Genomic DNA, 922,746 nt, shown 5'->3' on the forward strand with positions numbered 1-922,746 from the left:
CCATAAATTCCCGTAGTCAGGACTCCCGCATAGTGGGCAGCAGTGGTGCTGGCAAGGGGGTCTGAGAAGGAGCCGCCGCCCCCGTCGAATCCGCCGCCTGTTTCATACCGGTAGTCAGCGTAGACCGCATATGTGGTCTCAGGGGCTCCGGCATTGTAATTCACATTCCATTGGTAATGCTTATCTTCATGGCAGGTGACGTTTACCGACAAATTCGTCCGGTCTTCGTCTTCGTATTCATTTTATTGATCCCCGTTCGACTAGAAGTTTTACGGTGTGTAATGACACTAGATGAATTATAAACAATGTCAACAGTAAGTATAGATTGATTCTTTTGATATTTATTCTGCAAATCCATTGCAATTGCCGTGCATATCTGAAAAGGTAGAGAGGCCGGTTCAGATGCTCCGCGTCATCAGGCAGCCAGGGCATCGGATCTGGAGGGCCGGGGGTACTCCAGAGACACTAAGCAGCCGGGCATTGCCTCGTCCAGCTGCAGAATCGTCTCTTCGTCCAGAGCACCGGCGTGAAACGGATCTTCTTCAGCGAGGGCGGCGGACTCCCGCGAAAGGATCCTCAGCGAACACCTTAATGTGCGTCTGACATAGATGCGTTCAAGGTTTACTAGATGTCAGGTTTCTGCGCATATGCGGAGAGGACGAGGACCATCACGGACGTAACCACCATCGCGAGGAGCGGTACCCAGAACGCGATCCGGCGCTGGGCGAGCATCACGAGCGTGGCTGCTGCCGCCGCGAGTGGGATGAGGAAGACCAGAACGATGCCAGTCGTTGCCGCCCAGTGCGGTATTGAACGGGTTCCGTCCATCCAGTCGGACGCGCCGAGGGCGATAATCAAGTACTGCACGACGGCGACGAACGGCTGCGCGACCAAGAAGACGATTGAAAAGACGCGGTCGATGATTGAGGGCTGTCTGGCACTTCGTTCATCGACCTGTGTGTCTGTATCCACTATTCGTCCTAACGCATGCTCGAAGTATTTCCGCTGCCGTCGACGTAGTCTACGGGAGCCTAACGACCAATCAGCTGCACCAGACGCGTGCTCATGACCCGACTCAACCGGCCTCACCCGGGACTGCCCGGCCTTGCGAACACGTCCGGCAAAAGAGAAGGGTCAAATAACCGTCGGCTTCCGAAATCCGTTCCCCGTTCTGCCACCGGCCGACATCGGCTGTCCCAGTCAGCGATCGGCGTGCAGGACAGCCCAAGCCCGCAAGCCGATTACTGAACCGTTGACCTGACGTCGCGGGAAAGTAGACTCACGACTGTGAACACCAGGCAGCGGGAAGACCGCGACGCATCTGGCGCACGCATTGAGGTGCAGCGATCTGTTGTCTTGCATGCGAATATTAATGTGGTCTGGGCCCGGGTCACGACGGAAGCGGGCATCAACGACGAACTGCGTCCGGTGCTGTCCATGACCATGCCCGGTCGCTACCGTGGCGCATTGATGACCGAGGTCCCGGTCCATCACCACCTGGGAAAGGCCTGGCTTCGGCTTGGCGGTGTGCTGCCCGTGGAGTATGACGACTTGTACTTGGTCGAGGTCGAAGCGCCCGTCCGCTTCCACGAGCGTTCCTCGATGGCGATCGCCCGGGTTTGGGAACACTTGCGCGAACTGCAGCCCCTTGACGACGGACGCACCCGGGTCACCGATACGCTAGCGCTGGAGCCACGAGTGCCGCTGCCGGCACCAGTGCTACGCCGTGTGGTCAAGGCGCTTTTCGCCCACCGGCATCGACGGTTGCGCAGGCACTTCGGCGGTGAAGCGCTCCACCGCGGGTGACTCCGCCAAGCGCAGCGTCGTCCGCCCGTCCCGCACGCCGATCCGTAACTGGCTGTGGCTGCCGCGGCAGCTGAGCTTTAGGCGGGGCCTTGGCAGGGTTCTAACCTGTTCTCACCGCAACACGCATTCCGTCCGCACAGGCACTGAACCGGTAACACCAAAGCGTCAAATGTGCACTTCACGTCACAAACTCGACACAAAGAATTGCTAGCTTTCCCCTCATGACCCTACTCATCCAACTCGCAGGTTTTGACGATCCCGCCCTGAAAATCTTTTTGCAAGCCCACCTAGCAGATATGGTCCCTCAATCACCGGTGGAGTCCCAACACGCATTGGACATGGACGCGCTGAAGAAGCCCACAGTTCGGCTCTGGGTAGCGCGGAAAGAGCAGCGGATCGCCGGGACCTGTGCACTAGCTGTGCTGACGCCAGGCCACGAGGAGATTAAGAGCATGCGAACCGAACCGACGCTCCGAGGACAGGGGATAGCTTCGCAGCTGCTAAGCCACATCATGGGCGATGCCAGAGCGCGCAAGGTAGCGAGGCTCTCCCTTGAAACCGGATCGGCGGAATTCTTCGCACCCGCACGGACACTGTACTCAAAGCATGGCTTTGAACAGTGCCAGCCCTTCGGCCCCTATGTTGAGGATCCGCACAGTGTATACATGACTCGTAATCTCTAACTGGCTAGTTTTCTTGTCAGCCAGAGTCACGCTTGTTGAATCCCGGAGTTGCAGACGATGGCGACGATGTAGATAAAGGTCGGCGCTACCAAGCGCCGTCAGCGCGCCCTCACGGAAAGATACGCCGTCGCAAATGCGGTTGTATTGGATCCCGCTGAGGATGGGTCAGCGTGCGCCTAGCTATATGTTTGTTGAGCCCAGGAGGGCCAAGAATCGGCGTCCGTGTCTAGATCGATTCCTCGCAAGCGGATAAGACAAACTTCGCCCGGGGATCGCGTGGTTGCCCAGAGGCTGTGCGATCGGCCTCTGGCTTGGGTGGGTATCCAAGTGAGCACCTCGTGAAGGTCTGCCCGTGACAGTTCCCACTCTTCCTTGTTCCCGCCATCGTCCGCCCAGAAGTACACCCTGTAGGTCGGATCATCGACCTGCGTGGTCTGATCCCGTGGATCAATGAGTTCTGCTCGCATCTACCGACCGTACTCCGAGACGCAGCACCTTGGCGTAGCGAAAGCCCATCGTTGAGCGCACCAGGCAAGGATTGGACACTGCTCGCAGCCGTGGCAGGTCCAGCGGGAGGAAGCCGGGGATGAGCCGCACACGGATCATCCAGGCCCGACATGATCGAGGCCAGCACTCACACGAACAAGCAGATTGCGGAGACGTTCAACGTCTGACGCGCCACGCTGTACCGGAGCTTAGCTGAGACATCAGAAGGCCGGTTGAACTAGATCAGCTCAAAACCCGAATGAGTTGTGAGGTTCTGGGTCAGTTCTGAACATCCGGGAAAGTTTCTCTATGGACGAGGTTTGATCGGAGCGAATCCGCCCCGCAGCGGCGAGCAGCTGAGCCGACATTCCACCTAAGTAGAGGGCACCGAGGGCTTGAATGTCGAGCGTGAGATCCGGTGCATCGTTGGTACGCACGCAGGAGGCACCGGTAACGTCAGCTTCTAGACGCCAAGTGCCGACATTATTAGGAACCATCTCGTCGGTTTGGACGGAAAAAGCTATGGTATCGGGCGTGGAATAAGTGCGGGCTGCTAATGCGGCGGGAACGTCCAGTATGCGCATCCAAAGGTTGTCTGACTGTCGAGTGATACGCATTGCACGAGGGTTTCTCAACATCTGGCGAAGGGGTTCATCGCGCGGACGTGAATGCGCAACGACTTTGCGTGTCAGGTCGAAGTCAAGAAGGATATGCCACAGCGCCCTATAAGCACTGGGATTGGTGGCTTCGAGGGCTTCAACGACTAGCGTGCCAACATCATCAACCGTGCGGGACCAAGGCAACTTGAAGTTGGCAATACCGTCCACCGTTCCGGTGCTATCCCGGTGCACGAGATAGCGAAGAGGGCTATCGGTTCCGGATGCCGTGTCAGAGAGTCCGTTCCATCTGCCTGGCTGAGCTGATAGCTCGCCCACCCGAGAGTGACGTACACGCTCATGTAGCACGGGCCATATCGCGCGCGCTTCTGATGCGCCGATGAGTTCGAGTGAACCGATGGTGTCCTCTACAGGGAAAAGTTCTGCTTGTGAGCGTTCAATCTCCCACCGGGTGCGGTATGTCGCGGGGGAGAATCCGAATCTTCCATAGATGCTGCCTTCACTGGCGCTGAGCATCGAGATTGGTTCGCCCCGTTCGATTGCAGCGTCGAACATGGTCTGCATCATCTTTCGAAGCAGGCCCCGCCTGCGGTGTGTAGCGAGGACTCCTGTACCAGTTACTCCTGCCATGGGTAGCTGAAGTGAACCAGGTACCGTGACCTCAAACGAGAGCATCGCGGAGGCGCCGACCAGTCGCCCGTCAGCAAACGCAGCTACCGGATGAAAGTTCTGGTTCTTCTCGCTACTGTCGGCCCACGCTTCCAATTGTTCAGCAGTGGCGGGCTGACGAGGCTGAGGCCAGGGTTCGCTGCCACCGTGCCATGCCGCTGGCGCTGCTTCCCAGCTAGGAAGCCCATTCCCGCTTGGAAGGGCTTTGTAGTAATTGGACATTTCGGCACGAGAGGGAGGGCGAACGTTGATCTGCATTTAGTCAGCTAACCAGACTGTCTCCCACGCCGACGGTAACCTCGTTCAACGCTGAGTAAGCGTCCCGCTCGAGGATCCCTACAGCGGTTAGGCTGCGGACATGACTGCATGGAGCCGCCACTGTTTTGGGTCTCGATTGTTTTCGGGGTGGGCACGATGATGCTCGCTGAGAAGCTGCCGGAGTGGTGCGGGCCGGTGTCGATCCTCGCCATGGTCCTTGCTGTTTCTGCTTTCCTAACGTGCTCCGTTCTGGAGTATCGACGTCGGAGCGCGGCGGTCGGCACTTTGGAGCAGCAGCTTTGCCCTTAACTTCTCTCTTCGGACGAGGCAGTGCAACCCGGCGTCGATGCGCTCGGTGTTCGCTGAGGGACCGTGTAACGGCGCAGCATCGATGCTGGTTGTTGGGTCAATACGCGCAGGTACGATAACTGCTGTGGTGAATGACGAGACAGCCTCAGTTAGCTTGGTTCCTGTCGACGACGTCGTGCTCCGACAGTTGGTCCGCGCGGCAGTTACTGATGCAACGGCTGATGAAGTGACGCCTCCGCTGACACCTGGCCCGTCGTGGACTGTGGCACGAGTGGATTGGCTGCGGGCCTACCACCAACGCTGTCGTGACGGATTGACTGGAGCTGCCGGCGAGGCCACATGGGCTGTAGTCGTCAACCAGAACATCGTTGGTTCAGTCCGTCTGAAAAAAACGGGTGTAGAAGGGGCGCTGGAAACAGGAATTTGGCTCATCCGCAAGACGCGCGGTCAAGGCATCGGGAGGATGGCAATCGCCGAAGTGCTGCGCAAAGCTCGCTTATTGGGAGCACATGAAGTGCAAGCAAAGACCACTGCGCGTAATACAGCCGCCCAGAGAGTGTTACGTAGCCTCTCCTTCAACATCACAACCCCCGTCGATGGAAGCGAAATTATGGGTTCATTCACGATTCGCCCTGCACCTCAACACTGATCTGTGAGCTGCAGCGGTTTGTGGCCTGGTTTTTGCAGCGGTTTGTGGCCGACCAGTCTCCGTGAGCCTATTGGTGTCCGGGCAATCTCAATCATGTCGTGGGTACTTGCCGCCTACTAAGGTGAAGACATGCCAACGTCCTGGACGAGTTTCGAAACGAACAGTACTGATGAGTGGTGGGACGTCGTGGATGCCGAAGGGTCTCCGACGGGTAGAACCTATCGCAGGGGCGCAGCGAACTGGCCGTCCGGGTTTTTTCATTTGATCGTCGCAGTTTGTATCCAGCGTGAGGATGGAGCTGTCCTCCTTACCCAACGTGCAGCAACTAAGGAATCTCCCTTCGGATGGGAGTTCCCCGGTGGAAGCGCTCTCAGCGGTGAGACAAGTCGTCAGGCGGCGATTCGAGAACTGGGGGAGGAGACGGGGGTAGAGATTCCGCCGTCCGCGCTGACGCCGATTGATCGATTTGCTGAAGCAGCAGCTCTTCTTGATTTCTATACTGCCCACGCGCCGGCGAACACCGAATTGAGATTGCAGCAGAGCGAAGTCATGGCCGCCGAGTGGGTGTCGCTTGAGGAAGTCGGCCGCCGGCTGTGTGCGGGCCTCATGGCTGACCCCTGGTCCGCCCGCCTCGACGCGCTCTGGCCGCTTGCGAGGCAGGCACTGCGTATCGTCCGGTGACGGATACCCAAATGACGACGGTCTTCCATATCTGCACGGCCAGAAGGTGGCAGTGCCCAAGAGGAGTAATCGAACCGTTATATCTCTTTGTGACGAATATATAGATTCTCTGAGTATCGTTCCTTCCATGAGTAAGCACGAAATGCGCGAGCCCACCTTCCTGGTCCTCTCAGCGCTGGCCGATGGCCCCAAGCACGGTTACGCGCTCATCGCCGAAACTAAGGAGCTCTCCGGCGGCAGGGTAAAACTTCAGCCCGGAACGCTCTACGGTGTTCTGGACCGGTTACGCGATGAAGCCCTGGTGGAAGTCTCCGGAGAGGAGATTGTTGACGGGCGTGCCCGCCGTTACTACCGGATCACGGACGAAGGGGCCACGACATTAGGACGCGAAGCAGACCGGCTGGCAGCCAACGCACGACAGGCCATGTCAAAGCTCAGGCTCCGCGCGGCAGTTGCCGGCGCATGAACACTTCCGCTTCCGAATTGGAGACCACCTATCAGCGGGCCCTGTCCGCTTATCCCCGGCGTTGGCGGGAGGAACAGGGCGACGAGTTCATCGGGGTGCTGCTTGACGTGGCTCGGAGCGAACATCGAAGCGCTCCGACCGCCTCCGAGCTGCTGAATATTGTTGGCAGCGGTCTAATAGCCCGCGCCATGCACCTGCTCGGCCGGGTCAGCCGAACGCGCCGGAGCGTTCTGGCCTTCACCGCCACCGTTCTGACCTTCTATCTCGCTGTCACCATGATGCTGCTGGGAGAGTGGGGCCCCTGGGTTCGTCCCGGTACGCTGCGCTGGCGGCCCACCGGGCAGGGATTCACGGAACAGGCTCTTTCCCTCGGCCCGTTCACCACCGGCGCTTCCCTGATTTATCTGCTACTCATAGCGGCATTTTTATGCACTTTGCTGCAGCGGACAGCGCTGCGCCGGTCCTTGTTCTTAAGCGCGGCTGCTGGCGCTCCACTGGTCAGTCTGGCAGGCCAACTGACAGGTACTCTGGCGCCGCCGCTGCATACGATGCTGACCATTAGCTTTCTGGCCATTATCGCCTTGGCCGGGGCTCCGGCGGCCACACGCCCAGGCCGGGTATTGCTTGCTACAACCGCGGTGTGTTTCACCTCCGGAGGGGCAGCTTTGGCCGTTTTTCGACTCTCCGGAGAGCAAGCCCTCTTCTTCTACAACCCCTTGAGCGTCGCGCCGGTGGATGCCCACACTCTGACACTGGCCGCCGCCGCATCAATGCTGGTTGTAGCCGTGCTGCTGCTGAGCACCAGCAGACAGCTGCCGTGGACCACCATAGTGGTTGTCCTGTTCGCTCCAGCGATAGCGTTCCTGTGGAGCGGACCCTTGGCTGGGTATGCTTTGGTGCCGCCCCCTGGCCAGAGCGGCCTCTGGCAGTGGAACACGCCGCTGCTTATCTCCGCTTTGAGCGCGGGAGCGATTACCGCTTTGATCCTGCGACCCTTCAAGAAGAAGACGCTCCGCCCAGCCTAATCCTGCAGCAGCAGCTCTCTTTTCTCCTGTAGTACTTCACGGCCATGCCTGACAGGCATCTCCGGCACTGAACGACACCCAAAAACCAGTCTCACAAAGGACCCTCATGCACCGGAACTCTATGCTCCCCACATCTTTGCAAGCCGTGATCCGAGATGCCGGACGGTTCATGGCAACTGTTCCCGGTGCCGGCAACCGACGGCACCGCGGACTCTACGCGGCTGCGTTGTTCACTGCAGCGGCAGCGCTCGGCGGCTGCGCGGCGGAAACGGCTGTGGGCCCTGCCGAAGCTGGTGCTGATGCCTATGACATTTACCTCGCGGAGGAGGTGGACACCATCGAATTTGGGCAGGATGTCCTGCGTTTTCATTGCCTTGTGGACAACGGGTACAGGGAGTTCGAAGCCTTCGTTCCGAAAAGCCCGACGGAGCGCGCCCGTCAGGACGCAGATCAGATCACCACGGACAATGCCTTTTTCGCCAGCGAACAGGACGCCATGACCCGGGGGCTGCGGGAGGAACCGGCCGGCCCGGCTCCCGCCAAGGTCATCGGTCATGACAGTTCCTTAGACGCCATCAGTGAGGCGTGCGATGCCACCGCGTGGGATGCGCTCGGCCCGGATGCCCATCAAATCCATCTGGAGTACCGGCAGCTCGGCAACGCATTCGGGGCGCTTGGCACGGCCCTTTCGGAAGACTTGGTCCGGTTGCAGAACACCGTGGCCCAGTGCCTCGTCGATGCCGGCGAACCGGTAACGGTCGCGCAGGACCAGCTCTTCGGTATTCGGCCGGACATCGAACTTGGCCAGCCGGTGGTGTACCCGGAGCGAATCGGCCCCAAACAGACCCAGGGCGTGGAGATCATTCCGGCCGATGCCGAGATAGCCTACGTTCCGACACCGGCCGAGTCGGATTTGGCCGTGAAGTACTACGAGTGCTCCCGGCAGACAGGTGCCCGCGAGGAATTTGAGCATCTGCTGAGCGAAGCAAAGACAGAAATTGTTGCCGAACACGAAGCTGAGTTGAGCGAGCTCAATCCGAAAATCCAGGAGCTGGCGCGGAAGGCAGCTGATCTCAGTGGCCGCTGAACCCGGAACGGCCCGGCCCCACCGAAAGTACCGTCGAGGCACCGTAGCCCTCGCGTTGTGTGTGGCCACACTGATCCTGGGAGCGGCAGGCGGAACCTTCCTGGTCGCACCACAGCTCAAAACGGCCGAACAGGCGGCCGCCGATGCCCTGCCCCCGCCGGCACGGCCGGTCACTGCGTCAGTGGAACAGCGGGTACTGACCGAGGAGACGGTGCTGCGAGGCATCATCAGCTCCGGCGACAGCACCCCTGTCGTGCCCTCCGCCGCGCTGGCGGCAACTTCTCCGGTAATCACAGCTGTCCCGGTTACCGCCGGCAGCAGCATCAGCCCGGGGACAACGGTGTTGGAGGCCAACGGCGAACCGGTGTTTGCCATGGACTGGAGTTTCGCTCCATACCGGAACATTACCGGCGGCAGCCGGGGTCCGGACGTCGTTCAGCTGCAGAACACCTTGGCCGATCTCGGTTACGCCACCTCGTTGAACGGGGTTCTGGATCCCCTCACCCAGAGCGGTCTGAGCATGTTTTATACCGACCGCGGCTACACCGCGCCCGTTGCCGGAACCGACAACGCCCTCGCGGCGTCCGGGTCCGGAGCGAAGATATCGGGCACCGTAGTGCCGGATGTCGTCGCGGATCCGGAGACCTCGGCGCCATCCTCTGGAGGGGCTTCCCTTCCGGCTGCCAGCGTTGTCCTGATTCCCTCCGGACTGCACACCGTGACACAGGTACTGCCCGGCGTCGGGTCATATCTCGCCGAACCCGCACAGCCGCTGTTGCGCCTGAACGCCGGCGCGAACATCGCCGTCGCCGTCTTGGACGCCGGAACTGCGGCGACCTATGCCGCCGGCGACGAGGCAGTGTTGACAGACTCACGGGACGACACCGAGCATCCCCTTGAAGTTTCCTCGGTCGGCACTGAACCGATGGAAGTGCCAGGCGTTGGCAACGGGATCAAGGTGGTCTTCAGCTTCCGCGGCACCGCCCCGGCCCCAACTCCCGAGGGAAGCACCCTGCTGATCCGCGTGACCCTGGCAGGGGATCCAGAACCGGTCGTGGCAGTACCAGTGACCGCTCTTTACGCCCGCAGCGACGGAACCTCATTTGTCACCGTCGCTGCAGACCCGCAGGCCGGTACGGATTCCCTGGATGTGACAGTGACTCCCGGCCGCGATATCGGGGGCTGGGTCGCAATTGCTGCCGAAAACGCTGAATCCCTGCCTGTGGGCAGCATCGTCGTGGTGGGTATGACCCATGAGCAGTGACCTGGTTGCTGAGCAACCGGTGCTGGAAGTCCGGGACGCCTCAAAGACCTTTGGGAACGGCCCCGCCGCGGTCACCGCCCTCCGTGCCGCCAGCTTCACTGTCTACCGCGGCGACTATCTGGCCCTCGTGGGACCGTCCGGCTCGGGAAAGTCCACGTTGCTGAATCTGCTGGGATTGCTGGATTCCCCCAGTACCGGTTCCTACCGGGTGGAAGGGATCGAAACCACGACGGCGGCCAACCCCGACATTCTTTCCCTGCGCGGGCACAAGTTCGGTTTCGTCTTCCAATCCTTCCATCTGCTCGACGGCCGCAGCGCCTTGGAGAACGTGGAGCTGGGCATGTTCTTCACCGGGCACAGCCGGGCCGAGCGGCGGGACCTCGCGGCGCAGGCACTGCACCGCTTCGGACTTGACCGGCGCATGCATGCAGATCCCCGGGAACTCTCCGGCGGGGAACGCCAACGGGTGGCCATCGCCCGTGCCGTCGCCAAGCAGCCCAGCGTGCTGTTTTGTGACGAACCGACCGGCAACCTGGACAGTCGTAACACCGGGGTGATCTGCGATCTGCTTGAGGAACTTAACGCCTCCGGTCTGACCATCCTGACGGTCACCCATGACGATTTTCTGGCTAGGCAGGCCCCACGGAGGCTGGACGTGCATGACGGTGTTGTCAGCGAGCTGGACCAATGACCGGATCCAGAAACAAGGCCTTGCCGGCAACCCGGCTTCGCACCGCCGACCTGCTCACTGAAGCCTGGCGGTCCATTGCACGAACGCCTTGGCGGTCCATGCTCACCGCAGTGGGAACCCTGCTCAGCGCGGCGGCGTTCGTCGCGACGCTGGGCATCTCCGGAACTATCAACCAGCAGGTGTCGGCCACTTTTGACCTCCGCCGAGCCACCACCGTGACGGTGGAAGCCGGCAACGGCCAGCGCGCTGGCCTCGAGACTGACTCCTTCCTGCCGGAATGGGCCGAACCACAACGGCTGGACCATGCCAGAATGCTCAGCGGCGTTACCGCGGCCGGTGTGCGCCTTGGCATTGACGGACACACCATTGCCCGGGGACCCAACACTTTCGACACTGCTGAGCCCGTTCCGCTTATCGCCCTGGATGACGGCGCACTGGCGGCCATGGATCCGCGCGTCGTCCTGGGACGCAGTTTCGATGCAAGCCATCAGCAGCGCGGTGACCACGTCATTATGCTGGCGGCCGGCACAGCCGAGAGGCTTCGGGTAGCCCGCACCGGCGTTGCTGTATACGTGGGCGGACGAGCGTACACCGTGACGGGGATTTATGATGACGTGGCTCGCGGCCCCGACGCTTTGGCGGCAGCTCTGGTCCCTCTGTCTTTGGCACCGGAACTCGCAGTCGAGGGAGCGCAGCGGCCTCAGGCAGTGGTCGCGACCCTTCCGGGAGCGGCCGCCCAGGTGGGGGCGCAGATTGCTTTGGCTCTGCAGCCAAATGCACCGGAAACACTGGCGGTTGTAGCACCGCCGGATCCAAAAACCCTGCGCCAGGAGGTTGAGGGCGGGGTCACCCAGCTGAGCCTGCTGGTGAGCGTCATTGCTTTGGTGGTCGGAGCGGTGTCCATTGGAAATGCGGCAATGGCTGGCATTGCCCAGCGGACTGGGGAGATTGGGCTCCGGCAGGCACTCGGCGCACGGCGCAGGGACATATTCGCTCAACTCCTTGGTGAGACAACCGCTCTTGGCCTGCTGGGCGGGGCTGCCGGGGCGGGGGTCGGCATCCTCGTCACCGTTGCTGTGAGTTTGTCCAACCGGTGGCAGCCGATCCTGGATCTGCGACTGGCTGTGGCTGCCGTAGCAGCCGGGGCTTTAGCGGGGGCCTTGGCAGGGTTCTGGCCTGCTCTCACTGCAACACGCATTCCGCCCGCCCAGGCTCTGAACCGGTAACGCCGGAACGTCCAAGACCTGGGACGTTGGTCGGCACTGCACTCCTCCCTGCGGGAGGTATCGCGGTGAAGGATCCACCAGGGTGCAGGGTGCAGGGTGCAGGGAGACCAGGCCCAGGGGTGATCTATTGTCAGAGCGAATGGGTGAATTACTCGAAGACACCGCAACTGGAAGGGGTTCTGGTATGGATCTAACGAAGTACGGTCATGCTTGTGTTCAGCTCACAGAGGGCGCAACTACGATCGTGATCGATCCGGGTGCTTTGACCCCGGAGCCCGAAGCCTGCCATGGCGCCGAGGCAGTACTAATTACTCATGAGCATTTCGACCACCTCGATCAAGGCATCCTTGAAGCCGCTGTAGCGGCCAGGTCAGATTTGCGGATTGTTACATGTGCAGGCGTTGCCCAGAAGCTAGAGGCATCCAAGCGCGTTCGAGAGCATGTGGAAGTGATGGAGGACGGCCAAACGGTCTCCATCGGTGACTTTGAGATAGCAGCCGTTGGATCATTGCATGCTTACAGCCACCCTGACGCTAGCCCTGTGAACAACATCGGGTTCCTCATCAATGACACAGTTCTGCACCCCGGAGACGCGCTGACGGATGTTCCCGCACCCGTCCTTCTGGCTCCCGGGCAAGCTCCCTGGCTGACAGTTCCTGCCCTGGTCGAGTACATCCGTACACGGCAACGGGATCATGTGTATGCAATTCATGACGGGTTGCTCAACCATTGGGGGCTGCAAGTATTGGACTCCGTCCTCGATATCGAAGCCCGACGTGCCGGACTTGATATCAGACGCCTCCTCGTCGGCGAAACCGTTCATCTCTGACCTCGAATTAGAACTCCCGACCGAGACATCGCTCGTGGTCGTGGTCCCATGAGCCCAACCGGGGAAGGCAGAGCTACCAATCTCCAGCCAACCCCGCTGCTCCCGGCTGGAACTGTCCACGACCCACCCGGGGCGGTAGAAACTGAGGTGGAAGCACCAGCCGTCGCAGCGACTGATCCTCCCACCTTTGCGAAGACGACACCTGCATCCACGCTGGCGGTGGTCTGACGCGAAGCGTTGGCGGCATCTCACGGCGTGGTGGGGGCGGCCAAAGCCGGCACCCCGGGTGCGATGAGCAGTGCGCCGGCAGCTAGCGACGAGGTGAGGACTGTACGGAATACTTGCGACATTTCAGAGCCCTCGTATGGCCTGGAAGTGGCGTGGAGTCTAGGCAAGCTCGCCGTAAACAGTGAGGGTGTATTCGGTATCTTCAGGGACTTCAACGCGTAAGCTCACGATTGGGCCGTTGTTGAACGGAATGGTTCCATGATTGAAAAAGCCCGGGCCGCAGGTATCGCTACCGTACGAGTACTGCTCAGCATCGGTTTCTGTTCCTGCTCGAACTTCGTAAGGTGCGTCATTTGCGCACGTCACAAATATGGTTATGTTGCTGTACACGGATGTAGCTAACTCAGCGAAATCTTGTGTACCTATTCCTGAATACTGACCGACAAGTTCAGAGGCCCGAACGACGGCCGGTGTTCTGTCGGGGTATTCCTCGTAATATTCAACGGGGTCAGTAATAAGAATGTTGGACTCAGAAGGGTTGGATTCAGAGTCTGCTGCTGACTGAGCGATAGCGGGAGTTGGTGCATCGTCAGCCTCGTCGATGTTGGCGCCGCTGCATGACACAAGTCCCATTGATAAGCCCCCCACGATTGTCAAGCCCATCAACAGTGAGGTACTGTCCGCTTCTGCGACTAACTTTTTCCCGACCGGCCGTTTCGGCACATCAACTCCATCTGAATTCCTACTAGTAGAACCTTCCGTTTATTTCGGAATTATTCCAACTAGGGGAGGATCGGCAGGAAGGCCAACCCGATTAAGGATTTTTTACTTTTCTATCTCGCGGCAAAATATCAGACGTATTGGTATTTATAAAGTGACTATTGAATTACGGCCCTGGATACTCGGAGATGCTCCCACCCTTTGCACCGTGTACCAGGAAGATACAGATCTCCACGTGCAGTTCGGGGGTGCAAACCTCTCCACGCTCGAACTCGCGCGTCATCACATCAGTGAGCAGCTTCCCTTCAGTGAATCATTCTGCAATTGGGCGATCAGCGTTGACGGCGTTGCGGTAGGCAACGTCGGCCTCTCAGCGATCGACCGATGCCATAGGACTGCCTGGGTGTTCTACTGGCTTGCCTCCGCAGCTCGAGGAAACGGGTATGCCTCCCGCGCACTTGCGACCGTCGCAGACAAAGCCTTTGAGGACGGTCTCTTCCGTCTTGAGCTAGGACATCGCGTCAATAATCGGGCATCCTGCACAGTAGCTACCCGGGCCGGGTTCATCATCGAAGGACTTGAGCGACAGAAGCTGCAGTACGGAACTGAGCGATTCGACGTCGAGACCCACGCCCGACTCCAGACCGACCCACGGCCAGAAACGGAACCCATCCCGACTGCCCGCTGAACGCTGCCTGACTGGGACGACGACGGGTGTCAGCAGTCGTATCGCTCTAGGGAAAGCGTTGCTTACTCAACTTGCTCCGCATCGTCGTTGGAGTAGCGATACTCATAGCGAAGGCTTCTGATCTGTCGGATCGCCATAAAGGCCAGAAGGGGCCCGAGAATAATTGCTACAACGGCTACGACAGTTGCTTGATTCGAGGGTTTCCAGAAGGCGAGAAACACCAAGGCGACAGTGAGCCCGCTGTAAGCCATGGCTTGCAGCGTCCACCAAATAGTGCCACGACGTACCGTCGGATGGGCTCGTTCATTCATGTCATCTCCAACTTATGGTGAAGCCTCACAGTTGAGGCTTTCGATCTCGAGCTTAGTCTTAGTAAACGCAGACTCAATTGCTTTCAGCATCGAGCGATGAAGGATCCTTTACCAGGAATCCTCAGCGGGCGGAGTACGATCTCAGGTATGAATGCTTGCGTTGTCCTGCGAAGGCGCCGACATGAATAATGATGCAGTTGATTTCCTCGCCATCTTGATTCCGCTTGTCTTAGTTCTTCTGATAATTGCGTTCGTACTTTGGAGCAACCGGAACAGAAGAACAGAGCGGAAGGCGGGCGAGCCCTGGATTCGAATAATTCGAGATAAACCTGACGAGAGTCCAAACACACGTCCCCGCTAGTACTTTGTTGCGCCATCGATGAGGTCAGTGCAGCTCCGTCTTTGGCTGTCCAACCGAACACGATGTGGCGGTGGGGGACCCTCAATGCGCATGGCCGATCCCATCATCCCGGGTACGCCAGCTTGGGCTTGCCGACGGTAGGCAGGCACACTGAAAGCAAAAGCTAGTTACTTTACGAACGGAACTCCGCGTATGAAGAACTGGAAAGCGCCGACCAGGATCCTTCTCTTATTCGGAATCTGCCTCGCTGTATTTTTCGTGCTGCGCTTCCTCGTACCAACCGAGTACTCACTACTGGTTCTTGGCATTCCTGGAGCTATTTTTGTCAGTTACATGGCGAATCTTGGTGCGAACATGGTCCGCAATCCACCACCTCCGCCCGGCAAGTCTGATGATGTAACAAGGGTGGACCCGCAGTAAGTCCCGAGACGGAGTTCCCTCGACGGATCCGCTTACGGATAAAAACCGTGCCTCTTATTCTCGGTTACGCTCAAGGAATGTACTCCGAACTGAATCCGCAGGTAATCGTGCTGAACGGAGGCTCGAGCTCTGGAAAGTCGTCAATCAGTCGAGCTCTTCAGGAAATGCTTCCAGGCCTGTGGCTGACATTCGGTGTTGACACGTTTATTGAGGCACTTCCCAACCGTGGTGATAGTCCACGGGCGGGAATTACTTACGTACACGACGGCACGATCACCTTTAGTGCTGCGCACCGTGCTCTGGAGCTCAGTTGGTACACGGGGCTGAGCAGTATGGCCAGGGCGGGGGCGCACTTGATTCTTGATGAGGTAATGCTCTCCGGCGGAACCGGACAGGAGCGTATACAGTCGACGTTTGCCGGCGTGAGCATGGTGTGGGTGGGAGTGCGCTGTGCTCCTGAGGTTGCCGCGTCCCGAGAAGCACAACGGCCCGATCGGGCGGAAGGAATGGGACGGGCACAGGCTCTGAGCGTGCACAACGGAGTGATCTACGACTTTGAGGTCAGCACCACAAATCGCTCGACTGAAGACTGCGCGCGCGACGTCGCAGGCTGGCTCGCGCTATCAGCGGGCCTTGAATAGGCCCGCAGAGACTGAGGTCAGTCTATTTCCTCGAAAGAGAAGACTTCAGTGGTCATGCCAATGCGAACCGTGAGCCAGCGCAGGCTTTGGGCGCCCTCTCCGATTTCGAAATTAAACCGTGAACCCGGTGTCAGCTCTGATTCCAAGGCTTCGTTGTTGGACTCATCAACGCCTCTGATCAACAGCAGCTGGCTACAGTCTGAGGTTTTGATGGTCACTCCCCAAAATGACGGGGTCTTTGAACTTCCATGTTCATATCTTCCATCCGCCTCGGTGACGGTGCATGCAATCAATGCCCGATGACTGTCACTGCTGTCCCAGGCGGCGATCGTGAGGGGACCAGCAACGAGCAGCAGGCCCAGAAAAACGACACCGAGGATCACCGTCCGGAGAAACCAGACCTTCCCCCGTCCCAGCACCGGAGGCTTGCCCGTTGGATGATGCCGACCAGCGTGCCCGGCTGACGGTGAATTGTTCATTTCATTTTCCCGGTTGGTGTTCCGAAGCGCGGAGTTCGCTCTCGGGATGGTGAGCCTGCAGGGGATTCTGTTGGGTTCATGTTCAGTATCCTTCCAGACGGGATGCGGTCAGCGGGCCATAGTCGCTGCAATCAGAGACCGGCTGGTAAACCGTTTCTTGCGAGAGCATGACGCCAAGTGAGCCCCCGAATCCAGCTGCTAGAACCTGTGCATTTGTGAGCTGTATCCATCAGCAGATCCAACTGATGCTCTCCTCACCATGTGATGAGTTTGTTTTCCTGCTGGCCATCGCTCCGCCACATCCGCGGCGGCATAATCAGTTGGACGTCGTGCCGCATGGCTATCTCGTTCGGGCCGGCCTCAAGTCGCAGTGCTGAATACCGACACCGCGTACTAGGTAGCTCGACGTGCACCTCTGCGGTCGGCAGGACCATGTCACCGGATACGAGGACGGGTGGAAACTCCGAGACCACTACGCCCGGGGACGTACGCGATCCTTGATGCCGCCGGCCACAACGCCCATCTCAAGCGCCCGGATCTTACTGCAGCACTGATAAGAGATTGGCTCGCCCGCGTTACGGCTCCGTCTCACATTGGGGATAGACGTCTCAAAAGCTGCTCAGCGAGATGGCTTCCTCTATCGGAACGCATGGACGTGCTCTTGCTCTCACACTGTTTCGTTCCCTTTGAATCCTGGCGCCAATAGGATGACGTCATGACACTCAAATTAGGCATGGTCACGATCAACACCACAGACGCCGAACCGCTCGCTCGCTGGTGGGCCGAGCAGACCAATGCGGAGATCACCCAGACCAACGGGGGTTGGTTCGTGGTCCTCGAGGGCGGTGGGCTGCCGGTGATGCTGGCTTTCCAGAAGGTTGACGACCAGTCCGTCGCAAAGAACAGCATCCATCTCGATCTGGCTGCTCCCGACCTCGACGCCGAGGTCGATCGCTTGCTCACTGCCGGGGCGACCCTCGTCGAGCGCCGGGGCGAGAAAAGCTTTCGGTGGGTCACGCTCGCTGACCCTCAGGGCAACGAGTTTGACGTAGCCGAGCAGGCCTGAATGCTATAGGCCCGGTCGGCGTCGGTCAGGCTCGTCTCGGCACGCCCATTGCCCGGCCTCATGCTCGCCGATCGTCGCTCCACCAGACGTAGAGAAGCCACACCGCCAAGCCCCAAAGGAGTACCACCAAGATGATGGTGGACGGCGACGGCCCAAGACTGCATTCACCCGCCACGGCAACAAAGTCAGTACAGGTTCCCGACCGCCAGAACATCGCCACAACGCCTGCAATCGACGCTGCAATGGCAGCAAGTAGCCAGTTGAAACGACGTTTCCCCCGCTTGATCACGATTTCCTCCCGACGAGGCCTGCCGCTCTGACCTTGCTGTCCGCACACTACGTTGTGCCCGCCGCAGGGTCCACGCAGCCGACCTTGCATGTTTCCGAGATCGCTCGAAAGTAGTCGTTCTAGATAACCACCGAGAGACCGGCTTACGGGCAGGACCGGGGCCGTGACCAGTAGGATCAAGCGGTAAATATGGCCGAGAAAAGTTAAGGTGCCGTGAAAGGTTTGGGTCATGCGTGTTGAGCTAACTAGATTCCGTGTTCAGGCTGGGAAACAGGAAGAGGTAGCTGAATGGATGGAGTTCTTGCGGTCGCATATGGAGGCTGTGCAGGAGACCCTCGAGCCAGAGCAAATGTACGTGGAAACGATCTTCTCGGAGACTCTCGACGGCATCGACTATCTCTATTGGTACAGCGTGCGGGGCGAGGGCGGTACTGACCTTTATGAGTCTTCGCACTGGCTTGATGCCAAACATATCGAGTTCTGGAAGTCCTGCATTGATCCTGCTTTTACTCCTGTCGACCTCACTGCGCAGGTGACGATGATGCCCGCCCGTGTCATCGACTCCATGCATCCGCTGCCGCAGAACCAATCTCCTGGGTCCTTACCAAAGCGGAAACACTGAGCGTATGAGCCGTTCGCAGGCCTGCGTCTCGCTGGAGGATCCATGCCGGACAAGCGGATATTCCAAGCGGTCGCTTCTATGAATCGTGAGAACATCACTGAGTGATCGACGACACTACGCTCCAACTGCCGCCCCTGTATGAGTCCCTGACCTGGCTCACCCCGCTTTCCGAGGAACGTGCCGCACACCTTGTAGCGTTCTTGTCCGACCCGGCGCCGGCTGAGGTTCTGGACATGGGGTGCGGATGGGGTGAACTGCTGCTTCGGGTTTTGACGTCCGCCCCGCAGGCACGGGGACGAGGAGTGGACAGTGCTTCGGCATCCATCGAACGGGCGAGGCAACAGGCATTGACTCGTGGGCTGCTCAACAGGGTGACGTTTGATTTGATGCCCGGGGTAGAAGCTCAGGATCGCCCCGCAGACGCTGTCATCTGTGTCGGCGCGAGCCAGATCTGGGGGCCGCCGGTAGAGGACGCGCAGCCGCTCGACTACGCCGCAGCCCTGCGTGCCCTTCGAGCTCTGGTGCTCCCCGGCGGCCGACTCGTCTACGGCGAGGCGATATGGTCAGCCCCACCTCATCCGGCTGCTACGGCCCCTCTGGCGGGACGTGATGACGAGTACCTGACAGCTGATGCGTTACGCGAGCAGATCAGCGGCGCTGGTTTCGAGGTGGTGGATGCCGACCACGCCAGCGTTCAGGAGTGGGACGTCTTCGAGGCCGGATATCGCGACAGGTTCACCCGTTGGCTGGAAGCACATGATGCCCACCATCCCGCCGCTGGGCAGGTCCGTCGGCAATATGAGGAACAACGCGCTGCATATGAAGAGGGCTACCGAGGCGTACTCGGGATGGCGTATTTCTGCCTAAGGGGGTAGGAGTCCGGGTCGTCCGCCTCAGATAGCTCCCGACGGCAGTTGTAGCATCGTAGCTTCCGAGCGGCACCCGGGCATTCAATCCGTTGAAATGCAATTCTTCAGCTGCCCTTCAAAACCGGCACTGAACACAATTGTGTTTCTGCAGCTTCCCCTCACCGGAGCGGTCGAGCATTGAAACGAAAATATGGCACAGGTACTGAGATTTCCAAAAAGAGCTGGCATGGTAATCCCGGTCCGGGCAAATACAGAATTGTCGTTAGGATTGGCAGGTTCGCTCCCAAGTACCCGGATTGAGTCAATGAGCCGCAAAAGCAATCAGCTGGTCCGACCCCGTAACAGGCCGGACTTCGGCTTGCCTTGGATCCCTGTTTTTCTCGGAATTACCTCCCTCCTTATTGGAATCACCGGACTCGTGGTGACCACGCTGCAACCGGCCTCCGAGGTCAAGATCATTGTTGAAGGCCAGCAACCCTGGAATATCTCTCAGGAAACGGTCGAAGCGGCGCTTGATGAACCGGTTGCTTCCTGGCGGCCGCTCACCCTCGTGGTCACCGACCGGACACTGAGCCTTGAGGAACAGCAGGGGAACCTTGAACCGGGCACCGATATCCTGCTGAGCACCCGGCTCCCGGAACCCAACAAGGAACGTGCCCCCTACGACACGGTCAGGCAGATACAGGCCGTCGGCAAGGTGGGAATCCGTCCGGTCTTCGATGACCCGGACCAAAACCTTGTCGCAGGCCAGGACATCCACGATGCCTACCAGACCAACGTAGGGCTGGGCCACGGGCCGCTGGCCGTGGTGGCCGCGGCGCAGGAAGCCTCCCTGGAACTCTCCGACCGGTCTGACCAATCATTCTGGCCATGGCTCCTGGGTACCGTTCTGGGTCTGCTGCTGACGGCGTTCGCCATGTCAAAGGCTCTGAAGCGCCGCTCCCTGTGGGAAGCCCGCTTCCGTCGGCTTACCGCCGCTCAACGTCGTCTAGCCGGGGTGGTCCTGGATCTTGAAGCTCTGGAAGTCACCTACCGTGCCGTCGATCCGGAACAACGCCCGCCGGGGTTCACCGAAGCGTGGACCAAGGTGCGCGATGCGTCTTTAGACTTGGCCCGCACCGAGAAAGAAGTTGTTGCGGCTGTGCGCGGGCGCAGCAGCGGCATGACAGCGCGGACCGCCAAAAAGGTGGAAAAGTTCGAAACCCAGGTCTCGGACTTGGTGGCAGCAGCCGACGCTGTGATGGGGGCCGGCACCGTCATTGGAGATTTCGGCAGTGGTGAAACTACTTTTCAGCGACTGGGCGCACCGCTGGCATTCGCCGCCAGGGAACTGTTGACGCGCCTGCGCGCCGCCCCGGCCAGCGCCGTCGAGCCCCAAATGATCACCAGCCTCGAATCTGCGCTGGACTCACTGCTTGAGGCCGGTGCCGGCACGGCGGGCGGCACCGAGCCGGCTGTGCATACCTGGGAACGGGCGGAGCGCGGACTCAAACGCCAAGCGCAGACCCTCTCCCGAATGTTGCGCCATATGCTGCCCCGGCGCAGGCTGCGCCGCATGCCGGCGCGTCCCGTCGTGGTCCCGCGGCCCACCGAAGACCTGAGCGTGTTGCGCACGAGCCTCGGCCTGGCCCCCCAGGGGTCCCGCCGTTCCCTGGATGCGCTGGATGCAGCAAACGCCATGGCCCGCGAAGTTTTCGGCAGGCTACCTGAATTCGATGATGCTCAGGAAGAGGCACAGACACGGCGCAGGCTCCCGGCGAATCCCAAGCTCCGCAAGGGCATCGGCCTGGGTGTCAAGGTGCTGGCCGGGCTCGTTGCGGGGTTCGTTGCGCTCCTCCTGAGTTTGACGGCCATGTTCAGTATCGATGATGCTTCCGGAACCTTGCCGACCGGATCCAGGCCTTTGGAGGCGTTGCGCTTTGAGCCGGACGCCGGCGGGTTTGATGTGGAAAAGATCCGCCGCGACGTAGAAGACAATTTCATGGAAGACCTGGAAGTGACGGTGGTTGCGGGAGACGCGGAGGACGACCTGCTGCTCAGTATGGATTATGCGGTGAATGCCCGGAAGTACGACCCTGAGGATCCCATGGCGAGCTCGCGCGTCGACGCCAACCATCTGCTGGAAACCATGTGGAAGCTCAAGGCCCAATACCCCCACTTGGTTGACGAGAGCACCGGAGAACTGCTCCCCGGGCAAGCGGTGCTGCCCGTATATTTCTTCGATAACGGGTACACGACGGTGCCAGCGTGGTTGACTTCGGAGGTCTATTACGCAGATGCCCGCCGGATGGGCCGATTCAACTGGGATACCAGCGAATTCTTCATTAGTAAGCCCGAGGAAGCGGTGTCCGAATCTCTGGAGCAAATCTCCAAAGCCCAGCAGTGGAACGGCTACACGTGGCAGATTCGTGACTCGGACCCCCTGTTGCTGCTCCTGTTCCCGATCATGGGGATTGTCCTGTTCATCGGTTACCAGGTGCTGCGCTACGCCGGCAGCATGTCCATGCGTCTGGGCCGCTTCGGCAAGGACGCTGCCAGGTTGCGCACCGTCCGCAAGGATCTGGAGGCATTGACCATGGGGCTGGACGATTCGCGGCTCAACGCGGTGTTAATGTTCGATCGCGGGTCGGCACCGCTGGCGGCCGATAGTGACCAACGGCTTTTCGAAAGTGCGTTGGCCGTGGCTTGGCGGATGGCCGAGGAACTCGCGTCCCGCCCGTTGGCTCAGCGCCTCGGTCCGGATTACACGGATCAGATCCGCAGGTTCGAATACCTGGTCTCGGTGCTCTCGGTGCGCGATACCGATGTTGCCTGGCGCGCCCAAGCCCTGCTCGACGCCGAACGCGAGGCCTAGAACGGAACTAAGCCCGATCCTCTGCGTCCGGACGAGCACAGTTGATATCCCGGCCCGAAACCAAGGTTTGCGGGCGGCCTGTAGCGTGTAGGCCATGAAGAATCTACCGCTGTCGCTCACACTTGCCGCTTTCTCGGGTGTGCTCACCCTGAAAAGCCCGGCTGACTTCTCCCCGGGGATGCGCCGCGCCTACGTCCTCGCCCCCGGCGCCGCCCTTGGCATCATCGCAGCCGCTGCCCTGCGGAGGGGCGTCAAGAAAGGGCGGAAGCTGGCTGCCGCCGGGAGAGTCGACCTCGTCACCCCGGCCGTTGCCGGCTCCAACGACGACGACGACGGCAGCACCGCACCTGTCCCTTCCTATGTGCGCGCAGATGTAGGCGCGGCGCGGGTTCCGGCTTGGACCTTGACCTCACTGGCGGCGACGGTGGGCGTCGCCGTGAGCGGGTTCCTGGCACTGAGCCTGGTGCTGGACAAGCGGATCGAAACGTGGTTGGTCCGGCGCGGGGTGGCACGGCCGCGCCTGGTGATGGCGGTCGTCACTGCCGCGAGCTCCCTGGTCCTGGACCAGGTGGCGGATTCCAAGGATTCCGGGGGCGCCCGCCAGTAGACCCGCCGGATGGTGTCCCTGACCGGGCGAGGCTGAACCGCACAGGGCTTAGTTCAGCGATCAACTGAGGACTCGGATGACGACTTCCTGAGTCGATCCAGAATCCAGGCTGGGGTCATGGCCATAGGTAGTCAGGTGACTGGCCCGTTCGACGCGGTCCCGGGTGGATCTGCTTCAGAGGATCCGGGTGCCGCTGCTCGGAGCTTCGCCCAGTGGGCCAGCCGTTCGGCAATGGCCCGCTCGTACCCGCGCGCGGTGGGTTGGTAGAAGGTTTCCCTTGGCATGCCGTCGGGGAAATAGTTCGCACCGGAGAATCCGGTCTCCGTGTCGGGGTCGTACTGGTAGCCGTCGCCGTAGCCGAGGTCTTTCATCAGCCGTGTCGGGGCATTCAGGATGTGCGCCGGCGGCGTCAATGACCCGGTTCGTTTCGCCGCAGCACGCGCCTTGCTGAACCCGCGGTACACGCCGATGGACTTCGGTGCGGTGGCGAGGTAGACGACGGCCTGCGCGATGGCGAGTTCGCCTTCGGGCGAGCCGAGGCGTTCATACACGTCCCAGGCTGCGAGGGCCTGTTGCACGGCCTGCGGGTCGGCCATGCCAACATCTTCGTTCGCGAACCGGGTGATGCGGCGGGCAATGAACAGGGGGTCCTCACCGCCGTCGAGCATCCGCGCCAACCAGTACAGCGCCGCGTCCGGGTCCGAACCCCGCATGGCCTTGTGCAGGGCGGAGATCAGGTTGTAATGACCTTCCTGCCCCTTGTCATATAGCGGTGCCCGTTTCTGCACCGCCGCAGCAAGCGCCGCCGTGTCCACGGGTGCAGGAAGGGCATGGATCTGTTCGATCATGTTCAGCAGATAGCGGCCGTCACCGTCCGCCATCGCAACCAGCGCCTGCCGGGCATCATCTGTCAGCGGCAGGGGCGCGCCGAGGAGATCCTCTGCCCGGTCGATGAGGGTCTCCAGCGCGGCGTCGTCGAGGCGTTTCAACACGAAGACCTGGGTTCGGGAAAGGAGTGCCCCGTTGAGCTCAAAGCTCGGGTTTTCCGTCGTCGCGCCGACGAGGACGATGGTGCCGTCTTCGACATAGGGAAGGAACGAGTCCTGCTGGGCACGGTTGAACCGGTGAATCTCATCGACAAACAGCATCGTGCCCTGGCCGACCTCACGCCGGCGCTGCGCCGCGGAGAACACCTTTCGGAGGTCAGCGACGCCGGAGAAGGTGGCGGAGAGCGGTTCGAACGCCAGATCCGTCTGCTCGGCGAGGAGCCTGGCGATCGTGGTCTTCCCGCACCCCGGGGGACCCCACAACACCATGGACACGAGCCGGTGCGCATCGACCATACGGCCGATCGGAGCATCCGGTGCGAGCAGATGGTCCTGCCCCACGACGTCGCGCAGGGTGCGGGGCCGAAGCCGGTCGGCCAGGGGCCGGGAGGCGTCGTCGGCCTCGAACAGGGATGGTGTGTCGTTCACGAGCGCTCCGGTTTCAGGCCACCTGCGAGGTCGTAGGAGGTGTAGATGAGGTCCTCGATCAGCTCCGGCGTGATCCCGGCCCCGGGGCCAATGGAGATCCAGTGCTGCTTGTCGAGGTAATGCCCGGGGACGATCGTCGCGTGGTCGCGGCGGAGTGCGTCACCGTAAGGCGGGTCGATCTTCACAGTGATGATCTGCAGATCAGGGTCGTCCTCGGTGACGATGAGAAAGACCTTGCCGCGCACTTTCCACACGTCCAGATGCGGGGTGAACGGACGGCCGCGGCTCACATCGTTAAGCGATGCCGCTGTGTCGCGGGCAATCTGCTGCAGCCGCGCTCCGGAGAGCGTCATCGCTTGTCCCGCACGTTGAAGACCTCCTTGTCAGGCCTGAACGGATGCGTCCAGAGGCGGATTGAACCTGATACGTAACGAGTGTACGCACGCCCGGTCGTCGAGCAGGGACCCAGTGATGGCGCCGCACCCTGGAGTGAAGCCGCTACCCCAAACTGCCTTCTGCCGAGCGGCCGCGGCGGTACTCAAGAACGGAGCAGGTTAGGAACCCAGCTGCAGCCAGGACCATGCAAAGGAGCGACGCCGGCCCCCACCATTCCGGCAGCTGTTCAGCCAGCAGCACCGCGCCCACACCGAAAACGATCGAGGCAGCGAACAGGCGGCGGCTCCAAGCAGTCATATGCACAGCCTAACCGCAGCATCTTCTGGTCTTGCCATTCTCCGGCGATCGGGGGACAACCAAGAGAAAGTCTCCGCTCTGGCTAGACTCGGGGCCATGACAGCTTCCGTTCTACTGCAGCCGCTAGCCGGTGCCACACAAGGAATCCGGGTGACGTGATGGCACTGCCTCATGGACAACTGGGCTCGTCCACGATGGGTCTGGTGGCGGGTCTCGGACTTGCAGTCGCCGGCTGGTTCGCCATCGGACCCGATCACCTCGTCTACGCGTTTGTTGTCCAGGGCGCCTTACTCTTCATGGCGCTCCTGACTGGTCCGGTACTGGTGGACGTTGCCCGCCAGCGCTACCGGGTCAGACCATTCGAGCCACGGATTTACACCCTGCTGGGAGCGGAGGCATTCCGGCGCTTGCTCGGCGTCGTCGGCTGGAACAGGATCATTATGCAGATGCGTCGGACAGAGCAAGGAGCGTCAGGAACAGCCCGCTTCCTTCGAGGGACCGAGCAGTCCGAAACCGGTCACATTCTCGGCTTCTCCGCTACCGCAGTACTGGCCATCATGGCCGTGGCGACATCACACCCTGGAGGTGCTGCACAGATTCTGTTGATCGGGGTGATCCTGCACTTGTATCCCGTCATGATCCAGCGCATCACCCGCTTCAGAATCACGAACCGTCGAACCAACATCAAGGAAGGCGGACGCTGAAGGATTAATCCGTGGCCGCATGCACAGCGGATTTACGTCGGATGAATTGGGTTACTCAGCGGCTACGGTCACTTCTCGACCGAGGATCATTGTTATGAGGTCGTCCAGAGTTCCGTGGCACTTCTCCAATTCAGGGAGGTGGTAGAACGTGCTGGTGGTCCCGGGGTCATCTATGACTCCGGCCGGGGAATGCAGGATTATTCTTCTGCCTTGAGCAATCGCGACGCCAAGCTCAACATGCGTGCCCCGAAGCTTCTGCCTCTTGGTTGTCTACAGTCACTCACATGGATTTCATGGATATTGACGGGGCAAAGATAGCGTTCAGGGTCACGGGTTCCGGTCCTGCCTTGCTTGCACCGGAATGTAACTACACGTGGTTTCCCGAGTTGGTGGAACTGATGGCGCGTCGATTCACCGTCATCATTGCCTCGCCCCGCGACTTCGGAGCCAGCACGCGAACTCGTGGACCATACAATCCTGACCGCTGGGCCAGCGACTTGCGCCAAGTGGCTCTAAACCTGGGGTTTCCACGCTTCCTGTTTTTCGGTTATTCGTTCACTGGTGCATTCGGCCCTTGGCTGGCACAGCGGTTAGCCGAGCATGGGTCTGTAGTGGCCGTTGCCGCGGGTGGTTTCCCCCTGCTTGGAGACTACGGAATCACTTCCCGCGACGTTGATGTGCAGATGGCGGAAATGGAGCAGGACGAGTCCCTCTGGGCGCAGATTGATCACAGGTTCGATCCTGTGGCGGGTGCCATTTTCTACCGTGAGCTCGCCAGCCTAGCCCCGAATTCCCTGATTGATAGTGCTCCCAGTCCGCTCTATTGCTTCTGGGGCGACCAGGATCATGATGCTGTCGGGATGGTCCTGCCTCATGATGAGTTGGCCGACGGTTTGAGTCGGCGGGGTGTCCCGTGGAAGCAGTATCCAGGGTACGACCACGAGGGCCTCAACGGTGAGTTGCAGGTTGCATGGCCAGATGTCGAGACATGGCTCCTGGAACAGGCCGGCGAACAGGGCCTTTGAAGGGGTGGGCAGCTGGTTGACACCCGCCCACCCGGAAAACCAAGATTCGTCCCATGACAATCCGAGTACACAGCGAACCCAACTGCGGCAACGCACCTCGCCACGAGATCACCCGCCGCTTCGCTGTTGCCCTCGCAAGCATCGACGCAACAGATCTCGAATCGTTGCTCTCTCCCGACGCGGAGTGGGACGTTCTCGGAAGAACGGTATGCCGCGGTCTACCTGCCATTCTTGAGGCTGTTGCGTTGACTACTGCGATGGTTACTAAGATTCGGACCTATCACGCTTCTTCAAACTAACGATCCTTACCTCGGACGCCGGCTGCATCGTGGTGACCACGAGTCCAGTGATTCCGATAACCAAGGTGACAACCCCGAGAAAGATAGGAATCCAAGGCCGACCGACCAAAACTACGTGCCTGGTCACCAACCTTCCTCACATGAACTGTTAGACAGAATAAGTGAAGTCGCGTGCCGCGCAATGAGAATATGACGGCCGAGCCCGAATTAGTGTGACAAGGATGGCCCACAGTGACAGACTCTCGACTGTCAGTCCGCTGATAATGCGGGACCTCAGCAGTTGTCTCGATGAAGACCGGGAGTAAAACATGTCACCAACACCGAGCGATGCAACGCTTGAGGAAATTACCAGGCTGATCAATTTTGAGACAGTCAGCCGGGACAGCAACCTTCCGCTGATCGAGTATGTGGGTGAGCGCCTCAAAGCCCTGGGCATCGAATCCAAGCTGGTTCACGATGCAACCGGTCAGAAGGCAAATTTGCTCGCCACCATTCCTGCGGGCGACGGCACACGGACCGGTGGCATTGTGCTTTCCGGACACACCGATGTTGTGCCCGTCGACGGACAGGACTGGGGCTCTGACCCTTTCACCCCTGAAATACGTGATGGCAAGCTTTATGCCCGCGGCGCCTGTGACATGAAATCCTTTGTTGGCGTGGTGATGGCCAAACTCGACTCCATCGTTGCTGCCGAACTCAGCGAACCCATCCATCTGGCCTTCTCCTACGATGAGGAAGTTGGCTGCATCGGTGCGGTTGGCCTGGTAGAGGCCATCACGGCCGAGGGTCTGAAGCCGCGCGGTGCCATTGTGGGGGAGCCAACCTCGATGCGCGTGGTGCGGGGGCACAAATCGGTCAATGTCATCAAGGTGGATTTTCACGGTATTGCAGCACATTCCTCACTGACCCCGCAGGGAGTCAATGCGATTGCTGCCGCCGCCGATTTTGCGGCCTTTGTTGATGCCAAGGCTGAGAAGTTCGCCGGTGCCGGTGCGTCTGATGAAGCCTTCATTGTCCCCTACACCACTGCCACTGTGAACCAAATTCAGGGCGGTATCGCGGTAAACACCATACCGGCAGCATGCACGCTTCACTTTGAATTCCGTTCCATTGCGGATGATGACCCGGTGGAACTCATTGAAGAATTCCGTGCCGAAGCGCTGCGCATTGAGGCGCTCATGAAGGAGCGGAACCCAAAAGCCCGCGTTGATTTCACGGTGCTGGCCCAGACACCGGGGCTTGATACTCCCGAGGAGGACTCCATAGTCTCCCTGGCATCCGAACTGGGTGGAACGCCAAGCCCGGATAAGGTGACCTACGGTACCGAGGCGGGACTGTTCTCGAATGCGGGCATTCCCACGGTAGTTTGCGGCCCCGGCGACATTGCCCAGGCTCATGCACCTGACGAATTCATCGCACTGGAGCAGATTGCCGCGTGCGAATCATTCATCGACAACCTTGTGGAAGCACTCACCGCACAGTCTGCCAACCCTCAGCCCACGCCCACCGGGAGCCTCTCATGAGCGCAGCGTCAACGATAACTCCGAAGCAATTCAAAGATGCTAAGAAGGCGGTGATCAGCAGCTCGATTGGTGCCGCCCTTGAATGGTTCGACATCATCGTCTACGCAACCTTTGCAACCGTCATTGCCAAGAACTTCTTCCCGGATTCGGACCCGGTGTTCGCACTGATTCTCACCTTTGCCACTTTTGCGATTTCCTACCTGATCCGCCCTCTGGGCGGCCTGGTGCTCGGTAGTTACGCGGACCGCAAGGGGCGCAAGAGTGCACTCTCACTGACCCTGCTGCTGATGATGGTCGGCACGTTGATCATGGCAGTGGCGCCCACCTACGCCCAGGTTGGCATGTGGGGCGGGGTAATTATCCTACTCTCACGCCTCATCCAGGGTTTCTCCGCAGGCGGCGAATTTGGCACTGCAACTGCATTTCTGATCGAGACGGCACCGCACAAGAAAGCGTTTTATTCGTCTTGGCAGGTGGCAAGCCAGGGCGCCTCAATGCTGCTGGCCTCAGCCTTTGGCTTCGCGCTGACTGAAGGACTCTCCGAAGAGGCGCTGAACAGCTGGGGCTGGCGTGTGCCGTTTTTCGTCGGCCTGCTTATTGGTCCGGTGGGACTCTACATCCGCGCCAGGCTTTCGGAGACCGAGGATTTCATTCACAGTGAAAAGGAATCTTCTCCGGTCAAGACCTTGATCGTGAACCATTATGGGCGCCTGCTTGCCGGTTCAGCTGTCATTGGTGTGGCGACAATCTCCGTTTACATGATTCTCTACATGCCCACATTTGCCGTGACAAACCTGGAAATCCCGGCAACTGCGGCATACCTCGGCGGCGTGGTTGCCGGCATTGTTACCCTCGTGGGCGTGCCGTTTGTTGGTCACCTCGCGGACCGGGTGGGACCCGCAAAGGTGATGACTTATGCGGCAATCGGTGCGCTGCTCCTGGCTTGGCCGCTTTTCCAGCTCTTGGTCACCAATCCAACGGTGCCAACACTTGTAATGGTTATCGGCATACTCGGCGTGATCATGGCGTTCTACTTTGGACCGCTTCCTGCCTTGCTCTCCTCGATGTTCCCGGCAGCGATTCGGGGAACCGGGCTGGCAGTCACCTATAACGTTGGTGTGACGTTGCTGGGGGGTATTGCACCGCTGGTGCTGACCTGGCTGTTGAGTGTCACCGGGTCGTTGAGCGCACCGGGGTTTTACTACATGGCCATCGCGGTGATTTCCCTCGTTGGCTTGTACTTCGTGAGAACACGTTACGGCCGGCCCTAAGCCTCAACGATTGGTTCACTTCCAATCCCCCGGAAGGCCCCGTCTCTCTGCCAATTAGCAGAGACACGGGGCCTTTGCCATGGGGTTACAAAGCTATGACGCTGCAGCTCAGCGGGCGTCCACTCGCTCCTGGTGTTTGCGTCCGGCCCGGGCCGCGAGGAACAACAGGGAACCGATCACTACATACACGGCGGCGCTGAGCCAGATGGTCGCGGATTGCTGCGTGAGGAGTGCGATGCTCGCAATGATCGCGAGGACCGGCAGGATGCGGGGGGCGGTGAAGTGGTCGTGGTCGACCTTGTCCTTTTTGAGGACGAGGACGCTGACGTTGGCAGAAAGGAACACCAGGAGCAGGAGCAGCACCGTGGTTTCCGCCAAAGTGGCGACATTTCCGGTGAGGGTAAGGACGATCGTCAAACCGGCAATGACCACGATGGAGACCCAGGGAGTGCGGCGGCCGGGCAGCACGCGGCTGAAGGCACGGGGGAGCAGCTCGGCTTCGGCTAATCCGTAGCCGACACGGCTGGCCATCACCATGAACAGCAGCGCACCGTTGGAAATGGCGATCAGAGCGATAATGCTGAAGACTCCCGGCGGGATTCCGACGCCGCTGGCGGAGACAACATCGAGCAGAGGTCCGGTGGATTCGGCCAGATCAGCCGGCGGCAGGACGATGACCGCCCCGATGGCGATGAGGAGATAGACGACCCCGGCGGTGCTGATGGCGCCGAACAAGGCGCGGGGGTAGGCCTTGGACGGGTTGCGCACTTCCTCGGCCATGTTGGCTGCGGCCTCGAAACCGAGGAAAGAGAAGAAGGCGACAATCGATGCGGCGAAGGCGCCTTGGAGGGGCGGTACGTCCGGTGCGAACTCAAGGAGGCGGGACGGGTCTCCGTTGCCGGAGGTGAAGACGATGGCGGCGACAACGATGACAATGACGAGACCGGTTACCTCGATGATGGAGGCGACGAGGTTCGCCCCGAGGGACTCCCGGACGCCGCGAAGATTGATCAGGGTCAGCAGGATGATGAACACGATTGCTGCAGGGGCGGCCGGAACATCGATGATCGCTGTCAAATAATCGCCAGCGAAAGCGTTAGCAAGGGCAGCGGCTGTGGTGATTCCTGAGGCCATCATCAGGAAGCCGACGAGGAATGACACATAGGGGATGCCGAAAGCCCGGTCGGCGTAACGCGCGGCACCGCCGGCGTGGGGATATTTGGTGATCAGCTCCGCGTACGTCGCGGCGGTGAGCAGAGCAACGACCAGCGCAATCAGCAGGGGTATCCAGATCGCGCCGCCGACATCGGCGGCCATGGTACCCACCAGGGTGTAAATGCCGGCGCCGAGGGTGTCGCCCACAATAAACGCGAACAGCAGCGGCGCACCAATTGCCCGCTTCAGCCCGGTTGGTGCTTTGGAGGTGGCTGTGCCGGTATCTTTCGTCATTGGACTATTGGAGTCCGCTTGCCGCCCGATGGCAACTACTTGGCCGAAATTCAGAATGTGGGTAGTTAGCGCTGGTAGGGGGCGGACTAATTCAAGCCGTTCTTACCCTTGTGTTGTTCGTCCGCGCCGGAGCTGGCTGACGCCTACTACCGAGCGGGCGTTGCAGGCGACCCGGAGGCGCACAGTATCCCCGCCGATCCAACATCGTCGCCGTCGGCAACCCTGCCCGTGTCATCCGCACGAGTGGATAGTTCTGCGTCCTGACACTACGCCTCCTGATCAGGGAGCTGCGCGATGAGGTTCTGCATTTTCTTCCGGCGGCGGGGAGTCCATATCGGGTACCAGGCTGCCACCACGGTGAAGAACACCGTGGCAGCCACCCAGAACCACGGATGGTCAGGGTTGTCGATAATGAGAAAAACACCTAACCCGGCGAAACCAGTGAACACGAGCATTCCGAGCCAGGCCATAAGTCGCTCGTGCCGAATTGCCTTCAACAGTTCCGGAAGCCATTGCTCCGCCCTTGCACCTTCCGGAAGTTCGCCGGAGGACAGGGCTGTCCGGAAGTTGGTGGCCGTGGGCCAGCCCGCAGGCTTCCGGCGCTCTCGTGCCCGCTGCCATTTCACAAACCAGAGGATGAAGGCGCTGAGGGCTATGCCCGTGACAGCGGTGAAGGCGATGCGCCCCGGTTCCAGGATCTCTCCTGTGAAGTAGTCCATGCCGAGCAGGACAACCGTGTAGAGAACTGCGATGAGGAGGAAGAGGCCCCAGCTTGGCAGCCGGCGCAACTTCCTGATCAGGAAGCCTTCCGTGTGCTGTACTGTCGCGGGGTTTCTGGTGCCGGGGCCGGATCCGCCCGGACTCGCGGCACCTTTGGAGCTGTTCACTTGATGAGCCTAAACGGTGCAGCGGGCGATACGGGCCAGGCACGGGACCGCTGCTTCCGCGCGCCGGGGCTGATGCTCCTCGGAAGGAAACACCAGCCCCGCCGAACAGCAGGTTAGTGCCCGCGGGCGATCCATTCCTCCAGGTGCGGTGCCTCCGCACCGACGGTGGTGGAGTCGCCGTGACCGGTCAGCACCCGGGTCTCCGACGGCAGGGTCAGGAGGCGTTCGCGGATGGACTTGATGATGGTGGGGAAGTCGCTGTAGGAGCGCCCCGTGGCTCCGGGGCCGCCGCTGAACAGCGTGTCACCGCTGAACACCACCGGTGAACCGTCGCCGGGTGCGTCGGCAGCCAGCAGGAAGCACACGGAGCCGGGGGAGTGCCCCGGCGTGTGGATGGCCTGCAGGGTAATGCCAGCCACCTCGAAGATGTCGCCGTCCTCGATGTCGTCGTCGGGTCCCTCGTCCGGGAACACGGCGTCCCAGAGCATCCGGTCCGCAGGGTGCAGGAACACGGGGGCGCTGAAGCGGTCCCGGGCCTCGCCCACGGCGCGGATGTGGTCATCGTGTCCGTGCGTGAGCAGGATCCCCTGAACCTCGCGGTCACCGACGGCGGCAGCCACGGCGTCGACGTCGTGGGCCGGGTCAATGATGATCACCTGCGCGTCGTCACCGACGATCCACACGTTGTTGTCCACGTCCCAGGTGCCGCCGTCCAGCGAGAAGGTGCCGGAGGTGACGACCTTGTCGATGTTCGCGCCCATCTAGAGGACCACCACCGAACGCAGGACCTTACCGTCGTGCATCTTGGTGAAGGCTTCCTCAATGTCCTTCAGGCCGATGCGCTCGGACACAAAGGCGTCCAGGTCCAGGCGGCCCAGCTTGTACTGCTCCACCAGCATCGGGAAGTCGCGCGAGGGCAGGCAGTCGCCGTACCAGGAGGACTTCAGCGATCCGCCGCGGCCAAAGACGTCCGCCAGGGGCAGTTCGATTTTCATTTCCGGGTTGGGCACGCCCACCAGGACAACGCGGCCGGCGAGGTCGCGTGCGTAGAACGCCTGCTTGTAGGTTTCGGGGCGGCCGACGGCGTCAATCACCACGTCTGCGCCATTGCCGCCGGTGAGGGCGCGGATGGCCTCGACCGGGTCTTCTTCCTTGGAGTTGATGACGTGCGTGGCGCCCTGGGCCTTGGCCAGTTCCAGCTTCTTCGCGTCAATGTCCACCGCGATGATGGTGGTGGCTCCGGCCAGCTGTGCCCCTGCAACAGCGGCAATGCCCACGCCGCCGCAGCCGATCACGGCTACGGACTCGCCGCGCTTGACCTCTCCGGTGTTGATGGCGGCGCCGATGCCGGCCATGATGCCGCAGCCGAGCAGACCCACCGCGGCGGCGTCGACGTCGTCGTCCACCTTGGTGCACTGGCCGGCGGCCACGAGGGTCTTTTCCGCGAAGGCGCCGATGCCCAGGGCAGCGGTGAGCTCGGTGCCGTCCTCCAGGGTCATCTTCTGGGTGGCGTTATGGGTGTTGAAGCAGTACTGCGGCTCGCCCTTGCGGCAGGCCCGGCACTCACCGCAGACGGCACGCCAGTTCAGGACCACGCGGTCACCGGGGGCAACCTCGGTGACGTCGGGGCCGACGGCGGAAACCACGCCGGTGGCTTCGTGGCCGAGCAGGAACGGGTAATCGTCGTTGATGGCGCCCTGCTTGTAGTGCAGGTCGGTATGGCAGACGCCGCAGGTGAGGATGTCCACCAGGGCCTCTCCGGGACCGGGATCCGGAACCAGAATGGTCTCCAGTGAAACGGGGGCGTTCTTTTCCTTGACGACTACGGCCTGAACCTTATGAACCATGAGTGCTGCCTCTCGGGGGTGTCCGGGCGGGACGCCGATGTCCGGCGCTCCGCATCCATCCTATGAAGCGGGACGGATGTGCGCGAAGTTGACGTGAGTGAATGAATCAGTGAAGAAGGGCAGACCTTGCGGCCGGGTCCCGGCACTTGATTCACATAACCGGTGACCTTACCGCGAAAGCGGCCGCCGGGCCTGCGTATTGAGAATTACTGGCGCCGCCAGGTTTGCCGCACTCCGTTGTACAGGTAACGGGCATAAATGCCGCTTTTGGCCCCATTACCTGTACTACGGACCGGCTGGGCGACGTTTTGGCCCCGGGAGGACTAGACGCCCAGGCGGGCCTTGACCTCTGCGGCGGACGGGTTGGTGGCTGAGGAGCCGTCCGGGAAGATCACGGTGGGCACGGTCTGGTTGCCGCCGTTGATTTCTGCCACGAGTTCGGCGGTGCCGTCCACGTTCTCAATGTTCACCTCGTTGTAGCCGATGCCCGCTGCGTCCAGCTGGGACTTCAGGCGGCGGCAGTAACCGCACCAGGAGGTGGAGAACATAGTGATGGAACCGGCGTCGGGGGTGAATGCTTCTGCTGTGGCGGCCATGAAAGGCTCCTTTTGTGTGCTCGGGAACAGGGGACTGCACCGTACAACCTCGGGGGCGCTTGTTCAATTCCCGCGGGCGGCCGGACGGACTGGCAGACTGGAAACATGTGCGGACGTTACGTAATGGCGAAGACGACGGCGGACCTGGTCGCTGAGGCCGAGGCCGAGGCCGATGCGTTCCTGGAGCTGCGCTCGTCCTGGAACGTGGCGCCGACGTCGGACGTGCCGGTGGTGCTGGAACGGTTTGTCGGCGAGCGGCAGCAGGAGCGCCGCCGGGTGCGCCAGGTGCATGTGGCGCGGTGGGGACTGGTGCCGGGCTGGGCGAAGGACGCTTCGGCTGGGGTGCGCGCCTTCAACGCGCGCAGCGAAACGGTGCTGGAGAAGCCGACCTTCCGCGATGCCGTTGTCTCGCGCCGCTGCGCGGTGCCGGTGCAGGGCTATTACGAGTGGAAAACCGGGCCCGGAAAAACCAAGCGACCCTATTATGTGCAGCGTGCGGACGGGGCGCTGACCTTTTTTGCCGGACTCTACGAATGGTGGCGCGACCCGGCGAAAGCGCCCGGCGAGCCGGGCAGCTGGCTGCTCTCGACGTCCATCCTCACTGCTGCCGCTCCGGATCCGGCAGAGATCCGCAGCGCCGGGCAGCCGGACGTGCTCGCGGAACTGGGGGAGCTGCACGACCGTATGCCGGTTCCGCTTTCCCGGCAGTCCATGCCCGCGTGGCTGGATCCGGCTGCGCCGGACGCGGCGGCACTGGTTCACCGGGTTGTTGCACAGGCGCACGGTGAGGCCGCACGCTGGACACTGCGGGAAGTGGGGCCGGCGGTGGGAAGCATCCGCAACGACGGGCCGCAGCTGCTGGCTGCCCCCGCCCCTGAAACGACTGAGCCGGCCCTGTTCTAGCCGGTCAGATTGTTCTAGCCGGTCAAATCGGAGAGGGCAACCTGCGCCGGATCGGTGTCAATGGGGTCGATGACCTCGAGAGTGACGTGGCCGTTCGCCCCGATGCGCAGGCCCGGGTTGTGGCACACTTCCCAGCGGTAGCCGTCTGGATCGGTGAAGTAACCGGAGTAGCCGCCCCAGCTCATCTGCGTTCCCGGTGCCGTGACCGACCCTCCGGCTGCAGCAGCTTCGGCCAGGACTGCGTCCACTTCCGCCGCTGAACCCACGTTGTGGCCCAAGGTGACGGGAGCGGCGGCCGCCTCACCCATGGGACCGGCTTCGGCTGCCAGATGGTCCCGCCGGAAGAACGCCAGCAGCAGCCCCGGGCCCACCTGATAAAAGATGACCTCTTCAGGGACGTGCTGGACAGCCTCCCAGCCAAGCCGGGAAGAATAAAACGCGTAGGTTACCTCGAGATCCCGCACGCCTGCGGTGATCACGGACAAAGAAGGTTTCACCCTCCTGATCTTGCCACTGCCTGCCCGAAAAGTTTGTGTCTTACGTGTGTGACTTTCCGGGCGATCTGCCGGCCGGAAGGGCTCAGGGCACCCGGAAGCGTTGACCATGCCGGGGTGCGGGGCTGTCATGGGTTTATGGCACGGAATTCTCCACCACCACGTCGCCCGGCCGGAAGTCACGAGCCGGATGGCGCAGACGATCCGGCATCGGCGAACCGGACGCGGAAACGCACCGGGTGGGCCCGCTTCCTGATTCCGGTGGTGCTGATTGTGGTCTGGTTCGGGGTCGGAGGCATTGGCGGCCCGTACTTCGGCAAGATCAGCGAGGTGGCGGACAACAACCAAACGTCGTATCTGCCCGCCAGTTCGGCATCCACCCAGGTGGCTGAGCTGCAGAAGAAGTTCACGGACAGCGATGCGATTCCCGCCGTCGTCGTCTATGTGAACGACGGCGGCCTGACCGGCGCGGACCGGACTTTCATTACCGATCGGGCGTCGGAGCTTTCAAAGGTGAGCGGCGTGGCCGGCGGAGTGTCCCCGCCGCAGTTCTCCACCGACGGCAAGGCAGCGGAAATCTTTGTTCCGGTGCAGGACAATGACAGCGCCTCGGCCACCGTTGAGGACCTGAGCAGCGTGGTGCGCGAGGGCATCCCGCCGGGCCTGGACAGCTACGTCACCGGACCGGCCGGACAGCTGGCGGATATCACCGAGGCCTTCGGCGGCATTGACACGTCGCTGGTGCTGGTGGCGGCACTGGCGGTGCTGGTGATCCTCGTAGTGGTCTACCGTTCACCGCTGCTGCCGTTCCTGGTCCTGCTGACCTCCATCCTTGCCCTGTCAGCTGCCATCCTGGTGGTCTTCTATCTGGCCAAAGCCGGAACGCTCACCCTGAACGGCCAGGTGCAGGGAATCCTGTTCATCCTGGGCATCGGCGCCGCCACGGATTATTCCCTGCTCTATGTCTCCCGGTACCGGGAATCCCTGCGGGACCATGAGGGCCGGTGGGACGCTACCAAGGCGGCACTGAAGGGAACCTTCGAGCCGGTGCTGGCGTCTGCGGCTACGGTAACGGCCGGCCTGCTCTGTCTGCTGCTAAGCGACCTGAACTCCAATAAGGCGTTGGGCCCGGTGGCTGCCATCGGCATCGGCTTTGCGTTCCTGGCAGCCATGACGCTGCTGCCGGCACTGCTGATGCTGACCGGGAGGGCGGCCTTCTGGCCCCGCCGGCCCGCCTTCGGGTCCGAGCATCCGGACCGGGACGGGAACTCTCCCAAAGGGTTCTGGCCACGCGTGGCCCGGACCGTCAAGGCTCATCCGCGCCGTACGTGGGTGATTCCCACGCTGGTGCTCCTGATTGCGGCGTCAGGCCTGCTGCAGCTGCGGGCTTCCGGGGTGCCGCAGAGCGATTTTGTGCTGGGGCAAACCGCCACCAAGGAAGGCCAGCAGGTCCTGGGTGAGCACTTTCCCTCCGGCTCGGGCAGTCCGGCGCTGATTGTGGCTCCGGAAGGGGAACTGGACACCGTGGCCCGTGCAGTCCTGGAGGTTCAGGGCGTGGATGCCCTGGCCGTGGATGCTACGGGCACCCCGGCCGGAACGCTTCCGGTGACGGCCGACGGCGTACAGGCCTCGCCCGTCCCGGGAACCTCAGGTGCGCCCAAGGTGGTGGACGGGAAAGTTCTGCTGGAGGCCACGCTGAAGGATGCCGCGGAGTCCGATGCCGCCGAACAGGCGGTAACCGCCATGAGGGATAAAGTGGCCGGGATCGGCGATGTCCTGGTGGGCGGGGTGACGGCCACGACCATCGACACCAACGCGGCGGCCGCCCATGACCGGAACCTGATCATTCCGGTGGTCCTGGTGGTGATCCTGTTCCTGCTGATGCTCCTGCTGCGGGCGCTGCTGGCCCCGTTCCTGCTGATCCTGACGGTCCTGCTGTCCTTCGGAGCGACCATGGGTGTCTCCGCCCTGGTGTTCAACCACGTCTTCCGCTTCCCGGGGGCAGATCCGGCCGTTCCGCTGTTCGGCTTTATCTTCCTCGTGGCTCTGGGCGTGGACTACAACATCTTCCTGATGACCCGCGTCCGGGAAGAGAGCATCATTCACGGAACCAGGGAAGGAGTGGTCCGCGGGCTGCTGATTACCGGCAGCGTCATTACCAGTGCCGGCATTGTCCTGGCGGCGACCTTCGCCGCCCTGGGCGTGATCCCGGTGCTCTTCCTGGCACAGCTGGCCTTTATTGTCGCCTTCGGGGTCCTGCTGGACACCCTGGTGGTGCGTTCGCTGCTGGTACCCGCCCTGTCCTACGACATCGGGCGCAGAATCTGGTGGCCTTCCAAACTCTCCCGGGTGGCACCGGGGCATCACAGGAAGGCAGTTCCCGGTCATGCCGGGTCCGCCGGACAGTGGCCTCCGGAGAACCCGGGAGCCCCAGCCAGCTAATCTATTGTCATGGAAAGCCTTGATCACCAACGATCCATGACCTCCCAGCTGGACGATGTCCGCACCGCCATCGATGAAATCGACGAGGAAATCGTGGCGCTGATCTGGCGCCGGGAGCGGCTGGTGCGCCTCGCCGGTTCCCTCAAGGACAACGACGCCGAAGTCAAAGCTCCCGCGCGCGTCGAGGAGGTCCTCGAGCATGTCCGAACCACAGCACAAGCCCAGGACGGTGACGCCACAGTGGTGGAGGCCACCTACCGGGCCATGATTGATGCCTTCATCGACTACGAGCTCAAAGTGCGGCATGAAGCGCAGACCCAGGCCAAACTGGATGCCTTCTCCCGCAGCTAGCTGGCGGGCGGGATGCCGGGTTGCAGGTGTGGGGTACGGTACTCACACGTCATAGGTGCCCCGCACCGGGACAGCAGCCAGGGGGAGAAGCAGATATGGACCAGGAACAGACCGCACCGGAACAATGGCGGACCATCGCTGCTGCGCTCGCGGATGAGCGCCGGCTGCGGCTCTATGCACGGATAGTCACGGCTGCCGAGCGGGGTGCACCCCTTGACGGCCAGGACCTGGACCCCAAGGAACGCAAATCGCTGGCCGTACTGCAAAAGGCCGGCCTGGTTACCTCCGGCGCGTGCGATGTCCATCCCGCAGGCGGTGTGTTTGCCCGGTTGCTGGCCAGCGGCAAGGAAGCACCGGATACCTCGGTGCGCAGGTTCCTTGTGAACGGAAAAATCTCTTCGTATCCCCGGCGGCAGGCCGACCGGCTGGAGTTGCTCCACTACGTTGCCGGCCACGTCTTCGAATCCGTTCCGGCACCCCCGGGAGAGATTCCCGTCCTGACCGAAAGGGAGATCACCGGCCGCCTGGGCGGTTATTCCACCGATCCCGCCGCCGTTCGCCGCTACCTGGTGGATGAGGGGATCGTCCTGCGGAATCCGGAGGGATCGCGTTACTGGCTGGCAAGTCCGCGCCCGGCGGACGGCATGGAATTTGCTTAGTGCAACTTGCTGCTACGAGGTTCCCTCTTCAAGGATCGACACGATGGAGAAGAGCGTAAAGCAGATGGCTCCGAGTCCAACCAGCACGTGCGCGCCGACAAAGAACGCCGGCTGGGTGTCTGCGGCTTCAAAGAGGAACGCGGCGAAGAACAGACAGGTCAGGGCTGTTCCGATGGGCATGAGCGGGATGCGGTTGGCCAGGGCAAACGTGCGGCGCCAAACGAGGGCCAGCAGCAGCACTTTCGACAGGATGCTGAAGCAGATCAGTCCGAGGCCGATCAGCACACACCCCGGAGCCAGCCGATAGGGCTCGCTGGAGCTGAACAGCACGAATAGTCCGAGCACTGCGTTGACCGTGCCCGCGGCCGCGACCAGCCAGGCCCAGGCGAAACGCTCGCCGTCGCTGAAGGCGTTGCGCACCTGGCGCACTATGCTCGCGACAAGGGCGATCAGCGCCGTGCAGATCGCTGAAAGACCGATCAGAACGTGGCCGGCAACGAACCCGGGAGTGTCCCCGCGCACCAACAGTCCGGTCGCAAGACAAAAGCCGACGACGGCGGCCGCCGCCGGAACCGCGATCATGACGGCGCCGACGGTGCGGGAGTGGGCGCCCTCCGGCGGGCCGTCCAGAGGATCGAGCAACTGTGCTGACTGGATCAGCGTGAACTTTGTGGATGCGGCGGCAACGGTGCTGACGCACGCGGCGACCAGGCCAACACCAATCACGACGAAGCCCGCCGTGAGGTTCTGTGCGGTGTTGTCCCGGTTGGCCAGAACGATGCCCCAAATGACGGCGGCGGCGGCAACCACATAGCCGGAGAGCGGCAGGACGATTCCCCAGACGCGTCCGTAGCGGTCGATGAGCTGTCTGATGATAGTGGCCGCCGTCGTGAACAGTGCATAACAGATGGCGGTCAGCCCCACGTTGACGTGTCCGGCGACAAAATGATCGGCATCGTCCCGCCCGGCCAGGATGTAGAGGCCGTAGGACAGGCAAACAGCGCCCATCAGAAGCGGTATGGCGCGAAAAATGATGCTGATGGTGTGGTTCATGGCCTGCCCCGAGAGAATTGGCGGATCCCGTGCGGTTTCTTTTATCGCTGGTCGGCGTTAGTGCCAGTTTGCGCCTGCGGCACGGGCGGAACAACGCGGAAGGCCCAAGGAGCGCCACTGGCCGTGCAACGTGCCGCCCTCCGCACGGACCGTTGACTTGGCAGGATGGCGGGCGTCGAATGGAAAGTGCTGTCTGGTCCGGCACTATATCGAAAGACGACCCCTCCAAGGAGCGTCAATGGCCGCAAAGTTCACCGCCCACGGCGCCGAAGCCACCCACCCGGGAGCACGCGCCGCAACAGACCTTGGTTCACCGGCGTCGTCCCATCTGCTGGCGTCCCCGACCGCCGCTCCGAACGCAACCCCCGCACACCCAGCCTCCCGGAGCCGCGGCGGCAGCGAGCCGCCGTCCCGGCACAGCGACGGCGCTCCGGCACCGCACTCGCGGCGGCAAATCTCTCTGGTGTTTGCCGGCCTGATCCTGGCGGTACTGATTTCCGCACTGGACCAGACCATCGTGTCCACGGCGCTGCCCACCATTGTGGGAGACCTGCAGGGTCTGGACCATCTGTCCTGGGTGATCACCGCTTACCTGCTGACCTCCACCATCGGGCTGCCGATCTACGGCAAGCTTGGAGACCTGCTGGGGCGCAAGAACATTTTTGTGTTTGCCATTGCCGTTTTCCTGCTCGGCTCAGCCCTGTCCGGGCAGGCACACAGCATGTCCGAGCTGATCACTTACCGGGCCATCCAGGGTGTGGGCGGCGGCGGGCTGATCATCGGCGCGCAGGCCATCATCGGCGACATTGTGTCCGCCCGCGAGCGCGGCCGGTATATGGGGCTGATCGGCGCGGCCTTCGGGCTGGCGTCCGTGAGCGGGCCGCTGCTGGGCGGCTATCTGACCGAATACTGGTCCTGGCGGTGGGTCTTCTACATCAACCTTCCCCTGGGCATCCTTGCGCTGGCCGTCATCATCACGTCACTGCATCTGCCGGCACGCTCAGGACCTCGGCCGCCGCTGGACTACGCAGGCGCGGCTCTGCTGGCACTCGTCAGCGCTGCGCTGGTGATGCTCACCAGCTGGGGCGGAACCACCTATGCCTGGACGTCCCCGACCATCCTCTGGCTGGGAGCCGCCGCCGTCGTCGGCATTGCCGTTTTCATTCCGGTGGAGCTGCGCGCCGCCGAACCGATGCTGCCGCTGCGGCTGTTCCGCAACCGCAACTTTTTGGTCTGCACCCTGGTGGGCCTGTCCGTGGGACTGGCGATGTTCGGCAGCATCTCCTACCTGCCCACCTTCCTGCAGATGGTCAACGACGCCTCCGCCACCATGTCCGGACTGATGATGCTGCCGATGACCGCCGGCCTGCTGGTCACCTCGATCGGCACCGGGCAGCTGATTTCCCGCACCGGCAAGTACAAGATCTACCCCATACTCGGCGCGGCCGTGATGATTGTTGGGCTGCTGCTGCTCTCCCGGATCTCCAACACCACGCCCTACTGGTTCACGGCGCTGGGCATGTTTGTGCTGGGCCTGGGCATCGGAGCACTGATGCAGAACCTGGTGCTGATTGTGCAGAACAGTGTTCCCTCCAAGGACATGGGCACCGGGGTCTCCTCCGCCAACTATTTCCGGCAGATGGGCGGATCACTGGGAATCGCCGTGTTCGGGTCCTTCTTTATCAAGCGCCTGAACGACCAGGTGGCGGACGCACCGCCGGAGGCCTCCGGAGTGCTCCGCAACGGAGTGAACTCGATCAGCCCGTCCGAATTGAAGATGCTGCCCGGGCCGGTGCGGGACTTCATTGCCCAGGCCTTCGGGGATGCCCTGCCGCCAATTTTCCTGCTCGGCATTCCGGCGTTGGGCGCCGGCCTGATCATGACCCTGTTCATCAAACAGATTCCGCTGTCCGAGACCGCGCGGGTGCACCTCGGAGATGCGGAGCAGGAACCAACCGCCAGGTAAGCGTTAACCGGCATCAGGCACCGCCGGCTAGGAGACCGCACCACATGTCCCACAAAGCACTTTCACCACGGATCGCCGCGAGCCCGGCAGGATTGGTTCCCGGCAATCCGGGGCCTGCGCCGGGTACGCAGCTGCAGGGTACGCGAAAGCACGGGCGGCACCGGGAGGAGGCCGCGCCGGCGGCGATGCCCAAACGGAACCTGCCCCTGGTCTTCACCGGGCTGGTGCTGTCCGTGCTGCTGGCAGCCCTGGACCAGACCATCGTGGCGACCGCGCTGCCCACCATCGTGGGGGACCTCAACGGGCTCGAGCACCTGTCCTGGGTGGTCACTGCTTACATCCTGGCAGCAACCATCGGCCTGCCGATCTACGGAAAACTCGGCGATCTGTTTGGCCGCAAGAGCATCTTCATTTTCGCCATTGTGGTGTTCCTGGTCGGCTCCATGCTGTCCGGGCTGGCGCAGGACATGGGTCAGCTGATCGGCTTCCGTGCGCTGCAGGGCCTCGGCGGCGGCGGACTGATGATCGGCGCGCAGGCCATCCTGGGAGACCTCGTCTCTCCGCGTGAGCGCGGCAAGTACATGGGACTGATCGGAGCAGCCTTTGGAATTGCCTCCGTGTGCGGACCGCTGCTGGGCGGCTGGATCACCGATGCCTGGTCCTGGCGGTGGGTCTTCTACATCAACCTGCCCATCGGAGCGGTGGCGCTCGCCGTCGTCGTCTCCTCCCTGCACCTGGCCAAACCCCAGGGAGCCCGCCCGCGGCTGGACTACGCCGGCGCTGCCTTGCTGGCCGTTGCGAGCGCCGCCCTGATCATGCTCACCACGTGGGCGGGCACCACCTATGCCTGGTCAAGTCCGCAGATCCTGGCTCTGGCCGCATTGACCCTGGCTGCGGGTGCGGCATTTGTGCGGGTGGAGCTGAAGTCCCGGGAGCCGATCATGCCGCTGGGCCTGTTCCGCAACCGGAACTTCCTGCTGCCCGTGCTGGTGGGCATCTCCGTGGGCATCGCCATGTTCTCCACCATTTCCTACCTGCCCACCTTCCTGCAGATGGTCAACCGGGCCACTGCCACCGAATCCGGACTGATGATGCTGCCGATGATGGGCGGGCTGCTGCTCACCTCCATCGGCACCGGCCAGCTGATTTCCCGCACGGGAAAGTACAAGATCTATCCGATCCTGGGCTGCGCGGTGATCATTGCGGGCCTGGTGCTGCTGTCCCGGATTTCCGACACCACGCCGTACAGCTTCACGGCGCTCGGGATGCTGGTGATGGGCCTGGGCATTGGAATGCTGATGCAGAACCTGGTGCTGATTGTGCAGAACAGCGTCCCCGGCAGGGACATGGGGGCTGCAATTTCCGCGGCGAACTATTTCCGGCAGATCGGTGCCTCTTTTGGCATTGCGCTGTTCGGCTCCATCTTCATCCACCGCCTGGGCAATGAGATTGCCGCGGCGCCGCAGGGGGCGGGGGCAGCGGTGGGCGGGGACATCAATTCCCTGAGCCCGGCGACGCTGCGCGGTCTGCCGGCGCCGGTGCAGGATTTCATCGGCGCGGCCTTTGGCCACGCGCTGCCGCCGATCTTCCTGCTCAGTGTGCCCATTGTCGCAGTAGCCCTGGTGCTGTGCCTGTTTATCCGGGAGACGCCGCTGTCCACCGAGGTCCGGACGGAAGCGGGGGAGGAAGCTTAGGGGCGTCCGCGGAGGAATCCGGCGGCGGGAGTGCCGATTGTCAGATGATGGCCGTACACTGGAAACTGTTAGAACATATGTTCGAATTAGTTGCTGTCCACAAACCAATTTTGGCCGCCGCGACGGCTTGGGTGCGGGCACGCCTGCGGCTGGGAGGAAGCTGGAATGGGTGTCTTCAGTGAGGCGGTAGAGGTGGTGTGCTCACCCGCCGGCCAGCCGCTTCGGCTTGTCTGGAGCGGCCGCACCTACAAGGTGGCAGCGGATCCCGTGCGCTGGTATGAGCGCCGGAACTGGTGGGATGAGGAAGCCCGGGCGGAACGCGGGCGCGGTCCGGGGCTGGTGGATTCGGAGATCTGGCGGGTACAGGCCCGGCTGACCCCGCGTTCGCCGCTGCGCACCCTGGATCTCTCGCATGACATCAGCTCCGGCCGCTGGCGCCTGATCCGTATCCATGACGCCCTGCGGGAAAGCGCCTAGGAACTGCCGGATATGAGCTTCACCCATCTGCATGCCGCCACCGCCTTCAGCGCGCACTACGGAGTGTCCTGGCCGGAGGAAATGGCGCAGGCCGCTGCGGCCGACGGTGCAGACGCGCTCGCCTGCACCGACCGTGACGGACTGTACGGAACGGTCAAGCACCTGCGCGCCTGCATGGACGCCGGCATTGATCCGATCGTGGGGGTGGACCTGGCGGTGCTGGGGGAGCCGGATGCTTCCGGTGCCCGGCCGGTCACCGGAAGAGTTGTTGTCCTGGCCCGCGGCCGTCGGCAGGGAGCCGGCTACCGCGCGCTGTGCCGGCTGATTTCCGATGCACACGCCGGCACCTCAGCGTCCGCGGCACGCAAGGGCAGCAAACCGGTGGGGGTGACCATGGCGCAGCTGGCGTCACGGGCAGCGGGCGACGACGGCGGTGGGGGCTCCAGTGCCCGCGGCCCCGGAGCCGGCGGTGACACTAATCACGAGCCGCTCCTGACCGTCCTGGTGGGACCGCATTCCGACGTCGGCACCGCCATGCGCAGCCGCAGCTACGCCGTCGCCCGCACACTCTTTCGCCGCTGGCAGGAGACGCTGCCGCGCGCATCACTTGCCGTGGAGGTGGTGGCCCACCTCAGCGCCCCGGGGACCAACCTCAGCCTGGCCCACGCCGTGCGCATGCTCCGCCTGGCGGATGAAATGCAGCTGCCGGCCATCCTCACCAACGCTGTGCGCTACGTGGATGCCGACGGCGCCGCCACCGCCGACGTCCTGGACGCAGCCCGGGCGCTGACCTCCATGGGGCGGCTTCCGGATTTGCAGCCCAACGGACAGGGCTGGCTGAAGAGCGCCGCGCAGATGAAGTCCCTTGCCCGCGAGATCAGCAACGAGGCGGGCTACGGAGCGGCGGGCGCATCCCGGATGCTCCGCGACACCGAAGCGCTCGCCGACGCCTGCCGGATGGATCCGGTCCGGGACATGGGCTGGAAGCAGCCGGTGGTTCCGGAAGCCTCGGTGATCGGTATTGCCGCCGAACCCATGGCCGAGCTGGTAAGCCGCTGCGAAGCCGGCATCGGCCGCCGGTTCCCCGCCCAGGATCCGGCCTCCGAAGCCCGGCTGCGCAACCGGCTGGCCCATGAACTGGGCATCATTGAACGGCTCGGGTTCGCCTCCTACTTCCTGACTGTCGCCGAGGTTTCCGCCATGATCACCGGCATGGGCGTGCGTGCCGCAGCCCGGGGCTCGGGAGCCTCTTCACTGGTGAACTATCTGCTGGGCATCAGCCACGTGAACCCGCTGGCCCATGACCTGATTTTTGAACGGTTCCTCTCCCGGGACCGTTCCACCCTTCCGGACATCGACATAGACGTTGAAAGTGCCCAGCGGCACAACGTCTATCACCGCATCTTTGAACGCTTCGGCGCCGAACGGGTCACCCTGATGAGCATGCAGAACGGTTACCGGGCGCGCGGAGCGGTGCGCGACGCCGGCATGGCCCTGGGCCTGGCCGAAGAGGACATTGGCGCCGTGGCCAAACAGCTGTGGCGCTTCTCCGCCCGCAAGTTCCGGGAAGCGCTCGCGGAAAAGCCGGAGCTGCGGGATATCGCGGAAAGGGTCCAGGGCAACCGGCAGCTGGATTTGCTGGTGGACCTGACCGAACGCCTGGACCGGCTGCCGCGGCACATTTCCATGCACCCGTGCGGCGTGATCCTGGGGGACACCTCCCTGCTGGACCGCACGCCGGTGCAGCCCTCCGGCCTGGGCCTGCCCATGTCCCAGTTCGACAAACACGACATGGATCCCATGGGCATGCTCAAACTCGACGTGCTGGGGGTGCGGATGCAAAGCGCCATGGCCTATGCGCTGCAGGAAGTGCGCAGGCTGCATCCCACCAAGGAAGACACCGTCCGCGCCGGGGCGCACTCCGCCGGGCCTGCGGGGAACGGCCCCGATTATGTGCTGGCGGACGGCTCCATTGACCTCGACGCCGTCCCCCTGGACGACCCTGCCACGTATGACCTGATCTGCAGCACCTACACGCTGGGATGCTTCCAGATCGAATCCCCGGGACAGCGGGAATTGATCGGCAAGCTCGCCCCGCGGGAGTTCAACGACCTGATCATCGACATTTCTCTGTTCCGGCCCGGACCCATGAAATCCGACATGGTGCGCCCGTTCCTGGAACACCGGCACGGCTGGTCCCCGGAGGTGTATCCGCACGAAGCCCTGCGGCCGGTCCTGGCGGAAACGCACGGGGTGACGGTGTTCCATGAACAGGTGCTGCGCACCTTTGACGTGTTCACCGGCTGCGGATTGGCCAAGGCCGACGAACTGCGCCGGCTGCTGGGCAACGAGGATGCCGAAAAGTCAGTGGAAGACTTCTTCCGCACCGAAGCAGCCAAGCGGGGCTACGGCGCCGAAGTCATCGACAGGGTCTGGGGCACGCTGAAGGCCTTCGGCAGCTTCGGCTTCTGCAAGGCGCACGGGGCAGCCTTCGCGGTGCCCACCTACCAGTCGGCGTGGCTGAAGACCCACCACCCCGAAGCCTTCCTGGCGGGGATCTTCGAACACGATCCGGGCATGTATCCGCGCCGCCTGCTGGTGGCGGAGGCCCGGCGGATGGGGATCCCCATCCTGCCGCTGGACATCAACCGCAGCGGCGCGCAGTACCGGGTGGAACGGGTGCCGGCGGTTCCGGCAACACCCGGGCATCCGGCCCGGCCTTCGAAGCTGGGCATCCGGCTGAGCCTGGCCGGGATCTACGGACTGTCGGCGGCAGAGCTGCGGCGCATCACCGCCGGCCAGCCCTACGATTCCCTGGCCGACCTGCGCGCCCGCGCAAGAGTGGGGCGGGCTACGCTGATGCGCCTGGCCTCCCTGGGAGCTTTCGATTCGCTGGCCCGGGAGACCGGAACCGGCGCCTCCCGCGCTGATCTGCTGCACCATCTGGACACCGCGCCGCCGCGGCCGGCCCCGCGGAAATACGATCCCATTCCCGGACAGCTGGCGCTGCCGCTGGGCGACACCGAACTGGAGAACCTGCGGCCGGAACTGCCCGAACCAACGCTGCGCGAGAAGGTGCGCACGGAACTTGATCTGCTGTCCGTGGACGTCAGCGCCCACCTCATCGACAGTTACGGTCCGCTGCTGGCCGAACTGGGCGTCACCAAGGCCCGCGACCTGATCGGTCTGCGCAACGGCTCCGAGGTGCTCGTGGCCGGCATCCGGGTGGCCACCCAAACGCCGCCCATGCGCGGCGGCCGCCGGGTGGTGTTCATCAGCCTCGACGACGGCACCGGGTGCGTTGACTGCACGTTCTTCACCGAGGCACAGGAGAAAACCGGTCCGCTCCTTTTCGGCACCGAGCTGATGCTGATCCGGGGGCTGACCCGCCGCACCGGGGAGCGCGGCATGAGCCTGCAGGCCCTGGAAGCATGGAACCTGGCGGACACTGCCTCGCTTCCGCTGCCCCGTCCCCAGCGCGGCAGGTTGGTAGGGCCCAACTCCAGCGGATAACATCAAAGGGGCGCAGAAAAGAGCCGGCCGTGTCCAGGCCGTGCCGCAGACGCCATACAACGAAATCTAGGAGACAACCGTGTCAGTGCCAGAGAAGTTCACCCTCATCGTCAACGACGAGGAGACCACGGTGGATACTGGCACCACAGGTGCTCAGCTGTTCTTCGACCGCCGCGACGTCGTCGTCATGCGCGTGGACGGTGTCCTGAAGGATCTGGACACGGAGCTTGTCCCGGGCTCCGCCGTTGAAGCCGTGACGATCGATTCCGAAGACGGACTGAACGTGCTGCGCCACTCCACCGCCCATGTCATGGCCCAGGCCGTGCAGCAGCTGCGCCCGGACGCCAAGCTCGGCATTGGCCCGTACATCAAGGACGGTTTCTACTTCGACTTCGACGTTGCCGAGCCGTTCACCCCCGAGGACCTGAAGACCCTCGAGAAGATGATGCAGAAGATCATCAACTCGAACCAGAAATTTGTCCGCCGCGTGGTGAGTGAAGAAGAAGCCCGCGAAGCCATGGCCAATGAGCCGTACAAGCTGGAACTGCTGGGCAAAAAGGACGGCGCAGACGAAGCCGGCGAGGGCGCGAACATCGAGGTCGGCGCCGGCGAAATCACCATCTACGACAACGTGGACCGCAAGTCCGGCGACGTCATCTGGTGCGACCTGTGCCGCGGCCCGCACCTGCCGAACACCAAGCTGATCTCCAACGCCTTTGCGCTGACCCGTTCCTCCGCCGCCTACTGGCTCGGCGACCAGAAGAACCAGCAGCTGCAGCGCATCTACGGCACCGCCTGGCCCACCAAGGACGCCCTGAAGGCGTACCAGGAACGCCTGGCCGAGGCCGAGCGCCGAGACCACCGCAAGCTGGGCACCGAACTGGACCTGTTCTCCTTCCCGGATGAACTGGGCTCGGGCCTGCCGGTGTTCCACCCCAAGGGCGGCATCATCCGCAAGGCCATGGAGGACTACTCCCGCCAGCGCCACACCGAGGCCGGCTACGAGTTCGTCTACACCCCGCACATCACCAAGGGCCACCTGTACGAGGTCTCCGGCCACCTGGACTGGTACCGCGACGGGATGTTCCCTCCCATGCACGTGGACGAGGTCACCGACCCGGAGACCGGCGAGGTCACCAAGCCCGGCCAGGACTACTACCTGAAGCCGATGAACTGCCCCATGCACAACCTGATCTTCCGCTCCCGCGGACGGTCCTACCGCGAGCTGCCGCTGCGCCTGTTCGAATTCGGTTCCGTGTACCGCTACGAAAAGTCCGGCGTGATCCACGGCCTGACGCGCGTGCGCGGCATGACCCAGGACGACGCCCACATCTACTGCACCCGCGAGCAGATGAAGGACGAGCTGACCACCACCCTGAACTTCGTCCTGGACCTGCTCAAGGACTACGGCCTGGATGACTTCTACCTGGAACTGTCCACCAAGGATCCGGAGAAGTACGTCGGCTCCGACGACGTGTGGGAGGAAGCCACCCGCACCCTGGCCGAGGTGGCCGAAGAATCCGGCCTGGACTTGGTCCCGGATCCGGGCGGAGCCGCTTTCTACGGCCCCAAGATCTCCGTCCAGGCCCGCGACGCCATTGGCCGCACCTGGCAGATGTCCACCATCCAGCTGGACTTCAACCTGCCCGAACGCTTCGAGCTCGAGTACCAGGCCGCCGACGGCACCCGCCAGCGTCCGGTCATGATCCACCGCGCCCTGTTCGGTTCCGTGGAACGCTTCATGGCAGTGCTGACCGAGCACTACGCCGGCGCGTTCCCGGCCTGGCTGGCACCGGTTCAGGTGGTTGGCATCCCCGTGGCCGAGGCGTTCAACGACTACATGTTCGACGTCGTCGACAAGCTCAAGGCCGCCGGCATTCGTGCCCAGGTGGACACCGGAACCGACCGCTTCCCGAAGAAGATCCGCACCGCCTCCAAGGACAAGATTCCGTTTGTCCTGATTGCCGGCGGCGACGATGCCGATGCCGGAGCAGTGTCCTTCCGCTTCCGCGACGGCAGCCAGGACAACGGCGTGCCCGTGGAAGAGGCCGTCAAGCGGATTGTCGAAGCCGTACGGAACCGGGACAAGTAGGACGGCGGCGGCAGGAGTGCAGATGGAAAACAGCAGCCAGGACGACGGCGGCAGTCCCTATCCCGGGGATGCCGCAGTCACCGACTCATTCGAGCTTGCGGGCGTGCCGGATTCATTTGCACGCCTGTGGACGCCGCACCGCCTGGCGTACATCAAGGGCGGGCAGGAACAGGTCTCCTCGGAGCACAACTGCCCGTTCTGTGCCGCGCCTGGCCGCTCCGACGAGGAATCACTGATTGTCCACCGCGGCAAGTACGCCTTTGTGATCCTCAACCTGTTTCCGTACAACGCCGGGCACCTGCTCGTCTGCCCGTACCGGCACGTGCCGGATTACACGGACATTGATGAGCGGGAAACGGCCGAGATTGCGTCGCTGACCCAGACCGCCATGCGCGTGCTGCGGAAAGTTTCCAACCCCAGCGGCTTCAACCTGGGCATGAACCAGGGCGTCACCGGGGGAGCGGGTATCGCCGCCCACCTGCACCAGCACATTGTGCCGCGCTGGGGCGGGGACGGAAACTTCCTGCCGATCATCGCGCAGACGAAGGCCATCACCCAGACGCTGGGCGACGTCCGGCAGCAGGTGGCCGACGCCTGGCCGGCCAGCGGCTCCGGCCAGGAAAGCGAGGACTGACCCGTGCTCAATAAATACGCGCGGGGATTCTTCACTGCCGTTTTCACCCCGCTGGCCAGCTGGCTGCTGCGCCGCGGGATCACACCGGACATGGTCACCATCGCCGGAACGCTGGGCGTGATGATCGGTGGGCTGGTGTTCTACCCGCTGGGACAGTTGTTCTGGGGAACCCTGTTCATTACCGCGTTCATCTTTTCCGACGTCATTGACGGCATCATGGCCCGCCAGCAGGCGCGGACCGGAAAATGGGGCGGTTTCCTGGACTCAACCCTGGACCGCTTCGCCGACGGCGCCCTGTTTGCCGGCGTGAGCATCTGGTTCTTCACCGGCGGCAACAACGACGCCATCGGCATCGCCGCCATCATTGCCCTGGTGCTGGGCATGCTGGTTTCCTACATCCGGGCCAAAGCGGAGTCACTGGGATTCAACGCCAACGTGGGCATTGCCGAGCGCGCGGAACGACTAGTCTCCCTGCTGGTGGCCACCGGCCTGGTGGGTCTGGGCGTTCCCGAAATCCTGCTGCTGGTGGTCCTGGTGCTCCTCTGCGCAGCCAGCTGCGTCACCATTGCCCAGCGGATGCTGGCGGTTCGGCGGCAGGCGCTGCCCAAGGCCGGATAGTCACAGCATTCTCCTCAGCAAAACAGGCAATTCCCAGCGGCCCGTCACCGGAAGCAATCCGGCGGCGGGCCGTCTGCTTAACGGGATGTTGAACGCCTAGGCTTGGGGCAGCAGTGATCGCTGCATTGGTTTTTCGCGAAGGTGAGAAGTTCCATGAACATTCCAGAGCCCCAGGGCATGCCCGTGCCTGTTTCCGCGTCCGGTTCCCTGTCTCCGATCACCGGCAGCAGCCGGGTCAAGCGCGGCATCGCCGAAATGCTCAAAGGCGGTGTGATCATGGATGTGGTCACCGCCGAACAGGCGCGCATTGCCGAAGACGCCGGCGCCGTGGCCGTCATGGCACTGGAGCGCGTTCCTGCCGATATCCGCGCGCAGGGCGGCGTCTCCAGGATGAGCGATCCGGACATGATCGACAGCATCATCGACACCGTCTCCATTCCCGTCATGGCCAAGGCCCGCATCGGGCACTTTGTGGAGGCCCAGGTCCTGCAGTCCCTCGGTGTCGACTACATCGACGAATCTGAGGTCCTGACCCCGGCCGATTACGCCAACCACATCGACAAATGGAAATTCACGGTTCCCTTTGTCTGCGGCGCCACGAACCTCGGCGAAGCCCTGCGGCGGATCAACGAGGGCGCGGCCATGATCCGCTCCAAGGGCGAGGCCGGCACGGGGGACGTTTCCAACGCCACCATGCACATGCGCACCATCCGTTCCGAGATTGCCCGGCTGTCCTCGCTCCCCGAGGACGAACTGTACGTCGCGGCCAAGGAACTACAGGCCCCCTATGAGCTCGTCAAAGAGGTGGCCGCGGCCGGCAAACTCCCGGTGGTGCTGTTTACTGCCGGCGGCATAGCCACTCCCGCTGATGCCGCCATGATGATGCAGCTGGGCGCGGACGGCGTGTTTGTGGGTTCGGGCATCTTCAAGTCCGGCAACCCCGCACAGCGTGCGGCAGCCATCGTCAAGGCCACCACCTTCTTCGACGACGCCGATGAGGTCGCCAAGGCCTCGCGCGGACTCGGTGAGGCCATGGTGGGCATCAACGTGGACGAGATCCCGCAGCCGCACCGCCTGGCCGAACGCGGCTGGTAGCCGGCCGAGCCCAGCGGGCTACCGGCCGGGTGACGCCCGGCTGGTAGCCCGCTTAGCGCAGATCCAGGAACAGGTATTGTCCGCGGCCGATCAGTTCGAATCCCCGGGCCGCGCACAGTTCGGCGCCTCCCGGTGCAGCATTGATGGCCAGCCGGTCGGCGCCGGCAGCGGCTGCCACTGCAGCCGCGCGGCTCAGCAGGGCCGTACCGTAGCCGCTGCGCCGGCTGGAAGGTCCAACGGACAAACCGAAAATTCCGGCCAGGGATCCTTTGCGGGGTTTCCGTGCCGGTGCCGCGGGAATGCCGGGCCTGCCGGTGATTGGATCCGGTGTGTTGGACGGCTGGTCGGCGGCGGTCGGCTCGTACACCCAGGCACGGCCCGTCAGCTTCCCGTCACCCCGTGTGGTCAGGTGCCAGGCGGTGCGCGGGTGGGTACGGCCGGCAGCAAGCTCGTCGGCGTCGGGCCCGGTGACCTCAGGAGGATCCGGGTCCAGGGCCGCCGCGGCCGCGCTGTACTGCTGCGGCGCGGACACGGGGGCGCTCATCCACAGCGGCTGCGGACCCCTGCGGAAACCGAACGCCTCCAAAGGTGCGTAGCTTGCCGCGTTGTTCATCCATACGGAAACGCTTTGGGCACCGAGCCGCATGCCCTCGGCCAGGCCGGGACGAATTCCGGCCGGTGAAATCCGCTGCGGGTACAGCAGCACCAGCTGCCGCCTCGCCGGCAGCCACGCCCAGTCCGACTCATGGGTGGAGAAGGTACGGCCGCGGGTGACGCCGGCCAGGTTTCTCAGCCAGTCCTGATGCAGCTCCTGGCAGGCGGCAATGGTGACCATGGCGGATCAGGCCAGGCCGCGGCGGTGCAGCAGCGGCTCAATGGCTGCTTCCCGGCCCCTGAAGTTCCGGAAGGACTGCAGCGGATCAATGCTGTTGCCCCGGGCGAGCAGTTCGCGGCGGAACCGGTCCCCGTTCTCCCGTGTCAGTCCGCCGTTTTCCTTGAACCACTCCACGGTGTCAGCGTCCAGCACTTCGCTCCAGATGTACGCGTAGTAGGAGGCCGCGTAGCCGCCGGCGAAAATGTGTTTAAAGTAGCCGGACCGGTAACGCGGGGGCACCAAATCCAGGGCGACGCCGGCACGTTCCAAGGCCTCGGCCTCGAACGCTTCGGGGTCCTGCACTGTTTCTCCCGGCGCCAGCTCGTGCCAGGCAAGATCAAGCAGCGTGGCACCCAGGTACTCCGTGGTGCCGAAGCCTTCACCCCAGGTGGAGGCTGCATCGATCCGGTCGATGGCGTCCTGGGGGAGCGGCTCGCCGGTGGCGTAATGCTTGGCGAAGTTCGCCACGACCTCGGGCCACAGCATCCACATCTCGTTTACCTGGGAGGGATACTCCACGAAGTCACGGGGAACGGCGGTGCCGGAGAACTGCGGGTAGGTGACATCCGAGAAGAGGCCGTGCAGGGCGTGGCCAAATTCGTGGAAAGCTGTCACCACTTCGTCGAAGGACAGCAGGGTTGGCTCTCCGGCGGCCGGCTTGGCGATGTTGAGGTTGTTGATGACCACGGAGGCGGTTCCCAGCAGCGAGGACTGGTGCACGAGTGAGTTCATCCATGCGCCGCCGGCCTTGGTGTCACGGGTGTAATAGTCACCCAGGAACAATCCCAGCCCTGAACCGTCCTCGTTTTTGACTTCCCAGACCCGGACGTCCGGGTGGTAGCCGGCCAGGTCCGGGCGTTCGGTGAAGGTCACGCCGTACAGCCGGTTGGCAGCGTAGAAAACGCCGTCCTTCAGGACCCGTTCCAGCTCGAAGTAGGGCCGCAGTGCCGCGCGGTCCACACTGAACTTTTCGCGCCGCACCTGCTCGGAGTAGTAGGACCAGTCCCAGGCCTGCAGGTCCTCGACGCCGTCCCGGGCCGCAGCCTCGCGCAGCAGTTCCGCCTCGGCCTGTGCATTGCGGACCGCCGGCGGGGCCAGCTTCCCGAGCGTCGCGTGGATGGCCTCCAGGGACGGAGCCGTCTGGTTGTCGGTGGCGAACTCGGCGTGGTTTGCGAAGCCCAGGAGTTCAGCCCGCTCAGCACGCAGCGCCGCCATTTCGGCGGCAATCCCCAGCGTATTCTCGCTGTTGTTCCGGAAACCGCGGTTCAGGGAAGCCTCGAGGAGGCGCCGGCGGGTGTCCCGGTTGGTGAGGGAAGCCAGCGCCGGCTGCGAGGTCGGCAGAACCAGGGATAGCAGGTACTTTTCCTTGCCTGCCCCGGCCCAGCCTGCCTCAGCGGCGGCCGCTGCCGCCGAGGCGATATCGTCGTCGGACAAGCCGTCCAGTTCAGCAGCGTCAGTCACCAGCAGCGCCGATTCGTTGGTGTCCTTCAGCAGTTTCTGCGCATATTCGGTGCCCAGCACTGACAGCCGGGCATTCAGCTTTCGCATGCGCGCCTGTCCTTCGTCGTCGAGCTGGGCTCCGGCGCGGATGAAGCTGCGGCGGTACTCGGATACCAAACGGGCGGATTCCTCATCCAATCCGTCGGTGGAGACGGCACTGACCCGTTCGAAGAGGGCCTTGTTGAGATAGATGCTGTCCTCGTGCTCAGCCAGCTGCGGCCCGACCTCCTGCTGGATCGCCTGGATCTGCTCGGTTGCATCCGCCGCCGCGAACGTGAAGAAAACGTAGGCCGTGCGGGCCAGCGTCTGACCGGCGCGCTCCATTGCCGCGATGGTGTTCTCAAAATCCGGGGTGTCGCTGTTTGCCGCTATGGCGTCGATTTCCATGAGGTTTTCCTCGAAGCCGGTCTTGAAGGCGGGGAGGAAATCATCGGGAGTGATCTGCTCAAACGGCGGGAGCTGGTAGGGCAGGGTGCTGGTGTGCAGGAAAGGGTTACTCATAAGCGTCAAGACTCGCACACGCTCAGTGACGCGAACAACAGAAACGCCGTCGTACGCTTGGCGGGACTGCGCGGGGCGGTCTTTGGGCTGAATGTGTCACACGGGGGAGCACTTTATGGGTATGCGCAGCATCGGATTTGGGTTGGCCGCCGGAGCAAAGGGCCGAGCAGCTGCCAGGGGCAAAGCCGCTGCTGCACTGCTCCTGCTTGCCGCTGCAGCCGGCTGTGCACCGGCGGCACCGTCTCCGGACACTGACGCACCGGCATCCAATTCCGCGTCGAGTTCCGCACCGGACCCGTCTGCCGCCTCGGCCTCGGCAACTGCCTCCGATCCCGGTTCATCCGGAACAGCTGCCGGCGCCGTTCCTACTCCCACCCCCGGACTGGGGGAGGAGTGCGCGGCGGTGCGGTGCTTCTCGATGATGGTGGCCGGAGATTTGCTGGTGCATCCGCAGCTCTGGACCCAGGCCGGTGCCGACGCCGCGGCCTCCGGGAAGATGCCGCTTGACTTTACACCGCTGCTCGAAGGCAAGCGGGCCTATCTGGACTCGGCGGATCTGGGTATCTGCCACATGGAAACACCCGTCGCAGAAGCGGACGGCCCCTACACCGGGTATCCGCTGTTCAACGTTCCGCCGCAGATCCTGACTGCGGCCAGGGACGTGGGCTATGACGCCTGCACCACCGCCAGCAACCACACCGTGGACGCCGGAACCGCCGGACTCAACCGGACCCTCGGCGTACTGGACGCGCTGGGCCTGCCGCACACCGGCTCGTATGCCTCGGAGGCGGACGCTGCGAAGCCCTTCATCCTGCAAACTCCCGCCGCCAGGGTTTCCGTTGTCGAGGCCACCTACGGATTGAACGGGATGACCGCGGACTTTGACTGGCAGGTGGACCTGCTGGATCCTGCGGTGATGATCGCCAAAGCCAAGGCCGCCCGGGCCGCCGGTGCCGACGTCGTGGTGGGAGCGGTGCACGCCGGGGACGAATACGCCTCCGTTCCCAACGCGCAGCAGGTGGAGGTGGCCCATGCCCTGGCTGACAGCGGAGAGTTCGATTTCATTTACGGCCATCACAGCCACTCCGTGCTGCCCATCGAAAACTACAACGGAACCTGGATCGCCTACGGCCTGGGCAACTCCGTCACCGAGCTGTCGCCCTGGTATGACGTCAACAATGAGGGCTTGATCCTGCGCGCCCAGTTCGGACAGGACGACGACGGCGCCTGGTCCGTCACTGACCTGGCGTGGGCTCCGTCCGTGATCGTCCGGGACCCCTACCGCTGGTGCTCCGTCGCTGCCGACCTGCCCCAGGGGGCCTGCGCAACACCCGAACACCAGGCTGCGGTGCGTGCCCGGACCATTGGCGTGGTCGAGTCCATGGGTGCTGCCGACGCCGGCGCCCATGAATGGCTGGTCTCCACGGATCCGGTGCGCTGACTCTTTCGACCGGGGCAATCCGGAGATCTGCTTTGGGATTCCTTCGTGCAGATGGCGGGCCTAAAACCCTATCTCTGGATTTCTTCGTGCAGATAATGCGCCCAAGAGCGCGCCTCCAGATTCCTTCGTGCAGTTGACGGGCCCAAAGGGGCGGAATCCGCTGGTTTGAGCCCGTTATCTGCCCGAAGGATTGAGGCAAGCCCCGTTAGCTGCACGAAGGATCCGGGCAGCAGATCGGGCTAGGGTTGGCAAGATTGGGGAGGGCTGCCGGCAGGTACGCACCTGCCGGAGGCAGATTCGCCGGGTACTCCGACGGCGGGTAGGCTCCGTGGCATGAACACAACCCGTGAGTACCGGCCGGCGTTCTTCATTATTGGTGCAGCGTTGCTCGGAGCGCTGGCCGTCATCCTGACGCCGGGACTGTTCGAGGATTTCGGGACCGCTCGCCTCGTTACCGTCCTGGCACTGACTGCAGGTGCAGTGTGTTTTGCGGTCGCAGCCGTGCGGCTCCGGCGCGCCGGCACGGAGTAGAGGAAGCGGCGCTGGTTCCAGACTCGGTTCTACCGGGGGCGCTGCGAGGCGTGCTGCCGGGCCAGCTCCGAGAGCTTCGCCAGCTCCGCTAGATCCTCGGCTGACGACGGCCGCGGCTCAAAGGAACCGAACTTGCGGATCACGGCCTGCTGAAGCAGGAAGTCCGCAATGGCAGGGTTCTTGGGCAGCAGGGAACCGTGCAGGTAGCTGGCCACCACGTTGCGGTAGCGGGCACCCTCCCAGTTGTCCTTGGAGTTGTTGCCTTCGCCCTTGCGGACCTCGGCCAGCGGACGCACGCCCGAACCCAGGAACGTCTGGCCGGAGTGGTTCTCGTAGCCGTGGATTTCACCGAATTCCTCGCTCACCGACAGGACATTGCCGATCAGCCGTTCGGTGCCGCCGTGGGTCTCCAGGTCCAGCAGTCCGATGCCCGGAATCACGGTCCCGGTGTGGGTCTTGAAGAAGTTGCCGAACAGCTGGTAAAGCCCGCAGATGGCGAGCATCGGCAGGTCGTCTTCGGCCATGGCGCGCAGGGTCGGGGCAATTGCCTGCAGATCGTCCTGGATGACCACCTGCCCGCTGTCCTGTCCGCCGCCGCCCACCAGCAGGTCAACGTCCGCCGGGAACTCGTCGCCCACGTTGTATTCCAGGACGTTGGCAGTGTAGCCGTGCCATTTCAGGCGCTGCTTCAGGACCAGGACGTTGCCCCAGTCGCCGTAGATGTTCATCTCCCGCGGGTACAGCTGCAGGATGTTGATGGTCCGGTCTTCTCCGGCCGCGGGGTTGTGCGCCTCGCTCATGAGACCACCTCTACTGTCGTGATCTTGGAAAGTTCGCGCCGAACGGCCAGCATGGCCGTGTACGTGCAGAAAATGCGCATGGGGGAGGACCCGGAGGACGCGATGAACTTCTTCAGTGCATCGGTGATGTCCGGATCAATGGCGGCCACCGGCACGTCGTCGTACTTCAGCCGCAGCGCCATGTCATAGGCACGCACGCCGGTGACCATGTCCACGCCGTTCTCGGCGAGGGTTTCGAAATCCACGTCCCACAGCCAGGACATGTCCCGGCCGTCGGCGTAGTTGTCGTTGATCGCGATCATGGTGGAGTATCCGTGGGCCGCGAAGGACTTCAGGCCCAGCCGGAAACCGCTGGGGTTCTTGACCAGCACCAGTTCCAGCGGCTGGCCGTTGACCACCAGCGACTCGCCGCGGCCAAACGCGGGTTCCACGTTGGACAGCGCCGTGAAGAGGGCCTCGGAATTGGCCTGCGGACCGGCGATCACGCGGGCCAGCGCCAGCGCGGCGGCCGCGTTGAAGATGTTGTAGACCCCGCGCAGCTTCAAACCGGTGGTGACCACGGTGTTGTCCACGCGGAAGTCCGCGTCGGTTTCGGCCACACGCTCCAGCACGACGTCGGCGGGCAGCACAGCTGCCGCGGCTTCGGCCGAGGAGCCGCGCATCTCGTCGTCGTTCGGGAAGGTGCTGCGCAGGGACTCGTGGAGGCCGAAGTAGCGGACCTCCTGCTTGTCCAGGGAGGCTGCAATGCCGGCCACGCGCGGGTCTTCGCGGTTCAGGACCACGGTGCCGGTGGTGGCCTTGGCAATGGCCTCCAGCAGACGGGTGGTCTTGTCGATCTCACCGAAACGGTCCAGCTGGTCCCGCAGGACGTTCAACAGCAGTGAATAACGCGGCTGGATCAGCTTCACGAAGTGCACGGCATGCGCTTCATCAAGTTCCAGGACGGCGACGTCGGCATCCAGGCGTCCGCGCCAGTCCACCTCGCCGAGCAGGGCCGCGGCGACACCGCGGGTGAAGTTGCTGCCCGTGCGGTTGGTAAAGACCTTCAGGCCCTGGCTTTCGAGCAGCTCCACCACCATTTTGGTGGTGGTGGTTTTGCCGTTGGTGCCGGACACCACGGCAACACCGAGCGGAAGATCAGCCAGCGTGCGGCGGATGAAATCGGGGTCGATTTTCTCCACCACCAGGCCGGGCAGTGCGGAGCCGCCGCCGCGCAGTTTGGAGGCACTGCGGACCAGCTTGCCTGTCAGGACGGAGAAAGAACTCATGATTTATGAATATATCGCAAGGAGCTCCGCGGACCTTCTTCCGGTTGCCCTCCGCCGGGGCATCTGAACCGTAGACTGGCCCGATGACAAGCGAAGGTTCCCTGCGGGTGGGTGTGCTGGCGCTGCAGGGCGGGGTCCGCGAGCATGCGGCTGCACTGGCGGCAGTGGGAGCCACTGCGGTTCCGGTTCGTCGTCCCAAGGAACTGGACGGGCTCCACGGGCTGGTGCTGCCCGGCGGCGAGTCCACCACCATCGACAAACTGATGCGGACCTTCGGTGTTTACGGCCCGCTGCAGGAACGGATCCGTAACGGGTTTCCGGTCTACGGGTCCTGCGCCGGAATGATCCTGCTCGCAGACCGCATTTCGGATCCGGCCCGCAGCGGAACCGGCGAACCGCAGCAGACTCTGGGCGGGCTGGACATGGACGTGCGCCGCAACGCGTTTGGCCGCCAGCGGGAGTCCTTCGAAACCCTGCTGGATTTCAAGGGCCTGGAACGCCTGCCGTCTGCAACTGGTGCCCTTTCCATGCCTCCGGTGCACGCTGTTTTTATCCGTGCGCCCTGGGTGGAAAAGACCGGCAATTCCGTCGAGGTCCTGGCCCAGGTTCCGCCGCAGAGGCATGGTCATGCGTCCGCTGAGGAATTCGTCGCTAGAATTGTGGCAGTGCGTTCTGGAAACCTGCTGGCCACCTCGTTCCATCCGGAGGTAACGGGGGAGAGCCGGATCCATGAACTTTTTATCCAGATCATCAGAGGAGAAGCGTAGATGTCGGGCCACTCTAAATGGGCAACCACCAAGCACAAGAAGGCCGTCATTGACGCCAAGCGTGCAAAGTCGTTTGCCAAGCTGATCAAGAACATCGAAGTTGCGGCCCGCGCGGGCGGCGCCGACATGGCCGGCAACCCCGGCCTGGAACTCGCGGTGTCCAAGGCCAAGAAGACCTCTGTGCCCATCGACAACATCAACCGCGCCGTCAAGCGCGGTGCCGGCCTGCTCGGTGAAGCCGTCGATTACCAGACCATCATGTACGAGGGCTACGGCCCGCAGGGCACCGCCCTGCTGATCGAGTGCCTCACGGACAACAAGAACCGTGCGGCCTCCGAGGTGCGCCTGGCCGTGACCCGCAACGGCGGCAACATGGGAGACCCCGGATCGGTGGCCTACATGTTCACCCGCAAGGGCGTTGTCACGCTGCCCAAGAAGGACCTCACCGAGGACGATCTGCTGATGGCCGTGCTGGACGCCGGCGCTGACGAGGTCAAGGAATCCGGCGAGAACTTCGAGATCATCTCCGAAGCCGCGGACCTGCGTGCCGTTGTTGCCGCGCTCGAAGAAGCCGGCATCGAGTACGACACGGACGAGGCCGAGTTCCTGCCCTCCATGCACGTGGAGCTCGACGCGGACAACGCGCGGAAGTTCCTCAAGCTCGTGGACGCCGTGGAGGATCTTGACGACGTACAGAATGTCTACTCCAACGCGGACATCTCCGCCGAGGTCTTTGCCCAGCTCGAAGACGACTGAGCCGTAGGTGAGCCTGCGCGTCCTGGGTGTTGACCCGGGCCTGACCCGGTGCGGGCTGGGCGTGGTCGACGTTGAACGCAACCGCCGCGCCACCCTGGTGGCCGTCGGAGTGGTCGGCACCGAGGCGGGAACCGCCCTGGACGGCAGGCTGCTGGTCATCTCCGACGCCATTGACCTGTGGCTGGACACCCATAAACCGGATGTTCTGGCCGTGGAACGCGTCTTTAGCCAGCTCAATGTCAGCACGGTCATGGGCACCGCCCAGGCCTCCGGCGTCGTTATTGCGGCGGCGGCCCGGCGCGGAATTCCTGTGGCCCTGCACACGCCCACCGAGGTTAAGGCAGCGGTCACGGGGTCCGGTTCGGCCAACAAGGACGCGGTGGGGAAGATGGTCACCAAGATCCTGCGGCTGGACGCCCCGCCCAAGCCCGCCGACGCCGCCGATGCCCTGGCGCTGGCCATCACCCACGCCTGGCGGCGCTCGGTGGCCGGACCGGGGCAGACGACGGCGGGATCGGCGTCCGGGGCGCGGGCCGTTGTGAGGCCGCCGACCAGCGGGCTGACACCGGCCCAGCGGCTCTGGGCCGAGGCGGAGGCACGTGCCCGGCGCTGAGCACAGCGCGCCGGAACCGGGATCAGCGCCGGCACACAGTAGGCTATTCGTAGATATGTTCTACACAGCCCCTGGAGTTTTGTCATGATCGCATCCCTGCGCGGGACAGTAACGCACGTCGGCCTGCATTCGGCGGTGATCGACGTCAACGGCATGGGCATGCTGGTCCAGGCCACGCCGCAAACGCTGAGCTCCCTGCATGTGGGGCGCGAAGCCCTGGTGCAGACCGCCATGATTGTCCGCGAGGACTCCATGACCCTCTACGGTTTCACCGACGCGGACCAGCGCGAAGTCTTCGAAACGCTGCTCAGCGTCAGCGGCGTTGGCCCGCGCATCGCCCTCGCCGTCCTGGCGGTCCACACCCCCGAAGCCATCCGCGTGGCCGCATCCACCGGCGATGACAAGGCCTTCAGCAAGGTCTCCGGCATCGGGCCCAAGGGTGCCCGCCGGATTGTGCTGGAGCTCGCCGACAAGCTTGTGCCGCTGGGAACGGCCGACAGCCCGGCGGCAGCACGCTGGCAGGATCAGGTCCTGGCCGCCATGACCGGGCTGGGCTGGTCGGAGAAGGACGCCAACGCTGCCATCGACGCCGCCGTCGCTGAAGCTCCGGACGTTGCCGCCGGCGGGAACGTGGGCGAAATTCTGAAACTGACGCTCCGCCGGCTGGGCACCGACGGCGCCCGGGCGCGTGCTCCCCGCCAGCAGGTGAGCTGACGTGTCCATCCTGCCCGGCGACGGACTGGTTGCCCCCACCGGCGACCCGGATGACAAGGCCATCGAGGCCGCCCTGCGGCCCAAGAACCTGGATGACTTCGTGGGCCAGAAGCGCGTGCGCGAGCAGCTCTCCCTGGTGCTGGAGGCATCCCGGCTGCGCGGCCGCAGTGCCGACCATGTGCTGCTGTCCGGACCGCCCGGACTGGGCAAGACCACCCTGTCCATGATCATCGCCGCCGAAATGAACGCGCCGCTGCGCATTTCCTCCGGCCCGGCCATCCAGCACGCCGGAGACCTTGCCGCCATCCTGTCCTCCCTCACTGAGGGGGAGGTGTTGTTCCTCGACGAAATCCACCGGATGTCCCGGCCCGCCGAAGAAATGCTCTACATGGCCATGGAAGATTTCCGCGTGGACATCATCGTGGGCAAGGGTGCCGGAGCCACCGCCATTCCGCTGGACCTGCCGCCGTTCACCCTCGTGGGAGCCACCACCCGAGCGGGGCTCCTGCCGGGTCCGCTGCGGGACCGCTTCGGCTTCACCGGACACCTGGAGTTCTATTCCACTGACGAACTGGAACTGGTCCTGCGCCGCTCCGCCATGCTGATGGACATGAAGGTCAACTCCGCCGGGTTCGCCGAAGTGGCCGGGCGTTCCCGCGGCACTCCCCGAATTGCCAACCGGCTGCTGCGCCGGGTGCGGGACTGGGCGCTGGTGCACGGTGTGGACCAGATCGACGCCCGGACGGCCGGAGCCGCCCTGGACATGTATGAGGTGGATGCCCGCGGACTGGACCGGCTGGACCGGTCAGTGCTGCGCGCGCTCGTCACCAAGTTCAACGGCGGCCCGGTGGGTCTGTCCACCCTGGCCATCGCCGTCGGCGAAGAACCGGAAACGGTGGAAACCGTCGCCGAGCCGTATCTGGTGCGCGAAGGCCTGCTTGGGCGGACACCGCGTGGCCGGGTGGCAACCCGTGCCGCCTGGGAGCACCTCGGCCTGGAGATGCCTGAAAATGTTGCAGCGAACCTGCCGGAGAACATGTTCTCCGGACCCGGGACCAATACGTCCGCGGAGGCCGGGGCCGAGGAGTCCTAGCGGGCAGGCCGCAGCGGGTGCGCTCTGTGCCAGGACCGGTTGAGGATACCGGCCGGGGGAGCGAAAATGCAGTACAGGGAGAAACTTTTCCGCCGCTGCGGACGTTTTACCTCTAGACTGGTCATTCGTTGACCCGGGCTTCCCGCCCTGCGATATCTGCACACCATCTCCACAACAGAAACGGAACCACTCTGTGTTCTTAAACGTCATGGCCCAAACCACCGCCGATCAGAACGCCGGAGGTTTCAGCTTCAGCAGCCTCCTGCTGCCCATCCTGCTGGCCCTGTTCATCTTCATGATGTTCCGCAAGCAGAAGAAGACGCAGCAGACGGTTCAGCAGCAGCGGACCCAGATGGTTCCCGGAACCGAAGTGATGACCCAGTTCGGACTGTTCGGCACCATCCTGTCGATCAACTCCGAGGAGAACAAAGCGGTCCTGGAGCTTTCCCCGGGCAACACCGCCACCGTTCACCTACAGGCACTGACCAAGGTTGTCACCACGGAGCCCGCCGTTGAGGAGGAAGCTCCCGTAGTTCCCGACGACGCTTCATCGCTCACGGCTGCGGACCAGGCCGACGACGCCCCCCGCACCGCTGACCCGGTTCGCCGCGACGACTCGGCTGCGCATCCCGATGAGACGCCCGAGGAAACACTCGAACGCCTGAACCGCGAAAACAAAAAAGAGAACTAGACTCTCCACGGGCCTGCGGATGAAGACTCTCCGCGGGCCCCTCCGGAGTCAACCTTGCCTCCGGTGTGTCTCACCCTAGAAGGACTATCCTCTATGCCTCGTACCGGCCCCGGCTCGGCCGCTAAAAAGACGCTCCTCTGGTTGGGCGTCATTTTTGCTGCTCTGGCCCTTTTACTCGGCGGCGGTTCCATGTGGAGCAACGCCAGCTGGACCCCCAAACTTGCCCTTGACCTCGAGGGCGGCACCGAAATGATCCTGGCACCCCAGGTTCAGGGCGGTGCCGACATCACCCAGGAACAGCTGGACCAGGCCGTGGAAATCATCCGCCAGCGCGTGGACGGCAGCGGTGTGTCCGAGGCAGAGATCACCACGCAGTCCGGACGCAACGTTGTGGTCTCACTTCCCGGCGTTCCCTCGGCTGAGACACGCCAGCTGATCCAGGCATCGGCGCAGATGGAGTTCCGCCCGGTGCTCGCAATTGCAGCCGGCACCCCCGTTGAAACACCGCTTCCGGATGAGCAGCTGCCCAAGCCCGCCGGCGAGCCGGCCAACGCGTCTGACGACAACTGGATCACCCCCGAGCTGTACCGTGAATTCGAAAGCACGGACTGCACGGATCCGGCCACGCTGGAAGCGTCCACGGAAGCGGCCCCGGCCGACCAGCCGCTGATCACCTGCGAACCGGGCACCGGAGCCAAGTACATCCTCGGCCCGGTGGAAGTTCCCGGCTCCAACATCGCCAATGCCACCTTCGGCCTGTCCACCAGCAGCCAGGGCGCCTCGATCAACGAGTGGGGCGTGAACATCGAGTTCAACGGTGAGGGCACCGAAGTTTTCAAGGGCGTAACTGAGCGTCTCTTTGCCTTCCAGCAGGGTGACCCGCACAACCAGTTCGCCATTGTGCTGGACGGCCAGGTCATCTCCGCACCCACGGTGCAGGGCGTCATCACCGACGGAAAGCCCCGCATCACCGGCAACTTCACCCAGGAGTCAGCAAAGGCGCTGTCCGAGCAGCTGAAGTACGGTGCGCTGCCGATCAGCTTCGATATCCAGAGCGAACAGCAGGTCTCGGCCACCCTGGGCGCCGACCAGCTCAAGATGGGGCTCATCGCGGGCATCATCGGCCTGGCCCTGGTGGCGGTGTACTCGCTGTTCCAGTACCGTGCCCTGGGCTTCGTCACCATCATCTCCCTGGTGGTTGCCGGTCTCCTGACCTACCTCGCCATCTGCCTGCTCGGCTGGTCGCAGAACTACCGGCTCTCCCTGGCCGGCGTGGCCGGTCTGATCGTGGCCATTGGCCAGACGGCCGACTCCTTCATCGTCTACTTCGAGCGAATACGTGATGAACTGCGCGACGGGCGCGGGCTCGTCTCCGCCGTCGACAACGGCTGGAAGCGTGCCAAGCGCACCGTGCTGGCGTCCAAGGCAGTGAACGTGCTCGCCGCCGTCGTGCTCTATTTCGTAGCCGTGGGCAATGTCCGCGGATTCGCGTTCACCCTGGGCCTGACCGCGATTGCCGACCTCATTGTGGTGTTCATGTTCACGCATCCCACCATGGTGCTGCTGGCCCGCACGAAGTTCTTCGGCGAAGGCCATAAATGGTCCGGCTTGGACACCACCCGCCTGGGTGCCGTGCCGCTGTACCGCGGTGCCGGCCGCATCCGCGAACCCGGAACAGTTCCGGTCCGCACCAAGAACAAGGCTGCTTCCAAGGAAGCGGAACGCCGGATGACTATTGCCGAGCGACGGGCAGCCGAAAAACAGGAATCAATGGCCGGATCCGGCCCCAGCACAGAGAAGGAGGGCTAGGAATGAGCAAGCTCCCCCGCTTTGCCACTTTCGGCAATGAGCTTTACACCGGCAAGCGCTCCTACCCGTTTGTGCCCAAGGCCAAGCTCTGGTTCCTGATTGCGGCAGTGGCCGTCATTATTTCCATCCTCATCCCGGTTGCCAAGGGCGGCTTCAACCTCGGCATCGATTTCCGCGGCGGCTCCGAATTCACCGTGTCGGGTGCGGCCAACACCGACATCTCCACAGGAGAAGAAGCCGTTGGCGAGGTGGCCAGCGAGGCGCGCATCACCAACATCGCACCCGGCACCGTGCGGGTGCAGACCGAGCAGCTCAGCGATGACCAGACCCTTGAAATCAAGGACAACCTGGCACAGGCCTATGACGTTGAAGAAGACCAGGTGACGTCCACGTTCATCGGCCCCACCTGGGGCCAGGACGTGAGCCGGCAGGCATTGATCGGGCTTATCGTCTTCGTGGCCCTGGCTGCAGTGCTGATGGCCCTGTACTTCCGCACCTGGAAGATGTCCCTGGCTGCCATCACTGCGCTGCTGGTGGTCATGGTGACCACAGCCGGCCTGTACTCACTCAGCGGCTTCGAAGTCACGCCGTCGGCCATCATCGGCTTCCTGACGGTGCTCAGCTACTCCCTGTATGACACGGTGGTGGTTTTCGACAAGGTCCGGGAAAACACCAAGAACCTGGACAAGAGCACCAAGCGCACCTTCATGGAACAGGTGAACCTGGCCGTGAACCAAACCCTGGTCCGGTCTATCAACACTTCGGTGGTGGCAGTCCTTCCGGTGGCATCCGTACTGTTCATCGGTGCGTTCCTGCTGGGAGCCGGAACGCTCAAGGATCTGTCCCTCGCGCTGTTCATCGGCATCATCCTGGGCACCGTGGCCACCGTGTTCATTGCGGCCCCGATGTACGCCTGGCTGCGCCGGAACGAGCCGGAGATTGTCCGGCAGGCCAAACGCGTCAAGGAACGCCGGGCGCAGGAAGCCAAGGAAGCTGCTGCGACAGCAGTTCCGGCCGGCGCCACGGAGGTCTCCACCGGGCGCTAACGCTGCCGGGGCGCTGCGGGGAAAAGCAGCCGCAATCGGCAAAAGACCTCCGGAACGGTGCATTCCTTGATTGGTGCACCGCCCCGGAGGTCTTCTGTATACAGGGACACGTCGGGGCATCCCCGGTGGTACGGCGAGCTGTATGCACAGGCATAGACTTGAACCGAAGACTATTTCGCTTAGCTTGCGCCGTGACTTGGGGGAACGGCAGCGCATAAAGTGGAAAAGGTCGATAAACGTCTCAGAGAGGGCAGCAGTGGGCGAGAGCGAGAAACCGGCCGACAAGGCGGGTGCAGACGGAGCCACGGGAACACCTGTAAAGGCTAATCCCGCTGCCCGGGTTCCTGCTGCTGCACCGCAGCTGGCCCAGTCATCCCGCACCGGACAGCCGCCCAAGCCCGCAATGACGCCCAATCCCGCTCCCCGCGCAGACGGAAAGGCAACCGACGCAGTGCCTGCCGGAGCCGCCGGCCCAGGCGCCCCCAAGCCTGTGCCCGCGCGTCCCTCGCCCGGCCGCAGAACGTCTACGAGAGCCCGGCTGGCCCGGCTGGCAGGCCGTGGCAGCTCCGGCTACTCACCCATGCTGGAGCCGTTGCTTCGCACCGTTCGGGTTAATAACCCCAAAGAGGACCTGGACCTGATCCAGCGGGCGTACCTGGTCGCCGAGCGCAGCCATGAGGGACAGAAGCGCAAGAGCGGCGATCCCTACATCACGCACCCGGTGGCAGTGGCCACCATCCTCGCGGAGCTGGGCATGACCGGCACCACGCTGGCTGCGGCCCTTCTGCATGACACCGTCGAGGACACCAGCTACACCCTGGATGAGCTGCGCCGCGAGTTCGGCCCGGAAGTGGCCATGCTGGTGGACGGCGTCACCAAGCTGGACAAGGTCACTTTCGGTGATGCGGCCCAGTCCGAAACGGTGCGCAAAATGGTGGTCGCCATGGCCAAGGACATCCGCGTCCTGGTCATCAAACTGGCCGACAGGCTGCATAACGCCCGCACCTGGCGTTTCGTGTCGCAGGAGTCCTCCGCCCGGAAGGCCCGCGAGACACTGGAAATTTTCGCTCCGCTGGCCCACCGGCTGGGCATGAACACCATCAAGTGGGAGCTGGAAGACCTGTCCTTCGCGGCCCTGCACCCGAAGGTGTATGACGAAATTGTGCGTATGGTCGGGGACCGCACCCCCGAGCGGGAAAAGTACTTGTCCACCGTGCGGACGCAGATCGCCGATGACCTGCACGCGGTGAAGATCAAGGCCACCATCACCGGCCGGCCGAAGCACTACTACTCGATCTACCAGAAGATGATCGTTCGCGGCAAAGACTTCGACGACATCCATGACCTGATGGGCGTGCGGGTCCTCGTGGACTCCGTGCGGGACTGCTACGCCACCCTGGGCGCCCTGCATGCCCGATGGAACCCGCTGCCCGGGCGGTTCAAAGATTACATCGCCATGCCGAAGTTCAACATGTACCAGTCACTGCACACCACGGTGATCGGTCCCGGCGGCAAGCCCGTGGAAATCCAGATCCGCACCCATGACATGCACCGGCGCGCAGAATACGGCGTGGCTGCACACTGGAAGTACAAGGACGGCTCCAAGACACCCGTCGGCGCCGACAACAATGACATGGGCTGGCTGCGGTCCCTGGTTGACTGGCAGCAGGAAACCTCCGATCCGGATGAATTCCTGGATTCGCTGCGCTTCGAAATCAACGCCCGTGAAGTTTTCGTCTTCACGCCCAAGGGCGAGGTCATGGCCCTGCCGGCCGGATCCACCCCGGTGGACTTTGCCTACGCCGTGCATACCGAAGTGGGTCACCGGACCATTGGCGCCCGCGTCAACGGCAAACTGGTGCCGCTGAACAGCGAGCTCGAACACGGCGACTGGGTGGAGATCTTCACCTCCAAGGCCGAAGGTGCCGGTCCAAGCCAGGACTGGCAGGGGTTCGTCAAGAGTCCGCGTGCCCGGAACAAGATCCGGCAGTGGTTCACCAAGGAACGCCGTGAAGAGGCGATCGACAAGGGCAAGGACCTGCTGACCCGGGGGATGCGCAAGCAGAACCTCCCGCTGCAGCGCCTGATGACCCACGACGCGCTGGTGACCGTGGCGCAGGAACTGCACCACCAGGACATTTCGGCACTGTATGCCGCCGTCGGGGACGGACACACCTCCGCGCAGAACGTGATCGAACACCTGGTTGCCTTGATGGGCGGTCATCAGGGGGCCGAAGAGGACCTGGCGGAAACACCGGTTTCCACCGCGGCCCGCCGGCCCAAGTTCACCGACTCGGGCGTGACCGTGCGCGGAGTCGGAGACGTGTGGGTCAAGCTGGCCCGGTGCTGTACCCCGGTGCCGCCGGATCCCATCATCGGCTTCGTCACCCGCGGTTCGGGCGTGTCGGTGCACCGCAGCGACTGCCGCAACGTGTCGGAACTCCGGGACCAGCCGGACCGCATTGTGCCGGTGGAATGGGCGCCCACCCAGTCTTCGGTCTTCCTGGTGGAGATCCAGGTGGAGGCGCTGGACCGCAAGAGCCTGCTGTCCGACGTCACCCGGGTGCTGTCGGAAAACCACGTGAACATCCTCTCGGCCAGCGTGAACACCTCGAGTGACCGCGTTGCCATGTCAAAATTTGTCTTTGAGATGGGCGATCCGAAATACCTCGACCACATTCTCAGCGCGGTGCGGAAGATCGACGGCGTGTTCGACGTCTACCGCACCACGGGCTCCCGGCGGCGCGTCTGATCCGGCGGTCCTGCCGGTCCTGCCGGAGGAGCCTGGTCCCGCTGCGCCTGGTCGATCGCGAGGTCCACGCGGCGCAGGGCTGCTGATTTTCCCGGCTGCCGGGGGCCGGCTTCCACCGCGCCGCGGACCGCTGCCAGGGGACAGCCAAGCACCGGATTCGCGGCGATCGCCAGCAGTGCCTGAACGGCCTCCTCTTCCGGGCCGTGCCTGGCTAGATCCGAGGCAGTGCGCAGGGGAGTGGTGACGGTGATGCCGGCAATCTCCATGCCGTCTTCACTGTCCAGATGCACCTCGTGCAGCACGGCGGCGCTGAACGGCGGCAGGGCCGTGGTGCGGCTGCGGTGGTCAACCAGCAGCTGGAGCCGCCGGGGAGCAGGCGCACAACCGTAAATCCAGGCTGCAGTGAACCGTCCCAGCATGATTTTCCCGCGGAGCCGGGCGGGCAGGGCATGGGCGGCAGCCAGCGCCCGGCACACCGGGTCCGGTTCAATGTCCCAGCGCACGTAGCTGTCCGCATAAAGCCAGCGCAGCAATCCGTCGCGCTCCATGGCCTGCAGCTCGACACTGGAAAAAGAACCGCCCGCAAAGAACAGGGCACCACCGGTGGATGTGAAGGCCGGCAGTACCCCGGGACAGGGAAACAGGGTTGCGGGCATGCGCCCACCTTCGCCGACCCGGGGACAAAACAGAAGGCCCGGCGTCTGCGTTGTGGACAACGCTGCCGCCGGGCCTTCGAAGGTGTTAAAGCTACTAGGAGAAGTCCTGCGCTGACTTCTGCAGCATGGCCAGCCACTGCTGGCGGGCCTCCAGGGCTTCACGGGCGTCGGCGATCTTCTTCGCGTTGCCGTTCTTCTCCGCCGTGGCCAGGTCTTCCTGGAGGGAAGCGATGGTGGCCTCGAGCTGGCTCAGGGCGCTGTTGGTGCGTGCCTTAGTTTCCGGATTGCTCCGCTGCCAGTGCTCGTCCTCGGCGGCCTTGACGGCTTCCTCGATGCGGCGGATACCGGCTTCCATCCGTCCCATGTCGGCCCGGGGAACCTTTCCGGCCTCTTCCCAGCGGTCGCGGATGGAGTTCAGTGCCTTCCGGGCCGCGGTGAGGTCGCGCACCGGAAGGATGCCCTGGGCTTCCTTCAGCAGTTCTTCCTTCACCGCGAGGTTGGCGGCGAACTCTTCGTCGATGACCTCGTTGGCTGCCTGACGGGCGGCAAAGAAGGTGTCCTGCGCGGCGCGGAAACGGGCCCACAGGGCATCGTCATCCTTGCGGCTGGCACGCTTGGATGCTTTCCACTCATCCATCAGCTGCCGGTATTCAGCGGCCGTGTTGCCCCAGTCGGTGGACGTTGCAAGCTCCTCGGCACGGGCAATCAGCGCTTCCTTGGCACGCTTGGCCGCGGTGTTCTCACTGTCCAGCTGGGAGAAGTAAGCCCGGCGGTGACGGTCAAAAACGGTGCGGGCGGACCGGAAACGCTTCCACAGGCTGTCTTCGTTGCTGCGGCCGAGCCGGGGACCGTTCTTCTGGGCCGTCTTCCACGCTTCGAAGAGCTCATTCATCCGGTTGCTGCTGGTCTTCCACTGGATCGTGGCCGGATCCTTGGCAGCAATCTCCTCAGCCTCAGCCACAATGGCCTCGCGGGCGGCGAGCTCGCGCGCCCGAACGGCCTCGGCTTCGGCCCGTTCAGCGGCTTCGGCTTCCTTGATGCTGTTGCGAAGGGTTTCGATCCGGGCGTCGAGAGCCAGGACGTCACCCACCATCTTGCGTTCAGCGACCTGCTCGCCAAGGTGCTTCAGGGTCTTCAGCATGTCCGTGGCAGGAGCCTTGGCCTGCACCCGTGCCTCCAGCAGCGCAAGCTGGCTGGCGACGTCGTCGTACTTGCGCACGAAGTAGGCCAGCGCTTCATCGCGGCTGGCATCCGGATACTGGCCCACCGGGAATTCTTCCCCTTCGACAATCAGGAAGACGTGGCCGTCCTCCTCGACGCGGGCGAAGCGGGCAGCCTCCTCCAGCGACGTGGAGTGGACCGAAGGTGCGGCGATGACCGGCTTGGGGGTTACCGAGGGGCCCGCTGCAGGCGCCGGGTGCCGTGCTGCAAAAGCTGCCGGGCTGGGCGTTGCGGGCCGTGGGGTTTCGGGAGCCTCCGGAGTAGTCCCGGAAACTGTTTCGTCGGATTTCTGACTGTCTGTCACCGCTAAAAGTCTTTCACTCGAGGTTTGGCAGTGCGGAGCCCGCGCTGCCATTTACTTCAGGGTAAACGAGTCTATCGTCACCGGGGTTTTCGGCGTTCCGTCCTGGACTTCAGCGCCTTCCTTCACAGCTCCCTGCGCGGCAACCGCTTCCAAAACATCCAAGCCTGAGGTTAGCTTACCCATGATCGTGTAGCCGCCCGTATCCTGCGGGATAAGCGAGTCTTTGTAAACGATGAAGAACTGCGTGCCGTTGCTGTCCGTGGAGGCGCCCCGGGCCACCGCAATCGAACCCGCCGGATACACTCCGTCCGCCGGCGTATTCTCCACCGGACCCCACTGGTACGCCGGATCTCCGGCTCCGTCACCGTTCACGGAGCCGCACTGCAGCACGCCCATGGTCTCACCCGTGGTGAGGCGGTGGCACGTTTTACCGGCAAAGAAACCGGACTCCGCCAGGGAAGAAAACACTGCGACGGCCTGCGGTGCGACGTTGCCGTCCAGCTCCACGCCCAGGTCCCCGGCACTGGTGGACAGCGTTCCGGAGAAAACCTTTCCCTCCGCAGCGGACTTGTCCGGGACAGGGCCGGGGACGGCACCGTTTGTTTCAGCGGCCGCAGCCTGCTGCTCAATGAGCCGGGTCTCCTCCGGCGTCGGATTCGAAGAAAACCAGGCCACCTGCAGGGCTAGGGCCAGCGCCAGCGCCAGGACACCGGCCGTGCCGGCAAAAAGGTTGTCACGCTTCCGGCGCTTGGCCTGACGCTGCGCCAGATCCCGTTTAGCCTGCATCCGGGCAATGCGCCGGCGGGTTTCACGGTCCTGTCGGGGAGCGGCCACTGTGTCTCCTGGGGTCTTGGACTGGCATGGACGGCAGGACGACGGCGTCCTGCCGGGGCGGTGCAGGTCCCTCCGGTTCGCCTTGGCGCGCGCGGACAACCTAAAATGAGTGCCGCACATAGTTTAGGCATGCCGTCAGGCGATTTCCCTGCAGCAGACCGCCCATATCCCCAGAAGGAGCTCGCCCCGCATGGCACGCAAGGCCTCACTGTCAGGTTTCCCCGAATGGCTGCCGCAGGAGCGTCTGGTTGAACTCCATGTGCTGGACGTCCTGCGGCGCACCTTTGAACTGCACGGTTTCACCAATATTGAGACGCGGGCGGTGGAAACCGTGGGACAGCTGCTGCGCAAGGGCGAAATCGACAAGGAAGTCTACGCGCTGAGCCGGCTGCAGGCCGATGAAGGTGAATCCTCCGGCAAGGAGGACCCCAACCAGCTGGCGCTCCACTTTGACCTGACCGTCCCCTTCGCCCGCTACGTGGTGGAAAACGCCGGGCACCTGGCATTCCCGTTCCGGCGGTACCAGATTCAGAAGGTTTGGCGCGGAGAGCGCCCGCAGGAGGGCCGCGCCCGCGAATTCACACAGGCGGACATTGACGTGGTGGGCGACGGCGACCTGCCCTTCCGGTACGACGTCGAGCTGGCGCTGGTCATCGCCGAGGCGCTGGGTGCGCTGCCCATCCCGGACTTCCTGATCCGGGTGAACAACCGCAAGCTGGCCGAGGGCTTCTACCGGGGAATCGGGCTGGAGGACACCGCCGGGGTGCTGCGCAGCATCGACAAGCTGGAAAAGATCGGTGCCGCACGGGTTGCGGAGCTGCTGCAGGAAGAACTCGGTGCCACAGCTGAGCAGGCCGACGCCGCCCTGAAGCTGGCATCCATCCGCACCGGGGACATGTCCTTCGTGGACCAGGTCCGCGCCCTCGGCGTAACCAATGAGCTGCTCGAAGAAGGTTTGGACGAGCTGTCCCAGGTCATCGCCGAAGCCGTCAAGCGTGCTCCGGGACGCGTGGTGGCGGACCTGAGCATTGCCCGGGGCCTGGACTATTACACAGGCACCGTCTACGAAACCGTCCTGGTGGGACACGAGTCCCTGGGCTCAATCTGCTCCGGCGGACGTTACGATGCCCTGGCCTCCAAGGGAAACCGGAAGTTCCCCGGCGTCGGGCTCTCCATTGGCGTGACCCGCCTGGTGATGCGCATCCTGAGCCAGGAGTTTGCCGCAGCGAACCGCAGTGTTCCCACCGCCGTCCTGGTGGCCCTGACCAATGACGAGTCCTGGTCCGCCGCGCAGGACATCGCCGGAAACCTGCGGGCCCGCGGCATCCCCGTGGAAGTGGCAGCCAAGGCGGAGAAGTTCGGCAAGCAGATCAAATATGCGGACCGCCGCGGCATCCCGTTTGTCTGGTTCACGTCCGAGGACGGCAGCCATGAGGTCAAGGACATCCGTTCCGGCGAACAGGTCCCCGCCGATCCGCAGACCTGGACACCGCCGGCCGAGGACCTGTTTGTCCAGGTAACCCCCGCCTAGGGTCCCTGGTGTCCGCGTCCGCCGGCCCATTCCGGGCTCGCGGCCGTCTCCCTATGGTTGGCGGTCTCCCCGTATTTGGCTGTCTCGCGGTACGCGATGGCGGCCTGTACGCGGGAGGCCACACCGAGCTTGGCCAGTACCCGGGAGACGTGGGTCTTCACCGTGGTTTCGGCAATGCCCAGCCGTCGGGTGATCTGCTGGTTGGACAGTCCCTCGCCCAGGCAGGCCAGGACCACTTCCTCGCGGGCGGTCAGCGGCTCGGTCAGCCGCCCCGGGGCCGGTGCCGGTAAGCCGGGAACAGCTGCCGGGGGCTGTCCCTGTACAAACGCCGCAATCACCGTGCGGGTAACCGCGGGGGAGAGGACGCTGTCGCCGTCGGCCACACTGGCGACCGCACGGACCAGTTCAGCCGGCTCCACCGACTTCAGCAGGAACCCTGCAGCGCCGGCCCGCAGGGCTGCGTGCACGTAGTCGTCAATGTCGAAGGTGGTCAGCACCAGCACGGCGGACAGCGCCTGGCCGGTGATCTCAGCGGTCGCCGCTATGCCGTCCATTCCCGGCATGCGCAGGTCCATGAGAACGACGTCGGGGCGCAGTGCCCGCGCCATCCGCACCGCCGCCGCGCCGTCGGCGGCCTCGCCCACCACCGTAAAGCCGCCCAGTGACTCCAGGATCATGCGCAGACCGGCGCGGATGGCTGAGTGGTCATCCGCCAGCAGGACGGTAACCGGGTTATTTACGCTCAATGGATCTCCTGGGTCAGGGGCCGGGCCCGGCTTTCCACCGGCAGCTGCGCCTGCACCAGCCATTCGGCGCCGTTTTTCTCTGTTTCGGTCATTCCCGCACTGAAACTGCCCTCGAGCTGCCCGGCACGAAGCGACATGTTCCGCAGTCCGGCGCCGTTGCCGGCGCGGCAGGGATCGGCAGCGGCTGCCTCCTTCGACGACGCGTCCTCTTGAGCCGCATCAGCCGGTGACATATCCGCCGGTGACACATCCGCAGGGGGCAGGGCGTTGCGGATACTAATGTCCAGGAACCCGCCGGCCTCCCGTACCCGGACGGTGACAGGACAACCGGGAGCGTGCCGGACGGCGTTGGAAAGTGCCTCCTGAACGATCCGGTAACAGGTGCTGCCCACAAGCACCGGGACTTTGAGGTCCGGCGCCAGGTCCAGTTCCACCGGGTTGCCGGACAGCCGGGCCGAGGCAGCCAGCGCCGCCAGCTGGTCCAGTCCGCCGGCCGCCGTATCCGCCGCCGGGGAGCCCGGTCCGCCGTCGGCCTCAAGCAGGTCGATCAGGGACCGCATTTCCTGCAGTGCCTGCACGCTTTCCGTGCGCACCTGGGCGAGCACACGGCGGTCCACATCAGGGTTGCCGGCGGCCAGGGCGGCAGCCGATTGCAGCGCCACGGCGGAAAGGTGTCCGGCAATCGCATCATGGAGTTCACGGGCCATGGCGCTGCGCTCCGCGGCGACAGCCACCCGAAGGTTCAGTTCAGCCAGTTCTTCGGTGCGCTCGGCACGCAGGCGCTCGGTCTCCGCCCGCTGCCGTTCCTGTTCCGCGCGGTCGCTTTGCCGCCGGACAGAACCGGCCCACCAAAGCGGAATGAGGCAGATGAGTACGGCCTGAAGCAGCCCGAAAAGAACCGCCGGCCAGCCCCCGTAGCTCAACCCCACCAGCACCGGCAGGATCACGACGCCAGCCACCGCCGCAGTTTGTACGCCCCGGCTGACGCGCGGCGAGCCAAAGAGGATGCCGGCGTAGAAGAGTTCAAACAACAGCAGATAGGTGATGATGCCGCCGCCCAGCAGGATGCTGGCTACAACGGCGGTGCCGGTAATTGCCAGCATCGCCGGGACGCTTCGCCGGCGGAACACCAGACCGGTACACCCGAGCAGCAGGACCGGCGCCCAGGCCCAGCCCGGAACGCGGGGCAGCGGCGGCAGCAGGTCCGCGCCGTTGATGCCAATGAACACAAGGACGGAGCCGCCCACAAGGTATCCAACGGCAGAGGCGACACCGGACTCCCAGACCCCGTCCAGGGAATAGCGGTTGTTGGGTGCGGGCATGACTCCAGAGTAGCCACCGGGGCGGCCCGCGGCGCCCGCCTGCTGAGGACAATCCTCCGAAAGGATGACGGGCCGCGGATCCGGTGGCACCAAAAGCCGACGACGGCGGCGGGACCTGCGGGTTTAGCTGTAGCCATGGATTTCTTGGTATATCTCATCATCGGCTGTGAAATTGGTTTCTGGGTTCTTCTCGCTGCGGGGCTCTGCACCCGTTATCTGCTGCACCAAAAGCGTCTGGGCCTGGCGCTGCTGGCCTGTGTCCCGCTCCTGGATGTGGTGCTTCTGGCCGCGGCCGGAGCAGACCTGGCGCGGGGCGGCAGCGCCGGGAGCATCCACGGGCTGGCTGCGTTCTATCTGGGCTTCAGTGTGGCGTTTGGCCATACCCTGATCCGCTGGGCCGATGTCCGGTTCGCACACCGGTTCGCCGGCGGTCCGCCCCCGGTCAAACCTGCCAAGGGCACGGCGCCCTACCGGCGCGGCCTCTGGATTGAATACGGACGCGTGCTGATGGCGATGGGCATTGCGGTTGCCGTGCTGCTGGCCATGATCGCGTTCCTGGCAGCCCCCGGCGAGACCGGCGAACTGTGGGCCTGGGTGAAGCGGGCGGGACTGGTGGCCGGAATCTGGCTGGCGGCCGGTCCGGTCTACGGGATGTTCGAACAACCGGCAAAGGTCCTGCCGCCGCAGCCCGGGACGTCGGCCCGGACGTAGGCAGCCGTGCGGGATGCCGGTATCGCCTAGGCTTAAAGCATGTCCATTGCACCAACCGAAGCCCTGCTGCCCTGTGCCGAACTGCACCTGCACATTGAAGGAACCCTGGAACCGGAGCTGATTTTCGAATTGGCTGCCCGGAACGGAATTTCACTTCCCTACGCCGATCTTCAGGAGCTGCGCAGCCGGTATGAGTTCACCGACCTGCAGACCTTCCTGGACCTTTACTACGCCAACATGGAGGTGCTGCGGACCGAAGCGGACTTCGCCGACATGACCCGCGCCTACCTGCGGCGGGCCGCCGCGGCGGGGGTACGGCACGTGGAAATGATGGTTGACCCCCAGGCGCATCTGCTCCGCGGGGTTCCGCTGACGGACTGCATCAACGGAGTGGCGTCAGTCCTGGCCACCAGCCTGGAGGAGTTCGGCATTTCCACCGAACTGATTGCCGCGTTCCTGCGGGACCGGCCGGCCGCCGAAGCGGAAGAGGTCCTGGCGCAGCTGATCGCTTCCAACGCTCCGATCGTGGGCATCGGCCTGGACTCCGCGGAAACCGGCAATCCGCCGGAAGGCTTCGTGGACCTGTACCGGACGGCCCGGGACGCCGGCCTCAAATGCGTGGCCCACGCCGGCGAAGAAGGTCCGTCGCACTACATTGAACAGGCACTGGACTTGCTGCTGGTGGACCGGATCGACCACGGGCTGCGCTGCCTGGACGATCCCGGCTTGGTGGACCGTCTGGTGCGGGACAGGATTCCGCTGACAATCTGCCCGCTGTCCAACGTCCGCCTGCGTTCCGTGGATACCCTCGCCGATCATCCGCTGCCGCAGATGTTGGCGGCAGGCCTGAACGTGTCAGTGAACTCCGACGATCCGGCGTACTTCGGCGGCTACGTGGATGACAATTTCGCTCTGCTGCGGGACACCTTCAACCTGACCGCGGACCAGCTTGCGGAGCTGGCCGTCAATTCCGTGGAGGCATCGTTTGCGCCCTCGGCCCGGCGCGCAGAGCTGCTGGAGATGATTCGCTCTTGGCGTGCGGCGCAGGACTAGCGCCGGTCAGGACGGGGGAGGCGATATTCCGTCCGTCGGGGGCGCAGCCCCGGATCGGCGGAAGGTCAGCCGCACCACCAGTCCAAACACCAGCACGATCAACATCAGCACAATCGCCAGCGGCGGCAGACTCAGCGCTGTGACGAGGGCGCCGGCCAGCCCCGCAAGGTTCACGGCCCGCGGCGTGTACCAGCGCCGGTGCTCCAGCGAATAACCGCACAGATTGGTGATGGCCGCGTGGAGCAGCAGGGCAAAGCAGGCCAGGCCAAGCAACGTGCCCAGACTGATGGTCAATACCAGGACGACGACGGCGGCACCCGCGGCTGCAACCGCCGGCCACGGAACGGAACGCTTCCGGCCGGCGTGTGCAAATACCCGGGGTAGGTCTCCGTCGCCGGCCATCGCGGCAGCGGTGCGGGCGCTTCCTTCCACGAGGACCCAGACCCCGCACAGGCTCGCGGCGCCGGCCGCAATCGCCACGGCACCGGTGCCGATGCCCAGCCCCACCGCAGCCACCGGCTCGCGCAGCGGAGTTACTGATGCCGCCAGGCCTGCCGGGCCCTGAAACCACGTGATGAGGGACAGGGCCACCAGCAGGTACAGGACAAGGGCCACGATGATGGATGCCGGAATGGCCCGGGGCAGGTTGCGTTCCGGTTCGCGGACCCGAAAGCCTCCGGCAGCGAGGCGGGCGTATCCGGCAAACGCAAAAAAGGCGAACGCCGCACCCCGGAGCAACCCGGTGGTCGACTCCGTCTCCTCCAGCACGCCCGGCTGCGGCGGCGGTCCGCCGGCCTCGTTGAAGGCGACCACCACGCCGAAACCCAGCACGCCGATCACGAAAGCCAGCACAAAACGGATGACCCAGGTGCTGCGCTGCAGTCCGAACAAATTGAGGGCAGTCGCCGCCAGCGCCGCTCCCGCGGCTGCGGGGCGGGCCTGATCCGGAACCACATACAAGCCGAAGGTCAGGGCCAGCACGGCGGCCGAAGTCACCAGTGCGCACACCATGGTCCATCCGGTAAAGAATCCCATATATGGCCCCAGCAGGACCCTCGCCGCTGAACGCGCGGTTCCGCCGGCATTGCGGTGACCGCTGATGCGCAGTCCGGCACTGAGCAGGAAGGTTGATGCTGCGGTGCAGTAGGCCACGAGGGCGGCGAGGGCGAGGGAGGCCGCCAGGGCAAATCCGGCAGCGTTCGCGACCGGGGGCAGGACCACAAAAATTCCGCCGCCCACCATGCAGCCGATGCCCACGGTGGTGGCATCAAATCCGCCCAGCGGGAGTTTCGCTCCGGAGCTTCCGGACACGTGCCCCTCCGTTCAGTCGGGCCCGGGCGGTGCTGCGCCCGCACCGGGCTGCGCAGCGGTGCCCTTGGCAGGGAAAGGATGTGAACACCGGTAAACTCATGAAGAGACCTTGTATTCACAATGAGCGGGAACAGTGGTTTCCGCAAGCAATCTTGAAAGGACTGCTGTGCTGCGCACTCATGCCCTTGGTTCCCTGAGGGCCGAGCATATTGGACAGACCGTCACCCTCGCTGGCTGGGTGGCCCGACGCCGGGACCACGGCGGCGTTGCCTTCCTTGACCTCCGTGATGCCTCCGGAGTGGCCCAGGTGGTGGTCCGCGAAGAGGACGTCTTCCACGGACTGCGCAACGAATACGTTCTTCAGATCACCGGCACCGTGCAGAAGCGTCCGGAAGGCAACGAAAACCCCTCACTGGCCACCGGTGAAGTGGAAATCATCGCTGATGATGTGGTGGTCCTGAACACGTCCGACCCGCTGCCGTTCCAGATTGACGAGCACGTGGAGGTTGGTGAGGAAGCCCGCCTGAAGCACCGCTACCTGGACCTGCGCCGTCCCACTCCCGCACGGAACATGCGCCTGCGTTCCGAAGCCAACCGTGTGGCCCGCAACCTCTTGCATGACGAGGGCTACGTGGAAATTGAGACCCCCACGCTGACGCGTTCCACCCCCGAGGGTGCCCGTGACTTCGTGGTTCCCGCACGTCTGGCTCCGGGTTCCTGGTACGCCCTGCCGCAGTCTCCCCAGCTGTTCAAGCAGCTGCTGCAGGTCGGCGGATTCGAAAAGTACTACCAGATTGCCCGCTGCTACCGCGACGAAGACTTCCGTGCGGATCGTCAGCCGGAGTTCACCCAGCTGGACATCGAAGCAAGCTTTGTCGAGGAAGATGACATCATCGCCCTGGGCGAGGCTGTGGTGAAGGCACTGTGGAAGCTGATCGACGTCGACATCACCACGCCGATCCCGCGCATGACCTACGCGGACGCGATGGCCCGCTACGGCTCCGATAAGCCGGACCTGCGTTTCGGCCTGGAACTGACCGAACTCACCGAGTTCTTCAAGGACACCACCTTCCGCGTGTTCCAGGCTCCCTACGTGGGCGCCGTCGTCATGCCCGGCGGAGCCTCGCAGGCACGCCGCACACTCGATGCCTGGCAGGAATGGGCCAAGCAGCGCGGCGCCAAGGGCCTGGCCTATGTGCTGGTGCAGGAAGACGGCACCCTGACCGGTCCCGTTGCCAAGAACCTCACCGACTTTGAGCGCGAAAACCTGGCGGAGAAGGTGGGCGCCAAGCCCGGTGACTGCATCTTCTTCGGCGCAGGTGAAAAGACCGAGGCACGCGCACTCCTCGGCGCAGCGCGTGTGGAGATCGGCCACCGCACCGGCCTGATCAACCCGAATGACTGGGCTTTTGTCTGGGTGGTTGACGCCCCCATGTTCGAGCCGGCTTCCGCTGCCGTTGCCGCGGGCGACGTGGCCGTGGGCGGCGGTGCCTGGACTGCGGTCCACCACGCCTTTACCTCACCGAAGCCCGAGTTCATGGACACCTTCGACACGGATCCCGCATCGGCTCTGGCCTACGCCTATGACATTGTCTGCAACGGCAACGAAATTGGCGGCGGCTCCATCCGTATCCACCAGCGCGATGTGCAGGAGCGCGTCTTCAAGGTCATGGGCCTGTCGCAGGAAGACGCCCAGGAGAAGTTCGGGTTCCTGCTTGAAGGATTCAAGTACGGCGCACCGCCCCACGGCGGCATCGCCTTCGGCTGGGACCGTGTGGTCGCGCTGCTTTCGGGCAGCGAATCCATCCGCGACGTCATTGCCTTCCCGAAGTCCGGCGGCGGCTATGACCCGCTGACCCAGGCTCCGGCTCCGATCACTGCCCAGCAGCGCAAGGAAGCCGGCGTGGACTTCAAGCCGGAAAAGAAGGCTGAAGCCAAGAAGGACGACGCCAAGAAGGACTAGGTCTTTCGCAGGATTCCAGAATGATGAAGGTGCCCGGCCGCTGATGCGGCCGGGCACCTTCATCTTTCGACGCGCCGTTAAATTTGGGTGAATTATTCCGGCAGCCTGTTTTAGCCCGGTGCGGGCGCCATAGTGGGGACCGGCAAATTGTAGACAACAAGCCAGTAATCTCCGTCCGGCCCGTCCACTGTGATGGACGCCGGGGTTTGATCGGGTGTGACGATGTGTTCAAAAGACGTTAGGACCGGCCAATTGCAATTGTTGCTGCTGGAAGCGGTCACTGGGTTTGAATCAGCGTCCCGAACCTCGACGCTGTAGTCCCCGGGCTGGTTACAGGTGAGGTACACGCTGAAGCTGGTCCCCGGTTCCATCGCGGGCAGATCGAAGGTGCTCCTCCCGGTGCCGGGTTCCTCGAGCACGAGGCTGGCGTTGAGAGGGCGCCCCTGGGGATTTTGCTGGAAGTAGCTCTCGAGGCTGATGGGATTGTCCGCCCGGAACAGTGCCAGCATGGCGGGGTCGCTGGGGGCAGGAGGCTCCGTGCTTCCCGGGGGCAGTTCCACGCCGATGCTGCTCCGGCTGGACGAACCGGCTTTGGGGGAGGCCGTGGCGGTCTCCCCGGCTGTGGCTGACGATGTGGCCGGTTTAGAGGAAGCGGCCTCGGGCTCCTCCTGGGCGCTGCATCCTGTCAGCACCAGACCCAGCGCCGCTGCGGGAAGCAGGGCCTTATGCATAAACGGCAAATCCGACGCTCTGCCGGGCCTTGCCTTATTCCGTGATGTTCCATTGGCATTTCTGTTTCTGGTCATCTCCGCTACTTCCTTCCGAAGTAATCCGAAGAACGATAGTGGAGCCGGCTTCGAATGTAAAGGATTGGTAACGGACGGCCGCTGTCATAAACGCGTGGAAACAATTCCCGGCTCCGTATTTCCGGTGCCGACACATTTCTGCCGGTCAGGCGAATTCGGGAACGCCCAGACGGCGAAACGCTGAACCGTGGAATATCAGGGGCTCATGGGCATCGTCGTGTGAGGCATGGCCGTGCACCCGTAGCAGCACCACCTGATGGTCCCCGGCCGGAACCTCATTCTCCACAGAGCACTCAAGCCAGAGGGCGGCCCGGTCCAGGAACAATGATCCGGAGTCATCCGTGTGCAGATCCAGTCCGGTGAAGCGGTTTCCGGCCCTGGACGCAATCTGTTTGCAGACGCCCTCGTGATCGGAACCCAAAATCGACACGCCAATCCGGGCCGAGCCCCGCAGCACCGGCCATGTGCGGGACGTGTTCTGCACGGCAAACATCACCAGCGGCGGATCCATGGAAACGCCCACCGTGAAGGAAGAAGCAACCAGGCCCTGCGGCTCGCCGTCGATGACCGCGCACAGGGCGGCAACGCCGGACGGAAAACGGGAGAACGCCCGGCGCAATGCAGCGGGCTGAAGGTCGGTCAAAAGTGCCATGCTCAAAAGATCCTCTGCCTCAAGCGCCCGGTAACCCGATACGTCGGTAGCGAAGCGCGGTACTTGCCGGGCCGGTTGGAAACCGGGCGGCCGAATCGTCACCTGGAGCACCCCGCTACGGCGAGAGGGTTGCCGTCCAGCCGGCCAGGGCCCGTGGCTGGAACTCTTGATTCTTGCTCCAACGTAGGCCGGGCAGCACCGGGACACAAACCCCCGCCACAGTTCGTAAACTCCGCTTCATAAAAGTCATGGGGATGAAGGGATACAGTGTGAAGAATGAGACAGCGGTGGTTTAAACAGGTGGACGTTTTCGGCAGCGAACCGTATTTGGGCAACCCGCTGGCGGTGGTGCTCGAAGCGGAAGGGCTGACGGATGCTGAGATGGCCTCCTTCGCCCGGTGGACCAACCTTTCCGAGACCACCTTCGTCCTGCCGCCCACTGTGGACGGGGCCGACTACCGGGTCCGGATCTTCACCCCCGGCGGGGAGATTCCCTTCGCCGGACACCCTACGCTGGGCACGTGCCACGCCTGGCTGGAGACCGGGGCCAAGCGCCGGTACCCCGACGTCGTCGTACAGGAATGCGGCATAGGACTCGTGACGCTGCACGCCAATGCCGGGATCGCGGCGTTTGCCGCTCCGCCCCTGCTGCGCTCCGGTGCGCTGGAAGACGATGTCCTGGACCAGGCCCGGCAGGCACTGGGCCTGGAACCGGAGCAAATCCTCGCCTCCAACTGGATCGACAACGGACCCGGCTGGCTGGGACTGCTGCTCCGGGACGCCGCAACTGTCCTGGCGCTGAACCCGAATCCCGTGATCATGGGCAACCTGCGCGTGGGCGTCATTGGCGCGCAGCCGGCGGACGCGGAAACAGACTTTGAAGTGCGCGCCTTCGTACCGGGTCTCGGTATTGCAGAGGATCCGGTCACCGGCAGCCTCAATGCCGGACTCGCCCAGTGGCTGATCGGAGCCTCGCTGGCACCGGAACGCTACGTCGTCACCCAGGGCACTGCCGTCCAGCGCTCCGGCCGGGTCCGGGTCTTCACCCGGGACCGCAAGATCTGGGTGGGCGGATCCACGGTCACCTGCATTGACGGCACCGTCACACTGTAAATCGGGCACCATGTTCACCCTAAACTCGCTCGCCCTTCCGGTTATCGGTGCACCCATGGCCGGGGGGCCTTCCACCCCGGAGCTGGCTGCTGCTGTGGGGGAGACCGGCGGGCTCGGCTTCCTGGCCGCCGGTTACAAGAGCACCGGCACCGTGGCGGACCAGATTACCCAGCTGCGCAGGCTGAGCGGCCGGCCCTTTGGCCTGAACCTCTTCGTTCCGGATGCTGCCAACACCTACCCGGTTGCCGCGCAGGATCAGGCTGCGGGGAAGGCGGAAGCCCGGGCTCGAAAAATCGAAGCGGCCCTGATCTTCCGTGAGCACCTGGTCACAGCAGCAGGACAGGGGCCAGCCGGAACCACGGTCCCCGAACCCGCGATGCCGAACCCCAACGACGACGACGCCTGGCAAGCCAAGCTGGAGCTGGTCCTCCGGGAGCGGGTCCCGGTAGTGTCCTTCACCTTCGGATTGCCGGAACCGGCGGTCTTTGCCGAACTTGCCGCGCAGGGAATCTGCAGCGTGGTGACGGTCACCGATGCCGGCGAGGCGCGCGCGGCGGCAGCTGCCGGAGCGAACATCCTGTGCGTGCAGGGCCCGGAAGCCGGCGGACACCGGGGAACCCTGGACAGCGGGAAGGTGCCGGGGAAGGTCTCCTTAACTGACCTGCTGCAGCAGGTTCGAGAAGCCTGCCCGCTTCCGTTGGTAGCCGCGGGAGGCATTTCCACCCCGGAGGACGCGTCCGCAGCTCTGGCCGCCGGGGCGGGTGCCGTCCAAATGGGAACCCTGCTGCTGCTCAGCGACGAAGCCGGGACCAGCAAGGTGCACCGCGGCGGGTTGATGGATGCCATCCAGGGGCGCAGGGATCCAGGTACGGCGCTGACCCGGGCCTTCTCCGGCCGTCCGGCGAGGGGGCTGATCAATGACTTCATGCGTGCCTATCCGGATGCCCCGGACGCGTACCCGTACATCAATCACGTCACCAGCCCGCTCCGGGCCGCCGCCGCGGCGGCAGGCAATCCGGAAGGAGTCAGCCTGTGGGCCGGAACAGGGTTCCGGCACGCCGCTGAAGCTCCGGCGCAGGTGATTCTCCGCCGCCTGTTCGGGCTGGCCGACTGAGGGCGGTCCCGTCACGGCACGGCCCGGCTCCAGGCCAAGCGCCTTAGGGCACCGTAATTCGGATGAAAACGGAGCAGGCATCCTTAGCAGCCTGAGCCAGCACCGCCAGTTTAGGGTCCTGAACATCGAGCGGACGCAGCCGGGTCAGGTTGCTCCACCGCGCGAAGATCTTCTGCCGCGCCAGCACCTCGGTCAGCACACGGTCTCCGCCGAACACCAGATACTCCGGCGGATGTTCGGTGAAAATTCGGGCGGCCTGCTCGGCTGCGGTCTCCACCAGCGCGTCGGCCTGGTTGGCCCGACGCCGGGCAAAGCGCTGCTGCGACCCGCCACCCGCGGCAGTGCGCGACTGCACATAGCGGTTGCCGGTTTTGGACGCGAGCAGCCGGCCCTCCCGGGCAACACCCGCGGCGTATCCGCCGCGGCGCAGCAGCACAATCCCGAGCGTCCGCGACTGGCCGGCCAATGAGGCCAGGCGTTCGACGTCGTCGGCCCCTCGCCCCGGACGTCCATCGTCAGGCCACGGCGCCAACAGGTCGGCTTCGGTGCCGTTGGCGGTGGACACATGAAGGCCACCGTGCTCGGGGGTGATGTCCAGCGCGCCGGCTCCGGCGGCCAGACGGTCCAGCCAGCCCGGCAGCCGCTGCGCGGAAACGAAGGTGTTGCGTGTGGCAGGCATATCCGGATTCTCCTGGTGAAACTGCCCATGGAAGGCGGACAGCAGCCGGCATCCGCCGGGCAAACTCCTACGCTACGGCACGAGTAGCCTAGTGAGGTGAGTGATTTGTTCAGCAGCGACAGCGACACCTCCGACACGGACGGCGACGGCGCGGGATTCGGTGCCGGCACGGACGACGGCGCCCCCAAGCGTCCGCGCAGCCCGTTGGCGGTGCGGATGCGGCCGCGCACCCTTGATGAAGTAGTGGGCCAGCAGCATCTGCTCGGGCCGGGATCTCCGCTGCGCACTTTGGCTGAGTCCGCCGATGACCGCGGTCCGGCCGGCCCGTCTTCCGTCATGCTGTGGGGTCCTCCCGGAACCGGGAAAACCACCCTGGCCCATGTGGTCGCACGCGGCTCCGGCCGAAAGTTCGTCGAGCTCTCCGCCATCACCGCAGGCGTGAAAGACGTCCGGCGCGTCATGGAAGAGGCCCTCACCAACCGGGACCTGCACCGCATCACCACCGTATTGTTCCTGGACGAGATTCACCGGTTCAACAAGGCCCAGCAGGACGCGCTGCTGCCCGGGGTGGAAAACCGCTGGGTGGTCCTCGTGGCGGCCACCACGGAGAACCCCTCCTTCTCCGTCGTGTCGCCCCTGCTGTCCCGGTCCCTGCTCCTAACCCTGAAACCGCTCACCGAAGAGGACATTGCCGCACTGCTGCTGCGGGCCGTGACGGATGAGCGGGGCCTGGCCGGACGGGTCCGCCTCAGCGACGAAGCCCTGGAGCATCTGGTGCGCCTGGCTGCCGGGGACGCCCGCCGCGGACTGACCGCGCTGGAAGCTGCCGCCGGCGTCGCCTACTCCGAACGCACCGAGGGTGAGGACGTCCCCGAGGTCACCCTGAGCGACGCAGAGAAAGCACTGGATGTGGCGGCCCTGCGCTATGACCGTGCCGGGGACCAGCACTATGACGTCACCAGTGCCTTCATCAAATCCCTGCGCGGCTCCGATGTGGACGCCGCCCTGCACTACCTGGCCAAGATGCTGGAAGCGGGGGAGGACCCGCGCTTTATTTCACGCCGGCTGATGATTTCCGCGGCCGAAGACGTGGGCATGGCGGATCCCACCGCGCTGCAGACCGCCGTCGCCGCCGCCCAGGCAGTGCAGATGATCGGCATGCCGGAGGGCCGGATCATCCTGGCCGAAGCCGTGGTGCACATTGCCACCGCACCCAAATCCAATGCCGCGTACAACGGGATCAACGCCGCCATAGCCGACGTGCGAGCCGGCCGGGGACAGGGCATCCCGGCGCATCTGCGGGACGCGCACTACCCGGGCGCAAAGCAGCTCGGGCACGGCAAAGGCTACATTTACTCCCACGACGAACCGCACGGCGTAGCCCGGCAGCAGTACCCGCCGGATGACCTGGTGGGCCGGAACTACTACGAGCCGACGGCCAACGGTGTTGAACGCGACATTGCGGCCCGGCTGGATCGGCTGCGGGGCATCGTTCGCGGAAAGTAAAAACGGCGGCCGCAGGCTTCGGCTGGCCGGGCCGGGGAACGGTGCGTCCGCGTCTCCGTGCTAGCATTGATGGTTGACTGGCAAGTGCGACGCCGAACCCCCTTTCCGCTTTTACCGGCGGAAAGTTGTGCCCGGCGCCGTGTCTGTAGCAGAAGGCAGCGGTTGGCCCGAGCTCTCCCTAATGGAGGCCAGTACTTACGTATCAGTCATCTCGGTATCCCGGTGCAAACCAGGGCTGCGGTGGCCAAACCGCCAAAACAGTGAAAGGTGAACGTGGCTAACAACACACGTGCACGCCGTCAGGCCCGCGCTTCGCGCGCCCTCGGCATTGCTTTGACCCCCAAGGCAGCCAAGTACTTCGAGCGTCGTCCTTACCCCCCGGGTGAGCACGGCCGCGCACGCCGCAAGCAGGACAGCGACTACGCTGTACGTCTGCGCGAAAAGCAGCGTCTGCGCGCCCAGTACGGCATCCGCGAAGCACAGATGACCCGTGTCTTCGAGGAAGCCCGCCGCACCGCCGGTCTGACCGGTGAAAACCTGATCGAGCTGCTCGAGATGCGTCTTGACGCCCTCGTGCTGCGCGCCGGCTTTGCCCGCACGATCGCCCAGGCCCGCCAGCTTGTTGTGCACCGCCACATCATGGTTGACGGCGCCCGCGTGGACCGCCCGTCGTTCCGCGTTTCCGAAGGCCAGCTCATCCATGTGCACCAGCGCAGCGAGACCATGACGCCGTTCCAGGTTGCCGCTGCCGGCGCCCACCGCGACGTCCTGCCCGCCGTTCCGGGTTACCTGGATGTTTCCTTGGACAAGCTGCAGGCACGCCTCGTGCGTCGCCCGAAGCGCTCGGAAGTTCCCGTGACCTGCGAAGAGCAGCTCGTCGTGGAATACTACGCACGCTAATTTCGAGTCTTCTCGATTTTCTGGACAGCCCGCGGCCCCGTGCCGCGGGCTGTTCGGTTAACCGGCCCCTTTCTGCGGCCGTTCCCCCTCGGGAATCAGTAAGTCCCGCCGGGGACAAGTAAGTGCTGCGGCCTTGAAGTGGGTAAGGTACATAGCGGAAGTTTTTAGTTTTCAATCCAAGAGGAGAACCATGTCGGGTGGAGATATTGCCGGTCTGATTGCGGCCGGTGTGTTTGCGGTGCTGGTGGTGCTGCTGGCCGTCCCGATCTGGAAGCTCGGCAAGGTGTTTGATGAGCTGCGCGGTGCAATCCGCACCATCAGCGACGAAACCACGCCGCTGATCGAAGAGGTCACCACCACCGTGTCCACCACCAACCTGCAGCTGCAGAAGGTGGACGGCATTTCCTCCAACGTCTCGGATGCCACAGCCAACATCTCTGCGCTGTCCTCCCTGGTTGCTGCCACCGTAGGATCGCCGCTGATCAAGGTGTCAGCCTTCAGCTACGGCGTCCGTTCGGCCCTTTCCTCACGCGGCGCCAAGAGCCGCGGCCGCCGCAGCCGCTAACCAGCCACCAGCACAGGAGCAAAGAGAATGATCAAGCGAGTTTTTTGGATGTCCATCGGTGTCACCATCGGGGTCATCGCTGTCCGCCGCCTCTCGGACGCCAAGAACACCCTGGGTCCGGCCGGACTCAACCGGGCCGTCGGCACCGCTGCCGACGCCCTGCAGAACTTTGCCGATGCGTTCCGTGAAGGCATGACTGAACGCGAAGGTGACCTCCGCACCGCCCTGGGCATGGAAACCGGCGACACCGTTGCCGACACCATGGCCGCCGTGCGCCGCTGATCCACTACTGGCCAGCACCGTCTGGCACTGCCTGCGCGCAGCTCAAAGCTGCGCACGCCTGAATTACCGGAAGGGTAAAAAGCACCATGAAGTCCCACGAGATTGCACGCCGCTGGCTGGATTTTTTCAGCAAAAAGGGCCACACGGTGGTTCCCTCCGCGTCGCTCGTCACCAATGATCCGTCGCTGCTGTTCACCGTGGCCGGCATGGTGCCCTTCATTCCGTACCTGACTGCACGCGAAAAGCCCCCGTACAGCCGGGCCACCAGCGTGCAGAAGTGCATCCGCACCGCGGACATCGAAGAAGTGGGCAAGACCGCACGCCACGGCACCTTTTTCCAGATGGCCGGCAACTTCTCCTTCGGCGACTACTTCAAGGAAGACGCCATCACCTTCGCGTGGGAGCTGCTGACCTCCGACGTCGAGAAGGGCGGCTTCGGCCTGGACCCCGAGCGTCTCTGGGTCACCGTCTATGAGGACGGCGACGAGCGTGACGACGAAGCACGCGCCATCTGGCGCGACAAGATCGGCATCCCGAACGAGCGCATCATCGGCACCGGCAAGGCCGACAATTACTGGAACACCGGACAGGCCGGCCCCGGCGGCCCCTGCTCCGAGATCTACTACGACCGCGGCCCGGCTTACGGCCTCGAGGGCGGCCCCGCCGTCGACGAAACCCGCTACATCGAGATCTGGAACCTGGTCTTCATGCAGTACCAGCTCTCCGCTGTGCGCTCCAAGACGGACTTTGACGTTGCCGGCGAACTGCCGCAGAAGAACATCGACACCGGTCTCGGACTCGAGCGCCTCGCCATGATCCTGCAGGGCGTGGAGAACATGTACGAGACCGACCAGGTCCGCCCCGTCCTGGACAAGGCAGCCGAACTCTCCGGCAAGACCTACACCTCCGCCGAAGACCCCTCGGACCCGCACCACGCCGACGACGTCAAGCTGCGCGTCGTCGCGGACCACGTACGTTCCGCGCTGATGCTCATCTCCGACGGCGTCAGCCCCTCCAACGAAGGCCGCGGCTACGTGCTGCGCCGCCTGATCCGCCGTGCCGTGCGCAGCATGCGCCTGCTGGGAGTGGAAACCGCCGTCCTGCCCGAGCTGCTGCCCGTCTCCCGGGACGCCATGAAGGGCACCTACCCCGAGGTGGAAACGGACTTTGCGCGCATCAGCCGCATTGCCTACGCCGAGGAAAAGGCCTTCCTGCGCACCATCGCCTCCGGCACCGAGCGCCTGGAGGAAGCGGTCAAGATTTCGCAGGCTGCCAACAAGCCGCTGTCCGGCGAAGACGCCTTCACCCTGCACGACACCTACGGTTTCCCGATCGACCTGACGCTGGAAATGGCCGAGGAAGCCGGGCTGAAGGTGGACGAGGCCGGATTCCGTTCCCTCATGCAGGAACAGCGCCAGCGCGCCCAGGCGGACGCCCGCGGCAAGAAGCACGGCCACGACGACGTCTCGGTGTTCAACGAACTCCTCGCCGCCGGACAAACCGTTTTCACCGGTTATGACGAGCTGACCAGCGAATCCTCGGTCCGCGGCATCATCTCCGCAGGCTCCCGGGTACCGTACGCCGGCCAGGGCACTGAAATCTCCCTGGTCCTCAACGAGACCCCGTTCTACGCCGAAGCCGGCGGCCAGGCCGCCGACACGGGCCTCATCACCGGAGACGGCTTTGTCCTCGAGGTGCAGGACGTCCAGCGCCCGGTCAAGGGACTGAGCGTGCACAAGGCCATTGTCCGCGAAGGCGAAATTGCCGAAGGCGCCAACGTCCTCGCCGCCGTCGACGCCCAGCGCCGCCATGAAGCCGAGCAGGCGCACTCCGGCACGCACATTGTGCACGCCGCCCTGCACCAGATTCTCGGCCCGGAGGCGCTGCAGCGCGGTTCCTTCAACAAAGCCGGCTACCTGCGCTTCGACTTCTCCTGGGGTGAAGGACTCTCCGACGCCGCCAAGTCCGAAATCGAAGAAGTGTCCAACCTCGCGATCCGCAGCAACTATCAGGTTGAGACCAAGATCATGTCCCTGGCCGAGGCGAAGGCCCTGGGCGCCACCGCACTGTTCGGTGAAGCCTACGGCGACACCGTGCGCGTGGTGGAAATGAACGGCGACTGGTCCCGCGAACTCTGCGGCGGCACGCACGTGGCCTCCACCTCACGCATCGGCAGCCTGACCCTCCTGGGCGAACAGTCCGTGGGATCCGGCAACCGCCGCGTGGAAGCCTTCGTGGGCATGGATGCCTTCCGCCACCTCGCCGCCGAGCGCGCCCTGGTGAACGAGCTCTCCGAAATGCTCAAGGTCCCCTCCGCCCAGCTGCCGGACCGGCTGGCCGCCACCCTGGCCAAGCTGAAGTCCACTGAGAAGGAACTGGAGCGTCTGCGCCGCGAGCAGCTGGCGGCTTCCGCCGCCGCACTGGTCTCCACTGCGGTCGACGTCGACGGCGTCCGCGTCCTGATCCACGACGCCGGCACCGGATCCGGTGCCGATGACCTTCGCACTCTGGCGCTGGATCTGCGGTCCCGGCTTGGCAGCGGTGCTGCCGTTGTTGCCGTAGCCGGAGTCTCCAACTCCCGCCCCGTGGTGATTGTTGCCACCAACGAGGAGGCCCGCGCGGCCGGAGTGAAGGCCGGAGCCCTGGTCAAGACAGCCGCCGGCATCCTCGGCGGCGGCGGGGGCGGCAAGGACGATGTAGCGCAGGGCGGCGGTTCCGACGCCTCCAAGCTGGGTGTTGCACTCACCGCCGTCAAGGCAGCCGTAGCCAACCGGGGCTAAAAATGGCACCGCAGGATTATCCCCGGGGAGTCAAGCTCGGGGTGGATGTCGGCCAGGTCCGGGTGGGCCTGGCCGTCAGCGACCCGGACGGAACGCTGGCTATGCCGGTGAAGACGCTAAAACGGGATGCAAAGAAGAACAGCGACATCCGGGTTGTTGTCCGCGAGGCGGCCGACCGCGGCGCAGTACAGGTGTTTGTGGGCCTTCCGCGAAGCATGAGGGGCACCGACACCGCTTCTACCGTGATGGCACGGGATTACGCTCAGGCGCTGCTCACCGAGCTGGAGCGCAGCGGACTGGCCGTTCCCGTGTCCCTGGTGGATGAGCGGCTCACCACGGTGTCCGCCCACCGCTCTCTGCATGAGGCTGGCTTGAATAGCAAGGAACACCGTAGAGTGGTTGATCAAGCAGCCGCTGTAGCAATTCTGCAGCACGCCATTGACATGCAGCGTTCCCTTGAACGCGATGTGGGGGAGCCGGTCACAATCTGCCGGCAGGAGCGCCATCTTGGCGCGCTGCCGGCCCCGACACAGGAGCCAACTATTTCCCAGGACAACTTGCGCGGAAACGGGTCTGCGCTGTGAGCCACAGGTATCCGGACTATCCAGCCATGGGCACGGAACCGGAGTATGAACCCACCGCACACCACGAGACGGGCTACGTGCCGGAATCGGAGGTCCCTGTGGCCGTCCTCTTCGCTGAAGAGTCCGAGACCCGCAGGAGCCGCCGTCCGTCGCGGGAAAAGCAGCGCCGCAGGCGCCGCCGCACCATTGTCATGCTGGTCGTCCTGGTGTTCTTTGCCGGTGTGGTCTTCGGCCTCACCATGTTCCTGCGGGATCTGCTGGGCATGAACGAGATCAAGGATTACGAAGGGGCCGGAACCGGCAGCGTTAGCTTTACCGTTGCCGAAGGTGACGGTCCAATGGTCATTGGAAACAAGCTGGAGGCCGCAGACATTGTTGCCACCTCCAAGGAGTTTGTCGGTACCTTCCAGACGGAGTCTGACGGCCGGGAAATCCAGCCCGGTTCCTATGAGATGAAGCAGCAGATGTCCTCTTCCGCAGCACTTGAAGCCCTCCTGGGCGAGCAGGGTGCAGCAGTGCACTACGCCGCAGTGGCCCGTGACCTGCGTCAGGGTGAAGTCTTCGAAATCCTCAGCACTTCGACCGGCATCCCCCTGGCCGAATTCGAAGCGCTGGCGAAAAACCCGCAGGCTTTCGGCCTCCCCGCCGCGGCCGTGAGCCTGGAAGGCTACCTGCACCCGGGCGAATACCGCTTCCCGCTGGACCAGGATGCAACTTCGATTGTCACCGAAATGGTGAACAGCACGTTCACCACACTGGAGGACGCCGGCATCACCGATCCGGACGAGCAGTACCGGATCCTGACCAAGGCCAGCATCATCCAGGCCGAAGCCGGGGAAGCGGACTACGCCAAGGTTGCCGGTGCCATTCAGAACCGGCTGCGGGAAGACAACGTGGAAACCTCCGGGCTGATCCAGTCCGATGCGACGGTGACCTACGGTTTGAACCGCAAGAGCTACGACCTCACGCCCGAGGAAAAGGCTGACAAGTCCAACCCGTACAACACGTACGCCAACCCGGGGCTGCCCGTAGGTCCGATCGGTTCCCCGAGCACGGAGGCCGTCGAGGCGGCCGCCAACCCCGCCGACGTGCCGTTCTACTACTGGGTCACTGTCAACCTGGACACCGGCCAGACAGAGTTCTCCTCCACGCTGGCCGAGCACGCCAAGTACGTAGCCCAGTACCAGGAATGGTGCGCCACGCAGAAGCCGGGCAGGTGCGGGTAGTTGACGCACACCGCCCGGCGGGCCGCCGTCCTCGGGCATCCGGTCGGTCATTCAAAATCGCCGCTCCTGCACCGCGCAGCCTACGAATACCTGGGCTTCAGCTGTACGTATGACGCCGTGGATGTTCCCGAAGAACACGCCGCCGCTTTCGCGGCAGCGCTTCGGGAGGACAATCCGGCGGACCCGCAGTGGGCCGGGCTGTCCGTAACAATGCCGCTGAAGGCGGCACTGCTGCCCGCCATGGATCGGCTGACTCCCATGGCCTCGGCCCTGGGGGTGCTGAATACCGTCACCTTCGAGTACACGGATGACGGTGTTCAGCTGACCGGGCACAACACCGACGTCGCGGGAATCGTGCGTGCCCTGCAGCACGCCGGTTCCCGGCCCCGGCCCCGGATCGCCGTCCTGGGTGCCGGCGGCACCGCCTGCGCGGCGGTAGCCGCCGCCGGGCAGCTCGACGCCGCCGAGGTAAAGGTCTATGCGCGGAGTTTCCGAAAGTCGGCAGACGGTACGGCCGGTGTCCAGGCGGCCGGCAGCCGCACCGGTACGCCCGTTGCCCTCCACCCCTGGGAAGAGGCGGCAGCTGCCTGCGCAGCCGCCGACGTCGTCATCTCCACGCTGCCCCCGCGGGCTGCTGATTCGCTGGCGGACGCGGTTGCCGCACAAACGGGGGACCGGACCGGATCCGTGCTCCTGGATGTGGCCTATGATCCCTGGCCCAGCCGCATCGCGCAGGCCTGGGATGAGGCCGGCGGACGGATTGTTCCGGGTCAGGAGATGCTGCTGTACCAGGCGGTGGAACAGGTTCGGCTTTTCACCGGGGATCAGTTCCGCGACGAAGCCGCCGTCATAAACGTGATGTGTGACGCAGTGGGAGCACCGCGGCGCTGAACGCACGCACCGGACATGGCAGTATTGAAGGCATGTTGCGATGGTTGACCGCCGGTGAGTCCCATGGACCTGCGCTGGTAGGAATAGTTGAGGGCGTCCCCGCGGGCGTCGAAGTCGATAGCTCCATGATCCAGGAGGCGCTGGCGCGCCGGCGGCTCGGTTACGGCCGCGGTGCCCGGATGAAGTTTGAACAGGACCAGGTGCGCCTTCTCGGCGGAGTACGCCATGGCCTCACCCAGGGCGGACCCGTGGCCATTGAAGTGGGCAACACTGAATGGCCCAAATGGCAGCAGGTCATGTCCCCGGATCCGGTGGACCCTGCATTGCTGGCCGAGCAGGCCCGCAACGCCCCGCTGACCCGCCCGCGTCCCGGCCACGCAGACTTCACCGGCATGCAGAAGTACGGTTTCGATGAAGCCCGTCCCGTGCTGGAGCGGGCCAGCGCCCGGGAAACGGCCGCGCGTGTGGCGCTGGGCGCCGTCGCTTCCTCCTTCCTGAAATCCCTGGGCATTGAACTGGTCTCCCACACCGTGAGCATTGCCGGTGTTGCCAGCCCCGAAGGCTCTGCGCTGCCCGAACCCGCTGACGTTGCCGCACTGGATGCCGATCCGCTGCGCTGCTTCGACGCGGAAACCTCGGCGGCCATGGTTGCCGAAGTCGATGCCGCCCACAAGGACGGCGAAACCCTCGGCGGCGTGGTGGAAGTTCTGGCGTACGGACTGCCGCCGGGTCTGGGCAGCTACGTGCACTGGGACCGGCGCCTGGACGCCCGCATCGCCGGAGCCCTGATGGGCATCCAGGCCATCAAGGGCGTCGAGATCGGCGACGGCTTCCTCACGGCTGCGCGCCGCGGGTCAGCTGCCCATGACGAAATCCTGCAGGACGAAGACGGGCGGGTCATCCGCTCCGGTAACCGCGCCGGCGGCATCGAAGGCGGCATGAGCATCGGCGAGGTCCTGCGCGTCCGCGCGGCCATGAAGCCGATTGCCACCGTGCCGCACGCCCTGCAGACCGTTGACGTCAGCACCGGTGAACCGGCACGTGCCCACCACCAGCGCTCCGATGTATGTGCCGTTCCGGCAGCAGGCGTGGTGGCCGAGGCCATGGTGGCGCTCGTGCTCGCAGAAGCCGTGACGGAGAAGTTCGGCGGGGACTCGGTGGCCGAAACGGCCCGGAACCTGCGGACCTACCTCGAGAACATTCCGAGCGCCCTGGAATCGGCTGGCACCAGTGTCCGGCAGTCCTGACCGCTCTGCCCTTTCCAACTCTGCCGGTTCAAGGACCGCCGGCCGGCTGAAACCTGCGGCGCATATTGTCCTGATCGGGTTCATGGCGGCAGGAAAGTCGGTGGTGGGCCGTGAGCTGGCTGCCCGGCACCGGCTGAAATTCACGGATACGGACCAGCTGGTGGCGGACTCGCACGGTCCGATTCCGGAAATCTTTGCGGCGCGCGGAGAGTGCGGATTCCGCGAACTTGAAGCCCGCAGCGTCGCCGCAGCGCTGGCGGACAAGACTCCCGGCGTCATTTCGCTGGGCGGAGGCGCGGTGCTGGACACCGGCACCCAGCAGCTGCTGCGCCGCGCCACCGTAGTGTTTTTGGACACGGACCTGGAAACGGTCCTGCCCCGCATTATCCGTTCCGGAAACCGCCCGATGCTCGCCGGAGATCCCGTGCGCCGCTGGGAGGAACTGGCGAAAACCCGCCGTCCGGTCTATGAATCCCTGGCCGACTTCACCATCGACACCCGGGGACTTGCCGTCCCGGCCGTTATCGACCGGCTGACAACCATCCTCAATGAAGGAGCTTAATCACATGGCCTCCGATCCCACCGTTATCCCGGTGACCGGCGAAAGCCCCGCAAGCAACTACGACGTCGTCATCGGCAACGGTCTGCTGGACCGCCTCCCGGCCATGCTGGGGGAGCGGGTGCGCCGGGTACTGGTCATCCACCCGCGCGCCCTGCGCGCCACCGGAGACACGGTGCGGGACGAGCTTGCTGCCACCGGCCTGACTGCCGTGACCGCCGAGATCCCCGACGCCGAAGAGGGCAAGCACATCCAGGTGGCTTCGTTCTGCTGGCAGGTACTGGGCCAGAACGACTTCACCCGTTCGGACGCCATTGTTGCGGTGGGCGGCGGCGCCGTCACCGATCTGGCCGGCTTTGTGGCAGCCACCTGGCTGCGCGGCATCAAGGTGGTGCATATCCCCACGTCCCTGCTGGGCATGGTGGACGCGGCGGTGGGCGGCAAAACGGCCATCAATACAGCCGAGGGCAAGAACCTCGTGGGATCCTTCCACCCGCCCGCAGGTGTGCTCGCGGACCTGGACGCGCTGGCCACCCTGCCCAAAAACGAGCTCCTCAGCGGCATGGCCGAGGTCATCAAATGCGGTTTCATCGCCGACCCCGCCATCCTGGACCTCGTGGAGGGAAATCCGGAGGCCGTGGGCGACGGCGCCTCCGACGTGGTGCGCGAACTCGTGGAGCGTTCCGTTGCGGTCAAGGCTGAAATTGTCTCTGCCGACCTGCGCGAAGCCGGACGCCGTGAGTTCCTGAACTACGGCCACACCCTGGGCCACTCCATCGAACTGGCCGAACGCTACCAGTGGCGCCACGGCGCCGCAGTCTCCGTGGGACTGGTCTTTGCTGCCGAACTGGGCCGGACTGTCGGCAGGCTCGACGACGCCACCGCGGACCGGCACAAAACGATTCTCGAGTCCCTGGGACTGCCTGTCACGTACCGGAAGGACCGCTGGTCGGCTCTGCTGGACGGCATGCGGCGGGACAAGAAGTCCCGCGGCGACCTGCTGCGGTTTGTGGTCCTGGACGGGCTGGCCAAGCCCTCCATGCTGGAAGTTCCGGACACCTCGCTGCTGTTTGCCGCGTACCAGGAGATCGCTTCCGAGCCGCAGGGCGGGATCCGGCTCAGCCTGTAGGTCCCCGGAGCGGGTAGAATGGTCGACGGACTTAAAACGAAACCTGGCGAATCAACGAAAGAGAAACTGTGGCGACGACCAACGACATCAAGAACGGCACCGTGCTGAAGCTTGAAGGCAACCTTTGGAGCATCATCGAGTTCCAGCACGTGAAGCCGGGCAAGGGTGGTGCGTTTGTCCGTACCAAGATGCGTAACGTGCGTTCAGGCAAGGTAGTGGACAAGACCTTCAACGCCGGCATCAAGATCGAAACGGCCACCGTTGACCGCCGGGATTACCAGTACCTGTACCAGGACGGCGAAGACTACGTCTTCATGGACACCTCGGATTACGATCAGCTGACCGTGCCGGGCACCATCGTGGGCGACAATGCCAACTTCATGCTCGAATCCATGATGGTGACCATCGCCATCCACGAGGGTTCCCCGCTGTACATCGAGCTGCCCCCGTCCGTGGTCCTGGAAATCACGTACACGGAACCGGGCCTGCAGGGTGACCGCTCCACCGGCGGCACCAAGCCCGCCACCGTGGAAACCGGTTACGAGATCCAGGTTCCGCTGTTCCTGGAACAGGGCACCAAGGTAAAGGTAGACACCCGCACCGGCGATTATTTGGGACGCGTTAACGAGTGAGTGCACGCACTAAGGCCCGCACCCGGGCACTGGAAGTTCTGTTTGAAGCTGAACAGCGTTCAGCATCGGCTTTTGACATGATCAAGGCCCGCAGGGAACAGACCGATCAGACGATCAACCCCTACACCATGGATTTGGTGGAGGGTGTGGTCTCCATGCAGGAGACCATCGACGAGTTCCTGAGCACCTATTCTCAGGGCTGGCCGCTGGAACGGATGCCGTCCGTGGACCGCATCATCCTGCGCATCGGCGCCTGGGAACTGCTGTACAACGACGACGTACCGGACAAGGTGGCGATCAGCGAAGCCGTTGAGCTTGCCAAGACCCTGTCCACGGACGAGTCACCGTCCTTCGTCAATGGACTGCTGAGCCGGCTTCACCAGCTGAAGCCCTCGCTGCTGGCCTAAACCGTCGGCAAAAAACAGCTCCTGCAGGGCGCTGTGACAGCAACAGCCCGCCGCGGCCTCCCCTAGGGGTGAGCCGTGGCGGGCTTTTTGCTGCCGTCGGCGGCGCGGTTCCTGCCTGTTAGACCAGCCCCCGGGCCGTACCGGCGGAGCGGGCCAGCATCATTGACCGGGTGCGGGTGATGTCCTGCAGCAGGGTCCGCTCGGTTGCCTGGTTGGCGGCCACATCGCGGCCGGCAGCAATCTGCTGGCGGGTCAGTGCCAGGCGCGTGGCCTCGGCAATGAACGTCTTCATGATGCGGCGGGCTCCAAACCTGCCCGCCCAAGCCATCGCCTGGTGCCTGCCGGCGCGGGTGGAGAGCATCAGCACCTCCTGGGGCGTGAACCAGCCCGCGGCTGCATACTCGCCCAGCCGCTGCCGGGTGAGCCGCTGCTCGGCACGGCGCAGCAGGAGGACTCCCGTGACGGCCAGCCCAAACAGCGGCACCTGCAGCAGGAAGTAGAAGGCGAAGAAGTCTCCCGAGACCAGCGCCGTGCCGCCGTTCCAGAACATGTGGCCCACGATGGCGGCCAAAAGGCCCAGGAAAAAGGCGCCCGCGATCCGGGCGGTGCCGCCGCGCCGGACAGCGAACCCCAGGGCCAGTCCGATGGCGGAGGTGAACAATACGTGCGCAAAGGGGGAGAACAGCCCCCGAAGCACAAAGACAAACCCCAGCTGCGCTCCGAACCCGCCGCTGGTGATCAGCGCCGACCCGAAGTACAGAATGTTTTCGGTGAAGGCAAAACCCGCTGCCACCGTTCCTGCATACACCACGCCGTCCACCGGCCCGTCAAAATGGCTGCGCCGCACAAACACCAGAATCAGCACACCCAGTCCCTTGGCGACTTCCTCCACGACCGGAGCTTCGAGGACAGGGCCGATAAACTCCGGTGCGAACCCGGGCAGGAGCGCGTAGAACAGCCGGGCTACGTAGGGGCCCGCAAGCAGGGCGATGCCCACTGACACTCCGGCGCCCCAGAGGAACGCAAACAGCAGTGCCGAGCGCGGTTCCGGCTCCCACCGGTCCACCCAGCGCAGCCCCAGCAGACAGATTCCCAGGGGTACCAGCGCCAGGATGCCGCAGAGCGCAAAGGCGGCAGTGCCCAGCTGCCACCACAGGAACCAGGCCACCGCCAGCAGTGCCACCGACGCGCCCACGGTCAGCAGGACGGTGACGGCGGTTCCCTTGCCTGTCTTCGGCGGCGCGGACCACAGCGGTTGCACGGGCACCGGTCCGGCACCCGGCGGTTTCACCCTGGCCGGCTGCAGGAAACCAGCCTGCGGGGTCACCGGAACCCGGTCCCGGGCGGGGAAGTCCTCGGGGCCGCGGCTGGTCATAAAGTTGCGCCTGTCATATGCCAACCATAAAAGGAAAAGTTCCCGCAGTGGCGACATTCGGCGTGGATAGGGGGGTCGCCGGAGCCTGTCGCGGAGCACAGGCGCCCTGCCGGGTCCGCTGCGGCGGCCGTAACAGACGGAGACACACTGAGTGCCCGCCCCGCCCACCGTGATAGCTTGATCAGGCATTCACCCTTTAAATTCCGTCCTGTGAGGCGGGGAAGGAGGAGGCAGAATATGGACTTGTCCAACCCGCCGGGCGCATCCGCACCCGCACGCACCGTTCTGGCTTCAGCTGATATTGACCGCGCGCTTACCCGGATTGCACATGAAATCCTGGAAGCCAACAAAGGCGCCGCAGACCTCGTCTTAATGGGGATCCCGCGCCGGGGCTACCCGCTCGCCCGCCGGCTCGCCGCTCGAATCGCCGCCGCGGATCCGTCAGTGGATCCCGCCGCCATCGTAGGGCAGCTTGACGTCACCATGTTCCGTGACGATCTGGCCCGCCAACCCACCCGCACCCCGCACGCCACCGAAGTTCCGCTCTCCGGAATCGATGACAAAGTGGTGGTCCTCGTTGATGACGTCCTCTATTCCGGCCGCACCATCCGCGCCGCGCTGGACGCCCTCACGGACCTCGGAAGGCCCCGCATTGTCCGGCTCGCCGTCCTTGTGGACCGGGGCCACCGCGAACTGCCCATCCGCGCGGACCACGTGGGCAAGAACCTGCCCACTGCCTCCACGGAGAAGGTCCGCGTGCACCTGCACGAAACTGATTCCCCGGCCGTGGACGAAGTGGTTATCGAGGGCACCCTGTGAAGCACCTGCTCTCTACCCGGGACCTCAGCCGCACCGACGCCCTGGCCATCCTGGACACTGCTGAACAAATGGCGGCTGTCTCCCAGCGCGAGGTAAAGAAACTGCCCGTGCTGCGCGGACGCACCGTGGTGAATCTGTTCTTCGAAGATTCCACCCGCACCCGCATCTCCTTTGAAGCCGCGGCAAAGCGCCTTTCCGCCGATGTCATCAACTTCTCCGCGAAGGGATCCTCCGTCTCCAAGGGTGAATCCCTGAAAGACACTGCACAGACCCTCGCCGCCATCGGTGCCGACGCCGTCGTGATCCGCCACGGTTCCTCCGGTGCGCCGGCCCGCCTGGCCGGCTCCGGATGGATTGACGCCGCCGTGCTGAACGCCGGCGACGGCACGCATGAGCACCCCACCCAGGCCCTGCTGGACGCGTTCACCATGCGCCGGCACTGGGCGCGGCTGCACGGGACGGCGTCCACCGGCACCGACCTCACCGGGATGCACGTGGTCATTGTGGGCGATGTGCTGCACTCCCGGGTTGCCCGCTCCGATCTGTGGCTGCTGCGCACCCTGGGCGCATCGGTGACGCTGGTGGCTCCGCCCACGCTGCTGCCGTTCGGCGTCGAATCCTGGCCGTGCGAGATCAGCTATGACCTGGACGAGGCCCTGGAAACCGGCCCCGACGCAGTCATGATGCTGCGTGTCCAGGGCGAACGCATGAACTCCGCGTTTTTCCCCTCCGTCCGCGAGTACTCGCGGCGCTGGGGGTTTGACGACGTCCGGCTCGGCCGCCTGGACACCCTCGGCCTGACGGACACCATCCTCCTGCACCCGGGCCCGATGAACCGCGGCCTGGAGATCTCCTCCCGTGCAGCCGATTCGCCGCGGGCCACCATCCTGGAGCAGGTCAGCAACGGCGTGTCCGTGCGCATGGCCGCCCTCTACCTTCTGCTGGCCGGGGAGAACACCCCCGCCGCTCCCGCCACCCTGGAGAACGCATAGTGACAACGCCCCCCGAACCGAAAACATATCTGATCCGCAACGCTTCCCTGCTCGGCAGGGAAACCGCCGATCTTCTGATCTCCAACGGGCTGATCTCCGCCGTCGGACCCGCTCTCGAAGCGCCGGAAGGCGCCGTCGTCATCGAGGCCGAAGGCCTGATTGCACTGCCCGGCATGGTTGACCTGCACACCCACCTGCGTGAGCCCGGCCGCGAAGACGCCGAAACCGTCGAAACCGGCACCCGGGCCGCCGCTCTTGGCGGATTTACCGCCGTCCACGCGATGGCCAACTCCAATCCGGTGGCGGACACCGCCGGCGTGGTGGAGCAGGTCTGGAGCCTGGGCCGCCGGTCCGGCTGGGTGGATGTGCGTCCGGTGGGCGCCGTGACCGTGGGCCTAGAGGGGGAGCGGCTGGCCGAGCTTGGCGCCATGGCCGACTCCCGCGCACGCGTCCGCGTCTTTTCCGATGACGGCAAGTGCGTCTCGGATCCGGTGCTGATGCGCCGCGCGCTGGAATACGTGAAAGCGTTCGACGGCGTCATCGCCCAGCACGCGCAGGAGCCCCGCCTGACCGAGGGTGCGCAGATGAACGAGGGCGAGGTCAGCGCCGTCCTGGGGCTGGCCGGCTGGCCCGCCGTGGCGGAGGAGTCCATCATTGCCCGCGACGTGCTGCTGGCCCGTCACACCGGCTCCCGGCTGCACGTCTGCCACGTCTCCACCGCCGGTTCCGTGGAGATCATCCGCTGGGCCAAGGAGCGCGGCATCAAGGTCACCGCCGAAGCCACCCCGCACCACCTGCTGCTCACCGACGACCTGGTCCGCAGCTATGACCCGGTGTACAAGGTCAACCCGCCGCTGCGCACTGCGGCCGACGTCGAGGCACTGCGCCGTGGCCTGGCCGACGGCACCATCGACATCGTGGGCACCGACCACGCCCCGCACCCCTCCGAACACAAGGAATGCGAGTGGGCGCAGGCCGCCATGGGCATGACGGGGCTGGAAACCGCGCTCTCCGTGGTCCAGCACGCCATGATCGAGACCGGACTGATGGACTGGGAAGGCTTCGCCCGCGTGACTTCCCTCACTCCGGCTGCCATCGGCGGCGTGCAAACCCAGGGCCGGCCGCTGGCAGCCGGGGAACCGGCCAACGTCATATTGGTGGACCCGTCTGCGCGACGCACCGTGGACCCTTCTAAGATGGCTTCAAAGGGACGCAACTCACCGTTTGCCGGGCTGGAACTGCCCGGCGTTGTGCAGGCAACCTTCTTCGCCGGCCACCCTACGGTCCTGAATGCCGACCTCAACACACCTCACCCCGTTTCCGCAGAGGAGTCCGCATGGATCGCGTGATATTTGCCCTGGGCACGCTTGCCCTGATCCTGGTGCTCCTGGGTCTTTTCGCCTGGAGCTGGCGCGGACGCCAGCAGCGCCAGCAAAACGTGCAGCGGCCGGTGCCGATGCCCGACGGCCTCGAAGTTCCCCGGTTCCAGGCACTGGGCCAGTACGTCTGCACCACCACAGCAGGGGACTGGCTGGACCGAATCGCCGTCTACGGCCTGGGCGTGAAGTCCAACGCCACCGCCGCCGTCTTCGATGAAGGCGTGCTGCTGGTGCGAAGCGGCGCTCCCGACGTCTGGATTCCGCGAGAGGACCTCGAAGGGGTCCGCCTGGAACGGGGCATGGCCGGAAAATTCGTGGAAAAGGAAGGCCTGGTCATCATCACCTGGAAGCTGGGTTCCGCCTCCGTGGACACGGGCTTCCGCAACCGCACCCCCGAAGAGAAGACACCGCTGGTATCAGCGATCACCGAACTCCTGCCGGCTGAGCCGTCAGAAACAAGCGAGGAACAACTGTGACCGTCCCCACCACCTCATCCACCGCAGCTGTCCTGATGCTTGAAGACGGCCGCACCTTCCGCGGCCGCAGCTACGGCGCCGAGGGAACGGCCCTGGGCGAGGCCGTCTTTGCCACCGGCATGACCGGCTACCAGGAAACCATTACCGACCCCTCCTATGCCCGCCAGCTCGTGGTGCAGACCGCACCGCACATCGGCAACACCGGAGTAAACACCGACGACGCCGAATCACGGCGCATCTGGGTGGCCGGCTACATTGTGCGTGACGCGGCCCGCCGCCCGTCCAACTGGCGCTCCGAGCGCACCCTGGACGAGGAACTCAGCGCCCAGGGCGTCGTCGGCATCTCCGGCGTGGACACCCGCGCCGTCACCCGCCACCTGCGTGAGCGCGGCGCGATGAAGGCCGGGATCTTCTCCGGCGCCGATGCCTCCCGCCCCGACGCCGAGCTGCTCGCCGACGTTCGAGGACAGGAGTCCATGGCCGGCGCCCGCCTCGCCGAGGAAGTCAGCGTGGAAGCCGCCTACGTCATTGAGCCGAAGGACCACGGATGGCAGGGGGAGCCCCGCTTTACCGTGGCCGCCCTGGATCTGGGCATCAAGTCCATGACTCCGGTCCGCTTCGCCGAGCGCGGCGTCCGGGTCCACGTCCTGCCCGCGTCTGCAACCCTCCCGGATGTGCAGGCCCTCAATCCCGACGGCGTGTTCATGTCCAACGGCCCCGGCGACCCGGCGACGGCAGATGACCAGGTTCAGCTGCTCCGCGACGTCCTGGACACCGGCACGCCCTTCTTCGGTATCTGCTTCGGCAACCAGATCCTGGGCCGCGCCCTGGGCTTTGGCACCTACAAGCTGCCTTACGGACACCGCGGCATCAACCAGCCCGTCCTGGACCGCCGCACCGGCAAGGTGGAAATCACCAGCCAGAACCACGGTTTCGCCGTTGACGCGCCGCTGGACGGTCCCGTCACCGCGCCGGAATCCCGGTTCGGCAAGGTTGAAGTCAGCCACGTGTCCCTGAATGACAACGTGGTGGAAGGCCTCGCCTGCCTGGACATCCCCGCCTTCTCGGTCCAGTACCACCCCGAAGCCGCTGCCGGACCGCACGACTCCGCCTACCTCTTCGACCGCTTCGTCGACCTCATGGCCTCCAGCAAGAACAAGGAATCCCGCTAATGCCCCGCAGAACCGATCTCAAGTCCGTCCTGGTGATCGGCTCCGGCCCGATCGTCATTGGCCAGGCCGCCGAATTCGACTACTCCGGCACGCAGGCACTGCGCGTGCTGAAGGAGGAAGGCCTGCGGGTCATCCTGGTCAACTCCAACCCGGCCACCATCATGACCGACCCGGAGTTCGCCGACGCCACGTACGTTGAGCCCATCACGCCCGAGGTCGTTGAGAAGATCATCGCCAAGGAACGCCCCGATGCCGTGCTGCCCACCCTTGGCGGGCAGACGGCGCTGAACACCGCCATCGCCCTGGACAAGAACGGTGTGCTGGAGAAGTACAACGTGGAGCTGATCGGCGCCAACATTGCCGCCATCGAACTCGGTGAGGACCGCGAGAAGTTCAAGGGCGTCGTGGAGCGCTGCGGCGCTGAATCGGCCGAGTCGATCATTGTGCACAGCATGGACGAAGCCTTCGCTGCCGCGGAGAAGCTGGGCTACCCGATGGTGGTCCGCCCCTCCTTCACCATGGGCGGTCTTGGCTCCGGCCTGGCCTACAACGCCGAAGACCTGCGCCGCATCGCAGGTGCCGGCATCCAGTACAGCCCCACCTCCGAGGTACTGCTCGAAGAGAGCATCCTCGGCTGGAAGGAATACGAGCTGGAGATGATGCGGGACAAGAATGACAACGTGGTGGTTGTCTGCTCCATCGAGAACTTCGATCCGGTGGGCGTACACACGGGCGATTCGATTACGGTGGCCCCGGCCATGACGCTGACCGACCGCGAATACCAGAAGCTGCGCGACATCGCGATTGCCGTGATCCGCGAGGTTGGCGTGGACACCGGCGGCTGCAACATCCAGTTCGCCATCGAACCGGACACCGGCCGCGTCGTCGTCATTGAAATGAACCCGCGCGTCTCCCGTTCCTCGGCCCTGGCCTCCAAGGCCACCGGCTTCGCCATCGCGAAGATCGCCACCAAGCTCTCGCTCGGCTACACCCTGGACGAGATCCCGAACGACATCACGAAGAAGACCCCGGCCTCCTTCGAGCCCACCCTGGACTACGTGGTGGTGAAGGTTCCGCGCTTCGCGTTCGAGAAGTTCCCGGCCGCGGACCCCACCCTGACTACCACCATGAAGTCAGTGGGTGAAGCGATGGCCATTGGCCGCAACTTCACCGAGGCACTGCAAAAGGCGCTGCGCTCCCTGGAGCAGAAGGGCGCCTCGCTTTCCTTCGCTCCGGTTGCCGCCGACGCCGTTCCCGGACTCATCGAGGCCGCCAAGCGGCCCACCACGGACCGGCTCAAGCAGGTCCAGCAGGCACTGCTGGGCGGCGCCACCGTGGAGGACCTCTACGAAGCCACCGGCATTGATCCCTGGTACCTGGACCAGCTGCAGCTGATCAACGAGGTGGCCGCGGAAATCTCCGGTGCGGGCACCGTCAACGAGGAAATCCTGCGCCTGGCCAAGCGGCACGGGTTCTCCGATGAACAGATCGGTGCCCTGACCAACACGCCCGAAGCCGTCATCCGCGGTGTCCGGCATGCGCTGAACATCCGGCCGGTCTACAAGACGGTGGACACCTGCGCCGCCGAATTCGCTGCCTACACGCCGTACCACTACTCCTCCTATGACGAGGAGGATGAGGTGGCGGAGCATGAGAAGCCGTCCATCATCATCCTGGGCTCCGGACCCAACCGGATTGGACAGGGCATCGAGTTTGACTACTCCTGCGTCCACGCCACCATGGCGCTGCGCGAAGCGGGCCACGAGACGGTCATGATCAACTGCAACCCGGAGACGGTGTCCACGGACTATGACATCTCCGACCGCCTCTACTTTGAGCCGCTGACCCTCGAGGACGTCCTGGAGGTCATCGCCGCGGAGCAGCGCACCGGGGGAGTCCTCGGCGTGTTCGTCCAGCTTGGCGGGCAGACGCCGCTGAAGCTGGCCCAGTCCCTGGCGGACGCCGGCGTGCCGATCCTGGGCACCTCACCCGAAGCCATTGACCTGGCCGAACACCGCGGGGCCTTCCAGCGCGTGCTGGATGAGGGCGGCCTGATCGCCCCGAAGAACGGCACCGCAGTCTCCTTTGACGATGCCAAGAAGATTGCCGACGAGATTGGCTACCCCGTGCTGGTGCGCCCGTCCTACGTGCTGGGCGGCCGCGGCATGGAGATCGTCTATGACGAGGCGAACCTCTCGCGTTACATCACCAATGCCACGGAAATCACCCCGGACCACCCGGTGCTGGTGGACCGGTTCCTGGAAGACGCCATCGAGATCGACGTCGACGCCCTCTTTGACGGCACCGACCTGTACGTGGGCGGCATCATGGAACACATCGAGGAGGCCGGCATCCATTCCGGCGACTCCGCCTGTGTCCTGCCTCCGATCACCCTGGGCACCGACGTCGTTGACCGCGTCCGTGAAGCCACCCGCATCATCGCCGCCGGCGTGGGCGTGCGCGGGCTGATCAACATCCAGTTCGCCCTCGCCTCGGACGTGCTGTACGTCATCGAAGCGAACCCGCGGGCCTCGCGGACCGTGCCGTTTGTCTCCAAGGCCACCGGCGTGCAGCTGGCCAAGGCCGCTGCCCTGATCGGCACCGGCCAGAGCATTGCCGAGCTGCGCGCGGCCGGCAAGCTGTCCGCCGTCGGCGACGGATCGGTGCTGCCGCTGGACGCTCCGGTGGCCGTGAAGGAAGCAGTGCTGCCCTTCAGCCGGTTCCGGACCCCCGAGGGCACCGTGGTGGATTCCCTGCTCGGCCCGGAAATGCGCTCCACCGGCGAGGTCATGGGCATCGACAAGTACTTTGATACGGCCTTCGCCAAGTCCCAGGCGGCTGCCAACTCGGCACTGCCGACAGAGGGCAAGATTTTCGTCTCCGTGGCGAACCGCGATAAGCGCTCCATCATCATGCCCGTCAAGCTGATGGTGGACCTCGGATTCGAGATCCTGTCCACCGGCGGCACCGCCGAAGTCCTGCGCCGCAACGGCATCACCGCCACCACGGTGCGCAAGGTCAGCGAAGGCACCGGACCGAACGGTGAGGGCACAGTCGCGGACCTGATCACCGCCGGAGAAATCCACCTGGTGGTCAACACGCCCTCCGGCGGCCAGGCACGCGGCGACGGCTACGAAATCCGTGCCGCCGCCACCTCCATCGGCTGCCCGGTGGTCACCACGGTCTCCGAATTCGGCGCTGCCGTGCAGGCCATCGAGGCCATGCGTTCCTACGAGTGGGACGTCACGTCGCTGCAGGAACACGCTGCCAAGCTGAAGGCTTCATCGGGTGTCTGAACACATGCCTGAGCCGGCAGCCGACGCGGTGCCTGCCCCGGCGCGCCCGTCGTTCGGGGCGCGCTTGCAGGAGGCCATGGACACCCGCGGGCAGCTGTGCGTTGGCATTGACCCGCATCCGGGCCTGCTGGCTGCCTGGGGCTTGAACGACGACGCCGCCGCCCTGGAGCGCTTCTCCCTCACCGTCCTGGAGGCGGTGGGGGAGCAGGCCGCGGCCGTGAAGCCTCAGGTGGCCCTCTTTGAACGGCACGGATCCGCCGGCCTGGCCGCCCTGGAACGGGTGCTGGCCGCCTGCTCCGACGCCGGCGTGCTCAGCATTGCCGACGCCAAGCGCGGGGACATCGGCTCCACGATGGCTGCCTACGCAGACGCCTGGCTGCGGGACGGGTCAGCCCTGGCGGCGGACGCGCTCACCGTCAGCCCGTACCTGGGGTTCGAGTCGCTGCGCCCGGCCCTTGATCTTGCACAGGCCTCGGGGCGCGGTGTGTTTGTCCTGGGACTGACCTCCAACCCCGAAGGGGCCTCGGTCCAGCACGTGGGCGGGGACCACTCCGTGGCAGCAGGGATTGTGGACGCCGCGGCGGCTGAAAACAGCCGCGAGCTGGGGCGGGCGGCCGCAGCCGGTGCCAGCCGGCAGCTGGGCTCCACCGGCCTGGTGATCGGAGCTACCGTGGGGACGGCCCTGACCGAGCTGGGCATTCACCTCGCCGCTGCCCACACGCCCGTCCTTGCCCCGGGTCTGGGCGCCCAGGGGGCCACCGGGGCGGACCTTCGGGCCACCTTCGGCGCTGCCTATCCCAACGTGCTGGCAACCTCAAGCCGGGGCATTCTGAAGGCCGGTCCCTCGCCGGCGGCACTGAGGGGCGCCGCCCGGCAGACCCTGGCGGGGCTGGCCGGCTAAGGATCGGGTAGCGCGGCGCATTGCAATTACGGTTCGGTTACGGATAGGTTCGTTCCGTACCCCCATACACCAGCACCGCCCCAGCACCGCAGCTGCGTTACGTGCCGCCGTGCCGGGCCAGTCCTTGCCCGGGAGGGTCTTTTGAACCTCAAGCCACTGACAGACGATGAACGCACCAGGGCCAGGGAGAAGGCGACAGCCGCCAGGTCCGTCCGGGCCGACATCAAAGCCAAGATCAAGACCGGTGAAATGTCCGTGGAAGAGGTCATTTTGTCCCGCTCCTCGGAGGAAGCCGTGGGCCGGCTGAAGGTCGTGGATCTGCTCCGGGCACTGCCTGGCGTTGGAGAGCGCCGCGCAGCTGGAATAATGACTACCGTGGGTATTGCCCCGACCCGGAGAGTACGCGGTCTGGGCGTCCACCAGCGCAAGGCGCTGATAGAACTTTTGGCAACCGACTAGGCCGCTCCCGCTGCGGCCGCACCGTCGGGGCCGAATCACATCGAGAGTAAAGAAGGTCCTCAGTGTCGCAACCGCGGCTGACAGTTCTTGCAGGTCCAACCGCAGTTGGCAAAGGCACAGTCTCCACGTTTATCCGGGACAACTACCCGGAGGTGTGGCTGTCTGTTTCCGCCACCACGCGCGCCCCGCGCCCGGGAGAAGAAAACGGTGTCCACTACTTCTTCGTCTCCGCCGACGAGTTCGATTCGATGGTGGAAAAGGGCGAAATGCTGGAGTGGGCCGTCGTCCACGGCCGGAACCGTTACGGCACGCTGCGCAGCACGGTAGAGTCGGCCATGGCCGAGGGCCGGTCCGTGCTCCTGGAGATTGATTTGCAGGGCGCCCGGCAGGTTAAAGCGTCAATGCCTGAGGCGAATTTCGTGTTCCTGGCGCCGCCGTCGTGGGATGAAATGGTCCGACGGCTGGTGGGGCGGGGCACCGAAACACCCGAAGAGCAGCAGCAACGGCTGGAAACAGCTAAACTGGAGCTTGCTGCCGAGCCCGAGTTCGATCACACCGTGGTAAATGATGACGTACAGCGGGCAGCAGCTGAGCTTGTATCACTCATGGGAATCAGTCCGCGCCAGAGCTGACTAACCGCCACATCCCGTATCAAGAATTTTGGAGAATTTGTGTCTACTGCTTCTGAAGGCATCATCAACCCGCCGATCGACGACCTGCTGAACGTAGCCGACTCGAAGTACGCACTGGTCATCTACGGCGCCAAGCGCGCCCGCCAGATCAATGCCTACTACTCGCAGCTGCACGAAGGCCTGTTCGAGTATGTCGGCCCGCTCGTGGAAACCAAGCTGAACGAGAAGCCGCTTTCCATCGCCCTGCGTGAAATCAATGAGGGCATGCTGGTCAGCCGCCCCGTGGAATCCGCAGAGTAGATTCGCCGGCAAATAACAACAGCTGACCCGCGCGGTCAGGGTCAGGAGCAGCAGCGGTGCGCATAGTTATGGGTGTGGGCGGCGGGATCGCCGCCTACAAGTCCGCGTCGCTGCTGCGTCTTTTCACTGAGGCCGGACACAACGTCTCGGTTATTCCCACTGAAGCCTCCAAGAGGTTCGTGGGAGTGGCCACTTGGGAAGCGCTGTCCGGCAACACTGTCTCCAGTTCGGTGTTCGACGAGGTGGAGAAGGTCAACCACGTCCGGCTCGGGCATGAGGCGGATCTCATTGTGGTGGCTCCCGCCACGGCGGACCTGCTGGCCCGTGCCGCGTCCGGGCAGGCCGATGACCTGCTCACCAACACGTTGCTCATGGCTCGGGGGTCGGTTCTTTTTGCTCCTGCCATGCACACGGAAATGTGGGCCCACCCGGCGACCCGCGCCAACGTGCAAACCCTGCGCAGCAGGGGAGTGCTGGTCATGGAACCAGGCGTGGGACGGCTGACCGGCACGGATTCCGGTGCCGGCCGGCTACCCGACCCCGAAGACATTTTCGCCGCGGCCATTGCTGCGGCAACCCCGCCGGAGGATCCTGCGGCCCTGCCCGGCCCGCTGCACGGCAAGACCGTCACCGTCACCGCCGGCGGCACCCGCGAGCCCCTGGATCCGGTCCGGTTCCTGGGCAACCGATCCTCGGGGAAGCAGGGGGCCGCACTGGCCCGGGCGGCCCTCGATGCAGGAGCCCGCGTCCGCTTCATTGCCGCCCACATGGACGTTCCCGCCCCCGACGGCGTAGAGCTCACCCGCGTGGAGACAGCACTGGAGCTCCGGGAGGCGGTGCACGCCGCCGCTGTGGACTCGGACGTACTGATTATGGCTGCGGCGGTGGCGGACTTCCGCCCCGACACCCAGTCCAACACCAAGATCAAAAAGCGCGACGACGGCGCTGATCCGGTGATCACCCTGGTCCGTAACCCGGATATTCTCGCCGAAGCCGTGCAGCAGCGCAGCAAAGCCGCCGCGGGAACGGCCCGGCCGGCCCTCATTGTGGGCTTCGCCGCGGAAACCGGTGACGGCTCCGCTGACGTTTTGGACTACGGCCGGCAGAAACTCAAGCGCAAGGGCTGTGACCTGCTGGTGCTCAACCGGGTTGGCACCTCCCTGGTGTTTGGCCAGGACAGCACGGAAGTGACCTTGCTTTCACCGCAGGATTCAGAGTCCGTCCCGCCGCCCAGCTACACGGGCACTAAAACCGACGTTGCGCAGCGGATTATCGGGCGCATCGAACAGGAACTGGAAGCAGCTCTTCCCGTCCGCTGACTTCGGCACCCGACGGCGGGAACGGCCATGGCCGGCATAAGTCACACCAATCCATCAAAGCCCAATTCCGGCAACCCGGCCCGGACCAAGTAGAGTAAATGTCGTGACTTTCCCAGATACTTCAGCACTTTCGGCTGCCCGCGACGGGCTGCGCCTCTTCACCTCGGAATCCGTCACTGAGGGTCATCCGGACAAAATCTGTGACCAGATCAGTGACGCGATCCTGGACGGCCTGCTCAAGGTGGACCCCGAATCCCGTGTGGCGGTGGAGACGCTGGTCACCACCGGCCTGGTCCATGTGGCCGGCGAGGTCACCACCGAAGGCTACGTCGAGATCCCCCAGCTCGTGCGGGATACCATCCTGGGCATCGGCTACGACTCTTCGGCCAACGGCTTTGACGGCGCCCGCTGCGGCGTGTCCGTCTCCATCGGCCAGCAGTCACCCGAAATCGCTTCCCGGGTTTTCAACTCCGTGGAAAACCGGGCCGGGACCGGAGATCCCCTGGATGCTCAGGGTGCCGGCGACCAGGGCATCATGTTCGGCTATGCCTCTGATGAAACCTCAGTCCTCATGCCCACGCCCATCTGGCTGGCACACCGGCTCTCCGAGCGTCTGACAGCCGTCCGCAAGGACGGCACACTGGGTTACCTTCGTCCGGACGGCAAAACCCAGGTCACGATCGGTTACGACGGCGACCGCCCGGTTTCCGTGGATTCCGTGGTGATCTCCTCGCAGCACGCGGCCGACGTCGAGCTGGAGCAGTTGCGTGCCGACCTGGCCACCCACGTCATCAAGCCTGTCCTGGCAGGCACCGACCTGGACACGTCCCGGGTCAATCACATCGTCAACCCGGGCGGTACCTTCGTTATCGGCGGCCCGGTGGGCGATGCAGGCCTGACCGGCCGCAAGATCATCGTGGACACCTACGGCGGCTTTGCCCGCCACGGCGGCGGTGCCTTCAGCGGCAAGGATCCGTCGAAGGTTGACCGTTCCGCAGCCTATGCCATGCGCTGGGTGGCAAAGAACGTTGTTGCCGCAGGACTGGCCCGCCGTGCGGAGATCCAGGTTGCCTACGCCATCGGCATGGCACACCCGGTGGGCATCTACGTGGAGACGTTCGGCACCGAAACTGTTGATCCGGTGCGCATTGCGCAGGCCATTGAGGAAGTGTTCGATCTCCGCCCGCTGGGCATCATCAACGCCCTGGACCTGAAGCGCCCGATCTACCAGAAGACCGCCGCCAACGGCCACTTCGGCCGTGAAGACGACGAATTCACCTGGGAGCGCAAGGACCGGGCCGGAGACCTCCGCAGCTACTTCAACGCCTAAGCGGACCTATGCCCCGGGAACCGGACAGCGACAACGGCCAGTTGTCCCTGCTGCACGGCTTCGTGTCGCCGGCCCGGAGCCTCGGGACGCAGCCTGCGGCGCCTGCACTGCCGGTGGCACGGGTCCTGCTGGACTCGCCGCTGCCGCACCTGGACCGCCCGTTCGATTATTTGGTGCCTGCGGACCTGGACAAAGACGCAGTGCCCGGCGCCCGGGTCAAGGTGCGGTTCGGCGGTCAGGAACTGGCCGGTTTCATTACCGAACGCACGGCACAGGCCGACACCTCGGCCCGGCTGGTTGCGCTGGGGAAAGTCGTGTCGCCGCAGCCGGTCCTGGCCCCGCAGATCCTGAGGCTGGCCGAGGCCGTGGCGGCCCGCTACTCCGGTACCGTGCATGACGTGCTCCGCGTGGCCATCCCGCCGCGTGCGGCGCGGGTGGACAAGGAATTCACTGTGCAGGCCCGGGAAGCGGCCGCGTCTGATGAGGATGCAGCCTTCGGTCCGGAAGGCTCCGGCCCCAATCCCTGGGCGCGTTATCCGCACGGACCGCGGTTCCTGACGCATCTGGCGGCCGGACACAGTCCCCGGGCAGTGCTCTCCTCCCTGGGCGGGTTTGGACCCGGAGCCTGGCCGGAGGAAATTGCGGCCGCCGTGTCATCAACCCTGTTGTCCGGCCGGGGCGCCGTCGTCGTGGTTCCCGATGCCAAGGATCTTGCCCGGCTGGAAAAAGCGCTGGCCGCCCGCATCGGTGCGGACGCCTATGTGCGGCTGACCGCCGACGACGGGGCCACGCCCCGGTACCGTTCCTTTTTGAAGGTCCTGCATGGAGACGTGCAGGTGGTGATCGGTACCCGTTCCGCTGCTTATGCGCCGGTGCGCAACCTGGGGCTGGCGGTGATTTGGGACGACGCCGATGACCTCCACGCCGAGCAGCGTGCACCGTACCAGCACGTGCGTGATGTCCTGCTGCTTCGCGCCGCCGAGGAAGACACCGCACTTTTGGTGGCCTCGCATTCGCGCAGCACTGAAGCCCAGCGGCTCGTGGCCAGCGGCTGGGCCGCCAGCATCACTGCCGAACGCAGTACAGTCCGATCGCTGGCACCACGCGTGGTCAGCACAGCCGATTCCTTCAATATGGAGCGCGACCCGCTGGCGGCCCGCGCCCGGATTCCCCACGCGGCATGGAAGGCGGCACAGGACGGACTGACCCGCGGTCCGGTGCTGGTGCAGGTGGCCCGCAGTGGTTTTTCTCCTGCGTTGTCCTGTCAGGAGTGCAGGGAGCCGGCACGCTGCCGGGCCTGCGCCGGTCCGTTGGGACTGGCCAGCCGCAACGGCATTCCGGCGTGCCGCTGGTGCGGGCGGCCGGAACCGGTGTGGAGCTGCGGCAACTGCGGGGGAACCCAGCTGCGCGGTTCTGCTGCGGGAGCGGGGCGTACTGCCGAGGAGCTCGGCCGGGCCTTCCCCTCCGTGACAGTCATATCCTCCGCGGGGGACCATGTTCGGGCCGAGGTGCCCGATGCTCCGGCGCTGGTGGTGGCGACGCCGGGTGCCGAGCCCGTGGCTGCCGGCGGCTATGCGGCCGCCGTTCTGCTGGACGGCAACGCAATGATGTCCCGGGAATCGCTGCGGGCAGGCGAGGAGACGCTGCGCCGCTGGTTCAGCGCCGCAGCACTGGTCCGTCCTGCCGGAGACAAGGGCCTGGTGGTGGTCACTGCCGATGACACCGCCACCGTGGGCCACCTGCTGCGCTGGGATCCGGCCGGAGCCGCTGAACGCGAGCTGGAACTGCGCCGGGAACTGGGCCTGCCGCCGGCCGTGCGGTACGCCGAGCTCACCGGGTCCCGTGAGGCGCTCACGGCTTTTGTTCCCCGCCTGGACCTGCCGGCGGAAACCCGGGTGGTGGGGCCGGCGCCGCTGGAGGACCCGCCGGGACCGGCTCCGGTCCACCGCGACGGCCAGCTGGGCGGCTCAGGCGGCCGCTACCGGACCCTGCTGTTCTTCTCCTATGCCGCTGCCCCGTCCGTGACTGCAGCCCTGCGGGCCACCAAGGCCGCCGTCTCAGCGAAGAGGACCGGCGACCCCGTGTACGTGCGGGTGGATGGAACGGACGTCCTCTAACCGGAGCCGTACCGGACGGGGATCTTCCGCCGCGGGCGGTCCGGATCGACCGGCAGCAGGACATTGAGGACGCCGCAGGTGTAGTGCGCGCTGATGCCTGCAGCCTTGACGTTGTCGCCCAGCAGGATGTGCCGTTCAATCAGACCGCGGCGGCGGTCCCGGACCAGCCACTTCGCTCCGGAAAAATCTCCGAGGGTGCGGTGACCCCGAAGGGTGAGGAGCTGTCCATCCACATCGAGGGTCAGCGATCCGGGGTCCAGCCCCGGAAGGTCGGCGTGCAGGATGTAGTGGTCATCTTCGCGGTACAGATCCACCGCCATTCCCGCTTCCATTTCCCCCAGCGGATCGCCCCGCCCCACCATGCCTATCAACTCCCTTACGGTGCCTTTTTGCCCACGCCTGACACCAGCTGCTGCCGGAATACCAGTAGTTTAGGGCGGGGGAAGGCGGGTAAAAAAATCGGCGCTGTGCCTTCCCGGGTGTCTTCCCTTTGCGCCTTCCCCCGTGCTGACACCTCAGGCTGTGCGGCGGCGCAGGGTGACGGCGCCCAGGACAACAAAGACCACCGCAAAGGCGGCCAGGATACCGATTTCACGGATGACTTCCGCCGTGGAGCCGCTGCCGTCGGCGACAAGGTTCAGTGCCTCCACGGCGTGCGACAGCGGAAGCCAGTCGGACACCGCTTCCAGGACCGCCGGCATCCGGTCCCGGGGGATGAAGATCCCGCCCAGCAGGATCTGGGGAAACACCAGGGCGGGCATGAACTGGATGACCTGAAACTCGGTACCGGCGAAGGCGCTGACGAACAGGCCCAGGGTGGCACCGAGTACAGCATCGGCCACCGCCACCGTGACCAGCAACCAGAGGCTTCCTTCGACGTCGAGCCCGCAGACCAAGACGGCGAAGGCGGAGGCAATCAGGGATTGGACCATGCCCAGCAGCCCGAAGGCGAGCGTGTAGCCGGCGATGAAATCGAACTTTCCCAGTGGCAGCGTCATGAGGCGTTCCAGGGTGCCGGAGCGGCGTTCCCGCAGGGTCGTGATGCTGGTGACCAGGAACATCACGATGAAGGGGAACAGCCCCAGCAGTGCCGGTCCCAGGTCGCCAAACACGCCGGTGTCTTCGAAAATCCAGGCCAGCAGGCCAATCAACAGGCTCGGCACCAGCAGCAACAGGATCACCGTCCGTGGGTCGTGGCGGATCTGCGTCAGCACCCGTGCCGCCGTGGCCAGTGCCAGAGGCGGTTTCATGTCGCTCCCAAGAGGGTGAGGAAGGCTGTGTCGGCATCCGGGGCGCCGGTGCGTTCCAATAGCTCCGCCGGCGTCAGGTCGGCCAGCAGCCGCCCCTCATGCAGCAGGAGGATCCGGCCGCACCGATTGGCCTCGTCCATCACATGGCTGCTCACCAGGAGGCTCACGCCGCGGGAAGCCAGCGTGGCGAAGAGGTTCCACAGGTCCCGGCGCAGGACCGGATCCAGTCCCACCGTGGGTTCGTCGAGGATCAGCAGCTCCGGGGTGCCCAGCAGGGCAACGGCCAGCGAGACCCGGCGGTGCTGGCCGCCGCTGAGGCTGCCGGCCAGCTGCCCGGCCTGCCCGCCCAGATCGGTTTCCTGAAGCACCCGTTCCGGGTCAGTGGCCGGGGCTCCCAGGATCCGGGCGAAGTAGCGCAGGTTTTCCAGGACGCTCAGATCGTCGTAGACGCCGGCTCCTTGGGCCAGGTAGCCGACTCTGCGTCGCAGGTCCGGGCTGCCGGCGGGGGAACCGAGTACCTGGACGGTGCCTTCTGTGATCCTTTGGGTGCCCACCACAGCCCGCATAAAGGTGGTTTTGCCACTGCCGCTGGGACCTAAAAGCCCTACGACCTGCCCCCGGGGAACCGCCACGGTCAGGCCATTCAGTGCTGTGGTTCCGCCGCGCTTCACCAGGAGTCCGGTCGACCGGATGGCAGGGCTGTCGATCGGTGCACCCGCTGGCGGAGGCAGCGGGTCTGTCGGATGTGGAGGCGGCATGTGGCCGACTCTGCCCCCGGCGCCGGATACAGTCAACGGGCCGGGGCATCCTGCAGACATCCGGGCGGAAACAGCAGCCCATCCAAAATCAGATCCGCGTTCGGTTGTGCACAACTCAGTTGTGGGCTAGGTTGGGCCGATGAGTGATTCCCTCCACCGGCAGGTCTGCTTTTCCCTGTACTCGGCATCCCGGGCCGCCACCGCGGTGTACCGGCCGCTGTTGGATCAGCTGGGCCTGACCTACCCGCAGTACCTCGTGCTGACGGTGCTGTGGGAAAAGGACGGCAGCAGTGTCAGAGAGCTGGGCCGGTCCCTGGAACTGGATTCCGGCACGCTCTCACCCCTGCTCAAACGGCTGGAAGCCGCCGGGCTGGTGGTGCGGAAACGCTCGACCGCCGACGAACGCCGGGTCGACATCCACCTGACGGAAAACGGCCGTGCCCTGCAGGCCCAAGCACTGGACCTGCCGCAGCGGGTGGCTGAAGCCGCGGGACTGGAACCGGAAGAGCTGCAGGCACTGCAGGAAACGCTTGCCAAAGTCACGCGGGCCCTGCGGGACGCCGCCCATTGACGGACAGGTTCACTGCAGCCTGAGATTTCCCCATACCCCACGGACCTCCGGGTCCCGAACAGGAAGGCATTTTCATGACCGACTACCCCCAGACCAGTCGCGAAATCCAGCTGGCATCCCGCCCCGAGGGCTGGCCCGCGGACGAGAATTTCCGGCTCGCCGAGGTGCCCGTGCCCAAGCTGGAAGACGGCCAGGTCCTGGTGCGCAACCTGTACATGTCCGTGGATCCCTACATGCGCGGCCGCATGAACGATGTGAAGTCCTACGTGCCTCCCTTCCAGATCGACGCCCCGCTCGACGGCGGTGCCATTGGCGAGGTGGTGGAGTCCCGTTCCGAGGGACACCGGCCCGGCGACAAAGTTCTGCACGGCCTCGGCTGGCGGGACTACGCCGTCCTGGACGGCAAGCGTGCCCGCGTCATCGACGCAGAGGCGGCCCCCGCGTCTGCTTACCTGGGCGTGCTGGGCATGACCGGCCTGACGGCATATGCAGGGCTGACCAAGGTTGCAGAGTTCAAGGAAGGCGACGTCGTCTTCGTCTCCGGCGCCGCCGGCGCCGTCGGATCCCTCGTGGGCCAGATTGCCAAGGCTATGGGCGCCAAGAAGGTCATCGGCAGCGCCGGATCAGCCGAAAAGGTGCAGCGCCTGCTGGATCTGGGTTTCGATGAGGCCTTCAATTACCACGACGGGCCCGTCAAGGAGTCACTGAAAAAGGCAGCCGGCGCAGACGGCATCGATGTCTACTTCGACAACGTGGGCGGCGAGCACCTTGAAGCTGCCATTGCGGTGATGAATAAGTACGGCCGGATTGCCATGTGCGGTGCCATTTCCCAGTACAACACCACAGACGCTCCCACCGGCCCGCGCAACCTCGCCCTGGCCATCGGCAAGGAACTGACGCTGCGCGGGTTCATCGTCGGAAGCTACAACCAGTACGCCGACGAGTTTGCCGAACTGATGTCGGGTTGGCTCAACGACGGCAGGGTCAGCTACGACGAGACCTTCGTGGACGGACTGGAGAACGCTCCTCAGGCTTTTATTGACCTGATGAAGGGCGCCAACAAGGGCAAAATGATCGTGACCCTGCAGGCCTGATCTGCTGCGGTAGCCAAACCCCCGGTACCAGCGGGAAGGGGCGGGACTTTCGAGTTCCGCCCCTTCCCTTTTTCTGTGCCCCGGACACGTGCGGGTGCCTGGGCCCTGCACCGACGGCGGCCGTGCCCGGCGGTTGCCGAGTCGGATTAATCTTTAAAGCGGGAATTCAGCTATGGAAAGGAGCCCTATGACCGACGTCAAACCCGCCCAAGGCCGGAAGCCCGGCACAGTGACCATCGTTACCGGTTCCATCCTGGGTCTCCTGGTCATAGTCGCAATGTTCTTCAGCGTCACCGCCGGACTGGGACTGCTGGCCTTCTCCGGCCTGCTCACCGGCTTATACGTCCTCATCACCGGCCGGCGGTCCTGGGCACGGATCCCTGCCGGACGGCGCGGCGGAGCCATCGCGGTGGCCGCATCGGTCGTCACCCTGATCGTGGCCGGCACCCTTGCTCCCGCCGCAGAGCTGGAGGAGACTTCGCCGATTTCTGAACCGGGACCTGTGTCATCGCCGTCGGCTTCCGCCGCACCGACCCCGGTCCAAACATCTGAACCGACGCCGACTCCTGAAACTGAACCGACTCCTGAAACTGAACCGACTCCTGAAACTGAACCAGCTCCTGAGGCCGTGCCAGAATCCGAACCGGAGCCTGAAGCGGCGGCGCCTGCAGCGGCCGGCACCGCCCTGGCTCAGCTGGACACCATCCCGATCAAGGGCCGGGCACCGAAGACCGGTTACGACCGGGACCTGTTTGGGCCCGCGTGGAAGGACGTTGACCGCAACGGCTGCGACCAGCGCAACGATATTCTCCGGCGCGACCTGGAATCGGTGAGCCTCAAGCCGGGGACGAACAACTGTGTTGTCACCTCCGGCACCCTGCTGGATCCGTTCACGGGGTCGGTGATCAGCTTCGTGCGCGGGGAAGGTACTTCCAATGCCGTCCAGATCGACCATGTGGTGGCTCTCTCCGACGCCTGGCAGAAGGGGGCCCAGCAGATGGCACAAAACCAGCGTGAGGCATTCGCCAATGACCCGCTGAATCTTCTCGCCGTGGACGGCCCCTCCAACGGTGCCAAGGGTGACGGTGACGCTGCAACGTGGCTTCCACCGAACAAGGGATTCCGTTGTGAGTACGTGGCCCTTCAGACTGCAGTGAAAGCCAAATACGGGCTGTGGATGACCCAGGCCGAATCCGATGCGATCCGCGGGATCCTCACCTCATCGTGCCCTGACCAGCCGGTTCCTGCCGACGGCGGTGTCATCGTCGCACCGGAACCTGCTCCCGCGACAGTGCAGGTCCCCGCAGAAGCCCCCGCACCTGATTCAGCCCCCGCACCTGATTCAGCCCCCGCACCTGATCCGGTGCCGGCCGCCCCGGAGGATGTCCACTATGAGAACTGCGATGCCGTGAAGGCTGCCGGTGCTGCACCGATCCAGGTAGGCGAGCCGGGGTGGCAGCCAAAGTTTGACCGCGACGGCGACGGGGTCGGCTGCGAGAATTGACCGGTTCAGGCAGGTAGGCCGCCGAGCGGACTACCTGCCTGAACGGCCGGCCTGATGCTGCCGGACGGCCTCCTGTGCTGCTTCCACAAGCTGCACGGCAGAGGTGTCCCACGAATACTCCGCGGCGCGGCGCAGTCCGGCCTCCGAGACCTGCCGCCAGCGCCGCGGATCCGCCAGCGTGAGCACTGCATCCGCAAACTCCTTGGGGCTGTCCGGATCCGCCAGCAGGGCTGCCCCGCCCGAAACTTCACGGAAGATCGGAATGTCGCTGGCCACCACGGGCGTTCCCAGCGCCATCGCCTCGATCATCGGCAGCCCGTACCCTTCGGCCCGGGACAGCGTCACCAGTGCGGTGGAGGTGCGCAGTAAGTCCTCGTATTCCTCGTCGCTGACCCCGTTGTGGAACACGACGTCGGTCCCCGGCGGCACGAGTGCTTCGAGCTCCCGGCGCCGTTCCGGGGTGATCCGGCTCAGCAGGTGCAGCGTGTAGCCGGGCAGGTGCTCCATGCCGCGGATCACGGTTTCCACGTTCTTGTAGGGCATGAAGGACCCCATGTAGAGCAGGCTCTTCTCCGGGGCTTCAGCGGGATCCCGGACAAGGGCACCGGGCTGGGGGGCGTTGCCGACAATGCGGACCGGACGCCGGGTGAGCCGATGGCGCATCATCAGGGCACGGGTGGTTTCGCTGATGGTGGCGACGACGTCGGCCCGGTTCAGCAGCAGCCGCTGCGGCCAGTACGCGAGGTGGTACAGCCGCCACAGTGCCCGCACCGGCAGCGGCAGGAAACCGGGCGGCGTCGGATTCGAATAGTAGATCAGGTCATGCAGGGTCAGGATCAGCGGATACTGCCGTCCCCAGCTGCCCATGGTCTGCATGGGAGACACGACGACGTCGGGGCTGTACCGGTTCACGCGCAGGGCCACCAGGAGCTCGGCGGGGGAGAGCGGGCTGTTGATCTTCACCCAGGGCAGGTCCGGCAGCAGGGCCAGCTGCCGTTCGTCGGAAATCAGCATCAGTACAGAGGCGTGCCGGGACACAGCTTCGATCAGGGAAGCGCCGTAGCGGCTGATTCCGTCATGGTGATCGGTGCGGGTGAAACGGGCGTCCACGGCTATGCGCAGTGTCATGCGTGTCTCCGGAGCAGGAAATCGGAAATCAGCCTTGCCGCTTCGGCCGGCGCTTCGTAGTGGACCAGGTGGCCAACGCCGGGAAGGACGTGCAGCTCGGCATCGGGAATCAGCGCGGCCAACCGCTCCTGTCCGGCCACGGAGCCGAGGTCATCGCGCTCCGCGGCGATCAGGAGGACGGGCATGGCCAGCTGTTCGGCGCTGTCCCGGACGGTCGTGGAGATGGAGGCACGGAAGGCATCCAGGACCACGTCACGGTTGGCGAAGGCACTGAAGTAGGCGGCGTGCTGTCCGTGGATCCAGCGCCGCAGCGCAGGGTCCCGGGTTTTGGCCATGAAGATGCTCATGCCCCGGACAATGGCCGGGTGCTGCAGCAGGGCCATGCCCAGAGACTCGGGCAGGCGGGCAGCGGCCAGATAGTAAAGTTCGGCGGCTTTGCTGGTGATGCCTTTTGGGCCTTCCAGCGCTGGTTCGCAGATGGGATTGACCAGGACCAGTTCACTCAGCAGCTCCGGGTGATCCGCGGCCACCCGGGACGCGATGATGGAGCCGAAGGAATGGCCCAGTAAAACCGTATCCGGGCCGAGGCCTAGCATCTCGGAGGACAGCAAAGCGGCAACAAAGCCGGCGTATGCCCCGACGTCGTGCGTTCCCGGCAGCGGCTGCCCGGATCCGAAGCCCGGCAGATCGGGCACCAGGATCCGGTGTTGGGGAAGTGCCTCCACCACGCGCAGCAGGCCGTGATGGTCGCCGCGGAACCCGTGGACCATGAAGATCGGGGAACCCGAGGGGTGGCCGGGGACTGCCGGAAAGTCCCAGCAGCGCTGGAGGGTGCCGTCCACCGCAATGGTGCGGACATCCGCGCTGCGCGTCAGCCTGATGTCTGCCGCCTGCCTGTCCCGTGGTGCTGTGTGCATTAGTTGACCTTGTCCGGATGGGATCCGGAGCGCTGGTTCCGGTCCAAACCGGTGATGGCGGTCTGCTGCTCGGGCGTCAATTCGAACGAAAAGACGTCCAGATTCTCTGCGATGCGCTCGGGGGAACTGGCCTTGGGAATGGCGATATTCCCCTGTTCCATATGCCAGCGCAGGATCACGCGGGCGGGCGAGACTCCCAGATCTGCGGCGATGGAGGTGATGACCGGATCCGCGAGGACGGCACCGCGGCCCAGCGGGCTCCAGGCAACGGTGCGGATGCCCAGCTCCTGGTGCAGCTTGGTCAGCGGACGCTGCTGCAGCCAGGGGTGCAGTTCCACTTGGTTGACGGCAGGGACCACGTCGGTGGCGTCCATCAACTGCTGCAGGTGGTCCGGCTGGAAGTTGGACACCCCGATGGCGCGAACCCGGCCGGAGCGGTACAGCTCCTCCAAAGCCCGATACGTGTCAATGAACAACCCCCGCTCGGGGCAGGGCCAGTGGATGAGGTACAGGTCGAGGGTGTCCAGACCAAGGCGTGCCATGGTGGCGTCGAAGGCACGCAGGGTGGAGTCGTAACCCTGGTCCGTGTTCCAGACTTTTGACGTGAGAAATATCTCATTACGGTTGACATTCTCGTCTGCGATAAAGTCCCGTACCGCCTCGCCAACGCCCTCTTCATTGCCGTACAACGCCGCCGTATCGATGTGGCGGTATCCGGTGCCGAGGGCCAGAGTGACGAGATCCGCCGCGTCAGGAGCGGGTACCTTGTAGGTGCCGAAGCCCACCTGATCCATGCGGACGCCGTTGTTGAGGTTGAGTTTGGGTGCCGGTTCCATGCACAAGACTCTACCGAGGATGACGGTTGCCGAGTGAATTCAGCCCGAGTACGGTTGGCCGGTAAGTCTGAGCAAACGGAAACGTTCTGTCTCCGTGCACTGCCTCCTTCTCTGGTGGATGCGGTGTTGGGGGAAACGCTGGAACGCACTAATGCAGAACAGCAATAATTCGCAAATGCGACGGCGGCACTGCTGCCGGCTGTGGGTCCACCCGGGGAGGGAGTCATGGCACAGTTGAGACAGGCCAGCGGGCAATCGGCTGGTTCGAGAAAATTCGAAGGATGGAGAAGTCAATGGTGACTCTCGGTGAGGTATTCCTCAGTGAGTTTGCGGGAACGGCAATGCTAATCCTGCTTGGTTGTGGTGTGGTCGCGAACGTGGCCCTGCGCAAGACGAAGGGCAATGGCGGAGGGACCCTCATGGTCAACTTCGGCTGGGGCCTCGGTGTGTTTGCGGGTGTGTTCGTGGCGGTTCAATCAGGCGCGCATCTGAACCCGGCAGTGACGATGGGTCTGCTTTTCAATGGTTCAGACCTGGCACCCGGAGTGGAGACCAGCTTTGCCTCCGTGATGGTCTACCTGGTCGCGCAGCTGCTTGGCGCAATGCTGGGTGCCGTGCTGGCCTGGCTGGCGTACAAGAAACAGTTCGATGACGAACCCGATGCAGAGAACATCCTGGGCGTGTTCTCCACCGGCCCGACCATCCGCTCCTACGGCTGGAACGTCGTGACGGAAGTTATCGGCACGTTCGTGCTGGTGTTCGTCATCCTCGCCTTCGGCGGAACCCCCAACGAGCTCGGCCCGCTGGCCGTGGGTCTCCTGGTGGTTGCCATCGGTGCTTCGCTTGGCGGCCCCACCGGCTATGCCATCAACCCTGCGCGTGACCTCGGCCCCCGCATCGTCCACGCGCTGCTGCCCATTCCCAACAAGGGCAAGAGCGACTGGGCTTACGCATGGGTGCCGGTTGTCGGGCCCATCATCGGCGGGTCGCTGGCCGGCATTGTCTTCAACGGCATTCCGATGCCTGTTGTCTAAGGCTTCCCCCCGGGCGGACTGTTCCCGCCGCATCCCTGTACGTCCCCCTGTAAAAGGAGCGAAACATGCCTGACCAGAGTTACATCATTGCGATTGACCAGGGCACCACCAGCAGCCGTGCGATCGTTTTTGACCATGACGGCAACATTGTCTCGACCGGCCAGAAGGAACACGAGCAGATCTTCCCCCGCGCCGGCTGGGTGGAGCACGATCCCGAGGAAATCTGGACCAACGTCCGCGAAGTCGTCGGTACCGCACTGTCCAAGGCGAACCTGACGCGGCACGACATCGCCGCCGTCGGCATTACCAACCAGCGCGAAACGGCCGTGGTCTGGGACAAGACCACAGGCAAGCCGGTCTACAACGCCATTGTCTGGCAGGACACCCGCACGCAGCCAACGGTGAACGAGCTGGCCCAGGACGGCGGCCTGGACCGGTATAAGGGCCGCGTTGGCCTGCCGCTGGCCACGTACTTCTCGGGCACCAAGATCAAGTGGATCCTGGACAACGTTGAGGGTGCACGGGAACGTGCCGAAGCCGGCGACCTGCTCTTCGGCAACACCGACTCCTGGATTGTCTGGAACCTTACCGGCGGAACCGACGGCGGCGTGCACATCACCGACGTCACCAACGCCTCGCGCACGCTGTTCATGAACCTGGACAGCCTGACCTGGAACGAAGACATCCTCAAGGACTTCGGTGTTCCGCTGTCGATGATGCCGGAGATCAAGTCCTCCTCTGAGGTCTACGGCACGGTGCACACCTCGCAGCTGCTGCGCGAAACCCCGGTTGCCGGCATCCTCGGCGACCAGCAGGCCGCCACGTTCGGCCAGGCCGCCTTTGGCCAGGGTGCTGCCAAGAACACCTACGGCACCGGCTGCTTCCTCATCTTCAACACCGGTGAGGAGATTGTCCGTTCCGAGAACGGCTTGATCACCACCGTGGCCTACCAGATTGGCGATTCCAAGCCGGTGTACGCGCTGGAAGGCTCCATTGCCGTCACCGGTTCACTGGTTCAGTGGCTGCGCGACAACCTGGGCATGATCCAGAGCGCCCCGGAGATTGAGCGCCTGGCCAACGAGGTCACCGACAACGGCGGCGTCTACATTGTTCCGGCCTTCTCCGGACTCTTCGCTCCGCACTGGCGCTCCGACGCGCGCGGCGCGATTGTCGGGCTGACCCGCTTCGTGAACAAGAACCACATCGCCCGTGCGGCCTTGGAAGCTACTGCTTTCCAGACGCGCGAGGTGCTCGACGCCGTCAACGCCGACTCCGGCGTTCCGCTCACCGAACTGCGCGTGGACGGCGGCATGGTGGCCAATGAGGCACTCATGCAGTTCCAGGCCGACATCCTCGGCGTGGACGTGGTTCGCCCCAAGATCGTGGAGACGACAGCCCTGGGTGCTGCTTACGCGGCAGGCCTGGCAGTGGGCTACTGGAACGACACCGACGAGCTCGAGACCAAGTGGGCCGAAGACAAGCGCTGGACCCCCCAGATGGAAGACAGTGAACGCCAGCGTCAGATGCGACTGTGGTCCAAGGCCGTCACGCGGACCTTCGACTGGGTTGACGACGACGTGCTGTAACCAGCACGCGGCGTCTTCGGACGGCACCTGGACGTCTGAAGACGACAAGTGAGGATTGGGCCCCGGCGGGCGAACGCCGGGGCCCTTTTCATGCCTCAAGGGATCTGCGGCCGGCCGGTGAGGTGGTTTGACCCGCTGTGAACACTTCGGTAGCGTTCCAGCAGCATCAAAGGTGATGCAGGTCACGAAAGCAGGCGCGGGTATTGGAATTCTCCACAACAGCAGGGGACGGGGCATTGCCGGTAGCTGTCATCGGATCCGGGCCGAGCGGACTGGCTGCCATGCGGGCGCTCTCACGCCGGGGGCTGGATTTTGTCGGCTTTGAGCAGTTCACCGAAGTGGGCGGGCTGTGGAACATTGATAACCCGGTGAGCACGGTCTACGAGTCGGCACACCTCATTTCTTCGAAGTCCACTACCGCTTTTGCGGAGTATCCGATGCCGGCCGGCACGCCGGACTATCCCGGCCACAGCCATTTGCGGAAATATTTCAGCGGGTACGCGGAAACTTTCGGCCTGTACCGCCACATCCGCTTCTCCACCCGGATAACGGACGCGGTAACGGCCGACGGCGGGTGGCAGCTGACCTGGCAGGACGGGCAGGGTGCCGGCAGCGGCAGGTTCAGTGCCGTCATCGTCGCCACCGGCACCCTGCACACCCCGGCCATTCCCCGGTTTCCCGGCAACTTCTCCGGCGAGATCCGCCACTCGGCACAGTACAAGAAGGCCACCGATCTTGCCGGAAAACGCGTGCTGATCGTGGGTGCCGGAAACAGCGGCTGCGACATAGCGGTGGACGCCGTGCACCACGCAGCCTCGGTGGACATCAGCGTGCGCCGCGGCTATTACTTTGTGCCGAAATACGTGTTTGGCCGACCCACCGACACCCTCAACCAGGGCAAACCCCTGCCGCGGCCGTTGAAGCAATTCATCGACAAACGGCTGCTGCGCATGTTTACCGGCGACCCGCACCGCTTTGGCTTTCCGGCGCCGGACCATCGAATCTATGAGTCGCATCCTGTGGTCAACTCGCTGATCCTGCACCATCTGGGCCATGGCGACCTGCAGGTGAAGGCGGATATCAGCCGCTTCGAGGGCAGCACCGTGCATTTCCGTGACGGCAGTGCCGGGGACTATGACCTCATTCTGCTGGCCACCGGCTACGTGTTGGATTATCCGTTCCTGCGGCCGGAGCTGCTGGGCGGGAAGGGGCCGTCCCCGGATCTTTATCTCAACATCTTCAGCCGCGAGGCGAAAAACCTGATGGTGGTGGGCATGGTGGAAGCTTCCGGCCTCGGCTGGGAGGGCCGGTACCGCCAGGCCGAGCTGGTGGCTGCGTATCTCGCTGCGCAGCGGGACGCGCCCGAGATTGCAGGGGCCTTCCGCAGCACCATCAACGGTCCCTCACCGGACGTCACCGGCGGCTACCGCTACCACGGTACTGACCGGGGGAGCCACTACGTCAACAAAGACGCTTACCGGGCAGAGCTCGCGGCCCATCTGGCCCGGCTTGCCGGCCCGGCCGCCGCTTCCGGCGTTTCTGAGCCCGCACTGGCGGAGGCGCGGCGCTGATGCCCATCGACGACGTCGTGCTGAACTTTTCTCCCGGCTCGCTGGTGATCCTGAACGTGGTCCTGGCCGTCATCATCCTTGGGATCGCACTGGAGGTCCGGCCCTCGGATTTCCGCACCGTGCTGCGCAGCCCGAAGGCGGTGGTGCTGGGCATCGCGGCACAGTATCTGCTGCTGCCGGCGGTCACGGTTGGCATAGCTCTGGCCCTGCAGGTCCCGGCCTCCATTGCGCTTGGAATGATCCTGGTGGCCTGCTGTCCGCCGGGCGGAATTTCCAACGTCCTCACCCACCGGGCACACGGCGACGTCGCGCTCTCAGCGTCCATGACAGCGGTGTCCAACCTGGTGGCCATCATTGTGATGCCCCTGAACGTGGCCTTCTGGGCGGCGCTGAGTCCCTCCACGGCCTCGCTGATGCGCGACTTCTCCCTGGACCGCGGCGGGATGCTGATTCAGGTGCTGCTGATTATCGGAGTTCCGTTTGCCGTGGGAATGCCCCTGGCCCGCCGCTTTCCGGGAATCATTAACCGGCTCCGGCCCTGGGTGCAGCGGATCGGGCTGGTAGCGCTCCTGGCCTTTATCGTTGCCGGGACGGCGAGCAATCTGGGCCCGCTGCGCGAACATCTGGGCACCATCTTCCTGGTGGTGCTGCTGCATGACGCCATTGCGCTGGCGGTGGGCTACTTCAGTGCCGCGGCCGTCCGGCTGGATGAAGCCAGCCGGCGGGCCGTCACCTTTGAGGTGGGCGCGCGCAACACCGGGCTGGGACTCGGGCTGACCCTGACGTTTTTCTCCGGCCTGGGCGGCATGGCCATGGTCGCGGCCTGGTGGGGGATCTGGGACATCCTGGCCGGACTGCTGCTGGCTGCGTGGTGGAGGCGGCGGGATGCCCGGCGTGCCGCTGCAGGGGAACCCCGGGAGGCTGCACTGTGAACCGGGTCTGCGTAACCGGCGGCAACGGATTCCTGGGCAGCGCCGTCGTTGCCCGGCTGGCAGCGGACCCCGGGATCAGCTCCGTCCTGAGCCTGGACATCCGCGAGCCCGCCGCAGACCGGTGGCTCGACGGCGTCGAGTACGCGCTGGCCGATGTCTGCTCGCCGGACGTCGGCCGGCTGCTGAAGGCTCACCGCATCGACACCGTGGTTCATCTGGCGGCCATCGTGAACCCGGGCAGGGACACCAGCAGGGAACAGGAGTTCCAGGTGGACGTGGTGGGATCCCGGAATGTCCTGGCGGCCTGTATCTCCGCCGGGGTTCAGCATGTGGTCATCTCCTCTTCGGGGGCTGCCTACGGTTACCACGCGGACAACGCACCCTGGCTCAGCGAAGCGCATCCGCTGCGCGGCAATGACGAGTTCGCCTATTCCCGGCACAAACGTCTGGTGGAAGAAGAGCTGGCCCGGCTCCGCAGCGACCATCCCGATCTGAAGCAGACCATCTTCCGGATCGGCACCATCCTGGGGGAGCGGGTGCAAAACCAGATCACAGCCCTGTTTGATGCGCCCCGGCTGCTGCGGGTGGCCGGCAGCGACTCGCCGTTTGTCTTCATCTGGGACGAGGACGTCGCTGACGCCATGGTGCAGGCCGTCCTCACCGGCCGCAGCGGGATCTACAACGTGGCAGGCGACGGCGCACTGACGGTCCGCGAGATTGCTTCGCTCATGGGAAAGCGGACCATCAGCGTGCCGGCCCCGTTGCTGGCCGCCGGGCTGTGGCTGGGACACAAGCTGAAGCTGACCGTGCACGGACCGGAGCAGCTCCGTTTCCTGCGCTACCGGCCGGTTTTGGACAATACGGCACTCAAGAATGAGTTCGGCTTTACGCCCTCGCGCACCAGTCGGGAGGCTTTTCTGGGGTTCCGGGCCGCGAGGGAGGCTGCTGCGGCGGACGTGACGGCAGGCTAGAAGTAGCTCACCCCGTTGGTCTTGAACGGCAGGCCCAGCCCGCCGGCCACCTCGGCCAGAACCTCGGGGCAGAAGAAGTACCACTTCAGTTCCGCGATGAGCGGCGCACCGTGGGCAGCGCGCACGCGCAGGACATCCGCCACCACCCCGGGGGCCTCCGGCGTTTCCTTCGGCCGCTCCCACAGCAGGATGATGTCCTCACCGCCGAAGTGATGGACAGTTGCCCGGTAGAGTTCGGCGGCGTCCGGGCCGAACGTGTGGGTCATGGACCCGGTGCGGATCTGTTCGTGTCCGGTTTCGCTGACATTGCCGATGACCTCGGACCGCCCGCCCGCCAGGAAGAGGTCCACCATGGCATCAATGTCATAGGCGTTGAAGGCCTCCGCCAGCCGGCGCAGCAGCAGCGCGTGTTCCGCCGGCGGCACGGCGCCGGTTTCAGTCCCGGGATGTGCGGAAGAAGATGCACCCATTCCTGAACCGCTGCGGGCTGCCTGGAGGGTGGCCCGGCCGCGGTGCAGGGCCGACTTCACGGCGCCCGGTGTCGTCTCCAGCATGCCGGCGATTTCGGCCAGGGAATAGGAGAACACATCTTTGAGGACCACGCACGCCCGCTCCCGCGGGGGCAGGAGGTGCAGCAACTGACGGAGGGCAGACTCCACGTCCAGGTTTGCCAGGGGATCAGGAGCGGTCTCGTCCGGGAGTTCAGGGGCGGAATCGGTCCACTCCAAGACCGCCCGGCTGCTGCGGCGCAGTGAATCTATCCAGGTGTTCGTGGCAATCCGAACCAGCCACGCCTCAGTATTGAGGATGGGTTCGTGCCGCTGCGAGGCTTCCGCCAGAGCTTTGGTCAGTGTTTCCTGCAGCAAATCCTCCGCATCCCATACCGTGGGGGTCAAGCTGCGGCAGTATGCGTACACGGAGCCCCTCACGGGCTCCAGCGCCACCAGGAAATCACGGCGGGCGCGGCGCAAATCATTTCGATTATCCGCGAAAGCCGGCGTCTCCGCTGCTGCGCGGACAGCGCGTACCGCTGTCGTTCCCGCCTCAAGTGCCATTGACATTTCCCCTCGTTTTCCCCGCCGTCGGCGGTGCCTGATCAAAAGCATGACACTGCGCCATGTCCTTGCCCGGTAGACGCACGGGCACGCCAAAAAGATACGGAAACCGTGAAAACTATCCCGGATGCGGCAGAATCGCCGGATGGAACTGCACACGCCCCGCCTGCTCCTGCGCCCTTACCGGGAGGCGGATTTGTCGGCTGTGCACGGCTTTGCGTCCGACCGGCGGCTGACCGAATACGTTGAATGGGGCCCCAATACCCTGCAGGACAGCCGCGACTTCCTCGCAGCGTGTCGGGCGGAGGGGCAGCAGGATCCGCGGCGGGCATACACCTTTGCGGTGACCGTGCCCGACGGCGGTGAAGGATCGGGGAGCGGGCCGTTCGGCTCCGTGGGGCTGACACTGGACAACGCCGGCACGGGCGAGGTTGGCTATGTCATCGCCGCAGACCGCTGGGGGTGCGGCTACGCGACCGAGGCCGCGTCCGCCGTCGTGCACTTTGGTTTTACAGTGCTGGGGCTGGATTGCATCCGCGCCACCTGCCGGCCGGGCAATGCCGCGTCAGCCCGGGTGCTGGAGAAAACCGGAATGGTGCTGGAAGCCCGCCTGCCCGCGCACAAGCTGATCCGCGGCAAGTGGGAGGGCTCGCTGCTGTATGCGATCAGTCCGTCATAAGGCTGTGGCGCGGCTGCCGCAAAGAGGCGGCTGTTGTAAAGTGGAAAGATGAACGCTTTCCTCCTTCTTAGGTAGCCGCGCACCGTCCGTGCGCGGCCCAGCCCCTTGCCTGCCGAGGGGCTTTTGTGTGTCTGGGGGAGAGCGTGACGAAACTTGAGTTTAAGCGGCGGGACCGGCACGGACCGGCAACCGCGGATCAACAGGATTTCTTTGAGGACAGAGGCGACAACAGTGAGTACGCAGTCACAGACGGATGAGTCTGAAGAGGCCGTATACAGTTTTGCGGACATTGAGCAGAAGTGGCCGGCGGTCTGGGACGAGCTGGGTGTCTTTCAGCCCGCCGACGACGGTTCCAAGGAACGCCGCTATGTCCTGGACATGTTCCCGTACCCCTCCGGTGACCTGCACATGGGCCACGCCGAAGCGTTTGCCATGGGCGACGTCGTCGCGCGCTACTGGCGCCAGCTCGGCTACGACGTGCTGCACCCGATCGGCTGGGATTCCTTTGGCCTGCCTGCAGAGAACGCGGCTATCAAGAACAACGCGCACCCCAGCGACTGGACCTACCGCAACATCGACACGCAGGCGGCGTCGTTCAAGCGCTACGCCATCAGCGTGGACTGGTCGCGCCGGCTCCAGACCTCGGACCCGGAGTACTACCGCTGGACGCAGTGGCTGTTCAAGCGTTTCTACGAGCGGGGCCTGGCCTACCGCAAGAACTCTCCGGTCAACTGGTGCCCCAAGGACCAGACCGTGCTGGCCAACGAACAGGTTGTCAACGGCGCCTGTGAGCGCTGCGGCACCCAGGTCACCAAGAAGTCGCTGAACCAGTGGTACTTCAAGATCACCGATTACGCCGACAGGCTGCTGGATGACATGGAGCAGCTCAAGGGCCACTGGCCCGAGCGTGTGCTCGCCATGCAGAAAAACTGGATTGGCCGTTCCGAAGGCGCGCACGTCCGGTTCACCATCGAGGCCGACGGCGACAAGCCGGCCGAGCAGGTCACCGTCTTCACCACCCGCCCGGACACTCTGGCCGGAGCGACGTTCTTTGTCGTCGCAGCCGATGCTCCGCTGGCAGTTGAGCTGACCACCGACGAGAACATGGACGCCCTGCTGGATTACCGCGAGCAGGTCAAGGCCCTCTCGGACATCGAGCGCCAGTCCACCGAGCGCACCAAGACCGGCATCTTCACCGGCCGCTACGCCATTAACCCGCTCAACGGCGAGAAGCTGCCCGTCTGGGCCGCCGACTACGTGCTGGCCGACTACGGCACCGGCGCCATCATGGCCGTGCCCGCGCATGACCAGCGCGACCTGGACTTCGCCAAGACCTTTGACCTGCCGGTCAAGGCTGTCCTGGACACCGGCGAAGAGGATCCGGCAGAGACCGGCATCGCCACCACCGGCGAAGGCACCCTCATCAACTCCGGCAAGCTGGACGGCCTGCCGAAGTCCGAAGCCATTCCCGCCGCCATTGAAATGCTCGAGGAACAGGGCACCGGCGAGAAGTTCGTGAACTTCCGCCTGCGCGACTGGCTGCTGTCCCGCCAGCGCTTCTGGGGCACGCCCATCCCGATCATCCACTGCGAGAAGTGCGGCGAGGTTCCGGTTCCCGATGACCAGCTGCCCGTCACTCTGCCCACCGGGCTGAAGGGCGAGGCGCTGGCACCCAAGGGCACGTCTCCGCTGGCTTCCGCCGAGGACTGGGTCAACGTCTCCTGCCCCAACTGCGACGGCCCGGCCAAGCGCGACACCGACACCATGGACACCTTCGTGGACTCCTCCTGGTACTTCATGCGCTTTGTTTCCCCGCACTACACCGACGGACCGTTCGATCCGGAGGCCGCGAAGAACTGGATGCCGGTCGGCCAGTACGTGGGCGGCGTGGAGCACGCCATCCTGCACCTGCTGTACGCGCGCTTCTTCACCAAGGTGGTCCATGACATGGGCCTGCTGGAAGCCAGCGAACCGTTCAGCTCGCTGCTGAACCAGGGCCAGGTCCTGAACGGCGGCAAGGCTATGTCCAAGTCGCTGGGCAACGGCGTGGACCTGGGCCAGCAGCTGGACAAGTACGGCGTGGACGCGGTGCGCCTGACCATGATCTTCGCTTCCCCGCCGGAGGACGACGTCGACTGGGCGGACGTTTCGCCGTCGGGCTCCGCGAAGTTCCTGGCCCGCGCCTGGCGCCTGGGCCAGGGTGTCACCAGCGAACCCGGCGTCGACTTCGCCAAGGGCGACAAGAAGCTGCGCGCGCTGACGCACCGAACGGTTGCCGATGCGGCCGAACTGCTGGAGAACAACAAGTTCAACGTGGTGGTGGCCCGGACCATGGAACTGGTCAACGCCACCCGCAAGGCGATCGACTCCGGCGTCGGCGGAGCGGACCCGGCCGTCCGCGAAGCCGCCGAGACCGTGGCGATCATCCTGAGCCTGTTCGCCCCGTACACCGCCGAGGACCTGTGGGCTCTGCTGGGCCGTCCGGCCTCCGTGGCGAACGCCGGCTGGCCCGCCGTGGACGAAACCCTGCTGGTCCAGGACACGGTCACCGCCGTCGTCCAGGTCCAGGGCAAGGTCCGCGACCGCCTTGAGGTGCCCGCTGACATCAGCGAAGATGAGCTGCGCGAACTGGCGCTGGCCTCGGACGCGGTGCAGAAAACGCTCGACGGCCGCGGCATCCGCACCGTGATCGTGCGCGCTCCGAAGCTCGTGAACATCGTTCCGGCGTAGGCTGGCCCTCACGACAGAACACCGTGCACGCTGATTCGGGGGACCTATGAACGTGGACTGGCTGGACAAGCTGTCCGCGCGCGCCAAACGGGGGCGGCTTCGGGAATCCGGGACCGCCCCGGCACCCCGGGTCGGCGTGGTCACAGACTCCGCCGCTGCGCTGCCGGAAAACTGGGCTCAGTCCGCCGAGGTCACCGACCTGGTGCGCGTGGTGTCCATGCCGGTCATGATCGGCGACCAGATTTACAGCGAGGGCACCGACCGCATGATCGGCGCCCTCGCGCTGGCTCTGGCGCAGGGGTCCGACGTGCGGACCTCCCGTCCCGCGCCGGGGCAGTTCGAGGCCGCCTATGCGGAGCTGGCTGCGGCGGGCTGTTCGTCGATTGTCTCGCTGCATCTCTCCGGCGAATTGTCCGGAACCGTGGATTCCGCCCGGCTGGCGGCCCGGACCGCTGCCGTTCCCGTGACCGTCATCGACACGGCCAGTGTGGCGATGGGCGTGGGTTTCGCCGTCGCCGCCGCTGCGGAAACGGCGCGCGACGGCGGAACAGCGGCGGCCGTGGCCGATGCGGCACGCGCAGCGGCGAAGTCCGCCAGCATACTTTTCTACGTTCCCAGCCTGGAGCAGCTGCGCCGCGGCGGCAGGATCAGCGCCGCCGCCGGCTGGTTCGGCACCCTGTTTGCGGTCAAGCCGATCCTGGTGGTGCGTGAGGGCAAGGTGGTTCCGCTGGAGCGGGTGCGGTCCGCGCCCCGTGCGCTGGCCCGGCTCACCGAACTGGTCCGGCAAAACATCACCGCCCGCACCGGCCGGGTGCGGGTGGCCGTGCATCACTTCGGCAATGAAGTGGAGGCCGAGCGTCTGGCCGGAACCATCGCGGAGGCCGCCCCCGACGTCGAACTGATGATCTGCTCGCTGCCCGCCGTGCTGGCAGCCCATGCCGGACTGGGTGTGCTGGCCGTGGCGGTCTCCGGTGATTCCGGAGCGGCACCGCAGGTGCAGGTTTCCGGGCCGGAGGCCGGACCCGGAAGCAGCTAGGCCTACACGTGGTTGCTCCCGCCGCCGTCCTATGTTTAGGTGAAGCACTGGTTGGACCAAATGCATTCCCTGGAGGAAAAGTGGCGGGAACAGAACCATCAAGTCTGTATCGGCGAACATTGCGCACAGGAATCATCCTGGGCGCGGCCGGCCTTCTCGTACTGGTGCTCACTGACCCGTTCATTCGGAACTTCGGTGCGCTCAACTTCGACGGTGAGAACGGGTTCTTCGTGATTTTTACCCAAGTATATTTACACGCCCCGCAAGTTTGTCTCACTTTTTCGGCTGCTTTGATCTCCGCGGCATTGGTGATGCGCCACATTGATGCCGCGAAGGGCAATGCCGCTCCATCAGGGCGGCACCAGCCGTCCGACGATTTTGGTGCCTGAAGGGTATCTGTGCCTCAGACGCGGGCCTGGACAAGATTTGCGAACGGCAGTTTGCCGTAAGCCTGCAGGAACTGCGCGTGGTATGCCGCCAGCGCCGGATTGAGCTGTTCAGCCGGCAGCTCCTTCCATGCCAGGAGAAGGTCTTCCGAGTCCGCCAGCTGCCAGATCAGCCGGCCGTCCCAGTGTCCCGGCGGCAAGCCGTTTCCGAAGTCCACAAATTCAGAGATCTGGCGCCGGAGCCCCCGGTTGCCCTTGCTGCCGGGGCTGGCTTTTCCAATAAACAGTATGTCCGCGTCCGGCACCCACTCAGCGGTGAGCTTGTCCTTGGGCAGAGAAGGGTTTTTCTTTTTGAAGACGCCGGCCGTGCTGGTGCGGAGGAACCGTGGTTCAAAGCCCTGCGGCCTCACAACAGCGAAGAGTCCCTGCCGCTGCGGGATCCGATTGATGTCCAGGGTGTTCACGGACCGGAATCCGGTGAACCCGTCGGTCTGGAGGGACTTCTTATTCAACGGGTTCGGGCTCCTGGGTAGGGGTGGGGGCGTACGCAGGCCCGGAGATCGGGTAATGCGCACCGTCAATCTTACCGGGCCGCTCCTTGGGCACACAGCAAGCGAACAGTGGCCGCTGGTGCAATAGGCGGTAGATTATTTCAAGCATCATCCGGGGTGGAAATGCTCCCGCTCCCCGGACACACGAACGATAGGCAGATCAAGGATGTCCCTGGAGGCCGCTCTCAACATAGCCATGACCCTGGCAATTGCAGCACTTGCCTGGTGGGCGCGGAGGTACCCCAACCGGGCCAAGGATTATCCGGAGCGGGTGAGGATGCCTAAGTTCATTGCCTTTATAGGGTGGCTGTTTGTTGTAGTGGGGCTTCTTATGGGGACGTGGGCCTTTGGATCGTCTGAGGGCCCGCTCGGTGCCCGAATCGCTTCGGCGGCGATTGTTGCCGGTGGAATCGCTTTTATCGCCATGTACCGCAATTTCTACATCGTGACTGGACCCTATGAGGTGGTTTTCCGCAGTGTGCTCGGTAAGGAGCAGGTCATTCGCTACCGGGAGATCGTGCATTACAGCGTGGCTCCTTTGAGAGGTCAGCAATTCCTGGACGTGAGGTCCGTTCACGGAGTGAAGCTCAGCATGAACATCAGCGCCTACGATCTGAGGCCCCTGTTGCGGGCCATTGATTATCGCCAGGCCACGGGTCGCTGGCCCGTCCCTGTTGATGCTCCGATTTCGGAATCTCCCTCAGCGACGGACCTGCGGTAGCCCGCCTGATGTCCCTGCACAGGGAGTTCGGATGTGACGGAACAGCCCTTGTTCTACACACATCCCGGACTCTTTCATCGGCAGGTTCCGGCGCCGCTCTAGCTTGGGCGGTATGGCAGAACACCGCTGGGACACGGCATCCTCCACCGCAACGCGAACGCCCCGGCGGCGCTGGCTCATGTCCTTGCGCGGTGCTGTCCTTGCCGTCTGTCTGCTGATCGGCCTCACGGCAGGCGTCACCGTGCTTCGTGGCGGTGGAACAAATGTGGAGGTCGGCAGCGTCGAGCTGGCTGAGGGGGGAGCGGACTCCACCGCGCATCCTGAGTCGGGAAGCGATGAAGGCCCTGAGCCAGAAGGGCCAAGTGTTGCCGGGGGACACGGCACGGACGGTAGTGTCGCTGACCGGACCGACGGCGGTCCGGGGTCAAGGACCGCCCCACCAGGCACTTCGGATCCTGCTGCGGCACCCTCGGTCCTGATTGTCCATGTGGCCGGAGCCGTGGTCCGTCCGGGCGTGGTGCAGGTTCCCTCCGGCAGCAGGGCCGGTGACGCAGTGGATGCCGCGGGAGGAACGGCAACCGACGCCGATCTTGCCGCGGTGAACCTGGCGGCTCCACTGCAGGACGGAATGATGGTGGTTGTTCCCCGCATTGGAGAAAACGCGGGAACTCCGCCGCCGGCGTCGGGCATGGGTGGGGCGGGTGCGCCGGAAAGCGGGCCGGGCGCCGGCGGAACCGGTGCCGGCGGGCCAGGCGGCACCGGGGGAGCAGACAGTTCAGGAGCTTTGGTCAACATCAACTCCGCCTCATTGCAGGAACTTGATTCCCTGCCCCGGGTTGGACCCGTGATTGCACAGCGGATCATTGATTGGCGAGAGGAGCACGGCAGCTTCTCCCGGCCTGAGGATCTGGATGCGGTTCCAGGCATTGGTGAAGCCATGATGGCCGCTCTGCTGCCGCTCATTACCGTCTGACAGCGGCTTCATGATGGATGGCAAAGGCTCCGCCGACGCGCCGAAGTCCAACGATGACGTGCTCCGGGTGCAGGGCGTGGATGGTTTCCACGAGGGCCGGAGGGTTCGGGTCAGCGGCTGGCACCGGTACACGGCCGCCGCGCTTCGGGGGGACGTCCAGCCTCCCGGCACGGATGCACCGGAGCCTCCCGGTCCGTGGCCCCCTGAGGCCCCTCGGGTTCCTGCGGTGGTTTCGCGCGGCCACTTCCGTCCCGGTGTCAGCAGGGTTGTCCAGCTGATTCGTGCCCTGGTGCCGGAAAGGCCTGCCGTTGCACGAATCCATCCCCTGCTGGAGTTCCGGCTGGTGCCGGTAGCCGCTGCGGCATGGGCGGCGGCGTTCCTCGCAGTGCGCCTCCCTGATCATGAAGCAAGAGTGCTCGGGGCGATCCTGGCTCTTATATCGATCGTCCTTCTGGTCCTGGTCCCGGCACTGCGGCGGACAGGAAGCCGCAGCGGGATGTTCGTCCGGGCTGTTGCGGCTCCGGCCGCTGCTGCCGCGCTGGTCTGTGTTTCCGCCGGCGCCCTGACCGCGGAACGGACGGCCGGGCCAATCGCTTCAGCCATTTCCGAAGGGAGGACGGTCACGGGCGAGTTTCGTGCGTCCACGGATGCCCGGGCCGTGGCGGCCGATCGCTTCAGCGGCGATTCCCGGTACATCACCGAGGCAGTACTTCAGCAGGCCACCAGCGACGGTCAGAGGTTCTCCGCTGCCGCAACAGTCTTGGTGATCGGCGGCAGCGGCTACTCGGACATTCAGCTCGGAGACCACTTCGCTGCGTCCGGATCGCTGCAGGCCACGGATCCCGGTGAGCGTTCAGTGGCCCTGCTGTACGCAAACGGCCAGCCTGAGGTGGAAGCCGCCGACGGGTGGTACGGCGAAACGGGACGTATACGCCGAACCTTCTCAGCTGTGGCGGCTGAACACGCCGGGCTTACGGGCAGGGACGCAGCAGGTCTCTTGCCCGGGATGGTCCTGGGGGACCGCAGCACGCTGGACGATGCGCTGGAAAAAGCCATGAAAAACACCGGACTCACTCATATAACAGCTGTTTCAGGAGCCAACTGCGGTTACTTATTGGCGTTCGTCTTTCTGATGGCGCGGGCTGTCAGACTGCCGCGGGGCTGGGCCGCCGCGGCCGGAGTAGCGGCGCTGCTGGGTTTCGTGCTGGTGGTCCGCCCGGATGCCAGTGTCCTGAGAGCTGCGGTCATGGGTAGCCTGGGGACCATCGCCGTCTTGTCCGGACGGGGAAAGCTGCCGGCAGCTCTGCTCTGCCTTTCCATTACGGTCCTGCTGGCGGTGGATCCCTGGCTCAGTGGAAGCTACGCCTTCATCCTCTCGGTGCTGGCAACATCAGGGTTGATCCTGTTGGGTCCGCGGCTGACGGAACTATTGGCCAGGCGGCTTCCCTGGCCGCTGGCAGCCGCCCTGGCCGTGCCGATGGCGGCACAGTTTTTCTGTTCACCGGTCCTGGTGCTCCTGCAGCCGCAGGTTCCGGCGTTTTCCCTGCCTGCGAATGTAGCCGTGGCGCCCGTCGTGCCGCTGGTGACGGTGGTCGGAATGCTGGCTGCCGTTGTAGCAGCCACGGTACCGGTTGCGGCCGGACCGTTCGTGCTGATTTCCGGTGCAGGTGCGGCCTGGACGGCAGGCGTGGCCCGCTTCTTCGACGGGCTTCCCGGTTCACTGGTGCCGTGGCCATCCGGCGTTGCGGGCGTGATCCTGATGGTGCTGGCTGCCGGCACCGGTGTCTGGCTCCTGTGGCGCTTTGGGCCGTCGCCGGAGTCAATGCACCCGGCCCGCTCTGCATCGGCCCGCTCTGCACCGGTCCGCTCTGGACCTGTGCAGCCACGCCGACACCTGGCCCTCGCTGCAGCACTGTTGCTACTACCAGCCGGTGCTGCCGCCGTTTGGACCCAGCTGCGCCCAGGACCTGCGCCCACTCGATGGATGGCCGCTGCCTGTGATGTGGGTCAGGGCGACGGACTGGTCGTGAGGACGGCAGCACATCGTGCCGTGGTGATCGACGCCGGACCCGATCCGGATTCCATGGATAACTGCTTGAAGCGGTTGCAGGTGGAAACCGTGGACCTTTTCATCCTGTCCCATGCCCATTTGGACCACTACGGAGGAGCCGAAGGTGTGCTGCGGGGCAGGGAGGTGAACCACGTCGCCTATTCGACGGCTGAAGCGGATCTTCCCGAACCCCTGCGGACATTGCTCGCGGACTCCGGAGCCGAACTGACCCGGATGGCCGAGGGCATGACCTCTCAAGCGGGCGCCGTGGAATGGGAAGTGCTGTGGCCACCCGCCCTGGGTGGACAGGCTAGTGAAAACGACGCGAGCTCCGTGATCCTGATGACAGTGGGGCCGACGGTGGAACCTGGACGGGACGTGCCGGACGGACCCGGTTTCACAATGCTGCTTACCGGGGATATTGAGGAGGATGCATCCGGTGCCCTGCTGTCCCGGCATGCCTGGCTGCGCGATGCCGGAGTGGACGTCCTGAAAGTACCCCACCACGGAGCCCGCAACGGCGGTACCGGGCTGATCGAAGAACTGAATCCGCGCCTGGCCCTGATCTCCGTTGGCGCCGACAATGAGTACGGTCATCCGGCAGCGGAAATTTTGGAAGTTCTGCAACGGTCCGGAACCGCCGTCGTGCGAACAGATGAACTTGGCTCCATCAGTCTGGAGACGGACGGATCGTCGTTGACATGGGATCGCGTGGACGGGCGTTGAGCCGTTGCAGCGACTCAGCCTAAAGGTGCCGGCGGGAGCTGGCAGGTAATGTTGGAGTGTTCCCAAACGTCATTTCCGCTTGTTCCCATCCCAGGAGTTTGTTCACTGTGAATCCGGCCGTTCCGTCCAGTAAGCGCAGTGCCGCGAAGTCCACCGGCAAGTCCGCGGGAAAGATTGTCTCCTGGCGTGAGGTGGAACCTGCCCCGGTGGTACTGCTCAGCGGCCCTGAGGATTATCTGGCCGGCCGCGCCATGGAGCGGATCCGCGCTACCCTGCGCCAGGACCAGCCGGACACGGAAATCGTTCGCCTGGACGCGGCAACCTATGCCGCCGGTGAACTGATGCTGCATTCGAGCCCGTCGCTCTTCGGTGAGGCCAAACTCATCGAGGCCTCGAATCTTGCCGCCATGAACGATGAGTTCCTGACCGACACGCTCGCGTATCTCACGGACACCGCGCCCGACACGGTGCTGGTGCTCAGCCACGGGGGCGGCAACCGCGGCAAGAAACTCCTGGATGCGGTCAAGGCCGCCGGAGCTCCGGTGGTGGAGTGCCAGCCGTTCAAGAAGGACGCCGAGAAGCTGGACTTTGTGGCCCAGGAATTCAAAGCCGCCCGACGGCGGATCGACCCGGCTGCCTCCCGCGCCCTGGTTGCCGCAGTGGGCTCCAAGCTGGCTGATCTGGCGGCAGCCTGCCGGCAGCTGATCAACGACGCATCCGGCGAGATCAGCGAAGAACTCGTGGAGAAGTACTACGGCGGCCGGGTGGAGGCCACCGCCTTCAAGGTGGCCGATGCGGCGCTGGCCGGACGCGGGGGACAGGCACTGTCCATGCTGCGCCACGCCCTGGATACCGGCGTCGATCCTGTGCCCCTGGTGGGCGCGCTGGCCATGAAGGTGCGGGCCGTGGCCAAGGTGGCGAACCTGCGCGGCTCCTCGGCGTCCATGGCGAAGGAACTGGGCATGGCGCCGTGGCAGGTGGACCAGGCGCGGCGCGACGCCCAGCACTGGTCGCAGGAATCCCTCATCAAAGCCGTTCAGGTGCTGGCTGAAGCTGATGCACAGGTCAAGGGGGCCGGACGCGATCCGGTATACGCCGTCGAACACGCCGTGACAGTCATCTCGCTCGCTGCCGCCGGACGCTGACCTGCCCCGGCGGCAGCCGGGACCCCTGCCACTGGCTAAGGCCCGCCGCTTAAAGCAATCTGGCCGGCCCCCGAAGGGACCGGCCAGACCGATAAGACTAATGCTAGAACAACGCCTTAGAGCGCGTTGACCTTCTTGGAGATGGCCGACTTGCGGTTGGCAGCATTGTTCTTGTGGATAACACCCTTGCTGACAGCCTTGTCCAGCTTGCGGCTGGCAGTGGCCACTGCTGCGACTGCTGCATCCTTGTCGCTGGCCTTCAGGGCAGCGTCAACGGAGCGGATTGCGGTCTTCAGCTCGGACTTCACCGAGTTGTTACGCATGCGCGCCTTCTCGTTGGTGAGGATGCGCTTCTTCTGGGACTTAATATTGGCCACTTATATAAACTCTCTTTGTATTGCGGACTTGGTCGGTGAGGGAATTTCAGCCCAGACATTGACTGAGCGGCGTGGGGATACCGTAATGGCGCCTGAACTGAAGTGCCCGTCGACCTGCGCGGACACACAGCAATAAATGTTAGCAGAACTTGGGCCCGAAGGCCCATTGGCGGGGACAAGCGGCCGACGGCGGGGCTTTCCCCGGGTGCGCGGCCCGGCTCCGCGGGGTACAGGCAATCAGTTCCGGGCAGTAAAGCGTGAGGCGACGCGCTGAAACGCTGCGGAGGACATAATCGATCCCTGCCGCCTTACCGCAGCCGGATCCAGCTGCAGCACGCGGTCCAGCTTGACCTCGCTCGGCCGGCCCTGGCTGTCCCAGGGTCCGGTGCCAACATCCACGTAGTCCGGATCGGACTCCCGGCCGTTGTTGCGGTCCCGGGTGGTCATCATCAGGGCGAGCAGCCGCGAGCCGGTGCAGCCGATCAACAGCACCGGACGGTCCTTGCCCTGGGAATAGTCGTCCTCATAGGGAACCCACGCCCACACCACTTCGCCCGGATCGGGGGATCCATCCGGCGACGGGGAGTAGACGGGAGTGACCTTGCCCCGGTAGTCGCCCGGGTAGGCAGATGAGTTGGACGCCGGTTTCGGTGCTGGAGACTTCTGAACCGGCGGTTTCCGGGCCGGCGACTTCTTCGCTGCCGGTTTCGGAGCGGCGGTCTTGTTTCGGGTGTTGGACGAACCGGGGTTGGAACGGCCCGGCTTGGTCGCGGTTCCGGTACCCGCTGCGGGACGCGTCAGCAGGCGGATGGCCGAGCGGGCCAGGGAAAGAAGGGAGCGGTTGGAGAAGGACATGAGCCCACGCTATTACGTTCTGCGGTTCCAGCGCGGGCGGGCATTCGTGGGAGACTGTTAATTCAGCAGTTAAACCACCAGGAAAAACGATGAACCGCGCCTTGTCCGGTTCCGGCACGCGGCCTGCGCCGCAGCCGCCGTGAAGTCCTGTGAACAGTAAAGGAACCGCCACAGTGTCACCTATGGCCCGCTTCTCACCGGTGCCTGCCGCGACGGATCCGGCGATCATCAGAAACTTCTGCATCATCGCCCACATCGACCACGGCAAGTCCACCCTGGCCGACCGCATGCTCCAGTCCACCGGCGTCGTCGAGCACCGGAACATGAAGGCCCAGTACCTGGACCGCATGGACATTGAGCGCGAACGCGGCATCACCATCAAGTCGCAGGCCGTGCGCATGCCGTGGGAGGTCGACGGCGAGTCCTACGCGCTGAACATGATCGACACCCCCGGCCACGTGGACTTCACGTACGAGGTATCCCGTTCCCTGGCCGCGTGCGAAGGCGCCGTGCTGCTCGTGGACGCTGCCCAGGGCATCGAGGCCCAGACCCTCGCGAACCTGTACCTGGCCATGGAAAACGACCTCACCATCATTCCGGTCCTCAACAAGATTGACCTTCCGGCAGCGCAGCCGGAAAAGTACGCCGAGGAACTGGCAAAGCTGATCGGCGGCGATCCGGCGGACGTCCTGAGGGTCTCCGGCAAGACCGGTGTTGGCGTCGAAGCCCTGCTGGACCAGATCGTCCGCGAGATTCCGGCACCGCAGGGTGACCCCAATGCTCCCGCCCGTGCCATGATCTTCGACTCCGTCTATGACACCTACCGCGGCGTGGTCACCTATGTCCGAGTGATCGACGGCTCGCTGTCCCCGCGTGAACGCATCCAGATGATGTCCACCCGGGCCAGCCATGAACTCCTCGAAATCGGTGTCAGCTCGCCGGAACCCACCCCGTCCAAGGGACTGGGCGTCGGCGAGGTGGGCTACCTGATCACGGGCGTGAAGGACGTGCGGCTGTCCAAGGTTGGCGACACCGTCACCAACCTGGCCAAGCCGGCCGCTGAATCGCTGCCCGGTTACGCCGATCCCAAGCCCATGGTGTTCTCCGGTCTGTACCCGATCGACGGCGCCGACTATCCGGTGCTGCGCGACGCGCTGGAAAAGCTGATGCTCAACGATGCCGCGCTGGTCTACGAACCCGAGACATCGGCGGCGCTGGGCTTCGGCTTCCGCGTGGGCTTCCTGGGCCTGCTGCACCTGGAAATCACGCGTGAACGGCTCGAACGCGAGTACAACCTGGACCTGATCTCCACTGCGCCCAACGTGGAGTACGAGGTGACGCTCGAGGATAAGAAGGTCGTCACCGTCACCAACCCCAGCGAGTACCCCGAAGGCAAGATCAAAGAGGTCCGCGAGCCGATGGTATCGGCCACGATCCTGGCTCCCAACGAATTTGTCGGCGCCATCATGGAACTGTGCCAGGCACGCCGCGGCGTCCTGGGCGGCATGGATTACCTCTCCGAGGACCGGGTGGAAATCCGGTACCGCCTCCCGCTGGCCGAGATTGTTTTCGACTTCTTCGACATCCTCAAGTCCAAGACCCGCGGCTACGCCTCGCTGGACTGGAAGGCCGACGGCGAACAGGTGGCCGACCTGGTCAAGGTGGACATCCTGCTCCAGGGCGAACAGGTGGACGCCTTCAGCTCCATCACGCACAAGGACAAGGCCTACTCCTACGGCGTGATGATGACCGGCAAGCTGCGCGAGCTCATTCCGCGCCAGCAGTTCGAGGTCCCCATCCAGGCTGCCATCGGCTCCCGGATCATTGCCCGCGAATCCATCCGCGCCATCCGCAAGGACGTGCTCGCCAAGTGCTACGGCGGTGACATCAGCCGTAAGCGCAAGCTGCTGGAAAAGCAGAAGGAAGGCAAGAAGCGCATGAAGATGGTGGGCCGCGTGGAAGTTCCGCAGGAAGCCTTCGTGGCAGCACTTTCCTCCGACGAGTCCAAGGACAAAGCCAAGAAGTGACACCCAGCGCACTACCCCTCGGAGACCCGGCACCCGCCGACGGTCTCCTGCCCGCCCAGGCAGCGGACGGAGCGGCGGACCGGAATTTTGGTCTGTATGTCCACATCCCGTTCTGTTCCGTCCGCTGCGGCTACTGCGACTTCAACACCTATACCGCCACGGAGCTGGGCGGCGGTGCCTCGCAGGCGGCCTACGGCGGCACTGCGGAGCAGGAAGTCCGGTTCGCTGCGCGCGCACTCACTGCCTCCGGACTGCCGCACCGCCCGCTGAAGACGGTGTTCTTTGGCGGCGGTACGCCCACGCTCCTGCCCGCGGAGGACCTGACGGGCATCCTGAAGACGGCCATTGATGCCTGGGGGCTGGAACCGGGCGCGGAGGTCACCACGGAAGCCAACCCGGACTCGGTGACCCCGCAGTCCCTCCAGCTGCTGGCTGACGCCGGGTTCACCCGCGTGTCTTTCGGCATGCAGTCCGCCGTGCCGCACGTGCTGGCAGTGCTGGACCGCACCCACACGCCGTCGCGCGTTCCGGAGGCAGTGAAGTGGGCGCGCGACGCCGGACTGAACGTGAGCGTTGACCTGATTTACGGCACGCCGGGGGAGTCCCTGGAGGACTGGAAGGTTTCGGTCAACGAGGCGCTGAGCTACGAGCCGGACCATATCTCCGCCTACGCCCTCATCATCGAAGAGGGCACGAAACTGGCCGCACGCATGCGCCGCGGTGAAGTGCCGCCGATCGACGACGACGACCACGCGGACAAATACCTCGTGGCCGACGAGCTGATGACGACGGCCGGACTGTCCTGGTACGAGGTCAGCAACTGGGCGCGTACACCCGCGGACCAGTGCCGGCACAACCTGGCCTACTGGCGCAGCGACGACTGGTGGGGCATCGGCCCGGGCGCCCATTCTCACGCCGGCGGCGTGCGCTGGTGGAACGCCAAGCATCCCACCGCCTACGCCCAGCGGATCGCCGCGGGGGAGTCACCCGCCGTCGGACGCGAAACCCTGGACGCAGAAACCCGGTACGTGGAAGATGTCATGCTGCGCACCCGCCTGGCTGAGGGCCTGGAACTGTCCCGGCTCAAGGATTCGGGCCGGCTCGCCGTGGCGGGTTTGATGGCCGACGGTTTGGTGGACGCGAAGGCCGCCCTGACCGGCCGCGTGCTGCTGACGACCAAGGGCCGCCTGCTGGCGGACGCCGTCGTCCGCCGCCTGCTTCCGGACTAGGTCCTATTGCCGGACTGAGGTCCGCCGCCGGGCTGATCCAGTCCCGGCCTTACTGGATGCGGCGCAGGTTCAGCGGGTAGCGGTAAGGCCGTCCGCGGTTGCATTCAATGCCGGCGACCACTGAGGAAACCGCGATGGCAACCCACAGCAGGGCGTTCAGGATGGCGAAGACCCAGCCGATCACCGGAATGAAGGACAGCAGCCAGGCGACCATGGCGATGATGGTGGGAGGAAGCGTGAAGTTAAGCGCTTCCTTGGATTCCTGCGCCGTGAACGGGCCGCGGTCGCGGAATACCAGGTAGATGATCATCGAGGGGATGAAGCCCAGAATGCCGCCGAAGTGCGCCATGGTTGCCCACTGGCGGTCCTCTGAAGCGGTGAGGGGCAGCGCGTTGGCCGGTGCGCCCTGATAGGGGGGACGCTGGGCCGCACCCCGGTCGTCGGGGCGGTGCTGGTCATTTTGACGGATGTTCGACACTGCTGTTTCCTTTTGACTCTGGACGCCTGGCCCGGTGCGCCGGTGCGGACTGGGGCCGTCCGGCTGCTGCATATCTCATCTAGGTTACTGGCTGGAGGAGCTCCAGCCCGCAACGGCACGGCGGTGGAGCCGCTAAGGGACGGTCAGGAAGTCGATAACTTCCTCCACCCGCCCCAGCAGCGACGGCTCCAAATCGGCATATGAACTGACGCTGCCCAGCAGTTTCTTCCAGCCCATGGCAACATCGGTGTGGTCCCGGTGCGGCCAGCCCAGGCCTTTGAGAATGCCCGTTTTCCAGTCCTCGTGGCGGGGCACCACGGGCCAGGCTGCCAGGCCGATGGTCTGCGGCTTGATGGCCTGCCACACGTCCACGTACGGGTGGCCCACAATCAGCACGTTCCCGCGGGCACCCGGAACGGCCATGGCTTCGGCAGCTATCCGGGACTCCTTGGACCCGGACACCAGATGGTCCACCAGGATGCCCAGCCGGCGTCCGGGGCCCGGGCTGAAATCCTTTACAGCGGAGGCAAGATCATCCACGCCGTGCAGGGGCTCGACGACGATGCCCTCCACGCGCAGATCATCACCCCACACCTTTTCCACCAGTTCCGCGTCGTGCTTTCCCTCCACCCAGATGCGGCTGGCCCGCGCGGTGCGCGCCCGGACGTTGTCCACCCGGACAGAGCCCGACGCCGTCCGCCGGGACACCGGGGCCGCAGCCTTGACGGCCGGAACCACCTCCACGGGCTCCCCGTCCAAAAGGAATCCGAAGCCCAGCTCGAAGGACTTCGTCTTGCCGCGCCGGTCCTCCAAGACCATCAGGTGCAGGCCGCCGGACTTCTCGACGCGCACCACGGCACCAACCCAGCCGCTGTGCACGTCTTCAAGTACGAGCCCGATCTCGGCGCCGACTTTGGGCAATACCCGCCGGGCCGGGGCGCTAATGTCCTGCGGGCCCCACGAAAAATTCGACACGGGTGTATCCCTCACTCTGATTGCGGTTGGTTCCTGCGCGGATTCGGCACGTGCGGGCACGGGCTCCTCAATGCTAGCAACGCCGCCGATCCGTATTAGACTTAGCACTTGGGCAGGGTGAGTGCTAACCAGCCCGGCGCCAATCCGCATGCCTGTTCGGAACCGCTGTCAGGACACTCAGCACCGGCAGGACATCAGCAAGGGAGGGAAAACCATGAGTGAACCACGCAGACTCGAGGTGCTCCGGGCCATTGTTGAGGATTACGTGCATTCGCGCGAACCCGTTGGATCCAAAGCACTGGTGGAACGCCACCAGCTGGGAGTGTCCAGCGCCACCATTCGAAATGACATGGCGGCCCTTGAAGAAGAGGGCCTGATTGTCGCACCTCACACTTCCGCCGGACGCATCCCCACCGACAAGGGTTACCGCCTTTTCGTGGACCGGATTTCAGACGTCAAACCACTGTCCGCCGCCGAGCGCAAGGCCATCCAGACCCTGCTCGAGGGTGCAGAGGATCTCGATGACGTCATGGAACGGACCGTCAGGCTGCTCTCGCAGCTGACCAACCAGGTGGCGGTGGTGCAGTATCCGCATCTCGGCAACGCCAAGGTCCGCCACATCGAATTTGTCCTGCTGGCACCGGCCCAGGTGCTGGTGGTCCTGATTTCCACCACCGGACGGGTGGAGCAGCGTGTCATCACGGTTCCCGACCAGGTGACCGAGCCGGACCTGCTGGAACTGCGGCAGCATTTCCTGTCCGCACTCAGCGGTACGCCGCTGACCAGGATAACCGGACAACTGGCCGACTGCCTCGTCCAGGTTCCCGTCCCGAAGAGGCGGAACGCCGCGGCGCTGGCGCACTGTCTGGAGCAGCTGGCCGGAATCAACCGGGAAGACCGCATGGTCATGGCCGGCACCGCCAATCTGGCCCGTTCCACAGTAGACTTTCCCCTGACGATAGGCCCCATCCTGGAGGCACTTGAGGAACAAGTCGTCATGCTTCGGTTGTTGTCCGAAATGGAGCAGGACGCCAGAGGTGTCTCGGTGCGGATTGGACGGGAGAACCCGCATGGATCCCTTTCAGAGGCATCAGTCGTAGCCACCGGTTACGGACCCGATTCTTCGGCAAAGGTGGGGGTGCTCGGACCAACCCGCATGGACTACCCCAACACCATGGCCACAGTGCGCGCCGTGGCCCGTTATCTTTCCCGAATACTGAACAACTAAAAAACGTTAGACGAATACAGCAGCATTACGCCGGTTGCCGCCGCCCGCGGGCGACAGCAGCCGGTGGACGCCTCCGGACGGAGGGCGGCGCGGTAACAACGCGGATACTGCCAATTACAGGAAGCGATGTGCACGAGTGAGCGATCACTACCAGGTCCTGGGTGTCGGACGCGACGCCACGGGCGAAGAAATCAAGAAGGCGTACCGGAAGCTTGCCCGCAAGCTTCACCCGGACGTTAACTCTGCTCCCGGAGCGCAGGACGAGTTCAAAGCCGTCACCCACGCCTATGAGGTGCTCGCGGACCCGCAGAAACGCCGCATCTATGACACCACCGGCAACGAGAACGGCAACGACAACGGCTTTGGCGGCGGCGCCGGCTTCGGTGGCCAGAACTTCGGCTTCCAGGACATCTTCGACACCTTCTTTGGCGGCGGCGGAGGCGGCGGCCGGGGACCGGCTTCACGGACGCGCCGCGGCCAGGATGCCCTCATCAATGTGCGCATCGATCTGAAGGATGCCGTCTTCGGCACCAACAAGAAGATCGAGGTCGACACCGCGGTCACCTGCCCCACCTGCGACGGAAGCTGCTGCCAGCCGGGAACCTCACCCCGGACCTGCGACATTTGCCACGGATCCGGCCAGGTACAGCGTGCCGTGCGCTCCATTCTCGGCCAGGTTATGACCAGCGCGCCGTGCGGGTCCTGCCAGGGCTACGGAACCGTTATCCCGGACCCTTGCCACGAGTGCGCCGGCGAAGGCCGCGTGCGCAGCCGCCGTACCCTGAACATCAAGATTCCCGCCGGTGTAGCCACCGGCACCCGCATCCAGCTGGGCGGACAGGGTGAAGCCGGTACGGCCGGCGGACCCCAGGGCGACCTGTACGTGGAAATCCGGGTAAATGCCGATCCTACGTTTGTCCGCGAAGGCGATGACCTGCACGCCACACTGACCGTGCCCATGACGGCGGCGGCGCTTGGGTCCTCCATCAACTTCGAGACGTTCGACGGCGACCGGGAGATTGCGGTTAAGGCCGGCACTCAGTCCGGTGAAGTCACTACCCTCAAGGGACTTGGCGTGACTCATCTGCGCGGCTACGGCAGGGGAGACCTGCTGGTCCACCTGCACGTGGAAACCCCGCAGAAGCTGGATGCGGAGCAGGAAGAACTGCTGCGCAAGCTGGCGCAGCTGCGCGGTGAGGAATATGCCGAGGGTCGTCTGGCCGGCAGCGGCACCGGCGTCTTTGCCCGGCTGCGGGACCGCCTGGGCAACCACTGACATGACCAACCCGATCTTCTTCGGTGACCCGGATGCCGTCCGGGCCGCCGGGGCCGGTTCCCTTTTTGTCCTCGAAGGGGCTGAAGCCCACCACGCAGTTGCCGTGAAACGCCTGGCGCCCGGGGAACCGGTGGATATCGTGGACGGGTTCGGGCGCCGGCTCACGGGTACGGTTGCCGCTGCCGGGCCGTCCCGGCTGGAGGTTGCGGTGGAGTCCGTCACCGAGGAAAACGAAGCGGCAGATACGCTGATGCTGGTTCAGGCCCTCGCCAAGGGAGGCCGGGACGAGCAGGCCGTTGAGGCAGCCACCGAGCTGGGCGTGCAGGCGGTGATTCCGTGGCAGTCCGAGCGGAGCATCGTGCGCTGGCGTGCCGACAAAGCCGCCAAGGGGCAATTGAAGTGGCAGGGCATCCTCACGGCTGCGGCCAAGCAGTCCCGCCGGTCCCAGATCCCGGTAGCCGAAGAAATGCTCGATACCAAGGCGCTGGTGCGCAGGCTGGCGGATGTTGACCTGGTGCTTGTGCTTCATGAAGAGGCCGACGGCGCGCTGGTACCGGCGGTGGAGCAGGCACGGCGCCGCTGCGGCGGCCGGCCGCTGAGCATTGCCGTGGTGGTGGGACCCGAAGGGGGAATCAGCGGCGCTGAAGTTGAGCTGCTGCGTTCCGAAGGGGCCGTGGCGGTCCGGTTGGGGCAGCACGTTCTTCGTTCATCCACCGCAGGTCCGGCGGCGCTGGCCGTCCTGAATTACGCGCTCGGACGCTGGTAAAGCCGGGCTAATTCACGTCGGAATACACGGTGACGCGTTTGGAGTCCTCATCGGCCCGTTCAGCCCCGTGGAAAACGCTTACGCTGTATTCGCCCGGCGCCAGATCAACGCTGAAACTGTAGAGGGATGTGCCGCCGGTGGGTGCCTCCAGTTCGGCATAACCGGTCTGGACGGCATCCTCGGCGGGCCGGCCGTCAACAATCGGCTCGACACGCCAGGACACCTGGCCGCCTTCCGACACTGCGGTTCCGTGAACCCGCAGCGAAGGGCCGGTTCCGTCCCCCTGCTGCGGATCAATGATCCAGATCGGGGCCATCAGTGAAGCATCCCGCTGGAGCTGCCCTTCCAGGCGCTCATGCCCGAATGCCCGGTAACCTGCTTTGCCGTCCACCAGAAGCACCACTGAGGGCTCATACTTCACCGTGGTAAGCCCGGCGTTTGAAGCCGCAGCGGTTGCCGTATACACGAGCTGCTGGACGGCGCGGTGCGCCATGCCGGCATCGAGGGAAGTCTTGAAAGCGTCCGAGGAGATATCAACCGTGATCACGTTCTTGCCGGATATTGAGGCTGTGACGCTGCCGGCTTTGCTCCAGGGATTGAAGTAATCCGGGTCAGCCGGTTTGTCGGACGTCATGGCAACTACAGCCTCGACTATCGGATCACCGCTCGTTTCGCTGGGCTGGAACTCCCGGTAGAGGTGAACATTTGAACCGTTCACTCCGAGCCAGTAGACCGGAAGGCGTCCCGGCGCCGGCTTTCCTTCCGAAGGAGCCGTAACGCTCAGCGGGGCGGACACGGAACCTGCAGCCTCATCAAAGGGCGTAGGCATGGAGGTGGTGGGGGTGGCTGCGACTACGCCGCAGCCACTGAGGAGGAGCGAAGATGCTGCGAGCAGGCCCAGGGCGATCCGGCGGTGCGGCAGGCGCCGTTGCGGTGCTTCATGCAATTTTCTGTCCTCCTTTCGCTGAACGGTCATCCCCAGCTTGGCACATGCGAAAGGCCGGATTTGCGCTCTTAACCGTCCTGCGACCGGACTGAGACCCGATTGAGACCCGGCGTCCGGAGCGCCGGCCGTGTTGTCGGCCGCCCGCCGCGGCCGCATCCGGCACAGGTGGACAAAACGGCTCACCGGCTGGAGCAGACGGTGAGCCGTGGTATCAAGTAATATTGAAGTGCCTGTCTTAACTTGCCGAGCTCCCGATTGCCGGTCCCATAACTTGTTAGGCCGGGGCACCACACCAAGCACAAACAACTCACTCTTCAAAAGGGGCGATGAAAGGCCTGGGAAGGCCGAATATATGACTGAATCCTCAGGAATTGGCACCATCGGACTGGATCGCCAGACCATCATCTTTGATTCCACGGAACACATGGTCCAGTCTCTGGGTGCCAACGACGAGGCACTCAAGATCATTGAGTCCGCTTACCCGGAGGCCAATCTTCACGTCCGCGGCAACGAGCTTTCCATCTCGGGACCCGCTGCTGTTGTTGAACTGACCCTCCGTCTCGTCAACGAAGTTCGGATCCTGGCACGGAGCCAGACCAAGGTCACGCCCCAGTTGCTGGAGCAGTTGATCACCATGCTCCGGGACCAGAGCGCCCAGCGCCCGGCGGAAGTCCTGACGCAGAACATCCTCTCCACCCGCGGCCGCACCATCCGTCCCAAGACGCTGAACCAGAAGAACTATGTAGACGCGATTGATGAAAACACCATTGTGTTTGGAATCGGACCCGCGGGCACCGGCAAAACTTACCTGGCCATGGCAAAGGCCGTGCAGGCGCTGCAGCAGAAGGAAGTCAACAGGATTATCCTGACCCGCCCGGCTGTCGAAGCCGGCGAACGGCTTGGCTTCCTGCCCGGAACGCTGAGCGACAAGATCGACCCGTACCTGCGTCCCCTGTATGACGCCCTGCACGACATGATGGACCCGGATTCCATTCCCCGGCTGATGGCTGCCGGAACCATTGAAGTTGCGCCCCTGGCCTATATGCGCGGACGCACGCTCAATGATGCCTTCATCATTTTGGATGAAGCCCAGAACACCACACCGGAGCAGATGAAGATGTTCCTGACCCGCCTGGGCTTCGGCTCCAAGATGGTGGTAACGGGAGACGTGACCCAGGTGGACCTGCCCGGCGGCACTGCCTCCGGACTGCGCATCGTCCACGACATCCTCGGCGACATTGATGACGTTGCGTTCTCGGAACTGCATGCCTCGGACGTAGTCCGGCATTCCCTCGTGAGCAGCATTGTCACCGCTTACAGCGAATGGGACGAGTCCCGGCGCGCGTCGTCAGCGGGCCCTGCCCGCGGAGCCGCAGCAGGACGGGGTCCGGCCAAGTGAGCATCGAAGTCAACAACGAATCCGCCGTCGAGGTGGACGAAGAGGAACTGTCCCGGCTGGGACGCTACCTCCTGGAAAGCCTGTACGTGCATCCGGAAGCGGACCTGTCCATCATCCTGGTGGACGAGGAAGCCATGGAGAAGCTGCACATCGAGTGGATGGACATTCCCGGCGCCACCGACGTGCTGTCCTTCCCCATGGATGAGCTGCGTCCCGGGGTTCCGGGACGTCCGACACCGGCCGGAGTCCTGGGCGACATTGTGCTGTGCCCGCAGGTAGCCGCCGTGCAGGCCAAAACGGCCGGCCACGGCATGCAGGAAGAGCTGCTGCTACTGACCACTCACGGTGTGCTGCACCTGCTCGGGTACGACCACGCGGAACCCGAAGAGGAAAAGGAAATGTTCGGCCTCCAGCGTGAGCTTTTGTCCTCCTATCTGGGCCGTGAGGCTCCGAAGGAGACGCGCAGTTGAGCGTTGCCCTGCTGATTTTCATGGCCGTGGCCTTCATGGTCCTGGCCGGCTTGCTCACTGCCGCGGAATCCGCCTACGGATACCTTCCGCGGCATGAAGCCGAAGCACTGCTGCAGGGCAAGGCGGGCAAACCGCTGCGCCGGATCCTGCAGCACCCGGTGGCGCACATGCATGCGCTCCGGTTCTGGCGCGTCTGGTTCGAAATGGCCACCGCTGTCACGGTGGCCACCCTGTTCCAGATGCTCCTGGACAACATCTGGCTGGCAGGGCTGCTGGCCACCGTGGTCATGGCAGCCATCGGTTTTGTTCTGGTGGGAGTCTCTCCCCGCCAGATCGGCCGCAAGCACGTTACCGCCGTCGTTGTCCTTACCGCCGGGCTGGTGCGTTTCCTCCGGGTTGTCCTGGGCCCGGTTCCCGGATGGCTCGTACGGCTGGGCACCGCCGTTGCTCCCGGCACGCAGGGACCGGACGCCGCGTTCTTCACCGAAGAGGAATTCCGCGAGCTGCTGGACCGCGCCTCGGAGGCGGACATGATCGAGAACACCGAAGCGGAGCTGATCCATTCGGTCTTCGAACTCGGTGACACCAAGGTCCGTTCGGTGATGGTGCCGCGCACCGACATGGTGTGCATTGAGGCCGGTTCCACCCTGCGCCAGGCCATGTCACTGTTCCTGCGCTCGGGGTACTCCCGCGTACCGGTGATCGAGGACAGCGCAGATCAGATTGTGGGCATCCTCTATCTCAAGGATGTGGCGGCGCAGATGCATTCCGGCTCGGGGGAGCCGGGGCAGCACCGCGTGGAGGATTTTGCCCGCGGCGTCCGCTACGTACCGGAGTCCAAGGCGGTCAGCGAACTGCTGCAGGAGCTGCAGCGTGAGTCCACCCATGTGGCGGTGGTCATCGATGAGTACGGCGGCACCGCCGGCCTGGTCACGCTCGAGGACCTGATTGAAGAAATCGTGGGCGAGATCGTGGACGAGTATGATTCCGAACGGCCTGAAATTGAAAACCTCGGCGGCGGCCGCTACCGCGTGAGCTCCCGTGCCGGCATCGATGACCTCGGCGAGCTGTTCGACGTCGACCTCGAGGACGATGAAGTGGACACCGTGGGAGGTCTGCTGGCCAAGGCGCTGGGCCGCGTGCCCATTGTGGGCAGCGAAGTGGTGGTTGACGGCATTGTCCTGCACGCCGAGCGCCTGGAAGGGCGCCGCAACCGGGTGTCCCACATCATCGCCTGGAAACAGCCCGACGACGCCGATCCAGAAACACATTCCGACGACGGCAGGGCCTCATCCCGCGTCTCCTCAACAGAATTGGTACCACGTAATGACTGATCCACAGTTCCGCGCCGGCTTTGTCTCCCTGGTGGGCCGGCCCAATGCCGGCAAGTCCACCCTGACCAATGCCCTGGTGGGCCAGAAGGTTGCCATCACTTCGGCGAAGCCGCAGACCACCCGCCACACGATCCGCGGCATTGTGCACCGCGAGCATTCCCAGCTGATCCTGGTGGACACCCCCGGCCTGCACCGCCCCCGCACGCTGCTGGGCAAGCGCCTGAATGACCTCGTGGCGGACACCTTGGCCGAAGTGGATGCCATTGGGTTCTGCCTGCCGGCCAACGAAGCCGTGGGTCCGGGTGACCGCTACATTGCCAAGCAGCTGGCGGCGCTGAAGAATAAGCCCGTCGTGGCATTGGTCACCAAGACGGACCTGGTGGACCGGGCCGCCCTGGCCAAGCAGCTGATGTCCGTTACCGCACTGGGCAACGAGGTCCTGGGCGAAGCAGGATGGGCTGACGTGGTGCCCGTATCCGCCGCTGACGGTTTCCAGGTGGACACTGTGGCCGAAGTGCTTGCCGGCTACATGCCGTCGTCTCCGCCGCTTTACCCGGACGGGGAGCTGACCGATGAGCCTGAGGCTGTGATGGTTGCCGAGCTCATCCGTGAGGCTGCCCTGGAAGGCGTACGGGATGAGCTTCCCCACTCGCTGGCCGTGGTGGTGGACGAGATTGTTCCGCGTGAGGGGCGTCCGGATGACAATCCGCTGCTGGACGTCAGGGTAAATCTGTACGTTGAGCGGTCCTCGCAGAAGGCCATCATTATTGGCAAGGGCGGCGCCCGGCTCCGGGAAGTCGGCACCAATGCACGCGTGGCCATCGAAGCACTGCTGGGTACGCGGATTTATCTGGACCTGCACGTGAAAATTGCCAAGGACTGGCAGCGGGACCCCAAGCAACTGGTAAAACTTGGCTTCTAGCTCCACCGTGCGGCGGCACCCCTGGAGATGATTCTCAGGGGCGCCGCGTACACTTTGAACTGCCGCGGGCGCAGATGCAACTGCCGGCACCACCGATTGAACTGCTGAACGCGAATTATTGAAGGGGACCGGCTCATGTCATCTCGCCGTGCCGATACAGGTGCCGGGCCCTCCGGGAACTCAGCTTTTGGCCTCTCTCCGGCAGCCGCTCCGGGCGGCCGGCATCTGGGCCGCCGAAGCGTCGGGCACCCGGTGCTGCGGACGATCGCCCTGGTGCTTTCACTGACGCTGGTCTCCGGGCTGGTGTTCGTGGCCGTGCAGGCCATCCGGCTGCAGCAGAACTTCGAGACCCGTCCGCTGAACCTCGGCTCGAATCAGGAATCCGCCCTCCCGGTGGACGCCAACACCGATCCGCTGCAGATCCTGGTCCTGGGCACGGACAACCGCGAAGGACAGGACAGCAACAATTCCGACGTCATGATGCTGGTCAACATGGCCGCCGACCGGTCCCATGTCACAGTGGTGAGCTTCCCGCGTGACCTGCTGGTGCCGTTGCCGGAATGCCTGGACCCGGAAACCGGCGACGTCTACCCGGCCATGGAGTTGGGCCAGCTCAACGGAGCCCTGGGCAACGGCGGGCCGGGGTGCACCGTTGCCGCCATCAACGAGCTCACCGGGCTGAGCGTGGACCACTTTATGATGGCGGACTTCAACGCGGTCAAGGAACTGTCCAACACCCTGGGCGGCGTGGAGGTCTGCGTAAACCAGCCCGTGGAGGATGAACTGTCCGGGCTAAGCCTTCCCGCCGGCGTCAGCAGCGTCAAAGGCGACCAGGCGCTTGCCTTCCTGCGCACCCGCCACGGCTTTGGCAACGGCGGCGATGAGGGCCGCATCCGCGCCCAGCAGAGCTTCCTGGCCTCCATGGTGCGCAAGGTCAACGAAGAAGGCACGCTGAACAACCTTCCCAAGCTCTACTCCATTGCTGAAACCGTCACCCGCAACCTGACGGTGGACAAGGAACTGACCGAAGTTTCCTCGCTCATCGCCCTGGCCGGACGGCTGAAGGATGTTGACCTGGACCGCGTCGCGTTCGTGACGGCGCCGGTGGTTCCCTATGAATACGACAACAACCGCCTGGTCCTGGATGAAGCCGCGGCCACGCCGCTGTTCAAAGCCCTGGTGCAGGACCGGGACATCACCGAGCCCACTCCGGAGCCGGCCCCGGAAAGTCCCTCTGATGAGGGAACGGTTCCTCCGGCAGCGCCGGAGGAACCGGCTGTCATTGACCCCGCGGCCGTTCCGGTCACCATTCTGGACGCCACCGGGAAGAGCGGCGACGCCGGCAGCCGCGACCAGGAACTCGCCGCCTACCTGCTCTCCGAGGGATACGCCCAGGCGTCCGCGGGGGGACAGGCGGCTGTCTCCAGTCCCGCCACCCAGGTTTTCTTCGGACCCGGATATCAGGAAATGGCGGAGCAGGTGGCTGCCGCTCTGGGCATCCCGGCTGTCCAGGTTGTTGCCAGCAATCTGGTCATTGGCGTGAGTGTGCAGGTTGGTGAGGACTTCGCCGCCGGAAACACCATGCCCAGTGCCGGCGATGTGGGCGGCCTGTCCGGACAGACCGCCGCCCAGGTTACGTGCCAGACCGCATTCGGCAATTAATAATTGGGTTGGCCCCTGCTGCGCTGTTAGGGTGGTCACGTGCGCGCAGAGCTCCTTCTCCTTAGCTGCCGCGGCGAGGCCATATCCAACGTATAGGCCGACCCCTCGCTGCGGAGTTTGTGTTGCCCGGCCGCTCTTCTGAACTCCTAGAAAAGGCCCCACAGACATGCGAAATGCACAGCAGCCCTCGGGAATGCCCGTCTCCAAATACGTTCCGTATCAGGAACAGGTCAGCTTTGAGCTGCCTGACCGCACGTGGCCGGACAAGCTCATTACCAAAGCCCCGCGCTGGTGCGCCGTTGACCTGCGGGACGGCAACCAGGCCCTGATCGACCCGATGAGCCCGGAACGCAAACACAAGATGTTCGACCTCTTGGTGGAAATGGGCTACAAGGAGATCGAGGTGGGCTTTCCATCCGCTTCCCAGCTGGACTATGACTTTGTCCGCCAGCTGATCGAGGGGGACCGTATCCCCGATGACGTCACCATCCAGGTCCTGACCCAGTCCCGGGAACACCTGATCGAGCGCACCTATGATTCCCTTGAGGGTGCGGACCGGGCGATCGTCCACCTGTACAACTCCACCTCGATCCTGCAGCGCAAAGTGGTGTTCAACACCGATCAGGACGGGATCGTGGACATAGCGCTCACCGGTGCCCGGTTGTGCAAAAAGTATGAAGAGCAGCTGCGCGGCATCGACGTCACTTACGAATACTCGCCTGAGTCCTACACCGGAACCGAACTGGACTTCGCCCTGCGCATCTCCAACGCCGTCGCCGAAGTCCTGGAGGCGTCCCCGGACCGGCAGATGATCCTGAACCTGCCGGCCACCGTGGAAATGGCCACGCCCAACGTATACGCCGATTCCATCGAGTGGATGCACCGCAACCTGGCGAACCGCGACTCCATCATCCTGTCCCTGCACCCGCACAATGACCGGGGCACAGGGGTGGCGGCCGCCGAACTGGGATATCTGGCCGGCGCCGACCGCATCGAAGGTTGCCTCTTCGGCAACGGAGAGCGCACCGGCAACGTTGATCTGGTGACGCTGGGCATGAACATGTTCAGCCAGGGCATCGACCCTGAGATCGATTTCTCCAACATCGACCATGTGCGCCGCACCGTCGAGTACTGCAACCAGCTGCCCGTCCCCGAGCGTTCCCCCTACGGCGGAGACCTGGTCTTCACCGCCTTCTCCGGTTCACATCAGGACGCCATCAAAAAGGGCTTCGAGGCTATGGAAAAGGATGCTGCCGCGGCGGGCACCACGGTGGACGGCATTCCCTGGGCGGTGCCGTACCTGCCGATCGATCCCAAGGACATTGGCCGCACCTACGAGGCCGTGATCCGGGTGAACAGCCAGTCCGGCAAGGGCGGCGTGGCCTACCTGCTCAAGAACGAGCACAATATGGACCTGCCCCGCCGTGCGCAGATCGAATTTTCGGGCGTGGTCCAGCGCCGCACCGACACCGCCGGCGGCGAGATTACCGGCGCCGAGTTGTGGAAGGTGTTCCAGGATGAGTACCTGCCCTCCACCCCGGAGTCCGACGGCGAACCCTGGGGACACTACGCCCTCTCGTCGGTCAACGCGGACACAGCGGAGGACGGCACCTTCAAGATGACGGCCGTGCTGATGAACGGGGAAGTGCAGCAGAAGCGCACGGCTTCCGGCACCGGCCCGATTGCCGCTCTGCTGGAAATCCTCGGTGAGGACGGCATCGACGTGCGGTTGCTGGATTACACCGAGCATGCCCTGTCCGCCAGCGGCAATGCCGCGGCAGCGGCCTACGTGGAACTGGCTGTGGGGGAGCGGGTGCTCTGGGGCGTCGGCATCGACGCGAACACCACCATGTCTGCGCTCAAGGCAGTGATCTCGGCCGTGAATCGGGCCATCCGCGACCGGGCCTGACACAGAGCGTGCTGCTGCGGCGCGCCGGAGCCGTGGGCGCGGGTGCGCCGCAGCAGCACCAAACCGTGGGAAAATAGGGTTCGTGGCAGGAAAATCATTTGCATCCCGGACATACCGGGACGAGGGTGTCATCCTGCGCACCCACAAACTGGGCGAAGCGGACCGGATCCTGGTGCTGCTCACCCGCGGCCACGGGCAGGTGCGCGCCGTGGCAAAGGGTGTGCGGCGAACCTCGAGCAAGTTCGGTGCCCGGCTGGAACCGTTCATGGTGGCGGATCTGCAGCTGTCTTCCGGGCGGAACCTGGATATCGTGACGCAGGCCACCACGCTGGGCGCCTACGGGCACGGCATCGTCTCTGACTATGCGCGCTACACTGCCGCTGCGGCCATCGCCGAAACTGCCGAGCGGCTGACCGACGTCGACGGCGAGTCCGCCAACGCCCACTACCACCTGGTCATCGGTGCCCTGGCGGCGCTGAACCGCGGAGCCCACGCTCCGGAGCTGATCCTGGACTCCTACCTGCTGCGGGCCCTGGCCACGGCCGGCTGGGCGCCGAGCTTCACCGTCTGCGCCCGCTGCGGTGCCCCTGGCCCGCACACGGCATTCTCCGCTGCCCTGGGCGGCGCCGTCTGCTCAGCCTGCCGTCCGCCCGGATCGGCCTCCCCCTCACCCGACACCATGATGCTGCTGGCAGCCCTGCTCTCCGGAGACTGGCCAACCGCCGATGCCGCCGGACAGCAGGCGCGGCGCGAATCCGCCGGCCTCGTCGGCGGATACCTTCAATGGCACCTGGAACGGGTCGTCAAATCCCTTCAACATGTGGAGCGTGTCTGAACGTGCGTTCGAAGTCCCAAGCACCGGTGCGTCCCGCACCGCACCCCTCCGGTGCGGTGCCGCCGTCCGTGCCCGCCGATTTGGTGCCCCGGCACGTGGCAATCGTGATGGACGGCAACGGACGCTGGGCCAACCAGCGCGGACTGCCGCGAACGGAAGGGCACCGGGCAGGCGAGGCTGCCCTGCTGGATGTGATGGCCGGCGCCGTGGAAATGGGCATCCGGCACGTATCCGTTTACGCCTTCTCCACCGAGAACTGGAAACGGTCCCCGGAAGAGGTCCGCTTCCTCATGGGCTTCAGCCGCGACGTGCTGCGCCGGCAGCGGGACCAGCTCAGCGAATGGGGCGTGCGGATCCGCTGGTCCGGGCGCCGTCCCCGCCTGTGGCAGTCCGTGGTGAAGGAACTGGAAATCGCCGAAGAAGCCACCAAAGACAACACGGTGTGCACCCTGAACATGTGTGTCAACTACGGCGGCCGGGCCGAAATCACCGACGCGGTGTCAGCAATTGCGGCCGACGTGGCGCGCGGGAAACTGCGCCCCGGCTCGATCACGGAAAAGACCATCCAGAAGTATCTGGATGAACCTGATCTGCCGGATGTGGATCTGTTCCTGCGGACGTCCGGCGAGCAGCGGCTGTCCAACTTCATGCTCTGGCAGTCCGCCTACGCGGAGATGGTGTTCATGGACACCCTGTGGCCGGATGTGGACCGCCGCACTCTGTGGGAAGCAGTGGAAATCTACGCCCGGCGGGACCGGCGCTACGGCGGAGCAGTGGATCAGGCCGCTCCGGCCTAGGGCTCTACCGGCGGCGGTCCGGCGGGGACAGGAGCACAAAGCCCCGTGCCCATTGCTCGATCTTCCCGTAAACCCGCCGACGCACCGGCAGCGAAGAGAGCAGCACATCGTGCAGGGAGTTTTCGAATCTGCAGACGGTAACCTGCGGCCCCAGCAGCAGGCCCCGCTGAACCATGAGGGTTACGTCCAGGACACTGTCCGAGGTTTTCATGGCCTCATTCCAGGAGACGGCCACCGTGGAGGCGGCGGAGGCCAGAAGCAGGATCGGAACCCTGATATCCAGCCCCCGCGCCACCTGGGCATGCCCGTTGAGTACCGCACTGATCCAGCCGGCCCGGATCGGCCAGCTGGAGGGCGGCCTCAGCTGCGGATCCAGGTCCCATTCGCCGTCGCCCTGGCGGCTGATGCTGCGCCAGTAATTGGTGAGCTCGGGAACCTTCAGCCGAGCCTTGGGCCGCAGGCGCGCCAGCGGTTCCAGCAGCCCGGCGGTGGCAGTGCGCACGATCCACGAACCCCGCAGCTCCAACCAGGGGCTGTTCAGGATCAGTGCTTCAATGCGGCCGGGGTTCCGGTGGGCCCAGAGTGAGGCCACCAGTCCGCCGGTGGAGTGGGCCATCAGGCTGATCCGCACCGGCGTGTCTGCTCCCCGGCGGGACCGTATGTGCTCGGTCAGGGCGGCCATTGCCGCCTCAATGTCGGCGTCGTACTCCTGCAGGTCCGTGATGTACCCCTCGGACTGGCCCGGACGAAGACTGCGGCCGTACTTGCGCAAATCCAGTGCGTAAAAGGCCACCCCCAGTCCGGCCCAAAAGTCCGCCAGCTCGGTCTGGAAAAAGTAGTCGGTCCACCCGTGGATGTACAGGACGGCCTGCACCGGTTCGGCCGGAACGGGGGCATGCAGCCGGCGCAGGAGTTCCCGTGCCCGGCCGCCGAAGGTGGGCGGAGGCGGCGGCTCAGGCGTATGGGAGATCAGGGTGGCGACGACTGGACCCTCTTCGTCTTCGCCAAGGTCCAGGGTCAGGCATTGGAAGCCGTTCCCGAGGAAGTCCGGTCTCCACTGCGCATCCATCCCTCCATCTTCCTATATCTGCAGGCGGGTGCGTCATCGTCCATCCGGCGCTGACCCGGAATTTGGCACGGGGACCCCGCAGTGGAAGCATGAAATCATGCGCGTTTATCCCGCCTTCTTCCGTGTTGTTTTCTCCGGCATGGATCCTGAAAAGGCCCACAAAATCGGTTTTGACCTCATCAAGGCGGCAGCTCTGACTCCCGCCGGACCGGTAATGCGCCGCTTCATGCGGCCGTCCCCGAAGCTTCGAGTACGGGCTCTGGGACTCGATTTCCCGTCACCCTTCGGTTTGGCCGCAGGTTTCGACAAAGAGGGCTCGGGTATTGTTCCGCTGACCAACATGGGGTTTGGCCACGTGGAAATCGGGACGGTAACCGGCCGCGCGCAGCCGGGCAACCCGAAGCCCCGGCTCTTCCGGCTGGTCGAAGATCGGGCCGTCATCAACCGGATGGGCTTCAACAATGACGGCGCCGCCGCTGTTGCTCCGCGCGTGGCGCGTGCCCGTCGCATGCTGGAGCGGGCCTGGGGCCAAAACCGGCCAATCATTGGCGTCAATATCGGCAAGACCAAAACCGTGGACCTGGCCGACGCGGTGGACGATTACCTGACAAGCACGCGGGAACTTGCTCCCCAGGCCGATTACCTGGTGGTCAACGTTTCCTCGCCCAATACGCCGGGGCTTCGCCTGCTGCAGAACATTGATTCCCTGCGCCCCCTGCTTTCCGCCGTCTCCGAGACCGCTGACGCCGCCGCCGGCCGGCACGTTCCCCTGCTGGTGAAGATCGCGCCCGACCTCACCGACGAGGATATCGACGACGTTGCCCGGCTGGCCCTGGACCTCGGCCTCGACGGCGTGGTTGCCACCAACACCACCGTCACCCGCGAGAATCTGGTGACGGACCCGCATAAGGTCATGGACTGTGGAGTGGGCGGGCTGAGCGGTGCTCCGCTGCGCCGCCGGTCCCTTGAAGTCCTTCAGCGGCTGCACGCCGCCCTCGGCCCCAACGGTCCGGTGATCATCTCCGTGGGCGGAGTCGAAACAGCGGCGGATGTACGGGAGCGCCTGGCTGCGGGGGCCACCCTGGTGCAGGGCTACACCGCGTTCCTCTATGAGGGGCCGTTCTGGGCAGCCAGGATCAACCGGCAGCTGGCCCGCTCAGGGAAGTAATACACAAAAGGAAGGGTTGCTTCCCGGAGTACCGGGGAAGCAACCCTTCCTTTATGTCGTTGAGTCCTGAGGAGCAGCCAAGCTAGACCGGCTCGCAGAACCTCAATTAAGCGGGCTTTTCGCCGCGCTTGACCTGCGGCTTCGGAAGGCGGAAGCGGCGCAGCTGCAGGGCGCGGGAGACGCCGTACCAGACGTCACCGGAATTGGGGCTGCCGAACTTCTCGGTGAGGCGGCGGCGGATGATCGCCCGCAGGATGAAGCTGTCGAGGATGACGGCCAGGATCAATACCCAGAAGGCCAGCATGACAATGCTCTGCACGGTGAGGTTCTGGATGAAGCTGACCACCACAAAGACGAGGGCGGCGATCATGACAAACTCACCCAGGTTCCAGCGGGAGTCCACCACGTCGCGGATAAACCGGCGCTGGGGTCCCTTGTCACGCAGCGGAAGGTAACGCTCGTCGCCGGTGTCGAGGGCGGCGCGGGTCTTCAGCCGTTCCTCGCGCATCGCTTCACGGCTGGCATTTTTCGCCGCCTTGCGGTCTGTGGGGACCAGCGGGCGCTGGCGCGCTGCAACCTGGTCCCGGCGCTTGGGGGTGGGAACTCCCTTCCCCGCGGCCGTGCGGGCTGAGCTGGTCTGGGCTGCCGCAGCAGCCTGGTCCACAGTTTCCTGCGCGGTGGGCGCTTCATTCTTTCGTCCGAACACCCCTCTAGGATACCTTGACGCCGGCCTTCAGTGGCCGGGTTCGGAACCGGTTCACAGTCCCTATGCTGACCCGGCAGGGGCGCATGTACTGTTTTGTTATGACTTTGATACCAGAAACCCCTTCGCCGTCAGTGGATGTGGATGCTCTGCGCTCCGCCGTGGAAGCTGATTTCCCCCGCACGGTTGAGCAGCTCAAGTCCCTCGTCTCGATCCCCGGCATCGCGTGGGACTCCTTTGACCCGGAACGCCTGAACGAAAGTGCCGAGGCAGTGGCCGCCCTGATCCGCGGGGCAGGACTCACCGATGTGCAGATCCTGCGGGTGGACAATAACGGCAAACCAGGTGGCCCCGCTGTTGTCGCCCGCCGCCCGGCCCGGGACGGGAAGCCGACAGTCCTGCTCTACGCACACCACGACGTCCAGCCTCCCGGGGACCTGTCCCTGTGGGAGACGGAGCCGTTTGTCGCCACCGAGCGCAACGGACGGCTCTACGGGCGCGGGGCCGCCGATGACAAAGCCGGCATCATGGCTCACGTTGGTGCCCTCCGCGCGCTGGATACGGTGCTGGGGGAGGACTCCGGTGTCGGCATCACCCTCTTTATCGAGGGTGAGGAAGAAGCAGGTTCTCCCACGTTCCGCGATTTCCTCGAAACCTACCGCGATCTGCTCGAAGCAGACGTCATTGTGGTGGCGGACTCCGGCAACTGGAAAGTGGGCGTCCCGGCGTTGACCACCAGCCTGCGCGGACTGGTGGACGGCACGGTGGAGGTCCAGGTTTTGGACCATGCCGTGCACTCGGGCATGTTCGGCGGGCCGGTGCTGGATGCGCCCACGCTGCTGGCGCGCCTGATTTCCACTTTCCACAACGACGCCGGTGACGTCGCCATTGAGGGCCTTGCGTCCTCCGATACCGCCGCCGTGGAATATGCCGAGGCGGACTTCCGCGAGGATTCCTCGGTGCTCGACGGCGTGCAGCTGGCCGGTACCGGGTCCATCGCGTCCCGGCTGTGGACCAAGCCGGCGCTGTCCATCATCGGCATCGACGTTCCGTCCGTGGACATGTCCTCGAACACCATTCAGCCCAAGGCACGGGCCAAGTTCAGCCTTCGCCTGGCGCCGGGGCAGAATCCGGCGGAGGCCATGAGCGCCGTCGAGCGCCACGTTCAGTCACACGCGCCGTTCGGAGCGAAGGTCACCTTCATCCCGGGGGAGCAGGGGCAGGCGTTCGCCACAGACACCTCTGCTCCGGCGGCACGCACCGCCCTGTGGGCACTGCGCGAAGCCTGGGGCGGCGTCGAGCCGGTGGAATCGGGCATGGGTGGCTCCATTCCCTTCATTGCCGACCTGACGGAGCTGTTCCCCTCGGCGCAGATCCTGATTACCGGCGTCGAGGACCCGGATTCGCGTGCCCACAGCGCCAACGAGTCACTGGACCTGGGTGATTTCCGTAACGCCGTGCTCGCCGAAGCACTGCTGCTGGCCAGCCTCGGTCAGGCATCGAAGTCCTAGCCTGCTCCTTTGAAAACGCGCCGCGTCCGGGCATGGAAATCTTTTCGTGCCCGGACGCGTTGCGTCTGGGTGTAAGCACCGACGTACCATGGAGAAGGACCTGGCCCGGAGCCTTCGGGGGAGCAACTGCCCTCCCGTGCACGGTCCACGTGAGGAAAGAGAGAAGCAATGAGCACTTCCACCAGCGAAACCGGCACCAGCGTGGATGCGGCAGCCGCTCCCGAAGCAGAGCTGCCCACCCACGAAGTTGCACTCTCCGATGTTGCTGCGGGAAAGGTCCGCAGCCTCCTGGAGCAGGAAGGCCGGACCGACCTGCGGCTTCGCGTGGCCGTTCAGCCCGGCGGCTGCTCCGGCCTGATCTACCAGCTCTACTTTGACGAGCGTGTCCTGGACGGCGACGCTGTCCGCGACTTCGACGGCGTAGAGGTCATCGTGGACAAGATGAGCGTTCCGTACCTGTCCGGCGCCTCGATCGACTTCGAGGACACCATTTCCAAGCAGGGGTTCACCATCGATAACCCCAACGCAGGCGGCTCGTGCGCCTGCGGAGACTCGTTCCACTAAGCTGCGTCCCGTGGCCCCGTTTCACTGACGGGGCCGTGCGGCTGTTGGCCGTAACACACGGTATTTTGCCAAGGACGCGGTGCGGTCTGTCACTGGATGGCCACGCGTGCGGGTAAGCTCTACACGTAGTAGTAAAACTGATCGTGCGCAGCTGGGGGATTCGTCTGTCCGCTGTGCCGCACTTGCACGTAACAAGAGGAAGGGCCGTCTGTGAGTTCGCAGGACCGAACCAGCAGCCGACGCGCCAGGATCTTTAAGATCTCAGCCGTAACGTCGGCCGGCGCGTTGTTTTTATCGGGTTGTTCAGCAGAAGCCCAACGGGGATGGTTGCCCACGGAGCGCGACACTACCAACCACACCGGCCGGATCATGGACCTTTGGGTCAATTCATGGATCGCGGCACTGGCGGTTGGTGTGCTCACCTGGGCGCTGATTCTCTGGTGCATCATTGCCTACCGGCGCAGGAAGAATGAAACCGGCTACCCGCGGCAGCTCAGCTACAACCTGCCCCTGGAGATCTTCTACACGGCCATTCCGCTGTTCATGGTCCTGGTGCTGTTCTACTTCACGGATCAGGACATCCGCGCCATCAGTGAGCGCGTTGATGACCCCGACGTCGTTGTGGACGTCCGTGGAAAGCAATGGTCCTGGGACTTCAACTACGTCACCGAGGACAAGTATGACCTCAACGTCCAGGTGAACCTGGACGGCCAGGAGAAGGCAGAGTCGGAAATGCCGACCCTGTACCTGCCGGTTAACCAGACCGTTGAGCTCCAGCTGAACTCCCGCGACGTGCAGCACTCCTTCTGGGTTCCCGCCTTCCTGCAGAAGATGGACCTTTACCCGGGACGGACGAACTACATCAACATCACTCCCGGCATCGAGGGCACTTACGAAGGCAAGTGCGCCGAACTCTGCGGCGAGTACCACTCGGAAATGCTTTTCAACGTCAAGGTAGTTTCGGAAGCCGAATATGACGCGTATGTGGCTAGCCTGCCCGACGGTCAGGTCGGTTCCGAGTACGACCGCGTGTACAACTCAGAATCAAGCGAAGTAAGGAGGTAGGAGGAAGCTGTGACTACTCTCGAATACACTTCGGAAGAAACTCAGGTTGCACCGCGCGTCGTCCCCGTCTCCAAGGGGCGCATTATTGTCAGCTGGATCACTTCCACTGACCACAAGACCATCGGGTACATGTACCTGATCGCATCATTCATTTTCTTCTGTCTCGCAGGTGTGATGGCTCTGGTCATCCGTGCCGAGCTGTTTGAACCCGGCATGCAGATCGTGCAGACCAAGGAACAGTACAACCAGCTGTTCACCATGCACGGCACGGTCATGCTGCTGATGTTTGCCACACCGCTGTTCTCCGGCTTCGCCAACGTCATGATGCCGCTGCAGATCGGGGCTCCCGACGTCGCGTTCCCCCGACTGAATGCCCTGGCTTTCTGGTTCTTCCTCTTCGGCAGCACCATTGCCGTTGCCGGCTTCATCACTCCGCAGGGTGCCGCCTCCTTCGGCTGGTTCGCCTATGCGCCGCTGTCCAACACCACGTTCTCGCCGGGGGTCGGCGGGGATCTATGGGTGTTCGGCCTGGCTCTGTCAGGTTTCGGAACCATCCTGGGTGCGGTCAACTTCATCACCACCATCATCTGCATGCGTGCCCCGGGCATGACCATGTGGCGCATGCCGATCTTCACCTGGAACACGCTGGTTACGGCCATCCTGGTCCTGATGGCGTTCCCGCCCCTGGCAGCTGCACTGTTCGCACTGGGTGCGGACCGGCGGTTCGGAGCACACATCTTTGACCCCGAGCGCGGCGGTGCCATCCTGTGGCAGCACCTGTTCTGGTTCTTCGGCCACCCCGAGGTCTACATCATCGCCCTGCCGTTCTTCGGCATTGTCTCGGAGATCTTCCCGGTCTTCAGCCGCAAGCCGATCTTCGGCTACAAGGGCCTTGTCTACGCCACGATCGCCATTGCGGCCCTGTCCGTCACCGTGTGGGCCCACCACATGTACGTCACCGGCGCCGTCATGCTTCCGTTCTTCGCGTTCATGACCATGTTGATTGCGGTGCCTACGGGCGTGAAGTTCTTCAACTGGATCGGCACGATGTGGCGGGGATCCATCACGTTCGAGACGCCCATGCTCTGGAGCATCGGCTTCCTCATCACGTTCCTCTTCGGTGGCCTGACCGGCATCATCCTGTCCTCGCCGCCGCTGGACTTCCACGTCTCTGACACCTACTTTGTGGTGGCACACTTCCACTACGTGATCTTCGGAACCGTTGTGTTCGCCATGTTCGCCGGCTTCTACTTCTGGTGGCCCAAGTGGACCGGAAAGATGCTCAACGAGCGTCTGGGCAAGATCCACTTCTGGATGCTGTTTGTTGGCTTCCACGCCACGTTCCTGATCCAGCACTGGCTGGGCGTTATCGGCATGCCGCGCCGCTACGCCGATTACCTGGTGGAAGACAACTTCACGCTGATGAACCAGTTCTCCACCTACGGCTCCTTCCTGCTGGGTGCGTCCATGATTCCGTTCTTCTGGAACGTCTACATCACCTGGCGCCATGGTAAGAAGGTTGAAGTTGATGACCCGTGGGGCTTCGGCGGATCGCTCGAGTGGGCCACGTCCTGCCCGCCGCCGCGCCACAACTTCACCTCCCTGCCCCGGATCCGTTCGGAACGTCCCGCACTGGACCTGCACCACCCTGAACTGCAGCAGACCGTGACCGATGATTCGGCCGCCGGCAAGGTTCTGGGCGCTGCTGATCGTAAGGAGAAGGCCAAGTGAAGGTAGAGACCAAGCTCTTCGCCTATATGGCACCGTTCTTCCTCGTGGTGGGCGTTGTCTACGGCTACATGGTCGAGTGGATGGAACCCGTGGGCTACCTGGCCCTGTTCCTGACCGCGGGCATGTCCGCCATGATTGCCTTCTACATCGGCTTCACCGGCAAGCGCGTCGGACCCCGTCCGGAAGACCGGCTCGACGCCGAGATTCATGAGGGTTCCGGCGAACAGGGTTTCTTCAGCCCCTGGAGCTGGTGGCCGCTGCTGCTCGGCCTTTCCGCCGCAGGCGGTTTCCTGGGCATGGCAGTTGGCTGGTGGGTCCTGTTCATCAGTGCAGGCCTGGCGCTCATCGCGCTGGTCGGCTGGGTGTACGAGTACAGCCGCGGTGCCCACGCCCACTAGGGCTTTGCACCACAACATAACTGCATAGAACTAGGTACAAAGGGTCCGCAGGAAACTGCGGGCCCTTTGTCGTGCGCCCGGGCGGCGGTGCTCGGGGTGCCGGGCGGAGTCCGGCCCGGGACACGAAGGCCCGGGGATCCGGCTATTCTTGGAGGAGCACCAGCACGAAGGGAAGGGACCGCATGCGCGTCAGAACGGACTCCGGGACCGGGCAAAGATGACGGAGCAGGCCCTGCGCGGAATGCAGGAGACTATCGACGCCGGAACAGGCGTGGCCAAGCATCTGCAGCTGCAGAGCATCCTGCGGCGTTTTGTGGAAGAGCAGGCGACGGCGGGTGCAGCGATTCCGTCAGAGCGTTTGCTTGCAGACCACTTTGGTGTGGCCCGGATGACGGTGCGGCAGGCCATCGATGCTCTGGTGGCGGATGAGGTTCTGGAGCGGGTGGTTGGTCTTGGCACCTTTGTTGCCCGCCCCAAGCTGGACCTGCAGGTTAAGCTCACGTCCTACAGCGAGGAGATGGCCCGCCGCGGCATGGTTCCCGACGCGCGTGTCCTCAGCTTCGAGCAGGTGGGCGCATCCCGTCTGGTGGCGCGTGAGCTCCAGATCGATCCGGGCCAGCCGGTTGTCCGCTTCCGCCGGCAGCTACTCGCCGACGGCGAGCCCATGAGTGTTGATGAGAACTTCATCCCGGCTGTCCATGTTCCGGGAATGCTTGACGAGGAGCCGCCCACCTCCCTCTACCGGGTGCTGAGTGAACGCTACGGAATGGTGATGGAGTGGGGAGAGGACACCATCGAAGCGACTGCAGCTTCGGCTTCCACCGCGCGGCTGCTCAATGTTGAGCTCGGCGCGCCCCTGCTGAAGATCCAGCGCCATGCCTACGTGTCCCGGACCATGGTGGACTATTCAGTCTCCTACTACCGCGCTGACCGCTACAAGCTCTGGGTGCCCCTGCAGCGGCCTGGAATGCGTACGCCCCGCTCCTACCATCCGCACCGGCACCAAGGCTCCTGAGGGCCCTGTAACCGGGTTCCTGTTCCTGTTCCTACCCTCCGCGACCAGTCGCAGAGGGCGGCGGGCCGGAACCCCAATGACCAACACCAGCCAGAAAGGCTACCTACATGAGCATCACCGTGATGTACCGGCGCGACAACAAGGGGGTTCTGCACTTCCGCGAAGCGATGTATGACGAGGATTCCCAGGAGTTCATGCTCAACCAGGGCAAGGTTGGATTCATGGGATCAGGCAGCGCCACTGCCGGAGTCGACGAAGCCGCTGCCGACGCGAAGTTCGCCGCCTTTGCAGCTAAGTCAGCCGAACTGGGCTATGCGGAAATTCCCGCTGAGGAACAGTTCTGGGTTGTTGCACAATACGCGCTCAAGTCCGCCGAGGGCACGGAACGCGACCGGTATCTCGAGTACAAGGCCCGGACCGCACTGGCGTCCTACTTTTCCTGGCGTGGACTGGGCACGGTGGAGGAGAGCGAGTTCACTGCCGGAAAACTGAACATATTCTGTCTCGTCCCGGACGTGCCCAAGGCGGTCAAGGGCATGCTGGTGGTGCTTCGGGACGCCAATCTGGACTTCACCAAGCTGGGGATCGGTTCCGCCCCGGTTGCCGAACCGTCTGCGTTCAAGCGCAGGCACCCGCTTCCGGCAAAGAGCCCGTTCACTCTGGACTAACAACTTACGCTGGATTAAAGACAGACAATCTTGAGGGGTGGTTTCCGGCAGATGCCGGGAACCACCCCTCAAGCTTTTGCAGCGGTAACCGGGCAATAGCCGGGGCCACAAGCCAAAAGGAGCCGGCCAGCAATTGCTGGCCGGCTCCTTTAGCCGTACTTGGTATCAGTGCTCAGGACTACCGATTCGTGATGGAATTCTGGTCTTCCTCAGCCGCTTCAACTTCAGCGGGCGATTCGTGATGGTGCGCATCCTCGAGCTCGCGAGGCGTCACCGGAGCAACGCGGTCTTCGAAGAAGAACCTTGACAGGCGGCCGCGCAGTTTCTCCTTGCCCGAGACCTTGCCGCGGGCGTCCGGCTGGGCCGGAATCGCTTCGGGGGAGTCAAAGTCAACGAGCTTGTAGCGCTTGAACTCGTCCACAGGTTCGTGAACCTCGATGTATTCACCGTGCGGCAGACGGACAATGCGTCCGCTTTCCACACCGTGGAGAACGATCTCGCGGTCCTTGCGCTGCAGCGCCAGGGCGATGCGTCGAGCCACGGCGAAACCGATCAGCGGTCCGAAGATCACCAGGAAGCGCAGCCAGTACGTCACATCGTTCAACGACACGTGGAAGTGCGTGGCGATGAGGTCGGAGCTGGCGGCAGCCCACATGGTGCAGTAGAAGATGATGCCGGCAACGCCGACGCCGGTGCGGAACGGAGCGTTGCGCGGACGGTCCAGCAGGTTGTGGACGCGCTTGTCCTTGGTCAGCCAGGCTTCGATCCACGGCCAGGTGAACAGCAGCGTGAACACGATGCCGGCCGGTACCAGTGCCGGGAACAGAACGTTGAAGGACAGCGTGTTGGTGCCCCACGGGAACGGAATGTTCCACTCCATCGGGATGTTCCCAATCCAGCCCGGCATCAGGCGCAGTGCGCCGTCAACCCAGCCGATGTACCAGTCAGGCTGGGTACCGGCGGAAACGGGGGAGGGATCGTAGGGGCCGTAGTTCCAGATCGGGTTGATCGTGAACAGGCCGGCGATGATGGCGATGATGCCGAAGACGATGAAGAAGAATCCACCGGCCTTTGCAGCGTAAACCGGACCAACCGGGTAGCCCACTACGTTCATGTTAGTACGGCCGGGGCCGCGGAACTGAGTGTGCTTGTGGATGACAACCATGAACAGGTGGATGGCGATCATCAGCAGGATCAGGGCGGGAACCAGCAGGATATGCAGCATGTACAGGCGGCCGATGATGTCGGTACCCGGGAACTCCCCTCCGAAGAGGAAGAAGCTGATGTACGTGCCAACCACCGGCACCGACTTGATGACGCCGTCGATGATGCGCAGGCCGTTGCCGGACAGCAGGTCATCGGGGAGGGAGTAACCGGTGAAGCCTGCAGCCAGGGAGAGGATCAGCAGGACGCCGCCCACCACCCAGTTCAGCTCGCGGGGCTTGCGGAAAGCGCCGGTGAAGAACACACGGAGCATGTGCACGGAGACGGCGGCTACGAAGAGCAGTGCCGACCAGTGGTGCACCTGGCGCATGAAGAGGCCGCCGCGGATATCAAAGGAGATATTCAGCGAGGACTCGTAGGCCACGGACATCTCAACGCCCTGCAGCGGAACATAGCTTCCGTGGTAGTGCGTTTCGGCCATGGACGGGTCGAAGAAGAACGTCAGGAAGGTGCCCGAGAGCAGCAGGATGACGAAGCAGTACAGCGCAACTTCACCGAACATGAAGGACCAGTGATCCGGGAAGACCTTGCGGCCGAACTCCTTGACCATGGCCGAACCGCTGACGCGGGAGTCGACGAAGTTGGTGACGCGGCCAAGACGGGTCTTGGGCTCATAGGGGGTAGCGGAGGGAACACTCATGGTTTAGCCACGCTCCCAGTAGCTCGGTCCAACGGGTTCATGGAAATCGCTGGTGGCGATCAGGTAACCGTCTTCATCGACTGCGATGGGCAGCTGCGGAAGCGGGTGAACGGCCGGTCCGAAAATGACCTTGCATTCCTGCGTGAGGTCAAAGGTGGACTGGTGGCAGGGGCACAGCAGGTGGTGGGTGTGCTGTTCGTACAGCGCCACCGGGCAGCCAACGTGGGTGCAGATCTTGGAGTAGGCGACAATGCCGTCCACGTTCCAGTCTTCGCGTCCGGGGGAGGGGTTGAGCGATTCCGGGTCCAGGCGCATGAGCAGGACAACAGCCTTGGCCTTTTCCTCCAGCTTGTGCTCAGATTCGTTCAGGCCCTCGGGAATGACGTGGAAGGCCGAACCCAGAGTTACGTCCGAAGCCTTGATCCGGGTTCCGCTGGGATCGCGCGTCAGGTGCACGCCGTCGGCCCACATCGTGTGCCGCAGGGTGTCTCCGGGCAGCGGGCCGAGGTCGCGGAAGACCGCGATGGCCGGAAGCGGTGCCAGGACCATTGCGCCCAGAAGCGTGTTGCGGATCAGCGGACGGCGCTTGATGCCCGTCTCCTCGATGATGTCGCCCACCATCTTCTCGGCAATAACACGGTCTTCCTCGGGACGGATTTCATGCCGTTCCTCGGTGACTTCGTGGTCCGGCATGAGCGTCTTAGCCCAGTGCACAATACCGACGCCGATACCCAGCATGGCGAAGGCGGTACCCAGCCCCAGGAGCAGGTTCTGCACCCGGATGTCGGCAATGGTGTGGCCGCCTTCGAGCTTGATGCCGAAGTACCCGATGAAAAACACGAGCGTACCGATGATGGAGATGACGAACAGTGCCGCCACCTGCTTTTCGGCGCGCTTCTCAGCCTGGGGATTCGTATCGGCCAGGCGAGGACGGTGCGGAGGAAGACCGGGATTCCGGAACTTCTCTTCGCCGTCCTGGCCAGCCGTAGCGACGGTGCCCGAGGTGTTCGGACTGCCGTGACTATGGTCGCCCATGATCCCCCTCATCCTTCTCTTGAAACTGCATTTATAGACCTATGTGTAACTGTGATGTCACCCCGGGGGGTGAGCGCGGGTGATGTCTAGGAAGACCGGGAGGTCAACCAAATGGTGAAAGCAATGACGAGGCCGAGGCCGGCCGTCCAGATGAACAGGCCTTCGGAAACCGGACCCAGCGAGCCGAGTTCGGCACCGCCCGGGGAGCCGTTGGCTTCGATGTTCTTCAGGAAGGCGATGATGCTCTGCTTGTCCTCGGGGGAGACGTTGGCGTCGTTGAAGACGGGCATGTTCTGCGGGCCTGTGACCATGGCCTCGTAGATGTGCTTCTCCGAGACGCCCTCCAGGGAGGGAGCGAACTTGCCCTGCGTCAGGGCACCGCCGGCGCCTGCTGCGTTGTGGCACATGGCGCAGTTGACGCGGAACAGCTCGCCGCCCTCGGCAGCGTTGCCGCCGGCTGCGTCGACGGTTTCAGCGTCCGGCACGGCAGGACCGGCACCGAGGCTTGCTACGTAAGCGGCAAGCTGGCTGGTCTGTTCTTCAGTGAACTGAACGGGCTTCTGCTGTGCCTGCGGGCCCTGCATGGCCATGGGCATACGGCCGGTGCCGACCTGGAAGTCGACGGATGCGGCTCCCACGCCGATGAGCGAGGGACCGTTGGCGGATCCCGATGCGTCCATGCCGTGGCAGGTGGCGCAGTTGGCGATGAAGAGCTTCTCGCCCTGGTCTTCGTCATCGGCCGTGTAGGCGGTGCTGGCAGCCTGGGCCTCATTGGCCCCGCTGACAGCTGCGTAGAGCCCACCCGTAACGAGGAGTCCCAGCAGCAGCAGCGCAACTGCTGCTAGGGGATGACGTCGCCTTTGCGATAGTGCCTTCACTTGGTGGTTCCTAACTTGTGTGGTCTTTGGTGTGCTGGTGCCACTGTGGATTTCTTTGGTAATTGCCGACTCAAGCAGGTGTTACTTGAGGAAGTAGATGATGACGAACAGGGCAATCCAGACTACGTCCACGAAGTGCCAGTAGTACGAGGTCACGATCGCGGAGGTGGCTTCAAAGTGTCCAAAACGCTTCGCTGCGTAGGCACGTCCGATGATGAACAGGAACGCAATGAGTCCACCGGCGACGTGGAGGCCGTGGAAGCCCGTGGTCAGGTAGAACGAGGAACCGTAGGAGTTCGAGGAGATCGACACCCCTTCGGTAACGAGCATCGCGTATTCGTAAGCCTGGACGGACACGAAGACTGCACCCATGAGGAAGGTGAGGAGGAACCACTCGACCATGCCCCAGCGGGAAACTTGGAAGAGTCCTCCCGTGCGGCGCGGCTGAAGACGTTCTGCGGCAAAGACGCCGAACTGGCAGGTAACGGAACTAAGAACAAGGATCACCGTGTTCGCCAACGCAAACGGAACGTTGAGCTTCTCGGTCTCCATGGCCCACAGATCGCTCGAAGTGGAGCGAAGGGTGAAATACATGGCGAAGAGAGCGGCGAAAAACATCAGTTCGCTGGCCAGCCACACTACGGTTCCGACGGAAACCATATTGGGGCGGTTCAGCGTGGGGTGAGCCGGGGTACTGGGGGCATGGGTCGCTGTTGTCACATAGACATTATGGACGTAAAACTCTCCAGTTCTCCAACAGATATAGACGGTCGGCGCGTCAAAATAGTGCCGAAACCCCGCGGATCCCAGTAACGGCGCGGAAGTGGCTCGTCAGAAACAAATCCGCTTTTTCTACGATTCGTAGATAACCTAGGGGATGTGACTACGAATCCGAGCTCCGAACACACCTGGCCGACGCTCATCAACGCCCTGATTTTGCGTCAGGATCTGCGCACTGAGCAGACGCGATGGGCAATGAATTCCATCATGGCCGGCGAAGCCTCGGACGCCCAGATGGCAGGCTTCCTGGTGGCCCTGCGGTCCAAGGGGGAGACGGTTCAGGAACTGACCGGCCTGGTTGAGGCCATGCTGGAGAACTCCCGTCCCATCGATATTCCGGGGGAGACCCTGGACATCGTGGGCACGGGAGGCGACCGGCACAACACAGTGAATATCTCCTCCATGGCCGCCCTCGTCTGCGCCGGGGCTGGAGCGAAAGTGGTCAAGCACGGCAACCGGGCAGCGTCGTCGTCGTCGGGATCCGCTGACGTCATAGAGGCACTCGGGGTGCGCCTGGACCTTCCCGTAGACCGGGTGGCGGAGGCAGCGGCCACGGCCGGCATCACCTTTTGTTTCGCTCAGGTCTTCCATCCGTCCATGCGGCACGCAGCTGTGCCGAGGCGGGAAATGGGTGTGTCCACTGCCTTCAACTTCATGGGACCGCTCACCAACCCGTCCCGCCCCGCCGCTTCCGCGATCGGGGTGGCCGATGCTCGGCTGGCACCCCTGATGGCGGGAGTCCTGGCGGCCCGCGGAGTTCGCGCCCTCGTCTTCCGCGGGGATGACGGCCTGGATGAAATGACGACGACGGGCGCCTCCACCGTCTGGGAGGTCCGTAACGGGGCCGTAGAGGTGTCAACGGTGGATCCCCTGGACCTCGGGATCCCCCGGGCGACCCTGGACGATCTGCGGGGCGGGGATGCTACCGTGAACGCCGCAGTGGTGCGCAGCGTGCTGGCCGGTGACAAGGGGCCGGTCCGTGACGCCGTTGTCCTCAACGCCGGTGCCGCGCTGGTTGCACTGGACCCGCAGGCGGACGCGGGCCTGCCGGAACGTTTGGCGGAGGGGATCCGCCGTGCAGAAAAGGCGATCGACTCCGGTGCTGCCCAGGCGGCTCTTGACCGTTGGATTGAGGTCACCCAGTAGTACCGGGGGAAGAAAAACCTGGTTTCTATTCAGCCGTTTTGGTCCCGCCGGGTGCGTCGGTTTTCGCGTCCGAAATCTGCCCCCATAACGACAGATATGGTGCCCGACATCATCCGAGAAAGGCCCTTACCCACCCTGGCCGGGGGAGGTAAGGGCCTTATGAATTGTTATGAAATCGTGTTCCGCCTGCCGCTATTTTGTGATATGCAACGCGGAATCAGGCGATGTCAGCTATCGAATCCCAGGGAAAAAGCGGCGTCCAAATCGTGCTTGGAGTACGCGCGGAAAGCGATCTGGGTGGTTGTGCCGATGACGCCGTTGACCTTGGAGAGCCGGTTGGCGATCGCGTCGGCGAGATCCTCGTGACGGCGTACCCGGGCGATGGCGATGAGGTCCCATTCGCCGGTGACTGAGTAGACCTCACTGATGCCTTCGATCTCCGAGATCTCCTCGGCACACTCGGGGATGCGGGCGGAGTCAGTCTGGATGAGGACAAAAGCGGTGATCATGGTGAGCCTTTCGAAAATGCTGGCTGGGGTGGAGGCTGATGCTTCGGTGCTGGAGGCCGCACTACTGCGAGCCTATCGGAAGCACCGGCGCTTGCTGCAGGAAGAAGCAGCGGGTCAGCGCTTCCTACGGGCCCACAGATGCGCGGCCGCGCGCGGAATCAGCAGGAAGGCGCCGAGGACGCACAGTGTCACGACGGCGAAGCTCAGGGCGACGCCGCCGCCGAAAAGCGCCCGCACACCGAGTCCGGCAACCACGGTGATGAGCCACAGGGCGACACCTGCCGGCCACAGCGACGCCGGGGAGTTCCAGCGGGCCAGGAGTACCCAGCCGGCCAGGCAGGCTGCCAGGAACGGAGAGGCGGTGACGAGGATGCCGGCTGGATCCAGCCCGTGCTCGTGGGTGTCCCGTCCCAGCGCCGCGAACAGGATGATGAGTACGACGTCGAGGGCCAGAATCACTGTCCTGCTGCTGCGGCCGGTGCTGCGGCCGGTGCGGGACGGGGACTCAGCGGCAGAGGTGCCGGGGGAGGCGGTGTTGGTCCCGGTGCGGGGGTCATTCATGGCTGCTGCTCTCCGGCATCTTCGCTGCGGTGCTGCCGGACGTAGGGTTCCAGGAGCTCGGTGACGCGTGCATTCACGGCCTGCTGCGGTGTGCCTGACTCCAGCTGCTTGGTGGCTGTGTGAACAATGCCGTTGATCAGTTCCGCCGTGGCCGCCGGGTCCTCGGCGCCCAGCTCGCGGAGCGTGCCGACCAGCGGATCCAGAAGTTGTGAATGCATGATGGCGCTTTGGGTGTTTAGTTCCTCACTGGGCGCCACGGCGGCCAGTGCATTGCCCACGGCATGCTCGCCTTCGGCAACCAGGGCAATATTGGTCAGGACGTAGGCGAGAATGCGGTCGGCCGGTTCGGGCTGGGCACGCATGGCTTCTTCCACCCGCTGTGCCCAGCGGGGAAAGACATCCAGGACAAGTGCATGCAGGAGGTCCTGCCTGGACTTGTAGTACTGGTAGGCACTGGGGCGGGCGAGGCCCGCCAGCGCGGCCACATCGGCCATGCTGGGAGCCTCACCCGTTCGTGCCAGCAGAGTGCGTGCCGCATCAAGAAGCGCCCGTTGCTGGGCCGCACGGTGTTCTGCGACTGTGGGGGCGGTTATGCGGGGCACATGCCCTCCTGTTACTTGCTGTGTTTGATATCTAGCTGATGAGCCGTCCGTCAACCATCTCCACCACGCGGTGGCAGTGATGGAGAACGTCATGATCGTGCGTCACCATAACTGTAGCAACGCCGCGCTCAGCGGTTTCGCGGGCCAGCAGCGCCACGACCTCCTGGCTGCGGCGCCGGTCCAGGGCAGCCGTGGGTTCGTCCACCAGCAGCAGCGGCGGACGGGTCACGAGGGCCCGGGCAATTCCCACGCGCTGGCGTTCACCGCCGGAGAGCTGGTCGGGCCGGCTCTTGAGTTTGTGGTCCATTCCAACTGCTGCGAGCAGCTCCCGCGGGTCGAAGCTCTTCTTGCCGAACGCCATCCGGTGCACCAGTTCCAGCTGCTCACCGGCCGTCAGTGCCGGAATCAGGTTCCCGGACTGAAAGACAAAGCCGATGTTACGCAGCCGGAAGCGGGCGCGGGCAGCACTGTTCAGCGTTGCGAGGTCTGTTCCGTTGATGGAAATGGTTCCGGCGTCGGGGCTGGTGAGAGCTCCGGCCGCGGCGAGAAGGCTCGACTTGCCGGCTCCGGAGGGTCCGACGACGGCGACAAGCTCGCCCGGGCGAACCGTGAGGGAGACGTTATCCAGGGCCTGTACGGTGGCGTCACCGTCGCCGAGGGCCAGGCTGGCTCCCTCGATCACCAGCCCCAGGGCGGTGTCCGTGGTTGGTTCGGTCGTTGTATTCATCGCTGTCCTCCCAGAGCAGCCAGGGGGTCAACCCGGGAAATTCGAATGATGGCGGCGGCGGCGCCGATCAGTCCCAGCAGGATGGTCAGAGCCGTGGCGAGGCCAATGGGGCCGGCTTCCAGGGCGAACGGCATGGCAGTGCCGGACAACCCGGCACCCATGCCGAGGCCAAGCAGAACGCCGGCGGCGGTGAAGCCAACCAGGACGATGGCAGCTTGGGCCAGACCGTCGCGCAGCAGGTAGCCGGTTGAGGCGCCGATGGCACGCAGGACGGCCAGTTCGTGCTTCCGCTGGACGGTCCACACGGTGAAGAAGGCTCCGACAACGAGTGCGCAGATGGCGTACAGGAAAACCTGGATCATCTGCAGGGTCAGGGTTTCTGCACTGTAGCCGGGGGACGCGTTGAAGGATTCCTTCAGCGTGGACGTGACGGTTCCGGCAGCTTCGTCACCTGCAGCGAAGTCAATATCGGCACCGTCCTCGGCGAGCAGCGCCACGGTGCTGGCCGTGTTGAATGACGTATCGGCGGTGTCAGCCTCCGAGGGTGCCCCGGGGGCCGCATCGCCGCCGGCAATGTACTGCCAGGTGCTCAGGGGAAGGTAGGCAACGGTCACGTGCCCGAAGGTGGCCTGATCGGCTGTGTAGCCAACCACGGTCAGCTCCGTGCCGATCCGCTCCAGGGTGACAACGGAGCCCAGCTCCAGCCCTTCATCTGCTCCCGTAGGGGAGACAACAATCTCGTTCGGCGCGGACACCGCGCGTCCCTCACCGATTTCCGGCGCGAGGAAGGCATCGGAATCGACACCGAAGAGGGAAAGGTCAACCTGGGTGCCGTCACCGGTGGTGCCGTTCATCATGGAAGCACCCATCAGTGTGACATCCGCAATGCCGGGCTGGCTGCGCCATGCTTCGGCCTGGGACTCGTCGACGACGCTTCGCGAGAACGCGTTGTCGGTCTTGGTGCCTTCATTGAAAGCGAAAGCTGTGGCGGGCATGGACTTGAGCCCGGAGACGCCGTCATTGACGAGACCGGAGGACAGGCCGGACAGCAGGACCATCAGGATGGCGATGAGGGCAATGACGCCGCCCATCAGGCCAAACCGGGCCCTGGCGAAGCGCAGTTCACGCAGCGCTAAAAACATGGGAATCTCCGTGGGTTGTGGATACATATGCCAACACCGTGTCAGCATCATGCCAACATCGTGTCAGAAAATTGCTGCGGAGGGCAAGTTTTGGCCCGGCTCTCTTGTGATGGAACTTCTCAGGGGGCGCGTCCCCCTCCGCTCTGGCCTGGACGCCGTCCTTCTGCTGTTCTTGAAGGATGCCCCAGCACCTGCACCAGGCCTGGCACCGTTTGGCGCATTCACGGCTGTTGAGGTGGGCGGCCGCTGTACTGGCTGTCGTGCTGGTAGTCGAATACATCGTCCTGCCGCAGCTGGCTGGATCAGGGAATATTGTTTCCGCCGTCCTGGGATTGCCGGTCATCCTTGTTCTTCTCGCCGTACTCCTGGAGACGGGATCACTGGCCAGCTACAGCTGGCTCACCCGCGAGGTACTGCCGGGAGAGGAGCGTCCGGGATTCTTCACCCTGTTCCGCATCGATCTCGCAGACCTGGCCGTCAACCACACCGTTCCCGGCGGCGGGACGACGTCGGCGGCCGCCCGCTTCCGCCTGCTTACCCGGTGCGGAGTGCAGTCAGAAAACGCGCTGAGCGCCGCGACCGTCCAGGTGGTTGGAGCCAATCTGGTGCTGGCCGGTCTGTTCAGTGCGGGACTGCTGACGGTTCACAGCACTTCTGCGGCAGGACGCTATCTCAGTACTGCCGGGGCCGTGGTCCTGGTGCTGCTGGTGTTATCCGTGGCCGTGCTCACGGTGCTGGACCGGCATTTGGACGGAGCTGTCCGCATCGCAAGCAGTGCGGCCCGAACCATCAGGGTGATTTCTCCCGCCTCAGCCGAGCAGTTTGTGCGGACGATCGCTGCCGAGGTTCAGATGTTCCGCGGGGACCCGCGCAGGTTCGCGGCAGCGGTGGTCCTCGCCGCGCTGCGTTATGTGCTCGACGCTGCGTGCCTCTGGGTTTTCCTCGCCGCCTACGGGCACGTCCTTCATCCCGCAGAACTGCTGCTGGCCTATTCGCTCGCCAACCTGGTGGCCCTGGCGCCGCTCACCCCGGGCGGCCTCGGGTTGGTGGAGGGAGTGCTGGTGCCCATGCTCGTGGCCTTTGGCGCGCCGGACCATGCTGCCGTCCTGGGAGTGCTGTCCTGGCGGCTGGTGCAGTTCTGGCTGCCGATCCCTGCGGGGGGCCTTGCGTACCTGTCCCTGCGGCTGGGCATCCTGCGCCGCAAGCAAAAGCAGCCCCGGAACAAGAGTTCCGGGGCTGCTTCGACGGTTGTCCGACAGAAGTAACAGCCGGTCAGGGGGTACCTGCTATGCGCCCCAGATGTCGTCTCCGCGCAGCGTGGCGTCTGCGCCGCCGTCGGTGTAAATGGTCTGACCCGTGGTGTGCGTGTTCTCTTCGCTGGTCAGCCAGGCGAGCAGGCGTGCAATGACAATGGGATCGGAATGCCCGTTCAGCGGCATGGGGACTGAGGAGTCCACCATTTCGCGTCCCTCGGGGGTGGACAGCAGTTCCTTGGTCATTGCCGAGAGTACGGTGCCCGGGGCTACGGCGTTCAGGGGGATGCCGGCGCCGGCCCAGGTGTCGGTGACGCTTGCGCGGCGAACCCAGCGGCTGAGTGCCCGCTTGGAGGAGGGGTAGTTGAGGTATCCAACGCGGGGACCCTGCTCGGCGAGGGCGGCACCGATTTCCAGCGCGCGGGCCTCGTCGCCTGCCAGCATTGCGTCAACGAGCTCGGGGGAGTTGGGCTGGAGCGACGCCATGGAACTGACGACGGCCGCCCGCGGCGCATCGCTCTTGGCCAGCGTGGGGGCCAGCATTTCGAGGAATTCGGTAACTCCGAAAAAGTTGACGGCAACCGTGATGGGCGCGGGTGCAGAGATGCCTGCACAGGCAATGACTGCATCCACCTTGCCGCCGGCGAGCTCCACAGCCTTGTCAACCGCTGTGCGGCGGCCTTCGGCAGTGCTCAGGTCCGCTTCGACCTCAGCACCGCGAAGATCCACTCCCACAACGGTGTTGCCGCGTTCGCGCAGCAGTTCGGCTGTAGCGGCGCCGATTCCCGATCCTGATCCAGTGACTATGTATGTGCGTGCCATGACTCCAGATTACGCCAGCGGCACGTGCGGTTTTGACTGACGTGATTTGTGCACCAATCGCCTGAAACCCAGGTCAGCGGGCGGCGCTGACTAGTGCAGTTCACTCTGCCAGCCGGGTGGAACTTTTTCAGCGGGCCCGGGCACGCTCTGGCTCAGCGGATGGCTTAGCGGCGGCGCGAGCTCCGGGCCCGCAAAGACGGAACTGGCCCGGTAATCCCAGAACCAGTCTTCACCGGGTTCATAGCTGCGGATCACCGGATGGCCGGTTGACTGCTCGTGGCCGGTGGCATGCTGTCCCGGAGAGTTGTCGCAGCAGCCGATATGGCCGCATTCGGCACACCGGCGCAGGTGGAACCACCAGCCCCCGTCCGCACTGCATTCCACGCAGCCCGGCCCGGACGGCGGCACTGAAACGTTGATGCCGGATGAGTCGTACATAGGTGCTCACTCCTCGGCGGCCACCCCCGTTCTCCAACGGTAGCCAAGCCGGTGCGCGGGTAACAGAGGCCAGCCCCCGCCACGGCCCGTCAGTCGTCCGGCAGTCCCACCATCCGGGCGCTTTCTGCCCACAGCCGGGCGGACAGGGCTGCGTCGTAAGCGTCCTTATTGGCGGTGGAGATTTTGCACTTGTAGTAATACTTGCCGGGCTGCCAGTCCTGTCCCGGGTCCGCAGTGGCCAGCCACACCAGCGTTTCTGCGCCCTGCTCGGGGGAAATCAGGAATCGGTTGAGGACCGTCCGGTACACCAGGCGCATCATTGTGGTGGATTCAGCGGCGAAAGATGTTGCCACCGCGCCGGGATGAAAGGCCGCGGTTGAAATGCCCCGGGCACGGTACCGGTCATCCAGTTCCCTGGTGAACAGGATGTTGGCCAGCTTCGCGTTTCCGTACGCGCGGTTGGGCGTGTAGTTTCGGCGGGACTCCAGATCGTTGATATCGAAACGGGCGAAGATGCTGTTGGCCGCGCTGGACGTGTTGACGACGGTTGCCTGTGATTCCGTCAGCCGGTCCAGCAGCAGATTGGTGAGCAGGAACGGGGCCAGATGATTCACCTGCAGTGTCTTTTCATGGCCGTCCTCGGTTTCTTCACGCCGACCCATGATGCCGCCGGCATTATTGGCGAGGACGTCGATGCGCGGATAGCGCTCCAGCAGTGTGGCAGCCAAGGCGCGAACGTCGTCGAGCCGGGAGAAATCCGCCAAGTAATAGTCGGCGCCGCCCAGATCCCGGGCTACGGCGGCGGTCTTCTCCGGCGACCGGCCGACGACGACGACCCGGTTGCCTAAGCTGTGCAGGCTGCGGGCTGCTGCGGCACCGATGCCGTCGCTTGCCCCGGTGATGACGATGGTTCGCTCTGGCACAGGGTGGCCTTTCGGCAGAGGAGGAATCGTGCGAAGACTTTCCCAGTATGGCAATGCACGGGGGATGAGCCAATGAACCAAGGCGCCGTATTGCGGTAGCTGGTGTCACCCGTTCGCGGTCAGTGCCTCTGTTGGGTCTGCGGCGTTGGCTCCAGGAGGCGGCGGGCCGCGGCAACGGCAGCTTTTCGGCGCCGGTCCCGTGATTTGCCGGACCCTTCCGGCTTTCCCGTGAAGAGGGTTTCAGGTGACTGTGCCCACGCCGTGGCCAGGGAGAAGAGCAAAACCATTAACTCGTCCGGGTCCCAGGCCGGATCGATGAGGCCTTGTTTCTGGGCGCTGACGATGTCTTCGTTGCGGGGGCCTGGTCGGCCGCACGGTGTCGGCGGGAGCAGATTGGGCTCCTCTTCAAGCCGTGCCCAGTCCAGCATACGCAGGTGCTCGGGTTCTTCCACGGCGTGGTCAAACATCGCGCCGACGAACCCCGGCAAGTCTGTGGCGTCCCTCGAAACCTGATCCGTAGTTTCCTGCAGGTTGTCCTTCAGCACAGCGGCAAAGAGCGAGCGTTTGTCGCCGAAGTAGGCATAGAGGCGCTCCTTGCTGGCTTTGGCCTCCGCGGCTATCCGGTCCACACGTGCGCCGGCCAGTCCATACCGGGCAAACTCAGTGCGTGCTGCAGCCATGATTCTGGCCCGTGTTGCTTCGCCGTCGCTTCTCATGCCTGTAGTCTAGCTAAGCCAACCAACCAGTTCGTTTTGAATGAGGATTTCCCGTACATGGACCGCACCACCCCCGCCGGATCGCCTCCGGCCGTTGACCACTCGGCGCATCCGCACCGCTGGCTCCTCTTGTCTGTTCTCGCCCTGGCCCAGCTGATGGTGGTCCTTGACGGGACAATCGTCAACATCGCCCTGCCGGACGCCCAGTTGGATCTCGGCATGTCCGACGGCGACCGGACCTGGGTTGTCACCATTTACGCCCTGGCCTTCGGGTCCCTGCTGCTTCTTGGCGGACGCATCGCGGACTACTGGGGCCGCAAGCGCACCTTCATGGTGGGCATGTTTGGGTTTGCCCTTGCCTCAGCGCTGGGCGGCTTTGCTTCCAGTACTGAAATGCTGCTTGCCGCCCGTGGCCTGCAGGGTGCGTTTGCTGCACTCCTGGCACCGGCATCGCTGGCAATTCTGACCATCACGTTCCCGTCGGGCAAGGACCGTATCAAAGCCTTCGCCGTGTACGGCGCGATTGGCGGCGGCGGTGCAGCCATCGGCCTGCTGCTTGGCGGCGTCCTGACGCAGTACGCGTCCTGGACCTGGTGCCTGCTCGTGAACGTGCCCATCGCCGTCGTCGCCATGGCTGCCGGTCTGCCTTTGATCCGTGAGAGCAAGGCCCACGGCAACACGCGCTACGACCTTCCCGGCGCCATCCTCGTCGTTGCCGGACTCGCCTCGCTGGTCTACGGTTTCGCCCAGGCTGAAAACGGTTGGGCGCGGGTGGAAACCATCGGGTTCCTGGCAGCCGGCGCCGTCGTTCTCGCTGCCTTCGTATTTGTGGAATCCAAGGTATCCAACCCGCTGCTTCCCCTGCGTGTGCTGGCCAACCGGGTCCGCGGCGGTGCTTTCCTGATTTCGGCGCTGACCGGCGCTGCCCTGTTGGGCGGAATTCTCTTCCTCGTCTTCTACTTCCAGATTGTCCTGGGTTATTCACCGCTGAAGTCCGGCCTGGCGTCGCTTCCGATGACGCTCGCCATCACTGCTGGTGCAGGCGTGCTGTCCAAGTTCCTGCCCCGTACGGGTGTCCGCCTGCCGATGACGGTAGGGCCTGTGGTTGGAGCTGTCGGCCTCTTCTGGTTGTCCTTCATTACTGTGGAGGGGAACTACGCCCTGGAGGTCCTGCCCGGGCTGATTCTTCTCGGCTTCGGCCTGGCGATGATTTTTGTTCCGCTGCAGAACGTTGCGCTCGCCGGGATTGACGAGCACGACGCCGGCGTTGCCAGTGCCGCTGTTTCCGCCACGCAGCAGATTGGCGGTTCCATTGGCACGGCCCTGTTCACGGCTATCTATACCGCCGCCATGACGGCGTACCTCAGCAGCAACGAGGTGCTCCCCGGAGCCCAGGCCGGTGCCTTGGTCAGCGGATATTCGGCGGCATTCATGTGGGCAGGTGCGGCGATTCTTCTGGCCGCACCGATTGGCTTCTTTATGATCCGTCCGGCCAAGGAGGACCTGCTGAAGGTTCCTGCCGTGGCTCACGCGGGCTGACGGGTTTCGAAGCTTCCTGACTCTCAGGCACGAAGCGTGGACCGGCTCCTGGTTATTCAGGGGGTGGTCCACGCTTTTGTGTTGGTTCGGTTGGCTGTGCTGGGACCGAGCCCTTCAATGACCCAGAGGTGCATCCTCTGGCGGCTGCTCTGCAGGTAAGCGCACCCTTTCCCAAGTAGTTTCTTCCGAAAAGACGGGTATCTCGGGATCGCGAAAGTCTCTGTTTTGGGTGCTTTTGGGGCTGTTTCGGGACAGAAATGTCGGTGGCAGGTGAAAGCCTGAAGACATGGATCAGAACGGATCTTTTCGACGCGGTGACACCGGTGATTCCGTCGGTGCCGGCCAGGCTGCCGGCCCGAGCCTGTCGATTTACAACGCTGAGCCGGACAGTGCCCCGAGGGATCCCAGAACCGACGGTCTTACCGGTTCGTTGGTCCTGCAGGGTGCGGAGGCCCTGACCCAGGACGAAGCCAGTGTGGTGTTGTCCCGGTTGGATGCTGTGGTGCGCTGGGCCCAGGCCCAGCAAGCCAAAGTGCTGCACCGGATGGAAACCCTCTTCCGTGATGACCTGCTCGAAGATGTTGGCCGGGAGGATCCGGCCCTGACCTTCAGTCTGGCGGCGGAGGAAGCCGCAGCCATCCTGCACCTGCCCACGAACACCGCGAAGATGCTGATGAGTGAGGCGGGACGGTTGTGTTCTACCCATACCGCAACGCTGGCCCGGCTGGAGGACGGGAGCCTGGGTTACGGGCATGTGCAGACGGTGCTGGACCAATCCCAGAACATCCCCGAACCCGACCTGGCCGCCTTCGAAACGGTGTTGCTGGAGGCCGCGGGTGCGGGGCAGACGTCGTCCCAGTTCCGGGTGAAGGCCAGGAGGTTGCGGGAGGGCCGGTATCCGGAGACCATTCCGGTCCGGCATAAGAGTGCTTTTGAACGGCGGCGGGTGTGTTTGGTGCCGGAGGAGGACGGGATGTCGTGGCTATCGGCGTTATTGCCCGCGGCCCGGGCGCAGCTGGTTTATACGCAGCTGACCACGGCGGCACGGGGTGAGCAGGGGGCGGGGGATCCGCGGGGAGTGGATCAGTTGCGGGCGGACATTCTGGCTGACCTGCTCGACGGTGATCCTGACGCCAGCGATACCGGTGGATTAGATAGCGGTGGCCGAGACAGCGGTGACTCCCACAGTGTGGAGGCCGGTGGCCGGGACAGCAATGGCCGGGACTGCAGGGACAGGGACAGCGGCCGCGGTACCAAGGACAACCATGCCCGGGCCCGAGCCCGGGCCCGCACCGAAATCCTGGTCCTGATCACCGCCGAGACCCTGTTCGGTGCTGATGAACAGCCTGCCGAACTGCACGGATACGGGCCGATCAGCCCCGAAACTGCCCGCCGTTTGGCCCGGCAGGCAGCACACTGGACTCCGGTGGAACGACATCCGGATACTGAGGAGATCCTGCGGGTCGGGCGGCGGCGGAAAGTACCTGCCGGGATGCAGCGCTGGCTCCGTGCCCGCGACGGGACCTGCCGGTTCCCGGGATGCCGGACCAACGCCGTCATCGCCGAAATTGATCACACCAAACCCTGGTCCCACGGCGGGACCACCGATCACGACAACCTGGAGCACCTGTGCCGGCGGCATCACATGTTCAAGTCCCGGGGTTTCTGGAAGGCACGACAACACAGTCCCGGGATTATTGAGTGGACCTCCCCGGGCGGCCGGACCTACCGCACCGATCCGCACCTCATCCTGGCCGCAGGACTGAGCACGAGGCTAAGCGCCGGACCAGACGGGAGACCAGGTGGGGAAGCCGCGGGACCCGCTGCAATCGGACGGTCGTCTCAGGGACCGGCCGCGGACCCGGACCCAGCGGACTACGGCGACGACCCGCCACCCTTCTAGACCTGGTTACACCCTTCCAGACCTGGTTAGCTTCCGACTAAACTCCGGTAATTCCCGGGGGACTGTTTAGCGGAACCCGCCGTCACTGGTGAGCACCTGTCCCACCATCCACCGTCCCTCGTCGCTGACCAGCCAAGCGATGAGGCGGGCGGGGTCATCCGGTTCACCGAAGCGGCCGCCGGGAAACCGCGAAAGGACCTCGTCAACGACTTCCGGGGAACGGTCGGCGGTCTCAAGGTCCAGATAGCCTGTGTTCACCGGGCCGGGGTTCACGGTGTTAAGGACAATTCCCCGGCGGATCAGGTCCGCTGCCACCGATGGGGTGATCCCCGCAAGAGCGGCTTTGGACGTTGCGTAGGCAATCTCGTCCTCCATGATCCCGCCGTTGATCTGCCCCGACGTCATCCAGATAACCCGCCCTCCGGGGCGCCCGTCGTGCTGCCGGGCAAACCCGCGGGTGGCCAGGAGGGTTGAGCGGGTATTGACCTGCCAGTGGGCATCGAGCTTCTCGGCTGTCATCTCCGCCAGCGCTCCGTCACCGCCGCTGCGCGCATGGTTGCAGATCAGTATGTCCAGATGTCCCAGGGCAGCGGCAGCGTTTCGAATGAGCTGTTCCGCACCGCCGGCATCCGCCAAGTCGATGCTGGCGTGCTCCAGTTGCGCCCCGTCGGTGAGGAAGCCCTGCAGTGCGCCGACGACGTCGTCAATCGAGTCTGCGCCCCATGGCTGGTCCGCATCGTGCGGGGAATAGTGCGCCAGATAAAGGCTCGCGCCCATCCGTGCCAGTCGGGTCGCTACGGCAAAGCCGATCCCTCGTCGCCGGCTGACCCCGGTGATGACTGCCGTGCGGCCAGCCAGCGGAAGGGGTGTCTCCAAGTGTTCATCAGGCATCTAGGAGGGACGGCTCTCCGGGGTATGGGTCTTTGCGGGATCACGCTCGGCAAGTGAGCCCACGGCGTCGTCTATGCGGGCCAGGACATCGGGTTTAAGTTCCACTCCCGCCGCCTGGACATTCGAGGTGACCTGCTCCGGCCGGGAGGCGCCGATGATAGCGGCAGCCACGTTCGGATTCTGCAGCACCCAGGCGACAGCCAGCTGGCCCATCGTCAGGCCGGCTTCATCGGCAATCGGCTGCAGTTTCTGCACACCGGCCAGCACATCGTCGTTCATCCACCTGCTAATCATCTTCGCGCCGCCCTTGGAGTCCGTGGCACGGCTGCCTTCGGGCAGGTCCGCTCCCGGCTTGTACTTGCCGCTGAGGACACCCTGGGCCATGGGGGAGAAGACAATCTGTGAAATACCCAGCTCTTCCGACGCCGGAACCACCTCTGCCTCGATGACCCGCCACAGCATGTTGTACTGCGGCTGATTCGAGATCAGGGAGAATCCCAGGTCCCTGGCGAGTGCCTGTCCGGCACGGAGCTGCTCGGCGTTCCACTCGCTGACACCGATGTACAGGGCTTTGCCCTGCCGTACGACGTCGGCGAAGGCCTGCATGGTTTCCTCCAGGGGCGTCTCCGAGTCATAGCGGTGCGCCTGGTAGAGGTCGACATAGTCCGTCTGCAGCCGCCGCAGGGAACCATTGATGGATTCCATGATGTGTTTGCGGGACAGGCCGGAATCGTTGTGTCCGGCAGGACCAGTGGGCCAGTACACCTTCGTCAGGATCTCCAGCGATTCCCGGCGCTCATTCTTCAGGGCGGCACCCAGGACCGTCTCCGCAGCTGTGTTGGCATAGGTATCAGCGGTGTCGAAGGTGCTGATCCCGGCTTCCAGTGCGGCACGGACACACTCGGTGGCGATGTCGTTCTCCACCTGGGAGCCGTGGGTCAGCCAGTTTCCGTAGATGATTTCGGAGATCTTGAGCCCGCTGTTGCCGAGGTACCTGTGTTCCATGGAGGTGCGCTTCCTTCTACCGGTTATCGAGTGTGATCCGTCTCACGCCACCACAGTACCCAGTCCCGTGTGCTGATCGCGCAACTGGCGCTTGACGATTTTGCCGCTGGGGTTTTTAGGCAGCGACTCGGCTATAACCACGTATTTGGGTGTTTTGTAACCGGCCAGCAGGCTGCGGGTGTGCGCCATGACCTCTTCCGGCATCATCTCAACGCCCGGCCGCGGAACCACCACTGCGGCGACGGCTTCCACCCAGTGCGGATGGGGGACCCCAAACACTGCAGCTTCGGCAACACCGTCGAGCAGATAGATGGCCTCCTCCACCTCGCGGCTGGCCACGTTCTCTCCGCCGGACTTGATCATGTCCTTCTTGCGGTCCACCACGCTCAGGTAGCCTTCGTCGTCGAAATACCCCAGATCGCCCGAATGGAACCAGCCGTTGGCGAAAGCCTCGGCGGTCCGCTCAGGATCGCGGTAATAGCCCAGGGTGGCGTGCGGGCTGCGGTGTACGATCTCGCCGACCGTGCCGGCCGGCACGGGCCGGTCCTCATCATCCACCACGGCAGTCTCCACGTTCAGCGACGGCCGGCCCGCTGACCCGGCATGGGCCAGCTGGTCCTTCGGACCGAGGATGGTGGCCACCGGCGCCATTTCCGTCTGGCCGTAGAAGTTCCAGAACCGCACGTCCGGCAGACGCTCCTGCAGCTCCTTCAACACCTGTACGGGCATAGCGGATGCGCCGTAGTAGCCCTTGCGCAGCGAGGACAGGTCGGCTGTGTCGAACCGCGGCGAGCGCAGCAGGGAAATCCAAACCGTCGGGGGAGCGAAGAACTTAGTGACCTTTTCCTGTTCAATGGTTGCCAGGATGGCCGCCGGGTCGGGTGCCGGAAGGATGATGCTGGTGGCACCGAGATAGATGTCCGGGCCCAGGAAACAGTCCAGCTGGGCGCAGTGATACAGCGGCAGCGTGTGCAGATCAACGTCGTCGGAACTCATGTTGCCGTCAACCACCGCGGAGACGTACTCCCACATCAGCGACCGGCTGGACATCAGAGCTCCCTTGGGCCGTGACTCCGTGCCCGAGGTGTACATCAGCCGCACCGGATCATCATCCGCCACCAGGGGAGGCTCCGGTGTCCCGCCGTCGTATTCGAACCAGTCCTGCACATCCTCCCAGCCAGCCGGCACCGGACCACTGCAGATGCTGGAACGGACAACGACGACGTCGGTTTCCGCCGCTTTCATGGCGGCTTCGGCAACCGGAACCAGCGCGTCCTGGACCACAAATGCGGTGGCGCCGCTGTGATCCAGCACGTAGGCCACCTCGTCGGGCCCGAGCATGAAGTTGATCGGCACCAGGACCACACCGGCGCGGGCGGTGGCAAAGGCCAGCGCCGCAAACTGCCACGTATTGCGGGAGAGCAGGGCCAGCCGGTCTCCCGGTGCGATTCCGTGGGCCTGCAGGGCGGAAGCTGCCGCGGCTACCGCCCGCTCGAAGTCCGAGAAGGTGAGACGGGTGGTGCCGTCAACGACAGCGGTCCGGGTGGGGAAGCGCTGGGCGCTTCGTCGGGGAAGATCGCCCAGCGTCTGGCTGCGGGACAGTGAAAGAAGCGGACTGACGGACACGCGGTACCCCCATAATCGACTGCTTGCCGCGTCAGCACCAATGCGCATCAGCGGACCTGTTGGCCCACATTCTGTCCCAGCGGGCGGCGGAGGGGAAGATGTTGACCTGCCCGGTTAGACTGGCACGCAGCCGGATGACCGCCCACGCACGAGGAGACCTGCCGCATGACCTACCGCCATCTCACGCTCGAGTACGACGGCGCGCTGGCGCGGCTGACACTGAACCGCCCGGACCAGGCGAATGCCCTTGGCCTGGTCCTGGCTGAGGAACTTTGCGCGGCGCTCGCCGAGGCGGAAACCCGCACGGACTGCCATGTACTGCTGCTGCAGGGCAACGGCCGGTTTTTCTGTGCCGGAGGTGATGTGGCAGCAATGGCTGCAGCCGCGGATCAGGGCGGTTTCCTGAAGGAGCTGGCCGGCAAGCTGCATGAAGCAGTCCTGGCGCTGGCCAAGTCCCGTCTGATCAGCATCGCGGTGGTGAACGGACCTGCAGCCGGTGCGGGGCTGGGCCTGGCGCTGAACTCGGATTTCGTTCTTGCCTCGCCGCGGGCCCGGTTCCTGAGCGCCTATGCCGGGGTGGGACTGACGCCTGACTGCGGGGTGTCCTATTTGCTGCCCGAACTGGCGGGCCCGCGACGCGCAGCCGAAATGTGTCTCACGGGTAGGGTGGCCAATCACGCCGATGCCCTCGAGTGGGGTCTGATCAACGAAGTGGCGGCCGCGGAGGACCTTGCCCGCAGGGCACAGGAGCTGGGACAGCAACTGGCGGCGGGAGCCGTTGCCGTGCTCGGCCCCACCAAGCGGCTGCTGCGTGCGCGGAGCCTGGCAGCCTATGAGGCCCACCTGCAGGAGGAAGCTGAAACCATCGCGTCGATGGCGGGTTCAACGGACACCCGGGAGCGGCTCGCTGCTTTTGCCGCACGATCCAACAGCTGAACTGACTGACGGCTAGAACTGACTGCGGCTAGACCTGGCTGCGGCACCCCGGGTTTTCTGGGGTGCCGCAGTCAGAGTTCAGGAGGCTCAGGCCTTCTGGACCGTAATGGACCATTCCGCCGGACCGATCTTGGAGAAGTCGGTGACCGGGTAGTTGTTTTCAGCGGCCCAGCGCGGAATGGCGTCGGTGGCCTGGGTGCAGTCAAAGTTGATCACCAGTTCGTCACCCGCTGCCAGGGTGGTCATGGCGTCCTTGGCTTCGACGAGGGGGAAGGGGCAGACCTGTCCGTTGGTTTCGAGGGTTACCTGTGCCATGGGGATGTTTCCTTTCGGGAGCCGCCGGTTTATGGGCGGGACGGTTGTTGTCGGGGGTGTTAGTTACCTGACTAGCTGTGCGCTGCGGCGCGGGCGGGAACCTTGGCCGGACCGGATCCGGAGGAGGGGCGGCGGTTCATAATGGTGAGCCGGGCCCCCAGCCCGGTGCCCAAAATCATGAACACCAGTGCCGTCCAGCCCTGGAAGCTGAACTGTGCGGTCTCGACCATGGCGTTGCCGATGGTGCACCCGCCTGCCAGTGCAGCTCCGATCCCCATGAGGGCACCGCCGCTCAGGCTCTTCACCACTGTTGCGGCGTCGGGAACCCGGATGCGGAACTCTCCGCTGCCCTTGGCGGCGATGTAGGAGCCGAGAAGAATGCCGGCAACCAGGAGTACGCCCCAGTCCACCAGTTCGGGATCTCCCGTAACCAGGTAGTTGACCGCGTTGGAGGACGGTGTGGTGATCCCCAGCCCGGCCTCCCGGCCGGTGGCCCAGCTCAGCGGCCACGCGGCAATGGCGATCAGGCCAATAACCACTGCTGTGGCAAAGGCGTTCCAGGGCTTTTCAAACAACAGATGTGCCAGTCCGGTTTTTGATGCCGGCGGTGCGGCCATTTTGAACCGCGGCTTGTTCAGGTGGTGGCGCACCGCCAGGGCTACCCCGGCCACCAGAAGGGCCACAAAGACCCATGGCGAGACGTTGAGCACCGAATAGAAGTTGCTTTGTTCAACGGTCACGGAGCGCATGGAGGTATTGAAGCCGGAAAGTGGTCCCGTCTTCATGACGGCGGCAAAGAGCGCGTACGTGATGAGCGCGAGCCAGCTCCCCACCAGTCCTTCACCGGCACGGTAATACGTTCCGGTGGCACAGCCGCCGGCAAGAATAATGGCGAATCCGAAAATGAAACCGCCAACAATGGTGGCCAGCCACGGGAATGGGCCGGAAGCGAGGGTAATGACGCCGGCGGCGTCCAGCGCGAAAACGCCTACACTCTGGACCGCCACCACCACAAGAAAGGCGGTCAGCCAGCGCGTGTTGCGCGTGACCCAGACGTCGCGGAAGGCGCCGGTGACGCAAAAGCGCCCGCGCTGCATGACAAAGCCCAGGGCCATGCCGACAAGAAGGCCGGAGATAAGCATGGGGGTACTCCTTTGGCGGGGGAGGTGAATCCAGCGGGATGAATTCCAGCTGGGTTCATGGGGGTGCGGGAGAACTGCCCGCAGCTTCGCAACGCTAGGCCCCGCAGCAGGGGCATGCCAAGGATCATGGCGCCCGGTGAACGCGCATGAAGCCCCGTGACGGGGCGGGAATAAAGAGCTGATATCGGACGTTTGAGGGCCGCACTCAACGGCGGCGGCGCAGCGGGATTCTGGGAGTAACAGCCGGTTCGGGAATTCTTGCAGACACTGCCCGTGGTGGTCTAACTATGACGCTGTCCGCAATGGAAAGTCCGCTAACAGCCGCCGCAGCAGAGGTGTCCGGAAGAAAGAGTCCTTGGAACCCCTAGTAATTACTAGGGAGTCCAAGTATGTTGGGCGTCACGGCACCAATGAAGGGCGGACCATGTTCGAACTGACGCAGGACCAGCAGGCCATTAGGGATATGGTTCGGGAATTCGCTTCCGACGCCCTCGCGCCAAACGCGGCGAAATGGGATGAAACAAAGCATTTCCCGGTGGACGTGCTGGCCCAGGCCGGAGAACTTGGCATGGGTGCCATCTATGCAGCAGAGGAATACGGCGGCTCCGGTCTTTCCCGGTCGGATGCCGTGCTGATTTTCGAAGAACTCTCCAAAGCGGATCCCTCCATTGCCGCCTATATTTCCATCCACAACATGGTGGTGTGGATGATCGACACCTTCGGCAATGCGGACCAGCGTGCCCGGTGGGTTCCGGAGCTGGCGTCCATGCAGTCGCTGGGAAGCTACTGCCTGACGGAACCCGGGGCGGGTTCGGATGCGGCTGCGCTCGCCACCAAGGCTGAACGCGACGGCGACGAGTATGTCCTCAACGGCGTCAAACAGTTCATTTCCGGGGCCGGGGCCTCCAGCTATTACATCGTCATGGCCCGCACCAGCGGTGCAGGCCCGCGCGGCATCAGCGCCATCGTAGTGCCGGCTGACACGCCGGGGCTTTCCTTTGGGCCGTCCGAACGCAAGATGGGCTGGAACGCGCAGCCCACCGCACAGGTGATCTTCACCGATCTGCGGGTGCCGGTAGCCAACCGCCTCGGTGAAGAGGGCTCCGGTTTCGGCATTGCCATGAAAGGTCTGAACGGCGGACGCCTCAACATGGGAGCGTGCTCCCTGGGCGGAGCGCAGGCCGCGTTGGACAAAACCGTGGCTTATCTGAAGGAGCGCACGGCTTTCGGCAAACCACTCATCGAACAGTCGTCCCTCATGTTCCGTCTGGCGGATATGGAAATGGATCTGCAGACAGCACGCACCATGCTGTGGCGGGGTGCCGATGCACTGGACCGGGGTACTGACGACGTCGTTAAGCTCTGTGCCATTGCCAAACGGGTGGCCACTGACAATGCGTTCAAAGTCGCCAATGAAGCGCTGCAGCTGCACGGCGGTTACGGCTACCTCTCCGAGTACGGCCTGGAGAAAATTGTCCGGGACCTGCGGGTCCACCAAATACTGGAAGGTTCCAACGAGATCATGCAGCTCATTGTCGGGCGAACACTGGCGGAGGCCTGAAATGACCGAAGCACCCACTACACCTGAAACGCCCGAGCCTGAGGTCCGTCTCGAACGCCGCGGGCATCTCGGACACATCATCCTGAACCGCCCCAAGGCAATCAACGCGCTCACGGCCAATATGGTCTCCCTGATCGGGGAAGCACTGGATGCCTGGGAGCACGACGACGGCGTGGCCACCGTCCTGCTGTCCGGTGCCGGAGAGCGCGGGCTCTGCGCCGGCGGTGACATTGTGGCCCTGTACCGCGATGCCGGCAACGGCGGCAGGGAGTCAGCAGACTTCTGGGCCGAGGAGTACGAACTCAACGCCCGGATCAGCAGTTACCCCAAGCCGTATGTAGCTCTGATGGACGGCATTGTGCTGGGCGGCGGCGTCGGCGTTTCCGCGCATGCCCGGCACCGGGTTGTCACTGAACGCACCAAAGTGGGTATGCCGGAAACGGGAATCGGCTTTGTTCCCGACGTCGGAGGCACCTACCTGCTGTCCCGGGCACCCGGCGAGCTGGGCACTCACGCAGCCCTCACTGCCGGAACCATGACCGGAGCCGATGCCCTGCTGTTGGGTCTGGCGGATGTTTATGTGGACAGCTCCCGGCTTGGGGAACTGTCTGCTGAGCTGGAGCGCCGGCAGGCAGATGAAGTCCTGCAGGACTTTGCGCAGGAGGCACCGGAGCCGTCCCTGGCGGCAGCCCGGGAATGGATTGACGAGTGTTTCGCCCACGACGATGTGGAGACCATCATTGATGCACTGCTCCGCTCGGAGTCCGGGGACGCGAACGCGGCGGCCGCCGTCGTGCTGACAAAGTCCCCGTCGGCGCTCAAGGTAACGCTGCAGTCACTGCGCCGGGCGCGGGATCTTCCGGATCTGCGCAGCGTGCTGGAGCAGGAATACCGCGTTTCGCTCCATGCCCTAACCGCGCCGGACTTCGCTGAGGGCGTCCGGGCCCAGGTCATCGATAAGGACCGCAGTCCGCAGTGGATGCCGGCCACACTGGCGGAGGTGAGGCAGGGGGACGTCGATTCCTATTTTGCTCCGCTCGACGGTCGTCCCGACCTGTGGGAGCACCGGAAGGCCCATGGAACCAACGACACAGTGACCAGCAACGACAAAGCGATCCGCAACGACAACGCGATCAGCAGCGACGAATTGATCAGCCAGGAGCAGCGATGACGGACGAGCAGGCTACGCAGACGCACGAGCAGGGAATGCAGATAGGTTTTATCGGGCTGGGCAACATGGGTGGCCCCATGGCCGCCAATCTGGTTGCCGCCGGTTATTCCGTCACCGGATATGACCCGGTTCCGACCGCAGCGCAGAAGGCCGCCGCAGCCGGGGTTCGAATGGCTGCCTCCGCTGACGAAGCGGTGACCGGCGCCGGCATCGTCATCACGATGCTGCCCACGGGAACGCATGTGCTCAATGCCCTGTCAGGAGACGGCGACATGCTGGGTCTGCTCGCGGCAGCAACGCCCGATGCCCTGTTCCTGGAATGCTCGACCATTTCGGTGGACGACGCCACCACGGCCCACGCCCTGATGCTGGAGACCGGTCACCGCGGACTGGACGCTCCGGTGTCCGGCGGAGTGGTAGGTGCCGAGGCCGGAACCCTGACGTTCATGGTGGGCGGCGCGGAGGAGGACTTCGCCGCAGCGCTGCCCCTGCTCGAGGTGATGGGCGGGCGCGTGGTCCACTGCGGCGGGCCGGGAGCCGGCCAGGCAGCCAAGATCTGCAACAACATGATCCTGGGCGTGTCCATGATTGCCGTCAGCGAAGCGTTTGTCCTGGGCGAAGAGCTTGGCCTGACGCATCAGGCACTGTTTGATGTTGCCTCGGCGGCATCCGGCCAGTGCTGGGCGCTGACCACCAACTGCCCGGTTCCCGGTCCGGTTCCGGCCAGCCCGGCCAACCGGGATTACCGGCCCGGTTTCGCCGCGGCCCTGATGGCCAAGGACCTGGGTCTCGCCGCAGATGCGCTGGACTCCACCGGTGTCCGCGCCGAACTGGGCCGGAGAGCCGGGGAGATTTTCCGGGAGCTTACGGAATCCGGCAGCGGGGGAGAAGACTTTTCCGCCGTCATCAAAACCATTCGTGCAGGATCCGGTGGCACGAACAGCACCGGTGACATTAACAGCACCGGTGACATTAACAGCGATACCGCCGGCCAGCAGCCGGCAGAACAGAGCGGAGCAGTATGAGCGAGTACGAAAACATCCTCCTGGAGCGCAGCGGACGGGTCGGCATCATTACCCTGAACCGGCCCAAGGCGCTGAACGCCCTGAACTTCGGGATGATGCAGGACGTGGTGTCGGCCGCGACGGAGCTGGACAATGATCCTGACGTCGGCGCCATTGTCATCACCGGATCCGAACGGGCTTTTGCCGCCGGCGCCGACATTAAGGAAATGTCCGAGAAGACCTACATGGACATGTACCTGGGGAACTGGTTCCGTGGCTGGGACACCCTGGCTGCCGTACGCACCCCGGTGATTGCCGCCGTCGCCGGCCATGCGCTGGGTGGCGGCTGTGAACTGGCGCTGCTGTGCGACTTCATCATTGCCGCGGATACGGCCAAGTTTGGCCAGCCCGAAATCAAGCTCGGCGTGATCCCCGGCATCGGCGGATCGCAGCGGTTGACCCGCGCGGTGGGCAAGGCCAAGGCCATGGAAATGATCCTCACGGGCCGGACCATCGGCGCCGAAGAGGCCGAACGCGCAGGCCTGGTCTCCCGTGTTGTGCCGGCCGCTGACCTGCTCGACGACGCCCGCTCCACGGCCGAGACGATCGCTTCCATGTCCGCTCCCGTGGCCATGCTCGGCAAGGAACTGGTGAATGCCGCCTTTGAAACCAGTCTGGACTCCGGCATCCGTCTGGAGCGCCGGGTGTTCCATTCCGTCTTTGCCCTGGAAGACCAGAAAGAAGGCATGGCGGCGTTCATTGAGAAGCGCAAGCCGGACTTCAAGCACCGCTAATAAGCACCGCTAAACAAGCACCGCCAGTTTCCCCGCCCATCCCACTCGAGAACGAGGCATCATGACCCAGCTCAACATTCCGTCGGATTCGGCGGCCGAAGCTCACCAGACTTCGGACTACAGCTCGTTTCTGTCCGGCGTCGACCAGCCCATGTGGATCGGCGGGGAACCGGTGGAAGCCGTCTCCGGCTCCTGGCGCGACGTGATGAACCCCGCCAAGCGGGAAACCGTGATTGCACGGGTTCCCGCGGCTGGTCCCGAGGATGTTGACCGTGCGGTGAGCGCCGCGCGGGAAGCATTTCCGGGCTGGCGCAACCTCCACTTCACCGCCCGGGCGCGGGCGCTGTCACTGATCGCGGATGACATCGAGGCGCGGGCGGAAGACTTCGCCCGCCTCACGGCCCTGGACACCGGCAACGCCCTGCGCACCCAGGCCCGTCCGGAGGTCACCACTCTGGTGGCGTTGTTCCGCTACTTTTCCGGCATCGCCGGTGAGGTTAAGGGCGTGACGCTGCCGGCCGGGGACGGCCAGCTGCAGTACACGCGGCTGGAACCGCTGGGCGTCGTAGCCTGTATCCTGCCGTGGAACTCCCCGCTCATGATTGCCGGATTCAAGCTGCCCGCTGCCTTGGCGGCCGGAAACACGGTCATCCTGAAAGCTGCCGACGACGCGCCGCTCACCATCCTGCTGCTGGCCGAAATCTGTTCCCGGCACCTTCCGGCCGGAACCGTCAACGCCATCACCGGCCGCGGAAGCGTCATTGGCGCGGCCCTGGCCGAGCATCCCGGCGTGGACAAGGTCTCCTTCACGGGTTCCACCGAGGTGGGCCGCGGCGTCGCCCGCACCGCCGGTGAACGGCTGGCCCACGTGTCCCTGGAGCTGGGTGGAAAGAACCCGTCGATCGTCTTTCCGGATGCCGTGGACGAGGACCTCATTGACGGACTGCTCCTGGCCTCGCGCTTCACCCGACAGGGGCAAAGCTGCACGGCCGGGTCCCGGTTGTTCCTGCACGAGGACATCTACGACGAGGTCCTGGAACGGCTCACCGTGAAGCTGGGCGCCCTGGTGGTGGGCAACCCGCTGGATGAGGCCACGGACATGGGCGCCATCATCAACAACAGTCAGTTCTCCTCCATCAGCGGCTACCTCGACGACGGCCGCAGCTCCATGAAGACCCTGCTGGGCGGCAATGTTCCCACGGAGGGGCCGCTCACGGAGGGCTACTTCCACCTGCCCACCGTCTTTGGCGGGGGACGCAACGATTTCCGTCTCGCACAGGAAGAGATTTTCGGACCGGTGCTGGTCGCCATTCCGTGGCGGGATACGGAGGATGTGATCCGGATGGCGAATGATTCCCACTACGGGCTCGCTGCCTATGTCTGGTCGCACAACCTGGACAATGCCCTGAACACCGCCCACCGGGTCGACGCCGGCTGGGTACAGGTCAACCAGGGTGGCGGCCAGGTGGTGGGTCAGTCCTATGGCGGCTACAAGCAAAGCGGCATCGGCCGCGAAGTGTCGCTGGAGGGCATGTTGGCAGGGTTTACCCAGACCAAGCAGATCAACGTTAAGCTGCGCGGCTGAGGCGTTGGGGAACAGGCTGGGAACTCCATGAGCAAAGGCACCCTGCAGGTCACGATGGACGGTCCGGTGGCCACGGTCAGCATGTCCAATCCGGGCCGCCGCAACGCCCTGACCTCGCGCATGTGGCGGCAGTTCGCCGGCGTGCTCGCCCCGCTGGCGGAGGATCCCGCCGTCAAGACGGTGATTATTCGCGGCGGCGGAGAAGATTTCTCTGCCGGTGCGGATATTTCCGATCTGAAGGCCATCCTGCACAATCCGGACAATGGACTGCACGACGGCGGTGATGTCACGGCGGGGGAGGAGGCCATTGCCGCGTTCCCCAAGCCGATCATTGCCGCCGTGGACGGCTATTGCCTGGGCGGAGCCTGGCAGGTGGCCGGAGCGTGCGATTTCCGGCTGGCCTCGGACCGGGCCGTTTTTGGCATCACACCGGCCAAGATCGGCATTGTTTATCCGCTCTCCGGGATCGAGCGTCTGGTCCGGCTGGCCGGTCCCGGCGCCGCCAAGTACCTGCTGTTCAGCGGCGACTTTGTTCCGGCGGAACAGGCGCTGCGGCTGGGCCTCGTTGAGCGGGTTATTCCGCAGGCCGATTTTTGGACCGACGTCGCCTCCTTTGCGCACCGTCTGGCCGGCCGATCCCAGCTCTCCCTGCAGGCGATGAAGGAACTGGTGGACATTATCGCGGTCCCCGGCAGCCGGAACGCGCTGGAGGAGGCCAGCAACCGCTGGCAGGAGCACATGGCAGCGGCACCGGATCCGGTCATTGGTGTCCGCGCCTTCCTGGCCAAGGAAGAACCGGTGTTCACCTGGACCGGTCCGGGCCGCGCCTCATCAACTATCACAGCCGGCACCCCCAAAGACGAGGAAGAAGCACGATGAACCAGAACAGCGCCACCACTACGTTCCGTACCGCGCGCGACGAGCTGCTGGCCTTGTCCGGCAGCTATGAAAAGGCCGTGGAATCCTTTTCCTGGCCGCGGCTGGAGGGGCCGTTCAACTGGGCTGTGGACTGGTTCGACGCCATGGCCCGCGGCAACGCCGCCTGTGCCCTGTGGATTGTGGAAGAGGACGGATCGGAGCAGAAGTACACCTTCGATGACATGGTTCGCCGCTCCGACCAGGTAGCTGCCTGGCTCTCGGCCCAGGGTGTCGAGCAGGGCGACCCCGTGATGCTGATGCTGGGCAACCAGGTGGAGCTGTGGGAGACCATGCTCGCGGCCATGAAGCTGGGTGCCGTCATCATGCCAACGGCCTCCGCTGCCGGAAGCACGGACCTCGCGGACCGGATCAGCCGCGGCGGAGCGCGCTGGGTGATCGCCAATGCGGGCGATGCAGCGAAGTTCGACGACGTGCCCGGCGCTTACAAGAGAATCCTGGTGGGCGGAGGGGACGCCGCGCCGCTGCACAGCGGATGGCTGGACTACGGGCAGGCCTACGCCGCCGAGCCGGTCCCGCTGGAAACTGTCACCGATGCCGCGGATCCGCTGCTGTTCTACTTCACCTCCGGCACCACCAGCCGGCCGAAGCTGGTGGAGCACACCCAGGTGTCCTATCCGGTGGGGCATCTGTCCACCATGTACTTTCTGGGATTGCAGCCGGGGGACGTGCACCTGAACATCAGCTCCCCGGGCTGGGCCAAGCACGCCTGGAGCAGTTTCTTTGCCCCGTGGAACGCCGAGGCCACAATCTTCATCTACAACTACGCACGGTTCCGTCCGGCGGCGCTGCTGGAACAGATGCACCGGGCCGGAGTGACGAGCCTGTGCGCGCCGCCTACGGTTTGGCGGATGATGATTCAATCCAGCCTCGGGGAACGTCCGGAACACCTGCGTGAACTCATCGGTGCCGGCGAGCCGCTGAACCCGGAGGTGATTTCCAAAGTGCAGTCGGCCTGGGGGCTTTCCATCCGGGACGGGTTCGGCCAGACCGAAACCACCGCCCTGGTGGGAAACACCCCGGGCGCCGAGCTGCACCCGGGCTCCATGGGCCGTCCGCTGCCCGGCGTTCCGGTGGTCCTCATCGATCCCGCAACGGGCCTGGCAGCAGACGAGGGTGAAATCTGCCTGGACCTTGCCGGTACGCCGTTGAACCTCATGACCGGTTACCGGGGCGACCCTGAACGCACCCAAGCAGCCATGGAGGGCGGCTATTTCCATACCGGAGACATGGCGGTCCGGAACCCGGAGGGCTACATCACCTATGTAGGGCGTACCGACGACGTGTTCAAAGCCTCCGATTACAAGATCAGCCCGTTTGAACTCGAAAGCGTCCTGATTGAGCATCCTGCGGTGGCCGAGGCCGCCGTCGTTCCTGCTCCCGACGAACTGCGCCTGGCGGTGCCGAAGGCTTACGTTGCGCTCGCCGACGGATGGGAGCCGAACCGGGACACAGCTTTGGCGATCCTTGGGTATGCCCGCGAACATTTGGCTCCGTACCTGCGGGTCCGGCGGCTGGAATTCCATGAGCTGCCCAAAACCATGTCCGGAAAGATCCGACGGGTTCAGCTGCGCGCCCTGGAGAGCGACGGCGGCGCCGTGCGGACCGGGATCGAGTACCGGGATGACGAGTTCCCGGAGCTGCGCGGGTGATACCGAAACCTCTGGTCCAGGACCCCATAGCCGAGGCCCGGCGACACTGGGAGGAACACGGGTGGAGTGACGCCGCCACCGGCATGGCGGCAGTGACTGCTGTCATGCGCACTTCCCAGATCCTGCTGACCCGGGTTGAAAGTGTCCTTAAGCCGTTTGGCCTGTCCTTCTCCCGCTTCGAATTGCTGGCGCTCCTGAGTTTCACTGCCACCGGAGCGCTGCCGATGGCGAAGGCGGGGGCAAGACTGCAGGTGCATCCGACGTCGGTCACCAATGCCGTGGACCGTTTGGAGCAGGCGGGGCTGGCTGCACGGCGCCCGCACCCGTCCGACGGGCGGACCGTGCTGGTGGAAATCACTCCTGCCGGCAGGGAACTTGTACCCAGGGCCGCTTCGGCGCTGAACCAGGAGGTGTTTTCCCGTCCGGGGTTCGGCCAGGAGGACCTGACAGCACTGACGGAGATCCTGACCCGGTTCCGGCGCCAGGCAGGAGATTTCGATGAGTCCGCAGGCGAGGGCCAAACGGCAGTTCCGTAATGGCCGGGGCCATTGCGCCCGGGCCACGGGTAGTGTCGTGTTATCCAAGGAAAGGACCTGCCCGTGGTCTCTATCGCCTGGCTCCGCGACGACCTGCGCACTGCGGACAACCCGGCGCTGCTGGCTACAGCCGATGGCGGCGGCGCGGCAGCCCTCTATGTTCTGGATGAGGAGTCACCGGGCATCCGTCCGCTGGGGGCCGCCGCGAAGTGGTGGCTGCACCACGCACCAAAGACGCTGCGGGAAGACCTTGAGGCCCTGGGCATTCCGCTGGTGCTGCTGCGGGGCCCGGCGGGCAGAGTTGTTCCCGCGTTCGTGCAGGAGGCTGGTGCGGAGCGGATCTTCTGGAACCGGCGCTACGGCGGGCCGGAGCGGGAGGTGGACACCGCGGTCAAGGAGTGGGCCGCGGGTGCGGATGTGCAGGCGGAGAGCTTCCAGGCGTCGCTGCTGCACGAACCCTGGACCGTGCGGACGGGCGGCGGCGGACCCTACCGGGTCTTCACCCCGTTCTGGCGGACCGTCTCCGCAATGGATTTCCGGGCACCCCTCTCGGCGCCGGAGGGAGCCGCTGCTCCACCGGCCATCCCTGCCGGCGAGAACCTGGCGGACTGGAACCTGCTGCCGCTGCATCCGGACTGGGCTGCAGGACTGGCGGAAGCCTGGACCCCCGGTGAGGAAGCCGGCCTGTCCGCCCTCAGCGACTTCCTGGCCGGCCCGGTGCAGGATTACGACGACGGCCGCGACCGCCCGGCGAAGCCCGGCACCAGCAGGCTTTCCCCGTACCTGCGGTGGGGGCATGTGAGTCCGTTCCAGGTCTGGCACGAACTGTCGCGCGTCCGCGGGAACGGACCCGGCCCCGATCTGTTCGGCACCGAGATCGGCTGGCGCGAGTTCTGCTGGCACCAGCTCTTCCACAACCCGGATCTGGCGACCAAAAACCTGCGGCCCGCCTTCGACGGGTTTCCCTGGGAACATCCGGAGGGCTCCGGACCGCAGACCCCGGCGATCCTGCGCGGGAAGGGTGTGCCGGCGCCGTCGGAGTCCCGGCCGGATGAATTGGATGCCCTCGATGCCCTTGACGCGTGGAAGGCCGGTAGAACAGGGATTCCACTGGTCGACGCCGGCCAGCGGCAGCTGTGGAGCATGGGCTGGATGCACAACCGGGTGCGGATGGTGGCTGCCAGCTTCCTGATCAAGAACCTGGGCATCCATTGGCGGGTGGGCGAGGAATGGTTCTGGGAGACACTGGTGGACGCAGACCCGGCGAGCAATCCCGCCAACTGGCAGTGGGTCGCAGGCTCCGGCGCGGACGCAGCTCCGTTCTTCCGGATCTTCAATCCGCAAACGCAGGCGAAGCGCTTTGATCCTGACGGCGCCTACATCGCCCGCTGGGTGCCTGACGCACTGACACCCGCCTATCCCGAGCCGCTCGTGGACCTTAAAGAGTCCCGCCGGCACGCGCTCGAGGTGTACGAGAGCATTCGCTGAGCGGCTGCACAGCGGGCGGGATCTCAGATGTCAGCCCGTTCTCAGCTGTCAGCGCGCGGGCCCTCGGCGGCGTAGCAGGCCCACTCGGCGAGGGAGGCTTGTATCACCATGTACCTGTCGTCGAAAGTATCAGCGCGGTAGTCGTCGGAGAGATTGTGATCCAGGGCTACTCGGAAAGCTGCGGCATAGTCGGCGGTGGGGCCGATCACGAAGCTGCGGTCGGGGCCGCTGCGGACGACTGCCCAGCGGGTGTCCGGTGCGGCCGCGGCCGCTGCGGCAGTGTCGTAGTAGTCCACAGCCAAGCCGAAGTGCCCGTCCCACTCAACTTCCTGCAGTGACACTTCGCCCGGCGGCTGCTCTTCCTCAATGGCAGGCCGCCAGTCCACGACGCTCCGTTCGTCGTCGAGCACCAGCGTGAGGCGGGGCCGGGCGGGAAGATCGGAACTGACGGGCACTGCGAGGGCCAGGGACCGGGGCCGGATGTTGTCCGGCTGGGTGCGAAACGTTCCGGCGGCGGTGTGCAGGAGATAGGTCGTTGCGCCGTGCTCCGAAGGCTCGCCGTAGTCAATGCGGCGCAGTGTGGTGGTGAGGTCCAATGGCTCCTAACTTTCATACGAATCCGGGCTTCTTCTACCAATTTTACCGGGCCGGGCGCGGACTGAAAGAAGGTGTTGATCACACAGGGATGCCAAAGAGGCCCCGAAATACCTCAGAGCAGGGGTTTTCGGGGCCTCTGAATACTCGACTGTAAGCCTAAACCTGGCCCTGGCCGGGAGTGCCGGCCGGATGGGGCTGAAGGATCTGGACATCCATGTCTTGCGCCATCTTGCCCTCAAGGGCAGCGGTCAGGGCCTGGAAGGCAGGGCTGGTCGAGTGGGCCTGCAGATCTTCGGGGCTGGCCCACTTTTCGATCATCACCAGGCGGTCGGGTCCCTCGTTGAGGCTGTAGACCTCGCAGCCGGCATCCTCGGCGTGGACGCGTGCGATCACGTCTTCCAAAGTCGCAATCACGTCATCCCGAAACTCAGGCTTCGGCACCATCGTGGCAACTACAACAAGACTCATGAGTTTTGCTCCTTCAAAGCGTCAAGGGCGGCGTCGACCGGAACCGAACCGTTGTTGAATTCGATAGTCTGCCCGATGGTGGCGGGACGGTCCAGCACGGCAGCGGCGACCAGCGCCACATCCTCGCGGGAGACCTGGGTGCCCTCGACGCCGGGGCCGGTTTCGATCTTTCCCGTGCCCGGATCCATGGTCAGGGCGCTCGGTCCGAGAATGGTCCAATCCAGTCCGCTGCCGCGAAGGTATTCATCGGCCGCAGCCTTGGCATCGGCATAGGCATAGAACCCGTCATCTTCGGGAACACCGTGATCGGGTCCGGCGCCGAAGTAGGACACCATGACGTAGCGCGAAACACCGGCAGCCTTGGCTGCGTCCATGGAGCGGATGGCGGCGTCGCGGTCCACAGCATAGGTGCGTTCAGCCGTTCCGCCGCCTGCGCCGGCAGACCACACCACGGCGTCCTGGCCGGCGAGCTTCTGCGCAATTTCGTCAGTGGAGAGATTCTCGACATCGGCGACGACGGCGGTGGCTCCGGTGGCTTCGACGTCGGCCGTGTGATCGGGATTTCGGAACAGCGAGGTGACCTGGTGGCCGTTGGCGCTCAGGTCCCTGGCGAGATGCAGGGCAACCTTGCCGTGGCCTCCGATGATGGCAATGCGTGACATGGTGAGTCCTTTCATGGGGATCAGTGTCGGTGCCCACCATAAGCACGCTGATGGTTCTCATGCATAGTTGTTCCGCTATGCGCGGAGCCTTCCGGGAACAGCGGTAAGGCGGGAATAAAACGGCGCGGTAGCGATGCGCAGCGCCGGCCGCAGTTGATGTCCCGTCAGACCGGAAGATCCCGCAGCAGGCCGCCGAGCCGCACCAGTTCCATCGGAATATGCTCGGTCAGGCTGAGCCCGACAATATCCGCCACTGCGGCGGCGTCGGAAACCAGGCTCACGAGCTCGGACATCCGCATCCCGTCAGTGTCCTGGCCCACCGAACCGGTGAAGTCACGGCGGTCAATGACATCCAGGTCAATGTGGATGGCCAACTGCTGTGCGCCGGTTCCGGCAATCCATTCGAGTACCTGGCGGTTGTCGCGGGGGGTGCTCGTAATGCCAACAGTTTGGATGCCCAGGCGTTCCTTAACCGCAATGCCCTCGCTGTCCCAGTGCCGAAGGCCGACCTGCAGAATGTTTGCCGGCGGTATCAGCGCCGGCAGTTCAGCGATAATTCCGGCATCTCCCTCACCCGCCAGGGTCGCCAGCGCCATGGAACGGAATCCGGTGTAGGAATCGCCCGGGACTCCGGTATCGGAGTGGGCATCGATCCACAGCACCGCAAGGCTGTCACCGTAAACGGAGGCCAAGTGGCTGAAGGGAGCCACACTGACCGAACACTCGCCGCCGAAGGTCACCACCGACGTCGGTTCCGCGTCGCGCAGAATCTTCAGTGCCTCCATCAGTTGGCGGAACACCGCGTCGCGCGCGTAGATGCCGTCAACTGTTGCCAGCGCCTCGTCGGTGGTGTCCGTGCTGACGGGCACATATGCAGTGGCCCCGTCATGGTCCGGAGCCATCAGCTCCAGGAGGGCCGGACCAAGGTTGAAGGACAACTGGGTGTCGTGCGCGTCCACCCCCGGATGCAACTGGTGGGTGGCGGGCCCGGAGGCGCCCTGCCACTGCGGAAAGATCAGGCGCAATGCGCCGGGACCGGTGGGAGAGGTCGAGTTCATGGGCCAAACTTACGCCGGACCGGTGCCCCGGATAAGGGTACGGCGACGGGTGGGCAGGGAACACGGCAAATTTCACCGCCGAAAAACCGGCGGCCGCAAACAAAATAGGATGGAGGTATGACTGCAACACTCGTAGCCCGGGATCTGTCCGGCGGCTACGCACACCGCACCCTTTTCTCGCATCTGAATCTGACTGTCGCGCCGGGCGACGTCGTGGGCGTGGTGGGTTCCAACGGCGCCGGAAAATCCACCCTCCTTCGCCTGCTGGCCGGTGCAGCGGAACCCCTGGCCGGCAGCGTGTCCACTGCTCCCGCCGACGCCTTTATCGGCTGGCTGCCCCAGGAGCACGAGCGCGTGGAAGGTGAGACCGTGGCCGGTTACATTGCGCGCCGCACCGGTGCCGCGGCAGCCACGGAAGCGATGGAAGCCACGGCTGAGGGCCTCGGATCCGGAGCCAAAGGGGCCGACGACGCCTACGCCGTCGCGCTGGACCACTGGCTGGCCAGCGGCGCCGCGGACCTCGACGACCGGATTCCCGCTGTTCTCGCCGAGCTGGGACTGGACGTGGGCGCAGAGGCGCTGATGACATCGCTGTCCGGCGGTCAGGCGGCCCGGGTGGCGCTCGCTGCCCTGTTGCTGAGCAGGTTCGACATTGTGCTGCTGGATGAGCCCACCAATGACCTGGACCTGGCCGGGCTGGCACGGCTGGAGGAGTTTGTTCAGGGTTTGCGCGGGGGCGTGGTCCTCGTCTCGCATGACCGGGAATTCCTTGCACGCTGCGTGACCACGGTGGTGGAACTCGACCTGGCGCAGAACAAGGTGGCTGTGTACGACGGCGGGTACGACGCCTTTTTGGAGGAGCGGAGCGTTGCACGCCGGCATGCCCGCGAGGCGTATGAGGAATTCGCTGACAAGAAAGCGGATTTGGTATCGCGTGCCCGCACGACCCGGGAATGGAGTTCCCAGGGTGTCCGCAATGCCATGAAGAAATCTCCGGACAATGACAAGATCCGGCGCCGGGCGTCGATGGAATCCTCCGAAAAGCAGGCACAGAAAGTGCGGCAGATGGAATCCCGGATTGCGCGACTGGATGAGGTGGAGGAACCGCGGAAGGAATGGCAGCTGCAGTTCACCATCGGTTCAGCTCCGAGGTCCAGCTCCGTCGTCGCAACCCTGAACAACGCGGTGGTGCAGCGCGGATCATTCACGCTGGGACCGGTTTCGGTCCAGATCAATGCCGGGGAGCGGATCGGCATCACCGGTCCCAACGGCGCCGGAAAGTCCACCCTGCTGGCGCTGCTGCTGGGACGCCTGGAACCTACCGAAGGCAGTTCGTCGCTGGGGTCGTCGGTGGCCGTGGGGGAGATAGACCAGGCCCGAGGGCAGCTGGACCATGCAATGGCGCTGGGAGACGCTTTTGAGGCGGCCGTTCCGGAAATGAACAGCGCCGAGGTCCGCACCCTGCTGGCCAAGTTTGGGCTCAAGGCCGATCAGGTGACCAGCCGGGTGGACTCCCTGTCCCCGGGTGAGCGGACCCGGGCGTCGCTGGCACTGCTGCAGGCGCGCGGGGTGAACCTGCTGGTGCTCGACGAGCCGACCAACCACTTGGATCTGCCGGCCATCGAGCAACTGGAAGAGGCCTTGGAGAGTTACGAGGGAGCCCTGCTGCTGGTGTCCCATGACCGGCGGATGCTGGAAAATGTCCGGCTCGATGCCCGCTGGAATGTGGGCGGAGGTTCCGTCACTATTCAGTGAGGATGTCCTGAGTTCCGGCGCACTGCCGGAATGTGGTAATAATTACCGACAGTTTATTTCTTGCCTGCCCCTCATTGAATGCGCTGCATTGGATGCGGCTTAATTGCGTGGTCTCGGTTTTTAGTCTCGGTCTTTTTTGGGGGAGTAGTCATCATGGCTTCACTGCAGCAACTGCGTGGAAGGACCGACCGGGCGAAGGGCCTGCGCGTCATGGATGTGCCGGTCCTGCTGAGTGTCTGGATCCTGTGCGTCACGACCGACTGGTCAACCGGCACCAAAGCCGCCCTCAACGTAGCTGCGGTGGCCCTTTTGTGCCTGAAGGAGATTCTGGTGCATCGCCGGTTGCAGCGCGTTGCCGCCGCCACGGTGCAGCCGGCTACGGTGCGTTCGCGCGAACTGGCCTTCGCCGCCGCCTAGCTGTGTACCGCTGGCTACTGCGGTGCAGGGAGTAGTCTCAGTAGCCCCGGCACCTGGCCGGGTGAAACTTGGGAGTACGCATGAGCAGCACATTCACGGACAGCTCGCTGAGGACCCTGGGGGTCATTGCGACCTCACGCAAGACCGATGAACGGCGCCTTCCGCTGCATCCGCGCCATCTGGAACGGATCGACGCCGATCTGCGGGCCCGGATCATCCTTGAACAGGGCTACGGTGAGCGGTTTGGCGTCGGTGATGATCAGCTGGCTCCCCTTGTGGGCGGGATGGCTCCGCGCGGTGAGGTCATAGCCGCGTCGGATGTGGTCCTGCTGCCCAAGCCGCAGGCGCAGGACCTGCGCGAACTTTCCGACGGTCAGGTGCTGTGGGGCTGGCCTCACTGTGTCCAGGACAGCGTCATCACCCAGCTGGCCGTGGACAAGTCGCTGACCCTCATTGCCTTTGAAGCCATGAATCACTGGAACTCGGACGGCGGATTCGGACTTCACGTATTCCACAAGAACAATGAGCTGGCCGGTTACAGCTCGGTTCTGCACGCGCTGGAGCTTGCCGGGTCAACGGGCGACTACGGCCGGCGGCTCAGCGCCGCGGTCATCGGTTTCGGCGCCACTGCCCGCGGCGCCGTCACCGCCCTGAATGCATTGGGAATCCACGACGTTCAGGTGCTCACGAACCGGGACACCGCCGCCGTCGGCTCGCCCATCCACTCCGCGCGGATCTCACGCTTTGAGCGCGACGCCGACCTGCCCCACCTCAGCCACGTCATTACTGACGACGGCCGCGAACCGCTGGCACCGTACCTCGCCGGGTTCGACCTGGTGGTCAACTGCACCCTGCAGGACCCCAACGCCCCTCTGACCTATCTGCAGGAAGACGACCTGGCTGCTTTTGCCCCGGGCAGCATGATCATTGATGTTTCCTGCGACGAAGGCATGGGCTTCTCCTGGGCCAAGCCCACCAGCTTTGCCGACCCCGTCTTCGAGGTGGGCAATGCCGTCCGGTACTACGCCGTGGATCACAGTCCGTCCCACCTGTGGGACTCGGCGACGTGGGAAATCAGCGAGGCAGTGCTTCCTTTCCTCCGCACGGTAATGTCCGGGCCTGACTCCTGGGATGAGGAGTCGAGCGTGCGGCGTGCGATTGAAATTCGGAATGGGCGGATCCTGAATCCGGCGGTCCTGGCATTCCAAGGCCGTTCGGCGGAGTATCCCCACGGGGTGCTGCCCACGGTATGACCCGGGACCCGGTGCCAAAACCGGGTCCCGGCCGGCGGTTTCATCACGGGCCGCAGACGAGTTGACGGTGATCGAAGCTCCGATGAGGCTCGTGTCTAGGACACGCGCGCCGTCGGGGTCTATGGTTCTAGGGCCGCACCGTGACCGCCGACCGGAATCGAGCAGCTCATGACCACTGACCTTAAATCCCTGCTGATCCCTACGGACAACGGCCTGGTCCGAGGAATTGTGGCCAACGGAGTGCGGACCTGGCGCGGCATCCCCTATGCTGCGCCGCCGGTGGGAGAGCTGCGGCTGAGGTCACCGCAGCGGGCGGCCGGGTGGAACGGGGTCTTGGACGGCAGCGCCTTCGGGGCAGCGCCGCCGCAGTCCCGGAACCCGTCCCTGACCGGCTCCAGAAGGCGGGCACCGATGGACGAGGACTGTCTGACACTCAACATCTCGGCGCCCCTGGAACCGGCCGCGGACCAACTTCCCGTGCTGGTGTACTTTTACGGCGGCGCCTTCAGCTCCGGGTCCTCCACCGTAAAAACCTACCGCGGTTCCCATCTGGTCCGGACTGGAGAAGCGCTCTACGTATCTCTGAACTACCGGATCGGTGCCCTGGGATTCACGGATTTCAGCTCCTTCTCTACCGCCAAACGGACGTTCGACTCAAACCTCGGTCTGCGGGACCAGGTGGCTGCGCTGGAATGGGTTCGGGACAACATCGTGAACTTTGGCGGCGATCCGGGAAATGTGACCATCTTCGGCGAATCCGCCGGCGGCATCTCGGTGACGTCGCTCATGTGCATTCCGGCCGCCCGAGGCCTGTTCCACAAGGCCTACGCCCAGAGCCCGGCGCCCTCCAGCGCGTACTCCCCGGAGCTCCACGCCTCCTGGGCACGGGATTTGCTGAAGATCCTCAAGGTGCCCCTGTCTGACGCCGCCGAAGCCCTGGCCGTCCTCCCGGCCGCCGCCCTGGTACAGGCAACCAACCGGCTGACGTCCAAAATAGGCCCGGCCGACAAACCGGGATCGCTGAGTGTGTCACCGGTGATTGACGGGGAATTCCTGCCGGAGCATCCCTTTGACGTCTTCATGAAGGGCAAGTCTGCTCCGGTACCGCTGGTGCTGGGAACGATGGCGCAGGAAGGGGCACTGTTCGCCAAAGTGGTGGACATCCTTCCTTCAACTCCGGACCGCATCGAAAAGATGTTCGCGGGCACCGACCCGGCGGCGCAGTCGCGCGTGCTGGCCGCTTATCCGGGTTATCCGTCCAAACAGCGGTCGGTGGAAATCAGCGGTGACCTCGTCTTTTGGTATCCGTCCACTGTGGTGGCCGAGTCCCACTCCCTGGTGGCTCCAACCTGGTCCTACCGGTATGACTTCGCCACGCCCATGATGAACCTGCTTGGCTTCGGAGCGACCCACGCCATGGATGTCCCCGTGATGTTCGGTGAGACCCGCGAGCCCATTACGCGGGCCCTGTCCCTGCTCGGCGGGGCAGCGGCCCTGAAGGAACTCTCGGCACGGTTCCAGGGAACCCTGCTGAGCCTGGCGAAGACGGGCGATCCGGGGCCGGACTGGCCGCCCTACGAGCCGGTGGAGCGGCAGACCCGGATCTTCGACCGTGAAGACCGGATTGAATCCGATCCCTTTCCGGAGCGTCGCCGTGCCTGGGCAGGCTACCGCGGGTATTTGTGATGGAGTCCGCAGACTCCCTGTGGGAGTCTTAACCCAGCTTTAGTCCGATCCTCAATCCACCGCAGTGTGCATAAGGAGAGTTGGCAGCATGAGTGAACATTACGACGTCGTTATCCTGGGAGCCGGTCCCGGCGGTTATGTGGCGGCGATCCGTGCCGCCCAGCTGGGCCTGAGCGTGGCAGTGGTGGAGGAGAAGTACTGGGGCGGAGTATGCCTGAACGTGGGATGCATTCCCTCCAAGGCGCTGCTTCGCAATGCCGAACTGGCCCAGATCTTCACGAACCAGGCGAAAACGTTCGGCATGAGCGGTGACGTCAGCTTCGATTTCGGTGCTGCGTTCGACCGCAGCCGGCAGGTGGCGGACGGGCGGGTCAAGGGTGTCCACTTCCTGATGAAGAAGAACAAGATCACCGAGTATGACGGGCACGGGGTGTTCACCGATGACCACACCGTGGAGGTCTCCCTGTCCAAGGGCGGCTCCGAGACCATTACCTTCGACAATGCCATCATTGCCGCCGGAACCTATGTGCGCCTGCTGCCCGGCGTCGAGCTCTCGGACAACGTGGTGACGTACGAGGCGCAGATCATGGACCGGGACCTGCCGAAAAAGATGGTGATTGTCGGCGCCGGCGCCATCGGCATGGAGTTTGGCTATGTGCTGCGCAGCTACGGGGTGGACGTCACGATCATCGAGTTCCTGGACCGGGCGCTGCCCAACGAGGATGCAGACGTGTCCAAGGAAATCACCAAGCAGTACAAGAAACTGGGGATACCGATCCTGACCTCCACCAAGGTGGAAACGGTGACCGACAACGGTTCCTCGGTGACCGTGACCTACAAGGACAAGAACGGCAAGGACGGATCCATCGAAGCGGACCGGGTGATGCTCTCCATCGGGTTTGCGCCGCGGACGGAGGGTTACGGCCTGGAAAAGACCGGTGTGCAGCTTACCGACCGCGGGGCCATCGCCATTGACGAATTCATGCGGACCAACGTTGCGCACATTTACGCCATCGGCGATGTGACAGCCAAGCTGCAGCTGGCCCACGTGGCCGAGGCCATGGGGGTGGTGGCGGCGGAAACCATCGGCAAAGCGGAAACCATGCCGCTGGGGGACTACCGCATGATGCCCCGGGCCACGTTCTGCCAGCCGCAGGTGGCCAGCTTCGGACTCACCGAGCAGCAGGCACGCGATGAGGGCCATGACGTGGTGGTGAGCACCTTCCCGTTCACGGCCAACGGCAAGGCCCACGGTCTGGGCGAGCCGGTCGGCTTCGTGAAACTGGTGGCGGACAAAGAGCATCTCGAGCTGCTTGGCGGACACCTGATCGGACCGGATGTGTCCGAGCTTCTGCCCGAACTGACACTGGCGCAGAAATGGGACCTGACCGCTTATGAGCTGGCGCGGAATGTGCACACACACCCCACGCTGAGCGAGGCACTGCAGGAGGCGTTCCACGGCCTGACCGGGCACATGATCAACTTTTGACGCAGTGCAAAGAGCCGGTGGATCCCGGCCGGGATGAGGGTGGCGGGTTCACGGTGTTGACTCTGCGGCGCGGCCGGACAACCCTTTGGATAGGGGTGGACCGGGCGGGAAAGCGTCATGAGGACCGGCAGGATTGTCATGTTCGTCATCGGCTGTTTGCTGATGCTTATTGGGCTGGGACTGGCGGTGGGAGCCGCCGCTGTCGGGATATTCAACGCAGGCCAGGGCGATGACCGCTACCTCTCCGTTCCCGAGGAGGTCTACGAGGTTGACTCGTACGCCCTGATCGTGCCGGACCTTGAAGTCAACGGGGTGCGCTCGGATGATCAGGTGGCAACCCTGCTGGTGCAGGGAGAGCCAACTCAGTCCGGCCAGGAACTCTTTATCGGTATTGGCCCGAGTGATGAGGTGGACCGTTACCTCCTTGACGTGAAGTACAGCGAGCTGCAGGAAGTGGATTTCCGTCCGTTCCGCGCCGAGTACGAGGAGGTGAACGGAACCCGGGCTCCTGCGCCTCCGGTTGAGCAGGGCTTTTGGGCGGCGGCATCCAGCGGCACCGGCGAGCAGTCACTGGAATGGAACCTGGACGAAGGTGACTGGTCCGCAGTGGTGATGAATGCTGACGGGAGCCGGCCGGTCTCAGCGGAGCTTCAAGTGGGTGCACGCTCCGAATTGCTCCAGCCGGTCACCTGGATCCTGCTGATCTCCAGCATCGTCTTCCTCGTAGCTGGAATTGCCCTCGTGGTGATCGGATCATCGGGGCTGCGCCGCCGCCCGGTGGGGCCGGGTGCTGTAGGGGAGCAACCTGGTGTGCCGGGGCAACTTGGAGGGCCGGGGCAACCTGTTCAGACGCCGGGTACCCCGCAGACCTACGGCCAGATGCAGGACCGCTACGGGCAGGGGCAGCAACCGGGCTCCGGGTACCGCCCTGTAAGGCCCGGCGGGGCCACCGCGGCGGCGAGGGTTGGCGTGCGCGATCCGGGACTGACCGGTCCTCGCTATCCGGTGCGGCTCTACGGAGAAATCGATCCGAACCTCTCGCGCTGGATGTGGCTGGTCAAATGGTTCCTGGCAATCCCGCACTACATTGTGCTGTTCTTCCTATGGATAGCTTTCTTCGTGTCTACCGTGGTTGCCGGTTTTGCCATCCTGTTCACCGGCCGGTACCCGCACGGACTGTTTGACTTCAACGTGGGCGTGGTGCGCTGGAGCTGGCGGGTAACGTTCTATGCCACCCGTGTCCTGGGCACCGACCGGTATCCGCCGTTCACGCTGGACCGTACGGACTATCCGGCGGACTTCAGTGTTGACTACCCCCGGCAGCTCTCCCGCTGGCTGGTGCTGGTGAAGTGGTGGCTCCTCGTTATACCGCAGGCACTGGTGGTCGGTGCGTTCTCTGAAGCAGCAATTGTCGTCAACAGGTTCTATGTTTCCGGTGGGCAGGAATCCGAAAACTGGACCGGGATGGTTCCGGGCGGCATGTGGACCGATGCCTGGGAGAACGGGTGGGAGAGCGCCCCCGATGTGGTGAGCAGCCAGGGGTTATCTCTGCTGGCGCTGCTGGTCCTCATCGCGGCGGTCATCCTGCTGTTCCGCGGCAGCTATCCGCGGCACCTCTTTGACCTCATTATGGGGCTGAACCGCTGGTCCTACCGGGTGCTGGCCTATGCTGCGCTGATGCGGGACGAGTATCCGCCCTTCCGCCTGGACCAGGGTCCTGCCGACCGCAGGGACGAGGCCGCAGGACTGGGCAGGCCGGACCTGGAACCGGGAACGACGACGGGAACGGGACGCCCTAGCCGCGACTAGTCCTCTGCGCGGGCCGGGACTATTCGCCGGAGGTTCCGAGGACGCAGAACTCATTGCCCTCGGGGTCGGCCAGCACCGTCCAGGTGACGTCCGGATCCTGGCCGACGTCCGCCCGGACGGCGCCCAGGTCCAGCAGCCGCCGGACTTCTTCGGAGCCCGTGGAGCCCGTGGCCCGCAGGTCCAGGTGCAGACGGTTCTTCACTGTCTTGTGCTCCGGCACGGTCAGGATATCGATCGGCGGACCGTCACCATCCCTGGGGACCAGACTAATGACGCCCTCTTCTTCCTCGTCAACCCGGTAGTTCAGTGCCTGGATCCAGAACTCGGCCAGACGGCGGGGATCCACGGAGTCAAGGGCAATCTGGGCAAAGGAAAGGGTCATGGAGGGCTCCCGGCCGGAGGATCTTCGCTGTGATAAGCCAAGTTGGTTTTGGAGCCTGAAACTAACACCGGGTCCGTATCCAGTCAACATGGAAGACTGCAGCCGGGCACCGGAAACCCTCCCGACGGCGGGGTGTTTTCAGTCACCGGGTTCCCAGGGGAACGGCGCAGCGCCGGGGCGGGAGCGAAACACCGGCGTGACGGGTGTGACGGCCGTCCGTCTGCGCGGTCACAGCCGTCCGCCTAAGCCCGCCGGGCCTCGCTAACCTTGAAATATGGATCTCCAGAATATCAACTTCAATACCCGGAAATGGGTCCGTCCGGAAGACCTGAACGCCAACGGCACACTGTTCGGCGGCAGCCTTCTGCGATGGATCGATGAAGAAGCAACAATTTACGCCATCCTGCAGATGGGCAACGGTCGAGTCGTCACCAAATTCATGTCGGAGATCAACTTCGTCAGCTCCGCCCAGCAGGGCGACTTGATCGAAATGGGTTTGCGGGCCACCAAATTTGGCCGCACGTCACTGACCATGCGGGCCGAGGTGCGCAACATGGTGACCCGTCGCAGCATCCTGACGATCGACCGGATTGTTTTCGTGAACCTTGGCCCGGACGGCAATCCCGCCCCGCACGGCTATACGGAGATCACCTACGACCGGGACCGGCTGCCCGCCGAGCACCTCCCCGTCGCCGTCGCCGTCGACGCCTAGGGACCGCAGGACCCGGCAGCGACCGTTTTGCTGCACCGGGCTCCCTTTGCGCCGTCCGCGGGAGCCGCAGGAGCATCCCCCGTGGGATACTCGACCCAGCAGCATTTGCCCTTGGATGCAAGGTGCGGCTGCGGCGGTGGACCGGGCCAGTACCCTTCCGGGCCGCGGCTGACGCCGCTCGGAACGGAGCCTTGATGCCGGATCCCGTACAACATCTCAGCGCTGAATCCCTGATTGGCGACTGGCTTGACCACCCCACGGGGCGCACCGTCTTGATCGACCTGCTCGCCCGCCGCAGTCCGGATGCACGGGCACTGTATGCGATCCGCATGCTGCCTCTTTCCACCTTGGCGACGCTCAGCAACGGCGTCATCACTACGGAACATCTGGACCTCATGGTGGAAGCGGCCAACCGGCTCATCGATCAGCCGTCGGTTCATCCGGCAACGGCCCACCTCTTTCCGTCTGCTCCGCCCCCGGCGCCCAACGATTGGCGCGAGCCTTTGGTCGAAGGCCGTTTTGACGGCAAGACGGTGGTGGTGACCGGTGCCGGGTCGGGGATTGGACGCGCAACCGCGTTGCGGATCGCCCGTGAAGGCGGACGCGTGCTGGCCGTCGATCTCAGCACCCTGCGGATGGAAGCATTGCTGGAACGCAATCAGGACCTGGACGTCAGCGGCGTCGTAGCTGACATCTCCACCCAATCCGGTGTCGACAAGATTGCGGCGGAGGTCGGAAACCGGCTGGATGGACTCGCCATCGTAGCGGGAATCGCCGACGACATGGTTGCGCTGCATGAGGTGGAGGACGAGCTGTGGGAGAGCGTTTTCCGCATCAACGTGGATGGACCGTTCCGTTTGTCGCGTGCGCTGATTCCGGTGATGCTTTCCCGGGGGAGCGGGTCCATCATCAACGTGTCCTCCCAGGCCGGGCTCCGCGGTTCGATCGCGGGAGCTGCCTACACCGCCTCCAAACATGCCGTCATTGGGCTGACCCGCAGCGCGGCCTTCATATACAGCCCGCGCGGCATCAGGGTCAACGCGGTCATCCCCCGGCCCACCAAGGTTGCGCTTGAGTCCAATTACGGCTCACTGGGCGGCGCCGGGCCGGTTCCGTCGCTGTCGCTGACGTCCCCCGACATCGAGTCTGCGCAAATCGCCTCGCCCATGACTTATCTGCTGAGCGACGACGCCGCCAACGTTACGGGCGCCATCCTCCCGGCGGACGAAGGCTGGGGCATCGCTTAAATGCTGGTGGAGCCGGGCACATCACTGTGCGCCGCGGGTGCCCTGCAGCCAACCTTCCAGCTGCTTCAGCAGATCGGGCGTTACGGGGCTGCCGGGGAACCGTGCCATCCGGTTCAGCGGCATATTGCCCACCAGTGCCAGGGAAGCAGCCAGACCCCCGGTATTATCCATGCCGCCCGTGTTGTCCTGACCGGCAGCATCCATCCCCGCCATGGCCGCGGCGGTTAGGGCGGACACCAGTTCCGCAGCCGCGGCAGGGTTCGCCAGCCACTCCTGAATGGAGGAGGCCGTGCTCAGCGAAGGCTCGGGAACGGTTCCGTCAAGGGCGGCAACCCCGGCCAGCCGGAGGTCACGGGAGGACGCCCCCACCTCAATGCGGTACTCGCCGGCGTCGGCTACCCAGGACATGCTCTCCGGATCAAAACGCGACAGCGCGCGGGCATCGAGGGAAAACCTCAGCCGGCGGGATTCACCCGGACCCAGGTGCACTTTTTCAAACCCGCGCAGTTCCCGCAGCGGACGCAGCGGACGCTGCTGGGCGCCGTCGTCATCCGGAGCGCCCACGTACAGCTGCACCACGTCGCTGCCGGCGCGGCCGCCCGTATTGGTGACCGTCAGTTCCACGTGCACTTCCTGGTCTGCGCCGGCACCGGTGCTGCGGATATCCAGGTCCGTGTAGCCGATACTGGTGTAGGAGAGCCCGTGCCCAAAGGGGAAAGCCACTTCCAGGCGCCGGGTGTCGTACCAGCGATAGCCCACCAGCACCCCTTCGCCGTACCGTACGGTGCCGTTTTCGCCCGGGTAGTTGCCGTAAGCGGCGGTGTCCTCCAACCGGACGGGAATCGTTTCGGCCAGCCGTCCGCCGGGGTCCGCCCGGCCAAGCAGGACGTCGGCCAGCGCCGACCCGCCCGCTTCGCCCGGAAGCCAGGCTTCCAGGAGGGCGGGAACACGATCTGCCCAGGCCGTGGTCACCACCCCGCCGTTGGAGAGCACCACCACGGTCCGCGGATTCGCCTGCAGAACGGCGGTGAGCAGCTCGAGCTGCTCGTCGGGCAGGTCCAGAGTGGTGCGGTCATAACCTTCGGACTCCGCCTCGTCGGGCAGCCCCAGGAAGACGACGGCGGTAACGGCTGCCGCGGCGGCCGCCGCGGCCGTTTCGATCAAGTCGACCGGCCCGGCCCCGGGCTGGCTCAGGAGAGTTGCTTCGGACTCCGGAGCCGGACTGGCGGGGAGGGCGTATCCGGGTTCAAACAAGAGCTCGGGCAGATCCTGCTGCAGGGCGTCGAGCGGACTGACAAGGCGGACCGGATTCACCTTGGAGGAACCGCTTCCCTGGTACCGGGGGGTGCGGGCCAGCTCGCCAATAACGGCCACGGCGCCTTCGGTCTGCAACGGAAGGATACCGCCTTCATTCTTGAGCAGGACCATCGAAGCCGCTGCCGCCCGCCGCGCCAGATCGTGACTGGCCGCATACACCGCTGCGCCGCTGCCGGCTGTCCCTGCTGTGTCGGTTGTCCCTGCTGTGTCGGCTGTGCCGCTGCCTGATCGGGGCGGTACGCGGTCCACGAGGCGCAGGATCCGGGCAGCCGCAGCGTCAATCTGTTCCTCCGTGACCATTCCCGCGTCCAGCCCGGCGGTGATTTCCCGGGCACCCAGGCCGCCGCTGGAGGGCATCTCCAGGTCCAGTCCGGCAGCGAGCGCGGCCGCACGGTTGGTCACGGCACCCCAGTCCGACATTACGGCTCCCTCATAGCCCCAAGTTCCGCGCAGCACCTCCCCGAGCAGCCACGGGCTCTCGGCGGCGTGCAGTCCGTTGATTTTGTTGTAGGCAGCCATGATGGTCCACGGTTCCGCCGTACGCACCACAATCTCGAACGCACGCAGGTAAATCTCATGCAGGGTTCGCTGGTCAACCAGTGCATCCACCCGCATCCGATCCGCCTCCTGGTTGTTGGCGGCGAAATGCTTGGGACTCGTCCCCACCCCGGCGGCTTGGACCGCCCTCGTCCACGCCGCCCCCAGCTCCCCGGCCAGCAGCGGATCCTCCGAAAAGTACTCAAAATTGCGGCCGCACAGGGGCGTGCGCTTGATGTTGAGCCCCGGACCCAGCAGGACATCCACTCCTTGGAGCCGGGCCTCGCGTGCGACGGCGGTGCCAAGTTCAGTGAGCAGGCTCCGGTCCCAGGAGCAGGCGGTGGCACATTCTGCGGGAAAGCAGGTGGCCGGAAAGGACTCACCGAGCCCCAGGACGGCTTCGCCGGACGGCCTCCGGACGCCGTGTGGACCGTCGGAGAGCACCAGGGGGCGGATTCCATGGTTGGGCAGGGCAACGGTTTCCCAGAACCCCGCTCCGGACAGAAGTGCGATCTTGTCCTCCAGGCTCAGGTCCCGGAGTGCGGCTGGTATATCCACGAACGTCTCCCTCATCGGTGGGTTCCGAGTCTAAGCGCGTGCCCCCGGCTGTGAAAGGGCAGGTGCACCCTGTTAGGACCTCCCTGCCCGGCCGTAGGGTTTCAGATACGGTTGCAGTGTTCCACGGCCTGCCTCCGGGACGGGAGCCCACGCATGAAGACCCACCTCGACCGCTACCGCCAGATCGCCGAAATCCTGTACCGCAACGGGTTTGGCTACCTTGTCGCTGCCTCGGGCCTGGAAAACCGGCTGCCCTTCCGGCGCAGGCCGCAACCTTCAGACCGGCCGCCGGGCGCGGCAAACGCCCCGGAATACCTGCGCCGGGCGCTGGAGGAGCTGGGTCCCACCTTTGTGAAGATGGGGCAGCTGCTGTCCACCCGGCAGGACCTGCTGCCGCCCAGGTACCAGCAGGAACTGGCCAAGCTGCAGGACAAAGCCGAGCCTGTGCCATGGGATCAGATCCAGCCGGTGCTGCAGGCGGAACTGGGCTCGGACACGATGGAAAGGTTCTCCGCCTTCGACACCGCGCCGCTGGCCAGTGCCTCCATTGGGCAGGTCTACGCTGCCCGGCTGCGCAGCGGCGCCGACGTGGTGGTGAAGATCCGCCGTCCGGGTGTGGAAGAGGAAGTGAATGAGGACCTGGATATCCTCCTGGGTTTGGCCGGCTATGCGGGAAGGCACTGGGAAGCGGCTCGCGACTATGACGTCAAGGGTTTGATGGAGGAGTTCGCCGAGACCCTCCGTGAGGAGCTGGACTACCAGCAGGAAGCCCGCAACACCAACCGTTTTGCCCTGAACTTCCAGGACAGTGCGTCTGTCCACATTCCCAAGGTGTATGCCGATTTCAGCACATCCAAGGTCCTGACCCAGCAGCGCCTGTACGGACTAAAGGTTACGGACACCGCGGCCATCGATGCCGCCGGGATTGACCGCAGGGCGCTCGCCGCCGACGCCGCCGCCGCGGAAATGAAGATGGTCTTCGAGGACGGTTTCTTCCATGCAGATCCCCATCCGGGGAACATCTTCGTGGAAAAAGGCGGACGGATCGGACTGATTGACTTCGGAATGGTGGGGGAGGTGGATGACAGGCTGCGCTCCCAGCTCTCAGCGCTCTTTGTCGCGGTGCTTCGCAAGGATGCGGAGCGGATGGCCTCGGCACTGATCCGGATGTGCCCAACGTCCCGCCGCGTGGACCGGATCCAGCTCCGCCTGGACCTCCAGCAGCTGATACGCCTCTATGACGGGAGGACACTCGGAAACGCGCCCGTGGGCCGGATTATCAACGCGGCAATGGGCATCATTCGCAACCACCACCTGCAGCTGCCCCGGGAAATGGCGCTCCTGCTGCGCATGCTGATCATGACCGAGGGCATGGGGGAGGTGCTGGATCCGGACTTCAGCATGGGTGAGACCCTGGCCCCGTACGCCCGGCGGATGACCATGCGCCAGATGAATCCGGTAACCTTTGTCCGGCGTCTGGGACAGGCCGGTGCCGAGACGCTGGAGCTCAGCGCGGAGCTCCCCGATCAGGTGCGTCGGCTGCTGACGACACTGGACTTTGAAGGCCTGGAGATCCATTTACGGGCCGAAGAGCTCGCGCCGCTGGTGGTACGGCTGGAGAAGGTGGGGAACCGGATGGTTGCTGCCATTTTTGCGGCGGCCTTCATCCGCGGGGTGGGCGAATTGGCGTTGGGGGACGCTGAGCGCTGGAAGTCCTGGCAGGCCCCGTTGATGACTGCCGGCCTTGCCTCCACCGGTGCCCTGGGCGGTTATCTGGCCTGGACCGCACGGAAGCAGCGGATGGGGAGGTACTAGCGGCTGGCGGGAGCCATCCTCAAGGATGGCTCCCGACCCGGTGTTCAGATCCAGCCGCGGCAAGTGCTCATTACGCTCTCGGAGTGCTCCTGGCCATACCCAATTCCGCCGTCGGCGTCCGATACGTCTCCTTTGCCGTCAGGGCCGATACCGAAGCGATGATGCTGATTGCCGCGGTGAACAGGCTGATGACCACCCAGCCGCCCGGCTCCAGTCCGCCCAGTGCTGCCACGATGGACGGTGCGAAGCCGGCCATCAGGAAGCCCAGCTGGGTGCCGATTGCCAGCCCGGAGAACCGGACCTTGGCACTGAACATTTCGGCGTAGAAGGACGGCCACACCGCGTTGGCGGCAGCGTAGCCGCAGGAAAACACTGCCACGGACAGTGCGAACTGCAGCAGCGTGTTTCCCGATTCCATCGACAACAGATAGAACGGCATCACCGCAGCGGACGAGAGGGCACCGTAGATGAACACGGGCTTGCGCCCGATCCGGTCAGCCAGCATGCCGAAGAGCGGCTGCGTCCCCAGCGCGACAACGTTTCCGGCTACCACAAGCCAGAGGGTGATGCTCGCGTCGACGTCGCCCACCTCGGTGCCGTACTTGATGGCCAGCGTGCCGTACACGGTGGACACCGCTGCAATGAAGGCACAGCAGATGACGCGCAGTACATCCCGCCAGTGGTGGGCCAGCAGGTCACCGACGGGGAGCCGGGAGATTTCATTGTTGGCCTTCGCTGCGGCGAAGGTGGGGGTTTCATGCAGCGACCGGCGGATGAAGTAGGTCACCACGACCACCACGGCGCTGAGCCAGAACGGAATGCGCCATCCGATGCCGTACTTGATGTCATCCGGCAGGGCCAGCACCGGGATGAAGACCAGTGCGGCAAGAATCTGCCCGCCCTGGGTTCCGGTGAGCGTCCAGGAGGTGAAGAAGGAACGGCGGTTATCCGGTGCATGTTCAAGTGTCAGTGAGCTGGCTCCGGCCTGCTCTCCGGCGGCGGACAGGCCTTGCATCAGCCGGCACACCACCAGCAGGGCCGGAGCCCACCAGCCGATGACGTCGAAGCTGGGAAGACAGCCGATCAGGAAGGTCGACGCTCCCATCAGGACCAGGGTGAACATGAGGACTTTCTGGCGGCCCACCCGGTCACCGAAGTGGCCGAGCACCACCGCGCCCACCGGGCGGGCAACGTAGGCGAAGCCGAAGGTTGCCAGCGACATGATCGATGCCTGCGTGCCCGAGTCCGGAAAGAACACATAGGGGAAGATCAGGGCCGCGGCGGATCCGAAGATGAAAAAGTCGTAGTACTCAACGGCGCTGCCCATGAAGCTGGCTGCCGCCGCCTTTTTGGGCGTCTTGGTGTGGACTTTGTCCGCTGGGACAGTCTCAGTCATGGGGGTCTCCTGTGGAGGGTGTGCTGCAGGAATGAGTAAACGGAACAGTGTGCGCTATCCGCACATGTGTGCATATTTCGAACAGTTCAAGTAATGTAGCTCACAGCTGCAGGCATCGGCAACGTTTTTACGCCGCAGTATTACGCCCAGCCGGCGCGGGAAGTCCCGCCCCGCACCGCGAAAGGACGCGCTCGTGAGTAATCCATCGGAGTCTTTTTTGGTTGGCCTCATTGGCGAGGGCGTTACGCCGTCCCTCTCGCCGCCCATGCACGAGCATGCCGCCGACCGGCTGGGGCTGCGGTATCTCTACCGGCCCGTGGATTTATCGGTACTCGGGCAAGGGGAGGGTATCGAACCCGCGTTGAAGTCCCTGCTGCACGGCGGACGCGATCTGGGCTTCAACGCCTTCAACATCACCCACCCGTGCAAGCAGCTCGTCCTGCGCTGCCTGGACGAGGTGTCCGACGACGCCGCCCGGCTGGGCGCCGCGAACACCGTCCTGATCCGGGACGGAAAATTCATCGGACACAATACTGACTTCTCCGGATTCGCGTCCGCGCTGGCAACGGGCCTTCCGGATGCGGTCCTGGACCGCGTGGTGCAGCTGGGCGTGGGTGGCGCAGGCTCCGCCGTCGCGTATGCCCTGCTCAAGGCGGGCACCAAACACCTGACCCTGATCGACGTCGAGTACTCCCGTGCTGCCGAACGCGCCGAGGCACTGGGCCGGCTCTTTCCCGGCCAGACCGTGGCCGCGGCGGACAGCGCGGATCTTCCTGCCGTGCTGGCTGAAGCGGACGGCTTCATGCATGCCACTCCGGTGGGAATGCACTCCCACCCCGGGCTGCCCCTGGACCCGGAACTGCTGTCACCCCGGCAGTGGGTTGCCGACGTCGTCTACCGTCCGCTGGAGACGGAACTGGTCCGGGCCGCCCGTGCGCGGGGCTGCGCCGTGCTGGACGGCGGCAATATGGCCGTGGGCCAGGCTGTGGACGCGTTTGAACTGATTACCGGCATCCGGCCGGATCCGGACCTGATGCGCGCAGACTTCCTGGATCTGATCGAGCGCGGACTGTAAGGGAGGGGCACTGTGCGTACGTCCATTGCAACGGTGTGCCTAAGCGGCACGCTGGAAGAAAAAATGAGGGCTTGTGCGGCCGCCGGGTTCGACGGCATCGAGATTTTTGAGCAGGACCTTCTCGTGTCGCCGCACAGTCCGGAGGATATCCGGGCTCTGGCGGCCAGCCTCGGCCTAAGCCTGGATCTGTACCAGCCGTTTCGGGACTTTGAAGGCGTCAGTGAAGATCTCCTGGAGGCGAACCTCTACCGTGCGGAGGCCAAATTCTCGCTGATGAACCGTCTGGGTGCGGACACGATGCTGGTGTGCAGCAACGTGGCCACCGCCAGCATTGACGACGACGGCGTTGCTGCCTCCCAGCTGCGCAGGCTGGGGGAGGTTGCCGCAGGGTACGGAATCCGGCTCGCGTATGAAGCGCTGGCCTGGGGACGGTACGTGAATGACTACGAGCACGCCCAGCGGATTGTCGATCTGGCGGATCACCCCAATGTGGGAACCTGCCTGGACAGCTTCCACATCCTTTCCCGCGGTGCGGACCCGTCCGGAATTGAAAAAATCCCGGCTGAGAAAATCTTCTTCGTCCAGCTGGCAGACGCCCCGGAGCTGTCCCTCGACGTGCTGTCCTGGAGCCGGCATTACCGGGTATTTCCCGGCGAGGGGGCCTTTGACCTGACAACCTTTATGGTGCATCTGGTCCGCAGCGGCTACAACGGACCGGTGTCACTGGAGGTTTTCAACGATGTCTTTCGGCAGACTTCCGAGGACCGCACTGCTGTGGACGCCATGCGCTCGCTGATCTGGCTGGAAGAGCGGACTTCCGTGGGCCTCGCGGAGCAGAACCAGCTTTCAGGGAACGACTTCGGCTCGCGCAGGTATCCCATGGACCTCGCCACCCTCCCTGTCGTGGCCGAGCCAACCGGTTTCAATTTCGCCGAGGTGCTGGCGGAGGACCCCGGTGACGTGGAAGGGATGCTGTTCCAACTGGGTTTCAGCTGTGTGGGCACCCACCGTACAAAGCCGGTCCGGCTGTGGAGTGCCGGCGGGGCGCGGGTGATTATCAACCAGCAGCAGGCGCGCGGCCTGGCTCCCGCGATTTCCGCGCTGGGACTTGATGTTCAAGATCCACCGGCTGCGGCTTCGCGGGCCGTGCAGCTGAAAGCGCAGCCGGTCAGCAGGCGCAGCCAGGCTGACGAAGCCGTCCTGCAAGCCGTGTCGGCTCCGGATTCCACTGAAATTTTCCTGTGTGAGGCCACCGGGGACGGAACAGTTGCATGGGCGGAGGAGTTTGGATCCGACGGCGTCGTCGAAGGTGAGCCGCTGATCACGCACATCGACCACATCAACCTCTCCCAGCCCTGGCAGCACTTCGACGAGGCTGTGCTGTTCTACGAGTCCACCCTTTCCCTGGTGCCACGCGCGTCACAGGAAGTTCCGAGCCCCATGGGCCTGGTTCGCAGCCAGGTGATGTGCAGCAGTGACGGGGCTGTCCGGCTGGCCCTGAACATCGCACCGATGGCACTGGAACAGTCGGGTTTCCACGGCGGTCCGGAGTATCCGCAGCATGTGGCCTTTGGCTGCAGCGACGTGGTCGCGTTGTCGCGGCAGGCACGGCAGCGGGGGCTGGATTTCCTGCCGGTCCCGGACAACTATTACGAGGATCTCCAGGCACGGTTCCGGTTGGACGCGGCACTGCTGGAAAACCTCCAGTCCTTGAATCTGTTGTATGACAGGGACGAGGACGGTGAATTCCTGCATTTCTACACAGCAACGGTGGGAAACGTGTTCTTCGAGGTGGTGGAGCGCCGGTCGCGGTATGACGGCTATGGGGCGCCCAACGCCCCGGTGCGGCTGGCCTCGCAGTATCAGCGGGCGCGCAGCGGCAGCCGGGACGGCGCCAGCTAGGATGGGCAAAATGGGGGCTGAAGACGGATACTACGTAAAGTCGACGGAGAAGACCCTCGCGGTGCTGAGTTCTTTTACGCCCGAGCACCCGAGGTTGAGCGTTAGCGCCGTGGCGGCGGCAACGGACTTGAGCCGGGCCGCGGCCCGGCGTTTCCTGCTGACCCTCCGTGACCTGGGATACCTGCGCAGCGACGGCACCGTGTTCGAACTGGCACCGCGTTCCCTGGACATTGGCTCAGCCTTCCTGGCAACACTGACCCTGCCATCGGTCGCGGAGCCCCATTTGAAGGCTCTCGCCGCGGATCTGGGGGAAACCACGTCCCTCTGTGTGCTCGACGGCATGCACGTGGTCTACGTGGCACGCTTTACGGCGCCCCGGCTGGTTCACGTCTCCGTAAACGTGGGCACAAGGTTTCCCGCATGGGCGACGTCCATGGGGCGCGTCCTGATCGCTGCACTTGAACCGGACGAGCGCGAAGCCCATCTGGCCGCCGTCGAATTCCAGTCATTTACTCCGCACTCCGTCTCCGGTCTGGCAGAGCTGCGCGCGGAGGTGGAACTCGCCGGCCGCCGGGGATGGTCCCGGGTCACCGACGAACTGGAAGGCGGCCTGCGCGGGGTGGCCGTGCCGGTGTCCCGCGCGGGCAAAGTAGTGGCGGCCGCCAATGTGTCCCTGCAGACCCATCGGGATCCCGACGAGTCCTTGGAGGAGACGGTTATTCCACAGTTGAGGTCGGCCGCGGAACGGATCACGGCCGACCTCAACTTTCGCTAACTGCTCGCTGCTTATTACTGGGCGTCGCCTTATTGCTCGGCGTAGTCCGTCGAGTTGTAAATGTTCAGGTTCAGGGCCGCAGCCACCTGCGCCACGGCTTTCTGCCCCCGGACACTGTTGCCCACCGGATCCAGCGGGGGAGAGAAGGCAGCTATTGCCAGGGTTCCCGGCATGACGGCAAGGATTCCCCCGCCCACGCCGCTCTTGCTCGGAAGGCCCACCTTGTAGGCCCAGTCCCCTGAGGACGTGTACATTCCCTCCATGGTCATTTCCGCCAGGATCGGCGGCACCAGGGACGCATCGAACACCTGCTTTCCCGTGACCGGGTTTCGCCCCCTGGCAGCCACGGTGGCCCCCATTGTCGCCAAATCCCTGGTCGTCACCAACGTGGAGCACTGCCGGGTGTACACCTCGCACGCTTCCATTGGATCCGAGTACATCGTTCCGCCTGAGTACAGCAGCCACGCAATGGCGCGGTTGTGGAAGTTGGTGGACTGCTCGGAGTCATTGACGGCGTCGCTGAGCTTGATTTTCCGGCCGGCAAAAGCACTCTGCATGTCCAGGATTTTCTCCCACCGATCATCCGGGGACTCTGCCGGGATCAGTGACACGGTGGACATGGCCCCCGCATTCACCAGCGGCGAAACCGGCTTGTTGTCGTGCATCGCCACAGCCATCACCGAGTTGAACGGCTCGCCGGTGGGATCGGCACCCACTTTGTCATGGAATTCCCGCAGCCCCACGTCCTGCATCGCCAGGGTCATGGAAAACACCTTGGAAATGGATTCCAGCGCAAATTCGAATCCGGTGTCACCGGCTTCGAACACGTCGCCGTCGGCCGTCACCACGCACACGCCGAACAGGGACGGGTCCACGGACGCCAAATATGGAATGTAACTGGCGTTGGCACCGCCGGTGTCCTTGGCATGGTCCGAGTACGCCGTTTGAACGGCCTGGGTGATAGCTGATTTGTCCGGCATCATAGGGCTGCGCTCCCTCCTACGGCGGGCCCGGGCCGGGGCCTAATCGGTGGTTTGCCGGTGCCGCCGGTCCCGCCCGGCTGAGCCGCGGAGTCACCCGCTGCTGTTCCGGTTGCCGGTCCGGCTGCGGCGTCCGAACCGGATGACGCCGATGTGCCCGCGAGTGCCTGTTCGACAAGCACCGAAGTCGGAACGGAGGACTTGGACACCGTGCCGGGGTGGGTGTGTTCGATTTGCCACGTGAACGGCTCGAAGTTGCTCTCAGGATCCCGCCAGTGCGGCTTGCGCAGAGCGTAAATCACCAGCGGCAGGATCACGAACACCGCCGCTCCTCCCACCAGGATGCCCACGTACACAGCGGGCGATCCGACGGAGATCTGGTCCGGGGGAATGAAGCTGAAGATAAAAGCCACCAGGGACCCCAGGAATCCGAGACCGCCAATAAGCCACATGCCAACGTTCCCGCCCGGAACCCGGTAGGGGCGCGGCCGGTTCGGCTGGCTGAACCTCAGGTAAATGGCGCCGGCGAACATCAGCAGGTACATGATCAGATAAAGAATCACCGTGAGCTGGCTCAGGATCTGATACGCGGCCTGCACTGACGGAAGAACAACGTAGATGAAGCCCAGTCCGGTAACAGCGAAGGCCTGGAAGAACAGGATGTGGGTACCCATGCCGTGCTTGTTGGTGTGCTGCCAGAAGCGGGGCAGGTAACCTGCCCTTGCGACGGTGAGCAAGCCCGTTGAGGGGCCAGCCACCCACGTGACTACGCCGGCCAGTACACCGATCAGAAGCATGACTGCGACAATCGGGCCCGCCCATCCAATTCCGGCCCACTCGAACATGTCGTTGTAGGACGTGAGCAGGCTTTGGGTCAGGTTGATATCCGCCTGGGGAACCACAAACGCAATGGCGAGCGTGCCCAGGACAAAGATGATGACCGTTCCGGCCGCCGCAATGAGCACAGCAATCGGATAATCGCGGGTTGGATTCTTGACTTCCTTTACGTGGATGGCGTTCATCTCCATGCCCGCATAGAACAGGAAGATGCTCGCCGCCAACACCACGTTGGAGAAGTTGGAGAAATCAGGGATGAGCTCTCCCCAGCCCATCTGGATCTGCGGGGTGTTGCCCGCGAAGTAATAGGAAAATCCAAGGACGATGAGGATGATCGCCGGAATGATGGTGCCGACGATCCCGCCCCACTGGCTGACCTTGGAGAAGGCCGCTGCTCCGCGGAAAGCAATGAACGTAGCGAGCCAGTACACCACCAGCACCACGGCCAGGACAAAGACTTTGTTGCCTGCCAGCTGCGCGTCTATGTTCTGGTTCTCTCCGGTATAGGCCAGTGACACCGCACCAAAGGTCAACACGGTGGGGAACCATATGGTGACTTCAATGAACAGCATGAACATGGCCAGGAAGGCCCAGCGCGGCCCGAAGGCCTCACCGACCCAGCGGAAGACACCGCCGGTCTCCGGCCAACCTGTTGCCAGCTCTGCGGCCACCAGGGATACCGGAATCAGGAACACCACGGCAGCGAGCACGTAGTAGAAGATTGAGCTCAGTCCGTATTCCGCTTCCGAGGGCAGGCCCCGGAGGCTGACCACCGCCACGATGTTCATGACGGCCAGGGCGCCAATGGTAATGGTCGCGGCCTGCTTGGATTTTTTTGATGTCTGAGTCGGCGTAGGTGTCTTGGGGCCGGATGCGCCCGAACCCGCCGCTGATGAACCGCTCGATGCAGTGGGATCACTCATTGCACTCACCTCCCGAGGCTAGTGATGGAAGCCAGGCTGTGCTGACTCCTGCGGCATCGGCGATTCAAGCCGATCGAGGTACTCGGTTTCCTTCCGGATGTCTTCCAGAAGACTGTCCGCCAGATCCATGCTGAGGCCGTTGCGGACGACGATCCGCTCTACTGTCAGCTTCTCCAGGTTGCTGGGCATGGGGTAAGCCGGCACCAGCCACCCTCTGGTTCGCAGCCGTTCGGCCAGGTCATACAGGGTCCACTTGTCCGTGTGGCCCTCTTTGAGCCGCCAGGCAAACACCGGGATGTCCGTGCCGTCGTTCCACAACTCGAACGGTCCCATTTCACTGATGCCGGAGGACAGATAGACCGCAACGTCCTGGCAGGCCTGCTGGATCTTGGCGTACCCCTCGCGCCCCAGCCGCAGGAACAAATAGAACTGGAGGACGACCTGGGCTCCGGGCCGCGAAAAGTTCAGGGCGAACGTGGGCATGTCTCCGCCCAGATAGCTCACATAGAAGATCAGGTCCTCGGGCAGCCACTGGCGTTCGCGCCACACCACCCAGCCGAGTCCCGGGTACACAAGCCCGTACTTATGGCCCGAGGTGCTGATGGAGTGGACCCGGTCGATCTTGAAGTCCCACTCAAGATCCTGCTGGATGAACGGGGCGATCATTCCGCCTGATGCTGCGTCCACATGAATGTTGATGTCCAGTCCCGTCGAGGCCTGGATATCGTCGAGCTTCGCGGCGATCTGCTTTACCGGTTCATACATGCCGGTGTAGGTGACGCCCATGATGGCAACCACACCAATGGTGTTTTCATCGACGTACTTTTCCAGTTCGAAGCCGTCCAGGCACTTGTGCTCTTCGCTGATGGGCACCAGCCGGGCCTCGACGTCGAAATAGTTGCAGAACTTCTCCCAGCAGACCTGGACTGCCGAACTCATGACCAGGTTGGGTTTGTCCGTTGGCTTCCCGTCCGCCCTGCGGGCGCTCTGCCACAGCCGCTTGAGCGCGAGTCCGCCCAGCATGCAGGCCTCCGAGGAACCCACAGTGGATGTGCCGATGGTTCCTTCGGGGTCCGGCGAGTGCCACAGGTCGGCAAGAATCTTCCAGCAGTTCTGCTCAATCTGGGCGGTCTGCGGATACTCGTCCTTGTCAATCATGTTTTTGTCGTATGTCTCGGCGTACAGCCTGTTGGCGTGGTCGTCCATCCAGGTGCTTACGAACGTAGCCAGATTCAGCCGGGCGTTTCCGTCCAGCATGGTTTCGTCATGAACAATCTGATATGCCGTTTCCGGCATCATCTGTCCGTCGGCCAGCTTGGTTTTCAGTGCAATGGTGTCTTCACCCGGACGGGCGAAGAGCGGATTAACCGACAGGGTGTTTTTGTCCCGTTTTTGTGCCATGGGTTGTGACCTTTCATCGGCGATGCCGAGACCGGCACCGGGCCGCAGTGAACGGCAGCCAGGAATATCTCAAGGGCGCGCATCAAAAACACTACGTGCGGCAAAATGGCCACACCAGCCCCCACGGGGTCCCTGCCGCCGGGACGGAGCAAACAGATGTTGTTCCGGTGCATCAGACGCCCGGACGGCCTCGGATGGTTGAGCGGGTGAGCGTGCCGCGCGTAGCGTGTGAACCGCACAGCGTGTTCCACAGACCGAGCTTTATCTCGCATCATCAGAGCTGCAAGGAGATTTCCCATGGCTGGACTAGCGCGGCGTGACCGGTTTGAACTGCCCGAACCAGTGCGCAAATTCTTCGAGGGCGACTGGGAGGTGCCGGCGTTTCCCGTGGAGGAATACCGGGACGGTTCCAGCATGGTGGTGAAGGCCGAACTGCCCAACATCGACCCGGACAAGGACCTGGACGTTTCCGTCAGTGACGGTGTGCTGCACATCAAGGGCGAGCGCCGCGAAGAGTCCGAACACAAGGACAAGAACGGCTACCGCAGCGAATTCCGTTACGGCTCCTTCACGCGCGACATTCCCCTGCCCGCCGGATCCAGCCAGGACAACGTCACTGCGTCCTACAACGACGGCGTCCTGGAGGTTCGGGTGCCGGTGCCTGAGGTTGGGTCTTCATCCACCAAGGTGCCCATCTCCCGCGGCTAGCAGCACTCCGATGAGCAACGCGCCATCGGAGCGGACCGGCACCGGCAACGGCGGCAGCAGGCGGAAATTTCCGGACTGGGTGGTCATCGCCACCCTGGGATGCGGCGGAATCGCCGTGTCCCTGGAGAAGACGGCGGTGGTGCCGCTGCTTCCGGAGTACCCGCGAATCTTCGGTGTGACCAGCGACGACGTGTCCTGGCTCGTTACTGTCACCCTTCTCACGGCCGCAGTGGCGACACCCATCGTTTCGAAACTGGCCGACATGTTCGGCAAAAAAAGGATGCTGCTGATCGCCATGGCCATGATGGTCGTTGGCGCCTTCACCGCATCCGTCGGCGGAACATTTTTCTGGGCACTGGTGGGACGTGCTCTCCAGGGCTTTGCCGGAGCGGTGATCCCGGTGGGAATCAGCATCCTGCGCGACGCGCTGCCACAGCAAAAAATTGCCGGGGCCGTGTCCCTCATGAGCGCCAGTTTCGGCATCGGCAGCGCCCTGGGACTGCCCTTGTCGGGATTCATCTACGAAAACCTGGGCTGGCAGGCGACCTTTTGGGTCGTGGGCCTCATCGCGGTGGTGATCTTTGCCGCCGTCGTGGTTTTTGTACCGGAGTCCCGGGTCCGCACGCCCGGCCGCTTTGACTATGAGGGTGCGCTGCTGCTCTCGGGTGCCATGACGGCGCTGCTGCTGGCAATCAGCAAGGGCGGTGTCTGGGGCTGGACCAGTGACGCAATCCTCGGATTGTTTGCTGCCGCCGCAGTGCTCCTGGCGTTCTGGTTTCCCCTGGAGCTGCGCAAGGGGCAGCCGCTGGTGGATTTGCGGACATCGGCGCGGCGTCCGGTGCTGCTGACGAACGCGGCGACCGTCCTGGTGGGATTCTCCATGTATGCCAACATGCTGGTCACAACCCAGCAGCTGCAGCTGTCCAAGGAGAGCGGATTCGGTTTCGGGCTGAGCGTGCTGGTGGCCGGGCTCACCATGATCCCCGCCGGCCTGGCCATGGTGGCGGCTGCGCCGCTGTCCGCCTTTGTCACCAATACCTTCGGTGCGAAATCCACCATGGTCCTGGGCTGTGCCGTCATGGCGGCGGGTTACATGTCACGGGTGGTACTTGTCCACACCGTCACGGGCATCATTATCGGCGCCGTGATCATTTCCGTCGGAACCGCCGTAGCCATGGCAGCCATGCCAACTCTCATCATGAGCAACGTTCCGCTCACTGACACCGCAGCAGCGAACGGCGTGAATACTCTGCTGAGGTCGGTGGGTACCTCAACCTGCAGTGCTGCCGTTGCCACCATTCTTGTTTCCGTCACGATCCGAGTGGACGGCACCGTCTTTCCGGGGGTGGACGCTTTCCGGGCAATCTTCGCGATGGCCGGGTGTGCCGCGCTGCTGGCCACGGGCATCTCGTGCTTCATTCCCCGCTCCGTGCGCCGGGAGGCAACACATCCGGCGCTGCATGCGGAGCCCGGTCAGGTCCAGCCGCCCCCGGTGGACGCCAAGCAGGAGATTATGGTTACCGGAACTCTGTTGGCCGACGACGGGCGGACCCCGGTTCCCGGCGGCGTGGTCCTGGCTACGGACCGCCGGGGCCAGCAGGTGGACTGGGACCGGGCAGACGACCGCGGGCGCTACGCCGTCGTGCTCCCGGGAGACGGCCAGTACCTCCTCATCGCGACCCAGCACCAGTGGCGGCCCGTTTCAGAGACCCTCACCTTTCCCGGAGTTCCGCACAGCCATGACATCCGGTTCAAGGCACGGCTAACCCTTACCGGAAAGATCACCCACGACAACCGTCCGGTGGACGGGGCCCTGGTGGTCCTTGTACGGCCGTCGGAGGGAGAAACAGTTGCCGTGCATTCAGACAACGCCGGCAACTACGAGCTGCCGCTTCCCCGTCCCGGAACGTACATCCTGACCGTAGTGGAGCCGGACGGTGCCACCTCCCACACGCGCCGGGTCATCCTCCCGGCGCCCAACACCCTGATTGACGTGGAACTCGGCACAGCGCCGCCCACTACAGGGCTGCGGATCTAGGGGGTGTGTCCAGGGGTGCCTGCCGGTCTGGGCACACCTGTTCGAGACCAAACACACACCCCGGCTTTTGTGTCCCTGGTTGGTTCAGAGCATAGGATCTATCTGGCATATTCTGGGTGCTGGTCCCCTCGGGGACAGTGCGCCCGCACATCAGGAGCGTTTCGGCGCACACCGGAGATATGCTGCCGCCGCGGTCTGCAGTATCGAAGGCCCCGGATGCGGCCGCGAATGTTTTGACGGACTTCTATTTCCTTCTTATTTTTCAGTTAGGGTACCTGGTGGACCTCACCCTCATGGTGGCGCTGGTGATTGCGCTCGCATTATTTTTCGACTTCACCAACGGCTTTCACGACACAGCCAACGCAATGGCAACCCCCATTGCCACCGGCGCAATCAAGCCAAAGACCGCCGTAGCCCTGGCGGCGGTGCTGAACCTCGTGGGGGCTTTCCTGTCCACAGAGGTAGCCAAGACCATTTCCGGCGGCATCATCCGCGAAGGCGACGGCGGCATCCAAATCACCCCGGTCATGATCTTTGCCGGTCTGCTTGGCGCCGTGATCTGGAACCTCATCACCTGGCTGCTGGGTCTTCCTTCCAGCTCCTCCCACGCTCTCTTCGGCGGTCTGATCGGCGCGGCGGTTGTGGGTGCGGGTTTTGGCGCCGTGGACTATTCCGTGCTGATGTCCAAGGTCATCCTGCCGGCGTTCATCGCACCGGCAATTGCGCTGTCCGTAGCGTATTTGGCCACCAAGCTGGCCTACTCCATCACGCGGCGGCATGATCCGGATTCCGGCGACAAGCTGCCCCGCAAGCGCGGCGGTTTCCGCTACGCACAGATCTTCTCCTCCTCTCTCGTGGCCCTGGCGCACGGCACCAACGATGCTCAGAAGACCATGGGCGTGATCACGCTGGTACTGATCTCCGGCGGTTTCCAGACGGTTGGAACCGGCCCGGTGCTGTGGGTGGTTGCAGCCTGTGCCTTCGCCATCGCCGCAGGCACCTATGCCGGCGGCTGGCGGATCATCCGCACCATGGGCACCGGCCTGACGGACGTCAAACCGGCTCAGGGATTTGCGGCCGAGACCAGCACGGCGGCAGCGATCCTGGCGTCGACTCATCTGGGCATGGCCCTGTCCACCACACAGGTCGCCTCGGGTTCGGTGATTGGATCCGGCCTTGGACGCAAGGGTGCCGAGGTCCGCTGGGGTACGGCGCGCAGGATTGCCGGCGGCTGGCTGCTCACCCTCCCGGCCGCTGCTGTCATGGGAGCTGCGGCTGCAGCGGTGGCCGGTACGGGAATGGTCGGCGTAACCATTGACGGCATCCTGGGCCTGGCCATCATCCTGTTCATCTTCCTCTGGTCCCGCCGCAACCGGGTGGGCCATGACAATGCCGTGAGCAACATCGACAATGCCGGCGGTGCTGTGCGCATCAAGAAGGGCAAGTCCCGCTCCGGGAGCTCGGTTTCCCCCGGGGCACCGGAAGCATCCGCCCGACCCATGGATAAGGAACACTCCAAATGAGCATCGACTGGCTTGCCTACCTTGTGGTGGCCCTGGTCACCCTTGTGGCGACACTCCTCGTCGTCGGGCTGTATTCAACCGGCGTACGCCTTTATGCAATCTCATCCGATGCCCAGCCCAGTCCCGCAGCCCAGGGCAGGCTCGTGCTGGTCAAGGCCGGCGCGTACGCGTGCTTTGCACTGTGCGGGGCGGCTGTGCTGTTCGGCGTTTACCTGATTGTCCCGGCTCTGCACTTCTAGCGGGAGGGCTGCCGCCTAGCCCTAACCGGAAAACACTAAAGCCCGGCGACGGCGGCCACTGAGGTGGCCGTCGTCGCCGGGCTTTTCCGTGCTTGTTTCCGGTGCCCCTACAGCTGCCCCCGGATCTTAGACGGCGTCAGCGTAGGCGGGGTAGTCCGTGTAGCCGGCAGCGCCGTCAGTGTAGAAGGTGCGCGGGTCAGGGGTGTTCAGGGGCAGGTCTTCCTGCCAGCGGCGCACCAGGTCCGGGTTCGCGATTGCGGGCCGGCCCACCACCACGCCGTCGCACAGGTCGTCCTCCATCATGCCAATGGCTTCTTCCCGGGTCGTGATGACGCCAAAGCCCGAGTTCAGGAGGACCGGGCCGCCGAAGCTGCGGCGCAGTGCCTGAACCATGATGTCCGAGGGGTCCTGGTGCAGGATGCTCAGGAACGCCGGTTTCAGGGGTGCAATGCCCTCCACCAGGGCGGTGTACGTTGCCAGGACCTCTGCCGGGTTGGTTTCCAGTGCACCCTGGACGTTGTGCTCCGGAGAAATCCGAATGCCGGTGCGGTCAGCGCCGATGGCCTCAGCCACGGCCCGGTAGACCTCTACGACAAACCGGGCACGGTTCTCGGGAGTTCCGCCGTAGCTGTCGGTGCGCTGGTTGGACTCCGCAGACAGGAATTCATGGAGCAGGTAACCGTTGGCGCCGTGCAGTTCGACGCCGTCGAACCCTGCCTTCATGGCCGCCGCCGAACCGGCAACGAATTCGTCGATGACACCCGGCAGTTCGGCCTCGGTAAGGGCATGCGGCACAGGGAAGGGCTGCTTGCCGTCGTAGGTGCGGGTGACGCCGTCAATCGCGATGGCGCTGGGAGCCACCACCTCGCGGCCGCCGTTGGTTCCCGGGTGGGTCACCCGGCCGGCATGCATGACCTGGGCAACAATGCGCCCTCCGGCAGCGTGGACGGCATCCGTAACGTTCTTCCAGCCGGCAATCTGCTCATCCGTCACCAGGCCGGGCTGACCCGTGAAGCCCTGTCCTGCGAACGAGGGATAAGTTCCCTCGCTGACGATCAGGCCCAGGGAAGCACGCTGGCTGTAGTGCTCGGCCATCAGGGCTGTGGGTACGCCGTCGCGGCCGCTGCGCGTCCGTGTCAGCGGCGCCATGATCAGGCGGTTGGGCAGTTCAATGCCGCCAAGGGTCAACGGTGAAAAAAGGTTCACAAAAAAGTCTTTCTGTAGATCGCGCCGCAGTTGCCCAGTGGCAGGTCCCGGCGCTGGTGGTTCGCGCTGCTCTCCAGTAGGTCCCAACCGGCGGGCAGGGTGAGGTATTCCTCAGCTCGATTCCGCGGGATTCAGCTGGGCCGAGGCGGAGGACCGCGCCGGGGCCTGTGCTTGCGGAGCCGCGCGGCTAGCATGGGCGGCATGGCCGGAACTATCTACTATGTTGCAGCGTCGCAGGATGGATTCATCGCGCAGGCGCCGGGCCCGGGGGAATGGCTCCGGACGTTTGCGGGCGCCCCGGAGCATGCGGGTGCCCGGGAGGCGGAGGCGCACGTCTCAGAATTCCTCGCCGCTGCCGGTGCGGTAGCGATGGGAGCTGAAACCTACCGCTCTTTCGTGGCGGATCCCGGGTCCTGGCCGTTCGGGAGCATTCCCGTGTGGGTCTTTACCCATCACGAGTTTCCGGGGATTTCCGGGGCGGATATTACTTTTGTGCGCGGCGATGTTGCTGAATTCCATCCGGACATCCTGCACGACGCCGGCCAGAGGGACGTGGTGTTGACCGGAGGTGGAAACCTGGCGGGGCAGTTTCTGGATTCCGGGCTGGTGGATGAAATGGTGGTCACCGTTTTGCCCATTTCCCCGGGCAGCGGCCGCGAGCTGGCGCACGTGGTGGAAGGTATTGATCCTGGCGGTGTGAAGGAGCGTTCCTTGGGGAGTGCAGTGCTGCAGCGGCGATATGATCTGCGCCGGTAGATGAGTCTTGGTGAGTCTGGTGAGGCGGCGTGGCTGCACTACGCGCGCAAGACCGGGGCTTTCCCTTAATTCGAGTAGTTCACCAGTAACTCTGTAAGCGATTATCCCTGTTTATCGTCGTCGTGGACCAATAAAATAGTACGTATGTTCGATAAACCATGGGTTGTAGCTCAGGATGCGTCTATCCGTATCTGGATGGAAGAGCTGGCCAAAGTTGCAGCAGGGCCGGCATGCTCTGCGGGGCCGGAGTTGATTGACCAGATCCGTGCGTTGGAAGAACTCAAAGCTGCAGCGTCGGCCGCCCAGGCGCGGGCCGCTGCCCTCGTCGACTCTGCGGTACGCCGCAGCCAAGCGGACGCCGGAGTTCAAAAGGAGCAGTTGGGTAAAGGCATCGGGGCTCAAATTGGATTCGCCCGACGGGAATCACCGCACCGGGGAACCCAGCTGCTTGGTTTGGCCCGCATCCTGACCAAGGAAATGCCGAAGACCCTGCAGGCCCTGTCCGGGGGATTCGTCAGCGAATGGCGGGCAACGATCCTTGTCAGGGAAACCGCATGCCTCACACTTGCAGACCGGCAACGGATCGATGACATGCTGGCGGGGAATCCGGCAGAACTCGAAGCGCTGGGGGACAGACAGTTGATCGCGCGGATTAAGGGCCTTGCCTACGGGATGGATCCGGCGTCAGTGGTGAACCGGGCTGCCAAGGCCGAGTCAGAGCGTTTTGTGTCCTGCCGTCCGGCTCCGGACACCATGACCTATCTGACCGGACTGCTGCCTGTCGCCCAGGGGGTGGAGGTCTTCGCCACGCTTGCACGAGAGGCGGACCGGCTGCGGGCGGCGGGGGATTCGCGGGGCCGCGGCCAAATCATGGCTGACACGCTGGTGGAGCGCATCACCGGGCGGTCCAAGGCAGGTGATGTGCGCGTGGAGGTACAGCTGGTCATGACGGATCAGACGCTCCTGGCCGGTGCTGCCGAGCCTGCTGTCCTTCCCGGGTATGGGGTAATCCCGGCACAGTTTGCCCGTGATCTGGTCCGGCGGAAGCTCGAAACATCGGGCAGCAACGACGGCTCCCGCAACGACGGCTCCCGCAACTCCGGCAGTTCTGGCAACACGGCAACGGAGGTGTGGCTGCGGCGGCTGTTTACGGCTCCGTCCACCGGACAGCTGGTCGACATGGATTCGAAGGCGCGGCTGGTTCCGGCAGGACTGGCGCGCTTCATAGCCGCACGGGACCAAAACTGCCGGATGCCGTGGTGCGGGTCCCCCATCCGGCACTTCGACCACATCAAACCCTGGCATGTTGGCGGCACAACCACCGCCAACAATGTGCAGGGATTGTGCGAGGCCTGCAATCACGCCAAAGAGGCGCCGGGTTGGGCCTGCTCGGTATCGGACGGTGAGCTCGGTGCCGCCCATACCGTTGAAACCGTCACGCCCACGGGTCACCGCTACAGATCAGCAGCGCCTGCTCCTCCCGGAGTTCGGGTGGCGTGACCGAGCGGCGGGGGCGTCTCAGCGGGCGTCGCGGATCATGTTCGTGATGCGCGCAGTGCTCAGGCGGCGGCCCTCTTCGTCGGTCATGACCACTTCATGCGTCACCAGGGTGCCACCCAGATGAATGGCGGTTGCGGTACCCGTGACGGTGCCCGACGCGATGGCGCGGTGATGGGTGGCACCGATTTCGATACCGAGGGCCTGCCGCCCGGGGCCCGCGTGCAGCGCTGCACCGAAAGAACCCAGAGTCTCGGCCAGCACCAGATGGGCGCCGCCGTGCAGAATCCCGGCCACCTGCTCGTTGCCGGCCACGGGCATGGTGGCCACCAGCCGCTCAGCACTCATTTCCAAAAAACGGATACCCATCTTCACGACCAGGGGCCCGACTCCGTTGGCACTCAGCCAGCTGTGCATTTCAGGCGGGACTCCCGCCTCGTTCAACTGATCGGTGTACTCGTTGGCTGGCTCGGCCGGTGCGCCGGCGCCCGGCGTGAAAATGTCGCTCATGCCAACTAGGCTTACACCTGTGAGTGAATCTACCAAACTGGCCGATATCCAAGCCGAAACCCCTGCTGAAACCGTTCTTGAACAGACCCCCGCATCTAGTGACGCGGCCGTCCAGGAAACGCTCGGAACCGTTTCTGCCGGGGGACACAGCAGGCTGTTGGTGATCGACGGCCATTCGATGGCCTTCCGCGCCTTCTACGCCCTGCCGGCGGAAAACTTCTCCACTGACACCGGTCAGCACACCAACGCGGTGTACGGGTTCACCTCCATGCTCATCAACCTCATCAAGGAGGAGAAGCCCACCCACGTGGCGGTGGCCTTCGACCTCGACACCCCCACCTTCCGTTCCGAGGAGTACACGGAATACAAAGGTGGACGCAACAAGACTCCTGAGGAGTTTCACGGCCAGATAGACCTGATCATCAAGGTCATGGAAGCCATGCGCATCCCCACCCTTTCCATGGACGGCTACGAGGCAGACGACATCCTGGCCACGCTGGCGGAAAAGGCCTCGGCCCGGAACTGGGACGTCATGGTGGTGTCCGGAGACCGCGACGCCTTCCAGCTTGTGGATGACCGCGTCACCGTTTTCTATCCCAAGAAGGGTGTCTCCGACCTGCCGCGCATGGACGCTGCCGCAGTCGAGGCAAAGTACCTGGTCCCGCCGGATAAATATTCGGACCTCGCTGCTCTGGTGGGGGAATCCGCAGACAACCTTCCCGGCGTGCCCGGGGTGGGCCCCAAGACCGCTGCCAAGTGGATCAAGCAGTACGGCGGACTCGAGGGCATTCTCGAAAACCTGGACAGCATCAAGGGCAAAGTGGGGGACTCCCTCCGCGCCAACATTGAGGACGTCAAGCGCAACCGCCGCCTGAACCGCCTGCTGCGGGATCTGGACCTGCCGGTGGACCTGGACGCCATGGCGGCCCAGCGCCCCGACCGCGAAGCCATCGAAGACCTTTTTGATGCCCTGCAGTTCAACGCGCTCCGCAAGCGCCTCTTCGACGTTTACGGCGAGGAGGAAACCACCTCCGCCGGGAACGAACTGCTGCCTCCGGAGCACGTGGTGATCACGGATGCTCCCGCACTGAAGGCATGGATCGACTCCACCAACCAGGCCAAGACCGCCGTGCAGCTGGTCACCGAGGGTGCGGCGGCAGGGCGCGACGTCGTCGGACTGGCTTTGGTTACCGCCAATGCGGCCGCTTATATCCCGCTAACGGAGATCGACGCCGACACTGAGCAGGTGCTTGCCGGCTGGCTGGCGGATCTGGATGCCCCCAAGGTGGTCCACGATTTCAAGGAGAGCTACAAGGCACTGGCCGCGCGCGGACTGCATCTGGCCGGAGAGGTGGACGACACCGCCATTTCCGGTTACCTGATCCAGCCGGACCGCCGCAGCTATGACCTGGCGGACCTGAGCCAGCACCACCTGCGGATGTCCCTGACTCCGTCCGCTCCCGGAACCAACCAGCTCCAGCTGCAGCTTGAGGAAGAAGACGTTGCATCGCCGGCCGTTATGCAGGCCTTTGCGGCGCTGCAGCTGAGCGAGCACTTTGCGGGACAGCTGGTGGACCGCGGCGCCAACCAGCTCCTGGGCGGACTGGAACTGCCGCTGTCTGAGGTGCTGGCCGAAATGGAGCTGGCCGGCATCGCAGTGTCCACCGAAAAACTGGACCGGCTGCTGGACGATTTCAGCGCCACCATCGCGCAGGCCAGCAGCGAAGCGTTCAGCATCATCGGCAAGGAAATCAACCTCGGTTCGCCCAAGCAGCTGCAGGTGGTGCTCTTCGATGAACTCGGACTGCCCAAGACCAAAAAGATCAAGACCGGCTACTCCACCGATGCTGATGCCCTCTCCGATCTGATTATCAAGACCGGCGGACATCCGTTCCTGGCCAACCTGATGGCCTACCGCGACGCCACTAAGCTGCGCCAGACCGTCGAGGGCCTGCGGAAGGCCGTGTCCGACGACGGACGCGTGCACACCACGTATGTCCAAACTGCGGCCGCCACCGGACGGCTGTCCTCCACCAACCCGAACCTGCAGAACATTCCCATCCGGTCCGAAGAAGGCCGCCGGATTCGGGAAGTCTTCACCGTGGGTGAGGGGTATGAAACCCTCCTCACCGCCGATTACTCCCAGGTGGAAATGCGCATCATGGCGCACCTGTCCGGTGATGAAGGGCTGATCGCAGCGTTCCAGGCGGGGGAGGACCTGCACCGTTTTGTCGGCTCGCACATCTTCGGGGTCCCGCCTGAGGAAGTCACCAGCGCCATGCGCTCCAAGGTCAAGGCCATGTCCTATGGCCTGGTCTACGGGTTGAGCTCCTTCGGCCTGTCCAAGCAGCTCGCCATTCCGGTGGATGAAGCCCGCACCCTGATGCGCGACTACTTCAGCCGGTTCGGGGCGGTGCGCGACTACCTGCGCGGCGTCGTCGAGCAGGCCCGCAAGGACGGCTTCACCTCTACCATCGAAGGCCGCCGCCGCTATCTGCCGGACCTCTCCAGCGACAACCGGCAGCTGCGCGAAATGGCAGAACGCGCCGCCCTGAACGCGCCCATCCAGGGCTCTGCTGCGGACATCATCAAGAAAGCCATGCTCGGAGTCGACACGGAGCTGAAGACCCAGGGCCTGAAGTCCCGCATGCTGCTGCAGGTCCATGATGAACTGGTGCTCGAAGTGGCCCCCGGTGAACGGGACGCTGTGGAGAAGCTGGTCCGGGAGCAGATGGGCTCGGCAGCGGATCTGTCCGTTCCGTTGGACGTCTCCGTGGGCGTCGGCGTCAGCTGGCACGAGGCGGGCCACTAAAGCGCACCAAGCAAAGCGCACCAAGCGCGAACTCAACTGACGAACTCAACTGGGGGAACATAATGCAGGATGCGGCAGTGAGCAGCGGGTTGGGCAGCGGGTTGCGGACAGCCTCCTTTGCGCCGGAGAACGACGACGAGCGAACCGCCAACTGGTTCGAGGCGGTCAACCTGGGGTTCCAGGAACAACGGGGCGATCCCACGCACCTCCCCGCACAGGTGGACTCCTGTCAGCGGGACGGCCGCATCCTGACCGCCGTCTACGACGACACGGCCCCGGACTCCGCCTGGAACCCGGCCGTACCGGTGGCCACCTACGCGACGATGGTGAATGACCTGAACGTCGGCGGCGGGCGGCTGCTGCCGGCGCATCTGGTCACGGCCGTGACGGTGCGGTCGACGCACCGCCGCCGCGGAATCCTCCGCAGCATGATCACCAGCGATCTGCAGCGGGCAAAGGAAGCGGGGCTGGCGCTGGCCGGACTTACGGCCTCCGAGGCGACCATCTACGGCCGCTTCGGGTTCGGCGCTGCCACCTCAACCGCAGAGATCAGGCTGGATACCCGAGGCGGGCTGGATTTCACTTCCCCCGCCACGGGAAGTGTCGCCGTGGCGGACAGCGCAAAGCTGAGGTTCGTGGCCCCGGACATCTACCGTGCCCATCTGCAGCGGACCGACGGTGCCCTGGGACGCCAGCACCGCTACTGGATACGTGCTTCCGCCGCCTGGAGCGAAGAAAGCTTCGAGCCGGACAAGGCTTTGCGCGGTGTTCTTCATTACAACGCCAACGGCGTCCCGGACGGCTACGCCACCTACAAGTCCCTGGGCTGGCGGACCGAGCCGCACACAGTAAAGGTGACCGATCTGGTGGCGGCAAGCGACGACGCCTACCGTGAACTCTGGCGCTATCTGGGCTCCATCGACCTGGTGGACCGGCTGACCTTTGATGCGGCACCCGTCGCTGATCCGCTGCCCTGGATGCTGGCGGACCGCCGCCGGTACTCCGTCACCAGCGTGGATGACGTCCTGTGGCTTCGCGTCCTGGACACGAAGGCGGCCCTTGAAGCCCGGCATTACACGGGGTCGGGCACTGTTGTCCTCACCGTTCGGGATCCGCTGGGAATGGCCGACGGCGTATGGCGGCTGGACGTCGACGGCGGAAACGCGATCGCCAGTCCGGTGGAGGCCGGATCCGCTCCCGCGGGCGCCGCCGCCGAAATTGACGTTGCTGCCCTGGGATCCCTCTATCTGGGCGGTGTCAGCGCCCCCACGCTGGCGGCAGCCGGCGGAATACGGGGCAGTCAGGCGGCGTTGGAAGTCCTTGATGCTCTTTTCACTGCCGGTCCCGCACCGTACTGCAGCACCCATTTCTAGCCCGGAACGCGACTACTTCCTATAAAGTGGTCCTGGTGCTTTGACCTGAGTTGCAGGCTGCGGCTAGACTGATCTGGCGCGTAATTGCGCAGTAAGTTACCAATTCTGTCCATCTCCGGACAAACAAGCACTGTCTTGAGGCAGGCCTGAACGGCTGCTCTGAGTTCGGTGGGAGCGCATCCGGAATACAAAACAACTTCCACATCGGAGTCCCAACTACATGACCATCACCACCACCGAGAAGTCCGGTACCCCGCAGGTCGCCATCAACGACATCGGTACTGCCGAGGACTTCCTCGCCGCCATTGACGCAACGATCAAGTACTTCAACGACGGCGATCTCGTCGAAGGTACCGTCGTCAAGGTTGACCGCGACGAGGTCCTGCTCGACATCGGTTACAAGACCGAGGGTGTCATCCCTTCCCGTGAGCTCTCCATCAAGCACGACGTTGATCCCGGAGACGTTGTCTCTGTTGGCGATCAGGTCGAAGCTTTGGTTCTCACCAAGGAAGACAAAGAAGGCCGCCTGATTCTCTCCAAGAAGCGCGCACAGTACGAGCGCGCCTGGGGCGACATCGAGAAGGTCAAGGAAGAAGACGGCGTCGTTACCGGTACCGTCATCGAGGTTGTCAAGGGTGGCCTCATCCTGGACATCGGCCTGCGCGGCTTCCTGCCGGCCTCCCTCGTCGAGATGCGTCGTGTCCGCGACCTGGCTCCGTACATCGGCCAGCAGATCGAAGCCAAGATCATCGAACTGGACAAGAACCGCAACAACGTTGTTCTGTCCCGCCGTGCCTGGCTCGAGCAGACGCAGTCCGAGGTTCGCTCCACGTTCCTCAACAAGCTGGAAAAGGGCCAGGTTCGTCCGGGCGTTGTTTCCTCCATCGTCAACTTCGGTGCATTCGTGGACCTGGGCGGCGTAGACGGTCTCGTCCACGTTTCCGAGCTGTCCTGGAAGCACATCGACCACCCCTCCGAGGTCGTTGAAGTTGGCCAGGAAGTCACCGTTGAGGTTCTGGAAGTTGACCTCGACCGCGAGCGTGTCTCCCTGTCGCTGAAGGCTACGCAGGAAGATCCGTGGCAGACCTTCGCCCGCACCCACGCCCTGGGCCAGGTTGTGCCGGGTAAGGTCACCAAGCTGGTTCCGTTCGGTGCGTTCGTCCGCGTCGAAGACGGCATCGAAGGCCTGGTCCACATCTCCGAGCTGGCAGTCCGCCACGTAGAGCTGGCCGAGCAGGTTGTTTCCGTTGGAGACGAACTGTTCGTCAAGGTCATCGACATCGACCTCGAGCGTCGCCGCATCAGCCTGTCGCTGAAGCAGGCCAACGAGGGCGTAGACCCCGAAGGCACCGAGTTCGACCCGGCTCTGTACGGCATGGCCGCAGAGTACGACGAAGCCGGCAACTACAAGTACCCGGAGGGCTTCGACCCCGAGTCCAACGAATGGCTCGAAGGCTACGAGACCCAGCGTGCCGCTTGGGAGCAGCAGTACGCTGACGCCCAGGCTCGCTGGGAAGCCCACAAGAAGCAGGTTGCACAGCACGCTTCCGAGGACATCGCAGCTGCTTCGGAGACTTCCGAATCCGGCACCACGAGCTACTCCTCCGAGCCGGCTGTTGCTGAGACGGGCGCCGGCACGCTGGCTTCCGACGAAGCACTTGCCGCTCTGCGCGAGAAGCTCACGGGCAACTAATTTCCCTCGGTTGAACTAACCGGTTGAAATAGCTCAAAAAAAGCAGGCCCCCACTTCGGTGGGGGCCTGCTTTTGCGTTCAGAAACTACTGCCGTGCGTCGTTGGCGTAGCGCAGGCCCAGCTGGGCCCGCACGCCGTCGAGCAGTTCCATGGTCCGCAGGGTGTCCGCAAGGGGCATGGTGGGGCTCTCGGTCAGGCCCTGCTGGATGCAGCGGGTGACCTCACGCAGCTGATACGTATAGCCGGTGCCCGCGCGTTCAAATGACTCCACCCGCACACCGGCGGGTCCACTCACGTGCAGCTCGCTCGGGTTATAGAGGTCTCCGCCGCCCGTCCTCAGCCATCCGCCGCTGCAGGCGATGGTGGCACTGCCCGGGCCCGAGGCCACCAGCGAGGACGTGAGCTGGGCGTGGCGGCCGTCGTCGTAACGCAGCGTCAGGGCGTTCTGGATGTCCACGCCGTGCTCGTTGAGGATTCCGGACGCTTCAACGCCATCAGGCCAGCCCAGCGCCCCCAGAGCCCAGGTGAGGGTGTAGACGGACAGATCCAGCAGTGCTCCGCCGCCGGCTGCGGGGTCCCATATCCTGGCGGCCGGATCCGCCGGCGCAGGGAAGCCCAGATCGGCCTGCACCCAGGACGGCGCTCCGATCTCGCCGGAGGCCAAGATGTCCCAGGCTCGGTTTGCACTGGGCAGGAACCGCGTCCAGAGTGCTTCCATGAGGAACAGATTCCGGTCCCGGGCGATCGTGATCAGCTCTGCTGCTTCAGCGGCGTTGACAGTGAGCGGCTTCTCGCACAGTACGTGCTTGCCGTGTTCAAGGGCGCTCCTGGAAACCTCATAGTGCTGGGCGTGCGGAGTGGCAATGTAAACGACGTCGACCGCCGGGTCGGCGAACATCTGTTCAAAACCGGAGGGGCCGCCGTCGGCGTCGGAGTACGAGGTGTGAAAGCCGAACCGGTCCGCGAACTCGGCTGCGCGGTGCCCGCTGCGCGAACTCACCGCATGCAGGACTGAATCCTCAAGCAGGGATAGGTCGGCGGTAACCTTACCGGCAATGCTGCCCGTGGCTACCACCGCCCATTTCAGCGGGGCGCCGGTGGAGGCCAGGGGAGAGGCAGCCCCCTCCTGCGCGCAGGGGGGACGGACAATGCGCCGGCCCGCAGTGACAGGAGTGGCGGTGGGAAAGGACAAAGGATCAGCTCCTACGCGGATTCGCGGACAACCAGGGACGTGGGCAGGCGGTGGATGCGTTCAGCAGCCCGCCCTTCAATCAGTTCCACCAGAAGCTCGGCCATTTTCTCCCCGAGTGCCGCGATTGGATGATGGATGGTGGTCAGGGCCGGGCTGAGGCTCGTGGCGTAATAGTCGTCATCGAAGCCGACGACGGCGATGTCTTCCGGAATGCGGAGCCCGCGTTCCTTGATGACGGAGTATGCACCGGCTGCCATCTGGTCATTGGCTGCGAAGAGCGCGTCCAGCGGCTTTTCGCGGCCCAGTAGCCGCCGCATGGCGGCCGCCCCGGAAGTGACGGTGAAATCACCGGTCTCCACCAGCGCGTCATCCAGTCCAGCTTGTTGCACAGTGGTCCGCCATCCCGCCAGCCGATCCACACCGGGAGGCATGTCCTGTGGCCCCGCGATGGTGGCAATGTGGCGCCGTCCGCTTTCCACCAGCCGTGCAGTGGCGGCAGCGGCCCCTTCCTCGTTGTCCACCTCCACGAAGTAGCTGTCCTTGGCGTTGATCAGCGGCCGCCCTGCAAACACCAGCGGCAGTGACCCGTTCAGGTGTGCCCAGGAATGGTCGCCGGTGTGGTGGGATACCACCAGGACGCCGTCCACGTTCCCGCCCATAAGATAGCGCCGGGTCTTTTCCGGGTTTGCTTCCGAGGACGTGACCATGTTGAGCATGTAGTCGGTGGTGTTCAGATACCGGGCCACACCCTCCACGACCGTTGCGAAGAACGGATCGGCGAAAACCTTGGACGTAGACTCCGGAACGAGCAGGGTCACCGTGTAGGTGCGGCGGCTGGCAAGGGTCCTTGCCGCACGGTTGGGCACGTAATTGAGCGTGCGCACTGCCTTTTCAACGGAACTGGCCAGTTGCGGGTCAACCGACGGGGCGCCGTTGACCACACGGGACACCGTGGCCCTGGAGACACCGGCCAGGGCCGCCACCATTTCCAGGGTGGGAGCAGGTGTGGCCTGGCCGGATTCAGCACTCAATGGTCTTCTCCAGATGTGTTCTCCCTCTGCAGGGGTTTGTCCGCGGCGGTTTGTCCATCTTAGGTCGGCTTAGACCACAGGCGCCACGGACCGCGTGGCGCGGGACCCGGAGCGCGCGGCTGCAATGTGCCGGCTGTAGGCGCGGCCGCTGTCCTTGACGGTGCGGGCCTGGGTGTCATAGTCCACCCGCACAATCCCAAAACGCTTGCTGTAGCCCCAGGACCATTCGAAGTTGTCCAGCAGGGACCAGACAAAGTAGCCCCGGACATCCGCCCCTGCCTCAACGGCACGGCCGACGGCGGCAATGTGATCCAGGATGTACTGCGTGCGTTCTTCATCGGGGACACTTCCGTCCGCAAGAACGGCGTCGTCGTAAGCCGCGCCGTTTTCCGTGACGTACAGCGGCGGCAGTGTTGGGTATTCCTCGCCCAACCGGACCAGCAGCTTGCGGAGCCCGTCGGGGTTGACCTCCCAGTCCATCGCGGTGCGGGGCAGCCCGCGGCTCGGGAAGGTGATGTGTTCGGCACCGATCCACGGTGATGCCGGCTGGCGGCCGGAGCCGCCTGAATGGCCGTCGCCTCCCGTGGTGTCCGGATGGCCGCTGATCAGGTCATCGTGGTAGTGGTTGACGCCCAGGAAATCGATGGGAGCGCCGATGACCTCCATGTCACCCGGAAAAATCACGTCATGCAGCCCAAACGGTTCAAGGTCCCGCAGGGAGTCCTCCGGGTAGGCGCCGCGCAGGACCGGGTCCAGGAAAATGCGGTTTTGCAGGGAGTCGAAGAGCCGGGCGGCTTCGAGGTCCACGGGATCGGAGGCATCCCTGGGGATGGCATTGCTCAGGTTGAGGGTGATGCCCAGCTGCTGCGCACCCCGGTCACGCAGATGAGTGACGGCGAGTCCGTGGGCAAGATGCTGGTGATGCACCGCAGCGACGGCTGCCCGGGGCTCCTGCCTCCCGGGTGCATGCACGCCGGAGCCGTAACCCAGCAGCGAAGAGCAGAACGGCTCATTGAAGGTGGTCCAGTGCTGCACCCGGTCGCCCAGGGCCGAATAGACATCATCCGCGTACTCCAGGAAGCGGTGGGCCGTGTCGCGGTTGGCCCAGCCGCCTGCCTCCTCCAGTTCCTGCGGCAGGTCCCAGTGGTAGAGGGTGAGCCAGGGGAGGATGCCGGCCTCCAGGAGCTCATCCACCAGGCGGGAATAGAAGTCCAGACCCCGGGCATTGGTGCTTCGGCCGCCGGGGCGTACCCGGGCCCAGCTGGTGGAGAACCGGTAGGAGTCCAGTCCAAGATCCTTCATCAGGGCAACGTCTGCCGGCATGCGGTGGTAGTGGTCAACGGCCGTCTCGGGGGTGTCTCCGTTCAAGGTGTTTCCCGGCGTGCGGGCAAAGGCGTCCCAAACTGAGTCTTCCTTGCCGTCCGTCCAGGCAGCGCCTTCAATCTGGGCTGCAGCTGTGGCTGATCCCCAGATGAAGCCGTCCGGCCAGTTGTTCCCCGAGGGTGTTGTGTTGGTCATTAGCCCTTCACTGCTCCTTGCATGATTCCGGAAATAAGTTGTTTGCCCGCTGCCACAAAAAGGACCAGCAGGGGTATGGTCGCCAGGACCGCGCCGGTCAGCACCACCGAGTAGTCCACGTAGCGGGCTGACGACAGCTGGCTTAGCGCGGTCTGGAGCGTCGGATTGCCGGCGTTGAGAACCAGCAGCGGCCAGAGGAAGTCGGTCCAGGCCATCATGAACGTGAACAGACTCAGGATGGCCATGGCCGGCTTGGCTGCCGGCAGTGCGACATGCCAGAAGGTCCTGATCATGTTGGCGCCGTCCATGCGTGCCGATTCGATCAGTTCGTCAGGGATCACGTCCACCAGGTACTGGCGCATGAAGAACACGCCGAAGGCCGTGACGAGGCTGGGGATAATCACCGCACCGATTTCACCGGTCCAGCCGAGGGTGCGCATCACCATGAACAGCGGAATAATGCCCAGCTGGGTGGGGATGGCCATGGTGGCCACCACCGCCACCATGAGGACGGTGTTTCCGCGGAACCGCAGCTTGGCGAAGGCATAGCCGGCCAGCGTGGAGAAGGTCACCACCGAGACGGTGATGATCGTGGAGATCAGGATGCTGTTCCAGAGCGCCGTCCAAAACGGGATGGTGTCAAAGACCTCTGAGACGTTGTTCCAGAAGTTACCGCCCGGCAGCAGCGGGGGCCAGTCCAGTCCGAGGGCTTCATTGGTTCGGCTGCCGACGACGACAGACCACCACAGCGGATAGGCGGAACCCAGGAAGAACGCCAGAAGCAGTCCGTAGGTCAGATAGCCGGGCTTCAGTCCGTTGCCGAAAATGCGCTGGCGGAGCGGACGCCGGGCACGCCGGCTGGAAACCGGGGTGCCTGTCCGGGCGGTGCCCTTTTCGAGGAGGCTCATTTGCGTTTCCCTTCGGCGCGGCGCTGGGCCCGGTTGAGGGGCTTCTTGGCATCAGCGGACGCAATCTTCTTTGAGATGGAAAAGTTGATGAGTCCGATGATCACGATGATCAGAAAGAGCAGCCAGGCAATCGCGGAGGCTTTGCCGAAGTTGTTCCGCTGGAAGCCCATCTCCCAGAGGTAGAGCACGGTGGTTTGGAAGTTGCGCTGCGGACCGCCCGGATCGGTCGGATCAAAGAGCCGCGGTTCCGCGAAGATCTGCAGGCCGCCAATGGTGGACGTAATGATGACAAAAATCATGGTGGGCCGGATGCTCGGCAGCGTAATGCTGAAGAAGCGCCTGAAGGCACCGGCTCCGTCAATCGCGGCCGACTCATAGATATCGCGGGGAACAGCCTGCATGGCTGCCAGGAGAATCAGCGCGTTGTAGCCGGTCCACCGCCAGTTGACCATGGTGGCGATCGCGATGTGGCTCGGGAGGGTATCGGTTCGCCACATAATCGGGTCAATGCCGAAGTTGCCCAGCAGATTGTTGATCAGGCCCGGGTCCTCGCCGAACATGTTGGTGAAAATCACCGCGACGGCCACGGGGGTAACAACGTAGGGGAGGAGGATGCTCATGCGCCAGAACGTCTTGGCCCGCAGGTTCTGGTCAAGCACCGCCGCAATGAACAGGGCACCGATGAGCTGCGGAATAGCGGAAAGCAGGAAGATGCTCATCGTGTTCCCCAGCGAATTCCAGAAGAACCTGTCCTGGAGGACGTTGGTGAAGTTTGCCAGCCCAACGAACTCGCCCTGGCCCTTGAGCAGGTGCCAGTCATGCAGCGACACCCAGAACGTGTAAACCAGCGGGAAGAGGCCTACCAGCGCAAAGAGCAGAAAGAAGGGGGAGATGTACAGGTAGGGGGAGAATTTCAGGTCCCAGGCGCTGAGGCGGTGCCTGAACGGGGACACGGCCCTGGTCGGCGGCGCCGCGGGCGCGGGGCGTTTGAGAGTTACGGTCATGACGATTCTCGCAGTCCGTCTGGGGGGCCTCCGGCAGTGCCGGAGGCCCCGCTCGACTAGTTGCTAGTTGTTGACTACGAGCTCGTTCAGGAGCTTCATGGCCTCGTTCCAGGAGCCTTCCCCGTCAGTGGTGCCTGCATCAAGCTGGCCCAGTGCGGCGCTGAAGACTTTGTCCTGGATAACTGAGTCCTCCGGACCCTTGAACTGCGCTGTGACACCCTCCGCGCGCGATGCGAGGATTGCGCCGGTGGGTGCGTTGTTGAACAGCTCATTGGGCGCTGCCTCTTCAGCAAGCTGCTTTTGGGCCTCCACGGTGCTGGGGAAGTTGTTTGCTGCTGCAGACTGCTTCACCTGCTGCTCCGGGGCCGTCAGCCAGGCAGCCAGCTTGGCCGCTTCCTCCTTGTGCTCGGAAGTCTCCGGAACGGAGAGGAAGGCGCCACCCCAGTTTGAGGCTCCGCCGGGGAAGACATCAGCGAAGTCCCATCCGGCCTCCGCGCCTGCTCCTGCGGATTCCATCTGGGTTTGAATGGTGCCCAGCATCCAGCCCGGGCAGACGAAGGTTGCGAAGGATCCGTCAGCGAAAGCCTTGCCCTTGCCCCAGTCCCACTTCTTCTCGTTGGCGGACAGTCCGGCCTCCGTGCCTGCGGCGAGCTGCATGAACTGTTCCTTCATGGCGGCGTTGTCTTCGATGTTCAGCTCACCGTCGGCAGTGTAGTAGCCCTCCTCCATCTGGTTCACCATGGAGTTCCACACGAAGCCCGACTGGTCGTACCAGGCCAGGCCGGTCTTGTCGTGATACTGCTGGCCAATTTCGAAGTACTTGTCCCAGGTGGCGTCGTCACCGCCGAACAGTTCAGCTACCGCCTCACGGTCGCTGGGGAGCCCGGCGGCCTCGAAGAGCTTGCCGTTGTAGCAGAGGCCCTGGGGGCCAATGTCGGTGCCGTAGCCAATGACGCGGCCCTCGGAATCGGTGCCCTGCTTGAACTTCCAGTCGACCCAGTTGTCCTTGATGTCTTCGGCTCCGTATTCATTGAGGTCCACGAACTGGTCGGACACTTCCATGATGGAACCGAGCCAGCCTTCTTCAATGGCAACCACGTCGCTTAGACCGGACCCGGCAGACAACTTTGTGAAGGCATCGGTCCGCGCGTTCTCGCCGCGGTCGATGTTGTTGGGGTTGATTTTGATGCCGGGGTTGGCGTCTTCGTATTCGGCGTACAGGTCGTCGTAGCCGAAGGTGCCGAACGTCGTAACGCTCAGCTCGATGGGATTCTCGGCGCTTGCCGCTTCCTGGTCGCCGCCGCCGCCGCCGCAGCCTGAGGCGAGCAGCGCCACAGCAGCGGCCCCTGCAATTGCCGCTGCGGGAAATCGGAAATTCTTCACGGTCACTCCTTTGTGTTCGGATAGAGCAGTGCAATCCCGGAACAGCGGACCGTGCCTCTTATCTGGGCAGGCTTGATCAACGGAAGCGGGATGGAGAAGGCATAAAAAGGCTGGAACAGAGTTCTGCGCTCCGGGCCATCACACTTGGCTGAGAGAGCGCTCTCTTGACGTTCGCTTCACTCTAGGAGTGATCTCGATCACTGTCAAGAGAGCGCTCTCTGGAGTTTTTTTGGGGGGCGAGTGGCCCGGTCAACGCTGCGGCTGATTCCAGAGGCGCTGCCCGTGGCGGTGTCTGGCGTGTCCTTTAATCTAGAGTCCTGTCAGGGCTTCCTTCACTATGGACAGAACTTCGGCGTCCAGGTCCTGGAGTACGAAATTAGTGTCAGTGGTGGCGTAGGACGCGGCACCTTGCCAGTCTGACTTCACCGGTACTCCGTCAATGCACCAGAACGTATTCCCTTCGTGTCCGTCGATCTCCAAGAGAATTTTTAGGGCGCCTCGCGGGCCCCGGGGGGGTCTGAATGGTTTCGTATCCATTGCGGACGAAAGAGGCCGAGGCTGCCGTCGAAGGATTGTCTTCATGGAACTGGCGGAACTCTCGTGTGTGAGCGGTGGTGGACAGAAAGTCCGTCAGCACCAGATGTGCGGCATAGCTGGGGATCGGGGTGCGGGCGTCTCGTTGTGGCGCCGGCTCCGAAGCCCGGACTTCGACGTTGGTGTTCTGGAGATGACCGACGTACCTGTAGGCGGTCCAGGTGAACACATTGGTGGTGAAGCGGGTTTCCTGAAACAGGTAGACGACGGGTCCGCCTTGGGCCCTGAAGGCAAGCGTTGTCTGAATCCGGTCTTCTGACATATGGCGGATTAGTGCACCGATCTTGGTGCCGCCTTCATGAAAGGAGTTGATTTCCGTTGTTGTCATGGACGCAAAGTAGCAGGAGGTGTCGCATGGAGGGCCAGGGGCCAAGGCCGTGGCGCTGTATTGGTCCCTGCTGAAGTAATCGCGTTGACTCCATCGGGAAGATATAGATTACGAAGTGTTCACGGAAATGCTGAAGCTTTGAATCGGGTGGCCTCATATGAGATTTTTGCGAGAAAACCCCGGTTTTTCAGTGCTGTGGGCGATCAACTTCGCTTCCTCCATGGTGGGTTGGTCGATGGGGATTGCCCTCAGTGTCCATATCTATCAGCTGACCGGGTCAGCCCTGTGGACCGCCGTGTTCGCCGCCACTCCTGCGATAGCAGGACTTGTCTTTGGCCATGTGGCCGGAACGGTGGCGGATCGCCGGAATCCGCTTCGGGTGGTGCAACTCACCCTAGCGTTGCGGGTGGTCGTTTTGATGGGTTTGTTCGTGGTTGCTGAAGCGCCGGTGGGGTTGGCACTTCTGGTCTTCCTGCAAGCCGTCATCCAACAGATTTATCGACCAGCAGAACAGGTGCTGATCGCTGATTTTGTGTCGGCCGATAACCTTCCTCAGGCCAATGGCCTCAATTCGTTTGCATCGAATGCTACTCGGCTTGTTGCTCCGGCGCTTGGTGGCTTCATTATGGTTCTCGCAGGGTTTAGCGGGACCGCACTCGGCTTGACTGTCTTCATGACATGTTCGGCTATCTTGAGCTTTACACTGGGTCGCTGGTACCGTCCGAAGCCGCCGCGGGATGACAACGAGGTGTCCGACGGCACAGTGCCCAGGGGTATAAAGCCAGTCGGCACCTACCTAAAACTGTTGCGTCGCAATCCCCGGGTGAGGGGTTTAGTTCTTCTCCAAATCCTCGACGCCGTCAAAGAAGGGCCGCTCACCGCTCTGTTTCCCGTCCTAATGCTGGGGGTAGTGGGCGCCACTGCTAGTGAAATGGGACTGGCCAGCAGTGCTTTCGCTGTTTCGGCCGTCTTGGCAGGTCCGCTGATGGGAACAGTCATCAAGCGGCTTGGCTATCACGTGCCGGTTGTCGCCGGAGCGGCCGTGGCTCAAAGCCTGATCGTCATTCTGGTGATCTGGCCCTCCTTCCCGATGGCACTCATTGTATTTTTTCTATCCGGGCTGCCTTTCACGGTGTCCTGGGTGGGGAGCCAGACCTGGCTATTGTTGACGGCGCCGTTAGCTATGAGAGGTCGCGTTATTGGTACGAGTGGAGCTATCTACTCGGGTGTTTCTTTAACCACGATGCTGGGCAGCGGTGCTCTGGCTGACATCGTGGGTGTCCAGTGGGTGATAGGGGCCGCCGCAGCTGTCGCTGTCCTTGGTCTCATTCCCGTCCACCTCCTGCTGCGGTCCGAGGTGAGCGCTATGGACGCCGGTGTCGTTCCGTAAACGCAGAATTGATTGTCGTGCCACCGAGCCCGCGGCCTCATCTCTTATGCGACCAGAAAGAAGTAAAAGGAAAGATGGAGGGCGAGATTCAGATGAAGAGTTTTCAACGCCAGGCGTAGCGATGCGAGGACGAATCCGAGAGCAAGGATCGACAGGCTCGGTAGGACGTTAACGGGCGCGAAGCTTTGCGGAAGGAACACTGCGTGGCCGAGCCAGAACATGACCGCACTGGCGACGAGCACGCCCCCTGGCGGCAGCCGTTCCCGCAGATAGCACTGCAGCAACCCGAAGGTGAGGTAGTTCTGCCAGAACACGGAGACAATCATCCAGAACATGTACAACGCCACTGGTGCCTCCAGCTCGTAGCGAAACGGCACCGTGAAGGCCAGCCCGAGCGGCAGCGCGTACAGCCACCTCGACCACGAGCGTGCAAAGAGGTCCCGGTTGTACCGGGGATGTGCGAGCAGCAGGACGATGACGATGATGAGCGCGAAGATCGTCTCAATGAGTATGGACACGTCCGGATCTGTGGTGAATAGTTTGCCGGCACCGTTGGCAAGAAGCCCTGGCGTGAGATACCAAAGGCCAAGCCATATTGCAGGCACCAGAACGAGCGTCGTCCAAGACGGATGAGTTCGGGTGCTGGAGATCGTAGTACCCGTTTTTTGTGGCACAGTCACGACGGAAACCTGGAAGTCATGGGCACACCCTATCGGCCTGGGAATTCTTGGCCAGCGCGTATGGATATCAATCCGATAAACCAGCCACACCCGGGCCGGCCGGTAATGCAGGCAGTTGTCCTGAATAGAATCAAAGCCATTGAAAGGGTGGGATATGCGTGGTCATGAAACAAGATTCCACATCTACTCGCGGCGTTACCTCTCGACGATTGAAGATGCTGGACAACCGGTCCGCCCCACCCTGCCGATCATGTCGGACTGCGAAGCTGATCAGGTCACGGCGCTTGACCAGGGACGGGGGATTCGGCATCCCTTCCGGATTGCCGGTGTACCGCTTTTCTACATACGCCCCTTTGCTTCTCCGCAGACGTGAACCTGATCGCCTCACTGTTTCCCGCGTTGCGGGAGGACCCCACTACTGATGGTGATGTCCTGGTCGGCCCGTTCTTTTCGCGTCCAGCTCTTGAACTACCAGCCGTGGCACACGAAAGATCGTCAGCGCGGCCCCTCGTATACGTCGCCATGGGATCCTCCGGATCACCCCGGATCTTGGCTTCGGTCGTGCGGCAGCTTTCATCAGCTCCCGTAGACGTACTGGTTGCCGGCGGCGTCGGTCTCTCGAACGATGATCGGAGATCATTAGGCGCAAGCATCCATCTCGAGTCCACTGTCCCGGCTCATCTACTGGCCGGCCGCATTGACGCCTCGATCACGCATGGTGGGGAGGGAACGGTTCAGGCCGCGTGCCTTTCGGGCGTCCCCTTCGCGGGGACCGCAATGCCAGCGTCCGGTACGGCAACGCCCTGCGCTTCACCGAAGCCGATGTCCGCAAAGGCCGTGTTGGAGACATCCTGAACGAGTTGCTAACCAGCAAACCTCTTCGAAACCGAGCACAAGAACTGGGAGTGCTAATGCGCGAGCTTGATGGCCCTGCCCGGGCCGTCGGCGCTATAGAGAGGCATTTGGAAACTCATGCGGAGGTCAAGAACGTCAGCGCAGGGTAAGGCCGGCGAGTGCGGATGGCGCAACAGGACGTGCCGGCTCCTCCGGATTCGTCCGGCCGCCGATAAACGTCAGCGGCGCGTACTGACGGTGACAGTGAACTTCGGGTTGCGCGCCACCTCGCGGGTGGGTCCCACCAGCCGGGTCAGGGCGGACTTGTAGGTCAGATGGCTGTTCCACACGGCCCACAGTTCCCCGCCCGGCGCGAGCACCCGACCGGCGTCGGCAAAGAGCTTCAAAGCGATCCCGGCATGCACGCTGGCGCCAATGTGGAACGGCGGGTTCAGCACGATCAGCTCCGCTGAGCGGTCCGGCATCCCGGACAAAGCATCATCCCGGCGAACCTCCACCCGGTCCGCAACGCGGTTGGCGGCCATGGTTGCTGTTGCGGAGGCGACGGCGGCCGCCGACTGATCCGTCGCGATGACCCGCAGAGACGGACGGGTCAGTGCCAGATAGGCGGCGATGGCACCGGTGCCGCAGCCCAGATCCACCGCCGTCTGCGCCTGCCGCGCACCGGCCAGGTGCGGCAGCAGGAACCGCGTGCCAATGTCCAGCGCTGCTCCGGCGAAGGCCGCACCGTGGGCCCTCAGCTCCAGCGGGGCCGGCAGCCCGACGTCGTGCCGCTGGGCCAGCGGAAAACGGTTGGCCGGCTGCACCGCGGCAGGCAGCGGACCGGACACCGTCAGTACCCGGGACTTCTGCCGCGCCAGGCCCGCCGTCACATAGCCGAACCAGCGCCCCAGCACGCCGTTCATGGCCGTGGTCATGTGCTTGAGCCTGCCGCCGGCGTACACCACCACGTCCGGGGCGGCGTACGCGGCGATCAATGCGGCAATCTGCTCCAGGGCGTCCAGCGAACGCGGCAGGCGCAGCAGCACCGTGCGCGCCCCTGTCAGCAGTTCCGCGCCCAGCGGCAGGGACCGGTAGGCATCTCCCAGTCCGGCAGCGCGGGCGTTGCGCCCCAGCGCCAGCTCGCCCGAGTAAGGATCCTGATGAACCCGCAGGCCGCGCACGCCGTGCACGGCAGCCGCCCCAAGGGTCAGTGCACCATACCCATCCCCAATGACGACGACGGCGCTTCCGTTTTCGCGCAGCCGCTCCGCCGCTGTGTCCAGGAGCAGGCGGTCGGCGGAGTCGTGGGCCTGCAGGTTCTCCGCCTCGACATCGGGCCGGCGGCTCAGCGACTCGAAGGAAAAGTCCGGTTCCTCGGGGAGCAGCCGGGCGGGGTCGTGCGTCACAGGTCGATCCATTCTGTTCTCAGGTGTTCGGGGGTGCTGCTGCCGGCGGTGAAGGTTGCGAGGCGCTCGGAAAAGAGGTCGATGCTGCCCGGGGTGTCCGGCAATGCCACGGTAATGGTGGCCCCCGAGGCGCCGTACTCCGTGCCGGTGACGCTGATCCCGGCGTTGCGCAGGTCATTCTCCAGCCGCCCGGCCTCGGCATGTCCCGCCGGCACCGCGTAGAGCTGCATCCGGCGGCGGCGGAGCAGGGGAGCGGTGGCCAGGGCGGAGGAAACGGACTCGGAATAGGCGCGTATCAGGCCGCCGGCGCCCAGCAGGATTCCGCCGAAATAGCGGACGGTCACCGCTGTGATGTCACTGAGGTCCGTGGCGCCGCCAAACGTTTCCCGCTTGGTCAGGGCTTCCAGCATGGGAAGGCCTGCGGTGCCGGAGGGCTCGCCGTCGTCATTGGAACGCTGAACTTCACGTCCCGGCCCGAGCACAAAGGCACTGCAGTGGTGGCGGGCGTCATGGAACTCACGGCGCAGCTCGGCGACCAGCGCGCGGGCCTGTTCTTCGGTTTCGGTGCGGCGCAGCACCGTGATGAAACGTGAGCGCTTGATCTCGAGTTCGGAGCGGTGCTCCCCGGCGATGGTGGTGTAGCGCCCCGCCGCCGCGTCGATGTCACTCACCCCAACAGTTTAGGCGCTGTTCAGTTCAAACGCTGCGCAGCAAGCTCCGCCCGCCTTCGGCGCCCGGTGCTGTGACACGGTAGCCTTGGGCGCATGCTGAGAGTAGGACTGACCGGCGGGATCGCCGCCGGAAAATCAATGGCCGCACGTACGCTGCGCGACCTTGGTGCCCTGGTCATCGACGCCGATGCCCTGGCCCGCGAAGTGGTGGAGCCGGGCACCGAGGGGCTCGCCGCCGTCGTCGAGGCCTTTGGGCCGGGCATCCTGGACGGCGAAGGCCGTCTGGACCGGCCCGCGCTGGCGGCGGTGGTCTTTCGTGATGAGGCCAGGCGGGAAACCCTCAACGGCATTGTCCATCCCCGGGTGCGTGCACGGGCGGCTGAGCTGGAACGCGAAGCCGAGCCGGAGACCATCGTGGTTCATGACATGCCGCTGCTGGTGGAAACCGGACAGCACCGAAGCTTCGACTTTGTGCTGGTGATCGACGCGCCGGAGGAGGAACGGATCCGGCGGATGGCGGCGGACCGCGGCATGAGCGAGGAAGCGGCGCGGGCGCGGATCGCTGCGCAGGCTTCAGCTCAAGAGCGTGCCGCGGCGGCCGACGTCGTGCTCGTTAATGAGGGAACTGCCCATGAGCTCGTTGAAGCGGTGCGGCAGCTGTGGGAGACCCGGCTGCTGCCGCTGAACGACGAGCTGCTTCGGGCCGCGCGCTGACGCTCTCCGGCTGCCCGGAGGTGTTCAGCCCTGAGCTGACCGCACGCACTGCGGACGCATCCTGACCGCAGTGCGGAGTAGCTTTTAATCATGAGTCTTGCGCAGGACATCAAGAGAGTCGTTGCCCCCTTTGAAGTAATCAGCGATTACTCGCCCGCGGGCGACCAGCCCACCGCCATCAAGGAACTCGCCGAGCGGATCAAGGCCGGCGAAAAGGATGTGGTCCTCCTCGGTGCCACCGGTACCGGTAAGAGCGCGACGGCGGCCTGGCTGGTGGAGCAGGTCCAGCGGCCCACGCTCATCATGGTCCAGAACAAGACCCTCGCCGCGCAGCTGGCCAACGAGTTTCGTGAACTGCTGCCCAACAACGCGGTGGAGTACTTCGTCTCCTACTACGACTACTACCAGCCCGAAGCCTACGTTCCGCAGACGGACACTTTTATTGAGAAGGACTCCTCCATCAACGAGGAAGTGGAACGGCTGCGGCACTCCGCCACCAACGCGCTGCTGACCCGCCGCGACGTCATTGTGGTGGCCACGGTGTCCTGCATCTACGGCCTGGGAACCCCTGAAGAGTACATCGAAGCCATGGTCACGCTGCGCAAGGGCCAGCAGATGAACCGCGATGACCTGCTGCGCCGGTTCGTCAATATGCAGTACGCCCGCAACGACATGGACTTCCACCGCGGCACGTTCCGGGTCCGCGGCGACACCGTCGAGATCATTCCGATGTACGAGGAAAACGCACTGCGGATCGAGTTCTTCGGCGACGAGATTGAGAACATCTACACCCTCCACCCGCTCACGGGAGACGTCATTCGTGAGGAAACGGAAATGTACGTCTTCCCGGCGTCGCACTACGTGGCCGGCGAGGACCGGATGCACCGGGCCATCCGCCAGATTGAGGACGAGCTGCAGGTGCGGCTGGCCGAACTGGAGTCGCAGAACAAGCTGGTTGAGGCGCAGCGGCTGCGGATGCGCACCACCTACGATCTGGAAATGATGCAGCAGATGGGCTTCTGCAACGGCATCGAAAACTATTCCCGGCACATTGACGGCCGCGGTCCCGGCACCGCCCCGCACTGCCTGCTGGACTACTTCCCCGATGACTTCCTGCTGGTCGTGGATGAGTCCCACGTGACCATTCCGCAGATCGGCGCCATGTATGAAGGGGACATGTCCCGCAAGCGGACCCTGGTGGACCACGGCTTCCGGCTGCCGTCGGCCATGGACAACCGGCCGCTGAAATGGGATGAGTTCCTGGAGCGCATCGGCCAGACCGTCTACATGTCCGCCACGCCGGGCAAGTACGAGCTGTCCAAGTCGGACGGCTTTGTTGAGCAGATTATCCGTCCCACCGGTCTGGTGGATCCGCAGGTGATCGTGAAGCCCAGCAAGGGCCAGATTGATGATCTGCTGGGGGAGATCCGCACCCGGACTGAACGCAACGAGCGCGTGCTGGTCACCACGCTGACCAAGCGGATGGCCGAGGACCTGACGGGTTACCTGATGGAGCACGGGGTCAAGGTGGAATACCTGCACTCCGACGTCGATACCCTGCGCCGCGTGGAGCTGTTGCGTGAACTGCGGATGGGCACCTTCGACGTACTGGTGGGCATTAACCTGCTGCGTGAAGGTTTGGACCTTCCCGAAGTGTCGCTGGTGTCCATCCTCGACGCCGACAAGGAAGGCTTCCTGCGTTCCTCCACCTCGCTGATCCAGACCATCGGCCGTGCCGCCCGCAACGTCTCCGGTGAGGTTCACATGTACGCCGACCGGATCACCGATTCCATGGCGAAGGCCATCGATGAAACGAACCGCCGCCGTGCCATCCAGGTGAAGTACAACGAGGACCACGGGGTGGACCCCCAGCCGCTGCGCAAGAAGATCGCGGACATTACGGACTCCCTGGCCCGCGAGGACGCTGACACCAGGGCACTGCTGGCTGAGGCGGTCGACAAGAAGAACCGCAAGACCACCGGCAAGGGCAAGGGCGGCATCCGGAAGGACGGTTTGGCGGCTGCTCCCGCGGAGGATCTGGCCGGACTAATCGCATCCATGACCGAGCAGATGCACGCCGCCGCAGCGGAACTGCAGTTTGAACTGGCGGCACGGCTTCGCGATGAAGTGGGCGATCTCAAGAAGGAGCTGCGCCAGATGCAGAACGCCGGGCACGCCTAAAAAGGATAGAGGTGCCGCGCCTCAGCGAGCTTCACCCCGGTGAAAGTGTCCAGATTGGTGCGAAGAGTCGTGCTCCCCGGGGGAACCGCGCCTGCCGGCGAAGCCGGGGTGTCAAGGGCCCAGCCGCTCCCCAATCGGGTCAGCGACGTGTGTTTCACGTCGTAGTATCCCTCGCGGGCGGCATAGGCGATCCCGGGTGAGCCACCTGCCGATGCGAGCAGATGGAAGTGAAACCGGGTGGTGAGCCACGACTGGTCCGGCCCCGCCGGGACACCTTCTTCCCACACCCGTGTGAAGGGAAAGAAATTCTCTTCGGCAATCAGATCGGAAAGCTGATCGTACGCGGGCCGGTCAACCCCCGGGATGGCCTCCAAGTAGTTGACCAGTCTGCCCTGGGACAGGGCGGCCTGGACCTGGAGGCGGACGGCAGCCACTATCTGGCTGAACCGGCCGGCGTCAATCATGTCGCTTTGGATGCAGACATTCGTGGCTGCCGGACCGCGGGCGGGCCGCTGGGCATCAGCACGTATACCGAGGAAAGCATCATCGAGGCCGATGTTCAGCGAATAGGCCTCCGCGCTTTCGGCGTCGCGCACCGTTACATGGTCAAATCCCTGAAAAAGCCCGGCGGCTTCCTGAGGGGTGCCAATCAGAGGCATCAGGCCCTGCCCGGTCGCGTACAGCCTGGCGCCCGTCAGTTCCTTAACGGCTTTCATGCCGCTGACCAGAGCTGCGTGGTGCGGCCACACGCCATTGACATAACCTCCGCCGAGCAGGTGCAGGGAGCTTGCCTGCCGCAGCCTCACCAGTCCCATGTCGTAGTTGGGTGAACCAAGGCGGTGCACCAGGTGATGGACCCGCCGGCCTACTTCGGCGGGTGGGAGTCCGTCTGAGTCGCGGACAGCACGCCAGAGGGTGTCGGTGATACGCAACCCCGGGTGCAGGCCTTCAAACAGCAAAGAGGCCGCACCCGGTTGGGGGCAGTCCAGCCACACAACGGCGTCGGGGGCGTTCACGGCCAGGAAGCGAAGCCAGGAGGCTGTAATGAACTCATCACCGAAGTTGGGGTTTCCAGCGGTGCCCACCAAATAGTGTTCAGACCCAGTGCTCATGCCATCAACGTAGCGCCACTTGGTCCGGGAACGCCGGATTGCCGCCGCTGAGTCCGGTTATCCAACGGGTGCAACCGGCAGGTGCTGCGGTAGACTTCTTGGGCGGCGCAGGGGAGTATCCTTTGTCGCTGTACCCGTCAGCACGCGGGGCGTCATCGTCCCGCCGGGTGCAGCGGGCATTCGCAGCAGATGATTTCTGCGGATGCCGGAGAGACCTGCGTTTAGTGTCGTGCCCGAAAGGTTTTCCAAATGCCCGAGTTACCCGTTGTCTTTGAGGTCGGCACCTTTGTCGTCCTCGGACTTGTCCTGCTCTTTGATCTCCTGCTGGTGGTCAAGCGCCCCCACGAGCCGTCCATGAAAGAAGCCGGCCTGTGGGTCGGGTTCTATGTTGGGCTCGCGCTGCTGTTCGCCGGGGCCATGTTCGTGTTCACCGGACCCGAGTACGGCAGTCAGTTTGTTGCGGGGTGGGTTACTGAATACAGCCTGAGCATCGACAACCTCTTCGTTTTCATCATCATCATGGCGCGCTTCTCGGTACCCCGTAAGTACCAGCAGGAAGTGCTGATGTTCGGCATCATTATTGCCCTGATCCTGCGCGGCATCTTCATCATCATTGGTGCGGCAGTCATTGAGAACTTCAGCTGGGTCTTCTTCATCTTTGGTGCCTTCCTGCTCTGGACCGCCTACAAGCAGGCCACCGACAACGGTGAGGACGAGGACGAAGGCAGCGACAATAAGCTGATCTCCAAGCTGCGCAATGTCCTGCCGATGACCGAGAAGTTCGATCAGGGCAAGATCCGCACCGTGGTGGACGGCAAAAAGGTCTTCACCCCCATGCTGATCGTGTTCATCACGATCGGTGTCACCGACCTGATGTTTGCCGTCGACTCCATTCCGGCCATCTTTGGTCTGACCCAGAGCGCCTTCATTGTGTTCACCGCCAACATCTTTGCGCTCATGGGCCTGCGCCAGCTGTACTTCCTGCTGGGCGGCCTGATGGACCGGCTGATCTACCTCAAGCACGGCCTGTCCGTCATCCTGGCGTTCATCGGCGTGAAGCTGATCCTGCATGCCCTGCACGTCAATGAGCTGCCGTTCATCAACGGCGGCGAGCACGTCGGCTGGGCGCCGGAAATCCCCACCTTCGTCTCCCTGGCCGTCATTCTCGGCACCATTGTGATTGCCACCGTGGCGTCGCTGCTCAGCCCCAAGGCGAAGGCGGTCCAGGCCGTTGCCACGCTGGAGAACGCACTGAAGGTGTACCGGAATCTCGGCGAAGATGCCCCGCATGAGGAGCGTGTGGAAGCCTACGACAAGGTGGCCGAAAGCTACCGCACCGCCACCACCGTCGCCAAAAACCGCGACGACGTCGACCTGCCGGAGATCACGGATGAGGCCCGCGCTGAATTCCGGGCCAGCAACCCGCGTCTCCAGGGTCCCCGCGCCGACGGCGAAGCTACCCCGGCCGACCAGACCGACAAGTAGGATCTCCCAGACGGCAAAGCGCCGCTCTTCCTTGAAGGAAGGGCGGCGCTTTTCCGTGTTCCGGAGGGCTGTGGCAGGTCAGCCGGCCTGAGACGATTCGCCCCGCACCATGGCCAGGAGCCGGTTGAAGATGCCCTCGCCGTCGTCAGCAATGCCGTCGTGGTGGAAGTCGGCGCTTTCCCAGACCTGCAGACCCCGCACAGCAGCGGCAGTCTCAAGAGACAGGTCCCGGTCCACATAGATGTCGTCCGTGTAGACGGCGGCGGCCACGGGCACGGTGTTCCGGGCCAGCTGGGCGATGTCATACAGCGCGGGCCAGTTGTCTTTGGCTGCCAGCAGCTCAGCAGGCTCCTTTAACGGCGCCAGAGCCGGATCTTCGTCGAAGTACCAGGGGTAGACCATTTCGCCGGTGTACAGGGGCTCTGCCGCGTCCGGCTCGAAGTCGGGGAAATCCTTCAATACCCGCTCCGCGGCCCACTCGGTGGCTTCGCCCTGGCCGTAGATGGATTCGTGCATCAGCGCATACAGCGGGTTGGAGGACCGGCTGACCAGAGAATGGACGAACTCCAGGAACGTATCCGAGAGCCGGTCCCCGTCAGGCGTGGGCACAAAGGCTTCCTGCAGCAGAAGGTGCAGGCCGTCCATCCGAGTGTTGCCGCCCAGGAAGGAGCCGATCATCTGGAAGCGCCGCACGGTCAGCCGCTCACCCGAGGGCAGGTACTCCGGGACGTTCTCCAGATGGCGGGCGATCCGCGTAGTGATGCCGCGGTCCTGCGGATATTTCTCGAAATACTCTGCGTTGCGGGCCGCTACACGGGAAAACGTCGCCTGGTAGACACGGTCCGCAGGACCGGTCAACGGAGCCAGGCCACCGGTGATCAGCGACTCGCGCAGCCCGTGCGGAGCAAAGGACAGGTACGTCAGCGTGCAGAAGCCGCCGTAGCTCTGCCCGTATGTGGTCCAGGGCCCCGAGCCCAGCGCTGCACGGATCAGTTCGGCGTCGGCCACGATCGAGTCCGCCCGGAAATGCGTCAGATAATCCGCCTGGGCGGCTGCATCCCCGCGCAGGGCAAGGGTCTGCCGGTTGGCGGGAGTGGACAGGCCGGTTCCGCGCTGGTCCAGCATCAGAATGCGGAAGTGCTTGGATGCTGCCTTGGTCCAGCCGCTGAAGGACAGGAGCCGGGAGCCCTTTCCGCCGGGACCGCCCTGCAGGTACAGCAGCCACGGCAGCTGCTCCGCCTCAACCTGCGGCAGTTCGGCGTCGGAGTACTCGCGGGCAAAAACGGTGATGGTTTCGCCGTCGGGCGCCGAATGATCCAGCGGAACGGTGAAATGATGATCTGTGACGCGCATGCCGCGTACCCCGTAGGGTGCCGAAGCCGTGTGGGGAACGCTCATGCGGCAGCACCGCCAAACGTGGTCAGGGCGTCACCGGTGAGCCGGAACGTGGTCCACTCATCCTGCGGCACCGCGCCGAGCGACTTGTAGAAGCGGATGGACGGCTCGTTCCAGTTCAGCACGCACCACTCCACCCGCGCGTAGCCCCGCTCGACGGCGATTTCGGCCAGGGTGCGCAGCAGAGCCTTGCCATAGCCCTTGCCCCGCGCCTCGGGCCGGACATACAGGTCCTCCAGGTAGATGCCGTGCACGCCCTCCCAGGTGGAGTAGTTCAGGAACCACAGGGCAAAGCCCTGCACAGCTCCGGAATCCACTGCCACGTGGGCAAAGATGGCCGGGTTCTCTCCGAAGAGGTTCTGCTCCAGCGCCTGAACGGTGTTCTTGACGGCGTGCGGCTCTTTTTCATAGATCGCCAGGTCATGGATGAGTTCAAGGATGACCGGGACATCTTCCGGGCGGGCGGGGCGAATCTGCATGCCCTCCAGCCTAGTCCAGCCGGCCCGCCGTCATGACCTTGATGACGGGGGAGCCTGCCTCGTCCGAGGCCGCCAGATCCACCTCGGCCGTGATCCCCCAGTCCAGGTGGTTGGCCGGATCCTTGAAGATCTGCCGGACCTCCCATTTGCCGGGCAGCTCCTTGATGATCAGCAGGTTCGGTCCGCGGCCGTCGGGGCCGTCGTCAATGTCCTCGTGCTCCTCGAAGTAGGCGTCCAGTACATCCGCCCAGCGGTCGGCATCCCAGCCGGAACCGCCGTCGAGCTCGCCCAGGGCGCGGTCATCCTCGTCCGCGAACAGCTTCACCCGCTGGAACATTTCATTGCGGACCATGACGCGGAACGCGCGCACATTGGCGGTGAGCTTATCCGGAACCGGCGGCAGGACCGGCTCGTCGCCGGCATCGGGGTTGATGCCGTTGGTGAGCTCTTCCCATTCGTCCAGCAGCGAGGAGTCGGTCTGGCGGACCAGTTCACCGAGCCACTCGATGATGTCCTCCAGGTCCTCGCGCAGCCGCTCCGGCGGAACGGTGTGCAGCAGGGCCTTGTAGGTGTCCGAGAGGTAGCGCAGCAGCACGCCTTCGGAGCGGGCCAGCGAGTAGAACTGCACGTATTCGCCGAAGCTCATGGCGCGTTCGTACATGTCGCGGACAATCGACTTGGGGCTGAGCTCGAATTCGCCCAGCCACGGGGCGCCGGAGCGGTACACCTCGAAGGACTGCTCCAGCAGCTCCGCCAGCGGCTGCGGATAGGTGACCTCTTCGAGCAGGGCCATCCGCTCGTCGTACTCGATGCCCTGGGACTTCATGGCCGCGATGGCTTCGCCGCGGGCCTTCTTCTCCTGGGCCGAGAGCACCTGCCGGGGCTTTTCCATGATCGCTTCGATCACGGATACCACGTCCAGGGCGTAGGACGGGCTGTCCGGATCCAGGATCTCCAGGGAGGCCATGGCGAACGGGGACAGCGGCTGGTTTAGGGCAAAGTTCGGCTGCAGGTGCACCTTCAACCGGACGGTGCGGCCGTCGGCGTCGGGCTCCGGCAGGACTTCCACAATGCCGGCGGTCTTCAGCTCCCGGTAGATGCTCAGGGCCTTCTTCATCAGCGCCAGCTGCGAGGACCGGGTCTCATGGTTGTGCGTGAGCAGCTTCTTGGCCGCGGCGAAGGGATCCCCTGGACGCTCCAGCAGGTTCAGCAGCATGGAGTGGGTGATGTTGAAGCTGGAGGTCAGCGGTTCAGGCGTGCCGTCCACGAGCTTCTCGAAGGTGGGCTTGCCCCAGGACACAAATCCGGCCTGCGGCTTCTTCTTCACAACCTGGCGCAGCTTCTTCTGGTCGTCGCCGAACTTGGCGTGCGCCTTGGCCATGGCCTTGACGTTTTCGATCACGTGTTCCGGCGCCTGCACGACGACGGTTCCCGCCGTGTCGTAGCCGGCCCGCCCGGCGCGTCCTGCGATCTGGTGGAACTCGCGGACCTTCAGCGGACGGGTGCGGGTGCCGTCGTACTTGGACAGGGCAGTGATCAGCACGGTGCGGATGGGTACGTTTATGCCCACCCCCAGGGTGTCGGTGCCGCAGATGACCTTCAGGAGCCCGGCCTGCGCCAGCTGTTCCACCAAGCGGCGGTACTTGGGCAGCATGCCGGCGTGGTGGACGCCGATGCCGTGGCGGACCAGCCGGTTCAGGGTCTTGCCGAAGCCGGGGGCGAAGCGGAAGCCCGCAATGAGCTCGGCGATCTTGTCCTTTTCCTCGCGGGTGCAGACGTTGATGCTCATCAGCGCCTGGGCCCGGTCGATGGCCTCGATCTGGGAGAAGTGCACCACGTAAACCGGCACCTGCTTGGTGGCCAGCAGTTCCTCGAGGGATTCCTGGACCGGAGTTTCCACGTAGTAGTAGTGCAGGGGAATGGGCCGCTGCACCGAGGAGACGGTAACGGTGTCCCGGTTGGTGAGCTCGCTAAGTTCGTTGGCGATCCGGGTCATGTCGCCCAGGGTCGCGGACATCAGCAGGAACTGCGCCTGGGGCAACTCCAGCAGGGGCACCTGCCAGGCCCAGCCGCGCTGCGGATCGGAGTAGAAGTGGAACTCATCCATGATGACGGTGCCCAGGTCCGCATCCGGTCCCTCGCGCAGGGCAATGTTCGCCAGGATTTCCGCCGTGCAGCAGATGATCGGGGCGTCCTTGTTCACCGAGGAATCGCCGGTGACCATGCCGACGTTCTCGGCCCCGAAGATCTCGCACAGGGCGAAGAACTTCTCGGACACCAGCGCCTTGATGGGGGCGGTGTAGTAACTGCGCTCATCGTGGGCCATGGCGTGGAAGTGGGCGGCAATGGCGACCATCGACTTGCCGGAGCCCGTGGGGGTGGCGAGGATGACGTTGTTGCCCGTCACCAGTTCCATCACGGCTTCGTCCTGCGCCGGGTACAGCGACATGCCCCGGCTCTCGACCCACTCCAGGAAGGATGTGTAGGTCTCATCGGGGTCGATGGTGCGGGTGCTGGACGGGCCGGAGGCAAGCTGTTCAAGAAGTTTCATGTCCATACCAGACTATCGGGCGCGGCCGTGCGCCGTGGACCGCCCCCGCATGACCCGAGATGAAGGCTTCCCGCTGCCGGCCCAGGCCCCTTTGCTAGGCTCGGCGCCATGAAATGGGATCCCCGAAAATACACACAGTTCTCCTCGCACCGCGACCGCCCCTTTTTTGATTTGACCGCGCGCATCCAGGCCGATGCGCCGCGCCGCGTCGTCGACCTCGGCTGCGGACCCGGCACCCTGACGGCGGCGCTCGCCGCCCGCTGGCCCGAAGCCCGGGTCACCGGCGTCGACTCCTCCGCTGAAATGGTGGAGCAGGCGGGCGCCCTGGAGGGCGCTCCCGCGAATCTGGAATTTGTCCGCGGGGGCATCGAGGAATGGGAACCGCAGCCCGGAACCGATGTGGTGGTCTCCAACGCTGCCCTGCAGTGGGTCCCCGGCCACCAGGACCTGATGCGCCGCTGGGCCAAACAGCTCGACGCCGGCGCCTGGCTCGCCGTGCAGGTTCCCGGCAACTTCGGGGCCCCGTCACACGCCCTGATGCGTGAACTCGCCGCGAGCGCTGCCTGGTCGGACAAACTGGACGGTGTCCTGCGCCATGCCGACGCCGTGGATGAACCGGAGGATTACCTTGGCCTGCTGACCGAGGCGGGATTTGACGTCGACGTTTGGGAGACCAGCTACTCCCAGGTCCTGCAGGGCGAGGACCCGGTGCTCGAATGGGTGCGCGGAACAGCGCTGCGGCCGGTTATCGCAGCTTTGGACCCGGAGGACTTCGGGCGGTTCGAAGCCGAGTATGCCGCCCTGCTGCGGGAGGCCTATCCGCAGCACGCCTGGGGTACCGTCTTTCCGTTCCGCCGGATCTTCATGGTGGGCCGGAAGCAGGGCTAGGACGGGGACTGTCCCGGCCGCCGCCGTGCAGCCTTCATCAGCGGCGTGTTCAGGTTGTCGATCTGTTCATTGGCGTGCGCCCGGTCCCCGGCACCGCCGCGCTGATAGTGCCGCGCCAGGTACAGCGCACCACCCAGAGCGGTGAGCAGGAAGCCGGTGATCAGGGCGGCCGGGTCCAGGGACGGCAGCTGGCTCGCTGCTGCCAGGACCGCGAGGATCGGAATGACCGGACCCAGCGGGAGCCTGGCTCCCTCGCCCGGCCATTTGCGGAACCCCAGCACAGCGGCCGCAACGCTCACGACAATCATGGCCACGATGGCCGCCACGTTGGCGATCGAGACCACGAAGGTGGTGTCATTGAGCAGCACCAGGAGAACGGTGATGACACCCAGCAACAGCACGCTCACATAGGGGTGGCCATTGCTGGTCTGGCGGCCGAGCGCGGGCGGCACATCCCCGCGGGCCACCATCCGCAGCATGATTTCCGAAGCGCCGAGCACATTCGCGTTGGCGCCGGACAGGGTGGACAGGCACGCCGCGAAGGCCACCAGCACACCGCCCCAGGTACCCATCACGATTTCTGCGGCCTGGGAGACACCGGTGGCCGTAAAGACCGTGACTCCGCTGGCCACCATGGCCAGGGCCGTGCCCAGATAGATGATTCCGGACACCAGCAGGGTGAGCAGGATGGCTCGGGGCACCGTTTTGCGCGGATTCTTCACCGAGCCGGCCATATTCGTGATGACGTTGAAGCCGGTGTACGCGGTGAACAACAGCGCTGCCGCCGAAAAGACGCCGCCGGTGCCCTGCGGCAGCGGCCGGTCAACCTTTTCCGGAGTCAGTTCCGTCAGGCCCCAGACGGCAAACAGCACGAGCAGCGCGAGCAGCGCGAGTTTGATGCCCACGATCCAGGTTTCCGCCTTGGCGACCAGCGACGTCGGCCCCAGATTAAGTGCCGTGACCAGTACGGTGGCAACCAGCCCGAGGGTCAGGGCGCCGATGGCCGGCAGGAAATACTCGCTGAGGTAATCACCGAAGGAGTCAACGAGGTAGGCGACGATCGTGGCTCCGTTGAGGTAGAACGCCCACATCACCACAAAGCGCCAAAACGGACTCAGGATGTCCCCGACGGGCCCGTAACCGGATTCCCCGTCCTTCGCCCGCGTGGAGACCACAATGAAGGACAGTGCACACAGGGCCATGACAATGCCCGCAATGACATAGCTCAGAACCGCTCCGGAACCGGCCAGGTTGATCGCCGTTCCGGACAGGGTGAAAACGCCGCCGCCCACCGTGGTGCCGACACCGAACGCCACGCAGGCAACCAGCCCGATTTGAGGTTTGACGGCGGCTGAAGGACCGGAAGCGGACGACGACGGTAATGTGGCCACGGTTTTCCCGCTCTCATCGGTCTCCGAAAGGTCCCTTGTTGAGCGTAAAACCCTCAATCAGCAGGGGTCAACGGAGCAGGCGCTGCAGACCTGCTACCAGCCGCGTTCCTTCCATTCCGGCAGGTGCGGCCGCTCTGCGCCCAGTGTTGTTCCTGCCCCGTGGCCCGGGTGGACGATGGTGTCATCCGGGAGCTGTTCGAACACGCGTTCGACTACGTCTGCATAGAGCGATGCGAAACGTTCCGGATCCTGCTGGGTGTTGCCCAATCCCCCGGGAAAGAGGGAATCGCCGGTAAACAGATGCGCCGGGCCGTTCGCATCGCGGTAGAGCAGGGCCACTGAACCGGGGGTATGGCCGCGGAGCTTGATGGCCTCGAGCTCGAACCCTTCGGACCCGCCGATGTGCAGGGTATCCCCGTCCACGAGCAGCATGTTGGTGGGTACCTCGATATCCGGCGCATCTTCACGGCCGGCGGCGGTGCGTGCTCCGGTGGCCTGCACGGCTTCAGCGAGCGCCCGTACATGGTCCCAGTGGCTGTGAGTGGTGACTATCAGCTCCACCTTTGCGGGAACAGCGGCGTCTGCGGCCGCTTCGGACAGCAGCTCCCGGATGGCCGGAAAGTCAGCTGCGGCGTCGATGAGGACCTGCGCCCCCGTGTCCCTGTCCGTGAGGACGTACACATTGTTGTCCATGCTGGACACGGACCGGCTGCGGATGGTGACGTTCTTCAAATCAAACATGCCGCCAGTCTAGTTCCGCGCTCGCGGATGTTGACCCCACAGTCCCAGGCAGAAAGTCTTGTCTGTCCGGGAAGGCGGGCGTACGTTCAAAGGGTGCCGGGAACCCCTCCGGCCGGTTCCTGGAGGAAGCGTGCTCCTAAGGCTTGTCCGGCAAAACCTGGCGCCCTACAAAGGTGCCGTTGCCGCCGTCGTCGTCCTGCAGTTCCTGCAAACCGCCGCCACACTGTTCCTGCCCACCCTGAACGCCGGCATCATTGACCGCGGCGTGGTCCCCGCCAATACCGGCGTGATCCTGGATCTGGGCGGCTGGATGCTCGTGATCACGGCAGGCCAGGTGGTCTGTACCGTGGCCGCCACGTACTTTGCGTCCCGGGTGGCCATGAGTGTGGGCCGCAACATCAGGGACGAGCTGTTCACCACGGTGGAGTCCTTCTCCTCGCGGGAAGTGGGGGTGTTTGGCGCCCCATCCCTGATCACCCGCACCACCAATGACGTGCAGCAGGTGCAGATGGCGCTGCTGATGACGTTCACGGTGATGGTGTCCGCGCCGATCATGGGCATTGGCGGAGTGCTGCTGGCATTGAACCAGGATGTGGCCCTGTCCGGGATCCTGCTGCTGATCCTGCCGGTGCTCTTTGCGGTCATCGGACTGGTGCTGCGCCGGCTGATTCCGCTGTTCCGGCGGGCGCAGAAGCAGATTGACCGCGTCAACTCGGTGCTCCGGGAGCAGATCATGGGGGTGGCGGTTATCCGGGCCTTCGTGCGCGAGCGCACCGAGGAAGCCCGCTTCGACACTGCCAACGCGGATCTGACCGGAACCCAGCTGCGGACCGCCCAGTACATGGCGCTGTTGTTTCCGGCAGCCATGCTGGTGGCCAACCTGGCGTCCGTGGCGGTGGTCTGGTTCGGCGCCTACCGGATTGACGCCGGCCAGATGCAGATCGGTGCCCTGACCGCGTTCATCGCCTACATCATGCAAATCCTGATGGCCGTCATGATGTCCATGTTCATGATCATGATGCTGCCGCGGGCCGCCGTCTGCGCCGAACGGATCTACGAGGTCCTGGACACGGAAAGCACGGTGCACGACGCCGATGCCGCCGCGCCGCTGGTGTACGACGGCGGCACCCTGGACTTCAGGGAGGTGGGCTACACCTACCCGGGGGCCGAGGCTCCGGTGCTGCAGGACATCAGCTTTACGGCACAGTCCGGACAAACCACGGCCATCATCGGATCCACCGGAGCGGGCAAGTCCACCCTGCTGAACCTGGTGCCGCGGCTGCTGGATGCCACCTCCGGGGGGATCTACATCGACGGACAGGACATTGAGGCGGTCACGCTGCACTCCCTGCGCAGCGGCATAGGCCTGGTGCCGCAGAAGGCCTACCTTTTCTCCGGCACGATTGCTTCGAATCTGCGTTTTGGACGTCCCGACGCCACGGATGCCGAGCTCTGGGAAGCGCTGGAGATTGCCCAGGCTGCGGAATTTGTCCGCGATTCCGAGGGGGCGCTGGAGCACCGGGTGGAGCAGGGCGGCGGCAACTTCTCCGGAGGGCAGCGCCAGCGCCTGGCCATTGCCCGCGCCCTGGTGGTGCGCCCGGCCATCTACCTCTTCGATGACAGCTTCTCCGCACTGGACTTTGCCACCGACGCCCGGCTGCGTGCCGCCCTGAAACAGCGGACCCGGAATTCCACGGTGCTGATCGTGGCGCAGCGCATCAACACCATTGCCGACGCCGCGCGCATTGTTGTCCTTGACGAGGGGCGCGTTGCCGGCCAGGGGACGCATGAGGAGCTGCTGGAGACCTCTTCCACCTACCGGGAGATTGTTGAATCCCAGCTGACGGCGGAGGAGGTGCAGTGAGCGGGATACGCGCCGGACACGGACCGGGCGCCCGCGGTCCGGCTGCCAAACCGCTGAACTTCCGCTCCAGCGTCCGGAGGATCCTGGCCCTGATGAGCCCGGACCGGATGCGGGTGGCACTGGTGATGGTGGCCGCCGTCGTTTCCGTAGCGCTCGCCGTCACCGCGCCCCGGATCCTGGGGGAAGCGACCAACGTCATCTTTGACGGCGTGATCGGCGCCGGACTGCAGCCGGGAATCAGCAAGGCCGATCAGGTGCAGGCCCTGCGCGACTCCGGGGAGGATCAACTGGCGGACATGCTCGCCGCCATGGATGTGGTGCCCGGCCAGGGACTGGATTTCGGGCGGCTCGGGATGCTGGTGCTGGGGGTGCTGGCGATCTACCTTGCGGCGTTCTTCTTCGGCTGGCTGCAGGCACGCGTCACCGCACGGGTGGTGCAGGGGGCCATGTACCGGCTGCGGAAGGAGGTGGACGGCAAGCTGTTCCGGCTTCCCATGTCCCACTTCCAGCGCGAATCACGCGGCGACGTGCTCAGCCGCGTCACCAATGACATCGACAACCTGGCGCAGACGCTTTCCCAGACACTGACCCAGATCATCACCTCCGCGCTCACCATCGTGGGGGTGCTGGGCATGATGTTGTGGCTCTCCCCGCTGCTGGCACTGATAGCCGTGATCACGGTGCCGGTGTCCGCGGTCGTGACGGTACTTATCGCCAGGCGCTCGCAGGCACAGTTCATGCAGCAGTGGAAGTCCACGGGGGAGGTCAACGGGTATATCGAGGAAATGTTCAGCGCGCAGGACGTGGTGAAGGCCTTCGGCCAGCAGGAACGCGTGGTGGAGGGTTTCCGGCCCGCCAACGAGACCCTCTACCGCTCCTCCTTCAAGGCACAGTTCGTTTCCGGCATCATCATGCCCACCATGCAGTTCATCTCCAACCTGAACTATGTGGCGGTGGCCGTGGTCGGCGGTCTCCTGGTGGCCAACGGGCGCCTGTCCATCGGGGGAGTGCAGGCCTTCATCCAGTACAGCCGGCAGTTCTCCCAGCCCCTGGGGCAGATCGGCTCGCTGATCAACATGCTGCAGTCAGGCGTTGCCTCAGCCGAACGTGTGTTCGAACTTTTGGATGAGAAGGAACAGGATCCGGACCCCAAGGATGCGCTGACCCTCCAGGATGTGCAGGGCCGCGTAGCTTTTGAGCACGTGGATTTCAGCTACTCCCCGGAAGCTCCCCTGATCCGGGACCTGTCCTTTACTGCAGAGCCCGGGCAGACCGTGGCGATTGTCGGTCCCACGGGGGCTGGAAAGACCACCCTGGTCAACCTGCTGATGCGCTTCTATGAGGTGGATTCCGGCAGGATCACCATCGACGGTACGGATATTGCACGCATGCGGCGCGACGACGTGCGGAAGCTGATCGGCATGGTGCTCCAGGATGCGTGGCTGTTCGAGGGGACCATTAGGGAGAACCTGGCCTACGGGGCTCCCGGCGCGACCGACGAACAGATAGTCGAGGCGGCCCGCGCCACCCATGTGGACCACTTTGTGCGCTCGCTGCCCGAAGGGTATGACACGGTCCTGGGATACGACGGCGGTTCACTGAGCCAGGGACAGCGGCAGCTGATCACCATCGCGCGGGCCTGGCTGGCGAACCCGTCCATCCTGATACTGGACGAGGCAACCAGTTCCGTGGATACCCGAACCGAGATCTCCATCCGGCTGGCAATGAATGCCCTGCGGGAGGCGCGGACCAGTTTCGTGATCGCCCACCGGCTCTCAACCATCCGGGACGCGGACGTCATCCTGGTGGTGCGGCACGGCGAGATTGTGGAACAGGGAACGCATGACGCACTGCTGGCAGCCGAGGGGTTCTATGCCCAGCTGTACCGGTCCCAGTTTGCGGGGACGGAAACCGTCGCCGAAGGTGCGGGCGACGGGGCGGGGCCGCTGTGACCCGCCTGCCTGCCGGGGCGGCTCTGCCGTGGCAAAATGGAACAGGCATCCATTCCCCAACCTGAAGGCGGTCCCGTGAGCGACGACGTCCTGTCCTGGGTCCGCATCGACGCGGCGAGCTCGGTTCCTCCCTTTGAGCAGCTGAGGGTCCAGATTCTCGACGCCGCCAATGACGGAAGGCTCCCCGTCGGAACCCGGCTGCCCCCCGTGCGGGCGCTCGCCGCCCGGATGGGCCTGGCCGTAAACACCGTCGCCCGGGCCTACCGCGAACTGGAGCAGGCCGAGGTGGTGACCACGCGCTCGCGGGCCGGAACCGTCATCGCTGCGGCCGGAGACAACGGCAAGCGGCGGGTGGCCGAAGCCGCCCGGATCTTCGCGGACTCGGTCCGTGCCAACGGGATGGATCCGAAGGAAGCAGTGACTTACGTCGAGACGGCTCTTCGCCTGCGGTGAAACCGCGGCCTCGAATACTTCTTCGAACCAAACGGTGAACTACAGTGGAAAATGTGTCTACAGCTACCTCTTTGATGGCCGATAATGCCAATGAGCCGCACAGCGGCAACGATCTCTCCCGCCTGATCGTCAAGGGCGCACGGGAGCACAACCTGCAGAACGTGGATCTGGATTTGCCGCGTGACGCGATGATTGTCTTTACCGGGCTTTCCGGTTCCGGAAAGTCTTCTTTGGCCTTTGACACCATCTTTGCCGAGGGGCAGCGCCGCTACGTCGAATCCCTGTCCTCCTACGCGCGGATGTTCCTGGGCCAGGTGGACAAGCCGGATGTGGACTTCATCGAAGGGCTGTCCCCGGCGGTGTCCATCGACCAGAAGTCCACCTCCAAGAACCCGCGGTCCACGGTTGGCACCATTACCGAAATCTACGACTACATGCGGCTGCTCTGGGCGCGCGTGGGCACTCCGTTCTGTCCGGTCTGCGGCGAGCCCGTTTCCCGCCAGACGCCGCAGCAGATCGTCGACCAGCTGCTGGAGCTCGAAGAGGGCACCCGCTTCCAGATCCTTGCTCCCGTGGTGCGCGGCCGCAAGGGCGAGTTTGTGGACCTGTTCAAGGAGCTCGCCGCCAAGGGTTACTCCCGGGCCAAGGTCGACGGCGAGCAGATCCAGCTGTCCGATCCGCCCAAGCTCGGCAAGCAGTACAAACACACCATCGAAGTGGTGGTGGACCGGCTGGTCGCCAAGGACGGCATCCGGCAGCGCCTGACCGACTCGGTGGAGACGGCCCTCGCGCTGGCCGACGGCAGGATCCTGGCCGACTTCGTGGACATTGACGAAAAGAGCGACGAACGGGTCCGGGCTTTCTCCGAGCACTTGGCCTGCCCCAACGAGCATCCGCTGGCCATCGATGAGATTGAACCCCGGTCCTTCTCCTTCAACAACCCCTTCGGCGCCTGCCCGGTTTGCACCGGTATCGGCAGCCGGCTCGAAGTTGACGAAGACCTGGTCATCCCGAACCCGAACCTCAGCCTCGCCGCCGGAGCCGTGGCGCCGTGGGCGCTGGGCAACGCCACCCTGGAGTACTGGAACCGGCTGCTGGCCGGCCTGGCCAAGGAACTGGGCTTCTCCATGGACGTGCCGTGGAAGAAGCTTCCGGCCAAGGCGCGCGAAGCCATCCTCAACGGCAAGGACCACAAAGTGGTGGTCCAGTATAAGAACCGCTTTGGGCGTGAGCGGAAGTACAGCACCGGCTTTGAAGGGGTTATCCAGTACATCCACCGCAAGCACCTCGAAACCGAGTCGGACAGTGCCCGCGACCGGTATGAGGAATACATGCGGGAAATTGCCTGCCCCGCCTGCGGAGGAGCGCGGCTGAATCCCGCTTCGCTGTCCGTGCTGATCAACGGCAAGAACATTGCCGAGGCGGGCAACCTTCCCCTGCGGGATGCCGCGGCGTTCTTCGAGGGCCTGGAATTGACGGCCCGCGAGGCGAAGATCGGTGACCAGGTCCTGAAGGAAATCCTGGCCCGCCTGACCTTCCTGCTCGACGTCGGGCTCGAGTACCTGAGCCTGGACCGGCCGGCGGCCACGCTCTCCGGCGGCGAGGCTCAGCGTATCCGGCTGGCCACCCAGATCGGTTCGGGGCTGGTGGGTGTCCTGTATGTCCTGGACGAGCCGTCCATCGGGCTGCACCAGAAGGACAACCGCCGTCTGATCGAAACACTGGCCCGCCTGCGGAACCTGGGCAACACCCTGATTGTGGTGGAGCACGATGAAGACACCATCCACGAAGCGGACTGGGTGGTGGACATCGGACCGGGTGCCGGTGAGCGCGGCGGCGAAGTGGTCCACTCCGGATCCCTGGAGGGCCTGCTCAAGAACGAGCGCTCCCTGACCGGCGCCTACCTGTCCGGACGGCGGAAGATCGAGATTCCGGCCAAGCGGCGCAAGGTGGACAAGTCCCGGCAGTTGAAGATTGTGGGTGCCCGGGAAAACAACCTGCGCAACATCGACGTCAGCATTCCGCTGGGCGTCTTCACGGCGGTGACCGGCGTCAGCGGCTCCGGCAAGTCCACCCTGATCAACGACATCCTGTACAAGACGCTGGCGGCCAAGCTCAACGGTGCCAAGCACGTTGCCGGCCGGCACACGCGTATTGACGGCCTGGAGAACCTGGACAAGGTCATCCACGTGGACCAGAGCCCGATCGGCCGCACGCCGCGGTCCAACCCGGCCACCTACACCGGCGTCTGGGACCACATCCGGAAGCTCTTCGCGGAGACTACGGAGTCCAAGGTCCGCGGCTACCTCCCCGGCCGGTTCTCCTTCAACGTGAAGGGCGGCCGCTGCGAGGCCTGCCACGGCGACGGCACCCTGAAGATCGAAATGAACTTCCTGCCGGATGTCTACGTGCCCTGCGAGGTCTGCCACGGCGGCCGGTTCAACCGCGAAACCCTTGAGGTGCATTACAAGGGCAAGAACATCGCCGAAGTGCTGAACATGTCGATCGAGGACGCCGCGGAATTCTTCGCCGCCTTCTCTCCGATTGCCCGGCACCTGAACACCCTGGTGGACGTTGGGCTGGGCTACGTGCGGCTCGGCCAGCCGGCCACCACCCTCTCCGGCGGTGAAGCACAGCGCGTCAAGCTCGCTGCGGAACTGCAGAAGCGGTCCAACGGGCGCAGCGTCTACGTGTTGGACGAGCCCACCACCGGCCTGCATTTCGAGGATGTCCGCAAGCTGCTGCTGGTCCTGCAGGGCCTGGTGGACAAGGGCAACACGGTCATCACCATCGAGCACAACCTGGACGTCATCAAGAGCGCCGACTGGCTCATCGACATGGGTCCGGAGGGCGGGAACGGCGGCGGGCAGGTCATAGCGCAGGGAACGCCGGAAAAGGTGGCCAAGTCCGAGGTCAGCCATACCGGCAGGTTCCTCGCGGAAATGTTCGCCAAGCAGAACTGACCGGCATACTTTCCTTTTCGGAAAGAGCGGAAGAAAAAAGGTATTCCCTGCGGGGAATGCCTTTTTTCGTACCGGGGAGTAGGTGTGGGAAACTGTCCCGGTGAAAGAATCCCGGCCATTAGTGCTTTTTGACCTTGACGGAACCCTCGTGGATCCGGCCGGCAGCATCACCGGCGGCATCAGCGCCGCCCTCGCGGCCGGCGGACTTCCCGTTCCGGCAGCCGGGGACCTGGAGCGCATGGTGGGCCCGGCGCTGGTCGTTTCCCTCCGCGACATTGCCGGTGTTCCCGAAGAACGGCTGGCCGAGGTTATTGCCCGCTACCGGGCGGGCTACCAGTCCGAGGGGATGGCGCAGAGCCGCCCCTATCCCGGGATCCGCAGCGTCCTGGAACAGCTGCGGGCATCCGGTTACCTGCTGGCCGTTGCCACGCAGAAACCTGAACCGCTTGCCGTTGAACTCCTTCGGGTGCAGGGGCTTCTGGATCTCTTTGATTCCGTGCACGGCTCACCGGCCGATGAGCAGGCCGCGGCTGGCCTGGACGGTAAGCGGACGATCATCCGTGCCGCACTGATCCGCCACGCCGGGACATTCGACAGTGCCGTCATGGTGGGGGACCGGATGCACGATGTCCACGGTGCCGCTGACAACGCCCTGGACTGCATCGGTGTGGCCTGGGGCTTCGCCGGGGCCGGTGAGCTGGAAGCGGAAGGTGCTGCCGCCGTCGTGCACTCTGCCGGTGAACTGCTGACAGAGCTGGAGCGCTTCCGTGCGCAGGAAGGGACCTGCGCACATGGGAGTCTATGACCTCACCCGGGCGTCCACCCGCGGACTGATTGCCTCACTGTGCCGGCCCACCGTGATTGGCCTGGAAAACGTGCCGGCAACGGGCCCCTTCATTGTCGCCGCCAACCATCTGTCCTTTTTGGACAGTGTCCTTACCCAGGCCCTGATGCCCCGGCCCGTGGCCTTCTTCGCCAAGGCTGAATACTTCACCGGAACGGGCGTCAAGGGCGCCGCCATGCGCACCTTCTTTGAAGGCGTGGGCTCCATTCCCGTGGAGCGCGGCCAGCAGGCAGCGTCAGTGGCAGCCCTGAAGACCCTGCTGGACCGCCTCGAGGACGGCTCCGGGATCGGCATCTATCCGGAGGGCACCCGGTCACGGGACGGACTGCTGTACCGCGGACGCACCGGCGTTGGCTGGCTGGCCCTGACCTCCGGAGCACCCGTGGTGCCCGTGGGGCTCATCGGCACTGAAAACCTGCAGCCGGCCGGCAAGAAGTGGATCAAGCCGCAGCACTTCACCATGAAGGTGGGAAGGCCGCTCTACTTCTCCAAGACCGGGCCGGACCATGCCCTGCCCGCCCGCCGGCAGGCGACGGACCGGGTCATGGACGCGATTGCGGAACTCAGCGGGCAGGAGCGCGCCGGCAGTTACAACCAGAACAAGCCTGAGGGATAGCCCCCAGTTCAGCGGGCCGCGAAAAGGGCGGGTCCGGCGCGGAGCGGTCCCTGGGGCGACCGTAGGATGGAACAGTGGCAGATCCAGCAACATACCGGCCGAAAACAGGGGAAATCCCCACCGCTCCAGGCGTTTACCGTTTCCGTGACGAGCACGGCCGGGTCATCTATGTAGGCAAGGCCAAGAACCTCCGCTCCCGCTTGAACTCCTACTTTGCCAATCCCCGCGGTTTGCTGCCCAAGACCCGGGCCATGGTCCACACCGCTGCCAGCGTGGAATGGACGGTGGTAGGCACTGAACTTGAGGCTTTGCAGCTCGAGTACACCTGGATCAAGGAATTCAACCCCCGGTTCAACATCATGTTCCGGGATGACAAGTCCTATCCCTACCTCGCCGTCACCATGGGGGAGAAGTATCCCCGGGCCCAGGTCATGCGCGGTGACCGCCGGAAGGACACCCGATACTTCGGGCCTTTCTACCCCGCCAAGGCCATCCGCGAAACCCTGGACACCCTGCTGCGGGTTTTCCCTGTCCGCACCTGCAGCTCCGGCGTCTTCAAGCGTGCCGAGCGCACAGGACGGCCCTGTTTGCTCGGGTACATCGACAAGTGCTCGGCACCGTGCGTTGGCCGGATCAGTGCCGAGGACCACCGTCAGCTGGCTGCGGAGCTGTGCGACTTCATGTCCGGTGAGGGCAAACGCTTCATCTCTTCCCTGGAAAAGGAGATGCAGGCCGCCGTTGCCGAACTGGACTATGAAACCGCGGCCCGGCTCCGGGACGATATTTCTGCCCTGCGGAAGGTCTTTGAACGCAACAACGTGGTGCTCAGTGAAGACACGGATGCGGATATTTTTGCCCTGGAGGAAGACGAGCTTGAGGCTTCGGCCCAGGTGTTCCACGTCCGCGGCGGACGCATCCGCGGCCAGCGCGGCTGGGTCGTGGAAAAGGTGGAAGACAATGACACCGCCGACTTGGTGGAACACCTGATTCAGCAGGTCTACGGCGAGGCGAATTCCACCGACCGCATTCCGCGCCAGGTCCTGGTGCCGGTGCTGCCGCCCAACTCCGATGAGCTGGCCGAGTGGCTCGGCGGGCTGCGGGGGGCGAAGGTGGACATCCGGGTTCCGCAGCGCGGGGACAAGAAGGCCCTGATGGAAACCGTTGCCCGCAACGCCTCGGATGCGCTGCGGCTGCACAAGAGCCGCCGCGCCGGAGACATCACCACGCGGTCGGCGGCCCTGCAGGAGCTGCAGGAGGCACTGGATTTGCCGGTGGCCCTGCTGCGCATCGAGTGCTACGACATTTCGCACGTCTCCGGCACCAATGTGGTGGCGTCCATGGTGGTTGCCGAGGACGGACTTCCGAAAAAGTCGGACTACCGCAAATTCTCCATCACCGGCGACGCCGCACGGGATGACACCTCGGCGATGTACAACGTCATCTCCCGCCGGTTCCGCAACTACCTCGCCGAGAACGCGGACCCCGCAGCGGATCCGGATGCCCGGCCCGAAGTGCCGGCCGGCCTGCCCGCCGACCGCGCCGGAACAGATGTGCAGCCCCTGACGGACACCCTCACCGCGGCGCCGAAAGGCAAGTTCGCCTATCCGCCCAACCTGGTGGTGGTCGACGGCGGCCAGCCCCAGGTGGCCGCGGCTTCACGGGCGCTGGCGGACCTGGGCATCACGGATATCTATGTGGTGGGCCTGGCCAAGCGTCTTGAGGAGGTCTGGCTGCCGGACAGCGATTTTCCGGTCATTCTGCCCCGCGCCTCCGAAGCGCTTTTCCTGCTCCAGCGCATCCGTGACGAAGCGCACCGCTTTGCCATCACGTTCCACCGGCAGAAACGGGCCAAGTCCATGACGGCGTCGCTGCTGGATGAGATTTCCGGGCTGGGGCCGGCCAAACGCACCGCACTGCTCAAGGAATTTGGTTCGGTCAAGAAACTCCGTGCTGCCTCCGTTGAGGACCTGCAGCGTGTTCCCGGAATCGGCCCGGCACTTGCCGCATCGGTGCACGCGCAGCTCACTGCGAAGACGGCCGAGGCGGACGCACCGGCCGTCAACATGACCACCGGCGAAATACTGGAAACTTAGCTAGGCTGGGTCATTGGCTTATTCCCCGGCTGCAGCCGGAAAACCAGTAAGGAACAGGACAACGGAAATGATGGAACAGGACGCGCTGACCCCGGTCAAGCCCGCCGAATCGGAGCTGCTGGTGGTCACCGGCATGTCCGGTGCCGGACGCAGCACGGCCGCCAATGCACTCGAGGACCATGGCTGGTATGTGGTGGAGAACCTGCCGCCGCTGATGCTGGGAACCCTGACCGAGCTTGTTTCCCGCATGCCGCATTCCATTCCCAAGCTGGCCGTGGTCATAGATGTCCGCAGCAAGGAATTGTTCCAGGACATCAGGGAAGCCCTGAGCGGGCTTCGCGCCGCCGGTGTTTCTTACCGGCTGCTTTTCCTCGATGCCGAGGATGACACCCTGGTCCGCCGCTTCGAGCAGGGGCGCCGCCCCCACCCGCTGCAGGAAAACGGCAGCATCCTCGACGGCATTGCGGCCGAGCGCGAGGTGCTGAAGGAGCTCCGGGCCTCTTCCGACGTCATCGTCGATACTTCCAAGCTCAACGTGCATGCCCTTGCCACCACGATCACCGAACTCTTCACCGAATCCGGTCCGATTGTGCTGCGCCTGAACGTCATGAGCTTCGGTTTCAAGTACGGCCTCCCCGTGGACGCCAACTACGTGGCCGATGTGCGGTTCATCCCCAATCCGCACTGGGTTCCGCAGCTGCGGCCCCACACGGGTCTGGACACCGACGTGCGGGACTACGTCCTGGGTGCCCACGGCACGCGTGACTTCCTGGACCGCTACGTGGAGGCACTCGAACCGGTCATCGACGGATACCGCCGGGAGAACAAGCACTATGCCACCATCGCCGTGGGCTGCACCGGCGGCAAGCACCGCTCCGTTGCCGTGACTGAGGAACTGGCCAAGCGCCTCGCCCAGCTGCCGCACGTCACCGTCAGCGCCCACCACCGTGATCTCGGGCGCGAGTAGATGAACTTCCTGACCGGATCCCTGCCCATCGTTCCCCAGCCCGCAGCGGACCGGGGAACGGGCGGACAGGATTCCCGGGCCGTGGTGGCCCTGGGCGGCGGCCACGGGCTGTCTGCGTCGCTTTCCGCGCTTCGCCTGCTGACCACCGACTTGACGGCGATTGTCACAGTGGCCGACGACGGCGGATCCTCCGGCCGCCTGCGCGAAGAGCTGGGCGTCCTCCCGCCGGGAGACCTGCGCATGGCCCTTGCCGCCCTGTGCGATGACACGGACTGGGGCCGCACCTGGCGCGATGTCATGCAGCACCGCTTCCAGTCCCGGCCCGGCGTGACCGGTTCGCTGGACAACCATGCCCTGGGCAACCTCCTGATCGTGACCCTGTGGGAGCTTCTGGGGGACCCGGTGGCCGGCCTGCAGTGGGCCGGAGCGTTGCTGGGGGCCCGTGGCCAGGTCCTTCCCATGTCCACTGAGCCCCTCACCATTGAAGGCGACGTCCAGCGCCGCCCGGAACACGGCGGACGGTTGGAACTGGTCACCGGGCAGGCCCGGCTTGCCGCTGCCGGTGTCCGGGGAAAGGTCAGCGAAGTTCGGCTGACCCCGGCGGATGCTCCGGCCTGTCCGGAAGCCCTGGCGGCCATCGAACGGGCCGATTGGATCATCCTGGGTCCGGGGTCCTGGTACACCTCCGTACTTCCGCATTTGATGCTGCCGGACCTGCGGAACGCGCTGTGCCGCAGCAGTGCCAAGGTGTGCCTGACCATGAACCTCAGCAATGAAACCAAGGAAACAACGGGCATGTCGGCGCTGGACCATCTGGCGGAAATCCGGCGGTATGCCCCGGAACTCAAGGTCGATGCTGTGCTGGCGGATCCCGGCGTGATCGAGGATCCGGACGCCTTCAGCGACGCCGTCGCCGGCATGGGCGGACGGCCTGTCTTCGGTAAGGTGGGGTCTGCGACGGGGCGGCCGATCCATGATCCGCTGCGCCTGGCAACCGCGTACCACGATATCTTTGGGGAGAACTAGGAGTGTATTTGTGGCGTTGACCGCAGCAGTAAAAGAGGAACTTTCACGCCTGGACGTGAAAAAGTCCTCCGTCCGCAAAGCGGAAGTATCGGCCTTGCTGCGATTCGCCGGAGGACTGCACATCATCTCCGGCCGCATTGTGATTGAAGCAGAAGTGGACCTGGCGTCCACGGCCCGGCGGCTTCGGGCCGCCATTGCCGAGGTGTACGGGCACGCCGCGGACATCATTGTCGTGTCCGGAGGGGGCCTGCGCCGCGGCAACCGGTACGTGGTGCGCGTGGTCAAGGACGGTGAATCCCTGGCCCGCCAGACCGGCCTCCTGGACGCCCGCGGGCGCCCCGTCCGGGGCCTGCCCTCCGTGGTGGTCAACGGCTCCGCAGCCGACGCCGAGGCTGTATGGCGCGGTGCGTTCCTGGCCCACGGTTCACTGACCGAGCCGGGCCGCTCCTCCTCCCTGGAAGTCACCTGTCCCGGCCCCGAGGCAGCACTGGCGCTGGTGGGCGCTGCCCGCCGGATCGGCATCGCCGCCAAGGCGCGGGAAGTGCGCGGCATCGACCGGGTCGTGATCCGCGACGGCGACACCATTGCCGCCCTGCTCACCCGCATGGGCGCCCACGACGCCCTGATGGTGTGGGAAGAGCGCCGCATGCGCAAGGAAGTCCGGGCCACGGCAAACCGGCTGGCAAACTTCGACGACGCCAACCTGCGCCGCTCGGCGCAGGCTGCCGTTGCCGCCGGTGCCCGGGTGGACCGGGCGCTGGACATCCTGGGCGATGACGTTCCGGATCATCTGCGCTATGCCGGGGAGCTGCGCGTGGCGCACAAGCAGGCGTCCCTGGACGAACTGGGACACCTGGCTGATCCACCCATGACCAAGGACGCCATCGCCGGCCGGATCCGCCGCCTGTTGGCCATGGCCGATAAGCGGGCAGCTGAATTGGGCATACCAGGCACTGAGGCCAATGTGACTCCTGAGATGCTTGACGAGTAGCGTTGAAGCATAAGATGGGCTAAACATGCTGCCCATTGGCGGCGCTCAAAGTTTCCGGGCGGAAAACCCTGTCCGGATAACCGATCCGACTTTTATTGGAGGATTTTTGTGAACGAATACACACTGCCGGAACTCCCCTACGATTACGCCGCGCTGGAGCCCAACATCTCCGCCCGCATCATGGAGCTTCACCACGACAAGCACCACGCGACGTACGTTGCCGGAGCCAACACGGCGCTGGCGCAGATGGCTGAAGCGCGTGAAAAGGGCGACTTCGCAACCATCCCGAAGCTTTCCAAGGACCTGGCTTTCCACGTTGGCGGCCACGTCAACCACAGCATCTTCTGGAACAACCTCTCTCCCGAGGGCGGCGACAAGCCGGTCGGCGAACTCGCAGCAGCCATTGACGATTTCTTCGGCTCCTTCGACGCGTTCCGCGGCCAGTTCACCGCTGCCGCAACCTCGCTTCAGGGTTCCGGCTGGGCCCTGCTGGCCTATGAGCCGCTTGGCAAGAACCTCGTCATCGAGCAGCTCTACGACCAGCAGGGCAACGTCCCGGTTGGCACCATCCCGCTGCTGATGCTGGACATGTGGGAGCATGCCTTCTACCTCGACTACGTCAACGTGAAGGCAGACTACGTCAAGGCTTTCTGGAACATCGTTAACTGGGCAGATGTCGCCACACGGTTCGATGCCGCGCGCAACGGTGCCCACTCGCTGGTGCTCCCCGCGTAATTCTGGTCTCCGGACGCTTTTCTGCCTCCGTACCGGTTCGCTCAGGGGACCCGGCGCGTAGGATGATTTCGAGGGTTCCCGCCCCGCCGTACGGCTCGGCGGGAACCTCTTGGAGTCACCGGGAAGGTGTTCGCCGTTCGTCCCAGGATTGTTCAGGCAACCCGTCCCCGCCCGACCAGTGGCCTACGCACACAGGGGTCACGCTTCTTCGGTACACCGCAATCAAGGAGACAGAAAAGTGACTACTCGTGTTGGAATCAACGGCTTCGGACGCATCGGTCGAAACTACTTCCGCGCAGCACTGGAGCAGAACGCCGACCTCGACATCGTGGCCGTCAACGACCTCACCAGCCCCGAAACCCTTGCCCACCTCCTGAAGTACGACTCCGTGACCGGCCGCATCGGTACTGATGTGGAAGTGCAGGGCGGAGACCTGGTTGTTGGCGGAAAAACCATCAAGGTCCTCGCCGAGCGGGACCCCTCAAACCTCCCGTGGAAGGACCTTGGGGTTGACATCGTCATCGAGTCCACCGGGTTCTTCACCAAAGCCGAGGACGCCAAGAAGCACCTCGACGCCGGAGCCAAGAAAGTCCTGATTTCCGCTCCGGGCAAGGGAGCGGACCGCACCATCGTCATAGGTGTGAATGACAGCGAATACAATCCGGCCACCGACAACATCGTGTCCAACGCTTCCTGCACCACCAACTGCCTGGCACCGCTGGCCAAGGTCATCAACGACGCGTTCGGCATAGAACGCGGGCTCATGACCACCGTCCACGCCTACACCGCGGACCAGAACCTCCAGGACGGCCCGCACCGGGACCTTCGCAGGGCCCGTGCCGCGGCGCTGAACATCGTGCCCACAACCACGGGTGCCGCCAAGGCAATCGGCCTCGTCATCCCGGAACTCGACGGTAAACTGGACGGCTTTGCCCTCCGGGTGCCGGTTCCCACCGGGTCCGTCACCGACCTCACGGTGACCCTCGCGAAGGAAGCCAGCGTCGAGCAGATCAACGAGGCGTACAAGGCTGCCAGCGACGGCGCCCTGAACGGCTACCTCCGGTACACCGATGAGCCGCTGGTGTCCTCGGACATTGTGACGGATCCGGCCTCCTGCATCTTCGATTCGGGGCTGACCCGCGTCATGGGCAACGAGGTCAAGGTTGTCGGCTGGTATGACAACGAGTGGGGTTACTCCTGCCGCATGGTGGACCTGACCAAGCTGGTTGCCTCCAAGCTGTAAGGCCGCCTCCGGCACTGCCGGCTGCCCTGCAAAGCCCACACAAGCCCCCAATGCCCGCAAGGGACGTAAAGGTAGACATGACAGTCAAGACTCTTGAGGAACTGATCAACGACGGCGTCGATGGTCGGTATGTGCTGGTCCGCTCGGACCTGAATGTGCCGCTGGACAACGGCACTGTGGCCGACGACGGACGCATCCGTGCGTCCATCCCGACCCTTCAGAAACTGGTGGAACACGGCGCCAAGGTGATCGTCATGGCGCACCTGGGACGGCCCAAGGGCACACCGGATGAAAAGTACTCGCTGCAGCCCGCCGCGGATCGGCTGGACGAGCTCGCACCGTTCTCGGTCGAGTTCGCCGCCGACGTGGTGGGGGAGAGTGCTCACGGGCTGGCGGGTTCCCTGGCAGCCGGCTCAGTCCTGGTGCTGCAGAACATCCGCTTCGATCCGCGCGAAACGTCCAAGAACGACGACGAGAGACTGGCCCTCGCACGTGAACTGGCCGGGCTCACCGGAGACAACGGCGCCTACGTTGACGATGCCTTCGGTGCCGTACACCGCAAGCACGCCAGTGTGTACGACATTGCGGAGATCCTCCCCGCGTACGAGGGCGACCTGGTGCACACCGAGGTCGAGGTGCTCAAACGGCTTACCGAAAACCCCGAGCAGCCCTACGTCGTCGTTCTCGGCGGTTCAAAGGTTTCGGACAAACTGGCCGTCATCGAGAACCTCATGGAACGCGCCGACTACCTGCTGGTTGGCGGCGGAATGGTCTTTACCTTCCTGGCCGCCCAGGGCTACAACGTTGGGGCGTCGCTGCTGGAGTCGGACCAGATCGAGAAGGTCAAGGGTTACCTCAGCCGCGCCAAGGAGGTCGGCTGCGAGTTTGTGCTTCCCACCGACATCGTGGTGGCGGACAAGTTCGCTGCTGACGCCGACGTCGACGTGGTTCCTGCCGATGCGATGGAGAGCAGCCGGTTTGGTGCCTCCGGCATCGGCCTGGACATCGGTCCGGATTCAGCCGCGGCCTTCGCCGAGAAGATCGGTTCGGGCCGGACCATTTTCTGGAACGGCCCCATGGGCGTGTTCGAGTTTGATGCGTTTGCCAACGGCACCCGCACGGTTGCGCAGGCGCTGAAGGACTCCTCCGGTTTTTCCGTGGTTGGTGGCGGCGACTCCGCGTCGGCTGTCCGGAAGCTTGGCTTCAGCGACAGCGACTTCGGGCACATCTCCACCGGCGGCGGCGCTTCCCTGGAGTACCTGGAAGGCAAGAAACTGCCGGGCCTGACGGTCCTGAACCAGTAAGACCCTGTGCGGGTCGCTGCCAGCCGGCGGCGGCCCGCACTCCCATGTCCGCTTTCCGCCAGGCAGCGGCATGTTGACCCCCAAGCCATTTGATGAAGAATATTTGAAACCGGAGCGATGATGACTACCTCGACCAACGGCAAGTTTGATCGGACACCGCTGATCGCGGGCAACTGGAAGATGAACATGGACCATGTCCAGGGCATCACCCTGCTGCAGAAGCTTGCCTGGACCCTCAAGGATGCACAGCACGACTACCACCGTGTGGAGGTGGCAATTTTCCCGCCGTTCACCGACCTCCGCAGCGTCCAGACACTGATCAAGGGTGACAAGCTGGAGATCGAATACGGTGCACAGGATTTGTCGCCCAAGGATTCCGGCGCCTACACCGGAGATATTTCCGGCCAGTTCCTGTCCAAGCTGGGCTGCAAGTACGTCCTCGTGGGCCACAGTGAACGCCGGACCGTGCACGGGGAATCCGATGAGCTGCTCAACGAAAAGCTCAAGGCTGCGTACCGCAATGAAGTCATTCCGGTGCTCTGCGTCGGTGAGGGACTGGAAATCCGCCAGTCCGGCCAGCACGTGGCGCACACCCTGGAACAGGTCCGACAGGATCTCGCCGGTCTTGACGCCGAACAGGTTTCCGCACTGGTCATTGCCTATGAACCCATCTGGGCCATTGGCACGGGTGAGGTTGCCGGCCCCGCAGACGCCCAGGAAATGTGCTCGGCCATCCGCGCAGAGATCGCCAACCTGTACGACGATGCCGTAGCCGCCAAGACCCGGTTGCTGTACGGCGGGTCCGTCAAAGCACAGAATGCGGCGAGCATTCTGAAGGAACGCGACGTGGACGGTGTGCTTGTTGGCGGTGCCAGTTTGGATGTGACCGAATTTGCTAATATTGTCAGGTTCGAACAACATCTGGTGACCGACTGATTTGCAGCTGACCTGCACCGCAGTGCACGTCTCCAATCCATGAGTCACCCCCGAAAGGCCGTACGTGGAAATTCTGAAGATTGTCCTGCTGGTTCTTCTTGCCATCACCAGCCTGCTGCTGACGTTGCTCATCCTGCTTCATAAGGGACGCGGCGGCGGTATGTCGGACATGTTCGGCGGCGGCATGACCTCCAGCATGGGCTCATCAGGGGTTGCCGAACGCAACCTGAACCGCTTCACCGTGGCCCTCGGATTGTCCTGGGGCCTGGTCATCATCGCCCTGGGCCTGATCCAGCGCTTTTCCGGCGAAGCCTGAGTACTCCACCGCCCCCGGCGGGCAGGACTAAACCACAGAAGCCCCGGAGATCCGTCAGGATCTCCGGGGCTTCCTCTTTGCCCGGCGGGGAAACTAGTCCGCTGCGGCGGCGCCGGTGCCTTCCGGGTCCAGCAGCCGGTCCGGCAGCTGTGAGGCCGCTGCCTGGTCTATCAGCCAGCGGGTCTTGGTGCGCCCGCGCGCGCCCGCGGCCGGAACCTGGACCAGGCCGGCGCCGGCCAGCGCCAGGCCCACGGCTCCGGCTTTGTCCTCGCCTGCAACGGTAAGCCAGACTTCTTCGGCAGTGTTGATGGCTTCCATGGTCAGTGACACGCGTTCAGCCGGGGGCTTGGGCGCGTTGGATACCGGCACCACGGTTTCACCCGTGGTCCGCACACCGGCCATTTCGGGAAACAGTGATGCAATATGGGCGTCGGGGCCCACACCGAGCAGGAGCACATCGAAGCGGGGGAGCCGGGGATCGTTCGATTCGAACCCCGGAGCAAGCTCCTCGTGTGCCGCCTCATTCGCGAGCATCCGGGCATAGGCCAGGGCGGCTTCTTCGACGCTGGACACCTCGTCGGCAGCCGGTACGGGATGAACCCGGGCGGGATCAACGGGCAGCCGTGAGAGCAGGGCCTCCGCGGCCTGGGTGGCATTGCGGTCGGGGGAGTCAGCGGCAAGGAACCGTTCATCACCCCACCAAAAATTTACCCGGGACCAGTCCACGGCCGAGCGCGCGGGCGCCGTGGAGACGGCATCGAGCACGGCGATGCCCACCGTCCCGCCGGTGAGCACCACGGTGGCGGTTCCGCGCCGGCTCTGCACGTCCACGAGCTTGGTGATCAGCCGGCCTGCGGTGGCTGCGGTGAGGGCCTGCACGTCCGGGTGAATGCTCACGCCGTTGGGAGAATGCATCATGCGGTTGCCCCTTCTTGGGACAGGCAGGCTGCCAGTCCCTGTGTCAGTACTTCGCCGTAGACTTCGTCAGGATCGAGCCGGCGGAGTTCCTCCGCCAGGCAGTCGCGCAGGTTTCGGCGCGGCAGTGATATCTGCTGCTCCGGCTGGCCCGGCTGGGTCAGGTACGCGGTGATTTGGTCCGGACGGAACAGTTCCACGTTACCGCCGTCACGCTCGAAGACTACTGAACCGATGCCGGTGCCCGGTTCACCCTCAATGATTTTTACGGGAACCTTCAATGCGTGCTTGAGCCAGGCAGCGAGCAGGAAGGTGCTGGCTGAGTCGGATGCTCCTGCCACGGTCACTGCAGTGACGGGATCAGCGCCGGCTTCATCGAGCACCGCTGCCAGCTGGATCCGCCAATTCGTCAGCCGGGTCCAGCTGAGGTCGGTGTCGCCGTCAGCATACGCCTGGCCAAGCGCCAGCAGCGCCCGCTTGGGGTCCGGCTCGGTTGCGGCGTCGGTAATGCGGCGGTGGGCGATGCAGCCCAGGGGCGTCTGTGCAGGATCCCCGGGTACCCCGTGGGGCCACCACACCACAATGGGAGCGTCCGGCAGGAGGAGGGCAGAGACGAGCGATACGCTCTCCCCGGCGAGCTCGCCGTGGCGGTAAAGGACAATCACCTCTGACGCGCCGGCGTCGCCGCCCACGCGGATCTCGGCGTCCAACCGGGTCTGGTCGGCGGGGGACCCGCCGGCCAGCACGATGATGCGGCAGGGGTGCTCCCGGCTGGCCTCGTTGGCCGCGGCGATGGCTTCCTCCACGAAATCGGGTTCGGTGTCCACCACCAGCGTCAGGACGCGTCCGAGGGTGACCACCCCGCCCTTTTCCCGCATGGCCACAATCTCTTTGGATACCTTGGACGTTGTTGTGTCCGGCAGATCTACAATCACGGCCTTCTCCAGGTCCTTCCGTCTTGGGCGAGCAGTTCATCGGCGGAGTCGGGTCCCCAGCTTCCTGGGGCATAGGGCTCGGGCTGGGTGCCGAGGGAGGCCCAGTACTCTTCGAACGGATCAACGATCTTCCAGGACAGTTCCACTTCCTGGTGCCGCGGGAACAGCGGAGGCTCACCCAGCAGGACGTCCAGGATCAGCCGTTCGTAGGCTTCCGGACTGGACTCCGTGAAGGAATGGCCGTAGCCGAAATCCATGGACACGTCCCGGACTTCCATCTGCGTGCCGGGAACCTTGGAACCGAACCGGATGGTGGCGCCCTCATCGGGCTGCACCCGGATCACTACGGCGTTCTGGCCGAAGTCATGATCATTGTGGTCGCGGAAAAGGAGGTTGGGTGCGCGTTTGAACACCACGGCAATTTCCGTAACCCGGCGGCCCAGACGCTTGCCTGCCCGGAGGTAGAACGGAACTCCGGCCCAGCGGCGGGTATTAATGTCCACCCGGATGGCGGCGAAGGTCTCGGTGGTGGAATCCGGGTTGAAGCCCTCTTCCTCCAGGAAGCCGGTGACCCTTTCGCCACCCTGCCAGCCGCCGGTGTATTGTCCGCGCGCGGAGTGCTTGGACAGGTCCTCGGGGAGCCGGACGGCGGCGAGCACCTTTTCCTTCTCGGCGCGCAAATGATCGGCGTTGAAGGAGATGGGCTCTTCCATGGCCGTGAGTGCCAGCAGCTGCAGCAGGTGGTTCTGGATGACGTCGCGGGCTGCACCCACGCCGTCGTAGTACCCGGCGCGGCCGCCGATGCCGATGTCTTCGGCCATGGTGATCTGGACATGGTCTACGAAGTTCGCGTTCCAGATCGGCTCGAACAACTGGTTGGCAAAGCGCAGAGCCAAGATGTTCTGGACCGTTTCCTTGCCCAGGTAATGATCGATGCGGAACACGGAATCAGCGGGGAAAACGGATTCCACCACGTTGTTCAGCTCGCGGGCGGACTGCAGGTCATGCCCGAACGGCTTCTCGATGACCACGCGGCGCCACTTGCCCTCCGATGTTTCGGCCAGGCCGTGCTTGGAGAGCTGCTGGCAGACCTGCTCGAAGGACTTCGGCGGAACGGAGAGATAGAACGCGTGGTTGCCGCGGGTTCCGCGCTCGGTGTCCAGGGCCTCCAGAGTGTCCTTGAGCTTGGCGAAGGCCTCATCACTGTCGAAACCGCCCTCAACGAAGCGGATCCCCTCAGCCAGCTGTTTCCAGACGTTCTCATTGAAGTCGGTCCGGGCATGGCTCTGTACCGATTCCTTCACCTGGGCGGCGAATTCCTCGTCGCTCCAGGGCCGGCGGCCGAAGCCCACCAATGAGAAGCTGGGCGGGAGCAGGCCGCGGTTGGCGAGGTCGTAGACGGCCGGAATGAGCTTCTTCCGGGCCAGGTCCCCGGTGACACCGAAGATCACCAGGGAGGACGGTCCGGCGATGCGGGACAACCGGCGGTCCCGGGGGTCCCGCAGCGGATTGGCGGGACCCGTCTTTTCGTCGGCCGGCATTTAGCTGTGCCCGCCTTCCGAAACCAGGTTCCGAACGGCTGCTTCGAGTTCCTCCACGCCCTGTTTCCGGTCCAGGAAGTTCAGGCGCAGCACCGGCCGGCCCTGATCCGCGAGGACGGAGGCATCGCCGGCCGCCTGGGCGGTGATCAGCTCGCCGAAGGTGAACGGGCGGCCGGGAATGGAAAGGTCCTCCTGCGGCGTACCGGTGATCTGCAGGTAGGCCCCTTGGGCTGGTCCGCCCTTGTGGAACTGGCCGGTGGAGTGCAGGAAGCGCGGTCCCCAGCCAAACGTCACCGGCCGGCCGGTAGCCGCGGCGAGCCCGGGGCGAATGGACGCCAGCCCTGACTGCAGGTTCCGGTCCAGATATGCCTGGACACTGAGGTAGCCGTCGGGCCCGAGCTGCCCGAGCAGGGCCGCCAGGGCTTCGGGAAGCGTGCCGGCGCTGCCAAGGAGTTCGGACGGGCCGCGGACTTCCACAGCTCCGTCCACAAAGCTTGGTTCCGTGGGTTCCGGACGGGAGTCCAGCATGCCGCGGGCTGCCTTCTTGGCCGCCTCGACGTCGGGCTGGTCAAAAGGATTGATGGCCAGCAGGCGGCCTGCCACGGCGGTGGCAAATTCCCACAGGATGATCTGTCCGCCGAGGGAACCGGCCACGACAACCTGGTCGCCTTCCGGCTCCGCATCCGTGTCCACGGCCACCAGGCGTGCGGTGAGGACATCGGGCGCACCGGAGGTGATCTCGGGTGCGCCGGGCTCGACGACGACGGGCAGCAGTCCGGTGCCGAGCTTTCCGGTCGATTCGGCGATGAGCTGCTCGGCCCAGTCGGGGAAGCCGACCAATCCGGAGCCTTCGTCCACAATGACAACCTTGTTGCGCAGCGGGTCGGTGCCGCCCAGGGCGGCACCGAGCTGCAGGCCGATGTTGTCCGCAGCGTTGTCGCTGAGGATTTCCAGGGCATCTTCGGCGTCGTCCAGCAGGGCTTCAATGTCAGCGCCGGCCAGGCCGGAGGGAACCAGTCCAAAGGCGGTGAGGGCCGAATAGCGGCCGCCCACGTTGGGGTCGGCGTTGAAGACGGCGCGGTAGCCTGCTTCGCGCGCGGCTCCGTCCAGGGGCGAACCCGGGTCGGTCACGACGACGATTCGGGACTTGGCATCAATCCCGGCGTCGGTGAAGGCCTGCTCAAAGACGCGGCGCTGGGAATCGGTTTCCACCGTGGAGCCGGACTTGGAGGAGACCACGATGACGGTCTCCTCCAGCCCGGAAGCCAGGGCGGCGCGGACGACGTCGGGATCCGTGGAGTCCAGGACCGTCAGGTCCACGCCCGCGGTGCGGGTAATGACCTCCGGGGCCAGGGAAGAACCGCCCATACCGGCGAGGACCACGCGGGTCACTCCCTCGGCGGCCAGTTCTTCCCGAAGCCCGCGGATCTGTCCAACGAGCGGCCGGGAGGCCTCGGAGGGATTCAGCCAGCCAAGGCGGATGGAAGCCTCCGCTTCTGCGTCGGGTCCCCACAGTGTGGGGTCCTGGGCGAGGAGGCGGGCAGCCACGTCATCACGTACCAGGGCAGGTACGTTTTTTTCGACGGCGGCCAGCGCGGCCCCGGCTGCTTCGAAGGACAGTGTGGTCATTTTTCCTATGCCTCTTTCGCGGTATCCAGTGCGGTCTGAACGGTCTCCAGCAGCTCTCCCCAGCTGACCACGAACTTGTCCAGGCCTTCGGTTTCCAGCTGCTCAACGACGTCGTTGTAGGAGATGCCGAGACCGTCCAGTGCATCAAGGACGGCGTTGGATTCCTCATAGGTGCCGGTGATGGTGTCGCCGGTGACCTCGCCGTGGTCCGCAGTGGCGTTCAGGGTCTTCTCCGGCATGGTGTTGACCGTGTGCGGTGCAACCAGGCCGGTGACGTACAGGGTGTCCGGCAGCGCCGGGTCCTTGACGCCGGTGGAAGCCCAGAGCGGGCGCTGGGCATTGGCTCCGGCCGCTGCCAGGACCTGCCAGCGCTCGGAGGCGAACTGCTCCTCGAAGACCTGGTAGGCCAGGCGGGCGTTGGCCAGGCCGGCCTTGCCCTTCAGTGCCTTGGCTTCATCGGTGCCGGCGGCGTCCAGGCGCTTGTCGATCTCTGCATCCACGCGGGAGACAAAGAAGGATGCCACGGAGTGGATCTTGGACACGTCGTGTCCGTTTTCCTTGGCCTGCTCAATGCCCACCATGTAAGCGTTGATGACCTCGCGGTAGCGCTCCAGCGAGAAGATCAGCGTGACGTTGACGCTGATGCCCGCGGCCAGGGTCGCGGAGATGGCAGGCAGGCCTTCCTTGGTGGCCGGGATCTTGATCAGCACGTTGTAGCGGCCAACCTTGTCGAACAGTTCCTTGGCTTCCCGGATGGTGCCCTCGGTGTCGCGGGACAGACGGGGATCTACCTCGATGGACACGCGGCCGTCCACGCCGTGCGTGGCTTCAGCCACGGGGGCAAAGACATCGCACGCCTGAAGGACATCGTCGGTGGTGATCTCGAAAACGGCCTTGTCCACGTCGGCGCCGGAGCGTGAGAGCTGCTGAACCTGCGCGGCATAGGACTCACCGTTGGCCAGGGCTGCGGCGAAGATGCTCGGGTTGGTGGTGACGCCAACGACGTTCTTGTTGTCGATGAGGTCCTTCAGGGAGCCCGAGACGATGCGTTCGCGGGACAGGTCGTCCAGCCAGATGGATACGCCGGCTTCAGAAAGCTGTGCGGTGGGTGTGGAAGTCATAAATTGTCTCCTTGTAACTGAAATTATTTCTGGTCGCCGGTTTCGGTGGACTGCTCGCCTGACGGTGCAGCAGAAGTGCCCGACGGCGGGGTGTCCGTGCCGTTTGCGGCTGCCAGCGAATCGCGTGCTGCTTCGGCAACGGCCTCGGCGGTGATGCCGAACTCGCGGTAGAGGGTCTTGTAGTCGGCGGATGCACCGAAGTGCTCAAGGGAGACGCTGCGTCCGGCATCGCCCACGAGTTCACGCCAGCCCTGGGCAATTCCGGCTTCCACCGAAACGCGGGCCTTAATGTCCTTGGGAATAACCGACTCGCGGTACTGCGCATCCTGCTTGTTGAACCACTCGATGCTGGGCATGGAAACCACGCGGGCCGCGATTCCCTCGGCTGCGAGGGCTTCACGGGCCTCGACGGCCAGCTGAACCTCGGAACCGGTGCCGATCAGGATGACGTCCGGGGTAACAACGGAGCCGTCGCGTACCGCTTCGGCCAGGACGTAGCCGCCGCGGGCCGCGCCGTTGGCCGACGCGAAGGACTCGGCGGTGGCTGGGCCGTCGCCGCGCTGGTACGTGGGAATGTTCTGGCGGGTCAGCACGATGCCGGCGGGGTTCTCCGTGTTTTCCAGAATGGTCTTCCAGGCCACGGCCACTTCGTTGGCGTCGCCCGGGCGGACCACGTCGAGTCCGGGAATGGCACGCAGCGAAGCGAGCTGTTCCACCGGCTGGTGGGTGGGGCCGTCCTCGCCCAGGCCGATGGAGTCATGCGTCCACACGTAGATGGAGGGCACGCCCATCAGGGCACCCAGGCGGATGGCCGGACGCTGGTAGTCACTGAAGATCAGGAACGTTCCGGAGAAGGCACGGGTGTTGCTGTGCATGGTGATCCCGTTGACGATCGCCGCAGCGGCGTGTTCGCGGATACCGAAGTGCAGGACCCGGCCATACGGGTTGCCGGACCAGGCGTTGGTCTGCTTGCCGGCCGGGATGAAGGACGGGGAGCCCTCGATGGTGGTGTTGTTGGACTCGGCAAGGTCGGCCGAGCCACCCCACAGTTCGGGCAGTACGGGGCCGATGGCCGAGAGTACCTTGCCGGATGCGGCGCGGGTGGACATGTCCTTGCCGGCCTCAAACTCGGGCAGCGACTTTTCCCAGCCCTCGGGAAGCGTGCCGTTGCTGATGCGCTCCAGGAGAGCGGCGCCGTCGGGGTTCGAAGCCTTCCAGGCCTCAAAGCGCTCCTCCCACTCACGGCGCGCTTCGGAGCCGCGGGAGACTGCCTGGCGTGCATGTTCAAGAACGGCGGGGTCGACGTCGAAGGACTTCTCCGGGTCAAAGCCCAGTGTTTCCTTCAGTGCGGCAACTTCATCCTTGCCCAGGGCGGAGCCGTGGATCTTGCCCGTGTTCTGTTTGTTCGGCGACGGCCAGCCGATGATGGTCCGCAGTGAAATGATGGACGGCTTGCTGGTTTCAGCCTTGGCCGCCAGCAGCGCGTTGTACAGCTCGGCAACGTCTTCCACGTATTCGCCGGTCTTGGTCCAGTCCACCCGCTGGGTGTGCCAGCCGTAAGCTTCGTAGCGCTTCAGGACATCTTCGGTGAAGGAGATGTCGGTGTCGTCTTCAATGGAGATGTGGTTCTCGTCGTAGATGACGACCAGGTTGCCGAGCTCCTGGTGGCCGGCCAGCGAGGAGGCTTCAGCCGTGACACCTTCCTGCATGTCGCCGTCGGAGGCGATGACCCATGTGGTGTGGTCGAACGGGCTTTCGCCCTGCGGGGCATCGGCGTCGAGCAGGCCGCGGAGGCGGCGCTGGGCGAACGCGAAGCCTACGGAGGAAGCCAGGCCCTGACCCAGCGGACCCGTGGTGATTTCGACGCCGGCCGTATGGCGGTACTCGGGGTGGCCCGGGGTCTTGGAACCCCAGGTGCGCAGTGCCTCGAGGTCTCCGATCTCCAGGCCGTAACCCGAAAGGAAGAGCTGGATGTAGAGCGTCAGCGAGGTGTGCCCGGGGGAGAGGATGAAACGGTCCCTGCCGGTCCACTGGGGATCCGAGGGATCGTGGCGCATCAGTTTCTGGAACAGCAGGTACGCTGCCGGCGCCAGGCTCATGGCCGTTCCCGGGTGTCCGTTGCCGACCTTCTCGACGGCGTCCGCGGCCAGGACACGGGCGGTGTCCACCGCCTTCCGGTCCAGATCTGTCCAGGTCAGTTCTTGCTCTTCCATATGTGGCACGTTTACCGGGCCCCTCTCTCACTACAGTTGACCGGCGCCCAAGACGCCGGAGACTCCTGGTTGCACTGGTTATCCAGCGCAGCCGGTTCCTTAACCACAACAACAGGACGTGGAGTAGAATCCTTACCGCAATCGGGAAAATTCTTTGTTCCCACGGTCCCGCTCGGTGCTGTCCGGCGGCTATTAGGCAGCCGCGGGAAAGGTCCGCTCCAACCTTATCCCGTAGGCGGTGGCAATGGGCGTATCGTTTCTTCCAGTGGGACTTCGGGCCGTTTTATACAGTGCCGCGGGGTACCGCATCGCAGGGCTTCGTTTTCTACAGCCGATAGAGGCTATGATGATGGTGGACTTTTCCGGCCCAGATTGGATGATGTGATCGCCCCGTGACAACGCAGCAAGCCCCCGCCGACCTGCCGGTGTATACCGGCAAGATGACGGCAGGACGTAAGCTCCGGGCCTACGTGGCACTCACCAAGCCCCGGGTCATCGAATTGCTGCTGGTTACAACACTGCCCACCATGATCTTTGCCGAGCGGGGACTGCCGGGCCTGTGGCTCGTGGTCTTCACCATGGTTGGCGGTGCCCTGGCAGCCGGCAGCGCCGGTGCGTTCAACTGCTACATTGACCGGGACATGGACAAGCTGATGAAGCGGACCAAGAACCGTCCGCTGGTTACCGGCGAAGTGTCCCCGCGCGAGGCGCTCGTGTTCGCCTGGGTCCTGGGCGTTGTTTCCATCGCCCTGCTCTGGTTCGGCGCCAACCCGCTGACCGGCCTCCTGGGCCTGGGCGCGATCCTGCTCTACGTGGTCTTCTACACGCTGATCCTCAAGCGCCGCACCACCCAAAACATTGTGTGGGGCGGCATCGCCGGCTGCATGCCGGTCCTGATCGCCTGGGCCGCGGTCACCAACAAGGTGGAATGGCCTGCGGTCATCCTCTTCCTGATCATTTTCCTGTGGACGCCGCCGCACTACTGGCCGCTGTCCATGAAGTACGGCGAGGACTACCGCAACGCGTCGGTGCCGATGCTCGGGGCCGTTGCCGGAGCCAAGCTGGTCTCGGTGCAGGTTGTCCTCTACGCCTACGCCACGGTGGCCTGCTCGCTGCTGCTCATCCCGGCGGGAGGCGCCGGGTGGGTCTACACCCTGGCAGCCGTCCTGGCCGGTGTCTGGTTCCTGGCCGAGACCCACCGCCTGCACAACCGGGCACAGCATGAGACTGTCACGGACAGGACCGCCATGAAGGTCTTCCATGGCTCCATCAGCTACCTGACCATCCTGTTCCTGGCGCTGGCCATCGACCCGTTTGTGGGCGGCCCGCTGCTGTAGGACCTCTCTAGACGGTCAGTCGCAACAAGACGTACCAGGAAGGGCCGGAGGTTTACGCCTCCGGCCCTTCCTGTGTCTGCCGGCAGCGACGTTCCTGGACCCTGAGCCGTCCCGCGGCAAGCCCTCTGCAGCCGCCGAGTGTCCGGCTAAGGGTCTTTCCCTCCGCCGAGTGACCCGTTCATACCGTTCCCCCGCGGGGATTCCGGCAGGACCTCTACAGTCGGACCCAGCCACCCGACGAAAAGGAAAGCAAGAGGCCCCGTTGGACAAAGAAACGGGCCGGATTCCGAAGAATCCGGCCCGTTCAGGCTTCTGCGCTCATGGCCGAGAAGGCTCTCGGCGCGCGGTTCCCGCCCCGCGGGAGCTTAGCCCCGGCGGGAAGCGGTGGCTCCGGCAGGCCGGGCAGCCGGGTCAGTGCCGGGAACCTGCCGCGAGAAGCCGGTGAAGACCACGTGGGCGGCTGCAGCGGTAAGCAGCGAGGCGCCCAGCATGTGCAGTCCCACCAGCACAATCGGCAGGTGCAGGAAATGCTGCGTGTAACCGATAACGGCCTGGATCAGGACCACGACGGTCAGCAGCAGCAGCGAGGAGCGCAGCCGTCCGTCGGTGGCGTGGCGATACACCAGGTAGAGGGCCACGGCAAGGGCAAAAACGAGCAGATAGACCGGCACCACGTGCAGGCGGGTCATAAGATCCGGATCCAGCCCGTTGCGGGCCGCTCCGTGGTCTCCGGCGTGCGGTCCGGACCCGGTGACAACGACGCCGAGCAGCACGGACAGTGCCGACAGGACCCCCAGGGCCCCGAGCAGCGGACGCAGGGAGCGCGTTGCCAGCGGGCCGTTGGTGCTGCCCAGCTGATGCGGGGACAGCCAGGCGCGGTTGACCAGGACGGTGGCCAGCACAATGAGGACCATCGAGAGGATGAAGTGGCCTCCCACGATCCACGGATTGAGTCCGGTCCACACAGTGATACCGCCCAGCAGTGCCTGGGCGGGGATTCCGGCCAGCAGCGCCACTGACAGTTTGAACAGGTCACGGCGTTCGGCCCGGATTTTCCAAATGCTGAACACCATGCCAAACGCAATGGCAGCCAGCACGAAGGTCAGGAGCCGGTTACCGAACTCGATAATCCCGTGGATGCCCATTTCCGGGGTGGTGGTCAGGGAATCCGGTGTGCAGAGCGGCCATTCCGGGCAGCCCAGCCCGGAGGCTGTCAGGCGCACGGCGCCGCCGGTGACGACGATGCCGATGTTGGCGACCAGTGATGCAACGGCAAGGCCGCGTACCCACTTGTTCGTAGCAGGCAGGTTGTCCGCGGGCGGCGAAGGGACGACGGGCGATGAGGCTCGGCCGGAAGATGTGGATGACACGGAATTCAGCTCCATTTGAACCAGCGGACAGCAGCAAGGCCACCCAGGATTGTCCACGCCAGAAGAATCAGCGTGGCGGGGATATTAAAAGAAGAGTCGATGAGTGCGGAGCGCATGGCTTCACCCAGCGCGGCGGAGGGCAGGATCTCCACGAAGGGCTGCATGATGTCGGGCAAATTGCCGGCGGGGATAATGATGCCGCCCACGGCGGCCAGCAGGATCCACAGCAGGTTGGTGACCGCCAAGGTGGCTTCGGGCCGGGCGGTGCCGGCCACGAGCAGGCCCAGCGCCGTGAAGGCCGCAGCGCCGATCAGCAGTGACACGAGGCCCAGCGGGATCCCGGTCCAGGACGGTTCCCAGCCCAGGAACGCCGCGACGATGCTCACGACCACCACTTGGATGGCCAGGACGGCGACGACGGCGATTCCCTTGCCGGCGATGAGTCCGGCCTTGCCCAGCGGGGTGGTGGACAGGAACCGCAGGACGCCGTAGCGGCGGTCAAAGCCGGTGGCAATTCCCTGCCCCGTGAACGCGGTGGACATCGCGCACAGAGCCAGGATTCCCGGCGTCGCCATGTTGACGCGCGAGGTGCCGTAACCGTCCAGGACCGGAGTCACGGACAGGGCGATCAGCGCCATCAGCGGCAGGAAGACAGCCAGGATCAGCTGCTCACCGTTGCGCAGCATGGTGATGGCCTCGTAGCGCCCCTGGTTCAGGATGCGTACGGGCAGGGAAGCGGGGGCGCTCATCGGATTTCCCTTCCGGACAGGTCGAGGAAGACGTCTTCCAGGGAACGGGATGCCATATGGATTGCGGACGGAAGGATGCCGCCGCGTGCCCACCAGGCGGAGAGTGCCGCAATATCATCGGGCGTGATGGCCCCGCGCACTGTGTAGTGTCCGGGCGGGGATTCCCTGATCACCAGATGGGGGAGCCCGACGGCGGCCAGATCCAGTCCCGGTGCGGCGTCGAAGGTCAGGAGCCGCTGGTCGGCCAGTTCATCTGTCTGCGCCGTAAGTTCGGCCACGGTGCCCTGCGCCACCGTCTTGCCCGCATCAATGATGTAGACGTAGTCGGCGAGCTTCTGAGCGTCGTCCATCAGATGGGTGGTGAGGATAATTCCCAGGCCGTCGTCACGCAGCTCGGAGATGAGGTCAAAGACAATCTGCCGGGACTGCGGATCAAGGCCGGCGCTCGGCTCATCCAGGAACAGTACTTCGGGGCGGCCGATCAGCGCGGTGGCCATCGCCAGCCGCTGCTTCTGCCCGCCGGAGAGCCGGCGGATGTTGGAGTTGGCGAAGCTGCCGATGCCGAGCCGGGTCACCAGCTCATCCACCGGGCGGGGATCCGCGTACATGGAGGCGATGTGGTGCAGGAGGGGGACCGGACGGGCGGACGGGGGGAGGCCGCCGTCCTGCAGCATGACACCCACCCTGCTGCGCAGCTCAGCTCCCGCTCCATAGGGCTCCTGCCCCAACAGCCTCACTTCGCCGCCATTGATGGGCTGCAGGCCCTGCGCGCACTCCAAAGTAGTGGTTTTGCCGGCGCCGTTGGCACCGAGCAGGGCAGTGACGGAACCGCGGCGGGCGGAAAAATCGACACCGGCCAGCACCCGGATCATCTTGCCGTCGAGACCGGCTACCGGGCCGCAGTCCTTGATCAGGCCTTTTATGGTCAGGCAGGGTTCATCGTTGGGCACCGTCATATTCTACGTTAGGTAGTACAGGGCAGTGCACCCGGGCCGGCGATCTCCGGGCATCGGCAGGCGGTGGGTAGCCTGTCCTTACTGGCAGGCAGGAACAAATTACGTCATGCTTGTGTTGTGTATTCTGTGAGTAACTCTGAGCCGAAGGCAGTCGCCAAGCCGGCAGCAGCCCGCGAAGCGGAGGAACGCACCCGGGACCGCGTCCTGGGCGCGGTGCTGGAGCATGGCCCGGTGAGCGCAGCGGAGCTGGGCGAACGGCTCGGGTTCACGCCCGCAGCAGTCCGCCGGCACCTCGATGCGCTTTCCGCAAAGGGACTGATCGAAGTCAAGCGAGTGAACAATCCCTCGTCGGGTGCAGGGCGGCCGGCGCGCCGGTACGTTCTGAGTAAGCAGGGTCAGGCGTATCTGGGCAACGATTACCTGGACATCGCCACCGAAGCCCTGCGCCAGCTCGGCCTCGCAGCCGGGCCGGAGGCGATAGAGAAGTTCGCCGCCGAACGTTTCGACCGGATGGAAGAACGCTACCGTCCGGTCGTGGAAGCGGCCGGTCCCGCCGTTCAGGATAAGGCCGAAGCATTGGCAGCAGAGCTGACCAAGGACGGGTTTGTCGGCTCGACCACTCTGATCGGGACGGCGAAGCAGCCCAGCACACTGCTCAGCGTCCAGCTGTGCCAGGGGCACTGCCCCATTCAGGGACTGGCGAGTTCCTACACGGTCTTCTGCGACAAGGAAACCGAAGTTTTTGCCCGGCTGCTGGACGTGGATGTCCGTAGACTTTCCACGCTTTCCCGCGGCGGGCATGTTTGTACGACCCACATACCCGTGGGCCGCACCAGGTCCGAGGCGCACGTCCCCGTGCACGCCGAAACCAATAAGTCCACATCCATTCATCAGCAAGAAAGGCCGTGATGACGGATCAAGCAACCCAGAAGTCAACGGCGCCCGCCGCGGTGCCGGATTCTGTGATTTCAGACATCCTGGAGAAAAACCCTGAGCTCGAGGGCATCGGTACCTACGAATACGGATGGGCCGACTCCGACGTCGCGGGTTCAAACGCCCGCCGCGGGCTCAGCGAGGAAGTTGTCCGGGACATCTCGGCAAAGAAGAACGAACCCCAGTGGATGCTGGACCTTCGCCTGAAGGGCCTGAAGTACTTCGACCGGAAGCCCATGCCCACCTGGGGTGCAGACCTCTCCGGCATCGACTTCGACAACATCAAGTACTTCGTGCGCTCCACCGAGAAGCAGGCCAACACCTGGGAAGACCTCCCCGAGGACATCCGCAACACGTATGAGAAGCTCGGCATCCCCGAAGCTGAGCGCGGCCGCCTGGTTTCCGGCGTCGCAGCGCAGTACGAGTCCGAGGTTGTCTACCACCAGCTCCGCGAGGACCTGGAACGCCAGGGCGTCATTTTCCTGGACACCGACACCGCCCTGAAGGAACACCCGGAAATGTTCCAGGAGTACTTCGGCACTGTCATCCCGGTCGGTGACAACAAGTTCGGTTCCCTGAACACGGCCGTGTGGTCCGGCGGTTCCTTCGTCTACGTCCCCAAGGGCGTCCACGTGGAAATCCCGCTGCAGGCCTACTTCCGCATCAACACGGAAAACATGGGCCAGTTTGAGCGCACCCTGATCATTGCGGACGAGGATTCCTACGTCCACTACATCGAGGGCTGCACCGCACCGATCTACACCTCGGACTCGCTGCACTCGGCCGTCGTCGAAATCATCGTGAAGAAGGGCGCCCGCGTCCGCTACACGACCATCCAGAACTGGTCCAACAACGTGTACAACCTGGTGACAAAGCGCGCCATTGCACACGAGGGCGCCACCATGGAGTGGATCGACGGCAACATCGGTTCCAAGGTCACCATGAAGTACCCGGCCGTCTACCTGGTTGGCGAGCATGCCAAGGGTGAGACCCTGTCCATCGCTTTCGCCGGCGAGGGCCAGCACCAGGACACCGGATCCAAGATGGTCCACATTGCACCGAACACCAAGAGCTCCATTATTTCCAAGTCCGTGGCCCGCGGCGGCGGCCGTGCTGCCTACCGCGGCCTGGTCCAGGTCCGCGAAGGCGCCAAGCACTCGGCCAACACCGTGCGCTGCGACGCCCTGCTGGTGGACACCATCTCCCGCTCGGACACGTACCCGTACGTGGACATCCGCGAAGATGACGTCACCATGGGCCACGAAGCCACTGTTTCCCGCGTCAGCGAGGAGCAGCTGTTCTACCTCATGTCCCGCGGCCTTCCCGAGGACGAGGCAATGGCAATGATCGTGCGCGGCTTTATTGAGCCGATTGCGCGTGAACTGCCGATGGAATACGCCCTTGAACTCAACCGCCTCATCGAACTCCAGATGGAAGGAGCCGTCGGTTAATGTCGAAGCTTAACGACGTCGTCGAAAACGTGACCGAAAAGGTCAGCAATGCAGTAGAGGAAGTCAAAGCCAGGATTGGCGCGCCCTCAGGGGACAGCCGTGTCCGGATTGACGGATTCACCGAAGAGGGCGAGAACCTCTCTCCGCTGAATGAATCTTCCTCGGTTCTTGGCGGCGACAGCAGCAAGTCCCACAGCCACGGCGCAGGGGCAGGCATTCCGGACAGCTCACGCGCCGGACGCCTGACCTCCTACAACCGGGCCGACTTCGGCAAACTGACCGGACGTGAAGAGGACTGGCGGTTCACCCCGCTCAAGCGCCTTCGCGGCCTGCACACTGCCGAACTCACCGGCACCGCCCCCGAGGTTGCCGTGGTGGCTCCCGACGGTGTCCGGGTGGAGAACGTCGCCCGCACCGATGCCCGCATCGGGTCCGCCGGCATCCCCGAGGATCTGGTGGCAGCAGCAGCCTGGGAAGCCTTCACCGAGGCCACCGCTGTGACCATCCCCGCCGAGACCGTCGTCGACGGCAGCGTCACGCTGACCATGACCGGTGCCGGCAAGGACCCCGCAGCCCAGCACGTGGTCATTACCGCGGAGAAGTTCTCCAAGGCAGTGGTCGTGCTTGACCACAAGGGATCGGCAACGCTGTCCCAGAACGTGGAAATTGTCGTCGAAGACGGCGCTGAACTGACCGTTGTGTCGGTTCAGGACTGGGACGACGACGCCGTTCACGCTTCTGCGCAGTACGCCCGGATTGGCCGTGACGCGAAGTTCAAGCACGTCGTCATCAGCCTCGGCGGTGACTTGGTGCGTGTCACTCCGTCCTCAAAGTTCACTGCCACCGGCGGCGATGTCCAGATGTTCGGCCTGTACTACGCCGACGCCGGCCAGCACCTGGAACAGCGGCTGTTCGTGGACCACGCAGTGCCGAACTGCAAGTCCCGCGTCATGTACAAGGGCGCCCTGCAGGGCCGCGATGCGCACACCGTCTGGGTAGGTGACGTCCTGATCCGCAAGGAGGCAGAAGGCACCGACACATACGAGGTCAACCGCAACCTGCTGCTCACCGACGGCGGCCGCGCGGACTCCGTACCGAACCTGGAAATCGAAACCGGCCTGATCGAGGGCGCCGGCCATGCCAGCGCCACCGGCCGTTTCGATGACGAGCACCTGTTCTACCTGATGGCCCGCGGCATCCCCGAGGATGTTGCCCGCCGCCTGGTGGTTCGCGGGTTCCTCAACGAGATCATCCAGCAGATCAAGGTTCCGGCACTGGAAGAGCGCCTCACGGAGGCCGTCGAGCGCGAGCTCGCAGCAGTCGAGAGCTAGCACCCGGTTCCCCGGAAGCCGTGCGGCTCCCGGGGAACCGAAGCTGCACCCACACTTTTTGAAGCTTAAATACGCACCAGAGCGTGCAAAGGAGAAAGCGTAACTCGTATGTCTACTCTTGAGATCAAGGATCTTCACGTCAGCATTGAGACCGAACAGGGTGTCAAGAAGCAGATCCTGAAGGGCGTCAGCCTGACCATCAACACCGGTGAGACGCACGCCATCATGGGCCCCAACGGCTCCGGCAAGTCCACCCTGGCCTCCACCATTGCCGGGCACCCCCGCTACATCGTGGACAGCGGCTCCATCACGCTCGACGGCGAAGATGTCCTGTCCATGAGCGTGGACGAGCGCGCCCGCGCCGGCCTGTTCCTGGCCATGCAGTACCCGGTAGAGGTCCCCGGCGTCACCATGACCAATTTCCTGCGCACCGCCAAGACCGCGCTCGACGGCGAAGCACCCTCCCTGCGCCACTGGACCAAGGACGTCAAGGCTGCCATGAGCCAGCTGCGCATCGACGCCGACTTTGCATCGCGCAACGTCAACGAAGGCTTCTCCGGCGGCGAGAAGAAGCGCGTCGAGATCCTCCAGCTCGAGCTCTTCCGCCCGAAGTTCGCCATCCTCGACGAGACGGACTCCGGCCTGGACGTTGACGCCCTGAAGGTTGTCTCCGAAGGCGTTAACCGCGAACACTCCAAGGGTGAAATGGGCACGCTGCTCATTACGCACTACACGCGGATCCTGCGCTACATCAAGCCGGACTTCGTCCACGTCTTCGTTGACGGCCGGATTGCCGAGCAGGGCGGGCCGGAACTGGCCGACCGTTTGGAAGAAGAAGGCTACGACCGCTTCACCGGCGCCAACGCCACGGCGGCCACCGCCACTGCCAACGCCCTGAAGGCCTAGGCACCACCCTGACCGATACAACTGCACAGGAGCAGATGATGAGTGAGCCGAACCTGGCCCAGACGTCCCTGGAGGACATCGAAGAGGCCCTGAAGGACGTCATCGACCCCGAGCTGGGCGTGAACGTCGTTGACCTGGGGCTGCTCTACGGCCTGCGGTACGCGGACGACGGCGCCCTGCTGATCGACATGACGCTGACCACCGCGGCCTGCCCGCTCACCGATGTCATCGAAGAGCAGGTTGGCCAGGCACTGGACGGCGTTGTGGACGACTGGCGGCTGAGCTGGGTCTGGATGCCGCCGTGGGGTCCCGAGAAGATCACGGACGACGGCCGCGACCAGATGCGCGCGCTGGGCTTCAACATCTAGAGAACTGCACCAAAGAGCAGGGCCGCTTTCCCGGGGACGGGGGAGCGGCCCTGCTCTTTTTTGCGGCCCAAGGATGCTAGCGTCTGCGCCAGAGGACAAACGCGACAATCCGCCAGGGGACCACATGAACACTGCTCCGCATTTTCACGACGACTATATGGCAGCCTGGAACGAGGCAATGGCTTCCGGGGACAGCGGACCCATCGAGTCATTTCTGGCACCGGATTACCACGGCTGGCTGGGACACGTTGCGGCCACGGCTCATCCGTTTGACGGCGAAGCGGCGCGGAAGGGTTTCCGGGACACAGTTTCCGGGATGCGCGGCAGCACCGTGCATGCCGGGTTCCGGACGGTAGCTTCCCGGGGACCGGATGAGGCCGTCGTCTGCTATGAAATGACCTACCGCAGCGGCAGCGCGGTCACCGGCAGGGCCCTGCTGATGGAATCCTGGGAGCGGACGGACGACCGGTGGTTGCTCTGCCGGGACTTTACCGAGGTCAATATCGGAGACCCGGCCGGGCAGCCGTGACACCCTTGTCCCGCTCCGGAACCTGGTATTTGTTCGACTACGGCATGGTCATATCCACCGAGCCGGAGCCGGGAGACTGGGCTGCGCTGGAACGGGAAACCGGGCTGCAGCAGCTGGCACCGGCTTCGAGTCCTTACTGGGCGTACCGGGAGGATTACGACGCCGGTACCCATACTCCCGCGCAATACTGGGCCCGGGTGCTGGGCACAGCGGTGAGCGCAGAACAGCTCAGGGTGCTGGAGGACCTGGACGCCGCCCAGTGGTCTCACCTGAATGCGGACACCATGGCCGTGCTGGAGACCCTGTCGGGCGAAGGCGCGCAGCTGGCGCTGCTCTCCAACATGCCGGCCGGGATGTCCGCCCGGTACCTTCGGGAAGCGGCGTGGCCTGCCCACTTCGCGCACACCTTTTTCAGCGGACCGCTGGGAATGATCAAGCCTGACCGCCGGATCTTCGCGCATGTCCTGGACAAGCTGGGAGCGGCCCCGGCGGACGTTGTCTTCATTGATGACAACGTCCGCAACATCGAGGCGGCCCGGGCGCTGGGTCTGCACACGGTGCATTTCAACCCCGGAACCGACCTGCGGCAGGAACTGGACCGGTTCCGTGAAAGGTCCAACCGAAGAGACGGCTAGGGGTTGTCCAGATCCGGGGTGCTGAACGTGTCGCAGGAGGCGATGCTGCCGCCGTCGTAACCCTGCATGAACCAGGCCTGCCGCTGGTCGCCGGAGCCGTGCGTCCAGCTCTCCGGATTCACCTGGCCGGTGGCCTTGGACTGGATCCGGTCATCGCCGATGGCGGAGGCGGCAGAGAGCGCGTCCTGCACATCCGTTGCCGTCAGCTCCGCCAGGAAGGGCTCGGTGCTGCCCGGGGCCGGCACCGAAGCGGCCTTGCCCGCCCACAGCCCCGCATAACAGTCCGCCTGCAGCTCGGTCCGCACCGCGGCAGAATCAGCACCGCGCGGATCGGATGCCGAGGCGCCCAGGACGCCGGTCAGGTTCTGGATGTGGTGCCCAAACTCATGGGCCACCACGTACTCCTGCGCCAGCGGGCCGCCGGAGGCACCATACTGAGCCACGAGTTCGTCGAAGAATGCAGTGTCATAGTAGGTCTGCTCATCAGCGGGGCAGTAGAAGGGGCCCACTGCGCTGGTCGCGGACCCGCACCCGGTGTCGGTGCGTCCGCTAAAGAGCGCAACACCCGGTTCGGAGTAGGAAAGCCCCTCCGCAGCCAGGGCCGGACCCCAGAAGCTGTCCAGGCTCTCGGCTGTTCCCACAATCCGGCAGTCGAGGCGTTCGTTCGCATCGGCTCCGTCCAGGCATTCGGAGATGCTCTCGGAATAACCGGAGCCCGCTCCGGCGGGGCTGCCGCCGTCGCTGAGTCCGAGACCGTCCACCACATCCGAGCCGAAGATCAGCGACAGGATGAGGATGAGTCCTCCGCCGAGCCCGCCGCCTACAGCAATACCTTTGCCCTTGCCCCGCCGGTCGCTGACACGGGAGGAGTCCAATCGTGCATTTTCGTTAAAACTCATGCTCCGATTATCCCCGACCCTCAGCATGCTTGCGTTCAGGCACCGGAGGATCGGCTGCCTCCCCGATGCCGCGGGCGGCCAGGGCGTCGCCTGTTTGCTGGGCGTATGCCACGGCCCTGATCACCACGGGAACGGTGAGGGCACGGGGGTTGCGCTCCAGGCCGCGCGCCATGGCAGAGTGGCGCACATCCCGGGCCGAGCCGAGCAGGAACGGAATACTGCGCAGCATGAGGGCCAGCGTCAGTCCGAAACGCTCCGGATCTGCTCCAAGGAAGCGGAACGGCCCCGCCAGCGCCACGAGTCCGTCCAGAAGGTCCTGCAGGGGAGTGGTGAGGGTCAACAGCCGGGCGGCAGCCACGCAGGCCACAATGTTTCCCACCACCAGCAGTGCCGCGGCGGCACCGTTGGACCACACCTGGAAAGTGCCCAGCAGCAGCAGGACCGGCCACATCAGCTTCAGGGGACGCCACGATTCCGGGAGCAGCCGCGCCGCGGCATACGCTCCGAGGACCAGCAGGAGAGCCGCCCCCAGCACCGGCAGCGAACGAAAGGCGAGCACAACCGCAGACAGCACGACGACGGCGGCAGCCTTCAGGCCCAGCGGCGCCCGGTGCACGGGGGAGCGTCCGGCCCGGTAGGCGCCGAGCAGGTGAGCCGAACCCCTCACTGCGGCCTCCTCACGGCATGCCCCGCACAGCCGGTCCGCTGCCGGAACCCAGCGCCAGCGCACGGTAGGCGGCCAGCGCAGGCCCGGGGGCGCCGTCGAACACGATCCTGCCGTCCTCAACTACCAGGATCCGCTCCGCATCCGCGGCGAAGTCCAGGTCATGGGTTGTGTAGATAATCTGCTGCGGCAACCCGGAAAGGATTCGGCGGAGCGCGGCGGTATTGCGCAGGTCCAGCAGCGTGCTGGGTTCATCAGCTATCAGGACATCCGGTTCAACGGCCAGCACTGAGGCCAGCGCCATGAGCTGGCGTTCCCCGCCGGAGAGGTCATAGATGCTCCGGTCCGCCAGGCCCAGCAGTCCGAAGGCGGCCAGCCTGTCCTCTGCCGCAGCCCGCCGCTCCGACCGCTTGCGGATGGACGCGCGCAGCGAGAGTTCGACGTCGTCGCGCCCTGTTGGCATGACCAGCTGGGAGAGGGGATCCGTGAAAACAAACCCCACCCGCCGGCGGACCCGGCTGCCCTGGCGCACCGTATCCAGGCCGTCCACGGTTACCGTCCCGGTGTCCGGAGCCAGCAGTCCGTTGAGCAGTTTCAGAAGAGTCGATTTTCCGGAGCCGTTGGCGCCGATGACGGCGATCCGGGACTCGTCCAGATCCAGGTTCACGGGGTGCAGGATCGGACCGGGGGTGCTGCCGGCAGCAGGGTCGCCGGTGTTGGGTGTGGGCGACGGGTCGGGGGAGCGGAGCACTGAAACGTCCCGCAGGCGGATCTGAACCATCAGCGGCTCTTTGTTGCCAGCCGGGGGAAGGCCGTGAAGACACTGACACCCACGGCTGCCGCGAGCAGGTTCTTGAGCACATCGCCGGGCAAGAAAGCCATGTCAGCGGCCAGTGCCGCCGGGAACCCGAGCTTCGCATTGAGCATCAGGCCGGCGATGCCCAACGGGTGCACACAGATGAAACTGGCGGCCATGGCGGAGGCGAAAAGGAGTGGAAAACGCGCCCGGCGGCCACGGCGCAGGGCAGCCCGGGACAGCAGTCCCACTACGAAGGCTGCGGGCACAAAGGCCAGCAGGTACCCGGCGGAGGGGCCGGCCAGCACGCCCAGGCCGCCGCTGAAGCCGCTGAAGACGGGCAATCCGGCCAGGCCGGCGGCCAGGAACAAGGCAACGGAAGCAGCTCCTCGGACAGGTCCCAGAATGATGCCGGCGAGCATAACGGCCAGTGTCTGGAGGGTAATGGGAACCCCGGCGCCCAGGGGTACTCCGGGAAGCAGTGAGAACGAGGCGACCAGCGCAGCAAAAACGGCAATAAGGGACAGATCCGCAGCATTCCAGGGGCGGCGGGGGAGCCGCCCCCGCCGGGAAGGTGCCGCAGCGTCAGCGGAGGAAGTGCTCATCTGGTCTCGTTTCGTAGGACGCCTACAAGTGGGTTCGGCGTTATGCCTCGGCATCGCCGCATCCCTGTTGACCCTAACCGCGCGGCGCTGTAATTCCTTTGGAGGTTTTCTACAACGTGTCGATCGGCGGTAGACTGGAAAGGCTGCGATCGCAGCACGAGTACTATCCCCGAACCCCCTCGAAAGGTCCACTGAGTGATTTCCGTATCTAATCTCGAGCTCCGTGCCGGCGCACGTTTGCTCATGGAAGCGGTTTCATTCCGTGTGGACAAAGGCGACAAGATCGGATTGGTGGGCCGCAACGGCGCGGGCAAAACCACTCTGACCAAGGTTCTCGCAGGGGAGGCGCTGCCGGCAGCCGGGCATGTGAAGCGTTCCGGCGAGATTGGCTACCTGCCCCAGGATCCGCGCACGCCGGACATGGAGCAGCTCGGGCGGGACCGCATCCTGTCCGCCCGCGGGCTGGACAAGGTCTCCGCACAGTTGAAGAAGTGCCAGGATGAAATGGCCAGCGATGACCCCAAAATCTCGCAGAAGGCCATGAACCGCTATGACCGGCTGGAGGCCGAGTTCCTTTCCGCCGGCGGATATGCCGCAGAGTCTGAAGCGGCAACCATTACCGCCAACCTGGCCCTGCCGGACCGGTTGCTGAACCAGCCCCTGAGCACCCTTTCCGGTGGCCAGCGCCGCCGCGTGGAGCTGGCCCGGATCCTGTATTCGGATGCCGAAACCATGCTCCTCGATGAGCCCACCAACCACCTCGATGCCGACTCCATCTCCTGGCTGCGTGAGTTCCTGAAGAACCACACCGGCGGGTTGATCGTGATCAGCCACGACACCGCGCTGCTGGAAGCAACGGTCAACAAGGTCTTCAGCCTGGATGCCAACCGCGCCACGATCGACATCTACAACATGGACTGGAAGCGCTACAAGATCCAGCGCGAAACCGATGAGCGCGCCCGCAAGCGTGAGCGCGCCAACACCGAGAAGAAGGCCGGCATCCTGCTGGCCCAGGCCAACAAGATGAAGGCCCGCGCCTCGGGTGCATCCGCCGCGCAGAGCATGCTTAAGCGCGTGGACCGCCTCATGGGCGGGCTCGACGCCGTCCGCGCCACGGACCGCGTAGCCGCCCTGCGTTTCCCGGACCCGGCACCGTGCGGCAAGACGCCCATGATGGCCGAAGGCCTGAGCAAGAGCTACGGCTCGCTGGAGATCTTTACCGACGTGGATCTGGCCATTGACCGCGGATCCAAGGTGGTCATCCTGGGCCTGAACGGTGCGGGTAAGACCACGCTGCTGCGCATGCTTGCCGGTGTCGACACTCCGGACACCGGAAAGATCATCCCGGGCCACGGTCTGAAGGTGGGCTATTACGCCCAGGAGCACGAAACCCTGGATACGGAACGCACCGTGCTGGAGAACATGCGCTCCTCCGCGCCGGACATGGATGATGCCGAAGTGCGCAGCGTGCTGGGGTCCTTCATGTTCAGCGGCGACGACGTCGAGAAGAAGGCCGGCGTGCTCTCCGGTGGTGAAAAGACCCGCCTCGCGCTGGCCACCATTGTTGCTTCGTCTGCCAATGTCCTGCTGCTCGACGAGCCCACCAACAACCTTGACCCCGCCTCCCGCGCGGAGATCCTCGGTGCCCTGAGCAGCTATTCAGGCGCTGTGGTGATGGTGAGCCACGATGAGGGTGCCGTGGCGGCGCTTAATCCGGAGCGCGTTGTCCTGCTGCCGGACGGCGACGAGGACCACTGGAACGAAGACTATCTGGACCTGGTGACGCTGGCCTAAGGCGGCCGGACTTCGCGGCGCCAAGCAGAAACGGCTCCGCCAATCCGGATGAAGGCCCCCCGTGCGCACGGCGCGTGGGGGGCCTTCGCTTTCTGTTCCCTATGGTCCCATCCTCATGAAGACAAGTATCCATTGCCATAAAGAAGTATAAGAATTTCTGGATAAGTCGCTCTGAACGCTTTCCTACTTACCAAAGGTGTCCCTGCCAGAACACTCATCAGAGCCTGCAGATCTTCAAAGCAGGGGAGTGCCCCCACGCAAACAGGGGGTTTCAGCCTGGGGACCGCTATCGGGACCGGAGCGGCGTCCGGGCCTAGTCCGGTGTGGCTGTGGAGGTCCGAAAGTGGGTGCGGAGCCGCTGGGGGAGTGCGTCTTGGGGTCAGTCGGTTGACGTCCGGTACGCCGAGCCGGCGATTCCCCCGTTCCCCCGCAGGTGGAACACCATATCCGCACATGCGGTGACTGGCGCGGTTCCCTGAGTCCCCTCATCATTCGTATCCATTTATATCCACTAATATAAAATTATCTGGATATTGCGCTATGATGGGTGGCATGGACAGTGCCTCAAACCCGTACTCACCAGGAGCCGGACGCCGGCCTTTCGAACTGGCCGGCAGAACAGCCTTGATCAACGATTTTGACCTCCTGATTTCGCGTGCGGCCACGGGGCGTACGGACCGGGGGATAGTGCTGCACGGTTTGCACGGAGTGGGAAAGACCGTGCTGCTCACTGAGTTCCGGCGGCGGGCGGAAGATGCCGGATTCCTCGTGGTTTCCCTCGAGGGAAGGGACGCCGAAGGCGGTCCCAAAGCCATCCGTGCCAAGCTCGCCAGAGGGCTGCTGCAGGCGGGTCGCAAGGCCAATTCCCGCAGGGCAAAACCGGCCCTCGCAGCTGCGCTGGGAACCATCGCCTCATTTGCTGCCGGGCTGCAGGTCAGCGGGATCGATGTTGGGGTAGGGGCACGGCACGGACGGGGCGACTCGGGGGCCTTCGCCGTCGACCTGGAAGAAACAGTGGAGGACACTGCTGTTGCCCTGGCTGAACGGAAATCGGCACTGATCCTGGTAGTGGATGAAATGCAGAACCTGGACGCGGGCCTGTTGTCGGCTTTGCTCGGCGCGCAGCACCAGGCCAGCCAGCGGGACTGGCCTTTCTATCTGGTGGCAGCCGGCCTGCCGAACCTTCCGTCAGTCCTGAACCAGTCCCAGCGGTATGCCGAAGGATTGTTCACCTATCGCCGGGTTGGTGCATTGGACCGTGAAGACTCGGCCACTGCCCTCACTGCGCCGGCAGCTGAACAGGGCGTCTCCTACGATCCGGAGGCACTGGATCTGCTGCTCAATGCGGCCGGCGGATATCCGTATTTCCTGCAGGAGTATGGTTCGGCTGCGTGGGAGTCAGCGCCGCACCAGCGGATCAGCCCTGATGATGCCAGGGTGGCAGTCGAAATTGGCCGGGCACAGCTGGACCAGGGCTTCTTTCCCCTGCGCTGGCGCAGGTCGACCAAGGCCGAGCGGGAGTTCCTGAGGCTCATGGCGGTGGACGGGGAAGGCGGTTCCGGGACGGCAACGCTGGCAGCCCGGGCCGGAAAGAAAATGACGTCCATGACCATGACCCGGGGATCACTCATACGCAAGGGCATCATCTATGCGCCCTCACTGGGTCAGGTCTCTTTTACTGTGCCGGGAATGGCAGACTACGTGCGGCGGGTTACTGCTTTGCCGTGATGCCTGCAGGCCGCGCCTTTGGGTGCAGGCAGCCGTTTCAGTAAGCTGGAGGTTTTGGGGCGGACCCCGGTTTTGTCCGCACCACGCTCGGCACCGAAGGACGGCACGCTATTTCTTCCTCATCCATGATTTCCTTTCGCCGCTCGTTGGCTGCAGGCGCCTTGTCTGTGGGGCTTACCCTGAGCGGCTGCGCAGGAGAACCTTCACCGTCCGAAGGGACAGGCGCTCCGGACATTCCGGCGGTCAGCCTGCAGCAGGCAGGTGCTCTGCGGGGCGTGTTTGACGGGGGAGCCGGCCCGGCTTCATTGGCCGCCAGCAGTGCCTTCTATGCCTCCAGTCCTGCTGTGGTGGTCCTGGGGGCGGGTGCCCCTGCCGCCGCGGGGCAGGCTTCCGCCGCAGCAGTGGGGCTGGGGGTTCCGCTGCTGGTGGTCGAACCGGGGAATGAACAGCAGGTTGCCGATGAACTGGAGCGGTTGGAGGCTGAATCGGTGGTCCTCTACGGGGCACCGGAAGGGGAGTGGGCTGCCGCCCTGGGAGAGCGGACAGAAATTCCCGGTCCCGCAGACGCCGCTGGATTCCGGTCGTTGCTGGGCCTCGAGGCAGTCCCCGCCGAAGCGGCGCCGCTGGTTGCCGCCGTTGCAGCCATGGACCGCGGTGCGCAGCTTCCGGTTCCCGGCCTGGAGGCGGCAGTACCGAAAGAAACCACTGCTTCGAATACAGCTTCCGCGGACCAGCAGGACAACGGCCCGGTTCAGGAGCTGCCGGAGTTTGAGGCAGCCGGCGCCGGGACGGACGCTATTGTGCTGGCAACGGAGGACCCGGCGTCGGCGGCGGCAGTTGCCACGGCACGTGCCGCAGGTGCCGAGGTGCGAATGGTGGAGACTGCGGATCCCCGTGCGGACCAGGGCGTCATCGAGGTTTTGCGCAGCCACCGCGACGGCGGAATCTACGCTGCCGGCAACGGCTTCGGCGGCGCAGAGACCTTCGCCGCGCACAGCGACGTGGCACTGAATGCGCCGGAGCTGCCAGGCGGCGGACAGACGGTGTTCCCCGGCAGGCGGATGGTGGCGCTCTACGGGCATCCCAGCGGCGGCAGTCTGGGAGTCCTGGGGGAGCAGGGGCTGGAGGAATCCATCCGGCTGGCCCGGGAAACCGCAGCGCAATACCAGCCCTACAGTGATGAACCCGTGGTGCCTGCCCTCGAAATCATCACGACCGTTGCCAGTTCCGAGCCTGGTGCCGACGGTGATTTCTCCGAGGAAACCGCCGTGGACGTCCTGCTGCCGTGGATCGAAGCCGCCCGTGACGCCGGCGTCTACGTGATCCTTGATCTGCAGCCGGGCCACAGCACCTTCCTGAACCAGGCTATCCGGTATGAAGAACTGCTGAAGTTCCCGCATGTGGGCCTGGCCTTGGACTCCGAGTGGCGGCTTGCCCCGGGGCAGCGTCATCTGGAACAGATCGGATCCGTGGATGCCGCGGAGGTCAATGAGGTGTCCGCCTGGCTCGCAGACCTGACGCGGGAGAATGTCCTGCCGCAAAAGCTCTTCATGCTGCACCAGTTCAACTTATCGATGATCCGCAATCGGGATCAGCTCGAGGTCAGCCACAGCGAACTGGCGGTCAGCCTTCACGCTGACGGGCATGGAACACCGGGCCAGAAGCTGGACACCTGGAATGCGCTGCGGAACGGGCTGCAGCCGGAGATCTGGCCGGGATGGAAGAACTTTTACGACGAGGACACTCCTACCCTGACTCCGGAGCAGACCTTCACGCAGATCGATCCCAAGCCCTGGTTCATCTCCTACCAGTAGGGAACTAGTAGCCCTGCGCGTCCAGCAGGGCGTCCTCTTCATCTTCCTGGGTGCTGCCGCGCTGCCTGCGCGGACGGCGGGGGCGGCTCGGGGCGGGGTGGGCGGCGATCATTTCGTCGTCGTCCTCCTCTTCCCACTCATCTTCATCGCCGTAGCGCAGGTTCAGCGCTTCCTGGCGGGCGGCATAGCCGAGCCCGACAAACAGCATGACACCGAACGCGAACCACTGCATGGCGTAGGAAAGATGCGGGCCCTCATCCACTGACGGCTTGGGGGCAGCTTCCGGAACGATGTCGGGGCGCGGGTCCTCGCTGGCCATCAGGCCATAGGCTCCCTGCTCCAGTTCGTACCCCACTTCATCCTGGTACTGGGTTAAGTTAATGGACGCCAGCTGCCCTTCGGGAGCACCTCGGCTCACGTCCGGTTCAGCGGGCTTGATGCGCGCGACGACGGTTACCTCGCCGCCGGGAGCAGCCGGCACGGCATCGGGCTTGCCTGCTTCGTCATTGCCGATCGGCAGCCAGCCGCGGTTGATCACCACTGCGGTGCCGTCGGAGAGTTTCAGTGGAACCACCACTTCGTATCCGGCGCGTCCGCTGAGCGGCCGGTTCCGGACAATGCGCTGGTTTTCTGTGTCATAGACCCCGGTCATGGAAACCGGCAGCCATTCTTTGGCCGGGTCATAATCTTCGAAGAGGCCGGCGGCATCCTCGAACGGCACCGGGGCGGCGTCGTAGTTGTTGACCACGTTGCCGATGTCTTCCCGGATGGCGTCGCGCCGGTCAAGCTGCCACATCCCCAGGGATGAACATGCCACGGAGAGCAGGGCGGTCAGGGCAAACCAGCCCAGCCAGCGGCCGGAGAGGAGGAAACGGTACATCTAGTCGGTCCCGATTCCGGTGTCCGTGGGAGCAGGCGCATCGGCCAGGGGCAGTGTCTGCTTCCAGAGGTCGCGGGTCTGCAGGTACTCCTCGAGCCAGCCGCGGTGGTCGCTGCAGGCGAGCCAGATCTTCCGCCGCTCCGGGGTGTGGATCCGCGGGTTGTTCCACAGCAGCTGCCACTGGGCGGCCTCACGGCACCCCTTCCGGGAGCAGACGGCGGGGGAGCCGGCGCCGGGATCCGATGGTGCGGCTCCGGGCCGGACAGCCCCGGTGGTCCGGGCCAGTTGGTCAAGAAGGTTCATGCTGAAGGTGGTGCCTTATCGTCGTGGGGGTCAGCAGGAGGCTCGTCGTCGGCGAGCTCGCCGTGCAGCACTGCGGTTTCGGGGGAGTCATTCGGATCGGGCTCGCCGGGTTGCCGGACGCGGGGTGCTTCTATTGCGGGCGAGGGGAGCGCATCAATCATGGACTCAGATGCGGTCATGTTGCGCGTATCGGATCCTCCGTTCGCAATGATCACGGCGAAATACGGAAGGACGACGGCGCCGGCGATTACCACCCACAGCATCCACCCGTGGACGACAAATAAGAGGAACAGGCAGACCAGCCGGATGCCCATGGACACCGAATACTTGATCATGCGTGCGCGCATCTCATCGGTGTGCGCCGTGCGGGCGTCTGTGATCCGGGGGATCTGACCGCCGCGGCTGGATTCCTTGTTCATCACTCTCCCAAACAGATTGTCCCATTGTCGCACCCGTAGCTGTGATGTTGAAGTCGGAACCAGCCCGGCTAGGATCGATTCCTGTCACCCCCACACTCTCAGCGGAGGAATATCTGTGCAGAACAACACCCAGCCGTCCACCGGCCGCAGCGTCCTGGTTACCGGCGGAAACCGCGGAATCGGGCTGGCCATAGCCCAGGCATTCGTTGCCAACGGCGACCAGGTGGCGATCACCTACCGCAGCGGAGACGTGCCGGAGGGCATGCTCGGCGTCAAGGCGGATGTGACCGACATGGCATCGGTGGATGCCGCATTCTCCGAAGTCGAAGCCGCGCACGGGCCCGTGGAAGTGCTGGTGGCAAATGCCGGCATCACCCGCGACACCCTGCTCCTGCGGATGAGCGAGGACGATTTCACCGACGTCGTGGACACCAACCTCACCGGGGCATTCCGGGTCATCAAGCGGGCGTCCAAGGGCATGATCAAGCTGCGCCGCGGGCGCATTGTCCTGATCTCTTCCGTGGTGGGGCTGTACGGCTCGCCCGGCCAGATCAACTACGCGGCTTCCAAATCCGGTCTGATCGGCATTGCCCGGTCGCTGACCAGGGAGCTGGGCTCCCGGAACATCACCGCCAACGTGGTGGCACCGGGGTTCATCAACACTGACATGACCCGGGCTCTGCCCGAGGACACGCAGAAGAACTATCTCTCCTCCATCCCGGCCAACCGGTTCGCTGAACCCGAAGAGGTTGCCGGTGTGGTGCGCTGGATTGCCAGCCCCGAAGCCGCCTACATTTCCGGCGCTGTCATCCCCGTTGACGGAGGTCTGGGAATGGGTCACTAAAGCTCCGGCCGGGATTCCTTGGAGGTTTCCACCACTTCGCGGATCGCCGCCGGCTGGCAGGATGGGAGAAGTTGCGCATCATCTTTGTTCAGTTTCGACAAAACCTCTCACAAAGGAGCACCCATGGGCCTGCTGGACGGCAAAGCCGCCATCGTCACCGGATCCTCACGCGGCATCGGAGCGGAGGTGGCCAAGTACCTGGCCGCCGAAGGGGCCGGCGTGGTGGTCAACTACCGCCAGAAGGCCCCCCGGGCCAATAAGGTTGTCACCGGTATTGAAAACGACGGCGGCCGCGCCGTCGCCGTCGGCGCCGATCTGACTTCACCCGAGGGCCCGGCCGCCCTGGTTGCCGCCGCCACGGAGAACTTCGGCGGCCTGGACGTGCTGGTGCTGAACGCCTCCGGCGGAATGGAAACCGGCGTTGAGGAGGACTACGCGCTGAAGCTCAACCGCGACGCGCAGGTCAACATGCTCAACGCCGCCCTGGACGTCATGCCCGCGGGATCCCGCGTGGTTTTCGTCACCAGCCACCAGGCGCACTTCATTAACTCCGTTCCCACCATGCCCGAATACGAGCCGGTGGCCCGCAGCAAGCGCGCAGGCGAGGACGCCCTGCGCGAGCTCCTGCCGCAGCTCGAGGAGAAGGGCATCACCCTGGTGGTGGTCTCCGGGGACATGATCGAAGGAACCGTAACCGCCACGCTCCTGGACCGCGCCAACCCCGGAGCGATTGAGGCACGCCGGGTGGAAGCCGGCCGGCTCTACTCTGTGCAGGAGTTCGGTGCCGAGGTGGCCCGGATGGCCACAGCGGACGTTCCCTCGGGACACACCGAATACGTGGGCGGCGCCGACTACCTCGGCGCCGGCCAGGTGTCCTAGCCTTCCCGGGTTCCGGGCAAGAAGAGAGCTCCTAGAGCTTCACAAAGTGCTGCACCACGTCCAGATTGGGCAGGTTCAGCACGGCATCCGCGGCGGCCTGCACTGCCGGTTTGGCGTTGAACGCCACCCCCAGTGCGGCCGCCGCCAGCATGTCCAGGTCATTGGCGCCGTCACCCACCGCAATGGTGTGGCGCTGTTCAATGCCCAGTGCCGCTGCCCAGGTGCGCAGGGACTCGGCCTTGACCGCGCGGTCCACCACGGCCCCTTCCACGGTGCCGGTCAGCACGCCGTCGGCTATGCCCAGAAGGTTGGCTTTGGCGCAGGTCAGCTGCAGGCGTTCGGCCAGCGGATCAAGGACCTGGCTGAAGCCTCCTGACACTACGGCCACCGCGTGCCCGGCAGCCAGGAATTCCTTGACCAGCGCCTCCGCGCCGTCGGACAGCTCAATGCGGGCGCCCACTTCCGAGATGACGGACTCCGGCAGCCCGGCCAGCGCCCTGACACGCTGGTGCAGGCTCTGGGCGAAGTCCAGTTCTCCGCGCATCGCCGCTTCAGTGACGGCGGCAACCTCGGCTTCGCGGCCCGCGTGGGCGGCCAGCAGCTCGATAACTTCCTGCTTGATCAGGGTGGAATCCACATCCATGACCAGCAGCTTCCGCGCCGGCTCCAGCAGGGATGAGGGCACGACGGCGCTGGCGGCCCCCTGCGCATCAGCGCCAAGTGCCGCTGCGGCTGCGGTGACCGCCATCCGCAAAGTTTCGATACCGCCGTCGTACTCCACCAGCAGCTTGGTGACGGCATAACCGTCCCCCGGGGCATTCTCCAGTTCCAGGATGCGGCCGCCGGCTACACCCACGGCACGCTGAACGGCAGCGAGATAGGCGTCACTCAGTTCCCGACCGTAGCTGACAACACTGTATTCGGGAGCGGCACTGTTTTCTGGGGAGTTGGGAGCGGGCATTGCGTATCCGTTTCTGCAGGCGGGGCTGGAACTGCGGGGCACGCGTTTAGCCATCGGCCCTTTCTTTAGCCTAATGTCTAGTGCTATGAGTGATGTTCTTGAATTTGCTGCCGTAAGTGTCGTCCGCGGCGGCAAGACCCTGTTGGATGCAGTTGACTGGCAGGTCAAGGAGGGGGAGCGCTGGGTCATCATGGGCCCCAACGGCGCCGGCAAGACCACTCTGCTGCAGATCGCCGGCGGACGCATGCACCCCACCCGCGGTGTCGCCGGAATCCTTGAGGAAGTCCTCGGAACCGTTGATGTCTTTGAACTCCGGCCCCGGATCGGCCTGGCATCAGCCGCCCTTGCGAATCAGATCCCGGAACACGAAACCGTCCTCAATGTGGTGCTGACCGCCTCCTACGGCATGACCGGCCGGTGGCGGGAGAAGTACGAAAAGCTGGACGAGCGCCGGGCCTTCCGCCTCCTCCATGACTGGGGCATGTCCACCTTCATGAACCGTAATTTTTCCTCCCTGAGCGAGGGTGAACGCAAGCGCGTGCAGATTGCCCGCGCCCTGATGACCGATCCCGAACTCCTGCTGCTGGACGAGCCGGCCGCCGGGCTGGACCTCGCCGGCCGGGAAGACCTGGTTGCACGGCTGTCCGAGCTGGCCGCAGATGAAGAGGCGCCGGCCATGGTGCTTGTGACCCACCACCTTGAAGAGGTGCCCCCGGGTTTCACCCACGCGCTGCTGCTGCGCGACGGCGGCGTTGTGGCCTCGGGTCCCATCGGGGATGTCTTCACCGAGACGAATCTCAGCACCGCCTTTGATTTGCCGCTGAACGTGCAGCACGACGGCGGCCGCTGGTCCGCCACCGCCCGCCGCTGACCTTCGCACAGCACGCACCTTTTTTGTGGACATTTTTCATGATGCCGTAGTCTTCGTTGCCGGTTTGTGGGCGGGGACGATCAATGCCGTGGTCGGGTCGGGAACGCTCGTCACCTTTCCCGTGCTGGTGGCGCTGGGCTACGCCCCGGTGGCCGCCACCATTTCCAACGCGATGGGACTCATCGCCGGAAACATTGCAGGTTCCTGGGGCTACCGCCGGGAACTGGCCGGACTCAAGTCCATCCTCCTGAAGCTCCTGCCCGCCTCAGTGCTGGGAGGAATCACTGGAGCTGCGCTGCTGCTGCACCTGCCGGAGAGTGTCTTCGGCACCGTGGCGCCCTACCTGATCGTGGTGGCGCTGCTGTTTGTCATCTTCCAGCCGAAACTGCAGTCCTGGGTCCGACGGCGGGCGGATGCCTCACCCACCGCGCAACAGCCCAGGCGCCAGGGCGTCATCCTGGTCATCCTGATCTACTTGGCGGGCGTGTACGGCGGCTACTTCGTGGCGGCGCAGGGAATCCTGCTGGTGGGCATCCTGGGCATCTTCCTGCGCGGCAGCATCCAGAACGCCAACGCCATGAAGAACATCCTGGTCCTTGGCGTGAACATTGTTGCTGCCGTCTCCTATCTGCTGTTTGCCTTCGACCGGATCGTGTGGCCCGTAGTGGGGCTCATTGCGGTGGGCTCGCTGATTGGCGGGTTCCTGGGAGCTGCCGTCGGCCGCAGGCTGTCCCCGGTGGTGCTGCGGACCGTCATCGTGCTGCTGGGTCTGCTCGCCTTGTGGAATATGGTGTTCTAAGTGACCCTCCACTATCTGAAATCAGCAGCCGATCCGCGCGTGGCCGACTACACCGGCCTAACCGACACCGCCCTGCGCCGCCGCCGGGAACCTGAAGAAGGCATGTATATTGCCGAATCCTCCAAGGTCCTTCGCCGGGCACTGGACGCAGGACACCGGCCGCGCTCCTTTTTCCTCGCCGAGAAGTGGATTCCGGACCTCCAGGACCTCCTGGACCGGTACCCCGAGGTGCCTGCCTACGTGGGAACTGCGGACGTCCTGGAGGAAATCACCGGGTTCCACCTGCACCGCGGTGCATTGGCAGCCATGGAACGGCCGGCGCCGCTGGAGCTGGAGCCCCTGCTGGCGGGAGCCCGCCGGGTGGCTGTGCTGGAAGACATTGTGGACCACACCAACATCGGGGCGATCTTCCGGTCTGCCGCGGCGCTGGGCGTGGACGCCGTACTGGTCAGCCCCCGCTGCGCGGACCCGCTGTACCGGCGGGCAATCCGGGTCAGCATGGGGACCGTGTTCCAGGTGCCGTGGGTGCGCCTGACACAGTGGCCCGGCCAGTTGGAAGTCCTCCGGAAGGCCGGTTTCGTCACTGCTGCGCTGGCGCTGGCTGAGGACTCCCTGACCCTGGACGAGCTCAGCTCGCGCCGCGATGAGCGCCTCGCCCTGGTGCTTGGAACCGAAGGGGACGGCCTCGCCGCGGGGACCCTTTCCGCCGTGGACCTTACCGTCCGCATTCCGATGAGCGGGGGCGTGGATTCCCTGAACGTCGCCGCCGCCAGCGCCGTGGCCTTCTGGGAATGCCGGGCCCGGCCCCAGCGGTAAGATTTTTGGTCCGTTCCGCACGCTTTGGCTCCTACTCTTACCCTCTGCCGTTGATGGTGGAACACTGGGCGGTGTTCACAACCCAGGAAGGGCTCTTGTATGAAGAGCGGACCCTTGCAGGACCCCGGCAGCCGGGCGGGCTTAGGCCTGCCTGCCGCTGTCCGGGCGTCTCGTCCGGGCGCTGTCGTGTTCCTGGTGGCTGCTGCATTGACCGTCACGGCATGCGGGCCTACCGCGGATCAGGCACGGGCCAGGGAAGTGGTGTCAGCCTCGCCCGCTGCTCCCGTGCCAACTCAGAGCCGCACCGCTGCGCCCGCGCCCGTCATGACCGAGACCCCCGCCGCAGCGCCCACCCCGGAGCCGCTCAAAGTGGGGGTTGCCGGCAGCCAAGTCGGCATGTCCCAGCCGGTCCAGGATTCCTGCCAGTTTCTGCTGCGTCGTGATGAGGCACGGATGCCTGCCGGTGAAGCAGGAGATTGTGTGCGGGCGGCTATGACTGCCGGCGGGGGTGGAACCCAAACCCTCACGACGTCGTCGAGCTGGATACCGCAGGGGACGCACACCGTGGACTTCACCACGGCGCCCGAGTTCTCCCTCACCCTGGAGAGCCCGGACACGGGCTTGGTGGTCACGTCGGGAGCCGGCGGAGGAAGCGTGGACACCGGCGGCGGCAGGGTCAGCGCCAAGGCAACGGGAACACCCGAGGAGGCCTATGCGGCGGTGCTGGCCCACGCTGCGGAGCTCACCGTGAATCCGGACCGCGTCGCCGAAATGCTTGACGGCACCGAATCCGTCGAGGTGGATTACGCTGCTGTCCTTGACGGCGCGGTCCGCACCAAAATCAGCGGCTACCGTTCTGTGGACCCTGCCGCGGATGACATGATGCCCACCGCGGTAACGCTGTGGCTTGACGACTGGTACCGCCCGGTGCAGTTTGAACTCACCGGGCAGACCCGCGGCATCGCTTCAAGCATCACCGCGGTCAACAGCGCCTGGGCGTCGTAGGCACTGCCCACCCCGCCGGCTTTAACCCGCAGCCCCGAATGCGGTATGCTGAATTGCTGATCCCTGTACATGCGCTTCGTTGTGCAGTGCGGGGGCATTCCAAGCTTTCAACCACCAGTGCCTGGCAAAATCCAGGCACCAAAAGAAGGTAATACATTGAAGTCTGATATCCACCCCAAGTACGGCCCGGTTGTTTTCCGCGATCTCGCGTCCGACACCTCGTTCCTGACCAACTCCACGGCTACGTCCGCCAAGACGATCGAGTGGGAAGACGGCAACACCTACCCCCTCATCGAGGTGGAAATCTCCTCCGCGTCGCACCCGTTCTACACGGGCAAGCAGCGCATCATGGACTCCGCCGGCCGTGTCGAGCGCTTCAACGCACGCTTCAAGGGCTTCGGCGGCAAGAAGTAATTCGTTCGTAAAGAACAGTACAGGTTCTAGACTGAGAAGACCCGCCCGGCATTTCCGGGCGGGTCTTTTTACATGCGGAGAAGGAAACCCAAATGAGCAGCAGGGAACAGGACAGCGGCCGACTGCACGGAGAGTTCAAGGTAGTTGGCGGAAAACTCGTGGTGGTGGACCTGGAGGTCCGTGACGGAAAACTGGCAGACGTCTCACTCAGCGGGGACTTCTTCCTGGAACCCGATGATGCTCTGGCCGACATCAATGCGGCTTTGGAAGGACTCCCGGCTGACGCAACCGGAGCAGATATTGCCGCAGCGGTCCGGGCAAACCTTCCCGCCGAAGCGGTCCTGTTTGGCTTCTCCCCGGAGGCCATCGCCACCGCCGTCCGCCGGGCCCTGGCCAAGGCCACGGGCTGGAATGATCATCAGTGGGAAATCATCGGCCCCACACCGCTGCCCACCGCCATGCACGTGGCCATGGACGAGGTGCTGGCCGAAGAAGTGGGATCCGGAAAACGGAACCCCACGCTGCGGTTCTGGGAATGGGAGACACCGTCCGTGGTGATCGGCAGCTTCCAGTCGCTGCGCAACGAAGTGGATCCGCAGGGCGCCCGGAAGCACGGGGTAACGGTGGTTCGCCGCATTTCCGGCGGCGGGGCCATGTTCATGGAACACGGCAATGCCATCACCTATTCGATCTATGTTCCGCAGTCCCTGGTGGACGGACTCAGCTTTGCCGAGTCCTATCCCTTCCTGGACGCCTGGGTGATGGAATCGCTGGAAAAACTTGGCATCAAGGCCTGGTATCAGCCGCTCAATGACATCGCCACGGATCAGGGCAAAATAGGCGGGGCAGCCCAGAAGCGCTTCAGCAGCGGCGGCATGCTGCACCACGTGACCATGTCCTATGACATCGATGCCGACAAGATGCTTGAAGTCCTGCGGATCGGCAAGGAAAAACTGTCTGACAAGGGCACCACCAGTGCCAAGAAACGGGTTGACCCGCTCCGCCGCCAGACCGGACTGACCCGGGAGGAGATCATCAAGACGATGATGGAGACCTTCACCGCGCGCTACGGTGCTGTGCCGGCCGGCATCACCGACGAGGAGATGGCCCTCGCCGAGAAGAAGGTTGCTGACAAGTTCGGCACGGATGAATGGCTCAACCGCGTTCCCTGACCAGCTTGCGGTCATCGTGCCGGTGGACTCACCGGCACGATGATGCTGCTGTCGCCGATGCTGTCCCTGCCCTAGACTGCCGAGCATGGAAAAAAAGTCTCTCACCGCATTGGCGCGGAACCAGCTGCAGATTGCCGGCGAAGCTTCCAGCGGCCGCAGCGCCCAGACGGTTTACGGCGGACACGAACACGTGCTTCGGCAAACAATCATCGCCCTGAACGCCGGATTTGTTCTGGACGAGCACGATAATCCCGGTGAAGCGACCATTCACGTGCTCAAAGGGCGTGTTCGGCTGCTGGCCGAAGGTCACTCCTGGGAAGGATCCGCCGGGGACCTGTTGATAGTGCCCCAGGCACGGCACTCCCTGGAGGCGGTGGAAGACTCAGCGGTGCTGCTGACCGTAGCCAAGCTGGACCGCTGAGCCCTCTGCCGCCTGCCTGTCTATCTGCCGGCTGCCTGGGCCCGCAGCGCCCGCAGCAACTGGTCCTGCTGCTCGATAATGATCCGGCGCAGGGCAGCCGGTGCCTGCGGGTTGGCTTCGAGCCAGTCCATGCTCGCCACCAGGACAGGATGATCGGCGGGAACCATGTGCTCAGGCAAATCCTGCGCCCCGGGGAAGAGACCGGTAACCACCCGGCTGGCCTGCCCGATGCTGCGTGAGCTCCAGACCAGGGTGAGGGAAGCAAAGTAATCCGCGGAGAAGGCGGACAGCATGTCAATGCTGCCGATGGTGAATCCCTCAATGGTGGCCGAGAGCAGCTGGTTGGACAGCTCGTCCGAATGAACGGCGTCCTGCCAGGCGGCTGCCTTGACCGCCGGCTCGGGGAAGGCGGCCGCCGCAGTGGTGTAGCCCACCCGGCCCGATGCCGTGGTGTCCCGCTCCAGTTCCGCTTCCAGCTCAGCGCGGGTGGCATTTGAGGTGGCGGCCAGCGCCTGCCACAGCAGCCATCGCAGGTCCGAGTCCACAGTGAGGCCCGGTACGGTGGCCGTTCCCTGCAGGAGGCCGCGCAGCAGCTCCGTGTGGGCGTCGCTCTGGCGGCCCAGCATGGCGGCGTTGCGGGCCCAGACCAGCTGGCGGTCGCTTCCGGGCTCCGCCTGCTGAAGCTGGTCAACCACCAGCGAGTAGAGCACGTCGCGCAGGTCGCTGCGGTCCTCTGCCGGGGCATACCGCTCCACGGCGAACCGGGAGTTGTCCAAGAGGACCTGCAGCACACCGGAGCCCGTCTCGGCCGGGGCGGCATGCACGATGAGCCGAAGATAGTCGCGGGCACTGATGATCCCGTCCCGGACGCCGTTCCACAGGGCAGAGAAGCACACCGCGCGGGCCAGCGGGTCAGGGATCCGGCCCAGGTTCTGCATCAGGACCTGCAGCGAATCTGAGTCGAACCGGACCTTGGCGTAGGTGAGGTCCTCGTCATTGAGCAGCAGCAGTGCGGGCCGCGGCTTGCCCAGAAGCTCGGGTACCGCGGTACGGGGACCGTCGACGTCGATTTCCACGCTCCCGGTGCGCACCAGCGCACCCGCAGCATCCGGGTTGTAGAGGCCGATCCGCAGGCGGTGCGGCCGGGGAACCTGTTCCCCGCTGACGGGATCGGGTGCGTTCTGGACGATCGTGAGCGAAGTGATGACGCCGTCGTCGTCCGTTTCCACCTCCGTGGTCAGCAGCGGCACCCCTGCCGTCTGCAGCCACCGCCGCGACCAGGCACCCATGTCGCGGCCTGAAGCAACAGTCAGGGCACTGAGCAGGTCCGAGAGCGTGGTGTTGCCGTAGGCATGGTCGCGGAAGTAGCCGCGCGCTGCATTGATAAACGCATCGAAGCCCACATAGGCCACCAGCTGCTTGAGGACGGAGGCACCCTTGGCATACGTGATGCCGTCGAAGTTCTGCTTGGCCGCTTCCAAGTCAGTGATGTCCGCGACGATTGGGTGCGTGGTGGGCAGCTGGTCCTGGGTGTAAGCCCAGGCCTTGCGCCGGTTAGCGAAACTGACCCACGAGTTGGTAAACCCGGTGGCCTGGTCCACGGCCAGGGCGCCCATGTAATCGGCGAAGGACTCCTTCAGCCACAGGTCGTCCCACCATTTCATGGTCACCAGGTCACCGAACCACATGTGCGCCATCTCGTGCAGGATGGTGTTGGCCCGCGCCTCGTACTGCGCTTCTGTGGCTTTGGACCGGAAGACGTATGACTCCGTGAACGTCACCAGGCCGGGGTTCTCCATGGCACCGAGGTTGTACTCGGGGACGAAGGCCTGATCGTACTTGCCGAACGGGTAGGGGTAGGCAAACAGCTCGTGGAAGTACGCCAGCCCCTGTTTGGTGATCTCGAAGATGTTCTGCGGGTCAAAATGTTCGGCCAGTGAGGACCGGCAGTAGGCGCCCAGGGGAATGTCGAGGACGGAACCGTCCGGCAGGGTGGTGGACCAGGCGTCCTCTGCTTTGAAGTACGGTCCGGCCAGGACCGTGGTGATGTAGGTGGAAATGCGCTGGGTGGGGGCAAAATCCCAGCGGCTGAAGCCGCCGTCGAGCTCCGTGCGGTTGGTTTCCACACCGTTCGAAGCAACTTCCCAGGCCGACGGCGCAGTGACGTGGAACGTGAAGCTGCCCTTGAGGTCCGGCTGCTCGAAGTTGGCGAACACCCGCCGGGCGTCGGCCGGCTCGTACTGCGTGTACAGATAGGTGCGGCCGTCGGCCGGATCCGTGAACCGGTGCATCCCTTCACCGCTGCGGCTGTACAGGGCGGTGCCCTCCACCGTGACCGTGTTTTCGAGCTCCAGTCCCGGCAGGTGGACACGGGTGCCGTCGACGGCAGAGTCCAGCGGCAGTTCCCGGCCGTTCAGGACAACCGAGTGGACACCACCGTGGATGAAGTCCAGGAAGGTGGCGGCCCCCGGCTCGGCGCAGCGGAAGGTAACGGTGCTGCGGGAGCGGAAGCCCCCGGTTTCCGGATCTTCCGCGCTGCTCAGGTCAAGATCGACATCGTAGGCGTCAACGGATATGAGGGCTGAGCGGGCGGCGGCTTCGTCACGACGCAGATTTTGGTTCGACACATGTTCATTCAATCACTTCCCGTCCTTTGCCGTGGGCCGGCCCGGCGGTCCCGGCGTTCCGGCCGCCTGACATCCGGTCCATGACGGCGAAGAAGGACAGTGAGGCCAGCAGGATGAAGTATGGCGTGTAGAGGTACAGGAAGCGGGCCCGGCCTTCTGACAGGAGCAGGAACACAAGCAGCCCAAGCAGTGCAATGCGCAGTGCAGAGACCTCCGGCAGCATAAGGGTTGGCGTGCGGAGGAACAGGGGCACCGCCACCAGCCCCAGGACGATGAACCACGTTCCCTGCCACAGCGCAAAGAGCCATGGAAAACCCGGATTCCCGTAACCGAAGACGTCCTGGATGCTCCGGTCAGCGGGGTTGTCGGACACAAAATCGTCGCCGTCCAGGACTCCTTCGCCCCAGGCAAAGAAGGAGCCGTCCCCGGTGATCCACAACAGCTTGTTGTTGAGGAATGAAACATAGCCGCCCGGGCCCATGGCGGCGACCCGATCCGCATAGGCGTCCAGCCCGTGCTGGAACTTCTCGCGCGGATCACCCGCGGATGCGGTGCTGCGGACGTCGGCTTCGTTGTAGCTCCCGTACAGAGGGCCGTATTTCCCCGGCACAAGGTGCGCCCCCACCTTCAGGAAGTGGGTGGGCGGAAGGGCGTTCGGGTTGGCTTCAACATCGAAGCCCACGGCCGTTCCCTGCTGCTCAACGGCGGTAATGAGCCGGTGCCCGGCAAAGAAGCTGCCGGCCACCACTGCAGCGCCGAGGAGGAGGATGCCGGCCCCGCGATCCCGGCCGCGCAGTGCCGGGGAACAGGCAGCAGTGATACCGGCTGCCAGCAGACAGATGAGCACGGTCGGCTTGATCCCGTAGCCGACGGCGCCGGCCGTCCCGGCGAGGACCCATAGCGGTATTCGTACTGCAAGGCGCCGGGCCCGCTGCGCGGCCAGCAGCAGGCACAGAATGAGGACGGGAAACAACAGCCCTGCGGTGTCTGAGTAGAAGACACCCAGCCACGGGGAGAGCAGAACAAAGATGGTGGAGGGCAGCAGCGTAAAGGCGGCAACGGCTCGCCCGCCGAGCATGCGCGCCGCCGCATACGTCAGTGCGATTCCGGCGAAGAGGACGACGGCGTTCAAAAAGGCGGCAGCCATTTCCAAGTTGGTGACGCCGAGGGAGGTGACGAGGCTGAACCAGGACGCCAGCAGCAGGGTCAGCAGGATGTTGTTGGGATTCAGTGAAAAGTAGCCGGAATCAATGCTCTCCCGCGTCCCCAGGGCCAAACCGGCAGCCGAGGTGTAAATGGCGCGGGCATCCCAATCGGCGGGCAGCCGCACGGCATAGGCCAGCCGAACCTGCAGGGCGAATAGCCCCGCCCACAGCGCTGCCGACGCCAGTCTGGACAACAGCCGGTGCCGAAGCAGGGCCGGCTGGACTGTCCACAGGGCAAAGTACAGTCCGGTCATGAGCAGAAGCACTGCTCCGGCGGCGGCGAGCGCCCACGGTGTTTTGTACTGGAAGAACCCGTAGTGCGGAAACATGAGGTTGCCCGCCAGGCACCAGAGGATTATTGCGCAGAACGCCAGTCCGGCCGCTGCCGGAAGCAATCCGTAGCTCAGGCTCTTGATGCTGCCGGTGGCGGAGATACCCCTCATGGATACCCCCTAGGCCAACCTCATCCTGCGCAGCTGCGGAATCAACTGATGGAAACAGTAAGGGGAACCGGAGACAGGCGGCAAGGCTCTGCGGTTCCCGCGGGGTCACGGGGAAAGGATCACAGCGAGACCGAGCCCCAACGCACCGATGAGGAACCAGGAGGCGAGCGCCGCTGAGAGTGCCCTGGCGCCGGAGGCAAAGAGTGCCCGGAAGCGGACCGCCGCACCCAGTGCAAACAGCGCAGCCGCAAACAGGATCTCCTGGGCCAGCGCAGCCGCCTCCAGGACGCCCTCCGGAACCACACCCGTGGTGCGCAGGACAATCAGTGCCAGGAACCCGGCGACAAACAGGGGAAGCAGGGGAGGGCGTTTCCCGGGCCTGTCATCTGTTCCCTCCGTGTCCGGGTGCCGAATGAGTCCTGCCGCGGCGGTCAGCGGTGCCAGCAGGACCACGCGGGCGAGCTTGACGACGACGGCGGCCGCGAGTGCCGACGTGCCGGCGGTCTGGGCTGTGGCCACCACCTGTCCAACGTCGTGGACGGAAGCGCCGGCCCAGATGCCGAAGGTCTCGGCAGACAGGCTCATCAGCGTTCCCAGCAGCGGGAGAACCCCGATGGCCAGTGTTCCGCACAGGGTGACCAGCGCTATGGGCACCACGGTGTCCTCCGGTCTCACCCTGCGGGCAGCAGCCACGGCACCGATGGCCGATACCCCGCAGATGGAGAAACCAGAGGCGATCAGCAGCGGCTCCGCGCCCGGCAGGCGGAAAGCCCGGCAAACCGCATACGTGCCGGCAAAGGCCGCCCCCACCAGTGCAACGATCAGGAGCAGCGCGGCCCAGCCAAGGCCCGCAATGTCCACCAGCGACACTTTGAGCCCCAGCAGCACGATGCCCGTGCGCATAAACTTCCGTGCGGCCAGGGACAGTCCCGGTTTGAGCGGCCCCGCCACCGCTGTGGACACGCCCGGCAGGTTGGCGGCCACCAGCCCGAGTACCACGGCTGCGGTCAGTACCGGCAGCCCGGGAAGAACCAGATGCACCAGGTATGCCGGGACAACGGCGGCGGCAGCAATCAGGACTCCGGGCAGGACGGTTGTCCGGGCAGCAGAGGAGGCTGCAGGGGAAGGGGAGGCATTCACGGTTCCACCCTGCCGCAGAAGACGGTGCCGGCCAAACGGTGCCGGCAACCGGTGGTGTTTGGCCGGCCCCGGGGCAGCTAACAGTGATGGGGGATTCCCGCCTGTGTGGCCTTTGTTACAGTGAAATACACCCCCTAGTTTTAGAGGCAACACATGGCTGACCAGCAACAAACAGCAGAACACCCCTGGACGCGGACACCCGAACAGGCGGCAGCGGAGCTGGAGGTCTCGCCGGCCGAAGGTCTCACCGTCGAGGAGGTCCGGCAGCGTCGGCTCCGGTACGGGCCCAATGAGCTGGCGGCAGGCCGGAAAATTCCCGCCTGGCAGAAAATCCTTAGCCTGTTGGCGGACCGGCTGATTCTGGTCCTGATTGCCGCAGCGGTGATCAGCGCCGTCGTCTCCCGGGAATGGGAAACACCGGTGGTCATCCTGGTGGTCATTGCCCTGAACACCACCCTGAACTATGTCCAGGAGCAGCGCGCGGAGAACAGCTTGGAAGCGCTGCGCAGCACATCGGTCTCCATTGCCACCGTCCGCCGGGGCGGCGTTCCGGTGGATGTCCCGCGCACCGAACTGGTACCCGGCGACGTGGTGCTCCTGGAGGCGGGAGACACGGTTCCTGCCGACGGGCGGCTTCTGGAGGCAGTTCGCCTGCAGGTGGCGGAAGCAGCGCTGACCGGTGAATCCCAGCCGGTCAACAAGTCCGCCGCGGTCCTGTCCGATCCGGAGCTGCCGGTGGCCGACCGCACCAACATGCTGTACATGGACACCGACATCAGCCGGGGCCGGGCTGTGCTGCTCGTTACCGGGACGGGAATGAACACCCAAATCGGACGGATAGCGCATCTGCTCGGTTCCACGGCCGAAGAAAAGACCACCCTTCAGCGCAGCATTGACCAGCTGGCACGGCTGCTGACCTATGTGGCGCTGATTGTGGTGGCGGTGGTGTTCGTCCTGGGCCTGCTGCGAGGTGACAGCTGGCAAACCCTGTTCCTGACTGCGGTCTCGCTGGCGGTGGCGACCATCCCCGAGGGGCTGACCGCCGTCGTCGCCTTCACCCTGGCGATGGGCGCCTCCCGCCTTGCTGCGCGGGGAGCCATCATCAAGCAGCTGTCGGCTGTGGAGACCCTGGGCAGCACCTCCCAGATCTGCACTGACAAGACCGGAACCCTGACCCTGAACGAGATGACGGTGCGGTCCCTGTATACGGCCTCCGGCCGCACGTTCCGGGTCTCCGGCTCCGGGTATTCCACGGAAGGCGCGGTGCTTAGCGCCGACGGGCGTCCGGCGCCGGCATTGTCGGTGGCTTTCCTCGGCTTCGCGCTGTGCAATGACGCCTCAGTGCGCGACGGCGTACTCACCGGTGATCCCACTGAAGGGGCGCTGGTGGTCCTGGCAGAGAAGGGAGGCATCGACGCCGAAGGGGCGCGTGCATCGCATCCCCGCATCGCGGAGGTTCCCTTTGATTCGGACTATAAGTTCATGGCCACGTTCAACCGGCGGCCGGCGGATGAGGAAGCCGGGCATGGTCCGGGACCGGCCCACGACGTTTTCTGTTACGCCAAAGGGGCACCAGGGGTGCTCCTGGAACGATCACAGTTCGTGGCCACTGCCGACGGCAGGCGTCCGCTCCTGCCCGAGGACCGCCGGCGCATCAGCGACGAAGTCACAGCTTTCGCGGAACGGGGCCTGCGCACCATGGCTGTTGCCGGACGGCCGGTGGACGAGCCTCTGCCGGCGGACCCGGACGAGCTCCGGGACAGCGTGGCCGACCTGACCCTTTATGCAGTGGTGGGCATCATGGACCCGCCGCGCAGCGAGGCCGGCGAAGCCATTGCGCGTGCCCACGAGGCGGGAATCAGCGTGCACATGATCACGGGGGACCACCTGATCACCGCCTCGGCGATCGCGCGTGACCTGGGCATCGGTGGAGAAGCCGTGTCAGGTTCCGAACTGGACAAGCTCGACGACAAGCAGCTTCAACAGCGCGCTCCGGGATACGGGGTGCTGGCGCGTGTGTCTCCGGAGCATAAGATCCGGATGGTCCAGGCACTGCAAGCCGACGGTGCCGTGGTTGCCATGACCGGCGACGGCGTCAATGACGCACCTGCGCTCAAACGCGCGGACATTGGTATTGCCATGGGCATCACGGGGACCGACGTGTCCAAGGGCGCGGCGAAGATGATCCTGACGGATGACAACTTCGCCACCATTGTGGCCGCGGTGCAGGAGGGCCGGGGGATCTATGCCAACATCATCAAGTTCGTCCGGTTCCAGCTCACCACCGCCTGGGGGTTCGTGCTCATCTTCCTGGCGGCCGCAGCCTTTTCGCTGGCCGGCGGAGCGCCCTTCACTGCGCTGCAAATCCTTTGGGTCAACATCATCATGGACGGGCCGCCCGCCCTGGCCCTGGGCGTGGATCCGGCAGATCCGGATCTCATGAAGCAACGGCCCAGGCCTGCCCGGGAGCCGCTGCTGACCGGACGGCGGATCCTGCAGATCCTGACCATGGGTCTGGTCATGGCCGCGGGCACCTGCACCGTCCTGTACCTGGCCCCGCAGATGTACCCGGAGAGCGCGGAGGATCCGCTCTTCGCCACCACGCTGGCCTTCACCACCTTCGTGTTCTACCAGGCGTTCAACCTGCTCAACGTAAGGTCAGCGAACGGAAGCGTGTTCGCCTGGCAAACCTTCACCAACCGGGCCATCTGGGTGTCGCTGGCCGGCGTCGTCGTCCTGCAGGTCCTGGTGGTCCAGCTGGGGGTCTTGCAGGGGCTCTTCGACACCACGGGTCTCACCTCGGGGCAGTGGTTCCTGGCAGTTGGCGTGGGTTCCACCGTGCTGTGGATCTCGGAGATCCGGAAGGCGATCTCCCGCTTCCGGGAACGGGAGAGCCTTCCGGCGTAGTTCGGCCTACCAGGGCGAGGGCTTGTAGTCCTTCAGGAAAACACCGTACTGGTCCTCGCCTGCCTCACCCATGACAATCGGGTCATACACTCGGGCCGCACCGTCCACGAGGTCCAGGGGAGCGTGGAAGCCCTCCTCGGCCAGGCGCACCTTGGTGGGATGCGGACGCTCATCGGTAATCCAGCCGGTGTCCACGGCAGTCATCAGGATGCCGTCCGTTTCCAGCATTTCCCCGGCGCTGGTGCGCGTGAGCATGTTCAGCGAGGCCTTGGCCATGTTGGTGTGCGGATGGCCCGGACCCTTGTAGCGGCGGCTGAACTGGCCCTCCATGGCGGAGACGTTGACGATGTACTTGCGGCGTGCGGGGGAGGCTGCCATCGCCGGACGCAGCCGGTTGACCAGCAGGAACGGGGCAGTGACGTTGCAGAGCTGGACTTCCAGCATTTCCAGCGGCTCCACCTGGTCCACCACCTGGGTCCAGGAGTTGATCGGTGCGGTGTCCGGGACCAGGCCGCCGGCGTCAATTGCCGTTCCGGCGTTCAGTTTCTCCAGCGAGGAGGAGCCCGCGGTCAGCGCCAGTGACGTGACGGCGTCGCCGGCCAGCACCGGATGCTCGGCAATCGATCCGGCAAGGGCGGTGGGGTGCGCGTTGTAGGTGTTCCCGAAGGTGACCAGCTCCGGCATAACGGCGGATTCCGGCAGTGCCTCGAGCTCGGCGTCCATCAGCGGCTGGTAGGCGTTGGAGGACCGGCGCACCGTCTGGGCGGCGTTGTTAATCAGGATGTCCAGGGGGCCGGCGTCGGCCACGGATTCGGCCAGCGAGATGACCTGCGCCGGATCACGCAGGTCAATGCCCACGATCTTCAGCCGGTGCAGCCAGTCCGCCGAGTCTTCCATGGCAGCAAAGCGCCGTGCGGCGTCCTTCGGGAACCGGGTGGTAATGGTGGTGTGCGCACCGTCGCGCAGCAGCCGCAGGGCGATGTACATGCCGATCTTGGCACGGCCCCCGGTCAGGAGGGCGCGTTTGCCGGTCAGATCGGTGGTGGCATCGCGCTTGGCGTGGCTGAAGGCGGCGCACTCCGGGCAGAGCTGGTGGTAGAACGCGTCCACCACGGTGTAGGGCTGCTTGCAGATGTAGCAGTTGCGGGGCTTGAGCAGCGTGCCGGCAGAGGGGCCGTGGGCCGAGGTCTTCAGCTGGGCGCCGCGGGTCTCGTCGTCGATTCGGTCGGAGGCGCCGGTGGCCGTCAGGGCGACAACGGCGCGGTCCGCCTCTGCGACGGCGCTGCGCTTCTCAAGCTTCTTGTGCTTCTTGACGGACTTGAACATCTTGGCGGTGGCGCGTCGGACGGCAACGTAGTCCGGATCTTCCTCATCCAGGACATGGATGGAGGACAGGACCCGCAGGCAGGCGGCAAGGTCTTCGGGGCTCAGGTCGGGGGTGCTCATGAAAATCGTTTCTGCTGTGAATCGGCGCCGGCGGTCGACACGGCGAAGGCATACGTGATGCCATCCGACCTTACAACGAAACGCCGCGGCACCCCGTATCGGGGGTGCCGCGGCGGTCGAACATCACAACGGGCGAGCCCGTCTGCGTCCGGCTGTCCGGACGGACCTACGCCGGTGCTGCCTCGGGTTCAGGCTCGGGAAGGGTGACCTTTTGTCCCTTGCTAAGCACTGTCAGCCCGGACTCGGTGACGGTGAAGCCGCGCGCCAGGTCAAGATCGCGGTCGACGCCGATGGTGGCTCCCGGCGGAACCTGCACGTTCTTGTCGATGATGGCACGGCGGATCACGGCACCCTCACCCACCTGCACGTTGTCCATCAGCACCGAGTCGGCCACCACTGCGTTGGTGGACACATAAACGTCCTGCGCCAGCACGGATCCGGTGACGGTTCCGCCGGAAATGACGGTGCCGTCGGAAACGATCGAGTCAATGGCGGTGCCGGCCTGGTCGGAGGCACTGCGCACAAACTTGGCCGGCGGGGAGATGCTCTGGCGGGTGTAGATGGGCCACTGCAAGTTGTAGAGGTTGAACGCCGGCAGGGGAGAAATCAGGTCCATGTTGGCGTCGTAGTAGGAATCCAGCGTGCCGACGTCGCGCCAGTACTGGTGATCGCTGCCCGTGGACCCGGGGATGATGTTGTGCGAGAAATCGTAGACGGCGGCGTCGTTGCGTTCCACGAAGTAGGGAATGATGTCCCCGCCCATGTCGTGCTTGGTGATCAGGCGTTCGGCGTCAACCTTGAGGGCCTCCACCAGCGCATCGGTGTTGAAGACGTAGTTGCCCATCGAGGCCAGGAACATGTCCGGATCATCCGGAAGCCCGGGAGTGGTAGCCGGTTTCTCTACGAAGGCACCGATCATGCCGGGGCGTTCAGGGTCAGTCTCGATCACGCCGAACTGGTCCGCCAGGTGCAGCGGCTGCCGGACGGCGGCGACGCTGACCGAGGCGCCGGATTGAATGTGGGCCTCCACCATCTGCGAGAAGTCCATCCGGTACACGTGATCTGCGCCGATTACCACCACAATGTCCGGCTGTGCGTCGTCGATCAGGTTCATGGACTGATAGATCGCGTTGGCGCTTCCCAGGAACCAGCTCTTGCCCACGCGCTGCTGTGCAGGCACTGACGCCACATAGTTCCGCAGCTGGGTGGAGAGCCGCCAGGTCTCCGAAATGTGCCGGTCCAGACTGTGTGATTTGTACTGGGTCAGGACCACGATCTGCAGGTAGCCCGAGTTCACCAGGTTGGACAGTGCGAAGTCGATGAGCCGGTACCGCCCGGCAAACGGAACTGCGGGTTTTGCCCGGTCCGCGGTTAGGGGCATCAGGCGTTTGCCTTCCCCACCAGCAAGGACAACGGCCAGGACCTTCTTTGGCGCCATTTTGTTATTCCCCTGTTTCCGTTACTCGTATATCTGTTGCAGCATGTGACGAATTACTGCGGCGCTGCGCCCCGCGGTTGTAAGTCTGCTGTTCTTCAGACTAGATCACTGCCGCGCCGGTGCACTACGTTGGTTTAGTGCGAGTAGATATTGTGTCCAAGGAATTCCCGCCCGAAATCTATGGCGGAGCGGGTGTCCACGTTGCTGAGTTGAGCCGTGTGCTCGCTGAGTACGTTGATCTTCATGTGCATTGTTTCGGAGCCCCGAGGGCAGCTGATTACCACGGTGCATCCGTAACGGCCTACGGCGTTCCGGCCGGGCTGGACGCCTCTAACCCGGCCGTTCAGACACTGGGCACCGACCTGGAAATCCTCCAGGGACTTGAGGGTGCGGACCTGGTCCACTCCCATACCTGGTACGCCAATATGGCGGGGCATCTGGGTTCCCTCCTGTACGGCATTCCCCACGTACTCAGCGCCCACAGCCTGGAGCCGCTGCGTCCCTGGAAAGCCGAGCAGCTTGGCGGCGGCTATGCGCTGTCCTCCTGGGTCGAGAAGACCGCGTACGACGCCGCAGCCGCCATTATTGCCGTGTCTGAAGGCATGCGGCAGGACATCCTGCGCAGCTATCCCGAAGTGGATCCGGCCAAGGTGCGCGTGGTGCACAACGGGATCGACGTCGAACTCTGGCACCCTGACGCTGATCCCGTGGGGATTTCGGCCCTGGGTATTGATCCGGAGCGTCCGAGCGTCGTGTTCGTTGGCCGCAACACGCGCCAGAAGGGGCTGCCGTATCTCCTGCGGGCCGCCGCGCTGCTGCCCCCCGAGGTCCAGCTCGTGCTCTGCCTGGGCGCTGCCGACACCCCCGAACTTGCCGCAGAAACAGCCGCGCTGATCCAGGCACTGCGGGAAAAGCGGAGCGGCATTGTCGTCATCGAGCGGATGCTCCCGCGCGATGAACTGATCAAGGTCCTCAGTTCGGCCACGGTGTTTGCGTGCCCGTCCATTTATGAACCGCTGGGGATCGTCAACCTGGAGGCCATGGCTTGTGGAACCGCCGTCGTCGCCAGCGCCACGGGCGGAATCCCGGAAGTAGTCGATCATGGAGTCACCGGCCTGCTGGTACCCATTGACCAGGTCACTGACGGCACCGGAATTCCGCTGGATCCCGAAACTTTTGTCCGCGATTTTGCCGCCGCGCTTACCGAGGTGGTGACGGATCCGGACCGGGCCCGGGCAATGGGGGAGGCAGGACGGCGCCGCGCCACGGACCACTTCTCCTGGGAGTCCATCGCCAAGTCCACGCTTGACGTCTACCGTTCAGTACTCCCTGCAGCAACGGGGCAAGTGTAGGCAAAGCACTGGAGGCCCGAACCGCTGTGCGGTTCGGGCCTCCAGGATCCTACAGGTGGTCCGGCAACAATTGCCGGAGTGAAAGTTAGCGCTTGGCCTTGGCCGCCTGCTTCTTTCGCTGGATCAGGATCTTCTCATCCACCGGAGCGGCGCCGCTGGCGCGCAGCAGCCGCTGGTACTCCATGGCCTCGTCCTGGCGTGCCTTCTCTTCTCCGGATGCGATCTTGGACCGCAGGTGCTCCGGACCGTAGCCAAAGGAATCGACCAGATCCACGGCATGCGGGCGGATCTTGGCCAGGAGGCGGTTGATGTACGGGCCCAAGGTGCGGGCACGCTGGGCCGACAGGCGCCCGTTCATCAGGTACCAGCCGAGGTTCTTCTCGATCAGGGACAGGCCGAACAGGTCGCGGACCCAGGTCATGACCTGGCGGGTTCCGGCGTCTTCAATCCGCTCCAGGCCACGGGTGAATGCCTCCCACTGCAGCAGTTCCGCATGCGCATGGGCTGCTTCGATCAGCGCGTGCTGGTTGGCATTGAACACCTCGGCGCCCTTATCCTTCGGCAGTCCCCGGGCCGCCTTCAGTGCGCCGGCAACCTCTGCCACCATGGTGCCGACGCGGTCGGTCAGCAGGTCGCGCTGGGTCTTGGGGTCACGGAGGGCAACGGCGGACTTCTTCTCGGATCCGGTGTCAGCGAAGGCCTGCACAATCTGGCGCAGTCCGGTGCGGTGCATCGTGCGGTCTGTTGCCTGTCCGACGGCGTAGCGGGCCAGTACGCCGAAGTCAGCGCCGACAAACTCCTTGGCATAGTCGGCCAGGAGGCGCTTGGCGACAAGCTGGAGCAGGACGGTGTTGTCGCCTTCGAAGGTGGCGTAGATGTCCAGGTCCGCGCGCAGTGCGGTGAACCGGTTTTCGGACAGGAAGCCTGCGCCGCCGGTGGCCTCGCGGCACTCCTGCAGGGTGTCCAGGGCATGCCAAGTGGACAAGGACTTCAGGGCAGCCGCGAGGGTCTCCAGGTCCTGACGGTCTTCGTCGGTGTCGTGCGCACCGGAGAAGACGTCGTCGAACTTCTGCAGCAGTTCGTCATGGGCGAAGGAAGCGGCGAACGTGGTGGCCAGCCGGGGCAGCAGGCGGCGCTGGTGCTGCTGGTAGTCCATCAGCACCTCTTCCTTGATGTCCGAGGCACCGTTGAACTGGCGGCGCTCCGTTCCGTACTGGATGGCGGTTTTGAGTGCCATCTTGCTGGCGGCCACCGCGGCGCCGTCCAGGGACACCCGGCCCTGGACCAAGGTGCCGATCATGGTGAAGAACCGGCGGCCGGGGCTTTCGATGGAGGACGTGTAAGTGCCGTCCGCTGCGACGTCGCCGTACTTGTTGAGCAGGTTGGTGCGGGGGATGCGGACATTGGAGAAGTGCAGCCGGCCGTTGTCGATGCCGTTCAGGCCGCCCTTGACGCCGTCGTCCTCGCCGCCCACGCCGGGAAGGAAGCCGTTGTCGTCGCGCAGTTCGACGTAGAACGCGTGGACACCGTGGTCAACGCCCTTGGTGATCAGGTGGGCGAAGACCACGGCGGCCTTGCCGTAGACCGCACCGTTGCCGATGTAATCCTTCCACGCGGCACGGAAGGGGGTGTTGATGATGAATTCTTCTTTTTCAACGTCGTATTCCGCTGTGGTGGCGATGCTGGCAACGTCGGAACCGTGGCCGGTCTCCGTCATGGCGAAGCAGCCGGGGATCTCCAGGCTCATGATGCCCGGCAGCCACTTCTCATGGTGCTCCCGGTTGCCCAGGTGCAGGACGGCGGAGCCGAAGAGGCCCCACTGCACGCCCGCCTTGATCTGCAGGGACGGATCGGCCACCACGAGTTCTGCGAAACCGGCAACGTTGCCGCCGTGATTGTCCTCGCCGCCCACGTACTTCGGGAATGCACGGTGCACGGCCTTGGTGTCGACCAGCACCTTCAGCTGCGTCATGACCCGTTCACGGTGTTCCGTGTGGCTCAGGCCCGCAGGGGTGTGCAGTTCTTCGCGGCCTGCGAGCTCACGGGCCTGGAGCCGGATGTCGGCCCACTTGCCCAGCAGGGCGCGGCTCAGCGCGTCCACGTCGACGACGGCGCTGTCATCATCGCGTACGGAACTCGCGGGGATCGGGCGTGCGGACTTGGAGACTGTCTGCGTCATTGCGTGTCCTTCTGGTTGGTTGTCGTGCCGGGGGAGGTGGTGCTGGGGATGTTGGTGCGGGTCACGGCGGTCCCTGCTCGTAGCCGATGCCGTCAAAGAGCCAGGCCGTCAGCTGCTCGGTCATCTGGGCCTCGGTGGGCTTTCCCGGTCCGGGGGGAGTTGCCAGCCAGCGTTCTCCGGCGGCACGGACCATGCCCAGTGCCGCCGTCGGCCAGAATCCGGCAGCAATGCCGAGCTCGGGTGCGGACGATCTGCCGGGAGAGGAGCCGTTGGAGCGGCTGTCCAGATAGGCGCGCAAAGCACGTTCCATCATTTCCGTGATGGCTTCGAAGAAGGAGGTGAGGCTGTCGGAGAAGCGCGGCCCTGCGCTGCCCGAAGCCTCAGCGGTGCCGCCCGTGACAAACGCGTACACGTTGGGGGAGGTCTGGGCCATCTGGAGGTAGGCGGAAACCATGGCCTGCAGGCCGGCCCGGGGCGAATCCGCCGTACGGCCTGCGGCGAGGATCTTGTCCTGCATCTGGGAAAGGACAACCTCGCCCATTGCCTGCTGCAGGCCCGCCTTGTCGCCGAAGTAGCGGTAGTAGACGGACTTGGATGTTCCGGAGGCGGCCGCAATCTCCTCCATGGAGGCTCCGGAACCCAGGGCATGAACAGCACGCCTGGCTGCTTTGATCAGCTCACGGCGACGTTCGGCCCGGTGCGCCTCCCAGCGCAGCGACCGGCCATCCGACGGTGCGGGGGGAGGGGGATCTTGTAAAGCGGTGTTCACGATACTCAGCGTATCAGGTACGCTGGGTTGCAGTAACTCCCCTCACACTTAGCTGCATTTTCCAAGGAGACAACACCATGGCTGTCCAGCCCCAGGCCGAACCCGCCGCAACCGGCGGGAACACCCCTGCCCCCGCCGTGCGAAAAGCCGTCGTCATTGGCGGAAACCGCATCCCCTTTGCCCGCTCCGGCGGGAAGTACACCTACAGCTCGAACCAGGACATGCTCACGGCAGCCCTCGACGGATTGGTTGCGCGCTTTGGCCTGCAGGGTGAGCGGATCGGCGAAGTGGCCGCCGGTGCCGTCCTGAAGCATTCCCGGGACTTCAACCTCACCCGCGAAGCGGTTCTGGGCTCGGCACTGTCGCCGGAAACACCCGCGTATGACGTCCAGCAGGCCTGCGCCACCGGGCTTGAGACAGTGGTCAGCCTGGCCAACAAGATCAAGCTGGGACAGCTGAATTCCGCCATTGCCGGCGGCGTCGACTCCGCTTCGGACGCTCCCATTGCCGTCAGCGAAGGCCTGCGGCGGGCGCTGCTGGACCTGTCGCGTGCCCGCACCACCAAGCAGAAGCTGGCCGCCGTCGCGAAGATCCGCCCCAAGGACCTCTCCCCGAATGCACCCTCCACGGGCGAGCCGCGCACCGGACTGTCCATGGGCGAGCACCAGGCGCTGACCACCGCGCAGTGGAAGATCACCCGCGAAGCACAGGACGAGCTGGCGTACAACAGCCACCGCAACATGGCCGCAGCCTATGACCGCGGATTCTTCGATGACCTGGTGACTCCCTACCGCGGCCTGTCCCGGGATGCGAACCTGCGTCCGGACACCACCATGGAGAAACTGGCCAAGCTGAAGCCGGCCTTCGGCAAGTCCCTGGGCGATGAAGCCACCATGACCGCCGGCAACTCCACCCCGCTGACCGACGGCGCCTCCGTGGTGCTGCTGGGCTCCGAGGACTACGCCCGCGAACATGACCTGCCCATGCTGGCCAACATTGTTGACGCCGAAGCCGGCGCCGTGGACTTTGTGCACGGCAAGGACGGGCTGCTGATGGCTCCGGCCTTTGCCGTGCCGCGCCTGCTGGCCCGCCACAACCTGACCTTCGATGACTTCGATTTCTTCGAAATCCACGAAGCCTTCGCCGGCACCGTGCTCTCCACTCTTGCAGCATGGGAAGACGACGAGTTCTGCCGCACCCGCCTTGGCCTGGAAGGGCCGCTCGGCAGCATCGACCGCAGCAAGCTCAACGTCAACGGCTCATCCCTGGCCGCCGGCCACCCGTTCGCCGCCACCGGCGGCCGCATCGTCGCCTCCCTGGCGAAGATGCTGCACGAAAAGGGATCCGGCCGCGGCCTGATTTCCATTTGCGCTGCCGGCGGACAGGGCCTCGTCGCGATCCTGGAGGCGCGCTAACCATGACTGATACCTACCTCAAGCTGGTCAACACCGGTTTCACCCGGGACCTGTCCAAGAAGCTCGGCCTGCCCCGACCGGCCATCCTGCGCCGCTTCGACCCGTCCAAGCCGCTGGTGCCGGGACCTGTTCTGGTGCTGGGCAAGGGTGAAACCGCCGACGACCTGTCCCAGCTGCTGCTCTCCTGGGACCAGGATGTCCGCCGCCATGCCACGCCGAAGGAAAAGCTCGGCGCCATCCTGATCGTGCTGGACGACGCCGCCTCACCCACCGATCTTGGCGAGCCGGTGCTGGCTGCCGGCGCGGCCCTGCGTGACCTCGCACCGGGCGGACGTGTGGTCACCGTTTCCCGTCCGGCAGCCGAGGCGCAGGATCCCGCCGCGGCGGCTGCCCGCCAGGGCGTCGACGGCACGCTGCGCTCCATCGCCCACGAACTGCGCGGCGGTGCCACCGCCAACGGCATTGTGCTGGCCAACGGAGTTCAGGCAACGGCGCCGTCCGTGGCAGCCGCACTGCGTTTCCTCCTCTCCGGCAAGAGCGCCTACGTCAGCGGTCAGTTCATCACCGTGGGGTCCGACGCCGGTAAGGTGCCCTCCGACTGGAACGCACCGCTGGCCGGCAAGGTCGCCGTCGTGACCGGAGCGGCCCGCGGCATCGGCGCGGCAATCGCCAGGGTCCTGCACCGGGACGGCGCAAAGGTCATCGTGGTGGACGTACCGGCCGCCGGTGAGCAGCTGGCGAAGGTCGCCAACGAGATTGGCGGCACCGCCCTGCAGGTGGACATCACCCGCGAGGACGCCGCGGACCGCATCCTCGCCCATGCCGCAGAGCGCTACGGCCACCTGGACATCGTGATCCACAACGCCGGGATCACCCGGGACAAGCTGCTGGCCAACATGGATGAGGCCCGCTGGGGCTCCGTCATAGCCGTGAACATTGCCTCGCAGCTGCGCATGAACGAGACCCTGCTGGCCTCGGACCGCTTCAGCCCGGAGGGGCGGATCGTTTCGCTGGCCTCCACCAGCGGCATCGCCGGTAACCGCGGCCAGACCAACTACGCCGCTTCCAAGGGCGGCGTCATCGGCATGGTCCGGGCTACGGCACCGCTGCTGGCACCGCGGGGCGGATCCATCAACGCCGTCGCGCCGGGCTTCATCGAGACCGACATGACTGCAGCCATCCCGGCCCTCACCCGGCAGGTTGCCCGCCGGCTGAGCAGCCTGCAGCAGGGCGGGCTGCCCGTGGACGTGGCGGAAACCATCGCGTTCCTCGCCTCGGATTCGGCGGCGGGAGTCAACGGCCAGGTGGTCCGGGTGTGCGGACAGAATATGGTGGGCGCATGAGCACGACGACGCTGAATGAGATTCCCGCCCTCGGGAAGCTGTATGCGGGCGCCGTGGGCAGTGCAGCGAAGTCACGCCTGTCGTCGGCCAAGGGGTCCAGCGTCCTGCCGTCCGACCGGCATGAGGTGCGCGGCGCCGTCGTCGATCTGGCCAAGCTGACCGATTTCCAGCGGCTGGTCCTGCACAGTGCCACTGACTACCTGCCCACCGGCTACGTGCACACGTTCGCGTTCCCTGTGGCCATGTCCCTGATGGCACGGGAGGATTTCCCGCTGCCGCTGCTGGGGATGGTGCACCTGCGGAACCAGGTACAGCATTTCCGCCCCATTCACTACACCGAGCCCCTGACGGTAACGGCCTGGGCTGAAAATCTGGCCGGGCACCGGGCAGGCACCCAGGTGGAGCTGATCGCTGAGGTCAGCGCCACCGAATCCGGTGACGTGGTGTGGCACGGTCGGTCCACCTACCTGGCCAAGGGTGTTTTCCTGCCCCGGTTTGACCGGCAGGAAGCTCGGGCCGACCGCCCGGACTTCGTGCCGCCGCAGCCCACTGCCATGTGGCGGCTCGGCGCGGACGCAGGGCGTAATTATGCCGGGGTGTCGGGAGATTTCAACCCCATCCATCTGAGCCGCCTGTCGGCGAAGGCGCTGGGTATGAAGCGGTCCCTGGCCCACGGGATGTATCTTGCCTCCCGGGTGGTTGCTGACACCGTGCAGAACCGGGAGGAGCCGTACGAGTGGAGCATCGACTTCGAATCGCCGGTGTTCCTGCCGGCCACTGTCTCGCTCTCCATCCAGGACGCGGAGACGGACGGCCGGTACGCGGGTTCCACCTTCGTGGGCTGGAACAACCGCTCCCGCCGCCGTCACTTCGCCGGATCCGTCCAGCCGCTGGCGGCTTCCGGCGCGGTCCAGAACCCGTAGTTTTGCTAAGGTGCGCTCATGACTGAACCGGATCTGCTGCTCATTGCTGCGAAGGAACTCGATGCTGCTGACCCGCTGGCCGGCTTCCGGGACCGCTTCCTGGAAGCCGACGGGGTGAGTTCCTACTTGGACGGCAACTCCCTGGGCCGGCCGCTTCGTGCCACTGCGGAACACCTCCAGGACTTTGTCCGGGAGCAGTGGGGCGGGCGGCTGATCCGCGGCTGGGATGAGCAGTGGCTGGACCTGCCTGCCCGGATAGGCGACGAACTGGGAGCCACAGCACTCGGGGCCGCTGCCGGGCAGTGCATCGTGGCTGATTCGACCACCGTTCTGCTCTACAAACTGGGCCGGGCCGCGGTGGCCGCCCGGCCCGGGCGCACTGAAATTGTCCTGGACGCCGACAACTTTCCCACCGACCGATATGTCATGGAGGGCATTGCGCGCGAGTGCGGGCTGACCCTTCGCTGGGTTGCCACGGATTACGACGGCGGTGTCACGGCGGAGGCGGTGGCGGCGGCTGTGGGGCCAAAAACCGCACTGGCCGTCTTCAGCCACGTGGCCTACCGCTCCGGGTACCTGGCCGACGCCGGTGCCATCACGGCGGTGGTTCATGCGGCCGGGGGACTGGTGCTCTGGGACCTGTGCCATTCAGCAGGTGCCGTGCCCGCACAGCTGGACGCCTGGAATGTGGACTACGCTGTGGGCTGCAGCTACAAGTACCTCAACGGGGGACCCGGTGCTCCCGCGTGGGCCTACGTGGCGTCGCGGCACCAGGCGGACTTCCAGCAACCCATCCAGGGCTGGCTCGGCAGCGCCGATCCGTTCGGCATGGCGCAGGGATATCAACCCGCCGCCGGTATCCGCAGGCTTGTCTCCGGCACTCCGCCCGTGCTGGGCATGCTGCCGATGCGGGACATGATTGCGCTCATTGCCGAAGCAGGCATCGGAGCAGTGCGCGCAAAATCGGTGGCCCTGACGGAGTACGCGCTGACGGCCGTAGACGCTCTGCTCGCCCCGCACGGCGTCGTCGTTGCCTCTCCCCGGGACGCGGCGCAGCGCGGGAGTCATATCACCATTGACCATCCGGCGTTCAAAGCTGTTACTGCAGCTCTTTGGGAGCAGGGCATCATCCCGGATTACCGTAATCCGTCGGGCATCAGGCTGGGACTGTCTCCGCTGTCCACCTCGTTCGAGGAGACCTTCACCGGCATTTCCGCGGTGCTGGCTGAACTGCGCCGCTAGGCCCGAACAGAATCGAATTGACAACCGGGTCCTTTCGGGCGCCATAATGTTAGCGCTCACAAATGTGATCCACTTCTCATTCTCTTCCGGGAGGCGGAAAGCGAAACCGCTTCGACCATCCGGCAGATTCCCCCGTTAGACAGAGACGTCCATCGAAAGGGCTCCTTCGTGAAAATCCGTAAACTACTTCTTAGCGTGACGGCCGGAATCCTTGCCGTTTCCGTAGCCGGCTGCGGCTCCGGATCGGGCCGCGGCGGCGCTGACTCCGGCGCCGAATCAGGTGACAATGCCGGTGCGCTGGTGGGCATCGCGATGCCCACCAAGACCTCCGAGCGCTGGATCAAGGACGGCGACTCCATTCAGGCCTCCCTTGAGGACCTGGGCTATGAAACCACCCTGGAATATGCCGACGACGACATTCCCACCCAGGTCCAGCAGGTCTCCAACATGATCACCAAGGGAGCCAAGGTCCTGGTGATCGCCGCTATCGACGGCACCGCCCTCAGCGACCAGCTGGACAATGCTGCAGCCGCCGGCATCAAGGTCATCGCCTATGACCGCCTGATCACCGGCAACGCGAACGTGGACTACTACACCACCTTCGACAACTACACCGTGGGCGTGCAGCAGGCCACGTCGCTGCTGACCGGCTTGGGGATCCTCGACGCCGAAGGCAAGGACACCGGCGCCACCGAGCCCAAGAACATTGAGCTCTTCGCCGGCAGCCCCGATGACAACAATGCCAACTTCTTCTATGACGGTGCCATGGACACCCTGCAGCCCTACATCGACAAGGGCACGCTGGTGGTCAAGAGCGGCCAGACCGGCTTCACCCAGATCGCCACACTGCGCTGGGATCCCGCCACGGCACAGAAGCGCATGCAGAACCTGATTGCCAGCACCTACTCCGGCGGCGAAAAAGTGGACGGCGTCCTTTCCCCGTACGACGGCATTTCCCTGGGCATCATTTCCGCCCTGACCGGATCCGGCTACGCGCCGGATGCCCTGCCCGTCATTACCGGCCAGGACGCCGAAGCAGCCTCGGTGAAGTCGATCATGGACAACCAGCAGTACTCCACGATCTTCAAGGACACCCGCACCCTCGGCGAGCAGGCCGTGGCCATGGTCGACGACGTGCTCAAGGGCGAAGACCCCGAGGTCAATGACACCGAGACGTACGACAACAAGGTCAAGATTGTTCCGACCTTCCTGCTGGACCCGGTGGTGGTCACCAAAGACAACTACCAGGAAGTCCTCGTGGACAGCGGCTACTACGAAGCCTCAGACCTGCAGTAATCCCGACCACCGCGGTGCCGGGGGCGGCAGCAAATGCTTCCGCCCCCGGCATCCGCCGGCAAGGACACGAACGTGAACGAAAACATTCTTTCCATGCGGGGAATTACCAAGACCTTCCCCGGGGTCAAGGCACTGCAGGAGGTCTCCCTGGATGTGCGTCAAGGGCAGGTGCATGCCATCTGCGGTGAAAACGGTGCCGGCAAGTCCACCCTGATGAAGGTGCTCTCCGGGGTCTATCCCGCAGGAAGCTATGAGGGAGAAATCCTTCTGGAAGGCAACCTGCAGGAATACCGGGACATCAAGGATTCCGAAGCGGCCGGCGTGGTCATCATCCACCAGGAGCTGGCGCTCAGCCCCTTCCTGTCCATTGCGGAGAACATCTACCTGGGCAACGAACAGTCCAAGGGCGGCTTCATCGACTGGCACCGCACCAATCTGGAGGCAGCCAAACTCCTGGAGCGGGTGGGGCTCTCCGAGAACCCTGCCACCCGGATCCAGGACATCGGCGTGGGCAAGCAGCAGCTGGTGGAAATCGCCAAAGCCCTGTCCAAGCGGGTGAAGCTGCTGATCCTGGATGAGCCAACCGCTGCGCTGAATGACGAAGACTCCGAACATCTGCTGGGCCTGATCAAGGGCCTGCGCGAAGACGGAATCACCTGCATCATCATCAGCCACAAGCTCAACGAGATTAAGGCCATCGCCGACGCCGTGACCATCATCCGCGACGGCCGCACCATCGAAACCCTGGACATGCACGAGGACGACGTGTCCGAGGAACGCATCATCCGCGGCATGGTGGGCCGGGACCTGGACAGCAGATATCCGGAACATGTTTCAGTCATCGGCGAAGAAGTGCTCCGCGTCGAGGACTGGACGGTGCACCATCCGCTGGACCGCACCCGCCGGGTGGTTTCCGAGGCAAACATCTACGTTCGGGCCGGCGAAATTGTCGGCATTGCCGGTCTGATGGGCGCAGGGCGCACGGAACTTGCCATGAGTGTTTTCGGGCACAGCTACGGACACAACATCAGCGGCCGCGTATATAAGAACGGCCGCGAAATCACGATGAAGAACGTTGGCCAGGCCATCCGGCACGGACTTGCCTACGCCACCGAAGACCGCAAACGGTACGGCTTGAACCTCATCGAGGACATCAAGCGCAACATCTCCATGTCCGGACTGGACAAACTGGCGAGCCGCGGCTGGGTGGATCCGTACCGGGAACATCTGACGGCGGACAAATACCGCACCAGCATGAACATCAAGGCACCCTCGGTGACCGCACTGACGGGCAAGCTCTCGGGCGGGAACCAGCAGAAGGTGGTCCTGTCCAAGTGGATCCACACCGATCCGGACGTCCTGATCCTCGATGAGCCCACCCGCGGCATCGATGTGGGGGCAAAGTACGAGATTTACACCATCATCAATGAGCTGGCAGACCAGGGAAAAGCCGTCATCGTCATTTCCTCGGAGCTGCCGGAGCTGCTGGGTATCTGCGACCGCATCTATACCCTGGCCGAAGGCCGGATCACTGCTGACGTCCCGCGCGAAAAGGCCAGTGCCGAATACCTCATGCAGTACATGACCCGCGACGCCAGGATTCCTGCCGCCGCGACAGACAAGGAAAGCGAATGAGCACTCTTACCGACCAGGGATCGTCCACCGGTGTTCCGGCCCCGAAGGGGAAACCGCAGGGAATCGTCGGTTCAGCCCTGAACTACCTGACCGGGCAGCTTCGCCAGGTCGGTCTGTTCATCGCGCTGATCGCCATCATCATCTTTTTCCAGATCGCCACCAACGGGATCACGCTGGCACCGATCAACGTTTCCAACCTCATCATCCAGAACAGCTACATCCTGATTCTGGCCGTGGGCATGGTGCTGGTCATCATCGCCGGGCACATTGACCTGTCCGTTGGATCGGTGGTCGCCTTCACCGGTGCCGCCGCCGGCGTCATGATCACGCAGTGGGGACTTCCCTGGTGGCTGGCCGCCATCCTGTGCCTGGTCCTTGGCGCCGCCGTCGGAGCATGGCAGGGCTTTTGGATTGCGTACTTCGGCATTCCGGCCTTCATTGTGACCCTGGCCGGCATGCTCACGTTTCGGGGGCTGACGCAGATCGTCCTGCAGAACAAGCAGATCTCGCCGTTCCCGGACCAGTTCCGGGATCTGGGCAGCGGATTCCTCCCCGACCTCGGGGGCGGAACGAGCTTCCTGGAGCCGCTGACCGTCATCATCGGCGTGCTCTCCGCCGCGGCCCTGGTTGGCTCAGGTATCCGCCAGCGGATGATCCGCCGCCGCCACCAGCTGGTGGACGAGCCGATGCTCTGGTTCGCCGCAAAGTTGACGCTGACCGCGGCCATGGTCCTCTTCATCACCTACCTGCTGGCCAGCTACCGCGGGACGCCCATCGTGCTGGTGATTCTGGGCCTGCTGACGGTTGGCTACTCGGCCGTCATGAACCGCAGCGTCTGGGGCCGCCACATCTACGCCATGGGCGGGAACCTGCACGCTGCTGAACTTTCCGGCATCAACACCAAGCGGACCACCTTCACCGTGTTCATCAACATGGGCGTGCTGGCTGCGCTGGCCGGCCTGGTCTTCACCGCCCAGCTGAACCTCGCCAGCCCGAAGGCCGGAGAGGGATTCGAACTGGATGCCATTGCGGCAGTGTTCATCGGCGGCGCCGCAGTCACCGGCGGCATCGGCCGGGTCACCGGTGCGATCATCGGTGGCCTGATCATCGGAATCCTGAACAACGGCATGTCCATCATGGGCGTTGGAACCGAATATCAGCAGCTCATCAAGGGCCTGGTGCTCCTGGCTGCTGTTGCCTTTGATGTGTTCAACAAGCGCCGCGGATCGGCCTCCATCACGTAGGAGCGCAGCGACCCCGGAGCATGTCTCCAGATACGGCTGTGGCCGGCACCCGAAACCTTGGGTGCCGGCCACAGCCGTATCCCGCCGGGGAACCGGCGGGCACGCAAAAGGATCCTAGTGGTGAGCCTTGACCGCCAGGACCGGGCAGTCGGACTGCAGCAGCACCCGCTGGGCGGTGCTTCCGAGCAGCATCTTACCCACCGGTGTGCGGCGGCGCAGGCCCAGGACGATCAGCTCCACCTGCGGATCTTCAGCCGCTTTGAGGATTTCCTCGGCCGGGTCGTAGTCGCCCACGGGGTGAACCAGCCGGAAATCCGCCCCGGCGGCGCGCAGCTCTTTTTCAAGCTGTTCGACGGCGGCCTGATTGGCTTCCTCCTGCTCCTGGTGGTGCAGACCGTGCCGGGGGGAACCCACGTTCACGATCACCAGGGTGGTGGACTGCGCCGCGGCTTCGCGGCGTGCAGCCTCAAGGGCAGCGGCACCCTCCGGGGTGGGAAGAAAACCGACAACAATACTCATGATGCTCCTGACGTAGGGACGTAAACGGGCGGAAGTGGCTAGCCGCGGATTTCTTCGGCATCGGTGAACCGGGTCTTCTTGGCACGCACGGCCCGGTTCCAGAACCAGGTCAGGACCCAGAGCAGCAGGCCCAGGACCAGCAGCAGGCCGGCGATCTGGTACTCGATCGGATCCTGGGCCCAGGGACCGAGGAGGAAAGCACAGGTGAAAACGCCCACGTACGGAAGGAAGCCGGGGGAACGGAAGTGCTTGCCTTCGTGCGGAGTGCGGCGCAGCACCAGGCAGGCAATATTCACCACGGTGAAGACGGCCAGCAGCAGCAGGGCGGTGGTGCCGCCCAGCGCGGTGACGGTTTCCTTGCCCATGAAGTTGGTGACAAGGATGATCAGTCCCAGGGCGATGGCGGTGGTGAAGAGGATCGATGCCCACGGGGTGCGGCGGCCCGGAAGGACCTTGGAAAGGGAACGGGGGAGGACGTCCTGCTTGGCCATGCCGTAAAGCAGGCGGCTGGCCATCAGCATGTTGATCAGCGCAGTATTGGCCACCGCGAAGATCGACAGGAACGGATAGATAACGTCCACCGGCAGGTTGGGGGCGCCGGCACGGACAACTTCCAGCAGCGGCGTTGCGCTGGCGGAGAGCTGGCCCACGGGAACAATGGCGACGGCGGCAATGGAGACCAGCAGATACACGACCAGGGTGATTCCCAGTCCGGTCAGCATGACCTTCGGGAAGATCTTCGCGGGGTCGCGCGTCTCCTCGGCCATGTTGACGCTGTCTTCAAAACCGACCATGGAGAAGAAAGCCAGGGAGGTGGCCGCCGTGAGGGCAAGGAAAACGCTCTTGTTGCCTTCGGTTTCAAAGACCATGACCCGTGAGAAGTCGACGTTGCCCTGCCCCATGGCCCAGAAGCCAATCAGGATCACGATGAGAAGGCCGGTGAGTTCGATGATGGTCAGAACCACATTGAACTTAATGCTCTCTCCGACACCGCGCAGGTTGATCAGGGCGAGCACAAGCATGAAGATGACAGCCACCCAAGTGACGCCGGTCTGACCCCAGTCGAGGTTAAACCCGACAATGAAGTTCTCGGCCAGGAACTTGGCGGCGGTGGATGCCGACGTGATGCCTGAACTCAGGACCGCAAAGGTCACGAGGAAGGTCACGAAATGAATTCCAAAGGCTTTGTGCGCATAAAGCGCGGCACCGGCTGCCTGCGGGAATTTGGTGACGAGCTCAAGATAGGAGAGAGCAGTAATCGTGGCGACGAAGAAGGCCACCAGAATGGGAGCCCAGGCGGCGCCGCCAATCTCGCCGGCCACCTGGCCGGTCAGGGCGTAAACACCGGTTCCAAGAATGTCGCCGACGATGAACAGCAGCAGGAGCTTGGTTCCCATCACCCGCTTGAGTTCGGGCGCTCCCGAGTCGTTTTTTGTTTCGGCCATGACGGCTTTCCTGCTTTCTGGATATCTGCATCTGCGGTCCGGGCCTAGCCGGAATGGGGCTCACTGCCCGTGCCCGGTATTCTCTGCGCTTCAGAGCGGCATAGCAATGTTACGGGAAATGACTGAGGCCCGCGTAACCGAAGTCGACCAAAGCCCGCCCGGGAGGAAGGTTAGTCAGCTTCCTTTGAATCGGGAATGACGCGGACAGCCACAATGCGCCGGCGGGAAAGGCTAAGCACCTCCAGCTCGCACCCCGGCGCCCCGACCACATCTCCGGGCCTGGCAATCCGGCCCAGTCTTTCCATAATGTACCCGCCGACCGTTTCATATTGTCCTTCCGGAAGGGCGAAGCCGGTCAGCCGCTCGAACTCCTGCAGGATCAAAGCGCCGTCAACCACCAGATCGCCGCGGATCCGACGGTGCCTGTCCTCGGGGTCCCGCAGGGTGTCGTACTCGTCGTAGATCTCCCCGACCAGCTCTTCCACCAGATCCTCCAGCGTGACGATGCCGTCCGTGCCGCCGTATTCATCCGCCACCACGGCGATGTGGCTGCCGTCCCGCCGCATGCGGGACAGCGAGGGGACAACCGGCGCGGTGCCCGGAAGGAAGAGGATGGGGCGGGCAATGTCCCCGAGCGTGCGCGGCCCACCCAAACCGTTGCCGCCGTCGTCCTCCTCCCGCAGGAGGTCCCGCACATGGATGAAGCCGACGACGTCGTCCGGTGAGTCCCTGATGACCGGGTACCTCGAGTAGGGGAGCACATGCACGATGGCCCGGGCCTCGGCCACCGTCAGCTCGGCGGAAAGGAACTTCACTTCGGGACGGGGACGCATGACCTCCTGCAGCAGCCGGTCGCCGGCGCCGAAAACGTCGGAGAGGATGCGCCGGCTGTCCTCTGCAAGGACGGGGCTGGCTGCCACCATGTCCCACAGCTCCTGGGAGGTGATCGGGGGCGTCTTGACCTTGGGATCGCCGCCGAGGACCCGGACCACGGCATCCGTGGACACCGACAGCAGCTTGATGACGGGCCGCATGATGACGGCGAAGACATTCAGGGGAGGGGCGAGGAGACGGGTGAAGCGCTCGGCGTTCTGCATGGCCAGCCGCTTGGGCACCAGCTCACCCAGGACCAGGGACAGGTAAGCCACGGCCAGGGTCAGCAGGATGAAGGCGGTGGCGTCCGCTGCGGCCGGTGCAAAACCCAGCCCCCGCAGTGCCGGTGCCAGCGCGGGAGCAAGGGCGGAAGCTCCGTAGGCGGCGGAGAAAAACCCCGAGAGGGTCACGCCAATCTGGATGGATGACAGGAACAGGTTGGGGTTGCGGGCCAGCTCGGCGATTCTCCTGCCGCCGGCCCCGGATGATTCGATGCGGCTGATCTGGCTCTCCCGCAGCGAGACCAGCGCCATCTCGGTTCCGGCGAAAACCCCTCCCAGCAGGACGAAGAACACGACGAGCAGCAGATTGAAGAGCGTTGCGCCATCCATAGACCCGAGGGTACCGGCGCCGTGCCGCCGCTGACAGGGAAGAACAGCTGCGCACGATGCACAGGGGAAGATGTGTTCAACGTCACGGATAACTAATCCGGTGTTTGACGGAAGGCAACAAAAAACCCCGGAATCCAAAGGATTCCGGGGTTTTGATTGTGCGCGGAGGGGGACTTGAACCCCCACCCTCGTTAGAGGACTAGCACCTCAAGCTAGCGCGTCTGCCATTCCGCCACCCGCGCTTGGGTGTTTGCCGCAAGCTCTTTGGTCGTTCAAAAGCTGCGGAAGCAACGGGAAAAACTCTAACACGGTTTTAGCCGCAACCGTAAATCGGCGCTGGTCAGGCACTCGGTGGCTAGGCTGGGCACCAATCACTTCGAAGGAGAAACATGTCTGAGTCCACTGCGTCTGAGTCCGCCGCGCGCCCAACAACCGCCGAAGATGAAGTCACCCGGATCTGCCAGGAGCTTATCCGCTTTGACACCTCCAACTTCGGGGACGGCTCAGGTCCGGGGGAGCGTGCCGCCGCCGAGTACACCGCAGGACTGATCGAGGAAGTCGGCCTGCACGCGGACCTCTTTGAGTCCGCTCCGGGCCGTGCCTCGGTGGTCACCCGGATGGAAGGCAGCGATTCCTCTTTGCCCGCCCTCGTGGTGCACGGCCACTTGGACGTGGTTCCGGCGCAGAAACAGGACTGGTCGGTTGATCCGTTCAGCGGCGAAGAACGCGACGGGCTGATCTGGGGCCGCGGCGCCGTGGACATGAAGGACATGGACGCCATGATCCTGTCGGTAATGCGTCAGATGGCCCGTTCGGGCGCCAAGCCCAGGCGGGACCTCATCTTCGCGTTTTTCGCTGACGAGGAGGCCGGCGGCCAGTACGGTGCGGGCTGGGCGGTGGAGAACCGCCGCGAACTGTTCGACGGCGCCACGGAGGCCATCTCGGAGGTTGGCGGCTTCTCCGCCACCATCGGGGGCAAACGCACCTACCTGCTGCAGACCGCGGAGAAGGGCATCTCCTGGCTGCGTCTGGCTGCCCACGGGCGGGCCGGACACGGCTCCCAGATCAACACCGACAACGCCGTCACCCGGCTGGCCCGCGCCGTCGCCACCATCGGCGAGTACCCCTGGCCCATCGAGCTCACTGACACCACCCGTGCCTTCCTGGACGGCGTGACCGAGCTCACCGGCGTCGAATTCGATCCGCAGAACCCCGAGCGGCTGCTGGCGGAACTGGGCACCGTGGCCCGTTTCGTGGGTGCCACCCTGCAGAACACTTCCAACCCCTCGGTGCTCAAGGCCGGGTACAAGCACAACGTCATTCCCGGCAGCGCCGAGGCGCTCATCGATGTGCGGACCCTTCCCGGTCAGGAGGAGCAGGTCCTGGCCCTCATCAAGGACCTCGCCGGCCCGGGGATCGACGTCAGCTACGAGCACAAGGACGTATCCCTGGAGGTTCCGTTCAAGGGAAACCTGGTGGATTCGATGATCGGCGCGCTGCAGGCCGAAGATCCGGGTGCCCCCGTGCTCCCGTACACGCTCTCCGGAGGCACCGACAACAAGTCGCTCAGCCGCCTGGGCATCACCGGATACGGTTTTGCGCCGCTGAGGCTGCCGGAGGACCTGGACTTCACCGGCATGTTCCACGGTGTGGACGAAAGGGTGCCGGTCGATTCCCTGAAGTTCGGGACCAGGGTCCTGTCCCGGCTGCTCACCAGTTACTAGCCTTTCCTCCTGAAAGGATCCAGTGCATGAACGTCGAAAACATCCTGACCCCCGACCTCCTGGAACGGCTGCGTGGACGCGCTGCCGGTTATGACCGGGACAACAGCTTCTTCACCGAGGACCTCGAAGACCTGCGCCGCGCCGGCTACTTGTCCCTCTTCACCCCGCAGGAGGCAGGCGGTGCAGGATTCACGATTGGCCAGGTAGTCCAAAGCCAGCGGCTGCTGGCCGCCGCAGCCCCCGCCACGGCGCTGGCCGTCAACATGCACCTCGTCTGGTGCGGCGTGGCCCACCTGCTGGCCCTGCGCGGGGACGATTCCCTGGCGTTTATCCTCGAGGACGCCGCCCGGGGCGAGCTGTACGCCTTCGGCATCTCGGAACCGGGCAATCCTGCCGTCCTGTTCGATTCCAAGACGGCTGCCGTTCCGCAGGGGGACGGGTCCTATGCGTTCACCGGCACCAAGATCTTCACCAGCCTCTCTCCAGCGTGGACAAAGCTGGGTATTTTCGGCCGTGACGACTCAGTGCCCCAGGAGCCCCGGCTCATTTTCGGGTTCGCCCCGCGCGGCACTGAGGGCATCATCGTCAAGGATGACTGGAACACCATGGGCATGCGGGCCAGCCAGTCCTGCACCACCGTCCTGGATCACGCGGTCCTGTCCAAGGGGCAGCTGGTCCGCAGCACCCCGGTGGGACCGCACTCGGATGCCTTCGTTTTCGGCATCTTTGCCCTCTTTGAAACCCTGCTGTCCGCCGTCTACACCGGCATCGGCGACCGCGCCGTCGAACTGGCGGTGGAAGCCGCACAGCAGCGGACGACGGCGGGAGGCGGCAGCGGGGCCCACGACCCGCACACCCGCTGGAAAGTTGCGGATGCGGCGATTCGGATGGACGGGATCCATCCGCAGCTGGAAACGATGGCCCGTGATCTGGAAGAGGGTGCCGACCACGGAAGCCTGTGGTTTCCAAAACTGTCCTCGCTGAAGTACCGGGCCACCGAAACAGCACGGTCGGTGGTGGAAACGGCTGTCCGCGTGGCCGGGGGCAGGAGCTATTCCCGGGGTGCGGAACTGGAGCGCCTCTACCGTGACGTGCTTGCGGGCATGTTCCACCCCTCAAGCGAGGATTCTGTTCATGCGTCGGTAGCCAATGCCTGGCTGGGGCCGCTGCCGGACTAGTCCAGTGTCTGGGGTAAATCCGGCCGCTGCGCTGCAGCGGGGTTCGAATCAGGCAGTGCGGCGGACCCGCATGATCCGGCGGCGCAGCCAGAAACGGCGAGCTCCGCCTCGGTAGATGCAGCTGCGCTGGAGCTCCCATTTGCCGTACTCGGCATGTTCGGTGATGATCCGGCGTGCCTCGGAGAGGGAATCTCCGGGGTTCACCGACACCACGAGGTACTCATAGTCCCGGATATTTTCGTTTGGCCGGCGGACGCTGGGCCGAAGAATTTGTTCTCGCATTTCCCTCCAATTTTGCTCACTTTACCGCTAACGTCTAGGGCATGAGCATAGATCCGCATGTTGCGCTCCAATCCCTCGTGGCCGCACTCGAAGAACATCTGACGGCGGCCTCGCAGCGCCGGGGAGACAAGGACCCGGTGGTGGAAGCGGCCTATCTGGCTGTCGCGGATGCCTTCGAGGTCTATGAGGAAGTCCTCTATGACGCCTACGGCGAGGTCACGCCGCTTGAGATCTACGAAGATGACGACGAGGATTTTGACGCCGATATGGATGCCGACGCGGAGTTCGTCAACGATCCCCGCGACGCGGGGGAACGCTCCTCCGGTGCGCAGCCGGGAGGGTAGCGGGTTCGGGCGCCAACTGACGGTGCCCTAGAGTATTCCCTTGTGAATTGGTTTGAAGCACTCTTCCTCGGTCTCATTCAGGGTCTTACTGAATTTCTCCCCATCTCCTCCAGCGCCCATCTGCGGATTGTGGGCGAGCTGCTGCCCGGCGCGCAGGATCCGGGGGCGGCCTTTACGGCCATCACGCAGCTCGGCACGGAGACGGCCGTCACGGTGTACTTCTGGAAAGACATTGTCCGGATCGTCAAGTCCTGGTTCGGGTCGCTGACCGGACGTGTTCCGCGCAATGATCCGGATGCCCGCATGGGTTGGCTGATCATCATCGGAACGCTGCCCATCGTTATCCTCGGGCTCCTGTTCCAGGACCAGATCGAGAGCACCTTCCGCAGTCTGTGGATCGTCGCCACCATGCTGATTGTCTTCGGCATCATCCTGGCGATCGCGGACGCTGTGGGGAAGCAGCAGCGCCGTCTGGACCAGCTCACCTACAAGCACGGCATCCTTTACGGGCTCGCGCAGGCCATGGCGCTGATCCCCGGCGTCAGCCGTTCCGGCGGAACCATCACCGCAGGGCTGTTCATGGGCTACACCCGCGAGGCTGCCGCCCGGTATGCGTTCCTGCTGGCCATTCCTGCAGTCTTCGGCAGCGGCCTTTTCCAGTTGGCCAAGTCGCTGGATGAGCCGATGGTGTACGGCGGGTGGGAGACTGCCGGAGCCACCCTCGTTGCCTTCATCGTGGGATTCATCATCATCGGGTGGTTCCTGCGCTACGTTTCCAGCCGCAGCTACAGCCTCTTTGTCTGGTACCGGATCCTCCTCGGCGTGGTCATTTACATCCTGCTGGGCCTGGGTGTGCTGACTGCCTAGGAAGGGAAAGTAGAGTTGTCCCTGTGATTGCCTGGAAAAACTTCCCCCTGCCCGTCCTGCCCGGAAAATCGCCGGACCTGGTTCTCCACGACACCGCCCTGGACAGCGCCGTTCCCGTGCGCACCGACGGTGAGGCCAGTCTCTATGTCTGCGGCATCACCCCCTATGACGCCACCCACATGGGGCATGCTTCAACCTACGTAGCCTTTGACCTGCTGAACCGGCAGTGGCGGGACGCAGGCAATACGGTCCGCTACGTGCAGAATGTCACGGACGTTGATGATCCGCTGCTGGAACGAGCCAACGCCAAAGGCCTGGACTGGCGGGAACTGGCCCTCGAGCAGACCCAGCTCTTCCGCGACGACATGGAAGCACTGAACGTCCTGGCTCCGGATCACTACATCGGCGCGGTGGAAGCCATTGACTGGATTGTGCCGGCAGTGGAGGATCTGCTTCGCCGCGGCCTTGCCTACCGTGTTCCCGGGGATGGCAGCAACCCCGCCGGCGACGTCTACTTTTCCGTCGATGCGGCCTCGGAAATGGACCCGGAGGATCCTGCGGCCTGGCATCTGGGCAGCGTTTCCGGCCTCAACCCCGAACAGATGCTCCCGATCTTTGCCGAACGCGGCGGCGATCCCCTGCGCCCCGGCAAGCGCAATGCGCTGGACCCGCTGCTGTGGCGCGTGAAGCGGGCCGGCGAACCCTTCTGGGACGGCGCAACGCTGGGGGAGGGGCGCCCCGGCTGGCACATTGAGTGTTCAGTCATCGCCCAGCGTTTCCTCCCGGCTCCGTTCACCGTTCAGGCCGGCGGCTCGGATCTGGTCTTCCCTCACCATGAGATGAGCGCCGGCCACGCCTACGCCTGCAGCGGAAGCCCGCTGGCCCGCCATTACGCGCACGCCGGCATGGTGGGCCTGGACGGCGAGAAGATGAGCAAGTCCCTGGGCAACCTGGTACTGGTTTCCCAGCTGCGGAGCCAGGGCACTGATCCGGCTGCCATCCGTGCAGTCCTGCTCAGCCACCACTACCGCACCGATTGGTTCTGGACGGATGATCAGCTGACCAGTGCCGAGCAGCGCCTTTCCCGCTGGCGCAGCGCGCTGCCCAATACCAGCCACGCCGAAGCCGAGCAGATGCTCACTGAGGTGCGCACGGCCATGGCCCGGGATCTCGATGCACCTGCCGCTTTGGCCGCAGTGGACGCGTGGGCGGTCATGGTCGCCGAGAGCGGCCGGGCGAACACCGTGACCGCAGACGGCGCCGAACTGGCTGCTTCCACGCTGGACGCCCTGCTGGGTATTCGGCTCTAGCCCGGGGCAGGGCCCCTAGTCGCGCCGGCGGCGTTTGAGATAGCGCTCAAACTCGCGGGCAATCGACTCGCCGCTGGCTTCCGGAAGCTCCGCCGTGTCCTTCGCTTCTTCCAGCTGGCGCACATAGGCGGCGATTTCCGGATCCTCGGTGGCCAGTTCGTCCACGCCCCGCTCCCAGGCATCGGCTTCATCGGTCAGCAGCGCCGTGTCCAGGGGTGCCTGAAGCAGTTCCTCGATGCGGTGCAGCAGGGACAGCTGCGCCTTGGGTGAGGGGGAGTGCCCCACATAGTGGGGCACTGCCGCCCACAGGGACACAGCGGGAATGTCGGCCAGCCCGGCCATTTCCGCCAGCACCCCAACGATCCCGATGGGCCCCTCATAGTGGGAAGACTCCACCTTGAGTTCCTCGCGCAGGTCACTGTCTTCGCAGGTCACCGTCACGGGAATCGGGCGGGTGTGCGGCACGTCGGCCAGCAGCGCGCCGGCAAGAAGGATGCAGTCGACTTCCAGTTCCTTCGCCAGTGCAATCAGCTCTGCGGTGTAAGCCCGCCACTTGTAGGAAGGTTCAACACCGGAAACAAAGATCACGTCCAGATTGCTGTTCGGAACCTCGGCCTTGGAAATGCGGGTGCTTGGCCATTTGATCCGTTTCTCGCCGGACGCCAGCCGCTCAATCACCGGCCGGGTGAACTGGAAATCGTAGTACTCATCCGCGTTCAGGCTGGCGATCTTCTCGCTTTGCCAAAACATGCTCAGGAACTTCACGGCGTCGCTGGCAGCTTCGCCGGCATCGTTCCAGCCTTCAAAGGCCGCCAGCATGACGGTGGTGCGCTCTTGGGAGCCGCCGTAAAAGTCCTGGAGGCCTACGGGCGGGGTTTCGTCGGTATTGCTCACAGACTCACCATATGTCCGGCGCGCTGTGTTGTCAGGACCGCGGGCAGCCCTTCGCCGAGAGCAAAGTAAACCCGTCAGCCGCCGCCCCTTAGACTGGGATGCATGTCTTCTTCTGTTCCCAATGCCCTGCAGATTGATCCCCGGTACGCCCCGCTCCAGGCGGTGCTGTGGGATATGGACGGCACGATCGTGGACACGGAACCGTATTGGATCCAGGCGGAGAAGGATCTCGTTGCCGAGTACGGCGGCTCATGGACGGATTCCGACGCCGAATCAATGGTCGGCCAGGCCTTGACCTACGGTGCCGGGATGCTGCAGAACGCAGGCGTTCCCCTGACCATCCGGCAGATCATTGACCGGCTTATTTCGCAGGTGACGGTGAAAGTCCGCACCCAGATCCCCTGGCGTCCCGGGGCCCGCGAACTGCTCGCCGAACTTCGCGAAGGCGGCATTCCGTGCGTCATGGTGACCATGTCGGAGCCCGTGCTGGCCAATGAGGTGTGTCGCCAGCTGCCTGCCGGGACCTTCGAGTTCCTGGTCACGGGAGACATGGTCCAGCAGGGAAAGCCCCATCCGGAGCCCTACGAGCTGGCCTTCGACCGTCTTTCGGAGCTGGTCCCCGATCTGGTGAAGAACCGTGTGGTTGCGATCGAGGACTCCCTTCCGGGGGTCACCTCCGCCGGCGCGGCGGGCCTGGTGACGCTCGGTGTTCCCCATTTTCTTCCGCTGCCCCCGGACGAGGGCCGGCATGAATGGGAAACACTGGCCGGCAGGACAGCTGCGGATCTGGCCTCGCTGGTGACCTCGGCGCCGGCAGGGGCAACGCGTTGAGCACTACCCCCGGAGCCGGTACACCGGCGCCCGTGCGGAACGGGATACCCCTGGGACGGATCGCCGGGGTGCCCGTCTACCTGGCCTACTCCTGGTTCATTATTGCCGCCTTTATCGTGGTGTTTTTCGGCCCGCTGGTCCGGCGAAGCTTTCCGTACCTCGGTGCTGGCGCCTACGGGGTTGCGCTGGGATACGCCCTGCTGTTGCTGGTCTCCGTGCTCATTCACGAGCTGGCCCACGCCGTCCTCGCCCGGAGATACCGCTGGCCGACGACAAAAATCGTGCTGACCCTCTGGGGAGGGCATACCCAGTTCGGCAGCGTGCAGACAACGCCGGGGCGGTCCCTGCTGGTGGCCTTGGCGGGACCCGCGGCCAACTTCGCGCTGGCCGGCGCAGGCTGGCTTCTCCTGGTTGCGGTGCCGCTGAATCCGGTGGCAGCGCTGCTGGCCCAGATTTTTGTGTGGGCAAACCTGCTGGTGGCCGTCTTCAACGTGCTGCCCGGCCTTCCCCTGGACGGCGGCCGGATCGTGGAATCGGCGGTATGGAAGGCCACAGGTTCCCAGGACCGGGGCACCGTAGCCGCCGGCTATGCGGGACGAATCATCGCAGCCCTGCTGGCTGCCGCCGTCGTCATTCCGCCCTACCTGCGCGGCGAAGCGCCGGACCTGCAGCTGATTCTGCTCACCGCGCTGATTTCTTCCTTCCTCTGGATGGGTGCCGGAGCCAGTATCCAGAACGCCCGCGTCCGCCTGCGGCTGCCCCAGGTCAGCGCAGGCGCCCTCATGAGCCCCGCGGTTTCGCTGCCCGCCGGCTCGACCGTGTCCAGCGCCCGGGCCCTGCTGACGGCGAATCCGCACGCGGCACTGGTCATCACTGCCGTCACGGGGCAGCCCTGGGCCGTCGCGGACCGCGGAGCACTCGCGCTGGTGCCGGACAACCTGGCGGCGAGCACACCGGTGGACGCCGCAGCGCGCCCCCTGGCTCCCGGAGCCTATGTGCCGGTGGTCGCCGCCGGTTCAGAACTGGTGGAGTACCTCGCTAAACTTCAGGGCAGTGAGTATGCCGTCATAGACCACGACGGCTCCGTGATTGGGCTCCTGACCCAGGCGGTTGTCCTGGACGCCATATCGGCCAAGCCCGGACGGCGGCAGCGTCCGCCGGCATCCCCGCGGTAAATTTCCGCCCCCCCCTTTTTCTTCACAGACCCAGCAACACCCGATCCAAAGGAACGTTACCCATGAACTCGGAAACTCCGGGCCAGACTGCCGCTACAGCACCCCACGGCGCCGACAACCGCCGGGGGCCGCTGCGTCCGGGGGAGCGCGTCCAGCTCACCGACGAAAAGGGCCGGCACAGCACCATCACCCTGACCGAGGGCGGCGCTTTCCACACCCACCGCGGGTTCCTGCCCCATGACACGATCATCGGCAAGCCCGAAGGCACGATCGTCACCAACACCACGGGCCAGCAGTACCAGGTGCTGCGCCCCCTGCTGTCGGACTTTGTCCTCTCGATGCCCCGCGGTGCCGCCGTGGTTTATCCGAAGGACGCCGGCCAGATTGTCACCATGGCCGACATTTATCCCGGCGCCCGCGTAGTGGAGGCCGGCGTGGGCTCCGGCGCGCTGAGCATCTCCCTGCTGCGTGCCGTGGGAGATTACGGCTCGCTTCATTCCTTTGAACGGCGCGAAGAATTCGCGGATATCGCACGGGGAAACGTGGAAACCTTCTTCGGGGGCCCGCACCCCGCCTGGAACATCACCCTGGGTGACTTCCAGGAAGAGGTTGTCCGCACCGAAGAGCCCGGCAGCGTTGACCGGGTGGTTCTTGACATGCTGGCTCCGTGGGAGTGCACCGACGCCGTAGCCACCGTCCTGGCACCGGGAGGCGTCTGGATTTCCTACGTAGCCACTGTCACGCAGCTGTCCCGCACCGCCGAGGCAATCCGCGCCGACGGCCGGTTCACCGAGCCCGACGGCTGGGAATCCATGGTTCGCGGCTGGCACCTGGAAGGGCTGGCCGTTCGTCCGGACCACCGCATGGTGGCACACACCGGATTCCTGCTGACCGCCCGGCGTCTGGCCGAAGGCGCCACCGGACTGGTGGCCAAGCGCCGCGCATCCAAAACCAACTTCAGCGAAGAGGACCTCAACGCATGGACGCCCGCTGCCGTTGGCGAGAGGGAAGTCTCGGCCCACAAGCTGCGCCGCGCTGCCCGTGACGCCAGTTCCAAGGTGCAGCGCGGGGCCCTGGAAAACGCCGAAAAGTACAACGCGGATCAGGACGGTACGCCGGAAACGCCCTAGCCGCAATCGGGCCGGTGGATAACTGCCGGCCCGACAAACACAAGAGGTGCCAACCGGTGTTTTGCCTCCGTTGCTGGGTTATCGTCAGAGGCTAGAGTCCCTGCGCAACGTGAAGGTGGTCGTAAGCATGGTTGGAGCAGATAACAACGTTGAATCCGGGGCTGAAGATCCGCGCGGATACCTCGGCGGAACAGGCGGCCCCGGGATCGACGCCCAGCAGGCCGCCGTGCTTCGGGAGAAGCTGCGGAACGTGGACCGGCAGCTGGCAGCCCTTACCCACAACAATGCCCGCTTGGTGGCGATGCTGGAGACGGCAAAGTCAGAGATCATCCGGTTAAAGGACGCCCTCGAGAAAGAGGGCGCCACGCCCTTTAGCTTCGCGACCGTCATCTCGGTGAACCACCGGGCACCGGCCAGCAGGGGCAAAACCACAACTGCGGCAGTCCAGGACAGTCTGGACATCATTCAGTCCGGACGCAAGCTCCGCGTTTCGGTCAGCCCGCTGCTGGACATGGACCAGATTGTTCCCGGGCAGGAAGTTCTCCTGAACGAGTCGCTGGTCGCCGTCGCTTCGCTGGGCTTCGAGCGCAGCGGCGAGCTGTTCACCGTCAAGGAGCTGCTGGGCACTGACCGCTGCCTGGTCATCGGCCGGGCCGACGACGAACGTGTGGTCCGCCTCAACGGTCCGCTGGTAGCCGAGAAGGTTCGGGTGGGAGACGCCCTCACCGTCGATACACGAATCGGCTACGCCTTGGAGAAGATCCCCCGCAGCGAGGTGGAAAACCTGGTCCTGGAAGAAGTTCCGGACATTTCCTACTCGGATATCGGCGGCCTGGGACCCCAGATCGAGCAGATCCGTGACGCCGTCGAGCTGCCCTTCCTGCATCCGGACCTGTACCGGGAGCACGGCCTCAAGGCACCCAAGGGCATCCTGCTGTACGGCCCTCCCGGCTGCGGCAAAACCCTCATCGCCAAGGCGGTGGCCCACTCGCTGGCCGCCCGGGTCATGGAGCAGACCGGATCCCTGGGAACCCGCAGCTACTTCCTGAACATCAAGGGCCCGGAGCTGCTGGACAAGTACGTGGGGGAGACCGAGCGGCACATCCGGCTGATTTTCGCCCGCGCCCGTGAAAAGGCCTCCGGCGGAAGCCCCGTTGTGGTGTTCTTTGACGAGATGGACTCGCTCTTCCGTACCCGCGGAACCGGTATTTCCTCCGATGTTGAAACCACCATCGTTCCCCAGCTGCTCTCGGAGATCGACGGCGTGGAGAAACTGGAAAACGTCATTGTCATCGGCGCCTCCAACCGCGAGGACATGATCGATCCGGCCATCCTGCGTCCGGGCCGGCTGGACGTGAAGATCAAGATCCTGCGCCCGGATGCCGAGGGCGCGGCGGAGATCTTCGCCAAGTACCTGACACCGGACCTGCCACTGCACCGGGACGACCTCGCCGAAAACGGGTACGACCCGGAAATGACGGTCCGGGAAATGATCCGCCGGACCGTGGAAAAGATGTATGCGGAGGACAAGTCCAACGAATACCTGGAAGTCACCTACGCCAACGGTGACACCGAAATGCTGTACTTCAAGGACTTCAATTCCGGTGCCGTGATTCAAAACGTCGTGGACCGGGCCAAGAAGTACGCCATCAAGGACCTGCTGATGCTGCACCAGCGCGGCCTGCGGATCGATCATCTGATGCGTGCAGTGGTGGATGAATTCCGTGAGCACGAGGACATGCCCAACACCACCAACCCGGACGACTGGGCACGCATCTCGGGCAAGAAAGGCGAGCGCATCACCTACATCCGCACCATCATCCAGGGCAAAGCCGGGCAGGAACCCGGGCGCACCATCGAAACAACAGCCAACCCCGGGCAGTATCTATGAGCGTGCGCCGCGTCATGGGCACGGAAACCGAGTACGGTGTGCTGGCGCCCGGGATGCCCGCGGCCAACGCCACCGTCCTGTCCAGCCAGATCGTCAATGCCTATGCAGCTTCGCGCCGGAGCGGTATGGGCAATTTCAGCGGCACCCGGTGGGATTACACGGACGAGGCACCGCTGAATGACGCGCGGGGATTTGCCGTGCCGCGGACGGCAGCGGATCCGACCCAGCTGACCGATGCTCCGCCGGTGCTGGACGCGGAACAGATCGCCATGGAGGGCGGCGGTCCGGCCGCCCTCTACGGGGAGCAAACCACCGACAACCCGGTCTTGATGAACATGGTGCTGGGCAACGGTGCACGCCTCTACGTTGACCACGCGCATCCGGAATACTCCTCCCCGGAAGTAACCACTCCGCGCGATGCGGTCCTGTGGGACAAAGCCGGGGACGCCGTCGTACTGGCAGCGGTGCGGTATATTGCCGCCGCACCCGGGTTCTCGCCCGTAAACCTGTATAAGAACAACACCGACAGCAAGGGGGCCTCTTACGGGTCCCACGAAAATTATCTGGTTCCGCGCAGTGTCCCCTTCACCGACCTGGTCCGCGGCCTGGTGCCTTTCTTTGTCAGCCGCCAGGTCATTGTCGGGTCCGGCAGGGTGGGGATAGGGACCAACAACCAGCGCCAGGGCTACCAGCTGAGCCAGCGGGCGGATTTCTTTGAGGCGGAGGTGGGACTGGAAACCACCATCCGCCGGCCCATTGTGAACACCCGCGATGAACCCCATGCCGTGGCGGAAAAGTACCGGCGGCTGCACGTCATTATCGGCGACGCAAACCTCAGCGAGGTATCCACGCTGCTGAAGGTGGGAACCACGTCCATTGTCCTGTCCATGATTGAGGCGGGCACTGCGCCGGAAGTGGAGCTGCGGGATCCGGTGGGCGCGCTGCAGGCTATCAGCCACGATCCGAGCCTTGAGCGGCTGGTGGAGCTCAAGGACGGGCGCATGGTCTCCGGCCTCGACCTTCAGGAGATTTATCTGGAGGCTGCTGCGCGGCACTGCCGCAGCGCAGGGACGGACCCGGCCACGGAGGACATCCTTACCCGCTGGACGTCCCTGGTTGGAACGCTGAAGCGGGATCCCCTGGAGGCCGCAGCGTCTGTGGACTGGGTGGCAAAACTGAAACTGCTCCAGGCGTACCGCAACCGGGACTCCCTCGCCTGGTCCGATGCCCGGCTGCATCTGGTGGATTTGCAGTATTCGGACATCCGTCCGGAGAAGGGGCTGTACCACCGGCTCGCCGCCCGCGGTCAAATGGAGCGCATCCTGACCGACCAGGAGATTGCACGGGCTGTCAACGAGCCGCCCGATGACACGCGGGCCTATTTCCGGGGAAACTGTGTTAGCCGCTTCCCTCAGCAGGTGGTGGGGGCCAGCTGGGATTCGATCATCTTCGAGCTCCCCTCGCGCCGGCGCCTGCAGCGCATCCCCACGCGTGAACCCCTCAAGGGAACCCGTGCCCTGACGGGTGAATTGTTTGAAGCTTCCGTGGATGCGGAGGACTTTGTCACTCGACTCCTGTCCGGTCCGGAACATAGCGTGGCACCATAGGCACTAGCAGTTGGGTTCCGATTGTCAGGACCCGTCACAGGGCCGGACTCCGGCCAAGGAAGGCAGGCATCATGGCAACCCAGGACCGCAGGAACACCGAAGGACGCACCGGGGAAGAGGAACTGGAAGAGACGCCTCCTCCCGAAGTCGGCCCGGAAGCGGGCGCGTCAGCGCAGACCGAAGGTGTCGACGACCTTTTGGACGAGATTGACGGCGTATTGGAAAACAATGCCGAGGAATTTGTCCGTGGCTTCATCCAGAAGGGCGGACAGTAGCGGATGACCCCTCAGGACCCCGCGTCAGCGGTTCACGGGGCGGCGCCGCCGTCCTTCAGCGATCATCTCGCCCGCCACCACCCTGAGCTTCTGCCGTCATCCCGCCGGCTGGGCCCGGCTTCTGCAGCGTCAACGTCGGCGGCCGCACCGCAGGCCACCACCATTGTGGCCCTGACCTATGCGGGCGGGGTGCTGATGGCCGGCGACCGGCGGGCAACCATGGGAAACATGATTGCCAGCCGACACATCAAGAAGGTTTTTCCGGCGGACAACTACTCAGTGGTCGGCATTGCCGGAACGGCCGGACTGGCCATCGACATGATCCGGCTGTTCCAGGTGGAACTGGAGCACTACGACAAAATCGAAGGAACGCCCATGAGCCTGGACGGCAAGTCCAACCGGCTCGCGGCCATGGTGCGCTCCAACCTGCCCCTGGCGCTTCAGGGGCTTGCGGTGGTGCCGCTGTTTGCCGGTTATGACACCGAACGCCACCTCGGCCGGCTCTTTTCCTACGATGTCACGGGTGGGCGTTACGAGGAGTACGAACACCACAGCGTGGGTTCCGGATCGGTGTTTGCGCGCGGAGCACTCAAGAAGCTCTGGAAGCCGGGGCTGGACGAGGAGCAGGCGGTGGCCGTGGCAGTGGAAGCCCTCTATGACGCGGCCGACGACGACTCCGCCACCGGCGGCCCGGACCTCGTGCGGCAGCTGTGGCCTGTGGTGTACGTGGTCAACAGCGCCGGTGCCAGGGAAATCCCGGAACGGGAACTGCACATAACGGCCCAGGAACTGGTTAGCCGCCGGTCCGCAGCAGGATTGGAGGGCTGACCATGACACAGCAGTTCTATGTATCTCCCGAACAACTGATGAAGGACCGGGCGGACTTTGCCCGCAAAGGCATCGCCAGGGGACGCTCCGTGGTGGTGCTGACCTGCCGCGACGGCATCGCGCTGGTCGCGGAGAACCCCTCGCCGTCGCTGCACAAACTCGGGGAAATCTACGATCGGATCGGGTTCGCCGCAGTCGGCAAATACAACGAGTTTGAGAGCCTGCGCCAGGCCGGTGTCCGCTACGCCGATGTACGCGGCTATTCCTACTCGCGCGATGACGTTTCGGCCCGCGGCCTCGCCAGCGTCTATGCCCAGAGCCTGGGATCCGTCTTCACGACGGAAGGAAAGCCGTTCGAAGTGGAACTGGCTGTGGCCGAAGTGGGTGCCGAACCGTACCAGGACCACCTGTACCGGCTGACGTTCGACGGCTCGATAGCCGATGAAAGCAACTACGTGGTCATGGGCGGTCAGGCCGACGTCGTCAATGAGGCACTGGCCCGGTCCTGGAACCAGGACACCGGTTTTCCCGACGCCATCCGCACGGCCGTTGGTGCCCTCTCCGCCACCCGCGCCCCTGCGGAGCCCACGGGCACCGCCAACGGATCCTCCGGTTACGGAAACCCCGGCAGTGCTGCCGACGCCGGAGCTGCCCCGGAGCGCCTCGGGGCAGGGCTGCTGGAAGTGGCGGTCCTGGATCGCAATCCGCTGTCCTCACGGGGAACGGTCCGGGCATTCCGGAGAATCAACACCGTAGAGCTGGACCGTTTGCTGTCCGGCCCGGAGGGAGACTGATGGACCGCAGGATCTTTGGGATTGAAACCGAGTTTGGAATTGCCTACTCGGGTCCTGACTCCCGTCCGCTCTCACCCGAGGAAGTGGCACGTTATCTGTTCCGGAAAGTGGTCAGCTGGGGGCGCTCCTCCAACGTATTCCTGACCAACGGTTCGCGGCTCTACCTCGACGTCGGGTCCCATCCGGAGTACGCCACCGCTGAATGCGATGACCTCGCCCAGCTCGTGGCGCATGACCGGGCCGGTGAGTTGATTCTGGACGATCTCGTCGATGAGGCAGAGGACCGGCTGCGGGCCGAGGGGTTCAACGGCAGCGTCTACCTGTTCAAGAACAACACTGACTCTGCGGGGAACTCCTACGGAAGCCACGAGAATTACCTGATTCCGCGGCGCCTGGAATTCTCCCGCCTGGCGGACATTCTTATCCCGTTCCTGGTCACCCGGCAGCTGCTGGTCGGCGCGGGCAAGGTGCTCAAGACGCAATCCGGGTCCCTGTATGCCTTCTCCCAGCGCGCGGACCATATTTGGGAGGGCGTGTCCTCCGCCACCACCCGGTCCCGTCCCATCATCAACACCCGCGACGAACCGCACGCCGACGCCGAGCATTACCGCAGGCTGCACGTTATCGCGGGGGATTCCAACATGTCCGAGACCACTACGCTGCTGAAGGTCGGTTCCGTGGACCTCATGCTCCGCGTCATCGAAGCGGGGACGGTGATGCGCGATTTACGCCTGGAGAATCCCATCCGCAGCATTCGGGAGATATCCCACGACCTGACCGGGTCACTGCCGCTGAAGCTCGCCAACGGGTCAACCATGACCGCCCTTGAGCTGCAGCGCATTTTTCTGGCCAAGGCACAGGACTTCGTGGCGGCCAACGGGGCCCACAACCGCCACGTTCCCCGGGTGCTGGATCTGTGGGAACGGACCCTGGATGCCATTGAGTCACAGGACACCTCCGGTATTGACACGGAAATTGACTGGGCCATCAAGAAGAAGCTTGTCGACCGGTACGCGGAACGCGATTCGCTGGAGCTGTCCTCTTCGCGGCTGGCGCAGCTGGACCTGACCTACCATGACATTTCCCGGCGCCGCGGACTCTTCTATCTCCTTCAGTCCCGCGGGGAAACGGCACGGGTGGTGGAGGACAGCGACGTCAAGGAAGCCGTGGATATTCCGCCCCAGAGCACCCGGGCCAAGCTGCGCGGTGATTTTGTCCGCCGGGCCAAGGCTGCCAACCGTGACTTCACGGTCGACTGGGTGCATTTGAAGCTGAATGACCGGGCGCAGCAGACGGTCCTGTGCAAGGATCCGTTCGCAGCAGTGGATGAGCGGGTGGAAGCCCTCCTGGCTACGCTCTAAGGCAGCGCACAGGGAGAAACGTTAGTCTTATCTCGACTGTCCGCGCCCAAAATCCGGCTCCGCCGGAAAAATCGCGGGCCCCATCTGTCCACCACTGAAAGAAGTAGTGTGCGAAAAGTACTAGCCGTAAGTTTGTCCGCCCTGCTTTTCCTGTCCGCCTGCGGCACAGAGGAAGAGCAAAAATCCGCCGGACAGGCCGGAGTGTTTGACTCCGTGAAGGTCAAGGTCGAAGACGCGGAGACGGTTCCCGAAGTGGAGTTCGATGCTCCGCTGGACATCACCGAAAGTGCCGCCAAGGTTGTTCACACCGGTGACGGCGAAGAAGTAGCCGACGGCCAGAGCATCACCTTCAAGTTTGTGGCGCTGAACGCCGAAGATGCGAGCGTGCTGGGGGACACCTACTCACAGGCGGCCTCCACGCTGCCGGTCAATGACATGCTGAAGGAACAGGACCCGGTGCTCTACGAGGTCCTTCTTGGAGCCAAGGTTGGCTCCCAGATTGCCTACGCCTTCCCTGACGCCCAGGCCCAGGCCAGCGGTGCCGAGGACGCAGAGGAGCAGCCCACACAGGTGATGGTGCTCAACGTCCTGAGCACCCAGGACACCGTTCCGATGCTGGACAAGGACGAGGCAGCCGCCCGCAACGCAGACGGCACGCTCCTGATGAGCCAGGATGAAGTTGCTGCCCTTGAAGGGGACGGCAAGCTCCCCAAGGTGACCTTCGGTGACGACGGCGTTCCCGCCGTGGAGATCCCCGAGGACGCCGTGGAACCTGAAAAGCTCATCGTGAAGGTGCTCGAAGAGGGCGAGGGCGCTGCCCTGACCGAGACCAGCACCGTCAAGGCCAACTACCTGGGCGTTGGCCTCCGCGACGGCGAGACCTTCGATTCCAGTTACGAGCAGGGCGAGGCAATCGAATTCCCGCTGGACGGCGTCATTTCCGGGTGGACCTACGGACTGTCCGGCCAGAAGGCCGGCGCCAAGGTGCTGCTGGTCATCCCGACAGAGCTCGCCTACGGCGATCCGGCCCAGAACGGCCCGTCCGGCCCGCTGGTGTTTGTCGTGGACATCGAGGAAGTCAAGTAGCGTTAGTAGCTGAACACAGCATCAACGCGGGAAACCGCCGCAGCGAGGAGCACCATGTCATTTGGAAAGCGTGAATACGACCGCCAGAAGCCGGAGATTGATTTTCCGGACCACGAGGCACCCACTGATCTCTTGATCGAAGACATCGTGGTGGGCGACGGCCGCGAGGCCAAGGCCGGAGACACCGTCTCCACCCACTACGTGGGAGTTGCCTTTTCGACGGGCGAGGAATTCGACGCCTCGTGGAACCGCGGCACCCCGCTGGACTTCAAGGTAGGAGTCGGCCAGGTCATCCAGGGCTGGGACCAGGGCCTGCTGGGCATGAAGGTCGGCGGCCGCCGCCGGTTGGAAATCCCCGCCTCCATGGCATACGGAGACCGCGGCGCCGGTTCGGCCGTGGCACCCGGAGAGTCCCTGATCTTCGTGGTTGACCTGCTGGGCGTCCGCTAATCCGGAACCCCGTCTCGAGGCGGGCCGGCAGCTGCACTGCAGCTGCCGGCCCGCCTTTTTAGTTCCCGCACTTCTGCATCCGGAACCCTGTGCGGTCCGCATCGTCCAGCGGAGCGCGGTAGATTGGCTTCCGTGTCCGCCAACAGAACCGAACGCCTCCTTAACCTCGTGATTGCCCTGCTGTCCACCCGCCGGGGCTTCACGAAGCACGAACTTTTCGAAGAGATTGAGCTGTACAGCGAAGCGCCGTCCACCGCTGCCCGTGAAAAACTCTTCGACCGGGACAAGGCCTTCCTGCGTGAGCAGGGCATCCCCGTGGAGTCCTACAGCGAAGAAACGCTCTACGACCAGGACAACTCCGTCCGCCGCTACCGCATACGTGCCGATCAGTACCGCCTCCCCGGAGTACGTTTCACACCCGAAGAATCAGCGGTCCTTGCCCTGGCCGCCGGCATGTGGGAGCAGGCCTCCCTGGGGTCAGCGGCGGCACGGGCACTGCGCAAGCTCCAGGCCCGCGGAGTGGAAGCAAAAGATGCTGCCGCCAGTGTGCTGCAGCCCCGGATCCGTACCAACGATCCGCATTTTGAGACGGTCTGGAAAGCCACCGTCACCCGTACGCCCATATCGTTTGGCTACCGCCCGGCGGACCGCATCCGCAGTGCCGTCGATACCCCAACGAAGCCCGTCCGGCGACGCAGCACCGTGCGCCATCTGCAGCCGTGGGGGATGGGCAGCCGGTTTGGCCACTGGTACGTCGTGGGATGGGATCTGGACCGGAAAGCCGAGCGTTTCTTTCGGCTCTCCCGCATGAGCGCACCGGTTACGCTCGGCGAAGGCAGTTATCAGGTTCCCGAGAGCTTCAGCATTGATGCGTCCCTGGCCTCGCTGGACTCGGTTTTTGCACCGGTTACGGCTGTGATCCGGGTCCGGGAGGGAGCGGCGGCGGAACTGCGCCTGCGGGCCGGCGCGGAACCGGCACCTGCGGAGCAGGCCGGCTGGGAGGAACTGACGCTGACGGTCCCCGACCTGGATGCACTGGCGGCTGACACAGCGGCTCTGGGAGCCCGGGCCGTTGCCGTCCACCCGCCCGAATTCCGTTCAGCTGTCGCTGAACTGCTTCGTCTGGCACTGGAAGCACAGACCAAGCCCGTTCCTGCGTTCACCCTGGCCCGGCGCGCTCCCGCGCCGGCGGCCAGTTCAACGGCCGCGCAGAGCCATCTGACCCGTCTGCTGGATCTGGTGCCCTACGTGCTGGGGAATCAGGGCGCGGATCTGGAAGACACCGCACGCCGCTTTGGCGTCAGCCCGGCACAGCTGGCCACCGACCTGAACCTTCTCTTCGTGAGCGGTCCGCGCCATTACCCCAACGGGCTCATGGACGTGAACTTCGAAAACGGCTCCATTTTCATCGACAATGCCGACGACCTGTCCGAACCGGTCCGGCTGGGCATGGATGAAGCGGCAGCGCTGATGGTGGGGCTGGAAACGCTGGCGGCCCTGCCCGGCGTCGGTGAGTCCCCGGCGCTGGCCAGCGCCCTGGAAAAACTGAGCGTTGCAGCGGGGGAGTCCGCACAGGCCGGCAGCACCGTTGCCGCGCGCCTGGCCGAGCCCGACGGCAGCGCAGCGGTCCTGAACACCCTGCAGCAGGCCATTGCCGGCCACCGGCAGCTGGACCTGCGGTATCTTGTGCCCAGCCGGGACGAAGTGACGGACCGCACCGTGGATCCGCGCCGGCTCTTCTCCGTGAACGATCTCTGGTATCTGGAGGCGTGGTGCCACCGATCCGAAGGCGTGCGGAACTTCCGGGTGGACCGGATCCACCGGGTAACCGACAGCGGCCCGGCGTCCTGGCAGGCTCCGGCTGCCGACGCAGCCTTTCCGTCCGGCCTTTTCCGGCCGGGAGCGGAAGACGTCCTGGTCACCCTGATCACCGGGCCTTCCGCCAGTTGGGTGGAAAGCGCGTACGACGCCGTCCGGCGCGCCGATTTGCCCCGCGGCCGCAGCGCCGTGGAACTGCGGGTGGGCAACACCCGGTGGATACCGGGGTTCATCGCCCGGCAGGGAGGCAGCGTGGCTGTTGCCGCACCGCAGGACCTGCGCAGCGAAACCGCCGGGTGGCTGCGGGCGGCTCTGGAGAATTACGGGGCGGACCCGCAGGGCAGGTAGCCCGTGGGCGACGTAGGGCCGGGAATGCCCGGGCTTGGGGTTTCCGGCACTATGCTGGAACTATGCCTTGGTGGTCCTGGATTTTGATATGGGCGGCGCTGATCGTCGCCGCTGCAGCCTTTTACGCCCTGGTTGGCTGGCGGATTTTCCGCAAACTGATGGCCACGCTGCGTGAAGCGGAGGGTGCCGTCTCGGCACTGGGGGTTGCAGTGCCCGCAGCGGTGGTGCCCGTGGCGGGAACGCCGGAGCAGGAACTTGGCATCTTCGATGATCCCATCCATGCCAAGGCCCGCTACGAAGAAGGAAAAGAGTCGCGGAGGACCGGGCGCCGGGAGCGCCGGGTTGCCCGTCGCCTCGCCAACGGCCAGCCCCGCGCCCTGCGGGACTTCCCAGACCTCTGACGTAAACTGTCTCAAAACGAAAGGACACCGGCATGAACATTCAAGGCTGGCACATTGCAATTCTGGTCGTTCTGGCCATCCTTCTCTTCGGTGCGCCCAAGCTCCCCGGCCTGGCACGCAGCGTGGGGCAGTCCCTGCGAATCTTCAAGTCCGAAGTCCGTCAGATGCAGGATGAAAACAAGTCCGGCTCCACTTCCGAGGACCCGGTGGAGGGCCGCATCGTCAACAACCCTTCGGCCACCGGCACCCCTGCCAGCCCGGTTCCGCCGGCCACCCCCGGCACGCCCGCCAACCCGGCGACCGACCAGCGCCCTGCGGGTAACCCGCCCACCAGCCTGTAACGGCCGTGGCGCTGACCAAAGGGCGCAAAGCCAACCCGGAAGGGCGGATGGCCCTCAAGGACCATCTGCGTGAGGCCCGCAACCGCCTGTTCAAATCCGGCATCGCCGTGGTTTTGGGCACAGTGGCAGGTTTCTTCCTGTACATGCCGGCGTTCAACGCGCTCACCCGGCCGGTCCTGGACGTAGGCAACGAAGACGGGCGGTTTGCCACGATCAACTTCGAAGGGGTGGCAACACCCTTCGACCAGATGATCCAGGTATCCGTCTTCCTCGGACTGCTGATGTCCTGCCCGGTATGGCTTTACCAGCTGTGGGCGTTCATTACGCCGGGACTGAAGACCAAGGAACGCCGCATGGCGCTGGGCTTCATGGCTGCGTCCGTACCCCTGTTCCTAGGCGGCGTGGCGCTGGCCTGGATCCTTCTGCCCAGTGCCATCGAGGTGCTCACCGGCTTCACCCCCGAGGGCAGCGCCAACGTGATCACAGCCAGTGTTTACCTGGCTTTCGTGCTTCGGCTCCTGCTGGCGTTTGGCATTGCATTCCTCATTCCCGTGGTGCTGGTGGGCCTGAACATGACCGGCATCCTGCCCGGCAAGCTCATCGTCAAGTACTGGCGGATCACCATCTTCCTGATCTGCGTCTTCGCTGCCATGGCGGCTCCGGGCGGCGACGCCCTCACCATGTTCTACATGGCTGCACCGCTGCTGCTGCTCTTTGGGCTGGCCGTTGGGATCTGCCTCATCAATGACAAGCGCCGTGCCAAAAGGAACGCTGCCCGCGAGGCGGCCGTCAGCGCCTCCGTCGACACAGCAACACCGCTGGAAAACCTCTAGCACGGCTCAGCCGGGAACAGCAGGCAAGCGATTTCAGCCCAAGGCGGAGCAGGAGCCCTATGGCGCCGCAGCGGCCGCGCAGAGTCTAGTCTGGAAACATGACTTCCCCGTCGGAGCGGTACCTGGCCGCGAAAGAACGTTCCGAGCACTCCAAGACCCGTTTGGCAGTCTTCGAGCAGCAGCTTGGCTTTGACCTTGATCCCTTCCAATCAGAGGCCTGCCGGTCCGTCGAATCCGGCCGCGGTGTCCTGGTTGCCGCGCCGACCGGCGCCGGAAAAACCGTGGTGGGGGAGTTCGCCGTCTACATGGCCCTTGAACGCGGGCTGAAGGCGTTTTACACCACCCCGATCAAGGCCCTGAGCAACCAGAAATACCTCGAGCTGTCCGCATCGTACGGATCCGACCGCGTGGGACTGCTCACCGGGGACACCAGCATCAATCCCGATGCCGACGTCGTCGTCATGACCACCGAGGTCCTGCGCAACATGCTGTACTCCAATTCGTCCACACTGGATGAGCTGGGCTACGTGGTGATGGATGAGGTGCACTACCTGGCCGACAGGTTCCGCGGCGCGGTGTGGGAAGAGGTCATCATCCACCTAAGTTCGGACGTGCAGCTGGTGTCGCTGAGCGCCACGGTCTCGAACGCCGAGGAATTCGGCGCGTGGCTGGACACTGTCCGGGGGGACACCGACGTCGTGGTCTCCGAACACCGGCCCGTTCCGCTGTGGCAGCACGTCATGGTGGGCCGGGACATCATGGACCTCTTCGAAGCCGATGTCTCCTTCGACGAGGCTGCGGAACCCGAGCAGCCCGCCGGCGTCCAGGAACGGTACCGGGTGAACCCCGAACTGCTGGAGCTAGCCCGCGCCGAATCCCGGATCAACCAGCGCGGCCACGGCGGACACTGGGGAGGCTCGCGCGGTTCCTCACGCAACGGCCACCGCGACGCCTCCCGGCGCGGCCACTCCGGTCCGCCCATCAGCAGGATTCCGAAGGCTTCCCGTCCCGCGGTGATTTCCCAGCTGGACAAACGCGGACTGCTTCCGGCCATCACCTTCATCTTTTCCCGCAACGGCTGCGAAGGTGCAGTGCGCCAGTGCGTCGATTCCGGCCTTTGGCTGACCAGCGAGCCGGAACGGACCGCCATTGCACGCATTGTGGACGAAGCCAGCCAGGACATCCCCGAGGACGACTTGGAAGTCCTGGGATTCTGGACCTGGCGGGAAGGCCTGATCCGCGGATTTGCCGCCCACCACGCCGGCATGCTGCCCACCTTCAAGGAGGTGGTGGAACGGCTGTTTACCGCCGGGCTGGTCCGGGCCGTGTTTGCCACTGAAACCCTCGCCCTCGGCATCAATATGCCGGCCCGCACCGTTGTTTTGGAAAAGCTGGACAAGTTCAACGGCGAAGCCCACGTGGACATCACGGCGGGGGAGTACACCCAGCTCACGGGACGTGCCGGCCGCCGCGGCATCGACGTCGAGGGCCACGCCGTGGTGCTGTGGCAGCCCGGTACCGATCCGGCCGCCGTCGCCGGCCTGGCCTCCAGGCGGACCTATCCGCTGAACTCCAGCTTCCGCCCCACCTACAACATGAGTATCAACTTGATGGCCCAGTTCGGGCGGGAACGGTCCCGGGAAATCCTGGAATCCTCCTTCGCCCAGTTCCAGGCCGACCGCTCCGTGGTGGGACTGGCCAAGCAGGTCCGCTCCCGGGAGGAATCCCTGGCCGGATATGAAAAGGCCATGACCTGCCACCTGGGCGATTTCACGGAGTACGCAGCCCTGCGCCGGGAACTGTCCGACCTCGAGACACAGGCCTCAAAGACACGGGCCCGCGACCGCCGCTCCGCCGTGGCAGCATCCCTGGACGGGCTGGTGCCGGGCGACGTCATTCTGATTCCCGGCGGCCGGAACTCCGGCTACGCCGTGGTGCTGCCGCAGGAATCCTCACCAGGCCGCGAGGCACGAACCACAGTCCTGACCGAGGACAAGCAGGTCCGCAGAATCACCGCGCAGGAACTGGAAGGCGCCGTGGAAACGGTGTCACACATCCGAATTCCCAAATCCTTCAACTCACGGGTGACGAAGGACCGCCGGGACCTGGCATCCTCGGTCCGCAACGCCCTGCATGAGCACCGTCCGCCGCGGGCTTCCACCAAGCGCGGCGGAGCCCTCCACGTTGGCGGCGCCAGCCGGCAGGAACAGGCCATCACCGAGCTGCGCCGGAAAATGCGGGCACATCCCTGCCACGGCTGCAGCGACCGGGAGAACCACGCACGCTGGGCCGAACGCTGGTGGAAACTGCGCCGCGAAACGGACAACTTGGTGGGCCAGATCCGCGGCCGCACCAACACCATCGCCAAGACCTTTGACCGTGTGTGCGATGTGCTGGGCCGCTACGGATATGTGGCTCCGGACGAAACCGGGCGCGTGGTGGTGACGCCGAACGGACAGAAGCTGCGCCGCATCTACGGCGAAAAGGACCTGCTGATAGCCCTGTCGCTGCAAAACGGGGCCTTTGACGACGTCGACGCGGCCGAGCTGGCAGCACTGGCCACCGCACTCGTGTACCAGGCAAAGCGGGAAGAGCGGGGGCTGCGTCCGAAGCTGCCCAGCATTTCTCTCGAGGTTGCCATGGATGTCATCATTCGCCAGTGGTCCCAGCTGACCGACCTGGAAGAGTCCGAACGGCTGCCCCAAACCGGTGAGCCGGACCTCGGCCTGGTGTGGCCCATGTACAAGTGGGCCAAGGGAAAGCACCTTCAGCTGGCCCTGAACGGCACCGAACTTGCTGCCGGAGACTTTGTCCGGTGGACCAAACAGGTGATTGACCTGCTCGACCAAATGGCCAAGGTGCCGGACCTGCCCGCAGGCCTGCGCCGGCGCTGCATTGACGCCATCGGGCTGATCCGCCGCGGCGTGGTCGCCTATTCGGCGGTCAGCGAGTAAACCCGATCCTCCCGCCCGCCGGCTTCCCCGGCGGGCATCCCTCCTCAACCGCGTCCGTTGCCGGTGTGAGGCAGAATAGTCCAGCACTACAGAAAACAGGTAAGTCCTTGAATGCCAATCCCGCCCCCAGCAGCCCGAAGCTGACGTTGTACCGCAACGGATCCGTCTACAGCGCCGCGGACCCGTTTGCCACAGCAATGCTGGTGGAAGGAGACACCGTCGCCTGGGTTGGATCCGAGCAGGCCGCCGCCTCGCTGCAGGACAGCCGCATGGACGTGGTTGATCTGGGCGGCGCACTCATCACGCCGGGTTTCGTGGACGCACATGCGCACATCACCGAAACCGGTGCAGCGCTCTCATCGCTTGACCTGACGAACGCAGCCTCGCTCACCGAGCTCCTGGACCTGGTGGCCCAGGCGGCAGCCGGCACTGAAGGGCTGATCGTGGGTTACGGATGGGACGAGTCGTCCTGGCCCGAACGCAGAGTCCCCACCGCCGCAGAACTTGATGCCGCTTCGGGGTCCCGCCCCGTGTACCTTGCACGCACGGATGTGCACTGTGCCGTGGTTTCCGGAACCCTCGCAGCCGCGCTGAACCTGGCCGCTCACGACGGGTGGGACAACGGCTTTGTGGTGCGTGCAGCGCACACCCTGGCCCGGACCGCGTCCCGCTCCCTGGATCTCGCCCAGCGCTCCCGCTACCAGCAGGCTGCGCTGAAGCATGCCGCCGCGCACGGCATCATCGCCGTCACCGAGATGGCAGCCCCGCATATTTCTCCGGTGGAAGACCTGCGCCAGTTGATGGGGTTGGACGGATCGCTCGGTGCCGGCCCGCTGCCCGAGGTGCTGCCTTACTGGGGGCAGCTCGTCCAGTCCGAGTCAGAGTTGGCCGAGGTCACGGCACCCTTCGAAGGCAGGCTGCGCGGCCTCGCCGGAGACCTGAACATGGACGGCTCCATCGGCGCCCGGACAGCAGCGCTTCGGACTCCCTACACGGATGCACCCGAGACCAGCGGCACCCTGTACCTGACCGCCGAACAGGCCGGACGCCATTTGGAGCTGGCAACCCGGGCAGGATTGCAGGGCGGTTTTCACGTTATCGGAGACGCCGGCCTGGACACGGTCCTTGCCGGGCTCCGAATCGCCGCGGACGCTGTGGGGGAGGAGCAGATCCGCGCGTCCCACCACCGGTTGGAGCATGTGGAGATGGCCGACGACGCCGCCATCGCCGAGATGGTCCGCTACGGGGTCATTGCCAGCATGCAGCCGGGCTTCGATGCCGCCTGGGGCAGCAGCGGCGGACTCTATGAGCAGCGGCTGGGGGAACGCAGCAGCTCCATGAACCGGTTTGCGTCCCTGCTCTCTGCCGGCGTCCTGGTTGCCCTGGGCTCCGACGGTCCGGTTATGCCGCTGGATCCCTGGTCTGCTGTCCGGGCTGCAGTTTTCCATTCCAATGCAGCGGAACGCATTTCCTCACGTGCCGCCTTCATCGGTCACACCCGGGCGGGATGGCGTGCCGCAGGATCGGGGAACTTCATGCTGGGGCAGCTGGCACCGGGCGCCCCCGCCTCCTATGCCGTGTGGGAGGTTGAAGAATTGATGGTCCAGACCCCTGAAGGCAAGGGTGCGGCGTGGAGCACTGATCCCCGAGCGGGAACCCCGCTGCTGCCGGCCCTGGATACGGCTCACCAGCCGCGCTGCCTGCTGACCGTGCACAACGGCACAGAACTCTACCGGTCAGTAGGTTTTTAGGATCTGCTTGCCGCAATCGACTCGGCGGCTCGCCCGCGTGACCTGCACTAACAAGTAAGAGCCCTAGTCAGAGGCTTGTTGACACATTCGTGTCAACACGTAGGCTAGGGGAATCGCGGCGGGCCCTCGGGAAACTGAACCCGCCGTGCGCGCAAAATAATGCGTGCGAAGTGTTAAGCACTGCAGGTACAGAGTGCGCATCAGGGGCAGTTTCAGCCGTCAGTAGAAAACAGTTCCGGCCTCGGCCGGTTCTGGCCCGAAGGCGGATGAGGCTGCCCCTCTGCGTGCACCGGGGCAGGGTATGTGACCGGCACTGCACCGGTATTTGCAAGGGCGGGGCATGCGGGACCCATATACTGGGAAGTCTTGTCGGGGTAAGAACCCCAGTGGCTGCGTTCTTCGCGGCCTGTCCCCAATGAAAGGCAACCTGAGTGCGCGTCCTGACCATCATCCCGACCTACAACGAAATCGAATCGCTTCCCAAGACGCTTCAGCGGCTGCGGCTGGCGGTGCCGGATTCGGATGTGCTGATCGCGGACGATAACAGCCCCGACGGCACCGGCGCCTATGCGGATGAGATTGCCGCCAAGGACCCCCAGGTGCACGTTCTGCACCGGAAGGGCAAAGAGGGGCTCGGCGCCGCGTACATCGCCGGCTTCCGGTGGGGTCTGGAGCGGGACTACGACATCCTCGTTGAAATGGACGCCGACGGATCGCACAAGCCCGAGCAGCTGCCGTTGCTGCTGGCTGCCGCGGAAAGCGGCGCTGACCTGGTGATCGGTTCACGCTGGGTGCCGGGCGGCTCCGTCGTCAACTGGCCCCTGCACCGCAAGATCCTGTCCCGGGGAGGAAGCACTTATTCGCGCCTCATGCTGGGAATCGGAGTCCGTGACATCACGGCAGGTTTCCGGGCGTTCCGACGCACCACGCTGGAAAAGCTGGACCTCAGTGCCGTGGAGTCCGTGGGCTACGGCTTCCAGGTGGACATGACTTTCCGTGTCGCCCGGCTGGGACTTCGGATCCAGGAAGTTCCGATTACGTTTGTGGAGCGTGAATTCGGTGCTTCCAAGATGAGCGGCAACATCGTCTTCGAAGCCATCGCCAATGTCACGAAGTGGGGACTCGGCGCCCGCTGGAAGAAGCTGACGCGCCGCGGCTAGGACCGGCTGTTAACAGAAGAGGGAGGGCGGTTGCCGTACGGCAACCGCCCTCCCTCTTCTGTTAGGTCCGCACCAGCGGGCCGGTGACCTTACTTCGAGGCTGAAGTGCGCTCTCCGCGCCGCTCCCGAAGGATGGTCAGACGATCCTGGAGAATCGTTTCCAGTTCCTCAATGCTGCGCCGTTCCAGCAGCATGTCCCAGTGGGTGCGCACCGGCTTGTCATTGCTGGTGTCCGGCTTCTCGCCGTCTACCAGGAGGGCTTCCTTACCGGTCTTGGATACCCACACCGGGGGAACGTCGGCCTCGGCGGCGAACGTCACGAATACCCGTTCGCCGTCCTCGCAGCGGTATTCCACCCGCTGGCGGGGAGCCGGCTCTACGCCGGATTCAGTCTCCATGCTCTGCGCGCCAAGGCGCATACCCCGCAGGCTGCGATCGCTCATCTTTTCTCCCTCTTCAGTCCGAAGGATCCCGGAGGATCCATCTGTAGTGCTGTTGGTACCGTTCCGCCCCGGTACCGTCAAAAGTTTGTGCCGCACGCCGGCTTGGACGCGTTCGGAGCGTTCGAACCGATGTGCCGTCCCGAAGGCGGCCCACTGGAGTCAACGCGGATGACGTGCGGAATGTTCCGTCACGTTGTCCGCGGGGTGTCTCCAGGGGCGGGCCAAAGGGAAGACCCCGGCAAACAACCAATTATACCGGGCGCCGGCGCTTTGCCGTAACCGCCCGGTTAGAGAGCGGCGTCGGGGGAGTCGGCAAGGGTGGGAGAGGCCGGAGAGGCTGCAGTGACCGGAGCCGTCTTGGCGGCTGCCGTGCCGTCACCGGCGGGAGCAGTGTGTCCGGTGCCGTTCGACGTCCCGTTCGACGAGCCGTTGGCAGAAAAGCTGTCCGGTACATAATTACCCAGAGCACTGCCCACGCCCTTGAGCGCTTCACCCAGCTCGCTGGGAATGATCCACAGCTTATTGGAGGTTCCCTCAGCCAGCTTCGGCAGAGTCTGCAGGTACTGGTAGGCCAGGAGCTTCTGGTCCGGATTCCCCTTATGGATGGCCTCGAAAACCTTGGCGATAGCCTGTGATTCGCCGTCGGCCCGGAGGATATCCGCCTTGGCATCACCTTCGGCGGCAAGGATGGCTGCCTGCCGGCGGCCTTCCGCGTTCAGGATCTGTGCCTGCTTGGTACCTTCGGCCGTCAGAATGGTGGCACGGCGTTCACGCTCGGCGCGCATCTGCTTTTCCATGGAGTCCTGGATCGACAGGGGCGGTTCAATGGCCTTGAGCTCAACACGGGAAACGCGGATGCCCCAGCGGCCGGTTGCCTCGTCGAGGACGCCGCGCAGCTGGCCGTTGATGCGGTCACGCGAGGTCAGCGCCTCTTCCAGGTTCAGGCCGCCGACGACGTTGCGCAGTGTGGTGGTGGTGAGCTGCTCGACAGCGTGGATGTAGTTGGCAATCTCGTAGGTGGCGGCGCGCGGATCGGTGACCTGGAAGTAGACGACGGTGTCGATGGACACCACCAGGCTGTCTTCAGTGATTACCTGCTGCGGCGGGAAGGAGACGACCTGTTCGCGGAGGTCCAGCAGCGGCAGCAGCCGGTCCACGAACGGAATGAGGATGGTTAGGCCCGGGTTTAGCGTCCGCTGGTACTTTCCCAGCCGTTCAACAACGCCGGCGCGTGCCTGCGGAATGATCTTGACCGATTTCACCAGGATGACCAGGACAAAAATTATCAGGACAGCCAGAATGATGATGAGGCCGGTTGCTCCGGAACTCATATTCCCCCTTCAGGTTTTGGCCTGCCCGTACGGGCAGGCCTGGTTTTCTGTCGGCGGCATCTGCCGCCGGAATCTTGAGTTGCTTGTGCCTTAGCGCTGGACTCCGGGGTCTTCTGTTGATTCCCCGTCGGAACTGGTGTCGGTGGCATGCGCACCGCCGGGAGCAGCCACGACGACGGCGGTGGCTCCGTCAATGCGGGTCACCAGTGCCGGTGCGCCGGCAGTGAGGCTGGAACCGTCCGGAGTGCGGGCTGTCCAGATGTCGCCGCCGATCTTGACCGTCCCTGCGGACCCGGACACGGTTTCAAGGGTGACAGCGGGCTCGCCGATGAGCCGGTCGATGTTGGACCGCCGGTCCTTGGGGCCGCGTTCCAGATGTTTCAGCGCTATGGGCCGGACAAGGACGATCATCAGCAGCGCCACAATGCAGAAAACCACCACCTGCAGGAACAGGGGCGCACCAAATACGGCTGCCATCATGGCGGCGAGGGCGCCCACGGACAGCATGGCGAAGAACAGGTCCAGCGTCAGCGTTTCAATGGCGGCCAGGGCCAGGAAAAGTACCAGCCAAACGGCCCAGCCGTAGTCGAGCATCCATTGGTATACGTCCTGCATGTCAGTCCCCTTCGGCTCCGCCGGATGCGGTACAGCGGCGGTTGGAGTGTACGGGCGGTGTTGCCCATTGTGCCTGATGCGGCCGGATTAAGTCCGGTGGACACCGTTTGATGGGTATAACGTTTGGGTGCCGCTTTCCGTGTCAGCCATCATAGTGCCGCAGCACGGGGGTGTCAGGCGGCGCGGAACAGTTGCAGTGAGAAGGAAGCAGTCACCGGGATGGATTCCGGGAGTTCCGCCAAATTGTTCCTGAGCAAGTCCCGGTCCAGGTGCCGGGCCGAAGGCCCCATGAGCGCCACATTGCGAATGTCCGCCGCGCTGAGGTCCATGGAGTATGTGCAGTGCCGGGTCTGCTCCGCCCGGAAGTGGTCCTTGACCGCCGCCGCTACCCGGGTCTCCTTCTCGTCGCCGATGTCCAGCATCCCGGCCAAACTGCGAATTTCCTGCAGATGCTCCGGCTGCGGCGTGACAACCGCCAGGATCCCGTTCCCGGCCAGGACGCGGCGGAACTCCGGGACATTGCGCGGTGCAAACACATTAAGGACTGCATCCACTGACGCGTCACCGAGCGGAAGAGGGCGCCACACGTCCCAGACAAGGCAGGTGGCCGCCGGCAGCGCCCGGGCTGCACGGCGAAGGGCGAACTTTGAGATGTCCAGTGCCACTGCAGCTGTGCCGGGAAGGGCCTGGCTTACAGTGCCGAGATAGTAGCCTGTGCCGGCGCCGGCATCGAGGACTGTCCGTGCAGCCGGAACCGCATCCGCAACCATTCGGGCTAATTCCTGCGCCATGGGGCGGTAGTGGGCGGCTGCAAGGAAATCCACCCGCGCCTGCACCATTTCTGCTGTATCGGCAGCGAATTTTGTGCCGCTGCCTGTCAGCAGGTTGAAGTAGCCCTGGCGTGCGGCGTCGTAGCGGTGCCCGCCGGGACAGGTGAGGCTGTGTTCCTGGTCCGTCTCCGCAGAAGACAGCGGCCCGCGGCAGACCGGGCACAGCAGCAGGGAAGGCGTTGCAGAAGGCATCCCTCTATCTTAGGTGCGGTCCGGGACATGCTGACCTCACGTCCGGGACCGGCATCGGTAGTAGGCTCAAGCGCGTGAAACCATGTGATCTGGATCTCCTGACCTCCGTCTCTGCTCCTACCATTCATCCGGACGGCACGCACGCCGTGGTGTCTGCCACCAGACCCGATTTCGCGGCCGACGCCTACGTGGGCCAACTCTGGTCTGTGCCTCTGGGTGACGGGGGCACGCCGCGGCGCCTGACCAGAGGTTTTTCCGACACCCAGCCGCAGTTTTCACCCGACGGGAATATGCTCGCTTTCCTGCGTTCGGCCCCCGGGAGCAAGCCGCAGGTCTTCGCGGTTCCGGCGGCGGGAGGTGAGCCTGTGCAGCTTACCGAGGCCAAAATGGGCGTGACCTGGTTCCGCTTTTCCCCGAATTCCGCCCAGATGGTGTTCACCTCAAGGGTTCCCGTTCACGGCAGGTACGGAACGGTCGACGGCGTCGCCGCAGGCGCGGAGGATCCGCGCCTGATCAGCAGCTTCAAATACCGGGCAAACGGCGCCGGCTACACAGCGGACAAACGGATGCAGGCGTTCCTGCTCGACGTGCCGGCACTGGATGCCGAGCCGTGGATTGAGCCTGCGGGGCGGGTGAAGGAATCCCTCGGCGAGAATGCCGCTGCCGGCCGGTTCCCTGCTGCCCGGCAGCTCACGGACGCCGAAGCCGATGCTTCCGCACCTGTTTTTTCGGCCGACGGCAAGCGCATTCTGTTTACCTCGTCGCTTCATGACACCGCTGATGAGGACCTGGTATCCGACGTTTACTCCCTCGAACTGTCCGGCGGAGTGCCGGAACGTCTCACCAATCCGGACGGTGCGGCCTCTCTGGGTGCCACGTCCCCGACACCGAGCGACGACGGTGAATGGCTGTTCTTCCTGGCCTCGGAGCTTTCCGCGTCCGGCACTGATTTCGTGGCCCGCAACACCTCGCTGTACGTCATGCCGTCGGACGGTTCGGCACCTGCCCGCCGGCTCACCGAGCCGGAGGGCATCGACCTGGCGGAGGGCGGCATCGTTCCCGCCGGGGGTTCAGCGGTTCTGGTTTTCAACCGAACCCGGGGCAGCGTGGAGCTGCTGCGGGTTGATGCCCAAGGCAAACAGGAGGTGCTTGTTGCCGGTCCCCGCGTAATCCAGGGCGCAGCGGCAGCTGCAGGCGCCGTCGTCGTCAGCTATGCCGATGCGCGGACCATGGGAGACGCGGCCGTGTTGGACACGGGAGGGCTCCGGACACTGACGGATTTCTCCGCACCACTGCGTTCGCAAACACGGCTGGCGCCTCTGGCGGAGCAGACGCATCCGTCCCGGGACGGTTACCCGGTACACGGCTGGGTGGCCCTGCCCGAAGGCCCCGGCCCGCATCCGGTGCTGCTGAACATCCACGGCGGACCATTCGCCCAGTTTGACTGTGCCTACTTCGACGAAGCGCAGGCCTACGCAGCCGCCGGTTACGCGGTGGTCCAGTGCAACCCGCGCGGATCGGCCGGGTACGGGCAGGAACACGGCCGGGTGATCAAGGAAGCCATGGGAACCGTGGACTTGGATGACGTCCTGTCCTTCCTGGAAGGGGTGCTCCGGGACCATCCGGAACTGGACAGTGAACGGTTGGGAGTGATGGGCGGGTCCTACGGCGGATACCTCAGCGCATGGACCATCGCCAATGACCACAGGTTCACCGCCGCCATTGTGGAACGCGGGTTCCTGGATCCGCTGTCCTTCATCGGCTCTGCCGATATTGGATGGTTCTTCAGTGCCGCCTACACCGGTGGGGACCCTGCCAAAGTCCTGGCGCAGAGCCCGATGGCCCGGGTGGGAGACGTCCGGACGCCCACCCTGGTCATCCATTCAGAAGAGGATTTGCGCTGTCCGGTGGAGCAGGCACAGCGTTATTACACGGCATTGAAGCAGCACGGGGTTACCACGGAACTGTTGCTGTTTCCGGGCGAGAACCACGAGCTCTCCCGTGCAGGAACTCCCTGGCACCGGAGGCAGCGTTTTGAGCACATCCTGCGCTGGTGGGCACAGTGGCTGCCGACGCCGGAGAACCCGGAGGAGCCGGGGAAGCCGGGGGAGGAGCCGGGGGACGCCGTCGGGCTCTAGATGCGCCTAGAAACCCAACCCGCGCCGGGCCTCGTCGATGGAGGGCGAGGCCCAGCGGCGCAGGTATTCCGCGTTGCTGCACAATGAGCGGGTCAGGACCTTGTCGACATACACCGTGCCGCCCAGATGGTCCGTTTCATGCTGAACAATCCGTGCCTGCCAGCCCTGGAAGGTCCGTTCCACGGAAGCCCCGCCGGTATCGGTGTATTGCAGGGAAACGGACCGGAACCGCGGAACAACGCCCTGGTAGCCGTTGAAGGACAGACAGCCCTCGTAAAACTCAACGGTTTCGGGCCCGGCCGGTTGGTAGGCCGGATTGATAATCGTGAAGAAGGCCAGGGGGAGACGTTCACGCAGATCGGTGAGCTCGGGATCCTCGAAGGTGTCTTCCAGCACTGCCACCTGCAGCGGGATGCCCAGCTGCGGGGCGGCAAGGCCCACCCCGGGGGCAGCGTGCATAACGCGGCGCATCAGAGAAATGAAGGCAGCCAGTTCACCGTCGTCGAGCTGGCCGTCGTAGGGGAGTGCGGGCTGTCGAAGGGCCGGATGGCCCAACTGTACGATCGGCGGCAGATCCGTTTCCAGCAGGGGCAGGACAAGATCGCGGATGAGTGAAGTTTCTGTGGGCACCGCCCCATCCTAGTTGCTTCCACCATTCTCACGGCGGCAGTGCCCCGGTAAGCTCGGGCCACCATGACAGAACAGCAGCCATATCAAGTCCTGGCGGTTCTCCCCGGCTTCGAGCTGCGGAACTACCCAGCCCATCTGGTGGCACAGGTAACAGTCCATTCGTCTATCGAAGCGGCGGGCAACACTGCGTTCCGATACCTGTTCGGGTACATCAGCGGGAAGAATCGGTCCAACCCTTTGGACCCGTCGCAGGACCCCGCGATTCATTCGAGGCCGGTGAAGATTCCCATGACCGCGCCGGTGGTATTGCATCCTCAGACCCTGGACGAGACGTACACCGTGGCCTTTGTGCTTCCGGAAACTCTGTCCACTGATACGGCCCCTGACCCGGATGATCCCGCCGTGACCATTGTCGCCATGCCGGAAAGCCGGGGAGCGGCAGCCTCGTTTTCGGGCCGATGGACGTCACGCAACTATCTGGACCACGCCGCGGCACTGGGGGAGGCGGTCAGTGCCGCGGGTTTGACTCCGCTGGGGCTGCCGCGCTTCGCCCTGTTTGACCCGCCGTACAGGCCGTGGTTCCTACGCCGGAACGAAGTGGTCCAAACCGTGGAGTGAACACGGACCGCGGCGGGCAAAAAAATACCCGGTTTGGATGCCACGGCAACGCCGTAGACTTCCAAACCGGGCCAGATGCGGAAGAGTTAGCCTTCGCAGTCCACGCAGTACTTGTCGCCGTTCTTTTCCTTGGCGATCTGTGAGCGGTGGCGTACCAGGAAGCAGGACATGCAGGTGAACTCGTCAGCCTGTGCCGGGACAACCTTGATGAGCAGTTCTTCGCCGGACAAATCCGCACCGGGAAGTTCGAAACCGTCGATGGCATCCGTTTCGTCAGCGACGTCGCGAACGGCCGTCATGGCGCCGCCGCGCTGCTGTGCTTTCAGCCCTTCAAGGGAGTCGCTTGGACGGTCTTCTTCCTTGACGCGCGGAGCATCGTAATCAGTAGCCATTTGTTGTGCTTTTCTCCTGAAATTTGGGGGGGTTAGGCGTAGATCATATAGCGATGAGGGTTGATTTCACCAACTGGGAATGAAAACGGCCATGATAGGCCCTACAGCGCCCCGGGGGAAGTGACCTGTACCCTATTTTTTTGCTCAGTCACCGCTGTGCTGCATGCGAAGGTTTCGTCGTTCGCTCCGGGGTTTCCCCCGGTCGTCAACGGAAACAGCAGGGGACGGCAGCGGGGCGGCAGGGGATCGGCACTGGGATCCTTGCCGTAGTTATGTCATCCGGCACCTGGCAGTCCTGGCGGGTCTTCAGTGTTATGACAAGCTGCGGCGGGCGCGCTTCCGCGGCTCGCTGCCGCTCGAGGCGTTATGTCAACAAGAATCCAGGGCGCCGGACCGCCGGCCAGTTCGTCGGGGCACGTTATGTCAACTCATGCGGGTGTGCGGGTGGGCGGTGCAGCAGTCCTGTAGGAAGTGACCCGTATGTGCAGATCCGGAGCAGGAACTGGAGAGCTCAGGGCCGTTGCCGACGCCGAGGATGAGCCTGGGGCGTAGCTGAAGGTCCCGACTGCGGGGGCAGGTAGTGCGTTTTCAGCAATGCAGGAAACTGGTCTGCAGCCCCTCTCGGACCACTCTGATATAACGCCGATAATCTACATTATGTAAAGTAACGCTGAGAAGGAGCTCCCCCGCACCGCCTGAGCCGGTACCTTCGCAGCTGGAACTCAGCCCCGTGCAGCAGTCGACGGCAAACGCTGTACCAAGCTCCGGAAACTTTTCTTCCGGCGTCGATATCCCGGGGTGCCGTTCGACGGCATAGTAGAAGGCGCACACCGCGGCTTCATGATGAAGAAGGAGTCAGCCGTGAAATACATGCTCATCATGCGTTCCATTGACGCAGCACAGGAAGCCTATAAGGATCTGCCCTTCGAAGAGGTCATCAACCGGATGGGTGCCTACAACGAATCGATGATCAACGCCGGGGTCCTGCTCGCCGGAGAAGGCCTGGCCGACGTGGCACAGGATCCGGACAACTCGTGCGTCGTCGATTTCTCGGAGGATCCCCCGCTGGTTACCGACGGCCCCTACGGTGAAACCCACGAGCTGTTCAACGGGTTCTGGATCCTGCAGGTGTCCTCCAAAGACGAAGCGGCCGAATGGGCGAGGCGATGCCCGCTGGGTGCCGGCTCCAAGCTGGAGGTTCGCCGGGTAACTGAGGCTGAAGATTTCGCCGCGTTCGCCGATAACGAGTACATCCAAAAGGAAGAAGGATGGCGCGAAGAAGAGGCGAAACTGCGCGCGGAGAACGCGTAGCCGCCGAACCGAGATCCTCCGTGGTTCAGGACGAGGTCCTGAGGGCGGCGGTCCCCCGCCGTATCGAGGCGCTGTGGCGCATCGAAAGCCCCCGGATTGTCGGTGCCCTGGCACGGGTCACCGGCGACATCGCCTTTGCCGAAGACATGGCACAGGAAGCCGTTGCGGATGCGCTCGAGCAGTGGCCCGCAACAGGCGTGCCCCGGAATCCGGCTGCCTGGCTCACAGCGGTGGCCAAACGCAGGGCTATCGACAGCTGGCGGCGGGCCGAACGGTTGGACGCGCGGTACCGCCAGCTGGCGCAGGAAGTAAAGGACGACGTCGTCGTGGACTGGGATCCGGTCCCCGACGACGTCCTCCGGCTGGTCTTTTCCGCCTGCCATCCAGTCCTCCCCCGTGAGGCGCAGATTGCCTTGACGCTTCGTGTGGTGGGCGGGTTGTCCACTGCGGACATTGCCAGGCTTTTCGTTCTCCCCGTGGCGACGGTGCAGCAGCGCATTGTTCGGGCCAAAAGGACCTTGGCGGCCGCCAAAGTTCCGTTTGAGGTTCCCGAGCCCCGCGAGTGGGGGCCGAGGCTGGCCGGCGTGCTCCGGGTGATCTACCTGATGTTCACCGAAGGGTACTCGGCAACATCCGGCAACCAATGGATACGGCGAGACCTGGCGGGCGAAGCGCTGCGGCTGGGTCGTGTCCTGGCGCGGCTGGTGCCGCGGGAGCCGGAGGCGCACGCGCTCGTTGCACTGATGGAGTTCCAGGCCTCCCGGTTTGCTGCCCGGACCCGGGGTGACGGTACGCCGATCCTGCTGGCGGATCAGGATCGGAGCCGCTGGAACCGCGGCCAGATTGAACGCGGACGCGAAGCGCTGGCATGCGCGGATGCGCTTGGTCATGGACGGGGAAACTATGCGCTGCAGGCAGCCATCGCCCAGTGCCACTGTGATGCGGTGAGGATTGATGACACGGATTGGGAGCAGGTTGTGCTGCTGTATGAGGCTCTCGGCCGGCTGGCGCCCAGCCCGGTGGTGGAATTGAACCGGGCGGTGGCGGTCTCGATGGCGACCGGTCCGGCAACCGCCCTGGCGATTGTGGACCGCCTCGTCTCGCAGGGAGCACTGCGGGGCTCCCATTTGCTGCCCAGTGTGCGCGGCGAGCTGCTGGTCCGGCTCGGGCGCCCGGATGAAGCCCGCGCCGAGTTTGCGGCCTCCGCAGCGTTGGCGGGGAATGCCCGGGAACGGGAGTTGCTGTTACGCCGGGCGGCAGAATGAACGGCCGGCACTCCCCTGCCTGAGTCCACTGCTTGTATCCGCAAGTGTTACTAGGCGGCCTTTCCCCGTTCCCGGAGCACGGCTGCCCGCACCTGTGCCGGGTCTACTCCCAGTGAAGCGATCGTTCGCGCCGCCAGCCCGGAGTCCTCGGCAATCAGCCCCAGCAGGATGTGCTCAACGGTAATCGCCTTATCGTTCAACGCGATCGCTTGGCGCAGTGAATGTTCCAAGGCTCCCTTGGCTGACGCGGTGAAAGGGATATGGCCGGCACTGCTGCGGCCCGGGAACCGGAAGCGCCGGCGCTGCGGCCGGTCCAGAGCTCCGGCCCCGAAGCTGGCTTCCACGCGTTTTCGGACCGCGTACAGGTCGACGCCGATGGCCTCCAATGCCTGCGCGTCAGCGGCACCGAGTCCTTGGGTGCGCTGTGCCACGGCATCACTCTCGATGCCGAGCTGGTGCAGGACCCGGGCGGCGGGATTGTCGCCGCCGGCCAAGATGCCGAGCAGGAGATGGTCCGCCGTTATTTCGCGGGCCTCCAGCTTCCTTGCCTGTTCCTGCGCTTCAATGACAATTGTGCGTGCGTCCTGGGTAAACCGTTCAAACATCGCTGCCTCCCCTGTCCTTAGAGCGGCCAAGCCGCCCGGCATGCTTTTTGTGCACTGCCTGCTTTGATACCCCGACGACGGCGGCAATTTCCGCCCACGACCAACCCAGACGCCGGGCATTCTCCACCTGGAGATCCTCAAGCTGTTCCACGAGGCGCCGCAGGGCCGCCACTGCGCGCAATCCCACGGCAGGATCACGGCAGGTGCCGTCACTGATCAGTTCGTCCCGTGTGGCCATATCGTCAACATAAGCTGACGCGCCGCCATCGTCAACCCTTGTTGCCAAAGAAGGTCAAAATAACCGGCCCGGGCACCGGTGGCGAAACTCACCATACTCACATAAACTCACAGCATGCCGGAAACGGAAACTCACAAGACTCATACAAACTCACAGGGAGTCCCGCTGATGGAGAATCCCTTCCGCCCATCGGCGGGGGCAACACCCCCGCAAATCCTGGGCCGCGCAGGCGTGCTCGATGAGTTCGAGTACGGACTCCGCCTGGGATCCGGAGCTCCGGGACTGTTGACGATCTTCACCGGTGCCCGCGGAATCGGCAAGACGGTCATGCTCGGCGCCGCCCACGACGTAGCCCGGGAAAACGGTTGGGCGGTGATTTCCGAGACTGCCACCACCGGTTTCATGGGCCGGATCGGCGAATCCATGCGAGGCATCGCTGAGGAACTGGGCTCCGGGCCGGTGAATCGCAAAATCACCGCAATCGCTGCCGCCGGCTTCAGCATCACCACCCAACTTCCGCCGGAGCGCCAGGTGGCGTGGCGAACAATGGGTGAGGAACTCCTGAAGCTCTTGGATGACCACGGCACCGGGCTGATCATCACGGTGGATGAGATCCATGCCGCTGACCGCGGCGAACTTGCCCAGCTGGCCGCCAGCGTCCAGCACTTCATCCAGGACCGGCTTCCCATAGGTCTAGTCTTTGCCGGGCTTCCGGCTGCCGTGTCCGATCTGCTTAACGAAGGTGTGGCCACGTTCCTCCGCCGTGCCGACAAGATAGATCTTCACGCAGCCGCGGTCCGTGAAGTGGAAGAGTCCTTCGCCGCCACCTTCTCCCACGCATCCATCAAAGTCTCCCCCGGTCTCGTGCGCCAGGCAGCCGAAGCCACCGGCGGGTATCCCTTCCTGATTCAGCTCGTTGGTTATTTCCTCTGGCGCGAAGCCGAAGGCAACCAGGGCAGCCTCACCTCGGAGGCTGTCGACCGGGCCATTGCGGCAGCCAACCGCCGCAATGTGCGAACGGTCATCGAAGCCGCCCTTGCCGCCGCCTCCCCTAAGGACCTGGACTTCCTTGCGGCCATGGCAGAGGATGACGGACCGTCCCTGGCCGGAGACATTGGCCGCCGTATCGGGGCCAAGACAAATCTCGTGGCAAACTACCGCTCCCGGCTCTTGGCGGCCGGACTCATAGAATCCGCCGGGCACGGCAAGGTTACCTTTGCCATTCCAGGCCTCCGCCAGCATCTCCGGTCTCAGTCGGGACGACCTTGAGAAAAAAGAAACAGGTATACGACCGGTAGACACACACCGTCTAACGGTGGCCTACGTCACTAAAATAGAACGTATGTACTACTCACCAGCTCTCAGTGATGGCCACAGGGAACTAGCCTCTACCCCGAGAAGTTCGACCGTATCCACCGGATCAGCATCCGGGGGTCTATGTGTTGGCGCGGCCCGTGTCGAGAACACCGTTCCGCGTGACCAGCTGGAGGTGCTGGAGGCTGCTGAGCGTGCCCGGTTGATTGATGAGATTCGGTTGCTGGAGGAGTTGAAGTCCGCGGTTGCGGCGGCGCAGGCTCGTGACGCCGCGGCCAGGGCCCCGGCAAATGATGTTTACAGTGAGGGAGTCGGCGTGGCCTGCGACGCAGTGGTCGACTCTATGGGTACCTTCCAGGAGAATGGCTCGTTCACTCAGGCCGATGCGTTGGAGTCGCTTTACGAAGCAGTTTCCAACCGCAACCACCAGGCCGGAACCTTCAGCTCTCTCGAGGACATCCAGAAAGCCATCCGGAAGATACAAGCCGGGCAGAACGCAGATCTGGACATACTGATTATCGGCCTGACCTATTGCGACTCAGTCACCTGAGCGGCAGCAAATTTGAGAAAATGAACAAGGATTGGAAGCTTGCCGCACACATAGGGGATATGACCAACACACTGTTCCCCGTAGCCTCTGCCCCTTCGAACCCGCTGGACATCGCAGCCCTGGCCGGCAATACCCGGTTCCTGTCCCCGGCCGATCACGGCATCGCAGGCCTGGGCGGGATCGGCATCAGCCGCTTCGGCACGCTGATCCGTATCGCCATGAGCCACCCCGATACGGTCCGGGTCGATGATCTTTCCACCTGGGACAACGGGAACAGCGACGTGGATGCCCATGATGAAGCCGTGGCCGTGATCGCCGAACACCTCGGGATCCTGCCCGGAGACGTCGATACCGTTGAATTTGCCGGCGGCCGGATCATCTACACCCATCACGAGTCCCTGGGTGATTCCACGGAGATCGACCCCGAGGACCTTGCATCCTGGGCGGAGGACTTCATCGCCATCGCAGACCCGGACGTGCAGCACACCCTCCGCGTCGACATCACCGAACGCTACGAGCAGGGCTAAAGCCCCCCGTTGAAATCGGCCGGCATCGCCCTGGTGCCGGCCACCAGCAGTCGATCCCAGGAGATACCATGCGCGCCATCCTTGAACACCGAACCCTGACCACCCCCGCCGGCCTCACCCTGACAGCTATTGCTGCCGGGCCGTCATCGACGCGACCTTACTCGGAAGATAACCGGACCGTCCTGAGCCTGGAGCTTGAGGACGAGTTCGGCGGTCCGGCTTCCGTCATCCTGGGCGCCGAAGAGACCGCTGCCCCTCGCACATGTCCTGAAAGCAGCCGATGCCAGCAACGAGTCCGTCAGTGAAACGGCCGCGCGCCTGCTGGCAAACCACGCCGGGGTTCTGAGCGATACCCTGACAGCCGAACTCACAGCGGCACTGTAGGAGCCAGATGAACCCCTCTATGATCCGGGAAACCGTGCGGTGCCTGAACAACGCCCTGGGCCCTACCCTCGTTGCAGCCCTGTCCGGCGCCCGGGACCGGACGATCAGTGCCCGGTGGGAGGCCGGCGAGGGTCCCGAGCCGGACGCTGCTGCCGCTGAGCGGCTTCAGTGTGCCATGGAGGCGTGGAAGCTCATCGAAGCTTCAGAAGGCCCTGACGTGGCCCGCCTGTGGTTCCTGGGCGCGAACCCGTGGCTCGGAGTTCGACCGGTGGCCCTCACCTTTCGGAGACGTTCGCAACAAGACGCGCGCCCAGGGTTGGCCGTACGCATACCTGCACTCGACACCGATCCAGCGGGGCGCACCTGAATAGGTGAAGGGATATGCCAGACCTGCGTCAGGAAAACATTGTTCCTCGGATGGCGATTCCGGCCCGGAAGCAGCACGGTCTTATGAGCAGACCAGGCATTCCCTCTGCGCATCCATAGATTCGGCCAATCGACAGCCCGGACGACACTCACAGTCAGAAACTTTTACCGCGTAATCAGTTTCGAGGATGCCCGAGTACATAAGAACAGGCGCCCATAATGCTAGTTAAACCACTGCATCGAGCCGCCCTTCGATAAGCGGCGGGTCAGCTTCCGGGAGTCGTCTTTGTTTCTGGGCGCCGGCCGGGCATATTCCTCATAGGCTGGAGTTGGGGAACCCCCCGGCCAGCCGGATGGTTTCCAGGGCACCACGGTTGCCGCCCTCGTGGCGAAAGCGGTGCGGGGGGCGTATCCCGTGGTTCAGGCAGTGATACCCGCGTATACCTGTCGGATGGTGGTGATATGCCCAAAAATAACTAAACAATTCCAGTCCATTTTTGGCGTTGCCATGGTTTACTTCGGATACGAGTCCCACGGGGGGGGTCGGAGGGCATGCCAGGGTACGTTCTCTTTGATGAACGATCTCCATCATCTCCTCATTCAGCATTGGAGATTAGATGCGAAAATCAAGGAAAACACTCACCCTTGCTGCAGCAATGTCGCTGTGCCTGGCCTTTATCAGTGCGCCCGCATATTCAGCAGATAGTGTCGACGCTTTGCCGGAGATTATTGACTCCGCCGCTATCAGTTCCAAGCCGGTGGCATCCGGGGTTCTCACAGATTCCTCGGGAGCACCGGTGGGGAAGGGCAACCTCGTCATATTGTACGCCTGGCCGAATAATGACTTTCTGGCAAAAATGGCCAACAACGAATCAGCAAAGCTCGTTGCAGTAGCCAAGGCAACTACACGCGCAGATGGAAAGTTCGACATGAGGATCGCAGATCCCGGCCTCCTGACCCCACTGAAATCAAAAACCGGCCAGGTTGAATTGATGCTGAGCGCCCAGAGCGGAGCCGACGCGTACTCCTACAATTTCTCCCGGCGGATGGAAGGCGCCTCAGCAGCAGTCGCCTACAGGGATCCGGGAGCACCGGAAGTATCTCCCCCTGCCGACCCGGGGAAGCAGATTCTCGACGGGGCCAGCTTAGACGGATCAGGTTCCGTCCTGCCGACCGGCACCGAAACGCAGACGGTCAACGTGACGTTGGCCCCCATAAAAGCCGGCAGTTCTGCAACGGGTGACAAGGGGACCGCGGCAACGATCGACGAGTCGGTCCAATACGGAGACAAGGCCGCCTGTGCCTCGGTTAAAACGGGCACATACTCTCCGATCTGGGTCACAGTAGGGCAAATCTTCGTGGATAATGTGGGCGTCTGGGCAGACTTCAGTTACACAGCCGGAGTTAGCAGCAGTATGGGCATCGGAGTCTCGACAAACGGCGGGTACGGCACCTATTCTGCTGGGGGCACCTCATCCGTGTCTGCAGAGGGTTCCATAGATTTTCCCCGCCAGGGCCGATGGACCTCGAAGCGCCTGCGCACCATGTTTGTCTATGACAAGCACAGCGTTGTGTGTGTAGATGGACTTGGACACATAGTTTCCACTATGTACCAGGTCAGGCCCGTCTCCTGGGCCGGCGGTTCTCAGATTGTGGAGGCCGGCTATAAGCCCGGCACCGGATACTGCATTCCACACATGGCGGGATCAGTGTTCAAGCAAACAACCAACAAGGCCATCACATGGTCAAATGGAGCCGCCATCAAGGGCACCATTGGGGTCGACCTTTCCTCGCAGACTGGCTATTCGAACAGTGCGATGGCAATCTTCGACTTCCAGAACACGCGCAACCTATGCGGCAGCCACGGATACCCCGGTAATAACCCAGTCTTTCTGACGGTGAAGTAGGAATCCATGTCGAAATATGCGACTCCTATTCACTGGCCAGCACCACTGGTGGTAGCTGCGCTGCTGACCGGCTGCACAGCTACCGCCAGTGGTGACGGCCCATTAATGGTCGGCGCAGATTCCAGCTCAATCTGCGCCGTGCAGCCAGAGCATGGTTTGGCAGCATATGGGAACGTGGTTCAGAACGAGGGCGAGAGCGCTTTGATCATCACAAAGGTGACCCTCGTTGAAGCTGAAAGCCTTGAGATTCGGTCTGCGCACATCATGCCGATAGCGGGACTCTCCCCGTATGTGCTCGGAACCGGATCAACCGAACCCGAAGAGCCTGAAGCCAGGACCGCGTGGAAGAGTGCGAAGGGAGTTGAAGCTTATGAAATCGACGCCGGGGATTCTGTCAATGTCATCGTAGCCCTGGACAACGGTGACAATGCGTCAGGTACTTCAAGAGCCCTGCGCATTGATTACAAACATGGCGGAGACAGTTTTTTTGTGGAAACCAACATGTCGCTGAGCCTTGCCGATGAATCGTGCACTTAGGAAAGCCAGTATCATCCGTAATCCCTTTTTCCGCGGATGGTACTGGCTTTTGGCCGTGCTATTTGTTGCTGTTTCCTGCTCGCAGCCCGGGGGTGGCGCTGAGGCACTGGCAGTCAAGTCTGCTGCACCGGCTGCCTCACCGGTGGCAGAAGCAGCAGCAAGAGTGGTGCTGATCAACCATTCTTCGCCGGCGGATGATTACTACAGTGGACACTTCTGCGGCGCAGTCCTTATTGAGGCCGATCTCATAGCGACTGTCAGCCACTGCGTAGAGGGAAAAGACGCCTCCATTATTGATGCAGTTATCGGTGCCGGCAACCTGTGTAAAGGATCGCAGATACCAGGGGAGCGGCTGCGGGTCACATCCATACGTGTACCTGCACCGCCGCATCAGGAGATAGCCTTTCTGCGTCTCGCTTCAGCTTCTTCGGCACAGCCCGTGGCCTTGACCGCGGCACAACCCGTGCGTGGGATATCAGTCGGATGGGGCAGCCTGTCGGACGGAGGCACTCCGCCCTGCGAAGTGAAGTCAACGGAGCAGCAGACTGTGAGCAGCGCTGAATGCGACCAATACGCGGAAGCCGTGGGTTCGTATTCCGCGGGCGGTGACACCTATCTGTGTGCGCTGCCATCTGCAGGCACCAGACTAAATACGTGTCAGGGCGACAGCGGCGGCCCGCTCATTACAGCCGTGGCCGGACAGGAGTTAGTGTACGCGCTGACGCTCGGCGGCGGCTCCTGCAGGGTAGATTCTCCAGGCCTGTATGTCACAGCAGCGGCAGTGGCGGCCGCGGCGCTGCCGCCCGGCAACTAGCGCGCCCGGCACAAACCAGCCGCTCCCCCAGGTTGCAGAAACCAGGACGGCGTCTCGTCGCCCTGGTCGCCACACGGTGGTCACCACGACGCCAACGGGGCATTCATATAGTTCAACCGCACCACCATTGTGCTGACCTGCACCAACGGGGCCCCGTTGCAAGCATCCGACAGAACGCAGGCATCCGATAAAACGCAGGCATCCGGACAGTACGCGAGCGCCGAACGCCGGCAGTCTGAGTCCTCGCCCGCTCTCCGTGTTCTGGGTAGGGTGTGACCCATGGCAGAATCAACGACCGTTCTTCGGCGCCCATGGGAGCAGGCCGTCGACTATGTCAACAGCCGAACAGCAGGACCTCCGCTTGATCTATCCCTGGATGTAACCATTCATTTCCATCCTGATTCTCCGGTCAATGACGTCTCCCTGCTGGAACGCCTGGTGAAGGATGGTCTCTACCGGTCGCAGTTTGAAACCGGCACGGGAAACGGCGGGCTCACGGCATGGCCAGGCGGCGAGCGCTGGCGCTGGGAACAGCGTATGTTCGGCGGAGCTTATGACAGCGCCCCGGCAGCCGAGCGGCCCAAATACGGTTCGCTCAATTACCGCAGGCTCCCTGTGGGTGGATCCGTTCGGTTCGGCTCCTCCCATTTCCGGCTCAAGCACTCGGAATATGAGCGGCTGACCTTCTGCTTCCCGGACAGCAGCACCGAGCCGGAGCATTTTGGAACGATGAACCGGATGCCGTTGGTTGGTGTGGCGGCAGAGTACTCAGGGGAGTCCGGGCTTGATGTGCTGGACGACCACATCGAAGCGCACATCCACGGCCCGCTGCAGCTCAACAGTCATATTGCAGCGCTGGTGCTGGACCCCTCCTACCGCGGCACGGAGGTCGAGGCGGCTGCCCGCCGGCTGCCGTGCCCCGTCGAGTGGCACGAGGGCTTCCGCCTCAGTGCCGATGAACTGGAACAGCACGCGGAGTATCGCGGCCGGACTATCGTCTCCGCCGGCCAAAGCATCGCTGAAGACGGATGGCTTGATCCCCGCACTGTCGGGCGGGCCGTCAGGGACCAGCGTTTCGACCGGCAGACGCTGAAGCAGATCTGGCACTGCGTAGCGAGGTTCGGGTACAACTGGGGTGCCGCAGGCATACCCTCGCCCCCTCGACACAACAACTAGAACATATGTTCGAATCACCCTTTACTAGGAACCGGAGACTGCCTCCACTCCTCCGGACAGGGAAAGCGCGACGGCGGGTGGACGCTCACATGTGCTGCTGATCGGCAGTGCGGTTCCCGCTTCTGCGGAAGCAAGGACCGCTTCCATGACCTCGAGAACGTGGAAGCCCATTTCCCCGCTGGCCCGAGGCAGTTCCCCGGCCGGTGTTTGGGCCAGGTCCTGGAGGCCAATCCCCCGCGACGCGTCCTGGTAACCGGCGGATACGGGCACCACCTCCCATTCCTCGCCGTCGAGCCGGCGCAGTTGGACTTCCCCGTCGAACCGGTTGGGATCAGGCACCACCAGTGATCCGGTTTCCCCGTGGACCTCAATGTTGGCGGCACGGGTCGCCACCGCGTCGAAACTCATGACCAGCGTGGACAGTGCACCGGAAGCATGGATCAGCACCCCCGTTACGTGCGTGGGAGTGCTGACCGGAATCTCTTCCCCCGTGCGCGGGCCGGAACCAATGACCCGGGTATTGCGGGTGCTGCTCGATGCGCCGACGACGGAGGTCACCGGACCGAGCAGCGTCACCAGTGCGGAGACATAGTAGGGGCCCATGTCCAGCAAGGGTCCTCCACCGGGAACGTAGTAGAAGTCAGGGTTCGGGTGCCACCGCTCATGCCCCGGTGTCACCATGGTGGCGGTCGCCGAGATCGGCTTGCCGATCAGCCCGTCGTCAATGGCCTTGCGTGCGGTCTGGGTTCCCGTGCCGAGCACAGTATCAGGGGCTGATCCCAGGATCACGCCGGCTGCTTCCGCCGCCGCCAGCATCGACTGCCCCTCTGCGGTGCCCGCTGCCAACGGCTTCTCGCCATACACGTGTTTGCCCGCCGCAATGGCTTTGAGCGCAACTTCTGCATGGGCTGCCGGAATGGTGAGGTTCAAGACCAGGTCAACGGCGTCGTCGGACAGCAGTTCGTCCACGGTCAGAGCCCGGACCCCGGGGTGGGCTGCGGCTACGGCCTGCGCGCGGTCCATGTCGAGGTCCGCAACAGCCGTCAGGGTGACAGCGTCCAGCCGCGGAAAGGTCTCCAGGTAAGCTGCGCTGATATTTCCGCAACCCACCATGCCAATCCTCATCGGAGCTGCACCTGTTGAATCGTTGGTTAGCGGCTGGCCCACAGCATGCCCCTCTCAATGATGGTTGAGACGCTCGGATCCCGCAGGACCTCCACCGAGTGCCCCGGAGTCGCCACGAAGATCCTGCCCTCGCCCCACTGCCGCGTCCACACTGCCGGGCAGGTCACCGGGCGATGCCAGGCATCCCATTCCCGTGCCGGAAGCGTGGTGGTGGCGAGGACATCGATGTAGTCGTCGGTAAGCACCCAGTACTGCTCCGTGCGCAGGCTGAAATCGGAGAGCCCGGCGGTAATGGGATGGTCAGCTGCTGCCGGCAGCATGTTCACCGTGTAGTCGATGAAGTTGTCCGACGCCTCCCCTATGCGCTCGTCCGGATGCTTGCCGGGGTGGCAGGCGAACTGTCCGCCGATCAGGTGCAGGTAATCCGAGCTGTTGCGGTAGGAATCAGCAATGCCGCCGTGCCAGCCGGACATCCCCGTCCCGGCCTCGATGGCGGCGCGCAACCCCTCGAACTCCTCCCGCTCAATGGTGTTCATGGTGTTGCATTGGACGATCAGGTCCACCCCGGCCATGTAAGAGGCGTCGGCGTAGATCTTGGGGGATTCCTCAATCCGGATGTCGAATCCGCTTTGCCTTAGGTGCGGCAGGAAAAGCTCGGTGGCTTCAACGGGCTGATGGCCGTCCCAGCCGCCCCGGACAACCAGGGCCTGACGTGTGGTGCTCATGGCAGATCGTCCTTTACTTGGTTGCAAAAGCTGAATCGAAGGCGGCGTCCGGCGGAATGATCTGTGCGAGGGATTTCACCAGTGCCAGGGCGGATGGGCCGCCCACCAAACGGTCCATGCCGGCGTCCTCCCATTCCACGCTCGTCGGGCCGTTATAACCGATGGCGTTCAGCATGCGGAAAATGCGCTCCCACGGAACATCACCGTGTCCTGCCGTGACAAAATCCCAGCCGCGGCGCGGATCACCCCACTGCAGATGTGATCCCAGCCGGCCGTTGCGGCCATCCAGCTGTTTCACCGATTCCTTGACGTGGACGTGGTAGATCCGGTCACTGAAGTCGTAGAGGAACGCCGCGGGATCAAGGTCCTGCCAGATGAAATGGGAGGGATCGAAGTTCAGCCCGAAGCCTTCCCGGTGGCCGATCGCTTCCAGGGTCCGGTGTGCCGTCCAGTAGTCGTAAGCAATCTCGGACGGGTGGACCTCGAGGGCAAAGCGGACGCCCACCTCGTCAAAAACGTCAATGATGGGATTCCAGCGGTCGGCAAAATCCTGATAACCGCGATCGATCATGCCCTCGGGCACCGGCGGGAACATTGCCACCGTCTTCCAGATGGCTGATCCGGTGAAGCCCGTCACCGTCTTTACTCCGAGGCGGGCTGCGGCCCGTGCGGTCATCTTGAGTTCTTCAGCGGCGCGGGTGCGCACGCCTTCCGCCTCCCCGTCGCCCCAGACCCGGGCCGAAACAATTCCCTGGTGCCGTTCATCAATCGGATCGTCGCAGACGGCCTGTCCGTTGAGGTGGTTCGAGATGGCATGGACACTCAGATTGTTGCGCTTGAGGATGTCGAGCCGGTCCTGCAGGTATTCGTCATCCTCCACGGCCCGCCAAACATCCAGGTGGTCCCCCCAGCAGGCGATTTCAAGGCCGTCAAAACCCCACTCGCCCGCCAGCCGGGCAACTTCTTCGAACGGAAGGTCGGCCCACTGGCCGGTGAACAGCGTGATGGGGCGGGTCATCGGATCTCCTCTGTCGTAGTTTTCAGGGCGGCTCCGGCGGCGGAGTGCGCGTTTGCGTCCACCGCTGTCCAGCGGCTGTCATCAGCCGCACTTTCCTCGACGGCAGCGAGTACGCGCTGCACCTGGAGGGCATCGGCGAACGACGGCGCGGGCTGTGTACCGGCGGCGAGCGCCGCCACCAGGTCCGCCGCCTGATGTGTGAAACCGTGCTCATAACCCAACCCATGGCCGGTGGGCCACCAATTGCCGACGTAGGGGTGCTCCGGCTCCGTGACCATAATGCGGTGGAAACCCTGTTCTCCCGGGCGGTCGGTTCCGTCGTAGAACTGAAGGAAGTTCATGTCCTCAAAATCGAAGGCCAGGGAGCCCTGCGATCCGTTCACTTCCAGGCGCATGGCATTCTTGCGGCCCAGGGCCGCGCGGGTGGCCTCGAAGACGCCGATTGGTCCGCCGTCGAAACGGGCGGTGAAGATGGCGGCGTCATCCACGCTCACGTCCCCCATGGGCTGGTCCTCTCCGGCGGCACCGTGCCCGCCAAGCCCAACGAGGTCCCCGCCAACCGGACGGCGCCGGGTGAATGTCTCCAGCAGGGCGGAGACCCCGGTGATCTGCTGTCCGGTGACAAACTGCGCTGCGTCAATGATGTGCGCGCCAATGTCACCCAGCGCGCCGGATCCCGACACCTCCCGGTCCAGCCGCCAGGTCAGCGGCGCGTTTTCATCGCTGAGCCAGTCCTGGAGGTACTGTGCCCGCACCTGGCGGATCTTCCCCAGCCGGCCGTCGTCGACCATCCGCTTCGCCAGTGCCAGTGCCGGCGTACGCCGGTACGAATACCCGCACATGGCAAAGACCCCGTTGCGTGCCGCCTCCTGTGCGGCGGCCGCCATCCCCTCGGCTTCTGCGACCGTGTTGGCCAGCGGTTTTTCGCACAATACGTGTTTCCCCGCGCGCAGGGCGGCAACCGCAATCTCGGCATGGGTGTTACCGGGCGAGCAGATGTCGATCAGGTCGATGTCATCCCGTTCGATGAGCGCCCGCCAATCAGTTTCCGTGGAGGCCCAGCCCATGCGTGCTGCGGCCTCCTCCGCAGCTGCGGCGTTGCGTCCGGCCACAGCCGTGAGCTGCGGTGTCAGCGGCAGATCGAAGAAACGGTGGGCAGTGCGCCATGCGTGTGAATGGGCAGCACCCATAAAGGCGTAGCCAACCATTCCGATCCGGAGCGGTGGATGTTCTGCCTTGGGCATAGAGGTTCCCTTCAGTTACTTGCTGAACCCTGCGGTCAGCCCGCTCAGCAGCTGTCGGCGTCCAACAATGTAGAGCACCAGGATGGGTAGGGTGGTCAGGACCACTGAAGCCAGCACCGCAGGAATATTGACGCTGTATTGGCCCTGGAAACTCCACAGGGCCAGAGGCAGGACGCGGAGGTCCGGACTCTGGGTGAGGATCAGCGGCAGCAGGAAACCGTTCCAGACTCCCAGCGCGTTGTAGATGCTCACCGTGACGATGGCGGGTTTGGTCAGCGGCAGGGCCAGGCGCCACATGGTTTGCCACTCGCTGCACCCGTCCAGGCGCATTGACTCGAACAACTCGTTTGGCACGTCGCGGATGAAGTTCGACAGGATGAGGACCGTCAGCGGAATGGAAAAGGCGATGGATGGCAGGACCAGGGCGAGCAGCGTGTCATAGAGGTTCAGCCGGATGATCATCAGGTAGATCGGGATGATCGTCGCCTGCAGGGGGATCGCCAGACCCAGGAGGAACAAGCCGTTTGAGAACCGGAGGAATCTGCTGTTGCCCCGCACAATGGCGAAGGACGCCATGAAGGATACGGCCACCGCCGGAACGACTGCGCCGATGGTGATGATGGCACTGTTCATGAAGTACTTGGCGAAGTCCGCCTCAAGCACCATCCGGTAGTTTTCCAGTGTGGGCGAGGACGGCACGGCCAGGGGATTTTGCGAGAAGTATCCGGCCGAGGTTTTCAGGCTGGTGATCACCACGTAGTAGACCGGGATGATAATAATGGCCAGCCAGATCCAGCCGGCCAGTCCGCCGGCATAGTTCAGCTTTCTCCAGCGCTGTCCCCTGCGCGGGGGTGAAGGGACACGGGCGGGTACGGGAGACTCCGGCTTGGTTGCTGTTGCTGTCATCTCACATGCCTTCCAGTTGGCTGCCGCTGGAACCCTTGCCGCCGAGCCGCTGCAGCGCCAGCGCCAGGGCCAGCCCGATGAGCACCAGGATCACTGCCAGGACGCTGGCGGGACCCATGAGGTTGGCCCGGAAGCCCGTGAGGTACATGTCCAGTGCCAGGATGCGGGTGGAGTTGCCCGGCCCGCCCGCCGTCAGAACAAAGATGAGGTCGAAGTACGTGAGGGATCCCACCACCATCAGGGTGGAGGAGGTGATGATGGTGTACTTCAGCTGCGGGAGGGTGATGTGGAAGAACTGCTTCACCTTGCCGGCGCCGTCAATCTCCGCTGCCTCGTAAAGGGATTTGGGTATCTGCCGCACCCCGCCCTGGTAAATCAGTGTGTGGAAGGGAACGAATTGCCAGGCGATGACGAAGATCACCACAAAAAGCACCAGCTGCGGCCGCCCCAGCCAGTCCTGTGCAAGGAATGGCAGCCCCAAGCCTTCGGCCAGGCCAAAGTTGGGATCGAGCAACGCCTTGAACGCAATTGCGATGGCCGCCGAGGACAACAGCAGCGGCAAGAAGTACAGGACGGCGAGTAGTGCCCTGTACCGCTGGCTTCCGGCGGTGAAAACCCCCAGCAGCAGGCTCAGCGGAGTTTGGACCAGCCAGGAGATGATCATGATCAGGAAGGTCAGCCGCAGGGCATTGTGCATCACGGGGTCACCCAGCACTGAAAGCCAGTTGCCGACGCCGGCCAGGGAGATGGCACCGATGCCGTCCCAGTTGGCAAAGCTCAGGACAAAGACGCCAATGAGGGGAACGACGGCGAAGACCACAAAGAAGAACAGGGCGGGCAGGACCAGCCACCACAGGCGTCCGGTCTTGCCGCGGCTGACGCCCTGCCCCTGCACCTTTGAGCCGCGGCCCGCCGCCGGCAGCGCAGCAGGGGGAACGGCGGCGATCATGTACCCAGCGTCGCATTCATGTTGGACGCGAACTGCTCGGGGGTGATCGAAAGCAGGAACAGCTGGTCGATGTTGCTCAGAAGCGCTTCAGCTGCGGTGGGGCTCAGTGCCTGGTCCCATGACTGCTGGAAGTTCGGTGCATTTTTCGTCAGCTCGTACTGGAAGCTCAGGAAATCCTTGTCCTCGGACTGTGCCAGCTTGTCCTCGATGTCCTTCACGATCGGAACGGAACCGGTTGCAATGTAGGCATCGATTTCGGTGTCGGTGAGCAGGCCTTCCTTGAAGTACTTTTTGGCTGCTTCCTTTTCGCTGTCACTGGCTTTGGAGGAGATGGACTGGTAGCCGGCGGGGTTGCCCACGGTGTTCGCCGGATCGCCGGTTCCCCCGTCGACGGTGGGGAAATTGATCCAGCCGAGCTTTCCGTCCTCAACGAAACCGGCGCCGTCGTTCTTCATTCCGCCGTAGGTCCATCCGCCGTGAAGCATCATGGCCGCCTTGTTGGTGTACAGCAGTGCCTGATCCGCGTTGCTGTCGGCAGTGATGGAGGTGAAGCCCTTAATAAACCCGTTGGCCTTGACCAGGTCCTGGATCATGATGGTGGCCTGTATGGCGGCCGGATGTGACCAGGCGTCGGGCTCGCCATCGTAAATGGCGGTAAAGACCTCGGGGCCACCCACCCGGTCGTACAGGTATTCGAGCCACATCATGGAGGTCCAGCGGGACTGGCCGCCCAGGGACAGCGGGGCTACGCCCATGTCATTGAACGTCTTGGTCAGGGCCATCAGGTCATCCCAGGTGGCGGGCGGCTCGGCGCCGGCCTGATCGAACAATTCCTTGTTGTAGTAGAAGATGATGGGCGTGACGGTCTGTGTGGGAATGGCGTAAATCTTGCCGTCAACCGTGGCTGCACCGAACGTTGAGTCGAGCAACCGGTTTTTGACGTCCGGATTCTCCTCGAACCAGGACGAAAGATCCTCCACCTGACCGGCCTCGGCATAAGTGCGCAGCGTGCCGCCGCCCCAGCCGTAAATAATGGTGGGTGCCTGGCCCGCGCCGATGGCCGTCTTGATCTTGGTCTTGTAGGCATCGTTCTGGAAGTACGTGATCTTGATGGGGCTGTCTGAATTAGCCTCGTTGAAGGCGTCCACGGTGGCCTGCCGGATCCCCTCGTCAGGCTGTCCGCTCAGCGACCAGATGCTGGCTCCGCCCGAGGACGTGTCCCCGGGTCCGGATGAACCGCAGGCCGTGAGCGTGTAGGCGGCGATGGGCACCAGGGCCGCCAGCGAAAGGAAGGACCGGCGTGATGCTAGCTTCTGTTCCATTCTTATCTCCGTTGAAAAGAGCCGCGTCGCTGCGGCGGCGGATTAGTCCTGCACGCACCGCGAGCGAAAACTTTCGAAACTTTCATAGGTGCTCTCTGCGCGTTGCCCAGTAAGCTACTGTGATCTTTATCACTCGTCAAGCGGTTTTTTATCCCCAAATCCTGCGCTCTTGACACATATGAGGACTTTCGCTCAGTCTTCTGACGTCGAAAACTTTCGCAAAGGAGCACCACAGTGAATCGGGTCCATGCCGAGAAACCCACACTGGCCCAGGTGGCCGAACTGGCCGGGGTCTCCGTTCCGACCGTTTCCAAGGTCATTTACGGCCGCGATGACGTAGCCGGGCCCACCCGGGAACGGGTGCAGGCAGCGCTGGGCAGGCTGGGCTATGAGTCGCCCGTCCAGCGCCGGCTGCGCAGCAGTGCTCCGGGCCTGGTGGACCTGGTCTTTGACGGGCTCAATACGTCCTACTCGCTCGCCGTCCTGACGGGCATCACCAGCGCAGCTTCGACCGAGAACGTCGAGGTGGTTCTCAGCACGGTCACCCCGGGGAAGCTCAAAAGCACCGACCACCGTCAGTGGTCCTCCCGAATGGCTGACTCGGGGCGCCGCGGACTCATTCTCGTAACGTCCGAGGTCACCACTGGCCAGTTGGAAGCCTTTGCGAGGCGCAACATTCCCGTGGTGGTGATAGATCCCCTGAATCCGCCGCCGTCCGGATTCGTCAGCATCGGAGCTACCAACTGGGCGGGAGGAAAAGCGGCCGCCGAACACCTGATTGAACTTGGACACCGGCGCATCGCCTATGTGGGTGGCCCCGACGCTGCCGAGTGCAGCGTTGCCCGGCTGCACGGTTATTTGGCCGCACTGCGAGCGCAAGGGGTCGACGTCCCGGACGAGTACATTGTCAGCGGCACCTTCAACCGCGAATCCGGTGTCAGCGGTGCCGCCCAACTGCTGTCGCTTCCCGAACCGCCCACCGCCATTTTTGCCGCCAGCGACCTCACGGCCCTGGGTGTGCTGGACGAGGCGCGCCGTCGCGGCATCCGGGTTCCGGAGGATCTCAGCCTGGTGGGGTTTGACGGAACCGACCTCACCGAGCAGTCCGTTCCGCGGTTGACATCAGTGAGCCAACCGCTGCAGGAGATGGGACGATCTGCGCTGCGCAGCGTTCTGCGCCTGGCCAACGGCGAAGAGCTGGAATCGTCCCACGTTGAACTAGCCACCTCACTGGTGGTGCGGGATTCCACCGCTCCCCCGGCCCGGAGCAACCCTTGACGGCTGTCAGCGCCGGCAGGCAGGGTGGGGAATCCATCAGCACGCTTGCGAAGGGGAAACGATGCGCTCCATGGTGTACCGCGGGCCGTACAAGGTCCGTGTCGAAGAAAAGGACATTCCTGCCATTGAGCACCCGAACGATGCCATTGTCCGGGTAACGGCCGCGGCCATTTGCGGGTCCGACCTGCACCTCTACCACGGGATGATGCCCGATACCCGGGTGGGAACCACGTTTGGGCACGAGTTTGTGGGGGTGGTGCATGAGGTTGGCCCCTCCGTGCGGAACCTGAGCGTGGGTGACCGCGTCATGGTCCCGTTCAACATCTACTGCGGCACCTGCTATTTCTGTTCGCGGGGCCTGTACTCCAACTGCCACAATGTGAATCCCAACGCGACGGCGGTGGGCGGCATCTACGGTTACTCCCACACCTGCGGCGGGTACGACGGCGGACAGGCCGAGTTTGTCCGTGTTCCGTTTGCCGATGTCGGTCCCAGCATCATTCCGGAATGGATGGACGAGGAAGATGCAGTACTGCTGACCGATGCCCTGGCCACAGGCTACTTCGGTGCACAGCTGGGCGGGATCGGGGAAGGTGACACCGTCATCGTGTTCGGTGCCGGACCGGTGGGGCTGTTCGCCGCCCAGTCCTCCTGGCTGATGGGAGCCGGCCGCGTCATCGTCGTCGACCACCTCGAGTACCGGCTGGAGAAGGCCCGTTCTTTTGCACACGCCGAAACCTACAACTTTGCCGAGTATGACGACATTGTGGTGGAGATGAAGAAGGCGACGGACTACCTTGGCGCAGACGTGGTGATTGACGCCGCCGGTGCGGAGGCGGACGGAAGTTTCCTGCAGAATGTCACCGCTTCCCAGCTGAAGCTGCAGGGCGGGTCTCCGGTGGCCCTGAACTGGGCCATTGACTCCGTGCGGAAGGCCGGCACCGTGTCAGTCGTGGGAGCCTACGGTCCGATATTCAGTGCCGTAAAGTTCGGGGACGCCCTGAACAAGGGACTAACCCTGAGGATGAACCAGTGTCCGGCCAAGAGGCAGTGGCCGCGCCTGTTTGAGCACATCCGCAACGGTTACCTCAAGCCCAGTGACATTATCACGCACCGCATACCCCTGGAACACATAGCCGAGGGCTACCACATGTTCTCGGCCAAGCTGGATAACTGCATCAAACCGCTCATCATTCCCAGCGCATCCTGAAGGCGAGGAACACCATGTCGGAAACGCCAGGCACCCCGTACGTTGGGGGCGCGCCAAAACGGAAGTTCTCCTATGAGGAGCTGCGGGCGCGTATTCCCGGCTGGGGCGCGGACCTGGATCCAGGTGACCGACCCTCGGTGCCGAAAGAACGCACGGACCTGGTGACCGGTGCGCACTGGGACTTTCCGGAGCGGCAGCCGGAGAAACAGCCGAGGGAACGCTCCATCGAACATCAGTTCGTGACTCCCGTGTTCGGGACCGCCGTGCCGCTCAAGGGAGTTTCCGGCGCGATGCGGCGGTATGCCTACCGGTACGGTGAAGCCCGCGCAGCCCACTGGCTCATCCTGATCGCCGCCGACCGCGTGGACGCCGGCGGAAGTCACCTGCGTTCCTTCCTGACGCTGCATCCGGACAACCCGGTGACCGAGTCGGGTGTGCGAAGTGAATTCACTGCCCACGGATTCTCCTCCCGGTTTGGGAGGAACCGGGCGGATTTGAAAGAACAGGCAGTGGTTCCCTTTGTTGCTGCAGGACCCTGGATTCTGGGCGGCGCGGCGGCCTTCGCCGGTCTTCGAGCCCTCGTCCGCGCCGTCAGAAGCTGAGGTTCGTGCGGGACTGATGTCAGACTGGGGGGATGCGAGAATCCCGGGGGCTTGATGATGCGCGGCTGGTCCGAGAAGTGCGGGTGCGGCAAGACGCAGACATCCCGAAGGACCGCTGGCCGGCGAACATTCCCGCAGTGGCCGCCGTCGTGGACTCCGGTTTGGAGCTGCCCCCGGGGGTAACCTTCCTGGTGGGCGAGAACGGAAGCGGAAAATCCACCCTTGTGGAGGCAGTGGCGGCAGCCTACGGACTCGGGCCCGAGGGCGGCAGCGTTCATTCGGCCCATTCGACGCACGGAACCGAATCACCGCTGAGCAGCTGGATTTCACTGGTCCGGCAGGCGGGTGCGCCCAAGTGGGGGTTCTTCCTCCGGGCCGAGACCATGCACGGTTTCTACACCTTCCAGGACCAGCTTGAGGGCGGCCACGATTTCCACACCATGAGCCATGGAGAGTCCTTCCTCGCCGTAGCCGAGACCTACTTGGATTCCCCCGGCTTCTACTGCTTGGACGAGCCGGAGGCAGCGCTGTCCTTCAGCTCCACGCTGGCCATGATCGGCGTCTTGGACGATCTGGCGGCCAATGGCTCCCAGATCCTGTGCGCAACCCACTCCCCCGTGCTGGCTTCCCTGCCGGGAGCCACCATCTATGAAACGGGCGAGCATGGAATTGCCCGGCGGAACTGGGAGGACCTGGACCTGGTTTCGAACTGGAAGTCCTACCTGAACGAGCCACGCCGGTACCTGCGGCATATTCTGGACCGATGACGGAGCACCGGGCAGTTCACGCCTGGACCGCGTTCTGTTCCGGACTTTGACATTACGGGTATGTTCCCGATGTGATGGGGCTCATGACTGACCGCTACCGCATTGCACTCATTCCCGGCGACGGCATTGGCCACGAGGTGCTGCCGCCTGCCCGCGCAGTGCTCGACGCCGTCGCGCGCCGCCACGGCATCGACCTCACCTACGACGAATTCGACTGGTCCTGCCAGCGCTATCTGGAGCAGGGTGCCATGATGCCCGCAGACGGACTAGACCAGATCCGCGGGCACGACTCGATTCTGCTCGGCGCGGTCGGCTGGCCCGGGGTGCCGGACCATGTCAGCCTGTGGGGGCTGCTCATTCCCATCCGCCGCGAGTTCCGGCAGTACGTGAACCTGCGCCCTATCCGGGTCCTGGACGGTGTTCCCAGCCCGCTGCGAAGTGAGCTGACGGACCCCGGCGTCGATTTTGTGGTGGTGCGTGAAAACAGTGAAGGCGAGTACTCGGAGATCGGCGGCCGGCTGAACCGCGGGCTTCCTTCCGAAATGGCCATCCAGGAATCGGTCTTCACCCGCGAGGGTGTCACCCGCATCCTTGATTATGCCTTTGACCTTGCGGGCCAGAGGCGGGGTGTACTGACCTCCGCCACCAAATCGAACGGCATCATCCACACCATGCCTTTCTGGGACGAACTGCTGCAGGAACGCGCGGCGGACTACCCCGGGGTGCAGTGGAACCAGGAGCACATTGACGCGCTCGCCGCGAAGGTGGTGCTGAACCCGTCCCGCTTCGACGTGATTGTTGGCTCCAACCTGTTCGGGGACATCCTCAGCGACCTGGCGGCGGCCATTGCCGGGAGCATCGGCATCGCCCCCTCCGCCAACCTCAACCCCGAGCGCGAGTTCCCCTCCATGTTCGAGCCCGTGCACGGCTCCGCCCCTGACATTTACGGCCAGGGCGTGGCAAATCCGCTGGGGGCCATCTGGTCCGCATCCATGATGCTGGACCACCTCGGGCATCCGGAGGCCGGAGCCGAGGTGCTCGAAGCCGTGTTCGGTGTGCTGGCAGATTCGCCGGTGCGGACCAGGGACCTGGGCGGCACCGCCGGCACCGAGGAATTCACCCGCGAAATCCTGGGCCGGATCGGTTAGCCGGAAACCGAACCGGACAGCTCGGTGAGTCGCAGCGCCTCGATGACGGCGTTGGTGACCTCTTCGGTGTCCGCGGATCCGCCGACGTCGCGGGTACGGATGCCGGCGGCCGTGACTGCTGCCACCGCGGCCTCCAGCCTCCGGGCCGCGGCGGGCAGGCCCAGATGGTCCAGCATCAGTGCGGCACTCAGGATGGCTCCCACGGGGTTGCAGATCCCGCGTCCGGCAATATCGGGAGCCGATCCGTGCACCGGCTCAAACATGGACGGGAACCTGCGCTCCGGGTTGAGGTTCGCGCTCGCCGCCAGGCCCAGGCTGCCTGCGAGCGCCGAGCCAAGGTCTGAGAGGATGTCGGCGAAGAGGTTGGATGCCACCACCACTGACAGGTCCTCCGGATGCAGGACAAACTTGGCGCTCATCGCATCCACCAGGACGCTCTCGGTTCTCACATCCGGATAGTCGGCAGCCACCCGCTTAAAGACATCGTCCCAGAGCACTGAACCGTACTGCTGGGCATTGGACTTGGTGACACTGGAAACCTTGCGCACCGGGCGGGTTCGGGCCAGGTCAAAGGCGAAACGGATGATGCGCTCGCAGCCCTTTTCCGTGAACAGCGCGGTTTGTACGGCCACTTCGTTGCCCGGTCCCCGGCCGGAGAGATTGCGCCCTCCCAGACCGGCGTATTCGCCTTCGCTGTTCTCCCGGACCACCACCCAGTCCAGCGGCACCCGGTCGGCCTTGCGCAGCGGGGACTCGATGCCCGGCAGGAATGTCACCGGGCGCACATTGGCCCACTGGTCAAAGTTCTGCGTGATGTTCAGCCGCAGCCCCCACAGGCTCACATGGTCCGGAACGTTCTCCCACCCCACGGCTCCGAAGTAAATGGCGTCGAAGCCGCGCAGCACATCAAGCCCCTCCGGATCCATCATGCGGCCGTGCTCGGCGTAATACTCGGATCCCCACGGGAACTCCTGCCACTCAAACCCGAAGGAGCCTTCCGCGCTCCCGTCCGGATTTCCCCCGGACTGATCAGCCAGGGCATCCAGGACCCGCCGGCCTGCGGCAATCACTTCCTTACCCACTCCGTCGGCCGGAATAGCGGCTATTCGAAAGCATTTTTGTACCCGCATCATTTGCTCCTTTTGGCTCTTTCTTCAAGAAAGTGCATAACAGGTTCTGGACGCAGCGCAAGGTACTACGCCATAGTGAACGCATTCAACGAGGAAGGACCCCGATTGTGTATACGCAACAGCCGGCTCCAACCGAGGATTCGGGCGCCCCGCAACGCACAGATGTTCGCGCAGCGCTTTTGGGAGGCACCACCTTCCGCAGTCTCAGCGAACAGACGCTCTCGCCCCGGGAGGAGAAGTTTGAACGCGTCCGCCAAACCATCGGCCTGTTCCTGGCCCCCGTCGTCGCCGTCGTTTTCGCCCTGCTCCCCCTAAACCTGGATTTACAGCAGCACATGCTCGCCGCAATCCTGCTGGGGGTCATTGTCCTGTGGATCTGCGAGCCCGTGCCCATCCCGATCGGCGGACTCATTGGCGTCGCAGCCATCGTGATCCTGGGCGTGGCCCCGGCCAGTGCCGTCCTGGCTCCGTTCGGATCAACCACCATCTTCACCTTCATCGGCGCCTTCATCCTGGCGCAGGCCATGCTCAAGCACGGAATAGCGCAGCGCCTGGCCTTTGCCGTGCTCTCCGCGCCCGGGGTAGGGAAATCCACCTATCGGGTGGTGATCGCCTTCGGTGTGATTACCTGCCTGCTGTCGGCCTTCGTTTCAAACACCGCCACCGTCGCCATGCTGATGCCCACCGCGCTGGGTGTGCTGGTGGTCATCGCCAAACTGATGCAGGACCGGGGCATCGTCAAAGCTGATTTCGATCCGCTGCGGATGCGCGTCGGTGCCGCCCTGCTCCTGATGCTGGCCTATGGCGCCAGCGTGGGCGGACTGCTCACGCCTGTCGGGTCGCCACCGAACCTCATTGGCCGCGGACTGATCGAAGAAGCAACCGGTGTCCGCATTTCCTTCGCCCAGTGGATGGCCATTGCCGCCCCCGTGTGCCTGGCGATGTTTGTGGTGCTGTCCCTAGTGATGCTGCTGCTGAACAAGCCGGAAATCCGCCGCTTGGAGGGCGTGGAAGACTATGTGCGCGAGCAGCGCGAGGCCCAGGGAAAAATGTCACGGGCCGAGGTCAACACGCTCATAGCCTTCGGCGTGACCGTCACCCTGTGGCTGGCCCCCGCCGTCGCGAGCCTGATCGGTGGCACGGAATCCGAGGCGTACATCTTCCTGGACGACCGCCTGGATGAAGGAATTGTGGCCGTCCTCGGTGCCTCCCTGCTGTTTATCCTGCCCGTGAACTGGAAGCAGCGGCAGGCCACCCTGACCTGGTCCGACGCAGCCAAGATCGACTGGGGCACCATCCTGCTCTTCGGAACCGGCATTATCTTCGGTGCGCTGCTCGCCTCCACCGGCCTTGCCGAGACGATCGGCAAGGGCGCCTCGGAGAACCTGAACATCACCAACATCGTGGCCATCACAGCGTTCTCCGCAATCCTGGCCATCCTGATCTCGGAAACCACGTCCAACACCGCTTCCGCCGCGGTGATCGTGCCGATCGTGATCCCCCTGTGCCAGGCCATTGGCGTCGACCCCTTTGTGCCGGCTCTGGCAGCCACCTTCGCCGCGTCCTTCGGGTTCATGCTGCCGGTGTCCACACCGCAGAATGCCATTGTCTACGGAACCGGCGCCGTACCCATCACGCGGATGATCCGCACCGGACTGTTCTTCGACATTCTTGGAGCCGTCCTCATTATTGCCCTCGTGCCCGTGATGATTGCCGTCGTAGGAATCGGCGGTTAACTCCCGCAGCGCAAAGTCAGGACGCTGCAGTCTTCACCAGCCCGAAATGACGTCGCCCTCGAAAGGAACAGCCATGCCCCATGTCACAGTAGGGACCGAGAACACCGGAGACATCAACCTCCATTACCAGGACCACGGGTCCGGCCGGCCGGTGCTGCTGATCCACGGCTATCCGCTGGACGGAGATTCCTGGGAGCGGCAAACCCGTGCCCTGCTGGGCGGGGGCTACCGGGTGATTACTTATGACCGGCGCGGATTCGGACGGTCCAGCCACCCGAACTCCGGCTATGACTACGACACTTTCGCCGATGATCTCTCCACGATCATCAATGAACTGGACCTGCGGGACGTGGTACTGGTGGGCTTCTCCATGGGCACCGGGGAACTCGCCCGCTACGTTGGCCGGCACGGCACCGAGAGAATAGGTGGCCTGGCCTTCCTCGCCTCGCTGGAACCGTTCCTGCTGCAGACCGATGACAATCCAACCGGCGTGCCGGCCGAGGTCTTTGAAGGTATCGCCACGGCCGCCCAGGTAGACCGATTTGCCTGGTTCAACAGCTTCTTTTCCGACTTCTACAACCTGCCGGAAAACCTGGGCACCCGCATCAGCGAAGAGGCCGTCCGGGGCAGCTGGAACGTGGCTGCGGGAAGCGCGCCGCGGGCGGCGTACGCCGTGGTGCCGTCCTGGCTTACGGATTTCCGGGACGACGTCGTTAAGGTCCGGGAATCAGGGCTTCCGGTCCTCATCCTGCACGGTACTGCCGACAACATCCTGCCCATCGACGCAACCGGCCGTCCGTTTTCACAGGCGCTTCCCGATGCCCGGTACGTGGAGGTGGAGGATGCGCCGCACGGCCTGCTCTGGACCCACGCCGACGAGGTCAACGCCGCCCTGCTGGACTTCCTGGACAGCTGAAACAGGAAGCGCACCTGAACAGGAACTGCAGCTGCCGGACGGCTAGCCGGTGATCTTGTACTTCTCGCGGTCCTGTTCATCCAGGACGAGCTGCTCTTCCACGGTCATGGCGCTGCCGCCGCGGCTGACGGGCATCCACCAGGCGCCCGGTTCAGGTTTCACCGGATAGGTGTCGATGCAGTGGTCCATGCCGGCCTGGAGGGTTTTCTGCAGCAGCTCGGTCGCTTCGGGTACCGACGCATCAGGGGCAACCTGCATCATTGGACTGACATGGATCCGCACCGGGTTCTTCCACACGGATTTCAGGCTAAGTCCGTGTCCGCCGCGGGTGAGCATGCGGTGGCTGCCCCAGACAGAGACGGGGATGATGGGTACGCCGGCTTCGGCTGCCATCCGGACCGCGCCCGTCTTGAGCTTACGTACGCTGAAGCTGCGGCTGACGCCGGCTTCGGGGAGCACGGCAAGATACTCGCCGCGGCGCAGGGCCTCCACTGACTCCGTGTAAGCGGCGGCGCCGTTGGACCGGTCCACAATGATGTGCTCACACATCTCACAGACGGCTTTGACGAAGGGTTTACGTGCCGCTTTTTTGGTGACCAGGAAACGCATGTGTGCTCGGAGCTTCTTCCACACCAGATACTCGGCGAAAACAAAATCCAGATAACCGAAATGAGTGATGGCCACCACCGCGCCCTTGCCGGGAACAGCTGTCCGGGTCAGCCCATGGATCTCTTCATTACGGGGAAGGTTTTCGAGGCCGGAGGGCAGGACGGGTATCCGGAAGACCTTGGTCGAGGCGATCCCGGTCAAAACGATGCTGCGGTAGACGTACTTGTTGGGGGGAAACTTCAACGTCATCTCCTCGTGGATTATCCGGGCAGGACAATGATTCTATCTGCTTCGGGGCCGCATTCCCGCACGGAAGTACCGGCAGTCACAGCCGGCTTTTGGCCGTCCTCCCTGCCCCCGGGCCATGCTCCGTGGTTACTGTGGCGTATGGCATGGCGAAACCTGGCACGGGTGCGCGGAGGCCGGGGAGCTCTCAAAGCACATCCGGTCCTTCTCGACGACGCCCAGCGGCTCGATGCCCAACTGGGAGAGATCAACTGGGCAATGCCCCCAGCAGGATCTGTTGACCGCCCCTTTTCAGCGCCCAGCGGAACACTGGCCATGCGGACCATGGGAGCGCCGGCCGATCCACCCGTGGTCCTGGTGCCCGGAGCAATGGGATCCAAGGAAGACTTTTCTCTCATGATGCCGATACTGGCTGCTGCGGGATACTACGTCATCAGCTTCGACCTGGCCGGGCAGTATGAGTCAGCCGGGGCAGGACCGGAGAACTTGACGCCGCCGCAGAGCCACTACGAATATGACCTGTTCGTGAATGACGTCCTAACCGTCCTGGATTCGCTCAGCGGGCCGGCGCATGTGCTGGGCTACTCCTTTGCCGGCATCGTGTCCCAGATTGCCCTCACCCGCCGTCCTGACCTCTTCCGTTCCCTGTGCCTGCTGAGCTGTCCGCCGGTTCCGGGCCAGAGCTTCCGCACCGTGAGCCGGGTGGGCAGGTTTAGCCCCCTGGTCAATGACAAGATGCAGGCCGGACTCATCGTCTGGGGCATCCGCAAGAACTTTGTCGGGGTGCCGGCATCCCGCATGGACTTCATCAGTCACCGCTTTGACTACACGCGGAATGACTCGCTCCGGGACATTGTGGGATTGATGAAGCGGTCACCGGACCTGCGTGCCGCTCTCAAGGCGGCTCCGCAGCCCAAGCTGGTGGCGGTGGGCCGCGCGGATGTGTGGCCGCAATACCTGCATTACTCGTTCGCTGAATCCATTGGCGCCCGCTTTGCCGCCTACGGCGCAGGTCACGGACCCTGTGAGGACGCGCCGCACCAGCTCAGCCGTGACCTTCTGGCGCTCTATGCTTCTGCGGGCTGATCCGGCGGAGCGATTCCGGCACGTCTGCGGGCACGACGGCGGGCACGACGGCGGGCACGCGGTGATTCGGCGCGGAAATCCAGGTCGAAAGTTTGCCAGGCCATGACAACGCGGCGCTTCAGCCCGCTCCAGCTGTCGAAGGGACGGGCTGAAACTCCCACCCGCAGAGTCGGGTCGTACAGCACGGACATCCAGGGGCGGATCTGGTAACTCAGGTCCAGATCGTCATGGACCCGGCGCAGGTCCCGGTGCACCAGCGGGCGCAGCTGCGCCCACATCGAAGCGGATATGCCAAAGTTGGATCCAAAGAGCGGCGGGTGGCCCAGGAACGCTCCGACGACGTGAATGTAGCCCGCTATGTAAATGTTCTCGCCAATCCAGCGTGTGAGCCGGTTCCCGCCGTAAAAATCTCCCGGTCCGGTCACCGCAGTCATGGGACCCTGGGCAACCAGGATCCTCTCCACGCGTTCAACCCAATCAGGCGGCGGAACCGAGTCGGCATCCAGCCGGGCCAAAAGGTTCCCGGAGGCTGCGTCGAACCCGGCCGCTGTTGCTCCGGCGATTCCGGGAACGGACAGGAACAGGCGCCGAACGCCGGCAGCAGCACAGACGGCGGCCGTGTCATCGGTGCTGCCGTTGTCCACCACCAGCACCTCGTCCGGCTGCCGTGTCTGCCGCTGGAGCGCAGCCAGGCAGGCAGCGAGCATGGGGGCGTCGTTGCGGGACGGGATAACCACAGAGATAGTCGGCATGGTGCTCCGACTGTAGCGGCGTCCGTCCCCGGCGGATATGCCCCTGCCCGTTCTGTGCGTTCGGAGCCGTAATTCTCCTGGCGCGGGGCCTCAGCCCTGGCGGCCCTGCTGGTAGACGTCGGGAACGCCGTCGGCATCGGCGTCGACGTTTTCCTCTGCCTCGACGGTGCGGTAGTGCCGGTTGCGCGGGGTCAGCACCAGGGACGCGAGCAGTGCGGCCACGATCGATGCCGCCAGGATGCCCACCTTGGCGTGGTCGTTGGGGATGGTGCCGTGGCCAAAGCTCAGGTCCGCGACCAGCAGCGAGACGGTGAAACCAATACCGGCCAGCACTGCCACACCGAACAGATCGATCCACTTGAAGGACGTATCCAGCTTGGCGCGGGTGAGCTTGGTGAGCAGCCAGGTGGTTCCCAGGATCCCGATGGGCTTACCCAGCACCAGGCCGGCAATGATGCCCAGCGAGATGGGATCGGTCAGCGAGGACATGAAGCCGTCCCAGCCGCCCACGGCGACGCCGGCGGAGAAGAACGCGAAAACCGGTACCGCAAATCCGGCAGAGAGCGGGCGGAAGCGGTGTTCGAAGATCTCCGAGAGTCCGGGGCCTGCCTCAGGACCGCCGCTGGCCTGGCTGCGGATCACGGGTACCGCGAAGCCCAGCAGCACTCCGGCCACCGTGGCGTGGATGCCGGAGGCATGCACCAGTGCCCAGACGACGACGCCGATCGGCAGCAGGATGAACCACGCGGCGGAAGCTTTCAGGCCGAAGAAACGGCGGTACTTTTGCGCCAGGAAGGTATAGAGGGCAAGACCGGCGACGGCGAGGAGCAGCGGCGTGATTTCGAGGTCTTCGGTGTAGAACACGGCAATGATGGTGATGGCGAGCAGGTCGTCAACCACGGCGAGGGTCAGCAGGAAGATCCGCAGGGCGGACGGCAGGTGGGAGCCGATGATGGCGAGCACGGCAACGGCGAAGGCAATGTCAGTGGCGGTGGGAATGGCCCAGCCGTTGAGGCTTTCGGGGTGACCCCAGTTGATGGCGGCATAGATCGCGGCCGGGACCGCCACTCCACCCACGGCAGCCGCCACCGGGACGATGGCCTTGCTGATGTTCCGCAGGTCGCCGGCGACGAACTCCCGCTTGAGTTCCAGCCCCACGAGGAAGAAGAAGACAGCCAGAAGTCCGTCTGCAGCCCAGGCCCCCAGACTCAGCTGCAGATGCCACGGCTCGTAGCCTATTTCAAAGTCACGCAGCGCAAAGTAGCTGTCCGAAAGCGGTGAGTTGGCCCAGACGATGGCGATCAGTGCGGCCGCCACCAGCAGCATGCCGCCGACGGTTTCCTTGCGCAGGATCTCGCCGATGCGGACTTTCTCGCTGTAGCTGCCGCGGCTCAGGACGCCGGGGCGGTCAGCGGAGGTCTTGGATCCGGGCGACTGAGGCTCCGGTGAGGTGTTGGACGGCATGGAAGCTCCTGAAAAAGCGGTCGACAATGTTGTTGCCGACCAGACTTCCCGGCGCACCTTCGCTCCACTTTACGGGAAACTAAGCCTTCTTGCGTGAACGGCTAGTCCTTCTTGCGTGAACGGCTAGTCCTTTTTGCGTGCACGGCTGGGCTGGACCCGCATCGGTTCACCGGGCATCTTGGGGTAATCCGGCGGGAACGGCATCTCTCCCAGACCGTCGTCCACGTCCCGCTGCCACCACTGCAGCAGCACGTCAATGCTGCCGGGGCTGGAGCCCATGTCTGCCCATGGGTCCCCCACCGTTCGCAGGCGTTCCGGGACTGTGAGGACGGTGAACTTCCGGGGGTCAGCCTTCTCCAGCTCATCCCAGCGGAGCGGAGTGGACACCGGTGCATGCGGCAGTGCCCGCGGGCTGTATGCACCGGCAATGGTGCGGTCCCGGTTGGCCTGGTTGAAATCCACAAAGATCTTCTGGCCGCGCTCTTCCTTCCACCAGGCCGTGGTGACGTGCTCCGGCATGCGGCGTTCAAGCTCACGTGCCGCCGCGATGACTGCGTGCCGGACGTCGAGGAACTCGTGGTCGGCGGTGATCGGGGCATAAACGTGAAGGCCGCGGTTGCCCGACGTCTTGATGAATGCTTCCAGACCGGCTTCGGCCAGGACCGCACGCAGCTCAAACGCGGCGGGAACGGCGTCGTCGAAGTCGGTGCCGGGCTGTGGATCCAGATCTATTCGCAGCTGGTCCGGATTGTCGGTGTTCTCGGCCCGGGACGGCCAGGGGTGGAAAACCACAGTGTTCATCTGCACGGCCCACACGGCAGCCGCAGGCTCGTCGAGCACCAGTTGCGGGTGGGACCGGGCGCTCGGGTAGGTCACGGTGACGGCGCGGATGAAGTCCGGTGCTCCCTTAGGCGGGTTCTTCGAGAAGAACTGTTCGCCGTCGATCCCTTCCGGGAATCTCTGCAGTGACACCGGGCGGTCACCGTTGGCGGTGATGAAGGCGTCACCAACCTCCGCCACATAATGCGCGAGGTCAAGCTTAGTTAGCCCCTGTTCGGCCCACAGCACGCGGTCCGGACTGGAGATGCGCATCTCGCGCTCGCCGTGGGGGCCAGGGACAGTCAGGGTGGTTGCTTTGCCGGCCATGGCCATAACCTACTCGGAAATGCCGGTGCCGTCACCGTTCGGCGCCGGTGGGTACGCGCCGGTTGCCTGCCGGTTGCCTACCGGCGGGGGGGCAGGTCAGGCAGGTACGTCAACCGGCACTTCAGTGCTGCGGCGGTAGCGCTTATGGCCGTGGACAAAGTGGTAGAGCACCGTGGCGGCCAAGATGCACCCGGCCAGCAGCCAGTACATGCCGTGGAACCCGGTGACGGACACCAGCGCACCCAGGGCAAGCGGGCCGAGGCCGACGCCGGCGTCCATCATGATGAAGTAGGTGGAGGTTGCCAGGCCAATGCGGTGCGGCGGCGCCATGGTCACGGCGATGGCCTGGGCGGTGGGAACCAGGGCACCGAAGCCGATGCCCACAAACACTCCTGCCGCCGCCAGCACCAGGCCGTTGGGCGCCCAGGCCAGCATGGCCAGGCCGGCGGCGAAGGAGACGAGCGTTGGATAAATGACGGCGTTGTCCCCGTACTTGTCCTGCAGCCGTCCCATGAACAGCCGTGAAAGCAGCACCACGGCGGCGTACACCAGGAAGAAGGCGCTGGCTGCGCTCACCAAATTCTCCTCCTTGGCATAGGAGTTCAGGAACGTCAGGATGCCAGCGTATGAGGCACCTGCCACAAACATCACGGAGGCAATGGGCAAGGCTGCAGGATCCAGAATGTCCGCAAAGCGAAGATGCCACTTACGCGCCTGTTCCGCCGCCGTCGGCGTGCGTTCGGGCAGCCGAAGCATCAAGGCAACAACCAGGGCCAGGGCTGCGCAGGCGGCGCTGGTCAGGAACAGGAAATCGTAGGTCATGGTGTCCACAATCAGCACGGCCAGGAAGGGGCCGACGGCGGTGGCCAGTGTGGTGGAGATGCCGAAGTATCCGGTGCCTTCTCCGCGGCGGCGGACCGGAATCAGACCCATGACGGACGCGGAAATGGAAGTGCTGGCTGCACCGAAGGCAGCACCGTGGAACAGCCGGATGGCCAGCAACACGGCCAGGCTGTCCGCCAGCGGATAGAGCAGGGCGGCCGCCGTGAAAACCGCCAGGCCGCCCAGCAGCAGGCGCCTCCGCCCGATGAAGTCCAGGAACTTTCCGCTGAAAACCCGGGCCACGAGAGCCCCGATGACGAAGGAGCCGGAGGCAAAACCGGCGGCGCTGTCCGAGGCGGAGAACTGCTCAACGGCATAAAGCGCCATGGTGGTCATCAACAGGTAGAACACCAGGGAGAGGAAAAAGTTGGTGATGATGGCCAGGACGAACCCCTTGGTCCACAGTCTCTGGCCGGATTCCGAAACGCCGCGCGTCACCGCATACTCCTGTTGTCTTGTCCCGGGGTCATGGTGAGAAGGATATTGTGCCGGGCAGGCCCCTGATGAACCGGCGGAACAACGTTACGCCTCCCGAAAATCGAGATTGAAACAAAGACCGGTAAGTGTGGCTCTTCTCTCATGCCTGCGGGGGGGGGCGGCCGCAGGTTTTCTCCGGGCAGCAGACGCCGCAAGACTCCCCTTCCCTGTTCGGTGAGCTGCCGCGGACATAAACTTCTACCCATCCGGCCTGCGAAAGGACCGCCGCCCCATGAGGAACCCGTATCTGCCGGCATGGTGGACCAGCGCCGTCGTTTACCAGATTTACACGCGGAGTTTTTCGGACAGCACGGGGGACGGCATCGGCGATATCACGGGTGTCATTGAGCGTCTGGACTACCTCAGCGAGCTGGGGGTGGACGTCATCTGGCTCTCCCCCATCCACCAGTCTCCCCAGCATGACAACGGTTATGACATCTCCAACTACCGGCGCATCGACCACCTGTACGGCACCGAAGAGGAGTTCGACCATCTGCTGGCCGAAGTGCACCGGCGCGGCATGAAACTGATCATGGACCTGGTGGTGAACCACACCTCCGATGAGCACTCGGCCTTTGTGGTCTCATCGTCATCCCGCAGCAACGTGTCGCGGGACTCCTACTTTTGGCGGGATCCGCGGCGGGGATTCTCTCCCGACAACCCGGGCGCCGAACCGAACAACTGGGGATCCATCTTTGGCGGCAGCGCATGGGAATATGACCCCCGAACGGAGCAGTACTACCTGCACCTGTTCAGTCCCCACCAGCCGGACCTGAACTGGGAAAGCACCCGCGTCCGTACCCGTGTCTACGAAATGATGAACTGGTGGCTGGACCGGGGCATTGACGGGTTCCGCATGGACGCCATCAACTTCATTTCCAAACGGCCCACCCTGCCGGACAGCCCGGTGGGAAGCGGCGGGATGTACGCGAACGGGGCTCCTTTCTACGTCTCCGGTCCCCGGGTGCACGAGTTCATCCAGGAGATGATGCGGGCGGTCTTCGATTTCCGGACCAGCGAGTATCTGGTGGTGGGCGAGACCGACGGCGTGACCGTGGAGGAGGCGGTGCTGTTCACCGACTCCCTGCGCGGGGAGCTGGACATGGTCTTCCAGTTCGAGCACATGCGCCTGGATCACGGGCCGGGCGGCAAGTGGGACCACCTGCCCATGAAGCTGCGCGACTTCAAGACGATCGCGAACCGGTGGCAGCGCTCGCTGGCGGACCGCGGCTGGAACAGCCTCTATGTGGGAAACCACGACCAGCCCCGGTCGGTGTCGCGTTTCGGCGATGACGCCGAGTACCGATACGAATCAGCCACCCTGTGGGCAACGGTGATCCATCTGCAGCGCGGCACGCCGTTCATTTACCAGGGCGACGAAATCGGAATGACCAATGCCGGCTTCACGTCACTGGACCAATATCGGGATGTGGAATCGCTCGCCTACTATGACTACGCGGTCGCCAGGGGCATAAACGAGGAACATGTGCTGGACACACTGGGAAAGGTCAGCCGTGACAACGCCCGAACTCCCATGCAGTGGGATGACTCCCCCAATGCGGGTTTTAGTGCAGGCAAACCCTGGATCGACGTCAATCCCAATTACCGGTCCGTTAACGCCGCGGCGGACAAGACCTCCGAAAAGTCAATTTTTCGTTACTATCAGCGGCTGATCCAGCTGCGTCACGAATCCTTGGTGGTATCCCTGGGGGACTTTGAAATGCTGGAACCCAACGACCCGCTGCTTTTTGCCTTCCGGCGCCGCCTGGGCAACGAGGAGCTGACCATCATGTGCAACGTCTCCGCCGGTTTGCTTCCCGTGCCCGCCTATCTGGGCGGTCCGGAACTGGTGCTGGGTAACTACAGGGAACCCGGCGACCCCAAGGTGCTGCGGCCGTGGGAAGCCCGAGTGCACCGCCTGACGCGGGTTTCCCCCACTGCCCGGGTCTAAATCCGCTGGGCTCTTAGCGCCGGATGATCCGCCGCTTCCTCGCCTCATTGACGGCAGCCGTACGGTTGTCCACGCCGAGCTTTTCGTAGATGTGCACCAAATGCGTTTTGACCGTGGCCTCGGAAATGAAGAGCTGCCGGGCCATCGCGCGGTTGGCCATTCCATCGGCCAGCAGCTGAAGCAGTTCCAGTTCACGCGGACTCAGCGTAGTTTCCGGACTGCGCAGCTGACCGAGCAGGCGTCCGGCCACCTGGGGAGCAAGCGCCGTCCTCCCCTGCGCAGCTGCTGCGACAGCAGCACGGATTTCTTCCGGAGCCGCGTCCTTCAGCATGTAACCGGCGGCGCCGGCGTCGACGGCGGCAAGAATGTCTGCGTCGCTGTCATACGTGGTGAGAATAAGGACCGGCGGACCGCCCGCTGCCCTGATCCGCCGCGTCGCCTCCGCGCCGTCCAGGCCGGATCCCATCTGCAGATCCATCAGCACCACATCAAACGGCGTACCCAGGGCTTGCTGGCGGGCCACCTCTGCGATGGCTGCAGCTCCGTCAGCCGCTTCTGCCGCTACCTCCAGTCCGTCGAAATCACCGAGCATGGCCCGCAGCCCGGTCCGGACCACCGGGTGGTCATCCACCAGCAGGACGCGGAGGCCGGTCATGCGTTAGCCCCCGGAATCACGGCGGAGTCCGTGGCTGCATCCAGCGGAAGCCGCAACGCCACCACAGTTCCCTCGCCCGGCGCCGACTCCACGCTCAGGGAGCCGTGCAGGTCGGCTATCCGCTCGCGCAGGGAGAGCAGGCCAAAGCCCGAGCCGTCGGCCCGGGGGCCGGTGGGGAGCGCCTCCGGATCAAAGCCCCCGCCGTCGTCGAACACATCCAGCGCCACGGAGTCCGGTGAGTATTCCAGGGTAACCACCGCGTTGGACGCGCCGGCGTGGGCCTCAATATTGGCCAGCAGCGACTGAGCTGCCCGCAGCAGAGTGGCCTCATAAGCGGGATGCAGGGGAACCGGGGTCCCGTCCACCCGGAAGATGCACCGCAGCGACCCGACGCCGGCAGCGGCCCGCCGCGCAGTATCCGCACACAATGCAGCGAGACGCGCGTCGAGGGAACCCCGCTCCAGCGGGGCCTCAGCGAGGCCGCGGACGAACCTCCGGGCCTCGGCGAGGTTCTCCGCGGCGGTGCTCTGGACCAGCCCGATTCGTTCTTTGGCCAGTGCCGGGTCGCCTGCATCAAGGGCGCTTCCGGCCGCACGGGAGAGCAGGACGATGCTGGACAGACCCTGGGCCAGGGTGTCGTGGATTTCCCGGGCCAATCGTTCGCGCTCCGTCAGTACTCCGGCATAGTGCTGGGACGCGGCCAGCTCGCCGCGAGTGCGGTTCAGCTCCGCGAGCGCAAGGCGCTGGTTGACGCTTTCACGGTGGAGGGATGAATACGCGCTGCCCATGACGACCGCGAACAGTGCACCGATCACCGGGCCGAGGAAGGCGGCTGCACTCGGCTGACCGGTGCGCGCCCACTGCGCCACAATCACGGCGGCAGTGGTGACCAGAACGGCGGCGAGCGCCGGGATGGTCCGCAGCAGCTGAAGGTCCAGGAAGAACAACGGGAAGGCCAGCCAAGAGAACTCCGGGCTGATGACCAGCAGGCACAGCCACAGCACTGTCACCACAGCGAGCCAGGCTGCGCCGTAGCGGCGGGGATCCGGTCCCCTGCCGGTGGAGGCGTGCCGGCTCTCAATTACGGTGCCTGCGACGTACACAGCGGCCAGCAGCGCACTTCCCGCATAGGCGCACGCGCGAACCGGCCAGGCCTGCGCAGTCATGCTCATCTGGATCACCGCCAGCAGGAGCAGACCGGCAAACGCGGTGTGCAGGGCGATGCGCAGTGCCCGCAGCACCACGTCGCCGGGGGAAGCGCCGTCGGTCCGTGGGTAGGCAGCACTCATATGGTCCAGCCTAGGCTCCCCCGATCCCGGGCACATCAACCGTTTGGTGGAGCGCAGGCTCAGCCCAACAACCGGTGCGGATCGACCGCTCGTCCGATGGAACGGTGCCGGTTTAGCGGGACGGTGGAAGACAAGGACAACAGGCCGGACATACCGGCCGACGATCTGGAAGGAACTGCCGTGTATCTCGCACTTCGTGACATCCGCTTCGCCAAGGGGCGTTTCGCCCTGATGGGAAGCGTCGTGGCGTTGATTTCGCTGCTGTTGGTTTTGCTTTCCGGGCTGACTGCCGGGCTGGGCAACCAAAACACCGGTGCGGTGGCCGGGCTGCAGGACCACGGAATCAACTCCGTTGCCTTTGGCGCTCCCGGCAACACCGAGGCCAAGGCCTCCTACACCGAATCTGTGGTCACTGCCGGGCAACTGCGGGACTGGCGGAACACCGAAGGGGTTCAGGGAGCTGAGCCCCTCGGCATTACCCAGACCCGGGCGGTGGCACAATCCACCGCGAACGTGGCCGTCTTCGGCGTCGAGCCCGGTTCCGCACTGGCTCCCCAAAGCGTGGACGACGGCGGAGTCATCCTCGGTGCCTCCACCGCACAGGACCTGGGTGTGGAGGTGGGCGGAACCGTAGCCCTGGGCGGCCGCAGCCTGACCGTAAGTGCCGTCGCCGAAGACTCCTGGTACAGCCACACCCCCGTGGCCTGGGCGTCCCTGGAGACCTGGCAGCAGGTGGCCCACACCGATGATGCGTCCCTGCCGGAAGCCCCCGTTGCCACGGTCATCGTCTCCACTGCCGCGTCCGACGCCGCGGAGGCCGCCAATGCATCGGCCCGGACCGTGTCCACCGACGTTCGCGGTTCCTTCAATGCACTCGGATCCTACCGCTCAGAAAACGGATCACTGCTCCTGATGCAGGCGTTCCTCTACGGCATCTCCGCGCTGGTGATTGTGGCGTTCCTGACCGTCTGGACCGTGCAGCGAACCCGGGACATCGCAGTGCTGAAGGCCCTGGGCGGTTCATCGTCCTATCTGCTCCGGGATGCACTCGCCCAAGCCGCAATCGTACTGGTCAGCGGTGCGCTCCTGGGCGGCCTGGCCGGCGTCGGCATCGGCGCTGTTGCGGCTCGGCTGGCCCCGTTCAGCGTCACCGCAGCCACCACGGTCCTGCCCGTTCTGGGAATTGTCCTGCTTGGCCTGGCCGGAGCTGCGCTCGCCGTCCGCAGCGTGACCAAGGTGGACCCGCTCACCGCCCTGGGCGGGAACTAACGATGGCCGCCTCAGTAAACCCCTCTCGAAAGGACTCAACAATGTCTGTTTTCCCTGCCCTGTCACTGACCGGCGTCACCCTGGAATACCCTGACGGCGGGGGAACGCTCAAGGCCCTGGACAATGTCAGCCTGAACGTTCCGGCCGGCGGGATACTCTCCCTGGTGGGACCCTCAGGCTCCGGCAAGTCCTCCCTCCTGGCCGTGGCCGCTACCCTGATCCGTCCCACAGCCGGCCGGGTCGAAGTGGCCGGCGTGGATACTTCAACGCTGGACGACGCCGGCCGCACCACCCTGCGCCGCGGCCGGGTGGGACTGATTTTCCAGCAACCCAATCTGCTGCCCTCGCTGACGGCGGTGGAACAGCTGATCATCACTGACAGGTTGCGCGGACAACGCACTTCAGCATCCGGACCGCGGGCACTGGACCTGTTGGATCTGGTGGGCCTTACCTCCGCGGCGGACAAGCGCCCGCACCAGCTCTCCGGCGGCCAGCGGCAGCGGGTCAACATCGCCCGTGCCCTCATGGGAAGCCCGGCGCTGATGCTGGTGGATGAGCCTACAGCGGCACTGGACCATGAACGCTCCGAGAGCATTGTGAAGCTGCTGGTTCAGCTGACCCGGGAGTTTGGCTTCGGAACGGTCATGGTCACCCATGACATGGACTTTGTGCCGCTGACCGATGCTGTGGCCGGCATGCGCGACGGCCGCCTCAGCTCCGCTGTGATGTCGTCCGCCGCGGCGCAGGAGTAGGGTCTGCACAGGTAAACTCCAAGGTGCGCGGAGAATGCGCTCCTTCCCGCACCTTCAAACCCCGCCCCGACAGGAATCGCCTTGAATCGTGCAATCAGCCCCAATGGCCGGATCATTTCGCTGGAGGCCGGTGCCTACACGGCTGGAATAGCCACGGTCGGTGCCGGGATCCAAAGCCTGTCCTACGGGGAACAATCCCTGGTGCTCCCCTTTGATCCCGACAAAGTGCCGCATGCCTATGCCGGAAAGACGCTGGCTCCGTGGCCCAACCGGATTGGCGGCGGCAAGTATGTTTTCCGGGGCCGGACCTACGAGGTCCCCGTCAACGAGGCATCCACAGGCACCGCCCTTCACGGCCTGGTGGTGTGGGACGAGTGGCAGGTAGCTGCGGAGTCCGCCGGTTCCGTGATCCTGACAAATGTGCTCCACGGGCAGCCCGGTTATCCGCACCAGCTGCACCTTTGGGCGGAGTTCTCGCTGGCTGCGGACAGCGGCCTCACCGTGACGATCCAGGCCACCAACGCGGGCCATACAGCCGCCCCCTACGGAGTCTCCTCGCATCCGTATCTCGTTGCGGGAGGCAAAGCAGTGGACGAGTGCGAGGTCAGCTTCACGGCAGCACAGGTCCTGATGACCGATGACCGGCTCCTGCCGCTGGAGCTGAAGGAAACCGCCGGGTCGGAGTTTGATTTCTCGCTGCCCCGGATCCTGGGCGGGATGAGCCTGGACCACGCGTTCACGGGATTGCCCGACGACGGCTGGCAGGTCACCCTGCGCGATCCCGCCACCGGCGCGGCGACGGTTCTCTCAACTCCGGCCGGCCGCGAGGGATCCGTTTGGCTGCAGATTTATTCCGGTGAAGAACTCGGCCGGCGCGGTATGGCTGTTGAGCCGATGACGTGCCCGCCGGACGCGTTCAACACCGGTACGGATCTGATCGTGCTGGAGCCAGGCGACGAACACAGGTTCTCCTATTCGATCAGCGCCGGATAGTTTCACGGCAGCCAGCCACCGCAATCCGCAGCAGCTGATGACAGCCCCCGGCTGATTCCGGCTGTGCCTACTGGAAGAAATCAATGCCTCCGTCACGCCGCGCCCTGTCCCGACCTGTCCCGACCATGGAAGACGTTGCCCGGGTTGCCGGCGTCTCCCACCAGACGGTTTCCCGGGTGCTGAACGATCACCCCAATGTCAGGCCGGACACCAAGGAACGGGTATCGGCTGCCATAGATGAATTGGGTTACCGGCGGAATGCTGCGGCCAGGTCACTTGTCACCCGCTCCTCCAAGGTCATTGGCGTGATCATCACGGAACTGGAGCAGTACGGACCAGCGAGTACTCTACTCGGCCTGCAGGAGGCGGCTTTCCGGAACGGATACTTCGTCAGCGTGGCAGGGCTTCGTGAGATGACCCGCAGCGCCATGGTGGAATCAGTCAACCACCTGCTGAATCAGGCCCCGGACGGCATTGTGGTGGTGGCTCCCGTCCAGGCCGGTGTCGATCTCTTCCGCACCCTGGAACTGAAAATCCCGCTTGAGATTGTAGCCAGCGGTTTGGCGCCCGAGGGCAGCCAGGAGCACGCTGCGCGGATGGCCGTGGCCCACCTGGCCGATCTGGGACATCGCTCGATTGCCCATTTATCCGGACCTGCACAGTGGATGGACGCCCAGCGGCGGGCCGCGGGCTGGCGGGACGAATTGGAGGAACGGGGGCTGGCTGCTGCCACGCCCATAGCCGGCGACTGGGGGGCGGAATCCGGCTACCGGATCGGCCTCGAGTTTGATGCGGCAACCTACACGGCTGTGTTCGTGGCCAATGACCAGATGGCACTGGGCTTCATGCGTGCCCTGCACGAGCGCGGCATCAGCGTACCCGGCGACATCAGCGTGGTGGGTTTCGACGACCAGCCCGAGGCAGCGTACTTTCTGCCGCCGCTGACCACCATCCGCCAGGACTACCGCCGCATGGGCAGCTACTGCATCGATCTGCTGCTTGAGGAGATCGCCGGGGCCGGTGATCCAGCGCTGCAGAACCAGGAGGGTCCCGGCATACCGCTTCCGGAGCTTGTCATCCGGGCCAGTACTGCTCCCCCGCGCCCCTAGGGAGGAATAGGCGCACCGTCACCGCCCTTGACATCGTGACGCAGCCCACGTCTAATTGTTAGCGCTAACACGACTGATCAATGACGATTTCTGCGGACCCCGCGCCAGGAGGCACCATGAGTAACCCCCAACCGGACGAGAAGTACGTGCTGGGGGTCGATTACGGCACCTTGTCAGGACGTGCCGTGGTGGTGCGGGTCTCGGACGGAGCGGAACTGGGCTCCGCTGTTCATGAGTATCCGCACGCCGTCATCACACAGACCCTTCCCGGCTCGGACGTCCGGCTGCCTCCGGACTGGGCCCTACAGGTGCCGCAGGATTACGTGGAAGTGCTGCAGAGTGCTGTTCCGGCAGCACTGCGCAGTGCCGGTGTCGATGCCGCGGACGTCATTGGCATCGCCACCGATTTCACTGCCTGCACCATGGTTCCCGTCATCGAAGACGGAACACCCCTGAATGAGCTCCCCGAATTTGCCACACGGCCGCACGCATTCGTAAAGCTCTGGCGCCACCACGCTGCCCAGAGCCAGGCCGTGAGGATCAGCACCCTCGCAGCCGGGCGCGGTGAGTCCTGGCTGGGACGCTACGGCGGCCTGATTTCCTCGGAGTGGGAGTTCGCGAAGGGCCTGCAGGTTCTTGAAGAGGACCCCGAAGTGTACGCCGCCATGGACCACTGGGTTGAGGCTGCGGACTGGATTGTCTGGCAGCTCACCGACACCTACGTCCGCAACGCGTGCACCGCCGGTTACAAGGGCATTTACCAGGACGGCCAGTATCCGTCGGAGGATTACCTCGCCGCCCTTAATCCGGGATTTGCCGGATTCGTCCGGGACAAGCTGGAGCACACCATCGGCCAGCTCGGCTCCCCCGCCGGCACGCTGTCGGCCCGTGCAGCGGCCTGGACGGGGCTCCCCGAGGGCATCGCCGTCGCCGTCGGAAACGTGGACGCCCACGTCACAGCTCCCGCAGCCAACGCCGTGCAGCCCGGTCAGATGGTGGCCATCATGGGCACCTCCACCTGCCATGTGATGAACGCCGAGGAACTCGCTGAAGTCCCTGGCATGTGCGGAGCTGTGCAGGGCGGCATCGTGGAAGGTCTTTGGGGCTACGAAGCAGGACAGAGCGGAGTGGGTGACATCTTCGGCTGGTTCGTGAACAACTGCGTTCCGCCGCGGTACGTGGACGCGGCCGCCGCAGCAGGCCTCGGAGTCCACGAGTACCTGACTGAACTTGCCTCCGGGCAGGCCATAGGCCAGCACGGTTTGGTGGCCCTGGACTGGCACAGCGGGAACCGCTCGGTCCTTGTGGACCATGAACTGTCCGGCGTCTTTGTGGGACAAACCCTGGCTACCCGGCCTGAGGACATGTACCGGGCGCTGTTGGAAGCCACGGCCTTCGGCACCCGCACCGTCATTGAGGCGTTCAACGCCAGCGGTGTTCCGGTCACGGAATTTGTGGTGGCCGGCGGACTGATAAAGAACCCGCTGCTGATGCAGATCTACGCTGACGTCATCAACCTGCCGCTGTCCGTGATCGATTCGCAGCAGGGCCCCGCGCTGGGTTCCGCCATCCATGCTGCAGTTGCCGCCGGCGCGTACCCGGACGTCCGCACAGCCGCTGCCGCCATGGGGCGGGTTCGCCGCGGCGTGTACCCTCCCATTCCGGAAAATGTTCGCGCCTACGACGAGCTCTTCGCCGAATACACCACCCTCCACGACTACTTTGGCCGCGGCGCCAATGAAGTGATGCACCGGCTCAAGGCCATCCAACGCACAGCTGCCGGCCATGCCCCAACAACCGCCTCAGAAGAAATGGAACCCGCGCTGTGACGGCCACTCAGGATGTATTGGGCACTGTTGACCGGCTCCGCAGGCAGGTCAGTGATCTGCACGGCGAACTGACCCGCAACGAACTGGTGGTGTGGACCGCAGGCAACATCTCCGCCCGCGTACCGGGCCGGGATCTGATGGTCATCAAGCCCTCCGGGGTCTCCTACGACGAGCTCACTCCCGAGAACATGGTCCTCACCGATCTGTTCGGCACAGCGGTCGACGGCGGGGGCTCGCCGTCGTCGGACACTGACGCCCATGCCTACGTCTACCGGCACATGCCGGCTGTCCACGGCGTCGTGCACACCCACTCCACCTACGCCACCGCCTGGGCCGCCCGAGGCGAAGCCATCCCCTGCGTCCTGACCATGATGGCCGACGAATTCGGCGGGGAAATCCCCGTGGGCCCGTTTGCCCTGATCGGTGACGACTCCATTGGCCGCGGCATCGTGGACATCCTGGACGGGCACCGTTCCACCGCCATCCTCATGAAGAACCACGGGGTATTCACGATCGGCAAGGACGCCCGGTCCGCAGTGAAATCCGCAGTCCTGTGCGAAGAGGTGGCCCGCACCGTTCACATCAGCCGCCAGCTCGGCGAGCTGCTGCCCATCCCGCAGACGGAGATTGACCATCTGTACCAGCGCTACCAGAACGTATACGGCCAAAAATAGCGCTCCTCCCCACCCCGCTCACGAAAGACACCATCATGACCATTGACACCATTCCTGCCCGCGAAATCTGGTTCCTCACCGGAAGCCAGGGACTCTACGGCGAAGACACCCTGGCCCAGGTCCGCGAACAGGCCTCCGACATTGCCCGCCAGCTGGACGACGCCGAAGCCATCCCCTACCGCATTGTCTTCAAGCCTGTCCTCAAGGACTCCGATGCCATTCAGGACACCATCCTTGAGGCGAACTCCTCGGAGGCCTGCATCGGGCTCATCGCGTGGATGCACACCTTCTCCCCCGCCAAGATGTGGATCCGCGGACTGACCAAGCTGCAGCGCCCGCTGCTGCACCTGCACACCCAGCACAACGTGGAGCTGCCGTGGGCGGACATTGACATGGACTTCATGAACCTGAACCAGGCCGCCCACGGTGACCGCGAGTTCGCCTACATGGCCTCCCGCCTCGGCATCAGCCGCAAGACCGTGGTGGGACACGTCTCCAGCCCCCGCGTTCAGGCCAAGATCGATTCCTGGGCACGCGCCGCAGCAGGCTGGCATGAAATCCGCAACCTCAAACTGGCCCGCTTCGGCGACAACATGCGCAACGTCGCCGTCACCGAGGGTGACAAGACCGAAGCCGAGGTGAAGTTCGGGGTCTCCGTCAACACCTGGTCCGTGAACGAGCTCGCCGAGGCCATGGACGCGGTGACCGAAGAGGCCATCGACGCCCTGGTTGCCGAATACGAAGAGCAGTACGACGTCGTTCCCGAACTGCGGCGCGACGGCGGACGCCACAAGTCCCTGCGCTACGGCGCCCGGCAGGAGCTGGGGCTGCGCTCCTTCCTGGAGAGCGGCAACTTCGGTGCCTTCACCACCAACTTCGAGGATCTGGGCGCCCTGCAGCAGCTCCCCGGCCTGGCCGTGCAGCGACTGATGGCCGACGGTTACGGATTCGGCGCCGAGGGCGACTGGAAGACCGCTGTCCTGGTCCGTATTGCGAAGGTCATGGGTGAAGGCCTGCCCGGCGGCGCGTCCCTGATGGAGGACTACACCTACAACCTGGTTCCCGGGAGCGAGGTCATCCTCGGCGCCCACATGCTGGAAATCTGCCCGTCCCTGACCACCTCCAAGCCCGCGCTGGAAATCCACCCGCTGGGCATCGGCGGCAAGGATGACCCGGTTCGTCTGGTGTTCACCGCTGACCCGGGTCCCGCCGTCGTCGTATCCCTGGCGGATATGCGCGAGCGGTTCCGGCTCACCGCCAACCTCGTGGAGAATGTGGTGCCCGAGCAGGACCTGCCCAACCTTCCGGTGGCCCGCGCCGTCTGGAAGCCCGCTCCGGACCTCGAGACTTCTGCCGAGTGCTGGCTCTCCGCCGGCGGCGCGCACCACACCGTCATGTCCACGGCCCTGGGACGGGAAGTGTGGGAGGATTTCGCGCAGATCGCGGATGTGGAACTGGCTATGATCGATGACTCCACCACCACGTCCGCGTTCGTCAACGAATTGAAAATGAACCAGGCGTACTATCGCCTGGCACAGGGGTTCTAGGTCCTGCGGCACTGTTTATCGCGGTACATTCAGTCCGGGTTGCCGGCCTGCACATAGGGAAGGCATCAAAAATGCTTGAGGAATACAACTGGGCCGGCAACCTGCGCTACTCTGCGGCTGAAATTGCACAGCCCGCCACCGTGGAGGAGCTGCAGGCCCTTGTGGCTTCGGCGCCGTCCGTTCGGGCTGTCGGCACCCGGCACTCCTTCAACGACATAGCGGATTCGGCCGGACTGATGGTGAATCTGGAGAAGCTGACCGGTACACCGGTGCTGGATGAGGCTGCTCTGACGGTGACGGTGCCCGCGGGCATCCGCTACGGAGATCTGGCCGGCTTTCTCGCGGAACGCGGTTATGCCCTGCATAACCTGGCCTCGCTGCCGCACATTTCCGTAGCAGGGGCAGTGGCGACGGCGACGCACGGGTCCGGCAACCGGAACGGGAACCTGGCCACCGCCGTGGCCGCGCTGGAACTGGTGACCGCCGACGGCGAGCTCCTGCAGGTGGATAGGTCAAGTCCCGATTTCAACGGCATGGTGGTCTCCCTTGGGGCGCTGGGCATCGTCACCCGGATAACGCTCGATATTGAACCGGCGTACGAGGTCCGCCAGGACGTCTTCACCGATGTGCCCTGGAGCTCGGTGGCGGAGAACTTCGATGAGATCACGTCTGCGGCCTACAGTGTGAGCATCTTCAGCTCGCTGGCCGGGCCAAACGCTTCACAGGTGTGGCTCAAGAGCCGCACGGATGCCGAACTGCCGTACGCCGGGAAAGCGGATTTCTTCGGCGGGACTGCCGCAGTTGAACCCATGCACCCGCTGCCGGGCATCAGTGCCGTGAACTGCTCGCAGCAGATGGGCGTGCCCGGTCCCTGGTCGGACCGCCTGTCACACTTCCGGCTCGCCTTTACGCCAAGCAACGGCGACGAGCTGCAGAGCGAGTACCTCATGGACCGCCGCTTTGCCGTGGAAGGGATTGAAATCCTGCGCGGAATGGCCGCTCAGATCGCTCCCCTGCTGCAGGTCTGCGAAATCCGGACCATGTCCGGTGACGACCTGTGGCTGAGCACCAATTACGGACCGGACTCAGTGGCGTTCCACTTCACATGGAAGCCGATGCAGGCGGATGTCGAGGCCCTGCTGCGGCGCATGGAGGCTGCTCTTGCTCCCCTTCGGCCGCGGCCGCACTGGGGGAAACTGTTCACCCTCCAGCGGCCGCAGCTGCAGGAACTCTATCCGCGGTTCGGGGACTTCTCCGATCTTGCCCGCCGCATGGACCCCCAGGGCAAGTTCGTTAATTCGTTCCTGACGCGGACTGTTCTCGGCTAAGTACCAGCGCTAAGTACTAGGGTCGAACCTGTCCCTTGCCGCGTCCGGACATAGTTTCGGCGACGCCGACCAGCAGGACTGAAGCAATCACGGCAACAATGAAGCCGAAAACGTTGAGCTCGAAGATGTCTCCGGTGCCCACCAGATTCGCGATCACACCGCCAATGACGGAGCCGGCGAGACCGAGCAGCAGCGTTGCCAGCAGGCTCAGGTTCTGCTTTCCGGGCTTGAACAGCCGGGCGAGTGCGCCGATGATGAGTCCTGCAACAATGAAACCGATCATCTTGAATTCCTTTACTGAAGGGTCTGAACCCCGCCGGTAAGCTCCGGAGGGTGCTTAGTGCCCCTGCCATCTTAGGTGCAGGCGGGCTTTGGCCACGAACGGGGGGCGGCGTCTCTGACCGGCCAGGGGAAGTTGTTACAGTCCCAACTCGGGTCCGGTGGACTCCACCACCACGAGCTCGTCCACCTGGAGCCGCCCAACGTACAGCTCCTTGATGTCGGCCCGGCCGACGGAGGCTTTGCCGATGGCCAGGGCCCCTACCGCCACCGCGCCCATGGCAACAGCTCCCAGCGAAAACGCACCGATGGCCAGTGTCTTGGCACTGACTGCGGGCAGGACGAGCTCCCGGCGCTGGGACGGGACAGGGAAGTTGCCGTGGTGCTGCATGAGTTTCATGCATCCAGAGTGCGGGGAGTTCCACTGCGGCACAAGGCACCGCTTTCCACCGGAGGCGTCCGGAACAGCAAAATGCTCCGCAGCCTGAAGGCTGCGGAGCATTTTGTTTGCCATGACCGGCGCCGTTAAGGACCATCCGCAGGCGCGGGTGCCGGTGCGGGGTCGACGGGAGGCTGCACCGGCGCAGGAGCGACGGGCGCAGGAGCGGCCGGCGCCGGCGCGGCCGGAGCAGATGCGGCGGGCGCAGACGGTTCCGGCGTCTGCGGGGCTGCCGGCGCAGGTTCGCTGGTCGGAACCGGGGCAGGTTCGGTTTCCGGCGAGGCTTCCGGGGCAGGCGCCGGATTCTCCTGTTGTTCTTCCTGCGGTGCCTGCTGCTGTTCCGGCTGCGGGGACGGAACCGGAATCCGGTTGGGATCTGTCAGCTCACCGGTGGAATAAAGAGGAGCCACGGCCCGCATGTATTCAGTCCACTGCGCGCCTGCGATGGTGGAGCCGTCCACGTAGCTGCGTGCGACGCCGTTGATGGGCAGATTGTTCAGCGATGAATAGGACGTCCAGTTGCCCACCCATGAGGCGGTCGAGATGCCCTGGGTGTAGCCCACGGTCCAGGTCTGCTCGGAGACGTCGGTGGTGCCGGTCTTAGCGGCCGCGGGAACACCCAGGGGCTCCAAGGCGCCGGGACCGCTGTTCACCAGGTTCTGCAGTGGTTCTGACACTTCCTTGGCAATCTCCTCGGAAATGGCACGCTCGCACTGTTCCTCGGGGACTTTGTAGGCATTGCCCCGGGAATCGCTGACCTGGGTGAGCGCGATGGGTTCGCAGTACTCGCCGCCGCTGGCGAAGGTCGCGTAAGCAGCCGCCATGGTCAGCGGCGTTACTTCCTGACTGCCCAGGACGAAGGAGGGATTATTCACTTCCAGGGGTTCGCCGTCGACGGCGCGGTGCACGCCCATGCGGGTGGCGGCGTCACGGATGTCGCACAGGTCCAGCTGCGAGGCCTGGGCCACGGTGGCCGTGTTAGCGGACCAGGTCAGCCCGTCACCCACGGTCATGGAGCGTTCGTAGCCGTCCTGCGCGTTCTTGAACTTCCATTCGTCGAAGTATGCATCTTCCGGCAGGCAGCTGGCAGTCCAGTCATAACCGGCCGGGTATGTGGTGCGGGAAGCATCAACAACGTCGTCGATGCTTCCACCGGCCTCAAGGTAAGCAACAGTGGTGAACGGCTTCATCGTGGATCCGGGCTGGAAACCATTAGCGGTGCCGCCCATTTCCGAGTCAACGTTGAAGTTCAGCTGCGTGTTTCCGGCGCCTTCTTCAGGCGTGTAATTGGTGTTCTGGGCCATGGCCAGGATTTTTCCCGTTCCCGGTTCCACAGAAACCATGGCCGAGCCTGCTCCGGATTCATCACCAACGGGCACCTGGGCCTCGATTTGGGTCTGGGCCTGTTCCTGGAGCCGCGAATCAAGCGTGGTGGTAATCGTCAGGCCGCCGCGGGCCAGCAGTTTGGCACGGGCTGTTTCATCCACGCCAAACTCTTCGGACGACAGGATGACCTGCTCCACGTAGCTGCAGAAGTACTCGGCCATGTCGGCACCCACGCAGCCGGAGTGGGCTGCGGGCTGGGGGTTCAGCTGCAGATCGGAGGCAACCGCGGCGTCGTACTCCTGCTGCGTGATCTTGTCGTAGCGCAGCATCGCAGCGAGCACCGCGTCGCGGCGGTCCCGGGTGCCTTCCGGGTTGGTGAACGGGTTGAAGTTATTCGGTGACTGCACCATGCCTGCGAGCATGGCCGACTGGGCAACGTTCAAGTTGGCGGCGGGAATACCAAAGAAGTTCCGGGCCGCGGCTTCAATGCCGTAGGTGCGGCCGCTGAAGAGCACGATGTTCAGGTAGCCCTCCAGGATCTCGTCCTTGGAGTACTCCTTCTCTACGGCGAGGGAGAGTTTTGCTTCACGGATCTTGTCGGTGAAGTTCTTGGTTCCGCTGATGGTGAGGTCTTCGCCGCTCTTGCCTTCAGCAACACCCTGATCGATGAGTACGTTGTTCACGTACTGCATGGTCAGTGTGGAGGCACCCTGTGTGCTGTCCTTGGTCAGGTTGGAGGCCAGTGCGCGTGCAACGCCCTTGGCATCAACTCCCCCGTGTTCGTAGAACCGGTTGTCCTCGATGGAGATGATCGCGTCCTGCATGGACGGCGAGATCTGGTCCAGCGTCACCGGGATCCGGTTCTGGGCGTAGAACGAGGCAAGCAGCACCCCGTCTGCCGAGTAGATCTTGGAGCCCTCATCCAGCGGTCCGGTTTGGAACTCGTCGGGAAGGTCTTCCATGGCATCGAGGACGATGTTTGCACCCGTGGCACCGACGGCAGCCGTGGGGATGAAAATCCCGGCCACCAGTGCGCCGCAGAAAGCACTTACCAGCAGGAACAACACCAGCCGGCCGGAGGTGCCGAGTCTGCCCAGCATGGAGGAGTTGTTTTGTCGCATCCGCCCAAGATACAACGGGTTTCTGTGATCTGTCTTGACGGCGGCACTGTTACGGATGTAGAAGCCGGCCCGCATTTGGCTGACCGGCGCGCATTTCCATCTGCTGGACCGAACATGAGCGCAAAGTTCCGTGAGAATAAGATCACATCACCGGAGGCGTGCCGGACACAAAAGGGGCCGCCTCCGGTATACGCTGTATACATGTTGACGCCCCCTGGAGCACAGCACCGCCCCGAGCTGTCCGCCCGTGCCATCGCGGCGTGCGGCGTCTCCCTGGCTGACCGCGAGGGGCTGGAGTCCGTCTCCATGCGGCGCATCGCCGAGACACTCGGCGTGTCGCCCATGGCCTTGTACCGGCACGTAGGAAACAGGGAGTCCCTGCTGCTGGCAATGGCCGGCCTGGCTGCCCGCCGCACTGAGCTCATCCCGCCTCCCCCGGCGTCCTGGCAGGTAATGCTTCGGACCATGGCGGAGTCGCTTTGGGAGGGATTCGTACAGCATCCCTGGCTGCTGCAGATTGTCCTTGGTCCAAGCCGTCTTCTGGATATGGCCCCGACCGGTGAGCTGGAGCACCTGCTTCGTGCGCTGCAGGACGCCGGATTGTCCGATGAGGAGTGCTTCGACTGCGTGGTGGGGATCTCCGCTGTCGTGATAGGAACGTCAACCCTGGCCCTTGCTGCCAACCCGGGACCCGGCGTGCACCGCCCGTCCCGGCCCAACGCCGTCGTCCGCTTTAATGATGACGACGACGGCGGTGCGGAACCTGAAAGCATGGCCAGCGCTTTCCGGAGGCGCGGCATCACCTATGACGCTTCCCGAAGGAGCCTGGACTATGCCGTGGACAGTTTTCTGCGCGGCATACAGGCTCGTACCCATGAAAACCTCCGGACAGCGCAGAATACGCCGTCCGACCCGGAGAAGGAGCAACAATGAAACTCAGCAACAAAACGGCCATCGTCACCGGCGGTGCAGGCGGGATTGGCCAGGGAATTGTCCGCCACTTCCTTTCCGAAGGTGCCAAGGTGGCCATTGTGGACATCAACCAGGAACAGGGCGACAAGCTGGTGGCGGAGCTGGCCGATCTGGGTGAAGCCATCTTCATCTGCAAGGACATCTCACTGCCCGAAAGCGCTGCGGAAATCGTCGCTGAAACCGTGGGGCGCTTCGGCAAGCTGGACATTCTGGTCAACAACGCGCATGCCTCAAAGCAGGCTCCCATTCTGGAAACGACCCCGGAAATCTGGAACCTTTCCTTCGGCACCGGAACCATGGCCACCCTGTACCTGATGCAGGCCGCGCACCCCGAGCTGAAGAAGACTCACGGCAGCATCATCAACTTCGGGTCCGGTGCGGGCATCAAGGGTCTGCCAAACCAGGTTGCCTATGCCGCGGCCAAGGAAGCCATCCGTGCGATCACCCGTACGGCAGCGAACGAGTGGGCAGCGGACGGTATCCGCGTCAATGTTGTCAGCCCGGTGGCGCTGACTCCCGGCATCGTCCAGTGGAGCAAGGCCTACCCCGAGGCGTACCAGGAAGTTGTGAACGGTGTTCCGCTGGGACGCCTGGGTGACCCGGAGACTGACATTGCTCCGATCGTGGCTTTCCTGGCCAGCGACGAGTCGCGCTACCTGACAGGACAGACGCTGATGGCTGACGGCGGCAGCATCAAGCTCTACTAAGAAGTTCTCTCGCCCTTCCGGTCCGGGTTTTCTATCGGATCGGAAGGGCGAGGCCCGTCCGTCTTGTCCCGCGTCCTGCCCCTCCGGGAACTAGGTAGTTGCCGAAAAAAGACGGGTATTTTCAAAGCTCGGAAGAGGCCTGTTTTCCGGCTTTTGGGGCTGTTTTCGGGACAGAAATGTCGGTGGCAGGTGAAAGCCTGAAGACATGGATCAGAACGGATCTTCTCGACGCGGCCGCACCGGTGATTCCGCCGGTACCGGCCAGCAAGGTGTGTCCAGCCGGTCGGTCTTTGACGCCGTGCCCGGTGCCGATGCATCCAGGGTCGTTCAGTCCGGTACCGCTGATCCTGGAACTGTTCAGAGCCTAGAGGGTTTGAGCGGTTCGTTGGTCCTGCAGGGTGCGGAGTCCCTGACCCAGGACGAAGCCGGGGCTGTGTTGTCCCGGTTGGATGCTTTGGTGAGGTGGGCTCAAGCCCAGCAAGCGAAAATCCTGCACCGGATGGAAACAGTCTTCCGCGATGACCTGCTCGAAGACATCGGTAGGGAGGATCCGGGACTGACGTTCAGTCTTGCTGCGGAGGAAGCTGCCGCGATCCTGTGCTTGCCCGCCAACACCGCGAAGATGCTGATGAGCGACGCCGGACAGTTGTGTTCCACCCACACTGCAACGCTGGCCGGCCTGGAAGCGGGCGCCCTCAGTTACGGGCATGTGCAGACGGTGCTGGACCAGTCCCAGAATGTCCCCGAGGCTGAGCTTGCTGGCTTTGAAAAGGATCTGCTGGCGGTTGCGGCCGCGGGTCAGACGCCGAGCCAGTTCCGGGTGAAGGCCCGCCGGATGCGGGAAAAGGCGTATCCGGAAACAATTAGCGTCCGGCATAAGACAGCGTTTGAGCGGCGAAGGGTTTGTTTGGCGCCGGATGAGGATGGCATGTCATGGTTGTCGGCGTTGTTGCCGGCGGCACGTGCCCAGCTGATTTATACGCAGCTAACGACCGCTGCCCGGGGTGAACAGGCTGCCGGAGATCCGCGGCGGGTGGATGAGCTGCGGGCGGACATCCTGGCTGACCTGCTCGACGGTGGAGACTGCGGAAGCAGAGAAGGCGGCCGCAGAGAAGGTGGCCATGCGGCTGCTGACGACGGGGCTGCTGTGGTTGTTGGTGACGACACCCACGAAAACCCCACCATGGACACCAAAGCCCGGGCCCGAACCGAAATCCTGGTCCTGATCACCGCCGAAACCCTCTTCGGTGCCGACGAACAACCGGCCGAACTCCACGGCTACGGGCCCATCAGTCCCGAAACTGCCCGCCGACTTGCCCGGCGGGCAGCGCACTGGACGCCGGTGGAACGGCATCCGGACACAGAGGAAATCCTGCGGGTCGGACGCCGCCGGAAAGTCCCGGCCGGACTGCAACGCTGGCTCCGTGCCCGCGACGGGACCTGCCGGTTTCCCGGCTGCCGGACCAACGCCGTGATCTCCGAGATTGACCACACCAAACCCTGGTCCCACGGCGGAACCACCGACCACGACAACTTGGAACATCTCTGCCGACGACACCACATGTTCAAAACCCGCGGCTTCTGGAAAGCCCGACAACACGCACCCGGGATCATCGAGTGGACCTCACCCGGCGGGCGGACCTACCGCACCGATCCACATCTCACCCTGGCAGCGGGGGGACTGCAGCCCGCCATGCCTTCGCCGAAAGGGCTCCCGGCATTGAAACGAGTGGATGCGGGCGGGGCAGGTTCAGGTCCGGACGATTACGGGGATACTCCCCCGCCCTTCTGATCATTCTCCTCATCTTCGTAACCGGCCGGCGGTAAGCTCAAGACATGGCACGATATTTCGACATTCACCCTGAAAATCCGCAGCAGCGCACCATCGGCCAAGTGGTCGCCATCCTGCGCTCCGGCGGGCTGATCGCCTACCCCACAGATTCCTGTTACGCGTTTGGCGCCCAGCTGAGCAATAAGGACGCACTGGATCGCATCCGCTCCATCCGCAATCTGAACGACAAGCACCACTTCACCCTGATGTGCCATGACTTCGCGCAACTCGGCCAGTTCGTAAAGATGGACAATGACATTTTCCGCAGCATCAAGGCCGTCACACCGGGCAGCTACACCTTCATTCTGCCGGCGGTAAAAGAAGTTCCGCGCTGGCTGTCACAGCCCAAGAAAAAGACAGTGGGCGTGCGCATTCCGGACAACAAAGTTGTTTTGGCGTTGCTGGAAGAACTCGGCGAGCCGCTGATCTCCAGCACCCTCCTGCTGCCCGGCGAGGAGGATCCGTTGACCGAGGGCTGGGAAATCAAGGAACGGCTGGACCACCAGGTGGACGCTGTCCTGGATGCGGGGTTCTGCCCGCCGGAACTCACCACCGTCATCGACTTTTCGAGCGGCGAACCGGAAATCGTGCGCTACGGCACCGGCGACCCCACACGCTTCGAGTAGGACACAGCGCGGGCAAACGGTAAACGGCGAGGCAGGCTAGGGGCATGGTTCTGTACATCGGCACTTCCGGGTGGAGTTACACCGATTGGCGGAACGTCCTGTACCCGCCTGGACTGCCAAACCGTCTTTGGCTGGAGACCTACGCCGCGGAGTTCGACACCGTCGAATTCAACGGGAGCTTCTACCGGTGGCCGCGCGAGCCCGCCTTTGCTGCCTATCGGGACAGATTGCCCGAAGACTACCGTTTCTCCGTCAAGGCACCCAGAGGCCTGACCCATGCGCGAAAGCTGCGTGAACCTGAAGAATGGATCGGCAGAATCAGCCGATGCTGGAGTGAGCTGGGGAAGAAAGCCGGCGTCCTGATTGTCCAGTTGCCTCCCAACATGGAGCGCGACGACGCCCGTTTGGACTACTTCCTCAGCTCCCTGCCCGACGGGATAAGGACCGCGGTCGAATTTCGGCATCCGAGTTGGGAAACCGAAGACGTCTACAGCCTTCTTGAACTCCAGGATGCCGCATATACCGTTATGAGCGGAGCCAACCTTCCCTGCAACCTGCGTGCCACGGCGTCGTTCGTTTATTTGCGTATGCACGGGCCTGATCATGAGCACCTCTACGCAGGCTCCTACAGCGACGATGACCTGCAGTGGTGGGCGGACCGGATCCGGGAGTGGGAGTCCATGGACAAGGATGTGTACGTCTATTTCAATAACGACGGCGAGGGCCACGCCGTCCGCAACGCCAGGACACTGCGGTCCATGCTTGGCGTCGGGGACTGACGGCAGACAGGCGGTTGCCGGACCGCGGGTTCGCGGAGCACAAACGGCGCACCAAAGGACACGCAGAAAAGTTGCTGCCGGTCGTTGGCGGCGACACCTTCTCCGAGTATCCTCAAATGCGAAGAGTGACCGTTGAGAACACTGCGGACCACAACTCTCGATATTCAGGCCTAACCGTCTGCAGCTGCCGCGGCAGCCCCGGAAGCATCTCCGTTCCTCTTCGTCGACGTCTGCCGCACCGCGGCGCGTCCAACCCTGATTGGTGCCATGACTTTCTCCAGCAGACTCACTCCCCAGGACCAGTTTCCAGAGCAGCTTGAGGCCCTGACTACAGACGCCCTGGAAATCCTCAACAGCAAGCTCCACCGCCAGGCCGAACTCGAATACCAGCAAGAGGGGGAGCCGGAACTGGAAACCCGGTTCCGGCTGGAGTTCCTCGCGGAAGAACTCGACAAGCGCGATTCTTCGGGAACTGAGTTCGGACAGAATGCCGGCTCTACTGGAACTCAGGCGCCGGCAAGTCCGGAGTCCGCCCGCATGGCGAACGCGTAGCGTTCTTCCGGCATAACCAAACTGAGCAGCTATTGCCGCTCGGCCGCCTGCCAATTTGTGTCATTTCCCTTGACACTTCTTCACTGCATACAGACTGTTGACGCCACAGGGCATCGGGGGCGCCCAACGGCCGGGACACTGCCGGCCGCCGTCGCATTCTGGGAGGTCGTCGCTGTGAAGTATTCAAACGCAGGAAAGAGTATGGTCCGGGCGGTGACGACGGCGGCCGTCGCCGCCGTCGCTTTGTCCGGAACGGCTCCGCTAACCGGGCTGCAGCTGCCCGGCCAACAACCGGCAGTAACAACGGTTGACGGTAAGGGCCATGGCAAGGGCAACGGGCACGGAGGCGGACACGGAGGCAGAGACGAATCCCCCTCGGCCCAAAATGTCATCCTGATGGTCGGTGACGGGATGGGACCAGGCCAGCGGGAGGCCATCCGGCTGGCGCTCGTGGGCCTGACCGGAGAACTCGAGATGGATTCCATGCCGGCGGCCGGCCGAGTGCACACCAACTCCGCCGACCCGGGCACATTCGTCACGGATTCAGCCGCCGCCGCCACTGCGATGGCCACCGGAGTGAAGACGTACAACGGTGCCATCGGGGTCGATATCGATCAGCGCCCCGTTACCACCGCGCTTGAAGTGGCTGAGGAACTGGGCAAGTCGACCGGCCTCGTCACCACCAGCAATGTCACCGATGCAACCCCGGCTGCATTTGGTTCGCACGTGCTGGACCGGGATGAACAAAGTGCCATTGCCCGGCAATTCCTGGAAAGCAGCCGCCCCGAAGTGATCCTTGGCGGAGGCGAGGACTACTGGTATCCGGAAGGTCATCCGGGCCGTTACCCGGACAACCCGGCCGAAGACCCGTCCGAGGAAAGCGCCGGCACCGAAGGAAACCTGGTGGAGCAGGCTCAGTCGATGGGGTATGAATATGTCTGGGATCTGGCTGGCCTGCAGGCAGCGGATTCCTCGATGGTGCTGGGCCTCTTTGCCAATGAAGAAATGTTTCAGTACGGGGACGACGTCGAAGCCCGGTACCAGCCCACGGTGCCGCTTACGGACATGACCGCCAAAGCCCTGGAGCTACTCACCTCGGGCAACGAGGGCTTTTTCCTGATGGTGGAGGAGGAAGGAATTGATGCCTTCAGCCACGTCAACAACGCCGAGCTCACCATCGAATCGGGCATCGAGTTTGACCGTTCGGTGGCGTTGGCCAAGGACTTCGCGGAGCAGGACGGAGAAACCCTGCTGATTGTGGTGGGCGACCACCAGACCGGTGGAATGACCATTGAATCAGTGGACGTCCCGGAGCCCGGAGAGGAACCCGATGAGTCGGGAGACGGTCCTTCCGCTGAAGACGGCCCACTGCCCGTTGCCGGAGCGGAGCAGGAATTCATGGTGGATTGGAGCACCGGGGGTCACACCGCACTGGATGTTCCGCTCACAGCCATGGGGCCGGGGTCTGATCTGCTGACCGGTGTCTATGAGAACACCCGCATCTTTGACATCATGGTCCAAATGATGCGTGCAGGAAATGAAACTGGCGATGACGACGGCGACGGCAACAATCCGCCGGCTTGGCATCATGGAAAGACCCGCTTTGACCTGCAGGCGCACCGCGGCGGACGCGGTGAATATACGGAAGAATCCCTGACCGGCTTTGCTCATGCATTGGAGCTGGGGGTCAGCACCCTGGAACTGGATCTCCACCTCAGCAAAGACGGCAAGGTGGTTGTCTGGCACGACGACACCATTGATGCCGAAAAGTGCCGGGACACTGCACCTGTGCAACCGGGAGATCCTCAGTTCCCGTACGTCGGCGCCCGGGTGGCAGATCTGACCCTGGCGCAGTTGAAGACCCTGGACTGCGGCTATCAGCAGCTTCCCGGGTTCCCCGAACAGGAGGTGGTGCAAGGCAACCGCATTGCCGAACTGCGCGATGTCTATGAATTGGCCGATGCCTACGGTGCCCGGAAAATCCGGTTCAACGTGGAGACCAAGGTTGAGGACGGCCAGGCGGGCGGCCCGGGCATGGAAGCCCTGACGCGGGCGGTGGTGGCTGAGGTCCAGGCATCCGGGCGGGAGCGGTACACCACCATCCAGTCCTTTGACTGGGCTTCCCTGAACCTGGTGAAACAAATTGCACCTCGGCTGACGCTGGTTGCCCTGGCCGGAGATGCCGCCGAACTCGGGGTGGGCCAGCCGGGAGCCGCACCCCAGCTGGGCGGCATCGACATTGACGACTATGACGGATCGGTTGCCCGGGCAGCCGCTGCTGCCGGATATGACGTCCTCTCCCCCATCGCCACCACCGTTACCGCCGAAATGATCCGGGACGCCCACCGGGCCGGCCTTCCTGTTATCCCCTGGACCGTAAACACTGCCGAGGACATGAATGACCTGATTGACACGGGCGTGGACGGCATCATCACCGACTACCCCACTCTGCTGCGCGCAGTCATGGAGGAACGAGGCATGAAACTGCCGAAGGCTTACAGCATCTCTTGACCGGTACCGCTTGAGCGAACCAGCGAACTCCAGGAGCACGATGGACAAGAAACCTTCCCACCAGGAGCAGAACCAGGACCAGGAGCAGGACTTGGCCGCCCTGGCTTCGCTGAGTCCGTTTGAGCTCAAGGACCGGCTGATCGCTGCCGCCTCCGGAACCGAGCGGTTGATGCTGAACGCCGGGCGCGGCAATCCCAACTTCCTCGCCACTCTTCCGCGACGGGCGTTCCTGGCGCTCGGAGACTTTGCCGTGTCGGAGTCCGAACGTTCATATTCATACCTGGACAGCGGTTTCGGCGGGCTGCCGGAGCAGAAGGGGATGCTGGGGCGGTTCAACGCGTTTGTGGTGCATGATCCGCAGCGGGAGGGTTTGCACTTCCTGCGGTCCGCAGTGAGCTACGTGCACGATCAGCTGGGCTTGGACCGGGAGGCGTTTCTTGAAGAGATGGTGACAGCCTTCCTGGGCTGCATCTATCCAACACCGCCACGGGTGCTGCCCCAGACCCAGGAGGTTCTGCGCGCGTATCTGGGGCAGGAACTGTTCGGCGGGCAGATCCCTGCAGGCGCCGTCGATGTGTTCCCCACCGAAGGCGGAACGGCGGCGATGACCTACATTTTTTCTTCGCTTGCCGTTAACGGACTCATCACCCCCGGTGACCGGATTGCCCTGGCCACTCCAATCTTCTCGCCGTACCTGGAAATCCCGCTGCTGCCGGATTACGGCCTGGACGTGGTGCAGGTTGTCATGGACGAGTCAGCGGACTGGCAGCTGCCGAACACCGAACTGGAGAAGCTGCTGGATCCGGCCATTAAGGTGTTCTGCCTGGTTAATCCGAGCAATCCGCCCTCTGCCAAGCAGCCGCAGGCGGTCCTTGAGCGGCTTGCACGGCTGGTGGCGGATCAGCGACCGGACCTGATCATCATCACCGATGACGTGTATGCCACCTTCGCCGATGACTTTGTCTCCGTCTTTGCCGTCTGTCCGCGGAACACGCTGTGCGTTTATTCCTTTTCCAAGTACTTCGGAGCCACGGGCTGGCGGTTGGGTACCATCGCGCTGCACCAGGAAAACGTGATCGATGATCTGCTGGACGCCTTGCCTGCCGGCGAGAAGCAACGGCTGAACGCGCGGTACTCCTCCCTGACCACTGACGTGCCCGGCTTGAAGTTCATTGACAGGCTGGTGGCCGACAGCCGTTCCGTGGCCCTGAACCACACCGCCGGGATTTCGGGTCCGCAGCAGCTGCAGATGGTGCTCTTTGCCCTGCACGGCCTCATGGATCGGCTGGACCGCTACCAGGACGCAGCAAAAGCCCTGATTCGGGGGCGGTACAACACCCTGTACCGGAACATGGGTGTGGCGCCCACTCCGGCGCCCGACGACGTGGGGTACTACAGCCTGATAGACCTGCGGAAACTGGGGTCGCGTCTCTATGGTGACGAGTTTGCCGCCTGGCTGGTCTCCCGGGAGGACCTCGGACTCCGGTTCCTGCTGCGGCTTGCCTCGGAGACCGGCGTGGTGCTGCTCCCGGGCAAGGGGTTCGACGTCGTCGTTCCCTCGGTCCGGGTGTCATTGGCGAATTTGACCGATTTTGAGTACCGCGCCATTGGCGCAGCAACGCGGCGAATCCTCGAGGATTACCACCGGTCGTTTACGGAGGGCGGCTAGCCTGCCGCCGAGTCCGGTACAAACCGGCAGCCCAATCCATGCTCGGTGATCAGATGGACCGGAGCCGCAGGATCTGCTTCCAGTTTCCGCCGCAGCTGCCCCATGTACAGGCGCAGGTAACCGGTGTCGGTGGTACCGGGACCCCACACCGCGGACAGCAGCGAGGATTGGCTGATCAGCCGCCCCGGGTATTGCACCAGTGCCTCCAGCAACCGCCACTCGGTGGGGGTCAGGCGGATCGCGGACCCGTCGGAGATGCGGACCACAGCCTTGGCGGCCAGGTCCACCCGTACCCCGCCGAAGACCACTTCGGACTGCTCAGGAGCCGCCGGGCCGCGGCGGGTCAGAGCACGGATCCGGGCCATCAGCTCCTCGGTGGCGAATGGCTTGGTGACGTAGTCGTCGGCACCCAGATCCAGGGCACGGACCTTGTCTGCGGAATCCGTGCGGCCGGAGATCACGAGGATCGGCGCGCGGCTCCAACCCCGAACGGCTTCGATAACCTCCATGCCGCTGAGCCGGGGCATGCCCAAATCCAGCACAATCAGTTCCGGATGTTCCTCGACTGCCTTGCGGACAGCAGCTGCGCCGTCGGCCGCCGTCACCACCTCGTATCCGTAAGCGGAAAGGGTAATGCGCAGCGCACGGAGGATTTGAACGTCGTCGTCGGCCACCAGAATCTTCACAGCGTGCCGCCCGCACTTCCGGCACTCTGCTCCGCTGTTTCCTCAACGGCAGCGGCAGGAAGCGAAAGCACCATGGTCAGTCCGCCTCCCGGAGTGTCCTCGGTTTCCAGCGTCCCCATCATTCCTTCCATGAAACCCTTGGCAAGCGCCAGGCCCAAGCCCAGACCGGTCAGATTGTCGGTATCCCCGAGCCGTTGAAAGGGCAGGAACACATCTTCCAGCCGTTCCGCCGAAATCCCGGGCCCACAGTCTATGACGCGAATTTCCACCCTGCCGGCAAACGCACTTGCAGCCAGCACCACTTTGGCCTCCGGCGGTGAGAAACGCACCGCGTTGGCCAGCAGGTTGACCAGCACCCGCTGCAGCAGCACCGGATCAGCCAGCACCGGGGGCAGTGCGGGAGGTATCTCCAGCTCGACTTCCGCAGGACCCAGCCCCAGCTCCTCCAACGCCGGCAACACGGCGTCGGCGGTATCGAGCGGAGCCAGACTGACGCCAAGCACTCCGGCCTGCAGGCGGCTCACGTCCAGCAGGGACGTCACCAGCTCCGAGAGTGTTGCCAGTGATTCCTCGGCAGTGGCCAGCAGTTCGGCGCGGTCCTGTTCGCTCCACTGGACGTCCGGTGCCCGCAGGCCGGTTACCGCTGCGGTGGCTGCCGTCAGCGGGCGGCGAAGATCGTGCCCGACGGCGGCCAGCAGCGCGGTGCGGACCTTGTCCGCAGCGGCCAGTGATCCCAACCCTTTGGCTGTTTCGGCAAGGTCGCCAAAGTCCAGTGCCGCCTCGAGCTGGGCGGTAATCACCGCCAGGAGGCGGCGGTCTGCCGCTTCCAGATCTCTGCCGTACAGTTCCAGCACCGCGTGTTCCCCCACCGGCAGGACCAGAGATGCGGCGCCCGACGGCGTGCGGGCTCCCGCTGCGGCGAGTTGAACGCCGTCGGCCATCAGGTGGACCGAGTCCAGGCTGAAAGCTTCCCGGGTGCGGCTCACCAGTGCGGCGGTGGCGTCCTCACCGCGCAGGACGTTTCCGGCTACCGATGCCAGCAGTTCGGACTCCGCCGCGGAACGGCGTGCCGCCCGGGAACGCCGGGCCGCGCGGTCCACTACAAAGCTGACCAGCATGGCATTGACGAGGTACAGCACCAGGGCCAGGATGTGCGCGGGCGTGGCAACGGAGACGGTGTACAGGGGCTGGATGAAGAAATAGTCCAGGGTAATGCCGGAGAGCAGCGCGGCGAACAGCGCCGGCCAGATCCCGCCAACGAGCGCAACGAGGATCACCAGCAGCTGGTAGCTGAGCACATCTCCGGTAATGGATTCCGGCGTGCTCATGAGCACCAGCGCCCAGGTCAGGAGCGGACCGCCGGCCAGCGCCAGAGCCAGCCCCCAGAGCCTGCGGCGCACCGTCAGGGCGCCGCCGAGCCGCGGCAGGACCGGCCGTCCGCCAGCAGAGGCATGGTTGACGATGTGCACGTCAATGTCGCCGGATTCACGCACCGCTGTGGCGCCGATTCCCGGACCGGTCAGCAGTGCCTGGATCCGCGGCCGGCGGCTGACACCAATGACCAGCTGGGTGGCGTTGACGCCGCGGGCAAAATCCACCAGTGCGTGCGGAATATCCGAGCCCACCACTTGGTGGAACGTGCCGCCCAGTTTCTCCACCAGTGCCCGCTGGGAGGCCAGCTCGCCCGGATCTCCGCCGCGCAGGCCGTCCGGGCTGGTCACATGAACCGCCAGGAGCTGCCCGCCGGCGGATCGGGCGGCAATCCGGGCTCCCCGGCGCAGCAGGGTTTGCCCCTCCGGTCCGCCGGTCAGGGCCACCACCACCCGTTCGCGGGCTTCCCACTTATTGCGGATTCCGTTTTCGGCACGGTACTTGTTCAGTGCACTGTCCACCTCATCCGCCAGCCACAGCAACGCCAGCTCGCGCAGCGCCGTGAGGTTGCCCAGCCGGAAGTAGTTGGACAGCGCGGCATCCACCCGCCCGGCGGGATAAATGATGCCCTGTGAAAGCCGGCCGCGCAGCAGCTGAGGCGCGATGTCCACCAGCTCCACCTGGTCCGCTGTCCGAAGCACCGAATCCGGCACCGTTTCGCGCTGCACGGTGCCGGTGATTTGTTCAATGACGTCGTTCAGGGACTCGATGTGCTGGATGTTGACGGTGGACAGGACGTTGATGCCGGCGTCCAGCAGTGTTTGGACATCCTGCCAGCGCTTGGCATGGGCCAATCCGGGAGCGTTCGTGTGGGCGAGTTCGTCCACCAGCGCATAGTCCGGCCGCCGGGCGAGGACGGCGTTCAGATCCAGTTCTGACAGGACCAGTCCGCGGTGGTTTACCTGTACCGGAGGAACCATTTCCAGGCCTTCGGCCATGGCGGCCGTGGCGGCGCGGCCGTGGGTCTCCACCACCGCCACCGCCACGTCCCTGCCCTCGTCCCGCAGGCGCCGCCCCTCCTCGAGCATGGTGTAGGTCTTGCCGACTCCGGGCGCAGCGCCCAGGAATACCCGGAGTTGTCCTCGTGTCATCTCCTAAGTGTCCAACTCCAGGAGGGCAATATTGAGCTGCAACACGTTGACGGTCTGCTCTCCGAGCACTCCCCCGCGCCGCCCTTCCACAGCGGACTCCACCAGCGCCCGGACATCGACCGGGTCCAGTTCGCGCTCGGCCGCCACCCGGTCCACCTGAAGCAGGGCATATTCCGGGCTGATGTGGGGATCCAGCCCCGACGACGACGCCGTCAGGGCGTCCGCGGGCACGTCGCCGGGATCTACGCCCTCCAGTTCGCTGACCGCGGCGCGGCGCTCATCGATTGCTGCCGCCAGATCCGGGTTTGTGGGGCCCAGGTTGGAACCGCTGGAGGCACCGCCGTCGTATCCGTCGCCGGCGGCGGAGGGCCGGGACTGGAACCACTCAGGCAGGGCGGCGCCGTCGGCATCGGTGAAGGACTGGCCGATCAGGGCGGACCCCGCGTCCTCCCCGTTCACGGAGACCACCGAGCCGTTTGCCTGGTGGTTGGCCACCACCTGCCCCACACCCGTAACCGCCAGCGGATAAACGATTCCCAGTGCCGCTGTCAGGACCAGGACGCTGCGGACCGCCACTCCCACCTGGCGCGCCGACGTTCGTGCAGTACTCATGATGCTTCCTGTTCGTTGTGTTTGGAGATGTTGGGGCCGGTCATCAGAACCCCGGAATCAGGGATACGGCGAGGTCGATGAGCTTGATGCCGATGAACGGCGCCACTACCCCGCCCACGCCGAAGACCAGCAGGTTCCGGGTCAGTACCCCGGAGGCACCGGCTGCCCGGTACTTCACGCCGCGCAGCGCCAGCGGAATCAGCGCAATGATCACCAGGGCGTTGAAGATCACCGCGGAGAGGATTGCCGACGCCGGAGAGTGCAGGCCCATGACGTTCAGGACGGCCAGTCCCGGGAACACGCCCATGAACATGGCGGGGATGATCGCGAAGTACTTGGCCACGTCATTGGCGATCGAGAACGTGGTCAGTGCGCCGCGGGTGATCAGCAGCTGCTTGCCGATCCGGACAATATCGATCAGCTTGGTGGGGTCCGAGTCCAGGTCCACCATGTTGCCGGCTTCCTTCGCTGCCGACGTTCCGGTGTTCATGGCCACGCCCACATCGGCCTGGGCCAGGGCGGGGGCATCGTTGGTGCCGTCCCCGGTCATTGCCACCAGCTGGCCGCTGGCCTGTTCCCTGCGGATCAGAGCCATCTTGTCCTCCGGAGTGGCTTCGGCCAGGAAGTCATCCACCCCGGCTTCCGCGGCAATCGCCTTGGCGGTGCGCGGATTGTCTCCCGTGATCATGACGGTGCGGATACCCATCCGCCGCAGCTCGGCGAAGCGGTCCTTCAGCCCGTCCTTGACCACGTCCTTCAGGTGCACGACGCCGAGAATCCGGTTCTCGCCGTCGGCCTCCCGAAGTGCCACCACCAGCGGTGTACCGCCGCCGGCGGAGATTTTGTCCACCTGGTAGGTCAGGTCGGACAGTACATCGACGTCGATTCCGCCGGACTCGGCCACCCAGTCCATGACGGCCGAGCCGGCGCCCTTCCGGATCTGTGTTCCGGTGGCCCCGTTTGTTCCATCTGCATAGTCCAGCCCGCTCATGCGCGTCTGGGCCGTAAACGGAACGCTGACGGCGTCGACGTCCTTCACCGGTGTGATTCCCATGCCGGCGGCAAGGTCCACAATCGATTTGCCCTCGGGAGTGGGGTCCTCCGCCGAGGACAGTACTGCGGCGAGGATCAGCTTGTTGCGGTCCGCTCCCGCCACCGGGATGAACGCGGCAGCCTGCCGGTTGCCGTAGGTGATGGTGCCGGTCTTATCCAGCAGCAGGGTGGTGACGTCGCCGGCGGCTTCAACGGCGCGGCCGGACATCGCCAGCACGTTGTGCTGGACCAGCCGGTCCATGCCGGCAATGCCGATGGCTGAGAGCAGTGCACCGATCGTCGTTGGGATGAGGCAGACCAGCAGGGCCACCAGCACTGGAATGCTGACCGCTGCGCCGGCGTATCCGGCCAGCGGATTCAGCGTCACCACCACCACCAGGAAGATCAGGGACAGGGTGGCCAGCAGGATGTCCAGGGCGATCTCGTTCGGCGTTTTCTGCCGGGCTGCCCCTTCCACCAAGCGGATCATCCGGTCCACGAACGTCTCACCGGGCTTGCTGGTTATCCGCACCACAATGCGGTCCGAGAGCACCCGGGTTCCGCCGGTGACCGCAGACCTGTCGCCGCCGGATTCGCGGACCACGGGAGCGGATTCGCCGGTAATCGCGGATTCATCCACGGAGGCAATGCCGTCGATGATGTCGCCGTCGCCGGGGATGATCCCGCCGGCGGTGACCACCACGACGTCGTCGAGCACCAGATCAGCGGACGCAACCTCTTCCACTGTGGCGTGGGACGCGGAAGGATCGCCGGCAGCGTCATAGCCGGTTACCCGCTGCGCCGGAGTGGTGGTCCGAGTTGCCCGCAGCGAGGCGGCCTGGGCCTTGCCGCGGCCTTCGGCAACGGATTCCGCCAGGTTGGCGAAGATGACGGTCAGCCAGAGCCACGCCGCAATCAGCCAGGTGAAAGCGCCGGGCACGGTGCTGCCGCCCGAGGTTCCCGCGTCGCCGGTGACGGACTCCGCCACTGCAATGACGGTAATCAGCGCGGCGCCCACCTCCACAATGAACATGACGGGGGTGTGCCACATGATGCGCGGATCGAGCTTGCGCAGGGCGCCGGGAAATGCCTTCCCCAGCTGGGCGGCGGAGAAGCCGCCGCGGGCCGGCGCCCGGTTTGCTGACGCCGCGTCCTGGCCGTCCGGTGCTTCCCCGGATTGTTGTGAGTCCGGCCGAAGCGGGGACTTGTCGGTTTTGCTTGTCACTGTGGACATGGTCAGAGCAACCCTTCCGCCAGGGGACCCAGCGCGAGTACGGGAAAGAAGGTCAGGGCGGTCACGATGACGGTGACGCCGCACAGCATGACCACGGCCTGGGGCCGGTGGGTGGGAAGTGTTCCCGCAGTGACCGGGACACGGTCCTGAGCTGCCAGCGAACCGGCCAGGGCCAGCACAAAGATCATCGGCAGGAACCGGCCCAGCAGCATGGCCAGGCCCAGCGCGGTGTTCAGCCACGGCGTGTTCGCCGTCAAGCCGGCAAACGCCGATCCGTTGTTGTTAGCCGCCGAGGTGAAGGCGTACAGCACTTCGCTGAAGCCGTGCAGTCCTGGATTGTAGATGGAGGTCCCAGTGACATCCTCGCGGATGCCGGGGACAGCGAAGCTCAGTGCCGTACCGGCCAGGACGAGGGTGGGCATGGTCAGCAGGTAAAGGCTGGCCAGCTTGATCTCGCGGGGGCCGATCTTCTTGCCGAGGTACTCGGGCGTGCGCCCCACCAGGAGACCGGCGATGAAGGAGGCCACCAGGGCCAGGACCAGCATGCCGTAGAGGCCCGATCCCACGCCGCCCGGAGCCACTTCGCCGAGCATCATGTTCAGCATGGCCATCATGCCGCCCAACGGACTGAAGCTGTCATGCATCGAGTTCACGGCGCCGGTGGAGGTGGCCGTGCTGGTGGTGCCGAACAGGGTGGATCCGGCTATGCCGAACCGCTGCTCCTTGCCTTCCATGGATCCGGCCAGGGCCGATGAAGCAGAGTATTCAAGGGCTGTCATGGCCGCGAGGGAAACGGTGAAGATAGTGGCCATGGCCGCCAGGATCGCGTATCCCTGTTTCCGGTCTCCGATCAGAGTTCCGAAGGTGCGCGGCAGGCTGAACGGAATGACCAGCATCAGCACCACCTGCAGCAGGTTGGTCCAGGCGGACGGGTTCTCGAACGGGTGCGAGGAGTTTGCGTTGAAGAATCCGCCCCCGTTGGTGCCCAGGAGCTTGATGGCTTCCTGGGAAGCGACGGGACCGCCCGGAATCGTCGAGCTGCCGCCGGCGAGGCCGGTTACCTGCGTGAAGCCGTTGAAGTTCTGGATGACGCCGCCCAGAAGCAGCAGCAGCGCACTGACGAAAGCGATGGGGAGCAGCAGCCGCACCACTGACCGAGTCATATCCGTCCAGAAGTTGCCGATCGTCGCTTCCTTCCGGGATGCGAAGGCCCGGACCAGGGCAACGGCCACGGCCAGGCCCACAGCTGCCGAAAGGAAGTTCTGTACAGCCAGTCCTGCCATCTGGACCGTGTAACCCACCGTCACTTCCGGCGAATAGGACTGCCAGTTGGTGTTCGCCACGAAGGACGCCGCAGTATTGAAGGCCAGACCTTCGGGTACGGCCGGCAGACCCAGCGACCCGGGCAGCAGGTGCTGGGTGCGCTGGAGCGCGTAGACCAGCAGCAACCCGACGGCGGAGAAGGCCAGGATGCTGCGCAGATAGGATTGCCAGGACTGACGCGATCCGGGATCCACTCCGATCACGCGGTAGAACCCCCGTTCCACCGCCAGGTTTCTGTCCGAGGCGTAAAACCGGGCCATGTAGTCGCCCAGCGGCCGGTAAAGCGCTGCCAACAGCAGTGCCACCATCAGGAAAGAGGCCACTGCCGGCCAAACGCCCATCAGAACCGCTCCGGACGGATCAGTGCCGCCAGCAGATAGCCGGCCGCGGCAACGGCCAGGGCAAGGGCAAGAAAGTCGAAGAAGATCACAGCTTCTCCACCGCCCTAATGCTCAGGAACAATGCGGCAAAAAGTGCCGCAACGCCCAGGACAACAACTACATCCAACAAGGGAACCCCCGGGAATCGATCTCATGCCGCCGAACAGACGGCATGGACGCAAACGGCGTCTTTTCGATTAGAGGCCTTGCCAGAGCCGGTTTTGGATATCCTCATGGTTTCCTCACGACCGAAGGGCGGACCATAACGAAATACTCTTCCGGCACCGGATGACCGTGCAGACGATTGTTAGGATCAGGGATGGAAAAGTTGCCCGAGGGTATTCAGGAATCATCCAACTACCGCCCCGGTGAGCCCCTGCGTCCCTGGGAGGACACCCGGATCGCCGGTGCTGACCTCGCCCTGGCCATCAAAGGTGCCCGAGCCGAAGGGGCCGTCGTTCGCCTCATCAACGGGGAGGATCTCTCCAAGGATGAAATCATCGCTTTCGGCCGCCTCAACGCGCTGTGCGTTCTGAGATGGTACGAGCCGCTGGTGAACCTGCTCGGCCCGCGCAGCCCGGACCTGCTCCCGCAGCATGCCGATCTGGTCCGCAAGCACACCAAGCTTTTCCGGAGCAGACCGGGTTCAGGCGGAAGCACGTCATCAAGCGATCAGCCCGCGGCTTTCGCCGCACCGCTGGCAGCGCAGCTGCATCTGTTTATTGATCACCACCGCGGGGCCCTTGGCCTCTGTTTGGAGGGCATGAGCGAGGAGGAAGCGCGCACTCCCCTGGTCCCCTCCAAGACGACGCTGCTGGGACTGGTCAAACACGCGACCTTCGTAGAGCAGGTCTGGTTTGATGAGGCACTTACCGGCCACTCCAGAGCTGACATTGGCTGTCCCGCCGGCCCGGACGAATCCTTCGACCTGCTTCCGGAAGACACCATCGACTCAGTGCTGTCCGCCTACCTCCGGGTCTGTGCACAGTCGCGAAAAGCGGCAGCCGGACTGGACCTTGACGACATTGTGTACGGGAACCGCCGCGGACCGCTGCCGATGCGGTGGGTTTACCTTCACGTTCTCCGCGAACTGGCGCAGCACTGCGGTCACGCAGACATTCTGCGCGAACAGATTATTGTTCGCCGCAGCAGCGTGACCGCGTGACCGCCTAACCGGGCTAACCGCCTGACCGGTTAAGAACCGACCCCGGCATTCGCCCCGGCCAGTACAACCCAGCCGCCGGCCGGAAGCGTCAGCTGTCCGGACTGAGGATCCAGATCCCCGTCGCCGGCTAGCACATCGCCGGCTGCTTCAGGCACCTGAACGGAAACCGCCTGATCCGCAAGGTTGAGTGCGGCAAACAGGGAATTGCCGGCGTCGTACACCTCGTAGACGAACTGTTCGTTGCTGAGCGAATGCACCCGGGACCGGGCCGCATGCACCCAGGAATGGCGGCGGCGCAGCCCGATGAGTTCCTGGTGCAGCCGGTACAGCGGCTGGCCCACCGCGGAAAGCTCGTCCGGCGAGGCAGGGAAGGAAGGGCGGACGTCGTCGTCTCCCCCGGCCCGGTCCTCCTTGACGCCGCGGTAGCCCTGCTCGTCTCCGTAGTAGACGGAAGGGGTGCCCGGAAGGGTGAAGAGCAGCACCAGGGCCTGAGCCAGCCGGAAGGCACTTTGCCCCGGGGTCGGTTCCAGCCGGCTGGCAATGCGGGTGACATCGTGGTTGCCTACGAAGGTGAGCGGCACAAAGGTGTCCAGGAACGTGTTGTGCCGCTCCAGGGCGGCAGCCAGTTCATAGAAGTTGGCGTCCACGAGAGAACTCCACATCGCCTTCCAGAGTTCGTACTGGGTCACCGAGTCCAGCGTTCCGTTCGTTACTTCAGCCGGATAATCGCCGTGAATGTACTCACCCACAAAATAGGCGTCAGGGAATTCGGCACGGACATTGCGCAGCACCCTTGCCCAGAACGACGACGGCACCGCGTACGCCGCGTCCAGCCGCCATCCGTCGACTCCGCGGCGCAGCCAGTGCTTCATCACATCGGCAACGAAGTCCTGCACTGCCGGTTCGTCATGGTTCAGGGCCACCAGCTGGTGGTGGCCTTCAAAGTCGGCATAACCGGGTTCGGTCTCCGGCGTCCACGCATCGGGCCAGGTGAAGGAGAACCACTTTGCAGTTGCCGCGCCGGGTCCCTGCGCCAGAGCCTCGGTGAAGGGCCCGAAGGAACGGCCGGCGTGGTTGAAGACGCCGTCCAACAGCACCCGGATGCCGCGGGAACGGGCTTCGCGGATGAGTTCGTCAAAGTCGCCGTCATCGCCAAGCCGCGGATCGATCCGGTAGTAGTCGGCGGTGTCGTAGCCGTGGGTCTCCGAGGCGAACACCGGCCCCAAAGCCAGGCCGGAGGCACCCATTTCCACGATGTAGTCCAGCCAGGAGGTGAGGTGGGCCAGCCGGTGGCGGGGCTCCGCATCCGCAGGCAACGCCGTCTGTTCCGCGCCGGTGAAGCCCAGCGGGTAGACCTGCCACCAGATGGCGTGCTGCACCCAGTCCGGTGTTGTCCTCATGAGAATTCCCTTCAGCCGCTAATGTCCCTGGAGCCAATGTCCCTCTAGCCAATGTCCCCGTACCAGTGTGTCATCAGCCAACCGGCCCGGACACCAAAAGGAGGGGACGGCGTCGTCGTCCGACACCGTCCCCTCCTTCGTTTCCCGTCAGCTACCGCGCCGGGAAAGCTGCTGCTTTAGGCATCCACAACAATCGCCGTGATGGCCGGCGTGCGGTTGTAGAAGCGGCGCATCCAGTTTGCCGTGGCGCGCTCAATGATCGCCTCGGGGTCCTCGCTGCGGCCACCGCGGCCGCGGCCGGCGGCGTCGTTGATGGCCTTCTCGATGGCGGCTTCAGCCTTCTTGATATCACCGGGGCTGCAGGCGAAGCCCTTGATGAAGAGCTCCGGCGGCTCGGCCACCGTGTTGGTGTCCGGATCGATGAGCGCCAGGACCGTGACGGAACCCTGCTCGGAGAGCTGCATGCGCTCCTTGAGGTCATCCTCGGTGGTGTGGCCGACGCTGTCGCCGTCCACGAATACCAGTCCCACGGGGATCTTGCCCGAAACCGTGGCACGGCCGCGGCGCAGGTCAACTGTCACGCCGTCTTCGGCGATAACGACGTCGCGCGGGTCCATGCCGGTGGCGACGGCGATGGCTGCGTTGGCCTTCAGGTGGCGCCATTCGCCGTGGACCGGCATGACGTTGCGCGGCTTGACGATGTTGTAGCAGTACGCCAGTTCACCGGCGCTGGCGTGGCCGGAGACGTGTACCTTGGCGTTGCCCTTGTGCACCACATTGGCGCCCAGCTTGGTCAGGGAGTTGATGACGCCGTAGATGGCGTTCTCATTACCCGGAATCAGCGAGCTGGCCAGCAGGACGGTGTCGCCCTCGTGGATGCGGATCGCGTGGTCCTTGTTGGCCATGCGGGACAGCGCTGCCAGCGGCTCGCCCTGCGAGCCGGTGCAGATCAGTACCACCTTGTGGTCGTCGGAGCGCTGCAGCTGCTTGAAGTCCACCAGGAGGCCCTTGGGGATGTTCAGGTAGCCCAGCTCTTCGGCAATCGTCATGTTGCGGACCATCGAACGGCCCACAAACGCCACCTTGCGCTTGTAGCGGTCGGCGGCGTCGATGACCTGCTGGATGCGGTGGATGTGGCTGGCGAAGCTGGAGACAATGATCCTGCGCGGCGCGGTGCGGAACACCTGGTCGATGGCCGGAGCAAGTTCCTTTTCCGAGGCCATGAAGCCGGGAACATCGGCGTTGGTGGAGTCGGTGAGGAACAGGTCCACGCCTTCGGCGCCAAGCCGTGCGAAGCCGGCCAGGTCGGTGATGCGGCGGTCCAGCGGGAACTGGTCCATCTTGAAGTCACCGGTGTGCAGGACCATGCCGGCCGGAGTGCGGATGGCAACGGCCAGGCTGTCCGGGATGGAGTGGTTGACGGCCACGAATTCCAGGTCGAATCCGCCCATGGTGCGGCGGTCGCCTTCCTTGACCTGGATCAGCTTCGGGGTAATGCGGTGTTCCTTGAGCTTGGCTTCCACAAACGCCAGCGTCAGCTTGGAACCAATCAGGGGAATGTCAGCGCGTTCGCGCAGCAGGTACGGGACACCACCAATGTGGTCTTCGTGGCCATGGGTCAGGACAACGCCCACAACGTCATCCAGGCGGTCACGGATGTAGGAGAAGTCAGGCAGGATCAGGTTGACGCCGGGGTGGATTTCCTCGGGGAAAAGCACCCCGCAGTCGACAATCAGCAGCTTGCCGTCAAATTCGAAGACGGTCATGTTTCTGCCGATTTCACCGATACCACCCAGCGCAACAATGCGCATGGTTCCATTGGCGAGTTCCCGGGGGGCTTTCAGTGCGGCAGGTGTTCTATTCACGGATGGAGTTTCTTTCGTCGGGTACGGGTTTTGCTGGGGCGCTGCAGCACTGTGCTGCTGCGCCAAAAGGTCTTGGGTCCGTTTCAGAGCCGACTCCGCCGGGCCCGCGCAACCGTGCGCATCCTGGGCCTCAGGCCGCCGCCGGTGTGAAGCTGAGCGGACGGGGGCCATACGGCGAAGTGGTCCAAAACCTATGGACATCTCTTATCATCTCATTATCTTGCGGCTTTACCGCATTGGCTAAATCACGGCGGCGGCACGGGGCCCGGCGCAGGGTCCGTCGCGGGGCCCGGAAAGGAGCAGCGGTGGACGGCATGCATCCCCTGCTCCAGGGCACGAAGGTCCTCCAACGGCAGGCGGTCAAGGATGTCCGCGCTTAGCTCAGGCCGGGCCGATATGAGGCGCCGCACGAGTGCCAGCCCCAGCGGCGTGGCCCGGACCCGGCGCACACGCCCGTCCGCGACGCTGGTGGACACTGCGGACACCGGTGGGATCACCTGCATGGCCGAGACGTCCAGTGTGGTGGGGGATAAAGAGTACGAGGTGGCCCTGCACGGCTTCTACACCCACGGCTTTCCGAACCTGTTCCACCTGGGGTCGGCGCAGAACGCAAATTCGGTGAACTTTGTCCACATTCTGACGGAGCAGGCAAACCACATTGCAGCCGTCATCACCAAGGGGCGCGAGACCGGAGCCGCCTTCATCGAGCCGACGGCGGAAGCGGAAAATGCGTGGTGCCGGACCATCCAGGAAACGTCGCTGGATAACCGGAAGTTCCAAGCCGAATGCACCCCGGGCTATTACAACCGCGTGGGGAATCCCCCGCCCGTCAGCTTCTCCTACGGACCGGGTCCGGTGGCCTTCCACCGGCTGCTGGACCGGTGGCGGACCCAAGAAATCTCCCAGGTGCTGGCCGTCGGGGATCCTCAGAAGGTGTAAGCCCGCAGCTCTGCCGGCGGGGCAAAACAAGACCTCCGGTCGGCGGCCGTACAGCCGCTGACCGGAGGTCTTCCCCTAGTGGATTGTTCTGCCGGGTTGCGTGGAGCTAGCGTCCGACCTTCCCGAAGAGGGAGGCGATGGGTGCAAGAACCAGGGGGCGGGCTGCGAACCAACCTCCGGCTATCACCAGCAGCGACGCGAAGAACATCCAGAACCCGAACCAGTTGACCGCGTCCTGGGCGCCGTACATGTGGTTCAGATTCCGCAGTGCACCGGTGGACAGCACCAGTGCGACGTGCACAATGATGAACCCCACGAAGTACAGCATCACGGGGAAGTGAATCGCCCGTGCCACCTCAACGGGATACACCTTGCTCAGCCCCTTGGCCTTGGCCGGCCACAGGTTGGACATGCGGTACCCGCTCAGCGCAGCCAGCGGAGCCGCGATGAAGATCGTGACGAAGTAGGCCAGAACCTGCAGGCTGTTGTAGTTGACCCAGCCGTTTTCGGTGGGCCAATCCAGCGAAAGATACTGAAGGCCCGCCGAGAGCGCGTTCGGGAACACGTCCCAGCTGGTCGGAACAACCCGCATCCACTGGCCGGTCACCGCGAGCAGCACTATGAAGATGCCTCCGTTGACCAGCCACAGAAGGTCCAGTGACTGGTGCAGCCAGAGGGTGATGCTGATCTTCTTTGGGTTTTTCCCACGCCGCGGGGTCCACGATGCCGGCGGCTTGCGCTGGGTGCGGACCTGCCATCCTGACCGGATGATCAGGACCATGAGGAAAACGTTGAAGAAGTGCTGCCATCCCAGCCAGGCCGGCAACCCCACGGGTGCCCCGTCCGGCAGGTGACTCTCCCCCGGGTAACGGTCAAGGAAGCCCTGCACTGACTCGAGGGTTACCAGCCATCGTGCCAGCAGCACGGCCGCACCAAACAAGACGAGAAGCCCCACGGCCGCTATGCCCGCTTTGCCAAGTCGGCTGCGCACGGGGGCAGGGCTCGACGACGGCTTGGCGGGCGCAGGTGCCGTGGTCGACGCCGCGGCCTGTGCAGGTGCCGCAGCCTTTGCGGGTGCGGCACCAGCTGCTAAACCGGTGCGGGTACCGCGGGCCGGTGCTGCTGCCTCAGATGAAGCTGCTGAAGGTGCGGTTGTGCCCGCTGCAGGTGCGGCAGGCGACGTACCGGCGGCCGGACGCGGCATGCCCTGGCGCCGGCCAGGCTTAGCCGGAGTTGCTGCGGCCGGAGCCGCAGCATTCACTGCCGGACTGGCTGCAGACGCCTCCGGAGCTGCCGGTTGGACAGCAGCGGGTTGGGCAGCAGGTCCAGTCGGCTGGGCATTCGCGCCGGGGCGCGGCAGTCCCTGCCGACGGCCGGCGGGCTTGGCCTGCGGTGCTGCAGCCGCCGGAGGTCCGGCGTTGGCGACGGATCCGTTGGACGCGGCTGCGTCCGGCACCGTCCCGTTGGCGGCTGCGGCCGGCACAGTCCCGTTGGATGCGGGCTCCTGTGCGGCCCGCTTTTCACTCTGTTCCGTGGCCGGGCCCGCCCCGGGAGTCCGGGGCAGGCCCTGTCTTGTCAAACTGCCGCCCGTTTCGCTTCGATGGCCTTCACCAGCTGCGGCACAACAGTGAACAGATCCCCCACCACGCCAAAGTCGGCAATCTCAAAGATGGGTGCATCCGCGTCCTTATTGATCGCGACGATGGTTTTGGCGGTTTGCATGCCGGCGCGGTGCTGGATGGCACCGGAGATGCCGAGCGCAATGTAAAGCTGCGGGGCAACGGTCACCCCTGTCTGTCCAACCTGCGAGGTCTGCGGCACGTAGCCGGCGTCCACTGCTGCGCGCGAGGCACCGATGGCCCCGCCCAGTGCATCGGCCAGCTCCTCGACCAGCGCAAAGTTCTCAATGGAACCCAGGCCGCGGCCTCCGGAAACCACTACGTCCGCACCGCGCAGCTCCGGCCGGGCGGAAGCGACGGCGGTTTCCTCGTAACTGGAAATGACGCCGTCGGGCACACCGGATGCCTGGACGGAAAGCAGCTCGATGCTCGCTTCCTTCGCCTCGGCCCGGACGCTGGAGGAGCCCTGCCGGAGCGTGATCACGAGGGTTCCGGTGGTCGCCGCGGAATCCACGGAGTAGGCCCCGCCGTAGACCGAATGGTGGGCAACGATGCCCTCTTCGTCACGCGAAACCCCAACCGCATCCGCCGCCAGTGCGGCACCGGAGCGGGCTGCGAAGCGTGCTGCGGCATCACGGGCCTGGATGGAGTTGGAAACCAGCACGGCTTCGGGAGCGACAGCGGCTGCCGCTGCACTGAGCGCATCAACCACGGGGGAAACCATGGCGGTGGCGAGCTCGTCGGATTCAGCAACCAGGACGTGTGCCGCACCGAGAGCGGCCAGTTCGGCACCGATGAGGTCTGCGCTTCCGGGGGCTGCAACGGCAAGCACAACAGGCGTGCCTACCGCTGAAGCCGCACCGATTACTTCGGCTGCGCTGGAGCGGAGCTTGCCCGACGGCGCAACGTCAACAAGCACGAGTACGGAGTCACTGGGGTAGCCGGTCATTCTGAGCGTCCTTTGATGAGTTGGTTCTGGGTGAGGAAATCGGCCAGCTGCTGGCCGGCGTCGCCGTCGTCTTCAATCTTGATGCCGGCCGTGCGTGCCGGGCGCTCGGCCACAGCCAGGATGATGGACCGCGAGGCGGACTCATCGGGGGCCACGCCCAGATCCGCGAGGGTTCGAGTTTCGAACGGCTTCTTCTTCGCAGCCATGATGCCCTTGAAGTTGGAGAAGCGGGCATCCGGAAGTGCTTCCGTGATCGAGATAACCGCAGGAAGTGCGGCACTTACTTCAAACGTTCCCGATTCAATATTCCTGCGCCCGGCAACAGCGGAATCGCTGATCTCTACGGTGCTGAGGGAAGTGAGGCCGGCGACGCCGAGCAGTTCGGCAATCATCGACGGCAGAACGCCGCCTCCGCCGTCGGTCGAAATGTTGCCTGCGATGACCAGATCAAAGCCGATCTGCCGGACAGCTGCAGCGAGCACCTCGGCAGTGAGGGTCATGTCTGCTCCCAGCAACGCGTCGTCCTGCACATGGACGGCGCGGTCCGCTCCCATCGCCAGCCCCTTGCGCAGGCTGGCAGGCACTGTTGACGGGCCGACGGCGAGCAGGACCACCTCGGCGTCTTTCTGGCTGTCGCGGTGCGTCAGTGCAACCTCGAGTGCCCGTTCGGTGATCTCATCAAGCACCAATTCGCTTCCGGCCCGGTCCAGCAGGCCGGTCTCCAGATTCAGGGTGCGGTCCCCCCAGGTATCCGGAACCTCTTTCATTAGAACGATAATCTTCATCATTTTCCCTCTCGCATCGTCGTCAACGACTCCTTGTTGAAGGCCTTTGAGACCTCAGTCACCGTTCGGCAGACGTCGCCGCGATCGTATCGCAGACCGGCCAATTCTTTGTGATCGGGGTCATACCCCTTGATTGTTCCGTGGCTCTTCACCGTCACTGGAACACCGCCAATCCATCGCTGATGACGGGCTTGTCCCCCACCAGGGCGTCGAAGCGTCCGTTGTCCCACGCCCGGACGGTCATCTCATCGCCGGGAAAGACGACGCCGGAAAACCGGCCCGCCAGCTGGACGAGGTCCGCCGGGTGGGCTCCGGCCATGCCTGCCAGCGGCAGTGTTGCCGCAGCCAGTGAGGCAAGCCCGTGCAGGATCGGACGGTCCTGGCCAATGCGCTGCGCAGCCTGCGGATCAATGTGGATATGATGCCGGTCCCCGAGGAGGCGGTACAGAGCGGCCTGGTTGAGGCTGGACTGAAAACCTGCGGTGCCGGCGGGCTCACCGAGATGTGCCGGGGTTCGTCCGGGGCCTCGGTCCCCGCCGTAACCGCCGGTTCCCGGGGCGAAGATGCTCCAGACGGCCACAAAATAGTCACACTCCACGAGCACATTGAAGACGGCCGCCGAGCCCTTGTCCCATACCTCGCCCACCCGGGCGGTCAGCGTGAGCTCGCCGGAGCGCGGGAGCGGCTTGAGGACCGTCAATTCCTGGGAACCGTGGACGGCGCGGTTGTCGAAGGCGCCCTGCCCGGCCAGCACGTCGGGTGCCCATTGGGCCAGGGTCAGGCCGAATGAGGGAAGGACGCGCAGCCGCTCCTCAAAGACAAGGTCGAGTTCATTGGCGGGAGCGCCGACCGCCAGGGCGTAGAGGATCGCATCGGTCTCGGAGTAGCCAAGGGTGCGCTCTCCCAGGAAGCGCCCTGCCCACGCGGCCGCCGTTTCGCGCCGATCCGGAGTGGGGGTTTCCTCGGCCCGCGTCTGCGCGCTCATGCCCCGTACACCCCTTCGGGCAGGGCGGCGTCGACAAGCAGTTTTTCAATGGCTTCACCGGCAGCCGCGGCCTCCCAGCGCTCGCCCGCATCGATTGCAGGACCGTGGTTCCAGCCCTCTTCGATGCAGATCCGGCCGCCTTCAATCTCAATGACGCGGCCGGTGACCGCCGCGGAAGAGCCGCTGGCAAGCCATGCCACGACGGGGGAAACATTCGCCGGGTTCATCGCGTCAAAACCGCTTTCGGGAACGGCCATCGCCTCGGCAAACGCACCTTCGGTCATCCGGGTCCGCGCTGAGGGGGCAATGGCGTTCACGGTGACGCCGTAACGGCCCAGCTCGTGTGCGGCTACGAGCGTCAGTCCGGCGATGCCGGCCTTTGCAGCCGAGTAGCTCGCCTGCCCAACACTGCCCTGCAGACCTGCACCGGAGGAGGTGTTGATGACGCGGGCATCCGGCGTCCGTCCGGCCTTGGCCTCCCCGCGCCAGTATTCGGCTGCGTGGCGCAGCGGCGCAAAATGACCCTTGAGGTGCACGCGGATGACCGCGTCCCATTCCTCTTCCGAGGTGTTCACCAGCATGCGGTCCCGCACAAATCCGGCGTTGTTCACCAGGACATCCAAGCGGCCAAAAGTCTCAATGGCCTGCCGAACCAGTCCGGCGGCCTGCTCGAAATCCGCAACGTCGGCACCGTTGGCCACAGCTTCTCCGCCTTCGGCCCGGATCAGGGCAACGACGTCGTGGGCCGGGCCGGAGGCCTCCTGGACGCCGTTGAGGGTGGTGCCGAGGTCATTGACGACAACCTTGGCGCCCTGGCGTGCGAGTTCAAGGGCGTGTTCACGTCCCAGACCGCGGCCTGCCCCGGTCACAATGGCGACTCGTCCTTCACAGATGCCGGTCATGTCTTTGCTCTCCTTTGAGATTGTTGCGGTGCCTGGAGTGTACCGTGTACCAAGCAAATGCTAGGGTATCAAGCAAACGTTAGGTAGGTACAGGATGTCAATTACATCGAAGATGCACCACGACGGCGTGCGTGCGGTAACAATGAGCTATCCCCCGGTGAATGCGCTGCCCGTTGCAGGGTGGTTCGCTGTCGCCGAGGCAATTCAGGCGGCCGGTGAGGATCCAGACACGCGCGTGGTGGTCCTGCGGGCTGAAGGGCGCGGGTTCAATGCGGGCGTCGACATCAAGGAAATGCAGGCAACGGAGGGATTCGATGCCATCCTCGCGGCAAACCGGGGCTGCTATCTCGCTTTCAAAGCGATTTATGAGTGCCCGGTTCCCGTCATCGCCGCGGTCAACGGCTTTTGCCTGGGAGGCGGAGTGGGCCTGGCCGGAAGCGCCGACGTCATCGTGGCCACCGAGGACGCCTACTTTGGCGTCCCCGAAGTTGACCGCGGCGCACTTGGCGCGGCAACCCACCTTTCGCGCCTGGTTCCGGCACACCTGCTGCGCACGCTCTACTTCACCAGCCGCACGATCACTGCGCAGCGCCTAGCCGAATTCGGCAGTGTTGCCCAGGTGGTTCCCGCCGACCAACTCGATGAAGCGGCCTTTGCCATTGCCGATGAAATCGCGTCCAAGGACACCCGGGTGATCCGTGCCGCGAAGGAAGCCCTGAACGGCATCGACCCGGTGGACGTGGTGAAGAGCTACCGCTGGGAACAGGGTTTCACCTTTGAGCTCAACCTTCGGGGTGTTGCCGATGAACTGCGCGACGACTTCGTCGCCACGGCGCCCTCCTCCGCCGAGTGAGCAGCAAAGTCCTCGGAGCTGAGGACGTCCCCGGGCTGTTCAGCGACGGAATGACCATCGGCATCGGCGGCTGGGGGTCGCGGCGAAAGCCCATGGCCCTGGTGCGCGCACTGGTCCGTTCCGGCGTGCGCGGCGTCACCGTTGTCAGCTTCGGCGGTCCGGATGTGGGGGTGCTCTGTGCCACCGGGCAGGCCAAACGCGTGGTGTTTGGGTTTGCCACCCTCGACTCCATAGCCGTCGAGCCGCATTTCGCTGCCGCCCGGCAGGCGGGCGGCGTCGACGTCGTCGAACTGGACGAATCCCTGCTGGTCTCCGGGCTTCGTGCCGCCGGGCGCCGGCTTCCTTTTGAGGTGACGCGCTCCGGACTGGGATCGGATGCCCTGGCGGGCAATCCGCAGATCCGCACCGTCATCTCGCCCTACGACGACGGTGAGGAGCTCGTGGCCATGCCCGCGATTCATCTTGACCTGGCCCTGGTGCACCTGAACCGCGCCGATGAATTCGGCAACGCCGCGTGCCTGGGGCCGGACCCGTACTTTGACGACCTGTTCGCGCGGGCGGCGTCGCGCACCGTGGTGAGCGCGGAGGCCGTGGTTTCGACGGCGGAGCTCACCCGGGACGCGCATCCGTCCACGCTGCTGCTGAACCGCACCATGGTGGATCACGTCGTTGAGCTCCCCCGCGGCGCGCACTTCACCTCATGTCTGCCGGATTATGAGCGGGACGAAGCTTTCCAGCGAGAATATGCACAGGCCGCAACATCAGCACCGGCGTGGCAGCAATTCCGTGCCCGGTATCTCGACGTCGACGACGACGCCTACCGGGCGAATGCGGGGGTGGGCAATGCGTGAGATCACCACGGCCGAAGTGGCTGTTGCGGCCTGCAGCGACCTGTTCCGCGGCCAGGCGGAGATCCTGGCCAGCCCGGCCGGGATCGTGCCCACCGTCGGCGTGCGGCTGGCGCTGCTCACTCATGCACCCGACCTGATGATCAGCGACGGCGAATCCACCATCCTTGGCGACGTCCCCGCCGTCGACCGGCCAAGTACCGTCTCGGCCAGCTACCTGCCGTATCGGGAGCTGTTCGAACTGATCGCGGCAGGCCGCCGCCATGTGGTGATGGGCGGCGCGCAGCTTGACCGGATGGGCAACCAGAATCTGTCGGTGATTGGGGACCATGCCAAACCCGCCAGGCAGCTGCTGGGCACCAGGGCCGCTGCAACGAACACCGTCAACCACACGACCAGTTATTGGATTGCCCGCCACAGCCGCCGGACCTTCGTGGAGAGCGTTGATTTTGTGACCGGTGTCGGAAACGACAGGGCGTGTGCCGCCGGTCCGGCTGCTTCCCGGTTCCACCGGCTGCATCGCGTGGTGACGAATCTTGGTGTCTTCGATTTCAGCGCTCCGGACGGCGGCATGGCCGTGGTGTCCGCGCATCCCGGCGTCAGTTTCGACGAGATCCAGGCTGCCACCGGGTTCCCGCTGCACACCGCGGGAACCGTGCCAACTACCCGCCTCCCGGATGAGCGGGAACTTCAGCTCATCCGGGAGGTTCTCGACCCCCGTAAGCGCAGAGAAGACGAGGTCCCAGCATGAGCACCGAGAACCGCATCAAGACTCCCCTGACCGAACTCACCGGCGTCGAGCATCCGATTGTGCAGACGGGCATGGGCTGGGTGGCCGGACCCCGGCTGGTCACGGCCACGGCAGAAGCGGGAGCCCTGGGCATCCTTGCCTCCGCCACCATGACGCTGGACCAGCTTGAGCACGCCATCGTGGAAGTGAAGAGCCATACCGACAAGCCGTTCGGCGTTAACCTGCGTGCGGACGGTGCCGATGCCCCGGACCGTGTGGACCTGATGATCAAGTACGGGGTGAAGGTAGCCTCCTTTGCGCTGGCTCCCAAGCGGGAACTGATCGAGAAACTGAAGGAAAACGGCTCCGTGGTGATCCCCTCCGTGGGCGCGGCACGGCATGCCGAGAAGGTGGCCGCCTGGGGCGCGGATGCCGTGATGGTGCAGGGCGGGGAAGGCGGCGGCCACACCGGCGCCATCCCCACCACACTGCTGCTGCCCTCAGTGGTGGATGCCGTGGACATCCCGGTGATTGCCGCCGGTGGCTTTTTCGACGGCCGCGGGCTGGCTGCGGCCCTGGGCTACGGGGCCGTCGGCATCGGCATGGGCACCCGGTTCCTGCTCACCAGCGACAGCTCGGTGCCCGAGGACATCAAACAGCGCTACCTGGGCTTCGGGCTGGACGGAACGGTGGTCACCACCAAGGCTGACGGCATGCCGCACCGGCTGCTGCGCACCGAGTTCGTCAAGGGACTCGAGGACGGCGGCCGGCTGCGCCAGCTGCTGCCGACCCTGCGCCGGTCTGTGCAGTTCAAGGAGATGTCCGGTCAGTCCTGGCTTGGCCTGGCGAAGGACGGCCTCTCCATGAAGCGCGGCACCGGCAGGAGCTGGAATCAGATGATGCTGGCGGCCAACACGCCGATGCTCCTGAAGGCCGGCCTCGTGGACGGCGACACCTCCGCCGGAATGCTGGCCGCCGGGCAGGTTGTCGGGATGATCAACGACCTGCCCTCCTGCCAGGAATTGGTGGACCGCATCATTGACGAAGCCGTGGAGCGCCTAAAGGCTAACAGTGCAGCGGTGGCCGCCTAGGCCGTTAGCTCCAGCCCAAACAAAAGAGGGATGCTGCAACCGGTTCGGTTGCAGCATCCCTCTTTTGTCATTCCGGGCTGATGTCTCTTCGCCTCAGCCCCGGCTTAGAGCCGGCTTAAAGCCGTTCGATGATGGTGACGTTGGCCTGACCGCCGCCCTCGCACATCACCTGCAGGCCGAAGCGTCCGCCGGTGCGCTCCAGTTCATTGAGCAGCGTGGCCATGATGCGCGTGCCCGTGGCGCCGATCGGATGGCCGAGGGCGATGCCGCCGCCGTTGACGTTGATCTTGTCCTGCTCGATATTCAATTCCTGTGACCAGGCCAGCACCACGGAGGCAAAGGCCTCGTTGCACTCGAAGAGGTCAATGTCGGAAACCTTCATGCCGGCGCGCTCGAGTGCGTAGTCGGTGGCGCGGATGGGACCGGTGAGCATCCATACCGGGTCATCGGCGCGAACCGAAATGTGGTGAATCCGTGCCCGGGGCGTCAGCGAATGGGTGGCCAGTGCGCTCTCGGAAGCAATCAGCAGGGCGCTCGCGGCGTCGGTGATCTGTGAGGCAACTGCCGCGGTGATCCGGCCTCCCTCAGTCAGGACCGGAAGAGTGGCCATCTTTTCCAGCGACGTGCCGCGGCGGGGTCCCTCGTCCTGGGACAGCCCGGCGATCGGGACGATTTCCCGGGCGAAACGACCCTCGTCGGTGGCAGCGATCGCCCGCAGATGGCTTTGCAGGGCAAACTCTTCCATGGCTTCACGCGAGATGTTCCACTTTTCAGCGATCATTTCGGCCGAACGGAACTGGGAAACCTCCTGAGTTCCGTAGCGTGCCACCCAGCCGGGTGACTGCGCAAAGGGAGTGGTGAACCCGTACTGCTCGCCAAGGGTCATGGCGGCCGAAATGGGGATGGCCGACATGTTCTGCACTCCGCCGGCCACGATGAGATCCGCGGTTCCCGACATCACGCCCTGGGCGGCAAAGTGCACGGCCTGCTGGCTGGAGCCGCACTGACGGTCAATGGTCACGCCGGGAACGTGGTCCGGCATTCCGGCGACCAGCCAGGCGGTGCGGGCAATGTCGCCGGCCTGCGATCCCACCGTGTCCGTGCACCCGAAGATGACGTCGTCAACGGCGCCGGGATCAATTCCGGTGCGTTCCACCAGCGAGGCAATGACATGCGCACCCAGATCAGCGGAGTGGATACCGGCCAGGGATCCGCCCCTGCGGCCGCCGGGCGTGCGGACAGCGTCAACAATATATGCGGTACTCATTCGGTTGCTCCCCTTAGGCTTGCTGGCTGCTGACGGACACGACTTCGCCCGTCATATAGGACGAATAGCCGCTGGCGAGGAACACCATGACATTGGCGATTTCCCATGGTTCGGCCGCACGGCCAAACGCCTCGCGCGAGGTGAGCTGCTCCAGCAACTCATCCGAGGTGACCTTTGCGAGGAACGGGTGCATGGCCAGGCTCGGTGAGACGGCGTTCACCCGGATTCCGTAGGGTGCCACATCGAGGGCAACGGAACGGGTAAGTGCCATGACCCCGGCCTTGGCTGCGGCATAGTGGGCCTGGCCTTCCTGTGCCCGCCAGCCGATGACCGAGGCGTTGTTGATGATGACGCCCTTTACGTCGTTGCGGACCATGCGCCGGGATGCAGCGCGCACGCTGCGGAACGTTCCCGTCAGGGTGACGTCCAGGACCTTGCTCCACTGGTCATCTGTCATTTCCAGGATGGAGACCGTGCCTCCCAGGCCGGCATTGTTGATCATGACGTCAACCCCTCCGGCGTCCTCGGCCAGATCCAGGAGGGCCTCGATCTGGTCCTCCACGGTGACGTCACAGACCGCCCAGCGGACGCGCTCGGCACCGAACTCGGCACCGAGCTCCGCTGCAGACGACTCCAGCCGTCCGGCATGGGTGTCCCCGAGCACCACCAGGGCGGCTCCTTCTTCCAAGCAGCGGCGCGCTGCCGCTGCGCCGATTCCGGCGCCGGCCGCAGCGGTGACGACGACGCGGCGTCCCGTCAGCAGTCCGTGGGCGGGGACGTAGTCGGGTACGGGCTGTGCGACGCGGGATTCAATCATGCGCGTGCCTCCTTCGGCAGGCCGAGCACACGCTCGGCAATAACGTTTCGTTGGATTTCGTCCGAACCGCCGTACAGGGTGTCCGCGCGGCTGAACAGGAAAAGGGTCTGGAGTGCGTCCAGTTCGTAGGGAGCTTCGGCGACAGTGAGCCCGCCGGGGCCGGCAACAGCCATGGCCAGTTCACCGAGGGAGCGGTGCCACGGCGCCCAGAGGAGCTTGGTGATCGAGGCTTCGATGCCCTGTTCACCGCTGAGCGTGCGCAGCCCGTGCAGGCGCAGCATGTCCAGGCCCATGTGTGCGGAAACAATCCGGTCCTGGATGATCGGGTCATCGATGGCACCGTTGCTGCGGGCCAGGTCGACGACGGACTCCAGCTCGCGCTGGAACGCAATCTGCTGCGCCAGAGTGGAGACGCCGCGTTCAAAACCCAGCGTGCCCATCGCCACCGACCAGCCGGCACCGGGCTCCCCCACCACCAGGTCCGCGTCGGTGACGGCGCCGTCAAAGAACACCTCGTTGAACTCCGAGGTGCCGGTCAGCTGCAGGATCGGGCGGATCTCGACGCCGGGCTGGTCCATCGGCACCAGCAGATACGAGAGCCCGTCGTGCCTGCGGGGCCCGGATCCCGTGCGGGCGATCACGAAGCACCAGTTGGCATTGTGCGCCAGGGAAGTCCAAACCTTCTGCCCGTCGATCACCCACCGCCCGCCGTCGTCGAGCCTGGCTTTGGTGGACACGTTAGCGAGGTCCGATCCGGCACCGGGCTCGGAGTATCCCTGGCACCAGAGATCCTCAACCGCCACAATGCGCGGCAGGAAACGGTCCTGCTGCTCCTTGGTGCCGAAGGCAATCAGTGTTGGTCCCAGCAGTTCCTCTCCAAAATGATTGACGCGGGCAGGGGCGTCGGCCCGGGCGTACTCCTCATGGAAGATGACCTGCTGCAGAAGGCTCAGCCCGCGTCCGCCGTATTCCCGCGGCCAGCTGACACAGCTCCAGCCGTGTTCGGCAAGGTGGCGGTTCCACTCAAGGCGCTCCTCGAAAGCCTCGTGCTCACGGCCGGATCCGCCGAGTCCGCGCAGCTGCGCAAACTTCCCGACAAGATTGGATTTCAGCCAGCCACGGATCTCCTGACGAAACTCCTCGTCCTCCGCTGAATAGTTCAGATCCACGACACACCTTTCATCGCCCACCGCCATTGGTCATAAAGTCGAGCTTCGCCTATGCTAGCAAACCAAGCACTTGTTTGGTGAACTCCATCACAGCGGGAAGTGCCTCAGAGAGGAGCCACGATGAAGAATGATGATTCCGGCGAGGTTGTAACGTACGAGGTGCGCGGTTCCGTGGCAGTCGTCCGGCTGAACCGGCCCGAGTACCGCAACGCGCAGAATTCCAAGGTCACCTATGCACTGGATGCCGCGTTCACCGCCGCCGTCGAGGACGATGCCGTAAAGGTCATCGTCCTGGCCGGAAACGGAAAGCACTTCTGCGCCGGACATGACATCGGCTCCCCGGAGCGGGACATTGACCAGAGCTTCGAGCGCAAGGCCGTCATGTGGTGGGACCATGTGGGGGCAGCAGGCATGGACTCCCGCCTTGCCCGGGAATCCGAGGTTTACCTGGGCATGTGCCGCCGCTGGCGGGAGATCCCGAAGCCGATGATCGCAATGGTTCAGGGTGCGTGTATTGCCGGCGGCCTGATGCTGGCCTGGTCCTGCGATTTCATCGTGGCCAGCGACGATGCGTTCTTCTCGGACCCCGTGGTCCGCATGGGCATCCCGGGCGTGGAGTATTTCGCCCACCCGTGGGTGATGAATCCCCGCGCCGCCAAGGAGTTCCTCTTCACCGGTGACCGCTTCACCGCGCAGCGCGCCCATGATCTGGGCATGGTCAACCACGTGGTGCCGCGTGAGGACCTGGAGGACACGGTGATGGCCATGGCCGAACGGATCAGTGCGATGCCCCGTTTGGGTCTGGCGCTGGCCAAGAAGGCAGTAAACCAGTCCGAAGATTTGCAGGGTATGCGGGCCGGGATGGATTCCGTCTTCGGGCTGCATCATGCGGCGCACGCCCACAACGCGGAGGTGGGCGCCGACTCGCTGGCCGGAATGAACGTTCAGGGCATGCGGAACGCGGCGGCGGCCAAATGAACCTCGACCTGACCGCAGAACAGCAGGCATTCGCCGCCGAGGCGCGGGCCTGGCTGGCCGAAAACGTGCCGTCCACACCGCTGCCGTCAATGGATACGGAAGCGGGTTTCGCCGCCCACCGCGAGTGGGAAGCCAAGCTGGCCGAAGGCCGCTGGTCCGCCGTCGCCTGGCCGGAGGAGTTTGGCGGCCGAAGCGCCGGCCTGGTCGAGTGGGTCCTCTTTGAAGAGGAGTACTACCGCTCCGGAGCTCCCACCCGCGTAGCCCAGAACGGTATCTCGCTGCTGGCCCCGATTCTCTTTGAACACGGAACGGATGACCAGCGCAACCGGTACCTCAACGCCATGACAGACGGTTCCCTGATTTGGGCACAGGCCTGGTCCGAGCCGGGAGCCGGCAGTGACCTGGCCTCCATCCGGAGCACTGCCCGCCGCGACGACGAGCGCGGCGGCTGGCTGCTCAACGGACAGAAAACCTGGAGTTCGCGCGCAGTCTGGGCCGACCGCGGATTCGGACTGTTCCGCAGCGACCCCGCCGCCCAACGCCACCGCGGCCTGACGTACTTCCTTTTTCCCATGGACGCCCCCGGACTCACCGTGCGCCCCATCGCCCAGCTCGACGGCTCAACGGGTTTCGCCGAACTGTTCTTCGAGGACGTCTTTGTGCCTGACGCAGACGTCCTCGGAGCTCCGGGAGACGGCTGGCGCGTGGCCATGAGCACCGCCGGCAACGAGCGCGGCCTCTCGCTGCGGGCCCCGGGACGCTTCTGCGCTGCCGCGGACCGGCTCATCGACCTGTGGGGTACCCACCAGCAGGAAGACCCCTTTGCCCAGGACGCCGTCGTGGACGCCTGGATCAAGTCCGAGGCCTATCGCCTCTACACCTGGGGCACGGTCAGCACACTGCAGGACGGCGGTGACATTGGAGCCGAAGGCAGCGTCAACAAGGTGTTCTGGTCCGAGCTGGACATCGCGCTGCACGAGACGGCACTGGATTTGCTCGGTCCCGCCGCGGAACTGCGCGGAGGTCCCGGGGTGGCCGGCGGACGGTGGATGGATGACTACCTTTTCTCCATCTCCGGACCCATCTACGCAGGCACTAATGAAATTCAGCGCAACATCATTGCAGAACGTCTACTTGGCCTCCCACGCGGCGGCGACGGCAGGAGAGCGTCATGAAATTCGCACTGAGTGAAGAACAGCAGTCGCTGGCCGAGGCCCTCGACGAAATCATCGAGAGCGCCGGCGGCACCAAGGTCGCGCGGACCTGGGCAGAAGGGAACACGGAGCCCGGCCTGGCGTTGTGGAACCAGCTGGCGGAACTGGGCCTGTTTGGCCTGTGCCTCGCAGAGGACGACGGCGGCATGGGCGGCACCGCAGTGGACCTCGCCGTTGCTTTCGAGCGGCTGGGATATCATGCGGTTCCCGGACCGTACATCGAATCCGCCGCGCTGCTGCCCGAGTTGGTCGACCCCAGTGTGCGCAGCGGAATCCTGGACGGATCACTGGTTGCCACGGCTGCCGTACCGGGACTCGTTCCCTACGCACTTGACGCCGCGGCAGGCAGCCGGTGCTTCGTCGTCGGCCCCGATTCCCTCTCCGATGCCTCTGCCGGACCCGGCGCGCCCTCCGTGGACCGGACCCGGAAGCTGAGCGAACTCACCGCCGTCGGCTCCGAAACCGCACTGCAAACCGCTGCGGTGGACCTTGCCGTGGACAGGGCAACGCTGGCCTGTTCGGCCATGCTGCTCGGCGCCGGAGAGCGCCTGCTGGAAGAAGCCGTCAGCTATGCCAAGATCCGCGAACAGTTCGGCCGGGCCATTGGCGAATACCAGGCCCTCAAGCACCAGCTCGCCGACGTGCGCATCGCCCTCACCTTTGCACGACCGCTGATCTACGGCGCAGCCCTGGACCTCGGCGGTCCTGACGGCGCCCGCAGCGTCTCCGCCGCCAAGGTAGCCACCGGCGATGCGGCCAACCTGGCAGCACGGGTTGCCCTGCAGGTCCACGGCGCCATCGGCTACACGGAGGAACACGATCTGGGGCTCTGGATCACCCGGGTCCGTGCGCTGCTGGGCGCTTGGGGAACGCCGCGGCACCACCGCTCCCGCATAGCCTCCCTCCTGCTTCCTGCAGCCCGCTGACCTTCCACACGTTGACCTTCCACACCTCGACCTTCCACACCTGAGGACACCATGGACTTCTCACTGACCGACGAGCAGAACGAGCTCGTCAAGACCCTGCGCGCAGTGCTCAACCGCCATGCCGCCTCCGCTGCCGTGCGCAGTGCAGCAGCCTCTGCAGTCGGCTACGACACGGAGCTTTGGCGCACCTTGGCTGAAGAGGTGGGCGTGGCTTCCCTCGCCATTCCCGAAGAATACGGCGGGGCCGGATTCACCTGGTTTGAAACCGGCCTGGTCCTGGAGGCACTCGGTTACCAGCTGTCCCCCAGTCCCCTGCTGGCCTCAGCAGTACTGGGAGCATCCGCCATCCTGGAGTCGGCCGAGGAAGAGCCGCGTGAACGCCTGCTGCCCGGGATTGCCGAGGGAAGCAGCATTGCGACTCTGGCCTGGGCGGATGAACGCGGCGCCTGGAGCACCACCGGTTCCGGCATCACCGCCACGCCGGGCGAACAGGGGCCCGAGCAGTGGACCCTGGATGGAACGGCAACCCTGGTGCTCGACGGCGTTACTGCCGACACGGTCATTGCCGTCGCGTCTACGCCGGAGGGTGTGGGTCTGTTCGAGGTTCTGGACGCCGCCGCGGTCCAGCGGGTGAACACCCCGGCCGTCGACACCACCATCCGGTTCGCGACACTGACCTTCAACCGGGTTCCGGCCCGGGCGCTTCAGCTGGACGCCGAAAGGTCGCTGGAGAGAATCCGCGACATCGCCGCCGTCGCGGTGAGCTGTCTGCAGGTGGGAACCGCGCAGCGCGGGCTGGACATGAGCGTTGAATACTCCAAGCAGCGCGTGCAGTTTGGCCGGGCAATCGGCTCCTTCCAGGCCCTTAAGCACCGGATGGCCGACATGCTCGTGCAGGTGGAAACGGCGCGCACTACTGCCTGGGCTGCGGCCTGGTCGGCCGGAACCAATGCTGCGGACCTGCCGGAACGCGCGGCGTCAGCCGCTGCGTGGTGCGCAGACGCCCTCGACAAGGTGGCCGCTGAAACTGTGCAGATTCACGGCGGAATCGCGATCACGTGGGAGCATGACGCCCAGCTGGTCTTCAAGCGGGCGCATTCCACGAGCCAGCTCTTCGGCTCTGCGCGCGAGCACCGGCGCCGGCTGGGAAGGCTGCTGGGAATCATCCCCGCACCGGCGGCCGGCGCCGAGCCCCGCCGGAGGCTGGAAGCTCTCGCTACGCTGTGAGCCCTACGCCGTAACCCCGCCGTCCACAATGAAGTCCTGGCCGGTGCAGTAGCTGGCGGCGTCACTGGCGAGAAAAGCCACCATCGTTGAGATTTCCCCGGGCCGCCCGGCCCGGGGAATCGGAAGCGTAGCTATGAATCCGGTGCCGGCACGGGTCTCCTCGGTGATCATCGGGGTGTCCACGGCACCAGGGCACACCGTATTGACCCTGATGCCGTACGGGCCGTATTCCCTGGCCGCGGACCGGCTGGCCCCGCGCAGCCCCCACTTGGACGCGGAGTACGGCACACGGTTGGCATAACCGGCGACGCCGGCCGTCGACGCGATGTTGATAATCGACCCGCCGGCGCCGCGCATGGCGGGAAGAACTGCCTGCATGCCAAGGATGGGTCCGATCAGGTTAATGTCGATGGCGCGGCGGATGATGTCCTCGCTCGTTTCCGCCAGCGGAGCAACCGGACAATAGCCCGCATTGTTCACCAGGACGTCCACCCGGCCGAACGCAGACACTGCCGCGTCCACCACCCGGGTCCAGTCTGCCGGTGAGGATGCGTCGTGCCGAAGGCCAAGCGCGTTGGATTCGAAGGTCCGGGCCAGGGCCGAAACCCCGTCGGCGTCCACATCGGTCAGCACGAGGCGCGCACCCAGACGGTGAAGCAGAGCCGCATGCGCGCGGCCCTGTCCGCCCGCAGCGCCCGTGAGCAGCACCACTTTTCCGTCCAGGGAGATAACCGGTTCAACTGCGTTCATGGAAGTCCTTCACTGGTTTGGCGTGCATCAACAAATCGGCTTGTTCGTATTGTTCGTACTGTTCGTACTGTTCGTACTGTCGGGGTTTCACTTTCCAACGGCTGTCCAGCCGCCATCAACAGCAAGGCACTGGCCGGTCACGAAGGTTGCGTCCAGAAGGAGGAAGACAATGCAGTCCGCCACCTCCTGCGGCGTCGCGAAGCGCCCCAGGGGTGTTCGGGCGAAAACGGAACCGGCGTCGTAACCGCCGTCGAGCATTTCCTGCACCATGGGCGTGAGGGTATGCCCTGGAGCCACTGAATTGACCCGAACACCGCCCGGCGCCCATTCGATGGCCAGATTTTCGGTGAGCTGCCGGACGGCCGCCTTGGCTACGCCGTAGTCAGCCTGTTTCTCCCATCCGCCGTAAGCCGTTGTGGATGAGACCGTCACGATTGACGCCGGAGTCCCCGCGAGCTGCTGCACCACCGCGCGGCTAACCACGAGCGTACCGAGCACATGCACGTCCAGGACCCTGCGTGTGTGCTGCACGTCCAGGTCCACCGCGGGCAGGAAAGCGCCGCGGATGCCGTGACAGGTCACCAACCCCGTGACGACGCCGCCGCGCGTCCGGGCACGGGAGATTGCCTCCTGTACGGCGGGCTCCTCCGAGACATCGACCGCCATGTAGTCCACGTTTTCGAGCCGACTCCCGGCCGATCCTGCAGGTCGAATACCGTGACGCGGGCGCAGCGCCCGGCAAGCTGCTCGACGGCGGCTGCACCGATCCCGCTGGCGCCCCCGGTCACAATAATGTGCCCGCCCCTGCTCTGCCCCATGCCTGTCCTCCGCGACGTTGGTTTGTCTTCTGCGCGGCACCGGTACGGCGCCATGGGGTCATGCTAGTCTAGCTACCAAACAAGCGCTAGGTTTCGCAATGATGCGGGAAATGAGGACCGGATGCCCGACAAGAGGATTGGACTTAGTGAGGCGGTTTCGTCCATTGAGTCAGGAATGACCATTGGCATCGGAGGGTGGGGATCGCGGCGCAAGCCCATGGCGGCGGTCCGCGAACTGCTGCGCAGCGACGTGACCGACCTGACCGTTGTCGCCTTCGGCGGCCCCGACGTCGGCCTGCTGGTTGCCGCGGGCAAGGTCCGCAAGCTCATCTACGGATTCGTCTCGCTGGACAGCATTGCCCTGGATCCCCTGTTTACCGCAGCGCGGGAACGCGGCGAGCTGGAGATCAACGAGTATGACGAAGGCATGTTTGTCACCGGACTGCGCGCCGCAGCCTCGCGGCTGTCCTTCCTGCCCACGCTGGCAGGCATCGGGTCCGACGTCATGGCCGCGAATCCGCATCTGAAGACCGTGGCATCCCCCTACTCCGATGACGAGTATGTTGCGGTGCCGGCGACCCCGCTCGACGTGGCCCTGATCCATGTGAACCGCTCGGACAGCGGAGGCAACGCGCAGTTCCTCGGCCCGGATCCGTACTTTGATGACCTGTTCGCCATGGCGGCAGCGCGCACCTTCGTCACCACGGAGCGGATCGTGGAAACGGAAGACCTGCTGGACGAAGGCTCGTTCCACACCCTGATGCTCAGCCGCATGTACGTCACCGGTGTCATTGAGACCCCGCGCGGTGCTCACTTCACCACCTGCGAGCCGGACTACGGCCGCGACGAGGCATTCCAGAAGCACTACGCCGCCTCCGCCAAAGACCCCGAAAGCTGGCGCGCCTTTGTCGCCGAGTTCCTCGGCGGCGACGAAGCCGGCTACCACGAGGCGGTTGCCCGCTTCCACGCAGTACAGGAGAAGAAGTAATGACCGCAGACGCCACCACCGCCGAAATCTGCATCGCGGCGTGCTCAGACACCTACCGTGAGTCCGGCGAGATCCTCGCGCACGCCGTGGGCACCATTCCGACCATCGGTGCCAGGCTCGCCAAGCTCACCCACTCCCCCGACCTGGTCCTCAGCGACGGGGAAGCCTTCATGATGAGCGAGCCGCCGCCGCTGGGCAAAACGGCTGCCGGCGGCGGGACCATCGAAGGTTGGGCGCCGTTCCGCCGCATCTTTGACATCGTGGCCAGCGGCCGCCGGCAGAGCATGATGGGCGCCAGCCAGATTGACCGCTACGGAAACCAGAACATCTCGCTGATCGGCGACTGGAACAAGCCCAAGCGCCAGCTCATCGGCGTGCGGGGAGCTCCGGGCAACACCGCCAACCACCGGGTGGACTACTGGGTGTCCCGGCACAGCGCCCGCCTGTTCGTCGAGTCCGTCGACATGGTCTCAGGCGTTGGCAACGACCGTGCGCGTGCGGCCGGCACCTCCATGCGGTTCCACCACCTGGGCGTGATCGTCACCAATCTTGCTGTCCTGGGCTACGACGACGACGGCCGTGTCACGGTGCTCTCCATCCATCCCGGGGTTGATCCCCAGGAGATCATCGACAACACCGGCTTCGCGCTGGAGGTGGAGGGTGCTCCGCTTACCCGCGTTCCCACGGACGAGGAGCTGCACCTCATCCGCGAGGTGCTGGATCCGCGCGGGAGCCGGTCCCGGGAAGTCCCGAACTAGACCGGCTCCTGAACGGATCAGTCCTGCAGGAGGCCTGAGTGGATCAGCTCAAGGAAGTGGCGGCCGGCACTCTCGGCGGAGTGCCGGCCGCCCGGGCGGAACCAGCGCACCGTGGACCAGACGGCGTCACGAATGAAGCGATAGGTAATTGCCGAGTCAAGGTCGGCGCGGAAAACACCCTCGCGCTGGCCCTCCTGGATCACGCTGAGCCAGATCGATTCAATGCGGGCACCCTCCCCGGCCACAAACTCGAAGCCAGGAAGGTTGGCCAGAAACGCCGCCTCATTCTGGTAAATGCCAACAGCGTCCGGTTGCTTCTCGATGGTGACAAAGGCAGTCCGGACGAGTTCGTCAAAGACATGCCGCGGCCCGCCGCCGGCAGCGGCAATCTCCTCCGACCGCTGCCGCAGTCCACCCTGGAAGGACCGCAGGATTTCCTCCAGGATCGCTTCCTTGGAGGAGAAGTGATGGTAGAGGCTGCCCGAGAGGATGCCCGCTTCATCGGCAATGTCACGCACCGTCGTCGCGGAGTATCCGCGGGTGGCTATCAGGTGGGCGGCAATGGCCAGTAGCTGTTCCCGCCGGTCGGAACCCTGCTCGCTGGCTGCTGATTCCGGTTTTTTGCGCGTTGCCATCATTTCTCCTTATATACGAATTCACCCAAGCATTTGCTCAATTCTCCCGCATTTTAGGCACGTTACTGTATTAGCCGCGCCATTGCGTTTTTTGTCACATGGAATGAAAGGATTCCTCGATGCATCTCTCTGACGCACGGACCATTCCCCAGCTGCTTGCCGACATGGCGCAGCTCGGCGACCACCCCGCCGTCGTGGCCGCAGACACTGCCGTTTCCTACGGTGAACTCAGCGAACGCATCGCGGAGGCCGGGCGCGCCTACCTGGCACACGGTGTGGGCCCGGGCGACAGGGTGGGCCTCTGGGCCCCGAACCGGCTGGACTTCATTCTCGCCATGCTGGGTGCACAGTCGGTCGGAGCGGCGGTGGTGCCGCTGAACACCCGCTACACCGGCCACGAGGCTGCCATGATCCTGCGGCGCTCCGGCGCGTCGGTACTGGTGGTTGCCGATGATTTCCTCGGCCGCCGGCCCCTGGAAACGCTCCGCACTGCAGCAGTGGATGCCGTCAGCGGCGGTGCTGAAGAGCCGGCCCCTTCAGTGCCGGTGCCGGGCCTGCCCTCGGTGCGGCTTGTCGTGCGGCTCGACGGCACGGCGGATGAGCCCGGTGAATGCAGCTGGAAGTCCTTCCTCGCCGACGGCGCGGGTGAGGAGGAGCGCTTCGATGCGGCGGCTGCAGCCGTGCAGCCCGACGACGTCGTCGACATCCTGTACACCTCCGGAACCACCGGCCTGCCCAAGGGGGTCATGAGCGCGCACCGGCAGACACTGGGCGTTGCCCGGGCCTGGGCAGCGGGTGCCGAGCTGTCCGCCGAAGACCGGTACGCCATCGTCAACCCGTTCTTCCACGGTTTCGGCTACAAAGCGGGGGTGATCGCCGCGCTCCTGGCCGGGGCCACGATCTATCCGGTGGAAACCTTTGATGCTTCGGCACTGCTGGAGCTGGTCCAGAAAGAGCGCATCAGCGTCCTGCCCGGCGTGCCCACCATCTTCACCTCGCTGCTGAACCATCCGGACCTGAAGAGCTACGACACCTCATCCCTGCGTTTCGCCATTGCCGGGGCCGCAACGGCCCCGGAAACACTCTTCCGGGACATGTCGGAGGTGCTCGGTTTCCGCACCGTGGCGCAGGCGTACGGGATGACCGAATGCGTGGTGGCAACGCTGTCCCGGCCCGGGGAATCCCTGGAGCACGCAAAGCAGACCACGGGACCGGCAGTGGCCGGCGTCGAGATCCGGGTTGCCGATGCAGCCGGAAACGATGTGCCTGTCGGTGACGACGGCGAAATCCTGCTCCGCGGCGAGAACGTGATGCTGGGGTATTTCGATGACCCCGAGGCCACTGCCAATGCCGTGGACGCGCAGGGCTGGTTCCACACCGGCGATATCGGCCGGCTGGACGAGCACGGCTGCCTGAAGATCACTGATCGTCTGAAGGACATGTTCATTGTCGGCGGCTTCAACGTCTATCCGGCCGAGATTGAAAACGTGCTGCGGCAGCACCCCGCCGTCAACGAATCCGCCGTGGTAGGCGTCGACGACGAGCGGATGGGTTCAGTGGGCAGGGCCTACGTTGCCCTGCTCCACGACGCCGATCCGATGCCGACGGCTGATGACCTGGCCGCGTTCTGCAAGACCCGGCTGGCGAATTACAAAGTGCCCCGCAGCTTCGTCATCGTCAATGATTTCCCGCGCAACAGCACCGGAAAGGTGCTGAAGTCAAAGCTGTGAGCCGGTAGCCGGACCGGATCACCGGCACACATAAAAAGGGCGGCTGCAGGGAATCCTGCAACCGCCCTTTTGTGCGCACGCTGGAGTTTGTGCGCCGGCAGTGGCTAGCTCAGCCGTTCCAGGATCATGGCCATGCCCTGGCCGCCGGCCACGCACATGGTTTCGACGGCGAACTGTTCGTCGCGCTCCTGCAGTGCGTGGATCGCCGTCGTGGTCATGCGCGCCCCGGTCATGCCGAAGGGGTGGCCCAGCGCGATGGCACCGCCGTTGACGTTCACCTTGTCCGGGTCGATGCCGATGTCGTCGATGGAGGGCAGCACCTGGGCGGCGAAGGCTTCATTGAGCTCCATGATGTCCATGTCGCCGATGGACATTCTGGCATTGGCCAGCGCCCTGCCCACGGCGTCAACGGGACCCAGCCCCATCAGCTCCGGCGTCATGGCTGCAACACCCGTCGAAACGATGCGGGCCAGCGGAGTCAGTCCCAGTTCGGCGGCGCGGCGGTCGCTCATGATGACCAGGGCGGCGGCGCCGTCGTTCAGCGGGCAGCAGTTGGCAGCCGTGACGGTGCCGTGCTCGCGGAACACCGGCTGCAGCGTTGAGAGCTTCTCGAGCGTGACGCCGGCGCGCGGACCGTCATCAGTGGAGACTACGGTTCCGTCGGACAGGGTAACCGGGGTGATGTCGGTCTTCCAGAAGCCGCGCGCTGCGGCGGCCTCGGCGAGGTTCTGGCTTCGCACCGCCCACTCGTCCTGCGCTTCGCGGGAGACGCCGCGCAGCTGGGCCACGTTTTCGGCAGTGTCGCCCATGGCAATGTAGATGTCGGGGTGTTCTCCGCGTTCGCGGGGATCACTCCAGCGGGCTTCGGGGTCCTTGGCCATGGCCTTGGTGCGCTCCATGCCGTCAAAGTACGCGGGGTTCTTGGTGTCCGGCATGCCGTCGGACTTGCCGAAGCCGAAGCGCGAGACAGTCTCCACGCCGGCTGAAATGAACACGTCGCCCTCACCGGCCTTGATCGCATGCAGTGCCATCCTGCTGGTCTGCAGGGATGAGGAACAGTAGCGGTGCACCGTGGTGCCCGGAACGGAATCCAGGCCGAGCTGCATGGCCACCATGCGGGCTATGTTGTAGCCCTGCTCCCCCGCCGGCTGGGCGCAGCCCATCATCAGGTCATCGATGGTGGCCGGATCGAGCCCGGGAACGGCGTCAAGGGCGGCCCGAACCATCTGGGCGGCGAGGTCGTCACCGCGCATCCCGCGCAGGGAGCCCTTGTTGGCCCGGCCAATGGGTGAACGTACCGCAGAAACAATTACCGCTTCGGTCATCAGTGTGCTCCTTCTACTTCGTGAGGTTTGAGAATGTCGGCGTGCGGGGTGTGCGCCAGGAAAGCGGGCCATTCGCCGCCGCCGTCGACGTCGAGCACTGCTCCGGTGATGTGGCTGGCCAGCGGCGAGGCCAGCATGACGCAGGCGGCACCAATCTCGTCCGGACGGGCCAGCTGTCCGCGCGGAATGGTGGCTGCCACGCGGGCATAGCTGTCGGCATCGCCGTAGTGGTCCGCGGCGCCCTCGGTCGCCACCAGTCCGCAGCTCACGGCGTTAACCCGGATCCGCGGCGCCCACTCGACAGCCAGGCTGCCGGTCAGGCTTTCGAGGGCGGCCTTCGCCGCCCCGTAAACCGCAGTGCCGGGGCTGGGGCGGCGGGCGCTGATCGAGGTGATGTTGATGATCGATCCGCCCTGCTCCTGCGCCATCATGACCGGGTGCACCGCGTTGGCCAGCTGGGCCGCCGAAAGGAAATTCAACTCGGTGATTGCGCGCTGGTAGCGGGCTGAACCGCTCTCGAAACGGCCGAAGGGCGAGCCGCCGGCATTGTTGACGGCCACGTCAATGCGCCCGCGGCGCTCGACGACGTCGGCAACCCAGGCACGCACCTGCGCATCATCGCGCACGTCAACGGCGCTGAAGTGCACCGCCTGCGATGCGGTTCCGGACGGCGGTTCGGGTTCTGTCCGGCCGCAGATTTCGACGGCGGCGCCGGCGTCGACGAAGGCGTCAACAATGCCGGAACCCACACCGCGTGCGCCTCCCGTAACGAGTACAACCCAGCCTGTGAGATCGATAGTTATCGACATCGGTTCCCTGCCCTTTCTTCGCGACGGCGCGAATGGTTCACACTGTACCAAGCAAACGCTAGGTTGTCGTTAAGCGGTCTTGCGTGCTGGCTGCCAGTCGTCACGGGTGGTGCGAAGGTGCACCAAAGTAGGCCCGCTTCAGGTCCTCAAGATCAACCGAAGCAGCCGGTCCGGCGAGAACGTTGCGGCCCATATCCACAACCACCACGTCATCCGCGATGGCCACAGAGGCTTCCACCGCCTGTTCCACCAGCACTATGCCGATCCCGGTCTCCTTCAGCTCGGCGACCCGCTGCATTACTTCCTTCACGACAACCGGAGCGAGCCCGCCGGAGGGCTCGTCCAGGAGCAGCAGCCGCGGCTTGGCCATCAGTGCGGACCCAATCGCCAGCATTTGCTGCTGGCCGCCGGACATGCTGCCGGCCGGCAGGGAGCGCTTCTCCTTGAGGATCGGAAACAGCGCGTAGATGCGCTCGATCTCCTCGTGCAGCACGGCACGCCGCACTTTTCGAATGCGCCCGCCCAGCAGCAGATTCTCCTCGATGGTTTGGGCGTGGAGGACGCGTTTGCCCTCCTGCACGTAGGACATTCCCATTCGCACGCGATCCGCCACTGAGCGCTTGTCGATCGGCTCACCGTCAAACGTGATGCTGCCGCCTGCAAGTTTGTTCAGCCCTGACACAGCGCGGAGGGTCGTTGTCTTGCCGGCACCGTTACGGCCCAGCAGGACCGTCAGCCGTCCGGCCCGCACTTCGAAAGACACGTCCCGGACCACCCGCAGATCCCCGTATCCGGTGACCATTCGTTCGACCTTGAGCAGTGGAGCCTGCGTTGTCGCATTCATCGCTGACCTTCCGGTTCCATCATCGCTTCCTCATCTGCTTCGATGCCGAGGTACTCGTTGAGCACACGCGGATTTGATTCGATCTCGGCCGGTGTTCCGGTGGCCATGACCTCGCCGTGGGCCAGCGCCACGATGGTGTCGGCAAGGGAGAGCACGAGTTGGAAGTTGTGCTCCACCAAGACCACGGTGCCGCCGGCTGCTGTCACCTTGCGGACCACCTCCGAGAGCATCTCCACCTCGTGTTCGTCCAGGCCGGAGGCTACTTCGTCCAGGAGAAGCACTCCCGGGCGGGAGATCAGGCACCGGGCAACTTCGAGCATCCGGCGCATGCCCAGGGGCAGCGACACGGCTTCGACGTCGCGGTACTTAGTGAGGCCCACCAACCCCAGGACGCGGTCGGCCTCGCTTCGGTCTTCCCGCCGGATGCGGCGGAAGCCGGGCAGCTGGAGGACCGCCGCGGGGATCGATGCCCGGTTGGACATGTAACGCCCTGAAACGACGGCCTCAAGAACGGTGATTCCCTCGGGAATGTTGGGGGTCTGGAAGGTGCGGGCCACGCCGGCCCGCGCCACGGCGTCGGGCCCCGTGGAATCCAGCCGGCGGTCGTCAATGGAGATCGTCCCGGTGTCCGTCCGATAAAATCCGCAGACCATGTTCAACAGGGTTGTCTTGCCTGATCCGTTGGGGCCGATGAGGGCAGTCACCCGGCCCGGCTCGGCAGTCAGCGATACGCCCTTGAGCGCTTTGTTCCCGCCGAAGGCCTTCGAGACGTTGTCGATGACCAGCCGCTTGCCGGCAAAACCGGTGAGGGCGGTATCTGCGGGCGAATCCGGTGCGGCAGGCACCGGTCCTGCCTGCCGGGCCCGTGCATCGAGCCGACTCACCGCCGTCCGCAGCAGGCCGGCGATGCCGCCGGTCAGGAACACGCCGCCCACAATCAGGAAGATCCCGGTGAAGAGCAGGGAGTATTCCTGGAACTCGCGGGAGCTGTTGGTTGCGAACTGAAGGATTGCCGCACCCACCAGGGCTCCGTAGATGCTGGCCGAGCCGCCCAGAATGGAAGCCGCCAGCACCGTGGTGGCAAATCCGAAGGCAAAGGCCTCCGGTGACACGTACAGGTCGACGTTGGCGAACAGCACGCCGGCCAAGCCGGCGGGAACAGCACCCAGCGCATAGGCCGTGAGCTTCATCCGGAACACCGAGATGCCCAGTGACGAGGCCAGCACCGGACTGCGTTTCAGGACACGGAATGCCACACCGTGCCGGGACACGATGATGTTGCGGACAATCACAAACCAGACGACGACGACGAGCGCCACCACCATGAACAGCATGTCGTCGGTGATGCGCTGGCCAAACAGGGTGGGCGGCGTGATACCGCTGAGCCCGTTGCGGCCGCCGGTTACCTCCTTGAAGATCGCCAGTACGTCCGGAAGCAGCAGCACGAGGAAGAAGGAGGTCATGGCGAGGGACCATCCACCCAACCTGAGGCCCGGTACTCCGGTGATCAATCCGACCACCAGGGCGGCCAGCGCACCCGCGGCCAGCTGGACCAGAATCTCGGTGTGTCCTGCCTTTGACATCAGGCCTGCGGTGTAGGCACCGGCGGCATATACCGCAGGCTGGCCGAGGGCGAGCTCGCCGGCGTAGCCAAGGCTCAGGTTGAGGCCGCTCACGACGAGGGCGAGGATCAGTGTGAGCTGCACCTGCCGCTGCGTGGAATAGGGAATTCCCAGCATGGGAAGAAGGACAATGATGATTCCGATCAGCAGCGGAAACACCCAGGCCGGCAGTGCACGAAGTCGAACCCATAATGCCATGGCTAGACCGTCCTCTCTTTGGTGCGAACGAATAGTCCTGAAGGACGCAGGAGCAGGATGACGATCAGCAGGATGAAGACTGCCAGGACGGCAAACTCGCCTCCCAGATAACGCGCGGCCAGCGCTTCGGTCAGCCCAACGATGACACCGCCGACGGCAGCACCGGGCATCGAGCCGAACCCGCCGATCGCGAGGACCACAAAGCCCTTCAGTGCCAGGGCGGTGCCCAGAGTAGCCACGGCAAAGGTTTTGGGTCCGACGATAACTCCGAGCAGGCCGGCGAGGGCACCGGCAAAAATGAAGGTCATCAGCGCAAGGTTGCGCACGTTGACCCCGCGGAGCTGGGCAGCTTCGCTGTCCTCCGACATGCCGCGCAGGGCGAGCCCGGTCAGTGTGACCCGGCCGTAGACGGCGAATCCGATGACGAGCACGGCGACCACGAGAACGAGGGCTATCTCCACCGGATAGACCCGGCCGCCGAAGATGTCGATGGCTGAATCGCCGGCGAAGAAGGGAACCTTAAGCGGCTCGCCGCCCCAGAGAAGCTGGGCCGAGCCGTCCAAGAGCACTGCGGCCCCCAGCGTGGTGACCAGAACGTTGTGCTGGTCCTTTACCGGACGGATTGCGAGGACAAACTCGAGGTAGGCGATGCCCGCGACGATGATCATGGCCAGCACTGCAGCGATGACCGGATTCAGTCCGAAGACTGATACTCCGGTGTAGACGATAAACGCGCCGAACATCATGAGCTGGGCCTGGGCGAAGTTGAAGGTCTTGGACGAGATGAAAATGATGTTGTAGCCGATCGCAACCAGCGCGTAGACGGCGCCGAGCGCAAGGCCGCCAAGTATGACGGTCATCGGAGTTCTCCCCTCAGCCCGGTGCAGCCGGCGCTGCTGAACCCAAACGCTGCCTCAGCGGACTGGATGTGCGGACTCATGTTTCTTCCTCTGCGAACACGTTGATTCCTCTGTGAATTGTGATGCCGGATCCCGCTGCCGGGCTGTGCGGCCGCAGACGGGCCGGACGGCACCGCAGGGGCCGTGCAGGTGGGTGGGGAGTCAATCGGAACCTAGTGGTCCCGCGCTGCGAAACTGTGCCGCCGGGGCTCCTGCGGGGCGGAACGCCGGGTTAGTTGCAAACCCCGGTCCGCCATGATGGCGGCGACGTATCCGGGCTGGGAAAGCAGGTAGAACTCTCCGGCCGCCGCCTGGTCGAAGATGGCCCGCGCGGCATCCAGCGGATCCATGGCTGTGGGAAGCAGGGTCATCATGTCCCTGCGGGCACCCTCTGCTGCTTCCAGGTCACCCTCGAGAACTGTCCCCGCATCCGAGAAGATGCGGGAGGAGACGGCAGCGGGAAGCACGGCGGCAACACTGATGTCATGGCCGGCATGGTCCATATCCAGCTTCAGTGCTTCAGTGAGGCCCAGGACCGCGTGTTTGGTCGCCAGGTATGGTCCCTGGCGGCTGATGCCCGTGACCGCTCCGACTGACGCCGTGTTCCACACGGAACTCCTGCCGCCCGCCGAGATCATCCTCGGCACAAAGGACCGCACTCCGTGAAAAACTCCGCTGACGTTGATGTCCAGGATCCTGCGCCAGTTCGCGACGGGGGTGTCCCAGAGGTATCCGAACTGCTCGATGCCCGCATTGTTGACCAAAAGGTCCACACGCTTGAAGATCCTGTAGGACGCCTCCGCCAGGCTGTCGACCTGCTCCGGATCACGGACATCGACCGCAAGCGCAACAGCGTTTCCGCCGGCCCGAACTATGTCATCAGCGACCTTCGTGGCAGCAGACTCGTTGATATCGGCAACGACGACGTTCATGCCCAGGGCGGCGGCGTGCCGGACCAGGCCGTCGCCCAAACCGGATCCGCCGCCCGTGATGACTGCGGTTTTGCCGTTGTATAAGTGCTCCGCACTGCTCATGGTTGCCCCTTGGTGCTCGCCCGATTTCCACTGCGGTGCCTACTTCGCGACGTGGAACTGTCCGTCCTTGACAGCCGACGGCGGAATGAACTGGAACTCGTCGCCGGCAATGGCCGGTGAATGCTCATCCGCGCTGAAGACGTATTCGTTCAGGATGGCCGTCTCTGCTGTTTTGGTGACCTCCGGGTCCTCCAAGGCAGCGGCAAGTGCTTCGGGGTCATCCGTGCTTCCGACCGACTCGGCAGCCGCCTTGAGCAGCATCACGGCGTCGTAGTTGTAGGCAAGGATCAGGGTGGCCTTGATGGGGTCAATGGAGAGCATCGCTTCCACCGCACGGTTGGTTACTTCCGCTTCGGGGTTGTAAACCGTGCTTCGGTAGACCTCCATCACGAGGTTTTCCACTTGCTCCGTTCCCAACACCCCCGACGGAGGCGGAGTGTTGACCAGTCCGGTAGCGGCAACTGAAACATTGCCCACGACCGGTACATCCCAGCCCAGCTTTTCAAGACCCTGCAGTATGTACCCCAGCGGGGCTCCGTATGCATCCAAGGCCAGTACGTCCGGGTTCTTTGCCCGGAGCGCCTCGAGCTGCGGCGTCATGTCGAGCGAGGCGACGTCGTATTCTTCATTTCCGACGACCTTCATACCCCCGTCTGCAAACCCCTCGTCGGCCAGGTTGCCGTATGACTCGCCGTAGGAGCTGCTCCCGTGCAGAACGCCGACCGACGTGTACCCCATCTCTTCGAAGTGGTTCGCCTGGCCGGCCACGTGATGGCTGGGACCGGCAGAGATGTCAAAGTTCAGTGGAAAGACCGAGGGATCCAGCGAAGTTTCGGTAGGTCCAATGTTGAAGGAAAGGATGCCCGCCTGGTTGATGATGGGCAGCGTGGCATCCGCCACCTGCGACGGCCCGGAATTCAGGATGGCGTCAGGAGGCGTGTCGGAGTTTATGGCTTCGCGGACCAGCGTCACGGCAGCCGTAGGGTCGCCCTGGTCATCGGCAACCTCGACTTCGATGTCGCGGCCAAGAATACCGCCGTCTTCGTTTGCCACCTGAGCTCCGGCCTGAGCGGCAAGGACCGAGGTTGAGGCGTTGATGCCGAGCGCACCCTCGGCGCTCAGCGCGCCCAGGACGAGGATGCGGAACGGTTCGTCCCCTGCCTCTCCAGCTCCGGCCTCGCTGCCGCAGCCCGAGAGGATCAGCGCGGTTGTTGTTGCTGCTGCGGCAACCATTAGTCCGCGGCGGCCGCGGAACGGCAAAACATTCATTGAACTTCTTCCTTGAAGACAAAACACGGCCCGGAGTTACAGAGAATCTCCGGCATCCACCGGATCGAGGAGATAAGAAAAACCAAGCGACTGCTAGGTTTAGGATGCTACACAGAAAGACTCCGCTAGACAAGCGCTTGTTAGGGTCCGTGGTCGCTAGACGATGAATTGATCAACGTTACTTTTCAACGCGAAACTGGCCATCCACCATGGCGGCCGGTGGAATGAACCGGAAATCTGTCCCAACAATGGTCGGCGAGTGCTTTTCTTCCGAGAACACGTAATTCTCGAGAACCGCAGTGGCTGCGCCGTCGGTCACCTCCGGATTGACCAGCGCGGCGGCAATGGCCGCCGGGTCATCCGCATCTCCAACCGACTCTGCAGCAGCTTGGATGAGCAGGACGGCGTCATAGTTGTAGGCGAGCGTCAGCGACGCCTTAATTGGACCTATCCCAAGCATCGCTTCCACCGCACGCGTGACCGGCTCGGTGTCAGGGCTATAGACGGCGCTCTGCAGGATTTGCATAGACAGGTTGTCGACCTGCTCGGTGCCCAATACACCCGAAGGTGGCGTACTGGTGACGATTGAGGTAGACGCGACCGAGATATTACCGACAATAGGTATATCCCAGTCCAATTTTTCCATTCCCTGAAGGATATATCCGAGTGGGGCGCCGTAAGCATCGAGTGCAATGACATCAGGATTTTTTGATCGGAGGGCTTCGAGCTGCGGTGTCATGTCGAGTGAGGCCACGTCGTACTCTTCATTGCCGAGAACGTTTATTCCGGCGCTATTGAGACCCGCTTCGGCCAAATCTCCAAATGTTTCACCGTAAGAACTGCTGCCGTGAAGGATGCCAACAGACCCATACCCCTCTTCCTCGAAGTAGTCAACGAAACCGACAACATGGTCTCCAGGGCCGGTTGCAATATCAAAGTTCAACGGAAACGTACTTGGATCAGCCGAAGTCTTGGTCGGTCCAATATTGAACGACAGAATTCCCGCTTGGGAGATTATTGGTAGTGTCGCCTCGGCGATCTGCGATGGGCCGGAGTTGAGTATGGCGTCTGGCGGGGTGTCTGAATTTATGGCCTCTCGTATCAGTGTCACCGCTACCGTCGGGTCACCCTGGTCGTCTGCCACTTCGAGCTCGATGTTGCGCCCCAGAATCCCACCATTTGCATTTGCGACCTCCACACCAGCCTCTGCCGAGAGTACGGATGTTGACGCATTTATTCCCAATGCCCCCTCGGCGTTCACTGCCCCTAGAACCAGAATTCGGTAGGGAGCGTCGTCGTCAGCAGTCGCATCCGCACCTGCGCAGCCAGTGAATAAAAACGACGCTGTGGCTACCGTGGCCGCCAAAACGAGACCTCGACGGGTATGGGCTATACGAGTGTTCATGGTGCCTCTCCTCGAGGAGCATCTTCAATATGGTTGCGCCCACGTTGTGAGTTTGTCAGTGCAATCCGCGGAGCGTCCGGGTGTCACGGACCATACAGGCACCCCCTGAATCTAGCAACTGCTTGCTCGGTAGCAGGTTTCGGATTACTTTGTGTCACCTAGGTCAGATCGCGTGAAGATTCCCGTTTCGCCATACCAATTTCAACAGGAGGATCCAGATGAGCAGGGTTGAGGGCAAGGTCGCTATCGTCACTGGAGGTGCTCGCGGGCTCGGCGCGGCAATCGCCACCCGGTTAATTGCAGAGGGAGCCTCGGTGGTTATAGGAGATGTCCGCGAGGGTGATGGAGAAAACCTCGCCAAGGAACTTGGTAAATCTGCCCGATTTGTCCGGCTTGATGTCACGAACGAGGCGGCTTGGGAAAACGCTGTTTCAACCGCTGTTTCCGAATTTGGTCATCTTGATGTGCTGGTCAACAATGCGGGAATCAGCAATAAGGGTCTACTGGGTCAATACCGACTGGATGACTGGAATTCGATCATCGCCGTCAATCTTACGGGCACCTTCCTCGGCATCTCTTCGGCCGTTGAGGAGTTGAAAAAATCAAGCTTAGGACCGTCCATCATTAACATCGCTTCGACTGCTGCATTTGTTGCGTACCCGGGGATTTCAGGCTATGTTGCTTCGAAATATGGGGTACGGGGCCTCACTAAGGCGGCCGCCCTTGAGCTTGCCCAATTCGGGATCAGAGTTAACTCCGTGCACCCCGGTGTCGTCGAAACAGACATGACTGCAGCCGCAGACCTGCCCCAAACCCATGTAGCCATGAAGCGCCAGGGTCAGCCGGAAGAAATCGCCAACCTTGTCCTCTACCTTGCCAGCAATGAGGCCGCTTACTCGACGGGCGCGGAGTTTATCGCCGACGGCGGGGAGCTTGCGGGGCAGGTGAAGTAGCACGGACGAAAGGCATCCCGCCTTCGCTGGACTCACTGAGAAGGAATTATGGAAACGAAGGCACCCTCTGAGGATAGAATCCCCGCATCCCCGGAATTCAGCACGAAGCCCGGTGTTGCCCTGGTGGTGGGCGGTTCCGGCGGCATCGGTGCAGCCATTGTCCGCAGGCTGGCTGCCGGGGGAAGCGCAGTGGCCCTGACCTACCGAAGCAATCGGCCCGATGACCTGCTTGCAGAGCTGGGTTCGGGGGCCTCGGCCCACCACCTTGACGTGACCGACACCGCCGCCGTCGATGCGCTGTTCACGCAGCTCCTGGCCAGGCACGGTGCAATCCACACGCTCGTGCATGCTGCAGGACCGCATGTACCCATGGTTCATCTTTCCCGGGTCTCACCTGCGGAGTTCGCATCCCAGGTGGAGGCTGACCTCGTTGGCTTCTTCACCGTGGTGTCGGGCGCGCTGCCGGCACTGCGTGCCTCTGCCGGCTCCGTTGTCGTTGTCACCACCGCCGCCACCCGGCGTTATCCGGTCAGGGACGGTCTCTCTGCGGCGCCCAAGGGTGGAGTTGAGGCCTTGGCCATGGCACTGGCGGCCGAGGAGGGCAGGTTTGGTATCCGGGTCAACTGCGTCGGCCCGGGAATGCTGACCGAGGGAATGTCGGCGCGGCTCATGGAATCCGGAGATCTCGACGAGCGGGCGCTTGCCGCAGCCACGGCAAATATTCCGCTTCGCCGCTTCGGCAGCGCCGGAGACGTTGCAGAAGCGGTCGTTTTCCTGGCGTCGGACCGCGCCGGGTTCATCTCGGGGCAGAAGCTCGACGTCGACGGCGGGTACGGCGTCTAGCGCCGCTGACTCCGGGAGCAGGCACCGCGCTCCCCCGCCCGTCAGCGCTCGGCCGCTGCGCCTCCGCCGTCCCGTTCCGCCGCCTCCAGTTCAGCCAGGCGTTCGAGTACCCATTCCGCCCGGGCAGCTTCATCGCGGTAGTACTTTTCCGCCCACTCCAGTGCAAGTGCAGGAAAGCGCCAGGCCGGCACTTTCTCTGCCGAAAGGGCATGTGCTGCGGCGCGTGCGGCAGTATCCCGGGACTGGTCGGCATAGTCGGCCCACTGCTCGGCGAGCCGTTCGGCTTCACCGTTGTGTCCGGCCCAGAGCCGGAGCACCATGGACTGCTTGAGCACAACGGGGTCCGGCGCCTGCCCGTCAATCCATTCCCTCATGCGGCGGCGGCCCACACCGGTAATCGAATAGAGCCGCCGGCTTTTTGCCGCATGGGTCTGCTCGACCCTGGATTCAACCAGACCCTGATCCTCCAACCGCCTGAGTTCGGAATAAATCTGGCTCTGGGACGGCGCCCAGTAATAAAACGCCAGGCTCTGTTCAGCCCACCGCTTGACGTCGTAGCCGGAGAGCTCCTCGCCGAAGGAGAGGATGCCCAGCACTGCCCGGCTGGTGGCGGGAAGTTCGGCCGGCGCCTGGGCGTCGGATTCGGGTTCAGTCTTCATTGCTCTTGACCCCCTGCTGGTCCTGTGTCATATTTCAAATCGTACTATGACTATTAGTCATAGTCTCCTTATTACTGTCCCCCGGATCAAAGGAGATCAATGGACGAGACACAAACCATGCTGGCAGCTCTGAATGCTTCCTTTCCCGATATTGCCGGCATGGACCCACTGGCAGCCCGCGCGGCTGTCGATGCGCGGATCCCTCCCGCACAGAACCTCGATGATGTTGCGGCAGCGGAGGATGCACTTGTTCCGTCGGAGCACGGCGGCATTCCCGTGCGGATTTACCGCCCCCACGCAGCGTCTCCGTCCGCCCCGGCCACGGTTTACGCCCACGGGGGCGGATTCCTGCACGGATCGATAGCCGGGCACGATCGTTTCTGCCGGCTGTGGGCGGCGGGGACGGGTTCATCCGTTGTCTCCGTTGAGTACCGCCTGGCGCCCGAGCATTTGGCGCCGGCCCCGGTGGCAGATGTCGTCGCGGTCGCGCACTGGCTGGCTGACAGCGGGAAAGCGGCCCGGGGCCTGGTTCTGGCCGGGGACAGTGCGGGAGCCAATCTGGCTGCCGCAGCTGCCCTAACCCTGCGGGACCGCGGGTCGGACCTGGTTGCCGGTCAGGTGCTGATCTATCCCATGCTCGATCCGCGCATGCAATCCGAAAGTCACCGGCTGAGGGCAGAGGGTTACTTCGTCACCGCCCGTGCCCTGCGCTTCTACTGGGAGACCTACCTTGGCGGACCCGCCGCGGAGGCCGCTCCGGATTGGCGGTTCATGCCGCAAACGGCTGAAGACCTCTCATCCCTGCCGCCGTCGATCACCGTCACCGCCGGGCTCGACCCCCTTGGCGACGAGGGACGCGACTATGCTGCACTGCTGCGCGGGGCGGGGAACACTGCGTTGCACCGCCACTACCCGGACCAGTTCCACGGGTTCCTCACCATGCCCGGCTATGGACCGGGGGCATCCGCCCGCTCCATCCTGTGGGCCGATTTCACCAGGCTGTTCGCCGGCCAAAACACCGTCACCAAGGAGCACACCCCATGAGCAGCAACAACACCGCCTGCTGCGACGTCGTCGTCGTGGGCGCAGGTTTTGCCGGCCTGTACACAACCATTCATGCCCGGCGGGCCGGGCTGAACGTACTTGGCATCGAGGCCGGCAGTGACGTCGGCGGAACCTGGTACTGGAACCGCTATCCCGGGGCACGCTGCGACGTGGAAAGCATCGACTACTCCTACTCCTTTGACGAGGACCTGCAGCAGCAGTGGCGCTGGAGCGAGCGTTACGCCACGCAGCCCGAGATCCTGCGCTACCTCAGCCACGTTGCCGACAGGTTTGATGTGCGCCGGGGCTACCGCTTCGACACCAAGGTTGCCGGCGCACGCTGGGACGAGGACGCCCAGGTGTGGCACATCTCCACCAGTGCCGGTGACACCGTCACGGCCCGGTGGCTGGTCATGGCGACCGGGAGTTTGTCCCAGCCGAACCTTCCGGATCTTCCCGGCCGTGATTCCTTCGCCGGCGCCGTGTACCTGACAGCGAACTGGCCGGCCGAAGGCGTGGACTTCACCGGCCTTCGTGTCGGCGTCGTGGGAACCGGCTCCTCCGGCGTGCAGTCGATCCCCCTGATTGCCGATCAGGCCGCGGAGCTGACCGTGTTCCAGCGCAGCGCCAATTACAGTGTTCCCGCCTACAACCGTCCCCTCGCAGACGAGGAATGGCAGCAGGTACTCGAGGAGTACCCCCGCCGCCGGAAGGAGTCCTGGAACAGTGCGGCGGGGAGCCCCTGGGGATCCTATTCGGTTCCCTACGAGAATCTGGCCCCGGAGGAACGTGAGCAGGTCCTGGCCGAGAGTTGGACGCGCGGCGGCGTGCTCTACGGCAAGGCCTTTGAACGCCAGACAATCGACACGGAAATCAATGATGCGGCGCGCGTCTACTTTGAACGCCGGCTCCGGAGCATCGTGCGGGATGAGGATCTGGCCCGAGACCTCACGCCGACGGACCATCCCATCGGCACAAAGCGCATTTGCACGGATTCCGGGTACTTCGAGACCTATACCCGGCCGAATGTACACCTGGTGAATCTGCGCCGGGACCCGATCACCGCCATCACGCCCGGGGGCGTTCAGACGGAGTCCGGGTTCCACGCGTTGGATGCGATTGTCTACGCGACGGGTTTCGATGCGCTCACCGGCGCACTGACCGCCATCGACATCATTGGCCGGCACGGACGCACCGTACGCGACGCCTGGAAGGACGGTGCACAGACCTATCTGGGTATCGGAGTTCCCGGCTTTCCGAACCTGCTCACATTGAACGGACCGGGCAGCCCCAGCGTGCTCTCCAACATGGCGCTCGGTTCCGAGCAGCAGGGATCCTATGCACTCCGGCTCATCCTGCACGCGGCCGAGCACGGGTACTCGTCGGTCGAAGCGCGCAGCGACGCGGCCGCCGCGTGGACGTCGCATCTGGGCGAGGTTGCCGGGAAGACGCTGTTTGACGACGCGCCGTCATGGTACGCCGGGGCGAACATCCCCGGAAAGCCGCGCACTTTCATGCCCTACCTCGGCGGCTTCCACACCTACACCGCCCGTCTCGACGAAGTGGCCGGCAACGGGTACCCCGGGTTTGTGTTCAGCGAAAACTGAAGGGGGTGCGGCCCGGTCCGTCTGGCCCCCGGGCCGCCGCCTGCCGGGCCGCCTACTGCGTAATCGTCCACCCGCCGTCGACCGGCAGGAACACGCCGTTGATGTAGGAGCCCAGCGGCGACAGGATGAAGAGCACTGCATAGGCAATATCGTCCGGACTGGCCATCCGGGCCAGCGGAATGCGGCTGAGGACAGCCTTCCCGCGCTCGCTGTCAGCAAATCCCTGCAGCCTGGGGGTGTCCGTCATGCCGGGTGCGACGCCGTTGGAGCGGAACTCACCGGCGCGGTGGGCCGCCGTGTGGCGCACGTAACCCATCAGTGCGGCCTTGGCCGCTGAGTACCAGTCAACCTCGGTGCCCACCAGGTTGCCGGCGACGGAGGTGGTGACCACCATCGCCGCACCGTCAGGGAGTCCGCCGGCGGCCCAGGCCTCGGTGAGCCGGCGAACACTGCCGACGCTGATGTTCAATGCGTCGTCGAAGGCCAGCGGAGCTCCGGATGACGGACCCGCATTATTGTGAAGGTAGCGCAGCCCGCCCAGCGTGCTGCGCGCCGCTGCAAGCCCTTCCAGCACAACGTCCTCGGAAGAGACGTCTCCGACCACCGTGTGCACTTCCCCGCCGCAGGCGCGGATAGCCGCGGCAGTCTCTGATAAGCCGTCGGCATTCAGGTCCCAGGCGCTCACCCGCAGCCCCAGCTCCGAGGCCCGCACCGCGGTGGCACGGCCGATGCCGCTCCCGGCGCCGGTGATAAGGATGGCGTCGCCCCGGCGGAATCCGAAATCAGGTGCTGTCATGGCTGCTCCCCTGCAGTGGCAATAGAAAACAAGCACTTGCTTGTGTAGTGTTGCCAGCATAGCCCGGAATCGGACGCCGGGACGGCCGGAGCGGGATTCAGAGGATGACGGGGAGCTGATGGCGGAGAACCGGACGGAACAGGTGCACAGGGAGCGGCGCCCGGTGCTGCACGAGCACACGCAGCGACTGAGCTATGCGGATACCGATCCGGCGGGAATCCTGTATTACGCGACGTGGTTTCCCCGCATGGAGGCCCTGCAGACGGAATATCTGTTCCTGAACGGCCTGCGGCAGGACACGCTCTTGGACCGGTTCGGCTGGTGGACCGTATCCAGGGCAACCCACTGTGACTACCTGTTGCCGGCCAAACTCTTTGAGGAAATCACCATCGAACTCAGGGTGGGCGAAATCGGTACGTCCTCCGTACGGTTCGACTTTGAGATGTGGCGCCGCGCCGACAACGCCCTGGTGGCCACCGCGTCGAACTGGCTCGTGACCGTCTCCCCCGATCAGCGGCCTATCCGGCTGCCGGACATTCTGCGGGAGTGCCTAGTCGGCCCGACCGGCTGAAGCCGCCTCCGTGAGTGCGCCGAGCACCGCAGGCCCGCTCCGGGCCAGGTCCAGGTGCATTTCGGTCTGGCGCAGCGCTGCGTGCAGGAAGAATCCGGACAGACGGGACCAGCCCGGTCCGTGGGTCCGCCGCGCGTAGTCCCACACTGGCGCATCCCCCAGTTCGGGCAGCAGATCGGCAATGCGCTGCGTACGCCGCAGGTGGTGCGAGCAAATGTCAGCGGCCCGCGCGTCAAGTCCGCGGAAGCGGAACTCGTGTCCCGGCAGCACCTCGTATCCGCCGAACCGCTGCAGGGACTGCAGCGACGCCAGGTAATCAGGCAGCGGCTTGTCTGCCGGCAGGGAGCCAAGACCGAACCCGGAGTGGATCTGGGGCAGTACGTGGTCACCGCTGTAGAGCAGTCCGCGCTCATCGTCGGCGAAACAGAGATGCCCTCCCGTATGACCCGGCGTCGCGACGGCCGTTAAGGTGTGGCCGCCCAGATCCAGCACGTCGCCGTTGTCCAGCATCAGATCCGGCTCAATGTCGGAGAATACCGGCGGCCGTGCAAAGGCCGCGAGTAGCTCGGCGCGGCGTGCAACGGGTACTCCCCATGCCTCCAGGACCGGGGTGTACGACGCCGGGCTCCGCAACTCAGGGCTGAGCTGGTGCGTCAGGACAGCCCGCTCTTCTCGGGAGAGCACCACCCTTGCACCCGTCATGGCTTTGAGCGTGGCTGCAATACCGAGGTGGTCGGGGTGGTGGTGGGTGGCGACGATGGTGGAGAGGTGTTCGAGGGTAAGTCCGATCAGCCCCAGGGACCGGTGAAGGGCGTCAAGGTTAACGGGTGAGTCCCAGCCCGGGTCCAGGATGGAGAACGACGCCGAATCAGCGCTGACCAGGACATAGCTGAGAGTGTAAGTGACGCTGCCTTCGGGGATGGGCGCGGCTATGGCCCACACTTTGTCCGCAACACGTTCAGGCCGCGGCAGTTCTCCGGACTGCAGTGCGGCCAGCTGCCCGGCGCTCGTCGGGCGGGCGGTACGCACTCCGTTGCTGCTCATGGCGAGAGTCTAGCAAGCGCTTTGTCCACGACGGCGTCCGCGTCACGGGACGCATCAAGGGCCGCGGGATTCGATGCTGACGGAGAGCTACCAGTCCTGCCACGGAATGATGGTCTGCAGCGGCGAGGCGAACAGCACCTCACCCGTGTTTCGCGGTGCTTCCGGTGCCGCGTTGACGGCCTGTTCCGCCTGCGTGACGGCCTCAGCCGTTGGACCCGGATCTTCGTCCAAGTAGAGCATCCGGACCCGCAGGCCACCCGGAGGCCCGGACACCGAACCTTTGAACGGCAGCGTGCCGTGCTGCTGGGGATGGCTGAATGAGAAGGTCCAGGCCCCGGCCACCCCGTCCACCCCGAGCAGTTCCGGAATCAGGCGGGTATCTTCCCAGGCGAAGGCATCGTGTGCATCCCGGCCGTGGGGCTCTGGATAGCGGGTCAGGGTCAAATGCAGCCCGCGGTTCGGACGGTAGGGCAGGACGTCCGGATCGACCAGCACGCGCGGCGCTGCGTAGCCCTTGACCGGTCGAAAGAAACCGAGCAGCGGCCGCCGGACTCCCGGAATGATGGGACCCCGCCCCCATTGAAATGATGCTTCCCCGAGACGGTCCCATGCCGCGACGCTCTCCTCCACGGGCGGCCGGAACCAGTACATTGCCACGTAGTCAGTGCCGTCCACGGCCGCTCCTCGGACAGGCTCCGTTTCCTTGCCGGTGCGCGCCCAGCGGTCCCCCCAGGCCACGCCCGGAAGGGCGAGGTTTTCCGGCCGGTGGTCGAGTTGATGCCAACGGTTGTAGGCTCCGTGCGTTGTGGGGTCCGTGAGTTCCACAAATGAGAAAAAGGCCATCTCGGCGAGCATGCAAACTCCTTTGTCAAGCACTTGTTTGGTTACCGTAGCAGGGCTGTCTTTCCGGTTTCACCGCGGCAGGCTTCGCGTCCCGTTACCCGTCCCGTTACCCAGCCCGGCGCCAATGGCCTCGGCCGCGCGCAGCACCAGCGGACCGGTGACCTGCTCGGGGATGGCTCCCCGGTGTGCAACCGACACCGCACCCACCGGTCCCCCGGGACCGATGATGGCCGCACCCACGGAGCTGACGCCGCTGGCATGGCGGCTGCCGTCCCGGTAGGCCAGGCCTCCCCGGCGCCGAACAGCGGCAAGCTCACGGTGAAGTTCCTCGCGGCTGCCCCTGCGGTTCACTCCGGCGTGCTCAATGGCGGCGTCAACTTCCTCGGGGTCCATCCAGGCGAGGATCGCCATGCCGGAGGTTGATTCCGGAGCAAAGATTCTGGTTCCAATCCGCGTGGGCACGCTCGATTGAGCGCCCGTGCCGGTCCTGTCCACGTAATCCACGAACCCGCGGTGCATGATGCCAAGATGCGCAACGAAGCCAGTCGCGGCTGCCAGCTCAGCCAGCACCGGTGACGCCGCCGCCCGGAGCCCGTCAAAATCAGACAACACTCCGCGGTACGCCAACCGCGGTCCGAGCACATAGCCTTCAGCGTCGTGGCTGACCCAGCCCAGATCGCTCAGCTTGCGGAGCATGCGGAAGGTTGTCGACCTTGCAAGACCGGTGATGGCGGCAACGTCTTCGAGCACGAGGTGGCCGGGGGCCTCGCCGAGGCAGTCCATGATCAGGGTGACGCGTTCCAGAACACCGCTGCGCGGTCCCGCGCCGTCCCGCAGTGCATCACCAAACTGCTGTGCATCAGTCATGGGTACAGTTTGCCGCCCCGTACGCCGGGTGCCGTGGCGGTTCCGCCCAGCGGGATTCCACCCAGCGGATTCCACTGGGTGGGACAGCGGCGGAGCGGGGCTGAAGTTCACCTAGCGTAGAGCCAAATGCTGGGACAACAAGGAGAAGATGCGGTGCGAACGTACGCAGAAGTGGTGAGAAGCCGCGCGCAGGACGAGCATGAGGGCCTTCGCTTCGAGGGGCGGAGTTGGAGCTGGGCCCAGGTCATCGACGAGGCATCCACCCGCGCCGCCATCCTCGGGACCATTGAGCCCGGCACCGGACGCCACCAGGTGCATGTGGGAGTCCTGCTGCAGAACACCCCCGACTATGTCTTCTGGCTTCTCGCGGCAGCACTGAGCGGCGACGTCATTGTCGGCATCAACCCGACACGGCGCGGTGCTGAACTCACGCATGACATGCAGCACGCGGACTGCGATCTCCTGATCAGCGAACCGCTCTATCTGGCGTCCGATGACTGCCCGGAGCTGCCGGTGCCGGCAGGCCGCATCTTCGACGTGGAGTCTGAGGCTTACGCTCAGCTGCTCGAATCCCATGCCGGCGCTCCCCTGCCCGCAGAAATACCGGCCCCGTCCGCGATCTATCTGCTGCTGTTCAGCTCCGGATCCACCGGAGCCCCCAAGGCCGTCATTTGCACGCAGGGACGCCTGGGCACAGTGACTCCCAGCCTGACGGAGCGTATTTCACTGCACCGCGGGTCCGTCAGCTACCTGCACCTGCCGCTGTTCCACGGCCACGGCATCATGATGAACCTGGCCACGGCGGCCGAGGCCGGGGCCACAGTGGTCATGGTCCGCAAGTTCTCGGCCAGCCGTTTCGCCCGCGATATCCGCGAGCACAAGGTGACGTTCGTAAACTACGTGGGACGCGTACTGAGTTACATTCTGGCTCAGCCGGAAGATCCGGCCGACGCCGACAACTGCCTTGAATCAGTCTTCGGCTCCGAGGCATCTCCTGCCGAAGCGGAAAGCTTCCGGCGGCGGTTCGGCTGCGAGGTCCGTGAAGGCTTTGGGTCAAGCGAGGGCATCATCCGCATCGTTCCCGTACCGGGCACGCCCGCCGGCGCCCTCGGCCTCCCGGCTGCCGGCATGGCGGTGGAGATCCGCTCCGCCGACGGCACGGAATGCCCCAGGGCACAGTTCGACGACACCGGACGGCTCCTCAATGCCGAGGAAGCCACCGGGGAGATCGTCGTGGTGGGAGCAGGTCCTCGCTTTGAGGGTTATTACAAGAACCCCGAGGCGATGGCCGAACGCCTGCGGTTCGGTGGAGAGGACTTCTGGACCGGGGATCTTGGGTACCGCGATGAGGAGGGCTACTTCTACTTCGGCGGCCGAACCTCGGACTGGCTGCGGGTGGACGGTGAGAACTTCGGCACCGCTCCCATTGAACGCATTATCTCGCGGCATCCGGCCGTCTCCGGAGTCCATGCCTATGCCGTACCGGACCCGCTGACGGGCGATCAGCTCATGTGCACCCTGGTGCTTCATCCGGGTGCCGAATTCGATCCCGTTGATCTGGCAGCCTTTCTCGATGCCCAACCGGACCTCGGCACCAAATGGCGTCCCACTTTTATTCGAGTAGTTGACGAAGCGCCCACCACAGCCAACGCGAAAATCGACAAGGCTCCACTGCGCAAGGTGGCCTGGGAAGCGGAGAACGTCTGGTGGGCCCGGAACCGCAGCAGTGCTTACATCCGCATGGAGGATGGACACCGTGAAGCACTGCGCAATGAATTCATCGCGGCGGGGCGCATCAATTCCCTGCCCGCAGCATCTGCTGCCCTCGTAGAAACTGTAGGAGCTGGTACCCGATGACAACTGCCCAACACGTACTGCGCGCTGAGGATCTGCAGCGGTTTGTTGGAACTGTAGCTGAGCCTCCACGGGTGGCCCGCTACGGGGTGTCGGAGGCGATGATTCGCAACTGGGCCGAGGCCCTGGACGACCGGAATCCGGTCTACGTCGACGAGACAGCGGCACTGGAGAACGGCCGCAGCGGCATCATCGCTCCCCCGGCCATGGTTTCCACGTGGGTGATGTCCGGATACCGCCGCTGGCGGGAAGTGCAGCGCGCGCGGGCGGAAGGCGTCGTCGAGGCCACCCCCTACGCGGAGCTGCTGTCCCTGCTGGACCAGGCCGGGTACACCTCGGTGGTGGCCACCCAGATGGAGCAGGAGTATGAACGCGAACTGACGGTGGGAACACAGGTCAGCTGCCACATCACCATCGATTCCGTCGCCGGGCCCAAGAAGACCGGACTCGGCGAAGGGTTCTTCCTCGTTCTGGGCAAACGGTATGTGGACGCCGAACAGAACACCATCGCCACCGAAAAGTTCACGCTGCTGCGGTTTCGTCCCAAGGAGGACTCATGACTATCCCGGGCACTGCTGTTCCGCATCTGGTGCGGACACATGACAACGTGTTTTGGTTCGACGGCGCCGCGGAGGGCCGCCTGCTCGTGCAGCGGTGCACGGATTGCGAAACCCTGCGCCATCCGCCCGCCCCAAGCTGTCCCCGGTGCCGATCATTCGACTGGGACTCGGTGGAGTCTTCGCGGCAGGGAACCCTCCACAGCTGGACCGTGGTCCACCACCCTCAGGATCCGGCCTTCACCTATCCGCTCCTGGTAGGGCTCGTGGACCTGGATACCGGCACCCGTCTGGTGGCGGACTTCGAGCCCACCGACCACGATGCCCTCGCCGTCGGCTGCCCGGTGGAGGTCTACTTTGCCGAACACGCCCACGGCGAGGTACTCCCCCGTCTGAGGCTTCGGCCCGGACACGGGGAATCAGACGTTACTCAGCAAGGAGTGTCATGAGCAGCAACGGATTCACACCGGGAGAAACGCTTCCGGTGCTGGACATCCCGATCGACCGCGCCTTCATAGTTGCCGGCGCCATCGCTTCGCAGGACTTCGAAGATGTGCACCACGATCCGGATGCGGCCATTAACCGGGGAACGCCGGACATCTTTATCAGCATCAATACCACCAACGGTGTCGTGGGACGCTACGTCACCGACTGGGCCGGACCGGCTGCGCGGCTGCGCTCGGTCTCCCTTCGTCTGGGTATGCCGCTGCACCCCGGGGACGTTCTGCACCTGACCGGAGAAATCATCGCCGCGGATGCCGCCGGGACCACGGTCAAGGTGACCGGCTCCCATGACCGGGGCATCCATGTCACGGCAACGGTGAACCTGACCCGCCAGGAGGCCGCGGCATGAGCGGGTTCTCGGGGAAGGCAGCCATTGCCGGAATCGGCGCCACCGAATTCTCCAAGGACTCCGGACGCAGTGAATGGCGCCTCGCCTGTGAAGCAGTACTGGCGGCGCTCGCCGATGCGCAGATCCCGGTTGAGGAAGTCGACGGCTTCTCCCTGTTCTCCATGGAAAACAATCCGGAAATTGCCGTGGCCCGGGCGCTGGGGATCCCGGAGCTGAAATTCTTCAGCCGCATCCCGCACGGCGGCGGCGGAGCCTGCGCTCCCGTGCAGCAGGCAGCCATGGCGGTCGCCAGCGGAGTGGCGGACGTCGTCGTCGTCTACCGGGCCTTCAACGAGCGTTCCGGACACCGTTTCGGCTCCGGTCCCCCGCAGTTTGCCTACGCCACCACCACGGACCAGGAGTACCGCAACTGGATCAATCCGTACGGACTGCTCACCCCTGCGGCGCAGGAGGCGTTCCTCGCCCGGCGCTACATGCAGGAGTTCGGCGTGACCAGCGCTGACTTCGGGCAGATCTCTGTGTTGTCCCGCAAACATGCGGCGAACAATCCGCTGGCGTGGTTCCACAACCGTCCCATCACCCTTGAGGACCACCAGGCCTCCCGGATGATCGCGGATCCGCTGCGTTTGCTGGACTGCTGCCAGGAGACCGACGGCGGGCAGGCACTGGTGATCGTCAGTGCCGAACGCGCGCGTGACCTTCCGCATCCTCCGGCGATCATCACTGCCGCCGCGCAGGGCGTGGGCCCGCAGCAGATCTCCATGAGCAGCTACTACCGGGACAACATCGATGAGATGCCCGAAGTTGAACTGGTAGCCCGGCAGCTGTGGCAGCAGGCCGGACACGGCCAGGAAGGCATCGATGCAGCCATCCTGTATGACGCCTTCACCCCCATGGTCCTGCTGCAGCTCGAAGAATACGGTTTCTGCAAGCGCGGCGAGGCCAAGGACATGATCGCCGACGGCCAGCTGGAGCTCACCGGTTCGCTGCCGATCAACACCCACGGCGGCCAGCTTGGCGAGGGATATCTGCACGGTGTGAACGGAATTGCCGAAGGCGTGCGCCTGATCCGCGGCACATCGGTCAACCAGCCGCCCAAAAACCTCGCGAATGTGCTGGTCACCGGTGGTTCGCCCGTGCCGCACAGCGCACTCATCCTTGCTACCGACCACTGAGTCCCAGGAGTGACAATGAATCCAGATCTTTCACCGGCCTCTAAGCAGCTGCGCGCGGAGCTGCGCGCCTACTTCGCCAGGATCATCAACGCCGACGACGCCCGCGACCTCGTGGACCAGACCGAGGGCGGCCCGACGTTCTCCCGGATCCTGAAACAGATGGGCGCCGACGGCTGGCTGGGCCTTGGCTGGCCCGAGGAATACGGCGGGCGGGGCGAGGACCCCGAAGCGCAGTTCGTCTTCTATGACGAAGTGATCCGCGCCAATGCGCCCCTGTCCCTGGTCAGCCTGAACACGGTTGCGCCCGCCCTGATGAAACACGGCACCCAGGAACAAAAGGAGTTCTTCCTCCCGCCGATCCTGGCCGGAGAGCTGATGTTCGCCATCGGCTACTCGGAGCCCGGTGCCGGCACCGACCTCGCCTCGCTGCGCACCACCGCGCGGATCGAAGGCGACGAGCTGGTCATCAACGGCAACAAGCTCTTCACCAGCGCCGCCATCTTTGCGGACTGGATCTGGCTGGCAGTGCGCACGGACCCCGATGCACCGCGGCACAAGGGTATTTCGGTGGTCATGGTGCCCACCACGGCCCCCGGATTCTCTGCCACCGAGATCCACACCGTGGGCGGCATCAGCACCGCCGCCACCTACTACGAGGATGTCCGGGTCCCGCTGAGCAATGTCGTCGGCGAACTCAACGAGGGCTGGCGGATGATCACCAACCAGCTCAACCATGAACGCGTTGCCCTGGCCGCACGCGGCGGCATCGCCAACGAGCTCTTCAGCCAGGTTCTGGACTGGGCCCGCACCGAACCGTACGGTGACGGACACGTCCTGGACCTGCCCTGGGTCCGCTCGACACTGGCGGAGGTTTACGCCCTGCTCTCAGCGGCGGAGCTGGTGAACCTTCGGCTCGTTGCCGATGTTTCCGCCGGCACGCTGGCCGGCGGAGACGCAGCCGCAGCGAAGGTGATTGGAACGGAAACAGTCGTGGAGGTTTACGGCAAGCTGCAGGACGTGCTGGGTGTGGCAGGCCTGCTGCGCCCGGGATCCCGCGGTGCCGCCATCAGCGGCCGGGTCGAGACACTGGCCCGCCGCGCGCAGAACAATACCTTCGGTGGGGGCAGCAACGAGGTCCTGCGGGATCTTGTTGCCGCCAAGTCACTGGGAATGACCGTAGCGGTCCGCCGCCAAGAGAAGAAGGAAGAGGCACATGCAGTTCGAACTCGATGAGGATCTGCGCGAAGCAGCCCAGCTGGCGGAGGAAGTCTTCACGCAGATGGCCACCACCACGCGCGTGAGGGACGTCGAGCGCGAAGAAGGCGGGCACGACGACGCACTGTGGAAAGCCCTCGCGGAGACAGGAATCCTGGGGCTGGCACTGCCCGAAGAACACGGCGGTTCCGGTTTGGGCGTCCTCGGTCTGGTGGCGGTACTGGAGCAGCAGGGCCGGCGGGTTGCCCCGGTTCCCTTCGCCGCCGCCGTCGCCATGGCCGCGCTGCCCATCTCCTGCTGGGGAACGGACGCGCAGCGCGACCGCTGGCTGCCCGGGTTCCTTGACGGATCGCTGTTGATTACCGGTGCCATTGACGCGGCCGTTGACGGCGACAACGCTGTACGCGGCGAACGCGACGGCAGCGGGTGGCGGATCTCCGGCACCCTGCTGGCGGTCCCGGGTGCCGGTAATGCAGCTGCCCTGCTGGTGCCGGTGAAGACAGACGACGGCGTGATCGCCGTTATCCTGCCCGTGGACCGGGAGGGGGTCAGCCGCGAGAGCGTTTCCCTGACGAGTCACGGTGCGGCCGCCAGTGTTGTTCTGGATGCGGTGCACGTTGGTGACGACGAAGTGCTCACCGGCGGATCCATGCCGGTGCAGCAGGCACGCATGCTCGGACGCATTGCCCTGGCGGCAGTCCAGGCCGGAATCTGCGAAGAAGCCATCGCCATCACTGCGGCCTACACCTCCGAGCGCATCCAGTTCGACCGTCCGCTCTCGGCCAATCAGGCCGTCTCGGCCCGGGCCGCCGACGCACACCTTGATGCCGAGCGCATCAAGCTCACCACCCGCCGGGCCGCCTGGCTCGTTGACCGAGGCGACGACGGCGCGGAATCCGCGTCGCTCGTTGCGTCCTGGTGGGCGGCACACGGCGGCCTTCGCGTCGTGCTGGCGACCCAGCACCTGCACGGCGGCATGGGCGCGGACATCGATTACCAGATCCACCGCTACTTCCTGTGGGGACGGCAGAACGCCTATTCCCTGGGCAGTGCTCCGGCCCTGATGTCCGAACTCGGATCAATGCTGGAAACCGTACCGATGATCGGAACCCCGGCCTAACTCTCCTACACCTCCGGCCGGCTGCCGTGACAGGCGCTGGCCGGGGGCTTAGGCAACCCGCAGGTCGATCTCGCCCGGCCGGGCGCCGTCGGCACCGAACACCAGATGCCGGTTGGCGATCTTGTCGGTGAAGAACCGGTCGTGGCTGACCACCACCACAGCTCCCGGGAAGTGCAGCAGCGCCCGTTCCATGACCTGGGTGCTGGAGAGGTCCAGGTGGTTGGTGGGCTCATCGAGCAGCAGCACGGAGGCACCGGAAAGCAGGCACTGGGCCATGGCCACGCGTGCCTTTTGTCCGCCGGACAGGTTGCCGATCTTCTGCTTCAGATCTGCTTCGGAAAACTGGAACATGGTGAGGAACCGGTTGACTGATTTCTTCGTGGCGGTCAGGGCCAGGCTGTCCGGCATGGCGTTGACCGAGTGCGTGACGGTGTCGCCGTCGTCCAGCTCCGCCAGCACCTGGTTGTAGGAAACCATCTTCGCCCCGTTCGCCCAGGCAACCTTGCCGGCGTCGGCCTTTTCCTCGCCCGTCAGCACACGCAGCAGCGTGGTCTTGCCGCTGCCGTTGGAACCGAGGACCACCAGCCGGTCGCCGCGGCGGATTTCAAAGCTCAGGTCCTGAAACAGCGTCCTGTCACCGTAGGACTTGGCCACGGACTCCACCCGGCACAGGTTGTCCTTGACGTGCAGACCGCCGTAAATCTCCGTGATGATCTGGTCCACCGGACGCGGAGCCCGGGCTTTCTTGATCTTGGCCAGCTTGCTGCCCAGGCCGTCGCTGCCGGCTTTCGCGGCCTCTCGCCGGTCGGAAATACCTTCCGCTTCAAACGCCAGCAGCTCGGATTCATGCACAAACTGGCTTTGCAGCGCCTTGAGCCGGAACTGCTTCTGGATCACGTATTCGCCGAAGTTTCCGGGGTATTCGTGCAGGTGGTAATTCTCCACCTCGATGATGCGGGTCACTACGGCGTCCAGGAACTTCCGGTCGTGGGAGACGACGACGGCGGCGCCCCGGAAATCGCGGAACCAGCCTTCCAGCCACTCCACGCCGGCAACGTCCAGGTAGTTGGTGGGTTCATCCAGCAGCAGCACATCCGGTGCTTGAAGCAGGATCTTGGCCAGGGCGGCACGGTTGCGCCAGCCGCCGGACAGGGCATCGATGGGACAGGTCCGGTGTGCTTCGCTGAACCCCAGCGTGGTCAGGGCGGCGTCGATCCGGCGCGGATAGTCCCAGCCGTCCAGCCGGTCCATGGTTTCGAACAGTTCCGACTGCCGGCGGATCAGCTTATCCAGCGCCTTGGGCTCAGGATCTGCGGCAATGGCCTCATCAATGGAGGCAAGCTCGGCTTCAGCGGCCTTAATCTCCACGAACAGGGCGTCCAGGACCTCGGTAATCGTGGATTCACCGTTGAGCTCGGAGAACTGGGAGAAGTAGCCAATTTTCAACCCCGTCTCCACGCTGACCGTGCCGGAGTCCGGCTGCACCTGTTCCAGGATCAGTTTCAGCAGGGTGGATTTACCTGAACCGTTTTTGCCGATCAGTCCCACCCGGTCCTTGGGTTCCAGCCGGAAGAACGCCTCACGCAGGATCTGTGTCTTGTCGAAGCCAACATTGACGTCCTGCAGCCGGATTAGGCTCATTCGGGGATTTCCTCTCGGGATGGGAACTGGTGAACGGTGCCGGCGGCCGGATGGGACGCACTGCTGGTCTTGCATCCGTTGACCAGCCACTCATCTTATCTGTTGCGGACTCTCCCTGTTCGAAGCCCGGCCGCAGCGGCATACTGGACAGTCCATGGCAGGTTCACCTTTACCGATTAAGAGAGGTGTTCGATGTCCGACGCGAAAACCCTTGTGTCCGGGCTGGGAATGGGCGAATCGGCACGCTGGCACGGCAGCGAACTGTGGTTTGCCGACTGGCTGGCCGGCACAATCTCCGCCCTCGACGCCGCGGGGAACGTCCGGCGGGTTACCGGCGTGCCGTCAACACCCATTTGCTTTGACTGGCTGCCGGACGGCCGGATGGCGGTGGTCTCCGGCAGCGATGCAGCCGTCCTGCTGGAGGTGCCGCATGCAGGCCTGGTCCCTCTGGCGGACCTGCACGGAATCTCCGAGTACCCGTGGAATGAAATCGCGGTGCATCCCGCGGGCAATATCTATGTCAACGGCATCGGCTACGACTATTCCGGGGAATCAGCCGACAACGGCGCCATTGCCCTCATCCGGCCGGACGGTTCCGTGGAACAGGTTGCCGGCGGCCTGGCCTTCCCCAACGGCATGCTGGTGAGCGGGGACGGCAGCACGCTGGTGGTGGCGGAGTCCAATGCCGGGCGCCTCACCGCGTTTCCTATCCGGGAAGACGGAAGCCTCGGCGCAGGCTCACTGTGGGCTGATCTTGCCGGCGGTGCTCCGGACGGTATTTGCTGGGACGGCACCGGCGGGATCTGGTTCGCCGAGGTCCCCGGGGAACGCTGTGTCCGGGTGGCCCAGGGCGGCTCGGTGCTCGAAACCATCCAGCTGGACCAGGGCTGCTTCTCGTGCGCCGCCGGAGGCGAAGACGGCGGACTGCTGTTCATGATGACGGCGCAGTGGCCTCAGGCCATGGACCCGGCCGCCAAGCGCACCGGCCACGTCATGGGGTTGCGGGTGAAGTAACTGCGGATGAAGTAACTGCCGGGCCCGGATTGGGCCGCTGTTACGCTGGTTGCTGATCGCTCATTCAGCGACACATCACGCACGCAGAATACGGAGCAACGGCCATGACCGACACAGCACAGCGGCTGCTCTCCTCCGCCACTGCCGCCTTCGCAGCGAAAGGTTTTCACGGCACCACTACGCGGGACATCGCCTCCGGCGCCGGGGTGACCCCCGGAGCCGTCTACGTGCACCACAAGTCCAAGGAAGATCTGCTCTACTGCATTTCCAAGGTGGGGCATGAGAAGACCTTGGACTTGGTGCGGGCCAGCGCGGGCAGCTCGAAGGACGACAGCCCGGTGGACCGGATGGCAGCCCTGGTCCGGAACCTGGTGGAATGGCAGGCGGTCAACCACACCAGCTCCCGTGTAGTGAACTTCGAATTGCCGGCGCTGAGCGACGAGCATCTGGCCGAAGTCCTGCAGATGCGCCACCAGGTGGAGGATGAATTCCGCTCCATTGTTGACGACGGTTTGAAGCAAGGTGTGTTCAACGTTCCGGACGCAAACATGGCGGTGGTTACCCTGCTTTCCCTGTGCATCGATGTAGCACGCTGGTACCGCGGTGACGGGCGGCTCAGCGCGGCAGAGATTGGTGAGCACCATAGCCTCATGGCTCTGCGGCTGCTCGGAGTCGACAACCTCTGAGGGATTTGAACTTCGGTCCGGAACCTGTCCCCCGGTTGCACCCTTCCCGTCCTTGATGGGTTTTGAACGTGTTGGTGGTGCGGCAAGGGGGTGATTTTGTATGGGGTGCGGGGGCTACGGCTTATATCTGAAAAACTTTATATGAGTGGATACAAATGGATAGCAACAACTCCAGGCAGCGGATCCCAAAAGGCGCTCCACAAAAAAGGGGGGCGGCGCCTCAGCGCCGCCCCCCCCCGCTACTCCGCTCCCACTACTCCCCTCGCGGGCCGCCGGTTACGCGAACGCCGAGAACCCCGTGATATGCCTGCCCAGAATCAGGGACTGCATGCTGTCGGTGCCTTCATAGGTGAAGACAACCTCCATGTCCGTGAGGTGCCGGGCAACATGGTTTTCCAGGAGCAGTCCGTTGCCGCCCATAATGTCCCGCGCCTCCGAGCAGATCCACCGGCCCTGGCGTGCGGCAAACATCTTGGCCATGGAGGCCATGGGGCTGGTCATGCTTCCTTCATCGGCCAGCTCGTTGAGCCGGAAACACGTCAATTTGATGGCGGTCAGCTGTGCCAGCATGTTCGCCAGCTTGTTCTGCACCAGCTGGAACCGGCCAATTTCCTTTCCGAACTGCACACGCGTCTTGGCGTACGCCACGGCAATCTCGTAGGCCGCAACCGCATGCCCGAGCGCCTCCCACGCCACTCCCCCGCGGGTGGCCGCCAGCACTTTGTTGACGTCCTTGAACGAATTGCAGTTCTCCAGCCGGTTTTCCGCCGGAATCCGCAGGTCCTCAATGGTGATATTCGGCTGCAGCACGGCCCGCTTGCCTATCTTGCCGGTAATCACTGTGGCGTTATAGCCGGCCGGATGGTTACCCTCCCCGTCCTTTTCCATCACAAACGCCTTCACCGCACCGTCGGCTTCATCCCGGGCATAGATGATGACGACGTCGGCGAAGCTTGCGTTGCCGATCCACCGCTTGCTGCCGTTAAGGACGTATTCGTCCCCTTCTCGCCGCGCAGAGGTCTCCAGTGACACGGAATCTGAACCGTGTTCCGGCTCGGTCAGCGCAAAGGCACCGATTTTTTCGAACCTCGCCATGGGCGGCAGCCAACGCTGCTTTTGCTCCTCGGAGCCCAGCATGTCGATGCTGCCCATGGCCAGGCCTGAATGCACACCAAAAAACGTGTTGATGGATCCGTCCCCGCGGGCCAGCTCAGCCGCTGCGGTGGAAGCGGCAAGCCGGGTCAGCCCAGGGCATCCGTGACCCTGGATGGTTCCGCCGGCAATATTCAGGGCCGCCAGTTTCGGGATCAATTCATACGGAACCTCAGCGCGCTCCCAGTAGTCATTGATGACCGGCAGAAGATCATTGTCCACAAAGGCGCGCACCCGGCGCTGGACATCGCGCGCCTGCTCATCGAGGAGGTTGTCCAAGAGGTACAGGTCACTGTCAACGTCCTGCACCGCGGTCGGATCGAAGCTGAAACCGGTCGCCTCCGGAGTTTCCATGGCTTCGCTCGGCTCAGTAATTTCCGGTTGGTTTGCAATTCCTGCGGTCATGTCGGCTCCGGCCTGTTGTTCGGCAACTAAATGATCGTTTAGTAACCGAGTATGTCCGCGGTGCAGGACCTCGTCAAGGGTGGCGCACTAGCTGGTGGAAGACACCCCGGCGAACAGGCGGCGTCCGGCAAGCTGCGCGCCTGCGCCCAGTGACTTGAGTTTCGCAGCGGCAATATCCGGATGGATCCGGCCGCCCAGACCGCAGTCGGTCCCGGCCATGACGTTCTCCCGGCCCACGAGCCCGGCAAAGCGTTCAATGCGCTGGGCTACCAGTTCCGGATGCTCCACCACGTTGGTGGCATGGGAAACGACGCCGGGAATCAGGACCTTGCCTTCCGGCAGCTGCCTGTCGCGCCAGATGGTCCATTCGTGCTCGTGCCGGGCATTGGCTGCTTCAAAGGAATAAGCGCCGGCGTTGATGCCCAGGACCAGGTCCACGATGGCGCTGAACTCGATGTCGGTGGTGTGCGGTCCGTGCCAGGATCCCCAGCACACATGGAATCGGATCTGCTCCTCCGGCAGCCCGCGGAGGGCATAATTCAAAGCCTCAACGCGGATTTGGGTGAACCGAAGGTAGTCTTCCACGCTTGGCTCGGGATTGATCTGGTCCCAGTTTTCGGCAATGGACGGATCATCGATCTGCACAACAAGACCGGCATCGACGATGGCCCTGTATTCCTCCCGGAGGACGTCGGCCCACGCGTAGATGAATTCTTCTTCGCTGCCGTAGTAGTCATTGCCGATGCGGCTGGCAGATCCCGGCGACAGCGCCGTAATAAATCCGGTGGGAAGATCGGCGGCTTCCAATCCTGATTTGAGGTTGTCAATGTCGCTGGCCAAGGCTGCGTGGCCGGTATAGCTGATGGGTCCGGTGGCTGTGGGAAACGAGGTGGCGTTCCTGCCCAGGTGAATTCCGCTTTCCGGATCCGAATAAGCTGCAGCGAATCGGATCCAGTCCCTCCTGTCAGCGAACGACGTCAGCCGGACGTTTCCGGGTTCACTGCGCAGCGGACCGGCAGTGATGGGATTGAACTCGGTGAGTTCCAGACCTGCGGTGCGCTGGAAGCTGTATGTCCACCACGCCCCGTAGTCCACCGCATTGGACATCGCCTTGCCGTATTCGCCGTCGCCCGGAATGGTTATGCCAAGATCCTTTTGCCGCTGCACCAGATCGATTACCGCTCCGGTAAGCAACCCGTCGAATTCGGAGGTTCGTTCCAGGGTGAACCCGTCGTCTGCGAAAGTGCGTGCGGCGTTGGCTGCAATCAGTTCCGGCGTCCGGGGCAAAGAGCCGGCGTGGGTGGTGGGAATGTGATCATGCGTCATGGGGCTTCCTTCCATCGTTCCTGCCGTTAGCACCTTTCCGGAAAGGAAGTTCCGGGGGAAGCTGCAGCGTCGCGGAGGCAGGTCTCTCAGCTGCTCTGGATGGTGTGGGTAAAGCTCTATCCACTGGCAACGCGTGGGGCGCCCCCTCCCCGGCGGGTGCCGGGTGCCGTGCGGAGGGGCTCACATCCCAGCATGCACGTGCAGGCAGCTAAATCCCAGTGGCGCGTTATATGACGCCCGGAAGCCGACATGTGGCGGAATGTTGCGCTGGATTGACGTCCGGACAGACCACGGCTGGAAGCCACAGCAATGACCTCGGATCTGAATCAATGATCCGAGGTCCCTCCGGCGCAGCCCTGCGGAACCGCCCCAAACGTTCAGCTCTGGGCAGCGTTGTACGCGTCCCTGATTTCCTGGCTGATGCGGCCGCGCGCGCTTGGTTTATAGCCGTTTGCAACAGCCCATTCACGAATCATTCGGCTGTTGTCGCTGCGCGGCGCACTGTCGCGCCGGGAGCTGCGCCCGCTGGAACCGCCCCGCAGACGGCGTCCGCTGGAGATATAAGGGCTCAGCTTTTCCCGAAGCTCAGCCGCATGCTCCGACGTCAGGTCCACTTCATACTGGGCCCCGTCCAGGCCGACTTTCACCGTTTCCTGAGCGTCTTCACCGGTAAGGTCATCAATCAACAGAACTTGAGTTTTCTGAGCCACGTGGTTTCTCTCTTTTCCGCTAATTCTGGACCACCCCTGCCAATCAGTTTAGTCAATCGGCTTCCCGGGAATAGGCTGCCGGGCACATTTTGCTTTCAGCCGGCACAAGTAATTCTTCGCGGCGGTTTCAATGCCCCGGGCGATTCGGTCAGAGTATGCGCAAAACGGATTCCGTCCCCTTGCTTTGCACAACGGCATCCGCGGCCCGGAATGCCCGGGTCCTGCACTGCGGGGGCGTTTAGTGGATGGTCACGCCGTCGGGCAGTTCATTGGTGGGCCGGCGCACAAAGAAGGACGCAGCCAGGGCTACCAGCGAGATGACCGCACCCCAGAAGAATGCGGTGTGCACACCGGCAGCAGCGGCCGGAATGCCTGCTATTCCGCCGTTGACCGCAGCCGTGGTTCCGGTGGTCATGAGGGTGATAAAGACTGCTGTGCCCGCGGCACCGGCCAGCTGCTGAAGCGTATTGATGATCGCACTGCCGTGGGAGTAGAGCGATTTGTCCAGGGAGCCCAGGGCCGAGGTGAACAGTGGCGTGAAGATGAAACCCAGGCCGGCGTTGAGCAGGCAGTGGAGCACGATTACTACGGGCACGGGGCTGGACTCGTCCAGCGTAGTCATGCCCCACAGCGCGCCGCTGAGCACCAGTGCACCGGGGATCACCAGCGGGCGGGGACCAAACTTGTCGAAAAGTCCCCCAACAATGGGGGAAAGGATCGCCATGACGGCACCGCCGGGCAGGAGCAGCAGACCGGTGTTCAAGGTGCTGAGGCCCAGGACATTCTGCAAATAGAGCGGAAGAACAATCAGGCAGCCGAACAGGGCCATCATGCTGACCAGAACCAGGACTATGGCGACGACAAAGGGCTTGCTGGCGAAGGTGCGAAGGTCCATCAGGGCACGGTCCGTGCGCTGGAGTACCAGCTGGCGGAAAACAAATCCGGCCATGGCCAGGGCCCCAATGGTCAGGGGAATCCACAGCGGCATCAGGGCCTCGCCCTGGGCGGCTTCGCCGATGCTGCTCAGGCCAAAGATCAGCCCGCCGAAGGCCAGAGTGGACAGCACGATCGAGAGCGCATCAAAGGGAACCTTCTTGGGTTCGGTCAGGTTTTGCACCTTCAGTGCACCCACCACGAGGGAGAGCACCGCGATCGGCAGAACCAGCCAGAACATCCAGCGCCAGTCCAGGGCATTGAGGATGATGCCCGAAACGGTGGGGCCAATGGCGGGGGCGACGGCGATGACGATGGAAATGGTGCCCATCATGCGTCCGCGCCGGTGGGCCGGGACGGCGTTTAGCACCGTGGTCATCAGCAGCGGCAGCATGATGGCGGTCCCGCCGGCCTGAATGATACGGCCGCAAAGCAGCGTTCCGAACCCCGGGGCCAGTGCCGCGAGCAGTGTTCCCGCGCTGAAGAGCGACATGGCGGTCATGAAGAGGCCGCGCATGGAGAACCGCTGGAGCAGGAACCCGGTGGCGGGGATGACCACGGCCATGGTCAGCATGAACCCGGTGGTTAGCCACTGGGCCGTACCGGCGGTGATATTCAGATCAGCCATCAGGCGCGGCAGTGCAACGCTCATGATGGTTTCATTCAGGATTACCACGAAGGACGAGACGAGCAGCAACCCGATCACGGTCTTGGTGCGCGGGTCCAGGGCGTCGGGTGCGGCCGGTTTACGGCTTTTCGATGCGGTGGACGACGGCGGCGCGGAAGTGGCGACGGAAGACGGGTTATTACTCAAAAGGGTGGAGTCCTGTTCACGGTGTTGGGCGTTTAAAGCGGGTCTGGCCAGGGGTGCAATCCTATGCGGGCCCCTACGGGGACCCGCAATCGGACGCAACCGGCCCCTCGGCTGGATTATTCCCGCACCTGCCGCAGTGCGGCACGTGTGGCCACGGCGATGGAGCCCAGCCCAAGTGCCGCCGTCGTCCCTGCCAGTGCGAGGAATATCCCCGGAACAATGGTGGGAACAGGCTGCCCGGAAACGTTGAAAGCGATGCCGATCAGCGGCGGCAGGGCGAGCAGGCTTCCCAGCAAAACCGCGGTTGCCACCATCAGCGCCGCCTCCACGCCGGTCATACGCCGCAGTTGCCGGTCCGTGGCCCCCAGCGCACGCAGCAGCATGAGCTCCGGGCGTCGGCGGGCGGTGGCCATGACCAAGCTGTTGACCACGGACAGACCGACATATCCCAGCAGGACCAGCAGGCCAACAACGGAAATCCAGGACTCAGAACTTCGTTCGGCAGCCCCGGCAGCACCCAGCGCGTCACGGTCCAGCATCGTCAGCCCCAGGTCTTCCATGGCGGCACTCAGCCCGCCGGTATCCGCACCGGAGTCCGCAGTGATCAGCACATAGTCGTTGAGTCCCGAGGTGGTGTGTTCCCGCAGGGTTCCGTTGTCGATGGCCAGATCACCGAATCCCAGTCCCCGCTCATAGGTTGCAACAACGACGGCGGCAGCCTCGGTACCGTCCCCATAGTGGAAGGAAAATTCTTCGCCCACCCTGGTGCCTGAGGACCGGGCCAGGTCTTCACTGAGCGCTACGGTGCCGGGCTCTGCCAACCGTTCCAGTGAACCCTCACGGGTGCCCAGATCCAGCGTTGAAAACAGGTCCTGTTCGCCCAGCCCGGAGATCATGTACGCCTCCACGGTGTCTTCCATCCCCAGGAAGGTGGTTTGCGCGAGAACCGCGGACCTGGCTACGGGCGTTGCGGCCTGCACACCCGGCACTGCCGCAATCCGTGCGGCAAGATCCGCGGAGATACCGGCGGGTGCCGAGACCAGATAATCGGCCGTGATTGAATCACGGGACTGCTGCGCCGCTTCGGCCTCCACCGTGGGCGCCATGAATAACTGGACAGACCCCAGGGCCACCGCCAGAGCCAGCGGAACCATGCCGGCTGCCAGCCTCCGGGGAAAAGCAGCAGTATTGGCCTCGGCCAGCACCATGGAAGCGGACGGGCTGCGCCGCAGCAGCGGCCGTACCGCTTGGAGGACACCAGCCACAATCCGGGGGCCCAGGACTCCCGCCGCGATGATCAGCAGCAAGGCGCTTCCCGCGGCCGCCGTCAGGCCTGCCAGTCCGGGAACGGCCAGCGGCGTGAGTGCTGCAACCAGACCGGCGCCCAGCAGGACCAGTCCGGTAATGGTCCGCCGCCGCCCCAGTGCCTGGTTTTCGGTGACAGCTTCACGCAGGGCCGTGGTCGGTGTCGTCCGTACGGCTCCGCGGGCAGCCGCGAGCGAGGCTCCGGCAGCGGCAGCGACGCTCAACGCCATGGCCGCGAGCGCCGGGAGCGGACTGTAGGCCAGGGCAAAGCCTGCGGGAATAATTCCGCCGGTTGTAAATTGCCGTGCCAGCAGCTGTGCAAGCCAGAATCCGGGCAGTGTGCCCAGGAGCGCGGCGACTCCCGCGACGAGCAACACTTCACGCAGAATCAGCCCCAGGGTCTGTCGGGTTCCGGCGCCGACTGCACGCAGGAGCGCGAACTCCCGGCGGCGCGACATGATGGACAGGGACAGGGTTCCCGCCGTGACAAAGACAGCTGTCATGACCGCCGTCCCGGCCAGGGACGCGCTGAGCAGCAGCAACATGGACCGGCCGGCGGCACCGCCTAAGGCCTCCGCATCTCCGCGGCGCTCTCCGGTGTAGGCGACGACGCCGTCCACTTCCGTTTCGATGGCGGCTGCCAGTTCCCGGGGGTCAGCGCCGGGTTCCGCGATCACTCCAACTGTGGTGACGGCATTCCCGTGCGGCCACAGGGCTTCCGCGCCGGAGGAACTGAGGAAAGCTGCGGGTTCGCCGGACACGGCGCCCTTGCTCCCGGAACTCCCACCAGCTGCGACGGTACCGGTCACGGTGTACTGAGCGGACTCTCCCCCGTGGGACAGTTCAATGCTGGACCCCGGTCCTGTCCCAAAGGAGCCGTCCAGCACTACCTCGTCCGCTGCCTGCGGAGCCCGGCCGGACACCAGCGTGTAGGGTGCCAGCGCCGCCGAATCCCACGCGGCTGCCTCAATACGCTGCCCGCCGCCGGTAGCCAGCGGGATGCTAACGTTCCCTACCGCCCGCTCCACCCCGGGCACCGAAGCAATTTCGGCCACCTTGTCTTTGGGAAGCAGTACGCGCTCGGGAAAGGGCACGGCAATATCCTCAGGCACGGGCATGGACTGCGGAGCTCCGATGACAACGTCGGCACCGGCCAGGCGCTGCGGAGCGGTACCGCCGCGCAGTCCCGATTCGATGAGGACCCCCATGCCGGTCATCAGCCCCGCGCACAGGAACACGGCAACAAAGACACCGGCAAAACCGCCGCGGTTGTGCCGGATGGATGACAGAGCAAGTGCAAACATGTTCACCGCTCCCCCAGGTAGGCCACACGCTCGGTGATGTCCCGGACGCTGGCATTGGCCATACTGCCGTCCAGCTGCCCGTCGGCGAGGAAAAGGACGTTGTCCGCCGAACAGGCCGCCGCCGGATCATGGGTCACCATGACCACGGTTTGGCCAAGATCGGTCACAGTGTGCCGCAGCAGGTCCAGGACCTGGCGGGCGGCGGCGGAATCCAGGGCACCGGTGGGCTCGTCCGCGAAGACGGCCTCCGGGCGTGTGATCAGGGCCCGCGCGATTGCTGCCCTCTGCTGCTGTCCGCCGGACAGTTCCTGCGGCTTCCGCTCATCGAGCCCGGCCAGTCCCACAGCTTCCAGAACGTACTTGAGCCAATCCCGTTCCACGCTGCGCCCGCCCAGCAGCAGCGGCAGGGTCACGTTGCGGACGACGGAAAGCTGGGGCAGCAGGTTGTAGGACTGGAACACAAACCCGACGTGGTCGCGGCGGAAAGCCGGCAAGGCCCTCCTGCGCAGGCGGGACATGTCAGTGGATCCCAGCAGCACCCGTCCGCTGTCCGGGGTGTCCAGTCCGGCGGCGCACTGCAGCAGCGTGCTCTTGCCGGAACCGGAGGGTCCCATGACGGCGGTAAAGGTTCCGGCCGGCACCGACAGGGAGACCTCACGCAGGGCCGGAACGCGGGCGTTTCCGGTGCGGTAGCTCTTGGACACTCTCTCCAGCCGCAGAGCAACCGGTCCGGGGACTTCACTGGCATCGGTGTACATGGGAATGATCCTTCGTTCGGGGTCCAGCGGCCGGTTGCCGCTGCGTTTTCGCTGTCTACGACGCTACGGAGAAGGTGTTCCCGGTCCGATACAGCCAGCACCCCAATCGGAGGTATAGCTGGCTATACCCCCGCTGGAACCGGAGCAGGGCATAATCGAGCAGGTGAAGCTTCCTGCCCGTGCCAGCCTGGAGACCCGTCTGAGCGCCGTTCGTTTCCTCCTGCGTGAGGCGATGTCCTGGCCCGCTTCACTGGGAGTCCTTGTAGCCGCCGTCGTCCTGCTTCCGTTCCTGCCCCTGGGCGTGGGCTTGTATCCCGTTCCCCGCCTTTTGGCAGCCCTGAACCTGCTGGCGTCCCGGGCGCAGGCCCGTGCGGCCGCCTACAGCTGTGCCGTCGTGCCCTTTGACCGCCGCCGGCTGGAGGACAGATACACCTTCGGGGAGCTGGCGGTGCTGGTGAGTGCGCCCGAAACGAAGCGCGACGTGTCCTGGCTGTTGTTCCACGGGGCTTTCGCCCTGCTGTCCGGCTGCCTGGCCGTGGCGCTGCCGCTGGCCGCGGTGCTCTACGTATTCGCGGCGCCGTTATGGGTGCTGTTTCCCCCGGCGACGCCGCTTGAGCTGGCCTTTCCGGTGACCAGCTGGCCTGCGGCAGGAGCCACCGTCCTGCTGGGCCTGATCTACGGATATGCAGCGTGGCTGCTGCCTCCGTGGCTGGCGCGGCGGCTCAGCGGCGGGACGCTGGCCATTCTTTCGCCCCGCCGGTATGACGAGCTCTCCCGCAGGATCCAGGATCTCTCCGCTGCCCGCGCCAGCGCTCTGACCGCCCATGCCGCTGAGTTGCGCCGAATCGAAAGGGAACTGCACGACGGCGCCCAGAACCGGCTGGTGGGCGTGGTGATGATGCTCGGGCTGGCCCAGCGCGCAGCGGAGAGCGATCCCGCCGCCGCAGCGCCGTTCATCAGCCGCGCCCAGGACGCCGCCACCGAGGCACTGGCCGGCCTGCGCGAGGCCGTGCACGATATCTACCCGCCCATCCTTGATGAGCTGGGCCTGGGCGGAGCTGCTTCAGCACTGACCAGCCGCTCTCCCATTCCGTGTTCCCTGGACGTGCACGGCCTGCTGCGCGCTCCTGCGGCTGTGGAATCAGCTGCTTACTTTGTGCTGGCCGAGGCGCTAACCAATGCGGCGAAGCATTCGAATGCGTCGCGAATCGACGTGGTCCTGCGCACGGAGGCCATACCGCGCGAAGATGTACTGGTGATCCGGGTGAGCGACGACGGCGACGGCGGGGCTGCAGTTCCGGCGTATGGTGCAGTGCCCGGCGCCAGCACCGGTCCCGGCCCCGGGGCCGGCAGGGGCACCGGGCTGGCGGGAATTGCCCGCCGGGCCTCCGCTTTTGGCGGCAAGCTGATCCTCAACAGTCCGCAGGGCGGACCAACCGAGCTAAGGGTGGAACTGCCATGCGCCTTCTGATCGCCGAAGATGATGCCCTTCTGCGCGCCGGACTGGAGCTGTTGCTGAAGGGCGAGGGTTTCGAGGTGGTCGGCTCGGCCGACAACGCTGAGGACCTGCTCGCTGCCTTTGAGCCGGGGAGCGCGGACGGGGCGGTCCTCGATGTCCGGATGCCGCCGTCGTTCACTAATGAGGGGCTGCGCGCCGCGCTGGAGATGCGTTCGCGGGTACCGGACTTTCCGGTCCTGGTCCTGTCCTCCTATGTGGAGGACAGATATGCTAGCCGGCTCCTGGCCTCCGGTGCGCAGGGCGTGGGCTACCTGCTGAAGGAACGTGTGGGCAAGGTGGGCGATTTCGTGGACGGCCTGAGGCGTGTCCTGGCCGGCGGAACGGTGATGGACCCGGAAGTCATTGCCCAGCTCTTCAGCCGCCGCGGCACGCAGGACCCGGTGAGGTCGCTGACTCCGCGGGAGTTCCAAGTGCTGGGGCTGGTGGCCGAAGGACTCGGCAACACTGCCATTGCCCAGGCCATTTCCGTTTCCGAAACCGCCGTCAGCAAGCACATCGGCAATATCTTCGCGAAACTCGGTCTTTCTCCGTCCGACAGCGGCCACCGCCGGGTTCTGGCCACATTGGCGTACCTTCGGTCCTAATTGCCTGGGATTTACGGAAAGCATTTGCCGACCCAAGCATTTTTTCTCCTGTGCACCCCGCCTGCACTCTGGACAAACGTGTCATCGGACTGTTCCGCTGATCCTTCCCTCCAGTCCGCTGCTGCACAGCTAACAGGACAGGTAGGCTAAAGAGTGCCCCGGTCCCGGTTGATGCATACCCGGTCCGGCAAGATGACGAGGAAGAGATGAATATGCCAGAGCTTCAAGGGAACGATCCCGACAGTATTCGCCAAGAATTCGGTTACCTCACCGTCGCGGAAATCCTGCAGCTCTGTGCCACCCAGAAGATCCTGGACCCTTCATCCACACTGATTTCCCGCAAAGCACAGCTGGGCGAGGGTAATGTGTTTTATCCCGGAACCGTTATTGCCGTCGACGAACAGAGTTTCTGCGTCATTGGAGACCGGAACATCTTCTATCCGGGCACTTTCCTGTCTGCGGAGGACGGCGGAATGCTTCTGCTTGGCTCCGAAATCACCCTGGGGCCGGGCGGCGTCCAGCTCACGGCGGGCCGGTCGGATGCTGTTGCAGTGGGCGACCGCGCCCGGCTCACCCACGGTGCCGTCGTGACGGGAAGGTCAGTGCTTGGCTCCGGATCGCAGATCGTTGGCGCCGTCCGTGCAGAGTCAGTGGTGCTGGCCGACGGCGGGGACCATGCCTCGCTGCCGGCCGAGAAGCGCGGTTCAGTGCTGAAGGGTTCCGGTGTGGCCCGCGGGCTCCGGCTTGCACCCGGTGACCTGGTGCACGGATTCGGGGAGTTGACCTCCGCCACGCTCGAGCGCCAGACGGATTCACCCGCCTAACGCTCCCCTGCGGGCTGATCGCGGGGATCCGCCCGCTCGCCCTATCCCCCGGTTTCCGGGGGCTCGGCGGCCTATTGTGCCACCGACCACCCATACCACACAGCGGCGCCACTCACACGCCTGTGCGACCTTCGTTACTAAATAGTTATCTTCCCGTAATCCGCTTGTACTGTTGATGCCAAGCCGTTACCTGAAACGGCGCCCTTGACTTGTTACCTAGCTCTGCCGCTGGTCAAGGTCCACAGATTTCACACTTCGGCAGAGGCGGGGGAACCACTTACGGGTTCCTTGAATCCTTGGGGTTAAGTCAGCCGAGGTTTCTTCGGCGGACCGGATGACTCCCATCCGCATCCGACAGCTCACCTCGCAGGTATCGGGAGAGGTAACTCTAATGTTGAACAATACTCGTGGACGCCACCGTGCCGGAAATATCGGACTGTTGGCCGCAATCGCAAACACCGCAAGCAGCAAGGCCCGCACCGTGGGCAGCGCCGCTGCAGTCATGGCGGCAGGCTCCGGCCTGGTGCTGAGCATGGCCGGCCCCGCCTCGGCAGGCGTCATCGCCAACGACTCAACCGAGTCTTACAGCGCTCCTGCGGCTGTCGCCGCACCCGTGGAAACTCCGGCACCCGCCGCAGTCTCCACCGCGTCAACTCACGTTGTCCAGTCGGGCGACACCCTGAGTGCAATTTCAGCCACCTACGGCGTCAGCCTGGACAACGTCCTGGCCCTGAACGGCCTTTCGCTGGAATCCATCATCTACCCCGGTGACGTCATCACGTATGCCGGAGGCGCTGTTGCTGAGGTAGCTGAAGCTGCCTACGCCGCACCCGCCGAAGCTGCCTACGCCGCACCGGCTGAGGCCGCCTACACCGCACCGGCTGAAGCCAGCCCGGCCGCAGCCGACTTCAGCACCTTCAGCACCCCGGCGTCCTCCGTGACCCCGGCTGCTTCCACGGGTGCAGCTGTCACCGGCACGAACTCCATCATGCTGAACTCCGCCTACGCCCAGATGGGCGCCGCCCAGGACTGCACCGTCCTGGTGGAGGTTGCCCTCCGGGCAGCCGGCCACTCGGTGGGCGACCTGGCACCGGCACAGCTGGCTGCTTACGGAACCCCGGTTTCTGACCCCCAGCCCGGCGACATCATCTACTACGCCGACGGCGGCATGGGCCTTGCCCACATCGCCATCTACGTTGGTGACGGCCAGGCCATCCACAGCGGATGGAACGGCAACCAGACTGTCCAGCAGAGCGCCAACGTCGGTTCCGGCGCTGTCTACTACCGCGTAGCGTAATCACGCAGCAGTAGCTCCTAATGGGGCGCAGGAAGCGAACGGACCTGCGCCTCGATAAAGGTAAGAGAACGCCCGGCCAAGTGGCCGGGCGTTCTCTTTTTGGTTAGGGCACGCACCCGGTTGGGGTGCGCCGGTGGACTGAAAAGTCAGGCCGCGGGCTCGTTCTCAGTGTTTTCGTTTTCATCGTTCCCACCGTCTTCATGGTGGTCACCATCGCTGTGTCGGTCCCTGGCCGGGCGGTCTTCATCCGGGGTGCCATCGTCGAACTTGCCATCGTGATGGCGCCCGGCGTGCCCGCGTTCCGGTGCATCCTCTGTGGTGCCGTCGTCGGTGGTTCCGTCGTCGGTGCCTTCCTCGACACCCTTCTTGTCTCCGTTCCCCGGCTCCTGTCCGTCGCCCTGGGCTTCACTGTCGTCGCCACGCATCTTGTGGTCACCGTCAGGCATACCCTTTTCCGGCTTGGAATCAGAGTCTTGGTCCGTGTCCGGGTCCTGCTGGTTTTCCTGCTGTTCGGTCACTGACGCCTGTTCCTGGTCAACGCTGTTGTCACCAGTGGCCAGTCCGGCAAAGAAGGCACCAGCCAGCAGTGCCAGACCTCCCACGACACCAAGAATCCAGCCGAGCGGGCCCCTGACCTTGTCCCGGAAAGCCATTGTGTTTACTCACCTCCAATAGTGGTTTACCTACACAACTATTTTCGGAGCTGATTCTTCGAGGATTCTTAGACTTCCACGGCTCTCGGGTTTCTGCTGCTCAGAACGGGGAATGCTCCCGGGCTGCCGGAAGCCGCACTTCCAGCACACCTCCGGACCCATTCACCGCCGGCAGGGCCCGGACGCTGCCGCCGTACCGTGCCGCAATTTCCGCCACGAGGGCCAGTCCCAGACCGTAATGCCGTGGTCCCGGCGCTTCTTCTGCCCTGTCGCGGGCCGAGGCAAACCGTTCGAAGGCGTGCCGGCTGAAACCGGGCGGAAAGCCAGGTCCGTCGTCGGACACACGAATGACCGCTTCTCCGCCGCTTTTTCGAACCGAGAACCGCACCCGTGAACGGGCATAGTCCAAGGCGTTGGCGCCGAGCGCAGTGAACACCCGCTGCAGCGCGAACTGTCCGCCGCGCACCAGCACCTGCGGCTCGGGGGCTTCAAGTTCCAGAGTCAATCCCCGCCGATGAGCCGCGGGTTCCAGGGAGTTGACGGTGGAGCCGGCCAGCGACACCAGGTTTACCTCCTCCAACGGTCCCGATTGGCGGGGATCAGCAGACATCAGCAAATCTTCGAGGATTCCGTTAAGCACCTTGGTGTCATCCACCACCTCGTCGGCAGCGTGGACGGCTTCCTCGATGGACTTCGGCGCATCCGTTTCCGCAGCCAGCCGACGGCGCAGCATCTGTGCGCGCATGCTCAGGAGTGTGAGCGGTGTCCTCAATTCATGGCTGGCATCGGCGACAAAGCGCCGCTGCAGGGCCAGGGCTTCGGCCATCGGCCGCATGGCGGCCCGTGCCGCCCAGGCCGAAAGCGCACCGGCGGCAACCCCCGCCGCCAGGACCGACACCACCAGCGCCAGAGCCAGGCGGCGCAGCTGTTCAGTGGCCTCCCGTGTGTCGACGGCAGCCTGCACCACATCGCCGCCGCGGCGGGCAGTGAGGACTTCATAGCTGCGGTCCCCGGCGGTTACCGTGTCCCGGCGGGACTCCCCGGTTCTTGTTACTTCAGCCAGCGCCTCTTCGTCCGGCAGACCCGAGGGCATGTTGCGGGACACGGCCAACCGGCCGTCGTCGTACACGGCCAAAAAAACACCCAGCGGAGCTTCCCGCGGAGAGTCGGACTCCACAGCCGAAATGAGGGTTTGCTCCGCAGCGCTCCGGGTCTGGGCGGACACGAGTCCGTACACGAGAACGCCGGCCAAACCCAGCAGCACCACGGTCAGTGCCGTGAACTGTACCGCCAGCCGCAGCGCGGCCCGCCGCAGTTCAGTGTCCTCCAAGCTGCGCGGTTTCCCGCTCAACGGCCGCCGAACCCTCATGACCCGGCACCGAGCCGATAACCGATTCCCCGCACCGTCAGCACTGCCTGCCTGCCCAGCTTGCGCCGAAGGTAATGCACATATGTGTCCACCACCCCGTCGTCGTCCGCTTCCGGAAAGACTGCGTTCAGCAGGTCAGCCCGCGGAAACACCTGACCGGGCCGGCGGGCCAGGTGTTCCAGCAGCGCACTCTCCCGGTCCGAGAGCACCACCACTTCCCCCTCGTCGGTGGTTACCGTGCGGCCCGCGGTGTCGAAGACTCCGCCGGGCACGGACAGCACGGGAACCCGTGCGATGTTCCGGCGCCGCAGTGCCCGAAGGCGGGCCAGCAGCTCGTCAATGTCAAAGGGTTTCGCCAGGTAGTCTTCGGCTCCGCGGTCCAGCCCCTCGACGCGGTCCGCGGGGTTGCCCAGGGCGGACAGGACCAGGGCCGGTGTCAGGATCCCGCGGCTGCGGAGCCGCGACAGCACATCCAGTCCCTCGATGGCGGGCAGCCCGCGGTCCAGGAGCAGAACGTCGAAGGGGTGGGTCAGGCCCTCGTGGAGTGCGCGCTGCCCGTCAAAAGCCAGGGTCACGGCGTAGCCCTCCGATTCCAGGAGGTCCGCCAGCATCCGGGACAGCTGCCGGTCATCTTCCACGACGAGAATCCGGGGTCGGTCCGTCATGCCGAAAGTCTATTGGCCGGGCGCCCGGCGGGCCCGGGGTCAGCTCGGGTTTGGGTACCCGTGGCCCTCGATTGCTGCAGAATCGTTCGCTGTGGAGGGCGCCTGCGTTCCCTTTTGGCGCGTGGTGAGCAGGACGACGACGACGGCGACCACCGCGCCGATGGTGGTTTCCACCGCCCGGTCAATGGTCAGTTCCCAGACCGGCTGAGTGGACACAAAGCCGCCCATCAGCAGGGCCACAGGGGTCAGGAACACCATGGCCAGCGCATAGTGCCGGATCACGTAGATCTCACCGGCAAACTGCAGCAGGGTCAGCAGGACGGCCAGCTGCACCGGGGTCCAGTCCGGCTGGAGCAGCAGTGCCGAGAGCAGCACTCCGGCGTAGGTTCCCAGGATGAAATGTGCCGCCCGCAGCGGAGCACGTGCCGCGTTCACGGCAGCAATCGGGGCGCACGCCGCCAGCATCGCCCAGTAGCTGTGTCCGGGTCCAACCAGTACGGCAAGGGAACCGGCCGCCGCCACAGCGGTGACGTATCTGCCCGAATGCTGCAGGATCGCCCGCCAATCCGGCGGCGGCACGGACGGTCGGTGCAGGAGCGGGCTGTGGCGGCGCGCGTGGGCCCGGCCGGCGATGCCCAGGACCACTGCCGTCGCCGCGCCGCCTCCCGCGGCCAGGGCAGCTTCACTTACGGCTCCCGTAAAGGGGGCAGCGGCAGTTGCGGTGAAAGCAAAAATATAAGTGAACGGCCCGGCGGGCCGGACCCGCAGATAGTCGGCGGCAACGGAAATGATGCCGGCGATGACTGTCGCGGCCGCAACGACTTCCCAGTCGCCTCGTCCGGCCAGGGACATCCAGACGCCTGCGACCACGGTCAGGATCATGAGTACCCCGGACTGTGATTGATGCCGGAGCCGGCGCCAGTGGGGTTCACTGCGGCCAAAGACTCCGGTCAGCGAACCGAAGATGGCGCACATGGTCAGGTCCGTGCGGCCGAGCAGAATCAGTACCAGCAACGGAACCAGAAGGCCAGCGGCTACCCGAACTGCCGGAAATCGGTGGCCACGGCCTGCCGGGACCGCCAGGAAATCTCGAATTGCCACCCAACCAGCCTATGAGCGGACTCGACCGCAGCCGCGGAGTCACCCACGTGATACCCGTCGCAGCTACATCCTTGCCTTCGTTTTTGCCGTGGCCTTCGCCGACCAGGGATCCTCGGGCCAGGGATGTTTGGGATATCTGCCGCGCATCTGCGCCCGGACCTGCTGATAAGGCCCGGCCCAGAATGAGGCCAGGTCATCCGTTACGGCAAGGGGCTGGCGTGCCGGTGAGAGCAGGTGGAACAGCACCGGCACCCTGCCATTCACCAGCCGCGGGGTTTCTGCCCAGCCGAAGCACTCCTGCAGTTTGACTGCCACCACCGGGCGGCCGTCGTCGTCGGGGTCCGGATAAGTGATCCGCACATGGGAGCCGCTGGGAACGGCGAGCCGCTCCGGTGCAAGCTCGGCCAACTGTGAGGCCTCGGGCCAGGGCAGCAGCCGGCGCAGCGGCTCGGTGAGATCGATGCCGTTCACGGAGGCACCGGCGGCCAGGGCGTTCAGTTCCGGTGCCAGCCAGTCCTCCAGCCTGGCCAGCAGCGCCGGCTCCGAAACATCCGGCCACGGCTCCCCCAGCTCCCGGCGGATCAGGGCCATGCGGCGGCGGAGGGAATCCGCGGCGGGAGAAAACCCGATGACTCCGAGGCCCTCCGATGCCAGGGCACGTGCCACTGCCGGTTTCCCTTCCTCGGCCGACGGGCGGACGGGCGTTGAGGACAACACGATCGCTCCCAGCCTGCGTTCCCGCCGCGCCGTGACGCGGCCGGACACAAAGCGTGCCTCCACCGTGTCCGTGAGCAGATGCCGTGCCGCGGAGGCAGCAGCTTCCTCGCTCAACGGAGCGGCGGAACGGATCACGGCTCCCGTTCCCGCCGCATCCCGGCCTTGGGCGCGGGTCACTTCGGCAACTGCCAGCCATTCATGGCCTGTCAGCGGGCTTCCGGCCGGCAAGCCGGCACGTGTCCCGGAGGAGAGCAGATAGCGCTCAGGTCCTTCTCCGGGCACCCGGCGGGCGATGCGGTCCGGAAACGCGAGCCCGATCACGAAGCCAACGGCGTCGGTGGCTGCCACATCAAGAGATTCTTCACGGCGCGCTGCTTCTTCACGCCGGGCGTCACGCCGGGCGATGGACTCCATGCGCCGCACATCCTCCGACCAGCGTCTCTCCCCGGGGTCCCGTCCCGAGCGCAGGGCGGTGAGAAGGCGCGTGAGGTCGGCGCCCGGAGCGCGGTGGTCTCCGGAAACCAGGGCCACGGTCTCTGCCGCCGTGCGAACGCCAACAACACCGGATCCGTCCAGCAGGGCCCGCGCCAAGCGGGGATCGGCTGGTATTCCTGCCAGTGTTTTACCCATCGGGGTGACGGCGCCGGAGGTTTCCACGGCACCAAGATCCCGCAGCACGGTTTGAGCATCTTCCATGGCCCTATGCGGCGGTGCATCCGGCAGCGCCAATCCTTCACCGCCCGGCGCGCCCCAGCAGGCCAGGACCAGAGCTGCAGCCGTCAGGTCTGCAACGGAGATCTCAGGTGTCTGGTGTGCCGGTGCGGCTCCGAAGGTTCGTTCGTCATAGCACCGGACAACGCGTCCCGGTCCCTGGCGGGCGGCACGTCCGGCGCGCTGTTCAGCGGATGCCCGGGAGCAGGAAACGGTCACCAATCCCGACATGCCGCGTGCCGCGTCCCGGCGCGGTTCCCGTGCCAATCCGGAATCGATGACCAGACGGACCCCAGGGACTGTTAGGGAGGATTCAGCCAGGCTGGTGGAGACGATGATTCGCGGCTTGCCGCCGGCTGACCTCCCCGAGACGGCCCGATCCTGTTCCCGCGGGTCGATCTGCCCGTGCAGCTCCAGCACCTCGGTTCCGGCTCCGGCGCTACTGCGGATGCGTGCGGCCACATGGGAGACTTCCCAGGCGCCAGGTACGAAGACGAGGGCATCGGCCTCTGGATTTCCGGCCAGCAGTTCGCTGTGTGCAGCGGCCGCCGTATCCGCCACGTGATGGAGGAAACTACGGGTCACCCCGTGCTCGTCCAGACGCAGGGACGGTGCCGGCGCCCACCGAACGTCCAGCGGATACAGTGCCGAGGCGCAGCCGACGACGGGAACCGGGCCGGCCCCGTCTCTCTCACTTCCATCCCCGCTGCCAATCAGCGCAGCAAAGCGGGGTGCATCCAAGGTCGCCGACATGGCGACCAGAGTCAGGTCATCGCGCAGTTGCCGGACTTCGGTGAGCATGCCCAGCAACAGGTCTGTTTCCAACCCGCGCTCGTGCACTTCATCAAGGACGACGGCGGATGTTCCTTCCAGCCCCGGGTCAGCCAGCAGCCGGCGCAGCAGGATGCCGGGGGTCACGAACTCGATGATGGTTTCCGGGCTGGTGTGGCTTTCTCCCCGCACTGTGTAACCGATCCGGGCACCAACACGGCTGTTGTCCAAAGCAGCGAGCCGGCGCGCGGCCGAACGCGCCGCCACCCGGCGCGGCTGTGTTACGACAATCCGCTGAGGCCTTTCGGCGGTGAGCGCCGGAGCGGTGCGCCCTTCGCCGGCGCTCTCCTGCGAGACCAGCAGATTGGCGAGCAACGGAGGAACCAATGTGGTCTTGCCGGTTCCCGGCGGGGCCTGCACCACGGCGGCGTTCTTCCCGGTCGCGGGGTCCAGGGCCGCCGCCAGATCCGGGAGCGCCTCGGCAAAGACCAGCCCCGCGCCGATGCGCTCCAGGTTGAAGGGAGCCTTGGTCAGAACGTTTGAACGGTCCGGATTGCCGGTTGAATGCTGTGTGCTCACCGGTCCATTCTCCCGTGTCCGGACCTGTCTTCTGCCAACACCTTTACTCCAGAGCCGGCGGAGAAGGAGCAATGGACCGATAGACATGCCCCGTAGGCGTAGTGGTCACAACCGTGTGCCTGCCGTCCGGAGTGTGGTCCGCGATGTCCTGCGCGGTTCGGGCGGTCCAGCCGGGTGCTTCCTTGGCCTGGTTGCAGGCCTCACACAAACCCTGAACATTCTCCGCCGACGTCAAGCCACCCTCACGAACCGGCACAACATGGTCATAATGCCGGATCGGAGCACCACACCACGGCATCCGGCACACCCGGTCCCTAGCTGCGATAAACCGTGCCAACCCCTTCGGCACCAACCGTGCCTTCGAGTCCATCGCCACCAACCGCCCCGACCCGGGAACCGCATACAACCGCCGCAGCCACACCTCAGTCCGCGGATCAGGCCGCACCCGCGGCCTGCCCCACCCCGACAATGTTCCTTCAGCACCATGAAGGTCAACCGCGGCGGATGATGATCCGGAACCCGACCCAGTGTCCGGCCCGCTGCCGCGGATCAGGTCCCGCGCCCACTGCGCCGGCACCACCCCGTACCCCGCCAACACCGCCGGCTCCGAACCATCAGGAACACCGGCATCAGGAGCACCGGCATCCAGGACAACGGCATCCATGACACCTGCGGGCAGCACCCCGGCCAGCAACGCCCGGTCCGTCATGATCAGCTGCACTTCCACCCGCACATCCTCCGCCCGCGCCTGCCCCGTGACCCGCTCCACCAACGTATCGGCCATAATCTGACCCCGGCCCCGGCAATCCCCGGCAGCACGCAACCGGTCAGCTTCCCGCGACAACGCCGCGAACACCCCCACCCCCTGGGCCACCGGCAACAACCCCGTCAAATACGTCATCGTGTCCGGCGCCGGACGACACGACACATACCGGCCCTCAACCGCCTTCGCCGCTCGGTTCACCACCGACTGCGGATCCAACCCGTACGCCACCGACCTCACCCGGGCTACCAGCGCCCGATCACCCAGGGCCCCCAACCCCGCCAGGTCTCCGGCCACCACCGCATCCACCCGGCCCCGGTCCTGCCGGGACAGGCACGCCGTCTCCCGCACCAACAGCGTCGCCCGCCACTCACTGAGCACCCCCACACTCAACGCCTGCAAAGTGCACGGCATCTCCGCGGTCAGGATCTTGGCCAAGCCCAGCAACCGGTTGCCCCGGTGCGGGGACTCCCGGCGGGCCAACCCCACCTGCGCGCCCACACCCCGGCCCAACTGCTCCGCCGCCAGCCCCGCCCGGACCTGGGCACGGCGGGTCGAGGCATCAAACGCCGCCGCAGCCCGAGCCTGCGCCGCTGCAGCCGCGGACTTTAGCTCCTCCAGCAACCGAATCTCATCAATCAACCGGGCACGCTCAGCAGCCTCCAGCACCTCCACCGACGCTGACTCAACAGCCGGGTCAACAGCCTGCTTTCCGCCGGGACCGCAGAGGCGAGCGCTGCCGTCAGAAGTCCTCCCTTCAAGGGGAGGCCGACCTGGGATGACTGCGGTTTTCAATCTGGAGCCTCCGTGCCGTTCAGCCTTCACGAGTAGTACATATGTTCTATTTTAGCTTCTGCGCCCGGCATAATTGGAAGGCGGCCCTACTCAAGTTTCTTCGAAAAAGTACTGGTGTTCTGGCGCCCGGACTGAGTGCCGCGGGTTTCATAACGTTTGCTCAGAGGTACCTTTCACGTACATTTCACCTAACGTCGAAAACCCGTCGCATGGAAGAAGGCCCAGTGGACCACCATCGCGTTCCCATCCCCGTCCGAGTGTTTCCCGGATGGGCCGAATCTCCTGTTTGGCTCCCTGGCGGTCCCGTCGACTTCGGGGACTCACAGCTTAGTGAACAGCTCAAAGCGGACCTGGCCGCCTGGGAAAGCCGCTACTACGCCTCGATTACGGATGCGACAGCCAACGGTGACAAGACAGCACCACAGCGTAAGGACCGAACTCACGGGGAGCGGGGAAGAGCGTTGGCCGCTCAAATTGCAGCAGAGCTGGGGAGTGACTTTGTTGTGACGTTCGAGAACAGCAATGGAAAGAGCCGCACAATTCGCAGCAGTGCGCCTGCAACAAATCCTGCGGCCGCGCGAGCCTTCACCTCCAGCTATGAGGACGCAAATTCCGATGCCGAAAAGCTCGAGAGTGCCGGTGGACATTGGGAAGCCTATGCACCGCTGTCCGGTGCCCGCCTCGGGAACCCCACCGGCAGCAGTCCCAACAACGATGTCACCCCAGCGCTGGCCGGACTGAACGCCCTCAGCGGCGGAACCACCTCCAGCGAAGCCCTGGCATTTTTCGATTCCCTCCCGCCGGTTTGCATCGACGAACTCACCGGCTCATGGCAGGGAGCAGAAGTGCCAACCGGCCATCCCCTCGACGGCGTTCTGGGCAGCCTCGGGTGGCAGGGAAAGAGATTCGAGGGCCCCGAGTCCGCACACCCGCTGGTCTTCAGCGGCAGGGACGGCAACCTCTTCGAGGTGAATCCGTGGTTTGTTCCGCTGCGGACAGCCCTGAAGCTCGGCCCCATCCTGCGCCGTCCGGCCGCCGGCCGCGTCATCCGCCCGTTGCTGCGCCTGCTCCGAACGACACAGCCGAAGGCCAGACTCCGTCTGATGGAATACCGCGGCGTGGTGTCAGTCACCATGATCTACGATTCCCTGCCAATCAACGATGCCTTTCGCAGAGTGGACGCGAACACGCTGCTGGGGGCAATGGACATGCCCGGACCCCATCCTCCCTTCATGTTTACGCTTGTGAGGATCAGCTAGCGGCAGCTTCACGCCCGCCTCCGTCCCTTGCCCCACGCTGCCGTAGCTGTGAAAGTATCCCTGTGCACCGGACCATTCCCGAAGAACTGCTGGCCGCACGGCTCCGAGGGGCCGGTTGTGTTTTCGCCGAGGATGAGGCCAGTCTTCTTCTCGCCGAAGCCGCAAAGCGCAGCGCCGAAACTGCCGGCTCCGAGAATCTGGAGCAGATGGTCCTGCGGCGGTGCGCCGGTTTTCCGCTTGAACAGGTGCTCGGATGGGCCGAGTTTTACGGCCTGCGGATAACGGTCTCCGCCGGCGTCTTCATCCCCCGCCGGCGGACGGAACTGCTGGCCGCTCACGCCATAGCCCTGGTCAGCGCCCTGACCAACCCGGTGCTCGTCGAGCTTTGCTGCGGCTCCGGAGCCGTCAGCCTGGCCGTCGCCTCGCGCACCGGCCATTCCCTGAAGGCCTATGCCGTCGACATCCACCCCGCAGCGATCGAATGTGCACGCATCAACCTGGCCGGCCGGGCAACCGTCCTGGCCGGTGATCTGTTCAGTGCGCTGCCGCAAACCCTGCTCCGGCGGGTCGACGTCGTCGTTGCGAATGCCCCCTATGTCCCCACTTCGAAACTGGACACCCTGCCTCCGGAAGCGCGCGACCATGAACCTGCAATTACCCACGACGGGGGCGCCGACGGCGTGACTGTTCTCCGGCGCATCATCAGCGCAGCACCGGCATGGCTGCGCCCGGGCGGATCACTGGTGGTGGAGTGCAGCAGGGAGCAGTCCGCCACCGTGGCCCAACTCATGGCGGCGCAGGACCTGCGGTCTGAAATCATCACCAGTGAGGGCCCCGAGGCAACGATCGCCGTCGGCCGCGGACCGGCAGGTACAGGGGTTGGTACGGCGCAGGCCCAGATATAGGGAAGACTGGAACCTCATCATCTCTAAAGGCGGAACCACTTGATCTCTCTTCAGCAGGACAACGACGGCTTCATTCGCATGGACCGGCACTTCCCCAAATCGGCTCCCGTCAGCATCGTTTTCACTGACGGCAGCACGGAAGTACTCACCGGCGCACAGATCAATAAGGCGTACGACGACGCCTTGGCAGATTTCCGCGCCAAGAACCACTTGGACGCCAAGGGTTTCACCCGCATCGCCAACAAGCGGGTCCTGGACAACAACAAGATCAACTTCGTTCCGGTTTCCCCCGGAATGGGCCAGTAGGAAGTCTCAGTACGCGGACTCCTCTGCCGTCCGTCCCGCCGGAAGATGCCCGATCATGAGCCGCAGCAGCTCGGGCACCACGGCGGGGTGGAAGTAGTGGCCCATGCCGGGCACCGTCACCAGGCGTGAGCCGGCAATGGCTGCAGCGGTTGCCGCTCCCCCGCTTGGATGCACAATGGGGTCCCGGTCGCCGTGGATTACCAGTGTTGGCGCCTTGATTCCGGCGAGGTCGGCCGTCCGGTCCGCAGAGGCGTTGATGGCACCGAGGTGCCGGGAACGTGCTGTTCCGTTGTCCGGATAAATGCCCCGGTCCCAGGCCAGTCCGCCGATCCTGGCCTCTTCCGCCGGGTCCGCAGGATTCACCCGCCCGGAAAGATGGCGCATCATGCCCACCCGGTCCTTGATGAACTCCTCCCGTGTCCGCGGCGGCCGGGCGGCAAACCGGCGTTTGGTTGACAGTGCCGCGGCACCGATTTTCCGGGCTCCGGTGGTGGAGATGATCGAAGTCAGGGTCAGGACCCGGTCCGGATAATGGGCCGCGACGGACTGGGCAATCATGCCGCCCATGGACATCCCCGCCAGGTGTGCCCGGTCCACCTGCAGGTGATCCAGCAGGCCGATGACGTCATCCGCCATATCCTCGATCCGGTAGGCACCGGGCACGGGCCGGGCCAGGGCCTGGTGCAGCAGGCTGGGCACGGGGGTATTCATTCGACTCGAACGCCCCGCGTCACGGTTATCCAGGCGGATCACCCGGTACCCGGCGGCTGCCAGTCCGTCCACAAATGCAGCGGGCCAGGACATCAGGTCCAGCCCGAGGCCGGCCACGAGAACCACCGGCTCACCGTCATCGGGCCCGTCAATGCGATAGCACAGCCGCACCCCCGACTCCAGATTCACGAAGCGATCTTCGTCCTGCGGACCGGGCAGGGACCCCTGCGGACCAGTGAACTGCAGGTGCTCATCAACCAGTGCGGCCTTTTGCAGGTCCCGGCGGTCGGCCAGGAAGTTCATGGTCATGAGCCAGGGCGCCTGCGTTCCCTGCCGCGGCAAGTCAGCCATGCTGCGCTGAATATACCCGGCGCCAAAGTCCAGCAGCGGCCGCGTGGGCATGCCGGCCGGGGCCACCGGTACTGCGGCAGTGTGGCCGAGGCGGTCCATGCGGGTCAGCAGCCGGGAGAACCATCGGGTCAGCAGTCCAACTTTCAGGGTCCACGACGCGTTGGTGTATCCGATGGCAAACGCCATGTTCGGGATGCCGCTGAGCATGACGCCGCGGTATGCCACGGTCTCCGCAAGGTTCACGGGCACGCCGTCCAGGCGCAGTTCCATCCCGCCCAGGATCCGCAGGGCCAACCCGGTGGCGGTCACGACGACGTCGGCTTCCACCTCTTCCCCCGACGCCAGGCGCACGCCGTGTTCGGTAAACGCGGACGTCTGCCCGGTGACCATGGTGGCGTTGCCGCTGCCCAGTGCCCTAAAGAAATCGCCGTCCGGAACCGCGCACAGCCGCTGGTCCCACGGCCGGTAGGGCGGATTCAGGTGCGTGTCCAGGTCAAAGCCCTCCGGCAGCACCTTGGCTTGGATGCCGCGGATGAGCTTTCGGGCCAGGTTGGGCCACCGCTGGCAGAAGGCCCAGATGGCCCGCTGCCGGCGGGCACTGACTTCGGCCATGATCTTTCCGGTGCGCTCGGGGCCGACGACGCCGCGCAGCCGGCGCGCGATCGGGTCCTCCGCGGGAATGGGCAGAATGTAAGTGGGAGTGCGCTGGATCATCGTCACCCGGGCACCAAGTTCTGCGAGCGCCGGCACGAGGGTCACCGCGGTGGCGCCGCTGCCGATTACTGCAATCCGTTTGCCGGACACATCAAGATCTTCCGGCCAGTGCTGCGGATGCACAATCCGCCCGGAGAACTGCTCGCGCCCGGGGATCTCGGGGGTGTACCCCTCTTCGTAGCGGTAGTATCCGGCAGCGTTGAAGATCCAACCCGCGGTCAGGTGCAGTGTTTCTCCGGTTCCCACCGGTTCGGCAGGGGCTGAGTCCGGTGCTGAATCCGGACCGGGTTCCGGAGTCCTGGTCCGCTCCACGGTGATGTTCCAGCGTGCGTCCCTGCTGGACCAATCTGCGCAGATCACCCTGTGGTGGTAGCGGATCAGGGCGTCCACTCCGTGTTCGGCGGCTGTCTCCAACAAATAAGAAAGGATGCTCGGGCCGTCCGCAATGGCCTTCTCCTCGAGCCACGGCCGAAAGTCATAGCCGAAGGTGTACAGGTCTGAATCGGAGCGGATGCCGGGGTAGCGGAAAAGGTCCCAGGTCCCGCCCGCCCGGCCGCGCGATTCCAGCAGTGCGATGGACCGGCCCGGATGGTCCTGCCGCAACCGGCAGGCAGCACCGATCCCGCTTAGTCCGGCGCCGATGATCAGCACGTCCAGATGTTCAGCTTCGGTTTCCATGAGTCCCCCGTTTTCTGCCCCTGTTGTGCGGCTCCGCTGCCGCTGCCGGCACGCCGTTGTGCCTTTGCGTCCGACACTAGCGGACCCGGGTGACGTTATCGGGTTCAGCCGAAGATCAGTTCATGCCCCGAGCATCCACGGCCCAGCTTGATGACCCTGCGAACCCGCCGGCTTCATCGAACCCACCGGCTCCACCAGCCAGCACATACTCCTCGTGCAGGTTCACGGCGTTGCAGGCGTGGTTGGGCACCACCAGCACCCTGCTGCCCAGGTCCGGCAGCGGCCCGGGCATTTCCACCGTGGCGTGATGCTCCGAAGCGGCGGTGATCCGCGCGGAAGGATGCTCCAGCAGGCGCCCGTGCCCGGTGGCCCAGACCGGACGATCAGCACCCAGCGTTTTGGTTCCGGAGTCCAGGACCACCCGCCCGGCAGGCTTTGACACCACAGTGGCCACAACAGTCAGGGCAACGTCCTCCATGGAGCAGGTACCCAGTTCCAGCTGCTGGGCATCATTGAACACATATACGCCGGGCCGGATGTCGGTCAGCATGTTCCGGGAGTAAGCGGCGGACGGGCTGGAACCGCCGCTCACCACCGGTGCCGCAACACCTGCACTTTCGAGGCCGGCCACCGCCTCGGTGACCGCCCGGCCTTCGTCGTCGGCCGCTGCACAACCGTTGCCGGGAGCGTAGCTGTGGCCGGGGAAGGTGAACACGCCCGCCACCTTCAGCCCCACACGCCCGGCATGTGCCGCAAGCTCACCCGCGTTCCCGGGCTGGCAGCCGCTGCGGTGGTGGCCGGAGTCCACCTCGATCATCACCTCAGCGGGAATGTCGAAGCGCGCCAGCTGATCAGCCGCTGCCGGAGAGTCGACGCCGATGCGCAGCAGCGTTTGGCGGGCCACCGTGCGCAGGCGCTTCGCCCGTGCCGTCGTCATCCAGAGCGGATAGGCAATGAAGATGCCCGGGGCACCGGCGGCGGCAAACACTTCCGCCTCCCCCACTGTTGCCACGGTCAGGCCCTCTGCGCCCGCGGCCAGCTGCAGTCGACCAATCTTCGCGGATTTGTGCGTCTTGGCGTGCGGCCAGAGGCCGAGCCCCCGGGTTTGAGCGGACGATGCCATGGCACGGATGTTCGCTTCCATGACGGCGGTATCCAAGCGGAGATACGGGGCATCCTGGTCCGGGTTCACTGCACTCATCTGAGCAATTCAACACCACTTGAACCGCCCGCTTCCCCTTGCCGCCCCTGCCATTGGCTTTGTGACGCTTCTACCGTGGAGAAATGGAGAACTGCATCGCTTTCGCTTCGAATCCGTTGAGGGCCTAAGGTGCTTGGCTCTGAGCTGGTGGTAATCCTGTGCACGGCGGTGCTGCTCTGCAGTCTTGCTGCGCGCAGGTGGGGGCTGCCGGCCCCGGTGCTGCTGCTGGCGTGCGGCATCCTGCTGGGCCTGATTCCGGCCCTGGCTGAGGTGGAGCTGCCGCCCGAGGCCGTGCTGTTTTTGTTCCTGCCGGTCCTGCTTTATTGGGAGAGCATCAGCACGTCGCTGCGGGAGGTCCGGAGCAATCTGCGCGGCATCGTGCTGATGGGCACCCTCCTGGTGATAGTGACAGCCTGGGCCGTGGCCGCGGCAGCCCATACCCTGGGGCTGCCCTGGGGACCGGCCTGGGTGCTGGGCGCCGCCATTGCGCCCACGGATGCCACCGCCGTCGGCGCTCTGGCGCGCGTGCTGCCGAACCGGTACGTTACTGTCCTGCGCGCGGAGAGCCTGATCAATGACGGAACCGCGCTGGTAGTTTACGGCGTGGCCGTGGCGGCCACTGCCCGCACCGAGGTACTGGATGCGGCAGATGTTTCCGGGCGCTTCCTGCTCGCTTATGCGGGCGGGATTGCCGCCGGGGCTCTCACCGCTTGGGCGGGGGTGCATGTCCGCCGCTGGATTCAGGATCCGCTGCTGAGCAACGTGGTCACCATCCTGTCGCCCTTCACGGCTTTTGTGCTCGCCGAATCGGTGGAAGCCTCGGGTGTTCTCGCCGTCGTGGTGGCCGGGCTTGCGATGGGACGGCTGGGGCCGAGGGTTGTGCAGGCCGGCACCCGCCGTCAAATGACGGCGTTTTGGTCTTTGGCCACCTTCCTGCTGAACGGCGCATTGTTTGTCCTGGTTGGACTGGAGCTTCCCAGGGCAATATCCGAGCTGACCCGTGGTGAGCTGTTCCGCGGCCTGGTCCTGGTCGGCGTGGTGACGGTGGTGATCGTTGCCGTCCGTTTGGCCTATCTGTTCGGCACCACGTATCTGATCCGGCTACTGGACCGCAGAGAAAGCCAACGGGCCCGCAGAATCAGCAACCGGGCACGTGTCGTCAGCGGATTGGCGGGCTTCCGCGGTGCCGTCTCGCTCGCGGCTGCCCTGGCGACTCCGCGTTCCACGGCAGCCGGCACACCGTTTCCGGACCGGGATCTCATCATCTTTGTCGCAGCGGGAGTGATCGTGGTGACCCTCGTCCTGCAGGCTCCGCTGCTGCCGGCAGTGGCGCGCTGGGCACGGCTGCCGCAGGATACCGAGGCCCGTACCGAGGAACTGCGCTTCGCCCAGGCATCGGCCATCAACGACGCGCTTGAGGCCATGCCCCGGCTGGCCTCCGAGCTCGGCACCGACCAGCAGGTGGTTGATGAGCTGGTGACGGAATACAACCAACGCCTAGGTGTCCTCAGAGCGCTGGCGAATGAAACGGACGCAGACGACGACGGCGCCGCCCGTGCCCTGACCCGCGCCGGCCAGTACCGCGAACTGGGCCTGGCACTCATTGCCCGAAAAAGAAACACGCTGATCCGCCTGCGGGACGAGCGTCGGATTGATGACACGGTGCTCCTTCAGCTCCAGGCACGGCTGGACCTGGAGGAAGTTCGACTCGCAGCTCCGCACGATGCAGCTGACGAAGAATAACTGCGCGGGGCGGGCAGCAGCTGCCCGTCAGCACATCGTGCGAGCTTCCGTGAAGATCACCTGCACTTCGGATTCCGTGAAACCGCGCTGGATCCAGAACTCCTGATACTTGCGCTGCTTCTGCGGGTCATCCGCATTGGTGCAGGCCAGGGATCCGATTCCCAGCAGCTGCTCGTCGTCAACACGCTCCGGGGTCAGCGTGGGCGCATGTTCCCGCACCGCGGCGAAGAACTTTGATCCCTTGCCAAATTCATCCGGAAGCGGATTCGCAGCGGTGGGAACCTGCACGGGAAGGGTCGCCGCCGGACCCGTCCTGACCTCCGCATGCATGCCATCCGCACCTGTGTATCCGGCACCGAGCGCTTCCGCCACCCCGGCGACGTTCACCCTGCGGTCAGGTTCAGACCCCACCTGCACATCGGACATGTCGGCCAGGAACCAATTCTTGCCCTCGGCAAAATACACCCACTTATCCTCTGCCGGAGTTGCAGCCGAAGCCAGCAAATAGAGCACAGCCGAGCGCTCCTGGTCAGTTTCGAACCAGAACAGCACAACGCTGCCGGTGCACATCAGAGCTTCGCCGGTTGCGCCGCCGTCCGGCAGGTAGACGGCCGGCGGCTCCGGCGGAGTCTCATCACAGGCCGCAACCTCGTCCACCGCACGGTAAGCGTCCGTCAGCGATGTGAATTCAGGCGATTCCGGTTCGGCGGGGCTGGTCTGGACGCTGCATCCCGTCAGGGCAGCTGCAAGGCAGCACAAGACCGGGAACAAACCCCGGAAACGCAGCAGGCGGGACACCTAGGCACCGCCGCGGGAAGCGTCCGGGTCCGCGGGGGCCGCATCACGGCGTTCCTTCAGCAGCTCTTTCGTCCGGACCAGGCGCAGGGCCGTGACCAGAACCAGTCCGCCCAGCATGTTGAAGAGCAGCGTGTAACCAAACCAGCTGAGCCATTCGAGGTAGGTAATGCCGGCACCGGACTGAATGGCCCCGAAGATCAGCAGGGAATCGAGAATGGAATGGAACATTTGGAGTCCGGCAAGAAGGAACCCGCCGATCACGGTGGCTACGATCTTGGCCGGATCCGACGAGGTGCCCTGCTGCATGCGGCTCATCAGGGTAATCGTGCTTCCGCCCAGAACGGCCAGGGCAACAGTCTGCAGGGAAAACGGGGCGTCGGTGAAGTGCCGGGCGGATTCCTCGATGAGGCTTTCCCACTGTGGAAAGGCCTGCATGACAATCCACATGATGATCCAGCCGCCCGCCAGATTGCCCAGCAGTGTGACTCCCCAGAGCTTGGCGAGCTGCCGCAGGCTGGCCTCTTTGGCCACCACGGCCGCCACCGGCATCAGGAAATTCTCGGTAAAGAGCTCACTGTGGGCCAGGAACAACGCAATTAGACCCACGCTGAAGGCTATTCCGGCCAGCAGATGGTCTCCGGTTTGATGCATCACGGCCAGATAGGCCATGACGCCCAACCCCACCTCGAGTCCACCGAACACTCCGGTCACCAGGACGGCCCGGAATGTGCGGTGCAACCGTTCCGCCCCTTCGGTGATGGTGTTTTCAAAGGAATCCTGCAGTTCGTCCTCAACGGGGGCTTCCGACTCCCCGATTTCCCTGCGGCGTTCCTCGCTCATGCCGTTCCTTTCGCTGCGTTTGCATCCTGCTGCCCACCGGTACAACGGATACAACAGTAAGCCTGCTGAGGAATATACGGGGGACGTTGGGAGATCACCGGCCAAACTAGACTGGCAGGCATGGCTTTATCGACGACTGCTCACGGCACGCGGCACCGCACCGCGCTTCTCTGGCTGATCCTGGGCGTACCCGCCGCTCTCGCGCTCGTAGTTTTCGGCGCCCAGATCCATGGGCTGGATTTCACCGTGTACCGCGAGGGTGCGCTGGCGTTCCTGGGAAAGAGCGAGCACCAGCTGTATGACCCGAGCCTGGTGGAGACCGACACCCGCGGGCTGCCGTTCACGTATCCGCCGTTCGCCGCGCTCCTGCTGGCCCCCTTTGCCTTCCTGCCCGAAGCGGCCGGACTGGTGCTGCTGACCGCAACTTCCTGTCTCTGCCTGCTGGTGACTGCGGTTCTGGTGTCCCGCTATCTGCAGGTCAATGACACCGTCCCCGCACGGCTCCGGGCTGTGCTTGGCGGCCCGGCAGGAGTCATTGTCCTGGCCACCGTGTTGATCGGTCTGCTCGGGCCGTGGCGTGAAGGCCTGGGCTTCGGCCAGATCAATCCAATGCTCATGCTGCTGATCGTGGCTGACCTTCTCCGTCCCGCCGGCCGCGTGCCGCGCGGTGTCCTGATCGGGCTGGCGGCCGGCATCAAGCTGACTCCGCTGGCCTTCGGGCTCATTTTCCTGGTGCGCCGCGACTGGCGCTCCATCTTCACCATGGGAGCCACTTTTGCTGCCACTGTGGCCGTGGGCTGGATTGCAGCACCGGCGCAGTCGCGCACGTTCTGGTTTGAGGCGTTGTCCGACCCCGCGCGCGTGGGCGACACCACCGACATGTACAACGTGTCGCTGAACTCGCTGATGGTGCATCTGGGCACCCCCGAGTTCCTGCAGCGCCCGCTGTGGCTCCTGGCCTGTGCCGCCGTCGTCGTGCTGGGTTTCCTGGCCATCCGCCGCGCTGACGGGCGCGGGGACAAAGTCGCGGCGATCAGCGCCAATGCCGTGGTGATGCTGGCCATCTCCCCCATCTCCTGGTTCCACCACTGGGTCTGGATTGCCCTGATCCTGCCGGCACTGTGGGTGTCAGTACGACGGCGGCGGGCCAGGGTGCGCGCGATGGGGACGGCCCTGGCAGTGGCCATGGTGCCGGTGTTTATGCTCTCTTCCATCACCGTCACGATGACCCTGACCGGCGAGGTCAGCGGGCAGGGACCTGCCGTGCTGGAGCTGTTCACCAGCCTGGGCGTAATCCTTCCGATCCTGGCCCTGGTTTACTGGGCAACGGATCCCGTCCCGGACGCGGGCGGTGCTGGAACCGTTGCCAGGTTCCGTTCCACCCGGGCCCGCAGCGTGGATGCCCCTGGTCCGGCGAGCTGATCCAGATACGCGGCGCGGCCGGCCAAGCTCATGACCAGGGCAAGGACCGGTCCCGTAACAAGGAATCCGTAGCCTGCGTTGAAGGCGCTGTCCGTGGCCCGGAGCTGAAGACCCTCGGCGTAGGTTTTGCTGGGAACGGCGAAGTCGCGGGAGGCAAAAAACCCAGCCACCGGATCCAGCGCCTCCGGACCCGGGGTCCGCGTCAATCCCAGCGGGTGGCGGATGTCCTGGGCGTGCACCAGCACTTCACCCAGGTACGCTGCGGTGTGGGCGGAGGGCGCGGTGGTGCTGTTGATGACGGCCCGGAACCCCTTCAGTGTTTGCGCCGGGGTGGAGCCCAGATGTTCGGCAAGCCGCCGCTGGTTGTGGATGTCGGGACGGAAGCGGGCGCCGATCATGCTCCGCATCCACTGCCGCTGGTTGGTGCTTGCCGCTGCGGTGAGGTGTGCCAGGACCTGCTCAACCGTCCAGCCGGTGCACAGTGTGCCGTGCCGCCACTGTTCCTCGGACAGGTTCTCTAGATCCTCAGCCAGTTTGGCGCGCTCCGCGTGGATAAGGGCCCACAATTCCCCTCCGGTGTTCTTCCCTGTACTCATGGCTTCACTTCACAATCCTGGCTTGAATGCTGCGTCCGGACGGCTGCCCTCACCACGGCAGTTCTAGCAAAGGTCCCGCACCGGCAAAAGGTTCACCCCCAAAAGTGCCCCCTCGCTCACCAACTAATCCCCGGAGGACGCTTGTCCCGAACCCGGCCGAAGGGTTCCCAGAAGAAATCGAACGTATCGTTCGGTCCGGCCATGAAGCGCTGGGTGAAAATGACGCCAATATCCCCGTTGGGACAGACGGCGGCGCTCACCCCGGAGCCGCCGGACCAGCCCCACATGCCCGGTTCGGACCACGGAGCGCCCGCGCCGACCTGCACCGCCGTCATGAAGCCCCAGGATTCGTCCGGCCCGGACATCTCGATCATGCCGGCACGCTGCCGCGAGGTCAGCTGGTCAGCCGTCATCTGCTCCCGGAGGTCAGGCGGCAGCACAGTGTCATCGGCCAATCCGGCCAGGAAAGCCAGATAGTCCGGAACCGTGGAGACCAGACCTCCGGCGAGCGAGCCGAACACCGGCGGAGCCGCAAAGACGTCCCGGTAGGACTCCGCTTCCCGCAGACCGCCCTCAACTGCCTCATACACGGCGGGAAACTGCTCGTTCCCGGTGGGGAATCCGGTACCGGACAGCCCAAACGGCACGGCGATCCGTTCCTCCAGGAGTTGCCCCAACGGCGTGAGCGCAACGGCCGGCAGCAGGACCGAGAGAACATCCGCGGCGGCGTGGTATATCCAGCGGTCCCCCGGCTGATGCGCTAGAGGCAGGGCCGCGACCTGCGCCAGATACTCTTCGGGTGCCACCGCCGGCGGATTCGGTCCCCATAGAAGCTCGCGTGTGGCCGCCGCGTAAGGAGTGCGTCCGAAGTCGATGCCAAGCCCGGCAGTGAACGTGAGCAGATGGCGGACAGTGATCGGACTGCGGGCGGGCACGGTCAGGGACAGCGGTGCATCGGGGGTGGCCAGGACGCGCGGGGCCGCCAGCGCCGGAAGCCACCGCGCGACGTCGTCGTCCAGTTCCAGCATTCCGTCCGCCACCAGGGACAGGGCCAGCGCCCCGCCCATCAGCTTGCTGAGCGACGAAATCCGGAACGGCGTGTCTTCTCTCATCGGGGCGGATGCGGAGGTATCGAGGGAACCGGCGGCAAAGACCTCAGTCTCGCCGTTGATCCGGACGCCTGCCACCAGCCCCGGGCACCAGCCCGAACGGACCGTTTCGGCGAGCGCGTCCCACAACGGTGCAGCTCTTCTTGGCATGTGTCCACTGTCCGTCCGCGGGAGACGGAGAGTCAACGGTGCCCGGCTTACCGGGGCCGCTTCCTATCGGGCCCGTCCAGCCAACCGAGGGTGAAATAGATGTCCACGTCGCGCCCAATCTGCCGGTCCAGCGAGCTCCGGCGCTGCAGCCCCGCGGCCCGGGCTGTTTTCACAGAGGCAAGGTTCCGGTCCGACATGCTGGCCAGCACAGGCAGTTCAGGCAGCAATTCCCTGCCCCGGCGCACCGCTTCCCGGGCTCCTTCAGTGGCATAGCCGCGGCGCCAGACGGATGGATCGTAGCGGTAGTAGAGGTTCAGCACCTCCCTGCCGGCAACCACCGCCCGGTGCAGGCCGGTGAACCCGATGACCGTCTCCGGCTGCTCCCGCTCCGCCACTGCCCAGTAGCCAAAACCTTCCCGGTTCCAGTGGCCGAGGAAGAACTCCAGAAGTTCTTCGGCCTTCTCGATGGTGGGCGGCTTCCGGTTGTATCTGGTGGTCCTGGGATCCGTGTGGATGCGGACGGCTGCACTGTGGTCCGTGTCCATGATGCGGCGCAGCAACAGCCGCTCGGTGGTGACCGGGGTCCATCGAGACGTGTCTTGGCGCATCCGCCCAGCATAGGCGCAGCTGTGCCCGCATCCATTGCACGGCGGCCGGGGCCTGACATCCACCGACTGATCTTGCTGCTTGGTCTGGGTACGGTACTCGGGGATCATATGCGTCTAGAAGGGAGAGAGGCACCGCTATGAAGGCATCCCCGAATCCGCTGGAGGTCGCGCTTCCGTTCACAGGCACCTGGAAAGTGGAGAACAGCCCGCTGCGCCGGGTGCCCAGTCACGGCACGCATCTGCTCGCGACAACGTACGCCATCGATTTTGTGGGCGTGGACGACGACGGCCGGACGGCTCCCTCGGTCAGCTGGCACACGGTCCTGGGCACCGAGCCCCCGGACCTCTTCTTTTCCTTCGGCCGCCCGATCCTGGCCCCCGTCAACGGTCAGGTTGTGGCAGTCCACGACGGCGAACGTGACCATGAAGCCCGCCGGTCCCAGCTCGCCCTGCTGCCGTATCTGCTGGGGCAGCAGGCCCGGCTGCGCCAGGGCGCCGGGGCCATTGCCGGCAACCATGTCCTGATCCAAACGCCCGACGGCGGCGTAGTGGTTGGGGTGATGCACCTGAGGTCCGGTTCACTCCGGGTGAGTTTCGGCGAGCAGGTCAGGGAGGGCCAGCACATCGGGGACTGCGGAAACTCCGGCAATTCCACGCAGCCGCACGTGCATGTGCAGGCCATGGACCGGGCGGACCCGTGGACCGCCCGCGGGCTGCCGCTGGTTTTCCGTGCCTTCGATGAAAAACCGGCCGGCAGCACCGGCTTCATCCCCCGCCGAAACTCGCTACCGCAGGAAGCCTCAACGGTCCGGGCACCCGCACAACGTCCTTTTCAGTAACTGGCGCGGGCGTCGTCGTCCGCGGATGAAATGTAGGTGGCCGCCAAAGCCTCGCTCCCCCGGGCCAGAAGGGCGACGTCGGCACCCACCAGGATGAAGTCGACGCCTGCCGCGATATAGCGGCGGGCGGTGGCCTCGGCGAAAGCGTTCACGCCCACAGGTTTGCCGGCGGCCTTGATCTCACGGATGCAGTGCTCGACGGCGGCCACCACGTCGGGGTGATCCTGCTGGCCCAGGTGGCCCATGGAGGCAGCCAGGTCAGAGGGGCCGATGAAGAGCCCGTCCACGCCGTCGACGTCGGCAATCGCAGCAACATTGTCCACGGCGGCAGCCGTCTCGATCTGCACCAGCAGCGTGAGGGTGTCCTCAGCGTTCTGCAGGTAACCGTCGATCCTGTTCCAGCGGGACGCCCGGGCCAGGGCGCTGCCCACGCCGCGGATGCCGTGCGGCGGGTAGCGGACGGCGCGGACCAGGTCGGCGGCCTGTTCCGGGGTGTCCACCATGGGGATCAGCAGGTTCTGCGCGCCCAGGTCCAGGTACTGCTTGATCAGCACGGGATCCCCCGACGGCGGGCGCACCACCGGGGCCACCGGATAACCGTGCACGGCCTGCAGCTGGGCCAGCAGGGATTCCAGCCCGTTGGGGCTGTGTTCGGCATCGATCAGCAGCCAGTCCAGGCCGGAACCGGCACAGATTTCCGCGACCAGCGGGCTGCCGGAGCAGACCCACATGCCGGTCTGGCGGCCGCGGGCGGCGAGCCGTGCGGCGAAGGTTTCCTCTACTCGAAGCGGCATGTGATGGTTCCCAACGGTCCGTAGTCGGCGAACACGGTGTCGCCCTTGTAGACCCACATGGGCCGGGTGAAGGAGCCGGCGAGGATAATTTCCCCGGCTTCCAGCGAGGTCTGGTGTCCAGCCAGCTTGTTCGCCAGCCAGTACACGCCGGCAGCCGGGTGGTTCAGCACTCCGGCCGCCACTCCGGTTTCCTCGATGCCCTGGTTGCGGTAGAGCAGGGCGGAAACCCAGCGCAGGTCGACGTCGGCCGCCTTCACCGGGTTCCCGCCCACCACCATGGCGCCCATCGCGGCGTTGTCCGCGATGGTGTCCACAATGGTCCGGCCTTCCATCTCGATCCGGGAATCCAGGATTTCCAGGGCGGGAACCACGTAGTCGGTGGCATCCAGAACGTCGAAGATGGTGCAGTGCGGGCCGGCCAGCGGTTTGCCCAGCACAAAGGCCAGCTCCACCTCGATCCGGGGGTGGGTGTATTCATCCCACTGCACGGTGCAGCCGTTTTCCAGCACCATGTCATCGAGGATGACGCCGTAGTCCGGCTCGGTGATGCCGGTGGCGGCCTGCATGGCCTTGGAGGTCAGGCCGATCTTGTGCCCGGCGAGCCGGCGGCCGGAGGCTAACAGCCGGTCCGCCCAGAGGTTCTGCACCGCGTAGGAATCCGCGATGGTCATCTCGGGATAACGGGCGGTCAGCAGCGGAACCGGGGTCCGGGTCCGCTTGGCCTCGACCAGCTCATCGGCCACCGCCTGGAGAGTTGATTTATCTAGCACCGCACTGCTTTCTGTTCACTGAAACTGAGGGGACGACGGCGGCACCCGGCCGCCGTCGTCGTCGTCCTAGAGCTGGGAGCCGACCTTGTAATCGGTCTCGTCTCCGCGGGTGTAGGAGAAGCCGTCCGCGCCGACTGTCACTTCCATTTCCGAGGAATCGGTGCGGGCCACCAGCGGCTGCGGGTTGCCGTCCAGGTCCAGGACCAGGGAGGCCTCGGTGTACCAGGACGGGACCACGGGGTTGCCCCACCAGTCGCGGCGCTGGTTGTCGTGGACGTCCCAGGTGATGGTGGGGTTGTCCGGGTCGCCGGTGTAGTAGTCCTGCGTGTAGATCTCGATGCGGTGGTCGTCAGGATCCAGGATGTAGAGGTAGAACGCGTTGGAGACGCCGTGCCGGCCGGGGCCGCGCTCAATCCGGTCGGAGATGCGCAGGGCGCCCATCTTGTCGCAGATCTGGATGATGTTGTGCTTTTCGTGGGTGGCGAACGCAACGTGGTGCATGCGCGGGCCGTCCCCGCCGGTCAGGGCGGTGTCATGGACGGTGTCTTTCCGGTGCATCCAGGCGGCGTAGGTGACGCCGTCGGAATCCTTGATGTCCTCGGAGACGCGGAAGCCCAGGTCCTCCAGGTAGGCGCGGCCGCGGGGGACGTCGGGGGTGACCTGGTTGAAGTGGTCCAGGCGCACCAGCTCGCCGGCGGAGTAGAGGTCGTAGCGCTGGGTCAGTCGCTCCACGTGGTCCACGGTGTAGAAGAATTCGTAGGGAAAGCCCAGCGGATCCTCCACGCGGACCGAGTCGCCCACGCCCTTGGTGAAGCCCTCGGCCCGGCGTTCGGTGCGGCAGCCCATTTCCTTGTAGTAGGCCTCGGCCACGTCCACGTCTTCGGGGGTGCGCACGCGGTAGGCGAAGGACGCGACGGCGGCGACGGGTCCCTTGCGCAGCACCAGGTTGTGGTGGATGAACTCCTCGAGGGAGCGCAGATAGATGGCCTCGTCATCCTCTTCGGTGACGTGCAGGCCCAGGACGTCCACGTAGAACTCGCGGGACTTGGCCAGGTCGGTGACGATGAGCTCCATGTAGGCGCAGCGGATGATGTCCGGCGGCTGGATGCTCGGCGTCGGAATGGGATTCGGGTTGTGGATTGAAACGCTCATGAGGTTGCTCCTTTGCAAACGGGGTAAAAGTGTCGGGGAGGCTTAGCCGGCGACCGTAGCGGCGTCGTCGGTCCCGAACTTGGGCGTGTGGACCTTGCCGAGCGTGATGTGCACGGCCTGCTGGTCGGTGTAGAAATCGATGGAGCGGTAGCCGCCCTCGTGGCCCAGGCCGGAGGACTTCACGCCGCCGAACGGGGTGCGCAGGTCGCGGACGTTGTGGCTGTTCAGCCACACCATGCCAGCCTCGGTGTTCTGAGCGAAGTTGTGCGCGCGGGTGAGGTCCTGCGTCCAGACGTAGGCAGCCAGGCCGTACTTGGTGTTATTGGCCAGCTCCAGCGCCTCGTCTTCGGTGTCGAACGGGGTGATGGCGACGACGGGGCCGAAAATCTCCTCCTGGAAGATCCGCGCGTCGGGCTTTACATCGGCAAAGACGGTGGGGGCAATGTAGTTGCCCTCTTCCAGGCCTTCGGGGCGGCCGCCGCCGGCGAGCAGCCGGCCTTCGGTCTTGCCGATCTCCACATAGGAGGCCACCTTCTTGAAGTGCTCGGGGTGCACCAGGGCGCCCACCTGGGTCTTCGGGTCATGCGGGTCGCCGACGACGATGGTCTTGGCGCGGGCGGCGAAGCGTTCGCAGAACTGGTCATAGACCGGGCGTTCCACCAAGATGCGGGAGCCAGCGGTGCAGCGTTCGCCGTTGAGCGAGAAGACGCCGAACAGGGCGGAATCGAGAGCAGCGTCCAGGTCAGCGTCGGCGAAGATCACGCAGGGGCTCTTGCCGCCGAGTTCCATGGACATGCCCTTGAGGTTCTCCGCGGCGTTGCGGAAGATCGTCTTGCCGGTGGTGGTCTCGCCGGTGAAGGAGATCAGCGGTACGTCCGGGTGCTTGACCAGCGCGTCGCCGGCTTCCTCGCCCAGGCCGTTGACCAGGTTGAAGACGCCTGCGGGAACGCCTGCTTCGGTGAAGATGTCGGCCCAGAGGGAGGCGGACAGCGGGGTAAATTCGGCCGGCTTCAGCACCACGGTGTTTCCGGTGGCCAGTGCCGGGGCGAGCTTCCAGGATTCGAGCATAAACGGGGTGTTCCACGGGGTGATGAGCCCGGCGACGCCGATGGGCTTGCGGTTCACGTAGTTGATCTGGGATCCGGGGACCTTCATGGCGTCGTCGAACTGGGCGACGATCAGGTCGGCGAAGAAGCGGAAGTTCTCCGCGGCGCGCAGGGCCTGGCCCTTGGCCTGGGTGATGGGCAGGCCGGTGTCGAAGGTTTCCATTTCAGCCAGGCGGCCTTCCTGGGCTTCGACGGCGTCGGCGATCTTGTTCAGGATGCGGGCGCGTTCGCGCGGCTTCATCTTCGGCCACGGGCCGTTCACGAAGGCTTCGCGGGCGGCAGCGACGGCGGCGTCGATGTCTTCCTTCTGGCCTGCGGCGGCGGTGGCGTAGGTCTTGTTGGTGACCGGATCCAGGACCTCGAACGTGGCACCGTTCACGGAGTCCACGAACTTGCCGTTGATGAAGTGCTGGATGTGGGTGGGAAGGTTTTCGGGAACAAAGTGTTCGGCCATGGGGTGGTCCTCTTTCTGCGTTGAAAGTTCTTGGTGGATCTACATCAGATGGGTGACGGAGGCTGGCCGTTTTGGGCCAGGAAGGCGTTGAGCGTATTGGTGCGGTGCGCGCGGGCGGCGTGTTCGACGTCGGACGCTGGGGCGCCGGATTCGATCAGGTTCAACAGGTTCTCGTGTTCTTCCACCGAGGCGTGGGCACGGCCCGGCACGTACCGGAAGGTGGAAGTGCGCATCCGGCCCAGCCGGGCCCAGCCACGGTGCACGAGGTCCAGAATGTGCGGGTTGGGGCAGGGCCCGTACAACAGGGCGTGGAACTCGGTGTTCAGCTGGGTGAACCGGATCGGGTCGAAGTTTGCCAGGACCTCGTGCATCTGGTTGTTCAGGTCCCGGGCCTGCGCCAGATCCTCGGTGCTGATCCTCGGGGCGGCCAGCGCGGTGGCGGCACCCTCGATGATGCTGAGGGTCTGCATGGTGTGCAGATACAGGTCCGGATCGATGCCGGCCACGGTGGCGCCGACGTTGCGTTCGAAGTGCACCAGGCCTTCGGCTTCGAGCCGGCGGATGGCTTCCCTGACCGGCACCACGCTGAAGCCCATGTCGGTGGCGATGCTGCTGAGCACCAAGCGGTAGCCGGGGCTCATTTCACCGCCCAGGATTCGGGTCTTCAGCTGTTCGTAGGCCTGCTCCGATTTGGAGCGGGTGCCTGTGCCGGTGCTGCTCATGCCTGTTCCGCCGCCCAGGCCTCGTACTTTTCCTTCCAGGCAGCGTTCATCGGGTAGAGCCCGTCCACGCTGTTGCCGGCCTTCACCATCTCGGCAATGAACTCCTCCTGGTGTTCCTGGACGATGCAGGCCTCCACCAGTTCCTCGGCGATGGCCGGCGGGATAACCAGGATGCCGTCGTCGTCGGCCACGATAATGTCGCCGGGCTGGACGGTGGAGCCGCCGCAGGCAATGGTGATGTCCGTGTCCCAGGGGATGTGCCGGCGGCCGAGCACGGCGGGGTGCGGGTTGGCGCAGTACACGGGCAGGTCAAAGCTGGCCACGGTGGAGTAGTCGCGGACGCCGCCGTCGGTGATGATGGCTGCCGCGCCGTTGTACTGGGCGCGCAGGGCGAGGATGTCGCCCAGGGTGCCGGTGCCCTTCTCGCCGCGGGCTTCCATGACCAGAATTTCGCCTTCGCGGACGGAGTCGATGGCGCGCTTCTGCGCGTTGTAGCCGCCGCCGTGGGACTTGAAGAGGTCCTCACGGTTGGGGACGTAGCGCAGGGTGCGGGCGGTGCCGACGACCTTGCGGCCGGTCTTGGTGCCGGTGAGGCCGTCGATGGAGACGTTGTTCAGGCCGCGGGCGCGCATCTGCGAGCTGAGGGTGGCGGTGGCGACCGATTCCAGCTTTGCCTTCAGCTCGGGGGTGAGGGTTTTCTGTTCTTCCTCGAGCGCCAGGCCTGCCTTCTCGGCGGAGCCCCAAGCTTCTTCGCGCTGCTTGTCGTCGATCTTGGGCTGGGCGCCGAACGTGGCCAGCGCCGTCGTGCCCTCAGTGACCGTGGTGGTGAGGCGACCGGTGGTTATGTCCGTGCCGGGGACGTCCACTTCGATTTCCATGACATCGCCCGGGACGGCGACGGAGGCGCCTGCGGGCGTGCCGGTGAGGATGATGTCGCCCGGTTCCAGGGTGAGGAGCTGGGAGAGGTCGGCCACCAGCTGGCTGAACGGGAACAGCAGGTCTCCGGTGGTGTCGTCCTGGGCGAGCTCGCCGTTGACCCAGGTGCGGATGCGCAGTGCTGCCGGGTCGACGGCGGCGGCGTCGAGGATGGCGGGGCCGACCGGGGTGAAGCCGTCGCCGCCCTTGGAGCGGAGGTTGGAGCCTTTGTCCGCCCAGCGCAGGTCGTAGACGCCGAGGTCATTGCTGGCGGTCACTCCCCCGACGTGGCTCCACGCGTCTTCGATGCTGACGCGGCGGGCGGTCTTGCCGATGATCAGGGCGATTTCGCCTTCGAAGCCGAGCAGTTCACAGCCGGCCGGGCGTTCCACCGTGCCGCCGGTCAGGGCCAGCGAGGAGCCGGGCTTCAGGAAGTAGGAGGGCTGTTCCGGGGTGCGTCCGCGTTCTGCTGCCCGCGAGGGGTAGTTGATGTGGACGGCGATGACCTTACCGGCCTGCTTCAGCGTGTCCGGTGTGGCGTCGTTGCTCGGGGACATGTCTCTCCTGGATCAGGTACGAAATCGTATATGATGAGGATGACATGTGTGGTGGGTCACGTCAAGGGGAATTTAGAGAGGTTTCATAATCTGGGAAGGGTAGCCGGAGTGAAAGGAGTTTGGTCGCTCCGCCCTACCCTCTGAGTCCCGGTCTGGAGCTGAGAATTCCATTCTGAGCTGAGCCGTGGCCTCCTTGTACGTCGGCCCGGTGTGCCGCTGAAGCAACTCATGTGCTCGTCCCGGGGACGGGTTCAATGAGCGGCATAACTACGTTTGTAGGCCGCGTCACCGACATTTTTTCATCGATTCCGTGCAGCTGTTCGCTCCACTTGCCGACAATCATGTTGGCTTCTCTAACGAATATCCCCGATTTCTCGACATTATCGGTGGCTTGTTGCAGTTTCGAACTGTATTTTGTAGGGGCTAGATCGAAGTGCCACCCTCCTTCACCGTCAGCATTCGTAATAGACCGCATGGCCTCGTCGATACCGTCTCTGAAGGTATCGAGAAGCGGTGCAAGTTCGTGGTCCCGTTCAACGAGTCGAATTGCGGCCGTGATGTGGGGATCGAGCGCGATGGTTGCTCGATGGTATGTTTTTGCCTTCTTGAGTCTGTTTTCGCTAAGCTCCATGAGATCAATGCCAAGTTTCGTCCAGATAGATATAAAAGCGCCCGAAACTCCTCGATGCTGAGCGTATAGGCGCTGTGCCCTATCGGATCGTGTACGCCAAGCGGCGTTCCATTGAGCGGCAGCGACCGGATCGAAGTCGACGGCATCGCTCCAAGCAGGTAATGAAGACTCTATCTCACCGAATATCGTCTCGACAGTCACTTTTCCATCTTGCTCGATCTCTTGTTCCACTTGGCGTAGGTCTTCTTGAGCATCATTTGCAAGCTGCATGATCCGGAGAGCGACCTCGTTTAGGGCCTCGAGAACAGCCGGATCACTTTCGCCTCGTAGGCGATGCTTGGTCCAGTTGACGTATTGGGTTCGAGCCAAGAGAGCAAGGACTTCATCCTCGCTGTCTTCCTTCAGGTCCGGCACGTCAATCAAGAGGATAGGGAGGAGAAGTTTTGAAAATCCCCGACTCTTAGATTCCGCAACAAATGTCAAAAGCTCACGTCTGCATTCCTCGCTCTTGACAAACTTGGGCGTAATTATGGCAATGAAGAAGGGCGCGGCCCCCAGTGCTCCATCGATCTTAGATCGCCATGCATCACCCCACTGAATGCTCTCCCTGTCACGAAAAATCTTTAGATCGTTGCCACTGGATACGGCATATTCATCGCCAATCCGCTGTGCGAGTCTGGTTACGTAACCTGACATGCGTTTGTCATCCTCGTGGGTGTAACTCCAGAAAGCCTCGTAGTCCAATTGCATGCACCGACTATAGACCATACGAATGCCTGAGTGAGTGGTTCTTGGATCTCGACCATTGCTCAGGACTCGCTTGGCTTAGCGGCGCAGGCAAATATAGACGAAAGCTCATTGACGCGAAGGGGGCTTGTCCAGCCCTCATGCCCCTCACCTCAGCGTTGATTCAAGGGGCTTGACGAAAAACATCCCCTTGTCACTTTTGGGGTTTGGGTTGTGAATACATCACCGCAAGAACGCACAGCGCCGAAAACCCAGCCTGCGCTAGCGGCAGCACCCCGGGCACATATCCCAGGAACAGCCCCAGCAGCAAGGGAACTGACGCCACCAGGCCCGGCGAAATCGCCGTCCGCCGAGCCAGCGCACCCCAGCGCCGGAACCGCAGCAAAAACCGTAACCGCAATCAGCCCCAGCTGCACAAGCGGCGGCTACGCCCCGCCGGTCAGCGGCAAATCAAAACCTAGTAATAGCACCAGCACGGGGCGAGCCACAGCCCGCGGGTCCGCAGGAACGCCACGGTATCGGCCCGAAGCAGGGCGCCAAACGGCGTCCGCCCGCCCCGCGCGTACCAGCACGCTGCACGGGAGGAGGCAGCGCCGTCGGGCCATACCGAGAGCGCCCAGCCCACCTCGTTCACATCCATCAGGTCACTCCCGTACCCGTCGGGCACGGAGAACGACGGCGGCGCCACCGGGTGCGGCCGGCCGAGTCCGTGTTCTAGGCCTGGGCTACTTGCTCACACAGCGCCATGACCAGCCCTGTCGCAAAAGCACCGATGGCTCCCAAGCTCAGAACCGCCGTGTAGACGTCAACGAAGGTGTCCCGCAGCCGGGTCCGGCCGCGGTTGAACGCGCGCGAGGCCTGCCGGGTGTAGTGCACGGGGTCGAAGGCTGCGGGCGCCTGGCTAAAGGAGGGTTCGGGCACCATGGCTACCGTGCGGCGATTTCGGCCCGCGGCGCGGTCGGGCTCGATCTCCCGGACGTCGTCGTCAATCAGCAGGCACCGGTGGGCGGTGGCCAGCAGCAGCGCGGGATCAACGCCGGTGAGTGGGGAAACCCAAGCGGCGATCTGGAGAAGCTCCTCGGCCGGGGCATCTGGTTCATCACCGACGCGCCGCCGTGGCGCAGCAGTACTCGGTCACCGTCTCGCAGTTGTGCCCCCGGTAAGTGCTGCAGCTGGGCACGGTGCCGCTAGTCTCAACTTCATGGATGCGACCGAACCGGACACGAAAGCGGGCATCAAACGCGTCGAAATCACTGGTTTCGGTCTGGCGGCCGCGTCCGGCCTGGCCATTTGGGCCGCCTCCACCGTTATGGGAGTACCCTCCACCGATGCAGCCGGCCGGCATGTACTGCTTCACTTCTTCGGTTTGTCCCGGGACAACATCTGCGGCTGGATCATCCTGCTCAGCATGCTTGGCGGATGCGGGGGCCTGGCTCAACTGGCGTACGGATTGATTGGACGTATTCCAAAGTCCTGGATTCGTCATACCGCCGGGTGGACCACATTTGCCGCAGCGGTTGTGGCGTCACCCTTTGTGTTGCTGACCGCACTCCTCGTCTTTATGATCGCGGCGGGCATCGGAGACCAGACGCGGTTCGAAGCCCCCAACGGGCAGTCCGTCGTCGTCACGCAGGACGGCTTCGACGGCGACGGCGTGGATATCTACACCGAGCACGGCATGTTCCACTACGTCCGGAACCGGGAAGCCAACGAGCTCGGCGGCTTCCCACGGGTCAAAGACCGCAACTGTGAACTCACGGCAGCCGAAAACACCCTGCTGTTCACCTGCGGAACGGAAACCGTCACCGTGGTCCCGTGAGCATGACGAACGCCAGCCGGTGCGTGGGATCTGGCCGGGAACACCGGTGGCGGAGGCCGAGTTGCAGCAAGCATAACCACTCATCTGCCCAGCACCCTGCCGACTCCCCCGGCCAGAGAATTCACTCCGCTTCTGAACAACGCACGTCGCCGTGGTGAGCACCGCTGTCGACCGCTCATTGCTCGACGCCGGCCACCGGATTCAAGCCCTATGGGTGCGTTATGGGCGTCCTCCACACCCCGGTACGGCCACAGGTCCGATCCGCAGATACAGGTTGCTGCGAGCCTGATCACGGCGTCGGTCCGTTCTTCAATCACTGGATCGGCCCGGTCCTCCACGCGCACATCTCCTGGTGCATGCATTACTACGCCACGCATGGTCTCTTCTTCTTCGGCAGGATTCTCTCCCTTCCAAGAACAGCACCCGCACAGACTCATGGGTAGGTCCGGGACCTACCCATGAGTTCCCATTACGCACGCGGAACAGGCATCGCCGCGTTCAGTTCATCACGAGCATTTGATCCAGCTGGATTAGGCGCCCATATTATTGGTCTGGTGGCCTCAAAAGGCCGGAGCGGGGGCTGGAAACAGATGTCGACAGCAGACAGCAGACGGCGTAAATTCCGGCATGAGCTGAATCACCGTTCCGCCGGGGCCGCTCCCCGGCGGAACCGCAAGAACCACGGATGAGGAGAAGGCATGCGCGGTTCGGCACTGATCGTCGGAGCGGGCATCGCGGGAACCGCTGCTGCCCGCGGTCTGCTGCGGGCAGGATGGTCGGTCCAGGTGCTCGAACGCGGCGCAAACCTGCCCGGCAGCGGAACGGCGCTGGCCATGTGGCCCGAGGCGCTGAGAGCACTGGAATCGCTGGGTGCCGGTGACGCCGTCCTCGCCGGTTCGATGGAAGGGCACGGCGCTCGAATCCTGAAACCCGACGGAAGCAAGATCGCAACCATGGGCCACAACCGGACGGCTCGGTTTGTGCCTCGCACCGTCCTGCTGGATGCCCTCTCCGGGGACCTTCCCGACGGGCTTATCCAATGGAATACGCCGGTCACCGGGCCTGCATCCCTGCCCCACGCCGATGTTGTCGTGGCCGCCGACGGCATATCCAGCCGGCTGCGGCGCACCGCCTGCAAAGCGGCACCACCACGGGCACTGCGAACGGTGGCCTTCCGCGGCGTTGTTGCCGGCCCCGCCGGCGGGGTCACCGAGACGTGGGGGCGCGGCCGATTGTTCGGCATTACGCCGCTGGATGCCGTTAGCACTAACTGGTTTGCCTGCCTCCGTTCCGCGGACCTTCCCCCGCTGGGTGCCCCGGGGGCCTTCGGCGCCCAGGGCACCGACCTGCTACGCAGCCTGTACCGCGGGTGGCACCCGGACGTCGCCCGGGTCCTTGGAAAGCTGGACGGGAGCCCGATAGATTACCGCGAGCTGTTCGACGTTCCGCCGCTCCGTTCCTATGTGTCCGGCAACGTGGCGCTGCTGGGCGACGCCGCGCACGCCATGGCGCCGAACCTTGGCCGCGGCGCCTGTGAGGCACTTTTGGATGCGGTTGCGCTGGTCGATGCCCTCAGCTCGGCGCCCAATGTTGCCGCCGGACTGCAGCGCTACGACTCCAGCCGGCGTCGGCGGGGAAACGCCATGGTCCGTGCGGCACGCCTGCTGAACCGTCTGGGCACAGCCGAGCACTTCACTGGCCTCCGCAACCTCGCGATGTCCGCGGGGTCACGGTTCACCTAGGACTTTCGCCGCCCGGCAACAGCCGTCGGGTGCCTTCATATCCGCGAATACACTCACCCTGGTCCCATCGCCGCCGTCCTGATTGTTGCGTGGCGGGCACCGGAACCGGTTGACCCCGTCGATGATTCCAGCGTTCGTTATCCGGCTCTTGTGCCCCGCACATGATCGTGCAAGCATCGGCCAGCGATATCTTTCCATCGGTTATCGATACAGGGAGACCTGAATGCGCCCAGCGGCAATCACTGAACTGAAGATCCTCATCGGCGCAGTACTCGCTGTTGCGGTGGCGGCGCAGGTCGTGGTCCTTCCGATGCTTGCTGCGGAGGCGGCGGCCAGTTTTCCCGAAGTCGCCTATCTGCGGACTCCCCTGACCGCACTGGCGGTTGTTGCCATCGCATGCGGCGAGGCGGCGCTGGTCTGCATCTGGCGACTGCTCACGCTTGCCGGGCGCGGAGCCTTCCTAACCAGCCGAACGGCGCGCTGGCTGGACGCCCTGATCCTCTCACTGGTCGCCGGCACGGGCATGCTCGCCGCCATCTCCGCGGTTCTGACCGCCGAACCACAGGCGGGCGGCGGGGGCCCGGCCGTGGGCCTGGGCCTGATGGCCGGAATGTTCCTCGGAGCGGCAGCGATCCTCGGGGTACTGGTATGGCGCGGCCGGCTGCTGCAGAGTGTACGAGACGCCGCGAAGCAGCAGCGGCGCGTCCAGCTTTAGCGGATCTCCGACGAGCCTCCCCCGTCTGAATCCGGGACACAGACCGGTGCCGCCTAAACCATCATTTCTTACCCGCCTGACTTCAACGGGTGTGAGAGGACTCCACACCGGAATACAGCGCTTCAATGTCCTTACTCCAGGCACGCGCGTACAGGCCGAGGACCGCCTGCTCCCGGAACGAAAAGCCCAGCCGGTTGAGTGCCAGCTGGCTCGCCCCCATCGCCAGCTGCTGCGCGCTGCGACTGACGCGGTGCTTGTCCGCCCGATACAAATACTCATCGATGGCCCGCGCCCAGCGCTTCCGCCAGATATCCACCGCCGGCTCTGAGGCCAACGCGGCCATCACCCTATGTGTGGGCATAATCCGGGGTGCTATCCGGTCCATTATTGCCCTGCGCGCACGCTCAGGCTGGGAGCCAAAAGAACCCGTGCAGGCATGCAGATGAGCGTTCCAGTAGTAGTCCCAGCTTGTAGTTCTGCGGTCGGGCCAAACAGCGGACCGGGGTCCGTGCATCATGGCGTGGCCGGCGTCGAAGAGAAGCAGGGCGGCCAGCATCGAGCGCGTGGTGAGGCCCGGAAAACGGTCGACGGCCCACAAAGCCAAATCCGAGGACACCTCAGAAACCTCAGCTGCCAGTTCCAAGCCCTTTGGTCCACCGAACCGTGCAAATGTCGCTTCCACCAGCTCAGGCACCGGCTCGCCCGGCCGTGGCGGATAGACGATGCCCTGCGACTTGGAAATCTTCACGGTACCCAGACTGGCAACGCTTTCCGCCGCGAGCACGTGGGCAAACTTCCACAGGCGCTGAGCGACGTCGTCGGTAGCCCGCACATGAAAGAGCACGGCCGGATGGTCGGATTCCAGGCTGCGCGAAAAACGAAACCGGCCCGCCTCTACGAGCCGCATTTGGGAAGACAGCGGGGCAACCATGTGGCGGACTATTCCGTCGCCCAAATCCTTACGCTCCGGCTCCATGGTCAGGACGGACCACAGGGTGGTTGGGCTGGAGTGCTGCTGCACAGGACGGGCAGCTGCTCCCCGATGAACAGTGTTCGATTGCATTACGCGGTTCATTTCATCCCCAAAAAATGATTGTCCTGACATCTGTACGTGTACTGCATACACGGTGCGGCCCCGATATGCGAACGTCAATGCCATCTCCCGAAACCCATGACCCATTTTCGTCAAGGCTCTTTTCCTGCCTACGCGCAGCGACTATGGGTTTTGCCGAAACGGTGCCATGCAGCGTCTGGCCGAAAGGTTAAGGCCTTGGCCACACAGTTCGACGACGACGGCGCCGGTTCTGCCACGGCGCTGAGCACCAGGAGCTTGCGGCATTAATGGGGCAGCAGGCCCCTATGCTGGCACCAACAGCAACTGACAAATCGCAAACACGGCCACGAGCCGCAGGGGGAATACATGGACAACCTCATAACCAATGCCGAACGCGTGGCACGAGCTACGCACGAAGGCCAGACCGACAAGACAGGAGTCCCCTACATCACGCATCCCGAACGGGTCGCCCGGACAGCGGCGCGAAGGGCGCCGGAGCATCTGCGCGAGGAGGCGCAGGCTGTGGCCTGGCTGCACGACACGGTGGAAGACACCGGCGTGACCCTGCAGGGGCTGCGGGAGCAGGGCTTCCCCGAAACCGTCGTCGCTGGCGTGGACGCCATGACCAAACGTCAGGGAGAACCCGTCGAAAGCTACTTCGAACGCGTCCGGGCCAACACCCTTGCCCGTATCGTCAAGGCAGCGGACATTGATGACAACACCAACCCCGAACGCGTCCTGAAACTGGACCAAGCAGACCGGACCCGCCTGGCCGCCAAATACCAGCGTTCACGCGAGCTGCTCACCCTGGAGTAATTCCGAGCCGCAAACCAACCCTATTTGGAGTTCGAGAACATCACCAGCAGCGTCGCCTCCGGGCATTGGCTGCGGGAGCACGCGACTCGTCCGTAGTGGTGCAGGAGATGTTCCCGGGCACCACGGTGGTCAAGAGCTGCAACTACACCGGGGACACCAGCCTGGAACCAGACCTCGTTCCAGAAGCCCGGCGGACCTGCGTTCGGAGCACGGCTCACCGGCGTGCAGCTGGAAGCGATGCCGGGCGTACCCGCGCCCGTGGCCTAAGGAGTCAGCAGCACTTTGACGGCGCGGCGTTCGTCCATGGCCCGGTAGCCCTCAGCGGCGTCGGCCAGGGGAAGGGTGAGGTCGAAAACCCGGCCCGGATCGATCTGCCGGTCCCAGATCCGCTGAATGAGATCGGGCAAAAAGCGGCGCACGGGAGCAGGTCCGCCGAGCATGTGGATCTCGGCGAAGAACAACTCCAGCCCGGGAAGAGCGACGTCATGGGACACGCCCACAAAGCCCATATGTCCGCCCGGCCGGGTGGAGCGCACGGCCTGCATCATTGACTCCTGTGTTCCCACGGCCTCCACTACCGAATGGGCGCCGAGCCCGTTGGTCAGGTCCTTGAGCGCAGCCACCCCCGCATCACCGCGTTCGGCGATGATATCGGTGGCTCCGAATTCACGGGCCAGCTGCTGGCGTTCGGGGTGCCGGCTAAAAGCGATAATCCGCTCGGCACCGAGCTGCCTGGCGGCCAGGACTGCCAATACGCCGACGGCGCCGTCCCCCACCACGGCGACGGTTTTGCCGGGGCCTGCCTCAGCAGCCACAGCGCCGAACCAACCGGTGCCCAGGACATCCGAGGCCGCCATTAGTGAGGGCAGCAGGTCCGCCGACGGAGCTTCCGGGGTGGTCACCAAGGTGCCGTCGGCCAGCGGAATCCGGGCGAACTGCGCCTGGGTTCCCATCATGCCCATGGGCACGGCATTGACGCAGCGGCTCTGGTAGCCGGCCCGGCAGATTTCGCACGTGTTGTCGGAAGCCCAGAAGGAACCGACGACGAAGTCCCCGGCCTTGATGGTCCGCACCTCGGGCCCAACCTCCTCCACCCAGCCGATGTACTCATGTCCCATGGGTGCGTTATGGGCGTCCTCCACACCTCGGTACGGCCACAGGTCCGATCCGCAGATGCAGGTCGCTGCCAGCCTGATCACGGCGTCGGTCGGTTCTTCAATCGCCGGATCGGCCCGGTCCTCGACGCGCACATCTCCTGGTGCATGCATTACTACGCCACGCATGGTGTCTCCTTCCTCGGCAGGATTCTCTCTTTTCCAAGGACAGCACCCGGGCAGACTCTCCGGTAGGTCCGGGACCCTTGAATTTCCCCTGACGCACCCGGAACAGGCAAAACGGTTCGGTTGTTTATGTGCCGCTTATCCGGCCTGATCAGGCGCCCGGCTTGTTGATCGGCTGGTCCAGGGACAGGCTGATGGTCTGGCCCGGCAGAAGCTCGCCGGACACCCCGTCCACGTACTGGTACCAGACGGGAACGGTCTCGGTCGTGTCCCGGTTGGCGTCATACAAAGCCGTGACGCCGAACCGGGCCGAGATGCCGTCTTCGGTGTCCCCGGGGACGGTGGTGTAGGTCAGCGGAACACCATCGGTATCCGCGGTAAACGTCCCGCGGGCGCCGTCGACCGCCAGCTCACCCGGAATCAGCCGGAGTTTCGTGCCTGCCGGAATCGGCGCGTTCTCAACGAGCGAGGGGTTGTACTGCAGCAACTCGTCCGTACCGACGCGGAACTGGTAGCCCACGCTGTCGAAGGAATCGCCGTCGACGGTGGTGTAGAAGACGCCGCGGTCCCAAGAATTCCACACCGCGTCCCCTGTCCCTGAGCGGCTATCCACCGGGTTCTTCTGCAGCGCGATGGTCCGCCCGGGTTCCACGAAGTAGATGTTGCCCACCTCATGCACGTACGGCACTTTGTTTGCCTCCGCGAGCTGATCATTGGTCAGGTTGAACCGGTAGGTGATCCCGGCCAAGGTGTCCTCGGGTACGACGGTGTAGCTTGTGGGGATCCCGTTCGGGTCCTCCGTGGCGGCCCCCATGGCACCGACGCCGGGGCCGGCTGGCAGCAGCCGGAGCCGGGTGCCAGGCGCCAGCGGCGTCCCCGGCTGGAGTTCGTTGAATCCGGCAACTTTCGCTTCGGAAAAACCGTAGACCTCTGCCACCGTTGCCAGGGTGTCGCCGGCGACCGTGACGTAGAAGTCGGGATTGCCGAAGGAATCGGTGATAACCTCCCCGCCCAGGGACGGCTTAGCGTCCGCGGCAGGCTCCGCTGTGGCGGTGGCGGTGGGCGCCGTCGTCGCCGTGGTGGCGGCTGTTTCTGGAGCTGCGGGAGGCTCAGAGGAAGTGCAACCGGCCAGTCCCAGTGACAGCAGCACTGCGGTAGCTGCCGCAGTCCGGCCAACCCAGTGTCCGGGCCGAGGTGAAGCACTGTCGATTTTCGCCATGGTCATCCCCCCGGTATGCCCGGAGCAAACCGGAGCGCAGTCATTTAGGCCAGAGTGTATCGGACGCCTCTTCTTCGTGCGCCCGATGACGGGGCGCGGCTAGTCCTCGACGCTGCGGATCACCCGGGCCGGGGATCCCACCACCACAGACCGGGCCGGCACATCCTTGGTGACCACGGCTCCGGCGGCCACAACGGCGTCGTCGCCGATGGTCACCCCCGGCAGCACCGTGACGTTGGACCCCAGCCAGACGTTCCGGCCAATCGTGACGGGCGCCGGATGCATGTCCGCTCGCAGGCTGGGCGACAGGTCGTGGTTCAGCGTTGCCAGGACGGCGTTGTGGCCAATCAGGCAGTCATCGCCAATGCTGATTCCGCCCTGGTCCTGGAACCGGCAGCCGGAATTGATGAACACCCGTTTCCCAAGGGTGATGTTTCTGCCGAAATCCGAGGAAAACGGCGGGAACACGGCAACGGTTTCGTCCACCGATTTGCCGATCAGCCGGGACAGCAGCTCCCGTACCTGTTCCGGTTCGTGGTAGCCGCTGTTGAGTTCGCCGGTAATCCGCAGGGCGGCCTGACTGGCATGGTGCATGGCCTCATGCAGGGGCGAGCCGGCGGTTATGGTCTCGCCGGCGTTCAACGCTGTGAGCAGTTCATCAAGTTCCATTGGCTCAGTATGCATTGAGCACCAAGCTGTCGAACAGGAGTGATGCAGCCAGCCAAACCGAACGCCGATCTGCGGCTCTGGAAGCGGCGGCCCACGGTCACACCATGCGCTGATCCGGAGCAGGAAATGATTCCCGTCCCCAAGGCGCCGGTATACAAGGTTGCCTCTAGACGGAGATTGCCCTGTGCGCCAACCTGTGGTGGTAGGGGTCGCCGGGAAGAAGCAGCGGAGGCCGGACTTTAGCGTCGTCGTTCCCTGACAACTGTGAGGCCGCATGAGTGATCGTGAGCCACCCGGGTCATCCGGACTTGCCAGGCCAACGCGGATTCTGCTGACCCTGGCGGCTGCCGGTGGTGCCTGCTGGACGGTATGGGCAGGCCGATCGCTCCTGGGACCGCTGGTGCTGGCCGCGGCGCTCGTCATTATCGCGCTGCCCGCACGAAAACCCTTGGACCGGCGCGGCGCCCCAGGCTGGGTAGGCACGCTCGTCGTCGTGGCGATCGCGTGGGGCATCCTGCTGGTTCTGGCCGTGCTGGTCCTTCTGGCTCTGGGGCAGTTCGCGCGCATTCTGGCCGACTACGCCGGCCAGCTGCAAGAGAGCGCCGAGACGCTTGAGTCGTTTTTCCGAAGCCTCGGATTCAGCACCGTATCGATGGACGACTTAACGCGGGCAATCCAGCCCTCTGCACTCCTGACGACCGTTTTCAATGCCGGCACGCAGCTGCTGGGCCTGGGCACGGCCGTCTTTTTTGTCTTCGCCTACGCGATGTTCCTCGGGATGGATGCTGCACGGTGGCAGAATCCCCCGGCCGAGCTAGCGGAGGCGAGCGGCCGGAGGCTGCAGGCCTTCAACCGGTTCACCGCCGCAACCAACCGGTACTTCCTCGTCAACTCAATATTCGGGCTGATCGTCGCGGTGATTGACGGACTCGCCCTCTGGGTCCTCGGCGTACCCGGTCCATTCGTCTGGGCGGTGCTCGCGTTCGTCACCAACTACATCCCCAATATTGGTTTCGTCCTGGGCGTGGTGCCTCCCGTCGTGCTCGCTGTCGCCGTCGGCGGATGGGAGCTGGGACTGCTGGTGCTGGCCATTTACTGCATCGTCAACGTCACCCTCCAAGTGCTGATCCAGCCCCGGTTCGTGGGTGAATCAGTAAGGCTGAGCGTCACACTGACCTTCGCCTCGGTGGTTCTCTGGACAACCCTGCTGGGAGCGGTTGGCTCGCTCCTGGCTGTACCGCTTACCCTCTTCGCCCGCTTCCTGATCATCGGCGGGGATCCCGGTGCGCGCTTCGCACAGTGGATCAGCGGCGATGACGGCCCGGAGGATCCCTCGCCGAGACAGCTCCCCTCATGACCCTTTCTTCCAGAGCGCTCCTTAGACCAGTTCTCCCGCCGGCTCCAGCGGGATGTCCACGCGGCCGCCGGGACGGAGCTGGAACAGGGCATTCCCCACCCGGATCCGGACCGGGGGCAGATTACCCGGAGCGGCCGATACCCGCAGGACGGTGCGTTCCAAGCTGATATCCAGCAGCACCCCGCGGTAGCGAACCCGGAAGGACACCCGCCGGAGCCCTGAGGGCAGCCTGGGGGTGAAGACCAGGTCCCCGGATTCCATCCGCAGCCCCGCAAAGCTGCGCTGCACAACGTCGATGGTTCCGGCCATGGCGCCCAGGTGCACTCCGGTTCGGGTTGTGCCGCCCTGGGTATCGTCAAGGTCGGCGTCGAGGGCGTCCCTGAACGTGTCCCACGCGCGTTCCGGATCGGAGGCGGACAGAACGGAGGCATGGGCGACCCGGCTAAGCGTGGAACCGTGAATGGTCCGGGACAGGTAGTAGTCCACCATTGCCCGGATCTGTCCCGGCCCGACGTCGTAAGCCATCCGCCGCAGCAGGCGCACCAGGTCCTCTTCACCCAGGACGTAGAGCAGCATCAGCACGTCGGCCTGTTTGGAGAGCTTGTAGCCGTTGGTGCTGTCTCCCTCCGAAGCAAGGATCAAATCCAGCCGTTCGATGTTGCCGTAGCGCCGCCGGTAATGCTCCCAGTCCAGCTCCTTGAGCCGGCCGTATCCTTCGAACTGACTGATCATGCCGTCATGGAAAGGGACGTAAAGCCGCCGGCCCAGCTGCTTCCAAAACGTCAGTTCGGCCTGGGTAATCCCCAGCTTCTTCCGCAGATACTTGCTGTCCTGTCCGTGCAGTTCCTTGAGGATCCGTGCCGGGAGGGCGCACAGCCAGGCGGCCATGATGTTGGTGTACGCGTTGTCATCCACCCCGGAGCCGGGGTGCTCCGGGTAACCGTCGTGGTACTCGTCCGGCCCCACCACGCCGCGCAGGTGAAACCGTCCGTCCTCCCCCGTTTCGGCCATGGACGCGATCATCCGGGCGACCTCCACGATGATCTCCGCTCCGCGGCTGATCAGCCATTGACGATCCTCGGTGGCCTGGAAATACTGCCAGACGTTGTAGGCGACAGCCAGGCTGCCGTGGCGCTGAAGCCGGGAGTTGTCCCTCATCCATTTCTGGGAAAACCTGTTGTACAGCCACCGGGGCGTTTCTTCGGTTCCATCGCTGCCGCTGCGCCAGGGAAACAGTGCGCCGGACAGCCCGGCCGAGCGGGCCGTATCCCGGGCGGCGTCCAGACGGCGCCACCGGTAGTTCAGCACCGAGCGCGTGATGGAGGGCAGCCGCGAGGTGACCAGCGGCAGGACGAACAGATCATCCCAAAAAATGTGTCCCCGGTAGCCTTCCCCGTGCAGTCCGCGTGCCGGGACACCCACGTCCAGTTCCTCAGTGATCGGGGTGAGCACCTGCAGCAGGTGGAACACATGCAGGTTCAGGACCAGCTGCGTCTGACCGTCCGCGTGCAGGTCAAGGCTGAACAAATGCAGCAGCCTGCGCCAGGCAGCCTGGTGGCCGGCAAGGATTGCGGTGAAGTCGGCCGGGGTGCGGACGAGCACGGCGTGCGCTCCGGAGGCCGGCGTGGAAATGGCCCGGTCATGGGAGGTGACGACGGCGGCGGTTTTGAGGACACTCAAGGGCTTTCCACCGCGCAGCTCCCCGCGATGGTGCTGCAGCCAGCGGGAGGAATCCGCTCCCGCCCCGGATGCTCCGGGCAGCGGGCTGCTGTCCACCGGGGTGTCTGCGCGGAAGGTGACCCGCACGGCAACAGCGATCCGGATCTGGCTTTGCGTGGTTTCAGCTTCAACGCTTTCCGTGCCGGACTGCAGGTCAACGGCAAGGGTATTGAGGTGGCGGTTTCCCAGCGAGGCGTCCTCGGCCACATTCGCGTTGCGGATGTCGTGGTCAATCCCTGTCCTGAACTCCACCGGCCCTTCCCACCCCCGGGCAGTCACCGTGGTCTCCAATACGGCGAGCGCGGGAGAGGCCATGGACACGACGCGCTGCTGGACAACGTCGAGCCGCCGTCCGTTCCCGTCCTCCAGCAGGACACGGCGGGTCAGGACGGCACGCTGCATGTCCAGCGACCGGTGTTCCCGCCGCAGAATCAGCCCGCCTTCGGACCACCAGCCGCCGGAGCCAAAGCGAAGGTCCACCGGAAGCCAGTTCGGCAGATTCACCATGTGCTCGTTCCACGCCGTCTCACCGCCGATGGCCTCCGGAACACGGTTAAAGATGCCCGCAGCGTAGGTTCCGGGATAGTGAATGGAGTCCGCACGGGCTTCGGGTGCTGTTCCCCGGGTTCCCATCCGGCCGTTGCCGAGCGTTGTCAGCGCCTCCCGGTGCCCCTCGTGCCAGGGATCAAAACCGTCGTAAATCAGCTGCCAGGGGTGGGACAGCACAAGGCCGATGTCCAGCTCCCCGGGATCCCGGAGCACCAGATCCGCCCCGGCAGTCTCCAGCTGGGTGCGCTGTTTGGCCCGGTCAATGCCGACCACCAGTCCGAACCCGCCGCTGCGCGCAGCTTCAACGCCTGCGGTGGAGTCTTCGATCACCACGGCCTGCGAGGGGCTGACGCCGAGACGGCGTGCGGCTTCGAGGAACGTCGCGGGGTCCGGCTTGCCCTTCAGCTGCAGGTCCGCCGCAACAGAACCGTCGACGACGGCGTCGAACTTGTCCTCCAGCCCCGCCGCCGCGAGGACGGCGGGCGCGTTGCGGCTGGCCGTAACCAGGGCCACCGGCACCATGTCCGTGCGCAGCCGGTCCAACAAACCCACCGTTCCGGGATAGGCACGAACACCATCCTGCTGAAGGGCGGCCAGGAACAGCACGTTTTTGGCCGACCCCAGGCCGTAGGCGGTCCAGGACCAGGGCGCGTCATCCGGGGACCCCAGGGGAACGTCCACTCCGCGGGAGCGGAGGAACCCCAGGACTCCCTGTTCGCGCGGGCGCCCGTCAACGTAGGCGTAGTAGTCGCTGTCCTGGAAGGGGCCGCCGGAGGCTGCTTCGGCTCTCCTGTCAGCGAGGACGGAGTCGAAGAGGGCTTTCCATACTGAGCGGTGCACCGAAGCTGTGTCGGTGACGACCCCGTCCATGTCAAAGATGACGGCCTGATACCGCAGGGGTGTCACCGCGGCAGGCAGCGGCAGCGCGGGTGACGGGACGGCATCCGGCCGCGGTTCAGCGGGCATCGGCCGGTGAAGCGGCTATGTGGAGGACGGCGGCTCCGGAGACCCGGTCAGCTGCCAGGTCCGTCAGGGCACGGTCCGCCGCGGAGAAGGAGTACGGCGTGGTGCTCACGCGGACGGGGATTCGGGCCGCGAGCTCCAGAAACTCGTTGCCGTCCTGCCGGGTGTTCGCCGTGACGCTGAGCAGCCGGCGTTCCTGAAAAAGCTCCGCGTCGTAGTCAAGCTCCGGAATGGCGCTGAGGTAGATGCCGGCCACGGCCAGGGTCCCGCCGCGGTCCAGGGCGCGGAGGGCGGGCGGCACCAGCGTTCCAGCCGGGGCGAAGAGGATTGCCGCATCCAGGAGAACGGGAGGTTCATCGGTTGTTCCGCCGACGGACGCCACGCCCAGTTCACGGGCCAGACGGCGGCCCTTCTCTGAACGAGTCATGACATGGACCTGAACATCCTCGAACATGGCAACCTGTGCGGCCGGATGGGCCGAGGCACCAAAACCGTAGATGCCCAGGTTCCCGCCGGGCCGGATCCCCGACCGGCGCAGGGCACGGTAGCCAATGATCCCTGCACACAGCAGGGGTGCTGCTTCCTCGTCGCTGAACGTATCGGGCAGCGGGTAGGCGAAGCTCTCCGGAACCGTGGCCAGCTCAGCGAACCCGCCGTCGTCGTCCCATCCCGTAAACCGGGGAGTGAGGCAGAGGTTCTCCCTCCCGCTGAGGCAGAACCGGCACCGGCCGCAAGTGGACCGCAGCCAGGCTATGCCCACCCGCTTACCCCGGGAGAAGAGGGTGCAGCCAGGACCCGTCCCAACTACCTCGCCCACGACTTCGTGCCCGGGAATCACCCCGTGCCGTTTTGGTGGCAGGTCTCCTTCGGTCAGATGAAGGTCAGTCCGGCAAACACCGCAGACACGGACACGGACCAGCAGTTCCCCGGGACCCGGTACCGGATCCGGGCGCTCGCCGTAAACCAGCGGCCGGCCGGCAGCTGGACCGGTCAGCGGGCCGGGATCATCAACCCACCAGGCGCGCATGTTCCTCCCTATCCGACCGCAGGGATGTACGCGGATTATCGGCCCGCCCCCGTCCTGCAGGTGATTGCCAACTCTAGCGGCGTGAGCATCCGCCGGACAGGTTGGCCCGCCCCGACGGGTCCTATCAGGAAAGGTTTGTGTTCTCCCCCACCGAATCCCGGAGACAGGCATACGCTTGGAGGGGTAGTGTTCCCCTGTTCACAGCACGCCTGACCTGCGGTCCTCACCCGCCCTCCTGACGGGTGCAGCGGCGCCGGACACCGAGTGAATCCGGCGTCTGCCCCTTCCGCTATGCGGGGAGTCGTTTACCCTGCATTGCCACAAGAATGCAGCACCGGAACCGAGATCAAACGAGGCAGTCATGGCAGGAAAATTCGAGGTCTATCAGGACAAGTCCGGCGGGTACAGGTTCCGCCTGAAGGCAGGCAATGGCGAAGTCATCGCTTCGTCGGAAAGCTATAAGTCCAAGGCATCGGCGCTGAAGGGCGTGGAATCCGTCCGAAATAACGCCGCGTCCGAAATCACGGACCTGACGGCCGTAGCAACGTAGAGGCCCTGGACCCTTTTCGGGCCTACTTCGGATTTGAGTACATCACCATCAGAAGGCACACCGCGGAGAACCCTGTCTGTGCCAGCAGGAGCACACCTGGGGCATAACCCAGGAACAGGCCCAGCAGCAGCGGTACCAGCGCCAGCAGCGTGGTGTCCAATCCCCTGATCATGGCCCCGGTCTGAGCCGTGGGCACCGGACCGAACGCGGTGTCCACCGGCGGAGCCGTCCAGTCCGGCTGGACCCGGTACGCTCCCCGCACGGCCGACGCACCAAACCCCACGCCTGCCAGCGCACCCAGAGCAATCAACTCCGGGCTGCCGGCACCCAGCAGCACCAGCACGGCGCAAGACAGAGCGGACCACAGTGCAAGGGCAGCTGCGGGCAAAGCCGTCCGGCTCAGCCGCACCATGCTCAGCGACAGCGGCAGCAGCAAATCCAGTCCCGGCATGATCGCGGTCCGCCGCGCCACCGCACCCAGCGCCGGAACCACCGCAAACACCGTGGCGGCGATCAGAGCCAGCTGTACCGGAACCGGTTGCCTCCCGCCGGTCAGCAGCAGAGTCATACACAGCGAAAGCAGCAGCACCGGGCGGACCCACAAACCCGGTGTCCGCAGGAACGCGGCGGTATCGGCCCGCAGCAGCGCTCCAAACGGCGTCCGGCCGCCCTTCGCATACCAGCGGCCGGCGCGTGCGGAAACAACGACGCCGTAATCGGCGGACAGGGCACGCGCCACCTCGTTCGGGTCCATGAGATACACCGCTGCCCCGGCATGCCCGGACACCGCGCCGCCGCGGATGAGATCCCGGCCCGGAATGTCCCCCAACCGGGGCCGGCAGACCAGCCACAGCGCGACGGCGGCAGCCAAAGTGACGAGCGCAGGTCCCCACAGGCCTGCTGCGGCCTGCCGGGGAACAAAGCTCAGCACCGCCAGCAGCAACAGACCGGGCAGCGGGCCCGAGACCATTCGCCGGGCCAGCCCGCGCGCGGTCCGGCTTGCCATCGCCGGTGTCGCAGTTGCCGGTCCCCCAGATGTGGCGGGTCCTGCCCCGACCTGCCGCAGGAGCGCGAGCAGCACCGCGCAGACAGCTGCCACGCCAAACGCCGCGGCTGCTCCGAATTGTCCGCGCACGCTGGCTGCAAGATCCGTGATGAAGCCGAACGGCAGATACAGTACAGATGCTCCTGCCCAGACCAGGACCAGGCGGCGGATCAGCCGTCCTGACACCATGCGCCGCCGGTCCAGTGGCAGGCTCAGCCACCAGTACCCTTCGGGTCCGCTGACCGCGGCCGGACCAAGTTTTCGGGCCACCACCATGATCGCCGCCAACGCGGCGAACAGCAGCACGGTCGGTGCCGCGCCGTCGGGCAGGGAGAACGACGGCGGGTCCACCAGGGTGCGCCCCGCCGAGTCCGCGGACCAGGCCAGGGCTACCTGCTCGCGCAGCGCCAGGACCAGTCCCGCCGCGAGTGCTCCGATCGTTCCCGCAGTCAGGAGAGCTGTGTAGACATCAACGAAGACATCCCGGATCCGGCTCCGGCCCCGGGTGTAAGCGCGGGATGCCTGCCGCGTGAAGCGAACAGGATCGAAAATTGTCGGTGCCGTTCTGACGGCGGCTCCGGAGGTCATCGCTAGCGTCCCGCGATTTCGGAAGCGGCACGGTCGGGGGCGATCTCGCGGACGTCGTCGTCAATCAGCAGGCACCGGTCGGCAGTGGCCAGGAGCAGCGCCGGGTCGTGAGTGACCAGCAAAACCGTGCCCCCGCCGTCGGCGTACCCATTGATCCGCTCCCCCAGACGTTCGCGCATGACCGGGTCCAGACGCTGCTCGGGTTCGTCCAAGATCAGCAGCGAGGAGGGCCGGATCAGGGCGGAGGCCAGCAGCAGGCGGCGCCGCTGCCCCGATGAGACGGAGGCGGGAACGGCGTCGGCGCGCTCCTGCAGGGCAAAGAAGTCCAGTTCGGCGTTCACCGCTTTGTCCGGGTCCGGAACGGAGTGTCCGCGGGCCACCAGCTGGAGGTGCTCACGCAGCGAGAGGGAGGGAAAGAAGGCGTCCTCATCGAACAGGGCGGCCACCTGGCGGCGGAACGGAAGGGCGTCTTCATTGACCGGCAGGCCGTGCACCCGCACCTCGCCGTCGAGCATCGGCTGCTTTCCGGCGATAGTGCGCGCCACTGTGGATTTGCCGGCCCCGTTGAATCCCACCACGCCCAGGATTTCGCCGGCCTCCGCCTGCGCCGTGATCGCTCCGCACACCGGCGCACCGCCGTATCCTACGGACAATTCGGATATCTCGAGCACAGCCCCCACTGAAGTCATGCGACCAATCTAGCGGACGGGACAACGCGGCCAGGGGCCGCGCAACATCCATGCAGAACTCCGCCGGTTGTGGTTGGGTGGCCTGATGGATGAATACGTAAGCACAGGAACGTTCTGGTTCACGGTAGCCCTGATCAACGCCGGTCTCGCCGAACAGAAGAACCGCTCCCGGTGGAACTGGTTCCTCGTTTCCCTGCTGCTGGGACCTTTTGCGACGCTGCTGATCGTCGTGTGGCGGGCGCCGGAGCCGGTGCCTCCGTCCATGACCCGCCGCGGCGGATGGCAGGAACCGGCCGCGGACCGTTAGCCGGCAGCGCCAGCGCCAGGAGCGTCTGGACGGCGGGTAGGTCCTTCCGCAGCGGACCGTTTCGGGAATGACGGCGGCGGAGCGCGCGTTGCCGCAGGCATGACCTCTTCACCGGCAGACACCCCGGACACTTCCTTGGATCAGACCCCTGCAGCCACCTCTGAGCACCTGCACATTGCGGTGGTGGGCGCAGGAAAAGCGGGCACCGCGGTCGCCCGTTCACTGCTCGACGCCGGGTACCGGGTTTCACTCTCCGCCTCCGGTGATCCGCAGGCCCTGGCACTGATGGCAGGCATCATCACCCCGGGCGCGGAGCCAAAGTGGACCCGGGACGCCGTGGCCGACGCTGACCTCGTGATCCTCGCGCTGCCGCTCCACCGGCTGCACCTTGTGGACCCGGCCCTGCTGGAAGGCAAGGTGGTGGTGGACGCGATGAACTACTGGCCTCCTGTGGACGGGGACATTCCCGGGTTCGCGGCGAAGGATCTTGGCTCATCAGAGGTGGTGCAGGAGATGTTTCCGGGCACCGCCGTGGTGAAGACCTTTAACCACACCGGATACTCAAGCCTGGAGCCGGACCGTCGTCCTGCCGGGCATCCGGAGAGGCTTGGCTTGGCGGTGGCCGGGAATCAGCCGGACGCTGTCGCGCTCGTCTCGGCGGTGGTGGACCGGATCGGCTACGATCCGGTTCCGGTCGCCTCTTTGGCCGGGACCCTGTTCCTGCAGCCGGGCGGATCCGCGTTTGGTGCCCGGTTGACCGCCGCGCAGCTGAAGGAATTAGCGGTCGTGGCCGTGCCGGCGATCTGAGCCGCACGGTTCCTGCGGGAATTTTCCCGTTCCGGCCAGTGCTTGCACACACCACAACACCACCGAAGGGATGAGCAACATGCCAACACTGGGAATCATAGGAAGCGGAAACATCGGATCGGCTGTGGCGACGCTGGCGGTTGCTGCGGACATGAACGTGGTCATCGCGAACTCACGGGGACCGGAATCACTTCGAAGCCTGGTCGCCGAACTGGGTCCGCTCGCCCAGGCCGGAACTGTCGAAGAGGCAGCCGGCCAGACCGACGCCGTCGTGCTTTCCATTCCGCTCAAAGCAGTGAAGGACCTGCCGGACGGGCTGTTGGCCGGCAAACTCGTCCTTGACACGAGCAACTATTACCCGTCACGCGACGGACGCATCGAAGAACTTGATGAGAGCACCGTAACCACAAGCGAGCTGGTGCAGCGGATGCTCGGTGACACCCGCTACGTGAAGGTGTTCAACAACATCACTGCGGCGCACATCCCGGCCCTCGCCCGCCCGGAAGGTGCGCCGGACCGTTCAGCGCTGCCCATTGCCGGCGACGACGCCGCTGCCAAGACGCAGGCAACGGCCATCATCGAGCGGCTTGGCTATGACACCGTGGATGCCGGGACGCTGGCCGAGAGTTGGAAGTTCGAGCCCGAGACTCCGGCCTACGGGCTGATCTACTTTGCGGATCCCAACGCGTCCGAGCAGCAGCTGATGAACACCCCACCCAGCGCGACACCTGCGGATGAGATCCGCTCGGCACTCGACGCCGCCACCCGGGTCAACGTGGCAGAGCGGAAGTTCTAGGCTCTTCCCCTGCATCATGACTCCCGGCCTTCGCCTACAGTGTCCCTTGCCGGGGGATATCTTCCCTGACACTTCAACGGGCACGACGAGAACGGGGCTGGCGCAGTGGAGGGTTCAGACAGTTTCAATGCAATCCTGGCAGTCATAGCGATGACCCGAGACGCACGGATGTCGCCGCCGCTGGCATGCACGGCAGTCACGACGAATGAGTCGGGCAGCACGGCAGAAGAGGCCGTCAAGGTGAACCGCAGCCGCAGCACCTGGTCACTAACCGACAGCTCCTCCGGCGGTTCCAGCTGCGATCCAGTCAGGGGGCTGGTCATGTGGTCGCCGTCCGGAGAGGAAGTCGGCGGACTGGAAAGGGCGGACTGGATGCCTCCGCAAATAGCACTGTTCCACCCGTTGCAGATGCGGATTTGGGACGGTGCGGCCGATCAGATGCGGGTCACCGCCGCATTCGAAGATGATGTTTTTGTGACTTTGAAGCTGGAACATCGGGAAGCGCCCGGAGAAACCGGTGAAGCCATTATCAACCGGGAGTTCGGGGTGGTCACCGAATACCGGGACGCGTCCACCAAAATACTGCTGACGAATCTGCATGTCGATTTGTAGAGCTTCCGCAGGGACGCCCCGGTGTGAGCTCGCTCGCTTCGCGGAATAGCACCGATGCCTCCGCCGGTTGTCGCTGGAGATACGAACTTCAGCTCAGGCCATTTCAAAGGGCCTGAGCGACGCGACAAAAGGAAATCCTGAGTGAAACTCTTTACCCCGCTCACCGTCGGCACCATGGAACTGCCCAACCGCCTCGTCATGGCACCGATGTCCCGGGTGCGCGCCGACCGCAACGGCGTGCCCACCGACATCATGATCGAGCACTACCGCCAGCGCGCCTCCCTGGGCCTGATCATCACTGACGGCATTTACCCCTCCTTCCCCGGCCAGGGCAACCCCCTGATGCCCGGCCTGGTCACCGAAGACCACGTCGCCGGCTGGAAGCGCGTCACCGACGCCGTCCACGCCGCCGGCGGCCGGATCGTCGCCCAGCTCATGCACTCCGGACGCGTCGCCCACGAAAACATCAACGGCGGACACCAGCCCCAGGCCCCCAGCGCCATCGCCCTCGAAGGCATGGCCCACACCTACGACGGCAAGCAGCCCTACCCCGTCCCCCACGCCCTCACCGAAGCCGAGCTTCCCGGCGTCGTACAGGACTTCGTCTCCGCCGCGCAGAACGCCATGAAGGCAGGGTTCGACGGCGTGGAGCTGCACGGTGCCAACGGCTACCTGCTGCAGGAATTCCTCTCCCCCGTCTCCAATACGCGCACCGACAACTACGGCGGATCGCCGGAGAACCGGGCCCGCATGGTCATCGAAACCTTCCGCGCGGTGGCCGAGGCCATCGGCGCCGAGCACACCGCCATCCGCATCTCTCCGGAACACAACATCCAGGGCGTGCTGGAAACCGACCGAGCCGATGTCACCGCCACCTACACCGCTCTGGTGGACGGCATCGCGGATCTGAAGCCGGCCTACCTTTCCATCCTCCACGCGGATCCGGCCGACGAGATGATCCAGGACCTGCGCCGCCGCTTCGGCGGCCCGGTCCTGATGAACACCGGCTTCGGCACCGTCACTACGCGTGATGACGCCATCATGCTGCTCAAAGAAGACCTGGCCGACGCCGCCGTCGTCGGCCGCCCGGCCATCGCCAACCCGGACCTGGCCCGCCGCTGGCAGGAAGACCTCCCGCTGAACGAACTGGACCAGGCCACCGTCTACACCGACGGTGCCGCCGGCTACACGGACTACCCGGTGCTGGCTCCGGTTTCCTAGCCCAGGCGAACGATGACGGCAGGCCTTCCGCGTGACGCGGGAGGCCTGCCGTCGCCTACCGCTTTGACGGTTGCGACGAGCGCTCCTCGCCGGAATATTGCGCTTCTTTATCCTTACTCCAGGCACGCGCGTACAGGCCAAGGGCCGCCTGCTCCCTGAAGCTGAAGCCCAGCCCTCGTGGTTCTGCGGTCGGGCCAAACCGCGGACCGGGGGCCCCGCATGAAAGGCCCAGTCCGAGAATCGCGGCCAGATTCTTGAAAGATTATTGCTGGGTTACTTGCCCGTGATGATCACGTAAACCAACGCAACAAAGCCTGATCGACGAGAATGTAACAGTGCATAATTCGGCGTAATACTCCGCTGGAGAACAGTAATCCTCGTGCCGCACGGCCGCACCACAGCGAATGCATCCTGGCTGCTGGCCGGCCGGACCCCCGGCGTCGAACTCGATCAGATGGGTCGGGACCAGGCTGCCTCGACGGGCGCGGCCGACAGAACGTGTCAGACAGTGGGCGTGGGCGGCGCGGACAGGACGGCGTTGCCCATCCAGCCGACTTCGCTGAGGAACGAGCGGATCACCGCCGCCGCCGCCTCGAGCCCGGACTCAAGCAAGAAGTGCCCGCCGGGGTGGAGCTCAATGTGCGCGTTGGGGAGGTCCCGGGAGAACGCGTGCGCGCCCTCCGGCCCGAAGATCTCATCGCCTTGCCCCCATACGGCCAGCAAAGGGACCTGCGTACTACGGAAGTACTCGTGTAGGCGGGGGTATAGCGGAATGTTGGATGCATAGTTACGGAACAGGGCGAGCTGGACGAGGTCGTTGCCCGGTCGTCCGATCAGCGAAGCATCCCGTTCCCAGGTTCCGGGGTCCACCAGGGTGGGGTCGGCAACGCCAGTCACGTACTGCCAGCGGATGGCCTCACGCGTGAGCGCGGCCCGCACGGCCGCCTCTGTCTGCGGAGTCTGGGCCCGCGCGTAGGCCCAGACGTCCTTCCAGAACGACTCGACGAAGCCCTCCTCGTAGGCGTTGCCGTTCTGACTGATGATCGCTGTGATCGCCGACGGATCCTCCAGAGCTAACCGCCACCCGATCGGAGCACCATAATCCTGCACGACGATCGCATACTTGGTGATTTCGAGGCTGGCCAGCAGGGAGGATGTGATTCGGGCGAGGGCGTCGAAGGAGTACGAAAACTCGTCGACGCTCGGGGCATCGGATAGCCCGAAGCCGAGATGGTCTGGCGCGACGACGTGGTAGCGGTCCGCGAGCAACGGGATCAGGTTGCGGTACATGGCCGAACTGGTCGGGTACCCGTGGAGCAGAACGACCGTTGGTGACTCGGGAGATCCTGCCTCACGGTAGAAGATCCGGCGGCCCTCGATGGTCGCAAAGCGGTGGTGGACTGCAGACATGACACTAACCTCTCTAGGGGCGGTATGTACCTGATCGATCAGCCGGACCCTTGCGCGGCCCGTCGCACTGCCGCGAGATGGGCTGGGCGGACCCTGTCGACGGCGTCGTCGACGTCCCGATGCGTCGTGAGCCATCTCGCAACGTAGGGGCAGACCGCCACCAGGCGATACCCCTCCTGGACGCTGGTTCTCAGGGCAGTGCGGGTGAGGACGCTGGCCAGGCCCCGCCCGTCGAACTGCTCGTCGATCACGGTGTGGTAGAAGATGCGCTGCCGCGATGGACCCTCGTCATGGTGGGTATACATCGAGAACCCCGCTGAGACGCCCCCTACCAGAATGTCGAAACGGCTCTCTTCAGAGTTGTTGCGCACCTCGACGGGCTGGGTCTGAGTCGTGCTGCGTTCACTTTCGGTTGTCATTGCTGTCCTCTCGCTCGTGTACGGGGTCTGATCTGGGCATTGGGCAGTTCGGGTGCGGGCAGCGCACCCGAAGGCTCGGAGGGGTATGGGCCGAAGCGCACCGGTCCCGGTGCAGGACCCGGTTCGGCGCCGATTTCGCGCTGCCATTGGGTGCGGTAGGTGACGATCTCGGCGTGGCTGCGGGCCACGAAGTTCCACCACAGGACGATGTCCTCGTCGAAGGGTGGGCCACCCATGATCACGACGCGGGCGCCTGGTCCGGGCCTGGCGTGCAAGCGCACGCCAGGCAGCCCGGCGGGGAGATAGTGCAGCGCGCCGGGCGACAGCGCGGTTCGCGCAGAGGCCTCGACACCGTCTGCTTCCCACGCCGCGAGGGAGACCGACCCGGTATCGAGAAGTAGTCCGTGCTCGCAGTTCGGGTCCAGCGGCAGGTCGAGGCTTTCACCGGGGTTGATGAGGGCTTCGGCGGCGTGAGCCGGCGTCCGGGTGTCGATCGGTGAGCAGGCGCCTGCGATGCGCCCGACATATGTGCGCACGGTACCCCCGGGCCTGATCTCCGGCGTGGGGACATGATGCTGGGCTTCCGGTGGCCCGTGGCGGAGGTCGTCCGGCAGGGCATACCAGAGCTGGATCCCGTGCAGGCGGGTGGTGTCCGGGGTGGAGAACTCGGAGTGGGAGATGCCCCGGCCCGCGATCATGAGATTCACCTCCCCAGGGCGCACAGTGTTGGTGAACCCGGTCGAGTCGCGGTGCAGGACCTGCCCGGAGAACAGAAGGGTCACGGTCGCGAGACCGGTGTGGGGGTGGCGGGGCACGGCCATGCCGCCGTTGGCGGAGACGTCGTCGGGACCGAAGTGGTCGACGAAACACCACGGACCGATGAGGGACCGGGTCCGCTGCGGCAGGGTGCGGCGCACGGTCATGGCCCGCGGCCCGCCCAACGGCACGTTCCGCGGGGTGAGGCGCTCTCCGAGATCGGGGGGAGGGCCGGGGACGGTGCTGTGTCCCAGGGAGTTCAGAGCGTCGTGGGTCATGGCTGCTCCTGTTGGTGGGTGAGGGGCGCTTCGCCCCCGGCACGGGGTGGTGGGAGGCGATGGAGAGACGGTTGTAGCCCTGCGCCTGTCGCTCTGGCTCGGGGAACTAACGCTGCATCAAGGTGCCGGGGTGAGCGCAGGCCCGGTATGCCGCGTGCGGTACCAGATCACCCCGGTGATTACCGCCAACAGGACCACGGGGATAAGGAAAGCCATGGAACCCACCCCGGAAGAGCGATCTGTCGTCGCATTGAGGTCGGCGTGAAGCACAAGTGCCAACATCAGGCCAAGAGAATTATTGGCCGCGTGCAGCACGACTGATGTCTCAAGACCACCCGTACGCCACGTGATCAGCGCGAAGGTGATGCCCACGGCCAGGAACTGAAGATTGAGCCAAAGGTCGGTGGACAGGTGGATCGTCGCGAACAGCACCGAAGAGACGACCACCCCCAAGGCCAGGGCTGAGCGAGGGCTTCTCCCCCAGCTAGCAGCCACGCGAAAGATCAGCCCCCTGAACCCATACTCTTCGCCCGCGGTCTGCAGCGGCACGATCAAGACCGTGACCACGAACATGAAGAGGAGGTCGCCTACGGCCCAGTCGGTCATTACGGAAGGCTGAAGAATAGTCAGGACGGTCATATAAACGGCCCAGACGGGCACAAGAACGAGTACTGCCCGACCCAGCACTGCCGCTCGGAACACTCCGGTAACGGAATGCATCGTGCGCCCCTTGACACCGTAGAGCCAGCGCTGGATGAGCATGCTCCACGGAATGAGTAGCGCGCTCGAGGCGAAGGTAGCAGCCAGCGTAACGGTCGTGAATTCCGTGCCGCCAGTGACAATGCTGTCTCGGCCAAGCAAGAGATCAATCTGTCCACTGATCTGCGCGGCGACGGCACCAAATCCCAGCAATCCTCCAAAAAGAAGCACGATGGCAAGAATGCCACGCGGTATTCCGCGTCCTTTGGTTTTCCGGTCGAGCACCCGGTGGTACGGGGTGCCAGCCGGGATGTCTCCCCCGGCGCGGCTGGTGTCGTGATCGGTATCGCGGAGTGTGGATACCTGGTTGATGACATTCTCATTAGGACCCATGGCTGGCCTCTACTTTCGTCTTGTGTGTGGCGAGATGGCCCGGTTCAGCGGTGGCGGAGCCGTCGCCGGGCGAACCTAGGAAGGTGCGCAGGGCGTCATTGACGTCGTCGGCATGCGTCCAGAGCAACCCGTGAGGGGCGCCCTCCACCTCGACGTAGTGAGCAGCGGGCAGTGACCGGGAGAACCGGCGGGCCGTGTTGTCGATGGGCAGGATACGGTCGGCAGTGCCGTGCAGGATCAACACCGGTTTCCCGCTCCGGCGCACTGCTTCGACATCACGCCGAAAATCCTCGATCCACGAAGAGACGACGGCGTAGGCCGCCACCGGGGCGCTGGAGATTGCGGTGTTCCAGCTGCCGCTCACCGCTTCCTGGCTGACCCGGGTACCGAGGTTCTCGTTGAGGTTGTAGAAGTCCGAGAAGAACTGCGTGTACCAGGCGTACCGGTCGCTCCTAGCCGCAGCTTCAATTCCATCGAACACCGCCCGCGGCACGCCCTCGGGGTTGTCTTCACGCGCAACAAGGAAGGGCTCCAGCGAGGCGAGGAATGCAAGCTTGGCCACCCGCTCGTGGCCATACGTGGCGACATAGCGAGCGAGCTCGCCGGTCCCCATCGAGAAGCCCACCAGGACGACGTCCTGCAGATCCAGGGCCTCCAGCAGGATGCTCAGGTCGGCAGCAAAGGTGTCGTAGTCATAGCCGACACTGACCTTCGATGACTGGCCGAAGCCGCGCCGGTCGTAGGTGATGACCCGGTACCCGCTGGCCAGGAGCTCCCGTGTCTGATGCTCCCAGCTGTGTCCGTTCAATGGATACCCGTGAATCAGGACGACAGGCTGCCCCGCACCCTGGTCCTCGTAATACAACTCGATTGGCGTGCTGTTCTCTGATCCGACGCTGATAAACGCCATGGTCTTCCCTCTCGGTAGTGTGCCCAATGACATGAACGCCCCAGCCTGTGGAGCTCCGCCCCTGGGCCGCGGCTGTGCCGGGATCGGATACCCGTTCACGGCGACGTTGCCAGACTCCCACCGGCGTCGGCGCTCTCGCGTCGGTGGCGAGCACCTAGAATCGGCCACCAGGCATTACCTAGAACGGCGACAGCAACCAAGAAGGGGCAGAGCTATGCCGCGCTGCGCCCAGGCCCCGTCCGCCGCGCCGTCGGACCCCGCGGCTAGGCTGGAGGAATGGCAACAGTAATCCTCGTGCGGCACGGCCGCACCACAGCGAACGCCTCCGGGCTGCTGGCCGGCCGGACCCCCGGCGTCGAACTCGACGCCGCCCGGCGAAGCCACCGTCACCGCTGTCGACGTTGCGGCACTGCTGGATCCGGTGGAATGGACCATTAGGTCCGCCGACACGCAGTCCCGCACCGTCACGGCGCCGGACGGACAGACCGTCACCCTGCCCGACGTCGTTGTGCAGGCCGCGCGCCGGAGCTAGATTCCCCCGCCGGAGCTGCGCCACCCTCCAAGACCCCGTGCCCGAGCTCGCCGCCTGGCCGCACCTAGCCGTCGCGCCAGGAACCCCGCAGAACCTCGATGCCATCCAGCAGAACGTCCAGCCCGACGCCGAACTCGGTGTCGTAGTCGTAGCCCTCCTTGGCCAGCTCCTCCACCACTTCGAGCAGGTACGGATACCGGGCAGCAGCCTCCGCCGACTCAGCATCGCGGGTGGCAGCGGCGGCCTCGGCCGACTCCTCCGGGGTCTCGAAGGACAGGGTCTCCTGCTGCAGCGCGAAGCCGTACACGTAGGCGTCCAGCAGGCTGGTGACGTGGACGGTGGCCCGGAAGGAAAATCCGTTCTCCCTTAGGCAGCCCAGCAGCGCGTTGTGTTGGCGCAGGTTCTCCGGCCCCGGCCGGCCGGCCGCCTCCATCCGCCCCACCGCCCAGCGGTGCCTGAACAGTGCGGCCCGGAGGGAGACGGCACGGTCCCGCATGGCCTGCTTCCAGCCGTACCCGCCCTCCGGTTCCGTGACCTCCGCCCAGACCAGGTCCACCATGCCCTCGAGCAGTTCCTGCTTGTTCGCCACATGCTTATACAGCGCCATCGGCACCACACCGAGTTTCTCCGCCAACGTGCGCATGGTGAAACCGTCGATCCCCACCTGGTCGGCCAGGACGACGCCGGCGCGCAGCACGGCGCTCCTGTTCAGGCGCTGGCGGCGGGCGGACGGTTCCTCCTGCCGTGCCTTCGGTACCTGTCCCATAGAGCCGCCTTCCGAGAATCGATGCTTGACAGAGTGTACGACATACACCTATGTTCATCGCATCAGGTGTACGCGGTACACCTTTGCTGACAGGAGCGTCATGCAGACCTCTCACCGCACGGCCCGGACCGCCGGGTCCCTCTTCCTCCTCACCTTCGTCTCGGCCATTGCCGGGGCCGCGCTGTATGCGCCGCTACTCACGGACCCGGACTACGTCACCGGTTCCGGTGCCGATACGCGGGTGCTGCTCGGCGCCGTCTGCGAACTGGTGCTGATCATCGCGAACATCGGCACCGCCGTCGTACTGTTTCCCGTCCTCCGCCGGCACAGCGAGACCGCTGCGGTCGGGTATGTTGCGGCCCGGATCATGGAGTGCGCCCTGATTGCCGTCGGAATCCTCAGCGTGCTCACCGTGGTGACACTGCGGCAGACCGCCGGCGCCGACGCCGATGAGTACCTGCCCGTGGCGCGGGCGCTGGTGGCGCTGCACGGCTGGACCTTCCTGCTCGGCCCGGGGTTCGTGGTGGGCATCGGAAACGGGCTGCTGCTCGGGTTCCTGATGTACCGCTCGCATCTGGTGCCGCGGCCGATGGCACTATTCGGCCTGATCGGCGGTCCGCTGATGTCGCTGTCCGGCCTTGCCGTGCTTTTCGGTGCCTATGAACAGTCCTCGGTTCCCTCCGCGCTGGCCACCCTTCCGGAGATTATCTGGGAAGCGTCGCTGGGTATTTACCTGACAGTGGTCGGCTTCCGACGGCCGCGCCCGGTCCGTGCCTTCAGCCCGACGGGAAACGTTGACGCCGGCGCGTAGGTGACCCCCTTCGGGATGGAGCCGCCCGGGGGGGGGGGGGAATTCCTCCACCTCGGCCGCAGTTGTCTCCTTGAGGGACTGGCGGAGTTCACCCCTGCCGGTCCAGCCGAACATCATCGAAGGGATTTATCGTGGCCACATTGGGAATTATCGGAAGCGGAAACATCGGATCCGCGGTCGCACGGCTCGCGGTTGCGGCGGGCATGAACGTTGTCATTGCCAACTCGCGGGGACCCGAAACGCTGACGGACCTGGTCGCCGAACTGGGCCCGCTGGCCCAGGCTGGAACGGCGGAGGACGCAGCGAAACTCGGCGACGCCGTCGTGCTTTCCATTCCGCTGAGCGCAGTCTCCGGCCTTCCCGACGGGTTGCTGGACGGCAAGATCGTCCTGGACACCAGCAATTACTACCCGTCCCGGGACGGGCGCATTGCTGAGCTTGATGAGAGCACGGTGACCACGAGCGAACTGGTACAGAGCCGGCTTCCCGAAGCGCGGTACGTCAAGGCCTTCAATAACATCCTGGCCCACCACATTCCGCTGCTGGCCCGCCCGTCCGGGTCCGCAGACCGCTCCGCACTCCCCGTTGCTTCCGACAATCCGGCCGCAAAGGCTGAGGCGGCGGCGCTCATCGATGCGCTGGGCTACGACGTGGTCGACGCCGGCACCCTTGCCGACAGCTGGCGGTTTGAGCCGGACTCCTCCGGCTACACCCGTCTCTACCTCGCGGATGCCGGAACGCCCGACGACCAGCTGATGACCTCGGTTCCGGGCACAACGCCCAAGGCGAAGGTCGAGTCCGCATTGAAGTCCGCCTCCCGGGTGAACGTGGCCGAGCGCGTCTTCTAAGCCGGTACCCGTGCCCGGCGGAACTTATTCCGGCGAGACTTTTCGCCCGATCATGATGTCTCGGAGCTGATGGAAGCAGATGACGACGGCAGCGCCCGCTGCCACGGCCGCTTGTCATAGATCGCCAGAAGCTGCGCGCCGAGGCCAAAGAACACCATGGCCAGCCAGACAGCGATGTTCAGCCACGGGATATGCAGCGCCACAATGAGGATCACCCCGCCAACAAGTGATTTGACCACGGGATGCTGATTGCCGCGGAACAGGAGCCTGCCGATGTAGTACGCACCGAAGACGAATGTTGCGAGCGTGAGCGTGATCCAGACCAGCAGGCCGGCCAGTGCAAGCGGGGCACCGATGACCGTCACCAGCAGGACGAGCAGCACCACGGGAACGGCAATGGATGCCACGAAACCTACCAGCAGCGCTTTCCACGGCCGTGGCACCAGCTGATCGGTCACCCGGTGCAGCAAACGGGGCAGGAGCCAGCCAGCGAACACCGTCACAAGGCTCAGGGCGACCAGCGCATAAAGCAGGCCGAGCAGCCACCCGACAAACCGCTCCCCCACAGACGGCTCCTCCGGGGTTTCCGGTGCGATGCGTTCCACGGTGCCGCTGACCGCGCCCTGGGCGATCTCTGCCTCGTCATCGGAGGTATACGTCAGGTTGCCCCCAACCACTCCGTCGATGGTGAGGTCGCCAACTCCCACCTCCACATCACGGCCCACCGCCCCGGCTATGTCGATGTCACCCGCGGCGCCCACCAGGTCGGTTCCCAAGGCGCCGGTGTCGGTCACGTTGAGGGTCGAGGCGAAGATGGTGCCGCTGCGCGCGACCTCGCCGCTGATGGTCACATCCTGTCCGGCGAGACGCACATTGCCGTCAACGTTTCCGGTGATGTTGATGGTCTGGCCGGCGGCGATGACATCGCCCGTGACATTGCCGGAGATAGTGATGGTCTGGCCGGACGCGTACACGTCTCCGAAGACGTCATCCGGGACGTCGATGGTCAGTCCGCTGTAGAACTGCGGACCTGCGTCGTCGTTCACCACCGCCGGCACAGCGGGGGCTAGCCGGGAGTTTGCGGCCGGGGAAGAGGCCAAGGCTCCGGTGCCGGTCAACAGAATCAGCAGCACAGCGGCAAGAACTGCGGAGAAAGCCCGCCGCGGAGGTGAAGGAAGTCTCATGGCGTTGCCTTTCAGATATCTGTAAATGCACGCCCCCACGCTGCTTCTACTGCTCCTGTCTACGGCAGGGACGAATTTCCCCCGGGAGCGTTGGGACCGGTCTGCCAGCGCAGCAGAGCCGCGACGTCGCCGCCGCCCGGGAGCACACCGTTAGGCACCAGCAGCAGGCTCGCGTCCGTCAGGGACGCCGCACGCAGCAGCGCAGCCGAGGCCGGGACCTTGCCCAGCACTTCGGCGCCCAGGGCCTGTTCCTCGGCCGTTGCAACCCAAGGCTCGGCGCCGAGAGCCAGCAGCGTCCGGTCCGCAAGAGCATTGTCGTTCAGGATCAGCACGTCCACCTGGGCCTGCTGGAGTGCATGCACCACTGCACCGATGCCCGCGGCCGATTCGGGATTGGCCTGCCCCTGCTGCAGGGCGAGGCGGTCCATGATCTGCTCCTGCTCGGCCGCCCATCGAAGCGCAATCAGTTCCCGGACCCGGTCCTCGAAACTGTCCTGGTGCGGCCCCGCCGTGCGGGTGTGGGAGTCGAGCATGCTGACCAGCGGCTTATGGGCCTCTGCCAGTTGATCCTGGACCAGGCCCCGGGCGCGGACATCTCCGGCCAGCACAATCAGCCGCACCCCGCTGGCGTCCACTATCCGGTCAATCTGCGCGGCCACCTCGTCCGCATTCCGGCGCCAGACTTGTTCGGTCCGGCGCTGCATCTTGTCCTGCCCCCAGGTGCCGGCGGACAGTTTGTGGATGTCCTCGGTGGACCCTTCAACGTCCTCCACGCTGGCGCCGGGACGGCCGACGTACTCCAGCCGGATTTCCCCGCCCTCCCGGGACACATCGGCAACGATGTACGGGAACTCCTCCGGGCGGTGCTTGAACAGCGGCAGCAGATCCGGCACCGGTCCCACATGGATTTGTTTCGGGGTGACCAGCGGCCCCGGCAAAAGCTCATTCAGCTCCACGTTGCCGTCCCGGACCAGGACAAACCGGGACACGGGACCGGGCACACCGCGGGCCGGGTCCACTGCGGTTTCGAGGGCCTCCAGATCCGCGGGCGGAGCGCCCTGCGCAGCCGCGGCGTTCCTGACGTTTCCGGGACGGACTTCGGCGGCTTCCAGGCCCTCCACTGTTCCGGCGCCGGCGTCCACGTAGGCAACGCACCAGGGACCGGTTTTCCGATATAGATCCGCAAATTGGTGGAGCTTCTCCGTCATGTCGATTTCCTTCCCGCACAGGGCGGCCGCACATCGATTCAATCCGTGTCTCTCCAGCTAACACCGGTTCCTTCGCAGGTTGAAGAGGGACCGCGCCTGAGCGACCGCTTCAGCCTGAGGACGGCACCAACGCATCAGCGATTACGGCAGGTACAGCACGATCCCCGTCTTCAGCGGCACATAGGGGCGGTGCTGCTCAGCTGAGCGGATCGTCCTGGAACGCACGCACCTCCTGGGCGCAGCGGCAGGACCCCGCGAACCTTGCGGCCCACTCCAGGGCGGCCTCGCGGGACGGCAGGTCCAACACTGCATAGCCGCCGTCAATCTGCCGGGTCTGCGGGTACGTCCCCTCGATGACTGTTCCCGCGCCGTCGACCATTACCGGCGGAATGCTCTCATCGATGCCGCCGCCGAACACCCACACACCGGCATCTTTGGCCTCCTGCATCACTGCATGAGCCGCTGCCGAAACGGCAGGCAGGTCCTCCACCGGGAAAACCATGGCGCTGCTGGGGAAAGAGATCAGGTACTTGGTCATCGTGTCGGCTCCTTTTTCGTGGTGCTGCAGACTACCGAATGAACTGGGTCAGAGACTCTGGTAGGACTGGCCGTGCGGACCCGCCAGGCCGCGGGCGCGGCCGTTGACGGCCACAATCGTACGCCCGTTAATGGCCCTGTGAACCTGATCGGTGACGGTTGGCAACACGCCGGCGCCCTCGTTGCTGATCCAGACGACGTCCGGATAGGTCCCCATCAGCTCAACGAAACGTTCCCGGTCCTCGGACCGGAGATAGACGAGCACCGCACTGTGGAACACCACAACCCTGGATCCGGCCGGTGCCTGATCGATGAGCCCGGGGATGGTATCCAGAAGGTCTCCCCGAACGAGGCATGCCGGTTCTGACTCCGCAAGCCGCGCAGCAGCGCGGAGACGATGACGCCGCTCGTCGTGTTCCGGCCACACCAGTGCCTCGAGCCATTCGATCTGGTCCGAGTCGTTGACGTTCAACGGGTTGAGGTCCGCACCGGCCCGCCAAACGACGTCGGGCAGCCGCGCTGGCAGCGCAGCCGCGTTAATGCGGCACGGCACCACGACGTCGCTCGGCCCGGTGCCCGGGTCAAGGGCCTCGGTCCGGCCGCCGACGTCGTAGCGGTAACTGTACCGATCGGGATACAGGCACAGCCCAGCAGACGCACCGGCCTCAATCAGGCTGAGCGCGCCCTCGAGCCGGCTCAGGACCGGCAGCAGCACGGCACACCGTGCAGCTTCGTTGGTCTGCGTGGAACGGGTCAGGATGACCGGGACCACCTCGGCCCAGTTTTCGATCAGCCAATCCCTCAGCTGTCCGTATCCCTGCTCGGGCGCACCCGTCAGGCGTGCGGCGGCGAACACCAGGTTTGGTTGACGCTTGATCGGGGGCAGCGAGGAAATGAGGGTACATACCGCCGGATCTTGGGAGATTCCCCGCCCCCACTCCTCGTAGATCGGTGAAACTCCCCGGGCTTCGATCTCCGCGAAACGCTCATATACTCCGGCCACCCCATCCATGCGATCACCATAACAGCGGAGCGTTCGTCCCTCAGCACTGACGAGATAGGCCGTTTAGCGGGACCCCCGCACGAATCCCTCCATGACATAGCCTCCGGCTTGGCGCAGGACCTCGGAAGTTATCCGTGCCAACGCGAGTTCATCGTGCTTACCGGATCCCGCCCACGCCAGAAGCTGGCGGGCCAACTGGTTCTGCGGAAGCTGGTCCAGACGGCGCACCATCCACTTGCCCTTGCCGAGCCAGGCATTTTCGTGCAGCAACAGGAGGTCGACAGCCTGGGTAAAGACATCGGCGGAGATAGCGAATTTTTCCGCAGGGTCCGCGCTGCCGTTCAGATCGTCAAGGGAATTGCTGAGGCCGTAGAGGCGGATCCCGCGCTCAGTTTCACTCAGGGGTTCCGGACCTTTTTCCATGTAGCGGCGTGCACTGTCTTGAAGTGATTCTCCGGCCCCCTGATCCGTCAGGAGCACACCCTGAGCGACGATGTCGCCCAAGACGGCGCACCGGGCGGCCCTTTCCTTTTCGTACCAGAAGGAAATTGAGTCGGGGGTGTGAACAAAAGCTTCAACAACCCAGCCTTGGTATCGAGTGGTTTCGGCATAGTTACTGTGTCCGTTGGGGTACAGAATCACGATGTCGAGGTCAGAGTTGGCTGTGGCTTTTCCCGTTCCAGCGCTCCCGCCCAGAATCGAACATTCAGCAGCCGGATGGGCGTGGTGGACGAACGCGCGCGCGACAGAGACTGGATCCATTGCTGAATCCTAACGGGATCCTGGCGCTGTCCGGCAAAGGATCGCCCGCTTAGACGGACGGTGGGGGAAGCTGAAAGATGAACCGGTCCGCGGGTGACCACAGATGTTGGTCGTCGCACCGATAGCCGCGCAGCCACGAATGCCCGTTGACGAAGCGGAGATAAAAGCCCTTCGGATACTCATGGTCAGCGCGAAAAGCTTCGGCTGCCACGGTGAGACCGCCGTCGGGCGCCCGCCCGGACGACATGACGGAGTCGCGGGAAGCCGTCTGATCGGTCCACACCATACGCAAGTAGGGTCCGGCGTCCATCGGGCAGAGCAGTAAGCCCTGTCGCTGTGCAGCCTCGAAGATTTGGGGAAGCGTCGCCCCGTGGGAAAGTCCCAGCTCGGCGACCGTCCGCTCCGTGACCATCACGGGATGAGAGTCCCGCTCATCGAAGACAACGTCCTGCAGCAGGGTTTCTGCATGAACGTTGAGCAGAATGCCATGCGAGTCCAGCCGGCTCATCAGCTCAGGACGGGAAAGCCCACCGATCTGTACTTCGAGTTTTTCGATGCGGGTTCTGTCCGGCATGCGGCTCCTTAACGAGGTGGTGCTCTGTTGCCTAGCTGGGTTCTGTGCCCGTCCGGCCCCAATGGACCATGGCATCTCGAAGATGAGCCGGAGTGAGCATGAATTTCGGGATCAGCTCCTCCCAGCCGCGTTCTTTCACGCGTTGGTTGTAGTCAGCATGGGCTGCGTCCACGGGATTACTCTCGTCCAGCCCGGACCCGTCTTCCCCCATCAGGCTCAAGTGGTAGATCCACGTTGATCCGTCTGCTTCCTCATGCCGGAACGATGCCTCAAAAACAGCACGCTCTGCCGGCAGCGTTTCCACACATTCGTCGTACCGGCTGTTGAGCATAGTCATCCACTGATCGAACTCTTCTTCCATTCCCTCGACAATCCGTGAACGGCTCAATTGCAGTTGAAGCCCGCTGGGCACCGAGGCCGGCATCATGTGTCCAGGAAAGTCTCTGGGTACGGGGCGGAATGGAACGTAGGGCTGTTGCTCATTCATCCGGCAATTCTCACATAAGAAGGCCTAGGGGCGTCGGTACCGCACTGCGAGAGCATCTTGCATAAGGGCTTCGAACATTTCGGTCATATAGACAGCGATACCCGCATATTCCGCAATCAAGTCAGCACCGTCCCCGAGAACGGCTCGAACCGGGTCCAGTGCCGGCGTAGCTGCGTCAGCGGCGGCAGCGCCCAGCAGCTCCAGCCGCTCTTGGGCCGAGGTATAGCCGATTTCAAACACCGTCCAGTGGAACAGGTGCATCAGGGCGGAATCGCGGTCGAAGCCGTCATGCGCAGGCATGGATGCTTCTTCCTCCGCAGTGAGTTCGAAGTCCTTGTGAAGTGCCAGGCCGAAGTCCGTAAAAAGCAGCCTCCCGTTCCGGACGAGGATGTTCCCCGGATGCACGTCAAAGTGCTGGAAACCCTGTCTGTTCATCCATGCTGTGGCTTCCAGGAGCTGGTCAACAGCTTGAGGAAAGACGGTTGCCCCGGTGCCCTCGGCCAGACTCCGTCGCACCCAGGCGCCCAGAGTTTCCGGCACATACTCAAGGAAGAACACCATGCTTTTGGAAGCGTCCTTAATCGCGGCGAGCTTGGTTTGGATCTGGGGCCAGTGTGATCCCCACCGGCGTGGAGGAGCATCGCCGTCGAACTCGCTATGGTCTGCCTCGCACTTCACATCAAGAACCCGGCACCCGAGCAAAAGCGGAAAGAAATCCACCACGCCCGTGCGCACCCACCGGGATGTGATCCGATGTGCTGCCAGTTCACGCCCGACCGCTTGGGTGGGGCTCCCTATCCCGTAATGGGTGACGAAGGGAAGCTGGAGCCGGCTAGCGGTGCCCCCCGGATCCGCTTCTTCGATGCTTGTCAGTGGGAGCTGTTTTATAAAGACAGTGGTTTCACCGATGCGCACCGTCTTAGTTGTTCCCCCAATGCCGACGCCTACTTCCTCAGCATCATCAACAAGTATCCGAATGCCGGCATCGTCCAGGCCGTTGAGAATGGACGAGATGGCTCGGGCTTCATCTAAGCGGACAGTCATCTTAGCGATAGACGCGACTGATGGCGGCCGTAATCTGAGAGAGTCTGATCCACATCAGGAAACGTTGCAAGGGTCGCAAAAGAAACCGTATTCCCTGGCGCGCAGTGCATGTCATTGTCGCTCTTAATTCTGTTCCCCCCGTCGTGGGAGCGAGGTCAAAGGTAACAGTGACGGGAGGGCTCTTCGGCGCGTCCGGGTAGGCAAACCGCCAGGAGATATGTGCACGTTCCCCGGACGGCATGAGTTGAAGCGTTCGACGCCGGAACCTCGTATCGACCTTCAGCGGCTTTCCATCCGGGCGAGTAGTGGACACGTGTGCCGCCCAAATCCCGTTCCCCGTCGCAACATCTTCGACGCAGCTAATCATTGGTTCCCAGTCCGGAACCCGGGCCGGATCCGTAAGGAGCGTCCGGACATCATCAACGGGTGCCGGAATAAAGGATTCGATGGCACTACCGGATTGACCGCGACGGCGGGTTTTGCCAGCCGTACTTGGTGCGGGTGCGGGCGTGCTCCGGTTAAGTGCCGTGAGAACTTCCTCGGATGTGGTCCCCAGCCGCGGCAGCAGGTCCGCGATCAGCCCGCTGGGTTCACTCACCAGTTCCCGCAGCACCGCAGCGGCATCAGCGGTGCCTGCCTTGTCGCCGGCCCGGCGAATGAGATCCGAGGCACGCTTGGACCATTCGTATCCACCGGTCTCGTGAAAAACAATGTTCCCGGCCGCAGGCAATTCGAGGGTGATCCCGAGCGAAGCAATCTGCTCCCGCTGATACTGCTCCACAGCAGCGCGGGCAGCCCTGATGGTGATACCCAGCTCGCGAAGAACCGTCCCCGCTGTTTGCTCGCTAAGCACAAGCGCCAAAAGCAGGTCCTCGAGGTCCGCTTCACGCGCCCCTCGCCGGGAGGCTTCCTCCATGGCGGCCAATGTAAGCGTTTGGGTTGTCGCGGCATAACGGGTAAATCTGCTCATGTTCGTCTCCGGGAAATAGGGATGGAGGGATCAACGCGCTTGGAGTACTTTTTGTGAACCGCTTGACGCGTGACGCCGAGGGCATCCGCAATGGACTGCCAACTCATGCCGGACCGGAGGGCAGCCTCAACCTGCCGCAGCTCCAATGCATCCGCTGTGGCGCGCAGCGCAGCCACAGCCCTCAGGCCGGCACGCGGATCAGTTGTATCTGCTGCAGCAGCCGCAACATCGGATGAGTTCATGCCGTCAACCTAGGTTGCTTAGCAGCAGGTTGTCAACCAAAGTTGCTGCATCGCTTTCACGGATCCGGGGCGGTTTCCCGCACGTCCAGGTGTTGGAGCTGGGAGGGGGTTCATCTCGAAGACGTAGGTGATGTTGAGGCACCGGTGAGAATCATCCTCGTGCACGGCGCCGGCAGAAAGGCCGCAGCCACATCGCCAACGCGCCGGGTCTCGTCAGGCAAGTACTGAGCGACCGCAGCGGCGGTGGCGGGCGGGTACCCCCTCGGCGCTCGAACGCTGCGGCCATTTCCCGGTAGAGGAACCGGGCATCGGCCAGATGATTGACGCTGTAGCCCGGGTGCGAGAGCGCGCGCTAGCCCGCTGAGGGGATATGGGCGGAGCGGATCTGGTGCTGACGGCCTGAGGCGAAGCGGTGGTGTGGCAACCGGCACGGGACCGGCGCCCGCCCCTTGTCAGGCGACCAGCCGGAAGGAAGAGTTGTACGGACCTCGCGGTGGCCGTCCCGGAAGTTCCACGGAAAGGACAAACCGTTCATGACTGAGCGAAAAGCGTGCAGGAAATGCAGCAACCCAAGGAGCGCAACACGGTGAGGATCCTGGTCACGGGTTCAGCGGATGGTCTTGGAAGGTCAGCGGCGGAGTCGCTGCTCGCCGCAGGGCACGACGTCGTTGTTCACGCCCGCAACCAGGAGCGGGCGGCAGCGCTCGAGCCGCTGATCAACCGCGGGGCGGAGCTCGTCGTCGCCGACTTCAGCGACCCGGACGCGGTGCGCCGTGCCGCCGCAGAACTCAATGCCGGCAACCCGCTGGACTCCGTCATTCACAACGCCGGGTTGGCCCGCGGCACGGCCGTCATGCCCGTGAATGTTGTTGCACCCTATCTTCTGACCGCACTGCTCGACGGGCCGCAGCGGCACGTCTACCTGAGCAGCAACGACCACTACGCCGGGCGCGCCTCACTCGCCGGAGTTGACTGGCAGGGCAGGACGGCCGGTTCGTACGCGGACAGCAAGTTGTACGTCACCGCATTCGCCGCGGCGCTGGCCCGGCTGCGGCCGGAGCTGCTCAGCAACTCGGTGGATCCCGGCTGGGTCCCCACTAAAATGGGCGGCGCCGGAGCACCGGACGATCTGGCGCTGGGCCACCAAACCCAGGAATGGCTTGCCTCCAGCGAAGAGCCGGACGCCCTGACCAGCGGCGGGTATTGGTACCACCGGCGGAGGCGGCAGCCGCACCCGGCAGTGAACGACGTCGACTTCCAGGACAGTCTGCTCCAGGCCTTGGAGGAAGAGACCGGAACGCCGCTGCAGGTTTAAAGGCTATGACGGGATCCTCCGTTCCCGCCGGAAAGCGACCGCGACTCATTGACTCGCGCCGCGGCGGCAGGACAGGGTTTTGCGTATGAAAAGGGCAGCGGACGACGACGGCGGCGCCGGGTCCGGTGCCGCGACGGCCCTGGACTGGGCCTTCTTCGTCTTCAGCGGCCTCGCCTCCATCTGGTTTGCCGGACTGCTGCTGGTGCGCGGCTCGCTTGAGCTGGGGTATATCGGCTTCCTCGTGGTGTTTTGGGTTGTCCTCGCCTATCTGGTGTTGCCCCGCGTGGACCGGGTACTGACGCAGATCTTCATCCCGGACTATTTCATGGGCCGCACCCGTACCAGCGCCGGCCTGTTCGGGGATGCCGTCAACCTGGCCTTTTTGGGCAGCGAGCAGCAGCTGCGCACAGCACTGGAGCGGACGGGCTGGGTCCTCGCGGATCCGGTGACCCTGACCAGCAGTTGGCGGATTGTTACCTCCACGCTGCTACACCGCAGCTATCTCCAGGCGCCGGTAAGCCCGCTGCTGTTGTTCGGACGGCAACAGGACTTTGCCTATCAGCAGGAGGTCAACGGCAATCCGCGGCAACGTCATCACGTCCGGTTCTGGCGGTGCCCCGAAGGGTGGTTGCTGCCCGGAGGCATTGCGACGGACTGGCTGGGGGCCGCGTCCTTTGACCGTGCCGTGGGGCTGTCCCTGTTCACTCTGCAAGTCACGCACCGGGTCGGCGAGAACATTGATGCCGAACGGGATTATCTGGTCTCCTCGATGCAGCAGGCTTTCCCCGAGGTGTCGGTGAACGTCATCAAGAATTTCTCCACGGGGTACCACTCCCGCAACGGAGGCGGCGATTCGATCGTCACCGACGGCGACCTGCCCGTCACGAATCTCACCGCACTGCCTCAGACACCCGCAGGCGGTGCGGCGTCCGGCAATTCCCCACCCTCACCTAACCCTGTGTTCTCCGCTCAGTCCGGGACGGAGCGCCGCCGCATCCGGCGGCCCCCGCCGGTAATCTTCGGCGCCGGACTGGTGTTCCTGCGCGGACTCGCTGCGTTGACGGTGGCTGCCCCGTTCCTGGCGCGGGTCACCGAAGTACCCTGGGTCAGCACACTGGTGAACGAAGTGTTGGGCGAGCAAAGCTCCGAACTCGCAAATCTGGGCAGTGCCTACGCACCGGCAAGCGTCACTCTGGCGGTGTTCGCCTGTGTGGAGGCCGCGCTGGCGGTGTTTATCCTGCGCGGCAGCAACGCTGCACGGGTGACGGCGATGTTCCTCAGTTCGGGCGCCATCATTCTGCAGGTTGCCGCGGTGTTCTCCGGCTCGGCCTTCACCCTTGGCTCGAACCTGCTCGGTTATTCGTTCGACATCCTGCTGATCCTCGCCCTCTCCAGTGACAGGGCAAGGGTCTATGCACGCATGCAGAGTCACCGCCGCCGCAGGGCACGCATCCTCTTAGCGAAGCAGCGCAGACCGCTTACCGGCTAAGGCTCCGGGCAGGCTTAGGCGTCAGCCCGCCAGACCACCTTGAACCGCTCAAGCACCAGCTCGTCGGACTCGGACCAGCTGATCCCCCGCGCCGCAGCGGTGCGCTCCCAGTACCTGCGGTGTTCGCGCCGCCAGGAATTCAAGCTCAGGTCATCCTCGCCTTCGTCGCGCGCAAAAGCTGCATCGACGTCAAGAAAGGTGCCCAGGCGAAGTTCCGTGGTCCGCAGGATAGCCCGCGGGGCACCGGTGCTGTCACAGACAATCCAGTGGATGCCGATCCGCGGCAGCTGGTCCCCTTCCTCCGCATATTCGGCAACGAGCGAAGAGGTGGCGGTTTTCCTGCCGTCCAGCACCAGTGCGAGGAGCTCATCGGCCAGCCTTGGGGAATCCCCGAAGGTTTCCACGTTGTACTGGCTGTCAGCGGCAGCCTGCTCGGGGTTGGCGGCGGCGTAGGCATCCCAGAGAACGGCCGCGGCGTCGAAGTCCGGTTCAATCGAATCAGTCGGGGTGTCCATGGTTCCCAGTCTGCCACTGCGGCGGTGCCTGCGCCCACACCCTTACGCAGGACGACGGCGGCACCCGCGTGCCGCCGTCGTCCTGCCGTGGATCGAAACTAGACCTGTGACTGCCGGGCCGGCAGCAGCGGGGCGAAGAAATCCCCGAGCTCCGCCGTTGCCGTCAGCGGCAGGACGTTGGCCACGTACTGGTCCGGGCGGACCACCACCATCACGCCGCCGCGGTCCAGGCCGCGTTCCTCGAAAATGTCAGCCTTTGGATCGGCACCGTAAACCTTGGCGAGGTCCGTGAGCCGGTAGGGGCCCACTTCGGGCTTGAACACTGACGGCACAGCGTTGAGGTCGATGCCGGTGTGGTCCTGCTGGTAAATGACCTTGACGTCAAACCAGGCGTCGCGGTCTGCACCCTCCGGCGTGGCTGCCAGCGGCGACTCGGGAGCAGTGTCCAGCCACCGGGCCAGGTCGCTGACCGGCGAGGCAGCTCCGGCCGGCGCCGCGTCGGCGAAGACGTAGATCCGCCAGCGGCCGTCCGCCTTGGCCTGGTGGCCGAGGTGAACCGGATTGGTGTCCGAGACGCGTCGCACGGGTGCGGACTTGAAGCGCTTGCCTACGGGAAAACCGGCAGCCAGGTCCTGGTGCTTGGCTTCGGCGATGACCATCGACGGCGTGTACTCCGTCATGAAACCGGCCGGGAATTCGGCGGTGCGCACGTAAAAGTCCTCAAGGTCCGAGGGGTTCTCGAACTCCTCGGGCCGCTTGGCCATCAGCGTGGACCATTCCTTATCGAAATTGATGAGGTTCTGAGCCACCACCTGGCGCTCGGCTGAATAGGTGGAGAGCAGGCTCTCCGGGCTGCGGCCGTCCAGTACATGGCCGAGCTTCCAGCCGATGTTGAAGCCGTCCTGCATGGAGACGTTCATGCCCTGGCCGGCTTTGGCGCTGTGCGTGTGGCAGGCGTCGCCGGTGATGAACACGCGCGGGGTGCGGGTGCCGACGTCGGCGGGCAGTACGTCGTCGAACCGGTCGGTGAGCCTGTGGCCCACTTCGTAGACGCTGTGCCAGGCCACGTTGCGGACGTCGAGCGTGTAGGGGGCCAGGATGCCGTTGGCCTTGGCGATGATCTCGTCGATGGTGGCCTTGCGGACAGCACCGTTGTCATCCTCGGGCACCACACCGAGATCCACGTACATCCGGAACAGGTGCCCGCCCTCACGCGGAATGAGCAGGATGGAGCCGCCGTTGGAGGACTGGATGGCGCACTTGGTGCGGATATCGGGGAAGTCAGTGTTTGCCAGGACATCCATCACGCCCCAGGCATGGTTTGCCTTGTCTCCCTCGAGGGTGCAGCCGATGACGGAGCGGACCTTGCTGCGGGCGCCGTCAGAGCCCACCACATACTTGGCCTTCACCGTGCGTTCGGTGCCTTCATCCGGACCTGCAGTGCGCAGGAGGGTGACGGTCACCGGGTACTCGGCGTCGTCGTCGACCTCCAGACCAACAAACTCGAAGCCGTAATCTGGGGCCATGCGGGTGGGCGCGTAGGCCATGACCCGGGCGAAGTAGTCCAATACCCGGGCCTGGTTCACGATCAGGTGCGGGAACTCGCTGATGCCGGCTTCATCATCGAGGGCGCGCCCGGAGCGGACAATGCGCGAAGGGTCCTCGGGGTCGGGGCGCCAAAAGCACATCTCGGTGATCCGGTAGGCCTCAGCGGTGATCTCCTCGGCGAAGCCAAACGCCTGGAAGGTTTCAACGCTGCGGGCCTGGATGCCGTCTGCCTGGCCCAGAACCAGCCGTCCGTCGCGGCGCTCCACGATCCGCGTGGTGATGTTCGGGAACTGTGACAGCTGCGCGGCGGTGAGCATGCCGGCCGGACCGGAGCCGACAATCAGGACGTCAACCTGATCCGGGAGTTCCGCAGGGCGGTCAAGGCCCACGCCTGCGGCCGGCTGAATGCGCGGGTCTCCGGATACGTAGCCGTGGTGGTGGAACTGCACGGGCGTCCTCACTTCTTTGTGTCTGCGGACCGACTGGGGTTTCACGTGTTCAAACAGCGACTAGTGTTCGTTATTTGAACAGCCAGTTCAGTATTCGAATCAAGCTGGTGTTCACTGTACTGGAAGTATGATGCGCGTCACAAGCAGGATGCCAGGTGCGACGGTTGGGAAACTGCCGCTTGCGGGACTGCTAGCAGCCGCGGAAACTTTGCAGTCTCCCTTGGCAGGCCTCAGCCGTCAACGGTGTGTGCCTGCAGCCCGGCTCTTTAGACGCTTTTGACCCGTTCCAGCCTTGCAGCCTTGCCTTTGCGCAGCACCCCTGTGAGCGTGGCGGCCCGGGCGTCCTTCACTGGGACATGCCGCCGCACCGAGAGGGAAACACCATGCGCACCCCTACACCCCGTGACCATCAGTTGTTAGCCGGCGATCAACATGCAGCGAGCGTCCGGCGCAGGACATTCCTGGGCGGCGTAGCCGGAACCACGGCTGCCGGGTTAGCGGGCCTGAGCCTGCTCACGGCGCCTTCGGCCGTTCCGGCACCGGCCGCCCCGGCCATCCCCGGCACGGACACCGATCCGCTGGACCTGCTAAAACGGATGCTGTCCTTCGATACCCAGAATTTCGGAACAGGAGCCAACACCCGCCCCCATGCCGAAATGCTGAGGGAGGTCTGGACCCGCGCGGGCGTTCCGGTCGAGATCATCGACACGCCCCAGCCAAACAATGTGCATCTCATCGCGCGAATCCCGGGCACCGGCCGGGCCGACCCCCTCCTGCTGCTGGGCCACTCCGATGTGGTGCCGGTGGAGCTGGAGAACTGGACAGCCGATCCGTTCAGCGGAGAGGTGCGCAACGGTGAAATCTACGGACGCGGCGCACTGGACATGAAGGGGGCAAACGCCGCTTCCATCGCGGCCCTACTGCGCCATCTGAGCGAAGGCGCCCGTTTCGACCGGGACATCATTGTGCTCACGGACTGCGACGAGGAAGCGGGATCCTTCGGTTCGCGCTGGCTCGCAGCTAACTACTGGGAGAAACTCGACGCAGGTTCCGTGCTTACGGAGGGAGGCTGGTTCCTGGCCCAGGAGGACCAAACCACCCCCATGCTCATCAGCGCAACGAGGCAGGACAAGGTGTACTTCAATATCGACCTCATCGCACGGGGCACCGCCACCCACTCCTCCAAACCGCTCAGCGATGCCGCCATAGTCACCCTGGCCCGCGCCGTCGCGAAGCTGGGCGACTGGCAGGCTCCGGTCTATCTCACGGATGTGACCCGCGAGTATTTCAGAGCCCTGGCGGAGGCCACCAGGAACCGGGGATTCGCCCAAGCACTGCGGAGGATGCAGGAGGCACGGAACCCTCAAATGCTGGACCGCTGGGCACGCATGGTGATCGCCAAGTCGCCCTACCCGGCATTGCACAGCGCACTGCTGCGCACCACCCACGCCTTTGTCATCCAGAACGCGGGCTACAAGGAGAACGTCATTCCGTCCTCTGCCGAGGCACGCCTGAACTGCCGCGCCATTCCCGGGGGCCAGAAGCCGCGGGAATTCCTGGCCCAGGTCCGCGACCGGCTGTCCGGCAAGGACGTGGAAGTGAGGATCGCGGCCCCTGAAGGCGTCTCCGAAGAGGATTATCTGGCCACGCTGGACCAGACTTGGGCCACTCCTCCGGCGGACACCAACACGGATCTGTTCCGGGCGCTGAAAACGGCGGCCCGGAAGACCTACCCCGGCGCCCGCTTCACTCCCGCCCTGTTCGAGGCGGGAACCAGCCTGGCCCCGTGGCGCGACCGCGGAATCCCGGGCTACGGCGTCTACCCTTATGTCCTCAGCAACGAACAGCTGATTGGGATGCACGGCAATGACGAACGCATTTTCACTGCTGCGCTGGAGCAGGGAACAAACTACATGTACTCCGTCTTTTCCGGCTTCAGGGTCTAAACGTCCGAATACAAAGAGGCTGTGCCCGGCCCCAGTTTGGCCGGGCACAGCCTTTGCCGTGACTGCATGGCCTTATGGCCGCCGCGGCCGAGCCAACGCCAGGGCAAGAAATGCGCCCGTGCCGGCGAGCAGCAACAGTGAGATGACAATCAGGGAGATCCTGAAATGTCTATCAAGCCTCAGCTAATGTCAATTGCATCGCCATCCCGCCGCAAAGGAAAATGCATGCTTATGAAATGTGCAGTGCTCGACGATTATCAGCATGCCGCCACCCGGTTTGCCGACTGGGGTAGCCTCGGCGAACAGGTTGAGCTGACTGTCTTCACGGATCACCTCACCGGGGAAGATGCCGTGGCAGAGCGCCTGGCCGGGTTCGACGTCGTCGTCCTGATGCGCGAACGGACGCCCTTTCCAGCCAGTCTCCTGGTGCGGCTTCCCCGGCTGAAACTGTTGGTGACCACCGGCATGCGCAACGCGTCCATCGATGTGGAGGCAGCCCGCAACCAGGGCGTGACAGTGTGCGGCACGGCGAGCAACTCCTCTCCCCCGGCGGAGCTGACCTGGGCCCTGATCCTGGGACTGGCCCGTCATCTGGTTCCCGAAGCGACGGCCCTCCGGGACCGCGGGCCATGGCAGCACACCGTCGGCACGGACCTGCACGGTGCCACCCTCGGGCTGCTGGGACTGGGCAAGATCGGTTCGCAGGTTGCACGCGTCGGAACGGCGTTTGGCATGGACGTGCTCGCGTGGAGCTCCAACCTCACCGCAGAACGGGCCGAGGCAACCGGTGCAAGGCTTGCAGCTTCCAAGGAGGAGCTGCTGGCTGAAGCCGACGTCGTCTCCGTCCATCTGGTTCTCAGCGACCGCACGCGGGGCCTGCTCGGCGCCGAAGAGTTGGCCCTCATGAAGCCGACGGCGCATCTGATCAACACATCGCGCGCCGCGATCGTGGATCAGGCAGCCCTTCTGGAGGCGCTGATGCAGGGGCGGATTGCCGGCGCCGGACTGGATGTTTTCGAGGAGGAGCCGCTGCCGGCGTCGTCTCCGTTCCGGGATCTGCCCAATGTCCTGGCGACCCCGCACCTGGGTTACGTGACGGAGCGGAACTACGCCACGTTCTTTCCGCAGGTGGTGGAGGATATTCAGGGATTCCTGGCCGGTGCTCCCCTGCGGATGCTGTAGTTCACCGGGGCCGGGGCGCCTGCGGAGGGATCCCCGGCGAGATCCCTCCGCTTTAGGGAAAAGCGCCCGGTTTGGGCAAAAGCCTCCGGTTTGGGCAAAAACTGCCGGTTCGCAACGGCAGGGATTTCCCAAACCGGAGGGAAATGCCCCAAGTCTCCGCGCTAGGCCGGCTGGTAGGCGCCCGCCACCCCTGCCATGGCGTCCAGCGAAGAGATCACCACGTTGGCCGACTGGGTTGCTGCGTCATCCACCTGGTCCCGGAAATCATCCTCCGCTGCAGGCCCGCACAGGTCGGAGATGCCGCGGACAGAAATGAACGGGGCCCCGAAAACGAAGCATGTCTGAGCAATCGCAGAGGACTCCATGTCCGTTGCGAGCGCACCGGGGAAACTACCGGTAATCAGTTCGGCCCTGGCCGGAGTGACAAAGTTGTAGCTGGAAACGATCAGGCCGTGGTGCATCGGAATGGTTCCGCCGGACCGGGCCAGGCGAATGGATTCGGTCAGCGGCTCAGGGGCCGGGTAGGTGTCGGGCATTCCCGGTACCTGGCCGAGCTTGTACCCGAAGGCACGGGCGTCGGCGTCCACATTGATGTACTGGGTTCCCACCACGACGTCTCCAACACGGACACCGGCTCCCAACCCGCCGGCGCTGCCCGCGCTGATCACGACCGGATGCTCATTGTTTCCGCCGGCACGCTGTGCTTCGAGAAGTGCCGAGGTTGCTGCTCCGGCGGCGTTAACGAGGCCGATGCCGGTTCGAACGAGCACAACGGGGTGGCCAGCCAGAACAGCATCGCGGTGAACCGCATTTCCGATCTGCCGGGCCGGGCCAATATCCTCTGCCCGTTCGATAAAGGGGACAAGCTCGTCTTCCATCGCTACGAGGATGACGAATGCAGCTGAACTCACGCGTACACCACATCCCAGCCGGCGCGTTCCGCAAGGAAGCCCGAAGCCGCCGCCTGCGCCGCTTCGAGGGAGTGGTTGGCGCCCCAGCCGCACTGAACCTCATTGGCGGCAGGCACTTCAGCTGCGCGCAGAACGTCGTTCAACGTCACCTCGATCAGAGCAGCGACCTCTTCAAAGGCCGGAGCGCCCTGCATCATCAGATAGAAGCCCGTCTGGCAGCCCATCGGGGAGAAATCAATCACCTTGTCGGAGTGATTGCGTGAATGTTCGGCGAAAAGGTGCTCCAGGGAGTGCACGGCGTCCATTTCGAGGTGGGCCGCGTTGGGCTGGGTGAACCGAACATCAAACTTGGTAATCACGTCACCGCCCGGAAGCTGCTTTGTGTCGGCAACCCGGATATATGGTGCCGCAACAAGACGGTGGTCGAGGTTGAACGATTCCACATTCATGCGCTCTTGATCCATCTTCATCCTTCTGTTCTGTTCGAGGGGGCGTTCCGCCGTCCGAGCCCAGGGATCCCCCGGCCCCGGCAGCCGCAGTGGCGGCAGGGACAACAGACCAGACTATAGGGTGAAGCTGTTCAAGTTTCTGAATATCGCTGACGCACGGCGTAAAGGTGACCAAGAACGCAAACCCCGGGCCCTTCGCGGGTGCGGCAGGATGTTCGTATGACCACTGCGAAAACCGTGCTCTTATTCCTCTTGGCCGCCCTGGCCGAAATCGGCGGGGCCTGGATGGTGTGGCAGGCCGTCCGGGAGGATCGCGCCTGGTGGTGGGCCGGTCTCGGAGTCATTGCCCTGGGGCTCTACGGCTTTGTAGCGACACTTCAGCCCGACGCACATTTCGGGCGGATTCTGGCGGCCTACGGCGGAGTGTTTGTTGCCGGGTCGCTGTCGTGGGGCATGGTTTTTGACGGCTTCCGGCCCGACCGCTGGGATGTCATCGGCTCGATCATCTGCCTCGCGGGAGTAGCGGTGATCATGTTTGCGCCGCGCGCGTCGGCGGTCGCCTCGTGACGGCCGACCGCCGGCAGACTGGCCGCGGTGTATGCCGACGTCGTCCTGGACCACCTGCGCCGCCCCTACCCGTACGCCGGAGCAGCAGTCATTGACGGATCCGTGTACGTGACTGACGAAACTCTGTGGTGGACCATGTCACCATGCGGAACTTGTATATTGTCACCCACCCCGAGGCGACCCACCACGTCGAGAACATTGTTGGCGGCTGGCATGACTCGGCACTGACTCCCCGGGGCGTGAAAGACGCGGGCCGGATAGCTGCCACGCTGGGTGATCTTCTATCCGGATCCCTGCCCGACGGCGACGGCGGGACGCTGCTCATCAGCTCAGATCTGCGCCGGACGCAGGAACCGCATGCAGTACCGCGACGGAGTCGCAGGGTCCGAAACACGATAGGTTTGGGCGGGGCGGGTCTACTCGGCCATGGACCGGATTCTCGCCGCCGGGGCCCGGGACACCGTTGTTGTAACCCACGGCGGTTCAGCCACTTACCTCATTGCTGCCTGGATCAATTTGCCCCTCCACGCCGCCGGCTACGTGAAATTTCGACTGTCCCCGGGCAGCATTACGCATTTGAATGAAGACGATTTCTATCATGACCGGCGCGTTCTGGACCTGAATCTCACCGGTCACCTGGGGATACCCGAAACCCGGTCCTGATCTGTATATTCAAGCCAGTCGCAACCGGACCGGTTGCCAACTTCCGGGAAGGTGCGGACATGGCGAAGCTGGATTTGCGGGTGCGGTTGATCGGACGGGCCCTGCGGAGGATCTCAGTCACCGGCAAGAGCGAGGAGCAGATCCTCACCGATCAGCAGCGCACCGTCGAACACAACCCGGTGCTGGACTGGGTGCTGGGCGGGCTCGCAGCGGGCGTTGACGTCACCAATGACACCGCAGACGGCGGTGAGGGCCGGATCCCGGTCCGGATTTACCGCCCGCACAACGCCCAGGGCCTGGTGCCGCTCGTCATCCTGGTTCACGGCGGCGGCTGGACCAGCGGAACTCTGAACACCTACGACTGGCTGGGCAGCAACATTGCGAAGGAAACCGGCGCCGTCGTCGTATCCCTCGATTACCGGCTGGCACCGACGCACCGCTGGCCCGCTGCGGCCGAGGATTGCTACGCGGCCCTCGTGGATGTGGCCGCGCGTGCGGCGCAATGGCAGGCCGACGGCGGCAGGATCGCCGTCGTCGGCGACAGCGCCGGAGGGAATCTCGCCGCGGTTCTGACGCTGATGGCCCGGGACAGGTCGGGGCCGCCGATCACTTTTCAGGGCCTGATTTACCCCGCCACCGACCTGACCCTGGGCAGCGCCTCGCTGGAGGAAAACGCGGACGCGCCCGTGCTCACCAAGAGCGATGTCCTCGCCTTCCGCCGCCACTACGTGCCCGACGACGGCGACCGCAGCAATCCCTATGCCTCGCCCCTTCTTGCCGCAGACCACAGCGGACTGCCTCCGGCCCTCATCCAGGTGGCCGAGCATGATCCGATCCGTGACGACGGGCTGCGCTACGCCGAAGCCCTGCGCGCCGCCGGCGTTCCGGTCCGTGTCACCACCTATGTGGGGATGCCGCACGGGTATCTGGCGTTTCCCCGGCTCTGCCGCAGCGCCCCGCAGGCCCTGGCGGAACTTTGCAGTGAATTGCAGCTCGCCCTGGCCCCTGCCGAGGTTCGGTAGCAGCTTTGGAGGGGACGGAGAAGAACAGAAGCGTCAACAAGGTCTTGACAGCGGATAGATGTCAACTTCTAATTGACACATGAAATCTTCACGAGCTGTCATAGCCCTTTTGGCCTTCATCATGCTGGTGGCGGGACTGGCGCTGATCGCCCTTTACCTCATCCTTGACTTGGACGGATTCCTCAAGGGCATGTGTCAGGGGGCAGCTTTCATGCTGATCGTCCTGAGCGTCTATTTTGGCGTTCTCTGTGTCCGCCGACACGGGCTAACCAGCACCCAGACCGACGACTGGCTCCCCAGTCGGGACCGGACGGACCAGCAGTGACGGACCAGCTTGGCGACACAGATCTTCAGGAGCAGATCGGAGCCCTGATACTCGGCGATTACGACGACGCCGGCAACCTCACCGAGGCGGACCATCTCGCCCTGGTTGCGCGGACTGGTGCAGCTGAACGCGCCAGCCAGCAACTACAGCACCGGGCGGTCGCTGCTGCCCGAAGCGCCGGCGTCAGCTGGGCTGCACTAGGCCGTGAGCTGGGATTGACCCGGCAAGCTGTCCAGCAGCGTTTCGGCAGCCGCACGGAGGAGGGCACGCCCGATTCTCAGGAACGATGGCTCGGACCGGTGACTGCCTTCGATGAGATGGGTGAACTGGAGCTTGCCGGGAGGATGGGCTGGCGCACTATCGGCGTCGACTGGCTGCGTCACCGCGTGCTGCGCACCGATACCCAGTGGGAGCACCGCCGGGTGCTGTGGACAAAGCCGTCCCACCTCTACGAGACAGACGGCTGGGAGGTCGGCTGCCGGGCCTTCCCCTGGCTTTACCTCGTGCGCGACCTACACAAGGCGCCCGAAACTGCCGCAGCCCCCGAGTCAGAGTGACCCGGGTGGTCTGCCGCGGCGGGGGCTGGCTTACTCCATTTTGACGCCGCTGAGCTGGCTGACGGCCTCCGGGTCACTGTGGTTGAAGAACTGGGTCTTGCCGGTATCGAGGTCCGCGATGGCTGCCATTTCCTGAGGGCTCAGCTCGAAATCGAACACGTCCATGTTCGCGGCCATCCGGTCCGCCTGGACGGTTTTGGGGATCACCACAATTTCACGCTGGATCAGCCAGCGCAGCACCACCTGGGCCACGGACTTGCCGTGCTCGGAACTGATGGTGCCAAGGGTCGGGTTCTCGAAGAGGTTGTTTTTCCCCTCCGCGAACGGGGCCCAGGATTCGTGCTGAACGCCGTGGGTATGCATCAGTTCGTTTTCGACCGCCCGCTGGTAGAACGGGTTTGTCTCAATCTGGTTCACGGCCGGGGTGACGTTGTTGTGGAGGATCAAATCCAGCAGCCGGTCAGATCCAAAGTTGGAGACACCAATGGCACGGGCGCCGCCGTCGTTGAAGATCTGTTCCATCGTCCGCCACTCGCCGTAGACATCACCGAAGGGCTGGTGGATCAGATACAGATCCACGTATTCCATGCCCAGGTTCCGCAGCGAGGTTTCGAAGGCCTGCATGGTGGTGGCCTCGCCGTTGTCCTGGATCCAGAGTTTGGTGGTGATGAAGAGTTCGTTGCGGGGGATGCCGCTTTTGTGCACGGCGCGGCCCACGGCTTCCTCGTTCTGATAGGCGGCGGCCGTGTCCAGTGAGCGGTAGCCGGCGTTGAGGGCATTCGTCACGGCCGCTTCGGTCTTGTCCGGCGGGATTTGGTACACACCGAAGCCAAGGATCGGCATAATCACGTCATTGTTCAGGGTGACGTATTCCATCGGGTTTCCTTTCAGTGGCAGCGTTCCTGCCGTTTACGTGCGGGAACGGTATTCCTCGTCGGTGACCAGGTCTCCCCATTCCGATTCGGCGCCTTCCTCCGGCGCCTCCCACATGGCCAGATGAGTCATAAGGGTGTCGGGGGCTGCACCGTGCCAGTGCCACTCCCCGGGCGGGGTGTAGACGGTGTCGCCGGGGCGCATCTCGGTCACCTCACCGCCGCGCGACTGGATCAGACCGCAGCCCTCGGTCACGTGCACGGTCTGCCCGACGGCGTGCACATGCCAGGCGGTCCGGGCTCCGGGGGCGAAGTGGACGGAATTCACCCGCATGCGCGAGGGCGCGGGCTGAGGTGCGGCGATGACTTCGAACCAGACGTCGCCGGTGAACATGTTGGCAGGTCCCTTGGTGCTGGGCCGGCGCGGTTCCAGTCTCATCGCAGCTCCCTGATGGTGTGCCGGCAAGCGGGGGCCCGTTTGCACCCCTTCGACGTTACAAGCGTGAGGTCTCCTGTGGGAGGTTGGAGGTTCTATTCCAGCCTCGGTGGCCCGAAGTTTTTGCCGCCTGGGGCAAAGAATTCGCAACACCCGTGGGGTTGGACAGACTCAACACAAGAACAACACTCAGAAAGACATGGCACGTAGCGGCATCCGGGCACGCTGTAGGTTTGAAGCCATGACTGAACGTGTGGGACAGCTTGCGTCCATTTCCCTTGATTGCCCTGATACCGATGTGCTGGCTGAGTTTTATTGCGCGCTTCTGGGACTTGTTGAAGCGTTTGCCACCCCGGACCGCGGCGTGGTGGCGTTGTCCGGGGCCGGCCCCATGCTGACGCTGATGCGTGCCGATGACTACATCCCGCCTTCCTGGCCGGATGGTCCCCAGCGCCAGCAGATGCATCTGGATATTGCCGTGGACAACGTGGACTCAGCAGCGGACGCGGCAGTACGGTTGGGCGCAAAGCCCGCTGACCACCAGCCGGCACCCGGACAGTGGCGGGTACTTCTGGACCCCGCGGGCCATCCGTTCTGCCTTACCGCTGTCCGGCCAAACTAACCCACCCCACCTTGATCCCCTCACACGCGAAGGAAGCCCTCATGAGCGATCGACTTAAAGACAAAGTAGCCCTGATCACCGGAGCAGCAAGCGGCATGGGCGCCTCCCATGCCCGCGCCTTCGTGCGCGAAGGTGCCAAGGTAATGATTGCGGACATCAACGACGACGCCGGTACGGCCCTGGCGGAAGAACTGGGTGAAGCCGCCCGTTACGTGCACCTGAATGTCACCAGCGCCGGGGACTGGGCCGCCGCCGTTGCCGCCACTCTTGAAGCCTTCGGGGAACTCAATGTCCTGGTGAACAACGCCGGGATTCTCGACGGCGGGGCGCTGGGCGAGTATCCGGTGGAGCGCTGGCAGCGGGTCCTGGACATCAACTTGACCGGACCGTTCCTGGGCATGACGGCGTCAGTCGAGGCGTTGAAGGCCTCCGCTCCGTCATCCATCATCAACATTTCCTCCACCGCAGGATTGGAAGGCATTGCCGGGATGCACGGCTACACGGCATCGAAATTCGGCGTCCGGGGCCTCACCAAGTCCGCCGCCATGGAGCTGGCCGGCTCTCGCGTCCGGGTCAACTCGGTCCACCCGGGATCCATCCAGACTCCGATGACAGCCGTGATGGGCGAACAGAAGCCGATCGACTTCACCGAAACCACACTCACCCGTCCGGCCGCTCCCGAAGAGGTCACCAGCATGGTCGTGTTCCTCGCCAGCGACGAATCCAGCTTCTGCACCGGGGCCGAATTTGTTGTGGACGGCGGAATTACGGCGGGGAAGATCTATAACGTCTGACCGTGTTCGGCGGACCGGCACTCTTTGCCGGTCCGCCGAACATCAGGCCCGCTCAACCGGCTGCTGCAGCTCAGTAACCCAGTCCTGCTGGTCATCGGACACGGCCCGGACATAGACCTCCCGGCACGGACCGGACGGCGAGAAGCCGCGGGCAATCATCTCGGCGTGAACGGCCTGCCAGCTTTCCCCGATCCGGTCCATACTGCCCAAGTGAACGCCGCAGATGGCGACCGGCACCGAGGGCAAATCCACTGCGTCCACACCGTCGGGCGCGTCCGAGCTGATGGCATAGCCGGCGAGGATGCGCAAGCCGTCTTCGGTCATTTCATACTGGGCAATCGGCTGGTCCAGCCGAACACCTGCGGAAGTCAGGATGTCCCCCACGGCATCGAACAACGGCCCGACGACGCCGGCGACCTCCGGCTGTTCGGCAACCACGGCGCCGCGGGCAGCCAGCCGGACGGCAGGCAGGGACTTGGAGACGATCTCGATCTGTGACATGGCATGTTCCTTTTCAATGAGGTGGAGCCGGCGCTCAACATCGATGAGCCGGGCCGAAGCCGTCCGCTGCTCGCGTTCCACGTCGGCGCGCCGGATGCGGAGCATGTCTGCAATCCGGCCGGCGTCCACACCGGCGTCGAGAATGGAGCAGATGTCCTCCAAACCGAAGCCGAGCTGGCGGAGGGCAACAATCCGGTGCAGCCGTTCCAGCTGCGCGGGATCGTAGGAACGGTAACCGCTGAACTCATCTACGTGGGCAGGCACGAGCAGCCCTGCGGCGTCCCAGTGCCGCAACATGCGGTGGGTGACCTGGCCAATCTGCGCGAACGCTCCGATGGATAACATGTTCCAGTTCTCCCGTCTGCCACTGTGTCAGGGTCAAGTATCGCCTGTGAGCCGCCTTACCCGGGGGGATATCCCCACCAGGACGCGGCGGCATGCCCCGTGCCGGCGAACCCCGCGTTACCGGCAGACTTGGGCCATGACACAAACGCTGCCCCGTGCCTCCCGCCGATCAGGGATCCCCGCGCTGTTCCGCGGGAAGACCTGGCTGGCCTTTGCCTACCACTGGATTTCGATCGTGCTGACCACGGCGGCCTTTTTTTACTTTGTGATCACCGTTTCCCTGGGCGTCTCGCTGTTGTTTACGTGGGTCGGGCTGGTGATTCCCGCGACCATGGTGGTGGCCTCCAGGGGCTGGGGCTGGCTGAACCGAGGTCTGGTCCGGCACCTGCTGGGCACTGATCTGCCGGGGCCGTGCCGTTTGCGCCGAGGCCCGGGTTCCTGGGTTTTCTGCGCAGCGCACTGCTGGACGGGGCCGGTTGGCGGGCGCTGCTGCACATGGTGCTCTCCTGTCTGCTGTCCATCGTCGCCTTCACCCTCAGCGTCACCCTCCTGGCAACCGGATTGGGCGGGGTTACGCACTGGTTTTGGTACCGCTTTATACCGCTGCAGCAGGCCGCCGACGGCTCGTGGCGCCGGGGCACGCAGGTCTTTCCGGAGGTTTACGCGGATACCCCCATGTGGCAGTGGATTTACGCCGGTGCCGGCCTGTTGATCCTTCTCTTTGTCTGGCCTTGGATTAACAACGTCACGGCCCGCCCGCAGGCGGGCCTTGCAGCCGCCCTGCTCACCCCCACCGCTTGGAGCCTGCGGGTACGCACCCTGGAGCAGTCCCGCAGCGCCTCGGTAAAGGACGCCGATGAGCGGCTGCACCGGATCGAGCGTGACCTGCATGACGGCACGCAGGCGCAGCTGGTGTCCATCGCCATGAAAGTGGGCGACGTCCGCGACCGTCTGGCCGGAGCAGAGACCAGCCCCGAAATCCTTGCCCTGCTGGACAGTGCCAACGGTACCGCCAAGGAAGCCCTGGCGGACCTGCGCGGCCTGGCCCGCGGCATCCGGCCCGCCGCGCTCGAGGACGGACTGGATACCGCGTTGGAAACCCTGGCCTCGGACGCGGCCCTGCCTACCTCCGTGACCTATCAGCTGGCCCGCCGCCCGGACCCTGCCATCGAGGCGATTGCTTATTTCTGCGCCAGCGAACTGGTGAACAACGCGGTCAAACACTCCCGCGGCACCCGGATCGACATCACGGTAGCGGGGAACGACGACGACGGCCTGCGCCTCACCGTGAGCGACGACGGCCGGGGCGGCGCCGTCGGGCACCGCCCCGCAGACGGCACCCGCACCGGCCTGACTGGACTGCGGGAGCGCGTCGGGTCCGTGGACGGCCTGCTGGACATTCAGTCCCCCGCCGGCGGTCCCACGCTGGTCATGGTGGAGCTTCCGCTATCCTCAAAGGCATGATTCCAGCACTTTCCGTTGCCTTGCCCGTCACGGGCACACACCTCATGCGGATAGCGCTGGCCGAAGACTCGGCCCTGCTGCGGGCAGGCCTCACCGAACTGCTCACCAGCCGCGGGCACACCGTGGCCACCGCCGTCGACAATGCCGCGGATCTGCTCGACGCCGTGGCCGCGGCGGACGACGGCGAGCTGCCCGACGTCGTCGTCCTGGACAACAGGATGCCGCCCACGTTCACCAATGAGGGAATCCGCGCCGCGCTGGAACTGCGCCAAACGTATCCGCAGATTGGGGTGCTGGTGTTGTCGCAGTATGTGGAGACCCGCTATGCCGCTGATCTGCTGGCCGGGCATCCTGCGGGCGTCGGCTATTTGCTGAAGGACCGGGTGGCCGATGTCGCCGATTTTTTGGACGCCCTGGCGCGGCTGGCGCGAGGCGAAACCGTGCTGGATCCGGAGGTGGTCCGGCAGCTCATGGGCGCCTCCCGGCACCGATCGGACCTGGACCGGCTGACCCCGCGCGAGCAGGAGGTGCTGGCGCTGATGGCGCAGGGCCGCACGAATGCCGCCGTCGGCAGCACACTGTTCCTTTCCGCCGGAGCGGTGGAGAAAAACATTACCTCCATCTTCGCCAAGCTCGGGCTGGAACAAAGCCCGGCCGACCACCGGCGGGTGCTGGCCGTTCTGGCCTATCTGCAGTCGGCCTAGGGGCTTCACCTGCGTATGCTGTGCGGCATGACTACAGCGATGGATGATGACACCCGTTATGCGCCGGTGACCGACCAATGAGCGGGCGTATCGTCCTGTTCGGAGCCACCGGATATACCGGTGGGTTGGTGCTGAGCTCACTGCTGCAGCGGGGTATGCGCCCGCTTCTGGCCGGACGCAACGTCGATGCCCTGGCCCGGCTGGCGCGGGAACACGCCGGCTTGGAAATCGCCGCCGCCGACGCCGGGGATCCGGAGAGCATCCGCCGGCTGCTGGGACAGGGTGACGTGCTGATCAGTACCGTGGGCCCCTTCGAGCGGTTCGGCCTGGGGGTTGCCGAAGCGGCAGTGCAGGCCGGCGCCCGCTACATCGACACCACGGGGGAGGTGGGATTTGTCCGGACGCTGCAGGAGCGGTTCGGAAGCCGGGCGGAGGAAACCGGCGCAGTGCTGTTGCCTGCCTTCGGGTATGACTATGTCCCGGGAATCCTTGCCGGCGCCCTGGCAGCTCAGCAGGCGGGGGATGCCGGTCGCAAGCTCGACGTCGGATACTTCACGTCCGGCTCGCTGCGTCCCGGACTGAGCCACGGCACCCGCAGCACGCTGCGCGACGGACTGTTCCTGCCGGCAGTGCGCTTTAGCAACGGACGCCTGATTGAAGTGCGAACAGCGGCAGATGTCCATGATTTTCCCGTGATCGGAACGCGCCGGGGACATAAAACGGGATTGCTGGTCCCGGGCACGGAAGTTCTTTTCCTGCCCGTTGCGTTTCCCCAGCTGGACAGCGTATCCGTTTACAACGGATGGTTTTCCCCGTTCAGCCGTGCCATGAGCCTGATGTCCGCGGCCTCTTCTGCGGTAGCACAGACCCCCCGGGGCCGCCGCGCCATGGAGAAACTGAGCTCGCCGATCGTCGGGAAACCGGGTGGACCGGACAGCGCCCGGCGGGCAAAAACCCGTACACAGGTGGTGGCCACTGTGAAGGGAACGGACGGGGAGCTGCTGTCCGCCGTACAGCTCACCGGCCCCAACGTGTACACGCTGACCGGCGAGCTGGTCGCCTGGGGAGCTGAGCAGCTGCGTGACCGGCAGGATCTTGCCCCGGGCGTGGCGAGTCCTCTCAGTGCCTTCGGCCTTGCGAGCCTGACGCGGGGATGTGCCGACGTTGGGTTGGTGCCTGTGGACAGGCGCCTACCCTAGGGCTTCGCTGGGCGCGAGACCTTCCCCCTATCTCGCCGCGGCCGCGGTCAGGGCTGAAGGTTGATCAACTGACGGACGGTGTGCCGCAGGGAATTCGACCACTTTGGGTTTCTGCTACGGCTACACCGAACGGGTCTCTCCCGCCCGGTCGGTAAAGGCCGCCTCCAGGTTCCCCGCGAGCGCCTCCTCCACCCGTCGTCCCATGTCACGGATTTCCTCGTCGTCCGCGGCCACCATCTCGTTGCGTGCCGTCTCGAGTACCAGCGAGCTCTGCCGTCGGATCTCTTCGCTCTGTGCATCGTTGACGGCGGTGGCTGCGCAGTCGCGCAGGAGCCGCAGCACCGCGGTGAGCACAATGGGCTCCGAATGGGCGAAACGGCGGACCGGACCGCAGACAAGGTCCAGAAAATACCGGTAGTCCCGGCCCGTGGTCACCAGGCGGAGCACGCCGTCGTCATCCCGGTGGGCCTCGGGCCCCAGCCGGCGCCGCTGCAGATCCACCAGCAGGTCTGCGCAGTACCCGGCGGCGTGGGCCGCAGTGATGGGGTCATTGATACTGGGAGAAATGGCCTTCACGGCTATGTCGGTCAGCTGCCGCAGCCCCAGGGCGGCATCCTGTTCCGGCGTGCGCTCATAGCCGATGTCCAGGGCCTCTGCCAGAGACTTCTGCACGGCGCCCAGCGGCACCGGCCCGCCGTCGTCGGCCCAGACCCGTGCCACCGGGGAGCCAACCGTAACGTGGTCACCCGGCTGAACCATGATCCTCATGGTCAGTCCCCGATCCTGCAGTACTTTCATCAGCGGCTGCCGGTCGATCCTCTGGATGATCCCGCTGCGCCCGCCGGGAACAAGTGTGCCTCCCGCGGGCAGGTCGAACTCCTGCACTTCCCCTGTCTCGGACACCGGATAGGTGTCCCGGAGAACCGCCAGGCAGTCCTGATGTGCGTTGAGCATCATGGTGTCCACCCGCAGGGACCGGGCGATGTGCCCGATGAACAACAGCAGCACAATCCCGGAAGCAATTCCCAGCACATACACCGTGCCGACCACCAGCACCGGCACCGGGCGGTTGGCATCCATCCCGTACAGGCCGGTGATGCTGACCAGGAATGTCCCCAGCAGCACGCCCAACACAGCCTGGGTCCGCGTGTCACGGGCGAATTCACGCAGCAGGCGGGGCGAGAACTGCTGTGAGGCCAGCTGCAACGCCACCACGGTCAGCGAAAACGTGACGGTTGCGGCCGTCATCACGCTGGTGGCGACGGTCTGCAGCAGGCTGGACGCGGCGTCGACGCCGGTGGGCCAGATCCACTGCGCCCAGGCCACGTCATCGCCGGGGCGAACCTGCATCAGCAGCAGGGTCAGGAGCACTGCCGCCAGCGAGGCGCAGCTTGGCCAGAACCACAGGGATGCCCGTAGTCCCTCCCGGGTGACCCGGAACCGCGGCTGCGGTTCGTGCGGATGGCGGGCGGCAGATGTTGAACCATGAGCCATGGGAACCCCTCAGAACAAGGAAAGTAAACGTGATCCCAGTCTGCCCCGAGGCCGTTGTAGTTCCAATCGGCTGCCGCCCCGCGCCGCGCCATGAAGAGTGTGCCTCACGGGCACCCGTTAGGCTGAAACCCACCCGCACCGCTACTGAGAGGCACTTCCTTATGAGCCCCGGCTCCCGCCGCCTATCCAAACCCATGGCCGTCACGGCATCCCTGATGCTGGCAGGACTGCTCACGGCTGCCCCGGCGTCTGCCGTGGAACCGGCGCCGATCCCTGCGCCCGCAGAGCTTGCCGCACCCCAAAGCACCCCCGCTCAGAGCAAGCAGCAGATCATTGACGTGTTCAACGGAATCAATGCCTTCCGTAAAGGCAAAGGCCTCAAGCCGCTGCGGATCGGTGCGAACGCTTCACTCGTGGCCCAGGAGTGGTCCACCCGCATGGCGGACACAACAACGCTGGAGCACTCCTCAGGGTATGCCAAGGACAAGCGGATTGAATCCGGTTTTGTCTCCGCTGCCGAGAACGTCGCCTACAACAGCTACGGCACGGGCCAGTCCATGGTGGACCAGTGGATCAATTCCCCCGGACACAACGCCAACATGAGCCGGCCCGCGGACAACGTCATGGGTGTGGGAATCGCGTTCGACAAGCAGGACGGTTTCATGTGGGGAACCACCACGTACTACCAGTACGGGCAGGTGCCGCAAAAGACGTTTGCGACGGCGGAAGAGTATCTCGCCAGCATTGCCCCCATGCCGCCAGCCGTTTTCAAGGACGTCCCGAACGGTTCAGCCTTTGCCGAAGATATCCGCTGGATGACCGAGCAGGGCATCACCACCGGATGGCCCGACGGAACCTTCCGTCCATTGGACTCTGTGCGCCGCGACGCAATGGCGGCCTTCCTGTACCGGCTGGCGGAATCGCCCCAGCACAGGCCGCAAAACGTCTCCCCTTTCAAGGACGTGTCCCCCAGCCAGCAGTTCTACAAAGAAATGACCTGGCTTGCCGGAACCAAGATCACCACCGGCTGGCCGGACGGCACCTTCCGTCCGCTGGACACCGTCCGCCGCGATGCCATGGCCGCCTTCCTGTACCGCAGCGCCGGTTCACCGGCGTACACCCCGCCCAAGACATCCGTCTTCACTGACGTCACCCCGGGAAACCAGTTTTACAAGGAGATCTCGTGGCTCGCAGACCAGGGCATCTCCACCGGCTGGCTGCAGCCCAACGGCACAAGGACCTTCGCTCCGGGGCAGGCTGTGGCCCGTGATGCCATGGCAGCGTTCATGCACCGCTTCGATCAGCGGGGCTGGTAAACCCACGCCGGGTTGGGAGGGACGCCACCGCTCCCAACCCGGCGTCGATCATGTACCCTCAGCGGCATGACGGCACCCATGGTTTACGTCCTTTTCCCGGGGACTGCGCGCGAAGCCCTGACCTTTTATGCCGGCGTGTTCGGCGGAGAGCTTTCCCTGCACACCAACGCGGACTTCGGCAGCGGCGGTCCGCCCGGTGCCATCGCCCACGGTGTCCTTGACGGTGTGGTCACGCTGGCCGGGGCGGACGCCGGCCGGCAGGAAAAGAGCGTTCAGGTTCAGGGGGTAATGCTCTCCCTGCTGGGGACCGCCGAACCGGCGCTCCTGCATGAATGGTTTGCACAGCTGTCCGACGGCGGCCGGATAGTTGATCCGCTGGCCCCCAAGGCGTGGGGCGCCTCCGACGGGCAGGTGGTTGACCGGTACGGCCTGCACTGGCTGATCGGGTACGAGCCGGCAGCAGCTTCTGCAGTCAAATCCGCAACCGAAGGGAACGGGCTCCATGAATCTTGATGCCAATCCACAGCGCGCATCGGAACTGTGCCAGGAAGCTCACACACGGCTCCTGCGGAGTGCGGACAAGCTGACAGACTCCGATGTCCGAGCTGCCAGTCTTTTGCCCGGATGGACCGTGGGGCACGTTCTCACGCATGTGGCTCGCAATGCCGATTCCCACGCCCGGCGAATAACGGGGGCTTTGGACGGACTCGATCTGCCCAAGTACCTGGGCGGCAGCAAACAGCGGGAGGAGGAAATCAAGGCGGGTGCCGGGCGATCAGCGGACGAGCTCGTTGCCGATCTGGAAGCCAGCGAATCCCGGCTTGAGCAGGTCTTCGACCGGTACGCAGCGGCAGGATGGCCCAACGGTCATTTCCTCGGTGGATCGGACTACGGCGTGTGGGCGTGCCCGGCACACAGGTTGCGTGAAATCGAGATGCACCATGTGGATCTGGGGCTCGGCTACACCCCTGCGGATTGGCCGGAGGAATATGTGGCATGGGATTTACAGAATTTGCTGGCCGGCGCTGCCGACCGGCTCATTTCGTCCGGTGACCGGCGAGCGTTCATGGCCTGGCTGTCCGGCCGGGGACCCCTGGACCCGGAAACGGAACTGGCCCCCTGGTGATGACGGTCCCGGGCTACGGCACTGCCTCCCGGACAACGGCATAGAGCAGCATGTCCCGCCTGGCTCCCGCAATTTCCTGGTGGCTGCGGAGCAGTCCCTCGCGGGAGAAACCGGCGTTTTCCGCAGTGCGGACGGAGGCCGTGTTCCAGGGTTCGATATACAGCTCAATCCGGTGCAGGTCGGGAATGGTCCAGGCGAAACCGCACAGTGCCAGCAACGCATCTGCGGCCACGCCGCGGCCGCGGTCGTCCGGGCTGACTGCATAGCCGACCTGGGCACGGCCCGCTCCCAGCTCTCGGAGCCACAGTCCGATCTGCCCCAGGCAATGATTGGTCCCGGCGTCGGCGATGGAAAAGGCCAGCCCCGTTCCGCGGATGTGGTGCTGCCGCTGCCGTTCGACCCACCCGAGGGCTTCGTCCTGAGTCGCATTGGCCGGCAGGGTTCCCACCGTGGGTACGTAGGGGTCTGTGGCGAGTTTCATCGCCATGGCGGCGTCCTCATCCTGAAACCGGCGAAGGATCACGTCCCCGTGGGACGGGTCGATGGCCGGCCAGGGCGGAGTCTCTGGGCTGATATCCATCCCGCCATTCTGATGGGTCGAAGCCCGGCTCCCTGACACCGGCGGCCCGGTCGGCGCGGCAACCGCGCCGGACCTGACTTAGCCTGCACCGCGGTTAGCGGCCGAACAGCTTCCCAAGCCAGCCTGCACCGGACTTTGCCGCGGCGGGAGCCGTTTTCCCGGTCTTTGCTGTGGAACAGGTGCAGCGATCGTTTTTTGCCACGCCGCGCATGACCTGATCCACGTGGTTTCCGCAACCCGCCCAGGTGGTTTTGCCGCACTTCCGGCAGGTGACTGCTCTGCACATTCTTGCCAACTCCAATTCGCTTGCTTCAGGACGCTGCGTCCCCCACTAGCATGACAGATACCCCCTCGGGTATACAAAACGGAATTGCTGTCTGCCGCAAGTCACCTCACGGGCAGGATGACGGTGAAAGTGGAGCCCCGCCCGGGTTCACTGGTGAATGTCAGCTCACCATTGTGGTCCTCCACAATATTTTTGGTGATGACCAGACCCAGTCCGACGCCGGGAACCGCCGAAGCCACCGCCCTGCGACTCCGGAAGAATTTAGTGAACACCTGCTCCCGCTCGGCCGGACTCATCCCGATACCGGTATCGGACACAGTCAGACGGATCGATTCGCGTTCCTGCCGGAGACGGACGCTGACGGTGCCGCCGCCGGGCGAATATTTCACCGCATTGGAGAGCAGGTTGTCGACCACCTGGGCCAGCCGCTGCGGATCCACCTCCACTGTCAGGCAGGCAGGAAGATCCTCTTCCAGCACCACCGCATTGGCCCGGGCTTTGGGTGTCACGGACACCAGGCCCGCGTGCACGATCTCGGCCAGGTTCACCGGCCGGCGTTCCATCTTCTTGCTCCCGGAGGCCACCGACAACAAATCGGAGACCAGGCTCAGCAGCCGTTCGGAATTGCGCAGCGTCACCCCCAGGACGGTGCTGACATGCGGGGACAGGGTTTCGTCCTCCAGGGCAAGGTCGAGGTATCCCATGATAGAGGTCAGCGGGGTCCGCAGTTCGTGGGAAACACTGGCCACGAACTCCTCCTGCGCCGCCACTGCCTGGACCAGCCGGGTGACATCATTGAAGGCAAGCACCGATCCGGAGAAAACGCCATCGGTTCGGATCGGACGGGCAGAGATGTCGACGGCCATTTCCTTATCGCTGCCAGGGGCCAACCAAATCACTTCATTGGAGAAGGACTCCCCGGCAGCAGCCCGATGGAACGGCTGTTCCGGAGTTGGAACCAACGTTTCCCGGTCCGGCCGGTAGACCAACTGCTCCATCTCGGCAACGGAGGCATTTCCTACGGCCGCACGCCAGGTGGACACCAGGTGGGCGTTGGTGAGCACCACCTCCCCCTGCTCCCCCAGGACAAGCAGCCCGACGTCGGCAGTGTCCAGGAATGTGGCCAGCAGGGCCTCACGCTTCCTGCTCTCCGCCAGATTGGCTTCCAGAATGCGGTCCTTTTCTTCGAGTTCCCTTTGATTTGCCCGAAGTTCAGCCTCCACTGCGGCACGCGACGCTTCTGCGGCCTCCGCCTTGCGCAGGGCGGCGAGCAATTCCTGTTCATAGGATCGGCGCTCAGAGGCGTTGAAGACGGAAATGCGGTCCAGCCCACCGTCGCCGCCCCCGGAACGGACCCCGGAAAGAAGGGCAGGGATCCGTTTCCCGCCAACGGAAAGCAGCTCCACTGCCATTTCGTTGAAACACCCGGATACGGCCAACTGGGGCGCTGCATGGGAAGCGAAGAGAATCCGGTCCCCAACAGGCAGCAGGTCCACAATGTTGCCGCCGATCAGCCCGTCACGGGAATGCCCGGTCCAGGAGACCAGTGTCCGGTTGACATCCAGGATCGTGCCGTCTGTTGCCAGGACGAGATATCCGGACGCAGCCGCGTGGAAATGCGCCTCATAAGTGCTATTCACCAGGGACGCTTTCCATGTACGCCAGAATGGCCGACGCGGTTTGGCGAGGGGCGTTCAGATGTGGCATGTTCCCGCGGATGTCCAGTGGCTTCAGCGTGCTGCCCGGCAGGTGCTCGTGGAGGTAGCTGGAGGCTGCTTCCGGAGTCAACGGATCAGCATGTGTTTGAAGGATCAGCGCCGGAGCCGGAACCCGCTCCAGCAACGGCCGGACATCCGCCGCAAAGGACATCCGCAGAAAATCCCGGACGTATTCGGGCCGCAGCCGGCACATCCGCTCGGCCAGTTCGGCGCTGAGCCCGGAGCCGGGCTCCGTTCCCGTGATGCCCGGAGCGGCGGCAGCGGCCCACAAGGGATAGTTGGCGTCGACGGCCCGCAGCACGTCCTCCACGTTTTCCGGGTCGAAGCCGCCTTCATACCCCTGCTGGTTGAGATAACAGGCTGACGTGCACAGCAGAACCAGCCGCCCGATGCGGGAGCTTTCCACGGATGCGGCCAGGGCCATCATTCCGGCGACGCTGTGACCCACCACCGTGGCGTTTTCCAGTTCCAGGGCATCCAGGACCTCCAGCAGGTCAGCCAGATATCCCTCCAGCGAAGCGTATTTTTCCGGTGAGTAGGCGGCAGGCTCGGCCCACCCTGTTCCCACATGGTCCAACAGCACCACTTTGCAGGTTTGCGTAAACTCCGGCAGAATCCGGTCCCAAATAACCTGGTCACAGCCGAAGCCCTGCACCAGCACCAGGGCCGGTCCGTCCGAACGTCCCAGCACCTTCACGTTGTTTCGATGGAAAACCGTATCCGCGCTCACCGGTTTGATTGCTGCATCCTCGTTCATCCTGCACCTGCTTTGGGTTGATTATGACTGTTCGTACAGTGGTGGTTTCTGAACACAAGACCACGGCAGACTAAACATCCGCAGGACGACGGGAAGAGCACGGGCGTTTCGCCGGCGCGAAGCAGACAAGGGATTCCGCCGCCGGGAGAAAATGCGTCCGCGGGGCGGAACATCCGTTAAAGGGCGGAGTGCGTCAGGCGGTGATGTTTGTCATCGATACTGAACTGTTCCCCGAAGCGAGACGCGGAGAGCATGGGAAATGCGGGGTGATGCACGCATGTAAGCCGAGACCTTTTTGTTTGAGACAGTGCCGATCAGCGGTGGGAATTCCAATGACCGACAGGGGACGCCGGAGAAAGCGCTCTTAGATCCCCCGAAGGCAATCTAACAGAATAAGCAGCGAGGCAGAAGTTCATGCACCCGCATGGGTCTCCCCTGCGTCCGCCAGTCCGTATCTACCCGCGCTCCGGCACCAGCTCGCCCAGAATCCGAACCAGCTCAGCTCGATCTGCGGGCTCCAGCACCGAGAAAAACTCATCAGCCTCCCGCTTCCGGTCCGCCAAAACCTGCTTCCGCAAGCTTTCCCCTTCAGCGGTCAGCGCCAGCAGCGTCGCCCGGCGGTCCGTTGGATGCGGCGTCCGTTCAATCAGACCCTTCGCAGCAAGCTGGTCGACCACCTCGGTGGCTGACCGCGGAGCGATCCGCAGCCGTTCCGCCAGCTCCTTCAGCCGCAGCCCCGGAGTCTCCTCCGGCCCCGGCTCACCCTTCGATCCAGAGGATGTGAGGGCAGCACGCGCCACGGCATTCAGAGCACGAAACTGGTGCGGCGTCAGATCGAACGGAGCAAGCTGGAGCATCCAGCGCTTCCGAAGTCCGCGGAACGCGGCGTGCATCAGGTCTCCCAGGGCCGCCGGATCGGCGGAGGCATCTATCATGAACCCAGTCTACCCATTTCGCGGTAACCACATAGTGAGGTAACCTCTGTATTAGCTGCCGAGTACAACACCGGCAGCATCAGGAGGACCTTTGGCTATATCAGCAATCGAGAGCCCCGGCGACGACGGCGGAGGTGGCGGCCGCGGAGGCCGCGGACCCGCGAAACTCAACCCGGCGGACAAAAAACAGCTCAAGCAGCATCCCGTTTCACTCTCCCGCATCGCGGCGCTGTTCGCACCGCACAAGGGAACCATCGCCGTCGTCGTCCTGCTCATCACCGCAGCTTCAGTGGTGGGGCTCGCGCAGCCGTTCCTGGTGCGCGCTGTGATCGACGATGCCCTGCCCAACGGCAACGTCCGCCTCCTGGCCTTCCTCACCGCTGCCATGGTGGGAGTTGCCGCCGTCACGTCGGCGATCGGTGTGGTGCAGACCTGGCTGGCCACGGCCATGGGCCAGCGTGTCATGCACACCCTGCGCGTGAATCTCTTCACCCACCTGCAGTCCCAGTCGCTGGGCTTCTTCACCCGGACCCGGGGCGGCGAAGTCCAGTCCCGCCTCACGCACGACATCTCCGGCATGCAGTCAGTCGTCACCACCACCGCCACCGGCGTTGCCTCCAACCTCACGACGGCGGTTGCCACCGCGGTGGCGATGGTGGCCCTCTCCCCCGGGCTGAGCCTGATCTCGCTGATCGTACTGCCGCCGGCCATCTGGCTGTCCCGCCGCGTCGCCAAAATCCGCCGCGAGGTCACCGACGAGCGCCAGCGCGAACTCGCCGCCCTGCACACCCAGGTGGAGGAGGGCCTGTCCGTTTCCGGCGTGCGCCTGGCTAAAACCCTGGGCACCATTCCCCGCGACGCCAGCCGCTTCACCGCCCGCTCGGAGAAACTCGTGGGGTTGGAGCTGCGCAGCCAGCTCGCCGGACGCTGGCGGATGGCCACCATGCAGATTGTCTTCGCAGCCATTCCCGCCGTCATCTATCTCGCCGCAGGTTTCCCTGCCACGAGCGGCGGCATGACCATTGGCACCCTGGTTGCCTTCACCGCCCTGCAGGGGACCATCTTCCGGCCGGTAATGGGCCTGCTGAACATCGGCGTGCAGTGGGTTACCGCGCTGGCGTTCTTTTCCCGGATCTTCGAATACCTTGATCTGGTTCCGGCCATCAAGGCGCCGGAACATCCCGTCCGGCTGGACCCGGCCACGGTGCGCGGAGAAGTACGGTTCGAGGGTGTGCGGTTCGCGTACGACGGCGGTCCGGACGTATTGCGCGGCATCGACCTGACGCTGTCCCCGGGTACCGCCACCGCCGTCGTGGGGGCAACCGGTTCCGGCAAGAGCACCCTGGCATCGCTGCTGCCGCGGCTCAACGATGTCAGTAGCGGCCGCGTCACGATCGACGGAGTGGACCTGCGGGAGATTGCGCCGGAGGATCTGGCAAGAATTGTCGGCGTAGTGTCACAGGAGACCTACCTGATTCATGCCTCCGTCCGTGAAAACCTCCTGCTGGCCGCTCCGGAAGCCACGGATGAGCAGCTGTGGCAGGCACTGGCAGCGGCCCGGATCGCAGACTCCATCGGCGCCCTGCCCCAAGGGCTGGACACCTTGGTGGGCGCACGCGGACACCGTTTCTCCGGTGGCGAGCAGCAGCGCCTGGCCATTGCCCGCACCATCCTGCGCAACCCGCCGGTACTGGTGCTGGACGAGGCCACCTCGGCACTGGACAACACCACCGAGGCGCAGGTACAGGCCGCCCTGGAGCGGCTGTCCGCCGGCCGGACCACGCTGACCATCGCACACCGGCTGTCCACCGTGGAGAACGCGGACCAGGTGGTGGTGCTCGACGCCGGAGAGATCGTCGAGCGCGGCACTCCCGCCCGTCTGCGGGAAGCGGGCGGCGCGTTTGCCCGGCTGGCCGCCAGGAGCGCCTCTATTCCTGCTGCAGGGACTGGAATCCTTCAATGAGAGTCCACGCTATGGAGGCGTATTCACGGATGTCCATTGATGGACTGATGAATTCACCGTTATGGGCCAGGAAGTTCCGAAGTAACCGGAGTTGATCGACGCTGTCAGCGATGTATCTGGGGGTGTCGGAATTTCTCAGTGCCCGGATAAGGTCATGACCCTTTAGCGACGCTTCGGGTTCTTTCAGTTTCACCCATCCCTGAGCGGCATATTCCACCTCGGAATAAGCTTCTTTCACCGCAGCTGCCGGGGAGACAAGGTCTGCAATGTCCTGCAGTCTATTGACCCACGTTGCCCACTTTGAGGTTCCGGCCCGAAGCGTGGCAACACTAGCGTCTGCCTGTTTCATTCTCTCGATTGCGTCAATCCAGTTTGCGGCCATCTCGGCATATGCAATAGGACGCCGGTCGGCCAATCCACTCGCTGCCGAATCGCTCCGGTGAGCCAATCCCCTCCGGATATCCGAACCATGGCTCTCCGGGTTATCTCGGTCCGCCCTCCGGACGAGTTTTGGCGTTTCCTCACGGGAGCCGCCGGTGGACGTTGAGGCGGATGCGCGGATACTCCGTTCGGCGGAAGACGCCTCGGCTGCTCCTTCCGTGAGTGTCACGATGGTTTCCTCCACCTGCTCACGGAAAAACTTGACCCCGCCCAGGGGTGACGACACTTCCTTTAACTCCGCTATCCGCTCTGACAGTGCAAGGACAAGACTGATAACCGGCTTCTTGTAGAGAAACAGAAGCACGACGATGGCTGCCGGCCATGCCAGCAAAGAGACCAGACTAGTTATGAAGACAAGCCATTCTGCGGTCATATCTTCGCCCCCTGCCCCGGCTATCCGGCATCTGCGGCACTAACTGTGCCAATGCTGGTATAACTGCCGACCGACTAGCTCCTATTATCCTTTCCAACAGATGAATAAACAGGGTCTGTGGCCATATTCAGGGGTTTTGACTCCACATATTGGTACAGGCCAATGAATGGACGCCCGCCCGCACCATCAGGGGTAATTACCGCTACGCCAGGCAGAGGCAGAACGGGTGTCCGGCCGGGTCCAGAAAAACGCGAAAGGTGGTACCCGGCTGGTACGGATGCTTAGTGGCACCGAGCTGCAGCACCGCCGCCTCGGCTTCATCCAGGTCATCAACATCCACATCAATATGCACCTGCTGCGGAATATCCTGTTCCGGCCAGACCGGCGCCGTGTAGTTTTCCACCTGCTGGAAGCAATAGCGCTGGCCGGTGGCATCGGTAATGTCAGTCCAGCCGTCGTAGGATTCATCCTCATGCAGGTTCACCGTCCAATCCAGCAGGGCACCGTAAAAGGTGGCAAGTGCCGCGGGATCAGGGCAGTCAATGACAGTGGTGGGAGTGCGTGCGATAGCCATGGCTGGAAACATATTCCCTCGGCCTGTATCTGGCAAGATGGAGCCATGAAGATATCCCGCGCCGACACAGCTGCCGACGCAGGTTTCTTTCCGTGGCCCCGTGAGGTGCCCGCGGAATGGATCCTGCGGGCACATCCGATCATCCTCATGGTGTCAGCGCTGGTGCTGTTCCATCAGTTTGCTCCCCTGCCGGCCAGCCCCATGGGCTTCGTCAGCGAGTTCTTTGTGCTGAGCACCGCCTTCTCCATGTTGTCGTCCCGCAGCCGCAGGCGAAACCAGAATGCCAGGGGTCCCGAGGCGCCTCATACCGGGTCGGAGCGCCCCGCGGAATAGGAATGCCGCCCTCCGGGCGCAGCAGTCCCTGCCGGTAAGACAGAACAAGCCGGACCCCTGTCGGGTCCGGCTTGTTCTGTCTTTATCCGCAGGGACTGGCCTCAGCTCGCGTCTGCCAGCGTACTGGGGCTGCGAAGCCGGGAGAGATAGCCGGCAAATTCATGCAGCTCTTCCGCCGACCAGTCATCCAGGATGTGGCTGTCCAGCATAATGCCGGTTTGGACAGAGCCCACCCGTTCCTCTGCGGCCGGTGTCAGGACCAGCACGCGGGCGCGGCCGTCCCGGGGGTCGGCCTGCACCTCAATCAGTCCCAGTTCCTCGAGCTGTCGCGACTGCCTGCTGATGACGCTTTTGTCCACCATCAGCAGGTCTGCCGCCGCTCCGGAATGCAGCGGGCCCTCGCGCTTGAGCAGTTGCAGCATTTTGAGGCCAAACAGGGGCAGGGTCGGGTCGATGCCCTTGGCTGCGTCCCGCATGCGGCTGCGAACGGTTTCCGTGAGAAGACGCAGGTTTTCCTCAACCTCGTGCAGGGCCTTTGTCCGGCCCAGCTCCTGCGGTGTCACTTGGGCTGGCTCTCCGGGTTGGCAGTCCTCACCGGTGAGACCGGATCCACCAGGGCCACGGCGCCCGTCGCCACGTCGGCCAGTGCAAGCTCGGCCGGTGAGGGACGTTCGTTCCGGGCCGCTGAATCCGCAGCGGTGTCGGATGCCCGGGTCTCCGCCGGGGCGGAAGCTACGGCGATGCCGGCGGTCGCCGCAGGATCAGCGGTTGCGGCGGCCTTCTTCAGCTGTACGGCATTCTGGCGGCCAAGCTTGGCGTTCGGAATGAAGATGACAGCCAGCAGCGTGATGACGGCCAGCGGAACGCTGTACAGGAAGACCGAGCCGACGCCGACGCCGTACGCACTTTCCACCAGCACGGCAATGGCGTCAGGAAGTTCGGAGACCTTGGGGATGGATCCGCTGCCCAGGGCCACGGCGGCCGCAGCCTGGTCAGCCGGCGCCAGCGCACCGATGCCGTCCTTGATTTCGGAGGCAACGATGGTCCCGAGCACCGAACCCAGCACGGAAACACCCACGGTGCCGCCGAGACTGCGGAAGAAGGTCACCGCGCTGGTGGCCACACCGAGGTTCTTCACCTCAATGGAGTTCTGGACCACGAGCACCAGGTTCTGCATCAGCATGCCCAGGCCTGCGCCCAGAACGGCCATGTAGATGCCGACCAGCACCAGGTTGGTGTCATAGGCCAGCGTGCTCAGCAGGATGGAACCCACCACGGTGAGCACACCGCCGGAAATCATCACGGCCTTCCACTTGCCGGTGCGGCTGATGATCGTTCCGAACAGCGTGGAGGAGACCAGCAGGCCGGCCATCATGGGGATGGTCAGCAGGCCGGACTCGGTGGGGGTGGCACCGCGGGCCAGCTGCATGTACTGCGCCAGGAACACAGAAGTGCCGAACATGGACACGCCCACGGAAATGCTCGCCACGACGGCAAGGGTGAAGGTGCGGTTCTTGAACATGGACAGCGGAATGATCGGTTCCGGGGACTTGAATTCAACCAGCACGGCAGCGATCAGCAGCAAGGCGGATCCGGCGACCGTCAGGAAGGAGGCCAGCGAGGCCCAGCCGAACTGGTTGCCCGCCAGGGTCACCCAGATCATCAGCAGCGACACACCGCCGGCGATCAGGACAGCACCCAAGTAGTCGATGTGGACCTTGCGCTTGGCGTGCTGGGGCAGGTGCAGGGTCATCTGCAGCAGGATGATGGCAGCCACCGCCACCGGCAGGGCAATGAAGAAGTTCCAGCGCCAGCCGAAGGCGTCAGTGACAACACCGCCCAGCAGCGGTCCGCCCACTGTGCCCACCGCCATGACGGCACCAAAGAGTCCGGCGTACTTCCCGCGGTCGCGCGGGCTGATGATGTCAGCCATGATGATCTGGCTCAGCGCGGCGAGACCACCGGCACCCAGACCCTGCAGCACGCGGAAGACAATCAGCGTGCTGGTGTCCTGCGAGAAGCCGGCCAGGGCCGAGCCGAGCACAAAGATGCCAAGAGCGAGCTGGATCAGCAGCTTGCGGTTGAACAGGTCAGCAAACTTGCCCCACAGCGGCGTTGACACCGTTGTGGCCAGCAGTGTTCCCGTCACCACCCAGGTGTAGGCGGACTGGTTGCCGTCAAGGTCCGAGATGATCAGCGGCAGGGAGGTGGAAACCACCGTGCCCGCCAGAATCGAGACAAACATGCCAAGGAGCAGGCCGGAAAGGGATTCCAGCACCTGCTTGTGAGTCATGGTCCCGTCCGGGGAGGCGGTCCGCTTGGGCACCTTGGCCTTCTTTTCGGACTTTTTTTCGGGGGGACGTTCTGCGGGGGACATCGGGCTCCTGCTAGTAGTTGATTTAGATCAACTATATAAGTAATTGCCCTTAGTCAACTAATTTCGTGGCGTATCGCACACCCTTGGCCGGACGCCCGGTCCCGGGTCCGGATGGCACCGCCGTGAACCTCTGTGACCGCCGATGACGCACCGAGACGCCCCTGAGGTCAAAAACGGTCATCGCTGGCCCGGCCGTGATCCATGGGCTAGCTTTTCCTTAACCATCCCGAGCGGCCGAGAGACCTGGATCGACGACGCCGCAGCAACCCTCCCCGCCCAGCAGCGGGGAACGGTGCTACTGCCAGGACCGATGGAGAAGCTGCGCGCTTTCGTTGGTCAGCTTCGCCCTGCCCCGGCACGGCGAAGCTGACGCCGGCGAACCTGCGTCGCCCTCCGCCGGGCGATGATTCAGGAGCCTGACGTGAGCCCAGCAAGACCTCCCAAACCCCATCCCCAGATACCCCGCACCCTCGCCGTCCTCACGGCAGGGGCCATGCTCGCCACTGCCGTTTCCGGTTGCGGCGGGCCGGCCGCAGCCAGCGGCAGCGACACCTTTGTCTTTGCCACCGGCAAGGACATTTCCTGCCTGGATCCCCACGTGGACGGCGACATGCCGCAGGCATCCATCGCAGCGAACTACCTGGATTCCCTCGTTTCACAGGACAGCGGCGGCACCATCCACCCGTGGCTCGCCACAGCATGGTCAGTGTCCGGCGACGGCCTCACCTACACCTTCACAGTGCGCGACGACGTCTGGTTCACCGACGGGACAAAACTCACCGCGGAAGCAGTGAAGGCAAACCTGGACCACATGGTGGATCCAAACACCCAGTCAGGTACCGCAGGCGGTTACCTCAAACCCTACGAGTCCACGCAGGTAGTGGACCCGACCACCGCCGTCGTCACCCTGAACCGCCCGTATGCGGCGTTCCTTGAGGTGCTCGCCCAGCCCTTCCTCGGCATCCAGTCACCCGCGGCCCTGAAGCGGCCGCAAGTGGAAAACTGCCACTCGCCGGTGGGCTCGGGACCGTACAAGATCCTGGACTACGTCCCGCAGTCCAAGGTCACCCTGGTCCGCAACGAAGACTACAACTCCGCTCCGCCCTACGCGCAGCATGACGGCCCGGCACACATTGAGAAGATCGAATGGCGCATTGTTCCCGAAGACTCCACCAGGTACGGCCTGCTGCGGGCAGGCCAGGCGGACGCCCTGGACCTCATGCCCTCGGTCCACTTTGCCGAGGCGGAAGCGGACGGAAACGTGGAGCTGACCCTGCGTGACCGGCCCGGAAACCCTACCAACCTCATCCTCAACACCACCCGTGCGCCGTTTGACGACCTCAACGTCCGCAAGGCTTTCCTGCACAGCGCCTACGTGGACGCGGGCATCAACAGCGTCTACTTCGGCACCGTCACCCGGGCCGGCGGGCCGCTCAGCTCCACCACCGGTTTCTACTCCCCCGATTTTGAGCACGTCTATGACCCGGACCCCGCCGAAGCAGCCCGCCTGCTCGATGATGCCGGCTGGACGGAGCACGACGCCGAAGGATACCGGGTGAAAGACGGCGAGCGCCTGAGAGTTCATTTCCCGTACACCCCCGGAGCCTGGCCCGCTGCGCACCAGGCGCTGGTCACTCAAATCCAGGCGACAGCGAAGCAGGCCGGCTTCGAGGTGCTGATCGAGAACGGCGACGCAGCAACCGTGAGCGAACTGGGCAACACCTTCGAATACGACCTTCGCGCCGATTACTGGAACACCAACACCGCCGATGTGCTCCGCATTGTCTTCTCCTCGGAATACACCGAGTCTGCCGGCTTTGTAGCCAACGGATCGGGCTTTCGCAATCCCGGGCTGGACTCGATCCTGAACGCGGCACTTGCCACCGACGATGCTGCCGTCCGGAAGGACCTTTACCACCAGGCCCAGCAGATCGTCAGCGACCACGCCCTGCAGCTGCCGCTTTACAACCAGGCCAGCCAGGTGGCCCTGCGCAGCGACCGCTGGACAAACCTCACCCTTGAACCCAGCCTTTCCCTCCCCTACCTCTACGACGTCACGGCGGTGGATCCCCAATGAGCACCCAATCCCTTGATCCCCTCAACACGGCACCTCGCACAACGGTGTCCGGAGGCAGCACCGGCCGCATTGTCGGTAAGCGGGCCGCCGGCAGCGTTTTTGTCCTCTGGGCGGCCGTCACCCTCACCTTCTTTGTCCTGCACCTCACGCCCGGCGATCCCGTAACAGCGATCCTCGGGGGTGCCGGATCCTCCCCGTCGCCCGAGACGGTGGCAGCGGTAAGAGCCCAGTACGGACTCGACCGGCCCGTTCTTCTGCAGTACCTCTCCTATCTGGGCAACCTGATTACCGGGGACTTTGGGGTGTCCTATATCTTCAAGGTTCCCGTGATCGAGATCATCGGCCCGCAGATCCTTCCCACCCTGCAGCTCGCCGGACTGGCGCTGGCCTTCGCATGGGTCATCGCCCTGGCATTCACGCTCCTCACGGTGGGCCGCGGACGCCTGCTCGACGGCGTCGGCCGGACCCTGGAGGTGTTCTTCGCTTCCCTTCCCCCGTTCTGGGTGGGCATCATGCTTGCGGTCCTCTTCGCCGTCATCCTGGGCTGGTTCCCGGTAGCCGGAGACGACGGCTTCCGCTCGCTCGTCCTGCCGGCGCTCTCACTGGCCATCCCCCTGTCCGGGTTCATCGCCCAGGTCACCCGGTCCTCCTTCGAAGAAGCCCTGGCTCAGCCGTTCATCCTGAGCGCCCGTGCCAGGGGGCTGAGCGACGCCGCCGTGCGGCTGACGCATGCCCTGCGGCACGCCATCCTGCCCGGCCTCACGCTCTCCGCGTGGGCAGTGGGCTCACTGGTGAGTTCCGCCGTCGTCGCCGAGATCATTTTTGCCCGGGCCGGGCTGGGGCGTTCCCTCGTGGATGCCATCATCAACCGCGATATGCCGGTAACCCTGGCCGTGGTGTTCATTATTGCCGCCGTCTACATCCTCGTGAACCTCGCCGTGGATCTCCTCTACCGCGCGGTGGACCCCCGCAGCAACCCGACAGGAAGTGCAGCATGACCACGATTGCCAGACCCGCCTCAACAGTGCAAGAGCCTACCGGCCCGCTGACCGGCGGGACGCCTTCGCGCACCCTGCGGCTGGTCCGCAGCACTCCCGCCGGTGTGTGGATGGCCGGCGCGCTTTTGGTGTTCCTGGTGCTCGCCGCCGTCGCCCCTTCCCTGTTCCTGCGGCAGGACCCCTATGAGATTGATCCCGCCAACGCCTTCCAGGCGCCGGGCGCCTCCCATCTGTTCGGCACCGACCAGAACGGCCGCGACATCCTGTCCCGGGTGATCGCCGGCACCGGCCAATCACTGCTTCTGGGCCTGGCGGCCACGGCCATCGGGCTGATCCTGGGCGGTGCACTGGGCATTACTGCCGGAGTGTCCGGCAAGCGGCTCGACTCGGCGATCTGCCGTTTCGTCGAAATCCTCTTCGCCTTCCCCGGCCTGCTCCTGGCCCTGATCGTGATCGCCGTCTCCGGCACCGGCGTCGTCACCGCCGCGGTTGCCGTGGGAATCGGATCCGCCCCCGGCTACGCCCGGATGCTCCGCACCCAGACCCTGCAGGTGGTGGCCGCCCCCTATGTGGAAACGGCTCTCTCCCTGGGCCGGTCACGCTCCCATATCCTCCGGCACACCATCATCCCCAACGTGGCGCGCCCTCTGTTTGTCCTCGTCACGCTCGGCATCGGACAGTCCATTGTCTGGGCATCCTCCCTGAGCTTCCTCGGACTCGGCGCACAGCCGCCGGCCGCCGAATGGGGCGCAATGCTCGCCGACGGGCGCAACTACCTCCAGATCGCCTGGTGGATTGCCGCGTTCCCCGGGATATTCATCACTCTCGCGGCCCTGACCACCACGGTGGTGGGCCATCACCTGCAGCGCCGACTCGAAGCAGAGGTCTGACCATGACACCGCACACCCCGCAGCAGCCGCTGCTCGCCATCGACAACCTGAATGTTTCCTTCTCCACCGCGCGGGGCACCGTTGACGTCGTCCGTGATGTTTCGCTGGCCCTTGCCCCCGGGAAGGCGCTGGCCCTGGTGGGGGAATCCGGATCCGGCAAAACCGTCACGGCCCGCACCCTCGTAGGGCTCAACGCACCCAACGCCCGGGTATCCGCGGACCGCCTGGACGTGCTCGGGCACGATGCAGCCCGGCTTTCCGAGCGGCAGTGGCGCAGACTGCGGGGAAAACACATCGGCTATGTCCTCCAGGATGCCCTCGTGTCCCTGGATCCCCTGCGCACGGTCGGCCGGGAAATCGACGAAGCCCTCCGCGCCCACGGCGTCCATGGACGGGAGGAGCGCCAGGAACGGGTTTTCGCCGCCCTGCGCGCCGCCGGCATCACCGATCCCGAGGTCCGGGCGCGGCAGCGCTCCGGTGAACTCTCCGGCGGGCTGCGGCAGCGCGCGCTGATTGCGCAGGCCACCGTACTCAATCCGCAGCTGGTGATTGCCGATGAACCAACCACCGCACTGGATGCCACCGTCCAGGCCCAGATCCTCGAACTGCTGGCGGGTCTGAAGGAACAGGGCCGCGGGCTGATCTTCATCTCCCATGACCTTGCCGTGGTTAGCCGGCTCGCCGATGAAATCGCCGTGATGCAGCACGGACGGATAGTCGAGTCGGGGCGGGCGGCGCAAGTGCTGGGCAACCCGCGCCACGAGTACACCCGACAGCTGATCGATGCCGTTCCCGCCGGCCGCGGCAAGGGCACCCGGCTCTCGTCCCTGCCCCGGCAAGTGAAGTCCGCAGGCCCGGCACGGGCCTCGGCTTTCTCCGCGGATTCTCCGGCGCTCGAAGCCCGCAACCTGGTCAAGGCCTATGCGTCTCCGGACGGCTCCTCCCGCACAGTGGTCGACAATGTCTCCTTTACGCTGCCGGCCGGCAAAACCCTGGGCATCGTGGGCGAGTCCGGATCGGGCAAGTCAACGACGGCGCGCATCGTCCTGGGACTTACGGAACCGGATGCGGGGACGGTCCGGCTCGGCGGGCTGCCGTGGGCCGGGAACGTCCAGGGGGCGCCGGTCACCGAAGAGATGCGGCGTCCGCACCGGCGGGACATCCAGCTGGTGAACCAGGACCCGCTGAGCTCCTTTGATCCGCGCTTCAGCGTGGAGCGGGTGATTACCGACGCCTTGGAGGCCGGGGGCACCGGCACGCCCGGTGAACTCCGGGACCGCGCCGCGGAACTGCTCGGTCAGGTTGGGCTGCCCCTGGACCTGATTCGCCGGCAGCCGCTCACCCTCTCCGGCGGGCAGCGCCAGCGCGTGGCCATCGCCCGCGCCCTGGCGCTCCGGCCCCGCGTGCTGCTGCTCGACGAACCTGTATCCGCGCTGGATGTGTCCATCCAGGCCCAGGTCCTGGATCTCCTCGCGGATCTGCAGGAACAGCATGGCCTGAGCTATCTGTTCATCAGTCATGACCTCGGCGTGATCCACCATGTGAGCGACGACGTCCTGGTGATGAAGGACGGCCGTGTCATGGAATCCGGCAGCGCGTCATCGCTTTTCAACTTTCCGACAACCAACTACACCAAGGCCCTGCTCGCTGCCGTGCCCCAGATGCCCCGGCGCCTTTCCGCCACCGACCTGCACGCATGAACCCCGCTATAGACCTCCCCGAAAGGACCCTTTTCATGACCACCGAGATTTTGGCTTCCTCCGCCCGCAGCTATGCGGAACTGGCGGCCCGGTTCCGCCCGCTGTTTGCAGACATCGCCCAGGGTGCAGCCCGGCGGGAGAGCGGACGCATCCTGCTGCACGATGAAGTCCGCCGCCTTGCCGAAGCGGGCTTCACGTCCCTGCGGGTTCCCTCCGGACTCGGCGGCGGAGGCGTGTCCGCCCCGGACTTCTTCCGGCTGCTCATTGAGCTGGCGGCGGCGGAATCAAATCTGGCCCAGGCCCTGCGCTGCCACGTCGCCTTCGTGGAGGACCTGCTGTATGCCAACAACACGAAGTGGCTGCGCCGGATCGCAGACGGGGCGGTGGTGGGCAATGCCTGGACCGAAAGCGGACCGGTCCCCGTGGGCGGGGTCAGCACCACCATCACGGTGGACGGTGCGGGTTACCGGGTTAACGGCACCAAGTCCTACACGACGGGAAGCCTGTACGCGGACTGGATCCAGACGGGTGCCCGCACAGCCGAGGGCCTGGACGTCATAGCCCTGGTCCACCGCAATAATCCGGGCGTTGAGGTGATCGATGACTGGGACGGTTTTGGCCAGCGGCTGACCGCCAGCGGAACGTCGGTCTTCACCAATGTGTTCGTCCCCGCTGGCGACGTCATCACGGAGGCGGCGCATCCGCCGTACAGCACCGGTGTATACCAGCTCATCCATGTGGCGACCCTTGCCGGCATAGCCCGTGCGGCGCTCGGGGACGTGGTCTTCGAAGTGCGCAAGAGGACCAGGACCTTCAGCAACGGAAACGGCACCCGGCCCAGCGCGGATATCCAGGTGCAGCAGGTGGTGGGGGAAGTATCAGCGCTGGCGTTCTCTGCCGAAGCAGCTTCCCTCCGGGTGGCCGAACTGGTGCAGGAAGCCTACGAGGCGCATCTCCAACCGTCGCGCGCGCTCGCAGACGCCGCGGTCACAGCGGTGGAGTTCGCCTCTTCGCAGGCGCAGATTGTGGTGACCGAGCAGGTCCAGCGGGCAGCTTCCCTTCTCTTCAATGCCCTCGGTGCCTCTTCAACCCGGCAGGAACTGCAGCTGGACCGGCATTGGCGCAATGCCCGGACCATTTCCTCCCACAATCCGGTCATCTACAAGTCACGGATCGTGGGCGACTGGGAAATCAACGGTACGATTCCCGACTTCGTGTGGCGGGCGGGTGAGGCTCCTGCTCCTGCCTCCGCCTCAGCCCGGTGACAAAGGTGCTCCTGCCTGCCCGTCCGGCAGGAGCACCTTTAGTGCAGCCGGATCAGGGATTTAGGTGCAGCGGCCCGCACTTGTTCCCCCGGGACTCGGCAGAAGGGGTGGGGGTCGGCGTAAAATGGAGGCAGTGCCAGGCTCGCGGATGTGGGCGGCTCCGTCCGTACGGTTCAGCTGCATCCGCGCTTTCAGATTTGTTTGCCGCTACTCTCTCCCGGTGAACCGTTGAAACAATCGTCCCGCTGACTGGTGACACCGGTTTGGGGCATTGAGCCGGGCCTTCAGCTTCTGCCGGAGGTGCCAATTGTCATTTTCCAAAGGTCAGGTTCTGGTTCATCCCCATCACGGCCCAGCAGTGGTCAGCTCTTTTCAAATCCATCCGCGTCTGCAGAAGGACTGCATGGTCCTGGAAGTGCAGGCCTCCCATCTGATGGTCTGGGTTCCCCTGGATCAGATTGAGCGTGTGGGCCTGCGGCCCGTCCTGGACCAAACCGGTCTGGACACGCTGTTTTCGGTCCTGCGGGGCCCGGCTGACGAGGAGGATCACCAGTGGTCCCGGCGGTTTAAGGACAATACCGAAAAGCTGGCCACGGGCGACCCTCTGGTGATTGCCGCCGTCGTGCGCAATCTGATGCTCCGAAACAACTCGCACGGGCTTTCCCAGGCGGAACGGGAAATGCTGCGCCATGCACGGCAGCCGCTGTTGACGGAAGTGTCGCTGGCGCTTGCTATTACGGAGCAGGCAGCATCGGACATGATTGACGCCGTGTGGTGCGCTGCCACCGAACCTGAGGCGTCTTAAGCCGTATCAGGATTCTTCGGGCCGGAGGCCCGCGGATTCATGATTGTGACGCCGCAGACCAGCCCGCCGATCGATGGGCAGCGTCACAGCTTGCCTCCTCCGGATAGGGGTTTACTCTGCTGCGGCAGTGCCTACAATTAAGAGGATCAGATATTTTCCACGGCGGACCCTCCGATCCCCGTCCCTCCGTCTCTGGTCCATTTTGGTGATTTAAGTGACTGTAGTGCGTACCGATTCCGCCGTCTCAAGGTCCCTAACGCCTGTTCATCGGCCTCCGCCGCTTCCTTCCCGCGGTTTGCTCATTGAATGGGATCCCGCGACCTTTCGGCAAACGCTCGAACAATTTGCCGGAGACCGGTCGCTTCCGGTCCCCCATGCTGAAGTCAAAACCGGCTCGCCGTTCCCCTTTAGCCTCCGGGTCCTGGACGCGGATGTTCCGCCTCCGATCATGCTGCACCCGCATTGGGAGCAGGCGCTGACCGGTTTCATACGGGAGCAGGCCCGGGGCGTGCCCCTGAACGCCGGAAACCGCCACTACAAGGACCGCAACCCGAAATGTGAGGTGGCGGTAGCCCTCACCCCCCTGCGCGTGCTTGCCGGAGAACGGAGCATCGAGGAACTTGAGGCCATCGCGTCCGGGCTGGAACTGCCCTGGCTGCGTTCCTACCTTCGCTTCCGCCATGAGACTGCCATCCATTCCGTTCTGCGCATGTCGCCAGACGAAACCAAATCTGCCCTGCGGGAAACAGCCGAGGCGGTGGAGCGATGCCGGTCCGTTGACGGACCGGCTGCAGAGGCGGTCGCCACAGTGCGCCGCCTGCAGCAGCTCTTCCCGCACGACCGCGGCATCCTGCTGGCCATCTGCATGAAACTGATCCAGCTGAATCCCGGGGAGGCAACCGTGATCCCTCCCGGATGCCTGCATACCTATCTGTCCGGCCAGGCTGTGGTGGTTATGGGCATCTCCGATAATGCGTTGCACGCCGCCCTCACCACGGAGCAGGTGGACCTCACCGAATTGCTGCAGCTGATAAGCACCGGACAGCCGCAGCCTTCTGCCCTGCCCGTACTCGAGCTCGGTGACGGCGAGCAGCGCATACCGCTGTGGAGCGACGACCTGGACCTGCGGCGGGTGGTTGTGGGGAAAGATCCAAAGCCCGTCATTGTGGGGCCGTTCAGCGTTGTGCTGGCTGCTATGGATCCCGCCTCCATCACCGTGGAGGAGGTCACGGCTGAAATGCTTCCCGAAACAAAGATCCTGTACGCCGGGGCGCCCGTGACGGCCACCTTCACCGGCCCGTCCCAGGTCTTCGTGGCGTCGGCACTCTAGCTGCGGCGCCCGGCAGACAAACAGCAGAGGGAGGACACCACTGGTGTCCTCCCTCTGCTGTTTGAATTTTGGTGGGTGCCTAGGCTACCGGCACACCAATCTTCATGCCGTGCTTGTTCACCAGCAGGTCGCGTGCACCCTGCACCTGGACCCGGGCTTCTTCCTCATCCCAGCCCAGCTGGGGAGCAAGCAGTTCCGCCAGCTCATTGAGCATCTCCTCGGTCACCAGGCCGCGGAAGGCCAGTGACGTGCGGCGGATCAGGATGTCGGACAGACGGGTGATCTGCTCGTTTTCCACCATGTAGGTGAGTTCACGGGTACTCAGCTCGGGAGTGGAGGCCAGCAGCTGGTCTCCACCCTTCGCCAGGAACTCGAGAACATCGGTGGCGCGGGTGCCGTAGCGGGTCAGCAGTACGCGGACGCGGTCGCGGTCGGCAACCTCGCTGGCCGTGCGGTTGACCCACAGGCGCTCTTCCGCTTCGGTGCGCGGGAAGTCCTTGCCGCCACCGATCTGAAGCTCCGACGTCGTCGTCTTCCGCGGCATGCCCAGTGCGGTCATGGCTTCGGAAGCAAGGTTTTCGGAGAGGGCGCGGAACGTGGTCCACTTGCCGCCCACGAGAGACAGGGTGGTGACGTTCTTGCCGGCGCGGCGGTCCATGCGCTTTTCGATGCGGTAGTCGCGGGACACGAAGCCGGGCTGCGTGTCATCGTGCTTGGGCAGCGGACGGACACCGGAGAAGGTGTACACGATGTGGTCGCGGCGCACGTCGATGGTCGGGAACACATGCGCAACGAGTTCGAAGAAGTACTCGATTTCCTCATCGGTGCAGACCGAGTCCTCGGTGATGTCGGCGTCGATGTCCGTAGTGCCCACCAGCACGCGGTCACCCATCGGGTAGATGAGGACAATGCGGCCGTCGGTGTGCTCGAAGAACAGTTCGCGGCCGTTGCAGGCTTCAAGCAGTTCCGGGTGGTCCAGGACGATGTGTGAGCCCTTGGTGCCACCCATGAAGGAGGTGCGCTTTCCGAAGGAATCATTGGTTTCGTCCACCCAGGCGCCGGTGGCGTTGATGACGACGTCGGCTTCGAACAGGAATTCTTCGCCCGTCAGTTCGTCGCGCAGCAGCGTTCCGGCGTCCGTGGTGCCCACGGCCGAGACGTAGTTGCTGGCGCGGGACTGCGGATTGGCTTCGAGTCCGTCGCGCAGCACGTCCAGGGTGAGGCGCTCGGGGTTGTGGACCGAGGCGTCGAAGTACGTGGCGGTGTACTTGACGTCGGAACGCAGTTTGGGCAGTTCCTGCAGGGACTTCTTCTTGCCGACAAAGTTGTGGCGCGGAGCCACGCGGCCGCCGCGGGAGAAGAAGTCGTACATCAGCAGGCCGGCTTTGATGAGCACGGCGCCGCGCTCGGTGTGCTTGCCCTGCTTGTGCGTCAGGAAGCGCAGCGGGGCCGCGGTGATGCCTGAGAAGGTGCTGGTGATCGGGATGGTGGTCTGCAGCGGCTTTACATAGTGCGGGGCCAGTCGGAGCAGCGCATTGCGCTCGACGACGGACTCATGCACGAGCCGGAACTCGCCGTTTTCCAGGTAGCGGATGCCGCCGTGGATCATGTGGGATGAGGCACCGGAAGCGCCCTGGCAGTAGTCCCCGCGTTCCACGAGGGCTACGTCCACGCCCTGCAGCGACAGGTCACGGAATGTGCCTACGCCATTGATGCCACCGCCGACGATCAGCACTGAGGCCCGGGGGCGGTCCTTCAGCTGCTGAACCACCGGACGGGCGGCGGTCATTCCCTTAGCGGGATTCACGGAATTGTCCACGACTATCTCCAAACGCTTCTGTGGCGGCTTTGCCATATCCATCCATGCTCGAAGCCTGAGGGCCCAGGCATCGAGCCGATGCACAAACGTGCACCCTGACATAATGGATACATGAGGTTCTTTGCGGATTGGGTGGACAACAAGTGAACATTGGTGTCACCAAGCGTTCCGCTGCACGGCACGGGGAGGGTTTTGCCCCTCAGGCGGAAGGACGCGACCGGGACGCCCTGCGGGCGGCACAGATGTACTACCTGCAGAACCTGACCATGGAAGCCATCGCCCGCGAACTGCGGATCTCGCGCTCCACTGTTTCCCGCCTGCTCTCGCATGCCCGCAGCACCGGACTGGTGGAGATCAAGATCAACAGTGCTGCGGACCGGGCTCCGGCGCTGGAGAAGGAAATCAGTTCCCGCTTCGGAATCCACGCCAAGGTGGTGCCCGTGGTGGAGGGGGTTTCCCCCGCCCAGATTCTGCAGCGTGTTGCCGTTCAAGCCGCCCACCACATCAATCCTCTGATTGATTCGGACGCCATCGTGGGTGTTGCCTGGGGCTCCACACTGACCGCCGTCAGCCAGCATCTGGGCGTCAAGGACACCCATGACAGCACAGTTGTGCAGATGAATGGTGCCGGCAATTTCCGCACCTCGGGCATCACCTATGCCAGTGAAATCCTGCAGCGCTTCGGCCATGCCTACGGCGCACGCGTGGTGCAGTTCCCGGTGCCCGCGTTCTTCGACCACACGGAGACCAAGGAAGCCATGTGGCGCGAACGTCCCGTGAAGCGCGTGCTGGATCTGCAGGCCCGGATGAACATCGCCATCTTCGGAGTCGGCTCCATGGAGGCGGGCGTTCCAAGCCACGTTTACAACGGCGCCTACCTCGATGAAGAGGATCTGGAGGATCTGATGGCCGAAGGCGTGGTAGGTGACGTCGCCACCATGTTCTACCGCGTGGACGGCACCTGGGACGGCATCAGCCTCAACGCCCGCAGCACCGGCCCGGAGCTGGGCCAGCTGCGGCAGGTCCCGCGCCGCATCTGCGTGGTGGCCGGGGAAGCCAAGACCACCAGCCTGCTGGGGGCGCTGCGCGCCGGTCTGGTGACGGACCTGATCCTGGATGAAAACTCGGCCCGCAGGCTGGCCTCCTGCTGAGTGGATGCGTCTGGCCGGTCCGGTGACAATGGGTCCGGATCCGCCCGGGACTCCAGTGTGCCCGTCAGCGCACAGTCGCCGGCCGCAGCAGCAGCCAGGTTCCGGTGGCGGAGAGCACGACCGCACCGATGGCTGCGGCAGCAAGCCACCAGAGGTGGAAGGCGGCGGCAATTGCTGCCGCCTGGGGCACGAGGATGATTACCGCCACCGCCAGTATGAGGACGACGCCGCCTGCGAGGAGTTGAGGGCCGAGAGCGCCGAAGCGTACCCACGCTGCGGCGAAGACTCCTCCGATGGTAAGTGTGGCAAGTACTCCCAGGAAGACGATCGGCAGCAGACGCAGTGTGTCGCCGCCGCCGAGGACGTAGATATCGAAGATGTAGAAGCCGGCAAACCAGTGGTTGGTGGCGATCTCGATGGCATTGAGCGCAGCCAGGATCAGGGCGACGTAGGCGGCGGTGAGTGCGTTCCAGATGATGGTACCGGCGACGAATGACCGCCTGGATGCCCCGAGAGCCAACGCGAACGGGAACGTTGTTCCAACACTGGCAACACCGAGATAGCAGAAGAAACCCACCAGTGCGTAGACAATTCCGGGATTGCTCTGGGAGCCCTGGATCCACGCCTCGCTGCCCGGCTGGCTACCGGAACGCCAGAAGATCAGTGCGGTGAGCACGGAGATGATGGCGACTGACCCGGCGATGGTGAGTGGCACAACGAAGGTTTCCGTCCGCCGGTTGAGGTGGATTTTGACGGTTGAGACGACGGCGCTCATGCGTGCGCCCCTTTCCTGGTGCGAATCGGTTGCGGTGCATCTGCCCCGAATGCTGCGACGAGTTCCTGGAGGGTAGCCGGCGAAACGGTTGCTCCGAGTGTGCGCGCCTGGGTTCGGAGATCGTCGTCGGCGGTCCCGCTGACGGTGACCGATTTCAGGTTGCCGACTGTGTGCGAGAGGAGAAGGGCCCTGCCTTCTGAGAGCCGCTCGACAGCGTCTGCGGTCCCGCTCAGGGTAAAGGCAAGGCTGGATGTCTCGTCGCTGTCGCAATCGGCGCACACCCGGCCCCGGTCAACGATCACTACACGGTCAAAGAGAGCTTCGGATTCTTCGATGAGGTGGGTAGACAGGATGACCGTGCGGGGGTGCTCCGTGTAGTCCCGGAGAAGCATGTTGTGAAAGAACGCCCGGGCTGTGACGTCAAGGCCCAGGTAGGGCTCATCAAGGAGTGTGAGCGGGGCTCGCGAGGCCAGGGCGAGAACAATGGCGACGGCGGAAAGCTGTCCCCGGGAGAATTTCTTGATCGGCGTCCTGTCCGGGATGCGTAATCCCTCCACCAGTTCCGCGGCAATGCCGGCGTTCCAGTTCGGCGCAAATTCGGGGGCGATGCGCAGGACATGGTGCAGCCGGTAGCCGTCGGGATACCGCTGGTTGTCGCGGACAAAGCTGATCTTGGACAGGGCCGCTTCATTCTCAAAGGGGTTCTGTCCAAACACTTCCGCTGTGCCTGAGCTCGGCCGGTCCTGGCCGGCGAGAATGGACATGATGGTCGTTTTGCCGGCACCGTTCCGGCCAAGGAGTCCGCAGATGGCGCCCGGCGGAACGGTGAGCGTGATGTCGTCGAGCGCCTTGGAGTGCCCGAAGGCGCGGCTCATGGAGCGGATGTCGATTGCGTTGGTCATGCCGGATCCTGTTCGTCGTCGATCATCGAGTGCAGTTCGGCGGCCGGAATCTCAAGGACCGCGGCTTCGCGAAGAAGGGGCTGCAGGTATTGTTTGCGAAACTCATCGCGCCGCCGGGCAAGGAGGACTTTCCGCGCTCCGGTCGCAACAAACATCCCGATGCCCCGTTTTTTGTAGAGCACGCCCAGATCCACGAGCATGTTCACGCCCTTGCTGGCGGTCGCGGGATTCATTTGGTGGAACATGGCGAAGTCGGTGGCCGAAGGCACAGCGGTCTCTTCGGGATAGGTTCCCGCCACGATGTCGTCGGCAATCCTCACAGCAAGCTGCTGGAAGATCGGACCCTCACCTGTGAACATGACCACACCGTAGTCCATTAGTGGACTAATGGACATAGGTACTGGAAAGTCAGGACTCCAGCATTGCCACGGACCGGTTCCACAACCCCAGTCCCAGCGCTCCGTCCCGGGCCTGGCGGTTAGGGCGCGCCACCTTGCACCGCCGGTAATACTCGCCTGTCGCGTAGTCCTGCCCCGGAACAGCCCCGGCAAGATAGACCAGCGTTCGGGCGCCCTTGTCCGGAGTCAGCACCAGATGCCGCAGGGGTGAATGCCCTGCGCCGGGTGCCACACCGTGCTCCCTTAGGAAATTGGTGGCCACCAGGCCGGGGTGGAAGGTTGTGGAAGTTGCTCCCCGGAGGCGGTAACGGCGGTCAAACTCGCGTGTAAACAGGATCAGTGCGAGTTTGGCTGCCGCATAAGCCCGAAAGGGACGGTACCGCTTTTCCAGCTCCAGATCATCCGGATCGATGCGTCCGAATAAGTTGGCCGCGCTGGAAGTGTTGATCACGGTTCCGCCCGACTCCAGCAGCCGGTCGGTCAGCATTTGGGTGAGCAGGAAGGGCGCCAGGTAGTTCACCTGGAAAGTCCTTTCGTGTCCGTCCTCAGTGATCTGCCGCCTCGAGCCGAACATTGCTCCGGCGTTGTTGGCCAGGACGTCGATGACGCCGCAGCGTGCCAGCAGCTGGAACGCCAGGTTCCGCACAGTGTCCAGCGCGGCAAAATCGGCCACGACGTACTCGCCGCCGGTGTGCCCGGCCACTGCAGCCGTCTTCGACGGCGACCGCCCCACCACCACCACGCGATGACCCTGCCGGGCCAGCTGTCTGGCGGCGGCAGCACCGATACCGTCGCTGGCACCGGTGATCACGATGGTTTTGCGCATCATGCTCAGGATTCGATCATTGCCACGGACCGGTTCCACAGCCCCAGTGCAAGGGCCCCGTCCCGGGCCTGGCGGTTCGGGCGCGCAACCTTGCACCGCTCAAAGTACTTGCCTGTGGGATAGTCCTCGCCGGGTGTGCCTTCAGCCAGGAACACCAGTGTCCTGGCCCCCTTTTCCGGGCTGGTCAGGAACAGCTTCCCAAGCCGGGTTTGGTAAAGCGCGTGCATGGCGGACCCCCGGACGCCCGAGAAGCCGGAGGCAACGTTGCCCGGATGAAACGCCGTCGAGGTGGCACCGTGGGAACGGTACCGGCGGTCGAATTCCTCGGTGAACAGGATCTGCTCCAGCTTGCTGTTTCCGTAGGCTCTGCGGGGGTTGTAGTTCTTCTCCGACTCCAGGTCATCCAGATCCACCCGGGCGAAGAGCCGGTTCGCGATGCTTGAGGTGTTGATGACGGTCCCCCGTGACTCCAGCAACCGGTCCGTCAGCAGGCGGGTGAGCAGGAACGGGGCCAGATAGTTCACCTGGAACGTCATCTCGTGTCCGTCTCCGGTGACCTGCCGCTCCTTGCCGAAGATGGCACCGGCGTTGTTGGCCAGGACATCGATGCGCGGATAACGCTGCAGCAGTTCCGAAGCCAGATTCCGCACTTGGGTCAGCTCGGCAAAATCAGCCAGGAAGTACTGTCCGCCCGTTTGTTCCGCCACCTCGGCAGTCTTCTCCCGCGAACGTCCCACCACCACAACGTGGTGGCCGTCCGCGGCGAGCCTGCGTGCGGCAGCCGCGCCGACGCCGTCGGACCCGCCGGTGATCACGATGGTCTTGGACGCCATGGGCGCCTGCTTTCCTCGAAGTGCCGGGACGGCATCACCCTAGCGGCTAAGGCACCGCAAACGGTACCCCTGCGCCTGAAGCATCCCCGTTGCTCCCGCACATCCGGACAGGGGACCGGGGTTAGCGGGAATTCCTGCTCCGCCAGAAAGCTGCTATCAGGGCACCGGAAACGTTGTGCCACACCGAGAAGACAGCCGCCGGAAGGGCAGCTTCGGGCGTGAAGTACTGCTTGGCCAGCCCCGCGGCCAGCCCGGAGTTCTGCATGCCCACTTCAATGGCCATGGTTCGCCGGGAGGCTACGGGTTGACGGAAGAGCTTCGCCGCGCCGTAGCCCAGGCCCAGTCCGAGGCCGTTGTGCAGGATGACCGCAAGCAGGATCAGCCAGCCTGCGGTGACGATGGCAGCAGCACTTCCGGCCACTACGGCAATCACTACAAACGTAATGGCCAGGACCGAGATCCACGGCAGGGCCGGCAGCACACGGTCCACCAGCCGGGGCACTGCGTAGCGGATCACAAGTCCCAGCACCACGGGAATCAGCACAATCTGGACAATGGACAGGGCCATGGAACCGGCGTCAACCGCCATGTACCGTCCGGCCAGCCACAGCGCCAGCAGCGGCGTTAACAGGGGTGCCAGCAGGGTGGACACCGAGGTCATGGCCACCGACAGGGCAACGTTGCCCCTGGCAAGGTAGGTCACCACGTTGGAAGCTGTACCGCCGGGCGCGCACCCTACGAGGATCACGCCGGCTGCCAGTTCAGGACTCAGCTGCAGTGCCCAGGCGATTCCGGCTCCCAGCAGCGGCATGATCACAAACTGGGCGACGACGCCGAGGAGCACGGGCAGGGGCTGCCGTACCACCAGTGCAAAGTCCGGCAGGGTCAGGGTCAGGCCCATGCCGAACATGATGAGCATCAAGCCCGGATTGATAAACGCGGAGAGACCGGTGAAAGGCTCCGGGAAGAAGAGGGCCACCGCTCCCCCGGCAAGGATGAGCAGGGGAAAGACCGTGACCGCCACGCGCGCACTGCGCTCTTCGCCGGTCCGGGTTTGCTGGGGGGCTGGGGTGCCGGTATTCGCAGACATGCCCATATGGTGGCACTGCCGGCGCTGATCCGCTGATTGTGACACGCGGCACCCTCAAAGCTGCGCGGCGGCATCGGGAGCGCAAGGCTGGAAAGGGAGTTTTCAGCTTTCTTTGGAACTGTTTATCCCGGCAACGCAAAGGGGGGCCGCTGCATCAGCAGCGGCCCCCGGGTTACCGGCGCACCTGGACGGGCACCGGGAACTGCGGCGGATTACACCGCGGCAAACTCCTTCTCCGCAGCCTTGTCACCAGCCGGATCCGCCGGGGCCGGAGCCTCGTCGACCGGCCAGGCTTCGGTGCGGGGCGGCTTGATCCGGTCGATGATGATGACAACCACCAGGGAAGCAGCACCCCATATGCCAAGGGTCAGCAGGTGGGAGGCAACGGTGTCCCCGCCGAAGTACAGGATGGAACGGATGGACTCCACTGCTGCCGGCATCGGCAGTACCTCGTGCAGGAAACGGAAGATCTCCGGCTCCATGTAGATGGACATCGCGGCCCCGGAGGCCGGAACGCCCAGGAACATCAGGATTCCAATCACCGGAAGGATGGCGAGCATCCCGATCAGGCGTTCAAAGACCGCGGTGAACATGGCAACGCAGAAAATGGCGATGGCTCCAACCGCCCACAGCTGGAAAAAGTGCCCGTCTACGGCGCCAACGAAGACGTCAACGATCACCCACAGGAATGCAGAGAAGCCTACCGCCCAACCGGCCGCGATCGGCAGGAGCTTGCGAAGCGGACGGCTGGCCGGCTGGGCGGTCGCGCCCACCACAATGATCATGAACCCGGCCATAATCCAGCCCATGGCCAGGTACATGGTGGCCATGCCCATGGAGTCCTGACCCGGCAGCGGGGCAATGTCCTCCTTGATCAGTTCCATCTGCTGGCCGGCGGACACCTGGCCAAACACCTGGCTGACCACCTGCTGCGCGCTCACGCCCGCGGCCTGGTTGGTGAAGAGGGTTGCGGCGGGGTTCTCTGCCGACGGCAGGACGTAGGCTGCGGTGACCTCACGGTCCCGAACCTGCTCACGGGCCTCATCGGCGGAATCCAGTGCCCGCAGGTCAAAGAGCCCGGACATGTTTTCTTCGAGTCCGGCAACCGCTTGTTCGGCCTGCTCAGTGGTGGCACCGACGACGGCGACCGGCATGTCCCTGGGCGCGGGCTGGTACATGGCGCCCAGCATCATCGTGAGCATCATCGACACCATGACCAGCGGGAAGAATGCCAGGGTGACATAGCGCCAGACCCGGCTCTTCGGGCGCGGCCCGCCGTGCAGCGACGCCACGTTGACGGCCGGCGGCTTGGCATCCGGTTTGCGGCGCCGCTTCAGGGCATCAAGCCCCAGAGTCAGCAGCAGGGAGGCGACGATGCCGATGACCAGTACCAGCAGGTGCCCGGCTGCGCCGTTCCCGTCAAAGTAGAGCACCGATCGAAGCGACTCACCGGTAGCGGCAGCCGGCAGGAAATTGTGCAGGAAGGGGTAGAGGGCGGGCATCGTGTGCACGGACATGCTCATGTTGGACGCCGGCACCCCCAGCACCATGAGGAACAGCATGCCCACCAGCACAGCCATCGGACCGAAGATACGGGTCAGGAACAGCTGGACGCTGCCGACGGCGAAGACCGACAGCCAGCAGATGCCCAGAACGGCCGCGGTGTGGCCTTCAACCACACCCATGATCGGGCCGACGACGGTCCATACCAGGGCGGCAATCAGAGCGGACCAGCCTGCGAGCAGAGGAACAAAGCGGCGGAAGCGGAGGAGTTCGGGCGAGTTGGACAGCACCAGGCTCAACGGCATGTAACCGGCAAGCATCAGGGCGGTCGTCATGAACATTGCCCCCAGGCCGGCCATGTCGTTGTCCGGCAGCGGCTTGAGATCCTCGGTCTGCAGGTTCAGCCCCTGGCCGAGCACCTGCGGAGCCAGGAGCGCGGTGACGGTGCTGGATTGCGAGGCGCCGGCTGCACCGGCGGTGTACACGGTGGCCGAACCGCCGGACAGCACCACGGCACCTGAAACTTCGCGGTCCAGCACCAGCTGGCGTGCTTCCTCTGCCGATGCCGCCCTCCGAACGTCAACAGCATCCGGGGCGGCGGACTCCAATGCCCCGGTGAACGAATCCGTCTGCTGCGCGGGGCCGCTGACTGCGATGGGCATATTGTGCGGTTCCGGTGAATGCATAGCGGCCAGGTAACCGCCCACCAGCATGGACACCATCAGGAGCGGCATCATGAACATGGCGACGTAGCGCCCGATCTTTTCGGCCTTCGCACGCTTGGCGGCCGCCGCGTCAGACACTTGGCTCTCCGGAGCTTCAACCTCCGTTGCCGGGACGGTGTCCGGCGGGGAGTCAGCGGAGGTCGGGTGGGGATTGGTCAAGAACGTGCTCCTGTAATAGATCAACGAAGTCGGGGCGGGTGCGCCGGGCCGGAGGCGGCCGGACGGGTTAGTGGAACCAACTCGTCAAAATTACGCCAAGTGGCGTAAAATTGATAATCGAGGGAATATCGGTGGAACGCGTTGAAAGAGGGATCGGCCATGGGGCAGCACGGTGACAAGGCGCGCGAAGCGCTGTTGGACGCGGCCGAGGAACTTTTCGCCCGCTTCGGCATAGACGCCGTCTCCAACCGGCGGATCGCCGAACATGCCGGCACCGCCAACCATTCCGCCGTCGCCTACCACTTCGGTGGCCGGGAGGAGCTCATCCGTGCCCTGGTCACCCGGCACACCGCGGACACGAGCCGCCGCCGGGCTGAATTGGCGGCCGGGCTCAAGCCAAACCCTGCTCTTCCGGAGCTGTTGGCCTGCCTGATCCTGCCGTGGGTCGAGCACCTGGGGTCGCTGCCGGTGCCGAGCTGGCGGGCACGCTTCGTCTACCAGCTGCGGGCGGTACCGTCCATGCAGGAGGTGCTCGCAGGATCCGTCCTTGCCAACCCCTTGACCGAGGACCTGATTGGGCGCCTGGAGGCGGCTACCGGAGAGCTGGCTCCGACCACGCGGTACGGGCGCTCCTGGATCCTGGGCAACATGGTGCTGGGAGTGTCCGCCGAGTACGAGGCACGCATCCAGGACGGGGCGGAAAAGGCCAACTGGACCGGAGTGGGGTACTTCCTCATTGATGCCTCGGCTGGCATGCTCTCCGCACCGGTAACCCATCCGGGTGATTTCCTCACCCAGCCCTCCGCGGTTTACCTGCCCTGAATCACGCCGCAGATCCGGGACGCGCGCGTGCCGCCTCGACGGCGAGCGCCGTCTCCTCTGCCGCCAGGTCCCCGTTGATCGCGGCACCGGCCATCAGGCCGGCTGCGGCCGCCGCCATCACCTGCGCTGACGGCGCGGCAAGGTTGCCCGCTGCGTATACACCGGGCACCGGGGTGGCACCGGTGAAATCCACCGGTACCGCCGTCCCGAAGACCACCTCCCCCATGTACTGATCGGCCGGGACAATCCCCAGCTCCGCGAGATACCCGGCCCGGGCCTGCAGACGGCTAAACACCACCAGGGCATCCCGGTTCACCAGCTCCCCGCCGGCCAGCCGGATACCGGCACCGGCGGTCCCCTCCACGGCAGTGACTTCACCGGTAACCGTCCGGATCCCCCGTGCCGCGAGCTGCTCTGCCTGCGCAGCGTCCGGAGTTCCGGCCGTGTGGAGAAACAGCACTACGTCCGCGCTCCATTGACGCCATAACAGCGCCTGGTGCATTGCCGCTGCGATATCAGTGGCCAGAATACCGATTGCTTTGTCCCGGACCTCCCAGCCGTGGCAGTACGGGCAATGCAGCACTGCCGTGCCCCAGCGTTCCTCGATTCCAGGCAGATCCGGCAGGATGTCTGCCACCCCGGAAGCGGCCAGCACCCGGCGGGCGTGGACCCGCTCTCCGTCAGCCAGCTGCGCCAGGAATCCTCCGTCGGCGCCCCGGGTCACCGAGGTTACCCGGCCCGTTCTCACGGTTCCGCCGTAGCTGCGCACTTCATCGCGGCCCGCACTGTAAAGATCCGCCGGCGCCGCACCCTCCCGGCCAAGATAATTGTGAATGTGGGCCGCCGGCGCATTGCGCGGCTCCCCCGCGTCCACCACCAGCACGGACCTCCGGGCCCGCGCCAGGGCCAGCGCCCCGCTCAGTCCGGCTGCGGCACCGCCAATCACGACGACGTCGAACCGGCCGCCGCTTTCCCCGTTCCTGTCCACCGCTGTATCCATAACCGAATTCTGCCCTTCATCCCTGCGCCGACCTGGCCGGTGCCTTGTCCTTCAAGTCTCCGGCGGGCAGCAGCGGGACGGCAAACAATGTTGCCGCCATGGCAAAATGAGGCACATGGACGACTCTTTGGAAACTGCCCTCGAGGGTGTCGGCGCCAGGCTCCGCTCGCTGCGGACCGACAGACGCTTCACGCTGGCCGGAGTATCAGCAGGCACCGGAATCTCGGTCAGCACCTTGTCCCGGCTGGAATCCGGACAGCGGCGGGCCACCCTCGAACTGCTGATGCCCCTGGCCCGGATCTACGGAGTCACCATTGACGAACTCGTCGATGCTCCGGCCACCGGGGACCCTCGGGTGCATATGCGGCCCTTCCGCCGGCACGGGGCAACCATCATTCCGTTGACGGAGCAGGCCGGAGGGATCAGGGCCTACAAATACATCCTTCCGGGCAAGGCCGCCCCGTCCCAGCCGCAGCTCAAGACGCATGAGGGCTATGAGTGGCTCTATGTGCTCAGCGGAAAGCTGAGACTGGTGCTGGGTGAGAAGGAACTGGTCCTGAGCTCCGGGGAAGCCGCCGAATTCAACACCCGTGTGCCGCATTGGATGGACAATGCCACCGGTGACAGCGTCGAGTTCCTCGCCCTGTTCGGACCGCAGGGCGAGCGCGCACATCTGCGCGCCCGCCCTGCGGGAAGTGGCCGGGACCAGAGGTGAGCCCTGTCCGGTCCTGTTTATCGCCGCCCGTGCGGCATGCTCAGGAGGGCGACGACGCTCCGACCATCCGTGCGCCCCGCCGGCCCAGCACCTTGTCATAGATCACCGAGAACACCAGTGCCACCACAAGGGCGATGAGAATGATGATGAGCATGCCGATGATTCCGCTTTGCACCCCGGCACTGGAATCGGCGTCGAAGTAGAGGACGGCGCGGTTGGCCATGGTCATTTGGTAGAGCGGCTCCCCGCGCGCAATGAACCGGAAGAATCCGGGCAGCGCTTCCAGCGGCACCACGCCGGTCGCCGAGGGCAGGCCCATAAACACCACGTAAAGCAGGGACAGGACCATGCCTGCGCTGCCGAACACGGCGATCAGCGCGAAGGTCACCGCGGACACCGTCACGATGGAAAGCCACGTGGTCAAGAAGAACAAGCCACCGTGCGGTATCGGCATTCCGACGGCGGAGGCCACCCACATCATCAGTCCCGCGGTGGGGAGCGCCCCTATGACCACGATGCCCCACTTCACGAGGAAGGTGACCCAGCGGGCAGGGCGCCGCTGGGGTCCAAGGGTGAAACGCGGACCCAGCTCGATCGGCGCCACCCCCAGCCGGGCGTCAAGCAGGAAATGCAGGGCCACGGAACCGCTGACTCCCACCACCATCAACAGCACGGAGTAGAAGAACGCCCCCATCCCCAGGGCAGCACCCTCCGGCGGCGGAGAGTAGACGCTGGTGTTGACGGCAATCGGGTCCGCCAGCAGATCGGCTGAGGTGCCGCCGACCTTCGGGGACACCTGCTGCTCCAGCTCGGAGGGCAGCGCCGTGCCCAGCTGCTCCAGCTCGCGCTCCAGTTCGGCCTGCGCCTGCGCCTGGGCTTCCTCCGCGGATTTTGTGAGCTGCTCCCCCAGCGCGCGGTTGGCCTGTTCCAGGGCGGGATCTATGGCCTCAGTGGCCAGGCTGCTGGCCAGCGGCCCGGCCTGGGGATTGGTGTAGACGGTGACCGTGGGCCGGGACACCTCTTCGGCGCTGAGCGAACCGGAAACCAGTGCAGTGGCATCCGCTGAAAACGATTCGGGAATCACCACTGTCCCGTGGATCTGTCCCTTGCGCATCTGGTCCTGGGCCTCGTTCCAGGACAGCTCCCGCAGCTCGATTTTGTCCGAGCTGCCAAATCCCTGCTTCATTTGGTCCGTAATGTTCCGGCCCAGGTCCTCGCGGCCGCCGTCCGGCGTATCCGTTCCCTGGTCCTGGTTCACCACCGCAATGGGGAAGTGCTTCAGATGATCTCCCGGACTGCCTAGCCCGCCAATGTACAGGGCCGTGCCGGCTCCGCCCAGAATCAAGAGCACCAGCAGCGGGAGCAGCCATGTGCGGGGGGAGGCATAGAACCCGATGCCGCGTGAACGGGATTCAGGAGGATTCTGCGATTCATTGGTAACTGTATGAGCTGGCATGGAACGCACCTCCGGAAGGCGGACTGATGCTCAGGCTGAAGTTGTGGTTCAGCCCTGCTTCTTCGAGAGTATCCGCGGCACCGGGACGGCGATACGGTCAGGCGCCGCAGTGGACCTTCCGGGGTCGGATCATCCGTGCAGCCCCTCCAGGCGCACTTTCAGTGCGTCCAGAACCTGCACCTGTCCTTTGACGATTTTGGTGCGTGCCGCGGCCTCATCGAACCAGCCGGCGACGTCGATTTCCGGGTACTCCCGAACAGTGCCCGAGCCTGGCGGCCACTCCAGCTCAAACGTGTTGCTGAGAATCCGCTCCGGGGAAAAATCCGCTTCAGCAGCGAAAACCGTAATGGTCTTCTTGGCGGACTGCCGGAAGCTGCCCAGGGATGCGTAGTCTGCAGCCGGTGCCGGCACGCCCATTTCCTCGCCGAATTCGCGCAGCCCCGCAGCAAGCGGCTCCTCACCGGGAAGATACTCGCCCTTCGGAATGGACCAGGCATGCGCATCCTTGCGCGCCCAGTACGGGCCGCCCATATGGCCAAGCCACACTTCCAGCCGACCGGTGACGCCGTCGGACGCCGGGTCACGGCGGTACAGCAGAATCCCTGCACTGTGGATCATGGGCTCATCCTAGGGCTTCCTCCCGGGGCAGTCCTACCGTCCCGAAGACGGTCCGTGCAAGGATCGGCGTATGAACCAGCGCCTGATGCTGCTTGACACCGCATCCTTGTACTTTCGTGCCTTCTACGGAGTGCCGGACACCATCCGGCGAAGTGACGGGACGCCGGTCAACGCCGTCCGCGGCCTCCTGGATATGATCACCCGGCTCACCGCCGACTACGGGGCGACGCATTTGATTGCCTGCTGGGATGATGACTGGCGTCCGCAGTGGCGCGTAGACCTGCTGCCGACCTACAAGGCGCACCGGGTGGCCGAGACCGTTGACAATGCCCCCGACGTCGAAACCGTGCCGGATCCGCTCGAGGCGCAGATTCCCATGATCCGGCGCACGCTGGAGCTGGCCGGCGTCGCCGTCGTCGGCGCTCCCGGATATGAGGCCGACGACGTGATCGGCACCTACGCGAGCGGCGCCGATCTGCCCGTGGACGCCGTCACCGGGGACCGGGACCTCTTTCAGGTCATTGACGACGGGCGCGGGGTTCGCGTGATCTACACGGCAAGGGGGATGAAAAACCTGGAGGTGCTGACGGAAGCCTCGATCGTGGCGAAATACCGGGTGCTGCCGCAGCAGTATGCGGACTACGCCACCCTGCGCGGAGACGCCTCGGACGGGCTGCCCGGCGTCGCCGGGATCGGGGAAAAAACAGCGGCATCCCTGCTGGGCGAGTACGGCACGCTGGACGCCCTGCTGGCTGCGGCATCAGACCCGGACAGCGGACTCTCGGCGCCGGTGCGGTCCAAGCTCGCCAAGGCGTCAGAGTATCTGGAGGTTGCGCCCGACGTCGTTCGGGTGGTCCGTGACCTGGACCTGCCCAGGCTGGACGAGGCGGGCGCGGAGCTGGCGCCGATTACCGGCAACGACCGCGCCGAGCTGGAGCGCCTCGGCACGGAATGGAACCTCGGCGGATCCGTGAAACGGCTGCTGGAGGCCTTTGACCGGTTTGCGTAACGGTACCCCTGGCGTGAAGGCCCGTTGCTAGGTCCGCGCCGGCCCTCTGCCCACTTCGGCTTGAACCTCGGCAACTACCTCGCGGTGGCTGCCCAGAGCCTCAAGTTCCTGGGCCAGTTCTTCGAGTTCGGCGCCGCCGGCCATCTGGGCGGTCAGCTGGTCCAGGGTGACGTCCTCTTTGCTGTAGTAGCCGATGGAACGCCCGCGCTTGAGCAGCAGGAAGCGGTCCCCCACCGGGTAGGCATGGTGGGGATTGTGGGTAATGAAGATGACGCCGAGTCCGCGGTCACGGGCCTGCAGGATGTAACGCAGGACCACCCCGGACTGCTTGACGCCCAGGGCTGCCGTCGGTTCATCCAGGATCAGCACCTTCGCACCGAAGTGCACGGCACGGGCAATGGCCACGCACTGGCGCTCGCCGCCGGAGAGCTGACCCACCGGCTGCTCCACATCGCGCAGGTCAATGCCCATGGCCTGCAGCTCTTTCCTGGTGATCTCCTTCATCCGCGCAACGTCGAGCCTTTTGAACGGCCCCGAGCCCGTGGTGAGTTCAGAGCCGAGAAAGAAGTTGCGCCAGATCGGCATCAGGGAAACAACAGCCAGGTCCTGGTAGACGGCGGCAATGCCCAGGTCCAGCGCGGAGCGCGGAGACATGAAGTGGCGTTCCGCCCCGAGCGCCGTGAAGGTTCCTTCATCATGCGGGTGCAGTCCGGCAATGATTTTGATCAGCGTCGATTTGCCGGCGCCGTTGTCGCCCAGCACGCAGGTGACCTTGCCGGCATCCACATCCATGGTGACATCGTGCAGCGCAATGATGTTGCCGTAGTGTTTGCCCACCTTGTCGAGCCGCAGCAGATGCTCCGGAGCCGGCAGCCCAGCCTCAGGCACAGCGGCTGCACCGCCGTCGGCGTGGTTTTTCCTGCTGTCCATGTGTTGTCTCCGTCTCTAGCTTTGTTCGGCCCGGCGCTTGACCACCATGTTCACCATGGTGGCAAGCAGCAGCATGAGGCCCAGGAAGAACTTGAACCAGTCCGGATTCCATTCCGCGTACACAATGCCCTTGTTGGCCATGCCGAAGATAAACGCCCCGATGGCGCCGCCAATGGCGGAGCCGTAACCGCCCGTCAGCAGGCAACCGCCAATCACGGCCGCAATGATGTAGAGGAATTCGTTGCCGATGCCTTCACCGGACTGCACGGTCGAAAACGCGAACAGGTTATGCATGCCCAGGATCCAAGCGCAGAAGCCAACACCCATAAAGAGGCCGATTTTGGTCTTCACCACGGGAACACCGACGGCGCGGGCGGCGTAGTCATCACCGCCGGATGCAAATATCCAGTTACCCATTCGGGTGCGCAGCAGGATCCACGAAGCCACGGCAACCAGGGCAATCCAGATAAAGACGGTGATCCGGACCTCCACTCCGCCCAGCGTGACGGACGAGGCGAACACGGCCTTGGCGGAATCGAAACCGTCCATGGTCGAGATGGACGGTGAAGAAACGCTTCCGCCGATGGCCCGGGTCAGGCCCAGGTTAAGCCCGGTGAGCATGAGGAAGGTTGCGAGGGTGACGATGAAGGACGGGAGCTTGGTCTTGACCAGAATCCACCCGTTGATGAAGCCAACCGCCAGCGACACCACCAGCGCCAGCGCAACGCCTACCCATACGTTCGTCGAAAAGTACCAGCTGAAAAGTGATGCCGTCAGGGCCGAGCTGATAACGGCAACACCGGTGGACAGGTCAAACTCCCCGCCGATCATCAGCAGCGAGACACCCACGGCCATGATGCCGATGGTGGAGGCGCCGTACAGGACGGTGGCAATGGAGCCGGGCTGCAGGAACACCGGTGCAACCACTGAGAAGAAGGCAAACAGGGCGATGGCACCCACCAGCGCCCCGATTTCCGGGCGTCCCAGCAGTTTGGCCATCCTGCTCTTGGAGGCAACCCGCTCGTCGGCAGCCGGACCGGCGGGGGTGATGGTATTAGCCGTCATGGGGTTTCACTTTCATCATGTCCGGGGCCGCAATCGTGCCCGGGCCGGACCGGCGCATCAGCGGATGCCGTCAGCGGCAAAGACCGCAACCTGTTCGGCGTTCGAGGAATCGATGATGGTGGGACCGGTGAGCACCGGCTGGCCGCCTCCGAGCTCGAAGCCTCCGCGGGAGTTCTGCCAGAGCGCGTCAACCGCTCCGTAGCCCTGAAGCCAGGGCTGCTGGTCCACCGTGAAAATGATTTCCCCGTCGGCAATCCTCTTGGCGAGGTCGGGGTTGAGGTCGAAGGAGGCTACCTTGGCCTCGCTGCCGGAAGACTCCACGGACTTCAGGATGGTGAGCGTATACGGCGCGCCCAGCCCGACGACGACGTCGGCATCCGCTGTTGCCTGCAGCTTGGCTGTCACGGTGGACTCGACCTGGGTCATGTCGGTTCCCTGGACATACAGGATTTCGGTGCCCGGCACCTTGGCCTTGACACCGGCGCAGCGGGCTTCGTGTCCCACGTTGCCCTGCTCATGGATCACGCAGATCGGATGAGCGTACCCGTCCGACGCCAGCCGCTGCCCCACCGCTTCTCCGGCGAGCTGTTCATTGGAACCAAAGTGGGTGAAGGCGCCGAGTTCAACAGATCGGTCCTCCCCTGAGTTCAGGCTCACCACCGGAATGCCGGCGGCTTCCGCCTTCTGGAGCGCTGAGGCGACGGCATCCGGCTTCGCCAAGGTGACGGCAATGCCGTCCACGCCCTGCTCCACGGCCTGCTCAATCAGCTGGGCCTGCCGGCCGCCTTCAGGATCCGAGCTGTACAGAAGCTCAACATTGTCCTTCGCCGAAGCCTCTTCAGCACCCTTGCGCACGATGTCCCAGAAGGTGTCTCCCGGACCCGCGTGGGTAATCAGGGCAATCTTGATGCGGTCAGTGCCGGCAACGGCACCTCCGTTATCGCTGTCCGCTTCGGGGGTCCTCCCGCCGGAACTGGAACATCCTGCCAGGGCCAGCGCAGGAACCAGCAGCACCGATGCTGCCAGTTTGCGCAGGGAAAAATTGAGTGACATTAAAGTCTCCTTTGTCTTCACGGCCCGGCCCAGTAGCCAGCAGCCGGCAGCCGGAGGGGCGCCGCCCCGCTTCGGCACTTGGAAGTCCAAATATATCGACAAGCATGACCATGTCAATCATTTGTCAGGACATACTCGCTTTACCCGAAGCGCTTGTCAGGAGACAGGTTCGCGAGAATTGGTGAGCGATCCCTCCGGCGGAGTGACCGCTGTTACACTCGACAGCAAACGTTTTTGTCCTTACATGGTGCGGTGCAGACCGGGAAAACTACGGAGGTCCAGCAATGAGTCCGGAGCTCAATATTCCGATTGACCGGTCCTCTCCCGTACCCCTGTACCACCAAGTGGTCCAGGGAATTGAAGCAGCCATCCACAGCGGCGTCCTGGAATTCGGCTCCAGGCTGGACAACGAGATTGACCTGGCCGGCAAGCTGAACCTGTCCCGGCCCACTATGCGCAAGGCCATGGACGAATTGGTCCGTGCCGGGCTGCTCGTCCGCAAGCGCGGTGTTGGCACTCAGGTGGTATCAAACCAGGTTCGCCGCCACCTGGAGTTGACCAGCCTGTTCGATGATCTGCAGGGGTCCGGACAAAAACCCGCCACCGCGGTACTCGACTTCCGGCACGGCCAGACAGCACGGCCCGTCGCAGAGACGCTGGAACTGCCCAAGGGCGTGCGCACCTACCACTTCTCCCGGCTGCGCACCGTCGGCGGCAAGCCGCTGGCACTCATGGAGAATTGGGTGCGCGATGACATCACGGAAATCACCGAGGGAGCCCTCCGGGAGCAGGGCCTCTACCAGCTCCTGCGGGATGCCGGGGTGAACTTGAGGCTGGCCACCCAGCGCATCGGTGCCGCCGTTGCCGACAAACGGCAGGCGGAGCTGCTGGACATCGCGCCCGGTGACGCATTGGTAACCATGGAACGCACCGCAGTGGACGATGCCGGACGCAACGTCGAAACCGGACGCCACGTGTATCGTGCCGATTCCTACAGCTTCGAGATGACACTGGTTCAGCGTTAGGGGTGCACACCCCGGGAAAGAGATTCGGATGTCGGAAACACCTTGGGTCTATCCGCTGGGTTCGGCCGCCGACGGCGGGTGGCAGGTTTCGCTGGGAGCAACGGACAGCGCCGCCAGGATTCCGGGATGGTCACACACCGGCCTAAAGGTCACGGAACTGGCGCCCGGGGAGTCGGTGTCGTTGCCGGCAGCGGATGAAGAGCGGCTGGTCATCCCGCTTGTTGGAGCCTTTACGGTCCTGGTTGACGGAACCGCGTATCCGCTGCGGGGCAGGAACTCGGTCTTTGCCGGCGCCACCGATGTCCTCTATTCAGGGGTCCGGACGCCGCTGACGGTCTCCTCGGACAATGGCTGCAAGGTTGCTGTGGCTCTGGCCCCGGCGCACGAGAGTTATCCGGTGCGGATGGTCACGGCGGAGGAAACCCCGGTGGAGCTGCGGGGATCGGGAACCTGTTCACGGCAGGTCCACAACTTCGGCACCCCGGCCGCACTGGAAGCGGACCGCTTCATTGTCTGCGAAGTCCTCACCCCTGCCGGCAACTGGTCTTCCTATCCCCCGCACAAGCATGACGAGGAGAAGGACGGGGAGACGTCCCTGGAGGAGATCTACTACTTTGAAACGCGGGCTGCTGCGGGTTCACCGGTTCCGGAGGACGTTGACGCGGTGGGCTATGCGCGCGTCTACGCCTCCGATGAAAGGCCGATCGATGTCAGGGCCGAAGTCCGCAGCGGCGATGTTGTGCTCGTCCCCTACGGCTGGCACGGCCCGGCCATGGCAGCCCCGGGATATGACCTCTATTACCTCAACATTATGGCCGGTCCCGGCCGGGTGCGGGAGTGGCTGATCAGCGACGATCCGCACCACGGCTGGATCCGGAAAACCTGGGACGGACAGCCGATGGACCCGCGGCTCCCGTTCACCTCCTGAGCTGCCGTCTGACCGGGGCCCTGCTGTCTGAGTACACCTACCCGACCGCCGCGGCCCGCGCCGGACCTGGCCGGCGAAGTGCTGCGGCATCCCTGGCGTGGAACTGCTCCTCCAGTTCCTCCAGTGACTTGCCGCGTGTTTCGGGCAGATACGCCTTGACGAAGAGCACGGCAAACACACCGAGTCCGGCGAAAAGGAAGAACGTGCCGGAGATTCCAAGGCCCGCCGTGAGCATGGGAAAGCTGAAACCTACGGCAAAATTGACCATCCAGAGGATGAAGGCGGTGCTGCCCATCCCCAGCCCGCGGATCTTCAGCGGGAAGATCTCCGAGAGCATCAGCCATGTGACCGGTGAAATGGCACCCTGCTGGAATGCGAGGAAGGTGACGGTCAGCGCCAGGATCACGAAGCCGCGCCCGGTGCCCTCGGGCAGCAGCAGCGAAAAGAGACCGATCAGGGACAGTGCGGTAATGGTTCCAATCTGGCCGACCATTAGCATTGGGCGCCTGCCGACCCTGCCCAGCAGCCAGATCCCCGCGAAGGTTGCCAGGACGGAGATCACACCGTTGGCGATGTTTGCTGTCAGTGCGGCCTGCGTGCCGAATCCGGACTGCTTCAGGATTTCGGTGCCGTAATACATGATCGAGTTCACGCCGGTGATCTGCTGGCAGATCGCCACCCCTACGCCGATGAAGAATATGTGCCGCATCCACGGCACCCGCAAATCCTTGAAGGATCCCTTCTTCGCCTCATAGTCCTCACGCGCCAGCGCCCGGACGTCGTCAATTTCCTTCCGTGCCACCGCCGCGGTCCGGATCTTCTTGAGCACTTCGAAGGCTTCGGGGAAGCTCCCGATCGAGGCGAGCCAGCGCGGGCTCTCCGGTACCCGGAGCATCCCGATCCACAGTCCGATGGCGGGCAGGGTCGCGAGCACCAGCATCCACCGCCAGATGTGCGTCTCGTCAGCCCAGACATTGCCAAGTACCGCGTTGGTCACGAAGGCGAGCAGCTGGCCGCTGACGATCATCAGCTCGTTCCGGGTCACCATCTGTCCGCGCAGGTGGGCCGGGGCCATTTCCGCCAGGAACACCGGCACCATGGCCGAGGCTCCGCCCACTGCCAGGCCAAGAATGAAACGGAAAGCCACCATGACGGCAACGTTCGGTGCTAGCGACACTCCGATGGTTCCCAGCAGGAACACGGCGGCCAATCCCATGATCAGGCGCCGGCGGCCATAGCGGTCCCCGAGCCTGCCGCCGGACAGCGCACCGAAGGCAGCACCGACAAGCAGCGAACTGGTGACCAGCCCGGTGGTCAGCGGCGTCAGGCCCAGATCGTCCTCCATGAAGGGCAGCGCTCCATTGATGACGCCTGTGTCATAGCCAAACAGCAGGCCGCCCAGCGTACTGACCGCGGTGATGCGTTTGAGCGCCTTGTTGGGTTTCATCCCGGCGTCCGGGGACTGGCCGCGATCCCTGATGCGCCCGGGTTCCTGCTCAGGGCTGATGCCCCGTTCGGGCTGGTTGGTCGCGCTCATTGCTTGTCCTCCGTCCGTTCCGGGGCATCTCCGCGTCCGCGGATCATGTCCATCATGGTGGTGAGCTGGTAGCGGGATACTTCGTGGGCGTTTTCATCTTCAGCAAAGACGCTGGAGACCATGACGGACTCTGTGCGGTCCAGGAATCCGTTGCCGGACAGAGCCTCGAGAAGCTCCTGCCAGTCCACGTCTCCGTCACCGATCTTCAGGTGCTGGTGCACCCGGACGGTATTGCCCGGCGGGTTGGTGATGTAGCGCAGGCCGTGCGATGCACGGTGGTTCATGGTGTCCGCCATATGGACAACCCGCAGCTGCTCCCCCACGGCGGCCAGAATGTCACCCGGCGCGTCCGCCAGATGAAAAGAATGAGCAGCGACAAGGACAAAGCCGAGATTTGGCGAATTGACACCCCGGATCACCCGCCATGCGGCCAGGCCTTCCTCAACGAAGTCATCGGGGTGGGGATCTATGGCCACGTGGAGTCCCTCGCGCTCAAACACCGGCACCAGCTCCTCCATGGAGCGGTAGAAAGCGGCCTCGGATTCTTCCGGTTGTTCCGGGCGTCCGCCAAATTCTGTGTTCAGCTGCACGGTGCCGAGGTCGACGGCGATCTGCACGGCCCGCTTCCAGTAGCGCACCGCAGTCTCGCGGAGATTTTCGTCAGGCGAGGACCACCGCAGCACCGGCAGGACCGAGGCAATCTCAACTTCTGCTTCGGCACAGGCCTTTTTCAGGTCGGCTACCAGGGCGTCGTCAGCTTTGGGATGGGTAAAGAACGGCAGAAAATCCGGATGCGGCGTGAGCTGCAGGTATTCGTATCCCAAATCTGCGGCCAGCTGCGGAAACTCCAGCAGCGAGTGGCTGTGATGGAACGGCGTTGGGTCCAAGGCAATCTTCATTGTTCGCACTCCTCTTTCGCTGGCAACGCAGTGCTCTGCATCGCACCGGCGCCGTGGTCAGCTCTGGTACAGCAGGGGCTTTTCGTGAAGCTCAACGGCAACCGTACGGCCGGTTTTCTGCGCTTCGACGCCGGCTTCGCAGCAGGCCGCCGCCGCGTATCCGTCCCAGGCACTGGGCCCGCCGATGTCCCCCTGCAGGGCAGCGTCCACCCAGGACTGGATTTCGCGGTCGTAGGCGGCGCTGAACCGCTCGGCAAACCCCGGCAGGACGGTGCCGCCCCAGCGTCCGCGGGCGCTCAGGTACGGGCCGGCGTGGTTTCCGATCCGCACTACTCCCTGCTCGAACACCGCCTGGGTGCCCACCTCGTAGCCGTACTGGGCATTGACATAGATCTCCACGTCGGCCAGCACACCCGAGGTTGTTTCCATTAGCACCTGCTGCGGGTCATTCATGCCCGCCGGGGCGTTGCGGGTGGTCTTGCCGGTGCGCACCCGCACCGAGGTAATCTCTTCCGCGCTAAAGAACCGGACGGCGTCAAACTCGTGCACCACGGAGTCGTTGATCAGCATTTCGTTGCTGAATCCGGGCGGTGTGGCGGGGTTGCGGTGCTGGTGGTGCAGCATCAGCAGCTCGCCCAGTTCTCCGCTGCGGATCAGCTCGGCCAGATGCGCATACTCGGCGTCATAGCGGCGCATGAAGCCCACCTGGATGCGTTTGCGGCCCAGCTTCTCCTCCGCCTGCAGCACCCGCCAGGCCGACACCGAGTCCGGGGTCAGGGGTTTTTCGCAGAGGATGGGGATATCCCGGGCGAGTGCGGCGTGCAGTGCGTCTTCATGCAGAAAGCCGGGCGTTGCGATCAGCACAGCGTCCGTGCGCGGGTCCTCAAGCGCTGCGCGGATGTCGGTCAGGGCAGCGGCACCGGGAACACCGGCGGCTGCGGCGGCTGCCCGGGCAGGATCGATGTCGACGACGGCGCTTACCTCCGCCCCGTGGGTGCGCCGGGCCAGGCGCTGAATATGGTCAACGCCCATGCGTCCGGCACCGATGACGGCAACGCTGAGATTCCGGCTCATAGGAGCCTCCTTATGTGATCCTTGCGGAGCTGGTTGCGAAAGTTGGGTAAGGCGGCAGCTAGGAAACGCGCGTCCGTGAACCGCAGGAGAGCAGGTAGTTGCGGGTCCGGCGGGCGATCGGCAGGGGTACGTCCAGATGGGCCACCGGGTACATGTCCTGCTCCACGATCCCGAACAGCGGCCGGTTCAGTTCCTCGGCCGCCGCGATGACCAGGGACAGATCAGGCAGTCCCCCCGGTGGTTCACTCATGACCCCGGCCCGGTTTGCCGCGGCCCAGGTCAGGTTCTCCCGGCGGACCGTGTCCAGGACCTGCGGATCCACCTGTTTCAGGTGCAGGTAGCCGATGCGCTCCGGGTAGGTGGTCATCAGCTCCACGCTGTCCGCATCTCCGTACTGCGCATGTCCGGTGTCCAGGCACAGGGACACCACTTCGGGATCGGTTTCCTGCAGGAAGCGTTCAATGTCCGGCTGCGCGCATACGTGCGAGTCGGCGTGCGGGTGGAACTGCTGCTGCAGTCCGTAATCCTCGGCCAGCACCTTTCCCAGCCGGTTGTGGCCGAGAAACAGGTCCTGGAGCTGTTCCGGCGAAAGGTCGGAACTCTCGATCGCTTCTCCGGTTACGTCGTCGCGCCACATCGCCGGAATCACCACCATGTGCTGCCCGCCCATGGCCGCCGTGAGTTCAGCAACCCGGCGGGCCGGCTCCCATGCTTCCTCCCACTGATCGGCGCCGCGGTGAAAGGCCGTGAAGACGGTTCCGGCGGAGACCTGCAGGCCGCGCTGCCCCAGCTCATCCGCCAGCCGGACCGGATCGGAAGGCAGGTAGCCGTACGGTCCCAGTTCGATCCACCGGTAACCGGCTTCGGCCGCTTCGTCCAGGAAACGCTGCCATGGGGTTTGCCGGGGGTCCCGGGCGAACCAGACGCCCCAGGAATCCGGTGCGGTTCCGATGATGAGCTTGTTCTCAGTCATGTGCCGGTCCTGTCTCTGCGTCACCGATCAACGGTTTCTGTGCGGCCTTGTGCCGGAGGTAGGTGCTGCGGGCATCCCGGGTGGACTCCAGTTCGGAGGCGCCGGCTACGGGAACGTCCCACCAGGATTCGGAATCGGGAGCATCGATCAGCGGATTGGACTCGACGTGAATCAGCACCGGCCCGCTGCCCTCGGGTTCGGCCTTGGCCTTGGCGACGGCCGTCTCCAGGTCGGCCACTGCATTGTCACCGGGCTCCACCCGGATGACGCGGACGCCCAGTGATTGCGCATTTGCCGCGAGATCAACGGGCAGCAAATCGCCGTCGTCGAAGGTTCGGTGCACGGGATCCAGCGTCCGGTAACGGGTGCCGAACCGCTGCGAGCCCAGCGACTCGGAGAGCGCCCCGATGGAGGCGTATCCGTGGTTCTGGATCAGGACGGTTATGAGCTTGATGCCTTCGGCTACGGCGGTGACCAGTTCGGTGTGCATCATCAGGTAGGAGCCGTCACCCACCATGACGACGACGTCGCGCGGGGACTCGCCGTTCCCGGCACGGCGTGCCTCGTCAACGGCGGCGCGTTTTACTCCCAGTCCGCCCGGGATTTCATAGCCCATGGTGGAGAAGGCATATTCCACGTGGTAGCCGAAGGGGTCGGCAATGCGCCACATTTTGTGCAGGTCGCCGGGCAGGGATCCGGCAGCACAGACGACGACGTCGCGTGCATCGGTAGCGCGGCGAACGGCGCCGATGATTTCGTTTTGGCTGGGCAGCGGAACATGCCGGGTGTCAAAAACCTCGTCCACAGTGGCGTTCCAGCGCTGCTTTTTCGCTGCCACCAGCTGCTCCAGGTCCGCACCAACGCGGTAACCGGACAGGGCCTCCGTCAGTCGAAGCAGCGCCTTGCGGGCATCAGCCACGATTGGCAGCGCGGTGCCCAGCTTGTACGCGTCCAGCGGTGCCACGTTGATGTTCACGAACTTCACGTCCGGGTCCTGGAAAGCCGTGCGCGAGGCCGTGGTGAAGTCTTCATAGCGGGTGCCGATGCCAATGATCACGTCCGCATCGTGTGCGACGGCGTTGGCCGCCGTCGTACCCGTGGAACCGACGGCACCGAGGCAGTACGGAGCGTCCCAGGGCAGCGAGCCGACGCCGGCCTGGGTGTAGGCAACCGGTATGCCCGTAAGTTCGGCCAGCCGTGCCAGCTGAGCGGTGGCGAACGCGTACAGCACTCCGCCTCCCGCGATGATCAGCGGACGCCGGGCTGAGCGGATCAGCTGGGCGGCGCGGAGGATGTCATCCTCGTCGGGCTCAGGGCGGCGGATGCGCCATTCCCGCTCCGCGAGGAATTCTGCGGGCACGTCGAGTGTCTCGGCCTGGACATCCTGGGGCAGTGAGATGGTGACCGCGCCGGTGTCGGCAGGATCCGTAAGGACCCGCAGACCGTTGAGGAAGGCCGAATAGAGCTGTTCCGGCCGGACCACCCGGTCAAAGTACCGGGACAGCGGGCGGAAGGCGTCATTGACGGTGATGTCGTAAGCGTCCGGACGCTCCAGCTGCTGCAGCACGGGATCCGCCGCCCGGGTGGCGAAGGTGTCTGCCGGGAGCAGCAGCACGGGAAGCCGGTTGGTGGTGGCCACGGCAGCCCCGGTGAGCATGTTGGTGGCTCCCGGCCCAATGGAGCTGGTCACCGCATAAGTGGCGCGCCGGCGTACGTGCCGTGCGTATCCCACCGCCTGATGCACCATCGCCTGTTCATTGCGGCCCTGGTAATAGGGCATCACATCCGGGTCCCGGACCTGCTCCTGTTTTAGTGCCTGGCCCACCCCGGCAACGTTGCCGTGGCCAAAGATGCCGAAGATGCCGGGGATCAGGCGCTCGCGGTAGTCCACACCCCCGATGCTGTCCACAACGTACTGTTTGCCCAGGAACTCGACCACTGCCTGGGCCACCGTCATGCTGCGCGTTTTCATGGTGCAGGCACTTCCTGTTCGGGGACAAAGTTCCGTGCCGGGTGGTTGTTGAGCAGCGAGGCCGCCGCGGCCACGGCCTCGCCCACGTCACCGCTTTTGGGGTACAGCAGGGTTCTGCCTACGGTCAGGCCCTGGACGCCGGGCAGTTTCAAGGCCGCCTGCCAGCGGTTCAAGGTGTCCTGCGGGGACCCGGACGGGTCTCCGCCGAGCAGGACAGCGGGCATGGTGGTGGCTGCCAGAACCCGCTCCATGTCGGGGACCACGGGCAGCTTCAGCCAGGTATAGGCGCTGGTGGAACCCAGTCCCGAGGCGATGGCAATGGAGGTCATGACGGCGTCGGCGGTCAGGTCGTTGCGCAGGCGGCCGTGATCCCACACGGACATGAACGGTTCCACCATTGCCACCAGGTGCCGCTCTGCGAGGGCGTCGATGGTTTTCGCGGCTGATTCCAGCGTGCTGACCGTTGCCGGGTCTCCCAGGCAGATGCGGACGAGCATTTTGCCCCCGGTGGCGCCCAGCGACTGCAGCGCGGCTGCGGTGTGGCCCGTGAACCGGTCGTCGGGTTCATTGACGGAACCGGCCAGCCCGCCCCGGTTCATGGAGCCGAACAGCAGTTTACCGTCCAGAGCACCCAGCAGGAGCAGGTCATCCATGATGTCGGCTGTGGCCAGCACACCGTCCACTGCCGGATGGGCCAGCGCGGATTGCAGCCGGTCCAGAAGATCATGGCGGTCTGCCATCGCCATGGACCGCTTGCCTACGGCGAGGGCGCCGCGGGCCGGATGGTCGGCTGCAACAATAAAGTTTTGTTTCCCCAGCCGTGGTCCGGGGTGGGGACGGCGTTCGGCAGCCGCGCGGCTGACGGCTCCGGGGTCCTCCAGCCGGAGGCGGGTCAGGTGCTCGTAGCGTCGCGGGTTGTCATCGAAGCCGTTCACGTGGTTGCCTCCAGGAGTTCCGGCACCATCCGGCCGCGTTCGGTCAGCAGCTCGAGAACTTCCGTGGGCGTGGGCATGGCATCCGCGCAGGAGATCCGCGATGCCACCAGCGCACCTGCTGCGTTGGCGTATTCCAGCACTGCGGCCAGGGGCCACCGCGCCAGCAGCCCGTGGCACAACGCGCCGCCAAAGGCATCTCCGGCTCCAAGCCCGTTCACCGTCTCCATCGGAACGGGCGAAGAGATCACGCACTCGGTTGGGGTCTTTGCCAAGACGCCGTCAGCCCCCAGTTTGACCACCGCCAACGCAACGCCTTCGGCAAGCAGCCTGTCAGCCTGTTCTTCGGGCGTTCCTGCTCCCACCGCCACCGAGCATTCCTTGGTATTGCCCACCGCAACCGTGACGTACGGAAGGATGCGGTGGATTTGTTCTCGGGCTTCATCCTCGCCGGACCAGAACATCGGCCGGTAGTCCAGATCCAGGACCGTGTGTTGTTCCGGTCCCAGCGCCTCCCTTGGCCGGGCACGGTGGGCGGCCAAATGCGCTCCCCGGCTGGATTCCTGGCTCAGGCCCGTCACCGTGGACCAAAAGATGCCTGCTTGCCGGACGGCGTCCATGTCCAGGTCTTCGGCCGCGATCTGCAGATCGGGCGCCGTTGGAAACCGGCCGTAAAAATACAGGGGGAAGTCCTCCGGCGGCATGATCGCGCAGAAGGTCACGGGGGTTTGGAGCTCCGGAACGGCAGTGACATAGCTGTCGTCGACGCCGAACCTCAACAGTTCCCGGTGCAGGTATTTTCCGAACGGATCGTCACCGGTCCGGGTGATGACGGCGGCCCTGCGCCCGTGCCGGGCTGCGGCGACCGCAACGTTGGATGGTGATCCGCCAAGGTACTTGGCAAAGGAGGTGACATCCGCCAGATCCACTCCAATGTCCTGCGGGTAGATGTCAACGCTGATCCGTCCGATGGTGAGCACTTCGTGAGGCACTGTGTCCGCCGGCCTTTCCGCTGGGGACGGCGCCGCCGCCCTTATTGGCTAAAGCGTGACCGCAGTCACATGCACATCCTGTGCCCCCAACTTTGTCCTGTCAATGTCTTCGACAGAATCAACTGACCCAACCGCTCCAGAGGGCCGTATCGCTGACTACCGGCGCAGCCACACAGGGGTGCAGGAAGGCCATGTCAGCCCAGCAGGCGACCTTTGTCCTGTCATTTCCGCGACCAGCCCGGAAGATTTGAAGGATCCCCTCCGCCTCAGCAATGTTTCGCCCCTGGAGCAGGTGGTCCAGACAAGTCTTGAGGGGTGGCAGGTGCAGCATAAATGCCTGCGGTGTCCGTGACCGCAGCGTTCCGGCTGTCCGGCGCAAAAGAAAACACCCCGGTCCGAAGACCGGGGTGTTACCTGTGTCGCGACTCATCAGTGAACGATGTCTGGACGATTTCCTTTGGTGCCCGAAGTGGGACTCGAACCCACACACCTCTCGATACTGCATTTTGAGTGCAGCGCGTCTGCCAATTCCGCCATTCGGGCCAGCCCTGCGGTGTGAATCACAAAGTTCACATTCCGTGTTGGGCGCGAATCTACTCTACATGCGGATAGGCTATTTGTGTGAACTGTCAGTTCGCACACGGCAGTCAACCGCATTCTGAGGAGCACCTGTGTCTGAGTCCACCGAGCCCGCCCCGTCCAACACGCCGGCGCGGCGCGTCATTGTCGCCGAAGATGAGACGCTGATCCGCCTCGACATCGTGGAAATCCTCACCGGTGAGGGATACGACGTCGTTGGTGAAGCCGACAACGGCGAGAAGGCCGTTGCCCTTGCCACCGAGTTGAAGCCCGATCTGGTCCTGATGGACGTCAAGATGCCCGTCATGGACGGCATCACGGCAGCTGAGCAGATCGTCAAGGCCCGCATCGCGCCGGTTGTCCTGCTGACCGCCTTCAGCCAGAAGGAACTGGTTGAACGCGCCCGCGAGGCTGGAGCCATGGCCTATGTGGTCAAGCCCTTCACCCCCGCTGACCTGATTCCCGCGATCGAGATTGCGCTGTCCCGCCACGAGGAAATCAAGGCCCTCGAGGAAGAGGTCAGCGACCTCAAGGAGCAGTTCGCCACCCGCAAGCTGGTGGAGCGCGCCAAATCGCTGCTGACCACCAAGATGGGCCTCACGGAACCCGAGGCCTTCCGCTGGATCCAGAAGACCTCCATGGACCGCCGCCTGAGCATGCGTGAAGTCGCCGAGACCATCATCAACCAGGTCAACTAAGGCTTCTCAGGCGACCCCGCCAAGAAAAACCCCGCCCGACGTCGTCGGGCGGGGTTTTTTGCGCTCGGCATCAGGCCGCGGACAACGCCCTGCCCTTGATGGTTTCGAATTCCTGCGGGGTGATGGCACCGGCGTCAAGCAGGTCCTTGGCCTTGGAGATTTCGTCGCTGGGGGAAGATCCCGCAACCCGGCGAATGTATTCCTCCGTGGAGTTCTGCAATTCCTGTGACTCCCTCCTGGCCCGTTCATTCATTCCCCTCCCGCGGGCGATGAGATAAACGAGGACCGTGAGGAACGGAAACAGCACCAGAAAGATGACCCACACAGCTTTGGCCCAGCCGCTCAGTCCGCGATCACGGAACAAGTCGCTGATCACCGCAAAGAGGATAAACAAATAGGCAAAGAGGACTGTCACGGTGAAAACCCACCAAAGGGTGTCCCAAAAATTGTCCCAGTAGCTCAAAGCTGCTCCTCTCTCAGGCCGTACTCATGATCATCGCCCGCGCGCTTGAGCAGTGCCATGGTCCAACGTCGATACGCAGCCGCGGCTAGCGAAACAGTGCAGGTCATCCCCCGCTGTCCGGGATTGGTTCTGCCCCCCCGGGCACGGGTGGTTGAACCGTGGGTAAGTAGGCACATGGGTAAGGAGTGGTGGCATATCTGGAAAACTGGATATCAATAGATGGAACTGGATACGGCTACAGGAAAAAGCTGCCCGGCCGGAAAACCCCGGCCGGGCAGCTCTGATGGAACGAGGTGAAGTCCGTGTTAGATGGACTTGGCCTTGCCCTTGTTGGAGTTCTTGATCGGCCACGGGCCAACCTTCTCCTTGACGCGCATCTGGCCGTCAAGGCGCTGACCTGCGTCAGCGATGTCCCCTGCCTTGTGGACCTTGATCGAGTTGGTGGAACCAGCCTGTCCGGGAGGCGAACCGGCTGCGATCACCACGATGTCGTCAATGTCCACCAGGTCGTTCTCGAACAGCGTCCGGTCCACCTGGGCAGTCATCTGGTCAGTGTTCTCCGCAAACTCCACGAGCATGGGCTGGATGCCCCAGAACAGGCTCATGTAGCGGTAGGTCTCTTCCACAGGGGTGAAAGCCAGCACCGGCTTCTTCGGGCGCAGACGGGAAAGCCGGCGGGCCGAGTCACCGGACTGGGTGAAGGTGCACACGAACTTTGCATCGAGCTGGTCTGCGATTTCGACAGCGGCACGGGTAATGGCGCCGCCGCGGGTACGCGGCTTGGAGCCCAGGGCCGGCACGCGGTTCAGGCCGTGCTCTTCGGTGGACTCGATGATCCGGGCCATGGTGGTCACGGTCTCGATCGGGTACTTGCCCACTGACGTCTCGCCCGAGAGCATCACGGCGTCGGCACCGTCAAGTACGGCGTTGGCGCAGTCGGAGGCTTCAGCGCGGGTGGGCCGCGGGCTGTCGATCATGGATTCCAGGACCTGGGTGGCCACGATGACCGGCTTCGCCCAGCGGCGGGCCAGCTCGATGGCATTCTTCTGCACCAGGGGAACGTCTTCGAGGGGAAGCTCCACACCGAGATCGCCACGGGCAACCATGATGGCGTCGAAGGCGTCAATGATTTCCTCGATGGCAGCCACGGCCTGCGGCTTCTCGATCTTGGCGATGACCGGAACGCGGCGGCCTTCCTCGTCCATGATTTCGTGGACGCGGCGCACATCAACGGCGTTACGGACGAAGGACAGCGCAACCATGTCCACGCCGCGGCGGATGGCCCAGCGCAGGTCTGCCTCATCCTTGTCGCTCATGGCGGGCACGCTTACCGCCACACCCGGCAGGTTCAGGCCCTTGTTGTTGGACACGGGGCCGGGAACGGTCACTTCGGTGACCACCTTGACGTCATCAACGGCAGTGGCACGGACGGAGACCTTGCCGTCGTCAATCAGGAGGGTGTCCCCCACGTTGACGTCGTTGGGCAGTCCCTTGTGCGTGGTGGAGACAATATCCTTGGTGCCCGGAACATCTTCAATGGTGATCGTGAAGACGTCGCCCTTGTTCAGGTAGTGCGGGCCGTCCATGAAGCGGCCAAGACGGATCTTGGGCCCCTGCAGGTCAGCGAAGATGCCTACCGGCTTGCCCAGTTCCTCGGACGCCCGGCGCACGTTCTCATACACAGAATTGTGTACGTCGTGATCTCCGTGGCTCATGTTCATGCGGGCTACGTCCACTCCGGCGCTGAGAACCGCGAGGGTGTTTTCGTAGCTTGCGATTGCTGGGCCGAATGTGGCCACAATTTTTGCACGTCTCATAAGCTCAAGCCTAGTCGTCCTGCGCCGATTACGCATGGAGACGGGCCGCATAGCAGGCGTCCTTGGATACAGCTGCCAGTGTTTTTTGTCTCAGGCAGCCGGCGAGGGCGGCAAGCAACCACCCCCCAGCTGCCTCTCACGGATCTCGGGAGCTTCCCGGCCGGCATCCTAGTAAGCTTGAACGCCGGAACAGACAACCGCCAGCCAGTGTCAGGAGCAGCATTTTGGAGAGCGCGTCGGAAAACAGGTCGGGGGCCGACGGCGGCTCAGCCGGCACTCCTCCCCGCGGGCTGAGGGAACGCAAGAAAGCCCAGGTGCAGGCCCAGCTCGTGACAACAGCCTGGGAGTTGTTCGCCGAGCATGGGTTCGCGGCCGTCACCGTGGACCAGATTGTGGAAGCGGCAGGAGTTTCCCGCAGTTCGTTTTTCAGGTACTTCGATACCAAGGACGCCGCGCTGTTCCACAACACGAGACTTGCCCTGGACAACATGGAAGCCGATTTCGAATTCCGCAGCCGCAGCACCCCGCCCCGGCAGGCCCTTCATCAGTCCCTGCTGCAGGCCGCGACGGATTACGAGCCTAGGCGGAGCGAATACCGGACCCTGCGCCGGCTGATGCGGGAGGACCGGGTGCTGCGCGCAAGCGCCGCGGCGTACAACCAGTCGCTCCTGGCAGAGATGACCTCGACCTATCTGCGGCAGTTGGGCCAAGGTGACGAGCTCGCCGCGCGCGTGGAGGTGGCGGTCATGTGGGCGGCGGCAACCGTCGCCCTGGAATCGTGGGTCCGGGCCGACGGGGAAGACCTGCTGCCCCTGACTGTCCGGGCCCTGGCTGCCCTGCACCAGGACGCCTAGGCACGCAGGCTACCTGAATATCTGCACAGCTGGCCCCAGGGCAGCTCAGCATGAGGCCGCCGGTCGAGATCCGGCGGCCTCATGCTGAGGAGGCTGTTCGGGCGGGCCGCACCATGTGCGGACCTACAGCACAGAGATGGCCCGGTCGCTGGGCGCCACCGGTGCCGGCAGACGGGTGGAACCGGTCAGCCACTGGTCCACCGCCGCAGCACAGGCACGGCCTTCGGCGATCGCCCACACAATCAGCGACTGGCCGCGGCCGGCGTCACCGGCGGCAAAGACGCCCGGCGTCTTCGTCATGTAGTAGCCGTCGCGCACCACGTTGGAGCGCTCGTCGAACTCGGCGTGCACCTGCTCGGCCAGTCCGGCCGGTTCCGGACCGGTGAACCCCAGCGAGAGGAACACCAGGTCTGCCGGAATAACCCGCTCGGTGCCGGCTTTGGGGACGCGCCGTCCGTCCACGAATTCTGTTTCGGCGATCCGAACCCCGGTCAGCTGTCCGTTCTCGCCCACGAATTCCACGGTGGAGGCCAGGTAGGTGCGCTCCCCGCCCTCTTCGTGTGCGCTGGCAGTTTCGAACAGCGTCGGGTACATCGGCCACGGCTGATGTGCGGCGCGCTCTGCCGGCGGCTGCTTGCCAATGGCCAGGGTGGTGACGGACGCCGCCTGCTGGCGGTGCGCGGTACCCAGGCAGTCCGCACCGGTGTCGCCGCCGCCGAGGATCACCACATGCTTGCCCTCGGCGGAAATGGAGTTCTTCACGCGTTCCCCGGCCACGGCACGGTTTGCCTGCACCAGGTATTCCATCGCGAAGTGCACGCCGTTCAGTTCGCGGCCGGGGATGGGCAGGTCCCGGGGCACGGTGGCTCCGGTGGCCACCACCACGGCGTCGTACCGCCGGCGCAGCTGTTCCCAGCTGATGTCACGGCCCACTTCGACGCCGGTGCGGAAGCGGGTGCCTTCGGCGCGCATCTGGTCGAGGCGGCGGTCGATCTGCGCCTTTTCCATCTTGAAGTCGGGAATTCCGTAGCGCAGCAGGCCGCCAATTTTGTCATCGCGCTCGTATACGGCAACGGTGTGCCCGGCACGGGTGAGCTGCTGGGCCACGGCCAGTCCCGCAGGTCCGGAGCCGACGACGGCGATGGTTTTGTCCGTGAGCCGCTCGGGAGCGTGCGGGGTCACCCAGTTTTCATCGAAGGCCTGGTCAATGATCGAGACCTCAACCTGCTTGATCGTCACTGCCGGCTGGTTGATGCCCAGCACGCACGACGATTCGCACGGGGCGGGGCACAGCCGTCCGGTGAACTCCGGGAAGTTGTTGGTGGCATGCAGCCGTTCAATGGCTTCACGGCCCTTGTCCCGCCACATCAGGTCATTCCACTCCGGAATGAGGTTTCCCAGCGGGCAGCCCTGATGACAGAACGGAATGCCGCAGTCCATGCAGCGTCCGGCCTGCGCCTTCAGCACGCCCTTCTCCTGGGCTTCGTACACCTCTTTCCAGTCCATGATGCGAACGGGAACAGGCCGGCGCGGCTGCGTTTCGCGGTCGCGTACTTTCAAGAATCCGCGTGGGTCAGCCACCGGTTACCTCCAAGATTTTGGTCCAGGCTTCGGCGCCGTCGGGGTCAAGTCCCGCTTCGACGGCGGAGGCGCGGGCGTCGAGCACAGCAGCGAAGTCACGCGGCAGCACCTTGGTCATTCGGGCAACTGTGCCGGTGAAGTCCTCCAGCAGGGCGGCCGCCAGTGCCGATTCGGTTTCTTCCACGTGCCGGATCAACAGACCGCGGACAATGTCCGCGTCCTCGGCGTCCAGCGGCTCCAGGCGCAGTTCGCCCTTTTCCAGTGAGTCCTTGTTGATCCGCTCGGGGCGGATGTCCAGCAGGTACGCGGTGCCGCCGGACATGCCGGCACCGAAGTTCCGTCCCGTGGGCCCCAGGATCAGCGCCTGTCCCCCGGTCATGTATTCGCAGCCGTGGTCACCGATTCCTTCGACCACTGCCGTGGCACCGGAATTGCGGACCAGGAAGCGTTCACCCACCTGCCCGCGCAGGAACATTTCCCCGCTGGTGGCGCCGTAGCCGATGACGTTGCCGGCTATGACGTTGCGGGCGGCGTCAAAGACGTTGGCGCGGTCCGGCCGGACAATAATCCGCCCGCCGGAAAGGCCCTTGCCGACATAGTCGTTGGAATCCCCGAGCAGGCGCAGCGTGATGCCGGCCGGCAGGAAGGCACCGAGCGACTGCCCCGCCTGGCCGGTGAGGGTCACGTCGATGGTGTCGGTGGCCAGCGTATCGATGCCGAAGGTCTTGGTCACGGTGTGCCCCAGCATGGTGCCCACGGACCGGTCGGTGTTGACCACGTCCAGCGTGATGCGCACCGGATTCCGGTTGGTCAGGGCGTCCGCGCTCATTTCGATCAGCTTGTTGTCGAAGTGCGCATCCAGATCATGGTTCTGCTTCACCATGTTGCGCATGGGCGCGCCGGGTTCGACGACGTCGGCGCCGCGCAGGATCGGCTCCAGGTCCAGTCCGTCGGCCTTCCAGTGGTCCACCGCGGCCTTGGTGTCCAGCAGTTCGGTGTGCCCGATGGCTTCTTCGAGGGAACGGAATCCCAGTTCGGCCAGGATTTCGCGCACTTCCTCGGCCAGGAACTCGAAGAAATTGACCACAAATTCGGGCTTGCCGGAGAACCGTGCCCGCAGTTCGGGGTTCTGCGTGGCTACGCCCACCGGACAGGTGTCCAGGTGGCAGACGCGCATCATGATGCAGCCGGAGACCACGAGCGGAGCGGTCGCGAAACCGAACTCCTCACCGCCCAGCAGCGCGGCAATCACAACGTCGCGCCCGGTCTTGAGCTGGCCGTCCACCTGCACCACCACGCGGTCGCGCAGGCCGTTGAGCATCAGGGTCTGCTGCGTTTCGGCCAGTCCCAGTTCCCAGGGCGCTCCGGCATGCTTGAGCGAGTTCAGCGGCGAGGCGCCGGTGCCGCCGTCGTGCCCGGAGACGAGAACGACGTCGGCCTTGGCCTTGGTCACGCCGGCCGCCACGGTGCCGATGCCTGCTTCGGAGACGAGCTTGACGTGGACCCGGGCGCTCGGGTTGGAGCGCTTGAGGTCGTAGATCAGTTGCGCCAGGTCCTCGATCGAGTAGATGTCGTGGTGCGGCGGCGGGGAAATGAGGCCGACGCCGGGCGTGGAGTGCCGGGTGCGGGCCACCCACGGGTACACCTTCTGCGCCATCAGCTGGCCGCCTTCGCCGGGCTTGGCGCCCTGGGCCATCTTGATCTGGATGTCCTCGGCGTTGGTGAGGTACAGGCTGGTGACACCGAAGCGGCCCGAGGCCACCTGCTTGATGGCGGAGCGGCGCTCCGGATCCAGCAGCCGCTCAGGATCTTCGCCGCCCTCGCCGGTGTTGGACTTGCCGCCGAGCCGGTTCATGGCAATCGCCAGGGTCTCGTGGGCTTCCTGCGAGATGGAGCCGTAGCTCATGGCGCCGGTGGAGAAGCGCTTGACGATGCTGGCGACGGATTCCACTTCCTCCAGCGGAACGGCAGGCCGCTCCCCCTTGCGGAACTCCAGCAAACCGCGCAGGGTCATCAGGTTCTTCGACTGGTCATCAACACCGTTGGTGTACGCCTTGAAGATGTCATAGCGGCGTTCGCGGGTGGCGTGCTGGAGCCGGAACACGGTTTCCGGATTGAACAGGTGCGGCGGTCCTTCGCGGCGCCACTGGTATTCGCCGCCGTTCTCCAGCGGACGGTGCGGATCCTCGATTTCGTCGTCGGGGTAGGCGCTGGCGTGCCGGGCGGCTGCCTCGGCGGCGATGACGTCCAGGCCGACGCCGCCGAGCTGGGTCTGCGTTCCGTGGAAGAACTCGTCCACCATTTCCTGTCCCAGGCCCAGGGCTTCGAACGTTTGGGCGCCGCAGTAGGAGGCAACGGTGGAGATGCCCATTTTGGACATGATCTTCAGAACGCCCTTGCCCAGGCCCTTGATCAGGTTGGCCACGGCCTCTTCGCGGGTGACCCCGGTGATGTCGCCGTTGCGAACCAGTTCCTCGCAGCTTTCCATGGCCAGGTACGGGTTGACCGCCGAGGCGCCGTAGCCCATGAGCACTGCCACGTGGTGCACCTCGCGGACATCACCGGCTTCGACCAGCAGGGAGATCTTGGTGCGGTTGGCGCTCTTGAGCAGGTGGTTATGCACAGCGGAGAGCAGCAGCAGGGACGGGATGGGCGCCCACTGGGCGCTGGAATCCCGGTCCGAAAGCACGATGTACTCGATGCCGCGGTTGACGGCGCCGGAGACCTTTTCGCAGATTTCCGCGATCCGGGCACGCAGTTCGGACTCGCCGCCCTGCGGCCGGTACAGTCCGCGGACCTTGAGCGCGATCTTTTCGCCGTCGGCGTTGGTCAGCTTGGCAATCTTCGCCAGCTGGTCATTGTTGATGACGGGAAAGTTCAGGGCCACCTGGTGGGTGCGGACCTGGCCGGGGGCCAGCAGGTTCCCCACCGGTCCGATGGAGGCACGCATGGAGGTGACCAGTTCCTCGCGGATGGAGTCCAGCGGCGGGTTGGTGACCTGGGCGAAGGACTGCACAAAGTAGTCAAAGAGCAGCCGCGGGCGCTGGGAGAGCACGGCTATGGGGGTGTCCGAGCCCATGGCGCCCAGGGGTTCGGCACCGGTGCGGGCCATGGGGCCCAGCAGGATGCGCAGCTCTTCCTGCGTGTAGCCGAAGGTGCGCTGGCGCCGGTTGATGGAGGCCTTGGTGTGCAGCACGTGTTCGCGTTCGGGCAGCTCTTCCAGGGAAACCTGGTTTTCCTTTACCCACTCCGCCCACGGATTGGCAGCGGCCATCTCCGCCTTGATTTCGGCGTCCTCGATCAGGCGGCCGGCGCCGGTGTCCACCAGGAACATCTTGCCCGGGGAGACACGGCCCTTGCGGACCACCTTGGCCGGATCAATATCCACGACCCCCACCTCGGAGGCGAGCACCACCAGTCCGTCCTCGGTCACCCAGTACCGTGCCGGGCGCAGGCCGTTGCGGTCCAGGACCGCCCCCACCTGGTTGCCGTCGGTGAAGGACACCGCAGCCGGGCCGTCCCACGGTTCCATGAGCGTGGAATGGTACTGGTAGAAAGCGCGGCGGGCCGGATCCATGGTGGCGTGATTCTCCCAGGCCTCGGGGATCATCATCATGATGGCGTGCGTGATCGGCCGGCCGGAGAGCATCAGCAGCTCGGCAACCTCGTCAAAGGACGCCGAGTCCGATGCGCCCGGGGTACAGATGGGGAACAGCTCTTCCGGCGTGTCCCCGAGCAGCGGGCTCTTCAGCTGGGACTGACGGGCGCGCATCCAGTTGCGGTTGCCCTTGACCGTGTTGATCTCGCCGTTGTGCGCGATGGTCCGGAACGGCTGGGCCAGCGGCCAGGACGGGAACGTGTTGGTGGAGAACCGGGAGTGGACGATGCCCAGCTTGGTCTTGAAGCGCGGGTCGGAAAGATCGGGATAGAACGGTTCAAGCTGCGCGGTGGTCAGCATGCCCTTGTAGACCATGGTCTTGGAGGACAGCGAGGGGAAGTAGACGCCGAACTTGTTCTGCGACCGTTTGCGGACGCGGAAGGCGCGGGCGTCAAGATCGGAGCCGTCGCCGTCGGCCGGTGCCAGGAACACCTGTTCGAAGTGCGGCATGCAGGCCCGGGACATGGCGCCCACAAGGTCCGCCACCACCGGCACTTCGCGCCAACCCAGGACCGTCAGGCCCTCGGACTCCGCCATGGCCTCGACGCCGGCGCGGGCGGTGTCCTGTTCCCGGGCTTCGGAGGGAAGGAACGCGGTGCCGACGGCGTAGGTTCCGGGGGCCGGAAGCTCAAATCCGGTGACGGCACGGAAAAACTCATCAGGGACCTGGGTCAGCAGGCCGGCGCCGTCGCCGGTGCCTTCATCGGCACCTACGGCGCCTCGGTGTTCAAGGTTGCGCAGGGCGGTCAGAGCTGCATCCACGATGTCGTGTCCGGGCTCTCCGCGCAGAGTGGCGATAACGGCCAGTCCGCAGGCGTCCTTTTCATTCTCGGCACGGTAGAGACCGGAATCAGCCGGGAAGTTGGCGAAGCGGGTGAACGGCGAGAGTACAGGTGTGCCTGTGCCGCCGGGCGGAAAAGGTTCAGTCATGAGAGGTAAGTCCTTCCCCCTGATTGAGCGGTGGGAGGGGACGACGCTGGCCCCACGGCGGAAGGTGAAACGTTCCGCGGTGTCTTGAGTGTTCACGGACAGGCCAACGGTGTGGTTCCCGCGGCCCCGTCCGGGCGGCCACGGCGATGTGGCAGGAGCACCCGCCGCGAGGGTGGCCCGGGCCGGTGCTACTTGGCAGTACCCGGTGTCCCGGGCCGGCGAGAATCAGTGTCCTCGCTTTTTGTCTCTGCGAGATTAGCACGCGCCTGTTCCGATGATGCACCGGATTCGGAACCAAAAGGTTCTGTTTCCGTCTTGTTATCTGACTCACCTTCCGCCGTCGCGGATTCCGGCTCGTGCCCGGGAAGGTACAGGGACCCTTCCTGCCCCTTTTTGGCGCGGATTGTCAGGAAAATGAACATCGCCACAGAGAAGACAAGCAGTCCAATGCTGGTCCATACGTTCAGCCGTTGTGTGACGCCGAAGAACGTAATCATTTCAGCGTCGTCGATCCGCAGGATCTCGATCCACAGCCGGCCCAGGGTGTAGTAGGCAGCGTAGATCCAGAACAGCCGGCCGCCGCGCAGCCGGAATTTCTTGTCCAGGGCAAGCAGCAGGACCACTCCGGCGAGGCACCAGAGCGACTCATAGAGGAAGGTCGGATGGAACAGGGTTCCCGGTGCTGTTCCATCCGGAAAGTTTGGATTGTTCGCGTCGATTTCCAGCCCCCAAGGCACGTCCGTGGGACTGCCGAAGAGTTCCTGGTTGAACCAGTTGCCCCAGCGGCCCACGGCCTGGGCCAGCAGCAGACCGGGCACGCCCGCGTCGGCGAAGGTGGAGAGCTTAATGCCGGCGCGCCGGCAGCCGATCCAGGCTCCCACGGCACCCAGGGCCACCGCACCCCAGATGCCCAGCCCGCCCCGCCAGATCTGCGGAATCAGGGAGAGGTCACCGTTGGCGCCGAAATAGGCCGCCGGTGAGGAGACGACGTGGTACAGCCGTCCGCCGATGATGCCGAACGGGATGGCCCAGATGGCAATATCCCACACGGCCTCCTCAGGCAGTCCACGGCGTTTCCAGCGCACCGACGTCATCCACAGGGCCAGGATGATGCCGGCCAGAATGCACAGTGCGTAGGTGTGGATGGTCAGCGGTCCCAGCGAGAAGCTGCTGAAGTCCGCGGGCGGGCTGGGAATGCTGGCCGGGGCAATCACGGACGTCAGGTGCATTAGTTGCTCTTCCGGGTTCCGGTGCTGAGTTCACGGGTCAGGTCCGCCACGGCGGGGACACCGCCGTCGCGCAATGCGGCCACCAGGGCGGTGCCCACGATCACCCCGTCCGCGTACGCGCCGATTTCACGGACATGGCCGGAGTTGGAAACTCCCAGGCCTACGCAGACGCGCTCCGCGCCTGCCGCGCGGGCAGCGGAAACGACGTCCTTGGCGGCGGTGCTCACTGATGTGCGTGCGCCGGTGACGCCCATGATGGACACCGCATAGACGAAGCCCCGGCTGGCCGCGACGGTGCTTTTCATACGTTCGGGGGTGGACGACGGCGCCACCAGGAATACCCTGTCCAGTCCGTACTTGTCCGAAGCCGCCATCCACTCCGACGCTTCATCCGGGATAAGGTCCGGGGTGATCAGCCCGGCTCCCCCGGCTTCAGCCAGGCGGCGGGAAAACTCATCCACACCCATACGGACAACGGGGTTCCAGTACGTCATCACCAGCACAGCGGCATCGGTGGCGGCAGTGATGCCGGCGACGACGTCGAACACCTGGCTGACGCGGAAACCGTGCGCCAGCGCCTCGGTGGTGGCGGCCTGAATGACGTGGCCGTCCATGACCGGATCGGAGTACGGGATGCCGACTTCAATCAGGTCTGCGCCGTTCCGGGCCAGGGCAATGCCGGCGTCGATGGTCTCCTGCACACTGGGGAAGCCTGCGGGCAGGTAACCGATCAGCGCCGCGCGGCCGTCAGCGGCGGCGCGGTCAATGGCGGCAGCGGACTTGCTGACGGCAGCAGTGCCCGCGCCGGATGTGTTGTCGACTGCGGTGCTCACAGCTGTTCCCCTTCTTTGCCGATTTCTGCTTCGGCTGATGTGTCATCCAGCAGGTTGAACCATTCAGCGGCCGTGGCCACGTCCTTGTCCCCGCGGCCGGAGAGGTTCACGAGCACGATTTTTCCTGAAACGTCGCCGTCGGCGGCCTCGGCTGCCAGCCGCTGCCCAACCTTGATGGCCCCGGCCAGCGCGTGTGCGGACTCGATCGCGGGAATGATGCCTTCGGTGCGGCAGAGCAGCTGGAAGGCGTCCATCGCCTCGCTGTCGGTGATGGGCTCATAAGAGACCCGGCCGATGTCGGAGAGGTAGGAGTGTTCCGGGCCCACGCCGGGGTAGTCCAGGCCGGCGGAAATGGAGTGTGATTCCACGGTCTGGCCGTCTTCGTCCTGCATCAGGTAGGACCGGGCGCCGTGCAGCACGCCGGGGCGGCCCAGGGTGATGGTGGCGGCATGGCGGCCGGTTTCCACGCCGTCGCCGCCGGCCTCAAACCCGTAGATCTTCACGTCCGGGTCATCCAGGAAGCCATGGAAAATGCCGATGGCGTTGGAACCTCCGCCGATGCAGGCGCACACGGCGTCAGGGAGCCGGCCGGTCTGTTCCAGGATCTGGGCGCGGGCCTCTTCTCCGATGACCTCATGGAAGAACCGCACCATGGCCGGGAACGGATGAGCTCCGGCAGCGGTGCCGAGCAGGTAGTGGGTGTTGTCCACGTTGGCGACCCAGTCGCGCAGCGCTTCGTTGATGGCGTCCTTCAGCGTGGCCGAGCCGTGGCTGACGGGGATGACGGTGGCGCCGAGCAATTCCATGCGCGCTACGTTCAGGGCCTGCCGACGGCAGTCCTCGGCGCCCATGTACACCACGCACTCCAGGCCCAGCAAGGCGGCGGCCGTGGCGCTGGCCACGCCGTGCTGCCCGGCGCCGGTCTCGGCGATGATGCGGGTCTTGCCCATACGCTTGGCCAGCAGCGCCTGCCCCAGGACATTGTTGATCTTATGGGAGCCGGTGTGGTTCAGGTCCTCGCGCTTGAGGAACACCCGGACACCGCCGGCATGCCCGGCGAAACGCTTGGCTTCGGTGAGCAGGGAGGGCCGGCCGGAATAGTTCTTGTTCAGGTCCGCAATCTGGGCGCGGAACTCCGGGTCAGCCTTGGCCTTCTCGAAGGTGTCTTCCAGCTCGTCCAGCGCGGCAATCAGGGATTCCGGCATCCAGCGGCCGCCGTACTCCCCGAAGTATGGGCCGGAGGCGTGGCGCAGCGAACCGTGAACATTCAGGAACGCTTCAGCCACCTCTTCCGTGACGGTTCCGGCCGCGGCGCGCTGCGCCTCGTCCGCAGGTGCGGTGTCAGTGGAAGTGACTGGTGACCCGGCGTCAGCATGTGCTGAGCCGGTTTGGTCCGGATTCCCGGTCATGGGGCTGGTTCCTGTCCTGCTTTGGTCCGGACGGCGGACCGCCCGGACAGGGAATATGTTGCTCTGTCGGCCTGCCGTCAGTCCTTGCCGTGCATCTGCCGGGCGGCGATGGCCTTGCGGCCGGTCTGGGCGAAGTCGGCGATAGTAGCCGCCGGATCATTGTGCCGCACCAGGGCTTCGCCCACCAGGACGGCGTTGGCGCCGTCCGCAGCGTACTGCTCCACATCGGCGGCGTCCCGGACTCCGGATTCAGCGATCACGAGTGCACCTGCGGGAATGCTGTCGGCCAGCGGTGCGAAGACCGAACGGTCAACGTCCAGGGTCTTCAGGTTGCGCACGTTAACACCAATGATCCTGGCGCCAACGGCGACGGCGCGTTCAACTTCGTGCTGCGTATGCGTCTCCACCAAAGCGTTCATGCCCAGCTCGTGGGTGAGTGCCAGGAAATCCTTGAGCTGCTCATCGTCCAGGGCTGCCACGATGAGCAGCACCAGGTCGGCACCGTGGGCGCGGGCTTCCCAGATTTGGTACTCGTCAACGGTGAAGTCCTTGCGCAGCAGCGGGATCCGCACCGCGTCCCGGACGGCATCAAAGTCAGCCAGGGAGCCGCCAAAGCGGCGCTGTTCGGTGAGCACGCTGATGACTGCTGCACCGCCGCGTTCGTAGCTTGCTGCCAGCGAGGCCGGGTCGGCAATGTCCGCGAGGGCGCCCTTGGAGGGGCTGCTCCGCTTAACCTCGGCGATAACCCGGAGTTCGCCGCGGGGGTTGTCATTGCCGCCCAGAGCAGCAAAGGCGTCCAGTGCGGGAGCGGCCGCACGGGCGCGCTCCCGCATCTGTTTCAGCGGAACGGCTTGCCGGCGCGCCTCGAGATCCTCGGCGACGCCGGCAATGATGTCGTCCAGGACGCTCATGATTTAGTGGCCGCTGTTGGAGAGTTTCGAGCCGCCTACGCCATAGCCGGCCTTCTTCATGATGAAGCCGACCACCAGGCCGAGGGCAATGACGCCCAGGCCGATGCAGAACCACAGCACGCTGGCGATGATGAAGCCAACGCTGGAGATTCCGGCGCCGACAATCATGATCAGGACACAGGTCCAGGCTGCGGGCGTATTGCCGTGGCCGATGGTCTCATCATGGATGCTGGCGTGACGCTCGGCTTCATTTTCGGGCTTGGTGTCAACGTTGCTGCGGGTGGCGTTTGAGCTCATGGTAAATCTCCTCTGTACGAATCAGTTTCCATTCTGCCATTGACTGGCGGAAACTCTTTCACATGTTGCGGCGCTTCGGTGGTTCCGCCTCCGGGCCCGGAGGCGGAACGGTGGATCGGGTAGGTGCGGTCAGCGGTAGTTGGTGGGGTCATCCCCGCGCGTCAGCCGGTCCCAGCTGTCGATGTCATCAACCGGCTCGGGACCCTCGCCGTTGTTGCCGGCGTCGGGCGAACCGGCTCCCGGCGTCGTGCTTTCCGCTCCGGGGGCGGCGGACGGCGCTGTGCCGGCCGCCGGGGCCGGTGCGTACCGGCGCGAGGACTTCCAGCTGCGGCTGGCGATAGCCAGCCAGACGCCGGTGAGCGCGATCAGGACACCGGATACCAATGCCGCCCACGGCATGCCCGTGAGCGTGACCACGGTGCCGGCTGCTCCGCTGACACCGATCGCCTGTCCGATGGCTCCGGCGGCTCCCTGGGCGGGATCGCTGATGACGGTCCAGCTGGCGGCAGCCACACCGATGCCCGAGACCACCAGGATCACGCTGACAATCCAGCGGGCCACGGACCCGGCAATCGAGGCTGCCAGGCCTGCCGTAATGGCGACGACGGCGAAGGCCGTCACCGCGGTGGCGGCATCGGATCCTGAAACGGCCAGGTCCGGGGTCTGGACGGCGGTTGCGGGCAGTTGAACGTTCAGCCAGGTGCGCGTGGTGGTGGCAAAGGCTGCGATGCCGAAGAGCACCGCCGCCATGATGACGGTTCCCTTGCGCTGCCACCGTTTGGTGGGTGTGCTCACTGCGGTACTTCCTGCTCTGCGGATTGGGGGTTGGAGAAAAGTGGGGGTGCGGCGACGGTTTCCAGGCTCCGGGCGATCAGTGCTGCGCGCAGCGGTGCGGCTGCCTTGTTGACGGTTTCCTGGGCTTCGGCTTCCAAATCGGAGTCCGCCACAATGCCGCCGCCGGCCTGGACAAAGGCTTTGCCGTTCCGCAGCAGCGCGGAGCGGATGGCAATCGCCATGTCCATGTCGCCGGCGAAGTCCAGATAACCGACCACGCCGCCGTAAATGCCGCGGCGGTGCGGTTCCAGCTCATCCAGCAGGCGCAGGGCGCGGGGCTTGGGTGCACCCGAGAGGGTTCCGGCGGGGAAGGTTGCGGCCAGGACATCGTAGGCGCTGCGCTGCGGTGCGAGTTCTCCGACGACGGTGGACACCAGGTGCATGATGTGGCTGAAGCGCTCCACCTCCATGAACTGGGTGACGTCCACGCTGCCTGGAATGCACACCTTGGAGAGGTCGTTGCGGGCCAGGTCCACCAGCATGAGGTGTTCGGCGCGTTCCTTTTCGTCTGCCAGCAGTTCCTCAGCAAGGGCACGGTCCGCATCGGTTCCCTTGCCGCGCGGCCGGGAGCCGGCGATGGGGTGCGTGATCACTTCGCTGCCGGTGACGGTTACCAGTGCCTCCGGTGAGGAGCCGACGACGGCGAAAGGGTTGCCGCGGGAGTCCTCGAAGTTGAACAGATACATGTACGGGCTGGGGTTGGTGTTGCGCAGCACCCGGTACACGTCCAACGGGTCCGAGGCGCACTCCAGTTCAAAGCGGCGGGAAATGACCACCTGGAACACTTCGCCATCCACGATGGCTTCCTTACCCCGTTGCACCGCTTTGGTGTATTCGGGTTTGGGCCAGGATTCCTTGACGCCGTCGGTGAGGGTAGAGGTGTCCACAGTGCCGCCGTGCAGCACCGAGACCGGCTGCGGAGTGGGTTCGGCCAACCGCTGCAGCATGGAGTTCACCCGGGCCACGGCGTCATGCCAGGCTTCGTCCACCCGCTCGTCGGAGCCGTCCATGTTGATGGCGTTGGCCACCAGCATCACGGTGCCGTTGGAGTTGTCGTGGATGGCCATGTCCGAAACCAGGTTCATGGCCAGTTCCGGCAGGTCCAGGTCATCAACGGGAGGGTTGGGCAGTTTCTCCCAGTGCCGGACGGTTTCCCAGCCGACAAAACCGACCAGTCCGGAGGTGAAGGGCGGCACGCCGTCCAGCCGTTCGGTCTGCAGCAGTTCGATGGTGCGGGCCACGGCTTCCACCGGGTTTCCGTCCAGCGGCACCCCGGCCGGCGGCTCGCCGAGCCAGTGGGTTTCGCCGTCGTGGGTGGTCAGGGTGGCGCGGGAGGAGGCGCCTATAAAGGAGTAGCGGGACCAGACGCCGCCGGCGGCAGCGGATTCCATCAGGAAGGTTCCCGGCGCGCCCGCGGTGAGCTTGCGGTAGATGCCGATGGGTGTGTGGGCGTCGGCCAGCACGCTCAGGTGCACCGGAACCACGCGGTGTTCAGCGGCCAGGGCCCGGAATTCCTCGAGGCCGGGACGGATAACTCCAAGATCCTGCATGTGTCTGGTTTCTTTCCGGGTCAGCTGGCGGCGTCGGTCGCGGCCAGAACGGGGAGCTCCCGGCCGTCAAAGCAGGTGTGCGTTCCGGTGTGGCACGCGGCCCCCACCTGGTCCACGCGGACCAGGAGGGCATCGCCGTCGCAGTCCAGGGCCACGGATTTGACCCACTGGACATGCCCGGAGGTATCGCCCTTACGCCAGTATTCCTGCCGTGAGCGGGACCAAAAGGTCACCCGGCCCGTGGTCAGGGTACGGTGCAGCGCTTCGTCATTCATCCAGCCGAGCATCAGAACCTCGCCGGTGTCATGCTGCTGGACGACGGCTGCCACCAAGCCCGCGTCATCGCGCTTCAGGGCGGCGCTGACCGCGGGGTCCAGGCCGGGTGCCGGCGGGAATTCGGAGGAAGAGTTTTGAGGAGACATCGTATCGATTCTAGTGTGTTTGGACGCAGCTCACTCTCCGGGCCCGTCGCCCGCGCCAAAAAGCGCTGAACGTGCTAGTTTCAGCAGTGATGCGATACGTACAACCCTCCCGTGAAGTCCTGGCCGAAACGTTGCTTGCGGCCGGTCCTCAAGCGCCCACTTTGTGCGAAGGCTGGCTAACGAAAGACCTGGCCGCTCACCTGTATTTACGGGAGCACAAGCCCGCCGCTGCCCTGGGGTTTTTCCTGAAACCCTTCGCCGCTAAGACGGACAGGGCCATGGAGGAAACGGCAGCCAAGGCCTCCACCACCGAGGGATACGCCAAGCTGGTCCGTGCCTTCCGCGCCGGTCCCCCGCGTCTGTCCCCCATGCATCTGAAAGCCGTGGACAACAGCGCCAACCTCGTCGAGTACTTCGTCCACACCGAAGACGTGCGCCGCGCGGGAGACCGCTGGGCGCCGCGCGCATTGGACGCCGGCTATTCGGATGCGCTGTGGGCGGAACTGATCAAGCGTGCCGCTCTGCTGTACCGCGGGGTGGACCTCGGCATTGTGCTGGTCCGCCCGGACGGACCGCGGCACGTTGCCAAGCGCGCTCCGGTGTCCGTGGCGATCATCGGTGAGCCGTGTGAGCTGCTGATGCACGCCCACGGCCGCACCAAGCAGGCACTGGTGATGTTTGAGGGCCAGCCGGACGCCGTCGCGCTTCTGGAAAGCGCCGATATCGGGATCTAGGCGCCGCTGGAATCCGACCGGTGGAAGCTGATTCCCTGCCGCCGCCAGGTCACCATGGCTGGTTGGCGGGACCGATCGTGAACTCATTCACCGTAGTATCCGGAGGCAGGTCGAGTGCGTAGGCGACGACGTCGGCCACCCGCTCGGGACCGATCCCGTACCGCTGATACAGGGCCTGGGCACCTTCGGCGGTTTTCTCATCGCTGATCGTCTCCAGCAGTTCGGTGTTGATGGCTGCCGGATAGATCGTGGCGGTGCGGATGTTTGTACCTTCCGAGGCGGACTCCATGCGCAGCACTTCCATGAAATCGCGCAGGAACCATTTCGTTCCCCCGTACACAGCGCCGCCCGGGTACGCTTTCAGGCCCGCAACGGACGAGGTGGCTATAACGTGGCCGGACCGCTGGCGGGTGAAGACGGGCAGCACCGCGGCAATGCCGTTGAGCACACCGGTCACGTTCACCTCCACCATCCGGTGCCACTCATCGGTCTTGAGCGCGGACAACGGGCTGTTGGGCATCAGGCCGGCGTTGAGGAAAACGGCATCCAAACCTCCGAACGCTTCCTGAGCCAGGCTCACGATCTCATCGTTGGAGGCCTGCACAGTGACGTCCAGGACCCGGCTCACCGCTTCCCCGCCGGCCTCCTGGATCTCCGTGATGATTCGGTCCAGCTTGTCTTCGCGCCTCGCGCCCAGAACAACTTTGGCTCCCCGGGAGGCGAGCAGCTTCGCAGTTGCTTCACCGATCCCGGACGACGCGCCGGTGATTAGTACAACCTTGCCGGAAAGGTGGTTGGTCATCCGGTCCTCCTTGGTCACCATTCCAGTCTCCTGCCCGCCCGGCGGTTGCGGTAGTGGACGAGGCACGTACGGGGGGGGGTGGCTGCCGCCGCAAGTACGAAGGCGCCCCGCCAAACGGCGGGACGCCTTTGCTTCTACGGGGGTGAGACCTAGATGGTGGCCGCGTCGATGACGAAGCGGTACCGGACGTCGGACTTCAGCACGCGCTCGTAGGCGGTGTTGATCTCCGCGGCGTCGATGAGCTCCACCTCAGGTGCGATGCCGTGTTCGGCGCAGAAGTCCAGCATTTCCTGGGTTTCGCCGATGCTGCCGATGCCCGACGACGCGAAGGACCGGCGGTTGCCCATCAGGGCGAACACGGAGACCGGCAGCGGCTCGGGCGGGGCGCCAACGTTGACGATCGTGCCGTCCAGGCGGAGCAGGGACAGGTACTGCTGCATGTCCACCGGAGCGCTGACAGTGTTGATGATCAGGTCAAACGTGTTGGCCAGCTTCTCGAAGGTGCCGGCGTCGCTCGTCGCGTAGTAGTGCTCTGCACCGAACCGCAGGCCGTCATCCTGCTTGTTCAGCGACTGCGACAGCACGGTCACCTCAGCGCCCATGGCAGCGGCAATCTTTACGGCCATGTGGCCGAGTCCGCCCATGCCGACCACTGCCACCTTCTTGCCCGGGCCGGCGTTCCAGTGTGCCAGGGGCGAGTAGGTGGTGATGCCGGCGCACAGGAGCGGAGCTGCTGCCTCGTACGGGATGCTTTCGGGCACGCTCAGGACGAAGTCCTCAACGACGACGATGGACGTAGAATACCCGCCCTGGGTGATGGTTCCGTCGCGGTCCACGGCGGTGTAGGTTCCGGTGTTGCCCTTGAGGCAGTAGTTCTCCATTCCGGCCTTGCAGTTCTCGCACTCGCGGCAGGAGTTGACCATGCAGCCAACGCCAACGCGGTCGCCGACTTTGTGGCGGGTAACGTCGGAGCCGACCTCGGCGACAGTGCCCACGATTTCGTGGCCCACCACCTGCGGATACTTGATGGGTCCCCACTCGCCGCGGACGGTGTGGATGTCGGAATGGCAGACACCGGCGTAGGCAATGTCGATCAGGACGTCGTGGGCACCGACGTCGCGCCGTTCAATGGTGGTGGGAACCAGATCATCGGTGGGCGAGGTGGCAGCGTAAGCGCGTGCGGTAGTCATATTTCTCCATGCTTTGGGGGAACAGTGCCGTAGGGCACTTAAGACACAAGTCCACTGTGACTCCGTTTATTTCCGCTGCACCCGGCAGCTGCACTGCTACCTCCGCCCAAGCCGAAAGTGAGCGCCCAAAGGAGCCGGATTAGAAATATGCGTAGGGATCGTTGAGCGCAGAAATCATGCCGGCGGCGACGATGAGGACCGTCACGACTGAGAAGGCCAAAAACGGCCACCATCGCTGGACCCACGTGCCGACCTGCCGGAATCGGAGAGTCGCATACAACGAGACGCCGGCACAGGGCAGCCACACAAAGGAGAAGATCACGAATGCAATCTCCATTTCCCCCTCGTAGCAGCCGGAGCCGTAACCGGTTTCCGGCGTGCACACCATCCGGCTGGGGTAATACCCAAGATTCATCCCGAGCCACAGGGCTGGCAGGGCGCATACCATTGCGCCTGCCAGCACCAGCACTGCAGAGCCCGCGCTCAGCACGCTTGAGCGTGTATATATCCCCATGCTGCCACCCTAGCTGCCGGGGACGCTTCTTAGCGTGAGCGTCCTAGCGGACCGGGAACCCGGCCTCGCGGATGGCCTGCTTGACGTCGGCGATGGCGTGGTCCGGCCCGAAGTGGAACACCGACGCGGCCAGGACGGCATCCGCGCCGGCGATGACGGCGGCCGGGAAATGCTCCGGCTTGCCGGCGCCGCCGGAGGCGATCAGCGGAACCTTCACCGCGGCGCGCACGGCCTTGATCATTTCGATGTCGAAGCCTTCACGGGTGCCGTCGGCGTCGATGGAGTTCAGCAGGATCTCCCCCACGCCGCGGTCGGCTGCTTCGCGGGCCCAGGCGACGGCGTCGATCCCGGTGCCCCGGCGGCCACCGTGGGTGGTGATTTCAAACCCCGACGGCGTGGCGCCGTCGTGCGTGCGCCGCGCGTCCACGGAAAGCACCAGCACCTGCGAACCGAAGTGGCGGGTGATTTCGTCGATGACATCCGGGCGGGCGACGGCTGCGGAGTTGATGGAGGCCTTGTCCGCGCCGGAGCGCAGCAGCTTATCCACGTCCGCGATGCCGCGCACTCCCCCGCCGACCGTCAGAGGAATGAACACTTCCTCCGCGGTCCGGGAGACGACGTCGAACACGTTGTCCCGGTTGCCCGAGGACGCGGTGACGTCCAGGAAGGTCAGCTCGTCGGCGCCGGCTTTGTCATACCGGTGCGCGAGCTCCACCGGATCCCCGGCGTCGCGCAGGCCCTCGAAGTTGATGCCCTTGACCACGCGGCCGGCGTCGACGTCCAGGCAGGGGATGACACGGATGGCAACACTCATGGCGCGCTCCCCTAGATCCGGCAGGCGTGGATGGTGCTGACGAGGATGGCGCGGGCGCCGATGTCGTACAGCTCGTCCATGATCCGGTTGGTGTCGGTGCGCTTGACCATGGAGCGCACGGCCACCCAGCCGGAGTCCTGCAGCGGGGAAACGGTGGGCGATTCCAAGCCGGGGGTGCGGGCGGCGGCTTCGTCGAGGAGCTCGCGGCGCACGTCGTAGTCCATCATCACGTACTGCCGGGCCACCAGGACACCGCGCAGGCGGCGGATCAGCACGTCCAGGCCGGCCGGGTGCTCGGCGTCCTTGCGGCCGATCAGCACGGCCTCGGACTTCAGGATGGGCTCGCCGAAGATTTCCATGCCGGCGGCGCGGAGGGTGGTGCCGGTTTCGACGACGTCGGCAATGGCGTCCGCGACGCCGAGGCGCACGGAGGATTCCACGGCACCGTCGAGCCGGACCACGGAGGCGGTGATGCCGCGTTCGGCCAGGTAGGCGCGCAGCAGGCCGTCGTAGCTGGTGGCCACGCGCTTGCCTTCGAGCTGGTCAATGGTGGTGAAGTCCCCCACGGGGCCGGCGAAGCGGAAGGTGGAGGCGCCGAAGCCGAGGCTCATTAGTTCCTCGGCGTCCACCTGGGCGTCGAGGAAGAGGTCACGGCCGGTGAGGCCGACGTCGAGCGTTCCGGCGCCCACGTACACGGCAATGTCGCGGGGGCGGAGGAAGAAGAATTCGACGTCGTTCTCCGGGTCCACCATGACCAGTTCGCGGGTATCGCGGCGCTGGCGGTAGCCCGCCTCGTTGAGCATGGCGGAGGCGGATTCGGACAGGGCACCCTTGTTGGGTACGGCTACACGGAGCATGGGTTGCATCTTTCGCTGGAAGTTTTGTCGCTGCTAAAGGGAGTAATTCGACCGGCGGGCCACACACTGACTGAGGTCAGCGCGCGGCTAGAGATGCTTGTAAACGTCCTGCAGGGTCAGGCCTTTGGCGAGCATCAGGACCTGGAGGTGGTAGAGCAGCTGAGAGATTTCTTCGGCGCATTCGGCATCAGATTCGTATTCGGCGGCCATCCATACTTCGGCGGCCTCCTCAACAACCTTCTTACCGATGCCATGCACGCCCGACTCGAATTCGGCCACGGTGCGTGACCCGGCGGGGCGGTCCTGAACTTTCTTGCTCAGCTCGGCAAAGAGGTCTTCGAAGGTTTTCACAGTGACAAGGGTACGCGGTGGCACGGTATGTGACGGAATCGTGGGGCGGGGTGTGACGGTGGCGGGTGCCCAGCGCTGGTAAGCGAGAGAACGCGTGAAGGGTTGGCCGCCTCCCGCTGCAGCGCGGGAACCGAGTACAGACGTACGCGTCTTTTCTGCCAGAGCTTTCGTTAGGATTGAGCCACCCTTGATATGTTCCACTTTCCAATTTTGTACGACACCACATTCGAGGCGCCTGCTGACCCGAGGTCCAGATCGGCAACTAGCCGATCACAAATGGCGATCTGTGCCTGCAATAACACCTGACCTTTGGCCAGCTTCACGAGTGCATTTTTCGAGTCAATCATATAGGTTACGATGATGACGAGAATTACGATAAGAAATGAACCGGTTTCGTCTACCGTAGAAAGCCTAGCACTACTGATGACAGTGCCAAGAAATAGTAGTCCAAGCGCGATTGCAGTAAAGACGCGAAGCCTTCCCAACATGAAACCATGAAAATAAAACAGGCATTTTAACCAAGATGCAAAATCTTGCCTCTTTCTTTCCAAAACAACTATGGACTGCCCCCTGTTTATTTCCTCATGATATGAGAATAATGACTCATAACGTTCCTTAAAATCGGTAGATAACTTCCTCCGCGTACGGAGTTGAACGTTGTCCCTCTGAAGTCTTTCGAGCCGCGATTTCAGATCAGCAAGTGGCGCACTGCCATACCGCCCATCCTCACCCTGACTCTTCAGCTGGCTGAGTTCGACTCGCAGGTCAGCGGGAGAGAGTACGATCTCCCGCTCATGGATTATTGCCACAATAACTAAAATAATTTCGACAACAACGACGATACCGACAGCTGCCAGAACGCCTGGATTTACGTCTGCGCCTGTCCGTGCCCCGGAGAATTCAAGTGTCCAGCTCGCTGCTAAACTCATGGCATAGCCCGCTGCCACACTCATAATTCCGATAATTACAACGCTATAAAAGAACGAAGCATTTCGTTCGCGAATAGCATATGATTGCCCCAATCCGTCCTTTATCGACCGTGTATCGAGCTTCCTGCCAGCAATCCCGGCCAATAAGAATACTTGCAGAAAGACAAGGATCGTTAGTAAAAGGCCAAGAAAAGGATAGTTTCCTATAATTTGATTTACTCCTATACGCGGGATATGCACAAGCACTCGATTGCCGACCATAACCTGGGACTGGCAACACAAAGATACAATGCTTCTCGTCGGTTACCCTTCAGGTCCAATACGCGCATGTCGGCACTTGTGTTGCTTGCGCTGCCCACTTGGAAGCACCTACGGTTGCAATGCGCGACCGCCTCCGCCGGCCGGATCCGGCCGGAGCCTACGACTTCGCGAGATAGCTTCAACGGCTCGGAACCGCCGGCGTTCGCTGGCAAAGCAGGGTTGGCCTTACGGCAATTAAACGATCTTGGGGCCACCCTTTCGGATGACCCCAAGGTTGAGTTCGCTAGCGGCTGCAAATGTCCTGGAGGCGGACCGTTGACGCCATGGCCGCGTAGCCTGCGTCATTGGGATGCAGGTGGTCCCCGGGATCGAACTGTGGCCGGATGCGGCTGCGGTCACGGGGGTCCCGGACCGCGGCGTCGAAATCGATGACGGCATCAAATTCTCCGGACGTACGGATCCAGAAGTTCACCGCCTGGCGGTCCTGCTCGCCCTGGTCGCTGTAGTAGCCGGCACCGCCGTAGGGGGTCAATGTGGCACCAACCACCCTGATGCCATGGTCATGGGCACGGTCAATGAACTGCCGGTAAACGGCGATAAGTGAAGCCGGGTCCAGCGCTCCGCCTGTCCGGCCTATGTCATTGATCCCCTCAAGGAGAACCACGCTCCGCACACCCGTCTGGTCAATGACGTCATCCTCGAACCGTGCCAGCGCCGAGATCCCGGCCGTACCTGCATCCTCCAACACCCGATTGCCACTGATTCCGGAGTTGAGCACACCGCATTGCCGGGCCTCGGGCCGACGGAGCAATCGGTCGGCAACCTGATCGGGGTACCGCCGATTGGCATCAACAGTCGAGGCATATCCGTCTGTGATCGAGTCGCCGAAGAAGACCACCGAACCGAGTGCGTTTGAAGACGTGTCTATTCCTTCCAGGAAGTACCGCGACGTGTCCAGCACGTCATACGACTCCGCTGGGTCGGAGGTTGCGTTTCCTGGCGCACGGTACGACGTCGCCATTCCAAGGCTGTGGACGGACGCCGGTCCTGTTGGGCCGGGCAGATACATGCTGACGGTGAGATCGGAGTTGCTTTCCACCGGCAACCGCACCGGATCGGAGACCCACTCGGCACCCGCAGGGATAGTCACTGATGCGGCGCCGTCGAACGTCACTTGACGAAGCTGGCCCGGGTCCGGGTCCTCAGCGGCAGAGCCTGGATATACCGTGGCTGAGCCAACCACCAACGGGGTGGTGCCGAAATCGTTACTGATCCGGATCCGCAAGCTGTCTCCCCCGACGGACAAATGGGCGGTCTGCCGGAGTGTGGCGTCGGTAAACCCGCTTCCGGAGATGCTGTCCGCCGTTCCGGCGGGTGTCATGGCGGCAGCCCAGCTGCCGATCCATTGTGTTGAGGACCGCGTTCGCCCCGTAACGTGGTCCGGGCCGACAGCGTTGGAGCTGGCTTCATCACCCGGGATTGGTGCTTGGTCGGTTTGATTTGTCATCACCGCACCAGCCGTTGGGAAGCTCAGTGCAGCGGCTAAAAGACCGGCCATGAAGAAACCGGACAGAGTGGTTGGTGGTTTCATGGTGCACTCCTTTGTGCTCATTTTCCGGGTGGCAGGGGGCCAGCCGTGCGGTCACGCTAGCACCGGGATTTGTCGCGGGAATGCAGCAGAGATCAAGTTGCCTCAGCAAAACCAGGGAAACGGGCCACACGGTTGTTTTGACCGGTTCTGTCTCTGAGTGTGGGAGTCCGCGCTGATGTTCTACTCCGTCTGGGAGCGCACCTTCCCCGGCGGCGCGATGAGATGAGTGAAAAAGTTCCCGACACCATGTCGGTATAATATTGCCGGCAGACAGGATTCCCTTGTCCGCGGAACTATTGGAAGGACACCCATGTACGTAGTGGTCAACACCCTGGAAGTCGGCCCGGAAATGGCTGAGGCCTTTGAGAAGGCCTTCATCGACAGCATGGTCCATCTTGAGGGCGTTCCCGGTCTGGGCCGCAGCACGCTCATGCGTCCCGAGGGTAAGAGCAACACCTACCTGTCCACCATGGAATTCGACTCCAAGGAAGACTTCTTCGCGTGGCTGAAATCGGATTCCTTCAAGGCCTCGCACTCCGATGACCAGGCTCCGGGCATGCAGGCACCTAACGCCGTCGCTTCCTACACCGTCATCAAGGACACCGCAGCCTAGGCCGGCGCCGGTCCGCTCGCAGCCCCGGCGCCCCGCTTAGCTTTCTTCGATGTCGGAAAACAGTGCCTTGAACGTTGTTCCCGTCGCAGTCAACTGATCGAACAGATCGGCAGCCGCCGTGGTCGTCACGGCGGCTGAAGCGTCGTCGTAGCTGTCGAAATAAAGGTCCAGGGTCCGGTGGGCCGGAGTGGGAGAGCCGTTTTCCTTGGGCCAGACCTTCCCTGCCTCATACCGGCGCAGCTTCGGCAGTTGCTTGGCGCTGTCTTTGATGCCTATGTACGCGGACTCGAAGGCTTCGGGATCACCGGGGTTGTCGATGACGAAGGTGATTTTGGTGGGCATGCTTCTCTCCTGTTCAGATAGGGAGGTACATCGTGCCCGACGGCGGCGAACCAGACAACAGTGATCCGGTCCTGATGGATCGGGAGGCTAGCCTGGCCGGCGCCGGCCTGCATCAATGTCGGAGACCATCATTGCTGACTCGATAGAATTGATGGCGCTCAACAGTTACCCCATTAATGAGAACGAGGCGGCAGAATGGCCAACCACCCAACTCCCGAACGCCCCGAACCGACACCGATCCCCAACCCCACCCGCACCCTCACCGTGTGGGAGGACGGGGTGCAGCTGGACTTCACCTTCGCGGACTGCATGAAGTACCACGGCCCGGGCTTTCCCGGAGGAGTGGCGCATGCCTTCGCTGCACTGGGACGGGCCTTGCCGGAGCTCGCAGCCCGCAGTGGAAACGGCAGGGTCGAGCGCCGCGATATCCGCGTGCGCACCCCGTTCGGAGGGCCCGGTGCCCGGGATGCTTTCGAGCTCGTCACCCGAGCGGTCACCGGGGAGCGCTACACGGTGCTTCCAGAACTGGCCCGCCCCGAGCGGGGCAACACCCTGGCCCGTTACGTCTTCGAGCTGAGCACCCCGGAGGCCTCTGTGACCTGCGTGCTCCGGGATGACGGCATCGTGGCGGATGAGTTCATCGAGCTGACTGCCAAGCCGGACAAAACTGCCGCCGAACTGACGCATCTGGAGGTCCTCAAGCTTGAGATGCGCGACCGCATCCTTGAGCGCGATCCTGACCGCGTCTATGACCTGGAATAACCAGGCGCGGACCAGTTACCCGGTGTTAGACCACCACGAGCTCAGATCCGTCGGTCTTGTAGCTGGACATTGCGGCGCTCTGGATTGCCGGGTCCTCGTAGGTGTTCCAGTAATACGTCATGGTGCGGGCCGAGAATAGACCGGTGTAGGTGGTCTTCTCGAACTCCCCGTCCCCCATGGCGGCGCTGCCCTCCACCATCGCGACCTGCTGGAGGGTATGGAAAGCCCGGCTGACGTTCTCCTCCTCAGTGGTTTTCTGCGGATAGTGCGCGTTGACGTAGGCCGCGCGCACAAACCGCGACGGCGAATAATAGTCGCCGGGAATCCCCCGCATCAGCGAACCGGATCCGAACGGAACCAGGTGTGCCTGGTTGAGCACCACCTCTTCCGGAAAGTCGGGTGACGCGTTGAGGTAGTTGCGCAGGTTTTCATGGTGCCAGTTGAAGCCGGGCTGATTCGCCAGAACATCGACGTCGTTGTGGAACACCTGCATACCCTCGCTCGTGTGCTCCACAACAATGGCACGCTTGGAATCCCCAATAATCCAGTGCAGCAGCGAGCTCGGGTACTTGTCATTAATCGGCCGGTCCACAATGACGACGCTCTCCAGTGCCGCCTCCACCTCGTCAACCGTGGCGAACTGGGAGGCTACCCAGAGCGGAAATTCAAAGGCGGGAACATTCGTCTTTCCCTCGACAGGTTCGGGCGCATACTGCGCATAGCCCGGGAAGTTGAGCCCGCCAACGGCCAGGCCGGCATCATTGCCGCAGTCAAAGTAAAGCGGCGTGTCCTCCTGCACAATTCCCATGCCCATAACGGTGTGCTGAATCTTCGGCACCGCACCAAACGGTGACTTCGTGGCATATCCGGTGGGCGTGAGCACCACCCGCTCCCCAAAGTCGGACGTCCAGTCGAGGTTGCGTGCGAAATAGAGGTTGCCGCTGCCGTCCGTGAACCTGATGCCTGTGCACATGTTGCTGCTCCCTGTCATGGCGAAACTCCAACGAAGCTCCGCCTGCTCGGTGTTTCTGCTGCAGTGTTCAGCCTAGGTCCGGACCCTCCGCCCGCGGCAGGCTTCCCCGCCGAATTCGACGCAACCTTGACCATTTTGGGGGTGCAGGGCCTTACCGGCTGTGACGTTCGAATGAGAACCGATCCCTGACGGCCGGTTCTACCGCCCCGCAGCCTCCGCCACTGGGGTACGCCGCGCCCAGACCAGCACGGGAATGAGCAGCAGCGCCAGGATACCGCCGGACAACGCGAGCGTGGCGTAGCTGGTTCCGGCCATGACGACGCCGGACAGCATGCCGCCGCCGGCTCCGGCCAGGGCCACCAGCACATCGATTCTGCCCTGCACCTGCGGACGGATTTCCGGCGCGGTGTGGTCGACCACCAGTGCCGTGCCTGCGATGAGGCCGAAGTTCCAGCCCAGGCCCAGCAGCGCCAGGGCGAGGATCAGCAGGCCCAGCGATTCCCCCGGCGCCAGGGCCGCCGTGAGGCCGGCGAGCAGCAGGGTTACACCCGCAGCCGCCGCCATGGGAAGCCGGCCCACCCGGTCCACCAGCACGCCGGTCACCAGGGAGGGCAGGTACATCGCCCCAATATGAATGCCAATCACGAGGCCCACGTCGGCCAGTCCGTGATGGTGGACCCGCATGTGAACCGGCGTCATGGTCATGATCGCCACCATGGCGATCTGGGTCAGCACCATCACGGCTGCGCCGGCATAGGCTCCGTTTCCCGGCCGCGCCGGAGCCGGAGCGGCCGCACCTGCGGCGGCGGCGCCGTCGTCGGCCGCTCCCGCGTTCAATCTGCGGGCGAGCAGGAACGGATCGGGGCGCAGCAGCGCCAACAGGACGACGCCGGCTGCCAGGTACGCTGCTCCGGCCAGCAGGAAGGGACCCGCCAGGGCAGGGATACCCAGGCCGTCGGCAAGGCGGCCCATGGGCGTGACCAGGTTGGGACCGGCCACCGCGCCGAGCGTCGTGGAGACCATGGCAATGCTGATTGCCTGGCCGCGACGCGCCGGCGGCGCCAGATCAGTGCCCGCATAGCGGGCCTGCAGGTTGGTGGCGGTGCCCGCCCCATAGACGAAAAGCGCGGCAAACAGCAGCGCCGGGCTGTCGACGACGGCGGCCAGGACCACTCCCAGGGCACCCGCTCCGCCGGCGGCAAACCCGGCCCCGAGGCCCACCCGCCGGCCTGACCGCTGGGTCACCCGCCCCACGAGGTACGCGGTCAGCGCGGAGCCCAGGGTGAACAATCCCGCGGGCAGACCTGCAAGACCGTCAGAGCCCAGCATCTCCTGCGCCAGAAGGGCGCCAACCGTGACGCCGGCGGCCAGTCCTGCCCCGCCGAGGACCTGGCTCATGATGACCACTGTCAGGGTTCGGCGCTGAACGCGGGCACGGGTCGCCTCATCGAGGGCCGGTCCCCCGGCGTCAGGCGCGCGGTTCACTGCGGTACCGCAGAAGCAGTGTGTCGCCGCCGCGGAGGACCTGCACCAGTTCGAGGCGGCGCGGCGGCGCTGCCTCGGGTGCTCCGGCAGTGATGCGCAGGGCGCTGCCCGCCGCCAGAAGCGGACTGATCGTCAGGCACAATTCATCCACTAGGCCCGCAGCCTGAAAGGAGCCAAAGAGCTGCGGGCCGCCCTCACAGAGCACCCGGTCAAATCCTCGTTCCGCGAGGGCAGCTGCGGCATGTTGGGGCTCCACGGTCCGCTCCCCCGCCACGACGACGTCGGCAACGCGTTCCAGCGCGGCCCTCCTCTCCGCCGCGGCGGTGGCTGCGGTCAGGATCAACGGCCGCACCGGAGCCTCCTCGAAGAGCAATCCGTCCGGGTCCAGGTCCAGCCGTCCGGAGACGATCGCGACTGCCGGATGGGAGGCCATTCCACGGGCGGTACGCCAGGCCTGGCTTTCCGCTCCCAGAAGTTCTCCCGCATATCCTTCGGCGCGTACCGTGCCCGCCCCCACCAGAAGCACGTCGGCGGTGCGCCGGAGCAACCCGAACACCCGGTGGTCCGCGCCGTCCCCCAAGCCGCCGGAACGCCCGGCCACTGCCGCGGCGCCGTCAGCTGATGCCACAAAGTTGAACCGGAAGTGAGGTCTGCCCGGCGGTGCCTGGGCCATATCCCACGCATAGGCTGCCAGCAGGTCATCATCGCTGAGCTGCCTGGCAGAACCTGCAGCGGTAATCGGCACGGTCATGCCGGCACGGCCGTCTCGTTGAACTCGCCCATATTGTGGCGAAGGTAGGCGGGAGCCCGCCAGCCGAGGATGGCCTCGGTCATACGGATGGCGCTGGATGCGGCGGGAACGTTGTGCATCCGAAGGATTCTGGCGCCGTTCATGATGCTGGCGACGCCTGCAGCCAGGGATCCCTCCACCCGGTCCGGTTTCGCTGCGTCAAGGGTTTCACCGACAAAGTCCTTATTGGAGACCGCAGCCAGCACCGGATAGCCCAGTGCCGCAATTTCGGCGAGGCGGCGGGTGAGTTCGAGGGAATGGAGGGTGTTCTTGTTGAGGTCGTGGCCCGGGTCGATGATGATCTTCTCCGGGGAAACCCCCAGGTCCTGGGCATATCCGACCCGCCGCCGCAGGAACTCCGCCACTTCAGCGACCACGTCACCATACTGCGGACGGGGATAGGCAGTGCGCGGAGCCGCCAGACTATGCGTGACCACCAGATGCACGCCGGCGTCTGCGGCTACGCGGGCCAAATCAGGATTGGCCAGGCCGGTGGTGTCATTGATGACGGTGGCGCCGGCGGCGATGGCCGCTTCGGCAACTGACGGCAGGAACGTGTCCGCGGAAATGATCACGTCGGAGCTCGCCCGAACAGCCTGGATCACGGGGATCACCCGGGAGATTTCCTCCGTGGCGGCCAGTGCCGGTCCGGGGGCAAACGGAACACCGCCGATATCCACCCAGTCCGCACCGTCGTGCACCGCCTGTACCGCGGCGCCTACTGCCGCATCCAGCGCAAAGGTGCGTCCGGCGTCGTAAAACGAGTCCGGGGTGCGGTTGATGATGGCCATGAGCGCCACCTGTCGGCGGAAGTCGAGCGTGCGTTCCCCTATCTGCCGGACGGGGTGCAGCAGGGGCGGTTCATACGCGCCTGCGGGCTGGTCCGGGTCCGGGTCATCATTGACGCTGGCGTTGACGCTGTTGCCGGCAGCGGATGCCGGGCGAGACAAACTCATGATTGCATCCTACGGCGCGGCGGCGCCGGAGAGCGCTAAACGGCATGAAGGTTGTTACGGCCGGTGGCCCGCCCTTGAGCGTCCAGGATCTGCCCCAACTGCTTCACGCTGCGCACAACAACGGACCGGTCCACCGTGGAAACCCCGGGCAGCTTCACTTCCAGTTGCTGTTCCAAGCGCTGGATTTCCGCCAGGCTCTTCAGCCAGACGCCCATGATCAGGTCATACGGCCCGATGGTGTGCGTAACCACGCGGAGCTCCTCGAGCTGACGCAGCCGCACTGCAATACCATCCAGCTTGGAGGCAGGTACACGCAGGAAATACCAGGCACTCACCGGCCACCCCGACCCAGCCCGCACCACCTCGGTGCGCTGATTCATCCGCCCGGAAGCTGCCATCTGCGCCATGGTGTCACGTATGAGGCGGGGGCTTAGGTCCAAGGCAGCCCCGATGGCCGTCGCCGGAGCACGTCCGTCCTGGTTCAGGACCGCGATGATCTCCTGTTCCAATGCCGGGTTGCGTCCGGTTGCCCTGCTGCCGGTGACGGTTGCCAGGCGCTGCACCTGCTTCGTCTCGCTGGCGTCCAGCGCCCGGATCCGCCATGAGCTGGCCTCATAGATGTTGCGCGCAATCGGATGGCTCCGGGCCGATTCTATTCCCTGGATCAACGGCAGCTCCTCCAACAGGTAAGTCCACAGCGCCGCCTCGCTGGGAGCGGCGATGGTGGCCACTATGTCACGTCCACCCGCTGTGAGATCCACACCGATTGCTTCCGGCGTTTCCGCCAGTGCGGAGGCAACACGCTGGTTCGCTCCCGAACGGCAGTTCACCTCCACCAGCGCGCCCGCTTCCCAACTGCACGGATCAAAGGTGCTGATCCACGCCGCGCCGGAAGCACTCAGATCCTGCCATCGGCGGTTGAGGGTGGCGGGGTCAGCCCCGATAACAGGGGCCAGCTGTGCCCACGGTGCCCTCGGGGCGATTTGCAGGGCGTTGATAATCCTTAAATCCAGCGGATTCAGATCATAATCATGCACTGATACCTCATATTCCGTCCTGATCATGCAATCCAAACGCTGCAACGGACAATATCTGTATTTTGGGGACGACGATACCAGCACGCCCCGATAGATCGGATGAGCATGAAGTCCTCTCCCATAGCAGGCGCCAAGGCAACGGCAGCCGGCGGCGCCGTCGGCTTCCTGATTGTCATGGAATTCGGCTCCGGCCTGCTGCAGGGCTGGTTTCCGCCGCTGCTGGCCCGGATCGGCACCGAATTCAATGTTGGTGACGCAGCATTGAATTGGGTCAGCGTTGTTTACCTGCTCATGACCGTCGCGTTTGTGCCGATCATCGGCAAACTGGGTGATCTCTACGGCCACAAACGCTTGCTGCTGGTCACCGTCACCCTGGTGGCAGTCGGGTCGGTGATCGTTGCCTTTGCGCCAAGTTTCAGCATCCTGCTGCTCGGCCGTGCACTGCAGGCACCGCTGGGGGCCTTCCTCCCTCTCGAGTTCGCCATCGTCCGCAGCAAGAGCGAGGGAACCGCCGGCCGCAGCATCGCCAAGCTGGTCGGCGCGCTTACCGTGGGCGGAGCGATCGGGGCGATGGTATCCGGCATCCTCCTGGCCATGGTGGATAACCTGACCGTCGTTCTCCTGGTGCCGGCGGTGTTCATGTTCCTCTGCATTCCCGTTGTTGCGTGGCTGGTCCCCGAAACCACTTTGCGAAGCGCCGGAACCGTTGACTGGCCTGGTGCGGCCCTTCTCACTACCGGCTTGCTGTCCACGCTGCTGGGCATCGCAAACGCGAGCAACTGGGGCTGGACTTCAGGCCTGACCATCGGCTCGATCGTGTTCGGACTTGTGCTGCTGGCCGTGTGGCTGCAGGTGGAGCGACGGGTTAAATATCCCCTCGTCGATCTTTCGGTGCTCACCACCTCCGGCATTGGCCTGCCCATTCTGGGCGCATCCCTGTTTGGTGCACAGATGTTCGGCTCCCAGACCGCGGGCGCGCTGTTCATCATGACCAACCCGGACACGCACGGATTCGGCCTTGGCTTGGAGGCAGCCAGTGTTGGCATCGTGTTCCTGGTCCTGGCACTGGCCACCTTCGCCGGTGCCACCCTCGGCGACCGAATCGCCGCGCGCATCACCGCCAAATCCACCGTAGTATTGGGCTCTCTGCTGGGCGTCCTGTCGTATGCAGCCATGATCGGCTTCTCTGCCAGCACGGTCCCCTTCCTGTCCGCAATGCTGATCGGCGCCTTCGGCAACGGATTAATCCTCGGCGTCCTTCCGGCAATTGTGGTGAAAAAAGCACCTGAGGACTCTGTCGCAGTCGCTTCAGCCCTCTACAACACATCGCGGACCGCTGCCGGGTCGGTGGGCGGTGCCGTATTTGCTCTGGTCATGTCCGCTTTCCTGGTGACCCTCCAGATTGACGGCGAGACCACGACCGCTTCCGGTAACACGTCCTATCTCCTGGTCTGGGGCATCTGCGCAGTTCTGTCGCTCGTCTTGGCACTGGTGGCATTGAAATTCCGCGGCACTGACGAAAACCGCGCACCGCAAAGCGCCGGCACTGAATCAACCCCGTCCGCACCGCCCCAGAAGGAGCACAAAGCATGAGCACGACGACGTCCGTCACCGCCAAGGTGGCTGTCCAGGAACGATTGGCCCGGCATCGGTCGGCGGTACTGGCCCTGTCTGCACAGCTGCACGCCGATCCTGAGGTTGCTTTCGAGGAGCACCGCTCGGCCGCAAGGGTTTCCGCGGTGCTTGAAGAGGCAGGGTTTGACACCGTCGTGGGCTGTTACGGTTTGCCCACCGCGGTGGAAGCAGTTTACGGATCGGGTTCCTTTCGAGTCGTGATCTGCGCCGAATATGATGCGCTGCCCGGGATCGGCCATGCGTGCGGGCACAACATCATTGCCGCGTCCACCGTAGGGGCAGCACTTTCTCTGGCTGCAGTAGCGCAGGAGCTGGATCTGACGGTGGTTTTGCTGGGCACTCCTGCGGAGGAAGACGGCGGCGGCAAGGTCCTGCTGTTGAACGCCGGCGCCTTCGCAAATGCCCACCTCGCTTTATCGGCCCACCCAACATCGGGGGTGGATATAGACTGCAGCGGAACGTCATCGCAGGGCTGCGACCGGTTCCACGTACAGTTCCGGGGAAAGGCTTCGCACGCCGCAGTTGCACCGTCAGCCGGGGTCAATGCCCTGAATGCGGCAACCATGGCACAGGTGGCCATTGGCCTGCTGCGCCAGCAGCTGCCTGACGGCGTCCGCATCAATGCCCTCGTCACCGCCGGCGGTTCTGCCATCAATGTCATTCCAGAACATGCAGAACTGACACTCGAAGTGCGTGCCCGGGATGCTGCCATCCAAAACGACGTTACACATAAGGTCCTGCTGGCCTGCGAAGGGGCAGCGCTGGCCACCGGATGCAGCTGGTCAACCGAGCAGCCGTCCCCTGGCTACCTCCCGCTCAGGCAGCATGAAGGTGTTCTTGAGCTGTGGAACCGGAACCTCACTGCGACGGGCCGCACCCTGATCCGTCCGCCTGCGGGCGGCGGCGGAGGCGGTTCCACTGACATGGGAAACGTGTCGCAGGCGATGCCTGCCATCCATCCGGTCATCGCAGTGCTCGGATCACAAGGAATGCCGCATACTGCCGCATTTGCCGATGAAACCTGCGGCCCGGACGCCGACGCGGCCGTAATGGATGCGGCTCTGGCCCTGGCCTGGACCGTTGTCGATGCTGCCGCCGCTCCGGAGCTGCGGGCGTCCCTGTGCCGGGCGCGCGACGAGCGGTGGCGGTTGGCAGACGCATTAGCGGTCGGGGAATAGCTGTTTCTGCCGTACAGGCACTGAGCCGGTGCCACGCCTTTCCCGGGCTCCCCAGCCCGCGGGAGCAGTGGGCAACTCCCCTGCTAGCATGCACTGACGCCGTGGCGCACGCGTACGAACGAACTGAACACGAGTTCAACAACCGGAGGATTGACGATGACAGACAATCAGTTGAAGGGCCGGGTGGCACTGGTGACGGGCGGCGGTGACGGGCTCGGGCAGGGAATCGCCCGCCGCTTCGCACAGGCCGGCGCGGCGGTTCTCATTGCAGAGTTCGACGACGCCAAAGGGCAGGCCACGGCCGACGGCATCAACAACGACGGCGGCCAGGCAGCGTTTGTTCACTGCGACATCACGGATAAATCGCAGATGGACGCTGCAGTACAAACTGCCGTTGATGACTTCGGCTCCATCGACATCCTCGTCAACAACGCGTACCGGAGTTGGGGCATCCACCGGGTGGAGGATAAAACCGACGAAGAGTATGAAGCGAACTTCACGATGAACGTGCTCGCACCGAACTGGGCCATGAAAAAAGCCTTTCCCGTCATGAAAGCGCAGCAGTGGGGCCGGATCATCAACATCAGCTCTCTCAACGGTGTCAACGCCCATATGGGCACGGCCGCCTACAACGCCAGCAAAGAAGCGCTGCGTGCCCTCACCCGCACAGCCGCCCGGGAATGGGCTCCGTACGGCATCACAGCGAACATCATGTGCCCCGCCGTGGCGTCGGTGGCCTATCGGAAATACGCTGAGCTTCACCCCGAAGCGGCTGCCGCCACTGACGCCGCACTGCCCATGGGCCGCATGGGAGACGCAGAATCCGATCTGGGCGGCGTGGCAGTGTTCCTCGCCAGCGAAGACGCGAGATACCTCACCGGCAATACCCTCTTCGTAGACGGAGGCAGCCACATCAACGGCTCGCCCTGGGATCCCCGGTTCCCGGAGAAGTGACCCCGGGGGATCGCACGTTGGGATTCGCGGATGACGCTGCGAAACGCTTCGCCTACGAAAACCGAACCTGGGCAGAGTTGCCTCTGTGGCAGCGGAGGTTCTACCTGTGGCTGGTTCTGACCTTCGTGCTGGTGGACCCGCTCGCTCGTGTCCTTCTGCAGGTTCTTGGCCTGTCCGAGTCGGCATCTTCGGCTCTGGGGGCGGTCGTGTCCCTCCTGATCCTGACGCCTTTTGGGTTAGCGTCGTGGCGGGAGGCCAAGGAGCGGAAAGCGGCCGGCCTTGTGCCGCCAGCCCCTGAGATCACTCATCGCATACTGACGGGATGGATTGTCACGGCAATCCTGTTGTGGATACTGTACGGATTCCTGGTCTCGTCTCAGGGGTTCGTTCTTCCGGTGCTCCCGCTCGTTGTGTCATTCTTTGCAGCGCTGCGCTGGACCCAGCGGCGGTCACAAAAAGAGCGCTTCGCTCCTGAGGACCCGGCAGTCCCGGCCCGGCCGGACCCCGATTAGTGTTTCGGCCCGCTCTCGGCGTGGGGTGTCCCGTTCGGCGGCTGCGAAGTGAGAGCATCCCGGATCTCGGTCAGCAGCATCACCTGCGGATCCGCGGTCTCCTCCGGGGTGATCCCAAGCCTGCGGTTGCGCCGTTCGATCATTTTGTTCATGGGCAGCACGATCACGAAGTAGACGGCCGCCGCGACGAGTAGGAAGTTCACGACGGCGGTCAGCAGGACCCCGAACTGAATCTGGTTCCCGTTGAAGGTAACCGCCGCGAAACTGTCGAAGTTCGGCGAACCGACGAGCCCGGAGATGAACGGCATAAGCACCGAGTTGACCAGGGCGTTCACGACGGTCGTAAACGCTGCGCCGATGATTACGGCAACCGCCAGGTCCAGGACATTGCCCTTCATGATGAAGTCTTTGAATCCCTTTAGCATCTCGCCAGAGTAACCGCCCCAGGACCTGCGGCGCAGCCCTCACCGAAGATTTAAGTCTTGCGCGGCAGCATTACTGCACGCGATTATCGGTCCCGCAACCGCCTAAGCCCCGTGGACCCTGACCACCGCGCAGACGCCGGTCTACGATGCTCAGTGAAGGCCGACGAAAGGTGTGGGACAAATGACCGATAGCAGCTCGTTCACGATTGTTGTTGGCGTTGACGGATCCCCCGATTCTCGGCTGGCCTTGGAATGGGCCGCTGACGAGGCCCGTCTGCGCAACGGCCGGCTCCAGTTGATTACGGCTTGGAGCAAGCCGCCGTTGGCATGGTATCCGGAGGTGTTGGAGACTGCGGCGGGTGGAATCGCCGTTGCGCCTGCTCCCGAGGAAGATGCCGGCAAGCTGAATGCCGAAGCGCTGAAGTTCGCAGCAGACAAGGGCGCAGCCGCCACGGGCCACGTTGTTCACAACCACTCACCCGCTGCTGCGATAGTCGACGCCGCCAGGGAAGCGGATCTTATTGTTGTTGGCGCACGCGGATACGGCGGATTCGAAGGGCTGCATCTCGGAGCGGTCTCGCATCAAGTCGTCAATCATGCGCATTGCCCGGTGCTGATCTTCCGCCCGAAGGCCGCCTGAGATCCCTGGAATAGCGGGCAGGCCTCCACTGCCGGCTTTCCACCGGCCCTTAAGCCCCTCAGACCCCGGCGCCGCGCAAGGCTGCCACTGTGTTCACCGCGGCAGCCACCGCCTCGTAGCCCTTGTCTTCGGAGGAGCCGGGAAGACCTGCCCGGTCCAGGCCCTGCTGCTCCGTATCGCAGGTCAGCACGCCGAAACCGATCGGCGTGCCGGTGCGGACGCTGACGTCGGTCAGGCCGGTGGTTGCCGCGGAGCAGACGTAGTCGAAGTGCGGTGTTCCGCCGCGGATGACGACGCCGAGGGCGACCACGGCATCAAAGTGCGGTGCCAGCCGGGCCGCGGCAACGGGCAGTTCAAAGCTTCCCGGAACCCGGATAAGCTTCGGCAACAGGCCCGCATCCTCCACGGCGCGCAGGGCGCCGTTGATCAAGCCGTCCATAATCTCGGTGTGCCAGCTGGCGGCCACGATGGCCACCCGGATATCCAGGCCCTTGGCCTTGATGCTGCTGACGTCATTGTCCGGTGCGCCGTGTCCGCTCATCGTGTTTTCTCCTGGTAGTGGGCTCTTGTGGTGAATTCTGAGGGTGCAGGTCTTGTCTTGGTCGGGTGCAGTTAGCCCTGCTGGACCGGCTGGGTGCGCAGCAGAGTCAGCCGGTGGTCCATCCGGTCCCGCTTGGTCTGCAGGTAGCGCTCATTTTCGGCCCGGACCGGCACTTCCGAAGGCACCATGGCGGCGACCGTGATTCCGTACTGCTGCAGCCGGTCGCGTTTGGCCGGGTTGTTGCTCAGCAGCCGGATCCGGTTCAGTCCCAGCGAGTGCAGGATATCCGCGGCGGACTCATAGTCGCGCCCATCCACGGGAAGTCCCAGCTGCTCGTTGGCATCCACCGTGTCAGCGCCGGCTTCCTGCAGGGCATAGGCCCGCAGCTTGTTGGCCAGGCCTATCCCCCGCCCCTCGTGGCCGCGCAGGTAGATCACGGTGCCTCCGTGCAGATTGATCAATTCCAGGGCCTGCTCCAGCTGCTCTCCGCAGTCACAGCGGTAGGAGCCAAAAACATCTCCGGTGAGGCACTCCGAATGCAGCCGCACCAGCGGGGCCGCGGGACCACCGTTGGAACCGGCTCCGGCGGCGTCCTGCTGGATGCCTGTTCCCGGCGAGGAGACAGTCATGTGCTCCGCCCCGGTGCGCTGATCGGTCCAGGCCTGGGCAATGAAATCGCCGTAGGGAGTCGGCAGATGAACTTCGGGACCGGGAACGACGCCGGGAACAGGTCCGCTCATCAGTTTCCCTCCGCGTTGGGTGAGTGTGCACGCTCCAGATAGGCCACCAAATCGTCGATGGAGATCAGCGGCAGATCGTGCGTATCGGCAAACGCGCGCAGTGCAGGCAGCCGCATCATGGATCCCTCGTCGTGGACGAGTTCGGCAATCACACCAACGGGTGTGCAGTTGGCCAGCCGCGCCAGCTCCACAGCTGCCTCGGTGTGTCCGCGGCGCCCGCGGACGCCGTCGTCGTGCGCCCTAAGCGGGAAAACGTGGCCGGGACGATGCAGATCAGCGGCAGACGCGCCCGGATTGGCCAGTACCCGGGACGTCGTGGCCCGGTCCGCAGCGCTGATACCGGTGCTCACACCAACAGCGGCGTCGCAGGACACTGTGTAGGCGGTGCCCTTGGTGTCCTCGTTGACGGTGGTCATGGGCGGCAGATTCAGCCGGTCCGCGTAGGATCCGGGCAGCGGCACGCAGATCACCCCGGACGTGTAACGGACCGTCCAGCCCATCAGCTCGGGCGTGGCATGCTGGGCGGCAAAGATGATGTCGCCTTCATTCTCGCGGTCCTCATCATCCACGACGACGACGGGACGTCCCAGGGCGATGGCCTCCACCGCTGCGTCAATACTGTCCAGCAGGATCATCTCGTGCGGAACATCAGCGCTAGTGCCCCCGGCTCGGATGCTCATAGCTCTTCTCCTTCGGCAGCGTGGGCCGGTTTCTTCGGGTTGGCGAAGGCAAGCAGCCGCTCTGCATACTTGGCCAGCACATCAACTTCCAGATTCACCGCCGACCCCGACTCCAAGGCCCCGAGGCCGGTTGCTTCCAGAGTGGTCGGAATCAGGCCCACCTCGAACCACTGCTGCGGCTCCTCGGCACCGCTGACCGCAGTGACCGTGAGTGAAACGCCGTCGACGGCGATGGACCCCTTCTCGGCGATGTATCTGGCCAGCTGTACCGGCACGCCAAAGCGCAGCCTGTCCCAATTGCCGAGGTTCTCCCGCTCCAGCAGTTCACCGACGCCGTCCACATGGCCCTGCACCACGTGGCCGTCCAGCCGTCCGCCGGCCGGAACGCAGCGTTCCAGGTTGACCCGTGTTCCCGGCCGGAGTTTGCCCGTGGTGGTCCGGTCCAGGGTTTCGCCCATGACGTCCAGCGAAATCCGGTCTCCGTCCAGGGCCGTGGCCGTGAGGCAGACGCCGTTCACTGCGATGGATCCGCCCAGCTCCAGACCGGCGCCGGTGGCCGGGGCACTGATGACAAGTACAGCCGAGTCATCCTTGAGGTTCGGGTCCAGGGATACAACGCTGCCCTGTTCAGCCACAATTCCGGTAAACACGAGTCATCCTTCCAGTTGTTGGGTGCCGGCGGGTACGTCAACCGGCTGGGTGCCGGCCGGCACGGGCTCAAGCCGCAGCCGCAGGTCAGCGCCCACCAGCCGCGCGGCACCGCCGTCGGTCTCGTCCCAGCGCCAGCGGGAGGCATCAGAGAGGGTATGCACGCCGAGGTTGGCGAACGCCGGGGTGCCGGCGCCCAGCAGAACCGGCGCGATATAGGCGACCAGTTCGTCCGCAAGTCCGGCGCGCAGGAAGGCACCGGCGACCGTGGCGCCGCCTTCGATCATGAGGTGGCGGACCCCCCGTGCGTACAGTTCCCGGCAGATTTCCGCCGGGTCATGCTCAAACAGCTGGAGGAACCGTCCGTCTGTTCCGCGGATGGCCGCATCATCCGGCACTGGCTGGTGCCCTGCGGCTACCCGCAGCGGCTGCTGAACTGCATCCTCGCCGGCGGCGTTCCGTGCGGTCAGCTGCGGATTGTCCACCAGCACGGTGCCAGTTCCGACGACGACGGCGTCCGCACGGGTGCGGATGGAATGCCCGTCGGTGCGGGCCGCAGTTCCGGTGATCCACTGGCTGGTGCCGTCTTCGGCTGCGGTTCGGCCGTCCAGGCTCTGCGCGGATTTGACCGTCACGAAGGGCCGTTTTTCCTGCGCGGCACGGATCCAGCGGTGATTGAGATCCGTTGATTCGGCTGCCATGAGGCCACCGTCAACGCTCACTCCTGCGGCAGCCAGCGCTGCAGCTCCCCCGGCTGCGTCAGCAGTTGAATCGGCAGCGGCATAGATGACCCGCGAGATGCCGGCATTGATGATTGCCTGGGAACAGGGCCCGGTCCGTCCGGTGTGGTTGCACGGCTCAAGAGTCACCACCATGGTTGCCCCGGTGACGTCTGCTCCGCTGGCGGCGGCGTTGGCGAGGGCATCGGCTTCCGCGTGGGCGGTTCCGGCGCCGCGGTGGAAGCCGCTGCTTAGAACCGCCCCCGCGGAGTCCAGGATCACTGCGCCCACCAGGGGGTTCGCACCGCGGACGCCCTTTCGCGCCAGGTCCAGCGCGAGGTCCATGGCGTTGCGTTCTTCGGCGCTGCGTTCGGCAACGTTGCGTTCGGCAGCACCGCCGTCAGCCGCAGTTTCGCCGTGCAGGCCGGTCACCGCACCACCCTGGGGTCAGGCATCACCGTCTCCACCTCGGGCTTTTCATCCTTCTTGGCTTTGGCCCAGACAAAGAACCCGATCAGGGTAAAGATGCCGTAGAAGACGTACATGAACGCCGTCGCGTAGTAACCGGCACTGAACAGCAGAGGCACGCCCACAATGTCCACGGCCACCCAGATCAGCCAGAACTCCACCCACCCCTTGGCCATGCCGTACGTGGCGAGGAGGGATCCCACAAAGGTCCAGGCATCGGCCCACACCGGCTCATAGGAGCCAAGGCGGGCGAAGACCGGGGTCAGGGCAACGGTTCCGATCAGAAGGGCTGCCACCAGGCCAAGGCGTTCGGTGCCGGATGCCCATTGGGGCGTGACTGCGGTGCCGCCGCCGTTCTTACTCTGCTGCCAGCGGCGCCAGCCGTAGACGGATACGGCGATAAACATGATCTGCCGTCCCGCCTGGCCAAGGAGGGTGGCTGAGTCGGCGTCGCCGAACAGCGAGCCGAGGAAGACGGTGAGCAGAAGAGCGTTGCCGATGATGCCCACCGGCCAGGCCCAGACTTTGCGGCGCATGCCGCCCAGGGCGCTGAGGAGCCCGAAAATATTGCCTACGACCTCGCGTACCAGCAGGGATGAAGATCCCACCGGTACCTGAGCGTCAAAGAGCCACCGCAAAAAATCCATGTCGTTCCTATCCGTGAGCGGCGGCTCCGGGGGTACGACAGTACGGTGCATCGACAGCTGGGTCCCCGCTTGAGGGGACGTTAACCGTCGGTTCAACAAACTGCACGTGCTTCTCCCATCCAGACTTTAACTGTCGGTACTGGAATTTCACCAGTTCAACCGCACCGCTTTTCCCGATGTTCGGGAGCTGCAGTGCGGGTCGCGGACTATAACCGCCGGTTCGGAATTACACCGACCCCGGAGCACGATTGTTAAACACATTCTTACACAACTTAATCAGCTGTGCGTCACTTTTAGATGAAGGTTCAAGTAATATTCGTCACACTATGTGTGGGACGCCGACCGCGTCCCGAACCGTCAGCGTGCTGCAGCCTCGGCGGCGTGGCGCAGCTTGCTGATGGCCTCGTTCGGATCTCCAGCACCGTAAACCGCTGAGCCCGCCACAAACACGTTCGCGCCGGCTTCCGCAGCGCGCTCGATGGTATCAGCGGAAATACCTCCGTCCACCTGGATGGCCAGCGGCAGGTTCGAGCCGCGGACGGCCTCAGCGGCGCGGCGGATCTTCGGCAGCGTAACGTCCAGGAACTTCTGGCCGCCAAAGCCCGGCTCCACGGTCATGATCAGCAGCATGTCCAGCTCGGAGAGCATGTCCAGGTACGGTTCCACCGGGGTAGCCGGGCGCAGCGCCATGCCTGCCTTTGCACCGCGGTCACGAAGGTCCCGCGCCAGCTTGATCGGCGCGTCGGAAGCTTCCACATGGAACGTGACCGATGCCAGTCCCAGTTCCGCGTACAGCGGAGCCCAGCGGTCGGCGTCGGAAATCATCAGGTGCGCGTCCAGGGGCAGCGCGCTGACTTCCTGGATGCGCTGCACCACCGGCAGTCCGATGGTCAGGTTCGGCACAAAATGGTTGTCCATGACGTCCACGTGGACGGCGTCGGCGGTGCTGATCCGCTCCAGCTCGGCCTGGAGGTTGACGAAGTCGGCCGAGAGGATGCTCGGGTTGATGCAGCACTTGCTCATGGTTCTCCTAGTGAACGGTCAGACTTGCGGACAGTCAGGTTAGACCTTGCGGCGGATCAGGGCCAGGAACATCGCATCGGTCTGGTGGATGTGCGGCCACAGCTGCGCGGTGAGCTCGTGACCGGCCTCCAGGTTTCCGGTGAGGCTGGCACTGTCCAGCGCCGCCCCGGCGTCGAGCAGTTCGAGGTCATTGCGCAGGCGCAGCACATCGGCGACGACGGCGGTGGTCTCGGCCGGGTGCGGCGAGCAGGTCACGTAGCCCACCACCCCGCCGGGCTTGACGGCATCGACCGCTGCGGTGAGCAGTTCGCGCTGCAGCGCGCCAAGCTCCCCCACGTCGGTGGGCTTGCGGCGCCAGCGGGATTCCGGCCGGCGGCGCAGGGCACCCAGCCCGGTGCACGGGGCGTCCACCAGGATGCGGTCAAAGGTATCCGGATACTGCTCGGCAATGCTGCGTCCGTCCCCGGTGCGTACGTCCCAGACCTCGCCCGGAACTGCTTCCAGTGCCTGGCGGACCAGCTTGGCGCGGTGGGCTGCCGGTTCGTTGGCCAGCAGGATGGCACCCTTCTCGTTGGCCAGGGCGGCCAGCAAAGCTGCCTTGCCGCCGGGGCCGGCGCAAAGGTCCAGCCACTGCTCGCCGTCGCGGCTGCCGTCGGCGGTTCGGTCGCCAATGTCCACTGCCGCCAGGGCACGTGCCACGAGCTGGGATCCGGCGTCCTGGACGCGCGTGGTTCCGGCTCGGACGGATTCCAGGCGGCCGACATCGCCGGCCGAGTACAGGGCCGAGTCGGCAACCAGCTCGCCGTCCACGGCTCCGGCCTCGCGTGCCTCATCCAACGTGCCCAGGCCGGGCAGAGCCACGAGGTTCACCACCGGGGCGTCGTTGTCCGCCTGCAGCAGGTCGGTGATTTCCTCGACGCTGCGGCCGTGGGCCACCAGGGACTGGCGCAGGGCGCGGACAATCCATTCCGGATGGCTGTGTTCAATGGCAGCGCGCTTGGTCGGGTCAGTTTCGCCGCGGGTCAGTTCCTCGAGCCAGGAGTCCAGGTCGCGTGCTGCAACCTTGCGCAGCACGGCGTTGATGAGTGCTGACGGGCCGGCACCAATGACCGCGCGGGCGAGGCCCACCGTCTGGTCCAGTGCCGCGTGCGCCGGAACGCGCATCGCCAGCAGCTGATGGGCGCCAATCCGCAGGGCGTCCAGAACGGCAGGGTCCAGCCGCTCCAGCGGGCGGTCCACGCACTTGGCCAGGATCGCGTCATAGGTTCCCTGCCCGCGCAGGGCGCCGCAGGCAAGTTCAGTGGCGAACCCGGCGTCCCGCTTGTCCAGGTGGTGCTTGCGGATGCTCTTGGGCAGTACGAGGTTGGCATAGGCGTCATCCTCGGACACGGCGCGGAGCACCTCGAAGGCGACCAGCCGGGCCGGATCCGCGGCACGCGTGCGCTGGCCAGGCGCCTGCTTGGTATAGCTGCGCACGGCGGGACGGCTGCGTTCGTGTCCCTTTTCGTTGCGTGCCTTGTTGCCCTGGGCTGAACGGGCAGAGGGCGTGTTGTTCTGCGGAGTGCTGTTTTGGGGGGTCATTCGAAGACCACGTCCTCACGGTTGGCCAGGCCGCGGGCCCAGTCGGCCCCCGGCATCATTTTCTTGCCGGCGGGCTGCACCTGCGCCAGTTCCAGCCCGGATGAACCGGTGCCGACGACGGCCGCAGCCTGCGCACCGCCGGTGAAGCGGACCTGGCCGGGGGCCAGATCGGTAATGTCAGGGCGCAGCACGGCGGAGCCGATCTTGAATCGCGCTCCGTCCCAGGTGGTCCATGCTCCCGGTTCCGGCGTGACGCCGTTGATCCGGCGGCGGATCGCCAGTGCAGGCTGCTGCCAGTCAATCCGTGCGTCGTCGATCGTGAGCTTGGGTGCGAGCGTGACGTCACCGGACTGCGGTACGGCGTGTGCCGCGCCGGTTTCGATAGCACTGAGCGTCTGTGCGAGCAGCACGGCGCCACTGTGCGAGAGCCGTTCCAGCAGCGCGCCGCTGGTGTCCTCCGGTGACAGGGTTTCGGTCAGCTGCCCGTACACGGGGCCGGTATCCAGCCCCTTTTCCAGCAGGAACGTCGAAGCCCCGGTGACATCGTCGCCGTTGATGACGGCGTGCTGCACGGGGGCGGCGCCGCGCCAGGCGGGAAGCAGGGAAAAGTGCAGATTGATCCAGCCGTGTTCGGGGATGGTCAGTGCACGTTCGGGAATGAGTCCGCCGTAGGCAACGATGGCGGCAACATCCGGATTGGCGGCGCGGATGGCGGCCACGGCGTCGTCGTCGATCTTGGCCGCCCGGATCACCGGCAGGCCCAGTTCCTCGGCCCGGGCAGCAACAGGCGACGGCGTGAGGGTGCGTTTGCGCCCCAGCGGTGCGTCGGGGCGGGTGAGCACGGCAACGACGTCGAAGCCGGCTTCCAGCAGGGCGTTCAGGGAGGGGACGGCGACGGCGGGAGTTCCGGCAAAAAGTACGCGCATGGTCACGGGCTGCTAGGCCTGTCCGCCGTTGCCGAAGGATGCTCCGGCGCCGAAGGCCGAACCGACTGTCTGGGCGCGCTCCGCCGTCGTGCGTCCGGCAATGGCGTCATAGTCTGCCTGGCGGATGGCGCGAAGTGCCTTCTTGCGGTTTTCGCCTTCGAGCCGGTCAATGTAGAGCACGCCGTCCAAATGGTCGGTTTCATGCTGGAAAGCGCGGGCGAGCATGCCCTCGCCTTCGAGCGTCACGGGATTGCCGTCCTTGTCCACACCGGTGACGCGGGTCCAGCGGCTGCGCGAAACGGGATAGCCCAGTCCGGGAATGGAGAGGCAGCCCTCCATCTGGTCTTCCTGGCGGTCATCGCTCAGCTCCAGGACGGGATTGACAACGTGCCCGGACTGGCCGTCAATCCGGTAGGTGAACACCCGGAGGCTGACACCCACCTGGGGCGCGGCAAGGCCGGCGCCGTCAACATCCTTCATGGTTTCTTCCATGTCGGCGACGAGCTTGGCCAGCTCCGGTCCGAAGTCCGTGACCTCCTCAGCGCGGGTCCTCAGGACGGGGTCGCCGATAATCCGGATGTTCAGGATTGCCATCTAGGTTTCGTTCCTTACTGTTACTGCGCATCTGCTAACTGATTGTTGCCCGGAACCAGTCTAGTTGCGCCGGGCGCGTTGCGGCTCCCCCGCGCAACCAGGCGCGGGGGCACGAAGGCACAATGGGTACCCGGTGTGTGTCTGCTGAGGTGCTGCACCCCTTGGCTATACCCCTGCCCCGCTCGCTTAGGTGGACGAAGTTTGGGGAGACCGGACCGCGTGTGCCCCGACCGGCGGCGGCGCAATCGGCAGGAGCGCGCGGCCCGCGCCCGCGACGTCGTACGAGGTTTGCCAAAGCCGGCGCAGCGCACAGAACTTGAACCAGTGCTGCGGAAGGACAGCGGGGTTGGCGCGCATGGGCCGCACTTCAGTTTGCCCGACGGCGACACCGAGCAACAGCGGATCCTCGCCGTAGGCCCACGGCTCCCAGACGCCCTTGCCCGCGTCCACCAGGGATTCCTTCGCCTTCATGCCGGCCACCAGCTGCATGACAACCTTGTCATCCAGCGGTTTGACCTGTCCGTCGCGGTCCGTGTTCTTCGTCTTGTAGTCAATGAGGCAGAGCCGGCCGTTGATGCGCGCCACCAGATCAAGGGTGCCCGCGTAGCCGAGTTCGTCATTCCAGACGGTGATTTCCGGTGCCAGCGGCTCCACCTGGTACAGGTCCCACCACTCATCGAAACGGTCGGCGAACTGATGCTCGCCGTGTTCCAGCAGCGCCGTGCGTGCCGCTTCGAGCTCATGGGGAAGGTCCAGGGCGCGCAGGGAAACCTGCTCACAGTAATAGTGCACGCGCGTTCCGCGTTCAGCCGCCTGGTCCCGGTAACGCTCCGAAGCTCGCGAGGCCTCCTTGACGAGGGAGCGCAGCGCGCCGGGGTTGCCGAGGCTTGCGGGGAGCTTGGGATCCTTCACTACAGCAGTGGCAGCCATGTGGCTGTGCCAGCCGTCCAGCGAGGTGGAACCCTGCGCGATCACGGTAGTGATGGACGGTACCGTAGGCGGTTCGGAGAGGGACCGGGAGTACATCCGCCCGAATTCTGTTGAATGTGCCAGAGCTGGTTCAGTCATATCTTCAGTTTGCCATCTCGCACTGACAGAGTTTGCGGGACCCTCCGCAGGAGCAGGAACCGCACTCCGGGTCCGGATTCAGAGCGACGTCCGACCCACTGCCCCCCGGCCATAAAGCGTCCGCATACAACGCGTCCACATACAACAATGGAGGCCCCTGGGGACCTCCATTGTTATTTGGTGGGCGATACTGGGTTCGAACCAGTGACCTCTTCGGTGTGAACGAAGCGCGCTACCACTGCGCCAATCGCCCCCAAGCCGCGTGTTGTTTTCACAACCGCAACGTCTAAAGATGCTAGCCCAGATCGGAGCTGGCGCCAAACCGGCACTCGGTGGCCAGACAACGACGGCGCTTGATGCGGGCAAGGTTACTCCGTTCCCCCGGCGCAGAACGTGTACCCTCCCCCGGGATCCCCCAATGCGAGGGCACCGGCGGCCGCCCTGGCCCAGGCGACCTTAGTCCACACAGATCTGCGTCACGTACCCGCGGAGATCTTCGTCCCGCACACTGCGGGCCGGCGTTCCGTAGCTTCGGACATCCGCCGGTACCGATGATGACGCCCGAAAAGCGCCGTCGTCGTACTGCCGTACGGGGGCAGGCCGCCCCCCCCCCCCCCTACTCACCCGCTAACGCCAGTCTCTGCCGGAGCATTCGATGGCCACACACCATCCACCCATAGCCCCCACCTGCGATAACGCCGTGAATCGGATCCGGGCGCTGCAACCACATAAAACCGGCCCGATTGGACGAACTCCAAATAGTCCTATAGAGTTTTTCTTCGTTGGAAAGCGGGAGTTCGCCGCGAAAAGCGAAAGCGATTCGAGGTCTAATACTCCCACTTTTACAGCATGCGGACGTAGCTCAGCTGGCTAGAGCACCACCTTGCCAAGGTGGATGTCGCGGGTTCGAATCCCGTCGTCCGCTCGCAAGTCCCTGTACAAACCGGTTGATTCTAACTGGTCGGCCTATGCTTACGCAGCGGTCACGGTGGGGTGGCCGAGAGGCGAGGCAGCGGCCTGCAAAGCCGTATACGCGGGTTCGAATCCCGTCCCCACCTCCACAGAGGACTTGCAAGCCCTTTGGGCGCGATTGGCGCAGCGGTAGCGCGCTTCCCTGACACGGAAGAGGTCACTGGTTCGATCCCAGTATCGCGCACTACAGTTTGGCGTTTTGGCGCACAACTGTGTTTTTGCGGACGTAGCTCAGCTGGCTAGAGCACCACCTTGCCAAGGTGGATGTCGCGGGTTCGAATCCCGTCGTCCGCTCTCTTGACTGCATCGAATCTTCTTTGGGAGATTTGGTGCTTCAAGCGCGATTGGCGCAGCGGTAGCGCGCTTCCCTGACACGGAAGAGGTCACTGGTTCGATCCCAGTATCGCGCACGGACAACTTCGGTTGTCTTGATTTGCGGACGTAGCTCAGCTGGCTAGAGCACCACCTTGCCAAGGTGGATGTCGCGGGTTCGAATCCCGTCGTCCGCTCGCACAGTTGCTCTACGGAGCGGTGTTTGAAGGAGCAGGCCATTGAATTGGTCTGCTCCTTCTGCGTTTAAGCTGTTGGGTTTCCCCCTTGATGGCGGCAGCGGATTTGTACAGTCGGCACGACGACGGCCCTGGCTCGGGATGCGACCGCAGCTTTCCGGCCGTCCTGGTTACTCCCCCTGTCCTGCTCATCCGGTTCCCTCCCCTGGCGATCCCGCCCTCCTTCCACGGCCCTATCCTCCTCCACAGATGCCGATCGACGCTCCGTGGCCGCCTCTTTTCCACAAACTCGAATATGTGTTCGAAGGTGCGGACTGATACTGAGAATCTTGGTCTATGGAAGAGGATCTGAAAGACCGCACCACAGGAGCTGCATCTGCTGCCCCGGAGGACCAAGCACAGACCTGGTCAGGCCCAGGTGAGACCCACCCCTCCTTTTCGGCAGGCCAGGCAAGCCGGCCGATCCCGGCACTGAGCAGTCTGGTTCCCGCTGCGCAGCGTATTGTCCGCGATCTCGACGAACGGATTCCCTTCCTGTCATCAGCGGAACTGGTCACCGTCGCGTCTGACGTTGAGTCACTGTCACGACTTGTCGACCATCTTCAGATCGTCGCCGCCGCTGCCCTCGAACGCGCACGGATATCATCCGTCACAACTGATTCATGGGCCCTCCCGTCCGGGCAAGTCCAGCAGGAATTCAAGAACACGGCAGAGTACCTGCGTCACCGCCTTCGGATCAGTCGGCGAGAAGCCTGGAGGCGCATTCGCCTGGGTTCTTCGCTCACTTCCTCAACAAGCATTTCCGGGGAAACCCTCGAGCCGGAGTTACCGGTGGTGGCCGAATGGGCCGGGCAGGGCCTGTTGGCAGGCGAAGCTGCACAAGTGATCAGCATGGCTATGAAGCGCGTACAGGGCTGCGGAACCCGTGAGGATCGTGCGGCCATGGAGGCAGCATTGACTGACGTGGCAGCCAGCCAGGACCAGGACGTTCTCAACGTAGTGGCCCAAGCCTGGATCAATCATCTCGATCCCGACGGAACAGAGCCGTCCGAGCAGCAAAAAGCCGAGTTGCAGGGATTGTTTATCCGCCGGAGATACCGCGGGCTGCACCGAATAGACATATTTGCCACAGAGGACCAATTTGAAACCCTTATGACAGCGCTGGCGCCGGAGGCCAATCCGCGAGTCGACGCCGCCAAGGCCGCTGAGGGCTCCTGCATGGACCTGGAAGGCAAGCGACGTGCAGTCCCGGCTGATCCCCGCAGCTACCCGCAGAAGCGCCTGGACGGACTTGTAAGCTCGTGCCGGTTGGCTCTGTTGTCCGGCAGGCTTCCCGCCAGCGGGGGATCCAAACCGCAGGTCTTGGCTGTCATTGCCTACGACCAGCTAAGCGACCGCTTGACGGCCGCCGGGGCGGGAAGCTCCAAGGCCGCCGGGAAAAATCCGGATAGAACTCCCGAAAACGGAATGCTGGCGTTCGCCGGACCTGTTCCGGCTCGTCAGATACGCCGCATCGCCTGCGACGCGGACATCATCCCCGTAGTCCTTAGCGGTGAGGGCCGCGTTCTGGACGTTGGTGCCGCGGCCCGCTACTTTCCGCCGCATCTTCGGAAGGCACTGATTGCCAGAGACCGCGGATGTGCTTTCCCAGGCTGCACCGCGCCTGCCCCATGGTGCGAGGCACACCACATCGAATATCACTCTCATGGCGGAGCCACGAGCACGGACAACGGCGTCCTGCTGTGCGGGTTCCACCACCACCTCATCCACCGGGAGAAATGGCGGGTGGGGGTCCGGCGCGGTGTCCCCGGGTTCGTGCCACCCACCTATGTGGATCCCTATCAAGCTCCCCTCAGAAACACCTACTTTCATCCGCTCCGGCCACCACGGTCAAGTGCATGAAACAGAATCCAAAAAATCAGAAAGCCCCACTCCTTGGTCCTTATAGTCAGCGGGCTTATCATTGACGGTGAACGGGAAACGTATGGTTTCCCCTGCGAAAGGAGGTGGTCCGTGTCTATATTTGACGGGCTCAAGGGCAAGGCCGGAGAGCTGAAGGGCAAGGCTACCGAGCTTGTGGGTGAAAACGCCGACAAGATCAAGGGCGGCATCGGTCACGCGGGGAAATTCGTCGACGAGAAGACCGGCGGGAAGTACTCGGACAAGATCGACGGCTTCCAGAGCAAGGCCTCGGAAGCGGTAGACAAGGTCGACCGCAATCAGGGGCCCGCCACGGGAACCGAACCCGGACCGACTCCTCCGGCCGTATAAGCTTCAGAGCACGACAAAAAAGGACCTGGCTCCGCCTCTTTCGGCGGGACCAGGTCCTTCGTCTTTATGGAGCAGTCTCCGGGCTCCCGGCGGCCGGAGTTTTCCTGCCGGCCGGGTGTCCTTCCAGCCGGCAGGGATTCTTCAGGCAGGAATTCTTCAGGCCGGCAGCTAAGCAGCTTCTCCGGTCTGCCCTTCGCGCGCCAGCGCCGTAAGCCGCGAAACCGCACGGAAGTACTTCTTCATATATCCGCCGTTCATCATTTCCTCGGTGAAGAGCTGATCAAACGGAACACCACTGGCGAGGATCGGAACATCCTTGTCGTACAGCCGGTCAGCCAGCACCACAAAACGCAGGGCCACGGACTGCTCGGTGATGGTGGTGACGTTGTGCCAGGCAACAGCGTCCACCCCGTCGATGAGCTGACGGTAGCGGCTCGGGTGGACGGTGGAGAGGTGGTTGATGAGGGTGGCGAATTCGTCGTCGGCAACAATTTTGCCGCTGAACTCTTCAGCCACCCGGTCGTTAAGGTCAGCCTCACTCACGGGGTCTGGAGACTGGGGCAGTCCGCGGTGGCGGTAGTCTTCACCGTCAATGCGCACGACGTCGAACTGGTCGGCAAGGACCTGGATCTCACGCTGGAAATCGACCGCAGCGAAACGCCCCTCACCGAGAGAACCGGGCAGGGTGTTGGACGTAGCGGCAAGCTTGACGCCGGCGTCGGCCAGTTCCCGCATCAGGCGGGACATCAGGACCGTGTCCCCCGGATCATCGAGTTCGAATTCATCGATGCAGACGAGCTTGTACTCGCTCAGGGCTTCAACGGTTTTGCGGAACGAGAGGGCCCCCACCAGGTTCGTGTACTCCACGAAGGTTCCAAAAGCTTTTGGCCCCTCAACGGCGTGCCACAGTGAGGCCAGCAGGTGTGTTTTGCCGACACCGAAACCGCCGTCGAGGTAGAAACCGGCCTTGGAGTCAGGCTTTCTTGCACCAAAGAGCTTGCGCAGGCCGGTGGGTTCGGGCACGTCGACGGCGACGGCGAAGTCCCGCATGGCGCTGACGGCCTTGGCCTGTGACGGCTGCGCGGGGTCAGGACGGTAGCTGTCGAAGGAAACTTCACCGAACCGGGGCGAGGGGAAAAAACCCTTCAGAAGTTCGTCGGTCGAGACCTGGGGAGTCCGCTCTGCAAGGTGCTCCACTTGTGCCACTGTGCGCAATTTCCGTCCATCCGATGTTATTAGCCGTCATATTGGGTCCCACGGTAATGCGGCCAGTGGTACCAAGCCCGCCGCCGGCAAAATGCCGCCGTTGCAACGATACGCCAACAGGGCGTCTTCGGCCGTTACAGACCCCCTGTTTCGGCGGCCGGCAAGACGCCGGTCCAGCTGCAGGAAGTTTTCGTCCGCCCATATCGTTAGGCTAGAGGTAAGCCCGTGCCGCCGCTTTCGCGTCCGGCAGCAATCATTTAATCCGAAAGAGGCCGCGCGCATGTCGATTGCCCCTGACACCGCTTCCAAGTTTTCCGAATATGCCCATCCCGAGCGCCTTGTTTCCACGCAGTGGCTGGCCGAGAACTTGGACGCCGCCGGCTTGGTGGTCCTTGAATCCAACGAGGACATCCTGCTGTATGAAACGGGCCATATCCCGGGCGCACGGAAAATCGACTGGCACACCGACCTCAACGATGCCGATACGCGTGATTTCGTCGACGGCGAAGCGTTCGCGAAGCTGATGTCCCGCAAGGGCATCACCCGTGACTCCACCGTGGTGATTTACGGGGACAAGAGCAACTGGTGGGCCGCCTACGCGCTGTGGGTCTTCACCCTCTTTGGCCATGAGGATGTCCGGCTGCTCGACGGCGGCCGGGATAAGTGGGTTGCCGAAGGCCGCCCCATGACCACTGACAAGGTGGTTGTTGACACCACGGATTACCCGGTGGTGGAACGCAACGACGAGAAGATCCGTGCCTTCCTGCCCGACGTCGTCGGCCACCTGGGCAAAGGGCCGCTGATCGATGTGCGCTCCCCCGCCGAATACACGGGCGAACGTACCCACATGCCCGATTACATGGATGAGGGTGCCATGAAGGGCGGCCACATCCCCACCGCAAAGTCGGTGCCGTGGGGCAAGGCTGCCGCCGAAGACGGAACCTTCCGCACGCGCGAAGAACTGGAGGCGCTTTACAAGGAAGGTGCCGGGCTGAAGGAGGGCGATGACGTCGTGGCCTACTGCCGCATCGGTGAGCGTTCCAGCCACACGTGGTTTGTGCTGAAGCACCTGCTTGGATTCGACTCCGTCCGCAACTACGACGGTTCCTGGACCGAGTGGGGCAACGCAGTACGCGTCCCCATCGCCCGCGGCGAAGAGCCCGGCAGCGCTCCCCGCTGATCCGTCCTCACCCCGCTGATCCGTCCTCACCCCGCTGATCCCACCCCTTAGAACGCAGAGAGATTAACACCCCATGAGCGTCACCCCCGAAACCGCCGTCCCGGATCAGCTTGCTGAGATTGTTGACGACTTCCAGGCCCTTGAGGAAGCTGAGCGGCTGGAGCTGCTGCTGGAATTCTCCCGCAGCCTCCCGGAGCTTCCCGCCGAAATCGCCGACAGGCCGGAGCTGATGGAACAGGTTGTCGAGTGCCAGTCGCCGGTGTTTCTCAGCCTTGACGTGGACGACTCCCCTGACCATTTGGTGTCCCTGTTCTTCAAGGCACCGCCGGAGGCTCCCACCACCCGGGGCTTCGCCAGTGTGCTCTATGAGGGCCTGAATGGTCTGCCCGCGCAGCAGATTCTGGCCGTCCCGGCGGATGTTCCTGACCGTCTTGGCCTCACTCGCGCCATCACACCGCTGCGCATGCGCGGCATGTCAGCCATGCTGGGACGTATCAAGCGCCGTCTGGCCGAGCACGAAAAACTGAACCAGGGGTAGCCGGCCCGCCGGCACCACTCGCCAGCAGCGCGGTTCGCACAGGAAAGGCCGGAGACATGGCAGGCAATCGGGACAAGCACTCGGGCAAGCACCCGGATAAACACGCGGGCAATCATCCGGGCAAGGGCGCGACGCCGGCCACGCGGCTGCTGGACGAAGCCAAAGTTCCGTACACGGTCCGCCACTATGAGCATGACGACGGAGCCCCCTCCTATGGTTTGGAAGCAGCGGAGAAACTGGAGCTGCCGCCGGAGGCCGTTTACAAAACGCTGATGGTGGATCTGGGCGGCCGGCTGGGCGTTGCCATGGTTCCGGTTGCCCAGAACCTCGACCTGAAGAAGTTCGCCGCGCTGATGGGTGCGCGCAAAGCCGTAATGGCAGACCGGCACGAGGCGGAGAGGCGCACCGGCTACGTGGTGGGAGGAATTTCGCCGCTGGGGCAGAAACGACCCTCTCCAGCGGGAATCGACAACCGCGTGGAACTGCTGGACACCGTTTATGTTTCCGGCGGACGGCGTGGACTGCAGATCGGGCTCTCGCCCTTTGACCTCATCCGGCTCACCTCCGCCCTCACGGCGCCCATAGCGGCTACGCCGGCGTAAGGCTCTTAACCCCGTTCCTCCGCACGGCGCACAGCCGGATGCCGGGTACGGCCCAGGATGTTGTTGAGCCATACCGACACGGTGGTTTCCCAGCGCTCGGGATCCACGTTGTACTCCTTGGTGTGGCCGGCCTTGGAAAAGCGCTCAAACGTGACCACTCCGGGATTCTTCTCGGCCAGCTCCGCAGACGGGCCGCAGGGAACAAACTCGTCGTCCTCGCTGTGCAGAATCAGTGTGGGAATCCGGAGCTCGTCCGCCCGGGAAACCCAGTCCATGCTCTTGAGGTCCAGCGGTGCGGCAAGACCTGTCAGCGCCCGGCCTGCCGTATTGGAGATCAGCCACTGGCCCAGCCGTCCGGCCTGCGCCGGGATTCGGTTGAGACGGGCATGGTGGGCCAGCACGTCAACCCAGTTGATCACCGGACCGTCCAGTACCAGAGCGCGGATATGCCGGCTCAACGGAGAACGGTCGGCGGCCTGCAGGCTGATGGCTCCTCCCATCGACCACCCGAACAAAACCACGTCCTTGGCACCGTGGTCCAGGGCGTAACGGATGGCGGCTTCGACGTCATGCCACTCTGTCAGGCCCAGGCCGTACCGGCCGTCGGACGCAAAGGGCGCTTCGCCGTCATTCCGGTAGGAAATGAGCAGGCTCGTCAGGCCGGCCGCACGGGCGGTGCGCACTGCGCGCAGGCATTCGGTCCGCTGCGCGCCGCGGCCGTGCACCATGATGGCCCAGGTGGCGGCTTCCTGATCAGCCCGGACCAGCCAGGCCGGTGCCATGCCCCCGTCCACGGGAACCAGGACTTCCTCCTCGGCCAGGCCGACGGCGGAAGGCGAGGGATAGATGGCCCCGCTCCACCAGCCCCGCACGGCTTTGGCAAGATCTCCGCTGTAGATTTCTTCGACGTCGCGCTGGACGGTTCCTTCGCGCGGCACGTAGGAACGGATGGTGCCTATCCGCGCGTGGCCCTCACCGCCGTCGAAATACAGGCTGTAGGTTCCGTCCACCGTGGTGTCCTCATTGGCCGGCAGAATGATCTGCTTGCCGTGCTCCGAATCAAACACGGCCAGGATCTCCAGATTGGCGTCCCGGGTGCGGCGAGGGGTGACCACCTGCCGGGCGAAATAGACACCAAGGCCCGACGTCGCGGCGAAAAGTGCCGTGGTTGCAGCCGCGCCCACCCCGGCACCGAATGCCGTCCACTTGATCCACGGGGCGGAAATTCCGGTTGGAGGTGCAGGAACGTCGGAGACAGCCGGGAACGAAAGGGCGGGGATCGAGATAGGCATACATCCATTCTTACCGATGCTTCCCCGTGCCGCTGCGCACCCATGCCGCGGAACGGCCAAATGTCGCTGGCGCCACACCGTCGTGCCTAAAGCAGCTGCAAAATGCCGGAAAACCTCCCGGCGCTCATCGGGCCGCGACCGGTTGCTTTCCTGGCCCGCCAATTTTCACCTTGGCCTCGGATGCAACTGGTGAGGACAGGCACTACGCTCCGCAGTATCCATAAACCGGTCCCACCAAGCAGGGAGCCACCCATGAGCACCAACCGCCTGCCACCCATTCCCGTCATTGACGGGCACAATGATTTTCCCTGGACGGCACGCACTGCGCGCGGATACTCCGTGGAGGGAATGGAAGAGGACAAGCTCAGCCTGCACACCGATATTCCGGCCCTCCGGAACGGCGGTGTTGCGGGACAGTTCTGGTCGGTGTGGGTTCACAGCGCCATCGAAGGTGCCGACTCGGTCCAGGCGACGCTGGAACAGATCGACTTTGTGCACCGCATGGCTGCCCGGTATCCCGAAACGTTTCGTCTCGCGTCTACGGCAGACGACGTCCGCCGGAGCATGAAGGACGGCCTCATTGCCTCGTTGATCGGGGTCGAAGGCGGCGGCCAGATCAACGGTTCACTCGCCGTGCTGCGCAGTTATGCGCGCCTGGGTGCCCGCTACATGACTCTGACATGGACCTCCAGCAGCAGCTGGGCCGATTCTGCCACCGGCGACCCGGTCAACAACGGGCTCACCGGATTCGGCCGGGAAGTGATTGCCGAAATGAACCGGATCGGCATGCTGGTGGATCTGGCCCACACCTCCGTCAAGACTATGCACGATGCCTTGGACGTCTCGACCAGGCCCGTCATCAACAGCCATGCCGGAGCCTATGCAGTCAATCCCCATCCGCGCAACGTTCCCGACGACGTGATCCGGCGCGTGGCAGAGACCGGTGGTGTTCACATGGTCACCTTCGTGCCGTCGTTTATGAGTGCGGAACGCAGTGCCTGGTCGATAGGCGGCAAGGAGGGCCCGATGCCGCCGGTGGATGTCCGTGCCGTCGCAGACCATGTTGACCATGTGCGGTCCGTCGCCGGCATCGACGGCGTTGGTCTTGGCGGGGACTTCGACGGCTCGGATGTGATGCCGGAAGGACTGGACACGGTTGCCGGTTATCCGAACCTCTTCGCTGAACTTTCACGCCGCGGCTGGCATAACGATGACCTCAACAAACTTGCCTCTGAAAACATCCTGCGGGTCCTCGAAAGTGCAGATGAGGACTACCGCTCTTTCCTGCAGACCGGAGCCGGCGCCGGATGACTGCAGAGTGTCAGGAGTCCCCGGCCAGGCATTTTTCATCACGTAAGCTGGCCGCATGACTGCAACAATCGTGGTGCTGACCGAAGAGTCCCTCAATGAAGTGGACATCACCAACCTGCGGTATCTGATCCAGGACAACCCGGCCCGCTTTGAGGTGCTGGTCCCGGCCGATACCGGACGCAACCTGCTCGTTGATGTGTTGGACAACCTGAGCCTGCTTCAGTTTGCAGAAGCATTCCGAGACCTGACCGGTGGAAAACCCACGAAGGACCAGGAGACAAAGGCTGCCGAAGTTCAGCTGAGCGAATCGCTGGCACTGCTGGCGTCGTCGGGCCTGGAAGCCGGCGGCTCAGTGACGGGAGAGGACCCGGTTCAGGCAGTGGTTGCCGCGGCGAAGGCAACGAATGCACAGCAGGTTGTCGTGATCACCACGCCGCACGCCGTAGAGGACACGTTCCGGACCGATTGGGCGAACGAAGCCCAGGAGCGCTTGGGGGTGCCGGTGCTGCACCTCTACTCGGGCTCGGGATTTATTGGCGGCTCTTAAGCGTTGACCCGGATATGACGAAAGAGACTACCGGAACCGTGCCCGTGCAAAAGACAGATGAGCAGTGGCGTGAGGAACTGACCCCCGAGGAGTACCAGGTCCTGCGGAAGGCCGGAACCGAGCGCCCGTACACCGGCGAGTACTGGGACACCAAGACTGCCGGCGTCTACCAGTGCCGGGCCTGCGGAAGCGAACTGTTTACCTCGAGTGAAAAGTTCGATTCGCACTGCGGCTGGCCGTCCTTCTTTGCCCCGCTGTCAGAAGGCAAGGTCCGCTACCTTCATGACCGCAGCATGGGCATGGACCGGATCGAGGTCCGCTGCGCCAACTGTGACTCCCACATGGGCCACCTGTTCGAGGGTGAAGGCTTTGACACGCCCACCGATCAGCGCTTCTGCATCAACTCCGTCTCCGTGAAGCTGGTTCCGTCGGAGTCCGCCTCCGCAGACGGCGCCAAGTAGCTCCACCGTGGAGCACGGCGTCTTCCCGGGAGAGCTGATTCCCTCCGAGGAAGTTCCCGACGAGGCGATCGACAGCTACCGGTTGCTCAGCGCTGATATTGCCTCCGGCGTGGCTGTGGTTTCCACCCGGCTGCGGGGCCGGGACTACGCCGCGACGGTGAGCGGTTTCCTTTCGGTTTCCTACGACCCGCCAACGCTGCTGGTGAGTCTTTATGCAGAGTCGCGGATCGCCGAGGCCGTGGTGGACAGCGGAACCTGGGCACTGAGCCTGCTCTCCGCCCGCCAGCGCGGCACGGCAAATTGGCTGGCAAGTCCCGGATCTCCGTTGGAAGGACTGCTCAGCCAGGTTGACTACGGCCGCGGACCCGTCACCGGAGCCGCCGTTATAGAAGGATGCATCGCCTGGTTCGAGGTCCGCACCACGCAGGTGACGACGGCGGCCACTCACCAGTTGGTGGTGGGTGAAGTGGCGGCGATGGGACGGCGCGCTTCGGCCGACGACGAGGCTGATCCCCTGGTGCATTTCGCGTCCGCTTACGGGCGGCTCGCCTGACCCGAATACCGCTTCCCCAAAGGCCCGGATGCACGCTGCATCCGGGCCTTTTGCATGCTATCCAAGGAGCCCGAAGGGCCGACCATTGTTTCCCCGCAGACCCAACCGTAACCTCGAAGGACAGGGCATAACGCGACCGAGCCGGAACCATGGCCGCATCCCGGCCGGACCAGGAGACGAGCATGGGCACAGAGCAGTACCACGAGCCGCCATCGGAACTTCCCGCTGAGACCAGGACCTTCGCCCGAATGTGCGCCAGCCTGAGCGAGGAGGCTGAAGCCATTGGCTGGTACGTCCAGCGCATGGCTGTTGAGCCCGATGCCGAGTCCCGCGCCATCATGCACGATTCCCTGGGCGAAGAGTTCAAGCACTTCAGCATGGAGCTCGAGTTCCTGCTGCGGCGGACCCCGTTGTGGCGGCAAATTGCACGGGGAATCCTGTTTACGGACGGTGACATTGTCCAGCACGGCGAGGCTTCCGAAGCTGAGGCAACCGGAGACGGCGACGGCGCCCCCGGGGGTTAGCGAAAAAGTTCGCCTCAATCCCCCGCTTCCGGCCGTTATGCCGACAGACCCGGTCCGCTTCGAGGAACACGCAGCACTACTGCTTCCCAGGAGGTGCATGAATGGCACGCAACAGCTTGCTCGATCGGTTCCGGCCTGTGGGAGCACCCGGCCCTGCAGGCCCTTCCGGAGTACCTGCCGGCGATGATCAGGGCCCCGAAGCCGAACTTGTTCCGGTCTTTGAGGCGCTGGACCCAACCATCCGCGACGGCAGGATTCTGGTGGACTCGGCGACCGCGAGGGCAGCAGATACGGTTGCCCAGGCACGAACCCAGGCTGCAGCCATGGTGGAACAGGCCCGGATGGACAGCGGCGCTGTCCGCGCCAACGCCGCGGCAGCCGTTTCCCGGGAAGCTGTTGCCTCCGATGAGCAGATGCTCGGCCAGGCAAAGGAAGAGGCAGCGGCACTGAAACGCCGGGGTGAATCCCGAGTGCCGCAGCTGGCTGCTGCCATTGTGGCGGATTTGGTTTCCGATCTGCTTGGCTCCGGCGCAGATCAGGCAAATGCCGCGGACACCGATAAGCACGGAAATGACGCAGCACCATGAGGTCAGATTGGGTCGCGGCCTCCGTTCGGGCGCGGTCCATGGCCCAGCGCCGCGTCGGCGCGGGGACCTGCCGCGGGATCGCCGCCTCGCCGGATCTGCAGGCCGCCCTGGACCGTCTTGCCGTTACCGCCTATGCGGATGAGCTGGAGCTTGTTCAGACATTGGCCCAGGCACAGCGTGCCACGCGCAGGACAGTCCTGTGGCAGTTGAGGGTGCTTGCCGGCTGGCTCCCGGCCGGAGGTGCGCGGCTGGTTCGTTCTGCCGCTGCCGTGTTCGAAGCCGACAATATTTTGTCTCTGGAGCTTAAGCTGCGGCGGGAGGAGACCACCCAAACGCGTCAGGACACCCCGAACTCAAGCACGGATACCGGAGCAGGCACAGGTACCGGGTCAAGCCCGGACACCGGGGCAGGTTCCGGTCGCAGTTCCAGGTCCGGCGAGGACTTTCAGCCCTTTGACCTTGGCGGGCTGGCAACAGCATGGCCCCGGATTCAAACAGCCGGCACCGTGGAAGAGCTGCGGTCCGCGCTGAGTTCTTCCCCGTGGGGCGATCCCGGGCAGGACGCTGCACTGTCCGATGTCCTCACCATGGTCTGGCTCCGGCGGCTTGCCAATGAGGCACCGCCGGCACGTTCCTGGGCTGCTTCAGCAGCCGCCCTGCTCTGTGCCCGGCTGGTCTTTATTGACAGGTCCTCCCCCGGAGAGCGGCTGCTGTCGCTGCTGCGGCCGCTGATTGGAACCGGCTGGGTGGGCGCCGACAACCCTGATGCCCTGCGCGCCGTCCTTCCCCCCGGACCGGCGCAGGCGCTGGACTCACTGCAGATCCCCACCGAACTCTGGCGCGGTGAAGCGCTGCTGGCGGCACGGGTGGAAATGGACGGGTTTCATCTGTTGCGGGCGGGTTTGCCAGGTCCTGACGTTGTTCTGGGCGCCATGGCTGTACTGGCCGTGGATGCCTGGCGTGTGCGGGCAGCACTGGCCGCTGCCGCAGTGAATGCCGGAAACAGCGAGGTGCTCGATGCCGTGGCGTGAAACCCTGAGTCCGGTGCGGATGGAGCGGGTGGCACTGGTGGCCCCGCTTCAGGCCCGGCACGAAATGCTGACCGAGGTGGCCCGCAGCAAAGCTGTGGAACTTGATCTGCCGTATGAACCGGGGACCGGACCGGAAGAGTACAACCGGGCAGCGGAAGCCGCCGTCGTCCACGGTCCCGTGGCGGGCCTGGTGGGCTGGTCGCCGTCGCGGGCCCTGCGGGACCTTCAGACGGCGCTGGAACCGCACGGAGCTTCCGCCGTCGTCATCCGGAGGCCGCAGGGTGCTCAGCCGCCTACACTGCTGACCGGCGACGAGCGGCGCCGCCGCCAGGTGCCCGCACTGTCCCGCCTGCTTGTGGACACCTACACCACTGTGCCGTACGCGGATCTTGATCCGGCCCGGCTCGCCGGGGTGGCCTACGTGGTCATGTTCGGAGTGATGTTCGGGGACGCCGGACAGGGTGCCCTGCTGGCCATCGCCGGGCTGCTGATCCGGTTCCTGAAGGTTCCCTGGCTGGAACGGTTCCGCCGGACCTGGCTCTTCATCACCGGCGCCGGACTGTCCGCTGTGTTCTTCGGCTTCCTCTACGGCGAATTCTTCGGGCCCACCGGCGTCATCCCGGTGTTGTGGCTGGAACCGCTGGAGGAGCCCATTCCGCTGCTGGTTGCCGCCGTTGTGCTCGGTGCGGTATTGCTGGCCGGGGCCTACACCCTGGGCACCATCAACCGCGTTCGTGAAGGCGGTTGGGGCTACGCCCTGTACGCACGGTCCGGGCTGGCCGGAGCACTTCTGTTCGCCGCCATCGGCCTGCTGGCGTGGGGGTTGCTCGCGTCCAATACCGTGATTCTGGTGATCGCCGGGGTGGCCGCGCTGATTGCCCTGGTGCTCATGTTCATTGGACTGTTCACCGAGTCCGGCGGTGGCGCGACGGGCGGGCTGCAGGCAAGCGTGGAGCTGGTCGACAGCGTGGTCCAGCTGGGCTCCAACTTGGTCTCCTTTGCCCGATTGGCGGCCTTCGGGCTCACCCATGCTGCCCTCCTGGGAGTGGTGTGGCAGGCTACCACCGCTTTGTGGGCCCCGGATTGGCGGGCGGTTTTGGCCGTCCTGGTTTTCCTTCTCGGCAACATCCTCACCTTCGCCCTTGAGGGACTGGTGGCCGGGATCCAGGCCCTGAGGCTCGAGTATTACGAACTGTTTTCCCGCGTCTTCCAGGAAGAAGGCCGGCGCTTCCGGCCCTGGAATCCCGACACCGACGAATCTGCATCCCCAGCTGAAAGGCGTCACCCATGAGCCCCTGGTTTGCCGGCCTTCCGCTGGTCCTTATCCTTGTTGTCCTGCTCGCCGTCGGAGCCGTAGCGCTGATGCGCCGCAACAGACGCACCGGCATCAAGGCGCTGCTGGGCCTCAACGTGCTGCTGATGGGCGGGGCGCTGGCCCTCTTTGCCGCGGCCCTGAATGCTGCCCCGGCTACTGCCGGAGTGGGCGACGGCGGCGCTGCATCCACGGCCGTCGCCATGGCCACTGAGGGAAGCGACAGCAGCGGTGCCGCTTTGATCGGCGCCGCGATCGCCGTCGCGGGCTCCTCGATTGGTGCGGCCATTGCGGTGGCCTACACCGGATCAGCGGCCCTGGCCGCTATGAGCGAACGGCCGGAAATATTTGGCCGGGCGATGGTGGTGGTGGGTTTGGCCGAAGGCATCGCCATTTACGGGCTGATCATCTCGATCATCCTGATCGGGCAGGCATGAACGACTCCGGAACGGTGGCCGCTCTTGGGGAGCCGGCGCTGCTTCAGGGTTTCCGGCTTGCCGGTGCCGTCCTCTATCCGGCCACAGGTGACGCGGAGGTCAAAGCCGCTTGGTCCCGCCTACCGGACACCGTGTCTGCCGTGATCCTGACACCGGGCGCCGCACGAATCCTGGCGGAGCAGATTAATGAGCCCGCCTCTCCCCTGACGGCGGTGATGCCCTGATGAGCCGCCTTCCCTCGGGATCCGAAGCATCCCTTGAACCGCTCCGTTATGCCCTGCGGCGCGGAGCAGACAAAGAGGCCAGCAGGTTGGCCGAGGATGCCCGGGCCCAGTCCGACGCGATTCTCAGCACCGCCCGGGCGGAAGCGGACGAGATCCGGAAAACCGCTGAGCAGCAGGGCCGCGAAGCTGCCCGCACCGAGGCTGCCGGACGGTCCGCACGCATCCGGCGGCAGGCACGGCGCACCGTCCTGGCACAGCAGGAAACCCTCCGCGCCGAACTGATCCAACAAGTCCAGCAACAGGCACAGGAGCTGCGCAGTGATCCCCGGTATCCGCGTTTGCTGCGAATCCTCACCGAACGGGCGGACAGCATCCTGGGGCCAATGGCTTCAGTGACAGAGAGCTACAAGGGCGGGGTGACCGCAACGGCGGGATCCAGACATCTGGACTTCTCCCTGCCCGCGCTGGCAGCACAGGCGCTGGAAAACCGTGCCGGGGAGGTGCACCGGTTATGGGACGCCGAGTGAACACCGCTGGCAGCAGTTCCGGCCTCGAAACAGGAACCATCACCAGGGTCAGCGGACCGCTGGTGGAGATCACGGGCCTGCAGGGACTGTCCATGCTGGAAATTGTGGCCATCGGTCCGGAACGGATTTCCGCCCAGGTAGTGGCGATCAACGGAGAGAATGCCACGCTTCAGGCGTATGAATACACCGGCGGACTGAAGTCCGGCGACCCGGCGGAACGGTCCGGCCACCAGCTTTCCGGACTGCTGGGGCCGGGCCTGCTGGGAACAGTATTTGACGGGCTGCTGCGTCCGCTGTCCTCCGCTCCCCTGTGGCTGACCCAGGACCGGCAGGCTTCGGCGGAAGATCCGACGGTGCTGGAAACCGAATGGGAGTTCACCCCTTCGGTGAACGTTGGAGACACCGTGCAGCCCGGGCAGATCATCGGCACGGTCCCGGGGGCGGGCACCGTGGAGTTCCGCGTGATGGTGCCGCCCGCCGTCGCAGGCGTTGTCCAGTGGCTGGCGGAGGGTTCCGTCCATCCCCTGGATCCGGTGGCACGCGTTGACGGGGTGGAGGTGCCGCTGGCCCAGCAGTGGCCGGTGCATACCGCCCGGCCCTTCGGCGAGCGCCTGACCGAGGCGTTGCCCCTGCACACGGGACAGCGGGTCCTCGACCTGCTCTTTCCGCTCCCCCGCGGCTCGGCAGCGGCCGTCCCGGGCGGCTTTGGCACGGGAAAGACCCTCACCCTGCAGCAGATCGCCAAGTGGTCCGACGCCGACGTCATTGTCTATGTGGGCTGCGGCGAGCGCGGCAACGAAATGGCGGACGTGCTGGACGGCCTCTCCGATCTGGACGACCCCCGCACCGGAGGCAAACTGATCGACCGGACCGTGATCATCGCCAATACCTCCAACATGCCCATGATGGCCCGGGAGGCTTCCATTGCCAGCGGCGTCACCGTGGCCGAGTTCTTCCGCGACATGGGGTACGACGCCGTCGTCATTGCCGATTCCACCTCCCGATGGGCTGAGGCCCTTCGCGAGTTCGCCAACCGCAACGGCGACCTCCCCGCCGAGGAAGGCTATCCCGCCTCCCTGGCCAGCGAACTGTCCGCCTTTTACGAGCGGGCGGCGCGGGTGCGCACGCTCGGCGGCGCGACGGCGTCGGTCACCGTCATTGGCGCTGTCTCCCCTCCCGGCGGCGACATGAGCGAACCGGTGACCACCGACACCCAGCGCTTTGTGCGTTCCCTGTGGGTGCTGGACCGGGACCTCGCCTACTCCCGGCACTATCCGGCCGTCAGCTGGCGGGGCTCCTTCGCCCGTGATGCCGAGGCTCTGGCCCGCTGGCACACAGCGAACGGAGATCCGCTGTGGGCCCAGCGCCGGGCTTCGGCCACTCTGCTGCTCTCCGAAGCGGACCGGCTCACCGCCCTGGCCGAGATCATCGGCACCGCGTCCCTGCCCGGGCATGAGCAAATGGTGCTGCTGGGCGGGCGGCTGGTGCGCGACGGCGTCCTGCTGCAGAACGCGCTCAGCCCCAATGACGGTTACTCATCGGCTGAAAAGGGGTCGGCGCTGCTGCAGATTGTGCTTGATGTGGTGGATACCTGCCAGTCGCTGGTGGCGCGCGGTGTCCCGGCGGCCGACGTCGAACGCGTGGACTTCACACCTGTGCTGCGGCTGCGCGAGACAACCGGACCCGCCGATGCCGACGGCGTCTGGACACAGGGACGCGAGTTTCTGCGCCAGCTGGAGCAACTTGGCGGAGTCCGACAGGACCGCGCAGGACCGGACCGCGCAGAAACCGGCAGGGAATCTTCGGGAGGCATCAATGGCGGCACATGACAGCAGGGCAAATCCGGTGCCGGCCGGCTCCACGGACACCAATGCCGCCGGCCCGGTGCCGGCCTCCGCCATTCCCGGCGTGGGGCACAGCGGTGTGCGGGAGCTGCGCGGACCGTTGCTGGTGCTGGGCGATGCCGAGGGGGTGGGCTGGGACGAGTTCGCCACCGTTGCGGTCAGCGGCCAGCCGGACCGGCATGGTCTCGTGCTTGAGGTGGACGGGGATGAAACCACCCTGCAGGTGCTCGAAGGCACCGAGGGCATGTCACTGGGCGGCATTGAGATCCGTTTCTCGGGCCGCCCGCTGGCGGTTCCCGCAGGCCCCGGCTGGCTTGGCCGGGTATGCAACGGGCGCGGCGAACCGCTCGACGGCGGCCCCCCGGTGACCGGAGGAACGCCCATGCCGGTGGGCGGCTGGCCGCTGAACCCCGTGTACCGCGAGCCTCCCCAGGATCCGGTGCTTACGGGCATCTCAGCCATCGATGCCCTGACCACTCTGGTCCGGGGACAAAAACTGCCGATCTTCTCGGTTCCCGGCCTGCCCCACCTCACCCTGGCGACGCAGATTGCCGCACAGGCCACCACCTCCTCCGGGCGGGCGTTCCGGGTGGTGTTTGCAGCCATGGGCATGACGCACGCGGACATTGCCTTTATCCGGGACCGGCTGGAGGAACGCTCCGCCGCCGGTGAGCTGGTGCTGCTCCTGAACGCCGCCGATGATCCGGTGATCGAACGCATCCTCACTCCCCGCATTGCCCTGACCGTGGCCGAGTCCCTGGCGTATGACCACGGCTCGGACGTGCTGGTGGTCATGTCGGACATGACCAGTTATGCCGAAGCAGTCCGCGAAGTCTCCGCTGCCCGGCGGGAGATTCCGGCCCGGCGCGGCTATCCCGGCTACCTGTACAGCGATCTGGCGACGCTCTATGAGCGCTGCGGCCGGGTGCAGGGCAGGGAAGGCTCGGTGACCATTGTGCCGGTGCTGACCATGCCGGCCGGGGACATCACCCATCCCGTTCCCGACCTCACGGGTTACATCACCGAGGGCCAGGTGGTCCTGGATCCGGACGTCGACGCGCGGGGCATTTACCCTCCGGTGGATGAACTGTCCTCGTTGTCACGCCTGATGCGCAGCGGCGCGGGGAAAGGCCGCACCCGGGAGGATCACCTGGACGTGGCCGCCCAGATTCTCTCGGCGATGGCCCGTGCGCGGTCCGCTGCGGAGCTGGCCGAGCTGGTGGGCACGGCAGCCCTGAGCGAGACCGATAACGCCTACATTGAGTTCCGCAACGTGGTGGAGCATGACCTGCTTAACCAGGGCAGGGACGAGCTGCGGACTTTCGACGAAACCATGGCACGCGCCTGGCAGGCTTTGTCGCTGCTGCCCCGGCGGGAGCTGAACATGCTGTCCGCCGAGTTCCTGGACAAATATCTGCCCGGCCCCGAAGGCGGTGCTTCGCTGTGAGCGGGTTCCGCAGCACCGGCAGCCGGGCTGACAAGGCCGACGTCGAGCGCCGCCTGGCCACTGCCACCCGGGGCGCCGAACTGCTGGACCGCAAGCAGCGGATTCTCAGGCTCGCGATCGACGGGCTGCAGGAGGAGGCAGATGCCGCCCGCCTCGCGTGGCAGGAGCAGGCCCGCCGGGCGGCCGTGTGGCTGCAGCGTGCCGCGGGTTTGGACGGTGATGACCGCATCATGGAGGCAGCACCGGATAACCCCGCGCGGGTAACGGTTCGGTGGGGCGGCGCCATGGGGATTTCCTATCCGCAGGATGCCGAGTGCCTGCTCCCCGATCCGTCGCCGACCGGCGGGAGTTCAGCTCTGGCCTATGCCGCCGCAGCGCATCGGGAGGCCCTGCAGGCCGCGGTCACTGCGGCGGGCACCGAACGGGCTCTGCTCCTGGTGTCCCGGGAACTGCTCGCCACCCGCACCCGGCAGCGTGCCGTGGAGAACCGCTGGATTCCACTGCTCCAGGATCAGCTGGCCGAGATTGGCCGGCGGATCGCCGAGCAGGAATTGGAGGAGAGCCTGCGGCTGCGCTGGTCTGCCGGGCTGGTCTGAGACAGCTGCATGTTTCCCGGAGCACCGGTCCGGATCAGCCCCCCCGATTCTCAGAGCTGGAAAGCTGCTGCCCGCACAGGTGAGCCGTCCACCTCTGACAGCCGCAGCGGAAGCGCCGAAAACCAGGGGTCCGTCCAGGTCACGGCATCCAAATTGGTCAGGTTTTCGATGATGGCCCCGCCCGCGCCCAGGAACTCGTCATGGAAGGGAAGGTCCACCGGTCCGCTGGAACCGGGTGCCGGAGTGGGATCGGGATTCAGGGTATCCATACCCACCGTGCGGACGCCCGCGGCCAGGAGTCTGACGGCAATCTCCGCTTCAAAAAACGGATGCCGCAGATAGCGGGGCGTATTGAAGCAGGAGGACCAGCCGGTGCGGAAAAGGACGATCGTGCCGGGCGCGAGGCCATGCATGCTCCCGGCAACGTCCTGCCACCGGATGCATCCGTATTCGGCCGGTTCCGCCACCGGAATAATCCGGGCCGGTCCCATCAGCGTCTCCAGGGGAAGCCGGTCCACGCCGGCCCCTCCCGGGACCGTGTGCAGCGGTGCATCCAGGTGTGTTCCGGTATGGCTGCCCAAGTGCAGTTCGGCAACTTGGAAACCATCCTGCTCCACTGAGGCGGCGTTCCTCAGGAACACACCGGGGTCACCGGGGAAAACCTGCATGCCGGTGACCACCGGGTGGCTGAGGTCAACTGCCTGCATGCTCGGGCTCAGCTTCGCTCAGGTGCAGGGACACGGGTGAACCCGAGACGCGTCTGCCCCCTGCGGCACACCATCCCCAGTACAGGGCAAAGCTGAACAGGAAGGTTGGAATGGTCGCACCCACCGGGCTGGCAACGGCATAGGTGAGCAGCAGCGAGACGGCTGCGCCCAGCAGCCAGGTCACCAGGGCCGGCACATTGAATCCGCCCCGGAACCAGTAGCGGCCGCCGCGGGCGCGAAGGATGTCTGCACTGTAGGAGGACTTGTTCACCAGGTAGTAGTCGGCAATCATCACGGCGAAGACGGGGATGAACAGTGATCCAATGACCGTGAGGAAGGACGTGAAGCTGTCCAGCAGACCCAGCCAGGTCGAACCGAGGATCGACACGGCACCCAGGATGAGCGCGGTGGGAAGGAAACGGATTTTCCGCGACGGAACCATGTTCACCACCGAGGACACCATCCCGTAGACGACCATCGTGTTGGTGGCCATCACGGAGAGGAAAATGACGACGGCGAGCGGGGCACCGAAGACTCCCACAATGACTGCCGGCTCAAAGCCCACGGCTTCCCCGCCGTCGAGCACCACATAGCCAATGGCGGTGGCGCCCAGCACCATTGCCAGGACGGTGGAAAGCAGGTAGCCGACGGCGGAACCAGCCACGCCTGCCGCCTGTGTCCTGGCCAGCCGGTTGAATTCGGCGGACAGCACGGTCCAGGAGACTGCGGTGGCAATGACGACGTCGAGCACCGCGACCGCCGACCAGCCGGCTGCGGGATCAGCTTTAATCGCAGCGAAGTCTGCCAGCGGGAAGGTGGTGAAGGAAACCGTGAAGATGTAGCCCATGATCGCCAGGATCACCAGCGCCAGCCACGGCTCCACCCGGGCAATGCCCTTGTGCCCAAAGATGGCCAGGGACACGACCAGCAGCTGGCACAGGACGGAGAACAGGATCGGCGAGGAGAATCCGGTGGACCGCTCCACCAGAAAGTTGACCGTGACGCCCGCGAGCATGGCCTGTACCCAGCTCCATCCCATGAGGATCACGACGTTTGCGGCCACGGCCAGGAAAGACCCGCGCAGTCCGAAGGCACCTTTGGACAGGGACATGGTCGGCAGGCCGGTGCGGGTACCCATGTTGCCGATCAGCACCAGAACAGCGGCACCGATTACGGTCCCCAGCACGATCATGCCCACGGCTGTGGGCCAGGTGACGCCGGGAACAAACAGGGTGCCGGTCAAGAGGGTGGTCACCACCAGGTTGGCGGCAAGCCAGATCATGCCGATCCGCCCGGTGCCCAGGGTTCCCCGGATCGGACCGTAGCCCTCGGAATCTTCGTCCAGCCGGCGGGACAGCCGGGACCAGGCGGAGGGACGGTTTGTTCCGGCGGCGGATTTCGCTGGGCGGCCGGCGTTGGCCTCAAATGATGACATGGCGGGCCGGCCTTAGGCTGCCGTGCCGGATGCAACGACGCCGGCTTCGGGGGTGGAGGACGAGGCGGCGGCAGGCGCGGCGGAGGATTCCGCTGCACCGGAAGGCGCCGTGGACAAGTGCTCGTGGACGGCCAGGATGCGGCTGCCTTGGCGGGTAAACACTATGGTTTCCCGTTCCCGAAGCGTTTCCGTAATCTCCCCCACGCGGGTGGTGGTTTTCACCGTATGGCTGAAGATGGCGCTCGTGCCGCAGAGCTGTACCCGTGCGTCGGTGCTTTCGCAGCCCGTGACGGACCAGCCGTCGGCGAGCCAGCCGTTCCAGAGGTCCTCATACTCGCTGCGGCTTTCAAGGCGCTGCGCTTCAGGGTGAAAAATGAACGTCGCCTCGGGTGAAAACGCCGCGAAGTACGCCTGTGTGTCCGTTCGGGAGAATGCGGCAACGAGCTCCGCCGCCGCAGCGAGGACCTCCCATTCGGTCAGCTGGTTGACCTGCTGGTGGGAATTCATGACGGTCCTTCCGGCGCTTTACCCAGTGGCCGTACCGGGGAACAGCACGGCCACGGGGTAAACAATTGGTGCTTATTAGACAACACCAGTGTGGAAGTGACACGAGTCACTTGTCAACTGATGCCGTCGTCGGCACCAGCCGGCGGCCCTTCCGTTACTTCTCGCGCAGGAGGGGTCCTACAGCCGGAAGCCCTCATCCAGCCGTTCGATAATGGTGACGTTGGCCTGGCCGCCGCCCTCGCACATGGTCTGGAGGCCGTAGCGGCCGCCGGTGCGCTCGAGTTCATGCAGCAGGGTTGTCATGATCCGGGCACCGGTGGCACCGATCGGGTGCCCCAGGGAGATGCCGCCGCCATTGACATTCACCTTGTCCATGTCCACATCGAGTTCCCGCTGCCAGGCCAGCACCACCGACGCGAAGGCCTCGTTGATTTCCAGCAGGTCAATCTCGTCCAAACTCATCCCGCTCCGGCCCAGGGCATGCCGGGTGGCTTCGATGGGGGCGCTGAGCATCATGATGGGATCGTCCCCGCGGGCGGAAATGGAATGGATGCGGGCACGGGGCTTCAGTCCGTAGCGGCGCACGGCATCTTCGGAGGCCAGCAGCAGGACGGCGGCGGCATCGGAAATCTGCGACGACGTGGCGGCGGTGAGCCGGCCGCCGTCGGACAGCGGTGCCAGGGATTCGATCTTGGCGCGATTCGGTTCCCGGGGGCCTTCGTCGGCGGTAATTCCGTTCAGCGGCAGGATTTCGCGGTCAAAGCGGCCCTGAGCCTGGGCCGCGAGCGCCCGGACATGGGATTCGACGGCGAAGTCCTCCATTTCGGAACGGGTCAGGCCCCACTTGTCCACCATCATTTCGGCTCCGATGAACTGGGAGACCTTCTGGTCCCCGTACCGCTCAGCCCAGCCGGCGGACCCGGTGAAGGGATCCGGAAAGCCCAGTTCCCGGGCCGCGCTGTTGGCAAAGGAAATCGGAATCGAGGACATGCTCTGCACTCCGCCGGCCAGGACCAAATCACTGGTTCCGCTCATCACGGCCTGCGCTGCGTAGGACACCGCCTGCTGCCCGGAACCGCACTGGCGCTCCACCGTGGTGCCGGGCACACGCTCGGACAACCCGGCAGCCAGCCAGGAGGTGCGGGCAATGTCCATGGCCTGCGGACCCACCTGGTCAATGGCGCCGAGGATAACTTCATCAAACTCTGCGGAATCGATCCCGGTGCGACGCACGGTTTCGGCGATGACATGGGCGGCCATGTCGGCGGGGTGGACCTTGCTCAGTCCTCCGTTTCGCCGGCCTACGGGAGTGCGGACGGCGTCAATAATAAATGCTTCAGCCACGGGAACAGGCCTTTCGTCGGGAAATTGCTGTGTTTTCCACCACCCTAGGTGATGCAGCCCACGCGGGCACCAATCCAGCGGTATGCGTCCTGCGGGCGCCTGCGCAGCGCACCGGAAGCTTGTCGGGCGAGCAGGTGCTCCCCGATGCTGTTCGGATCCGGGCACTCGCGCATCCGGTCCGGCTGGAACTGCGCGGCAGACGAGCGCCGGCCGCAACGCCGGGGATGGGTCCTGCACAGTCCGGAGGGCAGAGGCGAACGGCTAGAATGGAAAGGCTGTCATTAATGACAGCACCGCCGCGGGCGTTTCATCCTGCGGCCGCATCCCACCACACGTGAAAGCAGCGGAGTGTCCTTACAGGTTCAGCCCACCGTCAGCGCCACCACCAGTCCGGCCGGCAAAGCGACTGCGGCGATTGTCCGCGAGTCCTCCCGCCGCCGCACCTTTGCGGTGATCTCGCACCCCGACGCCGGTAAGTCCACGCTCACGGAGGCTCTGGCGCTGCACGCCCGCGTGATCGGCACAGCCGGTGCCACGAATGGCAAGGAAAACCGCCGCGAGACGGTTTCCGACTGGATGCAGATGGAAAAGGACCGCGGCATTTCCATCAGCTCCACGGCGCTGCAGTTCGCGTACCGGGACACCGTGATCAACCTGCTGGACACGCCCGGCCACGCCGACTTCTCCGAGGACACCTACCGCGTGCTGGCCGCCGTCGACTGCGCCGTCATGCTGGTGGACGCAGCCAAGGGCCTGGAAACACAGACCATGAAGCTGTTCGAGGTCTGCCGCGCCCGCAACCTGCCGATCATCACCGTGATCAACAAGTGGGACCGCCCGGGCCTGGATCCGCTGGCCCTGATGGACGAAATCACCGAACGCACCGGACTCACCCCCATGCCCCTGACCTGGGCCGTCGGCATTGCCGGCGACTTCCGCGGTGTCTGGGACCTGCAGAAGGACGAATACGTCCACTTTGAACGGCAGAACTCCGGCGCGTCCCTGGCCAAGGAAGAACACCTCAGCCCCGAGGACGCCCTCGCCCGCGAAGGCGACGTGTGGGAGGACTCCCTGGGCGAAGCCGAGCTGGTCATCGACGGCCGCGAATTTGACCGTGACGCTTTCCTCAACGCCAAGGCCACGCCCATCCTGTTCTCCTCCGCCGCACTGAACTTCGGCGTCAAGCAGATCCTGGACGCCCTGGTGGATCTGGCGCCGTCGGCCTCCGCCCGCGAGGACAAGGACGGCGGACTCCGTCCCGTCGAGGCACCGTTCTCCGGCTTTGTGTTCAAGGTCCAGGCCGGCATGAACAAGGCCCACCGCGACCACGTCGCCTTTATCCGCGTCTGCTCCGGCATTTTTGAGCGCGGCATGGTGGTCACGCACTCCAACACCGGCAAGACCTTCGCCACCAAATACGCCCAGCACCTGTTCGGCCGCGAACGCGAAGTGATCGACCAGGCCTACCCGGGCGACGTCGTCGGGCTCGTCAATGCCTCCGCCCTGCGCGTGGGTGACAGCCTGTACGTGGAGGAGCCGGTGGAGTACCCGCCGATTCCGTTCTTCAGCCCCGAGCACTTCCGCGTGGCCCGGTCCAAGGATCCCAGCCGCTACAAGCAGTTCCGCCGCGGCATCGACCAGCTGGAGCACGAGGGCATCATCCAGGTGCTGCGCTCGGACCGGCGCGGAGACCAGGCGCCGGTGCTGGCCGCCGTCGGGCCCATGCAGTTTGAGGTGGTTGAAGACCGCATGACGCAGGACTTCAACGCGCCCATGCGTTACGAGCAGCTCTCCTACTCGCTGGCCCGGCTCACCACCGCCGACGCAGCGGAGATCCTGTCCAACGTGCACGGCGCCGAGGTCTTGGTGCGGACTGACGGTGCGTACGTGGCTGTATTCAATGATGTGTGGGCGCTGCGCCGGGTGGAAAAGAACCACCCCGAGGTCTCCCTGACCGTCATTGGTACGGAATCCCCCAACAGCCGCGGCTACTAGTCAGCGCGTCAATTCTTGAGTGCCTGAATTCGTCAGTGCCAGAATGGCTTCCCTCAGCGGGATCGGCCCTTCCGGCAGGCCGGCGACGGCGCTTTGGGCCGCTCCGTCGATTAGCCAACCAATCCAGGCCGCCAGGTTGGGTGCGCTGACGTCCCGCCGGATGGAAGTGTCGCGCTGCCCGATGTCGACATGCCGAACAAGGAAGGCCAGCACTGTTTCGGACTCGGCCGAGAGAATCGCCGCCACCGACGGCTCAGCCGCAACGCCAAGGAGACCGTTCACGAAGGTGGAGTAGGACGAGTCGGCGATGTCACCCTCCAGCGCAGCGGCGTAGGCCAGGATAGCCGCCAGACCTGATGCTTCTGCTTCGATCCTTTCAAGGTCCGCACCCAGGTCATCAACGTCGGAACCGAGGACCGCGACGAGCAGTTCGAGCTTGGTGGGAAAGTAGTGGAAGAACGTGCCGGAGGATATCCCGGCCGCCTCACAAATGGCGGCTGTGGTTGCACCTCTGTAGCCATGCTCGGCGAACTGACCCGCCGCCACCCGAACAATGGCTGAACGCTTCGAATCATATTTGTCACGGTCCACTGGGCGAGGCATCCTGCCACTCTAGCCTTCATGGATCTCCCACTCTAGAGTGGGCGCTCTATGAATCAGTTCGGCAGATCGAACCTGCGGCCGTCAAAGATAAGTGCAGCCGCGGCGAACCGGCCCTGGCTGGCTTGGCTGGTCGTCTTCATTGGCCTTGCCCTCTCCTATTCGCCCCTGTGGCTGCCCCGGGTGTGCCGTGGGCTGGGTATCACTCCGGGGTTCGAGGGTCCGGCCAACTCGATCGTGTGGAACGTCCTCGCCGTCTCACTCCTTCTCGGATACGTGCTGTTGATCGAACGGCGCCCCGTTACCTCCTTGGGGCTGCGGCGTCCGCAGGGCAAAGATCTCGAATGGGCCCTGTATCTGTTCGGGTTCTACATGGCGTGGCAGTGGGCCGTCCTCACCTTTTGGCCGCCCGCCGAGGATTCAGGAACGGCATCCATCACGTCGCTTCCCGTCGTCGCCGTTGCCGGGATGATCGTGTCGGCGGCAGTGTGCGAAGAGATTCTGTACCGCGGCTACCCGATTGAACGCCTCAGTGAGCTGACGCGCCGCCCCTGGCTCGCCTACGTCCTCACCGTGCCCCTGTTCGTCGCTCCGCACACCGTCTTCTTCGGACCTCAGTGGCTCTGGACCTCGGGCATAGGAACCCTTGCGATCTATCTTCTTTACGCCAGGACCCGCAACCTGCCGGCGTGCATGCTGCTTCATCTGGGCATCAACCTGCCCATCCTGATTCCGACGGTCGCCCACAGGCTCGGCGGGTAGCGCGGACCGCAGATGCTCACCGGTTCGCCGCCCCAAAACCGAAACCGGGGTATAGGCTCGCTGCCACACGGGTTATTCGATCCAGCGAGGGACGCAATGAGATACGTGAAGCAACTCGGGGGAAGCACACTCGTGGTGATGGCGTTAGCCGTCGCCCTTACCGGATGCGCCTCGGACGGTGACGGTGACCTCAGCTTCAGCAACGAGGGGGCCGAAGATGTCACGGTGTCCACCGGAGACCAGGAATTCACCGTCGAATCGGACGGCGGTGTCCATATCCTCGGATACGGCTGCACCGAGGGGGACACCACCGTGCGGTTCCCGACGGGCCAGGAGGTTGTCCTCACTGAGCGCGTGTGCCCGGACCGGCAGGTCGTCATTCGGGACGGCACAGTGAACGTGGAGCCGTCTTCGACCGGCTAAGCACCCTGTGACCCGCAGCACACGTTACGGTCATTACCCTGAGATCCAAGGATCAGCATAAGTAGTACTTACGTGTCACGCTAAACAGCGTAAGCGTTAGTTTTTCGTGAGTATGCTCGACGCATTACTTCTCTGCCGCTCCACTGCTTCGGGGCGGCCTCCCTCCGGAAGGTCGCAGCCATGTCTGTCTCAGCGTTCCCCTCGCTTTCCCACCCCGGCTTTACCGCCGTTTCCGCCGGCAGCAGCCCGGAGACCTCCGAGGCCTGGCAGGCACTCAAACAGGCCGCCACGGACCTGCAGCCGCTGCAGAACAAAAACGGATCAGTGGACACGGACAACCGTGCCGCTGCCGAAGAACTCATTTCAGTGATTGCTGCCGCCGTCGAGGCGCTGGCTCCGGCCTTCGAGCACGACGCCGAATACCTGTCCCTGGTGGTCCAGGACCTGCAGGGCTGGGTCGCCGGCGGCCTGGGCGAACCGGATTTCCTCGATTCCCTGCTCGCGTTCTCCCCGCAGCTGAACCGGACGGACGGCCTGCAGCACCTGGTGCTGTTCCCCATGTACACGCAGAACGGCTCCACAAACCGTTACGTGGAAGCGGTCCTGATCGAGGTTGTCTGGCCCGAGTTCATCGGCGAACTCGAAGCCGGCGAGTACTCCAACAAGCTCTTCGTACCCATCCGCTTCCTGGACTTCACCCCGGGCTACGACACCAACTCGGCAGTGCTCTTCCCCGAAACGGTGGCCGTCCGCGAAACGCCCACCTTCACCTGGGGGGCCATCTTCGCCGACCGCGAGGCTGCCCGGTTCCGCCGCGTCCTGCGCGCTGCCGCTGAGATCACCTCGCTGCAGCTGCCCGAGGATGCCGCCGCCCTGCTGGATGACCAGAAACTGGCACAGGACACCTTTGTCATGTGGGACCTGATCCATGACCGCACGCACATGCGCGGGGACCTCCCCTTTGACCCGTTCATGATCAAACAGCGCATGCCGTACTTCCTTTACTCCCTCGAGGAACTGCGCTGCGACCTCACGGCCTTCCGCGAAGCAGTGAAGATCGAAAAGGACGAGGACGCTTCCCCGGAGGCCCGCAAACATGCCACGCTGGTGCAGTACGCGGTGATCTTTGACCGGATCTTCCGGTTCGCCATTACTGGCAGCCGGGTGCGCAACTATGACGGCCTCGGCGGACAGCTGCTGTTCGCCTGGATGCACCAGAACCACGTCCTGCACTGGACCGACGGCAAGCTGAGCATCGACTGGGAAGACGTAGCCGACGTCGTTGTCCGCCTGGGTGCGAACATTGAGGACCTGTACTGGCGCTCCATTGACCGGCCGAAGACCGCCCACTGGTTTGCCGCCTACGATCTGGTGTCCGCTACGCTGACGCCGAACCCGGCCTCCGTTTGGGCCAAGGGTCCGGACGCCCTGCCGTTGGACGGACCGCCGCGCGGGCTCACCGACCAGGTGCTGGACGACGAATTTCCGCTGTCCATGTTCTACGAAGCGCTGTCCAAGAAGATGGCCCCGGTCATCGAATCCACGTCGGGAATCACAGGGAGTTCGAACTAAATGAGCACAACGCCGGCCACCGGAACGTCCGCCTCTGACCAGTCCGTGCGGGGCCGTACCGTTTTGGTGGCCGGCGCGGCCTCCGCGTCCGGCGTCGCGGTCTGCAAAGCGCTGGAAGCCGCCGGTGCCAAGGTTGTGGCGGTGGGCCGCGACGCCGCCCGGCTCGAAAACACCCTCTTTGGCCTGCTCGACGCCGATCTGCGCACCTGCGACCTGTCCCGTCCCGGCGACGTGGACGCCCTCTCCCAGGATCTGCAGGAAATGTACGGCGGGATTGACGGGCTGATCCATCTGGTGGGCGGCTGGCGCGGCGGCGGCGGCATCACCGGGCAGAAGGAAGACGACTGGGATTTCCTGCAGACCAACATCCTGCAGACCCTGCGCAACGTCAGCCGCAGCTTCTACGACCAGCTGGCAGCGTCCGACGACGGCCGGCTCGCCATCGTTTCCTCCACCTCCGTGGACTCCCCCACCGCGGGAGGCGCCGGGTACGCCGCAGCCAAGGCCGCGGCCGAAGCCTGGGTGCAGGCAATTGCGCAGGGCTTCCGCCGCGCGCAGTCCGGCGCCAAGGAAAACGCTCAGCCGCAGCACTCGGCCGCCGTCGTCTTTGTGGTCAAGGCCCTCGTCGATGACTCCATGCGTGAGGCCCAGCCGGACCGCGACTTCAGCACCTACACCGATGTGCAGACCCTGGCCGGGGCCGCCGTCGACCTTTTTAGCCAGGATGCGGCGCAGCTGAACGGGCAGCGCATCTCCCTGGTACCGCGGTCCTGAGCCGCGGTTCGAACCGAAACACCCGTAAGAGATACTGGACACTGTGACCAACATTTCCCCCCTGCATGACATATCCATCCGCGCGTTTGCCTCGGACAACTATTCCGGAGTCCATCCCGAAATCCTGGACGCGCTGACCGCAGCCAACCAGGGCCATCAGGTGGCCTACGGCGAAGACGTCTACACGGCCAAGCTGCGCGAGGTGCTGACTGCGCACTTCGGCTCAAAAATGCGCGCCTTCCCGGTGTTCAACGGCACCGGCGCCAACGTGACAGCGCTGCAGTCGCTGCTGCCGCGCTGGGGCGCCGTCATCTGCGCCTCCACCGCCCACATCAATGTGGACGAAAACGGTGCGCCGGAACGTATCGGCGGCATGAAGCTGCTGCAGATCCCTGCCCCGGACGGCAAGCTCACGCCCGAGCTGATTGACCAGGAGGCCTGGGGCTGGGGCGACGAGCACCGTGCGCAGCCGCTGGCCGTGTCCATCACCCAGTCCACCGAGTTGGGCACTTTGTACGCGGTGGAGGAAATCACCGCCATTGCCGAGCACTGCCATAAGCACGGCATGCTCCTGCACATGGACGGGGCCCGGCTGGGCAATGCCGCCGCAGCGCTGGGCGTGGGCATGGGTGCCATGACCACCGACGCCGGCGTGGACATTCTGTCCCTGGGCGGCACCAAGAACGGCATGATGTACGGCGAGTGCATCGTCTCACTGAATCCGGAGGCCTCCCCCGGCCTGGATTACCTGCGCAAGATGAACATGCAGCTGGCGTCCAAGATGCGCTTCATTTCAGCCCAGTTCGTCACGCTGTATGAGGACGATCTCTGGCTGCGCTCGGCCTCACACGCGAACGCCATGGCACAGCGGCTGCGGGCAGCGGTGGAGAAGATCGACGGCGTGGAGCTGACCCAGCCCACCGAGTCCAACGCTGTCTTCGCCAAACTTCCGGCCGGCGTTGCGGACCGCCTGCGCTCCTCGTTCCGGTTCTACGATTGGGACCAGGCCACGGGCGAGGTGCGCTGGATGTGCACGTTCGACACGTCAGAAGCCGACGTCGATGCGTTCGCCGAGGCCATTGCCCGCGAGGTTGCTGCGGATCCCGACGCTCCCGGAGAGTCTGCGCTGAGCTAGCAGCGGTGGTCCCGGAGCTGTTCCTGCAGCTCCGGGACCGGAAAAGCCGGCGGTACGTCCGGGCAAACAACCCCGGGCCCTCCCGCCACCGGCAGCTGAGGCCTAGGCTGGGCAGATAACAAAAGGGACACTTCGGCGAGCCTGAACCTTTGCCCGAGGTCTGCGCCAGTAACCTGCGAAGGTGAGTGCAATCGGTGACTTATCACAAGTACCCCCAGACTTCCTGAAAGCCCTCGGTTCGCTGCGGCGCGCCCGGTGCCGCCCTGAGCTGCATCTAAACGAGATCCCGGCACCGGCCCGGTTGGCGCCTTTTGCGGTGTCACTGGGTGCGGAGATTCTCGCGAGTGGACCGCTGGCACGTGCTGAGGGCCTCGGCCACGGCCCGTCCGGAATCGTCATTCCGGAACAAACCGAGCTGGCCACCGGCCGCTTTATCCTCCTGCATGACCCCGAGGGGTCTGACGTATGGAACGGAACGTTCCGGATTGTTACCTACATCCGGGCCGAACTGGAGCCGGACATGGGCAACGATGAACTTGTTGGTTCAGTCGCCTGGACGTGGCTCGTGGAAGCCCTGCAGGAACACCATGCCGGATACTCCAACGCCGGGGGCACCGCCACCCGAATCCTCTCGGAAAGCTACGGAACACTCGCCGGCCGGGGCGATGCCATTGATATTGAGCTGCGTGCCTCCTGGACCCCGGATTCCGCCGATGTGCAGGAGCATTTGGAAGCCTGGTCGGACATGGTCTGCACCTTTGCCGGGCTACCTCCCCTGCCCGAAGGTGTCACTCCGCTGCCCAGGGTGCGCCGAAGCTAGGGCAAGACGCCCAGAATTGGACACCCCGAACCAGGCGGGGGTGCCCGTGTGTCACTGCGGCACCGCCGGACTCGATAGACTGAAGGTCTTATGACCGCGCAGATACCCGGCTCCCCCGTCCACACCCCTTCCGCTGACCCGAACGACGAGCCGGTTGAGCTCCCGCTGCTGGAGGCACCAAGAGACGGGGTGCCCCTGGTCATCGACACTCCCCGCGGACTGGAACGGGCTGCCAAGGCTCTCGCCGCCGGCACCGGACCCGCAGCCGTCGACGCTGAACGCGCTTCCGGCTTCCGCTACGGCCAGCGCGCTTTCCTGGTCCAGATTCGCCGTGAAGGCGCCGGCACCTGGCTGATCGATCCGGAACCGTTCGACAACCTGGATATCATCAACGACGCCCTGCAGGGCGTGGAATGGATTCTGCACGCAGCCAGCCAGGATCTGCCCTGCCTGTCGGAACTGGGCATGTGGCCGGACAAGCTTTTCGACACGGAACTCGCCGCACGCCTGGCGGGACTGCCGCGCGTCGGCCTGGCCGCGGTGATTGAGAACCTGCTCGGTTTTACCCTGGCAAAGGAGCACTCGGCGGCCGACTGGTCCACCCGCCCGCTGCCCGAGCCGTGGCTGCGCTACGCCGCCCTGGACGTTGAGGTCCTCGCCGAGCTTCGCATTGAACTGATCAAAGTGCTCGACGACGCCGGGAAACTAACCTTCGCGGAGCAGGAGTTTGAAGCGATCCGGACGGCCCCGCCGTCGGCCCCGCGGGTGGACCCGTGGCGCCGCACCAGCGGCATGCACCAGTTGCGTGACCGCCGGCAGCTGGCCGTTGTCCGCGAACTGTGGACCGAGCGCGAGCACCTGGCCGAAAACCGGGACACCGCACCGGGCCGGCTCATTCCGGACTCCGCTATTGTGGCGGCCGCACGGGCCATGCCCACCACCGTGCCGCAGCTGCTGGGCACCCCGGGCTTCCACGGCCGCGCCGCACAGAAGGAAGCACCGCGCTGGCTGCGCTGCATTTCCGCTGGCCGGTCTGCCACCGACCTGCCGCCGCTGCACATTCCCACCCACGCTCCGCCGCCCCCGCGGGTCTGGGCCAAGAATGATCCGGAGGCAGCGGCACGCCTGCAAACCGCAAAACCGCGGCTGGCTGCCGTAGCGGAGCAGCTGAACCTGCCCCTCGAGAATCTGCTGACTCCCGACACCCTTCGCCGGGTGGCCTGGCGTCCTCCGGCACAGATCAATCTGGATTCGATCAGCTCTGCGCTGCGGGACCTGGGCGCACGCCAGTGGCAGATCGAGCAGACGGCTGCAGTGCTTACCGTCGCGTTCCTTGATCCGGACCCGCTGGTGGAAAAGGAAAAAGACAGCGCCGGCTCCCGATAGGGCGAAGACAGCAGGGACCGGAGGAAAACCTCCGGTCCCTTCTGTTTTAGTGCCGCAAGATGAGCTCGGCGGACGGGCCGCGGGGCTCGGCGTGCCGGCAGTTAGTTGACCTTTATGGTCATCATTCCCTTGGGGTTGCTCTGGACCACCTTGATGGTGGTTCCGGTTCCGGCCACCACAACGCTGCCCTGCGGATTTGCCGGGTCATAGTACGCGTTCGGGTTGCTGTCGTTGAACACGGCGACGCCTGGCCGCGACGGTACGTTCAGCGTTCTCATCCCGGCCGCCGTTTCGCGGTGCAGCAGAATCGGATCCGTGGCTTCCTTGCCGAATGTTGCATCAAAGCTCTGGATGCGGTTGCGGGCCACAACTCCGTCGGAGAATTTCAGCGCCTGAGGCCGTGCGTCCACCGGGAGAACGAGGCCGGCACCGGGATGCTGGCTCGTGTTGTTGTTGCGCTGCCCGGCGTTCCAGTAGGTCACCAGGAGTCCGTTTTGGTACGGGAAGTGCTCCACCCGGTCCGGAGAGCTGAGTGCCCAGCCGAAGTTGTAGGGACCGGTCTCCAAGGTGGCGTCATACCCGACGTACTGGCGGTTCTCCGCGATGTAGTACCGTCCGTTGCCGTTGGCATCCCGCGGGAGGGTAACCACCACGGCCTGCTGTTTCTTGGTGGCGTGGTAGGACGGGCCGAGCATGTGTGTGGATTTCTCGCCCGCGGCGGCAACATCGTAGTCCAGCCAGCCCATCTGCAGCTTTTCCCAGGCACCCATGTGGTTGGGGGTGGAACCAATGGAGTCTTCACCGCGTCCGAGCCAGGAGCCGGAGCTCATGAGGGTCCAGAAGCCGGTTCCGTTGTCCCCGCCTGCGGTGTCGTATAGGTCGGGCAGGCCAAGGTCGTGGCCGTATTCGTGGGCGAAAACACCCAGGCCGCCGTTTTCCGGTTCGGTGGTGTAATCGCGGATCCACACCTTGGAGTCCCCGATCCGGATGCCGCCATAGGGATTGGCAGCGGGACCTTGAGTTCCCCTGCCGGCCTGACCCACGGACCAGCGGTGCGACCATATGGTGGATTCCGCCGCCCCGGCTTCTTCACCCTCGCCGGCGTGGATAGCCTGGAAGTGGTCAATGTAGCCGTCCGGCTCATCGAAGTTGCCGTTCTTGTTGTAGTCGTAGCGGTCCCACTGGTCGAAGCCGGCCAGATAGGCGTCGATGTCCGCGGCGCTCTTGCCGGCGGCAATCTGCCCGTCGTACCAGGCATCAGCGGCATCCTGCACAAAGCGCGTCATGTCCGCCTGGGATTCGGTCTGGCCGTAACTCGCGGTGTTGTAGGGCACGGTCACCCAGTCGCTGACGTCACCGTCGACTGTATAGCGGCCGCTGGACATCTCCTCATACAGGGTCTTCAGGGATTCGCCCTGCGGGTTGAAGAACATGTCCATGTAATGCTCGCGGTCGAACTCCGGGAGCCAATAGGTGGAGTTGTCCGCGCTGCGGTTGGGCTGCGGGATCTGGTTATGCAGCGGCCCGGGAGTGGACTCCGGGAACCGCGGGTCCACCTGGTCACCGAACTCAATCAGGAAGGACAGGATCTGGTCGCTGTCTTCCAGTCCGTACTCCGCCCACTGACCCGGGGCCACCTGGACGGCCTTGGAGCCGCCGCGGTTCTGGACCGGCGCTTCGCCGCGGACCACCTTTTCCACTGCCTGCTGGTTCAGGGCACGCCGTTCGTCTGCGGCGGCATCGGGACGGTCATCGGTTTTTCCGGGACTGCCGTTGACTCCCGGGGCTCCGGCAAAGGTCCCGCCGTCCCCTGCGTCCGGCTGGGAAGGCGGAGCTGCCACAGCGGCCAAGGGCGAGAGCAAAAGGACGCTGCTGACGGCCAGCACGGCTGCCTTCCGCGCATTCCTGCGCTTGTTTCGACGAATCAAGTGATCCCCTTAGAACAAAACTTCACGGGTGGAAGTGTGATGGGATAAAGGTAAGGCCCGTTTGAATTAGCGCGGAAACAACATCCACAGCGATTGGCTATTTAGGAGAAACGAAGGGAAATATCCAGCGGACCCCTTTCTAAAATGTCCGGAGCCCTGTAATGGGAGAGACAATGCGGGTTACAGGTGGAATTCCATGGCCTTTGGCTCCGGTGTACAGATAGGCTGTTGCCGTGCCCAGACTCGAATACGCCGCCGGACCCGATCTGCCGCTGAACGACGTCGTGCGGCTGTACGACTCGGTGGGCTGGAGTGCCTACACCAAGGACCCGGGCAACCTGGCCGCTGCCCTCGCCGGGTCCACGCTGCTGGCGGCCGCCCGCGACGGCGATGACTTGGTGGGCCTGGCCCGGATCATTTCAGACGGTCACTCGATTTGTTACCTGCAGGACGTCCTCGTTGATCCCCGGCACCAGCGAACCGGCCTGGGCAGGCGCCTGGTCGAATTTGTCCTGGCACCGTACGCCCATGTGCGGCAAAAGGTGTTGCTCACGGACACTGAGCCCGGCCAGAAGGCATTCTACGAATCTCTGGGCTACCGGCAGGCAGGCGGTGACGCCGGCGGCGGATTGCCGCTGCGGGCATTCGTCCGGTTCGATGCATGAAACAGTCCACGCAGCGCGATGCCGCCGTTGTGCTGCTGTTTACAGCCGCTGCGGGTGGGGTGTTGATTGTCCGCGGCAATGAAACCGCAGCCTGGGTGTTTTGTGCGTACTGTTTCGTCTTGGCACTGATGCACATCCGCCGGGAGCGCCGGACCCGGCGCCGTTATGCGGCAAGGAACCAGTGTGAATGCCGGGTCCTGGCGCCCACTGCTGCGTTCTCCCGGCCGCGGTGGGCGCGTGCACTCGCAACTCCGTATCCGGATTGGCTGACCCTGCAGCCTCTGTCCGGCGGCACACGGGCCGGCGATGACCCGCTGGTGGTGCGAACCTCCGATTTCGCGGGGATGCGCAAGGCCTCATTTTCCGAATCCCTGTTCCGGTTCAACCCCGGCTGGCGCGTGGCATCCTTTCACCGCGACGGCGGCGAAGTCCTGATTGCCGCCCCGCCGGCCCTCCTTACGTCATTTACCGGACCCGCCTCTTCTCGCCGCCCGGAACACAGCTCGCAAACACCGGAGGACAACCAATGATCTGGGCCATTTTCCCCGTGGCGTGGGGGCTCGGAATGTGGGTCCTTCTCAGCAACATCATAAAGGGCCACGGCTATTACCCGCCCTCATGGTGGTGGACCACCCTGCCGTTCAGCATCGTCGGTTTCATGGCTGGCGCGCCAACACGGTCCCCAGTCGCCGGCGTCGTTGTCGGTTCACTTGCTGCCATCGTCGTACATCTCTGGGCCTCGGCCCGCATCAGTAAAAGGTATCTGGGGGCGGCGGAAGTCTCTTCCTATCTGGGAAGGCAAGGCACTGTCACCAAGCCGCTTACGAGCCTCGACTACGGGAGAATTAATATGGAAGGCCGGGTCGAAATCGAGGCAGGCCGGATTGTTTATGCCATAACTATAGGAAAAACAGGAAAAGTGGCGCTGCCCAAGGGTACCCGGGTCCGGATTGTCGGCACCACTCCCGGCAACAGGGCCATTGTTGAGCCGGTCGAGAACTTTACCGACGGCTATCTGCTGCACTAGCGAAAAAATTGCAATCACCGGCATAACAATCCTGCATACTGCGCTGGCGCCGGGCGGCCCCCTGACTTAGTCTCGGCGCACCCGGTCAGGTTATTGCATTCCTTTCCTCCGGTCTCCGATTCTGACCCCCTGCACTTCGGGGGGTCCCTTCACTGTTTGGAAAGGTTGCCGCCATGCCATCCGCCGCGTCCACAGAAACCATTTATTCCACGGTCCTGGCCTGCCCGTCCGAGGACGTATGGCGCGCTCTGACGGCCTCCAATGTTCCGCGCAGCTGGATGTGGGATTCCAGTCTGCGCGGAACCATGGAGCCGGGCAGTGACTATGCCCTGTACGCCGACGGGAATAACCTCATCGTCGGATCCGTCGTGGAGGCCGACGCCCCGTACCGGCTCGTCCTGACTTTTGACGCCCGGTGGGATGACCGGGTTGCTGATGAGCGCGCCGGTGAGTTGGAGTACCTCATCACACCGACGGGCGAACGGGAATGCATGTTTAGTGTCCGGCTGTCGGGGCTGACCGGCGCCACCGCCGCTGCCGTGGAGCAGGACACCCCTGAACTGTACTCCCGGTTTAAATTCTGGTTGGAGCAGAGCGACGCCGGCTGAGAGAAGGTTTCCGGCAACTTAGTCGAAGACGGGCACGCCGCCGCGCACCAGGTGCCAGTTGTTCTCGGCGAAGTCCGCCGGGTCAACGGTGCCCTGAGCCACCACGTAGTCGATGAGCAACTGGCGGATTTCCGTCTGCTGATTCACCAGGACGGGCGCCGTGGAGATGTGCGGGAAGTTGCCGCCGCCGGACTGCCGGTAGTTGTTGGTGGCTACGGCAAACCGCTGCGCCGGATCCACCGGAGCACCGTTGAAGCTCAGGTTGACGATACGCTCTCCCACCGGGCGGCTGATGTCGATGTCATAGTCAACGCCGGACATCATGTCGTAGTTGTAGTCAGGAGTACCGTCTGCGTTGGTCAGGGTGGCCGGATCCACCGGGGCGCCCGGCGCCGTCTGGACGAAGTACTTCGCCGAATACTCCAGGTACTCCTTGATCTGAGCGCCCGTCATCTCGACACCGAAGAGGGTGTTGGGGAAGACATACAGCCCGGCCAGATCGCGGATGGTCACCGGACCGGCGGGGATTTCCGCGGTGCGGCTGAAGGGCGCCACCAGCGACAGCACCGGCAGATCGGCGTTGGGTCCGCCGTCGAGCGCCCGGTCCACGGCAGAGGCCTGAACCGAACCCACAAAATCCATGACGGCTGTGTCGCGGTAGCGTGACTCCGCCGCTGGCATGGATTCGGTGGCGGTGCCGATGGGCGTATTGACGTAGTCAATGACCCGCTGGTGCTGTTCGGCCACCAGCTTGGAGATTTCGGGATCCGCCTCAACGGTGTTGGCATTCAGCAGCGAAGCCGACGCCGAGACCACGTCCCACTGGCCGCGCACCTTCTTCAGTTCAAAGTCCATGACGGACAGGCGCATGCCCCAGTTCAGCGGCTCGGTCAACAGCACCTGGTCACCGGTGACCTTGTTCGTCACGAAGCGTTCCGGAATCTCCTGATGGGCATGTCCCACCAGGACGGCGTCGATGCCGGGCACTGTTTCAGCCAGCTGGGTGGAGGCGTTCTCCAGCGGCAGCTCGGGCCCGTAGGAGGAGGTCCCCGACGTTCCGGAGTGGGCACTGACCACCACCACGTCCGCTCCGCGTGCCTTCATTTGCGGCACGTACTTCTGTGCCTGCTCCACGATGCCCGGGAACTTGAGCTTCCCGTCAACGTTATTTTTGTCCCAAATGGCCACCCCGGGGTTGGTGAGACCCAGGATGCCGACCTTCACGGGTTTGTTGCCCTTGGTCTTCACCGTTTTGATGATGTACGGGGTGAACGCCGGCTTGCCGGAGGTTGCATCCACTGCATTTGCGCCAAGCAGCGGGAAATCCAGCTGGCTTTCAAACTTCCGCAGCAGATCGAGTCCATAGTTGAATTCGTGGTTGCCCAGCGCCGCTGCGTCATAATCCATCGCGTTCATGGCCGCAGCCATGGGGTGGATTTCGCCGGTTTCGGTAATGGGTTCCGTGTTGGCGAAGTAATCCGTCAGCGAGGTGCCTTGGATGGTGTCACCGGCGTCGATCAGCAGTGTGGAGGCACTGCCCCGGTCAGCCCGGACTGTGTCCACGAGGGTGGAGATCTTGGCCAGTCCGACGTCGTTGGAGGCGGCGTCATCGTATTCGCCGTCCTTGAAGTAATCCCAGTTCTCGATGTAGCCGTGCAGGTCCGAAGTGCCCAGGACCGTGACGGAGGTTGTCTGGTCCTTGCCGCCGTGGTGCGGGGGCTTGGCTGCAGCCGGGGTCATTGAAACAAATGTCAGTGCGATGGCGGCGGTGACTGCGGTGGCAGCACCCCGCCGTCGGGCCAATGGAAACAGCAATGTGTTCAGCTCCTCATAGTGCGTGCGTTGTCCCCCTCAGGCACCCTTGCAGGTTTAGGTGCAATTCCGGAATAGGCGCAACGAAAAAAGTCGCTGGTGTTTTTTTGGGATGACGGTGCTGGACCTGCTGAACATGGTGCGCTTTTCTGCCGGCTCCATTAATGCGTGCGCATTGCGCCGTCGTCCCAGCGTTCCTCGCCGTCCTCATCGATCAGCCCGCTTGCTGCCAGCCCAAGTTTCCGTGCGACGGCCGCTGAGGCACGGTTTTCGGGATGAATGAAGGCGGCGACCGGTCCGGGGGCGTGGATCCGAAGCCAGCCCAGCATCGCCCGGGCTGCCGCCGTGGCTGTGCCCCTGCCTTGGAACGCCTCGCCCACCACCCACGCAACATACGACGTCGGCCCGTCCGTTTCCTGCGACACCGTCGCTTGCACAAAGCCGCACGCCGCACCGTTGTCCCGGATGATCCAGTTCAGCCAGATCTCCCGCCTGTCCGGTGATCCGCCAACGGTTTGGGCGGCGTACCGTCGTGCCAGTTCCTCCGCTGTCGGCGCCGCGCCGCCGATGTACCGGTAAAGAGCCGTCCCCGCGAGCACGTCAGCCATTTCAGCTGCGTGCTGGACACCCAGCGGTTCCAGCAGCAGGCGGGGCGTGGTGATCAATGCGGGCCGGAGTGCCGGGATCATTTGGCCGCCTCGAGGATCCGCTGGAACAGCAGGTGGTCCTGCCACCGGTCGGCAATTTTCAGGTACTGCGGAGCCACGCCGATCCGTTCAAACCCGGATTTGTCCAGAATCCGCTGTGACGCCGCATTGTGCAGCAGGGTCGCGGCCTGGATCCGGTGCAGGCCCAGGTGTTTCCGCGCCGTTTCGACGACGGCGGTCACGGCCGCGGTGCCAAGGCCCCGTCCGGCGTATTCCCCGTCGATCCAGTAGCCGAGATTCGCGGAGAGGAACGGTCCGCGGACAATACCGGTCAGTGTGATGGTTCCGATGATCCGTTCACCATCGGCAAGGACCCAGGGCACTTCGCTGCCCGTCCGAAACAGGGCCAGTTTGGCTTCAATGACGGAGCGCTGGCCTTCCTTGGTGAAGAAGGCGTCCGGGCGCAGCGGTTCCCACGGCGCCAGATAGTTCCGGTTCCGCCGGTAGGCGGCGGCGAGTGCGGGAGCGTCTTCGGGACACACGACGACCAGCCGGATACCGTCGAGCAGGGTGGTGGCAGGCAGATCCTGCGGGTCGGTAAGCACGTCACAGCCTAACCCGGGTCCCCTCCGCCTGACTCAGTGGCCGGGCACGCCCGCGCCTTTGTCCTGCCTTGTCCTGCCCCCGCGCCCTATCCCAGCGTCTTGAGCGCCGCAGTGAGGTACGGAGCGGTGCGGCTGGCGTCGCACGCGGCGACCTCGGCCGGCGTACCCGCACAGATGATCCGGCCGCCGTCGTCGCCGCCGGAGGGTCCCATGTCGATGACCCAGTCGGCCGCGGCCACCACGTTCATGGAGTGTTCCACCACCACCACGGTGTTGCCCGCGTCCACCAGCCGGTTGAGCTGCGCGAGCAGCAGGCGCACGTCCTGGGGATGTAGGCCGGTGGTGGGCTCGTCGAGCAGGTACAGGGTGTGGCCGCGGCGGGCGCGCTGCAGCTCGGTGGCGAGCTTGATGCGCTGGGCCTCGCCGCCGGAGAGTTCAGTGGCCGGCTGCCCCAGGCGAAGGTACCCCAGGCCGACGTCGAGCAGCGTCTGCAGGCTCCGCGCCGCCGCCGGGACGTCCGCCAGGAATTCGGCAGCTGTTTCCACCCGCATGCCCAGCACGTCGGCGATGTTCTTGCCGCGGTAGGTGACTTCCAGCGTCTCGTCGTTGTACCGCGCACCGTGGCACTGCGGGCAGGGACCGTAGGTGCCGGGCAGGAACAGCAGTTCGACGGCAAGGAAACCTTCACCCTGGCAGGTGGGGCAGCGTCCACTGGCCACGTTGAAGGAGAAACGGCCTGCGGTGTAGCCGCGGGCCTTGGCCTCGTCGGTGCCGGCGTAGAGCTTGCGCACGGCGTCAAACAGCCCGGTGTAGGTGGCCAGGTTGGAGCGAGGGGTGCGGCCGATGGGGCGCTGGTCCACCTTGACCAGGCGGTCCAGGTGCTCCAGGCCGGCAATGTCGCGCACTGTGGCGCCGGGATCGACGTCGTCCTCCAGTTCCGCTTCCGGGTCATCCGCCCGGTCGGCGGCCGCGGCCGAGGAGCCGTTGACGTGCACGCCCACGGTTTCGGCCAGCACCTGGCTCACCAGGGTGGATTTGCCTGAACCGGAGACACCGGTGACGGCGGTGAGTACGCCCAGCGGAATCTCGGCATCGAGTTCACGCAGGTTGTGCCGGGTGATGCCCTTAAGGTTCAGCCACCGCTCGGGAGTCCGGTCGGCCGATGCGGGTTCCTCGGCTTCCCGGAACAGGAACGGGCGGGTGGCGCTTTCTTCCACGTCCTTCAGTCCCGCCACGGGACCGCTGTAGAGGACAGTGCCGCCGCCGTCGCCGGCTTGGGGTCCCACGTCCACAATCCACTCCGCGCTGCGGACCACATCCATGTTGTGCTCGACGACGAAGACGGAGTTCCCGGCTTCCTTCAGCTCCTGCAGGACGGCCAGCAGGGGTTCGGCGTCGGCGGGATGCAGGCCTGCGGACGGCTCATCCAGGACATAAATGACACCGAACAGGCCCGAGCGCAGCTGGGTGGCGATGCGCAGGCGCTGCATCTCACCCGGCGACAGGGTGGGTGTGGACCGGGACAGGCTCAGGTAGCCCAGTCCCAGGTCGATGAGGATCTTGAGCCGGGACAGCAGATCGCGGGTGATGGTGACGGCAACTTCGGTGTCCTCGTTGGAAGCCGCCGACCGCGACGCCGTTCCAGCAGCCTTCAGCTCCGCCGTCGGCCGGATGATTTCCGCCAGCTCACCCAGGGTGGCGCCGTTCAGCTCGGCGATGTTCCGGCCGGCGAACGTAACGGCGAGCGCTTCGGGACGCAGGCCCGCTCCGCCGCAGACCGGACACGGCCCGGAAACCATAAATTCGAGCACGCGTTTGCGCATCTGCTCGCTGCCCGAGTCAGCCAGGGTGTGAAGAACATAGGACCTGGCGCTCCAGAACCGGCCCTTGTACGGCTTGGCCACGCGGTCACGCTGCGGGGTAATCATCACGACTGGCTGTTCCTCAGTGAACAGGATCCAGTCGCGGTCCTTCTTGGGCAGCTTCTTCCACGGCACGTCGACGTCGTAGCCCAGCTGGATGAGGATGTCGCGCAGGTTCTTGCCCTGCCAGGCGCCGGGCCAGGCGGCAATGGCACCGTCGCGGATGCTCAGGTTCGGGTTCGGCACCAGGGAGTCCTCGGTGACGGTGTGGGCGATCCCCAGGCCCGAGCACTCCCGGCAGGCGCCGGCGGCCGTGTTGGGTGAGAATGCGTCCGAGTCCAGGCTCCCCGGTTCTGCATCCGCCGGGTACGTGCCCCCGCGGGAGAAGAGCATGCGCATCGAGTTGGAAAGCGTGGTCAGCGTCCCCACGGTGGAACGTGAACTGGGGGTGCCGCGGCGCTGCTGGAGGGCGACGGCGGGAGGCAGCCCGGTGATCTCCTCCACTTTGGGCGTGTGACCCTGGGACAGCAGCCGGCGTGCGTACGGGGCCACGGACTCAAAGTAGCGGCGCTGGGCCTCGGCGTAGATGGTACCGAAGGCCAGCGACGACTTGCCGGATCCGGATATTCCCGTGAAGGCAACGATCGCGTCGCGCGGAATCTCGACGTCGACATTGCGCAGGTTATTCTCCTGCGCTCCGCGCACACGGACCATGCCGTTGGTGCTCACGTCTGTGCTCGCGGCCGGGGCGGTTTTTGGGGAGGACTCAGCGATACTCATCCTTCTCAGGATACCGAGGAGGGCGGCTCGGGACTAAATGGTAAGCCTGCTTTCCGCTTAGCGCGTGACAGTGCAGGCCGCCGGGGTCCAGCGATTCTTCGTGCGGCTCCCGGCCCCGAACCCAGGGTCCACCGATCCTTCGTGCAGCTCCCGGCCCCAAACCCAGGGTCCACCGATCCTTCGTGCAGCTCCCGGGCCCAAACTAGCCGGTTGACGCCTTTTGAGCCCCGGATCTGCACGAGAGATTTCGGCAGGCCCCGTTATCTGCACGAAGAATCCAAACCGAGCGCGCGGGCCAAGAAGCAGTCAGGTCCGATGGAGGACGGGTCAATGTGGAGGCAGTCCGCTTAGCGCGTGACGGCGTTCGACAGTTGCACGGTGTCCGGCAGCTGCACACCGTCGGGCAGCTCAGGGGCTTCGAACTTCTGCCGCTCGCACTCATCGCGGAGCAGCGGGTAGGTGTCCGCAATGAGGTCCAGGATCCGGTTACGGACGACGAGGTAAGCCTCCCCCACGCCGACGACTCCCTTGAACTCCTTCAGCTCCTCCTCATAGGAGGTCTGCTTGTGCCGCAGGTAATTCACGGTCAGCCGGTCCAGCCGAGCCTTGGAGGTGCTTCGGCTGGCCGGGGACTGGCTGCGGCGAAGCCTGCTGTTGAAATGGGCAATCGCCTTGTCCTGCATTTCCTGCCAGGGTTCCGGAACGATGGTCAGTTCCAGTGCCTGAGCCGCGGCAATGGCTTCCTTCTTTTTCGCCAGCGCACGGGTGCGGGCAGCAATCTGCCGGGTCCGTGATGCTTCCCGCGCCTTCTGGTATGCGGGCGTGGCCTCGATGGCTTCGACCCTCTCCAGCGCGTACAGCTTCATGGGTGCCGCCTTGCGGGAAAACGGATTGCGCGCGGTCTGGTCCGGCTCAGGCAGGAAGGTCTTGATCTGCGTGTCCGTCCAGCCGCGGTCCTTTTTCAGTTCATTGGCAATCAGCATCCCTTCGCTGTTGGCCGGTTTGGGCCGCGGCGGATGGTGTTTTCCTCGGGACAAGGCAGACTCCAAAATTCTGAACGTTGGGCAGGGCAGGAACCGATCCATTCTAATGAGCCTGGGGTCTTCGGCCGAAACGGGATTCCGCAGCTATTTTGGGAAATCACTGCCGGTCCGCCGTGGCAGCGATTTCCCGAAGTGGCAGCGGAACTGCCGTCTGAGTCTCAAGGTTGCTGTTCCCGCGCCGGCGATTGGGAGATCAGACAGTCCGCGCCATGATGATGCGTTCGGGGCTGTCCGCTGTGACGGGAGAGCCGTCCCAGTTGCCCCAGAAACGTTCTATCGTCAGCCCGGCGGCATCGAGTCCCCGGAGAATTGCGGCATCGTCCGGGAACCGGAGGGTTTCGCGCGTGGTGTAGGTCCGGTCGCCGATGGTCCATTCGTCCATGTGGGTAACAAGGTCACCGGTCACGGTGGTGTTTTGACGGACTGACCCGCCAGCCATGGGACGGGGTTTGTCGTCATTCCATTGGCGCCATGCCTCGACGGCGGCGTTGCGAATCTCGAAGGCCACCCGTCCGCCGGGCACCAGGGACCGAACAATCTGCCGCAGGACCTCCGCCCACGCGGCGTCGTCGAGGAAATACTGGGCCACATGTCCGGTCATGAAGACGAGGTCGAAAAATGCTGTGGGCAGGTCCGCAGCCGTGCCTTGGACCCATTGGACCCGGTCGGCGAGCGGTTGCCGGCGGGCAATGTCGAGCATGGTTTGCTGCGGCTCCACGCCCGTGATCGTCAGCGTCATCCCGGATCCGGCCAGCAAGCTGCAGAACAGTCCGGTGCCGGCGCCGACATCGGCGACCGAGGCAGGGGTCAGCTCCCGGACCAGGGCGAGATAAAACGGCAGGTCGGCGCGGCCCTGCGTATCGGCGTCGTAACGCCGGGCGAGCTCCGGCAGGGCGTAGTAGTCCTCACCGCGCCTGATTCCTATCAGCCCCGCCGCCCACGCGCCATAGACCAGAATCCCAGTGACGTAAGCAGGACACCCGCGGCCATGGAAATCCAGGAATCCAGCGCAAGCCACCCGCCGTTGCCCATCTGCGGAAGCGTGATAACGAAAACCGCTGCCACGAAGAACCAGATCGCAGGCGAGTCGTTCTTGTCCGCGGCACGCGGGTTCTCCTTGTTCAGGTGCTCACTCACTGCAGATCACCGCCTCTGTTCATATTGCCGTCCACCGGCCCATGTCGGTGCGTGGGCGCATGACTCGGGAGCCTAACAGATGCCTGTGCAAGACGCCGGGATAAGCTCCAGCAGCAGAAGGCGCAGGAGCGGTCAGCCCTTGAAAGGCCGCATCACAAGAGCATCAGGATGAAGCCTCCCAGCGTGCTGGCTATGCCGACCGCACTCAGCGTCCACCCCAGAATGAGCACAGGGTTTTCCTTTCGGGGCTCTTCGAGGCCCCATTTGCCTGGGTGGCAGGCGTCATAGTGCAGGGCAACTTCCGTTCCCGGCTCCAGCCCGCGGGTCTGTTCGGCGGTGTGCAGGGACTGGCGGGGGCTTCCTTCGCGATCGGACCACCGAAGGCCCGTGAATCCTCCGGCTTCAAAGACTTCGGCCGTGGTGCTGATCCATACGCATCTGCGCCTGCCGATGATCCGGCCAATAAGCACCAGCGGAAGGCCTGCGGCGAGACCCGCCCAACTCAACACGTCCAGGATGGATCCCATCACATCTGCGGTTTCCGGCATCCTCAGATTTTATGCCCCGGGGATGCCAGTGGTGGCTGCTCCGCACCGGACCGGGACCTCCCCACAACAGATGCTTTCGCTTGCGTTGCTTCGGTGCGTTAAACGCCGATGCCGCCGGCTGCCCGGGAGGGCGGCCGGCGGCATCGGATCCATGTCGGTGTCGGTGTCAGGAACCTGTTGGCTGGGATGCCGGACGCTACACGGTGGTGGCGTCCTGCACCTCACCCACCAGTTCTTCGATGATGTCCTCCAGGAACAGGACGCCGGTGGTGTTGCCCTCGGCGTCGAACACCCGGGCCACGTGGGCACCGGTGCGGCGCATGGTGGCCAGGGCATCCTCGAGTTCGCTGCCAACAAAGGCCGACGCCAGCCGGCGGATGCGCTTGGCGGGCACCGGAGCGGCGAACTTCTCCGGTTTGGTCAGGTCCATGACGTCCTTGAGGTGCAGGTAGCCGCTGGGGTCACCGTCGTCGTCCGTGAGGATGTAGCGGGAGTAGCCGTGGCGGCTCACCGCCTCCTGGATGTCGGCGGGCGTGGCGGTTTCCGGCAGGAGTACCATCCGGCCGATGGGCACCTCAACATCGGCTACGGTCTTGTTGGTGAATTCGAAGGCGGCACTGAGGGTGCCGCTGGCATCGTCCAGCATTCCTTCGCGGGTGGACTGCTCCACGATGTTGGCCACCTCGTCCATGGTGTAGGCGCTGGTGGCCTCGTCCTTGGGCTCCACCTTGAACAGGCGCAGAATTCCGTTCGCAATCCCGTTCAGCGACCAGATCACCGGCTTGAAGATCCGGGCCACCATCACCAGCGGAGGAGCCAGAATGAGTGCGGCGCGGGTGGGAACGGAGAAGGAGATGTTCTTGGGGACCATCTCGCCAATGACCACGTGCAGGAACGTCACCAGCAGCAGCGCCACCACAAACGCAATGATGCCGATGGCTTCACCGGACAGCGAGGTTAGGCCCAGCGGGATTTCCAGCAGGTGATGAATGGCCGGCTCCGAGACGTTCAGGATCACCAGCGAACAGACGGTAATGCCGAGCTGGCTCGTGGCGAGCATCAGCGTGGCATGTTCCATCGCCCAGAGGGTGGTCTTGGCGGCCTTGGATCCGGCCTCGGCCTTGGGTTCGATTTGGGAGCGGCGGGCGGAGATGACGGCAAATTCCGCACCCACAAAGAAGGCATTGACGATCAGGAGGACAAAGAGCCAGATGATTCCGGGAAGATATTCGCTCATGCCAGGTCCTTCGTAAGCTCATCAATGATCTGGTCGTGGGTGCTCGCCAGCGATCCCTCCGTCGGTGTGAAGCGCAGGCGCTCCACATGGGTTCCCACCACGCGTTCCACGCGGAGGACACCGTTCTTGAGCGCTACCTCGTCGCCGAGTTCCGGAATCCGGTCCAGACGGTCGGTGACAAAGCCGGCGAGCGTGTCGTATTCCTCGCCGTCGGGCACGACGACGCCGGTGCGGTCCCGCAGCTCGTCCGGGCGCAGCGACGCGTCGAAGGTGAGCGAGCGGCCGGAGCGGACGACGCCGACGCGGGCGCGGTCATGTTCGTCTTCCAGTTCACCGACGATTTCCTCGACGAGGTCTTCCAGGGTCACGATGCCGGCGGTCCCGCCGTGCTCGTCGGAGACCACCGCCACCTGCAGGCCCTGCTGGCGCAGCAGCCCGAGGAGGGAGTCCACGCCCATGGATTCGGGCACCCGGAGGGCTTCAACCATGAGGTCTCCGGCGGTGATGCCGCTGCGTTCGGGAAGCGCGACGGCGAAGGCCTGCTTGACGTGCAGCACGCCCAGGATGTCATCGGAGTCGCGGCCGATCACCGGGAACCGGGAGTAACCGGTGGAAACGGCAGCCTCGATGACCTGTTCGGCTGTGTCGGTTGCTGCAACCGAGCGCATCCGGACGCGGGGAGTCATGACGTCGGCCGCCGTGTGGTCCGAGAACCGCAGGGTGCGGCTGAGCAGCTGTGCATGGTCCAGGTCCAGGACGCCTTCCAGCGCGGAGCGGCGGACCAGGGAGCTCAGTTCTTCGGCGCTGCGGGCACCGGACAGCTCTTCCTTGGGTTCGATGCCGAAGGACCGGATGATCGCGTTGGCGGTGTTGTTGAACAGCAGAATGACGGGCTTGAACACCGTGGTGAACAGGGTCTGGAACGGAATAACCACCTTGGCGGTCGCCAGCGGAAGGGCCAGGGCGAAGTTCTTGGGCACGAGTTCGCCGATGATCATCGAGAACACCGTGGCCAGGAAGATGCCGATAACGGCACCTGCTCCGCCGACGACTGCTTCCGGAATTCCGACGGCCAGCATCGGCTCACGCAGCAGTGAGCTGATGGCCGGTTCAAAGGTGTAGCCCGTCAACAGCGTGGTGAGCGTGATGCCCAGCTGCGCACTCGAGAGGTGCGTCGACGTGATCTTGAGGGCTTTGATGGTGGGGCCGAGGCGTTTTTCGCCCTGTGCCTGCCGTGCCTCCAGGTCATTGCGGTCAAGATTGACCAGCGAAAATTCCGAGGCAACGAACAATCCGGTGCCGACCGTTAGAACGAGGCCGACCGCGAGCATGATCAGCTCATACATTGGGGCGCCCCTCTCTGGTTGTGGCCGGAAGTCCGGTCAGAGCGTGGAGGGGCAAGGGTTTATGTGAGGGAGGGTCATCCATAGTCCGACGATAATACGTGAAAAGTCTGGACGAATGCTGAGCCGGCAACCGTTCGCTTACAGATGAGGACATTTCGGTGCGGCAATGACATCCGTTACGCCTGCCGGCGGTATGTCGGTAGTGTCGGGGGCACGGCGCTTGCAGCCTATGTTACCGACGAGTAACATCGGTCACCGGACAGTGTTCCGTTTCATATCTCAAAGAGGAGTTGCACGTGAGCCCACAAAGCCGAGCACGGCAGATCAGGGACGTAGTTTTCGTTGACGGAGTACGCACCCCGTTCGGAAAAGCCGGCGAAAAAGGCATGTACGCGGGAATGCGCGCTGACGACCTGGTGGTCAAGTGCATCCGCGAACTGATGCGGCGCAACCCCTCGCTTCCTCCGGAACGCATTGATGAGGTGGCTATCGCCGCCACCACGCAGACCGGTGACCAGGGCCTGACCATCGGCCGCACCGCCGCGCTGCTGGCGGGGCTGCCGCAGTCCGTCCCCGGGTTCGCCATTGACCGCATGTGTGCCGGTGCCATGACGGCTGTGACCACCACGGCGTCAGGCATCGGCTTCGGCGCGTACGACGTCGTCATTGCCGGCGGCGTGGAGCACATGGGCAACCACCCGATGGGCAAGGACGCCGATCCCAACCCCCGCTTCGTCACCGAACGGATCGTGGACCCGGCCGCCCTGAACATGGGCAACACCGCCGAGAACCTGCACGACCGCTTCCCGGACATCACTAAGGAACGCACCGACGCGTACGCCGCCGCCAGCCAGGAGAAGCTCGCCAAGGCATACGCCAACAACCTGATCCAGCCGGATCTGGTCCCGGTTGCCTCCAAGAAGGCCGGCACGGGCTGGACGCTGAACTCCGTGGATGAAGGACCCCGTCCCGGCACCACGGTCGAGGACCTCGCCGAGTTGCGCACGCCCTTCCGCGCCCACGGCCGCGTCACCGCCGGCAACGCCTCGGGCCTGAACGACGGCGCCACCACCGCGCTGCTCGCTTCCGCCGATGCCGCCGAGGAACTGGGCCTGCCGGTGAAGATGCGCCTGGTCGGCTATGCCTTTGCCGGCGTCGAACCGGAGGTCATGGGTTACGGCCCCGTGCCGGCCACCGAGAAGGTGCTGAAGCAGACCGGCCTGTCCATCGAGGACATCGGACTGTTCGAGATCAACGAGGCCTTCGCCGTCCAGGTGCTCTCCTTCCTGGATTTCTACGGCATCGCCGACGACGACCCCCGGGTCAACCGCTACGGCGGCGCCATCGCCGTCGGGCACCCGCTGGCCTCCTCCGGCGTACGTCTGATGAACCAGCTCGCCCGCCAGTTCGAAGAAGATCCCACCGTGCGCTACGGCATGACCACCATGTGCATCGGCCTGGGCATGGGCGCCACCATCATCTGGGAAAACCCGAACCACCCCGATTACAACACCGACACCGAGTCCACGGAGGCCACGAAGTAATGTCTGCTCCCGATTACCAGCGCCTCGCGGGCCTCTTCCCCACCGAGGTTGTCACCCACTCCTACGTTTCAGACATCGCGCTGCCCGGCGGCGCCGGCACCTTTGCGTTGATCACCCTGGATAACGACGTCGACCACACCCGCCCCACCACGCTGGGCCCCAACACCCTGCTGGAACTGGGCGAGGTGCTGGATTCCCTGAAGGCACGCGCCGAGGCGGGCGAAATTGTGGGCGTCGGCGTCACCGGCAAGCCGCACTACCTGGTGGCCGGCGCCGATCTGTCCGCCACGCAGAAGCTGGCCTCCTACGAGGACGGACTGGCCATGGCCCGCCTGGGCCACGAGGTCTACGGCAAGCTGCACACCCTGGGCGTGCCCAGCTTCGCGTTCATCAACGGCGTGGCGCTGGGCGGCGGGCTGGAAATTGCCCTGCAGTCCCAGTACCGCACCGTCTCCACCGGTGCCGGGGCACTCGCCCTGCCTGAGGCCTTCATCGGTCTGGTACCGGGCTGGGGCGGCGTCTACATCCTGCCGCGCCTGATCGGACCCGAGAACGCCGTCAAGGTCATGATCGAAAACCCGCTGAGCAACAACCGGACCCTCTCCGGTCCGGCAGCGTTCAAGCTGGGCATCGCCGATGCGATGTTTGAACCGGCAGACTTCGTGGAGCAGTCCCTCGTCTGGGCCGCCCGCGTCATTACCGGTGAAGTTGCCGTCTCCCGGCCGAACGCCGCGGATCCCTCCGCCACCCCCGAAGCCTGGGACGCCGCCGTCGCGCACGGCCGTGCCGTGGTGGAAGCCCGCACCTCCAACGCCGCTCCCGCACCCGCCAAGGTGCTGGACCTGCTGGAGGCCGGCAAGAACTGGACCGCCGAGCAGTCCCGCGACGCCGAGTGCGAAGCCCTGGCTGAACTGATGCAGACCCCGCAGTTCCACTCCACCGTCTACGCGTTCCTGGACCTGGTCCAGAAGCGCGGCAAGCGTCCCGCCGGCGCACCGGACAAGAAGCTGGCCCGCCCGGTGTCCAAGGTAGGCGTGGTGGGTGCCGGCCTGATGGCCAGCCAGCTCGCGCTGCTGTTCGCCCGCCAGCTGAAGGTGCCCGTTGTCATGACGGACATCGACCAGGCGCGCGTGGACAAGGGCGTGGGCTACGTGCACGCCGAGGTGGACAAGCTGCTCGCCAAGAAGCGCATCTCCCCCGATGCCGCCAACCGCACCAAGGCACTGGTCTCGGGCTCGGTGTCCAAGGAAGCCTTCTCGGATGCCGACTTCGTGATCGAGGCCGTGTTCGAGGAACTCTCCGTCAAGAAGCAGGTGTTCGCCGAGGTGGAGGCCGTAGTCTCCCCCGAGTGCATCCTGGCCACCAACACTTCGTCACTGTCCGTGACGGAGATGGCCGCTGACCTGCAGCACCCGGAGCGCGTGGTGGGCTTCCACTTCTTCAACCCGGTGGCCGTCATGCCGCTGCTGGAAATTGTGCGTGCCCCCAAGACCGACGACGCCGTGCTGGCTACCGCGTTCGTCCTGGCCAAGGCGCTAAAGAAGACCGCCGTGCTGGTCAAGGATGACGCCGCGTTTGTGGTCAACCGGATCCTGGGCCGCATGTTCGGCGAGATCACCGCCGTCTTCGACGAAGGCACCGACGCCGCGACCGCCGACAATGCGCTGCGCCCCATGGGACTGCCGATGTCGCCGTTCACCCTGCTGGCTTTGGTGGGCCTGCCGGTGGGACAGCACGTGCAGGAATCCCTGCACGCAGCGTTCGGCGAGCGGTTCTGGCTGTCGAAGAACTCCCAGAAGATCATCGACGCCGGCATCAAGTCGCTCTGGCAGAAGGACGAGGACGGGAAGCCATACATCCCGGCCGAAACGCTGGCGATGCTGGACTTCGGCAACACGCCGTCCACCTCCGAGGAAGTCCTGCGGCGCACGCAGGATGCCCTGGCGGATGAGATTGGCCGCATGCTGGACGAAGGCGTGGTGTCCGGTCCCGAGGACATCGACCTGTGCATGATCCTGGGCGCCGGCTGGCCGATGCACCTGGGCGGCATCACGCCGTACCTGGACCGTGTCGGCGCGTCCGAGCGGGTGCTGGGTCGCGCGTTCCACGCCGCGAAGGAAACGGTTTCGGCCGCCTCCTAACCCTCCGCAGTCCTTTGTAGCGCTTCGCGGCTCCTTGCAGCTGCGGCCGTAGGAAGGCTCCCGCCACCTTGGCGGGAGCCTTCCTACGTCCAGGGCTTCCTACCTAGCCGGCGCAGACCAGGCACCTGATTTTGGCGCGACCGGAGTTCGATGTCTGCAAGCGCAGGCAGTTCCTCCGCCGTAACAGCAACTACAAGCTTTCCCCGTTCGTGATACGGCAGGTTGCGGTCCTGGCAGAACTCCTGTGTTAGATGACGCCCACGGACGCACAGAGCCGCCTCCTACGACACCAACTCTTTCGGTAAATCCGTGATCAGCGCGTTCGACCCTTCAGTCCTCATTCCCAAGCAGAGCTAATGCCGCGCCTGTTTGCTCATAACGCTCTCCGGTCTGAGGGCATACCCAATCCACCGCGCTTGTTGCGTTGAGCGGAACTCCAGCCCTACCAACCCATCCGACTTGCCGAGCAGGGACGCCAACCATGAGCGCGTAAGGGGGAACGTCCTTCGTTACCACCGCCCCGGCGGCGATGCTCGACCACTCGCCGATGGTGACCGGCGCGATGCACACTGAACGCGCTCCGAGAGCCGCCCCTTTTCCGATGACGACGCCGACTTGTACCCAATCCTCAGCGCTCTTCAGGCGGCCGCCGGGCGTGATCGAGCGGGGATACGTATCGTTTGTCAGGATCACACCTGGCCCGATGAAGACGCCCTCCCCCAGCACCGCGGGCTCGTATACGAGGGCATAATTCTGGATTTTCGAGTTGTCGCCGATCCGGACACCCGGACCTACATATGCGCCCCGCCCGATAATGCAGTTCCTACCCATCGAGACGTTCTCCCGCACCTGGGCGAGATGCCAGATCCTGGATCCGGCTCCGATGCGAGCACTGGGTGAGACGTCAGCGGTGTCCGAGATGTGTTTCACCAGATCCAATTCCTCACCGATTGACGCTGTAGCTTCGATGTCCTCGGACGCTTCATGTGCAATGTCGTTGTGAGGATTGTCGATGACCCGGAACACTACGCCCTATGGGAGATCCGCGCCACGTTCACGACGGGGCCGCCCCGGTCAGTAGAGGCCCTGCAGCAGGTAAATCAGCTGATTCGCCCGTACCCGCTACTTGTGCCTTCGGACACCCGTGTTTCTAGGCTGACCCCGCAAGAACTGGATGAGCCACTACGGTAGGAGTCGGCATGCGCATGTGCAAACCAGGGCCGGTGCTGGATCAGGACCGACCATACCGGCGGACCGGGGGGCTCTCTGTTGCTCCGTTGGCGTCAGGGCCCATCTGATGAGCGCGGCCCCGGCGCCCATCAGGGTCGCTGTGGTAGGTGCAGGTTATTGGGGCCCTAACCTCGCCCGCAATTTCAAGTCATGTTCGGACTTTCAATTGACGGCTATCTGTGACCTGGATTTAGCACGAGCGCAACGCGTCGCGGAACCGCTGGGAAATGTTGCGGCGATCACGTCCTTGCCCGCACTACTCGCGAGTGACATTGAAGCAATAGCCGTCGCTACTCCAGCACAAACCCACCATGGGATCGCGATGGAGGCCCTCCGCATGGGCAAACACGTCCTTGTCGAGAAGCCACTTGCGGACAGCCTCGACAAAGCGAGCCAGATGGTGGATGAAGCCGCGTTGTCTTCGCTGGTACTAATGACCGATCACACCTACTGCTACACGCCCGCCGTTGCCAAAATCCGCGAATTAGTGATTGGTGGTCACCTCGGCGACCTTCTTTTCATCGATTGCACCCGAATAAATCTGGGTCTGGTCCAGCCGGACGTCGATGTCTTTTGGGATCTTGCTCCCCATGATCTATCAATTCTGGACTTCATCCTGCCTGACGGCCTCCATCCCGTCAGGGTGTCTGCCCATGGTGCTGACCCGCTGGGAACCGGCAAATCCTGTATCGGCCACTTGATGATGCCGCTACCCAATGGGGTCATGGCTCATGTTCAAGTGAATTGGCTCAGTCCGACCAAAACCAGACAGGTGGTGGTTGGAGGGTCGGAAAAGACGCTGGTATGGGACGACTTGAACCCGCAGCAGCGGTTGAGTGTTTACGACCGTGGAGTCCGGCTGAACGAGGGGGCTGTCGTGGCGGGTGACGCGCAGCGTACAGCAGCACAAGTGTCGTACCGGTTGGGCGATACCTGGTCTCCCGCGCTTCCTGAACGGGAGGCGCTTGCTGACATGGTTACAGAGTTTGCCGCAGCAATACGAGGTCGACGGAGGGCGTTGACGGACGGCAGCGCGGGATTGCGGGTCCTCTCAGTGCTGGAAGCAGCTAGCCGCAGCCTTCGGAACTTCGGCCGGATGGAGCGGCCGGAAACATCAAGTCACTTGTTGAAGGGACGGCTATGACGCGAATCGAGGATGCTCGGGCGCTGGTAACCGGTGGTGCCGGGACGATCGGCTCAACGATCGTGGACCAGTTACTGGCGGCTGGGGCCGAGCGGGTGGATATCCTGGACAATTTGGTGCGTGGACGCCGGAGCAATCTCGCGGAAGCGCTTGCCTCGGATCGTGCACGCCTAGTGGAAGGCGACATCCGCGACAAGGATCTGGTCAATACGCTGACCGAGGGAAAGAATGTGGTCTTCCATCAGGCAGCGATCAGAATCACCCAGTGCGCCGAAGACCCGCGCCTCGCCAATGAGGTCCTTGTCAACGGAACGTTCAATGTACTCGAAGCCGCTGCTGCACATGGCGTCGAAAAGGTGATAGCCGCCTCGAGCGCCTCCGTATACGGTCTTGCCGACGAGTTTCCCACCGGGGAGCGTCATCATCACCATAACAATGACACCTTCTATGGAGCAGCAAAGTCCTTTAATGAAGGAATGCTGCGAAGCTTCCGCGCTATGTACGGACTCGATTACAGCATCCTGCGGTACTTCAATGTGTACGGGCCCCGGATGGATGTTCATGGAGCGTACACCGAAGTCCTTGTGCGGTGGATGGAACGGATTGACGACGGACTTCCACCCCTCATTTTTGGGAGCGGAAGCCAGACCATGGACTTTGTTTTCACCACCGATATTGCCCGCGCAAACCTCCTCGCTGCTGCCAACGATCGCCCGGACGGCGTTTACAACATCGCCAGCGGCAACGAGACCAGTCTGTTGGAGTTGGCCAAGTGCCTGCTTTCGGTTATGGGATCGAGCCTATCGGTGGAGCACGGGGAGGATCGTGCTGTTAATGGGGTGACGCGTCGCCTCGCCGATACCACGGCGGCACGTCAGGATCTCGGTTTCGCGGCTCAGGTCGGTCTGACGGAGGGCCTGACTGCTTTGGTCGATTGGTGGCGTCCTCTGCGGGAGGAAATCGCCGCCGGCAGGAACCTGGTGAACGCTCCATGAACCGGATCAATGTTATGACGCCGTGGTTAGGGCAAGCGGAGGTCGATGCCGTTACCGAGGTCCTGCAGTCCGGATGGTTGGCACAGGGACCAAAGGTTGCAGCATTCGAGAACTCGTTTATGGAGACGATGCAGGCTGACGCTGCCGTTGCCACAACCAGTTGCACCACAGCACTGCACCTAGCCTTGGCCACGGCCGGGATCGGTCAGGGCGATGACGTTGTCGTACCGTCACTTTCCTTCATCGCAACGGCGAACGCCCCCGTTTATGTGGGAGCGCGAACAGTCTTTGCTGACGTCGAGCAGGAAACCGGCAACGTCACGGCCGCCTCCATCGCGGCAGTCCTCACCGACAAGACCCGCGCGGTGATCGTTGTCGATCAGGGAGGCGTCCCGGTAGATCTCGATCCGATTCGCGCCCTATGCGACCCGCGGGGCATCACCGTCATCGAAGATGCTGCATGTGGAGTCGGATCTACATACCGCGGGCGGCCTGTAGGTGCCGGAGCGGAACTGACCGTGTGGTCATTTCATCCACGCAAAATCCTTACAACAGGCGAAGGTGGCATGCTCACATCCTCGCGCCGTGAGTGGGCGACCCGCGCAGCGCGGTTACGTGAACACGCGATGTCCATCTCAGCGGCAGAGCGTCACGCCAGCACACTCGCGCCGGCGGAGTATTACAGCGAGATCGGCTACAACTACAGGATGACGGATGTGCAGGCAGCGATCGGTTTGGTGCAGCTAAGCCGCCTTCCGGACATCCTGCGTCGTCGTCGGGAACTTGCCGCTACCTATACTAAGGCGCTCGATGACTTGGAGGGTTTACGCACGGTGCGGGACCCCGAGTGGGGATTGGGCAACTACCAGTCCTTTTGGGTCGAACTTCTTCCCCGGTTCCCGCTCAACAGGGATGAACTCCTGGAACGCCTGGCCAGGGTAGGCATTTCCGCCCGGCGTGGCATCATGGCCGCGCACCGCCAACCAGCGTTCCGCGATAGCAAGGCCAGTCTGCCCGTCACCGACCGTCTAACCGACAACACGCTCATCCTCCCGTTGTTCCACATGATGACCGAATCGGAACAAGCACGGGTAATTGACTGCATCCACTCCGCCGTCCGGCTTCCGTCATGACTCCACTGTTGCTACTGGGGGCGAGCGGACTAGCTCGGGAAGTACTCGCCCTTGTGGAAGCGACCGGCTCCTACCGCGTCATGGGCATCCTTGATGACGCGGACCAGTTACGGCACACCCTTATCGGGGAAACGCCGGTCCTTGGCAGCCTCGCAGATGCTCACAGCTACCCCGAAGCTCAGTTCCTGGTCTGCATCGGCTCCGGACAGGCGCGGAGGCAGGCGGTGTCCAAGCTCCTAGACCAAGGCATCGAGGAGACACGTTTCGCAACCGTTATAGACCCATCCATCCGGGTCAACACGGGTTGTGCCATCGGACCGGGAAGTATCCTCCTAGCCGGCGTCGTCCTGACCTGCTCTGTGACGGTAGGACGCCATGTGGTCGCTATGCCGAACGTGACCTTCACTCACGACGACGTCATCGAGGATTTTGCGACGCTGGCTGCTGGAACCAGCCTCGGCGGCAATGTCAGCATTGGTTCCGGTGCATACCTCGGAATGAATTCCGCTGTCCGACAGGGTGTCCGAGTCGGGCCGGATGCGTTTCTAGGCATGGGAGCGGCACTTCTCTCGGATCTACCCGCAGGCCAAACCTGGGTAGGAGTCCCAGCACGGCCACTGGGTGTGGTTTCACCAAACTCAAGGCTGCAACCGGCGGGAGAGCAATCATGAGAATCCTCGTCTGCCCCCAGCACCTAGCCATGGGAGGCAGCCACCTCAACGCCGTCGACCTGGCATCCGCGGTAGGGCAGCACGGTCATGACGTCCTGGTGTACGCACCGGACGGCGTGTTGGCCGAGCGCGTCGAAGCAGCCGGTCTCACCTGGATCCCCACTTTCCGTGGTGAAGGCCTCAGGCCCAATACGATCGCCCGGATGGGCAACCTCGTCAAGCGGCACAGCATCGATCTAGTACACGCTTACGAGTGGGCGCCCTCCATGGAGGCAGCCTTCGGTGCTGCCCTGTGGAGGAATACTCCGGTACTGATGTCGGTCATGGCAATGCAGGTTCCAGAGTTTCTGCCGACGCATCTCCCCATCACCGTCGGCACCCCGGCGCTGGCGGAGGGAGAGAAGAAGCGGCGGCGCAGCGTTCACTTGCTCGAGCCTCCAGTGGATATGGAATACAACCGCAGCACCGACGTAGCAACTGCCCGCCGACGATGGAGCGCGCAATCAGATGAGATCGTCATTTCTCTTGTGTCCATGCTCACCACGGAGCTGGAAAAACTTCAGGGGATACTCGCAGTCATCGCCATGACAGACCAGTTAGCGCAGCACCATTCCCTGCGGTTGCTCATCGCGGGAGACGGGGAAGGTTATGAGCAGGTAGTAGGCCGCGCTAATCGTGTCAATGCCCGCCATCACCGGATGGTAATCCAGGTGCTGGGTTTTCAGAAGGATCCTTCCCAGGTGTACGAGGCAGGCGACATCGTCATCGGTATGGGTAGCTCAGCCATCAAGGGACTGGCCTTCGGCAAGCCCTTAATCATTCAGGGTGCCGCCGGTTACTGGAAGCTGCTGACGCCCGATTGTGCACCGCAGTTCATCCACTCGGGCTGGTTTGGAGACGGCGGCAGGGGCGCTCGGGACCTGAAGGAGGCATTACTCGATGTGCTGGCCTCCCCGGGGCGGCGCCGGGACTTGGGTACCTTCAGTCGGCGTCTGGTGCAGGACCGGTACAGCCTCGACCGTGCTGGTTACCTGTTGGCGTCAATCTACGGCGAGACGTCCCAGCAGCACCTGACACGCGGTGCCGCGCTACCGTCGCTGACACGCAGCGCGGTGGAGGTCATCCGATTTCAGCGCACGATGCAGGCTCGCAACGCCGTGCATAAGGAACGCTGGAGCCGGGCGGGGATCCCGCTATGAAGATTTTCGGGGCACCGATTCCGTTCGTTGACTTGGCTGCACAGCATGCGGAAGTGGACGCGGAAGTGCAACTCGGGCTCAAGGAGGTCTTCGCCGAAGCTACATTCATCGGAGGCCGGGCGGTTGCCGAGTTCGAGATGGCTTACGCACGGATGGTGGGAAGCGCCTACTGCATAGGTGCAGCGAACGGCACCGACGCGCTTGAACTCGCCTTACGAGCGTCCGGTGTTACCGCGGGAGGTGAGGTGATACTTCCCGCCAACACCTTCATCGCCACGGCTGAAGCAGTATCTAGAATCGGTGCAGTTCCCGTTCTGGTTGACGTTGATCCCGTGCACTTGCTGGTCGACCCTGAACACGTGGCGGCAGCAGCAGGACCCCGTACTCAAGCGATCGTCCCAGTCCATCTCTTCGGGCAGATGGCTCCCATGGAATTATTGGCACCTATTGCCGCGCGGTGGGACGCGGCGCTGGTCGAGGACGCGGCGCAGGCGCAAGGAGCACTCCGCCATGGCCAAGGCGCGGGTGCCGTCGGCGTAGTGTCGGGAACCAGCTTCTACCCGGGAAAGAACCTCGGCGCAGCTGGGGATGCGGGCGCGGTGACCACAAACAACGCGCCGGTAGCGGAAACGGTGCGGCTGATGGCAAACCATGGGAGCCGGCAAAAGTATCAGCATGACGTCATTGGCATGAACTCCCGCCTCGACACGATCCAAGCCGTGGTGCTCAACGCAAAACTGGGGCGGCTTGCCCGGTGGAACGCCCTACGAAGAGATGCGGCGGCCTATTACACCCAGGCACTGGCAGGCGTGCCCGACGTCGTCCTCCCCGCCGCGGACGAAGGGAATTTTCACGTCTGGCACCTCTATGTCATCCGTATCCCGAACAGAGACCGCGTGTTGAAGCACCTCCACGCGGTAGGAGTTCACGCGGGCATTCATTATCCGATACCTGTGCATCTCACCGGCGCCTACACCGGGATGAACCTTGCTCGAGGTTCCTTCCCGCAAACGGAAAGGGCTGCGGAGCAGATGCTGTCACTGCCCCTGCACCCCCACATCACCAGGGAGCAACAGGACTACGTAGTGAACGCGCTTGTATCCGCTCTGGCCACGACTAGATGAGACGGCAGTGAAGCCCCGTGTCATCCCCCGCAGGGGCACTGTTGTCGGCGGTGCCTCCACGGCCATGGGGTGGAGCCTGCTCAATACCCTGGTTTCACGATGCGGCACGTTCGGTATCGGCATCCTCCTTGCACGGGTGCTGGGACCGGACGCGTTCGGGACGTTCGCCGTGGCACTGGTGGCACTCCTGGCCGTCCTGAGCTTCAACGAACTTGGTGTCAGCCTCGCGATCGTCCGCTGGCAGGGCGACCCGGCATTGATAGCACCCACTGTTACGACGATCTCTGTAATTAGTAGCACCCTCTTCTGTGCTTCAGCGTTTTTTCTTGCGCCTGCCTTCTCCAAAGCGATGGGCGATCCGGAGGCAACACCGGTAGTACAACTACTCATCCTGAGCGTGCTCATCAATGGTGCAGTCGCGGCGCCCGCTGCGCTGCTGCAACGTACCTTTCAAGAACGTGCCCGCATGATCATCGATCAAACCAATGTTTGGGTGGGAGCGGGAATTTCGGTGGCGTTGGCGTTGCTCGGAGCGGGCGCTATGGCCCTGGCCATCGGTAGGCTGGCTGGCTCGTTGATTGCAGCGGTGATGTTCATCGTGGCCTCTCCGGTGCCGTACCGATTGGGGTTGGATAGGACCAAACTCGTTCCGTTGTTGCGATTCGGGGTTCCTCTCGCCGCAACGAGCGTGGTGGTCTTCTTTGTTGGATATGCCGATCAACTAACCGCAGGATCGCTTCTAGGCGCCAGCGTTCTTGCCTTTTATGTATTGGCATTCAACCTCTCCAGTTGGCCTATGAGCCTCTTCTCTCAACCCTTGCGGCGGGTTGCACCAGCAATGTTTGCCAAGCTGCAGCACGACCCAGAGCAGTTGCGCTTGGCCCTTACCTGGGTTGTGGGTATTCTCGCCTCTCTCACGGTTCCTTTCGTCGTGTTCCTAGCCGCTGCAGCGGTCCCCCTGGTCCAGTTGATCTACGGAGACATTTGGGTGCCGGCCGCAGCCGCGCTGTCATGGCTCGTTATCGCTGCCGCGTGCCGTGTTTTTTACGAGCTTGTGTACGACTATCTGGTGATCCTGGGAATGTCCGGCACGGTTTTCTGGATCCAATTCTCCTCCCTGATTTTTCTGGTGCCCGCTCTCATAACCGGTGCTTCTTCAGCAGGTCTGGCAGGTTTGGCAGCAGCTCAGGCGGCGGTCTCCGGAGGGGTGCTGTTGCCCCTGTATCTGTGGCGATTGAAGCGGACAGGTGTCGCACTTCGGCTCATATTTTCACGAACATGGCTGCCCCTGCTGGTGGGCATTGGAGTGTGGGCGGCGACCACAGCGCTGGTGGCTACCCGCATACAGCCCCTGGCGGCCCTGTGTGCCGGCGGTCTGATGGTTGTCATCGTCTCCGCCGGGCTGCTCCTTCAGCAGCGAAAGGGCTTGCAGATGCTGCGAGAACTGGGGCGTTCCGAAGTGCAATACAAAACAAGTGAGGAAAACTAGCGCCGATGAAAGTCCTTGTGTACCCGCACAGCATGTCCTTGGGTGGCAGCCAGCTCAATGCCCTGGAGCTCGCTGCGGCCGTTCAGGAACTGGGCCACGAAACAGTGCTCTTCGCCCAGCACGGGCCCCTGTTCCGCCGGGCTGCCGAATTGGGTTTGGAGGTAGTCGTGGCTCCGGCTCCTGGCCGCAGACCTTCACCACGAATTATTCGCGCTCTGCTGGAGCTTATCGACCGACGGCAGATCAATGTAGTCCACGGGTATGAATGGCCTCCAGCGCTCGAATGTATGGCGGCGTCCCGTCTAAGACCGCAAACCCGGGCAATTGCAACAGTGCTTTCGATGGCTGTAGCTCCCTTCATCCCCAGACATATGCCCCTACTGGTGGGTACCGAACAAATTGCGGCCACTGAACGAACCTTCGGCAGATCGCATGTAGGGCTGATGGAGCCGCCGGTCGACCTGGAATCCAATCGCCCAGGAGTTGATTTTGGTTCCCGACAGTTCCGTGACCGGTGGGCGATTGATACGAAATCGTCGACGATTGTGTTGGTATCCCGGTTGGCCCACCAGCTCAAGCTCGAAGGAATTCTGACGGCGATGGACGCCATCGCGATCCTTGCAGGTCAACGGCCCATCCAACTCGTGATTGTCGGTGATGGACCGGCTATGCAGGAGGTGGCCCAGCACGCGAAACGGATCAATCGTGTGACCGGCTGCAACTCCGTGGTTCTTACAGGTGCGCTTGAGGATCCGCGACCCGCCTACTTAATTGCTGATGTAGCTCTCGGTATGGGCGGCTCGGCACTGCGGGCAATGGCCTTCGGAAAGCCTTTGATCGTGCAGGGCGAACAGGGGTACTGGAAACTCCTCGATTCGAGCAGTCTTCCAGAGTTCCTGTGGCAGGGCTGGTACGGCAGAGGTGACGGCAGCAACTCCCAGCGTGCCCTCGCAGCCATCCTCACATCGCTCCTCGACGATACTGATCTGCGGACCCGTCTGGGAACCTTCGGTCTACGTACCGTGCAGGACCGCTTTTCCCTGAAGCATGCGGCGCAAGTACAAGCAGCGTTCTACCAGGAGTACCTCGACTCGCCTCCCATGGGGTCTTCTTTTGAAGATCTTGCAGCGGCCAGCCGTTTCGTGCGCCACCATGTCGCACGTCGTGCGCAACGGCTCCTGGGTCACGCGGCAGAGGATGACTTCAATTCCCGTCCCTTGGCCGAGCAGACATTCGCCGTACGGGCTGGGCAGGGGTCAGCATGAAGGGTTCCGAGGTACTTGTGTGGATTGCCGGAACGCGATGGGACGAGGCAGTGCCCGGTACGGACAGGCGCCTCGTGACAGCGGTGGCGAAACGATGTCGGGTGTTATGGATCGATCCTCCTATTCCCTGGCGACCAGGACGTCGCACCCCAACACCGCGAATAACAGAGGTGGCCGCCGGCGTCACACGAGTGCGTGTGATTGCCCCACCGGGCGTAACCAGGCCTGGGATTCGGGTTCTCACAGCAGCGATCCTTGAGCGAGCGGTGCTGGATGCGGTGAGCGAAATCAAGGTGGAGGCGATTGGTGTCCTTGTGTCCTTTCCATTGGCGTCATTTCCGAAGGACCTCGCCGGTACCAAAATCCTTTATGTCACTGATGACTGGCTAGGAGGCTCGGAGCAGCTTGGGTTCTCTAAAGCCGCGGTCCACACTGTGCTGGTCAGCAACCTCAAGGCCGCCGATGTCGTCATGACCGTCTCGCCTTTTCTCTCTATGCAACTCGACGGACTCAGCAGCGAGCTGAAGTTGACGACTCCTTCCCCGCGCGTCCTACCCAACGGGTGTCCCGCACCGCTCTCCCCAGCACGACCGGAGATCCGCCATGAACCGGTCGTTGGCGTCGTCGGGCAGCTCAATGAAAGGCTCGATTTGAACGTGCTCGAGGCCGTACGTTCGACCGGAGTGGATATCCGGGTGATAGGACCGCGAGTCGAGGCGACCCGCGGCTACCAATCGAGAATGACTGCCTTTCTCAGGTCACCCAACGTCAGCTGGTTCGACGCAATCCCGGCTTCGAAGGTGCCTGCGGAACTCGCACGGCTTGGTGTTGGACTCACTCCCTATGCTGATACGGCTTTTAACCGTGCCAGTTTCCCTCTCAAAACACTCGAGTACCTTGCCGCCGGTGTCGCTGTCGTATCCACGGACCTACCATCCGTTCGATGGCTTGCATCGGATCTCATTCGCGTCAGCAGCGACCCCACGCTCTTCGCACATCTCGTCACGGCTGCGCTCGAGGAAAAAGATGACGAGGCCCTTAACGCGCGCCGCCGGAAGTTCGCCTCCAGCCACACCTGGGAACACAGGGCGGACGAGCTACTGGCCACCCTGAATTGAGAGAGGAACAAGATGCATCAAAGCATGAACGCAGCGAACCTTCCGGACCGACAGGGGACGATAACCCTTGCGGTGGTAACACCAAGCTACGCTCCGGATCGCGAGATATGTGAGGACCTGAACCGGTCTGTCCTCAGGTTTATGGAGGCCGACGTCACCCACCACATCATCGTTCCTCGGCATGATCTGGGCCTCTTCGATACCCTCGCCGGCGAACGCACCCCGCTTCATGCAGCCGGTTCCTTCCTGCCGCGGCTCATGCTATCGATCCCCCCGGCGAACATCTGGCTCAATGTGCGGAAGCCGTACCCGCCGATCAGAGGTTGGATTGCACAACAGATCGTCAAGCTCTCAGCGGCGGCCTCCCTTGATGTTGATATCGTGCTGCTCGTCGATTCAGACATCGTTTTCATCCGCCCAGTCGACACACGCACCTACGCCCCCTCAGGCGAAGTTGTGCTGTACCGCAAAGAAGACGGGGTCGACGAGTCGTTGCCCCGCCACCGCCTGTGGCATCAAGTGGCGAGACGCCTCCTTGGATTACCGCCTGCTGAACCTGGGCCTTTGCCTGATTACATCTGCTCGCCCTGCGCATGGCAACCAAGTGTTGTGCGAGCGATGCTGGAACGCATAGAAGCCGCGACGGGTCGCCCGTGGGCAACCGCGGTGGGTGGTGAGTTGCATTTTTCGGAGATGGTCCTGTACGGGGTCTACGTGGAGGAGGTACTAGGACTTGCAGGACGGGAGACAACATCCGACATGCTATGTGTGAACCACTACGACGAAGTGCCGTTGGACAGGTTCACATTGGGCCAACTGTTATCCGGCGTCCGAGCAGCAGATGTTGCGGTCATGATATCGGCTAAGTCCGGCACCTCATTGAAGGACCGCAGACAGGCACTAAAGGAATTCAGTAATTACTCCTAGATTCCATCAGTTGCGCCGACACCGCCGGCGTCCTTTGGTCCTTTGTACTACGGGACTTCCGCCGACTGACCTCCCCGGACTGTGCCCGCCTGGCTCCATGAGTAGCTTTGCGTCGTTGGCCCCCGATCTCCAATCCGCGTCCAAGTGACACAGCACTAAGTAGAAGCACCGAACCCCCGAGTAGAACCACAATGACAGCCCGCAACCTACTGGAGAAGCGTTCAGTAGCCTGCTCGGGAGGCGCCACGGCCAGTGCCGTATACAAGAAACGACTATCCGCTCCGTTGATTGTTTGCATTGCGTAGAGCTCATCCTCGAGCAGTCTCCCCAACGTAGTGGTGGTTCTCACTGACTCCTCAGCGCTGGCCCCCTCTCCAGTGATATCCACGATGAAATTACCAATACCCGGGGCCACCGTGTACTCGGTGCTCAACCCCGAAGCCTCCAACGCTTGAGCGACGGGAGCAGCCCGCATCCGGGTAATCAGGACGCTTGTCACCAGGTTCGGATCTGACGACCGCAGGTAGGGATTATCGTTGTTCAAGCCCTGAGCGGCCGGAGCGTCTACGATTTCGGAACTCACAGGCGCGGCTGGATTCACGATGGCATAGCTCAGCGTGGACTCGAAGGAGCGCGGGCCGAACTGGTAGACAAAGACTGCGGCGCTGAAAGTCAGCAGCATCACCGGAAGAACCAACAGCTTGAAACGCCAAAGTACCCTGGCTACCGCCAATAAATCCATCAGTGCCCTCCGGTCTCGGATATTTTTTGCTCAGCGACCATGAGCCAAACCGCGCCAGACAGTCCCACGAACATAGGGAAGGTCAAGGCGAAAACAGGAAAGGACATGGAGTCGAAGGTGAAGGAACAGACGGTTGCTACCGCAGCGCCGGCTGCCACTGCACCAGCCAAGGATCTCAGTGAAGAACTTCGTGCTAACTGGGCCGCCATCACGGCGGAAATGCAGCTAAAGAGAAAATAGCAGCACAGTCCCAGCAGACCGACGACCCCCATCGTCACAAGGGTATTCAAGTACTGATTGTCGAGGATGTGCAGAGCATTTTCCGGTAGGTAGTTCCCAGGACCCTTCCCCAACCACGGGCGATCCTCAAAGAAGCCCACCACCCGCGGCCAGTTGTTGGTTCGGGTGCTGATGGATGGGTCCTCCCCACCAGCGGCTAGTGCCCCAGCAAAGGTGCCCATGAGCCCAGGAACGCTCAGAAATAGAATTGCCAGTCCAGCAGGAACCGCGACCAGAGCCCATTGCCGGGCAGCCCCAGGGAGGAAGGGCAGGAAAACCACCATCGCAACCACGAACCCGAGAATGCCCGACCGTGACACCGTCAGAGCCAGGGCGAACACCAGAAGTGCTGTCCCCAACCAGTGCAACCACTTCTGTCCTCTCGGGTCGACGACGCCGCGCCAGATGGACAACGGCAGGAGCATCGAACACACCACGGCCAACTCGATCGGCGAGAAAGTGGTTCCCGCCACCCTCACAAGGGCGCCGCGCTGCTGGAATGTCGTGTCGCCGCCGTTGTACGTGAAGCCAGGCATCACCTGCTGCAGCCACTCCACCGGATTGGTCCCGAATTGGAACTGCACGAGGGCGACCGCGCTGCAGATGTAGGCGCCCCCCAGCAGGGCACGTACCAGAACCAGTGCGTGCCCGATGGTTCTGACCGTCTCGGCAACGACGAGGGCGATAGCTGTACTCACCAGTATGAGGATCAGCCACCGATCAGCTGACGCACGCGCGGCCACAGTGCTCGGACCCGTCCACCCCGAATACAACGCAACATAGGAAAGACAAGTTGCAAGGAGAAAGACGATTGGGCCGATCTGGGCAGGGTGACGCACTCCAATTGGATCGTGCAGCCCGAAAAGCGCCGACGCAAACCATACCAACAGCAGGAGGGCGGCGAGGATCATGGGTACGGTGCCGACCGCGCCGAGAGGCGCCAGCACCATACTCGAAGGAAAGAAAAACGTGCTGAACGCTAGAACCCGTACAAGGAGCGGAACCGGCCGGTAGGAATCTTCAGACGGCTGAGGCGCGCCCTCTGCTACTGGTGCCTGCTGCTCTCGTCCCGTTCCCATGCCTCCGCCTCCCCCCGCACAGGGCGCTGTGATGCTTTGCTGCGCGCGCGGAGTGTGAAGTAGGCATACACAATGGCATCAAAAGCGGTGGCTGGCCCGCGAATGGAAGCTAATAGCTCACGCAGAGTCTGACGGGTGTGAGCCTTTCTCACCACCTCACCAGGACCGTTACTATCCAGTTCGGCGTTTCCCCGGTAGTTCCTGGTCAAGATACTCATTAGCGATTCCGGAGTTCGTGGAGTCTGCACGCTCACCGGGGGGGTATTAACAATCACCTTCTGTACTCCGGCGAGGGCCCTTTCGACGAGAAGGTCATCAGCGGTGACTGACGGGAATTGACCAAAACGGGCATGGCCAGCTTCGGTCAGCCCGTAAACGCCGGCGCCCCACAGGGCTTGTTTCGTCGACGGCAGCCTGCGGCGTGCACGGTAGTAGGACCGGACCATGAATGAGGCGCCCGAGGAGTTGTAACGGAACGCAGGCCGGGCTGCTAGTACGTCTCCGCGTTCGAGTCTGTCGAGCATCATACCCAGTGCTGCAGGGGAGATTGTGATGTCCGCATCGAGATACACCCTCGGCCATAAGGATGCGTGGGCATCCGCGGTGTTCAAAGCTGCGGTCTTGGAAGCCTCCTCCACCTCGATAACCGTGATGCCGTCAAAGTCTGCCGCGGTATCAGCCGTCGAATCCGTGCATCCATTACAGGCAACGATGAGTTCGATGCGCCCGGAAGCTGCCAGGGACGCCAAAGGTGCCAGCGTCCGCCCGATGACGGCCGCTTCATTATGAGCGGGGATGATGACCGCGCCACGGGGAAAGCGCTCGAGGACCTGTGCGGCATTGGCAGAAGCTGTCGGTCCGGGAAGCGCATCCCAGGTACATTCATCGAGGACGGTCCGCAGAACGCCTCGGCGGTCGGATTTCGCCCAACGCAGAGCTTCAGAGAGCACCACCACCGCGTGGTAGCCGGACGCATAGGGTTTCGAGTGATACTTCCGGGCGTACCGGATGCGGTTGACCGCCATGAGTGCATTCAACTCGGGTGAGACCCCGGAGCCGCCGCGCCAATGCGTCATCCTGGCTGTTGGCTCGAACCAGAGGCCAGCACCTGCTGCCCGTGCTCTCCGGAAATAATCAACTTCTTCCGAGTAGAGGAAGTACTGCTCATCCCAGTCACCGAGCTGTTCGGCGAGATCGGCGCGGACAAGCAGCGCAGCCCCGGTGGCCCACTGGAAACGGTGCGGATGCCGATAGCTTTCAGGGTCATAATCCGTGCCGGATAACCACCACGGTCGATTCGGTAAGCGGCGACCAAGAATCGCATCTCCGAGAGCATTGAGAATGGTCGGCTCACGACGGAGCGACGGATAAACGGATCCGTCACTTTCCAGTAGTTGAGGAACGACGATGCCCGCACCGCTTCGAACCAATCGTCGGTACATGCTTCTGATTGCGCCGGGTTCAACTCTTACGTCTGGATTTAGCACGAGAATCGCTTCGTCACGGTCGGCAAAGCGCCGGGCGGCGTTGATGCCCGCTGCATAGCCCAGATTTCCGCCAGTCGGAACAACTATAATATCGGGGTACTTCGAAAGCGCTTCAAGTGTTCCATCCGACGAATCATTCTCCGCGACCACGACGCGGAGCCGAAGGTTCCGGGCTTCACCTCGCAGACCGGCGACAAGAGGGTCCAACAACGCACTGCTGTTGTACGTCACAATGCAGACCACAACGTCTGCCGGATCTCCTCTAGCAACGAACGAACCATCCGGAGTCCCCTCGTCACTGAAATGAATGGTTTCACGATGACCTTCGCGTTGAATCGATCCATCCGCGGCGGAGGAAAGCGAGCTATTCCGGCGCATATGGAAGTAGCTGGGAGGATCGTCAATCAAGTACCTCCGGGCCAATCGGCGCGGTTCCAGTGCCAGCCGCCAGACCCACTCCAAACCTCTGGCACTAGCCCAGTGAGGGGCACGTCCGATACTTCCTGCGAGAAAGTCCACAACTGCCCCGAAAGCGAGGAGAACATTCGCACCTGTTAGCGGGCCGTACTCGGCGATCCATAATTCCTGCCGGGGTTTACCTAAACCGACAACCAATAGTTGCACCTGCGCAGCTTTGATAGATTCCGCGAGATCACGGCACATCTCGGGATCGGTAAGAGCTGAACGATCAGGCGACCACAGCCCTCCGACAATCAAAGCAGGCCTGGTTCGTGTGAGATTTCTGGAGAGGAGCCGCTGAATCAGACGTGTCCCGCCCAGGAACCCAACGACCGTCCCTCGAGCTTCAGCCTCATCGAGGAGCGGCCCGATCAAATCGCTGCCCGCGAGCCGAGGCCACGAACGGCCAGTCAGCCGGTTTGCTTCGGCGACCAGCGGGGCTCCGTCCAATAATGTCAGCCACTGTGCGTTGCCGGAGTCATCAGTGCAGAGGCGGTCGCCGAGAGTGTCAAACCAGCGCCCGTCGGTGCCGAAGTGCGCGATGTGATCCAAGTTCGCCGAGATGACGGCCAACGGACCGGTGTTCGACACCACGGCGTCGCCCTCCGCTGTGGAGGCGATCTGTCGAACAACATCGTCGATGTCCAACAAGTCAACTCGAACGCCGCCCAATATCACTTTTTGCATTTCTGTGCCCCTCGGAACAGAGACAGACCCCCAGAATCGGCCCGATTGTGTCACACCCCTGGTACGGGACTAAATGTAGCTTCCATGGTGATCTCTGGCTAGGACCCTTTGTCCTTCGTCAAGACCCCCCAGTAAGGCCGCAGGCATCCCCTCCGACTAGTTGGTAGAGATGCACAGCATTGGCGTCCGCGAAATCATCATGAAAGGTGTTGTTGGAGATGGGAACGCTTCGGCCCTCTCCAATGACGACCGCAGTCTGAGCCTCACCGCACGCCAATTTCATCTCAACCCTCTGCGGGCCACTGATCGTCGAGCCCGCCATAAGATACAGGCCGCCGTCGTGCAGTTTCGCCGCCACGTCCACGCCTTGACTACTTGAAACGAAGTCATCAACGAAAGGAGCGTTGAGTACCGGAGCCAGGTCCTTAATCTGCCGATTCACAGCCTCCACCCAGGGGCGGACCATATCCCCGCAGCTCTCTCGGAGGACGTGCTGCGACACACAGTCGCCACCAAAACTATGGTTGAAATATACGATCCCACGCGCCCCATGGATCAGGCTGCTCCAGACCGCGGCCCTGATCTGGGGCCCCTCGATGAAGCCGCCACGACTTTCCTGGAAGGGGTGGCCCACTTCGATCAGCGCCCAGACGGGCTTGCTACCACGAGGATCTACCAGGGCTCTTACCCGTTCGACTGTCCAGCCGTAGTTCTTGGCTAGACGACAGTCCTGAGCTGGAAGCTCGGCACCACCATTGAGAGCGGCACCGCCCTCGCTCGGGCCACAGATGAAGGGATCTGTGAACCAGTAGTTATCCGCAGACACCACGTCTTGAAAGTCATTGACGAATCGGCGTGCCTCAGCGTCCGACTCCCAGAAGGTAACTCCTTTGCCGTAGTTCGTGTACAGCAAGGCTCCGGGAGGGGCCGCGTCGAGTAGCTCCTTCTGGACCGTGAACCCGCACTGCGCGGCCGGAGGGTCGCAGACGTCGCCCTCCCCTGGGTATTGTCCGCTCCACGATGCAGAACCTGGTCCCGCCCACATGTCCACCTCGTCGGCAAGCATGTACCCTGCGGCTTCCGGAGCGGGCCACCCCGTGATGGCGTAGGATCCTTCGTCTATCACTTGTTTGATATCGGAATTTGAGGTCAACCCTGCGTAGGTGTTCAGCCCAATGTTCTGATCAACAACAACATCGCCCGGCTCGATCACGCTTTCCATCCAAACCCCCACCGGAAAGTAAGCCGGCGAGGAGGGCAGCGAGTTACCGAATTGCTCGTAGTAGTCGATTCCTCCGTCCACGGGCCGTACCTGCGGGACTTCTGCCTTCGGGGCCGACCCCGGAAATATCACGCATCCCGTGACAGCTAGGCATGACGCAGCGACCAGGCAGAACTGCTTCTTCATACTTTCTCCCACCAAGCATCCCTGAGTGCAGCCTTGTCCGCCTTGTCCGGGAACCTAGGTGCATCCTCTCCCGGTCTGGTGCTCGCTCGCCAGAGTGTCGTCGTTATTCCGATCACCGGATCCTATCGATGCTCGGCGTTGCCCGCTGTCCTTCCGCCACAGTCACCGGTGACGGGTATGCGGAACTAGAACAGGGCAACGTTGGGCGTCCGCTCCTGTCTCGCTGATATCGGGCCTTGGTGCGCGCCGGGCGGACCGGAACGGCGGCAATGAAAATCCCCAGCTCGCAGAGCTCGCAGGGATTATTAAAGCCGCTTAACCCGGTCCGTCCGGCGCTTGGTGCTAAGTCCGGTTCCAGCCGCGCACCCGACCTGTGCGCGCGTCATCGCCACACTCCAAACGGCCTTGACCCCCCTCTGTATGCGTCACTAGCGTCAGCATGTGACCCTCCTGAACGTTTCCTGCCGCGACAACCAGAAACGAAGGACACGCCATGTCATTCCAGGCCTACCTCGACGCCGTTGAAGACAAAACCGGCCTTACGCCCCGCCAGCTTCTTCAGCTCGCAAAAGACAAAGGTCTTGACGCCCCGGAAGTGAAAGCCGGCGAGATCCTCGAATGGCTCAAAACGGACTACGGTCTCGGCCGAGGTCATGGCATGGCTGTGGTGCACATTATCAAAAAGGGTCCCGACATTGACGCCAAGCACGTGGGGACTACAGGCTCCCACCGGGATGAATCCGACGCCCTGTGGCTGGACGGAAAAGACAACAAACCCTCCTGACCGCCCGGCGACCGGAACGGCGGAGCGATCGCAGTCTCTCGATGCCCCGTTCACCGGCGTTCACCGGCGCGAGCTTTGGCATCAAAGTCACGGCCGCGCTGCCACCCAGCCCCACCGTGGCTGGACCGCGACGGATTAGGCCGCCGCAGCAGCAATTCTTGAGGATATGGCCGATCCCAAAAGCAGGACCCGGAAGGTGCGCTCCGTTGCTTCCTCGAGGAGGATGGCACCCTCTGCGACAGCACGTTTGAGCTCCATCGGAATGGGAATAATGCCTGCAATGGCGTCGATCCCGGCGGCATGGACGGCCGAGGCGTCCTTGCCGATGGACCCGGCGAAAGCCAGCACGGGCACACCAGCGAGCTGAGCACGCCGGGCAACCTCCGCCGGCACCTTTCCGCGGGGGGTCTGGAAATCGATGGCGCCCTCCGCCGTGACCACCAGATCAGCATTGGCGATGCCTGCATCCAGGTCGATCCCGGCCAGGCCGGAGTCCAGCAGCAGCTCAAATCTCGGCACCAGCACGCCTCCCACCGCGGCGAGCCCGGTGCCGAGTCCGCCCGAAGCGCCGGTGCCGGGCCCGGACCGCAGATAATCCTCGGGCGTGCCGGTGGCATCCGCCAGCAGCTTCGCCCAATGGTCCAGGCCGCCGGAGAGCTCCTCCACTTGGTCCGGCGTCGCACCCTTTTGCGGGCCAAAGACCCTCGCCACCCCCTGCGGACCGCACAGGACGTTGTAGGGATTCACCGCCAGTTCCAGCCGGCACCCGGAGATCCGGGGGTCCAGCCCGGAGAAGTCGAGGCTCGCCGCCTGCGCCAGCGCAGCACCGCCGTCGGGCACATCGTTGCCGTGCTTGTCGAGAATTTTGACGCCAAGGGCCCGCAAGGCGCCCGCTCCTCCGTCCGAAGTTCCCGAATCGCCGCAGCCCACCACTATGCGCTCCACGCCCTGGTCCAGTGCGGCGACCATTAGTTCCCCGACGCCGCGGGAGGTAGTCATCCCGGGATCGCGCCTGCTGGCGGGCACCAGCCGCAGGCCGGCTGCAGCTGCCATCTCGACGACGGCGGTGGGCTGGCGAGCCTTGCCCAGGATGGCGAAGTGCGAATCCACCATCCGGCCCACCGGACCGGTGACCCTGGTGCGGACGATCTTTCCCGCCGTCGCACTGGCAAGGGCCGCCGCTGTCCCTTCACCGCCGTCGGCCATGGGGACCGCATTGATGCTGACGCCGGGAATGACGCGCCTGATTCCTGCGGAAATGGCGCCGGCGACCTGCACAGCGTCGAGGCTTTCCTTGAAACCTGAGGGAGCAACCAGAATTCGCTGCGGAATGGTCATGACCATGAGGACACCTTTTCTTGGGGGTTACGGTAAGGAGATGATCGGCAGGCCCAGCAGGGGCCATACCGCAAGGCTGAACAGCAGCACAAGCCCGGCACTGAGCGGTGCCAACCAGACGGAAAGCCGGAGCAGATCGGCAGGGACGTAGTTCACGTGCCCGCCGGTCTCGGCGAAGATCGCGACGGGTTTGGCCGAGCTGGTCAAGGTGTGGCAGAAACCTGCAGCCGCCGTGGACGCGAAGGCTGCCGCCATGGGTTCCACCCCCATCGCACCAGCAGACGCCACAATGACCGGGATGAGGACGGCGGAGCGCGCCGAGCGAGACTGAATGACCAGATGGGCAGCTGTTGAAGCCACGACAACAACCACGACGAAGACATAAGGTTTGGCCGCACCGAAGAAGGAAACCGGCCCGAGGATCAAGGACGCCAGCCAGTCTGCCGCGCCCGTCGACACCAGGCTGGATCCCAGGGCCAGGGTGGCCGCCATGAAGATCAGCATCGACCAGGGCACTGTCTTGAGCGCCGTTCCGAGATCGGTTGCCCCGTAGGCCGGCAGGCAGACCACCAGCGCCCCGATGAGCGCCACCAGGGCCGGGTCCAGTCCGTGAATCGATTCGGTGCACCACAGTGCAACGACGGTGCAGAGCAGCAGCAGGCAACGCTGCTCGGCAAGTGCCAGAGGTCCGCTGATGCGCTGCGGGTTGTCCTCCTGCAACCGGGCGGTATTGATGCGCAGCGGTTCTGCACGGTCACTCCGGTCCGTGAAGAGCCTGAGGACCAGTTCCGTGGCAAGGAAAGATGCGGCCAAGGCCAGAGGCAGCCCAAGCAGCAGCCAGGAGGCGAAGCCAAAACCGGGATAGCCGGCTGCTTGCAGAATCTGGCTGGTGATCAGGTGCGCGCCCGCGCCCAGGAACGAGCTGACGGCGGACAGCAGGATGACCGTAGGAAACAGCACCGCCAGCATCTTCACCACGGTCGGCCGGTCCTGCAGCACGCGCCGCAGCGTGAGGAAGATCGGAAGGACCAGGGCCGCCCGCCCCGATGTGGCAGGAATGGCAAAGGCCGTCACGATCAGGCCCAGGCAGGACAAATGGGCCAGTTGGCGCACTGATCGGGCGCCGGAAATTATGAACGCCGCGCCCCTGCCGGCCAAACCCGTGGATGCCACAGCGCTGGCGATAACGAAGGCTGCCATGAGCAGCCAGACCGTGTCCTCCCCCAGCGCGGCAAAAAGGCTCTCCGAAGGCAGCACCCCGCTGATCACCAGCGCGACGGCGGCACCCAGAGCCACATAGGTATCCTCCACCGGCGAGAAAATCCAGAACCATACCGCCGCGATGAAGATGCACAGCGTGACGGCCGCCGATCCGCCCAGCCCCCAGCCGTTGACTGCGTTGACCACCAGGGCAGCCATCAAGCCGAGTGCGAGTAGGAGGGCAACGGTGCCGGCAAGCCTAAGAGTGCCAGGGAAACGCCTGCCGGTGGCGGCGGCCGCCGGACGACGGTCCGCGTCATGGTCTGCGGTGCTGTAGTAGATTTCGCTCATGTCAGCCGGTATCCCGCGCCGCGGACAGTTTCCAGCCGGCCTGCCCCGATCTTGGCCCGCAATGCGCGCACGTAGACATCCACCACGTTCGACGCCGGATCGAAGTCCATATCCCATGCGTGCGAGATCAGCTGTTCCCGGCTCAGGACCTGTCCGGGATGGCGCAGGAAGACATCCAGCAGGGAGAACTCGCGGGCCGTCAGGTCTGCGGTGCACTCCCCGACGCGCACCCGCCTGCTCCGCATGTCGAGCACCATGTCCCCGTGGGTGAGTGTTGATACCGGCGCGGCATCGGTGTCGTCATGAAGGCGCAGACGGACCCGGGCCAGCAGCTCCGCGAACTGGAACGGTTTGGTCATGTAATCGTTGGCGCCGCTCTCCAGCCCGTACACCGTGTCAGCCACCGAATCGCTCGCCGTCAGGACGATGACCGGAGTTTTGGACCCCTCGCTGCGGAGCCGTTCCAGCACTTCGAATCCGCTCAGTGTGGGGAGACCGATGTCCAGGATGATCATGCCGAACCCGCCCGACCGTGCCAGCAGGAGCGCGCTGGCACCATCGTCCACGGTGATGCAGGTGTAGTTTGCCGCCCGCAAACCCTTTTCAATGAAATCTGCTATCCGCCGGTCGTCCTCAGCGATCAAAACCCTGCTCATCGGTTCTTTTCCTTTGCGTGGTTGGTCGGGCCCTCGGCAGCGCCGTCGTGACGCTGTGCGCTGTCTGCGCTGGATTCGATCAGGTCACAGGGAGGTTCCGGGGAGGGAACTGTCATGCCGAAGGTTGCGCCGTACCCGGGTCTGCTGCGGACCCAGACCGTGCCGTTGTGGGCTTCAGCGATGCCGCGCACGATGGCCAGGCCAAGACCGGCCCCCGGCCGTGCCCCCGCCGTTCCGTTCGCTGCCTGACCGCGGTGGAACCTGCCAAAAATTCGGGATGCTTCCTGCTCGTCCACCCCGAGTCCCTGGTCCGATACCCATATGGTGAACCGCCGTCCGGACCCTTCTCCCTCGAACCGCGAACCTAGGCTGACGGTGCTTCCCTCAGGTGAATACTGGCAGGCATTGGTGGCAAGCTGCAGCACCGCCTGGGTGATGCGCTGCGCATCCACAGTGATCCGCCCCTCGGCAATCTCCAGGATCGGCCAGCCCCTTGCACCCAGAATTTGAGCCTTGGCTTCAATATCCAGCAGCAGTGCCGCAGTGTCAGTTGCCCGCGGCTGGGCAAAACCGGGGCGGTCCACCTTGGCCAGCAGCAAAAGGTCCGAAACGATCCGGCCCATTCTCGCCAGCTCACTGTCAACCAGGGCCAGGGTCCGGCCTCGGTCCGCTTCGTTGTCCTCCATCAGTTCCAAATGGCCACGGATCACGGTGATGGGAGTGCGGAGCTCATGTGAGGCGTCATCCACGAACGCACGCTGCGTCAGGTAGGCCGATTCCAGCCGGTCCAGCATGGTATTGAAGGTCACCGCCAGGGCGGAAATGTCGTCGTTTCCGCGCACCGGCACTCTCGCCGTGAGGTCGGTTTCCGAAATGTCCTCAGCGACCCGGCGTACTTCACGGACGGGCGAGAGGATCTGTCCGGCGACGAGCCACGCCATGGCCGCGGTCACCACCAACCCGCCCAGTGACACGAAGAAGATGGTCAGGACGGTGTCGGCGACCTCTTCCTCCCGCGGTGCCATGTAGACGCCGACGATCAGGTGGCCGGTCTCGCTCCCGGAGACGACCGGGAGCCGGGCCCATTGCATCTCCCCCGCACTGGTTTGGGCTATGCCCGAAGCAGCATTGCCGGAGCGGATGCCGTCCATCAGCTTTTCATCTTCGGGGAGGTTGTGGCCGCCGGTGGGCGAGCTAAGCGCCGCCCCAACCGGCGTATACAGAACTCGTTGTCCGATGCTCCCCACGATGACTTCACCCCGGGCTGCCGCCTGTCGGCTGAGGAAGACTTCCAGCATTTTTTCGATGGAGGTGAATGGAGCGGCGGTGGTGGGGTCGACGCCTTCGGCGGCGAAGGCACGGAATTCCTGCAACTCCTGGGTGATGTCCTGGTGAACCTGCGCACGGGTGCCGTTCAGGAGCAACGATTTCATGGTCAGCAGGACCGCCAGCAGGGTCAGGGCCGTGATCAGGAGAATCCAGCCGGCGATCCGCCAGCGGGCGGGAACCCTGGAGCCGGCCCGCGGCTCGGCACAGCTGCCCAGGGGACGCCGTTCAGGAGGAGCCGGAATGGAAGCGCGGACCTGATCCGCTTTGATCATGGTCATTCGTCGTCCGGCTCTCCGTCGACGGCGTCGTCATCCGGCGCTCCGTCATCATCGTCGTCGTCATCAATGACCACCGGGGGAAGCACCGGGATGGGAGCTGCGGGAGGCGCAGGGGCCGGGACGGGGACTGCCGGCGGGGTCTCAACCGCCGGTGGAGGCGGATCCGGGTTGGCGGGCGGGTGGCTGGGCGCCGGACTTTCCCGGGGCTCCAGGCCGAGAGCCGGAGTGCCGTCGGGTCCCGGGCCCAACTGCACCGGGCTCGTGTCCACCTTCGGCGGCCCGGCAGGCGCTGAAAGCAAGCCTCCGGCCACCGCCAGGAGCACGGGCACCAGCAGCATCGCTCCCAACAGGCATACTCGTCGCGTGGTTTGCATGCCTTCATAGTGCCAACCGTTTATGAGGCCACTATGAAACGCAGATTAACAAGTCTTCATCTGCCCGTGGGGGGGACCCGGTCCCGACGGGAGGACGCCCAACGTATGTCATCGCACCGTCAGCCCACAGCGAGACGGGAGCCTGGGTCAACGCGTTACTGCTCTGGCACGGGTCGGTTTGCGGTTGCGCGGGTCCGTTGGCCGGAACAGGAAGACGGCGGCGACGGCGCACACCAGGAACACCAGACCGCCGGCCAACACCGGCAGTGCGATGTGCACGACGGCGAGCACGCCGCCAAGCGCGGATCCGAGAGCGAGGCCGAGGAGCGCCAACACGCGTGAAGCCGCATTGACCCGGCCCCGAAGTTCATCCGGCACCAGGCGCTGGCGAAGCGATGTTGCGCAGATTCCCCAGATGACGGCATGAAGGATGTAGGCCGCCAGCAGGAGTGCCGCCACCACGCCGTTGTCGGTGGCCGACAGGGCGAGAAGGGAGACAGCACCCGTTAGGAGACTGGCGGCGATAGTCCACCGGTATCCGATCTTTGAACGGATCCGGGGTGCTGCAAAGGATCCGGCCAACCCGCCGAGGGCGGAGGCCGCGAGGATGACGCCATACCCGGCGGAATCGACGTCGAGTTGCTGCTGCGCGAAGAGCACCAGAATCGAGAAGGGCAGCATATAGCCCACGCTAGCCAGTGCACCGATGAGCGCCAAGGCGCCGACCACGCGGTTTCCGCCCAACCAGCGGGCACCGGCTGCTGCCTCTGCCCACAGCGTTGCGCGTCCGGACTTCGGCTCGGTGACCCCTGCGATGGCTGCACCCGTGAGCCGCTTGGGCAGCGCCAGGGCCAGAAAACCGGCTGCTGTCCAGAGCCCGCCCATGGCGAAGATCGGAACCGCCGCCGCGAGAGCGAAGAGAAGTCCCCCGAGCGGCGGGCCGGCGAATTCGTCGGCAATAATCTGGGTTGCTGAGATGCGGCCGTTTGCCCGGTCCAGGTCTCGGTCACGAACGAGGGCGGGAACGAGTGACATTGAGGCGTTGTCGGCGGCGCTTTCCAGAGTTCCGATGAGCGCAAACACTATGTACAGCAGAAGCAGGCTGCCTGCTCCGAACTGGAGGCACAGTGCGAACGCCAGGACAGTGCAGCCGCGCAGAATATTGGCGAACGCGAGAAGCGTGGGCCGATCCGCTCGGTCAACCCAGACGCCAATGGGCAGCGCCACGAGCAGGCGCACCAGGGCGTAAACCGTTGCAAGACCGGCCACCCACCGCGGGTCATCCGTCAGGGATGCCGCCAGCAGCGGCATGGAAACAAACGCCAGCCCGTCTGCAAGGTTCGATGCAGCGTTGGCGCTCCAAAGAACACTGAATCCGCGGCCAAGAGACATCAGTTGAGCGTACACGCTGGCCGTGTTTACTGGCGCGCTGCTGCTGCAGCCAGCGGCTAGCATGGGCCCGTGAATGAAAACCCAAACCAAAGACCCGGCGCCCTTCCGGTCATCGAACAGGCACTTATTGAGCTGGCCCGCATGACTATTGATGAAGCTACCGACGCAGGCCCAGGCGAAGACGGCATTCACACCATGGGCGCAGCGGTCCGGTCCGCCGACGGCCGCATGTTCGCTGGAGTCAACCTCTACCATTTCACCGGTGGTCCGTGCGCCGAACTCGTTGCACTCGGGGCGCCAAGGGCTGCCGGCGCAACCGACCTGACCCACATTGTTGCGGTGGGTAATCACGGACGGGGAGTCAAAAGTCCGTGCGGCCGGGACCGGCAGATCCTCGCCGACTACTATCCGGGCATCGAGGTGATTATGCCAACGGCGGCGGGACCGGTGTGCATCGCTGCCCGCGAGCTGCTGCCCCTGGGCTTCGACACCAGCGGGGAGCACAGCTGAGCACCGTCCGGCACAATCCGGTTTGAAGACTGGTCCGCCAAACGGCATGGGTTCGGGTTAGAGTCCTGACCATGGTGAAAGCTCTTCCCTTCAGGACATCATCAGGGGCAGGTTCCCGCATCTGGCCTGTGGTGCACGAGGAACGCCGCGCTTTGATTTCTGATCTGGAGCAGTTGCAGCCCTCACGGTGGCAGACTCCGTCCCTCTGCCCGGACTGGAGTGTGCACGACGTGCTTGCTCATCTTGTCGATACGGCGAAAACCAACCGATTAGGCTTTGTCGGCAGCCTCATCGCTGCCCGCTTCGATTTTGACCGCGCCAACGCCCTGGGTGTCGCCCGGGAACGTGCGGAAGACCCCGTCCGCACATTGGACAGGTTGAAGTCAGTCCAAGCCAGAAAAACCGGACCGCCGGTTCCCCTCGCCACTCGACTGGTTGAAGCGTTTATCCACGGCGAGGATATCCGGCGCCCCGTGGGGATTCACCGAACGTATCCCCCTGCCCATGTTGTCACTGCGCTGAAGTACCAACTGAAAACGAGCATCAAAACCGGAGGCGGCAAGGAACGCGCCAAAGGCTGGCGGCTGGTGGCAACGGACGAAGGGTTTCGTCATGGGTCCGGCCCGGAGGTGCGGGGTCCGGCCATCGTGTTGCTGCTTGCAGTGTCCGGACGTCCCGTGCTCCCCCACGAATTGGCCGGTCCAGGGGCCGCGTCCTTCATCCGCGGCACGGAGGAGACCCCGTAATTGCTGCCAGCGGACCGAGAGGTGTTGCATGCAGTTCCTGTGCCTCCCCTTTCTTCCCCGCTAGGCGCGGCTTCCCGCGTCGAGTCCCGTTACAGGCATGCCGCGTCTCTCGTAAACCAGGCGAAGCACGCCGGCGGGAAAAGCCTGCGGCTCGCCGGCCAGGTTGAACGCGGCCGGAATACCGGCGCCGTCGGCGAAGATTCGCTTGCCGGTCCCCAGTGTCAGCGGGTACACGAAGAGGTTGAGCCGATCCAGGATCCCGGCAGCGAGCAGCGATCCCGCTAGGGCGCCGCTGCCCACAACATGAATGTCCTGATACCGGTCCCTGAGCCCGGACGCCCCTTCAACTTCCCCAAGGACCGCAGTCCCCTGCCAATGGGGATCCTCCAGCGTCCGGGACACGACGTACTTGTCCATGGAGTTGAACTTCTCGGCGATCGGATTGGAGGTTCCCAGCTGCGGCCAGTAACCGGCGAAAATTTCGTAGGTCCTGCGGCCAAGCAGCAGTGCATCCATCTGGTCGATGCCGGCCATGATTGCACTGCCTGACTCGGTGTCCACGTAGCCTGCCTGCCACCCGCCGAGAGTGAAGCCGCCCGAAGTGTCCTCATGCGCGCCGCCGGGCCCCTGGTACACGCCGTCCAGTGTCATGAACAGGTCAAGAGAGACTTTCCCCATGCTCGCCTCCTCATGCGTCACCGCTTTTGCCGAGCAGAATACAGCACCCCCACCGATTAGTTCCTGGAAAAGCTATCCGTCCGGCTCCTCGAGGCCGGGGGACACTGTCTGCTCCTCTACTGCTGCACACTGCTGCTTCCATCGATATCTTGCAACTAAGCCAACAATGCGGAAAACGAAAGGTGCCAGCTGGACTCATTTCTACGCTTTAGCCCCCACCGCCCACAGAATCTTTCCGGCTTGACTTCTTGTAACAATATCTGCATTGCGACAAGACGAAAGGAGCGGAATTCTCAGTGTGCCGTTAATTCCGTCTTTAGCATTCTTATGCGTCTGGATTCTTCCCCTTTGCCCAAGCTAGCTTCTGGATATCGGCGGTTCCATAAACTTCCGATTCCCCAAACCCGAGCACACGGTGCCCGGATTTCGCCATTTACACATTGGAGGACGACCAATGACACAAGACTCCCATAGCGGCGCACGCCGAAAAACAAGTGCTCCGCGCAACTACCGCGGCATAGCCGCGGCGGTTGCCCTCGCGGTGGTCATCCCCTTCAGCGGCGCAGCGCCGGTCATGGCGGATGCCAATTTCCCTTCGCCCAACGGAAATACGAATATCTCCAGCATCCTGACGTACAACGACGTAGTCAAAGAGCTGCAGAAACTGGAAAAGACCAGCCGGTTCAACGTTGATGCCTTTACGCTCGCCGAAGCCGGTACAGAAGTCAACAAATCCGAACAGGGCCGTGACCTGTGGGTTGCCACTGTGGGCGAAGGCCCGGAAGATATCTGGATCCAGGGCCGGATCCACGGCAATGAACCGTACGGCACTGACTCGATCCTTACCCTCCTCAAGGACCTTGGCACGAACGGCTCCCCGGACTACAAACTTCTGCGGGAGAAATTCACCTTCCATTTCATTCCCATGTACAACCCCGACGGATCGGAGGCGAATATCCGGCAGACGGTACTCTGGGACCAGACCGGCAACGTGCCTGAGCTGGATTCGAGCGGACGCCAGCAGCGGATCGACCTCAACAGGGACTGGACACCTACGGGCTTTGTTGCCAATGAGTCCCTTGCCTTCTACGAATACTGGACGGACGTCAAGCCGTCCTACGGCATCGATATCCATCACCAGGGACTCAAGAAACAGTGGGACACCGGTGAGGACGTCAGCCTTTCCCTCGGGATCTCGCTTGCCCCCGGAGGACCTACCCTTCCGGGCATCAAGGATGGCGCATACGACGTCATGACACGTCAGATGCTTGTGCACGTGTATGACAAGCTCTCCGGGTACGGCTACATCAACATGGACCGGTACCAGGTGGGCAACGGGCTGGAAATCGACATTAAGGGCGGCGTTGTCTCCGCCATGATGCTCGGCTTGGACTACCAGGGCATGAACCCTGACGGACACTCCAACCCGGTGATTTTCTTTGAAACCTCCGGCAACACTTCCGAGGGCAGCTTGGGCCAGAAAGCACGCGGAAAGAACATCAAACAGAACGTGCTTGCCATGAAGGAGCTGCTGCTCGGCCTCGCGACCGGCGAGGTTCAGCAGGAAGACCCGGATCGATGGGAGGAAATCCCGCACCAGCCGGTAGCCGGCTACAGCACCGACTACGCCGGGACCATCCCGGTGCAGTAAACGGACTCATCCGGATGCCCCCGACTGACGGTCGGGGGCATCCGTCCGTCGAAGACCCTAGAAGAGCGCAACCTTCGGCGTCCGCGGGAAGATCCGGTCCAGTTCCTCCAGATCCTTCTCCGACGGCTCCCAGGAAACGGCCTCGGCGTTCTGCTGCACCTGCTCAACCTTGGTGGCACCGGCAATGACGGAAGCCACTGACGGCTGCGCGGCGAGCCAGGAGAACGCCACCTGCACCTCGGTCAGGCCACGCTCGGCGGCAAACGAACCGAACTCGGCCAGCTGACCCAGATCCACATTGTCCAGCAGATTCTGCCGGGAGTGCGTCAGCCGGCTGCCTTCCGGAGCCGAGCCGGAAGTGTACTTGCCCGTCAGCAATCCGTTGGCGAGCGGGAAGTACGGCAGAATGCCCAACCCGTAGGCTTCCGCTGCGGGAACAACCTCAAGCTCTGCGCGCCGGTCCAGCAGGTTGTAGTGGTTCTGCGCCGAGATGAACGGGGTGTAGCCGCCCATCAGTGCAGTGAATTCAGCTTCGGCAATCTCCCAGCCGGCACGGTTGGAGTGGCCGATGTAGCGCACCTTGCCGCTGGTGACCAGGTCATCCAATGCCGCGAGGGTCTCCTCGATCGGCGTGAGCGGATCCGGTGTATGGAACTGGTAGAGGTCAATCCAGTCCGTGCCCAGACGGCGCAGCGAAGCTTCCGCAGCCTTAACGATGTACCGGCGCGAACCGCGGGCATCAAAGTCTCGGCCGTTTACGCCCTTCATGTCCATGCCGAACTTGGTGGCCAGCACTACGTCCCCGCGCCGGTTCCCCAGCGCCTTGCCGAGCATTTCCTCGCTGAGCCCCGGAACAGCGCCGTAACTGTCGGCGACGTCGAAGAGGGTGATTCCCGCGTCAATGGCCGCGTTAACGACGGCGTCGGTTCCCTCCTGAACTTCGGTGGGTGTTCCGGGTCGCCCGAGGTTGTTGCAGCCCAGTCCCACAGTGGAAACGGTGAGGCCGGAATTTCCGAGTCTGTTGTAAGAAGTCATGGAGCCCACGCTACCGAACCTCAGCGCCCCGGCATGCCCCGCAGCGCCGTAAAGCTTAACCGCTAAACGGAAACGGATTGGTGTTGGGACCGGGGGCCTTGTCCGTCTCCATGATGTATTGGACGGGGATCGGCCCCGTCGGCAGCACGCCCTCGTAGGCGCGTTCGGAGTGACGGGTCACTTCCGAAAGACCCGCCTCGCGGACGGCTCCGTAGAAATGGTGAACCGGGGCAGGTTCCCGGCCGCCGTTCTCGCACCAAATCATGTACATGCCGTACAGGTCCGCGGCCGGCACCGATTCGCTCTCATCAAGCCCGGCCAGGGTGCACTCGTCGAGAAACAGAAGGACGTGGTCAAGGTTCTGCTCAGCCATGGTTTGACACTAGAGAAGAACAGCGGAATCCGATACCCGCTGCGCCCCAAATAGTCATGGCCAGTAGCCGCGCTGGAGCGCTCAGCGCTGCATCAGGTATTCTTCGAGCCCCATCGGAGCGGTGCCGGTCAACTGCTGTACGTCTGCGCTGACCTCACCCATCTCACCCTCCGCAATGGCCGTGTACGTGCTCACCCACGCCTCGATCTGCCACTGCTCTACGCCGCTGACCTGCCGTGATTCCAGGGCCTCTTCCACTGTCTCATTGTGGTAGGTCACATGCGAGCCCGTCACCCGCGTCAGGATTTCAGCGATCTCTTCGAAGGTGAGGGCCTGCGGCCCGGTGAGCGTGTAGGCCGCACCGGCGTGCGGCAGCGGTTCTGTGAGAATACGGGCCGCCGTCCGGGCCACATCAGCCCGCGCCACTGCTGCCAGCCGGCCGGTCCCCGCCGGGCCCCTCAGCACAGCGTCGCGGCCAACGAGCGACGGCAGCACGTCCTGATAGAGGCAATTTCGCAGGAAGGTGTACTGCATGCCGCTGGCCCTGATGTATTCCTCTGTGTCCGCGTGGTCACGGGCGAGCGTGAACACTGCATCCGGTGCTGCCCCCATGAAGGAGGTGTAAACGATATGGCGCACCCCGGCGTCGACGGCGGCATCCACGAAGGTGCGGTGGTCCTGGCGCCGGTACCGGCTCTCCGCCGCCGACACCATGAAGAGCGTCTGCACGCCTTCCAGGGCACGGGTGGAGTGCCCCCGGTCCGAGTAGGTAATCGCGTACGACGGCGTTCCGGGCAGCTCCGGCAGCCGGGCAGTGTGGCGGGCCAGCAGCCGCTGTGGAACGCCGGCCTCTGCCAGCAGCCGCGCGACCGCGCCGCCCAGAGCACCGGTGGCACCGGTGACAGCTATGTCCGGTTGTTGCTGTGTCATGGTCCACCCCTTGCGGTTGCAGCTGCCGCTAGCGGTTATCCGCGGCGCCTACTGGATTTTCGGAATCTGGCCGGTGGGCATTTCCTGCCCGGGAAGCGGGCGGGCGAACGGGACCTTTGTCCCCAGAACCTGCGCGACGACGTCGTTGGCCACCTGCCGGGCAGTCAGCCCGACGCGCTCCAGGACCTCCCCGCGGGTGCCGTGGTCCAGGAATTCCACTGGAAGACCAACCTCGTTCAGGGCGGTGTCCACACCGGCGGCCCGCATTTCCTGCCGGATCCGCGACCCGACACCGCCGGCGCGCACGCCGTCCTCGATCACAATAACGATCCGGTGTTCGGCCGCCATGCGGATAATCGACCGCGGCACGGGCAGGACCCAGCGCGGATCCACCACAGTGGAGCTGATGCCCTGGTCACCGAGGCGGCCGGCCACCTGCAGGGCCATTTCGGCCATGGCGCCGACGCTGACAATCAGGACGTCATTGGACTTTTCACCCGTGGGACGGCGGGCCAGCACGTCCACGCCGTCGGTGGTGCGTTCCAGCGCATCCACGTCGGGGCCAACCGTTCCCTTGGAGAACCGGACCACGCTGGGGGCATCATTGATGGCGACAGCCTCGCGCAGTTCTTCCTTCAGCCGGGTGGCATCACGCGGGGCCGCCAGGTGCAGGCCCGGCACGATCTGCAGCATCGACATGTCCCACATGCCGTGATGGCTGGCGCCGTCGGGGCCGGTGACTCCGGCGCGGTCCAGCACAATGGTTACGCCGGCCTTATGCAGGGCCACATCCATGAGCAGCTGGTCGAAGGCCCGGTTCAGGAAGGTTGCGTAAAGCGCGACGACGGGGTGCAGCCCGCCGAAAGCCATGCCCGCCGCAGAGGTGAGGGCGTGCTGCTCGGCGATGCCGACGTCGAACACCCGCTCGGGATGCTTCTCAGCGAACCGGTGCAGGCCAACCGGAATCAGCATGGCACCGGTGATGCCCACAATGTCTTCGCGCTCATCGGCAATGTCGGCGATCTCCGTCGCGAAGACCGATGTCCAGGACTGCTTGCTGCCCGGCTCGACCGGCTTACCGGTTTCCGGGTCGATGATGCCCACGGCGTGGAACTGGTCTGCCACGTTGGCACGGGCGGGCGCATAACCGCGGCCCTTTTCCGTCATCGCGTGAACAATCACGGGACCGTCGTAGTTGCGGGCTTTGACGAGGGCACGTTCCACGGCCGCCATGTCGTGTCCGTCTATCGGACCGATGTACTTCATGCCCAGGTCTTCAAACAAACCCTGCGGCGCCCACCAGTCCTTAATGCCGCGCTTGGCTGCATGCAGGCTGTGATACGTGAACCTGCCAACCGGGCCGCCGTGCTGGAGCCGCTGCTTCCACCATCCGAGCGTGTTCTCGTACGCGCGGTGGGTGCGCACGGCGTCCAGTGTGGGGCGCAGGGACGCGAGGTAGTCGGCCAGGCCGCCAATGGTGGGTGCGTAGGAGCGTCCGTTGTCGTTGACCACGATCACGACCCGGCGCCGCTGGTCCGCAGCGATATTGTTCAGGGCTTCCCAGGCCATGCCGCCGGTCAGGGCGCCGTCGCCCACCATCACCACGGTGTAGCGGTCGCCTTCGCCGGTGAGCTGCCGGGCGCGGGAGATGCCGTCAGCCCAGGACAGTGACGAGGAAGCGTGGGAGGATTCCACAATGTCATGCACGGACTCGGCCCTTGAAGGGTAGCCAGACATCCCGCCCTGCTGGCGAAGGGTCGAGAAATCCTGGCGCCCGGTGAGGATCTTGTGCACATAGGACTGGTGGCCGGTGTCGAAAACGATGCTGTCCCGGGGCGAGTCAAAGACCCGGTGGATTCCCACGGTCAGCTCAACAACGCCCAGGTTAGGGCCAAGATGGCCGCCGGTTTGGGCAACATTACTGATCAGGAAGGACCGGATTTCCGCAGACAAACGCTCCAGCTGCTCCGTGGTGAGCTTGCTGAGGTCCCGCGGATCACGGATGGTTTCCAGAAGTCCCAACGGGCGTCTCCCTTGCTTTTAGGCAACGGCACTGCACACCGTCACAACGTTTAACTCTAACGCTTGAAGGAGCCGCTCCTGTTCCACGACAGGCAAAGAGCCCCGCCGGCCGAGTTCAAAAAACTCGGCCGGCGGGGCTCCCAAATCCTCAAATCCGCGTCAGCTGCGGTGAGGGGCGCCTTGCTACTTAGCGGTGATCTGGCGCAGGACGTACTGCAGGATGCCGCCGTTGCGGTAGTAATCCGCTTCGCCCGGGGTATCGATGCGAAGGACCGCGTCGAAGGTGATGGCTTCACCGTTCTCCGGCGTAGCCGTAACCGTAACGGTCTTGGGCGTGGTGCCGTTGTTGAGTTCGGTCACGCCGGAAACCGCAAAGGTTTCCGTTCCGGTCAGGCCCAGGGACTCGGCGTTGACGCCGGCCGGGTACTGCAGCGGAAGGACACCCATACCAATGAGGTTGGAGCGGTGGATGCGCTCGTAGCTCTCGGCGATGACGGCCTTGACGCCCAGCAGGGCGGTACCCTTGGCAGCCCAGTCACGCGAGGAACCGGAACCGTACTCCTTGCCTGCCAGGACAACCAGCGGAATGCCGGCGGCCTGGTAGTTGACCGAAGCATCGTAGACGGCTGCCTGCGGTGCATCTGCCTGGCTGAAGTCGCGGGTGAAACCGCCTTCAACGCCGTCGAGCAGCTGGTTCTTGATGCGGATGTTCGCGAACGTACCGCGGATCATCACCTCGTGGTTGCCTCGGCGGGAGCCGTAGGAGTTGAAGTCCTTGCGCTCGACGCCGTGCTCCAGCAGGTAGCGGCCTGCCGGGGTGTCGGACTTGAAGGAACCGGCCGGGGAGATGTGGTCGGTGGTGACCGAATCGCCAAGCTTCAGCAGGACGCGGGCGCCCTCGATGTCGGTGACGGGCTCCGGCTGGGCCTTCATGCCCTCGAAGTACGGGGGCTTCCGGACGTACGTGGACTCCGTATCCCACTCGAAGGTTGCACCTTCGGGGGTGGGCAGGGACTTCCAGCGGTCGTCGCCTTCGAAGATGGTGTCGTAGCTGTTGCTGAACATCTCCTTGTTGATGGAGGCGTCGATGATTTCCTGGACCTCGACCGGGTTCGGCCAGATGTCCTTCAGGAAAATGTCGTTGCCGGCTTCGTCCTGGCCCAGCGGGTCATTTTCGAAGTCGAAGTCCATGGTGCCGGCCAGGGCGTAAGCGACAACCAGCGGCGGGGAGGCCAGGTAGTTCATCTTCACGTCCGGGTTGATCCGGCCTTCGAAGTTGCGGTTACCGGAGAGGACTGCGGTGACCGCCAGGTCGGCTTCCTGGATGGCGGTGGAGATTTCTTCTTCCAGCGGACCGGAGTTGCCGATGCAGGTGGCGCAACCGTAACCGACCACGAAGAAGCCAAGCTTCTCCAGGTACGGGATCAGGCCGGACTTCTCGTAGTAGTCGGTGACTACCTTGGAGCCCGGAGCGATCGAGGTCTTGACCCACGGCTGTGCGGTGAGGCCCTTTTCGACGGCGTTGCGGGCCAGCACTGCTGCTGCCATCATCACCGACGGGTTGGACGTGTTGGTGCAGGAGGTGATCGAGGCGATCGACACGGCGCCGTGGTCCAGCTCGAAGCTGCGGCCGTCTGCCATGGTGACCGGCACCGAGTTGGTGGAGCGTTCAGCCGGAGCGTCAGCCTTCTCCACCAGGTCGTGCTCGCGGTCTTCCACCTGAGTGGCGTTGGCGTTGAACGACGGCGCGTCCGAGGCCGGGAAGGTCTCTTCCAGCGTCTCGTCGACAGTGCCGCTCTCGGCTTCAACAGTCTCGTGGACGTAGTTCTTCAGGTCCTTGCGGAACTGTTCCTTGGCGTTGGTCAGCTCGACGCGGTCCTGCGGGCGCTTCGGTCCGGCGATGGAGGAAACAACCGTGGAGAGGTCCAGTTCCAGGTACTCGGAGTACTGGATCTCAACGGACGGGTCGTGCCACAGGCCCTGCTCCTTGGCGTAGGCCTCAACGAGGTCCACGCTTTCCGCGGAACGGCCGGTGAGGCGCAGGTAGTCCAGGGTTACGTCGTCGATCGGGAACATGGCGGCCGTGGAACCGAATTCCGGGCTCATGTTGCCGATGGTGGCGCGGTTGGCCAGCGGCACAGCGCCGACACCTTCGCCGTAGAACTCTACGAACTTGCCGACAACACCGTGCTTGCGCAGCATTTCGGTGATCGTCAGAACAACGTCGGTGGCGGTGGCGCCGGCGGGGATTTCACCGGTGAGCTTGAAGCCGACCACGCGCGGGATCAGCATGGAGACGGGCTGGCCGAGCATGGCTGCCTCGGCCTCGATGCCGCCAACGCCCCAGCCGAGCACGCCCAGGCCGTTGACCATGGTGGTGTGGGAGTCGGTGCCGACGCAGGTGTCCGGGTAGGCACGCAGGACGCCGTCAACTTCACGGGTCATGACGGTGCGGGCCAGGTACTCGATGTTGACCTGGTGGACAATGCCCATGCCCGGGGGAACAACCTTGAAGTCATCGAAGGCAGTCTGGCCCCAGCGAAGGAACTGGTAACGCTCGCCGTTGCGCTGGTATTCGATTTCCATGTTGCGCTCAAGGGCGCCGGAGTTGCCGAAGGCGTCAATCTGGACCGAGTGGTCAATGACCATTTCGGCCGGCGCCAGCGGGTTGACCCGCTTGGGGTCTCCGCCAAGCTCTGCAACGGCTTCACGCATGGTCGCCAGGTCCACAATGCAGGGGACGCCGGTGAAGTCCTGCATGATGACCCGGGCAGGGGTGAACTGAATTTCAGTGCTGGGTTCTGCATTTGCATCCCACTGTGCGAGTGCACGTACGTGATCTGCGGTGATGTTGGCACCATCTTCGGTGCGCAGCAGGTTTTCCAGCAGGACCTTGAGGCTGAACGGAAGGCTCTTTGCACCTTCGACGGAATTCAACCGGAAAATTTCATATTCGTTTCCACCGACGTTTAGTACGCCTTTGGATCCGAAGCTGTCCACATTAGTCATAATAGGACTCCTCTCGCCACCGTTTTATCTTTGTCCAGCGGTCCGCGGCATGCCAGTTAGGACTCCCTAACCGGCAAACCACAGGGGAAGGCAGGGAAAATGGTGGACTATTTTCCCTGCCGGATTTTGCCCCACTGCCGAACGAAAACTCTGCCCGCCTAAGCAGGCAAAGGCTCCCCAACACGGCGCGGATCTGCACAACTGCTCCCTATACTATCCGTTACACCCCCATGTGACGGGGAGGATAGCCGTGCGCCCTGCGACACGGACCGTCAAGGCCCCGTTACAAACGGTTACGGACGGGTCAGGACTGCAAAGGACTCCATATGGTGGGTGTGCGGGTAGAGGTCGAAGACCCGCAGCGAATCGAGCTGCCAGCCCAAATCCTTGAAGTAGCCAAGATCGCGGGCAAACGACGCCGGGTCACAGGAAACGTAGCCCACCGTGCGCGGGGCGGCGGCGTCAATCCGGCGCACCACGTCCTTGCCTGCCCCGACACGCGGCGGGTCCAGGAGCACGACGTCGAGGCGGCCCTCGTAGGCGGCCAGCGACTTGTCCACGCGTCCCTGCAGGATTTCCACCTGGGGCGAGGCAAACAGGTTCTTGCGGGCGTCGCGGCTGGCTGCGGGAGAACCCTCAACGGACAGAACGCGCCCCGATTCGCCCGCGGCGTCGGCCAGCGGGGCCGTGAACAGACCGGCGCCGGCGTACAGATCGGCAACCTGCTCACCCGGCTGGATCTGGAGCCCGTCCAGGACAGCCTGCGCCAGAGTCAGGGGCGCGCTGCGGTGGATCTGCCAGAAACCCGCACCGGTCACCCGGTAGTCATGCCCCAGCACGCTCTCCTGCACCCAGGTGCGGCCGCGGAGCCGGTTCAGGGTTGAGGTTTCGGGGTCCCAGGACGCAATGGAGGTTCCCTCGGGAAGGGCGGAGGCGATGCGGCCCAGTGCCTTGGGGTGCGCGCCTGCAGCGGGGATTAGCAGCACCAGGGGTGCGCCGGTTGACGGAACGGCCACCTCCACCCGGGAGACGCCGCTGAAGTCCACGTCCCACAGCTGCAGATCGTTCACGGCGTCCACGGCCAGCGGCATCCGCTGGACAGGAATCAGCTCCTCGGAACGGTGCGCGTGCATGGCCAGCCGGCCGCCGGGGGCTACCGAAAAGCTGGCGCGCGTCCGCCAGTGCAGGCCGTCCTCCCGCTCTTCAGCGGCAGGCTCAACCGTCACCGTCCGGTCTTCCTTGGCCAGCCGGCTCAGCTGCTCCGCGAAGATCTGTGCCTTAAGCTCGCGCTGCAAGGGCAGCTCAATGTGCCCAAACTCGGCACCTCCCACGGGCAGCCGCCCGCGGGAAGCAGCGCGCAGCGCATCGGCTTCAGGCCAGAAGTGCTCCACCCGGCCCGGAACGCTTTCGAGCACTTCCACGACGTCCGCACGCCAGAATTTGGCGCCGTCGCCCGCTTCCGTCAGGCGGGCGCGGACCCGCTCGCCGGGCAGGGCATGCCGGACAAAGACCACGCGCCCCTCGTGCCGTGCCACAAAGTGGCCGCCGTGGGCGGGGGCGCCAATAGTGAGTTCGATCTCGGATGCAGTGGTGTCGGTCGTCATAGTGCCGGATACTTCCTGATGGAGCCTAAAAGACCATCACATCATGCCTGCGCCCCGGTGCATATTCGCCGGGCCCGCAGGCCGGACCGCACGCCCGCCTTCACAGGTCTATGCTGGCGGTTGGGTTTTTTCGCAGTCGATCATCAGGAACCGAGGTGGCAGGTGGCCCATTACGTCATCATGGGATGCGGGCGAGTGGGCGTGTCGCTGGCCCACACACTGGACAATGCCGGGCATACCGTGGCCGTCATTGACCAGGATGAGCGGGCGTTCAGGCGTTTGCGGCACACCTTCACGGGCCGGAAAGTCACCGGCGTCGGCTTTGACCGGGTGACCCTCAGAGAGGCCGGAATCGAGGAGGCTTACGCCTTTGCAGCCGTTTCTTCGGGTGACAATTCCAACATTCTGGCTACCCGGGTGGCGCGCGAGACGTTCCACGTCCCGCATGTGGTGGCACGGATCTACGACCCCGGACGCGCGGAAATCTACCAGCGGCTCGGCATCCCCACAGTCGCGGCAGTGCGCTGGAGCGCCGACCAGGTGCTGCGGCGCATCCTGCCGGAGCAGAGCATTAACGGAGACTTCCGCGAGTCATCCGGCCGGCTGATCCTGGGCGAACTGTCCCTGCACGAGGGCTGGCTGGGCACAACGCTCAGCGGCATTGAACAGGCAGCCGAGGTCCGTATCGCCTACGTCACCCGGTTCGGCGAGGGAATACTCCCCCGCCCGGACACCAGTTACCAGCAGGGCGATGTCCTGCACGCCATGATGAACGTGGAGCGCACCAGCGAAATCAGCCGCATCCTTTCGGTTGCGCCGGTCAGGGAGAAGCAGTGAAAGTTGTGATTGCAGGCGCCGGGAGTGTGGGGTCCTCCATCGCCAAGGAGCTTCTTTCCCACCACCACGAGGTACTTCTCATTGATGAAAAGCCCGAGGTGGTGGGACGCAGCGGACTGTTGGGCGCGCATTGGCTGATTGGCGACGCGTGCGAGCTGACCACGCTGAAGGATGCCCGGCTGGAGGAGGCCGACGTTATGGTCTCCGCCACCGGGGACGACAAGGTCAATTTGGTGGTCTCACTGCTGGCCAAGAGCGAGTTCGGTGTGGCACGCACCGTGGGCCGGGTGAACAATCCCAAGAACGACTGGATGTTCGATGATTCCTGGGGTGTCGACGTGGCAGTGAATACACCGCGCCTGATGACTGCCCTCGTGGAGGAAGCCGTGGAGGTCGGCGACCTGGTACGGCTGCTTACGCTGCAAACCGGAGTGGCCTCGATGGTGGAGTTCACGGTTCCGTCCGATTCGCCGTTGACCGGCAAGACCCTCGGGTCCATTGACTGGCCCCTGGACACCACTGTGACGGCTATCCTCCGCGACGACGCCCCCATCACCCCCAGCAGGGATGACGTCATTGAGCCCGGCGACGAACTGTTCTTTATCTGCACCATCGCAGCCGAAGACCAGCTGCGGGCCGTCCTGCTGCCTGAGCGGTCCCGGCCCGGTTCCGAGCCTGAAACGTCCTAGCCCGGGTGCTTCCCGGACTCCTGCTGGGTCAACGGCCGGGACACCATCCAGGCCAGCCACAGCCCCAGGGCATACAGGGGAACGCCCATGGCCAGGCGCATGGTGCCCAGCGCCCCCACGTTGTCCGCCAGATACAGCGGAAGCTGAACGCCGAGGCGCAGGGCGAACACCGCGATGATGATCCAGGTGGCCAGTGCATAGGCGCGGATCCGCTTCCGGCTTGCCCGCCATTCCAGGTTCTCACCGCGGATGAATCCGAACAGGAGTCCGGCCACCGGCCAGCGGACGGCAATCGAAACGGCAAACGCCAGGATGTACGCGGCATTGACGAAAAAGCCCGGCAGGAAGAACTCTGTCCCGCTGCCGCTGCGCAGGGCGAAGACGGCGCAGATGATGACGCCGATTACCCCTGTCAGGGACTGCATCAGGGGACGTTTCTGCACCAGATTGGCCGCTGAGAAGGCCGCCGCCGAAGCCACTGCTGCGCCGAGCGACAAGTACAGCTCCGACGTCAGCGTGAAAAGCAAGGTAAAGAGCAGGCCGGGAACAATGGCCTCCGCGAGCCCGCGCACCCCGCCGACTGACTTGAGCACATCGATCTGCCCGTCGTCTCCGCGTTCCACTCCCGCCTTGGCCGCGTAGGCACCGGCGACGTCGCCGAGTGTCGCCTGTTGCTCCTCGGTCTGAGGGTTCCCGCCGGAAGGCTCAGCCGACCGACGGTATTCGGGCAGGTCGCTGCCGGGTCGCTCAGTCATGTTTCGTTCTCCGGACGTCCGATGATTTCATAACGGGGGTTGTAGATGGTGGGATAGCTTCCCACGGTACTGACCATGCCCTCAAACGCCAGCTGGGTGCCGGCTTCCACTCCGGGCACACGGCGTTGTCCAATCCAGATGAGACGGACCCGGGCACGCGGCGTGCGGGACGCCGGATCGCGGTACGCGGCTTCGCGGTCCTCCACCATGGCGGTGAAGCGCGGAGGCTCCGTCGCCGGAACCACGGTGATGGACTCCACGTACCCGCCGCTGTAGACCCGGCCCCGTTCGGGCAGGGAACTGACGGGAACCGGGCCCTGCTTGCCGGGGAGCGCGGATTGCTCGGTGGGCATCAGCTCAGCCGATGGTCGTGATTTCAGGGCCGCGCTCCGGCGGACCCGGTTTGACCGGCGCGGCAGGCCGGGGCAGGGGCGAAGCATCACGCGGCAAACGCAGCTGCAGCAGGTCCCGCGGCGGAAGCGGCTGTTCACCGCGGACCACGACGACGTTGCGGAAGACGTCTTCCAGCGGACCGGCCTCCTGCGGATCAAGAGCGGCAGGGCCGCCGAAGACGCCGCGCAGGAACCAGCGCGGGCCATCCACACCGACGAACCGGGCCACGCGGTACCCCTTGGACCCGTCCTGGGCCTGGGCCGGAACCTTCGCCAGGAGTTCGGTGCCGAAAACGCCGTCGAGCTCATCCACGGTGCCGCCCTGCGAACCTACGGATTTGCCGATCTGTCCGCGGATGTCATCCCAGAGAGTCTCTGAGCGGGGTGCCGCAAAAGCCTGCAGCTGCAGGCTTGAGCCGTTCAGGTCGAGGGTCACCGCAACCACCCGCTGGGTCTTCTCTTCAACTTCCAGGCGCAGCTGGAGGCCCTGGGCTGCCGCAATGCGCAGCGCACCCAGATCCACATAGCCGTCCTCGGACGGCTTGTCGCTGACGTCCCACGGGCCCGTGGCCGCGCCCGTTTCGGAGCCGGCTGCAGCGTCGACAACTTCGTCGGCGCCGTCCTGCCCTTGTTCTTCCTGATCCTGCTTGGCTTGATCCTGCTTGTTCTTCTTCAGTCGCCCAAATGCCATGACCGGGTTCCTCTCTCTTGTAGGAGGCCTCACGCTGCCGGCCCCCGGGACAGCCGCTCTAGGCAGGCAGTGCAGCAAAGCCGCCGGTGGAACCGAATCCGCCGGTGCCGCGAACGGATTCGGACAGTTCATCGACCAGTTCAAAAGACGCAGTCTCCACCCGCTGAATCACCATCTGGGCGATCCTGTCACCGCGCTTCAGGGTAATTGGGGTGGTGGTGTCGGTGTTGAGGAGCGTGACACTGATCTCGCCCCGGTAGCCGGCGTCGACAGTGCCGGGAGCATTCACAACGGTGAGGCCGTGTTTGGTGGCCAGCCCCGAACGGGGATGAATGAACGCTGCATAGCCGAAGGGAAGGGCCAAAGCCACGCCGGTGGGAACAAGCCTCCGCTCCCCCGGCTCCAGGACAAAGTCGATCCGGGTGCGAAGGTCCGCGCCTGCGTCGCCCGGATGGGCGTACGACGGCGGTTCCAGTCCGTCGTCGAGCATCTTCAGCTGCACGGTCATTGTGGGGCCTGCTTCAAGCACCGGTGTGTCTCCGACTTCATTGATGTGTGGCCCGCGTCCCGATCAGGTCCGCGTGGCTGCGTCTTACAGTTCTGCCCGGGAGGCCCCCGGGGAATACCGCACCTCACTTTAGCGTGTTTTCCTGACGCTTCTCCGAACGTGGCGGAACGGCAATTCCCCCCGCCGGGCACCAAGATGAAATGACGGAACAAAGATGCCAAGCTGGAGGTATGTCATCCCCCTCTGCCCAGACTCCCGCCAGCACCGTTCTCTACTCGGAGCGGCTTCTTCCCTCATTCTGGATCTGGGTGATGGTCCTGGGCGTGTCAGCCTCAAGCATCCTCGTGTTCGTACCCATCAGCATGGAAACCGGGATAATTGCCGCCGTTGTGGTCGCCGTGATTCTGACGGTTTTGCTGCTTCTCAGCACCCCGACCATCCGGGTCACGCCGGACACCCTGCAGGTAGGCAAGGCGGAAATTGAGCGGGTCCATATCGGATCGGTGGAGGGCTTCCGTGGAGATGATGCCACGTACCAGCGCGGCCGGGGCCTGAACGCCACCTCGTACATGTGCATCCGCGGCTGGATTTCGCCGGTGGTCAAGATCGAGATCACCGACCCCGCAGACCGCACGCCGTACTGGCTCACGTCCACCCGCCATCCCGAGGATCTGGTCCGCGCACTAAACAGCTAACCGCTCAGAGACCGCTCAGCCCTCACAGTCCGTGCAGTAGGCCAAACCGTCCTTTTCCAGGGCTATCTGCGACCTGTGCCGCACCAGGAAACAGGACGCGCAGGTGAATTCGTCCGCCTGCGGAGGCAGTACACGCACCAGGAGCTCTTCCCCGGAGAGGTCCGCGCCCGGCAGCTCGAAGCTGTCCGCCGCTTCCGCCTCGTCTTCATCCACCACCGCGGACTGCGTGGTCGCAGTGCGGCGCGTCTTCAGCTCTTCAATTGATTCCTCGCTGACGTCCTCTTCTGTCTTGCGCGGCGCATCATAGTCTGTCGCCATAATATGTACTCTCACCATCCGGTCGAGTTGTTGGAGAAGATTGTGTTGAGCCCGTCCTGCCGGTTCGGAACCGGCCGCTTGCAGGTTCTGAGGTATCAACGCAACGGGGTTGCGTTTTGTGCCCGTAAACCGGAGATTTTTGTCTAGTCGAAAGCGAAAAACCACCATCGGGCCGTCCCGGCGCCTCCGGATGTTCAAAAAAAGCGGCAGCAGGAGGCGGCGATCCGCGCCACGCCCCTGCAAACAGTAGGCTTTCGGCGCTGCGGGTGGCATTGTTTCCAGAAGGAATTGCTATCGGGTGGAGGATTGGTTCATGCAGGATCTGCGTCTCGTGGGTGTCCATGAGGGTGGCGAGCATCTGCTGCTCAGCGGCAAGGGTGGGGAAACATTCCGGCTTCGCATGGATGAAGCGCTGCGGGTGGCGGTTTCCCGCTCGGTGCACCGCTCCACAGCTCCCGCCGAGCGGCCTGAAGGCCCAGCCATGACTCCGCGTGACATTCAGGCACGAATCCGTTCCGGCGCCAGCGCCGAAGACGTCGCTGAGGTTTCCGGTCTGGACCTCGCCCACATCCGCCGCTATGAGGGCCCGGTCCGCGCGGAACGCGACTACGTTGCCCGCCAGGCACAGGCCGTGGAAGTGGCTGCCCCTCTCTCGGCTACGCACGACGGGTACCGCAGTACGTTCGGCGACAGTCCGGTCAATCTCGGCGACATGGTCAATCACCGGCTCAAGGCCTTTGGTGTGGACCCCGACAGCGTCGAATGGGATGCCTGGCGTCGCCCGGATTCCACGTGGGATGTCGTTGCCCGTTTTGATCTCGATGAAAAGTCCCGGGTTTCCGTGGGCGAAGAACCGCCGGCGCGCTGGACTTTCAGCCCGCTGCGCAAGAGCGTGTCCAATGCCAACCGCTGGGCGCAGCTGCTCAGTGAGCTGGAGCCGCTGGACTCCCCCGTACCGTCGCGCCGTCTGACAGCCGTCGCGGACCGCGTCTTCGATTTTGAGGCCGTCCCGGTGCCCGAGGCTGACGGTGTCGATGGAGCCGGCGACGAGGAGACCGCAAACCTGCTGGAGGTCCTGCGTTCCCGCCGCGGGCAGCGTCTCGGCGCCGACGAAGACGGCGACGACGCCCTGGCGGCGCTGCTGGCAAAGGGCAGCATCCCTGCGGCACATCCCCGGGAGGGCCGCACCGAAACGGAGGACGCCGCCTCCAGCGGTCCCCGCACCGGCCGTCTGACGCTGGCACCGGATGTTGCAGGAATGGATTCAGCGGACCGCCCCGATTCGGTTCGCCTGCCCAACGGTGTTTCCTCCGAGACGCGTGAAATTAGTATTCTGGCCCGGCCTTTCCGCCGCCGCAGCGAGGCAGCCGAAGATACCGGCACCAACACGCCTGCGGACGTTGCTTCTGCGCGCACAGGCACCGGCTCCGACAAGTTCCAGGGGTCCGCCGCGGGAGCCGCCGCCAAGGCGGACCACGCTGACGGCGCCGATGCTGCACGGGCTGCTTCGACCGAAACAGACACCGCCGCAGAGGCTGCTGAGAGCAGCAAAACCGCACCGGCGGCACGCGGCAAGAAAACCGGAGGCCGCAAGGGCGGCCGGACGGATTTCCCCTGGGACCGGATGGGTTCCGGCAGCAGCCGGACCGATGACGCAGGCACTGCTGAATCCGGCAAGGACGAGGACGGCGCAGACCGCCGTCCGATCAAGCCAAAGCGTTCCTCGGTACCCAGCTGGGATGAGATCGTCTTCGGCACCAAGGGCGACTAGCCCTCACGCCGGGGGCGCAACCGGTGCTTGGGACGTTCCGGGTGCACCTGGGGAGTAGTCGTCGGGGATAAACAGGTCTTCGATGGTACTGCCGAAGAGCGACGCAAGCCGGAAGGCCAGCGGCAGGGACGGATCAAACCGCCCGCGTTCAATGGAGATGATGGTTTGGCGCGAGACGCCGAGCTCATCGGCGAGGTGCTGTTGGGACCACTCACGGTTCGCGCGGAATTCCTTAACTCGATTGCGCACGTCAGCCTTTGCGCCGCTGCAGCAGATAGCGCACGCCAAAGAGCACGGCGCACAGGATCAGCACGGCCGGCAGCACAAGCTTCAGGTTCACCGTAATCTCTCCCGGCAGGAATGCGACAACAGTCCCCGCGACTCCGAGTATCAGGATGAGATCGGTGAAGGAACGGGACGCCGCTTTGTCATGCCAGCCAGCCTCGATCGAATCATCCGGCCGTTCAACCGCCCCCTCGATGGTGTTGCGGTCAACAATTGCCGCGTACACCAGCAGGGTTGCGGGCATCGTCAGGCAAAACGCGAAGACCCAAAAGCCAAGCACCGGATTCGCCTCTGTGACGCCGGTGTTCACGGCCAGCCATCCTCCGCCTGCTCCAAGGAGCAGCCCGCTGGGCAGAGCGACTGCCATGGCCGGCACCCTGCCGGAACCAAACCTCGCCTGTCCCCACTTGGTGCGCGTTCCAGTCTCCATCCCGCTCTCCCCTTCCGATGTTTAGCCGCTTGCTATGTACAGGCTGCTTTACATGTATAGGGTGCTTTACACGCCGGCTCTCGTCAAGGGTTCCGGCCAGCTCCGGATGCATCCTCAGGATGTCCCTCACGGCCAGTTGATGGCGAACGGGCAGCGTGCCGGCCACGCACAGATAGACGTGGCGCACCGGACGCTCATCGGGGGCGTCGAATGCTTCACGGTCGGGAAGTCCCGGGTTTCCCCGCTGCCGGTATCCGGCGTCTTCGAGGGTGGGTACGCCCGCCGTGACGGAACCCGAGCTCCTTAGGGGATGCGGGGATGAACCGCGCAGACGTCCAGATCGGCCGGAGAGTCATCAGCTGCGGAGATCGACTCCGCCTGGTGGGCAGTGACCCGGCGCATGTAGTGCCGGCGGCAGAGGGTTTCATATCCCACGACCGGCACGCTTTCGACAGCATCGACGGCAAAGAGCGGTTCCTCTGTGACGGTGTCAGCTGCCGCCGGCGATCCGGCCGCGGCAGCATGCTTGCCCACGTCGCCCACCACAACCTGGTCCCCTTCAACCACCATGACCCCGTCCACGGTGCGGGCATTATGGGTGGCCCTTCGGCCACACCAGCACAGAGCCCGCACTTGGAGCACTTCCATCCGATCAGCCAGTTCGATCAGGCGCTGGGACCCGGGGAAAAGCCGGGTCCGGAAATCCGACGTGATGCCGAAGGCAAAAACATCCACACACAATTCATCCACCACGCGCGCCAACTGCTCCACCTGGTCCGCGGAATAGAACTGCGCTTCATCGCAAATGAGGTAATCCACCGGCAGACCGGTCCGGCGGCGGCCTGACACTTCGTTCCAGAAGTCCGTGGTGTCCGTGACTTCCACCGCAGGGGTGCGCAATCCCAGCCGGGAAGAGATCATCGAATCCCCCGCCCTGTCGTTGCGGCTGAACAGGATTCCGCCGCGGCCGCGGGCACTGTGGTTATAGTCCATCTGCAGGGCAAGCGTCGATTTGCCGCAGTCCATGGTCCCGGAAAAGAAAACTAGCTCGGCCACGGTTTACTTCTTTCTCCCGCCGGACTGTGCCCCGGGATTGCGCTTGGTAGCCGGTGCAGCAAGCTGCAGCAGCGGAACTTCCCGCTCCGCGCGGGTCAGGGAACCGTGCTGGCCCACCACTTCCAGGGACGCGGATTTCATCCGCCGCAGGTCATACAACGCGATCGGCTCGCGTGCCATCACCAGGACGTCACCGATACGCGGCAGCACGGACGGGGAAACAACCGGCCCGAAATACCCGGCGTTGACGGCTTCCTCCCGGGTGGCGATCCAGATTTTGTTGCCGTAGGCGCGGCCCCAGGAGTCCATCAGGTTCTGCCGAACCTGCTCGCCTGCCCCGGGTTCCAGATACAGGTGCACCATGCGCGGCTCGCCCGCAGTGTGCCGCACACCGGCAATCAGCGAGGGGTCTGCCGAGAAGTCGTGCCGGTGTTCCGGAGCGATATCCACCATGCCGTGGTCCGCCGTGAGCAGCAGCAGCGTATCGGCCGGAAGCCGGGAGGCCAGAAGTTTCAGCGCGCTGTCCAGCTCCTCCAGCTGGAAACCCCACTGCTGGGACTGGGATCCGTGCTTGTGGCCGGCTTTGTCCAGCTCGTTCCAGTACAGGTACATCAGCATCCGCGGCGCTGCGGCCAGAGCCTGGGCTGCTGCCGCCACCCGGGCATGGACGCCGGTCGCGCCGATGAATTCACCGCCGCGCAAAGCGGCGCGGGTCATCGCGGAGTCCGCGAACCGCGGGAGGCTCACGGAGGCCACCGGAATGTGCTTCGCCGCCTGTTCCAGAACGGTGGGGCAGGGCTGCCAGCGCTCGGGGTCCACACCGGCGTCCCAGTTGCCGAGCATGTTGACGACTTTGTCCTGGTCCGGATCCAGCACGTCGTATCCGACCATGCCGTGTTCGCCCGGCGGACGTCCGGTTCCCAGGGAGGCCAGTGATGCCGCCGTCGTGGTGGGAAATGCTGCCGTCAGCACCCGGGCCGAGGGTACAAAACTGCGCAGGAACGGCGCGTGCCCGCCGCGCTGCTTGAGCAGGGACCAGCCAAGACCATCCACCATGACCACGCAGACGCGTTTGGCTGCCGGCAGGTTCAGGGTGTTCTCGAAACCGGGAACGCCAAGGACTGCGGCCGAGCTGGTGAGGACGTCGGCAACGCTGCTGCGCCCGTAGCCGGGGGCGGGAGGAAGCGGTTCCCGGGTGACTTTGCCGGATTCGGAGCCTGTTCCGGAGGAGGAGTTCATAACCCCTTACCGCTGGTGGTGGCTGCGGTTGAACCGGCTGCCGATGCCCGCAACGCGCTGGCGGGCATCCCCGGGTTCCATGGCCCGGGCGTTGACCGTGTCCGTGTTGACCTTGCGCAGTGCCCGGGCGAAGTCCTTGGCGTTCTGCACGGCCTGGGCGCCGTCGGCCTCAGCACTGACGCGGAGGACAATGTCTTCCTGGGCGATGGTGCCGGTGTAACCGTGGTCGGCGTCGCACTGCGGGTCCGCGCAGCCTGCGGGGCCCATGTCCAGGCGCTGCCCGCCTGACCAGGCGATGGCCAGGGTCAGTTCACGGGCCTGGTCGGAGGGCTTGTAGTCCTGCGGCTGGGCATACATGTAGCCCAGGACCACGGACCGGATTTGCGTCACCGGCACCGATTCGGTGGAAACCTGGGCCATCATCTGCTCCCCGGCTTCGTCCAGCTGCTGGTCATCCACGTGGGTGATTACCAGCATGTCCTCGGTCAGCACCAGCACGGTGATGTGGCGGTGCACCTCGGTGCGCTCGAAGTGGGTCTCCAGGTGAATCAGGTGGGACAGCGGTTCCCGGCCGTCCAGGGCGTCGTGGACGACGTCGGCCAGGAGCGTGGGATAAAAGCCGGCCCGCTCCATGGAGGCGTCCAGGCTGCGGCGTTCAGAGGAAAGTAACGGCGACATGATTCCAGTTTCCCCCAGAGAGCACCCCAGCACCTAAATGGCGCGCGGAAGGATTGCGAGATCATCCTGCCGGGCCCCCGGACCCTGCCTAGTCCCGCATTGCCCGCCGGGCGCTGTCGGTCCGCTGCTGCGGGTTGCCGAGCCTGACGTCCGCGCTGAGGACCGTCACTCCGGTGGTTGAGACCAGCACGGGGTTGATTTCCAGCAGTGCTATCTCGGGATGCTCGTCCTTCAGCAGTGCCAGCCGTGAAATCAGGTCCTCCAGCGCGGCAACGTCGGCCTTGGGCAGCCCCTGGTAACCGAAGAGCTTGCCGGAGGCACGCGGTGCACGCACAAGGTCCGCAACGTCCGTGTCCGTCAGCGGCGGAATTCCGTGGGCCCAGTCATCCAGAAGGTTCACGGCGTCTCCGGCCAGGCCGAAGGACAACACCGGCCCGAGCAGCGGATCTTCAATGGCCCGCACGGTACAGCCCTGTCCCGAGGGCGCCATGGTCTGCACTTCGAGTTCAAAGCTGCCGTAAGGCTCCAGGGACTGTTTCATCTGCGCGATGTTGGTGAGGAGCTCTTCCGGCGTGGAGATGTTCATCCGCACCCCGCCCAAGTCGAGGCGGTGGCGCAGGTGTTCGTCCATGGTCTTGATGACCACGGGCCAGCCCAGGGAATCTGCTGCCGCCACGGCTTCCTCCCCCGTGCTGAACGGAACCGACGGCAGCAGCTTGACGCCGTAGAAGGACAGCAGCTGCGTGGTTTCCTCGGCGGAAAGCCGCATGAGCCCGTCACCTGAAACCCGGGACAGGAGTTTTTCGACCAGCGCGTGGGCGCCGTCGGGGTCCACTCCGGCCGGCTCGACGAAGTGCCCGTGGTCGCGGGCGGCCCATTCGGTGTACCGGACCAGGGAGGCGAGCGCCGAGACGGCGGCCCCGGGGCTGGAGAAGCACGGCAGGCCGGACTGCCGCCCGTCCTCCTCCCTTCCCCCTTCGGTCAGCAGACCTTCGACATGCGCGGTGGGGTCCATGATTCCGGTGAAGGCAGCCACCACGGGTTTGCCGGACTCGGCCACGCACTCCTGCAGGCACTGCGCAATTTTCTCCATCGTCAGCCCGGGAGACGGCAGGAGGGTTACAACGCCGGCATGCACGGCGTCGTCGGCGAGCGCCTTGGTGACAGTGGCGCGCAACAGCGGCAGGGCGACGCTCATCCCGGTATCCAGGGCCAGATCCGTCTGCAGGCTGCGCACTTCCAGGTCCAGCCCGACGGCGGCATCCGCCACCACCCGGCCCAGGGCAGCGGAGTTGCTGAAGATGGCCAGGGCCCTGCCGGCCGGCAGGGGCTGGCTGACGGCAATCTGGGCAACATCCATCAACTGTTCGTTGGTGTTCACCCGAATGACGCCGGACTGCCGCAACATGGCATCCAGCGCTCCGGCGGGGGCCTGGGTGGTCCGGACGGCGTGGCCCGGCGGCAGCTGCAGCCCCGTGACGTCTGACTTGGCGACGATCACCGGCTTGGAGGTGGCCAGGCGGCGGGCGATCCGGGAGAACTTACGGGGGTTGCCGACCGACTCCAGGTACATGCCCACCACCCGGGTGTCCGTGTCATCTTCCCAGTACTGCATGGCGTCGTTGCCTGACACGTCAGCCCGGTTGCCGGCGGAAATGGTGGAGGACAGGCCCAGGCTGCGCCGCTGTGCCGCAGCGTAGAGGAGGACGCCGATGGCGGCGGACTGGCTGAACAGGCCCAGTCCCCCGGCTTCGGGCATGGACGGAGCCATGGAGGCGTTCAGACGGACCCCGGGGCGGGTGTTGATCAGGCCCAGCGACGCCGGGCCCACCACGCGCATGCCGTTGGCCCGGGCGTGCCGCACGAGGCGCCGCTGCCGGGCGAGGCCGCGTTCGCCGTCGTCCGCGAATCCCGCGGTGGCCACCAGCAGTCCCTTGACCCCGGCGCGCGCGCACTCCTCCACCACCTTCTGCACCTGGTCGTAGGGAACGGCGATGATGGCCAGCTGGACAGGTTCGGGCACGTCCGAGATCCGGGCGTAGGACACCATGCCGGCCAGCTCGAAGGCCTCCGGGTTCACGGCGTACACGGAGCCGGTGAAGCCGCCCTCGATGATGTGTTCCAGCAACTGGTAGCCCACGGTGCCCCACTCGCGGCTGGCTCCGATGACCGCAACGGACGACGGCGAGAGCAGGTCCGCGACGCTGCGGGCCTCGGCGCGGTGTTCGCGGGATTCCATGACGGCCCGGGATTTGTCCGTGGGGTCGATGTTGAAGTCCAGGGCAATCACGCCGTCGTCGAAGTGGCGGCGCACCTCGTAGCCGGCGTCAGCGAAGACCCCGATCATTTTGCGGTTTTCCGGCAGCACTTCGGCGGAGAAGCGGCGGATGCCGTTTTCCCGGGCCGCAGCAGCGAGGTGCTCAAGCAGGATGGAACCCAGGCCGCGGCCCTGGTGGCCGTCCGAGATGTTGAAGGCCACTTCGGCTTCGGTGGGGTCATCGAGACGGTCATAGCGGCCAATGCCGATGATTTCCGAGCCAATGGTGATGACGAACGCCACGCGGTCCTTGTAGTCCACGTTGGTGAACCGGGCCAGCTCCTTGTTGCTGAGCTTGGCCTTGTAGGTGAAGAAGCGCAGGTAGATGGAGCTTTGGGACTGGCGCATGTGGAACTCCTGCAGCGCCTGGGCGTCCCCGGGTGTCACGGGTCTCAAATGCCCGGTGCCGCCGTCCCGCAACACCACGTCAGCTTCCCAATATTCGGGGTAATGTCCCTGCTCCGCCATAGACTCAGAGTAGTGGGAAATTTTCTCCGCTGTCTGCAGGACGCTTCGGCCGCCGCGCCGGATCCCCCTGCACACCCATATAGCCCCCTACCAATGCAAGGACCCGACAACAGCATGGCCCGGCGCCAAACCGTCTCCAAAACAGCACCCGGCGAGAAAATCGCCGAGAACATCATCGACATTGATGTCACCACCGAGATGGAAGGTTCCTTCCTCGAGTACGCGTACTCGGTGATCTATTCCCGCGCCCTTCCCGACGCCCGTGACGGCCTCAAGCCCGTCCAGCGGCGCATCCTCTACATGATGGCGGACATGGGCCTGCGGCCGGACCGCGGCCATGTGAAGTCCGCACGCGTGGTGGGCGAGGTCATGGGCAAGCTCCATCCCCACGGCGACTCCGCCATCTACGACGCCATGGTCCGCATGGCGCAGGACTGGGCGCTGCGCCTGCCCCTGATCGACGGGCACGGAAACTTCGGCTCGCTCGACGACGGCCCCGCGGCCGCCCGGTACACCGAAGCCCGGCTGGCAGCCCCGGCGCTGACGCTGACGGACCATCTGGATGAAGACGTGGTGGACTTTGTCCCCAACTACGACAACCAGCTGATGCAGCCGGAGGTGCTTCCGGCGGCCTTCCCCAACCTGCTGGTCAACGGCACCACCGGCATCGCCGTGGGCATGGCCACCAACATGGCACCCCACAACCTGGGTGAAGTCATTGCCGCCACCCAGCACCTGATCGCCAACCCCGAGGCCACGCTGGATGAGCTGATGCGGTTCATCCCCGGCCCGGACCTTCCCAGCGGCGGACGGATTGTGGGACTGGACGGCATCCGCGACGCCTACGCGTCCGGCCGCGGGTCCTTCAAAACACGCGCCAAGGTGGAGGTGGAGCAGCTCAATGCCCGCCGCACCGGACTGGTGATCACCGAACTGCCGTACATGGTGGGCCCGGAAAAGGTCATCGAGAAGATCAAGGACGCGGTCACCTCCAAGAAACTGCAGGGCATCTCGGACGTGGTGGACCTGACGGACCGCAGCCACGGACTGCGCCTGGTCATCGAGCTCAAGAACGGCTTCAACCCCAACGCCGTCCTGGCCCAGCTGTACCGGTACACGCCCATGGAGGATTCCTTCGGCATCAACAACGTCACCCTGGTGGACGGGCAGCCCCGGACCCTGGGGCTGGTGGAGCTGCTGCAGGTCTACGTGGCACACCGCCTCGGCGTCGTCCGCCGCCGCACGGCGTTCCGGCTGCGCAAGAAGCAGGACCGGCTGCACCTGGTCGAGGGCCTGCTCATCGCAATCGTCGACATTGACGAGGTCATCCAGATCATCCGCTCCTCGGATGAGACGGCGCAGGCCCGCGAGCGGCTGATGGCCATCTATGACCTGACGGAAATCCAGGCCAACCACATCCTCGAGCTGCGCCTGCGCCAGCTGACCAAGTACTCCCGCATCGAGCTGGAGAAGGAAAAGGATGACCTGCTCCTGGCGATCAAGGAGCTGCAGGCCATCCTCGACTCCGAACAGCGGCTGAGGTCCCTGGTCTCCGACGAACTCGGCGAGGTGGCGGCCAAGTACGCCACTCCGCGGCGGACGGTGCTGCTGGAATCCGAGGCTGCATCACCGCTGAAGGGTGTTGCTGTCGCTCCCGCCGTCACCGGCAAGGGCGCCAAGGCGGCACTGCCGCTGGAGATTGCCGATGATCCCTGCTGGGTCATCCTCACCAGTTCCGGCCAGCTGGCCCGCACCTCCAACCAGGAGCCGCTCACCGAGGCAGGCCAGCGGGTGCGTCACGATGTGTTCCGCTCCGTGGTGAAAACTACGGCGCGCGGGGAGATCGGGGCGGTGACGTCGTCGGGCCGGATGGTCCGTGTCCAGGTCCTCGATATGCCGGCTCTGCCGCCGACGTCGGGCCTGCCGAACATGGCCGGCGGGGTTCCGGTGAAGGATTTCATGACGCTGGCCAAGGGCGAAAAGCTGATTGGCCTGGTGCCGCTGAACGAGATCATTGCGCTGGGCACCCGGAACGGCATCGTGAAACGGGTTAATCCTGAATACCCGCTGAACCGGGACGACTGGGAAGCCATCACGCTCAAGCCCAAGGATGAAGTGGTGGGCGTGGGCGTGGCGGCGCAGGACACCGACGAGCTGGTGTTTATCACCGAACACGCCCAGCTGCTGCGTTTCAGCGCCTCGCTGGTCCGTCCGCAGGGACGGACCGCCGGCGGTGTTGCCGGCATCAAGCTCGGTGCCGATGACCATGTGCTGTTCTTCGGCGTGGTGGCGCAGAATGATCCGGCCGCCGTCGTTGTTACCGTCTCCACCGGCACCGAGACCCTGCCCGGGACGCCCGGCGGATCCGTGAAGGTGACCGAGTTCGCCGAGTACCCGGTGAAGGGCCGTGCCACCGGCGGAGTGCGGGCACACCGGTTCCTGAAGGGTGAGGATGCCCTCGTAGTCGCGTGGGCCGGTCATGGTCCGGCGAAGGCTGCCGCTGCCAACGGTGTGGCCCGGGCGCTGCCCACGGAGCACGGACGGCGGGACGGCTCCGGCATTCCGTTGACCAACCAGGTTGACCAGGTCGGACCGAGCCACACGCCGGTTGAACCGGGTGAGGATCCGGCCGCGAGCTGACGCCGGTTCTTGTCCGGCGGCTGCCCCGAACTTTCGGGACGGCCGCCGTGGCCGGCAGCGTGCCGCGGGATCCTTCGTGCAGGTAACGGGCTCAAACAGGCCCCTGCCGGATCCTTCGTGCAGGTAACGGGCCCATTTGCGCCGTATAAACCCTTTTGAGCCCTTGATCTGCACGAAGGATTTCGTCAAGGCCCGTTATCTGCACGAACGATGCAGGCGGGGTAACAATCCTTTCGGGAGCTCCCGTTCACCAACCCCGCAGAGGGACGCGGCGTTTATGCATGCTGCTTGCCGAAATTGCGCAGCCGCAGCGAGTTGCCCACCACCAGCACGGAGCTGGCGGCCATGGCGGCACCGGCGATCATTGGATTCAGCAGGCCCAGGGCGGCCACCGGAATGCCGACGGCGTTGTAGAAAAAGGCCCAGAAGAGGTTGGTCTTGATGGTGCCCAGCGTGCGACGGGAGAGCTCGATGGCGGTGGCCACCTGGCCCAGATCGTTGCCCATTACGGTCAGGTCCGCCGCTTCAATGGCGACGTCGGTGCCGGAGCCCATCGCGATGCCCAGGTCAGCCTGTGCGAGGGCCGGAGCATCATTCACGCCGTCACCGGCCATCGCCACGATGGCACCTTCGGCCTGGAACCGCTTGACGGCCTCCACCTTGCCCTCGGGCCGGACATCGGCCAGCACATCTTCCGGCGCAATGCCGACGGCGTCAGCTACCCGGGCAGCCACCACGGCGTTGTCGCCGGTAAGCAGCACGGGCCGCAGTCCCAGAGCCCGCAACCGCGCAATGGCGGCCACAGAGCCGGGCTTGATGTTGTCCCGCAGGCTGATGATGCCGGCGGCGCGGCCGTCAACGGCCACCAGGACGGCGGTGGATCCGGCTTCCTGCTCGGCCCGCAGCCTCGTCCGGACATCCTCAGACAGGACCACGCCGTTTTCCTCCAGCCAGCCGGGGCGCCCGGCGACAACGGCACGGCCGTTGACGGTTCCGCGGACACCGCCGCCCGGGGCAGAGTCGAACCCTGTCACCGGAGCCAGTGCGCCGCCAGTCACCGCCTCCTGCGCCGCAGCGGCTATGGCGACGGCGATGGGGTGCTCCCCCGCCGCCTCCACGGAGCCCGCCAACTGCAGCAGCTCCGCGTCATCAAAGGTGGGCTCCAGGGGCAGGGTACGCACCACCGAGAGCCGCCCGTCGGTCACAGTACCGGTCTTGTCCAGCACGATGGTGCCCACGGTCCGGGTGTCTTCGAGCACCTGCGGACCCTTGATCAGAATGCCCAGCTGGGCGCCGCGTCCGGTGCCCGTGAGCAGGCCAACAGGCGTGGCCAGACCCAGTGCGCACGGGCAGGCAATGACCAGGACAGCGACGGCGGCTGTAAACGCGGCCTGGAGATCTCCGCTGATAACCATCCACAGCACAAAGGTGAGGACAGCTACACCCAGAACAATGGGAACAAAAACGGCGCTGATCCGGTCCGCCAGGCGCGCAATCGGTGCCTTGCCGGACTGTGCATCGCTGACCAGGCGTCCCATCTGGGCCAGGGTAGTTTCGCTGCCCACCCGGGTGGCGGTAACCAGCAGCCGCCCGGAGGTGTTGACGGTGGCACCGGTAACGGAATCCCCCGGACCCACTTCAACCGGAACGGATTCGCCGGTGATCAGCGAGGCGTCCACAGCCGAGTGTCCGTCGGTGACGATGCCGTCAGTGGCGATCTTCTCACCCGGGCGGACGACGATGACGTCACCCGCAACCAGGTCCTGCGCCGGTACCCGGACCTCGGCACCGTCGCGCAGCACTGTGGCATCTTTGGCACCCAGGCTCAGGAGTGCTTTCAGCGCGTCACCGGCGCGGGCCTTGGCGTTGGCTTCCAGATACCGCCCCAGCAGCAGGAAGGTGACGACGACGGCGGCAACTTCGAAGTAGAGGTTGGCGTGTCCGCCGTCGGCCATGCCCTGCATATCCGTCATGCCGGCGTGGGCTGTGAGCGACGGATCCGCCAGGAGGGTTCCCAGCGAGAAGAGGTAGGAAGCGATCACGCCCAGGGACACCAGCGTGTCCATGGTGGAGGCGAAGTGCCGCGCGTTGATGGCTGCGGCCCGGTGGAAGGGCCACGCGGACCAGGTCACCACCGGCAGCGTCAGCAGGGCGGCGAACCAGCCCCAGTTGTTGAATTGCAGAGCCGGGATCATGGAAACCAGAAACACCGGAACTGTCAGCACCGCGGCCAGGATGAGCCGCGGCCGCAGGGCAGCGGCAGTTCCGCCGTGCTCCATGTGGTCCTCGCCGGAGTGGTCCATGCCGGAGGTTTCGTGGCCGGCATGCGCGGATCCGGAGCGGTCGCCTGCCCCGGTATGCCCGGCCCCGCCGTCGTGCGCTGCCGTATCCCGCGTTCCGCCGCTGGCACGGGAAGCTCCGGCGGGCCGCACCAGATGTGCTTTGTAGCCGGCCGAATCCACGGCCTGCAGGATTTGCTCGTCGGTTACGCCGTCCGGGACGCTGACCCGTGCGGATTCCAGCGGAAGATTGACCGTGGCTTCGACGCCCTCAATCTTTCCCAGTTTCCGTTCCACCCGGCCGACGCAGGAAGCGCACGTCATGCCCTCAACTTTAAGGTCGATGATCCGCGGGTGCGGTTGCCGGAGCAGGTTGTCGGTGCTCATGGGAGTGCTGTCCTTCCGGGAAGTGCTGTGCGGCGCGGATCGCAGGTCGCGCATCGGCTGCCGGGTGGATCCGGTGAGACTAGGCGGAGGGTTCCACCACGAGGTAGCCCGCCTCTGCCACTGCTTCACCGAGTTCAACAGGGGAAAGCGTGCGGCTGGAGGTGACGACGGCGGTCGAAATGCCGCCGGCGTTGAGATCGACGCTGACATTGTCGACGCCGTCGATCGCTTCGAGTTCTTCAGTAACGGATGCGACACAGTGGCCGCAGGTCATTCCGGAGATGTTCAGTGTGGTTTCCATGCGGTGGATCCTCTTTCCGTAAAGGGAGATATGTGGAGCGGGCGGACAGCGCAGCTCAGCGCAGGAGGCGGCCGATGGCGTCGGTGGCTTCCTGCACCTTGGCCTGCACCAGTTCGGGGTTGCCGGTGGCGTCCGCCTCGCGGGCTGCCCCCACCACGCAGTGGGACATGTGGTCCTTGACGAGGCCCAGGCTCACCGCATGCAGTGCCTTGTTGATGGCAGCAACCTGGGTGAGGATATCGATGCAGTACTTGTCTTCCTCGACCATGCGGGCAATCCCGCGGACCTGTCCCTCAATGCGCCGGAGCCGCTTGAGGTAGGCCTCTTTGTCCGTGGCGTACCCGTGGGCGCCGGAATGGTCCTGATCAGCGAGGCCACCCGGGGCCTGTTCCTGGGTTGTGCTCATGTCCGCTCCTAGAATTCGATCTGCAACGAACATATACCCCCATGGGGTATGGCGTCAAGTACTCCTAGGGGGTATCTCGACACGGCGCCAGAGCACCTCGGAGCACATGTTGCAGGGTGTCAAAGTGCCTGCTCCCGCTCGGCATCGCTGCGCAGGATGCAGAACTCATTGCCCTCCGGATCGGCGAGCACCACCCATCCCGTCCCATCGGCCATACGCCGATCCGCAACTTGCCGGGCCCCCAGTGCCAGCAGGCGCTCAAGTTCCCGGTCCCGGGTGCCTTCGGCGGGCCTTAGGTCCAGATGCACGCGGTTTTTGACCTGCTTGCCATCCGGGACCTTGATGAACAGCAGGCGCTGGAAGCCGTCGTCGGAGGCGATCATGCACTCCTCGTCGCCGGGATGGTTCGGGTCGTTGGGATCGTCCGGATCGTCATGGAAACCGAGCACTCCGCCCCAGAACACTGACTGGGCGAACGGGTCGAGACTGTCAAAGGACGTATGCGAGATCAGGGCGGTCATGGAGGCAGCGTAACGCTCGTGCAAGGATAAGCCGATGAACGCCGAGACCGAACCGCTCCTCGCCGGCCCCCGGGGCCGCCGCCTATGCCTCGAGCTCGCGATGGAAGTGAATCCGGACGTCAGCCTTTCTGTGTTTCGGCTGGGGTACGAGCTCGATCCCGGAAAGGGAACCTCCCGGATGCTGTTCGGCCTGATGACGCCCGAGGAAACCAATGACGACGACGCGCGCCCGCCTGCCGTTGGCTCGTCCGGTGATCTGGCTGCCCGCCTTGCCACCCTTGATCTGTCCCGCGTTACCGACGAGTTGGTTCAGCCGGCCCTTGAGCGCTCAGTGGACGCTGCCCGGTATTGGCAGCCTCCGGAGGGCGAGGATGTTCTGGCGTCGATGCCAATCATCAGGAAAGCACTCGTTCCTCTTGCCGCCCGGGTGATGGCCACGCCCTCGATGCAGCGGAGCACGGAGGCCCGCCGGATGGAGCAGTGGGCCATCGACTGGCGCGGCCCCGATGATCCGGCGCCGCTGGACCGGGATCCGCAGCCGAAATTGGCACAGTGGGGGCGGAACATACGTGCCGATGAGATGCGGTGGAGGGCAAAGGCCTACGCCTTGGACTCGAATATGTCGGGTGACTGGTGGTCCATCCCTCCGAGGCTTGTCGGCACGGTCGGCAGGATCCCCGCCGGACTGAACCTCATCGAGGATCCCCTGGGATGGGAGGACGCCACCACCATTGCAGTCCGCGGCGCCGGCAGGACATATGAAATACGAACCGGGGACGACTGGACAGCCCTATGCCGCAAATTCCCGCTGGAGGTGACGGCGTCCCGCCGCAACGTCTGGTTCCAGGTCACGGGACGGGACGGCCGATGGCTGATCCCGGACTGGGAGCGGGTAGCCGGGGAATGGGACGCCGTCCACCTGAGCATCCTGGGATATCTCAGCACAGCGGGGCGGGTGCAACACATCGATGAAGAATGGGCTTCCCTGATCGCAGGCTGGGATCCGGACCGGACCATCTGGCTGACCGATGCTGTCCGTGAAATTGACAGACCCCGGCAGTACTGGCACCGCGCACAGCACGGCGAAGCGTGGACGCTGGTGCGCCGGGACGGCGTGAGTTAGGCTCCGGCCATGCCTCTGACCAGACGATCGATCGATGCCGTGGCCGGGCGCGTCTCCGTGTGTTGGTCCCTGCCGGCTGCCTCGGACCGCGTTTGGTGGGGACTGACTTCTCCGGACGCGCTTCCGCACTGGATAGGAACCGTGACCACCGGAGAAATGACTGTTGGAGCCGTGGTAACCATCCGGCACGCCGAGGACTATTCCTGCACCAGCGAGATTCTGGGCTGCGGGCCGGAGGCATGGCTGGCCTTGACCTGGAAGTTCCCCGATGAACCCCTGTCGCAACTGCGCATCAAGTTGGCACCGGAGGGCGGCGCCACACAACTGGACTTAATTCATGAGGGGCTCGAAGACGAGGCCCCCGGCTATCTTTCCGGTTGGCAGACACATCTGTTCTACCTCGAACATCTGCTCCAGGGCCGTCCTCTGCCCATGGAGGAATTCTGGCAGGTGCATGAACGGCTGGACGATACCAGGAAGGTTTAGTTTTGGCAGGGCCGGGTAATGCTGCACCGGGACCGGGCACCCGCAACACGTAAGGTGGAGGCGCGGGTACCAGTTCTGAACCATTCCCGGTTCGCTCAACGGTCCAAGTTGCCACACCGCCTCTCGGTGCGAAAGTGCAGATCGAAACGGCTGTAGCCCTCTAGTGCACCGCTGATCCGCCCCGGCCGGCTCCAGCTACGTTTGCCGGCGCGAAGGTTCTGTGGACGATTCTGGTTAATACGTCGCGTCGGCGTTGATGTTCGGCGGGTGCGTCGGCCGACGTCGCAGTGAACGTTGTGCTGGCAGGAGACCAGGTCATTGAGATTGCGACAACCGTAGTCAGCACCTCGAACGGGGTGAAGTACTTGTCGATATAGCCGGCGTTCTGGGCGTCTGCGATATTGGCGAGCTTGTCCGAATCGAGCCGGTCAGCGTCGGCGGTCAGGTGCCCGGCCGGACGCCGCTCCAGGCGGGCCCAGGTCGCCAAGCGGACCAGTTCGGGGTGCTCGAGATATTCGTTGTAAAGCCGCACCGCATATCCCGGAAGATCTTTTCCGTCTATCGGAACGGCATTGACGATGCCGTCAAGGGCTGCACTGAAAACTCTTTCAAACAAGGCCTCCTTGCTGCCGTAGAACGCGTAGAGCTGGGCCTTGTTTGCCTGAGCGTTGGCCGCGATCCTGTCCACCCGGGCGCCGGCAATCCCGTATGCCGCGAACTCCTCGCTTGCGGCAGCGAGTAGGCGTTCGCGGGTAGCGTCTCCTGGCTTCATCCATCCACCCTAACAAACTAGTTGGTTGTCTTTTTTCCGCACACGGCGTAGTGTCGCCGAATCAAGTAACTAACCAGTTTGTTTTTGAGGCGCCCGCCAACAGCAGTTCCCACCGGAAAGAAGATTCCCATGCGGAAAACCACGGCACTCACCGCTGCAGCCAACCAGCCCCTGGCAGTCGAGACCATTCAACGGCGGGACCTCCGCAGCAACGACGTCGCCATCGATGTGACCTTCTGCGGGGTCTGTCACTCCGACCTCAACGAGATACACCGCCCCGGAAACAAGCCACTGGTGGCAGGCCACGAATTCGTCGGCACTGTCACGGAAACAGGACCGGACGTTACCAGGTTCCGTCTTGGGGATTCAGTTGCAGTCGGCAATATCGTGGATTCATGCGGCAGTTGCACCATGTGCACCGCCGGCCAGGAGAACTACTGCGAGCAATTCCCCACTCTGACGTACGGCGGCACCGATCGGATTGACGGGTCCACAACCCAGGGCGGATTCGCTCGCGAATACATTGCCACTGAAAAGTTCGTCTATCCGCTCCCCGAAAACCTCGACCCCGCTGGAGTCGCCCCGCTCATGTGCGCCGGGATCACGGTATGGGAGCCCCTTGTCCGCTGGAACGCAGGACCAGGCATGACCGTAGGAATCGTTGGCCTCGGAGGCCTTGGGCACCTCGCCGTGAAGTTCGCCCACGCACTCGGCGCCCACGTCGTCCTGTTCACCACATCCCGGGAAAAAGCCTCCGGCGCCAAACAACTGGGGGCCGATGAGGTTGTCGTATCGAAAGATTCAGCCGCTATGCAGGCCCAGTCAAACCGCTTTGACCTCATTCTTGACACGGCCTCCGCTCCTCACGACCTCACCCCTTATCTTCGCGCCCTCAGACTTGACGGAACACTCTGCGCACTCGGCGCGCTCGGATCCATGGAGTTCGATCCATTGGCGTTGCTCATCGGCAGAAAGAGTATTGCCTCTGCCGGCAGCGGCGGGATCGCCGGGACACAGGCCATGCTCGATTTCTGCAGCCGCCATGGAATCACCGCAGATGTGGAAGTACTGCCGGCACGGGACGTCAACACTGCCCTCGCCAGACTCGAACTCAATGACGTCCGGTTCCGCTTCGCCTTGGATATGAAGGAATTGTGAGCCGGGAACCCCGGCGCGGAGTGAACGGTGCACCGGGTACGCGTGAAGACTGACCCGCGGCAGGTGCCGCCCGCCGATCCGGACCGCAACACGTAAGGTAAAGGGGTGGGTACCAATTCGCTTTCAGCCGCATCCGAGGACTATCTCAAGGTCATCTGGACCGCTCAGGAATGGACCGACGAACCGGTAACGATTTCCGCACTGTCCGCGCACGTGGGAAATTCGCCGTCGTCGGTCTCCGAAGCCGTGAAAAAGCTGACGGCCCAGGGATTGCTGACCCACGCACGCTACGGATCCATCGCCCTGACGGAGGCGGGAACCCGCGAAGCGGTTGCGATGGTGCGCCGGCACCGGCTGATCGAGACGTTCCTCGTGGAGTACCTGAGCTACGGCTGGGACGAGGTCCACGACGAAGCCGAGCATTTGGAACACGCGGTCTCCGACAAGATGGTGAATGCCCTGGACCGGAGGCTTGGTTACCCCGTCCGTGATCCACACGGAGATCCCATTCCAACGCGGGACGGCAGCTTTCCGCCGCTGGCCGCCGTCCGGCTCAGCAGCTGCGAGCCCGGGAGCGTGGTAACCATCGCCCGGGTTTCGGACAACGACCCGGAGCTGCTGCGGTATCTGGCCGGGCTGGGACTGCATTTGGACGTGCAGGTCCGCGTGCTCTCGCGCCAGGCCTACGCCGGAACCCTGACGGTGACAGTGGGCGGGGAACAGCTGGAACTGGGTCTTCCCGCTGCCCAGTCCATCTGGGTGCTGCGGGCACCCGGCACAGAGCCGCCCGGGACTGCCCCCGAGGCTTAGGGATGAACGACGCCGCGGTTCAGCTGTGGTGGCTGCCGGTTGGCGCCGGCGGGCACGTCGTCGTCCATACCAGCAGGTGGTGGGAACGCTTCCACGCTCTCATGGAGCACCGGCCGGAGCAGGCCTTGTTTCACAGTGCCCTCATAGTGGTTCGAGCCACCGGGGAGTGGGTCATCGAGATGGCTCCGGCCTGGGGGCAGCGCAATCCGTCACGGGGCGTAGTGGCCAGCGGGCCGGTGGGTCTGCGCTTTTTGGGACGCTTCCGGCTGTTTCGCTACGAGGTCCGCTGCTGGCCCCAGGGAGTACTTCCCGACCGGCAGTACGCTGTGGCGAGCCCGGTGGTCTTTCCGCTGACCGATGCCGCAGCGGCCGGACTGCTGGCTCGTGCTGCGGCTGTGCCGTCCCATATCTGGGGGCGCCGGATCAACGGTTCCACGGATATGTGGAACTCCAACTCCCTCACTTCCTGGCTGCTGCAGGAAGCAGGATTGGACGCCGCCGGCATCAGTCCCCCGCAGGGCGGGACGGCACCCGGGTGGGCCGCAGGTATTGCTGCATCCTAGGGAAGCACGTGCAGGTCGAAGAACACCTCGCGGAAGGTGGGCGTATAGCCCAGGCTTTCGTAAAGCCCCAGGGCACCGGACGGATTTTCCGTGTCCACGCCCAGGCCGGCACGCTCCATGCCCGACGCCTTGTACCGGCGCATCGCTTCGCCCAGCATGGCCGGCGCCAGTCCCAGGCCCCGGTAGCTGCGGCGCACACCCAGCAGCTCGGTGTAGCCCTCGCTGTAGCCGTTGAGCTTTTCGCCCTCCGGATCAAAGGAGGCAATGTTATAGCCGGCAATTTCCCCGGCGGCAGTATCCATGACCACAAAGGTCCAGTCCGCACGGAAATGCGGGTGTTCCACGTTGTGCTGCCAGCGCTCGGGATCCCGTTCCTCACTGCCCCAGTGATCCTGGAACACTTCATTGTGCGCAACGCGCAGTGCTTCGGAAATATCCTCGTTGAAGGTCACATATTCCAGGCCGTCCGGCAGCTTGGTGTCCGGGATATCCGCGTCGAGCGGTCGGCTCATCTCCGTAAAGTAGCGCACCACTGACGCATTGGCGGCATGGAACAGAGCTACATGCGAGGCGTTGTCCTCCTCTGCCATAAAGCGCAGCAGACCCTTTTCATGTCCGGTTTCCAGGAGCCGTTCACGGGCACGCTGCTGCTGCCAGCGCAGCAGGGCAGTGCCGACGCCGCGCCTGCGCCATTGCGGGTCCACTCCCCCGGCACCGTGGATTTTGTCCGACCCTTCGGTCCGGACCAGGTATCCGTAGGCCCGCGGGACGCCGTTGCGGTCAAGTCCCAGCAGGGTGTCCCGGGCCGGGTTGTCCGCACTGGCAGCCAAAACGTGTTCGAGGTCCGCACGCTGTTGGACATATCCCGGCTTGTCCGCTGCAGCGATGCGCCGGACCAGCTCCAGCCAGGCATCAACGTCTTCGGCCGTGATGGCACGCCAGCGCAGGCCCGTAACGGGGCCGGGGATTTCCGGAGGTGTTGAAATGCTCATTTTTCCACCCTATGACACGTGCACCGGGGACTTCCTAGGAGTGTGACGCGGCACATACCGGCTGTCCCAGCACAATTCGGCGCTGGCACCAGGCGGCATCGGCGGGGTTGTGGGTCACTACCACCACTGATTTGCCGCGCAGCCCGGCCGCCAAATCGGCCATCAGCTGCTCACCCGCTTCCGCGTCCAGGTGGGCCGTGGGCTCGTCCAGTAGTACGACGTCGGCTTCCGTCAGCAGCGCGCGCGCCACGGCAAGGCGCTGACGCTGCCCGCCGGACAGGAAGTGTCCGCCGCCGCCCACACGGGTGTCCAGTCCCTCCGGAAGCCCGGCGAGGAACGGACCCAGGCCGACGGCGTGAAGGGCCGCAACCATCTCCGCTTCCGTGGGTGCGAGCCGCCGGTCGCGGGCCAGCAGCAGGTTGCCGCGCAGGGTGGAATCGAACAAGTGGGCTTCCTGCGGGCACCAGGCCATCCGCCGTGCAGCCGGCGGCAATGTCGCAGCGGCCCGGCCGTTGATGAGGAAAGATCCCTCCTGCGGGGTGAGGAAGCCCAGCAGGACACCGAGCAGGGTGGACTTCCCGCTGCCGGAGGGCCCGGTCACGGCCAGCCAGCTGCCCCGGCGCAGGTCCAGGTCCAGGTCCTCGAACACCGGGGTCTCTTCCCCTGGATAGGTGTAGCTGATGCCGCGCAGCTCAACGGTTTCCACAGCGGGGACCGGCGCTCCGTCCGCGGAATCCGTGTCCGTGTCCGGGTCCGGGTCCGGGTCCGGCTCCACGGTGTCGGTTCCCAGGTCCGGCAGCACCTTGTCGCCCAGGGTCCGCCAGGCGAAGAACTGCTGGATGGAGCCGTTGACGGCCACGAAGGCTTCGATCAGCGCCAGCTGCATCAGCACGACGACGGCGGCCACCGCCGCCGGGATGTTCCCGGCCACGGTCAGCACGTAGAGGGCCCCCAGCGAGCAGGCCAGGGCGGTGAGCGCATTGGCCAGGCCCTGCGCCCATGCGCTGCGGCGCACTGCGGCCGAAGCCCGTGCGTCGAGCTCCTGCTGGCGGGCAAACACCGGTGCGGCGCTGCTGTTGGCTTCCAGATCCGATGCTGCGTCAAGCAACCGCGCCATGGCCGCCATGGACCGCGACTGCAGCCGCACGGTTGCGGCGCGGGCTGCGGCGTCGGCGCCCACGGCCACAAGCGGTGCGATCACCAGGCCCACCACGCACACCAGGATCTGCACGCCCAGCGCTTCGGGCAACAGCAGACCTGTGGCGATACACGCGGCGACGGCGGTGAAGAAGCCGGTCAGCGGTGCAAAGACAACGCGCGGTGCGATGTCCCGCAGCTCATCGACATCCCCCACCAGCCGTTCCAGCGCCCCTCCGCCGCGGGCCAGCCGCCGCCATCCCTCGGGCCGCTGCAGCAGTCCGTTCCACAGGCGGATGCGGATGGCGTTGGTGGCGCGGAAGACGGCGTCGTGCAGGCGCAGCCGCTCGAGGTACCGCAGCACGGCGCGGCCGATGCCGAAGAACCGCACCCCAACAATGGCGGTGAGCAGCAGCATGATCGGCGGCTGTTCGTTGGCCCGGACAATCAGCCAGCCGGACAGCGACGTGAGCGACACCGCGAAGAGGGTCGCCCCGGTACCCAGGAGCAGGGCCAGCAGGAACTGGGGGCTCCAGGGCCGCAGCACCAGCAGGTTCTTCCAAAGCGGCTGATGCACGGGATGGGATTCGGTCTCCGCCAGCTCGTCCTGCCAGCGCACATCGGTATGTTCTGCGCCGGGCCCAGCACCGCCGTCAGCGGGGAACCCCGGAGCTTCGCCGGCCGGCAGGGCCGGGGCGGCTGCCTGCGGGGATGCAGCCGGGAGATGTGCGGCGGCAAGACCGGTTTCACCGGGCAACCCGGTATCCACGGGAATCAGTGTGTCGGCAATGGCGGCGGCTGCCCGGTCGTGGGCTACCAGCAGGACAGTGACGGTTCCGCGCAGGTTCTTCAGGGCACGGATGACCGCGGCGGCGCTGGCCGCGTCCAGATGAGCCGTGGGTTCATCCGCCAGCAGCACGCGCACCTGCGGCTGGCAGGCAATGCGGGCCAGTGCGCGGGCAACGGCCACGCGGCGCTGCTCGCCAGGGCTCAGGTCCGCGGTGCGGGTTTCCAGCAGGTGCAGTGCGCCGATAGCGGCGAGCGCACTTGCCGCAGCCTGCCGCCCTTCCTCCCCCGGTCCGAGGCCGGAGTAGAGGGCGATCTCTTCCGCGGCGGTGTCTTCCACCAGCACCGGATGCTGCGGGATCCAGGCAATGCCGGCGCGGTCGACGCCGGTTACGGAACCTTCCAGCGAGGTGTCGCCGCCGTTGCGGCGCAGTCCGGCGAGGGTTTCCAGGACGGATGTCTTGCCGCTTCCGCTGGATCCGGTGAGGGCTGCGATGCTGCCGGCGGGCACCTCGAAGCTGAGGCCGGACACCGCCGGCCGGGGCCGGCCGGCATACCGGATGGTCAGCCCAACGACAGACAGCGGAGGTCCGGACAATGTTTGCGGACCGGAGGACGTGCCGGCACCCGTGCCGGTAGCAGCCACCGGCACGAGCGGAGCGGCGACCGGGGCATCGAGCACGGCGTTGGTGCGCTTGAGTGCCTCCAGCCCGTCTTCGCTGGCGTGGTGGGCCGTGCCCAGGTCACGCAGCGGCTGATAACACTCCGGAGCCAGGATCAGGGCGAGCAGGCCCAGTTCCAGGGACATGGAACCGTTGACCAGGCGTACGCCGATCACTACGGCCACCAGTGCCACCGAGATGGTGGCAATCAGTTCCAGTGCCAGCGCGGACAGGAACGCGATTCGAAGGGTTTCCAGTGTGCGGATGCGGTAGTTCTCGGCTACATCGCGCAATACCCTGGTCTGGGCCTTCGCGCGCCCCAGTCCGACGAGCACGGGCAGTCCCTTGGCCAGCTCCAGCATGTTGTCCGAGAGCCGGTTGAGCGCATCCACTGCGGCGGCGGTCTTGTCTCCGGTGTGCAGGCCGATCAGGATCATGAACACCGGAACCAGCGGTACGGTCAGGACCACCACCACCGCGCTGAGCCAGTCCGCGGAGAGGATGCGCAGGCCCACCAGCAGGGGTACGACGGCGCAGGTCACCAGGGCGGGCAGGTACTTGGCGTAGTAGTTGTCGAGTCCGTCCAGTCCCCGGGTGATCAGCACGCTCAGCGCGCCGGACCCCATGCCGGGAACGTTGCCGCCGTCGTCGAGCGCGCGCTTGGTCAGGGAGGCACGCAGCTCTTCCTTAACTCCTGCCGCAGCCCGCTGGGATACCGTCTCGGTGCCCCATACCGCCAGTGAGCGCAGCACCGCTCCGGCGATGCCGTTGGCGAACACCCAGCGCCAGTCGGGACCGCCGGCGGCAAGCCCGGCCACTCCGGCAGCCACACCCGTGGCGAGGAGCACCAGGCCCGCCGCCTTAATGGCGGCCAGCAGGCCGAGCAGGTACAGTGCCCGCCGGCTGGCGGCACTGACCGGAAGCACCGGTTTCACTGAGCGGTCACCGAGTGGGCAGCGGGGATGGAGTCAGCGGTGATGCGCTTGCGGAAGACCCAGTAGGTCCAGCCCTGGTAGAGCACCACCAGGGGCAGGCCGAAGAGGGAGACCCAGGAGATAACGGTCAGCGTGTAATCGGAGGAGGACGCGTTGTTCACGGTCAGGCTCCACTCAGGGTTCAGGGTGGAGGGCAGCACGTTCGGGTAGAGCGAGGCGAAGATCGTGAACACGCCCGCCACCAGGAACAGGCCGATCCAGATGAAGCTCCAGCCTTCCCTGCCGCGCCGCGCCGCGGCCCATGCGAGCACCACGGCCACCACCGCGATGACCAGCGGAATCAGGGTCAGCGCCTTGCCGTTCTGCTGCTGCACCACAATCGCCCAGGCGGCCATCGGAAGAACACCCAGGGGCAGCCAGCGAACGACGGCGCGCCTGGCGCGCATTTCAATGTCGCCGCGGGACTTCAGTGCCAGGAAGGCACAGGCGTGGACCAGGCAGAAGGCAACGACGGCGAATCCGCCCAGGACGGCATAGCCGTTGAACCAGGCGAACGCTCCGCCCACCCGGTCGCCGTTCTCATTCAGCGGCAGTCCGGTGGTGGTCAGTGCCAGGGCAGCGCCCACACCGAAGGCGGAGACGAAGGAGCCCAGGGCCATGGCCCAGTCCCAGCGGCTGCGCCAGCGGTCGTCGTTGTGCTTGCCGCGGTACTCGATGGAGACCGCCCGGAAGATCAGTCCCAGCAGGACCAGCACGAGCGGGATGTACAGCGCCGAGAAGAGCGCCGCGTACCAGAGCGGGAAGGTGGCAAACGTCATGGCGCCGGCAGTAATCAGCCACACCTCGTTGCCGTCCCAGACCGGTCCGATGGTGTTCAGCATGACCCGGCGGTCCTTCTCGCTGCGGCCCATCAGCTTCATGAGCATGCCGACGCCGAGATCGAAGCCCTCCAGGAAGAGATAGCCGGTCCAGAGGAAGGCCAGCACAATGAACCAAAGGGTGGGTAGCGAAATCACTTCTGTGCTCCAGATCGCTTAGTAGGCAAAGCCGAGGACGTCATCGGGCTGCTTGGTCTTGGCTCCGGTTCCGCCGGAGCCGCCGGTGTCGCTGCCGTCGCTGCCGCTGCCGTCGTCACCGCCGGCGGAATCCATGCCGCCGGAGGAACCGCCGTCGTGCCCGCTGCTGCTGAGCAGCTCCGGCATGGCGGACGGAACGCCGCCGCGGGTGAACTTGAACAGCAGCCGCACTTCCACCACCAGCAGCGCCAGGTAGACCAGCGCGAAGCAGGCCAGGGAGAAGATCATCTCGGCCCTGGAGACACCGGGTGAGACCGCCGCCGCGGTGAACATAAACACCTGGTCGATGCCGGTGAAGCTCGGGTTGGGTGCGACCACAAAGGGCTGGCGTCCCATCTCGGTGAAGATCCAGCCTGCGCTGTTGGCGCCAAAGGGGGCCAGGATGCCGAACACGGCCAGGCGCATCAGCCACTTGGACTGCGGGACCGTGCCCTTGCGGGTGATCCACAGAGCGAAAGCAGCCGCAGCGGCCGCAATGCCGCCGAAACCGATCATGATGCGGAAGCCCCAGTAGGTGACGGACATGACCGGCAGGTAGTCAATCTCGGTGCCGGCCTGCGCACCGTACTTGGGATCATCCGGGATGTGCGTGCCGTAGGCCTCCTGATACTCCGGGATCAGGGTGTTGACGCCCTTGACCTCAGTGTCGAAGTTGTTGTTGGCCAGGAAGGACAGCAGGCCGGGAACTTCGATCACGGCCTTGACATCGTCGCAGTTCTTGGCGCCTACGTCGCCGACCGAGAGGATCGAGAAGGACGTTCCGTCGTGGCAGGCGGCCTCGGCCGCTGCCATTTTCATGGGCTGCTGGTCGAACATGAGCTTGCCCTGCAGGTCGCCGGTAATCGCGGTGCCTGCGAAGGACACCATGGCCACCACTGCCCCGATGCGCAGCGACTTGATCCAGACGCTGTGGTCTGCCTTGTCGCGGCCGGTTTCCGGCCGCTCACCGATGTTCACGGTGCCGTCCTCGTTGACGGTGTCAATGCCGTCGCGGCGCCGCTTCCACAAGTGGTACCAGGCAATGCCGAGCAGGAATCCGCCGGCCACCGAGAGAGCGGCAGTGATCTGGTGCGGGAAGGCCACCAGCAGGGTGTTGTTGGTCAGGACGGCCCAGATGTCATTGAGCACGGGGCGGCCGTCCACCATTTCCACACCGACGGGGTGCTGCATCCAGGAGTTCGCAGCCAGGATGAAGTAGGCGGACAGAACCGAAGCCAGCACTGCAATCCACAGGCAGGCCAGGTGCAGCTTTTTGGACAATCTTCCCCAGCCGAAGATCCACAGTCCCAGGAACACGGACTCGGTGAAGAAGGCCAGCAGAGATTCCAGCGCCAGCGGGGCGCCGAACACGTCGCCCACGAAGCGGCTGTACTCACTCCAAGCCATGCCGAACTGGAATTCCTGAACCAGACCGGTTGCTATGCCCATGATGAAGTTGATGAGGAAGAGCTTTCCCCAGAACTTGGTCATGCGCAGGTATTCGTCTTTGCCCGTGCGGACCCACATGGTCTGCAGGGTTGCCACTACCAGCCCCAGGCCAATCGTCAGCGGCACCATGAGGAAGTGGTAGACGGTGGTGATGCCGAACTGCCAACGGGCAATATCGAGTGCTTCCACGGGAGGATTCCTTCAGTCGAACCAGATTTCTACAGAGCGTAGAAGATCATTCTGTTTCTGATCGTAGATGAGTTCGAAAAAGATTTCTACGCGATGTAGAACCGATCACAAAAAACCTGTAGATTGGGGAACCGGACCTCTTCCCTGCGGGGTATTGACCGGAGTGAACAGGCTCCGGCGGAGGTTCGAGACTATTAATGCTGAAGGACAGGAACACAGATGGCTACCCTCGGTGAGTTGGAACGGGCAACAATGGACCTCCTCTGGGAGTCACCGGAGGCCGCCACGGCAAACGAACTGCGTGAACTGCTGGCTCAGGCCAACCCTGCCGCGGGCACCGGAGACGGCAGGGGCCTTGCGGTCACCACCATCCTCACGGTCCTCTCCCGGCTGGAAAAAAAGGGACTGGTGGAGCGTGAGCGCAACATCCGCCCGCACCGGTACCGCGCCATTACGTCCAAGGCCGAACATACAGCTGAGCTGATGCATGAAGTCCTCGGTTCAGTAAATGACCGCGAGGCCGTGCTGGCCCGCTTTGTCGGCTCCGTCTCGGCGACCGAGGCGGAAACCCTCCGCCGCCTGCTCGGCGGCGTCTGACCGGGTAGCGGCTACTCCTCTCCGCCGCAATGTTTTGGGCCTCGTATCTGTTGGCCGCGCTTGCCCTCGTGCTGGCGTGGCCTGTTCCTATTGCCCTTTCGCGCGCCAAATGGCCGGCCCGGTCCCCGTTCACTGCGATGGTGCTGTGGCAGGCCATCGCTCTGGCCGGCGGCCTGTCGATGATCGGCGCCATGCTGACCTGGGGCCTTGAGCCCCTCGGCAACAACCTGATTGACGCGCTGCGCAGCCTCTGGGGCATCCTGGTGCACCGCGAGCCAGCCACCACGCTGGGCCTGGTGCATGTCTTTGCGCTCAGTGCCGCAGTGTTGCTCAGCGCCCACCTGATCTTCACCCTCCTGCTGACCTATTACCGGATCCGCCGCGGCCGGCGCAGGCACCGGGACATGCTGTCCCTGCTGAGTTCCCCTTCAGACACCCGTCCGGCCACCGTGGTCATCAACCACCCCGTACCGGTGGCGTACTGCCTTCCGGGGGGCGCACGTTCGGTCACTGTCCTTTCGGACGGGCTTCTCGAGATGCTCTCGGATGATGAGCTCTCCGCCGTCCTTATCCATGAGAAAGCCCATCTCGCCCAGCACCACCATTTGCTGCTGTGGGCGTTTGCCGCCTGGCGCGCCGCACTGCCGTGGCTGCCCACCTCCCAGTTGGCCCAACAGTCCGTCAACGAGCTCATCGAGATGCTGGCTGATGACGAAGCATTGCGCACGGTGCAGCCGGGCACATTGATTCGGGCCGTGGCGATTGTGGGAACCGGCGGCGCGGCGCCTGCGGAAAACCTGGCCGTTGCCGAGATTCGGGGCACGCCGCTGCTGGGCAGCCCCGACGAGCCGGAGAAAATCGGCACGGTTCACCGGCTGAGCAGGTTGCTGACGCCCCTGCCGCCGCTGCCGGCCTGGCAGCGGGCCGCGGTACTCATTCTGTCCGGCCTGCTGCTTGCCGTTCCCACCACGCTGCTGGTGGCGCCGGGCGTCGTCTAGGCGGCAGCCCGGGCTCTGAGCCGGGGCAAGGCTGGTTCCGCAGCCCGCCCCGGGGAACCGACCGCGCTTATGCGTCGATGCGGTCGCGGTCCAGCATGGCCGCTCCCGCAATGATGAAGTCCTTGCGCGGAGCCACCTCACTGCCCATCAGCAGCTCAAACGCGCGTTCGGCGTCGGCTGCCTGGTCGATGCGCACGCGGCGCAGTGTCCGGTGCCGCGGATCCATGGTGGTTTCCGCCAGCTGGTCAGCATCCATCTCACCCAGACCCTTGTACCGCTGGATGGGCTCCTTGTAGTTCTTGCCTTCCTTCTGCAGCTTGGCCAGCAGCTGGTGCAGCTCCTTTTCCGAGTAGGTGTAGATCATCTCGTTGGCCTTGGACCCGTGGTTGATGACCTCCACGCGGTGCAGCGGCGGCACAGCGGCGTATACGCGGCCCGCCTCGACCAGAGGCCGCATATAGCGGAAGAACAGGGTCAGCAGCAGGGTGCGGATGTGTGCTCCGTCGACGTCGGCGTCGGTCATGAAAATGACCTTGCCGTAACGTGCGGCGTCCAGCTGGAAACTCCGTCCGGACCCTGCCCCCACCACCTGGATCAGGGCCGCGCACTCGGCGTTGGAGAGCATGTCCGCAACGGAGGCCTTCTGCACGTTCAGGATCTTGCCGCGGATTGGCAACAGCGCCTGGTAGTCCGAAGACCGGGCAAGTTTGGCCGTGCCCAGTGCGCTGTCACCTTCGACAATGAACAGTTCCGAACGCTCACTGTCATCAATCCGGCAATCCGCCAGCTTCGCCGGCATGGAGGAGGTTTCCAGGGCGTTCTTCCGGCGCTGGGTTTCCTTGTGCACGCGGGCGGAGATGCGGGATTTCATCTCCGAAACGACCTTTTCCAGCAGCAGGGCCGACTGTGCCTTGTCCTGCCGGGCGCTGGAATTCAACCGCGCCGTAATTTCCTTGTCCACCACCTTGGCGACGATGGCGCGGACCGCAGACGTGCCAAGGATTTCCTTGGTCTGTCCTTCGAACTGCGGCTCGGCAAGCCGCACCGTCAGGACGGCAGTCAGCCCGGCGAAGACATCATCCTTCTCGATCTTGTCGTTGCCGGCCTTGAGCTTGCGGGCGTTGGCCTCGATGACCTTGCGGAAGGTCTTCAGCAGGGCCTGCTCAAACCCGGCCTGGTGAGTTCCGCCCTTGGGCGTAGCAATGATGTTCACGAAGCTGCGGATATTCGTTTCATAGCCGATGCCCCAGCGCAGCGCGATATCGACCTCGCATTCCCGCTCCACCTCGGCGATTTTGCTGTGCCCGGAATCATCCAGTACGGGAACTGATTCCTTGAACTTGCCGCTGCCCTGCAGGCGCCAGATGTCGGTGACCGGTGCGTCCGCTGCCAGGTATTCCACAAACTCCGTGATGCCGCCGTCGTGCTGGAAGACTTCCTCCACCGGGCCGGCCTCGCCGGGGGTTCCGGGCAGGCGGCGCTCGTCGCGCAGGGTAATCCTCAGTCCGGGAACCAGGAAAGATGTCTGGCGGGCCCGGGCCTGCAGTTCCGTGTAGGAGAATTTGGCGTCCGGGGTGAAGATCTGGCGGTCCGCCCAATAGCGGATCCGGGTTCCGGTCACGCCGCGCTTGGCCTTGCCCACCACCTCCAGTTTGGAGCTCTCCAGGAAGGGTGAGAATTTGGCATCGGGGCTCGGAGACTTGCCCGTGTCTGCAAAATGGCCGGGCTCGCCGCGCCGGAAGTTCATCTGGTAAACCTTGCCGGCGCGGTCCACCTGCACGTCCAGACGGGCGGACAAGGCGTTGACCACCGAAGCGCCGACACCGTGCAGGCCTCCGGAGGCGGCGTAGGAACCGCCGCCGAACTTGCCTCCGGCATGAAGCTTAGTGAAGACCACTTCCACACCGGACAGGCCGGTCTTGGGCTCGATGTCCACCGGGATGCCTCGGCCGTCATCATGGATCTCCACGGAGCCGTCCGGGTGCAGGATGACCTTGATGCTCTGGCCGTAGCCGGCCAGGGCCTCGTCCACGGAGTTGTCGATGATCTCCCAGAGACAGTGCATGAGCCCGCGGGAATCGGTGGACCCGATGTACATGCCGGGACGCTTCCGCACAGCTTCGAGCCCTTCCAGGACGGAAAGGTGGCGGGCGTTGTACTCAGTGTTCGGGGGCGCCACGTGTTTGAAACTCCTCAGGCTTTGAAACCGTTGGCCGGCAGATCGCCGATCCAGCTGCGTACCCGGATTAAACCGGGCTACTACCAAGGTTAAGGCCCGCCGGTGACACTGTCCGCCAGCGACTCAGCATCGGTGAATTTCCTCACAAGAGGACATGAGATTGGTACGCGCAGAGCGAAAGACCCGCCAATGCGCGAAGAACCGGCGCGTAAAGATGGTTATATGAAGTATCAACACCCCCAAGGAGGCTTTCATGACAGCAGCAGTAGCTACTCGTGAACTGAATACGCTGGACCGCTGCGACCGCTGCGGCGCGCAGGCGTACGTACGTGCGGTACTTGAATCCTCGGGTGGAGAGCTGCTCTTCTGCGGACACCATGCACGGGCGGTGGAGGCAAACCTTCGCCCCCTGACCTCGGAATGGCAGGATGAAACGTCCCGCCTGATGAAGAAGGCAGAAGCAGTCCCCGCAGACTAGACCGCACTTCAGACGCAGCCGGCAAACCCCGGCAGCGCGTACAGCTTGGAAGGCTCCTCCCGCCCGGCGGGAGGAGCCTTTTCCATGAGTGCATCCGGTACCGGCAGATTCGGGCTAAATGCAGAACGCCCCCGGTCCGCTTCGGCGGATCGGGGGCGTTCTGGTATTTGGCTTGATTAGTCCAGGTAGTCGCGCAGCACCTGGGAACGGGACGGGTGGCGCAGCTTCGACATGGTCTTGGACTCGATCTGGCGGATCCGCTCACGGGTAACCCCGTAAACCTTTCCAATCTCATCCAGTGTCTTGGGCTGGCCGTCGGTCAAACCGAAGCGCATCGCCACCACGCCGGCTTCACGCTCGGAGAGAGTGTCCAGCACCGAGTGCAGCTGCTCCTGCAGCAGGGTGAAGCTCACGGCATCAGCCGGAACCACGGCCTCGGAGTCCTCAATGAGGTCGCCGAATTCGGAGTCGCCGTCTTCACCGAGCGGGGTGTGCAGGGAGATCGGCTCGCGGCCGTACTTCTGCACTTCCACAACCTTTTCAGGGGTCATGTCCAGCTCGAGGGCCAGTTCTTCCGGCGCGGGCTCGCGGCCCAGGTCCTGAAGCATCTGGCGCTGCACGCGGGCCAACTTGTTGATGACCTCGACCATGTGCACCGGGATGCGAATGGTGCGGGCCTGGTCGGCCATCGCGCGGGTAATGGCCTGGCGGATCCACCAGGTGGCGTACGTGGAGAACTTGAAGCCCTTGGTGTAGTCGAACTTCTCGACTGCGCGGATCAGGCCCAGGTTTCCTTCCTGGATGAGGTCCAGGAACAGCATGCCGCGGCCGGTGTAGCGCTTGGCCAGCGAGACCACGAGGCGGAGGTTGGCTTCCAGCAGGTGGTTCTTGGCACGCTTGCCGTCGTGAACGATGAACTCAAGCTCCCGCTTGAGCTTGGGGTCCATGTTGGGATCTGCTGCGAGCTTCTCTTCAGCGAAGAGGCCGGCTTCGATGCGAAGGGCGAGATCCACTTCCTGCTCAGCATTCAGCAGGGCAACCTTGCCGATCTGCTTCAGGTAGTCCTTGACCGGATCCGCTGTTGCCCCGGCGGAGACAACCTGCTGGGCAGGGGCGTCATCATCGTCGGCATCTGAGTAGACAAAGCCCGAGCCTGTAGGCGCTGCTTCCGGAGCGTCTGCAGCATCAGTCTCCGGCTCAGCGGGATCCGCGTCGCTGTGCGACTCTTCCTCTTCCGCTGCGGCGGCGGCCTTTGCGGCCTTGGCTGATTTGGCGGGGGTCTTGCGGCCGGCTGCAGCGGTAGCTGACTTGGCAGCAGCTGGCTTGCGCGCTGCGGCCTTGCGGACGGTCTTTACCGCGGTCTTATCGCCGGCGGCGGCATCTATCGGAGCCTGGGCTTCGTCTACGGCAGTGCGCTTGCTTGCAGTGTCAGTCTCTTCGACTGCAGTTGTCTTTCTCGGCGACACAGAAAACCTTTCATACGGCGGGCTGTGGAATCGCCATTGGGGGCAACACCACTATGACCCTGTCAAGTCCGTGCTTGTTTTCAAGCGATCCCACCAGCAGCGGTGCTCTCATGAAGAACACATCTGCCGTGGTTTCTGTTCCCTGTACAACAGTCCTTGGGAACAAGAAGCGACACTTGATACACGAACCCGACCGGGTCTCGGTTCCCATTGTCTCATGATTTCCTGCTGCCGACAGCATGACCGGCCCCTTTGCCCGGCTGTACGGCTGCACGGCACAGGGGCTCCCCCAGCTATCGGGTGAGCCTTGCTGCCGGAGCACAGCCAACAAGCAACGCCCCGCCTTATCTCCGGGCAGCACCCGGAGAGCGCTCCGCTGCCTTCCAAGCCGTCCCCTGGTTTGTCGCCCATACCGGGAATACGCCGGTGGCCAGCAGTTCTTCGAGCAGCTCCGCGAGCCGGTAGCCGGGATTCGATTCCAAACAACGGGTCAGGAGCACCTGCGCCCTGGACCCCCTCCCCCGGGCCCATTCGATCCAGCCCATCAGACTCAGCAGGGCTGAAGAAGCTTCCCTATCCTCTTCGCCTTCCGCGGCATCGGCCGCCAGGAGTTCAGCAAAAACAGCGAATGCCGCGTCCATGGCACCCCACCGCGGTGACTGTGGATATTGGCCCACCAGCACATCACGGTAGTCTCGTCCCGCGTCTTGGGGGCGCTTGCGGGGCAGCTCATGGGATGACCCCGCAATGACTCTCCCCCCTCTGCCGGGTGCCTGTCCGGATCCACGGCGGGATGCCCCGGCGCCTGCCGTGTCCCGGCCATCCGTCTGCGCAGCCGCGTCCGGGGACGGCGGCAATAGGGGGCGAGCGCCGTCCACCGAAAGGAGGCGGCAGGCTTCGGCCCCTGCAAGTGCCTGGTCTTTCCCCAGAGCCGCCATCACCAGGAGAGTGTCCCGCACCGGCCGGGCACGCAGGCTGGCCAGGAGGAAGCCTGCTGTCTCCGGGGCCGTCCGCAGCAGCGCAAATCCCCGTGCGGGTTCACCAGAGGGTGCGGGTTCACCAGAGAGCGGCTCACCGGAACCTCCCTGGTACCGGCCCCGGGTGGTTTCGGGCCCCGCCGGATTACCCTCGCCTGCCAGCCCCGCCTGCCCCGCCGCCGCCTCCGAACCCTCAATCACCGTCTCCCAGACATCCAGGGTTCCTGCGAACTGCGAAGATCCGCACCAGTGTCCCGCCAGCCGGCGCCCGTAAGCGGCACGGTGTACGGCAGCAACCGCACCGGGTTCGCCCCAGGGCTCGGGAAGATCCAGAGCCACGGCCTGCTCCAGTGTTGGCGCGTAGGCGCTGCCGCGGTACACCATTTCCGCACTCAGCGTGCTGTTGGTGATGTCCTGCAGCGGGCGGCCCGGCCAGGGACAACAGCCGCTGTCTGAACAGAAATACTCCCGCCAGGCAGTGGAGGAGATTACCCACCCGTCCCGGATGGGCAGCCCGTTGCCGGTAAGGCACCGGCTGAGCTGATGGATGAGCCTTCGGTAGGGAGGAGCATCCGGCCGTTTCCATGCCCGGTCCGTATAAAGGGCCATCAGCACGCCGTTTGCGCAAACATCAGAGCGGAGAATGCCACTGACCTTGGCCGCAAACTCCGAGTAATCCAGTGCTGAAGCCGGCAGGTCCAGACGCAGTGTTGCACCTAATCTGGAGGAGTCCACGGTCATGAGGACCAGCGATTCCTTCGGAGTAAAACCGAGGCTGTGCGGAATGTAGGCCAGGATGTCCGCCGGTCCGCTGACGGGAAACGGATCCCTGGGCCGCCGGCTGCGTGAGTTCGTCATGGTCCGAGGTTCCCTGTTCGGACGCCGGACAGGGAACGAAGGGGCCTGCGTTGTGGACGAATGCGAGTGCCGGACGCCGTTTTCCCTGCGGTGGAGGAACAGCCGTGCGGCTCCGGTCAGCCGGCGTCCGTACCCTCCCGGGACCCGGACGCCCCCTGTTCCTGCCGGACAGCCTGCCGTACCCCGCGCTCGGATTGTTTCCGCTGACGCTCACGGGCGATGGCCTGCCGCAGCGAAGGCAGCTTGAGTCCGTCGTCGGCCATCCGTGCACGCACGCGTGCCCGGGTGCGGAGAATTCCGGCCACCCCCACGGCCATCACCAGCAGCTGGACTGCCAGCGCAATGCGGAAGGACTCCAGGGCATACAGGTCTCCCCCGCTGAAGCCGCGGGCATTCAGGATGTCCAGCACCACTCCTATGAGGTACATGGAAATCAGGGAGGCAATGAACCCGCCCACGTTGACGATGCCTGTGGCCGTTCCCAGCCGGTGGCCGGGGTTGTAGGTACGGGCAAAATCGAACCCGATCATCGAGCCCGGTCCGCCGATGGCCAGGACCGCCACCAGCAGCGCCAGCAGCCACATCGGCGCCGGACCCGGATAGAGCAGCACGGCCAGCCAGGCACTGGCCATGGCAGCGGCAATGAGGAGGACCATGGTGGAACGGCGGAGCGGATGGCGGCCCACCCAGGAACCCAGCCAGGGTCCGCAGATGATCGCCACCACCACGAAGAGCGTCATCAGCGCAGACGCCCAGGACGATTCCAGTCCCTCTGCGCTGACCAGATAGGGGAATCCCCACATCAGGATGAAAACTGTGCCGGGGAACTGGATAGTGAAGTGCGTCCACATTCCCAGCCGGGTGCCGGGCTGCCGCCACGCTTCAGCCAGCGATGTGGCGCTCTGGCGCAGGGGAAGAAGCACCGGGCGCGGCACCCCGGCAGGCCGGTTGCGGACAAAGACCAGGGTGAGGACCAGGATCAGCACGGACAGGGAAGCAGCCGACACAAACGCCGTGCTCCACCCGAACCGGTGCAGGACAAAGGCGAAGGGGACGGCACTGGCGATTTGTCCCAGCTGTCCGATGATGCCGGTCCACTGGGTCAGGACCGGAATGGAACGGCCGCTGAACCAGGCCGGCAGCAGGCGCAGGACACTAATGAAGGTCAGCGCATCACCGGCCCCCACCAAAGAACGGCCGAGAATACCCGCCCCGACGGAATCCGCCGCGGCCAGCTGCAGCTGTCCGGCCACCATGAGGGCCGCTCCCGCCGCTATCAGGAGACGGGGACCGAACCGGTCCACCAGCACGCCCACCGGAATCTGCAGCGCGGCGTACACCAGCAGCTGCACCACCGTAAAGACCGAGAGGATGGATGCCGTGGCCTCGAACCGGGCGGTGGCTTCCAGGCCGGCAACGCCGAAAGTGGTGCGCTGCGTGACCGCGGCCAAATAGGCCAGGACACTGATACCCCAGACGAACCAGGCGCGCGTTGAATTCATTTGCGCACCGCCAGGCTAATTCTTGGGGCCCGTCCCCTGATCGAAGGGTCCGGAGGTGTCTGCCTGTTCGGAAGTCCCAGCTTGCCCGGAAGCATCAGCATTCCCACCAGTTTCTGCGTCCTCCGTTGTATCGGCTGTAGTCTCAGGCCGCAGCGCTTCGGATTCCTCTTCCGCCTGCGGGCTCGCCAAATAGGCCTCGACGGCGGCACCAAGTTCCTCGGCGTCCGCCAACTCATCATTGTCCTTCACGAGCAGGGAACGGCGCACAGTGCTCTCCGCGTACTCGTCATACCGCTTCTCAAGGGTAGCCACGACACCCTTGACCTCCGCAGACGCCTCCACCTGCTGGGCGATTTGGCGTTCCACGTCACGTCCGGCTTCACGGAGCCTGTCCGTGGGAAGCACCAGGGATGCAGCGGCGCCCAGGTATTCCAAGCCGGCCACGGCGGCCGGCGGGAACTCCGCCTCCGCCAGATAGTGCGGCACGTGCATGGCATGGCCGACGACGTCGAAACCCGCCTGCGTGAGGCGCAGCTCCAGAACGTGTCCCACCGCAGCCTGTATCTGCGCCTGGGGACGCCACGCGCTGATGCCGGCCATGAGATCCGGGCGGTTGCCGTGGACGGTCACACCTACGGGGCGGGTGTGAGGCACCGGCATGGGAATCGAATGGATCCAGCTCATCATTTCCACATCGAAGGTCCTGGCCAGGTGCACCACTGCCGCGGCAAAACGTTCCCACTGCACGTCCGGTTCGAAACCGGTCAGAAACAGGAAAGGTTCTCCAAGGCCGTCATACATCCGGTACAGGTTCAGCTGGGGAGGTTCGTAGTCGGCCAGATGATCTTCCACGAACGAGATCTGGGGCCGGCGGGCACGGTAGTCGATGAGCTGATCCGAATCGAAGGATGCCACCACATCGTGCTCAAGGTTTTCCAGCAGCTCGTCGCGGATCTGGGAAACCACGTGGCCTGCCTCGGCAAAACCGGTAAAGCCCACGAGAAGCTGCAATCCGTGCAGGGCGGCGTCGTCGGCCACCTCCGGATTCAGATTGAACAGGGTCAGCGGATCAAGCATGTCTTCCCCTTCTGTGCTTCCATGCGCGTTGGACTTTCGACAAATGTGGAGATCTTCCCGCCGCGGGTGAAACCCGGAACGGCGGGTCAGCGCGGATGCGCTGTCTTCTCAAGCGTAAACGTCCCCGTCCCCGCACTTCATTCCCGGACCCCGCCCGCGCACAGGCGCCGTCTGCGCGGGGTCCGCCCACCCGCTGTCCGCTGCGTGTTTGCCCGCCGCGCCGCCGGACAAACACGCGCCGCAGCCAAGAGACTACGATCGGTAACAAGGAACCGCACCGGCAGGACGCGGGCCGCGCCCCAAAACGCGGCACCAACCAACATTTTGTGAACGTAAGGATGTAACTTCGTGGTGAAAACGAACGAGCCAAATCTAACGGTGACTTCCAAGGACGTGCAGAAGGTGCCCGCCCAGGCCCTCGTCGTGGGTATCGGCCAGACGCCGGGCGGCCCCGTGTTGATCGACAGCCCGCTGAGCTCCAAGGCCGCCTCCGCACTCGCGGCATCGCTGCCCCTGCTGGGAGTCACCGGCGCATCCGATGAGATCCACCGCCTTCCCGGGCTGCCGGAACTCGAAGCCCAGACGCTCGTACTTGCCGGCGTAGGCAAGGTCAGCGCCGGAGCTCCCCTGAGCTCCGAAGCCCTGCGCCGTGCGGCCGGATCAGCAGTGCGCCAGCTGGCCGGCACCGAATCCGTTGCACTGGCCCTGCCGGCCGCCACGGTGGCGGACGCCGCCGCCGTCGCAGAGGGCGCCCTCTTCGGCGCCTACGGTTACAGCGAACACCGCACCGATAAGGCAAAGATCAAGGAGCCGGTCAACAACATCATTGTTGTCACGCCCGCTGCCGAGGACAAGGCACTGAAGCCGGCCCTGGAACGTGCCCGCATTCTGGCCCGTGCCGTCAACGCCACCAGGACTCTGGTCAACCAGCCCCCAAGCCACCTGTACCCCGAAACGTTTGCAGCTGCGGCGAAGGACCTTGCCAAGCCGCTCTCCGCCAAGGTCAAGATCACCGTGATGGACGAAAAGAAGCTGGAGCGTGACGGTTTCGGCGGCCTTATGGGCGTGGGCAAGGGATCCTCCCGGCCGCCGCGGATGGTCAAGGTCGAGTACGCACCCCTGCGGGCCAAAGCCAAGCTGGCCCTGGTGGGCAAGGGCATCACCTTTGATTCGGGCGGCCTCTCCCTGAAGCCCTCCGCCGGAATGCAGACCATGAAGTGCGACATGGGCGGAGCCGCCGTCGTTCTGAACGCCCTGCTGGCCATCGCCGAGCTGGGCCTGCCCGTCAAGGTCACCGCGTGGCTGTGCCTTGCCGAGAACATGCCCTCGGGCACCGCACAGCGTCCGGGCGACGTCATGACCACCTACGGCGGACGCACCGTGGAAGTGCTGAACACGGACGCCGAGGGCCGCCTGGTCATGGCCGACGGCCTCGTGGCTGCATCGGAAGAAGCTCCCGACGTGCTGATCGACGTCGCCACCCTCACGGGTGCGCAGATGATCGCCCTGGGCAACCGCGTCTCGGCCGTCATGGGCGAGGAAGGAGTGCGCGACGCCGTCAAGGCCGCCGCGGACCGCGCCGGAGAGCTGTTCTGGCCGATGCCCATCCCCGAAGAACTGCGTGCCTCCCTCGATTCCCAGGTTGCGGATATCGCTAACCACGGCGAGCGTTTCGGCGGCATGATGACAGCTGCATCGTTCCTGCGCGAGTTCGTCGGCGAAGTGGACGGCGTCAAGATCCCGTGGGCCCATCTCGACATCGCCGGACCGGCGTTCAACGAGGGTTCCCCCTACGGCTACACGCCCAAGGAGGGCACCGGCGTCGCGGTCCGCACGCTGGTGGCCTACGCGGAAGACGTCGTCGCCCGCTCCGTCTAAGACAGGCATATAGCACCGGACTTCTTCGGGAGCCACCGGGAATAAGCAATCGGCGTGGTGTTTCTCCTTACACTTCCCGCCGGCGGGACTTCACTGAGTGGATGCAGCCCAGCCGGCGGGATAGTGTGAGAGACGATCACAACCGCCCAAATCACTAAAACGACGCGCCCATGTGCGTCACCGATTACGCGAGGGAGCGTCCAAGTGGCCGAAAAGGCAACTGCGCAAGAATTCGACATCCTGATCCTCGGAGGAGGAAGCGGTGGCTACGCCGCCGCCCTTCGCTCCGTGGAGCTGGGTTTCTCTGTAGGACTCATCGAAAAGGGAAAGCTGGGCGGCACCTGCCTGCACAACGGCTGCATCCCCACCAAGGCCCTGCTGCACTCGGCCGAGATCGCCGAAAACGCCAAGACCGCATCGAAGTACGGCATCAACGCCACCTTCGATTCGATCGACATGACGGCTGTGAACTCCTACAAGGACAACATCATTGCGGGCAAGTTCCGCGGCCTTCAGGGCCTGATCAAATCCAAGGGCATCACGGTCATCGAGGGCGAAGGCAAGCTCACCAGCGAAAAGACCATTGAGGTCAACGGCGAGACCTACACCGGCGCCAACATCATCCTGGCCACCGGCTCCTACTCCCGTTCACTGCCGGGACTGGAAATTGGCGGCAAGGTCATCACCTCCGACCAGGCGCTGAAGATGGACACCGTTCCCAAGAGCGCGATCATCCTCGGCGGCGGCGTCATCGGCGTCGAGTTCGCCTCGGTCTGGAACTCCTTTGGCGTGGACGTCACCATCATCGAAGGCCTCCCGTCGCTGGTCCCCAACGAAGACGCAGCGATCATCAAGCAGCTGGAACGCGCATACAAGAAGCGCGGCATCAAGTTCAGCACCGGCATCTTCTTCGACAACGTGAAGCAGAACGACGACGGCGTGGTCGTCACCCTGGCTGACGGCAAGACCTACGAAGCGGACCTGATGCTCGTGGCCGTGGGCCGCGGACCGGTCACCGCCAACCTGGGCTACGAGGAAGCGGGCCTCACCATGGACCGCGGCTTCGTTATCACCAACGAGCGCCTGCACACCGGCGTCGGCAACGTTTACGCCGTGGGTGACATTGTTCCCGGCCTGCAGCTGGCCCACCGCGGTTTCCAGCAGGGCATCTTTGTGGCAGAGGAAATCGCCGGACTCAAGCCGGTCATCGTCGAAGACGTCAACATCCCCAAGGTGACCTACTGCGAGCCCGAAATCGCGTCGGTCGGCCTGACCGAAAAGGCCGCCAAGGCCAAGCTCGGCGATGACAACGTCCAGGTCCAGGAATACAACCTTGCCGGCAACGGCAAGACCTCCATCCTGGGCTCCTCCGGCCTGATCAAGATGGTCCGCGAAAAGAACGGCCCCATTGTTGGTGTCCACATGATCGGCGGCCGCATCGGCGAGCAGATCGGTGAAGCACAGCTGATCGTGAACTGGGAGGCCTACCCGGAAGACCTGGCCAGCCTGCTGCACGCCCACCCCACGCAGAACGAAGCCCTCGGCGAGGCCGCCATGGCCCTCGCCGGCAAGCCCCTGCACGGCTAAGCAAAGAATTACCACCCGGTGCACCCGGGTCCTCAAAACCCGGGTGCACTAGGCTTTCCACCACCAGCACCAGCGGTACGGCTGGTTCAAAAGATCTAATAAGGAGAAACGGGGACAATATGTCTGAAACCGTGAACTTACCCGCCCTTGGTGAAAGCGTCACCGAAGGCACCGTCACCCGCTGGCTCAAGGCCGTCGGCGACACCGTCGCGGTAGACGAGCCGCTGCTGGAAGTGTCCACCGACAAGGTCGACACCGAAATCCCGTCCCCCGTGGCCGGCGTCATCGAGGAAATCCTCGTGGCCGAAGACGAAACCGCTGAAGTTGGCGAGGCGCTCGTGCGCATCGGCGACGGCTCCGGTTCAGCTGATTCAAAGAACGACGGCGGCAGCGCCGCTGAAGAAGCACCCGCAGCCGAAGAGGCTCCCGCTTCCGAAGAGGCCCCGGCAGAGGAAGCTCCCGCCGAGTCTTCCGACTCCGGTTCCGCTGATTCCGGCAACGGCGAAGGCACCGAAGTAACCCTCCCCGCACTGGGCGAGTCCGTTACCGAAGGCACCGTCACCCGCTGGCTGAAGGCCGTGGGCGACGACGTCGAAATGGACGAGCCGCTGCTGGAAGTTTCCACCGACAAGGTTGACACCGAGATCCCCTCCCCCGTTGCCGGCAAGCTGCTGGAAATCCGGGTGAACGAGGATGACACCGCCGAGGTTGGCGCTGTCCTCGCCGTCATCGGTTCCGGTTCCGCCGCTCCGGCCAAGGCCGAGCCCAAGGCAGCCGAGCCGGTAGCAGCAGCATCGAAGGACGAGCGCGAAGCTCCGGCCGTCGAACCGGAGAAGAAGGAAGCTCCCAAGCAGGAAGAGAAGAAGCCTGAACCCAAGGCCGAAACTCCGAAGCAGGAGGCTCCCAAGCAGGAAGCTCCCGCTGCCGCTGATTCCGAGGGTACCTACGTCACTCCGCTGGTGCGCAAGCTTGCGAACCAGCACGGCGTGGATCTCTCCACGGTCAAGGGCTCCGGCGTAGCCGGCCGCATCCGCAAGCAGGATGTCCTGGAAGCCGCCGAAGCCAAGAAGGCTGCGGACTCCGCACCGGCCCCCGCTGCTGCTCCCGCAGCAGCCTCGTCCTCGGACAAGGCTGCACCGGCAAAGATCAGCGACGAAAGCGCCAAGCTGCGCGGCACCGCGGTCAAGGCACCGCGGATCCGCCAGACGATCGCCCGCCGCATGGTCGAATCACTGCAGGTCTCTGCCCAGCTGACCCAGGTCCAGGAAGTGGACATGACGCGCATCGCCAAGCTGCGTGCCTCGGCCAAGAACTCCTTCCTGGAGCAGAACGGCGCCAAGCTCACCTTCCTGCCCTTCATTGCCAAGGCCGTCACCGAGGCACTGAAGCAGCACCCGAAGCTGAACGCGTCCTACGACTCGGACGCCCAGCAGATCACGTACCATGACTCCGAGCACCTCGCGATTGCCGTGGACACCGAAAAGGGCCTGCTGGTCCCCGTGATCGCGGATGCCGGCGACCTGAACATTGCCGGTCTGGCCAAGCGCATCGGCGACGTCGGTGCGCGCACCAAGGCCGGAAAGATCGGACCGGATGAGCTGTCCGGCGGAACCTTCACCATCACCAACATCGGTTCCGTGGGTGCCCTGTTCGACACCCCGATCATCAACCAGCCGCAGGTGGGCATCCTGGGCACCGGCGCCATCGTCAAGCGTCCCGTCGTCCTGACGGACGCCGAGGGCAATGACACCATCGCCATCCGCTCCATGATGTACCTGTCCCTGTCCTACGACCACCGCCTGGTGGACGGCGCCGACGCAGGACGCTTCCTGCAGACGCTCAAGGCACGGCTTGAAGAAGGCAACTTCGAGGCAGACCTGGGACTCTAGTCCTTAGCTCGCTGCCGTTGAGCTGCCATTGAAAGGGCGCTTCCCTTGAGGGAGGCGCCCTTTTCTACATGTTGTCGAATAGTTACCGCAGTTCAGTCCGCTTAGTTCGAAAATGCTGACAGGGTGTCCGTAAGCTGGAGATATGGACTTCCTACAGAGCTTTCTCGTATTCCTGCACATCCTCGGCGCGGCCATCATCGTCGGCCTCTGGTTTGCCAAGATCAAGAACCCCACCGTGATGCCCGGGCAGTTCCACGGCGCACTCCTGCAGCTGGTGACCGGCCTTCTCCTGGTGGGCCTGGCTGAGATGGACGACTACGACGTCAACCACATCAAGATTGCCGTCAAGCTCACACTGGCGCTTGTCATTGCCGTCATGGCCTTCATCGGCCAGCGCAAGTACAAGAAGGGCGAGCCTGTCAGCAAGGTTCTCGCCAACGGCGTCGGCATCCTGACGGTGGTCAACATCGCCGTCGCCACCATGTGGTAACAGCTGTACGTCACTGAATAGTATGGGGTGAAGCGCCGGCGCCTGCCGGCCTTCGCCCCATCCGCTTTTAAGGAGCTCCCATGGCTACAGTCCGCTCAGCCCACACCGTCTGGAACGGCGACCTCTTCAACGGCAAAGGGGATGTCACCCTCGACAGCTCCGGCCTGGGCACCTACGACGTCACGTGGAAGGCGCGTGCCGAGGAAGCCAACGGCAAGACCAGCCCCGAAGAGTTAATTGCAGCTGCCCACTCCGCCTGCTTCTCCATGGCCTTCAGCAATGGACTGGCCGAAGCCGGCAAGACCGCCGAACGCATCGAGACCTCGGCAGACGTGACTTTTGTTCCCGGCACCGGCATCACCGAAAGCCGACTGAAGGTCACCGCCGTGGTCCCCGGCCTGACCGCCGAGGAATTCACGGACATCGCGGAGGCCGCGAAGAGCGGCTGCCCCGTGTCACAGGCACTTGCCGGCATCAAGATCTCGCTGGACGCCACGCTGGAGTCCTAAGCCCGAGCCGGCTTGGCACCGGTCCACAAAAAATCCGTGTTCCCTTTGGAAAGTCAAGGGGAACACGGATTTTTTGTGCCTGTGCGACGTACAAAATGAACGCCGGGATTTCTCTGCACCGTACCGCCCCAGTTCCGGACATGAGGGTGTTGGCTGCCAATTGCTGCGCGTAGCGTCTCCCTTACGCGAGCTCGGCCGGTGTGCCGAGCACAAACAAAGTGATCGCAACTGCGGCAAAAGGTGAAGCAATGGACCTCACTCCAAAAGAAATAGACAAGCTGTACATATACCAGGTGGCCGATTTGGCCCGTAAGCGGCGCGAGCGCGGAACCAAACTGAATGTCAGCGAAGCCACCGCTCTCATTTGCGAGGCGATTCTGGAAGGTGCCCGCGACGGCCGGACCGTTGCCGAGGTGATGGAGCTCGGCAAGACCATCGTCTCAGAAAGCCAGTGCATGGACGGCGTGCGTCAGCGGCTGCCGCTCCTGCAGGTTGAGGCAACGTTCGTGGACGGCAGCAAGCTCGTCTCCTGCCACGATCCCATCGGGGTATGAATTGACTCAGCCCCTCGAGTCCCAAGCGGCCGTGGTGCTGGTCGGAGGACACGAGAGTAACAACGGAACGGATCTCTCCTTCGCGGCGGAGTTGGTTCCCGGTGCTCTCATCACCCCGGCCGGCCGGCCGTTGCACAACACGCTCACGCACCTGCGCGGGCGAGGTCGGAGTGGTTCCGGCGCAGAGCCGGCACCGATCGTCGTGCTGCCCATGACCTTCGGCCGCAACCCGACCTTGGTTGCCGATACCGCGAAGACGCTTAGCTGGCTCGGCGTGCAGGGAAGTTCCAGCGATACCGCTGGGGCATCCTCCCCCGTCCCAATGGTTCTGGCCGACGCCTTTGGCACCGGCGACCATCTCACGGCGTGGCTTCGGGCTGCCGCCACCGAGGTGCGCCGGCGTGCACCGGAGGCGGCCGTCCTGATCTTTGCGGATGCTGCCAACCCCTTCGATGACGCCGAGCTCCACCGCATCACACATCTGGTGCGCACACACGGCGCGGGCAACCCGGTGGAGACGGCGGCCGTCGACGACGCAAGCGGACTGCTGACGGCACTGAACCGGCTGCGGCTGCTCGGCAGCGCGCAGACCGTCGTCGTCCCCGCAGGTTTTAGGCGGGTGGCGAGCGTGCGCGGGGAAGCCGTGCCGTTCGGCGAGGGTGGTTTCATCGATGCCGAGTTCTACGGTGCACTGCTGAGCGAGCAGGCGGTGCTGCGTGTTATCCGCGAGCGGATCCGCGATGCGCTGCACAATCTAAGCCACGGCCGCACCGGCATCGAGGCAGGCCTGGCGGCAGATCACGGTCACGGTTACGCCCACTCGCACGCTTTTGAGGAGGCCAACGGTCACTCCCACACGCATCACCACGGCGCGGCCGACTCTCACACGCACAACCATCCCATCCCCATCCGTTCGAATTGATCGGATCCCTCCTACACCGAACCGCCGTGCGCAGCGACCCCGCTCCGCGCCGCTAGGGAAGGAAACACCATGCTGGGCAGCCCCACTTATCACCACAAAGACGAAGACATCGAGATTAACGCCGGCAGGCGAAGCGTCACGCTGCTGGTGAGCAACACCGGCGACCGGGCGATACAAATCGGCTCGCACTTCCACTTCTTCGAGGCCAACAAGGCACTTCTATTCGAACGGGAACTTGCCTACGGCATGCATTTGGACGTGCCCGCGGGGACCGGCATCCGGCTGGAGGCCGGTGACACCCGTGAAGTGACGCTCACCGCGTACGCCGGAACCCGGCGGGTGGTTGGCTTCAACAACCTCGTGGACGGCGGGCTCGACTCGGCGGCAACGAAGATCCGGGCGATGGCACGAATGGAAGAACTCGAATTCAAAAACGGCAAACCGAGCGCCACACCCAGTGCCAGCGCAGCAGGCGATGCATCTAAGGGGAAAAAGTAATGGCTATCATCTCGCGCAAGCAATATACGGACCTCTTTGGTCCCACCGTTGGCGACCGGGTCCACTTGGCCGACACCAATCTGGTGATCGAGATTGAGAAGGACTACAACGAAGGCCACTACGGCGACGAGGTGGTCTACGGCGGCGGAAAAACCGCCCGTGACGGCATGGCAGCGGACCCGGCGGCGACCGACGCTGAGGGCGTGCTTGACCTGGTCATCACCAACGCCATCATCCTGGATCCGGTGCTCGGCGTTGTTAAGGGCGACATCGGTGTGCGCGACGGAAAGATCGCCGGGATCGGCAAATCGGGCAACCCGCACACCATGAACGGAGTGGATCCGCGCCTTGTGGTTGGCCCGGGCACCGAATTGCTGGCCGGGGAGCATCTCATCGCCACCGCCGGCGGCATCGACTCGCACGTGCACTACATCTCGCCGGAACAGGCGCTGGCCGCCCTCTCCAACGGCATCACCACCCTCTTTGGCGGTGGAACGGGACCAACCGACGGCACCAACGGCGTCACAACCACCCCTGGTGTGTGGAACCTGGCCCGGCTGCTGGAATCAGCCGAGGCGATGCCGGTGAACATGGGTTTCCTCGGCAAGGGCAACGGATCACTGCCCGAGGCCCTGATCGAACAGGTCCAGGGCGGGGCATGCGGACTCAAGGTGCATGAGGACTACGGTTCCACACCCGCCGCCCTCAGCAACGCGCTCTCCGTCGCCGACGCCTACGACGTGCAGATTTCGGTGCACACTGACAGCCTCAACGAGGCGGGTTATGTCGAGAACACCCTCGATGCCATCGACGGCCGCACCATCCACACCTTCCACACCGAGGGTGCCGGCGGCGGGCACGCACCGGACATCATCAAGGTGGCCGGCCACCCCAACGTACTCCCGTCCTCGACGAACCCCACCCTGCCCTACACCGCCAACTCGGTTGACGAGCTGCTGGACATGGTGATGGTCTGCCACCACCTCTCCCATGACATCCCCGAAGACGTAGCCTTCGCCGATTCCCGCGTGCGGGCCGAGACGATCTCGGCCGAGACGGTTTTCCATGACGAGGGGATCATTTCGATGGTTTCCTCCGATTCCCAGGCCATGGGGCGCATCGGAGAGTCGTTCATGCGAACCTTCCAGATTGCCCACCACTGCAAGGACCAGCGCGGAACTCTTCCGGAAGACAGTGCGGACAATGACAACTTCCGGGTACTGCGCTATCTCGCCAAGATCACGATCAACCCGGCCATTACACAGGGTGTGTCCGACTACATCGGCTCGCTGGAAACGGGCAAGATGGCCGATATCGTGCTCTGGCCTGTGGGTTCCTTCGGCGCCAAGCCCAAGCTGATCGTCAAGGGAGGCCTGATCAACTGGGCTTTGATGGGCGACCCGAACGCCTCGCTGCCAACACCGCAGCCGGTGTTTTACCGGCCCATGTTCGGCGCCCAGGGCAAGACGCTGCAGAGCACGCGGGCGACGTTCATGTCGAAGGCGGCCATCGACAAGGGCGTTCCCGAGCGGCTCGGGCTGGAGAGCCAGATACTTCCGGTTCACGGCTGCCGCGGCCTCGGCAAGGAGAACATGGTACGCAACAGCGCGACGCCGCACATCGAGGTTGACCCTGAGACCTACGACGTGACCTATGACGGCACGCTGGCCACGATTCCACCGGCGCAGACCCTGCCGCTGACCCAGCTGTTCTTCCTCGCGTAGGGGCGCCCATGTCGGATGTACAACAGTTGCTGACCAGCCTCCAGTTCACGGACTCGGCATTTCCCAGCGGCTTCTACACGATGTCCCACGGGCTCGAGGCCTTTAGCCAGGCACGGCTGGTGTCCCGCGACGGCGTGCAGCCGCTGCTCGCCGACCTGCTGCTGCACTCCGTCGGACCAGGGGACGCAACGGCGCTCGCCGCAGCGCACCGCGCTGCGGTGAACGACGACGTCGAGCTCGTCCAGGAGGTCGATCAGCGGTTGTTCGCGTCGAAGCTGAACACCGAACTGCGCACGGTTTCCGTGCGCAGCGGGCACCAGCTGATCGATCTTGGCGCGGAGCTGATCGACCACCCGCTGCTCGCTGAGTACGCCGAGCGGGTGCGGCTGCGCAGCACGCCCGGCTGCCAGCCGGTGGTGACGGCGGTGGTGTACGCAGCCAACGGAGTGGCCACTCGGGAAGCGGTGGCATCGGACCTGTTTGCTTTTTGTGCGAGCTTTGTCGGTGCCGCCCTGCGGCTCCGGCTGACCGATCACCGGCACGCGCAGGGCATCCTGCGGGAAACGGCCGGCGTGATTGAACAGGCAACGGAGGCCGCCCTTGAACGCGACCTCGCGGACCTTGGCGGCTGCGCGCCCATGGCCGACGTCATGTCCGCCCAGCATGAGCGGGCCGAGGCACGGCTGTTTGCCAGCTGAGAACGCAGACATACAACAACGGATTTGAAGGAATTGAGGAACGTATGAGCGAGAACGTATTGAGGATCGGGATCGGCGGGCCTGTTGGCAGCGGCAAAACGGCGCTGACGGAGGCGCTGGTGCCGCTGCTGATCGAGGCCGGACGCACTCCCGGCGTCATCACGAACGACATCTACACCCAGGAGGACGCCCACCACGTACGCCGGGAGCTCGCAGGCATCCTTGATCCCGAACGCGTTGTTGGCGTGGAGACCGGGTCCTGCCCCCATACGGCGGTGCGTGATGACCCCACCATGAATCTGGCCGTCGGTGCCGAAATGCTGGAACGGTTCCCTGACATTGACACCCTCATTTACGAGTCGGGCGGGGACAATCTGACGCTTACCTTCTCGCCGGCGCTTGCCGACGTCTTCGTGTTCGTGCTGGACACCGCCGAGGGCGAGAAGATGCCGCGCAAGCGCGGTCCCGGCATCACCGACAGCGACATCCTGGTGATTAACAAGATCGATATTGCGCAGTACGTGCGCACCGACCTCAACGTGATGGAGTCCGATGCACACCGGGTGCGTGAGGACAGGCCCGTGGTGCTGACCAACTCGCTTACCGGGTTCGGCGTCGACGAACTCCACCGGGAGATCATGACCCAGTGGAACGGTGCCAGAACCGAGCTCATCGGATGACGCTCAGAGCAACGGAACCCCGAGCCCTGCCTGAACCCCCCGGGGATGCCCGTAGCGGTGATGACGGGCTCACCCCTGCAAGTCCCCTGCCCCGCCGGGCGGCTGAACAAGCCGGTCAGGACGGGCTTCGGGCACCATACCCGGGCGGATATCGCCTCCAGCCGGCGTTCTACGAGCCGGCGAGGGTACCCGAGGAGGTGCTGCGGCATGCCGGGGTGCCAACCCTGCCCGTGGGCAGCCCGGGCAAAGTTGGCGTTCTGCAGCTTGGGTTTGCCCGCAACCGCGGGCGCACCGAGCTGGTGCAGCACTACCAGAAATCGCCGCTTCAGATCATGCACCCGCTGTACTTCAACCAGCTGCGCCCGGACATGCCCTATACCTATCTGATGTCATCGGGCGGCGGCGTTCTGCACGGTGACCGGCTGCGCACAGATCTGAGCTTCGGTTCCGGTACGTCGGCGCATGTGACCAGCCAAACCCAAACACGCGTCTACCGCATGGAGCATGACTACGCGTCCGCGATCATGAACATCACGGTCGAAGAGGACGCGTATGTGGAATACCTGCCCGAACCCGTTGTGCCCTTCGCTGACTCACGCTTTTACCAGCAGACGGCGGTGGTCATCGATGAGTCGGCCACCCTCCTGCTGGGCGAGACCGTGTACGCCGGCCGGCTCGCGCGCGGTGAGCGGCACGCCTACGACGTGTATGCCTCCGATCTCGAGGTCCGGCGGCCGGATGGCCGCCTGGTTGCCCTGGACCGCCTGCGGCTCAGTCCCGGGACGGGAGAACCGGGGGCCGATGCCGGAGTGCGGGGTCTCGGCGTGCTCGCTGACCACGATGTGCTGGCAATGCTCTATGTCTTCACCCCTCTTGTCCCCCCTGCGCTGCTCGCAGACACCCTGCACCGGGCCATCAGCGACAGCGGGGGTGACCTGATCTTCGGAGTGAGCACGCTGCCCACAGATGCAGGCGTGTGGATGCGGCTGGTGGGCAATGACACCGTGGCAGTGGCGGCGGCCAACACGGCCGCGGCGGCTGCCGTGCACCAACTGTTGACAGGGCAGCAGGCACCCATCATCCGAAAGAGCTAGAGGGGGTCTGACGGTGGACAAGCAGTCAAAGGTGCAGGGACCGGCGCGCTCCTACCGGGCACAGGTGGTATTCGCGTTCATCCCGGTGGTGCTCCTGCACATCGCGGGTTTCGGCCTGTTCTTCTTTCTGGTCGAGCCGCTGCACCTGCAACTGGGGTCCTCCGTCTTTGGGGTGGGCATTGCCATGGTGGCCTATGTGCTGGGGGTACGACACGCCTTCGACGCTGACCACATCGCGGCGATTGACAACACCACCCGTAAACTCGTGGACCTGCGCCGGCCGGCCGCAGGGGTCGGTCTGTTCTTCTCTCTGGGCCACTCCACCATCGTCTTCCTGATGGCAGCGCTGCTGGCGCTGGGGGTGAGCTGGGCCGTTGGGCTGAGCGACGACGGAAATGGGGTGCGCAACGGCCTGGGTGTTTTCGGCACGCTGGTCTCCGGTGTGTTTCTGCTGCTGATCGGGCTCATCAACGCCGTCGCGTTCCTGGGGATCCTCAAAGTCTGGCGGGCTTCGCGCAACGGCGACCTCGACGAGCTGGCGCTGGAACGGCATTTGGAGGGACGCGGCTTCATCAGCCGCCTCATCCGCCCGATGCTGAAAACGATCGATCGACCGGGGAAGATGTACGCTGTCGGGTTTCTGTTCGGGCTCGGCTTCGACACTGCCAGCGAGATCGCCCTCCTGGTGCTGGCCGGGACGGGGGCGGCGACCGGGCTGCCCTGGTACGCCATCCTCTGCCTGCCGCTGATCTTTGCTGCGGGCATGAGCCTGTTCGATACATTGGATTCCGCCGTCATGGTGAAGGCCTACGGCTGGGCGAGTGTCAATGCGGTTCGCAAGCTGTACTACAACCTCACCATCACCGGACTCTCGGTGGTGATTGCCGTCATGATCGGCGGCATTGAGCTGGTCGGACTGCTGAACGAGAAGCTCGGGCTGCGCGACCCGCTCACCGGGTGGGTGGCCAGCATCGACCTTGAGAATGTGGGCTACATCGTCGTGGGCACGCTGATCCTGGTCTGGTTCACCTCCACCGCCTACTGGCGTTTCGGCCATGTGGAGCAGCGATGGGCGCTGGCGAACAGCGGGGCGGGCGCCGGCGGCGACGCAGCTGCACGGGGCGGATCCGATCCAGGCCCACAGCCGAAGCCGGAAACAGAAACAGGAGCGCCGCATTGACGCCCCGGGCAAGGACATGACATGAGCAGCGCAGCAGCAGCCACACCGAGCCCGGCTATCTCAGGCACAGGCTGGCTTAAGGGCTGGTGCGAGGGACTCTCGCAAATTTTCTTCCAGAGCAACATTTACACGGCCCTGCTGATCCTGGTTGCCTTCGCCGTAGCGGACTGGCGCATGGCACTTCTCGTGTTGATCGGCTGTGCGGGAAACACCGTGGGAGGACGCCTGCTCAAGGCCGATCCCGCCTCGGTGACAACAGGAATGCAGGGCTTCTGCGGCGCCCTCGTTGGTGCCGGGACGTATTCGGCCATCGGCGGTCAGTGGGCCGCCTATCCGATTGCGCTCGTCGGCGGTTTGCTCTGCGCTCCGGTGACGTGGCTGGTGGTTGCCCTGTTCACGAAGACACCGCTGAAGATCTATGCCCTGCCCTCCACCACGGCACCGTTCTGCATCGTGGCAACCGGGATACTGCTCAGTACTCAGGCGCTGCGCGTGAGCGCAGCGCCGTCGGCCACCATCGACTCTGAAGCACTCGCGTTTGCACGCTCGCTGCTGACGAATGTCTCTGAGGTGGTGCTCATCAACAACGAGTGGTCCGGGGCCCTCATTCTGCTCGGGCTGTTCCTGGCCAGCTGGAAAGTTGGCCTGGCAGGACTGCTGGGGAGCGTGGTGGGGAGCCTGTGTGCGTTGGCAATGGGCGAGTCCCTCACTGAGACCGCAAACGGTCTGGCCGGATACTCCGGCGTGCTTACGGCCATTGCGCTCGCCGTGGTCTTTCTGCGCAGCAACTCAGTGTCCTGGGTGCTCGCCATCATCGGGACCGTGGTGACCGCTGTGGTCACGGTGGTGATGCACCGTCTTGACGCTCCCACCTATACCTGGCCGTACATCCTCACCACGTGGGTGTTCCTGGTGATCGCCTACTACATTCCCGCGGCCAAGCGCCCCTAAGCGTGCATCAGCGGAATCGGACGGTGGCCGTTTCACTCCCCCGCGAGAGCGAGACCGGTGCGCTCTGCCCGTCGCGCTTAATCACGTAGTCACCGAAGAAACCAGTGATCGACAAGCGTGCGTCATAATCCGTGCGCATCGGCGTTCGCGGCAGCCACCATTCGCCCTTAATCAGGGACTGCAGCGCGTAAAATGAGGGTTTCGGCGTGCCGTCGGCGCGAACAAACCCGCCCGGCGCACCGAGCCACGCTCCGTCGTCGGTGAGCCCCCAGTAGGTGATGGCCTGCACCGCCGGGTGGCCAACGAGTGAGCGGTAGTGGCGGACGATCTCGTCCGCTTGCCTGGCCTCTCCCCCGGGTGTCGATGGCCAGGATGGGATCTGATAGTCGTTGAGGTCGGTGACCTCCGGCGGCATGAGGTCCCCCGACAGCAGAGTCGTCTCCGTCAGATGGAGGGGCAGCCCGAAGCGGGCGAATCGGTCGACCATCGCCAGCATGGCCTCTTCTCCCCAATATCCCTGATGCATGTGCGTCTGCAGGCCGATCGCGTCCACGGTGATCCCCGCTTCAAGCACGCGCTCGATCAGAGCTTCGTAGTCGTTCGACAAATCGAAGTCGTTCAAGACGAGCGTCGCCGAAGGGTTCGAGGCGCGAGCTTCCTCGAACGCGAGTTGAATCATGGGTAAGCGGCCAATGCTCTGTGCAAGCCGGGTGATACCGTTTTCCTCTGCAGTGAACACGGGCATGATGACGGCTTCATTGATGGCGTCCCACGTGTCGATGACCCCGGAAAAGTCGGTCACCTCGCGTCGGATCCTCTCGCGTTGCAGCCGCTCGATCTCCGCTACCGGTAAACCGGTGAGCCACTCGGGCGCGAGCGTGTGCCAGGTAAGCGGATGCCCCTTCACTGTCACTCCGTGCTCAGCGAACCACGAGGCGGTCCGGAGAAGTCTTCGGGTGTCCGGCTTGCCGGGGGTCGGCTCAAATCCCCGCCAGTAGAACGGAAGGGTCGCAGTGTTGAAAAGGTCGAGCCACAACGTCTGGAGATCCGGCAGCCCGGCGGCCGCAGCCCCGCCGAAAACGGGCTCCGCGGCCGCCTCCTGCCCGGTCTCCCTGTTGGCAAGCGGGATGAAGTCGAAACCAATGTTGCCGAACGCGAAGTGATGACGCTGCTGTTCGACAGTCACCTCCGCGTTGGGCACAGGGTTGCCGGCGGAGTCCAGCACGGTGACCTGCGCAGTCATCCGCCGGTGATCGACACTCACGGGGCGATCCGTGCGGTCTCCTTGAAACTCGGGTGGAAGGCCCGGTCAAAGCCCACGACACGTGCTTCACCGGAGAGCTGCACCGACTGTGTGACGCGCATGTCGGTGCTGGATGCTCCGAGACTGAGGACGATCTCCCCCGGTTCCACGACCCGCTCGCCGTTTCGGCCGGTGAAGCTGGTGACGTCTGCGGGAACGTGGATCGAGAACTCAACGGTTTCGCCCGGCAGCAGGTCAACGCGCTGGAAACCGACCAGACGCTGCACGGGGCGCACCACTGAGGCGACCGGATCGTGGACGTAAACCTGGACGATTTCCGTCCCGGAACGGTCCCCGGTGTTGCGCAGACGGAGGCCGAGGGTTGCTGTGCCGTCGACTCCGATCGTGCCGGACCCGTGCCGGCCGGCACTCCACTCGAAGGTGGTGTATCCGATCCCGTGCCCGAACGCGAAGGCGGCGGTCGGGTCAATGCTCGACACTCCGTTGGAGCGCCCCAGGGGTGCGGCCAGGTAGGTGGACGGCTGCGTCCCCTCCGAGGCCGGGATGCTGACCGGCAGGCGTCCGCTCGGATTGACCCGGCCGGAGAGGATGCCGGCCAGCGCGGAGGTTCCTTCTTCTCCTGCGAAGAACACCTGCACGATCGCGCCGGCTTCAGTGACAGCGGATCCCAGCGCGTACGGCCGTCCCGCGAGCAGGGTGACGACGGCGGGAGTTGATGTTGCCAGGACGGCGTCGAGAAGGTCCTTCTGGGCACCGGGCAGACGGAGCGACTCGACGTCGCAGCCCTCACCGCTCGTGCCGCGGCCAAAGAGCCCCGCCCGGTCACCCAGGGCGACAATGACAACGTCCGCCCTCGCTGCAGCATCCACCGCGGCAGAGATCCCGGCGGTTTCTCCTCCGTCAATCGTCGTACCGGGCACGTATTCGATGTCGGCTTCGGAAAACTCGGTGCGGAGGCTGTCCAGCAGGGTGGGCAGTTCGATACCGAGGGGTGTGTCAGGGTGCTGCACACCAACATGCGCAGGGAACGAATAGCAGCCGAGAACGGCGAAGGGGTCATCGGTTGTCGGCCCGACGACGGCAATCCGGCGGGGGGCGGAGAGCGGAAGGACCCCGTCGTTGCTCACAAGCACGATGGACTGTTCGGCGATCTCGCGGGCGACCGCCCGATTACCGGCGTTGTCCAGGTCGATGGTGCCGCGGATGCCTTCCGGATTGTCGACGTCGACGTCCCGCAGCGCTCCGGGCGTGGCATCCCAGTCAGGATCAAGCAGTCCGAGTTCTACCTTCTGGCGCAGCACACGCCGCAGGGCACGATCGATAATCTCCTCGGACAGGGCTCCTGACCGGACCGCTTCAATCAGCGGCGCACCGAAGGTCTTCACCGTCGGCAGCTCTACGTCCACGCCGGCAGTGAGCGCCAGAGCGGCCGCCTCGCCCCACGAACCTGCGACGCCGTGAAGCAGTTTCAGGAAGGCGATCCCGAAGTAGTCGGCAACGACGGTGCCGTCGAAACCCCAGGTGTCGCGCAGGATACCGGTGAGCAGCGACTCGTCAGCCGCCGACGGCACGCCGTCGAGGTCGGTATAGGAGTGCATGACCGAACGCGGCTTTCCTTCGCGCATGACCATCTCGAACGGAACGAGCAGCACGTCAGCGAGTTCACGCGGACCGACCGAGACCGGCGCGAGGTTACGGCCGGCCTTCGACGCCGAGTATCCGACGAAGTGCTTGAGGGTTGCGACTATCCCTGCGGACTCGAGGCCGCGGACGTACGCAGTTCCGATGCTGCCGATGAGATACGGGTCCTCACCGATGGTTTCCTCGACGCGTCCCCAGCGGGCATCCCGAACCACGTCGAGTACCGGGGCAAGGCCCTGGTGGATGCCGACCGAGCGCATGTCTGACCCGATGCGGCGGGACATCCGCTCAATGAGTCCGGGATTGAAGGATGCTCCCCAGGCGAGGGGCACCGGATAGGCTGTCGCTCCCCAGGTGGCGAAGCCGGCCAGGCATTCTTCATGCGCAACTGCCGGGATTCCGAACCGGTTGGATGCCGCAATCCGGCGCTGGCTGCGCAGGAGGGACAGCGCGCCGAGTGCCGGGTCAACCGGAGCCGAGCCGAACGGCCGGGTCAGCTGGCCGAGCCCGCTCGGCAAGAGCGCGTCGAGGTCAACGAGGTCGTCCATGTCGTTCTGATGCGGGGCAACGTCACCGCCCTCATTGGACGCGCCAACCCAGACGCCGAACAGCTGGGCAGTCTTCTCCTCGAGTGTGAGCTCGGCGAGGAGTGCTTCGACGCGGTCCGAAGCGGATGCGCTGACGTCGCGCCATGCCGGCGCCGTCGTCGTGGATGTTGTGTTGCTCAAGGAAAGTCCTATCCTTTGACCGCGCCGGTGAGTCCGCCGACGATGCGGCGCTCAAACAGCGTGAAGAAAATGAGTGCTGGAATCATGGACAGTGAGGTGAAGGCGAGTACCTTTGCCGTGTCCACCGAATACTGCGAAGCGAACGCCTGAACTCCGAGCGGAAGGGTGTAGGACGCCTGGTCGCTGAGGATGAACAGCGGCAGAAGATAGCTGTTCCAGCTCGCCACGAAGGCAAGAATGCCCGTCGTCACGACGCCCGGCAGGGACAGGGGAACCACCATCCGGAAGAAGAAGCCCAGGCGGCTGGTACCGTCAATCGCCGCTGCCTCTTCGATTTCGTCGGGGATGGCTTTGAGGAACGGCACCAGGATGATGATCGTCACCGGCAGGCCGAAGGCAATCTGCGGGAGAATCACGCCGCCCAGGCTGTTCATCAGGCCCAGGTCCCTGACGAGGATGTAGAGCGGCGTGATCGCCACGGTCATCGGGAACATGAGTCCGGCGGCGAAGAGCGAATACATCGCCCCGCGGCCGGCAAAGTTGTACCGCGCAAGAATGAAGCTGGCCATCAGCCCGAGCACCACCACACCAACGGTCGTGGCAATCGCGGCAATTGCCGAGTTGCCGACCTGCTGCCAGAAGGTCGGGCTCGCAAGCACCTCCGCGTAGTTGTCGAAATTCCACGGGTTTGGGAGTCCCGCGGGCGAATTGGTGATCTGCGAGTTGTCGCGGAAGCCGCCGAGAATAATGTAGATGACGGGTCCGAGGCAGAGTGAGATGAAGACAAACGCGACGAAGTAGGTCGCGGGGCTGCCCCATGGCTGGCGCTCCCTTGGCGGACGCTTTTTGCGCGGGCGCGTGGGAGTTTCGATAGCAGTCATCACTTCTTTCCTGACGTGAGGGCACCGGCGGTGTCCCGCCGAAGAACGAACCGCTGGTAGATCAATGCGATGACGAGGGAGATCAGGAACATGACGACGGCGACAGCGCTGCCGTAGCCGAAGTTGCCCGATGTGCGTCCGTTGGCAACCATGTAGGTGGCCATGGTCGAGGTCCCGGCTGTCGAGGCGACGTACTGTCCCCAGATGATGAAGACCAGGTCGAACAGCTGCAGCGAGCCGATGATGGACAGGAACGCCCAGATCCGCACGGTCGGCCCGAGAAGGGGCAGGGTAATGGCGCGCTGGGTCTGCCAGTAGCTGGCGCCGTCGATCGCGGCTGCCTCGAACAATTCGCTGGGAATGCTTTGCAGCCCGGCGAGGAAAAGAATGACGGCAAATCCGATGTACTTCCACGAGATGATCACCATCAGGGACCAGATGGCGATCTTCGGATCAGAGAGCCAGTCTGCCTTGAACGCTCCCAGCCCGATGCTGTCCAGCAGCCCGTTGACGGCACCGGATGTCTGCAGCATGAGGCCCCAGCCGATTCCGACTATGACCTCGGAAATGATGTACGGGACGAAGATGAGGACCCGGATGAGCGAGCGGCCCCGGATGCTCCGGTTGAGCAGGAGCGCGAGGACAACCGCAATGGGGCCCTGGATGACCAGGGAGAGCACCAGGATGAACCCGTTGTGCAGCAGCACGTCGTGAAACGCGCTGTCCTGGAAGATGATCTTATAGTTGTCGAAGCCGACGAAGTCTGTAGCCGGCCCAAAGCCCTTCCAACGGAAGAAGCCGTAGTAGCCGGCCAGGACCACCGGGAAGATGACGAAGCCGACAAAAACGAAGATGGCCGGCCCGGCCAGAAGCGTGATCTCGAGGCGTTTGCGCCAGTCCGTTGCACGCCGCCTGGGCCGCGGTGCGGCAGGGGACGACGCGCGGGCGCCGTCCCCTGCCTTAACCGTGCCCCGCGGCGGCTGAGCGTCCGTCATCAACGGAGCGCCGCCTGCAGGTTCAGTCATTGTCTGCTGCTATCCCTTGGCCGCTGCGTCGTTCACAGCGGAGACGATATCTTCGGCGGAGCCCTGACCGGCGAGCATATCGACAACACCCTTATTCAGCGCGTTACCGACGTTCTGGCCGAACAGGGTGTCCAGCCACACCGTCACGTACGGTGCGTCGTTGTATGCCTGGAGGATCGACTGAAGCGCCGGGTCGGTAACAGCTGCCTGGGCGTCCTGATTGGCCGGAAGAGTCTGGAACGCGTCCGCGTAGTCCTCCTGGTATTCCTGCTGCATGAAGAAGTTCAGGAATGCCGTGCACTCTTCCTGCGGCGCCTGGGCGGAGCAGGTGAATCCGTCGACGCCGCCCATCATGGCGCCTTCGGCGCCGTCGCCTCCGTCAACGGCGGGGAACGGGAACCAGTCCAGGTCTTCCAGCGGTTCCTGGTCGGGGGTCAGCGATGCGATGACACCCGGGTTCCAGGCACCCATGAGTTCCATGGCTGCTTTGTGGTTCGCCAGCAGACCTGCAGAGCTTCCGGCGCCCTGCTGTGCCGAGGTGGTGAGGAATCCGTTGTTGAACGGTTCCGTTTCCACGAACGCTTCCATCTCTTTTCCGGCCTCAAGCCAGCACGGGTCGTCAAACTTCTTCGACTCGGCCGCTTCGTCCATCGTGTCCTGCGAGCATGAGCGCAACGCGAAGAAGTAGTACCAGTGGGCAGCGGGCCAGGCGTCCTTGGCGCCGACGGCGATGGGGGCGATACCGGCAGTCTTGAGTTTGTCGACGGCGGAACCGAGCTCGTCCATTGTCGTCGGCGCCGCGTCGACGCCCGCTTCGGCCAAGAGGTCCTGGCTGAAGAAGATGCCGCCGGGCAGCACGGCGGTCGGCATGCCGTAAATTTTGCCGTCAACCTCGAAGGCGTTCAGCACGCCTTCGGGCACAGCGGCCCTGGTGGCATCGTCGATGGAATCGGTAATATCCATGGCCTGTCCGGCCGCAACCACATCCGCAAGCTTGCCACCGCCCCGCGCCATGAAGATGTCGGGCGCATCGCCGGAGTTCAGCGCTGTCTGCAGCTTCCCGTCCATTTCCTCGTTCTGGATGGACTGGATGTCGATCTTTACGCCGGGGTTTGCCTCCTCGAACGCTGCAACCGTCTTCTCCCAGTGCGCCTTGCCGGCGCCCGTCGTCGAGTTATGCCAGAACGTCATGGTGACGTCGCCGTCTTCTGTTGCTCCGCCGCCGGAGCCACACGCTGACAGACCGCCGAGCGCGATTGCGGTCGCCGCCCCAACTGTCAGCAGCTTCCTGATACCGTGCTTGTTCATCTTTGAACGCCTCTCGAAAGTTTCGACATTTGCGTCGAAAGCACCTAATGTGGTGTGAGCCTAGCAGCGGCACAGTTAAACGCAAGGGTTTCCCCTAACTAATACAGATTGGACCCTAATGGCCGACTCAGGCGGCAAGGTCAAACTCAATGAATTGGCCGTTGAGGCGGGAGTTTCACTCTCCACGGTTTCGAAAGTCCTCAACGGACGATCAGATGTGTCCGCACAGACGCGGGCAAAAGTCGAGGAGCTCCTCGGCAAGCACGGATATCAGCGGCGCCCCGGCCTGCCGAACAGAGACACCCTGATCGAGCTCGTTTTCCCCGAACTCGAGACAGCCTGGGCCATGGAGATAATTCGGGGAGTCGAAAATGTCGCCCGTGCCAACGATTTGAGCGTTGTACTTACCGAGTCAGGTGACCGCCATTCCCCGTCCCCGGCCTGGATCACCGGGGTTCTCCGCCGGCGCCCGGTTGGGGTGGTGCTCCTCTTCGCCGATCTCGCGGCGGAAGCCAAGGCGGCCCTGAAATCCCGCGCCATTCCGTTCGTCATCATCGACCCGGCCGGCGATCCGGCCCCCGATGTTCCCGCGGTCGGCTCGGCGAACTGGTCCGGCGGCCTCGTTGCCACCCGCCATCTCATCGAACTGGGACACACCAGGATTGCCGCGATCACCGGCCGCGACGACATGATGTGCTCCTTCGCCCGCGTCGACGGATACCGGTCCGCCATGAACTCGGCCGGTCTTGAGATCGATGAACGCTTCGTTCGATTCGGCAACTTCCGGGTGGATGGCGGCCGCCGCATCGCCCTTGAGCTCCTGACGCTGCCCGACCGACCCACAGCGATCTTCGCGGGAAGCGACCTCCAGGCACTTGGCGTCATCGAGGCGGCCAGAACCCTCGGGCTGCGGGTGCCCCTTGATTTGTCCATCGTCGGTTATGACGATCTGCAGCTCGCCCAGTGGTCCAGCCCTGCCCTCACAACCGTGCATCAGCCGCTCACTGAGATGGCCGAGGAGGCGGCGAGGCTCGTCATCCGCATGAGTGAGGGCACCCTGGAAACCATCCCCCGGATGGACCTCGCAACGCGGCTCGTCATCCGTGACAGTACGGCCGCGCCGGCTGCGGGCTGACGGGCCAAGCAGAGATCAGGCCCTCGGCCTTCATCTCACCTTCGAGTCCTGCTCGGATCTGCACCATTGCTCTTTACAGCTCCGCACCGACCCAGAGGCCGATCACGGCGGCCGCAACCGACACCACGAGCATGACGATACCGCTGATGAATGACGCGCCGTAGCGACCCTTTTTGATGAGCTGCACCGTCTCGTAGCTCGCCGTGCTGAACGTGGTGTAGCCGCCGAGGAACCCGGTGCCGATGACAATGCTGACGTCGGTCGACACAAAGTGCTCGATGGTGAGGCCGGTAAGAAAACCGAGCACCAGGGAGCCGGAGACGTTGATGATCGTCGTCGCCCACGCGAACCGCGTCTTGGAGTGGGCGCGGATGAAGCCGTCCAGGATGAACCGCACCACGGCGCCCAACCCGCCGGCCAGGGCGAGCAGCAGGAAAATTCCCGGGGTCATGTTGCGTCCTCCTGCTCATCTCTACGCGGACTCGAGCTCCGGTTATTGACGGCACTCGCAATGGCGATGCCCGCCCAGGTGGCGCAGGCGCCTACGATCACCGTTGCAAGCGCGTAGATCACCGCGGACCCGGGGAGCCCGTCACGAAAGAGCACCGCAGTGTCGGTGGCCAGCGAACTGTAGGTGGTGAAGCCGCCGCAGAAGCCGGTGCCGAGCAGCAGCTTGAGGTTCGCGCCGGTTGGGCGCGCCTTGTCGAGGCGGGTGACGGCTTCATAGAGGTAACCGAGCAGGAAAGCGCCGACCACGTTGATGATCGGGATGGCGATAGGAACCTCGCCCAGGTTCGGGATGGCGAGCGAAAGGCCCTCGCGGCTGGCGGCACCGAATCCACCGCCGACGAAAACAAGCGCAATCGCCGCCCAGCGCAGGTAGGACGGACGCGTAGCGGTATTCATTCGATGCTCCGAGGTTGGGTGGGGTTCCGGGAAACGCCGATGTCCGGGCGCTTCTCGGAAACGTCGGGATAAATGCCCATTTTCCGACGGTACTCCTACGCCCGTGCGCCTTCAACGCTGCAAGCTCTTGGGTGTCTGCGCCGGCCGGAACGCCGCAAAATGAAGGGACTCACAGCCCCGCTGCCCGTGGCCCTGCCTGCGAAGAAGAAGCAGGGCCGCGGACAGCCAAAGACCAGGATCTAGTGCCGGCCCGGAACCGCAGAGGAAGCCGCAACCGGTCCGGGAACCGTACCTCCGGGCACAGCCGCCGCCCCGGGCTCCGCCTGCGGACGCGGGGGAAGCGGAGCCGGCTGAAGCGACGGATAGCCGGCCATGGCCGGCGGCTGATCAGTGGGTATCTCCGACAGCATTTCGCGCAGGATGCCAACGCCGTGCTCCAGCTGGGGGTCGTCCCCTGCCACATAGGCATGCGGGGGGAATGCCACCTCAATGTCCGGCTCCACTCCGCGGTTTTCCACACCCCAGCCCACGCCGCCGGTGAACCAGAAGGCGTACCGCGGCTGGTTGACGGCGGTACCGTCCATGAGCTGGAACCGCCCGTCAATGCCGACGACGCCGCCCCAGGTCCGGGTGCCGACCACCGGTCCGATACTGCGCAGCTTGGCCACCTGGGTGATGATGTCACCGTCGGAACCGGCGAACTCGTCCGTTAGGATCACCACGGGGCCGCGGGGAGCATGATCCGGGTAGGGAGTTGGTTTTCCGCCGCGGGGGTTCGCCCAGGCAGTCACCTTCCGCCCGATCAGCTCGGCCACCAGCTGGGACGTGTGTCCCCCGCGGTTGCGCCGGACGTCCACCACCAGGGCCTGCTTCGATGCCTCCTGGTCCAGGTCACGGTGCAGCTGTGACCAGCCGTTGGCCACCATGTCCGGGATGTGCAGATAGCCGTATGCACCGTCGGATGCGTCGCGGACAATGCGGCGGTTGGCGTGGACCCAGTTCTGGTAACGGAGGCGTTCCTCGCTGCGCAGCGGCACGACGGCGATACGGCGCTGGGAGGGTGCGCCGTCGTCGTTTGTGGAGACAATGGTCAGCTCCACGGTGCGGCCGGCCGCCCCGGCAAGCAGTGGAGCGGGTCCTTCACCGGCCGGAACGGGCTGCCCGTCCACGGCGGCAATGATGTCGCCGGGGTGGACGTCCGCACCCGGGGCGCTCAGCGGTGACGTAGCCTGCGGGTCCGAAGACTCGGCGCCAAGAATGCGCACCACCTCCCAGCCGCCGGCTCCCGGCAGCAGGTCGGCGCCGAGGAACCCCTGGCTTCCCGAGCCCGGTTCCGTGACGGGAGCCGGAGTGACGTAGGCGTGGGAGGTGCCAAGTTCCCCGTGCATTTCCCAGAGCAGGTCAACCAGGTCATCGTGGCCGCCAAGGTTCTGGACCAGCGGCCGGTAGCGGGAGTGGACGCCTTCCCAGTCCAGTCCGCCCATGTCCGGAGCCCAGAAGAAGTCGCGCTGCAGCCGCCATGCTTCGTCAAAGGCCTGCCCCCACACCTGAACCGGATCAATCCGCACCCGGATCCGGTCCAACTCCACCCGGATGTCCTCCCCGGTTCCTTCCTCCACTTTGGCGGAGGCGGGAACCACCCGGACACCGCCGTCGTGGCGCAGCACCACCTTGGTGCCGTCACCGCTGACCTCAAAATCGTCCAGGGCAGGTACAAGGACGGACAGATCCTTCTTCACAAGATCGAAGCGTTCCAGCCGGGAGGCCGGGTCGCGGTCAGCGGCTGTGGCCCGGCCATCGCCGGTCACGCCGTAGATGTCAGCGGCCTGCCACAGCAGGGCTGAGTCTGCGGTCCGGAGCTTCTCGTAGCGTCCCTGCGGGACGGGAACGGCAATAATCCGGTCCCCTATCCGGTCAGCATCCACCACCACATCAGGAACCGCGGCGGCCTTTGCCGCGCCGTCATCTTTAGCCTCGTCCGCTGCGATAACCGCCGCGATGCCCGAAACCGAAGGCCCAAAGGGCGACGGTGTGCCCGCTGCCAGTGCCACCAGGAACGGCTTGGTGGAGGACGGGAAGCTCAAATCGAAGCGGTGCGTGTCATAGACAGGATCAAAGCTGCGCTCGGAAAGGAAGGCCAAGTAGCGGCCGTCAGTGGTGAACGAGGGATCGTGGTCGGTGAACCGGCCGTCAGTCACATCGATCACCGGTGCTTCCGTATCCAGCACGGACCGGAGCCGGATCCGGGTGCGCCCGTCCGCGCTGGACGGTTCCGCCCAGGCAAGCCACTGGGAGTCCGGCGAGAAGGCGAGCTGATCTACGGCGCCGAAGCCCGTGGAGGCCACCGGGAACAACTGGGCCGCAGCGACGTCGAGCACAAAGACTTCACCGTATTCGGTGGCCACGCCCACGCGCTTTCCGTCCGGACTGGGCGCCAGCTGGCTGACCCGGGTGGGCCGCTCGAACTCCACACGGACAGTGCTGTCCACCGGTTTGGGGGCGGATTCAGGCGTGGAGGCGGATTCGGGCGACTGTCCTCCCGCCGGAGATTCTGCAGCCAGCGGTCTTGCCTGCGGCAACCCGGCAGACCCGGCTGCGGACACCGGGCTGGGCAGAACCAGGCCGGCGCCGTCTGCGTCTTTCGCGGCAGGATCGGAAACGGGCGCCTCCTCCGCGGCCCGGGAGCCGACAGCGGATCCAACCGACAGCTCGGCGAAGACATCCTTAATGTAAATCGCTTCTTCCCCCTGGCGGTCCGAGACGAACACGGCCCGGGAATCGCCCAGCGGGCGACCCAGGCGGGCGCGCACCGCGGAATCCGCTTCAATGACCCGGGAGGGCCCGTCGCGGTGGGTGAGCCAGTGAAGCGTGCCGTGGGTTTCCACCACGCTGGCGTTTCCGGCGGCATCGGGGACGACGCCGGCAAGATGCCTGGCAACGTCCAGCGGACGCGGGCGCCGGGCAGTGCCGGCGGACCCGAGGACGATGTCCAGGGGCTGGGCTTCAGCGTCCAGTGAGGGCAGCAGCCACAAACGTCCTGCCGATTCGAAGACAATGCGGCTGCCGTCCGAGGAAGCGTGGCGGACATAGAAGGTGTCAAAGTCCGTGTGCCGGCGCAGATCCGAGCCCGACGGCGTTACCGAATACAGGTTGCCGTATCCCTCGTGGTCGGACAGGAAAGCAACCCGCCCCTCAATCCACATGGGGTCCGACAGGTTGCCGTCAAGCTCGGGGACAAGGCGTTCGAATTCCCCGTTGCCGTCCGCGTCAATCCACAGTTTTCCGGCCGTGCCGCCGCGGTAGCGCTTCCACCAGGCCTGTTCACGGGTGAGCATGCTGCCGATGACCATGGGGCGTTCATCACCGACGGCCGGTCCTTCGGCGATGGTTTCCACCGGGCCGTACGGAAGCTTGACGGACGCCGCGCCGTCCAGGGGAACGGCGAAGGCCCACCGCAGGCGGCTGTCCTCCTGCTCCACGGAACTGGTGGCTATAACCTGCCCCGCCGAGTTGAATCCCTTCATGCGGGTACTTTGGCTGCCCCAGAAGGTCAGCTGCCGGAAGTTCCCGCCGCTGACATCCGCCGTGACGATCTCCGGAGCACCGCCCTGGACCACCTGCCACGCCACTTGGGTGCCGTCCGGAGAGAACTTCGGGCTGCGGGCCGGCAGCTGCATGGAAGAAACGCGCCAGGCACGTCCGCCGGTAACCGGCGCCATCCAGACGTCGTCTTCCGCCACAAAGGTGACGAGATCGCCATGCAGATCGGGGTAACGAAGGTAAGCAGTTGAACTCATGGATCGATCCTATCTTTCACGGACCGCTCGGCTTTTCAGAAACAGACCGGCTGCGGCATATCGCGGAGACGGGGTCAGCCCGATGAGGACGGCACCGGCGGCACCGATGGCACCGATGACAGCTACGGCTCAGGCGGGCGGCGCCAAAATGTCCTCGATGCGCCAGCCGTCTGCGGTCCGCACCATGACCAGGACAACGTCTTGGTTGGATATTGCCGCCACGTTCCGGACCATTGCCCCGCGTGCGTCACGCTCCGCGTAGGCAGAAGTGGAGACGGCGGCCCGTATGCTGACCTTCCCTTCCTGCCCCGGTACGGCCGGTCCCGCGGACACAATCTCGACCGCCAGTCCGGAGAGCACTGTGCCGGAGGCCTCGAGTTTGGAGATTTCCGCCTGATCCGCTTGCATGGCCGGCGAGCGCGCCACGTTGATGTCCGTGAGCAACTCCGCGTCAGCTGCGGTGAACGCGCGTGCCCTCAATTCGGCGAGGGCACGCGCCGCTGCCACGGGATCGCTGCCGTTGACCATGAGCTGAAGCTCCGGATCCGTTGTCCGGGCCAGCGATAACTGTTCGGCAGGTTCACCCGGTTCCGTCCCCGGTCCGTCGTCGGTGCCCGTCGGAGCGGGTGTGTTTGCTCCCGAACCGATATCCGGGTCTGCTCCTTTGTCCGCGTCATTGACGGGGGCGGCACCCGACGCAGGCGGCGCGGTTTTGGGTTCCCCTGACGCCGCGCCCTGCAGGATTTCCGGCGCGGCTACCGCCACAGCTCCCAGTCCCATGGTTGCTGCCACGAGCACGGCAGCTGCCCCCAGCAGCACCCGGTTTGGCCGGTGTTTCTCCTCCCGGTGTTCCGGAAGGGCGCCCTCCCGGTGCGCCTGCCCCGGGTTTGCCCGCCGGACCCGCCTCAGCAAACCCCCGGCGGCTCTTCCCCGCTCCAGCCGGGATCGGCGCGTGGGTAATCCGTCAGCGGGGCCGGGAGCCTTCGCCAGGGCCAGGTTCAACGGCTCGGCGGGCATCGATTCAAACACCCGGCGGGCAAACTCAGCAGCGTCAGGCCGAAGCCCCGCTTCCTCCTGCAGCCCGGCATCAATAACCTCAGCGAGCGCTGCCGGGATTTCAGGAACCAGAACGGACAGCGGCAGGCGTCGTTCAGCCGGGGGCAGCGCCCGTCCCGTCAGGATGAGCCATCCCACGGAGGCGAGGGCCAGGACGTCACCCTCCTGCGACGCCGCTGATACCCGCCCGGTTCCGAGCAGGGCCGCGGTCCCGAGATCAGCCAACAGGGGTTTACCGCTGGAAGTGAAAAGGATGTTGTTGGGCGAAACCTCACCGTGACAGACGTTCAGGGTATGAAGATAAGCCAGCACTGACGCCACCCCCACCAGCACCGTCACGGCCTCTCCCGGCTGGAGAGTGCCCCGGGCCTGCAGCACCCGGCCAAGGGAACCTCCCTGGGCCCACTCCATCAAAAGCCCCGGTCCCTGATCCGTATCCAGGACGGTGTGGACGCGCAGCAGGTTTTCATGCTCAAAACGGGACAGGATGTTCAGCTCCCGCCGGGTTTCAAAGGTGGTTCCGGGACCACCCGGTGAGGCAGCGGGAATCTTCAGTGCAAAGCGGGCGCCGTCGCCCTCCCTCGCTACGGCCCATACCCGGGCCGTGGCGCCCGAGCCGAGCAGCTGCCCGGCCCGGTACCCCTCATCGACTTCCGGCGGGCGGGCTGGACCAGCCGGTTCATTGAACTCCATGCACTCTGTTGTAGTCCGAACCGCCGCATCGTGCAGAAGTTATCCACAGCTGTTCCAGGCACGGGATCACACCCTCTTCCAAGGTGTGATCAACGCCATAGTCGGAACTTCTGCCGCGGCAGTCTAGGCTGTCCCCATGGCTTTGGAGTTCCTGCGCATCGGCCTTGCCCCGGATTACGTGGATTACCTGGATGGTTGGGACCGGCAACGTGCCCTGCATGAGCGTGTTCTGGCCGGCTCGGCACCGGACACGGTGTTGCTGCTGGAGCATTCCCCCGTGTACACAGCCGGCAAACGGACTGAGGACCATGAACGGCCCTTTGACGGAACACCGGTGATCCCCGTGGACCGCGGCGGCAAGCTTACCTGGCACGGCCCGGGCCAGCTGGTGGGATACCCCATCCTTCGGCTGCCCGATCCCAGCAAGGTCGCAGACTATGTGGCCACGCTGGAGGACGCACTCATCGCCGTCCTCGCCGACTACGGGATCCGCGGCGAACGGGTCGCCGGGCGCTCCGGCGTGTGGGTGCGCGACGGCGGCCCCGACCGGAAGATCGCCGCAATCGGCATCCGGGTCAACCACGGCGTCACAATGCACGGCTTCTCACTGAACTGCAACAACGATCTGGCCCCCTACGCGCAGATCGTGGCCTGCGGAATCACGGACGCGGGAACCACTTCCATCTCGGCCGAGACCGGCCAAGTTGTCACGCCTGCCGATCTGGTGTCCCGGGTGGAGGAAGAACTCCTTCGCCGCAGGGACCATCTTGTCCGCGAACATCCTGTTCGGGTCACGGACACCATCTCTCCGGAACCGGGCGCCACCGCGCCGGGCCGGCTGAAAGGATCCCTCCTATGACCCTCGCCCCCGAAGGACGCCGCCTGCTGCGCATCGAACAGCGCAACGTAGCCGTGCCCGTGGAACGCAAGCCGGAGTGGATCAAGGCCAAAGTGGCCATTGGCCCCGAGTACGTGCACCTGAAGGAACAGGTCAAGAAGGAAGGCCTGCACACCGTCTGCGAGGAAGCCGGCTGCCCCAACATTTTCGAATGCTGGGAGGACAAGGAGGCCACCTTCCTGATTGGCGGCTCTGAATGCACCCGCCGCTGCGACTTCTGCCAAATCGACACCGGCAAACCCTCAGCAGTGGACCTTTTCGAGCCCACCAAAGTTGCCCGTTCGGTGCAGAAGATGAACCTGCGCTACGCCACGGTCACCGGCGTGGCCCGCGACGACCTCGAGGATGAGGGTGTCTGGCTCTATGCAGAAACCATCCGGAAGATCCACGAACTGAACCCGGGCACCGGCGTCGAAATCCTGATTCCGGACTTTTCCGGCAAACCCGAGCACATCGAGGCAATCTGCGCTGCCCGCCCCGAGGTCTTTGCCCACAACGTGGAAACCGTGCCGCGGCTCTTCAAGCGCATCCGGCCGGCCTTCCGCTACGAGCGTTCGCTTGACGTCATCACGCAGGGACAGAAGCTGGGCATGGTCACCAAGTCCAACCTGATCCTGGGGATGGGTGAAACACGCGAGGAGCTTTCCGGGGCCCTCCGGGATCTGCGCGACGCCGGTTGCGACCTGATCACGATCACCCAGTACCTGCGCCCCAGTGAGCGCCACCTTCCGGTGGACCGGTGGGTGAAGCCGCAGGAGTTTGTCGAGCTCAGCGACGAAGCCACGGAACTGGGTTTCCTGGGTGTGATGAGCGGACCCCTTGTCCGTTCCTCTTACCGGGCGGGACGGCTCTGGGCGGGCGCTATGCGCAGGAAAGGGCTTGACCTGCCCCCTCAGCTGGCACATATCGAGGATTCAGGCTCCACCCTCCAGGAAGCGTCCACCATTCTCGCGCGCGGCTGACCGCTCTGTCCGCCCGGCGCGAACCGGCACCGCCCAAACCGCCGGAGTTACGCTTTCGCACTGTTTCACGGCACGGAGCGGATACGGATATCACGTAGAATTGAACCACTATGGCCAACAGCACAGATTCCGACGCACCCAAGAGCGCCCGCCGCGGCCTCTTCTCCCGCAAGCCCAAAGCGGAAAAGAAGAAAAAAGGCCCGGGCCGCATGAAGCAGATCGCCGACGTCTTCAAGATGACGCGGCGCAACGACCCCAACCTGGTGTGGGTGATGGCAGGTGCGTTCCTGGGCATCATCGCCGTCGGGCTGCTGATCGGGCTGCTGATCGACAACTGGATCACGATGCTTATCATCGCGGTCCCCCTGGGCCTGCTGGCCGCTGTATTCATCCTGTCCCGCCGCGCCGAACGCGCAGCCTTCACCCAAATTGAGGGTCAGCCGGGAGCGTCCGGCGCCGCCCTCAGCATCCTGCGCCGCGGCTGGATCCTGGAAGAGCAGCCCGTTGCCGTGAACCCGCGCAGCCAGGAAGCCGTCTTCCGTGCCATCGGACGCCCGGGCATCGTCCTGGTGACCGAGGGCGCACCGGGCCGCGCAAAGGCACTGGCCGACGGCGAACGCCGCCGTATGAACCGCATCGCGCCGAACGTACCCGTGCATGTCATCCAGACCGGCAAGGGAGAGAACCTCACCCCGCTGTCACAGGTCGCAAAGAAGGCCAAGAAACTGCCCAAGGCGCTGACCAAGCAGGAAGTCCAGGCCGTCAACAAGCGCCTGGCGGCCCTGGGAACGCGCCTGCCGATCCCCAAGGGCATTGACCCGTACAAGGCCCGTCCGGACCGCAAAGCTTCACGCGGACGGTAAAGGCCTCCACAACACCAAAACAATGAAGGGCCCCTCCTCTGGAGGGGCCCTTCATTGTTGACGGAAAGCAAACAAATCAGCGGGTGGGACGGTTTCGCTAGTGCTTGACCTTCACAAGGACGGTTCCCATGGCGCGGTCGTGCAGGCCGCGCTGGTCCTCATCGAAGACAACGGCCGGAATCACCACGCACAGCAACAGCGTGCGCACGACGGCGGCCAGCGGGCCTGCGGGCCGGCCGTCCAGCTTCTGGACCTGCAGGCTGAACGTGCGGTGCCCAATGCCGTATCCCAGCAGTGACACGAGCACGATCTGTTCCACGGCGAAAATGGCGAGGATGGCGGTGGAGGAGCCGCCAAAAAACGCATAACCAATGACCGAGGCAATAGCCCAGTCAATAATGATTGCGCCCAGCCGCGGGCCCACGCGCGCGATGCTGCCGGGACCGGTCTTTGGCCGCCCCAGCCGCTTGCCCGGCCAGGAATTCTCGTCGGAGGGAGGCCCTTCAAGCCACGAACCTAAACTTCTTCTATCAACCACCGTTTAAGACTACCCGGACTGTGTGTTGCGCCGGCCCGGGTGGCAAATGCCCGCGTCAGTTCCGTACACGCTAGGGTGGAGGGGAGACTTCGGTTTGCGTAACTTGGCTGAAACACGGCCGTCACGGATGAGAAATTAGTTGGCCCTAGAGTTCTAAGCAGTTGACAGCGATCCCGTTTCCAGCCTGCTGCAGGTCAGGATGTGCAGTCCGGAGTCATCCACCCAATTGTGTATAAGGAGCAAAGTACCGATGTTCAAAACTGCGGACGAAGTCCTCAAGTTCATCGCTGACGAAGATGTGAAGTTCGTCGACATCCGATTCACCGACCTCCCCGGAGTGCAGCAGCACTTCAACGTACCGGCGAAGTCCGTAGATGCCGACTTCTTCATCAACGGCCAGCTCTTCGACGGGTCTTCCATCCGCGGGTTCCAGGGAATCGCCGAATCCGACATGCAGCTGATTCCCGACGTGACCACCGCGTTCCTGGATCCGTTCCGCATCGAGAAGACCCTGGCGCTGAACTTCTCCATCGTCAATCCCCGCACCGGCGAGCCGTACCACCGCGACCCGCGCGGCGTAGCCGAGCGCGCTGAGGCCTACCTGGCCTCCACCGGCATTGCCGACACGGCCTACTTCGGTTCCGAGGCCGAGTTCTACATCTTCGACAACGTCCAGTACGAGTCCTCCCCGCAGGGCAGCTTCTACAAGGTCGACTCCATCGAGGCACCGTGGAACAGCGGCCGCGAAGAAGCCGGCGGAAACCTTGGCAACAAGACCCCGTTCAAGGGCGGCTACTTCCCCGTGGCTCCCGTGGACAAGCAGGCTGACCTGCGCGACGCGATCTGCGTGGAGCTGGACAACGCCGGCCTCGAGGTTGAGCGCGCCCACCATGAGGTTGGCGGTGCCGGCCAGGCCGAGATCAACTACAAGTTCACCACCATGACGCACGCGGCCGATGACCTGCTGAAGTTCAAGTACATCGTCAAGAACGTCGCCGATGCCTGGGGCAAGTCCGCCACCTTTATGCCGAAGCCGGTCTTCGGTGACAACGGTTCGGGCATGCACTGCCACCAGTCCCTGTGGAACGGCTCCACGCCGCTGTTCTACGACGAGAAGGGCTACGCCGGCCTGTCCGACGTCGCCCGCTGGTACATCGGCGGCCTGCTCAAGCACGCTTCCGCCGTCCTGGCCTTCACCAACCCGACGGTGAACTCCTACCGCCGCCTGGTCAAGGGCTTCGAAGCTCCGGTCAACATGGTGTACTCGCAGGGCAACCGCTCGGCCGGTATCCGGATCCCGATCACCGGTTCCAACCCGAAGGCCAAGCGCCTTGAGTTCCGCGCTCCGGACCCTTCCTCCAACCCGTACCTGGCCTTCGCCGCACAGCTGATGGCAGGCCTGGACGGCATCAAGAACCGCATCGAGCCCGCTGACCCGATCGACAAGGATCTCTACGAGCTTCCCCCCGAAGAGGCCCGCGGCATCCAGCTGGCACCGGGTTCGCTGGAAGAGGCACTCGATGCGTTGGAGAACGACAACGAGTTCCTCCAGGCCGGCGGCGTGTTTACCCAGGACTTGATTGACACCTGGATCGCATACAAGCGCGAAAACGAAATCCAGCCGCTGCTGCTGCGCCCGAACCCTTACGAGTTCGAGCTCTACTACGGCTGCTAATCCCTAGCTCCGGCAGCGTCGCTAACCTTCGGCGGCTGCAGCCGGAGCTGATGGAGCACTAAAGAGAGTCCGCGTCCTGCTGTATCAGCAGGACGCGGACTCTCTTGTCTATATTGTTTGTCTGTTTCACCGGGTGCGCACTAGTACATCGATGCCGCGCCTACCGAAGAGAAGATGAGTGCCAGCAACAGCACGGTGATGACGGTAAAGAGGATTCCAAAGATCAACCCTATGATCCCGAATACCTTGTAGGCCGGCGCATGGTCCGGGCCCTGGTTGGAGAGCCCAATGGCAGAGAACGCGCCGGCTGAAAGGGCGATGAGAGTGCCGAGGAACGGGATCCAAAAGGAGAACATGGCCACGAAGCCCAAAATAAACCCGGTCAGGGCCAGTGCGTTCGTTCGGCGTGCAGGCGGAGGATAGCCGGGAAAACCCTGGTAGCCGGGGTATCCCGGGTAGCCGGGGTAGCCGGGGTATCCCGATGGCGGTTCCCCTGAGCTGCCGCCGTGGTATCCCTGGCCGGCGGGCTGGTAGGCCGGATTGTCTTGCTGGTATGCGGGGTAACCCTGCGGCTGGCCTGGCTCAGGGTAGGACGGCAGGGGTGCGTGGGTCCGGGTAAAGTCCGGACGGGTTTTCATAGCGGGGTCTTCCTGCTGATCGCCGTGTGGAATCCCGGTCTCCCGAGGCTCAGACTCCCCCGGCCTCTCTTCGCTGCTGGCGTGTTCGCCGCTGCCCGGTTCGGCGGGCACAGGAACCGTGCCACCTGCCAGCGGCAAGGTATAAGTGCTCCACTCCCTGCCGTCCCACCATCTCTGCTCTCCGGGATGAGCCGGATCCTGGTACCAGCCGGGCAGTGGCGTTGTCATGCGGATCTCCTGGTGGTTCGGCGGCAGGCATTGCGGTCACGGGTGGACCTGTGTTGTCGGTTCTACCGTAACCGACCGTGCGCGGTATCCGCTTTCAGCCGGCAGATCGAGCGCCGCTGCAGGTCAGGGCGTAAATCCGGTACTGACGGAAGTATTAGCGCCAGAGCTGTTCAGCATGCTGATCTCAGCCGCTGAAACGCCTCCGGCCACGAGGGCGCAGCCAAGGACAATGGCTGCCACTTGTGCGGTTACTGATGGATTTGTCCTGCGACGGGTCTTGGCGACATGCTTCAGCATGGATGGATTCTCCAATCGATTGGTGTTGCATTCCTTAGGCGAGCGGCTGCCTTCCGGCTGGCATGCAAGCGCACGCATGCGGCGTCTCTGCGCCGTAATGGGGAATGCGGATACTGCTCCTGCCGGGAAGGCAGTGCGGCTGCTGCAGTGCAGTCTTTGACGTACAGCGCGGCCGCTGCAGTGCAGGGCGGCGTCTTTCGGGAAAACCCCGATGCGCCGCAATCCCTGCTTCCTTAAGACTAGGAGCCTTTCGGAACTTCCTCAACGTGGGTCTGCTCACTGCCTGGAGACCAAACGACGACGGCGGCCGCCCCCCGCTCAGGGGGACAGCCGCCGTCGTTAGGGTGGCGCAGCCGATGCAGCGCCGCCGGGGTGAGTCAGAGCACCTTGGCCAGGAAATCCTGCAGCCGGGGATGCTTGGGTGAGGAGAAGAACGTCTCGGGGTCGCCTTCTTCCACGATGTGACCGTCCGCCATGAAGATCACCCGGTCCGCCACTTCGCGGGCGAAGCCCATTTCGTGGGTTACCACCACCATGGTCATGCCGGCCTTGGCGAGGTCGCGGATGACCTGCAGCACCTCGCCCACCATCTCGGGGTCAAGGGCGGAGGTGGCTTCATCGAAAAGCATGATGTCCGGTGCCATTGCCAGTGCCCGTGCAATCGCTACACGCTGCTTCTGGCCGCCCGAGAGCTGCGCGGGGCGGGCATCGGCCTTGTCCGCCAGACCCACCTGGTCCAGCAGGCGCAGGGCGTTGGCCCGCACCTCGGCCTTGGAACCCTTCTTCAGCTCCAGCGGCGCCAGCATGACATTCTGCAGCACGCTCATGTGCGGGAACAGGTTGAAGTGCTGGAACACCATGCCGATGTTCTGGCGGACCTTGTTCAGGTCAACCTTGGGATCGGTGATGCTGACCCCGTTGACCTCCACCTCACCGGCAGTGATGTCTTCCAGCTTGTTCAGGCAGCGCAGGAAGGTGGACTTTCCGGAGCCGGAGGGGCCGATAACGCAGACCACCTCGCCTTCGGTAACGGTGACGTCGAGGCCTTTGAGAACCTCGTTGGTGCCGTAGGACTTGCGCAGTCCGCGGGTGACGATCTTGCTCACTTGTTAAACCTCTTATCCAGTACATCCGCCAGCTTGGTCAGCAGCGTGATGACGATGAAGTACAGGGCGCCCACGATCAGCAGCACCTCGGCGGTGCGGAAGTTCACGGCGTAGATCTGCTGGGCCTGGTATGTGAGTTCGGCAAAGCCGATCACCGCCAGCAGCGATGTGTCCTTCAGGGTGATGACGAATTGGTTGATGAAGGAGGGCGTCATAATCTTCACGGCCTGCGGGATGATGACCTTCTGCATCGTCTTTCCGTAGCCGAGGCCCAAGCTGCGTGCAGCTTCCATCTGGCCCGGATCCACTGACTGGATGCCGCCGCGCACGATTTCCGTCATGTAGGCACCCGCGTTCAGCGACAGCGTCAGCACGCCGGCGGTCAGCACGTCCACCGGCTGTCCGATCAGCTGCGGCAGGCCGAAGTAGAAGAAGAACGCCTGCACCAGGACGGGGGTGCCGCGGAAGATGCTCACGTAGGTGGTGGCTATGCCGCGCAGGATCACGTTGTGGCTGACCTTGAAGAAGCCGAAGAGCACGCCGAGCACCAGAGCGAAGACCAGGGACAGCGCGGTGGCGAGCAGCGTCAGCCCCAGGCCCTTGGCGAAGGCCGGAGCGTTGTCCGTTACCAGGGACCAGAAACTGGAGTCTTCAGCACCTGCTTCGAGGTAGCGGTCCAGGATCTCGTCGTATTCGCCGCTGTCCTTCAGCTCGGCCAGGCCGGAGTTGAAGGCCGCCAGCAGTTCGGGGTTGGTGCCCTTGTTCACGGCAAAGCCGTAGGAGGACCCAACTTCCTTGTCCGTGACGGTCTTGAGACCGTTGCCGGACTTGATGCCGTAGGCGAGCACGGGGTAGTCGTCGAAGACGGCCACGGAGCCGCCGGACTTGACGTCGTCGTACATTTGCGCGGACTGGGCAAAGGCCACCACGGTGAAACCGTACTGGTCCTTGATGGACTCCGCGAAGGTCTGGCCCTCGGTGCCCGTCTTGACCGCCACACGCTTTCCGGCGAGATCTTCGTAGCCGGTGATCTCATTGTTGTTCTCGGCGACGGCCATCTGGATGCCGGACTCGAAGTACGGGTCGGAGAAGTCGAAGGTCTTCTGGCGTTCCTCGGTGATGGACATGCCGGCAATGACACCGTCCACCTGGTTGGACTGCAGTGCCTGGAGCGCCGCATCAAACCCGAGGGAGCGGATGTCGACGGTGAAGCCCTCTTCCTCGGCGATCGAGTTGAGCAGGTCCATGTCGATGCCCACGAGTTCGCCGTCCTGGCGGAACTCAAAGGGCGCGAAAGTGGTGTCCGTGCCGACGGAGAAGCTTTCGCCCTCGACGGTCTTGGGGTCCTCAGCGGCGTAGGCCGCGGTTGCGGGGACGCCAAGGAGCAGTGCGATGGCCGCGGTCGCCGCTATGAACGGGGCGGCGAGCTTAGCCGGGCCTCGACGGGCCCGTGTGCCGGTTTGCAAGGTGAAAACGTCTCCTAGATGTTCCGAATCGGCACAGAAATGCCGATAATGCCTCATAGAGCCTACCCAGCGGGGAGCTCAGGAACTAACCGGGAGTGTGGCGGGCCGGGATTCGCCCGCCGTCGAAGCAGGTGTCAGTGCGTGTTGTAACCGTAGAACCAGCGCTCAAAAACTGCCCTTGATCGGCGCGTGATCCGCAGGTAATCCTCCTCCAGAACGCCGCCCTGTCCCGCCCCGTAACCGCACCAGCGGGCAACAGCTTCCAGTTCCTGGCGTGAGGAAGGCAACACGTCCGGGTAACGTCCGCCCCTGATGACATTGGCGCTGCGGATCCTGCTGGCCAGCAGCCAGGCTTCACGGAGGATCGCTGTGTCCGCCTCGGGAATCAGACCCGCCGCAGCGATGGCGTCCAGTGCCGGGAGCGTGGATGTGGTGCGCAGTTCAGGATGGGTGCCGGCGTGTTCAAGCTGCAGCAGCTGCACCAGCCACTCGACGTCGCTGAGCGCCCCGCGGCCGAGCTTGAGCTGCCGCGAGGGATCGGCACCGCGAGGCAGGCGTTCGTTTTCCACGCGCGCTTTGATGCGCCGGATTTCCACAATGTCGTGCTCACTGACACCCGCCGAATAGCGGATCGGATCGATCAGGTCGATGAAGTCGGCGGCGAGGTCGTCGCTGCCTGCCATGGGCCGGGCCCGCAGCAGTGCCTGCGCTTCCCAGATCAGCGACCAGCGGCTGTAGTACTCGCGGTAGGACCCCAGGCTGCGGACCAGCGGCCCGTTGCGTCCTTCCGGGCGCAGGCCGGCATCCAGGACCAGCACTTTCTCTGCCAGGATGGCAGGCGTGCACGGCTGCTGCAGCAGGGCCGAGAGCTGCCCGACAATGCGCTCGGCCTGGGACTGTGCAGCCCCGGGATCCGCGCCGGGCAGTGCCCGGTGGACGTACAGGACATCTGCATCGGATCCGTAGCCGATTTCCCGCCCGCCCTGCCTGCCCATGGCCACCACCAGCATGTCGGTGAGCTTCTCCTCCTGCTCCAGCACTGCGCCTTCGGCAACGTGCAGTGCCCCCAGGACCGCAGCACGGTCCGCGTCAGCGAGCGCCTGGCCCACCTCTTCCTGGGTAAGCAGGCAGGCGCTGTCGGCAAGCGCAATCCGCAGCATCTCGCGCCGGCGGATCAGCCGGATCAGCCGCATGGCCTCCTGCGGTTTGGGATGGCGGGACATCTTCGACCGGATTTCCTGCCATTGCGCGTCGAAGGTCATCGGCACCAGGAATTTATCAGTATCCAGCCAGGCCGTGGCTTCCGGCGAGACCTCCAGCAAATCGGTGATGAACCTGCTGGAGGACAGGATGGAGCACAACCGCTCCCCCGCGGCTGACGAGTCGCGCAGCATTCCCAGGTACCAGTGGGTCTCTCCCAGCGATTCGCTGAGGCGCCGGAAGCCCAGCAGGCCGGCGTCGGGATCCACCCCGTCGGCGAGCCAGCCCAGCAGCACGGGCAGGAGCTGGCGCTGCAGGGCAGCCCGGCGGCTAATGCCGGTGGTCAGCGCCTCGATGTGCCGCATGGCCCCCTTGGGGTCCGCATAGCCCAGGGCAGCCAGCCGGGCCTGCGCGGCTGTCGGCGTAAGCCGTACCTCGTCCGCGCTGAGGTTCGATGCCGTGTTCAGCAGCGGCCGGTAGAAGATGCTCTCGTGGAGACGGCGCACCAACCGCTTGGTGCGCTGCCAGGTCTCGGTGAGCCGTTCCGCCGTGGGACGCCCCACGGCCAGCGATCCGCTGGCAGCCTTGGCCAGTGCCCGCAGGGCCGCTTCGGACTCCGGCATCAGATGCGTGCGCCGCATGTGCACCAACTGGATCCTGTGTTCGAGCACGCGCAGGTAGCGGTAGGCGGCATCCAGGTCCACGGCATCGGTGCGTCCGATGTAGCCGCCCTCGCTCAGCGCCGCGATCGCCGCCGTCGTACTGCGCACGCGCAGGGTTTCATCGGTCCGTCCGTGGACCAGCTGGAGGAGCTGGACGGTGAATTCGACGTCGCGCAGACCGCCGCTGCCCAGCTTCAGCTGCCGGGCTTCCTCGTGGGCGGGAATGTTGTCGGTGACCCGGCGGCGCATCGCCTGCACGGCTTCCACGAAGCCCTCGCGCTCGGTGCTGGACCAGATCAGCGGCGCCACTGCCTCCTCATACCGGCGGCCGAGGTCCGGGTCCCCTGCCGCGGCACGGGCCTTGAGCAGCGCCTGGAACTCCCAGGTGTGCGCCCAGCGCGAGTAGTAACTCAGGTGTGAGTCGAGGGTGCGGACCAGGGGCCCGTCCTTGCCCTCGGGCCGCAGATTGGTGTCCACTTCCCACAGTCCCGGCTCGGGGGCGGAGGCGTTGATGGCACGGGAGATCCCGGCCGCCAGAGCGGTTCCTATCCGCGACGCGAGCGTCTCATCCAGCCCCGGAGCCTCCATCACGTAGATGACATCGACGTCGGAGATGTAGTTGAGTTCCCGCGCACCGGCTTTGCCCATGGCGATGACGGCAAGGCGCACCCGGGAAATGTCCTCTGCCGGGTAGCTGGTGGCCAGCTCGGCACGCGAGACAGCCAGCGCCGCCTCCAGAGCGGCACCCGCAAGGTCTGCGAGCTCGCGTCCGACGGCGGGCAGCACGTCGGTGGGCGAGGCGGAGCCAAGGTCCCGCACGGCAAGGTCCAGCAGGTGCCTGCGGTATCTGGTCCGCAGGGCAACGTAGGCTTCCGTTCCCGTCAGTCCGGCCACCGGTGCAGTGCCGGTACCGGCCTTGACGGATTCCAGCAGCGAAGTCCGCAGGATGTCCCCGGGCACCTCCGCGGGTTCGGCACGCAGCGGAGCCCGCAGGCTGTCCGCTGCCTCAGGGTGGCGCATCAGGAACTCTCCCAGCGCCTCTGAAGCACCCAGGAGCCTGAAGAGGGCTTCGCTTTCCTGTTCGCCCGCCTCAACCAGCTCCCGCAGCGAGGGAACGCGGTCCAGCAGCCGGACCAGCGACTGCAGCGCCATATCCGGATCCGCGGCCTGCAGGAACCCGGTAAACAGCGCCTGCTCATCAAGCCCCTCCAGCTCGGGAGCCTGCAGGAAACGGCTGCTTTTGTCCAGGTCACTGAAGCCTGCGGCGATCAGCCGGCGGGTGAGACTCACGGGAGGACCTCCATCTCTAGAGAATGCCCAGGTTCTTCTTCAGCTCAAACTGGGTGACGTGCTGGCGGTACTCGTTCCATTCGGCACGCTTGTTGCGCAGGAAGTTCTCAAAGACCTGCTCACCGAGGATCTCGGCCACCAGTTCGGACTCTTCCATGGCACGGACGGCGTCATGCAGGGATGCCGGCAGCGGATCCAGGCCCATGGCGCGGCGTTCGGCAGCCGAGAGGCTCTCAATGTCATCCTCGGCACCGGCGGGAAGCTCGTAGCCTTCTTCGATGCCCTTGAGCCCGGCACCGAGCAGGACGGCGTAGGACAGGTACGGGTTGGCTGCGGAGTCGATGCCGCGGTATTCAATCCGCGCGGACTGGCCCTTGCCCGGCTTGTACAGCGGCACCCGGACCAGCGCGGAACGGTTGTTGTGGCCCCAGGACACGTAGCTGGGTGCCTCCCCGCCGCCCCACAGGCGCTTGTAGGAATTCACGAACTGGTTCGTGACGGCAGTGAATTCCGGTGCGTGCCGCAGGATGCCGGCAATGAACTGGCGGGCGGTGCGGGACAGCTGGTACTCCGCGCCGGCTTCGAAGAACGCGTTGGTGTCGCCTTCGAACAGGGACAGGTGCGTGTGCATGCCGGAACCCGGATGATCCGAGAACGGCTTGGGCATGAACGTGGCGTAGCAGTTGGTGGTCAGGGCCACTTCCTTGACCACGGTGCGGAACGTCATGATGTTGTCTGCCGTCTGCAGGGCATCCGCGTACCGCAGGTCAATCTCGTTTTGGCCGGGGCCGGCCTCGTGGTGACTGAACTCCACCGAGATGCCTACGGCTTCCAGCATGGACACCGCGGTGCGGCGGAAGTCCTGGGCCACGCCGCCGGGCACGTGGTCAAAGTAGCCGGCGCGGTCTACGGGGACGGGTTCGCCGTCGGGCCCGAGCTCATCGGACTTCAGCAGGTAGAACTCAATCTCGGGGTGCGTGTAGCAGGTGAAGCCCATGTCCGCGGCCTTGGCGAGCTGCCGCTTGAGCACGTTGCGGGGATCCGCCGCCGAGGGCTGGCCGTCGGGGGTGAGGATGTCGCAGAACATGCGCGAGGTCTGCTCGGAGTCTCCGCGCCAGGGAAGGATCTGGAAGGTGGACGGATCCGGCTGGGCCAGCATGTCTGATTCAAAAACGCGTGCCAGTCCCTCAATGGAGGACCCGTCGAACCCCAGGCCCTCTTCAAACGCGCCTTCGACTTCGGCCGGGGCCAGGGCTACGGACTTCAGCGTGCCCACAACATCGGTGAACCACAACCGCACAAACCGGACGTCTCGCTCTTCAATGGTGCGCAAAACGAATTCCTGCTGGCGGTTCATCCCTACCCTCTTTCTTCAGACGGTGGGACGGCCCGGATCCTCCGGTGCCGTCCCAGTATTACAAGCCTGGGTTCACTCTACCCATCCTCGGGCCTTTTGCCGCCGCAGGCCCTGAAGGGGACCCTGCGTTACGGCGGAGGCCGGCGGCTTTCGGGAGAGCGGCGGCAACGCCGCGCGTGTTTAGTACGCTCAGGTCATGACCGATGCGCAAGAGTCCGCTCCCTACGCGCCGGATCCCGGGAGCCCGCGGGTTTCCGGCACTCCCGGGGATCCTGCAAACCCGTCCGCGCCCCGCAGGATCCGCATCCCGCACCTGCAGCAGTTCAAGGACTCCGGGGAGCACTTTGCGATGCTCACCGCTTACGACCAATACACCGCCGCCATCTTTGACGAGGCCGGGATCGAGGTGCTGCTGGTGGGTGATTCGGCCGCCAACAATGTCATGGGCCACGCCACCACGCTGCCCATCACACTGGATGAGATGCTCGTGTTCGCCCGCTCCGTCACGGCGGGAGCCAGCCGCGCCCTGGTGGTCTGCGACCTGCCCTTCGGCTCCTACGAGGTCTCCCCCGCACAGGCCGTGGAATCCTCGATACGGCTGCTCAAGGAGGGGTTGGTGCACGCCGTCAAGCTGGAGGGCGGGGCGGCTTACGCGCCGCACGTCCGGGCCCTGGCTGCGGCAGGGATCCCCGTCATGGCCCATGTGGGCTTCACACCGCAGAGTGAGCATGCCCTGGGCGGCTACCGGGTACAGGGGCGCGGGAACGCCCGGCACACAGTGCTCGACGACGCCGCCGCCCTGGCCGAAGCGGGCGCCTTCTGTGTCCTGATGGAAATGGTGCCGGCCGATGTCGCTGCCGAGGTGGATGCCGCCGTCGCGGTTCCCACCATCGGCATCGGCGCCGGCAACGCCACCACCGGACAGGTTCTTGTCTGGCAGGACATGGCAGGCCTGCGCAGCGGCAAGCAGCCGCGGTTCGTCAAGGCGTTCGCGGACGTCCGTTCAGTACTGGCAGCTGCTGCCCGGAGCTATGCGGATGAAGTGCGCAGCGGAACCTTTCCCGGCCCGGAGCACAGCTTTTAGCCGGTGAGGTTCTTGGCCCGCCCGCGGCGGGAGCCGCTACCAGCTGCGGTTTTCTTCGTCCTCTTTGTCCCAGGCTTCGTTGCGCTGCTGCACCTTCAGAAGAGCTGACTGCGCCTCTTCCTCTGTTTTGTAGGGGCCGAGCAGTTTCGTCCAGTCGGACTGGGGGCCCTTTTCAACCTCGTGCGTGACAACGTTGAACCAGTATTCGGTCATGGTCGGATCTCCTTGAACGTGGTGCGTTTTCTTCCCAGAACTTTTGCTCCGTGCTCATAAAGACGTTCCGGAGCTCCGGCCGAGGGGACGGCGTGCCGCGGCACAGCCGTGCGGCGATAAGATCGATGGTATGCCCCACACAGTTGCCACTGCACCCCTTGGCCATCTCACCCCGGGAATCGTGAGCCGGCGGCGTCCGGTTCCCGCCTCGATTCCGCGACCGGAATACGTGGACAGGGAAGCTCCCACGCCCTTCACCGGTTCAGAGGTCAAGAGCCCTGAAATCATCGAAAAGATCCGGGCGGCCTCAAAAATCGCCGCCCAGGCCATCGTGGAAGTGGGCAGGCACATCGCCCCCGGCGTCACCACGGACGAGCTGGACCGCGTAGGCCATGAATTCCTCATGGACCACCACGCCTACCCGTCCACGCTGGGCTACCGCGGCTTCCCCAAGTCGCTGTGCTCCTCCGTCAACGAGGTCATCTGCCACGGCATCCCGGACACTACGGTGCTGGAAGACGGCGACATCATCAACATCGACATCACCGCGTACATCAACGACGTGCACGGGGACACTAACTGGACCTTCCTCGTGGGAGACGTGGATGAAGAGTCCCGGCTGCTGGTGGAGCGCACGCAGGAATCCCTCCGCCGTGCCATCAAGGCCGTCATGCCGGGACGGGAAATCAACGTCATCGGCCGCACCATCGAGTCCTACGCCAAGCGTTTCGGTTACGGTGTTGTCCGTGACTTCACCGGCCACGGCGTCGGTGAAGCCTTCCACACCGGCCTGATCATTCCCCATTACGACGCCGCGCCCGCCTACAGCAGGCTGATCGAACCGGGAATGGTGTTTACGATTGAACCTATGCTCACTCTCGGCACCATTGAGTGGGACATGTGGGATGACAACTGGACCGTCCTTACCAAGGACCGCAAACGCACCGCCCAGTTTGAGCACACGCTGCTCGTGACGGACTCCGGCGCCGAAGTTCTGACCCTTCCCTGACCTGTTAGTCCGAGCTGAGAACTACTACTGGAGAACCCATGGCCAAGAAGCACAAGTCCGACAAGCATGTCGACGCCGTCATTGGAATTGATATCGGGGGCACTGGCATCAAGGGCGGCATCGTCGACCTGGCCAAGGGCAAGCTGATTGGTGACCGTTACCGCATTCCCACCCCGCAGCCTGCCACCCCCGAAGCCGTAGCCGGCGTCGTGGCGCAGATTGTCGAAGAACTGTCCTCCCGGAAGGGCGGCCCCGGACCCGATGTCCCCGTGGGTGTCACGTTCCCGGCCATCATTTCCCACGGCATTGCCCGGTCCGCGGCCAATGTGGACAACAGCTGGATTGACACGGATGTGGACACGCTGCTCACCAAGGCGCTGGGCCGCGACGTCCAGGTGATGAACGACGCCGACGCGGCAGGCCTGGCGGAGGCCCGCTACGGCGCCGGCCGAGAGGTGGACGGCACGGTCCTGGTGATCACCCTCGGCACCGGTATTGGTTCGGCGCTGATCTACAAGGGCATGCTGGTTCCCAACGCCGAACTCGGTCATCTGGAAATTGACGGGCACGACGCCGAGTCCAAGGCCTCAGCCTCGGCGCGGGAACGCGACGGCATCAGCTGGGAGGAATACGCGCAGCGTCTGCAGCGGTACTTCTCCCACGTGGAGTTCCTGTTTTCGCCGGACCTCTTTGTGGTGGGCGGCGGCATCTCCAAGCGCAGCGAGGACTTCCTGCCGCTGCTGAATCTCCGCACCCCGCTGGTCACGGCCAACCTCAAGAACAACGCCGGCATTGTGGGCGCTGCGCTGCAGGCTGCCCTGCACTTCAAGTTCATTAAGTAGATGCTGGCCGGGATCGGCTGAGCCGGGCGCCGCACAGCCGCGGCGGCCCATAAGAGAGGCGGCAGCAGGATTATCCTGCTGCCGCCTCTCTTATGGCCGCTCCTGGTCCGCGTGCGGAGAAAGAATCGACTTTGCGCTGTCAGCGGCCCCGGGAGCCTGCCGGAGCGGACGAACCGTGCAGGGAATCCCGGCGCAGCACAGCGATGGCGGCCTCGAAGTCCTCCAGCGACTCGAAGGCCTGATAGACGCTAGCGAAACGCAGGTAGGCCACCTGGTCCAGTTTCTGCAGAGGTTTGAGAATGGCCAGACCCACCTCATGGGCATCAATTTCAGCCACGCCGCTGGCGCGGATGGATTCCTCCACCTCCTGGGCGAGCATGGCCAGGTCATCTTCGCTCACGGGCCGGCCCTGGCACGCCTTGCGCACGCCGTTGATTACCTTCCCGCGGCTGAACGGCTCCCCAACACCGGACCGTTTGATAACGCTCAGGCTGGTGGTCTCCACAGTGCTGAACCTGCGGCCGCACTCCGGGCACTGGCGGCGGCGGCGGATGGCCGAGCCGTCCTCGGCCAGGCGGCTGTCCACGACGCGGGAATCAGCGTTGCGGCAGAACGGACAGTACATCCGGTGTCCTTTCGCTGGGGTCCAGGGTCCGGGACGGCAGCTTGTTGCCGCTAAGCCCCGGAAGGAACTCGTACAAACCGGCACGGCGCCGGCTGCGCACTCATTCTAGGGTCCGGAACGGCCCATCACCAACTGCTCGTCACCATATGTAGTACCGGTCTGCACTACATATGGTGGTTCGGCGTCTGCGTCAGAGCAGCCTCAGGAAGAAAACCGCACGGATACGGCGTCGCCGTGCGCGGGCAGGTCCTCTGCACGGGAGAGAGCGACCACGTGCCCGCTCACCTCCGCCAGGGCAGCCCGGTCATAGTTGATGACCTGGATCGCGCGCATGAAGGTGGTCACATTCAGGCCGGAAGAGAAGGCAGCAGTGCCCGCCGTGGGCAGCACATGGTTGGAGCCGGAGCAGTAGTCGCCCAAGCTGACCGGGCTGTAGCTGCCAACAAAGACGGCGCCGGCGCTGGTGATGCGCGCAGCTGCTTCTTCTGCGTTGGCTGTCTGGATTTCCAGGTGCTCGGCTCCGTAGGCGTTGCAGACCTCGATGCCCTGCTCCAGGTTGTCCACCAGGATGGTCCCGGACTGGGGACCGGACAGTGCGGTGGCGACACGCTCGCGGTGGCGGGTCGCCGCTACCTGACGGTCCAGTTCTTCCCAAACCCGCTGCTCCAGCTCAGCGGAATCGGTGACGAGCACCGAGGCGGCGTTCGGGTCGTGCTCGGCCTGGCTGATCAGGTCCGCGGCCACCAGACGGGCGTCTGCCCCGGCATCGGCCAGGATGGCAATCTCGGTGGGCCCGGCTTCTGCGTCGATTCCCACGACGCCCTTCACCAGGCGCTTGGCGGTGGCCACGTAGACGTTGCCCGGTCCGGTGACCACATCCACCGGTTCCAGGTCGGGGTTGTCCCCCGCGGCCGGAACACCATAGGCGAAGGCAGCAATGGCCTGGGCGCCGCCCATGGCGTACACCTCTTCAATACCCAGCAGCTCTGCCGCTGCCAGGATGGTGGGGTGCGGCAGCCCGCCGAAGGCCGGCTGAGGCGGAGAAGCCAGAGCCAGCGAAGAGACGCCGGCAGCCTGGGCGGGGACAACGTTCATGATCACAGAGGACGGGTAAACGGCAAGGCCGCCGGGCACGTACAGGCCCACGCGGCGGACCGGAATCCATTTCTGCGCCACGTTGGCACCGGGCCCTATCTGCAGGTCGGTGTTCCGGGGGCGCTGGGCGTCGGCAAACAGCCGGGCGCGGCGGATGGATTCCTCCAGCGCCGCACGGACCTGAGGGTCCAGTTGCTGCAGGGCCTCCTTCAGCGCCGCACGGGGAACCAGCGGACGGTGCTGCTCCACGTGGTCAAACCGGGCTGCCAGCTCGCTCAGCGCGTCGTAACCGCGGGAGCGGACGTCGGCAATGATGGCGGCGACGGCGTCGGAGGCTACATCGGTGGTGGTCTCCGCACGCGGCATCGCCTGCTTCAGTGCCGCGGTCGACAGATGCCGGCCGCGCAGGTCGAGGGTTCGGAAGGACGTGCTGACGGCTGCGGGGCTGGAAGAAGTCACGGGTTCATTCTACTGCCCCACCGGCCCCGCTGCCGCTTTGCTACACGTCCAGACAGGTTGGGCCCAGCAGCACCTTCAAGTCGCCGAACAGGGACGGCGTGGGGTTCACCCGCAGGTCAACCCCCAGCTTCATGACTTCCACCGTCCGTGACCCGTTGAGCCGGATCTGCACCTCCGACGTTCCCGGGTGGGTCCGGAGTACGTCACCGAGCTGCGTGACCACGGTTTCCGTGGCTTTGTAGGTGGCCATGGAAATCACCACCGGGCCGGAGTGGCCCTCGCTCAGGTCCGGAACCGTAAGCTCCTGGGCGTTCAGGGTCACGGCGCCGTCGTCGCGCCGCTGGAGCCTGCCGCGGACCACCACAATCAGGTCCTCGGCGAGCACTGCGGCAATCGGGCCGTAGACCTGGCCAAAGAACATGACCTCCATGGAGCCGGCCAGGTCCTCAATCTCACAGCGGGCGTAGGCGTTGCCGCTGTTCTTGGCGATCCTGCGCTGCAGTGAGGTAATCATCCCGGCAATGGTGACGATCGCGCCGTCGGGCGGACCTTCCTCGCCCACAATGTTGGTGATGGAAGAATCGGCGTGCTGGCTGAGGATGCCCTCAAGACCCTGCAGCGGGTGGTCGGACACGTACAGGCCCAGCATGTCCCGTTCGAAGGAAAGCTTGTCCTTCTTCTCCCACTCGGGCAGGTCCGGAATCTCGATGCTGATCGAGTCCTCCGGCTCCTGGTCCGCGATGGCGGCAAAGAGGTCAAACTGGCCCACGGCTTCGTTGCGCTTGAGCACGACGACGGAATCGATCGCTTCTTCGTGGATCATCGCCAGCGGACGCCGGGCGTGGCCCATGGAATCAAACGCGCCGGCCTTGATCAGCGACTCAATGGTGCGCTTGTTGCAGACCACTGCAGGGACCTTCATCAGGAAGTCCTTGAAGTTGGTGAACGCACCCTTCTCTTCGCGGGCAGACACCATGGACTGCACCACGTTGGCGCCCACGTTGCGGATGGCGCCCATGCCGAAACGGATGTCCTTGCCCACAGGGGTGAAGTTCACGCTGGACTCGTTGACATCCGGCGGCAGCACCGTGATGCCCATCTTGCGGCACTCGTTCAGGTACATGGCGAGCTTGTCCTTGTCATCACCCACCGAGGTGAGCAGGGCAGCCATGTACTCGGCCGGGTACTGCGCCTTCAGGTACGCGGTCCAGTAGGACACCACCCCGTAGGCGGCCGAGTGCGCCTTGTTGAAGGCGTAGTCGGAGAACGGCAGCAGAATGTCCCAGAGGGCCTTGATGGCTGCCTCCGAGTAACCGCGGTCAATCATGCCCTGGTGGAAGCCGGCGTACTGCTTGTCCAGCTCCGACTTCTTCTTCTTACCCATGGCGCGGCGCAGGATGTCTGCCTGGCCGAGGCTGAACCCGGCAACCTTCTGCGCAATGGCCATCACCTGCTCCTGGTAGACGATCAGGCCGTAGGTGGTGCCCAGGATCTCTGCCAGCGGTTCCTCGAGCTCCGGATGGATCGGAGTGATTTCCTGCTGCCCCGTTTTACGCAGGGCATAGTTGGTGTGCGAGTTGGCACCCATCGGGCCAGGCCGGTACAGGGCGATGACGGCGGAAATGTCTTCAAAGTTGTCCGGACGCATGCTCTTGAGCAGCGACCGCATGGGTCCGCCGTCGAGCTGGAACACGCCCAGGGTCTCGCCGCCGGCCAGGAGGTCATAGGCCTCTTTAAGGTCCAGCGGCAGGTCTTCCAGGACCAGGTCCTCGCCGCGGTTGTTCTTGATGTTCTCCACGGCGTCGGAAACGATCGTCAGGTTTCGCAGGCCCAAGAAGTCCATCTTGATCAGCCCCAGGCCTTCGCAGGTGGGGTAATCGAACTGCGTGATGACCTGACCGTCCTGCTCGCGGCGCATGATCGGAATGATGTCGATCAAAGGGTCCGAGGACATGATGACGCCGGCGGCGTGCACGCCCCACTGGCGCTTCAGGCCTTCCAGGCCCAGTGCCGTGTCGAACACGCGCTGGGAGTCGGGATCGGTGCGCAGCAGTTCGCGCAGTTCCTCGGCCTCGCCGTACCGCTTGGCGTCCTTGTTGTGCACGTCCTGCAGGGACAGGCCCTTGCCCATGACGTCCGGCGGCATGGCCTTGGTCAGGCGCTCTCCCACGGAGAACGGATAACCCATGACACGGGAGGAGTCCTTCAGCGCCTGCTTGGCCTTGATGGTGCCGTAGGTGACGATCATGGCCACGCGCTCGTCGCCGTACTTCTCGGTGACGTAGTGGATCACTTCGGAGCGGCGCCGATCATCGAAGTCGACGTCGAAGTCAGGCATGGAAACACGGTCAGGGTTCAGGAACCGCTCAAAGATCAGACCGTGCTGCAGCGGATCGAGGTCGGTGATCCCCATGGCGTAGGCGGCCATGGAACCGGCACCGGAACCTCGGCCCGGACCCACGCGGATGCCGTTGGCCTTGGCCCAGTTGATGAAGTCGGCCACCACCAGGAAGTAGCCCGGGAAACCCATCTGGGCAATGATGCCCACCTCATAGTCGGCACGTTTGCGGACGTCGTCGCTGATTCCGTTCGGGTAGCGGCGGTGCAGGCCCGTTTCCACTTCCTTGACGAACCAGGATTCCTCGTTCTCCCCTTCCGGACAGGGGAAACGCGGCATGTAGTTGGCCTTGGTGTTGAACTCAACTTCGCACCGCTCGGCAATGAGCAGTGTGTTGTCGCAGGCCTCGGGGTAGTCGCGGAAGATGGCGCGCATTTCCGCCGGGGATTTCAGGTAGAACTCGTCGGCGTCGAACTTGAAGCGCTTGGGGTCGGCCAGGGAGGAGCCGGACTGCACGCACAGCAGTGCTGCGTGTGCGGAGGCGTCCTCTGCGTGCGTGTAGTGCAGGTCATTGGTGGCCACCAGCGGCAGCTGCAGTTCACGGGCCAGCTTGATCAGGTCGGCCTGAACGTTGCGTTCAATATCCAGGCCGTGGTCCATCAGCTCGCAGAAGAAGTTTTCCGGCCCGAAGATGTCCCGGAAATCCGACGCCGCCTGGACGGCTTCCTTGTACAGGCCCAGGCGCAGTTTGGTCTGGACTTCCCCTGAGGGGCAGCCGGTGGTGGCGATGAGGCCCTTGCCGTAGGTCTGCAGCAGGTCCCGGTCCATGCGGGGCTTGTAGAGGAAACCTTCCAGGGAAGCCAGGGAGGACATGCGGAAGAGGTTGTGCATGCCCTCGGTGGTCTCCGCCCACATGGTCATGTGGGTGTAGGCGCCGGCACCGGAGACATCGTTGCGTCCGCCGTCGCCCCACTTCACACGGGTTTTGTCCGACCGTGCGGTTCCCGGCGTCAGGTAGGCTTCGACACCCACAATGGGCTTGATGCCGGCGTTGCGTGCCTTGTTCCAGAAGTCGAAAGCTCCGAACACGAATCCGTGGTCCGTGGTTGCCACGGCGTTCATGCCGAGTTCTTCAGCGTGGCTGAAGAGGTCCGTCAGGCGGGCTGCGCCGTCCAACATGGAGTACTCGGTGTGGTTGTGAAGATGGACAAACGATTTCGAAGAAGTTGCTGAAGCCACCGAACCATTCTAGGCCGGGTTAAAGCGGCAGCCGGACGGCACGCCGCCGTCCGGCTGACAGCCTCGTCACTTCCGGGCGGAAGCCTCAGACGTCGCCGCGCTGCAGGGCATCCAGTGCGTACTGAAGATCCTGGGGGTATTCGCTGATAACTTCCACGCGTTCGCCGGTGCCGGGGTGCGCAAACGCCAGTTTGCGGGCATGCAGCCACTGCCGGGTCAGGCCCAGCTCGGCCGCAAGCTTAGCCTCCGCACCGTAGGTGAGATCTCCGGCACAGGGGTGCTTGAGGGCGGAGAAATGCACCCGGATCTGGTGGGTGCGCCCGGTCTCCAGATGCACCTCCACCAGGGACGCCTTGCCAAAGGCTTCCAGCACCTCATAGTGGGTAACGGAGGGCCGTCCGCCTTCCAGCACTGCAAACCGCCAGTCATAGGAGGGGTGGCGGCCGATCGGCGCGTCGATGGTCCCCCGCAGCGGGTCCGGCAGGCCCTGGACCACGGCATGGTACATCTTCTCCACGGTGCGTTCCTTGAAGGCCTGCTTCAGCAGCGTGTAGGCGTGTTCGGTCTTGGCGACCACCATGGCGCCGGACGTTCCCACGTCGAGGCGGTGGACGATGCCCTGCCGCTCAGGGGACCCGGAGGTGGAAATGCGGTAGCCGGCGGCAGCCAATCCGCCCACCACGGTGGGGCCTACCCAGCCGGGCGAGGGATGCGCGGCCACACCCACAGGCTTGTCGATGACCACAAAGTGGTCGTCGTCGGCCAGGATCTTCAGGCCTTCCACCGGTTCAACGACGACGGCGAGCGGGTCACGCTGCTCGGGAATGTCAACGCTCACCCGGTCTCCGGCCGAAAGGCGGTCGGACTTTCCCAGCGACCGGCCGTTCATGCTGAAGTAGCCGTCGGTAAACCAGGTGGCTGCGGTGGAGCGGGAGACATCCAGGAGCTTGGCGAGGACGGCATCCGCTCTTCCTCCGTCAGCCTCATCCGGAATCTGCAGGACGGTGTGAATCTCGTTCATTTGTTGTCTTTGCCGTTCTTTATGTCTTTGGTGCCGATTTCCTCGGTGCTGCCCGTTTCCGGCGCCGTGCCTGAAGGAGTCCGCACTCCGTCCAGGCCCACTCCCCGCAGCGTCAGCAGGCAGACGAGAATCACGCCGGAAACCACGCAGGTGTCTGCAATGTTGAAAATTGCGAAGTTGGGCAGTGCGATGAAGTCCACCACGTGGCCCTGCCCAAACGAGGGTTCACGAAACAGCCGGTCCGTCAGGTTGCCCGCTGCCCCGCCCAGGACCAGCCCCAGCGCTACAGCCCAGGACACGGAGCGGACCTTCAGCATGAGGTACACGAGGAAACCGCACACGGCCGCCATGATGATGGTGAACACCCATGTGTAGTCGGTGCCGATGGAGAAAGCGGCCCCCGGGTTGAGGATATAGTGCCAGCGCAGCAGCGGCGGCAGCACGTCTGTGACCTGGCCGAGCGTCATGGTGGTTTCAACCCACCACTTGGTGAGCTGGTCTATTCCGAGCCCGAGTGCGGCGCACGCCGCCATGATCAGGGCATACCCGGACCAGGCCGGGCGTACATGCTCACCGGTGGCGCCGGCGGATTTCGCGGACACAGGTTCCTCAGAAGATTTCGTCATGGTGCTTTCATTCGTTGTGGCACGGGGCGGGACGCGGGCCGCTGCCAAAACAACGGGCCGGCTGGCCGGGGCGTCCCGGCCAGCCGGCCCGTGCTTATATTCAGTTTAGTGCACCAGTGGTGCCGCGGTGGTGTTCCGGTTACGCGTCGGCGGTCTCCGAGGCAACGGATCCGCGGGCATCCAGATCACGCAGCTGGCCTTCAATGTAGGCCTTCAGACGTGAACGGTAGTCGCGCTCAAAGCCGCGCAGCTGCTCAACCTTGCGCTCCAGGACAGCCTTCTGCTGTTCCAGGTTGCTGAGGATCTTGCGGCTCTTGTCCTGCGCTTCGCTAACGAGCCCGCTGGCTTCCATCTGTGCTTCTGCGATGATCTTGTCACGCTGCTCAACACCGGCGCCCACGTAGTCATCGTGCATCTTCTGGGCCATCGCCAGGATGCCTGCGGCGGTCTCGGTGTTGCTGGCCGCAGTTGCCGGAGCGGGTGCTGCGGCGGCGGGAGCCGGTGCTGCGGCGGCCGGGGCCGGAGCAGCTGCCTTGGGCTCTTCAGCCTTGGCGGCTGCGGGAGCCTTCGGTTCCTCAGCCTTGACCGGTTCGGGCTTCTTTTCTTCCTTCACCGGGGCCGTGACCTGCTCGGTCTTAGCCGCAGCTGAGACCGGAGCGGGAACAGCGGTGCTTTCACCGGACTTGCCGGCAAGGCATTCCGCGAGCTGGCTGCGCAGGTCTTCGTTCTCTGCGTTCAGACGGCGCAGCTCAATAACGATCTCGTCGAGAAAGTCATCAACCTCGTCCTGGTCGTAGCCTTCACGGAACTTGGTCGGCTGGAACCGCTTATTGACAACATCTTCTGGCGTCAGAGCCATCTGGTCACCTCACACTGGTTATAAGATTCGCCTGCGAGTTCAGCAGACGGTTCTACGTACAGAATATCGAACATAAAAATCTAAGGGGTCTTATTCTTTTTCACAGTATATCTTCCGGAGAAGGAACACTAACCGGACCCGGAACACCGCCGCCCCTAGAAGAGGGCGCCCGCGACGATCTGCTTCACGATGGCAACAACGATGAACAACACGATGAAGGCCAGGTCCAGGGAGATCCCGCCCAGGCGCAGCGGGGGAATGAACCTGCGCAGCAGCCGGATAGCCGGATCTGTGGCGCCATAGATTAGGGACGCCAGCACCAGGGCCGGCCCCTTGGGGCGCCACTGTCGGGCGAAGATTTGGACGGCGTCGTAGACAATCCTCAGGAACAGAGCGAACTGAAAGAGCACCAGCAGCACATACAGCAGGGCAAAAATAATACTCACGCGTGTTGTTTCGTTTCAGGGGAGGCCGTAGCGATCCGGGGAGATCCCGCTGCTGCGGGCCCGCGGTCAGCTCTGATTGAAGAATGCCGACTGGGATTCACTGACTTTTTTGTCATCCCCCAGCACCTCCACGTAGGACGGCGACAGGAGGAACACCTTGTTGGTCACGCGCTCAATGCTACCGCGCAGCCCAAAGACAAGGCCAGCAGAGAAATCGACGAGGCGCTTCGCATCTGCTTCGCCCATGTCGGTGACATTCATAATCACGGGAATCCCGTCCCGGAAGCTCTCACCGATGATCTTGGCGTCGTTGTAGGAACGGGGATGAACGGTGGTGATCTGGCGCAAGCCAGCCACTTCCTCTCGGGATGACGGGGCTCGCTTGATCGGGGTGACCGGTGCCCGGTATTCTTCGACTGCGGTGCGGACCACAGGTGCCGGTGCAGGCTCGGCGTCACGGTCTGACCGCTCAGTCCGCTCGGCGCGTTCAGCCCGGTCGGGGCGCTCCGTGCGCTCGTACTCGGGGGTGTACTCCTCGGCGCTGCGCACCGGGGCTTCCCGCTGGCTCTTCTGCTCAGACTCGTAGGGCTCTTCACCGTCGGCGAGCCCAAGGTAGATCATTGTCCTGCGCATTGCGCCAGCCATGGTTGCTCCTTCTAGAACTTCAGCGCCGTAGCACCCGCCCCTCGCCAGATGAGGGACTTTCCTGCAATAGACGCTACCGTACCGGGGGCCGGGGCCCGAGAATATCGGAGCCGATCCTCAGGTGTGTCGCCCCGTTTTCCAACGCTGCTTCCAGGTCCCCGCTCATGCCGGCCGAGATCGCGTCCGCCCCGGGATGGTCCCTCTGCAGGTCTCCGGACAGGGCCGCCAGACGGGCGAATGCCTCCCGGGCATCGGCGCCAAGGGGTGCCACCGCCATGACCCCGGCCAGGCGAAGACCGGGGGTTGCCGCGGCTGCCTCAGCCAGCTCGGGCAGCTCCCGCGGCAACGCTCCCCCGCGGCCTGCGCCGGTCCCTGCGCCCGCTCCGGAGGATCCCCCTGCGGCTGCCTGCTCCCGCAGATCCACCTGCAAAAACACGTCCAGGTCGGCTCTGGGCTGCTCCCCTGCCTGGGCACGGCGCGATTGTTCAGCAGCCATGGCTTTGCCAAGGGCTGTGACCAGCGAGAGCCGGTCCACTGAATGCACGGCGGCAGCGTAACGGACCACGGATTTCGCCTTATTGCTTTGCAGCTGGCCGATGAAATGCCAGTTAAGATCCTGGGCCTGCACTGACAAAGCTTTTGCAGCAGCCTCCTGGTCCTTGTTTTCACCGACGTCGGTGACGCCCAGACCGGCCAGGAGATCGACGTCTGAGGCTGGAAAATACTTTGTGACCACTATGAGGGTTGGTGCGGCCCCACCGGCTGTAGCTGAAGTGATGCGCGTGTGCACCCGCCTGAGCCGGTTCGAAAGTTCAGCGGACCGTTCGGCGGGGGTAAGGCTGGCAGTCATGGGGTGCTCCTTGTATCAAGCAGGTATTTCAGGCAGGCGGAGCTGCGGGGCGTCCGGGATCCCGGAATCCCAAGCGTCAGTTTCGCCAGATCAGCCCGGCGAAGCGCCCTGCGCTGCTGCTGCGGCGGTGCGAGTAAAGGTCGGTGGATTCGAGGGTGCAGCCGGGGACCCGGACGACGTCGCCCCCCAGGGCTTCCAGCTGTGTCCGGGCACCGGCGGGAAGGTCCAGGGCAGGAGTTCCCCAGCGGGTGGTCGAGCGCAGTTCCGGCATCACCTCGGCTGCCTCCCGCTGCATTGCTGCGGGAACCTCGTAGCACTCTCCGCACACGGACGGCCCAATCCAGGCGCGGAGGCTCTCAGCGCCCGCGGCGGCCATCTCCTGCACAGTGTTGGCGAGGATGCCGTCGAGCAATCCCCGGCGTCCGGCATGGGCGACCCCCGTCACCACCCCGGCGCCGTTCCGCCCGGTCAGCACCACGGGCACGCAGTCGGCAACCATGACGGCCAGCGGAACGGAACCATCCGGGCTGACGAGGGCGTCTGCGGTGAGTGGGTCCGCAGTGAGCGGGCCCGCCGCCGGAGCGGCACCCGGCCCGGCAGGTGACGGGCCGGACACCGAGGCGACGGCGGCCGAATGCACCTGGTTCATGAAGCGCAGCGACCCGGCCGGCACACCCATGTGCGCTTCCAGTGCCCGGCGGCGCCGCAATACCAGCGCCGGGTCATCCCCTACATGCAAAGCGAGGTTGCCCGCCGCTGTACTGGTGAACGCGACCGTCAGGCCGTCACCGGCCTGCGTCTGCCACCAAAACATTGTCGAACAACCTCGCTGCGCTAAATGGTCCGGGTCAAGGACCCGGATCGGTGTTACTTCAGGAAGTCAGGGACATCCAGGTCATCATTGCGACCCGTGGACAGATCTGACTCCACGACGGCGGGCAGGTCCACGTCGAAGCCTGCATCCGCAGGAACATCGCTGTGCTGCGTGGAGCGCTGCGACCATGCCGACAGCCCTGCCGAAGCAGGTGCAGCGGCCGCGTAACCGCCACCGGCCGGTGCGCTGGCCGGGGGCAGCACAGGTTCGGCCGGCTTGTGCGAGACCGGCTGCGAGGTGACGTCCACCTGGTCAAAACCCGCTGCGATCACGGTGACGCGCGCTTCGTCACCAAGGGCATCGTCAATAACGGCACCAAAGATGATGTTGGCTTCCGGGTGGGCAACTTCCTGCACCAGCCGCGCGGCCTCGTTGATCTCGAACAGGCCGAGGTCGGAGCCGCCCTGGATGGAGAGCAGGACGCCGTGGGCGCCGTCGATGGACGCTTCCAGCAGAGGAGACGCTATGGCCAGCTCGGCCGCCTTGACGGCGCGATCCTCTCCACGCGCGGAACCGATACCCATGAGGGCGGAACCGGCACCCTGCATGACGGATTTGACGTCGGCAAAGTCGAGGTTGATCAGGCCCGGGGTGGTGATCAGGTCGGTAATGCCCTGGACACCGGAAAGCAGCACCTGGTCCGCCGAGCGGAAAGCGTCCAGCATGGACACGTTCCGGTCGCTGATGGAGAGCAGCCGGTCGTTGGGGATGACGATGAGGGTGTCGACTTCGTCGCGCAGCGTATCAATGCCGGACTCAGCCTGGTTGGAACGGCGGCGGCCTTCGAAAGTAAAGGGCCGCGTCACCACGCCGATGGTCAGGGCGCCAAGGGAACGGGCAATGCGGGCCACGACAGGTGCGCCACCGGTGCCGGTGCCGCCGCCCTCGCCTGCGGTCACGAAGACCATGTCCGCTCCGCGCAGGACTTCCTCGATTTCTTCGGCGTGGTCCTCGGCGGCCTTGCGGCCCACCTCGGGGTCCGCGCCGGCGCCCAGGCCGCGCGTCAGTTCGCGGCCGACGTCGAGCTTCACGTCGGCGTCGCTCATCAGCAGCGCCTGTGCATCGGTGTTGATGGCGATGAACTCCACGCCTCGGAGCCCTACATCAATCATCCGGTTTACGGCGTTCACGCCACCGCCGCCGATGCCGACGACCTTGATGACGGCCAAGTAATTCTGCGGTGCTGCCACGTCCTGTGTCCCTTGTTCGAATCTGTGCAACTGATCATTTGTGGCCGGAATGCTCCGGCCGAAAACCTTGAACCTGACCTGTAACGTTCAACCGCAAACCCTAAGCTTCCAGTTGAAGGTTATAGTTATGTCAAGTAATCCTCTACCAGTGACGCTATGGGGCGAAAACTGGTTCTGCAATTACCTCTGCCGCGTGTCGGATTATTCTTTCCCGCAGGAGGAAAAAAATCACCGCGTAACCGGAGCCGTTGGGGTGCTGACGTCAAACACGCTGATCGGCGGATCCTTGGGCGGCATCAAAAGCAGAGCTTCCAAAACACGCGCCTTGGCCACGTTGGATTCGGCGCTCCCCCAGAATACCGTCTGCCCGTTGACCAGCTTCAGTTCCACCGAATCAACGGATGTCGCCGCGGCGTGGTCCAGCTGGGCGAGCACGTTTTCCGGCAGCACGGACAGTACGGAGGTGACCGTACTGAATACTGCACTGTTCACCGCCTCGCTGCCGCCATCGATCAGCGGCAGCCTGGCCTCGGCCCGGTTGGCCGCGGTTCCGATCACCAGCCCGTCTTCATCAATCAGCGAAAACGCATTTCCGCTTTGCAGGACCGCCACCGGAACGCGTTCCGTGATGGTTACCACGATCTCGGACGGGGGCAGGGCCACGACGTCGACCCCGGCCACCTCGGGCCGGTCCGCGAGCAGCCCGGCAACGTCGCCGTCGTCGATCGTGGTTAACGGTTCACCCATGAGCGGCTGCAGGGCACGGTGGACCTCTTCTTCAGGCAGCAGCGAGTTTCCCTGGACCGTTACCGTCTTCAGGGCCAGCGCCGGAGACAGGAAGAGGAATGCCAGGAAAGCACCCAGAAGAACAACGGCTGTCGACACTGAAATGAGCAGCCACCGACGGCGTTTGCGGACGGGCGGTTCGGGAAAGGCCAGCACCGTGGCAGTGACCGATTCACCGTTCCCGGAGCCCGGTTCCGTCCGGATGTGCCCCTCGGTCTTGGCGTCAGCGAGGTTCGGCCTTCCGGCACCTCCGTGCAGCCTCCGCTCCCGGGAGACGGAATCGCCGTAGCCTGCGGAGCGGCGGACGCTGCTGCGCCCGCCGCCGGCATGGCGGGTGGGATCCACCTCGGGGCGCCGGGGTTTTTTGCTAGCCACGGAGTTCCTTCCGCAGCACCGGCTGTGCCGCGTCCGACTCCGGTTCGGCGTCTGCCTCAGCTCCGGCCTGAACGCCGGCATCCCCAGCCAAGGCGGGCGCCGTCCTGGCCAGTTCCTGCACCAGATGCGCACCGTATTGCGTGACGTCTCCGGCACCAACCGTGAGGATGATGTCTCCCGGTGCGGCGCGGCGGCAGATATCCCGCACGGCCTGGCCGGCATCCGGAGCGTAGCCTCCCGGCCGGTTCACCCTGGAGGCGATGACTTCGCTGGTAACGCCGGGCACCGGATCCTCGCGGGAAGCATAAATGTCCAGCACCGTGGCGGTGTCGGCACGTTCCAGGGCGGCAGCGAATTCTTCCGCGAAGGCCAGCGTCCGGCTGAACAGGTGCGGCTGGAACAACACATGGACGCGGTGGTCCCCGGCAACGGTGCGCGCCGCCTCCAGCGCGGCCACCAGCTCGGTGGGATGGTGCGCGTAGTCATCGAAGACCCGCACCCCGCGCACGGCGCCTTTGGCTTCGAAGCGGCGTGCTGCGCCGGAGAAGACCCCCAGGCCTGCCGCAGCCTGGGCGGGGTCAACTCCGAGCCCAAGCCCGACGGCGAACGCAGCCGCGGCATTGCGGATGTTGTGCACCCCGGGGACCAGGAGCCTCAGTTCCTGCTCGCAGTCCAGTCCGTCCAGGCTGAAGCGCAACATTGACACCGATCCGCTGGCGACCGGCCGCGTGTCAGTGATCCGGATGTCGGCGTTTTCGCTGTAGCCGTAGGTGCACACGCGCGCGGCACCGGAGCGGCGCACCACGTCCGCCGCGCCGGGATCATCCGCGCAGGCCACCAGCAGGCCGTCCGCCGGCAGCAGCCGGACAAACCGGTCGAAGGAGGCAAAGACTGCTTCCTCGGTGCCGTAGTGGTCCAGGTGATCGGCCTCGACGTTGGTGATAACGGAAATTCGCGGGCGGTAATTCAGAAACGATCCGTCGGACTCGTCGGCTTCGGCGACGAACACACTGCCGCTTCCGAAAGCGGCATTCACCCCCAGTGCCGCCACGTCTCCGCCGATGGCGAAGGAGGGATCCAGTCCTGCTTCGCGCAGCAGGACGGTCACCATGGCTGTGGTGGTGGTTTTCCCGTGGGTTCCGGCGACGGCAACCGTGTCCTGCGTCCCCATCGCCGCGGCGAGAGCTTCGGAACGATGGATGACCCGCAGGCCCAAGTTCCGGGCCGCGGCCAGTTCGGGGTTATCGGACCGGATGGCGGTGGAAACCACCACGGTGTCGGCGCCCTGCACGTTGGCCGCGTCCTGGCCCACGTACACTGCGGCGCCCAGGGCCTCCAAAGCACGCAGGCCGGCGGAGTCGCGCGAGTCCGAGCCGGACACGGAAACGCCCTGGCCGATCATGACCCGGGCGACGGCGGACATGCCCGCGCCTCCCAGACCAATGAAGTGCACCCGGCCGAGGTCGGGAAGATTCAGGGTGCTCATGCTCGTGACCTTACCTTTGCTTCGAGAATAAACTCCGCCATCCGCCGGTCCGCGTCACGGATGCCCTGGGCTGACGAAGCGGCGGACATGGCATCCCGCGCTGCGGGGTCGGCCAGCAAAGGTATCAGTCTGTCCGCTATCCACTGTGCGGTGAATAGTGCATCCGAAACCACAACGGCTCCGCCGGCCGCCGCCAGCCCGGCTGCGTTCAGTGCCTGTTCCCCGTTCCCGTGCGGCAGCGGAACCAGCACGGCGGGCAGGCCAACGGCGCTGATCTCGCAAACCGTACCGGCGCCCGAGCGGGCGAGCAGCAGGTCCGCAGCAGCGTACGCCTGCTCCATCCCGTCCACATATTCGACCTGCCGGTAAAGCGGCGCCGCCAGCGGCTTGCCCTCGGAGGTCAGGAGCTGCTTGCCCCGTCCGGTGATGTGCAGGGTCTGGATGCCCGCTTCCGCAAGGGCCGGCAGGGCCGCCTCAACGGCACGGTTGATGCTGGCCGCTCCGGAAGAGCCGCCGGTGACCACCAGGGTGGGACGGTCCGCCTCCAGCCCCAGGGCAGTACGCGCGCCGGCACGCGCCCGGCTGCGGTCGAGTCCCGAAATCTCGCGGCGCATGGGCATGCCCACCAGTTGCGCGCGGGGCAGTTTCGTCTCGGCAAAGGCGGTGCCGACGACGTCGGCGAACCGTGCGCCCACGCGGTTGGCAAGCCCGGGACGGGCATTGGCCTCGTGCACTATGACCGGCAGCTTCCGCCGGCGGGCAGCAAGATAGACCGGCGTGGAAACGTACCCGCCGACACCCACCACGACGTCGGCAGCGGCTTCGTCGAGAATCGCACCGGCCTGGCGAACGGCCTGCAGGAGCCGGCCGGGCAGCCGGACCAGGTCACCGCCCGGTTTCCGGGGCATCGGGACCCGGTCGATGACGGCCAGCTCGAACCCCGCGGCCGGAACCAGCCGGGTTTCCATGCCGGCGGCCGTGCCCACAACCTTAATGCGGGACTCCGGTGCGGACTCCCGCACAGCGCGCGCCACCGCGAGAAGCGGGCTGATGTGCCCGGCGGTGCCGCCTCCGGCGAGGACGAGGGAAAGGGGACGTTGTGTCATGGAGCTGATGGTTCACTTTCAGAAAGTTTGTGTTCGGGGATTTTGCGGGCGAAGGAGAGCAGGACCCCCACGGCAGCCAGGGTAATGGTCAGGGAAGACCCGCCGTAGGAGATGAAGGGAAGCGGCACTCCGATCACGGGCAGCAGGCCCGTCACCATGGCGATGTTCACAAAGGCCTGGCCGATAATCCAGACCAGGATGGACCCGCAGACAATCCGGATGAACGGATCGGTGTGCCGCATGGTCATGCGGATGGTGGCGACCGCCAGGACGCCGAAGAGCAGCACGATCAGGAGCGTGCCCAGCAGGCCGAACTCCTCGCCGATGATCGCAAAGATGAAGTCATTGTGCGCTTCAGGGATCCAGCTCCACTTCTGCCGGCTCTGTCCGATACCCACCCCAAACCAGCCTCCCGAGGCCAGGGCGTACATGCCGGCGTTGGCCTGGTCGCAGAGCCCGGCACCGCAGTCCTTCCCCAGCCAGGCACTGATCCGGCCCGCACGGTTGTCGCTGAGCACCGACATCAGGGCGGCCGCAGCGCCGCCTGCGGCCACCAGGGCCGCGATGAAGCGCAGCGGCGTTCCGGCGAAAAACAGTGCGGCCACCATAATGAGGCCCAGGATGATCACGGTGCCGAGGTCCCTGCCGATCATTACCAGGCCGATGAGGATGGTACCGCCCGGAAACACCACCGGAACCAGGGCATGCTTCCACTGATTGAGGAGTTTCTGCTTCAGGGACAGCACTGAGGCAAACCAGATGGCCATGGCCAGCTTCGCTGCTTCCGAGGGCTGGCCGCCGATCGGTCCGATCTCGATCCAGTTCCTGTTGCCGTTGACCTCTTTGCCCACCCCGGGGATGAACACCAGCAGCAGCAGCACGACGGCCAGGACCAACAGCACCCAGGCCAGCTTCTTGTACGCCCTGGGGCCAAGCCGGGAAAGCGCCAGCATGGCCACGACGCCAAAACCGGCAAACATGGCCTGCTTGACGAAGAAACTAAACGTACTGCCCGCGGATTCACCGGCGGAGGCGGCAATGGACTCCACGGAGGACGCGGAGAGGACCATCATCAGGCCGATCGCGGTCAGCGCCAGTGCGGCACCCAGGATGGTGTAGTAAGCCGACCCCGTTGCTTTCCGGCGGCTGCCTTCCAGCAGCACGATCCCGCGTTCCAGCAGTGATGGCTTCTTGTTGGGGTCCTTCTTCGAGCTTGCCGGCGTGCGGGTGCCGCGCGGAGTACGCGTACCGCTCTCAGCCGCCGCCGCCGTCGTCCTGCCGGAAGAGGAGTCAGCCGAGGACTGGCCTGCGGAGGACTTGCCTGTGGAGGACTTGCCTGCGGAGGACTTGCCTGCGGCTGCGGAGGCGGCCGGGCGCGCGGACCGGAGCACAGGCTTCCGGGGCTTCCCTGAGGACGTAGTGACCATCTAGGGCTCCTTAGGAGTCTGCGCCTGTCCTTCCACGTACCCGCGGACGGCCTCGATGAAAGCGTCTCCGCGGTGCGCGTAGGACGCGAACTGATCCATGGACGCTGCTGCGGGCGCCATCAGGACTGTGTCTCCTGACTGGGCTTCAGCGGCTGCGGCCGCGACAGCCAGAGCCATCACGTCCTCACCGCTGACCGCTGGAGCAGCGGCATGCCTTCCACCAGTGTGCGGCGGAACGGCATCAATCACCCGGACGTCGGGCGCGTGTCGCGCCAAAGCCTCACGGAGGTCTGCGGAGTCCGCACCGATCAGCACCACGGAGCGAAGGCGGGATGCATGGTCCCGGACCAGATCCCCGTAGTGGACACCCTTTGACAGTCCCCCGGCGATCCATACCACCGAGTTGAAGGCGGACAGGGACGCTGACGCGGCATGCGGGTTGGTGGCCTTTGAGTCATTGATCCACAGGATGTCGTTGAGGCGGGCAACCGGCTGGATGCGGTGGTCTCCGGGCGCGTAGGCCCGAAGCCCGTCCCGCACCGCCGCCGGCTCAACGCCGTACGCCCGGACCAGGGCAGCGGCGGCCAGGGCATTGGCCACCATGTGCCGGGGAGCGTACTCGCCAAGATCGGCCATGGAGGCGAGCTCAGCCGCCGAATCCTTGCGCTGTTCGATGAAGGCGCGGTCCACCAGCAGGTTCTCCACCATTCCCACCATGGACACCGCCGGCATGCCGGTCGTGAAGCCGACAGCGCGGCAGCCTTCAACGACGTCGGCATCTTCGACCATGTGCTCGGTCTCGATCTGCTCGGCGTTGTAGATGCAGGCGACCTGCGTGTTTTCGTAGATCTTGGCTTTATCGGCCATATAGGCCTCGTAGGAGCCGTGCCAGTCCACGTGGTCTTCGGCAATGTTCAGGCACACGCTGGCCAGCGGAGAGATGGAGTGCGTCCAGTGCAGCTGGAAAGAGGATAGTTCCACGGCGAGGACGTCATAGCCCTGCGGATCCCGAATGGCGTCCAGGATGGGGGTTCCGACGTTTCCGGCAGCGATGGCCCGCAGTCCCGCGGCGCGCAGCATGCTCTCGGTCATCGAGACCGTGGTGGTTTTGCCGTTGGTGCCGGTGATGGTCAGCCATTGGGCGGTCTTGCGCCCTTCACGGACGCGGACGCGCCAGGCCAGTTCGACGTCGCCCCATACCGGGATGCCGCCGTCGGCCGCCGCCCGCATCAGCGGATGGCTGGGGCTGAAGCCGGGCGAGGTGACAACCAGCTCAGCCGGCTCGCCGTCAACGGCGGGCAGCGCTTCGGCGTGATCGGCGCCCAGCAGGACGTCGGCCGCTCCGACGATCCGCAGGGTGTCGGCCTTGGCCCGGTTTTCCTCTGTGTCCCGGGCGTCAACCACCACTACCCGGGCGCCGAGTTCGATCAGGGTATCGGCCGCCGAGAAACCGGAGAGGCCAATGCCCGTGACGACAACGCGCAGTCCGCGCCAGTCGGCATCCCACGTGGTCAGCTCGTCAAGCCGGGACGTCCCGGCAGCGGAGTCAGCTGTTTCGCTCAATTTCCTACCACCCATTCCGCGTAGAAGATGCCAAGGGCCACGGCCACGCATAGTCCGGCCACGATCCAGAAGCGGACCACCACCGTGACTTCCGCCCAGCCCTTGAGCTCAAAGTGGTGCTGCAGCGGCGCCATCTTGAAAACGCGTTTTCCGCCGCTGATTTTGAAGTAGCCCACCTGGATGATCACGGAAAGCGTGATGATCACGAAGAGGCCGGCCAGGATGACCAGCAGCAGTTCGGTGCGGGAGAGGATCGCGAAGGCGGCAATGGCGCCGCCGATGGCCAGCGATCCGGTGTCGCCCATGAAGATCTTGGCCGGTGAGGTGTTCCACCAGAGGAAGCCCACCAGTGCGCCGGCCAGGGCACCGGCAAGCAGCGCCAGATCCATGGGATCGCGGACTTCGTAGCAGACGGCTCCTGCGAGGGGTGATCCGCAGCTCTGGTTGGACTGCCAGATGCCGATCAGGAAGTAGGCGCCGAACACCAGGATGGAGGCACCGGCGGCGAGTCCGTCCAGGCCATCCGCCAGGTTCACGCCGTTGGTGGTTCCCGTGATGATCAGGTTGGCCCAGAGGATGAAGAGGATGGCGCCGATCAGGGTACCGGCGAAGGCCAGGTCGATGCCGGTGTCGCGGATAAAGGAGATCTCCGTGGACGCGGGCGTCCGGCCCTGGGCGTTGGGGAAATTCAGGGCCAGGATGGCGAACGTGACGCCCACGAGTGTCTGGAGGATGATCTTCGCCTTGGCGTTCAGCCCCAGGCTGCGCTGGCGGGAGATCTTGGTGTAGTCGTCAATGAAGCCAACGAGCCCCATCCCGACCATCAGGAACAGGACAAGGAGACCGGATGCCGAGGGCCCGAAGGTCCCCGGGTTGATGACGGGGCTGATGAGGTGCGTGATGAAGTAGGACGCCACCACGGACGCCACGATGACGGCGCCGCCCATGGTGGGCGTGCCGCGCTTGGTGTGGTGCGACGTCGGTCCGTCATCGCGGACAAACTGGCCGTAACTCTTCTTGACGAGGAAACGGATAAACAGGGGCGTGCCGGCAAAGGCAAGGATCAGAGCCAGTGAAGACCCGATAAGCAGGGAAACCACTACTGGACGCCTCCGGCTTCCCCGGTGAGGTCCGGGCTGGTGTGCTGCGGCGCGGACGCCGGGGCGGTGGTTGACGAGGGGGCGTTCAAGGCTATCCGATCACCGAGGTGGCGCAGGGCTGCACCGTTTGAGGATTTGAAAAGGACGAGGTCTCCGGGCTGCAGCGAGGACTCCAGGATGCGTTCGGCGTCTTCGGGGGTCTCCACGAAGACGGACTCGTCGCCCCAGGAACCCTCCATGACTGCGCCTGTGTGCATGGCCCGGGCACCTGTGCCCACCACTATGAGCTGGGAGATGTTCAGGCGGACCACGTACCGGCCGATCGCGTCGTGTTCGGTCACGGAGGATTCCCCGAGCTCGAGCATTTCGCCCAGCACGGCCCAGGTGCGCCGTCCCCGGCCCAGCTCGGCCAGGGTGCGCAGGGCCGCCCGCATGGATTCCGGGTTGGCGTTGTAGGCGTCATTGATGACGGTCACGCCGTCCGGACGGTCGGTGCGTTCCATGCGCCAGCGGCTGGCCGCCTTCTGGCCGGACAATCCGGCGGCAATCCGTTCGGCCGGGATGCCCGCGGCAAAGGCGGCAGCTGCGGCGGCCAGCAGATTCGCCGTGTGGTGCGCACCAATCAGGCCGGATTCCACCGGATACTCGCTTCCGTCGGGGAACCGGAGGGTAAAGACGGGCCGGCCCTGTTCATCGGTCCGGGCATCCAGCGCCCGAACGGACGATTTGGCGCCGTGGGCTTCTTCCGGGGAGGAGGTGAAATACAGCAGCTCCACGCCGGCGCCCGCACGTTCAGCCATGGCTGCCACGCGAATATCGTCGGCGTTCAGGACGGCTGTTCCGCCGGGAGCCAGGGCCTCCACCATTTCGCCCTTGGCGCGGGCAATGTTTTCCACGCCGCCGAATTCTCCGGCGTGGGCTGTTCCCACGCACAGGACGACGCCGATGTCCGGCTTCACCATGGAGGCCAGGTATTCGATGTGGCCGATGCCTGTCGCCCCCATCTCCATGACGAGGTAGCGGGTGCCGTAGTCCGCCCCGAAAATGGTCAGCGGAACGCCCACCTCGCCGTTGTAGGACCCCACGGGAGCCACCGTTTCGCCTTCGGCGCGCAGGATTCCGGCCAGCAGGTCCTTGGTGGTGGTTTTTCCTGCTGATCCGGTGATCCCGATGACGGTCAGCGGCGACGTTTCCCGCAGCCGCCGGACGATGTCCGCCGCCAGGGTGCCCATGGCAAGAACAGCATCCGGGACCAGGACCGCAGGGTACACGGATCCGGAGGCATCCTCGACGGGACGCTCCACGAGGGCCAGGACGGCACCGCGTTCAAAGGCCGCTTCCACGAAGAGGTGGCCGTCTGAGTTTTCGCCGGGTTTGGCGATGAAGAGGGAGCCGGGTGAGGCTTCCCGAGAGTCGGTTGTGGCCGAGTTCACGATCGTCGCGGATGCCTGTGCGGCACCGCCGATCAGTTCGCCGCCCGTAATTGCCGCTATGTCTGCTGCACTAAGTTCAATCATGACGTTTTAGGACTCTACCCCGTCGCCGGACAGCACAGGGAATCCGTACCGTGTCAAAGCCTGCCGTAGTTCAACGCGGTCGTCGAGGGCCAAATTCACTCCTTTTACTTCTTGGAATACTTCATGTCCCCGGCCGGCGACCAGCACCGTGTCCTGCGGGCGGGCAAGCGCCACGGCGCGGTCTATGGCCGCAGCACGCGGCGCCACCTCGAGGATTTCACACGCCAGTGCGCCGCGCTCCCGGGCGGCGCGTGCTCCGGCCAGGACATCGGCGCGGATAGCGGCTTCATCCTCGTCGTGGGGGTCATCGTCAGTGACGATCACCACGTCAGCGAGCCGTGCGGCAATATCTCCCATCAGCGGCCGTTTTGACTGGTCGCGCTGTCCGGTTGCGCCAAAGACAATGATGACGCGCGGCGGGGTTTCCCCGCTTTCGGAGCCGGTAGGCGCGGATCCGCCCGTGCCCTGGGATTCCCGGCGCACGGATTCCAGGGTGCGGGCCAGGGCATCGGGATTATGGGCAAAGTCGACAATTGCGGCCGGCGCTTCTCCCACCAGCTGCATCCTGCCCGGAACTTCGACAGTGAACGGATCGCTGCGGTCCAGCGCGTTCTGGAGCTGTTCGATCTCCACGCCCGAGGCCAGGACCATGACGGCGGCAAGTGCGGCGTTGGAGACGTTGAAGGTCCCGGGAAGTCCGGTTCCCGCCCGAAGAACGGCTCCGTCGGGGCCGCGCAGCACAAAGCGGTGGCCCAGCCCGTCGCGGACGACGTCGGTGACCCGCCAGCGAGCTTCGGCGCCGCCGTCGCGCGTGGCAAGCGTCCAGACCGGCACCGGAGCCGCCGCGGCCATCCGCTCGCCCCATTCATCGTCCACACAGATAACGGCCCGCTGAGCCCGTTCCGGTGAGAACAGGGCGGCTTTGGCCGCGAAGTACTCTTCCATGGATCCGTGCAGGTCCAGGTGGTCCTGGGTGAGGTTGGTGAATCCGGCTACATCAAAAACGACGCCGTCAACGCGCCGGTACGAAATGGCATGCGAGGACACTTCCATGGCGGCTGCGTCCAGGCCCTTTTCACGCATCAGGGCGAGCAGTCCGTGCACCTGGGGCGATTCCGGTGTGGTGAGGGTGCTCGCGATGGGTTCTCCGCCGGCAAGGATTTCGATGGTTCCGATGAGGCCGGTTCTCTTGCCGAGGGCGCTGAGCAGGGAATTGATGAAGTAGGTGGTGGTGGTTTTGCCGTTGGTTCCCGTGACTCCGAACAGCGTGAGACCACTGCCGCCCTGCGGACTGCTGCCGAACACTACCCCGGCCAGCGGACCCACCAGCCGGCGCGGGTCGGAGGTCACGTAAACAGGTACCGGCAGCTCCGTCAGCTGGCGCGCTCCCTCTTCATCGGTCAGCACCGCCGCCGCTCCGGCTTCGGCCGCCGAGGCAGCGAAACGGGCGCCGTGATGGCGGGCACCGGGCAGCGCCACGTACAGGTCGCCGGCCCGGACCTCACGGGAGTTGATCGTGAGCCCGGTGAGCATGATGTCCGCTTCCCCATCTGCCGCGCGTGCGGGCTCAACGCCGGGCAGGCCGGCCGCTGCGAGCGAGTCCGCTGCTGCCCGCAGGGACACCGGCTGAACTGCTGACGGCCGCATTCCGCTCCCCTGCGGCTGCGGATTGCTTTGATCATTTGTAGGCACTGCACTGCTCCAGAAAAATTGACGTGGTACTCGAAAAAGATCAGTCCGATACGGACGGCCGTCTGGGTGCTTGCCCGGCGACGCGCAGCCGGTTTCAGTACTCCACGGGGTACAGCTCCGGTTCCGACGAGGACGGCGCCACATTTCGGGTGGTGAGGACCTGCTGCATGACCTTCTTGAAGGTCTTGCCGGGGTCCAGGACCTGCAGGGAACCTTCGGGCCGCTGCAGCGTCACCACCACGACGTACTGCGGATCATCCATGGGTGCAATACCAGCATAGGAGAGTGTATAGCCGTCGTATCCACCGTTGGCTCCCGGTGCCTCGGCAGTACCGGTCTTGGACCCCACCCGGTACTGGTCCAGGGCGCCTCCCTTGCCCGAACCTTCGGCTGTGACGGTCTCCAGCATGTGTTGGACTTCACGGGCGGTCTCTTCCGAAACCACCCGGGTGGACTCTGCCTTTTCGGCGGCAGTTTCCGTACCGTCGGCTCCGATGTAGCTGTCGATCAGGCTCGGTGCCAGCCGGACGCCGTCGTTCGCGATCGTTTGGTAGACCATCGCCGTGTGCAGAGCGGTCTGTGCCAGGCCCTGGCCGAAGAGCACAGTGTATTGCTGCCTGCCGTCCCATTCCTCCGGTTTAGCCAGCAGTCCCACCGTTTCACCGTTGAGGCCCACGTTCAGGGGTTCGCCGATGCCGAACTTTTTCAGCCAGTCATAGCGTTCCTGGGGAGTGAGCTGCTGCCCGATCATGACCGTGCCCGTGTTCATGGACTTGGTCAGGATGCCCGCCGCCGTCATGTGCACGGTGCCGTGGTCAAAGGCGTCCTTGAACGTCTGCCCGTCGACCGTATAGGTGGACGGAATCTCGAACCGGGACAGCGGATCAATGATTCCCTGTTCCAGTGCCGCCGCCATGGTGATGACCTTGGTGGTGGAGCCGGGTTCGAAGGGGACGGTCACGGACAGCGGTTGCCGGGACTCCGCCGGTGTCTGGCCCGGATCGTTTGGATCAACTGTGGTGGATTCGGCCATCGTGATGATGCGGCCGGTCTTGGCCTCCACGACCACCACGTTTCCCCAATCCGCGTTGTACTCCTGGACCTGGCTCGCAATGGTTTGCTGGGCGAACCACTGCAGGTCCTGGTCAATGCTGAGTTTGACGGAATCTCCGTCCCGCACGGGGACGTCCTCGTTGGTGGCATACGGAATGCGGATACCGTCGCCGCCAATTTCGTACGTCCTGCTGCCTGCCTCACCGGCGAGGACGTCATCCTGGGTCAGCTCCATGCCCTCCTGCGGGCCGTCGGTTCCCAGGAATCCAACAATCGATCCGGCCACCGAACCGGACGGATAGGTGCGCAGGGTGGTGCGGTCTGCGTAAATCCCGGGAAACTTGACGGCCAGGACCTTGTCCTTGATTTCCGGAGTCACGGTCTTGGCGACGAAATTAAAGCTGGCATCCCCGAGTACCGAACTCCGGAGGGTTTCGGCGTCCTGCCCCAGAATCGCCGAAAGCTCCTCGAAGGCCTGGTCGAAGGAAACAACTTCCTGTCCCTCGGAAGTGCTTCGCGCGTACTCCTGTTCCTCCGCATAGGGGTGGGAGAGGGTTTGATCCACCACGATGTCGAAACGCTCCACGCTGCGGGCGAGATAGTTGCCCTCGGAATCGAGGATGCTGCCGCGCAGTGCCGGCACCGCTCTGGTCTGCAGCCGCTCCGCGACTGCAGTTTCCGCCATCCCCTCAGGATCGACGGCCTGCACCTGGAACAGGCGCACGCTGACCACTGTCAGCAGAACCAGGGCTAGGATCAACCCAGTCCTGAGCCTGCCTGTAACGACGGCTACTCTGTGGTTCCCCTTCGCGGGGTCCTGCACTTTTGCCACAACGTATCCTCGTCACTGCCTAGTAAATCTAAACCTATTGTCCGCTTCTCTGGACCGGAACCGGAATGGTTCCGCCGTTCAGATCCGCTTCCTGTAATGCGGGCGCCGGTTCCGCTTCAGCTTCACCGGCGGTTTGTTCTGCTCCAGCCATTTCCCGTTCTTCGGCCGCCCTTGCCGACTCGGCCACTGGTGCTGCCTCTGCCTCCGTGGTTGTCACGGCCGGGGCAACCGGCTGCGTCAGCACATTGGGGGCGGGAATGAGGGCGGGCAGTGCTTCGACTTCCTCCGCCGGGACGGGATCCCCTGTCACAGCCAGCGTCTGCAAATCAATGCTTCCAAACGTGGACGAAGTCACCATCCCCAGTTCAGCGGCTTCGGCTGCCAGTACCTGGGGAGCCTGATGGTTCTCCAGCTGCTGGGTCAATGCCTCGTTGCGCTGGGCAAGTTCCGTGCGCTCGTTCTGCAGCTGGACCAGTTGGTACTGGCCGCTGGAAACCGAGATGTTCAGCAGCAGGACTGCTCCCAATCCAAGGATGAGCGCAATGAAACAGAAAATGACAACGGGGGCCCGGCGGCGGCGCCGCACTGCGGGCACCACTGACAGCGGAGTCCTCCGGCGCGGGGCGGGAGCGGCGGGTGCCGGACGAACCGGTACCTGCCGAGCCGGTGCCGGGCTCCAGTCCAGAGCCCTGGCGGTGTTGCCGTGCGTGGTCCGGCGGTGTGCGGCGCTCTCTGCATGGGGCCGGGTCTGTACCTGCGTCATGAATCTGCCCCGTCGGTAGCGATGCGAATCCGTTCCACGGCCCGCAGCTTCGCGGAGGCAGCACGGGGATTTTCGGCGATTTCTTCGTCGGTGGGAACTTCAGTCCCCTTGGTGAGCCGCAACAGCTGCGCCTTGTGCTGTTCCAGTTCCACCGGGAATCCCTTGGGTGCGGAAGACCGGGCACCGGCTGCGAAGACACCCTTCACGATCTTGTCTTCCAGCGAGTGGTAGGACATGACCACCACCCGGCCCCCGAGGTTCAGGACCGAGAGCGACGCGGGAATGGCACGTTCCAGGACGTCCAGCTCTTCGTTGACCTCGATCCGCAGCGCCTGGAAGGTCCGCTTTGCGGGATGTCCCCCGGTGCGTGCCGCGCCGGCAGGCACCACGGTACGGATGGCATCGACCAATTCCCCCGTGGTGGTGAAGGGCTTGTCGGCGCGCGTGGAAACAATCGCCGAGGCAATGCGGCCGGCGAATTTTTCCTCACCCCACTTGCGGATGATGGAAACCAGATCCGCTTCGCTGTAGCTGTTAACGATGTCAGCCGCGGTGCGCCCGCGGCTGGTGTCCATCCGCATGTCCAGCGGTGCGTCGTAGGAGTAGGCGAATCCCCTGTCCCGTTCATCGAGCTGAAGTGAGGACACTCCGAGGTCGAAGAGCGCTCCGTCGATTCCGGTAAAACCCAAATCGCGGACAACGTCGGCGATTTCGTCGTACACGGCGTGCACCAGATCGATGCGGTCTTCGAAGGGCGCCAGGCGCGCTCCGGCCAGCGCCAGTGCCTGCTGGTCCCGGTCAATGCCGATCACGTGCAGCTGCGGGAAGCGTGCCAGCATGGCTTCGGTGTGTCCGCCCATACCCAGGGTCGCGTCCACCACCACGGCGCTGCCGTGGTCCGCCACGGCTTTTTCGATGGCAGGCGCCAGCAAATTAATGCAGCGGTCACGCAGCACCGGAACATGCCGTTCCTCGGTAGGGCGTTCTTCGCTCATCTGCTGTCCTTCCGCGTCCGGGACGGCGGCGTAGTTCTTGAATCAGACCCCCATCCGCGCCTCACGCTGCGGCGCCTGGCTCCGGGGAAGTGAAGTCAGGTGCCGGCCTTGCGGGGCGGCTGGAGATCTCATGCAAGAAACCGCTGCATCCGGTCCCTGCGTGGTGGTTGGTTGACTTGGTTAGGTTTGCTGGATCTGTGTCTGCCGGGTAGTGCCATTGACCGCGCAAGCGGTCTAGAAGATTCCGGGGATGGTGTCCTCGTCGGTTTCCGAGAACGCCGTTTCCTGCTCTTCCAGATAGGTCTGCCACGCTGTGGCGTCCCAGATTTCCGCCCTGGTCCCTGCTCCGATCACGGCCAATTCGCGGCCGAGTCCGGCGTAGGCCCGCAGCGCCGGCGGAATGGTAATCCGGCCCTGCTTGTCCGGGACTTCATCTGAGGCTCCCGAGAGGAAGACCCGAATGTAGTCACGTGCCTGGCGTGAGGAAAGCGGAGCTTCCCGCATCTGCTCATGCACCCGTTCAAACTCTTTCTGGCTAAAAACGTAGATGCAGCGTTCCTGCCCCCTGGTAAGGACCAGTCCGCCGGCCAGTTCCTCGCGGAATTTTGCCGGCAGAATGAGCCGCCCTTTCTCGTCCAGGCGAGGTGAATGTGTCCCGAGGAACATCAGTCACCACCTGTCCAAATTGGGAGAAGTTCCTCCTGCTGCACCTGCCTTACTGCCCCTACGCTCTTATGGCCTCCACTTTACTCCACTTCACTCCACAGTCAACGTTCAAGCCACGTGGTTTGCGGCGCGTCGGACCTTTTCTTCCGCAGAATGACGCGGATCAGGCTCGGTGGAGGATCAGGACGCCCGAGGGCGTCCCGGGACGGGGTTCTTTGATCCTTTTAGCCACAAAAAAAGACCCGCCTGGGCGGGTCTTTTTCTGGAGTGGTGCGGTCCGGGGAGCGAAGTGGAGCAGACTCTCCCGTCCCGCCGGTTACTGGTCTCGCTTGCGCTCATCCCACTTATTTTCCAGATTGCTCATAAAGTTCTTCGGCGCACTCGTCTCGCGCTCCTTCTTGCGTGCCGGCGAGTTTGGCTGCGAGGCCCGCTTGCCGCGCGTCGTCGCGTAGTAAACCCCCGCACCCATGACCAGGAAGCCCAATATGCCCAAAACGAGGCTGAACGGCGTATCAGAGGCGACGCCTCCAAGCAGCAGTCCGATCCCCGCAATGGCAACCAGCGCGCCAAGCACAATCCGCCTGGTTGAAATGCCCGTGGTTGCCGGGGTTGCCATGGAATTGGCAAATTTGGGGTCCTCGGCGTGTAATTGCTGCTCCAACTGGTCCAGCAAGCGCTGCTCGTGTTCCGAGAGTGCCATTACTGCCTCCTTGCGGTCCGAAATACCCATGTCAAGCAACCAACGATCCCCGTGCCGGGGCGGTTCCCGCCGCCGGCCGTCCCGGAGACCTTAGGTGATCCCCCGGTTAGGCCGGGCAGTTCACCTGGACCGACAATCCGGGCAGAACGCGTGTTGTGCTTACGTTCTAGGATAGGTGGCAATGTGGTCCGGGGAAAGCGGTGGGGACGCTGCCGTGATCCATTCCGCCTAGGGCTTAGCTGCTTTCCTCCGGCGGCGGGCCCGTCCGGCCCGAAGTCCGGCCGGAACGTCCCCGGCGCGCGGGATCCAAAAGCCGGGCAGGCATGACGCCAAGTTCGCCGAACCGGGCATTAATTTTGTCCAGCGCGTCTTCTGCGGACCGCCAGTTGTCGTCGCGGCCGTCCAGTGTCAGCTGAACCGCCGCGCCTTCAGCCGGCTCCAGCCGTTCGGTCCTCAGGCCTATCAGGCGCACGCTCATTCGGCGCGGTCCCAAAGCGGCCAGCAGTGCCCGCGACTCTTCATAGATTAACTGAGCACTGTCCACCGGTTCCCGGAGGGTCCGGGTCCTGGTCAGCGTGGAAAAATCCGCATAGCGCAGTTTGAGGGACACTGCGCGGCACTGCAGCCCGGCCGCCCGCAACCGTACTGCCGTCTTGTGTGCCAGGCGCAGCAGTTCCGTATGCAGCGTCTCATCGTCGGACACGTCCCGCGCGAAAGTCTCTTCCGCTCCAATGCTCTTCTCCCGGCGCACCGGAGTGACCGTGCGGGGATCTCTCCCCCAGGCCAGCTCGTAGACATGCTCTCCGGTGGCTCCGAGCAGGCGCTTAAGAACACTGACAGGTGTGCGGGCCACGTCCTCCACGGTGGAAATACCCACCCGTGCCAGCGATTCCCGTGTTTTTGCCCCGACACCCCACAAAGCCGAGACGTTCAGGGTGTGGAGATAGGCCACTGTTTCATCCCGGGGAATCAGGAGCAGCCCGTCCGGCTTGGAGCGGGTGGAGGCAATCTTCGCCACGAACTTTGTGGACGCAATTCCAACACTGGCAGTGATGCCGAGCTCCGAAGCCACCCGCTTCCGGATCAGCTCTCCGATAGCCCGCGGTGGACCGAGCAGACGCATGGCACCGGCGATATCCAAAAAGGCCTCGTCAACGCTGAGCGGTTCCACCAGCGGCGTGATGGATTCGAAGATGGCCATGAGGCGGCCCGATACATCACGGTAATCCTCATGGTGAGGCTCCAGGATGACTGCCTGCGGACACAGCCGGAAGGCCTGGGACATAGGCATGGCCGAGTGGACGCCGTAGCGGCGCGCTTCATAGGAAGCGGAGAGCACAACAGAGCGGCCGCCCAGTCCGCCCACGATGATGGGACGGCCGGCCAGTTCGGGGCGCTTGAGCAGTTCCACCGACACGTAGAAGGCATCCATGTCCACGTGCATGATGGTGCAGTCGCGGTTTTCGCTGGGGCCGTTGCTCACTCCTTCATGGTAGACAACGGGTCCGACGTTTGTGCTTCGCCTAGACTGGGGACCAGATCCTGACCTCCCATCAGATGCGGATA

At 64.4% G+C, this 922,746-nt stretch carries 838 protein-coding genes, 9 tRNA genes, 9 pseudogenes and 4 riboswitches (1 of these 860 cut by a window edge); of the genes and pseudogenes, 442 read left to right on the plus strand and 414 right to left on the minus strand.

Annotated features, from left to right (window positions below):
* Positions 1–164, minus strand: the 5' portion of a protein-coding gene (locus CXR00_RS07790; protein WP_104053964.1) for a hypothetical protein. It extends 109 nt beyond the left edge of the window; only the first 164 of its 273 coding nucleotides appear in the window; it begins with the start codon at positions 162–164; its stop codon lies off the left edge, out of view.
* Positions 165–624: 460 nt separating this feature from the next.
* Positions 625–972, minus strand: coding sequence for a hypothetical protein (locus CXR00_RS07795; RefSeq protein WP_104053965.1), 348 nt, complete (start codon positions 970–972; stop codon positions 625–627).
* 315 nt (positions 973–1,287) lie between these two features.
* Between CXR00_RS07795 and CXR00_RS07800 the strand changes: the two genes are divergently transcribed.
* Together CXR00_RS07800 and CXR00_RS07805 are read left to right on the plus strand one after the other, a co-directional pair.
* Complete coding sequence (locus tag CXR00_RS07800) at positions 1,288–1,806, plus strand: hypothetical protein (protein ID WP_219815993.1); 519 nt, start codon at positions 1,288–1,290, stop codon at positions 1,804–1,806.
* 221 nt (positions 1,807–2,027) lie between these two features.
* On the plus strand, positions 2,028–2,489 hold the full coding sequence (locus CXR00_RS07805; protein WP_104053966.1) for a GNAT family N-acetyltransferase: 462 nt from the start codon (positions 2,028–2,030) through the stop codon (positions 2,487–2,489).
* 734 nt (positions 2,490–3,223) lie between these two features.
* Here CXR00_RS07805 and CXR00_RS07810 read toward each other — a convergent pair.
* Entirely contained in the window at positions 3,224–4,519 is a 1,296-nt protein-coding gene (locus CXR00_RS07810; protein WP_104053967.1) for a GNAT family N-acetyltransferase, read from the minus strand.
* 433 nt (positions 4,520–4,952) lie between these two features.
* On the opposite strand from CXR00_RS07810, the gene CXR00_RS07820 reads away from it, so the two are divergent.
* The 9 genes from CXR00_RS07820 to CXR00_RS07860 all read left to right on the plus strand — a co-directional run bounded on the left by CXR00_RS07820 (position 4,953) and on the right by CXR00_RS07860 (position 12,746).
* The gene (locus CXR00_RS07820; protein WP_207347040.1) at positions 4,953–5,477 is read left to right on the plus strand and encodes a GNAT family N-acetyltransferase; all 525 of its coding nucleotides are present in this window, start codon (positions 4,953–4,955) and stop codon (positions 5,475–5,477) included.
* Positions 5,478–5,606: 129 nt separating this feature from the next.
* Positions 5,607–6,158 carry an NUDIX domain-containing protein gene (locus CXR00_RS07825; protein WP_104053970.1) on the plus strand — a complete coding sequence of 184 codons (552 nt, stop codon included), beginning with the start codon at positions 5,607–5,609 and terminating at the stop codon, positions 6,156–6,158.
* Between the two features lie 127 nt (positions 6,159–6,285).
* Positions 6,286–6,624, plus strand: coding sequence for a PadR family transcriptional regulator (locus CXR00_RS07830; RefSeq protein ID WP_104053971.1), 339 nt, complete (start codon positions 6,286–6,288; stop codon positions 6,622–6,624).
* Positions 6,621–7,649 (plus strand): hypothetical protein, encoded by a 1,029-nt coding sequence (locus CXR00_RS07835; protein ID WP_104053972.1) that lies wholly within the window; start codon positions 6,621–6,623, stop codon positions 7,647–7,649. Before CXR00_RS07830 ends, CXR00_RS07835 begins: the two co-directional genes overlap by 4 nt.
* 169 nt (positions 7,650–7,818) lie before the next feature.
* Entirely contained in the window at positions 7,819–8,736 is a 918-nt protein-coding gene (locus CXR00_RS07840; protein ID WP_146068461.1) for a hypothetical protein, read from the plus strand.
* The gene (locus tag CXR00_RS07845) at positions 8,726–10,000 is read left to right on the plus strand and encodes a peptidoglycan-binding protein (RefSeq protein ID WP_146068462.1); all 1,275 of its coding nucleotides are present in this window, start codon (positions 8,726–8,728) and stop codon (positions 9,998–10,000) included. Before CXR00_RS07840 ends, CXR00_RS07845 begins: the two co-directional genes overlap by 11 nt.
* Positions 9,990–10,691, plus strand: coding sequence for an ABC transporter ATP-binding protein (locus CXR00_RS07850; protein ID WP_104053975.1), 702 nt, complete (start codon positions 9,990–9,992; stop codon positions 10,689–10,691). Before CXR00_RS07845 ends, CXR00_RS07850 begins: the two co-directional genes overlap by 11 nt.
* Positions 10,688–11,917, plus strand: a complete 1,230-nt coding sequence (locus CXR00_RS07855; protein WP_104053976.1) for an ABC transporter permease — start codon at positions 10,688–10,690, stop codon at positions 11,915–11,917. The genes CXR00_RS07850 and CXR00_RS07855 overlap by 4 nt, the downstream gene beginning before the upstream one ends.
* 184 nt (positions 11,918–12,101) lie before the next feature.
* Positions 12,102–12,746 (plus strand): MBL fold metallo-hydrolase, encoded by a 645-nt coding sequence (locus CXR00_RS07860; protein WP_104053977.1) that lies wholly within the window; start codon positions 12,102–12,104, stop codon positions 12,744–12,746.
* Between the two features lie 387 nt (positions 12,747–13,133).
* Here CXR00_RS07860 and CXR00_RS18025 read toward each other — a convergent pair whose 3' ends face one another.
* Positions 13,134–13,697: a hypothetical protein gene (locus CXR00_RS18025; RefSeq protein ID WP_258060327.1), complete on the minus strand. Its 564-nt coding sequence runs from the start codon at positions 13,695–13,697 to the stop codon at positions 13,134–13,136.
* A 151-nt stretch (positions 13,698–13,848) separates the two neighbouring features.
* Here CXR00_RS18025 and CXR00_RS07865 point away from each other — a divergent pair, with 151 nt between their 5' ends.
* Complete coding sequence (locus CXR00_RS07865) at positions 13,849–14,382, plus strand: GNAT family N-acetyltransferase (RefSeq protein WP_104161248.1); 534 nt, start codon at positions 13,849–13,851, stop codon at positions 14,380–14,382.
* Between the two features lie 62 nt (positions 14,383–14,444).
* Here CXR00_RS07865 and CXR00_RS07870 read toward each other — a convergent pair whose 3' ends face one another.
* Positions 14,445–14,693: a hypothetical protein gene (locus CXR00_RS07870; RefSeq protein ID WP_104096790.1), complete on the minus strand. Its 249-nt coding sequence runs from the start codon at positions 14,691–14,693 to the stop codon at positions 14,445–14,447.
* An 858-nt stretch (positions 14,694–15,551) separates the two neighbouring features.
* Between CXR00_RS07870 and CXR00_RS07875 the strand changes: the two genes are divergently transcribed.
* Positions 15,552–16,115: a chloramphenicol phosphotransferase CPT family protein gene (locus tag CXR00_RS07875; RefSeq protein ID WP_104053980.1), complete on the plus strand. Its 564-nt coding sequence runs from the start codon at positions 15,552–15,554 to the stop codon at positions 16,113–16,115.
* A gap of 17 nt (positions 16,116–16,132) precedes the next feature.
* Here the strand turns inward: CXR00_RS07875 and CXR00_RS07880 are convergent, their stop codons facing one another.
* Entirely contained in the window at positions 16,133–16,594 is a 462-nt protein-coding gene (locus CXR00_RS07880) for a hypothetical protein (RefSeq protein WP_104053981.1), read from the minus strand.
* A 715-nt stretch (positions 16,595–17,309) separates the two neighbouring features.
* On the opposite strand from CXR00_RS07880, the gene CXR00_RS07890 reads away from it, so the two are divergent.
* The 5 genes from CXR00_RS07890 to CXR00_RS07910 all read left to right on the plus strand — a co-directional run bounded on the left by CXR00_RS07890 (position 17,310) and on the right by CXR00_RS07910 (position 22,901).
* Positions 17,310–17,660 carry a VOC family protein gene (locus CXR00_RS07890; RefSeq protein WP_104053982.1) on the plus strand — a complete coding sequence of 117 codons (351 nt, stop codon included), beginning with the start codon at positions 17,310–17,312 and terminating at the stop codon, positions 17,658–17,660.
* 518 nt (positions 17,661–18,178) lie between these two features.
* The gene (locus CXR00_RS07895; protein WP_104053983.1) at positions 18,179–18,571 is read left to right on the plus strand and encodes a DUF6176 family protein; all 393 of its coding nucleotides are present in this window, start codon (positions 18,179–18,181) and stop codon (positions 18,569–18,571) included.
* 101 nt (positions 18,572–18,672) lie between these two features.
* Positions 18,673–19,446, plus strand: coding sequence for a cyclopropane-fatty-acyl-phospholipid synthase family protein (locus CXR00_RS07900; protein WP_104053984.1), 774 nt, complete (start codon positions 18,673–18,675; stop codon positions 19,444–19,446).
* A 352-nt stretch (positions 19,447–19,798) separates the two neighbouring features.
* Entirely contained in the window at positions 19,799–22,294 is a 2,496-nt protein-coding gene (locus CXR00_RS07905; protein WP_146068464.1) for a hypothetical protein, read from the plus strand.
* A 94-nt stretch (positions 22,295–22,388) separates the two neighbouring features.
* Positions 22,389–22,901, plus strand: a complete 513-nt coding sequence (locus CXR00_RS07910; RefSeq protein WP_104053986.1) for a hypothetical protein — start codon at positions 22,389–22,391, stop codon at positions 22,899–22,901.
* Positions 22,902–23,032: 131 nt separating this feature from the next.
* On the opposite strand, the gene CXR00_RS07915 is transcribed toward CXR00_RS07910, so the two are convergent.
* From CXR00_RS07915 to CXR00_RS07925, 3 genes are all read right to left on the minus strand, one after another.
* Positions 23,033–24,376: a replication-associated recombination protein A gene (locus tag CXR00_RS07915; RefSeq protein ID WP_104053987.1), complete on the minus strand. Its 1,344-nt coding sequence runs from the start codon at positions 24,374–24,376 to the stop codon at positions 23,033–23,035.
* Positions 24,373–24,729, minus strand: a complete 357-nt coding sequence (locus CXR00_RS07920; protein ID WP_104053988.1) for an MmcQ/YjbR family DNA-binding protein — start codon at positions 24,727–24,729, stop codon at positions 24,373–24,375. The genes CXR00_RS07915 and CXR00_RS07920 overlap by 4 nt, the downstream gene beginning before the upstream one ends.
* A 145-nt stretch (positions 24,730–24,874) precedes the next feature.
* Positions 24,875–25,069, minus strand: coding sequence for a hypothetical protein (locus tag CXR00_RS07925; protein ID WP_104053989.1), 195 nt, complete (start codon positions 25,067–25,069; stop codon positions 24,875–24,877).
* A 158-nt stretch (positions 25,070–25,227) separates the two neighbouring features.
* Between CXR00_RS07925 and CXR00_RS07930 the strand changes: the two genes are divergently transcribed.
* From CXR00_RS07930 to CXR00_RS07945, 4 genes are all read left to right on the plus strand, one after another.
* Positions 25,228–25,773 (plus strand): hypothetical protein, encoded by a 546-nt coding sequence (locus tag CXR00_RS07930; protein WP_104053990.1) that lies wholly within the window; start codon positions 25,228–25,230, stop codon positions 25,771–25,773.
* A gap of 284 nt (positions 25,774–26,057) precedes the next feature.
* The gene (locus tag CXR00_RS07935) at positions 26,058–26,798 is read left to right on the plus strand and encodes an alpha/beta fold hydrolase (RefSeq protein ID WP_104053991.1); all 741 of its coding nucleotides are present in this window, start codon (positions 26,058–26,060) and stop codon (positions 26,796–26,798) included.
* Between the two features lie 607 nt (positions 26,799–27,405).
* Entirely contained in the window at positions 27,406–28,620 is a 1,215-nt protein-coding gene (argE, locus tag CXR00_RS07940; RefSeq protein WP_104053992.1) for an acetylornithine deacetylase, read from the plus strand.
* Positions 28,617–29,891, plus strand: a complete 1,275-nt coding sequence (locus CXR00_RS07945) for an MFS transporter (protein WP_104053993.1) — start codon at positions 28,617–28,619, stop codon at positions 29,889–29,891. Before argE ends, CXR00_RS07945 begins: the two co-directional genes overlap by 4 nt.
* Before the next feature lie 108 nt (positions 29,892–29,999).
* Here the strand turns inward: CXR00_RS07945 and CXR00_RS07950 are convergent, their stop codons facing one another.
* The 5 genes from CXR00_RS07950 to CXR00_RS07970 form a co-directional block, all read right to left on the minus strand.
* Complete coding sequence (locus CXR00_RS07950; protein ID WP_104053994.1) at positions 30,000–31,340, minus strand: APC family permease; 1,341 nt, start codon at positions 31,338–31,340, stop codon at positions 30,000–30,002.
* A 266-nt stretch (positions 31,341–31,606) separates the two neighbouring features.
* Positions 31,607–32,227, minus strand: coding sequence for a hypothetical protein (locus tag CXR00_RS07955; protein WP_146068465.1), 621 nt, complete (start codon positions 32,225–32,227; stop codon positions 31,607–31,609).
* A gap of 113 nt (positions 32,228–32,340) precedes the next feature.
* Positions 32,341–32,988: an MBL fold metallo-hydrolase gene (locus CXR00_RS07960; RefSeq protein WP_104053996.1), complete on the minus strand. Its 648-nt coding sequence runs from the start codon at positions 32,986–32,988 to the stop codon at positions 32,341–32,343.
* Complete coding sequence (locus CXR00_RS07965) at positions 32,989–34,074, minus strand: S-(hydroxymethyl)mycothiol dehydrogenase (protein ID WP_104053997.1); 1,086 nt, start codon at positions 34,072–34,074, stop codon at positions 32,989–32,991. It lies immediately after the preceding gene.
* A 323-nt stretch (positions 34,075–34,397) separates the two neighbouring features.
* Positions 34,398–34,670, minus strand: coding sequence for a mycoredoxin (locus CXR00_RS07970; protein WP_104053998.1), 273 nt, complete (start codon positions 34,668–34,670; stop codon positions 34,398–34,400).
* Between the two features lie 105 nt (positions 34,671–34,775).
* On the opposite strand from CXR00_RS07970, the gene CXR00_RS07975 reads away from it, so the two are divergent.
* Entirely contained in the window at positions 34,776–35,573 is a 798-nt protein-coding gene (locus CXR00_RS07975; RefSeq protein WP_104053999.1) for an SOS response-associated peptidase, read from the plus strand.
* A gap of 14 nt (positions 35,574–35,587) precedes the next feature.
* On the opposite strand, the gene CXR00_RS07980 is transcribed toward CXR00_RS07975, so the two are convergent.
* Entirely contained in the window at positions 35,588–36,070 is a 483-nt protein-coding gene (locus CXR00_RS07980; protein WP_104054000.1) for a VOC family protein, read from the minus strand.
* A 135-nt stretch (positions 36,071–36,205) separates the two neighbouring features.
* Here CXR00_RS07980 and CXR00_RS07985 point away from each other — a divergent pair, with 135 nt between their 5' ends.
* From CXR00_RS07985 to CXR00_RS07995, 3 genes are all read left to right on the plus strand, one after another.
* Entirely contained in the window at positions 36,206–38,509 is a 2,304-nt protein-coding gene (locus CXR00_RS07985; RefSeq protein WP_104054001.1) for an efflux RND transporter permease subunit, read from the plus strand.
* 9 nt (positions 38,510–38,518) lie between these two features.
* Positions 38,519–38,860, plus strand: coding sequence for a chorismate mutase (locus tag CXR00_RS07990; RefSeq protein WP_104054002.1), 342 nt, complete (start codon positions 38,519–38,521; stop codon positions 38,858–38,860).
* Between the two features lie 95 nt (positions 38,861–38,955).
* On the plus strand, positions 38,956–39,519 hold the full coding sequence (locus CXR00_RS07995; protein WP_104054003.1) for a DUF2087 domain-containing protein: 564 nt from the start codon (positions 38,956–38,958) through the stop codon (positions 39,517–39,519).
* A 12-nt stretch (positions 39,520–39,531) separates the two neighbouring features.
* On the opposite strand, the gene CXR00_RS08000 is transcribed toward CXR00_RS07995, so the two are convergent.
* Complete coding sequence (locus tag CXR00_RS08000) at positions 39,532–40,572, minus strand: DUF2776 family protein (RefSeq protein WP_104054004.1); 1,041 nt, start codon at positions 40,570–40,572, stop codon at positions 39,532–39,534.
* Positions 40,573–40,810: 238 nt separating this feature from the next.
* On the opposite strand from CXR00_RS08000, the gene CXR00_RS08005 reads away from it, so the two are divergent.
* The 8 genes from CXR00_RS08005 (at position 40,811) to pdxS (ending at position 52,661) form a co-directional block, all read left to right on the plus strand.
* Positions 40,811–42,538 carry an MDR family MFS transporter gene (locus tag CXR00_RS08005; RefSeq protein ID WP_104054005.1) on the plus strand — a complete coding sequence of 576 codons (1,728 nt, stop codon included), beginning with the start codon at positions 40,811–40,813 and terminating at the stop codon, positions 42,536–42,538.
* 44 nt (positions 42,539–42,582) lie between these two features.
* Positions 42,583–44,232 carry an MDR family MFS transporter gene (locus CXR00_RS08010; RefSeq protein WP_104054006.1) on the plus strand — a complete coding sequence of 550 codons (1,650 nt, stop codon included), beginning with the start codon at positions 42,583–42,585 and terminating at the stop codon, positions 44,230–44,232.
* Positions 44,233–44,397: 165 nt separating this feature from the next.
* Positions 44,398–44,709: a DUF6504 family protein gene (locus CXR00_RS08015; RefSeq protein ID WP_104054007.1), complete on the plus strand. Its 312-nt coding sequence runs from the start codon at positions 44,398–44,400 to the stop codon at positions 44,707–44,709.
* A 12-nt stretch (positions 44,710–44,721) separates the two neighbouring features.
* Positions 44,722–48,222 carry a DNA polymerase III subunit alpha gene (locus CXR00_RS08020; RefSeq protein ID WP_104054008.1) on the plus strand — a complete coding sequence of 1,167 codons (3,501 nt, stop codon included), beginning with the start codon at positions 44,722–44,724 and terminating at the stop codon, positions 48,220–48,222.
* 79 nt (positions 48,223–48,301) lie between these two features.
* Positions 48,302–50,314, plus strand: a complete 2,013-nt coding sequence (thrS, locus tag CXR00_RS08025; RefSeq protein ID WP_104054009.1) for a threonine--tRNA ligase — start codon at positions 48,302–48,304, stop codon at positions 50,312–50,314.
* A 22-nt stretch (positions 50,315–50,336) separates the two neighbouring features.
* A complete protein-coding gene (locus CXR00_RS08030; protein WP_104054010.1) occupies positions 50,337–50,948 on the plus strand; it encodes an HIT domain-containing protein in 612 nt (203 codons plus the stop codon).
* A gap of 3 nt (positions 50,949–50,951) precedes the next feature.
* Positions 50,952–51,566 (plus strand): phosphatidylinositol phosphate synthase, encoded by a 615-nt coding sequence (gene pgsA, locus CXR00_RS08035; RefSeq protein ID WP_104054011.1) that lies wholly within the window; start codon positions 50,952–50,954, stop codon positions 51,564–51,566.
* A gap of 177 nt (positions 51,567–51,743) precedes the next feature.
* Positions 51,744–52,661 (plus strand): pyridoxal 5'-phosphate synthase lyase subunit PdxS, encoded by a 918-nt coding sequence (gene pdxS, locus CXR00_RS08040; protein WP_104054791.1) that lies wholly within the window; start codon positions 51,744–51,746, stop codon positions 52,659–52,661.
* Positions 52,662–52,713: 52 nt separating this feature from the next.
* Here pdxS and CXR00_RS08045 read toward each other — a convergent pair whose 3' ends face one another.
* Positions 52,714–53,496: a GNAT family N-acetyltransferase gene (locus CXR00_RS08045; protein WP_104054012.1), complete on the minus strand. Its 783-nt coding sequence runs from the start codon at positions 53,494–53,496 to the stop codon at positions 52,714–52,716.
* 6 nt (positions 53,497–53,502) lie between these two features.
* Positions 53,503–55,536, minus strand: a complete 2,034-nt coding sequence (locus tag CXR00_RS08050) for a M3 family metallopeptidase (protein WP_104054013.1) — start codon at positions 55,534–55,536, stop codon at positions 53,503–53,505.
* 121 nt (positions 55,537–55,657) lie between these two features.
* Here CXR00_RS08050 and CXR00_RS08055 point away from each other — a divergent pair, with 121 nt between their 5' ends.
* Complete coding sequence (locus CXR00_RS08055; RefSeq protein ID WP_104054014.1) at positions 55,658–56,977, plus strand: CapA family protein; 1,320 nt, start codon at positions 55,658–55,660, stop codon at positions 56,975–56,977.
* Positions 56,978–57,310: 333 nt separating this feature from the next.
* Positions 57,311–57,508 carry a hypothetical protein gene (locus CXR00_RS08060; RefSeq protein ID WP_104054015.1) on the plus strand — a complete coding sequence of 66 codons (198 nt, stop codon included), beginning with the start codon at positions 57,311–57,313 and terminating at the stop codon, positions 57,506–57,508.
* Between the two features lie 29 nt (positions 57,509–57,537).
* On the opposite strand, the gene CXR00_RS08065 is transcribed toward CXR00_RS08060, so the two are convergent.
* Positions 57,538–58,308, minus strand: coding sequence for a type 1 glutamine amidotransferase (locus CXR00_RS08065; RefSeq protein ID WP_104054016.1), 771 nt, complete (start codon positions 58,306–58,308; stop codon positions 57,538–57,540).
* On the minus strand, positions 58,305–59,576 hold the full coding sequence (locus tag CXR00_RS08070; RefSeq protein WP_104054017.1) for a Mur ligase family protein: 1,272 nt from the start codon (positions 59,574–59,576) through the stop codon (positions 58,305–58,307). The genes CXR00_RS08065 and CXR00_RS08070 overlap by 4 nt, the downstream gene beginning before the upstream one ends.
* 83 nt (positions 59,577–59,659) lie before the next feature.
* On the opposite strand from CXR00_RS08070, the gene pdxT reads away from it, so the two are divergent.
* The 9 genes from pdxT to CXR00_RS08115 all read left to right on the plus strand — a co-directional run bounded on the left by pdxT (position 59,660) and on the right by CXR00_RS08115 (position 69,817).
* On the plus strand, positions 59,660–60,343 hold the full coding sequence (pdxT, locus tag CXR00_RS08075) for a pyridoxal 5'-phosphate synthase glutaminase subunit PdxT (protein ID WP_104054018.1): 684 nt from the start codon (positions 59,660–59,662) through the stop codon (positions 60,341–60,343).
* Complete coding sequence (locus CXR00_RS08080; RefSeq protein WP_104054019.1) at positions 60,344–61,099, plus strand: YebC/PmpR family DNA-binding transcriptional regulator; 756 nt, start codon at positions 60,344–60,346, stop codon at positions 61,097–61,099.
* 7 nt (positions 61,100–61,106) lie between these two features.
* The gene (gene ruvC / locus CXR00_RS08085) at positions 61,107–61,712 is read left to right on the plus strand and encodes a crossover junction endodeoxyribonuclease RuvC (protein WP_104054020.1); all 606 of its coding nucleotides are present in this window, start codon (positions 61,107–61,109) and stop codon (positions 61,710–61,712) included.
* 84 nt (positions 61,713–61,796) lie between these two features.
* Positions 61,797–62,426 (plus strand): Holliday junction branch migration protein RuvA, encoded by a 630-nt coding sequence (gene ruvA, locus CXR00_RS08090; protein ID WP_104054021.1) that lies wholly within the window; start codon positions 61,797–61,799, stop codon positions 62,424–62,426.
* Between the two features lie 10 nt (positions 62,427–62,436).
* Entirely contained in the window at positions 62,437–63,519 is a 1,083-nt protein-coding gene (gene ruvB / locus CXR00_RS08095; RefSeq protein ID WP_104054792.1) for a Holliday junction branch migration DNA helicase RuvB, read from the plus strand.
* A gap of 208 nt (positions 63,520–63,727) precedes the next feature.
* Positions 63,728–64,210: a preprotein translocase subunit YajC gene (gene yajC, locus CXR00_RS08100; RefSeq protein WP_104054022.1), complete on the plus strand. Its 483-nt coding sequence runs from the start codon at positions 63,728–63,730 to the stop codon at positions 64,208–64,210.
* A gap of 93 nt (positions 64,211–64,303) precedes the next feature.
* A complete protein-coding gene (gene secD, locus CXR00_RS08105) occupies positions 64,304–66,019 on the plus strand; it encodes a protein translocase subunit SecD (protein WP_104054023.1) in 1,716 nt (571 codons plus the stop codon).
* A gap of 2 nt (positions 66,020–66,021) precedes the next feature.
* Complete coding sequence (gene secF / locus CXR00_RS08110; RefSeq protein ID WP_104054024.1) at positions 66,022–67,065, plus strand: protein translocase subunit SecF; 1,044 nt, start codon at positions 66,022–66,024, stop codon at positions 67,063–67,065.
* A gap of 403 nt (positions 67,066–67,468) precedes the next feature.
* Positions 67,469–69,817, plus strand: coding sequence for a bifunctional (p)ppGpp synthetase/guanosine-3',5'-bis(diphosphate) 3'-pyrophosphohydrolase (locus tag CXR00_RS08115; RefSeq protein ID WP_308470500.1), 2,349 nt, complete (start codon positions 67,469–67,471; stop codon positions 69,815–69,817).
* Here CXR00_RS08115 and CXR00_RS08120 read toward each other — a convergent pair.
* The 3 genes from CXR00_RS08120 to CXR00_RS08130 all read right to left on the minus strand — a co-directional run bounded on the left by CXR00_RS08120 (position 69,784) and on the right by CXR00_RS08130 (position 72,832).
* Entirely contained in the window at positions 69,784–70,473 is a 690-nt protein-coding gene (locus tag CXR00_RS08120) for a hypothetical protein (RefSeq protein ID WP_104054025.1), read from the minus strand. The two genes, CXR00_RS08115 and CXR00_RS08120, sit on opposite strands and share 34 nt — an antisense overlap.
* Positions 70,474–70,567: 94 nt before the next feature.
* Positions 70,568–71,998 (minus strand): DUF349 domain-containing protein, encoded by a 1,431-nt coding sequence (locus CXR00_RS08125; protein WP_258060038.1) that lies wholly within the window; start codon positions 71,996–71,998, stop codon positions 70,568–70,570.
* Between the two features lie 51 nt (positions 71,999–72,049).
* Positions 72,050–72,832: a peptidylprolyl isomerase gene (locus CXR00_RS08130; RefSeq protein ID WP_258060037.1), complete on the minus strand. Its 783-nt coding sequence runs from the start codon at positions 72,830–72,832 to the stop codon at positions 72,050–72,052.
* Between the two features lie 190 nt (positions 72,833–73,022).
* Between CXR00_RS08130 and hisS the strand changes: the two genes are divergently transcribed.
* Positions 73,023–74,363, plus strand: a complete 1,341-nt coding sequence (gene hisS / locus CXR00_RS08135; RefSeq protein WP_104054028.1) for a histidine--tRNA ligase — start codon at positions 73,023–73,025, stop codon at positions 74,361–74,363.
* Here hisS and CXR00_RS08140 read toward each other — a convergent pair.
* Both CXR00_RS08140 and CXR00_RS08145 read right to left on the minus strand, forming a co-directional pair.
* Positions 74,360–75,109 (minus strand): response regulator transcription factor, encoded by a 750-nt coding sequence (locus CXR00_RS08140; RefSeq protein ID WP_104054029.1) that lies wholly within the window; start codon positions 75,107–75,109, stop codon positions 74,360–74,362. The genes hisS and CXR00_RS08140 overlap by 4 nt on opposite strands.
* Positions 75,106–76,431, minus strand: coding sequence for a histidine kinase (locus CXR00_RS08145; protein ID WP_104054030.1), 1,326 nt, complete (start codon positions 76,429–76,431; stop codon positions 75,106–75,108). Before CXR00_RS08145 ends, CXR00_RS08140 begins: the two co-directional genes overlap by 4 nt.
* A gap of 135 nt (positions 76,432–76,566) precedes the next feature.
* Here CXR00_RS08145 and CXR00_RS08150 point away from each other — a divergent pair, with 135 nt between their 5' ends.
* Entirely contained in the window at positions 76,567–77,142 is a 576-nt protein-coding gene (locus tag CXR00_RS08150) for a hypothetical protein (RefSeq protein WP_104054031.1), read from the plus strand.
* A 39-nt stretch (positions 77,143–77,181) separates the two neighbouring features.
* Complete coding sequence (locus tag CXR00_RS08155) at positions 77,182–78,195, plus strand: adenosine deaminase (protein WP_104054032.1); 1,014 nt, start codon at positions 77,182–77,184, stop codon at positions 78,193–78,195.
* A 6-nt stretch (positions 78,196–78,201) separates the two neighbouring features.
* On the opposite strand, the gene CXR00_RS08160 is transcribed toward CXR00_RS08155, so the two are convergent.
* On the minus strand, positions 78,202–79,506 hold the full coding sequence (locus CXR00_RS08160; RefSeq protein ID WP_104054033.1) for an APC family permease: 1,305 nt from the start codon (positions 79,504–79,506) through the stop codon (positions 78,202–78,204).
* 166 nt (positions 79,507–79,672) lie between these two features.
* Between CXR00_RS08160 and aspS the strand changes: the two genes are divergently transcribed.
* Entirely contained in the window at positions 79,673–81,469 is a 1,797-nt protein-coding gene (aspS, locus tag CXR00_RS08165; RefSeq protein ID WP_104054034.1) for an aspartate--tRNA ligase, read from the plus strand.
* Between the two features lie 110 nt (positions 81,470–81,579).
* Here aspS and CXR00_RS08170 read toward each other — a convergent pair whose 3' ends face one another.
* The gene (locus CXR00_RS08170) at positions 81,580–82,200 is read right to left on the minus strand and encodes a hypothetical protein (protein ID WP_104054035.1); all 621 of its coding nucleotides are present in this window, start codon (positions 82,198–82,200) and stop codon (positions 81,580–81,582) included.
* 220 nt (positions 82,201–82,420) lie between these two features.
* Complete coding sequence (locus CXR00_RS08175; RefSeq protein WP_104054036.1) at positions 82,421–82,927, minus strand: flavin reductase family protein; 507 nt, start codon at positions 82,925–82,927, stop codon at positions 82,421–82,423.
* A gap of 54 nt (positions 82,928–82,981) precedes the next feature.
* A riboswitch (SAM riboswitch) is annotated at positions 82,982–83,099 on the minus strand.
* Between the two features lie 104 nt (positions 83,100–83,203).
* Here CXR00_RS08175 and CXR00_RS08180 point away from each other — a divergent pair.
* Positions 83,204–84,040, plus strand: a complete 837-nt coding sequence (locus CXR00_RS08180; protein ID WP_104054037.1) for a PhzF family phenazine biosynthesis protein — start codon at positions 83,204–83,206, stop codon at positions 84,038–84,040.
* A 10-nt stretch (positions 84,041–84,050) separates the two neighbouring features.
* Entirely contained in the window at positions 84,051–85,154 is a 1,104-nt protein-coding gene (locus tag CXR00_RS08185) for a nitronate monooxygenase (protein WP_104054038.1), read from the plus strand.
* Between the two features lie 43 nt (positions 85,155–85,197).
* On the opposite strand, the gene CXR00_RS08190 is transcribed toward CXR00_RS08185, so the two are convergent.
* Positions 85,198–85,833 carry an acVLRF1 family peptidyl-tRNA hydrolase gene (locus CXR00_RS08190; protein WP_104054039.1) on the minus strand — a complete coding sequence of 212 codons (636 nt, stop codon included), beginning with the start codon at positions 85,831–85,833 and terminating at the stop codon, positions 85,198–85,200.
* 96 nt (positions 85,834–85,929) lie between these two features.
* Between CXR00_RS08190 and CXR00_RS08195 the strand changes: the two genes are divergently transcribed.
* The 13 genes from CXR00_RS08195 (at position 85,930) to nusB (ending at position 98,541) form a co-directional block, all read left to right on the plus strand.
* The gene (locus tag CXR00_RS08195) at positions 85,930–87,339 is read left to right on the plus strand and encodes a replication-associated recombination protein A (protein WP_258060333.1); all 1,410 of its coding nucleotides are present in this window, start codon (positions 85,930–85,932) and stop codon (positions 87,337–87,339) included.
* Between the two features lie 273 nt (positions 87,340–87,612).
* Positions 87,613–88,239 carry a 30S ribosomal protein S4 gene (gene rpsD, locus CXR00_RS08200; protein ID WP_104054795.1) on the plus strand — a complete coding sequence of 209 codons (627 nt, stop codon included), beginning with the start codon at positions 87,613–87,615 and terminating at the stop codon, positions 88,237–88,239.
* 190 nt (positions 88,240–88,429) lie between these two features.
* Complete coding sequence (locus tag CXR00_RS08205) at positions 88,430–88,804, plus strand: DUF948 domain-containing protein (protein WP_104054040.1); 375 nt, start codon at positions 88,430–88,432, stop codon at positions 88,802–88,804.
* Positions 88,805–88,834: 30 nt separating this feature from the next.
* On the plus strand, positions 88,835–89,086 hold the full coding sequence (locus CXR00_RS08210) for a hypothetical protein (RefSeq protein ID WP_104054796.1): 252 nt from the start codon (positions 88,835–88,837) through the stop codon (positions 89,084–89,086).
* 86 nt (positions 89,087–89,172) lie between these two features.
* Complete coding sequence (alaS, locus tag CXR00_RS08215; protein ID WP_104054041.1) at positions 89,173–91,866, plus strand: alanine--tRNA ligase; 2,694 nt, start codon at positions 89,173–89,175, stop codon at positions 91,864–91,866.
* 2 nt (positions 91,867–91,868) lie between these two features.
* Positions 91,869–92,450, plus strand: a complete 582-nt coding sequence (gene ruvX / locus CXR00_RS08220; protein WP_104054042.1) for a Holliday junction resolvase RuvX — start codon at positions 91,869–91,871, stop codon at positions 92,448–92,450.
* A 26-nt stretch (positions 92,451–92,476) separates the two neighbouring features.
* Positions 92,477–93,676, plus strand: coding sequence for an endolytic transglycosylase MltG (gene mltG, locus CXR00_RS08225; RefSeq protein ID WP_258060334.1), 1,200 nt, complete (start codon positions 92,477–92,479; stop codon positions 93,674–93,676).
* Positions 93,677–94,567, plus strand: a complete 891-nt coding sequence (locus tag CXR00_RS08230; protein ID WP_104054044.1) for a shikimate dehydrogenase — start codon at positions 93,677–93,679, stop codon at positions 94,565–94,567. It begins immediately after the preceding gene.
* 32 nt (positions 94,568–94,599) lie between these two features.
* A complete protein-coding gene (aroC, locus tag CXR00_RS08235; protein WP_104054045.1) occupies positions 94,600–95,814 on the plus strand; it encodes a chorismate synthase in 1,215 nt (404 codons plus the stop codon).
* Positions 95,798–96,376 carry a shikimate kinase gene (locus CXR00_RS08240; protein WP_237688580.1) on the plus strand — a complete coding sequence of 193 codons (579 nt, stop codon included), beginning with the start codon at positions 95,798–95,800 and terminating at the stop codon, positions 96,374–96,376. The genes aroC and CXR00_RS08240 overlap by 17 nt, the downstream gene beginning before the upstream one ends.
* Before the next feature lie 4 nt (positions 96,377–96,380).
* Positions 96,381–97,502 carry a 3-dehydroquinate synthase gene (aroB, locus tag CXR00_RS08245; protein WP_104054046.1) on the plus strand — a complete coding sequence of 374 codons (1,122 nt, stop codon included), beginning with the start codon at positions 96,381–96,383 and terminating at the stop codon, positions 97,500–97,502.
* A gap of 68 nt (positions 97,503–97,570) precedes the next feature.
* The gene (gene efp, locus CXR00_RS08250; RefSeq protein ID WP_104054047.1) at positions 97,571–98,134 is read left to right on the plus strand and encodes an elongation factor P; all 564 of its coding nucleotides are present in this window, start codon (positions 97,571–97,573) and stop codon (positions 98,132–98,134) included.
* The gene (gene nusB, locus CXR00_RS08255) at positions 98,131–98,541 is read left to right on the plus strand and encodes a transcription antitermination factor NusB (RefSeq protein WP_104054048.1); all 411 of its coding nucleotides are present in this window, start codon (positions 98,131–98,133) and stop codon (positions 98,539–98,541) included. Before efp ends, nusB begins: the two co-directional genes overlap by 4 nt.
* Positions 98,542–98,659: 118 nt before the next feature.
* Here nusB and CXR00_RS08260 read toward each other — a convergent pair whose 3' ends face one another.
* Complete coding sequence (locus CXR00_RS08260; protein WP_181032506.1) at positions 98,660–99,916, minus strand: PrsW family intramembrane metalloprotease; 1,257 nt, start codon at positions 99,914–99,916, stop codon at positions 98,660–98,662.
* Positions 99,917–100,153: 237 nt separating this feature from the next.
* Here CXR00_RS08260 and pyrR point away from each other — a divergent pair, with 237 nt between their 5' ends.
* From pyrR to CXR00_RS08325, 13 genes are all read left to right on the plus strand, one after another.
* On the plus strand, positions 100,154–100,735 hold the full coding sequence (pyrR, locus tag CXR00_RS08265) for a bifunctional pyr operon transcriptional regulator/uracil phosphoribosyltransferase PyrR (RefSeq protein ID WP_104054050.1): 582 nt from the start codon (positions 100,154–100,156) through the stop codon (positions 100,733–100,735).
* Complete coding sequence (locus CXR00_RS08270) at positions 100,732–101,727, plus strand: aspartate carbamoyltransferase catalytic subunit (RefSeq protein WP_104054051.1); 996 nt, start codon at positions 100,732–100,734, stop codon at positions 101,725–101,727. The genes pyrR and CXR00_RS08270 overlap by 4 nt, the downstream gene beginning before the upstream one ends.
* A complete protein-coding gene (locus tag CXR00_RS08275; RefSeq protein ID WP_104054052.1) occupies positions 101,727–103,076 on the plus strand; it encodes a dihydroorotase in 1,350 nt (449 codons plus the stop codon). Before CXR00_RS08270 ends, CXR00_RS08275 begins: the two co-directional genes overlap by 1 nt.
* Positions 103,064–103,582 carry a hypothetical protein gene (locus CXR00_RS08280; RefSeq protein WP_104054053.1) on the plus strand — a complete coding sequence of 173 codons (519 nt, stop codon included), beginning with the start codon at positions 103,064–103,066 and terminating at the stop codon, positions 103,580–103,582. Before CXR00_RS08275 ends, CXR00_RS08280 begins: the two co-directional genes overlap by 13 nt.
* Before the next feature lie 35 nt (positions 103,583–103,617).
* On the plus strand, positions 103,618–104,754 hold the full coding sequence (gene carA / locus CXR00_RS08285) for a glutamine-hydrolyzing carbamoyl-phosphate synthase small subunit (RefSeq protein WP_104054798.1): 1,137 nt from the start codon (positions 103,618–103,620) through the stop codon (positions 104,752–104,754).
* Positions 104,754–108,050, plus strand: a complete 3,297-nt coding sequence (carB, locus tag CXR00_RS08290) for a carbamoyl-phosphate synthase large subunit (RefSeq protein WP_104054054.1) — start codon at positions 104,754–104,756, stop codon at positions 108,048–108,050. Before carA ends, carB begins: the two co-directional genes overlap by 1 nt.
* Positions 108,051–108,054: 4 nt before the next feature.
* Positions 108,055–108,951 carry an orotidine-5'-phosphate decarboxylase gene (gene pyrF, locus CXR00_RS08295; RefSeq protein WP_104054799.1) on the plus strand — a complete coding sequence of 299 codons (897 nt, stop codon included), beginning with the start codon at positions 108,055–108,057 and terminating at the stop codon, positions 108,949–108,951.
* A 141-nt stretch (positions 108,952–109,092) separates the two neighbouring features.
* The gene (gene mihF, locus CXR00_RS08300) at positions 109,093–109,410 is read left to right on the plus strand and encodes an integration host factor, actinobacterial type (RefSeq protein WP_104054055.1); all 318 of its coding nucleotides are present in this window, start codon (positions 109,093–109,095) and stop codon (positions 109,408–109,410) included.
* Between the two features lie 62 nt (positions 109,411–109,472).
* A complete protein-coding gene (gene gmk / locus CXR00_RS08305; protein ID WP_104054056.1) occupies positions 109,473–110,042 on the plus strand; it encodes a guanylate kinase in 570 nt (189 codons plus the stop codon).
* A gap of 39 nt (positions 110,043–110,081) precedes the next feature.
* Positions 110,082–110,342, plus strand: coding sequence for a DNA-directed RNA polymerase subunit omega (gene rpoZ / locus CXR00_RS08310; protein WP_104054057.1), 261 nt, complete (start codon positions 110,082–110,084; stop codon positions 110,340–110,342).
* A 56-nt stretch (positions 110,343–110,398) separates the two neighbouring features.
* A complete protein-coding gene (gene coaBC / locus CXR00_RS08315; RefSeq protein WP_104054058.1) occupies positions 110,399–111,661 on the plus strand; it encodes a bifunctional phosphopantothenoylcysteine decarboxylase/phosphopantothenate--cysteine ligase CoaBC in 1,263 nt (420 codons plus the stop codon).
* Positions 111,662–111,764: 103 nt separating this feature from the next.
* Complete coding sequence (gene metK, locus CXR00_RS08320) at positions 111,765–112,991, plus strand: methionine adenosyltransferase (protein WP_104054059.1); 1,227 nt, start codon at positions 111,765–111,767, stop codon at positions 112,989–112,991.
* 8 nt (positions 112,992–112,999) lie between these two features.
* Positions 113,000–115,108, plus strand: coding sequence for a primosomal protein N' (locus CXR00_RS08325; RefSeq protein WP_104054060.1), 2,109 nt, complete (start codon positions 113,000–113,002; stop codon positions 115,106–115,108).
* Here the strand turns inward: CXR00_RS08325 and CXR00_RS08330 are convergent.
* The 3 genes from CXR00_RS08330 to CXR00_RS08340 all read right to left on the minus strand — a co-directional run bounded on the left by CXR00_RS08330 (position 115,105) and on the right by CXR00_RS08340 (position 117,116).
* Entirely contained in the window at positions 115,105–115,470 is a 366-nt protein-coding gene (locus CXR00_RS08330; RefSeq protein WP_104054061.1) for an Hsp20/alpha crystallin family protein, read from the minus strand. The two genes, CXR00_RS08325 and CXR00_RS08330, sit on opposite strands and share 4 nt — an antisense overlap.
* Positions 115,471–115,623: 153 nt before the next feature.
* Positions 115,624–116,358, minus strand: coding sequence for an ABC transporter permease (locus tag CXR00_RS08335; protein ID WP_104054062.1), 735 nt, complete (start codon positions 116,356–116,358; stop codon positions 115,624–115,626).
* A complete protein-coding gene (locus CXR00_RS08340) occupies positions 116,355–117,116 on the minus strand; it encodes an ABC transporter ATP-binding protein (protein WP_104054063.1) in 762 nt (253 codons plus the stop codon). The genes CXR00_RS08335 and CXR00_RS08340 overlap by 4 nt, the downstream gene beginning before the upstream one ends.
* A gap of 139 nt (positions 117,117–117,255) precedes the next feature.
* Between CXR00_RS08340 and CXR00_RS08345 the strand changes: the two genes are divergently transcribed.
* The 3 genes from CXR00_RS08345 to CXR00_RS08355 all read left to right on the plus strand — a co-directional run bounded on the left by CXR00_RS08345 (position 117,256) and on the right by CXR00_RS08355 (position 120,285).
* Positions 117,256–117,687 (plus strand): MarR family winged helix-turn-helix transcriptional regulator, encoded by a 432-nt coding sequence (locus CXR00_RS08345; RefSeq protein ID WP_104054064.1) that lies wholly within the window; start codon positions 117,256–117,258, stop codon positions 117,685–117,687.
* A 74-nt stretch (positions 117,688–117,761) separates the two neighbouring features.
* Positions 117,762–118,781, plus strand: coding sequence for an NADP-dependent oxidoreductase (locus CXR00_RS08350; RefSeq protein WP_104054065.1), 1,020 nt, complete (start codon positions 117,762–117,764; stop codon positions 118,779–118,781).
* Positions 118,782–118,968: 187 nt separating this feature from the next.
* Entirely contained in the window at positions 118,969–120,285 is a 1,317-nt protein-coding gene (locus tag CXR00_RS08355; RefSeq protein WP_258060337.1) for a DUF1524 domain-containing protein, read from the plus strand.
* A gap of 30 nt (positions 120,286–120,315) precedes the next feature.
* On the opposite strand, the gene CXR00_RS08360 is transcribed toward CXR00_RS08355, so the two are convergent.
* Genes CXR00_RS08360 through CXR00_RS08370 form a run of 3 tightly spaced genes read right to left on the minus strand, consistent with a single transcriptional unit; the run spans position 120,316 to position 123,166 of the window.
* Positions 120,316–121,407: a glycosyltransferase family 1 protein gene (locus CXR00_RS08360; RefSeq protein ID WP_104054801.1), complete on the minus strand. Its 1,092-nt coding sequence runs from the start codon at positions 121,405–121,407 to the stop codon at positions 120,316–120,318.
* Positions 121,408–121,409: 2 nt separating this feature from the next.
* A complete protein-coding gene (locus CXR00_RS08365) occupies positions 121,410–122,330 on the minus strand; it encodes an alpha/beta fold hydrolase (RefSeq protein WP_104054066.1) in 921 nt (306 codons plus the stop codon).
* Positions 122,330–123,166, minus strand: a complete 837-nt coding sequence (locus CXR00_RS08370) for an aldo/keto reductase (protein WP_104054067.1) — start codon at positions 123,164–123,166, stop codon at positions 122,330–122,332. Before CXR00_RS08370 ends, CXR00_RS08365 begins: the two co-directional genes overlap by 1 nt.
* A 296-nt stretch (positions 123,167–123,462) precedes the next feature.
* Between CXR00_RS08370 and CXR00_RS08375 the strand changes: the two genes are divergently transcribed.
* From CXR00_RS08375 to CXR00_RS08395, 5 genes are all read left to right on the plus strand, one after another.
* Positions 123,463–124,200 carry an MIP/aquaporin family protein gene (locus CXR00_RS08375; RefSeq protein ID WP_104054802.1) on the plus strand — a complete coding sequence of 246 codons (738 nt, stop codon included), beginning with the start codon at positions 123,463–123,465 and terminating at the stop codon, positions 124,198–124,200.
* Between the two features lie 65 nt (positions 124,201–124,265).
* The gene (glpK, locus tag CXR00_RS08380; RefSeq protein ID WP_104054068.1) at positions 124,266–125,786 is read left to right on the plus strand and encodes a glycerol kinase GlpK; all 1,521 of its coding nucleotides are present in this window, start codon (positions 124,266–124,268) and stop codon (positions 125,784–125,786) included.
* A gap of 203 nt (positions 125,787–125,989) precedes the next feature.
* On the plus strand, positions 125,990–127,357 hold the full coding sequence (locus tag CXR00_RS08385) for an NAD(P)/FAD-dependent oxidoreductase (protein WP_258060339.1): 1,368 nt from the start codon (positions 125,990–125,992) through the stop codon (positions 127,355–127,357).
* A complete protein-coding gene (locus tag CXR00_RS08390) occupies positions 127,357–128,289 on the plus strand; it encodes a bile acid:sodium symporter family protein (protein ID WP_104054069.1) in 933 nt (310 codons plus the stop codon). The genes CXR00_RS08385 and CXR00_RS08390 overlap by 1 nt, the downstream gene beginning before the upstream one ends.
* A complete protein-coding gene (locus tag CXR00_RS08395; RefSeq protein ID WP_104054070.1) occupies positions 128,286–129,260 on the plus strand; it encodes an SDR family oxidoreductase in 975 nt (324 codons plus the stop codon). Before CXR00_RS08390 ends, CXR00_RS08395 begins: the two co-directional genes overlap by 4 nt.
* On the opposite strand, the gene CXR00_RS08400 is transcribed toward CXR00_RS08395, so the two are convergent.
* Positions 129,257–130,315: an RNA polymerase sigma factor gene (locus CXR00_RS08400; RefSeq protein ID WP_181032507.1), complete on the minus strand. Its 1,059-nt coding sequence runs from the start codon at positions 130,313–130,315 to the stop codon at positions 129,257–129,259. The two genes, CXR00_RS08395 and CXR00_RS08400, sit on opposite strands and share 4 nt — an antisense overlap.
* Positions 130,316–130,460: 145 nt before the next feature.
* Between CXR00_RS08400 and CXR00_RS08405 the strand changes: the two genes are divergently transcribed.
* The 4 genes from CXR00_RS08405 (at position 130,461) to CXR00_RS08420 (ending at position 135,149) form a co-directional block, all read left to right on the plus strand.
* Entirely contained in the window at positions 130,461–130,994 is a 534-nt protein-coding gene (locus tag CXR00_RS08405; RefSeq protein ID WP_181032508.1) for a GNAT family N-acetyltransferase, read from the plus strand.
* A 204-nt stretch (positions 130,995–131,198) separates the two neighbouring features.
* The gene (leuS, locus tag CXR00_RS08410; protein ID WP_104054804.1) at positions 131,199–133,724 is read left to right on the plus strand and encodes a leucine--tRNA ligase; all 2,526 of its coding nucleotides are present in this window, start codon (positions 131,199–131,201) and stop codon (positions 133,722–133,724) included.
* 46 nt (positions 133,725–133,770) lie between these two features.
* Complete coding sequence (locus CXR00_RS08415; RefSeq protein WP_104054073.1) at positions 133,771–134,760, plus strand: DegV family protein; 990 nt, start codon at positions 133,771–133,773, stop codon at positions 134,758–134,760.
* An 80-nt stretch (positions 134,761–134,840) separates the two neighbouring features.
* A complete protein-coding gene (locus tag CXR00_RS08420) occupies positions 134,841–135,149 on the plus strand; it encodes a hypothetical protein (RefSeq protein WP_146068466.1) in 309 nt (102 codons plus the stop codon).
* A gap of 14 nt (positions 135,150–135,163) precedes the next feature.
* Here the strand turns inward: CXR00_RS08420 and CXR00_RS08425 are convergent, their stop codons facing one another.
* Entirely contained in the window at positions 135,164–135,658 is a 495-nt protein-coding gene (locus tag CXR00_RS08425; protein ID WP_104054075.1) for a hypothetical protein, read from the minus strand.
* Between the two features lie 205 nt (positions 135,659–135,863).
* Between CXR00_RS08425 and CXR00_RS08430 the strand changes: the two genes are divergently transcribed.
* From CXR00_RS08430 to holA, 4 genes are all read left to right on the plus strand, one after another.
* Positions 135,864–136,418 (plus strand): hypothetical protein, encoded by a 555-nt coding sequence (locus CXR00_RS08430; protein WP_258060340.1) that lies wholly within the window; start codon positions 135,864–135,866, stop codon positions 136,416–136,418.
* 112 nt (positions 136,419–136,530) lie between these two features.
* Positions 136,531–137,391, plus strand: a complete 861-nt coding sequence (locus CXR00_RS08435) for a helix-hairpin-helix domain-containing protein (protein ID WP_104054076.1) — start codon at positions 136,531–136,533, stop codon at positions 137,389–137,391.
* A 10-nt stretch (positions 137,392–137,401) separates the two neighbouring features.
* Positions 137,402–140,167 carry a ComEC/Rec2 family competence protein gene (locus tag CXR00_RS08440; RefSeq protein ID WP_104054077.1) on the plus strand — a complete coding sequence of 922 codons (2,766 nt, stop codon included), beginning with the start codon at positions 137,402–137,404 and terminating at the stop codon, positions 140,165–140,167.
* Positions 140,168–140,358: 191 nt separating this feature from the next.
* Positions 140,359–141,312 carry a DNA polymerase III subunit delta gene (holA, locus tag CXR00_RS08445; RefSeq protein WP_104054806.1) on the plus strand — a complete coding sequence of 318 codons (954 nt, stop codon included), beginning with the start codon at positions 140,359–140,361 and terminating at the stop codon, positions 141,310–141,312.
* Positions 141,313–141,428: 116 nt separating this feature from the next.
* Here the strand turns inward: holA and rpsT are convergent, their stop codons facing one another.
* Positions 141,429–141,689 carry a 30S ribosomal protein S20 gene (rpsT, locus tag CXR00_RS08450; protein ID WP_104054078.1) on the minus strand — a complete coding sequence of 87 codons (261 nt, stop codon included), beginning with the start codon at positions 141,687–141,689 and terminating at the stop codon, positions 141,429–141,431.
* 237 nt (positions 141,690–141,926) lie between these two features.
* Positions 141,927–142,544 (minus strand): type II toxin-antitoxin system PemK/MazF family toxin, encoded by a 618-nt coding sequence (locus CXR00_RS08455; protein ID WP_104054079.1) that lies wholly within the window; start codon positions 142,542–142,544, stop codon positions 141,927–141,929.
* 173 nt (positions 142,545–142,717) lie between these two features.
* Between CXR00_RS08455 and lepA the strand changes: the two genes are divergently transcribed.
* Both lepA and hemW read left to right on the plus strand, forming a co-directional pair.
* Positions 142,718–144,571: a translation elongation factor 4 gene (gene lepA / locus CXR00_RS08460; RefSeq protein WP_181032291.1), complete on the plus strand. Its 1,854-nt coding sequence runs from the start codon at positions 142,718–142,720 to the stop codon at positions 144,569–144,571.
* Entirely contained in the window at positions 144,568–145,800 is a 1,233-nt protein-coding gene (hemW, locus tag CXR00_RS08465; RefSeq protein ID WP_104054081.1) for a radical SAM family heme chaperone HemW, read from the plus strand. Before lepA ends, hemW begins: the two co-directional genes overlap by 4 nt.
* Positions 145,801–145,849: 49 nt before the next feature.
* Here the strand turns inward: hemW and CXR00_RS08470 are convergent, their stop codons facing one another.
* Both CXR00_RS08470 and CXR00_RS08475 read right to left on the minus strand, forming a co-directional pair.
* The gene (locus CXR00_RS08470; RefSeq protein WP_258060080.1) at positions 145,850–146,269 is read right to left on the minus strand and encodes a DUF4870 domain-containing protein; all 420 of its coding nucleotides are present in this window, start codon (positions 146,267–146,269) and stop codon (positions 145,850–145,852) included.
* A gap of 141 nt (positions 146,270–146,410) precedes the next feature.
* Positions 146,411–147,253, minus strand: coding sequence for a DUF3097 domain-containing protein (locus tag CXR00_RS08475; protein WP_104054083.1), 843 nt, complete (start codon positions 147,251–147,253; stop codon positions 146,411–146,413).
* Positions 147,254–147,467: 214 nt separating this feature from the next.
* Here CXR00_RS08475 and hrcA point away from each other — a divergent pair, with 214 nt between their 5' ends.
* From hrcA to CXR00_RS08490, 3 genes are all read left to right on the plus strand, one after another.
* Positions 147,468–148,481 carry a heat-inducible transcriptional repressor HrcA gene (gene hrcA, locus CXR00_RS08480; protein WP_104054084.1) on the plus strand — a complete coding sequence of 338 codons (1,014 nt, stop codon included), beginning with the start codon at positions 147,468–147,470 and terminating at the stop codon, positions 148,479–148,481.
* A 136-nt stretch (positions 148,482–148,617) separates the two neighbouring features.
* Positions 148,618–149,757, plus strand: coding sequence for a molecular chaperone DnaJ (gene dnaJ / locus CXR00_RS08485; protein ID WP_104054085.1), 1,140 nt, complete (start codon positions 148,618–148,620; stop codon positions 149,755–149,757).
* Between the two features lies 1 nt (position 149,758).
* Positions 149,759–150,523: a 16S rRNA (uracil(1498)-N(3))-methyltransferase gene (locus CXR00_RS08490; protein ID WP_104054086.1), complete on the plus strand. Its 765-nt coding sequence runs from the start codon at positions 149,759–149,761 to the stop codon at positions 150,521–150,523.
* 7 nt (positions 150,524–150,530) lie between these two features.
* Here the strand turns inward: CXR00_RS08490 and CXR00_RS08495 are convergent, their stop codons facing one another.
* Positions 150,531–151,469 carry a GerMN domain-containing protein gene (locus tag CXR00_RS08495; RefSeq protein ID WP_181032290.1) on the minus strand — a complete coding sequence of 313 codons (939 nt, stop codon included), beginning with the start codon at positions 151,467–151,469 and terminating at the stop codon, positions 150,531–150,533.
* Positions 151,470–151,821: 352 nt separating this feature from the next.
* Between CXR00_RS08495 and CXR00_RS08500 the strand changes: the two genes are divergently transcribed.
* The 8 genes from CXR00_RS08500 to CXR00_RS08535 all read left to right on the plus strand — a co-directional run bounded on the left by CXR00_RS08500 (position 151,822) and on the right by CXR00_RS08535 (position 160,797).
* The gene (locus CXR00_RS08500; protein ID WP_104054088.1) at positions 151,822–152,868 is read left to right on the plus strand and encodes a PhoH family protein; all 1,047 of its coding nucleotides are present in this window, start codon (positions 151,822–151,824) and stop codon (positions 152,866–152,868) included.
* Complete coding sequence (ybeY, locus tag CXR00_RS08505; RefSeq protein ID WP_104054089.1) at positions 152,865–153,338, plus strand: rRNA maturation RNase YbeY; 474 nt, start codon at positions 152,865–152,867, stop codon at positions 153,336–153,338. The genes CXR00_RS08500 and ybeY overlap by 4 nt, the downstream gene beginning before the upstream one ends.
* On the plus strand, positions 153,335–154,672 hold the full coding sequence (locus CXR00_RS08510) for a hemolysin family protein (RefSeq protein WP_104054090.1): 1,338 nt from the start codon (positions 153,335–153,337) through the stop codon (positions 154,670–154,672). The genes ybeY and CXR00_RS08510 overlap by 4 nt, the downstream gene beginning before the upstream one ends.
* A complete protein-coding gene (gene era / locus CXR00_RS08515) occupies positions 154,665–155,594 on the plus strand; it encodes a GTPase Era (RefSeq protein WP_104054091.1) in 930 nt (309 codons plus the stop codon). Before CXR00_RS08510 ends, era begins: the two co-directional genes overlap by 8 nt.
* 135 nt (positions 155,595–155,729) lie before the next feature.
* Positions 155,730–157,256 carry an LCP family protein gene (locus tag CXR00_RS08520; protein WP_104054092.1) on the plus strand — a complete coding sequence of 509 codons (1,527 nt, stop codon included), beginning with the start codon at positions 155,730–155,732 and terminating at the stop codon, positions 157,254–157,256.
* A 166-nt stretch (positions 157,257–157,422) separates the two neighbouring features.
* A complete protein-coding gene (gene leuA, locus CXR00_RS08525) occupies positions 157,423–159,165 on the plus strand; it encodes a 2-isopropylmalate synthase (RefSeq protein WP_104054093.1) in 1,743 nt (580 codons plus the stop codon).
* Between the two features lie 82 nt (positions 159,166–159,247).
* Positions 159,248–160,000, plus strand: a complete 753-nt coding sequence (recO, locus tag CXR00_RS08530; protein ID WP_104054094.1) for a DNA repair protein RecO — start codon at positions 159,248–159,250, stop codon at positions 159,998–160,000.
* A 2-nt stretch (positions 160,001–160,002) separates the two neighbouring features.
* Entirely contained in the window at positions 160,003–160,797 is a 795-nt protein-coding gene (locus CXR00_RS08535) for an isoprenyl transferase (RefSeq protein ID WP_237688578.1), read from the plus strand.
* A gap of 4 nt (positions 160,798–160,801) precedes the next feature.
* Here the strand turns inward: CXR00_RS08535 and CXR00_RS08540 are convergent, their stop codons facing one another.
* On the minus strand, positions 160,802–161,866 hold the full coding sequence (locus CXR00_RS08540) for an alpha/beta hydrolase (protein ID WP_104054096.1): 1,065 nt from the start codon (positions 161,864–161,866) through the stop codon (positions 160,802–160,804).
* 97 nt (positions 161,867–161,963) lie between these two features.
* Here CXR00_RS08540 and CXR00_RS08545 point away from each other — a divergent pair, with 97 nt between their 5' ends.
* Complete coding sequence (locus tag CXR00_RS08545; RefSeq protein ID WP_104054097.1) at positions 161,964–163,034, plus strand: quinone-dependent dihydroorotate dehydrogenase; 1,071 nt, start codon at positions 161,964–161,966, stop codon at positions 163,032–163,034.
* Positions 163,035–163,140: 106 nt separating this feature from the next.
* Here the strand turns inward: CXR00_RS08545 and CXR00_RS08550 are convergent, their stop codons facing one another.
* The gene (locus CXR00_RS08550) at positions 163,141–163,740 is read right to left on the minus strand and encodes a DUF3043 domain-containing protein (protein WP_104054098.1); all 600 of its coding nucleotides are present in this window, start codon (positions 163,738–163,740) and stop codon (positions 163,141–163,143) included.
* A 98-nt stretch (positions 163,741–163,838) separates the two neighbouring features.
* Here CXR00_RS08550 and CXR00_RS08555 point away from each other — a divergent pair, with 98 nt between their 5' ends.
* From CXR00_RS08555 to CXR00_RS08585, 7 genes are all read left to right on the plus strand, one after another.
* Complete coding sequence (locus tag CXR00_RS08555) at positions 163,839–165,248, plus strand: dipeptidase (RefSeq protein ID WP_258060029.1); 1,410 nt, start codon at positions 163,839–163,841, stop codon at positions 165,246–165,248.
* Positions 165,249–165,416: 168 nt separating this feature from the next.
* Positions 165,417–165,812, plus strand: coding sequence for an iron-sulfur cluster assembly accessory protein (locus CXR00_RS08560; protein ID WP_104054099.1), 396 nt, complete (start codon positions 165,417–165,419; stop codon positions 165,810–165,812).
* A gap of 210 nt (positions 165,813–166,022) precedes the next feature.
* The gene (gene coxB, locus CXR00_RS08565; protein WP_104054100.1) at positions 166,023–166,877 is read left to right on the plus strand and encodes a cytochrome c oxidase subunit II; all 855 of its coding nucleotides are present in this window, start codon (positions 166,023–166,025) and stop codon (positions 166,875–166,877) included.
* Positions 166,878–166,886: 9 nt separating this feature from the next.
* Complete coding sequence (ctaD, locus tag CXR00_RS08570) at positions 166,887–168,608, plus strand: cytochrome c oxidase subunit I (protein WP_104054101.1); 1,722 nt, start codon at positions 166,887–166,889, stop codon at positions 168,606–168,608.
* Positions 168,605–169,006, plus strand: coding sequence for a cytochrome c oxidase subunit 4 (locus CXR00_RS08575; protein ID WP_104054102.1), 402 nt, complete (start codon positions 168,605–168,607; stop codon positions 169,004–169,006). Before ctaD ends, CXR00_RS08575 begins: the two co-directional genes overlap by 4 nt.
* A gap of 241 nt (positions 169,007–169,247) precedes the next feature.
* Complete coding sequence (locus tag CXR00_RS08580; RefSeq protein ID WP_237686922.1) at positions 169,248–170,021, plus strand: GntR family transcriptional regulator; 774 nt, start codon at positions 169,248–169,250, stop codon at positions 170,019–170,021.
* 107 nt (positions 170,022–170,128) lie between these two features.
* The gene (locus CXR00_RS08585; protein ID WP_104054103.1) at positions 170,129–170,689 is read left to right on the plus strand and encodes a hypothetical protein; all 561 of its coding nucleotides are present in this window, start codon (positions 170,129–170,131) and stop codon (positions 170,687–170,689) included.
* Between the two features lie 178 nt (positions 170,690–170,867).
* On the opposite strand, the gene CXR00_RS08590 is transcribed toward CXR00_RS08585, so the two are convergent.
* The 4 genes from CXR00_RS08590 to CXR00_RS08605 all read right to left on the minus strand — a co-directional run bounded on the left by CXR00_RS08590 (position 170,868) and on the right by CXR00_RS08605 (position 175,186).
* Entirely contained in the window at positions 170,868–172,553 is a 1,686-nt protein-coding gene (locus tag CXR00_RS08590) for a ubiquinol-cytochrome c reductase cytochrome b subunit (protein ID WP_104054104.1), read from the minus strand.
* A 3-nt stretch (positions 172,554–172,556) separates the two neighbouring features.
* Entirely contained in the window at positions 172,557–173,588 is a 1,032-nt protein-coding gene (locus tag CXR00_RS08595; protein WP_104054105.1) for a ubiquinol-cytochrome c reductase iron-sulfur subunit, read from the minus strand.
* 86 nt (positions 173,589–173,674) lie between these two features.
* On the minus strand, positions 173,675–174,466 hold the full coding sequence (locus tag CXR00_RS08600; protein ID WP_104054106.1) for a cytochrome c: 792 nt from the start codon (positions 174,464–174,466) through the stop codon (positions 173,675–173,677).
* An 81-nt stretch (positions 174,467–174,547) separates the two neighbouring features.
* Positions 174,548–175,186, minus strand: a complete 639-nt coding sequence (locus CXR00_RS08605) for a heme-copper oxidase subunit III (RefSeq protein WP_104054107.1) — start codon at positions 175,184–175,186, stop codon at positions 174,548–174,550.
* Between the two features lie 159 nt (positions 175,187–175,345).
* Between CXR00_RS08605 and trpD the strand changes: the two genes are divergently transcribed.
* Positions 175,346–176,392, plus strand: a complete 1,047-nt coding sequence (gene trpD, locus CXR00_RS08610; protein ID WP_104054108.1) for an anthranilate phosphoribosyltransferase — start codon at positions 175,346–175,348, stop codon at positions 176,390–176,392.
* 227 nt (positions 176,393–176,619) lie between these two features.
* On the opposite strand, the gene CXR00_RS08615 is transcribed toward trpD, so the two are convergent.
* The 5 genes from CXR00_RS08615 to CXR00_RS08635 all read right to left on the minus strand — a co-directional run bounded on the left by CXR00_RS08615 (position 176,620) and on the right by CXR00_RS08635 (position 179,933).
* On the minus strand, positions 176,620–176,901 hold the full coding sequence (locus tag CXR00_RS08615) for an Lrp/AsnC family transcriptional regulator (protein WP_104054109.1): 282 nt from the start codon (positions 176,899–176,901) through the stop codon (positions 176,620–176,622).
* Positions 176,902–177,015: 114 nt separating this feature from the next.
* Entirely contained in the window at positions 177,016–177,462 is a 447-nt protein-coding gene (locus tag CXR00_RS08620; protein ID WP_104054110.1) for a DUF3054 domain-containing protein, read from the minus strand.
* Positions 177,459–178,064 (minus strand): TetR/AcrR family transcriptional regulator, encoded by a 606-nt coding sequence (locus tag CXR00_RS08625; RefSeq protein WP_104054111.1) that lies wholly within the window; start codon positions 178,062–178,064, stop codon positions 177,459–177,461. The genes CXR00_RS08620 and CXR00_RS08625 overlap by 4 nt, the downstream gene beginning before the upstream one ends.
* Positions 178,065–178,095: 31 nt before the next feature.
* The gene (locus CXR00_RS08630) at positions 178,096–178,791 is read right to left on the minus strand and encodes an ABC transporter ATP-binding protein (protein WP_104054112.1); all 696 of its coding nucleotides are present in this window, start codon (positions 178,789–178,791) and stop codon (positions 178,096–178,098) included.
* Positions 178,788–179,933, minus strand: coding sequence for an ABC transporter permease (locus tag CXR00_RS08635; RefSeq protein WP_104054113.1), 1,146 nt, complete (start codon positions 179,931–179,933; stop codon positions 178,788–178,790). Before CXR00_RS08635 ends, CXR00_RS08630 begins: the two co-directional genes overlap by 4 nt.
* Before the next feature lie 179 nt (positions 179,934–180,112).
* On the opposite strand from CXR00_RS08635, the gene CXR00_RS08640 reads away from it, so the two are divergent.
* Positions 180,113–181,198, plus strand: coding sequence for a lysylphosphatidylglycerol synthase transmembrane domain-containing protein (locus tag CXR00_RS08640; RefSeq protein WP_104054114.1), 1,086 nt, complete (start codon positions 180,113–180,115; stop codon positions 181,196–181,198).
* A gap of 21 nt (positions 181,199–181,219) precedes the next feature.
* Here the strand turns inward: CXR00_RS08640 and CXR00_RS08645 are convergent, their stop codons facing one another.
* From CXR00_RS08645 to CXR00_RS08660, 4 genes are all read right to left on the minus strand, one after another.
* Positions 181,220–182,008, minus strand: coding sequence for an SDR family oxidoreductase (locus tag CXR00_RS08645; RefSeq protein ID WP_104054115.1), 789 nt, complete (start codon positions 182,006–182,008; stop codon positions 181,220–181,222).
* A 90-nt stretch (positions 182,009–182,098) separates the two neighbouring features.
* Positions 182,099–182,446, minus strand: a complete 348-nt coding sequence (locus tag CXR00_RS08650) for a UBP-type zinc finger domain-containing protein (protein WP_104054116.1) — start codon at positions 182,444–182,446, stop codon at positions 182,099–182,101.
* A gap of 89 nt (positions 182,447–182,535) precedes the next feature.
* A complete protein-coding gene (locus tag CXR00_RS08655) occupies positions 182,536–183,369 on the minus strand; it encodes an SDR family NAD(P)-dependent oxidoreductase (protein WP_104054117.1) in 834 nt (277 codons plus the stop codon).
* A gap of 119 nt (positions 183,370–183,488) precedes the next feature.
* Positions 183,489–184,085 (minus strand): TetR family transcriptional regulator, encoded by a 597-nt coding sequence (locus CXR00_RS08660; protein WP_104054118.1) that lies wholly within the window; start codon positions 184,083–184,085, stop codon positions 183,489–183,491.
* A 57-nt stretch (positions 184,086–184,142) separates the two neighbouring features.
* Between CXR00_RS08660 and CXR00_RS08665 the strand changes: the two genes are divergently transcribed.
* Both CXR00_RS08665 and CXR00_RS08670 read left to right on the plus strand, forming a co-directional pair.
* Positions 184,143–185,624: an MFS transporter gene (locus tag CXR00_RS08665; RefSeq protein ID WP_104054119.1), complete on the plus strand. Its 1,482-nt coding sequence runs from the start codon at positions 184,143–184,145 to the stop codon at positions 185,622–185,624.
* Positions 185,625–185,910: 286 nt separating this feature from the next.
* A complete protein-coding gene (locus tag CXR00_RS08670; RefSeq protein ID WP_104054120.1) occupies positions 185,911–187,527 on the plus strand; it encodes an HNH endonuclease signature motif containing protein in 1,617 nt (538 codons plus the stop codon).
* Between the two features lie 66 nt (positions 187,528–187,593).
* Here CXR00_RS08670 and CXR00_RS08675 read toward each other — a convergent pair whose 3' ends face one another.
* Genes CXR00_RS08675 through CXR00_RS08685 form a run of 3 tightly spaced genes read right to left on the minus strand, consistent with a single transcriptional unit; the run spans position 187,594 to position 191,049 of the window.
* Positions 187,594–188,418, minus strand: a complete 825-nt coding sequence (locus CXR00_RS08675) for an SDR family oxidoreductase (RefSeq protein WP_104054121.1) — start codon at positions 188,416–188,418, stop codon at positions 187,594–187,596.
* A complete protein-coding gene (locus CXR00_RS08680; RefSeq protein WP_104054122.1) occupies positions 188,419–189,423 on the minus strand; it encodes an aldo/keto reductase family protein in 1,005 nt (334 codons plus the stop codon). It lies immediately after the preceding gene.
* Between the two features lie 42 nt (positions 189,424–189,465).
* Positions 189,466–191,049: a fatty acyl-CoA synthetase gene (locus CXR00_RS08685; RefSeq protein ID WP_258060343.1), complete on the minus strand. Its 1,584-nt coding sequence runs from the start codon at positions 191,047–191,049 to the stop codon at positions 189,466–189,468.
* A gap of 165 nt (positions 191,050–191,214) precedes the next feature.
* Between CXR00_RS08685 and CXR00_RS08690 the strand changes: the two genes are divergently transcribed.
* Positions 191,215–191,985 (plus strand): enoyl-CoA hydratase/isomerase family protein, encoded by a 771-nt coding sequence (locus CXR00_RS08690; RefSeq protein ID WP_104054124.1) that lies wholly within the window; start codon positions 191,215–191,217, stop codon positions 191,983–191,985.
* Between the two features lie 87 nt (positions 191,986–192,072).
* On the opposite strand, the gene CXR00_RS08695 is transcribed toward CXR00_RS08690, so the two are convergent.
* The gene (locus tag CXR00_RS08695) at positions 192,073–192,300 is read right to left on the minus strand and encodes a sulfurtransferase TusA family protein (protein ID WP_104054125.1); all 228 of its coding nucleotides are present in this window, start codon (positions 192,298–192,300) and stop codon (positions 192,073–192,075) included.
* Between the two features lie 71 nt (positions 192,301–192,371).
* Positions 192,372–193,442, minus strand: a complete 1,071-nt coding sequence (locus CXR00_RS08700; RefSeq protein WP_104054126.1) for a YeeE/YedE family protein — start codon at positions 193,440–193,442, stop codon at positions 192,372–192,374.
* Between the two features lie 424 nt (positions 193,443–193,866).
* Here CXR00_RS08700 and CXR00_RS08705 point away from each other — a divergent pair, with 424 nt between their 5' ends.
* From CXR00_RS08705 to CXR00_RS08745, 9 genes are all read left to right on the plus strand, one after another.
* A complete protein-coding gene (locus CXR00_RS08705; protein ID WP_104054127.1) occupies positions 193,867–195,003 on the plus strand; it encodes an acyl-CoA dehydrogenase family protein in 1,137 nt (378 codons plus the stop codon).
* 1 nt (position 195,004) lies between these two features.
* Positions 195,005–196,174: an enoyl-CoA hydratase/isomerase family protein gene (locus CXR00_RS08710; protein ID WP_104054128.1), complete on the plus strand. Its 1,170-nt coding sequence runs from the start codon at positions 195,005–195,007 to the stop codon at positions 196,172–196,174.
* Positions 196,171–197,199 (plus strand): 3-hydroxyisobutyrate dehydrogenase, encoded by a 1,029-nt coding sequence (gene mmsB, locus CXR00_RS08715; RefSeq protein ID WP_104054129.1) that lies wholly within the window; start codon positions 196,171–196,173, stop codon positions 197,197–197,199. Before CXR00_RS08710 ends, mmsB (CXR00_RS08715) begins: the two co-directional genes overlap by 4 nt.
* Positions 197,196–197,972: an enoyl-CoA hydratase gene (locus CXR00_RS08720; RefSeq protein WP_104054130.1), complete on the plus strand. Its 777-nt coding sequence runs from the start codon at positions 197,196–197,198 to the stop codon at positions 197,970–197,972. Before mmsB (CXR00_RS08715) ends, CXR00_RS08720 begins: the two co-directional genes overlap by 4 nt.
* A gap of 151 nt (positions 197,973–198,123) precedes the next feature.
* Complete coding sequence (locus tag CXR00_RS08725) at positions 198,124–199,557, plus strand: aldehyde dehydrogenase family protein (RefSeq protein WP_237685305.1); 1,434 nt, start codon at positions 198,124–198,126, stop codon at positions 199,555–199,557.
* A 27-nt stretch (positions 199,558–199,584) separates the two neighbouring features.
* Positions 199,585–200,436 (plus strand): enoyl-CoA hydratase/isomerase family protein, encoded by an 852-nt coding sequence (locus CXR00_RS08730; RefSeq protein WP_104054132.1) that lies wholly within the window; start codon positions 199,585–199,587, stop codon positions 200,434–200,436.
* Entirely contained in the window at positions 200,433–202,145 is a 1,713-nt protein-coding gene (locus CXR00_RS08735) for an AMP-binding protein (protein WP_104054133.1), read from the plus strand. The genes CXR00_RS08730 and CXR00_RS08735 overlap by 4 nt, the downstream gene beginning before the upstream one ends.
* Positions 202,145–202,681: a MarR family winged helix-turn-helix transcriptional regulator gene (locus CXR00_RS08740; RefSeq protein ID WP_181032326.1), complete on the plus strand. Its 537-nt coding sequence runs from the start codon at positions 202,145–202,147 to the stop codon at positions 202,679–202,681. The genes CXR00_RS08735 and CXR00_RS08740 overlap by 1 nt, the downstream gene beginning before the upstream one ends.
* Positions 202,682–202,738: 57 nt before the next feature.
* Positions 202,739–204,169 (plus strand): deoxyribodipyrimidine photo-lyase, encoded by a 1,431-nt coding sequence (locus CXR00_RS08745; protein WP_104054135.1) that lies wholly within the window; start codon positions 202,739–202,741, stop codon positions 204,167–204,169.
* Positions 204,170–204,210: 41 nt separating this feature from the next.
* On the opposite strand, the gene CXR00_RS08750 is transcribed toward CXR00_RS08745, so the two are convergent.
* The 4 genes from CXR00_RS08750 to CXR00_RS08765 all read right to left on the minus strand — a co-directional run bounded on the left by CXR00_RS08750 (position 204,211) and on the right by CXR00_RS08765 (position 206,954).
* The gene (locus CXR00_RS08750) at positions 204,211–204,765 is read right to left on the minus strand and encodes a hypothetical protein (RefSeq protein ID WP_104054136.1); all 555 of its coding nucleotides are present in this window, start codon (positions 204,763–204,765) and stop codon (positions 204,211–204,213) included.
* A gap of 157 nt (positions 204,766–204,922) precedes the next feature.
* Positions 204,923–205,234 (minus strand): putative quinol monooxygenase, encoded by a 312-nt coding sequence (locus tag CXR00_RS08755; RefSeq protein WP_104054137.1) that lies wholly within the window; start codon positions 205,232–205,234, stop codon positions 204,923–204,925.
* Positions 205,231–205,896 (minus strand): SDR family oxidoreductase, encoded by a 666-nt coding sequence (locus CXR00_RS08760; protein ID WP_104054138.1) that lies wholly within the window; start codon positions 205,894–205,896, stop codon positions 205,231–205,233. The genes CXR00_RS08755 and CXR00_RS08760 overlap by 4 nt, the downstream gene beginning before the upstream one ends.
* Positions 205,897–206,060: 164 nt before the next feature.
* Positions 206,061–206,954 (minus strand): arginase family protein, encoded by an 894-nt coding sequence (locus CXR00_RS08765; RefSeq protein ID WP_104054139.1) that lies wholly within the window; start codon positions 206,952–206,954, stop codon positions 206,061–206,063.
* 117 nt (positions 206,955–207,071) lie between these two features.
* Between CXR00_RS08765 and CXR00_RS08770 the strand changes: the two genes are divergently transcribed.
* From CXR00_RS08770 to CXR00_RS08795, 6 genes are all read left to right on the plus strand, one after another.
* Positions 207,072–208,709, plus strand: coding sequence for an ABC-F family ATP-binding cassette domain-containing protein (locus tag CXR00_RS08770; protein ID WP_104054140.1), 1,638 nt, complete (start codon positions 207,072–207,074; stop codon positions 208,707–208,709).
* 153 nt (positions 208,710–208,862) lie between these two features.
* The gene (locus CXR00_RS08775; protein WP_104054141.1) at positions 208,863–209,126 is read left to right on the plus strand and encodes a hypothetical protein; all 264 of its coding nucleotides are present in this window, start codon (positions 208,863–208,865) and stop codon (positions 209,124–209,126) included.
* Between the two features lie 80 nt (positions 209,127–209,206).
* On the plus strand, positions 209,207–210,379 hold the full coding sequence (locus CXR00_RS08780; protein WP_104054142.1) for a N(5)-(carboxyethyl)ornithine synthase: 1,173 nt from the start codon (positions 209,207–209,209) through the stop codon (positions 210,377–210,379).
* Positions 210,380–210,547: 168 nt separating this feature from the next.
* Complete coding sequence (locus tag CXR00_RS08785) at positions 210,548–212,065, plus strand: carboxylesterase/lipase family protein (RefSeq protein WP_104054143.1); 1,518 nt, start codon at positions 210,548–210,550, stop codon at positions 212,063–212,065.
* Between the two features lie 88 nt (positions 212,066–212,153).
* On the plus strand, positions 212,154–213,554 hold the full coding sequence (gene lpdA, locus CXR00_RS08790) for a dihydrolipoyl dehydrogenase (protein ID WP_104054144.1): 1,401 nt from the start codon (positions 212,154–212,156) through the stop codon (positions 213,552–213,554).
* 117 nt (positions 213,555–213,671) lie between these two features.
* Entirely contained in the window at positions 213,672–215,363 is a 1,692-nt protein-coding gene (locus tag CXR00_RS08795) for a DUF4389 domain-containing protein (RefSeq protein ID WP_104054145.1), read from the plus strand.
* A 19-nt stretch (positions 215,364–215,382) separates the two neighbouring features.
* Here CXR00_RS08795 and CXR00_RS08800 read toward each other — a convergent pair whose 3' ends face one another.
* Entirely contained in the window at positions 215,383–215,745 is a 363-nt protein-coding gene (locus tag CXR00_RS08800; protein WP_104054146.1) for a VOC family protein, read from the minus strand.
* 274 nt (positions 215,746–216,019) lie between these two features.
* On the opposite strand from CXR00_RS08800, the gene CXR00_RS08805 reads away from it, so the two are divergent.
* Together CXR00_RS08805 and CXR00_RS08810 are read left to right on the plus strand one after the other, a co-directional pair.
* A complete protein-coding gene (locus tag CXR00_RS08805; protein ID WP_104054147.1) occupies positions 216,020–216,457 on the plus strand; it encodes an acyl-CoA thioesterase in 438 nt (145 codons plus the stop codon).
* Positions 216,458–216,651: 194 nt separating this feature from the next.
* Positions 216,652–217,704, plus strand: a complete 1,053-nt coding sequence (locus CXR00_RS08810; RefSeq protein ID WP_104054148.1) for an SDR family NAD(P)-dependent oxidoreductase — start codon at positions 216,652–216,654, stop codon at positions 217,702–217,704.
* Between the two features lie 21 nt (positions 217,705–217,725).
* On the opposite strand, the gene CXR00_RS08815 is transcribed toward CXR00_RS08810, so the two are convergent.
* Positions 217,726–220,116: a glycoside hydrolase family 3 C-terminal domain-containing protein gene (locus CXR00_RS08815; RefSeq protein ID WP_258060344.1), complete on the minus strand. Its 2,391-nt coding sequence runs from the start codon at positions 220,114–220,116 to the stop codon at positions 217,726–217,728.
* Positions 220,117–220,269: 153 nt separating this feature from the next.
* Between CXR00_RS08815 and CXR00_RS08820 the strand changes: the two genes are divergently transcribed.
* A complete protein-coding gene (locus CXR00_RS08820; RefSeq protein ID WP_104054150.1) occupies positions 220,270–221,931 on the plus strand; it encodes an AarF/ABC1/UbiB kinase family protein in 1,662 nt (553 codons plus the stop codon).
* A 70-nt stretch (positions 221,932–222,001) separates the two neighbouring features.
* Here CXR00_RS08820 and CXR00_RS08825 read toward each other — a convergent pair whose 3' ends face one another.
* Positions 222,002–223,327 (minus strand): MFS transporter, encoded by a 1,326-nt coding sequence (locus tag CXR00_RS08825; RefSeq protein WP_104054151.1) that lies wholly within the window; start codon positions 223,325–223,327, stop codon positions 222,002–222,004.
* A 193-nt stretch (positions 223,328–223,520) separates the two neighbouring features.
* On the opposite strand from CXR00_RS08825, the gene CXR00_RS08830 reads away from it, so the two are divergent.
* From CXR00_RS08830 to CXR00_RS08840, 3 genes are read left to right on the plus strand one after another with little or no spacing between them, the layout of a single operon-like run.
* Positions 223,521–224,402, plus strand: coding sequence for a shikimate dehydrogenase (locus tag CXR00_RS08830; RefSeq protein ID WP_104054152.1), 882 nt, complete (start codon positions 223,521–223,523; stop codon positions 224,400–224,402).
* A gap of 12 nt (positions 224,403–224,414) precedes the next feature.
* Positions 224,415–226,304: a bifunctional sugar phosphate isomerase/epimerase/4-hydroxyphenylpyruvate dioxygenase family protein gene (locus tag CXR00_RS08835; RefSeq protein WP_104054153.1), complete on the plus strand. Its 1,890-nt coding sequence runs from the start codon at positions 224,415–224,417 to the stop codon at positions 226,302–226,304.
* A 10-nt stretch (positions 226,305–226,314) separates the two neighbouring features.
* The gene (locus CXR00_RS08840; RefSeq protein ID WP_104054809.1) at positions 226,315–227,079 is read left to right on the plus strand and encodes an IclR family transcriptional regulator C-terminal domain-containing protein; all 765 of its coding nucleotides are present in this window, start codon (positions 226,315–226,317) and stop codon (positions 227,077–227,079) included.
* Between the two features lie 29 nt (positions 227,080–227,108).
* On the opposite strand, the gene glsA is transcribed toward CXR00_RS08840, so the two are convergent.
* From glsA to CXR00_RS08855, 3 genes are read right to left on the minus strand one after another with little or no spacing between them, the layout of a single operon-like run.
* The gene (glsA, locus tag CXR00_RS08845) at positions 227,109–228,062 is read right to left on the minus strand and encodes a glutaminase A (protein WP_104054154.1); all 954 of its coding nucleotides are present in this window, start codon (positions 228,060–228,062) and stop codon (positions 227,109–227,111) included.
* The gene (gene gadC, locus CXR00_RS08850) at positions 228,059–229,819 is read right to left on the minus strand and encodes a putative glutamine/gamma-aminobutyrate antiporter GadC (RefSeq protein WP_104054155.1); all 1,761 of its coding nucleotides are present in this window, start codon (positions 229,817–229,819) and stop codon (positions 228,059–228,061) included. The genes glsA and gadC overlap by 4 nt, the downstream gene beginning before the upstream one ends.
* Before the next feature lie 18 nt (positions 229,820–229,837).
* Positions 229,838–231,220, minus strand: coding sequence for a glutamate decarboxylase (locus CXR00_RS08855; protein ID WP_104054156.1), 1,383 nt, complete (start codon positions 231,218–231,220; stop codon positions 229,838–229,840).
* A 297-nt stretch (positions 231,221–231,517) separates the two neighbouring features.
* Here CXR00_RS08855 and CXR00_RS08860 point away from each other — a divergent pair, with 297 nt between their 5' ends.
* The 4 genes from CXR00_RS08860 to CXR00_RS08875 all read left to right on the plus strand — a co-directional run bounded on the left by CXR00_RS08860 (position 231,518) and on the right by CXR00_RS08875 (position 235,728).
* Complete coding sequence (locus CXR00_RS08860; RefSeq protein WP_104054157.1) at positions 231,518–231,928, plus strand: Hsp20/alpha crystallin family protein; 411 nt, start codon at positions 231,518–231,520, stop codon at positions 231,926–231,928.
* Positions 231,929–231,938: 10 nt separating this feature from the next.
* Complete coding sequence (locus CXR00_RS08865; RefSeq protein ID WP_104054158.1) at positions 231,939–233,966, plus strand: MFS transporter; 2,028 nt, start codon at positions 231,939–231,941, stop codon at positions 233,964–233,966.
* 278 nt (positions 233,967–234,244) lie between these two features.
* Positions 234,245–235,489, plus strand: coding sequence for an inorganic phosphate transporter (locus CXR00_RS08870; RefSeq protein WP_104054810.1), 1,245 nt, complete (start codon positions 234,245–234,247; stop codon positions 235,487–235,489).
* Positions 235,490–235,491: 2 nt separating this feature from the next.
* On the plus strand, positions 235,492–235,728 hold the full coding sequence (locus tag CXR00_RS08875; protein WP_104054811.1) for a hypothetical protein: 237 nt from the start codon (positions 235,492–235,494) through the stop codon (positions 235,726–235,728).
* Positions 235,729–235,854: 126 nt separating this feature from the next.
* Here the strand turns inward: CXR00_RS08875 and CXR00_RS08880 are convergent, their stop codons facing one another.
* Complete coding sequence (locus tag CXR00_RS08880) at positions 235,855–236,934, minus strand: alkene reductase (RefSeq protein ID WP_104054159.1); 1,080 nt, start codon at positions 236,932–236,934, stop codon at positions 235,855–235,857.
* Between the two features lie 201 nt (positions 236,935–237,135).
* Between CXR00_RS08880 and CXR00_RS08885 the strand changes: the two genes are divergently transcribed.
* Both CXR00_RS08885 and CXR00_RS08890 read left to right on the plus strand, forming a co-directional pair.
* A complete protein-coding gene (locus CXR00_RS08885) occupies positions 237,136–237,690 on the plus strand; it encodes a dihydrofolate reductase family protein (RefSeq protein WP_181032510.1) in 555 nt (184 codons plus the stop codon).
* 144 nt (positions 237,691–237,834) lie between these two features.
* On the plus strand, positions 237,835–239,190 hold the full coding sequence (locus CXR00_RS08890) for an HNH endonuclease signature motif containing protein (protein ID WP_104054161.1): 1,356 nt from the start codon (positions 237,835–237,837) through the stop codon (positions 239,188–239,190).
* Between the two features lie 18 nt (positions 239,191–239,208).
* Here CXR00_RS08890 and CXR00_RS08895 read toward each other — a convergent pair whose 3' ends face one another.
* Positions 239,209–239,697: a hotdog fold thioesterase gene (locus CXR00_RS08895; RefSeq protein WP_104054162.1), complete on the minus strand. Its 489-nt coding sequence runs from the start codon at positions 239,695–239,697 to the stop codon at positions 239,209–239,211.
* A 178-nt stretch (positions 239,698–239,875) separates the two neighbouring features.
* Between CXR00_RS08895 and polA the strand changes: the two genes are divergently transcribed.
* The 3 genes from polA (at position 239,876) to rpsA (ending at position 245,575) form a co-directional block, all read left to right on the plus strand.
* Entirely contained in the window at positions 239,876–242,509 is a 2,634-nt protein-coding gene (gene polA, locus CXR00_RS08900) for a DNA polymerase I (RefSeq protein WP_258060418.1), read from the plus strand.
* Between the two features lie 77 nt (positions 242,510–242,586).
* A complete protein-coding gene (locus CXR00_RS08905) occupies positions 242,587–243,882 on the plus strand; it encodes a GNAT family N-acetyltransferase (protein ID WP_181032511.1) in 1,296 nt (431 codons plus the stop codon).
* 220 nt (positions 243,883–244,102) lie between these two features.
* Entirely contained in the window at positions 244,103–245,575 is a 1,473-nt protein-coding gene (rpsA, locus tag CXR00_RS08910; RefSeq protein ID WP_104054165.1) for a 30S ribosomal protein S1, read from the plus strand.
* Between the two features lie 85 nt (positions 245,576–245,660).
* Here rpsA and CXR00_RS08915 read toward each other — a convergent pair whose 3' ends face one another.
* The 7 genes from CXR00_RS08915 to CXR00_RS18030 form a co-directional block, all read right to left on the minus strand.
* Positions 245,661–246,725 carry a Gfo/Idh/MocA family protein gene (locus tag CXR00_RS08915; RefSeq protein WP_104054812.1) on the minus strand — a complete coding sequence of 355 codons (1,065 nt, stop codon included), beginning with the start codon at positions 246,723–246,725 and terminating at the stop codon, positions 245,661–245,663.
* 53 nt (positions 246,726–246,778) lie between these two features.
* On the minus strand, positions 246,779–247,753 hold the full coding sequence (locus CXR00_RS08920; RefSeq protein ID WP_104054813.1) for a LacI family DNA-binding transcriptional regulator: 975 nt from the start codon (positions 247,751–247,753) through the stop codon (positions 246,779–246,781).
* A 114-nt stretch (positions 247,754–247,867) separates the two neighbouring features.
* Positions 247,868–249,316: a GH1 family beta-glucosidase gene (locus CXR00_RS08925; RefSeq protein ID WP_104054166.1), complete on the minus strand. Its 1,449-nt coding sequence runs from the start codon at positions 249,314–249,316 to the stop codon at positions 247,868–247,870.
* On the minus strand, positions 249,316–250,224 hold the full coding sequence (locus CXR00_RS08930; RefSeq protein ID WP_104054167.1) for a carbohydrate ABC transporter permease: 909 nt from the start codon (positions 250,222–250,224) through the stop codon (positions 249,316–249,318). Before CXR00_RS08930 ends, CXR00_RS08925 begins: the two co-directional genes overlap by 1 nt.
* Positions 250,221–251,228, minus strand: coding sequence for a carbohydrate ABC transporter permease (locus CXR00_RS08935; RefSeq protein ID WP_104054168.1), 1,008 nt, complete (start codon positions 251,226–251,228; stop codon positions 250,221–250,223). The genes CXR00_RS08930 and CXR00_RS08935 overlap by 4 nt, the downstream gene beginning before the upstream one ends.
* A 63-nt stretch (positions 251,229–251,291) precedes the next feature.
* Positions 251,292–252,611, minus strand: coding sequence for an ABC transporter substrate-binding protein (locus CXR00_RS08940; RefSeq protein ID WP_104054169.1), 1,320 nt, complete (start codon positions 252,609–252,611; stop codon positions 251,292–251,294).
* Positions 252,612–253,047: 436 nt separating this feature from the next.
* Positions 253,048–253,533 (minus strand): hypothetical protein, encoded by a 486-nt coding sequence (locus CXR00_RS18030; protein WP_146068468.1) that lies wholly within the window; start codon positions 253,531–253,533, stop codon positions 253,048–253,050.
* Positions 253,534–253,699: 166 nt separating this feature from the next.
* Between CXR00_RS18030 and CXR00_RS08945 the strand changes: the two genes are divergently transcribed.
* The gene (locus CXR00_RS08945) at positions 253,700–254,923 is read left to right on the plus strand and encodes an MFS transporter (protein WP_219815994.1); all 1,224 of its coding nucleotides are present in this window, start codon (positions 253,700–253,702) and stop codon (positions 254,921–254,923) included.
* A 44-nt stretch (positions 254,924–254,967) separates the two neighbouring features.
* On the opposite strand, the gene CXR00_RS08950 is transcribed toward CXR00_RS08945, so the two are convergent.
* The 3 genes from CXR00_RS08950 to CXR00_RS08960 all read right to left on the minus strand — a co-directional run bounded on the left by CXR00_RS08950 (position 254,968) and on the right by CXR00_RS08960 (position 258,517).
* The gene (locus CXR00_RS08950) at positions 254,968–255,603 is read right to left on the minus strand and encodes a hypothetical protein (protein ID WP_146068469.1); all 636 of its coding nucleotides are present in this window, start codon (positions 255,601–255,603) and stop codon (positions 254,968–254,970) included.
* 1,073 nt (positions 255,604–256,676) lie between these two features.
* Positions 256,677–257,858, minus strand: a complete 1,182-nt coding sequence (locus tag CXR00_RS08955; RefSeq protein WP_104054172.1) for a methyltransferase — start codon at positions 257,856–257,858, stop codon at positions 256,677–256,679.
* Positions 257,843–258,517 carry a YigZ family protein gene (locus tag CXR00_RS08960; RefSeq protein ID WP_104054173.1) on the minus strand — a complete coding sequence of 225 codons (675 nt, stop codon included), beginning with the start codon at positions 258,515–258,517 and terminating at the stop codon, positions 257,843–257,845. The genes CXR00_RS08955 and CXR00_RS08960 overlap by 16 nt, the downstream gene beginning before the upstream one ends.
* Before the next feature lie 93 nt (positions 258,518–258,610).
* Here CXR00_RS08960 and coaE point away from each other — a divergent pair, with 93 nt between their 5' ends.
* On the plus strand, positions 258,611–259,231 hold the full coding sequence (coaE, locus tag CXR00_RS08965) for a dephospho-CoA kinase (protein WP_104054174.1): 621 nt from the start codon (positions 258,611–258,613) through the stop codon (positions 259,229–259,231).
* A gap of 90 nt (positions 259,232–259,321) precedes the next feature.
* Entirely contained in the window at positions 259,322–261,412 is a 2,091-nt protein-coding gene (uvrB, locus tag CXR00_RS08970; RefSeq protein WP_104054175.1) for an excinuclease ABC subunit UvrB, read from the plus strand.
* Here uvrB and CXR00_RS08975 read toward each other — a convergent pair.
* A complete protein-coding gene (locus tag CXR00_RS08975) occupies positions 261,409–262,524 on the minus strand; it encodes a polysaccharide pyruvyl transferase family protein (RefSeq protein WP_104054176.1) in 1,116 nt (371 codons plus the stop codon). The two genes, uvrB and CXR00_RS08975, sit on opposite strands and share 4 nt — an antisense overlap.
* A gap of 249 nt (positions 262,525–262,773) precedes the next feature.
* Here CXR00_RS08975 and CXR00_RS08980 point away from each other — a divergent pair, with 249 nt between their 5' ends.
* A complete protein-coding gene (locus CXR00_RS08980; protein ID WP_237685163.1) occupies positions 262,774–264,009 on the plus strand; it encodes a TerC family protein in 1,236 nt (411 codons plus the stop codon).
* 78 nt (positions 264,010–264,087) lie between these two features.
* On the opposite strand, the gene CXR00_RS08985 is transcribed toward CXR00_RS08980, so the two are convergent.
* From CXR00_RS08985 to CXR00_RS08995, 3 genes are read right to left on the minus strand one after another with little or no spacing between them, the layout of a single operon-like run.
* A complete protein-coding gene (locus CXR00_RS08985; protein ID WP_104054177.1) occupies positions 264,088–265,407 on the minus strand; it encodes an alpha/beta fold hydrolase in 1,320 nt (439 codons plus the stop codon).
* A complete protein-coding gene (locus CXR00_RS08990; protein ID WP_104054178.1) occupies positions 265,404–265,883 on the minus strand; it encodes a GNAT family N-acetyltransferase in 480 nt (159 codons plus the stop codon). Before CXR00_RS08990 ends, CXR00_RS08985 begins: the two co-directional genes overlap by 4 nt.
* 10 nt (positions 265,884–265,893) lie before the next feature.
* A complete protein-coding gene (locus CXR00_RS08995) occupies positions 265,894–268,434 on the minus strand; it encodes an RNA helicase (RefSeq protein WP_104054179.1) in 2,541 nt (846 codons plus the stop codon).
* A 108-nt stretch (positions 268,435–268,542) separates the two neighbouring features.
* On the opposite strand from CXR00_RS08995, the gene CXR00_RS09000 reads away from it, so the two are divergent.
* Positions 268,543–269,322 (plus strand): trans-aconitate 2-methyltransferase, encoded by a 780-nt coding sequence (locus tag CXR00_RS09000; RefSeq protein ID WP_104054180.1) that lies wholly within the window; start codon positions 268,543–268,545, stop codon positions 269,320–269,322.
* Here CXR00_RS09000 and CXR00_RS09005 read toward each other — a convergent pair.
* Both CXR00_RS09005 and CXR00_RS09010 read right to left on the minus strand, forming a co-directional pair.
* Positions 269,319–270,713, minus strand: coding sequence for an APC family permease (locus tag CXR00_RS09005; RefSeq protein ID WP_181032512.1), 1,395 nt, complete (start codon positions 270,711–270,713; stop codon positions 269,319–269,321). The two genes, CXR00_RS09000 and CXR00_RS09005, sit on opposite strands and share 4 nt — an antisense overlap.
* Positions 270,714–270,806: 93 nt before the next feature.
* Complete coding sequence (locus CXR00_RS09010; protein WP_104054182.1) at positions 270,807–271,454, minus strand: MBL fold metallo-hydrolase; 648 nt, start codon at positions 271,452–271,454, stop codon at positions 270,807–270,809.
* Positions 271,455–271,584: 130 nt separating this feature from the next.
* On the opposite strand from CXR00_RS09010, the gene CXR00_RS09015 reads away from it, so the two are divergent.
* From CXR00_RS09015 to secG, 15 genes are all read left to right on the plus strand, one after another.
* Positions 271,585–273,318, plus strand: coding sequence for an ABC transporter ATP-binding protein (locus CXR00_RS09015; RefSeq protein WP_104054183.1), 1,734 nt, complete (start codon positions 271,585–271,587; stop codon positions 273,316–273,318).
* A gap of 92 nt (positions 273,319–273,410) precedes the next feature.
* Positions 273,411–275,270 carry an ABC transporter ATP-binding protein gene (locus tag CXR00_RS09020; protein ID WP_104054814.1) on the plus strand — a complete coding sequence of 620 codons (1,860 nt, stop codon included), beginning with the start codon at positions 273,411–273,413 and terminating at the stop codon, positions 275,268–275,270.
* 75 nt (positions 275,271–275,345) lie between these two features.
* Positions 275,346–275,723, plus strand: a complete 378-nt coding sequence (locus CXR00_RS09025; protein ID WP_237688574.1) for a GntR family transcriptional regulator — start codon at positions 275,346–275,348, stop codon at positions 275,721–275,723.
* Positions 275,724–275,797: 74 nt separating this feature from the next.
* Positions 275,798–278,686: an excinuclease ABC subunit UvrA gene (uvrA, locus tag CXR00_RS09030; protein WP_104054185.1), complete on the plus strand. Its 2,889-nt coding sequence runs from the start codon at positions 275,798–275,800 to the stop codon at positions 278,684–278,686.
* Positions 278,687–278,807: 121 nt separating this feature from the next.
* Entirely contained in the window at positions 278,808–279,491 is a 684-nt protein-coding gene (locus CXR00_RS09035; RefSeq protein WP_104054186.1) for an HAD hydrolase-like protein, read from the plus strand.
* Positions 279,478–280,146, plus strand: a complete 669-nt coding sequence (locus CXR00_RS09040; protein WP_104054187.1) for a 1-acyl-sn-glycerol-3-phosphate acyltransferase — start codon at positions 279,478–279,480, stop codon at positions 280,144–280,146. The genes CXR00_RS09035 and CXR00_RS09040 overlap by 14 nt, the downstream gene beginning before the upstream one ends.
* Before the next feature lie 74 nt (positions 280,147–280,220).
* Positions 280,221–282,239 (plus strand): excinuclease ABC subunit UvrC, encoded by a 2,019-nt coding sequence (gene uvrC / locus CXR00_RS09045; protein ID WP_104054188.1) that lies wholly within the window; start codon positions 280,221–280,223, stop codon positions 282,237–282,239.
* Between the two features lie 67 nt (positions 282,240–282,306).
* Positions 282,307–283,206, plus strand: a complete 900-nt coding sequence (gene rapZ / locus CXR00_RS09050; RefSeq protein WP_104054189.1) for an RNase adapter RapZ — start codon at positions 282,307–282,309, stop codon at positions 283,204–283,206.
* Positions 283,207–284,232 (plus strand): gluconeogenesis factor YvcK family protein, encoded by a 1,026-nt coding sequence (gene yvcK, locus CXR00_RS09055; protein ID WP_104054190.1) that lies wholly within the window; start codon positions 283,207–283,209, stop codon positions 284,230–284,232. It abuts the gene before it with no gap.
* A gap of 10 nt (positions 284,233–284,242) precedes the next feature.
* Complete coding sequence (gene whiA, locus CXR00_RS09060; protein WP_104054191.1) at positions 284,243–285,223, plus strand: DNA-binding protein WhiA; 981 nt, start codon at positions 284,243–284,245, stop codon at positions 285,221–285,223.
* A 108-nt stretch (positions 285,224–285,331) separates the two neighbouring features.
* A complete protein-coding gene (locus tag CXR00_RS09065) occupies positions 285,332–285,958 on the plus strand; it encodes a superoxide dismutase (RefSeq protein WP_104054192.1) in 627 nt (208 codons plus the stop codon).
* A gap of 238 nt (positions 285,959–286,196) precedes the next feature.
* Positions 286,197–287,201, plus strand: a complete 1,005-nt coding sequence (gene gap, locus CXR00_RS09070) for a type I glyceraldehyde-3-phosphate dehydrogenase (RefSeq protein WP_104054193.1) — start codon at positions 286,197–286,199, stop codon at positions 287,199–287,201.
* A gap of 77 nt (positions 287,202–287,278) precedes the next feature.
* Positions 287,279–288,505 (plus strand): phosphoglycerate kinase, encoded by a 1,227-nt coding sequence (pgk, locus tag CXR00_RS09075; RefSeq protein WP_104054194.1) that lies wholly within the window; start codon positions 287,279–287,281, stop codon positions 288,503–288,505.
* A gap of 120 nt (positions 288,506–288,625) precedes the next feature.
* On the plus strand, positions 288,626–289,441 hold the full coding sequence (gene tpiA / locus CXR00_RS09080; RefSeq protein ID WP_104054815.1) for a triose-phosphate isomerase: 816 nt from the start codon (positions 288,626–288,628) through the stop codon (positions 289,439–289,441).
* Between the two features lie 64 nt (positions 289,442–289,505).
* A complete protein-coding gene (gene secG / locus CXR00_RS09085; protein ID WP_104054195.1) occupies positions 289,506–289,757 on the plus strand; it encodes a preprotein translocase subunit SecG in 252 nt (83 codons plus the stop codon).
* A 93-nt stretch (positions 289,758–289,850) separates the two neighbouring features.
* On the opposite strand, the gene pgl is transcribed toward secG, so the two are convergent.
* Genes pgl through tkt form a run of 6 tightly spaced genes read right to left on the minus strand, consistent with a single transcriptional unit; the run spans position 289,851 to position 298,111 of the window.
* Positions 289,851–290,672, minus strand: a complete 822-nt coding sequence (pgl, locus tag CXR00_RS09090) for a 6-phosphogluconolactonase (protein WP_104054816.1) — start codon at positions 290,670–290,672, stop codon at positions 289,851–289,853.
* The gene (locus CXR00_RS09095) at positions 290,672–291,607 is read right to left on the minus strand and encodes a glucose-6-phosphate dehydrogenase assembly protein OpcA (RefSeq protein ID WP_104054196.1); all 936 of its coding nucleotides are present in this window, start codon (positions 291,605–291,607) and stop codon (positions 290,672–290,674) included. The genes pgl and CXR00_RS09095 overlap by 1 nt, the downstream gene beginning before the upstream one ends.
* Complete coding sequence (zwf, locus tag CXR00_RS09100) at positions 291,604–293,148, minus strand: glucose-6-phosphate dehydrogenase (RefSeq protein WP_104054197.1); 1,545 nt, start codon at positions 293,146–293,148, stop codon at positions 291,604–291,606. The genes CXR00_RS09095 and zwf overlap by 4 nt, the downstream gene beginning before the upstream one ends.
* The gene (locus tag CXR00_RS09105; RefSeq protein WP_104054198.1) at positions 293,149–294,777 is read right to left on the minus strand and encodes a glucose-6-phosphate isomerase; all 1,629 of its coding nucleotides are present in this window, start codon (positions 294,775–294,777) and stop codon (positions 293,149–293,151) included.
* A 5-nt stretch (positions 294,778–294,782) separates the two neighbouring features.
* Positions 294,783–295,898 carry a transaldolase gene (gene tal, locus CXR00_RS09110; protein ID WP_104054199.1) on the minus strand — a complete coding sequence of 372 codons (1,116 nt, stop codon included), beginning with the start codon at positions 295,896–295,898 and terminating at the stop codon, positions 294,783–294,785.
* Between the two features lie 23 nt (positions 295,899–295,921).
* Complete coding sequence (gene tkt / locus CXR00_RS09115; protein WP_104054200.1) at positions 295,922–298,111, minus strand: transketolase; 2,190 nt, start codon at positions 298,109–298,111, stop codon at positions 295,922–295,924.
* 440 nt (positions 298,112–298,551) lie between these two features.
* On the opposite strand from tkt, the gene CXR00_RS09120 reads away from it, so the two are divergent.
* Positions 298,552–299,448 carry a heme o synthase gene (locus tag CXR00_RS09120; RefSeq protein WP_104054817.1) on the plus strand — a complete coding sequence of 299 codons (897 nt, stop codon included), beginning with the start codon at positions 298,552–298,554 and terminating at the stop codon, positions 299,446–299,448.
* Positions 299,449–299,813: 365 nt separating this feature from the next.
* Here the strand turns inward: CXR00_RS09120 and CXR00_RS09125 are convergent, their stop codons facing one another.
* The 3 genes from CXR00_RS09125 to CXR00_RS09135 are packed head-to-tail and all read right to left on the minus strand — an operon-like array spanning position 299,814 to position 302,523.
* Positions 299,814–300,818, minus strand: coding sequence for a heme A synthase (locus CXR00_RS09125; RefSeq protein ID WP_258060347.1), 1,005 nt, complete (start codon positions 300,816–300,818; stop codon positions 299,814–299,816).
* A gap of 5 nt (positions 300,819–300,823) precedes the next feature.
* Complete coding sequence (locus tag CXR00_RS09130) at positions 300,824–301,567, minus strand: ABC transporter permease (protein ID WP_104054202.1); 744 nt, start codon at positions 301,565–301,567, stop codon at positions 300,824–300,826.
* Positions 301,564–302,523 carry an ABC transporter ATP-binding protein gene (locus CXR00_RS09135; protein ID WP_104054203.1) on the minus strand — a complete coding sequence of 320 codons (960 nt, stop codon included), beginning with the start codon at positions 302,521–302,523 and terminating at the stop codon, positions 301,564–301,566. The genes CXR00_RS09130 and CXR00_RS09135 overlap by 4 nt, the downstream gene beginning before the upstream one ends.
* Positions 302,524–302,649: 126 nt before the next feature.
* On the opposite strand from CXR00_RS09135, the gene CXR00_RS09140 reads away from it, so the two are divergent.
* From CXR00_RS09140 to CXR00_RS09170, 7 genes are all read left to right on the plus strand, one after another.
* Positions 302,650–303,432, plus strand: a complete 783-nt coding sequence (locus tag CXR00_RS09140; RefSeq protein WP_104054818.1) for a metalloregulator ArsR/SmtB family transcription factor — start codon at positions 302,650–302,652, stop codon at positions 303,430–303,432.
* Positions 303,432–304,907, plus strand: a complete 1,476-nt coding sequence (sufB, locus tag CXR00_RS09145; protein ID WP_104054204.1) for a Fe-S cluster assembly protein SufB — start codon at positions 303,432–303,434, stop codon at positions 304,905–304,907. Before CXR00_RS09140 ends, sufB begins: the two co-directional genes overlap by 1 nt.
* Entirely contained in the window at positions 304,907–306,238 is a 1,332-nt protein-coding gene (gene sufD / locus CXR00_RS09150; RefSeq protein ID WP_104054205.1) for a Fe-S cluster assembly protein SufD, read from the plus strand. Before sufB ends, sufD begins: the two co-directional genes overlap by 1 nt.
* A gap of 108 nt (positions 306,239–306,346) precedes the next feature.
* Positions 306,347–307,144: a Fe-S cluster assembly ATPase SufC gene (gene sufC / locus CXR00_RS09155; protein ID WP_104054206.1), complete on the plus strand. Its 798-nt coding sequence runs from the start codon at positions 306,347–306,349 to the stop codon at positions 307,142–307,144.
* 38 nt (positions 307,145–307,182) lie between these two features.
* The gene (locus tag CXR00_RS09160; RefSeq protein ID WP_104054819.1) at positions 307,183–307,512 is read left to right on the plus strand and encodes a metal-sulfur cluster assembly factor; all 330 of its coding nucleotides are present in this window, start codon (positions 307,183–307,185) and stop codon (positions 307,510–307,512) included.
* Positions 307,513–307,636: 124 nt separating this feature from the next.
* Positions 307,637–308,041, plus strand: a complete 405-nt coding sequence (locus CXR00_RS09165) for a nuclear transport factor 2 family protein (RefSeq protein WP_181032513.1) — start codon at positions 307,637–307,639, stop codon at positions 308,039–308,041.
* Positions 308,038–308,676: an HAD family phosphatase gene (locus CXR00_RS09170; protein WP_258060348.1), complete on the plus strand. Its 639-nt coding sequence runs from the start codon at positions 308,038–308,040 to the stop codon at positions 308,674–308,676. The genes CXR00_RS09165 and CXR00_RS09170 overlap by 4 nt, the downstream gene beginning before the upstream one ends.
* Here the strand turns inward: CXR00_RS09170 and CXR00_RS09175 are convergent.
* The 4 genes from CXR00_RS09175 to CXR00_RS09190 are packed head-to-tail and all read right to left on the minus strand — an operon-like array spanning position 308,673 to position 311,640.
* The gene (locus CXR00_RS09175) at positions 308,673–309,575 is read right to left on the minus strand and encodes a neutral zinc metallopeptidase (RefSeq protein ID WP_104054208.1); all 903 of its coding nucleotides are present in this window, start codon (positions 309,573–309,575) and stop codon (positions 308,673–308,675) included. The two genes, CXR00_RS09170 and CXR00_RS09175, sit on opposite strands and share 4 nt — an antisense overlap.
* Positions 309,576–309,582: 7 nt before the next feature.
* Complete coding sequence (locus tag CXR00_RS09180; RefSeq protein ID WP_104054209.1) at positions 309,583–310,242, minus strand: energy-coupling factor transporter transmembrane component T; 660 nt, start codon at positions 310,240–310,242, stop codon at positions 309,583–309,585.
* 10 nt (positions 310,243–310,252) lie between these two features.
* The gene (locus tag CXR00_RS09185) at positions 310,253–311,020 is read right to left on the minus strand and encodes an energy-coupling factor ABC transporter ATP-binding protein (RefSeq protein WP_104054210.1); all 768 of its coding nucleotides are present in this window, start codon (positions 311,018–311,020) and stop codon (positions 310,253–310,255) included.
* Complete coding sequence (locus tag CXR00_RS09190) at positions 311,020–311,640, minus strand: biotin transporter BioY (protein WP_104054211.1); 621 nt, start codon at positions 311,638–311,640, stop codon at positions 311,020–311,022. The genes CXR00_RS09185 and CXR00_RS09190 overlap by 1 nt, the downstream gene beginning before the upstream one ends.
* Before the next feature lie 195 nt (positions 311,641–311,835).
* Here CXR00_RS09190 and CXR00_RS09195 point away from each other — a divergent pair, with 195 nt between their 5' ends.
* From CXR00_RS09195 to CXR00_RS09205, 3 genes are all read left to right on the plus strand, one after another.
* Entirely contained in the window at positions 311,836–313,434 is a 1,599-nt protein-coding gene (locus tag CXR00_RS09195; RefSeq protein WP_104054212.1) for an ABC-F family ATP-binding cassette domain-containing protein, read from the plus strand.
* A gap of 552 nt (positions 313,435–313,986) precedes the next feature.
* Positions 313,987–315,162, plus strand: a complete 1,176-nt coding sequence (locus CXR00_RS09200) for an ATP-binding protein (RefSeq protein WP_104054821.1) — start codon at positions 313,987–313,989, stop codon at positions 315,160–315,162.
* Positions 315,163–315,329: 167 nt separating this feature from the next.
* Positions 315,330–316,976, plus strand: coding sequence for a hypothetical protein (locus CXR00_RS09205; RefSeq protein WP_146068470.1), 1,647 nt, complete (start codon positions 315,330–315,332; stop codon positions 316,974–316,976).
* A 4-nt stretch (positions 316,977–316,980) separates the two neighbouring features.
* Here CXR00_RS09205 and CXR00_RS09210 read toward each other — a convergent pair whose 3' ends face one another.
* Genes CXR00_RS09210 through CXR00_RS09220 form a run of 3 tightly spaced genes read right to left on the minus strand, consistent with a single transcriptional unit; the run spans position 316,981 to position 318,578 of the window.
* Positions 316,981–317,856, minus strand: coding sequence for an SURF1 family protein (locus CXR00_RS09210; protein WP_104054214.1), 876 nt, complete (start codon positions 317,854–317,856; stop codon positions 316,981–316,983).
* Positions 317,857–318,159 (minus strand): hypothetical protein, encoded by a 303-nt coding sequence (locus CXR00_RS09215; RefSeq protein ID WP_104054215.1) that lies wholly within the window; start codon positions 318,157–318,159, stop codon positions 317,857–317,859.
* Positions 318,156–318,578 (minus strand): DUF3099 domain-containing protein, encoded by a 423-nt coding sequence (locus CXR00_RS09220; protein ID WP_237685161.1) that lies wholly within the window; start codon positions 318,576–318,578, stop codon positions 318,156–318,158. Before CXR00_RS09220 ends, CXR00_RS09215 begins: the two co-directional genes overlap by 4 nt.
* Positions 318,579–318,693: 115 nt before the next feature.
* On the opposite strand from CXR00_RS09220, the gene CXR00_RS09225 reads away from it, so the two are divergent.
* Both CXR00_RS09225 and CXR00_RS09230 read left to right on the plus strand, forming a co-directional pair.
* The gene (locus CXR00_RS09225; RefSeq protein ID WP_104054216.1) at positions 318,694–319,422 is read left to right on the plus strand and encodes a beta-ketoacyl-ACP reductase; all 729 of its coding nucleotides are present in this window, start codon (positions 318,694–318,696) and stop codon (positions 319,420–319,422) included.
* A 123-nt stretch (positions 319,423–319,545) separates the two neighbouring features.
* Positions 319,546–320,301, plus strand: coding sequence for an SDR family oxidoreductase (locus CXR00_RS09230; protein WP_104054217.1), 756 nt, complete (start codon positions 319,546–319,548; stop codon positions 320,299–320,301).
* A gap of 31 nt (positions 320,302–320,332) precedes the next feature.
* Here the strand turns inward: CXR00_RS09230 and serB are convergent, their stop codons facing one another.
* Positions 320,333–321,262: a phosphoserine phosphatase SerB gene (gene serB / locus CXR00_RS09235; RefSeq protein WP_104054218.1), complete on the minus strand. Its 930-nt coding sequence runs from the start codon at positions 321,260–321,262 to the stop codon at positions 320,333–320,335.
* 85 nt (positions 321,263–321,347) lie between these two features.
* On the opposite strand from serB, the gene CXR00_RS09240 reads away from it, so the two are divergent.
* The 7 genes from CXR00_RS09240 (at position 321,348) to CXR00_RS09270 (ending at position 326,760) form a co-directional block, all read left to right on the plus strand.
* On the plus strand, positions 321,348–322,133 hold the full coding sequence (locus CXR00_RS09240; protein WP_104054219.1) for an ABC transporter ATP-binding protein: 786 nt from the start codon (positions 321,348–321,350) through the stop codon (positions 322,131–322,133).
* A gap of 25 nt (positions 322,134–322,158) precedes the next feature.
* Positions 322,159–322,932 carry a sulfite exporter TauE/SafE family protein gene (locus tag CXR00_RS09245; protein WP_104054220.1) on the plus strand — a complete coding sequence of 258 codons (774 nt, stop codon included), beginning with the start codon at positions 322,159–322,161 and terminating at the stop codon, positions 322,930–322,932.
* Positions 322,933–323,748, plus strand: coding sequence for an RNA methyltransferase (locus CXR00_RS09250; RefSeq protein ID WP_104054221.1), 816 nt, complete (start codon positions 322,933–322,935; stop codon positions 323,746–323,748).
* Positions 323,749–323,847: 99 nt separating this feature from the next.
* Positions 323,848–324,753: a hypothetical protein gene (locus CXR00_RS09255; RefSeq protein WP_104054222.1), complete on the plus strand. Its 906-nt coding sequence runs from the start codon at positions 323,848–323,850 to the stop codon at positions 324,751–324,753.
* A 156-nt stretch (positions 324,754–324,909) separates the two neighbouring features.
* Positions 324,910–325,167 carry a type B 50S ribosomal protein L31 gene (locus CXR00_RS09260; RefSeq protein ID WP_104054223.1) on the plus strand — a complete coding sequence of 86 codons (258 nt, stop codon included), beginning with the start codon at positions 324,910–324,912 and terminating at the stop codon, positions 325,165–325,167.
* 92 nt (positions 325,168–325,259) lie between these two features.
* Positions 325,260–326,339, plus strand: coding sequence for a lipoate--protein ligase family protein (locus CXR00_RS09265; protein WP_104054224.1), 1,080 nt, complete (start codon positions 325,260–325,262; stop codon positions 326,337–326,339).
* An 85-nt stretch (positions 326,340–326,424) separates the two neighbouring features.
* Complete coding sequence (locus CXR00_RS09270; protein ID WP_104054225.1) at positions 326,425–326,760, plus strand: cupin domain-containing protein; 336 nt, start codon at positions 326,425–326,427, stop codon at positions 326,758–326,760.
* Positions 326,761–326,780: 20 nt separating this feature from the next.
* Here CXR00_RS09270 and pepN read toward each other — a convergent pair whose 3' ends face one another.
* From pepN to CXR00_RS09285, 3 genes are all read right to left on the minus strand, one after another.
* Positions 326,781–329,387, minus strand: a complete 2,607-nt coding sequence (pepN, locus tag CXR00_RS09275) for an aminopeptidase N (protein ID WP_104054823.1) — start codon at positions 329,385–329,387, stop codon at positions 326,781–326,783.
* Positions 329,388–329,391: 4 nt separating this feature from the next.
* The gene (locus CXR00_RS09280) at positions 329,392–331,035 is read right to left on the minus strand and encodes a hypothetical protein (protein WP_104054226.1); all 1,644 of its coding nucleotides are present in this window, start codon (positions 331,033–331,035) and stop codon (positions 329,392–329,394) included.
* A 105-nt stretch (positions 331,036–331,140) separates the two neighbouring features.
* Entirely contained in the window at positions 331,141–332,175 is a 1,035-nt protein-coding gene (locus tag CXR00_RS09285) for a YeiH family protein (RefSeq protein WP_258060349.1), read from the minus strand.
* A 153-nt stretch (positions 332,176–332,328) separates the two neighbouring features.
* Between CXR00_RS09285 and CXR00_RS09290 the strand changes: the two genes are divergently transcribed.
* Positions 332,329–335,082, plus strand: coding sequence for a cation-translocating P-type ATPase (locus tag CXR00_RS09290; RefSeq protein ID WP_104054227.1), 2,754 nt, complete (start codon positions 332,329–332,331; stop codon positions 335,080–335,082).
* 6 nt (positions 335,083–335,088) lie between these two features.
* On the opposite strand, the gene CXR00_RS09295 is transcribed toward CXR00_RS09290, so the two are convergent.
* Both CXR00_RS09295 and glgC read right to left on the minus strand, forming a co-directional pair.
* The gene (locus CXR00_RS09295; RefSeq protein WP_104054228.1) at positions 335,089–336,528 is read right to left on the minus strand and encodes an SDR family oxidoreductase; all 1,440 of its coding nucleotides are present in this window, start codon (positions 336,526–336,528) and stop codon (positions 335,089–335,091) included.
* A 190-nt stretch (positions 336,529–336,718) separates the two neighbouring features.
* A pseudogene (gene glgC / locus CXR00_RS09300) lies at positions 336,719–337,966 on the minus strand (glucose-1-phosphate adenylyltransferase); the annotation flags it as partial.
* 137 nt (positions 337,967–338,103) lie between these two features.
* On the opposite strand from glgC, the gene glgA reads away from it, so the two are divergent.
* Entirely contained in the window at positions 338,104–339,318 is a 1,215-nt protein-coding gene (glgA, locus tag CXR00_RS09305) for a glycogen synthase (RefSeq protein ID WP_104054230.1), read from the plus strand.
* 85 nt (positions 339,319–339,403) lie between these two features.
* Here glgA and CXR00_RS09310 read toward each other — a convergent pair whose 3' ends face one another.
* Both CXR00_RS09310 and CXR00_RS09315 read right to left on the minus strand, forming a co-directional pair.
* Positions 339,404–341,497 carry an acyl-CoA dehydrogenase gene (locus CXR00_RS09310; RefSeq protein WP_104054231.1) on the minus strand — a complete coding sequence of 698 codons (2,094 nt, stop codon included), beginning with the start codon at positions 341,495–341,497 and terminating at the stop codon, positions 339,404–339,406.
* Between the two features lie 61 nt (positions 341,498–341,558).
* Positions 341,559–342,266 (minus strand): TetR/AcrR family transcriptional regulator, encoded by a 708-nt coding sequence (locus tag CXR00_RS09315; protein WP_258060350.1) that lies wholly within the window; start codon positions 342,264–342,266, stop codon positions 341,559–341,561.
* A 77-nt stretch (positions 342,267–342,343) separates the two neighbouring features.
* On the opposite strand from CXR00_RS09315, the gene CXR00_RS09320 reads away from it, so the two are divergent.
* The 7 genes from CXR00_RS09320 (at position 342,344) to mmsB (CXR00_RS09350) (ending at position 351,364) form a co-directional block, all read left to right on the plus strand.
* Positions 342,344–343,681, plus strand: coding sequence for an acetyl-CoA C-acetyltransferase (locus CXR00_RS09320; RefSeq protein ID WP_104054233.1), 1,338 nt, complete (start codon positions 342,344–342,346; stop codon positions 343,679–343,681).
* Positions 343,682–343,683: 2 nt separating this feature from the next.
* Positions 343,684–345,024, plus strand: coding sequence for a 3-oxoacyl-ACP reductase (locus CXR00_RS09325; protein ID WP_104054234.1), 1,341 nt, complete (start codon positions 343,684–343,686; stop codon positions 345,022–345,024).
* A complete protein-coding gene (locus CXR00_RS09330; protein ID WP_104054235.1) occupies positions 345,021–345,947 on the plus strand; it encodes a MaoC/PaaZ C-terminal domain-containing protein in 927 nt (308 codons plus the stop codon). Before CXR00_RS09325 ends, CXR00_RS09330 begins: the two co-directional genes overlap by 4 nt.
* A gap of 18 nt (positions 345,948–345,965) precedes the next feature.
* A complete protein-coding gene (locus CXR00_RS09335; protein ID WP_104054236.1) occupies positions 345,966–347,189 on the plus strand; it encodes a kynureninase in 1,224 nt (407 codons plus the stop codon).
* A 195-nt stretch (positions 347,190–347,384) separates the two neighbouring features.
* Positions 347,385–348,485 carry a multiple monosaccharide ABC transporter substrate-binding protein gene (gene chvE / locus CXR00_RS09340; protein ID WP_258060351.1) on the plus strand — a complete coding sequence of 367 codons (1,101 nt, stop codon included), beginning with the start codon at positions 347,385–347,387 and terminating at the stop codon, positions 348,483–348,485.
* A gap of 72 nt (positions 348,486–348,557) precedes the next feature.
* Positions 348,558–350,120 (plus strand): multiple monosaccharide ABC transporter ATP-binding protein, encoded by a 1,563-nt coding sequence (gene mmsA, locus CXR00_RS09345; protein WP_104054825.1) that lies wholly within the window; start codon positions 348,558–348,560, stop codon positions 350,118–350,120.
* On the plus strand, positions 350,117–351,364 hold the full coding sequence (gene mmsB, locus CXR00_RS09350) for a multiple monosaccharide ABC transporter permease (RefSeq protein WP_104054238.1): 1,248 nt from the start codon (positions 350,117–350,119) through the stop codon (positions 351,362–351,364). The genes mmsA and mmsB (CXR00_RS09350) overlap by 4 nt, the downstream gene beginning before the upstream one ends.
* Before the next feature lie 114 nt (positions 351,365–351,478).
* On the opposite strand, the gene CXR00_RS09355 is transcribed toward mmsB (CXR00_RS09350), so the two are convergent.
* From CXR00_RS09355 to CXR00_RS09370, 4 genes are all read right to left on the minus strand, one after another.
* On the minus strand, positions 351,479–351,883 hold the full coding sequence (locus CXR00_RS09355) for a universal stress protein (RefSeq protein WP_104054239.1): 405 nt from the start codon (positions 351,881–351,883) through the stop codon (positions 351,479–351,481).
* A 38-nt stretch (positions 351,884–351,921) separates the two neighbouring features.
* On the minus strand, positions 351,922–353,328 hold the full coding sequence (locus CXR00_RS09360) for an APC family permease (RefSeq protein ID WP_104054240.1): 1,407 nt from the start codon (positions 353,326–353,328) through the stop codon (positions 351,922–351,924).
* A gap of 170 nt (positions 353,329–353,498) precedes the next feature.
* Positions 353,499–354,812, minus strand: a complete 1,314-nt coding sequence (locus CXR00_RS09365) for a hemolysin family protein (protein WP_104054241.1) — start codon at positions 354,810–354,812, stop codon at positions 353,499–353,501.
* 159 nt (positions 354,813–354,971) lie between these two features.
* A tRNA-Leu gene (locus CXR00_RS09370) sits at positions 354,972–355,054 on the minus strand.
* Positions 355,055–355,201: 147 nt separating this feature from the next.
* Between CXR00_RS09370 and CXR00_RS09375 the strand changes: the two genes are divergently transcribed.
* On the plus strand, positions 355,202–356,536 hold the full coding sequence (locus tag CXR00_RS09375) for a M20/M25/M40 family metallo-hydrolase (protein ID WP_104054242.1): 1,335 nt from the start codon (positions 355,202–355,204) through the stop codon (positions 356,534–356,536).
* Positions 356,537–356,562: 26 nt separating this feature from the next.
* The gene (locus CXR00_RS09380) at positions 356,563–357,714 is read left to right on the plus strand and encodes an acyl-CoA dehydrogenase family protein (protein WP_104054243.1); all 1,152 of its coding nucleotides are present in this window, start codon (positions 356,563–356,565) and stop codon (positions 357,712–357,714) included.
* Between the two features lie 48 nt (positions 357,715–357,762).
* On the opposite strand, the gene CXR00_RS09385 is transcribed toward CXR00_RS09380, so the two are convergent.
* Positions 357,763–357,996 (minus strand): DUF5703 family protein, encoded by a 234-nt coding sequence (locus CXR00_RS09385; protein WP_104054244.1) that lies wholly within the window; start codon positions 357,994–357,996, stop codon positions 357,763–357,765.
* 41 nt (positions 357,997–358,037) lie between these two features.
* On the opposite strand from CXR00_RS09385, the gene CXR00_RS09390 reads away from it, so the two are divergent.
* The 3 genes from CXR00_RS09390 to mshC are packed head-to-tail and all read left to right on the plus strand — an operon-like array spanning position 358,038 to position 360,517.
* Positions 358,038–358,340, plus strand: coding sequence for a hypothetical protein (locus CXR00_RS09390; protein ID WP_104054245.1), 303 nt, complete (start codon positions 358,038–358,040; stop codon positions 358,338–358,340).
* A 42-nt stretch (positions 358,341–358,382) separates the two neighbouring features.
* A complete protein-coding gene (locus tag CXR00_RS09395) occupies positions 358,383–359,207 on the plus strand; it encodes an undecaprenyl-diphosphate phosphatase (protein WP_104054246.1) in 825 nt (274 codons plus the stop codon).
* A gap of 23 nt (positions 359,208–359,230) precedes the next feature.
* Complete coding sequence (mshC, locus tag CXR00_RS09400; RefSeq protein ID WP_104054247.1) at positions 359,231–360,517, plus strand: cysteine--1-D-myo-inosityl 2-amino-2-deoxy-alpha-D-glucopyranoside ligase; 1,287 nt, start codon at positions 359,231–359,233, stop codon at positions 360,515–360,517.
* A 15-nt stretch (positions 360,518–360,532) separates the two neighbouring features.
* Here the strand turns inward: mshC and CXR00_RS09405 are convergent, their stop codons facing one another.
* Positions 360,533–361,411, minus strand: coding sequence for a PAC2 family protein (locus tag CXR00_RS09405; protein WP_237688569.1), 879 nt, complete (start codon positions 361,409–361,411; stop codon positions 360,533–360,535).
* Between the two features lie 102 nt (positions 361,412–361,513).
* On the opposite strand from CXR00_RS09405, the gene CXR00_RS09410 reads away from it, so the two are divergent.
* The 18 genes and pseudogenes from CXR00_RS09410 (at position 361,514) to CXR00_RS09495 (ending at position 382,445) form a co-directional block, all read left to right on the plus strand.
* Entirely contained in the window at positions 361,514–362,242 is a 729-nt protein-coding gene (locus CXR00_RS09410; protein ID WP_104054248.1) for an HAD family phosphatase, read from the plus strand.
* A complete protein-coding gene (locus CXR00_RS09415; protein WP_237686875.1) occupies positions 362,239–363,417 on the plus strand; it encodes a site-2 protease family protein in 1,179 nt (392 codons plus the stop codon). The genes CXR00_RS09410 and CXR00_RS09415 overlap by 4 nt, the downstream gene beginning before the upstream one ends.
* A 62-nt stretch (positions 363,418–363,479) precedes the next feature.
* Positions 363,480–364,547, plus strand: a complete 1,068-nt coding sequence (locus CXR00_RS09420) for a tRNA (adenine-N1)-methyltransferase (RefSeq protein ID WP_104054250.1) — start codon at positions 363,480–363,482, stop codon at positions 364,545–364,547.
* Between the two features lie 226 nt (positions 364,548–364,773).
* Positions 364,774–366,438, plus strand: a pseudogene (gene arc / locus CXR00_RS09425) (proteasome ATPase); the annotation flags it as partial.
* Positions 366,435–368,045 (plus strand): depupylase/deamidase Dop, encoded by a 1,611-nt coding sequence (dop, locus tag CXR00_RS09430; protein ID WP_308470493.1) that lies wholly within the window; start codon positions 366,435–366,437, stop codon positions 368,043–368,045. The pseudogene arc and the gene dop, both read left to right, overlap by 4 nt.
* A 71-nt stretch (positions 368,046–368,116) precedes the next feature.
* On the plus strand, positions 368,117–368,320 hold the full coding sequence (locus tag CXR00_RS09435) for a ubiquitin-like protein Pup (RefSeq protein ID WP_104054252.1): 204 nt from the start codon (positions 368,117–368,119) through the stop codon (positions 368,318–368,320).
* 3 nt (positions 368,321–368,323) lie between these two features.
* Positions 368,324–369,148, plus strand: a complete 825-nt coding sequence (prcB, locus tag CXR00_RS09440) for a proteasome subunit beta (protein WP_104054253.1) — start codon at positions 368,324–368,326, stop codon at positions 369,146–369,148.
* 2 nt (positions 369,149–369,150) lie between these two features.
* Entirely contained in the window at positions 369,151–369,942 is a 792-nt protein-coding gene (gene prcA / locus CXR00_RS09445; RefSeq protein ID WP_104054254.1) for a proteasome subunit alpha, read from the plus strand.
* Positions 369,942–371,303, plus strand: coding sequence for a Pup--protein ligase (gene pafA, locus CXR00_RS09450; protein WP_104054255.1), 1,362 nt, complete (start codon positions 369,942–369,944; stop codon positions 371,301–371,303). The genes prcA and pafA overlap by 1 nt, the downstream gene beginning before the upstream one ends.
* Positions 371,304–371,411: 108 nt before the next feature.
* Entirely contained in the window at positions 371,412–372,389 is a 978-nt protein-coding gene (locus CXR00_RS09455) for an FKBP-type peptidyl-prolyl cis-trans isomerase (RefSeq protein WP_146067222.1), read from the plus strand.
* 54 nt (positions 372,390–372,443) lie between these two features.
* Entirely contained in the window at positions 372,444–372,839 is a 396-nt protein-coding gene (locus CXR00_RS09460; RefSeq protein ID WP_104054257.1) for an FKBP-type peptidyl-prolyl cis-trans isomerase, read from the plus strand.
* 132 nt (positions 372,840–372,971) lie between these two features.
* On the plus strand, positions 372,972–375,005 hold the full coding sequence (locus CXR00_RS09465) for a YafY family protein (RefSeq protein WP_146068471.1): 2,034 nt from the start codon (positions 372,972–372,974) through the stop codon (positions 375,003–375,005).
* A 62-nt stretch (positions 375,006–375,067) separates the two neighbouring features.
* Positions 375,068–375,406 carry a hypothetical protein gene (locus CXR00_RS09470; RefSeq protein ID WP_104054259.1) on the plus strand — a complete coding sequence of 113 codons (339 nt, stop codon included), beginning with the start codon at positions 375,068–375,070 and terminating at the stop codon, positions 375,404–375,406.
* Positions 375,407–375,438: 32 nt separating this feature from the next.
* Complete coding sequence (gene tatA / locus CXR00_RS09475; RefSeq protein WP_104054260.1) at positions 375,439–375,747, plus strand: Sec-independent protein translocase subunit TatA; 309 nt, start codon at positions 375,439–375,441, stop codon at positions 375,745–375,747.
* A gap of 5 nt (positions 375,748–375,752) precedes the next feature.
* On the plus strand, positions 375,753–376,580 hold the full coding sequence (gene tatC, locus CXR00_RS09480; RefSeq protein WP_104054261.1) for a twin-arginine translocase subunit TatC: 828 nt from the start codon (positions 375,753–375,755) through the stop codon (positions 376,578–376,580).
* 98 nt (positions 376,581–376,678) lie between these two features.
* Positions 376,679–379,534 carry an RNA helicase gene (locus CXR00_RS09485; protein WP_104054262.1) on the plus strand — a complete coding sequence of 952 codons (2,856 nt, stop codon included), beginning with the start codon at positions 376,679–376,681 and terminating at the stop codon, positions 379,532–379,534.
* Between the two features lie 107 nt (positions 379,535–379,641).
* Positions 379,642–381,285: an amidohydrolase gene (locus tag CXR00_RS09490; RefSeq protein ID WP_258060353.1), complete on the plus strand. Its 1,644-nt coding sequence runs from the start codon at positions 379,642–379,644 to the stop codon at positions 381,283–381,285.
* A gap of 431 nt (positions 381,286–381,716) precedes the next feature.
* Entirely contained in the window at positions 381,717–382,445 is a 729-nt protein-coding gene (locus CXR00_RS09495; RefSeq protein ID WP_104054263.1) for a polyprenol monophosphomannose synthase, read from the plus strand.
* An 89-nt stretch (positions 382,446–382,534) separates the two neighbouring features.
* Here the strand turns inward: CXR00_RS09495 and CXR00_RS09500 are convergent, their stop codons facing one another.
* The 4 genes from CXR00_RS09500 to CXR00_RS09515 form a co-directional block, all read right to left on the minus strand.
* Positions 382,535–382,888: an RNA polymerase-binding protein RbpA gene (locus tag CXR00_RS09500; protein ID WP_104054264.1), complete on the minus strand. Its 354-nt coding sequence runs from the start codon at positions 382,886–382,888 to the stop codon at positions 382,535–382,537.
* A 287-nt stretch (positions 382,889–383,175) separates the two neighbouring features.
* Entirely contained in the window at positions 383,176–384,219 is a 1,044-nt protein-coding gene (locus tag CXR00_RS09505) for an SPFH domain-containing protein (RefSeq protein WP_104054265.1), read from the minus strand.
* Between the two features lie 90 nt (positions 384,220–384,309).
* Entirely contained in the window at positions 384,310–384,834 is a 525-nt protein-coding gene (locus CXR00_RS09510) for an NfeD family protein (protein WP_104054266.1), read from the minus strand.
* Positions 384,835–385,007: 173 nt separating this feature from the next.
* Positions 385,008–385,856, minus strand: a complete 849-nt coding sequence (locus tag CXR00_RS09515) for a putative RNA methyltransferase (protein WP_104054267.1) — start codon at positions 385,854–385,856, stop codon at positions 385,008–385,010.
* A 74-nt stretch (positions 385,857–385,930) separates the two neighbouring features.
* Here CXR00_RS09515 and CXR00_RS09520 point away from each other — a divergent pair, with 74 nt between their 5' ends.
* Positions 385,931–387,994, plus strand: coding sequence for a S9 family peptidase (locus CXR00_RS09520; RefSeq protein ID WP_104054268.1), 2,064 nt, complete (start codon positions 385,931–385,933; stop codon positions 387,992–387,994).
* Between the two features lie 6 nt (positions 387,995–388,000).
* On the opposite strand, the gene CXR00_RS09525 is transcribed toward CXR00_RS09520, so the two are convergent.
* A complete protein-coding gene (locus tag CXR00_RS09525) occupies positions 388,001–388,624 on the minus strand; it encodes a peptide deformylase (RefSeq protein ID WP_104054269.1) in 624 nt (207 codons plus the stop codon).
* A 63-nt stretch (positions 388,625–388,687) separates the two neighbouring features.
* Here CXR00_RS09525 and CXR00_RS09530 point away from each other — a divergent pair, with 63 nt between their 5' ends.
* Positions 388,688–389,242, plus strand: coding sequence for a heme-binding protein (locus CXR00_RS09530; RefSeq protein WP_104054270.1), 555 nt, complete (start codon positions 388,688–388,690; stop codon positions 389,240–389,242).
* A gap of 86 nt (positions 389,243–389,328) precedes the next feature.
* Here CXR00_RS09530 and CXR00_RS09535 read toward each other — a convergent pair whose 3' ends face one another.
* Complete coding sequence (locus CXR00_RS09535; RefSeq protein ID WP_104054271.1) at positions 389,329–389,634, minus strand: DUF4193 domain-containing protein; 306 nt, start codon at positions 389,632–389,634, stop codon at positions 389,329–389,331.
* An 861-nt stretch (positions 389,635–390,495) separates the two neighbouring features.
* On the opposite strand from CXR00_RS09535, the gene CXR00_RS09540 reads away from it, so the two are divergent.
* Positions 390,496–390,945 carry a YciI family protein gene (locus CXR00_RS09540; RefSeq protein ID WP_104054829.1) on the plus strand — a complete coding sequence of 150 codons (450 nt, stop codon included), beginning with the start codon at positions 390,496–390,498 and terminating at the stop codon, positions 390,943–390,945.
* Complete coding sequence (locus tag CXR00_RS09545; RefSeq protein ID WP_104054272.1) at positions 390,903–392,210, plus strand: RNA polymerase sigma factor; 1,308 nt, start codon at positions 390,903–390,905, stop codon at positions 392,208–392,210. Before CXR00_RS09540 ends, CXR00_RS09545 begins: the two co-directional genes overlap by 43 nt.
* A 50-nt stretch (positions 392,211–392,260) precedes the next feature.
* Here the strand turns inward: CXR00_RS09545 and CXR00_RS09550 are convergent, their stop codons facing one another.
* Both CXR00_RS09550 and CXR00_RS09555 read right to left on the minus strand, forming a co-directional pair.
* Positions 392,261–392,815 (minus strand): Clp protease N-terminal domain-containing protein, encoded by a 555-nt coding sequence (locus CXR00_RS09550; protein ID WP_104054273.1) that lies wholly within the window; start codon positions 392,813–392,815, stop codon positions 392,261–392,263.
* Complete coding sequence (locus tag CXR00_RS09555) at positions 392,808–393,053, minus strand: hypothetical protein (protein ID WP_104054274.1); 246 nt, start codon at positions 393,051–393,053, stop codon at positions 392,808–392,810. Before CXR00_RS09555 ends, CXR00_RS09550 begins: the two co-directional genes overlap by 8 nt.
* A 168-nt stretch (positions 393,054–393,221) precedes the next feature.
* Between CXR00_RS09555 and CXR00_RS09560 the strand changes: the two genes are divergently transcribed.
* From CXR00_RS09560 to CXR00_RS09605, 8 genes are all read left to right on the plus strand, one after another.
* Positions 393,222–394,322, plus strand: coding sequence for an ATP-binding protein (locus CXR00_RS09560; protein ID WP_104054275.1), 1,101 nt, complete (start codon positions 393,222–393,224; stop codon positions 394,320–394,322).
* A gap of 73 nt (positions 394,323–394,395) precedes the next feature.
* On the plus strand, positions 394,396–394,917 hold the full coding sequence (locus CXR00_RS09565; RefSeq protein WP_146068472.1) for a hypothetical protein: 522 nt from the start codon (positions 394,396–394,398) through the stop codon (positions 394,915–394,917).
* 59 nt (positions 394,918–394,976) lie between these two features.
* Complete coding sequence (locus CXR00_RS09570) at positions 394,977–395,444, plus strand: hypothetical protein (RefSeq protein WP_104054277.1); 468 nt, start codon at positions 394,977–394,979, stop codon at positions 395,442–395,444.
* A gap of 391 nt (positions 395,445–395,835) precedes the next feature.
* Positions 395,836–396,195 (plus strand): hypothetical protein, encoded by a 360-nt coding sequence (locus CXR00_RS09580; protein WP_104054279.1) that lies wholly within the window; start codon positions 395,836–395,838, stop codon positions 396,193–396,195.
* A gap of 616 nt (positions 396,196–396,811) precedes the next feature.
* Complete coding sequence (locus CXR00_RS09585; RefSeq protein ID WP_146068473.1) at positions 396,812–398,101, plus strand: hypothetical protein; 1,290 nt, start codon at positions 396,812–396,814, stop codon at positions 398,099–398,101.
* 6 nt (positions 398,102–398,107) lie between these two features.
* Positions 398,108–398,638 carry a hypothetical protein gene (locus CXR00_RS09590; RefSeq protein ID WP_146068474.1) on the plus strand — a complete coding sequence of 177 codons (531 nt, stop codon included), beginning with the start codon at positions 398,108–398,110 and terminating at the stop codon, positions 398,636–398,638.
* A complete protein-coding gene (locus CXR00_RS09595; RefSeq protein ID WP_104054282.1) occupies positions 398,622–399,452 on the plus strand; it encodes a trypsin-like serine protease in 831 nt (276 codons plus the stop codon). The genes CXR00_RS09590 and CXR00_RS09595 overlap by 17 nt, the downstream gene beginning before the upstream one ends.
* A 279-nt stretch (positions 399,453–399,731) precedes the next feature.
* Positions 399,732–400,628: a DUF3626 domain-containing protein gene (locus CXR00_RS09605; protein ID WP_104054284.1), complete on the plus strand. Its 897-nt coding sequence runs from the start codon at positions 399,732–399,734 to the stop codon at positions 400,626–400,628.
* 24 nt (positions 400,629–400,652) lie between these two features.
* Here the strand turns inward: CXR00_RS09605 and CXR00_RS09610 are convergent, their stop codons facing one another.
* Genes CXR00_RS09610 through CXR00_RS09640 form a run of 7 tightly spaced genes read right to left on the minus strand, consistent with a single transcriptional unit; the run spans position 400,653 to position 407,917 of the window.
* A complete protein-coding gene (locus CXR00_RS09610; RefSeq protein WP_104054285.1) occupies positions 400,653–401,753 on the minus strand; it encodes a Gfo/Idh/MocA family protein in 1,101 nt (366 codons plus the stop codon).
* 26 nt (positions 401,754–401,779) lie between these two features.
* Positions 401,780–402,478, minus strand: a complete 699-nt coding sequence (locus CXR00_RS09615) for a ThuA domain-containing protein (RefSeq protein WP_104054286.1) — start codon at positions 402,476–402,478, stop codon at positions 401,780–401,782.
* A 13-nt stretch (positions 402,479–402,491) separates the two neighbouring features.
* Positions 402,492–403,496: a sugar phosphate isomerase/epimerase gene (locus CXR00_RS09620; protein ID WP_104054287.1), complete on the minus strand. Its 1,005-nt coding sequence runs from the start codon at positions 403,494–403,496 to the stop codon at positions 402,492–402,494.
* Positions 403,493–404,740 (minus strand): Gfo/Idh/MocA family protein, encoded by a 1,248-nt coding sequence (locus CXR00_RS09625; RefSeq protein ID WP_104054288.1) that lies wholly within the window; start codon positions 404,738–404,740, stop codon positions 403,493–403,495. Before CXR00_RS09625 ends, CXR00_RS09620 begins: the two co-directional genes overlap by 4 nt.
* 15 nt (positions 404,741–404,755) lie before the next feature.
* Positions 404,756–405,646: a carbohydrate ABC transporter permease gene (locus tag CXR00_RS09630; RefSeq protein WP_104054289.1), complete on the minus strand. Its 891-nt coding sequence runs from the start codon at positions 405,644–405,646 to the stop codon at positions 404,756–404,758.
* 1 nt (position 405,647) lies between these two features.
* A complete protein-coding gene (locus CXR00_RS09635; RefSeq protein ID WP_104054290.1) occupies positions 405,648–406,595 on the minus strand; it encodes a carbohydrate ABC transporter permease in 948 nt (315 codons plus the stop codon).
* The gene (locus CXR00_RS09640; RefSeq protein ID WP_104054291.1) at positions 406,592–407,917 is read right to left on the minus strand and encodes an ABC transporter substrate-binding protein; all 1,326 of its coding nucleotides are present in this window, start codon (positions 407,915–407,917) and stop codon (positions 406,592–406,594) included. Before CXR00_RS09640 ends, CXR00_RS09635 begins: the two co-directional genes overlap by 4 nt.
* 234 nt (positions 407,918–408,151) lie before the next feature.
* On the opposite strand from CXR00_RS09640, the gene CXR00_RS09645 reads away from it, so the two are divergent.
* The 5 genes from CXR00_RS09645 to CXR00_RS09665 all read left to right on the plus strand — a co-directional run bounded on the left by CXR00_RS09645 (position 408,152) and on the right by CXR00_RS09665 (position 412,922).
* Positions 408,152–409,195, plus strand: a complete 1,044-nt coding sequence (locus CXR00_RS09645; protein WP_104054292.1) for a LacI family DNA-binding transcriptional regulator — start codon at positions 408,152–408,154, stop codon at positions 409,193–409,195.
* A 61-nt stretch (positions 409,196–409,256) separates the two neighbouring features.
* Positions 409,257–410,405 (plus strand): zinc-dependent alcohol dehydrogenase, encoded by a 1,149-nt coding sequence (locus CXR00_RS09650; protein ID WP_104054293.1) that lies wholly within the window; start codon positions 409,257–409,259, stop codon positions 410,403–410,405.
* Between the two features lie 14 nt (positions 410,406–410,419).
* Positions 410,420–411,007, plus strand: coding sequence for a hypothetical protein (locus tag CXR00_RS09655; RefSeq protein WP_104054294.1), 588 nt, complete (start codon positions 410,420–410,422; stop codon positions 411,005–411,007).
* Positions 411,008–411,039: 32 nt separating this feature from the next.
* Positions 411,040–411,774, plus strand: a complete 735-nt coding sequence (locus CXR00_RS09660) for an AAA family ATPase (RefSeq protein ID WP_104054295.1) — start codon at positions 411,040–411,042, stop codon at positions 411,772–411,774.
* A gap of 83 nt (positions 411,775–411,857) precedes the next feature.
* Entirely contained in the window at positions 411,858–412,922 is a 1,065-nt protein-coding gene (locus tag CXR00_RS09665) for a tartrate dehydrogenase (RefSeq protein ID WP_104054830.1), read from the plus strand.
* Here the strand turns inward: CXR00_RS09665 and CXR00_RS09670 are convergent.
* Positions 412,919–414,052, minus strand: a complete 1,134-nt coding sequence (locus CXR00_RS09670; protein WP_104054296.1) for a tartrate dehydrogenase — start codon at positions 414,050–414,052, stop codon at positions 412,919–412,921. The two genes, CXR00_RS09665 and CXR00_RS09670, sit on opposite strands and share 4 nt — an antisense overlap.
* A 107-nt stretch (positions 414,053–414,159) precedes the next feature.
* Here CXR00_RS09670 and CXR00_RS09675 point away from each other — a divergent pair, with 107 nt between their 5' ends.
* The gene (locus CXR00_RS09675) at positions 414,160–415,788 is read left to right on the plus strand and encodes a DASS family sodium-coupled anion symporter (protein WP_104054297.1); all 1,629 of its coding nucleotides are present in this window, start codon (positions 414,160–414,162) and stop codon (positions 415,786–415,788) included.
* Positions 415,789–415,861: 73 nt separating this feature from the next.
* Entirely contained in the window at positions 415,862–416,704 is an 843-nt protein-coding gene (locus tag CXR00_RS09680) for an alpha/beta fold hydrolase (protein WP_104054298.1), read from the plus strand.
* Between the two features lie 42 nt (positions 416,705–416,746).
* Here the strand turns inward: CXR00_RS09680 and CXR00_RS09685 are convergent, their stop codons facing one another.
* The gene (locus tag CXR00_RS09685) at positions 416,747–417,556 is read right to left on the minus strand and encodes a 1-acyl-sn-glycerol-3-phosphate acyltransferase (protein WP_258060356.1); all 810 of its coding nucleotides are present in this window, start codon (positions 417,554–417,556) and stop codon (positions 416,747–416,749) included.
* 144 nt (positions 417,557–417,700) lie between these two features.
* Here CXR00_RS09685 and CXR00_RS09690 point away from each other — a divergent pair, with 144 nt between their 5' ends.
* Complete coding sequence (locus tag CXR00_RS09690) at positions 417,701–418,645, plus strand: alpha/beta fold hydrolase (protein ID WP_104054300.1); 945 nt, start codon at positions 417,701–417,703, stop codon at positions 418,643–418,645.
* Here CXR00_RS09690 and CXR00_RS09695 read toward each other — a convergent pair.
* The 4 genes from CXR00_RS09695 to CXR00_RS09710 all read right to left on the minus strand — a co-directional run bounded on the left by CXR00_RS09695 (position 418,627) and on the right by CXR00_RS09710 (position 423,327).
* Positions 418,627–419,397: a glycosyltransferase family A protein gene (locus CXR00_RS09695; RefSeq protein ID WP_104054301.1), complete on the minus strand. Its 771-nt coding sequence runs from the start codon at positions 419,395–419,397 to the stop codon at positions 418,627–418,629. The genes CXR00_RS09690 and CXR00_RS09695 overlap by 19 nt on opposite strands.
* 90 nt (positions 419,398–419,487) lie before the next feature.
* Positions 419,488–420,861 (minus strand): Na+/H+ antiporter NhaA, encoded by a 1,374-nt coding sequence (nhaA, locus tag CXR00_RS09700; protein ID WP_104054302.1) that lies wholly within the window; start codon positions 420,859–420,861, stop codon positions 419,488–419,490.
* 123 nt (positions 420,862–420,984) lie between these two features.
* A complete protein-coding gene (gene ligD / locus CXR00_RS09705) occupies positions 420,985–422,007 on the minus strand; it encodes a non-homologous end-joining DNA ligase (RefSeq protein ID WP_181032283.1) in 1,023 nt (340 codons plus the stop codon).
* A 96-nt stretch (positions 422,008–422,103) separates the two neighbouring features.
* The gene (locus CXR00_RS09710) at positions 422,104–423,327 is read right to left on the minus strand and encodes an MFS transporter (protein WP_237688567.1); all 1,224 of its coding nucleotides are present in this window, start codon (positions 423,325–423,327) and stop codon (positions 422,104–422,106) included.
* A gap of 271 nt (positions 423,328–423,598) precedes the next feature.
* Here CXR00_RS09710 and CXR00_RS09715 point away from each other — a divergent pair, with 271 nt between their 5' ends.
* Positions 423,599–425,317 carry an alpha-glucosidase gene (locus CXR00_RS09715; RefSeq protein ID WP_104054303.1) on the plus strand — a complete coding sequence of 573 codons (1,719 nt, stop codon included), beginning with the start codon at positions 423,599–423,601 and terminating at the stop codon, positions 425,315–425,317.
* A gap of 13 nt (positions 425,318–425,330) precedes the next feature.
* Here the strand turns inward: CXR00_RS09715 and CXR00_RS09720 are convergent, their stop codons facing one another.
* Positions 425,331–425,972, minus strand: coding sequence for a response regulator transcription factor (locus CXR00_RS09720; RefSeq protein ID WP_104054304.1), 642 nt, complete (start codon positions 425,970–425,972; stop codon positions 425,331–425,333).
* The gene (locus CXR00_RS09725) at positions 425,969–427,261 is read right to left on the minus strand and encodes a sensor histidine kinase (protein ID WP_104054305.1); all 1,293 of its coding nucleotides are present in this window, start codon (positions 427,259–427,261) and stop codon (positions 425,969–425,971) included. Before CXR00_RS09725 ends, CXR00_RS09720 begins: the two co-directional genes overlap by 4 nt.
* A gap of 180 nt (positions 427,262–427,441) precedes the next feature.
* Here CXR00_RS09725 and CXR00_RS09730 point away from each other — a divergent pair, with 180 nt between their 5' ends.
* The 8 genes from CXR00_RS09730 (at position 427,442) to CXR00_RS09765 (ending at position 436,762) form a co-directional block, all read left to right on the plus strand.
* Positions 427,442–428,530, plus strand: a complete 1,089-nt coding sequence (locus CXR00_RS09730; RefSeq protein WP_104054833.1) for an ABC transporter permease — start codon at positions 427,442–427,444, stop codon at positions 428,528–428,530.
* Between the two features lie 41 nt (positions 428,531–428,571).
* Positions 428,572–429,282, plus strand: a complete 711-nt coding sequence (locus tag CXR00_RS09735) for an ABC transporter ATP-binding protein (RefSeq protein ID WP_104054306.1) — start codon at positions 428,572–428,574, stop codon at positions 429,280–429,282.
* 81 nt (positions 429,283–429,363) lie between these two features.
* Entirely contained in the window at positions 429,364–430,275 is a 912-nt protein-coding gene (locus tag CXR00_RS09740; protein ID WP_181032515.1) for an aldose-1-epimerase, read from the plus strand.
* Between the two features lie 83 nt (positions 430,276–430,358).
* Positions 430,359–431,384, plus strand: coding sequence for a LacI family DNA-binding transcriptional regulator (locus CXR00_RS09745; RefSeq protein ID WP_104054308.1), 1,026 nt, complete (start codon positions 430,359–430,361; stop codon positions 431,382–431,384).
* A 116-nt stretch (positions 431,385–431,500) separates the two neighbouring features.
* Entirely contained in the window at positions 431,501–433,213 is a 1,713-nt protein-coding gene (gene araB, locus CXR00_RS09750) for a ribulokinase (RefSeq protein WP_104054309.1), read from the plus strand.
* Positions 433,210–433,887, plus strand: a complete 678-nt coding sequence (locus CXR00_RS09755; protein WP_104054310.1) for an L-ribulose-5-phosphate 4-epimerase — start codon at positions 433,210–433,212, stop codon at positions 433,885–433,887. The genes araB and CXR00_RS09755 overlap by 4 nt, the downstream gene beginning before the upstream one ends.
* 35 nt (positions 433,888–433,922) lie before the next feature.
* Positions 433,923–435,434 carry an L-arabinose isomerase gene (gene araA, locus CXR00_RS09760; RefSeq protein WP_104054311.1) on the plus strand — a complete coding sequence of 504 codons (1,512 nt, stop codon included), beginning with the start codon at positions 433,923–433,925 and terminating at the stop codon, positions 435,432–435,434.
* A 71-nt stretch (positions 435,435–435,505) separates the two neighbouring features.
* Positions 435,506–436,762: an FAD-binding protein gene (locus CXR00_RS09765; protein WP_104054312.1), complete on the plus strand. Its 1,257-nt coding sequence runs from the start codon at positions 435,506–435,508 to the stop codon at positions 436,760–436,762.
* Positions 436,763–436,778: 16 nt separating this feature from the next.
* On the opposite strand, the gene CXR00_RS09770 is transcribed toward CXR00_RS09765, so the two are convergent.
* The 3 genes from CXR00_RS09770 to CXR00_RS09780 form a co-directional block, all read right to left on the minus strand.
* Entirely contained in the window at positions 436,779–437,045 is a 267-nt protein-coding gene (locus CXR00_RS09770) for a GlsB/YeaQ/YmgE family stress response membrane protein (protein WP_104054313.1), read from the minus strand.
* A gap of 135 nt (positions 437,046–437,180) precedes the next feature.
* The gene (locus CXR00_RS09775; protein ID WP_207346806.1) at positions 437,181–437,441 is read right to left on the minus strand and encodes a hypothetical protein; all 261 of its coding nucleotides are present in this window, start codon (positions 437,439–437,441) and stop codon (positions 437,181–437,183) included.
* Between the two features lie 125 nt (positions 437,442–437,566).
* The gene (locus tag CXR00_RS09780; RefSeq protein ID WP_258060358.1) at positions 437,567–439,927 is read right to left on the minus strand and encodes a transglycosylase domain-containing protein; all 2,361 of its coding nucleotides are present in this window, start codon (positions 439,925–439,927) and stop codon (positions 437,567–437,569) included.
* 201 nt (positions 439,928–440,128) lie between these two features.
* Here CXR00_RS09780 and CXR00_RS09785 point away from each other — a divergent pair, with 201 nt between their 5' ends.
* The 8 genes from CXR00_RS09785 (at position 440,129) to CXR00_RS09820 (ending at position 449,574) form a co-directional block, all read left to right on the plus strand.
* Complete coding sequence (locus CXR00_RS09785) at positions 440,129–440,860, plus strand: TetR/AcrR family transcriptional regulator (protein WP_181032516.1); 732 nt, start codon at positions 440,129–440,131, stop codon at positions 440,858–440,860.
* Entirely contained in the window at positions 440,857–441,606 is a 750-nt protein-coding gene (locus tag CXR00_RS09790; RefSeq protein WP_104054315.1) for an SDR family NAD(P)-dependent oxidoreductase, read from the plus strand. The genes CXR00_RS09785 and CXR00_RS09790 overlap by 4 nt, the downstream gene beginning before the upstream one ends.
* Before the next feature lie 373 nt (positions 441,607–441,979).
* Positions 441,980–443,398 (plus strand): HNH endonuclease signature motif containing protein, encoded by a 1,419-nt coding sequence (locus tag CXR00_RS09795; RefSeq protein WP_181032517.1) that lies wholly within the window; start codon positions 441,980–441,982, stop codon positions 443,396–443,398.
* A 44-nt stretch (positions 443,399–443,442) separates the two neighbouring features.
* The gene (locus tag CXR00_RS09800) at positions 443,443–444,063 is read left to right on the plus strand and encodes an L-threonylcarbamoyladenylate synthase (protein WP_104054317.1); all 621 of its coding nucleotides are present in this window, start codon (positions 443,443–443,445) and stop codon (positions 444,061–444,063) included.
* Positions 444,064–444,107: 44 nt separating this feature from the next.
* Positions 444,108–444,842, plus strand: a complete 735-nt coding sequence (locus CXR00_RS09805) for a DUF72 domain-containing protein (RefSeq protein ID WP_104054318.1) — start codon at positions 444,108–444,110, stop codon at positions 444,840–444,842.
* A gap of 267 nt (positions 444,843–445,109) precedes the next feature.
* The gene (locus CXR00_RS09810) at positions 445,110–445,394 is read left to right on the plus strand and encodes a hypothetical protein (RefSeq protein WP_104054319.1); all 285 of its coding nucleotides are present in this window, start codon (positions 445,110–445,112) and stop codon (positions 445,392–445,394) included.
* A gap of 174 nt (positions 445,395–445,568) precedes the next feature.
* On the plus strand, positions 445,569–447,905 hold the full coding sequence (locus CXR00_RS18730; protein ID WP_308470535.1) for an alkaline phosphatase: 2,337 nt from the start codon (positions 445,569–445,571) through the stop codon (positions 447,903–447,905).
* Between the two features lie 40 nt (positions 447,906–447,945).
* Positions 447,946–449,574 carry a bifunctional aspartate transaminase/aspartate 4-decarboxylase gene (locus CXR00_RS09820; protein WP_104054320.1) on the plus strand — a complete coding sequence of 543 codons (1,629 nt, stop codon included), beginning with the start codon at positions 447,946–447,948 and terminating at the stop codon, positions 449,572–449,574.
* Here CXR00_RS09820 and CXR00_RS09825 read toward each other — a convergent pair.
* Genes CXR00_RS09825 through kdpF form a run of 6 tightly spaced genes read right to left on the minus strand, consistent with a single transcriptional unit; the run spans position 449,571 to position 457,413 of the window.
* Entirely contained in the window at positions 449,571–450,260 is a 690-nt protein-coding gene (locus CXR00_RS09825; RefSeq protein ID WP_104054321.1) for a response regulator transcription factor, read from the minus strand. The genes CXR00_RS09820 and CXR00_RS09825 overlap by 4 nt on opposite strands.
* Positions 450,257–452,782 carry a DUF4118 domain-containing protein gene (locus CXR00_RS09830; protein WP_104054322.1) on the minus strand — a complete coding sequence of 842 codons (2,526 nt, stop codon included), beginning with the start codon at positions 452,780–452,782 and terminating at the stop codon, positions 450,257–450,259. The genes CXR00_RS09825 and CXR00_RS09830 overlap by 4 nt, the downstream gene beginning before the upstream one ends.
* Positions 452,783–452,785: 3 nt before the next feature.
* The gene (kdpC, locus tag CXR00_RS09835) at positions 452,786–453,394 is read right to left on the minus strand and encodes a potassium-transporting ATPase subunit KdpC (RefSeq protein ID WP_104054323.1); all 609 of its coding nucleotides are present in this window, start codon (positions 453,392–453,394) and stop codon (positions 452,786–452,788) included.
* A 43-nt stretch (positions 453,395–453,437) separates the two neighbouring features.
* Positions 453,438–455,660: a potassium-transporting ATPase subunit KdpB gene (gene kdpB / locus CXR00_RS09840; RefSeq protein WP_104054324.1), complete on the minus strand. Its 2,223-nt coding sequence runs from the start codon at positions 455,658–455,660 to the stop codon at positions 453,438–453,440.
* 2 nt (positions 455,661–455,662) lie between these two features.
* Entirely contained in the window at positions 455,663–457,324 is a 1,662-nt protein-coding gene (gene kdpA, locus CXR00_RS09845) for a potassium-transporting ATPase subunit KdpA (RefSeq protein ID WP_104054325.1), read from the minus strand.
* Positions 457,324–457,413 carry a K(+)-transporting ATPase subunit F gene (gene kdpF / locus CXR00_RS09850; protein ID WP_104054326.1) on the minus strand — a complete coding sequence of 30 codons (90 nt, stop codon included), beginning with the start codon at positions 457,411–457,413 and terminating at the stop codon, positions 457,324–457,326. Before kdpF ends, kdpA begins: the two co-directional genes overlap by 1 nt.
* 647 nt (positions 457,414–458,060) lie before the next feature.
* Here kdpF and CXR00_RS18525 point away from each other — a divergent pair.
* Positions 458,061–458,528 carry a DinB family protein gene (locus CXR00_RS18525; RefSeq protein ID WP_258060423.1) on the plus strand — a complete coding sequence of 156 codons (468 nt, stop codon included), beginning with the start codon at positions 458,061–458,063 and terminating at the stop codon, positions 458,526–458,528.
* A 29-nt stretch (positions 458,529–458,557) separates the two neighbouring features.
* Here CXR00_RS18525 and CXR00_RS09860 read toward each other — a convergent pair whose 3' ends face one another.
* The 3 genes from CXR00_RS09860 to CXR00_RS09870 all read right to left on the minus strand — a co-directional run bounded on the left by CXR00_RS09860 (position 458,558) and on the right by CXR00_RS09870 (position 462,296).
* The gene (locus tag CXR00_RS09860; RefSeq protein ID WP_104054328.1) at positions 458,558–459,928 is read right to left on the minus strand and encodes an alpha-amylase family glycosyl hydrolase; all 1,371 of its coding nucleotides are present in this window, start codon (positions 459,926–459,928) and stop codon (positions 458,558–458,560) included.
* Between the two features lie 176 nt (positions 459,929–460,104).
* A complete protein-coding gene (locus tag CXR00_RS09865; RefSeq protein WP_104054329.1) occupies positions 460,105–461,739 on the minus strand; it encodes a ribonuclease J in 1,635 nt (544 codons plus the stop codon).
* 299 nt (positions 461,740–462,038) lie between these two features.
* Positions 462,039–462,296 carry a hypothetical protein gene (locus CXR00_RS09870; protein WP_181032518.1) on the minus strand — a complete coding sequence of 86 codons (258 nt, stop codon included), beginning with the start codon at positions 462,294–462,296 and terminating at the stop codon, positions 462,039–462,041.
* On the opposite strand from CXR00_RS09870, the gene CXR00_RS09875 reads away from it, so the two are divergent.
* Entirely contained in the window at positions 462,295–462,732 is a 438-nt protein-coding gene (locus CXR00_RS09875; RefSeq protein WP_104054330.1) for a hypothetical protein, read from the plus strand. The two genes, CXR00_RS09870 and CXR00_RS09875, sit on opposite strands and share 2 nt — an antisense overlap.
* A gap of 106 nt (positions 462,733–462,838) precedes the next feature.
* Here the strand turns inward: CXR00_RS09875 and CXR00_RS18530 are convergent, their stop codons facing one another.
* The 5 genes from CXR00_RS18530 to CXR00_RS09900 form a co-directional block, all read right to left on the minus strand.
* Entirely contained in the window at positions 462,839–464,311 is a 1,473-nt protein-coding gene (locus tag CXR00_RS18530) for a cytochrome b/b6 domain-containing protein (RefSeq protein ID WP_258060359.1), read from the minus strand.
* A complete protein-coding gene (locus CXR00_RS09885) occupies positions 464,308–465,300 on the minus strand; it encodes an electron transfer flavoprotein subunit alpha/FixB family protein (RefSeq protein WP_104054331.1) in 993 nt (330 codons plus the stop codon). Before CXR00_RS09885 ends, CXR00_RS18530 begins: the two co-directional genes overlap by 4 nt.
* Complete coding sequence (locus CXR00_RS09890; protein ID WP_104054332.1) at positions 465,297–466,085, minus strand: electron transfer flavoprotein subunit beta/FixA family protein; 789 nt, start codon at positions 466,083–466,085, stop codon at positions 465,297–465,299. Before CXR00_RS09890 ends, CXR00_RS09885 begins: the two co-directional genes overlap by 4 nt.
* 154 nt (positions 466,086–466,239) lie before the next feature.
* On the minus strand, positions 466,240–467,070 hold the full coding sequence (locus CXR00_RS09895; protein WP_104054333.1) for a MaoC/PaaZ C-terminal domain-containing protein: 831 nt from the start codon (positions 467,068–467,070) through the stop codon (positions 466,240–466,242).
* Entirely contained in the window at positions 467,067–467,972 is a 906-nt protein-coding gene (locus CXR00_RS09900) for an SDR family oxidoreductase (protein WP_104054334.1), read from the minus strand. Before CXR00_RS09900 ends, CXR00_RS09895 begins: the two co-directional genes overlap by 4 nt.
* Before the next feature lie 94 nt (positions 467,973–468,066).
* Between CXR00_RS09900 and CXR00_RS09905 the strand changes: the two genes are divergently transcribed.
* Genes CXR00_RS09905 through CXR00_RS09920 form a run of 4 tightly spaced genes read left to right on the plus strand, consistent with a single transcriptional unit; the run spans position 468,067 to position 471,494 of the window.
* On the plus strand, positions 468,067–468,825 hold the full coding sequence (locus CXR00_RS09905) for an enoyl-CoA hydratase family protein (protein ID WP_104054335.1): 759 nt from the start codon (positions 468,067–468,069) through the stop codon (positions 468,823–468,825).
* Positions 468,822–469,676 (plus strand): CoA transferase subunit A, encoded by an 855-nt coding sequence (locus CXR00_RS09910; RefSeq protein ID WP_219815996.1) that lies wholly within the window; start codon positions 468,822–468,824, stop codon positions 469,674–469,676. The genes CXR00_RS09905 and CXR00_RS09910 overlap by 4 nt, the downstream gene beginning before the upstream one ends.
* Positions 469,669–470,424, plus strand: coding sequence for a CoA-transferase subunit beta (locus tag CXR00_RS09915; RefSeq protein WP_258060362.1), 756 nt, complete (start codon positions 469,669–469,671; stop codon positions 470,422–470,424). The genes CXR00_RS09910 and CXR00_RS09915 overlap by 8 nt, the downstream gene beginning before the upstream one ends.
* The gene (locus CXR00_RS09920; RefSeq protein WP_104054337.1) at positions 470,421–471,494 is read left to right on the plus strand and encodes a nitronate monooxygenase family protein; all 1,074 of its coding nucleotides are present in this window, start codon (positions 470,421–470,423) and stop codon (positions 471,492–471,494) included. The genes CXR00_RS09915 and CXR00_RS09920 overlap by 4 nt, the downstream gene beginning before the upstream one ends.
* A gap of 115 nt (positions 471,495–471,609) precedes the next feature.
* Here the strand turns inward: CXR00_RS09920 and CXR00_RS09925 are convergent, their stop codons facing one another.
* From CXR00_RS09925 to CXR00_RS09935, 3 genes are read right to left on the minus strand one after another with little or no spacing between them, the layout of a single operon-like run.
* Positions 471,610–472,761, minus strand: a complete 1,152-nt coding sequence (locus CXR00_RS09925; RefSeq protein WP_104054338.1) for an acetyl-CoA C-acetyltransferase — start codon at positions 472,759–472,761, stop codon at positions 471,610–471,612.
* 13 nt (positions 472,762–472,774) lie between these two features.
* Positions 472,775–473,578, minus strand: a complete 804-nt coding sequence (locus CXR00_RS09930; RefSeq protein ID WP_104054339.1) for an SDR family oxidoreductase — start codon at positions 473,576–473,578, stop codon at positions 472,775–472,777.
* On the minus strand, positions 473,575–474,747 hold the full coding sequence (locus CXR00_RS09935; protein ID WP_104054340.1) for an acyl-CoA dehydrogenase family protein: 1,173 nt from the start codon (positions 474,745–474,747) through the stop codon (positions 473,575–473,577). Before CXR00_RS09935 ends, CXR00_RS09930 begins: the two co-directional genes overlap by 4 nt.
* Positions 474,748–474,867: 120 nt before the next feature.
* Here CXR00_RS09935 and CXR00_RS09940 point away from each other — a divergent pair, with 120 nt between their 5' ends.
* From CXR00_RS09940 to CXR00_RS09955, 4 genes are read left to right on the plus strand one after another with little or no spacing between them, the layout of a single operon-like run.
* A complete protein-coding gene (locus CXR00_RS09940) occupies positions 474,868–475,725 on the plus strand; it encodes an enoyl-CoA hydratase (protein ID WP_104054341.1) in 858 nt (285 codons plus the stop codon).
* Positions 475,722–476,900, plus strand: a complete 1,179-nt coding sequence (locus CXR00_RS09945; RefSeq protein ID WP_104054342.1) for an acyl-CoA dehydrogenase family protein — start codon at positions 475,722–475,724, stop codon at positions 476,898–476,900. Before CXR00_RS09940 ends, CXR00_RS09945 begins: the two co-directional genes overlap by 4 nt.
* Complete coding sequence (locus CXR00_RS09950; RefSeq protein ID WP_104054343.1) at positions 476,897–477,865, plus strand: acyl-CoA dehydrogenase family protein; 969 nt, start codon at positions 476,897–476,899, stop codon at positions 477,863–477,865. The genes CXR00_RS09945 and CXR00_RS09950 overlap by 4 nt, the downstream gene beginning before the upstream one ends.
* Positions 477,866–477,916: 51 nt before the next feature.
* The gene (locus tag CXR00_RS09955) at positions 477,917–479,092 is read left to right on the plus strand and encodes an acyl-CoA dehydrogenase family protein (RefSeq protein ID WP_104054344.1); all 1,176 of its coding nucleotides are present in this window, start codon (positions 477,917–477,919) and stop codon (positions 479,090–479,092) included.
* 3 nt (positions 479,093–479,095) lie between these two features.
* On the opposite strand, the gene CXR00_RS09960 is transcribed toward CXR00_RS09955, so the two are convergent.
* Positions 479,096–479,842 carry an SDR family NAD(P)-dependent oxidoreductase gene (locus CXR00_RS09960; protein ID WP_104054345.1) on the minus strand — a complete coding sequence of 249 codons (747 nt, stop codon included), beginning with the start codon at positions 479,840–479,842 and terminating at the stop codon, positions 479,096–479,098.
* An 87-nt stretch (positions 479,843–479,929) separates the two neighbouring features.
* Positions 479,930–480,508 (minus strand): SDR family oxidoreductase, encoded by a 579-nt coding sequence (locus CXR00_RS09965; RefSeq protein ID WP_219815997.1) that lies wholly within the window; start codon positions 480,506–480,508, stop codon positions 479,930–479,932.
* Between the two features lie 273 nt (positions 480,509–480,781).
* Here CXR00_RS09965 and CXR00_RS09970 point away from each other — a divergent pair, with 273 nt between their 5' ends.
* Both CXR00_RS09970 and CXR00_RS09975 read left to right on the plus strand, forming a co-directional pair.
* Positions 480,782–481,648 (plus strand): CoA transferase subunit A, encoded by an 867-nt coding sequence (locus tag CXR00_RS09970; RefSeq protein ID WP_104054346.1) that lies wholly within the window; start codon positions 480,782–480,784, stop codon positions 481,646–481,648.
* Complete coding sequence (locus CXR00_RS09975) at positions 481,648–482,406, plus strand: CoA-transferase subunit beta (protein ID WP_104054347.1); 759 nt, start codon at positions 481,648–481,650, stop codon at positions 482,404–482,406. Before CXR00_RS09970 ends, CXR00_RS09975 begins: the two co-directional genes overlap by 1 nt.
* Before the next feature lie 17 nt (positions 482,407–482,423).
* Here the strand turns inward: CXR00_RS09975 and CXR00_RS09980 are convergent, their stop codons facing one another.
* Positions 482,424–483,041 (minus strand): TetR/AcrR family transcriptional regulator, encoded by a 618-nt coding sequence (locus CXR00_RS09980; protein WP_104054348.1) that lies wholly within the window; start codon positions 483,039–483,041, stop codon positions 482,424–482,426.
* A 119-nt stretch (positions 483,042–483,160) separates the two neighbouring features.
* Here CXR00_RS09980 and CXR00_RS09985 point away from each other — a divergent pair, with 119 nt between their 5' ends.
* The gene (locus CXR00_RS09985) at positions 483,161–484,771 is read left to right on the plus strand and encodes an AMP-binding protein (RefSeq protein ID WP_104054349.1); all 1,611 of its coding nucleotides are present in this window, start codon (positions 483,161–483,163) and stop codon (positions 484,769–484,771) included.
* Positions 484,772–484,875: 104 nt separating this feature from the next.
* On the opposite strand, the gene CXR00_RS09990 is transcribed toward CXR00_RS09985, so the two are convergent.
* The 8 genes from CXR00_RS09990 to CXR00_RS10025 form a co-directional block, all read right to left on the minus strand.
* Positions 484,876–486,096: an acetyl-CoA C-acetyltransferase gene (locus tag CXR00_RS09990; protein ID WP_104054350.1), complete on the minus strand. Its 1,221-nt coding sequence runs from the start codon at positions 486,094–486,096 to the stop codon at positions 484,876–484,878.
* On the minus strand, positions 486,096–486,905 hold the full coding sequence (locus tag CXR00_RS09995; protein ID WP_104054351.1) for an SDR family oxidoreductase: 810 nt from the start codon (positions 486,903–486,905) through the stop codon (positions 486,096–486,098). Before CXR00_RS09995 ends, CXR00_RS09990 begins: the two co-directional genes overlap by 1 nt.
* 100 nt (positions 486,906–487,005) lie before the next feature.
* Entirely contained in the window at positions 487,006–487,749 is a 744-nt protein-coding gene (locus tag CXR00_RS10000) for an ABC transporter ATP-binding protein (protein ID WP_104054352.1), read from the minus strand.
* The gene (locus CXR00_RS10005; protein ID WP_104054353.1) at positions 487,746–489,569 is read right to left on the minus strand and encodes an ATP-binding cassette domain-containing protein; all 1,824 of its coding nucleotides are present in this window, start codon (positions 489,567–489,569) and stop codon (positions 487,746–487,748) included. Before CXR00_RS10005 ends, CXR00_RS10000 begins: the two co-directional genes overlap by 4 nt.
* A gap of 2 nt (positions 489,570–489,571) precedes the next feature.
* On the minus strand, positions 489,572–490,429 hold the full coding sequence (locus tag CXR00_RS10010) for a branched-chain amino acid ABC transporter permease (RefSeq protein WP_104054354.1): 858 nt from the start codon (positions 490,427–490,429) through the stop codon (positions 489,572–489,574).
* Positions 490,430–490,641: 212 nt separating this feature from the next.
* A complete protein-coding gene (locus CXR00_RS10015; protein ID WP_104054355.1) occupies positions 490,642–491,502 on the minus strand; it encodes an SDR family oxidoreductase in 861 nt (286 codons plus the stop codon).
* 39 nt (positions 491,503–491,541) lie between these two features.
* Positions 491,542–492,771, minus strand: a complete 1,230-nt coding sequence (locus CXR00_RS10020; RefSeq protein WP_104054356.1) for an ABC transporter substrate-binding protein — start codon at positions 492,769–492,771, stop codon at positions 491,542–491,544.
* 178 nt (positions 492,772–492,949) lie between these two features.
* Entirely contained in the window at positions 492,950–494,176 is a 1,227-nt protein-coding gene (locus CXR00_RS10025; protein ID WP_104054357.1) for an ABC transporter substrate-binding protein, read from the minus strand.
* Positions 494,177–494,394: 218 nt separating this feature from the next.
* On the opposite strand from CXR00_RS10025, the gene CXR00_RS10030 reads away from it, so the two are divergent.
* The gene (locus tag CXR00_RS10030; RefSeq protein WP_104054358.1) at positions 494,395–495,129 is read left to right on the plus strand and encodes a glucose 1-dehydrogenase; all 735 of its coding nucleotides are present in this window, start codon (positions 494,395–494,397) and stop codon (positions 495,127–495,129) included.
* 48 nt (positions 495,130–495,177) lie between these two features.
* Positions 495,178–495,972 (plus strand): SDR family NAD(P)-dependent oxidoreductase, encoded by a 795-nt coding sequence (locus CXR00_RS10035; protein WP_104054359.1) that lies wholly within the window; start codon positions 495,178–495,180, stop codon positions 495,970–495,972.
* Positions 495,973–496,013: 41 nt separating this feature from the next.
* Here CXR00_RS10035 and CXR00_RS10040 read toward each other — a convergent pair whose 3' ends face one another.
* Positions 496,014–496,631 (minus strand): PadR family transcriptional regulator, encoded by a 618-nt coding sequence (locus tag CXR00_RS10040; protein ID WP_104054360.1) that lies wholly within the window; start codon positions 496,629–496,631, stop codon positions 496,014–496,016.
* A gap of 99 nt (positions 496,632–496,730) precedes the next feature.
* On the opposite strand from CXR00_RS10040, the gene CXR00_RS10045 reads away from it, so the two are divergent.
* Both CXR00_RS10045 and CXR00_RS10050 read left to right on the plus strand, forming a co-directional pair.
* Entirely contained in the window at positions 496,731–497,675 is a 945-nt protein-coding gene (locus CXR00_RS10045; RefSeq protein WP_104054361.1) for an alpha/beta hydrolase, read from the plus strand.
* On the plus strand, positions 497,672–499,282 hold the full coding sequence (locus tag CXR00_RS10050; RefSeq protein WP_104054362.1) for an NAD(P)/FAD-dependent oxidoreductase: 1,611 nt from the start codon (positions 497,672–497,674) through the stop codon (positions 499,280–499,282). The genes CXR00_RS10045 and CXR00_RS10050 overlap by 4 nt, the downstream gene beginning before the upstream one ends.
* A 52-nt stretch (positions 499,283–499,334) precedes the next feature.
* On the opposite strand, the gene CXR00_RS10055 is transcribed toward CXR00_RS10050, so the two are convergent.
* Positions 499,335–500,078, minus strand: coding sequence for an SDR family NAD(P)-dependent oxidoreductase (locus tag CXR00_RS10055; protein WP_181032519.1), 744 nt, complete (start codon positions 500,076–500,078; stop codon positions 499,335–499,337).
* 118 nt (positions 500,079–500,196) lie between these two features.
* Between CXR00_RS10055 and CXR00_RS10060 the strand changes: the two genes are divergently transcribed.
* Complete coding sequence (locus CXR00_RS10060) at positions 500,197–500,649, plus strand: thioesterase family protein (RefSeq protein ID WP_104054364.1); 453 nt, start codon at positions 500,197–500,199, stop codon at positions 500,647–500,649.
* On the opposite strand, the gene CXR00_RS10065 is transcribed toward CXR00_RS10060, so the two are convergent.
* The 3 genes from CXR00_RS10065 to CXR00_RS10075 form a co-directional block, all read right to left on the minus strand.
* The gene (locus CXR00_RS10065) at positions 500,629–501,693 is read right to left on the minus strand and encodes an MBL fold metallo-hydrolase (RefSeq protein WP_104054365.1); all 1,065 of its coding nucleotides are present in this window, start codon (positions 501,691–501,693) and stop codon (positions 500,629–500,631) included. The two genes, CXR00_RS10060 and CXR00_RS10065, sit on opposite strands and share 21 nt — an antisense overlap.
* A gap of 87 nt (positions 501,694–501,780) precedes the next feature.
* A complete protein-coding gene (locus CXR00_RS10070; protein ID WP_104054366.1) occupies positions 501,781–502,548 on the minus strand; it encodes a hypothetical protein in 768 nt (255 codons plus the stop codon).
* A gap of 57 nt (positions 502,549–502,605) precedes the next feature.
* Positions 502,606–503,403, minus strand: coding sequence for an IclR family transcriptional regulator (locus CXR00_RS10075; RefSeq protein WP_104054367.1), 798 nt, complete (start codon positions 503,401–503,403; stop codon positions 502,606–502,608).
* Between the two features lie 153 nt (positions 503,404–503,556).
* On the opposite strand from CXR00_RS10075, the gene CXR00_RS10080 reads away from it, so the two are divergent.
* From CXR00_RS10080 to CXR00_RS10110, 7 genes are read left to right on the plus strand one after another with little or no spacing between them, the layout of a single operon-like run.
* The gene (locus tag CXR00_RS10080) at positions 503,557–505,260 is read left to right on the plus strand and encodes an AMP-binding protein (protein WP_104054368.1); all 1,704 of its coding nucleotides are present in this window, start codon (positions 503,557–503,559) and stop codon (positions 505,258–505,260) included.
* The gene (locus CXR00_RS10085; RefSeq protein ID WP_104054369.1) at positions 505,257–505,817 is read left to right on the plus strand and encodes a MaoC family dehydratase N-terminal domain-containing protein; all 561 of its coding nucleotides are present in this window, start codon (positions 505,257–505,259) and stop codon (positions 505,815–505,817) included. The genes CXR00_RS10080 and CXR00_RS10085 overlap by 4 nt, the downstream gene beginning before the upstream one ends.
* Positions 505,814–506,263 carry a Zn-ribbon domain-containing OB-fold protein gene (locus CXR00_RS10090; RefSeq protein ID WP_104054370.1) on the plus strand — a complete coding sequence of 150 codons (450 nt, stop codon included), beginning with the start codon at positions 505,814–505,816 and terminating at the stop codon, positions 506,261–506,263. Before CXR00_RS10085 ends, CXR00_RS10090 begins: the two co-directional genes overlap by 4 nt.
* Positions 506,260–506,667 (plus strand): MaoC/PaaZ C-terminal domain-containing protein, encoded by a 408-nt coding sequence (locus CXR00_RS10095; RefSeq protein ID WP_104054371.1) that lies wholly within the window; start codon positions 506,260–506,262, stop codon positions 506,665–506,667. Before CXR00_RS10090 ends, CXR00_RS10095 begins: the two co-directional genes overlap by 4 nt.
* Positions 506,664–507,842: a lipid-transfer protein gene (locus CXR00_RS10100; RefSeq protein WP_104054372.1), complete on the plus strand. Its 1,179-nt coding sequence runs from the start codon at positions 506,664–506,666 to the stop codon at positions 507,840–507,842. The genes CXR00_RS10095 and CXR00_RS10100 overlap by 4 nt, the downstream gene beginning before the upstream one ends.
* 15 nt (positions 507,843–507,857) lie before the next feature.
* The gene (locus CXR00_RS10105) at positions 507,858–509,075 is read left to right on the plus strand and encodes an acyl-CoA dehydrogenase family protein (RefSeq protein WP_104054373.1); all 1,218 of its coding nucleotides are present in this window, start codon (positions 507,858–507,860) and stop codon (positions 509,073–509,075) included.
* The gene (locus CXR00_RS10110) at positions 509,056–510,177 is read left to right on the plus strand and encodes an acyl-CoA dehydrogenase family protein (RefSeq protein ID WP_104054374.1); all 1,122 of its coding nucleotides are present in this window, start codon (positions 509,056–509,058) and stop codon (positions 510,175–510,177) included. The genes CXR00_RS10105 and CXR00_RS10110 overlap by 20 nt, the downstream gene beginning before the upstream one ends.
* Before the next feature lie 48 nt (positions 510,178–510,225).
* On the opposite strand, the gene CXR00_RS10115 is transcribed toward CXR00_RS10110, so the two are convergent.
* Entirely contained in the window at positions 510,226–511,818 is a 1,593-nt protein-coding gene (locus CXR00_RS10115; protein WP_104054375.1) for an ABC-F family ATP-binding cassette domain-containing protein, read from the minus strand.
* Between the two features lie 192 nt (positions 511,819–512,010).
* On the opposite strand from CXR00_RS10115, the gene CXR00_RS10120 reads away from it, so the two are divergent.
* Positions 512,011–512,832 carry an SMP-30/gluconolactonase/LRE family protein gene (locus CXR00_RS10120; protein ID WP_104054376.1) on the plus strand — a complete coding sequence of 274 codons (822 nt, stop codon included), beginning with the start codon at positions 512,011–512,013 and terminating at the stop codon, positions 512,830–512,832.
* 104 nt (positions 512,833–512,936) lie between these two features.
* Entirely contained in the window at positions 512,937–513,518 is a 582-nt protein-coding gene (locus CXR00_RS10125; protein ID WP_104054377.1) for a TetR/AcrR family transcriptional regulator, read from the plus strand.
* Between the two features lie 276 nt (positions 513,519–513,794).
* Here CXR00_RS10125 and CXR00_RS10130 read toward each other — a convergent pair whose 3' ends face one another.
* The 6 genes from CXR00_RS10130 to CXR00_RS10155 all read right to left on the minus strand — a co-directional run bounded on the left by CXR00_RS10130 (position 513,795) and on the right by CXR00_RS10155 (position 522,225).
* The gene (locus CXR00_RS10130) at positions 513,795–515,075 is read right to left on the minus strand and encodes an acyl-CoA dehydrogenase family protein (protein WP_258060366.1); all 1,281 of its coding nucleotides are present in this window, start codon (positions 515,073–515,075) and stop codon (positions 513,795–513,797) included.
* A gap of 87 nt (positions 515,076–515,162) precedes the next feature.
* On the minus strand, positions 515,163–516,401 hold the full coding sequence (locus tag CXR00_RS10135; protein ID WP_104054378.1) for a cobalamin-independent methionine synthase II family protein: 1,239 nt from the start codon (positions 516,399–516,401) through the stop codon (positions 515,163–515,165).
* Between the two features lie 377 nt (positions 516,402–516,778).
* Entirely contained in the window at positions 516,779–517,111 is a 333-nt protein-coding gene (locus CXR00_RS10140; RefSeq protein ID WP_104054379.1) for an Lsr2 family protein, read from the minus strand.
* 238 nt (positions 517,112–517,349) lie between these two features.
* The gene (locus CXR00_RS10145) at positions 517,350–518,771 is read right to left on the minus strand and encodes an MDR family MFS transporter (RefSeq protein ID WP_258060424.1); all 1,422 of its coding nucleotides are present in this window, start codon (positions 518,769–518,771) and stop codon (positions 517,350–517,352) included.
* 203 nt (positions 518,772–518,974) lie between these two features.
* Positions 518,975–521,467 carry an FtsX-like permease family protein gene (locus tag CXR00_RS10150; protein ID WP_104054381.1) on the minus strand — a complete coding sequence of 831 codons (2,493 nt, stop codon included), beginning with the start codon at positions 521,465–521,467 and terminating at the stop codon, positions 518,975–518,977.
* Positions 521,468–521,469: 2 nt separating this feature from the next.
* Complete coding sequence (locus tag CXR00_RS10155; RefSeq protein ID WP_104054382.1) at positions 521,470–522,225, minus strand: ABC transporter ATP-binding protein; 756 nt, start codon at positions 522,223–522,225, stop codon at positions 521,470–521,472.
* A gap of 163 nt (positions 522,226–522,388) precedes the next feature.
* Between CXR00_RS10155 and CXR00_RS10160 the strand changes: the two genes are divergently transcribed.
* The 4 genes from CXR00_RS10160 to CXR00_RS10175 all read left to right on the plus strand — a co-directional run bounded on the left by CXR00_RS10160 (position 522,389) and on the right by CXR00_RS10175 (position 526,449).
* Positions 522,389–523,696 carry a histidine kinase gene (locus CXR00_RS10160; protein ID WP_207346763.1) on the plus strand — a complete coding sequence of 436 codons (1,308 nt, stop codon included), beginning with the start codon at positions 522,389–522,391 and terminating at the stop codon, positions 523,694–523,696.
* The gene (locus tag CXR00_RS10165; RefSeq protein ID WP_104054383.1) at positions 523,684–524,328 is read left to right on the plus strand and encodes a response regulator transcription factor; all 645 of its coding nucleotides are present in this window, start codon (positions 523,684–523,686) and stop codon (positions 524,326–524,328) included. Before CXR00_RS10160 ends, CXR00_RS10165 begins: the two co-directional genes overlap by 13 nt.
* Positions 524,329–524,540: 212 nt before the next feature.
* Positions 524,541–525,152 (plus strand): hypothetical protein, encoded by a 612-nt coding sequence (locus tag CXR00_RS10170; protein WP_104054384.1) that lies wholly within the window; start codon positions 524,541–524,543, stop codon positions 525,150–525,152.
* A gap of 236 nt (positions 525,153–525,388) precedes the next feature.
* Positions 525,389–525,539: riboswitch (cyclic di-AMP (ydaO/yuaA leader) on the plus strand.
* 4 nt (positions 525,540–525,543) lie between these two features.
* Positions 525,544–526,449: a LysM peptidoglycan-binding domain-containing protein gene (locus tag CXR00_RS10175; protein WP_104054385.1), complete on the plus strand. Its 906-nt coding sequence runs from the start codon at positions 525,544–525,546 to the stop codon at positions 526,447–526,449.
* Between the two features lie 146 nt (positions 526,450–526,595).
* On the opposite strand, the gene CXR00_RS10180 is transcribed toward CXR00_RS10175, so the two are convergent.
* The 6 genes from CXR00_RS10180 to CXR00_RS18535 all read right to left on the minus strand — a co-directional run bounded on the left by CXR00_RS10180 (position 526,596) and on the right by CXR00_RS18535 (position 534,447).
* The gene (locus CXR00_RS10180) at positions 526,596–527,102 is read right to left on the minus strand and encodes a hypothetical protein (protein WP_104054386.1); all 507 of its coding nucleotides are present in this window, start codon (positions 527,100–527,102) and stop codon (positions 526,596–526,598) included.
* A gap of 100 nt (positions 527,103–527,202) precedes the next feature.
* Positions 527,203–528,453 carry a HAMP domain-containing sensor histidine kinase gene (locus CXR00_RS10185; protein WP_146068475.1) on the minus strand — a complete coding sequence of 417 codons (1,251 nt, stop codon included), beginning with the start codon at positions 528,451–528,453 and terminating at the stop codon, positions 527,203–527,205.
* A 14-nt stretch (positions 528,454–528,467) separates the two neighbouring features.
* Complete coding sequence (locus CXR00_RS10190; RefSeq protein ID WP_181032521.1) at positions 528,468–529,136, minus strand: response regulator transcription factor; 669 nt, start codon at positions 529,134–529,136, stop codon at positions 528,468–528,470.
* Positions 529,137–529,175: 39 nt separating this feature from the next.
* Positions 529,176–530,237 carry an FUSC family protein gene (locus CXR00_RS10195; protein WP_146068476.1) on the minus strand — a complete coding sequence of 354 codons (1,062 nt, stop codon included), beginning with the start codon at positions 530,235–530,237 and terminating at the stop codon, positions 529,176–529,178.
* A 63-nt stretch (positions 530,238–530,300) separates the two neighbouring features.
* A complete protein-coding gene (gene hrpB, locus CXR00_RS10200; protein WP_258060368.1) occupies positions 530,301–533,015 on the minus strand; it encodes an ATP-dependent helicase HrpB in 2,715 nt (904 codons plus the stop codon).
* 43 nt (positions 533,016–533,058) lie between these two features.
* Positions 533,059–534,447, minus strand: coding sequence for an HNH endonuclease signature motif containing protein (locus tag CXR00_RS18535; protein ID WP_258060369.1), 1,389 nt, complete (start codon positions 534,445–534,447; stop codon positions 533,059–533,061).
* Between the two features lie 587 nt (positions 534,448–535,034).
* Here CXR00_RS18535 and CXR00_RS10210 point away from each other — a divergent pair.
* From CXR00_RS10210 to CXR00_RS10220, 3 genes are all read left to right on the plus strand, one after another.
* Positions 535,035–535,832, plus strand: a complete 798-nt coding sequence (locus CXR00_RS10210) for a DUF4334 domain-containing protein (protein ID WP_219815998.1) — start codon at positions 535,035–535,037, stop codon at positions 535,830–535,832.
* Between the two features lie 62 nt (positions 535,833–535,894).
* Positions 535,895–536,737, plus strand: coding sequence for a putative protein N(5)-glutamine methyltransferase (locus CXR00_RS10215; protein ID WP_258060370.1), 843 nt, complete (start codon positions 535,895–535,897; stop codon positions 536,735–536,737).
* Between the two features lie 39 nt (positions 536,738–536,776).
* Entirely contained in the window at positions 536,777–537,043 is a 267-nt protein-coding gene (locus CXR00_RS10220; protein WP_104054391.1) for a hypothetical protein, read from the plus strand.
* A 6-nt stretch (positions 537,044–537,049) separates the two neighbouring features.
* Here CXR00_RS10220 and CXR00_RS18540 read toward each other — a convergent pair whose 3' ends face one another.
* Positions 537,050–539,497 (minus strand): alpha/beta fold hydrolase, encoded by a 2,448-nt coding sequence (locus CXR00_RS18540; protein ID WP_104054392.1) that lies wholly within the window; start codon positions 539,495–539,497, stop codon positions 537,050–537,052.
* A gap of 115 nt (positions 539,498–539,612) precedes the next feature.
* Entirely contained in the window at positions 539,613–540,698 is a 1,086-nt protein-coding gene (locus CXR00_RS10230) for an alanine racemase (RefSeq protein WP_104054393.1), read from the minus strand.
* Positions 540,699–540,827: 129 nt separating this feature from the next.
* Between CXR00_RS10230 and CXR00_RS10235 the strand changes: the two genes are divergently transcribed.
* Complete coding sequence (locus CXR00_RS10235; RefSeq protein WP_104054394.1) at positions 540,828–542,441, plus strand: Na+/H+ antiporter; 1,614 nt, start codon at positions 540,828–540,830, stop codon at positions 542,439–542,441.
* Between the two features lie 27 nt (positions 542,442–542,468).
* Here CXR00_RS10235 and CXR00_RS10240 read toward each other — a convergent pair whose 3' ends face one another.
* Both CXR00_RS10240 and CXR00_RS10245 read right to left on the minus strand, forming a co-directional pair.
* Positions 542,469–543,098: a hypothetical protein gene (locus tag CXR00_RS10240; RefSeq protein WP_146068825.1), complete on the minus strand. Its 630-nt coding sequence runs from the start codon at positions 543,096–543,098 to the stop codon at positions 542,469–542,471.
* Positions 543,099–543,239: 141 nt separating this feature from the next.
* Positions 543,240–544,079 carry a formate/nitrite transporter family protein gene (locus tag CXR00_RS10245; protein WP_104054396.1) on the minus strand — a complete coding sequence of 280 codons (840 nt, stop codon included), beginning with the start codon at positions 544,077–544,079 and terminating at the stop codon, positions 543,240–543,242.
* A gap of 120 nt (positions 544,080–544,199) precedes the next feature.
* On the opposite strand from CXR00_RS10245, the gene CXR00_RS10250 reads away from it, so the two are divergent.
* Entirely contained in the window at positions 544,200–545,501 is a 1,302-nt protein-coding gene (locus CXR00_RS10250) for a glycosyltransferase 87 family protein (RefSeq protein ID WP_104054397.1), read from the plus strand.
* On the opposite strand, the gene CXR00_RS10255 is transcribed toward CXR00_RS10250, so the two are convergent.
* The 3 genes from CXR00_RS10255 to CXR00_RS10265 all read right to left on the minus strand — a co-directional run bounded on the left by CXR00_RS10255 (position 545,396) and on the right by CXR00_RS10265 (position 547,964).
* The gene (locus CXR00_RS10255) at positions 545,396–546,097 is read right to left on the minus strand and encodes a maleylpyruvate isomerase family mycothiol-dependent enzyme (RefSeq protein ID WP_104054398.1); all 702 of its coding nucleotides are present in this window, start codon (positions 546,095–546,097) and stop codon (positions 545,396–545,398) included. The two genes, CXR00_RS10250 and CXR00_RS10255, sit on opposite strands and share 106 nt — an antisense overlap.
* Positions 546,098–546,213: 116 nt before the next feature.
* The gene (locus CXR00_RS10260) at positions 546,214–547,356 is read right to left on the minus strand and encodes a serine hydrolase (RefSeq protein WP_104054399.1); all 1,143 of its coding nucleotides are present in this window, start codon (positions 547,354–547,356) and stop codon (positions 546,214–546,216) included.
* A gap of 47 nt (positions 547,357–547,403) precedes the next feature.
* On the minus strand, positions 547,404–547,964 hold the full coding sequence (locus tag CXR00_RS10265) for a GNAT family N-acetyltransferase (protein ID WP_181032271.1): 561 nt from the start codon (positions 547,962–547,964) through the stop codon (positions 547,404–547,406).
* 137 nt (positions 547,965–548,101) lie between these two features.
* Between CXR00_RS10265 and CXR00_RS10270 the strand changes: the two genes are divergently transcribed.
* Positions 548,102–548,803 carry a M23 family metallopeptidase gene (locus CXR00_RS10270; RefSeq protein ID WP_104054401.1) on the plus strand — a complete coding sequence of 234 codons (702 nt, stop codon included), beginning with the start codon at positions 548,102–548,104 and terminating at the stop codon, positions 548,801–548,803.
* Here CXR00_RS10270 and CXR00_RS10275 read toward each other — a convergent pair.
* From CXR00_RS10275 to CXR00_RS10310, 9 genes are all read right to left on the minus strand, one after another.
* Positions 548,797–549,597: an HpcH/HpaI aldolase/citrate lyase family protein gene (locus CXR00_RS10275; protein WP_181032522.1), complete on the minus strand. Its 801-nt coding sequence runs from the start codon at positions 549,595–549,597 to the stop codon at positions 548,797–548,799. The two genes, CXR00_RS10270 and CXR00_RS10275, sit on opposite strands and share 7 nt — an antisense overlap.
* Positions 549,582–550,367 (minus strand): 2-oxo-hept-4-ene-1,7-dioate hydratase, encoded by a 786-nt coding sequence (gene hpaH / locus CXR00_RS10280; RefSeq protein WP_104054402.1) that lies wholly within the window; start codon positions 550,365–550,367, stop codon positions 549,582–549,584. The genes CXR00_RS10275 and hpaH overlap by 16 nt, the downstream gene beginning before the upstream one ends.
* 66 nt (positions 550,368–550,433) lie before the next feature.
* The gene (gene hpaD, locus CXR00_RS10285; RefSeq protein WP_104054403.1) at positions 550,434–551,519 is read right to left on the minus strand and encodes a 3,4-dihydroxyphenylacetate 2,3-dioxygenase; all 1,086 of its coding nucleotides are present in this window, start codon (positions 551,517–551,519) and stop codon (positions 550,434–550,436) included.
* Positions 551,520–551,561: 42 nt separating this feature from the next.
* Complete coding sequence (gene hpaE / locus CXR00_RS10290) at positions 551,562–553,079, minus strand: 5-carboxymethyl-2-hydroxymuconate semialdehyde dehydrogenase (RefSeq protein WP_104054404.1); 1,518 nt, start codon at positions 553,077–553,079, stop codon at positions 551,562–551,564.
* 44 nt (positions 553,080–553,123) lie between these two features.
* On the minus strand, positions 553,124–553,801 hold the full coding sequence (locus tag CXR00_RS10295) for a GntR family transcriptional regulator (protein ID WP_104054405.1): 678 nt from the start codon (positions 553,799–553,801) through the stop codon (positions 553,124–553,126).
* Positions 553,798–555,273, minus strand: coding sequence for a fumarylacetoacetate hydrolase family protein (locus CXR00_RS10300; RefSeq protein WP_104054406.1), 1,476 nt, complete (start codon positions 555,271–555,273; stop codon positions 553,798–553,800). Before CXR00_RS10300 ends, CXR00_RS10295 begins: the two co-directional genes overlap by 4 nt.
* A 226-nt stretch (positions 555,274–555,499) precedes the next feature.
* Positions 555,500–556,654: a toll/interleukin-1 receptor domain-containing protein gene (locus tag CXR00_RS10305; RefSeq protein WP_181032523.1), complete on the minus strand. Its 1,155-nt coding sequence runs from the start codon at positions 556,652–556,654 to the stop codon at positions 555,500–555,502.
* Between the two features lie 454 nt (positions 556,655–557,108).
* The gene (locus CXR00_RS18035) at positions 557,109–557,291 is read right to left on the minus strand and encodes a hypothetical protein (RefSeq protein WP_146068477.1); all 183 of its coding nucleotides are present in this window, start codon (positions 557,289–557,291) and stop codon (positions 557,109–557,111) included.
* A gap of 74 nt (positions 557,292–557,365) precedes the next feature.
* A complete protein-coding gene (locus CXR00_RS10310; RefSeq protein ID WP_104054408.1) occupies positions 557,366–557,575 on the minus strand; it encodes a hypothetical protein in 210 nt (69 codons plus the stop codon).
* A gap of 277 nt (positions 557,576–557,852) precedes the next feature.
* On the opposite strand from CXR00_RS10310, the gene CXR00_RS10315 reads away from it, so the two are divergent.
* Positions 557,853–558,470: a hypothetical protein gene (locus tag CXR00_RS10315; protein ID WP_104054409.1), complete on the plus strand. Its 618-nt coding sequence runs from the start codon at positions 557,853–557,855 to the stop codon at positions 558,468–558,470.
* Between the two features lie 230 nt (positions 558,471–558,700).
* Here CXR00_RS10315 and CXR00_RS18545 read toward each other — a convergent pair.
* Positions 558,701–558,847: pseudogene (locus CXR00_RS18545) on the minus strand (IMP dehydrogenase); the annotation flags it as partial.
* Positions 558,848–559,168: 321 nt separating this feature from the next.
* Between CXR00_RS18545 and CXR00_RS10325 the strand changes: the two are divergent.
* Positions 559,169–560,212: an FAD-dependent monooxygenase gene (locus tag CXR00_RS10325; RefSeq protein ID WP_104054410.1), complete on the plus strand. Its 1,044-nt coding sequence runs from the start codon at positions 559,169–559,171 to the stop codon at positions 560,210–560,212.
* Positions 560,213–560,435: 223 nt separating this feature from the next.
* The gene (locus CXR00_RS10330; protein ID WP_104054411.1) at positions 560,436–560,927 is read left to right on the plus strand and encodes a DUF2975 domain-containing protein; all 492 of its coding nucleotides are present in this window, start codon (positions 560,436–560,438) and stop codon (positions 560,925–560,927) included.
* An 82-nt stretch (positions 560,928–561,009) separates the two neighbouring features.
* Here CXR00_RS10330 and CXR00_RS10335 read toward each other — a convergent pair whose 3' ends face one another.
* Positions 561,010–561,990, minus strand: a complete 981-nt coding sequence (locus CXR00_RS10335; protein ID WP_181032524.1) for a lantibiotic dehydratase C-terminal domain-containing protein — start codon at positions 561,988–561,990, stop codon at positions 561,010–561,012.
* A gap of 357 nt (positions 561,991–562,347) precedes the next feature.
* Here CXR00_RS10335 and CXR00_RS10340 point away from each other — a divergent pair, with 357 nt between their 5' ends.
* Positions 562,348–562,797, plus strand: a complete 450-nt coding sequence (locus CXR00_RS10340) for an HD domain-containing protein (RefSeq protein ID WP_104054413.1) — start codon at positions 562,348–562,350, stop codon at positions 562,795–562,797.
* Positions 562,798–563,060: 263 nt separating this feature from the next.
* Here CXR00_RS10340 and CXR00_RS10345 read toward each other — a convergent pair whose 3' ends face one another.
* The 3 genes from CXR00_RS10345 to CXR00_RS10355 all read right to left on the minus strand — a co-directional run bounded on the left by CXR00_RS10345 (position 563,061) and on the right by CXR00_RS10355 (position 565,965).
* Positions 563,061–564,080, minus strand: coding sequence for a zinc-dependent alcohol dehydrogenase family protein (locus CXR00_RS10345; RefSeq protein WP_104054414.1), 1,020 nt, complete (start codon positions 564,078–564,080; stop codon positions 563,061–563,063).
* Between the two features lie 148 nt (positions 564,081–564,228).
* Positions 564,229–565,296, minus strand: a complete 1,068-nt coding sequence (locus tag CXR00_RS10350) for a LysM peptidoglycan-binding domain-containing protein (RefSeq protein ID WP_181032525.1) — start codon at positions 565,294–565,296, stop codon at positions 564,229–564,231.
* A 99-nt stretch (positions 565,297–565,395) separates the two neighbouring features.
* Positions 565,396–565,965: a DapH/DapD/GlmU-related protein gene (locus CXR00_RS10355; RefSeq protein WP_104054416.1), complete on the minus strand. Its 570-nt coding sequence runs from the start codon at positions 565,963–565,965 to the stop codon at positions 565,396–565,398.
* A gap of 274 nt (positions 565,966–566,239) precedes the next feature.
* Between CXR00_RS10355 and CXR00_RS10360 the strand changes: the two genes are divergently transcribed.
* Positions 566,240–567,322, plus strand: coding sequence for an AI-2E family transporter (locus CXR00_RS10360; RefSeq protein ID WP_104054417.1), 1,083 nt, complete (start codon positions 566,240–566,242; stop codon positions 567,320–567,322).
* A 21-nt stretch (positions 567,323–567,343) separates the two neighbouring features.
* Here CXR00_RS10360 and CXR00_RS10365 read toward each other — a convergent pair whose 3' ends face one another.
* Positions 567,344–570,556 carry a beta-phosphoglucomutase family hydrolase gene (locus tag CXR00_RS10365; RefSeq protein ID WP_104054418.1) on the minus strand — a complete coding sequence of 1,071 codons (3,213 nt, stop codon included), beginning with the start codon at positions 570,554–570,556 and terminating at the stop codon, positions 567,344–567,346.
* Entirely contained in the window at positions 570,546–571,580 is a 1,035-nt protein-coding gene (locus tag CXR00_RS10370; protein WP_104054419.1) for a zinc-dependent alcohol dehydrogenase family protein, read from the minus strand. Before CXR00_RS10370 ends, CXR00_RS10365 begins: the two co-directional genes overlap by 11 nt.
* A 361-nt stretch (positions 571,581–571,941) precedes the next feature.
* Here CXR00_RS10370 and CXR00_RS10375 point away from each other — a divergent pair, with 361 nt between their 5' ends.
* Complete coding sequence (locus CXR00_RS10375; protein ID WP_104054420.1) at positions 571,942–572,130, plus strand: DUF1508 domain-containing protein; 189 nt, start codon at positions 571,942–571,944, stop codon at positions 572,128–572,130.
* A 22-nt stretch (positions 572,131–572,152) separates the two neighbouring features.
* Here the strand turns inward: CXR00_RS10375 and CXR00_RS10380 are convergent, their stop codons facing one another.
* Positions 572,153–573,763, minus strand: coding sequence for a DUF6297 family protein (locus CXR00_RS10380; protein ID WP_104054421.1), 1,611 nt, complete (start codon positions 573,761–573,763; stop codon positions 572,153–572,155).
* Between the two features lie 2 nt (positions 573,764–573,765).
* Positions 573,766–574,452: an ABC transporter ATP-binding protein gene (locus tag CXR00_RS10385; RefSeq protein WP_308470495.1), complete on the minus strand. Its 687-nt coding sequence runs from the start codon at positions 574,450–574,452 to the stop codon at positions 573,766–573,768.
* A gap of 85 nt (positions 574,453–574,537) precedes the next feature.
* Here CXR00_RS10385 and CXR00_RS10390 point away from each other — a divergent pair, with 85 nt between their 5' ends.
* The 5 genes from CXR00_RS10390 (at position 574,538) to CXR00_RS10410 (ending at position 578,195) form a co-directional block, all read left to right on the plus strand.
* Positions 574,538–574,759: a hypothetical protein gene (locus CXR00_RS10390; RefSeq protein ID WP_104054423.1), complete on the plus strand. Its 222-nt coding sequence runs from the start codon at positions 574,538–574,540 to the stop codon at positions 574,757–574,759.
* Positions 574,760–574,858: 99 nt separating this feature from the next.
* Entirely contained in the window at positions 574,859–575,566 is a 708-nt protein-coding gene (locus tag CXR00_RS10395; RefSeq protein WP_104054424.1) for an NADPH-dependent F420 reductase, read from the plus strand.
* 79 nt (positions 575,567–575,645) lie between these two features.
* A complete protein-coding gene (locus tag CXR00_RS10400; protein ID WP_104054843.1) occupies positions 575,646–576,362 on the plus strand; it encodes an NADPH-dependent F420 reductase in 717 nt (238 codons plus the stop codon).
* A 150-nt stretch (positions 576,363–576,512) separates the two neighbouring features.
* On the plus strand, positions 576,513–576,974 hold the full coding sequence (locus tag CXR00_RS10405; protein ID WP_146068479.1) for a hypothetical protein: 462 nt from the start codon (positions 576,513–576,515) through the stop codon (positions 576,972–576,974).
* A 141-nt stretch (positions 576,975–577,115) separates the two neighbouring features.
* Complete coding sequence (locus CXR00_RS10410; RefSeq protein WP_104054426.1) at positions 577,116–578,195, plus strand: alkene reductase; 1,080 nt, start codon at positions 577,116–577,118, stop codon at positions 578,193–578,195.
* Positions 578,196–578,696: 501 nt separating this feature from the next.
* On the opposite strand, the gene CXR00_RS10415 is transcribed toward CXR00_RS10410, so the two are convergent.
* The 5 genes from CXR00_RS10415 to CXR00_RS10435 form a co-directional block, all read right to left on the minus strand.
* Positions 578,697–579,605, minus strand: coding sequence for an alpha/beta fold hydrolase (locus tag CXR00_RS10415; protein ID WP_104054427.1), 909 nt, complete (start codon positions 579,603–579,605; stop codon positions 578,697–578,699).
* 38 nt (positions 579,606–579,643) lie between these two features.
* The gene (locus CXR00_RS10420; RefSeq protein WP_104054428.1) at positions 579,644–580,024 is read right to left on the minus strand and encodes a GNAT family N-acetyltransferase; all 381 of its coding nucleotides are present in this window, start codon (positions 580,022–580,024) and stop codon (positions 579,644–579,646) included.
* A complete protein-coding gene (locus CXR00_RS10425; RefSeq protein WP_104054429.1) occupies positions 580,021–581,058 on the minus strand; it encodes a pirin family protein in 1,038 nt (345 codons plus the stop codon). The genes CXR00_RS10420 and CXR00_RS10425 overlap by 4 nt, the downstream gene beginning before the upstream one ends.
* A 117-nt stretch (positions 581,059–581,175) precedes the next feature.
* On the minus strand, positions 581,176–582,150 hold the full coding sequence (locus CXR00_RS10430) for a CPBP family intramembrane glutamic endopeptidase (protein WP_104054430.1): 975 nt from the start codon (positions 582,148–582,150) through the stop codon (positions 581,176–581,178).
* Entirely contained in the window at positions 582,140–583,060 is a 921-nt protein-coding gene (locus tag CXR00_RS10435; RefSeq protein WP_104054431.1) for an alpha/beta fold hydrolase, read from the minus strand. The genes CXR00_RS10430 and CXR00_RS10435 overlap by 11 nt, the downstream gene beginning before the upstream one ends.
* A 276-nt stretch (positions 583,061–583,336) precedes the next feature.
* Here CXR00_RS10435 and CXR00_RS10440 point away from each other — a divergent pair.
* Positions 583,337–583,426: pseudogene (locus CXR00_RS10440) on the plus strand (histidine phosphatase); the annotation flags it as partial.
* Between the two features lie 230 nt (positions 583,427–583,656).
* Here CXR00_RS10440 and CXR00_RS10445 read toward each other — a convergent pair.
* On the minus strand, positions 583,657–584,358 hold the full coding sequence (locus CXR00_RS10445) for a TetR/AcrR family transcriptional regulator C-terminal domain-containing protein (protein WP_237686806.1): 702 nt from the start codon (positions 584,356–584,358) through the stop codon (positions 583,657–583,659).
* A gap of 100 nt (positions 584,359–584,458) precedes the next feature.
* On the opposite strand from CXR00_RS10445, the gene CXR00_RS10450 reads away from it, so the two are divergent.
* Together CXR00_RS10450 and CXR00_RS10455 are read left to right on the plus strand one after the other, a co-directional pair.
* Entirely contained in the window at positions 584,459–585,169 is a 711-nt protein-coding gene (locus CXR00_RS10450) for a DUF4386 domain-containing protein (RefSeq protein ID WP_104054432.1), read from the plus strand.
* Between the two features lie 131 nt (positions 585,170–585,300).
* On the plus strand, positions 585,301–586,017 hold the full coding sequence (locus tag CXR00_RS10455) for an NADPH-dependent F420 reductase (RefSeq protein WP_104054433.1): 717 nt from the start codon (positions 585,301–585,303) through the stop codon (positions 586,015–586,017).
* 50 nt (positions 586,018–586,067) lie between these two features.
* Here the strand turns inward: CXR00_RS10455 and CXR00_RS10460 are convergent, their stop codons facing one another.
* The 8 genes from CXR00_RS10460 to CXR00_RS18250 form a co-directional block, all read right to left on the minus strand.
* Positions 586,068–587,201, minus strand: a complete 1,134-nt coding sequence (locus CXR00_RS10460; RefSeq protein ID WP_104054434.1) for a polymer-forming cytoskeletal protein — start codon at positions 587,199–587,201, stop codon at positions 586,068–586,070.
* Positions 587,202–587,260: 59 nt separating this feature from the next.
* Positions 587,261–588,409 carry a Vms1/Ankzf1 family peptidyl-tRNA hydrolase gene (locus CXR00_RS10465; protein WP_104054435.1) on the minus strand — a complete coding sequence of 383 codons (1,149 nt, stop codon included), beginning with the start codon at positions 588,407–588,409 and terminating at the stop codon, positions 587,261–587,263.
* 196 nt (positions 588,410–588,605) lie between these two features.
* On the minus strand, positions 588,606–588,947 hold the full coding sequence (locus CXR00_RS10470) for a YciI family protein (RefSeq protein ID WP_104054436.1): 342 nt from the start codon (positions 588,945–588,947) through the stop codon (positions 588,606–588,608).
* Between the two features lie 48 nt (positions 588,948–588,995).
* Positions 588,996–589,958 (minus strand): DUF2332 domain-containing protein, encoded by a 963-nt coding sequence (locus CXR00_RS10475; protein WP_104054437.1) that lies wholly within the window; start codon positions 589,956–589,958, stop codon positions 588,996–588,998.
* A gap of 54 nt (positions 589,959–590,012) precedes the next feature.
* On the minus strand, positions 590,013–590,711 hold the full coding sequence (locus tag CXR00_RS10480) for a nucleotidyltransferase domain-containing protein (protein WP_104054438.1): 699 nt from the start codon (positions 590,709–590,711) through the stop codon (positions 590,013–590,015).
* 49 nt (positions 590,712–590,760) lie between these two features.
* Positions 590,761–591,285 (minus strand): hypothetical protein, encoded by a 525-nt coding sequence (locus tag CXR00_RS10485; protein WP_104054439.1) that lies wholly within the window; start codon positions 591,283–591,285, stop codon positions 590,761–590,763.
* A gap of 31 nt (positions 591,286–591,316) precedes the next feature.
* On the minus strand, positions 591,317–591,772 hold the full coding sequence (locus CXR00_RS10490) for a DUF6176 family protein (protein WP_104054440.1): 456 nt from the start codon (positions 591,770–591,772) through the stop codon (positions 591,317–591,319).
* Between the two features lie 24 nt (positions 591,773–591,796).
* A complete protein-coding gene (locus CXR00_RS18250; protein ID WP_219816915.1) occupies positions 591,797–592,450 on the minus strand; it encodes a phosphotransferase in 654 nt (217 codons plus the stop codon).
* Between the two features lie 126 nt (positions 592,451–592,576).
* On the opposite strand from CXR00_RS18250, the gene CXR00_RS18255 reads away from it, so the two are divergent.
* Positions 592,577–592,804, plus strand: a complete 228-nt coding sequence (locus tag CXR00_RS18255) for a hypothetical protein (RefSeq protein WP_181032527.1) — start codon at positions 592,577–592,579, stop codon at positions 592,802–592,804.
* Between the two features lie 13 nt (positions 592,805–592,817).
* On the opposite strand, the gene CXR00_RS10500 is transcribed toward CXR00_RS18255, so the two are convergent.
* Both CXR00_RS10500 and CXR00_RS10505 read right to left on the minus strand, forming a co-directional pair.
* Positions 592,818–593,786 (minus strand): SRPBCC domain-containing protein, encoded by a 969-nt coding sequence (locus tag CXR00_RS10500; RefSeq protein ID WP_104054442.1) that lies wholly within the window; start codon positions 593,784–593,786, stop codon positions 592,818–592,820.
* Positions 593,783–594,028: a hypothetical protein gene (locus tag CXR00_RS10505; protein WP_104054443.1), complete on the minus strand. Its 246-nt coding sequence runs from the start codon at positions 594,026–594,028 to the stop codon at positions 593,783–593,785. Before CXR00_RS10505 ends, CXR00_RS10500 begins: the two co-directional genes overlap by 4 nt.
* A gap of 559 nt (positions 594,029–594,587) precedes the next feature.
* Here CXR00_RS10505 and CXR00_RS10510 point away from each other — a divergent pair.
* Both CXR00_RS10510 and CXR00_RS10515 read left to right on the plus strand, forming a co-directional pair.
* Positions 594,588–595,343 (plus strand): SDR family NAD(P)-dependent oxidoreductase, encoded by a 756-nt coding sequence (locus CXR00_RS10510; RefSeq protein WP_104054845.1) that lies wholly within the window; start codon positions 594,588–594,590, stop codon positions 595,341–595,343.
* An 85-nt stretch (positions 595,344–595,428) separates the two neighbouring features.
* The gene (locus tag CXR00_RS10515) at positions 595,429–596,832 is read left to right on the plus strand and encodes an LssY C-terminal domain-containing protein (protein ID WP_104054444.1); all 1,404 of its coding nucleotides are present in this window, start codon (positions 595,429–595,431) and stop codon (positions 596,830–596,832) included.
* A 14-nt stretch (positions 596,833–596,846) separates the two neighbouring features.
* Here CXR00_RS10515 and CXR00_RS10520 read toward each other — a convergent pair whose 3' ends face one another.
* Complete coding sequence (locus tag CXR00_RS10520) at positions 596,847–597,347, minus strand: ASCH domain-containing protein (RefSeq protein WP_104054445.1); 501 nt, start codon at positions 597,345–597,347, stop codon at positions 596,847–596,849.
* Between the two features lie 98 nt (positions 597,348–597,445).
* On the minus strand, positions 597,446–599,344 hold the full coding sequence (locus tag CXR00_RS10525) for an FAD-binding monooxygenase (RefSeq protein WP_104054446.1): 1,899 nt from the start codon (positions 599,342–599,344) through the stop codon (positions 597,446–597,448).
* A gap of 383 nt (positions 599,345–599,727) precedes the next feature.
* Between CXR00_RS10525 and CXR00_RS10530 the strand changes: the two genes are divergently transcribed.
* Both CXR00_RS10530 and CXR00_RS10535 read left to right on the plus strand, forming a co-directional pair.
* Positions 599,728–601,290 carry a M20/M25/M40 family metallo-hydrolase gene (locus CXR00_RS10530; protein WP_104054447.1) on the plus strand — a complete coding sequence of 521 codons (1,563 nt, stop codon included), beginning with the start codon at positions 599,728–599,730 and terminating at the stop codon, positions 601,288–601,290.
* Between the two features lie 225 nt (positions 601,291–601,515).
* Entirely contained in the window at positions 601,516–602,472 is a 957-nt protein-coding gene (locus CXR00_RS10535) for a D-2-hydroxyacid dehydrogenase family protein (RefSeq protein WP_104054448.1), read from the plus strand.
* Between the two features lie 161 nt (positions 602,473–602,633).
* On the opposite strand, the gene mtnN is transcribed toward CXR00_RS10535, so the two are convergent.
* Together mtnN and CXR00_RS10545 are read right to left on the minus strand one after the other, a co-directional pair.
* Positions 602,634–603,383: a 5'-methylthioadenosine/S-adenosylhomocysteine nucleosidase gene (gene mtnN / locus CXR00_RS10540; protein WP_258059978.1), complete on the minus strand. Its 750-nt coding sequence runs from the start codon at positions 603,381–603,383 to the stop codon at positions 602,634–602,636.
* Complete coding sequence (locus CXR00_RS10545; protein WP_104054847.1) at positions 603,380–603,847, minus strand: S-ribosylhomocysteine lyase; 468 nt, start codon at positions 603,845–603,847, stop codon at positions 603,380–603,382. The genes mtnN and CXR00_RS10545 overlap by 4 nt, the downstream gene beginning before the upstream one ends.
* 204 nt (positions 603,848–604,051) lie before the next feature.
* Between CXR00_RS10545 and CXR00_RS10550 the strand changes: the two genes are divergently transcribed.
* The 6 genes and pseudogenes from CXR00_RS10550 to CXR00_RS10570 all read left to right on the plus strand — a co-directional run bounded on the left by CXR00_RS10550 (position 604,052) and on the right by CXR00_RS10570 (position 606,966).
* Positions 604,052–604,399, plus strand: coding sequence for a YnfA family protein (locus CXR00_RS10550; RefSeq protein WP_104054449.1), 348 nt, complete (start codon positions 604,052–604,054; stop codon positions 604,397–604,399).
* 143 nt (positions 604,400–604,542) lie between these two features.
* Positions 604,543–604,740, plus strand: a pseudogene (locus CXR00_RS18780) (phosphoglycerate mutase family protein); the annotation flags it as partial.
* A 79-nt stretch (positions 604,741–604,819) separates the two neighbouring features.
* Positions 604,820–605,062, plus strand: a pseudogene (locus CXR00_RS18550) (histidine phosphatase family protein); the annotation flags it as partial.
* A 59-nt stretch (positions 605,063–605,121) separates the two neighbouring features.
* Positions 605,122–606,084, plus strand: coding sequence for an alpha/beta hydrolase (locus tag CXR00_RS10560; RefSeq protein ID WP_104054450.1), 963 nt, complete (start codon positions 605,122–605,124; stop codon positions 606,082–606,084).
* Positions 606,085–606,163: 79 nt separating this feature from the next.
* On the plus strand, positions 606,164–606,409 hold the full coding sequence (locus tag CXR00_RS10565) for a hypothetical protein (RefSeq protein ID WP_146068480.1): 246 nt from the start codon (positions 606,164–606,166) through the stop codon (positions 606,407–606,409).
* Positions 606,406–606,966, plus strand: a complete 561-nt coding sequence (locus CXR00_RS10570; RefSeq protein ID WP_104054452.1) for a hypothetical protein — start codon at positions 606,406–606,408, stop codon at positions 606,964–606,966. The genes CXR00_RS10565 and CXR00_RS10570 overlap by 4 nt, the downstream gene beginning before the upstream one ends.
* Positions 606,967–606,996: 30 nt before the next feature.
* Here CXR00_RS10570 and CXR00_RS10575 read toward each other — a convergent pair whose 3' ends face one another.
* Complete coding sequence (locus CXR00_RS10575) at positions 606,997–607,842, minus strand: aldo/keto reductase (protein ID WP_104054453.1); 846 nt, start codon at positions 607,840–607,842, stop codon at positions 606,997–606,999.
* Between the two features lie 33 nt (positions 607,843–607,875).
* Positions 607,876–608,277, minus strand: coding sequence for a cupin domain-containing protein (locus tag CXR00_RS10580; protein WP_104054454.1), 402 nt, complete (start codon positions 608,275–608,277; stop codon positions 607,876–607,878).
* Between the two features lie 238 nt (positions 608,278–608,515).
* Between CXR00_RS10580 and CXR00_RS10585 the strand changes: the two genes are divergently transcribed.
* A complete protein-coding gene (locus tag CXR00_RS10585; RefSeq protein WP_104054455.1) occupies positions 608,516–608,896 on the plus strand; it encodes a VOC family protein in 381 nt (126 codons plus the stop codon).
* Between the two features lie 41 nt (positions 608,897–608,937).
* On the plus strand, positions 608,938–609,690 hold the full coding sequence (locus CXR00_RS10590; RefSeq protein ID WP_104054456.1) for a glucose 1-dehydrogenase: 753 nt from the start codon (positions 608,938–608,940) through the stop codon (positions 609,688–609,690).
* Between the two features lie 42 nt (positions 609,691–609,732).
* Here CXR00_RS10590 and CXR00_RS10595 read toward each other — a convergent pair whose 3' ends face one another.
* Positions 609,733–610,536 carry a MerR family transcriptional regulator gene (locus tag CXR00_RS10595; RefSeq protein ID WP_104054457.1) on the minus strand — a complete coding sequence of 268 codons (804 nt, stop codon included), beginning with the start codon at positions 610,534–610,536 and terminating at the stop codon, positions 609,733–609,735.
* A 136-nt stretch (positions 610,537–610,672) separates the two neighbouring features.
* Between CXR00_RS10595 and CXR00_RS18785 the strand changes: the two are divergent.
* The 4 genes and pseudogenes from CXR00_RS18785 to CXR00_RS10615 all read left to right on the plus strand — a co-directional run.
* Positions 610,673–610,891: pseudogene (locus CXR00_RS18785) on the plus strand (hypothetical protein); the annotation flags it as partial.
* A gap of 56 nt (positions 610,892–610,947) precedes the next feature.
* On the plus strand, positions 610,948–612,000 hold the full coding sequence (locus CXR00_RS10605) for a sensor histidine kinase (RefSeq protein WP_104054458.1): 1,053 nt from the start codon (positions 610,948–610,950) through the stop codon (positions 611,998–612,000).
* Between the two features lie 44 nt (positions 612,001–612,044).
* Positions 612,045–612,704 (plus strand): response regulator transcription factor, encoded by a 660-nt coding sequence (locus CXR00_RS10610; RefSeq protein ID WP_104054849.1) that lies wholly within the window; start codon positions 612,045–612,047, stop codon positions 612,702–612,704.
* Between the two features lie 77 nt (positions 612,705–612,781).
* Positions 612,782–613,903 carry a trans-acting enoyl reductase family protein gene (locus tag CXR00_RS10615; RefSeq protein ID WP_104054459.1) on the plus strand — a complete coding sequence of 374 codons (1,122 nt, stop codon included), beginning with the start codon at positions 612,782–612,784 and terminating at the stop codon, positions 613,901–613,903.
* A gap of 120 nt (positions 613,904–614,023) precedes the next feature.
* Here the strand turns inward: CXR00_RS10615 and CXR00_RS10620 are convergent, their stop codons facing one another.
* Positions 614,024–615,397: a DUF2254 domain-containing protein gene (locus CXR00_RS10620; RefSeq protein ID WP_104054460.1), complete on the minus strand. Its 1,374-nt coding sequence runs from the start codon at positions 615,395–615,397 to the stop codon at positions 614,024–614,026.
* Positions 615,398–615,558: 161 nt separating this feature from the next.
* Here CXR00_RS10620 and CXR00_RS18260 point away from each other — a divergent pair, with 161 nt between their 5' ends.
* From CXR00_RS18260 to CXR00_RS10635, 3 genes are all read left to right on the plus strand, one after another.
* On the plus strand, positions 615,559–616,713 hold the full coding sequence (locus CXR00_RS18260) for an S-layer homology domain-containing protein (RefSeq protein WP_258060377.1): 1,155 nt from the start codon (positions 615,559–615,561) through the stop codon (positions 616,711–616,713).
* A gap of 66 nt (positions 616,714–616,779) precedes the next feature.
* Positions 616,780–617,226, plus strand: a complete 447-nt coding sequence (locus CXR00_RS10630) for a VOC family protein (protein ID WP_104054461.1) — start codon at positions 616,780–616,782, stop codon at positions 617,224–617,226.
* Positions 617,216–617,839, plus strand: coding sequence for a maleylpyruvate isomerase N-terminal domain-containing protein (locus CXR00_RS10635; RefSeq protein WP_104054462.1), 624 nt, complete (start codon positions 617,216–617,218; stop codon positions 617,837–617,839). Before CXR00_RS10630 ends, CXR00_RS10635 begins: the two co-directional genes overlap by 11 nt.
* A 13-nt stretch (positions 617,840–617,852) precedes the next feature.
* On the opposite strand, the gene CXR00_RS10640 is transcribed toward CXR00_RS10635, so the two are convergent.
* The 5 genes from CXR00_RS10640 to CXR00_RS10660 all read right to left on the minus strand — a co-directional run bounded on the left by CXR00_RS10640 (position 617,853) and on the right by CXR00_RS10660 (position 622,115).
* Positions 617,853–618,419: a GNAT family N-acetyltransferase gene (locus CXR00_RS10640; protein ID WP_104054463.1), complete on the minus strand. Its 567-nt coding sequence runs from the start codon at positions 618,417–618,419 to the stop codon at positions 617,853–617,855.
* Positions 618,420–618,513: 94 nt separating this feature from the next.
* Positions 618,514–618,705 carry a hypothetical protein gene (locus CXR00_RS18555; RefSeq protein ID WP_104054464.1) on the minus strand — a complete coding sequence of 64 codons (192 nt, stop codon included), beginning with the start codon at positions 618,703–618,705 and terminating at the stop codon, positions 618,514–618,516.
* 101 nt (positions 618,706–618,806) lie between these two features.
* A complete protein-coding gene (locus tag CXR00_RS10650) occupies positions 618,807–620,345 on the minus strand; it encodes an ATP-binding protein (protein ID WP_104054465.1) in 1,539 nt (512 codons plus the stop codon).
* Positions 620,338–621,180 (minus strand): alpha/beta fold hydrolase, encoded by an 843-nt coding sequence (locus tag CXR00_RS10655; protein ID WP_104054466.1) that lies wholly within the window; start codon positions 621,178–621,180, stop codon positions 620,338–620,340. The genes CXR00_RS10650 and CXR00_RS10655 overlap by 8 nt, the downstream gene beginning before the upstream one ends.
* A gap of 455 nt (positions 621,181–621,635) precedes the next feature.
* On the minus strand, positions 621,636–622,115 hold the full coding sequence (locus tag CXR00_RS10660) for a MarR family winged helix-turn-helix transcriptional regulator (RefSeq protein ID WP_104054467.1): 480 nt from the start codon (positions 622,113–622,115) through the stop codon (positions 621,636–621,638).
* A gap of 91 nt (positions 622,116–622,206) precedes the next feature.
* Between CXR00_RS10660 and CXR00_RS10665 the strand changes: the two genes are divergently transcribed.
* Positions 622,207–624,078 (plus strand): ABC transporter ATP-binding protein, encoded by a 1,872-nt coding sequence (locus CXR00_RS10665; protein WP_181032529.1) that lies wholly within the window; start codon positions 622,207–622,209, stop codon positions 624,076–624,078.
* Here CXR00_RS10665 and CXR00_RS10670 read toward each other — a convergent pair.
* Both CXR00_RS10670 and CXR00_RS10675 read right to left on the minus strand, forming a co-directional pair.
* Positions 624,044–624,892, minus strand: a complete 849-nt coding sequence (locus tag CXR00_RS10670; protein ID WP_104054469.1) for a hypothetical protein — start codon at positions 624,890–624,892, stop codon at positions 624,044–624,046. The two genes, CXR00_RS10665 and CXR00_RS10670, sit on opposite strands and share 35 nt — an antisense overlap.
* Positions 624,893–625,094: 202 nt before the next feature.
* Positions 625,095–625,466 carry a VOC family protein gene (locus CXR00_RS10675; protein WP_104054470.1) on the minus strand — a complete coding sequence of 124 codons (372 nt, stop codon included), beginning with the start codon at positions 625,464–625,466 and terminating at the stop codon, positions 625,095–625,097.
* Between the two features lie 45 nt (positions 625,467–625,511).
* Here CXR00_RS10675 and CXR00_RS10680 point away from each other — a divergent pair, with 45 nt between their 5' ends.
* Complete coding sequence (locus CXR00_RS10680; RefSeq protein WP_104054471.1) at positions 625,512–625,799, plus strand: hypothetical protein; 288 nt, start codon at positions 625,512–625,514, stop codon at positions 625,797–625,799.
* Between the two features lie 101 nt (positions 625,800–625,900).
* On the opposite strand, the gene CXR00_RS10685 is transcribed toward CXR00_RS10680, so the two are convergent.
* Both CXR00_RS10685 and CXR00_RS10690 read right to left on the minus strand, forming a co-directional pair.
* The gene (locus CXR00_RS10685) at positions 625,901–626,362 is read right to left on the minus strand and encodes a MarR family winged helix-turn-helix transcriptional regulator (protein ID WP_104054472.1); all 462 of its coding nucleotides are present in this window, start codon (positions 626,360–626,362) and stop codon (positions 625,901–625,903) included.
* Positions 626,359–628,092 (minus strand): MDR family MFS transporter, encoded by a 1,734-nt coding sequence (locus CXR00_RS10690; protein ID WP_104054851.1) that lies wholly within the window; start codon positions 628,090–628,092, stop codon positions 626,359–626,361. Before CXR00_RS10690 ends, CXR00_RS10685 begins: the two co-directional genes overlap by 4 nt.
* A 302-nt stretch (positions 628,093–628,394) precedes the next feature.
* A riboswitch (SAM riboswitch) is annotated at positions 628,395–628,493 on the plus strand.
* 104 nt (positions 628,494–628,597) lie between these two features.
* Here CXR00_RS10690 and CXR00_RS10695 point away from each other — a divergent pair.
* From CXR00_RS10695 to CXR00_RS10725, 7 genes are all read left to right on the plus strand, one after another.
* Entirely contained in the window at positions 628,598–630,253 is a 1,656-nt protein-coding gene (locus CXR00_RS10695; protein ID WP_237688697.1) for an ABC transporter substrate-binding protein, read from the plus strand.
* On the plus strand, positions 630,250–631,251 hold the full coding sequence (locus CXR00_RS10700; protein WP_181032530.1) for an ABC transporter permease: 1,002 nt from the start codon (positions 630,250–630,252) through the stop codon (positions 631,249–631,251). Before CXR00_RS10695 ends, CXR00_RS10700 begins: the two co-directional genes overlap by 4 nt.
* Entirely contained in the window at positions 631,248–632,141 is an 894-nt protein-coding gene (locus tag CXR00_RS10705; RefSeq protein WP_104054474.1) for an ABC transporter permease, read from the plus strand. Before CXR00_RS10700 ends, CXR00_RS10705 begins: the two co-directional genes overlap by 4 nt.
* Before the next feature lie 2 nt (positions 632,142–632,143).
* Positions 632,144–633,841 (plus strand): ABC transporter ATP-binding protein, encoded by a 1,698-nt coding sequence (locus CXR00_RS10710; RefSeq protein WP_104054475.1) that lies wholly within the window; start codon positions 632,144–632,146, stop codon positions 633,839–633,841.
* A gap of 35 nt (positions 633,842–633,876) precedes the next feature.
* Positions 633,877–635,106, plus strand: coding sequence for an acyl-CoA dehydrogenase family protein (locus CXR00_RS10715; protein ID WP_104054476.1), 1,230 nt, complete (start codon positions 633,877–633,879; stop codon positions 635,104–635,106).
* A gap of 307 nt (positions 635,107–635,413) precedes the next feature.
* Positions 635,414–635,911 carry a CarD family transcriptional regulator gene (locus tag CXR00_RS10720; protein WP_181032531.1) on the plus strand — a complete coding sequence of 166 codons (498 nt, stop codon included), beginning with the start codon at positions 635,414–635,416 and terminating at the stop codon, positions 635,909–635,911.
* Between the two features lie 223 nt (positions 635,912–636,134).
* Entirely contained in the window at positions 636,135–637,241 is a 1,107-nt protein-coding gene (locus tag CXR00_RS10725; RefSeq protein WP_258060425.1) for a type I phosphomannose isomerase catalytic subunit, read from the plus strand.
* Positions 637,242–637,320: 79 nt separating this feature from the next.
* Here CXR00_RS10725 and CXR00_RS10730 read toward each other — a convergent pair whose 3' ends face one another.
* A complete protein-coding gene (locus tag CXR00_RS10730) occupies positions 637,321–639,030 on the minus strand; it encodes a glycerol-3-phosphate dehydrogenase/oxidase (protein WP_104054853.1) in 1,710 nt (569 codons plus the stop codon).
* A gap of 272 nt (positions 639,031–639,302) precedes the next feature.
* On the opposite strand from CXR00_RS10730, the gene CXR00_RS10735 reads away from it, so the two are divergent.
* On the plus strand, positions 639,303–640,211 hold the full coding sequence (locus tag CXR00_RS10735; RefSeq protein ID WP_104054854.1) for a sugar-binding transcriptional regulator: 909 nt from the start codon (positions 639,303–639,305) through the stop codon (positions 640,209–640,211).
* Positions 640,212–640,275: 64 nt separating this feature from the next.
* Here CXR00_RS10735 and CXR00_RS10740 read toward each other — a convergent pair whose 3' ends face one another.
* The 7 genes from CXR00_RS10740 to CXR00_RS10770 form a co-directional block, all read right to left on the minus strand.
* Positions 640,276–640,986 (minus strand): hypothetical protein, encoded by a 711-nt coding sequence (locus tag CXR00_RS10740; RefSeq protein ID WP_104054479.1) that lies wholly within the window; start codon positions 640,984–640,986, stop codon positions 640,276–640,278.
* Entirely contained in the window at positions 640,983–641,888 is a 906-nt protein-coding gene (locus tag CXR00_RS10745; protein ID WP_104054480.1) for an ABC transporter ATP-binding protein, read from the minus strand. The genes CXR00_RS10740 and CXR00_RS10745 overlap by 4 nt, the downstream gene beginning before the upstream one ends.
* Positions 641,885–642,247: a GntR family transcriptional regulator gene (locus CXR00_RS10750; RefSeq protein ID WP_104054855.1), complete on the minus strand. Its 363-nt coding sequence runs from the start codon at positions 642,245–642,247 to the stop codon at positions 641,885–641,887. The genes CXR00_RS10745 and CXR00_RS10750 overlap by 4 nt, the downstream gene beginning before the upstream one ends.
* 49 nt (positions 642,248–642,296) lie before the next feature.
* A complete protein-coding gene (locus tag CXR00_RS10755) occupies positions 642,297–643,115 on the minus strand; it encodes an SDR family NAD(P)-dependent oxidoreductase (RefSeq protein WP_104054481.1) in 819 nt (272 codons plus the stop codon).
* A 2-nt stretch (positions 643,116–643,117) separates the two neighbouring features.
* On the minus strand, positions 643,118–643,945 hold the full coding sequence (locus CXR00_RS10760; RefSeq protein ID WP_104054482.1) for an SDR family NAD(P)-dependent oxidoreductase: 828 nt from the start codon (positions 643,943–643,945) through the stop codon (positions 643,118–643,120).
* 121 nt (positions 643,946–644,066) lie between these two features.
* The gene (locus CXR00_RS10765) at positions 644,067–645,035 is read right to left on the minus strand and encodes a bile acid:sodium symporter family protein (protein WP_104054856.1); all 969 of its coding nucleotides are present in this window, start codon (positions 645,033–645,035) and stop codon (positions 644,067–644,069) included.
* A gap of 212 nt (positions 645,036–645,247) precedes the next feature.
* The gene (locus CXR00_RS10770; protein ID WP_104054483.1) at positions 645,248–647,422 is read right to left on the minus strand and encodes an ABC transporter permease; all 2,175 of its coding nucleotides are present in this window, start codon (positions 647,420–647,422) and stop codon (positions 645,248–645,250) included.
* Positions 647,423–647,581: 159 nt separating this feature from the next.
* On the opposite strand from CXR00_RS10770, the gene CXR00_RS10775 reads away from it, so the two are divergent.
* Positions 647,582–648,244 carry a TetR/AcrR family transcriptional regulator gene (locus CXR00_RS10775; protein ID WP_104054484.1) on the plus strand — a complete coding sequence of 221 codons (663 nt, stop codon included), beginning with the start codon at positions 647,582–647,584 and terminating at the stop codon, positions 648,242–648,244.
* Position 648,245: 1 nt separating this feature from the next.
* Here CXR00_RS10775 and CXR00_RS10780 read toward each other — a convergent pair whose 3' ends face one another.
* Complete coding sequence (locus CXR00_RS10780; protein WP_104054485.1) at positions 648,246–649,244, minus strand: NAD(P)/FAD-dependent oxidoreductase; 999 nt, start codon at positions 649,242–649,244, stop codon at positions 648,246–648,248.
* 115 nt (positions 649,245–649,359) lie between these two features.
* Here CXR00_RS10780 and CXR00_RS10785 point away from each other — a divergent pair, with 115 nt between their 5' ends.
* Positions 649,360–649,959, plus strand: coding sequence for a helix-turn-helix domain-containing protein (locus CXR00_RS10785; protein WP_104054486.1), 600 nt, complete (start codon positions 649,360–649,362; stop codon positions 649,957–649,959).
* 40 nt (positions 649,960–649,999) lie between these two features.
* Here the strand turns inward: CXR00_RS10785 and CXR00_RS10790 are convergent, their stop codons facing one another.
* Positions 650,000–651,415, minus strand: coding sequence for a YhgE/Pip domain-containing protein (locus CXR00_RS10790; RefSeq protein WP_104054487.1), 1,416 nt, complete (start codon positions 651,413–651,415; stop codon positions 650,000–650,002).
* A 129-nt stretch (positions 651,416–651,544) separates the two neighbouring features.
* Positions 651,545–652,033, minus strand: a complete 489-nt coding sequence (locus tag CXR00_RS10795; RefSeq protein ID WP_104054488.1) for an NUDIX domain-containing protein — start codon at positions 652,031–652,033, stop codon at positions 651,545–651,547.
* 70 nt (positions 652,034–652,103) lie between these two features.
* Between CXR00_RS10795 and CXR00_RS10800 the strand changes: the two genes are divergently transcribed.
* Complete coding sequence (locus tag CXR00_RS10800) at positions 652,104–653,042, plus strand: 5'-3' exonuclease (protein WP_104054489.1); 939 nt, start codon at positions 652,104–652,106, stop codon at positions 653,040–653,042.
* A 27-nt stretch (positions 653,043–653,069) separates the two neighbouring features.
* Here the strand turns inward: CXR00_RS10800 and CXR00_RS10805 are convergent, their stop codons facing one another.
* From CXR00_RS10805 to CXR00_RS10815, 3 genes are read right to left on the minus strand one after another with little or no spacing between them, the layout of a single operon-like run.
* On the minus strand, positions 653,070–653,972 hold the full coding sequence (locus CXR00_RS10805; protein WP_104054490.1) for an ATP-binding cassette domain-containing protein: 903 nt from the start codon (positions 653,970–653,972) through the stop codon (positions 653,070–653,072).
* A 15-nt stretch (positions 653,973–653,987) separates the two neighbouring features.
* Complete coding sequence (locus CXR00_RS10810) at positions 653,988–655,037, minus strand: ABC transporter permease (RefSeq protein ID WP_104054491.1); 1,050 nt, start codon at positions 655,035–655,037, stop codon at positions 653,988–653,990.
* 57 nt (positions 655,038–655,094) lie between these two features.
* On the minus strand, positions 655,095–656,090 hold the full coding sequence (locus tag CXR00_RS10815) for a substrate-binding domain-containing protein (protein WP_104054492.1): 996 nt from the start codon (positions 656,088–656,090) through the stop codon (positions 655,095–655,097).
* A 284-nt stretch (positions 656,091–656,374) separates the two neighbouring features.
* Between CXR00_RS10815 and CXR00_RS10820 the strand changes: the two genes are divergently transcribed.
* Positions 656,375–657,115, plus strand: a complete 741-nt coding sequence (locus tag CXR00_RS10820; protein ID WP_104054493.1) for a GntR family transcriptional regulator — start codon at positions 656,375–656,377, stop codon at positions 657,113–657,115.
* A gap of 28 nt (positions 657,116–657,143) precedes the next feature.
* Positions 657,144–658,043 (plus strand): 5-deoxy-glucuronate isomerase, encoded by a 900-nt coding sequence (gene iolB / locus CXR00_RS10825; protein WP_104054494.1) that lies wholly within the window; start codon positions 657,144–657,146, stop codon positions 658,041–658,043.
* Positions 658,044–658,080: 37 nt separating this feature from the next.
* On the opposite strand, the gene CXR00_RS10830 is transcribed toward iolB, so the two are convergent.
* The 8 genes from CXR00_RS10830 to CXR00_RS10870 form a co-directional block, all read right to left on the minus strand.
* A complete protein-coding gene (locus tag CXR00_RS10830; RefSeq protein ID WP_308470496.1) occupies positions 658,081–659,580 on the minus strand; it encodes a sugar porter family MFS transporter in 1,500 nt (499 codons plus the stop codon).
* Positions 659,577–660,479 (minus strand): sugar phosphate isomerase/epimerase, encoded by a 903-nt coding sequence (locus CXR00_RS10835; protein ID WP_104054495.1) that lies wholly within the window; start codon positions 660,477–660,479, stop codon positions 659,577–659,579. Before CXR00_RS10835 ends, CXR00_RS10830 begins: the two co-directional genes overlap by 4 nt.
* Positions 660,480–660,536: 57 nt before the next feature.
* Positions 660,537–661,553, minus strand: a complete 1,017-nt coding sequence (locus CXR00_RS10840; protein WP_104054496.1) for a Gfo/Idh/MocA family protein — start codon at positions 661,551–661,553, stop codon at positions 660,537–660,539.
* A 58-nt stretch (positions 661,554–661,611) separates the two neighbouring features.
* Positions 661,612–662,526 carry a sugar phosphate isomerase/epimerase gene (locus tag CXR00_RS10845; protein WP_104054497.1) on the minus strand — a complete coding sequence of 305 codons (915 nt, stop codon included), beginning with the start codon at positions 662,524–662,526 and terminating at the stop codon, positions 661,612–661,614.
* Positions 662,519–664,483 carry a 3D-(3,5/4)-trihydroxycyclohexane-1,2-dione acylhydrolase (decyclizing) gene (gene iolD / locus CXR00_RS10850; protein ID WP_104054858.1) on the minus strand — a complete coding sequence of 655 codons (1,965 nt, stop codon included), beginning with the start codon at positions 664,481–664,483 and terminating at the stop codon, positions 662,519–662,521. Before iolD ends, CXR00_RS10845 begins: the two co-directional genes overlap by 8 nt.
* Before the next feature lie 11 nt (positions 664,484–664,494).
* Positions 664,495–665,433, minus strand: coding sequence for a deoxyribose-phosphate aldolase (locus tag CXR00_RS10855; RefSeq protein ID WP_104054498.1), 939 nt, complete (start codon positions 665,431–665,433; stop codon positions 664,495–664,497).
* The gene (gene iolC, locus CXR00_RS10860) at positions 665,430–666,422 is read right to left on the minus strand and encodes a 5-dehydro-2-deoxygluconokinase (RefSeq protein ID WP_104054499.1); all 993 of its coding nucleotides are present in this window, start codon (positions 666,420–666,422) and stop codon (positions 665,430–665,432) included. The genes CXR00_RS10855 and iolC overlap by 4 nt, the downstream gene beginning before the upstream one ends.
* A gap of 458 nt (positions 666,423–666,880) precedes the next feature.
* Positions 666,881–666,965: transfer RNA gene (locus CXR00_RS10870), tRNA-Leu, on the minus strand.
* A gap of 128 nt (positions 666,966–667,093) precedes the next feature.
* On the opposite strand from CXR00_RS10870, the gene CXR00_RS10875 reads away from it, so the two are divergent.
* Positions 667,094–667,699: an ANTAR domain-containing response regulator gene (locus CXR00_RS10875; protein WP_104054501.1), complete on the plus strand. Its 606-nt coding sequence runs from the start codon at positions 667,094–667,096 to the stop codon at positions 667,697–667,699.
* Positions 667,700–667,769: 70 nt separating this feature from the next.
* On the opposite strand, the gene CXR00_RS10880 is transcribed toward CXR00_RS10875, so the two are convergent.
* Both CXR00_RS10880 and pyk read right to left on the minus strand, forming a co-directional pair.
* Positions 667,770–668,162, minus strand: coding sequence for an SHOCT domain-containing protein (locus CXR00_RS10880; protein WP_104054502.1), 393 nt, complete (start codon positions 668,160–668,162; stop codon positions 667,770–667,772).
* A gap of 305 nt (positions 668,163–668,467) precedes the next feature.
* Positions 668,468–669,979 (minus strand): pyruvate kinase, encoded by a 1,512-nt coding sequence (pyk, locus tag CXR00_RS10885; RefSeq protein WP_104054503.1) that lies wholly within the window; start codon positions 669,977–669,979, stop codon positions 668,468–668,470.
* Positions 669,980–670,203: 224 nt separating this feature from the next.
* Between pyk and CXR00_RS10890 the strand changes: the two genes are divergently transcribed.
* Positions 670,204–670,833 (plus strand): TetR/AcrR family transcriptional regulator, encoded by a 630-nt coding sequence (locus tag CXR00_RS10890; protein WP_181032263.1) that lies wholly within the window; start codon positions 670,204–670,206, stop codon positions 670,831–670,833.
* Positions 670,834–670,956: 123 nt separating this feature from the next.
* Here CXR00_RS10890 and CXR00_RS10895 read toward each other — a convergent pair whose 3' ends face one another.
* The 10 genes from CXR00_RS10895 to hisI all read right to left on the minus strand — a co-directional run bounded on the left by CXR00_RS10895 (position 670,957) and on the right by hisI (position 684,487).
* Positions 670,957–672,414 (minus strand): glutamate synthase subunit beta, encoded by a 1,458-nt coding sequence (locus CXR00_RS10895; protein ID WP_104054505.1) that lies wholly within the window; start codon positions 672,412–672,414, stop codon positions 670,957–670,959.
* Positions 672,407–677,002, minus strand: coding sequence for a glutamate synthase large subunit (gene gltB, locus CXR00_RS10900; RefSeq protein ID WP_104054506.1), 4,596 nt, complete (start codon positions 677,000–677,002; stop codon positions 672,407–672,409). Before gltB ends, CXR00_RS10895 begins: the two co-directional genes overlap by 8 nt.
* A gap of 188 nt (positions 677,003–677,190) precedes the next feature.
* Positions 677,191–678,231, minus strand: a complete 1,041-nt coding sequence (lgt, locus tag CXR00_RS10905; RefSeq protein ID WP_104054507.1) for a prolipoprotein diacylglyceryl transferase — start codon at positions 678,229–678,231, stop codon at positions 677,191–677,193.
* A complete protein-coding gene (gene trpA / locus CXR00_RS10910) occupies positions 678,231–679,064 on the minus strand; it encodes a tryptophan synthase subunit alpha (protein ID WP_104054508.1) in 834 nt (277 codons plus the stop codon). The genes lgt and trpA overlap by 1 nt, the downstream gene beginning before the upstream one ends.
* Positions 679,061–680,473 carry a tryptophan synthase subunit beta gene (trpB, locus tag CXR00_RS10915; RefSeq protein ID WP_237685137.1) on the minus strand — a complete coding sequence of 471 codons (1,413 nt, stop codon included), beginning with the start codon at positions 680,471–680,473 and terminating at the stop codon, positions 679,061–679,063. Before trpB ends, trpA begins: the two co-directional genes overlap by 4 nt.
* Positions 680,474–680,550: 77 nt before the next feature.
* Entirely contained in the window at positions 680,551–681,384 is an 834-nt protein-coding gene (gene trpC, locus CXR00_RS10920) for an indole-3-glycerol phosphate synthase TrpC (protein WP_104054509.1), read from the minus strand.
* Positions 681,385–681,387: 3 nt separating this feature from the next.
* Complete coding sequence (locus tag CXR00_RS10925; protein WP_104054510.1) at positions 681,388–681,681, minus strand: HGxxPAAW family protein; 294 nt, start codon at positions 681,679–681,681, stop codon at positions 681,388–681,390.
* A gap of 129 nt (positions 681,682–681,810) precedes the next feature.
* Complete coding sequence (locus tag CXR00_RS10930; RefSeq protein WP_258060379.1) at positions 681,811–682,476, minus strand: Trp biosynthesis-associated membrane protein; 666 nt, start codon at positions 682,474–682,476, stop codon at positions 681,811–681,813.
* Entirely contained in the window at positions 682,473–684,065 is a 1,593-nt protein-coding gene (locus CXR00_RS10935; RefSeq protein ID WP_104054511.1) for an anthranilate synthase component I, read from the minus strand. Before CXR00_RS10935 ends, CXR00_RS10930 begins: the two co-directional genes overlap by 4 nt.
* 20 nt (positions 684,066–684,085) lie before the next feature.
* Positions 684,086–684,487 (minus strand): phosphoribosyl-AMP cyclohydrolase, encoded by a 402-nt coding sequence (hisI, locus tag CXR00_RS10940; RefSeq protein WP_104054512.1) that lies wholly within the window; start codon positions 684,485–684,487, stop codon positions 684,086–684,088.
* 89 nt (positions 684,488–684,576) lie between these two features.
* Here hisI and CXR00_RS10945 point away from each other — a divergent pair, with 89 nt between their 5' ends.
* Positions 684,577–685,221 carry a TIGR03085 family metal-binding protein gene (locus CXR00_RS10945; RefSeq protein WP_104054513.1) on the plus strand — a complete coding sequence of 215 codons (645 nt, stop codon included), beginning with the start codon at positions 684,577–684,579 and terminating at the stop codon, positions 685,219–685,221.
* A gap of 49 nt (positions 685,222–685,270) precedes the next feature.
* On the opposite strand, the gene CXR00_RS10950 is transcribed toward CXR00_RS10945, so the two are convergent.
* The 8 genes from CXR00_RS10950 to CXR00_RS10985 form a co-directional block, all read right to left on the minus strand.
* Positions 685,271–686,023 carry an SDR family oxidoreductase gene (locus CXR00_RS10950; RefSeq protein WP_104054861.1) on the minus strand — a complete coding sequence of 251 codons (753 nt, stop codon included), beginning with the start codon at positions 686,021–686,023 and terminating at the stop codon, positions 685,271–685,273.
* Positions 686,024–686,172: 149 nt separating this feature from the next.
* A complete protein-coding gene (locus CXR00_RS10955; RefSeq protein ID WP_104054514.1) occupies positions 686,173–687,213 on the minus strand; it encodes an NAD(P)-dependent alcohol dehydrogenase in 1,041 nt (346 codons plus the stop codon).
* Between the two features lie 139 nt (positions 687,214–687,352).
* A complete protein-coding gene (locus CXR00_RS10960) occupies positions 687,353–687,727 on the minus strand; it encodes a hypothetical protein (protein WP_146068484.1) in 375 nt (124 codons plus the stop codon).
* 43 nt (positions 687,728–687,770) lie between these two features.
* Positions 687,771–688,541 (minus strand): imidazole glycerol phosphate synthase subunit HisF, encoded by a 771-nt coding sequence (hisF, locus tag CXR00_RS10965; protein WP_104054516.1) that lies wholly within the window; start codon positions 688,539–688,541, stop codon positions 687,771–687,773.
* A gap of 11 nt (positions 688,542–688,552) precedes the next feature.
* Positions 688,553–689,398, minus strand: a complete 846-nt coding sequence (hisG, locus tag CXR00_RS10970) for an ATP phosphoribosyltransferase (RefSeq protein WP_104054517.1) — start codon at positions 689,396–689,398, stop codon at positions 688,553–688,555.
* 87 nt (positions 689,399–689,485) lie between these two features.
* Entirely contained in the window at positions 689,486–689,749 is a 264-nt protein-coding gene (locus CXR00_RS10975; RefSeq protein ID WP_104054518.1) for a phosphoribosyl-ATP diphosphatase, read from the minus strand.
* Positions 689,750–689,919: 170 nt separating this feature from the next.
* Complete coding sequence (locus tag CXR00_RS10980) at positions 689,920–690,939, minus strand: hypothetical protein (RefSeq protein WP_146068485.1); 1,020 nt, start codon at positions 690,937–690,939, stop codon at positions 689,920–689,922.
* 283 nt (positions 690,940–691,222) lie between these two features.
* Positions 691,223–692,530, minus strand: a complete 1,308-nt coding sequence (locus CXR00_RS10985) for an SGNH/GDSL hydrolase family protein (RefSeq protein WP_207375924.1) — start codon at positions 692,528–692,530, stop codon at positions 691,223–691,225.
* Positions 692,531–692,840: 310 nt separating this feature from the next.
* Between CXR00_RS10985 and CXR00_RS10990 the strand changes: the two genes are divergently transcribed.
* Complete coding sequence (locus CXR00_RS10990; RefSeq protein WP_104054520.1) at positions 692,841–693,143, plus strand: antibiotic biosynthesis monooxygenase; 303 nt, start codon at positions 692,841–692,843, stop codon at positions 693,141–693,143.
* Positions 693,144–693,179: 36 nt separating this feature from the next.
* On the opposite strand, the gene CXR00_RS10995 is transcribed toward CXR00_RS10990, so the two are convergent.
* Positions 693,180–693,485, minus strand: a complete 306-nt coding sequence (locus CXR00_RS10995; protein ID WP_104054521.1) for an EthD family reductase — start codon at positions 693,483–693,485, stop codon at positions 693,180–693,182.
* 195 nt (positions 693,486–693,680) lie between these two features.
* On the opposite strand from CXR00_RS10995, the gene CXR00_RS11000 reads away from it, so the two are divergent.
* Positions 693,681–694,247, plus strand: coding sequence for a hypothetical protein (locus CXR00_RS11000; RefSeq protein ID WP_104054522.1), 567 nt, complete (start codon positions 693,681–693,683; stop codon positions 694,245–694,247).
* Between the two features lie 25 nt (positions 694,248–694,272).
* On the opposite strand, the gene bsh is transcribed toward CXR00_RS11000, so the two are convergent.
* From bsh to CXR00_RS11025, 5 genes are all read right to left on the minus strand, one after another.
* On the minus strand, positions 694,273–695,220 hold the full coding sequence (gene bsh, locus CXR00_RS11005) for a choloylglycine hydrolase (RefSeq protein ID WP_104054523.1): 948 nt from the start codon (positions 695,218–695,220) through the stop codon (positions 694,273–694,275).
* A gap of 198 nt (positions 695,221–695,418) precedes the next feature.
* The gene (locus tag CXR00_RS11010; RefSeq protein ID WP_258060380.1) at positions 695,419–696,705 is read right to left on the minus strand and encodes an MFS transporter; all 1,287 of its coding nucleotides are present in this window, start codon (positions 696,703–696,705) and stop codon (positions 695,419–695,421) included.
* On the minus strand, positions 696,689–697,456 hold the full coding sequence (locus CXR00_RS11015; protein ID WP_104054524.1) for a pyrimidine reductase family protein: 768 nt from the start codon (positions 697,454–697,456) through the stop codon (positions 696,689–696,691). The genes CXR00_RS11010 and CXR00_RS11015 overlap by 17 nt, the downstream gene beginning before the upstream one ends.
* Positions 697,453–698,451 (minus strand): dihydropteroate synthase, encoded by a 999-nt coding sequence (folP, locus tag CXR00_RS11020; protein ID WP_104054525.1) that lies wholly within the window; start codon positions 698,449–698,451, stop codon positions 697,453–697,455. The genes CXR00_RS11015 and folP overlap by 4 nt, the downstream gene beginning before the upstream one ends.
* A 35-nt stretch (positions 698,452–698,486) precedes the next feature.
* Positions 698,487–699,488, minus strand: coding sequence for an Lrp/AsnC family transcriptional regulator (locus tag CXR00_RS11025; protein ID WP_181032532.1), 1,002 nt, complete (start codon positions 699,486–699,488; stop codon positions 698,487–698,489).
* Positions 699,489–699,587: 99 nt separating this feature from the next.
* On the opposite strand from CXR00_RS11025, the gene CXR00_RS11030 reads away from it, so the two are divergent.
* The 4 genes from CXR00_RS11030 (at position 699,588) to CXR00_RS11045 (ending at position 703,767) form a co-directional block, all read left to right on the plus strand.
* On the plus strand, positions 699,588–701,081 hold the full coding sequence (locus tag CXR00_RS11030; RefSeq protein ID WP_104054527.1) for an MFS transporter: 1,494 nt from the start codon (positions 699,588–699,590) through the stop codon (positions 701,079–701,081).
* Positions 701,078–702,301: a M20 family metallopeptidase gene (locus CXR00_RS11035; RefSeq protein WP_104054528.1), complete on the plus strand. Its 1,224-nt coding sequence runs from the start codon at positions 701,078–701,080 to the stop codon at positions 702,299–702,301. The genes CXR00_RS11030 and CXR00_RS11035 overlap by 4 nt, the downstream gene beginning before the upstream one ends.
* A gap of 156 nt (positions 702,302–702,457) precedes the next feature.
* The gene (locus CXR00_RS11040; RefSeq protein WP_104054529.1) at positions 702,458–703,255 is read left to right on the plus strand and encodes an SDR family NAD(P)-dependent oxidoreductase; all 798 of its coding nucleotides are present in this window, start codon (positions 702,458–702,460) and stop codon (positions 703,253–703,255) included.
* Complete coding sequence (locus CXR00_RS11045) at positions 703,252–703,767, plus strand: hypothetical protein (RefSeq protein WP_104054530.1); 516 nt, start codon at positions 703,252–703,254, stop codon at positions 703,765–703,767. The genes CXR00_RS11040 and CXR00_RS11045 overlap by 4 nt, the downstream gene beginning before the upstream one ends.
* Here CXR00_RS11045 and mscL read toward each other — a convergent pair.
* The gene (gene mscL / locus CXR00_RS11050; protein ID WP_104054531.1) at positions 703,764–704,192 is read right to left on the minus strand and encodes a large conductance mechanosensitive channel protein MscL; all 429 of its coding nucleotides are present in this window, start codon (positions 704,190–704,192) and stop codon (positions 703,764–703,766) included. The genes CXR00_RS11045 and mscL overlap by 4 nt on opposite strands.
* A 181-nt stretch (positions 704,193–704,373) precedes the next feature.
* On the opposite strand from mscL, the gene CXR00_RS11055 reads away from it, so the two are divergent.
* A complete protein-coding gene (locus tag CXR00_RS11055) occupies positions 704,374–704,832 on the plus strand; it encodes a universal stress protein (protein WP_104054532.1) in 459 nt (152 codons plus the stop codon).
* A 58-nt stretch (positions 704,833–704,890) separates the two neighbouring features.
* Here the strand turns inward: CXR00_RS11055 and ribH are convergent, their stop codons facing one another.
* The 12 genes from ribH to CXR00_RS11115 all read right to left on the minus strand — a co-directional run bounded on the left by ribH (position 704,891) and on the right by CXR00_RS11115 (position 714,720).
* Entirely contained in the window at positions 704,891–705,373 is a 483-nt protein-coding gene (gene ribH / locus CXR00_RS11060) for a 6,7-dimethyl-8-ribityllumazine synthase (protein ID WP_104054533.1), read from the minus strand.
* A gap of 71 nt (positions 705,374–705,444) precedes the next feature.
* On the minus strand, positions 705,445–706,113 hold the full coding sequence (ribA, locus tag CXR00_RS11065; protein WP_104054534.1) for a GTP cyclohydrolase II: 669 nt from the start codon (positions 706,111–706,113) through the stop codon (positions 705,445–705,447).
* Positions 706,113–706,793 (minus strand): 3,4-dihydroxy-2-butanone-4-phosphate synthase, encoded by a 681-nt coding sequence (gene ribB / locus CXR00_RS11070; protein WP_104054535.1) that lies wholly within the window; start codon positions 706,791–706,793, stop codon positions 706,113–706,115. Before ribB ends, ribA begins: the two co-directional genes overlap by 1 nt.
* Positions 706,790–707,443, minus strand: a complete 654-nt coding sequence (locus CXR00_RS11075) for a riboflavin synthase (RefSeq protein WP_104054536.1) — start codon at positions 707,441–707,443, stop codon at positions 706,790–706,792. The genes ribB and CXR00_RS11075 overlap by 4 nt, the downstream gene beginning before the upstream one ends.
* Positions 707,444–707,446: 3 nt before the next feature.
* Entirely contained in the window at positions 707,447–708,592 is a 1,146-nt protein-coding gene (gene ribD, locus CXR00_RS11080) for a bifunctional diaminohydroxyphosphoribosylaminopyrimidine deaminase/5-amino-6-(5-phosphoribosylamino)uracil reductase RibD (RefSeq protein WP_258060385.1), read from the minus strand.
* Complete coding sequence (pnuC, locus tag CXR00_RS11085; RefSeq protein ID WP_104054537.1) at positions 708,589–709,275, minus strand: nicotinamide riboside transporter PnuC; 687 nt, start codon at positions 709,273–709,275, stop codon at positions 708,589–708,591. The genes ribD and pnuC overlap by 4 nt, the downstream gene beginning before the upstream one ends.
* 103 nt (positions 709,276–709,378) lie before the next feature.
* A riboswitch (FMN riboswitch) is annotated at positions 709,379–709,524 on the minus strand.
* 108 nt (positions 709,525–709,632) lie between these two features.
* Positions 709,633–710,298 (minus strand): ribulose-phosphate 3-epimerase, encoded by a 666-nt coding sequence (gene rpe, locus CXR00_RS11090; protein ID WP_104054538.1) that lies wholly within the window; start codon positions 710,296–710,298, stop codon positions 709,633–709,635.
* 39 nt (positions 710,299–710,337) lie between these two features.
* Positions 710,338–711,879 (minus strand): RsmB/NOP family class I SAM-dependent RNA methyltransferase, encoded by a 1,542-nt coding sequence (locus tag CXR00_RS11095; RefSeq protein WP_104054539.1) that lies wholly within the window; start codon positions 711,877–711,879, stop codon positions 710,338–710,340.
* Complete coding sequence (gene fmt / locus CXR00_RS11100) at positions 711,876–712,805, minus strand: methionyl-tRNA formyltransferase (protein ID WP_104054865.1); 930 nt, start codon at positions 712,803–712,805, stop codon at positions 711,876–711,878. Before fmt ends, CXR00_RS11095 begins: the two co-directional genes overlap by 4 nt.
* Before the next feature lie 12 nt (positions 712,806–712,817).
* Complete coding sequence (gene def / locus CXR00_RS11105) at positions 712,818–713,399, minus strand: peptide deformylase (protein WP_104054540.1); 582 nt, start codon at positions 713,397–713,399, stop codon at positions 712,818–712,820.
* 186 nt (positions 713,400–713,585) lie between these two features.
* Positions 713,586–714,467 (minus strand): cytochrome, encoded by an 882-nt coding sequence (locus CXR00_RS11110; RefSeq protein ID WP_104054541.1) that lies wholly within the window; start codon positions 714,465–714,467, stop codon positions 713,586–713,588.
* 178 nt (positions 714,468–714,645) lie between these two features.
* Positions 714,646–714,720 (minus strand) — tRNA-Val (locus CXR00_RS11115).
* A gap of 598 nt (positions 714,721–715,318) precedes the next feature.
* On the opposite strand from CXR00_RS11115, the gene CXR00_RS11120 reads away from it, so the two are divergent.
* The 8 genes from CXR00_RS11120 to CXR00_RS11155 all read left to right on the plus strand — a co-directional run bounded on the left by CXR00_RS11120 (position 715,319) and on the right by CXR00_RS11155 (position 718,219).
* Positions 715,319–715,392: transfer RNA gene (locus tag CXR00_RS11120), tRNA-Gly, on the plus strand.
* Positions 715,393–715,454: 62 nt separating this feature from the next.
* A tRNA-Cys gene (locus CXR00_RS11125) sits at positions 715,455–715,528 on the plus strand.
* Between the two features lie 23 nt (positions 715,529–715,551).
* A tRNA-Val gene (locus tag CXR00_RS11130) sits at positions 715,552–715,623 on the plus strand.
* A 36-nt stretch (positions 715,624–715,659) separates the two neighbouring features.
* A tRNA-Gly gene (locus tag CXR00_RS11135) sits at positions 715,660–715,733 on the plus strand.
* A gap of 44 nt (positions 715,734–715,777) precedes the next feature.
* Positions 715,778–715,849, plus strand: a tRNA-Val gene (locus CXR00_RS11140).
* 25 nt (positions 715,850–715,874) lie between these two features.
* Positions 715,875–715,948: transfer RNA gene (locus CXR00_RS11145), tRNA-Gly, on the plus strand.
* A gap of 336 nt (positions 715,949–716,284) precedes the next feature.
* On the plus strand, positions 716,285–717,850 hold the full coding sequence (locus tag CXR00_RS11150; RefSeq protein ID WP_104054542.1) for an HNH endonuclease signature motif containing protein: 1,566 nt from the start codon (positions 716,285–716,287) through the stop codon (positions 717,848–717,850).
* Between the two features lie 111 nt (positions 717,851–717,961).
* The gene (locus tag CXR00_RS11155) at positions 717,962–718,219 is read left to right on the plus strand and encodes an antitoxin (RefSeq protein ID WP_104054543.1); all 258 of its coding nucleotides are present in this window, start codon (positions 717,962–717,964) and stop codon (positions 718,217–718,219) included.
* A 168-nt stretch (positions 718,220–718,387) separates the two neighbouring features.
* Here CXR00_RS11155 and zapE read toward each other — a convergent pair whose 3' ends face one another.
* Positions 718,388–719,425: a cell division protein ZapE gene (gene zapE, locus CXR00_RS11160; protein ID WP_104054544.1), complete on the minus strand. Its 1,038-nt coding sequence runs from the start codon at positions 719,423–719,425 to the stop codon at positions 718,388–718,390.
* A 280-nt stretch (positions 719,426–719,705) separates the two neighbouring features.
* On the opposite strand from zapE, the gene CXR00_RS11165 reads away from it, so the two are divergent.
* From CXR00_RS11165 to ybaK, 3 genes are all read left to right on the plus strand, one after another.
* Positions 719,706–720,605 carry a sulfurtransferase gene (locus CXR00_RS11165; RefSeq protein ID WP_104054545.1) on the plus strand — a complete coding sequence of 300 codons (900 nt, stop codon included), beginning with the start codon at positions 719,706–719,708 and terminating at the stop codon, positions 720,603–720,605.
* Between the two features lie 73 nt (positions 720,606–720,678).
* Positions 720,679–721,143: a SufE family protein gene (locus CXR00_RS11170; protein WP_104054546.1), complete on the plus strand. Its 465-nt coding sequence runs from the start codon at positions 720,679–720,681 to the stop codon at positions 721,141–721,143.
* Between the two features lie 56 nt (positions 721,144–721,199).
* Complete coding sequence (ybaK, locus tag CXR00_RS11175; protein WP_104054547.1) at positions 721,200–721,745, plus strand: Cys-tRNA(Pro) deacylase; 546 nt, start codon at positions 721,200–721,202, stop codon at positions 721,743–721,745.
* A gap of 5 nt (positions 721,746–721,750) precedes the next feature.
* On the opposite strand, the gene CXR00_RS11180 is transcribed toward ybaK, so the two are convergent.
* On the minus strand, positions 721,751–723,037 hold the full coding sequence (locus CXR00_RS11180; RefSeq protein ID WP_104054548.1) for a S9 family peptidase: 1,287 nt from the start codon (positions 723,035–723,037) through the stop codon (positions 721,751–721,753).
* Positions 723,038–723,289: 252 nt separating this feature from the next.
* Here CXR00_RS11180 and CXR00_RS11185 point away from each other — a divergent pair, with 252 nt between their 5' ends.
* From CXR00_RS11185 to CXR00_RS11250, 14 genes are all read left to right on the plus strand, one after another.
* Positions 723,290–724,348: a dipeptidase gene (locus CXR00_RS11185; protein ID WP_104054549.1), complete on the plus strand. Its 1,059-nt coding sequence runs from the start codon at positions 723,290–723,292 to the stop codon at positions 724,346–724,348.
* Between the two features lie 55 nt (positions 724,349–724,403).
* Positions 724,404–724,895, plus strand: a complete 492-nt coding sequence (locus CXR00_RS11190; RefSeq protein WP_104054550.1) for a hypothetical protein — start codon at positions 724,404–724,406, stop codon at positions 724,893–724,895.
* 14 nt (positions 724,896–724,909) lie between these two features.
* Positions 724,910–725,356, plus strand: a complete 447-nt coding sequence (gene msrB, locus CXR00_RS11195) for a peptide-methionine (R)-S-oxide reductase MsrB (protein ID WP_104054551.1) — start codon at positions 724,910–724,912, stop codon at positions 725,354–725,356.
* 7 nt (positions 725,357–725,363) lie between these two features.
* Positions 725,364–725,909 (plus strand): flavin reductase family protein, encoded by a 546-nt coding sequence (locus CXR00_RS11200; RefSeq protein ID WP_104054552.1) that lies wholly within the window; start codon positions 725,364–725,366, stop codon positions 725,907–725,909.
* A gap of 182 nt (positions 725,910–726,091) precedes the next feature.
* Positions 726,092–726,433, plus strand: coding sequence for a hypothetical protein (locus CXR00_RS11205; protein ID WP_104054553.1), 342 nt, complete (start codon positions 726,092–726,094; stop codon positions 726,431–726,433).
* Between the two features lie 101 nt (positions 726,434–726,534).
* The gene (locus CXR00_RS11210; RefSeq protein ID WP_104054554.1) at positions 726,535–727,020 is read left to right on the plus strand and encodes a hypothetical protein; all 486 of its coding nucleotides are present in this window, start codon (positions 726,535–726,537) and stop codon (positions 727,018–727,020) included.
* Positions 727,017–728,051, plus strand: a complete 1,035-nt coding sequence (locus CXR00_RS11215) for a hypothetical protein (protein WP_104054555.1) — start codon at positions 727,017–727,019, stop codon at positions 728,049–728,051. The genes CXR00_RS11210 and CXR00_RS11215 overlap by 4 nt, the downstream gene beginning before the upstream one ends.
* A complete protein-coding gene (locus CXR00_RS11220; RefSeq protein ID WP_219816000.1) occupies positions 728,038–729,342 on the plus strand; it encodes a V-type ATPase 116kDa subunit family protein in 1,305 nt (434 codons plus the stop codon). Before CXR00_RS11215 ends, CXR00_RS11220 begins: the two co-directional genes overlap by 14 nt.
* Positions 729,339–729,800, plus strand: coding sequence for an ATP synthase subunit C (locus CXR00_RS11225; RefSeq protein WP_104054556.1), 462 nt, complete (start codon positions 729,339–729,341; stop codon positions 729,798–729,800). The genes CXR00_RS11220 and CXR00_RS11225 overlap by 4 nt, the downstream gene beginning before the upstream one ends.
* Positions 729,797–730,024, plus strand: a complete 228-nt coding sequence (locus tag CXR00_RS11230; RefSeq protein WP_104054557.1) for a hypothetical protein — start codon at positions 729,797–729,799, stop codon at positions 730,022–730,024. The genes CXR00_RS11225 and CXR00_RS11230 overlap by 4 nt, the downstream gene beginning before the upstream one ends.
* Positions 730,024–730,551: a hypothetical protein gene (locus CXR00_RS11235; protein WP_104054558.1), complete on the plus strand. Its 528-nt coding sequence runs from the start codon at positions 730,024–730,026 to the stop codon at positions 730,549–730,551. The genes CXR00_RS11230 and CXR00_RS11235 overlap by 1 nt, the downstream gene beginning before the upstream one ends.
* Positions 730,536–732,380, plus strand: coding sequence for a V-type ATP synthase subunit A (locus CXR00_RS11240; protein WP_104054559.1), 1,845 nt, complete (start codon positions 730,536–730,538; stop codon positions 732,378–732,380). The genes CXR00_RS11235 and CXR00_RS11240 overlap by 16 nt, the downstream gene beginning before the upstream one ends.
* Positions 732,367–733,842, plus strand: a complete 1,476-nt coding sequence (locus CXR00_RS11245; protein WP_104054560.1) for a V-type ATP synthase subunit B — start codon at positions 732,367–732,369, stop codon at positions 733,840–733,842. The genes CXR00_RS11240 and CXR00_RS11245 overlap by 14 nt, the downstream gene beginning before the upstream one ends.
* On the plus strand, positions 733,839–734,438 hold the full coding sequence (locus tag CXR00_RS11250) for a V-type ATP synthase subunit D (protein WP_181032260.1): 600 nt from the start codon (positions 733,839–733,841) through the stop codon (positions 734,436–734,438). The genes CXR00_RS11245 and CXR00_RS11250 overlap by 4 nt, the downstream gene beginning before the upstream one ends.
* 50 nt (positions 734,439–734,488) lie before the next feature.
* On the opposite strand, the gene CXR00_RS11255 is transcribed toward CXR00_RS11250, so the two are convergent.
* The 5 genes from CXR00_RS11255 to CXR00_RS18560 form a co-directional block, all read right to left on the minus strand.
* A complete protein-coding gene (locus CXR00_RS11255; RefSeq protein ID WP_104054562.1) occupies positions 734,489–735,145 on the minus strand; it encodes a cyclase family protein in 657 nt (218 codons plus the stop codon).
* Positions 735,132–736,580, minus strand: a complete 1,449-nt coding sequence (locus CXR00_RS11260) for a cytosine permease (protein WP_104054563.1) — start codon at positions 736,578–736,580, stop codon at positions 735,132–735,134. The genes CXR00_RS11255 and CXR00_RS11260 overlap by 14 nt, the downstream gene beginning before the upstream one ends.
* A gap of 12 nt (positions 736,581–736,592) precedes the next feature.
* Entirely contained in the window at positions 736,593–737,087 is a 495-nt protein-coding gene (locus tag CXR00_RS11265; RefSeq protein WP_104054564.1) for a nuclear transport factor 2 family protein, read from the minus strand.
* Positions 737,088–737,264: 177 nt separating this feature from the next.
* Entirely contained in the window at positions 737,265–738,431 is a 1,167-nt protein-coding gene (locus CXR00_RS11270; RefSeq protein WP_104054565.1) for an acetyl-CoA C-acetyltransferase, read from the minus strand.
* A 44-nt stretch (positions 738,432–738,475) separates the two neighbouring features.
* Positions 738,476–738,604: a hypothetical protein gene (locus CXR00_RS18560; RefSeq protein ID WP_258060388.1), complete on the minus strand. Its 129-nt coding sequence runs from the start codon at positions 738,602–738,604 to the stop codon at positions 738,476–738,478.
* Positions 738,605–738,845: 241 nt separating this feature from the next.
* On the opposite strand from CXR00_RS18560, the gene CXR00_RS11275 reads away from it, so the two are divergent.
* Positions 738,846–740,426 (plus strand): peptide chain release factor 3, encoded by a 1,581-nt coding sequence (locus tag CXR00_RS11275; RefSeq protein ID WP_104054867.1) that lies wholly within the window; start codon positions 738,846–738,848, stop codon positions 740,424–740,426.
* On the opposite strand, the gene CXR00_RS11280 is transcribed toward CXR00_RS11275, so the two are convergent.
* Complete coding sequence (locus CXR00_RS11280) at positions 740,427–741,029, minus strand: TetR/AcrR family transcriptional regulator (RefSeq protein WP_104054566.1); 603 nt, start codon at positions 741,027–741,029, stop codon at positions 740,427–740,429.
* A 48-nt stretch (positions 741,030–741,077) separates the two neighbouring features.
* Here CXR00_RS11280 and CXR00_RS11285 point away from each other — a divergent pair, with 48 nt between their 5' ends.
* From CXR00_RS11285 to CXR00_RS11315, 7 genes are all read left to right on the plus strand, one after another.
* Positions 741,078–741,788, plus strand: coding sequence for a CPBP family intramembrane glutamic endopeptidase (locus CXR00_RS11285; RefSeq protein ID WP_104054567.1), 711 nt, complete (start codon positions 741,078–741,080; stop codon positions 741,786–741,788).
* 138 nt (positions 741,789–741,926) lie between these two features.
* The gene (locus CXR00_RS11290; protein ID WP_146068698.1) at positions 741,927–742,211 is read left to right on the plus strand and encodes a hypothetical protein; all 285 of its coding nucleotides are present in this window, start codon (positions 741,927–741,929) and stop codon (positions 742,209–742,211) included.
* A gap of 180 nt (positions 742,212–742,391) precedes the next feature.
* Positions 742,392–743,783: a DUF6421 family protein gene (locus CXR00_RS11295; RefSeq protein ID WP_104054569.1), complete on the plus strand. Its 1,392-nt coding sequence runs from the start codon at positions 742,392–742,394 to the stop codon at positions 743,781–743,783.
* Complete coding sequence (locus CXR00_RS11300; RefSeq protein ID WP_104054570.1) at positions 743,784–744,557, plus strand: SDR family NAD(P)-dependent oxidoreductase; 774 nt, start codon at positions 743,784–743,786, stop codon at positions 744,555–744,557.
* 43 nt (positions 744,558–744,600) lie between these two features.
* Positions 744,601–745,692, plus strand: coding sequence for a low specificity L-threonine aldolase (locus tag CXR00_RS11305; RefSeq protein ID WP_258060389.1), 1,092 nt, complete (start codon positions 744,601–744,603; stop codon positions 745,690–745,692).
* 190 nt (positions 745,693–745,882) lie between these two features.
* Entirely contained in the window at positions 745,883–746,512 is a 630-nt protein-coding gene (locus tag CXR00_RS11310) for a DUF3000 domain-containing protein (protein WP_104054868.1), read from the plus strand.
* A 90-nt stretch (positions 746,513–746,602) separates the two neighbouring features.
* Positions 746,603–747,898 (plus strand): ribonuclease D, encoded by a 1,296-nt coding sequence (locus tag CXR00_RS11315; RefSeq protein WP_104054572.1) that lies wholly within the window; start codon positions 746,603–746,605, stop codon positions 747,896–747,898.
* Positions 747,899–747,999: 101 nt separating this feature from the next.
* Here the strand turns inward: CXR00_RS11315 and CXR00_RS11320 are convergent, their stop codons facing one another.
* Positions 748,000–749,826: an immune inhibitor A gene (locus tag CXR00_RS11320; RefSeq protein ID WP_258060391.1), complete on the minus strand. Its 1,827-nt coding sequence runs from the start codon at positions 749,824–749,826 to the stop codon at positions 748,000–748,002.
* Positions 749,827–750,059: 233 nt separating this feature from the next.
* On the opposite strand from CXR00_RS11320, the gene CXR00_RS11325 reads away from it, so the two are divergent.
* The 4 genes from CXR00_RS11325 to CXR00_RS11340 all read left to right on the plus strand — a co-directional run bounded on the left by CXR00_RS11325 (position 750,060) and on the right by CXR00_RS11340 (position 752,126).
* Entirely contained in the window at positions 750,060–750,491 is a 432-nt protein-coding gene (locus tag CXR00_RS11325) for a GNAT family N-acetyltransferase (protein ID WP_104054574.1), read from the plus strand.
* On the plus strand, positions 750,488–751,021 hold the full coding sequence (locus tag CXR00_RS11330) for a hypothetical protein (protein WP_104054575.1): 534 nt from the start codon (positions 750,488–750,490) through the stop codon (positions 751,019–751,021). Before CXR00_RS11325 ends, CXR00_RS11330 begins: the two co-directional genes overlap by 4 nt.
* Positions 751,018–751,518 carry an NfeD family protein gene (locus CXR00_RS11335; protein WP_104054576.1) on the plus strand — a complete coding sequence of 167 codons (501 nt, stop codon included), beginning with the start codon at positions 751,018–751,020 and terminating at the stop codon, positions 751,516–751,518. The genes CXR00_RS11330 and CXR00_RS11335 overlap by 4 nt, the downstream gene beginning before the upstream one ends.
* Positions 751,519–751,691: 173 nt before the next feature.
* Entirely contained in the window at positions 751,692–752,126 is a 435-nt protein-coding gene (locus tag CXR00_RS11340) for an SRPBCC domain-containing protein (protein ID WP_104054577.1), read from the plus strand.
* Positions 752,127–752,144: 18 nt separating this feature from the next.
* Here the strand turns inward: CXR00_RS11340 and CXR00_RS11345 are convergent, their stop codons facing one another.
* The 9 genes from CXR00_RS11345 to CXR00_RS11385 all read right to left on the minus strand — a co-directional run bounded on the left by CXR00_RS11345 (position 752,145) and on the right by CXR00_RS11385 (position 763,143).
* Positions 752,145–753,866 carry a bifunctional UDP-sugar hydrolase/5'-nucleotidase gene (locus tag CXR00_RS11345; RefSeq protein WP_104054869.1) on the minus strand — a complete coding sequence of 574 codons (1,722 nt, stop codon included), beginning with the start codon at positions 753,864–753,866 and terminating at the stop codon, positions 752,145–752,147.
* Positions 753,867–754,099: 233 nt separating this feature from the next.
* On the minus strand, positions 754,100–754,627 hold the full coding sequence (locus CXR00_RS11350; protein ID WP_104054578.1) for a GNAT family N-acetyltransferase: 528 nt from the start codon (positions 754,625–754,627) through the stop codon (positions 754,100–754,102).
* Positions 754,624–755,169: a GNAT family N-acetyltransferase gene (locus CXR00_RS11355; RefSeq protein WP_258060427.1), complete on the minus strand. Its 546-nt coding sequence runs from the start codon at positions 755,167–755,169 to the stop codon at positions 754,624–754,626. Before CXR00_RS11355 ends, CXR00_RS11350 begins: the two co-directional genes overlap by 4 nt.
* A 107-nt stretch (positions 755,170–755,276) precedes the next feature.
* Positions 755,277–757,832 (minus strand): excinuclease ABC subunit UvrA, encoded by a 2,556-nt coding sequence (gene uvrA, locus CXR00_RS11360; protein WP_104054579.1) that lies wholly within the window; start codon positions 757,830–757,832, stop codon positions 755,277–755,279.
* A gap of 347 nt (positions 757,833–758,179) precedes the next feature.
* Positions 758,180–758,869, minus strand: coding sequence for a hypothetical protein (locus CXR00_RS11365; protein ID WP_146068487.1), 690 nt, complete (start codon positions 758,867–758,869; stop codon positions 758,180–758,182).
* A gap of 199 nt (positions 758,870–759,068) precedes the next feature.
* Positions 759,069–759,893, minus strand: coding sequence for a class I SAM-dependent methyltransferase (locus CXR00_RS11370; RefSeq protein WP_181032534.1), 825 nt, complete (start codon positions 759,891–759,893; stop codon positions 759,069–759,071).
* 271 nt (positions 759,894–760,164) lie between these two features.
* Positions 760,165–760,560, minus strand: coding sequence for a hypothetical protein (locus tag CXR00_RS11375; protein WP_104054582.1), 396 nt, complete (start codon positions 760,558–760,560; stop codon positions 760,165–760,167).
* 196 nt (positions 760,561–760,756) lie between these two features.
* The gene (locus CXR00_RS11380) at positions 760,757–761,797 is read right to left on the minus strand and encodes a hemolysin family protein (RefSeq protein WP_104054583.1); all 1,041 of its coding nucleotides are present in this window, start codon (positions 761,795–761,797) and stop codon (positions 760,757–760,759) included.
* Entirely contained in the window at positions 761,794–763,143 is a 1,350-nt protein-coding gene (locus tag CXR00_RS11385) for a hemolysin family protein (RefSeq protein ID WP_104054584.1), read from the minus strand. Before CXR00_RS11385 ends, CXR00_RS11380 begins: the two co-directional genes overlap by 4 nt.
* A 296-nt stretch (positions 763,144–763,439) precedes the next feature.
* Here CXR00_RS11385 and CXR00_RS11390 point away from each other — a divergent pair, with 296 nt between their 5' ends.
* Complete coding sequence (locus CXR00_RS11390) at positions 763,440–764,687, plus strand: thiolase family protein (protein ID WP_104054585.1); 1,248 nt, start codon at positions 763,440–763,442, stop codon at positions 764,685–764,687.
* Positions 764,687–766,828, plus strand: coding sequence for a 3-hydroxyacyl-CoA dehydrogenase NAD-binding domain-containing protein (locus tag CXR00_RS11395; RefSeq protein WP_104054586.1), 2,142 nt, complete (start codon positions 764,687–764,689; stop codon positions 766,826–766,828). Before CXR00_RS11390 ends, CXR00_RS11395 begins: the two co-directional genes overlap by 1 nt.
* 330 nt (positions 766,829–767,158) lie before the next feature.
* On the opposite strand, the gene CXR00_RS11400 is transcribed toward CXR00_RS11395, so the two are convergent.
* Positions 767,159–767,758: an acyltransferase gene (locus tag CXR00_RS11400; RefSeq protein ID WP_104054871.1), complete on the minus strand. Its 600-nt coding sequence runs from the start codon at positions 767,756–767,758 to the stop codon at positions 767,159–767,161.
* A gap of 367 nt (positions 767,759–768,125) precedes the next feature.
* Between CXR00_RS11400 and CXR00_RS11405 the strand changes: the two genes are divergently transcribed.
* From CXR00_RS11405 to CXR00_RS11450, 10 genes are all read left to right on the plus strand, one after another.
* Positions 768,126–769,202 carry a Gfo/Idh/MocA family protein gene (locus tag CXR00_RS11405; RefSeq protein WP_104054587.1) on the plus strand — a complete coding sequence of 359 codons (1,077 nt, stop codon included), beginning with the start codon at positions 768,126–768,128 and terminating at the stop codon, positions 769,200–769,202.
* Positions 769,199–770,197, plus strand: a complete 999-nt coding sequence (locus CXR00_RS11410) for an NAD-dependent epimerase/dehydratase family protein (protein WP_104054588.1) — start codon at positions 769,199–769,201, stop codon at positions 770,195–770,197. Before CXR00_RS11405 ends, CXR00_RS11410 begins: the two co-directional genes overlap by 4 nt.
* Positions 770,194–771,330, plus strand: coding sequence for a DegT/DnrJ/EryC1/StrS aminotransferase family protein (locus tag CXR00_RS11415; RefSeq protein WP_104054589.1), 1,137 nt, complete (start codon positions 770,194–770,196; stop codon positions 771,328–771,330). The genes CXR00_RS11410 and CXR00_RS11415 overlap by 4 nt, the downstream gene beginning before the upstream one ends.
* Complete coding sequence (locus tag CXR00_RS11420; protein WP_104054590.1) at positions 771,327–772,001, plus strand: NeuD/PglB/VioB family sugar acetyltransferase; 675 nt, start codon at positions 771,327–771,329, stop codon at positions 771,999–772,001. Before CXR00_RS11415 ends, CXR00_RS11420 begins: the two co-directional genes overlap by 4 nt.
* Positions 771,998–773,200, plus strand: coding sequence for a glycosyltransferase (locus CXR00_RS11425; RefSeq protein WP_104054591.1), 1,203 nt, complete (start codon positions 771,998–772,000; stop codon positions 773,198–773,200). The genes CXR00_RS11420 and CXR00_RS11425 overlap by 4 nt, the downstream gene beginning before the upstream one ends.
* Entirely contained in the window at positions 773,197–774,324 is a 1,128-nt protein-coding gene (locus CXR00_RS11430) for a DegT/DnrJ/EryC1/StrS aminotransferase family protein (protein ID WP_104054592.1), read from the plus strand. Before CXR00_RS11425 ends, CXR00_RS11430 begins: the two co-directional genes overlap by 4 nt.
* Positions 774,325–774,331: 7 nt before the next feature.
* Positions 774,332–775,813 (plus strand): oligosaccharide flippase family protein, encoded by a 1,482-nt coding sequence (locus CXR00_RS11435; protein WP_258060393.1) that lies wholly within the window; start codon positions 774,332–774,334, stop codon positions 775,811–775,813.
* A 5-nt stretch (positions 775,814–775,818) separates the two neighbouring features.
* Positions 775,819–777,078 (plus strand): glycosyltransferase family 4 protein, encoded by a 1,260-nt coding sequence (locus tag CXR00_RS11440; RefSeq protein WP_104054593.1) that lies wholly within the window; start codon positions 775,819–775,821, stop codon positions 777,076–777,078.
* A 278-nt stretch (positions 777,079–777,356) separates the two neighbouring features.
* On the plus strand, positions 777,357–778,196 hold the full coding sequence (locus tag CXR00_RS11445) for a glycosyltransferase (RefSeq protein WP_181032535.1): 840 nt from the start codon (positions 777,357–777,359) through the stop codon (positions 778,194–778,196).
* Positions 778,197–778,220: 24 nt separating this feature from the next.
* On the plus strand, positions 778,221–779,123 hold the full coding sequence (locus CXR00_RS11450) for a DUF6492 family protein (protein WP_219816001.1): 903 nt from the start codon (positions 778,221–778,223) through the stop codon (positions 779,121–779,123).
* A gap of 741 nt (positions 779,124–779,864) precedes the next feature.
* Here the strand turns inward: CXR00_RS11450 and CXR00_RS11460 are convergent.
* The 3 genes from CXR00_RS11460 to CXR00_RS11470 all read right to left on the minus strand — a co-directional run bounded on the left by CXR00_RS11460 (position 779,865) and on the right by CXR00_RS11470 (position 785,159).
* Positions 779,865–781,094 (minus strand): O-antigen ligase, encoded by a 1,230-nt coding sequence (locus tag CXR00_RS11460; RefSeq protein WP_237685133.1) that lies wholly within the window; start codon positions 781,092–781,094, stop codon positions 779,865–779,867.
* A gap of 95 nt (positions 781,095–781,189) precedes the next feature.
* Positions 781,190–783,817 carry a WecB/TagA/CpsF family glycosyltransferase gene (locus CXR00_RS11465; RefSeq protein WP_181032536.1) on the minus strand — a complete coding sequence of 876 codons (2,628 nt, stop codon included), beginning with the start codon at positions 783,815–783,817 and terminating at the stop codon, positions 781,190–781,192.
* 157 nt (positions 783,818–783,974) lie between these two features.
* Positions 783,975–785,159, minus strand: a complete 1,185-nt coding sequence (locus CXR00_RS11470; RefSeq protein WP_146068488.1) for a hypothetical protein — start codon at positions 785,157–785,159, stop codon at positions 783,975–783,977.
* Positions 785,160–785,757: 598 nt separating this feature from the next.
* Between CXR00_RS11470 and CXR00_RS11475 the strand changes: the two genes are divergently transcribed.
* Entirely contained in the window at positions 785,758–786,048 is a 291-nt protein-coding gene (locus CXR00_RS11475) for a DUF4287 domain-containing protein (protein WP_104054599.1), read from the plus strand.
* A gap of 135 nt (positions 786,049–786,183) precedes the next feature.
* On the opposite strand, the gene CXR00_RS11480 is transcribed toward CXR00_RS11475, so the two are convergent.
* From CXR00_RS11480 to CXR00_RS11505, 6 genes are all read right to left on the minus strand, one after another.
* On the minus strand, positions 786,184–787,392 hold the full coding sequence (locus CXR00_RS11480) for a glycerate kinase (protein WP_104054600.1): 1,209 nt from the start codon (positions 787,390–787,392) through the stop codon (positions 786,184–786,186).
* A 21-nt stretch (positions 787,393–787,413) separates the two neighbouring features.
* A complete protein-coding gene (locus tag CXR00_RS11485; RefSeq protein ID WP_258060395.1) occupies positions 787,414–788,937 on the minus strand; it encodes an SLC13 family permease in 1,524 nt (507 codons plus the stop codon).
* Positions 788,934–789,593, minus strand: coding sequence for a response regulator transcription factor (locus CXR00_RS11490; RefSeq protein WP_104054601.1), 660 nt, complete (start codon positions 789,591–789,593; stop codon positions 788,934–788,936). Before CXR00_RS11490 ends, CXR00_RS11485 begins: the two co-directional genes overlap by 4 nt.
* The gene (locus tag CXR00_RS11495) at positions 789,590–791,200 is read right to left on the minus strand and encodes a HAMP domain-containing sensor histidine kinase (RefSeq protein ID WP_219816002.1); all 1,611 of its coding nucleotides are present in this window, start codon (positions 791,198–791,200) and stop codon (positions 789,590–789,592) included. Before CXR00_RS11495 ends, CXR00_RS11490 begins: the two co-directional genes overlap by 4 nt.
* Positions 791,197–791,574 (minus strand): hypothetical protein, encoded by a 378-nt coding sequence (locus tag CXR00_RS11500; RefSeq protein ID WP_146067208.1) that lies wholly within the window; start codon positions 791,572–791,574, stop codon positions 791,197–791,199. Before CXR00_RS11500 ends, CXR00_RS11495 begins: the two co-directional genes overlap by 4 nt.
* A gap of 147 nt (positions 791,575–791,721) precedes the next feature.
* The gene (locus CXR00_RS11505) at positions 791,722–792,966 is read right to left on the minus strand and encodes an MFS transporter (RefSeq protein WP_104054603.1); all 1,245 of its coding nucleotides are present in this window, start codon (positions 792,964–792,966) and stop codon (positions 791,722–791,724) included.
* Positions 792,967–793,035: 69 nt separating this feature from the next.
* Here CXR00_RS11505 and CXR00_RS11510 point away from each other — a divergent pair, with 69 nt between their 5' ends.
* Both CXR00_RS11510 and CXR00_RS11515 read left to right on the plus strand, forming a co-directional pair.
* On the plus strand, positions 793,036–793,476 hold the full coding sequence (locus tag CXR00_RS11510; protein WP_104054604.1) for a cytidine deaminase: 441 nt from the start codon (positions 793,036–793,038) through the stop codon (positions 793,474–793,476).
* A 71-nt stretch (positions 793,477–793,547) separates the two neighbouring features.
* Entirely contained in the window at positions 793,548–794,222 is a 675-nt protein-coding gene (locus CXR00_RS11515; RefSeq protein ID WP_104054605.1) for a maleylpyruvate isomerase family mycothiol-dependent enzyme, read from the plus strand.
* A 60-nt stretch (positions 794,223–794,282) separates the two neighbouring features.
* Here the strand turns inward: CXR00_RS11515 and CXR00_RS11520 are convergent, their stop codons facing one another.
* The gene (locus tag CXR00_RS11520; RefSeq protein WP_104054606.1) at positions 794,283–794,900 is read right to left on the minus strand and encodes a dihydrofolate reductase family protein; all 618 of its coding nucleotides are present in this window, start codon (positions 794,898–794,900) and stop codon (positions 794,283–794,285) included.
* A gap of 454 nt (positions 794,901–795,354) precedes the next feature.
* On the opposite strand from CXR00_RS11520, the gene CXR00_RS11525 reads away from it, so the two are divergent.
* Positions 795,355–796,551: a M14 family zinc carboxypeptidase gene (locus tag CXR00_RS11525; protein WP_104054607.1), complete on the plus strand. Its 1,197-nt coding sequence runs from the start codon at positions 795,355–795,357 to the stop codon at positions 796,549–796,551.
* Between the two features lie 57 nt (positions 796,552–796,608).
* Here the strand turns inward: CXR00_RS11525 and CXR00_RS11530 are convergent, their stop codons facing one another.
* From CXR00_RS11530 to CXR00_RS11555, 6 genes are all read right to left on the minus strand, one after another.
* Positions 796,609–797,586, minus strand: a complete 978-nt coding sequence (locus CXR00_RS11530; protein WP_104054608.1) for an aldo/keto reductase — start codon at positions 797,584–797,586, stop codon at positions 796,609–796,611.
* Between the two features lie 55 nt (positions 797,587–797,641).
* A complete protein-coding gene (locus tag CXR00_RS11535) occupies positions 797,642–797,959 on the minus strand; it encodes a primase-like DNA-binding domain-containing protein (protein WP_104054609.1) in 318 nt (105 codons plus the stop codon).
* An 81-nt stretch (positions 797,960–798,040) separates the two neighbouring features.
* Positions 798,041–798,889: an SDR family oxidoreductase gene (locus tag CXR00_RS11540; protein ID WP_104054610.1), complete on the minus strand. Its 849-nt coding sequence runs from the start codon at positions 798,887–798,889 to the stop codon at positions 798,041–798,043.
* Positions 798,890–798,937: 48 nt separating this feature from the next.
* Complete coding sequence (gene dxs / locus CXR00_RS11545; RefSeq protein ID WP_104054611.1) at positions 798,938–800,911, minus strand: 1-deoxy-D-xylulose-5-phosphate synthase; 1,974 nt, start codon at positions 800,909–800,911, stop codon at positions 798,938–798,940.
* Between the two features lie 183 nt (positions 800,912–801,094).
* On the minus strand, positions 801,095–803,920 hold the full coding sequence (locus CXR00_RS11550; RefSeq protein ID WP_104054612.1) for an aconitate hydratase: 2,826 nt from the start codon (positions 803,918–803,920) through the stop codon (positions 801,095–801,097).
* A gap of 293 nt (positions 803,921–804,213) precedes the next feature.
* Positions 804,214–805,524 (minus strand): class I SAM-dependent RNA methyltransferase, encoded by a 1,311-nt coding sequence (locus tag CXR00_RS11555; RefSeq protein ID WP_104054613.1) that lies wholly within the window; start codon positions 805,522–805,524, stop codon positions 804,214–804,216.
* Between the two features lie 162 nt (positions 805,525–805,686).
* On the opposite strand from CXR00_RS11555, the gene CXR00_RS11560 reads away from it, so the two are divergent.
* Together CXR00_RS11560 and CXR00_RS11565 are read left to right on the plus strand one after the other, a co-directional pair.
* Positions 805,687–806,361 (plus strand): TrkA family potassium uptake protein, encoded by a 675-nt coding sequence (locus tag CXR00_RS11560; protein WP_104054614.1) that lies wholly within the window; start codon positions 805,687–805,689, stop codon positions 806,359–806,361.
* Complete coding sequence (locus CXR00_RS11565) at positions 806,358–807,050, plus strand: TrkA family potassium uptake protein (protein WP_104054615.1); 693 nt, start codon at positions 806,358–806,360, stop codon at positions 807,048–807,050. The genes CXR00_RS11560 and CXR00_RS11565 overlap by 4 nt, the downstream gene beginning before the upstream one ends.
* On the opposite strand, the gene CXR00_RS11570 is transcribed toward CXR00_RS11565, so the two are convergent.
* From CXR00_RS11570 to dut, 4 genes are read right to left on the minus strand one after another with little or no spacing between them, the layout of a single operon-like run.
* The gene (locus CXR00_RS11570) at positions 807,047–807,805 is read right to left on the minus strand and encodes a DUF3159 domain-containing protein (protein WP_104054616.1); all 759 of its coding nucleotides are present in this window, start codon (positions 807,803–807,805) and stop codon (positions 807,047–807,049) included. The genes CXR00_RS11565 and CXR00_RS11570 overlap by 4 nt on opposite strands.
* Positions 807,802–808,158: a hypothetical protein gene (locus CXR00_RS11575; RefSeq protein WP_104054617.1), complete on the minus strand. Its 357-nt coding sequence runs from the start codon at positions 808,156–808,158 to the stop codon at positions 807,802–807,804. The genes CXR00_RS11570 and CXR00_RS11575 overlap by 4 nt, the downstream gene beginning before the upstream one ends.
* A 4-nt stretch (positions 808,159–808,162) precedes the next feature.
* A complete protein-coding gene (locus CXR00_RS11580) occupies positions 808,163–808,888 on the minus strand; it encodes a DUF3710 domain-containing protein (RefSeq protein WP_104054618.1) in 726 nt (241 codons plus the stop codon).
* 58 nt (positions 808,889–808,946) lie between these two features.
* Positions 808,947–809,396, minus strand: coding sequence for a dUTP diphosphatase (dut, locus tag CXR00_RS11585; RefSeq protein WP_104054619.1), 450 nt, complete (start codon positions 809,394–809,396; stop codon positions 808,947–808,949).
* 230 nt (positions 809,397–809,626) lie between these two features.
* Here dut and CXR00_RS11590 point away from each other — a divergent pair, with 230 nt between their 5' ends.
* A complete protein-coding gene (locus CXR00_RS11590; RefSeq protein WP_104054620.1) occupies positions 809,627–810,091 on the plus strand; it encodes a DUF3093 domain-containing protein in 465 nt (154 codons plus the stop codon).
* A 15-nt stretch (positions 810,092–810,106) separates the two neighbouring features.
* Here CXR00_RS11590 and CXR00_RS11595 read toward each other — a convergent pair whose 3' ends face one another.
* Entirely contained in the window at positions 810,107–810,409 is a 303-nt protein-coding gene (locus CXR00_RS11595; RefSeq protein WP_104054621.1) for a DUF4193 domain-containing protein, read from the minus strand.
* Between the two features lie 313 nt (positions 810,410–810,722).
* Between CXR00_RS11595 and sepH the strand changes: the two genes are divergently transcribed.
* On the plus strand, positions 810,723–812,180 hold the full coding sequence (gene sepH / locus CXR00_RS11600) for a septation protein SepH (RefSeq protein ID WP_104054876.1): 1,458 nt from the start codon (positions 810,723–810,725) through the stop codon (positions 812,178–812,180).
* 3 nt (positions 812,181–812,183) lie between these two features.
* On the opposite strand, the gene CXR00_RS11605 is transcribed toward sepH, so the two are convergent.
* The 7 genes and pseudogenes from CXR00_RS11605 to CXR00_RS11635 form a co-directional block, all read right to left on the minus strand.
* Complete coding sequence (locus CXR00_RS11605) at positions 812,184–812,429, minus strand: helix-turn-helix transcriptional regulator (protein WP_104054622.1); 246 nt, start codon at positions 812,427–812,429, stop codon at positions 812,184–812,186.
* Between the two features lies 1 nt (position 812,430).
* Positions 812,431–812,895, minus strand: coding sequence for a hypothetical protein (locus CXR00_RS18565; protein WP_258060397.1), 465 nt, complete (start codon positions 812,893–812,895; stop codon positions 812,431–812,433).
* Between the two features lie 106 nt (positions 812,896–813,001).
* A pseudogene (locus CXR00_RS18570) lies at positions 813,002–813,226 on the minus strand (GrpB family protein); the annotation flags it as partial.
* A complete protein-coding gene (locus CXR00_RS11620; protein WP_104054625.1) occupies positions 813,199–813,951 on the minus strand; it encodes a thymidine kinase in 753 nt (250 codons plus the stop codon). The gene CXR00_RS11620 and the pseudogene CXR00_RS18570, both read right to left, overlap by 28 nt.
* A gap of 3 nt (positions 813,952–813,954) precedes the next feature.
* Positions 813,955–815,190 (minus strand): alkaline phosphatase family protein, encoded by a 1,236-nt coding sequence (locus CXR00_RS11625; RefSeq protein ID WP_104054626.1) that lies wholly within the window; start codon positions 815,188–815,190, stop codon positions 813,955–813,957.
* A gap of 6 nt (positions 815,191–815,196) precedes the next feature.
* Complete coding sequence (locus tag CXR00_RS11630) at positions 815,197–815,868, minus strand: DUF5998 family protein (RefSeq protein ID WP_104054627.1); 672 nt, start codon at positions 815,866–815,868, stop codon at positions 815,197–815,199.
* An 88-nt stretch (positions 815,869–815,956) separates the two neighbouring features.
* A complete protein-coding gene (locus CXR00_RS11635) occupies positions 815,957–818,653 on the minus strand; it encodes a bifunctional GNAT family N-acetyltransferase/acetate--CoA ligase family protein (protein ID WP_104054628.1) in 2,697 nt (898 codons plus the stop codon).
* Between the two features lie 114 nt (positions 818,654–818,767).
* Here CXR00_RS11635 and CXR00_RS11640 point away from each other — a divergent pair, with 114 nt between their 5' ends.
* Positions 818,768–821,293: a DNA topoisomerase (ATP-hydrolyzing) subunit A gene (locus CXR00_RS11640; RefSeq protein WP_104054877.1), complete on the plus strand. Its 2,526-nt coding sequence runs from the start codon at positions 818,768–818,770 to the stop codon at positions 821,291–821,293.
* Positions 821,294–821,568: 275 nt separating this feature from the next.
* Here the strand turns inward: CXR00_RS11640 and CXR00_RS11645 are convergent, their stop codons facing one another.
* From CXR00_RS11645 to CXR00_RS11660, 4 genes are all read right to left on the minus strand, one after another.
* Positions 821,569–823,959 (minus strand): cation-translocating P-type ATPase, encoded by a 2,391-nt coding sequence (locus CXR00_RS11645; protein WP_104054629.1) that lies wholly within the window; start codon positions 823,957–823,959, stop codon positions 821,569–821,571.
* A 79-nt stretch (positions 823,960–824,038) separates the two neighbouring features.
* Positions 824,039–824,260, minus strand: coding sequence for a heavy-metal-associated domain-containing protein (locus CXR00_RS11650; RefSeq protein WP_104054630.1), 222 nt, complete (start codon positions 824,258–824,260; stop codon positions 824,039–824,041).
* Positions 824,261–824,315: 55 nt separating this feature from the next.
* Positions 824,316–824,666, minus strand: coding sequence for a metal-sensitive transcriptional regulator (locus CXR00_RS11655; protein WP_104054631.1), 351 nt, complete (start codon positions 824,664–824,666; stop codon positions 824,316–824,318).
* 119 nt (positions 824,667–824,785) lie between these two features.
* Positions 824,786–825,187 carry a VOC family protein gene (locus CXR00_RS11660; protein WP_104054878.1) on the minus strand — a complete coding sequence of 134 codons (402 nt, stop codon included), beginning with the start codon at positions 825,185–825,187 and terminating at the stop codon, positions 824,786–824,788.
* A 34-nt stretch (positions 825,188–825,221) separates the two neighbouring features.
* On the opposite strand from CXR00_RS11660, the gene CXR00_RS11665 reads away from it, so the two are divergent.
* The gene (locus CXR00_RS11665; protein WP_104054632.1) at positions 825,222–826,310 is read left to right on the plus strand and encodes a hypothetical protein; all 1,089 of its coding nucleotides are present in this window, start codon (positions 825,222–825,224) and stop codon (positions 826,308–826,310) included.
* 9 nt (positions 826,311–826,319) lie between these two features.
* Positions 826,320–826,796, plus strand: a complete 477-nt coding sequence (locus CXR00_RS11670) for an SRPBCC domain-containing protein (protein ID WP_104054633.1) — start codon at positions 826,320–826,322, stop codon at positions 826,794–826,796.
* 160 nt (positions 826,797–826,956) lie between these two features.
* On the opposite strand, the gene CXR00_RS11675 is transcribed toward CXR00_RS11670, so the two are convergent.
* Positions 826,957–827,568, minus strand: a complete 612-nt coding sequence (locus CXR00_RS11675; protein ID WP_104054634.1) for a TetR/AcrR family transcriptional regulator — start codon at positions 827,566–827,568, stop codon at positions 826,957–826,959.
* Between the two features lie 129 nt (positions 827,569–827,697).
* On the opposite strand from CXR00_RS11675, the gene CXR00_RS11680 reads away from it, so the two are divergent.
* The 3 genes from CXR00_RS11680 to CXR00_RS11690 all read left to right on the plus strand — a co-directional run bounded on the left by CXR00_RS11680 (position 827,698) and on the right by CXR00_RS11690 (position 830,099).
* Positions 827,698–828,726 (plus strand): NAD(P)-dependent alcohol dehydrogenase, encoded by a 1,029-nt coding sequence (locus CXR00_RS11680; RefSeq protein ID WP_104054635.1) that lies wholly within the window; start codon positions 827,698–827,700, stop codon positions 828,724–828,726.
* Positions 828,727–828,831: 105 nt separating this feature from the next.
* Positions 828,832–829,536: a metal-dependent transcriptional regulator gene (locus CXR00_RS11685; protein WP_104054636.1), complete on the plus strand. Its 705-nt coding sequence runs from the start codon at positions 828,832–828,834 to the stop codon at positions 829,534–829,536.
* Between the two features lie 2 nt (positions 829,537–829,538).
* On the plus strand, positions 829,539–830,099 hold the full coding sequence (locus CXR00_RS11690) for a hypothetical protein (RefSeq protein WP_104054637.1): 561 nt from the start codon (positions 829,539–829,541) through the stop codon (positions 830,097–830,099).
* Here the strand turns inward: CXR00_RS11690 and CXR00_RS11695 are convergent.
* The 4 genes from CXR00_RS11695 to CXR00_RS11710 are packed head-to-tail and all read right to left on the minus strand — an operon-like array spanning position 830,096 to position 837,304.
* The gene (locus CXR00_RS11695) at positions 830,096–831,091 is read right to left on the minus strand and encodes a GNAT family N-acetyltransferase (RefSeq protein ID WP_237686794.1); all 996 of its coding nucleotides are present in this window, start codon (positions 831,089–831,091) and stop codon (positions 830,096–830,098) included. The genes CXR00_RS11690 and CXR00_RS11695 overlap by 4 nt on opposite strands.
* A gap of 34 nt (positions 831,092–831,125) precedes the next feature.
* On the minus strand, positions 831,126–834,611 hold the full coding sequence (gene cydD, locus CXR00_RS18045; RefSeq protein WP_146068489.1) for a thiol reductant ABC exporter subunit CydD: 3,486 nt from the start codon (positions 834,609–834,611) through the stop codon (positions 831,126–831,128).
* A complete protein-coding gene (gene cydB, locus CXR00_RS11705) occupies positions 834,608–835,627 on the minus strand; it encodes a cytochrome d ubiquinol oxidase subunit II (protein ID WP_104054638.1) in 1,020 nt (339 codons plus the stop codon). The genes cydD and cydB overlap by 4 nt, the downstream gene beginning before the upstream one ends.
* A gap of 18 nt (positions 835,628–835,645) precedes the next feature.
* Positions 835,646–837,304 (minus strand): cytochrome ubiquinol oxidase subunit I, encoded by a 1,659-nt coding sequence (locus tag CXR00_RS11710; protein ID WP_104054639.1) that lies wholly within the window; start codon positions 837,302–837,304, stop codon positions 835,646–835,648.
* A gap of 219 nt (positions 837,305–837,523) precedes the next feature.
* Between CXR00_RS11710 and CXR00_RS11715 the strand changes: the two genes are divergently transcribed.
* Both CXR00_RS11715 and CXR00_RS11720 read left to right on the plus strand, forming a co-directional pair.
* Positions 837,524–837,901, plus strand: a complete 378-nt coding sequence (locus CXR00_RS11715; protein ID WP_104054640.1) for a BlaI/MecI/CopY family transcriptional regulator — start codon at positions 837,524–837,526, stop codon at positions 837,899–837,901.
* Between the two features lie 29 nt (positions 837,902–837,930).
* Entirely contained in the window at positions 837,931–838,899 is a 969-nt protein-coding gene (locus CXR00_RS11720) for a M56 family metallopeptidase (protein ID WP_104054641.1), read from the plus strand.
* Positions 838,900–838,966: 67 nt separating this feature from the next.
* Here the strand turns inward: CXR00_RS11720 and CXR00_RS11725 are convergent, their stop codons facing one another.
* Positions 838,967–841,078: a type IIA DNA topoisomerase subunit B gene (locus CXR00_RS11725; protein ID WP_104054642.1), complete on the minus strand. Its 2,112-nt coding sequence runs from the start codon at positions 841,076–841,078 to the stop codon at positions 838,967–838,969.
* 253 nt (positions 841,079–841,331) lie between these two features.
* Between CXR00_RS11725 and CXR00_RS11730 the strand changes: the two genes are divergently transcribed.
* A complete protein-coding gene (locus CXR00_RS11730; RefSeq protein WP_104054643.1) occupies positions 841,332–841,556 on the plus strand; it encodes a hypothetical protein in 225 nt (74 codons plus the stop codon).
* A 176-nt stretch (positions 841,557–841,732) separates the two neighbouring features.
* Here the strand turns inward: CXR00_RS11730 and CXR00_RS11735 are convergent, their stop codons facing one another.
* The 4 genes from CXR00_RS11735 to CXR00_RS11750 all read right to left on the minus strand — a co-directional run bounded on the left by CXR00_RS11735 (position 841,733) and on the right by CXR00_RS11750 (position 847,436).
* On the minus strand, positions 841,733–843,022 hold the full coding sequence (locus tag CXR00_RS11735) for an RNA polymerase sigma factor (RefSeq protein ID WP_104054644.1): 1,290 nt from the start codon (positions 843,020–843,022) through the stop codon (positions 841,733–841,735).
* Positions 843,023–843,366: 344 nt separating this feature from the next.
* Positions 843,367–844,857, minus strand: a complete 1,491-nt coding sequence (locus CXR00_RS11740; RefSeq protein WP_104054645.1) for a DUF4192 domain-containing protein — start codon at positions 844,855–844,857, stop codon at positions 843,367–843,369.
* 116 nt (positions 844,858–844,973) lie between these two features.
* Positions 844,974–846,359: a nitrate/nitrite transporter gene (locus CXR00_RS11745; protein WP_104054646.1), complete on the minus strand. Its 1,386-nt coding sequence runs from the start codon at positions 846,357–846,359 to the stop codon at positions 844,974–844,976.
* 15 nt (positions 846,360–846,374) lie between these two features.
* Entirely contained in the window at positions 846,375–847,436 is a 1,062-nt protein-coding gene (locus tag CXR00_RS11750; protein WP_104054647.1) for a proteasome assembly chaperone family protein, read from the minus strand.
* Positions 847,437–847,784: 348 nt separating this feature from the next.
* On the opposite strand from CXR00_RS11750, the gene CXR00_RS11755 reads away from it, so the two are divergent.
* From CXR00_RS11755 to CXR00_RS11820, 14 genes and pseudogenes are all read left to right on the plus strand, one after another.
* Positions 847,785–849,314, plus strand: coding sequence for a leucyl aminopeptidase (locus tag CXR00_RS11755; RefSeq protein ID WP_104054648.1), 1,530 nt, complete (start codon positions 847,785–847,787; stop codon positions 849,312–849,314).
* 204 nt (positions 849,315–849,518) lie between these two features.
* On the plus strand, positions 849,519–850,901 hold the full coding sequence (gene lpdA, locus CXR00_RS11760) for a dihydrolipoyl dehydrogenase (protein ID WP_104054649.1): 1,383 nt from the start codon (positions 849,519–849,521) through the stop codon (positions 850,899–850,901).
* A gap of 119 nt (positions 850,902–851,020) precedes the next feature.
* The gene (gene sucB / locus CXR00_RS11765; RefSeq protein WP_104054650.1) at positions 851,021–852,790 is read left to right on the plus strand and encodes a 2-oxoglutarate dehydrogenase, E2 component, dihydrolipoamide succinyltransferase; all 1,770 of its coding nucleotides are present in this window, start codon (positions 851,021–851,023) and stop codon (positions 852,788–852,790) included.
* Positions 852,791–852,932: 142 nt separating this feature from the next.
* Positions 852,933–853,280, plus strand: a complete 348-nt coding sequence (locus tag CXR00_RS11770; RefSeq protein ID WP_104054651.1) for a hypothetical protein — start codon at positions 852,933–852,935, stop codon at positions 853,278–853,280.
* Positions 853,281–853,360: 80 nt separating this feature from the next.
* Positions 853,361–853,789 carry an OsmC family protein gene (locus CXR00_RS11775; protein ID WP_104054652.1) on the plus strand — a complete coding sequence of 143 codons (429 nt, stop codon included), beginning with the start codon at positions 853,361–853,363 and terminating at the stop codon, positions 853,787–853,789.
* A 248-nt stretch (positions 853,790–854,037) separates the two neighbouring features.
* Positions 854,038–854,343, plus strand: a complete 306-nt coding sequence (locus CXR00_RS11780) for an urease subunit gamma (protein ID WP_104054653.1) — start codon at positions 854,038–854,040, stop codon at positions 854,341–854,343.
* 1 nt (position 854,344) lies between these two features.
* Positions 854,345–855,265, plus strand: coding sequence for a hypothetical protein (locus CXR00_RS11785; RefSeq protein WP_146068490.1), 921 nt, complete (start codon positions 854,345–854,347; stop codon positions 855,263–855,265).
* A gap of 69 nt (positions 855,266–855,334) precedes the next feature.
* A pseudogene (locus CXR00_RS11790) lies at positions 855,335–855,640 on the plus strand (urease subunit beta); the annotation flags it as partial.
* Positions 855,641–855,762: 122 nt separating this feature from the next.
* Positions 855,763–857,487 carry an urease subunit alpha gene (gene ureC / locus CXR00_RS11795; RefSeq protein ID WP_104054656.1) on the plus strand — a complete coding sequence of 575 codons (1,725 nt, stop codon included), beginning with the start codon at positions 855,763–855,765 and terminating at the stop codon, positions 857,485–857,487.
* Positions 857,488–857,495: 8 nt separating this feature from the next.
* Positions 857,496–858,185 (plus strand): urease accessory protein UreF, encoded by a 690-nt coding sequence (locus CXR00_RS11800; protein WP_104054657.1) that lies wholly within the window; start codon positions 857,496–857,498, stop codon positions 858,183–858,185.
* 44 nt (positions 858,186–858,229) lie between these two features.
* On the plus strand, positions 858,230–858,865 hold the full coding sequence (gene ureG, locus CXR00_RS11805; protein ID WP_104054658.1) for an urease accessory protein UreG: 636 nt from the start codon (positions 858,230–858,232) through the stop codon (positions 858,863–858,865).
* Positions 858,866–859,080: 215 nt separating this feature from the next.
* Positions 859,081–859,959, plus strand: a complete 879-nt coding sequence (locus CXR00_RS11810) for an urease accessory protein UreD (protein ID WP_219816003.1) — start codon at positions 859,081–859,083, stop codon at positions 859,957–859,959.
* A 13-nt stretch (positions 859,960–859,972) separates the two neighbouring features.
* Positions 859,973–861,139 (plus strand): HoxN/HupN/NixA family nickel/cobalt transporter, encoded by a 1,167-nt coding sequence (locus CXR00_RS11815; protein ID WP_219816004.1) that lies wholly within the window; start codon positions 859,973–859,975, stop codon positions 861,137–861,139.
* Between the two features lie 21 nt (positions 861,140–861,160).
* Positions 861,161–862,090 (plus strand): urea transporter, encoded by a 930-nt coding sequence (locus tag CXR00_RS11820; RefSeq protein WP_104054660.1) that lies wholly within the window; start codon positions 861,161–861,163, stop codon positions 862,088–862,090.
* A gap of 7 nt (positions 862,091–862,097) precedes the next feature.
* On the opposite strand, the gene CXR00_RS11825 is transcribed toward CXR00_RS11820, so the two are convergent.
* The 5 genes from CXR00_RS11825 to CXR00_RS11845 are packed head-to-tail and all read right to left on the minus strand — an operon-like array spanning position 862,098 to position 868,937.
* Positions 862,098–863,354, minus strand: coding sequence for an endo-1,4-beta-xylanase (locus tag CXR00_RS11825; RefSeq protein WP_104054661.1), 1,257 nt, complete (start codon positions 863,352–863,354; stop codon positions 862,098–862,100).
* Positions 863,351–865,723, minus strand: a complete 2,373-nt coding sequence (locus CXR00_RS11830) for a beta-glucosidase (RefSeq protein ID WP_104054662.1) — start codon at positions 865,721–865,723, stop codon at positions 863,351–863,353. The genes CXR00_RS11825 and CXR00_RS11830 overlap by 4 nt, the downstream gene beginning before the upstream one ends.
* 8 nt (positions 865,724–865,731) lie before the next feature.
* Positions 865,732–866,604 carry a carbohydrate ABC transporter permease gene (locus CXR00_RS11835; protein WP_104054663.1) on the minus strand — a complete coding sequence of 291 codons (873 nt, stop codon included), beginning with the start codon at positions 866,602–866,604 and terminating at the stop codon, positions 865,732–865,734.
* A complete protein-coding gene (locus CXR00_RS11840; RefSeq protein ID WP_181032315.1) occupies positions 866,604–867,599 on the minus strand; it encodes a carbohydrate ABC transporter permease in 996 nt (331 codons plus the stop codon). Before CXR00_RS11840 ends, CXR00_RS11835 begins: the two co-directional genes overlap by 1 nt.
* A gap of 39 nt (positions 867,600–867,638) precedes the next feature.
* The gene (locus CXR00_RS11845) at positions 867,639–868,937 is read right to left on the minus strand and encodes an ABC transporter substrate-binding protein (RefSeq protein WP_104054665.1); all 1,299 of its coding nucleotides are present in this window, start codon (positions 868,935–868,937) and stop codon (positions 867,639–867,641) included.
* A gap of 118 nt (positions 868,938–869,055) precedes the next feature.
* Between CXR00_RS11845 and CXR00_RS11850 the strand changes: the two genes are divergently transcribed.
* Positions 869,056–870,072 carry a LacI family DNA-binding transcriptional regulator gene (locus tag CXR00_RS11850; protein WP_104054666.1) on the plus strand — a complete coding sequence of 339 codons (1,017 nt, stop codon included), beginning with the start codon at positions 869,056–869,058 and terminating at the stop codon, positions 870,070–870,072.
* A 73-nt stretch (positions 870,073–870,145) separates the two neighbouring features.
* Here CXR00_RS11850 and crcB read toward each other — a convergent pair whose 3' ends face one another.
* The 4 genes from crcB to CXR00_RS11870 all read right to left on the minus strand — a co-directional run bounded on the left by crcB (position 870,146) and on the right by CXR00_RS11870 (position 876,524).
* Entirely contained in the window at positions 870,146–870,523 is a 378-nt protein-coding gene (gene crcB, locus CXR00_RS11855) for a fluoride efflux transporter CrcB (RefSeq protein WP_104054667.1), read from the minus strand.
* Positions 870,520–870,978, minus strand: coding sequence for a CrcB family protein (locus CXR00_RS11860; RefSeq protein WP_104054668.1), 459 nt, complete (start codon positions 870,976–870,978; stop codon positions 870,520–870,522). Before CXR00_RS11860 ends, crcB begins: the two co-directional genes overlap by 4 nt.
* Before the next feature lie 239 nt (positions 870,979–871,217).
* Positions 871,218–874,775, minus strand: a complete 3,558-nt coding sequence (locus CXR00_RS11865; protein WP_104054669.1) for a S41 family peptidase — start codon at positions 874,773–874,775, stop codon at positions 871,218–871,220.
* A 129-nt stretch (positions 874,776–874,904) separates the two neighbouring features.
* Positions 874,905–876,524: a protein kinase gene (locus CXR00_RS11870; RefSeq protein WP_104054670.1), complete on the minus strand. Its 1,620-nt coding sequence runs from the start codon at positions 876,522–876,524 to the stop codon at positions 874,905–874,907.
* A gap of 136 nt (positions 876,525–876,660) precedes the next feature.
* Here CXR00_RS11870 and lipB point away from each other — a divergent pair, with 136 nt between their 5' ends.
* The 3 genes from lipB to CXR00_RS11885 all read left to right on the plus strand — a co-directional run bounded on the left by lipB (position 876,661) and on the right by CXR00_RS11885 (position 879,247).
* Complete coding sequence (gene lipB / locus CXR00_RS11875; protein WP_104054671.1) at positions 876,661–877,383, plus strand: lipoyl(octanoyl) transferase LipB; 723 nt, start codon at positions 876,661–876,663, stop codon at positions 877,381–877,383.
* Entirely contained in the window at positions 877,380–878,384 is a 1,005-nt protein-coding gene (lipA, locus tag CXR00_RS11880) for a lipoyl synthase (RefSeq protein WP_104054672.1), read from the plus strand. The genes lipB and lipA overlap by 4 nt, the downstream gene beginning before the upstream one ends.
* A 110-nt stretch (positions 878,385–878,494) precedes the next feature.
* Positions 878,495–879,247, plus strand: a complete 753-nt coding sequence (locus CXR00_RS11885) for a DUF4191 domain-containing protein (RefSeq protein WP_104054673.1) — start codon at positions 878,495–878,497, stop codon at positions 879,245–879,247.
* 97 nt (positions 879,248–879,344) lie between these two features.
* Here CXR00_RS11885 and CXR00_RS11890 read toward each other — a convergent pair whose 3' ends face one another.
* On the minus strand, positions 879,345–879,785 hold the full coding sequence (locus CXR00_RS11890) for an RDD family protein (RefSeq protein WP_104054674.1): 441 nt from the start codon (positions 879,783–879,785) through the stop codon (positions 879,345–879,347).
* Between the two features lie 250 nt (positions 879,786–880,035).
* On the opposite strand from CXR00_RS11890, the gene glnA (CXR00_RS11895) reads away from it, so the two are divergent.
* Positions 880,036–881,460, plus strand: coding sequence for a type I glutamate--ammonia ligase (gene glnA, locus CXR00_RS11895; RefSeq protein WP_104054675.1), 1,425 nt, complete (start codon positions 880,036–880,038; stop codon positions 881,458–881,460).
* A 140-nt stretch (positions 881,461–881,600) separates the two neighbouring features.
* Here the strand turns inward: glnA (CXR00_RS11895) and CXR00_RS11900 are convergent, their stop codons facing one another.
* The 5 genes from CXR00_RS11900 to glnA (CXR00_RS11920) form a co-directional block, all read right to left on the minus strand.
* Positions 881,601–882,326 (minus strand): DUF2510 domain-containing protein, encoded by a 726-nt coding sequence (locus CXR00_RS11900; protein WP_104054676.1) that lies wholly within the window; start codon positions 882,324–882,326, stop codon positions 881,601–881,603.
* Between the two features lie 674 nt (positions 882,327–883,000).
* Positions 883,001–883,729 (minus strand): amino acid ABC transporter ATP-binding protein, encoded by a 729-nt coding sequence (locus CXR00_RS11905; RefSeq protein WP_104054677.1) that lies wholly within the window; start codon positions 883,727–883,729, stop codon positions 883,001–883,003.
* The gene (locus CXR00_RS11910; RefSeq protein WP_237686826.1) at positions 883,726–885,117 is read right to left on the minus strand and encodes an amino acid ABC transporter substrate-binding protein/permease; all 1,392 of its coding nucleotides are present in this window, start codon (positions 885,115–885,117) and stop codon (positions 883,726–883,728) included. The genes CXR00_RS11905 and CXR00_RS11910 overlap by 4 nt, the downstream gene beginning before the upstream one ends.
* A 212-nt stretch (positions 885,118–885,329) precedes the next feature.
* Complete coding sequence (locus CXR00_RS11915) at positions 885,330–888,347, minus strand: bifunctional [glutamine synthetase] adenylyltransferase/[glutamine synthetase]-adenylyl-L-tyrosine phosphorylase (protein ID WP_104054679.1); 3,018 nt, start codon at positions 888,345–888,347, stop codon at positions 885,330–885,332.
* Between the two features lie 16 nt (positions 888,348–888,363).
* Positions 888,364–889,704, minus strand: coding sequence for a type I glutamate--ammonia ligase (glnA, locus tag CXR00_RS11920; RefSeq protein ID WP_104054680.1), 1,341 nt, complete (start codon positions 889,702–889,704; stop codon positions 888,364–888,366).
* Positions 889,705–889,900: 196 nt separating this feature from the next.
* On the opposite strand from glnA (CXR00_RS11920), the gene panB reads away from it, so the two are divergent.
* On the plus strand, positions 889,901–890,788 hold the full coding sequence (gene panB / locus CXR00_RS11925; RefSeq protein WP_104054681.1) for a 3-methyl-2-oxobutanoate hydroxymethyltransferase: 888 nt from the start codon (positions 889,901–889,903) through the stop codon (positions 890,786–890,788).
* Between the two features lie 36 nt (positions 890,789–890,824).
* On the opposite strand, the gene CXR00_RS18050 is transcribed toward panB, so the two are convergent.
* Positions 890,825–891,001 (minus strand): SPOR domain-containing protein, encoded by a 177-nt coding sequence (locus tag CXR00_RS18050; RefSeq protein ID WP_146067205.1) that lies wholly within the window; start codon positions 890,999–891,001, stop codon positions 890,825–890,827.
* 130 nt (positions 891,002–891,131) lie between these two features.
* Between CXR00_RS18050 and map the strand changes: the two genes are divergently transcribed.
* Both map and ppgK read left to right on the plus strand, forming a co-directional pair.
* The gene (gene map, locus CXR00_RS11930; RefSeq protein WP_104054682.1) at positions 891,132–892,010 is read left to right on the plus strand and encodes a type I methionyl aminopeptidase; all 879 of its coding nucleotides are present in this window, start codon (positions 891,132–891,134) and stop codon (positions 892,008–892,010) included.
* Between the two features lie 38 nt (positions 892,011–892,048).
* Positions 892,049–892,852 (plus strand): polyphosphate--glucose phosphotransferase, encoded by an 804-nt coding sequence (gene ppgK, locus CXR00_RS11935; protein WP_104054683.1) that lies wholly within the window; start codon positions 892,049–892,051, stop codon positions 892,850–892,852.
* A gap of 139 nt (positions 892,853–892,991) precedes the next feature.
* On the opposite strand, the gene nrdR is transcribed toward ppgK, so the two are convergent.
* The 25 genes from nrdR to dinB form a co-directional block, all read right to left on the minus strand.
* Positions 892,992–893,477 (minus strand): transcriptional regulator NrdR, encoded by a 486-nt coding sequence (gene nrdR / locus CXR00_RS11940; RefSeq protein ID WP_104054684.1) that lies wholly within the window; start codon positions 893,475–893,477, stop codon positions 892,992–892,994.
* A gap of 201 nt (positions 893,478–893,678) precedes the next feature.
* Positions 893,679–895,031, minus strand: coding sequence for a histidinol dehydrogenase (gene hisD / locus CXR00_RS11945; protein WP_258060404.1), 1,353 nt, complete (start codon positions 895,029–895,031; stop codon positions 893,679–893,681).
* Between the two features lie 40 nt (positions 895,032–895,071).
* The gene (gene dnaE / locus CXR00_RS11950) at positions 895,072–898,608 is read right to left on the minus strand and encodes a DNA polymerase III subunit alpha (protein WP_104054685.1); all 3,537 of its coding nucleotides are present in this window, start codon (positions 898,606–898,608) and stop codon (positions 895,072–895,074) included.
* Between the two features lie 85 nt (positions 898,609–898,693).
* On the minus strand, positions 898,694–899,620 hold the full coding sequence (locus CXR00_RS11955) for an RluA family pseudouridine synthase (protein ID WP_104054883.1): 927 nt from the start codon (positions 899,618–899,620) through the stop codon (positions 898,694–898,696).
* Between the two features lie 5 nt (positions 899,621–899,625).
* Positions 899,626–900,255: a signal peptidase II gene (lspA, locus tag CXR00_RS11960; protein WP_258060405.1), complete on the minus strand. Its 630-nt coding sequence runs from the start codon at positions 900,253–900,255 to the stop codon at positions 899,626–899,628.
* A 139-nt stretch (positions 900,256–900,394) separates the two neighbouring features.
* On the minus strand, positions 900,395–901,114 hold the full coding sequence (locus CXR00_RS11965; protein WP_104054686.1) for a DivIVA domain-containing protein: 720 nt from the start codon (positions 901,112–901,114) through the stop codon (positions 900,395–900,397).
* 155 nt (positions 901,115–901,269) lie between these two features.
* On the minus strand, positions 901,270–901,560 hold the full coding sequence (locus tag CXR00_RS11970) for a YggT family protein (RefSeq protein ID WP_104054687.1): 291 nt from the start codon (positions 901,558–901,560) through the stop codon (positions 901,270–901,272).
* A gap of 66 nt (positions 901,561–901,626) precedes the next feature.
* Positions 901,627–902,205, minus strand: coding sequence for a cell division protein SepF (locus CXR00_RS11975; RefSeq protein ID WP_104054688.1), 579 nt, complete (start codon positions 902,203–902,205; stop codon positions 901,627–901,629).
* A gap of 73 nt (positions 902,206–902,278) precedes the next feature.
* Complete coding sequence (locus CXR00_RS11980) at positions 902,279–903,055, minus strand: YggS family pyridoxal phosphate enzyme (RefSeq protein ID WP_104054689.1); 777 nt, start codon at positions 903,053–903,055, stop codon at positions 902,279–902,281.
* 76 nt (positions 903,056–903,131) lie between these two features.
* Positions 903,132–903,869, minus strand: a complete 738-nt coding sequence (locus CXR00_RS11985) for a polyphenol oxidase family protein (protein WP_104054690.1) — start codon at positions 903,867–903,869, stop codon at positions 903,132–903,134.
* A gap of 53 nt (positions 903,870–903,922) precedes the next feature.
* Positions 903,923–905,119 (minus strand): cell division protein FtsZ, encoded by a 1,197-nt coding sequence (gene ftsZ, locus CXR00_RS11990; protein ID WP_104054691.1) that lies wholly within the window; start codon positions 905,117–905,119, stop codon positions 903,923–903,925.
* A 228-nt stretch (positions 905,120–905,347) separates the two neighbouring features.
* Positions 905,348–906,280: a cell division protein FtsQ/DivIB gene (locus CXR00_RS11995; RefSeq protein WP_181032537.1), complete on the minus strand. Its 933-nt coding sequence runs from the start codon at positions 906,278–906,280 to the stop codon at positions 905,348–905,350.
* A complete protein-coding gene (gene murC, locus CXR00_RS12000; protein ID WP_104054693.1) occupies positions 906,273–907,766 on the minus strand; it encodes a UDP-N-acetylmuramate--L-alanine ligase in 1,494 nt (497 codons plus the stop codon). Before murC ends, CXR00_RS11995 begins: the two co-directional genes overlap by 8 nt.
* On the minus strand, positions 907,763–908,872 hold the full coding sequence (murG, locus tag CXR00_RS12005; RefSeq protein ID WP_104054694.1) for an undecaprenyldiphospho-muramoylpentapeptide beta-N-acetylglucosaminyltransferase: 1,110 nt from the start codon (positions 908,870–908,872) through the stop codon (positions 907,763–907,765). The genes murC and murG overlap by 4 nt, the downstream gene beginning before the upstream one ends.
* Entirely contained in the window at positions 908,869–910,299 is a 1,431-nt protein-coding gene (gene ftsW / locus CXR00_RS12010; RefSeq protein ID WP_219816005.1) for a putative lipid II flippase FtsW, read from the minus strand. Before ftsW ends, murG begins: the two co-directional genes overlap by 4 nt.
* Positions 910,300–911,877 (minus strand): UDP-N-acetylmuramoyl-L-alanine--D-glutamate ligase, encoded by a 1,578-nt coding sequence (murD, locus tag CXR00_RS12015; RefSeq protein WP_104054695.1) that lies wholly within the window; start codon positions 911,875–911,877, stop codon positions 910,300–910,302.
* Positions 911,859–912,962, minus strand: a complete 1,104-nt coding sequence (gene mraY, locus CXR00_RS12020) for a phospho-N-acetylmuramoyl-pentapeptide-transferase (protein ID WP_104054696.1) — start codon at positions 912,960–912,962, stop codon at positions 911,859–911,861. Before mraY ends, murD begins: the two co-directional genes overlap by 19 nt.
* Positions 912,962–914,479 (minus strand): UDP-N-acetylmuramoyl-tripeptide--D-alanyl-D-alanine ligase, encoded by a 1,518-nt coding sequence (murF, locus tag CXR00_RS12025; RefSeq protein ID WP_104054697.1) that lies wholly within the window; start codon positions 914,477–914,479, stop codon positions 912,962–912,964. The genes mraY and murF overlap by 1 nt, the downstream gene beginning before the upstream one ends.
* Positions 914,480–914,485: 6 nt before the next feature.
* The gene (locus tag CXR00_RS12030) at positions 914,486–916,126 is read right to left on the minus strand and encodes a UDP-N-acetylmuramoyl-L-alanyl-D-glutamate--2,6-diaminopimelate ligase (RefSeq protein ID WP_104054698.1); all 1,641 of its coding nucleotides are present in this window, start codon (positions 916,124–916,126) and stop codon (positions 914,486–914,488) included.
* Positions 916,127–916,265: 139 nt separating this feature from the next.
* Entirely contained in the window at positions 916,266–917,984 is a 1,719-nt protein-coding gene (locus CXR00_RS12035; RefSeq protein ID WP_258060407.1) for a penicillin-binding protein 2, read from the minus strand.
* A 106-nt stretch (positions 917,985–918,090) separates the two neighbouring features.
* Entirely contained in the window at positions 918,091–918,819 is a 729-nt protein-coding gene (locus tag CXR00_RS12040) for a hypothetical protein (protein WP_104054699.1), read from the minus strand.
* Positions 918,816–919,814 (minus strand): 16S rRNA (cytosine(1402)-N(4))-methyltransferase RsmH, encoded by a 999-nt coding sequence (rsmH, locus tag CXR00_RS12045; RefSeq protein ID WP_104054700.1) that lies wholly within the window; start codon positions 919,812–919,814, stop codon positions 918,816–918,818. Before rsmH ends, CXR00_RS12040 begins: the two co-directional genes overlap by 4 nt.
* A 234-nt stretch (positions 919,815–920,048) precedes the next feature.
* A complete protein-coding gene (gene mraZ, locus CXR00_RS12050) occupies positions 920,049–920,480 on the minus strand; it encodes a division/cell wall cluster transcriptional repressor MraZ (protein WP_104054701.1) in 432 nt (143 codons plus the stop codon).
* 316 nt (positions 920,481–920,796) lie between these two features.
* Positions 920,797–921,180, minus strand: coding sequence for a DUF3040 domain-containing protein (locus tag CXR00_RS12055; protein ID WP_104054702.1), 384 nt, complete (start codon positions 921,178–921,180; stop codon positions 920,797–920,799).
* 235 nt (positions 921,181–921,415) lie between these two features.
* On the minus strand, positions 921,416–922,663 hold the full coding sequence (gene dinB, locus CXR00_RS12060) for a DNA polymerase IV (RefSeq protein WP_258059943.1): 1,248 nt from the start codon (positions 922,661–922,663) through the stop codon (positions 921,416–921,418).
* Between the last annotated feature and the right edge of the window lie 83 nt (positions 922,664–922,746).

The organism is Arthrobacter sp. 9E16, assembly GCF_002929435.1.
GTDB classification, from domain to species: Bacteria; Actinomycetota; Actinomycetes; order Actinomycetales; family Micrococcaceae; genus Arthrobacter_B; species Arthrobacter_B sunyaminii.

Coding starts and splice junctions, on each gene's coding strand:
- CXR00_RS07805 (WP_104053966.1), top strand. CDS start 2,028: ATGACCCTACTCATCCAACTCGCAGGTTTTGACGATCCCGCCCTGAAA.
- CXR00_RS07810 (WP_104053967.1), bottom strand. CDS start 4,519: ATGCAGATCAACGTTCGCCCTCCCTCTCGTGCCGAAATGTCCAATTAC.
- CXR00_RS07825 (WP_104053970.1), top strand. CDS start 5,607: ATGCCAACGTCCTGGACGAGTTTCGAAACGAACAGTACTGATGAGTGG.
- CXR00_RS07830 (WP_104053971.1), top strand. CDS start 6,286: ATGAGTAAGCACGAAATGCGCGAGCCCACCTTCCTGGTCCTCTCAGCG.
- CXR00_RS07835 (WP_104053972.1), top strand. CDS start 6,621: ATGAACACTTCCGCTTCCGAATTGGAGACCACCTATCAGCGGGCCCTG.
- CXR00_RS07840 (WP_146068461.1), top strand. CDS start 7,819: ATGGCAACTGTTCCCGGTGCCGGCAACCGACGGCACCGCGGACTCTAC.
- CXR00_RS07850 (WP_104053975.1), top strand. CDS start 9,990: ATGAGCAGTGACCTGGTTGCTGAGCAACCGGTGCTGGAAGTCCGGGAC.
- CXR00_RS07855 (WP_104053976.1), top strand. CDS start 10,688: ATGACCGGATCCAGAAACAAGGCCTTGCCGGCAACCCGGCTTCGCACC.
- CXR00_RS07860 (WP_104053977.1), top strand. CDS start 12,102: ATGGATCTAACGAAGTACGGTCATGCTTGTGTTCAGCTCACAGAGGGC.
- CXR00_RS07870 (WP_104096790.1), bottom strand. CDS start 14,693: ATGAATGAACGAGCCCATCCGACGGTACGTCGTGGCACTATTTGGTGG.
- CXR00_RS07875 (WP_104053980.1), top strand. CDS start 15,552: ATGTACTCCGAACTGAATCCGCAGGTAATCGTGCTGAACGGAGGCTCG.
- CXR00_RS07880 (WP_104053981.1), bottom strand. CDS start 16,594: ATGAACAATTCACCGTCAGCCGGGCACGCTGGTCGGCATCATCCAACG.
- CXR00_RS07890 (WP_104053982.1), top strand. CDS start 17,310: ATGACACTCAAATTAGGCATGGTCACGATCAACACCACAGACGCCGAA.
- CXR00_RS07895 (WP_104053983.1), top strand. CDS start 18,179: ATGCGTGTTGAGCTAACTAGATTCCGTGTTCAGGCTGGGAAACAGGAA.
- CXR00_RS07910 (WP_104053986.1), top strand. CDS start 22,389: ATGAAGAATCTACCGCTGTCGCTCACACTTGCCGCTTTCTCGGGTGTG.
- CXR00_RS07920 (WP_104053988.1), bottom strand. CDS start 24,729: ATGACGCTCTCCGGAGCGCGGCTGCAGCAGATTGCCCGCGACACAGCG.
- CXR00_RS07925 (WP_104053989.1), bottom strand. CDS start 25,069: ATGACTGCTTGGAGCCGCCGCCTGTTCGCTGCCTCGATCGTTTTCGGT.
- CXR00_RS07930 (WP_104053990.1), top strand. CDS start 25,228: ATGGCACTGCCTCATGGACAACTGGGCTCGTCCACGATGGGTCTGGTG.
- CXR00_RS07935 (WP_104053991.1), top strand. CDS start 26,058: ATGGATTTCATGGATATTGACGGGGCAAAGATAGCGTTCAGGGTCACG.
- argE (WP_104053992.1), top strand. CDS start 27,406: ATGTCACCAACACCGAGCGATGCAACGCTTGAGGAAATTACCAGGCTG.
- CXR00_RS07945 (WP_104053993.1), top strand. CDS start 28,617: ATGAGCGCAGCGTCAACGATAACTCCGAAGCAATTCAAAGATGCTAAG.
- CXR00_RS07950 (WP_104053994.1), bottom strand. CDS start 31,340: ATGACGAAAGATACCGGCACAGCCACCTCCAAAGCACCAACCGGGCTG.
- CXR00_RS07960 (WP_104053996.1), bottom strand. CDS start 32,988: ATGGGCGCGAACATCGACAAGGTCGTCACCTCCGGCACCTTCTCGCTG.
- CXR00_RS07965 (WP_104053997.1), bottom strand. CDS start 34,074: ATGGTTCATAAGGTTCAGGCCGTAGTCGTCAAGGAAAAGAACGCCCCC.
- CXR00_RS07970 (WP_104053998.1), bottom strand. CDS start 34,670: ATGGCCGCCACAGCAGAAGCATTCACCCCCGACGCCGGTTCCATCACT.
- CXR00_RS07975 (WP_104053999.1), top strand. CDS start 34,776: ATGTGCGGACGTTACGTAATGGCGAAGACGACGGCGGACCTGGTCGCT.
- CXR00_RS07985 (WP_104054001.1), top strand. CDS start 36,206: ATGGCACGGAATTCTCCACCACCACGTCGCCCGGCCGGAAGTCACGAG.
- CXR00_RS07990 (WP_104054002.1), top strand. CDS start 38,519: ATGGAAAGCCTTGATCACCAACGATCCATGACCTCCCAGCTGGACGAT.
- CXR00_RS07995 (WP_104054003.1), top strand. CDS start 38,956: ATGGACCAGGAACAGACCGCACCGGAACAATGGCGGACCATCGCTGCT.
- CXR00_RS08000 (WP_104054004.1), bottom strand. CDS start 40,572: ATGAACCACACCATCAGCATCATTTTTCGCGCCATACCGCTTCTGATG.
- CXR00_RS08005 (WP_104054005.1), top strand. CDS start 40,811: ATGGCCGCAAAGTTCACCGCCCACGGCGCCGAAGCCACCCACCCGGGA.
- CXR00_RS08010 (WP_104054006.1), top strand. CDS start 42,583: ATGTCCCACAAAGCACTTTCACCACGGATCGCCGCGAGCCCGGCAGGA.
- CXR00_RS08015 (WP_104054007.1), top strand. CDS start 44,398: ATGGGTGTCTTCAGTGAGGCGGTAGAGGTGGTGTGCTCACCCGCCGGC.
- CXR00_RS08020 (WP_104054008.1), top strand. CDS start 44,722: ATGAGCTTCACCCATCTGCATGCCGCCACCGCCTTCAGCGCGCACTAC.
- CXR00_RS08030 (WP_104054010.1), top strand. CDS start 50,337: ATGGAAAACAGCAGCCAGGACGACGGCGGCAGTCCCTATCCCGGGGAT.
- pdxS (WP_104054791.1), top strand. CDS start 51,744: ATGCCCGTGCCTGTTTCCGCGTCCGGTTCCCTGTCTCCGATCACCGGC.
- CXR00_RS08045 (WP_104054012.1), bottom strand. CDS start 53,496: ATGGTCACCATTGCCGCCTGCCAGGAGCTGCATCAGGACTGGCTGAGA.
- CXR00_RS08050 (WP_104054013.1), bottom strand. CDS start 55,536: ATGAGTAACCCTTTCCTGCACACCAGCACCCTGCCCTACCAGCTCCCG.
- CXR00_RS08055 (WP_104054014.1), top strand. CDS start 55,658: ATGCGCAGCATCGGATTTGGGTTGGCCGCCGGAGCAAAGGGCCGAGCA.
- CXR00_RS08060 (WP_104054015.1), top strand. CDS start 57,311: ATGAACACAACCCGTGAGTACCGGCCGGCGTTCTTCATTATTGGTGCA.
- CXR00_RS08065 (WP_104054016.1), bottom strand. CDS start 58,308: ATGAGCGAGGCGCACAACCCCGCGGCCGGAGAAGACCGGACCATCAAC.
- CXR00_RS08070 (WP_104054017.1), bottom strand. CDS start 59,576: ATGAGTTCTTTCTCCGTCCTGACAGGCAAGCTGGTCCGCAGTGCCTCC.
- pdxT (WP_104054018.1), top strand. CDS start 59,660: ATGACAAGCGAAGGTTCCCTGCGGGTGGGTGTGCTGGCGCTGCAGGGC.
- CXR00_RS08080 (WP_104054019.1), top strand. CDS start 60,344: ATGTCGGGCCACTCTAAATGGGCAACCACCAAGCACAAGAAGGCCGTC.
- ruvA (WP_104054021.1), top strand. CDS start 61,797: ATGATCGCATCCCTGCGCGGGACAGTAACGCACGTCGGCCTGCATTCG.
- yajC (WP_104054022.1), top strand. CDS start 63,728: ATGGCCCAAACCACCGCCGATCAGAACGCCGGAGGTTTCAGCTTCAGC.
- secD (WP_104054023.1), top strand. CDS start 64,304: ATGCCTCGTACCGGCCCCGGCTCGGCCGCTAAAAAGACGCTCCTCTGG.
- secF (WP_104054024.1), top strand. CDS start 66,022: ATGAGCAAGCTCCCCCGCTTTGCCACTTTCGGCAATGAGCTTTACACC.
- CXR00_RS08115 (WP_308470500.1), top strand. CDS start 67,469: ATGACGCCCAATCCCGCTCCCCGCGCAGACGGAAAGGCAACCGACGCA.
- CXR00_RS08120 (WP_104054025.1), bottom strand. CDS start 70,473: ATGCCCGCAACCCTGTTTCCCTGTCCCGGGGTACTGCCGGCCTTCACA.
- hisS (WP_104054028.1), top strand. CDS start 73,023: ATGGCACGCAAGGCCTCACTGTCAGGTTTCCCCGAATGGCTGCCGCAG.
- CXR00_RS08145 (WP_104054030.1), bottom strand. CDS start 76,431: ATGCCCGCACCCAACAACCGCTATTCCCTGGACGGGGTCTGGGAGTCC.
- CXR00_RS08150 (WP_104054031.1), top strand. CDS start 76,567: ATGGATTTCTTGGTATATCTCATCATCGGCTGTGAAATTGGTTTCTGG.
- CXR00_RS08155 (WP_104054032.1), top strand. CDS start 77,182: ATGTCCATTGCACCAACCGAAGCCCTGCTGCCCTGTGCCGAACTGCAC.
- CXR00_RS08170 (WP_104054035.1), bottom strand. CDS start 82,200: ATGCATAAGGCCCTGCTTCCCGCAGCGGCGCTGGGTCTGGTGCTGACA.
- CXR00_RS08175 (WP_104054036.1), bottom strand. CDS start 82,927: ATGGCACTTTTGACCGACCTTCAGCCCGCTGCATTGCGCCGGGCGTTC.
- CXR00_RS08180 (WP_104054037.1), top strand. CDS start 83,204: ATGAGACAGCGGTGGTTTAAACAGGTGGACGTTTTCGGCAGCGAACCG.
- CXR00_RS08185 (WP_104054038.1), top strand. CDS start 84,051: ATGTTCACCCTAAACTCGCTCGCCCTTCCGGTTATCGGTGCACCCATG.
- CXR00_RS08190 (WP_104054039.1), bottom strand. CDS start 85,833: ATGCCTGCCACACGCAACACCTTCGTTTCCGCGCAGCGGCTGCCGGGC.
- CXR00_RS08205 (WP_104054040.1), top strand. CDS start 88,430: ATGTCGGGTGGAGATATTGCCGGTCTGATTGCGGCCGGTGTGTTTGCG.
- alaS (WP_104054041.1), top strand. CDS start 89,173: ATGAAGTCCCACGAGATTGCACGCCGCTGGCTGGATTTTTTCAGCAAA.
- ruvX (WP_104054042.1), top strand. CDS start 91,869: ATGGCACCGCAGGATTATCCCCGGGGAGTCAAGCTCGGGGTGGATGTC.
- mltG (WP_258060334.1), top strand. CDS start 92,477: ATGGGCACGGAACCGGAGTATGAACCCACCGCACACCACGAGACGGGC.
- aroC (WP_104054045.1), top strand. CDS start 94,600: ATGTTGCGATGGTTGACCGCCGGTGAGTCCCATGGACCTGCGCTGGTA.
- aroB (WP_104054046.1), top strand. CDS start 96,381: ATGGCCTCCGATCCCACCGTTATCCCGGTGACCGGCGAAAGCCCCGCA.
- CXR00_RS08260 (WP_181032506.1), bottom strand. CDS start 99,916: ATGACCAGCCGCGGCCCCGAGGACTTCCCCGCCCGGGACCGGGTTCCG.
- pyrR (WP_104054050.1), top strand. CDS start 100,154: ATGGACTTGTCCAACCCGCCGGGCGCATCCGCACCCGCACGCACCGTT.
- CXR00_RS08280 (WP_104054053.1), top strand. CDS start 103,064: ATGGATCGCGTGATATTTGCCCTGGGCACGCTTGCCCTGATCCTGGTG.
- carA (WP_104054798.1), top strand. CDS start 103,618: ATGCTTGAAGACGGCCGCACCTTCCGCGGCCGCAGCTACGGCGCCGAG.
- carB (WP_104054054.1), top strand. CDS start 104,754: ATGCCCCGCAGAACCGATCTCAAGTCCGTCCTGGTGATCGGCTCCGGC.
- pyrF (WP_104054799.1), top strand. CDS start 108,055: ATGCCTGAGCCGGCAGCCGACGCGGTGCCTGCCCCGGCGCGCCCGTCG.
- CXR00_RS08325 (WP_104054060.1), top strand. CDS start 113,000: ATGCCCCGGGAACCGGACAGCGACAACGGCCAGTTGTCCCTGCTGCAC.
- CXR00_RS08330 (WP_104054061.1), bottom strand. CDS start 115,470: ATGGTGGGGCGGGGCGATCCGCTGGGGGAAATGGAAGCGGGAATGGCG.
- CXR00_RS08335 (WP_104054062.1), bottom strand. CDS start 116,358: ATGAAACCGCCTCTGGCACTGGCCACGGCGGCACGGGTGCTGACGCAG.
- CXR00_RS08340 (WP_104054063.1), bottom strand. CDS start 117,116: ATGCCGCCTCCACATCCGACAGACCCGCTGCCTCCGCCAGCGGGTGCA.
- CXR00_RS08345 (WP_104054064.1), top strand. CDS start 117,256: ATGAGTGATTCCCTCCACCGGCAGGTCTGCTTTTCCCTGTACTCGGCA.
- CXR00_RS08350 (WP_104054065.1), top strand. CDS start 117,762: ATGACCGACTACCCCCAGACCAGTCGCGAAATCCAGCTGGCATCCCGC.
- CXR00_RS08355 (WP_258060337.1), top strand. CDS start 118,969: ATGACCGACGTCAAACCCGCCCAAGGCCGGAAGCCCGGCACAGTGACC.
- CXR00_RS08365 (WP_104054066.1), bottom strand. CDS start 122,330: ATGCACACAGCACCACGGGACAGGCAGGCGGCAGACATCAGGCTGACG.
- CXR00_RS08370 (WP_104054067.1), bottom strand. CDS start 123,166: ATGGAACCGGCACCCAAACTCAACCTCAACAACGGCGTCCGCATGGAT.
- glpK (WP_104054068.1), top strand. CDS start 124,266: ATGCCTGACCAGAGTTACATCATTGCGATTGACCAGGGCACCACCAGC.
- CXR00_RS08390 (WP_104054069.1), top strand. CDS start 127,357: ATGCCCATCGACGACGTCGTGCTGAACTTTTCTCCCGGCTCGCTGGTG.
- CXR00_RS08400 (WP_181032507.1), bottom strand. CDS start 130,315: ATGGCACTTGAGGCGGGAACGACAGCGGTACGCGCTGTCCGCGCAGCA.
- CXR00_RS08405 (WP_181032508.1), top strand. CDS start 130,461: ATGGAACTGCACACGCCCCGCCTGCTCCTGCGCCCTTACCGGGAGGCG.
- CXR00_RS08415 (WP_104054073.1), top strand. CDS start 133,771: ATGAACGTGGACTGGCTGGACAAGCTGTCCGCGCGCGCCAAACGGGGG.
- CXR00_RS08430 (WP_258060340.1), top strand. CDS start 135,864: ATGTCCCTGGAGGCCGCTCTCAACATAGCCATGACCCTGGCAATTGCA.
- CXR00_RS08435 (WP_104054076.1), top strand. CDS start 136,531: ATGGCAGAACACCGCTGGGACACGGCATCCTCCACCGCAACGCGAACG.
- CXR00_RS08440 (WP_104054077.1), top strand. CDS start 137,402: ATGATGGATGGCAAAGGCTCCGCCGACGCGCCGAAGTCCAACGATGAC.
- CXR00_RS08455 (WP_104054079.1), bottom strand. CDS start 142,544: ATGTCCTTCTCCAACCGCTCCCTTCTTTCCCTGGCCCGCTCGGCCATC.
- hrcA (WP_104054084.1), top strand. CDS start 147,468: ATGAGTGAACCACGCAGACTCGAGGTGCTCCGGGCCATTGTTGAGGAT.
- CXR00_RS08490 (WP_104054086.1), top strand. CDS start 149,759: ATGACCAACCCGATCTTCTTCGGTGACCCGGATGCCGTCCGGGCCGCC.
- CXR00_RS08500 (WP_104054088.1), top strand. CDS start 151,822: ATGACTGAATCCTCAGGAATTGGCACCATCGGACTGGATCGCCAGACC.
- era (WP_104054091.1), top strand. CDS start 154,665: ATGACTGATCCACAGTTCCGCGCCGGCTTTGTCTCCCTGGTGGGCCGG.
- CXR00_RS08520 (WP_104054092.1), top strand. CDS start 155,730: ATGTCATCTCGCCGTGCCGATACAGGTGCCGGGCCCTCCGGGAACTCA.
- leuA (WP_104054093.1), top strand. CDS start 157,423: ATGCGAAATGCACAGCAGCCCTCGGGAATGCCCGTCTCCAAATACGTT.
- CXR00_RS08540 (WP_104054096.1), bottom strand. CDS start 161,866: ATGGATGCGCAGTGGAGACCGGACTTCCTCGGGAACGGCTTCCAATGC.
- CXR00_RS08545 (WP_104054097.1), top strand. CDS start 161,964: ATGCGCGTTTATCCCGCCTTCTTCCGTGTTGTTTTCTCCGGCATGGAT.
- CXR00_RS08555 (WP_258060029.1), top strand. CDS start 163,839: ATGACTTTGATACCAGAAACCCCTTCGCCGTCAGTGGATGTGGATGCT.
- CXR00_RS08560 (WP_104054099.1), top strand. CDS start 165,417: ATGAGCACTTCCACCAGCGAAACCGGCACCAGCGTGGATGCGGCAGCC.
- CXR00_RS08580 (WP_237686922.1), top strand. CDS start 169,248: ATGCAGGAGACTATCGACGCCGGAACAGGCGTGGCCAAGCATCTGCAG.
- CXR00_RS08585 (WP_104054103.1), top strand. CDS start 170,129: ATGAGCATCACCGTGATGTACCGGCGCGACAACAAGGGGGTTCTGCAC.
- CXR00_RS08590 (WP_104054104.1), bottom strand. CDS start 172,553: ATGAGTGTTCCCTCCGCTACCCCCTATGAGCCCAAGACCCGTCTTGGC.
- CXR00_RS08595 (WP_104054105.1), bottom strand. CDS start 173,588: ATGGGCGACCATAGTCACGGCAGTCCGAACACCTCGGGCACCGTCGCT.
- CXR00_RS08615 (WP_104054109.1), bottom strand. CDS start 176,901: ATGATCACCGCTTTTGTCCTCATCCAGACTGACTCCGCCCGCATCCCC.
- CXR00_RS08620 (WP_104054110.1), bottom strand. CDS start 177,462: ATGAATGACCCCCGCACCGGGACCAACACCGCCTCCCCCGGCACCTCT.
- CXR00_RS08630 (WP_104054112.1), bottom strand. CDS start 178,791: ATGAATACAACGACCGAACCAACCACGGACACCGCCCTGGGGCTGGTG.
- CXR00_RS08635 (WP_104054113.1), bottom strand. CDS start 179,933: ATGTTTTTAGCGCTGCGTGAACTGCGCTTCGCCAGGGCCCGGTTTGGC.
- CXR00_RS08640 (WP_104054114.1), top strand. CDS start 180,113: ATGCCCCAGCACCTGCACCAGGCCTGGCACCGTTTGGCGCATTCACGG.
- CXR00_RS08645 (WP_104054115.1), bottom strand. CDS start 182,008: ATGGCACGCACATACATAGTCACTGGATCAGGATCGGGAATCGGCGCC.
- CXR00_RS08650 (WP_104054116.1), bottom strand. CDS start 182,446: ATGTACGACTCATCCGGCATCAACGTTTCAGTGCCGCCGTCCGGGCCG.
- CXR00_RS08660 (WP_104054118.1), bottom strand. CDS start 184,085: ATGAGAAGCGACGGCGAAGCAACACGGGCCAGAATCATGGCTGCAGCA.
- CXR00_RS08665 (WP_104054119.1), top strand. CDS start 184,143: ATGGACCGCACCACCCCCGCCGGATCGCCTCCGGCCGTTGACCACTCG.
- CXR00_RS08670 (WP_104054120.1), top strand. CDS start 185,911: ATGGATCAGAACGGATCTTTTCGACGCGGTGACACCGGTGATTCCGTC.
- CXR00_RS08675 (WP_104054121.1), bottom strand. CDS start 188,418: ATGCCTGATGAACACTTGGAGACACCCCTTCCGCTGGCTGGCCGCACG.
- CXR00_RS08680 (WP_104054122.1), bottom strand. CDS start 189,423: ATGGAACACAGGTACCTCGGCAACAGCGGGCTCAAGATCTCCGAAATC.
- CXR00_RS08690 (WP_104054124.1), top strand. CDS start 191,215: ATGACCTACCGCCATCTCACGCTCGAGTACGACGGCGCGCTGGCGCGG.
- CXR00_RS08695 (WP_104054125.1), bottom strand. CDS start 192,300: ATGGCACAGGTAACCCTCGAAACCAACGGACAGGTCTGCCCCTTCCCC.
- CXR00_RS08700 (WP_104054126.1), bottom strand. CDS start 193,442: ATGCTTATCTCCGGCCTTCTTGTCGGCATGGCCCTGGGCTTTGTCATG.
- CXR00_RS08705 (WP_104054127.1), top strand. CDS start 193,867: ATGTTCGAACTGACGCAGGACCAGCAGGCCATTAGGGATATGGTTCGG.
- CXR00_RS08710 (WP_104054128.1), top strand. CDS start 195,005: ATGACCGAAGCACCCACTACACCTGAAACGCCCGAGCCTGAGGTCCGT.
- mmsB (WP_104054129.1), top strand. CDS start 196,171: ATGACGGACGAGCAGGCTACGCAGACGCACGAGCAGGGAATGCAGATA.
- CXR00_RS08720 (WP_104054130.1), top strand. CDS start 197,196: ATGAGCGAGTACGAAAACATCCTCCTGGAGCGCAGCGGACGGGTCGGC.
- CXR00_RS08725 (WP_237685305.1), top strand. CDS start 198,124: ATGTGGATCGGCGGGGAACCGGTGGAAGCCGTCTCCGGCTCCTGGCGC.
- CXR00_RS08730 (WP_104054132.1), top strand. CDS start 199,585: ATGAGCAAAGGCACCCTGCAGGTCACGATGGACGGTCCGGTGGCCACG.
- CXR00_RS08735 (WP_104054133.1), top strand. CDS start 200,433: ATGAACCAGAACAGCGCCACCACTACGTTCCGTACCGCGCGCGACGAG.
- CXR00_RS08755 (WP_104054137.1), bottom strand. CDS start 205,234: ATGAGTCTTGTTGTAGTTGCCACGATGGTGCCGAAGCCTGAGTTTCGG.
- CXR00_RS08760 (WP_104054138.1), bottom strand. CDS start 205,896: ATGTCACGCATTGCCATCATCGGAGGCCACGGCAAGGTTGCCCTGCAT.
- CXR00_RS08765 (WP_104054139.1), bottom strand. CDS start 206,954: ATGAACTCGACCTCTCCCACCGGTCCCGGCGCATTGCGCCTGATCTTT.
- CXR00_RS08770 (WP_104054140.1), top strand. CDS start 207,072: ATGACTGCAACACTCGTAGCCCGGGATCTGTCCGGCGGCTACGCACAC.
- CXR00_RS08775 (WP_104054141.1), top strand. CDS start 208,863: ATGGCTTCACTGCAGCAACTGCGTGGAAGGACCGACCGGGCGAAGGGC.
- CXR00_RS08780 (WP_104054142.1), top strand. CDS start 209,207: ATGAGCAGCACATTCACGGACAGCTCGCTGAGGACCCTGGGGGTCATT.
- CXR00_RS08785 (WP_104054143.1), top strand. CDS start 210,548: ATGACCACTGACCTTAAATCCCTGCTGATCCCTACGGACAACGGCCTG.
- lpdA (WP_104054144.1), top strand. CDS start 212,154: ATGAGTGAACATTACGACGTCGTTATCCTGGGAGCCGGTCCCGGCGGT.
- CXR00_RS08795 (WP_104054145.1), top strand. CDS start 213,672: ATGAGGACCGGCAGGATTGTCATGTTCGTCATCGGCTGTTTGCTGATG.
- CXR00_RS08800 (WP_104054146.1), bottom strand. CDS start 215,745: ATGACCCTTTCCTTTGCCCAGATTGCCCTTGACTCCGTGGATCCCCGC.
- CXR00_RS08805 (WP_104054147.1), top strand. CDS start 216,020: ATGGATCTCCAGAATATCAACTTCAATACCCGGAAATGGGTCCGTCCG.
- CXR00_RS08810 (WP_104054148.1), top strand. CDS start 216,652: ATGCCGGATCCCGTACAACATCTCAGCGCTGAATCCCTGATTGGCGAC.
- CXR00_RS08820 (WP_104054150.1), top strand. CDS start 220,270: ATGAAGACCCACCTCGACCGCTACCGCCAGATCGCCGAAATCCTGTAC.
- CXR00_RS08825 (WP_104054151.1), bottom strand. CDS start 223,327: ATGACTGAGACTGTCCCAGCGGACAAAGTCCACACCAAGACGCCCAAA.
- CXR00_RS08840 (WP_104054809.1), top strand. CDS start 226,315: ATGGGGGCTGAAGACGGATACTACGTAAAGTCGACGGAGAAGACCCTC.
- glsA (WP_104054154.1), bottom strand. CDS start 228,062: ATGATGCCGGACAAATCAGCTATCACCCAGGCCGTTCAAACGGCGTAC.
- gadC (WP_104054155.1), bottom strand. CDS start 229,819: ATGAGTGATCCCACTGCATCGAGCGGTTCATCAGCGGCGGGTTCGGGC.
- CXR00_RS08855 (WP_104054156.1), bottom strand. CDS start 231,220: ATGGCACAAAAACGGGACAAAAACACCCTGTCGGTTAATCCGCTCTTC.
- CXR00_RS08860 (WP_104054157.1), top strand. CDS start 231,518: ATGGCTGGACTAGCGCGGCGTGACCGGTTTGAACTGCCCGAACCAGTG.
- CXR00_RS08865 (WP_104054158.1), top strand. CDS start 231,939: ATGAGCAACGCGCCATCGGAGCGGACCGGCACCGGCAACGGCGGCAGC.
- CXR00_RS08885 (WP_181032510.1), top strand. CDS start 237,136: ATGGCCGGAACTATCTACTATGTTGCAGCGTCGCAGGATGGATTCATC.
- CXR00_RS08890 (WP_104054161.1), top strand. CDS start 237,835: ATGTTCGATAAACCATGGGTTGTAGCTCAGGATGCGTCTATCCGTATC.
- CXR00_RS08895 (WP_104054162.1), bottom strand. CDS start 239,697: ATGAGCGACATTTTCACGCCGGGCGCCGGCGCACCGGCCGAGCCAGCC.
- polA (WP_258060418.1), top strand. CDS start 239,876: ATGGCCTTCCGCGCCTTCTACGCCCTGCCGGCGGAAAACTTCTCCACT.
- rpsA (WP_104054165.1), top strand. CDS start 244,103: ATGACCATCACCACCACCGAGAAGTCCGGTACCCCGCAGGTCGCCATC.
- CXR00_RS08920 (WP_104054813.1), bottom strand. CDS start 247,753: ATGGTGGCGGCCCTGGCCGGTGTCTCCAGGGCCACGGTGTCCCGTGTG.
- CXR00_RS08925 (WP_104054166.1), bottom strand. CDS start 249,316: ATGACCAACACAACACCCTCGGGGAACAACTGGCCGGACGGCTTCATC.
- CXR00_RS08930 (WP_104054167.1), bottom strand. CDS start 250,224: ATGAGCCTCCTCGAAAAGGGCACCGCCCGGACAGGCACCCCGGTTTCC.
- CXR00_RS08935 (WP_104054168.1), bottom strand. CDS start 251,228: ATGACCGTAACTCTCAAACGCCCCGCGCCCGCGGCGCCGCCGACCAGG.
- CXR00_RS18030 (WP_146068468.1), bottom strand. CDS start 253,533: ATGACAACAACGGAAATCAACTCCTTTCATGAAGGCGGCACCAAGATC.
- CXR00_RS08955 (WP_104054172.1), bottom strand. CDS start 257,858: ATGGATCGACCTGTGACGCACGACCCCGCCCGGCTGCTCCCCGAGGAA.
- coaE (WP_104054174.1), top strand. CDS start 258,611: ATGCTGAGAGTAGGACTGACCGGCGGGATCGCCGCCGGAAAATCAATG.
- uvrB (WP_104054175.1), top strand. CDS start 259,322: ATGAGTCTTGCGCAGGACATCAAGAGAGTCGTTGCCCCCTTTGAAGTA.
- CXR00_RS08975 (WP_104054176.1), bottom strand. CDS start 262,524: ATGAGCACTGGGTCTGAACACTATTTGGTGGGCACCGCTGGAAACCCC.
- CXR00_RS08980 (WP_237685163.1), top strand. CDS start 262,774: ATGCCCGAGTTACCCGTTGTCTTTGAGGTCGGCACCTTTGTCGTCCTC.
- CXR00_RS08985 (WP_104054177.1), bottom strand. CDS start 265,407: ATGAGCGTTCCCCACACGGCTTCGGCACCCTACGGGGTACGCGGCATG.
- CXR00_RS08990 (WP_104054178.1), bottom strand. CDS start 265,883: ATGCAGATTCGCCCCGCCCGCCCGGAAGATGTCCCGGTCATCCTTGAA.
- CXR00_RS08995 (WP_104054179.1), bottom strand. CDS start 268,434: ATGAAACTTCTTGAACAGCTTGCCTCCGGCCCGTCCAGCACCCGCACC.
- CXR00_RS09000 (WP_104054180.1), top strand. CDS start 268,543: ATGAAATGGGATCCCCGAAAATACACACAGTTCTCCTCGCACCGCGAC.
- CXR00_RS09010 (WP_104054182.1), bottom strand. CDS start 271,454: ATGTTTGATTTGAAGAACGTCACCATCCGCAGCCGGTCCGTGTCCAGC.
- CXR00_RS09020 (WP_104054814.1), top strand. CDS start 273,411: ATGAGCCCGGACCGGATGCGGGTGGCACTGGTGATGGTGGCCGCCGTC.
- uvrA (WP_104054185.1), top strand. CDS start 275,798: ATGGCCGATAATGCCAATGAGCCGCACAGCGGCAACGATCTCTCCCGC.
- CXR00_RS09040 (WP_104054187.1), top strand. CDS start 279,478: ATGGGAGTCTATGACCTCACCCGGGCGTCCACCCGCGGACTGATTGCC.
- rapZ (WP_104054189.1), top strand. CDS start 282,307: ATGATGGAACAGGACGCGCTGACCCCGGTCAAGCCCGCCGAATCGGAG.
- yvcK (WP_104054190.1), top strand. CDS start 283,207: ATGAACTTCCTGACCGGATCCCTGCCCATCGTTCCCCAGCCCGCAGCG.
- pgk (WP_104054194.1), top strand. CDS start 287,279: ATGACAGTCAAGACTCTTGAGGAACTGATCAACGACGGCGTCGATGGT.
- tpiA (WP_104054815.1), top strand. CDS start 288,626: ATGACTACCTCGACCAACGGCAAGTTTGATCGGACACCGCTGATCGCG.
- pgl (WP_104054816.1), bottom strand. CDS start 290,672: ATGCATTCTCCCAACGGCGTGAGCATTCACCCGGACGTGCAGGCCCTC.
- zwf (WP_104054197.1), bottom strand. CDS start 293,148: ATGCCGGCCGACGAAAAGACGGGTCCCGCCAATCCGCTGCGGGACCCC.
- CXR00_RS09105 (WP_104054198.1), bottom strand. CDS start 294,777: ATGACCACACTGTCCTTCGAAGCAGCCGGGGCCGCGCTGGCCGCCGTC.
- tal (WP_104054199.1), bottom strand. CDS start 295,898: ATGACTTCCACACCCACCGCACAGCTTTCTGAAGCCGGCGTATCCATC.
- tkt (WP_104054200.1), bottom strand. CDS start 298,111: ATGGAAGAGCAAGAACTGACCTGGACAGATCTGGACCGGAAGGCGGTG.
- CXR00_RS09120 (WP_104054817.1), top strand. CDS start 298,552: ATGACGGCAGGACGTAAGCTCCGGGCCTACGTGGCACTCACCAAGCCC.
- CXR00_RS09130 (WP_104054202.1), bottom strand. CDS start 301,567: ATGAGCGCCCCCGCTTCCCTGCCCGTACGCATCCTGAACCAGGGGCGC.
- CXR00_RS09135 (WP_104054203.1), bottom strand. CDS start 302,523: ATGACGGTGCCCAACGATGAACCCTGCCTGACCATAAAAGGCCTGATC.
- sufB (WP_104054204.1), top strand. CDS start 303,432: ATGACGGATCAAGCAACCCAGAAGTCAACGGCGCCCGCCGCGGTGCCG.
- sufD (WP_104054205.1), top strand. CDS start 304,907: ATGTCGAAGCTTAACGACGTCGTCGAAAACGTGACCGAAAAGGTCAGC.
- sufC (WP_104054206.1), top strand. CDS start 306,347: ATGTCTACTCTTGAGATCAAGGATCTTCACGTCAGCATTGAGACCGAA.
- CXR00_RS09160 (WP_104054819.1), top strand. CDS start 307,183: ATGAGTGAGCCGAACCTGGCCCAGACGTCCCTGGAGGACATCGAAGAG.
- CXR00_RS09165 (WP_181032513.1), top strand. CDS start 307,637: ATGAACACTGCTCCGCATTTTCACGACGACTATATGGCAGCCTGGAAC.
- CXR00_RS09175 (WP_104054208.1), bottom strand. CDS start 309,575: ATGAGTTTTAACGAAAATGCACGATTGGACTCCTCCCGTGTCAGCGAC.
- CXR00_RS09185 (WP_104054210.1), bottom strand. CDS start 311,020: ATGGTTCAGATCCGCCTGCGGGACGTTTCAGTGCTCCGCTCCCCCGAC.
- CXR00_RS09190 (WP_104054211.1), bottom strand. CDS start 311,640: ATGAGCACTTCCTCCGCTGACGCTGCGGCACCTTCCCGGCGGGGGCGG.
- CXR00_RS09200 (WP_104054821.1), top strand. CDS start 313,987: ATGGACAGTGCCTCAAACCCGTACTCACCAGGAGCCGGACGCCGGCCT.
- CXR00_RS09210 (WP_104054214.1), bottom strand. CDS start 317,856: ATGTACCGTTTCCTCCTCTCCGGCCGCTGGCTGGGCTGGTTTGCCCTG.
- CXR00_RS09215 (WP_104054215.1), bottom strand. CDS start 318,159: ATGAACCTTCTTGACCAACTGGCCCGGACCACCGGGGCTGTCCGGCCC.
- CXR00_RS09220 (WP_237685161.1), bottom strand. CDS start 318,578: ATGAACAAGGAATCCAGCCGCGGCGGTCAGATCCCCCGGATCACAGAC.
- CXR00_RS09230 (WP_104054217.1), top strand. CDS start 319,546: ATGGGCCTGCTGGACGGCAAAGCCGCCATCGTCACCGGATCCTCACGC.
- serB (WP_104054218.1), bottom strand. CDS start 321,262: ATGCCCGCTCCCAACTCCCCAGAAAACAGTGCCGCTCCCGAATACAGT.
- CXR00_RS09240 (WP_104054219.1), top strand. CDS start 321,348: ATGAGTGATGTTCTTGAATTTGCTGCCGTAAGTGTCGTCCGCGGCGGC.
- CXR00_RS09255 (WP_104054222.1), top strand. CDS start 323,848: ATGAAGAGCGGACCCTTGCAGGACCCCGGCAGCCGGGCGGGCTTAGGC.
- CXR00_RS09265 (WP_104054224.1), top strand. CDS start 325,260: ATGAGCAGCAGGGAACAGGACAGCGGCCGACTGCACGGAGAGTTCAAG.
- CXR00_RS09270 (WP_104054225.1), top strand. CDS start 326,425: ATGGAAAAAAAGTCTCTCACCGCATTGGCGCGGAACCAGCTGCAGATT.
- CXR00_RS09280 (WP_104054226.1), bottom strand. CDS start 331,035: ATGAGGGGTATCTCCGCCACCGGCAGCATCAAGAGCCTGAGCTACGGA.
- CXR00_RS09290 (WP_104054227.1), top strand. CDS start 332,329: ATGGCTGACCAGCAACAAACAGCAGAACACCCCTGGACGCGGACACCC.
- CXR00_RS09295 (WP_104054228.1), bottom strand. CDS start 336,528: ATGAGCACCCCCGACCTGAGCCCCGAAGACCTTGCCGCCTGCCTGCGG.
- CXR00_RS09310 (WP_104054231.1), bottom strand. CDS start 341,497: ATGACGCAGACAGTCTCCAAGTCCGCACGCCCGATCCCCGCGAGTTCC.
- CXR00_RS09320 (WP_104054233.1), top strand. CDS start 342,344: ATGGCTGTCCAGCCCCAGGCCGAACCCGCCGCAACCGGCGGGAACACC.
- CXR00_RS09325 (WP_104054234.1), top strand. CDS start 343,684: ATGACTGATACCTACCTCAAGCTGGTCAACACCGGTTTCACCCGGGAC.
- CXR00_RS09330 (WP_104054235.1), top strand. CDS start 345,021: ATGAGCACGACGACGCTGAATGAGATTCCCGCCCTCGGGAAGCTGTAT.
- CXR00_RS09335 (WP_104054236.1), top strand. CDS start 345,966: ATGACTGAACCGGATCTGCTGCTCATTGCTGCGAAGGAACTCGATGCT.
- mmsB (WP_104054238.1), top strand. CDS start 350,117: ATGAGCACTCTTACCGACCAGGGATCGTCCACCGGTGTTCCGGCCCCG.
- CXR00_RS09355 (WP_104054239.1), bottom strand. CDS start 351,883: ATGAGTATTGTTGTCGGTTTTCTTCCCACCCCGGAGGGTGCCGCTGCC.
- CXR00_RS09360 (WP_104054240.1), bottom strand. CDS start 353,328: ATGGCCGAAACAAAAAACGACTCGGGAGCGCCCGAACTCAAGCGGGTG.
- CXR00_RS09365 (WP_104054241.1), bottom strand. CDS start 354,812: ATGGATGGCGCAACGCTCTTCAATCTGCTGCTCGTCGTGTTCTTCGTC.
- CXR00_RS09375 (WP_104054242.1), top strand. CDS start 355,202: ATGTCTGAGTCCACTGCGTCTGAGTCCGCCGCGCGCCCAACAACCGCC.
- CXR00_RS09380 (WP_104054243.1), top strand. CDS start 356,563: ATGAACGTCGAAAACATCCTGACCCCCGACCTCCTGGAACGGCTGCGT.
- CXR00_RS09385 (WP_104054244.1), bottom strand. CDS start 357,996: ATGCGAGAACAAATTCTTCGGCCCAGCGTCCGCCGGCCAAACGAAAAT.
- CXR00_RS09390 (WP_104054245.1), top strand. CDS start 358,038: ATGAGCATAGATCCGCATGTTGCGCTCCAATCCCTCGTGGCCGCACTC.
- CXR00_RS09410 (WP_104054248.1), top strand. CDS start 361,514: ATGTCTTCTTCTGTTCCCAATGCCCTGCAGATTGATCCCCGGTACGCC.
- CXR00_RS09420 (WP_104054250.1), top strand. CDS start 363,480: ATGAACTCGGAAACTCCGGGCCAGACTGCCGCTACAGCACCCCACGGC.
- dop (WP_308470493.1), top strand. CDS start 366,435: ATGAGCGTGCGCCGCGTCATGGGCACGGAAACCGAGTACGGTGTGCTG.
- CXR00_RS09435 (WP_104054252.1), top strand. CDS start 368,117: ATGGCAACCCAGGACCGCAGGAACACCGAAGGACGCACCGGGGAAGAG.
- prcB (WP_104054253.1), top strand. CDS start 368,324: ATGACCCCTCAGGACCCCGCGTCAGCGGTTCACGGGGCGGCGCCGCCG.
- prcA (WP_104054254.1), top strand. CDS start 369,151: ATGACACAGCAGTTCTATGTATCTCCCGAACAACTGATGAAGGACCGG.
- pafA (WP_104054255.1), top strand. CDS start 369,942: ATGGACCGCAGGATCTTTGGGATTGAAACCGAGTTTGGAATTGCCTAC.
- CXR00_RS09460 (WP_104054257.1), top strand. CDS start 372,444: ATGTCATTTGGAAAGCGTGAATACGACCGCCAGAAGCCGGAGATTGAT.
- CXR00_RS09470 (WP_104054259.1), top strand. CDS start 375,068: ATGCCTTGGTGGTCCTGGATTTTGATATGGGCGGCGCTGATCGTCGCC.
- tatA (WP_104054260.1), top strand. CDS start 375,439: ATGAACATTCAAGGCTGGCACATTGCAATTCTGGTCGTTCTGGCCATC.
- CXR00_RS09485 (WP_104054262.1), top strand. CDS start 376,679: ATGACTTCCCCGTCGGAGCGGTACCTGGCCGCGAAAGAACGTTCCGAG.
- CXR00_RS09500 (WP_104054264.1), bottom strand. CDS start 382,888: ATGAGCGATCGCAGCCTGCGGGGTATGCGCCTTGGCGCGCAGAGCATG.
- CXR00_RS09505 (WP_104054265.1), bottom strand. CDS start 384,219: ATGAGTTCCGGAGCAACCGGCCTCATCATCATTCTGGCTGTCCTGATA.
- CXR00_RS09510 (WP_104054266.1), bottom strand. CDS start 384,834: ATGCAGGACGTATACCAATGGATGCTCGACTACGGCTGGGCCGTTTGG.
- CXR00_RS09515 (WP_104054267.1), bottom strand. CDS start 385,856: ATGCCTTCTGCAACGCCTTCCCTGCTGCTGTGCCCGGTCTGCCGCGGG.
- CXR00_RS09530 (WP_104054270.1), top strand. CDS start 388,688: ATGACAGAACAGCAGCCATATCAAGTCCTGGCGGTTCTCCCCGGCTTC.
- CXR00_RS09535 (WP_104054271.1), bottom strand. CDS start 389,634: ATGGCTACTGATTACGATGCTCCGCGCGTCAAGGAAGAAGACCGTCCA.
- CXR00_RS09545 (WP_104054272.1), top strand. CDS start 390,903: ATGGCGCGAAGAAGAGGCGAAACTGCGCGCGGAGAACGCGTAGCCGCC.
- CXR00_RS09550 (WP_104054273.1), bottom strand. CDS start 392,815: ATGTTTGAACGGTTTACCCAGGACGCACGCACAATTGTCATTGAAGCG.
- CXR00_RS09555 (WP_104054274.1), bottom strand. CDS start 393,053: ATGGCCACACGGGACGAACTGATCAGTGACGGCACCTGCCGTGATCCT.
- CXR00_RS09560 (WP_104054275.1), top strand. CDS start 393,222: ATGGAGAATCCCTTCCGCCCATCGGCGGGGGCAACACCCCCGCAAATC.
- CXR00_RS09565 (WP_146068472.1), top strand. CDS start 394,396: ATGTACTACTCACCAGCTCTCAGTGATGGCCACAGGGAACTAGCCTCT.
- CXR00_RS09570 (WP_104054277.1), top strand. CDS start 394,977: ATGACCAACACACTGTTCCCCGTAGCCTCTGCCCCTTCGAACCCGCTG.
- CXR00_RS09580 (WP_104054279.1), top strand. CDS start 395,836: ATGAACCCCTCTATGATCCGGGAAACCGTGCGGTGCCTGAACAACGCC.
- CXR00_RS09585 (WP_146068473.1), top strand. CDS start 396,812: ATGCGAAAATCAAGGAAAACACTCACCCTTGCTGCAGCAATGTCGCTG.
- CXR00_RS09590 (WP_146068474.1), top strand. CDS start 398,108: ATGTCGAAATATGCGACTCCTATTCACTGGCCAGCACCACTGGTGGTA.
- CXR00_RS09595 (WP_104054282.1), top strand. CDS start 398,622: ATGAATCGTGCACTTAGGAAAGCCAGTATCATCCGTAATCCCTTTTTC.
- CXR00_RS09605 (WP_104054284.1), top strand. CDS start 399,732: ATGGCAGAATCAACGACCGTTCTTCGGCGCCCATGGGAGCAGGCCGTC.
- CXR00_RS09610 (WP_104054285.1), bottom strand. CDS start 401,753: ATGAGGATTGGCATGGTGGGTTGCGGAAATATCAGCGCAGCTTACCTG.
- CXR00_RS09615 (WP_104054286.1), bottom strand. CDS start 402,478: ATGAGCACCACACGTCAGGCCCTGGTTGTCCGGGGCGGCTGGGACGGC.
- CXR00_RS09620 (WP_104054287.1), bottom strand. CDS start 403,496: ATGACCCGCCCCATCACGCTGTTCACCGGCCAGTGGGCCGACCTTCCG.
- CXR00_RS09625 (WP_104054288.1), bottom strand. CDS start 404,740: ATGCCCAAGGCAGAACATCCACCGCTCCGGATCGGAATGGTTGGCTAC.
- CXR00_RS09630 (WP_104054289.1), bottom strand. CDS start 405,646: ATGACAGCAACAGCAACCAAGCCGGAGTCTCCCGTACCCGCCCGTGTC.
- CXR00_RS09635 (WP_104054290.1), bottom strand. CDS start 406,595: ATGATCGCCGCCGTTCCCCCTGCTGCGCTGCCGGCGGCGGGCCGCGGC.
- CXR00_RS09640 (WP_104054291.1), bottom strand. CDS start 407,917: ATGGAACAGAAGCTAGCATCACGCCGGTCCTTCCTTTCGCTGGCGGCC.
- CXR00_RS09650 (WP_104054293.1), top strand. CDS start 409,257: ATGCGCTCCATGGTGTACCGCGGGCCGTACAAGGTCCGTGTCGAAGAA.
- CXR00_RS09655 (WP_104054294.1), top strand. CDS start 410,420: ATGTCGGAAACGCCAGGCACCCCGTACGTTGGGGGCGCGCCAAAACGG.
- CXR00_RS09660 (WP_104054295.1), top strand. CDS start 411,040: ATGCGAGAATCCCGGGGGCTTGATGATGCGCGGCTGGTCCGAGAAGTG.
- CXR00_RS09665 (WP_104054830.1), top strand. CDS start 411,858: ATGACTGACCGCTACCGCATTGCACTCATTCCCGGCGACGGCATTGGC.
- CXR00_RS09670 (WP_104054296.1), bottom strand. CDS start 414,052: ATGCGGGTACAAAAATGCTTTCGAATAGCCGCTATTCCGGCCGACGGA.
- CXR00_RS09680 (WP_104054298.1), top strand. CDS start 415,862: ATGCCCCATGTCACAGTAGGGACCGAGAACACCGGAGACATCAACCTC.
- CXR00_RS09690 (WP_104054300.1), top strand. CDS start 417,701: ATGGCATGGCGAAACCTGGCACGGGTGCGCGGAGGCCGGGGAGCTCTC.
- CXR00_RS09695 (WP_104054301.1), bottom strand. CDS start 419,397: ATGCCGACTATCTCTGTGGTTATCCCGTCCCGCAACGACGCCCCCATG.
- nhaA (WP_104054302.1), bottom strand. CDS start 420,861: ATGCCGTCCAACACCTCACCGGAGCCTCAGTCGCCCGGATCCAAGACC.
- ligD (WP_181032283.1), bottom strand. CDS start 422,007: ATGGCCGGCAAAGCAACCACCCTGACTGTCCCTGGCCCCCACGGCGAG.
- CXR00_RS09715 (WP_104054303.1), top strand. CDS start 423,599: ATGAGGAACCCGTATCTGCCGGCATGGTGGACCAGCGCCGTCGTTTAC.
- CXR00_RS09720 (WP_104054304.1), bottom strand. CDS start 425,972: ATGACCGGCCTCCGCGTCCTGCTGGTGGATGACCACCCGGTGGTCCGG.
- CXR00_RS09725 (WP_104054305.1), bottom strand. CDS start 427,261: ATGAGTGCTGCCTACCCACGGACCGACGGCGCTTCCCCCGGCGACGTG.
- CXR00_RS09735 (WP_104054306.1), top strand. CDS start 428,572: ATGTCTGTTTTCCCTGCCCTGTCACTGACCGGCGTCACCCTGGAATAC.
- CXR00_RS09745 (WP_104054308.1), top strand. CDS start 430,359: ATGCCTCCGTCACGCCGCGCCCTGTCCCGACCTGTCCCGACCATGGAA.
- araB (WP_104054309.1), top strand. CDS start 431,501: ATGAGTAACCCCCAACCGGACGAGAAGTACGTGCTGGGGGTCGATTAC.
- araA (WP_104054311.1), top strand. CDS start 433,923: ATGACCATTGACACCATTCCTGCCCGCGAAATCTGGTTCCTCACCGGA.
- CXR00_RS09765 (WP_104054312.1), top strand. CDS start 435,506: ATGCTTGAGGAATACAACTGGGCCGGCAACCTGCGCTACTCTGCGGCT.
- CXR00_RS09770 (WP_104054313.1), bottom strand. CDS start 437,045: ATGATCGGTTTCATTGTTGCAGGACTCATCATCGGCGCACTCGCCCGG.
- CXR00_RS09775 (WP_207346806.1), bottom strand. CDS start 437,441: ATGAAACTCATGCAGCACCACGGCAACTTCCCTGTCCCGTCCCAGCGC.
- CXR00_RS09780 (WP_258060358.1), bottom strand. CDS start 439,927: ATGCGACAAAACAACTCCTCCATGCTGGGCAGACTCGGCACCTCCGGC.
- CXR00_RS09785 (WP_181032516.1), top strand. CDS start 440,129: ATGTTGACGCCCCCTGGAGCACAGCACCGCCCCGAGCTGTCCGCCCGT.
- CXR00_RS09790 (WP_104054315.1), top strand. CDS start 440,857: ATGAAACTCAGCAACAAAACGGCCATCGTCACCGGCGGTGCAGGCGGG.
- CXR00_RS09800 (WP_104054317.1), top strand. CDS start 443,443: ATGGCACGATATTTCGACATTCACCCTGAAAATCCGCAGCAGCGCACC.
- CXR00_RS09805 (WP_104054318.1), top strand. CDS start 444,108: ATGGTTCTGTACATCGGCACTTCCGGGTGGAGTTACACCGATTGGCGG.
- CXR00_RS09810 (WP_104054319.1), top strand. CDS start 445,110: ATGACTTTCTCCAGCAGACTCACTCCCCAGGACCAGTTTCCAGAGCAG.
- CXR00_RS09820 (WP_104054320.1), top strand. CDS start 447,946: ATGGACAAGAAACCTTCCCACCAGGAGCAGAACCAGGACCAGGAGCAG.
- CXR00_RS09830 (WP_104054322.1), bottom strand. CDS start 452,782: ATGACACGAGGACAACTCCGGGTATTCCTGGGCGCTGCGCCCGGAGTC.
- kdpC (WP_104054323.1), bottom strand. CDS start 453,394: ATGAGTACTGCACGAACGTCGGCGCGCCAGGTGGGAGTGGCGGTCCGC.
- kdpB (WP_104054324.1), bottom strand. CDS start 455,660: ATGTCCACAGTGACAAGCAAAACCGACAAGTCCCCGCTTCGGCCGGAC.
- kdpA (WP_104054325.1), bottom strand. CDS start 457,324: ATGGGCGTTTGGCCGGCAGTGGCCTCTTTCCTGATGGTGGCACTGCTG.
- CXR00_RS09860 (WP_104054328.1), bottom strand. CDS start 459,928: ATGAGGACAACACCGGACTGGGTGCAGCACGCCATCTGGTGGCAGGTC.
- CXR00_RS09865 (WP_104054329.1), bottom strand. CDS start 461,739: ATGCGCATTGTTGCGCTGGGTGGTATCGGTGAAATCGGCAGAAACATG.
- CXR00_RS09875 (WP_104054330.1), top strand. CDS start 462,295: ATGGCCGAGACGTCCAGTGTGGTGGGGGATAAAGAGTACGAGGTGGCC.
- CXR00_RS09870 (WP_181032518.1), bottom strand. CDS start 462,296: ATGCAGGTGATCCCACCGGTGTCCGCAGTGTCCACCAGCGTCGCGGAC.
- CXR00_RS09885 (WP_104054331.1), bottom strand. CDS start 465,300: ATGACCGGCTACCCCAGTGACTCCGTACTCGTGCTTGTTGACGTTGCG.
- CXR00_RS09890 (WP_104054332.1), bottom strand. CDS start 466,085: ATGAAGATTATCGTTCTAATGAAAGAGGTTCCGGATACCTGGGGGGAC.
- CXR00_RS09895 (WP_104054333.1), bottom strand. CDS start 467,070: ATGAGCGCGCAGACGCGGGCCGAGGAAACCCCCACTCCGGATCGGCGC.
- CXR00_RS09900 (WP_104054334.1), bottom strand. CDS start 467,972: ATGACCGGCATCTGTGAAGGACGAGTCGCCATTGTGACCGGGGCAGGC.
- CXR00_RS09905 (WP_104054335.1), top strand. CDS start 468,067: ATGTCAATTACATCGAAGATGCACCACGACGGCGTGCGTGCGGTAACA.
- CXR00_RS09915 (WP_258060362.1), top strand. CDS start 469,669: ATGCGTGAGATCACCACGGCCGAAGTGGCTGTTGCGGCCTGCAGCGAC.
- CXR00_RS09920 (WP_104054337.1), top strand. CDS start 470,421: ATGAGCACCGAGAACCGCATCAAGACTCCCCTGACCGAACTCACCGGC.
- CXR00_RS09925 (WP_104054338.1), bottom strand. CDS start 472,761: ATGAGTACCGCATATATTGTTGACGCTGTCCGCACGCCCGGCGGCCGC.
- CXR00_RS09930 (WP_104054339.1), bottom strand. CDS start 473,578: ATGATTGAATCCCGCGTCGCACAGCCCGTACCCGACTACGTCCCCGCC.
- CXR00_RS09940 (WP_104054341.1), top strand. CDS start 474,868: ATGAAGAATGATGATTCCGGCGAGGTTGTAACGTACGAGGTGCGCGGT.
- CXR00_RS09945 (WP_104054342.1), top strand. CDS start 475,722: ATGAACCTCGACCTGACCGCAGAACAGCAGGCATTCGCCGCCGAGGCG.
- CXR00_RS09950 (WP_104054343.1), top strand. CDS start 476,897: ATGAAATTCGCACTGAGTGAAGAACAGCAGTCGCTGGCCGAGGCCCTC.
- CXR00_RS09955 (WP_104054344.1), top strand. CDS start 477,917: ATGGACTTCTCACTGACCGACGAGCAGAACGAGCTCGTCAAGACCCTG.
- CXR00_RS09960 (WP_104054345.1), bottom strand. CDS start 479,842: ATGAACGCAGTTGAACCGGTTATCTCCCTGGACGGAAAAGTGGTGCTG.
- CXR00_RS09965 (WP_219815997.1), bottom strand. CDS start 480,508: ATGGCGGTCGATGTCTCGGAGGAGCCCGCCGTACAGGAGGCAATCTCC.
- CXR00_RS09970 (WP_104054346.1), top strand. CDS start 480,782: ATGCCCGACAAGAGGATTGGACTTAGTGAGGCGGTTTCGTCCATTGAG.
- CXR00_RS09975 (WP_104054347.1), top strand. CDS start 481,648: ATGACCGCAGACGCCACCACCGCCGAAATCTGCATCGCGGCGTGCTCA.
- CXR00_RS09980 (WP_104054348.1), bottom strand. CDS start 483,041: ATGGCAACGCGCAAAAAACCGGAATCAGCAGCCAGCGAGCAGGGTTCC.
- CXR00_RS09985 (WP_104054349.1), top strand. CDS start 483,161: ATGCATCTCTCTGACGCACGGACCATTCCCCAGCTGCTTGCCGACATG.
- CXR00_RS09990 (WP_104054350.1), bottom strand. CDS start 486,096: ATGACCGAAGCGGTAATTGTTTCTGCGGTACGTTCACCCATTGGCCGG.
- CXR00_RS09995 (WP_104054351.1), bottom strand. CDS start 486,905: ATGTCGATAACTATCGATCTCACAGGCTGGGTTGTACTCGTTACGGGA.
- CXR00_RS10000 (WP_104054352.1), bottom strand. CDS start 487,749: ATGAATGCGACAACGCAGGCTCCACTGCTCAAGGTCGAACGAATGGTC.
- CXR00_RS10005 (WP_104054353.1), bottom strand. CDS start 489,569: ATGGCATTATGGGTTCGACTTCGTGCACTGCCGGCCTGGGTGTTTCCG.
- CXR00_RS10010 (WP_104054354.1), bottom strand. CDS start 490,429: ATGACCGTCATACTTGGCGGCCTTGCGCTCGGCGCCGTCTACGCGCTG.
- CXR00_RS10015 (WP_104054355.1), bottom strand. CDS start 491,502: ATGAGCAGTGCGGAGCACTTATACAACGGCAAAACCGCAGTCATCACG.
- CXR00_RS10020 (WP_104054356.1), bottom strand. CDS start 492,771: ATGAATGTTTTGCCGTTCCGCGGCCGCCGCGGACTAATGGTTGCCGCA.
- CXR00_RS10025 (WP_104054357.1), bottom strand. CDS start 494,176: ATGAACACTCGTATAGCCCATACCCGTCGAGGTCTCGTTTTGGCGGCC.
- CXR00_RS10030 (WP_104054358.1), top strand. CDS start 494,395: ATGAGCAGGGTTGAGGGCAAGGTCGCTATCGTCACTGGAGGTGCTCGC.
- CXR00_RS10035 (WP_104054359.1), top strand. CDS start 495,178: ATGGAAACGAAGGCACCCTCTGAGGATAGAATCCCCGCATCCCCGGAA.
- CXR00_RS10040 (WP_104054360.1), bottom strand. CDS start 496,631: ATGAAGACTGAACCCGAATCCGACGCCCAGGCGCCGGCCGAACTTCCC.
- CXR00_RS10045 (WP_104054361.1), top strand. CDS start 496,731: ATGGACGAGACACAAACCATGCTGGCAGCTCTGAATGCTTCCTTTCCC.
- CXR00_RS10050 (WP_104054362.1), top strand. CDS start 497,672: ATGAGCAGCAACAACACCGCCTGCTGCGACGTCGTCGTCGTGGGCGCA.
- CXR00_RS10055 (WP_181032519.1), bottom strand. CDS start 500,078: ATGACAGCACCTGATTTCGGATTCCGCCGGGGCGACGCCATCCTTATC.
- CXR00_RS10060 (WP_104054364.1), top strand. CDS start 500,197: ATGGCGGAGAACCGGACGGAACAGGTGCACAGGGAGCGGCGCCCGGTG.
- CXR00_RS10065 (WP_104054365.1), bottom strand. CDS start 501,693: ATGAGCAGCAACGGAGTGCGTACCGCCCGCCCGACGAGCGCCGGGCAG.
- CXR00_RS10070 (WP_104054366.1), bottom strand. CDS start 502,548: ATGCTCGCCGAGATGGCCTTTTTCTCATTTGTGGAACTCACGGACCCC.
- CXR00_RS10075 (WP_104054367.1), bottom strand. CDS start 503,403: ATGACTGATGCACAGCAGTTTGGTGATGCACTGCGGGACGGCGCGGGA.
- CXR00_RS10085 (WP_104054369.1), top strand. CDS start 505,257: ATGACAACTGCCCAACACGTACTGCGCGCTGAGGATCTGCAGCGGTTT.
- CXR00_RS10090 (WP_104054370.1), top strand. CDS start 505,814: ATGACTATCCCGGGCACTGCTGTTCCGCATCTGGTGCGGACACATGAC.
- CXR00_RS10095 (WP_104054371.1), top strand. CDS start 506,260: ATGAGCAGCAACGGATTCACACCGGGAGAAACGCTTCCGGTGCTGGAC.
- CXR00_RS10100 (WP_104054372.1), top strand. CDS start 506,664: ATGAGCGGGTTCTCGGGGAAGGCAGCCATTGCCGGAATCGGCGCCACC.
- CXR00_RS10105 (WP_104054373.1), top strand. CDS start 507,858: ATGAATCCAGATCTTTCACCGGCCTCTAAGCAGCTGCGCGCGGAGCTG.
- CXR00_RS10110 (WP_104054374.1), top strand. CDS start 509,056: ATGCAGTTCGAACTCGATGAGGATCTGCGCGAAGCAGCCCAGCTGGCG.
- CXR00_RS10115 (WP_104054375.1), bottom strand. CDS start 511,818: ATGAGCCTAATCCGGCTGCAGGACGTCAATGTTGGCTTCGACAAGACA.
- CXR00_RS10120 (WP_104054376.1), top strand. CDS start 512,011: ATGTCCGACGCGAAAACCCTTGTGTCCGGGCTGGGAATGGGCGAATCG.
- CXR00_RS10125 (WP_104054377.1), top strand. CDS start 512,937: ATGACCGACACAGCACAGCGGCTGCTCTCCTCCGCCACTGCCGCCTTC.
- CXR00_RS10130 (WP_258060366.1), bottom strand. CDS start 515,075: ATGACCGCAGGAATTGCAAACCAACCGGAAATTACTGAGCCGAGCGAA.
- CXR00_RS10135 (WP_104054378.1), bottom strand. CDS start 516,401: ATGACGCATGATCACATTCCCACCACCCACGCCGGCTCTTTGCCCCGG.
- CXR00_RS10150 (WP_104054381.1), bottom strand. CDS start 521,467: ATGTTTGCACTTGCTCTGTCATCCATCCGGCACAACCGCGGCGGTTTT.
- CXR00_RS10155 (WP_104054382.1), bottom strand. CDS start 522,225: ATGTACACCGATGCCAGTGAAGTCCCCGGACCGGTTGCTCTGCGGCTG.
- CXR00_RS10165 (WP_104054383.1), top strand. CDS start 523,684: ATGCGCCTTCTGATCGCCGAAGATGATGCCCTTCTGCGCGCCGGACTG.
- CXR00_RS10170 (WP_104054384.1), top strand. CDS start 524,541: ATGCCAGAGCTTCAAGGGAACGATCCCGACAGTATTCGCCAAGAATTC.
- CXR00_RS10175 (WP_104054385.1), top strand. CDS start 525,544: ATGTTGAACAATACTCGTGGACGCCACCGTGCCGGAAATATCGGACTG.
- CXR00_RS10180 (WP_104054386.1), bottom strand. CDS start 527,102: ATGGCTTTCCGGGACAAGGTCAGGGGCCCGCTCGGCTGGATTCTTGGT.
- CXR00_RS10190 (WP_181032521.1), bottom strand. CDS start 529,136: ATGACGGACCGACCCCGGATTCTCGTCGTGGAAGATGACCGGCAGCTG.
- CXR00_RS18540 (WP_104054392.1), bottom strand. CDS start 539,497: ATGGAAACCGAAGCTGAACATCTGGACGTGCTGATCATCGGCGCCGGA.
- CXR00_RS10230 (WP_104054393.1), bottom strand. CDS start 540,698: ATGAGTGCAGTGAACCCGGACCAGGATGCCCCGTATCTCCGCTTGGAT.
- CXR00_RS10245 (WP_104054396.1), bottom strand. CDS start 544,079: ATGAGCGAGGAACGCCGCAGGGAAATCGGGGAGTCGGAAGCCCCCGTT.
- CXR00_RS10250 (WP_104054397.1), top strand. CDS start 544,200: ATGGCTTTATCGACGACTGCTCACGGCACGCGGCACCGCACCGCGCTT.
- CXR00_RS10255 (WP_104054398.1), bottom strand. CDS start 546,097: ATGAGTACAGGGAAGAACACCGGAGGGGAATTGTGGGCCCTTATCCAC.
- CXR00_RS10260 (WP_104054399.1), bottom strand. CDS start 547,356: ATGCCAAGAAGAGCTGCACCGTTGTGGGACGCGCTCGCCGAAACGGTC.
- CXR00_RS10265 (WP_181032271.1), bottom strand. CDS start 547,964: ATGCGCCAAGACACGTCTCGATGGACCCCGGTCACCACCGAGCGGCTG.
- CXR00_RS10270 (WP_104054401.1), top strand. CDS start 548,102: ATGAAGGCATCCCCGAATCCGCTGGAGGTCGCGCTTCCGTTCACAGGC.
- CXR00_RS10275 (WP_181032522.1), bottom strand. CDS start 549,597: ATGCCGCTTCGAGTAGAGGAAACCTTCGCCGCACGGCTCGCCGCCCGC.
- hpaD (WP_104054403.1), bottom strand. CDS start 551,519: ATGAGCGTTTCAATCCACAACCCGAATCCCATTCCGACGCCGAGCATC.
- hpaE (WP_104054404.1), bottom strand. CDS start 553,079: ATGGCCGAACACTTTGTTCCCGAAAACCTTCCCACCCACATCCAGCAC.
- CXR00_RS10295 (WP_104054405.1), bottom strand. CDS start 553,801: ATGAGCAGCACCGGCACAGGCACCCGCTCCAAATCGGAGCAGGCCTAC.
- CXR00_RS10300 (WP_104054406.1), bottom strand. CDS start 555,273: ATGTCCCCGAGCAACGACGCCACACCGGACACGCTGAAGCAGGCCGGT.
- CXR00_RS10305 (WP_181032523.1), bottom strand. CDS start 556,654: ATGCAATTGGACTACGAGGCTTTCTGGAGTTACACCCACGAGGATGAC.
- CXR00_RS18035 (WP_146068477.1), bottom strand. CDS start 557,291: ATGGATGTGAACGAGGTGGGCTGGGCGCTCTCGGTATGGCCCGACGGC.
- CXR00_RS10310 (WP_104054408.1), bottom strand. CDS start 557,575: ATGGTGCCCGAACCCTCCTTTAGCCAGGCGCCCGCAGCCTTCGACCCC.
- CXR00_RS10315 (WP_104054409.1), top strand. CDS start 557,853: ATGGATGCGACCGAACCGGACACGAAAGCGGGCATCAAACGCGTCGAA.
- CXR00_RS10325 (WP_104054410.1), top strand. CDS start 559,169: ATGCGCGGTTCGGCACTGATCGTCGGAGCGGGCATCGCGGGAACCGCT.
- CXR00_RS10330 (WP_104054411.1), top strand. CDS start 560,436: ATGCGCCCAGCGGCAATCACTGAACTGAAGATCCTCATCGGCGCAGTA.
- CXR00_RS10335 (WP_181032524.1), bottom strand. CDS start 561,990: ATGCAATCGAACACTGTTCATCGGGGAGCAGCTGCCCGTCCTGTGCAG.
- CXR00_RS10340 (WP_104054413.1), top strand. CDS start 562,348: ATGGACAACCTCATAACCAATGCCGAACGCGTGGCACGAGCTACGCAC.
- CXR00_RS10345 (WP_104054414.1), bottom strand. CDS start 564,080: ATGCGTGGCGTAGTAATGCATGCACCAGGAGATGTGCGCGTCGAGGAC.
- CXR00_RS10350 (WP_181032525.1), bottom strand. CDS start 565,296: ATGGCGAAAATCGACAGTGCTTCACCTCGGCCCGGACACTGGGTTGGC.
- CXR00_RS10355 (WP_104054416.1), bottom strand. CDS start 565,965: ATGGAACTTGATGAACTGCTCACAGCGTTGAACGCCGGCGAGACCATA.
- CXR00_RS10360 (WP_104054417.1), top strand. CDS start 566,240: ATGAGTGATCGTGAGCCACCCGGGTCATCCGGACTTGCCAGGCCAACG.
- CXR00_RS10365 (WP_104054418.1), bottom strand. CDS start 570,556: ATGCCCGCTGAACCGCGGCCGGATGCCGTCCCGTCACCCGCGCTGCCG.
- CXR00_RS10370 (WP_104054419.1), bottom strand. CDS start 571,580: ATGCGCGCCTGGTGGGTTGATGATCCCGGCCCGCTGACCGGTCCAGCT.
- CXR00_RS10375 (WP_104054420.1), top strand. CDS start 571,942: ATGGCAGGAAAATTCGAGGTCTATCAGGACAAGTCCGGCGGGTACAGG.
- CXR00_RS10380 (WP_104054421.1), bottom strand. CDS start 573,763: ATGACCTCCGGAGCCGCCGTCAGAACGGCACCGACAATTTTCGATCCT.
- CXR00_RS10385 (WP_308470495.1), bottom strand. CDS start 574,452: ATGACTTCAGTGGGGGCTGTGCTCGAGATATCCGAATTGTCCGTAGGA.
- CXR00_RS10390 (WP_104054423.1), top strand. CDS start 574,538: ATGGATGAATACGTAAGCACAGGAACGTTCTGGTTCACGGTAGCCCTG.
- CXR00_RS10395 (WP_104054424.1), top strand. CDS start 574,859: ATGACCTCTTCACCGGCAGACACCCCGGACACTTCCTTGGATCAGACC.
- CXR00_RS10400 (WP_104054843.1), top strand. CDS start 575,646: ATGCCAACACTGGGAATCATAGGAAGCGGAAACATCGGATCGGCTGTG.
- CXR00_RS10405 (WP_146068479.1), top strand. CDS start 576,513: ATGACCCGAGACGCACGGATGTCGCCGCCGCTGGCATGCACGGCAGTC.
- CXR00_RS10415 (WP_104054427.1), bottom strand. CDS start 579,605: ATGTCTGCAGTCCACCACCGCTTTGCGACCATCGAGGGCCGCCGGATC.
- CXR00_RS10420 (WP_104054428.1), bottom strand. CDS start 580,024: ATGACAACCGAAAGTGAACGCAGCACGACTCAGACCCAGCCCGTCGAG.
- CXR00_RS10425 (WP_104054429.1), bottom strand. CDS start 581,058: ATGACCCACGACGCTCTGAACTCCCTGGGACACAGCACCGTCCCCGGC.
- CXR00_RS10430 (WP_104054430.1), bottom strand. CDS start 582,150: ATGGGTCCTAATGAGAATGTCATCAACCAGGTATCCACACTCCGCGAT.
- CXR00_RS10435 (WP_104054431.1), bottom strand. CDS start 583,060: ATGGCGTTTATCAGCGTCGGATCAGAGAACAGCACGCCAATCGAGTTG.
- CXR00_RS10445 (WP_237686806.1), bottom strand. CDS start 584,358: ATGGGACAGGTACCGAAGGCACGGCAGGAGGAACCGTCCGCCCGCCGC.
- CXR00_RS10450 (WP_104054432.1), top strand. CDS start 584,459: ATGCAGACCTCTCACCGCACGGCCCGGACCGCCGGGTCCCTCTTCCTC.
- CXR00_RS10460 (WP_104054434.1), bottom strand. CDS start 587,201: ATGAGACTTCCTTCACCTCCGCGGCGGGCTTTCTCCGCAGTTCTTGCC.
- CXR00_RS10465 (WP_104054435.1), bottom strand. CDS start 588,409: ATGACGGAGAAGCTCCACCAATTTGCGGATCTATATCGGAAAACCGGT.
- CXR00_RS10470 (WP_104054436.1), bottom strand. CDS start 588,947: ATGACCAAGTACCTGATCTCTTTCCCCAGCAGCGCCATGGTTTTCCCG.
- CXR00_RS10475 (WP_104054437.1), bottom strand. CDS start 589,958: ATGGATGGGGTGGCCGGAGTATATGAGCGTTTCGCGGAGATCGAAGCC.
- CXR00_RS10480 (WP_104054438.1), bottom strand. CDS start 590,711: ATGGATCCAGTCTCTGTCGCGCGCGCGTTCGTCCACCACGCCCATCCG.
- CXR00_RS10485 (WP_104054439.1), bottom strand. CDS start 591,285: ATGCCGGACAGAACCCGCATCGAAAAACTCGAAGTACAGATCGGTGGG.
- CXR00_RS10490 (WP_104054440.1), bottom strand. CDS start 591,772: ATGAATGAGCAACAGCCCTACGTTCCATTCCGCCCCGTACCCAGAGAC.
- CXR00_RS18255 (WP_181032527.1), top strand. CDS start 592,577: ATGGGTGACGAAGGGAAGCTGGAGCCGGCTAGCGGTGCCCCCCGGATC.
- CXR00_RS10500 (WP_104054442.1), bottom strand. CDS start 593,786: ATGAGCAGATTTACCCGTTATGCCGCGACAACCCAAACGCTTACATTG.
- CXR00_RS10505 (WP_104054443.1), bottom strand. CDS start 594,028: ATGAACTCATCCGATGTTGCGGCTGCTGCAGCAGATACAACTGATCCG.
- CXR00_RS10510 (WP_104054845.1), top strand. CDS start 594,588: ATGCAGCAACCCAAGGAGCGCAACACGGTGAGGATCCTGGTCACGGGT.
- CXR00_RS10515 (WP_104054444.1), top strand. CDS start 595,429: ATGAAAAGGGCAGCGGACGACGACGGCGGCGCCGGGTCCGGTGCCGCG.
- CXR00_RS10520 (WP_104054445.1), bottom strand. CDS start 597,347: ATGGACACCCCGACTGATTCGATTGAACCGGACTTCGACGCCGCGGCC.
- CXR00_RS10530 (WP_104054447.1), top strand. CDS start 599,728: ATGCGCACCCCTACACCCCGTGACCATCAGTTGTTAGCCGGCGATCAA.
- CXR00_RS10535 (WP_104054448.1), top strand. CDS start 601,516: ATGCTTATGAAATGTGCAGTGCTCGACGATTATCAGCATGCCGCCACC.
- CXR00_RS10545 (WP_104054847.1), bottom strand. CDS start 603,847: ATGGATCAAGAGCGCATGAATGTGGAATCGTTCAACCTCGACCACCGT.
- CXR00_RS10550 (WP_104054449.1), top strand. CDS start 604,052: ATGACCACTGCGAAAACCGTGCTCTTATTCCTCTTGGCCGCCCTGGCC.
- CXR00_RS10560 (WP_104054450.1), top strand. CDS start 605,122: ATGGCGAAGCTGGATTTGCGGGTGCGGTTGATCGGACGGGCCCTGCGG.
- CXR00_RS10565 (WP_146068480.1), top strand. CDS start 606,164: ATGAAATCTTCACGAGCTGTCATAGCCCTTTTGGCCTTCATCATGCTG.
- CXR00_RS10575 (WP_104054453.1), bottom strand. CDS start 607,842: ATGGAATACGTCACCCTGAACAATGACGTGATTATGCCGATCCTTGGC.
- CXR00_RS10580 (WP_104054454.1), bottom strand. CDS start 608,277: ATGAGACTGGAACCGCGCCGGCCCAGCACCAAGGGACCTGCCAACATG.
- CXR00_RS10585 (WP_104054455.1), top strand. CDS start 608,516: ATGACTGAACGTGTGGGACAGCTTGCGTCCATTTCCCTTGATTGCCCT.
- CXR00_RS10590 (WP_104054456.1), top strand. CDS start 608,938: ATGAGCGATCGACTTAAAGACAAAGTAGCCCTGATCACCGGAGCAGCA.
- CXR00_RS10595 (WP_104054457.1), bottom strand. CDS start 610,536: ATGTTATCCATCGGAGCGTTCGCGCAGATTGGCCAGGTCACCCACCGC.
- CXR00_RS10610 (WP_104054849.1), top strand. CDS start 612,045: ATGCGGATAGCGCTGGCCGAAGACTCGGCCCTGCTGCGGGCAGGCCTC.
- CXR00_RS10615 (WP_104054459.1), top strand. CDS start 612,782: ATGAGCGGGCGTATCGTCCTGTTCGGAGCCACCGGATATACCGGTGGG.
- CXR00_RS10620 (WP_104054460.1), bottom strand. CDS start 615,397: ATGGCTCATGGTTCAACATCTGCCGCCCGCCATCCGCACGAACCGCAG.
- CXR00_RS18260 (WP_258060377.1), top strand. CDS start 615,559: ATGAGCCCCGGCTCCCGCCGCCTATCCAAACCCATGGCCGTCACGGCA.
- CXR00_RS10630 (WP_104054461.1), top strand. CDS start 616,780: ATGACGGCACCCATGGTTTACGTCCTTTTCCCGGGGACTGCGCGCGAA.
- CXR00_RS10635 (WP_104054462.1), top strand. CDS start 617,216: ATGAATCTTGATGCCAATCCACAGCGCGCATCGGAACTGTGCCAGGAA.
- CXR00_RS10640 (WP_104054463.1), bottom strand. CDS start 618,419: ATGGATATCAGCCCAGAGACTCCGCCCTGGCCGGCCATCGACCCGTCC.
- CXR00_RS18555 (WP_104054464.1), bottom strand. CDS start 618,705: ATGTGCAGAGCAGTCACCTGCCGGAAGTGCGGCAAAACCACCTGGGCG.
- CXR00_RS10655 (WP_104054466.1), bottom strand. CDS start 621,180: ATGAACGAGGATGCAGCAATCAAACCGGTGAGCGCGGATACGGTTTTC.
- CXR00_RS10660 (WP_104054467.1), bottom strand. CDS start 622,115: ATGATAGATGCCTCCGCCGATCCGGCGGCCCTGGGAGACCTGATGCAC.
- CXR00_RS10670 (WP_104054469.1), bottom strand. CDS start 624,892: ATGACCGCAGAATGGCTTGTCTTCATAACTAGTCTGGTCTCTTTGCTG.
- CXR00_RS10675 (WP_104054470.1), bottom strand. CDS start 625,466: ATGGCTATCGCACGCACTCCCACCACTGTCATTGACTGCCCTGATCCC.
- CXR00_RS10680 (WP_104054471.1), top strand. CDS start 625,512: ATGAAGATATCCCGCGCCGACACAGCTGCCGACGCAGGTTTCTTTCCG.
- CXR00_RS10690 (WP_104054851.1), bottom strand. CDS start 628,092: ATGACTCACAAGCAGGTGCTGGAATCCCTTTCCGGCCTGCTCCTTGGC.
- CXR00_RS10700 (WP_181032530.1), top strand. CDS start 630,250: ATGAGCACCCAATCCCTTGATCCCCTCAACACGGCACCTCGCACAACG.
- CXR00_RS10705 (WP_104054474.1), top strand. CDS start 631,248: ATGACCACGATTGCCAGACCCGCCTCAACAGTGCAAGAGCCTACCGGC.
- CXR00_RS10710 (WP_104054475.1), top strand. CDS start 632,144: ATGACACCGCACACCCCGCAGCAGCCGCTGCTCGCCATCGACAACCTG.
- CXR00_RS10715 (WP_104054476.1), top strand. CDS start 633,877: ATGACCACCGAGATTTTGGCTTCCTCCGCCCGCAGCTATGCGGAACTG.
- CXR00_RS10730 (WP_104054853.1), bottom strand. CDS start 639,030: ATGACCGCCGCCCGTCCGGTGGTTCAGCAGCTGAAGGACCGCCCCCGG.
- CXR00_RS10735 (WP_104054854.1), top strand. CDS start 639,303: ATGTACTACCTGCAGAACCTGACCATGGAAGCCATCGCCCGCGAACTG.
- CXR00_RS10740 (WP_104054479.1), bottom strand. CDS start 640,986: ATGAGCGCCGTCGTCTCAACCGTCAAAATCCACCTCAACCGGCGGACG.
- CXR00_RS10745 (WP_104054480.1), bottom strand. CDS start 641,888: ATGACCAACGCAATCGACATCCGCTCCATGAGCCGCGCCTTCGGGCAC.
- CXR00_RS10750 (WP_104054855.1), bottom strand. CDS start 642,247: ATGTTCACAGGTGAGGGTCCGATCTTCCAGCAGCTTGCTGTGAGGATT.
- CXR00_RS10755 (WP_104054481.1), bottom strand. CDS start 643,115: ATGATGCGCAAAACCATCGTGATCACCGGTGCCAGCGACGGTATCGGT.
- CXR00_RS10760 (WP_104054482.1), bottom strand. CDS start 643,945: ATGGCGTCCAAGACCATCGTGATCACCGGCGGGTCCGACGGCGTCGGC.
- CXR00_RS10765 (WP_104054856.1), bottom strand. CDS start 645,035: ATGTCTGCGAATACCGGCACCCCAGCCCCCCAGCAAACCCGGACCGGC.
- CXR00_RS10775 (WP_104054484.1), top strand. CDS start 647,582: ATGGGGCAGCACGGTGACAAGGCGCGCGAAGCGCTGTTGGACGCGGCC.
- CXR00_RS10780 (WP_104054485.1), bottom strand. CDS start 649,244: ATGGATACAGCGGTGGACAGGAACGGGGAAAGCGGCGGCCGGTTCGAC.
- CXR00_RS10785 (WP_104054486.1), top strand. CDS start 649,360: ATGGACGACTCTTTGGAAACTGCCCTCGAGGGTGTCGGCGCCAGGCTC.
- CXR00_RS10790 (WP_104054487.1), bottom strand. CDS start 651,415: ATGCCAGCTCATACAGTTACCAATGAATCGCAGAATCCTCCTGAATCC.
- CXR00_RS10795 (WP_104054488.1), bottom strand. CDS start 652,033: ATGATCCACAGTGCAGGGATTCTGCTGTACCGCCGTGACCCGGCGTCC.
- CXR00_RS10800 (WP_104054489.1), top strand. CDS start 652,104: ATGAACCAGCGCCTGATGCTGCTTGACACCGCATCCTTGTACTTTCGT.
- CXR00_RS10805 (WP_104054490.1), bottom strand. CDS start 653,972: ATGGACAGCAGGAAAAACCACGCCGACGGCGGTGCAGCCGCTGTGCCT.
- CXR00_RS10810 (WP_104054491.1), bottom strand. CDS start 655,037: ATGACGGCTAATACCATCACCCCCGCCGGTCCGGCTGCCGACGAGCGG.
- CXR00_RS10815 (WP_104054492.1), bottom strand. CDS start 656,090: ATGTCACTCAATTTTTCCCTGCGCAAACTGGCAGCATCGGTGCTGCTG.
- CXR00_RS10820 (WP_104054493.1), top strand. CDS start 656,375: ATGAGTCCGGAGCTCAATATTCCGATTGACCGGTCCTCTCCCGTACCC.
- iolB (WP_104054494.1), top strand. CDS start 657,144: ATGTCGGAAACACCTTGGGTCTATCCGCTGGGTTCGGCCGCCGACGGC.
- CXR00_RS10830 (WP_308470496.1), bottom strand. CDS start 659,580: ATGAGCGCGACCAACCAGCCCGAACGGGGCATCAGCCCTGAGCAGGAA.
- CXR00_RS10835 (WP_104054495.1), bottom strand. CDS start 660,479: ATGAAGATTGCCTTGGACCCAACGCCGTTCCATCACAGCCACTCGCTG.
- CXR00_RS10840 (WP_104054496.1), bottom strand. CDS start 661,553: ATGAGCCGGAATCTCAGCGTTGCCGTCATCGGTGCCGGACGCATGGGC.
- CXR00_RS10845 (WP_104054497.1), bottom strand. CDS start 662,526: ATGACTGAGAACAAGCTCATCATCGGAACCGCACCGGATTCCTGGGGC.
- iolD (WP_104054858.1), bottom strand. CDS start 664,483: ATGACGGTGGCCCAGGCAGTGGTCGAGTTCCTGGGCAAACAGTACGTT.
- pyk (WP_104054503.1), bottom strand. CDS start 669,979: ATGAGACGTGCAAAAATTGTGGCCACATTCGGCCCAGCAATCGCAAGC.
- gltB (WP_104054506.1), bottom strand. CDS start 677,002: ATGACTGAACCTTTTCCGCCCGGCGGCACAGGCACACCTGTACTCTCG.
- lgt (WP_104054507.1), bottom strand. CDS start 678,231: ATGCACCTGACGTCCGTGATTGCCCCGGCCAGCATTCCCAGCCCGCCC.
- trpB (WP_237685137.1), bottom strand. CDS start 680,473: ATGACCGGGAATCCGGACCAAACCGGCTCAGCACATGCTGACGCCGGG.
- trpC (WP_104054509.1), bottom strand. CDS start 681,384: ATGAGCGTCCTGGACGACATCATTGCCGGCGTCGCCGAGGATCTCGAG.
- CXR00_RS10925 (WP_104054510.1), bottom strand. CDS start 681,681: ATGAGCTCAAACGCCACCCGCAGCAACGTTGACACCAAGCCCGAAAAT.
- CXR00_RS10935 (WP_104054511.1), bottom strand. CDS start 684,065: ATGCAGGATCTTGGAGTTATCCGTCCCGGCCTCGAGGAATTCCGGGCC.
- hisI (WP_104054512.1), bottom strand. CDS start 684,487: ATGTCTCCTCAAAACTCTTCCTCCGAATTCCCGCCGGCACCCGGCCTG.
- CXR00_RS10945 (WP_104054513.1), top strand. CDS start 684,577: ATGCGATACGTACAACCCTCCCGTGAAGTCCTGGCCGAAACGTTGCTT.
- CXR00_RS10950 (WP_104054861.1), bottom strand. CDS start 686,023: ATGACCAACCACCTTTCCGGCAAGGTTGTACTAATCACCGGCGCGTCG.
- CXR00_RS10955 (WP_104054514.1), bottom strand. CDS start 687,213: ATGACTACCGCACGCGCTTACGCTGCCACCTCGCCCACCGATGATCTG.
- CXR00_RS10960 (WP_146068484.1), bottom strand. CDS start 687,727: ATGGGGATATATACACGCTCAAGCGTGCTGAGCGCGGGCTCTGCAGTG.
- hisF (WP_104054516.1), bottom strand. CDS start 688,541: ATGAGTGTTGCCATCCGTGTCATCCCCTGCCTGGACGTCGACGCCGGC.
- hisG (WP_104054517.1), bottom strand. CDS start 689,398: ATGCTCCGTGTAGCCGTACCCAACAAGGGTGCCCTGTCCGAATCCGCC.
- CXR00_RS10980 (WP_146068485.1), bottom strand. CDS start 690,939: ATGGTCGGCAATCGAGTGCTTGTGCATATCCCGCGTATAGGAGTAAAT.
- CXR00_RS10985 (WP_207375924.1), bottom strand. CDS start 692,530: ATGAAACCACCAACCACTCTGTCCGGTTTCTTCATGGCCGGTCTTTTA.
- CXR00_RS10990 (WP_104054520.1), top strand. CDS start 692,841: ATGTACGTAGTGGTCAACACCCTGGAAGTCGGCCCGGAAATGGCTGAG.
- CXR00_RS10995 (WP_104054521.1), bottom strand. CDS start 693,485: ATGCCCACCAAAATCACCTTCGTCATCGACAACCCCGGTGATCCCGAA.
- CXR00_RS11000 (WP_104054522.1), top strand. CDS start 693,681: ATGGCCAACCACCCAACTCCCGAACGCCCCGAACCGACACCGATCCCC.
- bsh (WP_104054523.1), bottom strand. CDS start 695,220: ATGTGCACAGGCATCAGGTTCACGGACGGCAGCGGCAACCTCTATTTC.
- CXR00_RS11015 (WP_104054524.1), bottom strand. CDS start 697,456: ATGACCGTGCCGATTACCGCTGCAGGTTCTGCCAGGCAGCTCAGCGAT.
- folP (WP_104054525.1), bottom strand. CDS start 698,451: ATGAGTTTGTCTCGCCCGGCATCCGCTGCCGGCAACAGCGTCAACGCC.
- CXR00_RS11030 (WP_104054527.1), top strand. CDS start 699,588: ATGAGCATGAAGTCCTCTCCCATAGCAGGCGCCAAGGCAACGGCAGCC.
- CXR00_RS11035 (WP_104054528.1), top strand. CDS start 701,078: ATGAGCACGACGACGTCCGTCACCGCCAAGGTGGCTGTCCAGGAACGA.
- CXR00_RS11040 (WP_104054529.1), top strand. CDS start 702,458: ATGACAGACAATCAGTTGAAGGGCCGGGTGGCACTGGTGACGGGCGGC.
- mscL (WP_104054531.1), bottom strand. CDS start 704,192: ATGCTAAAGGGATTCAAAGACTTCATCATGAAGGGCAATGTCCTGGAC.
- CXR00_RS11055 (WP_104054532.1), top strand. CDS start 704,374: ATGACCGATAGCAGCTCGTTCACGATTGTTGTTGGCGTTGACGGATCC.
- ribH (WP_104054533.1), bottom strand. CDS start 705,373: ATGAGCGGACACGGCGCACCGGACAATGACGTCAGCAGCATCAAGGCC.
- ribA (WP_104054534.1), bottom strand. CDS start 706,113: ATGAGCGGACCTGTTCCCGGCGTCGTTCCCGGTCCCGAAGTTCATCTG.
- ribB (WP_104054535.1), bottom strand. CDS start 706,793: ATGAGCATCCGAGCCGGGGGCACTAGCGCTGATGTTCCGCACGAGATG.
- pnuC (WP_104054537.1), bottom strand. CDS start 709,275: ATGGATTTTTTGCGGTGGCTCTTTGACGCTCAGGTACCGGTGGGATCT.
- rpe (WP_104054538.1), bottom strand. CDS start 710,298: ATGAGCAAGTGCTGCATCAACCCGAGCATCCTCTCGGCCGACTTCGTC.
- CXR00_RS11095 (WP_104054539.1), bottom strand. CDS start 711,879: ATGACCCCCCAAAACAGCACTCCGCAGAACAACACGCCCTCTGCCCGT.
- fmt (WP_104054865.1), bottom strand. CDS start 712,805: ATGCGCGTACTTTTTGCCGGAACTCCCGCCGTCGCCGTCCCCTCCCTG.
- def (WP_104054540.1), bottom strand. CDS start 713,399: ATGGCAATCCTGAACATCCGGATTATCGGCGACCCCGTCCTGAGGACC.
- CXR00_RS11110 (WP_104054541.1), bottom strand. CDS start 714,467: ATGACTGAACCAGCTCTGGCACATTCAACAGAATTCGGGCGGATGTAC.
- CXR00_RS11150 (WP_104054542.1), top strand. CDS start 716,285: ATGGAAGAGGATCTGAAAGACCGCACCACAGGAGCTGCATCTGCTGCC.
- CXR00_RS11165 (WP_104054545.1), top strand. CDS start 719,706: ATGTCGATTGCCCCTGACACCGCTTCCAAGTTTTCCGAATATGCCCAT.
- CXR00_RS11170 (WP_104054546.1), top strand. CDS start 720,679: ATGAGCGTCACCCCCGAAACCGCCGTCCCGGATCAGCTTGCTGAGATT.
- ybaK (WP_104054547.1), top strand. CDS start 721,200: ATGGCAGGCAATCGGGACAAGCACTCGGGCAAGCACCCGGATAAACAC.
- CXR00_RS11180 (WP_104054548.1), bottom strand. CDS start 723,037: ATGCCTATCTCGATCCCCGCCCTTTCGTTCCCGGCTGTCTCCGACGTT.
- CXR00_RS11185 (WP_104054549.1), top strand. CDS start 723,290: ATGAGCACCAACCGCCTGCCACCCATTCCCGTCATTGACGGGCACAAT.
- CXR00_RS11190 (WP_104054550.1), top strand. CDS start 724,404: ATGACTGCAACAATCGTGGTGCTGACCGAAGAGTCCCTCAATGAAGTG.
- msrB (WP_104054551.1), top strand. CDS start 724,910: ATGACGAAAGAGACTACCGGAACCGTGCCCGTGCAAAAGACAGATGAG.
- CXR00_RS11205 (WP_104054553.1), top strand. CDS start 726,092: ATGGGCACAGAGCAGTACCACGAGCCGCCATCGGAACTTCCCGCTGAG.
- CXR00_RS11210 (WP_104054554.1), top strand. CDS start 726,535: ATGGCACGCAACAGCTTGCTCGATCGGTTCCGGCCTGTGGGAGCACCC.
- CXR00_RS11215 (WP_104054555.1), top strand. CDS start 727,017: ATGAGGTCAGATTGGGTCGCGGCCTCCGTTCGGGCGCGGTCCATGGCC.
- CXR00_RS11220 (WP_219816000.1), top strand. CDS start 728,038: ATGCCGTGGCGTGAAACCCTGAGTCCGGTGCGGATGGAGCGGGTGGCA.
- CXR00_RS11225 (WP_104054556.1), top strand. CDS start 729,339: ATGAGCCCCTGGTTTGCCGGCCTTCCGCTGGTCCTTATCCTTGTTGTC.
- CXR00_RS11230 (WP_104054557.1), top strand. CDS start 729,797: ATGAACGACTCCGGAACGGTGGCCGCTCTTGGGGAGCCGGCGCTGCTT.
- CXR00_RS11235 (WP_104054558.1), top strand. CDS start 730,024: ATGAGCCGCCTTCCCTCGGGATCCGAAGCATCCCTTGAACCGCTCCGT.
- CXR00_RS11240 (WP_104054559.1), top strand. CDS start 730,536: ATGGGACGCCGAGTGAACACCGCTGGCAGCAGTTCCGGCCTCGAAACA.
- CXR00_RS11245 (WP_104054560.1), top strand. CDS start 732,367: ATGGCGGCACATGACAGCAGGGCAAATCCGGTGCCGGCCGGCTCCACG.
- CXR00_RS11255 (WP_104054562.1), bottom strand. CDS start 735,145: ATGCAGGCAGTTGACCTCAGCCACCCGGTGGTCACCGGCATGCAGGTT.
- CXR00_RS11260 (WP_104054563.1), bottom strand. CDS start 736,580: ATGTCATCATTTGAGGCCAACGCCGGCCGCCCAGCGAAATCCGCCGCC.
- CXR00_RS11265 (WP_104054564.1), bottom strand. CDS start 737,087: ATGAATTCCCACCAGCAGGTCAACCAGCTGACCGAATGGGAGGTCCTC.
- CXR00_RS18560 (WP_258060388.1), bottom strand. CDS start 738,604: ATGCGCGAGTGCCCGGATCCGAACAGCATCGGGGAGCACCTGCTCGCC.
- CXR00_RS11280 (WP_104054566.1), bottom strand. CDS start 741,029: ATGCCTCGCCCAGTGGACCGTGACAAATATGATTCGAAGCGTTCAGCC.
- CXR00_RS11285 (WP_104054567.1), top strand. CDS start 741,078: ATGAATCAGTTCGGCAGATCGAACCTGCGGCCGTCAAAGATAAGTGCA.
- CXR00_RS11290 (WP_146068698.1), top strand. CDS start 741,927: ATGGCGTTAGCCGTCGCCCTTACCGGATGCGCCTCGGACGGTGACGGT.
- CXR00_RS11295 (WP_104054569.1), top strand. CDS start 742,392: ATGTCTGTCTCAGCGTTCCCCTCGCTTTCCCACCCCGGCTTTACCGCC.
- CXR00_RS11300 (WP_104054570.1), top strand. CDS start 743,784: ATGAGCACAACGCCGGCCACCGGAACGTCCGCCTCTGACCAGTCCGTG.
- CXR00_RS11315 (WP_104054572.1), top strand. CDS start 746,603: ATGACCGCGCAGATACCCGGCTCCCCCGTCCACACCCCTTCCGCTGAC.
- CXR00_RS11330 (WP_104054575.1), top strand. CDS start 750,488: ATGAAACAGTCCACGCAGCGCGATGCCGCCGTTGTGCTGCTGTTTACA.
- CXR00_RS11335 (WP_104054576.1), top strand. CDS start 751,018: ATGATCTGGGCCATTTTCCCCGTGGCGTGGGGGCTCGGAATGTGGGTC.
- CXR00_RS11340 (WP_104054577.1), top strand. CDS start 751,692: ATGCCATCCGCCGCGTCCACAGAAACCATTTATTCCACGGTCCTGGCC.
- CXR00_RS11345 (WP_104054869.1), bottom strand. CDS start 753,866: ATGACCCCGGCTGCAGCCAAGCCCCCGCACCACGGCGGCAAGGACCAG.
- CXR00_RS11350 (WP_104054578.1), bottom strand. CDS start 754,627: ATGATCCCGGCACTCCGGCCCGCATTGATCACCACGCCCCGCCTGCTG.
- uvrA (WP_104054579.1), bottom strand. CDS start 757,832: ATGAGTATCGCTGAGTCCTCCCCAAAAACCGCCCCGGCCGCGAGCACA.
- CXR00_RS11375 (WP_104054582.1), bottom strand. CDS start 760,560: ATGCCGGAAACCGCAGATGTGATGGGATCCATCCTGGACGTGTTGAGT.
- CXR00_RS11380 (WP_104054583.1), bottom strand. CDS start 761,797: ATGAGCGAATATCTTCCCGGAATCATCTGGCTCTTTGTCCTCCTGATC.
- CXR00_RS11385 (WP_104054584.1), bottom strand. CDS start 763,143: ATGTATGAGCTGATCATGCTCGCGGTCGGCCTCGTTCTAACGGTCGGC.
- CXR00_RS11395 (WP_104054586.1), top strand. CDS start 764,687: ATGTCTGCTCCCGATTACCAGCGCCTCGCGGGCCTCTTCCCCACCGAG.
- CXR00_RS11405 (WP_104054587.1), top strand. CDS start 768,126: ATGAGCGCGGCCCCGGCGCCCATCAGGGTCGCTGTGGTAGGTGCAGGT.
- CXR00_RS11410 (WP_104054588.1), top strand. CDS start 769,199: ATGACGCGAATCGAGGATGCTCGGGCGCTGGTAACCGGTGGTGCCGGG.
- CXR00_RS11415 (WP_104054589.1), top strand. CDS start 770,194: ATGAACCGGATCAATGTTATGACGCCGTGGTTAGGGCAAGCGGAGGTC.
- CXR00_RS11420 (WP_104054590.1), top strand. CDS start 771,327: ATGACTCCACTGTTGCTACTGGGGGCGAGCGGACTAGCTCGGGAAGTA.
- CXR00_RS11425 (WP_104054591.1), top strand. CDS start 771,998: ATGAGAATCCTCGTCTGCCCCCAGCACCTAGCCATGGGAGGCAGCCAC.
- CXR00_RS11430 (WP_104054592.1), top strand. CDS start 773,197: ATGAAGATTTTCGGGGCACCGATTCCGTTCGTTGACTTGGCTGCACAG.
- CXR00_RS11440 (WP_104054593.1), top strand. CDS start 775,819: ATGAAAGTCCTTGTGTACCCGCACAGCATGTCCTTGGGTGGCAGCCAG.
- CXR00_RS11450 (WP_219816001.1), top strand. CDS start 778,221: ATGAACGCAGCGAACCTTCCGGACCGACAGGGGACGATAACCCTTGCG.
- CXR00_RS11460 (WP_237685133.1), bottom strand. CDS start 781,094: ATGGTGCTGGCGCCTCTCGGCGCGGTCGGCACCGTACCCATGATCCTC.
- CXR00_RS11475 (WP_104054599.1), top strand. CDS start 785,758: ATGTCATTCCAGGCCTACCTCGACGCCGTTGAAGACAAAACCGGCCTT.
- CXR00_RS11480 (WP_104054600.1), bottom strand. CDS start 787,392: ATGGTCATGACCATTCCGCAGCGAATTCTGGTTGCTCCCTCAGGTTTC.
- CXR00_RS11485 (WP_258060395.1), bottom strand. CDS start 788,937: ATGAGCGAAATCTACTACAGCACCGCAGACCATGACGCGGACCGTCGT.
- CXR00_RS11490 (WP_104054601.1), bottom strand. CDS start 789,593: ATGAGCAGGGTTTTGATCGCTGAGGACGACCGGCGGATAGCAGATTTC.
- CXR00_RS11495 (WP_219816002.1), bottom strand. CDS start 791,200: ATGACCATGATCAAAGCGGATCAGGTCCGCGCTTCCATTCCGGCTCCT.
- CXR00_RS11500 (WP_146067208.1), bottom strand. CDS start 791,574: ATGCAAACCACGCGACGAGTATGCCTGTTGGGAGCGATGCTGCTGGTG.
- CXR00_RS11505 (WP_104054603.1), bottom strand. CDS start 792,966: ATGTCTCTTGGCCGCGGATTCAGTGTTCTTTGGAGCGCCAACGCTGCA.
- CXR00_RS11515 (WP_104054605.1), top strand. CDS start 793,548: ATGGTGAAAGCTCTTCCCTTCAGGACATCATCAGGGGCAGGTTCCCGC.
- CXR00_RS11520 (WP_104054606.1), bottom strand. CDS start 794,900: ATGGGGAAAGTCTCTCTTGACCTGTTCATGACACTGGACGGCGTGTAC.
- CXR00_RS11525 (WP_104054607.1), top strand. CDS start 795,355: ATGACACAAGACTCCCATAGCGGCGCACGCCGAAAAACAAGTGCTCCG.
- CXR00_RS11530 (WP_104054608.1), bottom strand. CDS start 797,586: ATGACTTCTTACAACAGACTCGGAAATTCCGGCCTCACCGTTTCCACT.
- CXR00_RS11535 (WP_104054609.1), bottom strand. CDS start 797,959: ATGGCTGAGCAGAACCTTGACCACGTCCTTCTGTTTCTCGACGAGTGC.
- CXR00_RS11540 (WP_104054610.1), bottom strand. CDS start 798,889: ATGACACAGCAACAACCGGACATAGCTGTCACCGGTGCCACCGGTGCT.
- CXR00_RS11550 (WP_104054612.1), bottom strand. CDS start 803,920: ATGACTAATGTGGACAGCTTCGGATCCAAAGGCGTACTAAACGTCGGT.
- CXR00_RS11555 (WP_104054613.1), bottom strand. CDS start 805,524: ATGACGACCGACACCACTGCATCCGAGATCGAACTCACTATTGGCGCC.
- CXR00_RS11570 (WP_104054616.1), bottom strand. CDS start 807,805: ATGACTGAGCGACCCGGCAGCGACCTGCCCGAATACCGTCGGTCGGCT.
- CXR00_RS11575 (WP_104054617.1), bottom strand. CDS start 808,158: ATGCCCACCGAGCAATCCGCGCTCCCCGGCAAGCAGGGCCCGGTTCCC.
- CXR00_RS11580 (WP_104054618.1), bottom strand. CDS start 808,888: ATGGCATTTGGGCGACTGAAGAAGAACAAGCAGGATCAAGCCAAGCAG.
- dut (WP_104054619.1), bottom strand. CDS start 809,396: ATGACCGTGCAGCTGAAGATGCTCGACGACGGACTGGAACCGCCGTCG.
- CXR00_RS11590 (WP_104054620.1), top strand. CDS start 809,627: ATGTCATCCCCCTCTGCCCAGACTCCCGCCAGCACCGTTCTCTACTCG.
- CXR00_RS11595 (WP_104054621.1), bottom strand. CDS start 810,409: ATGGCGACAGACTATGATGCGCCGCGCAAGACAGAAGAGGACGTCAGC.
- sepH (WP_104054876.1), top strand. CDS start 810,723: ATGCAGGATCTGCGTCTCGTGGGTGTCCATGAGGGTGGCGAGCATCTG.
- CXR00_RS18565 (WP_258060397.1), bottom strand. CDS start 812,895: ATGGAGACTGGAACGCGCACCAAGTGGGGACAGGCGAGGTTTGGTTCC.
- CXR00_RS11625 (WP_104054626.1), bottom strand. CDS start 815,190: ATGAACTCCTCCTCCGGAACAGGCTCCGAATCCGGCAAAGTCACCCGG.
- CXR00_RS11630 (WP_104054627.1), bottom strand. CDS start 815,868: ATGTCGCCGTTACTTTCCTCTGAACGCCGCAGCCTGGACGCCTCCATG.
- CXR00_RS11635 (WP_104054628.1), bottom strand. CDS start 818,653: ATGGCGGAGCAGGGACATTACCCCGAATATTGGGAAGCTGACGTGGTG.
- CXR00_RS11640 (WP_104054877.1), top strand. CDS start 818,768: ATGGCCCGGCGCCAAACCGTCTCCAAAACAGCACCCGGCGAGAAAATC.
- CXR00_RS11645 (WP_104054629.1), bottom strand. CDS start 823,959: ATGAGCACCGACAACCTGCTCCGGCAACCGCACCCGCGGATCATCGAC.
- CXR00_RS11650 (WP_104054630.1), bottom strand. CDS start 824,260: ATGGAAACCACACTGAACATCTCCGGAATGACCTGCGGCCACTGTGTC.
- CXR00_RS11655 (WP_104054631.1), bottom strand. CDS start 824,666: ATGAGCACAACCCAGGAACAGGCCCCGGGTGGCCTCGCTGATCAGGAC.
- CXR00_RS11660 (WP_104054878.1), bottom strand. CDS start 825,187: ATGACCGCCCTGATCTCGCATACGTCCTTTGACAGTCTCGACCCGTTC.
- CXR00_RS11665 (WP_104054632.1), top strand. CDS start 825,222: ATGAACGCCGAGACCGAACCGCTCCTCGCCGGCCCCCGGGGCCGCCGC.
- CXR00_RS11670 (WP_104054633.1), top strand. CDS start 826,320: ATGCCTCTGACCAGACGATCGATCGATGCCGTGGCCGGGCGCGTCTCC.
- CXR00_RS11675 (WP_104054634.1), bottom strand. CDS start 827,568: ATGAAGCCAGGAGACGCTACCCGCGAACGCCTACTCGCTGCCGCAAGC.
- CXR00_RS11680 (WP_104054635.1), top strand. CDS start 827,698: ATGCGGAAAACCACGGCACTCACCGCTGCAGCCAACCAGCCCCTGGCA.
- CXR00_RS11690 (WP_104054637.1), top strand. CDS start 829,539: ATGAACGACGCCGCGGTTCAGCTGTGGTGGCTGCCGGTTGGCGCCGGC.
- CXR00_RS11695 (WP_237686794.1), bottom strand. CDS start 831,091: ATGAGCATTTCAACACCTCCGGAAATCCCCGGCCCCGTTACGGGCCTG.
- CXR00_RS11715 (WP_104054640.1), top strand. CDS start 837,524: ATGGCTACCCTCGGTGAGTTGGAACGGGCAACAATGGACCTCCTCTGG.
- CXR00_RS11720 (WP_104054641.1), top strand. CDS start 837,931: ATGTTTTGGGCCTCGTATCTGTTGGCCGCGCTTGCCCTCGTGCTGGCG.
- CXR00_RS11730 (WP_104054643.1), top strand. CDS start 841,332: ATGACAGCAGCAGTAGCTACTCGTGAACTGAATACGCTGGACCGCTGC.
- CXR00_RS11740 (WP_104054645.1), bottom strand. CDS start 844,857: ATGACGAACTCACGCAGCCGGCGGCCCAGGGATCCGTTTCCCGTCAGC.
- CXR00_RS11745 (WP_104054646.1), bottom strand. CDS start 846,359: ATGAATTCAACGCGCGCCTGGTTCGTCTGGGGTATCAGTGTCCTGGCC.
- CXR00_RS11750 (WP_104054647.1), bottom strand. CDS start 847,436: ATGCTTGATCCGCTGACCCTGTTCAATCTGAATCCGGAGGTGGCCGAC.
- sucB (WP_104054650.1), top strand. CDS start 851,021: ATGTCTGAAACCGTGAACTTACCCGCCCTTGGTGAAAGCGTCACCGAA.
- CXR00_RS11770 (WP_104054651.1), top strand. CDS start 852,933: ATGGACTTCCTACAGAGCTTTCTCGTATTCCTGCACATCCTCGGCGCG.
- CXR00_RS11775 (WP_104054652.1), top strand. CDS start 853,361: ATGGCTACAGTCCGCTCAGCCCACACCGTCTGGAACGGCGACCTCTTC.
- CXR00_RS11780 (WP_104054653.1), top strand. CDS start 854,038: ATGGACCTCACTCCAAAAGAAATAGACAAGCTGTACATATACCAGGTG.
- ureC (WP_104054656.1), top strand. CDS start 855,763: ATGGCTATCATCTCGCGCAAGCAATATACGGACCTCTTTGGTCCCACC.
- CXR00_RS11800 (WP_104054657.1), top strand. CDS start 857,496: ATGTCGGATGTACAACAGTTGCTGACCAGCCTCCAGTTCACGGACTCG.
- ureG (WP_104054658.1), top strand. CDS start 858,230: ATGAGCGAGAACGTATTGAGGATCGGGATCGGCGGGCCTGTTGGCAGC.
- CXR00_RS11820 (WP_104054660.1), top strand. CDS start 861,161: ATGAGCAGCGCAGCAGCAGCCACACCGAGCCCGGCTATCTCAGGCACA.
- CXR00_RS11835 (WP_104054663.1), bottom strand. CDS start 866,604: ATGACTGCTATCGAAACTCCCACGCGCCCGCGCAAAAAGCGTCCGCCA.
- CXR00_RS11840 (WP_181032315.1), bottom strand. CDS start 867,599: ATGACGGACGCTCAGCCGCCGCGGGGCACGGTTAAGGCAGGGGACGGC.
- CXR00_RS11845 (WP_104054665.1), bottom strand. CDS start 868,937: ATGAACAAGCACGGTATCAGGAAGCTGCTGACAGTTGGGGCGGCGACC.
- CXR00_RS11850 (WP_104054666.1), top strand. CDS start 869,056: ATGGCCGACTCAGGCGGCAAGGTCAAACTCAATGAATTGGCCGTTGAG.
- crcB (WP_104054667.1), bottom strand. CDS start 870,523: ATGACCCCGGGAATTTTCCTGCTGCTCGCCCTGGCCGGCGGGTTGGGC.
- CXR00_RS11860 (WP_104054668.1), bottom strand. CDS start 870,978: ATGAATACCGCTACGCGTCCGTCCTACCTGCGCTGGGCGGCGATTGCG.
- CXR00_RS11865 (WP_104054669.1), bottom strand. CDS start 874,775: ATGAGTTCAACTGCTTACCTTCGTTACCCCGATCTGCATGGCGATCTC.
- CXR00_RS11870 (WP_104054670.1), bottom strand. CDS start 876,524: ATGGAGTTCAATGAACCGGCTGGTCCAGCCCGCCCGCCGGAAGTCGAT.
- lipB (WP_104054671.1), top strand. CDS start 876,661: ATGGCTTTGGAGTTCCTGCGCATCGGCCTTGCCCCGGATTACGTGGAT.
- lipA (WP_104054672.1), top strand. CDS start 877,380: ATGACCCTCGCCCCCGAAGGACGCCGCCTGCTGCGCATCGAACAGCGC.
- CXR00_RS11885 (WP_104054673.1), top strand. CDS start 878,495: ATGGCCAACAGCACAGATTCCGACGCACCCAAGAGCGCCCGCCGCGGC.
- glnA (WP_104054675.1), top strand. CDS start 880,036: ATGTTCAAAACTGCGGACGAAGTCCTCAAGTTCATCGCTGACGAAGAT.
- CXR00_RS11900 (WP_104054676.1), bottom strand. CDS start 882,326: ATGACAACGCCACTGCCCGGCTGGTACCAGGATCCGGCTCATCCCGGA.
- glnA (WP_104054680.1), bottom strand. CDS start 889,704: ATGAACCGCCAGCAGGAATTCGTTTTGCGCACCATTGAAGAGCGAGAC.
- panB (WP_104054681.1), top strand. CDS start 889,901: ATGACCGATGCGCAAGAGTCCGCTCCCTACGCGCCGGATCCCGGGAGC.
- CXR00_RS18050 (WP_146067205.1), bottom strand. CDS start 891,001: ATGACCGAATACTGGTTCAACGTTGTCACGCACGAGGTTGAAAAGGGC.
- map (WP_104054682.1), top strand. CDS start 891,132: ATGCCCCACACAGTTGCCACTGCACCCCTTGGCCATCTCACCCCGGGA.
- ppgK (WP_104054683.1), top strand. CDS start 892,049: ATGGCCAAGAAGCACAAGTCCGACAAGCATGTCGACGCCGTCATTGGA.
- nrdR (WP_104054684.1), bottom strand. CDS start 893,477: ATGTACTGTCCGTTCTGCCGCAACGCTGATTCCCGCGTCGTGGACAGC.
- lspA (WP_258060405.1), bottom strand. CDS start 900,255: ATGACGAAATCTTCTGAGGAACCTGTGTCCGCGAAATCCGCCGGCGCC.
- CXR00_RS11965 (WP_104054686.1), bottom strand. CDS start 901,114: ATGGCTCTGACGCCAGAAGATGTTGTCAATAAGCGGTTCCAGCCGACC.
- CXR00_RS11975 (WP_104054688.1), bottom strand. CDS start 902,205: ATGGCTGGCGCAATGCGCAGGACAATGATCTACCTTGGGCTCGCCGAC.
- CXR00_RS11980 (WP_104054689.1), bottom strand. CDS start 903,055: ATGACTGCCAGCCTTACCCCCGCCGAACGGTCCGCTGAACTTTCGAAC.
- CXR00_RS11985 (WP_104054690.1), bottom strand. CDS start 903,869: ATGTTTTGGTGGCAGACGCAGGCCGGTGACGGCCTGACGGTCGCGTTC.
- murC (WP_104054693.1), bottom strand. CDS start 907,766: ATGAGCACCCTGAATCTTCCCGACCTCGGCCGGGTGCACTTCATTGGT.
- murG (WP_104054694.1), bottom strand. CDS start 908,872: ATGACACAACGTCCCCTTTCCCTCGTCCTCGCCGGAGGCGGCACCGCC.
- ftsW (WP_219816005.1), bottom strand. CDS start 910,299: ATGGTCACTACGTCCTCAGGGAAGCCCCGGAAGCCTGTGCTCCGGTCC.
- murD (WP_104054695.1), bottom strand. CDS start 911,877: ATGGGTGGTAGGAAATTGAGCGAAACAGCTGACTCCGCTGCCGGGACG.
- murF (WP_104054697.1), bottom strand. CDS start 914,479: ATGATTGAACTTAGTGCAGCAGACATAGCGGCAATTACGGGCGGCGAA.
- CXR00_RS12030 (WP_104054698.1), bottom strand. CDS start 916,126: ATGCGGCCGTCAGCAGTTCAGCCGGTGTCCCTGCGGGCAGCAGCGGAC.
- CXR00_RS12040 (WP_104054699.1), bottom strand. CDS start 918,819: ATGACGCAGGTACAGACCCGGCCCCATGCAGAGAGCGCCGCACACCGC.
- rsmH (WP_104054700.1), bottom strand. CDS start 919,814: ATGAGCGAAGAACGCCCTACCGAGGAACGGCATGTTCCGGTGCTGCGT.
- mraZ (WP_104054701.1), bottom strand. CDS start 920,480: ATGTTCCTCGGGACACATTCACCTCGCCTGGACGAGAAAGGGCGGCTC.
- CXR00_RS12055 (WP_104054702.1), bottom strand. CDS start 921,180: ATGGCACTCTCGGAACACGAGCAGCGCTTGCTGGACCAGTTGGAGCAG.